Origin of the sequence: Halomonas sp. E19 (assembly GCF_052439355.1) — a bacterium.
In the GTDB taxonomy this organism is placed as follows: domain Bacteria; phylum Pseudomonadota; class Gammaproteobacteria; order Pseudomonadales; family Halomonadaceae; genus Halomonas.
This window is the reverse complement of record NZ_JBNFWU010000001.1, coordinates 2,574,050-3,483,327: the sequence shown is the minus strand read 5'-3', so window position 1 is coordinate 3,483,327 and position 909,278 is coordinate 2,574,050. Positions and strand designations below refer to the sequence as shown.

731 protein-coding genes, 17 tRNA genes, 6 rRNA genes, 2 other RNA genes and 196 pseudogenes (2 of these 952 running past the window's edge) are annotated in these 909,278 nt (G+C 66.1%); 451 read left to right on the top strand and 501 right to left on the bottom strand.

The window, feature by feature from the left end; translation table 11 throughout:
* Positions 1-1,047: the 3' portion of an ISL3-like element ISPpu12 family transposase gene (locus ACUDAL_RS18250; protein ID WP_444679128.1), read on the top strand. Its footprint begins 243 nt before the window's first position; the window shows 1,047 of its 1,290 coding nt (coding positions 244-1,290); its start codon lies off the left edge, out of view; its stop codon occupies positions 1,045-1,047.
* A 169-nt stretch (positions 1,048-1,216) separates the two neighbouring features.
* Here the strand turns inward: ACUDAL_RS18250 and ACUDAL_RS18245 are convergent, their stop codons facing one another.
* From ACUDAL_RS18245 to ACUDAL_RS18230, 4 genes are read right to left on the bottom strand one after another with little or no spacing between them, the layout of a single operon-like run.
* Positions 1,217-1,696: a hypothetical protein gene (locus ACUDAL_RS18245; RefSeq protein WP_119022624.1), complete on the bottom strand. Its 480-nt coding sequence runs from the start codon at positions 1,694-1,696 to the stop codon at positions 1,217-1,219.
* Positions 1,697-1,700: 4 nt separating this feature from the next.
* Positions 1,701-1,955 carry an ATP-binding protein gene (locus ACUDAL_RS18240; RefSeq protein WP_444679127.1) on the bottom strand — a complete coding sequence of 85 codons (255 nt, stop codon included), beginning with the start codon at positions 1,953-1,955 and terminating at the stop codon, positions 1,701-1,703.
* A gap of 37 nt (positions 1,956-1,992) precedes the next feature.
* On the bottom strand, positions 1,993-3,081 hold the full coding sequence (locus tag ACUDAL_RS18235; protein WP_444679126.1) for a heavy metal sensor histidine kinase: 1,089 nt from the start codon (positions 3,079-3,081) through the stop codon (positions 1,993-1,995).
* A gap of 17 nt (positions 3,082-3,098) precedes the next feature.
* Positions 3,099-3,779 carry a heavy metal response regulator transcription factor gene (locus ACUDAL_RS18230; RefSeq protein WP_444679125.1) on the bottom strand — a complete coding sequence of 227 codons (681 nt, stop codon included), beginning with the start codon at positions 3,777-3,779 and terminating at the stop codon, positions 3,099-3,101.
* A gap of 216 nt (positions 3,780-3,995) precedes the next feature.
* Here ACUDAL_RS18230 and ACUDAL_RS18225 point away from each other — a divergent pair, with 216 nt between their 5' ends.
* The 5 genes and pseudogenes from ACUDAL_RS18225 to ACUDAL_RS18205 all read left to right on the top strand — a co-directional run bounded on the left by ACUDAL_RS18225 (position 3,996) and on the right by ACUDAL_RS18205 (position 10,789).
* On the top strand, positions 3,996-4,409 hold the full coding sequence (locus ACUDAL_RS18225) for a hypothetical protein (RefSeq protein WP_444679124.1): 414 nt from the start codon (positions 3,996-3,998) through the stop codon (positions 4,407-4,409).
* Positions 4,410-4,654: 245 nt separating this feature from the next.
* On the top strand, positions 4,655-5,803 hold the full coding sequence (locus ACUDAL_RS18220; RefSeq protein WP_444679123.1) for a TolC family protein: 1,149 nt from the start codon (positions 4,655-4,657) through the stop codon (positions 5,801-5,803).
* Positions 5,800-7,260 (top strand): efflux RND transporter periplasmic adaptor subunit, encoded by a 1,461-nt coding sequence (locus ACUDAL_RS18215; RefSeq protein WP_444679122.1) that lies wholly within the window; start codon positions 5,800-5,802, stop codon positions 7,258-7,260. The genes ACUDAL_RS18220 and ACUDAL_RS18215 overlap by 4 nt, the downstream gene beginning before the upstream one ends.
* 11 nt (positions 7,261-7,271) lie before the next feature.
* Positions 7,272-10,240, top strand: a pseudogene (locus ACUDAL_RS18210) (efflux RND transporter permease subunit); the annotation flags it as partial.
* Positions 10,226-10,789 (top strand): copper-binding protein, encoded by a 564-nt coding sequence (locus tag ACUDAL_RS18205; protein WP_444679434.1) that lies wholly within the window; start codon positions 10,226-10,228, stop codon positions 10,787-10,789. The pseudogene ACUDAL_RS18210 and the gene ACUDAL_RS18205, both read left to right, overlap by 15 nt.
* Before the next feature lie 188 nt (positions 10,790-10,977).
* On the opposite strand, the gene ACUDAL_RS18200 is transcribed toward ACUDAL_RS18205, so the two are convergent.
* Entirely contained in the window at positions 10,978-11,208 is a 231-nt protein-coding gene (locus ACUDAL_RS18200) for a hypothetical protein (RefSeq protein WP_119023317.1), read from the bottom strand.
* A gap of 114 nt (positions 11,209-11,322) precedes the next feature.
* On the opposite strand from ACUDAL_RS18200, the gene ACUDAL_RS18195 reads away from it, so the two are divergent.
* From ACUDAL_RS18195 to ACUDAL_RS18180, 4 genes and pseudogenes are all read left to right on the top strand, one after another.
* Positions 11,323-11,490, top strand: coding sequence for a hypothetical protein (locus ACUDAL_RS18195; RefSeq protein WP_444679121.1), 168 nt, complete (start codon positions 11,323-11,325; stop codon positions 11,488-11,490).
* 64 nt (positions 11,491-11,554) lie between these two features.
* A complete protein-coding gene (locus ACUDAL_RS18190) occupies positions 11,555-12,874 on the top strand; it encodes an IS1380 family transposase (RefSeq protein ID WP_444677628.1) in 1,320 nt (439 codons plus the stop codon).
* A 144-nt stretch (positions 12,875-13,018) separates the two neighbouring features.
* A pseudogene (locus ACUDAL_RS18185) lies at positions 13,019-13,661 on the top strand (heavy metal response regulator transcription factor).
* Complete coding sequence (locus ACUDAL_RS18180) at positions 13,658-15,043, top strand: heavy metal sensor histidine kinase (RefSeq protein ID WP_444679120.1); 1,386 nt, start codon at positions 13,658-13,660, stop codon at positions 15,041-15,043. Before ACUDAL_RS18185 ends, ACUDAL_RS18180 begins: the two are co-directional and overlap by 4 nt.
* 209 nt (positions 15,044-15,252) lie before the next feature.
* On the opposite strand, the gene ACUDAL_RS18175 is transcribed toward ACUDAL_RS18180, so the two are convergent.
* The 3 genes from ACUDAL_RS18175 to istA all read right to left on the bottom strand — a co-directional run bounded on the left by ACUDAL_RS18175 (position 15,253) and on the right by istA (position 18,194).
* Positions 15,253-15,738 carry a hypothetical protein gene (locus ACUDAL_RS18175; RefSeq protein ID WP_444679119.1) on the bottom strand — a complete coding sequence of 162 codons (486 nt, stop codon included), beginning with the start codon at positions 15,736-15,738 and terminating at the stop codon, positions 15,253-15,255.
* A gap of 166 nt (positions 15,739-15,904) precedes the next feature.
* Entirely contained in the window at positions 15,905-16,678 is a 774-nt protein-coding gene (gene istB / locus ACUDAL_RS18170; protein WP_444679118.1) for an IS21-like element helper ATPase IstB, read from the bottom strand.
* Complete coding sequence (gene istA, locus ACUDAL_RS18165; protein ID WP_234247281.1) at positions 16,671-18,194, bottom strand: IS21 family transposase; 1,524 nt, start codon at positions 18,192-18,194, stop codon at positions 16,671-16,673. Before istA ends, istB begins: the two co-directional genes overlap by 8 nt.
* Before the next feature lie 218 nt (positions 18,195-18,412).
* Between istA and ACUDAL_RS18160 the strand changes: the two genes are divergently transcribed.
* The 6 genes from ACUDAL_RS18160 (at position 18,413) to ACUDAL_RS18135 (ending at position 22,521) form a co-directional block, all read left to right on the top strand.
* A complete protein-coding gene (locus ACUDAL_RS18160) occupies positions 18,413-18,796 on the top strand; it encodes a hypothetical protein (RefSeq protein ID WP_444679117.1) in 384 nt (127 codons plus the stop codon).
* 143 nt (positions 18,797-18,939) lie between these two features.
* The gene (locus tag ACUDAL_RS18155) at positions 18,940-19,398 is read left to right on the top strand and encodes an ATPase (protein ID WP_444679116.1); all 459 of its coding nucleotides are present in this window, start codon (positions 18,940-18,942) and stop codon (positions 19,396-19,398) included.
* Positions 19,399-21,138, top strand: a complete 1,740-nt coding sequence (locus ACUDAL_RS18150) for a DUF3141 domain-containing protein (RefSeq protein ID WP_444679115.1) — start codon at positions 19,399-19,401, stop codon at positions 21,136-21,138. It begins immediately after the preceding gene.
* Between the two features lie 198 nt (positions 21,139-21,336).
* Positions 21,337-21,516: a hypothetical protein gene (locus tag ACUDAL_RS18145; protein ID WP_444679114.1), complete on the top strand. Its 180-nt coding sequence runs from the start codon at positions 21,337-21,339 to the stop codon at positions 21,514-21,516.
* Positions 21,517-21,565: 49 nt separating this feature from the next.
* Complete coding sequence (locus tag ACUDAL_RS18140) at positions 21,566-22,021, top strand: hypothetical protein (RefSeq protein ID WP_444679113.1); 456 nt, start codon at positions 21,566-21,568, stop codon at positions 22,019-22,021.
* Positions 21,982-22,521 carry an AI-2E family transporter gene (locus ACUDAL_RS18135; RefSeq protein WP_444679112.1) on the top strand — a complete coding sequence of 180 codons (540 nt, stop codon included), beginning with the start codon at positions 21,982-21,984 and terminating at the stop codon, positions 22,519-22,521. The genes ACUDAL_RS18140 and ACUDAL_RS18135 overlap by 40 nt, the downstream gene beginning before the upstream one ends.
* Before the next feature lie 123 nt (positions 22,522-22,644).
* Here the strand turns inward: ACUDAL_RS18135 and ACUDAL_RS18130 are convergent, their stop codons facing one another.
* Both ACUDAL_RS18130 and ACUDAL_RS18125 read right to left on the bottom strand, forming a co-directional pair.
* Positions 22,645-23,295 carry a DMT family transporter gene (locus ACUDAL_RS18130; protein ID WP_444679433.1) on the bottom strand — a complete coding sequence of 217 codons (651 nt, stop codon included), beginning with the start codon at positions 23,293-23,295 and terminating at the stop codon, positions 22,645-22,647.
* 6 nt (positions 23,296-23,301) lie between these two features.
* Positions 23,302-23,673: pseudogene (locus ACUDAL_RS18125) on the bottom strand (helix-turn-helix domain-containing protein); the annotation flags it as partial.
* 139 nt (positions 23,674-23,812) lie between these two features.
* Between ACUDAL_RS18125 and ACUDAL_RS18120 the strand changes: the two are divergent.
* Positions 23,813-24,325 carry a DUF4113 domain-containing protein gene (locus tag ACUDAL_RS18120; RefSeq protein ID WP_444679111.1) on the top strand — a complete coding sequence of 171 codons (513 nt, stop codon included), beginning with the start codon at positions 23,813-23,815 and terminating at the stop codon, positions 24,323-24,325.
* A 322-nt stretch (positions 24,326-24,647) separates the two neighbouring features.
* On the opposite strand, the gene ACUDAL_RS18115 is transcribed toward ACUDAL_RS18120, so the two are convergent.
* The 13 genes from ACUDAL_RS18115 to ACUDAL_RS18055 all read right to left on the bottom strand — a co-directional run bounded on the left by ACUDAL_RS18115 (position 24,648) and on the right by ACUDAL_RS18055 (position 38,399).
* On the bottom strand, positions 24,648-25,316 hold the full coding sequence (locus ACUDAL_RS18115; protein ID WP_444679110.1) for an SOS response-associated peptidase: 669 nt from the start codon (positions 25,314-25,316) through the stop codon (positions 24,648-24,650).
* Positions 25,317-25,318: 2 nt separating this feature from the next.
* On the bottom strand, positions 25,319-25,603 hold the full coding sequence (locus ACUDAL_RS18110) for a hypothetical protein (protein WP_023006937.1): 285 nt from the start codon (positions 25,601-25,603) through the stop codon (positions 25,319-25,321).
* Positions 25,604-25,693: 90 nt separating this feature from the next.
* Entirely contained in the window at positions 25,694-25,861 is a 168-nt protein-coding gene (locus ACUDAL_RS18105) for a hypothetical protein (RefSeq protein ID WP_444679109.1), read from the bottom strand.
* Positions 25,858-26,655: a hypothetical protein gene (locus tag ACUDAL_RS18100; protein WP_444679108.1), complete on the bottom strand. Its 798-nt coding sequence runs from the start codon at positions 26,653-26,655 to the stop codon at positions 25,858-25,860. Before ACUDAL_RS18100 ends, ACUDAL_RS18105 begins: the two co-directional genes overlap by 4 nt.
* The gene (locus tag ACUDAL_RS18095; RefSeq protein ID WP_444679107.1) at positions 26,652-26,867 is read right to left on the bottom strand and encodes a hypothetical protein; all 216 of its coding nucleotides are present in this window, start codon (positions 26,865-26,867) and stop codon (positions 26,652-26,654) included. Before ACUDAL_RS18095 ends, ACUDAL_RS18100 begins: the two co-directional genes overlap by 4 nt.
* A 1,960-nt stretch (positions 26,868-28,827) precedes the next feature.
* On the bottom strand, positions 28,828-30,027 hold the full coding sequence (locus ACUDAL_RS18090; RefSeq protein WP_444679106.1) for a DEAD/DEAH box helicase family protein: 1,200 nt from the start codon (positions 30,025-30,027) through the stop codon (positions 28,828-28,830).
* On the bottom strand, positions 30,027-30,191 hold the full coding sequence (locus ACUDAL_RS18085) for a hypothetical protein (protein ID WP_444679105.1): 165 nt from the start codon (positions 30,189-30,191) through the stop codon (positions 30,027-30,029). Before ACUDAL_RS18085 ends, ACUDAL_RS18090 begins: the two co-directional genes overlap by 1 nt.
* A complete protein-coding gene (locus ACUDAL_RS18080; RefSeq protein ID WP_444679104.1) occupies positions 30,181-30,807 on the bottom strand; it encodes a zeta toxin family protein in 627 nt (208 codons plus the stop codon). The genes ACUDAL_RS18085 and ACUDAL_RS18080 overlap by 11 nt, the downstream gene beginning before the upstream one ends.
* Positions 30,797-34,066, bottom strand: coding sequence for a DNA methyltransferase (locus tag ACUDAL_RS18075; protein WP_444679103.1), 3,270 nt, complete (start codon positions 34,064-34,066; stop codon positions 30,797-30,799). The genes ACUDAL_RS18080 and ACUDAL_RS18075 overlap by 11 nt, the downstream gene beginning before the upstream one ends.
* Complete coding sequence (locus ACUDAL_RS18070; RefSeq protein WP_444679102.1) at positions 34,063-34,185, bottom strand: hypothetical protein; 123 nt, start codon at positions 34,183-34,185, stop codon at positions 34,063-34,065. Before ACUDAL_RS18070 ends, ACUDAL_RS18075 begins: the two co-directional genes overlap by 4 nt.
* 26 nt (positions 34,186-34,211) lie before the next feature.
* Entirely contained in the window at positions 34,212-34,649 is a 438-nt protein-coding gene (locus ACUDAL_RS18065) for a hypothetical protein (RefSeq protein WP_444679101.1), read from the bottom strand.
* On the bottom strand, positions 34,646-37,042 hold the full coding sequence (locus tag ACUDAL_RS18060; RefSeq protein WP_444679100.1) for an SNF2-related protein: 2,397 nt from the start codon (positions 37,040-37,042) through the stop codon (positions 34,646-34,648). The genes ACUDAL_RS18065 and ACUDAL_RS18060 overlap by 4 nt, the downstream gene beginning before the upstream one ends.
* Before the next feature lie 127 nt (positions 37,043-37,169).
* Positions 37,170-38,399, bottom strand: a complete 1,230-nt coding sequence (locus ACUDAL_RS18055) for a DUF4236 domain-containing protein (RefSeq protein WP_444679099.1) — start codon at positions 38,397-38,399, stop codon at positions 37,170-37,172.
* Between the two features lie 410 nt (positions 38,400-38,809).
* Between ACUDAL_RS18055 and ACUDAL_RS18050 the strand changes: the two genes are divergently transcribed.
* A complete protein-coding gene (locus tag ACUDAL_RS18050) occupies positions 38,810-39,604 on the top strand; it encodes a GNAT family N-acetyltransferase (protein ID WP_444679098.1) in 795 nt (264 codons plus the stop codon).
* A gap of 377 nt (positions 39,605-39,981) precedes the next feature.
* On the opposite strand, the gene ACUDAL_RS18045 is transcribed toward ACUDAL_RS18050, so the two are convergent.
* Genes ACUDAL_RS18045 through ACUDAL_RS18020 form a run of 6 tightly spaced genes read right to left on the bottom strand, consistent with a single transcriptional unit; the run spans position 39,982 to position 44,835 of the window.
* Complete coding sequence (locus ACUDAL_RS18045; RefSeq protein ID WP_444679097.1) at positions 39,982-40,599, bottom strand: conjugal transfer protein TraG N-terminal domain-containing protein; 618 nt, start codon at positions 40,597-40,599, stop codon at positions 39,982-39,984.
* The gene (locus tag ACUDAL_RS18040) at positions 40,548-41,576 is read right to left on the bottom strand and encodes a conjugal transfer protein TraG N-terminal domain-containing protein (RefSeq protein ID WP_444679096.1); all 1,029 of its coding nucleotides are present in this window, start codon (positions 41,574-41,576) and stop codon (positions 40,548-40,550) included. The genes ACUDAL_RS18045 and ACUDAL_RS18040 overlap by 52 nt, the downstream gene beginning before the upstream one ends.
* Complete coding sequence (locus ACUDAL_RS18035; RefSeq protein ID WP_444679095.1) at positions 41,576-41,956, bottom strand: hypothetical protein; 381 nt, start codon at positions 41,954-41,956, stop codon at positions 41,576-41,578. Before ACUDAL_RS18035 ends, ACUDAL_RS18040 begins: the two co-directional genes overlap by 1 nt.
* Positions 41,956-43,440, bottom strand: coding sequence for an integrating conjugative element protein (locus ACUDAL_RS18030; protein WP_444679094.1), 1,485 nt, complete (start codon positions 43,438-43,440; stop codon positions 41,956-41,958). Before ACUDAL_RS18030 ends, ACUDAL_RS18035 begins: the two co-directional genes overlap by 1 nt.
* Before the next feature lie 13 nt (positions 43,441-43,453).
* On the bottom strand, positions 43,454-44,404 hold the full coding sequence (locus ACUDAL_RS18025; protein ID WP_444679093.1) for a TIGR03756 family integrating conjugative element protein: 951 nt from the start codon (positions 44,402-44,404) through the stop codon (positions 43,454-43,456).
* A complete protein-coding gene (locus ACUDAL_RS18020; RefSeq protein ID WP_444679092.1) occupies positions 44,401-44,835 on the bottom strand; it encodes a TIGR03757 family integrating conjugative element protein in 435 nt (144 codons plus the stop codon). The genes ACUDAL_RS18025 and ACUDAL_RS18020 overlap by 4 nt, the downstream gene beginning before the upstream one ends.
* A gap of 238 nt (positions 44,836-45,073) precedes the next feature.
* Here ACUDAL_RS18020 and ACUDAL_RS18015 point away from each other — a divergent pair, with 238 nt between their 5' ends.
* Positions 45,074-45,445, top strand: coding sequence for a histone-like nucleoid-structuring protein, MvaT/MvaU family (locus ACUDAL_RS18015; protein WP_444679091.1), 372 nt, complete (start codon positions 45,074-45,076; stop codon positions 45,443-45,445).
* 342 nt (positions 45,446-45,787) lie between these two features.
* On the opposite strand, the gene ACUDAL_RS18010 is transcribed toward ACUDAL_RS18015, so the two are convergent.
* The 58 genes and pseudogenes from ACUDAL_RS18010 to ACUDAL_RS17725 form a co-directional block, all read right to left on the bottom strand.
* Positions 45,788-46,510, bottom strand: coding sequence for a hypothetical protein (locus tag ACUDAL_RS18010; RefSeq protein WP_444679090.1), 723 nt, complete (start codon positions 46,508-46,510; stop codon positions 45,788-45,790).
* Positions 46,511-46,554: 44 nt separating this feature from the next.
* A complete protein-coding gene (locus ACUDAL_RS18005; protein ID WP_444679089.1) occupies positions 46,555-47,307 on the bottom strand; it encodes an RNA-directed DNA polymerase in 753 nt (250 codons plus the stop codon).
* A 453-nt stretch (positions 47,308-47,760) separates the two neighbouring features.
* The gene (locus ACUDAL_RS18000; protein ID WP_444679088.1) at positions 47,761-49,743 is read right to left on the bottom strand and encodes an ATP-binding protein; all 1,983 of its coding nucleotides are present in this window, start codon (positions 49,741-49,743) and stop codon (positions 47,761-47,763) included.
* Between the two features lie 228 nt (positions 49,744-49,971).
* Entirely contained in the window at positions 49,972-50,796 is an 825-nt protein-coding gene (locus ACUDAL_RS17995) for a nucleotidyl transferase AbiEii/AbiGii toxin family protein (RefSeq protein WP_444679087.1), read from the bottom strand.
* The gene (locus ACUDAL_RS17990; RefSeq protein ID WP_444679086.1) at positions 50,786-51,571 is read right to left on the bottom strand and encodes a type IV toxin-antitoxin system AbiEi family antitoxin domain-containing protein; all 786 of its coding nucleotides are present in this window, start codon (positions 51,569-51,571) and stop codon (positions 50,786-50,788) included. The genes ACUDAL_RS17995 and ACUDAL_RS17990 overlap by 11 nt, the downstream gene beginning before the upstream one ends.
* 302 nt (positions 51,572-51,873) lie before the next feature.
* On the bottom strand, positions 51,874-52,716 hold the full coding sequence (locus tag ACUDAL_RS17985; RefSeq protein WP_444679085.1) for a hypothetical protein: 843 nt from the start codon (positions 52,714-52,716) through the stop codon (positions 51,874-51,876).
* Positions 52,717-53,201: 485 nt separating this feature from the next.
* Positions 53,202-53,831: pseudogene (locus ACUDAL_RS17980) on the bottom strand (TraC family protein); the annotation flags it as partial.
* A complete protein-coding gene (locus tag ACUDAL_RS17975) occupies positions 53,807-54,604 on the bottom strand; it encodes a TraC family protein (protein ID WP_444679084.1) in 798 nt (265 codons plus the stop codon). The pseudogene ACUDAL_RS17980 and the gene ACUDAL_RS17975, both read right to left, overlap by 25 nt.
* A complete protein-coding gene (locus tag ACUDAL_RS17970) occupies positions 54,501-54,836 on the bottom strand; it encodes a TIGR03751 family conjugal transfer lipoprotein (protein ID WP_444679432.1) in 336 nt (111 codons plus the stop codon). Before ACUDAL_RS17970 ends, ACUDAL_RS17975 begins: the two co-directional genes overlap by 104 nt.
* Positions 54,764-55,018 (bottom strand): hypothetical protein, encoded by a 255-nt coding sequence (locus ACUDAL_RS17965; protein WP_444679454.1) that lies wholly within the window; start codon positions 55,016-55,018, stop codon positions 54,764-54,766. The genes ACUDAL_RS17970 and ACUDAL_RS17965 overlap by 73 nt, the downstream gene beginning before the upstream one ends.
* A gap of 61 nt (positions 55,019-55,079) precedes the next feature.
* A complete protein-coding gene (locus tag ACUDAL_RS17960; protein WP_444679083.1) occupies positions 55,080-56,528 on the bottom strand; it encodes a TIGR03752 family integrating conjugative element protein in 1,449 nt (482 codons plus the stop codon).
* A complete protein-coding gene (locus ACUDAL_RS17955; protein ID WP_444679082.1) occupies positions 56,525-57,268 on the bottom strand; it encodes a TIGR03749 family integrating conjugative element protein in 744 nt (247 codons plus the stop codon). The genes ACUDAL_RS17960 and ACUDAL_RS17955 overlap by 4 nt, the downstream gene beginning before the upstream one ends.
* A gap of 139 nt (positions 57,269-57,407) precedes the next feature.
* On the bottom strand, positions 57,408-58,055 hold the full coding sequence (locus ACUDAL_RS17950) for a PFL_4703 family integrating conjugative element protein (RefSeq protein ID WP_444679081.1): 648 nt from the start codon (positions 58,053-58,055) through the stop codon (positions 57,408-57,410).
* On the bottom strand, positions 58,052-58,435 hold the full coding sequence (locus ACUDAL_RS17945) for a TIGR03750 family conjugal transfer protein (protein WP_444679080.1): 384 nt from the start codon (positions 58,433-58,435) through the stop codon (positions 58,052-58,054). The genes ACUDAL_RS17950 and ACUDAL_RS17945 overlap by 4 nt, the downstream gene beginning before the upstream one ends.
* Positions 58,435-58,740 (bottom strand): TIGR03745 family integrating conjugative element membrane protein, encoded by a 306-nt coding sequence (locus ACUDAL_RS17940; protein WP_444679079.1) that lies wholly within the window; start codon positions 58,738-58,740, stop codon positions 58,435-58,437. The genes ACUDAL_RS17945 and ACUDAL_RS17940 overlap by 1 nt, the downstream gene beginning before the upstream one ends.
* Before the next feature lie 140 nt (positions 58,741-58,880).
* Positions 58,881-59,096 carry a TIGR03758 family integrating conjugative element protein gene (locus ACUDAL_RS17935; protein ID WP_023005028.1) on the bottom strand — a complete coding sequence of 72 codons (216 nt, stop codon included), beginning with the start codon at positions 59,094-59,096 and terminating at the stop codon, positions 58,881-58,883.
* A complete protein-coding gene (locus tag ACUDAL_RS17930; RefSeq protein WP_444679078.1) occupies positions 59,096-59,449 on the bottom strand; it encodes an integrative conjugative element protein, RAQPRD family in 354 nt (117 codons plus the stop codon). Before ACUDAL_RS17930 ends, ACUDAL_RS17935 begins: the two co-directional genes overlap by 1 nt.
* A gap of 194 nt (positions 59,450-59,643) precedes the next feature.
* Positions 59,644-60,336, bottom strand: coding sequence for a TIGR03747 family integrating conjugative element membrane protein (locus tag ACUDAL_RS17925; protein ID WP_309636769.1), 693 nt, complete (start codon positions 60,334-60,336; stop codon positions 59,644-59,646).
* Between the two features lies 1 nt (position 60,337).
* Positions 60,338-60,628: a hypothetical protein gene (locus ACUDAL_RS17920; protein WP_444679077.1), complete on the bottom strand. Its 291-nt coding sequence runs from the start codon at positions 60,626-60,628 to the stop codon at positions 60,338-60,340.
* A complete protein-coding gene (locus tag ACUDAL_RS17915) occupies positions 60,597-61,304 on the bottom strand; it encodes a TraM recognition domain-containing protein (RefSeq protein WP_444679431.1) in 708 nt (235 codons plus the stop codon). Before ACUDAL_RS17915 ends, ACUDAL_RS17920 begins: the two co-directional genes overlap by 32 nt.
* 339 nt (positions 61,305-61,643) lie before the next feature.
* Positions 61,644-62,234 (bottom strand): hypothetical protein, encoded by a 591-nt coding sequence (locus ACUDAL_RS17910; protein ID WP_444679076.1) that lies wholly within the window; start codon positions 62,232-62,234, stop codon positions 61,644-61,646.
* Positions 62,235-62,238: 4 nt separating this feature from the next.
* Entirely contained in the window at positions 62,239-62,889 is a 651-nt protein-coding gene (locus tag ACUDAL_RS17905; protein ID WP_444679075.1) for a hypothetical protein, read from the bottom strand.
* 9 nt (positions 62,890-62,898) lie between these two features.
* On the bottom strand, positions 62,899-63,384 hold the full coding sequence (locus ACUDAL_RS17900; protein WP_444679074.1) for an integrating conjugative element protein: 486 nt from the start codon (positions 63,382-63,384) through the stop codon (positions 62,899-62,901).
* A 76-nt stretch (positions 63,385-63,460) separates the two neighbouring features.
* Entirely contained in the window at positions 63,461-64,072 is a 612-nt protein-coding gene (locus ACUDAL_RS17895) for a transglycosylase SLT domain-containing protein (RefSeq protein WP_444679073.1), read from the bottom strand.
* Between the two features lie 9 nt (positions 64,073-64,081).
* On the bottom strand, positions 64,082-64,780 hold the full coding sequence (locus ACUDAL_RS17890; RefSeq protein ID WP_444679072.1) for a TIGR03759 family integrating conjugative element protein: 699 nt from the start codon (positions 64,778-64,780) through the stop codon (positions 64,082-64,084).
* Positions 64,781-64,844: 64 nt separating this feature from the next.
* Positions 64,845-65,606: a hypothetical protein gene (locus ACUDAL_RS17885; RefSeq protein WP_444679071.1), complete on the bottom strand. Its 762-nt coding sequence runs from the start codon at positions 65,604-65,606 to the stop codon at positions 64,845-64,847.
* Positions 65,599-66,243 carry a PFGI-1 class ICE element type IV pilus protein PilL2 gene (gene pilL2, locus ACUDAL_RS17880; protein WP_444679070.1) on the bottom strand — a complete coding sequence of 215 codons (645 nt, stop codon included), beginning with the start codon at positions 66,241-66,243 and terminating at the stop codon, positions 65,599-65,601. The genes ACUDAL_RS17885 and pilL2 overlap by 8 nt, the downstream gene beginning before the upstream one ends.
* 140 nt (positions 66,244-66,383) lie before the next feature.
* A complete protein-coding gene (locus tag ACUDAL_RS17875) occupies positions 66,384-66,920 on the bottom strand; it encodes a hypothetical protein (RefSeq protein WP_096655003.1) in 537 nt (178 codons plus the stop codon).
* 86 nt (positions 66,921-67,006) lie between these two features.
* The gene (locus ACUDAL_RS17870) at positions 67,007-67,243 is read right to left on the bottom strand and encodes a hypothetical protein (RefSeq protein WP_023005080.1); all 237 of its coding nucleotides are present in this window, start codon (positions 67,241-67,243) and stop codon (positions 67,007-67,009) included.
* Positions 67,244-67,334: 91 nt separating this feature from the next.
* The gene (locus ACUDAL_RS17865) at positions 67,335-67,868 is read right to left on the bottom strand and encodes an STY4534 family ICE replication protein (RefSeq protein ID WP_305497895.1); all 534 of its coding nucleotides are present in this window, start codon (positions 67,866-67,868) and stop codon (positions 67,335-67,337) included.
* A 105-nt stretch (positions 67,869-67,973) separates the two neighbouring features.
* Positions 67,974-68,249, bottom strand: a complete 276-nt coding sequence (locus tag ACUDAL_RS17860; RefSeq protein WP_444679069.1) for a hypothetical protein — start codon at positions 68,247-68,249, stop codon at positions 67,974-67,976.
* Between the two features lie 813 nt (positions 68,250-69,062).
* Positions 69,063-70,354 (bottom strand): annotated as a pseudogene (locus ACUDAL_RS17855) (DNA topoisomerase).
* Positions 70,355-70,448: 94 nt separating this feature from the next.
* The gene (locus tag ACUDAL_RS17850) at positions 70,449-70,952 is read right to left on the bottom strand and encodes a toprim domain-containing protein (RefSeq protein WP_444679068.1); all 504 of its coding nucleotides are present in this window, start codon (positions 70,950-70,952) and stop codon (positions 70,449-70,451) included.
* A gap of 101 nt (positions 70,953-71,053) precedes the next feature.
* Entirely contained in the window at positions 71,054-71,278 is a 225-nt protein-coding gene (locus ACUDAL_RS17845) for a hypothetical protein (protein ID WP_444679067.1), read from the bottom strand.
* A 20-nt stretch (positions 71,279-71,298) separates the two neighbouring features.
* Positions 71,299-71,886 (bottom strand): hypothetical protein, encoded by a 588-nt coding sequence (locus tag ACUDAL_RS17840; protein ID WP_444679066.1) that lies wholly within the window; start codon positions 71,884-71,886, stop codon positions 71,299-71,301.
* A 37-nt stretch (positions 71,887-71,923) separates the two neighbouring features.
* Positions 71,924-72,358, bottom strand: a complete 435-nt coding sequence (locus tag ACUDAL_RS17835) for a single-stranded DNA-binding protein (protein WP_444679065.1) — start codon at positions 72,356-72,358, stop codon at positions 71,924-71,926.
* An 18-nt stretch (positions 72,359-72,376) separates the two neighbouring features.
* Positions 72,377-72,658, bottom strand: coding sequence for a hypothetical protein (locus ACUDAL_RS17830; RefSeq protein ID WP_444679064.1), 282 nt, complete (start codon positions 72,656-72,658; stop codon positions 72,377-72,379).
* Positions 72,659-73,453: 795 nt separating this feature from the next.
* Positions 73,454-74,202: pseudogene (locus tag ACUDAL_RS17825) on the bottom strand (PFL_4669 family integrating conjugative element protein).
* 48 nt (positions 74,203-74,250) lie between these two features.
* Positions 74,251-75,267, bottom strand: coding sequence for an STY4528 family pathogenicity island replication protein (locus tag ACUDAL_RS17820; RefSeq protein WP_444679063.1), 1,017 nt, complete (start codon positions 75,265-75,267; stop codon positions 74,251-74,253).
* Entirely contained in the window at positions 75,255-75,641 is a 387-nt protein-coding gene (locus ACUDAL_RS17815) for a hypothetical protein (protein ID WP_444679062.1), read from the bottom strand. Before ACUDAL_RS17815 ends, ACUDAL_RS17820 begins: the two co-directional genes overlap by 13 nt.
* Positions 75,641-76,243, bottom strand: coding sequence for a DUF2857 domain-containing protein (locus ACUDAL_RS17810; protein WP_023004696.1), 603 nt, complete (start codon positions 76,241-76,243; stop codon positions 75,641-75,643). The genes ACUDAL_RS17815 and ACUDAL_RS17810 overlap by 1 nt, the downstream gene beginning before the upstream one ends.
* 46 nt (positions 76,244-76,289) lie before the next feature.
* Entirely contained in the window at positions 76,290-76,568 is a 279-nt protein-coding gene (locus ACUDAL_RS17805; RefSeq protein ID WP_444679061.1) for a hypothetical protein, read from the bottom strand.
* Positions 76,520-78,142: a ParB family protein gene (locus ACUDAL_RS17800; RefSeq protein ID WP_444679060.1), complete on the bottom strand. Its 1,623-nt coding sequence runs from the start codon at positions 78,140-78,142 to the stop codon at positions 76,520-76,522. The genes ACUDAL_RS17805 and ACUDAL_RS17800 overlap by 49 nt, the downstream gene beginning before the upstream one ends.
* Before the next feature lie 75 nt (positions 78,143-78,217).
* Positions 78,218-78,454, bottom strand: a complete 237-nt coding sequence (locus ACUDAL_RS17795) for a hypothetical protein (protein WP_096654978.1) — start codon at positions 78,452-78,454, stop codon at positions 78,218-78,220.
* The gene (locus tag ACUDAL_RS17790) at positions 78,447-78,827 is read right to left on the bottom strand and encodes a DUF7673 family protein (protein ID WP_096654976.1); all 381 of its coding nucleotides are present in this window, start codon (positions 78,825-78,827) and stop codon (positions 78,447-78,449) included. Before ACUDAL_RS17790 ends, ACUDAL_RS17795 begins: the two co-directional genes overlap by 8 nt.
* A 4-nt stretch (positions 78,828-78,831) precedes the next feature.
* On the bottom strand, positions 78,832-80,226 hold the full coding sequence (gene dnaB / locus ACUDAL_RS17785; RefSeq protein ID WP_444679059.1) for a replicative DNA helicase: 1,395 nt from the start codon (positions 80,224-80,226) through the stop codon (positions 78,832-78,834).
* Complete coding sequence (locus tag ACUDAL_RS17780) at positions 80,213-80,527, bottom strand: hypothetical protein (RefSeq protein ID WP_444679058.1); 315 nt, start codon at positions 80,525-80,527, stop codon at positions 80,213-80,215. The genes dnaB and ACUDAL_RS17780 overlap by 14 nt, the downstream gene beginning before the upstream one ends.
* Complete coding sequence (locus tag ACUDAL_RS17775) at positions 80,511-81,077, bottom strand: ParA family protein (RefSeq protein ID WP_444679057.1); 567 nt, start codon at positions 81,075-81,077, stop codon at positions 80,511-80,513. The genes ACUDAL_RS17780 and ACUDAL_RS17775 overlap by 17 nt, the downstream gene beginning before the upstream one ends.
* Positions 81,078-81,215: 138 nt before the next feature.
* Positions 81,216-81,291 (bottom strand) — tRNA-Thr (locus tag ACUDAL_RS17770).
* A 43-nt stretch (positions 81,292-81,334) separates the two neighbouring features.
* A tRNA-Gln gene (locus tag ACUDAL_RS17765) sits at positions 81,335-81,409 on the bottom strand.
* 6 nt (positions 81,410-81,415) lie between these two features.
* Positions 81,416-81,491: transfer RNA gene (locus tag ACUDAL_RS17760), tRNA-Phe, on the bottom strand.
* A 91-nt stretch (positions 81,492-81,582) separates the two neighbouring features.
* A complete protein-coding gene (locus ACUDAL_RS17755; protein ID WP_444679430.1) occupies positions 81,583-81,855 on the bottom strand; it encodes an oxidative damage protection protein in 273 nt (90 codons plus the stop codon).
* Positions 81,856-81,891: 36 nt separating this feature from the next.
* Positions 81,892-83,001 (bottom strand): annotated as a pseudogene (gene mutY / locus ACUDAL_RS17750) (A/G-specific adenine glycosylase); the annotation flags it as partial.
* Positions 83,002-83,105: 104 nt separating this feature from the next.
* Entirely contained in the window at positions 83,106-83,693 is a 588-nt protein-coding gene (locus tag ACUDAL_RS17745) for a hypothetical protein (protein WP_444679056.1), read from the bottom strand.
* A gap of 35 nt (positions 83,694-83,728) precedes the next feature.
* The gene (locus tag ACUDAL_RS17740; protein ID WP_444679055.1) at positions 83,729-84,319 is read right to left on the bottom strand and encodes an AsmA family protein; all 591 of its coding nucleotides are present in this window, start codon (positions 84,317-84,319) and stop codon (positions 83,729-83,731) included.
* A 47-nt stretch (positions 84,320-84,366) separates the two neighbouring features.
* A pseudogene (locus tag ACUDAL_RS17735) lies at positions 84,367-85,446 on the bottom strand (AsmA family protein).
* Between the two features lie 13 nt (positions 85,447-85,459).
* Complete coding sequence (locus tag ACUDAL_RS17730; RefSeq protein WP_444679054.1) at positions 85,460-85,672, bottom strand: hypothetical protein; 213 nt, start codon at positions 85,670-85,672, stop codon at positions 85,460-85,462.
* Positions 85,603-85,896, bottom strand: coding sequence for an acetyl-CoA sensor PanZ family protein (locus ACUDAL_RS17725; RefSeq protein WP_444679053.1), 294 nt, complete (start codon positions 85,894-85,896; stop codon positions 85,603-85,605). Before ACUDAL_RS17725 ends, ACUDAL_RS17730 begins: the two co-directional genes overlap by 70 nt.
* Before the next feature lie 173 nt (positions 85,897-86,069).
* Between ACUDAL_RS17725 and hisB the strand changes: the two genes are divergently transcribed.
* From hisB to ACUDAL_RS17700, 5 genes and pseudogenes are all read left to right on the top strand, one after another.
* Positions 86,070-86,663: an imidazoleglycerol-phosphate dehydratase HisB gene (gene hisB / locus ACUDAL_RS17720; protein ID WP_444679052.1), complete on the top strand. Its 594-nt coding sequence runs from the start codon at positions 86,070-86,072 to the stop codon at positions 86,661-86,663.
* Between the two features lie 20 nt (positions 86,664-86,683).
* The gene (hisH, locus tag ACUDAL_RS17715) at positions 86,684-87,325 is read left to right on the top strand and encodes an imidazole glycerol phosphate synthase subunit HisH (protein WP_444679051.1); all 642 of its coding nucleotides are present in this window, start codon (positions 86,684-86,686) and stop codon (positions 87,323-87,325) included.
* Positions 87,326-87,398: 73 nt separating this feature from the next.
* A pseudogene (gene hisA / locus ACUDAL_RS17710) lies at positions 87,399-88,150 on the top strand (1-(5-phosphoribosyl)-5-[(5-phosphoribosylamino)methylideneamino]imidazole-4-carboxamide isomerase).
* 1 nt (position 88,151) lies between these two features.
* Positions 88,152-88,925: an imidazole glycerol phosphate synthase subunit HisF gene (gene hisF, locus ACUDAL_RS17705; protein WP_444679050.1), complete on the top strand. Its 774-nt coding sequence runs from the start codon at positions 88,152-88,154 to the stop codon at positions 88,923-88,925.
* Positions 88,922-89,431 (top strand): hypothetical protein, encoded by a 510-nt coding sequence (locus ACUDAL_RS17700; protein WP_444679049.1) that lies wholly within the window; start codon positions 88,922-88,924, stop codon positions 89,429-89,431. Before hisF ends, ACUDAL_RS17700 begins: the two co-directional genes overlap by 4 nt.
* Before the next feature lie 107 nt (positions 89,432-89,538).
* Here ACUDAL_RS17700 and ACUDAL_RS17695 read toward each other — a convergent pair whose 3' ends face one another.
* On the bottom strand, positions 89,539-90,129 hold the full coding sequence (locus ACUDAL_RS17695) for a YjaG family protein (protein ID WP_444679048.1): 591 nt from the start codon (positions 90,127-90,129) through the stop codon (positions 89,539-89,541).
* Between the two features lie 52 nt (positions 90,130-90,181).
* Complete coding sequence (locus ACUDAL_RS17690) at positions 90,182-90,475, bottom strand: MGMT family protein (protein WP_444679047.1); 294 nt, start codon at positions 90,473-90,475, stop codon at positions 90,182-90,184.
* 49 nt (positions 90,476-90,524) lie between these two features.
* Here ACUDAL_RS17690 and ACUDAL_RS17685 point away from each other — a divergent pair, with 49 nt between their 5' ends.
* Positions 90,525-91,220 (top strand): type 1 glutamine amidotransferase, encoded by a 696-nt coding sequence (locus ACUDAL_RS17685; RefSeq protein WP_444679046.1) that lies wholly within the window; start codon positions 90,525-90,527, stop codon positions 91,218-91,220.
* A 6-nt stretch (positions 91,221-91,226) separates the two neighbouring features.
* On the opposite strand, the pseudogene mnmH reads toward ACUDAL_RS17685, so the two are convergent.
* The 5 genes and pseudogenes from mnmH to ACUDAL_RS17660 form a co-directional block, all read right to left on the bottom strand.
* Positions 91,227-92,346: pseudogene (gene mnmH, locus ACUDAL_RS17680) on the bottom strand (tRNA 2-selenouridine(34) synthase MnmH).
* Positions 92,343-93,379, bottom strand: a pseudogene (gene selD / locus ACUDAL_RS17675) (selenide, water dikinase SelD). Before selD ends, mnmH begins: the two co-directional pseudogenes overlap by 4 nt.
* 56 nt (positions 93,380-93,435) lie before the next feature.
* Entirely contained in the window at positions 93,436-94,815 is a 1,380-nt protein-coding gene (radA, locus tag ACUDAL_RS17670) for a DNA repair protein RadA (RefSeq protein WP_444679045.1), read from the bottom strand.
* Positions 94,816-94,918: 103 nt separating this feature from the next.
* The gene (locus tag ACUDAL_RS17665) at positions 94,919-95,368 is read right to left on the bottom strand and encodes a copper resistance protein NlpE N-terminal domain-containing protein (RefSeq protein WP_444679044.1); all 450 of its coding nucleotides are present in this window, start codon (positions 95,366-95,368) and stop codon (positions 94,919-94,921) included.
* A gap of 111 nt (positions 95,369-95,479) precedes the next feature.
* Positions 95,480-96,376: an AEC family transporter gene (locus ACUDAL_RS17660; protein WP_444679429.1), complete on the bottom strand. Its 897-nt coding sequence runs from the start codon at positions 96,374-96,376 to the stop codon at positions 95,480-95,482.
* Positions 96,377-96,490: 114 nt separating this feature from the next.
* On the opposite strand from ACUDAL_RS17660, the gene hisC reads away from it, so the two are divergent.
* Positions 96,491-97,546 carry a histidinol-phosphate transaminase gene (gene hisC / locus ACUDAL_RS17655; RefSeq protein ID WP_444679043.1) on the top strand — a complete coding sequence of 352 codons (1,056 nt, stop codon included), beginning with the start codon at positions 96,491-96,493 and terminating at the stop codon, positions 97,544-97,546.
* Between the two features lie 265 nt (positions 97,547-97,811).
* Here the strand turns inward: hisC and rrf (ACUDAL_RS17650) are convergent.
* The 7 genes from rrf (ACUDAL_RS17650) to tyrS form a co-directional block, all read right to left on the bottom strand.
* Positions 97,812-97,927: ribosomal RNA gene (gene rrf, locus ACUDAL_RS17650) — 5S ribosomal RNA — on the bottom strand.
* An 81-nt stretch (positions 97,928-98,008) separates the two neighbouring features.
* A 23S ribosomal RNA gene (locus ACUDAL_RS17645) occupies positions 98,009-100,994 on the bottom strand.
* A gap of 223 nt (positions 100,995-101,217) precedes the next feature.
* Positions 101,218-101,293: transfer RNA gene (locus tag ACUDAL_RS17640), tRNA-Ala, on the bottom strand.
* Between the two features lie 86 nt (positions 101,294-101,379).
* Positions 101,380-101,476: transfer RNA gene (locus tag ACUDAL_RS17635), tRNA-OTHER, on the bottom strand.
* Between the two features lie 16 nt (positions 101,477-101,492).
* Positions 101,493-101,569 (bottom strand) — tRNA-Ile (locus ACUDAL_RS17630).
* 93 nt (positions 101,570-101,662) lie between these two features.
* Positions 101,663-103,203: ribosomal RNA gene (locus ACUDAL_RS17625) — 16S ribosomal RNA — on the bottom strand.
* 735 nt (positions 103,204-103,938) lie between these two features.
* Positions 103,939-105,138, bottom strand: a complete 1,200-nt coding sequence (tyrS, locus tag ACUDAL_RS17620) for a tyrosine--tRNA ligase (RefSeq protein ID WP_444679042.1) — start codon at positions 105,136-105,138, stop codon at positions 103,939-103,941.
* A 109-nt stretch (positions 105,139-105,247) separates the two neighbouring features.
* Between tyrS and ACUDAL_RS17615 the strand changes: the two are divergent.
* Positions 105,248-106,377, top strand: a pseudogene (locus tag ACUDAL_RS17615) (anhydro-N-acetylmuramic acid kinase).
* A 43-nt stretch (positions 106,378-106,420) separates the two neighbouring features.
* Here ACUDAL_RS17615 and ACUDAL_RS17610 read toward each other — a convergent pair.
* Both ACUDAL_RS17610 and ACUDAL_RS17605 read right to left on the bottom strand, forming a co-directional pair.
* A pseudogene (locus tag ACUDAL_RS17610) lies at positions 106,421-107,562 on the bottom strand (PilT/PilU family type 4a pilus ATPase).
* A 34-nt stretch (positions 107,563-107,596) separates the two neighbouring features.
* Positions 107,597-108,630: pseudogene (locus ACUDAL_RS17605) on the bottom strand (type IV pilus twitching motility protein PilT).
* Positions 108,631-108,705: 75 nt separating this feature from the next.
* On the opposite strand from ACUDAL_RS17605, the pseudogene ACUDAL_RS17600 reads away from it, so the two are divergent.
* The 7 genes and pseudogenes from ACUDAL_RS17600 (at position 108,706) to ACUDAL_RS17570 (ending at position 113,599) form a co-directional block, all read left to right on the top strand.
* Positions 108,706-109,415: pseudogene (locus tag ACUDAL_RS17600) on the top strand (YggS family pyridoxal phosphate-dependent enzyme).
* Between the two features lie 57 nt (positions 109,416-109,472).
* Entirely contained in the window at positions 109,473-110,297 is an 825-nt protein-coding gene (proC, locus tag ACUDAL_RS17595) for a pyrroline-5-carboxylate reductase (protein WP_444679041.1), read from the top strand.
* A 58-nt stretch (positions 110,298-110,355) separates the two neighbouring features.
* Entirely contained in the window at positions 110,356-110,946 is a 591-nt protein-coding gene (locus ACUDAL_RS17590; protein ID WP_444679040.1) for a YggT family protein, read from the top strand.
* Between the two features lie 49 nt (positions 110,947-110,995).
* Complete coding sequence (gene metX / locus ACUDAL_RS17585; RefSeq protein ID WP_444679039.1) at positions 110,996-112,153, top strand: homoserine O-succinyltransferase MetX; 1,158 nt, start codon at positions 110,996-110,998, stop codon at positions 112,151-112,153.
* Positions 112,153-112,772, top strand: a pseudogene (gene metW / locus ACUDAL_RS17580) (methionine biosynthesis protein MetW). Before metX ends, metW begins: the two are co-directional and overlap by 1 nt.
* Before the next feature lie 24 nt (positions 112,773-112,796).
* Complete coding sequence (locus ACUDAL_RS17575) at positions 112,797-113,270, top strand: DUF4426 domain-containing protein (RefSeq protein WP_444679038.1); 474 nt, start codon at positions 112,797-112,799, stop codon at positions 113,268-113,270.
* Positions 113,271-113,275: 5 nt separating this feature from the next.
* The gene (locus ACUDAL_RS17570; RefSeq protein WP_444679037.1) at positions 113,276-113,599 is read left to right on the top strand and encodes a Rieske (2Fe-2S) protein; all 324 of its coding nucleotides are present in this window, start codon (positions 113,276-113,278) and stop codon (positions 113,597-113,599) included.
* Here the strand turns inward: ACUDAL_RS17570 and sfsA are convergent.
* Positions 113,562-114,319, bottom strand: a pseudogene (gene sfsA / locus ACUDAL_RS17565) (DNA/RNA nuclease SfsA). The gene ACUDAL_RS17570 and the pseudogene sfsA sit on opposite strands and share 38 nt — an antisense overlap.
* A gap of 7 nt (positions 114,320-114,326) precedes the next feature.
* Positions 114,327-115,486 (bottom strand): annotated as a pseudogene (locus tag ACUDAL_RS17560) (aminotransferase class I/II-fold pyridoxal phosphate-dependent enzyme).
* 295 nt (positions 115,487-115,781) lie between these two features.
* Between ACUDAL_RS17560 and dksA the strand changes: the two are divergent.
* The 11 genes and pseudogenes from dksA to ACUDAL_RS17505 all read left to right on the top strand — a co-directional run bounded on the left by dksA (position 115,782) and on the right by ACUDAL_RS17505 (position 127,865).
* Positions 115,782-116,144, top strand: coding sequence for an RNA polymerase-binding protein DksA (dksA, locus tag ACUDAL_RS17555; protein ID WP_444679036.1), 363 nt, complete (start codon positions 115,782-115,784; stop codon positions 116,142-116,144).
* A gap of 86 nt (positions 116,145-116,230) precedes the next feature.
* A pseudogene (gluQRS, locus tag ACUDAL_RS17550) lies at positions 116,231-117,071 on the top strand (tRNA glutamyl-Q(34) synthetase GluQRS); the annotation flags it as partial.
* A 70-nt stretch (positions 117,072-117,141) separates the two neighbouring features.
* Positions 117,142-117,318: a hypothetical protein gene (locus ACUDAL_RS17545; protein WP_167119311.1), complete on the top strand. Its 177-nt coding sequence runs from the start codon at positions 117,142-117,144 to the stop codon at positions 117,316-117,318.
* Positions 117,308-120,259 (top strand): annotated as a pseudogene (locus ACUDAL_RS17540) (ATP-binding protein). Before ACUDAL_RS17545 ends, ACUDAL_RS17540 begins: the two are co-directional and overlap by 11 nt.
* Positions 120,237-121,631 (top strand): sigma-54-dependent transcriptional regulator, encoded by a 1,395-nt coding sequence (locus ACUDAL_RS17535; RefSeq protein ID WP_444679035.1) that lies wholly within the window; start codon positions 120,237-120,239, stop codon positions 121,629-121,631. The pseudogene ACUDAL_RS17540 and the gene ACUDAL_RS17535 overlap by 23 nt, the downstream one beginning before the upstream one ends.
* Positions 121,632-122,472: 841 nt before the next feature.
* The gene (gene pcnB / locus ACUDAL_RS17530) at positions 122,473-123,873 is read left to right on the top strand and encodes a polynucleotide adenylyltransferase PcnB (protein WP_444679034.1); all 1,401 of its coding nucleotides are present in this window, start codon (positions 122,473-122,475) and stop codon (positions 123,871-123,873) included.
* Positions 123,870-124,370: a 2-amino-4-hydroxy-6-hydroxymethyldihydropteridine diphosphokinase gene (folK, locus tag ACUDAL_RS17525; protein ID WP_444679033.1), complete on the top strand. Its 501-nt coding sequence runs from the start codon at positions 123,870-123,872 to the stop codon at positions 124,368-124,370. Before pcnB ends, folK begins: the two co-directional genes overlap by 4 nt.
* A 113-nt stretch (positions 124,371-124,483) precedes the next feature.
* Positions 124,484-125,275 (top strand): 3-methyl-2-oxobutanoate hydroxymethyltransferase, encoded by a 792-nt coding sequence (panB, locus tag ACUDAL_RS17520; RefSeq protein ID WP_444679032.1) that lies wholly within the window; start codon positions 124,484-124,486, stop codon positions 125,273-125,275.
* Between the two features lie 26 nt (positions 125,276-125,301).
* Positions 125,302-126,149 (top strand): annotated as a pseudogene (gene panC / locus ACUDAL_RS17515) (pantoate--beta-alanine ligase).
* Between the two features lie 37 nt (positions 126,150-126,186).
* Entirely contained in the window at positions 126,187-126,567 is a 381-nt protein-coding gene (gene panD, locus ACUDAL_RS17510; RefSeq protein WP_444679031.1) for an aspartate 1-decarboxylase, read from the top strand.
* A gap of 122 nt (positions 126,568-126,689) precedes the next feature.
* Positions 126,690-127,865, top strand: coding sequence for an acetyl-CoA C-acetyltransferase (locus ACUDAL_RS17505; protein WP_444679030.1), 1,176 nt, complete (start codon positions 126,690-126,692; stop codon positions 127,863-127,865).
* An 85-nt stretch (positions 127,866-127,950) separates the two neighbouring features.
* On the opposite strand, the pseudogene pnp reads toward ACUDAL_RS17505, so the two are convergent.
* The 15 genes and pseudogenes from pnp to rlmE form a co-directional block, all read right to left on the bottom strand.
* Positions 127,951-130,081 (bottom strand): annotated as a pseudogene (gene pnp / locus ACUDAL_RS17500) (polyribonucleotide nucleotidyltransferase).
* A 305-nt stretch (positions 130,082-130,386) separates the two neighbouring features.
* On the bottom strand, positions 130,387-130,656 hold the full coding sequence (rpsO, locus tag ACUDAL_RS17495) for a 30S ribosomal protein S15 (protein ID WP_444679029.1): 270 nt from the start codon (positions 130,654-130,656) through the stop codon (positions 130,387-130,389).
* A gap of 112 nt (positions 130,657-130,768) precedes the next feature.
* Positions 130,769-131,686, bottom strand: coding sequence for a tRNA pseudouridine(55) synthase TruB (gene truB, locus ACUDAL_RS17490; RefSeq protein WP_444679028.1), 918 nt, complete (start codon positions 131,684-131,686; stop codon positions 130,769-130,771).
* The gene (rbfA, locus tag ACUDAL_RS17485) at positions 131,686-132,099 is read right to left on the bottom strand and encodes a 30S ribosome-binding factor RbfA (protein ID WP_444679027.1); all 414 of its coding nucleotides are present in this window, start codon (positions 132,097-132,099) and stop codon (positions 131,686-131,688) included. The genes truB and rbfA overlap by 1 nt, the downstream gene beginning before the upstream one ends.
* 18 nt (positions 132,100-132,117) lie before the next feature.
* Positions 132,118-134,640: a translation initiation factor IF-2 gene (gene infB / locus ACUDAL_RS17480; RefSeq protein WP_444679026.1), complete on the bottom strand. Its 2,523-nt coding sequence runs from the start codon at positions 134,638-134,640 to the stop codon at positions 132,118-132,120.
* A gap of 26 nt (positions 134,641-134,666) precedes the next feature.
* Positions 134,667-136,160, bottom strand: coding sequence for a transcription termination factor NusA (gene nusA / locus ACUDAL_RS17475; RefSeq protein ID WP_444679025.1), 1,494 nt, complete (start codon positions 136,158-136,160; stop codon positions 134,667-134,669).
* Between the two features lie 47 nt (positions 136,161-136,207).
* Positions 136,208-136,669, bottom strand: a complete 462-nt coding sequence (gene rimP / locus ACUDAL_RS17470) for a ribosome maturation factor RimP (RefSeq protein WP_444679024.1) — start codon at positions 136,667-136,669, stop codon at positions 136,208-136,210.
* A gap of 207 nt (positions 136,670-136,876) precedes the next feature.
* Positions 136,877-136,953: transfer RNA gene (locus ACUDAL_RS17465), tRNA-Met, on the bottom strand.
* Between the two features lie 128 nt (positions 136,954-137,081).
* Positions 137,082-137,168 (bottom strand) — tRNA-Leu (locus ACUDAL_RS17460).
* Positions 137,169-137,192: 24 nt separating this feature from the next.
* Positions 137,193-137,552, bottom strand: a complete 360-nt coding sequence (gene secG / locus ACUDAL_RS17455) for a preprotein translocase subunit SecG (protein WP_444679023.1) — start codon at positions 137,550-137,552, stop codon at positions 137,193-137,195.
* Positions 137,553-137,556: 4 nt separating this feature from the next.
* The gene (gene tpiA, locus ACUDAL_RS17450) at positions 137,557-138,306 is read right to left on the bottom strand and encodes a triose-phosphate isomerase (RefSeq protein WP_444679022.1); all 750 of its coding nucleotides are present in this window, start codon (positions 138,304-138,306) and stop codon (positions 137,557-137,559) included.
* Between the two features lie 72 nt (positions 138,307-138,378).
* Positions 138,379-139,727 (bottom strand): annotated as a pseudogene (gene glmM / locus ACUDAL_RS17445) (phosphoglucosamine mutase).
* Positions 139,720-140,582, bottom strand: a pseudogene (folP, locus tag ACUDAL_RS17440) (dihydropteroate synthase). The pseudogenes glmM and folP overlap by 8 nt, the downstream one beginning before the upstream one ends.
* 93 nt (positions 140,583-140,675) lie before the next feature.
* The gene (locus tag ACUDAL_RS17435) at positions 140,676-142,658 is read right to left on the bottom strand and encodes an ATP-dependent metallopeptidase FtsH/Yme1/Tma family protein (RefSeq protein WP_444679428.1); all 1,983 of its coding nucleotides are present in this window, start codon (positions 142,656-142,658) and stop codon (positions 140,676-140,678) included.
* 252 nt (positions 142,659-142,910) lie between these two features.
* On the bottom strand, positions 142,911-143,600 hold the full coding sequence (gene rlmE / locus ACUDAL_RS17430; RefSeq protein ID WP_444679021.1) for a 23S rRNA (uridine(2552)-2'-O)-methyltransferase RlmE: 690 nt from the start codon (positions 143,598-143,600) through the stop codon (positions 142,911-142,913).
* A gap of 140 nt (positions 143,601-143,740) precedes the next feature.
* Here rlmE and yhbY point away from each other — a divergent pair, with 140 nt between their 5' ends.
* Entirely contained in the window at positions 143,741-144,067 is a 327-nt protein-coding gene (gene yhbY / locus ACUDAL_RS17425; protein WP_444679020.1) for a ribosome assembly RNA-binding protein YhbY, read from the top strand.
* Positions 144,068-144,153: 86 nt separating this feature from the next.
* Here yhbY and greA read toward each other — a convergent pair.
* From greA to dapB, 4 genes and pseudogenes are all read right to left on the bottom strand, one after another.
* A pseudogene (greA, locus tag ACUDAL_RS17420) lies at positions 144,154-144,629 on the bottom strand (transcription elongation factor GreA).
* Positions 144,626-147,871, bottom strand: coding sequence for a carbamoyl-phosphate synthase large subunit (gene carB, locus ACUDAL_RS17415; RefSeq protein WP_444679019.1), 3,246 nt, complete (start codon positions 147,869-147,871; stop codon positions 144,626-144,628). Before carB ends, greA begins: the two are co-directional and overlap by 4 nt.
* A gap of 51 nt (positions 147,872-147,922) precedes the next feature.
* Positions 147,923-149,068: a glutamine-hydrolyzing carbamoyl-phosphate synthase small subunit gene (carA, locus tag ACUDAL_RS17410; RefSeq protein WP_444679427.1), complete on the bottom strand. Its 1,146-nt coding sequence runs from the start codon at positions 149,066-149,068 to the stop codon at positions 147,923-147,925.
* A 275-nt stretch (positions 149,069-149,343) separates the two neighbouring features.
* Positions 149,344-150,149, bottom strand: a pseudogene (dapB, locus tag ACUDAL_RS17405) (4-hydroxy-tetrahydrodipicolinate reductase).
* 133 nt (positions 150,150-150,282) lie between these two features.
* On the opposite strand from dapB, the gene ACUDAL_RS17400 reads away from it, so the two are divergent.
* Positions 150,283-151,377 (top strand): MBL fold metallo-hydrolase, encoded by a 1,095-nt coding sequence (locus ACUDAL_RS17400; protein WP_444679018.1) that lies wholly within the window; start codon positions 150,283-150,285, stop codon positions 151,375-151,377.
* 1 nt (position 151,378) lies between these two features.
* On the opposite strand, the gene ACUDAL_RS17395 is transcribed toward ACUDAL_RS17400, so the two are convergent.
* Genes ACUDAL_RS17395 through ACUDAL_RS17385 form a run of 3 tightly spaced genes read right to left on the bottom strand, consistent with a single transcriptional unit; the run spans position 151,379 to position 152,570 of the window.
* A complete protein-coding gene (locus tag ACUDAL_RS17395; RefSeq protein ID WP_444679017.1) occupies positions 151,379-152,080 on the bottom strand; it encodes an EamA family transporter in 702 nt (233 codons plus the stop codon).
* Positions 152,074-152,292, bottom strand: coding sequence for a hypothetical protein (locus tag ACUDAL_RS17390; RefSeq protein ID WP_444679016.1), 219 nt, complete (start codon positions 152,290-152,292; stop codon positions 152,074-152,076). The genes ACUDAL_RS17395 and ACUDAL_RS17390 overlap by 7 nt, the downstream gene beginning before the upstream one ends.
* Positions 152,289-152,570 carry a DUF2218 domain-containing protein gene (locus ACUDAL_RS17385; RefSeq protein WP_444679015.1) on the bottom strand — a complete coding sequence of 94 codons (282 nt, stop codon included), beginning with the start codon at positions 152,568-152,570 and terminating at the stop codon, positions 152,289-152,291. The genes ACUDAL_RS17390 and ACUDAL_RS17385 overlap by 4 nt, the downstream gene beginning before the upstream one ends.
* Positions 152,571-152,860: 290 nt before the next feature.
* Between ACUDAL_RS17385 and dndB the strand changes: the two genes are divergently transcribed.
* Genes dndB through dndD form a run of 3 tightly spaced genes read left to right on the top strand, consistent with a single transcriptional unit; the run spans position 152,861 to position 157,511 of the window.
* Positions 152,861-153,931 carry a DNA sulfur modification protein DndB gene (gene dndB / locus ACUDAL_RS17380; protein WP_444679014.1) on the top strand — a complete coding sequence of 357 codons (1,071 nt, stop codon included), beginning with the start codon at positions 152,861-152,863 and terminating at the stop codon, positions 153,929-153,931.
* Positions 153,928-155,535 (top strand): DNA phosphorothioation system sulfurtransferase DndC, encoded by a 1,608-nt coding sequence (dndC, locus tag ACUDAL_RS17375; protein WP_444679013.1) that lies wholly within the window; start codon positions 153,928-153,930, stop codon positions 155,533-155,535. The genes dndB and dndC overlap by 4 nt, the downstream gene beginning before the upstream one ends.
* A complete protein-coding gene (gene dndD / locus ACUDAL_RS17370) occupies positions 155,532-157,511 on the top strand; it encodes a DNA sulfur modification protein DndD (RefSeq protein ID WP_444679012.1) in 1,980 nt (659 codons plus the stop codon). The genes dndC and dndD overlap by 4 nt, the downstream gene beginning before the upstream one ends.
* 300 nt (positions 157,512-157,811) lie before the next feature.
* Here the strand turns inward: dndD and ACUDAL_RS17365 are convergent, their stop codons facing one another.
* The 6 genes and pseudogenes from ACUDAL_RS17365 to grpE all read right to left on the bottom strand — a co-directional run bounded on the left by ACUDAL_RS17365 (position 157,812) and on the right by grpE (position 164,649).
* Positions 157,812-158,180 (bottom strand): hypothetical protein, encoded by a 369-nt coding sequence (locus tag ACUDAL_RS17365; RefSeq protein ID WP_444679011.1) that lies wholly within the window; start codon positions 158,178-158,180, stop codon positions 157,812-157,814.
* A gap of 68 nt (positions 158,181-158,248) precedes the next feature.
* On the bottom strand, positions 158,249-159,817 hold the full coding sequence (locus tag ACUDAL_RS17360) for a DNA sulfur modification protein DndB (protein ID WP_444679010.1): 1,569 nt from the start codon (positions 159,815-159,817) through the stop codon (positions 158,249-158,251).
* 194 nt (positions 159,818-160,011) lie between these two features.
* Positions 160,012-160,197 carry a hypothetical protein gene (locus ACUDAL_RS17355; protein ID WP_444679009.1) on the bottom strand — a complete coding sequence of 62 codons (186 nt, stop codon included), beginning with the start codon at positions 160,195-160,197 and terminating at the stop codon, positions 160,012-160,014.
* A 531-nt stretch (positions 160,198-160,728) separates the two neighbouring features.
* Positions 160,729-161,879 (bottom strand): annotated as a pseudogene (gene dnaJ / locus ACUDAL_RS17350) (molecular chaperone DnaJ).
* Positions 161,880-161,984: 105 nt separating this feature from the next.
* Positions 161,985-163,916 carry a molecular chaperone DnaK gene (gene dnaK, locus ACUDAL_RS17345; protein WP_444679008.1) on the bottom strand — a complete coding sequence of 644 codons (1,932 nt, stop codon included), beginning with the start codon at positions 163,914-163,916 and terminating at the stop codon, positions 161,985-161,987.
* A 121-nt stretch (positions 163,917-164,037) separates the two neighbouring features.
* A complete protein-coding gene (gene grpE / locus ACUDAL_RS17340) occupies positions 164,038-164,649 on the bottom strand; it encodes a nucleotide exchange factor GrpE (protein ID WP_444679007.1) in 612 nt (203 codons plus the stop codon).
* Between the two features lie 218 nt (positions 164,650-164,867).
* Here grpE and recN point away from each other — a divergent pair.
* Positions 164,868-166,543 (top strand): annotated as a pseudogene (gene recN / locus ACUDAL_RS17335) (DNA repair protein RecN).
* A gap of 161 nt (positions 166,544-166,704) precedes the next feature.
* On the opposite strand, the gene fur reads toward recN, so the two are convergent.
* Positions 166,705-167,133 carry a ferric iron uptake transcriptional regulator gene (fur, locus tag ACUDAL_RS17330; protein ID WP_444679006.1) on the bottom strand — a complete coding sequence of 143 codons (429 nt, stop codon included), beginning with the start codon at positions 167,131-167,133 and terminating at the stop codon, positions 166,705-166,707.
* Between the two features lie 72 nt (positions 167,134-167,205).
* Between fur and ACUDAL_RS17325 the strand changes: the two genes are divergently transcribed.
* Entirely contained in the window at positions 167,206-167,691 is a 486-nt protein-coding gene (locus tag ACUDAL_RS17325; protein ID WP_444679005.1) for an outer membrane protein assembly factor BamE, read from the top strand.
* Positions 167,692-167,698: 7 nt separating this feature from the next.
* Here the strand turns inward: ACUDAL_RS17325 and ACUDAL_RS17320 are convergent, their stop codons facing one another.
* Both ACUDAL_RS17320 and ACUDAL_RS17315 read right to left on the bottom strand, forming a co-directional pair.
* Positions 167,699-168,004, bottom strand: a complete 306-nt coding sequence (locus ACUDAL_RS17320; RefSeq protein WP_444679426.1) for an RnfH family protein — start codon at positions 168,002-168,004, stop codon at positions 167,699-167,701.
* Positions 167,994-168,428: a type II toxin-antitoxin system RatA family toxin gene (locus ACUDAL_RS17315; protein ID WP_444679004.1), complete on the bottom strand. Its 435-nt coding sequence runs from the start codon at positions 168,426-168,428 to the stop codon at positions 167,994-167,996. The genes ACUDAL_RS17320 and ACUDAL_RS17315 overlap by 11 nt, the downstream gene beginning before the upstream one ends.
* Before the next feature lie 126 nt (positions 168,429-168,554).
* On the opposite strand from ACUDAL_RS17315, the gene smpB reads away from it, so the two are divergent.
* Positions 168,555-169,046, top strand: coding sequence for an SsrA-binding protein SmpB (gene smpB / locus ACUDAL_RS17310; protein WP_444679003.1), 492 nt, complete (start codon positions 168,555-168,557; stop codon positions 169,044-169,046).
* A gap of 123 nt (positions 169,047-169,169) precedes the next feature.
* Positions 169,170-169,549: a transfer-messenger RNA gene (gene ssrA, locus ACUDAL_RS17305) on the top strand.
* A gap of 22 nt (positions 169,550-169,571) precedes the next feature.
* On the opposite strand, the gene ACUDAL_RS17300 is transcribed toward ssrA, so the two are convergent.
* Together ACUDAL_RS17300 and ACUDAL_RS17295 are read right to left on the bottom strand one after the other, a co-directional pair.
* Positions 169,572-170,426, bottom strand: a complete 855-nt coding sequence (locus tag ACUDAL_RS17300) for a DUF389 domain-containing protein (RefSeq protein ID WP_444679002.1) — start codon at positions 170,424-170,426, stop codon at positions 169,572-169,574.
* Between the two features lie 232 nt (positions 170,427-170,658).
* Positions 170,659-171,396: a Crp/Fnr family transcriptional regulator gene (locus ACUDAL_RS17295; RefSeq protein ID WP_444679001.1), complete on the bottom strand. Its 738-nt coding sequence runs from the start codon at positions 171,394-171,396 to the stop codon at positions 170,659-170,661.
* A 317-nt stretch (positions 171,397-171,713) separates the two neighbouring features.
* Here ACUDAL_RS17295 and ACUDAL_RS17290 point away from each other — a divergent pair, with 317 nt between their 5' ends.
* From ACUDAL_RS17290 to ACUDAL_RS17280, 3 genes are all read left to right on the top strand, one after another.
* Positions 171,714-172,913 (top strand): saccharopine dehydrogenase family protein, encoded by a 1,200-nt coding sequence (locus tag ACUDAL_RS17290; RefSeq protein WP_444679000.1) that lies wholly within the window; start codon positions 171,714-171,716, stop codon positions 172,911-172,913.
* Between the two features lie 21 nt (positions 172,914-172,934).
* Positions 172,935-174,092 (top strand): carboxynorspermidine decarboxylase, encoded by a 1,158-nt coding sequence (nspC, locus tag ACUDAL_RS17285; protein ID WP_444678999.1) that lies wholly within the window; start codon positions 172,935-172,937, stop codon positions 174,090-174,092.
* A gap of 137 nt (positions 174,093-174,229) precedes the next feature.
* Positions 174,230-175,546, top strand: coding sequence for an aspartate kinase (locus ACUDAL_RS17280; RefSeq protein ID WP_444678998.1), 1,317 nt, complete (start codon positions 174,230-174,232; stop codon positions 175,544-175,546).
* A gap of 77 nt (positions 175,547-175,623) precedes the next feature.
* Here the strand turns inward: ACUDAL_RS17280 and ACUDAL_RS17275 are convergent, their stop codons facing one another.
* Entirely contained in the window at positions 175,624-175,869 is a 246-nt protein-coding gene (locus ACUDAL_RS17275) for a YMGG-like glycine zipper-containing protein (protein WP_444678997.1), read from the bottom strand.
* A 100-nt stretch (positions 175,870-175,969) separates the two neighbouring features.
* Positions 175,970-176,992, bottom strand: a complete 1,023-nt coding sequence (gene gap, locus ACUDAL_RS17270; RefSeq protein ID WP_444678996.1) for a type I glyceraldehyde-3-phosphate dehydrogenase — start codon at positions 176,990-176,992, stop codon at positions 175,970-175,972.
* A 344-nt stretch (positions 176,993-177,336) separates the two neighbouring features.
* Between gap and pyk the strand changes: the two genes are divergently transcribed.
* The 3 genes from pyk (at position 177,337) to pgi (ending at position 181,072) form a co-directional block, all read left to right on the top strand.
* The gene (gene pyk, locus ACUDAL_RS17265; RefSeq protein ID WP_444678995.1) at positions 177,337-178,815 is read left to right on the top strand and encodes a pyruvate kinase; all 1,479 of its coding nucleotides are present in this window, start codon (positions 177,337-177,339) and stop codon (positions 178,813-178,815) included.
* On the top strand, positions 178,812-179,288 hold the full coding sequence (locus ACUDAL_RS17260; protein ID WP_444678994.1) for a methylglyoxal synthase: 477 nt from the start codon (positions 178,812-178,814) through the stop codon (positions 179,286-179,288). Before pyk ends, ACUDAL_RS17260 begins: the two co-directional genes overlap by 4 nt.
* A 122-nt stretch (positions 179,289-179,410) precedes the next feature.
* Complete coding sequence (gene pgi, locus ACUDAL_RS17255) at positions 179,411-181,072, top strand: glucose-6-phosphate isomerase (protein ID WP_444678993.1); 1,662 nt, start codon at positions 179,411-179,413, stop codon at positions 181,070-181,072.
* Between the two features lie 10 nt (positions 181,073-181,082).
* Here pgi and crcB read toward each other — a convergent pair whose 3' ends face one another.
* Together crcB and ACUDAL_RS17245 are read right to left on the bottom strand one after the other, a co-directional pair.
* A complete protein-coding gene (gene crcB, locus ACUDAL_RS17250) occupies positions 181,083-181,469 on the bottom strand; it encodes a fluoride efflux transporter CrcB (protein ID WP_444678992.1) in 387 nt (128 codons plus the stop codon).
* Positions 181,466-181,837 carry a CrcB family protein gene (locus ACUDAL_RS17245; RefSeq protein ID WP_444679425.1) on the bottom strand — a complete coding sequence of 124 codons (372 nt, stop codon included), beginning with the start codon at positions 181,835-181,837 and terminating at the stop codon, positions 181,466-181,468. Before ACUDAL_RS17245 ends, crcB begins: the two co-directional genes overlap by 4 nt.
* Positions 181,838-182,050: 213 nt before the next feature.
* Between ACUDAL_RS17245 and ACUDAL_RS17240 the strand changes: the two genes are divergently transcribed.
* Positions 182,051-183,370 (top strand): IS1380 family transposase, encoded by a 1,320-nt coding sequence (locus tag ACUDAL_RS17240; protein WP_444677628.1) that lies wholly within the window; start codon positions 182,051-182,053, stop codon positions 183,368-183,370.
* A 273-nt stretch (positions 183,371-183,643) separates the two neighbouring features.
* Positions 183,644-186,002, top strand: a pseudogene (gene ybiO, locus ACUDAL_RS17235) (mechanosensitive channel protein).
* A gap of 298 nt (positions 186,003-186,300) precedes the next feature.
* Here the strand turns inward: ybiO and ACUDAL_RS17230 are convergent.
* The 5 genes and pseudogenes from ACUDAL_RS17230 to hemC form a co-directional block, all read right to left on the bottom strand.
* Positions 186,301-187,550 (bottom strand): annotated as a pseudogene (locus ACUDAL_RS17230) (heme biosynthesis HemY N-terminal domain-containing protein).
* Positions 187,547-188,569: a uroporphyrinogen-III C-methyltransferase gene (locus tag ACUDAL_RS17225; RefSeq protein ID WP_444678991.1), complete on the bottom strand. Its 1,023-nt coding sequence runs from the start codon at positions 188,567-188,569 to the stop codon at positions 187,547-187,549. The pseudogene ACUDAL_RS17230 and the gene ACUDAL_RS17225 overlap by 4 nt, the downstream one beginning before the upstream one ends.
* Positions 188,557-189,048 (bottom strand): hypothetical protein, encoded by a 492-nt coding sequence (locus ACUDAL_RS17220; RefSeq protein ID WP_444678990.1) that lies wholly within the window; start codon positions 189,046-189,048, stop codon positions 188,557-188,559. Before ACUDAL_RS17220 ends, ACUDAL_RS17225 begins: the two co-directional genes overlap by 13 nt.
* Positions 189,049-189,054: 6 nt before the next feature.
* Positions 189,055-189,851: pseudogene (locus ACUDAL_RS17215) on the bottom strand (uroporphyrinogen-III synthase).
* Positions 189,851-190,789, bottom strand: coding sequence for a hydroxymethylbilane synthase (hemC, locus tag ACUDAL_RS17210; protein WP_444678989.1), 939 nt, complete (start codon positions 190,787-190,789; stop codon positions 189,851-189,853). The pseudogene ACUDAL_RS17215 and the gene hemC overlap by 1 nt, the downstream one beginning before the upstream one ends.
* 242 nt (positions 190,790-191,031) lie before the next feature.
* Here hemC and argH point away from each other — a divergent pair, with 242 nt between their 5' ends.
* The 7 genes and pseudogenes from argH (at position 191,032) to ACUDAL_RS17175 (ending at position 197,176) form a co-directional block, all read left to right on the top strand.
* On the top strand, positions 191,032-192,474 hold the full coding sequence (argH, locus tag ACUDAL_RS17205; RefSeq protein WP_444678988.1) for an argininosuccinate lyase: 1,443 nt from the start codon (positions 191,032-191,034) through the stop codon (positions 192,472-192,474).
* On the top strand, positions 192,471-192,611 hold the full coding sequence (gene lptM, locus ACUDAL_RS17200; RefSeq protein ID WP_444678987.1) for an LPS translocon maturation chaperone LptM: 141 nt from the start codon (positions 192,471-192,473) through the stop codon (positions 192,609-192,611). The genes argH and lptM overlap by 4 nt, the downstream gene beginning before the upstream one ends.
* A gap of 10 nt (positions 192,612-192,621) precedes the next feature.
* The gene (gene lysA, locus ACUDAL_RS17195; RefSeq protein ID WP_444678986.1) at positions 192,622-193,911 is read left to right on the top strand and encodes a diaminopimelate decarboxylase; all 1,290 of its coding nucleotides are present in this window, start codon (positions 192,622-192,624) and stop codon (positions 193,909-193,911) included.
* A pseudogene (gene dapF, locus ACUDAL_RS17190) lies at positions 193,911-194,743 on the top strand (diaminopimelate epimerase). The gene lysA and the pseudogene dapF overlap by 1 nt, the downstream one beginning before the upstream one ends.
* Before the next feature lie 33 nt (positions 194,744-194,776).
* Positions 194,777-195,495: pseudogene (locus tag ACUDAL_RS17185) on the top strand (DUF484 family protein).
* Positions 195,488-196,408, top strand: coding sequence for a tyrosine recombinase XerC (locus ACUDAL_RS17180; RefSeq protein ID WP_444678985.1), 921 nt, complete (start codon positions 195,488-195,490; stop codon positions 196,406-196,408). Before ACUDAL_RS17185 ends, ACUDAL_RS17180 begins: the two are co-directional and overlap by 8 nt.
* A gap of 264 nt (positions 196,409-196,672) precedes the next feature.
* Entirely contained in the window at positions 196,673-197,176 is a 504-nt protein-coding gene (locus ACUDAL_RS17175; RefSeq protein ID WP_444678984.1) for an HAD family hydrolase, read from the top strand.
* A gap of 52 nt (positions 197,177-197,228) precedes the next feature.
* Here the strand turns inward: ACUDAL_RS17175 and yihA are convergent, their stop codons facing one another.
* Positions 197,229-197,849, bottom strand: coding sequence for a ribosome biogenesis GTP-binding protein YihA/YsxC (yihA, locus tag ACUDAL_RS17170; RefSeq protein WP_444678983.1), 621 nt, complete (start codon positions 197,847-197,849; stop codon positions 197,229-197,231).
* 258 nt (positions 197,850-198,107) lie between these two features.
* On the opposite strand from yihA, the gene ACUDAL_RS17165 reads away from it, so the two are divergent.
* The 5 genes and pseudogenes from ACUDAL_RS17165 (at position 198,108) to ACUDAL_RS17145 (ending at position 202,433) form a co-directional block, all read left to right on the top strand.
* Positions 198,108-198,728 carry a c-type cytochrome gene (locus tag ACUDAL_RS17165; RefSeq protein ID WP_444678982.1) on the top strand — a complete coding sequence of 207 codons (621 nt, stop codon included), beginning with the start codon at positions 198,108-198,110 and terminating at the stop codon, positions 198,726-198,728.
* Between the two features lie 171 nt (positions 198,729-198,899).
* The gene (locus ACUDAL_RS17160) at positions 198,900-199,547 is read left to right on the top strand and encodes a thiol:disulfide interchange protein DsbA/DsbL (protein WP_444678981.1); all 648 of its coding nucleotides are present in this window, start codon (positions 198,900-198,902) and stop codon (positions 199,545-199,547) included.
* Between the two features lie 82 nt (positions 199,548-199,629).
* Positions 199,630-200,384: pseudogene (locus ACUDAL_RS17155) on the top strand (endonuclease/exonuclease/phosphatase family protein).
* A gap of 86 nt (positions 200,385-200,470) precedes the next feature.
* Entirely contained in the window at positions 200,471-201,019 is a 549-nt protein-coding gene (locus ACUDAL_RS17150) for a TRAP transporter small permease subunit (protein WP_444678980.1), read from the top strand.
* Positions 201,020-201,029: 10 nt separating this feature from the next.
* Positions 201,030-202,433 (top strand): TRAP transporter large permease, encoded by a 1,404-nt coding sequence (locus tag ACUDAL_RS17145; protein ID WP_444679424.1) that lies wholly within the window; start codon positions 201,030-201,032, stop codon positions 202,431-202,433.
* Between the two features lie 4 nt (positions 202,434-202,437).
* Here the strand turns inward: ACUDAL_RS17145 and ACUDAL_RS17140 are convergent.
* Positions 202,438-202,867: pseudogene (locus ACUDAL_RS17140) on the bottom strand (YqaA family protein).
* A gap of 38 nt (positions 202,868-202,905) precedes the next feature.
* Between ACUDAL_RS17140 and thiD (ACUDAL_RS17135) the strand changes: the two are divergent.
* The 3 genes and pseudogenes from thiD (ACUDAL_RS17135) (at position 202,906) to dtd (ending at position 205,180) form a co-directional block, all read left to right on the top strand.
* The gene (gene thiD, locus ACUDAL_RS17135) at positions 202,906-203,718 is read left to right on the top strand and encodes a bifunctional hydroxymethylpyrimidine kinase/phosphomethylpyrimidine kinase (RefSeq protein WP_444678979.1); all 813 of its coding nucleotides are present in this window, start codon (positions 202,906-202,908) and stop codon (positions 203,716-203,718) included.
* Between the two features lie 83 nt (positions 203,719-203,801).
* Positions 203,802-204,646 (top strand): annotated as a pseudogene (locus ACUDAL_RS17130) (universal stress protein).
* Positions 204,647-204,742: 96 nt separating this feature from the next.
* Positions 204,743-205,180, top strand: a complete 438-nt coding sequence (gene dtd, locus ACUDAL_RS17125; RefSeq protein WP_444678978.1) for a D-aminoacyl-tRNA deacylase — start codon at positions 204,743-204,745, stop codon at positions 205,178-205,180.
* A 41-nt stretch (positions 205,181-205,221) separates the two neighbouring features.
* On the opposite strand, the pseudogene ACUDAL_RS17120 reads toward dtd, so the two are convergent.
* Positions 205,222-207,172, bottom strand: a pseudogene (locus ACUDAL_RS17120) (ATP-binding cassette domain-containing protein).
* A 79-nt stretch (positions 207,173-207,251) separates the two neighbouring features.
* On the opposite strand from ACUDAL_RS17120, the gene ACUDAL_RS17115 reads away from it, so the two are divergent.
* The 7 genes from ACUDAL_RS17115 to ACUDAL_RS17085 all read left to right on the top strand — a co-directional run bounded on the left by ACUDAL_RS17115 (position 207,252) and on the right by ACUDAL_RS17085 (position 213,252).
* Positions 207,252-207,785 carry a TIGR02444 family protein gene (locus ACUDAL_RS17115; RefSeq protein WP_444678977.1) on the top strand — a complete coding sequence of 178 codons (534 nt, stop codon included), beginning with the start codon at positions 207,252-207,254 and terminating at the stop codon, positions 207,783-207,785.
* Between the two features lie 88 nt (positions 207,786-207,873).
* On the top strand, positions 207,874-208,893 hold the full coding sequence (locus tag ACUDAL_RS17110; protein ID WP_444678976.1) for a TRAP transporter substrate-binding protein: 1,020 nt from the start codon (positions 207,874-207,876) through the stop codon (positions 208,891-208,893).
* A gap of 194 nt (positions 208,894-209,087) precedes the next feature.
* Positions 209,088-209,666 carry a TRAP transporter small permease gene (locus tag ACUDAL_RS17105; RefSeq protein ID WP_444678975.1) on the top strand — a complete coding sequence of 193 codons (579 nt, stop codon included), beginning with the start codon at positions 209,088-209,090 and terminating at the stop codon, positions 209,664-209,666.
* Between the two features lie 22 nt (positions 209,667-209,688).
* Positions 209,689-210,972: a TRAP transporter large permease gene (locus ACUDAL_RS17100; protein WP_444678974.1), complete on the top strand. Its 1,284-nt coding sequence runs from the start codon at positions 209,689-209,691 to the stop codon at positions 210,970-210,972.
* Between the two features lie 33 nt (positions 210,973-211,005).
* Positions 211,006-211,449 carry a universal stress protein gene (locus ACUDAL_RS17095; protein WP_444678973.1) on the top strand — a complete coding sequence of 148 codons (444 nt, stop codon included), beginning with the start codon at positions 211,006-211,008 and terminating at the stop codon, positions 211,447-211,449.
* 108 nt (positions 211,450-211,557) lie between these two features.
* Positions 211,558-212,241, top strand: coding sequence for an FKBP-type peptidyl-prolyl cis-trans isomerase (locus ACUDAL_RS17090; protein ID WP_444678972.1), 684 nt, complete (start codon positions 211,558-211,560; stop codon positions 212,239-212,241).
* A 9-nt stretch (positions 212,242-212,250) separates the two neighbouring features.
* Positions 212,251-213,252 carry a poly(3-hydroxybutyrate) depolymerase gene (locus ACUDAL_RS17085; protein ID WP_444678971.1) on the top strand — a complete coding sequence of 334 codons (1,002 nt, stop codon included), beginning with the start codon at positions 212,251-212,253 and terminating at the stop codon, positions 213,250-213,252.
* 211 nt (positions 213,253-213,463) lie between these two features.
* Here ACUDAL_RS17085 and ACUDAL_RS17080 read toward each other — a convergent pair.
* The 3 genes and pseudogenes from ACUDAL_RS17080 to ACUDAL_RS17070 all read right to left on the bottom strand — a co-directional run.
* A pseudogene (locus tag ACUDAL_RS17080) lies at positions 213,464-213,697 on the bottom strand (SCO family protein); the annotation flags it as partial.
* 218 nt (positions 213,698-213,915) lie between these two features.
* Positions 213,916-214,242 (bottom strand): hypothetical protein, encoded by a 327-nt coding sequence (locus tag ACUDAL_RS17075; RefSeq protein ID WP_444678970.1) that lies wholly within the window; start codon positions 214,240-214,242, stop codon positions 213,916-213,918.
* The gene (locus tag ACUDAL_RS17070) at positions 214,164-214,427 is read right to left on the bottom strand and encodes a hypothetical protein (RefSeq protein WP_444678969.1); all 264 of its coding nucleotides are present in this window, start codon (positions 214,425-214,427) and stop codon (positions 214,164-214,166) included. The genes ACUDAL_RS17075 and ACUDAL_RS17070 overlap by 79 nt, the downstream gene beginning before the upstream one ends.
* Positions 214,428-214,557: 130 nt before the next feature.
* Between ACUDAL_RS17070 and ACUDAL_RS17065 the strand changes: the two are divergent.
* A pseudogene (locus ACUDAL_RS17065) lies at positions 214,558-215,474 on the top strand (AEC family transporter).
* A 488-nt stretch (positions 215,475-215,962) separates the two neighbouring features.
* Here the strand turns inward: ACUDAL_RS17065 and trmB are convergent.
* The 3 genes and pseudogenes from trmB to thiS all read right to left on the bottom strand — a co-directional run bounded on the left by trmB (position 215,963) and on the right by thiS (position 217,784).
* Positions 215,963-216,711, bottom strand: a pseudogene (gene trmB, locus ACUDAL_RS17060) (tRNA (guanosine(46)-N7)-methyltransferase TrmB).
* A gap of 23 nt (positions 216,712-216,734) precedes the next feature.
* Positions 216,735-217,529 (bottom strand): thiazole synthase, encoded by a 795-nt coding sequence (locus tag ACUDAL_RS17055; protein ID WP_444678968.1) that lies wholly within the window; start codon positions 217,527-217,529, stop codon positions 216,735-216,737.
* Between the two features lie 55 nt (positions 217,530-217,584).
* Positions 217,585-217,784, bottom strand: a pseudogene (gene thiS, locus ACUDAL_RS17050) (sulfur carrier protein ThiS).
* A 102-nt stretch (positions 217,785-217,886) separates the two neighbouring features.
* Between thiS and ACUDAL_RS17045 the strand changes: the two are divergent.
* Positions 217,887-218,267, top strand: a complete 381-nt coding sequence (locus tag ACUDAL_RS17045; RefSeq protein WP_444678967.1) for a DUF423 domain-containing protein — start codon at positions 217,887-217,889, stop codon at positions 218,265-218,267.
* A gap of 14 nt (positions 218,268-218,281) precedes the next feature.
* On the opposite strand, the gene ACUDAL_RS17040 is transcribed toward ACUDAL_RS17045, so the two are convergent.
* Both ACUDAL_RS17040 and ACUDAL_RS17035 read right to left on the bottom strand, forming a co-directional pair.
* A complete protein-coding gene (locus tag ACUDAL_RS17040; protein WP_444678966.1) occupies positions 218,282-218,695 on the bottom strand; it encodes a PaaI family thioesterase in 414 nt (137 codons plus the stop codon).
* Positions 218,696-218,836: 141 nt separating this feature from the next.
* Positions 218,837-221,023 (bottom strand): malate synthase G, encoded by a 2,187-nt coding sequence (locus tag ACUDAL_RS17035; RefSeq protein ID WP_444678965.1) that lies wholly within the window; start codon positions 221,021-221,023, stop codon positions 218,837-218,839.
* 285 nt (positions 221,024-221,308) lie between these two features.
* Here ACUDAL_RS17035 and ACUDAL_RS17030 point away from each other — a divergent pair, with 285 nt between their 5' ends.
* Complete coding sequence (locus ACUDAL_RS17030) at positions 221,309-222,286, top strand: alpha/beta hydrolase (protein WP_444678964.1); 978 nt, start codon at positions 221,309-221,311, stop codon at positions 222,284-222,286.
* Positions 222,283-222,759 (top strand): hypothetical protein, encoded by a 477-nt coding sequence (locus ACUDAL_RS17025; RefSeq protein ID WP_444678963.1) that lies wholly within the window; start codon positions 222,283-222,285, stop codon positions 222,757-222,759. Before ACUDAL_RS17030 ends, ACUDAL_RS17025 begins: the two co-directional genes overlap by 4 nt.
* Positions 222,760-222,766: 7 nt before the next feature.
* On the opposite strand, the gene ACUDAL_RS17020 is transcribed toward ACUDAL_RS17025, so the two are convergent.
* Both ACUDAL_RS17020 and ACUDAL_RS17015 read right to left on the bottom strand, forming a co-directional pair.
* Positions 222,767-224,275, bottom strand: coding sequence for a YifB family Mg chelatase-like AAA ATPase (locus tag ACUDAL_RS17020; RefSeq protein ID WP_444679423.1), 1,509 nt, complete (start codon positions 224,273-224,275; stop codon positions 222,767-222,769).
* A 221-nt stretch (positions 224,276-224,496) separates the two neighbouring features.
* Positions 224,497-224,731 (bottom strand): annotated as a pseudogene (locus tag ACUDAL_RS17015) (accessory factor UbiK family protein); the annotation flags it as partial.
* A 276-nt stretch (positions 224,732-225,007) separates the two neighbouring features.
* Here ACUDAL_RS17015 and ACUDAL_RS17010 point away from each other — a divergent pair.
* From ACUDAL_RS17010 to glnK, 3 genes are all read left to right on the top strand, one after another.
* Complete coding sequence (locus tag ACUDAL_RS17010; RefSeq protein WP_444678962.1) at positions 225,008-225,346, top strand: P-II family nitrogen regulator; 339 nt, start codon at positions 225,008-225,010, stop codon at positions 225,344-225,346.
* A 41-nt stretch (positions 225,347-225,387) separates the two neighbouring features.
* Complete coding sequence (locus ACUDAL_RS17005) at positions 225,388-226,713, top strand: ammonium transporter (protein ID WP_444678961.1); 1,326 nt, start codon at positions 225,388-225,390, stop codon at positions 226,711-226,713.
* Positions 226,714-226,847: 134 nt separating this feature from the next.
* A complete protein-coding gene (gene glnK, locus ACUDAL_RS17000; protein WP_444678960.1) occupies positions 226,848-227,186 on the top strand; it encodes a P-II family nitrogen regulator in 339 nt (112 codons plus the stop codon).
* A gap of 91 nt (positions 227,187-227,277) precedes the next feature.
* On the opposite strand, the gene ACUDAL_RS16995 is transcribed toward glnK, so the two are convergent.
* Positions 227,278-228,054 (bottom strand): ferredoxin--NADP reductase, encoded by a 777-nt coding sequence (locus ACUDAL_RS16995; RefSeq protein WP_444678959.1) that lies wholly within the window; start codon positions 228,052-228,054, stop codon positions 227,278-227,280.
* A gap of 145 nt (positions 228,055-228,199) precedes the next feature.
* On the opposite strand from ACUDAL_RS16995, the gene ACUDAL_RS16990 reads away from it, so the two are divergent.
* Complete coding sequence (locus ACUDAL_RS16990; RefSeq protein ID WP_444678958.1) at positions 228,200-229,126, top strand: LysR family transcriptional regulator; 927 nt, start codon at positions 228,200-228,202, stop codon at positions 229,124-229,126.
* Between the two features lie 27 nt (positions 229,127-229,153).
* On the opposite strand, the gene ACUDAL_RS16985 is transcribed toward ACUDAL_RS16990, so the two are convergent.
* The 6 genes and pseudogenes from ACUDAL_RS16985 to phnD all read right to left on the bottom strand — a co-directional run bounded on the left by ACUDAL_RS16985 (position 229,154) and on the right by phnD (position 235,349).
* A complete protein-coding gene (locus ACUDAL_RS16985) occupies positions 229,154-231,217 on the bottom strand; it encodes a methyl-accepting chemotaxis protein (protein ID WP_444678957.1) in 2,064 nt (687 codons plus the stop codon).
* Between the two features lie 94 nt (positions 231,218-231,311).
* On the bottom strand, positions 231,312-231,740 hold the full coding sequence (locus tag ACUDAL_RS16980; RefSeq protein WP_444678956.1) for a host attachment protein: 429 nt from the start codon (positions 231,738-231,740) through the stop codon (positions 231,312-231,314).
* 108 nt (positions 231,741-231,848) lie between these two features.
* Positions 231,849-232,657 (bottom strand): annotated as a pseudogene (gene phnE, locus ACUDAL_RS16975) (phosphonate ABC transporter, permease protein PhnE).
* Positions 232,651-233,469: a phosphonate ABC transporter, permease protein PhnE gene (phnE, locus tag ACUDAL_RS16970; protein WP_444678955.1), complete on the bottom strand. Its 819-nt coding sequence runs from the start codon at positions 233,467-233,469 to the stop codon at positions 232,651-232,653. The pseudogene phnE (ACUDAL_RS16975) and the gene phnE (ACUDAL_RS16970) overlap by 7 nt, the downstream one beginning before the upstream one ends.
* Positions 233,456-234,262 (bottom strand): phosphonate ABC transporter ATP-binding protein, encoded by an 807-nt coding sequence (phnC, locus tag ACUDAL_RS16965; protein WP_444678954.1) that lies wholly within the window; start codon positions 234,260-234,262, stop codon positions 233,456-233,458. Before phnC ends, phnE (ACUDAL_RS16970) begins: the two co-directional genes overlap by 14 nt.
* Positions 234,263-234,330: 68 nt before the next feature.
* A pseudogene (phnD, locus tag ACUDAL_RS16960) lies at positions 234,331-235,349 on the bottom strand (phosphate/phosphite/phosphonate ABC transporter substrate-binding protein).
* Positions 235,350-235,645: 296 nt separating this feature from the next.
* On the opposite strand from phnD, the gene ACUDAL_RS16955 reads away from it, so the two are divergent.
* Positions 235,646-236,014, top strand: a complete 369-nt coding sequence (locus ACUDAL_RS16955; RefSeq protein WP_444679422.1) for a histidine phosphatase family protein — start codon at positions 235,646-235,648, stop codon at positions 236,012-236,014.
* A gap of 231 nt (positions 236,015-236,245) precedes the next feature.
* Positions 236,246-236,674 carry a hypothetical protein gene (locus ACUDAL_RS16950; RefSeq protein ID WP_444678953.1) on the top strand — a complete coding sequence of 143 codons (429 nt, stop codon included), beginning with the start codon at positions 236,246-236,248 and terminating at the stop codon, positions 236,672-236,674.
* A gap of 86 nt (positions 236,675-236,760) precedes the next feature.
* Here ACUDAL_RS16950 and ACUDAL_RS16945 read toward each other — a convergent pair whose 3' ends face one another.
* From ACUDAL_RS16945 to ACUDAL_RS16895, 11 genes and pseudogenes are all read right to left on the bottom strand, one after another.
* Positions 236,761-237,489 carry an amino acid ABC transporter ATP-binding protein gene (locus ACUDAL_RS16945; RefSeq protein ID WP_444679421.1) on the bottom strand — a complete coding sequence of 243 codons (729 nt, stop codon included), beginning with the start codon at positions 237,487-237,489 and terminating at the stop codon, positions 236,761-236,763.
* A 79-nt stretch (positions 237,490-237,568) separates the two neighbouring features.
* Positions 237,569-238,668 (bottom strand): annotated as a pseudogene (locus ACUDAL_RS16940) (amino acid ABC transporter permease).
* A 10-nt stretch (positions 238,669-238,678) separates the two neighbouring features.
* Positions 238,679-239,869 (bottom strand): amino acid ABC transporter permease, encoded by a 1,191-nt coding sequence (locus tag ACUDAL_RS16935; RefSeq protein WP_444678952.1) that lies wholly within the window; start codon positions 239,867-239,869, stop codon positions 238,679-238,681.
* 112 nt (positions 239,870-239,981) lie between these two features.
* Positions 239,982-241,007: an amino acid ABC transporter substrate-binding protein gene (locus ACUDAL_RS16930; RefSeq protein ID WP_444678951.1), complete on the bottom strand. Its 1,026-nt coding sequence runs from the start codon at positions 241,005-241,007 to the stop codon at positions 239,982-239,984.
* A 342-nt stretch (positions 241,008-241,349) separates the two neighbouring features.
* On the bottom strand, positions 241,350-242,906 hold the full coding sequence (ahpF, locus tag ACUDAL_RS16925; protein WP_444678950.1) for an alkyl hydroperoxide reductase subunit F: 1,557 nt from the start codon (positions 242,904-242,906) through the stop codon (positions 241,350-241,352).
* A 164-nt stretch (positions 242,907-243,070) separates the two neighbouring features.
* Positions 243,071-243,634 (bottom strand): alkyl hydroperoxide reductase subunit C, encoded by a 564-nt coding sequence (gene ahpC / locus ACUDAL_RS16920; protein WP_444678949.1) that lies wholly within the window; start codon positions 243,632-243,634, stop codon positions 243,071-243,073.
* 127 nt (positions 243,635-243,761) lie between these two features.
* Positions 243,762-244,166: a ribonucleotide reductase subunit alpha gene (locus ACUDAL_RS16915; protein WP_444678948.1), complete on the bottom strand. Its 405-nt coding sequence runs from the start codon at positions 244,164-244,166 to the stop codon at positions 243,762-243,764.
* A 108-nt stretch (positions 244,167-244,274) separates the two neighbouring features.
* Positions 244,275-246,248: a M1 family metallopeptidase gene (locus ACUDAL_RS16910; RefSeq protein WP_444678947.1), complete on the bottom strand. Its 1,974-nt coding sequence runs from the start codon at positions 246,246-246,248 to the stop codon at positions 244,275-244,277.
* Between the two features lies 1 nt (position 246,249).
* On the bottom strand, positions 246,250-246,444 hold the full coding sequence (locus ACUDAL_RS16905) for a hypothetical protein (protein ID WP_444678946.1): 195 nt from the start codon (positions 246,442-246,444) through the stop codon (positions 246,250-246,252).
* On the bottom strand, positions 246,423-247,406 hold the full coding sequence (locus ACUDAL_RS16900) for a ChaN family lipoprotein (protein WP_444678945.1): 984 nt from the start codon (positions 247,404-247,406) through the stop codon (positions 246,423-246,425). Before ACUDAL_RS16900 ends, ACUDAL_RS16905 begins: the two co-directional genes overlap by 22 nt.
* 47 nt (positions 247,407-247,453) lie before the next feature.
* A complete protein-coding gene (locus ACUDAL_RS16895; protein ID WP_444678944.1) occupies positions 247,454-248,755 on the bottom strand; it encodes an MFS transporter in 1,302 nt (433 codons plus the stop codon).
* A gap of 191 nt (positions 248,756-248,946) precedes the next feature.
* Here ACUDAL_RS16895 and ACUDAL_RS16890 point away from each other — a divergent pair, with 191 nt between their 5' ends.
* From ACUDAL_RS16890 to ACUDAL_RS16845, 10 genes and pseudogenes are all read left to right on the top strand, one after another.
* Positions 248,947-249,372: a hypothetical protein gene (locus ACUDAL_RS16890; RefSeq protein WP_444678943.1), complete on the top strand. Its 426-nt coding sequence runs from the start codon at positions 248,947-248,949 to the stop codon at positions 249,370-249,372.
* A 176-nt stretch (positions 249,373-249,548) separates the two neighbouring features.
* Positions 249,549-252,564 (top strand): annotated as a pseudogene (fdnG, locus tag ACUDAL_RS16885) (formate dehydrogenase-N subunit alpha).
* Between the two features lie 70 nt (positions 252,565-252,634).
* Positions 252,635-253,261, top strand: a complete 627-nt coding sequence (locus ACUDAL_RS16880; protein ID WP_444679420.1) for a 4Fe-4S dicluster domain-containing protein — start codon at positions 252,635-252,637, stop codon at positions 253,259-253,261.
* Positions 253,258-253,545 carry a formate dehydrogenase N subunit beta transmembrane domain-containing protein gene (locus tag ACUDAL_RS16875; protein ID WP_444678942.1) on the top strand — a complete coding sequence of 96 codons (288 nt, stop codon included), beginning with the start codon at positions 253,258-253,260 and terminating at the stop codon, positions 253,543-253,545. Before ACUDAL_RS16880 ends, ACUDAL_RS16875 begins: the two co-directional genes overlap by 4 nt.
* Positions 253,542-254,231 carry a formate dehydrogenase subunit gamma gene (locus tag ACUDAL_RS16870; protein ID WP_444678941.1) on the top strand — a complete coding sequence of 230 codons (690 nt, stop codon included), beginning with the start codon at positions 253,542-253,544 and terminating at the stop codon, positions 254,229-254,231. Before ACUDAL_RS16875 ends, ACUDAL_RS16870 begins: the two co-directional genes overlap by 4 nt.
* Positions 254,228-254,680, top strand: a complete 453-nt coding sequence (fdhE, locus tag ACUDAL_RS16865) for a formate dehydrogenase accessory protein FdhE domain-containing protein (protein ID WP_444678940.1) — start codon at positions 254,228-254,230, stop codon at positions 254,678-254,680. The genes ACUDAL_RS16870 and fdhE overlap by 4 nt, the downstream gene beginning before the upstream one ends.
* Positions 254,641-255,165 carry a hypothetical protein gene (locus ACUDAL_RS16860; RefSeq protein WP_444678939.1) on the top strand — a complete coding sequence of 175 codons (525 nt, stop codon included), beginning with the start codon at positions 254,641-254,643 and terminating at the stop codon, positions 255,163-255,165. Before fdhE ends, ACUDAL_RS16860 begins: the two co-directional genes overlap by 40 nt.
* A gap of 117 nt (positions 255,166-255,282) precedes the next feature.
* Positions 255,283-256,761: an L-seryl-tRNA(Sec) selenium transferase gene (selA, locus tag ACUDAL_RS16855; protein ID WP_444678938.1), complete on the top strand. Its 1,479-nt coding sequence runs from the start codon at positions 255,283-255,285 to the stop codon at positions 256,759-256,761.
* Positions 256,758-258,779 (top strand): selenocysteine-specific translation elongation factor, encoded by a 2,022-nt coding sequence (selB, locus tag ACUDAL_RS16850; protein ID WP_444678937.1) that lies wholly within the window; start codon positions 256,758-256,760, stop codon positions 258,777-258,779. The genes selA and selB overlap by 4 nt, the downstream gene beginning before the upstream one ends.
* Before the next feature lie 39 nt (positions 258,780-258,818).
* Positions 258,819-258,914 (top strand) — tRNA-Sec (locus ACUDAL_RS16845).
* A gap of 19 nt (positions 258,915-258,933) precedes the next feature.
* Here ACUDAL_RS16845 and ACUDAL_RS16840 read toward each other — a convergent pair.
* The 5 genes and pseudogenes from ACUDAL_RS16840 to lhgO all read right to left on the bottom strand — a co-directional run bounded on the left by ACUDAL_RS16840 (position 258,934) and on the right by lhgO (position 262,387).
* The gene (locus tag ACUDAL_RS16840) at positions 258,934-259,560 is read right to left on the bottom strand and encodes a L,D-transpeptidase family protein (RefSeq protein WP_444678936.1); all 627 of its coding nucleotides are present in this window, start codon (positions 259,558-259,560) and stop codon (positions 258,934-258,936) included.
* Positions 259,561-259,827: 267 nt separating this feature from the next.
* Positions 259,828-260,652 (bottom strand): formate dehydrogenase accessory sulfurtransferase FdhD, encoded by an 825-nt coding sequence (fdhD, locus tag ACUDAL_RS16835; RefSeq protein WP_444678935.1) that lies wholly within the window; start codon positions 260,650-260,652, stop codon positions 259,828-259,830.
* Positions 260,645-260,914: pseudogene (locus ACUDAL_RS16830) on the bottom strand (molybdopterin dinucleotide binding domain-containing protein); the annotation flags it as partial. The pseudogene ACUDAL_RS16830 and the gene fdhD (ACUDAL_RS16835), both read right to left, overlap by 8 nt.
* A gap of 127 nt (positions 260,915-261,041) precedes the next feature.
* A tRNA-Arg gene (locus ACUDAL_RS16825) sits at positions 261,042-261,118 on the bottom strand.
* 70 nt (positions 261,119-261,188) lie between these two features.
* Positions 261,189-262,387: pseudogene (gene lhgO, locus ACUDAL_RS16820) on the bottom strand (L-2-hydroxyglutarate oxidase).
* Between the two features lie 242 nt (positions 262,388-262,629).
* Between lhgO and ACUDAL_RS16815 the strand changes: the two are divergent.
* Complete coding sequence (locus ACUDAL_RS16815) at positions 262,630-263,538, top strand: c-type cytochrome (protein ID WP_444678934.1); 909 nt, start codon at positions 262,630-262,632, stop codon at positions 263,536-263,538.
* 104 nt (positions 263,539-263,642) lie between these two features.
* Here ACUDAL_RS16815 and rep read toward each other — a convergent pair whose 3' ends face one another.
* The 4 genes from rep to pyrE are packed head-to-tail and all read right to left on the bottom strand — an operon-like array spanning position 263,643 to position 267,548.
* Entirely contained in the window at positions 263,643-265,706 is a 2,064-nt protein-coding gene (gene rep, locus ACUDAL_RS16810; RefSeq protein WP_444678933.1) for a DNA helicase Rep, read from the bottom strand.
* Positions 265,703-266,197, bottom strand: coding sequence for a tRNA (uridine(34)/cytosine(34)/5-carboxymethylaminomethyluridine(34)-2'-O)-methyltransferase TrmL (trmL, locus tag ACUDAL_RS16805; RefSeq protein ID WP_444678932.1), 495 nt, complete (start codon positions 266,195-266,197; stop codon positions 265,703-265,705). The genes rep and trmL overlap by 4 nt, the downstream gene beginning before the upstream one ends.
* 60 nt (positions 266,198-266,257) lie before the next feature.
* Positions 266,258-266,824 carry a YfaZ family outer membrane protein gene (locus ACUDAL_RS16800; RefSeq protein ID WP_444678931.1) on the bottom strand — a complete coding sequence of 189 codons (567 nt, stop codon included), beginning with the start codon at positions 266,822-266,824 and terminating at the stop codon, positions 266,258-266,260.
* 40 nt (positions 266,825-266,864) lie between these two features.
* The gene (gene pyrE, locus ACUDAL_RS16795) at positions 266,865-267,548 is read right to left on the bottom strand and encodes an orotate phosphoribosyltransferase (protein WP_444678930.1); all 684 of its coding nucleotides are present in this window, start codon (positions 267,546-267,548) and stop codon (positions 266,865-266,867) included.
* A gap of 135 nt (positions 267,549-267,683) precedes the next feature.
* Between pyrE and ACUDAL_RS16790 the strand changes: the two genes are divergently transcribed.
* Positions 267,684-268,451, top strand: a complete 768-nt coding sequence (locus ACUDAL_RS16790) for an exodeoxyribonuclease III (RefSeq protein ID WP_444678929.1) — start codon at positions 267,684-267,686, stop codon at positions 268,449-268,451.
* A gap of 78 nt (positions 268,452-268,529) precedes the next feature.
* Here ACUDAL_RS16790 and rph read toward each other — a convergent pair whose 3' ends face one another.
* Positions 268,530-269,267, bottom strand: coding sequence for a ribonuclease PH (rph, locus tag ACUDAL_RS16785; RefSeq protein WP_444678928.1), 738 nt, complete (start codon positions 269,265-269,267; stop codon positions 268,530-268,532).
* 177 nt (positions 269,268-269,444) lie between these two features.
* Here rph and ACUDAL_RS16780 point away from each other — a divergent pair, with 177 nt between their 5' ends.
* The 7 genes and pseudogenes from ACUDAL_RS16780 to ACUDAL_RS16750 all read left to right on the top strand — a co-directional run bounded on the left by ACUDAL_RS16780 (position 269,445) and on the right by ACUDAL_RS16750 (position 275,274).
* Positions 269,445-270,323, top strand: a complete 879-nt coding sequence (locus tag ACUDAL_RS16780) for a YicC/YloC family endoribonuclease (RefSeq protein ID WP_444678927.1) — start codon at positions 269,445-269,447, stop codon at positions 270,321-270,323.
* Between the two features lie 86 nt (positions 270,324-270,409).
* Positions 270,410-271,024, top strand: coding sequence for a guanylate kinase (gene gmk / locus ACUDAL_RS16775; RefSeq protein WP_444678926.1), 615 nt, complete (start codon positions 270,410-270,412; stop codon positions 271,022-271,024).
* A 115-nt stretch (positions 271,025-271,139) separates the two neighbouring features.
* Positions 271,140-271,400 (top strand): DNA-directed RNA polymerase subunit omega, encoded by a 261-nt coding sequence (rpoZ, locus tag ACUDAL_RS16770; RefSeq protein ID WP_444678925.1) that lies wholly within the window; start codon positions 271,140-271,142, stop codon positions 271,398-271,400.
* 22 nt (positions 271,401-271,422) lie between these two features.
* Positions 271,423-273,556 (top strand): annotated as a pseudogene (locus tag ACUDAL_RS16765) (RelA/SpoT family protein).
* 89 nt (positions 273,557-273,645) lie between these two features.
* Positions 273,646-274,035, top strand: coding sequence for a RidA family protein (locus ACUDAL_RS16760; protein ID WP_444678924.1), 390 nt, complete (start codon positions 273,646-273,648; stop codon positions 274,033-274,035).
* 163 nt (positions 274,036-274,198) lie between these two features.
* A complete protein-coding gene (gene thpR, locus ACUDAL_RS16755) occupies positions 274,199-274,615 on the top strand; it encodes an RNA 2',3'-cyclic phosphodiesterase (protein WP_444678923.1) in 417 nt (138 codons plus the stop codon).
* A 155-nt stretch (positions 274,616-274,770) separates the two neighbouring features.
* Positions 274,771-275,274: an acyloxyacyl hydrolase gene (locus ACUDAL_RS16750; protein ID WP_444678922.1), complete on the top strand. Its 504-nt coding sequence runs from the start codon at positions 274,771-274,773 to the stop codon at positions 275,272-275,274.
* Positions 275,275-275,308: 34 nt separating this feature from the next.
* On the opposite strand, the gene ACUDAL_RS16745 is transcribed toward ACUDAL_RS16750, so the two are convergent.
* Positions 275,309-276,181, bottom strand: a complete 873-nt coding sequence (locus ACUDAL_RS16745) for an NAD(P)H-binding protein (protein ID WP_444678921.1) — start codon at positions 276,179-276,181, stop codon at positions 275,309-275,311.
* Positions 276,182-276,258: 77 nt separating this feature from the next.
* Between ACUDAL_RS16745 and ACUDAL_RS16740 the strand changes: the two are divergent.
* Both ACUDAL_RS16740 and recG read left to right on the top strand, forming a co-directional pair.
* Positions 276,259-277,178 (top strand): annotated as a pseudogene (locus ACUDAL_RS16740) (hydrogen peroxide-inducible genes activator).
* A pseudogene (gene recG / locus ACUDAL_RS16735) lies at positions 277,175-279,267 on the top strand (ATP-dependent DNA helicase RecG). The pseudogenes ACUDAL_RS16740 and recG overlap by 4 nt, the downstream one beginning before the upstream one ends.
* Positions 279,268-279,276: 9 nt before the next feature.
* On the opposite strand, the gene yccS reads toward recG, so the two are convergent.
* The 5 genes and pseudogenes from yccS to ACUDAL_RS16710 form a co-directional block, all read right to left on the bottom strand.
* Positions 279,277-281,499: a YccS family putative transporter gene (yccS, locus tag ACUDAL_RS16730; RefSeq protein WP_444678920.1), complete on the bottom strand. Its 2,223-nt coding sequence runs from the start codon at positions 281,497-281,499 to the stop codon at positions 279,277-279,279.
* Between the two features lie 6 nt (positions 281,500-281,505).
* Positions 281,506-282,123, bottom strand: a complete 618-nt coding sequence (locus tag ACUDAL_RS16725; protein WP_444678919.1) for a cyclodeaminase/cyclohydrolase family protein — start codon at positions 282,121-282,123, stop codon at positions 281,506-281,508.
* Between the two features lie 57 nt (positions 282,124-282,180).
* The gene (locus ACUDAL_RS16720; RefSeq protein WP_444678918.1) at positions 282,181-282,537 is read right to left on the bottom strand and encodes a hypothetical protein; all 357 of its coding nucleotides are present in this window, start codon (positions 282,535-282,537) and stop codon (positions 282,181-282,183) included.
* Between the two features lie 75 nt (positions 282,538-282,612).
* The gene (locus ACUDAL_RS16715) at positions 282,613-282,891 is read right to left on the bottom strand and encodes an HU family DNA-binding protein (protein ID WP_010625919.1); all 279 of its coding nucleotides are present in this window, start codon (positions 282,889-282,891) and stop codon (positions 282,613-282,615) included.
* A gap of 213 nt (positions 282,892-283,104) precedes the next feature.
* Positions 283,105-284,264 (bottom strand): annotated as a pseudogene (locus ACUDAL_RS16710) (NAD(P)/FAD-dependent oxidoreductase).
* Between the two features lie 186 nt (positions 284,265-284,450).
* Here ACUDAL_RS16710 and ACUDAL_RS16705 point away from each other — a divergent pair.
* From ACUDAL_RS16705 to phoR, 4 genes and pseudogenes are all read left to right on the top strand, one after another.
* A complete protein-coding gene (locus tag ACUDAL_RS16705; RefSeq protein WP_444678917.1) occupies positions 284,451-284,945 on the top strand; it encodes a chorismate--pyruvate lyase family protein in 495 nt (164 codons plus the stop codon).
* A 10-nt stretch (positions 284,946-284,955) separates the two neighbouring features.
* Positions 284,956-285,845: pseudogene (gene ubiA, locus ACUDAL_RS16700) on the top strand (4-hydroxybenzoate octaprenyltransferase).
* Between the two features lie 80 nt (positions 285,846-285,925).
* Entirely contained in the window at positions 285,926-286,615 is a 690-nt protein-coding gene (gene phoB / locus ACUDAL_RS16695) for a phosphate regulon transcriptional regulator PhoB (protein ID WP_444678916.1), read from the top strand.
* Between the two features lies 1 nt (position 286,616).
* Positions 286,617-287,965 (top strand): annotated as a pseudogene (phoR, locus tag ACUDAL_RS16690) (phosphate regulon sensor histidine kinase PhoR).
* Between the two features lie 26 nt (positions 287,966-287,991).
* Here phoR and cysZ read toward each other — a convergent pair.
* The 7 genes and pseudogenes from cysZ to ACUDAL_RS16655 all read right to left on the bottom strand — a co-directional run.
* Positions 287,992-288,699, bottom strand: a pseudogene (gene cysZ / locus ACUDAL_RS16685) (sulfate transporter CysZ); the annotation flags it as partial.
* Positions 288,700-288,718: 19 nt separating this feature from the next.
* Positions 288,719-289,444, bottom strand: a complete 726-nt coding sequence (phoU, locus tag ACUDAL_RS16680; protein ID WP_444679419.1) for a phosphate signaling complex protein PhoU — start codon at positions 289,442-289,444, stop codon at positions 288,719-288,721.
* 39 nt (positions 289,445-289,483) lie between these two features.
* Positions 289,484-290,293 (bottom strand): annotated as a pseudogene (gene pstB, locus ACUDAL_RS16675) (phosphate ABC transporter ATP-binding protein PstB); the annotation flags it as partial.
* A 15-nt stretch (positions 290,294-290,308) separates the two neighbouring features.
* Positions 290,309-291,847: a phosphate ABC transporter permease PstA gene (pstA, locus tag ACUDAL_RS16670; protein WP_444678915.1), complete on the bottom strand. Its 1,539-nt coding sequence runs from the start codon at positions 291,845-291,847 to the stop codon at positions 290,309-290,311.
* Positions 291,844-292,977, bottom strand: coding sequence for an ABC transporter permease subunit (locus ACUDAL_RS16665; RefSeq protein ID WP_444678914.1), 1,134 nt, complete (start codon positions 292,975-292,977; stop codon positions 291,844-291,846). The genes pstA and ACUDAL_RS16665 overlap by 4 nt, the downstream gene beginning before the upstream one ends.
* A gap of 47 nt (positions 292,978-293,024) precedes the next feature.
* Positions 293,025-293,288, bottom strand: a complete 264-nt coding sequence (locus tag ACUDAL_RS16660; protein WP_444678913.1) for a hypothetical protein — start codon at positions 293,286-293,288, stop codon at positions 293,025-293,027.
* A complete protein-coding gene (locus ACUDAL_RS16655; protein WP_444678912.1) occupies positions 293,282-293,902 on the bottom strand; it encodes a substrate-binding domain-containing protein in 621 nt (206 codons plus the stop codon). Before ACUDAL_RS16655 ends, ACUDAL_RS16660 begins: the two co-directional genes overlap by 7 nt.
* A gap of 313 nt (positions 293,903-294,215) precedes the next feature.
* Between ACUDAL_RS16655 and ACUDAL_RS16650 the strand changes: the two genes are divergently transcribed.
* Positions 294,216-294,626, top strand: a complete 411-nt coding sequence (locus ACUDAL_RS16650; RefSeq protein WP_444678911.1) for an acyl-CoA thioesterase — start codon at positions 294,216-294,218, stop codon at positions 294,624-294,626.
* A 104-nt stretch (positions 294,627-294,730) separates the two neighbouring features.
* Here ACUDAL_RS16650 and ACUDAL_RS16645 read toward each other — a convergent pair whose 3' ends face one another.
* The 3 genes and pseudogenes from ACUDAL_RS16645 to hexR all read right to left on the bottom strand — a co-directional run bounded on the left by ACUDAL_RS16645 (position 294,731) and on the right by hexR (position 299,210).
* On the bottom strand, positions 294,731-295,819 hold the full coding sequence (locus ACUDAL_RS16645) for a TRAP transporter substrate-binding protein (protein WP_444678910.1): 1,089 nt from the start codon (positions 295,817-295,819) through the stop codon (positions 294,731-294,733).
* A 131-nt stretch (positions 295,820-295,950) separates the two neighbouring features.
* A pseudogene (uvrD, locus tag ACUDAL_RS16640) lies at positions 295,951-298,156 on the bottom strand (DNA helicase II).
* A 190-nt stretch (positions 298,157-298,346) separates the two neighbouring features.
* On the bottom strand, positions 298,347-299,210 hold the full coding sequence (gene hexR, locus ACUDAL_RS16635; protein ID WP_444678909.1) for a transcriptional regulator HexR: 864 nt from the start codon (positions 299,208-299,210) through the stop codon (positions 298,347-298,349).
* A 208-nt stretch (positions 299,211-299,418) separates the two neighbouring features.
* Between hexR and ACUDAL_RS16630 the strand changes: the two genes are divergently transcribed.
* Positions 299,419-299,619 (top strand): PA3496 family putative envelope integrity protein, encoded by a 201-nt coding sequence (locus ACUDAL_RS16630; RefSeq protein ID WP_444678908.1) that lies wholly within the window; start codon positions 299,419-299,421, stop codon positions 299,617-299,619.
* A gap of 70 nt (positions 299,620-299,689) precedes the next feature.
* Here ACUDAL_RS16630 and ACUDAL_RS16625 read toward each other — a convergent pair whose 3' ends face one another.
* Positions 299,690-301,036 carry a sodium-dependent transporter gene (locus ACUDAL_RS16625; RefSeq protein ID WP_444678907.1) on the bottom strand — a complete coding sequence of 449 codons (1,347 nt, stop codon included), beginning with the start codon at positions 301,034-301,036 and terminating at the stop codon, positions 299,690-299,692.
* Between the two features lie 784 nt (positions 301,037-301,820).
* Between ACUDAL_RS16625 and ACUDAL_RS16620 the strand changes: the two genes are divergently transcribed.
* A complete protein-coding gene (locus ACUDAL_RS16620) occupies positions 301,821-302,423 on the top strand; it encodes an undecaprenyl-diphosphatase (protein ID WP_444678906.1) in 603 nt (200 codons plus the stop codon).
* A gap of 64 nt (positions 302,424-302,487) precedes the next feature.
* Here ACUDAL_RS16620 and glmS read toward each other — a convergent pair.
* From glmS to ACUDAL_RS16595, 5 genes and pseudogenes are all read right to left on the bottom strand, one after another.
* A pseudogene (glmS, locus tag ACUDAL_RS16615) lies at positions 302,488-304,319 on the bottom strand (glutamine--fructose-6-phosphate transaminase (isomerizing)).
* Between the two features lie 21 nt (positions 304,320-304,340).
* Positions 304,341-305,707, bottom strand: a pseudogene (gene glmU, locus ACUDAL_RS16610) (bifunctional UDP-N-acetylglucosamine diphosphorylase/glucosamine-1-phosphate N-acetyltransferase GlmU).
* A gap of 86 nt (positions 305,708-305,793) precedes the next feature.
* Positions 305,794-306,863, bottom strand: a pseudogene (locus ACUDAL_RS16605) (FAD:protein FMN transferase).
* A 33-nt stretch (positions 306,864-306,896) separates the two neighbouring features.
* A complete protein-coding gene (locus ACUDAL_RS16600) occupies positions 306,897-307,478 on the bottom strand; it encodes an undecaprenyl-diphosphate phosphatase (protein ID WP_444678905.1) in 582 nt (193 codons plus the stop codon).
* Between the two features lie 62 nt (positions 307,479-307,540).
* Positions 307,541-307,708: pseudogene (locus ACUDAL_RS16595) on the bottom strand (undecaprenyl-diphosphate phosphatase); the annotation flags it as partial.
* A 346-nt stretch (positions 307,709-308,054) separates the two neighbouring features.
* Here ACUDAL_RS16595 and mgtE (ACUDAL_RS16590) point away from each other — a divergent pair.
* Positions 308,055-309,404, top strand: a complete 1,350-nt coding sequence (gene mgtE, locus ACUDAL_RS16590) for a magnesium transporter (protein ID WP_444678904.1) — start codon at positions 308,055-308,057, stop codon at positions 309,402-309,404.
* 111 nt (positions 309,405-309,515) lie between these two features.
* Positions 309,516-310,661, top strand: a complete 1,146-nt coding sequence (locus ACUDAL_RS16585) for a cation diffusion facilitator family transporter (protein ID WP_444678903.1) — start codon at positions 309,516-309,518, stop codon at positions 310,659-310,661.
* A 22-nt stretch (positions 310,662-310,683) separates the two neighbouring features.
* Here ACUDAL_RS16585 and mgtE (ACUDAL_RS16580) read toward each other — a convergent pair whose 3' ends face one another.
* The 16 genes and pseudogenes from mgtE (ACUDAL_RS16580) to argC form a co-directional block, all read right to left on the bottom strand.
* Positions 310,684-312,057 (bottom strand): magnesium transporter, encoded by a 1,374-nt coding sequence (gene mgtE, locus ACUDAL_RS16580; RefSeq protein WP_444678902.1) that lies wholly within the window; start codon positions 312,055-312,057, stop codon positions 310,684-310,686.
* Positions 312,058-312,211: 154 nt separating this feature from the next.
* Positions 312,212-312,640: a F0F1 ATP synthase subunit epsilon gene (locus ACUDAL_RS16575; protein ID WP_444678901.1), complete on the bottom strand. Its 429-nt coding sequence runs from the start codon at positions 312,638-312,640 to the stop codon at positions 312,212-312,214.
* Positions 312,641-312,665: 25 nt separating this feature from the next.
* Entirely contained in the window at positions 312,666-314,042 is a 1,377-nt protein-coding gene (atpD, locus tag ACUDAL_RS16570) for a F0F1 ATP synthase subunit beta (protein WP_444678900.1), read from the bottom strand.
* 68 nt (positions 314,043-314,110) lie between these two features.
* Positions 314,111-314,994 (bottom strand): annotated as a pseudogene (gene atpG / locus ACUDAL_RS16565) (F0F1 ATP synthase subunit gamma).
* A 68-nt stretch (positions 314,995-315,062) separates the two neighbouring features.
* On the bottom strand, positions 315,063-316,607 hold the full coding sequence (gene atpA / locus ACUDAL_RS16560) for a F0F1 ATP synthase subunit alpha (RefSeq protein WP_444678899.1): 1,545 nt from the start codon (positions 316,605-316,607) through the stop codon (positions 315,063-315,065).
* Between the two features lie 16 nt (positions 316,608-316,623).
* Complete coding sequence (locus ACUDAL_RS16555; RefSeq protein ID WP_444678898.1) at positions 316,624-317,160, bottom strand: F0F1 ATP synthase subunit delta; 537 nt, start codon at positions 317,158-317,160, stop codon at positions 316,624-316,626.
* A 12-nt stretch (positions 317,161-317,172) separates the two neighbouring features.
* Positions 317,173-317,643, bottom strand: coding sequence for a F0F1 ATP synthase subunit B (locus tag ACUDAL_RS16550; RefSeq protein ID WP_444678897.1), 471 nt, complete (start codon positions 317,641-317,643; stop codon positions 317,173-317,175).
* A gap of 73 nt (positions 317,644-317,716) precedes the next feature.
* On the bottom strand, positions 317,717-317,944 hold the full coding sequence (atpE, locus tag ACUDAL_RS16545; protein WP_010625958.1) for a F0F1 ATP synthase subunit C: 228 nt from the start codon (positions 317,942-317,944) through the stop codon (positions 317,717-317,719).
* A gap of 69 nt (positions 317,945-318,013) precedes the next feature.
* Positions 318,014-318,844: a F0F1 ATP synthase subunit A gene (gene atpB / locus ACUDAL_RS16540; protein WP_444678896.1), complete on the bottom strand. Its 831-nt coding sequence runs from the start codon at positions 318,842-318,844 to the stop codon at positions 318,014-318,016.
* Between the two features lie 52 nt (positions 318,845-318,896).
* A complete protein-coding gene (locus ACUDAL_RS16535; RefSeq protein WP_444678895.1) occupies positions 318,897-319,112 on the bottom strand; it encodes a hypothetical protein in 216 nt (71 codons plus the stop codon).
* 333 nt (positions 319,113-319,445) lie between these two features.
* On the bottom strand, positions 319,446-320,357 hold the full coding sequence (locus ACUDAL_RS16530) for a ParB/RepB/Spo0J family partition protein (protein WP_444678894.1): 912 nt from the start codon (positions 320,355-320,357) through the stop codon (positions 319,446-319,448).
* Between the two features lie 49 nt (positions 320,358-320,406).
* Positions 320,407-321,177, bottom strand: coding sequence for a ParA family protein (locus ACUDAL_RS16525; protein WP_444678893.1), 771 nt, complete (start codon positions 321,175-321,177; stop codon positions 320,407-320,409).
* 25 nt (positions 321,178-321,202) lie between these two features.
* The gene (gene rsmG / locus ACUDAL_RS16520) at positions 321,203-321,868 is read right to left on the bottom strand and encodes a 16S rRNA (guanine(527)-N(7))-methyltransferase RsmG (RefSeq protein WP_444678892.1); all 666 of its coding nucleotides are present in this window, start codon (positions 321,866-321,868) and stop codon (positions 321,203-321,205) included.
* Entirely contained in the window at positions 321,865-323,760 is a 1,896-nt protein-coding gene (gene mnmG / locus ACUDAL_RS16515) for a tRNA uridine-5-carboxymethylaminomethyl(34) synthesis enzyme MnmG (RefSeq protein WP_444678891.1), read from the bottom strand. The genes rsmG and mnmG overlap by 4 nt, the downstream gene beginning before the upstream one ends.
* Before the next feature lie 590 nt (positions 323,761-324,350).
* On the bottom strand, positions 324,351-324,704 hold the full coding sequence (gene erpA, locus ACUDAL_RS16510) for an iron-sulfur cluster insertion protein ErpA (RefSeq protein ID WP_444678890.1): 354 nt from the start codon (positions 324,702-324,704) through the stop codon (positions 324,351-324,353).
* Positions 324,705-324,799: 95 nt separating this feature from the next.
* A pseudogene (gene argC, locus ACUDAL_RS16505) lies at positions 324,800-325,833 on the bottom strand (N-acetyl-gamma-glutamyl-phosphate reductase).
* A gap of 122 nt (positions 325,834-325,955) precedes the next feature.
* Here argC and ACUDAL_RS16500 point away from each other — a divergent pair.
* The 5 genes and pseudogenes from ACUDAL_RS16500 (at position 325,956) to ACUDAL_RS16480 (ending at position 331,937) form a co-directional block, all read left to right on the top strand.
* A pseudogene (locus tag ACUDAL_RS16500) lies at positions 325,956-327,712 on the top strand (chloride channel protein).
* 191 nt (positions 327,713-327,903) lie between these two features.
* Positions 327,904-328,335, top strand: coding sequence for a protoporphyrinogen oxidase HemJ (hemJ, locus tag ACUDAL_RS16495; RefSeq protein ID WP_444678889.1), 432 nt, complete (start codon positions 327,904-327,906; stop codon positions 328,333-328,335).
* 1 nt (position 328,336) lies between these two features.
* Complete coding sequence (gene thiD / locus ACUDAL_RS16490) at positions 328,337-329,155, top strand: bifunctional hydroxymethylpyrimidine kinase/phosphomethylpyrimidine kinase (protein WP_444678888.1); 819 nt, start codon at positions 328,337-328,339, stop codon at positions 329,153-329,155.
* Positions 329,156-329,385: 230 nt separating this feature from the next.
* Complete coding sequence (gene hemL, locus ACUDAL_RS16485; protein ID WP_444678887.1) at positions 329,386-330,666, top strand: glutamate-1-semialdehyde 2,1-aminomutase; 1,281 nt, start codon at positions 329,386-329,388, stop codon at positions 330,664-330,666.
* Positions 330,667-330,695: 29 nt separating this feature from the next.
* The gene (locus ACUDAL_RS16480) at positions 330,696-331,937 is read left to right on the top strand and encodes an AAA family ATPase (RefSeq protein WP_444678886.1); all 1,242 of its coding nucleotides are present in this window, start codon (positions 330,696-330,698) and stop codon (positions 331,935-331,937) included.
* A 30-nt stretch (positions 331,938-331,967) separates the two neighbouring features.
* On the opposite strand, the gene ACUDAL_RS16475 is transcribed toward ACUDAL_RS16480, so the two are convergent.
* The 3 genes from ACUDAL_RS16475 to ACUDAL_RS16465 all read right to left on the bottom strand — a co-directional run bounded on the left by ACUDAL_RS16475 (position 331,968) and on the right by ACUDAL_RS16465 (position 334,546).
* Positions 331,968-332,657, bottom strand: coding sequence for a LuxR C-terminal-related transcriptional regulator (locus tag ACUDAL_RS16475; RefSeq protein WP_444678885.1), 690 nt, complete (start codon positions 332,655-332,657; stop codon positions 331,968-331,970).
* A gap of 520 nt (positions 332,658-333,177) precedes the next feature.
* Entirely contained in the window at positions 333,178-333,924 is a 747-nt protein-coding gene (locus tag ACUDAL_RS16470) for a sigma 54-interacting transcriptional regulator (RefSeq protein WP_444678884.1), read from the bottom strand.
* Positions 333,821-334,546, bottom strand: coding sequence for a sigma 54-interacting transcriptional regulator (locus tag ACUDAL_RS16465; protein WP_444678883.1), 726 nt, complete (start codon positions 334,544-334,546; stop codon positions 333,821-333,823). Before ACUDAL_RS16465 ends, ACUDAL_RS16470 begins: the two co-directional genes overlap by 104 nt.
* A 346-nt stretch (positions 334,547-334,892) precedes the next feature.
* On the opposite strand from ACUDAL_RS16465, the gene rdgB reads away from it, so the two are divergent.
* From rdgB to ACUDAL_RS16445, 4 genes and pseudogenes are all read left to right on the top strand, one after another.
* A complete protein-coding gene (gene rdgB, locus ACUDAL_RS16460) occupies positions 334,893-335,486 on the top strand; it encodes an RdgB/HAM1 family non-canonical purine NTP pyrophosphatase (protein ID WP_444678882.1) in 594 nt (197 codons plus the stop codon).
* Positions 335,483-336,666, top strand: a pseudogene (gene hemW, locus ACUDAL_RS16455) (radical SAM family heme chaperone HemW). The gene rdgB and the pseudogene hemW overlap by 4 nt, the downstream one beginning before the upstream one ends.
* Positions 336,667-336,697: 31 nt before the next feature.
* The gene (locus ACUDAL_RS16450) at positions 336,698-337,375 is read left to right on the top strand and encodes an OmpA family protein (RefSeq protein WP_444678881.1); all 678 of its coding nucleotides are present in this window, start codon (positions 336,698-336,700) and stop codon (positions 337,373-337,375) included.
* A gap of 109 nt (positions 337,376-337,484) precedes the next feature.
* Positions 337,485-338,332: pseudogene (locus ACUDAL_RS16445) on the top strand (23S rRNA (adenine(2030)-N(6))-methyltransferase RlmJ).
* 10 nt (positions 338,333-338,342) lie between these two features.
* Here the strand turns inward: ACUDAL_RS16445 and mnmE are convergent.
* The 4 genes and pseudogenes from mnmE to rpmH form a co-directional block, all read right to left on the bottom strand.
* The gene (gene mnmE / locus ACUDAL_RS16440) at positions 338,343-339,713 is read right to left on the bottom strand and encodes a tRNA uridine-5-carboxymethylaminomethyl(34) synthesis GTPase MnmE (protein WP_444678880.1); all 1,371 of its coding nucleotides are present in this window, start codon (positions 339,711-339,713) and stop codon (positions 338,343-338,345) included.
* 105 nt (positions 339,714-339,818) lie between these two features.
* Positions 339,819-341,509, bottom strand: a pseudogene (gene yidC, locus ACUDAL_RS16435) (membrane protein insertase YidC).
* 118 nt (positions 341,510-341,627) lie between these two features.
* Positions 341,628-341,999 (bottom strand): ribonuclease P protein component, encoded by a 372-nt coding sequence (gene rnpA, locus ACUDAL_RS16430; RefSeq protein ID WP_444678879.1) that lies wholly within the window; start codon positions 341,997-341,999, stop codon positions 341,628-341,630.
* 13 nt (positions 342,000-342,012) lie between these two features.
* Positions 342,013-342,147: a 50S ribosomal protein L34 gene (gene rpmH / locus ACUDAL_RS16425; RefSeq protein WP_010626003.1), complete on the bottom strand. Its 135-nt coding sequence runs from the start codon at positions 342,145-342,147 to the stop codon at positions 342,013-342,015.
* Positions 342,148-342,645: 498 nt separating this feature from the next.
* On the opposite strand from rpmH, the gene dnaA reads away from it, so the two are divergent.
* The 4 genes and pseudogenes from dnaA (at position 342,646) to gyrB (ending at position 348,894) form a co-directional block, all read left to right on the top strand.
* Positions 342,646-344,115: a chromosomal replication initiator protein DnaA gene (gene dnaA / locus ACUDAL_RS16420; RefSeq protein WP_444678878.1), complete on the top strand. Its 1,470-nt coding sequence runs from the start codon at positions 342,646-342,648 to the stop codon at positions 344,113-344,115.
* Positions 344,116-344,183: 68 nt separating this feature from the next.
* Positions 344,184-345,287, top strand: coding sequence for a DNA polymerase III subunit beta (dnaN, locus tag ACUDAL_RS16415; RefSeq protein WP_444678877.1), 1,104 nt, complete (start codon positions 344,184-344,186; stop codon positions 345,285-345,287).
* Between the two features lie 61 nt (positions 345,288-345,348).
* Positions 345,349-346,471: pseudogene (recF, locus tag ACUDAL_RS16410) on the top strand (DNA replication/repair protein RecF).
* Between the two features lie 3 nt (positions 346,472-346,474).
* Positions 346,475-348,894, top strand: a pseudogene (gene gyrB, locus ACUDAL_RS16405) (DNA topoisomerase (ATP-hydrolyzing) subunit B).
* 118 nt (positions 348,895-349,012) lie between these two features.
* Here gyrB and gmhB read toward each other — a convergent pair.
* From gmhB to glyQ, 3 genes and pseudogenes are all read right to left on the bottom strand, one after another.
* Positions 349,013-349,571, bottom strand: a pseudogene (gene gmhB / locus ACUDAL_RS16400) (D-glycero-beta-D-manno-heptose 1,7-bisphosphate 7-phosphatase).
* A gap of 143 nt (positions 349,572-349,714) precedes the next feature.
* Positions 349,715-351,781 (bottom strand): glycine--tRNA ligase subunit beta, encoded by a 2,067-nt coding sequence (gene glyS, locus ACUDAL_RS16395; protein WP_444678876.1) that lies wholly within the window; start codon positions 351,779-351,781, stop codon positions 349,715-349,717.
* Positions 351,781-352,794: a glycine--tRNA ligase subunit alpha gene (glyQ, locus tag ACUDAL_RS16390; protein WP_444678875.1), complete on the bottom strand. Its 1,014-nt coding sequence runs from the start codon at positions 352,792-352,794 to the stop codon at positions 351,781-351,783. Before glyQ ends, glyS begins: the two co-directional genes overlap by 1 nt.
* Before the next feature lie 98 nt (positions 352,795-352,892).
* On the opposite strand from glyQ, the gene rfaD reads away from it, so the two are divergent.
* Together rfaD and waaF are read left to right on the top strand one after the other, a co-directional pair.
* Positions 352,893-353,858 (top strand): ADP-glyceromanno-heptose 6-epimerase, encoded by a 966-nt coding sequence (gene rfaD / locus ACUDAL_RS16385; RefSeq protein ID WP_444678874.1) that lies wholly within the window; start codon positions 352,893-352,895, stop codon positions 353,856-353,858.
* On the top strand, positions 353,855-354,901 hold the full coding sequence (gene waaF, locus ACUDAL_RS16380; RefSeq protein WP_444678873.1) for a lipopolysaccharide heptosyltransferase II: 1,047 nt from the start codon (positions 353,855-353,857) through the stop codon (positions 354,899-354,901). The genes rfaD and waaF overlap by 4 nt, the downstream gene beginning before the upstream one ends.
* 7 nt (positions 354,902-354,908) lie before the next feature.
* Here waaF and ACUDAL_RS16375 read toward each other — a convergent pair whose 3' ends face one another.
* Both ACUDAL_RS16375 and ACUDAL_RS16370 read right to left on the bottom strand, forming a co-directional pair.
* Positions 354,909-355,391 carry a sulfatase-like hydrolase/transferase gene (locus tag ACUDAL_RS16375; RefSeq protein ID WP_444678872.1) on the bottom strand — a complete coding sequence of 161 codons (483 nt, stop codon included), beginning with the start codon at positions 355,389-355,391 and terminating at the stop codon, positions 354,909-354,911.
* Between the two features lie 88 nt (positions 355,392-355,479).
* Entirely contained in the window at positions 355,480-356,580 is a 1,101-nt protein-coding gene (locus ACUDAL_RS16370) for a sulfatase-like hydrolase/transferase (RefSeq protein ID WP_444678871.1), read from the bottom strand.
* A gap of 65 nt (positions 356,581-356,645) precedes the next feature.
* Between ACUDAL_RS16370 and ACUDAL_RS16365 the strand changes: the two are divergent.
* Positions 356,646-356,981 (top strand): annotated as a pseudogene (locus tag ACUDAL_RS16365) (glycosyltransferase); the annotation flags it as partial.
* 353 nt (positions 356,982-357,334) lie between these two features.
* On the top strand, positions 357,335-357,505 hold the full coding sequence (locus ACUDAL_RS16360) for a hypothetical protein (RefSeq protein WP_444678870.1): 171 nt from the start codon (positions 357,335-357,337) through the stop codon (positions 357,503-357,505).
* Here the strand turns inward: ACUDAL_RS16360 and ACUDAL_RS16355 are convergent.
* The gene (locus ACUDAL_RS16355) at positions 357,462-357,803 is read right to left on the bottom strand and encodes a glycosyltransferase family 9 protein (RefSeq protein ID WP_444678869.1); all 342 of its coding nucleotides are present in this window, start codon (positions 357,801-357,803) and stop codon (positions 357,462-357,464) included. The genes ACUDAL_RS16360 and ACUDAL_RS16355 overlap by 44 nt on opposite strands.
* A 44-nt stretch (positions 357,804-357,847) precedes the next feature.
* Positions 357,848-358,570 (bottom strand): glycosyltransferase family 9 protein, encoded by a 723-nt coding sequence (locus ACUDAL_RS16350; protein ID WP_444678868.1) that lies wholly within the window; start codon positions 358,568-358,570, stop codon positions 357,848-357,850.
* Between the two features lie 41 nt (positions 358,571-358,611).
* Here ACUDAL_RS16350 and ACUDAL_RS16345 point away from each other — a divergent pair, with 41 nt between their 5' ends.
* Genes ACUDAL_RS16345 through ACUDAL_RS16335 form a run of 3 tightly spaced genes read left to right on the top strand, consistent with a single transcriptional unit; the run spans position 358,612 to position 360,823 of the window.
* Positions 358,612-359,208 (top strand): glycosyltransferase family 4 protein, encoded by a 597-nt coding sequence (locus tag ACUDAL_RS16345; protein WP_444678867.1) that lies wholly within the window; start codon positions 358,612-358,614, stop codon positions 359,206-359,208.
* On the top strand, positions 359,145-359,783 hold the full coding sequence (locus tag ACUDAL_RS16340) for a glycosyltransferase family 4 protein (RefSeq protein ID WP_444678866.1): 639 nt from the start codon (positions 359,145-359,147) through the stop codon (positions 359,781-359,783). Before ACUDAL_RS16345 ends, ACUDAL_RS16340 begins: the two co-directional genes overlap by 64 nt.
* Positions 359,780-360,823, top strand: coding sequence for a glycosyltransferase family 9 protein (locus tag ACUDAL_RS16335; protein WP_444678865.1), 1,044 nt, complete (start codon positions 359,780-359,782; stop codon positions 360,821-360,823). The genes ACUDAL_RS16340 and ACUDAL_RS16335 overlap by 4 nt, the downstream gene beginning before the upstream one ends.
* Positions 360,824-360,968: 145 nt before the next feature.
* On the opposite strand, the pseudogene ACUDAL_RS16330 reads toward ACUDAL_RS16335, so the two are convergent.
* Positions 360,969-361,508 (bottom strand): annotated as a pseudogene (locus ACUDAL_RS16330) (3-deoxy-D-manno-octulosonic acid kinase); the annotation flags it as partial.
* Here ACUDAL_RS16330 and ACUDAL_RS16325 point away from each other — a divergent pair.
* The 3 genes and pseudogenes from ACUDAL_RS16325 to waaA all read left to right on the top strand — a co-directional run.
* Positions 361,507-362,601, top strand: a pseudogene (locus tag ACUDAL_RS16325) (glycosyltransferase family 9 protein). The pseudogenes ACUDAL_RS16330 and ACUDAL_RS16325 sit on opposite strands and share 2 nt — an antisense overlap.
* A complete protein-coding gene (gene hldE / locus ACUDAL_RS16320; protein ID WP_444678864.1) occupies positions 362,591-364,021 on the top strand; it encodes a bifunctional D-glycero-beta-D-manno-heptose-7-phosphate kinase/D-glycero-beta-D-manno-heptose 1-phosphate adenylyltransferase HldE in 1,431 nt (476 codons plus the stop codon). The pseudogene ACUDAL_RS16325 and the gene hldE overlap by 11 nt, the downstream one beginning before the upstream one ends.
* A 13-nt stretch (positions 364,022-364,034) precedes the next feature.
* Positions 364,035-365,318: pseudogene (gene waaA / locus ACUDAL_RS16315) on the top strand (lipid IV(A) 3-deoxy-D-manno-octulosonic acid transferase); the annotation flags it as partial.
* A 15-nt stretch (positions 365,319-365,333) separates the two neighbouring features.
* Here waaA and rpiA read toward each other — a convergent pair.
* Positions 365,334-366,009 (bottom strand): annotated as a pseudogene (gene rpiA, locus ACUDAL_RS16310) (ribose-5-phosphate isomerase RpiA).
* Positions 366,010-366,174: 165 nt separating this feature from the next.
* Here rpiA and ilvA point away from each other — a divergent pair.
* Positions 366,175-367,689 (top strand): threonine ammonia-lyase, biosynthetic, encoded by a 1,515-nt coding sequence (gene ilvA / locus ACUDAL_RS16305; RefSeq protein WP_444678863.1) that lies wholly within the window; start codon positions 366,175-366,177, stop codon positions 367,687-367,689.
* A gap of 371 nt (positions 367,690-368,060) precedes the next feature.
* On the opposite strand, the gene ACUDAL_RS16300 is transcribed toward ilvA, so the two are convergent.
* The 3 genes from ACUDAL_RS16300 to ACUDAL_RS16290 form a co-directional block, all read right to left on the bottom strand.
* Complete coding sequence (locus ACUDAL_RS16300) at positions 368,061-368,669, bottom strand: 5-formyltetrahydrofolate cyclo-ligase (RefSeq protein ID WP_444679418.1); 609 nt, start codon at positions 368,667-368,669, stop codon at positions 368,061-368,063.
* Positions 368,670-368,751: 82 nt separating this feature from the next.
* A non-coding RNA gene (gene ssrS, locus ACUDAL_RS16295) (6S RNA) lies at positions 368,752-368,937 on the bottom strand.
* Between the two features lie 36 nt (positions 368,938-368,973).
* Positions 368,974-369,294: a cell division protein ZapA gene (locus ACUDAL_RS16290; RefSeq protein WP_444678862.1), complete on the bottom strand. Its 321-nt coding sequence runs from the start codon at positions 369,292-369,294 to the stop codon at positions 368,974-368,976.
* Positions 369,295-369,447: 153 nt separating this feature from the next.
* Here ACUDAL_RS16290 and ACUDAL_RS16285 point away from each other — a divergent pair, with 153 nt between their 5' ends.
* The 5 genes and pseudogenes from ACUDAL_RS16285 to ACUDAL_RS16265 all read left to right on the top strand — a co-directional run bounded on the left by ACUDAL_RS16285 (position 369,448) and on the right by ACUDAL_RS16265 (position 373,953).
* On the top strand, positions 369,448-370,023 hold the full coding sequence (locus ACUDAL_RS16285; protein WP_444678861.1) for a UPF0149 family protein: 576 nt from the start codon (positions 369,448-369,450) through the stop codon (positions 370,021-370,023).
* A gap of 32 nt (positions 370,024-370,055) precedes the next feature.
* Positions 370,056-371,389: pseudogene (gene pepP, locus ACUDAL_RS16280) on the top strand (Xaa-Pro aminopeptidase).
* Between the two features lie 76 nt (positions 371,390-371,465).
* Positions 371,466-371,999, top strand: a pseudogene (locus ACUDAL_RS16275) (FAD-dependent monooxygenase); the annotation flags it as partial.
* 52 nt (positions 372,000-372,051) lie between these two features.
* Entirely contained in the window at positions 372,052-372,717 is a 666-nt protein-coding gene (locus ACUDAL_RS16270) for an FAD-dependent monooxygenase (RefSeq protein WP_444678860.1), read from the top strand.
* Positions 372,705-373,953, top strand: a pseudogene (locus ACUDAL_RS16265) (UbiH/UbiF/VisC/COQ6 family ubiquinone biosynthesis hydroxylase). Before ACUDAL_RS16270 ends, ACUDAL_RS16265 begins: the two are co-directional and overlap by 13 nt.
* An 81-nt stretch (positions 373,954-374,034) precedes the next feature.
* Here the strand turns inward: ACUDAL_RS16265 and ACUDAL_RS16260 are convergent.
* The 3 genes from ACUDAL_RS16260 to gpmI are packed head-to-tail and all read right to left on the bottom strand — an operon-like array spanning position 374,035 to position 378,161.
* Complete coding sequence (locus tag ACUDAL_RS16260) at positions 374,035-375,264, bottom strand: S41 family peptidase (RefSeq protein ID WP_444678859.1); 1,230 nt, start codon at positions 375,262-375,264, stop codon at positions 374,035-374,037.
* On the bottom strand, positions 375,257-376,570 hold the full coding sequence (locus ACUDAL_RS16255) for a murein hydrolase activator EnvC family protein (RefSeq protein ID WP_444678858.1): 1,314 nt from the start codon (positions 376,568-376,570) through the stop codon (positions 375,257-375,259). Before ACUDAL_RS16255 ends, ACUDAL_RS16260 begins: the two co-directional genes overlap by 8 nt.
* Positions 376,571-376,592: 22 nt before the next feature.
* Entirely contained in the window at positions 376,593-378,161 is a 1,569-nt protein-coding gene (gene gpmI, locus ACUDAL_RS16250) for a 2,3-bisphosphoglycerate-independent phosphoglycerate mutase (protein WP_444678857.1), read from the bottom strand.
* Between the two features lie 267 nt (positions 378,162-378,428).
* Here gpmI and ACUDAL_RS16245 point away from each other — a divergent pair, with 267 nt between their 5' ends.
* The 4 genes and pseudogenes from ACUDAL_RS16245 (at position 378,429) to ACUDAL_RS16230 (ending at position 380,952) form a co-directional block, all read left to right on the top strand.
* A complete protein-coding gene (locus tag ACUDAL_RS16245) occupies positions 378,429-378,851 on the top strand; it encodes a rhodanese-like domain-containing protein (RefSeq protein WP_444678856.1) in 423 nt (140 codons plus the stop codon).
* 31 nt (positions 378,852-378,882) lie between these two features.
* On the top strand, positions 378,883-379,404 hold the full coding sequence (gene secB, locus ACUDAL_RS16240) for a protein-export chaperone SecB (protein ID WP_444678855.1): 522 nt from the start codon (positions 378,883-378,885) through the stop codon (positions 379,402-379,404).
* A gap of 13 nt (positions 379,405-379,417) precedes the next feature.
* Positions 379,418-380,145 (top strand): annotated as a pseudogene (locus ACUDAL_RS16235) (16S rRNA (uracil(1498)-N(3))-methyltransferase).
* Positions 380,146-380,263: 118 nt separating this feature from the next.
* Positions 380,264-380,952 (top strand): annotated as a pseudogene (locus tag ACUDAL_RS16230) (CvfB family protein).
* Between the two features lie 26 nt (positions 380,953-380,978).
* Here the strand turns inward: ACUDAL_RS16230 and ACUDAL_RS16225 are convergent.
* Complete coding sequence (locus ACUDAL_RS16225; protein ID WP_444678854.1) at positions 380,979-381,524, bottom strand: VOC family protein; 546 nt, start codon at positions 381,522-381,524, stop codon at positions 380,979-380,981.
* A 172-nt stretch (positions 381,525-381,696) separates the two neighbouring features.
* On the opposite strand from ACUDAL_RS16225, the pseudogene gshB reads away from it, so the two are divergent.
* The 5 genes and pseudogenes from gshB to ruvX all read left to right on the top strand — a co-directional run.
* A pseudogene (gshB, locus tag ACUDAL_RS16220) lies at positions 381,697-382,673 on the top strand (glutathione synthase).
* Between the two features lie 34 nt (positions 382,674-382,707).
* Positions 382,708-383,418 carry a hypothetical protein gene (locus tag ACUDAL_RS16215; protein ID WP_444678853.1) on the top strand — a complete coding sequence of 237 codons (711 nt, stop codon included), beginning with the start codon at positions 382,708-382,710 and terminating at the stop codon, positions 383,416-383,418.
* Positions 383,367-383,615: an energy transducer TonB gene (locus ACUDAL_RS16210; RefSeq protein WP_444678852.1), complete on the top strand. Its 249-nt coding sequence runs from the start codon at positions 383,367-383,369 to the stop codon at positions 383,613-383,615. The genes ACUDAL_RS16215 and ACUDAL_RS16210 overlap by 52 nt, the downstream gene beginning before the upstream one ends.
* A gap of 27 nt (positions 383,616-383,642) precedes the next feature.
* On the top strand, positions 383,643-384,215 hold the full coding sequence (locus tag ACUDAL_RS16205) for a YqgE/AlgH family protein (protein ID WP_444678851.1): 573 nt from the start codon (positions 383,643-383,645) through the stop codon (positions 384,213-384,215).
* Positions 384,212-384,649: pseudogene (gene ruvX / locus ACUDAL_RS16200) on the top strand (Holliday junction resolvase RuvX); the annotation flags it as partial. The gene ACUDAL_RS16205 and the pseudogene ruvX, both read left to right, overlap by 4 nt.
* 26 nt (positions 384,650-384,675) lie before the next feature.
* Here ruvX and ACUDAL_RS16195 read toward each other — a convergent pair.
* The 4 genes from ACUDAL_RS16195 to ACUDAL_RS16180 all read right to left on the bottom strand — a co-directional run bounded on the left by ACUDAL_RS16195 (position 384,676) and on the right by ACUDAL_RS16180 (position 387,310).
* A complete protein-coding gene (locus ACUDAL_RS16195; RefSeq protein WP_444678850.1) occupies positions 384,676-385,323 on the bottom strand; it encodes a hypothetical protein in 648 nt (215 codons plus the stop codon).
* 192 nt (positions 385,324-385,515) lie between these two features.
* Entirely contained in the window at positions 385,516-386,544 is a 1,029-nt protein-coding gene (pyrB, locus tag ACUDAL_RS16190; RefSeq protein ID WP_444678849.1) for an aspartate carbamoyltransferase, read from the bottom strand.
* Positions 386,545-386,633: 89 nt separating this feature from the next.
* A complete protein-coding gene (locus ACUDAL_RS16185) occupies positions 386,634-386,984 on the bottom strand; it encodes a hypothetical protein (RefSeq protein ID WP_444678848.1) in 351 nt (116 codons plus the stop codon).
* On the bottom strand, positions 386,981-387,310 hold the full coding sequence (locus tag ACUDAL_RS16180; RefSeq protein WP_444678847.1) for a helix-turn-helix domain-containing protein: 330 nt from the start codon (positions 387,308-387,310) through the stop codon (positions 386,981-386,983). Before ACUDAL_RS16180 ends, ACUDAL_RS16185 begins: the two co-directional genes overlap by 4 nt.
* A 262-nt stretch (positions 387,311-387,572) precedes the next feature.
* Between ACUDAL_RS16180 and ACUDAL_RS16175 the strand changes: the two genes are divergently transcribed.
* The 4 genes from ACUDAL_RS16175 to ACUDAL_RS16160 all read left to right on the top strand — a co-directional run bounded on the left by ACUDAL_RS16175 (position 387,573) and on the right by ACUDAL_RS16160 (position 391,555).
* On the top strand, positions 387,573-389,300 hold the full coding sequence (locus ACUDAL_RS16175; RefSeq protein ID WP_444678846.1) for a cytochrome P450: 1,728 nt from the start codon (positions 387,573-387,575) through the stop codon (positions 389,298-389,300).
* Complete coding sequence (locus ACUDAL_RS16170) at positions 389,263-389,844, top strand: flavin reductase family protein (protein WP_444678845.1); 582 nt, start codon at positions 389,263-389,265, stop codon at positions 389,842-389,844. Before ACUDAL_RS16175 ends, ACUDAL_RS16170 begins: the two co-directional genes overlap by 38 nt.
* A gap of 74 nt (positions 389,845-389,918) precedes the next feature.
* Positions 389,919-390,974: a TRAP transporter substrate-binding protein gene (locus tag ACUDAL_RS16165; RefSeq protein ID WP_444679417.1), complete on the top strand. Its 1,056-nt coding sequence runs from the start codon at positions 389,919-389,921 to the stop codon at positions 390,972-390,974.
* 155 nt (positions 390,975-391,129) lie between these two features.
* Complete coding sequence (locus ACUDAL_RS16160) at positions 391,130-391,555, top strand: hypothetical protein (RefSeq protein WP_444678844.1); 426 nt, start codon at positions 391,130-391,132, stop codon at positions 391,553-391,555.
* A gap of 16 nt (positions 391,556-391,571) precedes the next feature.
* Here ACUDAL_RS16160 and ACUDAL_RS16155 read toward each other — a convergent pair whose 3' ends face one another.
* The 6 genes and pseudogenes from ACUDAL_RS16155 to ACUDAL_RS16130 form a co-directional block, all read right to left on the bottom strand.
* A complete protein-coding gene (locus tag ACUDAL_RS16155; RefSeq protein ID WP_444678843.1) occupies positions 391,572-391,907 on the bottom strand; it encodes a chromate transporter in 336 nt (111 codons plus the stop codon).
* Positions 391,838-392,317, bottom strand: coding sequence for a chromate transporter (locus tag ACUDAL_RS16150; protein WP_444678842.1), 480 nt, complete (start codon positions 392,315-392,317; stop codon positions 391,838-391,840). Before ACUDAL_RS16150 ends, ACUDAL_RS16155 begins: the two co-directional genes overlap by 70 nt.
* Positions 392,263-392,829 (bottom strand): chromate transporter, encoded by a 567-nt coding sequence (locus ACUDAL_RS16145; RefSeq protein ID WP_444678841.1) that lies wholly within the window; start codon positions 392,827-392,829, stop codon positions 392,263-392,265. The genes ACUDAL_RS16150 and ACUDAL_RS16145 overlap by 55 nt, the downstream gene beginning before the upstream one ends.
* Positions 392,830-393,041: 212 nt before the next feature.
* Positions 393,042-393,485 (bottom strand): helix-turn-helix domain-containing protein, encoded by a 444-nt coding sequence (locus ACUDAL_RS16140; RefSeq protein ID WP_444679416.1) that lies wholly within the window; start codon positions 393,483-393,485, stop codon positions 393,042-393,044.
* A 60-nt stretch (positions 393,486-393,545) separates the two neighbouring features.
* Positions 393,546-393,985: pseudogene (locus tag ACUDAL_RS16135) on the bottom strand (sigma 54-interacting transcriptional regulator); the annotation flags it as partial.
* A gap of 680 nt (positions 393,986-394,665) precedes the next feature.
* Positions 394,666-394,974: a hypothetical protein gene (locus ACUDAL_RS16130; protein WP_444678840.1), complete on the bottom strand. Its 309-nt coding sequence runs from the start codon at positions 394,972-394,974 to the stop codon at positions 394,666-394,668.
* 229 nt (positions 394,975-395,203) lie between these two features.
* Between ACUDAL_RS16130 and ACUDAL_RS16125 the strand changes: the two genes are divergently transcribed.
* From ACUDAL_RS16125 to ACUDAL_RS16085, 9 genes and pseudogenes are all read left to right on the top strand, one after another.
* Entirely contained in the window at positions 395,204-395,332 is a 129-nt protein-coding gene (locus ACUDAL_RS16125; protein WP_444678839.1) for a hypothetical protein, read from the top strand.
* Positions 395,329-396,687, top strand: a complete 1,359-nt coding sequence (locus ACUDAL_RS16120; protein ID WP_444678838.1) for an aldehyde dehydrogenase family protein — start codon at positions 395,329-395,331, stop codon at positions 396,685-396,687. Before ACUDAL_RS16125 ends, ACUDAL_RS16120 begins: the two co-directional genes overlap by 4 nt.
* Positions 396,688-396,736: 49 nt before the next feature.
* Entirely contained in the window at positions 396,737-397,252 is a 516-nt protein-coding gene (locus ACUDAL_RS16115; RefSeq protein WP_444678837.1) for a hypothetical protein, read from the top strand.
* Positions 397,253-397,316: 64 nt separating this feature from the next.
* The gene (locus tag ACUDAL_RS16110; protein ID WP_444677628.1) at positions 397,317-398,636 is read left to right on the top strand and encodes an IS1380 family transposase; all 1,320 of its coding nucleotides are present in this window, start codon (positions 397,317-397,319) and stop codon (positions 398,634-398,636) included.
* Between the two features lie 235 nt (positions 398,637-398,871).
* Positions 398,872-399,192 (top strand): hypothetical protein, encoded by a 321-nt coding sequence (locus ACUDAL_RS16105; protein WP_444678836.1) that lies wholly within the window; start codon positions 398,872-398,874, stop codon positions 399,190-399,192.
* Positions 399,193-399,312: 120 nt separating this feature from the next.
* Positions 399,313-399,636, top strand: coding sequence for a hypothetical protein (locus tag ACUDAL_RS16100; protein ID WP_444678835.1), 324 nt, complete (start codon positions 399,313-399,315; stop codon positions 399,634-399,636).
* Positions 399,533-399,808, top strand: a pseudogene (locus tag ACUDAL_RS16095) (FAD-dependent monooxygenase); the annotation flags it as partial. The gene ACUDAL_RS16100 and the pseudogene ACUDAL_RS16095, both read left to right, overlap by 104 nt.
* 194 nt (positions 399,809-400,002) lie before the next feature.
* Complete coding sequence (locus ACUDAL_RS16090; protein WP_444679453.1) at positions 400,003-400,746, top strand: hypothetical protein; 744 nt, start codon at positions 400,003-400,005, stop codon at positions 400,744-400,746.
* Complete coding sequence (locus ACUDAL_RS16085; RefSeq protein ID WP_444678834.1) at positions 400,689-401,009, top strand: hypothetical protein; 321 nt, start codon at positions 400,689-400,691, stop codon at positions 401,007-401,009. Before ACUDAL_RS16090 ends, ACUDAL_RS16085 begins: the two co-directional genes overlap by 58 nt.
* Before the next feature lies 1 nt (position 401,010).
* On the opposite strand, the gene ACUDAL_RS16080 is transcribed toward ACUDAL_RS16085, so the two are convergent.
* From ACUDAL_RS16080 to ACUDAL_RS16030, 11 genes and pseudogenes are all read right to left on the bottom strand, one after another.
* The gene (locus ACUDAL_RS16080; protein ID WP_444678833.1) at positions 401,011-401,616 is read right to left on the bottom strand and encodes a S8/S53 family peptidase; all 606 of its coding nucleotides are present in this window, start codon (positions 401,614-401,616) and stop codon (positions 401,011-401,013) included.
* Complete coding sequence (locus ACUDAL_RS16075; RefSeq protein ID WP_444678832.1) at positions 401,616-402,272, bottom strand: ATP-binding cassette domain-containing protein; 657 nt, start codon at positions 402,270-402,272, stop codon at positions 401,616-401,618. Before ACUDAL_RS16075 ends, ACUDAL_RS16080 begins: the two co-directional genes overlap by 1 nt.
* Complete coding sequence (locus ACUDAL_RS16070) at positions 402,191-403,315, bottom strand: ABC transporter transmembrane domain-containing protein (RefSeq protein ID WP_444678831.1); 1,125 nt, start codon at positions 403,313-403,315, stop codon at positions 402,191-402,193. Before ACUDAL_RS16070 ends, ACUDAL_RS16075 begins: the two co-directional genes overlap by 82 nt.
* Before the next feature lie 92 nt (positions 403,316-403,407).
* Positions 403,408-404,502: a quinohemoprotein amine dehydrogenase subunit beta gene (gene peaD / locus ACUDAL_RS16065; RefSeq protein ID WP_444678830.1), complete on the bottom strand. Its 1,095-nt coding sequence runs from the start codon at positions 404,500-404,502 to the stop codon at positions 403,408-403,410.
* A gap of 11 nt (positions 404,503-404,513) precedes the next feature.
* Positions 404,514-405,790 (bottom strand): annotated as a pseudogene (gene peaB / locus ACUDAL_RS16060) (quinohemoprotein amine dehydrogenase maturation protein).
* Positions 405,781-406,284, bottom strand: coding sequence for a hypothetical protein (locus ACUDAL_RS16055; protein ID WP_444679452.1), 504 nt, complete (start codon positions 406,282-406,284; stop codon positions 405,781-405,783). The pseudogene peaB and the gene ACUDAL_RS16055 overlap by 10 nt, the downstream one beginning before the upstream one ends.
* 21 nt (positions 406,285-406,305) lie before the next feature.
* Complete coding sequence (locus ACUDAL_RS16050; protein WP_444679415.1) at positions 406,306-406,551, bottom strand: hypothetical protein; 246 nt, start codon at positions 406,549-406,551, stop codon at positions 406,306-406,308.
* A 157-nt stretch (positions 406,552-406,708) separates the two neighbouring features.
* Positions 406,709-407,200 (bottom strand): annotated as a pseudogene (locus ACUDAL_RS16045) (hypothetical protein); the annotation flags it as partial.
* The gene (locus tag ACUDAL_RS16040) at positions 407,197-407,493 is read right to left on the bottom strand and encodes a hypothetical protein (RefSeq protein WP_444678829.1); all 297 of its coding nucleotides are present in this window, start codon (positions 407,491-407,493) and stop codon (positions 407,197-407,199) included. The pseudogene ACUDAL_RS16045 and the gene ACUDAL_RS16040, both read right to left, overlap by 4 nt.
* Positions 407,494-407,507: 14 nt before the next feature.
* A pseudogene (locus ACUDAL_RS16035) lies at positions 407,508-407,854 on the bottom strand (quinohemoprotein amine dehydrogenase subunit alpha); the annotation flags it as partial.
* A 218-nt stretch (positions 407,855-408,072) separates the two neighbouring features.
* Positions 408,073-408,852 (bottom strand): helix-turn-helix transcriptional regulator, encoded by a 780-nt coding sequence (locus ACUDAL_RS16030; RefSeq protein ID WP_444678828.1) that lies wholly within the window; start codon positions 408,850-408,852, stop codon positions 408,073-408,075.
* A 195-nt stretch (positions 408,853-409,047) separates the two neighbouring features.
* Between ACUDAL_RS16030 and ACUDAL_RS16025 the strand changes: the two genes are divergently transcribed.
* From ACUDAL_RS16025 to ACUDAL_RS16015, 3 genes are all read left to right on the top strand, one after another.
* The gene (locus tag ACUDAL_RS16025; RefSeq protein ID WP_444678827.1) at positions 409,048-410,634 is read left to right on the top strand and encodes an FAD-dependent monooxygenase; all 1,587 of its coding nucleotides are present in this window, start codon (positions 409,048-409,050) and stop codon (positions 410,632-410,634) included.
* 1 nt (position 410,635) lies between these two features.
* Complete coding sequence (locus ACUDAL_RS16020; RefSeq protein WP_444678826.1) at positions 410,636-410,833, top strand: DUF2783 domain-containing protein; 198 nt, start codon at positions 410,636-410,638, stop codon at positions 410,831-410,833.
* A gap of 97 nt (positions 410,834-410,930) precedes the next feature.
* Positions 410,931-411,311 carry an STAS/SEC14 domain-containing protein gene (locus tag ACUDAL_RS16015; RefSeq protein ID WP_444678825.1) on the top strand — a complete coding sequence of 127 codons (381 nt, stop codon included), beginning with the start codon at positions 410,931-410,933 and terminating at the stop codon, positions 411,309-411,311.
* A gap of 9 nt (positions 411,312-411,320) precedes the next feature.
* Here ACUDAL_RS16015 and ACUDAL_RS16010 read toward each other — a convergent pair whose 3' ends face one another.
* The 4 genes from ACUDAL_RS16010 to ACUDAL_RS15995 form a co-directional block, all read right to left on the bottom strand.
* Positions 411,321-411,905 (bottom strand): MFS transporter, encoded by a 585-nt coding sequence (locus ACUDAL_RS16010; RefSeq protein WP_444678824.1) that lies wholly within the window; start codon positions 411,903-411,905, stop codon positions 411,321-411,323.
* On the bottom strand, positions 411,896-412,522 hold the full coding sequence (locus ACUDAL_RS16005; protein WP_444678823.1) for an MFS transporter: 627 nt from the start codon (positions 412,520-412,522) through the stop codon (positions 411,896-411,898). Before ACUDAL_RS16005 ends, ACUDAL_RS16010 begins: the two co-directional genes overlap by 10 nt.
* Positions 412,523-412,525: 3 nt before the next feature.
* A complete protein-coding gene (locus tag ACUDAL_RS16000) occupies positions 412,526-413,749 on the bottom strand; it encodes a multidrug effflux MFS transporter (RefSeq protein WP_444678822.1) in 1,224 nt (407 codons plus the stop codon).
* Between the two features lie 223 nt (positions 413,750-413,972).
* Complete coding sequence (locus tag ACUDAL_RS15995) at positions 413,973-414,314, bottom strand: hypothetical protein (RefSeq protein WP_444678821.1); 342 nt, start codon at positions 414,312-414,314, stop codon at positions 413,973-413,975.
* A 27-nt stretch (positions 414,315-414,341) separates the two neighbouring features.
* On the opposite strand from ACUDAL_RS15995, the gene ACUDAL_RS15990 reads away from it, so the two are divergent.
* Together ACUDAL_RS15990 and ACUDAL_RS15985 are read left to right on the top strand one after the other, a co-directional pair.
* Positions 414,342-414,728, top strand: coding sequence for a hypothetical protein (locus ACUDAL_RS15990; RefSeq protein ID WP_444678820.1), 387 nt, complete (start codon positions 414,342-414,344; stop codon positions 414,726-414,728).
* A 116-nt stretch (positions 414,729-414,844) separates the two neighbouring features.
* Positions 414,845-415,489, top strand: a complete 645-nt coding sequence (locus ACUDAL_RS15985; protein WP_444678819.1) for a hypothetical protein — start codon at positions 414,845-414,847, stop codon at positions 415,487-415,489.
* A 385-nt stretch (positions 415,490-415,874) separates the two neighbouring features.
* Here ACUDAL_RS15985 and ACUDAL_RS15980 read toward each other — a convergent pair whose 3' ends face one another.
* Positions 415,875-416,675 carry a LysR substrate-binding domain-containing protein gene (locus ACUDAL_RS15980; protein ID WP_444679414.1) on the bottom strand — a complete coding sequence of 267 codons (801 nt, stop codon included), beginning with the start codon at positions 416,673-416,675 and terminating at the stop codon, positions 415,875-415,877.
* Between the two features lie 9 nt (positions 416,676-416,684).
* Positions 416,685-416,791: pseudogene (locus tag ACUDAL_RS15975) on the bottom strand (helix-turn-helix domain-containing protein); the annotation flags it as partial.
* Between the two features lie 188 nt (positions 416,792-416,979).
* Between ACUDAL_RS15975 and ACUDAL_RS15970 the strand changes: the two are divergent.
* The 3 genes and pseudogenes from ACUDAL_RS15970 to ACUDAL_RS15960 all read left to right on the top strand — a co-directional run bounded on the left by ACUDAL_RS15970 (position 416,980) and on the right by ACUDAL_RS15960 (position 419,347).
* Positions 416,980-417,461 (top strand): annotated as a pseudogene (locus ACUDAL_RS15970) (DoxX family protein).
* Between the two features lie 291 nt (positions 417,462-417,752).
* Complete coding sequence (locus tag ACUDAL_RS15965; RefSeq protein ID WP_444678818.1) at positions 417,753-418,490, top strand: glutathione S-transferase family protein; 738 nt, start codon at positions 417,753-417,755, stop codon at positions 418,488-418,490.
* Between the two features lie 47 nt (positions 418,491-418,537).
* Positions 418,538-419,347 carry a DODA-type extradiol aromatic ring-opening family dioxygenase gene (locus ACUDAL_RS15960; protein ID WP_444678817.1) on the top strand — a complete coding sequence of 270 codons (810 nt, stop codon included), beginning with the start codon at positions 418,538-418,540 and terminating at the stop codon, positions 419,345-419,347.
* Between the two features lie 79 nt (positions 419,348-419,426).
* On the opposite strand, the gene maiA is transcribed toward ACUDAL_RS15960, so the two are convergent.
* From maiA to ACUDAL_RS15925, 7 genes are all read right to left on the bottom strand, one after another.
* Positions 419,427-420,071, bottom strand: coding sequence for a maleylacetoacetate isomerase (gene maiA / locus ACUDAL_RS15955; RefSeq protein WP_444678816.1), 645 nt, complete (start codon positions 420,069-420,071; stop codon positions 419,427-419,429).
* A gap of 20 nt (positions 420,072-420,091) precedes the next feature.
* The gene (locus ACUDAL_RS15950; protein WP_444678815.1) at positions 420,092-421,111 is read right to left on the bottom strand and encodes a fumarylacetoacetate hydrolase family protein; all 1,020 of its coding nucleotides are present in this window, start codon (positions 421,109-421,111) and stop codon (positions 420,092-420,094) included.
* A gap of 18 nt (positions 421,112-421,129) precedes the next feature.
* Entirely contained in the window at positions 421,130-422,494 is a 1,365-nt protein-coding gene (hmgA, locus tag ACUDAL_RS15945) for a homogentisate 1,2-dioxygenase (protein ID WP_444678814.1), read from the bottom strand.
* Between the two features lie 17 nt (positions 422,495-422,511).
* Positions 422,512-423,369: a DUF2783 domain-containing protein gene (locus ACUDAL_RS15940; protein WP_444678813.1), complete on the bottom strand. Its 858-nt coding sequence runs from the start codon at positions 423,367-423,369 to the stop codon at positions 422,512-422,514.
* Positions 423,366-424,460, bottom strand: a complete 1,095-nt coding sequence (locus ACUDAL_RS15935; RefSeq protein ID WP_444678812.1) for an FAD-dependent monooxygenase — start codon at positions 424,458-424,460, stop codon at positions 423,366-423,368. Before ACUDAL_RS15935 ends, ACUDAL_RS15940 begins: the two co-directional genes overlap by 4 nt.
* Positions 424,461-424,607: 147 nt before the next feature.
* A complete protein-coding gene (locus ACUDAL_RS15930) occupies positions 424,608-425,186 on the bottom strand; it encodes an MBL fold metallo-hydrolase (protein ID WP_444678811.1) in 579 nt (192 codons plus the stop codon).
* Complete coding sequence (locus ACUDAL_RS15925) at positions 425,174-425,575, bottom strand: MBL fold metallo-hydrolase (protein ID WP_444678810.1); 402 nt, start codon at positions 425,573-425,575, stop codon at positions 425,174-425,176. The genes ACUDAL_RS15930 and ACUDAL_RS15925 overlap by 13 nt, the downstream gene beginning before the upstream one ends.
* A 398-nt stretch (positions 425,576-425,973) precedes the next feature.
* Between ACUDAL_RS15925 and ACUDAL_RS15920 the strand changes: the two genes are divergently transcribed.
* The 8 genes and pseudogenes from ACUDAL_RS15920 to ACUDAL_RS15885 all read left to right on the top strand — a co-directional run bounded on the left by ACUDAL_RS15920 (position 425,974) and on the right by ACUDAL_RS15885 (position 433,200).
* Entirely contained in the window at positions 425,974-427,029 is a 1,056-nt protein-coding gene (locus ACUDAL_RS15920; RefSeq protein ID WP_444678809.1) for a TRAP transporter substrate-binding protein, read from the top strand.
* A 110-nt stretch (positions 427,030-427,139) separates the two neighbouring features.
* Positions 427,140-427,607, top strand: coding sequence for a TRAP transporter small permease (locus ACUDAL_RS15915; RefSeq protein WP_444678808.1), 468 nt, complete (start codon positions 427,140-427,142; stop codon positions 427,605-427,607).
* Complete coding sequence (locus ACUDAL_RS15910) at positions 427,600-428,895, top strand: TRAP transporter large permease (RefSeq protein WP_444678805.1); 1,296 nt, start codon at positions 427,600-427,602, stop codon at positions 428,893-428,895. The genes ACUDAL_RS15915 and ACUDAL_RS15910 overlap by 8 nt, the downstream gene beginning before the upstream one ends.
* A gap of 31 nt (positions 428,896-428,926) precedes the next feature.
* Entirely contained in the window at positions 428,927-429,403 is a 477-nt protein-coding gene (locus ACUDAL_RS15905) for a MarR family winged helix-turn-helix transcriptional regulator (RefSeq protein ID WP_444678807.1), read from the top strand.
* A gap of 360 nt (positions 429,404-429,763) precedes the next feature.
* A pseudogene (locus ACUDAL_RS15900) lies at positions 429,764-430,821 on the top strand (TRAP transporter substrate-binding protein).
* Between the two features lie 81 nt (positions 430,822-430,902).
* On the top strand, positions 430,903-431,382 hold the full coding sequence (locus tag ACUDAL_RS15895) for a TRAP transporter small permease (protein WP_444678806.1): 480 nt from the start codon (positions 430,903-430,905) through the stop codon (positions 431,380-431,382).
* Positions 431,375-432,670 (top strand): TRAP transporter large permease, encoded by a 1,296-nt coding sequence (locus ACUDAL_RS15890; protein WP_444678805.1) that lies wholly within the window; start codon positions 431,375-431,377, stop codon positions 432,668-432,670. Before ACUDAL_RS15895 ends, ACUDAL_RS15890 begins: the two co-directional genes overlap by 8 nt.
* A gap of 146 nt (positions 432,671-432,816) precedes the next feature.
* Positions 432,817-433,200, top strand: coding sequence for a hypothetical protein (locus ACUDAL_RS15885; protein WP_444678804.1), 384 nt, complete (start codon positions 432,817-432,819; stop codon positions 433,198-433,200).
* Between the two features lie 72 nt (positions 433,201-433,272).
* On the opposite strand, the pseudogene paaZ reads toward ACUDAL_RS15885, so the two are convergent.
* The 11 genes and pseudogenes from paaZ to paaG all read right to left on the bottom strand — a co-directional run bounded on the left by paaZ (position 433,273) and on the right by paaG (position 444,859).
* Positions 433,273-435,314: pseudogene (gene paaZ, locus ACUDAL_RS15880) on the bottom strand (phenylacetic acid degradation bifunctional protein PaaZ).
* Positions 435,315-435,407: 93 nt separating this feature from the next.
* Positions 435,408-436,487: a 1,2-phenylacetyl-CoA epoxidase subunit PaaE gene (paaE, locus tag ACUDAL_RS15875; RefSeq protein WP_444678803.1), complete on the bottom strand. Its 1,080-nt coding sequence runs from the start codon at positions 436,485-436,487 to the stop codon at positions 435,408-435,410.
* A gap of 11 nt (positions 436,488-436,498) precedes the next feature.
* Positions 436,499-436,951 (bottom strand): 1,2-phenylacetyl-CoA epoxidase subunit PaaD, encoded by a 453-nt coding sequence (gene paaD, locus ACUDAL_RS15870; RefSeq protein ID WP_444679413.1) that lies wholly within the window; start codon positions 436,949-436,951, stop codon positions 436,499-436,501.
* A 260-nt stretch (positions 436,952-437,211) separates the two neighbouring features.
* A pseudogene (gene paaC / locus ACUDAL_RS15865) lies at positions 437,212-437,766 on the bottom strand (1,2-phenylacetyl-CoA epoxidase subunit PaaC); the annotation flags it as partial.
* A gap of 77 nt (positions 437,767-437,843) precedes the next feature.
* The gene (paaB, locus tag ACUDAL_RS15860) at positions 437,844-438,125 is read right to left on the bottom strand and encodes a 1,2-phenylacetyl-CoA epoxidase subunit PaaB (protein ID WP_444678802.1); all 282 of its coding nucleotides are present in this window, start codon (positions 438,123-438,125) and stop codon (positions 437,844-437,846) included.
* A 12-nt stretch (positions 438,126-438,137) separates the two neighbouring features.
* On the bottom strand, positions 438,138-439,130 hold the full coding sequence (gene paaA / locus ACUDAL_RS15855) for a 1,2-phenylacetyl-CoA epoxidase subunit PaaA (protein WP_444678801.1): 993 nt from the start codon (positions 439,128-439,130) through the stop codon (positions 438,138-438,140).
* A gap of 309 nt (positions 439,131-439,439) precedes the next feature.
* Positions 439,440-440,752 (bottom strand): annotated as a pseudogene (gene paaK / locus ACUDAL_RS15850) (phenylacetate--CoA ligase PaaK).
* A gap of 44 nt (positions 440,753-440,796) precedes the next feature.
* On the bottom strand, positions 440,797-441,999 hold the full coding sequence (gene pcaF / locus ACUDAL_RS15845; RefSeq protein WP_444678800.1) for a 3-oxoadipyl-CoA thiolase: 1,203 nt from the start codon (positions 441,997-441,999) through the stop codon (positions 440,797-440,799).
* Positions 441,996-442,463 (bottom strand): hydroxyphenylacetyl-CoA thioesterase PaaI, encoded by a 468-nt coding sequence (gene paaI / locus ACUDAL_RS15840; RefSeq protein WP_444678799.1) that lies wholly within the window; start codon positions 442,461-442,463, stop codon positions 441,996-441,998. The genes pcaF and paaI overlap by 4 nt, the downstream gene beginning before the upstream one ends.
* Positions 442,456-443,984: pseudogene (gene paaH / locus ACUDAL_RS15835) on the bottom strand (3-hydroxyacyl-CoA dehydrogenase PaaH). The gene paaI and the pseudogene paaH overlap by 8 nt, the downstream one beginning before the upstream one ends.
* A complete protein-coding gene (paaG, locus tag ACUDAL_RS15830; RefSeq protein ID WP_444678798.1) occupies positions 443,948-444,859 on the bottom strand; it encodes a 2-(1,2-epoxy-1,2-dihydrophenyl)acetyl-CoA isomerase PaaG in 912 nt (303 codons plus the stop codon). The pseudogene paaH and the gene paaG overlap by 37 nt, the downstream one beginning before the upstream one ends.
* Positions 444,860-445,554: 695 nt before the next feature.
* Between paaG and paaY the strand changes: the two genes are divergently transcribed.
* Positions 445,555-446,160, top strand: coding sequence for a phenylacetic acid degradation protein PaaY (paaY, locus tag ACUDAL_RS15825; RefSeq protein WP_444678797.1), 606 nt, complete (start codon positions 445,555-445,557; stop codon positions 446,158-446,160).
* A 120-nt stretch (positions 446,161-446,280) separates the two neighbouring features.
* On the opposite strand, the pseudogene paaX reads toward paaY, so the two are convergent.
* The 4 genes and pseudogenes from paaX to ACUDAL_RS15805 form a co-directional block, all read right to left on the bottom strand.
* Positions 446,281-447,204 (bottom strand): annotated as a pseudogene (gene paaX, locus ACUDAL_RS15820) (phenylacetic acid degradation operon negative regulatory protein PaaX).
* 148 nt (positions 447,205-447,352) lie between these two features.
* Entirely contained in the window at positions 447,353-447,865 is a 513-nt protein-coding gene (locus tag ACUDAL_RS15815) for an Lcl C-terminal domain-containing protein (protein ID WP_444678796.1), read from the bottom strand.
* The gene (locus tag ACUDAL_RS15810) at positions 447,862-448,707 is read right to left on the bottom strand and encodes an IclR family transcriptional regulator domain-containing protein (protein ID WP_444678795.1); all 846 of its coding nucleotides are present in this window, start codon (positions 448,705-448,707) and stop codon (positions 447,862-447,864) included. Before ACUDAL_RS15810 ends, ACUDAL_RS15815 begins: the two co-directional genes overlap by 4 nt.
* 157 nt (positions 448,708-448,864) lie before the next feature.
* Positions 448,865-449,655 (bottom strand): annotated as a pseudogene (locus tag ACUDAL_RS15805) (enoyl-CoA hydratase).
* Positions 449,656-449,774: 119 nt separating this feature from the next.
* On the opposite strand from ACUDAL_RS15805, the gene ACUDAL_RS15800 reads away from it, so the two are divergent.
* The 3 genes from ACUDAL_RS15800 (at position 449,775) to ACUDAL_RS15790 (ending at position 451,472) form a co-directional block, all read left to right on the top strand.
* On the top strand, positions 449,775-450,083 hold the full coding sequence (locus ACUDAL_RS15800) for a hypothetical protein (RefSeq protein ID WP_444678794.1): 309 nt from the start codon (positions 449,775-449,777) through the stop codon (positions 450,081-450,083).
* The gene (locus ACUDAL_RS15795) at positions 450,026-451,015 is read left to right on the top strand and encodes an alanine racemase (protein WP_444678793.1); all 990 of its coding nucleotides are present in this window, start codon (positions 450,026-450,028) and stop codon (positions 451,013-451,015) included. The genes ACUDAL_RS15800 and ACUDAL_RS15795 overlap by 58 nt, the downstream gene beginning before the upstream one ends.
* A 112-nt stretch (positions 451,016-451,127) precedes the next feature.
* Positions 451,128-451,472: a hypothetical protein gene (locus ACUDAL_RS15790; RefSeq protein ID WP_444678792.1), complete on the top strand. Its 345-nt coding sequence runs from the start codon at positions 451,128-451,130 to the stop codon at positions 451,470-451,472.
* Between the two features lie 66 nt (positions 451,473-451,538).
* Here the strand turns inward: ACUDAL_RS15790 and serA are convergent, their stop codons facing one another.
* Entirely contained in the window at positions 451,539-452,789 is a 1,251-nt protein-coding gene (serA, locus tag ACUDAL_RS15785; RefSeq protein ID WP_444678791.1) for a phosphoglycerate dehydrogenase, read from the bottom strand.
* Between the two features lie 253 nt (positions 452,790-453,042).
* On the opposite strand from serA, the gene xseB reads away from it, so the two are divergent.
* The 3 genes and pseudogenes from xseB to dxs all read left to right on the top strand — a co-directional run bounded on the left by xseB (position 453,043) and on the right by dxs (position 456,160).
* Entirely contained in the window at positions 453,043-453,339 is a 297-nt protein-coding gene (gene xseB, locus ACUDAL_RS15780; RefSeq protein WP_444678790.1) for an exodeoxyribonuclease VII small subunit, read from the top strand.
* A pseudogene (gene ispA / locus ACUDAL_RS15775) lies at positions 453,323-454,211 on the top strand ((2E,6E)-farnesyl diphosphate synthase). Before xseB ends, ispA begins: the two are co-directional and overlap by 17 nt.
* A gap of 35 nt (positions 454,212-454,246) precedes the next feature.
* The gene (dxs, locus tag ACUDAL_RS15770) at positions 454,247-456,160 is read left to right on the top strand and encodes a 1-deoxy-D-xylulose-5-phosphate synthase (RefSeq protein WP_444678789.1); all 1,914 of its coding nucleotides are present in this window, start codon (positions 454,247-454,249) and stop codon (positions 456,158-456,160) included.
* 628 nt (positions 456,161-456,788) lie between these two features.
* On the opposite strand, the pseudogene ribA reads toward dxs, so the two are convergent.
* Positions 456,789-457,423 (bottom strand): annotated as a pseudogene (gene ribA, locus ACUDAL_RS15765) (GTP cyclohydrolase II).
* 166 nt (positions 457,424-457,589) lie between these two features.
* Here ribA and hemE point away from each other — a divergent pair.
* Entirely contained in the window at positions 457,590-458,672 is a 1,083-nt protein-coding gene (gene hemE, locus ACUDAL_RS15760) for a uroporphyrinogen decarboxylase (RefSeq protein WP_444679412.1), read from the top strand.
* A complete protein-coding gene (locus ACUDAL_RS15755) occupies positions 458,665-459,051 on the top strand; it encodes a VanZ family protein (protein ID WP_444678788.1) in 387 nt (128 codons plus the stop codon). Before hemE ends, ACUDAL_RS15755 begins: the two co-directional genes overlap by 8 nt.
* A 63-nt stretch (positions 459,052-459,114) precedes the next feature.
* Here ACUDAL_RS15755 and ACUDAL_RS15750 read toward each other — a convergent pair.
* Positions 459,115-459,644 (bottom strand): annotated as a pseudogene (locus tag ACUDAL_RS15750) (peptidylprolyl isomerase).
* Positions 459,645-459,993: 349 nt separating this feature from the next.
* Between ACUDAL_RS15750 and ccsA the strand changes: the two are divergent.
* The 12 genes and pseudogenes from ccsA to ACUDAL_RS15690 form a co-directional block, all read left to right on the top strand.
* Positions 459,994-460,817 (top strand): annotated as a pseudogene (ccsA, locus tag ACUDAL_RS15745) (cytochrome c biogenesis protein CcsA); the annotation flags it as partial.
* 3 nt (positions 460,818-460,820) lie between these two features.
* Entirely contained in the window at positions 460,821-461,993 is a 1,173-nt protein-coding gene (locus ACUDAL_RS15740) for a cytochrome c-type biogenesis CcmF C-terminal domain-containing protein (protein WP_444679411.1), read from the top strand.
* Between the two features lie 34 nt (positions 461,994-462,027).
* Complete coding sequence (locus ACUDAL_RS15735) at positions 462,028-462,555, top strand: DsbE family thiol:disulfide interchange protein (RefSeq protein WP_444678787.1); 528 nt, start codon at positions 462,028-462,030, stop codon at positions 462,553-462,555.
* Complete coding sequence (locus ACUDAL_RS15730; protein WP_444678786.1) at positions 462,552-463,037, top strand: cytochrome c-type biogenesis protein; 486 nt, start codon at positions 462,552-462,554, stop codon at positions 463,035-463,037. Before ACUDAL_RS15735 ends, ACUDAL_RS15730 begins: the two co-directional genes overlap by 4 nt.
* 13 nt (positions 463,038-463,050) lie before the next feature.
* Positions 463,051-463,680, top strand: coding sequence for a c-type cytochrome biogenesis protein CcmI (gene ccmI / locus ACUDAL_RS15725; RefSeq protein ID WP_444678785.1), 630 nt, complete (start codon positions 463,051-463,053; stop codon positions 463,678-463,680).
* A complete protein-coding gene (locus tag ACUDAL_RS15720; protein WP_444678784.1) occupies positions 463,575-463,940 on the top strand; it encodes a tetratricopeptide repeat protein in 366 nt (121 codons plus the stop codon). The genes ccmI and ACUDAL_RS15720 overlap by 106 nt, the downstream gene beginning before the upstream one ends.
* Before the next feature lie 33 nt (positions 463,941-463,973).
* Complete coding sequence (locus tag ACUDAL_RS15715) at positions 463,974-464,741, top strand: Crp/Fnr family transcriptional regulator (protein WP_444678783.1); 768 nt, start codon at positions 463,974-463,976, stop codon at positions 464,739-464,741.
* Positions 464,742-465,023: 282 nt separating this feature from the next.
* Positions 465,024-466,634, top strand: a complete 1,611-nt coding sequence (locus tag ACUDAL_RS15710; RefSeq protein WP_444678782.1) for a cytochrome D1 domain-containing protein — start codon at positions 465,024-465,026, stop codon at positions 466,632-466,634.
* 177 nt (positions 466,635-466,811) lie between these two features.
* The gene (locus ACUDAL_RS15705; protein WP_444678781.1) at positions 466,812-468,488 is read left to right on the top strand and encodes a NapC/NirT family cytochrome c; all 1,677 of its coding nucleotides are present in this window, start codon (positions 466,812-466,814) and stop codon (positions 468,486-468,488) included.
* 29 nt (positions 468,489-468,517) lie between these two features.
* Positions 468,518-468,913, top strand: a complete 396-nt coding sequence (locus tag ACUDAL_RS15700) for a cupredoxin domain-containing protein (protein WP_444678780.1) — start codon at positions 468,518-468,520, stop codon at positions 468,911-468,913.
* A 34-nt stretch (positions 468,914-468,947) separates the two neighbouring features.
* The gene (locus ACUDAL_RS15695; RefSeq protein WP_444678779.1) at positions 468,948-469,502 is read left to right on the top strand and encodes a hypothetical protein; all 555 of its coding nucleotides are present in this window, start codon (positions 468,948-468,950) and stop codon (positions 469,500-469,502) included.
* Between the two features lie 63 nt (positions 469,503-469,565).
* Positions 469,566-469,994 carry a copper-binding protein gene (locus ACUDAL_RS15690; RefSeq protein ID WP_444678778.1) on the top strand — a complete coding sequence of 143 codons (429 nt, stop codon included), beginning with the start codon at positions 469,566-469,568 and terminating at the stop codon, positions 469,992-469,994.
* Between the two features lie 182 nt (positions 469,995-470,176).
* On the opposite strand, the gene ACUDAL_RS15685 is transcribed toward ACUDAL_RS15690, so the two are convergent.
* From ACUDAL_RS15685 to ACUDAL_RS15675, 3 genes are read right to left on the bottom strand one after another with little or no spacing between them, the layout of a single operon-like run.
* Positions 470,177-471,154 (bottom strand): sigma-54 interaction domain-containing protein, encoded by a 978-nt coding sequence (locus tag ACUDAL_RS15685; protein WP_444678777.1) that lies wholly within the window; start codon positions 471,152-471,154, stop codon positions 470,177-470,179.
* On the bottom strand, positions 471,151-471,603 hold the full coding sequence (locus tag ACUDAL_RS15680; protein ID WP_444678776.1) for a sulfite exporter TauE/SafE family protein: 453 nt from the start codon (positions 471,601-471,603) through the stop codon (positions 471,151-471,153). Before ACUDAL_RS15680 ends, ACUDAL_RS15685 begins: the two co-directional genes overlap by 4 nt.
* A complete protein-coding gene (locus ACUDAL_RS15675; RefSeq protein ID WP_444678775.1) occupies positions 471,579-471,833 on the bottom strand; it encodes an urease accessory protein UreH domain-containing protein in 255 nt (84 codons plus the stop codon). Before ACUDAL_RS15675 ends, ACUDAL_RS15680 begins: the two co-directional genes overlap by 25 nt.
* A 512-nt stretch (positions 471,834-472,345) precedes the next feature.
* On the opposite strand from ACUDAL_RS15675, the gene ACUDAL_RS15670 reads away from it, so the two are divergent.
* Complete coding sequence (locus ACUDAL_RS15670) at positions 472,346-474,346, top strand: TonB-dependent copper receptor (protein ID WP_444678774.1); 2,001 nt, start codon at positions 472,346-472,348, stop codon at positions 474,344-474,346.
* Positions 474,347-474,394: 48 nt separating this feature from the next.
* Here the strand turns inward: ACUDAL_RS15670 and ACUDAL_RS15665 are convergent, their stop codons facing one another.
* The 11 genes from ACUDAL_RS15665 to ACUDAL_RS15615 form a co-directional block, all read right to left on the bottom strand.
* Positions 474,395-474,778 carry a DUF6164 family protein gene (locus tag ACUDAL_RS15665; protein ID WP_444678773.1) on the bottom strand — a complete coding sequence of 128 codons (384 nt, stop codon included), beginning with the start codon at positions 474,776-474,778 and terminating at the stop codon, positions 474,395-474,397.
* The gene (locus ACUDAL_RS15660; RefSeq protein ID WP_444678772.1) at positions 474,778-475,359 is read right to left on the bottom strand and encodes a hypothetical protein; all 582 of its coding nucleotides are present in this window, start codon (positions 475,357-475,359) and stop codon (positions 474,778-474,780) included. Before ACUDAL_RS15660 ends, ACUDAL_RS15665 begins: the two co-directional genes overlap by 1 nt.
* Positions 475,360-475,430: 71 nt before the next feature.
* Complete coding sequence (locus tag ACUDAL_RS15655) at positions 475,431-475,823, bottom strand: c-type cytochrome (RefSeq protein WP_444678771.1); 393 nt, start codon at positions 475,821-475,823, stop codon at positions 475,431-475,433.
* 22 nt (positions 475,824-475,845) lie between these two features.
* A complete protein-coding gene (locus tag ACUDAL_RS15650; protein ID WP_444678770.1) occupies positions 475,846-476,427 on the bottom strand; it encodes a nitrous oxide reductase accessory protein NosL in 582 nt (193 codons plus the stop codon).
* A 26-nt stretch (positions 476,428-476,453) separates the two neighbouring features.
* A complete protein-coding gene (locus ACUDAL_RS15645) occupies positions 476,454-477,278 on the bottom strand; it encodes an ABC transporter permease (RefSeq protein ID WP_444678769.1) in 825 nt (274 codons plus the stop codon).
* Positions 477,275-478,222, bottom strand: a complete 948-nt coding sequence (locus ACUDAL_RS15640) for an ABC transporter ATP-binding protein (protein WP_444678768.1) — start codon at positions 478,220-478,222, stop codon at positions 477,275-477,277. The genes ACUDAL_RS15645 and ACUDAL_RS15640 overlap by 4 nt, the downstream gene beginning before the upstream one ends.
* Positions 478,223-478,253: 31 nt before the next feature.
* Positions 478,254-478,385, bottom strand: coding sequence for a hypothetical protein (locus ACUDAL_RS15635; RefSeq protein ID WP_444678767.1), 132 nt, complete (start codon positions 478,383-478,385; stop codon positions 478,254-478,256).
* Positions 478,343-479,524 (bottom strand): nitrous oxide reductase family maturation protein NosD, encoded by a 1,182-nt coding sequence (nosD, locus tag ACUDAL_RS15630; protein WP_444678766.1) that lies wholly within the window; start codon positions 479,522-479,524, stop codon positions 478,343-478,345. Before nosD ends, ACUDAL_RS15635 begins: the two co-directional genes overlap by 43 nt.
* 55 nt (positions 479,525-479,579) lie before the next feature.
* Entirely contained in the window at positions 479,580-481,472 is a 1,893-nt protein-coding gene (gene nosZ, locus ACUDAL_RS15625; protein ID WP_444678765.1) for a TAT-dependent nitrous-oxide reductase, read from the bottom strand.
* Positions 481,473-481,476: 4 nt separating this feature from the next.
* Positions 481,477-482,196, bottom strand: a complete 720-nt coding sequence (locus ACUDAL_RS15620) for a 4Fe-4S binding protein (RefSeq protein ID WP_444679410.1) — start codon at positions 482,194-482,196, stop codon at positions 481,477-481,479.
* Positions 482,197-482,237: 41 nt separating this feature from the next.
* Positions 482,238-483,539, bottom strand: coding sequence for an FMN-binding protein (locus ACUDAL_RS15615; protein ID WP_444678764.1), 1,302 nt, complete (start codon positions 483,537-483,539; stop codon positions 482,238-482,240).
* 565 nt (positions 483,540-484,104) lie between these two features.
* Between ACUDAL_RS15615 and nosR the strand changes: the two genes are divergently transcribed.
* The 8 genes and pseudogenes from nosR (at position 484,105) to ACUDAL_RS15575 (ending at position 491,981) form a co-directional block, all read left to right on the top strand.
* On the top strand, positions 484,105-486,306 hold the full coding sequence (gene nosR, locus ACUDAL_RS15610) for a transcriptional regulator NosR (RefSeq protein WP_444678763.1): 2,202 nt from the start codon (positions 484,105-484,107) through the stop codon (positions 486,304-486,306).
* Between the two features lie 158 nt (positions 486,307-486,464).
* Positions 486,465-488,318 (top strand): annotated as a pseudogene (gene nosZ, locus ACUDAL_RS15605) (TAT-dependent nitrous-oxide reductase); the annotation flags it as partial.
* Between the two features lie 65 nt (positions 488,319-488,383).
* Positions 488,384-489,634, top strand: coding sequence for a nitrous oxide reductase family maturation protein NosD (locus tag ACUDAL_RS15600; RefSeq protein WP_444679409.1), 1,251 nt, complete (start codon positions 488,384-488,386; stop codon positions 489,632-489,634).
* Between the two features lie 13 nt (positions 489,635-489,647).
* Positions 489,648-490,093, top strand: a pseudogene (locus tag ACUDAL_RS15595) (ATP-binding cassette domain-containing protein); the annotation flags it as partial.
* Positions 490,079-490,402: an AAA family ATPase gene (locus ACUDAL_RS15590; RefSeq protein WP_444679408.1), complete on the top strand. Its 324-nt coding sequence runs from the start codon at positions 490,079-490,081 to the stop codon at positions 490,400-490,402. The pseudogene ACUDAL_RS15595 and the gene ACUDAL_RS15590, both read left to right, overlap by 15 nt.
* A gap of 192 nt (positions 490,403-490,594) precedes the next feature.
* A complete protein-coding gene (locus tag ACUDAL_RS15585) occupies positions 490,595-491,206 on the top strand; it encodes an ABC transporter permease (RefSeq protein WP_444678762.1) in 612 nt (203 codons plus the stop codon).
* A complete protein-coding gene (locus tag ACUDAL_RS15580; RefSeq protein ID WP_444678761.1) occupies positions 491,203-491,460 on the top strand; it encodes a hypothetical protein in 258 nt (85 codons plus the stop codon). The genes ACUDAL_RS15585 and ACUDAL_RS15580 overlap by 4 nt, the downstream gene beginning before the upstream one ends.
* A complete protein-coding gene (locus tag ACUDAL_RS15575; protein ID WP_444678760.1) occupies positions 491,454-491,981 on the top strand; it encodes a nitrous oxide reductase accessory protein NosL in 528 nt (175 codons plus the stop codon). The genes ACUDAL_RS15580 and ACUDAL_RS15575 overlap by 7 nt, the downstream gene beginning before the upstream one ends.
* A 136-nt stretch (positions 491,982-492,117) precedes the next feature.
* Here the strand turns inward: ACUDAL_RS15575 and ACUDAL_RS15570 are convergent, their stop codons facing one another.
* The 3 genes and pseudogenes from ACUDAL_RS15570 to ACUDAL_RS15560 all read right to left on the bottom strand — a co-directional run bounded on the left by ACUDAL_RS15570 (position 492,118) and on the right by ACUDAL_RS15560 (position 493,401).
* Positions 492,118-492,369, bottom strand: coding sequence for a c-type cytochrome (locus ACUDAL_RS15570; RefSeq protein WP_444678759.1), 252 nt, complete (start codon positions 492,367-492,369; stop codon positions 492,118-492,120).
* A gap of 118 nt (positions 492,370-492,487) precedes the next feature.
* On the bottom strand, positions 492,488-492,934 hold the full coding sequence (locus ACUDAL_RS15565; RefSeq protein WP_444678758.1) for an Rrf2 family transcriptional regulator: 447 nt from the start codon (positions 492,932-492,934) through the stop codon (positions 492,488-492,490).
* A gap of 144 nt (positions 492,935-493,078) precedes the next feature.
* A pseudogene (locus ACUDAL_RS15560) lies at positions 493,079-493,401 on the bottom strand (YbaN family protein).
* A gap of 53 nt (positions 493,402-493,454) precedes the next feature.
* Between ACUDAL_RS15560 and ACUDAL_RS15555 the strand changes: the two are divergent.
* A pseudogene (locus tag ACUDAL_RS15555) lies at positions 493,455-494,653 on the top strand (NnrS family protein).
* Between the two features lie 100 nt (positions 494,654-494,753).
* Positions 494,754-496,139, top strand: coding sequence for an oxygen-independent coproporphyrinogen III oxidase (gene hemN, locus ACUDAL_RS15550; RefSeq protein ID WP_444679407.1), 1,386 nt, complete (start codon positions 494,754-494,756; stop codon positions 496,137-496,139).
* A 58-nt stretch (positions 496,140-496,197) separates the two neighbouring features.
* On the opposite strand, the gene ytfE is transcribed toward hemN, so the two are convergent.
* Positions 496,198-496,854 (bottom strand): iron-sulfur cluster repair protein YtfE, encoded by a 657-nt coding sequence (gene ytfE, locus ACUDAL_RS15545; protein ID WP_444678757.1) that lies wholly within the window; start codon positions 496,852-496,854, stop codon positions 496,198-496,200.
* Between the two features lie 256 nt (positions 496,855-497,110).
* On the opposite strand from ytfE, the gene norR reads away from it, so the two are divergent.
* The 4 genes from norR to ACUDAL_RS15525 all read left to right on the top strand — a co-directional run bounded on the left by norR (position 497,111) and on the right by ACUDAL_RS15525 (position 502,198).
* The gene (gene norR / locus ACUDAL_RS15540; RefSeq protein ID WP_444678756.1) at positions 497,111-498,529 is read left to right on the top strand and encodes a nitric oxide reductase transcriptional regulator NorR; all 1,419 of its coding nucleotides are present in this window, start codon (positions 497,111-497,113) and stop codon (positions 498,527-498,529) included.
* 215 nt (positions 498,530-498,744) lie between these two features.
* Positions 498,745-499,227: a ubiquinone anaerobic biosynthesis accessory factor UbiT gene (gene ubiT, locus ACUDAL_RS15535; protein ID WP_444678755.1), complete on the top strand. Its 483-nt coding sequence runs from the start codon at positions 498,745-498,747 to the stop codon at positions 499,225-499,227.
* Between the two features lie 37 nt (positions 499,228-499,264).
* Positions 499,265-501,376: an adenosylcobalamin-dependent ribonucleoside-diphosphate reductase gene (locus ACUDAL_RS15530; protein WP_444678754.1), complete on the top strand. Its 2,112-nt coding sequence runs from the start codon at positions 499,265-499,267 to the stop codon at positions 501,374-501,376.
* Between the two features lie 75 nt (positions 501,377-501,451).
* A complete protein-coding gene (locus ACUDAL_RS15525; protein ID WP_444678753.1) occupies positions 501,452-502,198 on the top strand; it encodes a ribonucleoside-diphosphate reductase in 747 nt (248 codons plus the stop codon).
* A 102-nt stretch (positions 502,199-502,300) separates the two neighbouring features.
* Here the strand turns inward: ACUDAL_RS15525 and ACUDAL_RS15520 are convergent.
* The 11 genes and pseudogenes from ACUDAL_RS15520 to ACUDAL_RS15470 form a co-directional block, all read right to left on the bottom strand.
* Positions 502,301-502,815 (bottom strand): annotated as a pseudogene (locus ACUDAL_RS15520) (DUF6448 family protein).
* Between the two features lie 253 nt (positions 502,816-503,068).
* On the bottom strand, positions 503,069-504,115 hold the full coding sequence (locus tag ACUDAL_RS15515; RefSeq protein ID WP_444678752.1) for a helix-turn-helix domain-containing protein: 1,047 nt from the start codon (positions 504,113-504,115) through the stop codon (positions 503,069-503,071).
* 141 nt (positions 504,116-504,256) lie between these two features.
* A complete protein-coding gene (locus tag ACUDAL_RS15510; RefSeq protein ID WP_444678751.1) occupies positions 504,257-505,006 on the bottom strand; it encodes an anaerobic ribonucleoside-triphosphate reductase activating protein in 750 nt (249 codons plus the stop codon).
* A 55-nt stretch (positions 505,007-505,061) separates the two neighbouring features.
* Entirely contained in the window at positions 505,062-505,226 is a 165-nt protein-coding gene (gene nrdD, locus ACUDAL_RS15505) for an anaerobic ribonucleoside-triphosphate reductase (protein ID WP_444678750.1), read from the bottom strand.
* Positions 505,227-505,261: 35 nt separating this feature from the next.
* Positions 505,262-506,991 (bottom strand): annotated as a pseudogene (locus ACUDAL_RS15500) (ribonucleoside triphosphate reductase).
* A gap of 198 nt (positions 506,992-507,189) precedes the next feature.
* Positions 507,190-508,104 carry a U32 family peptidase gene (locus ACUDAL_RS15495; protein ID WP_444678749.1) on the bottom strand — a complete coding sequence of 305 codons (915 nt, stop codon included), beginning with the start codon at positions 508,102-508,104 and terminating at the stop codon, positions 507,190-507,192.
* 8 nt (positions 508,105-508,112) lie between these two features.
* Positions 508,113-508,828: pseudogene (locus tag ACUDAL_RS15490) on the bottom strand (peptidase U32 family protein).
* Positions 508,829-509,329: 501 nt separating this feature from the next.
* Entirely contained in the window at positions 509,330-510,454 is a 1,125-nt protein-coding gene (locus tag ACUDAL_RS15485) for a methyl-accepting chemotaxis protein (RefSeq protein WP_444678748.1), read from the bottom strand.
* Positions 510,455-511,119: 665 nt separating this feature from the next.
* Positions 511,120-512,292 carry an NO-inducible flavohemoprotein gene (gene hmpA / locus ACUDAL_RS15480; RefSeq protein ID WP_444678747.1) on the bottom strand — a complete coding sequence of 391 codons (1,173 nt, stop codon included), beginning with the start codon at positions 512,290-512,292 and terminating at the stop codon, positions 511,120-511,122.
* A gap of 206 nt (positions 512,293-512,498) precedes the next feature.
* Positions 512,499-513,716, bottom strand: coding sequence for a cytochrome D1 domain-containing protein (locus ACUDAL_RS15475; RefSeq protein WP_444678746.1), 1,218 nt, complete (start codon positions 513,714-513,716; stop codon positions 512,499-512,501).
* A 14-nt stretch (positions 513,717-513,730) separates the two neighbouring features.
* Entirely contained in the window at positions 513,731-514,105 is a 375-nt protein-coding gene (locus ACUDAL_RS15470; protein WP_444678745.1) for a c-type cytochrome, read from the bottom strand.
* A 244-nt stretch (positions 514,106-514,349) separates the two neighbouring features.
* Here ACUDAL_RS15470 and ACUDAL_RS15465 point away from each other — a divergent pair, with 244 nt between their 5' ends.
* The 18 genes and pseudogenes from ACUDAL_RS15465 to ACUDAL_RS15380 all read left to right on the top strand — a co-directional run bounded on the left by ACUDAL_RS15465 (position 514,350) and on the right by ACUDAL_RS15380 (position 528,156).
* Positions 514,350-514,823: an AsnC family transcriptional regulator gene (locus tag ACUDAL_RS15465; RefSeq protein WP_444678744.1), complete on the top strand. Its 474-nt coding sequence runs from the start codon at positions 514,350-514,352 to the stop codon at positions 514,821-514,823.
* Entirely contained in the window at positions 514,820-515,341 is a 522-nt protein-coding gene (gene ahbB, locus ACUDAL_RS15460) for a siroheme decarboxylase subunit beta (RefSeq protein WP_444678743.1), read from the top strand. The genes ACUDAL_RS15465 and ahbB (ACUDAL_RS15460) overlap by 4 nt, the downstream gene beginning before the upstream one ends.
* On the top strand, positions 515,338-515,820 hold the full coding sequence (locus ACUDAL_RS15455) for an AsnC family transcriptional regulator (protein WP_444678742.1): 483 nt from the start codon (positions 515,338-515,340) through the stop codon (positions 515,818-515,820). Before ahbB (ACUDAL_RS15460) ends, ACUDAL_RS15455 begins: the two co-directional genes overlap by 4 nt.
* Positions 515,795-515,926, top strand: a complete 132-nt coding sequence (locus ACUDAL_RS15450) for a hypothetical protein (protein WP_444678741.1) — start codon at positions 515,795-515,797, stop codon at positions 515,924-515,926. The genes ACUDAL_RS15455 and ACUDAL_RS15450 overlap by 26 nt, the downstream gene beginning before the upstream one ends.
* 41 nt (positions 515,927-515,967) lie before the next feature.
* A complete protein-coding gene (ahbB, locus tag ACUDAL_RS15445; protein WP_444678740.1) occupies positions 515,968-516,339 on the top strand; it encodes a siroheme decarboxylase subunit beta in 372 nt (123 codons plus the stop codon).
* A 28-nt stretch (positions 516,340-516,367) separates the two neighbouring features.
* Positions 516,368-516,595, top strand: a complete 228-nt coding sequence (locus ACUDAL_RS15440; RefSeq protein WP_444678739.1) for a hypothetical protein — start codon at positions 516,368-516,370, stop codon at positions 516,593-516,595.
* A complete protein-coding gene (gene nirJ, locus ACUDAL_RS15435) occupies positions 516,556-517,566 on the top strand; it encodes a heme d1 biosynthesis radical SAM protein NirJ (protein WP_444678738.1) in 1,011 nt (336 codons plus the stop codon). The genes ACUDAL_RS15440 and nirJ overlap by 40 nt, the downstream gene beginning before the upstream one ends.
* 57 nt (positions 517,567-517,623) lie before the next feature.
* Positions 517,624-518,475, top strand: coding sequence for a uroporphyrinogen-III C-methyltransferase (gene cobA, locus ACUDAL_RS15430; RefSeq protein WP_444678737.1), 852 nt, complete (start codon positions 517,624-517,626; stop codon positions 518,473-518,475).
* Positions 518,472-519,998, top strand: coding sequence for a cytochrome D1 domain-containing protein (locus ACUDAL_RS15425; protein WP_444678736.1), 1,527 nt, complete (start codon positions 518,472-518,474; stop codon positions 519,996-519,998). The genes cobA and ACUDAL_RS15425 overlap by 4 nt, the downstream gene beginning before the upstream one ends.
* Positions 519,999-520,328: 330 nt before the next feature.
* On the top strand, positions 520,329-520,850 hold the full coding sequence (locus ACUDAL_RS15420; protein WP_444678735.1) for a LuxR C-terminal-related transcriptional regulator: 522 nt from the start codon (positions 520,329-520,331) through the stop codon (positions 520,848-520,850).
* A 154-nt stretch (positions 520,851-521,004) separates the two neighbouring features.
* A complete protein-coding gene (locus ACUDAL_RS15415) occupies positions 521,005-522,213 on the top strand; it encodes an NnrS family protein (RefSeq protein WP_444678734.1) in 1,209 nt (402 codons plus the stop codon).
* 13 nt (positions 522,214-522,226) lie between these two features.
* Positions 522,227-522,586 (top strand): SirB2 family protein, encoded by a 360-nt coding sequence (locus ACUDAL_RS15410; protein ID WP_444678733.1) that lies wholly within the window; start codon positions 522,227-522,229, stop codon positions 522,584-522,586.
* A gap of 293 nt (positions 522,587-522,879) precedes the next feature.
* A complete protein-coding gene (locus tag ACUDAL_RS15405) occupies positions 522,880-523,011 on the top strand; it encodes a hypothetical protein (protein WP_444678732.1) in 132 nt (43 codons plus the stop codon).
* A 483-nt stretch (positions 523,012-523,494) separates the two neighbouring features.
* Entirely contained in the window at positions 523,495-523,659 is a 165-nt protein-coding gene (locus ACUDAL_RS15400) for a hypothetical protein (RefSeq protein ID WP_444678731.1), read from the top strand.
* Positions 523,660-523,689: 30 nt separating this feature from the next.
* Positions 523,690-525,041 (top strand): annotated as a pseudogene (locus tag ACUDAL_RS15395) (cbb3-type cytochrome c oxidase subunit I).
* A gap of 89 nt (positions 525,042-525,130) precedes the next feature.
* A complete protein-coding gene (locus ACUDAL_RS15390; protein WP_444678730.1) occupies positions 525,131-525,952 on the top strand; it encodes a CbbQ/NirQ/NorQ/GpvN family protein in 822 nt (273 codons plus the stop codon).
* 53 nt (positions 525,953-526,005) lie between these two features.
* Positions 526,006-527,943 (top strand): nitric oxide reductase activation protein NorD, encoded by a 1,938-nt coding sequence (locus ACUDAL_RS15385; protein WP_444678729.1) that lies wholly within the window; start codon positions 526,006-526,008, stop codon positions 527,941-527,943.
* 9 nt (positions 527,944-527,952) lie between these two features.
* Positions 527,953-528,156 carry a hypothetical protein gene (locus ACUDAL_RS15380; RefSeq protein ID WP_444678728.1) on the top strand — a complete coding sequence of 68 codons (204 nt, stop codon included), beginning with the start codon at positions 527,953-527,955 and terminating at the stop codon, positions 528,154-528,156.
* Positions 528,157-528,171: 15 nt separating this feature from the next.
* On the opposite strand, the gene ACUDAL_RS15375 is transcribed toward ACUDAL_RS15380, so the two are convergent.
* The 12 genes from ACUDAL_RS15375 to ACUDAL_RS15320 all read right to left on the bottom strand — a co-directional run bounded on the left by ACUDAL_RS15375 (position 528,172) and on the right by ACUDAL_RS15320 (position 537,901).
* Entirely contained in the window at positions 528,172-528,939 is a 768-nt protein-coding gene (locus ACUDAL_RS15375; RefSeq protein ID WP_444678727.1) for an alpha/beta fold hydrolase, read from the bottom strand.
* Between the two features lie 213 nt (positions 528,940-529,152).
* Positions 529,153-529,464, bottom strand: coding sequence for a cytochrome C oxidase subunit IV family protein (locus ACUDAL_RS15370; RefSeq protein ID WP_444678726.1), 312 nt, complete (start codon positions 529,462-529,464; stop codon positions 529,153-529,155).
* 4 nt (positions 529,465-529,468) lie between these two features.
* Positions 529,469-530,047 carry a cytochrome c oxidase subunit 3 family protein gene (locus ACUDAL_RS15365; protein WP_444678725.1) on the bottom strand — a complete coding sequence of 193 codons (579 nt, stop codon included), beginning with the start codon at positions 530,045-530,047 and terminating at the stop codon, positions 529,469-529,471.
* Complete coding sequence (locus ACUDAL_RS15360) at positions 530,048-530,611, bottom strand: hypothetical protein (protein WP_444678724.1); 564 nt, start codon at positions 530,609-530,611, stop codon at positions 530,048-530,050. It abuts the gene before it with no gap.
* A 50-nt stretch (positions 530,612-530,661) separates the two neighbouring features.
* A complete protein-coding gene (locus tag ACUDAL_RS15355; protein ID WP_444678723.1) occupies positions 530,662-531,111 on the bottom strand; it encodes a DUF4870 family protein in 450 nt (149 codons plus the stop codon).
* Between the two features lie 213 nt (positions 531,112-531,324).
* Complete coding sequence (locus ACUDAL_RS15350) at positions 531,325-532,833, bottom strand: MFS transporter (protein WP_444678722.1); 1,509 nt, start codon at positions 532,831-532,833, stop codon at positions 531,325-531,327.
* A 54-nt stretch (positions 532,834-532,887) separates the two neighbouring features.
* Positions 532,888-533,346, bottom strand: coding sequence for a universal stress protein (locus tag ACUDAL_RS15345; RefSeq protein WP_444678721.1), 459 nt, complete (start codon positions 533,344-533,346; stop codon positions 532,888-532,890).
* A gap of 67 nt (positions 533,347-533,413) precedes the next feature.
* On the bottom strand, positions 533,414-535,048 hold the full coding sequence (locus tag ACUDAL_RS15340; RefSeq protein WP_444678720.1) for an antiporter: 1,635 nt from the start codon (positions 535,046-535,048) through the stop codon (positions 533,414-533,416).
* Positions 535,049-535,340: 292 nt separating this feature from the next.
* Positions 535,341-536,006, bottom strand: coding sequence for a two-component system response regulator NarL (narL, locus tag ACUDAL_RS15335; RefSeq protein ID WP_444678719.1), 666 nt, complete (start codon positions 536,004-536,006; stop codon positions 535,341-535,343).
* An 82-nt stretch (positions 536,007-536,088) separates the two neighbouring features.
* On the bottom strand, positions 536,089-536,337 hold the full coding sequence (locus ACUDAL_RS15330; RefSeq protein ID WP_444678718.1) for an ATP-binding protein: 249 nt from the start codon (positions 536,335-536,337) through the stop codon (positions 536,089-536,091).
* The gene (locus ACUDAL_RS15325) at positions 536,310-537,665 is read right to left on the bottom strand and encodes a histidine kinase (RefSeq protein WP_444678717.1); all 1,356 of its coding nucleotides are present in this window, start codon (positions 537,663-537,665) and stop codon (positions 536,310-536,312) included. The genes ACUDAL_RS15330 and ACUDAL_RS15325 overlap by 28 nt, the downstream gene beginning before the upstream one ends.
* Entirely contained in the window at positions 537,626-537,901 is a 276-nt protein-coding gene (locus tag ACUDAL_RS15320) for a type IV pili methyl-accepting chemotaxis transducer N-terminal domain-containing protein (protein WP_444678716.1), read from the bottom strand. The genes ACUDAL_RS15325 and ACUDAL_RS15320 overlap by 40 nt, the downstream gene beginning before the upstream one ends.
* A 174-nt stretch (positions 537,902-538,075) precedes the next feature.
* Here ACUDAL_RS15320 and ACUDAL_RS15315 point away from each other — a divergent pair, with 174 nt between their 5' ends.
* The 12 genes and pseudogenes from ACUDAL_RS15315 to ACUDAL_RS15260 all read left to right on the top strand — a co-directional run bounded on the left by ACUDAL_RS15315 (position 538,076) and on the right by ACUDAL_RS15260 (position 553,470).
* Positions 538,076-539,389, top strand: a complete 1,314-nt coding sequence (locus ACUDAL_RS15315; RefSeq protein ID WP_444678715.1) for an MFS transporter — start codon at positions 538,076-538,078, stop codon at positions 539,387-539,389.
* Between the two features lie 197 nt (positions 539,390-539,586).
* Positions 539,587-543,330 (top strand): nitrate reductase subunit alpha, encoded by a 3,744-nt coding sequence (locus ACUDAL_RS15310; RefSeq protein WP_444678714.1) that lies wholly within the window; start codon positions 539,587-539,589, stop codon positions 543,328-543,330.
* The gene (gene narH, locus ACUDAL_RS15305) at positions 543,327-544,889 is read left to right on the top strand and encodes a nitrate reductase subunit beta (protein WP_444678713.1); all 1,563 of its coding nucleotides are present in this window, start codon (positions 543,327-543,329) and stop codon (positions 544,887-544,889) included. The genes ACUDAL_RS15310 and narH overlap by 4 nt, the downstream gene beginning before the upstream one ends.
* Positions 544,882-545,669, top strand: a pseudogene (gene narJ / locus ACUDAL_RS15300) (nitrate reductase molybdenum cofactor assembly chaperone). Before narH ends, narJ begins: the two are co-directional and overlap by 8 nt.
* Complete coding sequence (narI, locus tag ACUDAL_RS15295; protein ID WP_444678712.1) at positions 545,666-546,352, top strand: respiratory nitrate reductase subunit gamma; 687 nt, start codon at positions 545,666-545,668, stop codon at positions 546,350-546,352. Before narJ ends, narI begins: the two are co-directional and overlap by 4 nt.
* Before the next feature lie 136 nt (positions 546,353-546,488).
* Positions 546,489-547,310: a peptidylprolyl isomerase gene (locus ACUDAL_RS15290; RefSeq protein WP_444678711.1), complete on the top strand. Its 822-nt coding sequence runs from the start codon at positions 546,489-546,491 to the stop codon at positions 547,308-547,310.
* A gap of 26 nt (positions 547,311-547,336) precedes the next feature.
* Positions 547,337-547,914: pseudogene (moaB, locus tag ACUDAL_RS15285) on the top strand (molybdenum cofactor biosynthesis protein B).
* Positions 547,911-549,152 (top strand): molybdopterin molybdotransferase MoeA, encoded by a 1,242-nt coding sequence (locus tag ACUDAL_RS15280; RefSeq protein WP_444678710.1) that lies wholly within the window; start codon positions 547,911-547,913, stop codon positions 549,150-549,152. The pseudogene moaB and the gene ACUDAL_RS15280 overlap by 4 nt, the downstream one beginning before the upstream one ends.
* Entirely contained in the window at positions 549,112-549,855 is a 744-nt protein-coding gene (locus ACUDAL_RS15275; protein ID WP_444678709.1) for a Crp/Fnr family transcriptional regulator, read from the top strand. Before ACUDAL_RS15280 ends, ACUDAL_RS15275 begins: the two co-directional genes overlap by 41 nt.
* 50 nt (positions 549,856-549,905) lie before the next feature.
* The gene (locus tag ACUDAL_RS15270; protein WP_444678708.1) at positions 549,906-550,340 is read left to right on the top strand and encodes a putative zinc-binding protein; all 435 of its coding nucleotides are present in this window, start codon (positions 549,906-549,908) and stop codon (positions 550,338-550,340) included.
* Positions 550,331-551,310 (top strand): annotated as a pseudogene (gene moaA / locus ACUDAL_RS15265) (GTP 3',8-cyclase MoaA); the annotation flags it as partial. The gene ACUDAL_RS15270 and the pseudogene moaA, both read left to right, overlap by 10 nt.
* On the top strand, positions 551,296-553,470 hold the full coding sequence (locus tag ACUDAL_RS15260) for a prolyl oligopeptidase family serine peptidase (protein ID WP_444679406.1): 2,175 nt from the start codon (positions 551,296-551,298) through the stop codon (positions 553,468-553,470). The pseudogene moaA and the gene ACUDAL_RS15260, both read left to right, overlap by 15 nt.
* 175 nt (positions 553,471-553,645) lie before the next feature.
* Here ACUDAL_RS15260 and ACUDAL_RS15255 read toward each other — a convergent pair whose 3' ends face one another.
* A complete protein-coding gene (locus ACUDAL_RS15255) occupies positions 553,646-554,104 on the bottom strand; it encodes a thioesterase family protein (protein WP_444678707.1) in 459 nt (152 codons plus the stop codon).
* Between the two features lie 437 nt (positions 554,105-554,541).
* Here ACUDAL_RS15255 and ACUDAL_RS15250 point away from each other — a divergent pair, with 437 nt between their 5' ends.
* Positions 554,542-554,703, top strand: a complete 162-nt coding sequence (locus ACUDAL_RS15250; RefSeq protein ID WP_444678706.1) for a hypothetical protein — start codon at positions 554,542-554,544, stop codon at positions 554,701-554,703.
* 88 nt (positions 554,704-554,791) lie between these two features.
* Positions 554,792-555,583: a GlxA family transcriptional regulator gene (locus tag ACUDAL_RS15245; protein WP_444678705.1), complete on the top strand. Its 792-nt coding sequence runs from the start codon at positions 554,792-554,794 to the stop codon at positions 555,581-555,583.
* 3 nt (positions 555,584-555,586) lie between these two features.
* Here ACUDAL_RS15245 and ACUDAL_RS15240 read toward each other — a convergent pair whose 3' ends face one another.
* The 5 genes and pseudogenes from ACUDAL_RS15240 to ACUDAL_RS15220 all read right to left on the bottom strand — a co-directional run bounded on the left by ACUDAL_RS15240 (position 555,587) and on the right by ACUDAL_RS15220 (position 561,705).
* Positions 555,587-555,847, bottom strand: coding sequence for a formate dehydrogenase subunit delta (locus tag ACUDAL_RS15240; protein WP_444678704.1), 261 nt, complete (start codon positions 555,845-555,847; stop codon positions 555,587-555,589).
* Positions 555,848-555,857: 10 nt separating this feature from the next.
* Positions 555,858-556,703 carry a formate dehydrogenase accessory sulfurtransferase FdhD gene (gene fdhD, locus ACUDAL_RS15235; RefSeq protein WP_444678703.1) on the bottom strand — a complete coding sequence of 282 codons (846 nt, stop codon included), beginning with the start codon at positions 556,701-556,703 and terminating at the stop codon, positions 555,858-555,860.
* A 17-nt stretch (positions 556,704-556,720) separates the two neighbouring features.
* Positions 556,721-559,630, bottom strand: a pseudogene (fdhF, locus tag ACUDAL_RS15230) (formate dehydrogenase subunit alpha).
* Between the two features lie 2 nt (positions 559,631-559,632).
* Positions 559,633-561,208, bottom strand: a pseudogene (locus ACUDAL_RS15225) (formate dehydrogenase beta subunit).
* Positions 561,205-561,705, bottom strand: coding sequence for a formate dehydrogenase subunit gamma (locus ACUDAL_RS15220; protein ID WP_444678702.1), 501 nt, complete (start codon positions 561,703-561,705; stop codon positions 561,205-561,207). The pseudogene ACUDAL_RS15225 and the gene ACUDAL_RS15220 overlap by 4 nt, the downstream one beginning before the upstream one ends.
* Positions 561,706-561,893: 188 nt before the next feature.
* On the opposite strand from ACUDAL_RS15220, the pseudogene ACUDAL_RS15215 reads away from it, so the two are divergent.
* Positions 561,894-562,966: pseudogene (locus tag ACUDAL_RS15215) on the top strand (substrate-binding domain-containing protein).
* Between the two features lie 18 nt (positions 562,967-562,984).
* Here the strand turns inward: ACUDAL_RS15215 and ACUDAL_RS15210 are convergent.
* On the bottom strand, positions 562,985-564,091 hold the full coding sequence (locus ACUDAL_RS15210) for an FAD-binding oxidoreductase (protein ID WP_444678701.1): 1,107 nt from the start codon (positions 564,089-564,091) through the stop codon (positions 562,985-562,987).
* A 20-nt stretch (positions 564,092-564,111) separates the two neighbouring features.
* Complete coding sequence (locus tag ACUDAL_RS15205; RefSeq protein WP_444678700.1) at positions 564,112-564,417, bottom strand: hypothetical protein; 306 nt, start codon at positions 564,415-564,417, stop codon at positions 564,112-564,114.
* A 63-nt stretch (positions 564,418-564,480) separates the two neighbouring features.
* On the opposite strand from ACUDAL_RS15205, the gene ACUDAL_RS15200 reads away from it, so the two are divergent.
* Positions 564,481-565,701, top strand: a complete 1,221-nt coding sequence (locus tag ACUDAL_RS15200; RefSeq protein WP_444678699.1) for an aromatic ring-hydroxylating oxygenase subunit alpha — start codon at positions 564,481-564,483, stop codon at positions 565,699-565,701.
* 86 nt (positions 565,702-565,787) lie between these two features.
* On the opposite strand, the gene ACUDAL_RS15195 is transcribed toward ACUDAL_RS15200, so the two are convergent.
* Complete coding sequence (locus tag ACUDAL_RS15195; protein ID WP_444678698.1) at positions 565,788-566,027, bottom strand: hypothetical protein; 240 nt, start codon at positions 566,025-566,027, stop codon at positions 565,788-565,790.
* 148 nt (positions 566,028-566,175) lie between these two features.
* Positions 566,176-567,370, bottom strand: a pseudogene (fdhA, locus tag ACUDAL_RS15190) (formaldehyde dehydrogenase, glutathione-independent).
* 245 nt (positions 567,371-567,615) lie between these two features.
* Between fdhA and ACUDAL_RS15185 the strand changes: the two are divergent.
* From ACUDAL_RS15185 to ACUDAL_RS15165, 5 genes and pseudogenes are all read left to right on the top strand, one after another.
* Positions 567,616-569,191: pseudogene (locus ACUDAL_RS15185) on the top strand (BCCT family transporter).
* A gap of 343 nt (positions 569,192-569,534) precedes the next feature.
* A complete protein-coding gene (gene dctP / locus ACUDAL_RS15180; RefSeq protein ID WP_444678697.1) occupies positions 569,535-570,551 on the top strand; it encodes a TRAP transporter substrate-binding protein DctP in 1,017 nt (338 codons plus the stop codon).
* Between the two features lie 112 nt (positions 570,552-570,663).
* Positions 570,664-571,299 (top strand): TRAP transporter small permease, encoded by a 636-nt coding sequence (locus ACUDAL_RS15175; RefSeq protein WP_444678696.1) that lies wholly within the window; start codon positions 570,664-570,666, stop codon positions 571,297-571,299.
* Positions 571,193-571,636 carry a TRAP transporter large permease subunit gene (locus ACUDAL_RS15170; RefSeq protein ID WP_444678695.1) on the top strand — a complete coding sequence of 148 codons (444 nt, stop codon included), beginning with the start codon at positions 571,193-571,195 and terminating at the stop codon, positions 571,634-571,636. The genes ACUDAL_RS15175 and ACUDAL_RS15170 overlap by 107 nt, the downstream gene beginning before the upstream one ends.
* On the top strand, positions 571,564-572,493 hold the full coding sequence (locus ACUDAL_RS15165; RefSeq protein ID WP_444679405.1) for a TRAP transporter large permease: 930 nt from the start codon (positions 571,564-571,566) through the stop codon (positions 572,491-572,493). The genes ACUDAL_RS15170 and ACUDAL_RS15165 overlap by 73 nt, the downstream gene beginning before the upstream one ends.
* A gap of 214 nt (positions 572,494-572,707) precedes the next feature.
* Here ACUDAL_RS15165 and etfB read toward each other — a convergent pair whose 3' ends face one another.
* The 7 genes and pseudogenes from etfB to ACUDAL_RS15130 form a co-directional block, all read right to left on the bottom strand.
* The gene (etfB, locus tag ACUDAL_RS15160; protein ID WP_444678694.1) at positions 572,708-573,511 is read right to left on the bottom strand and encodes an electron transfer flavoprotein subunit beta; all 804 of its coding nucleotides are present in this window, start codon (positions 573,509-573,511) and stop codon (positions 572,708-572,710) included.
* Positions 573,501-574,783: pseudogene (gene etfA, locus ACUDAL_RS15155) on the bottom strand (electron transfer flavoprotein subunit alpha). The gene etfB and the pseudogene etfA overlap by 11 nt, the downstream one beginning before the upstream one ends.
* A pseudogene (locus ACUDAL_RS15150) lies at positions 574,780-576,765 on the bottom strand ((Fe-S)-binding protein). Before ACUDAL_RS15150 ends, etfA begins: the two co-directional pseudogenes overlap by 4 nt.
* A gap of 184 nt (positions 576,766-576,949) precedes the next feature.
* Positions 576,950-579,021, bottom strand: a pseudogene (dgcA, locus tag ACUDAL_RS15145) (dimethylglycine demethylation protein DgcA).
* Between the two features lie 10 nt (positions 579,022-579,031).
* Positions 579,032-579,577, bottom strand: coding sequence for a DUF5943 domain-containing protein (locus ACUDAL_RS15140; RefSeq protein WP_444678693.1), 546 nt, complete (start codon positions 579,575-579,577; stop codon positions 579,032-579,034).
* A 192-nt stretch (positions 579,578-579,769) separates the two neighbouring features.
* Positions 579,770-580,746, bottom strand: a pseudogene (locus tag ACUDAL_RS15135) (dipeptidase).
* A gap of 273 nt (positions 580,747-581,019) precedes the next feature.
* A complete protein-coding gene (locus ACUDAL_RS15130; RefSeq protein ID WP_444678692.1) occupies positions 581,020-582,135 on the bottom strand; it encodes a GlxA family transcriptional regulator in 1,116 nt (371 codons plus the stop codon).
* 597 nt (positions 582,136-582,732) lie between these two features.
* On the opposite strand from ACUDAL_RS15130, the gene glyA reads away from it, so the two are divergent.
* The 15 genes and pseudogenes from glyA (at position 582,733) to ACUDAL_RS15055 (ending at position 597,800) form a co-directional block, all read left to right on the top strand.
* Positions 582,733-584,031 carry a serine hydroxymethyltransferase gene (glyA, locus tag ACUDAL_RS15125; RefSeq protein WP_444678691.1) on the top strand — a complete coding sequence of 433 codons (1,299 nt, stop codon included), beginning with the start codon at positions 582,733-582,735 and terminating at the stop codon, positions 584,029-584,031.
* Positions 584,032-584,078: 47 nt separating this feature from the next.
* Positions 584,079-585,329, top strand: coding sequence for a sarcosine oxidase subunit beta family protein (locus ACUDAL_RS15120; protein WP_086510496.1), 1,251 nt, complete (start codon positions 584,079-584,081; stop codon positions 585,327-585,329).
* A gap of 180 nt (positions 585,330-585,509) precedes the next feature.
* Positions 585,510-585,902, top strand: coding sequence for a sarcosine oxidase subunit delta (locus tag ACUDAL_RS15115; RefSeq protein ID WP_444678690.1), 393 nt, complete (start codon positions 585,510-585,512; stop codon positions 585,900-585,902).
* 8 nt (positions 585,903-585,910) lie between these two features.
* A pseudogene (locus ACUDAL_RS15110) lies at positions 585,911-588,960 on the top strand (sarcosine oxidase subunit alpha family protein).
* Positions 588,953-589,602: pseudogene (locus ACUDAL_RS15105) on the top strand (sarcosine oxidase subunit gamma). The pseudogenes ACUDAL_RS15110 and ACUDAL_RS15105 overlap by 8 nt, the downstream one beginning before the upstream one ends.
* 13 nt (positions 589,603-589,615) lie before the next feature.
* A complete protein-coding gene (locus ACUDAL_RS15100; RefSeq protein WP_119021306.1) occupies positions 589,616-589,960 on the top strand; it encodes a cupin domain-containing protein in 345 nt (114 codons plus the stop codon).
* 54 nt (positions 589,961-590,014) lie between these two features.
* Positions 590,015-590,880 (top strand): annotated as a pseudogene (gene purU / locus ACUDAL_RS15095) (formyltetrahydrofolate deformylase).
* Between the two features lie 189 nt (positions 590,881-591,069).
* Positions 591,070-591,321 carry a hypothetical protein gene (locus ACUDAL_RS15090; RefSeq protein ID WP_444678689.1) on the top strand — a complete coding sequence of 84 codons (252 nt, stop codon included), beginning with the start codon at positions 591,070-591,072 and terminating at the stop codon, positions 591,319-591,321.
* Between the two features lie 12 nt (positions 591,322-591,333).
* Positions 591,334-592,917, top strand: a complete 1,584-nt coding sequence (locus ACUDAL_RS15085) for an ABC transporter substrate-binding protein (protein WP_444678688.1) — start codon at positions 591,334-591,336, stop codon at positions 592,915-592,917.
* Positions 592,918-592,983: 66 nt separating this feature from the next.
* A pseudogene (locus tag ACUDAL_RS15080) lies at positions 592,984-593,948 on the top strand (ABC transporter permease); the annotation flags it as partial.
* 122 nt (positions 593,949-594,070) lie between these two features.
* Entirely contained in the window at positions 594,071-594,925 is an 855-nt protein-coding gene (locus ACUDAL_RS15075) for an ABC transporter permease (RefSeq protein WP_444678687.1), read from the top strand.
* A gap of 61 nt (positions 594,926-594,986) precedes the next feature.
* Complete coding sequence (locus ACUDAL_RS15070; RefSeq protein WP_444678686.1) at positions 594,987-595,973, top strand: ABC transporter ATP-binding protein; 987 nt, start codon at positions 594,987-594,989, stop codon at positions 595,971-595,973.
* 3 nt (positions 595,974-595,976) lie between these two features.
* Entirely contained in the window at positions 595,977-596,855 is an 879-nt protein-coding gene (locus tag ACUDAL_RS15065; RefSeq protein ID WP_444678685.1) for an ABC transporter ATP-binding protein, read from the top strand.
* Entirely contained in the window at positions 596,801-597,022 is a 222-nt protein-coding gene (locus ACUDAL_RS15060; protein WP_444678684.1) for an oligopeptide/dipeptide ABC transporter ATP-binding protein, read from the top strand. Before ACUDAL_RS15065 ends, ACUDAL_RS15060 begins: the two co-directional genes overlap by 55 nt.
* Positions 597,023-597,035: 13 nt before the next feature.
* The gene (locus ACUDAL_RS15055; RefSeq protein ID WP_444678683.1) at positions 597,036-597,800 is read left to right on the top strand and encodes a sulfite exporter TauE/SafE family protein; all 765 of its coding nucleotides are present in this window, start codon (positions 597,036-597,038) and stop codon (positions 597,798-597,800) included.
* Between the two features lie 68 nt (positions 597,801-597,868).
* Here ACUDAL_RS15055 and ACUDAL_RS15050 read toward each other — a convergent pair whose 3' ends face one another.
* The 3 genes and pseudogenes from ACUDAL_RS15050 to ACUDAL_RS15040 all read right to left on the bottom strand — a co-directional run bounded on the left by ACUDAL_RS15050 (position 597,869) and on the right by ACUDAL_RS15040 (position 601,126).
* Positions 597,869-599,299 carry a TonB-dependent receptor domain-containing protein gene (locus ACUDAL_RS15050; RefSeq protein ID WP_444678682.1) on the bottom strand — a complete coding sequence of 477 codons (1,431 nt, stop codon included), beginning with the start codon at positions 599,297-599,299 and terminating at the stop codon, positions 597,869-597,871.
* A 350-nt stretch (positions 599,300-599,649) separates the two neighbouring features.
* Positions 599,650-600,060, bottom strand: a pseudogene (locus ACUDAL_RS15045) (TonB-dependent receptor plug domain-containing protein); the annotation flags it as partial.
* Positions 600,061-600,172: 112 nt separating this feature from the next.
* A complete protein-coding gene (locus tag ACUDAL_RS15040) occupies positions 600,173-601,126 on the bottom strand; it encodes a LysR family transcriptional regulator (protein ID WP_444678681.1) in 954 nt (317 codons plus the stop codon).
* A gap of 187 nt (positions 601,127-601,313) precedes the next feature.
* Here ACUDAL_RS15040 and ACUDAL_RS15035 point away from each other — a divergent pair, with 187 nt between their 5' ends.
* The 5 genes and pseudogenes from ACUDAL_RS15035 (at position 601,314) to ACUDAL_RS15015 (ending at position 606,728) form a co-directional block, all read left to right on the top strand.
* Entirely contained in the window at positions 601,314-602,252 is a 939-nt protein-coding gene (locus ACUDAL_RS15035) for an ABC transporter substrate-binding protein (protein WP_444678680.1), read from the top strand.
* 50 nt (positions 602,253-602,302) lie between these two features.
* Positions 602,303-603,273: pseudogene (locus ACUDAL_RS15030) on the top strand (FecCD family ABC transporter permease).
* A 70-nt stretch (positions 603,274-603,343) separates the two neighbouring features.
* Positions 603,344-604,444 carry a FecCD family ABC transporter permease gene (locus tag ACUDAL_RS15025; protein ID WP_444679404.1) on the top strand — a complete coding sequence of 367 codons (1,101 nt, stop codon included), beginning with the start codon at positions 603,344-603,346 and terminating at the stop codon, positions 604,442-604,444.
* Complete coding sequence (locus tag ACUDAL_RS15020; RefSeq protein ID WP_444678679.1) at positions 604,441-605,247, top strand: ABC transporter ATP-binding protein; 807 nt, start codon at positions 604,441-604,443, stop codon at positions 605,245-605,247. The genes ACUDAL_RS15025 and ACUDAL_RS15020 overlap by 4 nt, the downstream gene beginning before the upstream one ends.
* 287 nt (positions 605,248-605,534) lie before the next feature.
* Positions 605,535-606,728 (top strand): D-alanyl-D-alanine carboxypeptidase, encoded by a 1,194-nt coding sequence (locus tag ACUDAL_RS15015; protein WP_444678678.1) that lies wholly within the window; start codon positions 605,535-605,537, stop codon positions 606,726-606,728.
* A gap of 91 nt (positions 606,729-606,819) precedes the next feature.
* On the opposite strand, the gene ACUDAL_RS15010 is transcribed toward ACUDAL_RS15015, so the two are convergent.
* From ACUDAL_RS15010 to ACUDAL_RS14980, 7 genes and pseudogenes are all read right to left on the bottom strand, one after another.
* The gene (locus ACUDAL_RS15010; RefSeq protein ID WP_444679403.1) at positions 606,820-607,359 is read right to left on the bottom strand and encodes an ATP-binding cassette domain-containing protein; all 540 of its coding nucleotides are present in this window, start codon (positions 607,357-607,359) and stop codon (positions 606,820-606,822) included.
* Positions 607,332-608,267: pseudogene (locus ACUDAL_RS15005) on the bottom strand (ATP-binding cassette domain-containing protein); the annotation flags it as partial. The pseudogene ACUDAL_RS15005 and the gene ACUDAL_RS15010, both read right to left, overlap by 28 nt.
* Positions 608,264-608,794, bottom strand: coding sequence for an ABC transporter permease subunit (locus ACUDAL_RS15000; RefSeq protein ID WP_444678677.1), 531 nt, complete (start codon positions 608,792-608,794; stop codon positions 608,264-608,266). The pseudogene ACUDAL_RS15005 and the gene ACUDAL_RS15000, both read right to left, overlap by 4 nt.
* On the bottom strand, positions 608,791-609,090 hold the full coding sequence (locus ACUDAL_RS14995) for a hypothetical protein (RefSeq protein ID WP_444678676.1): 300 nt from the start codon (positions 609,088-609,090) through the stop codon (positions 608,791-608,793). Before ACUDAL_RS14995 ends, ACUDAL_RS15000 begins: the two co-directional genes overlap by 4 nt.
* A complete protein-coding gene (locus ACUDAL_RS14990) occupies positions 609,087-610,094 on the bottom strand; it encodes an ABC transporter permease (protein ID WP_444678675.1) in 1,008 nt (335 codons plus the stop codon). The genes ACUDAL_RS14995 and ACUDAL_RS14990 overlap by 4 nt, the downstream gene beginning before the upstream one ends.
* Positions 610,091-611,493 (bottom strand): annotated as a pseudogene (locus ACUDAL_RS14985) (ABC transporter substrate-binding protein). Before ACUDAL_RS14985 ends, ACUDAL_RS14990 begins: the two are co-directional and overlap by 4 nt.
* Positions 611,494-611,692: 199 nt before the next feature.
* Positions 611,693-612,337, bottom strand: a complete 645-nt coding sequence (locus ACUDAL_RS14980) for a DUF1826 domain-containing protein (protein WP_444678674.1) — start codon at positions 612,335-612,337, stop codon at positions 611,693-611,695.
* Between the two features lie 304 nt (positions 612,338-612,641).
* Between ACUDAL_RS14980 and ACUDAL_RS14975 the strand changes: the two are divergent.
* Positions 612,642-613,514: pseudogene (locus ACUDAL_RS14975) on the top strand (DMT family transporter).
* Here ACUDAL_RS14975 and ACUDAL_RS14970 read toward each other — a convergent pair.
* Genes ACUDAL_RS14970 through ACUDAL_RS14960 form a run of 3 tightly spaced genes read right to left on the bottom strand, consistent with a single transcriptional unit; the run spans position 613,515 to position 616,128 of the window.
* On the bottom strand, positions 613,515-614,393 hold the full coding sequence (locus ACUDAL_RS14970; protein WP_444679402.1) for a metal ABC transporter permease: 879 nt from the start codon (positions 614,391-614,393) through the stop codon (positions 613,515-613,517).
* A gap of 57 nt (positions 614,394-614,450) precedes the next feature.
* Positions 614,451-615,227 carry a metal ABC transporter ATP-binding protein gene (locus ACUDAL_RS14965; RefSeq protein ID WP_444678673.1) on the bottom strand — a complete coding sequence of 259 codons (777 nt, stop codon included), beginning with the start codon at positions 615,225-615,227 and terminating at the stop codon, positions 614,451-614,453.
* Positions 615,220-616,128 carry a metal ABC transporter solute-binding protein, Zn/Mn family gene (locus ACUDAL_RS14960; RefSeq protein WP_444678672.1) on the bottom strand — a complete coding sequence of 303 codons (909 nt, stop codon included), beginning with the start codon at positions 616,126-616,128 and terminating at the stop codon, positions 615,220-615,222. Before ACUDAL_RS14960 ends, ACUDAL_RS14965 begins: the two co-directional genes overlap by 8 nt.
* Positions 616,129-616,283: 155 nt before the next feature.
* Between ACUDAL_RS14960 and mntR the strand changes: the two are divergent.
* Positions 616,284-616,765 (top strand): annotated as a pseudogene (gene mntR / locus ACUDAL_RS14955) (manganese-binding transcriptional regulator MntR).
* Positions 616,766-616,827: 62 nt separating this feature from the next.
* On the opposite strand, the gene thiE reads toward mntR, so the two are convergent.
* From thiE to ACUDAL_RS14940, 3 genes are all read right to left on the bottom strand, one after another.
* Positions 616,828-617,445 (bottom strand): thiamine phosphate synthase, encoded by a 618-nt coding sequence (thiE, locus tag ACUDAL_RS14950; RefSeq protein WP_444678671.1) that lies wholly within the window; start codon positions 617,443-617,445, stop codon positions 616,828-616,830.
* Between the two features lie 33 nt (positions 617,446-617,478).
* Positions 617,479-617,949, bottom strand: a complete 471-nt coding sequence (locus ACUDAL_RS14945; protein ID WP_444679401.1) for a C40 family peptidase — start codon at positions 617,947-617,949, stop codon at positions 617,479-617,481.
* 148 nt (positions 617,950-618,097) lie between these two features.
* Positions 618,098-618,442, bottom strand: coding sequence for a DUF6482 family protein (locus ACUDAL_RS14940; protein WP_444678670.1), 345 nt, complete (start codon positions 618,440-618,442; stop codon positions 618,098-618,100).
* Positions 618,443-618,650: 208 nt separating this feature from the next.
* On the opposite strand from ACUDAL_RS14940, the gene gloA reads away from it, so the two are divergent.
* Entirely contained in the window at positions 618,651-619,184 is a 534-nt protein-coding gene (gloA, locus tag ACUDAL_RS14935) for a lactoylglutathione lyase (RefSeq protein ID WP_444678669.1), read from the top strand.
* Between the two features lie 70 nt (positions 619,185-619,254).
* On the opposite strand, the gene ACUDAL_RS14930 is transcribed toward gloA, so the two are convergent.
* The 5 genes and pseudogenes from ACUDAL_RS14930 to ACUDAL_RS14910 form a co-directional block, all read right to left on the bottom strand.
* Positions 619,255-619,755, bottom strand: coding sequence for a lipocalin family protein (locus tag ACUDAL_RS14930; RefSeq protein WP_444678668.1), 501 nt, complete (start codon positions 619,753-619,755; stop codon positions 619,255-619,257).
* Between the two features lie 118 nt (positions 619,756-619,873).
* Positions 619,874-620,401: pseudogene (locus ACUDAL_RS14925) on the bottom strand (lipocalin-like domain-containing protein); the annotation flags it as partial.
* Entirely contained in the window at positions 620,398-621,456 is a 1,059-nt protein-coding gene (locus ACUDAL_RS14920; protein WP_444679400.1) for an FtsX-like permease family protein, read from the bottom strand. The pseudogene ACUDAL_RS14925 and the gene ACUDAL_RS14920, both read right to left, overlap by 4 nt.
* Positions 621,457-621,500: 44 nt before the next feature.
* Positions 621,501-622,382 carry an FtsX-like permease family protein gene (locus ACUDAL_RS14915; protein WP_444678667.1) on the bottom strand — a complete coding sequence of 294 codons (882 nt, stop codon included), beginning with the start codon at positions 622,380-622,382 and terminating at the stop codon, positions 621,501-621,503.
* Positions 622,383-622,393: 11 nt separating this feature from the next.
* On the bottom strand, positions 622,394-622,903 hold the full coding sequence (locus ACUDAL_RS14910) for a hypothetical protein (RefSeq protein WP_444678666.1): 510 nt from the start codon (positions 622,901-622,903) through the stop codon (positions 622,394-622,396).
* Between the two features lie 227 nt (positions 622,904-623,130).
* Here ACUDAL_RS14910 and ACUDAL_RS14905 point away from each other — a divergent pair, with 227 nt between their 5' ends.
* Positions 623,131-624,129 (top strand): SLC13 family permease, encoded by a 999-nt coding sequence (locus tag ACUDAL_RS14905; RefSeq protein ID WP_444678665.1) that lies wholly within the window; start codon positions 623,131-623,133, stop codon positions 624,127-624,129.
* 124 nt (positions 624,130-624,253) lie between these two features.
* Here ACUDAL_RS14905 and ACUDAL_RS14900 read toward each other — a convergent pair whose 3' ends face one another.
* Entirely contained in the window at positions 624,254-624,907 is a 654-nt protein-coding gene (locus ACUDAL_RS14900) for an ABC transporter ATP-binding protein (protein WP_444678664.1), read from the bottom strand.
* 122 nt (positions 624,908-625,029) lie between these two features.
* Between ACUDAL_RS14900 and ACUDAL_RS14895 the strand changes: the two genes are divergently transcribed.
* Positions 625,030-626,046, top strand: a complete 1,017-nt coding sequence (locus ACUDAL_RS14895; protein ID WP_444678663.1) for an AraC family transcriptional regulator — start codon at positions 625,030-625,032, stop codon at positions 626,044-626,046.
* A gap of 12 nt (positions 626,047-626,058) precedes the next feature.
* On the opposite strand, the gene ACUDAL_RS14890 is transcribed toward ACUDAL_RS14895, so the two are convergent.
* From ACUDAL_RS14890 to ACUDAL_RS14820, 15 genes and pseudogenes are all read right to left on the bottom strand, one after another.
* Entirely contained in the window at positions 626,059-626,619 is a 561-nt protein-coding gene (locus tag ACUDAL_RS14890) for a bile acid:sodium symporter family protein (protein ID WP_444678662.1), read from the bottom strand.
* 61 nt (positions 626,620-626,680) lie between these two features.
* A pseudogene (locus tag ACUDAL_RS14885) lies at positions 626,681-626,806 on the bottom strand (transporter); the annotation flags it as partial.
* Complete coding sequence (locus ACUDAL_RS14880) at positions 626,806-626,955, bottom strand: hypothetical protein (protein WP_444678661.1); 150 nt, start codon at positions 626,953-626,955, stop codon at positions 626,806-626,808. The pseudogene ACUDAL_RS14885 and the gene ACUDAL_RS14880, both read right to left, overlap by 1 nt.
* A 50-nt stretch (positions 626,956-627,005) precedes the next feature.
* Positions 627,006-627,452, bottom strand: coding sequence for an AMP-binding enzyme (locus ACUDAL_RS14875; RefSeq protein ID WP_444678660.1), 447 nt, complete (start codon positions 627,450-627,452; stop codon positions 627,006-627,008).
* Positions 627,434-628,015 (bottom strand): AMP-binding protein, encoded by a 582-nt coding sequence (locus ACUDAL_RS14870; protein WP_444678659.1) that lies wholly within the window; start codon positions 628,013-628,015, stop codon positions 627,434-627,436. The genes ACUDAL_RS14875 and ACUDAL_RS14870 overlap by 19 nt, the downstream gene beginning before the upstream one ends.
* Positions 628,016-628,166: 151 nt before the next feature.
* On the bottom strand, positions 628,167-628,556 hold the full coding sequence (locus ACUDAL_RS14865) for an AMP-binding protein (RefSeq protein ID WP_444679399.1): 390 nt from the start codon (positions 628,554-628,556) through the stop codon (positions 628,167-628,169).
* Positions 628,557-628,893: 337 nt separating this feature from the next.
* Positions 628,894-630,544, bottom strand: a pseudogene (locus ACUDAL_RS14860) (fatty acid--CoA ligase).
* A 48-nt stretch (positions 630,545-630,592) separates the two neighbouring features.
* Positions 630,593-631,780: pseudogene (gene bktB / locus ACUDAL_RS14855) on the bottom strand (beta-ketothiolase BktB).
* A gap of 52 nt (positions 631,781-631,832) precedes the next feature.
* Positions 631,833-632,988 (bottom strand): annotated as a pseudogene (locus ACUDAL_RS14850) (acyl-CoA dehydrogenase family protein).
* 3 nt (positions 632,989-632,991) lie between these two features.
* Complete coding sequence (locus ACUDAL_RS14845; RefSeq protein ID WP_444678658.1) at positions 632,992-634,536, bottom strand: acyl-CoA synthetase; 1,545 nt, start codon at positions 634,534-634,536, stop codon at positions 632,992-632,994.
* A gap of 48 nt (positions 634,537-634,584) precedes the next feature.
* Positions 634,585-635,805, bottom strand: a complete 1,221-nt coding sequence (locus ACUDAL_RS14840; protein WP_444678657.1) for an ABC transporter substrate-binding protein — start codon at positions 635,803-635,805, stop codon at positions 634,585-634,587.
* Between the two features lie 454 nt (positions 635,806-636,259).
* Positions 636,260-637,440 (bottom strand): annotated as a pseudogene (locus ACUDAL_RS14835) (metal ABC transporter solute-binding protein, Zn/Mn family).
* 33 nt (positions 637,441-637,473) lie between these two features.
* A pseudogene (locus ACUDAL_RS14830) lies at positions 637,474-638,363 on the bottom strand (metal ABC transporter permease).
* Positions 638,357-639,094 (bottom strand): metal ABC transporter ATP-binding protein, encoded by a 738-nt coding sequence (locus ACUDAL_RS14825; protein ID WP_444678656.1) that lies wholly within the window; start codon positions 639,092-639,094, stop codon positions 638,357-638,359. The pseudogene ACUDAL_RS14830 and the gene ACUDAL_RS14825 overlap by 7 nt, the downstream one beginning before the upstream one ends.
* A gap of 297 nt (positions 639,095-639,391) precedes the next feature.
* Complete coding sequence (locus ACUDAL_RS14820; protein WP_444678655.1) at positions 639,392-640,051, bottom strand: hypothetical protein; 660 nt, start codon at positions 640,049-640,051, stop codon at positions 639,392-639,394.
* Positions 640,052-640,228: 177 nt separating this feature from the next.
* On the opposite strand from ACUDAL_RS14820, the gene ACUDAL_RS14815 reads away from it, so the two are divergent.
* Positions 640,229-640,555 (top strand): nitroreductase family protein, encoded by a 327-nt coding sequence (locus ACUDAL_RS14815; protein ID WP_444678654.1) that lies wholly within the window; start codon positions 640,229-640,231, stop codon positions 640,553-640,555.
* A 292-nt stretch (positions 640,556-640,847) separates the two neighbouring features.
* Here ACUDAL_RS14815 and ACUDAL_RS14810 read toward each other — a convergent pair whose 3' ends face one another.
* The gene (locus tag ACUDAL_RS14810) at positions 640,848-641,252 is read right to left on the bottom strand and encodes a WYL domain-containing protein (RefSeq protein WP_444678653.1); all 405 of its coding nucleotides are present in this window, start codon (positions 641,250-641,252) and stop codon (positions 640,848-640,850) included.
* 154 nt (positions 641,253-641,406) lie between these two features.
* A complete protein-coding gene (locus tag ACUDAL_RS14805) occupies positions 641,407-641,712 on the bottom strand; it encodes a hypothetical protein (protein WP_444678652.1) in 306 nt (101 codons plus the stop codon).
* A 145-nt stretch (positions 641,713-641,857) separates the two neighbouring features.
* Between ACUDAL_RS14805 and cas3 the strand changes: the two genes are divergently transcribed.
* The 10 genes and pseudogenes from cas3 (at position 641,858) to ACUDAL_RS14755 (ending at position 657,276) form a co-directional block, all read left to right on the top strand.
* Positions 641,858-644,572, top strand: a complete 2,715-nt coding sequence (gene cas3 / locus ACUDAL_RS14800) for a CRISPR-associated helicase Cas3' (protein ID WP_444678651.1) — start codon at positions 641,858-641,860, stop codon at positions 644,570-644,572.
* Positions 644,544-646,096, top strand: a pseudogene (gene casA, locus ACUDAL_RS14795) (type I-E CRISPR-associated protein Cse1/CasA). The gene cas3 and the pseudogene casA overlap by 29 nt, the downstream one beginning before the upstream one ends.
* Positions 646,093-646,629: a type I-E CRISPR-associated protein Cse2/CasB gene (casB, locus tag ACUDAL_RS14790; RefSeq protein ID WP_444678650.1), complete on the top strand. Its 537-nt coding sequence runs from the start codon at positions 646,093-646,095 to the stop codon at positions 646,627-646,629. Before casA ends, casB begins: the two are co-directional and overlap by 4 nt.
* A 10-nt stretch (positions 646,630-646,639) precedes the next feature.
* Positions 646,640-647,788, top strand: coding sequence for a type I-E CRISPR-associated protein Cas7/Cse4/CasC (gene cas7e, locus ACUDAL_RS14785; RefSeq protein ID WP_444678649.1), 1,149 nt, complete (start codon positions 646,640-646,642; stop codon positions 647,786-647,788).
* Between the two features lie 2 nt (positions 647,789-647,790).
* Positions 647,791-648,444: a type I-E CRISPR-associated protein Cas5/CasD gene (gene cas5e, locus ACUDAL_RS14780; protein WP_444679398.1), complete on the top strand. Its 654-nt coding sequence runs from the start codon at positions 647,791-647,793 to the stop codon at positions 648,442-648,444.
* A complete protein-coding gene (gene cas6e / locus ACUDAL_RS14775) occupies positions 648,419-649,036 on the top strand; it encodes a type I-E CRISPR-associated protein Cas6/Cse3/CasE (RefSeq protein ID WP_444678648.1) in 618 nt (205 codons plus the stop codon). The genes cas5e and cas6e overlap by 26 nt, the downstream gene beginning before the upstream one ends.
* Positions 649,036-649,950: a type I-E CRISPR-associated endonuclease Cas1e gene (cas1e, locus tag ACUDAL_RS14770; protein WP_444678647.1), complete on the top strand. Its 915-nt coding sequence runs from the start codon at positions 649,036-649,038 to the stop codon at positions 649,948-649,950. The genes cas6e and cas1e overlap by 1 nt, the downstream gene beginning before the upstream one ends.
* Positions 649,950-650,249 (top strand): type I-E CRISPR-associated endoribonuclease Cas2e, encoded by a 300-nt coding sequence (gene cas2e / locus ACUDAL_RS14765; protein ID WP_444678646.1) that lies wholly within the window; start codon positions 649,950-649,952, stop codon positions 650,247-650,249. The genes cas1e and cas2e overlap by 1 nt, the downstream gene beginning before the upstream one ends.
* A 2,148-nt stretch (positions 650,250-652,397) precedes the next feature.
* The gene (locus ACUDAL_RS14760) at positions 652,398-652,583 is read left to right on the top strand and encodes a hypothetical protein (RefSeq protein WP_444678645.1); all 186 of its coding nucleotides are present in this window, start codon (positions 652,398-652,400) and stop codon (positions 652,581-652,583) included.
* 3,466 nt (positions 652,584-656,049) lie between these two features.
* Entirely contained in the window at positions 656,050-657,276 is a 1,227-nt protein-coding gene (locus tag ACUDAL_RS14755) for a YbfB/YjiJ family MFS transporter (protein ID WP_444679397.1), read from the top strand.
* 49 nt (positions 657,277-657,325) lie between these two features.
* Here ACUDAL_RS14755 and ACUDAL_RS14750 read toward each other — a convergent pair whose 3' ends face one another.
* Entirely contained in the window at positions 657,326-658,330 is a 1,005-nt protein-coding gene (locus ACUDAL_RS14750; RefSeq protein ID WP_444678644.1) for an aldo/keto reductase, read from the bottom strand.
* Between the two features lie 139 nt (positions 658,331-658,469).
* A complete protein-coding gene (locus ACUDAL_RS14745) occupies positions 658,470-658,868 on the bottom strand; it encodes a DUF6746 family protein (RefSeq protein WP_444678643.1) in 399 nt (132 codons plus the stop codon).
* A 156-nt stretch (positions 658,869-659,024) separates the two neighbouring features.
* Between ACUDAL_RS14745 and ACUDAL_RS14740 the strand changes: the two genes are divergently transcribed.
* On the top strand, positions 659,025-659,615 hold the full coding sequence (locus tag ACUDAL_RS14740) for a DUF4202 domain-containing protein (RefSeq protein ID WP_444678642.1): 591 nt from the start codon (positions 659,025-659,027) through the stop codon (positions 659,613-659,615).
* Positions 659,616-659,721: 106 nt separating this feature from the next.
* On the opposite strand, the gene ACUDAL_RS14735 is transcribed toward ACUDAL_RS14740, so the two are convergent.
* Positions 659,722-660,081, bottom strand: a complete 360-nt coding sequence (locus ACUDAL_RS14735; RefSeq protein ID WP_444678641.1) for a DUF6746 family protein — start codon at positions 660,079-660,081, stop codon at positions 659,722-659,724.
* A gap of 185 nt (positions 660,082-660,266) precedes the next feature.
* Here ACUDAL_RS14735 and ACUDAL_RS14730 point away from each other — a divergent pair, with 185 nt between their 5' ends.
* Positions 660,267-660,542, top strand: coding sequence for a hypothetical protein (locus tag ACUDAL_RS14730; protein ID WP_444678640.1), 276 nt, complete (start codon positions 660,267-660,269; stop codon positions 660,540-660,542).
* Here the strand turns inward: ACUDAL_RS14730 and ACUDAL_RS14725 are convergent.
* Positions 660,528-661,594 (bottom strand): annotated as a pseudogene (locus tag ACUDAL_RS14725) (C45 family autoproteolytic acyltransferase/hydolase). The gene ACUDAL_RS14730 and the pseudogene ACUDAL_RS14725 overlap by 15 nt on opposite strands.
* Complete coding sequence (locus ACUDAL_RS14720; RefSeq protein ID WP_444678639.1) at positions 661,591-661,812, bottom strand: hypothetical protein; 222 nt, start codon at positions 661,810-661,812, stop codon at positions 661,591-661,593. Before ACUDAL_RS14720 ends, ACUDAL_RS14725 begins: the two are co-directional and overlap by 4 nt.
* Positions 661,813-661,865: 53 nt before the next feature.
* On the opposite strand from ACUDAL_RS14720, the pseudogene ACUDAL_RS14715 reads away from it, so the two are divergent.
* A pseudogene (locus ACUDAL_RS14715) lies at positions 661,866-663,070 on the top strand (ABC transporter substrate-binding protein).
* A gap of 83 nt (positions 663,071-663,153) precedes the next feature.
* On the opposite strand, the gene ACUDAL_RS14710 reads toward ACUDAL_RS14715, so the two are convergent.
* The 8 genes from ACUDAL_RS14710 to ACUDAL_RS14675 form a co-directional block, all read right to left on the bottom strand.
* Entirely contained in the window at positions 663,154-664,467 is a 1,314-nt protein-coding gene (locus ACUDAL_RS14710; protein ID WP_444678638.1) for a branched-chain amino acid ABC transporter permease, read from the bottom strand.
* Positions 664,467-665,474 carry a branched-chain amino acid ABC transporter permease gene (locus ACUDAL_RS14705; protein ID WP_444678637.1) on the bottom strand — a complete coding sequence of 336 codons (1,008 nt, stop codon included), beginning with the start codon at positions 665,472-665,474 and terminating at the stop codon, positions 664,467-664,469. The genes ACUDAL_RS14710 and ACUDAL_RS14705 overlap by 1 nt, the downstream gene beginning before the upstream one ends.
* 27 nt (positions 665,475-665,501) lie before the next feature.
* Positions 665,502-666,206 carry an ABC transporter ATP-binding protein gene (locus tag ACUDAL_RS14700; protein WP_444678636.1) on the bottom strand — a complete coding sequence of 235 codons (705 nt, stop codon included), beginning with the start codon at positions 666,204-666,206 and terminating at the stop codon, positions 665,502-665,504.
* Positions 666,207-666,334: 128 nt separating this feature from the next.
* Positions 666,335-667,105, bottom strand: coding sequence for an ABC transporter ATP-binding protein (locus ACUDAL_RS14695; RefSeq protein WP_444678635.1), 771 nt, complete (start codon positions 667,103-667,105; stop codon positions 666,335-666,337).
* A gap of 144 nt (positions 667,106-667,249) precedes the next feature.
* Positions 667,250-668,695, bottom strand: coding sequence for a sodium-dependent transporter (locus tag ACUDAL_RS14690; protein WP_444678634.1), 1,446 nt, complete (start codon positions 668,693-668,695; stop codon positions 667,250-667,252).
* 168 nt (positions 668,696-668,863) lie between these two features.
* Entirely contained in the window at positions 668,864-669,190 is a 327-nt protein-coding gene (locus ACUDAL_RS14685; RefSeq protein WP_444678633.1) for a hypothetical protein, read from the bottom strand.
* Between the two features lie 211 nt (positions 669,191-669,401).
* Positions 669,402-671,090 carry a BNR-4 repeat-containing protein gene (locus ACUDAL_RS14680; RefSeq protein ID WP_444679396.1) on the bottom strand — a complete coding sequence of 563 codons (1,689 nt, stop codon included), beginning with the start codon at positions 671,088-671,090 and terminating at the stop codon, positions 669,402-669,404.
* 29 nt (positions 671,091-671,119) lie between these two features.
* Positions 671,120-671,515, bottom strand: coding sequence for a BNR-4 repeat-containing protein (locus ACUDAL_RS14675; protein WP_444678632.1), 396 nt, complete (start codon positions 671,513-671,515; stop codon positions 671,120-671,122).
* Here ACUDAL_RS14675 and ACUDAL_RS14670 point away from each other — a divergent pair.
* A complete protein-coding gene (locus tag ACUDAL_RS14670) occupies positions 671,510-671,755 on the top strand; it encodes a hypothetical protein (RefSeq protein WP_444678631.1) in 246 nt (81 codons plus the stop codon). The two genes, ACUDAL_RS14675 and ACUDAL_RS14670, sit on opposite strands and share 6 nt — an antisense overlap.
* A 663-nt stretch (positions 671,756-672,418) precedes the next feature.
* Here the strand turns inward: ACUDAL_RS14670 and ACUDAL_RS14665 are convergent.
* Complete coding sequence (locus ACUDAL_RS14665) at positions 672,419-673,549, bottom strand: amidohydrolase family protein (protein ID WP_444678630.1); 1,131 nt, start codon at positions 673,547-673,549, stop codon at positions 672,419-672,421.
* Positions 673,550-674,264: 715 nt separating this feature from the next.
* Positions 674,265-675,941: a GTP-binding protein gene (locus ACUDAL_RS14660; protein WP_444678629.1), complete on the bottom strand. Its 1,677-nt coding sequence runs from the start codon at positions 675,939-675,941 to the stop codon at positions 674,265-674,267.
* A gap of 594 nt (positions 675,942-676,535) precedes the next feature.
* Here ACUDAL_RS14660 and ACUDAL_RS14655 point away from each other — a divergent pair.
* The 9 genes and pseudogenes from ACUDAL_RS14655 (at position 676,536) to ACUDAL_RS14615 (ending at position 684,403) form a co-directional block, all read left to right on the top strand.
* Entirely contained in the window at positions 676,536-677,066 is a 531-nt protein-coding gene (locus tag ACUDAL_RS14655) for a glycosyltransferase (protein WP_444678628.1), read from the top strand.
* A gap of 376 nt (positions 677,067-677,442) precedes the next feature.
* Positions 677,443-678,849: a glutamate--ammonia ligase gene (gene glnA, locus ACUDAL_RS14650; protein ID WP_444678627.1), complete on the top strand. Its 1,407-nt coding sequence runs from the start codon at positions 677,443-677,445 to the stop codon at positions 678,847-678,849.
* A 120-nt stretch (positions 678,850-678,969) separates the two neighbouring features.
* Positions 678,970-679,143, top strand: a pseudogene (locus ACUDAL_RS14645) (DUF4124 domain-containing protein); the annotation flags it as partial.
* 55 nt (positions 679,144-679,198) lie between these two features.
* Positions 679,199-679,579 carry a hypothetical protein gene (locus ACUDAL_RS14640; RefSeq protein WP_444679451.1) on the top strand — a complete coding sequence of 127 codons (381 nt, stop codon included), beginning with the start codon at positions 679,199-679,201 and terminating at the stop codon, positions 679,577-679,579.
* Positions 679,580-679,937: 358 nt separating this feature from the next.
* Positions 679,938-680,984: a nitrogen regulation protein NR(II) gene (glnL, locus tag ACUDAL_RS14635; RefSeq protein WP_444678626.1), complete on the top strand. Its 1,047-nt coding sequence runs from the start codon at positions 679,938-679,940 to the stop codon at positions 680,982-680,984.
* A pseudogene (gene ntrC / locus ACUDAL_RS14630) lies at positions 680,977-682,384 on the top strand (nitrogen regulation protein NR(I)). The gene glnL and the pseudogene ntrC overlap by 8 nt, the downstream one beginning before the upstream one ends.
* Positions 682,385-682,594: 210 nt before the next feature.
* Positions 682,595-683,212 (top strand): alcohol dehydrogenase catalytic domain-containing protein, encoded by a 618-nt coding sequence (locus ACUDAL_RS14625; RefSeq protein WP_444678625.1) that lies wholly within the window; start codon positions 682,595-682,597, stop codon positions 683,210-683,212.
* Complete coding sequence (locus tag ACUDAL_RS14620; protein ID WP_444678624.1) at positions 683,197-683,763, top strand: zinc-binding dehydrogenase; 567 nt, start codon at positions 683,197-683,199, stop codon at positions 683,761-683,763. Before ACUDAL_RS14625 ends, ACUDAL_RS14620 begins: the two co-directional genes overlap by 16 nt.
* 37 nt (positions 683,764-683,800) lie before the next feature.
* Positions 683,801-684,403, top strand: coding sequence for a hypothetical protein (locus ACUDAL_RS14615; RefSeq protein ID WP_444678623.1), 603 nt, complete (start codon positions 683,801-683,803; stop codon positions 684,401-684,403).
* A 122-nt stretch (positions 684,404-684,525) separates the two neighbouring features.
* Here the strand turns inward: ACUDAL_RS14615 and ACUDAL_RS14610 are convergent, their stop codons facing one another.
* Positions 684,526-684,705: a hypothetical protein gene (locus tag ACUDAL_RS14610; protein ID WP_444678622.1), complete on the bottom strand. Its 180-nt coding sequence runs from the start codon at positions 684,703-684,705 to the stop codon at positions 684,526-684,528.
* A 160-nt stretch (positions 684,706-684,865) separates the two neighbouring features.
* Here ACUDAL_RS14610 and ACUDAL_RS14605 point away from each other — a divergent pair.
* Positions 684,866-686,199, top strand: a pseudogene (locus ACUDAL_RS14605) (deoxyguanosinetriphosphate triphosphohydrolase).
* A 52-nt stretch (positions 686,200-686,251) separates the two neighbouring features.
* On the opposite strand, the pseudogene ACUDAL_RS14600 reads toward ACUDAL_RS14605, so the two are convergent.
* Positions 686,252-687,164: pseudogene (locus ACUDAL_RS14600) on the bottom strand (nuclease-related domain-containing protein).
* A 149-nt stretch (positions 687,165-687,313) separates the two neighbouring features.
* Between ACUDAL_RS14600 and ACUDAL_RS14595 the strand changes: the two are divergent.
* The gene (locus ACUDAL_RS14595) at positions 687,314-688,183 is read left to right on the top strand and encodes an NAD-dependent protein deacetylase (protein WP_444678621.1); all 870 of its coding nucleotides are present in this window, start codon (positions 687,314-687,316) and stop codon (positions 688,181-688,183) included.
* Between the two features lie 51 nt (positions 688,184-688,234).
* On the opposite strand, the gene ACUDAL_RS14590 is transcribed toward ACUDAL_RS14595, so the two are convergent.
* The 3 genes from ACUDAL_RS14590 to ACUDAL_RS14580 all read right to left on the bottom strand — a co-directional run bounded on the left by ACUDAL_RS14590 (position 688,235) and on the right by ACUDAL_RS14580 (position 689,717).
* Entirely contained in the window at positions 688,235-688,537 is a 303-nt protein-coding gene (locus tag ACUDAL_RS14590; protein ID WP_444678620.1) for a hypothetical protein, read from the bottom strand.
* An 11-nt stretch (positions 688,538-688,548) separates the two neighbouring features.
* The gene (locus ACUDAL_RS14585) at positions 688,549-688,923 is read right to left on the bottom strand and encodes a translation initiation factor Sui1 (RefSeq protein ID WP_444678619.1); all 375 of its coding nucleotides are present in this window, start codon (positions 688,921-688,923) and stop codon (positions 688,549-688,551) included.
* 98 nt (positions 688,924-689,021) lie between these two features.
* Complete coding sequence (locus tag ACUDAL_RS14580; RefSeq protein ID WP_444678618.1) at positions 689,022-689,717, bottom strand: HAD family hydrolase; 696 nt, start codon at positions 689,715-689,717, stop codon at positions 689,022-689,024.
* A gap of 459 nt (positions 689,718-690,176) precedes the next feature.
* On the opposite strand from ACUDAL_RS14580, the gene ACUDAL_RS14575 reads away from it, so the two are divergent.
* Entirely contained in the window at positions 690,177-690,650 is a 474-nt protein-coding gene (locus tag ACUDAL_RS14575; protein WP_444678617.1) for a hypothetical protein, read from the top strand.
* A 217-nt stretch (positions 690,651-690,867) separates the two neighbouring features.
* Here ACUDAL_RS14575 and ACUDAL_RS14570 read toward each other — a convergent pair whose 3' ends face one another.
* From ACUDAL_RS14570 to ACUDAL_RS14550, 5 genes and pseudogenes are all read right to left on the bottom strand, one after another.
* A complete protein-coding gene (locus ACUDAL_RS14570) occupies positions 690,868-691,458 on the bottom strand; it encodes a COG4315 family predicted lipoprotein (RefSeq protein ID WP_444678616.1) in 591 nt (196 codons plus the stop codon).
* Positions 691,459-691,543: 85 nt separating this feature from the next.
* Positions 691,544-691,897 (bottom strand): hypothetical protein, encoded by a 354-nt coding sequence (locus tag ACUDAL_RS14565; RefSeq protein ID WP_444678615.1) that lies wholly within the window; start codon positions 691,895-691,897, stop codon positions 691,544-691,546.
* Between the two features lie 209 nt (positions 691,898-692,106).
* Positions 692,107-693,170: pseudogene (gene fba / locus ACUDAL_RS14560) on the bottom strand (class II fructose-bisphosphate aldolase).
* 94 nt (positions 693,171-693,264) lie between these two features.
* On the bottom strand, positions 693,265-694,431 hold the full coding sequence (locus tag ACUDAL_RS14555) for a phosphoglycerate kinase (protein WP_444678614.1): 1,167 nt from the start codon (positions 694,429-694,431) through the stop codon (positions 693,265-693,267).
* Between the two features lie 39 nt (positions 694,432-694,470).
* Positions 694,471-695,513: pseudogene (locus tag ACUDAL_RS14550) on the bottom strand (type I glyceraldehyde-3-phosphate dehydrogenase).
* Positions 695,514-695,736: 223 nt separating this feature from the next.
* Between ACUDAL_RS14550 and ACUDAL_RS14545 the strand changes: the two are divergent.
* Positions 695,737-696,789, top strand: coding sequence for a class I fructose-bisphosphate aldolase (locus ACUDAL_RS14545; protein WP_444678613.1), 1,053 nt, complete (start codon positions 695,737-695,739; stop codon positions 696,787-696,789).
* Positions 696,790-696,890: 101 nt separating this feature from the next.
* On the opposite strand, the pseudogene tkt reads toward ACUDAL_RS14545, so the two are convergent.
* Positions 696,891-698,881, bottom strand: a pseudogene (gene tkt, locus ACUDAL_RS14540) (transketolase).
* A gap of 311 nt (positions 698,882-699,192) precedes the next feature.
* On the opposite strand from tkt, the pseudogene metK reads away from it, so the two are divergent.
* The 3 genes and pseudogenes from metK (at position 699,193) to ACUDAL_RS14525 (ending at position 702,555) form a co-directional block, all read left to right on the top strand.
* Positions 699,193-700,410: pseudogene (metK, locus tag ACUDAL_RS14535) on the top strand (methionine adenosyltransferase).
* Positions 700,411-700,612: 202 nt separating this feature from the next.
* A pseudogene (ahcY, locus tag ACUDAL_RS14530) lies at positions 700,613-702,022 on the top strand (adenosylhomocysteinase).
* 200 nt (positions 702,023-702,222) lie between these two features.
* Complete coding sequence (locus tag ACUDAL_RS14525; protein WP_444678612.1) at positions 702,223-702,555, top strand: four-helix bundle copper-binding protein; 333 nt, start codon at positions 702,223-702,225, stop codon at positions 702,553-702,555.
* Positions 702,556-702,570: 15 nt separating this feature from the next.
* Here the strand turns inward: ACUDAL_RS14525 and ACUDAL_RS14520 are convergent.
* The 3 genes and pseudogenes from ACUDAL_RS14520 to ACUDAL_RS14510 form a co-directional block, all read right to left on the bottom strand.
* Positions 702,571-703,504: pseudogene (locus ACUDAL_RS14520) on the bottom strand (AEC family transporter).
* Between the two features lie 126 nt (positions 703,505-703,630).
* Complete coding sequence (locus tag ACUDAL_RS14515) at positions 703,631-703,900, bottom strand: hypothetical protein (RefSeq protein ID WP_444678611.1); 270 nt, start codon at positions 703,898-703,900, stop codon at positions 703,631-703,633.
* Positions 703,901-704,050: 150 nt separating this feature from the next.
* Positions 704,051-704,359 carry a hypothetical protein gene (locus ACUDAL_RS14510; RefSeq protein WP_444678610.1) on the bottom strand — a complete coding sequence of 103 codons (309 nt, stop codon included), beginning with the start codon at positions 704,357-704,359 and terminating at the stop codon, positions 704,051-704,053.
* A gap of 463 nt (positions 704,360-704,822) precedes the next feature.
* Here ACUDAL_RS14510 and metF point away from each other — a divergent pair.
* Positions 704,823-705,657, top strand: a pseudogene (metF, locus tag ACUDAL_RS14505) (methylenetetrahydrofolate reductase [NAD(P)H]).
* A gap of 77 nt (positions 705,658-705,734) precedes the next feature.
* On the top strand, positions 705,735-706,277 hold the full coding sequence (gene sodC / locus ACUDAL_RS14500; protein ID WP_444678609.1) for a superoxide dismutase [Cu-Zn] SodC: 543 nt from the start codon (positions 705,735-705,737) through the stop codon (positions 706,275-706,277).
* A gap of 82 nt (positions 706,278-706,359) precedes the next feature.
* Here the strand turns inward: sodC and ACUDAL_RS14495 are convergent.
* From ACUDAL_RS14495 to prlC, 5 genes and pseudogenes are all read right to left on the bottom strand, one after another.
* Positions 706,360-708,377 (bottom strand): annotated as a pseudogene (locus ACUDAL_RS14495) (TRAP transporter permease).
* A gap of 228 nt (positions 708,378-708,605) precedes the next feature.
* Positions 708,606-709,588 (bottom strand): annotated as a pseudogene (locus tag ACUDAL_RS14490) (TAXI family TRAP transporter solute-binding subunit).
* 294 nt (positions 709,589-709,882) lie between these two features.
* The gene (locus ACUDAL_RS14485) at positions 709,883-711,391 is read right to left on the bottom strand and encodes a Na/Pi cotransporter family protein (RefSeq protein ID WP_444678608.1); all 1,509 of its coding nucleotides are present in this window, start codon (positions 711,389-711,391) and stop codon (positions 709,883-709,885) included.
* A gap of 148 nt (positions 711,392-711,539) precedes the next feature.
* Positions 711,540-711,785, bottom strand: coding sequence for a YheV family putative zinc ribbon protein (locus tag ACUDAL_RS14480; protein ID WP_444678607.1), 246 nt, complete (start codon positions 711,783-711,785; stop codon positions 711,540-711,542).
* Between the two features lie 78 nt (positions 711,786-711,863).
* Positions 711,864-713,915 carry an oligopeptidase A gene (prlC, locus tag ACUDAL_RS14475; RefSeq protein WP_444678606.1) on the bottom strand — a complete coding sequence of 684 codons (2,052 nt, stop codon included), beginning with the start codon at positions 713,913-713,915 and terminating at the stop codon, positions 711,864-711,866.
* Positions 713,916-714,052: 137 nt separating this feature from the next.
* Here prlC and ACUDAL_RS14470 point away from each other — a divergent pair.
* The 3 genes and pseudogenes from ACUDAL_RS14470 (at position 714,053) to ACUDAL_RS14460 (ending at position 716,756) form a co-directional block, all read left to right on the top strand.
* Positions 714,053-715,390, top strand: a pseudogene (locus ACUDAL_RS14470) (sodium-dependent transporter).
* 62 nt (positions 715,391-715,452) lie between these two features.
* On the top strand, positions 715,453-716,007 hold the full coding sequence (locus ACUDAL_RS14465; RefSeq protein ID WP_444679395.1) for a gamma carbonic anhydrase family protein: 555 nt from the start codon (positions 715,453-715,455) through the stop codon (positions 716,005-716,007).
* A gap of 77 nt (positions 716,008-716,084) precedes the next feature.
* A complete protein-coding gene (locus ACUDAL_RS14460) occupies positions 716,085-716,756 on the top strand; it encodes a metal-dependent hydrolase (protein WP_444678605.1) in 672 nt (223 codons plus the stop codon).
* Here the strand turns inward: ACUDAL_RS14460 and ACUDAL_RS14455 are convergent.
* The 3 genes from ACUDAL_RS14455 to ACUDAL_RS14445 all read right to left on the bottom strand — a co-directional run bounded on the left by ACUDAL_RS14455 (position 716,732) and on the right by ACUDAL_RS14445 (position 720,820).
* Positions 716,732-718,363 (bottom strand): sigma 54-interacting transcriptional regulator, encoded by a 1,632-nt coding sequence (locus ACUDAL_RS14455; protein WP_444678604.1) that lies wholly within the window; start codon positions 718,361-718,363, stop codon positions 716,732-716,734. The genes ACUDAL_RS14460 and ACUDAL_RS14455 overlap by 25 nt on opposite strands.
* Positions 718,360-719,949: a sensor histidine kinase gene (locus ACUDAL_RS14450; protein ID WP_444678603.1), complete on the bottom strand. Its 1,590-nt coding sequence runs from the start codon at positions 719,947-719,949 to the stop codon at positions 718,360-718,362. Before ACUDAL_RS14450 ends, ACUDAL_RS14455 begins: the two co-directional genes overlap by 4 nt.
* 97 nt (positions 719,950-720,046) lie before the next feature.
* Positions 720,047-720,820: a GntR family transcriptional regulator gene (locus tag ACUDAL_RS14445; RefSeq protein ID WP_444678602.1), complete on the bottom strand. Its 774-nt coding sequence runs from the start codon at positions 720,818-720,820 to the stop codon at positions 720,047-720,049.
* A gap of 301 nt (positions 720,821-721,121) precedes the next feature.
* Between ACUDAL_RS14445 and ACUDAL_RS14440 the strand changes: the two genes are divergently transcribed.
* The 12 genes and pseudogenes from ACUDAL_RS14440 (at position 721,122) to ACUDAL_RS14385 (ending at position 733,593) form a co-directional block, all read left to right on the top strand.
* A complete protein-coding gene (locus ACUDAL_RS14440) occupies positions 721,122-721,877 on the top strand; it encodes a (Fe-S)-binding protein (RefSeq protein WP_444678601.1) in 756 nt (251 codons plus the stop codon).
* 115 nt (positions 721,878-721,992) lie between these two features.
* A complete protein-coding gene (locus tag ACUDAL_RS14435) occupies positions 721,993-722,925 on the top strand; it encodes an LUD domain-containing protein (protein WP_444678600.1) in 933 nt (310 codons plus the stop codon).
* The gene (locus ACUDAL_RS14430; RefSeq protein ID WP_444678599.1) at positions 722,925-723,320 is read left to right on the top strand and encodes a lactate utilisation protein LutB domain-containing protein; all 396 of its coding nucleotides are present in this window, start codon (positions 722,925-722,927) and stop codon (positions 723,318-723,320) included. The genes ACUDAL_RS14435 and ACUDAL_RS14430 overlap by 1 nt, the downstream gene beginning before the upstream one ends.
* Positions 723,317-723,984 (top strand): annotated as a pseudogene (locus ACUDAL_RS14425) (LutC/YkgG family protein). The gene ACUDAL_RS14430 and the pseudogene ACUDAL_RS14425 overlap by 4 nt, the downstream one beginning before the upstream one ends.
* Entirely contained in the window at positions 723,981-726,866 is a 2,886-nt protein-coding gene (locus ACUDAL_RS14420) for an FAD-binding and (Fe-S)-binding domain-containing protein (RefSeq protein ID WP_444678598.1), read from the top strand. The pseudogene ACUDAL_RS14425 and the gene ACUDAL_RS14420 overlap by 4 nt, the downstream one beginning before the upstream one ends.
* Positions 726,867-727,530: 664 nt before the next feature.
* Positions 727,531-729,071 (top strand): 16S ribosomal RNA (locus tag ACUDAL_RS14415).
* Positions 729,072-729,164: 93 nt separating this feature from the next.
* A tRNA-Ile gene (locus ACUDAL_RS14410) sits at positions 729,165-729,241 on the top strand.
* Between the two features lie 16 nt (positions 729,242-729,257).
* Positions 729,258-729,354, top strand: a tRNA-OTHER gene (locus ACUDAL_RS14405).
* 86 nt (positions 729,355-729,440) lie between these two features.
* A tRNA-Ala gene (locus ACUDAL_RS14400) sits at positions 729,441-729,516 on the top strand.
* Positions 729,517-729,739: 223 nt separating this feature from the next.
* Positions 729,740-732,627 (top strand): 23S ribosomal RNA (locus ACUDAL_RS14395).
* Between the two features lie 81 nt (positions 732,628-732,708).
* Positions 732,709-732,824: ribosomal RNA gene (gene rrf / locus ACUDAL_RS14390) — 5S ribosomal RNA — on the top strand.
* Positions 732,825-733,407: 583 nt separating this feature from the next.
* Positions 733,408-733,593: a hypothetical protein gene (locus ACUDAL_RS14385; protein ID WP_444678597.1), complete on the top strand. Its 186-nt coding sequence runs from the start codon at positions 733,408-733,410 to the stop codon at positions 733,591-733,593.
* An 83-nt stretch (positions 733,594-733,676) separates the two neighbouring features.
* On the opposite strand, the pseudogene ACUDAL_RS14380 reads toward ACUDAL_RS14385, so the two are convergent.
* Positions 733,677-734,501 (bottom strand): annotated as a pseudogene (locus ACUDAL_RS14380) (Tim44 domain-containing protein).
* Positions 734,502-734,593: 92 nt separating this feature from the next.
* On the opposite strand from ACUDAL_RS14380, the gene ACUDAL_RS14375 reads away from it, so the two are divergent.
* Positions 734,594-735,169 carry an isochorismatase family protein gene (locus ACUDAL_RS14375; protein WP_444678596.1) on the top strand — a complete coding sequence of 192 codons (576 nt, stop codon included), beginning with the start codon at positions 734,594-734,596 and terminating at the stop codon, positions 735,167-735,169.
* Between the two features lie 15 nt (positions 735,170-735,184).
* Here ACUDAL_RS14375 and yaaA read toward each other — a convergent pair whose 3' ends face one another.
* Both yaaA and ACUDAL_RS14365 read right to left on the bottom strand, forming a co-directional pair.
* Complete coding sequence (gene yaaA / locus ACUDAL_RS14370) at positions 735,185-735,964, bottom strand: peroxide stress protein YaaA (RefSeq protein ID WP_444678595.1); 780 nt, start codon at positions 735,962-735,964, stop codon at positions 735,185-735,187.
* A gap of 112 nt (positions 735,965-736,076) precedes the next feature.
* Positions 736,077-737,108 carry an NADP(H)-dependent aldo-keto reductase gene (locus tag ACUDAL_RS14365; RefSeq protein WP_444678594.1) on the bottom strand — a complete coding sequence of 344 codons (1,032 nt, stop codon included), beginning with the start codon at positions 737,106-737,108 and terminating at the stop codon, positions 736,077-736,079.
* Between the two features lie 220 nt (positions 737,109-737,328).
* On the opposite strand from ACUDAL_RS14365, the gene ACUDAL_RS14360 reads away from it, so the two are divergent.
* Together ACUDAL_RS14360 and ACUDAL_RS14355 are read left to right on the top strand one after the other, a co-directional pair.
* Positions 737,329-737,862 carry a tetratricopeptide repeat protein gene (locus ACUDAL_RS14360; protein WP_444678593.1) on the top strand — a complete coding sequence of 178 codons (534 nt, stop codon included), beginning with the start codon at positions 737,329-737,331 and terminating at the stop codon, positions 737,860-737,862.
* Between the two features lie 56 nt (positions 737,863-737,918).
* A complete protein-coding gene (locus ACUDAL_RS14355) occupies positions 737,919-738,413 on the top strand; it encodes a 3'-5' exonuclease (protein ID WP_444678592.1) in 495 nt (164 codons plus the stop codon).
* Positions 738,414-738,452: 39 nt separating this feature from the next.
* On the opposite strand, the gene ACUDAL_RS14350 is transcribed toward ACUDAL_RS14355, so the two are convergent.
* From ACUDAL_RS14350 to ACUDAL_RS14315, 8 genes are all read right to left on the bottom strand, one after another.
* Positions 738,453-739,010 carry an LOG family protein gene (locus tag ACUDAL_RS14350; protein WP_444678591.1) on the bottom strand — a complete coding sequence of 186 codons (558 nt, stop codon included), beginning with the start codon at positions 739,008-739,010 and terminating at the stop codon, positions 738,453-738,455.
* Positions 739,011-739,105: 95 nt separating this feature from the next.
* Positions 739,106-739,228, bottom strand: coding sequence for a hypothetical protein (locus ACUDAL_RS14345; protein ID WP_444678590.1), 123 nt, complete (start codon positions 739,226-739,228; stop codon positions 739,106-739,108).
* A gap of 86 nt (positions 739,229-739,314) precedes the next feature.
* Positions 739,315-739,836, bottom strand: coding sequence for a DUF501 domain-containing protein (locus tag ACUDAL_RS14340; RefSeq protein WP_444678589.1), 522 nt, complete (start codon positions 739,834-739,836; stop codon positions 739,315-739,317).
* Positions 739,808-740,137, bottom strand: coding sequence for a hypothetical protein (locus tag ACUDAL_RS14335; protein WP_444678588.1), 330 nt, complete (start codon positions 740,135-740,137; stop codon positions 739,808-739,810). Before ACUDAL_RS14335 ends, ACUDAL_RS14340 begins: the two co-directional genes overlap by 29 nt.
* A gap of 87 nt (positions 740,138-740,224) precedes the next feature.
* Positions 740,225-740,695 carry a Cys-tRNA(Pro) deacylase gene (gene ybaK / locus ACUDAL_RS14330; RefSeq protein ID WP_444678587.1) on the bottom strand — a complete coding sequence of 157 codons (471 nt, stop codon included), beginning with the start codon at positions 740,693-740,695 and terminating at the stop codon, positions 740,225-740,227.
* Positions 740,692-741,105 (bottom strand): acyl-CoA thioesterase, encoded by a 414-nt coding sequence (locus ACUDAL_RS14325; RefSeq protein WP_444678586.1) that lies wholly within the window; start codon positions 741,103-741,105, stop codon positions 740,692-740,694. Before ACUDAL_RS14325 ends, ybaK begins: the two co-directional genes overlap by 4 nt.
* 65 nt (positions 741,106-741,170) lie before the next feature.
* Positions 741,171-741,989 (bottom strand): hypothetical protein, encoded by an 819-nt coding sequence (locus tag ACUDAL_RS14320; protein ID WP_444678585.1) that lies wholly within the window; start codon positions 741,987-741,989, stop codon positions 741,171-741,173.
* Between the two features lie 31 nt (positions 741,990-742,020).
* Positions 742,021-742,455: a hypothetical protein gene (locus ACUDAL_RS14315; protein WP_444678584.1), complete on the bottom strand. Its 435-nt coding sequence runs from the start codon at positions 742,453-742,455 to the stop codon at positions 742,021-742,023.
* Positions 742,456-742,491: 36 nt separating this feature from the next.
* On the opposite strand from ACUDAL_RS14315, the gene ACUDAL_RS14310 reads away from it, so the two are divergent.
* The gene (locus ACUDAL_RS14310) at positions 742,492-743,667 is read left to right on the top strand and encodes a MalY/PatB family protein (RefSeq protein WP_444678583.1); all 1,176 of its coding nucleotides are present in this window, start codon (positions 742,492-742,494) and stop codon (positions 743,665-743,667) included.
* A 51-nt stretch (positions 743,668-743,718) separates the two neighbouring features.
* Here ACUDAL_RS14310 and ACUDAL_RS14305 read toward each other — a convergent pair.
* Positions 743,719-744,658: pseudogene (locus ACUDAL_RS14305) on the bottom strand (tetratricopeptide repeat protein).
* A gap of 153 nt (positions 744,659-744,811) precedes the next feature.
* Here ACUDAL_RS14305 and ACUDAL_RS14300 point away from each other — a divergent pair.
* The 4 genes from ACUDAL_RS14300 to ACUDAL_RS14285 all read left to right on the top strand — a co-directional run bounded on the left by ACUDAL_RS14300 (position 744,812) and on the right by ACUDAL_RS14285 (position 747,392).
* Entirely contained in the window at positions 744,812-745,201 is a 390-nt protein-coding gene (locus ACUDAL_RS14300; RefSeq protein WP_444678582.1) for a vWA domain-containing protein, read from the top strand.
* Between the two features lie 25 nt (positions 745,202-745,226).
* Positions 745,227-745,478: a hypothetical protein gene (locus ACUDAL_RS14295; RefSeq protein ID WP_444678581.1), complete on the top strand. Its 252-nt coding sequence runs from the start codon at positions 745,227-745,229 to the stop codon at positions 745,476-745,478.
* A gap of 96 nt (positions 745,479-745,574) precedes the next feature.
* Positions 745,575-746,540, top strand: a complete 966-nt coding sequence (locus tag ACUDAL_RS14290; RefSeq protein WP_444678580.1) for a kinase — start codon at positions 745,575-745,577, stop codon at positions 746,538-746,540.
* A gap of 6 nt (positions 746,541-746,546) precedes the next feature.
* A complete protein-coding gene (locus ACUDAL_RS14285) occupies positions 746,547-747,392 on the top strand; it encodes a protein phosphatase 2C domain-containing protein (protein ID WP_444678579.1) in 846 nt (281 codons plus the stop codon).
* A 225-nt stretch (positions 747,393-747,617) separates the two neighbouring features.
* Here the strand turns inward: ACUDAL_RS14285 and ACUDAL_RS14280 are convergent.
* Positions 747,618-747,694 (bottom strand) — tRNA-Met (locus ACUDAL_RS14280).
* 192 nt (positions 747,695-747,886) lie between these two features.
* Between ACUDAL_RS14280 and phbB the strand changes: the two genes are divergently transcribed.
* On the top strand, positions 747,887-748,633 hold the full coding sequence (gene phbB / locus ACUDAL_RS14275) for an acetoacetyl-CoA reductase (RefSeq protein WP_444678578.1): 747 nt from the start codon (positions 747,887-747,889) through the stop codon (positions 748,631-748,633).
* A gap of 81 nt (positions 748,634-748,714) precedes the next feature.
* Here phbB and ACUDAL_RS14270 read toward each other — a convergent pair whose 3' ends face one another.
* Both ACUDAL_RS14270 and ACUDAL_RS14265 read right to left on the bottom strand, forming a co-directional pair.
* Complete coding sequence (locus tag ACUDAL_RS14270; RefSeq protein WP_444678577.1) at positions 748,715-750,316, bottom strand: DUF349 domain-containing protein; 1,602 nt, start codon at positions 750,314-750,316, stop codon at positions 748,715-748,717.
* A 490-nt stretch (positions 750,317-750,806) separates the two neighbouring features.
* A complete protein-coding gene (locus tag ACUDAL_RS14265) occupies positions 750,807-751,505 on the bottom strand; it encodes a hypothetical protein (protein ID WP_444678576.1) in 699 nt (232 codons plus the stop codon).
* Positions 751,506-751,756: 251 nt separating this feature from the next.
* Here ACUDAL_RS14265 and minC point away from each other — a divergent pair.
* The 4 genes and pseudogenes from minC to sbcB all read left to right on the top strand — a co-directional run bounded on the left by minC (position 751,757) and on the right by sbcB (position 755,174).
* A pseudogene (gene minC / locus ACUDAL_RS14260) lies at positions 751,757-752,495 on the top strand (septum site-determining protein MinC).
* Positions 752,496-752,556: 61 nt separating this feature from the next.
* Positions 752,557-753,375 (top strand): septum site-determining protein MinD, encoded by an 819-nt coding sequence (minD, locus tag ACUDAL_RS14255; protein WP_444678575.1) that lies wholly within the window; start codon positions 752,557-752,559, stop codon positions 753,373-753,375.
* Complete coding sequence (gene minE / locus ACUDAL_RS14250) at positions 753,372-753,623, top strand: cell division topological specificity factor MinE (RefSeq protein WP_444678574.1); 252 nt, start codon at positions 753,372-753,374, stop codon at positions 753,621-753,623. Before minD ends, minE begins: the two co-directional genes overlap by 4 nt.
* Positions 753,624-753,685: 62 nt before the next feature.
* Positions 753,686-755,174 (top strand): annotated as a pseudogene (gene sbcB, locus ACUDAL_RS14245) (exodeoxyribonuclease I).
* Between the two features lie 76 nt (positions 755,175-755,250).
* On the opposite strand, the gene ACUDAL_RS14240 reads toward sbcB, so the two are convergent.
* The 5 genes and pseudogenes from ACUDAL_RS14240 to ACUDAL_RS14220 form a co-directional block, all read right to left on the bottom strand.
* A complete protein-coding gene (locus ACUDAL_RS14240) occupies positions 755,251-756,159 on the bottom strand; it encodes an insulinase family protein (protein WP_444678573.1) in 909 nt (302 codons plus the stop codon).
* The gene (locus tag ACUDAL_RS14235; RefSeq protein WP_444679394.1) at positions 756,096-756,548 is read right to left on the bottom strand and encodes a hypothetical protein; all 453 of its coding nucleotides are present in this window, start codon (positions 756,546-756,548) and stop codon (positions 756,096-756,098) included. Before ACUDAL_RS14235 ends, ACUDAL_RS14240 begins: the two co-directional genes overlap by 64 nt.
* Positions 756,472-756,831, bottom strand: coding sequence for a hypothetical protein (locus ACUDAL_RS14230; protein ID WP_444678572.1), 360 nt, complete (start codon positions 756,829-756,831; stop codon positions 756,472-756,474). Before ACUDAL_RS14230 ends, ACUDAL_RS14235 begins: the two co-directional genes overlap by 77 nt.
* Entirely contained in the window at positions 756,816-758,108 is a 1,293-nt protein-coding gene (locus tag ACUDAL_RS14225) for an insulinase family protein (RefSeq protein WP_444678571.1), read from the bottom strand. Before ACUDAL_RS14225 ends, ACUDAL_RS14230 begins: the two co-directional genes overlap by 16 nt.
* Before the next feature lie 5 nt (positions 758,109-758,113).
* Positions 758,114-758,796, bottom strand: a pseudogene (locus ACUDAL_RS14220) (SOS response-associated peptidase).
* 170 nt (positions 758,797-758,966) lie between these two features.
* On the opposite strand from ACUDAL_RS14220, the pseudogene ACUDAL_RS14215 reads away from it, so the two are divergent.
* A pseudogene (locus tag ACUDAL_RS14215) lies at positions 758,967-759,583 on the top strand (TetR/AcrR family transcriptional regulator).
* A gap of 2 nt (positions 759,584-759,585) precedes the next feature.
* Positions 759,586-760,299: a 1-acyl-sn-glycerol-3-phosphate acyltransferase gene (locus tag ACUDAL_RS14210; protein WP_444679393.1), complete on the top strand. Its 714-nt coding sequence runs from the start codon at positions 759,586-759,588 to the stop codon at positions 760,297-760,299.
* On the opposite strand, the gene ACUDAL_RS14205 is transcribed toward ACUDAL_RS14210, so the two are convergent.
* Together ACUDAL_RS14205 and ACUDAL_RS14200 are read right to left on the bottom strand one after the other, a co-directional pair.
* Positions 760,300-761,574: an HlyC/CorC family transporter gene (locus ACUDAL_RS14205; protein ID WP_444678570.1), complete on the bottom strand. Its 1,275-nt coding sequence runs from the start codon at positions 761,572-761,574 to the stop codon at positions 760,300-760,302.
* A 75-nt stretch (positions 761,575-761,649) separates the two neighbouring features.
* Positions 761,650-762,449, bottom strand: a pseudogene (locus tag ACUDAL_RS14200) (cytochrome C assembly family protein).
* 328 nt (positions 762,450-762,777) lie between these two features.
* Between ACUDAL_RS14200 and ffh the strand changes: the two are divergent.
* The 10 genes and pseudogenes from ffh to ACUDAL_RS14150 form a co-directional block, all read left to right on the top strand.
* Positions 762,778-764,175: pseudogene (gene ffh / locus ACUDAL_RS14195) on the top strand (signal recognition particle protein); the annotation flags it as partial.
* A gap of 276 nt (positions 764,176-764,451) precedes the next feature.
* Positions 764,452-764,700: a 30S ribosomal protein S16 gene (rpsP, locus tag ACUDAL_RS14190; protein WP_444678569.1), complete on the top strand. Its 249-nt coding sequence runs from the start codon at positions 764,452-764,454 to the stop codon at positions 764,698-764,700.
* 33 nt (positions 764,701-764,733) lie between these two features.
* Complete coding sequence (gene rimM, locus ACUDAL_RS14185) at positions 764,734-765,291, top strand: ribosome maturation factor RimM (protein WP_444678568.1); 558 nt, start codon at positions 764,734-764,736, stop codon at positions 765,289-765,291.
* Between the two features lie 38 nt (positions 765,292-765,329).
* Positions 765,330-766,117: pseudogene (gene trmD, locus ACUDAL_RS14180) on the top strand (tRNA (guanosine(37)-N1)-methyltransferase TrmD).
* Between the two features lie 137 nt (positions 766,118-766,254).
* Positions 766,255-766,611 (top strand): 50S ribosomal protein L19, encoded by a 357-nt coding sequence (gene rplS, locus ACUDAL_RS14175; RefSeq protein ID WP_444678567.1) that lies wholly within the window; start codon positions 766,255-766,257, stop codon positions 766,609-766,611.
* Between the two features lie 204 nt (positions 766,612-766,815).
* Positions 766,816-767,696 (top strand): annotated as a pseudogene (gene xerD, locus ACUDAL_RS14170) (site-specific tyrosine recombinase XerD).
* Positions 767,671-768,456: a DsbC family protein gene (locus ACUDAL_RS14165; RefSeq protein WP_444678566.1), complete on the top strand. Its 786-nt coding sequence runs from the start codon at positions 767,671-767,673 to the stop codon at positions 768,454-768,456. The pseudogene xerD and the gene ACUDAL_RS14165 overlap by 26 nt, the downstream one beginning before the upstream one ends.
* Before the next feature lie 221 nt (positions 768,457-768,677).
* Positions 768,678-769,994: a homoserine dehydrogenase gene (locus ACUDAL_RS14160; RefSeq protein WP_444679392.1), complete on the top strand. Its 1,317-nt coding sequence runs from the start codon at positions 768,678-768,680 to the stop codon at positions 769,992-769,994.
* 4 nt (positions 769,995-769,998) lie between these two features.
* Positions 769,999-771,392 (top strand): annotated as a pseudogene (gene thrC / locus ACUDAL_RS14155) (threonine synthase).
* Positions 771,393-771,646: 254 nt separating this feature from the next.
* Complete coding sequence (locus ACUDAL_RS14150; RefSeq protein ID WP_444679391.1) at positions 771,647-773,440, top strand: single-stranded-DNA-specific exonuclease RecJ; 1,794 nt, start codon at positions 771,647-771,649, stop codon at positions 773,438-773,440.
* 166 nt (positions 773,441-773,606) lie between these two features.
* Here ACUDAL_RS14150 and ACUDAL_RS14145 read toward each other — a convergent pair.
* Positions 773,607-774,927, bottom strand: a pseudogene (locus ACUDAL_RS14145) (IS1380 family transposase).
* 203 nt (positions 774,928-775,130) lie between these two features.
* On the opposite strand from ACUDAL_RS14145, the gene ACUDAL_RS14140 reads away from it, so the two are divergent.
* On the top strand, positions 775,131-775,748 hold the full coding sequence (locus tag ACUDAL_RS14140; protein WP_444678565.1) for a YitT family protein: 618 nt from the start codon (positions 775,131-775,133) through the stop codon (positions 775,746-775,748).
* A gap of 187 nt (positions 775,749-775,935) precedes the next feature.
* Here the strand turns inward: ACUDAL_RS14140 and ACUDAL_RS14135 are convergent, their stop codons facing one another.
* From ACUDAL_RS14135 to ACUDAL_RS14125, 3 genes and pseudogenes are all read right to left on the bottom strand, one after another.
* Complete coding sequence (locus ACUDAL_RS14135; protein WP_444678564.1) at positions 775,936-776,355, bottom strand: VOC family protein; 420 nt, start codon at positions 776,353-776,355, stop codon at positions 775,936-775,938.
* A 183-nt stretch (positions 776,356-776,538) separates the two neighbouring features.
* Positions 776,539-779,066, bottom strand: a pseudogene (locus ACUDAL_RS14130) (heavy metal translocating P-type ATPase); the annotation flags it as partial.
* Positions 779,063-779,511: pseudogene (locus ACUDAL_RS14125) on the bottom strand (MerR family transcriptional regulator). The pseudogenes ACUDAL_RS14125 and ACUDAL_RS14130, both read right to left, overlap by 4 nt.
* Before the next feature lie 291 nt (positions 779,512-779,802).
* On the opposite strand from ACUDAL_RS14125, the gene ACUDAL_RS14120 reads away from it, so the two are divergent.
* The 9 genes and pseudogenes from ACUDAL_RS14120 to ACUDAL_RS14080 all read left to right on the top strand — a co-directional run bounded on the left by ACUDAL_RS14120 (position 779,803) and on the right by ACUDAL_RS14080 (position 787,676).
* Positions 779,803-781,149 (top strand): OmpP1/FadL family transporter, encoded by a 1,347-nt coding sequence (locus ACUDAL_RS14120; RefSeq protein ID WP_444678563.1) that lies wholly within the window; start codon positions 779,803-779,805, stop codon positions 781,147-781,149.
* A 180-nt stretch (positions 781,150-781,329) separates the two neighbouring features.
* Positions 781,330-782,428 (top strand): peptide chain release factor 2 gene (gene prfB / locus ACUDAL_RS14115; RefSeq protein ID WP_444678562.1). Its coding sequence is split into 2 segments (ribosomal slippage): positions 781,330-781,404 and positions 781,406-782,428, totalling 1,098 coding nucleotides; the frame shifts between segments, so codons are not numbered across the junction.
* 94 nt (positions 782,429-782,522) lie between these two features.
* On the top strand, positions 782,523-784,073 hold the full coding sequence (gene lysS, locus ACUDAL_RS14110; RefSeq protein ID WP_444678561.1) for a lysine--tRNA ligase: 1,551 nt from the start codon (positions 782,523-782,525) through the stop codon (positions 784,071-784,073).
* 91 nt (positions 784,074-784,164) lie between these two features.
* Positions 784,165-784,551, top strand: coding sequence for a hypothetical protein (locus ACUDAL_RS14105; protein ID WP_444678560.1), 387 nt, complete (start codon positions 784,165-784,167; stop codon positions 784,549-784,551).
* Positions 784,552-784,619: 68 nt separating this feature from the next.
* Positions 784,620-785,264 (top strand): MFS transporter, encoded by a 645-nt coding sequence (locus ACUDAL_RS14100; protein WP_444678559.1) that lies wholly within the window; start codon positions 784,620-784,622, stop codon positions 785,262-785,264.
* An 87-nt stretch (positions 785,265-785,351) separates the two neighbouring features.
* Positions 785,352-785,852 (top strand): annotated as a pseudogene (locus ACUDAL_RS14095) (MFS transporter); the annotation flags it as partial.
* 231 nt (positions 785,853-786,083) lie between these two features.
* Entirely contained in the window at positions 786,084-786,392 is a 309-nt protein-coding gene (locus ACUDAL_RS14090) for a BolA family protein (protein ID WP_444679390.1), read from the top strand.
* Positions 786,389-787,231 carry a hypothetical protein gene (locus tag ACUDAL_RS14085; RefSeq protein ID WP_444678558.1) on the top strand — a complete coding sequence of 281 codons (843 nt, stop codon included), beginning with the start codon at positions 786,389-786,391 and terminating at the stop codon, positions 787,229-787,231. The genes ACUDAL_RS14090 and ACUDAL_RS14085 overlap by 4 nt, the downstream gene beginning before the upstream one ends.
* A complete protein-coding gene (locus tag ACUDAL_RS14080) occupies positions 787,182-787,676 on the top strand; it encodes a GNAT family N-acetyltransferase (RefSeq protein ID WP_444678557.1) in 495 nt (164 codons plus the stop codon). Before ACUDAL_RS14085 ends, ACUDAL_RS14080 begins: the two co-directional genes overlap by 50 nt.
* Positions 787,677-787,689: 13 nt before the next feature.
* Here ACUDAL_RS14080 and ACUDAL_RS14075 read toward each other — a convergent pair whose 3' ends face one another.
* Both ACUDAL_RS14075 and rsmD read right to left on the bottom strand, forming a co-directional pair.
* Positions 787,690-787,884, bottom strand: a complete 195-nt coding sequence (locus ACUDAL_RS14075; protein WP_444678556.1) for a cell division protein ZapB — start codon at positions 787,882-787,884, stop codon at positions 787,690-787,692.
* Positions 787,885-788,053: 169 nt separating this feature from the next.
* On the bottom strand, positions 788,054-788,629 hold the full coding sequence (gene rsmD / locus ACUDAL_RS14070) for a 16S rRNA (guanine(966)-N(2))-methyltransferase RsmD (RefSeq protein ID WP_444678555.1): 576 nt from the start codon (positions 788,627-788,629) through the stop codon (positions 788,054-788,056).
* An 89-nt stretch (positions 788,630-788,718) separates the two neighbouring features.
* Here rsmD and ftsY point away from each other — a divergent pair, with 89 nt between their 5' ends.
* The 5 genes from ftsY (at position 788,719) to rpoH (ending at position 792,715) form a co-directional block, all read left to right on the top strand.
* Positions 788,719-790,077 carry a signal recognition particle-docking protein FtsY gene (gene ftsY, locus ACUDAL_RS14065; RefSeq protein WP_444678554.1) on the top strand — a complete coding sequence of 453 codons (1,359 nt, stop codon included), beginning with the start codon at positions 788,719-788,721 and terminating at the stop codon, positions 790,075-790,077.
* Positions 790,074-790,742: a cell division ATP-binding protein FtsE gene (gene ftsE / locus ACUDAL_RS14060; RefSeq protein WP_444678553.1), complete on the top strand. Its 669-nt coding sequence runs from the start codon at positions 790,074-790,076 to the stop codon at positions 790,740-790,742. Before ftsY ends, ftsE begins: the two co-directional genes overlap by 4 nt.
* Before the next feature lie 118 nt (positions 790,743-790,860).
* Complete coding sequence (locus tag ACUDAL_RS14055; RefSeq protein ID WP_444678552.1) at positions 790,861-791,373, top strand: cell division protein FtsX; 513 nt, start codon at positions 790,861-790,863, stop codon at positions 791,371-791,373.
* A complete protein-coding gene (locus ACUDAL_RS14050) occupies positions 791,262-791,852 on the top strand; it encodes a cell division protein FtsX (RefSeq protein ID WP_444679389.1) in 591 nt (196 codons plus the stop codon). The genes ACUDAL_RS14055 and ACUDAL_RS14050 overlap by 112 nt, the downstream gene beginning before the upstream one ends.
* On the top strand, positions 791,849-792,715 hold the full coding sequence (gene rpoH / locus ACUDAL_RS14045; RefSeq protein ID WP_444678551.1) for an RNA polymerase sigma factor RpoH: 867 nt from the start codon (positions 791,849-791,851) through the stop codon (positions 792,713-792,715). Before ACUDAL_RS14050 ends, rpoH begins: the two co-directional genes overlap by 4 nt.
* A gap of 65 nt (positions 792,716-792,780) precedes the next feature.
* Here the strand turns inward: rpoH and slmA are convergent.
* From slmA to coaBC, 5 genes and pseudogenes are all read right to left on the bottom strand, one after another.
* A pseudogene (gene slmA, locus ACUDAL_RS14040) lies at positions 792,781-793,394 on the bottom strand (nucleoid occlusion factor SlmA).
* A 72-nt stretch (positions 793,395-793,466) separates the two neighbouring features.
* Positions 793,467-794,384, bottom strand: a complete 918-nt coding sequence (gene argB / locus ACUDAL_RS14035) for an acetylglutamate kinase (RefSeq protein ID WP_444678550.1) — start codon at positions 794,382-794,384, stop codon at positions 793,467-793,469.
* Positions 794,385-794,423: 39 nt separating this feature from the next.
* Positions 794,424-795,821 (bottom strand): phosphomannomutase/phosphoglucomutase, encoded by a 1,398-nt coding sequence (locus ACUDAL_RS14030; RefSeq protein WP_444678549.1) that lies wholly within the window; start codon positions 795,819-795,821, stop codon positions 794,424-794,426.
* Between the two features lie 104 nt (positions 795,822-795,925).
* Positions 795,926-796,408, bottom strand: coding sequence for a dUTP diphosphatase (gene dut / locus ACUDAL_RS14025; RefSeq protein ID WP_444678548.1), 483 nt, complete (start codon positions 796,406-796,408; stop codon positions 795,926-795,928).
* A gap of 27 nt (positions 796,409-796,435) precedes the next feature.
* Positions 796,436-797,702: pseudogene (coaBC, locus tag ACUDAL_RS14020) on the bottom strand (bifunctional phosphopantothenoylcysteine decarboxylase/phosphopantothenate--cysteine ligase CoaBC).
* Positions 797,703-797,847: 145 nt separating this feature from the next.
* Here coaBC and radC point away from each other — a divergent pair.
* The 10 genes and pseudogenes from radC (at position 797,848) to ACUDAL_RS13970 (ending at position 806,544) form a co-directional block, all read left to right on the top strand.
* Positions 797,848-798,522, top strand: coding sequence for a RadC family protein (gene radC / locus ACUDAL_RS14015; RefSeq protein ID WP_444678547.1), 675 nt, complete (start codon positions 797,848-797,850; stop codon positions 798,520-798,522).
* A gap of 325 nt (positions 798,523-798,847) precedes the next feature.
* Positions 798,848-799,084: a 50S ribosomal protein L28 gene (gene rpmB, locus ACUDAL_RS14010; RefSeq protein WP_444678546.1), complete on the top strand. Its 237-nt coding sequence runs from the start codon at positions 798,848-798,850 to the stop codon at positions 799,082-799,084.
* A gap of 25 nt (positions 799,085-799,109) precedes the next feature.
* The gene (rpmG, locus tag ACUDAL_RS14005; RefSeq protein ID WP_086509014.1) at positions 799,110-799,265 is read left to right on the top strand and encodes a 50S ribosomal protein L33; all 156 of its coding nucleotides are present in this window, start codon (positions 799,110-799,112) and stop codon (positions 799,263-799,265) included.
* A 167-nt stretch (positions 799,266-799,432) separates the two neighbouring features.
* A pseudogene (mutM, locus tag ACUDAL_RS14000) lies at positions 799,433-800,267 on the top strand (bifunctional DNA-formamidopyrimidine glycosylase/DNA-(apurinic or apyrimidinic site) lyase).
* Positions 800,268-800,286: 19 nt separating this feature from the next.
* Positions 800,287-801,477, top strand: coding sequence for a class I SAM-dependent rRNA methyltransferase (locus ACUDAL_RS13995; protein WP_444678545.1), 1,191 nt, complete (start codon positions 800,287-800,289; stop codon positions 801,475-801,477).
* A 52-nt stretch (positions 801,478-801,529) separates the two neighbouring features.
* Positions 801,530-801,808, top strand: a complete 279-nt coding sequence (locus ACUDAL_RS13990) for a hypothetical protein (protein ID WP_444678544.1) — start codon at positions 801,530-801,532, stop codon at positions 801,806-801,808.
* Between the two features lie 36 nt (positions 801,809-801,844).
* Positions 801,845-802,279: an acyl-CoA thioesterase gene (locus ACUDAL_RS13985; protein ID WP_444679388.1), complete on the top strand. Its 435-nt coding sequence runs from the start codon at positions 801,845-801,847 to the stop codon at positions 802,277-802,279.
* 87 nt (positions 802,280-802,366) lie between these two features.
* Positions 802,367-803,392: a tryptophan--tRNA ligase gene (locus ACUDAL_RS13980; RefSeq protein ID WP_444678543.1), complete on the top strand. Its 1,026-nt coding sequence runs from the start codon at positions 802,367-802,369 to the stop codon at positions 803,390-803,392.
* 191 nt (positions 803,393-803,583) lie between these two features.
* Positions 803,584-804,736 (top strand): annotated as a pseudogene (locus ACUDAL_RS13975) (YeeE/YedE family protein).
* Between the two features lie 128 nt (positions 804,737-804,864).
* Entirely contained in the window at positions 804,865-806,544 is a 1,680-nt protein-coding gene (locus tag ACUDAL_RS13970) for an NAD-dependent malic enzyme (RefSeq protein WP_444678542.1), read from the top strand.
* A gap of 73 nt (positions 806,545-806,617) precedes the next feature.
* Here the strand turns inward: ACUDAL_RS13970 and acnA are convergent.
* Positions 806,618-809,365: pseudogene (gene acnA, locus ACUDAL_RS13965) on the bottom strand (aconitate hydratase AcnA).
* A 309-nt stretch (positions 809,366-809,674) separates the two neighbouring features.
* On the opposite strand from acnA, the gene trxB reads away from it, so the two are divergent.
* Complete coding sequence (gene trxB / locus ACUDAL_RS13960; RefSeq protein ID WP_444678541.1) at positions 809,675-810,628, top strand: thioredoxin-disulfide reductase; 954 nt, start codon at positions 809,675-809,677, stop codon at positions 810,626-810,628.
* Positions 810,629-810,704: 76 nt separating this feature from the next.
* Here trxB and ACUDAL_RS13955 read toward each other — a convergent pair whose 3' ends face one another.
* Positions 810,705-810,923 (bottom strand): SlyX family protein, encoded by a 219-nt coding sequence (locus tag ACUDAL_RS13955; RefSeq protein ID WP_444678540.1) that lies wholly within the window; start codon positions 810,921-810,923, stop codon positions 810,705-810,707.
* Between the two features lie 129 nt (positions 810,924-811,052).
* Between ACUDAL_RS13955 and ACUDAL_RS13950 the strand changes: the two genes are divergently transcribed.
* Positions 811,053-811,517 (top strand): cold-shock protein, encoded by a 465-nt coding sequence (locus ACUDAL_RS13950; RefSeq protein ID WP_444678539.1) that lies wholly within the window; start codon positions 811,053-811,055, stop codon positions 811,515-811,517.
* A 190-nt stretch (positions 811,518-811,707) separates the two neighbouring features.
* On the opposite strand, the pseudogene ACUDAL_RS13945 reads toward ACUDAL_RS13950, so the two are convergent.
* The 7 genes and pseudogenes from ACUDAL_RS13945 to map form a co-directional block, all read right to left on the bottom strand.
* Positions 811,708-812,114, bottom strand: a pseudogene (locus ACUDAL_RS13945) (hypothetical protein).
* A gap of 20 nt (positions 812,115-812,134) precedes the next feature.
* Positions 812,135-813,304 (bottom strand): succinyl-diaminopimelate desuccinylase, encoded by a 1,170-nt coding sequence (gene dapE, locus ACUDAL_RS13940; protein ID WP_444678538.1) that lies wholly within the window; start codon positions 813,302-813,304, stop codon positions 812,135-812,137.
* Between the two features lie 51 nt (positions 813,305-813,355).
* Positions 813,356-814,381, bottom strand: coding sequence for a 2,3,4,5-tetrahydropyridine-2,6-dicarboxylate N-succinyltransferase (dapD, locus tag ACUDAL_RS13935; RefSeq protein ID WP_444679387.1), 1,026 nt, complete (start codon positions 814,379-814,381; stop codon positions 813,356-813,358).
* Between the two features lie 108 nt (positions 814,382-814,489).
* Positions 814,490-814,600: pseudogene (locus ACUDAL_RS13930) on the bottom strand (ArsC/Spx/MgsR family protein); the annotation flags it as partial.
* 157 nt (positions 814,601-814,757) lie between these two features.
* Positions 814,758-815,957 (bottom strand): succinyldiaminopimelate transaminase, encoded by a 1,200-nt coding sequence (dapC, locus tag ACUDAL_RS13925; RefSeq protein WP_444678537.1) that lies wholly within the window; start codon positions 815,955-815,957, stop codon positions 814,758-814,760.
* Positions 815,958-816,078: 121 nt separating this feature from the next.
* Positions 816,079-818,758: pseudogene (locus ACUDAL_RS13920) on the bottom strand ([protein-PII] uridylyltransferase).
* A gap of 18 nt (positions 818,759-818,776) precedes the next feature.
* Positions 818,777-819,562, bottom strand: a pseudogene (gene map / locus ACUDAL_RS13915) (type I methionyl aminopeptidase); the annotation flags it as partial.
* Positions 819,563-819,934: 372 nt separating this feature from the next.
* On the opposite strand from map, the gene rpsB reads away from it, so the two are divergent.
* The 19 genes and pseudogenes from rpsB (at position 819,935) to tilS (ACUDAL_RS13820) (ending at position 840,796) form a co-directional block, all read left to right on the top strand.
* The gene (rpsB, locus tag ACUDAL_RS13910) at positions 819,935-820,681 is read left to right on the top strand and encodes a 30S ribosomal protein S2 (RefSeq protein ID WP_444678536.1); all 747 of its coding nucleotides are present in this window, start codon (positions 819,935-819,937) and stop codon (positions 820,679-820,681) included.
* A 163-nt stretch (positions 820,682-820,844) separates the two neighbouring features.
* Positions 820,845-821,714 carry a translation elongation factor Ts gene (gene tsf, locus ACUDAL_RS13905; RefSeq protein ID WP_444678535.1) on the top strand — a complete coding sequence of 290 codons (870 nt, stop codon included), beginning with the start codon at positions 820,845-820,847 and terminating at the stop codon, positions 821,712-821,714.
* 109 nt (positions 821,715-821,823) lie between these two features.
* The gene (gene pyrH / locus ACUDAL_RS13900) at positions 821,824-822,582 is read left to right on the top strand and encodes a UMP kinase (RefSeq protein WP_444678534.1); all 759 of its coding nucleotides are present in this window, start codon (positions 821,824-821,826) and stop codon (positions 822,580-822,582) included.
* A 4-nt stretch (positions 822,583-822,586) separates the two neighbouring features.
* Complete coding sequence (gene frr / locus ACUDAL_RS13895; RefSeq protein WP_444678533.1) at positions 822,587-823,144, top strand: ribosome recycling factor; 558 nt, start codon at positions 822,587-822,589, stop codon at positions 823,142-823,144.
* A 61-nt stretch (positions 823,145-823,205) separates the two neighbouring features.
* A complete protein-coding gene (gene uppS / locus ACUDAL_RS13890; protein WP_444678532.1) occupies positions 823,206-823,976 on the top strand; it encodes a polyprenyl diphosphate synthase in 771 nt (256 codons plus the stop codon).
* Positions 823,969-824,769, top strand: coding sequence for a phosphatidate cytidylyltransferase (locus ACUDAL_RS13885; RefSeq protein WP_444678531.1), 801 nt, complete (start codon positions 823,969-823,971; stop codon positions 824,767-824,769). The genes uppS and ACUDAL_RS13885 overlap by 8 nt, the downstream gene beginning before the upstream one ends.
* A 2-nt stretch (positions 824,770-824,771) precedes the next feature.
* Positions 824,772-825,952: pseudogene (gene ispC, locus ACUDAL_RS13880) on the top strand (1-deoxy-D-xylulose-5-phosphate reductoisomerase).
* Positions 825,953-825,994: 42 nt separating this feature from the next.
* A pseudogene (gene rseP / locus ACUDAL_RS13875) lies at positions 825,995-827,351 on the top strand (RIP metalloprotease RseP).
* Positions 827,352-827,479: 128 nt separating this feature from the next.
* Positions 827,480-829,818, top strand: a pseudogene (bamA, locus tag ACUDAL_RS13870) (outer membrane protein assembly factor BamA).
* Between the two features lie 25 nt (positions 829,819-829,843).
* Positions 829,844-830,347: an OmpH family outer membrane protein gene (locus ACUDAL_RS13865; RefSeq protein WP_444678530.1), complete on the top strand. Its 504-nt coding sequence runs from the start codon at positions 829,844-829,846 to the stop codon at positions 830,345-830,347.
* Positions 830,348-830,392: 45 nt separating this feature from the next.
* Positions 830,393-831,433, top strand: coding sequence for a UDP-3-O-(3-hydroxymyristoyl)glucosamine N-acyltransferase (gene lpxD / locus ACUDAL_RS13860; RefSeq protein WP_444678529.1), 1,041 nt, complete (start codon positions 830,393-830,395; stop codon positions 831,431-831,433).
* A 123-nt stretch (positions 831,434-831,556) separates the two neighbouring features.
* Positions 831,557-832,000: a 3-hydroxyacyl-ACP dehydratase FabZ gene (gene fabZ / locus ACUDAL_RS13855; RefSeq protein WP_444678528.1), complete on the top strand. Its 444-nt coding sequence runs from the start codon at positions 831,557-831,559 to the stop codon at positions 831,998-832,000.
* A complete protein-coding gene (gene lpxA / locus ACUDAL_RS13850; protein WP_444678527.1) occupies positions 831,997-832,764 on the top strand; it encodes an acyl-ACP--UDP-N-acetylglucosamine O-acyltransferase in 768 nt (255 codons plus the stop codon). The genes fabZ and lpxA overlap by 4 nt, the downstream gene beginning before the upstream one ends.
* Positions 832,765-832,787: 23 nt before the next feature.
* Positions 832,788-834,008 (top strand): lipid-A-disaccharide synthase, encoded by a 1,221-nt coding sequence (lpxB, locus tag ACUDAL_RS13845; protein WP_444678526.1) that lies wholly within the window; start codon positions 832,788-832,790, stop codon positions 834,006-834,008.
* Positions 834,009-834,027: 19 nt separating this feature from the next.
* The gene (rnhB, locus tag ACUDAL_RS13840) at positions 834,028-834,615 is read left to right on the top strand and encodes a ribonuclease HII (RefSeq protein ID WP_444679386.1); all 588 of its coding nucleotides are present in this window, start codon (positions 834,028-834,030) and stop codon (positions 834,613-834,615) included.
* A 28-nt stretch (positions 834,616-834,643) separates the two neighbouring features.
* Positions 834,644-838,146, top strand: a pseudogene (dnaE, locus tag ACUDAL_RS13835) (DNA polymerase III subunit alpha).
* A 406-nt stretch (positions 838,147-838,552) separates the two neighbouring features.
* Positions 838,553-839,506, top strand: coding sequence for an acetyl-CoA carboxylase carboxyl transferase subunit alpha (accA, locus tag ACUDAL_RS13830; protein ID WP_444678525.1), 954 nt, complete (start codon positions 838,553-838,555; stop codon positions 839,504-839,506).
* Positions 839,490-840,037 (top strand): annotated as a pseudogene (gene tilS, locus ACUDAL_RS13825) (tRNA lysidine(34) synthetase TilS); the annotation flags it as partial. The gene accA and the pseudogene tilS (ACUDAL_RS13825), both read left to right, overlap by 17 nt.
* A 252-nt stretch (positions 840,038-840,289) precedes the next feature.
* Positions 840,290-840,796 (top strand): tRNA lysidine(34) synthetase TilS, encoded by a 507-nt coding sequence (gene tilS, locus ACUDAL_RS13820; protein ID WP_444679385.1) that lies wholly within the window; start codon positions 840,290-840,292, stop codon positions 840,794-840,796.
* Here the strand turns inward: tilS (ACUDAL_RS13820) and ACUDAL_RS13815 are convergent.
* Positions 840,783-842,246: pseudogene (locus ACUDAL_RS13815) on the bottom strand (Ppx/GppA phosphatase family protein). The gene tilS (ACUDAL_RS13820) and the pseudogene ACUDAL_RS13815 overlap by 14 nt on opposite strands.
* Before the next feature lie 522 nt (positions 842,247-842,768).
* Here ACUDAL_RS13815 and rho point away from each other — a divergent pair.
* From rho to ACUDAL_RS13780, 7 genes and pseudogenes are all read left to right on the top strand, one after another.
* Positions 842,769-844,028, top strand: a complete 1,260-nt coding sequence (gene rho, locus ACUDAL_RS13810; protein ID WP_444678524.1) for a transcription termination factor Rho — start codon at positions 842,769-842,771, stop codon at positions 844,026-844,028.
* Between the two features lie 71 nt (positions 844,029-844,099).
* Positions 844,100-845,571 (top strand): annotated as a pseudogene (ubiD, locus tag ACUDAL_RS13805) (4-hydroxy-3-polyprenylbenzoate decarboxylase); the annotation flags it as partial.
* 22 nt (positions 845,572-845,593) lie between these two features.
* Positions 845,594-846,373: an NAD(P)H-flavin reductase gene (locus ACUDAL_RS13800; protein WP_444678523.1), complete on the top strand. Its 780-nt coding sequence runs from the start codon at positions 845,594-845,596 to the stop codon at positions 846,371-846,373.
* Positions 846,370-847,083 carry a dihydromonapterin reductase gene (folM, locus tag ACUDAL_RS13795; protein ID WP_444678522.1) on the top strand — a complete coding sequence of 238 codons (714 nt, stop codon included), beginning with the start codon at positions 846,370-846,372 and terminating at the stop codon, positions 847,081-847,083. Before ACUDAL_RS13800 ends, folM begins: the two co-directional genes overlap by 4 nt.
* A gap of 83 nt (positions 847,084-847,166) precedes the next feature.
* Positions 847,167-847,289 carry a hypothetical protein gene (locus tag ACUDAL_RS13790; RefSeq protein ID WP_444678521.1) on the top strand — a complete coding sequence of 41 codons (123 nt, stop codon included), beginning with the start codon at positions 847,167-847,169 and terminating at the stop codon, positions 847,287-847,289.
* A 528-nt stretch (positions 847,290-847,817) separates the two neighbouring features.
* Positions 847,818-848,906: a 3-deoxy-7-phosphoheptulonate synthase gene (locus tag ACUDAL_RS13785; protein WP_444679384.1), complete on the top strand. Its 1,089-nt coding sequence runs from the start codon at positions 847,818-847,820 to the stop codon at positions 848,904-848,906.
* A gap of 75 nt (positions 848,907-848,981) precedes the next feature.
* Positions 848,982-849,494: a DUF3087 family protein gene (locus tag ACUDAL_RS13780; RefSeq protein WP_444678520.1), complete on the top strand. Its 513-nt coding sequence runs from the start codon at positions 848,982-848,984 to the stop codon at positions 849,492-849,494.
* Positions 849,495-849,524: 30 nt separating this feature from the next.
* Here the strand turns inward: ACUDAL_RS13780 and hemB are convergent, their stop codons facing one another.
* The gene (hemB, locus tag ACUDAL_RS13775) at positions 849,525-850,523 is read right to left on the bottom strand and encodes a porphobilinogen synthase (RefSeq protein ID WP_444679383.1); all 999 of its coding nucleotides are present in this window, start codon (positions 850,521-850,523) and stop codon (positions 849,525-849,527) included.
* A gap of 235 nt (positions 850,524-850,758) precedes the next feature.
* Here hemB and elbB point away from each other — a divergent pair.
* Positions 850,759-851,420 (top strand): annotated as a pseudogene (gene elbB, locus ACUDAL_RS13770) (isoprenoid biosynthesis glyoxalase ElbB).
* A gap of 120 nt (positions 851,421-851,540) precedes the next feature.
* Here elbB and tatC read toward each other — a convergent pair.
* From tatC to ACUDAL_RS13705, 13 genes and pseudogenes are all read right to left on the bottom strand, one after another.
* Positions 851,541-852,332, bottom strand: a complete 792-nt coding sequence (gene tatC / locus ACUDAL_RS13765) for a twin-arginine translocase subunit TatC (RefSeq protein ID WP_444678519.1) — start codon at positions 852,330-852,332, stop codon at positions 851,541-851,543.
* A complete protein-coding gene (gene tatB, locus ACUDAL_RS13760; RefSeq protein ID WP_444678518.1) occupies positions 852,329-852,826 on the bottom strand; it encodes a Sec-independent protein translocase protein TatB in 498 nt (165 codons plus the stop codon). The genes tatC and tatB overlap by 4 nt, the downstream gene beginning before the upstream one ends.
* A 6-nt stretch (positions 852,827-852,832) precedes the next feature.
* The gene (gene tatA / locus ACUDAL_RS13755; RefSeq protein WP_444678517.1) at positions 852,833-853,087 is read right to left on the bottom strand and encodes a Sec-independent protein translocase subunit TatA; all 255 of its coding nucleotides are present in this window, start codon (positions 853,085-853,087) and stop codon (positions 852,833-852,835) included.
* A gap of 47 nt (positions 853,088-853,134) precedes the next feature.
* Positions 853,135-853,470, bottom strand: a complete 336-nt coding sequence (locus ACUDAL_RS13750; protein WP_444678516.1) for a phosphoribosyl-ATP diphosphatase — start codon at positions 853,468-853,470, stop codon at positions 853,135-853,137.
* Positions 853,471-853,500: 30 nt separating this feature from the next.
* Complete coding sequence (gene ubiB / locus ACUDAL_RS13745) at positions 853,501-855,123, bottom strand: ubiquinone biosynthesis regulatory protein kinase UbiB (protein ID WP_444679382.1); 1,623 nt, start codon at positions 855,121-855,123, stop codon at positions 853,501-853,503.
* The gene (locus ACUDAL_RS13740) at positions 855,123-855,761 is read right to left on the bottom strand and encodes a ubiquinone biosynthesis accessory factor UbiJ (RefSeq protein WP_444678515.1); all 639 of its coding nucleotides are present in this window, start codon (positions 855,759-855,761) and stop codon (positions 855,123-855,125) included. The genes ubiB and ACUDAL_RS13740 overlap by 1 nt, the downstream gene beginning before the upstream one ends.
* Positions 855,762-855,768: 7 nt before the next feature.
* Positions 855,769-856,536: a bifunctional demethylmenaquinone methyltransferase/2-methoxy-6-polyprenyl-1,4-benzoquinol methylase UbiE gene (gene ubiE / locus ACUDAL_RS13735; RefSeq protein WP_444678514.1), complete on the bottom strand. Its 768-nt coding sequence runs from the start codon at positions 856,534-856,536 to the stop codon at positions 855,769-855,771.
* A gap of 113 nt (positions 856,537-856,649) precedes the next feature.
* Positions 856,650-857,033: a gamma-butyrobetaine hydroxylase-like domain-containing protein gene (locus ACUDAL_RS13730; RefSeq protein WP_444678513.1), complete on the bottom strand. Its 384-nt coding sequence runs from the start codon at positions 857,031-857,033 to the stop codon at positions 856,650-856,652.
* Between the two features lie 196 nt (positions 857,034-857,229).
* Positions 857,230-858,552: an ATP-dependent protease ATPase subunit HslU gene (gene hslU / locus ACUDAL_RS13725; RefSeq protein ID WP_444678512.1), complete on the bottom strand. Its 1,323-nt coding sequence runs from the start codon at positions 858,550-858,552 to the stop codon at positions 857,230-857,232.
* An 11-nt stretch (positions 858,553-858,563) separates the two neighbouring features.
* Complete coding sequence (hslV, locus tag ACUDAL_RS13720) at positions 858,564-859,082, bottom strand: ATP-dependent protease subunit HslV (protein WP_444678511.1); 519 nt, start codon at positions 859,080-859,082, stop codon at positions 858,564-858,566.
* A gap of 142 nt (positions 859,083-859,224) precedes the next feature.
* Positions 859,225-859,842, bottom strand: a complete 618-nt coding sequence (locus ACUDAL_RS13715) for an SPOR domain-containing protein (RefSeq protein ID WP_444678510.1) — start codon at positions 859,840-859,842, stop codon at positions 859,225-859,227.
* A gap of 97 nt (positions 859,843-859,939) precedes the next feature.
* Positions 859,940-861,625, bottom strand: a complete 1,686-nt coding sequence (gene argS, locus ACUDAL_RS13710; RefSeq protein WP_444678509.1) for an arginine--tRNA ligase — start codon at positions 861,623-861,625, stop codon at positions 859,940-859,942.
* A gap of 141 nt (positions 861,626-861,766) precedes the next feature.
* Positions 861,767-863,992: pseudogene (locus ACUDAL_RS13705) on the bottom strand (primosomal protein N').
* A gap of 191 nt (positions 863,993-864,183) precedes the next feature.
* Between ACUDAL_RS13705 and rpmE the strand changes: the two are divergent.
* Positions 864,184-864,399 (top strand): 50S ribosomal protein L31, encoded by a 216-nt coding sequence (rpmE, locus tag ACUDAL_RS13700; RefSeq protein WP_444678508.1) that lies wholly within the window; start codon positions 864,184-864,186, stop codon positions 864,397-864,399.
* 347 nt (positions 864,400-864,746) lie between these two features.
* Complete coding sequence (locus ACUDAL_RS13695; RefSeq protein WP_444678507.1) at positions 864,747-866,018, top strand: malic enzyme-like NAD(P)-binding protein; 1,272 nt, start codon at positions 864,747-864,749, stop codon at positions 866,016-866,018.
* A 132-nt stretch (positions 866,019-866,150) separates the two neighbouring features.
* Here ACUDAL_RS13695 and ACUDAL_RS13690 read toward each other — a convergent pair whose 3' ends face one another.
* Together ACUDAL_RS13690 and ACUDAL_RS13685 are read right to left on the bottom strand one after the other, a co-directional pair.
* Complete coding sequence (locus tag ACUDAL_RS13690; protein WP_444678506.1) at positions 866,151-866,903, bottom strand: DUF481 domain-containing protein; 753 nt, start codon at positions 866,901-866,903, stop codon at positions 866,151-866,153.
* Between the two features lie 206 nt (positions 866,904-867,109).
* A pseudogene (locus ACUDAL_RS13685) lies at positions 867,110-869,633 on the bottom strand (penicillin-binding protein 1A).
* A gap of 256 nt (positions 869,634-869,889) precedes the next feature.
* Between ACUDAL_RS13685 and pilM the strand changes: the two are divergent.
* The 14 genes and pseudogenes from pilM (at position 869,890) to eno (ending at position 887,026) form a co-directional block, all read left to right on the top strand.
* Positions 869,890-870,951, top strand: a complete 1,062-nt coding sequence (pilM, locus tag ACUDAL_RS13680; protein ID WP_444678505.1) for a type IV pilus assembly protein PilM — start codon at positions 869,890-869,892, stop codon at positions 870,949-870,951.
* On the top strand, positions 870,948-871,523 hold the full coding sequence (locus tag ACUDAL_RS13675) for a PilN domain-containing protein (RefSeq protein ID WP_444678504.1): 576 nt from the start codon (positions 870,948-870,950) through the stop codon (positions 871,521-871,523). The genes pilM and ACUDAL_RS13675 overlap by 4 nt, the downstream gene beginning before the upstream one ends.
* A pseudogene (locus ACUDAL_RS13670) lies at positions 871,520-872,142 on the top strand (type 4a pilus biogenesis protein PilO). The gene ACUDAL_RS13675 and the pseudogene ACUDAL_RS13670 overlap by 4 nt, the downstream one beginning before the upstream one ends.
* Positions 872,139-872,648 (top strand): pilus assembly protein PilP, encoded by a 510-nt coding sequence (locus tag ACUDAL_RS13665; protein WP_444678503.1) that lies wholly within the window; start codon positions 872,139-872,141, stop codon positions 872,646-872,648. Before ACUDAL_RS13670 ends, ACUDAL_RS13665 begins: the two are co-directional and overlap by 4 nt.
* 54 nt (positions 872,649-872,702) lie before the next feature.
* A complete protein-coding gene (locus ACUDAL_RS13660; RefSeq protein ID WP_444678502.1) occupies positions 872,703-873,329 on the top strand; it encodes an AMIN domain-containing protein in 627 nt (208 codons plus the stop codon).
* Positions 873,235-874,835, top strand: a pseudogene (locus ACUDAL_RS13655) (type IV pilus secretin PilQ). Before ACUDAL_RS13660 ends, ACUDAL_RS13655 begins: the two are co-directional and overlap by 95 nt.
* Positions 874,835-875,377, top strand: a complete 543-nt coding sequence (gene aroK, locus ACUDAL_RS13650; RefSeq protein WP_444678501.1) for a shikimate kinase AroK — start codon at positions 874,835-874,837, stop codon at positions 875,375-875,377. The pseudogene ACUDAL_RS13655 and the gene aroK overlap by 1 nt, the downstream one beginning before the upstream one ends.
* 3 nt (positions 875,378-875,380) lie before the next feature.
* Positions 875,381-876,491, top strand: a pseudogene (aroB, locus tag ACUDAL_RS13645) (3-dehydroquinate synthase).
* A 79-nt stretch (positions 876,492-876,570) separates the two neighbouring features.
* On the top strand, positions 876,571-876,924 hold the full coding sequence (locus tag ACUDAL_RS13640; RefSeq protein ID WP_444678500.1) for a hypothetical protein: 354 nt from the start codon (positions 876,571-876,573) through the stop codon (positions 876,922-876,924).
* A gap of 50 nt (positions 876,925-876,974) precedes the next feature.
* On the top strand, positions 876,975-881,426 hold the full coding sequence (gltB, locus tag ACUDAL_RS13635) for a glutamate synthase large subunit (RefSeq protein ID WP_444678499.1): 4,452 nt from the start codon (positions 876,975-876,977) through the stop codon (positions 881,424-881,426).
* A gap of 23 nt (positions 881,427-881,449) precedes the next feature.
* Positions 881,450-882,871, top strand: coding sequence for an FAD-dependent oxidoreductase (locus ACUDAL_RS13630; protein WP_444678498.1), 1,422 nt, complete (start codon positions 881,450-881,452; stop codon positions 882,869-882,871).
* 282 nt (positions 882,872-883,153) lie between these two features.
* Positions 883,154-884,809, top strand: coding sequence for a CTP synthase (locus ACUDAL_RS13625; RefSeq protein WP_444678497.1), 1,656 nt, complete (start codon positions 883,154-883,156; stop codon positions 884,807-884,809).
* Between the two features lie 14 nt (positions 884,810-884,823).
* On the top strand, positions 884,824-885,681 hold the full coding sequence (gene kdsA, locus ACUDAL_RS13620) for a 3-deoxy-8-phosphooctulonate synthase (protein WP_444679381.1): 858 nt from the start codon (positions 884,824-884,826) through the stop codon (positions 885,679-885,681).
* A 52-nt stretch (positions 885,682-885,733) separates the two neighbouring features.
* A complete protein-coding gene (eno, locus tag ACUDAL_RS13615; protein WP_444678496.1) occupies positions 885,734-887,026 on the top strand; it encodes a phosphopyruvate hydratase in 1,293 nt (430 codons plus the stop codon).
* A 628-nt stretch (positions 887,027-887,654) separates the two neighbouring features.
* On the opposite strand, the gene fdxA is transcribed toward eno, so the two are convergent.
* Both fdxA and mutS read right to left on the bottom strand, forming a co-directional pair.
* Entirely contained in the window at positions 887,655-887,978 is a 324-nt protein-coding gene (fdxA, locus tag ACUDAL_RS13610) for a ferredoxin FdxA (protein ID WP_444678495.1), read from the bottom strand.
* 167 nt (positions 887,979-888,145) lie between these two features.
* On the bottom strand, positions 888,146-890,722 hold the full coding sequence (gene mutS / locus ACUDAL_RS13605) for a DNA mismatch repair protein MutS (protein WP_444678494.1): 2,577 nt from the start codon (positions 890,720-890,722) through the stop codon (positions 888,146-888,148).
* Positions 890,723-890,862: 140 nt separating this feature from the next.
* On the opposite strand from mutS, the pseudogene ACUDAL_RS13600 reads away from it, so the two are divergent.
* From ACUDAL_RS13600 to ACUDAL_RS13555, 10 genes and pseudogenes are all read left to right on the top strand, one after another.
* Positions 890,863-891,380 (top strand): annotated as a pseudogene (locus ACUDAL_RS13600) (CinA family protein).
* A gap of 133 nt (positions 891,381-891,513) precedes the next feature.
* Positions 891,514-892,575: a recombinase RecA gene (recA, locus tag ACUDAL_RS13595; RefSeq protein WP_444678493.1), complete on the top strand. Its 1,062-nt coding sequence runs from the start codon at positions 891,514-891,516 to the stop codon at positions 892,573-892,575.
* A complete protein-coding gene (locus ACUDAL_RS13590; protein WP_444678492.1) occupies positions 892,556-893,065 on the top strand; it encodes a regulatory protein RecX in 510 nt (169 codons plus the stop codon). The genes recA and ACUDAL_RS13590 overlap by 20 nt, the downstream gene beginning before the upstream one ends.
* A gap of 243 nt (positions 893,066-893,308) precedes the next feature.
* Positions 893,309-895,242 (top strand): annotated as a pseudogene (gene alaS / locus ACUDAL_RS13585) (alanine--tRNA ligase).
* A complete protein-coding gene (locus ACUDAL_RS13580) occupies positions 895,236-895,916 on the top strand; it encodes a DHHA1 domain-containing protein (RefSeq protein ID WP_444678491.1) in 681 nt (226 codons plus the stop codon). The pseudogene alaS and the gene ACUDAL_RS13580 overlap by 7 nt, the downstream one beginning before the upstream one ends.
* Positions 895,917-896,029: 113 nt before the next feature.
* The gene (locus tag ACUDAL_RS13575; protein ID WP_444678490.1) at positions 896,030-897,280 is read left to right on the top strand and encodes an aspartate kinase; all 1,251 of its coding nucleotides are present in this window, start codon (positions 896,030-896,032) and stop codon (positions 897,278-897,280) included.
* Positions 897,281-897,505: 225 nt separating this feature from the next.
* A complete protein-coding gene (csrA, locus tag ACUDAL_RS13570; RefSeq protein WP_444678489.1) occupies positions 897,506-897,706 on the top strand; it encodes a carbon storage regulator CsrA in 201 nt (66 codons plus the stop codon).
* A gap of 97 nt (positions 897,707-897,803) precedes the next feature.
* Positions 897,804-897,896 (top strand) — tRNA-Ser (locus tag ACUDAL_RS13565).
* Positions 897,897-897,925: 29 nt separating this feature from the next.
* A tRNA-Arg gene (locus tag ACUDAL_RS13560) sits at positions 897,926-898,002 on the top strand.
* Between the two features lie 91 nt (positions 898,003-898,093).
* Positions 898,094-898,170: transfer RNA gene (locus ACUDAL_RS13555), tRNA-Arg, on the top strand.
* A 280-nt stretch (positions 898,171-898,450) separates the two neighbouring features.
* Here the strand turns inward: ACUDAL_RS13555 and ACUDAL_RS13550 are convergent.
* A pseudogene (locus tag ACUDAL_RS13550) lies at positions 898,451-899,418 on the bottom strand (tRNA dihydrouridine synthase).
* Between the two features lie 170 nt (positions 899,419-899,588).
* On the opposite strand from ACUDAL_RS13550, the gene ACUDAL_RS13545 reads away from it, so the two are divergent.
* The 3 genes and pseudogenes from ACUDAL_RS13545 (at position 899,589) to ACUDAL_RS13535 (ending at position 903,056) form a co-directional block, all read left to right on the top strand.
* On the top strand, positions 899,589-899,897 hold the full coding sequence (locus tag ACUDAL_RS13545; protein WP_444678488.1) for an OadG family transporter subunit: 309 nt from the start codon (positions 899,589-899,591) through the stop codon (positions 899,895-899,897).
* A pseudogene (gene oadA / locus ACUDAL_RS13540) lies at positions 899,894-901,722 on the top strand (sodium-extruding oxaloacetate decarboxylase subunit alpha). Before ACUDAL_RS13545 ends, oadA begins: the two are co-directional and overlap by 4 nt.
* 11 nt (positions 901,723-901,733) lie before the next feature.
* Positions 901,734-903,056 (top strand): sodium ion-translocating decarboxylase subunit beta, encoded by a 1,323-nt coding sequence (locus ACUDAL_RS13535; RefSeq protein ID WP_444678487.1) that lies wholly within the window; start codon positions 901,734-901,736, stop codon positions 903,054-903,056.
* An 83-nt stretch (positions 903,057-903,139) separates the two neighbouring features.
* On the opposite strand, the gene ACUDAL_RS13530 is transcribed toward ACUDAL_RS13535, so the two are convergent.
* From ACUDAL_RS13530 to ACUDAL_RS13515, 4 genes are all read right to left on the bottom strand, one after another.
* A complete protein-coding gene (locus ACUDAL_RS13530; RefSeq protein ID WP_444678486.1) occupies positions 903,140-903,487 on the bottom strand; it encodes a 2Fe-2S iron-sulfur cluster-binding protein in 348 nt (115 codons plus the stop codon).
* A gap of 216 nt (positions 903,488-903,703) precedes the next feature.
* Positions 903,704-905,185, bottom strand: coding sequence for a hypothetical protein (locus ACUDAL_RS13525; RefSeq protein ID WP_444678485.1), 1,482 nt, complete (start codon positions 905,183-905,185; stop codon positions 903,704-903,706).
* A 241-nt stretch (positions 905,186-905,426) separates the two neighbouring features.
* Positions 905,427-905,957: a chromate transporter gene (locus ACUDAL_RS13520; RefSeq protein WP_444678484.1), complete on the bottom strand. Its 531-nt coding sequence runs from the start codon at positions 905,955-905,957 to the stop codon at positions 905,427-905,429.
* Positions 905,954-906,445 carry a chromate transporter gene (locus ACUDAL_RS13515; RefSeq protein ID WP_444678483.1) on the bottom strand — a complete coding sequence of 164 codons (492 nt, stop codon included), beginning with the start codon at positions 906,443-906,445 and terminating at the stop codon, positions 905,954-905,956. The genes ACUDAL_RS13520 and ACUDAL_RS13515 overlap by 4 nt, the downstream gene beginning before the upstream one ends.
* A gap of 255 nt (positions 906,446-906,700) precedes the next feature.
* Between ACUDAL_RS13515 and ACUDAL_RS13510 the strand changes: the two genes are divergently transcribed.
* From ACUDAL_RS13510 to ACUDAL_RS13495, 4 genes are all read left to right on the top strand, one after another.
* Entirely contained in the window at positions 906,701-907,363 is a 663-nt protein-coding gene (locus tag ACUDAL_RS13510) for a GntR family transcriptional regulator (RefSeq protein ID WP_444678482.1), read from the top strand.
* A gap of 159 nt (positions 907,364-907,522) precedes the next feature.
* Positions 907,523-908,323 carry a creatininase family protein gene (locus tag ACUDAL_RS13505; RefSeq protein ID WP_444678481.1) on the top strand — a complete coding sequence of 267 codons (801 nt, stop codon included), beginning with the start codon at positions 907,523-907,525 and terminating at the stop codon, positions 908,321-908,323.
* 33 nt (positions 908,324-908,356) lie between these two features.
* Entirely contained in the window at positions 908,357-908,692 is a 336-nt protein-coding gene (locus tag ACUDAL_RS13500) for a hypothetical protein (protein ID WP_444678480.1), read from the top strand.
* A gap of 156 nt (positions 908,693-908,848) precedes the next feature.
* Positions 908,849-909,278: the 5' portion of a GntR family transcriptional regulator gene (locus tag ACUDAL_RS13495; protein ID WP_444678479.1), read on the top strand. It continues 230 nt past the right edge of the window; only the first 430 of its 660 coding nucleotides appear in the window; the start codon lies at positions 908,849-908,851; its stop codon lies off the right edge, out of view.

The following is a 909,278-nucleotide window of genomic DNA, read 5'->3' as shown; positions in this document are numbered from 1 at the left end:
AAGACAACATTCAGGCCCCAGCTACCGGAGATGGTGGACGGATTCCGTATGACACTGCGGCTGCATGAGTACGTGGAGAAGGAATCCTTCAACCACCCCTACACCTTTGTGGCGGCACAGACCGGCCTGGACGAGAAGACGGTGCGCGACATCTTCAACGCCCGCGCCGAGTTCCTGGGGCGCTGGCACCGCTTCGAGACGCCCCGCATCCTGGGCATTGACGAGCTATACCTGAACAAGCGCTACCGCTGCATTCTGACCAACATTGAGGAGCGAACCCTGCTCGACCTGCTGGCCACCCGCCGCCAGGACGTGGTGACCAACTACCTGATGAAGCTGAAAGACCGGAAGAAGGTCGAGATCGTCAGCATGGACATGTGGAACCCCTACCGGGCAGCGGTCAAGGCTGTGCTGCCCCAGGCCCGTATCGTGGTCGATAAGTTCCATGTGGTGCGCATGGCCAACGATGCCCTAGAGAGAGTGCGCAAGGGCCTCAGAAAGGAGCTGAAACCGTCCCAGAGCCGGACTCTCAAGGGAGACCGGAAAATCCTGCTGAAACGCGCTCACGAAGTCTCAGACCGGGAGCGCCTCATCATGGAGACCTGGACAGGCGCGTTCCCGCAACTGCTGGCCGCCTACGAGCACAAGGAGCGCTTCTACGGCATCTGGGACGCCACCACACGGCTCCAGGCAGAAGCCGCCCTGGACGAGTGGATAGCCACCATCCCGAAGGGCCAAAAGGAAGTCTGGAGCGATCTGGTCAGGGCAGTGGGAAACTGGCGCGAAGAGACCATGACCTACTTCGAGACGGACATGCCCGTCACCAACGCTTACACGGAGTCCATCAACCGACTGGCCAAGGACAAGAACCGTGAAGGGCGCGGTTACTCCTTCGAGGTGATGCGGGCACGAATGCTCTACACCACGAAGCACAAGAAGAAGGCACCGACTGCGAAGGTCTCTCCTTTCTACAAGAAAACCATCGGTTACGGACTGCCGGACGTCGCAGAGGAACTCAACTACGGAGTCGATCTATCAACCATCTGAGGGTGGTATCAGATTGATGGGGTGAAGGTGCCCCATCAACCATTAAATCCGTATACCCCAGAGATCGAGGCTCAGTCGCTCTGGCACCGGGTGGCGGCGCGGGCGGCCTAGCTGCTCGCGCCCGTGCTCTGAGGCTGGATGTCGCCGCCGTGGTGCATCCCTGGCATCGTCAGTCCCTGACGTCGAACGCCAGCACGCCGGTCACGTCCGAGAACGTCATACGCATCTGCCAGGCACCCGACATGGGGAGCGGTGCCGCGAGCGCGTAGCTGTCGCGGTCGGTCGGTTCGGCCGTCTGGCTGAGTGACATGTCATGGCCGGGCATGACGAAGGTGATCGGGACGCGCATGGCCTGTCGAGGCGGGTTACCGTCGGGCCCGCGCAGTTGGAAGGAGAGTTGCGCCTGTTGCTCGGCATCGATCACGAGACTGCCCGCCACGCTCCACTGGTGCACCGTGCCGGAGAAGTGGACCCCGCCGCGTTCTGCCCCCGGCTGAGTCGGTACCGGGCCGTCGACCCGGAGGGTCGTTTCATCCCCGGCCATGAAGGGCATGGCCATGAGCACGGCCAGCACCAGGAAGCAGGGGATGCCCACGGCGAGCGCGACAAGGCGGGCAGAGCGATTGGGTTGACTGGAATTGAGAGCCATCGAATCACACCTCCGATGATGTACGTTGCGTGCCGGAGAGCGGCAGGGTGAGGCAGAAGGTTGTGATGCCATTCTGAGAACGGACCGCGACGTCTCCACCATGGGCCTTGACGATTGATCGGGTGATGGGGAGTCCCAGACCTGCGCCTTCGCCATGGTGGTTGCGGATGTTGTCGGCCCGGTGGAAGCGATCGAATAGTTTCGGTAACTGATCGGCGGGGATCGTCTCTCCAGGATTTCTGACCCACAGTCTCGCCATATCCTGGTCATGGGTAATGGTGATCTCGATCCTGCCGTCAGGGGGTGTGCCGCACGGCGTTCGACACCAGGTTGGCAATCGCTCGGCGAAGCATCAGATGGTCGCCGGTGACTGTGGCGGTACCACTGAGCTGCATCTTGACCTGTTTCTCCTCGGCAAGGGCGTCATAGAACTCCAGCAAAGCGGTCACTTCCTCCTCGAGATGGACCGGTTCGGCAGGGTTTGGCAGTAGCCCATGATCGGTCTTGGCCAGGAACAGCATGTCGGCGATCATTCGAGCCAGTCGTTCCAGCTCCTCCAGGTTGGAGTGCAGTGCGTCCTGGTATTCCTCTGTGCTGCGTGGTCGTGACAGGGCGACCTGGGTTTCGGTAAGCAGATTGGACACCGGGGTGCGCAGCTCATGGGCGATATCCGCCGAGAACTCGCTGAGGCGTTGAAAGTCGGCTTCGAGCCTATTCAGCATGCCATTGAACGCATTGGCCAGCTCGACCATTTCCGGTGGCGTGGCTTGCAGGTCCAGCCTTTCTCCCAAGCGTTCGGCCGATAGCCGCCTGGCAGCAGCCGTGATCCGTTTGAGTGGGGCGAGGCCTTGACGCGCGACCAGCCAGCCGAGCAATGCTGTCAGCAGGGCGGCTATCGCAATGCCCGTCCAAAGATAGCGGCGGGTGTCCTCGAGAAAGTGAGCATGGTGCGTGATATCCAGGCCAAGCAGGACATGTACCGGTATGGGCTGCGGTAGAGGAAGGCGCTTCTGAACCTCATGACCAATGAATTCGTAGCCCGCCACGCTCCAGCGGGTACTGGCTGAGTCAACGTCTCCATTCTTTACTGGTTCGAGAAATTCCGGTTGGTAGGCGTAGAGTATTCGCTGCTCCTCATCGCGGATGGAGACGGACAGCGTCGCATGGCTCGTCAATAGGTCGTCAAGATATCTGGGCAGTGTATTCAGTGCGGCGGGGCTGTCGACTCGGTCAAGCAGGTTCTCGATCATGTTCAGCTTTGCTGTCAATTCCATGTGATCGATTTCATCGAAGTGGCCGCGAATCAGATGCTCGAGCCACAGTCCAAGCAGCAGCAGCAGGCCTGCGACCAGTAAGGAGAAGAGCGTGGCCAGGCGCGCCGTCAAGGAGAGGGGATAAAAGGTCATTGATCCTCCCCTGACTCCAGCACATACCCCATGCCTCTTACGGTCCGGATCAGCTTGACAGTGAAGGGGCCATCCACCTTGGCACGTAGCCGTCTGACGGCGACGTCGATGACATTGGTATCGCTGTCGAAGTTCATGTCCCACACCTGGGAGGCGATCAGTGAACGGGGGAGGACTTCTCCCTGGCGTCGAATCAAGAGCTCGAGCAGTGCAAACTCCTTGGCGGTGAGGTCGACCCGCTCGCCGGCTCGAGTGACTCGTCGCCGTAGCAGGTCGAGCTCCAGGTCGGCGGCCCGGAACACTTCTGGCTCACGTGCCTTCCCGCGCCGTAGCAGTGAGCGGACCCTGGCAAGCAGTTCGGAGAAGGCGAACGGCTTGACCAGGTAGTCATCCGCACCGAGCTCGAGCCCCCGCACTCTGTCGTCGACCTCGTCTCGTGCGGTCAAAAACAGTACGGGTACGTCCTGCCCTGCGCGGCGCACCATTTGTAGGATGGTCCAGCCATCCATCCCAGGCAGCATGACGTCAAGCAGCAGCAGGTCATACTCCCCGGTCTGTGCCAAGTGCAGGCCATCCAGGCCATCGCGCGCCAGGTCAACGACGAAGCCGGCTTCTCTAAGGCCTTGCGCCAGATAGTCGCCGGTCTTTGGCTCGTCCTCAACAATCAATAACTTCATGAAGCCTCCGTTGGCGGGTCTGGCTTAACATGACAAAAATGTCATTTTCGAGTCAGCGTCCTGTCCGCTACTGAAACGTACTATGCCTACATGAACAAACAACACGGGGGATGAGTAGGCAGAGTGGTTACTCTATCACGCCCGAAGTTGAAAGTAATAGTCCTGACGGTTGTAAGATAACTTGGCGTAATGTTCATCGTAAAAATGAGGTGTATCATGATCAAGAAGATTGCTCTTACCGCTGCCGTTGTTAGCCTGTTCTCTGTCCCGGCTTTTGCCAATTTTGGCCACACGGCATCAAGCGAAAGCGCTCTGCAGGAAGGAAGCACGCCTAGTGTGATCATTAATTCTGGCCAGCCGCATACTTACCAACTCAACCTGGATGAAGCCGCAACGGTCAGGATTGCCAGCAGTCACTTCCCCGGGATGCACTCCATACTGCCGATGAAAGCCGAGTTGATCGATGCTCAGGGCAATACCTTGAGTCAGGTGAGGTCTTCTGGTGGCGACTTTGAAATTCGAGAAGCGTTGCCGGCCGGCCAGTATAGCTTGGTGGTATCAGGAAATTCCGCGCCGGGTGGGGATAGTTGGGACGTCCATCGCTATAGCCTTCACGTTGCTTTCAAATAACCCGGTATTCACGCTTTGAAGAAGCATGGCTGGCCGGCACCCGTCGGCCAGTTTGATAGATATAACCAAGTTTTTTTATGACTTTTGGCCATGGTGCATGTGCCATGGCGCTGTTCTTGCCGCAGTGCACAGGTGAGTATGGAGGGTGGTGAATGGGCTCTCGGTTACCCAAAATGTTGGCTGTGGCGTTAAGCACGGCTTTTATGTTGCCTTTGCCGGTATTGTCAGAGCCGGTGCTTTCTCTGATGGAAGCTGAGCGGCTCGCTCGCATCGACGACCCTGCCACGCTGCGCTACCAGGAGCTGGCTGAGGCGCGACGTGAGGCCGCCATCTCGGCCAGACAGCTTCCCGATCCCATGCTGATCATGGAGGTCATGGACGTCGCACGAGAGGGTCTTTCCATCGATGACGACACCATGACCCAACTGCGTGTGGGAGTGCGCCAGACCTTCCCGAGAGGCGACAGCCGTCGATTGGCAAGCGAGCGGGAAGGCGCGTTGGCCATGGCAGACGCAGCTCGTGGCAGCAACGCAGAAATCACTGCCGTTCGTGCCGTGCGGCGTGCCTACCTGTCGCTCTACGAGCAGCGCGCCATCCGGGAAGTGCTGGAGAAGAGCCAGCCCTTGTTCGAGGACCTGCGCGATATCACCGAACGCGAGTTTGCTTCCGGCTTTGCCGATCAACAGGATCTGTTACGCGCCGAACTGGAGCTGAGCCGGTTGCATGATCGCCTGCTTTCCGTTCAGGCACAGGAAGCGGCAGCACGGGCCCAGCTTGCGCGTTGGGTCGGTCAGGATGCCATTTCACGCCCCTTAGCCCCCGACCTGCCCGACATGACCGAGCCGGCGGATGCGTTGCTGTCGCACCCGCTGCTCGCCGCAGAACAGGCTCTCGTCGATGCCGGCAACCACGGTGTCGAGCTGGCGCGTCAAGGCTACAGGCCTCAGTGGTCGGTCGAGCTGACCTATGGCACGCCAACGGAGCGTGGCATGGACATGCCGGATCGCATGTCGGCGATGGTCATGGTCGACCTTCCGCTCTTTACGCGCCAGCGCCAGGACCGCGATCTATCGGCCAGCGTGCACCGTCGTGAGGCCGCCCAGTATGCCTGGGATGCACAGGCCCTCGAGTTGCAGCGCCAGGTGGGGGAGACCCAGGCCAGGTGGCATCAGTTGAGCGAGCGTGAGCGTCAGTATGCAGAGCGCCTCCTTCCGCAGGCCAGGGAGAACGCCGAAGCCGCCGAGCATGGGTATCGCAATCGCACCACGGACTTCAACTCGCTTGTGCGTGCACGCCTGACCGAGCTGGAAACGCATATCGAGGCCGTGCGTATCGGGTCGCAGCGTCGCCTTGAGCAGGTGGACCTGCTCTATCTACTGGGAGAAAACGCATGAAGGCGTTCGCTGTCATCGTCCTGCTGGGTGCGGGGGCTGCCGCAGGCGCCGCTGCCGTGACCTACTGGCCGGATTCCCATGCGCACGTTGCCGCCGCGGCGGACACGGCCAACGGTGAGAGAGAGATTCTCTATTACCGCCACCCACATAACCCCTCCGTGACCTCTCCCGAGCCGCGCAAGGATGAGATGGGCATGGACTTCATTCCGATCTATGCGGGTGGCGGCGACGCAACGCCCGGCACAGTGAGCATCAGCCCTGTCGTGCAGCAGAATATGAATGTGCGAATCGGCTCGGTGGCTCGTGGTGACCTGGCGCGCCTGGTCGAGACGGTCGGCTTCGTCGACTATGACGAATCGAGACTCAGCCACGTTCACCTGCGCACCCAGGGCTGGATCGAGGAACTCAGCGTCAGAACCACCGGCGAGCGGGTCGAGGAGGGGCAGTTGCTGTTCCGCCTCTATTCGCCGGAACTGGTCAATGCGCAAGAGGAGTTGCTGCATGTCGTGCGTCGTGGCGGCAGTCCTGCTCCTGCGCGCGAGCGCCTCCGGGCGCTGGGGGTCAGTGCCGCCGAGATTGCCGAGATCGAGCGGGCCGGTCAGCCGCGGCGGCTCATCGCGGTGCGAGCGGGCCAGGGTGGCGTGGTGGAGTCGCTCAACGTACGTGAAGGCATGTATGTCACCCCGGGCACCGAGGTGATGACCATTGCCGACCTCTCGCAGGTATGGGTCATGGCCGACCTGTTCGAGCATCAGGTGGATGCCGTGGCGCGAGGCGACGCCGCCCATGTGAAGCTGCCCTTCCGCCCAGGCGAACGTCTCGAGGGCAAGATCGACTACATCTATCCGAGCCTGAACAGCCCGACGCGAACCGTTCAGGTACGCCTGACCTTCGACAATCCCGGTGAGCGCCTAAAACCGGGGATGTATGCCGATGTCCAGCTGACCACCCGCCCACTGCAAGGTGTCCTGTACCTGCCGGCTGAGGCGGTGATCCGTACCGGCAGGCAGGACCGGGTCATTCTGGCGCTGGGCGAAGGGCGTTTCCAGGCGCGTGAGGTCCAGGTGGGGCGTCGTGCCAACGGCGACCTGGAGATCATCGAAGGCCTCCAGGAAGGAGAGCGTGTGGTTCTCTCCGGCCACTTCCTGCTCGACTCCGAAGCGGCAGCCAGTGCCGAGCTGGTGCGCATGACCGAAGCCGAGCAGGAGAGTTCGGATGGCGATGTCTGGGCCGATGGGCGCCTGATTTCCATCGACCGCGATGCCCGCGTGCTTAACGTCGACCACGCGCCGATTCCCCTGCTGGGCTGGCCGGCAATGGTCATGGACTTCACCGTGGCCGATGATCTCGAACTCGATGGGCTGCACGACGATATGCCGATGCGCTTCCGCATGCGCGAGCGCGAGGAGTTCGTCTACGAAATCACCGCCATCGAGCCGCTGAGCCACGACCACTGAGGAGTCGATTCATGATCGAAAGGATCATCACGTGGTCGCTGCACAATCGCCTGCTTGTGCTCCTGGTAACGGCCATTTTCGTCGTCTGGGGGCTCTTCACCGGCAGGCAGATGCCGCTGGATGCCATTCCTGATCTCTCCGACGTTCAGGTGATCGTTCATACCAGCTATCCCGGCCAGGCTCCCCAGGTGGTGGAGGATCAGGTTACCTATCCCCTGTCGACGGCCATGCTGGCCGTACCCCAGGCGCGCGACGTGCGCGGGTTCTCCATGTTCGGCGACTCCTACGTCTACGTGCTGTTCGAGGATGGCACCGATCCCTACTGGGCACGCTCCCGCGTGCTCGAGTACCTGAGCCAGGTGGCGCCGCGGCTGCCAGCCGGCGCCACGCCGGCGCTGGGGCCGGACGCCACCGGTGTGGGCTGGGTCTACCAGTACGCCCTGGTGGACCGCAGCGGCGAGCTCGACCTGGCCGGCCTGCGCTCGCTGCAGGACTGGTTCCTGAAGTTCGAGCTGCAGTCCGTGACGGGCGTGTCCGAGGTCGCCACGGTGGGCGGCATGGTCAAGCAGTACCAGGTGGTGCTTGACCCGAATCGTGCGCGTGCCTATGGGCTGACCTTGTCCGGCATCCGCTCGGCCATCGAAGGCGCCAACCGCGAGGCAGGTGGTTCGGTCATCGAGATGGGCGAAGCGGAATACATGGTGCGCTCGCGTGGCTACCTCACCGGCATCGAGGAGCTACGCCTGGTGCCCGTTGGCCTCGGCGGCGACGGAACCCCCGTCTTGCTCGAGGACGTGGCCGAGATCCGCATCGGCCCTGCTGCACGTCGCGGCATCGCGGAGCTGGATGGCGAGGGCGAGGCCGTAGGCGCCCTGGTGGTCATGCGCCATGGAGAGAACGCGCTGGCCACCATCGAGCGGGTCAAGGCACGTCTCGATGAGCTGCGACCGAGCCTGCCCGAAGGCGTCGAGATCGTGGAAACCTACGATCGCTCGGTACTGATCCAGGAATCGGTCGACAACCTGACGGGCAAGCTGCTGCAGGAATTCCTCATCATCGCACTGGTATGCGTCGTCTTCCTGCTCCATTTCCGCTCGGCGCTGGTTGCGATCGTGGCACTGCCGATCGGCATACTGGCGGCACTGATGATCATGCAGGCCAAGGGCATCAACGCCAATATCATGTCGCTGGGCGGCATTGCCGTGACCATCGGTGCCATGGTGGACGCCGCCATCGTCATGGTGGAAAACCTGCACAAGCGGCTCGAGAAAGCGTCCCCGGGCGAGGATCGCTGGCATACCGTGGCCGAGGCGGCCAAGGAGACCGGCCGACCGATCTTCTTTGCGCTGCTGATTATCGTGGTCAGCTTCCTGCCCCTGTTCACTCTCCAGGGACAGGAGGGTCGGATGTTCCAACCGCTGGCCTTCACCGGTACCTATGCCATGGCGGCGGCCGCCGGACTGGGCATCACCCTGGTGCCGGTGCTCATGGGCTACCTGGTGCGTGGGCGCATACGCCCTGAGTCTGCCCATCCGCTGAGCCGCATGCTGATTGCCATATACCGCCCCGGGCTGGATGCCCTGCTGCGCTATCCCTGGGCCACCATTGCCGCAGCAGTGCTGATTGCCGCCAGCGTGGCCTATCCGGCGACCAAGCTGGGCAGTGAATTCATGCCCCAGCTGGATGAAGGCGATCTCATGTACATGCCCTCGCTGGAGCCCGGTGTCTCCATCGGCAAGGTGCGTGAATTCATGCAGCAGACCAATCGTCTGATCATGTCGGTACCGGAGGTGGATCGTGTCTTCGGCAAGGCGGGGCGTGCCGATACGGCCACCGATCCGGCCCCGATCGGCATGCTGGAGACCGTCATTCGCTTCAAGCCCCGCGATCAGTGGCGCGAGGGCATCACCAAGGCCGATATCATTCGCGAGCTCGACGAGGCGGTGAGCTTTCCCGGGGTGGCGAACGTCTGGGTGCCGCCGATCAAGACGCGCATCGACATGCTTTCGACCGGCATTCGCTCTCCCGTGGGCATCAAGGTGGCGGGTGCCGACCTGGCGGAAATCGAGCGCATCGGTCGCGAGATCGAACGCGTACTCCAGGACGTCCCTGGCACGGCCTCAGCCTATGCCGACCGCACCGCTGCCGGGCGCTATGTCGAAGTCGATATCGACCGGCGCGCTGCCGCGCGTCATGGCGTCAACGTCAGTGACCTGCAGGCCATCATTCAGACGGCGGTGGGTGGGATGAATGTCAGCGAAACCGTCGAGGGGCTGGAGCGCTATCCCATCAACCTGCGCTACCCCCAGGATTGGCGTGATTCGCTGGAGAGCCTGCGGGACCTGCCGGTCATCACCTCGACAGGAGCCTATCTCCCCTGCAGGCACTGGCGAACGTGGGCATCGTCGACGGCCCGGCCATGATCCGCACCGAGAATGCACGCCTCAACGGCTGGGTCGTGGTCGACATTCGCGGACGCGATATCGGCTCCTACGTGGCCGAGGCGCGCCAGCGTGTGATGGATCAGGTCGCTCTGCCGGCCGGGTATTCGGTCACCTGGTCGGGCCAGTACGAATACATGGAACGGGCCAAGGAGCGCCTGCAGTGGGTGGTCCCGGTGACCATCGTATTGATCTTCCTGCTGCTCTACCTTTGCTTCCGTAACGTCGCCGAGACTTTCATGCTGATGGGGTCGCTGCCGTTCGCTGCCGTCGGCGGGGTGTGGCTGCTCTACTGGCTTGCCTATGACATCTCGGTGGCCGTGGCGGCGGGTTTCATCCTGCTGATCGGACTGTCGGCGGAGTTCGCCGTGGTCATGCTGATGTATGTCCGTGGCGCAGTGGAGCAGCGCCAGCCGAGTACACGTGGTGAGCTGCGCGAGGCAATTATCGAAGGGGCGGTCATGCGGGTACGCCCCAAGGCCATGACCTCTCTCACGGTAGTGCTGGGTCTCAGCCCGCTGCTGATGGATTCCGGCCCCGGCTCCGAGGCCATGCAGCGCATCGCTACGCCGATGGTAGGAGGCATGATCTCTGCCCCCTGGTTTCACTGCTGCTCATTCCCGTCCTCTACTGGCTATGGCAGCGGCGACACTTTCCCGAGTCTGTCTCGTCAGAGGCTGCGCTCAGCAACACCAAAACCCAAGGAAACCTGTGATATGAAAAAGATCGTACTTCAGCTGGCAGTCATGATGGGCGTTATGGTGGCGCTACCTGCGATGGCGACCAGCGATCATGGACACGGCAAGCATGCCGGTCATGGCACCAAGGCAGGGCATGAGCATCAGGAAATGCGCACAGCCGAAGGCTTCGGCACCGTGCAGTCGATCACGAAGGATGGCAATAGTGTCGTGCTGGCCCATGAACCAATCGCCGAGCTTCGCTGGCCGGCCATGACCATGGAGTTGGCTTTGGCCGATCCAGCCTTGGCAGAGGGTATTGACGCCGAGGAACGTGTTCGCTTCGTGCTGCGCCAGACCGGCGAGACCGATTATGTCATTGTGTCGATCGAGCAGGTGAGGGCCCAGTAAGTCGCCCTAGTTAAGGCAATGCCGTATCGTAAACCGATGCGGCTTTTTTCTCGTGAGCGAGGTTTGATATAAATCTGTTTATAGCGAATAGATGTAGGGTTCCGGACCATTGGGTCACGCCCATCGAGTGATTCCAGCTGCTGCTGCAGCGTGAAGTGAGGACCCCATCCTTCGGACCACCTGACAGGTTATCTAAGCTCGGATCGGATCATCATCGCATCCCGCCAAGCGGTAACCCCCACCAGCCTCTGGCTCTCGAGCTTGAGGCCCTCGTGGTGCAGAACGACCGTCAGCACGGTGACTTCCTGCTGGTGGCTGGCCACGACGAACTTAACCACGCGCTGCTCTTCGCCGCGTAACCCTTCATCACTATCCACCCCGACCGGGATATCGCTCCCGGAGAGGGCGGTCGCGGTCATGTCCGGAGGTTCTGGTCATGACACACTCTTTAGCAGCTGCCCTCCCGGCAGAGTCTCGTTACTCCTCTTCCCATACGCCTCAGTTGTTCGTGCGTGACAGCGACGGCAACTACATTGGCGACTATTGCCGCCGCGGTGGTGGGGGTGTTCCTCAACCTGGCGATCTGGTTCGGTCTGCACGTGATCTTCGCCGAGGTGGCCGAGCGGCAACTGCTCAAGGTACTGGGTCACTTTACTTGGCCATTAACAAGGGCCTTAGCCCGAATATTGCACCAGGCATGAAAAAAGCGGCTGAAAATCGGTTATAATTCAAGAGCCTAACCAAGAATTAGCCGACACAGCCGCCATGACAAAATGTACCACGCCCACCGCCACCTTTCCACGCTGCAAAGGCCGTCAGATCACCGCCAGCTTCGATGGCGGCGAGGTCACCTCTGACGGTGGCATCCTGCTGCTGCGGCAGCTCGACCGCGAGATGGGCCTGACCCGCGCTATCGCTCGCCGGCTGAGTGATGACCGCGATCCTCAACGCTGCCTGCATCGCACCGAAACCCTGGTTCGGCAGCGCGTGTTTGGCCTGGCGCTGGGCTACGAGGATCTCAACGACCACCAGGCGCTGCGTCACGACATCGCCCTGCAGACCGCCGTCGATACCGACGGCGTGCTGGCCAGCCAGTCCACGCTGTGTCGCTTCGAGCAGCAAGCCGATCGGGACTGGGCGGTCACCATCCACGAGGAAATGATCGAGCAGTTCATCCGCTCGTTCCGGCGGCCACCCAAGAAGCCGCTCTACCTCGACTTCGATGCCACCGACGACCGGGTGCACGGCCAGCAGCTCGGGCGGCACTTCAACGGCTACTACAACCACTACATCTTTCTGCCGCTGTTCGTGTTCTGTGGCGATCAGCTGCTGGTCAGCTACCTTCGCCCGGCCTACCGAGATGCCGCCCACCACGCCGGCGCCATTCTTGCCCTGCTGGTTCGGCGGCTGCGCCAGGCGTGGCCTGAGGTAAAGGTCGTATTCCGCGGCGACAGCGGCTTCTGCCGCCCGCTGATCCTCAGTTGGTGCGAGCGCCACGGTGTCGACTACATCGTCGGCCTCGCCGGCAACCCGCGGCTGGCCAAGCTAGCCCTGGATATCGACTACGAGTCAGCTATCCGCTTCGAGAAGACCCGTGAGAAGCAGCGAGTCTTCGGCTTCATCGAGTACGCCGCCAAGAGCTGGAAGAAGCGCCGACGAAAGGTGGTCGTCAAATCCGAGACCAGTTGGCGTGGCTTCAACACCCGCTACGTGGTGACCAACCTGCGCGGCTGCAGCGCAGAGTGGCTCTACGACCACCGCTACTGCGCCCGAGGCGAGATGGAGAACCGCATCAAGGAGCAGCAGCTCCTGTTCTCAGACCGCACCAGCTGCCACCAATGGTGGTCCAATCAGTACCGACTGCTGCTCTCGGGGCTGGCCTACCTGCTCCTGGAGCGGCTGCGTCGGATTTACCTTAAGCGCACCGCCTTCGCCCAAGCCCAGGTCAACACCATCCGCCTGAAGCTGCTGAAGATCGGCGCCGTCATCACTCGCAACACACGGACCATTCGGCTGATGTTGAACAGCCAGTATCCGGAGCAGGACCTCTTCCTGATGTTGGCCAGCAAGCTGGTGCCGGGATAGCGTCGCGGCGTGCTGTCCCCGGCACAGAAAAGACATGGGGGTGGGGGAGGTGCGCCCTGAGCACAGGAACTTGATCAAAAAGCAGCCAAACTCCACCCCAGATCCCTTTTATCCCCACCGAGCCTGGCATCTGGGGACTTCTGACTGACCCGGTGCAACATCCGGGTTAGGGAGGCCGGTTTTGTCGTCGATTTGGTGCGCGATGGGCTGGATGGTCTCCACTTGGCACAGAATGAGGAGTATGACCTTCTGCTTCTCGACGTGATGCTGCCGGGGATGGATGGCTGGACCATTCTCCAGATGGTGCGACGCGCGGGGCAGGACGTCCCCGTCCTGTTTCTGACGGCCCGGGACGAAGTTGACGACCGGGTCAGGGGCTTGAGCTAGGAGCAGACGACTACCTGGTAAAACCGTTTGCCTTTTCCGAACTGCTGGCTCGTATCCGATCATTACTCAGGCGCGGCAAGACCCGCGAGCCTGAAATATTCCGGGCCGCAGACCTGGAGCTTGACCTGCTGAAGCGCCGAGTCACCCGCGACGGTGAGCGCATCGATTTAACCGCCAAGGAATTTGCCCTGCTCGAGCTTCTGATTCGTCGGAAGGGTGAGGTACTCCCCGCTCATTGATCGCCTCTCAGGTCTGGGACATGAATTTCGACAGCGACACCAACGTGATTGATGTTGCCGTCAGGCGGCTGCGAGCCAAGGTCGATGGCCCGTTTCATCTCAAGCTGATACGCACCGTTCGCGGCATGGGTTATGTGCTGGAGGCCTCTGACAACACATGAGACGACAGCCACTCTCCCTCACCACGCGTCTAGCCCTATTGTTCGCTATGCTGACCGCTAGCCTGCTGCTGGTACTTGGCCTATTGATGGAGCGTCTGATCGGCGCTCACTTCGACCAAATCGATAGCCAGGAGCTGAGTGCCAAGATGGCCATGATCGATAACTTGCTGGGTCAAGCACACTCATCCGTGGCATTCGACGCCCTGCTACGGCAACTCGACACCATACTGGTTAGTCATGACTCTCTTGCCCTTTCCATCCGTGACGAAGAGGGCGAGGTGCTTTATGCCTTTCGGCCCGAGCAACTAGCATCGGCAAAGCAGGGAAACGAGGCCGCTCCCCAGTCCCACTGGCAGCATGAGGGACGCAGCTTCATCGGCCGAGAGGCAGCGAAGACGCTTCCACTGGCCGAGCCAATTCTCTTGGACGTGCTGATTGGACTTGATATCAGCCACCATACCCACTTTCTCAGCGACATCCGCCGCCATCTCTGGACCGGAATAACGATGGCGACGCTGATCGCAGCGCAGCTCGGCTGGCTAGCCGCACGCAATGGCCTGGCACCACTTCGGCGTGTGACCCGTACCGCCGGCAGGCTCTCCGCCGACCGTCTTGGCGAGCGGCTCTCTGAGCGAGATGCGCCGGCTGAGATGCTGGCCTTGGTCAGCGCCTTCAACGGCATGCTCGACCGCCTGGAAGCCGACTTTCAGCGTCTCAGCGATTTCTCCGCAGATATCGCACATGAGCTTCGCACCCCCGTCTCTAACCTGCTGACCGAAACCCAGGTCGCGCTGTCGCGGCCGCGCTCCGCCGAGGCTTACCGTGAGGTGCTGCACTCCAACCTGGAAGAGTTCGAACGACTGGCGAGGATGATCGCCGACATGCTGTTCCTGGCAAAGACCGACCACGGTCTGCTACCGAACCCGTTCGAGACCGTGGTGCTTGAACAAGAAGCAGAGGCGCTGCTGGAATTCTACGAGGCTCTCGCCGAAGAAAAAGGCGTCAATCTACAGCTAACCGGAAACGCCACGGTAACCGGCGACCGGTTGATGCTGCGTCGCGCTCTTTCCAATCTGATCTCGAACGCGGTGCGCCACACACCCACCGGCGGCATCATCGAGATCAGGATCAACTCGACCCAGGATAGGGCGCAGCTGAGCGTCAGCAATCCCGGCGAAACCATACCTACCGATCAGCTTCCGCGATTATTCGAGCGCTTCCACCGCGCCGACAACATCCGCAGTCACCACGGCGAAGGGGCCGGGCTCGGGCTCGCCATTACCCGATCAGTCATCAAGGCGCATGGGGGTGAGGTCACGGTCTCCTCACAGGATGGCATCACTACCTTCTGTCTCTCCCTGCCGCTCACTGACAGGCCCTGAATACCAAGGGAGGAATGACTCGATGCTTCCCAAGTCCAGCAAACCCGATCGCTCTGCCTGGCTCGTCGCTCTGGCCCTGGGCATCCCCTTCTTTCTGATACTGGCCGTACTGATGGCCATGCCTTTCATGACCGGGGATGAGACGACTCTCTAGGTCGACGACCATGTGCCAATAGAGCCGGGAGCAGAGCGCGGTGGAGTGCGCAAATTTATTGTAGACACGACTCCCCGAGGATCTGGCGACGTGCCAACCACAGGATCAGCGGCGGAAGTAGGAGCCACTGCAGCAGCGGTGCCAGCCCGGTACCCAGCAGCGGCAGGGTAGGCATCCGCTCAGCGTACTGCCAGCGTTGCTGGAGCTCCGTTGCATGCCATTCCAGCCCGACCGTGATCACGATGCCAATGGCTATGAAGCCAAGGATCGAGCGCGTATCGGGGCGAAGCAGCCAGTAGCGATGTCGGCGCAGCCCCGCCACGACCCAGAAAGCGATCAGGGCGATGAGCACATCACCCAGGGTCGCCCGGGTGCAGAAGAGAACGGCGTCCCAGTGCGCCATCTCAGGCATCGCGACGAAGAGCGGCACCTGCAGGAACTCCCAGGGGAAATTCAGTAGAAAGGCAAAGAGTGCCACGTTGAATTCCGGGCTAGCCAGCAGCCGCTTCAGTGGGCCGTAACCGGCTTGCATTCCTGTCATGACACCTCCCCCAAGCAGCACAGCCGCCAGTCTTCCACGCTCTACGCATCCCGGCAACCTGTGCCCTGTCTTCAGGTTGGGAGGCGAATATCTCTTGATATGCGACGTCAACTACTTTGGCCGGTTGGCGACAATTAGAATGGCCGGTTGGGTGGGGTAGTTGTCGTCAGGCTGACGACCCGCCCTTTCCTCCTTGTAATTGACATTGATAAGCACGCTTACGATAGCTCTCCCCGCTCAGCTCTATCAGCGTGGCGTGGTGTACCAACCGGTCGATGGCGGCCACCGCCATCATGCTGTCGGGGAAGATGCTGTCCCAGGCGCTGAACGGCTGGTTGGCAGTGATGATCAGGCTGGCCGACTCGTAGCGATGCGCGATCAGCTCGAACAGCACCGAGGTCTCGGCCTCACTGCGCTGGACGTAGCCGATGTCGTCGATTACCAGCACGGCGTACTTGTCGAGCTTGATCAGGGCGTCGCTCAGGCGCAGGGCCTGCTTGGCGGCCTGGAGCTCCTGGACCAGGCTTGAGGCGGTGGCGTAGCGCACCCGGTAGCCCTGGTCGACCAGCGTATGCCCGAGCCCGGCCGCCACGTGGCTCTTGCCGACGCCGGAGGGCCCGAACAGCAGCAGGTTGTGCGCCTGGTCGACCCACTGCGTGTCGCCCGTTAGAGCGCTCAGCTGCCGGCGCTGCTCGGCCGCGATGGCGTCGAACTCGAAGGACTCCAGCGTCTTACCCACCGGCAGCCGGGCCTCCTTGAGGTGCCGGGCCAGCCGGCGTCGCTCACGCTCGGCCAGCTCGTGCTCGCATAGGGCGGCCAGCGTTTGTGGCAGGCTCCAGTTCTCGGCTCGGGCGCGGGTCTCCAACTGGGGCCAACAGGCGGCCATGGTGGGCAGGCGGAGCTGTCGCAGCAGCAGCGGTAACGTCTGGGCATCAGGCATGGCAGCGCACCTCCGCAACCGGCACGCGGGGCACCAGGTGGTCGTAGCTGGCGATGTCATGTTGGGTCACCTGGGGGAACGCCATCGTGGCGCTCGGCGTGGCGGCGAAACGGGCCTGGAGCTCGGCCAGCGTCGGGCTCTTCCCACGCGCCAGGGCGTCCAGCCAGTGGCTGGCGATCGTCTCGGCCTGGTCCTGCTCGGCGGCCAGCGCCAGGGCACCGACGATGCGCTTGCAGGCCTCGGCGACTGGCAAGGCGGCGGCCAGAAGGGCATATAGCTTGCACCACTCCTCGCTCGGCAACAGCTCGTCGCGGAACGTCAGTCCCGCCAGCGCCCGGGGCTTGCGGACCAGCCAGCCGATGACATGACGGTAGTCGATGACCCGCAGCCGACCGCTTTGCGGCGTGGCATGCAGTCGCCGCAGCGTCAGCAACGCCTGCTGTGCGTGGTGCAGCACCAAGCGATTGTCGTAGAGATGCACGCGCAGGCGCTCGCCGATCAGCCGGGAGGGCACCGAGTAGAGCACCTTGCGCACCTGGATGGTGCTGGAGGTGGTGACGCGCACCGTCAGCTCGGTGTAGTCGGTCCCTGGCCGGCTGGGCAACGGCTGCAAGGCACCACGCTCGACAGTGATACGGGTCGCGTTGCGGCGGTTGATCGCGGTGGTCACCTCATCGAGGAACGCCTGATAGTCATCGAGGCTGGCGAAGTCCTGGGAGCCACGCAGTGCCAGGCGCTGCTGGAGGCGCCGCTTGAAGTGGCCATGCGGCGACTCGATGCTGGCGTTTTCATGGCCACGCCCTGGGTTGTTGCGGGTGGCGGTCATGCCGTAGTGAGCGCACAGGGCGGCATAACGCTCGGTAAGGTCGGCTTCCGTCTCCCGGCCCAGATTGCGGAAGGCCGCCGACAGGCTGTCGGTGCGGTGCTCTGCGGGGACCCCGCCGAGGCGCTCCAGCGCACGCGTCAGACCCTCGGCCAGCGCCGGGTAGCTCTCGCCACCGAGCACCACCCGCACATCACACCAGCCGCTGTAGGCCAGGCGGAAGTGGTAGAGCCGGTGATCCAATGGCTCCCCTGCCACAGTAATGATGACTCCCTTGAGCTCGGTGAAATCGGAGAGGCCGCGTAGCCCAGGGCCATGGGTTTGCGGAAACATCACCTCCTTCTCCGGGCCGTGCGCGGCTCGCCAGCCCTTGACCCGGCGCTGCAGGGTCCGCAGCAGGCTGTCCGGGTACTGGCCGGGGTGCTGCTCCTGCAGCCACTCCAGTAGGGTCAGGGCCTGCAAGCCCGGGGCGGCGGCCAGCTGGGGGACGAGCGCGGTCTCCCACACATCGGCGAAAGGGTCGGGTCGGGTTCGCCAGTGCCGTGGTGCCGGCGGCTCTGAGGACTCGGACCGGCGTTCGAGGCGGCGGGCGGTTCTGACGGAGAGGCCTGCCTTGGCGGCGGCGACCTCCTGAGTCTGGCCTTGTTGACGTTGCGACATATAGAGCGTGACCTGTTGGCTGGTGACCGCCATACCGGCTCCCTGGTGGGTCGGGACAAGCGGTCAAGCTTAGGGCAACCGGTCACAGTAGTTGTCGTCGGCCGGCCAGAGTAATTGGCGCTCTATATCTTGATGTCGATCAAGCGACATTAGATGCCAGTGAGCTATGGTGAGTAGGATCACTCAGCGTCAGGCAACGATGCGCCATGCACCCTCGCAGCTTATTCAACCGCCAAGCGCCGTATGCTCCCGTGAAGTGGGCAAGGCTATTGCTGGTCGGGCTATTTGCGCTGCTGCTGAGTGGGCTCGCGCTGGCCCATGCCGAGGCCCCGGATCCCGAGGCCGGTGATCCCGGGCACCACGCGGTAATGGTGCTTGAGGGCGCTTCCACCACGGTGGCTGCTAAAGCGCGGCATGAAGAAGGGCCACGTTGCCGGCACGGTCATGGCGAGTTCGTACTGCCCAAGGGAGCCCTGCGTGTCGATCAGCAGGAAATCGAGTTCGAGGATGCCCTGACGGTCACAACCAAACCGACGCCTGCCCCCATCCCTAGATCCGTCTCCGGCACACCTCGACAACAGCCGGCCAAGTCCGGCGTTCCCATCTATCTGCTCACCCAGCGCCTGCGCCTGTAAGCCGTACATCCGTTCTACTCGGAGCCGCGGCACGGCCTACCCACGAACGTTGTCGGTTTGGTGCTACGGCCACCGGTGTCCTAACTGAGATCTCGATACCTGGTCTCATGTCTTGATACACACCAGTAAAGAGAGTGATTGCCATGAACGTTGAAACCTTTCGTGATGTGGTCGAGTGGACTCGGGCCCTGCATGAGCATCTGGCCAGGTGCCTGAAGCACTGTTCAACGCGGCAGGAGGAGGAGCGCGCCAAGTGGCTGTTGGAATATCTAGCGGATCATGAGACGGCACTGGAGAAAACCGTCACAAGCTTCAAGAAGCAGGCTGCCACCAAGGCGTTGAATACCTGGCTCTACGACTACATTGCCTACGCGCCCATCAAGCCCCACCTGTCATGCAGCGCACCCTATGCGGAGATGAGCTTCGACGAGATCTGCCAGGAGATCTTCGACCTCCATGAGCAGGTCATCGGCTTCTATCGCTATCTCGAAGGGCGTACCGAGATTCCCGAGACGCGCAAGCTGATCGGTGAGCTCCTGAAGCTCGAAGAGCATGAAGCGATGCGCCTGGTCCACCAGACCAACCGCTCCAAGGACCTCTAAATGGCTCAGCAACCTTCCACTACGGCGACGGCTCGGCTGTTGTCGGGTACGGTGGACAATCAAATGATGCCCAACTTGTTGAGCTACCAGACCGATCTCTGGCAGCGCAGCGTGCTCCTTCTGGACACCCTGCGTGAGCGCGCAAACAACATGCTCGAGCACGAGCGGGCCGGCAAGCCGACGCTGCTCGACTTCGACTACGAGACAGTCCTCGACGGTCGTCGGCTGGAACGCCCCGCCAACTATGCGCTGCTGCGGATCACCCGGGTGGGGGATGACTGCTTGGAGGACTGCCTCGACGCCAGCAAACCGCCGGTAGTCATCTTTGATCCGCGCGCCGGCCATGGCCCAGGCATCGGCGGCTTCAAGCGCGACTCCGAAGTCGGAATGGCGCTCCACGAAGGCCACCCGGTCTACTTCGTCGCCTTCTTTCCCGAGCCCGTGGCCGGTCAAACGCTGGGTGATGTACTGCATGTCCTGCGGCGGTTCGTCGAGACGGTGGCCGAGCGCCATCCTGGCAAGCTGCCGGTGCTCTACGGCAACTGTCAGGCGGGCTGGGCCATCGCCCTGCTCGCCGCCGACTGCGAGGGCCTCGCGGGGCCCGCGGTCCTCAATGGCTCGCCGCTCTCCTACTGGTCGGGCGAGTCCGGCGTCAACCCCATGCGGCTTGCCGGCGGGCTCATGGGCGGCGCCTGGCTGGCACACCTGTTGGCCGACCTGGGTGATGGGCGTTTCGACGGGGCCCATCTGGCCGCCAACTTCGAATCGCTCAAGCCGGCAAACACCCTCTGGCAGAAGGAGTACCAGCTCTTTTCCCATATCGACACCGAGCGCGAGCGGTTCCTCGACTTCGAGCGCTGGTGGACGGGCTTCTACGCACTGAGCAAGGAGGAGATCGTTGCTATCGTCGAGAACCTCTTCGTCGGCAACAAGCTCGAACGTGGCGAGCTCAAGGTATGTCCGGGCTGCACCATCGATCTACGGCGCATCCGCAACCCGCTGGTGATCTTCGCCTCCAGCGGCGACAACATTACCCCACCACACCAGGCGCTGAACTGGATCCCGGCGGTTTACCCGGACACCGCGGCGCTCAAGGCCGCGGGCCAGCGCATCGTCTATCTGCTCAACCCCCATGTAGGCCATCTGGGCATCTTCGTCTCGGCCAAGGTTGCCCGGCTCGAGCATCGGGCGATCCTCGAGAGTGTCGGTGAGCTGAACGACCTGGCGCCCGGCCTCTACGAGATGCGCATCGACAACCCCACCGGCGACCCCGACTGTCACAAGCCACAGTTCCAGGTGCGGTTCGAGGAACGTCGGGTTGAGAACCTGAACTATCCCGTTCAGGCGCAGGCGTTCGAGCGGGTGCGTGCACTGTCCGAGCACAATGTGGCTCTGTACGAGACGTTTCTTGGCCCCTGGGTACGGCTAATGTCCAATCCATGGACGGCAGAGGCGCTACGCCAACTACACCCCGCCAGAACCAGCCGTTTGCTGTATGCCGAGCGTTTTAACCCTTGGATGGACTCTGTGAAGCAGCTGGCAGCCTCCGTGGCAACCGCACGCGAGCCACTCAACACCGACAACCCGTTTCCCCAATGGGAGGCGCTGAACAGCGCGATGATCGGCTCCTGGCTCGAACTCGCGGGAACGCTACGCGACGGTGCCAGCGAGTTCGCGTTTCGCAGCCTCTACGGCTGGCCGTTGGCCATTGATGAGGGGATAGACGCGAAAGGCGCCTAGGTGGATAGCCGATGAGGGGGAGGGCTGATGCGACACTCGCTGTGGAGACGATCGTTGCGGTCATTCTGCTGGCCGGTGGCGGCTATGCTGGCTATTTTTGCGCTGCGCCCGGGAGAACTCCCGCCCGGCTTCCTCTATGGCAGCGACCGTATCTAAGCCACCGCGATCCGCCTTGCCGCCGAAATCCCCGGACGCTTGGTGGAAAGTTCTCTGGTCGAGGGCCGGACCGTCGACGAGGGGGCCGAGCTGATTCGCCTGGACGATCGCCTTGTTCAAGGGACCGGCATGGAGATCCTGTGGCCCCATGCCCTCGCTCTGGTGGCGACCGGCATACCTCTGTACCTGGCGGCGTGGTTGATCTTCCGACGCTTCACGTAACGGGTTTCGCGCGGGATCGGGCAAGCAGTCCTATATCAAGGTAAACATCATGTACGACCACCATGGGTCACCGATACTGAATCCACTCTGGGTGATCGCGATCATTCTCATCGCCGCAGCGCTGTACTGGCTACGGGTTCTCGCCGCGCCCATGGCATTCTCGCTGTTTCTAATGGCGCTGGTGTGGCCTGTGTACCAACACAGAGCGTTCCAGGGAAGGCGAGCACTGCGCGGATTAGCGCTCATCGTTTCGGTTCTGCTCGTGTTGATTGCCACGGCTGCGGTTCTCCTGCTGATCGGCTACGGCGCCCGCACCGTTGCGGACGGCCTGTCGCTGTACGGCGATCGCGCACAGGAGACCTATCGCGCCATCGGTCTATGGCTCGAAGGAAGGGGATTGGCCTTTGGCCCACCGCAGGTGATCCGTTCAGCCTCAACGGACTCATTCACCTGGTTCATGAGGCCGTGCTGCGCATCAATGCGATCATGGGCTTCGTGGCATTGACCTTGATTTTTCTGATCCTGGGCCTGCTGGAAGCCAGTGCCTTTCAGCATCGCCTTCCTCATGCACTTGGCGCGGATGCAGCCGACCGGCTGCTGAGGGCATTTCATATCCTCGGGTGGAAATTTCGCCGCTACATGCTCGTCAGAACCGCTGTTAGTGTACTGACCGGTTTGTTGACTTGGTTATTTGCCCTAATGGCAGGGCTCGACTTTGCCATAACCTGGGGCATACTGGCCTTCGCGCTGAACTACATTCCCTTCATCGGTTCCATTCTCGCGGTCTTTCCTCCGGTCCTTTTCGCCATTGTTCAGTTCGAGTCATGGCAGACCCCGGCGCTGGTTCTCCTTGGCATGACACTTATCCAGTTCTCGATCGGCAACCTGCTTGACCCCAGGCTTGAAGGGCGCGCCCTTGCCGTCTCCCCTTCGCCGTCGTTTTTTCCATTTTCTTCTGGGGAATGCTGTGGGGCATCCCCGGCGCCTTCATGGGTGTTCCCTTAACGATCGCCATTGCAACGGTATGCAACCATTTCCATGATGCCTGCTGGATAACACGACTGCTCACGCCCAAGTCAGTGCCAAAGGATTAAAAGCGATCACTTTCCTTACTGATGACCAAAACCATCAATTGTCACCAACTTCCGGCACCGTCAAGGAGTGGCCTGGCCTGAGGATGAGCGCCAGACCCAGTAAAGTAATCGCGACGCCTGTCAACTCGATAGCACTGAAGCGCTCGCCCAGCATCAGTATACCGATGAGCAAGCCGAACGCCGGGGTCAAGAAAGTGACAGGATTGAGCCGGGTTAACGGAGCCCGGGCCAGCAGCGCGTACCACAGCACGACCATCAGAGCGGTGGCCGGCACGGAGAGGGCAAACAGCGTACTGGCAAAGGTCCAGCTCCAACGGATCGCCCACTCCTCGCCCATGGCCATTGAACCTGCGGCCAGAAACGCAGCGCCGATCATCAATTGGAGGCCCATGGGCAACCAGAGGTCGCCACCACGGCTACGACGCTTGAGCAGTACATTGCCCACCGCGGTACCCAAAGCGCCGGCAAGCACGTAAAGGGCTCCTTCGAGACGGCCAACGGAAGGGTCCAGACCCGGCAAGGCGATGACGACAACGCCGACGAAACCGATCAGCAGACCGGCCAACATTCGGCGCGACAAAACCTCCTTCAGGTACCAGTAGGCGAGGACAGCGGCGATCAACGGTTGGACATTGGCCAGTACCGTGGCGATTCCACTGGTCAGCTTACCGGCACCCAGAAACATGCCGCCGACCCCCGGCACCATGTCGAGCACCGGTTCGTAGTAGCGCCGCTGCCGGCTGGCCACGGTGCTCTTCACCTGCTTCACGTAGCGCCGCAGGGTGCGCTCCGAGACCGCCAGCTCGCCGATCTTCTCACGCAGCTTGCGAGCGACCTTGACGCTGCTCAGCTTGGGAAAGGTGCGCAGCAGGTAGACGATGTAGTCGCGGTGGGCGTCGAGCTTCTTCTCGCGTTCCCGGTTCGACTGCGCCGCCTCGATGGTGGCTTCGTCCTGGCGCAGGTACTTGCGGACAGTGTTGCGGGAGATGCCTAGCTCCTGGCCGATGGCACGGATCGACAGGCCTTGTCCGTCATCATGTAACGCTTTGATCTTGTGAATCATTCCCCAGTCCTTCACGTTTCCGTCCCGACCCTTGGCTGAGCCGACACGGTAGGTGGATGGTGGCAGCGCTGCCACCTCGGGGGTGGGTCAAAAGCGTTGGCCGGTACTGGGTCAATTTACTTGGCCATTAACAGGGAGGATGACCGACAGCCGCGAAGAGATTCACCAGGCCATCCGGCAGTTTGCCCAGCGTAGCGCTGAGAAGCTCCGCCGACAGGACAGCCTGGCCCGAGCCGTCTACGTCTTCCTGAAGACCAATCGCCACCGCCCTGACCTGCCCCAGTACTCGCCCAGCGCCGTGGTGGAGCTGCCCTGCCCCACCGACGACAGCCGCGACATTCTGCTGGCGGCTAGCCAGGCGTTCGCGGCCATCTACCGGCCCCGCTACCGCTTCATGAAGGCCGGCGTGATGCTGGTTGATCTGGTGGACGCCAACCGGGCCCAGCTCTCGCTGCTGGACACTCCGGAAAGCCAGGCCCGGCGGGAGCGCAGCGACCACCTGATGGCGACGCTGGATGCACTCAACCACAGGATGGGGCGAGGCACCGTCACGTTCGGTCGCGCCTCGCCCAAGGCCGCTTGGCATCTACGCTGCGCCAACCGCACTCCGCGCTGGACAACACGCTGGGACGAGCTGCCGCGACTGCGCTGACACCCTGTCAGCCAAACACCATCATGATTTTCCGACATCGCTCACACCACATCGCCGTCGCCTGGCCCACAGTCTCTTTAATGGACGCCAGCAGGGTGGGACATAGCATGGAGACCATCATACTGACCTGGTTGGATGACGGCGGCTGTGCGCTGATATGTGGCTGCGGCCAGAGTCAGCGGCTGACCCACAAACCCAGGACTTGGAACCGCTTCGAATTCATATGGCTCTCGAGCGGGCGCTTCAGGATTCGCTGTCGCGCCTGTCACGCTCATATAGAGCGTTTCGTCAGCCACCCCCGCACCTGGTACCACAGCCGCCTTCACAGTGGGGAAAGCGGCGCTATTAGGCTCTCATCATCGTGAGCGGGCGCGTTGACGCGAGTACTCACCGGCCAATGGGTGATCTGTTGGGGATCGATGTGATGGATGACCTGCCGTATGGTCTCCCGGTCGGTCAGATACGGATCCAGCCACGGGGCAAGGCTGTCGGCGTCCAGGGCCAATGGCATGCGGTCATGGATCTGCTTGGCCACACCACGCGCCGGTTCGGTCAGGATGGCGCATCCTGGCTTGCCGTCAGGCCGCTCCGACCAGATCCCTGCCAACCAGATCGGCTGACCATCTTCTCGCGTCAGGAAGTGGGGCTGCTTCTTGCCATCGGCTGGCGTCCACTCGAACCAGCCATTGGCAGGCACCAGGCAGCGGTGGTGGGCAAAGGCACCGCGGAAGTACCTTGAGGTCGCGACCTTCTCAACCCGAGCGTTGATGGGCTCAGGAGCGTCCTCACCGGCCCAGTGGGGGTGATAGCCCCACCACACCGCATCCAGCACCAGAGGCCCCTCATCGTCCAACCGGCGCACGGCGCTGATCCAGGTGCCCGGCGCCACGTTGTAACGCGGCACCAGGTCAGCCTCTGTGGCCTCCAGCGGCAGGCGCAGCGACGCTGCCAGGCTCGGATAGGGACTGTAGAGGGCAAAACGGCCGCACATGATCAGCGTTTAGCAAGAATCACGCAGTGATGCCGCTGCCCGGCCAAGCGAGTCCCGCAGCAGGCACAAGGACTCGCTGAGAACTCATCGTCCATGTCGCTATCTCCAACCGCAATCTGACCCTCGGTGCGTTGGATCTCAGCGATGGCCTCGCGAATTTCCCGCTCGCGCTCGGCTGCCTCCTCCTCGCTCAGTGAGTAGTCCAGCCCAGTGGCATCGTCATTGGCGATGATCATCAGGCAGTCAGTGCAGACCATGAACTGGTCATCTATGACCTCAATCGACATGCTCGCTTCCTCTGCAGCAGATATGGGTGGCGCTGCTATGAAGACAAGCAGGCCAGAAATTGTCACATGCTACCCCAGCCCCCACGCCCTTCACGAGTGTTCGGCCGGAGCCACCCCCACCGTCTTCGCTGCCCCCACCTCGTAACCGCTGACCAGCACGTAGCGGCTGCCGCGACGGTGGTCAGCCCACTTGCCACGGTAGAAACGCTCGTCGCGCAGCTGCCGCCAGTAGGGCGATACCGACCGCGGCGCGGTCATCGCCAGGGTGAGCTCGCGGTCCTCACGGTCGACACCGACCTGGGCGAAGGGCACCCCTTCTTCCCCTCGGGGTGCTTGTTCTTCATCCAGGCCGGCACCCCGCTCGACTGCGCCTCGGGGTAGGCAGAGAGGTACATGCCGAGCGACAGCACATAGCGCACCACCTCGCGCAGGATCATGCCCTCCTCGTCCGCCAGCGGCTGGGCGCGACCGCCGGCGTGGTCGATCGCCTCGCGGTTGATGAAGTCGGTAATCTGGCTCGGCTTGAAGGCACCTCGCAGCATGGTGGGGTTGAGGCTCGGCTGAGTGTCCAGCGGGTTGTGGATCGCCACGATCAGCCACGGATCCCCGAGTCCCTCCATGTCCACGCCGTGGGGGTTGTGATGAGCTCGCAGGAAAGCCTCGTAGCGGCTGGGCAGCGTGGTGGAATCCACCCAGGCAACCAGGGCACCATCCACCGGATGGCCATGGAAAGTTTGACTGGTCGGGAACGACAGGGTGCTGAACTCCCAAGGCCACGACCAGGCGTCACCCTGAACCTTGCTCAGCTGCACCGTCTGCAGCCAGTTCGACAATGACGGCTCCGGCACCACCACCCTACCCTCGCGGCCGTGGTGCCACTCCAGCATCAGCACCTCGCCGTTGATGGAGTGCACCACCTGCTCGTCCAGCACCATCTGGCCGAAGATCTCCGCCTCGATGCTGGGCTTCTTGGGCAGTCCCATCATCTTCATCACCGAGCGGACGTAGCGGCGGGTGAAGCTGGGGTAATGGCGGTAGGTGCAAGACGTCATGGTTGCATAGTCGCTGCTTCGACCTGCTGGCATACCACCACCCGCATCAGGCTATCCAGGTAGTCCGAGTCCGACATAAACAGCACGTGCTTGGCACGCAGCTCCTCTGCTGTCATCCCCCAGTGGTTGGTGATCCACTCCCGCGTGGTGCTGGAGGGCGCCAGGATGACGCTTTCCAGCTCGACGTGTTCGCTCTTCAGGCGCCGCTCCACATCCTTGATGCGCTCCCCAAACTCGATCTTCTCGTCCTTCGGCCCGGTATGGCGGAGCCCATGGGGTCGACAAAGACGATGCGCTGGCGGTCGTCCTGCACATGCCAGAGGATGAAGTCGGGGTAGAACCCACCTGCCTCAAAGAAGCCGATGCCTTGCTTGACCAGGTTGCGCAGCAGGAAGAGCTGTTCACCACGCTCTGCTATCGCTTGGTGGTTTCGCTCCAGCCACCCTTTTAAATCCTCGACGAAACGGAACTCGCTGTCGTTAAGAGCAACGGGTTCGACGCGGATACGGCTGTCCTTGCCCAGGTGCAGCAGCGGGTTGTAGAGATGGGCACCGATTTGAACGGCGCTGACGCCATTGGCCTTGGACGACCGATACATACCCTGACGCTGCTGCTCGATGGCTTCCTTCATCTGCTTGATGTCATCGATCAACGCCGATTCGCTCCCGTCGACGATCAGCTGATACTCCTTGGTATCCGGCAGGTTGCCTCGGGCATCCTCGAGCGCGACTAGCTCCATGCGCGGCTCAAGGTAGGCTCGGCGATGGTAGTTGAAGACCCGGTCCATCAGCAGCGACAAGAGCTCCAGCGCCATGCTCTGGTAGCGCTGGAAGTTGTCGGCATGCAGCTTCCACTGGTCCTCGGGGACCAGCAGCCTGTACCACACCTGGCTCTTCAGCAGCGCCGGGAGTCGGCCGGCATCGATGAGCAGGTTGGCGTAGCCGCGGGACCGCCTGTAGCGCTCCAGGTCTCGCTCCAGGGCGGCCATGTCCAGGAAAAGCAGGCGCTCGTCATCGAAGTAGCGCTCGTGCTGCTTGGCCTGGCCGGGCTTGGCCATCACGTCCTTCACGCCCGAGGCCTGCAGGCTTTCAACCCGGGGGTAGCGGTCGAGCTCTACCTTGCGCTCCTTGAGCACGATATCCGGCGTCAGGCCCAGCTCGCTGTGAAAATCACTGCCAGCGGCAGTCATCGGGTGTCCGAAACGAACCAGCGGACCATCACGGTGGTAGCTGTAGGCCTGCTTGGTATCCTGACGGACCTTGGGGCGCAGCATCTTCAGCGACTTGCCTACGTCCTCCATCACGTTCAGCTTGAGCGTATGGATCTCGGGCTGGTCGTTGCCCGGCAGGCCTTCGTCCTCCAGGAAATCCCGGAAGGTCGCCATGAAGTCGGCGCCAACGCCGAAGACGTTGAGGGTTTCCAGCAGATAGAGGTGCTTGGGTGCCAATACCGGATCGAGCCGGCTGGAGCGCATCAGGCTCATGTCGCGACCTTTCAAGCGCACGCCGCGACCGAACAGCTGGATGATCTGCGAGCCCTCCTTCTTGCCGGTGTTCATCAGGCCCATGCTGGAGACACGCCAGCAGTTCCAGCCTTCGATGAACTTCTTGGATCCAATCAGCAGGTTGACCGGCGAGCTCTCGCGGGTGACCTCGGCGAAGATAGGATTGGCCAGCTCAGACTTGCGTACTTGAAGGTGTTGGATCTTCCGACCCTCGAGGTGCTCGGCCAACCCCAGCGCATCGCCCACATTGATCAGGCCAAAGGGCTTCTCTGCCTCCCCCACCTTCAGCAATAGCTCGCCAGAGTCACCGGTGATTCGGTCGACATTCAGCGTGCCGCCACCCGGGGCATGGAAGGTATGAGTGAGAATGTCGCGGTAGAGCTCTTCGACAGTTGGCCCTTGGGCCTTCAGCCAGGGAAAGCTGCCCGAGAAAATCTCGTTGCCTTGCTTGTCGATCAGCCCGGTAGTTGCCGCATCACCCTCATACACTGCGCTGAGCGCCCGGCGGGCCTCATCTTTCTCTCCGAGGAACCAGGCCAGAAAGCCCAAGACCTGGGCGATATCGGAAGCGCGCTCCTTGTAGTTCTTGGCGGTCTCCTTGCTGCCGTCATCCTTGACCACGCTGGCCCCGACGAACACCCACAGGGGCGCGGCCAGGTTCCACTGGGTCAGCTGGCCGTGTTCTTCCTGGTAATAGCGCTGCTGCTGGTAGAAGGCCAGCAGTGCCGCCGTGAGGTAGGTGTAGCGCTGCTGTGTTTCCTTTTCCGGCAGGTTGAAGATTCGGTAATCCTTGCCGTACCCATCCTCGTAGAAGTAGCGGTAGCCGTAATCGAACAGGATGCTCTTGGCGTAAGTCTCCTCCACCGCGGCATCCTTGGCGGCCACCACGGCCTCCTTGAAGGTGGCCGAGTACTCGAAGGTAAAGCCACGCCCGGCCAGCTTGTTGCGATGCGACAGCCACCCTTCTCTTCGCTCGCCGATCCCAGCCCGCGGTGCCCTTCATCGACCAGCAGCAGGTTGCCATCGCCGAAGCTGTCCACCGCCATGGTCTTCTTACCCTGCTCGATGCCGAGCTTGGTTATTTCGGTCACCGCCACGCGGCTCAGCGATTTCCGCTCGCCGCTAAACAGGTCACCACCGTCCTGGCTCAGGCGCTCCGCCTCCAGGCTGGAGTCACGGCACTCCAGCAGGTGCTGCTCACTGAGGCGCTCGTTGGGCGTGATCAGGATGATCTGGCCGTAGTCGGCAATCCGATGGTGCTTACGGGCATAATGGCGGAACTGACGCACGTTGGTGTGCATCAGCAGCGTCTTGCCGGAGCCCGTGGCGTTCTGCAGGCACAACTTGTTGAGGTCATCGTCCTCATAGGGGCCGATGCCTGTCTGGTAGCCCTGTCCCTGCCAGTAGCTATTGAACCGCTCGACCTGGCGGTTGAGGCTGGCCTTGAGCACCTCACGATCGCGGAAGTATTCATGGAGGTAGATCTCGACGAACAGCAGGGTCAGCCACTGGAAGTATTTCCAATCGACCTCGGTCTCACGCTGCTGGTTGAGCGCATCGGTGTGCTCAACGATGTTGGCGTCGAAGCGCTTCAGATCCTCCTCACCGTACTTCCAGGTGGGCTGATAGCTGCCCAGCAAGGCGTGGAGGTAGTGGTGGTGGCGATCGCCGGTCAGCCCGGGATCACTCCCCTTGAGCGTCTTGCTGAGCAGGGTAATCGGGCGCACCCGGCTGCCGCCGTCCCGGTACTGCTCCAACGGGTCGATACCGAAGCGCGTCAGCACCCACTGGTTGAGCACCAGCTTCTTGAGGAAGTCGGTCTTGGCACTAAGTTGCTTGATCTTGGTCTGGCGTGGCCTCCCTGCCATCAGTGCGACTCCCGGTCCTGCTCATTCTGCTCGCCCACACGCTTCGTAGGCGCATCTTCGCCCACCAGCACGGGCTTGCCGTCTTGCCAGATCACGGCGTACTGGCCGAGGCGACGTTTACGCTCCAGGGTGTCGGCGACTGCGGTACGGAGGCTATCCAGCATCTCCTGAGTATCCGGTGCCAGCTGAGTCATGGCCGTGCCTCCTTGACGAGTAGGTTGTAGTGGCGATCATCGAGAATATGGCGCTCGTCCCCGGTCTGTTCAAAGACCGGCTCCGGGTGCCGCCGGCATTCATGAAGCAGCGCGCACGGGAAACGCAGGGCGCGTAGAGCGTCAGCAGGTTGTGCAGGCTGCGTGGGAAGCGGCGCTGAATGTCCTTCAGCGGGATATTGTGCCCACCATGAGAGACTCGCTCGGCCACACGCAGGCGTGACATCTCCGCCGAGGGCAGTGCCAGGTAGACCAGCTCGACTCGCCAGCCCGTAGCGAGCAGCCGCTTCACCAGGCTCAAGTAGCCTCGCCCCGAGAGGGTTGTCTCGAAGGCGAAATCCTCGCCCTCCTCTATCGCGTCTTCGATTTCACGCAGGAAAATGCGACTGGCGGCGAGGAGCTCCCGCTGCGGCGCCAGAGGAGAGAGGCCAGCGGCGATCAAGTCAGCGTTGATGAACCGCGCACATTTGGCCACCTGGGGCAGGTAGTGAAGCGCAAAGGTCGTTTTGCCAGCCCCATTGGGGCCGGCAACGATCCAGCAGGTCGGAGCGCTGGCTTCAGAGCTCATCGTCACATCCCTCCCACATGCGGGCATGGAAAGTCTCTTCCAGGCTGTGCACTCGGCTACGCGCACTGCCGGTCAGGTTCAGACCGTGCGGGCCATTGATGTAGATGGCATCGAATTCACTGTCAGTGGTGCCGATCGTGTACTTATCCAGCAGCGCCTCCAGCACCGCGGCATCCTTCTCGGGATCGTCGGTCAGCTTGCGCCACACCACCAGCACCTTGGCCAAGTCCTCGTCGCTGCCCGGAATGCGGCGCACGTGCCCTTCTACCTGGCGAATCCAGTAGGCACCGTCTTCGTTTTCTCGCAGGCCTTCTGCCTTGAGCCGCGTGTTCTGGTCCTCCGGTAGCTCAGGGTCTTCCTCGCGCTTGAAGCGGGCGATATAGGTGCGCGGCTTGTCGAGGTGGGTGACATGCAGACCGATCAGCCAGTTGAAGGTCTCAACCAGGTCGACGGCCGTTTCGCGGGTCTCGTCGCTGCCGGGCTGCTTGACCTTCAGCGTGTAGCCTTCGGGGTCACGGAACCACTCGGTATTGAGCAGGCTGGCCGAGCCGCGGGTTTCCACGTCGAGCAGGTATTTGAGGATGTAGTCTCGGCGCAGCTCAGGGTTCTGGTCCATCAACGTATCGCGCTGGGGGTTATCGTCCAGCTCGAGATTGTTGAGAGTATCGTCGTAGCTCTCAAGGCGGAGGTACTTAAAGGCATGCGAAATCCCGTTAAAATCTCCGCTTTCACTTATCCTTGGAGCCCCATCAGCCCATTTAAGCGCATAAGCTGATTTTTTTATTCGCGGCAACAGGACAGTATCAAAATACCCTCCCATTTCAACCATGAAATATTTCCTTCCACCCCCATCCTCTCTATTCAAATTAACAACAGCATGACCAGTGGAGCCCGACCCACCAAACATGTCTAACACCCAGTCGCCGGCATTGGGAGAGGTAGATAACTGAAGGGCTTTAGATATTAGCCGCGTCGGCTTTAGTGTATTAATAATGCCTTGAACGCCCTCTTCGCTTGTCATCCTAAGGAGCTCGCGCTTCGCCTCCTGAGTATGCCCAACCTCTTTGTAACCCCATATTGTTTTGGGAACGACCCCATCACGAACTTCTGACAGAAACCGTTTAATTGATGGGGTGTTATTCCCCTCTTCCCCCCACCATATTCTCCCGTCAGCATCCATCTCCTCTAACTTAGGCTTAGATACCCTCCAATACATGCCATTGGGCGGCCCTTTAATCAACCTTCCCGATGGGCACTCAATCGGGTATATCCCCTGACTATATGGATTCCTTGCCGAGAGGTCGCCTGATTTCCATGGACCTCTTGGATCCTTATCGGGATTGCTATAGCGAGAGGTTGCCTCTTCAGATCTAGGAAGAAGATTTATTGACACAAGGCTTTTGTTTTTAGCGTACGACAGTATATGATCGTGATCTTCTGAAAAATACTTTGCTGTATTCCTGGGTGAATAATTTTTCTGCCAAACCACGTTGGCGATAAAATTATCTCTACCAAAAACGGAGTTCAAAGCGCCACGAAGGCTTGGATGCTCAGTGTCATCAATGCATACAAAAACTAACGAATCCTCTGAAAGAAGTTTTTTTGCTTCATTCATTCTACTATAAACGAGTGACATCCAAGATGATGATTGAAGGCCATCCTTGTAAACAAAGCCATCATTCCCGGTGTTATAAGGAGGGTCAGTGAACACCACCTTAACTCTTGACTCAAAAAGCTTAGAAGCCAGGCGAATAGCCTGAGAATTTTCTGAGTTCACCAAAATGCCACTTATCGAATCATCAAGATCTTCAAAGCAACTTACCACCTCTTCCTTAAGGGAATTACTCAGGCACCCAGTATCCACCATCAACTTATTATATTTTTCATCTTTTAAAATCCCACCAACTCCACTACTGACTAGATCAGCATCCAGCTTCTCCAAATCTAGTGAGTAGAGAGTTTTCCACTGTCGACGCTGAACCTCATTTTCAAAAATGCAACCCAACAAATCTTCCCGCGAGCAGAAAAGATCAACCGAAAAACAATAACCAACTTCAGTAACAAACTTCCTCTTCAGCCAAAGCTTCTTCTGATAATTTTCCAGCTGTGCCAAAAAGGTAATAATCTGATTAGCGATTCTACGCAGGATCTGGATTTTCTTGAGCTGTTGCTCGACGATCAGCACTTCAGCATTGTCGATGTCATCCAGACGCAGGATTTCATTCTTTATGTAGAAATCCAGCTCACGAGAGAGAAACCCACCCAAGTCCTTGTGGATAAAATAATCCATGGTGTTACGAGCAGTATATTGCTGCAGGTACTTGCCCAGCAGGGTGCGCTCTTTTTGCTTGTCCGTTGGAGCCCGGGTTGCCAGCCCATCCCGATAGGCGGCTACGCCATCGGTGAGGCGCAGCGCCGCCATTATGATCTCTTCAGCCTCCTCAAGGCGCTTTTTCTGCCAGGTGCCACTTTGGCCCGTCTTTTCCGGGTCAGGCCGGTACTCGAACTGCAGTACCAGGTCAGCGCCCTCCAGGCGCACCGGCTCGTCGTGGTGGATGATGAAGAAACGCTCGGTGCTCTCCTTCACATCGTTATGCTCACCTTCGGTGGCGTCCACCACACGGCAGTGTACCTTGAGGGCTGCATCCACCGAATCGAAGCCTAGGCCAGCCTGGGCAGCTGAACCCTGCAGCTTCTTCAGTGCCTCGTTGAGGTTGAAGGTGAAGTTGGCCAGCGTCTCGGAGGACTTGACGTAGTACTGGTCCTTGTTGGCCCAGTGGAGGTAGACCTCGCGCCCATCGTAAGGCACCGCATAGGGGGCGGCCCGGCTGTCGTTCTCGGCGACGTGGTGGCGGCGACTCATGAAGTCGCCTTTGTCGTAGTAGCGGGAGAAGAAACGATAGAGATGGTCGTAGATGTCCGCCGAGGCGTTCTGCTCCCGCTTGGCGACATCATAGGCGGCCCGTGCCTGCTTCACCGCCGGGGCGCTGTCCGGGTCCGGAGCCCCCAGTTCTTCGGCCTGACGGCGCTTCTCCTCGATCTCCTGGCGCATCGCTGCCAGCTGCTGCTCGCCCTGCTCGGCAAACGCCTCCTCGATCGCCTGGGCCAGGTCCTCTCGGATGAACCGGGAGAGCTGGTCGCTCTTGGCGTGCATGATGCGGTAGAGCCCGAAGTCCAGCTCCGGCTTGTCGAGCTGGAAGAGCTCGTGGAGCAGCTTGATGAAGCGTTCCTTGTGACCGTCGACTGTTGCTACATTCATTGGGCAATCCCATCATCCCTTGCAAAGATTTTTAAAATCAATGCGATATGCGCAAAACGGGGCTGAGCGATAGGCTCAGCCCCTGTTGATTCGTTTGCCAGAATGATACCGGCCAGCACGTCACCCCGTCATGTCCTGCGCGGATTCATGCAAGCTCCCAGCGTATCCGGAACAGCCGATGAGTCTGGCTCTTGCGATGCATCTGGCGCTCCAGGGCATCGATGAGCGCGTCACGCTTCTCCTCGATCTCATCCTGCACGTCGAAGATCGCCTGGCGGTCGCGGCGCTGCTGCCGCTCAAGCGTCTTGAGTGCTTCCTGCGCGGCCTTCTGCTCTTCGAGGGTCTCGGCGGTGCGTGAGCGGCGCTTGGCATCCTTGATCTTGGCCCGCGTGTCCTCCAGTTGCGCTTCACTGGAGGCGACCTGATCATCGGCCCAGGCCTCCAGCTTATCGCGCTCGCGCTGGAAGTAGCTGTGATTCTCCTCAAGTACACGGCTGAGGGTGGCATCCAGCTGCCGCTTGGCCAGCGCAGGGAGCTCCTGAGGGGGTTCGGGTGCGCTACCGGGCACTACCTCAGCCGTCACATTGAAGAGCCGCTCACAGGCCTCCTGGTCAAGGGGGTGCCATCGTCGGCCAGGGCCGTGAAGACCAGGTGCTCCTCATGCTGGAAGCTGTCCAGCTCGAGCAGATTCAGCTCCAGCCAGCCGCTGCGGGTGGTGAGCTGTTCGAGTACCGAGATTCGCAACGGGTGATCGGACAGCTGGAAGTGCAGCGTGGCGACCGGCGTCTCTCGGCGGCGGCCGCTATCGAGAACATGCTCGCCCAGCGGATGGGTCAGCCGATAAACGTGGGCATGCTCGGGCGGCTTGATGCCCTTTCCCTTGCGAATCAGCCAGTAGTCACCGGCGGGCACGCTCTCTACCGGAGAGGCCTCCAGGTGAAAGATCAGGCTGCTGTCGTTGAACTTGGCCTGCTCCGCCAGGCAGTGGCGGGTCAACTTCCAGAAAAGCTTGCCGGTGCGGTCGAGCTGAGCCTCGGCCTTGTCACGCTGAACGCGCAGTAGGTCGTGGATCTGTTCGTCGAAATGCTCGAGCAGCTTGCTCTCCGTCTCCTTCATGCGGGCATCGATATCGGCCTCCAGCTGCTCACGCAGCTCGGTGAAGGCCGCCTCGATGGCATCCGGCGTGCGGCAGGTAGCGTAGATATCGGCAATGCGCTTCTCTACATCCACGCCCGACTCCAGCCGGCCGAGAATTTCATCGGAAGCACCGAACAGGCCATCGAACAGCTGGAACTTCTCGCTCAGCAGTTCGAGCACGCGCTTGTCGGCCTCGTTGCGCTGGTTGAGGAAATTGACCACCACCACATCGAACTGCTGGCCGTAGCGGTGACAGCGCCCCATGCGCTGCTCCACACGCTGAGGGTTCCAAGGCAGGTCGTAGTTCACCACCAGGTTGCAGAACTGAAGGTTGACGCCTTCGGCGGCCGCCTCGGTAGCCACCAGGATCTGCGCCTTGTCTCGGAAATGGTCGATGATGGCAGTACGGCGGTCGATGGCGGGACTGCCCGTCACACGGTCACTGCCAGCATGCTCCCCAAGCCAGCGCTGGTAGATGCCCGTCACCCCTGGGCTGTTGTTGGTACCGCTGAAGGTCACAACCTGATCGGCAAATCCGTTCCGCTCCAGAAACCGGCTTAGGTACTCCAGAGTTCGCCGGGATTCGGTGAACACCACCGCCTTGCGCGGCGCGCCCATCTCATCCATGCGAGCGAAGCCTGTTTCCAGCGCAGTGACCAACGCATGGGACTTGGCATCCTCGTGAATCCCTCGAGCCAGGCTCAGATACTGCTCGATTTCGGCGATCTCACCCTGCAAGCGAATGGGATTGACCTCTTGTTCCAGATACCGGGCATCGGCCTCCTCCACTTCATCAGCTTCCGCTGCTTCCAACAGCTCCTCATCAATCGACTCATCGGCCAGCAGCCGCTCCAGCCAGTCCTGTTCGACCTGATGACGGTTCTGCAACGACTCGAGTCGCTCCTTGAGGGTCTCCAGCGTCTGGATAATGGCCGTGGTAGAGGACGCCAGCAGCTTGCGTATGACCAATGTCACGAGGTGGCGTTGCCGCGTGGGCACGCCATAGCTGTCTTCCCGCGCCAGATAGCCGGAGACTAGATGGTAGAGACGCTGCTCATCCTGGGACGGGGTGAAGGGGATTGTCAGCGCCTTGCGCTCTGTGTACTGCACATATTCCAGCACCTGGCGGCGCAAGGTGCGTTTGGCAAACTCTTCCAGCCGTCGCCGCAGCCCCTCAATATCATTGCCGCTGCGCATGAACTGGCGGCGGAAGCTGATGGCGTCGCCAAACAGCTGGTCATCGATCACCGTGGATAGCCCATAGAGCTCGAGCAGTGAATTCTGCAATGGCGTGGCGGTGAGCAGCAACTTCCGGCTGCCGGCGAAGGCACGCTTGATGGCCTGCCCGGTGCGATGACTCTCGCGGTGGGCGTTGCGCAGCTTGTGGGCCTCGTCGATCACCACCAGATCCCAGGGGATGGTGCGCAGCTGAGGTTCCAGCTTGGCCGCGAAGTGGTAGGACATCACGCTAATGGCGTCCTGATCCAGCGGATCGTAAATCCCCTGATCACGCTGCTGCTTGTAGGTGCGGGCATCCAGCACCTGGGTAGGCAAGTGGAACTTCTCGGCTAGCTCGGTCGCCCACTGCTTGCGCAGGGCGGCCGGTGCAATCACCAGCAAGCGACGCCGACGCTCTGCCCAGTACTGGCAAATCACCAGCGCCGCTTCGATGGTCTTACCCAGCCCTACCTCATCAGCGAGCAGTACTCCCTTAGTCAGCGGGTTCTGCAGGGCGAACAGGGCCGCATCGATCTGATGCGGGTTAAGATCGACGGAGGCGTCGAACAGCGAAGCTGCCAGCCGGTCCACGTCTCCCCCTGCGCTGGCGAGTGAGCTCATAGGCGAAGTATTTGGCGTGGTAGTCGGTGATGCGCTCGGTGGTCATCCCTGCACCCTGCTCCGGTATTAGCTATCGCCTTACTCTGTGACTTCCACTCAGCGAGATCAAGGCGCCTTTGGGCATGGCCTACACCAGCTTGAACGGCTCGATATCACGGAAGATGCCGGTCTTGGTCATGTCGCGGCGCAGGGTGAAGGCCTCCATGGCCGCTACCGGATCCACCTGGTCCAGCCTGTCGAAGTGGATCCTGCTCCACTGCTCGCGAGTGACCTTGACGCTGAACAAGTACTGGTCGCGCTCGCCGCCGGTGGCCGGGTCGGTGATCTGGCGATAGCCGGATATCTTCGCCTCCTGCACGGCGGGCAGGCGGGCGAACACCGCGCCCAGCACGCGAAAGGCGATGCCGTGGACGTGGTCCCGATAGAGCTCACGCTGCCGGGTGTCGCTGAGCCGGCGGGGCGTGAGCCTGATCTGCTTGGCGGGCATGGTCCAGTAGCGGTCGGGCATCTCCTCCTCACAGGGGAGGTCGATATCCACGGCAATGGTGCTGACGTCGCTGCCGAGGTCGAAGTCGATGGCGGTTTCACGGGGCCAGTCGATCTCCTCCAGGCGTTCACGCAGCGTCTGCTCCATGGCGTCCGGGTTATGCAGCACGCCTTCCCCTTCGCGAAGGTGGCGTGCGAACTCAGCCTCGTCGTGCGTCGCCTTGCGCCACTCCCAGTCGCGATAGGCCTGATCAAAGGCCGCTTGCCGGCGCCGGTTCTCCTCCTCGACGCGCCGCCTGGCGGGCGGCCATAGCCGGTGCCACCAGGCGGGCTGACGCAGCGCCGGTAGCGCCGGCGGCGCCTCGGTGAAGTCTCGGGTGACGTAGCCGGTGATATCCGGATGGGGCGTCTCCTCGTGGAGCCGCCCCAGGCGGTCCAGGTCGGCATTGAGACGCTCGCAGTGTTGTGCCAGCTGCTCGCGCAGAGAGTTTCCGGCATGCCGCCGCAGCACCCGCGCCTCGTCGTCGCTCATGGGGGTGCCGTCCCCGTGGGCGTAATGGATGCCGCCATCACCGTCGATATCGAGCCGGATGGGCAGCGACTCACCCTGAGCCAGCAGCGCCTCCAGGCTCGCTGCAGGGCTGAAGCGGCCGACGCCGCTGCTTCCGCGCCCGGCCGAACGGCCCCGGGCGTTGAGCTTCTGGCGATAGGCCAGCCCGGTGCCGGGAATTCCCGCGTGGCCGTAAACGCCCCTTGGCCCCACGCTGAGGCTCGCGCCCCGCGGGCCCACCGAAAGCCCAAGGCCCCGCTTGCTTAGATTAAGACGGATACCCGGCGCGAGGGTGATACGGCGCTGGAAGCGAAATCCCACGGCGACCTCCTTGTCGGTAGATGCAGACAGCGCTTCATTCTGCACAGGTGCGCCGACGCGTGGGAAGCGCATACTGAAAAAACAGCAGAATCAGTGATTTAGGTAGGAGGCTTTCTGCAAAAGCTGCGGTTTCTTTCTGCAGCGCCGCTTCAAGCAGGCGGCGCTGCGACCGGTTGAGAAACGACCAGCACCGGCAGCAACCCTTTGCCCTTTCCCTTTGCTGTGCTCACTCTGCTCAGCCTTTCAGGGCAAGCCCCTTCCCCTTGAGCCCCTTCCCTTGCGACTTTTTAGCCTTTGTCTTTGACACCTTTTCCATTTGCCTCTGGCTACTTCGGAAAAGGACTGCATGGACATCCACACCTTGTGAGGTACGATCAGGGCGGTTAGACCACATGACAGCGGAGGTCGTAATGAACAAGCTTCCAAGCCTGCAGTTAGACTGGGTAGGCAAAGGAGAAGAGCGCAGGAAGATCAAGCCGCGCATCCAGGTGCTGGAGGTAGGCAGGAAAAGTGGGGATCCGATCCACCTGTTGGTAGAGCGCACCGAAAACTACGAGCAGGTCGATGATCAGGTAGTGGAAGCCAGCATAGAGCTGAAATATCAAATTATTGAGAATACCCTCGATATTCACCACGTTGAGGGCGGAGAATTTTCGGGCAGCTATCGCCGCTACCTTGGCACTGCTAGTGAAAGCGTCAGGCTGACAAGTAGTTCTGCAGGCTCGAGCGGCTTCGTTGTTGTAGATCCAAGCTGGCTTGAAGGGCATCGCGTTGGCACCTATTTGATGAACGAAGTCGTCAACTGGGCTAAGCAATGGCCAGTAGCTAATGTTCGGAAGATCGAGCTGCTGGAGGGCCAGGCCTCACAGGACAATCTCACACGCCGCAACAGGTTCTACGAGCAGTTCGGCATCGAGTTCGACTACGAGGACAGCAAGCACCGCGCTGGTGTTTCCAAGCCAGTGAAGGTTGCCGGTCTGAACACTATCAACGGCTGGCAGAAAAATGTGAAGGAGATTCCCTTAGAGAAGTTCTTGGCACAGCTCAAGCACCAGAATCAGATGTTGGGATTCGAGCTTCGAGCCAGGGCGCGCGACAATGCACAGATGCAGAAGGAGTGGGAGTTCGCCGTCACCAAGCCGCTGCGCTGGGCTTGGGTTCGGCTCTGGTCTCGGCTTTTCTACCTGCTGCGCTATGGCGCTTGAAGCTCGGCACGGCTAAGCTGAACGGTCAAAGGAGAAATTTCTCATGGAGCTAAAGCAGATATTAGCCCGTGCGCGTAAGGCATCGGGTATCACCGAACGGCGCCAATATGCCGATGGCTGGTCTGACGGCTGGCACACCCAGGCGAGCACGACAGAGTCGCTGCGCGTGCTCCGCGACTCCGCCGCTGGCATGGCCAAGTCCACCGCCCAAACGGCCACCACCCAGGAGGGGTGGCGGCGCATCGCCCGAGGAGCCGGCAAGGTAGCCGGAGGAGCGGCCGTAGTGGCTGGGGGTGTGGCTCAGGGGATGCTACACAGCACCTCGGCAAGCGAAGACCATGAGGATGTGCCAGATCATCTCCGCTACGGGCCTAGCTCTAGCGATCCAGGCGGATCTCCATACTCTTCTGATCCAGAGCACTGAGGGAGAAGGATCCATACTGGTCAGGACCTCGACTGAACCTTGTCCCCTCCCTGCTTCCCTGCTCCTGGGCAGTCTTCCCACCACCGTCGCCGATGCCTCTTGCGAGCTCGCTGCCGACCTTCATGCCAGCCCATCCCAGCACCGCCACCCAGATCGTCGGCAGCACCAGAAACATCATCCCCTCCACGAACTGCAGCACCATGCGGTCGTAGAGGTTGTTGGCGGCGGAGAGCCAGCTCAGCTTGGCGGCGTCGCTGCGGTAGAGCAGATCCACCAGGTTGGCGTTGATCCAGCGGGCGAGCTCCCACCAGAAGGTCAGGAACCACATGGCGAATAGCCCGAAGGTGGCCATGCCGGCGACCTTGAAGCTGTAGCTGGAGATGACCATCACGAAGGGCAGGCAGATGATGATGGCCATCACCAAGATGCCCTGCACCATGGGCAGCGCCTGCTTGAGCATGTCCATGCCGGCCTGGAAGGGCAGGATCGACAGGGTACCGCCCACCATGGCGCCGGCGGTCACGGTGGCATCCCAGAAGCCGCCGCCGTCCAGGCCACGAAAGCCCACCACCGCCTGATCCAGGTTGCCGCTGGCCGCACCCGAGCGGGGCTGACCAGGCGCCGGATCACGTAGTCCTCGGCGTCGCTGCTGGTGAAGACGCTGCGAAAGTCGTCCCAGAACCCGGGGCTGACCTCCTCATGCAGCCGGGCCCGCAGGCCAACGCTCTCGGCGGACCACCACTCCCGACAGGAGGGGTAGCCCGGCATCCCCGGGCCGGTGTTGGGCCGGGAGACATCCCGGTCGGCATCATAGGGGAATCCGGCGATGGGCCGCCCGGCGTAGAAGCTGTCGTAGTAGCCGGGTGTGGTCTGGAAGTAGTTCGAGCCGATCCAGTCCACGTCCATGGCGCGGGTCGCCTCGATGGTCCCGCCCTCCTGCAGCAGCCGGTTGCGCGCCGGCCCGAAGCACTGGCGCTGAAACTCGCCGACCTCCTGTTGCAGCCCCGGATCTTCGACGCTGTGCAGGTCCAGCTCCATGCGGATGGATTCAAAGTCCGTCGAGCAGGGAATGGCGTGGATCGCCGCGGCGGTGAGCCCGTGGGACACCGCATGCACGCCCGCCCACCACAGCGGAATCCTCGCCTGCTGGCCACCGATCGAACTCTCGGTCGCACCGAACGCCCCCTCGGACCAGCCGCCAGCGGCGAACTGGCGGGTCCCGCACTCCAGCGAGCGGCTCTCATCGATATCGGCGGTGGCAAGCTGGACCTGCAGCAGCGGCAGGCAGGTGAAGGCATAGGCCAGGATCATGGCGTAGAGCCGGGTCTCGATGCGGTTGACCGTGAGGATGCCCTTGGTCCCCGCCTCGTCGCCCTCCTGCCGGGCCTTGAACCACTCGGAGAGCACCAGGGTGATGAACGGCACCGCGGCGATACCGGTGCCGACCATGACGTTCCAGATGGCGTTGTTGATGATCCAGCCCAGCAGCGTCATGGCGTTGGCGAAGTAGTCGAATACCACCAGCGGCGCGGTCAGCAGGCTCCCCATCAGGCACCTCCCAACTGGTTGATCAGGTTGGTGACCTCCAGCAGGACGAGGATGCCCAGAGCCATCAGCTCGAGCCGGCGGAGCTTGCCGAGCGCCTGCTGCCCATCGTCGCGGTCTCGCCGCAGTCGCGCCACCACCCGGGGGCGCACCTTGCGCCACCAGACCAGGTCCAGCGCGGCGTAGAGGCTCAGCCGCCAGGCCAGCAGCCACGGCCAGGCGGCCTGCCAGGCGCTATGGTGGGCCTCGAGCCCACCCAGCAGCCGCACGCTGATGGCGAGAATGGCGCCGCTCAGCAGGAACATGACGACCAGCACCGCCATGGCGACCAGCAGCGACGGCCAGCGGGCCGGGTTCATCCAGGAGAAAACACGTGGGGCCATCAGTCACCGCCCTCCTCGCCGGCTGGGCGGCCGCGGCCGTCCAGGGCCGCATCCGGGCGGAAGGTCTCGCCCTGAGAGGCGCCCTGGCTGCGCCGGGCGGCCCGCTCCAGGGCGATGCCGGCAGCGCTGTTGCCCAGCGCCTGGCGAATCTCCATCTCGGAACGCAGCGACTCAATATCCCGATCCAGGGCTACCAGCTTGCGATCCAGTGCCGACATGCCCTGCTCGTTGTCGGCGATGCCCGGGTCACTGCTGCCAGCCAGCAGCAGCCGGCGCGCCCACAGCGCCTTGGTCAGGGTTCTGGCCAGAGCCATCTCACCGCTCAGACGATGGATCAGCAGCGAGGCCTCGGGGTCGCTGCGCAGCGACTCGATCACTCCGCGGGAGACAGTCAGGCCGTCGCCGGCGGAGACCTGCCGCAGGTTCTCCGGCGTCAGCGGCTCGCTGCCGTCGACCAGACTCAGGAGCTTGACGTAGACCTCCTGCTGCTCACGCTCCAGCTCGCGAACCAGGCCACTACCGGCCTGGGTCTCGCTGCGCTCACAGCCGTCGCAGGTACGAATCGACTGTTCACCGATCACCGCCTGGGTCCACTCGGCGGCCTCCTCAGGGCTCTGCCAGACCGTGCACATGCCGCCCAGGCAGCTCCCTGCCCCGCTGCCTGACCCCGAGCCGCCACCGCTCCCACCAGAAGCACCGGCCAGCCCGCCGCCACCGATCCAGGAGCCCTCGTTGGTGGCCACCGATCCCCAGCCGCCACCGCCACCGGCAATGGGGGCGGTGCTGGTGGTGTCATCACGGCCGTGCAGCAGGTTGTAACCGGCGCGAGCGGTGTCCTGCACCACGCGAATCGGCGCCTGATCCTGGCCGCCGCGGCGCTGGCCTCCTACCCAGGTCACGCCTTGATTGCCGCCCGACTGGTCGACCTGCTCCTGCGCCGCGACGACGTCGGCGTTGGACTGGGCCGCGTTCTGCCAACTCTCGGCCGCGGCCATCTGCTGCCACCCCTGCCCGGTGACCATGTCGGCCATGCGCTCGGACATCTGGCGGCAAGACATGGAGGCGCGGTCGAAGTCGACCCGCCCCTGCAGCACGCCGTTGCTTAGCAGGTCATAGAGCCCCGGGTTGGCCCGCTGGATGACCATGGCGGGCAACGAGGCCACGGCGCCCTGAGCGTTCTGGACGACCTGCCCCATCAGGTTCTGGAAGCCGTCGGTGACGCCGTTGAGCTGGTTGGAGACCGTGGCGCCGATATCGAAGTTGCCGCAGGTGGCATTCATGTTCCAGCTGACGCCGATACCGCGGCTGTTGGGGTTGTAACCCCGGCCGGCGGAGACGCTGAAGGGCGAGGCGCCGCCGATCTGGTAGTAGAGGGCATCGGCGGATTGCGCCTGAGCCTGGGCAGCATGGGTAGACAGCAGCCCCACCATCAGAGCGCCGGCCAGCGGCGTGAGGGCGAAGCGTCGCGTGCGAGATCCTTTCATCGACTTCTCTCCTTCAGGGGACGGCGTAGAGCAGGGTCTGGCCGCGGCGCTGGCAGCAGCGATAGGGGCGCCACAGCGACCAGGCGTAGTCACCGCCCGCGTCCAGGCGGTCGGCGTAGGTGTCGGTGACACCGCGGTCCGGCCACACCCGGCAGGCGTTGCTCATGTTGGGCGTGAGGCGCTGCCAGCGGTGGGTTGAGGCATCGCCCTCCTTGACCGGCCCGGGCGGCCAGTAGCCGTCGCGGCGGGCGGCCACCAGCGGCGTGTAGACGTGAGGCTGCCCCGTGCGGGTGACGATATCGGCAGAGCGCTGGGCAGTGGTCGCCGCGGTCTTGTAGTCGTGCACCTGGGTCAGGAAGCCGCTGCGCGGATAGATATTGCCCCACAGGTCGCCGGGCTGGCCCAGTTCACGCATGCCGGGCGTCAGCGCCTCGGGGTAAAGCGACTCGGGAATGCCGCTACGCCAAGCCAAGGCGTCCAGGGTCGAGAGGTGGTAGGGCTGGAAGGGCGTCGTTGCCCCAGAGCAGGTCATGCCGAAGGCGCTGGCGAAGCTGCTGAAGGCCTCGCCGGCGGGATGGCCGATGGCGTCCACGTTCTTGAAGCGCAGGTGCTCATGCTGAGCCCGGCTGACATCGGAGGTGCTCTGCCCTCCGGCCAGCGCCTCGCCCAGCGGCGGCGACAGCGCCGCCACCTCCCACCAGGGGTTGTCGCCGGTGTTCTCGTAGCTGGAGACCACCAGCTCGGGAATATAGTGGCGCACCTGCACCGAGGTGCGGATCGAGCAGCCCGACCAGGAGCAGTTGAGCCAGACGCAAATACCGATTACCTGGCAATCCAGACACTGGGTGGAGAGCGACGAGGCGACGATCTGCGGCGTGGTCAGCGCATGAGCAGGCCGCTCCACCACCCCCAGGCTCAACAGCGCACCGCCCAGCACGGCCCCCACGGTCTTGAAGGGCCTCATCGGCGGCCCTCCTGTCCCACTATCCGCTCGGCTTCTCTCAGCGCCTCGGCCACGTCCGGCTGGCCGTAAATCACATGGCGGCCATCGATCACCACGGCGGGGACTTTCTCCACACCCAGCTGCCAAGCCCTGGCCAGCCCGAGATAGCTATCGGCATAGCGGTCGGCCATCTCCTGCCACTCAGGCGTCGCCATCCGCTCACGCATCAAGGCCGCCGCAATGTCGGGGTCAGCAGGAAGGTCTTGCGACAGCTCGGCATCCAATCGGCCGGGCGCATCGAGTTCGATCACCGCCACGCCCGAGGGCACATTGACGGCCGGCTCCCCGGCAGTGGTAAAGACCTCGATGGCTGGCTCAGCAAGTGCAGTGCCTGCGAGGCAAGGGAATAGCACGAAAGCGGCCAGCCAACGGCGCGGGTGGTGTCTCTCCATGCTTGCCACTCCAGTAGAACAAGGAACTGGCACAGCATTACGGAGTCAACTTTGAGCTGCATCAGGAAATGTTAACTCGGCCGCAGGGTGTTTTCTTAAGCATCACCCATCAATAGCTCAGCGCACCCATCATCATGCTGGCAACTGCCACAGCCCCGGCTAATTGAAGAGAGGCATTGATTCAAATAACAGCAGCCACCATACTTGTCTCCAACACTCACCCAACGCAAGGAAACGCATGTCCATTCTCAACACCTACATGCAGAAAGAACAGCAGCTCAAGCAGCTCCAGGAAGAGCTCGACAAGCTGAAGAACGACGACCGCCTCAAGGCCGAGCTGGAGTTCAAGGACAAGCTAGAGGCGCTGATGCGCGAGTTCGACAAATCAGCCGCTGACGTCATCAAGCTGCTGGACCCGAAGCCGGCCACCGCCAAGGCCGCTAGCACCACAAGTACCGGCCGCGCCAAGCGCAAGCTGAAGATCTACAAGAACCCGAACACCGGCGAAGTCGTCGAAACCCGTGGCGGCAACCAGAAGACGCTGAATGCGTGGAAAGAGGAGCATGGTGCCGAGACGGTTGAGAGTTGGCTGGTGAGGACTGAGGACTAATATCCTTCATAGCCTGCTATAGATATGGCAGGTAGGACCACTTTCGGCCGAGGCTGTGTGAAAATGCTTGGAGCGTCTCGGTCCGGTCAAAAATTGATCAAAAATGGTGCTCTCTCGCTCATTCTGAGGCAGTTGCAAGGCAAATTCTCTCCAGATTTCGTGTACAAGCTCCATCTTCAGGAAAGCCGAGGAGTTTTCACACAGCCTTGGCCAGGAGTGGGCGGTCAAAAAACCATTATATAACGCCTGAGCTCAGGCTCTTTTGAGTGGACGCCCTCTTTCGCGGTAGCAACAAGTGGGTGGTGGAAAAACGTCACCTTCAGCGATTTGTTAGACGACCACTCACCTGATGTTGTATTGATGATCAAGCCACTTACGATAGTAAGGATCTTGAATGTGTGAAAGCACTGCCTCTCTCACTGAATCAGTATTTCTAATATTTTCTGAGTTGAGAACAGAACACAGTACCAAGAATTTTTGCAGTGGATATGGCCTCTGTGGGTTTTTGGGGAACAGATAAAAGCTCAACTTTCCATCCAACTTTTCTACACCAGCAAAAAATTGAATTTGATTTGCCAGCGAAACCGTACTCACAACACCACTAGAAATTTGTTGGCGCAACAACTCTTCAATTTGATCATTGTTAGTGATTAGTAGCCGCGACATTACCGCGGTAACTTGCCGCCGAAGAAACGAATCACTTTGCCATAGGTTTTGATACTTCTTAATAAACTTAGTCAGATCTTCTGGATGAGAGTACTTCGCCTTGAGCCACAATGCCGAAAAGAAATCGGCAGGGTTCTTGCTCTTGAAAGAAGCCGTGACCAAGATTTCGTCGACTGATTTCAAAAACTGAACTCCATCATCGCTAAGTGGCACCTCCCATAGCGTGATCAAGCTAGCAAGCTGAAACAGAGAAATGTCATCAAAAACATCAATCTCCTTAAGTATCTCCTTTACTTTCTCGGCAGATCGTTTCGTGTACCCGATCTTGGAAAGATAAATAAGAAGGTTGGGCCGAAGAGAAGGGTAATTGACATAGATCTCAGTAACTTCACTGAGCAACTTTGTGGACTCAGCCTTCCCAAACGCCGTAATATAGCGCTTTGCTATTTTGTCCCAATACTTCGGAGATTGGTCCTTAAAGTGCTGCTTGAGGCGTCTGCGTAGCTCTGTTGTTGTTTTTCCGTAGTCCTTGCCCCCTTCTTAAGCCCCTCAACAGAGTCGAGATACTTGTTTTCCTCAATTTGAAAGTGGAAACGAGCATCTTTGCTGTCGTAGATAGCCGTCTTCGACAAGTTAAGCGCCAACCCCCGACTTTTCAGCATATCTGAAACCGAGCTAATCAATTCAATTGCCTCACGACGGCTATCTACACCGATAACGATATCGTCCATCCAGCGAGTAAAATTATTGTTGGTTTTCTTCTCGAGAACCTCATCAACTTCAAACAAAAATGAATGTGCCAGCAAACGGATCGCTTCAAGGTTGGAAGTAGGAAGCCCTCTGGCGCTATATGGCAAATAATCTGGCTTCCACGAAATCTCCTCAATGACGCGAAACAGGACATCTACCAAAACCTCATTGGCTTCGATATAGCCCAAAAACACCTTCTTTAGCTCATTTATACCAATACTGTCATAATAATTCGACAAATCAGTAACAATTATGAGCTTCTTATCTTCATTGAAGCGATAGATTTCTTTTTGGAGCTTCTTCCATTGTTGCCGAAAATTGAGACCGTACTCAGCTACTTCGTGGGGCTTCCCCACATTGTGTTTGTCGCGTGAGTAGAATGCGTTCCCTGAAGGTTGATGTTTTACGATTTGTTCCGCCACATGCTCCACCAGGACTTGAAGCACAAGCGCATCTGCCGGCTGCGGGATTACTATGTGCCTACAAACACCAAATTTTTTCTCTAATCGATAGATCAGGGGAGCGAAACTCTGTAGGTTCCGTTCAAAAGCTCATTACGTATGGCGGCTGCTCGTTCTTCGATATTGTAATTGAAATCGTAATGGTCGTAGAGGTCTTTAAAATCCAGCGATCGGAGTTGCCCACGAACCACCTTCCGCCAGATGGCGCTCACTTCTCTCTTTCCAAATAGATTGGAAAGTGCTTCCTTTCGTAGTTGTCTGAAGCGCTCTGTATGCATCTGCCCTTAAGTTCCTGTGCTAAAATATTTACGCATTAAATCCACTGAAAACCAGACTGTTATGGCAACCTCGTGTTTGACTATTCTTAGCGAGCAGTTACTGGTCGTCTAACGCATATCACACCTACGGCGCTTAGCGCCGTCGGAGTACTGCCGTTGATCATGTCATTTCTGGCGTTCTTACCTGTAGATTTTCAACAATGTCCTCTGTTTTTCGGTCTGACAGATTATCCAACTTCGAGTTAAGCGTACGCAGAAGATAACTGTTAGAAAGGTCAAATTCGTCAAATATTGTGTACCAATCTTTTACATAGCACTTAATTTTTTCATCATAAGTGACCAGCCCGAATTCTGCTTTATCTTTAAGATTATTCATTCTTTGCCTAATTTGATAATCATCCTTAGAAATCTTCCTACCAATTAACAATACTTCAAACTTCATTTTCGCACTGCCAAATGCGGGATGCTTGGATACTATTTCACAGTAATCATCAACCTGCTGAAGGTGTTTCTTACTCAGAGAGATACTAGGTCTTTTTATTTCTATAATCACGCACTTAAATATCTGGTTTCCGCCGGAGTCAAAAGCAGGGATTTTTCTTGCCAAAAAAAGATCTACTTGCCGGTTAGCACCATCTAAGCCGACCCCGTTTTCTATATCTTCATCAGTTACTAAATCTACATCTTTAATTTTACTTCTGAGGTTTTTTGCTATAGACGTGAATGTATCCTCCTCAGCACCAAGAGTCGTGTATTGCGGCCCGAAAAGCCAAGTATTGCTTTCAATTATTTTTTGCAAATCAGGTGTTTCTAATATTTCTGAGAAGCGGTAATCCATTACTTCTTTAAGCATATGAACGGATTGCTGCCTTCTCTGCAATGTTTCAATCGTGCTAATTATATTCTCTAGAGTTGTCACTTTAAGTTGCTCTGCTAACCTTTCTAAATTTTCAGAGCTTAAATCTATAACCCCCTCTAGCACATCGAAAACCGTATCGTTTTCATTAGACACAAGAATCTTGTCCAATAACCTAATGAGTATCTTAGCAGGTTTTGCATTAAGCCTGCTAAAAACCTGTGGGTCGGCAAGATATATTTCTCTCACTGTTTTTTTAGTATTCTCTTTCCGCCACTCGGCGTATTCACGATCCAGCCCACTGTATGATGGAAAGTATCCTCGTTCGTCAAACCTATTTATCTCATTATCCACATATCTTCGAAGATAATCCTTATATATTTCTCGCTGAAACTCAGTCATGCGGCGATATATTTCTCGAACAACCTTCTTAGATCCGGCGCATTCTGGATCTAATTCAAGCCCATCCGGATCATATCCATCCAGCCATTCAGAGAATGCATACGCACTAGTATGGAAGGAAACTTTGTTATTTGCCTTGCTTAACCCCTTCGTCACGACTTTGTTTTTATTTGCAATGAGGTAGTTGTATGATTTTTCTGAGCTTGGCTTATCATCCCATCTTATCACCTTAACTGTGAAATCATAGTCAAAGATTTTCACAGCTCTCTCGTGAAGCTCATGCGAAGGTATACTTATAGTTTTTCCGTTTAGCTTTATACATTGATCAGTATTTAGAGCAAGATACCACCCAAACTCTTTGCTGAGCTTTTTAATTAGCTCATCTTCACTTGGAAAATTGTTAGATTGGAAGTTTTTCAGAACAACACATGTGCCCGACTTTAGACCTGACAGCAAGGCATGCTGCTGACTTTTATCTAAATACCTACCCTGATAATCTCTTATTGCACTGGCCTCTATATCAATCTTTACATCATAATCATTTCTTTTTGTGTACCAACTAGCTGATGCACATAAGCGATGGAATGCCAACCGGCCTTTACCATGAGAACCATGCTTGTTATCGTCATCTTTTTTTGTAGATTCATTGAATTTTTCAAAGCTATTACTTAGGCTCTCTATATCGATTCCTTCGCCATCATCTACGATCTCAACTGATTCGAGGCCATCCAAATCATTAAAGTTTGTGCTAACATTTACACAAGACGCATTGGCATCAAAACCATTCCAAACTAACTCAAAAATTGTATTTGGAGGCTCGTAATTTTTGAAGTGCTTCTTTACCCCTTCGTCTGTAATTTCTGCTGTTCCTTGAAATGTTTTCACACTAATCTCCTTGCAATCGGCCCGCATGCTGCATTTATCGCAATGACCGCCTAGGATCGTTTGCAGATATTAAAACATCATCTAATGAAATTTAGTCCATTAGCTGGAACAGTGTCCAGTGGACATCAGCCATTTATTACCGATGCTTGATCAAAGCCTCATCAAGCGCTTTCAGTGCTTGACCATGTTTCTCAGGTCCCATTTCCTTGATGTTGGCAAGCTTCCACATCACTGCAGGTAGCTGTTCAACGCCTGCGGTGGGGAAAAGCGACCAGTCGGGCTCCCCTGTTTGAACGAAAGTAGAAAGCGAGCATCGTCATCGGTGAACAGCTGGGCCAGCCGTTCCAGTAGCCTATGGCGCACTTCTTCCAGCTGCGGCAGGGGGATGTCGGTTATGGCCATACCGACAAACTCCTTGCGGTAGATGGCCTCCAGCGGCTTCATCCTCGGGTTGATGACTTCGTTCATCGGCCTGGGGTGCCCAAGCAGGTAGACCAGAAAGCCCTCGAAGACACTGCGATCCAGGCCGCCTTGATCCAGCAACAGCTTCACATCGAAGAGATCCCGGGGATGCTGACGATCCAGCGCGGCGCAGAGCTTGCCACCGTACAGGTCGGGCAGCGACACAACCTGCACCGAGGCAAAACCGTACTCGTCTTCCACGGCCTCGACCACGTCCAGCTGTTGAGGCGGATGCACGGTGCCGCGCAGCACCGGCGAGACTTCGACCTTCACCTGGCTGCGGCCGCGGCGCACCAGGATCCTCAGCTCATCGCGGCGGTTATCCTGGAGCTCGGCCTTTAACCCAGGCAGTTGGGTGCCGATGGCCTGTGCCATCCGCTGCAGCGCCTGGCGGCAGCGTTGCAGGGCTTCGTCACGCGGCTCCAGCGGCAGGTAGGCGAGGTCGATATCGACGGACAGCCGCGGGAAAGGCTGGACAAAGAGGTTGATGGCCGTGCCGCCCTTGAGGGCAAAGCAGGGCTCGTCATTCAGAAAGGGCAACAGCGCGACCAGCAGGCGCACCTGTTCGTGATAGCGGGCCTCAATGCTCATCCGTGAACGCCTCCGGGACCGTGACCTGATATTCCTTGTCCAGCCGCCCTCCCCTGCAGAGCTGTCGCTTGCCCTTCCCAAGGTCGAGGCTGTGGGTTTCCAGTCGATGGTACCAGGCGTGGCCGGCATGGCGAGCCAGCACCAGGAAAGCACGCTTGGTCTTCACAGACCGGCACCCTGCCAACAGCGCCTGTAGCCGGCGCGGGCGCAGCGTATTGAGCCCGGTGAAGGTATCCACCAGCTCGCTGCTGAACAGCAGGTCGTTGGGCGTGATGGCGATCCACTCGAGGATAGCGCGCTCCGGCGTCGATATCCGTAGGGCAAACCCCGCCCCGGGCGGGCTGTAGTCCGTGAGGCTGCCGGGAAGATCCACCGGCAGCCCCTTGTCCTGATGCAGGTCGATCGCCCCGGCCCAGTCGGCTGAGCTCAGCCACAGTGGCAGCTGCGAGCGGCGTTCCGCCCCATACAGGCGAGTGGTGTCGTGCCCCATGGGCAGATAGTGGGCAAAGCCCTGCAGGGCCAGAGCGGTCTGGCCGCCCGGCCAGAACGGCGGTGCTGCGGGGTCGCTCAGCGCCTGTAGCGCAAAGACCCCGCTCTCCCAGGTCAGCGGGTCGCCTGCCCGGCAGTAGGCGCCTCGCCCGAGGCGCTTCAGCCAGCCGGCCTCCGTGAGCTTGGCGGCATGGTTGGCGCTGATCCCGTGGGTCTCCAGCCACGCTGTGGTGACCACGGCGCCATGGGGGATCTGCTGCCACAGCCGGTTTACTTTCGTCGCCATAGATTGCCCAATCAGCCAACTATGACGCTCATCATAAACCAAAGCGGTTTAATTTGAGCATCAGAATTGGAAGATTAGGCCAATTTTATTGTCATTTCTAAACTAATGCCTACGTCGCGGACCCGATACCCCGGGCCTCGTCCAGCCGCTGGGTGATATGCAGCACCGCCTCGAGCTCCGAGCAGCCCTGCTCGCGCATCACCCGCATGCGCTCGGCCTTCTCCTCGCCCTCGGTGCCGGCGAGGGCCAGGTAGAGACTGGGGGCACCACCCGGAACAGCGCTTCCAGGCGCCCTGACAGCACTACCCCTCCGTGTACTTCTTCGAGACCTTGGTGGCGGAGGCCATCAGCTTGCGCTGGGTGGCGGTGAGCTCCTTGAAGCGGCTGACCTGCTCGATCTCGTCCGGCGGCATGTAGAGGCACAGCCAGAACTCGATCATGTTGAGCAGCTTGCGGGCCGCGTCCGGGAAGTCTTCGAGGTTCTGGGTGGCCATCCAGATCCAGTGGGAGAGCTTTCGGCCCATCTTGCCCACCTTGACCAGGTAGGGGCTGAGCAGCGGGTTGACGGTGAGCAGGTGGCACTCGTCGATGACCTGGACGATGGGCCGCCCACTGTACTGGTCACGCTCGGCCAGGTTGGTGATCATGTTGGTGACGCTGATCACCGCCAGGGCGAGCTGGGCCTCGTAGCCCTCTCGGGCGAAGTGGGCCAGGTCGATGATGGTCACGTCGCACTCGGGCCAGGCGGTGCCGGGGCGGTTGAACACCTCGCCGTCGAAGCCGTCGCAGAACAGCCCCATGGCCTCGCCCATGTCATAGGCGCGGCGCTGACGCTCCTCGGGGATCTCCGTGTCGCGTGAGATCGCATAGAGCGCCTCGCGCACGTCCTGGGTCATGCAGTCGCGCCCCTCTTCTCGGCAGCGCTCCGCCGCCCGGTAGATGGCGTCGCGCACCATGCGCCGGTCGGCGCGGCGAAACTCCCGCTCCTCCTTGGGATCCCCGCCGGTGATCATCAGCCGGGCGGTGATCTCCATCTCGCCCAGCAGATCGCGCTCCTCGTCGGGCTGCTCCTCGTCCTCCTCCAGGGGCGCCTCCTCGAAGGGGTTGGCGTCCGCGGCGTCCCGGGCCAGGCGCCGCTCCTCCACCTCGTTTTCCAGCAGCCGCGTGGCCGCCGCGAACGGCGGCAGCCGGCCCCGCAGCCCGGGGACAGCTTGACCTGGTTGACGCTCATCCCCTTGCGCTCGAAATACTGGCCCAGCAGCCCGAAGCTGTTGCCCACCTCGATGATGAAGAGCCGCGGGCGGTGCATGGCCATGACCTGGCTCAGCACGCCGTTCAGGGTGGCCGACTTGCCGGCGCCGGTGGGGCCGAACACCAGCATGTGGGCGTTAGCCGAGCGATCCTCGAGGCTCAGCGGGTCGAAGCTGAAGGTCTCGCCACCGCGGTTGAAGAAGGTCATGCCGGGGTGGCCGGTCCCGCGGCCGCGCCCGAACACCGGCGCCAGGTTGGCCAGGTGGTGGACGTAATTGAACTGGGTGTACCAGCGATTCTTGCGATCCTGCTCCGGGTCGAAGTTCATCGGCAGCCAGCGTAGGTAGGTGTTCAGGCCGGCGACCTCGTCTTCCGGATCCACCGGTGAGAGGTTGACCTGCAGCAGCTGAGTGGCCAGCTCCATGCTGCGCTGCTGAAGATCCTTCTCGTCGTCGCCCATCAGATAAAACGCCAGGGTGCTCTGGTAGAGCTTGTGGTTCTGGCCCAGGTAGCGGCGGGCGGTCTCGCAGTCTTCGCGGACCTGGCGGGCCAGCACGCTGTCGCCCACCGCCTTGCTGTGCAGGCGGTTGATATGGTCCTCCAGGGGTTCCTGAGGCGTCGCCACGATGGTCAGCACCGCCTCGGTGCCCTCGGGCAGCTTGTCCATCAGGGCGTTGCTGGCCTGGCCATCGGAGCGGCGCACCTCGCCGGTGAGATGACCCACCACCGGCGCCCGGCGCATCTCCTCTACCACCACGCAGCACTGGGGCAGCCCATCGAACCACCAGAGCCCCGTTTCCACATCGCCGCGGGGCGAGTTGAAGAGCATTCCCTCGGCCAGATCGTAGTTCCAGGCCACGTCACCGGCGTCCTCGGGGTAGTCGCACAGGGCGTAGAAACGCGCCGGATCATCGGGAGCCAGCCGCGGTCGCGGGTTGAAGCGCGGCAGCAGCCAGCGGTGAAAGGCGCGCCCGTCATAGCGCTTCAGGCGCAGGCCCGCGCCGTGCAGCGCGGCGGCCAGCCGGTCGTAGACCTGATTGGCGGCCTGCTCGGGGAGAGCCCCCGCTGACGCTCTCCTGCCTGGCGCTTCTTGCCGAGCCAGCGGTAGAGCACCAGGCGCGTGCGGCGGGTCTGGCCACGCCAGCGGGTCTGGGTCACCCCGTCATCCTGGAACAGCCCGCCCGGCTTGGAGATCGCCTTGAGGTGGGCGCCCATGCTAGCCAGCCAGTCCTGGGTGAACTCGGTCTCCCGGGCCCGGGGTCGCACATAGTCGCGCATGCGCTCCAGGTCGGGGCGGGCGTCGACCTCGTCCTTGACGAAGAGCTGCACCACCCAAGGGTGCTGCTCATACTCCGGCAGGCTGTCCTGAAAGGCAGCCTCTATCTGGTCGCGAATCGCCTCCAGAGACTCCGGGGCGTGGCCCTCGGTGGCGATGGGGAAGACCTCGGCCACCACCCCCACCGAGACGCCATCCTCCAGCAGAAAGCAGCCCGACTCGGGCAGGTACTCCACCCAGGGCAGGTAGTTGCTGAACGAGGGCGCTCGGCGGAAGTGCGCGCGCAGCTCGGCCACCGAGGGCGCCTTACCGCGGGGCAGAGCCAGCGGCCGGCCGTGAACGTCGCTGCTGAGCGCGGCCAGCGCCTCAGGCTCGACCGTCTGAGTCTCGCCCTGTTCGGCCTCATCCCGATCTGAGAGCATGGCCTCCTGCGCCTGGCCCGGCTCGCTGTCGCCGGCCGGGGCGCTGCCAAACAGACGGTTCATCAGGTCGTCGAACTTGGACATCAGCGCGCCCTCCCTCATCCATCCGGTCCTCCAGCAGCGCATTCGGGCGGGCGCTCTCGCCGGGCATGGCGTACTGGGTGCGCTGGTAGAGGGGAAACACCGTCGAGTAGCCAGGTACCGGCACCTGCTCGGATCCGGCCAGATGAGGGAAGACGTACATCACCAGATCCGGGTTGGGCAGGCGACGAAACTGGCTGTAGATCTCATTGCTGGCGTCACGGCTGTAGCGCAGCTGCTCGCTGACCAGCTCCGGGCTTTCCAGGGGCGGCGCAGCTCGCTGCGCACGTCCAGCAGGCGACGTTCGCCGGTGCTGTGGCCGGCCTGGTTCTGCCAGATCTCCATCATGGTGGTATCGCCCACCGGCATCAGCTCCTCCTGGGAGGTGGCGCAGCCCGCCACCAGCAGGGTGGCCATCAGGGCCGCCAGCGACCTGGCGGCGCATTTTGCAGCACTTCCCGCAGCACGATTTACGCCACTACGGCAGGTCGAGGACATCCGCGCCCGTGCGGTCATATCGCACCCTCCTTCCTTGTGTCTCGTAGTCGATGGGCAGCTCACGCTCGATATGGATGGCCACCGGCTGGCCGGGCGGCACGTACACGGCATCGAAGGTCTGGCCGAAGCGCTCCTGCACCCACTGGCGCACGTCGGAGACGCCGCCGGCCAGGGCCTGGCTGGCCGCATAGCGGCCGGAGCTGCCGGTGAGGCCGCTGACCACGCCGCCGCTGTCCACGCTGGTGGTGACCTCGCCCATGGCGACGGCATTGGCGCTCTGCTCGGCGGCACCGAGGATGAAGCTGGTCAGCAGGAACTGCTGGGCATTGGTCTTGCGATCCCCGGGGATGCAGGGCAGGCCCCGGGGGTCGGAGAGCCAGCCGATGGTGGTGCGGCCCGAGCCGTCGCCGGCATTGACGTCCTCAGGGGCCGGCAGGGTGCGCACGGTGCCGTCCTCGAAGACGAAGGTCATCGAGTTGACCTGGCCGCGCACGCAGGAGAGGGTCCAGTCGCCGGTGGCCGTGCCGCTGACGATGGCGCTCTCCACCTCGGGCAGGGTGACGCCGTTGGCGGTGAGGTTCTCGCGGCCGATCACCACCTTGAACGGATAGGGGTCGTTGACGGTGCCATCGATGGGCACCCGGCCCAGCAGCGCCGTCATGGCCACCGAGCCCATCAAGGTGGAGTTCTCAGGCAGGGTGTAGACGGGTTCTACGGTGGCTTCATCGGGGCGCCTGGTCACCCGGCTTTCTAACGCACTGGAGCCGCGTCGGGCCGCCTCGCCCAACTCACCGGCGGCCTCTCCGAAGCGGGTCGGGAAGGTGGTCTCGCCGCGCCCGCGCTCATCCTCATGGGCGTCCAGGGGCTCGATCCAGGTCAGCGCCTGCGCCGAGCCGGGGCCCGAATAGGCCGTTCCACTGGGACCACCGCCACCCTCCAGCCCGAGGCCAATGGGCAGGTCATCGTCGCGCTGCCCGTCCACCTGGCGGCGCAGCTGGTCCAGCTGACGCTGCAGGGTGCCCAGCATGGAGCTGTCCGGCTGGGCCTGGTCGATCTCCTGACGCAGCCGTTCGCGCTCCCGGCGCAGCGCCTCGTCGATGGCGCCGTCCACGTCCTGGTTGCGGGTCATCAGCCGCTCGTTCTGGTCGCGCAGCGCCTGGGTTTCCGCCTGGGCCTGCTCCAGGTCGCGACGCATGGCCTGCACGTGGCCCACCAGGGTGGCCACGGTATCCCGCGGAGTATCCCCCTCGATGCCGAGCGCCTGCAGCTCATCGTCGCTCAGGGTCAGCGTCGGGTCTGTCTCCGCGGTCTCGGCGTCTGTGCCGGCATCGCCGCCGCCGCCGCTCAGGCCGCGCACCACGATCAGCAGCACGATCACCAGCAGCGTCGGGACCAGCACCTTTAGCAGGGTATTGCTGCGCAGGGTCATGAGGCACCCTCCTCGGCCTTATCCGTCTCCTCGAGCGGTATCAGCGCCCTGTCCAGGCCGTCCCGGGTGACTAGGAAGACCGTGGTGGTGTCCTCCACGGAGCCCCGCGGAGCCAGGTAGGGGTGCATGAAGGTTGCGGAATAGAACTCTCCCTGCAGCCAGCGCGGATCGAGCTCGAAGGCACGCTGCCGGTCGTTGTTCTCGAGCTTCACCGCGGTGACCGTCCAGCCATCGAGCCGCCAGGCACCCAGGGGCGTGGCGGTCACCGGCAGCGACGGCAACAGGGTATTAAGCGACTTGGGAAGCCGCATGGGCACGCGAGAGACCCCGCGCAAGGGCTCGATGGTCCGCTGTGGCGCATAGAGGGACTGGGCGGCATGCCGGGTCAGCAGCACGGGCACCGGCGTGGCGGTGGCCCGCTGAGCGTCACCGCTTGATGCCTGGGCCGACGGCCGGGACGCCTCTGACGCCTGCGCCCCGCTGCTGCCTGCGGACGAACCCGGCGAAGCACTTGCCCTCGCCGGCGATGCCTCGCGGCTGTCCACCACCAGGATCTCCTCGCTGCTGGCCCCTTCGCGGCCCGAGAGGTCCAGCAGCAGCACATCTCCGCTCTCCACGTCCTGCACCCGCACGCGCTGGGTCTCGAAGGGCTCAAAAGCCTTCAGGTAGAGCACGCCCCCGGCGCTCTGGACGCGCAGCACCTCGGGGTTGGCCAGGGCCGGCGGCAGCCCCACCCGCACGTTGCGGTCCAGGGTGACGATGCGCTCCTCATCTACCGGCAGCGGTATCGCCAGGGGCGGCGCTCCCAGTGCATGATCTCCACCGCCAGGGCGTTGCCGGCCAGCACCGCGCTCGCCAGGCAGGCCAGGATCAGGCGCTTCATAGCAGGTCTCCTTCATCCTCACGGCCGGGCACCGCCAGGCGCTGCGGGGTGCCTTCGAAGCAGTCCACCTGCAGGCCCCAGGGGTTGCGCTGGGGGTCCACGTCGGCGCGCACGACGCGCAGCGGATAGCGAATGAACAGGTCGCGCACCGGCGTGCCGGCGTACTGCTCGTCGATGGCCATATCCAGGGTCACGATCCAGGCATCGCGGCTCAGCACCTCGACGGCACTTGCTCGATAGCCGCGCCCGGGGATCTCGTAGATGCCGCGTACCCGCCCGGAGAGCTCCTGACGGCGGTTGCGGGTCTCGTAGTCGTTGTCCAGGTAGCGCTGACAGGAGGGGGTGAGAAAGGGCGAGTAGGCCTGCAGGTTGCGCCGATAGTCGCTCTGGCCATCCACGGGCCAGCGGTTGATCTGCTGCCAGACGTAGAACCCGAAGGCATAGACGCTCGACGGGTCGACCTCCCACCAGGCGCGGGTGCTGCCGGAGCGCAGGTCGGGCGGGTTGTGGATAGTCAGGTTCTCCGGGGCCGACTTCCAGCCCCACCACAGGCCGGCGCTCAGCAGAGCCAGCACCGCGATGACCAGGCGCAGGGTGGTGATATGGGCATCCCGGGCGCTCAGGGCGTGACGAAAGCGACTCATGGCCGTCCTCCTGGCTGGTAGCGCATCCGCCGACGCGAGTAGGGGCCGGAGCGGGTGATCAGGGTCTCGCCGCCCCACAGCCGTATGCCCTGTCGGGCCAAGCGGAACTGCAGGCTGCGATAGAGCCAGGAGGCGGGACGGCCGCGACGCAGCCGCCGCATGACGGCCCCACCGAAGTAGAGCGCCATGCCGGCACAGGCGAAGGCCACGGTGGGCACCATGGCGATGGCCCCCAGCAGCCAGGCGCCGATCGCGCCCGGCAGCAGGCCCGCGGCCAGGCCGCCCAGGGCCATCATCCCAACCTCATGCCCGGTCATGCCCCGGAACACCACCGGCGCGGCGTTGAGGCGGGTCGGCAGAAAGTCGAGACGGTGGGCCATCAGAGGATCTCCGACGCCTTGGTGGCCAGCCAGATGATGGCGATGATCAGCACCACCCCGACCACGACCACCACGCCGAACTTCGACCACTCACCGCGTACCCGGGCCTCGTTGAAGGTGGCGATGGCAGCGATGGCGACGATCAGGAAGGCCACCGTGGCCAGGATCAGGCCGCCCAGGGCGCCGAAGTCGAACAGGTAGTTCTGCAGGGTAGTGAGCAGGCCCTCCCCCTCCTCGCGACGGCGCCTCCATGGTGGGCAGCCCCTGCGCCATGGCCTGGGCCGGCACGAGCCCCGCCGCGGCAAGCGCGGCAAAGCCTCGGGTACAGGCACGAGCACGGGCACGAGAGAAGAGTGAACGCACGGCAGTCATAACGAGCTCCTTGTTGAATGACGAATTACTGAACGTCGAATTGCTGAATGGCGAAGGTGCGAGGCCTGCGGCCTCAGAGGAAAATCCAGAACATCACCACGACCAGGAAGACGGCGCGCAGGGCGGCGAAGCCGAAGTCGTCGCCGCTGACGCGCCCCTTGGCGTAGCCTCGGTAGGAGGAGATGGCGCTCCAGCACGCCCAGAGCAGCACCACGGTGCAGCCCACCCCGGCAATCAGGACGCCCAGGGGTGGTGCCTCGAAGCCGGCACCGGCGGCGAAGGCCTCCATCAGTGCCGCTCCCGCAGGTAGTCGCCGGCGAGCGGCGCCGGCTGGCGGGGCGGCAAGCGAGGAGGTTCGAGCACGTCATCGATGCCCTCGGCCACCGCCTCGAGGTCACGGCGCAGGCGCGGCACGTCCAGAAAGACGCGGGTGGTGTGAGGGTCGAACTCCCCGACGCGGCCCTCGAGCCGGTCCACAATGCGCTGGATCTGGGCCAACTGGTCCTGGATCAGGGCCAGATCCTGGCGGGCGATCTCATCGCGCACGCCGTCGCGCTCGGCGGCATGTGCGGTACCGAGCTGGGCGGTCAGCAGCGTCAGGAGCAGGGGCGTCAGGGCCCGTGGCAAGCGGCGAAGCGTCATGGCAAGACAGTCCATCCGTTGGCTGGCATTGCCGTCATCCTGTCGCCCGCCGGGGTGCAGCGCAGCAGGAAACCATAAGCGCCGCACACGGCGTTTATCTGTGCGCGCTCAATACCCTGGACACGCAAGCACCGGAGCCCGTACAGGCTCCGGACGATAGCGGCGAGGCCGCGGAGGGCACGCGACGTGAGGCCTCAGAGGTACTTCTTGAAGCTCCCCGTGGCGATGCTGACCAGCAGGCCAAAGAGCGCCGCGCAGGGCAGCAGGAAGGCGTTGGGGTGAATGGCGAAGGGTACGCTCAGGTAGAGCAGCCAGCCCACCACGAAGACCGGCGTGATCGCACGCTTGGCATGGTGGTAGATGAAGGCGGACTCGCGCCCCGCGCCGAAGCGGCGCAGGTCACGACGCACCAGGCCGTCGACGAAGCCGACCAGGGCCGCCAGGGCGAAGAGTGGCGAGGTCAGCAGCAGGATAACCACCCGGGTCAGGGTCATCAGCGTGACGTAGAGCGCCGCCTGCACGTAGACGTGCAGGGTACCGAGCCAGCCGCCGTGATGGGCGCTGGTCTCGAGCCAGGCTGCTATCCCGCTTTTCACGAACAGCCAGTCGTAGGCGCGGCTGACCGCCCCCGTTGCCAGGGCGACCGGGTCCGAGACCAGCAGCGAGCGGGTGAAGGTGGTATCCAGCCGGGCCACCTCCGCTTCCAGGGTCTCCAGGGCGTGCTGGGCCCCGGGCTGGCTCCACCACTGCCAGTAGATCCCCGCCCACTCGATCAGCACCGACATCAGCAGCGAGACCACCAGCACCGCCATGATCTGAAACGGCAGGCCGAACAGCGTGGAGAGCCAGCCGCGTCGGGTTTCCTGGGCGCGCTCTGCCGTGGCCATCTCAGTGCACCCTCACCGGCGTCAGCGAACAGAGCAGCGACCAGCGGCGGTCGTGGTAGTGCAGGATCAGCCGCCCCTCATGGGGGTGCTCGCCCTGCTCCCACACCGGCGAGAGCCCCTTGCGATAGGCGCGCTGGGTCAGCTCGACGCGGTCGATGCCGATGACCACGTAGTCGAGCAGTCCGAACAGGGCCGGCGGCAGCTCACTCAAAGAGCCGCTCTCCAAAGCGACGCTGGAGACGATAGCGGTTCCCGCGGTATCAGGCGTCATGGGCGTTGTCTCGATGTTCATCACGGTTCTCCATCTCTTGAGCCAGCGGCCACTCGTCGAGCAGCTGATCCTCGGCCTCCTCCTCCTGCCGGCGCGCTTTGGCCTCCTCCTTGTCCCGTACCTCCGCTCGGGCTTCTGCCTGCGCAGGCGGCGGCTCATGAGCCTCGCTGGCCCGCACCGAGAGCTCAGCCCCCAGGTCGCCCAGCTCCAGGTTCACCGGCGGTGGCATCACCGCGGTCCACCACTGCTCACCGGTGGTGTAGTCGCGCTTCATGCGCTCGGCAAGCTCGGCGATGCTGCCGGGGATGTCCTCGTGCCTGTCGGGCAGCGGCAGCGGCATGCGCACCTTCCAGAGCTGGCCGCCCTCGAGCAGGGCGAAGGCCTGCCCCTTGGGCAGCGAGACCACGTCCGCCGGCTCGATCATCGGCACCTGCACGGTGCTGATGCGGTCGCCGCCGGAGCTGGTGAAGTCGATATCGTTGGCGATGTCGCTGGAGTCGGAGGCCATGCTGACCAGCATGCGGGTGGCCACGTTGACCTGGCGCAGCTGCCGGGTCAGCAGCTCGGCGGTCTTCTCCTCGCGCACCCGCAGCATCACCAGGTTGTTGAAGTTGCCGACCACCTGGCCGGCCTTGGCGGCGTTGCCGATGCGCGCCTCGATGTCGGAGAGGGTCTGGGTGTAGGCGGTGACCTGGATGCCGGCGCCGCCCCTTGTTGATGAGCGGGATGAACTCGTCGCCCATCAGCTCGTTGAACTCGTCGCAGTGCAGGTTGATCGGCACCTTGCCCATGCGCTTGCCGTTCACCGCCGGCAGGCCGTCATCGATGCCGTGCTTGTAGATGTGGCCGGCCACCGAGACCAGGTCGGCGAACATGGAGTTGCCCACCGCCTGGGCCACCTCGAAATCAGACATAGCATCCAGGCCCACGTAGACGATGCCGCGCTTACGGATGATCTGCTGCCAGTCGATGATTGGCCGAGGGTCTTCGATGTCGTCGTAGTCCGGCGAAAGCAGCTCGGCGATGCGCCCGGTGGTCAGCTTCTCCAGCAGCGGCAGCAGGCTCGCCACGATCTTGTCGAAGTAGGTCTTGTCGTAGCGCACGGCGCTGCGCAGCCCTCGAGTACGGCGTCCACCACCTTGATCTGCTGCAGATACTGCTCGATGGCCACCACCCGCTTGTCGCGGCCCTGAAACTGGCGGGGGATGTTCTTGTCGTTGAGCTTGCCCTCGATGGTGGTGATACGCTCCCAGGCGTGCTGGTCGTGGCGGGTCAGGGTCTGCTGGGCGTACTCAATCATCAGGCCGTCGATGTTCACCACGTCCGAGAGGATCTGCTCATAGGTGGGGCGCTGCCCCAGGGCATGGCGGGCCCGGGCCACGATGTTGACGAAGCGCCAGGCGAACTCGCGGAAGGCGGCGCTGTTGCCCTCTCCGGAGAGCTGACCGGCGAGCCGGGTGGCCACCTCGGAGATGCGCCCGAAGCGACCCACGGCGTTGTAGCGGGCCGAGATATCCGGCCAGCCCAGGTGGAAGACGTAGAAGGCGTCGCCGCGGCCCGCCCGCTGCGCCTCGGCATACATGCGGATCATCAGGTCGGCGTCGCCCTTGGGGTCGAAGGCGATCACCACGTCACCGCGATGGATGTCCTGGAGTGATCAGGATCTCGGCGAGCCGCGTCTTGCCGACCCGGGTGGTGCCCTCCACCAGAGTGTGACCGACCCGCTCCCCCAGGGGCAGGTAGACGTCGCGCTCCTTCCACTCCACGGCGTGCAGTGCCGCCATGCCGCCCACCGGCGGCAGCGGGCGCACCGGGTTCCAGGGCACATCCGCGGCGAGCAGCTTCACCAGCGGCCGACCGGCCCCATAGCGCTCCAGCCGGTTCTCCAGCTCCCGGGCGACGCGGTAGGCGGGCCCCGGGCGCAGATAGCGCTGCACATGAGGCTGCTGGCTCTCATGCAGCCGCTGGGTGTGGCGCGCCTCCCACTTGAAGCCCTTGCCCATCCACAGCAGCCGCTGGCTGACCGGGATCTGCCGGCTGCGCAGCGCGAAGCGCGGCAGGCGCTTCATGCTGCGACGGTAGCGCAGCACCACCCAGGCCTGCCGCGCACGCCACAGCCCGAAGGCGGCGAAGCCTGCCGCCATGCCGTAGCCCACGCTGGGCGACAGGGCCAGGGACCAGGGAGCCATGATGCAGAGCACCGCACAGGCCAGGCAGACCAGGGCGGTGTTGAGCTCTACCGCCGGGCGCAGCAGCGCCTCCAGGGGGTGTGTCTGGTTCATCGTGCGCTCCTACTGCTCCAGCCCCTGAGCCGTCACCAGCACCGGGTAGTGGGCCAGGCCCAGCCTACCGGCCAGGTCATCCCCCGGCGTGGGGCGCAGCTCTAGCCCCGGCGCCGCCTCTCGCAGGCGCTCAAGCTCGTCGGGTGTGGCCACCTCGACGATCAGCCCCACCGCGTTGAGTTCGCGCAGGGTCTCTCCGCGGGCCTCCAGCCAACGCAGCGACAGCGCATCGTCGCCGACCAGGAAGAAGGACGTCATGCGGCTCGGCAGCTCCAGCGGGCGAAAGCGCACCTCGCCGGGCGATAGCCGCTCACTGGTCACCGGCAGCATATCCGCCTCGCTGAACGGCACCGGCGCACGCGGGTCCGGCGCATAGCCCTCCTCCTCCGGCACGTCGGCCATGCCGATCGCGACGAAGTAGGGGCGGGCCGCCTCGCCGCCGTGGTCGGCAAGCACCTCCAGGGCAGGCCGCTCGGCCAGGGACATGTGAGGCATGGTCTCCGCCTGAGCACTCACGGCAAGCAGCCCAAGGAGCCCACCCATCAGAGCGGGTAACGTCCAGCGGCAGCGATTACATTTCATCATCGGTCGACTCTCCCTTAGTTGGCTGCCAGCTGCCGCTGGCGAGACGTTCGCAGCCGCTCGAGCTCGGCGGCGACGATACGGCGATAGCGGGCCGCCGGCTCCCGCCGGCGGGACGGTGGTAGCGCCCGGCCGCCTGTACCCAGTCGCCGGTGGCCTCGAAGTGGCCGCGCAGCAGACGCGCCGCCTCCTCCAGGTTGGCGTAGGGATCCAGGGCATCGCAGGGGTGCAGAAAGCGCTTGCCGGCGCCGAACAGCTGCGGCTGCCAGCGCACGTTGAGCTGGGCGATGCCCACGTCCACGACGCGGGTTTCCTGAAGGGCCAGCACCAGGGCATCGCAGGCCGCCTGGCGCGTCGCGAAGTGGAAGCCCTCCCCCGCCACGTTCAGGGTCCAGGGCCAGGGACGGCGACCCGCCTTCAGACTGACCACCGATTCCGCCGTGGCCACCGCATAGAGCACCTCGGGCGGGACCTGATGCAGGCTTGCCGCATCGAAATAGGCCGGCGGCACCGCGCTCGCCTTGGCCAGCGACGATACCCATGCCAGGCCACAGGCAAGCGCGCAGCTCATTGCCCAGCGTCGGCATGCTGTCAGCCTCATGGCCCCTCCTCACCTCGGGTAGACCTGGGGCAGCGACCCCATGGTGATGCCGTGCTCGAGGTCCGGCTGGCCGTGGTTGAGGGTGATGTCCCGCGCCCGCACGCGATCCGCCGGCACGCCCACGCGACTGGCCCAGTCACGTATCACGGCGTCGTCGCCGTCGCTGTCGAGCACGAAGATGTCCATCTGGGCGCCCTGGGCCATCAGCTCGCTGACGGTGCTGTCGCAGCGCTCGCACGCCTCGACTGCCACATACACCGTCAGCCGCGCCTGCAGCACGCCCTCGTCGGTGAAGTGAAAGGCATTGCGCGGCCGCAGGGTGAACTCATCCACCGGCATCTCATCGGGATAGAGGCGCTGCCAAGCCTCGTCGTAGGCCCGCTGGAACGCCAGCTCCCGCTCGGTGCGCTCGCGCTCCACGGCCACCAGCAGCTCCGCATAGCGGCGGCGCTCCTCGGCGCTGCGCGCCTCCACGCCCAGGGCGGTGATGGGATCGAGGTTGGGCGACCAGATCCCTCGCGGCCCCTCCATCAGGGTCTCGTAGCGCTCCCAGTCGCGCTCGGTCAGCTTCCAGGCCTCGGCCCGCTGCGTGCGCCTGGTAGTGCGCTCGCTCTCGAGCAGCCGCTGGGCCTCCTGAATCACGGCGGAGGCGTCGGAGCGGCTCTCCAGGGTCGGCTGGGCATCGGCCTGGCTTACCAGCAGCGCCATGGCGACAGTCGCAACGGGCAGAACAGCAGGTTTCAGGTTTGTCATCGCGGGATCTCCGGTGGTCTCAGGGAATCTGGACGTCGACGGAGCGGCCATTGCGGCTGAAGACTGCGTGGGCGCCGCGAATCGCCGTCAGCTCCCAGCCATCCTGGCGATCCCCGACGCCCAGCAGCCGGATATCCCGCAGGCTCGACAGGCCGTTGGGCGAAACGCCAACGTAGGGGCGCCCGCCCCGGGACTCGACGCCGGTAACCTGGAACGAGGGCGACGACGGGGCTGCTGGCCGCGGCGCCTGGCGGGCAGGAGCCGGGCGTGACGCCGCCTGCCGGCTCTGCTCGAGGCGCTCGCTCAGTGCATGGATCTGCTCGTTCTGGGCGGTGACGCGCAGGTTGAGCTCGCTATCCAGGCGACTCAGCGTCTCGGAAAGCTCAGACAGGCGGGGCTCGAGCGGATCCCGCTGTTCCAGCTGAGCCTGTGCAGCGGCGATGCCGGCGGCATTCTCCTGCCCTCGCTGCTCGGCCCGTTCGAGACGCTGATCCAGCTCCGTCAGGCGCTGCTCCAGCGCCGCCTGCTGCGACGCCACTCGGGCGAGCGTCTCCTCCAGCGGTACCAACGCCTGCTGCACCTGGGACTGCACCAGGGATTCCATCGGCACCTCTTCAGGCGCCGGCCTCAACAGCAGCGCTCCTGACACCACGGCACCGGCCAGGCTGACCGCCAGCAGACCGTAGAGGGTCTTCCTGCCGCCCTTCCCTGCCCCGCGCTTGGGGCGACGCTGCGGCTCCGTCGGCTTGTGGTCGGGCGACAGCTCGGTGGTCTCACTCATCGCTCACCTCCGCCACCGATTCGCTGCGCTCCTCACGGCTATCGTCGCCGTGCCCCGGCGCATAGCGGATATCCCGCACCTGGTAGCAGACCTCTCTGGCGACAGGGTCGACCTCCAGCTCCCAGGCGTCGCCGCCCAGCACCTGAAGGGCTTCGCGCAGCGGCATGGGACCCAGCCGGTAGTGGGCCGCCGGCAGCGGCTTGCGATAGAGGATCCGCTGGGCGGGGCCGGGCGCGGGGCAGAGCGAATAGCCGGTATGGCGCAGGGTGTGATGCAGCGCATCCTCCACAGTGGTGGTCATGGATGCCGGAATGCGCACGTCGATGGTCTGCTCCAGGAGGTAGCGCTGACCCAGCGAGGCCTGAGTGGCCACCAGCTGGTAACGCCCGGTGCGAATGACCTCAACGGAGGGCAGTTCGTCGCTGTAAATGTCCGGAGTCACGGCCTCGGTCGTCGGCGGGTTGGGGCCGGTGACCACGGCCCGATGCCGCTCGCCGTCCACGTCGAAGTACGGCAGCGAAAGCACCAGAGAGTCGGCGTTCGAGGGTTCAGGAGCCTGTTGCGGCTGATGCGCACAGCCCGCCAGCAGCGTGGTGGCGATCAGCGCAGCGGTCGAGAGGGTGGGAAGGTTGAGCATGCGTTGCCTCAAGGAGTCCATTCAATGGCGTTGAGGCAGGAGGTTCTCGGGTTTGCGGGGGCGGGTCGATTGGAAAGCGTAATCAGGCGGGGAAAGGAAAAACGCCCCGGAATGGGGCGTTCTTCGCAGGTTGGGAATCGTCAGTGCCTTGGCATGACGCTGAGCGCCTCGAGCTCTCGGCGCACATAGGGTCGATAGTAGTGGTCCAGAGCCAGCTGCAGCCGCACGCCTGCCGCCTGCTCGCGAAGCCAGCGCGCTGCGCTGACGTTGTCTGCCAGGGCAATCTCCTCCCTGGCCCGCTGCTCCAGTGCCTGCTCGCGCTCGCGTAGCGCAGACGCTTCCTGAACGGTGGGCGGCATGAGCCACTCGAAGGCACCCGTCGTAAAGCGTGCTGCTGCCACAAGGCGACCGTACCGGTCTCGCACCTCGGCGTGAGACAGCATGACCTCCGGGCCGATATGCGCCAGAAGGTCGGGCTCTGCATGGACGATCTCGGTGACCGTCGCAAAGCTGCCAGCGTCGATGACGGTTGTCTCCTCGAACCAGGGGTCCGAGGGAGCGGTATCGTCATACTCCCAGCGCGTGCCATGCACCGTGAGACGAAACTGCTCGCGCAGCACCGCCTCCCGAATCAGCGCACCTTCGACCGCATAGGGATTAGGGACAAAGTGTTCCATCGTGGTTCTCCCGTTCATGACAACGCCGGGGAGAACCTCCCCAGCGGGGAGGCATTTCCCCGGCTGGGTGGTGATGGGCAATGTGGTTAGTCGAGGGGCAGGCCTGGCCATTTACCCCCGTGAGTCAGGATGAGACGGATGCTGCCATCCGGGTCGTCGTGGCTGTACTCGCCCCAATAGCGGGCGCGGTAGTGAGCCTTGAGATCCATGCCCCGATCGATGCACTGCACGAAAGCGTACAGCCTCCCGGCACTCTCGCTCAGGATGTAGAAGCAGATCGGATCTCGCGGATCGTAGAGCAGTTGGTTAACTTCCACTCGCATTGTCTTCTCCAGCGGACTGTCATCGCCGAGAAGAACCTCCCCGACGGGGAGGTAAATCCCCGGCTGGGTAGGTTGATGGAAGCGCTGTGGATCAGTGCATGGCCGGCGAATCGAAGGAGCCGGCCGCTTCTCCCGCGTGGGCAGCGGCGTAGCCATTGCCGGCTTCAGACGGCTCCACTGAGGCAGCGGATCTGTCGTTGCCGGCAGTCTGCTCGTCGCGGCGGGGTGCCTGGTAAACCATCTCGCCGTTCACCTTTATCCAGCTGATGAACAGCAGGCGCGCCTTGAGACTGACGCCGGTCTGGCCCGCCTTGTCGCCTCTGGAGTAGACGAAGGTGTCCGTCCAGAGGTCGCCCAGCTTGAAGCCCACCAGCACCTTGCGACCTTGATACACCGCCTGACGGCAGCGTTTGACGAGCGCTTCGGCCTCACGGCCGCTGATCCGGCAGTCGAAGCGGGTATAGCCCACATCGTCCGCGGGGCCGTTCAGGGCGGCGATATCGCATGCCCAGAACGCGTCTCCACGCTTCGGCCTGACCTCTCGGATGCGGTTGAGGTAGCCAAGGCCGGTGATATGCAGGTCGAAGAAGCCAGTGGTGGCACTCTGGTGAGTGGAGTTCGTCATGGAGTGTCTCCTCGGTGGGTTGCAGTTTGCGCCCGGGAGACACTCGCCCCCTGCGGGAAGTCGAGTGGCTTCCCGGGTGGACAAGGGGTGGATTCAGACGCTGGCTCAGCCCATCAGCACGCAGTGGTGCCGAGCGCCCGCCAGGTGGGTGTGGCAGCAGTCGCAGGATGAGGTCGAGAACGCTTCGTCGTGCTCGCTATCGCCGACGACGAGGGTGTTCCCGTCGCGCTGCGCTGCGTAGATGGAGTCACGCACCTCCCTTTCTAGGGCGGCAGCGCTCTCCTCATCCAGGAAGTGATCCAGCCCGGTGGCATCGTCATTGGCGATGATCATCAGGCAGTCGTCACAGACCATGACATGGTCGTCGACAATCGTGGCCATGGGGCCTTCCTCCAGGTTCCAGGGGTCCGCCCCTGGGGAGGCATCTCCCCGAATGGGTGGTAATCGCAGTGGCATCCAGCCCGAATGGGCGGCCTCGTCTCGGGATGCGCGAGGCCTTGGGAGATGGCGTACCGCCAAGCGGCGCACCCTTGAAACGCTTGGGTGCCTGGGGTGTCTCGGTTGGAGCCGGTCGAGACCACCGGGCCGCCAGCGGCGGCACTTGCCCACTGGGAGACTGCTCACTGCTTCGGCAGCGTCTCCTCGATATCCCCACTCGCAAGACGCGGCACGCCACGTCTTGGGATTGAAGACCATAGAGGGCATCAACAGGGTCGTCGCCGTATCGACAAATACCAGGATGTCCGCCATGCAACTGGAGCCAAGGCATGTCCCTCGTTGCCATGCTTCGCTCACGGTGGCACCCGAATCTCTTCGCGGACGCATTCGGTCGATCAAGCACAGATCCCTGCACAAAGGGCTCCCGTTGGTGATGCGGCGGGCTCCGCAGAAGGGCAGGCGTTTCCAGCGTGGAAACGTCAACCGGCCTGCCGGCTACCCTGGATCAAGGCAGCCGGCAGGCCGGTCGTCGTATGAGATAGGTGGCCAACCAACCAAGCTGGCCTGGGACTAATGAACCTCGAACCCCGACTGTTGATGATGCAGTGTGAGCCGTATAGGCGGGATGGGGCGTATTCGTCTCGCGAGGTGCGAATACTTTGGGGGATTGAGCGTTGGCGCTCAAAGGGCGTTGCGTGATGACCGTCAGCAACCAACGGGGTACGGCTCTCATTATTGAGCCTACCCCTCTTGGGGTCAAGATGATGACGCCTTGCGCCGGCTGCCGGCGCCTTTTCCTGGCGTCTTGCTCTTCGACTGAGGCATCGTCACCGTGGACTCTCGCGCATGCTGCACCAGCTTCTCAACCATGCCGGCCTGACGGCCCATGAACTCCTGCAGCGCCAGGCGCCCTGCCGCGACGTCATCCAACGCCTGTTCCCAGAGCGCCGTCATGCCGGGATTGGTGATGACGGTAGGCAGCGCATCGATCAGCTGCTGGCCGGTCGGCGTCGAAACCAGGGCACGCTTCTGCCGCTTGATGAAGCCCCGCTTCAGCAGCGTCTCGATGATGCTGGCTCGCGTTGCCTCGGTGCCGATCCCGGCCGTCTCCTTGAGACGCGCCTTCAGGCGCTCGTCTGTCACGAACCGAGCGGCATGCTTCATGGCGGCGACCAGGGTGCCCTCGGTGAAGGGCTTGGGCGGTGTCGTCTGCTTGGCCAGCACCTCAAGCTGACGGGCCTGGCAGCACTCCCCTCGCTCAGCGACGGCAGCGGGGGCGCTTCCCGCTCCTCGTCGCCGCCATCTCCAACCGCCGCCCGGGGAAAGAGTTCGCGCCACCCTTCCACACGCACTTGCCGCCCTGAGGCCACAAACGCTTCGCCCTCCAGGTCCACTCGCAGATCGGTCCGATCGTACTCATGAGCCGGCAGAAACTGGGCCAGGTAGTGGCGACGAATCAGGTCGTAGACGTTGCGTTCGGCATCGTTCAGTTTTGTCAGGTCACAGGCTGCCGTCGGGATGATGCCGTGGTGGGCGGTAATCTTGCTGTCGTTCCAGACACGACTCTTGCGGCTCGTGTCCAGGCGCTGGCGAAGCGCCGACAGCGCCTCATCCGAGCGCAGCAGCAACGTCACGATGCGCTCGGCATCCTCGCGCTGCGACTCCGGCAGATACCGGCAGTCAGTACGGGGGTAGCTGGTCGCCTTATGGACTTCGTAGAGCGCCTGGGCGATGTCCAGTACCTGCTGGGCACCGTAACCAAAGCGGCGCGACGCCTCCTGCTGCAGCGATGAGAGATCCATCACCAGTGGCGCCGCCTCCTTCTTGCGGCTCGTCTCGAGGTGGCTGACATGCCCCTGCTGCCCAGTCGCCCGCTGAGCCAATGATCGGGCGGCTTCCTCGCTGACGCAGCGCCCCGCGGCATCCTGGATCGAGGCATCACTCGGCCGCCACTTCGCCTGAAAGGTCCCGCCCGACGCCTGCAGATGCGCCACGACTTCCCAGAAGGGCTGGGGAACGAAGTTGGCAATCTCCCGGTCGCGATCCACGACCAGGCGCAGCGCAGGCGTCTGCACACGTCCCACCGAGAGTACCCCTGATGGCCCTGTCGCTGGGCCAGCACCGTATAGGCCCGGGTCAGGTTCATCCCGACCAGCCAATCGGCCCGGCTACGCCCGAGCCCAGCCAGATACAGCGGGTAGGTCGCCTCGCCGGGCCTGATGCCGGCCAGGGCCTTGCGGATCGAGGCATCATCCAGGGCCGAGAGCCACAGGCGGGTGACCTTCCCCGATAGCCGCAGTAATCCAAGATTTCGCGGGCGATGGTTTCTCCTTCCCGGTCGGCGTCGGTGGCCACCACCACTTCGGTCGCCTGGCCCAGCAGTTTCTTCACCACTCCGAACTGCTTGCGGCCGCTCTTCTTGATCTCCATCTTCCAGGTCGAAGGCAGAATCGGCAGCGCTTCCAGCGACCAGCGCTTGAGCGCCGGGTCGTACTGCTCCGGCGGGGCCTGCTCGAGCAGGTGCCCGAACCCCCAGGTCACGACACACCCCTCGCCCTTCAGGAATCCCTCGCTGCGCTGGCCGGCACCAATCACGCGGGCAATATCTCGGGCCTGCGAAGGCTTCTCGCACAGGAATAGACGCATTGGCACACCTCCCTCATAAGCGTGGAGGGCAGCATGGCAAGGCAGGGGAGGGAGCGAAGCAAGAAAGGGAACGACAGCGAAACGGCTTTGCACCGACGCCTTCAAGAGCTGGCCATCAGCTCGGCGACGTCCATAACCTCGCCCAGGAGGAACAGCATCTGGGTGCCGGACGAGCCGGCACCTCTGACAATGGGCTGGGGTGGCGCATGGCCGCGAAGGTCGCGGCCATGCCGAAGGGCATCCTTGAGCTCGGTGACACGAACGCCCAGCAGCTGCGCTGCATGGGCGATGCCGATCCGCTCTTTTCTCAGTGCTGGCGATGTCACCGAATGCCCTCCTGTCTGCGCTAACGGAGCGCCATGCGGAAACGCTCCTCAAGCGCCTCACCCATGGCATCTCCATCGTACCCGGCACTGGTCGTTGGCAAGTACTCAACGTTGATGCGAGAGCCGCTGCCGTCGCGCTGGATTTGAGTCTTCAGCACCAGGGAGTGCTCGGCACCGTTGACGGCCTGCCTGGCATAGTCACTCATCTGATAGAAAGCGCCGGGCGTGGCATCGAAGTGCCAGGCATCGTCCATCATCGCCCACTGGTCAGAGTTGCTGTTCGGGTTGAAGTCCGCATCGGAGCGGAATCCGAACTCGGAACGCACCCGAGCATAGGCCGTATCCACATCAAGCGGCGATGCCATGCTGAAGCGCCCATGACGGCCGCTTGCCGATACCTCCTGGCCGCTGCTGGCTGCCACAGCATCCTTTTCGATAGCAGGCTGCTGCTCGGGGTCGTAATTGACTGGTTCCCCGGTCACCGGATTGTTGATACAGGTCAGGCAGCGGCCTTGAGAGTAGAGATGGTCCTGTGTGGTACAGCCCGCTGCCAAGGTCACAGCGGCACCCAGGCTCACCCAACACAGTACTCCCCTGGCTCCCTTCATCGCTCTTCTCCTTGGTTCATCCATGATCACTCAGCGGCTAGCCCCCGAAGCCTTCCTGGCTGGCCTCTGCGCCGCTGTTGTCTTGCTCAGCCGGCTGCTGATGGCTATGGGGGGCATCCATGATTACCTGAGCCACCCGGTGAGGCAAGATAGCGACCCGGTCTGCCTGCACCTTGAAGGCCGTGCGCGTCTCGCCGTTCTGCTCCCAGCTGTCCTGAACCATCTTGCCCACTACCACAATCCGCATGCCCCGCTGGTACAGTCGGGACCAGCGCTCGGCATCACGGTGCCACCACTCCACATCGGCCCAGAAGCCACCACGATCCACGATCTCTCCATCCTTGGGGACCAGGTTATCGAATCGCACGTTTAGCCTGAGCAGCGTGCGGGGCGGCTGGTTCTCACGCACGGGGAATGTCCGAACCTCCGGATCGCTGCCGATATTTCCCTCACCGTAAAAGCGGGTGCCCATGGGTATCCTCCTTGGTCGTTATCGCTGAAATGAGACGGCATGCTCGATATCGGCCAGCGCCTTGCCGATTCGCTTGATCGACCAGTTGATCGTGGCCGCCTTGGCATTGAACACGCAGCGCTGCACCTCGAGATCGATGACGGACTGCCGCATCGCCTCGGATATGTCGTCGCGAGACAGGAACGTTTCCAGCAGCCAAAGCCCCATGCTCCTCTGCCTGTTATCGCGCCACTGCAGCGTTCTGGCAGGAACGCCTGATTTACCCCATGGGGTCAGCCAGAGGTCGGTCGACTTCAGCAACCCCCATTCGCCTGCGAGGCTATATCGATCGCCTCTTGCCGCGCCGCTCTTGCCGACTCCTCCAACTCATCACGGAGCCGAATCAGCTCCCCTTACCCTTAAAGGGTTTTAAAAACCCTTTGCGTAGCTGTTGAATGCATCATTGCCATAGCTGTTCGATGCGGTATCCAAGCTGCCCCCTCATGCACTTGCCGTGATTCCACTGGAATCACCTCGAAGACCTCCTCGGCACCGCCGATCAAGTGATTCCACTGGAATCACCTCGAAGACCTCTTCGGCACCGCCGATCAAGTGATTCCAGTGGAATCACCCCCGGGGCCCTCCCCGGCACCACCGACCAAGTGATGCCACTGGCATCACCCTGGAGGCCTCCCCTGCACCGCCACCCAAGTGATTCCAGTGGAATCACCCCAGAGACCTCCCCGGTACCACCGCCCAGGTGATTACACTGGAATCACCCCAAGGCCTCCTCCGGCACCACCGCCCAAGTGATGCCACTGGCATCACCCCGGAGGCCTCTTCGGCACCCCCCAGATGATTCCAGTGGAATCACCCCGGGGCCCTCCCCGGCACCACCGACCAAGTGATGCCACTGGCATCACCCCGGAGGCCTCCCCTGCACCGCCACCCAAGTGATTCCAGTGGAATCACCCCGGAGGCCTCCTCCGGCACCACCGCCCAGATGATTCCAGTGGAATCACCCCAGAGACCTCCCCGGTACCGCCGCCCAGGTGATTCCAGTGGAATCACCCCGGAGCTCTCCCCGGCACCGCCGATCAAGTGATTCCAGTGGAATCACGTCGAGGGAGCGTCTCCTGGCTCCCCAGCGGAAGGCGGTGAGTCTCCTTTCGACTCGCCGTCGCTGCCGGCCCTCGCGGCCTCAGCTGGCTTGGCAATTGGCGGTGCAAACTCGCTGCGCCGCTTGCCGGAAAGCACATCGTCAGGGAGTGCGCCGAACTTCTCGATGGCGTCTCGAGCCTTGGCATTGTTGGCGGCAAAGTCATCCCGGGTGGCACCGCTGAATCCGGGGTATTTCTGGGTGCTCGCGCACAGGCTGCGCAGGAGGTGACCCCCACCCGGACATATTCCTCCATCTGTCGCCGGCCAATCAGAGCGATATGGTGAGCAAGCATGACGCGCCTGACGAAGCGGTCGAAATCGATCAGCAGGCGCAGAGCGAGCCAGCCGTGTTGGCCGCCCGTATAGACGGGAATCTTGAGGGGCTGCTGGTTGAGATTCTCTTCCACGTCCAGCTCTGGCGGCAGCTGAGCCAGCAGGTTATCCAGCTCCTGAAGGCGCTGGTCCAGCTGAGCTCGCGTCTCGGCGAGCTTGGCATCCAGCTGCAGCAGCCAGTGATCCGCATAGGGGTCATCCTTGGCGGCGTTCTGCTTGATCGCACCGCAGATAAGCAGAAACTGCCGCATGCCGATAATCTGCGGACGCCCTGTCTCGACGCCTCGCCCCTTCCAGATCCGTGCTGCGTGATGGGTGTGTAGCGTCAGCTCGATCTTGCTGCGCAGTGCTCCCAGGCGATCAACGGCCATGTCGCGTTGCCCTCATGCTGATGTGTGTCCGCGGTACGGCAGGCACTGTCAATCAGTTGATGCGGGGAAGACAGGGGAATCGTTAATGGCCGCTGAGTGGGTTTTTCCCGGCCGATGGCCACAACCCCAGCGAGCGCAGACACTGCTCTCGGGCGGCTTGGGCTTCCTCGGGCGAGGTGGTGTTCGGCTCGGCAATCGGCGGCTCCGCTGTCCAGGGGAGGACGGCGGTACGCTTCGAGCTGCCGGCCGCTCGGCGGCGGCGGAAGCCCCCTGTGGCGCCCTCCCCACCCGGCGCTTCGCCTGAGCCTGGGCATAGCCGGTCGCCACGAAATCGCCGCCGATGGCTCGCTTGATCAGCCCTCGCAGGAAGCCCTTGGGGTTTCGCACCGAGCCACCGCTCACGCGCCCTGCCGCCTCATCGAGAATCGCCTGCTGGGTGTCGCCGGCCAGCTCCGCCATCAGCAGCTGAGTCGCCTGGCGTTCGCTCTCATCCATCGAGAGACATGCCGGCCAGTGCAGGTTCACGGCTGAGGTACCTGTAGGTTTTACACAGTGTGAAGTACGTACTGTACGGGAAGAACTGCCCGAGTTTTCATCGAGAACTGCCTCGACAGCCCGATAAGCCTTTGATTCCAGGCTTGGTTCTCTCTGAAAACCAGGGGAGTTCTCTCGATGCACTCGGCCGGGTTCTCGATGAGAACTCGGCTGCCTGCCCTGGTTCTTCTGGTCAGTCACGGTAGAGAACTGGGCAGCGTCATGCCTGGCAAGCGACCGGCTCCGGGCCTGCCGGGAGCGAGAGGCCATGGTATCGAGACGCGTCGGCAGCTCATGCAGGGCACCGGCTTCCTGGAGCTCCTCGAGCACCATGGCAGCGACGGCCTTGACCACCTTGTTCTGGTGATCAAGGCAGCGACACACATACTCAACGTAGTCGGCATCCAGCACCGAAGCTTCTGCGGGCGAAAGCGGCTCGTCGTGCAGGATATAGACGTTGCCGATAATTCGGCCGTTCTGCGCGTTGCGCGCCCGGTGCCCGAGGCTGACCCAGCGGGTCAGGCGAAGCACAGCGATAACCCGGGCGACCGTGGCCCGCGACGCCTTCTGGCCCGGCGCCCCCGCAGCAAGGGCTGCAGTTCGTCGTAGGTCGGCACCGCGGTGGTTCGGTCCGGATTGACCAGCATGCGCATCATCTGCCAGCCAAGCTTGTCGACGTGCCCGAGGCGCGGATCCAGCAGCAACGACCGCGGCACGGTCTCATGGGGGTTCCCGAAGAACAGCAGGCCATCGAGGCCCGAGGATGCGGCTTCTCCAGACTGCCCAACCTCACCGTTCACAACGGAGGACGCCGGGGACTCGCCCCGGCGCTGGGTCAGCTCGGAAGCCGCCTGGCCAATCAGGCGATCCAGCCCCTTCCGAGTGGCATCACGCAGCTGCACCATCACCGCTCTCCTTCAGGTGACGCCCACTCTTCGGCCGGCGGCGCCGTGCGCGGCTGGCCGGGGTCGACCCACTGCTTGACCAGGTGCCACACCACCGCCAGCGGGATATCGGTCTCCTCGGCGAGGGTCACCATACCCTGCAGGTCATCGGTCGCCTTGGGGTCCAGGGCGATATGCTGCCAGCGCTCCCAGGCATCGTGCTCTGCCTGCTCCGACGGCATCGCCAGCCGCCCCTGGCGCGGCGCGATGCCCAACAGCTGACGGCGCGTCGAGCAGTCGTTGCCGGTCAGGCCGAAGAACGCTCCCATCATGCTGACGCTGGCCCCCAGCCTCAGGCAGCGGTCGATCAGGGTCTCACGGTCCTGGTCACGATCGATGCGCGCCAGGACGCCGCGCAGTGCGGCGTGATCCACCGAGAAGCGCGCTACCACCGGCCCTGCGCAGGCCAGCGAGTCAATATCGCTCGCTCTCAGCCGCCGCAGGGTGCGCAGCTCATCCTCACTGAAGCCGAGGGCCAGCGCACGGCGCATGTTGCCCTCACGAAGAAACCCCATGACCTGGCTGAGCAGCGCCTGATTCAGGTTGGCGGATGAAGAGCTCATGACTGGGCCTCCTGTTGTCCCTGCAGGTGTTCACGAAGGCGGCGAATCAGCCGCACCAGACGGAAGAAACGAAGCAGTACCGCATCGTCCCAGGCGTTCTCAGCGCCCTCTTCCCGATGGGTGCCCAGCAGCGCTCCCACAGGGTGGCATCGGCGGGGTACTCGGGATTGAGCTCGCCGCGCAGGCTGGCCAGCGCCTGCCAGGCGAAGCGGGCACGGCGGTCGGCCGCCTCGGGCAGTGGGTTGAGGTCGAAGCCGATGCCGTCGTCATCGGCGATCACCACGTCGCTGCCGCCGAAGCCGCCCCAGCGAGCGATGACCTGCACCAGTTCACGGATACGAATACGCAGTGAGCGAGGCTCATCCTCGACGCCTTCGATAAACCAGACGTCGGCAATGGGCGGGGTGGTCTCACCGGAGAGCACCGGTGCCGCCAGGGGAGCCAGCTGCTCGAAGTCGAAGCTGGGCACGCCGAGCTCGCTGGCCAGATGGTGACGGTAGCCGCGCTTCCTGGAGTCTCTTCCCAGCGGGACTGGGTCAGCCCCTCGAGGCGGGCAGCCCGCTCGGCCTCCGTCCGCGCAGCACCCTCTGGCCAGTCACACGCCTCCTCTGCGGGTGCCACCATGGGCCCTGAGTCAGCCTCCGATGCCGACTCGCTAAATACCGGCACCGAGGGAGACGGTGACTCGCTCAGCTGCTGTTTTTCGCGCTCCAGAGCGGCAACCTGCTCACGCAGCCGAAGCAGCTCGGCGCTCTCTGCTCTCTCATCGTCGGTAGGCGCGTCTCGGCTAAGGGTCCGAGGCGACGGCAGCTGCTCGGCCTGAGGGTCGGTCTGCGGCTGAGATTGAGGTTCACGGCCAGGAGCTGAAGCGGGTACCTTCACCACCGGCGCACCGCCCGTGGCGGGCTCGGGCAGCGGTGGATAGAGCGAGGGCGGCTGGGCGTCGGGGTCACGCATCTGCTGCAGCTCAACGTCCAGGGCCTCGAAGGCCTGATGCTCTTCCAGGTCCCAGCGTCGCTTGCGGTAGGTGACAATGTTATCGAGGGTCAGCTCGCAGACGTTGAAGTGCACGCCAGTGTGGTCCGCCAGCATGCCGCACAGCCGGTCCACCACGATGCTCCAGTTCATCTCGGTCTGGCCCTCATCATCGAACCAGGCCATGGTCTGGTGCCAGGCCTCGCCAAAGCCCTCGGGCGTGACCTCCTCGGTGCAGCGCTCCCAGAGCAGCCGGCAGGCTTCACGGTAGCTGATCAGCTTCTCGACCTGTGGCCGGCCAAGGCCGCTGTAGAGGGTGTTGGGCAGGGTAGGCAGCAGGTGCTCGACGGTGTAGAGCATCTTGCTGATATGGCTCTGAGCGACCTGGTAGCCGTCCTCGGCCAGACGCTTGATCAGCTCGCGCTGCGAGAGCGTGTTGCCGCTCTCCTCCTCATACATCGCCTTGGCGTCCACCACGCCCTTGGCACGCTCGATCCAGAGCAGCTGGCCGCGGTTGTCGTTCTCGCTGAGGTGCCCCGTCAGCATCTTCACTTCCGACTGCCAGGGTCGGTACAGGGCATAGAAGGCGTGGAAGCGCGACTCACCGGTCTCTTCATAGAGCTCGCGCAGGATCTGCAGGCGGGTATTGCCACCGTCGCAGATGGTGTAGTGCTTCTCGCCCGGCCGCTGGGTGACCGGGGGCTTGTGCTTGAGGCCCGCGGCACGGATCGACGCCTTGATCTCCTCGTACTTGGGGTTCTGGACCTGCCGGGGGTTGTGCTCGTAGGGCTTGAGCATGTCCAGGGTGACCCAGACGGCCATCTCCTGGTCGGGCGGTGTCATGGCATCCACGGGCTGCCCCTGACGCTTGGGGCTGGGCTGCATCAAGCGCTCACGAAGCTGCTGGTCGCTCGGGCGTTTCATCGGCGGTATTCCTCGGTGACGAAGCGGACGGAGGCGGCACCGCCATGCGGCGCCTGGGTGCTGATGACAGTGGAATCACTCTTCATGGCGGCCCCTCTGCTGCCCCTCCGCGCGGCGCAGCTGGGAGCGTGCATTGAGCTCGGCGCGGCGGTCCTTGGTGGTAAAGGAGGTGAAGACCGGCGCACAACCCGGCTTGCTGAACCGCAGGTGCCCACCGCTGGTACGCTGCACCTCCCACCCCCGGGTGGCGGCATAGCGCACCAGACGCTGCATCCCCTTGCACCCTCGTGCTGCCGACAGCGACTTACTCATCCTTGGCCTCCTCGATCTCCCAGAAGCGTTTCAGCAAGGCATCACCACCCTCGATGAAGGTGTGGATCTCGTGGCCGCTGTAGGTGGCCATCTGGATCACCGCGAGGGCATCTGCCTGCAGGGCAGGGTCGAGCCCGCGCAGCCGCTGCATCTCGAAAGGCCAGCTGTCGCCGTTGTAGAGCGCGAGGAGTAGGCGGCGCAGGTGATGGGACTGGCCGCTGTGTCCCTGAGCCACGCAGATCAGATGCTCGAGAGATGAGAGCCCCTGCTGCTCAGCCTCAAGCTGACGCTGGCGAGTCTCGTTCATGACCTGAGCCAACGCCTGAGAAAGCCGGGAACGGGGTTCGGGTGTGCGCACGCGATACTGGCTCATGGGGTCACCTCCTGATGCTGCCAGGCCAACGGCTTGAAGCGCGCCGACTCCCCTGGAACGCCAGGTGCACGGTGCCGGTGGGCCCATTGCGCTGCTTGCCCAGGATCAGCTCGGCCAGGCCTTGGTTCTCTTCGTTGTCGGGGTGATACACCTCGTCGCGGTAGATGAAGGCGATGAGGTCGGCATCCTGCTCCAGCGCGCCGCTGTCGCGCAGATCGGCCATACAGGGGCGCTTGTTGGGGCGGGTCTCCAGGGAGCGGTTGAGCTGCGACAGCGCAATCACCGGAGCGCGAAGCTCCTTGGCGGTCTCCTTGAGGATGCGGCTGACCTTGCCCACCTCGAGGGTTCGATTCTCGCTGCCCGGCTCCTGAAGCAGCTGCAGATAGTCCACCAGGATCATGGAGGGGCGCCCGAAGCGCCGCGTCATGCGACGAGCACGGGCCTTCAGGCTGGAGGCGGTGATGCCCGAGGCATCATCGATCAAGAGCTTCCCGTCCAGCTGGGTGAGCCGACTGACCGCGGCGGTTACCTTGGGCCAATCCTCGTCTTCCATCTTTCCGGTGCGCAGCTTCTGCAGGGAGACATTGCCCAGGCTGGCGATCAGCCGCAGCATCAGCTGCGACTCGGGCATCTCCAGGGAGAAGATGAACACCGGACCGGCAGCCTCCTCTGCCGTCAGGGCATGCTCCGCGAAGCCGAGCCCCATGGCGGTCTTGCCCATGGAGGGGCGGCCGGCCAGGATGATGAGATCCCCCGGCTGCCAGCCCGCGGTCATGGCGTCCAGCTCGCTCAGGCCGCTCGGGATCCCCGTCACCCCACCCTGCGCATTGAAGGCCTGATCGATGACGTTGATGGCCTCTCCCAGCATCTCCTTCATGGAGCTCAGCCGGTCGTGGCGTTCCTCCGTCAGGGCGAAGAGCTTCTGCTCGGCCTCCTCGATCAGCTCGGCGGCCGTGCGGCCCTGAGCGTTCAGGGCCTGCTGGTTCAGCGTGAAGCAGGTGTGGATCAGCTGCCGCAGCGCATGGCGGTCCTTCACGATCTCGGCATAGGCCGCCACGTTGGCCGCGCTGGGCGTATTGCGAGCCAGCTCGGCGAGAAAGGCGAGCCCTCCCACCTGCTCCAGCTGGTGGGCTTCCTCCAGTGCTTCGGAGACCGTCACCACGTCCATCGGCTGGTCGCGCTCGGCCAGCCCCTGGATCGCCTGGAACACCAGACGATGGGCCTGCTGATAGAACATGCCAGGGGCCAGGCGGTCGGCGACCTCGTCCCACATGGCGTTATCCAGCAGCAGCCCACCCAGCACTGACTGCTCCGCCTCCAGGCTGTGGGGAGGCAGATAGCCGGCTTCCGGGCGCTCCTCGGCCACCCGAAGCTCGACCAGGTTCTCAATGGCACTCATCGTGGCAGCCTCCCTGCATGGCGGTGGTGCTGACCATGGCGTCGATCAGCGGCTGCCAGTCGGGGTTGAGCTCACGGGCCATCGCCTTGATCTGGTCGGCAGCAGAAGGCGACTTGCGGCCGGCGGGCTTGCGCGGCTCGAACTGGTGAGCCGGCAGGCCGGCGCTGGCCGCCTGTCGGAAGGCGACACCGGCGCGGATGGTGCTCTGCATGACGGTGACGCCCTGCTCGCCGGCGGCGAACATCTCTGCCAGCGTCTGGTGGATGCCCCGCGCATCGGCGGTTTCATCCAGGCGATTCACGAGTACGGAAACGGGGGAACGGAGAGGTGGGTGAACTGGCTGAGCGCCTCGAGATCGCGCAGCAGGCCAACGGTGCCACGCACGAACTCGCGGGCGGAAAGCAGCTCGGGGGTGATGGGAGAGAGGGCGTGATCGGAGGCGAGGACCGCCATCTCCAGGGTGATGGAGCGCGCCCCTGGGTGTCGATCAGGATTAGATCATAGCCCGACAGGCGGGAGAGCAGCTGGGCGAGCCGGAAGCGGCCATCCGGGGCGTTGAGCAGCAGCTGAGGGAGCTGGCCGGCGTGATCGTTGGAGATCACCACATCCAGATTGGGATGAGCCGTCTGCGATATGACGCGGTCGGGAGCCGTGTCGCTAAGCGCGATCAGCTCATAGGTGCCGCCGGGGGCTTCGGTGCGGAGGGGGTAGTAACTGGAGAGCGTCGGCTGACTGTCCAGGTCGATGAACAGGACCCTGAGGCCCGCATCGGCCAGGAGGCCGCCCAGATTGGCAGTGACGGTGGTCTTGCCGACCCCGCCCTTGGTCGAAATAACGGATACAACGCGCATAACCTCACCTCGGTTCCAGATGGAAACAAGTGTGAGGCTGATGATCTGTCTCTATTTCACGAAGCTGTCAGGTCTACTGACACGCCAGGCGGGGGTTCCACTCTTGCTCGTAAGCTGCTGATTTCGCGTACTGTTTGATGGTGCCGGCACCAGGAGTCGAACCCGGGACCTACTGATTACAAGTCAGTTGCTCTACCAACTGAGCTATGCCGGCTCGGGACCGATCCAGGGAAACTGCAGATCGGATAGGGTTGGCGTGGCTGGGGTACCAGGATTCGAACCTGGGAATGCCGATACCAAAAACCGGTGCCTTACCACTTGGCGATACCCCAGCAGTGTGGTGGCCAGAGACGGAATCGAACCGCCGACACGGGGATTTTCAATCCCCTGCTCTACCAACTGAGCTATCTGGCCGCTGCCAACGGTGCGTATTTAACTAAATGCGCTCGCTTGCGTCAACCCCTTCTTTTCATGAAGTTGGCGCGCCGCGCTCAAGGTCACGAACCTAGGGGTTCGGCGGTACATAGCCCTGCGCCTGATCGGTTTCCTGGTTGTCGAAAAAGCGCTCCATCTGCTCGTTGAGATAGGCCCGCGCCTCGGGCTCGAGCAGATTCAGGTGCTTTTCATTGATCAGGCGCGTCTGCAGCGCCTGCCACTCTTCCCAGGCCTGCTTCGACACGCTGGCCTGGATGTCCTGCCCCTTCTTGCCGGGCAGCGGCGGGAAAGGCAGAGCCTCCAGCTCTTGCTGGTACTTGCGGCAGAACACGGTCTGGCCCATATCGATCTCCTTTGTGGTCATTGGTTGGACGTCAGGGCCCTTCGGCGCCTCCAGGATGAATGGCGTGAGCGAGGCGAGCAGCGACTTTACGGGCGCCGCCAGGCCGATACGCCCCGGGTTGCCTGGATCGTACCAGCAACGCGCCTCCCCCACCGCATCGAGTCTCTCGACGTAGACAGGTTGCGGCGTGATCTCTAGGTGAAAGTGGCTGAAGACATGGCCGAAGGCGGGCCAGGCCGGCGCAAGCCGCGCCCCCGGCGCATGGGCATCGAGCCAATGGCGCAGGGCCTCGAGGTCGTCGAACTGGGGCAGCCCCCATAGCCCGCCCCAAAGCCCATGAGAAGGGCGCCGCTCGAGCAGTACGCGGCCCTGGGCATCCTGCAGCACCAGCATCAGGGTAGTGCGCATCGGCAGCACCCTTTTCGGCTTCGATTCAGGGAAGCGGCGCTCCTCGCCCCGGCCGTGGGCCACGCAAACGCGCTCGAACGGGCAGCGCTCGCATTCGGGCGTGCCGCGCCGACACAGCGTCGCACCGAAGTCCATCATGGCCTGGGTGTAGTCGGCCACGCGACGCTCGGGGGTATAGTGCTCGGCCAGCGCCCACAGTTGGCGCTCTACCGCCGGTCGGCCCGGCCAGCCCGCCACGGCGTGCAGCCGGGCCAGGCTGCGCTTGACGTTGCCATCCAGGATCACGGCTCGCCGCCCGGTACTCTGGGCGATGATCGCCCCGGCGGTAGAGCGTCCGATGCCCGGCAGCTCGGCCAGGGCCTCGACGCTGGCCACCGGCAGCTCGCCATGGTGCTCCTGCTGCACCTGCTGCGCTGCCTTGTGCAGATTGCGGCCACGCGCATAGTAGCCAAGGCCGGTCCAGAGATGCAGCACGTCATCCAGTTCGGCGGCAGCAAGGCTGGCGAGGTCGGGGAAACGCACCATGAAACGTTCGAAATAGGGAATGACGGTGGCCACCTGGGTCTGCTGCAGCATGATTTCCGACACCCACACGCGGTAGGGGGTGCGCTCACGCTGCCACGGCAGGTCGTGGCGGCCGCAGGCATCGAACCAGGCCAGCAGCCGGTGCTGAAACTCATCGGGAGGCAAGACCGGCTCGATGCCGGACTTCACGTTGGCTTGCTTGTTCGACGACATGGCGTACCACCGAAAGGCATGGGCGCGCCGACGCAAGGCGCCGGTGTCCCATCAAAAAAAGCGCCGACTGGAGGAGCCGGCGCAGGGACTGACTTACTAGGTAGTCAATTGAACAGACCGCGCAGGGTGTCGCGAAGTTCCCGGCTCAGGTCCTCGCCCAGGCGTTCCTCGAGACGCTCCAGCGGACGCTCGAGGCGGCGCTCGATCTCGTCACCAGTGCGCTGGGAAACCTCCTCACGCAGCAGCTCGGCCAGCGTGGCCTGGAAGGCTTCGCGATCGAAGCGGCACCATTCGCCGCTGTCGCCGGTGTAGTCGCCGCTACAGCGCATCGGCAGCGGGATGCGTTCGAGCCGTGGATTGACCGGACAGGCCGCATCGGCGCCGTCGACGAAGCGCGCGGCGGCGCGCAGGTCGAAGCGCTCGGTCACCAGGTCGAGTTCACCGGCACCGCGCAGCGCAATGCCGGGAAGGGTGACCAGAATATCCTCGCTGCGCGCCACCCCTTCAGTGATCTGCAGGCTCGCTTCGGCCCGTTCGAAGCGGGTGTCGGCGCTCCACTCACGCGTCGTTTCCTGGCCGTCGAGCAGCGCGGCCAGCGTGCAGAGCTCCTGGGAGAGATTGACCTCAAGGATGGCCCCCTCGTCGATGCGCCCGGCCAGCTGGCCGGCCAGGCTGCGCTTGAGCGCCGGCAAGGTGTTGTGGCGCGCTTCGAGCTGGCCCTCGAGGCTCAGGCGGCCGCGCAGCGGGCCGGGCCTTCGTCGTCGGCCAGCGCCTGCAGCAGCGGCTCCAGGCGCACCCGCGACAGCCGCGGGGCCAGCTGCCAGTGAATGGGATCGCGCGTCAGGTCGAGCGCGCCGCTCGCGCCCAGCTCACCCCCGTAGAAATTCGCGGTGAAACGCTCCAGGCGTTGGCGGCCGTCGCTACCGGCCAGGGCGATCGCCACCTGGGTGAAGTCGAGTCCGCTCATGCGCAGGCGCTCGACCTCCAGCGCGCCCTCCAGGGCAAGGGCGGTCAGCCACTCTTCCGGCACCAGGGTGGCCTCCTCTTCCGCGTGGGCGATGCCGATACCTAGCCGCTGGCGCGATGCGCTCTGCCCGGCAGAGGTCGGAGGCGGCAGGTAGTCGTCCAGATTGAGCCTGTCGCCATGCAGGTCGAAGCTGAGCGCCTGCCCGCCGAAGCCATAAGCCATGCGACCGGTAAAGGTACTGCCGTCCAACACTAGCGTGAGCCCGGGCAGTTCGGCGCGCGCCAGGTCGCCGCGTACCGGGCTGGTCAGGGCCACATCGGTCAGCGCCCGCGCCGACGCCGTGGGCGGCAAGTTGCCGGTGCGTGTCAGCCAGGCCCGTAGCGAAAAGGGCGCCAGACTCAGCTGCCCCCGTAGCTCGGCGCTCCGTCAAGCCCCGCCAGGTTGAGATTGCCGCTGAGCCTCAGGTCGTCGGGGCCGGTCAGCTGCAGATCGCGCAACTGGGCAGAGGCCTCGCCAAGGTCGCCTTCAAGCTGGAAGGTCAGCGCCAGCGGCAGCGGCCTCGGGCCCAACGCGGGATGCTGCAGATTGGCCTCCAGGCGCCCTTCCTGCAGCTGCAGGCGCTGCTGTGAGAGGTCAAGCAGCAGCTGCTGGCCGCTCAGGTCGGCCTGCTGCCGACCGTCGATGCCTTCGAGCGTGGTCGCGGTATTGAGCCGCACCCCTTCGATCACGTAGCGGCGCTCGGCCAGCGCCAGACGCACTCGCCCTTCCAGGGCAATCTCACTGGCCAGGCCAGGCGGGCGCTCCAGCTCGCGCCAGTCCAGCGCACCGTAGGAGGAGAGCCGGAAGGCGCTCTTGACCGGGAAGGCGCGCTCGGGATTGACGTTGGTGCCAGAGAGGTTGAGGTTTTCGAGCATCCACTCGCGCTCGGCCTCGTGGTCGCGTAAGCGCACCGCGCCGTTGCGCACCTGCACGCTGGCGATATTGAGCGCCACCACCAGGTTGCTGCCTTCGAGGCTGGGGCCGGCAGTGGCGGGCGCCAGCGCCGATTCCGCGCCCTCGCGCCGCTCGTCGAGGCGCTCCAGCAGCGTCTCCCAGTTGCCTTGGCCGTGCTCATCGCGCACCAGCCGCAGCTGCATGCCATCGAGGGTCAGCCCTTCGATGGCGACCTCCCCTCAGTAGCGGGGCAAATGCCAGGCTGACCTCGGCGCGCTCGAAGGCGAGGAAGGGGGTGAGTCGAGCGCCTGTTCCTGCAGCCGCGCCTCGGCGCGCTCGACGCTCACGCCCAGGCGCGGGTAGAACGACCACGAGAGAGGTCCATCCAGCGTCAGCTCGAGGCCGCTGTGTTCGCGCACTACCTCGATGAGCCGCGGCTTGAAGTCCTCGGGGTCGAGAAAGGTCGTGACATAGACCACCGCGGCCACCACCGCCACGCCGAGAACTCCAATGGCTGCAAGCAGCGTTTGCAACAGTCGCTTCATGTGTACCGCCTCCTTACAGCGGTGGTCTTAGCTCGAAATAGTCGTCGGCGGCATGCAGCCGGTAGCCCAGCCGAGAGAGCAGCAGCTGGTCGGCCAGCGGGAGCTCGGCGACGCTGACGCGCAGCGTGCGCCCCTCTTCACGCGCGGCATCGCCGATCAGGGCCAGCAGCCGTGAGCCAACCCCCGACGCCGCGTGGCCTTGCGTATGCAGAAGTGCGACAGCCACCAGGCCTGGTCGTCGGTGGCGATGGCCACCGCGCCGATCAGGCGATCGTTGAAGTGGGCGCAGCCGAAGCGGCGGCCGGCCTGGAGCCAGGTTTCGATGAAGGCGCCCGCCGGCAGGGGCAGGCGCTCGGCAGGGGCATCGTCGTAGATGCGCTTGAGGTCATGTTGCACCTGCGATTCGCAGGCCCAGCGGGAATGATCGACGAACTGAAGCGTTACCGGCATGGCGGCCTCCCCGGGCAGCGGCCGGGGCCGCCGTAGACGTGGGCGCATTGTAGCGGATGGGGGGGCGATTCTCTATAATGGTCGGCCCATGACGGCAGGCCCAGCGCCTAGCCCGCCCGGCAGCTAGCCCGGGGTCATACCCAGCGACGCGCGCACGCGCGAGAGAGTCCGACATGTCCGAGCGAATCGCCACGGTTACCCGTGATACCCAAGAAACCCGGATCACGGTCACAGTGAACCTCGACGGCGAAGGCCGCCTCAACTGCGAAACCGGCGTTCCCTTTCTCGATCACATGCTCGACCAGGTGGCACGCCACGGCCTGATCGACCTGGACATCAAGGCGGTGGGCGACCTGCACATCGACGATCACCACACGGTGGAAGATCTCGGCATCACCCTCGGCCAGGCCTTCGACCAGGCGATAGGCGACAAGCGCGGCATTCGCCGCTACGGCCACGCCTACGTGCCGCTGGACGAGGCGCTGTCCCGCGTGGTGGTCGACTTCTCCGGCCGCCCGGGCCTGTTCATGGACGTCGACTTCACCCGCGCCACCATCGGCCGCCTCGACACCCAGTTGTTCTGGGAGTTCTTCCAGGGCTTCGTCAACCATGCGCGGGTTACGCTGCACATCGACAACCTGAAGGGCTTCAACGCCCACCATCAGGCCGAGACCATCTTCAAGGCCTTCGGCCGCGCCCTGCGCATGGCCGTGGAGGCCGACCCGCGCATGGCCGGCCAGATGCCGTCGACCAAGGGCTGCCTGTAACCGATACCAGAGGAGTTTCCATGACCATCGCCGTCATCGACTATGGAATGGGTAATCTGCACTCGGTTGCCAAGGCCTTGGAGCACGTGACCCACGAGAAGGTGATCATCACCCGCGACGCCCGCTGCATCCTCGGTGCCACTCGCCTGGTGCTGCCCGGCCAGGGCGCCATCCGCGACTGCATGGGCGAACTCGAGCGCACCGAGCTGCGCGGCCTGGTGCAGGAACTGCTGGCCAACCAGAGCAAGCCACTGCTGGGCATCTGCGTGGGGCAGCAGATGCTGCTCGACCACAGCGAAGAGAGCGGCGGCGTGCCCTGCCTTGGCTTCCTGACCGGCACCGTGAAGCGCTTCCCGCTCGACATGGTCGACGAGCAGGGCCAGCGCCTGAAGGTGCCGCACATGGGCTGGAACATCGTTCGCCAGCACCACGAGCATCCGCTGTGGGCCGGCATCGACCAGGATGAGCACTTTTACTTCGTGCACAGCTACTACGTGACGGCGGAGAACGATGCCTGCGTTTTCGGCACCACGCGCTATGGCCGCATCGAGGCCCACGTGGCCGTAGGCTACGACGCTACCTTCGCGGTGCAGTTCCACCCCGAGAAGAGCTCCCGCTCCGGCCTCAAGCTGCTGGAAAACTTCGTCGAGTGGGCGCCCTGAACCCTGGCCACGCGTCGCCCGCAGAAGCCAAGATGACAACCCGGTGCCGCTAGTGCACCCGAGAGGACACGACATGCTGGTAATTCCCGCCATCGATCTGAAGGACGGCAAGTGCGTCCGCCTCAAGCAGGGCCGAATGGACGACGCCACCACTTACGGCGACGACCCGGTGGCCATGGCGGCTCGCTGGGTCGAGGCCGGCGCACGCCGGCTGCACCTGGTCGACCTCAACGGCGCCTTCGAAGGCAAGCCGATCAACGGCGAGGCGGTGACCGCCATCGCACGGCGCTGGCCCGAACTGCCCATCCAGATCGGCGGCGGCATCCGCAGCGCGGAAACCATCGAGCACTACCTGGCCGCCGGGGTCTCCTACGTGATCATCGGTACCAAGGCGGTCAAGGAGCCGGCGTTCGTCGGTGAGATGTGCCGCGCCTTCCCCGGCCACGTGATCGTCGGCCTGGACGCCCGCGACGGCTTTGTCGCCACCGACGGCTGGGCCGAGGTCTCCCAGGTCAAGGCGGTGGATCTGGCCAAGCGCTTCGCCGACGACGGCGTCTCCAGCATCGTGTACACCGATATCGCCCGCGACGGCATGATGAACGGGGTCAACGTCGAGGCCACCGCCGAGCTGGCCCGCGAAGGGGCCTGCCGGTGATCGCCTCCGGCGGGGTCACCAACCTCGACGACCTGCGCGCGCTGGTGGCCGCAGGCGAGCCCGGCATCCTCGGCGCCATCACCGGGCGCGCCATCTACGAAGGCAGCCTGGACGTCGCCGAAGGGCAGCGGCTGTGCGACGAACTCACCGACAACCGGGCGGGAGGCTGACATGGGCCTGGCCAAACGCATCATTCCCTGTCTCGACGTCGACGCCGGCCGCGTGGTCAAGGGCGTCAACTTCATCGGCATCCGCGACGCCGGCGACCCGGTGGAGATCGCCCAGCGTTACAACCAGCAGGGCGCCGACGAGATCACCTTCCTCGACATCACGGCCAGCCACGAGGACCGTGACACCACGGTAGAGATGGTCGAGCGTATTGCCGGCGAGGTGTTCATTCCGCTGACGGTGGGCGGCGGCATTCGCAGCTGCGACGACATCCGCACCATGCTCAACGCCGGCGCCGACAAGGTCTCGATCAACACCGCGGCGGTGACCAACCCCGAGTTCGTGCGCGAGGCCGCCGAGCGCTTCGGCAGCCAGTGCATCGTGGTGGCCATCGACGCCAAGCGGGTCTCGGCCGAGGGCGAAACGCCGCGCTGGGAGATATTTACCCACGGCGGGCGCCGCCCCACCGGGCTGGATGCCGTGGAGTGGGCGAAGAAGATGGTCGCATACGGCGCCGGCGAGCTGCTGCTGACCAGCATGGACCGCGACGGCACCAAGGCCGGCTTCGACCTCGGTGTGACCCGGGCGATTAGCGATGCGGTGACAGTGCCGGTGATCGCCTCAGGCGGCGTCGGCACCCTCGATCACCTGGTCGACGGTGTGATCAAGGGCGGCGCCGACGCAGTGCTGGCCGCCAGCATCTTCCACTTCGGCGAGTACACCATCCCCGAGGCCAAGCGCTACATGGCCGAGCGCGGCATCGAGATGCGTCTTTGACAACGCCAGCAGGCCGCCAAGTAGCGACAGCAAGGCAGGCGGTCCGCCAGCTCATCCTGGCCTCGCTGTCCGCCACCCTGGCGGTGCCCGCAGCCCAGGCCCAGCCGTCCGGGCAGGCCTCGCCGTCAATCTGGCCACCCGTGCTGGAAGTCGAGCACGTGCTGCTGCAAACCAGCCTCTACACGCGCCACTTCAACCCCCAGCCCGACCACAACAACACCCAGGAGCTGATCAGCCTCGAACTGCACAACCCCCAGCGCTGGCTGGTCGGCGGCGCCCGCTTCCTCAACTCCTTCGACCAGGAAACGGTCTACCTCTACGCCGGGCGCGAGTTTCCTTCTGGCAGCCTGGTGACAACGTCACCGTGCGCGCCAAGCTCACCGCCGGCCTGCTGCACGGCTACCGCGGCGAGTACCAGGACAATATTCCGTTTAACCGCTACGGCACTGCCCCGGCGGCCTTGCCCAGCGTGGGTGTGCAGTGGGGGCGCTTCGAGACCGACCTAATCGTGTTCGGCACCGCCGGGGCGATGATAATAGGCGGCTTCCGCTTCTAGGCTAGGCTGTACGAAGGAAGCCTGGCGAAACGGGCGTGGGCGCCCGCTTCGCCCCCATCACTCCAGCGCCAGGCCGAGATTGCTCACGCCATCGTTGCGCCCCAGCCGGCGCAGCGCCTTGAGCGAGTCCCGGTCGAGCGGACCTTCCGCCGCTTCCAGCACCGCATCCTGAAAGTCGTTCTCGTCGGCCATGAGTGGGTGCTCACGTACCAGCTTGGCCAGCTTGCCGGCATCCTCCTCGCCTTCGGTCAGCTCGACGAAGGCGCGCACGCCTCCCTTGGAGATGCGGCTGACCTCGAGCACGGCCTCGGGGGACTCACCCCGCAGCGTATCGAACAGCGAGGACATCGCCACGACCACCTCCACCGCGCGCCGGGCACCGAAGCTGTCGTCGTCCTCCGGCGGTTCGAGCTCGGCCAGCTTTTCCGCCTGACGCTCGAAGTCGATACGCGCCTCGCGTACGGCGAGCTGCTCCCACACCAGATCGAGCATCACACGCAGGCCGGCCGGATTGCCGGTCCCCGTCATCTGGGCATAGAGCGAATAGTTGGGCAGCATCCGCTCGCACAGCGCCGCCATGAAGGCCTGTTGCTGACGCGACGAGAGTGCCTGCAGTCGCTCATGGAAGCCCCCTTTTGGCTGGCTCATGGATTCTCCTCGTGTTTCGACGGTCAGAAGAAAGGATCAGGAAGCGGATGGCTCATGGCCACATGGCTTCGGGCGGCACGCGTCCCCGGCTATCAAAGAGCACGCCCTCGGCCTCCAGCCGCTCGCGCTGCTTGATGGCACCGGGATGCTCGGCCACCCGGCGCGATGCGGTAATCACGCGGAACCACGGCAGCCCGTGGTCGTCGGGCAGCTCACGCAGCGCCCGGGCGACGAGCCGCGGCGTGCCGCCCTCGGTCATGGCGGCAATGCGCCCGTAGGTGGTCACCCGCCCTGGCGGTATAGCCGCCATGATGGTCAGTATCTGTTCCCGCAGCGCCGGTTTCATGTACGCTCCGCTCCCCTGCTTCGTGTCACCTTTCAATGGCGAGGATTCCATGCACCTGCATCTGCTTCAACACAGCCCGGACCACGGGCCGGAACGGATTGCCGACTGGCTGTCCAGCATGGGGCACAGCCATACCGTGTTTCATCTCTACGCCGGCGAGGCGCCGCCAAGCCTTGGCGACGGCGATGCGCTGATCGTGCTCGACGGCCCCATGGCACTCGACGACGACGCGCACCACCCCTGGCTCAAGCCTGAGCGCAAGCTGATCGCCAAGGCGCTGGACGGCCGCAAACCGCTGCTCGGGATCGGCCTTGGCGCCCGAATGATCGCCACCGAACTCGGCGCCACGGTGGGTCGCGGCACCTACGCCGAGGTGGGCTGGCATGAGGTGACCCTGGCGCCCGACAGTCCGTTCGACCTGCCCGAGCAGTTCACCGCCTTCATGTGGCACCGCCATGTCTTCGCCCTGCCCGACGATGCCCTACCCTTGGGCGGCAGCCCCGGCAGCCCGGTACAGGGCTTCGCCTGGGACGCCGGCCGGGCGCTGGGGCTGCTGTGCCACCTCGAGGTCACACACGCCGGGGTTTCCCGGCTGCTCGAACACCAGGCGCGCCCCGAGGGCAGCGAGGCCAGCCCCCATGCGCAGCCCAACGAGAGCATCCTGGCCGACAGCCGGCGGTTCGACCGCCTGGCCCCGCTGCTCGACCGCCTGCTCAGCCAGTGGATCCGCAGCGCCCCGGCGTAAGGCATCTCACGCCGGCTGCGGCTGCGTATCGAGCTGCCGCGAGCGCTCCTGCGACCAGGCTTTCGCCGCCGCCAGGCAGCTGTCCCAGTCGCCGACGTGCAGGAAGCGCCCCGGATCGCGCCGCTCAAGCTGGTAGCGATACATGGGGTCGTAGTATTCGGTGAGCAGCGGGGCCAGCCAGGCCTCGTGCGCCTGCCGATTGCCGCGCTCGTGCTCACGGAAGGCAAGCTGCTGAAGGCGCTGCAGCCTGGCCAGGCGGGCATGGCCCAGGCGTTTCTTCAGCCGTGCCAGCGCGCCCGCAAGCTGCTTGCGCATCAGCGCCCAGCCCAGCCACTCGCCGAACTGCTGGCGATAGATCGCCCACAGATCGTCGATGTAGTCCTTGTGGATCTGGGCCAGGCGCCAGTCGAGCGGCATTTCCACCCGCACCCTGGGCGCCTGCTCCATGCTCCGCCAGAAGGCCAGCGGCACGTTGGCCGTGCCGATATGGCGCGACTCGTCCTCCACCACCAGCGGACCTGACAGTGCCAGCAGACGCAGCCCCATGGCGTGCTCGAAGTCGATCTGACTGGGCGCCGGCAAGGGGTGACGACCGAAGGCCGAACCCTTGTGGCGGGCGCAGCCCTCCAGGTCGAGCCCGTTGGCCAGCTGCTGCACCAGCGCGGTCTTGGCGCAGCCGGTGAGACCACCCACCACCAGCAGGGGCTGCTCGGATGCCGTCTCGATGCGCTGGCATAGCGCATGGCGCATGGCCTTCCAGCCGCCGCGGATGCGTGGCCGCTCCACACCGGTCTCGGCCAGCCACTGCTGGGCGATCTGCGAGCGCAGCCCGCCGCGAAAGCAGTAGAGGATCGCGTCGGGATTCTCCACGACCGCCTGCCGCCAGGCGGCGATGCGCTGCTGGCGAATGCTGCCGCTGACCAGGCGCTGGCCAAGCGCGATGGCGGCCTGCTGACCGTGCTGCTTGTAGGCGGTGCCCACCAGGCGGCGCTCGTCGTCGTCCATCAAGGGTAGGTTGATCGCCCCGGGAAGCCCCCTGGGCAAATTCCACCGGGGCCCGCACATCGATCAGCGCGCGCCCCTGCTGCAGCAACGTCAGCTCGGGTTCGACCTGCGGCAATGTCACCCCAGCACCTCGATCAGCGCAGGGCCGCTGGCCTTGACGATCTCGCCGAACGGCACCAGCTCGATGCCATGGGCACGGCCGATGCGCTCGACGTCATCTTCCCATGAGGGGTGCACGGACAGCAGCAGCCCCCCGAGGTCTGCGGGTCGCACAGCCATTGCCAGTGCGGCTCGTCCATCGGCTTGAGCGCATCGCCGAGGGCCTGGCGGTTGCGCTGCGTTCCGCCGGGCACCGCACCACGGCGCCGATAGGCTTCGGCCTCGGCCAGCCGCGGCAGGCGGCGAAAGTCGATGCGCGCCGCCACGCCGCTGGCCTGGCAAACTTCGGCCAGGTGGCCGGCCAGGCCAAAGCCGGTCACGTCGGTCATGGCATGCACGCCCTCTACCCTGGCCAGCTCCACCCCGATCTGGTTGGAGGCCAGCATGGTCTCGCGGGCCAGGTTCTGGTGACCCGACTCCAGCAGCCCCTGCTTTTCAGCGGTGGTCAGCATGCCCACCCCCAGCGGCTTGGTCAGGAACAGCAGGTCGCCTACCTGGGCGCCCTTGTTGAGCTTGAGGTGCTTGAGGTCGACGAGGCCGTTGACGGCCAGGCCGAAGATAGGCTCCGGCGCGTCGATGGAGTGGCCGCCGGCCAGCGCCAGGCCCAGCTCGCGGCACACCGCCTGGGCGCCGGCCACTACGTCACTGGCGATTTCCGGGCCCAGCTTGTCCAGCGGCCAGCCGAGGATGCCGAGCGCGAGCACCGGCGTTCCGCCCATGGCGTAGATGTCGCTGATGGCGTTGGTGGCGGCGATCCGGCCGAAATCGAAGGGATCGTCGACAATCGGCATGAAGAAATCGGTCGTGGCGATCATGCCGCGACCATCGCCCAGGTCATAGACCGCCGCGTCTTCACGCCCCTCATTGCCGACGATCAGCCGGGCGTGGGTGGCGCCGGGCCCAGCCTTGGCCAGGATGCCATCCAGCACATCGGGAGCGATCTTGCAGCCGCAGCCTGCGCCGTGGCTATATTGGGTCAGGCGGATCGCGCTCATCACAGTCTCCTTGGGTTGCATTTCTTGGCAGTCTAGAACAGCGCGGCTACAGCGACTTACAGCGCCTCGATGGCATCGGCCAGCTTGTCAACTGCGACGACCTCCATGCCGCCGGGGGCATGCTTCGGCGCATTGGCCCGCGGCACGATGGCCCGGGTGAAGCCATGCTTGGCCGCCTCGACGATCCGCTCCTGCCCGCTGGGAACCGGGCGAATCTCGCCGGAAAGGCCCACCTCGCCGAAGGCCACCAGCTCGCGCGGCAAAGGCCGATTCTGCAGGCTCGACACCACCGCCAGCAGCACCGCGAGGTCGGCGCTGGTCTCCAGCACCTTGACGCCGCCCACCACGTTAAGAAAGACGTCCTGATCGCCGGTGAACAGGCCCCCATGGCGGTGCAGCACCGCCAGCAGCATGGCCAAGCGGTTCTGGTCGAGGCCCACGGCGACGCGCCGCGGGTTGCCCAGCGCCGACTCGTCGAGCAGCGCCTGCACCTCCACCAGCAGCGGCCGCGTGCCCTCCCACACCACCATCACCAGGCTGCCTGGCGCCTGCTCCTCTCCGCGCGAGAGGAAGATGGCGCTGGGGTTCTTCACCTCCTTCAGGCCGTGCTCGAGCATCGCGAACACGCCCAGCTCATTGACCGCGCCGAAGCGGTTCTTCTGCCCGCGAAGGGTACGGAAGCGGGAATCGGCGCCGCCTTCGAGCAGTAGCGAAGCGTCGATCATGTGCTCCAGCACTTTGGGGCCGGCCAGGGTGCCGTCCTTGGTCACATGGCCGACCAGCAGCAGTACCGTATTGCTCTGCTTGGCAAAGCGGGTCAGGGCCGCCGCGGACTCCCGCACTTGGGCCACGCCGCCGGGCGCCGAGGCGATGTCCTCCAGATGCATGGTCTGGATCGAGTCGATCACCAGGATCTCCGGGCGCTCGCGCTCAGCCACGGCAAGAATCGTCTCGACGCTCGTCTCGGCCAGCATCTTCAGCCCCTGCGCCGGGAGCTGCAGGCGGTGCGCCCGCATCGCCACCTGGGAGAGCGACTCCTCGCCGGTGACGTAGAGCACCTTGCGCGCCTGCGCCAGCTTGCAGGCGGTCTGCAGCAGCAGGGTGGACTTGCCCGCTCCCGGGTGCCCACCCAGCAGCACCGCTGAGCCAGGGACCAGGCCGCCGCCCAGCACTCGGTCGAACTCGCCGAACGTGGATGAGAGGCGCGGCACTTCGGTGAGGTCGATGTTGGCCAGGTCCACCACCTCGCGCGATAGGGCCCCGGCATAGCCCCCACGCGCCACGGACGCCGTGGCGGTGCCGGTACCCGGGCGGGGCGCACTCAGTCGAACCTCGCTCAGCGTGTTCCATTCCAGGCAGCTCGAGCACTGCCCCTGCCACTTGCGATACTCCGCCCCGCACTCGGTGCAGACGAACGCGCTCTTAGCCTTGGCCATGCCGGCCCCTCTCCTGCCGCAGAAGGCTCATTCTATCAGGTCCGTTGACGCCCAGACGCAAGAAGGCGGCCTGCTGGCCGCCTTCTTGCGCACCGCAGCGCCGTTACTGGCGCCGCAGCTGCAGGGACTCGTTGTTCTGGAAGCGACGCCGCTGGGGGTCGATCAGCTCCAGGGTGCGCTCGTCGACGCGCAGGAAGTAGTAGACCTGGCCCTCACCGTCCGGCGTGAGTTCGTACACCGTGGCATCCGGGTCGACCGCGGTACCGCTCAGCACTTCCCAGTTACCGGCGTAGTTCTCGTCGGGCGGATCCTGGGGATGCTCGCGATAGCTGGCACGCAGGGTGAAGGTACGCTCTTCCAGTGCACTCTGCTCCGTACCGAGCATCCGCACATCGAGGTCGATACCGGCACAGTTGCGGCAGGGCAGCGTGCCCTGATAGACCGCTTCGCGATCATCCGCCATCGGGGCGGCGCCGTCATCCATCGGGCCAGCCGCACAACCGGCCAGCAGGGCCAGCATGGCCGAACCCGCCAGCAGTGTCCTCATACGCATTAGCTCACTCCTAACCTTGGGGTTTACGCAGAAATATTTGGCCGCTTGTGTCACAGCATAAACCCTTACGGCTCATGCAGACAGCCTCTGTGCTCCTGAGGTTCCCTCAGTTCAGCCGGCGCCAGGATAGACGTGGAGGAATACCAGAGCCAGCACGATCGGCATCACTACCAGGCTGCCCAGGTTGCCTATCAGCACCAGGGAAGCCACCTTGTGCGGCTCCTGGCGGTACTGCTCCGCCACCAGGTAATTGAGCACCGCCGGCGGCAGCGCGGCAAAGACCCATAGTGCCGCTGCCTGCAGTCCGGTGAGCCCGAGCAACCAGATCAACGGGGCGGCCAGCAGCAAGCCCGAAAGCGGGCACAGCAGGGCACCGAGCAGGCCGGTCTTCCAGTCGCTGAAGTCGATCTCGAGCATTCGCACACCGAGGGCAAACAGCAGCAGCGGGATGCAGACCCCGCCGAGCATATGCAACGCTTCCAGCAGCCAGCCGGGCAAGGGCACTCCCGCCAGGTTGACCCCAAGACCCGCCAGGCTCGCCAGTACGATTGGCATGCGCAGCAGCCGCCAAAGTGGCGTTTGCGGGCTCAGCATGTAGAGCCCCACCGAGAAGTGCAGCAGCATTTCGACGATGAACAGCACGATCGCCGCCGGTAGCGCAGCTTCACCGAACGCCAGCAGCAGCAAGGGGATGCCCATGTTGCCAGAGTTGTTGAACATCATGGGCGGCAGGAAGGTCTTCGGCTCCAGTCGCAGCCACTTCACCAGCGGCCACAGCAGTAGCCCTGACCCCAGCACTACCACGCCGCCCGCCGCAGCCAGGCCGACATACTCTTCGAGCGGCGCCTGGCCATCGGCCAGCACGGCAAACACCAGCATCGGCACGAACAGCTCCATGTTGAGCGTGTTGATGCTGCGTATGTCCGGCGTGCGAAAACGGCCATAAAGCGTACCGCAGCCGGCGATGAGAAATACCGGCAGCAGGGTGGCGATGATCTGGGCGGTCATGTCGGGCACCGAGGTCCATGCGAAAGCGCTTAGGCTAGCACGCTATCGGCTTGCGCGGTCAGTCCGCAGCAGTCAACATGGCCTGACGTTCTGCCTTGCGAGAAACGAGACACCATGAGCCAGTTCTGGAGCCCGGCGGTGCGCGGGCTGACCCCTTATGTTCCAGGGGAGCAACCGCGCGAGAAGCTGATCAAGCTGAACACCAACGAGAACCCCTACCCTCCGGCGCCTGGCGTCGAAGCCAGGCTGCGTGAGTTCCCGGCCGATCATCTGCGGCGCTATCCCGACCCGCAGTCGCTCGCCCTGCGCACAGCGCTTGCCCATGAGCATGGCGTGGAGGTGGAGCAGGTCTTCGTTGGCAATGGTTCCGACGAGGTGCTGGCACTGGCGTTCCAGGCCTTCTTCTGCCACGGCCGCCCGCTCGAGATGCCCGAGATCACCTACAGCTTCTATCCGGTCTACTGCCGGCTGTATGGCATCGAACAGCGCAGCCTGGCGCTCGACGCGCAGTGGCGCGTCGATCTCGACGCCTTCAGCAGCGACAGCAGCGGGACGATCTTCGCCAACCCCAACGCCCCGACCGGCCACGGCCATGGGCGCCAGGCCATCGCCACGCTGCTCGATCGCCTCGGCGGGCAGGTAGTGCTGGTCGACGAAGCCTACGTCGACTTCGGTGGCGAGAGCGCCGTGCCCTTGATTGGTCGCTATCCGAACCTGCTGGTCACCGGGACCTTCTCCAAGTCCCGCAGCCTGGCAGGCCTGCGCCTTGGCTATGCGATCGGGTCACGCGAACTGATCGAAGGGCTCGAGCAGGTCAAGGACTCCTTCAATTCCTACCCCATCGACAGCCTGGCCAGCGCCCTGGGCATAGCCGCCCTCGAGGATAAAGCGCACTTCGATGCCTGTCGCGAGCGCGTCATGACCACACGCGAGCGTACCGTCCGCCGCCTCAGCGAGCTCGGCTTCGAGGTGCTGCCCTCCCAGGCCAACTTCGTGCTGGCGCGTCACGCCCAGCACGATGCCGCGCAGCTGTTCGTCGGCCTGCGCGAGCGTGGCATCCTGGTACGCCATTTCAATACGCCGGCACTGCGCGACTTCCTGCGCATCTCGATCGGTACCGACGACGAGATGGACAGCCTCATCGAAGCCTTCGAGCTGCTGTGTCGTTGAACCATTCCGCGGGCGCCGTCGACGCCTGCAGTAAGCGCACAAAAAAACCCCGAGCACGTTCGTGCTCGGGGTTTTTTTGTGTCTTGCCCATGGCCGGCCGGCGGCGGGCCCGCCTAGGCCACTTTCGTCGGCGCCCGCCTGGCACGAGCTCGGCGAGCAGTACCTCGGCCCATCCCGCCCCACTCCTGCCAGCTTTCATCGCCTGCCGTTTCCTGCCGCCCAAACGACGAAACCCCGACCAGTTGGCCGGGGTTTCTGAAAAGATGCCTGACGATGACCTACTCTCACATGGGGAGACCCCACACTACCATCGGCGCTGAGCGGTTTCACTGCTGAGTTCGGCATGGGATCAGGTGGTTCCCACTCGCTATGGTCGTCAGGCGAAAACGGTTGGAATCATGCTGACGCGATCGTCTCGTCGTATCCGTCAATGTGCGCGATGCGCAGACCCCTTGGGGTTATATGGTCAAGCCTCACGGGCCATTAGTATCGGTTAGCTCAACGCCTTGCAGCGCTTCCACACCCGACCTATCAACCAGCTGGTCTCGCTGGGCCCTTCAGGAGGCTCAAGGCCTCGGGGAGATCTCATCTTGAAGGGGCTTCCCGCTTAGATGCTTTCAGCGGTTATCCCGTCCGCACGTAGCTACCCGGCAATGCCACTGGCGTGACAACCGGAACACCAGAGGTGCGTCCACTCCGGTCCTCTCGTACTAGGAGCAGCTCTTCTCAAATCTCCAACGCCCACGGCAGATAGGGACCGAACTGTCTCACGACGTTCTAAACCCAGCTCGCGTACCACTTTAAATGGCGAACAGCCATACCCTTGGGACCGACTTCAGCCCCAGGATGTGATGAGCCGACATCGAGGTGCCAAACACCGCCGTCGATGTGAACTCTTGGGCGGTATCAGCCTGTTATCCCCGGAGTACCTTTTATCCGTTGAGCGATGGCCCTTCCATACAGAACCACCGGATCACTAGAACCTACTTTCGTATCTGCTCGACGTGTCTGTCTCGCAGTTAAGCACCCTTATGCTCTTGCACTCAACGCACGATTTCCGACCGTGCTGAGGGTACCTTCGTGCTCCTCCGTTACGCTTTGGGAGGAGACCGCCCCAGTCAAACTACCCACCACACACTGTCCTCGATCCGGATCACGGACCTGAGTTAGAACGCCAATGATGCCAGGCTGGTATTTCAAGGTTGGCTCCACCCGAACTGGCGTCCGGGTTTCCTAGCCTCCCAGCTATCCTACACAAGCAACATCAGCGTCCAGTGTGAAGCTATAGTAAAGGTTCACGGGGTCTTTCCGTCTAGCCGCGGGTACACAGCATCTTCACTGCGATTTCAATTTCACTGAGTCTCGGGTGGAGACAGCGTGGCCATCATTACGCCATTCGTGCAGGTCGGAACTTACCCGACAAGGAATTTCGCTACCTTAGGACCGTTATAGTTACGGCCGCCGTTTACCGGGGCTTCGATCAAGAGCTTCGCCCGAGGGCTAACACCATCACTTAACCTTCCGGCACCGGGCAGGCGTCACACCCTATACGTCCGCTTGCGCGTTTGCAGAGTGCTGTGTTTTTAATAAACAGTTGCAGCCACCTGGTATCTTCGACCGCTTCGTGCTCCGGCCGCGAGGGCCTTCACACTAGTGCGGCGTGCCTTCTCCCGAAGTTACGGCACCATTTTGCCTAGTTCCTTCACCCGAGTTCTCTCAAGCGCCTTGGTATTCTCTACCTGACCACCTGTGTCGGTTTGGGGTACGGTCCCATAGAGTCTGAAGCTTAGAGGCTTTTCCTGGAAGCGTGGCATCGATGACTTCGGCACCGTAGTGCCTTCGTCTCACCTCTCGGCCTTGGGATCCCGGATTTGCCTAAGATCCCAGCCTACTGGCTTTCACCAGGACAACCAACGCCTGGCCCACCTAGCCTTCTTCGTCCCCCCATCGCAACTCTATGAGGTACGGGAATATTAACCCGTTTCCCATCGACTACGCCTTTCGGCCTCGCCTTAGGGGCCGACTCACTCTGCTCCGATTAGCGTCGAACAGAAACCCTTGGTCTTCCGGCGGGGGAGTTTTTCACTCCCCTTGTCGTTACTCATGTCAGCATTCGCACTCGTGATACCTCCAGCAGACTTCTCAATCCACCTTCATCGGCTTACACGACGCTCCTCTACCGCGAGTCTGCATCCTTGATACCACTCTTTCTATCCATCCTTCTCGACTCGACGTTCGGGACGGCTTGGACGTCGCTTCGCGACGCCAATCGAATAGCATCAAGTGATGCAGACTCACCCGTAGCTTCGGTACCTGGTTTAGCCCCGTTACATCTTCCGCGCAGGCCGACTCGACTAGTGAGCTATTACGCTTTCTTTAAAGGATGGCTGCTTCTAAGCCAACCTCCTAGCTGTCTGAGCCTTCCCACATCGTTTCCCACTTAACCAGGATTTCGGGACCTTAGCTGACGGTCTGGGTTGTTTCCCTTTTCACGACGGACGTTAGCACCCGCCGTGTGTCTCCCACGCTGCACTCACCGGTATTCGGAGTTTGCCTCGGGTTGGTAAGTCGGGATGACCCCTAGCCGAAACAGTGCTCTACCCCCGGCGGTGATACGTGAGGCGCTACCTAAATAGCTTTCGAGGAGAACCAGCTATCTCCGAGCTTGATTAGCCTTTCACTCCGATCCACAAGTCATCCAAATCTTTTTCAACAGATCCTGGTTCGGTCCTCCAGTTGATGTTACTCAACCTTCAACCTGCTCATGGATAGATCGCCCGGTTTCGGGTCTATTTCCAGCGACTGGTCGCCCAGTTAAGACTCGGTTTCCCTACGCCTCCCCTATACGGTTAAGCTCGCCACTGAAAATAAGTCGCTGACCCATTATACAAAAGGTACGCGGTCACATGACTAGCATGCTCCCACTGCTTGTACGCATACGGTTTCAGGATCTATTTCACTCCCCTCTCCGGGGTTCTTTTCGCCTTTCCCTCACGGTACTGGTTCACTATCGGTCAGCCAGGAGTATTTAGCCTTGGAGGATGGTCCCCCCATATTCAGTCAAGGTTTCACGTGCCCCGACCTACTCGATTTCACGACACTCAGATTTCGGCTACGGGACTATCACCCGCTATGGTCAGGCTTCCCAGCCTGTTCGCCTATCAGTTGTGCCGCTTAAGGGCTAGTCCCCGTTCGCTCGCCGCTACTAGGGGAATCTCGGTTGATTTCTTTTCCTCGGGGTACTTAGATGTTTCAGTTCCCCCGGTTCGCCTCCCAACACCTATGGATTCAGTGTGGGATACCCAGCTTGTGCTGGGTGGGTTTCCCCATTCGGAAATGCCCGGGTCACAGGTTGTTTGCCACCTCACCGAGCCTTATCGCAGGCTACCGCGTCCTTCATCGCCTCTGGCTGCCAAGGCATCCACCGTATGCGCTTAATCGCTTGACCATATAACCCGAAGGGGTCTGGTCTGCGATCACGTACGACATTGCCGGATACGCTTGAGACGTATCTTCGTTTCCTTTCCTGTCGGAAAGGAACTGTCAGCATGATTCACATTGTTAAAGAGCAGACTGTCAATCGACAGTCATAAACCGCTCATCGCGTGCTGCGAGGATGGCTTATGACTGCGGATCCGATCAGGTAAGACTGTGGATACGATGGAGCGTAATGGTGGAGCCAAGCGGGATCGAACCGCTGACCTCCTGCGTGCAAGGCAGGCGCTCTCCCAGCTGAGCTATGGCCCCGAAAGCAATTTGTGTGAGACAAGGCGCTTCGATGCGACGCATAGCCTGCTATGCGAGGTTCAAAGCAACGCCGTATCACGCAAATTTGGTGGGTCTGGGCAGATTTGAAACAAACCCGGCGACCTCACCCTTCTCTTTACAGAACTTCCGGGGGTGCGCTCTCACCAACTGAGCGACAGACCCGGCCGAAGCTCGAGAATGGTGGGTCTGGGCAGATTTGAACTGCCGACCTCACCCTTATCAGGGGTGCGCTCTAACCAACTGAGCTACAGACCCATTGGTCACGCTGGGCCTATACCCAAACAGTCTTTGCTCTGGCCGATCAGGTAATTCATTGTGAGCACTTGCCGCGAGGCGTGATACGTCGTTTAAGGAGGTGATCCAGCCGCAGGTTCCCCTACGGCTACCTTGTTACGACTTCACCCCAGTCATGAACCACACCGTGGTGATCGCCCTCCCGAAGGTTAGGCTAACCACTTCTGGTGCAGTCCACTCCCATGGTGTGACGGGCGGTGTGTACAAGGCCCGGGAACGTATTCACCGTGACATTCTGATTCACGATTACTAGCGATTCCGACTTCACGGAGTCGAGTTGCAGACTCCGATCCGGACTGAGATCAGCTTTCTGGGATTGGCTTGCTCTCGCGAGTTCGCAACCCTTTGTACTGACCATTGTAGCACGTGTGTAGCCCTACCCGTAAGGGCCATGATGACTTGACGTCGTCCCCACCTTCCTCCGGTTTGTCACCGGCAGTCTCCTTAGAGTTCCCGACTTTACTCGCTGGCAAATAAGGACAAGGGTTGCGCTCGTTACGGGACTTAACCCAACATTTCACAACACGAGCTGACGACAGCCATGCAGCACCTGTCTCTGCGTTCCCGAAGGCACCCCTTCGTCTCCGAAGGGTTCGCAGGATGTCAAGGGTAGGTAAGGTTCTTCGCGTTGCATCGAATTAAACCACATGCTCCACCGCTTGTGCGGGCCCCCGTCAATTCATTTGAGTTTTAACCTTGCGGCCGTACTCCCCAGGCGGTCGACTTATCGCGTTAACTGCGCCACAAAGTCCGCGAAGGACCCAACGGCTAGTCGACATCGTTTACGGCGTGGACTACCAGGGTATCTAATCCTGTTTGCTACCCACGCTTTCGCACCTCAGTGTCAGTGTCAGTCCAGAAGGCCGCCTTCGCCACTGGTATTCCTCCCGATCTCTACGCATTTCACCGCTACACCGGGAATTCTACCTTCCTCTCCTGCACTCTAGCCTGACAGTTCCGGATGCCGTTCCCAGGTTGAGCCCGGGGCTTTCACAACCGGCTTATCAAGCCACCTACGCGCGCTTTACGCCCAGTAATTCCGATTAACGCTCGCACCCTCCGTATTACCGCGGCTGCTGGCACGGAGTTAGCCGGTGCTTCTTCTGTGGGTGATGTCCTTCCTCGCGGATATTAGCCGCGAGGCTTTCTTCCCCACTGAAAGTGCTTTACAACCCGAGGGCCTTCTTCACACACGCGGCATGGCTGGATCAGGCTTGCGCCCATTGTCCAATATTCCCCACTGCTGCCTCCCGTAGGAGTTCGGGCCGTGTCTCAGTCCCGATGTGGCTGATCATCCTCTCAGACCAGCTACGGATCGTCGCCTTGGTGAGCCTTTACCTCACCAACTAGCTAATCCGACATAGGCTCATCCGATAGCGCAAGGTCCGAAGAGCCCCTGCTTTCTCCCGTAGGACGTATGCGGTATTAGCCTGGGTTTCCCCAGGTTATCCCCCACTACCGGGCAGATTCCTATGCATTACTCACCCGTCCGCCGCTCGCCACCAGGAAGCAAGCTTCCCGTGCTGCCGCTCGACTTGCATGTGTTAGGCCTGCCGCCAGCGTTCAATCTGAGCCATGATCAAACTCTTCAGTTTAAGATCAGTAGTCCGTTAAGCGGACCAAACTTGGCTCAAGGTTAAAGCTTCTCAAAAGACCCGAAGGTCTCGACGAGTCGCTTGCCTTGATAATGGTGTGACTTCTCACCACCTCATCGACAAGCGCCCACATGAATTACCTGATCGATTGTTAAAGAGCGGCTCCGGGCTCTATAGAGAGTGGAGCGTCTCGCTTGCTGTCGCGGCCGTCGATCCTGTGATCGAGGGGCCTCGCCAGCGCCCTGCGAGGAAGGCGTATTCTACTCAAGTGCCGGAGTTTGTCAACTCTCTTCGTGGCCGTCACCGAGGTGACCCTGACCGCGAAGACCCGCCGGAGCGGGCGACCGCAAGCCCGCCGCCGGACTTGCTTCCGAGTGGGGCGCATTCTACCGAATTCGCCGTGGGCGTCAAGGGCGATTTTTGCGAAGCGAATCGAAAAAATCAAAACGAGACAACCACTTACCACTCTTCCCACCGCTGATGACGTTGCCCGTCACCGGCAGCGGATGCGTACTTTACGGTTTTCCCCGAGCCCCGCAAGGGGCGGCTGTAAAAAAATTTCAGGATGATGGCAACGCGGTGACGAGACGCGGGCGGACGAGCTATCCACAGGCGCTCGGCGGAGAGGGGCTGTGGATGGTTTGCCCCGGAGCGAAGACGACGACGCCCGCACGAGGCGGGCGTCGGTAGAGCAACTGACTTGTCATCGGTTGGCCTGAGAGCCGGTGGAATGACTCAGCGTAGCGTCACCCGGGCATAGCGCTTCTTGCCGGCCTGGATCACGTAGCTCTTGCCGGTGTCGAGCATGGCATCCTTGGCGACGACCTCGCCGTCGACCTTGACCCGGCCGTTGCCCAGCATGTCCTTGGCCTGGGCGCTGTTGTTGGCCAGACCCGCCCGGTTGAGCACCGCAGCGATGGGCGCCTGGGCGCTGCCCTCGAAGTCGACCTCCACCTCGGGCAGGTCTTCGGGCAGCTCGCCTTCGGCCAGGCGGTTGCCGGCCGACTTGTGGGCATTGGCCGCGGCCTCTTCACCGTGGTAGCGGCCGATCAGCTCGCGGGCGAGGATCATCTTGATGTCGCGCGGGTTGGCACCGGCCTCGACGTCGCGCTTGAGCGCCTCGATCTCTTCGTTGGGTTTCAGCGAGAGCAGCTCGAAGTAGCGCCACATCAGGCTGTCGGGCATGGAGACGAGCTTGTTGAACATCGCGCCCGGCGCCTCGTCGACCCCGACGTAGTTGCCCAGCGACTTCGACATCTTCTGCACGCCGTCGAGACCCTCGAGCAGCGGCATGGTGATGACCACCTGCGGCTCCATGCCGAAGTGCTTCTGGATCTCGCGCCCCATCAGCAGGTTGAACTTCTGGTCGGTGCCGCCCATCTCGACGTCGGCCTCGAGCGCCACGGAGTCGTAGCCCTGCACCAGCGGGTAGAGGAACTCGTGGATGGAGATCGGCTGGCCCGACTTGTAGCGCTTGTCGAAGTCGTCGCGCTCTAGCATGCGCGCCACGGTGCTCTGGGCGGCCAGCTCGATCATCCTGGCCGCGGTGAGCTCGCTGAACCATTCGGAGTTGAAGCGCACCTCGGTCTTGTCGGGATCGAGGATCTTGAACACCTGCTCCTTGTAGGTCTGGGCATTGACCCGGACCTCCTCCTCGGTGAGCGGCTTGCGGGTGACGTTCTTGCCGGTGGGATCGCCGATGCGCCCGGTGAAGTCGCCGATCAGGAAGATGATCTGGTGGCCGAGATCCTGGAACTGGCGCATCTTGGTCAGCAGCACGCTGTGGCCAAGATGCAGGTCGGGAGCGGTGGGGTCGAAGCCGGCCTTGATGCGCAGCTTGCGGCCGGACTCAAGCTTCTTGACCAGCTCGTCCTCCAGCAGGATCTCCTGGGTGCCTCGTTTCAGCAGCGCCAGCGCGCTTGCGACCTCGCTCATCTCTCCCACTCCAAAAACGTTGATCGCCCGTGCGGGCAGGGTCCATCGAATGGGGCACGATGGTAGCATGACTCAACGGCCCACGGGGCGACCACGTTAGGGGAAGAAGATGGCACTGTTCGTGGGCTTGATGTCCGGCACCAGCCTGGACGGCATCGATGCCGCCCTGGTCGAGATCGGCGCCGCAGGGAGGGCGCGCCTGCTCGCCACCCACGCCGAGCCGATGCCCGAAGCGCTGCGTGAGCTCCTGCTGAGGCTATGCCAAGCCGAGCGGATCGCCTTCGCCGAGCTGGCCGGCGCCGAGGATGCCTTCTGCCGGCTCCAGGCCGCTGCGGTCGGACACCTGCTCGCCGGCAATGGCATCGCCACCGGGCAGATCGCCGCCATCGGCAGCCACGGCCAGACCATCGAGCATGCGCCCTGGGGCCACGCCGAAGGGCCGGCCTATACCCTGCAGCTCGACAACCCCAGCCTGCTGGCCGAGCTGACCGGCTGCACGGTGGTGGCGGATTTCCGCCGCCGCGATCTGGCCGCCGGCGGTCAGGCCGCCCGCTGGCGCCGGCCTTTCACGAGGCGCTGTTCCGGCGTGCGGGACAGTGGCAGCTGGTGCTCAACCTGGGCGGTTTCGCCAACCTGACCCTGCTGCCACCCGCGGAAAGCGAGGCCGAGGTGATCGGCTTCGATACCGGCCCGGCCAACGCGCTGCTGGATGCCTGGCACGCCCGCCATCGCGGCGGCCGCTACGACCCCGACGGCGCCTGGGCGGCATCGGGGCGCGTGGACGAGATTCTGCTGGAGCGCCTGCTCGCCGAGCCCTTCTTCCATCGCCCGCCGCCGCGCAGCACCGGGCGCGAGGTGTTCCACCTCGACTGGCTTGAAGGCCATCTTACGGGGAAGGAAGAGCCCCAGGACGTGCAGGCGACGCTGGCCGAGCTGACCGCGACCAGCGTAGCCCTGGGCATCGAGATGGCACGCGAGCTGGCCGGCGCGCCTCCGGCCTCAGCGCTGATCCCGTGTGGCGGCGGCGCCCACAACGGTGATCTGCTCGGTCGCCTGGCTCGCCATCTGCCGGAAACCGCGCTGGTTCCCAGCAGCGACTGGGGTTGGCCGGCCGACTGGCTGGAAGCCGGCGCCTTCGCCTGGCTCGCCTGGCGCCGCCTCGAGGGGTTGGCAGGCAACCTGCCCAGCGTCACCGGCGCTCAGGGGCCACGCGTACTTGGCGGTGTCTATGCTCCCTAGCCAGCAACATGGGTAGACGCAATCAGCGGAGTGAGAGCACTTGCTAGAAGTCGTCCTCATCGCGCAGCGTCAGCCGTTGCGCCGAATCCCGAGCCTTGGCCACAACGTCACTCTTTTCATCGCCGTACTTGATCATCATGCGCAGCTCATTGGCCGAATCAGCGTGCACCATGGCAATTTCCTCGCTGATTTTGCCTGCCTTGAAGAGTTCGAACAGCGCCTGGTCGAAGGTCTGCATGCCCAGGTCGCGCGAACGGGCCATGACATTCTTGATTTCACTCACATCGCCCTTACGGATCAGGTCGGCGATCAAGGGGTTTTCAGCAGAATTTCGATGGCCGGGCAGCGCCCGCCGTCGCGAGTGGGCAGCAGCTGCTGGGCGACGACGGCATGAAGGTTGAGCGACAGGTCCAACCAGATCTGCTCGTGGCGCTCATGGGGGAAGAAGTGAATGATGCGGTCCAGCGCCTGGTTGGCGTTGTTGGCGTGCAGCGTGGCCAAGCACAGGTGGCCCGTTTCGGCGAAGGTCAGGGCATGCTCCATGGTTTCCCGCGTGCGCACCTCACCGATCAGGATGACGTCGGGCGCCTGGCGCAGGGTATTCTTCAGCGCCACTTCGAAGGACTCGGTATCGATGCCGACCTCACGCTGGTTGATGATTGCCTTCTTGTGGGGGTGCACGTACTCGATGGGATCCTCGACGCTGATGATGTGACCGCCCACGGTCTCGTTGCGCTGCTGGATCATCGACGCCAGCGTAGTGGACTTGCCGGTGCCGGTACCGCCCACCACGAAGACCAGGCCTCGCTTGAGGTTGGCCAGCTCACCCAGTTGGGGCGGCAGCGAGAGCTCCTCGAGGTGCGGAATATCGTAGGCGATGCGGCGTATGACCATGGCCCACTGGTTGCGCTGCTGGAAGGCACTGACGCGAAACCGCCCGAGCCCGGTAATGCTGAGCGCAAAATTGGCTTCACGCTCCTGCTCGAAGCGCTCGCGCAGGCCATCCGGAATGGCCCCCTGAACCAGCTCGCGCACCTGCTCCACCGTCAGCCGCTGCTCACCTAGCGCCGTCAGCTTGCCCGCCAGCTTCAGGGTGGGGGGCGCCTGTACCGAAATCAGCAGGTCCGATGCTTCCTGCTGTGCCATGATGGTCAGCAGTTGCTGCAGCCATTCTTGTGCCGTCATATTCGTGTTCCCCGCCTCGCTTGCCTAGCGCCCATCACTGCGTCAGCACACCCTTGGCCCTGGCCTGGGCCTCTTCACGCGTGACGATGTTGTCGGTGATCAACTTGTTCAAGGCCGCATCCAGCGTCTGCATGCCCAAGCTGCCACCGGTCTGGATGGCCGAGTAGATTTGCGCCACCTTGTCCTCGCGAATCAGGTTGCGCACCGCGGCGTTGGCGATGAGGATCTCGTGCGCCGCCACTCGCCCGCCGCTGCGGCGCTTGAGCAGGGTTTGGGAAATGACGCCCTGCAGCGACTCCGACAGCATCGAGCGCACCATGGCTTTTTCCTCGCCGGGGAAGACGTCGATGATACGGTCGATGGTCTTGGCCGCCGAGGTGGTGTGCAGGGTGCCAAGCACCAGGTGGCCGGTCTCCGCCGCGGTGAGCGCCAGCCGAATCGTTTCCAGATCGCGTAGTTCGCCTACCAGGATGACATCGGGGTCTTCACGCAGGGCGCTGCGCAGCGCCTGGGCAAAACCGTGGGTGTCGCGATGCACCTCGCGCTGGTTGACCAGGCTGCGCTTGCTGCGGTGAATGAACTCCACCGGATCCTCGATGGTGAGGATGTGGTCGTAGCGGTGATCGTTGATGTAGTCGATCATCGCGGCCAGGGTGGTGCTCTTGCTCGAGCCGGTCGGCCCGGTGACCAACACCAGGCCTCGCGGCAGCAGCGCCAGGCGACGGAAGACCTCGCCAAGACCGAGATCATCCATGGTCAGCACTTCGCTGGGAATGGTACGGAAGACCGCACCGGCACCGCGTGCCTGGTTGAAGGCGTTGACACGGAAGCGCGCCACGCCCGGCACTTCGAAGGAAAAGTCCGTTTCAAAAACTCTTCGTAGTCACGCCGCTGACGATCGCCCATGATGTCGTAGATCAGCTTGCGGACTTCCCGATCTTCCATGGCAGGCACGTTGAGCCGCCGGATATCGCCATCCACCCGGATCATGGGCGGCAGGCCGGCCGACAGGTGCAGGTCGGAGGCGTTCTGCTTTGCCGAGAACGCCAGCAGTTCGGTAATATCCATGCAACTCCCTGCTCGCGATGATGGTTTGTTCCAGTATGCCAGAGCTTTTGACATTACGAACTTTATGTAACTGAGATGACGGATACCATGCTTTGCGAGTCACTGGCCAGCGCCCGACAGCGCCTGGCCGATGCCGCCGCCCGCGCCGGCCGGCCCGCCGAATCGGTGCGCCTGCTTGCGGTCAGCAAAACCAAGCCGGCGGAGCGGATTCGCGAGGCCTGGCAGCTAGGGCAGCGGGAGTTCGGCGAAAACTACGTCCAGGAAGCGCTGGACAAGCAGGCGGCGCTGGTCGACCTGCCCGATATCGTCTGGCATTTCATCGGGCCGCTACAATCCAACAAGACCCGCGCGGTCGCCGAGCATTTCGCCTGGGTGCACAGCGTAGATCGCGAGAAGGTGGCGCGCCGGCTGAACGACCAGCGTCCCGCGGGGCTCGGGCCGCTCAACGTCTGCCTGCAGGTCAACGTCAGCGACGAGGCGACCAAGTCCGGGGTTCACCTCGCCGACCTGGCAACGCTGGCACAGGCCGTGCAGGCGCTGCCGCGGCTGCGCCTGCGCGGGCTGATGGCGATTCCCGCACCCGCCGAGGGCTTGCGGCCCAGCGTGAACCGCTGGCCCGCCTGCGCCAGGCATTCGAGGAGCTGCAAGCCCGCTACCCCAAGGCGCCGCTGGATACGCTGTCAATGGGCATGAGCGACGATCTGGAAGCCGCCGTTCTGGAAGGCGCCACGCTGGTTCGTCTGGGCAGCGCCATCTTTGGCAGCCGAGACACTCCGACCCGATAGACCCTCGCGCACGACGTCAGCCCAGTGTGCCGCACAACACAAAAGGAAAGGATCGCAATGGCCAGCAGAGTCACCTTTATCGGCGCCGGCAACATGGCCAGCGCCATCATCGGCGGGTTGATCGACACCGGCTATCCCGCCACCGCCATTACTGCCACGTCACCCAGTGATGCCTTCTTGGCACCGATCCATGAGCGCTACGGCATTCGCACCAATACCGACAATGCCGCGGCGGTGCGTGGTGCCGACGTGGTCGTGCTGGCCGTGAAGCCGCAGGTGATGCGTGAGGTCTGCGAAGGGCTGCGTGACACCCTGCAGCGGCAGCGGCCGCTGATCATCTCGGTGGCCGCCGGTATCGATGCCGCCACGCTGGAAGCATGGCTGGGCGAAGGGCTACCGCTGGTGCGCTGCATGCCCAACACGCCGTCGCTGGTAGGTGCCGGGGCCGCCGGGCTGTATGCCACCGAAGCCGTCGATGATCATCAGCGCACGCTGGCTGCCACCCTGCTCGAAGCGGTGGGCATCGTCGAGTGGGTTAGCGAAGAGGCCCAGTTGGATGCGGTCACTGCGGTATCCGGCAGCGGCCCGGCCTACTTCTTCCTGATGTTCGAAGCCATGGAAGAGGCGGGCGTGAAGCTCGGGCTGCCCGCCGATACTGCACGCCGCCTGGCGCTGCAGACCGCTCTGGGTGCGGCGCGCATGGCGCAGCAGAGTGAATATCCGCCGGAGCAACTCAAGCGCAACGTGATGTCGCCGGGCGGCACCACCGAACGCGCCATCGAAGCGCTGGAGCAGGCCGGCCTGCGCCGGTCCGTGCTCGACGCCATGGAGGCCTGCGCCGCTCGCGCCCGAGAAATGGCCGAGGAGCTCGGCAAGCGTTAGCCTTTCCGGTCGCGCCCATTTGACGCGACCCACTCGACGATTGATAGGAGGAGCCCTCATGGGCCAACTGGGAAATGCCGGCCTGTTGCTGGTCAACACCCTGATCAACATCTACCTGTTTCTGATGATGCTGCGCTTCCTGCTGCAGGCGTCACAGGCCGACTACTACAATCCCATCAGCCAGTCGGTGGTGAAGATCACCCAGCCGGTGGTGCGCCCCTTCCAGGGCTTCCTCGGCCCGGTGCTGGGTCGCTTCGATCTGGCCACCCTGGCCGCCGCCTTTGTGCTCAAGCTGGTCAGCATCGTGGTAATCCTGCAGATCGCCGGCATCGGCATGCCGCCGGTCACGCAGGTGGTGCTCGGCGCCGTGGCGGCCATCGCCAATGCCATCCTCAAGATCTACTTCTTCGCTCTGATCGTGATGATCATTCTCAGCTGGGTAGCCCCCAACGCCAGCCACCCCGGTGCGCTGCTGGTGATGCAGCTGGTGGAACCGATCATGGCGCCGGTTCGTCGCGTCATCCCGCCGCTGGGCATGATCGACCTGTCACCGATCGTGGTGTTCATCGCCATCAGCATGATCGACGGCATCGTGGTAGGCGCGCTGACCCAGGCCGCAGGTATCGCCGGCGCCCTGGTCGGACTCTGAATCGACGCCGCCCAAGGCAGCCTTACAACGACTGGACTCCTGACGACACATGCCCGAGTTTCCCTGCGACTCCGTCGGACTGGTGACGCCGCAAACAGCGCACTTCGACGACCCTCTGGAGCTGGCCTGCGGCAAGACGCTGCCGGCCTACGATCTCGTCTACGAGACCTACGGCACCCTCAATGCCGAGCGCACCAACGCGGTGCTGATCTGTCATGCCCTGTCCGGCCATCACCACGCCGCGGGCTACCATGACCCGGACGAACGCAAGCCAGGCTGGTGGGACGCCCATATCGGACCGGGCAAGTCGATCGACACCCAGCGCTTCTTCGTGGTGTCGCTGAACAACCTGGGCGGCTGCCACGGCAGCACCGGCCCGACCAGCGAGAACCCGGCCACCGGGCGCCTGTGGGGGCCCGACTTCCCCATGGTCACCGTGAGCGACTGGGTGAACAGCCAGGCCCGCCTGGCCGACCGACTCGGCATCCAGCGCTTCGCCGCGGTGATCGGCGGCAGCCTCGGCGGCATGCAGGTGTTGCAGTGGACCCTCGCCTATCCCGAGCGGGTCGCCAACGCCGCCATCATCGCCGCCACGCCCAAGCTCTCGGCGCAGAACATCGCCTTCAACGAGGTGGCGCGCCAGGCGATACGCTCCGACCCCGACTTCCACGAAGGCTGGTACACCGAGCACGGCACGGCACCGCGCCGCGGTCTGAAGCTGGCCCGCATGGTGGGTCATATCACTTACCTGTCGGAAGACGCCATGGGCAGCAAGTTCGGCCGCGACCTGCGCAGCGAGGAGTTCAACTTCGGCTACGACGTGGAGTTTCAGGTCGAGTCCTACCTGCGCTACCAGGGCGACACCTTCTCTACCGCCTTCGACGCCAACACCTACCTGCTGATGACCAAGGCGCTGGACTACTTCGACCCGGCGGCGGCCCACGGTGGCGAGCTCGCCGCCGCCGTGGGCCCCTCGCAGTGCCCGTTCCTGGTGGTGAGCTTCACCACCGACTGGCGCTTCCCGCCTTCGCGATCGCGGGAGCTGGTGAACGCCCTGATCCGTGCCGGCAAGCCGGTGAGCTACGCCAATATCGATTCGCCCCACGGTCACGATGCCTTCCTGCTGCCTGAGCCACGCTACCAGGCGATATTCTCGGCCTTTATGGCCCGCGCGGCCCGTGAGCTCGGCCTGGAGACCCCCGCATGATGCGCGCCGACCTGAAAGTGATTCATCGCTGGGTACCCGAGGGCGCCCATATCCTCGACCTGGCGTGCGGGGACGGCACGCTGCTGGAGGTGCTGGCACGCGACAAGGGCGTCACCGGCTACGGCCTGGAGATTGACCCGGCAGGCATCACCGCCTGTGTCGCCAAGGGGTCTGCGTGATCGAGCAGAACCTGGACGAGGGCCTGGTCAACTTCGAGGACGACGCCTACGACCTGGTGATCATGACCCAGGCGCTGCAGGCGCTGCGCCGGCCCGACCGCATGCTTGACGAGATGCTGCGGGTCGCCAAGGAGTGCATCATCACCTTCCCCAACTTCGCCTACTGGCGACATCGGGTGCACCTCGGCATTCGCGGCTACATGCCGGTCTCCAAGTCGCTGCCCCATGCCTGGTACGACACCCCCAACATCCACCTGTCGACCTTCAACGACTTCGAGCACCTGTGCCATGAAAAAGGCCTGGTGATCACCGACCGGGCCGTCGGCGTCGGCGACGCCGCGGGAGGCTGGACCACGCGGCACTGGCCCAACCTGTTCGGCGAAACAGCGATCTTTCGCGTCAGCCGCAAGCCGGGCCAAGACCGCAGCCTGTCACGCTAACCGACGCCAACGGGAGACTTGCCCATGCCACGCCACACTGCAACACGCCGCCTGAAGCACGCCCTTGCCACGCTGAGCCTGGCCCTGCTGGCTGTATCCGGTCCGCTCAAGGCGCAGCAATTCGAACAGATCGGCGACTACCAGATCCACTACAGTGCCGTCAGTACCCAGTTCATCCCCCAGTCGGTGGCCGATGCCCACGGCATCCAGCGCAGCCCGGCCATGGCCCTGGTCAATGTCAGCGTGCTCCAGGCGGAAGCCGACGGCGCCCTGCGCCCCGTCAATGCACCGGTCAGCGGCAGCGTCGGTGTGGTGCGCGGCGGCAGCCAGACCCCGCTGGCATTCCGCACCCTGCGGGATGGCGACACCCAGTCGCAGGTCGCGGTATTCCGCATCCAGGAGGACGAGCCGATGCACTTCGACCTCCAGGTCAGCTACGACCGCAACCGGGAGCCAGCGGACCTGCGCTTCATCCAGCGCTTCTATATCGAGCGCTGAACCGCATGCCGATGCGGATTGCCCGGCTGAGCCAGCTGGAGACCCAGCCGTCGCTGGGCGTGACCCTGCCCGACGGCAGGCGCCTCTTTCTCGTCTCCGTGCACGGCGTAGTCAGCGCCTTCGTCAATCGCTGCCCGCATCAGCAGGTGCCGCTGAACTGGGACGATGCCAGCTTTCTCGAGGCCGGCGGTGAGCTGATCCAGTGCGGCGTGCACGGCGCGCTGTTCCTGCCGGAGACGGGGGAATGCGTGTTCGGCCCTGCCAGGGCGCTTTCTCGAGCCGCTGCCGATCTCAGTCGATGCCGAGGGCAACATTCACTTGGCGAGTGAGTGACACCGGAAGTTGACCACCCAGCGCCACCGACACCGGCCGTGAATCGTGCCAGCCGAACTCGCAGCCGTAGGCCAGCACTTCCACTCCCCGCGCTGCCACGGCCTCGAGCGTGGCGGCGTAGGCCGGGTCGAGGTGTGCTGCCGGCGCCACGTCGCGAATGCCGGCGTGGGCGATGCAGAACAGCAGCACCGCACGCTGCCCCTGCTCTGCCAAGGCCGCCAGCGCCAGCAGGTGCTTGCGCCCGCGCTCGCTCACCGCGTCGGGAAAGTAACCGTGCCCATCGCGCTCCTTGAGCGTGACCTGCTTGACCTCGACGAAGGCACAGCCGCGCTCGGGATCGTCGAGGCGAAAGTCGAGCCGCGCCCCCTCTACCTTGGCCTCGCGCCGGAACTGGGCATAACCGGCAAGCGCAGCAATTCGCCCCCTTCCAGCGCCTCTTCGACGATGCGGTTGGCCCGCCCGGTATGCACCGAGGCCAGCGCCACGCCGCCAGCGGGCTGGGGCAACTCGATCAGCTCCCAGGTCCAGGCCAGCTTGCGCGCCGGATTGTCGCTTGGCGCCAGCCACGCCCGACAGCCCGGCACGTTCACCGCGCGCATCGAGCCGGTATTGGGACAGTGCGCTACCACCTCACGGCCGTCGTCGAGGCGAACGTCCGCGAGGAAGCGCTTGTAGCGGCGCAGCAGCACGCCGGGAACGAGAAGGGGATACTCCATGGCGTCGCTACTGCCGCGCCAGGAAGCGCTCGAGCCGGTTCACGGCCTCTTCCAGGCGCGCCGTGCCGGTGGTGAATGCAATGCGTACGTGGTGCTCGCCGCCGGTGACGGCAAAATCGACCCCGGGCGTGATGGCCACGTTCTCCTCTTCCAGCAGGCGCTGGCAAAGGCCTGGCTGTCGCGGCTATAGCGGGAGATGTCGAGCCATAGGTAGAAGGCGCCCTGGGGCGGCAGCGACGGCGCCAAGCCCAGCCGGGCCAGACCCGCCAGCAGCGTATCGCGGCGGCGGCCGAGCTCGACGCGGCGACTTTCGAGAATCTCCCGGCAGTCGGGTGTGAAGGCAGCCAGGGCCGCATGCTGGGCGGGCGTCGAGGCGGCCAGGAACACGTTCTGGGCCAGGCGGGTCAGCGGCTCCACGGCAGCGGCCGGCGCCAGCAACCAGCCCAGCCGCCATCCAGTCATGCCGAAATACTTCGAGAAGCTATTGACCACGAAGGCGTCCGGCGTCAGCGCGGCCACCGACAGCGGCGCGAGGTCGTAGCAGAGCCCCTGGTAGATCTCGTCCACCAGCAGGTGGCCACCACGTACGGCCACGGCGTCGGCCAGCGCGTGCAGCCGCTCGGCGTCGAGCATGTGCCCGGTAGGGTTGGACGGCGTGGCCAGCATTGCCAGGCGCGTCGCCGCCTGCCAATGACGCGCCAGCAGCAGGGCATCGAGCTGCCAGCCGCTGTCGGGCCCCACCGGCACCGTGTCGACCTGCGCCCCCGCCAGCGCCATGAAGTGGCGGTTGCAAGGGTAATTGGGGTCGGCCATCAGCACCCGGTCGCCGGGGCCGACCAGCAGTTGGCTGGCAAGCAGCAGCGCCCCGGAGGCCCCGGGCGTGACCAGGATGCGCGCCGGGTCGACGTCGGCGCCGAAGTGGTCGGCATAATGGCCGGCGATGGCCTCGCGCAGGGCCGGCAGCCCGGCCGCCGGCGTATAGCGGGTCTGCCCCGCTGCCAGGGCGTCTCGTCCGGCGACCGCCACCGGCTCGGGCGTAGGGAAGTCAGGCTCGCCCACTTCCAGGTGGATCACATCATGTCCGGCCGCCTCGCGCGCCTGGGCAATTTCCAGCAAGCTCATCACACGAAAGGGGGCGACGCGCTCGACGCGAGAGTTCCACGACATGTCTGGCTCCTGGACACGATATGAGGAGATGGCAGGGGAAGTTTTTCCCGCCCTTGCGGTCCAACCATGATACTACGCTTTCCCTCGGCGGGCGTTCCGCCCCAGGCCCGGGGTATTGCAAAGGCGCCGTTTTTCGATAAACAAGCATGCCTTTGACGTAGGATACTTACACCGCACTGCGGGGTATTGATCAGCAGTCACACTAGCAATGAGGCAGTGCCATGCCAGTAGCAGACCAAAAAACGGAAGCGCCCAAAAATTCATCCCGTACGAGTCCGCGCCGGGTGAAGAGTACATGAATGAACAGCAGCTTGAGCACTTCCGACAGATCCTGCTGGGCTGGAAACAGGAGCTCATGGAAGAAGTGGATCGCACGGTGCGCCATCTGCAGGAAGAGGCGAACAACTACGCCGACCCCGCCGATCGTGCCACCCAGGAAGAAGGCTTCAGCCTGGAGCTGAGAACCCGCGACCGCGAGCGCAAACTGCTCAAGAAGATCAACGAGACCCTCGAGAAGATCGACGAAGAGGACTACGGCTACTGCGAGGCCTGCGGCGTCGAGATCGGCATTCGCCGCCTGGAAGCGCGCCCCACAGCGACCCTCTGCGTGGACTGCAAGACCCTAGCCGAACTCAAGGAAAAGCAGCTTGGCGGCTGAGCTGGCGTGATGTGGCTCACTCCTCCAGGCGACGGGCACCTCAGGGTGCCCGTTTGCGTGTCGGTGCCCCACGGCACGAGGATCCCATGAGCTACCGCGGCCGCTTCGCCCCTACCCCGTCGGGCGCCCTGCACTTCGGCTCGCTGGTGGCCGCCCTGGCCAGCTTTCTCGATGCCCGCCACGTCGGCGGCGAGTGGCTGCTGCGCATCGAAGATATCGACCCACCGCGCTGTCCGCCCGGGGCGGCCGACACCATCCTTCGCCAGCTTGAGGCCTTCGGCCTGCAGTGGGACGGCCCGGTTTACTGGCAGCACGACCGCGGCAACGCCTATGCCGACGCCCTTGCCCGCCTGGAGAGCCTGGGGCTGGCCTACCCTGCAGCTGCTCACGCAAGCAGTGGCGTGACCACGCCGTCTATCCCGGCTGGTGTCGCGACGGCGTGCGCGAGCCCGGCAGGCCAGTCGCCTGGCGGCTGCGCAGCGACCTCGGTCTGCGCCCGGTCCGCTGGTCCGACCGCCTGTTCGGCATGCAGTGCCTCGACCCCGCCGCGCTCGGCGACGTGGTACTCAAGCGCAAGGACGGCCTCTGGGCCTACCAGCTCGCGGTGGTGGTGGACGACGCCGAACAGGGCATCAGCGACATCGTGCGCGGCGCCGACCTGCTCGACAACACGCCTTGGCAGCGCCAGCTACAGCACGCGCTGGGCCTGCCGACGCCGCGCTACCTGCACCTGCCGCTGGTCCTCGGCCCCGATGGGCAGAAGCTTTCCAAGCAGAACCTGGCGCCGCCGCTGCCGCTCGATGAGCCGGCGGTGCGTGCACTGCTGCATCGTGCTCTACTCACCCTTGGCCAGGCGCCGCCCCATCGCTCGCCACGGCACCGGTGGCCGAGCAGCTGCGCTGGGCCATCGCCCACTGGCGGGTGGCCGGTATTCCCCACCGGCATGACGTCGCCCCCTCCGGGAACCCCTCCCGGCAAGCAATGAGAGGAGCCGGCCGTGTACGTCTACCGCATCATGCTGTTCCTGGTCTTCGGCGGCTATTTGCTCTCGCCGCTGCTGATGAGCGGCTGGTCGAGCCCCGGCGTGGCCTGGTACCGGCCCTTCGTGATCTGGGGCGTGCTGATCGCTCTCACGCTGTGGCTGGAGCAGAAGAGGAAGCTCGATGAACGCTAGCCTGGCCAGCGTATTCGCGCTCGGCGCCAGCTACCTGCTGCTGATGTTCCTCTGCGCCCTGGCGGTGGAGCGCGGCTGGCTGAGCCGACGGGTCACCCGCCATCCCGTGGTCTACACCCTGGCGCTCGGCGTCTATGCCAGCGCCTGGGCGATCTACGGTAGCCTGGAGCTCGCCTCCACCTCGGGCTACGGCTATCTCGCCTACTACCTGGGCGTGGCGGGGGCGTTTCTGCTGGCGCCGGTCCTGCTGGTGCCGATACAGCGCATGACCCGCACCCACCAGCTCGCCTCGCTGGCCGACCTGTTCGCCTTCCGTTTCCGTTCGCGCTGGGTGGGCACGCTGATCACAATGATCAGCCTGCTAGCCGTCATGCCACTGCTGGCGCTGCAGGTCCAGACCCTGGGCGACGCCATCTACCTGATGACCGGCGCCGCCTCACCCGCTCTGCTGGCACTGGCCTTTGCTGCGCTGATCGCGCTGTTCGCCACCATCTTCGGTACCCGCAACCACGCCCCGGCGCGCCACGACACCCTGCTGGCCGTGATCGCCCTCACCTCGGTGGTCAAGCTGGCGGCCATGCTCGCGCTGGGAGCGGTGGCGCTGTTCGTGGTGTTCGACGGCCCGGCCGACCTGCAGCTGTGGCTCGACGGCCCCGGCCAGGCCCACCAGGCCGGCATGATCCAGCCCGACCCGGCACACTGGCGCACCTTGCTGCTGCTGTTCTTCGCCGCCGCGCTGCTGATGCCGCATATCTTCCACATCACCTTTGCCGAGACGCTGTCGCGCCACACTCTGCTGCAGGCGAGCTGGTCGCTGCCGCTGTTTCTGCTGCTCATGGCCCTGCCGGTGCCGCTGATCCTGTGGGCCGGCCAGCGCCTGGGCAGCGATGCCGCCATGGGCTCTGCCTACCTGGCCTTCGGCCTGTCCGAAACCTTCGCCGTCCAGGCACTGGCGCTGATCGCCGGGCTGGCCGCCTCGAGCGGCACCATGGTGATGATCGCCCTGGCCCTGTCAGGCATGATCCTCAACCACGTGCTGCTGATCGCCCACCCACCCGAGGCCCAGCCCAACCTCTACCGCTGGCTGCGCTGGCTGCGCCGCATCCTGATCGTCACGGTGATCCTCGGCGGCTGGCTTTTCTACCGCACCGTGGGCGTTCACCACGACCTGACCACGCTGGGTCTGGCCGCCTTCGTTGGCATGGCCCAGTGCCTGCCCGGGCTGTTGGCCCTGCTCTATTGGCCCGGCGCCAACCGCAAGGGCATGGTCTCGGGGCTGGTGGTGGGCGTGCTGATCTGGCTGGCCGGGCTGTGGCTGCCGCTGCTCACGGGCCTGCCGGCCTGGATATTGATTCCCCCGGCATGGAGCTGCTGGCCGGCGAGCCGGACTGGTACGTGGTGACGCTGGTCGCGCTGGCCTGCAACACCCTGACCCTGATCGTGGTCTCGCTGGCCACCCATACCTCCGAGGGCGAGCGGGCCGCCGCCGAAGCCTGCTCCGTTGATGCCGTGATTCGTCCCAAGCGCCTGCCGCTGGTGGCGACCACCTGCGAGGAGTTCAAGCAGCCGCTGGCCCGCGCGCTGGGCGACCAGGTCGCCGAGCGCGAGGTGGAGCGCGCGCTGACCGATCTCGGCCTGTCGCCGCTGGACGGACGGCCCTATGCCCTGCGGCGGCTGCGCGACCGCATCCAGGCCAACCTCTCCGGCCTGATGGGCCCTTCGGTGGCCCAGGACATCGTCGACCGCTACCTGCCTTACCGCCACAGCGGCCAGGTGCCCACCGATGATATCCATTTTGTCGAAAGCCGCCTGGAAGCCTATCGCTCCAGGCTCACCGGCCTGGCCCGCGAGCTCGACGGCCTGCGCCGCTACCATCGGCGCATCCTCACGCGGCTGCCGGTCGGGCTATGCGCCTTCGGCGTCGACGACGAGGTGCTGATGTGGAACGACGCCCTGGCGGAGCTTTCCGGCATCGAAGGCGCCAGCGTGGTGGGGGCTCGGCGCGACGGCTTGCCCGCCCCTGGGGCGAGCTGCTCGGGCGGCTGCTCACCGAGCCGTCGGACCACCTCTACAAGCAGGCCGTGGAACTCAAGCGCGGCACCCGCTACCTCACCTTGCACCGCGCCGAGCTCGAGGCCGACGAGGACATCCGCGGCGGCACCGTGATCCTGATCGAGGACCACAGCGAAATGAAATGGCTGGAAGACGAGCTGGTGCATGCCGCCCGCCTCGCCTCCATCGGCCAGCTTGCCGCCGGTGTGGCCCATGAAATCGGCAACCCCGTCACCGGGATCTCGTCGCTGGCCCAGAACCTGCGCTACGACACCGACGACCCCACGCTGCTGGCCACCGCCCAGCAGATCCAGCAGCTCACCGACCGCATCTCGCGCATCGTCGGCTCCCTGGTGGGCTTTGCTCACGGCGGGCGGCACATCGGCGGCACCCAGCTTGCCGCCGTGGCGATCTCGACCATCGTCGACGAGGCGCTGCACTTGATCCGCCTGGTGCGCTCGGGCGAGGATGTCCGCTACCGCAACCTCTGTGCAGCCGAGCTGCAGGTCATCGGCGACGCCCAGCGGCTGCAGCAGGTGATGGTCAACCTGCTGAGCAACGCACGCGACGCCAGCGAGGCCGGCGGAGAGATCATCGTCGACGCCGAGCCGGACGGCACTATGCTCAAGGTAACGGTCACCGACGAGGACACGGCCTCGACGCCAGGGTCCGCGAGCATCTCTTCGAACCCTTCACGACGACCAAACCCCCGGGCGAAGGCACCGGGCTCGGGTTGCCCCTCGTCTACAGCATCGTGGCGGAACACCACGGCAGGATCGAGATCGAGTCGCCGCCGCAAGGACGTGAACGCGGCACCCGCATCTGCCTGTGGCTGCCAACTGAACCAGAGCAGGGTGAAAAGAGTGATGAGTCGGATCTTGATCGTTGAGGACGAAGCCATTATCCGCACTGCGCTGCGCCGATTGCTGGAGCGTCATGACTACCAAGTCAGCGAAGCCGGGTCGGTCAACGAGGCGTTGGTTCTCGAGCCGCGCGGCTTCGACCTGGTAATCAGCGACTTGCGCCTGCCCGGCGAGCCCGGCACCGACCTGATCGGCCACGCCTCGCCGGCACCCGTGCTGATCATGACCAGCTATGCCAGCATGCGCTCGGCGGTGGATGCCCTGAAGCTCGGGGCGGTGGATTACGTGGCCAAGCCCTTCGACCACGACGAGCTGCTCGAGACCGTCTCCCGAGTGCTCCACCAGCACCGCCAGCACGCGCCCTCGCCGCCGGACATCACCGACGCCGGCGGCTCGCGCCAGCAGATGATCGGCGACTGTCCGGCCATGCAGGTGGTCTATACCCGCATCCGCAAGACCGCGCCAGCCGACGTCACGGTGCTGATCCAAGGCGAGTCCGGCACCGGCAAGGAGCTGGTGGCGCGCGCCATCCATCAGCAGAGCAAGCGGGCCGGCGCACCGCTGATCTGCGTGAACTGTGCGGCGATCCCCGAGACCCTGATCGAATCGGAGCTGTTCGGCCACGAGAAGGGCGCCTTCACCGGCGCCAGCGCCGCGCGCACCGGCCTGGTGGAAGCGGCCGATGGCGGCACCCTGTTCCTCGACGAGATCGGCGAACTGCCGCTGGATGCCCAGGCGCGGCTGCTGCGCGTGCTGCAGGAGGGCGAGATTCGCCGCATCGGCTCGGTGGAGACGCGTCATGTGGACGTGCGCCTGATCGCCGCCACCCACCGCGACCTGCGCGCACTGTCCAAATCAGGCGAGTTCCGCCTCGACCTCTACTATCGCCTCAACGTGATGCAGATCGACCTGCCGCCGCTGCGCGACCGCGAGGACGATATTCTGCTGATCGCCGATGTTCTGCTGGAGAAGGCCTGCCAGCGCCATCAGCGCGAGGGACTGCGGCTCTCGCGCGCTGCACGCCGGGAAATCCGCGACTATCCCTGGCCCGGCAACGTGCGCGAACTGGAGAACGCCCTCGAGCGTGGCGTCATCCTTGCTGAAGGCAACCTGATCCACCCCGACGACCTCGGCCTCCGGCCGGGTATCCCCATGAAGCCGCGCCCCGCCCCCGAACCGGTATCACGGCCCGAGGAGCGGCTCGAGAGCGACGGCGGCGAAGACGAGGACCTGTCGCTCGAGGATTATTTCCAGCACTTCGTGCTCGAGCATCAGGACCAGATGAGCGAGACCGAACTCGCCCAGAAGCTGGGAATCAGCCGCAAGTGTCTGTGGGAACGGCGCCAGCGCCTGGGCATTCCGCGCAAGAAGCAGGCTCGCCGCAGCAGCCTGGGCTAAGTGCACCTCGCCGCCTACGACTAAGGTTACAGACTGCTTCGCCCTCCTTATTTCGGCGCCTCCGGGCTCGCAAACCGGGCAAATTGCACCAGGTGTTACCATCCCACCCAGAAACCGCCCGCAAATGGCGCAGCACGGGTAACACCCCGCCGACCCGCAAACGAAGCCTTCTCTCACACAAGATTCAACTTGCTGATAATTCAGAACAAAACGCAACGCTGGCATGTGCCGTGCAATATATATGGCAAGAAAAACAACATCCGGCTGCCACCCACGTCAACAACAAGAACAAGGCGCAGGCGAGGCAGAGCCCGCACGAACAATAACAACACGGGCTGTGAGTTAGACGCGGTCAGGGGCAACAAGAACAATTCGCCCCCGGAAAGGACCGCCCTTCGACTCGAACCAACAACGACAAGAGACGAGCGAAGCACCGGATCCATCAGGACGCGACGCGCCAACCCCGGCCTCCAACAAGAACAATGGCCGCAAGAGCGCACCTTCGGCAACAACGACAAACCGAAGGCAGGCATACCTCACCGATGCCGTCGTGTTGGATTATTGTTTTGAATACGAGGCGGTCGCGAACCAGGAACGTCAACAAACACAACAACACCGTTTGCCTGTGTACTCTTGGTGACTGTGGTGCGTATTCAAGGCGATGCGCCATCACGAAGAAGAAACAGCCGCATGGACGCAGCACCTCAAATGCCTGTAGAGGAGGACCGAAAGGCCTCCTCTTTTGCTGTCTGCCCGCTCCTGGCGGCGCACGCCGCTTTGCAAGGTGTCGGCGCTCGGCTACACTGTTCAACTTTCGCACACTGCGAGTCGATATCGCCGCATGTTCAAAGGATTTACCCGCTTTCTACAGGGCCCGGGCGAACGCCTCCGGTCACTCTTCGGTCCCGAGGAGGCCTCCGGACCAGCCGCTGGCCCCCGCATCATACCCCGCAGCGAGCATCCCGTTTCCCGGCAGCACTTCAGTGAAGCTGCGCTGAAGGTACTCTATCGCTTGCATAATGCCGGCTACGAGGCCTATCTGGTCGGCGGCTGCATGCGCGACTCGCTGCTCGGCAAGATGCCCAAGGACTTCGACGTGGCCACCGACGCCACGCCGGAACAGGTGCGCGAACTGTTTCGCAATTCGCGCATCATCGGCCGCCGCTTTCGCATCGTGCACGTACGCTTCGGCCGCGAGGTGATCGAGGTCACCACCTTCCGCGGCACTCACGGCGACGACCACGGCGACCATATCGCCCAGCAGTCGGAGCACGGCCTGCTGCTGCGCGATAACGTCTGGGGCAATATTCAGGAAGACGCCATTCGCCGCGACTTCACCGTCAATGCGATCTACTACAGCATTGCGGACTTCTCCATCCACGACTTCGCCGACGGCATGCGTGACATCGCCTCCCGCACCCTGCGGCTGATCGGTGACCCGGCCCTGCGCTATCGCGAGGATCCGGTGCGCATGCTGCGAGCCGTGCGCTTCGCGGCCAAGCTCGACTTCCATATCGCTCCCGAGACCGAACGGCCTATTGCCGAACTGGCACCGCTGCTGCTGCAGATACCTCCGGCACGACTGTTCGATGAGCTGCTCAAGCTGTTCATGGCCGGGCATGGGGAGAACACCTTCCGACTGCTGCGCCAATACGGCCTGTTCGCCATGCTCTTTCCCGAAACCGATGAGGCCATGGCCGAGCTGGCGTGGATCGAGCCGCTCATCGAGCAGGCCCTGGCCAGCACCGACCAGCGCATCCACGAGGAGCGCCCGGTCACCCCAGCGTTTCTCATTGCCGCCCTGCTGTGGGGTCCGGTGCAGCGTCGCCAGACCGCGCTGGAGGCCAACGGCATGCCGCCCATCCCGGCACTTCAGCTGGCTTCCCAGCAGGTGCTGTCGCGGCAGCTGCAGCATATCTCGATACCCAAGCGCTTCAGCCTGCCGGTACGCGATATCTGGGACCTGCAGCAGCGCCTGCCCCAGCGTCGCGGCAAGCGTGCGCTGCAGACCCGAGAACATCCCCGCTTTCGTGCCGCCTACGACTTCCTGCTGCTGCGCGAAGCGGCCGGCGAGATCGCGCCGGGGCTCGGCGACTGGTGGACGGCCTATCAGGAAGGCGACGAACACGAGCAGCGTCGCCTGCTGGAAAAGGCGGGCACCGATGCCGGCCCCGCCGGGAACAGTGCTCGGCGCCGCCGCCCGCGCAAGCGCCGCCGTCGTAGTTCGCCAGGCCCATCATGATCGCCCCGGTTGAGGCGTTCATCGGGCTTGGCAGCAATCTCGACGACCCGATCCGCCAGGTACGCCGTGCCGCCGAGGCGCTCGGCAAGCTGCCCTTGACCGAGCGCCTCGGCGTGTCGCGGCTCTACGCCAGCCGCCCGGTCGGCCCCCAGGACCAGCCGGACTTCATCAACGCCGTCGCCCTCCTGCGCACGCGCCTTTCGCCGCTGGCCCTCCTCGATCAGCTGCAGGCGCTGGAACAGCGCCATCGTCGCGTTCGCCAGCGCCACTGGGGGCCCTGCACGCTGGACCTCGACCTGCTACTGTACGGAAAACAGCGCATCGACGTGGCGCGCCTGCGCGTGCCACATCCCGAGCTGTGCCGTCGCGCCTTCGTGCTGATTCCCCTGGCCGAGCTGGCCGCCGAGCTGACTCTGCCGGATGGCCAGGCCGTCGCTGCGCTTGCGCGGCATGTCGGTGCGGAAGGTGACGTTAAAGTGTTACCGGACAACTCATGACACGGCATTAGGTGTTACCGGTCGACACGACACTCCTGTTCTGGTAACAATCACGCGCAGCACGGCGTCATCGGCCCCAGGCCTGGCGCCCCGAAACACAGCGAGAGCACGCCATGAAAACCGTCACGCTAAGCACGCTGCAGGCCTTCAAGCGCGCAGGTGAAACCTTCAGCTGCCTGACCGCCTACGACGCCTCCTTTGCCCGCACCGCCACCGAGGCCGGTATCGAGGTGCTGCTGGTCGGCGACTCCCTCGGCATGGTGCTGCAGGGCCATGCCAGCACGCTGCCGGTGACCCTCGACGACATCTGCTACCACACCCGCTGCGTGGCACGCGCCAAGGGTAGCAGCCTGCTGATGGTGGACCTGCCGTTCATGAGCAACGCTACCACTGAACGCATGCTGCAGGACGCCGGCGAGCTGATGCGCGCCGGCGCCGAACTGGTCAAGGTGGAAGGCGAGGCCTGGATGGCCGAAGGCGTCAGGGAGCTGACCCGGCGCGGCGTGCCGGTGTGCGCCCACCTGGGCCTGACCCCACAGACCGTCTACCAGCTCGGCGGCTACAAGGTGCAGGGCCGCGATGCCGATCGCGCCGCCCAGATCCTCGCCGATGCCCGCACCCTGGTCGACGCAGGCGCCTCGGTAATCCTGCTCGAGTGCGTGCCGGCAAGCCTGGGGCGCGAGATCACCGAAGCGCTCGACGTGCCGGTGATTGGCATCGGCGCCGGCCCCAACACCGACGGCCAGATTCTGGTCATGCACGACGTGCTCGGCGTGACCCACGGGCGCACACCGCGCTTCGTCAAGAACTTCATGGCGGAGGCGGGCGACATCGCCGGCGCCTTCCGCCAGTACCACGAAGACGTCAAGGCCCGGCGCTTCCCCGCCGAAGCGCACTGCTTCTGACGCCGGATGCTGCGAGGAACAGCGAGATGCGTACCCTGCGTGACATAGCCGCCCTGCGCGATGCGCTTGGCGAATTCCGCCACCGCGGCCAGCGCATCGGGCTGGTGCCGACCATGGGCAACCTGCACGAAGGCCACCTGGCGCTGGTGGAGACCGCCCGGCAGCACGCCGACGTGGTGGTGGCCACCATCTTCGTCAACCCGCTGCAGTTCGGCGCCGGCGAGGATCTCGACGCCTATCCGCGCACGCTCGCCGAGGACCAGGCGAAACTGGAGGCAAGCGGCTGCGACCTGCTGTTCGCGCCCAGCGTCGCCACCCTCTATCCGCACGGCCTGGAGCAGCTCACCCAGGTTCGCGTGCCCGTCGTCAGCGAAGGCCTGTGCGGCGGCTCGCGGCCAGGCCATTTCGACGGCGTGGCCACGGTGGTAAGCATTCTTTTCCACCTAGTGCAGCCCGACGTGGCCTGCTTCGGCGAGAAGGATTACCAGCAGCTGGCGGTCATTCGCAAGCTGGTGGCCGACCTGCACATTCCCGTCGAGGTCGTCGGCGTGCCGATCGTGCGCGCCAATGACGGCCTGGCGCTGTCATCGCGCAACGGCTATCTCTCCCCGCCGAGCGCGCCACCGCACCGGAGCTGCACCGCGCGCTGAGCCAGCTGCGCGACGCCTTGCAGGCCGGCCAGCCGGCACCAGCCGCTCTGCACACGGCCCGCACCCACTTGGAAAGCGCCGGGTTCGGGCTCGACTATCTGGAGCTTCGGGCCGCCGACCTGGGCCCGCTTGCCGCCGACACCCGCGACGCCGTGCTGCTGGTCGCCGCCCGCCTGGGCACGACCCGCCTGATCGACAACCTGACCCTGACCCTGCCGCGCTAACGCGCCAGGCCAGCCACCCCGGAGAAACCAGCGCCTCATGTTCACCATCATGCTCAAGGCCAAGCTGCACATGGCCCGTGTCACCCATGCGGTTCTCAACTACGAGGGCTCCTGCGCCATCGACGGCGAACTGCTGGACATGACCGGCATTCGCGAGAACGAGCAGATTCAGATCTACAACGTGGAAAACGGCCAGCGCTTCACCACCTATGCGATTCGCGGCGAAGAGGGCTCACGGCTCATCTCGATCAACGGCGCCGCCGCCCACCTGGCCGGCCCCGGCGATCGCGTGATCATCTGCAGCTACGCCCACTACAGCGAGGCCGAGTTGGATAACCATCAGCCAAGCCTCGTCTATCTGCAGGAAGGCAACGTCGTCAGCCACACCAGCAACGCCATTCCCGTCCAGTTCGCCTGACCGCCCACTGAGCGGCTGCGACGCCTGGCGCAGCCGCTTCCCTAAAAGGGCATTGCCGCAGCGCACAAACGTCGCCTATGCTGGATCGGTTAACGTCAGTGAACGATTCAGGAGAATTCCCCATGAAAGAAGTGGTGATCGTTGCGGCTCGCCGTACTGCCATTGGCGCCTTTGGTGGATCGCTTGCCGGCATTCCCGCCAGCGACCTCGGCGCACTGGTGATCAAGGACATCCTGGCTTCCACCGGCGTGCCCGCCGATCAGGTCGACGAAGTGCTGCTCGGCCAGGTGCTGACCGCCGGTGTGGGCCAGAACCCGGCACGCCAGGCCGCCATCAAGGCCGGCCTGCCTCATTCCGTTCCCGCCATGACCATCAACAAGGTCTGCGGCTCCGGCCTCAAGGCGCTACACCTGGCGACCCAGGCGATCCGCTGTGGCGACGCCGAGCTGATCCTTGCCGGCGGGCAGGAAAACATGTCGGCTTCGCCCCACGTGCTACCCAACTCGCGCAACGGTCAGCGCATGGGTGACTGGAAGGCGGTCGATACCATGGTGCATGACGGCCTGTGGGACGCCTTCAACAACTATCACATGGGCATCACCGCCGAGAACTTGGCCGAGAAATACGGCATCACTCGCGAGGCCATGGACGAGTTCGCCGCCGCCTCCCAGCAGAAGGCAGCCGCCGCCATCAAGGAAGGCCGCTTCAAGAGCCAGATCGTCCCGGTGGAAATTCCCCAGCGTAAGGGTGACCCGCTGGTCTTCGATACCGACGAGAACCCTCGCGAAGTCTCCGCCGACAAGCTGGCCGGCATGAAGCCCGCCTTCAAGAAGGATGGCACCATCACCGCCGGCAACGCCTCCTCGATCAATGATGGCGCCGCCGTGGTGATGCTGTGCTCGGCCGACAAGGCCCGTGAACTTGGCCTCGAGCCGCTGGCGCGCATCGCCGCCTACTCCAACGCTGGCGTCGACCCGGCGATCATGGGCATCGGCCCGGCACCGGCTACCCGCCGCTGCCTGGAGAAGGCCGGCTGGAGCCTGGACGACCTCGATCTGGTCGAAGCCAACGAGGCCTTCGCCGCCCAGGCGCTGTCGGTCAACAAGGAGCTCGGCTGGGATACCTCCAAGGTCAACGTCAACGGCGGCGCCATTGCCCTTGGCCACCCCATCGGTGCCTCCGGCTGCCGCGTGCTGATCACCCTTCTGCACGAGATGATCGCCCGCGACGCCAAGAAGGGCCTGGCCACGCTGTGTATTGGTGGTGGGCAGGGTGTCGCCCTGGCAATCGAGAGGTAACGCCGCGGCGCCAGTGTGACAGCAGTAAAAAACCGCCCCCATGGCCTGGCCATGGGGCGGTTCGCGTTACGGCGTCGAGTGCGGCTTACAGCGCGACTTCGGCCTCGGCGGCTTCGAACGCAGCCTTCTCTTCCGCGGTGATCTCCTTGATGGTGAGCTTCACGCGGTTGCGGTTGTCGATGTCGAGCACCTTGACCACCACCTCGTCACCCTCGTTGAGGAAGTCACGCACGTCGTTGACCCGCTCAGGCACGATCTGCGAGATGTGCACCAGGCCGTCGGTGCCCGGCATGATGTTGACAAAGGCGCCGAAGTCGGCGATCCGCACCACCTTGCCCTTGTACAGCTTGCCGATCTCAGCTTCGGCGGTGATCGATAAAACGATATCGATGGCCTTCTTGGCCGCCGCCTTGTCCTCGGCGTAGATACGCACGGTGCCGTCGTCGTCGAGATCAATGGAAGCGCCGGTGTCCTCGCAGATCTTGCGGATGGTGGCGCCACCCTTGCCGATGACGTCGCGGATCTTCTCCGGATCGATCTTGATGGTGGCCATGGAGGGCGCGTTCTCGGAGACCTCGGCGCGACTCTGGCCGATCACCGCGTTCATCTGCTCGAGGATGTGCAGGCGGGCCTCGTGGGCCTGCTGCAGGGCGATCTCCATGATCTCCTCGTTGATGCCCTCGATCTTGATGTCCATCTGCAGCGCAGTGACACCGGCGGCGCTGCCGGCCACCTTGAAGTCCATATCTCCCAGGTGGTCCTCGTCGCCAAGGATGTCGGTGAGCACGGCGAAGCCGCTGTCATCCTTCACCAGACCCATGGCAATGCCCGCCACCGGCGCCTTCATCGGCACGCCGGCGTCCATCAGCGCCAGCGACGCGCCGCACACCGAGGCCATGGAGCTGGAGCCGTTGGACTCGGTGATCTCCAGAGACCACGCGAATGGTGTAGGGGAAGTCGGCGTCGTCGGGCAGCATCGCCTGCACGCCGCGGCGCGCCAGGCGGCCGTGGCCGATCTCGCGGCGCTTGGGGCCACCCATGAAGCCGGCTTCACCCACGCTGTAGGGGAAGTTGTAATGCAGCAGGAAGCGATCCTTGCGCTCGCCTTCCAGCGACTCGATCAGCTGAGCATCGCGCAGGGTGCCCAGGGTGGCGATGACGATCGCCTGGGTCTCGCCACGGGTGAAGATCGCCGAGCCGTGGGTCTTGGGCAGGCTGCCCACCTCGATGGCCAGCGGCCGCACGGTCTTGTGGTCGCGGCCGTCGATGCGCGGCTCGCCCTTGACCACGCGTGAGCGCACCACGCGCTTCTCGAGACCGGCGAAGGCGCTCTTGACCTCCTCGGCGTCGAACTGGCCCTTCTCTTCGCCGGCGAGCTGTTCCACCGCCTGCTGCTTGAGGGCCGCCAGAGCGTCCTGACGCGCCATCTTGTCGATGATGCGATAGGCTTCGCCGACCTTGGCCTCGAAGGCGCTGGCCACGGCCTGCTTGAGCGCGGTGTTCTCTGCCGGCGGCTGCCAGTCCCACTTGGGCTTGCCGGCCTCGGCGACCAGCTCGTTGATCGCGCGAATGGCCTTCTGCATCTCCTCGTGGCCGAACAGCACCGCGCCGAGCATCTCGTCCTCGAGCAGCTCATCGGCCTCGGACTCGACCATCAGCACGGCCTTCTCGGTACCGGCGACCACCATGTCCAGCTCGGAGCTGGTGAGCTCTTCCACGGTGGGATTGAGGAAGTAGCCCTTCTCCTCGCTGAAGCCGACGCGGGCAGCACCGATCGGGCCGTTGAACGGCACGCCGGAGATGGCCAGCGCCGCGGAGGTGCCAAGCAGCGCCGCGATATCGGGGTCATGGTTGCGGTCGGTGGAGAGCACGGTACAGACGACCTGCACCTCGTTCATGAAACCCTTGGGGAACAGCGGGCGGATCGGACGGTCGATCAGCCGCGAGGTGAGGGTTTCCTTCTCCGTGGGGCGCCCTTCACGCTTGAAGAAGCCGCCGGGAATCTTGCCTACCGCATAGGTCTTTTCCTGATAGTGGACGGAGAGCGGGAAGAAATCCTGCCCCGGCTTGGCGTCCTTGCGGGCGACGACGGTGCACAGCACCACGGTCTCGTCCATGGTAACCATGACGGCACCAGTGGCCTGACGAGCGATGCGCCCGGTTTCCAGGGTGACGGTGCTGCGACCGTATTGAAATGTTTTCTTGACCGGATTCACGGCGACTTCCTTCAACTTGTCTCTACTCATGTATGGGTCGTTTTGACTCGGCGATCATTTTAGGGGTTGACGCGCAGGAGAGCCACCGATACCGCGGTTTTCTCCAAAGGCGCCGGCATGGAGCGAGCGCGGTGGAGCATCGGCGCAGACGCACTGAATCGTCTGCCGGGCGCTGTTGGGCGTTGCCGGCACACGGCCTCCCTGCCACCTCCTGGCGCGCCGAGCGATGAGTCGCCAAGAACCGTGCAGATAGCAAAACGGGCAGCCCATGGGCTGCCCGTTGCGTTTCCAGCTTCGCGCGTCGATCAGCGGCGCAGGCCGAGACGCTGGATCAGTGCCTGATAGCGTTCGAAGTCCTTGCGCTTCAGGTAGTCGAGCAGCTTGCGGCGCTGGTTGACCATGCGGATCAGGCCACGGCGAGAGTGGTGATCCTGCTTGTTGCTCTTGAAGTGGTCCTGCAGGCCATCGATGTTGGCGCTCAGCAGGGCCACCTGCACTTCGGGGGAACCGGTGTCGTTGTCGCCACGGCCGAATTCCTTGACGATCTCGGCCTTCTTTTCAGCGGTCAGTGCCATCTGTCTCTCCAGTAAGCAATATGCCTGAATGGTGAATGAGTGAGACCACGCATATTTGCAGTCTCGACGTTGCTCCCTAGGAAACCTAACGACGCTTGAGTCGTACGTTTCCTCAAACCGCTGCGCTACTCAGCAGCCGTTTCGGTGCCACTTCCTGTGGCCCGATCACCACGCCAAGGCCCAGGAAGGCCTCGGCGCAGTAGAGTCTTGTCATCTCGCCGACCTCGACGCCCGGGCTTTCGACCTCGGCCGACTGGCCGTGCACGAGGCGCTGCATGGCGACCTCGCTCACATCGAGTCTCGGCAGATGCACCACCAGCACGTCGACCGACAGTAGCGTCGCTTCACGCTCCTCCTGTCCGGCCAAGGCTTCGAGCGCCTCCAGGGGCAGCATGCCCTCGCTGCCGAAGGGGCCGGTGGCCAGCCGCCGCAGGGCGGTAATATGCGCCCCGCAGCCCAGCGCACGACCGATATCCTCGGCGAGGGTACGAATGTATGTGCCCTTGCTGACACGCACCTCGAGGTCAAAGGCATCACCCTCGAAGGCGAGCAGCCGCGCATCATACACCGTCACACGTCGCGCTGCACGCTCCACCGTACGGCCCTCACGGGCCAGCTCGTAGAGCTTGCGCCCCTGGTGCTTGAGCGCCGAGTACATCGGCGGCACCTGCTCGATCTCGCCGCGAAAGCGCTCGAGCACCGCCTCGACATCCGCAGCCGTCAAGGGCGGCACCTCACAGCGCTCGATCACCTCGCCCTCGGCGTCGCCGGTATCGGTCACCGCACCGAGCTGGACCCGGGTGCGGTAGACCTTATCGGCCTCGAGCAGGTGCGCCGAGAACTTGGTCGCCTCGCCCAGGCACACCGGCAACAGCCCGGTGGCCATCGGGTCCAGCGTGCCGGTATGGCCCGCCTTCTGCGCCTGCAGCAGGCGTCGCACCCGCTGCAGGGCGTGGTTGCTCGAGGCGCCCTTGGGCTTGTCGAGCAGCAGCACGCCGTCGACCGCCAGGCCTCGCCGGCGACGCGCCATCAGCCGCGCTCTCCTTCGTTGCTATCGTCCGTGCCCTGCTCATCGTCGTGACGCGCACGGTCGCTGGAGACGGCTTCGTCGATCAGCGAAGAGAGCCGCTGGCCGCGCACCACGCTCTCGTCGTAGTGGAAGCGCAGCTCCGGCACGTGGCGCAGCTTGATGCGCCGGGCGATCTGGCTACGCAGGAAGCCCGCCGCCTGCTTGAGGACCTTGAGGTTCTCCTTCACGCGCTCTGGGCTGTCCTCGCCCAGCAGGGTCACGTAGACGTCGGCATAGCCGAGGTCACGGCTGACCGTGACCCCGCTGACGGTGACCATGCCCAGGCGCGGGTCCTTGACCTCGCGCTGGATCAGCACGGCCAGCTCCTTCTGCAGCTGGTCGCCGACCCGGTCGGTACGCTTGAACTCTCGCATGCTCCACTCCCGCTGCGATTACAGCGTCCGTTCGACCTTGACCTGGTCGAAGACCTCGATCTTGTCGCCAACTTGGACGTCATTGTAGTTCTTGACGCCGATGCCGCACTCCATGCCGTTGCGCACTTCCTGGACGTCGTCCTTGAAGCGGCGCAGCGATTCGAGCTCGCCTTCGTAGATGACGACGTTGTCGCGCAGCACGCGGATCTTCTTGTTGCGGAAGACCGCCCCCTCGACCACCATGCAGCCGGCCACGGCGCCGATCTTGGGCGCGCGGAAGACGTCGCGAACCTCGGCCACGCCGACGATCTCTTCCTTCCACTCCGGTGCCAGCATGCCGCTCATGGCCTGCTTGACCTCGTCGATCAGCTGGTAGATGACGCTGTAGTAGCGCAGGTCCAGACCTTCACGCTCGATGATCTCGCGAGCAGCGGCATCGGCACGCACGTTGAAGCCGACTACGATGGCCTCGGAGGCCAGCGCCAGGTTGGCGTCGGTACCGGTGATGCCGCCGACGCCGGAGGAAACCACGGCCACCTGGACTTCATCGGTGGAAAGCTCCTCCAGGGCACCCTTGATCGCTTCCAGCGAGCCCTGCACGTCAGCCTTGAGCACGATATTGACCTTGGCCACCTCGTCCTGGCCCATCTGGCTGAACATGTTCTCCAGCTTGGCCTTCTGCTGACGCGCCAGGCGCACCTCGCGGTACTTGCCCTGACGGAAGTTGGCGACCTCGCGGGCCTTCTTCTCGTCGGCCACGACCATGAAGTCGTCGCCGGCGTCCGGGGTGCCGTCGAGGCCCTGGATCTCCACCGGCATGGCGGGGCCGGCCGTGTCGACCTGCTGGCCAAGCTCGTTGGTCAGCGCACGCACGCGGCCGTAATGCAGACCGGCCAGCACGATGTCGCCCTTCTTCAGGGTGCCGTTCTGCACCAGTACAGTGGCCACCGGGCCGCGACCCTTGTCGAGGCGCGACTCGACCACCACGCCCTTGCCCGGCGCCTCCGGCACCGCCTTGAGCTCGAGCACCTCGGAAACCAGCTGGATCGCTTCCAGCAGATCCTCGATGCCTTCGCCGCTCTTGGCCGAGACGTGAACGAACTGCGTGTCGCCGCCCCACTCCTCAGAGATGACGCCGTACTGGGACAGCTCGTTCTTGACCCGATCCGGGTCGGCCGCCGGCTTGTCGATCTTGTTCACCGCCACCACGATGGGCACCTCGGCCGCCTTGGCGTGCTCGATGGCCTCGATGGTCTGGGGCATGACGCCGTCGTCGGCTGCCACCACCAGGATGACCACGTCGGTCGCCTTGGCACCGCGGGCACGCATGGCGGTGAACGCCGCATGGCCGGGGGTGTCGAGGAAGGTCACGCCGCCGTGCTCGTCCTCGACGTGGTAGGCACCGATGTGCTGGGTGATGCCGCCAGCTTCACCGGTGGCCACTTTGGCCTTGCGGATGTAGTCGAGCAGCGAGGTCTTGCCGTGGTCGACGTGGCCCATCACGGTCACGACCGGCGAACGGGTGATCTCCTCGCCCTCGTAGGAGATGCCTTCGAGCATTTCGGTCTCGAGGGCGTCATCCTTGATCAGCTTGGGCTTGTGACCCATTTCCTCGACCACGATGGCCGCAGTGTCCTGATCGATGGTCTGGTTGATGGTCACCGCCGCGCCCATGGTGAACATGGCCTTGATGACCTCGTTCGCCTTGATCGACATCTTGTCGGCCAGCTCGGCGACGCTGATCGATTCAGGGATCGAGACTTCGCGCACGATCGGCTGCGTCGGCTTCTGGAAGCCGTGCTTGCCGCCGCCGCCCTGGCTGGAGCCACGGCGTCCACCGCGACGCTCGGCGCGCTTGACCTTCTTGCCACCACCACGGCGACGCTCCTCGCGGTCGCCACGATCATCGTCATCGCGCTCATGGCGCCCTTTCTTGGCCGACGCCTTCTTGGGCGGCGCGGTACGGCGATCGGTGCGACCTTCCTTCGGCGGCGCCGGCGGCTCGGGCTCGGCCGTCGTTTCTTCAGTTACTTCGACCAGCTCCGGCACAGCCACCACCGGCTCCGCTGCCACCTTCTCGACCTTGGCTGCCTCTTCACGGGCCGCTTCGTCGCGTGCGGCCTGCTCGGCACGCACCTTGGCCTGCTCGGCCTGCTCGGCCTCGCGCCTGGCCTGGGAGTCGGCCATATCGCCCACCAGTTGGCGCGGGCCGGACTCTTCCACTGGCTCGGCCTTGGGCGCTTCTTCCTCACGCTTGACGTAGGTGCGCTTCTTGCGCACCTGCACTTCGATGGTCTTGCCGCGCTCGCCGGTCTTGATCCGGCTCTTGGTCTTGCGCGTCAGGGTGATGCGGTTGCGCGCGCCGGCCCCGCCGCTGCCGTGGCTCTTGGTGAGATAGTCGAGCAGCTTGCGCTTGTCCTCCTCGGACACGGCGTCGGTCTCGGACTTGTGCTCCAGTCCGGCTTCTTTCATCTGTTCCAGCAGGCGAGGCACGTCGCGCCCTACCTTTGCTGCAAAATCCTTAACGGTCATCTCTGACATGTTGACCCTCCTCAGCCGTGACCCGTTTACTGTTCGCTATCGAACCAGGGCGCACGGGCAGTCATGATCAATGCCGCGGCGCGCTCCTCGTCCATGCCCTCGATGTCCATCAGGTCGTCGATGGACTGCTCGGCGAGGTCCTCCATGGTGACGATGCCTCGGCTCGCCAGGATGAAGGCCAGGTGACGCTCCATGCCCTCCATCTCGAGCAGGTCGTCGGCCGGCTGCGCGCCGTCCAGCTCCTCCTCGGAGGCAATGGCCATAGTCAACAGCTCATCCTTGGCGCGAGCCCGCAGCTCTTCCACCAGCTCCTCGTCGAGCTCCTCGATCTCGAGAATTTCCTCGAGGGGCACGTAGGCGATCTCTTCCAGCGTGGTGAAGCCTTCTTCCACCAGCAGCCGGGCGAGGTCGTCCTCGATCTCCAGATGCTGAATGAAGTGCTCGACCAGGCTGTCGATCTCTTTCTCTCGCTTGTCTTCGGCCTCGCTCTCGGTCATGACGTTGATGCGCCAGCCGGTCAGCTCCGAGGCCAGGCGCACGTTCTGGCCACTGCGGCCGATGGCCTGGGCCAGGTTGTCCTCAGCTACCGCCACGTCCATGGCATGCGCGTCTTCGTCGACCAGGATCGAGCCGACATCGGCCGGTGCCATGGCATTGATCACCAGCTGGGCCGGGTTGTCGTCCCACAGAATGATGTCGACCCGCTCGTTCTGCAGCTCGCTCGACACCGCCTGCACGCGCGAGCCGCGCATGCCGACGCAGGCACCCACCGGGTCGATGCGCCGGTCGTTGGTCTTGACCGCGATCTTGGCCCGCGAGCCGGGATCACGCGCCGCGCCTTTGATCTCGATGAGCTGCTCGGCGATTTCCGGCACTTCGATCTTGAACAGTTCGATGATCAGCTCGGGACAGGTACGCGACAGGATCAGCTGGGCGCCACGCGCCTCGGCGTCGACCTTGGTCAGCAGCGCTCGCACCCGATCGTTCATGCGGTAGCGCTCGCCGGGGATCATTTCGCTGCGCGGCAGGAACGCCTCGGCGTTTTCGCCCAGATCGATGATCAGGCCTTCCCTGGTGGTCTTCTTGACAATGCCGGCCACCAGCTCGCCCTGACGCTCGGCATACTGACGAACCACCTCGGCACGCTCGGCCTCACGCACCTTCTGCACGATGACCTGCTTGGCGGTCTGGGCGGCGATGCGGCCGAAGGCGGCATTTTCGATCCGCTCTTCCACCACGTCACCAAGCGCAAGGGGCGGGTCGCGCCGCTCGGCGTAGGAGAGCTTGATCTCGGCGTCGGGGCTCTCGAACTCGTCATCCTCCACCACTTCCCAGCGGCGATAGGTCTCGTAGTCTCCGGTCTGGCGATCGATGTGCACCCGCACGCTGACCTCGCGGCCCTCGAAGCGCTTGCGCGAGGCGCTGGCCAACGCCGCCTCGACAGCCTCGAAAATCACCTGCCGGGGAACGCCCTTTTCGTTTGAGATCGCATCCACGACCATCAATATTTCTTTACTCATGCCTTTGCCTCGCCAGAAAACCTGTCCTTATGCGCCGACCACGCCGGTCAATCTTCGAACCGGGGAACCACCCGCGCCTGGTCGATGCTCTCGATGGGAAAGCAATATTCTTCGCCGTCGAGCTGCAGCAGCACCTCGTCCTGCTCGATGCCAGCCAGCAGCCCCTGAAACTTGCGCCGACCGTCGAAAGGCACACGCAGCTTGAGCGACACCTGGTGCCCCGCGAAACGCGCGAACTGATCAAGGGTATACAGCGGGCGGTCCATGCCGGGGGATGACACCTCCAGGCGATACTCGCCCGGGATGGGATCCTCCACGTCCAGCACGGCACTGACCTGGCGACTCACATCGGCGCAGTGGTCCACGCTTATTCCATCGGCATGGTCAATGTAGATCACCAGGTTCGAGTGTTTTCCCTGGGGGCGATAGTCAATGCCCCAGAGCTCGAAGCCCATGGCGGTGACCACTGGTTCGATCAGCGCATAAAGCGCAGCGTCCTTGAGTGCCACAGAGAAAGCTCCTACAGCCGTTGCATCAGGCACCTGGCCGGGAGAAAGCAGGAAAGCAAGGTGGCTGATTGGCGTTGCCCGGATAGCGCTACCGGCGACGCCGGCAGTATGCTGCTAACAAAAAGCCCCTTCTCAGGAAGGGGCCTTTCACAAGAAACCTGTGTTACCACTTGGACCCGTCGCTTCAACGAAGCGCTTGGTCGAAGATGGTAGCGGGGACCGGATTTGAACCGATGACCTTCGGGTTATGAGCCCGACGAGCTACCAGACTGCTCCACCCCGCAACATTCCAAGTTGGCCATTGTAGGCCGTCCCTATCACCCGGGTCAACACCCAAGATGAGGAAACGCCTACCGTTTCTGCCAATCTTGCGTCTGATGATCTGCGACAGACATTGTCGCAACGTTTCAGATGGTGCCGAAGGCGGGACTTGAACCCGCACGACCGTAAGGTCACTACCCCCTCAAGATAGCGTGTCTACCAATTCCACCACTTCGGCTTGCACTGCATGCTGAAACGCGACTCAGTCGCTGCTTTCTTCCAGCACTGGCGCAGCATTATCCACACCGCGGGCGTCTTCGTCAAGCGTCGGGAGCCCATGCTGCTGCTCGATCAGGCGCGCATCGGGAATGCCCGCTTCCGGCGCCTGGCCGGCTTCGCTGGCGAAGTAGGCCAGGGTCAGCGAGGTGGCGAAGAAAGCCGCCGCCAGAATGGCCGTGGTGCGTGACAGAAAGCCACCGGTACCGCGCGAGCCGAATACGGTCTGGGAGGCGCCACCGCCGAAGGCGGCCCCCGCCTCGGCGCCCTTGCCCTGCTGCAGCAGGACGAGAACCACCAGCGCGATGGCGATCGCCACGTGGATCATGAGAATGGCAACTTGCATGAGTTCAACCTGCTGACTGACAAATGGCTAGGAAATCGCCGACCTTGAGCGAGGCACCGCCCACCAGGCCGCCGTCGATGTCCGGCTGAGCCAGCAGCTCAGCCGCGTTGTTCGCATTCATGCTGCCGCCGTAGAGCAGGCGCATGTCCGCTGCCAGCTCACGGTCGAAGCTGGCCTGGTACTCACGTATCCAGGCCATGACCTGCTGAGCCTGCTCGGGCGTTGCCGTCCGCCCCGTACCGATGGCCCACACCGGTTCATAGGCAATCACCACGCGCGGCCGCTGCTCCTGCTCCAGGCGCGCCATGACATAGCCCACCTGGCGCAACACCACTTCCTTGGTCTTGCCGGCATCCCGCTCTTCCAGGGTTTCGCCCACGCACAGGATCGGCGTGATGTCGGCGCTCAGTGCCGCCAGCAGCCGATCATGCACGGCCGCGTCATCCTCGCGATAGAGCTGGCGCCGCTCGGAATGTCCGACCAGGGCGTACTCGACGCCAAATTCCTTGAGCATGCGACCGCTCACCTCGCCGGTACGCGCCCCCGAGTGCAGCGGATTCAGCGTCTGCGCCCCCAGCCGAAGCGGGGTGTCGGCGAAGGCCCGCCGCGCCGCGTCCAGGTAGGGGAAGGGCGGCAGGATGACGACGTCGAGCGCCTGCGGGAGAGCGGTTTCGGCAAAGCTGCGACCGAAATCCTCGACCAGCGAGGCCGAGCCGTTCATCTTCCAGTTTCCGGCGATCAGCGGCGTTCGCATGCGGGATCCTCTTTCCAAGTGGAGCGAAATGGTATAGGAGGTGCCGTGTCAAGACAACCGTCGGCGCCAGCATCAGGCCAGCTGGCTTTGCACTTCCCCGGCCAGCCTGCGCGCCAGGCCGTCGACATCGAGATGCGCACGCCCTTCTACCATGACCCGAATCAGCGGCTCGGTGCCCGAAGGGCGCAGCAGCACTCGCCCTTCATCGCCAAGCTCGGCCTCAAGGGCGGCTACGGCATCCTTCACCGCTGGACTCGCCATCAGCGCCTTGGCGTCGCTTCCCGGCGTGAGGCGCACGTTGACCAGCGCCTGGGGCACCTTCTCCAGCCCGGACAGCAGCGCCTGCAGCGGCCGGCCTTCGCTGACCATGATGGCCAGCACCTGCAGCGCCGAAACGATGCCGTCGCCGGTGCTCTGCACGTCGGAGCAGACGATATGGCCCGACGACTCGCCGCCGAGCTGCCAGCCGTTGGCCAGCAGGCGCTCCACCACGTAGCGATCGCCCACCTTGGCCCGCTCGAAGGGGATGCCCAGCTGCTGCAGCGCCATGGCCAGGCCGAAATTGGTCATCAGGGTGCCGACCACGCCACCCTGGAGGCGGCCACTCTCGAAGCGATCGCGGGCGATCAGGTACAAGATGTCGTCGCCATCCACCTCGCGCCCATCGGCGTCGACCATCAGCACCCGGTCGCCGTCGCCGTCGAAGGCGACGCCAAGGTCGGCGCCCTGCTGGATCACCGCGGCGCGCAGGCAGGCCGGCGAGGTGGAACCCACGTCACGGTTGATATTGAGGCCGTCGGGGCTCGCCCCCATCAGGCTGACCTCGGCACCCAGCTCGCGGAACACGCTCGGTGCGATGTGGTAGGTGGCGCCATGGGCGCAGTCGACCACCATCTTGATCCCGTGCAGGCTCAGCCGGTTGGGAATGGTCGACTTGCAGAACTCGATATAGCGACCGGCGGCATCGTCGATACGCACCGCCTTGCCGAGGCGGTCGGCCGCCACGGTGGTCAGCGGCTCGTCGAGCATCGTCTCGATGCGCTCCTCGAGCTCGTCAGCCAGCTTGGTGCCCTGGGTGGAGAAGAACTTGATGCCGTTGTCGGCAAAGGATTGTGCGAAGCCGAGATGACGATCCCGGCATCGGCGCGGAAGGTGCGCGTCAGGTAGGCGATCCCCGGGGTGGGCATCGGACCGAGCAGCGCCACGTCGACACCGGCCGCCGACAGTCCGGCTTCCAGAGCCGATTCGAACATGTAACCCGAGATACGCGTGTCCTTGCCGATCAGCACCCGGGCGCGGCCGGACTCGCGCTTCAGCACGCGTCCCATGGCCCAGCCCAGCTTGAGCATAAAGTCCGGCGTGATGGGGTACTCCCCCACCGTTCCGCGAATGCCATCCGTCCCGAAGTATTTTCTAGTCATGCTCACAGCCTTCCTTGAGTACGGCCCAGGTCATGTTCACCGCATCCAGGACCGGGCCAACGTCATGGACACGTAGAATGCGGGCGCCGCGCTCGACCGCCAGTGCCGCCAGCGCCAACCCACCGGGCAGGCGCTCCTCCACCGGGCGATCCAGCACTTTGCCGATCATGCTCTTGCGCGACATGCCCACCAGCAGCGGCAGCTCGAGCGCGGCTAGCCCTTCCATCCGGTTGAGCAGGCGCAGGTTGTGCTCCACCGTCTTGCCGAAACCGAAGCCCGGGTCGATCAGCAAACGCTCGCGACGCAGCCCGGCCGCCTCGCAGGCCGCCACCCGCGCCAGCAGGTAGTCGCCCACCGCAGTCTCGATGGGCACCTCGTACCGAGGGGCCTGCTGCATGTCCTGCGGCTCGCCCTGCATGTGCATCAGGCACACCGGCAGGCCGGTGCCAACCGCCGCCTCCAGCGCCCCTCGCGGGTGAGCGCACGCACGTCGTTGAGCATGCCGGCGCCCAGCGCCGCAGTTTCGCGCATCACCGCGGGACAGCTGGTATCGACCGAGACCAGCGCATCGAGATCCCGCACCAGGCGCTCTACCACCGGAGCGACGCGATCCAGCTCCTGCTGGGGAGAGACCGGCCGCGAGCCGGGGCGCGTCGACTCGCCGCCCACATCAATGATCGCCGCACCCTGGGCCAGCATGCGCTCCGCGTGGCGCAGGGCGTCATCGAGCTCCAGGTGGCGGCCGCCATCGGAGAAGGAGTCGGGGGTGACGTTGAGAATCCCCATCACACGGGGAAAGGAGAGATCGAGACGATGCCGCCCACAGGGCAACCAGGTCACTTTGCTGTCTGTCATCCTGTCGATCCAATCGAGGCTATCGAGGAGGAAGGGGCATTTTACGCCAAAGGCGCTCCCCGAGCGGGGAGCGCCTGCATGGATCACGCTGCGTCAGCTGGCCGGTCCGCCCAGCGGATCGGAAGGACGACGGCGGGGTTCGTCATCCTCGTCCTCATCGCCATGATCTCCACCATCGTGGCTACCGCTATCGGTCGGCGCCGTACTCGGCTCGTCACTGCGCGGGGCTTCGACCTCGTCGACCACCGGCGAACCGGCACCCGAGTCGCCGTCATCCCAGCCCTTGGGCGGACGCGGCGTGCGTCCTTCCATGATGTCCTTGAGCTGGTCAGCATCGATGGTTTCGTACTGCATCAGCGCTTCAGCCATGGCGTCGAGCTTGTCGCGATTCTCTTCGAGAATGTGCTTGGCCCGGGCGTAGCATTCGTCGATGACCTTGCGCACTTCCTTGTCAAGCCGCGAGATGGTCTCGCCGGACTTGAGCTTGCCGCCGCCCTGGCCGGGGCCGCCGAGGAACTGGTGCGACTCGTCCTCGTCGTACATGATCGGGCCCATCTCCTCGGAGAGCCCCCACTTGGCGACCATGTTGTGGGCCAGCTCGGTGGCGCGCTTGATGTCGTTGGATGCCCCGGTGGTGACACCGCTCGGCCCCAGCGTCATCTCCTCGGCGATACGACCGCCAAACAGCGAGCAGATCTGGCTGATGATCTGCTGGCGCGACAGGCTGTAGCGATCCTGCTCGGGCAGGAACATGGTCACGCCCAGGGCGCGGCCACGGGGAATGATGGTGACCTTGTAGACCGGGTCGTGCTCCGGCATCACCAGGCCGATGATGGCGTGGCCCGACTCGTGGTAGGCGGTGTTGAGCTTCTCCTTGTCGGTCATGACCATGGAGCGGCGTTCGGCGCCCATCATGATCTTGTCCTTGGCCAGCTCCAGCTCCTCCATGCCCACCAGGCGCTTGTTGCGCCGCGCGGCAAACAGCGCCGCCTCGTTGACCAGATTGGCCAGGTCGGCGCCGGAGAAGCCCGGCGTGCCGCGAGCGATGAACGAAGGCTTGACGTCGTCGGCCAGTGGGACCTTGCGCAGGTGAACGTTGAGGATATGCTCGCGGCCGCGGATATCGGGCAGCGGTACCACCACCTGGCGGTCGAAGCGGCCCGGGCGCAGCAGCGCCGGGTCGAGCACGTCGGGACGGTTGGTGGCGGCGATGACGATAATGCCCTCGTTGGCCTCGAAGCCGTCCATCTCGACCAGCAGCTGGTTGAGGGTCTGCTCACGCTCATCGTTGCCGCCGCCCATGCCGGCGCCGCGCGAACGACCCACGGCGTCGATCTCGTCGATGAAGATGATGCAGGGGCCTGCTTCTTGGCCTGCTCGAACATGTCGCGCACGCGCGAGGCACCCACGCCGACGAACATCTCGACGAAGTCGGAGCCGGAGATCGAGAAGAACGGCACCTTGGCCTCGCCGGCGATGGACTTGGCCAGCAGCGTCTTGCCGGTACCCGGCGGGCCCACCATCAGCACACCGCGGGGGATGGTGCCGCCCAGGCGCTGGAACTTGGAGGGATCGCGCAGGAAGTCGACCAGCTCCTCGACCTCCTCCTTGGCCTCGTCGCAGCCGGCGACATCGGCGAAGGTGGTCTTGATCTGGTCTTGGGAGAGCAGCTTGGCCTTGGACTTGCCGAAGCTCATCGGCCCGCCCTTGCCGCCGGCACCGCCCTGCATCTGGCGCATGAAGAACATGAAGATGGCAAGTATCAGCAGGATCGGGAAGCTGGCGATCAGCAGCCGGGTCCACAGGCTCTGCTCCTGCGGCTCCCTGCCGACCACGGTGACGTTGTTGGTGAGCAGATCGTCGATCAGCTTGGGATCTTCCGCCGCCGGACGGATGGTCTGGAACTGGGAGCCGTCGGCACGCTCGCCGGTGATGCGGTAGCCGTCGATGGTCACGCTGCGGATCTGCTGGTTCTGCACCTGCTGGACGAACTGGGAATAGTTCATCGTCTGCGGCGTCGTGTCGACGGTGAAGTTGTTGAACACCGTCAGCAGCACCGCCGCGATGACCAACCAGAGGATCAAGTTCTTCGCCATATCATTCAAGGGACTACCCTCACTGCAAGCTACTCAGGGCCAACGATGCCTGGGTGTAAGACCATGGGTGGGCAGACCACGTTCCCTTCGGCTCACCACGCCCATGACACCCTACTGTGGCACAGTTGGACGGCCGTGTCTGGCCATCATGCTATTAGTCTTACGCTATCGGTACCTCGGGCGGGCCGGACGCGTCGCGCAAACCGGCTCGCCGTGGACCAAGCCATGTGGCTCAGCCGCGAAATCCTTCCGCCAGCAGGTAGACCTCGCGCGAGCGAGCGCGAGAGGCCTCCGGCTTGCGGGTCACCACCCGGGCGAAGCTGTCCCGCAGCGCCTTGAGGTAGCTATCGAACCCTTCGCCCTGGAACACCTTGGCCAGAAAGCGGCCTTCTGGCCGCAGGGTCTGGCGCGCCAGGTCGAGCGCCAGCTCCACCAGGTACATGGCCTGGGGCTGGTCGATGGCACTCATGCCGCTCATGTTGGGCGCCATGTCGGACATCACCAGGTCCACCGGGCGACCGCCAAGCGCGGCCAGAATCGCCTCGAGCACGGCCTCTTCGGTGAAGTCGCCCTGGATGAAGTCGACGCCGGCCAGGGCGTCCATCTCGAGAATATCGGAGGCGATCACCAGCCCCTCCGACCCCACCCGATCGGCCGCCACCTGGCTCCAGCCGCCGGGGGCCGCCCCCAGGTCGATCACCGCCATGCCCGGACGGAACAGGCGATCCTTCTCGTCGAGCGCCAGCAGCTTGTAGCTGGCACGGCTGCGGTAGCCATCCTGCCAGCTCTGCTGAACGAAGCGATCATCGAAGTGCTCCTTCAGCCAGCCCTTGCTGGTCTTGCTGGCAGCGTGTTTCGCGGCACGCTGCCGATCCGAGGCGCCGGAAGCGCCGCCGCGTGAAGAGGAGGTGGAACGAGCCACGGCATCACCTTGATGACGAACGAAGACAGCTGGCAGGCCTGGGCCTGTAACGGCAAGATGCGGCGAAACACGCGCTTTCGTTGCCGCGCGATTCACCGTACCATGGTGCGCTAAGCGCAACCGAGAAGACGCAACATACCATGAGCTTGTCACAGGCACAAAAGAAAGCATTTCGCAGCATCGGCCACCACCTGAACCCGGTGGTGACGGTGTCGGAGAACGGGATCTCCGAGGGCGTGCTGGCGGAACTCAACCGGGCACTGGCCGATCACGAGCTGATCAAGATCAAGCTGGCCCTGCCCGAGCGCGACGACCGCGCCGCCATGCTCGAAGAACTGCTGGCAGCCAGCGGCGCCGAACGCGTGCAGACCATCGGCAAGATGGCCCTGCTCTACCGCAGGAACCCCCAGGCCAATCCGAAGCTCTCCAACGTCAAGCGCTTCGAGAATCACCACGGCCGGCACTGAACCAGCCCGAACTCTCCATCCGGCCCAGCCAGGCCCTGGAATGCAAAAGCCCGCGATGCGGGCTTTTGCTGAGTGTTGCCTGTCGCTCAGTGGTGCTCGACGCTGCCGATCTCGTACTCGACCTCGCCGCCCGGCGTGCTGACCACCACCACGTCGCCCTCCTCCTTGCCGATCAGGGCACGGGCGATGGGCGAGGTGACGGAGATCTTGCCACTCTTGATGTCGGCCTCGTCCTCGCCGACGATCTGGTAGCTGACCTCCTCGTCGTTGCCGAGGTTGATCAGCCCCACGGTGACGCCGAAGATCACCTTGCCCGTCTTCGGCAGCTTGGCCACGTCGATCACCTGGGCATTGGAGAGCTTGCTCTCGATCTCCTGGATGCGCCCCTCGATGAAGCCCTGCTGCTCGCGGGCCGCATGGTACTCGGCGTTCTCCTTGAGATCGCCATGCTCACGCGCTTCGGCGATGGCGGCGATCACCCGGGGCGCGCCTCGCTCTTGAGCTCCTCGAGTTCCTTGCGCAGGCGTGCCTCGCCGGCAACGGTCATCGGGACCTTGTTCATTGCGTTGCTCCTGCATGCAGTTCCTGAAGCCGCCGCACCGTAATCTCGTTGCCATACTCCAGCGCCATGCAAACGGCGCTCGCCCCTGCCAGGGTGGTGGCATAAGGCACCTTGCGGGCCAACGCGGTACGACGGATCACCGAGGAGTCGTTGATCGCCTGGCGACCCTCGGTGGTATTGACGATATAGGCGATGTCGTCGTTCTTGAGCAGATCGACGATATGCGGACGACCTTCGTAGACCTTGTTGACGACCTCCACCTCGAGCCCGGCGGCTTCAAGGGCGGCAGCGGTGCCGCGGGTCGCGCACAGCGTGAACCCCAATCCTAGCAGAGAACGGGCGATCTCGATAACGCCCGCCTTGTCCGGCTCGCGCACCGAGAGAAACGCCTTGCGCTCGCCGGTCAGCGCCGGGATCGCCTCGCCGGCCCCCAGCTGCGCCTTGTAGAACGCCTCGGCGAAGGTCTCGCCGGAGCCCATCACCTCACCGGTGGACTTCATCTCCGGCGACAGGATCGGGTCGACGCCCGGGAACTTGTTGAACGGGAACACCGCTTCCTTGACGCTGTAGAAGTGCGGCACGATCTCGCGAGTGAAGCCCTGCTCGGCCAGGGTCTTGCCGGCCATGCAGCGTGCCGCGACCTGGGCCAGCGAGGTGCCGATGCACTTGGAGACGAAGGGCGCGGTGCGCGAGGCGCGCGGGTTGACCTCGATGACGTAGATCTCGCCGTCCTGCCACGCCAGCTGCACGTTCATCAGGCCTACCACGCCAAGCTCCACGGCCATCTTCTTGACCTGCTCGCGCATCTCGTCCTGCACGTCTGCCGGCAGCGAGTAGGGCGGCAGCGCGCAGGCGGAGTCGCCGGAGTGCACGCCAGCCTGCTCGATATGCTGCATGATGCCGCCGATCACCACTTCGTGGCCGTCGGAGACGGCATCGATGTCGATCTCGATGGCGGCGTTGAGGAAGTGGTCGAGCAGCACCGGCGAGTCGTTGGAGACCTTGACCGCATGGGTCATGTAGTTCTCCAGCTCATCGGCGGAGTAGACGATCTCCATGGCGCGCCCGCCGAGCACGTAGCTCGGCCGCACCACCAGCGGGTAGCCGATCGCCTCAGCTTTGGCGAAGGCCTCGTCGAAGCTGCGCGCGGTGGCGTTGGGCGGCTGCTTGAGGCCCAGCTTGTCGATCATCTGCTGGAAGCGCTCGCGATCCTCGGCGCGGTCGATGGCGTCCGGGGTGGTGCCGATGATCGGCACGCCGGCGGCCTCGAGCTCACGAGCGAGCTTGAGCAGGGTCTGGCCGCCGAACTGCACGATCACGCCGACCGGCTGCTCCTTGTCGGCGATCTCCAGCACGTCCTCCAGGGTCACCGGCTCGAAGTAGAGACGGTCGGAGGTGTCGTAGTCGGTGGAGACGGTTTCCGGGTTGCAGTTGACCATGATGGTCTCGTAGCCGTCGTCGCGCATGGCGAAGGCAGCGTGGACGCAGCAGTAGTCAAACTCGATGCCCTGGCCGATGCGGTTGGGCCCGCCGCCCAGCACCATGATCTTCTGCCGATCACTGACCTCGGCCTCGCACTCCTCCTCGTAGGTGGAGTACATGTAGGCGGTGTCCGAGGCGAACTCGGCGGCACAGGTGTCGACGCGCTTGTAGACTGGGCGGATGCCGGCATTCTGCCGGGTCTTGCGGAACTCCTTCTCGGAGACGCCGAGCAGCTTGGCCAGGCGCGCATCGGAGAACCCCTTGCGCTTGAGGCGGAACAGCGCCTGCGGCGTCAGCTCGGAGAGCGAGCGCTGGGCCACGCCCTGCTCGATCTGCACCAGCTCCTCGAGCTGGACCAGGAACCAGGGGTCGACCTTGGTCAGGGCAAAGATCTCCTCCACGCTCATGCCGGCGCGCATGGCGTCGGCGATGAAGAAGATGCGCTCGGCGCCGGCCGCCCGCAGCTCGCCCTTGATATGGGCCATGGCGTCGTCGCTGAACTCGCCGGCCTTGAACTCAGGAAACTTGGGGTCGAGGCCGTCGTTGCCGGTCTCGAGCCCGCGCAGCGCCTTCTGCAGCGACTCCTGGAAGGTCCGCCCGATGGCCATCACCTCGCCCACCGACTTCATCTGGGTGGTGAGGCGGTCGTTGGCCTGGGGAAACTTCTCGAAGGTGAAGCGCGGAATCTTGGTGACCACGTAGTCGATCGACGGCTCGAACGAGGCCGGGGTGCGCCCGCCGGTGATGTCGTTGGAGAGCTCGTCCAGGGTGTAGCCCACCGCCAGCTTGGCGGCGATCTTGGCGATCGGGAAGCCGGTGGCCTTGGAGGCCAGCGCCGAGGAGCGCGACACCCGCGGGTTCATCTCGATGACCACCATGCGCCCGGTCTCGGGGTCGACGCCGAACTGCACGTTGGAGCCGCCGGTCTCGACGCCGATCTCGCGCAGCACCGCCAGCGATGCGTCGCGCATGATCTGGTATTCCTTGTCGGTCAGCGTCTGCGCCGGGGCCACGGTGATCGAGTCGCCGGTGTGCACGCCCATGGGGTCGAAGTTCTCGATCGCACAGACGATGATGCAGTTGTCGTTCTTGTCACGAACGACCTCCATCTCGTACTCCTTCCAGCCCAGCAGCGACTCGTCGATGAGCAGCTCCTTGGTGGGCGAGAGGTCGAAGCCGCGATGGCAGATCTCCTCGAACTCCTCCTTGTTGTAGGCCACGCCGCCGCCGGAGCCGCCCATGGTGAAGGAGGGGCGGATGATCACCGGGAAGCCGAGTTCGGCCTGGATCTCCCAGGCCTCTTCCATGGAGTGGGCCACCTTCGCCTTGGGGCACTCCAGGCCGATGTTCTTCATCGCCTTGTCGAAGCGGTCGCGGTCTTCAGCCTTGTCGATGGTGTCTGCGTTGGCGCCGATCATCTCCACGCCGTACTTTTCCAGCACGCCGTGCTTGTCGAGCGCCAGGGCACAGTTGAGCGCGGTCTGGCCGCCCATGGTGGGCAGGATGGCGTCGGGACGCTCGGCCTCGATGATCTTCTCCACCGCCTGCCAGGTGATCGGCTCGATGTAGGTGGCGTCGGCCATGGCCGGGTCGGTCATGATGGTGGCCGGATTGGAGTTGACCAGGATGACCCGGAAGCCCTCCTCGCGCAGTGCCTTGCAGGCCTGGGCGCCGGAGTAGTCGAATTCGCACGCCTGGCCGATGACGATGGGGCCGGCGCCAATGATCAGGATGCTCTGGATGTCGGTACGCTTGGGCATGGTGCTCCCCGCAAAATAAGGTGACGAATGGCGACGTTTTCGGGGCTCGGCCTAGCGGCGGGCCTTCATCATCTCGACAAACCGATCGAACAGCGGCGACACGTCGCGCGGACCGGGACTCGCTTCCGGGTGACCCTGGAAGCTGAAGGCCGGGCGGTCGGTCAACTCGATGCCCTGCAGGGTGCCGTCGAACAGCGACCGGTGGATGGCGCGCACATTGCCGGGCAGGCTCGCCTCGTCGACGGCGAAGCCGTGGTTCTGGCTGGTGATCATCACGCGGCCTGTATCGAGGTCCTGCACCGGATGGTTGGCGCCGTGGTGGCCGTGGTTCATCTTCACCGTGCTGGCGCCGGCGGCCAGCGCCAGCAGCTGGTGGCCCAGGCAGATGCCGAACACCGGGATATTGGTCTCGAGGATTTCCTGAATCGCCGCGATGGCGTAGTCGCAGGGCGCGGGGTCGCCGGGGCCGTTGGCCAGCAGGATGCCGTCCGGGTTGCGCGCCAGCACTTCGCCAGCCGGGGTCTGGGCCGGCACCACGGTGAGGCGACAGCCGCGGGAGGCCAGCATGCGCAGAATGTTGTACTTCACGCCGTAGTCGTAGACCACCACGTGGAAGGGGCGTTCGCTGCCGCTGGCATCGACATTGCCCTGGCCCAGCGCCCACTCCGCCTCGTTCCACTCGTAGGCCTGCTTGCAGCTGACCTCCTTGGCCAGGTCCATGCCCTTGAGGCCGGGGAAGTCGCGGGCCGCCGCCAGCGCACGCTCGACGGCGTCGTCGCCCTCGGCCTCGCTGCCGGCGAGGATGGCGCCGTTCTGGGCGCCCTTGTCGCGCAGGATGCGGGTCAGGCGCCGGGTGTCGATGTCGGCGATGCCGAGCACGTTGCGACTCTTGAGGTAGTCGGAGAGCGACTGCTCGGAGCGGAAGTTGCTGGCAATCAGCGGCAGGTCGCGGATCACCAGGCCGGCGGCGGCGATACCGTCGGACTCGACGTCCTCGGCGTTGACGCCAGTGTTACCGATGTGCGGATAGGTCAGGGTCACGATCTGTCGGGTGTAGGAGAGGTCGGTGAGGATCTCCTGATAACCGGTCATGGCCGTATTGAACACCACCTCGCCGCTGGTCTGGCCATCGGCGCCGATGGCGGTGCCATGAAACACGCTGCCGTCTTCCAAGGCCAATATCGCGGGTCTGCTCAATGCGGGGCTGTTCAAGACAAGGTCCTCCCATGCTGGTGCGAGCCCGAGGGGCGCAGGCTCGGCGGCTATCGTCATAGCGACAGATTCGGCTCGTAAAAAAGCGGGACGAAGCCGATAAAAAACCGGTTTCATCCCGCTTGTTGTCTCTGTTTGCTCGGGGGCTGGCCACGCAACAAGCGCGCAGTGGGACTGCTGTTTTCAGGCGCCCGGCCAAAATTTTGGAGATGTTACAGGATTCTGCCCTTCTCGACCACCCCCTTTAGGGAAGCGCTTCCTTAGTCCAGCCCGAGTACGTCCTGCATGCCGTAGCGTCCATTACTCTGGTCGGCCACCCAGCGCGCCGCCCGCACCGCGCCCTTGGCGAAGGTCATGCGGCTCGAGGCCTTGTGGGTGATCTCGATGCGCTCGCCCTCGGTGGCGAACATCACCGTATGTTCGCCGACGATGTCGCCGGCGCGCACCGTGGCGAAACCGATCTCCTTGGGGTCGCGCGGCCCGCACTGGCCGACACGCTCGAACACGCCGTGCTCCTTGAGCGTGCGCCCCAGCGCCTCGGCCACCACTTCGCCCATCTTCAGCGCGGTGCCGGACGGCGAGTCGACCTTGTGGCGATGGTGGGCCTCGATCACCTCGATGTCGTAGCCCTCGTCGCCCAGCGCCCTGGCCGCGGTCTCGAGCAGCTTCAGCGTCAAGTTCACGCCCACGCTCATGTTGGGGGCGAAGACGAAGGGCAGCCGCTCGCGGTAGCCGTCGAGCTCGGCCAGCTCGTCGTCGGCCAGGCCGGTGGTGCCGATCACCATGCGTTTGCCGTGCGCCGCGCAGAAGGCCAGGTTGGCCAGCGTGACCCGGGCGCGGTGAAATCGATGAGCACATCGAAGTCATCGACGATGGCCTCGAGCGAGTCCACCGCGGCGACGCCCAGCTTGCCGAGCCCCGCCAGCTCGCCGATATCGGCCCCGGCCAGCGAACTGCCCGGCTCGACGATACCGCCGGCCAGGGTGGCGCCGGCATCCTCCTGCACGGCGTTGACCAGGGTGCGGCCCATGCGGCCGGCGACACCGACGATGGCGATACGGGTCATGCGGACTCCTGCGAAATCTGACGAGTGGGGATCGAGGCAGTATACCAGAGCCAGGGCCCGCCGGGCCGAGCGCGTGGGCAGCGGCGGCGGAATCGCCCACACTGGGCATGACGACGCGACGCCAAGGACCACCATGCCAAGCTCGATACCGCCCGACGCCAGCAACGAAGCCGCCCGGCCACCGCCGCAGGCGACTGCCGGCAGCCCGCGCCCCACGCTGCGCTTGAACGGCCTGCGCGCCACCCTGGTCAACGGCGTGTTCGGCGACCCGCTGCTGCACCTGCGCCTGCGCCACCACAAGCGCAGCCTGCTGTTCGACCTGGGCGACCCCGACCGGCTACCCACTCGCCTGGCCCACCAGGTCAGCGACCTCTTCGTCAGCCATGCCCATTTCGACCATATCGGCGGTTTCCCGTGGCTGCTGCGCTCGCGTATCGGCCACTACCCGGCCTGCCGGGTCTACGGTCTACCCGGAATCGCCAGCCATCTGGACGGCTTCCTGCGCGGCATCCTGTGGGATCGTGTCGCGGACAAGGCGCCTCGCTTCGAGGTCTTCGAGCTGCACGGGGAGAGCCTGGCCCCCTACCGCCTGGTAGCTGGCCAGCCGATGAAGGCGCTCTCCCCCAGCGATGTCGAAGATGGCGTGCTGCGCGCAGAGCCAGGCTTTCGCGTGCGCGCCACCACGCTGGACCATGGCACGCCGGTGCTGGCGTTTGCCTACGAATCCGCCACCCAGCAAAAGGTACGCAAGGAGGCCCTCGCAGCGCACGGCTGGGCGCCCGGCCCCTGGCTCGGCGAACTCAAGCAGCGCGCAGTGCAAGGCGACGACGCAGGCGAGATCGCCCTGCCCGACGGCAACCGGCGCCCGGTCGCCGAGCTGGCGGCAAAGCTTCTCTTCTCGCAGCCGGGCCAGCGCCTGGTCTACGCCACCGACTTCGGCGACACGCCCGGGAACCGCGAGCGCCTGCGTGCGCTTGCCCACGGCGCCGAGGTGCTATTCTGCGAGGCTTCGTTTCGTGAAGACCAGGCCGAGCAAGCCCGACGCACCGGCCACCTGACGGCTCGTGCCTGCGGCGAGATCGCCGCCGCGGCCGAGGTCGGCCAGCTGGTGCCGTTCCATTTCTCCCGCCGCCACGTCGAGGACGTGGCTGAGCTATACGCCGAGATACGCCGCCATTTTCCTCGCCTGGCCCCCACGCCGCGCAGCGAAGCGGGTAGCGACGCATGAATCAGCGCGGTTGAGCCCCTTCGCCACCCTGCCGCAGCAGCAGGCCGATGGCGGCCAGCACCAGCGCGCTGCCCGGCAGCCAGTGCCAGCCGACCTGCTCGGGGGCGGTGGCGAACAACACGAGCATGGAGACAAAGGGCACCATGTAGCCGTAAGCGGTGACGGCACCCGGGCTGAGCACCGAGGTAGCGCGCTGCAACAGCAAGAAGGTAAGCGCACTGGAGAAGAGCCCCAGATAGACTACGAGGGCGAAGTCATGCCAGCGCATGGCGACGAGCCGGGTCGCCGGCTCGATGGCGAGCCCTAGCAGGCCGATGGCGACCCCGCCCAGGCCCAGGCTCCAGAAGGTGCGCACCGCCGCCGATTCCGGCAGCAACTCACGTGCCAGCCCCCACTTGCTCAATACCGGATAGAGCGCCGACGACATGCAGCCGAGGAAGAAGACCGCCTCGCCGATGCCCAGCCGCATGCTTTCGCCGTGGTCTTGCGCCTCGGCGAAGGCCAGCCCCAGGGCCCCGGCCGCGCCCAGGGCCAGGATGGCCGGCAGCTGCCAGCCCAGCCGCTCGACGCGAAACCCCAGCCCCAGCAGGTAGGCCAGCAGCGGCACGCTGACGTAGAGGGTAGCCATGGAGAGCGCGGTGGCGTGGTGGGCGGCCCAGAACATGGCGCCGAAGAAGCCGGCCAGGCATAGCCCCATCAGCATATAGAGCGGCAGCAGCTGCCAGGGCGGCCAAAGTCGTCGGCACGCCGCGCCAGCCACCACAGGCCGGCGCAGGCGATGGCGAAGCGCAGGGCGGTGAGGGACAGCGGCGGCAGCTCGCTCATCAGCCCCACGGCGGGAAACGACAGCCCCACCAGCAGCGCCCACAGCAGCATGCCGAGGTGGGCGCGCCGGGGCGTTATGGGTGCACTCAATTTTCCCAGACGATGGCCAGTTCCTCGTCGCCCGCCATGCGCTGCAGGTGGGCGTCGACCACGCCCTCCAGGCGATCCAGGGTCTCCTCATCCAGCGCCTCGACGGCCACCACCAGCTTGCCCGGCTCGACGCGCATCACGCAGGAACCATCCTCGAACGCCACCCGGCTCTCCTCCTCGCCCTGCGCCACCTCCAGCTTGTGCGCCCAGTGCTTGCACAGCCGGTTCATCACCCTCGCCCCGGACTCGGTGGCAATCTCGGCACGCGACATCGGCATTGTAACGATCTCCATTCGTATCGGAGCTACCAGACTAAGACGGCGGCTGGATCGGCGCCAGCCCCGAGGTGCAGCGCCAGGCGGAACGAGAGGTTAGACAAAAATGGCCCTCTTTCTAAAGACTTTTGAAAGTGGCAACCTTGCCTTCAGCCAGACACTGTATAAAAAAACAGACAAAAAGGTTGAAAAGCGTTCACACTCATGCTGTTTTACGTTAAAATCAACGTACCAGTACGTCTAAATGAACGTAATCATGGCACAAGCGATGCGTGAGACTAAGAAGCAAACCCATGATTTCCCTGCGTTGCGGGGGATCCAGGGGGCGTGCATGCTACACCATCATGTGCCCGCTGCGCCTCATCCCGAAGCTGTTCAGCTACGATGACTCTGGCCTTCCGCCTGAGCAGCGTGCTCAGCGTGCAATCAATCCCGGACGCATTCCAGAAATTACGGATTACCTGACCCAGAACGCTGAGAATTACATCCTTCCCGCTATTACAGCGTCGCTTGACCAAGAAGCTGAGTTTGTACCTTCCGGGGAAGAGCTTGTTCCACTGGTAGGCAAGCTGTGTATACCTCGCGAAGCTCGGCTCCTTATTAACGATGGTCAGCATAGGCGTGCCGCCATAGAGCGCGCAGTGACCAAAAAGAAGGAGCTTGGGCATGACAGCATTCCTGTATTGCTGTTCATCGATGAAGGACTCAAGCGCAGCCAGCAGATGTTTGCTGATCTGAACCGCCATGCGATCCGACCGAGTACCTCGCTCAACACATTTTTTGACAAACGTGACGCCGCCTCGACTCTGGCGCGCTGCGTTATGCAGGAAGTCCCTTGCTTTCGCGAGCTGACTGAGGTCGAGAAGAGCTCTCTACCTCTCAAGTCGCGCAAGTTGTTCACGCTAAGCGCCATCAAGAATGCTAGCTGGCGTTTCTTGGAAAAACGCAAACGCGACGTAGCTAGTGGGGACGAGCATACGCAATGCATCGCTTTTTGGTCAGGCGTTTGCCAAGTCATGCCTGACTGGCAGGAAGCTATGGAAAATATCAATCTTCCGATGCAGCTACGCCAAGGCAGCATCCATGCTCACGGTGTTTTTCTCCAAGCGCTAGCTGTTGCCTGCGCTTCACTTAGACATGAAGCTCCTGGATATGAGCCCGACTGGTATGCCGCACGCTTAGAATGCCTAACCAATCAAAACTGGAACCGCTCGAACCCAGAATGGGAAGGGCGCTGCCTACGAGATGGTCGCATTTCGAAATCGCATACTTCAGTAGAACGCCTCGCCTGCTACCTCAAGCAGCGCTTAAATATCCCCCTCAGCGATGAACAGCGCCAACTCGAGGAAAAGTACTCACGATGAGCACTGATACGCTATTCGCCACTCGGGACGAAATGGTTGCCGCACAAAGCTTTGCAGGGCGACCTCTACCTGACCTGCTCACTGAACTCCAAACCTTGTACCTAGAGGATGAGAGGCCTTGGGTAATCGGTTTCAGTGGCGGAAAGGATTCAACGGCGGTTCTCTCCCTGATTTATACCGCCATAGAGAAACTGCCGGCCCAGGAGCGTCATAAGCACGTCTATGTGGTCTGCTCAGACACTCTGGTGGAGACTCCGGTAGTCGTCGACCTCATTTCAACTACTTTGGAGCAGATCAACACTCGAGCTCAGAAAGATGGCCTGCCCTTCTCAGCTCATCAAGTGGTGCCAAAGGCCAATGATACCTTCTGGGTGAACTTACTGGGCAAAGGTTATCCTGCACCCACTCAGAGCTTCCGCTGGTGCACGGAGCGAATGAAGATTGACCCGGTCAGCAGCTTCATTCTAGATAAGGTAACGCGTCACGGCGAGGTGATTGTGGTACTCGGCGCTCGCAGCCAAGAGAGCGCATCCCGCGCCCAAGTCATCGCCAAGCACAAAGTGGATGGCTCTCTGCTATCCAAGCACTCCTCCCTTCCAGGTGCCTATACCTATATGCCTATCGAGGATTGGTCCTTCGATGAGGTATGGATGTATCTTTTAGGAGCGCCAGCTCCTTGGGGCGGAACACACCATAAGCTGTTTGAGCTTTACAAAGATTCGAACGCAGGCGAATGCCCTGTAGTAATCGATACTAAGACACCTTCATGCGGGAACTCACGCTTCGGTTGCTGGACCTGCACCGTGGTGACCAAAGACCGTGCTATGGAAGGGCTAATTGAGTCCGGCGAGATATGGATGAAGCGGCTCAAGTCGTTCCGGGACCTTCTTTATCGTACGACACGGCCTCATAACAAGGCCAAGTATCGCAATCACAAGCGTCGTACCGGCAAGGTGCAGTATGCACGCGGCCAGATCGACGACGACACCACCATCGAGAAGAAGGTGATTCCAGGTCCGTACTGGATGGCATATCGTCAGGCCTGGCTTAAGAAGCTTCTGGAAATTCAGAAGAACCTCAACGATGGCGGAAATTTTATCCGGCTGATCCATGAGGACGAACTAAAGCATATACGCCTCGAATGGCTCAACGATCCTAACGAGCCAGATGCCCTGGATACACTCCCTTCCATCTATGCCAGCGTTTATGGCTTTAAATTAGAATGGATGAAGGATTCCGCTGGTGTACTCTCACAGCAAGATGCGATCGCCTTGAGAGACGCCTGCCAAGAGCATGGCACACCTATAGAGCTTGTCATCAAATTATTGCAGCTGGAGCAGTCATTGGATGGACTTAGCAAACGACACGGAGTCTTCAAGCGGATCGATGCCCTACTTAACCAAGATTGGGGTGATCTCGATACGCTGCATACAAAGAAGCAAGATGCCAGCTTAGTCTTGCATAATATGCATGTGACTAAAAGTAACATGCAAGACATATTTCAGGAAAACACAGTCTACCAAGGAAAAATCCGTAACGCCAAAAGCGTTTACGACGAGCTCCTTGCAGGACTAGAAATCCAATACAACGAGCTGAGCAAATGATCCTAAAATCGCTAAAAATCGGAAATTTTAGGGTCTACCGCGGAGAGCATGAAATCGACCTCATGCCAGAAGATCCTAATGGACAGAAGCCCATCATCTTGTTCGGCGGCTTAAATGGGACTGGCAAGACATCCATTCTCACAGCCGTGCGACTTACGCTTTATGGTCGCCGCATCCTTGGCGCCAAGGTATCAAGCGAGGAATATCACCAATATTTGGCTGACTGTATATATAAACCCAGCGGGCATGAGCGAGCACCAAACAGTGCCTTCGTACGCCTGAGGTTCTATGATAGCTACGGTGGGCATCAGCACGACTACGATGTAGTACGTAGTTGGTTTCGAGATACTAGCGGTGAAATTTCGGAAAATCTCCAGATTACTCGAGATGGGGAGATTCTTTCTAATCTTTCCTATGACCAAAGGCAAAGTTTTCTAAATGACTTAATCCCCCTAGGAATAGCTGATCTTTTCTTTTTCGACGGTGAAAAGATAGCCGAACTGTCGGAATCCAAGGGTAACGCAGCACTTGCAGACGCAATTCAACGCCTGCTAGGACTTGATATTGTCAATAAGCTACGCGCAGATCTCGCTGTTTACATCCGCAGCCATTCGAAGGGCCGACTTCCCGATGCTATCCGCAATGAAGCAGAGTCACTTGAAGCTGACTATAAGAAATACTACGCAAGCTACCAGCTTGAGCTTGAGAGCAAAGAGAAGCTAGAAGATCAGTTGCATAACCTAAAGGTTGAGATAGCACAGCTGGAACAAAAGATTGAAGCCCATGGTGGCGCTTGGTACGAAAATCAGGCAGCTGAAAAGGATAGAATGGAGCGCCTTTTAGCTGAGCAAGAAAGCATCAGAGGCCGGATCCGCTCACTCAAAGGCTCCCTCTATCCCTTGGCGCTGGCACCGACAGCGCTAGGTGCTTTGCTAAATCAGCTCGACGCTGAGAGCGACTATCGTAAACATCAAGTCACTCATCAAGCAGCAAAGCGTCAAGCTAAAGCACTACGCAAGGAGCTTGGAAGTGTACTGCAAGATAACCACGCGCTGATTGATAAGGCTATAAAAAAAGCCTTTGGTCAAAACCTGCTACCTCCCAAGAAAGTGGAGATAATGCACGACCTCTCAGACCGGGAGATTGAGCGACTTCGCCACCAGATTACCGTGGAAGCACCGAAGCAAAAGAAAGAGGTTGACGAGCTTGAGCAGAAACTCGACAACCTGCGGCACCAAATTAGTGAGTGTGCCACAAACCTAGAGCGTGCTCCTGATGAGCAGCGAATCAAACCACTTTATGAACAGCTGAATGAAGCACTGCTCAAGCAAGGCCGCCTTAATAGCAAAGTTGAAGAAAAGCGTGAGAACTCTAAGCGCGAGCTACGTGCTGCCATGGACTGCATTCGCAAGCTGAGAAAACTTGAAGCTGAATACCAGCAGCAATCTGAGAATGCTCATGCTATCACAATGGCAAAGTCAGTTAGAGAAATGCTCGTAAGTTACTCCCATCGGGCAAAAACTCACAAGGTGAATGAACTCCAACATCACTTTGGAGAATTTTTTAAGCGACTAGCACGTAAAAACCATGCCGGCCTTACTCCACGTATTGACCCAGATATTTTTAACGTTGACCTTGTCTATAGCGATGGGAAAACCGTTGATCGTGAACAGCTATCTGCTGGTGAAAAACAAATTTACGCAACAGCCATGCTGGCAGCATTAGGCAGGACATCCGGTCGCCGATTACCTATTATAATTGACACCCCACTAGGTCGACTTGACTCAGCTCACAGATTGAATATAGTTGAAAGCTATTTCCCATATGCCAGCCATCAGGTTCTCCTACTTTCAACTGACACTGAGATTTCACTTAGTAGCGCCCCCTTTGTATTCAAACGCGCCATATCAAAAAAATATGAGTTACATTACTCGAGCAACACAGAAAGCACAGCTGTGAAGAGAGGTTATTTTTAATGCTGCCCAACAGATTTTCTCTAACAGAGAGCTCAGAAGAAAAGCTAAAAAGAGAAAAAATAAAGACAGGAATTTCTCCCAATCTAATAGCGCGTGAGCTTTTCTTCCTATCCATAGAAAAAAGAGAACACAGAAAATCGCTAATAGTGGTAGCTTTAAATTTGGATCAATGCTTTTAGATAAGGCGGTCTGGCTGGGTGAGAGCCAGACCGCAACAGAGTTGATCCTTGAGCACCTTTACCCAGGAAAGACCCCGGACGAATATGCAAAGCTATGGGCTCTACATGTCGCCAGCGAACTCTAAGATTCCATCACAGGGTGCATAGCGTCATACACCTCTTCGAGAAACTTACCTCCTAATACTTTCTTGACAAGCCGAGGGTAGGTTGGACTCTCGGCATCGGGAAAGTCTTCAGCTGAAAAATTATTTGCTTCATTGTCTGTAAGATACAGAATATACTTCTCCTCCCTGAGCGATTTCCAAATTTCGTCAATATTTATTTCACCATTTAGCTTTTCAAAAAGCCTCGCCCCATAAGACATGACCACTGAGTTATAGTCACTAACACCAACCCTTTTTCTGGCTGTATCTGCACGACACCTAACTCCCTCAGAGAGGAGCTTTAAAAGCCTACTTCCTTTAGCAGCATTATTCGGGCCAGGGCTCATTGCCCCATTCTTAACTATTAAGCCATCCCATGGGGAAAGCTCCAAAGTCCTGTTACAGACCTCAAGTTTTATTTTTTTATCATGGTTAAAAAGCCTGCTTCTCCTAAGTTATTTATTGGCTTAATCAGCTCCCCAAGATGACCATTAAGATAGCTCAAATCCCCTTCCCGCCCTCGGTCTTGGGCAATGAGGAAGCCAAACAACATTTGCTGGCCAACAAGCGACCTTAGGAGGTTGCCTAAAGTAACACTCTCTAAACGCTGTATGAAATACTTCAGCGCAAGACTTTTTGATTCGCTGAAGTCGTTCATGCTTAGGTATTCCATCCTAGCCTGCTTTACTTTAGCACTACCACTTCGACTCCAGGAAGAGTATTTTTCTTTGCTCATGACAACAAATTTATAGGCATCTTCAGGGCCAAACCCTTCAACTCCATTTTCTAATATTTTTTGCAGTTCCCTTACGAACCATAGTCCGTTGAAAGTATCTTTTACGATATTACAAACAACTTCGCAAGAGGTGCCCGCAAGGCTCGTAGTGCTTTTTACAGAAAAGTCAAAAGCTTTTAATGATTCGTACTTAGTTACATACTGAGCTTTTAAATCTCGTACATTCTCCTCTCTTTCTTTTACCAGCTCACCCGACTCATTTATTTCCTTGAGGGCTTCAATGTAGCTAGAACGCAGCTCAATCAGCCTAATAAATGCTTCTCTTTCCCCCTCTTCGAGGCCTTGCTCTTTTAAGAAAAACGGCAGATCATTCTTATCATCACACCACTCTTCAAACGCATCATCGAGCAACGCCTCAAGGAGATTTTCATTAATTATACGACAAATTTTAATTATGCTTGGATTGCCGTCAATTGCGCTTCTTTCAGACAAAATAATTGACTGTATAATATCCTCATGCAAGGTTAGAATATGAGTAACTTCCCATGGAAACAGACTTTCGTGTGTCCTAAAGATAACATTTATATCCTCATCGTCATTACCATCCTCACCTACTAAGTATTTACTAATATGGTGATGTTGTGAAAATTCAAAAGCTCCTCGATGATGAAGAGCCTGATACGGATCATCTGCCGAATCAGCGCCTGGGGCTAAGGCACCTAGCGTTCGAGCAGTTAATCTCCTTAAGAGGTTTCTATCGTCTATGAAAATTAGTTTTTGCTCAGATACTCGCTTAGGAGTATTATTTACATCTATAAACAGTTGCCTCGTAGCATCAACAACAGGAAGTTCAGCAGAATTTTCAAACAACACAAAGGAAACGGATATACTGCTACGCCCTTCTGATCCTTCGCCATGATAAAATTTTCTCAGGGCGGCCACACGGTGCTGCCCATCTACAACAACGGCCGAAATTTTATCCTTATCCCACTTTAGGGTAACTGGAACATTATTTACGAGCCTTTTTTTATCATCTGATCCAGGGTGAGAGATGCTCACGCCATCTATATTTAATCCATTTTCATGGCTACTACCATATTGATTGCCAGGTCTGTTACCTTCTTTAGGAACAAGTACAACAGTAATGGATGGGAAAAACTTGACAGCTTTAGTAGAGTTTTGAAGATAATTTGAAACTATCTCATCGACACGATCAGGTGATATGTTTCTTTGGATTAACTGATGCATTCCCCATAGCTCATCCCCCCTAAGGTCATCTACCAACATAATATCTTTATTTTTTTAACATTTGCTATTTCAGTAGCGCCAGACATAACATATACTTTATGCAGCGCGTTATATTTCTGCTCCGAGAATGTACAGTAGTACGAACTAGACTCTTTTTTTGTTCAATGTCTTCAAATGATATATTGAAATCCATATCAAACCCCCATTTTAGTATTCAGCGCTGGAAAACCAGCCCAAAAAACAGCCTGTTCTAAAAACCTGCATGCGTCTTCAACAACATCTTCCACAACTTCGCCCTCTTCGCTAACCAACTGCTCAGCCAGCAAACCCTTTACATCAATATATTTTATCAAACAGTTTTTAAAATTGAAGGTGGTCATGGCGGGACTTCCTTTAGCTAACTTTAAAAACTTGCTCCTAAAATCAGCGCTATTCGACTCTTGTTTCAACCTACCTTTTATTCCTTCTTTGCCGCATGCTTTGCCAACATATAATGGCGGCGAAAAAGGGCTGCAATGGCCGAAATCTCTATTGACTGACGGTTCGACAAAACCTTAGTAAAATAGCTTTGCTTAGGAACAGGCTTTTTATTTATGCCAGCCCTATAACGCTTCCCCAATATAACTTCCTCGCCAGATGCACCGCATATTGCCGCATAGTGCAAATACGTTTTTTCATCTATAGGAGGAGAAACTTTACTGGGTGGCGGCGCAAACCATGCGTACACCCCTGACAAGTGTCTGGTAGCGTATCTAATTCCCTTGGTGTCGTGTAAAAAATATAGTTACTAATGACGTTTAGAGAAAGTGTCGAAGATAAGTTCATCACATAAATTCACATAGTAGTTTCTTAGCAGCATAAAAAAAGCCTACCACTTAATCAATGGTAGGCTGCATCGAAAAGGACAAAGGTTACGGCTTCATGTCCTCGAAGAACTTCTTCACGCCGTCGAAGAAGCTGGTCTTCTTCGGCGAGTGGCTGTGGCTGTTGCTGCCGTCGAGGCTCTCCTGCAGCTGGCGCAGCAGCGCCTTCTGCTCCTCGCTGAGGTTGACCGGGGTTTCCAGCACCACCTTGCACAGCAGGTCGCCGGGGGGCCGCCGCGGACCGGCTTGACGCCCTTGCCGCGCAGCCGGAACAGCTTGCCGGTCTGGGTTTCCGCCGGGATCTTGAGCTTGACCCGGCCGTCGAGGGTAGGCACTTCGAGCTCGCCGCCCAGCGCGGCATCGATGAAGTTGATCGGCACCTCGCACTGCAGGTGCTTGCCGTCGCGCTGGAAGATATGGTGCGGCTTGATCGCCACCTGCACGTAGAGGTCGCCGGGCGGGCCGCCGTTGACGCCGGACTCGCCCTCGCCATTGAGGCGAATGCGGTCGCCGGTGTCCACCCCAGCCGGGATCTTCACCGAGAGGGTGCGGGTCTCGCGCACGCGCCCTTCGCCATGGCACTTGTGGCACGGCACCTTGATGTGCACGCCGCTGCCGTGGCAGGTCGGACAGGTCTGCTGTACGGCGAAGAAGCCCTGCTGCATGCGTACCTGGCCGTGGCCGTTGCAGGTGGGGCAGGTCTCCTTGGTGGAGCCCGGCTCGGCACCCTGGCCGTCGCAGCGGTCGCACTCCACGTGGCGGGGCACGCGGATATCGACCGTGGTGCCGGAAACCGCGCTCTCCAGGTCGAGCTCGAGGTTGTAGCGCAGGTCGCTGCCACGCTGCGGCGCATGCGGGCTGCGCCGGCCGCCGCCGCCACCGAAGATATCGCCGAACACGTCGCCGAAGATGTCGCTGAAGCCACCAGCACCGGCGCCGCCGAAGCCGCCGCCACCGAAGCCGCCGGCCTGGCCGTCGACCCCGGCATGGCCGAACTGGTCGTAGGCGGCGCGCTTCTCGCCGTCGGAGAGAACTTCATAGGCCTCGGAGACCTCGCGAAACTTCTCCGCAGCAGTGTCGTCATCCGGATTGCGATCGGGATGGTACTTCTGCGCCAGCCGCCGGTAGGCCTTCTTTATGTCTTTGGTGTCGGCCCCACGCTCGACGCCGAGCACTTCGTAATAATCGCGTTTGGACATGGGTCCATGCGCCTCCTGGTCTAGGCAGTTGTGCCCGATCCGCGGAAACGGCAACGCGGGAGTCGTCCTCCCGCGCTACCGTCGTCCGTGGCATCGCCTTGGCGATTACTGCTTCTTCTGGTCGTCGTTGACTTCTTCGTACTCGGCGTCGACCACGTCGTCGTCCTGCTTGCCTCCGGCATCGGCCTGCTCGCCACCGGCCTGCTGGGCGGCCTCGGCCTGGGCGGCGTACATCTTCTGCGCCAGGTTGCCGGACGCCTCGGTCAGCTTGTCCAACTTGGCCTGGATGGCGTCCTTGTCGTCACCCTTGAGCGCTTCCTCGAGCTCGGCGATGGCGGCCTCGATGGCCTGCTTCTCCTCGTCGCTGGCCTTGTCGCCCGCTTCGGAGAGGGTCTTGCGCGAGGCGTGGATCATGCCATCGGCCTGGTTGCGCAGTGCCACCAGCTCCTCGAACTTCTTGTCCTCGTCGGCGTGGGCCTCGGCGTCGCGCACCATCTGCTCGATCTCTTCATCGGAGAGACCGCTGGAGGCCTTGATGATGATCGACTGCTCCTTGCCGGTGGCCTTGTCCTTGGCCGACACGTTGAGGATGCCGTTGGCGTCGAGGTCGAACGCCACCTCGATCTGCGGCACGCCGCGCGGCGCCGGCGGAATGTCGGCCAGGTCGAAGCGACCCAGCGACTTGTTCTGGCCGGCCTGCTTGCGCTCGCCCTGCAGCACGTGGATGGTCACGGCGGTCTGGTTGTCATCCGCGGTCGAGAAGGTCTGGGTCTTCTTGGTCGGGATGGTGGTGTTCTTCTCGATCAGCGGGGTCATCACACCGCCCAGGGTCTCGATGCCCAGGGTCAGCGGGGTGACGTCGAGCAGCAGCACGTCCTTGACGTCGCCGCCCAGCACGCCGCCCTGGATCGCCGCACCCACGGCCACGGCCTCGTCCGGGTTGACGTCCTTGCGCGCTTCCTTGCCGAAGAAGTCGGCCACCTTCTTCTGCACCAACGGCATACGGGTCTGGCCGCCGACCAGGATCACGTCGTCGATCTCGGAAGCGGACAGGCCGGCATCGGAGAGCGCAGTCTTGCACGGCCCCAGCGAGCGCTGCACCAGGTCCTCCACCAGCGACTCCAGCTTGGCCCGGCTCACCTTCACGTTGAGGTGCTTGGGCCCGGTGTTGTCGGCGGTGATGTAGGGCAGGTTGACGTCGGTCTGCTGGGCGCTGGAGAGCTCGATCTTGGCCTTTTCGGCGGCTTCCTTGAGGCGCTGCATGGCCAGGTTGTCGCCGGACAGGTTGATGCCGCTGTCGGCCTTGAACTGCTCGACCAGGTAGTTGATCAGCGCCATGTCGAAGTCTTCGCCACCCAGGAAGGTGTCGCCGTTGGTGGCCAGCACCTCGAACTGGGTCTCGCCGTCGACATCGGCCACCTCGATGATCGAGATGTCGAAGGTGCCGCCGCCCAGGTCGTACACGGCGATGGTCTTGTCGCCGCGCGACTTATCCATGCCGTAGGCCAGCGCCGCCGCGGTCGGCTCGTTGATGATGCGCTTGACCTCGAGCCCGGCGATGCGCCCGGCGTCCTTGGTGGCCTGGCGCTGGCTGTCGTTGAAGTAGGCCGGCACGGTGATCACTGCTTCGGTGACCGGCTCGCCCAGGTAGTCCTCGGCGGTCTTCTTCATCTTCTTCAGCACTTCGGCGCTGACCTGCGGCGGTGCCAGCTTCTTGCCCTTCACCTCGACCCAGGCGTCGCCGTTGTCGGCTTCGGCGATGGTGTAGGGGACCATCTTGATGTCCTTCTGAACGACATCGTCCTTGAAGCGACGGCCGATCAGGCGCTTGATGGCGTACAGGGTGTTCTGCGGGTTGGTGACCGCCTGGCGCTTGGCCGACTGACCAACCAGCGTCTCGCCATCATCGGTGTAGGCGATGATGGAGGGCGTGGTGCGAGCGCCTTCGGCATTCTCGATCACCTTGGCGCTGTCGCCGTCGAGCACGGCCACGCAAGAGTTGGTGGTCCCCAGGTCAATACCGATGATGCGTCCCATAGGAAATCCTCGAAAAATTCGTTTGCCTTGAAGTCGTGCTGCGGCTACCGCCGCGGTTGACGTCTATCTGGGGGCGGCCGATGACTTTTCAAGCCCCACCCTGCCTTTCATTCTCGCTACCTCAACCGGCGGCCTGGCTGACCACTACCATGGCCGGGCGTACCAGACGGCCATTGAGCAGATAGCCCTTCTGGATCACGTCCATCACGCTGTTGGGCTCGAGTTCGGGGTTGGGTACCATGGCCATCGCCTCGTGGTACTGCGGATCGAAGGGCTCGCCGGCCGGGTCGACCGTCTCGACGCCGAACTTGCCCAGCACGTCGTGTTGCATCTTCAACGTCATGGCCACCCCTTCGCGGTGGGCGTCGCTGGCGCTCTCGCCCATAGCCTCGAGCGCCTTCTCCAGGCTGTCGACCACCGGCAGTAGCTCCTTGACGAAGCGCTCCAGGGCGAACTTGCGCGCCTTTTCGGCCTCCTGCTCGGCGCGGCGGCGCACGTTCTGCGCCTCGGCGGCGGCGCGCAGCGCCTGGTCCTTGGCCTCGGCCAGGCGCTGCTCGAGCTCCTCGACCTGGGCCGCCAGCATGTCGGCTTCGGGGTTGTCGCTGAACTCGACCGATTCGGTCGAATCGGGCGCCTCGTCAAGCTGGCCTTCCAGGGGTGCCGGCTGCGGCTCGGCTTCCTCTTCGCGTCGTACCAGCTCGTCGTCAAGCGGGGTCTGGGATTCTTTAGCCATGCACATCTCCTGAAGCGTGATCCGGCCGTGCGGGCCGTACGGGTGTCGGTTCGGTAACCCTTGGCAGTCTGCGGCCTATATGGGGGCCATCGGACCAAACTCAAGTGTCTTGCACGCCATCGCCGGGTGCGTTGAGCCCACTCATGGACTACTGTATAAAAGCCCAATTACGTGTATGCCCATCCAGCACTCTGCAGAGCCTCGCACCAGGAGGAGCCATGCTGACTCAGCTTGCCATTCGCGATTACGCCATCGTCGACACGCTCGACCTGGAGCTTGCCGGCGGCATGACCGCCATCACCGGCGAGACCGGGGCCGGCAAATCGATCCTGCTGGGCGCCCTGGGGCTGTGCCTGGGCGAGCGCGCCGATGCCGGCAGCGTGCGCCACGGAGCCGAACGCGCCGACCTTTCGGCGCGCTTCGACATTGCCGCCCTGCCGGCAGCCAGGGCATGGCTGGCGGAGCGCGAGCTGCCCGCCGATGACTGCCTGCTGCGCCGCGTGGTGACCGCAGGCGGGCGCTCCAAGGCGTGGATCAACGGCCAGCCGGCCACCGTAGCCGACCTCAAGATGCTGGGCGAGCGCCTGGTCGAGATCCATGGCCAGCATGCGCACCAGGCACTGCTGCAGGAGGAGACCCACCTGCGCCTGCTCGACGACTTTGCCGGCCACCGCAGCGCGGTGGCAGAGCTCACCGACACCTTTCGCCGCTGGCAGGCAACCCGCAAACGGCTCAAGCAGCTGACCGAGAACGGTGACGAAGTCCAGGCACGCCGCCAGCTGCTGCGCTATCAGGTCGAGGAGCTGGACCTCCTTGCCCTGGGCGAGGACGAGCTTGCTACCCTGGAGCACGAGCAGGAGCAGCTCGCCCACGCCGAGGAGACGCTGCGCGAGGCGCAGCATGCGGCGGAATGCTGCGACAGCGATGACGGCGGCGTGCTGGCGCTGCTCAGCCAAGCACTGCAGCGCCTCGACCCGCTGCCGGGGAGTGATCGCGGTGCGCTGGCCGAGGTGATCGGCATGCTCGGCGAGGCACGCATCCAGGTCGAGGAAGCCGTGCGCGAGCTGCACCGCTTCGCCGACGCTACGGAGCTGGACCCAGAGCGCCTGGCCTGGGTCGAGTCGCGCCTGGGCGAGGTGCACCGTATCGCCCGCAAGCACCATGTCATGCCCGACGAGCTGCCCGCACTGCACCGCCGGCTTCATCAGGAGCTAGAAGGGCTGGAAGGCGGCGACCACGATCTCGAGGCGCTGCGCAGCGAGGTCGAGAGCCTGCGCGACCGCTGGCGCGAACAGGCACGCGGCGTGGGCGAGACACGCCGTGAGGCGGCGAGCCGGTTTGGCAAGGCGGTGCAGGAGCAGCTCGCCTTCCTGGCCATGGACAAGGCACGCTTCGAAGTAGAGGTGGCAACGCGCCAGAGCCCCCAGCCAGAAGGCATGGAGGGGGTACGCTTCTTGATCAGCGCCAACCCCGGCCAGCCGCCGCGGCCGCTGAGCAAAGTGGCTTCGGGGGCGAGCTGTCGCGCATCAGCCTGGCGATCCAGGTGGTCGCCGCACGCCACTCGACCATCCCCAGCCTGGTGTTCGACGAGGTAGACGTCGGCATTTCCGGCGCCACCGCCGAGATCGTCGGCCAGCTGCTGCGCCGACTGGGCGAGAACGGCCAGGTGATGACGGTGACCCATCTGCCCCAGGTGGCGGCGCAGGCCCACCACCACCTGCATATCGAGAAGCAGGCCAGGCGCGACACCACCCTAACCCGCATGGCGCTGCTCGACGAGGCCGGGCGGGTCAGCGAGCTCGCTCGCATGCTCGGCGGGGTGCATCTCTCCGACCGCACCCTGGCCCATGCACGCGAAATGCTGGACGCCAGCCAGCAGGGCGCGGCTCACTGAGCCCGGTGTCTCGGCAGCGAGCCCGGGCACATCTCTTCCAGGCGATAGCCGCAGGCGACTCACAAGCGATACAGCAAAGACACACAAGCGATACAATGCAAAAAGCCCCGCAAACGGGGCTTTTGTTTAACTTGCATGAGGCGGCCCAGCGGGCCGAGGGCTCAGGGTTTGGTTGTGCTGGAACCGCGCGGGCGCACGTACAGCACCAGCGCATGGTCGACAAGCTCGAAGCCGTGCTCCTCGGCGATCTCCTTCTGGCGACGCTCGATGGTGTCGTCGAAGAACTCGATGATCTCACCGGTATCCAGGCATACCATGTGGTCGTGGTGCTCCTCCTGGGAGATCTCGAAGACCGCGTGGCCGCCATCAAAATTATGGCGAATCACCAGGCCTGCCGATTCGAACTGGGTCAGCACGCGGTAGACGGTTGCCAGTCCCACGTCTTCACCGGCTTCGAGCAGCGTCTTGTAGACGTCTTCCGCGCTCAGGTGGTGCTGTCCCGTGGCATTCTCGAGAATCTGGAGGATTTTCACGCGGGGCAGGGTGACCTTCAGGCCCGCCTTGCGCAGTTCATGGTTCTGGTCCGCCATGTTCGCTCTTCGCAGTATCAGGTAGGGTCGGGTATGATCGACCGAATCCACGATAGTGAAGAACGGACACAAATGCAAAAGCTGATCAAAACCGCCACCCTTTTCCTTGCCTTGGCGCTGGCCAGCGGCTGCGTCTACAAGCGCGACCTGCCGCAGGGCAACTACATCACCGAAGGCATGGTCCAGCAGCTGCAGCCCGGCATGAGCCGTGCCCAGGTGGTCGGCGTCATGGGCCGCCCGCTGCTCGAAGCGCCCTTCGATGCCAACCAGTGGGACTACGTGTTCCGCCTCGACGAGGCCCACGGCGGCGTGCAGCAGCGCCGCGTCACGCTGACCTTCGCCGGCGACCAGCTGGTCGACGTGCAGCGCGACGGCAACTTCGATCGCGATATCGAGCTGCGCGTCCCGGACAGCATCGGCCCCACGGTCGAAGGCGCCACCCCGCTGGGCACCCTGCCTGCCAGCCAGCCGGAAGCGGCACCGCAGTCGGCACCGGATGCCGGCGGCACCCTGCCCCAGGGTGGCGAGCCCGCCACCGGCCAGCCGCTGGAGCTGTGAGCGCCGCCTAGCCCTGCCCGGCACGCCGGGCACGGGCCGCCTTGGGGTCGATTAGCAGCGGCCGATAGACCTCCACGCGATCGCCGTCACGCAGCCTTTGCCCCTCGGGGTCACGCAGCAGCTTGCCGAACAGGCCGAGATCGGCCGAGGCGAAGGTCTCGGCCGGCAGCTCGGAAAATCGGGCCGGCAGCCCCGCGCGGTCTACGGCCTGGCGTGCCGTGGTACCTACCGGCACCTCAAGCATGACGACCTCCTGCCGATCCGGCAGGGCAAAGGCGACCTCGACGCGTACCCTCCCCTCTTCAGCGGCCATAGAGCTGATCGGCACGCTGGGTGAAGGCATCGACCAGTTGACCGGCCACCTGCTGGAACAACTTGCCGAAGGCCATGCCCAGCAGGCGGTTGGCAAATTCGAACTCCAGCTCCAGGCAGACTTTGCAGGCATTGTCGCCCATTGGCAGGAACAGCCAGCGCCCGCGCAGCCGCTTGAAGGGACCGCTGACCAGTGACATCTCGATGCGCTCGGGCTCGATCAGGTCGTTGCGCGTGGTGAAGCTCTGCTCGATGCCCGCGCGTCCCAGCGTCATTTCACCGATCAAGTGCGACTCATCGCGCTCCAGCAGGCGTGCACGTCGACAGCCGGGCAGGAATTCCGGATAGCGCTCGAAGTCATTGACCAGTTTGAACATCTCCTCGGGGGTGTGCCGCACCAGGGCGGACCGGTTTACCGTTGGCATTGAGCTCTCCGCTGACTTCACAGTGCCCAGGGCGTATCATGAGCGGTTATTTCACGCCTTGAATGGTATCACGCTTCCCCCACATCGAAGGGAAGGCGCCCTAGGCAGAACATGACACGAGGTTCCATGGCCAACAAGAAAGGCAAGGGCAAGGGTCCCGGCAGCAACGTCATCGCCCAAAACAAGAAGGCTCGCTTCGAATATCACATCGACGAAGTCTTCGAGGCCGGCCTGGTGCTGGCCGGCTGGGAGGTCAAGAGCCTGCGCGCCGGCAAGGCCCAGCTCACCGACACCTACATCCTGATCAAGGACGGCGAGGCATGGTTGCTGGGCAGCCATTTCACGCCGCTCAACACCGCCAGCACCCACGAGATCGCCGACCCCTCTCGCACCCGCAAACTGCTGCTGCACCGCAAGGAGATCGCCAAGATCTTCTCGCGCTCCCAAGAGAAGGGCCACACTTGCGTGCCGCTCAAGCTCTATTGGAAGGGCAACAAGGTGAAGTGCGAGCTGGCCCTGGTGACGGGCAAGAAGCTTCACGACAAGCGCGCCACCGAGAAAGATCGCGACTGGCAGCGCCAGAAGGGCCGGATCATGCGCGAACACACCAAGGCCTGAGCGGTCCCAGCGATAACACTGCAGGCTGACGGCACTCGAATCGCCACCAACGCGAAATACGGGGAACCCGGGCCAACGGCAGGTGTCATAGTCGTACCCATGCTGGTAAGATGGGTCTGCTACGGGGGCGACATGGCTTCGACGCCGGTGACAACCTCCTAGGTGCATGCCGAGAGCGTGATGTATCTCGTAAATCCAACATCACGACTAAATAGTCGCAAACGACGACAACTACGCTCAGGGCGCGCTGGCAGCTTAAACGCTGTTAGCTTCTAGTCCGGCCCCAAAGCGATGTGCCCATTCATCGCGGAGGGGATATGAGCTAAAGATGATGGGATCGCGGTTGACGACGTCCTCTCGTCAATCGCTAAACCTTCGAGGAATCGCGTAGCTGGATCCTGCCCGTTGGAGCCAGATGCGTTAAACCAAAAAACGGACCTAAGCATGTAGAGCCGAAGAGCGAGTACCGGCGGACGCGGGTTCGATCCCCGCCGCCTCCACCAATCAACTATACGAATCAAGCACCTACGGGTGCTTTTTCGTTCCTACCCGCATCGTTTTGCCCCTTGAGGACGGCCAAAGCCAGGCACCGGCAGCCCAGCTCAGCGCGTGCAAGCGATGATGCAGAAAGCGCTTCTTCAGCCCGAAGACCGCGGCACTCATGACGGTGACGAGCAGGGCATCCACCAGCCAGCGAATGAAGCCCTGGCCGGCCAGCCCAAGGTCGCCAGTCGCCAGCCCCATGCCCACGATGCCCATGCTGGGGATGAGCGCCAGCGTGATCATGACGCCGACGGTCATGACCGAGCGCTGGGCGCTGACGATGACCGGCCCAGCAATGGCGCCAAACGCCGAGATCAGCACGCCGGCGAAGCTCAGCGACGACCAGTACCCCACCCAGCGCTGCTCGGCGAGGGCCGGCTTGGCACCCGGCTCCCATAGATTCAGCACGGTGGTGGCGAACACGGCCCCGAGGGCGAGGGCAAGATAGCCCGTTGTCATGGACACCAGGCCGCTCGGGATCAGTTCCTTGGCACGCGTGATCAGGCCCAGCGGCAGCCGCAGCAGCGGTTCGAAGGCTGGCGCAATGATCATCGAGCCAATGATCAGATGCAGCGTGTCGGACCACAGCCCCGCCGCCGTGATGGCACCCGCCAACGCCATCAGCATGAGATAGTTGAACGACACATTGGTGTCCCTGCGCAGCAGGAAGGCCATGTCGTCCCAGATCGTCTCATTCGATTCCTTGTCGATGAGCTTCTGGTACTCAACCGAAAGCAGGCTGGTCGGCTCGCTCAGGCTGACAGTCCCTTTCCTCGGCACGTCGAGGTCCGTCAGGATGCCAAGCATCGCCCGGGTGGCATCATCGGTGGCATGCACGGTGAGCACGTCGCCCGGCGGCGTCAGCGATGCCCCTTCTGGCGCGAAAGGCTGACCACACCGCTCACCTCTCCCGCCTGCTCGACAATGCGATCGATGACGTCAGCTGCGGCGCTGATCTCGATGGAACGTGGCATCCCTGCCTCCGTCGCTGTGCGTGTCGCTAGAGTATGGCGGCTGAGCGCAGCACCGCCAGGCATGCCGCCTCTTGCTTGCACATGTCGGGTATCGCTTAAAGCTCCAAAAAGGCAGAAGGAGTGACTTCTTCAAGATAGGTGTGATTGAACTCTGCCAGATCGGCCAGGGCCTGGCGATCCGGGAGCCAGACCTGGTGTCGATCACGTAGTACCAGCCCCTCTTCGCGCAGCATGGCGAAGGTGCGGCTCACGTGCACCGCACTCAGCCCCAGCGCGTCGCCGAGCTGCTCCTGGGACAGCGGCATGAAGAAGCTGTCGTCCTCCACGCAGCCGATCCGTTCGAGGCGCAGGTAGAGTTCGTAGAGGAAATGCGCCAATCGCTGCTGCGCCGTGTGTCGGCCAAGGTAGACCAGGCGCTCGGTGAGCATGGCCTGCTGGCGCACGGCAATGGTGACGAGACTGGCCGACAGCGCCGCGGAATGGCCGAGCAGCTCGAACAACTGGTGGTGGGAAAAGGGGCAGACGACGCCGTCATTGATCATTGCAACGCCCGCCAGGCGCTTGGAGAAGCCGAAGTCGCGCATGCCGATGATATCGCCAGGCAGGTAGAGCTTGAGGATCTGCATCGAACCATTGCCGAGATGGCGGAATGAATAGGCCCAGCCCTCCCTCAGCACGCCGAACGTGTCGACGTCCGATCGCTCTAGCCAGAGCACTTCGCCAGCCGAGATCTTGCGTGGATGCAGTTCCAGGCCCAGCAACAGGGACTGAGCTTGCTCCGACAAGGCACCGCGCTCGATCAAATCCTTGATCGGCGTACTGTTGAGAAGCATCACCCCGTTACCCCGCCCGATATTTTTAGTCGACCATACTACACCATTGCCTGATATAACTTTTCATAACACAGGTTATACTTAGCCTGCTTTATTTTTTATTCACCACTCCCATAACAGCCGCTCAGCGCGGTCGTTTTCCTCATGCTTTGGTAGCATGTCACTCACGAAAATCACTTGATACCGGGGGCTCGGGGCGCCATCATCAGCGCGCAGCGCAAGACCGGGTGCATCGGGCGCGGGCATGACGAGATGGCCGAAAATCCGATAAGCCCCTACCCTTTCATTGACATTCCCGATCTGGATTCGAGAGGCCCATGAGCAAAGTCCTGATTATCGGCGCCGGTGGCGTCGGAGGCGTCGTCACTCACAAGTGTGCCCAGCACCCGGAAGTCTTCAGCGAGATCTGCCTGGCCAGCCGCAATGAAGAAAAATGCAAGGCCATCGCGGCCCAACTAGACCGCCCGATCCAGACGGCCCAGGTCGACGCAAACAGCGTTGAAGCCCTGGTGGCGTTGATCGAGTCGTTCAAGCCGGACGTGCTGATCCACGTGGCGCTACCCTATCAGGACCTGACCATCATGGAGGCGTGCCTGCAGACCGGCGTGCCTTACCTCGACACGGCCAACTACGAACACCCGGACGAGGCCAAGTTCGAGTACAAGGAGCAGTGGGCCTTCCACGACCGCTACGTCAAGGCAGGCAACATGGCCACCCTGGGCTGCGGCTTCGACCCGGGCATGACCAACATCTACTGCGCCTATGCGCAGAAGAACCTGTTCGACGAGATCCACCGCATCGACATCCTCGATGCCAACGGCGGCGACCACGGCTACCCCTTTGCCACCAACTTCAACCCGGAGATCAACATTCGCGAGATTACCGCGAATGGTCGTTACTGGGAGAAGGGCGAGTGGGTCGAAACTCCGCCGCTGGCCGAGAAGCGCAAGTTCGACTTCGACGGCATCGGCGAGAAGGACATCTACCTGCTGTACCACGAGGAGCTCGAGTCGCTCAGCCAGAACATTAAGGGCCTGGAGCGCATTCGCTTCTGGATGACCTTCTCCGAGAAGTACATCACCCACCTTAAGGTGCTCGAGAACGTCGGCATGACCCGCATCGAGCCGATCGAGTTCGAGGGCAAGCAGATCGCTCCACTGCAGTTCCTCAAGGCGGTGCTGCCCGACCCGGCCTCACTGGGGCCGCGCACCAAGGGCAAGACCAACATCGGCATCATTGCCGACGGCATCAAGGACGGCAAGCGGCGCAAGGTGTACATCTACAACATCTGCGATCACGAGGCGTGCTACCGCGAGGTGCAGTCCCAGGCGATCTCCTATACCACCGGCGTGCCGGCGGTCACCGGCGCCATGCTGATGCTGGAAGGCATCTGGAAGGGCGCCGGCGTGTTCAACGTCGAACAGCTCGACCCTGACCCCTTCATGGCGCGGATCGGCGACATGGGCCTGCCGTGGCAGATGGTCGAACTCGACCCCGACCATGACCCGTTGGCCTGAGCCAAGATGACGGCTCACGACATGCAACAAGCGGTCTATCCATTCGATATCCATGCCTGCCCATCGCCGGCCTACGTGGTCGACGACGCCCTGCTGCGCCGTAACCTGGAGCTGCTAAGGCAGGTCCAGGAGCAGAGCGGCGCGCGCATCCTGCTGGCGCTGAAGGGCTTCGCCATGTGGGACAGCTTCCCGCTGGTCAGTCAGTACCTGGTCGGCACCACCGCCAGCGGGCAGGACGAGGCACGCCTCGGCGCCGAGCACTTCGGCGGCGAGGTACACGTCTACTCGCCGGCCTTCACCCCCGAGGAGATGGCAGTGGTGCTGCAGTACGCCGACCACATCAGCTTCAACTCCCCGGGGCAGTGGCGCCGCTTCCGCGACACCGTCGCGGCGGCGCCGCGTCAGGTCTCCTGCGGGCTGCGCGTCAACCCCGAGCACTCCACCGGGGCGGTGCCACTCTATGACCCCTGCGCGCCGGGCTCACGGCTCGGCACGCGGGTGTCGGATCTCGCCGAGGGCGACCTGGCAGGGCTCGAGGGGCTGCACTTCCACACCCTGTGCGAGCAGAACAGCGACGCCCTGGAGGAGACCCTGGCGGCGTTCGAGGAGAAGTTCGGCCGCTACCTGACCGGGCTGCGCTGGGTCAACTTCGGCGGCGGGCACCACATCACGCGAGCCGACTACGACATCGAGCGGCTGGTACGGGTGATTCGCAGCTTCCGCGAGCGCCACCCGCACCTCACCGTGTACCTGGAGCCGGGCGAGGCGATCGCGCTGAATACCGGCTACCTGGTGTGCTCGGTGCTGGATATCGTCGAGAACGATGGTCTCAATGCGATTCTCGACACCTCGGCCACCGCACACATGCCCGATGTGCTGGAGATGCCCTACCGGCCGCAGATTATTGGCGCCGACGAGCCGGGCGAGAAGGCTCACACCTACCGGCTGGGCGGCACGACGTGCCTGGCCGGCGACGTGATCGGCAGCTACTCGTTCGACGCGCCGCTGGCCATCGGCGACCGGCTGGTGTTCACCGACATGGCCCACTACACCATGGTCAAGACCACCACCTTCAACGGCATTCGCCTGCCGGCGATCTGCCGGGTCGACGAGGCGAGCCGCGAGGTGCGCACGGTGAAGACCTTCGGCTACGAGGCCTACAAGGAGCGCCTCAGCTGAGGCGCTGCCGCACGAGAAGCCCCTGCGGGGCTTTTTCGTTTCTGCACCGCAACTTCTCTCGTCACCCGGGCCACACTTTTCCTGCGGACGATTTTGACCCATGGTGAAGGGCACCCAACGTTTGCCAGGAGCCGAGAATGACGACCGTGTTCAAGTTCGGCGGCGCCTCGATCAAGGACGCCGACGCCATACGCCACCTGACCCCGCTGATCGAGCAGCACGGCGACCGCCCGCTGGTCGTGGTGGTCTCCGCCATGGGCAAGACCACCAACAAGCTGGAAGCGCTGCTGGCCGCCGCCCGCAGTGAGGGTGGAACGCAGGGAGACGAGTACCGCCAGTGCTTCAAGGCCCTGCAAGCTGATCACCACGAGGTGCTCGAGGCGCTGTTGGGTGGTTCGCCGGATGCACCGAGCGAGCGCATCGATGTCCTGTTCGAGGAGCTCGATGCCCAGCATCGCAAGCACCGCGATGGCCCTCATGCCAAGCACTACGACCAGACCGTGTGCTATGGCGAGCTGCTTTCCACCACCATTGTGGCGGCCTGGCTCAACCACCATGGCATCGCCACCGAGTGGCACGACGCTCGCGAGCTGGTGCGCACCGACGCCTGCCACCAGGCCGCCAACCTGGACTGGCCGGCGACCCTCGACAACATCCGCGAACGCCTCTCGCACAGCGATCGCGTGGCGCTCACGCAAGGCTTCATCGGCGGCACCGAGCAGGGCGAGGCCACCACCCTGGGCCGTGAAGGCTCGGACTTCAGCGCGGCGATCTTCGCCCACTGCCTCGAGGCCCGCGAAGTAGTCATCTGGAAGGACGTCACCGGCCTGTTCAACGCCGACCCCCGGCGCTTCGACAATGCCGTACAGCTCGAGCGCATTTCCTATGCCGAAGCCACCGAGCTGGCCTGGCACGGCGCCAAGGTGATCCACCCCAAGACCCTGGGACCGCTGCAGGAGAAGTCGATTCCGCTGACGGTACGCTCCTTCGAGGCGCCTGACGCCGAGCCCACCGTCATCGACGCCGAGCGGCGCTTCGATGCCGAGGTGCCCTCCTGCATCCTGCGCGAGGACCAAGTATGGCTGGAGGTCAGGCCGCGCGACTTCGCCTTTATGGACGAGCCGCGCCAGCACGACATCCTCGGCCGACTGGTGGAGGCCGGCCTGCATGCCAACCTGGTCGACAGCGGCGCCATGCGCTTCGCCCTGTGCCTCGACAACAAGCCCGAACGGCTCGACCCCTTAGTCGAATCGCTGCAGGCCGACTATGAGGTGAGCCGCGAGGACGACCTGACGCTGCTTACCGTGCGCCACCCCCGGCCAGGCATGATGGATACCCTTGGCGAAGGCCGCGAGGCACTGGCCGAACGGCGCAACGCTACCACGTCCCAGCGCCTGTTCCACAGCCGCGATTGCCCCACCACCTGGCGGATTCCGGGCCTGCAAGCCGAGTAGCCGCCGGCCACACAGGCCACAAGAAAGCCGCGCCCGCCTGTCGGCGAGCGCGGCACGTGCACTTGCAGGAAATGCCGTCAGTTGCTGAGGTCGATATCGTCCTCATCGGTCGCAGCCCCGGTGACCGCACCTGCCCCGGCGCCAATTGCCGCACCGGTGACCGGGCTGCCGCCCGTGGCCGCACCCGCTGCCGCCCCGGTCGCCGCACCTACGCCAGCACCAGAAGCGGCGCGCTCGCCGGTACCGGTACCGCAACCCGCCAAGGCCAGCATCAGCGATGCAGCAAAGGCCATCAGGGCGCTACGCAGTCCATAACGTTTCATGAGATACCTCCCGATCCGTGGATGTACCCCTAACCCTAGTCAAGGAAGGCCGACTAGGGCAACGCCAAGCACCTTTCCGGCGCTGGAACAGCCTTCGCCGTCAGGCTGCCTGGCGCTTGGCATCGCCGGCGGCATGCATGGCCAGCGCCGTATCGAGCATGCGGTTGGAGAAGCCCCACTCGTTGTCATACCAGGCCATCACCTTGACCAGGCGACCGCTGACACGGGTGTGGTTGGCATCGAAGGTAGAGGAATGGGGGTCGTGGTTGAAGTCGATGGACACTAACGGCTGGGCATTGACCGCAAGCACCGGCGAGGCTTCGGCGGCCTTGGCCACGATAGCGTTGATCTCTTCCCTGGTCGTGTCGCGCCCGGCAGTGAAGACGAGATCCACCAGCGAGACGTTGATCACCGGCACCCGCACCGCCAGGCCGTCGAACTTGCCGGCCAGTTCCGGCAGCACCAGGCCCACCGCGGCGGCGGCACCGGTCTTGGTCGGAATCATCGAGTGAGTGGCGCTACGCGCCCGGTAGAGGTCGCTGTGGTAGACGTCGGAGAGGTTCTGGTCGTTGGTGTAGGCGTGCACCGTGGTCATCAGGCCGTTCTCGATGCCTACCGCATCGTTGAGCACCTTGGCCACCGGCGCCAGGCAGTTGGTGGTGCAGGAAGCGTTCGAGACCACCTTGTGCTCGGGCTTCAGCACATGCTCGTTGACCCCGAACACGACGGTGGCATCGGCGTCCGGGCTGGGTGCCGAGATGAGCACGCGCCCGGCCCCCGCCTCGAGATGCTTGGCAGCGGCAACGCGCCGGGTGAACAGCCCCGTGCACTCCATCACCAGGTCGACGCCCAGCGTCTTCCACGGCAGTGCGGCCGGATCGCGCTGGGAGAAGATGGCGATACGCTCCCCATCGACGCTGAGGCTCGCCTCGTCGTGCTCGACCTGGCAGGGGAAGTGGCCATGCACGGTATCGTGGCGCAGCAGGTGGGCATTCAGCGCCGGATCGCCCAGGTCGTTGATGGCCACCACCTGGACCTGGCGGCGGTAGCCGTTCTCGTACAGGGCCCGCAGCACATTGCGGCCGATACGACCGAAGCCGTTGATGGCGATCTTGAGCGTCATGGTCCTTCCTCCTAGCGGGTGCAAGCGAGTGGGTATGAAGCGAGCCGCTCGGCGGAGATGGCGCGTGGATGCGCTGGGCCAGGGCTCATGGCGATAAACAAAATGTGACGCAGGCCGTCGGTGGACACAAGCATTTTTTAGTAATTTTACAACATAACGCAATGCCTCGCTTATAGGCATCCCTGCTCAACCGCCCTGTTTCCGCACTTAATCTACGCTAATATGACTTTCAGCCTTTGAAATACCCGGCCGCTCCGCTCAAGCAGAACCTTTTCTTGCGGCCATAATGTAGTAATATTACCCCAAAATTGCTTCCAAACAGGCCACCCCTTCGGAGGATCGCCATGCCGACCCACAGCCCCATCCGCCGCACCAAGATCGTCGCCACCCTGGGTCCGGCCAGCGACCGCGAGGGCGTGCTGGAGGCGATGCTTCGCACCGGCGTCGACGTGGTGCGCCTCAACTTCTCCCACGGCTCGGCCGACGACCACCGCCGCCGCCTGAGCGCCGTGCGCGAGATCGCCGAGCGCCTGGGCAAGAGCGTGGCCGCCCTCGGCGACTTGCAGGGGCCCAAGATCCGCATCGCCCGCTTCAAGGACGGCCCTGTGGTGCTCGCCCCGGGCCAGCCCTTCGTGCTCGACATGGCGCTCGACGGCAACGCCGGCGACGCCAGCCGCGTCGGCTGCGACTACAAGCAGCTGATCGACGACGTCGCCCCCGGCGACCGCCTGCTGCTCGACGACGGCCGCCTGCTGCTCGACGACGGCCGCCTGGTGCTCGACGTCGAGCGCATCGAGGAGCAGCAGGTGCACACCGTGGTAGTCACCGGCGGCAAGCTCTCCAACAACAAGGGCATCAACAAGCAGGGCGGCGGGCTCTCGGCCCCGGCGCTGACCGACAAGGACAAGGCCGACCTCAAGACCGCCATCGAGATCGGCGTCGACTACCTCGCCGTCTCCTTCCCACGCTCGGCCGAGGACATGCGCGAAGCACGTCGCCTGCTCGGCGAAGCGGGCCAGGAGATCGGCCTGGTCGCCAAGCTCGAGCGCGCCGAGGCGGTGGCCGACGAGGCCACCCTCGACGGCATCATCGAGGCCAGCGAGGCGGTGATGGTGGCCCGCGGCGATCTCGGCGTGGAGATCGGCGACGAAAAGCTGATCGGCATGCAGAAGCGCATCATCAAGCGCGCCCGCACCCTCAACCGCGCGGTGATCACCGCCACCCAGATGATGGAGTCGATGATCACCTCGCCGCTGCCCACCCGGGCTGAGGTGTTCGACGTCGCCAATGCGGTGCTCGACGGCACCGACGCGGTGATGCTCTCGGCCGAGACCGCCGCCGGCGACTACCCGGTGGAGACCCTGGAGGCGATCCGCCGGGTGTGCCTGGGCGCCGAGCGCGAGCGTGTGGCTCAGGCGTCGGGGCACCGCATCCACGAAGGCTTCTCGCGCATCGACGAGACCATCGCGCTCTCCGCCATGTACGCCGCCAACCATCTCAGCGGGGTGGCCGCCATCGCCTGCATGACCTCGACCGGCTACACGCCGCTGATCGCCTCGCGCATCCGCTCGGGGCTGCCCATCGTCGGGCTGGCCCACAGCCCGGTGGCCCAGCGGCGCATGGCGCTGTATCGCGGGGTGGTCTCGCTGCCGTTCGACACCAGCGACATGGCGGCCACGGAGCTCAACGACCGGGCGCTGGCACTGCTGGTGGAGAAGGGGATTGCCGAACCGGGGGATCATGTCATCCTGACCCGGGGCGATCACATGAACGCCCACGGCGGCACCAATACCCTGAAGATCCTCGAGGTAGGTCAACCATGAACGACAGTCGTCCCCGGCGCAGCGTGCGCCGCACCCTGCCGGCACGCAAACGCATCGCCCTGATCGCCCACGACGGCAAGAAGGCAGAGTTGCTCGAATGGGCCACCCAGTGGCGCGACACCCTGGCCGCCCACGAACTGGTGGGTACCGGCACCACCGCCGGCCGCCTTTCGGCCAGCCTGGGGCTCGCGGTCGAAGGCCTGATGAGCGGCCCGCTGGGCGGCGACCAGCAGATCGGCGCACGCATCACCGAGCAGCGCCTGGACCTGCTGATCTTCTTCTGGGACCCGTTCGCCCCCCAGCCCCACGACCCCGACGTCAAGGCGCTGCTGCGCCTGGCGGCACTGTGGAACGTGCCAGTGGCATGTAACGCCGCCAGCGCCGATTTCCTGGTCAGCTCGCCCTGGCTCGGCCAGCCTTACGAGATGGCCATCCCCGATGCCGACGCCTGGGTGGCCTCGCGCAGCGGCTGAGACAGCCTGACCGCCGCTCGGATACTGCCCCACAAGACAAGCCTCACAGATAAGCCACACAAGACCAGTAGCACGGACATAACAACACGAAACGGGTAGACCGCCCGCGCGCCGAGGCCACCATGTTCCAGCTCACTCGCAGCGTCACCTGGCAAGCCCTGAAACAGCTTCAGCAAGAAACGGCAAACGACCGCATCAAGGAGTACTTCGCCGCCGACCCGGCGCGCTTCGACGCGATGAGCCTGCGCGTCGGCGGCCTGTTCCTCGACTATTCCAAGCAGCCGGTCTCGCCGACCGTGCTGGCCAAGCTGATCGAGCTGGCCGACCACTCGGCGCTGGTGCAGCGTCGCGCCCAGATGTTCTCCGGCGACATCATCAACGTCACCGAGGACCGCCCGGTGCTGCACACGGCGCTGCGCAACCTGGGCAACAGCCCGGTGATCGTCGACGGCAAGGACGTGATGCCCGAGATCCGCCGCACCCGCGAACAGATCCAGCATTTCTCCGAGGCCGTGCGCAGCGGCGTCTGGAAGGGCTACAGCGGCAAGCGCATCCGCGACGTGGTCAATATCGGCATCGGCGGCTCCGACCTCGGCCCCAACATGGCCTGCCGGGCGCTGCTCAAGTATCGCCACCCTGCGCTCAACTTCCACTTCGTCTCCAACGTCGACGGCAACCACATCCAGAAGGTGCTTACGCGCCTCGACCCGGCCACCACGCTGTTCATCGTCTCGACCAAGACCTTCTCCACCCAGGAGACGCTGCTGAACGCCAAGTCGGCGCGCCGCTGGTTTCTGGAGACTGCCGGAGCGGAGGCCGACGTGGGCGCCCACTTCGTGGCCGCCTCCACCAACAAGAAGGCCGCCATGGCCTTCGGCATCCGCGAGGAGAACGTCTTCGAGTTCTGGGCCTGGGTCGGCGGACGCTACTCGATGTGGTCCTCCATCGGGCTGCCTATCGCCCTCTCCATCGGCTTCGACGGCTTCATGGCCATGCTCGAAGGCGCCTACGAGATGGACCAGCACTTCATCCAGGCCCCTTTCCGCGAGAACATGCCGGTCTTGATGGCGCTGATCGGCATCTGGCATATCAACTTCCAGGGCGCAGAGACCCAGGCCATCGTGCCCTACGACCAGGCGCTGCATCAGCTGCCCGCCTTCCTGCAGCAGCTCGACATGGAATCCAACGGCAAGTCGGTGGACATCTTCGGCCACCCGGTGGACTACAAGACCGGCCCAATCGTCTGGGGCCAGACCGGCTCCAACGGGCAGCACGCCTTCTTCCAGCTGTTGCACCAGGGCACACGCTACGTGCCGATCGACTTCATCGCCTCGCTCAAGCCCGAGCCAGGCTTCGAAGAGCACCACTTCGCCCTGCTCACCAACATGCTGGCCCAGGCCAACGCCTTCATTGAAGGCAGCCTCAAGGGCGACGACGGCAGTCGGCTCGATCCCTACAGCTGCCCCGGCAATCGCCCCTCCAGCGTGCTGCTGCTCGACGAGCTCACGCCGAAGAACCTCGGCGCACTGATTGCGCTCTACGAGCACAAGGTGTTTGTCCAGGGCGTGATCTGGAACATCAATTCGTTCGACCAGTGGGGCGTTCAGCTGGGCAAGCGCATCGCCGGCGAGATCAGCAGCCGGATCGACGAGCACGGCCAGGACTTCGACGCCTCGACGCAAGGGCTGTTGGCACTGGTGCGGGCGCACTTCCCGCGCGCCCCCGGCCCGGCGACAGCGCCAGGCCAGCCGAAGGCGCACCGCCGCGGCAAGAGAGCCGACTGAGCCGGCACAATCAGCCCTGGCGGACCCGCACCAGGCGGTCGCCCAGCCAGGCGGCGGACAGCCACAGCGGCACGTTGAGCAGCATGTAAAGCAGCGCCAGGCCGGGGCGGCCGAGCTCGATCAGCTGCAGCGTCTCCAGCCCGAACAGCGAGAAGGTGGTGAAGCCGCCGCAGAAGCCGGCCACCAGGAAGGGCTGCCAGCTGGCCAGCCGGCCCTGGCCTGCCACATAGGCGGCGAAGAAGGCGATCAGCCAGGAGCCCAGCACGTTGACCGCCAGCGTTCCCCAAGGCAGGCCGGGGCCAAACAGCACCAGCGCCGCCAGCGAGACCAGGTAGCGAAGCAGGCTGCCAAGCGCACTGCCCAGGCCCACGGCCGCATAGGCACGCCAGCCGCTCATACCGCGACTCCACCCAGCCACCAGCCCAGCGCGGCCAGGGTCAGTCCGGCGCCCAGGGTCGCCCCCAGGTTGGCCAGCGCGGCGTGCGTGCGGCCGCTCTGCCACAGCGCCAGGGTCTGCAGGCTCAGCGATGACACGGTGGTATAGCCGCCCAGGCCGCCCACCACCAGGCCCAGCCAAGCGGGAGCAGGTGACAGCTCGCCGTGCGGCATGCCGAGCAGGCCCGCCAGGACACCGGCCGCAAAGGCGCCGCTGAGATTGACCGCCAGGGTGCCCCAGGAAACCCGGTCCCGACGCGTCGTGCCGTCAGCTCCGACACGGCGAGCCGCGCCATGCCACCCAGCGCGCCGCCTGCCGCCACCAGCCACCAAGTTCCCATCGTCTGCCCCCTCCGGTTCATGGCCGATACTAGCCAAGCCGGTCGGCGAAACAAAGAAAAGCCACCCGGGGAGGGTGGCAAAGGGGATATCGGACTTCGTTCAGGGTGTGCCTAGCCCGAATATTGCACCAGGCATGAAAAAAGCGGCTGAAAATCGGTTATAATTCAAGAGCCTAACCAAGAATTAGCCGACACAGCCGCCATGACAAAATGTACCACGCCCACCGCCACCTTTCCACGCTGCAAAGGCCGTCAGATCACCGCCAGCTTCGATGGCGGCGAGGTCACCTCTGACGGTGGCATCCTGCTGCTGCGGCAGCTCGACCGCGAGATGGGCCTGACCCGCGCTATCGCTCGCCGGCTGAGTGATGACCGCGATCCTCAACGCTGCCTGCATCGCACCGAAACCCTGGTTCGGCAGCGCGTGTTTGGCCTGGCGCTGGGCTACGAGGATCTCAACGACCACCAGGCGCTGCGTCACGACATCGCCCTGCAGACCGCCGTCGATACCGACGGCGTGCTGGCCAGCCAGTCCACGCTGTGTCGCTTCGAGCAGCAAGCCGATCGGGACTGGGCGGTCACCATCCACGAGGAAATGATCGAGCAGTTCATCCGCTCGTTCCGGCGGCCACCCAAGAAGCCGCTCTACCTCGACTTCGATGCCACCGACGACCGGGTGCACGGCCAGCAGCTCGGGCGGCACTTCAACGGCTACTACAACCACTACATCTTTCTGCCGCTGTTCGTGTTCTGTGGCGATCAGCTGCTGGTCAGCTACCTTCGCCCGGCCTACCGAGATGCCGCCCACCACGCCGGCGCCATTCTTGCCCTGCTGGTTCGGCGGCTGCGCCAGGCGTGGCCTGAGGTAAAGGTCGTATTCCGCGGCGACAGCGGCTTCTGCCGCCCGCTGATCCTCAGTTGGTGCGAGCGCCACGGTGTCGACTACATCGTCGGCCTCGCCGGCAACCCGCGGCTGGCCAAGCTAGCCCTGGATATCGACTACGAGTCAGCTATCCGCTTCGAGAAGACCCGTGAGAAGCAGCGAGTCTTCGGCTTCATCGAGTACGCCGCCAAGAGCTGGAAGAAGCGCCGACGAAAGGTGGTCGTCAAATCCGAGACCAGTTGGCGTGGCTTCAACACCCGCTACGTGGTGACCAACCTGCGCGGCTGCAGCGCAGAGTGGCTCTACGACCACCGCTACTGCGCCCGAGGCGAGATGGAGAACCGCATCAAGGAGCAGCAGCTCCTGTTCTCAGACCGCACCAGCTGCCACCAATGGTGGTCCAATCAGTACCGACTGCTGCTCTCGGGGCTGGCCTACCTGCTCCTGGAGCGGCTGCGTCGGATTTACCTTAAGCGCACCGCCTTCGCCCAAGCCCAGGTCAACACCATCCGCCTGAAGCTGCTGAAGATCGGCGCCGTCATCACTCGCAACACACGGACCATTCGGCTGATGTTGAACAGCCAGTATCCGGAGCAGGACCTCTTCCTGATGTTGGCCAGCAAGCTGGTGCCGGGATAGCGTCGCGGCGTGCTGTCCCCGGCACAGAAAAGACATGGGGGTGGGGGAGGTGCGCCCTGAGCACAGGAACTTGATCAAAAAGCAGCCAAACTCCACCCCAGATCCCTTTTATCCCCACCGAGCCTGGCATCTGGGGACTTCTGACTGACCCGGTGCAACATCCGGGCTAGGGGATAGGCACAAATAAAATATGGCACAACTTGGCTTTAATGTACAATAGTTGCATAGAATTTTTCTCGCTCGATTCGTGCCGAATCGCCAAAGGCCGTTATCATGATCGACGTACCATCGTTTCTTGACGACACGCCGAGATGGAGGACACGAGTGATAGCCAAACGAATGCTTTACCTGCTGCTGGGCTGGCTGGCCCTGAGCCTGCTCGCAGCGGCCCCGGCGCTGGCCCAGCCTGCCGACGCCCCTCCTGCCCCGCGGCGCTGGCCGACATGCTGGAAAACGACGAAGCGCGCCAGCAGCTGATCGACCATCTGCGCCGGCAGGCCGCCGAGGAGCAAGCGCTGGGCCAGGCCGAACCCACCGCCCTGACGATATCGTTTCCCAGGCAACTGGCCGAACTGACCAGCCGCGTGGCCAGCGATATCGGCGGTGAGGTACGCAACCTGGGCGGCATCCTGTCGAGCCTGTTCAGCGCAGGCACCGATGCCACCGCCTTCGACATGGCCGCCTTCACCACCGCGGCCATCAACCTGGGCCTGGTCATCATCGCCACTTTCGTCCTGTTCATGCTGTTCCGCCACCTGTCACGGCCGCTGTTTGGCCGCCTCAGTCTCTGGTCGCGCAAGGACAGCGAGCTGAACCCGACCCTGCGGCTGGTGCTGTGCGTGGCGCTCGCGGCCGTGGTCGATCTGCTGGTGGTGGCACTGGCCTATGTCGCCGGCAACCTGATTGCCACCTTCGCCATCGGCGAAACCGGCGAACTCTCCACGCGCGCCTCGCTGTTCCTCAACGCCTTTCTGATCATCGAGCTGATCAAGGCCGCCCTGCGCATGCTGTTCTCGTCCCGCTACGAGGGGCTACGCCTGCTGCCGATCTCGGCCGGCGAGGCCTCCTACTGGAACCGTTGGCTTGCGCGCCTGGTCGGCCTGGTCGGCTACGGTCTGATGGTGGTGGTCCCGCTGACCAGCGTCTACCTGGCCCCGTCGCTGGGCCAGGGGTTGGGGCGCTGATCATGTTCGGCGCCTTCCTCTACGCCGTCACGGTGGTCCTCAAGAACCGCAAGCGGATTCGCGTGGAACTCGACCTGCTGGCGACACGCTCGGATTTGACCGCCACGCGCGTGTCGCTGCACCTGTTCGCCCGCACCTGGCACCTGTTTGCCCTGGCCTATTTCTTGATGGTGCTGATCGTGATGCTGACGCGCCCGGCCGATGCCCTGCCCTACGTGTTGGTCGCCACGCTGCAGACCATCGCCGCCGTGGTAGTAGGCATGCTGCTGTCGAGCCTGCTGTCGCAGACCATCGGCCGACGCATCCGTCTCTCCGATGACCTGCGCCGCAAGCTGCCGCTGCTCGAGCCACGCCTGAACAGCTATGTGCCCAACGCTTTGCGGGTACTGCGCACGCTGATTCTGATCACCGTGGTGCTGGTGGTGCTCGACGCCTGGGGCGCCTTCGACCTGACGGCCTGGTACGCCTCCGACGCAGGCCGTGGACTGGTCGGCATGCTGGTCAGCGTGGCCATGATCCTGCTGCTGGCGATCGGCGTATGGCTGGGCCTGGCTAGCCTGATCGAACACAAGCTCAACCCCGAGACCGGCACGGGCGAGCCCGACGCCCGCGCCAAGACCCTGCTCTCGCTGTTCCGCAACGCCCTGGCCATCGCCCTGGTCACCATGACCGGCATGATCATCCTGTCTGAAATCGGCATCAATATCGGCCCGCTGATCGCCGGTGCCGGTGTGCTCGGCCTGGCGATCGGCTTCGGCGCGCAGAAACTTGTTCAGGACATCATCACCGGGATCTTCATCCAGGTGGAGAACGCCATGAACACCGGCGATGTAGTCTCGGTGGGTGGCATCACCGGCACCGCCGAGCGGCTCAGCATACGCTCGGTAGGTATTCGCGATCTTTTCGGTACCTACCACATCGTGCCCTTCTCCAGCGTCGACACGGTATCCAACTTCATGCGTGAATTTGGCTATCACGTGGGCGAGTACGGTATCGCCTACCGCGAGAGCATCGACGAGGCGATCATCGCGCTGCGTGAAGCCTTCGACGAGCTGGCCGCGGACGAGACCCACAAGATGAGCATCGTGGCGCCGCTGGAGGTAGCCGGCGTGACCGGGCTCGGCGACAGTTCGGTCAACATCCGCGTGCGCATCAAGACCACGCCGGGCACCCAGTGGGGCGTGGGCCGCGCCTACAACCGCCTGGTGAAGCTGCACTTCGACGCCAAGGGCATCGAGATTCCCTTCCCGCACACCACGCTCTACTTCGGCGTGGGCAAGGAGGGCGAAGCACCGCCGGCCAACGTGCGTCTCATGCAGCAGAACTTCGACATCGACGGCCGCCCCGGCGGGCAACCCTGCTCAGCCCAGAGCAGCCGCGAGGGTGAACACGACCCGCGTGCCAAGCCCAACCCGACTCTCGGCGAAGACTACGAGGAGAAGGACTAGCCCCTGGCGTCGCGGCGAGGCTCCGGCCCGCTGCGACAGTCGTCATCCACCTACGCGAGCCGGCGCGACACGCCGGCTCTCTGCGTTTCCGGGCCCAGGATGGTGGCGTAGCATCAACAGGAGCGGGTTGCCGGTCGCCAGGCACGGCAAGCCGCCACGACCGCTCAAATACAACACCCAGGTACAACCGCCCAGGCACGACCAGCCAGGTAGGCCCCATCCACGTACGAAAAGAGGGCGCCGAAGCGCCCTCTAAGGGTCGAGCCAATGCAGATCGACCCTGGCCGTCGGCCTGGTCTTACTTGTCGCGCGCCGGCTCCTCCACCACCGCCGTCGGCTCGGCGGGCTGGGGCAGCGAAGGCAGCGACTTGTCGAGCAGCTCGACGCTCTGGCGGTAGTAGAGCTGGCTCTTGTTGTGCTCGCCGAGGTTGGCGAACAGCCTGGCCAGCTCGGCGCACACCACCCCACTCGGACGCTGGCGCTGGCTCGCCTCGAAGTACTCCTGCGCCTTGCCCCAGTAGGCGTTGCGCAGCGCCAGGCGGCCCAGGGAGAGCAGCAGGTCCGGGTCGTTGGGACGCTCCTGCAGCCACTTCTCGGCATGCACCAGCTGGCGGGCCGGGTCGACGTCGAGCAAGCCGTAGCGCAGCACCAGACGGCTGTCCCAATGCTCCTTGAGCGAGTGGCGCAGCAGCCGCTCGGCGATGCCTTCCTCGTTGCCGCGCACCAGCGCCTCGGTGTAGAGCACCACCAGCTCGACGTTGGTACGCAGCGCGTCGGGCATGTCGGCCCACAGGCTGCGAATCCGCTCGATGTTGCCCGGGTCGCGCGCCTCGTGCACCAGCAGCTCCTTGTAGGCGCGCAGCTCCAGCCGGCTGCGCTCCTGCGGCGAGATCAGCTGGCGTGCCGCCAGTCGCGGCATCAGGCGACGCAGGCCTTCCCAATCGCTGACGCTGAGATAGGCCTGCTTGAGCTGCTTGAGCACCTGCGGGTGGTTGGGCATCTGGCGGTCGAGCCGGGTGAGGATCGCCAGCGCCTCTTCATACTGCTGGCGATCCAGCATCAGCTGGACCTGCATCAGCCCCACCGCCGAGTCGGCCCCTCGGTGGAGAGGTGGGCACGCTTGAGCAGGGTGTCGGCCTGGTCGTAGCGGCCCTGGTAGTGGGCGGCCAGCGCGGCCGAGAGATAGTTGACCAGCGGGGTGCTGGAGTCGTCGGCGGCCTTGACCAGCGACTTCTCCGCCGTCTTCCAGCGGCCTTCGGCCAGCGCCACCAGGCCGCGCACGGTGCGCTTCATGGCGTTGCGATGCCGGGTGCGCCGGTTCCACACCTTGAGCCGGCTGACCGGGTAGCTCATGCGCATCAGCACGCGCAGGGCGAAGTGCAGAACGAGGAAGGCCGCCAGCAGCAGCACCAGCCCGAACCAGAACGAGGTCTGCACTGAGGTATCGCCAACCCGCACCAGCCAGTAGCCGGGAATAGAGACCATCAGCTGGCCGAACAAAGCCCCGAGGGCAAGGCCCAGCAGGACGATAAGCAGCAGCTTTCTCATGCGTCATCTCCCCGGCCGCCGCGCGAACCGAAACGCCGCTCGATGAATTCGGCCAGGGCCTGCTGCGAGCCGCTGATATCGGGCAGCTCGGGCTGGATGTTCTCGCGCTTGAGTTCCTCGAGGCGCTCGATCGCGGCCTGCACTTCGCTGCGCTCGGTGTCGTAGTAGTGGCGAATCAGCGTTAGCGCCTTGTCGAGGCTCGCCTCGTACAGGGCCTGCTCTTCCTGCAGCAGGGCCAGCTGGGCCTGCTCGAGCACCAGGCGCGCGCTCTGGCGCAGGTAGGCTTCCTGCTCGGGCGTCACCAGGGTTTCCAGGGTTTCGTCGTGCTGGCGGATCACCACCAGATCCTTCAGCTCCTGGCCGAAGCGGCTGAGCTGCTGCTGCCAGGCACCGGTGGGCGCCTCCTGCAGGCCAGAGCGGGCCGGGATCTCTTCGAGCTCACGCGACAGCGGCATGCCACCCAGGCGCTCCTGCTGGGCATGCAGGGCAAGGTAGAGGCCGGTGCGGTCGACGCGCGGCACCCCGTCAAGCACCGACAGCTCCGCGGCGATGGCGCGGCGCACGGAGGTCAGGGCCGGGTTCTGCGCCTCCTCGAGGCGGGCATCGGCGGTGCGCAGCAGTGCCGCCGCGCCCTCCACGTCACGCTCCAGCTGCAGGCGCTGGTTGGCCAGGCGCAGCAGGTAGGCGGCCTCGGCGTGCAGCCATTCGCGCTCGTCGGTGTCCTGCTCGCGGGAGAGCTCGTCGAGCACCTGATCCAGGGTGCCGTCGACTTCGCTGCGATAGCTGGCGAACTCGCTGCGAATCGCCTCGACCGCCTGGGTCATCTCGGTGTTGCGCTCACGCTCGCCGCTCTGGAGCTGCTCGCGCAGGCCGGTCAGGTCGTCGGCCGAGGCCGCCTCACCGGCACGCTGCTCGAGCTCGGCCAGGCGCTGCTGCTGTTCGTCGAGACGCTCCCAGGCATTCCAGGCGAACAGGCCCGCCCCGATGCCGAGGAACAGCACCAGGATTAGGGCCAGCACGCCAGCGGCGCGCCCGGCCCCTTGCGCTCGCCGGCGCTGGGTGGTGGCGGAGGCGGGGTGCCACCGCCAGCGGGTTTGGAAGGCTCGCTCGCCTTGGCTGCGGCAGGCGTGGCGCCGGGAGTACTCTTGCCGGGGGCACCGGAAGCGGGCGTGGGGCCGGCAGCGGGCTTGTCTACGGCAGGCTTGGCCGCCGCCGGCGTGCCGGTACCGGCGGGCTTGTCCTCGGCGGCCAGCGTGTCGGTGCCGCCGGGCTTGGCCTCCGGCTGCGTGTCGCCGGGCTGGCCCTTGTTTGCCGCAGGCGGGCTGGCATCCGCCGGCTTGTCGGACCGGCCGGCCTGGGTCGACTTGCCGCCACCCTGCGGGCGTCCCTGGTTCGAACCACCGCTATTGCCCTTGCTGTCGGCTGCGCGTCGCTTGTCGCCTCGCGCGTCACCGGAAGGCGATTTTTGTTCGTCCTGCTCGTTAGTCTGCTTGCTCATCAGTCGCTAGCCCTTTTCGAGATCGTCTTGATCGACATCGGCACCCCCAGGTCGCGAAGCCCTGCCACAGCGCTGGCCAGAGCCGCCGGCGTAGCACCCATAGCCACCACGCAAGTGCGAAAGCCCAAATCCTCGGCCAGTGTAGCCAAACGCCGACTGGACACGATTAGCGGTTGGTTCAAGGTGGCCCTGGTGCACCATCTTGCCAGATGTTCGAGTAATTCTCCGCTGCTGACCACCAGGGCGTGAAAATCGCCGCAGGCGAGCCGCGCCTGCAGCGTGGCGGGCGGCGGCTGCAGGCAGCGGCGGTAGAGCGCGAGCCGCGTGACACGGCCGCCCCGAGAGGCCAGAGTTTCCGCCAGCACGGGCCGCCCGCCCTCGCCGGCCACCAGCAGGATCCGCTCGCCGTCGAGCCGGCGCAGTGATGCCAGCTGTAGCAGGGCTTCGCTGGTGTCCTCCCCGGCGTCATGCGGCGGCATGTGCACGCGCACCCCGAGCCGCTGGTGCAAGGCCTGCGCCGTGGCCGCCCCCACCGCGTACCAGGCGGTGCCGAGCGGCAGCTGCGGCCAGTAGCGATCCAGGGCCTCATGCAGGCATTCGGCGGCGAAGGGGCTGACCACCACCACCTTGTGGAAATGGTCGAAGTCGAGCCAGGCCTGGCGCATGTCCGCCGTCTCTGGCAGCGCCTCCAGCGCCATGGCATCGAGGTTGGCCACCGGGAAGCCGGTGGCTTCGATGGCTTCCGCCAGCGCCGTCGCCCGCTCGCCCGGACGGCAGATCAATACCGGCCGCACGACGGGCATCAGCCGCCGTAGACCTCGGCCAGGATCTCGCCGGCGCCCTGGTCGAGCAGGTCCTCGGCCACGCGGATGCCGAGGGCCTCCGGTTCGTGAATGGAGCCCCGGCCCTCGGCGCGCAGCACCTCGGTGCCTTCGGGGTTGCCGACCAGGGCGCGCAGCCACAGGGTCTGGCCGTCGTTCTCGAAGGTGGCGTAGCCGCCGATCGGCACCTGGCAGCCGCCTTCCAGGCGGGTGTTCATGGCCCGTTCGGCGCGCACGCGGGTCGCGGTGGCCGGGTCGTCCAGCGGCGCCAGCAGTGCGATCAGGTCGGGGTCGTTGATGCGACACTCGATGCCGAGCGCACCCTGGCCGCAGGCCGGCAGGCACACCTCGGGCGGCAGCTCCTGGGCAATGCGATCGCCAAGCCCCAGCCGCCGGAGCCCGGAGGTAGCCAGCAGGATGGCGTCGAACTCGCCGGCATCGAGCTTGGCCAGGCGGGTCTGGACGTTGCCGCGCAGCGAGACGATCTCCACGTCGGGGCGCGCCTCGCGCATCTGCAGGCCGCGGCGCAGGCTCGAGGTGCCGATCCGCGCGCCTTCCGGCAGCTCGTCGAGGGTGCCGTAGTGATTGGACACCAGGGCATCGGTCGGCTCGGCCCCGGCGAAGATCACCGACAGGCCAAGCCCCTCGGGGAAGTGCATCGGCACGTCCTTCATGGAGTGCACGGCGATGTCGGCGCGGCCGTCGAGGATGGCCTCTTCGAGCTCCTTAACGAACAGCCCCTTGCCGCCGATCTTGGCCAGCGGCGTATCGAGGATCTTGTCGCCGCGGGTGGAGAGCGCCACCAGCTCCACCGTGAGATCGGGATGGTGAGCCATCAGCAGGTCACGGACATGTTCGGCCTGCCACAGGGCCAGTTGGCTCTTGCGGGTGGCAATGCGCAGCGTAGAGATGGATCGCACGTGGTTCTCCCATGCAGCGGACCCGAGCGGGCCCTGCTCAGCAGTATGATTTGCCGCAGACCGTCCCGATCGCGGCCGAGGATGGTCGTTGCCTCCATGATAAAGCACCTGGCGAGGCAGGAAAAATCGCAGCCTCCCACTCTGCCCCACCGGCTCGGGCCTCGCCACTCCCGTCGACTCTGGTACACTGCGAAACCATGATCTGGAGCCATTGACAGATGGTTCCCCCACGAACGTCACGCATGTACCAGCAGGATGCCCACGCCAATGAGCTCTCGTTCCACACCCCCGGCACCAATCAGTCCTGGGGCGGCCGCTTCAGCGAACCCACCGACGCCTTCGTCGAGCGCTTCACCGCCTCGGTCGGCTTCGACCAGCGCCTTGCCCTGCAGGACATCCAGGGCTCCATCGCCCATGCCACCATGCTGGCGCGGGTGGGCGTACTGACCGACGATGAACGCGACGCCATCATCAACGGCCTCGGCGAGATTCGCGGCGAGATCGAGCGCGGCGAGTTCCAGTGGTCGGTGAAGCTCGAAGACGTGCACATGAACATCGAGGCGCGCCTGACCGACCGGATCGGCATCACCGGCAAGAAGCTGCACACCGGCCGCTCGCGCAACGACCAGGTGGCCACCGATATCCGCCTGTTCCTGCGCGACGAGATCGACGTGGTCGAGGCCGAGCTGATCCGCCTGCGCCAGGGCCTGATCGCGCTCGCCGAGCGCGAGGCCGACACCATCATGCCCGGCTTCACCCATCTGCAGACCGCCCAGCCGGTGACCTTTGGCCACCACCTGCTGGCCTGGCAGGAGATGCTCGCCCGCGACCACGAGCGCCTGCTCGATTGCCGCAAGCGCGTCAACGTGATGCCGCTGGGCGCCGCCGCGCTGGCCGGCACCACCTATCCCATCGACCGTCACGTCACCGCCGAGCTGCTGGGCTTCGAGCGCCCGGCCGAGAACTCGCTCGACGCGGTGAGCGACCGCGACTTCGCCATCGAATTCGCCAGCGTCGCCAGCATCCTGCTGATGCACCTGTCGCGCATGAGCGAGGAGCTGGTGCTGTGGACCAGCGCCCAGTTCCAGTTCATCGACCTGCCCGACCGCTTCTGCACCGGCAGCTCGATCATGCCGCAGAAGAAGAACCCCGACGTGCCCGAGCTGGTGCGCGGCAAGACCGGCCGCGTCTACGGCCACCTGATGGGCCTGCTGACGCTGATGAAGTCGCAGCCGCTGGCCTACAACAAGGACAACCAGGAGGACAAGGAGCCGCTGTTCGACACCCTCGACACGGTGCGCGACTGTCTCAAGGCGTTCGCTGACATGGTACCGGCCATCGAGTCGCGCAAGGCGAGCATGTACGAGGCGGCCCGGCGCGGCTTCTCCACCGCCACCGACCTCGCCGACTACCTGGTACGCCGCGGCGTGGCATTCCGCGACGCCCACGAGATCGTCGGCCAGTCGGTGGCCTTCGGCCTGCGCGAAGGCAAGGATCTCTCCGAGATGAGCCTCGACGAGCTGCGCCAGTTCTCCGACGTCATCGAGCAGGACGTGTTCGAGGTGCTGACCCTGGAAGGCTCGGTGGCGGCACGCAACCACATCGGCGGCACCGCCCCCGACCAGGTGCGCGCCGCGGCCAGCCGCGCCCGCCAGGCCCTTGCCGCCCTGGAGCGCCGCGCATGAGGGCCGCCCTGGCACTCGCCGCCCTGCTGATATTGGCCGGCTGCGGGCAGAAGGGGCCGCTCTATCTGCCCGGCGACGAGGCCGCCGCCGAGCGCTACGGCACGGGCGCTGCCGCCCCCAACGACGACGAGAGTTAACAGAGCCCACATGGATCACTTCGAATATCGCGACGGCGTGCTCTACGGCGAGGAAGTCCCGCTGGCCCAGGTGGCCGACGCGGTCGGCACGCCCTGCTACGTCTACTCCCGGGCCACCCTGACGCGTCACTTCCGCGCCTACACCGAAGCCCTGGGCGGCCACCCCCACCTGATCTGCTACGCGGTGAAGGCCAACTCCAACCTGGCGGTGCTGAACCTCTTGGCGCGCCTGGGCGCCGGCTTCGACATCGTCTCGCTGGGCGAGCTCGAGCGCGTGCTGGCCGCCGGCGGCGACCCGGCCAAGGTGGTGTTCTCCGGAGTGGCCAAGCAGGAAAGCGAGATGGCCCGTGCCCTCGAGGTCGGCATCAAGTGCTTCAACGTCGAGTCGCGCCCCGAGCTCCAGCGCCTCTCCGCCGTGGCCGAGCGGCTGGGCAGGGTGGCGCCGGTGTCGCTGCGGGTCAATCCCGACGTCGACGCCGGCACCCACCCCTACATCTCCACCGGGCTCAAGGACAACAAGTTCGGCATCCCGGTGGACGAGGCGGTCGACGTCTATGAGCTGGCCGCCACCCTGCCGGGGATCGAGATCGTCGGCCTGGACTGCCACATCGGCTCGCAGCTCACCGAGATCGCCCCCTTCCTCGACGCCCTGGATCGCCTGCTGGTACTGCTCGAGCGCCTGCGCGAGCGCGGTATCACCGTGAAGCACCTCGACCTCGGCGGCGGGCTCGGCGTGCCCTACCGCGGCGAGCGCCCGCCCCAGCCGTTCGACTACGCCGCCTCGCTGCTCGAACGGCTGGCCCAGTGGAAGCACGGCGAGGGTCTGACCCTGCTGTTCGAGCCGGGCCGCTCGATCGCCGCCAATGCCGGCCTGCTGCTGACCCGGGTCGAGTTCCTCAAGCCCGGCGAAACCAAGAACTTCGCCATCGTCGATGCCGGCATGAACGACCTGATCCGCCCGGCGCTCTACCAGGCGTGGCAGGCGATCATCCCGGTCGATACCCGCCTCGAGCGCGAGCGCGCCACCTACGACGTGGTCGGCCCGGTGTGTGAGACCGGCGACTTCCTCGGCAAGGAGCGCGAGCTGGCCATCGCGCCGGGCGACCTGCTGGCGGTGCGCTCCGCCGGCGCCTACGGCTTCGTCATGGCCTCGAACTACAACAGCCGGCCGCGGCCCGCCGAAGTGATGGTCGACGGCGACGCCTTCCATGTGGTGCGCCAGCGCGAGAGCATGGCATCGCTGTGGGCCGGCGAGTCGCTGCTACCCACCGCAGCAGCGACGGACGGAGAGGCGCGCTGATGCTGCTGCACTTCACCAAGATGCATGGCCTCGGCAACGACTTCATGGTGATCGACCTGGTCACCCAGCGCGCCCGCCTGCGCGAGGACCAGGTTCGTCGCCTGGCCGACCGCCGCTTCGGGGTGGGCTTCGACCAGCTGCTGATCGTCGAGCCGCCGCGCTGCCCCGACATGGACTTCCGCTACCGGATTTTCAACGCCGACGGCAGCGAGGTGGAGAACTGCGGTAACGGCGCGCGCTGCTTCGCCCGCTTCGTGCGCGACCAGCGCCTGACCCACAAGAACGAGATCCGCGTGGAGACCGCCGGCGGCCCGCTGACCCTGGTGATCGACGACCAGGGCATGGTCACGGTTGACATGGGCGCCCCGCGCTTCGCCCCCGCCGCCCTGCCCTTCGATGCCACCGAGGACCGTCCGCTGCACGCGCTCGAGGTCGACGGCGAGACGTACGAGATCGGCGTCGTCTCGATGGGCAACCCTCACGCGGTGCTGCGCGTCGACAGCGTGGAGACGGCCCCGGTCGAGCGCCTCGGCCCGCTGATCGAACGCCACCCGCGCTTTCCGCGGCGGGTCAACGTCGGCTTCATGCAGGTGGTGACGCGCCACGAGATCCGCCTGCGGGTCTTCGAGCGCGGCAGCGGCGAGACCCTGGCCTGCGGCACCGGCGCCTGCGCGGCGGTGGCCAGCGGCATTCGCCAGGGCCTGCTGGAAAGCCCGGTGACCGTGCACCTGCCGGGGGCGACCTGCGCATCGACTGGCCCGGTGGCGACGCCCCACTGCACATGACCGGCCCTGCCGAACGTGTCTTCGAGGGGCGCATCGCCCTGACCTGACCCCGGGCCCACCGACAAACGAAGGAGCCTTGCATGACCCGAGCCGCCCCCGAACCGCGCAAGACCCTGGACCCGGACCGGGTCGCCGAATGGCTGGCCCGCCACCCTGACTTCTTCGTCGGCCGCGAGGGCTGCTGCAGCAGCTCAAGGTGCCCCACCCCGAGGCGCAGGGCACCACCTCCCTGCTCGAACGCCTGGTCCACGACCTGCGCCGGCGCGCTGAGCAGGCCGAGTGGCGCCTGGAGCAACTGCTCGAATCGGCGCGCCACAACGAGGCGCAGTTCCGTCGCACCCGCGAGCTGGTGCTGGCGCTGCTGGAGGCCGAGGACGCCGATGCCCTGGGCCAGGCGCTGGCCACGCAGATGGCCGAACGCTTCCAGGTTCCCGCGCTGGCGCTGTGGTGCCCAGCCTCTCTCACCGACCAAGAGCCGTTGCCGCCCCAGCCCCCGCGGCACGTGCTCGATGACCATGCCGGCGTGCGCCTGGCCGCGCTGCTCGACGGCCGCTCCAGCCGCTGCACCCGCCTCACCCCCACCGATTGGGCGCGCCTGCTGCCCCACGCCACCCCGCCGCGTCAGGCCGGCTCCTGCGCCTTGGCACGCCTGAGCATGGGCGAGCCCATGGGCTACCTGCTGCTGGCCAGCCCCGACCCCGATCACTTCCGCGCCAGCATGGACACCCTGTTCACCGAGTACCTCGGCGACGTGCTGGCCCGGCTGCTGTTGCGCCACCTTGCCGCGCGCCATGGCTGACACGCTGCTGCGCCGCCAGCTCGACGCCTGCCTCGACGCGCTGGCGCGCAGCGCCAGCCCGGCCACCGTAGCGGCGTATCGGCACGATCTTGAGGCCCTGGCGGCCTTTCTCGAGGCGCTCGACGTCACGGACGCCACCGCGCTGGACGCCACCCTGCTGCGCCGTTTCCTCGGCGCCGAGCGCAGCCGCGGACTGGCGCCACGCAGCCTGGCCCGGCGTCGTGCTGCGGTAGCGCACCTGGGCGATCACCTGGTCACGCAGGGGCAGCTGGCGCACAATCCCGCGCGACTGGTGCCAACGCCGCGCCAGCCCTCGCACCTGCCCAAGCCGCTGGACGTCGACCAGCTGGCCCGGCTGCTTGACACGCCCCATGACGATACGCCGCTGGCACTGCGCGACCAGGCCATGCTTGAGCTGTTCTACTCCAGCGGGCTGCGCCTGGCGGAGCTGGCCGGGCTTGATCTCGGCGACCTGGACAACCGCCGCGTGCGGGTGCTGGGCAAGGGCGGCAAGCCGCGCCAGGTGCCGGTGGGGCATCGCGCCCGGCAGGCGCTGGACGCCTGGCTCGCAAGCCGGCCGGCGCTGGCCGCTCCCGGCGAAACTGCGCTGTTCGTCGGCCAGCGCGGCGGGCGCCTGGGCCACCGCGCCATCCAGAAGCGGCTTGGCGAGGTGGCCCGCCGCCGCGGTCTGCCCGAGCACCTGCACCCCCATCGCCTGCGCCACTCCTTCGCCAGCCACCTGCTGGAATCGAGCCAGGACCTGCGTGCAGTACAGGAGCTGCTGGGGCACGCCAACCTGTCCACCACCCAGGTCTATACCCAGCTCGACTGGCAGCACCTGGCAGCGAGCTACGACGCCGCCCATCCCCGCGCACGTCGGCGCCAGGATTCATCGACACCGGGTGACGCATGAACACACCGCTGCTGGCGATCACCTTCGACCTCGACGACACCCTGTGGGACAACCACGGTGTCATGGTGGCTACCGAAACCGGCCACTACGCCTGGCTCGACCGCGAGCTGGCCGCCTGGCTGACGATGCGCGGCCAGCCCGCCACGCCGAGCTTCCGGCAGCGCTTTCCGCTGGAGGCCTTCGAGCTGCGCCGGCGGCGCTGGCGCGCGCCTACCCCTGCGCCGCGGCGACTTCACCTGGCTGCGCGAAAGGGCACTGCGGGAGATGCTCGGCGAGTACGGGCTCGCCCCGGCCGCGGCCGAGACCTGGGCGGCCGCGGCCATGGCGCGCTTCATGACCCTGCGCCATCGGGTCGCGCCGCACCCGGAGGTCGAGCCACTGCTGGCGGCGCTGGCCGAGCGCTATCGGCTGGCGAGCATCACCAACGGCAATGTCGACGTGCACCGCCTGGCGCTGGGGCGCTTCTTCCCGGTGGCCATTGCCGCCGGCGAGATGCTCGCCCCCAAGCCCGACCCGCGACCATTCCTGGCAGCCCTGGGGCGCCTGGGCGCCAGCCCTGCCCAGGCGCTGCACGTGGGAGATTCCTGGCGCGAGGACGTGGAGCCGGCCCTGCGACTGGGCATGCAGGTGGCGTGGATCTCGCCCCACCGCGACGATGAGCCGCCCTTGCCGCAGCGGGTGCACCATCTGGCCCACGTACGCGAGCTGCCCACGCTGCTTACCCACCTCACCGGCCGGCCGCACCCGCCCGCCGAAGCCGGCGCATAGCCGGCTCCGGCCAGGGCGCTTAGCCAGTCTTGCCAGGAGGGCTTGGTCAGCCTCAGGGGGCTTGGTCAGCCTCGCCCAGCCAGCCGTCGAGCCGTGCGCAGGCCTCGTCGACGCCCTCGCGCTTGAGCGACGAGAACAGCTGCACCGTCACCAAGTCCTCCCACTCGCGCAGGCGGCTGCGCACCTGCTGCAGGGCGTTCTTGGCCGCGCCGGATTTCAGCTTGTCGGACTTGGTCAGCAGGATATGCACCGGCATCTCCTGGTCGTCGGCCCAGCCCAGCAGGGTCTGGTCGAACTCGGTGAGGGGATGGCGCACGTCCATCACCAGCACCAGGCCGCGCAGCGAGCGACGGCCGCGCAGGTAGTCGGCGAGATGCTGCTGCCATTCGCGCTTCACCGCCTCGGGCACCTTGGCGTAACCGTAGCCAGGCAGGTCGACCAGGCGCCGCTGGGTGTCGTCACCCAGCGTAAAGAAGTTGATCAACTGGGTACGCCCCGGGGTGCGCGAGGTACGCGCCAGCGCCTTCTGCCGGGTCAAGGTGTTGATGGCGCTGGACTTGCCGGCGTTGGAACGCCCGGCAAACGCCACCTCGGCGCCCTCGTCCGGCGGGCACTTGGCCAGCGTCGGCGCACTGGTGAGGAAGCGTGCGATCTGATAGTTGAGTGATGCCATGGCATCCTTTCCCTCGCAATAGACGAAAGGCCCTGGTCGCCAACCTATTGACCTGCATTCCCGAGGCGGGCTTGTTTCGTTATAATGCCGTGTCTTTTGTCTGCGACCTGGGCGCGCTAGTGTACCACCGTGCTCCTGCCGGCAGCGACCGACCCTCGGCGCTACGGGCAGCAGGGCGACCCGGCCTGGAACCTGCGAGGCCTGGGCGGCACCCAGGATGCGTACCGGTAAACAACATAACGGCATAGTGAAACAGCGATGAGAAAGTTACTGGCAAGCCTGGCATTTACCATGGGCGCCGTCGGCGCCGCCCACGCTGACCTGCAAGCGGACGCAGACGCTGCCGCTGGTCGGGAGAGAGCCCAGAGCTGTGCGGCCTGCCATGGCCAGAACGGCATCAGCTCCATGGCCGCCTTCCCGCACCTGGCCGGGCAGCAGATGTCCTACACGGCCAAGCAGATCATGGATATTCGCGATGGCCGCCGGCTGGTGCCGGAGATGGCCGGCCAGGTCGACGACTTCTCCGACCAGGACGCCTGGGACGTGGCTGCCTACTATGCCCAGCAGGACGCCAACATCGGCCAGGCCAACCCCGACGAGGAGCTGCTGGCCCGCGGCGAGGAACTCTACCGTGCCGGCGACATGGCCAAGGGCATTCCCGCCTGCGCGGCCTGCCACACGCCCACCGGCCAGGGTATCGACACCGCCATCTATCCGGCGCTTTCCGGCCAGTTCGCCGAATACACCATCGCTACGCTGCAGGACTTCGCCTCCGGCGAGCGCAGCAACGATCCGAACAACATGATGGGCGATATCGCCTCCAAGATGAGCGATGCCGACATGACCGCCGTGGCCAACTACATTCACGGCCTGCACTGACCCACCGCCATCGCAGCGCGCGGCCGCGGCCGCCGACAAGCGGCGGCCCTAGGGCCGCCCTTGCCATATCGGTCCGGCGCGTCGGGAACCAGACCCCGCCGCGCACTCCAATGGCTCGATGTCGATCTTGTCGCGCCCGCCAAGCGCCGTTTCTCAAGGAGTCCAGCCGCAATGCTCAACCCCTCCCGCCTGCTTCAATCCGCCCTGCTCGCCGTGGTGGGCCTAGGCCTGTCGACCCTGGCCAGCGCCAACCTGGTCGAGGGCCAGCACTACGAAGTACTGCCGCAGCCCGTCGAGACCCGCGTCGAGGAGGGCCAGATCGAGGTCACCGAAGCGTTCTGGTACGGCTGCCCGCATTGCTACAACCTGCAGGAGAGCGTGACCGCCTGGTACGAGACCCTTGACGATGACGTCAGCGTGGTGCACCTGCCCGCCACCATGGGCGGCGACTGGAACACCCATGCGGTGATGTTCTATGCAGCCGAGTCGCTGGGCATTCTCGAGGAGGCCCATGCCGATATCTTTGCTGCCATCCACGAAGAGGGCCAGCGCCTCAACAGCACCGACGGCATCGCCCGCTTCCTCAGCCAGTACGGCGTGAGCGAGGAGGAGGCCCGCCAGGCACTCGACGCCTTCGCAGTGAAGGCCCAGGTCAACCAGGCCCATGCCCGCATGCGCGCCATGCGCCTGATGGGCGTGCCGGCGCTGATCATCGACGGCCGCTACCTGGTGACGCCGAGCAGCGCCGGCAGCCTGGCCAACATGCCGCAGATCGCCGATGCCCTCATCGAACGCGTACGGCAAGAGCGTGAAGACTGATCCCCAGCTCGAGCTTTCGCACCTGGCCGATGCCAAGACGCCGCCCCTCGAGGGCGGCCATCTCAAGCTGCTCACCTTCAACATGCAGGTGGGCATCCAGACGTCGGCCTACCATCACTACCTGACCCGCAGCTGGCAGCACCTGCTGCCGCACCCGCACCGCCAGCGCCGCCTGGACATGGTCAGCGACGTGCTCAAGCGCTTCGACATCGTCGGGCTGCAGGAGGTGGACGGCGGCAGCTTTCGCTCCAACCACATCAACCAGGTGGAATACCTGGCGATGCGCGGGGCTTTCCGCACCATTTCCAGCAGCTCAACCGCAACTTGGGCCGCTTTGCCCAGCATAGCAACGGCCTGCTCTCGCGCCTGGCTCCGAGCGGCATCGAGGAGCACCGCCTGCCCGGCACCCTGCCCGGGCGGGGCGCCATCCACGCCCGCTACGGCGAAGGCCCCGATGCCCTGCATCTGTTCGTCGCCCACCTGGCCCTGAGCCACCGCGGGCGGGTTCGCCAGCTCGACTACCTCAGCGAGATCATCCAGCCGCTGCGCCACGTGGTGGTGATGGGCGACCTCAACTGCACGCCGGATCAGCTGCACACGCATTCACGCTTCTGCGCCTCGCTGCCGCTGCACCCGGTGCGCCCGCTGCTCAGCTACCCTTCATGGCAGCCGCGCCGCGCGCTGGACCACATCCTGCTCTCCGACTCGCTGGAGGCGCAGGACGTACGCGTGCTCGATCACCTGTTCTCCGATCACCTGCCGATTGCCGTGGACGTGGCGCTGCCGCCCGCCTGCCTCGAGGTGCTCGCCGAGCTGCGCAGGCAGCAGACTCGCTGAGGGCACTCCCTCCGGCCCGGGGATGACGCCTGGCATGGAATCGGCGATGATGCGTTCCCTAATTGTGTCGACACGGGACAGTACCCATGCAAACCGCGAACCGAGACCCGGTCCTGCTGGCATGGCTTGACGGCTTTACCGAGGTCGTGGGCCGCTCCATCGCCTGGCTGGTGGTCATCATGATGGTAGTGCAGTTCGCCATCGTGGTGATGCGCTACGTCTTCAGCATCCACAGCATCGTGATGCAGGAGTCGGTGATGTACATGCACGCCATGGTCTTCATGCTGGGTGCCGCCTGGACGCTGCGTCACGATGGCCACGTTCGCGTCGACATCTTCTATCGCCGCCTCTCCGCCAAGGGCCGGGCCTGGGTCGACCTGCTGGGCACCCTGTTCCTGCTGTTCCCGGTGGTACTGTTCATCGCCTGGTCGAGCTACGGCTACGTGCGCAGCAGTTGGGCGATCCTCGAACGCTCGCCCGACGGCGGCATCCCCGGGGTCTACCTGCTCAAGACACTGATCCTGGTGATGATGGCGCTGCTCCTGCTGCAGGGCGTGGCTCAGGTGATTCGCCAGCTGCTGATCCTGCGCGGCAAGGCGCCGGGCAATACTATCGCTCACGACGAGGTGGTGTGACGTGGAAGCATTGCTCGAGTTCATGCCACTGTTCCTGTTCTTCAGCGTCTGCGTGGTGCTGATGCTGGGCTACCCGGTTGCGCTGGCGCTGGCCGGCACGGCGCTTATCTTCGCCGGCCTCGGCCACTTGCTGCTGCAGATGGGCGTGCCGGTGCCCTTCGAGGCACGCATGATGGGCGCCATGCCCAACCGCCTCTACGGCATCATGACCAACCAGACGCTGCTGGCCGTGCCGCTGTTCGTGCTGATGGGGGTGCTGCTGGAGAAGTCGCGGGTGGCAGAAACCCTGCTTGACGCCATGGCCATGCTGTTCGGTAACTTGCGCGGCGGGCTTGGCATCTCGGTGATCCTGGTCGGCATGCTGCTGGCCGCGTCCACCGGCATCGTCGGCGCCACCGTGGTGACCATGGGCCTGCTGTCGCTGCCAACCATGCTCAAGCGCGGCTACTCGCCGGCGCTGGCCACCGGCACCATCTGTGCCACCGGCACCCTGGGGCAGATCATTCCGCCCTCCATCGCCCTGGTGCTGCTGGGCGACGTGCTCTCCAACGCCTACCAGCGGGCGCAGCTGGCCATGGGCGTATGGAGCCCGAAGACGGTGTCGGTGGGCGATCTGTTCGTCGGCGCCCTGATCCCTGGCCTGCTGCTGGTGGTGGCCTATATCGTCTACGTGACCGCAATGGCCTGGCTGAAGCCGGAAAGCGCCCCGGCCGCCGACCGCGAGGCGCTCAAGCAGGAGCTCGGGCACACCGGCAGCCTGTGGCCGCTGCTGATCAAGGGGCTGATACCCCCGGTGCTGCTGATCGTGGCAGTACTCGGCTCGATCCTGGGCGGCTTCGCCACCCCCACCGAGGCCTCCGCGGTGGGCGCCACCGGCGCCTTCCTGCTGGCGCTGCTCAATCGTCGCCTCAACCTGGAGATGCTGCGCGAAGTGGTGCAGACCACCGCCAAGGTCACCAGCATGGTGTTCCTGATCCTGATTGGCGCCGCGCTGTTCTCGCTGGTGTTCCGCGCCTACGGCGGCGAGGAGCTGGTCAAGGCGATGTTCGAGGCGCTGCCCGGCGGGGTCTTCGGCGCCACCCTGGTGGTGATGCTGGTGATCTTCCTGCTCGGCTTCATTCTCGACTTCATCGAGATCACCTTCGTGGTGGTGCCGATCGTCGGCCCGGTACTGCTGATGATGGGGCTCGACCCGATCTGGCTCGGCATCATGATCGCGGTGAACCTGCAGACCTCGTTCCTGACCCCGCCGTTCGGCTTCGCGCTGTTCTACCTGCGCGGCGTTACCCCGGACTCGGTGCCGACCTCAGCCATCTACCGCGGAGTGACGCCCTTCATCCTGCTGCAGCTCGGCATGCTGGTGGCACTGGCCCTGTTCCCGGGGCTGGCCACCTGGCTGCCCTCGGTGCTGTAGCGGGCTACTGGCAGAGCGGGGCCAGCCACGCCTGAGCGAGCACCAGCACCACGGCGTAGCGCGCCCCTTGGCCACGCTGATCAGCAGGATGGCCCGCCACCAGGGCAAGCGGAAGACGCCGGCCAGCACGGTGAGCGGGTCGCCGATCACCGGCGCCCACGACAGCAGCAGGCTCCACTCGCCGAAGCGGTGGTACCAGCGCTCGGCGCGTACCAGCCCCTGGGGCGAGGCGGGAAACCAGCGGCGGTCCTGGAAACGCCGCGCATAGCGACCCATCCAGACATTGATCAGGCTGCCCAGGGTATTGCCACTGGTGGCCACCAGCCACAGCATGAAGGCCGGCTCGCCCAGGCACCAGAGCCTGGCCAGCCACACCTCGGAGCCCCCGGCAGCAGGGTGGCGCTCACCAGCGCCACCAGGAACAGGCTCAGCATCCGCGCCTCCTCTAGGTATCCATTTGCGAGACGACGCCATGACGCACCACCGCCCCATTCCCAACGTGCTCACCATCGCCGGCTCCGACCCCAGCGGCGGTGCCGGCATCCAGGCCGACCTCAAGACTTTCTCGGCGCTGGGCGCCTATGGTACCAGCGTCGTCACCGCCTTGACCGCGCAGAACACCCGCGGCATGCGCGGCGTGCATCCGGTACCGGTGGAGTTCATCCGGCTGCAGCTCGACACCCTGCTCAACGACGTGAGCATCGATGCGGTGAAGATCGGCATGGTCGCCAGCCGCGAAGTAGCCGAGGCGATTCGCGACGCCCTGGAGGCCAGGCGACCGCGCTGGATCGTGCTCGACCCGGTAATGGTGGCCAAGAGCGGTGACGTCCTGGTCGAGCGCGTTGGCATCGCCGCCGTACGCGAGGTGCTGGTGCCGCTGGCCGACCTGATCACCCCCAACCTGCCGGAAGCTGCCGTGCTGCTGGATGCGGCAGCTCCCACCTCGCGGCAGGCGATGGCGGAGCTGGCACCGCGCCTGGCGGCGCTGGGCACCGGCGCCGTGCTGCTCAAGGGCGGGCACCTGGCCGGCCCTTCCTGCCCCGACCTGCTGATGACCGAGAACGGCACCCACTGGCTGGAAGGCAGCCGGATCTCCACCTCGAATCTCCACGGCACCGGCTGCTCGCTCTCCTCGGCCATCGCTGCCCGGCTGGCGCTCGGCGACGCCTTGCCCGAGGCGGTCACGGCCGCCAAGCAATGGCTGGAAACAGCGCTGGTCGAGAGCAGGCGGCTGGATGTGGGTCGAGGCCACGGACCGGTGCACCACTTCCATCAGTGGTGGTAGCACCTCACCCCTTGCACCCGACCCAAGCGACGCCCATGCTGAAGTCTGTCCCCGTCAGGCCATCTGTCACGGAGAGAGACCTCATGACCCAGACCCTGCTGTTCGCCAGCGATCTCTCTGCCGAGAACCGCGCCGCCTTCGCCCGGGCCATACGCCTGGCCAACGAAGGCGGCGCGCGTCTCGACATACTCCACGTGCTCGACCCCTATCTGCCCCGCCGGGTGCTGCACGACCTGGAGGAGGCCGTGGTGGCCGACCTGCACAGGACCCTGACGGATATTCGCGAAGACTACGCCCAGCCGGAGCCCTGCACCCTGGTGCAGACGGTGGCCGGCGCCCCCTATGCCGAGATCATCCGCGAGGCCCACGACCGCCAGGTCGACATGATCATCCTCGGTGCCCACCGCAAGCGCGGCCAGCCCGACCTGGTGGCCGGCACCACCCTGGCCCGGTGCTGCGCAGCGCGCCCTGCCCGGTGCTGTCGGTGACCCAGCCGGCCAACCGCGACTGGCAGGAGATCCTGGTGCCGGTGGACTTCTCGCTGGCCAGTCGGCACACCCTGCGCGAGGCGCTCAAGCGCTTCCCCGAGGCACACCTGACCCTGCTGCACGCCTGGGACATTCCCGGCGAGCGCGAGCTGGGCTCGGACAGCGAATACGCGCGCTGGCGCGACCGCGAAGTGGAGCGCCTGCGCTGCCTGCTCGAACGTGAAACGGACCAGCTGATGAGCGAGCTCGACAGCGTGCCCGACGTGGAGCTGGTGCTGGAGCGCGGCGATCCGCTGGAGGTGCTGATGACTCGCCTGCGGCGCCAGCCGCCCGACCTGCTGGCACCGAGCAGCCGCGGCCAGCTGGGGCGCCACAGCCCCATCACCGAGGCGCTGCTTGCCGAGCCGCACTGCGACATCATGCTGTGCCGCGCCTGGTGAAAGAGAGGCTACGAGCGACAGTGCCAGGCGTGTCAACAGCCTCTGCCAGGCGTGATACTCTTTCGGCCAACTTGAGTTAGAAAGGAAGCTCGCCGGATGAAGGCCCTGATACAGCGCGTGCGCCGCGCCAGTGTCACCGTGGATGAGCGCAGGGTGGGCGCCATCGAGCACGGCCTGCTGGCGCTGGTGGGGGTGGAAAAAGGCGACGACGAGGCCGCCGCCGACCGGCTGCTGCACAAACTGCTGCGCTACCGGGTGTTCAGCGACGCGGCGGGCAAGATGAACCTCGACCTGCAGCAGGTCGACGGCGGGCTGCTGCTGGTCTCGCAGTTCACCCTCGCCGCCGATACCCGCAAGGGGCTGCGCCCGAGCTTCTCCAGCGCCGCGCCGCCGGCCGACGGCGAGCGGCTGTTCCACTACCTGCTCGACCGCGCCCGGGCGGCCTGGCCCCGGGTCGAGAGCGGCGAGTTCGCCGCCGACATGCAGGTCGAGTTGATCAACGACGGGCCGGTGACGTTTCTGCTGGAGAGCTGAAGGCACCAGGCTGGCCGCATTCCGCGGCTGATCCGGGCATGTCAGGCCCCGCTTTCGAGCAGCTCCGCTTCCATCGCCTCGAGCGCCTCTTCGGCGGCCAACCACTCGGCTTCCAGCGTCTCCAGCCGTGACTTGAGCTCGCCCTGGCGGGCCAGCCGCTCGGTGAGCTCGGCCTTGCGCGCCGGGTCGGTGTAGAGCTCGGCCTCGCCCAGCGCCTCCTCCACCGCGGCGAGCTCCGCCTGGGCCTGCTCCAGCGCCTGCTCGGCGCGGTCGCGCACCTTCTTCAGCGGACGCAGCTTCTCGCGCAGCTCGGCGGCGGCACGGCGGCTCGCCTTGCGGTCCTCCTTGGGCGCAGCACCCTCCGCCTGACGCTCGACCTTGTCGGCCCGTGCCTCGCGCCGCTCGCCCTCCAGCCGCGCCTTGAGCCAGGCGCGGTAGTCCTCCAGGTCGCCGTCGAAGGGCTCGACGCGATGGTCGGCGACCTTCCAGAACTCGTCGACGGTGGCGCGCAGCAGGTGGCGGTCGTGGGAAACCAGGATCACCGTGCCCTCGAAGCTGGCCAGCGCCTCGGTCAGCGCCTCGCGCATCTCCAGGTCGAGGTGGTTGGTAGGCTCGTCGAGCAGCAGCAGGTTGGGCTTGCGCCACGCCACCAGCGCCAGCGCCAGGCGCGCCTTCTCGCCGCCGGAGAAGCGCCCCACTTCGCCGAAGGCGTCGTCGCCCTGGAAGCCGAAGCCGCCGAGGAAGGTGCGGATCGCCTGGTCGCTGGCGGTAGGCGAGAGCCGCTGCACGTGCAGGAAGGGGTAGCGCTCATGTCGAGCCCTTCGAGCTGATGCTGGGCGAAGTAGCCGATGGCCAGGTGCTCGCCGGGGATTCGCTTGCCCGCCAGCAGCGGCAGCTCGCCGGTCAGCGTCTTGATCAGGGTCGACTTGCCCGCCCCGTTGGGGCCCAGCAGGCCGATGCGCTGCCCCGGCAGCAGGGTCAGCTTGACCTCGTCGAGCTGGACCTTCTCCACTCCCGCGGCGTCGCGGTAGCCGAGTCGCGCCTGGTCCAGCACCAGCAGCGGCCGGGAGCTCTTGTCGGCGGCCGGAATGGTGAAGTGGAACGGCGAATCGGCATGGGCCATGGCGATGTCGCCCATGCGCTCGAGCATCTTCATGCGGCTCTGGGCCTGGCGCGCCTTGCTCGCCTTGGCCTTGAAGCGCGCCACGAAGCGTTCGATCTCCTCGCGCCGGGCCTGCTGCTTGGCTGCCTCGGCCTGCTGCAGGGCCAGTTTCTCGGCACGGGTGCGCTCGAAGATGGAGTAGTTGCCACGGTAGAGCACCAGCCGGCGCCGGTCGAAGTGAACGATGTGGTCGCACACCGCGTCGAGGAAGTCGCGGTCGTGGGAGATCAGCAGCAACGTGCCGGGGTAGCGCGTCAGCCACTGCTCGAGCCACAGCAGGGCGTCGAGGTCGAGGTGGTTGGTGGGCTCGTCGAGCAGCAGCAGATCCGACGGCATGAATAGGGTGCGCGCCAGGTTGGCGCGCATGCGCCAGCCGCCGGAGAAGGCCGACAGCGGGCGGCTCAGATCGGCCTGGCTGAAGCCCAGCCCGATCAGCAGCTGGGCGGCGCGAGCCGGGGCGCTGTAGCCATCCAGCGCCTCGATGTGGCCATGCAGCTCGGCTTCCCGGTGGGCGTCGCCGCGCTCGCGAGCCGCTGCCAGGTCCGCCTCGGTCTGGCGCAGCTCGCGGTCGCCGTCGAGCACATAGTCGATGATGGCACGGTCCAGCGCGTCGACCTCCTGGGCCATGTGGGCGATGCGCTGCCCCCGCTCATCTCGATCTCGCCGCGGTCGGGGGCAAACTGGCCGAGCAGCAGGCCGAACAGGCTGGACTTGCCGGCGCCGTTGGAACCGACGATGCCGGCCTTGTGGCCGGCATGCAGGGTCAGCTCGGCGTCCTCGAGCAGGGTCTGGGTGCCGCGTTGCAGGGCAACCTGGCGCAGTGCAATCATGCAGGCTCCAACTGGCGATAAAAGGGTACGGTCGCGGCGCGAGACTCGCTATCGAGACAGCGGCAGCGACATCCGGAACATGAGCGACGATTCTACCGCAACCCTGGCGTCTCTGCGGGCCGGGCTTGCCGCCGACCCGCTGTGGGACTTCGCCCTCTCCTTGTATGCCCGCCCCGGCGTGGAGGCGGCCTGCCTGCTGCTGCAGGACGAGGCGGGCCTCGATGTCTGCGAGCTGCTGTGGCACGCCTGGCTCTATCGGCACGGGCTGAGCCTGGCCGAAGCGCCCGTGGCGCTGGACGAAGTACACCGCTGGCAGCGCCAGGTCACCCTACCGCTGCGTGAGCTGCGTCGCCGGTTGAAGCCCGATGCCCGCGCCCGTCCCGGTGTGGCCAAGGTGCGTGGCGAGGTTCAGCGAGCCGAGCTGGCCGCCGAGCGCGAGGCCCTGCTGCGCCTGCAGCAAATGGCGCTCGAACCCACCACCCGGCTGGATTTTCTCCCTCATGCAAGGTTGGCGAATTTCCTCGCAGATCGCTATCAACTACAGAAAAAATCACAACTTTTGGCGCTTGAAACGCTGGAATGCCAGCTTGACCACCTGAGGCCTGCGCGCTAGCCTGAAAAAGACTTACAGTCCAAAGTGGCTGATTAACGCCTGCTGATGGGAGCATTTCACAGGCCAAACCGGTAAGGAGATCATAATAATGAAGGCAACCCAGTTGTTGACCACTGCCAGTATCGGCGCTCTGCTGTTCGGCATGTCGGCTGCCGCACACTCTGCGAACTGGCGTTACGCGCATGAGGAATTCGAGGGTGATGTTCAGGACGTTTTCGCCGTCGCCTTCAAGGAGTACATCGAGGAAAACTCCGATAATACCGTTCAGATTTACCGTTTCGGCGAGCTGGGTGAATCGGACGATATCATGGAGCAGACCCAGGCCGGCATCCTCCAGTTCGTCAACCAGTCGCCCGGCTTCACCGGCGCGCTGATCCCCGAAGCCCAGATCTTCTTCATCCCCTACCTGCTGCCCACCGACGAAGAAACCGTGCTGCAGTTCTTCGACGAGAGCCAGGCCATCAACGAGATGTTCCCCGAGCTCTACGCCGAGCAGGGGCTCGAACTGCTCAAGATGTACCCGGAAGGCGAGATGGTCATCACCGTGGATGAGCCGATCCGCCGCCCCGAAGACCTGCGCGGCAAGAACATCCGCACCATGACCAACCCGCTGCTGGCGGAAACCTACCGCGCCTTCGGCGCCACCCCGACGCCGCTGCCCTGGGGCGAGGTCTATGGCGGCCTGCAGACCGGCATCATCCAGGGCCAGGAGAACCCGATCTTCTGGATCGAGTCGGGTGGCTTGTACGAGGTGTCACCGCACCTGGTCTTCACCGGCCATGGCTGGTTCACGACCGCGATGATGGCCAACCAGGACTTCTTCGACGGCCTCTCCGAGGAGGAGCAGCAGCTGGTGCGTGATGCGGCCCAGGCCGCCTACGATCACACCATGGAGCATATCTCCGGGCTGGCCGACGAGTCGCTGCAGAAGATCCAGGAGTCGTCGGATCGGGTCACCGTTACCCGCCTCGACGAGGATGAGATCCAGGCCTTCCGCGAGCGTGCCCCGCAGGTCGAGCAGCGCTTCGTCGAGATGACCGGCGATCGCGGCCGTGAACTGCTCGAGCAGTTCAAGGCCGACCTGGAAGCCGTGTCCGGCGGCGAGTAAGCCTCGAGCGGCTTGTTGCATGCGCATGCAAGGGGTGGCCACCGGCTGCCCCCTGCCGTTTGCGCCGACCTTCGAAGCTGCGGCCATTCAACGTTGAAGCCCGTTGCACGACAGCCCGCTTCAGTTGCGTACCCTTTCAGCAGGAAACAACCGCTACCCATCCTTCAGGGCAGCCACCCCAGGAGACCGGTCGCATGACGGAAGAAGAATCGGAAAAGAACTACCGCTCCACGCTACCCGGCCCGCTCGGTATCGCCGACACCTGGATCAGCAAGACAGAAGCCGCCATCCTGGCGCTCGGCGTGATCCTGATGGCCGTGAATACCGTCTCCAACGTGATCAGCCGTTTCGTGTTCGGCGAAAGCCTGCATTTCGCCGAGGAGGTCAACCGCATCCTCATCGTGATGATCACCTTCGCCGGGATCGGCTATGCGGCGCGGCACGGGCGACATATCCGCATGTCGGCCTTCTACGACGCCCTGCCCACCGGCGGCCGGCGCGCCCTGATGATTCTGATCTGCCTGTTCACCGCGCTGGTGATGTTCGTGCTCTGCTACTACTCCATCGGCTATATCCAGACCCTGTATAGCCGCGGGCGCGTGCTGCCTTCACTGAGCATCCCGGTGTGGATGATCTATCTATGGGTTCCCATCGGCTTCGCCATCACCGGCATTCAGTACCTGCTCACTGCCTTCAAGAACCTGACGTCGCGTGACGTCTACCTGTCGACCCATGTGGTCGATGGCTACAAGGACACCGAGACGGAAGTCTGACGCCGGGAAAGGAATAACAACCATGACAGCCATCATCATCACCATCATGATCGTGCTCCTGCTGCTGGGGTTTCCGATGATGATTCCCCTGGCCACGGCGGCCTTCGTCGGCTTCTACATGACCTTCGGCGGCCTGGGGCAGATGGAAACCCTCATCCAGCAGATGATGGGCGGCATCCGGCCCACGGCGCTGATCGCCGTGCCGATGTTCATCCTCGCCGCCGACATCATGACCCGCGGCCAGTCGGCCCACCGCCTGATCGACATGGTCATGAGTTTCGTCGGCCACATCAAGGGCGGGCTGGCGGTGAGCACCGCCGCCTCCTGCACCCTGTTCGGCGCCGTTTCCGGCTCTACCCAGGCCACCGTGGTGGCGGTGGGTTCGCCGCTGCGCCCGCGCATGCTCAAGGCCGGCTACAAGGACCCCTTCACCCTGGCGCTGATCATCAACTCCAGCGACATCGCCTTCCTGATTCCGCCGAGTATCGGCATGATCATCTACGGGGTCATCTCGGGCACCTCCATCGGCGAGCTGTTCATCGCCGGTATCGGCCCCGGCCTGCTGATCCTGCTGATGTTCTCTGCCTACTGCGTGGCCTACGCCGTGATCAAGGATGTGCCCACCGAGCCCAAATCGACCTGGCGCGAGCGCCTCACCGCGGTGCAGAAGGCACTCTGGCCGCTGGGCTTTCCGGTGCTCATCGTCGGCGGCATCTACGGCGGCATTTTCAGCCCCACCGAGGCCGCCGCGGCCTGCGTGCTGTATGCCGTGCTGCTCGAGTTCGTGATCTTCCGTTCGCTGAAGCTGCCAGACATCTATACCATCGCCAAGTCCACCGGCTTGATCACCGCCGTGGTGTTCATCCTGGTGGCGGTGGGCAACGGCTTCTCGTGGATCATCTCCTTCGCCCAGATCCCCCAGACCCTGCTCGAGGCATTCGGCATCAACGAGGCCGGGCCGGTGGGCGTGCTGATCGCCATCTGCGTGGCCTTCTTCATCGCCTGCATGTTCGTCGATCCCATCGTGGTGATCCTGGTGCTCACACCGATCTTCGCCCCGGCCATCGCCGCCTCCGGGCTCGACCCGGTGCTGGTCGGCGTGCTGATCACGCTGCAGGTGGCGATAGGCTCGGCAACGCCACCCTTCGGCTGCGACATCTTCACCGCCATCGCGATCTTCAAGCGACCCTACTGGGAGGTCATTCGCGGCACACCGCCCTTCGTCTTCATGCTGATCCTGGCGGCCGCCCTGATCATCATGTTCCCGCAGATCGCGCTGTTCCTGCGCGACATGGCCTTCCGCTGATGAGCACCACCACCCGCTGAGGAGAGAATCGCCATGTTCAATCGGATGCTGGTCCCGGTGGACGGTTCGAAAGGCGCCCTGAAGGCGCTGGAAAAGGCGGTCGGGCTGCACCTGCTGACCGGCGCCGAGATCTACATCCTGTGCGTGTTCAAGCACCACAGCCTGCTGGAGGCCTCGCTTTCCATGGTGCGGCCCAACAAGCTCGACATTCCGGACGACGCCCTCAAGGAGTACGCCACCGAGATCGCCGTGCACGCCAAGGGCGAGGCCGTGGCGCTGGGCGCCGATCCGGCCCGGCTGCGCGCCTTTGTCAAGGGTGGGCGCCCGTCGCGCACCATCGTGCGCTTCGCACTCAAGCGCGAGTGCGACCTGATCGTGATCGGCGCCCAGGGCACCAACGGTGAAAAGAGCCTGCTGCTGGGCAGCGTGGCGCAACGGGTGGCCGGCTCGGCCTACTGCCCCACCCTGGTGGTGTAGCCGAGGGGCTGCGGCAATCGCTCGGATGCGGAACCGGTTGGGCCCTGATAGAGTCCGAGTACTGCCTGTAAGCTAGCAAGGCCCAACGCCTCACCAATAGGACTCCGCATGAAGACACTGCTGACTTCCGCTTCCCTGGTCGCGCTGATGGCAGCGGCGCCGCCGGCGCTGGCCGCGCCGGAAAGCGAGAACGAGCGCCTCAGTTACAGCCTCGGCATCGCCTACGGGCAGAGCATCGCCCAGGAGTACCCCGAGCTGGATGTCGACGCCTTCGCCGCGGCGATTCGCGACATCATCGAAGACAACGAGCTGGCCATGGACACCGAGGAAATGGCCGACACGCTCAGCCGCTTCCAGCAAGCGACGATAGCCGCACGCCAGGCCGAGATGCAGGAGATGGCCGAGGCCAACCTGGCCGAGGGCAAGGCGTTCCTGGAAGAAAACCAAGCGCGTGACGAGGTCACCACCACCGGCTCGGGGCTGCAGTACGAAGTGCTGGAGAGCGGCGACGGCGAACAGCCCGGGCCCTCCTCCCACGTGGCGGTGCACTACGAGGGCACCCTGGTCGACGGCACGGTCTTCGACAGCTCCTTCGAGCGTGGCCAGCCGGTCAGCTTCCGCGTGGATCAGGTGATCGAAGGCTGGCAGGAAGCGCTGCAGCTGATGAGCGTGGGCGACACCTGGATGCTCTTCATTCCGCCCGAGCTTGGCTACGGCGCCCAGGGCCAGGGTCCGATCGGCCCCAACGAGACGCTGGTGTTCCGCGTCGAGCTGCTCGACGTGATGGACTGAGCGCCGGCCATGCACGCTTCTGTCGCGCTTGCTACCGCCGCCCTGCTGCTGCCCACCGCCGCCCTGGCCGACGCCACCCCCGCGGACCTGCCACGCCTGGGAACCTCCAATGAGGCCATCAGCGTGATCGGCGTCTCGTCCGGAGGCTACATGGCCACCCAGCTGGCGGTGGCCTGGCCCGACCGCTTCGAAGGGCTGGCCGTGCTGGCGGCCGGACCCTGGAGCTGCGCCCAGGGCGGCCTGGGGCGCGCCCTGGCCCAGTGCATGGGCACCCGACGCGGCCCGCCGGAGCTCGACGTCCTCAACCGTCGCCTGCGCGACTACCAGGCACGGGGCCTGGTGGGCGAAGCCATGGATCTGGCCGAGCTGCGCGCCTACGTGTGGCATGGCGATGACGACGGTGTCGTGGCGCCGGCCCTGGGCAGGGCGCTGGCCGAACAGCTGGCCGACTGGTTGACCAACCCCGCCGACCAGCTCGAATTCGTGCTGGCGCCCGATATCGGTCACGGCTGGCCCGTGCGCACCGACGAGCGCATCCCGCCGACCTGGCTTGCCCAGTGTCGTACCGGCGGCGGCACCCACCTGCTGGCGTGTGGGCAGGACATCGCCGGCGAGGCGCTGCAGTGGCTGCATGGCGGGCTGACGCCGCCCAGCACGGGCGCGGCAAGCGAAGGCAGCCTGCTGGCCTTCGATCAGTCCGATTTTCCCGCACGGGGGCTCGGGCCGGTCGGCTATGTATGGATTCCCGAAGCGTGCGAGGCGGGCGGCTGTGATCTCACTGTCGCCCTGCACGGCTGCGGCATGGCCCACGAGCAGATCGACGAGGCCTTCGTGCGGCATAGCGGGCTGAACGAGTGGGCGAGCGCCAACCACCGCGTGGTGCTCTACCCGCAGGCCGGCACCAGCCTGGCCAACCCCCAGGGCTGCTGGGACTGGTGGGGGTTTGCCGAAAGCACCTGGCAGCTCGACCCCTGCACGACACCCGCGAAGGGGTGCAGGTGCGCGCCCTGATGGCGATGATCGAGCGCCTGGAGGCGCCGGCCGCGCCCTGAGGGAGTTCGTGACCCGACTCGACTGGCCCGCGGTTCAACCGCGGGCCAGTTCGTTTTCCAGCGCCGACTGCAGGGGAAGGGGTGGGCGAGTAGAGCACGCGCTGGCGTATGCGCCCGTGCCGGTCGACCAGATAGAGCGAAGAGCTGTGATCGACCGTGTAGGGCATGGCCGATTCCGGCGTCTCCACCCGGCGATAGACCACGCCGTAGCGCGCCGCCAGCTCCGCCAGCTGTGCCTCGGTGCCGGTAGCGCCGATGAAGTCCTCGCCGAAGAAGCCCACATACTGGGTCAGGCGCTCCACGGTGTCACGCGCCGGATCGACCGTGATCATCACCGGCACCACGCGGCGGCGCTGCGCCTCGTCGAGCTCCTGCATGACCTGACGTATCACCGCCATGCTCATCGGGCATACGTCGGGACAGTAGGTGTAGCCGAAAAAGAGCACCGCCAGCTGGTCCTCGTCGAGCTGGTCGAGCGAGAACGGCCCAGCGGTCGAATCCAGTTCCACCGGCCCGCCGCGTGGCCCCTCGGGCTCGCCCGTGAGCTGCTGGTACCAGGCCAGGCCACCGGCAACCACCAGCAGCACCAAGGCACCGAATACCCAGCCGATTGCCTGTCGCTTCATGGCATGCTCCGTTCCACGAGAAAATCGAACCGGCTCCCCAGCCGCCCCCGCTCGGTATCCACCACCACCTGCGCCTGCCAGGGCATGGTGGTGTTCGTGCAGATGGGCACCTGAGCGAGCCCCTGGAAGAGATCGTCGCTCTGTGCGTCGAGGCGGAAGCGATGCAGCCCCATGTTCATGTCGCGCCCGACGAAGTCGACATGCGCAGCCTCGGCGTCAGCACCTTCCAATCGAACGCTCAACGTTAGCGGTTCCAGGGCGGCAATGCCAGCCGCCGCCTCGATGCTGAAGTGTAGCCGCACTCCATCGCCCAGTTCGGCCATGCAGGGCCCTGGCGCAGGTCGCAAGGCGCCTCGGCAGGCGCCCAGGTGACCGCCTGCTCGTCGCGCAGCAGGTGCGAGGCCAGGTACCAGAAAGCGACCCCCAGGGCCAGCAGGGTCGCCAGCTTCATCAAGGCCATCCCCGGGAAGCGGGACACATGGGGGTCGAAACGGGAAGTCGGGCTCATCGCCGCAGCGCTACTCCAGTACGGTGAATTAACGGGTAAGCTTACCGCATTTGCCTGGCGTCAACCGAGGAAGGAATGTCGCAGGCATCGCCAGGCAACTTGCCGCCAGTCACCGACTTGAGGAGGAATGATGGAAGGGGTATCCGCTGCGCTGGGGCCACTGTTCTTGCTGATTCTGCTCGGGGTGGCCCTGGGCCGCCTGCGCGAGCCGGACGCCACCTTCTGGGCCCAGCTCGAGCGCCTGATCTATTTCGTGCTGTTTCCCGCCATGCTGGTCGCCACGCTGGCCACCGCCGACATGGCCGGGGTGCCGGTGGTGCGCCTGGCCGTAGCCCTACTCGGGAGTCTGGTGATCTTCGCCGCCCTACTGTGGTCGGTGCAGCGGCGGCTGGGCCTCGAGGGTGCCGCGTTCACCTCAGTATTTCAGGGCGCACTGCGCTTCAACACCTACGTCGGCGTGGCAGGCGCCGCCGCCCTGCACGGCACCGCCGGCGCCACCGTGGCCGCCGTGGCGGTGGCGCTGATGGTGCCGGTGGTGAACGTGCTGTGCGTGGCCAGCTTCATCGGCGCCGGCACGCTCGGCCCTTCAAGCCTGGGCAGGAGCCTGGCGGCACTGGTGCGCAACCCCTTGATCCTTGCCTGCCTGATCGGCATCGGCCTGAACCTGGCCGACATCGGCCTACCCGGCTGGAGCGGCTCCGCCGTGGAGCTGCTGGGGCGCGCCGCGCTGCCGCTGGGGCTGGTAGCAGTGGGGGTGGCGCTGCGCCCCAGGCGCTGCTGCGGCTCGATCGTGCGGTGTGGACGGCCAACCTGCTCAAGCTGGGGCTGATGCCCGCGCTGGTGGTGGCGATCGCCCTGCTGCTGGGGCTCGACCCGGTGAGCCGGGACGTGGCGCTGCTGTTCGCCGCCCTGCCCACTGCCACCTCCGCCTATATCCTGGCGCGCCAGCTGGGCGGCGATGCCGAGCTGATGGCTGCACTGATCACCGGCCAGACCCTGCTCGCCATGGCCACCCTGCCGCTGTGGCTGCATTTCGCTGGAAACTGAAATAAAAAACGTTCGCATTCGTGTTGACGATCTAATGAGAATGACTTACATTGAAAGAGTGGCGTTGATGAGCCGCCACCCCATAGGGGAACGTGCCAGCGTCCCTATATGGTTTCTCCCCCTCATTGCTAGTCACGGTCTTGCCTGCGCCCTCCACGAGGGCGTTTTTTTGTTTCTTCACTTCGCCCCTCATTGCTGCTCTTTCCCGGGCAGGGTCTTGCCTGCGCCCTCCACGAGGGCGTTTTTTGTTTCTTCACTTCGCCCCCTCATTGCTGCTCTTTCCCGGGCAGGGTCTTGCCTGCGCTCTCCACGAGGGCGTTTTTTTTGTTTCTTCACTTCGCCCCTCATTGCTGCTCTTTCCCGGGCAGGGTCTTGCCTGCGCCCTCCACGAGGGCGTTTTTTTGTTTCTTCACTTCGCCCCCTCATTGCTGCCCCGCTTGCCCCCTAATGACGACACGGCCCGCCGAAGCGGGCCGTGGCAAGCGAGTCTAGCCGCACGACTCGGTGCGCCGGTAGATCAGGTCCCACACGCCGTGACCAAGACGCTCGCCGCGCGCCTCGAACTTGGTCAGCGGTCGGAAGTCCGGGCGCGGCACATAGGGGCTCGTCTCGGCCGTGGCGGTATTGGCGTAGCCTGGCGCGGCCTCCATCACCTCGGCCATCCACTCCGCGTAGGCCTGCCAGTCGGTAGCCATGTGCAGCGTGCCGCCGGGCTTGAGCCGCGTACGAATCAGCGCGACGAAGGCAGGCTGGACGATGCGCCGCTTGTGGTGCTTCTTCTTCGGCCAGGGTCGGGGAAGAACAGCTGCAGGGTATCGATGCTGGCCTCCGGCAGGCACTGCTCGAGCACCGCCAGGGCGTCCTCGCGATAGACCCGCAGGTTGGTCAAGCCGCGCTTGTCGGCCTCGTCGAGCAGCTTGCCGACGCCCGGGGCGTGCACCTCGATGCCGATGAAGTCGGTGTCGGGGTGGGTCTCAGCCTGCTCGATCAGCGAGCCCCCCATGCCGAAGCCCACCTCCACCACCCGCGGCGCCCGGCGCCCGAACAGCGCGTCGAGATCCTGGCGGCCTTCGGCCAGGGTCAGACCCAGCCGCGGCCAGACCTCGTCCAGGCCGCGGGTCTGGGCCTGGGTCATGCGCCCGGCGCGCAGCACGTAGCTCTTGATGCCGCGGCGATGCAGCGGGGCATCCGGCCCTTCCGGGCCGGTGGTGGGGGTATCGCGTTGCGGGTCACTCATGGATTGGTTGCGACTCCGGTGGTTCAGCCGTTGATGCGGCCGGCAAAGGGAGAGGAAGGATCGGCGCTCTGACGGCGCGGCATGCGCCCGGCGAGGAACGCCTCGCGCCCGGCCTCGACGGCCTTCTTCATGGCGCTGGCCATCAGCAGCGGCTGGCGCGCATGGGCGATGGCGGAGTTCATCAGCACGCCGTCGCAGCCCAGCTCCATGGCCATGGCGGCGTCGGAGGCGGTGCCGATGCCGGCATCCACCAGCACCGGCACGCCCGCCTGCTCGATGATCAGGCGAATGTTGTGCGGGTTCTGGATGCCGTGGCCGGAGCCGATCAGCGAGCCCAGCGGCATGATCGCGCAGCAGCCCAGACGTTCCAGCTCCTGGGCCACGATGGGATCGTCGCTGGTGTAGACCATCACGTCGAAACCGTCGCGGATCAGCTCCTCGGCCGCCTTGAGCGTCTCGACCACGTTGGGGTAGAGGGTCGAGTCGTCGCCGAGCACCTCGAGCTTGACCAGCTTGTGGCCGTCGAGCAGCTCGCGGGCCAGCTTGCAGGTGCGCACGGCGTCCTTGGCGGTGTAGCAGCCGGCGGTGTTGGGCAGCAGGGTGAAGCGCTCCGGCGGCACCACGTCGAGCAGGTTGGGGCCGGCCTCCTGGCCCAGGTTGGTACGGCGCACGGCGAAAGTGACGACCTCGGCGCCCGAAGCGGCAATGGCCTCGGCCGTCTCGTCGAAGTCCTTGTACTTACCGGTACCCACCAGCAGGCGAGAGGTGAAGGTATGGCCGGCAATCCGCAGCGGCTGGTCCTGGAAGTAATCTGTCATCGCTAGGGCCTTTGTTCTGGGTCGGGAAAGGGTCGGGCTGCGTTGGCACGCGCGGTCAGCCGCCCCCGATGGCGTGCACAATCTCGATGCGGTCACCGTCGGCCAAGCAGGTGGTGGCGTGCTCGCTTCTGGGCACGATCTCCTCGTTGCGCTCGACCGCGATACGCCGCCCGGCCAGACCAAGGGTGTCGATCAACTGCGCCACGGTGAGGCCAGGGCAAGGTCGCGGGCCTCGCCGTTGAGCTGGATCTGCATGGCGTCTTCTCCAGGTTGACGAGTGTCGTGGGCCGATATTGTAGCCCCTTCGCGCCCCCGCGGTACGTTAGGCGGCCAACCCAATCCACAGGAGAAGACCGAATGCACGAGCGCGGATGGTGGAGCCTGGCGGCGCTGTCGGGCGCGCTGGCGGTGGTGGCCGGCGCCTTCGCCGCGCATGCCCTGCAGGGCGCGCTGCCGGCACGGCTGCTGGCCGCCTTCGAGACCGGCGTGCGCTATCAGATGTGGCACACCCTGGCGATGCTCGGCGTGCTGGCCTGGCGCAGCGTGCGGCCCCGGCGAGGCCAGGTCCTGGTGCTGGGGCTGTGGACGGCCGGGATCGTGCTGTTCTCCGGCTCGCTCTACGCCATGGCGCTGAGCGGCGCACGCGGCCTGGGCATGATCACCCCGCTCGGCGGGGTGCTGTTGATCGGCGGCTGGCTGGCGCTTGCCCTCTGCGCCCTGCGCGACCGGGCTGAGTGACGCACCAGACGGGGCTAGTCGGCGTCGGGAATGGCGTAGGTGGCGGTGACATGGGCCACCGGGCGCTCGTCACCGGAGGAGAACAGCTGCACCTCGCCCACCGCCAGGCGGCGGCCCAGCTTGATGATGCGTGCATTGGCAATCAGGTCGCGATCGCCGCGGGCGCGGCGCAAAAAGTGGCAGTTGAGGTCGGTGGTCACGGCCATCGGCTCGGGACCGATCTGCGCCAGGATGGCCACGTAGAGGCAGACATCGGCCAGGCCCATCATGGTGGGGCCGGAGACGCTGGAGCCGGGCCGCAGGTGCTCGTCCTCGATGGCCAGGCTCATGGTTGCCCGCATGTGATCGACCGCCTCGATGGTGCCTGCACGCTGGGGAAAGACTTCGTCGAGAAATTCCTCGATGGCGGCAGCGGTCATCACGGTCATCGGCGGGCTCCTTGTGGATGCGGTTGGAGGGTGACTGTCAGGGTGGCATCAACATAACCCAAAGCGCCCCGGGCGGATACCCGGGGCGCTACGACGCCTAGGAGTGACGTGAGGGCCTGTCTCGACGCCTTTTACGACGTCTTACTTGGCCTTGTGCACGGCACGCCAGTGGTGCAACAGCGGCTCGGTGTAGCCGGAGGGCTGCACGCGGCCCTTGAAGATCAGGTCGCTGGCGGCTTTGAACGCGGTGGAGGCGGCGAAGTCGGCGCTCATGGCGGTATAGGTCGGGTCGCCGGCGTTCTGCTCGTCGACCACCTTGGCCATGCGTTCCAGGGTCTTCTGCACGCGCTCGGCGTCGACCACGCCGTGATGCAGCCAGTTAGCGATGTGCTGGCTGGAGATGCGCAGCGTGGCGCGGTCTTCCATCAGGCCCACGTCGTGAATGTCCGGTACCTTGGAGCAGCCCACGCCGTGCTCGACCCAGCGCACCACGTAGCCGAGGATGCCCTGGCAGTTGTTGTCCAGCTCCTGCTGGATCGCTTCGTCGCTCCACTCCACCTTCTCGGCCACCGGCACGGTGAGCAGGCCGTCGAGGAGTTCTTCCAACAGGCCGGGCTCACTCTGGGCTTCCAGCTCGCGCTGGAGGGCGGCGACGTCGACCTGGTGGTAGTGCAGTGCATGCAGCGTGGCGGCAGTGGGCGACGGCACCCAGGCGGTATTGGCGCCGGCCTTGGGGTGGCCGATCTTCTGCTCGAGCATGGCCGCCATCAGGTCCGGCATGGCCCACATGCCCTTGCCGATCTGGGCGCGGCCGCGCAGGCCGCAGGCCAGGCCGACCAGCACGTTGTTGCGCTCGTAGGCGCCGATCCAGGCGGCATTCTTCATGTCGCCCTTGCGGATCATCGGGCCCGCCTCCATGGCGGTATGCATCTCGTCGCCGGTGCGGTCGAGGAAGCCGGTGTTGATGAACACCACGCGCGAGGAGGCCTCGGCGATACACGCCTTGAGGTTGACCGAAGTGCGCCGCTCCTCGTCCATGATGCCCATCTTGAGCGTGTCACGGGCCAGGCCCAGCAGGTCCTCGACGCGACCGAACAGCTCGTTGGCGAAGGCGACTTCCTTCGGCCCGTGCATTTTCGGCTTGACGATGTAGACCGAGCCGCTGCGCGAGTTGCGCGGGTCGTTCTCGCTCTTCTTCAGGTCGTGCAGCGCCAGCAGGCTGGTGACGATGCCGTCGAGGATGCCCTCGGGCAGCTCGTTGCCGTCGGCGTCGAGCACCGCCGGGGTGGTCATCAGGTGGCCGACGTTGCGCACGAACATCAGCGAGCGGCCCGGCAGGGTCAGGCTGCCGCCATCCAGCGTGGTGTAGCTGCGGTCGCCATGCAGACGACGGGTAAAGGTCTTGCCGCCTTTCGCGACTTCCTCGGCCAGGTCGCCTTTCATCAGGCCCAGCCAGTTGCGATAGACGCCGACCTTGTCCTCGGCGTCGACCGCCGCCACGGAGTCCTCGCAGTCCATGATCGCGGTCAGCGCGGCCTCGACCAGCAGGTCCTTGACGCCGGCCGGATCGGTCTTGCCGATCGGGTGGCTGGGATCAAGCTGGATCTCCAGGTGCAGGCCATTGTTGCAGAGCAGGAGGGACTCGGGGCTGGCCACGTCACCGATGAAGCCGACCAGCTGGCCCGGCGCCTTGAGCTCGCTCTCGCTGCCGTCGGCCAGGGTAACCGCGAGGCGACCATCGCGCAGCGCGTACTTGACGGCATCGCGGTGAGAGCCGCTGGCCAGCGGTGCCGCCTGGTCGAGCACGTCACGGGCGTAGGCGATGACTTTCTCGCCGCGCTTGGGGTTGTAGCCGGCGCCCTTTTCGGCGCCGTCCGCCTCGGAGATGGCGTCGGTGCCGTAGAGCGCATCGTAGAGGCTGCCCCAGCGTGCGTTGGCGGCGTTCAGCGCATAGCGGGCGTTGCTGACCGGCACCACCAGCTGCGGGCCGGCCTGAATGGCCACTTCGCGGTCGACGTTGGCGGTGGAAACGGTGACCTGCGCCGGTGCCTCGACCAGATAGCCGATTTCCTTCAGGAAGCCGCGGTAGGCGCTCATATCGCGCACCGGACCGGGGTTCTCGCGGTGCCAGCCGTCCAGCTGTTCCTGCAGGCGGTCGCGCTCGGCGAGCAATTCCCGATTCTTTGGTGTCAGATCATGGAAGATGGCGTCGACGCCAGCCCAGAAGCTCTCGGCATCGAGGCCGGTGCCCGGCAGGGCCTGGTCGTTGAGGAAGCGGTCCAGCTCGGCGGCCACCTGAAGGCGATGGCGGGTCACGCGTTGGGACATGGAAACTCTCCTGATGCGGGAAGACGGATAGCGGCTATCCATCCACCGCCATTCTTCGGGTCGTGGGGATGAAACCACTGCGATATGGAGCAATTTTGTGGAAAACTGTTCCATATGTAAACCCAGCACACGTCTCCCCATACTAGACAAAGGGTTTAGATATTGCCTGTCCCTCAGCCAGGCACCCAGGATCGCTTCGACAAGGAACAGGACACGCATGGCTGCCCGCTATACTGCCTTCATGCTCCGGGTCGCCGGGCGTCGACCACGCCGCTGGAGGATGTCATGACCGACTTCACCGCCCTGCAGGCGCTAGGGCCGATCGCCCCCTTCGGCACGGCCGAGCCCCTGCTCTCCGACTACCTGCAGCACTACGGGCTGGCACCGCTGCTCTCCGAGCATGTCGGGCTCTACGTGGGCTACCTCGACACCCCGCGCTATCAGCTCTGGACCCAGATCTGGAGCCCGGCCCAGGCCATCGGCACCGCCTTCGTGGTGCACGGCTACTATGATCACCTGGGGCTCTACGGCCACCTGCTGCAGCTGCTGCTGGAGCGCGGTTGGCGGGTGGTGCTATGGGACTTGCCCGGCCACGGCCTGTCCAGCGGCCGGCGGGCCTGCATCGACGACTTCGCCGAGTACGGCGAGTGCCTGCATGCGCTGCAGCGCCACCTGCTGGCCCACGACCTGGCGCCGCAGCCCTGGCTCGGCATCGGCCAGAGCACCGGGGCGGCCATCCTGGCCACCGATGCGCTGAGCCGCCCGGATGCCAATCACTGGGCCGGTCTGGCGCTGCTGGCCCCGCTGGTCAGGCCGACCAACTGGCCGCAGTCGAGCCTGCTGCATTTGCTGGTGGAGCCATTCGTCAGCAGCCTGCCCAGGCGTTTTCGACCCAACTCCAACGACGCCGACTTCGCCGCCTTCCTGCGCGAGCACGACCCGCTGCAGCCCGAGCACTTGTCGCTGGGCTGGGTCAGCGCCATGCGCCGCTGGATGCCTCAACTGCTGGCCCTGCCGCCCTGCGACGTGCCCACGCTGATCCTGCAGGGCGAGCAGGACCTGACCGTGGACTGGGAGTGGAACCTCGGCGTACTGGAACGCAAGTTTCCCAAGGCGCATATCCATCGCCACCCGGAGGCCCGCCATCACCTGGTCAACGAGGCCGCGCCGATTCGCGCGGCCCTGTTCACGGCCCTGGACGACTTCATTGCCGAGCTGGAGCTCGGCATGGCTCCCACTACGCCGAGCGAACCCTGCCAATGAGGAAGCCTGCCACCCTGCTGCTGGCGCTGGTGCTGGCCGGCTGCGCCGCCCAGCCGCCCGAACCCGACCCGATTCGCCGCGCCCTGCACAACCTCAGCCAGCGTGCCGCCGAGCATGTAGTGAACGTGGAAGCCCTGCAACCGCCCGACGGCCAGGTGCTGCTGCTGGCCTACCCGCAAGTCGACCAGACGCTCGAGATCGACAGCGGTCGGTTCCTGGAATCCTTGACGCGCAGCCTGCTGAGCGTATCGCCCGGCCCCCAGGTGCTCGACTGGCGCCCCGCCATGGCCGGGCAGAGCGGCGGTCACCAGTGGCGGCTGGAAAGCCGGCTGGACGCCACCGCCCCGCGCCTGGTGCTCTCCGATCGCGACCTGCTGCCCTACCGCCTGACGCTCGCCCTCCATCGGCCCGATGCCGACGAGGCCGTGTGGCAGACCGAGATCGAGGGCGCCTTCGACGCCACCGCACCGTAGCGGCGGCTCAGCCCTGGCGCAGCTGGCGATCCAACTGCCGGTAGCCGATCGCCTCCATTAGCTCGCCGCGCTCCGGATGGGGCTTGGCCGCCAGGTCGGCCACGGTCAGCGCCACCCGCAGCACGCGATGATAGGCGCGCGCCGAGAGGCGCAGGCGTTCTAGCACGCCGGCCAGCCAGGCGCGATCGGCCGACGACAGGGCACAGGCCGTCTCCAGCTCTCGCCCGCCCAGGTGAGCGTTGAGCGCCCCGCGCGCATACCGGCGCTCGCGCGCCGCCAGCACCCGGGTACGCACCTCGGCCGAACTCTCACCGGCCTGCTGCGAGGTGAGCTGCTCCGGCGGCAGCGCCGGTACCTCCACCTGCAGGTCGATGCGGTCGAGCAGCGGCCCGGAAAGGCGCGACTGGTAGCGCTGGATCTGGGCCGCGGTGCACTGGCAGGCCTGGCGCGGATCGCCCAGGTGCCCGCAGGGGCAGGGATTCATGGCCGCGACCAGCTGGAAGCGAGCCGGGAATCGCCGCTCGTGATTGGCCCGCGAGATGAAAATCTGACCTGACTCCATGGGCTCCCTCATGACCTCCAGCACATGACGGCTGAACTCGGGCAACTCGTCGAGGAACAGCACGCCATGGTGGGCCAGGGAGATCTCGCCGGGGCGCGGCCAGGAGCCGCCGCCTACCAGCGCCACGGCGCTGGCGGTATGGTGCGGCGTGCGGAAGGGGCGCTGGCCCCACTGCTCGGCCAGCGGCAGCCCGCACACCGAGCGCACGGCGGCTACCTCCAGCGCCTCGTCGTCGGTCAAGCGAGGCAGGATGCCAGGCAGACGGCTCGCCAGCATGGTCTTGCCGGTGCCGGGCGGCCCGGCGAATAGCAGGTTGTGCGAGCCGGCGGCGGCAATTTCCAGCGCGCGGCGCGCCTGGTGCTGGCCGCGCACCTCGGCCAGATCACCCAGGCAGGCAGCAGGCGCCGGCGGCGCCGCAAGGCGATGCGCGGCAATCGGCGTCTGTCCCAGCAGGTGAGCGACCACCTCCAGCAAATGGCTGGCCGGCAGCACCTGGAGGTCGCCGGCCAGGGCCGCCTCGTCGGCGTTCTCACGCGGCACGATCAGCTTGCGCCCGGCCTTGCGCGCCGCCAGCGCCAGCGGCAGCACGCCCGTGACCGGTCGCAGGCGCCCATCCAGCGCCAGTTCGCCGACGCTTTCGATCCCTTCCAGCGCCTCGGCCGGCACCTGCCCCGAAGCGGTCAGGATGCCCAGGGCAATCGGCAGGTCGAAGCGCCCGCCGACCTTGGGCAGGTCGGCGGGCGCCAGATTGAGCACGATACGGCGGGTGTTGGGGAAGTCGAAGCCGGCATTGGAGAGGGCGCTGCGCACCCGTTCGCGGCTCTCCTTGACGGCGGCTTCGGGCAAGCCGACCAGGGTCATGCCCGGCAGGCCGTTGGCCAGATGGACCTCGACCTGGACTTCAGGGGCATCGAGCCCCAGGGCGGCCCGAGTGGTGACGATGGCCAGCATCATGCGCTCCTCGCAGCGGCATGCATTAGGCCTCGATGATATCACCTCCCGGGGCGGTGCTCTCCACGCTGGCTCAGCGGTTCTGGTCGCCCGTGGCGCCGCCCGGCGCGGGGTCCACCACGCCTGTCGGCTCGCCGCCGCTGAGCGGCGGCGGAGCGGCATCGTGGCCTGCCGCAGGGGAGTGGCCTGGCTCGTGGCAGGCGCGGCATCGTGGCGTGTCGCCAGCGCCGCTTCCAGCGCGGCCACCTGCTGTTCCAGCGCCTCGACCCGAATGCGCGTGCGCTGCAGCACTTCCATCAGAATGTCGAAATCCTCCCGCGACACCAGCTCGAGGCGATCGAAGGCGCCGCGTACGATCTGCTGGACTCCCTTCTGGATCTCCTCCGGTGCCTGCGAGGCTCCCTGAAGCCGCTCGCCGAGCTGCTGTGCCAACCGGCTGATAGGGTCTTGACCCGCCATAGTGCACCTCTCCTTCTCAAGAACGTGTGCCTACAGGATACGCAAGCCCCACCCCAGGCGCATGCACTTCAACTGCCCCGCGCTGGGGCGCCTGCACCCCGAGACAGCACCATGCTGGTGCACGGCTCGTCGAGGCCAGCACCAAGTTGGCCCACCCATGCCAGGCAATACCCTGTCTTGAATAAAGTTTTTTTGATCATGGCATGGCATTCGCACAGCCAGGGTACACCGTACCCAGGCGGCATCCGCGCCGCACGTTCCGCAGGGAGAAACGCGATGAAGCTCATCACTGCCATTATCAAGCCCTTCAAGCTCGACGACGTTCGTGAGGCGTTGGCCGACACCGGCGTACAGGGCATTACCGTCACCGAGGTGAAAGGCTTCGGACGCCAGAAAGGCCACACCGAGCTCTACCGTGGCGCCGAGTATGTGGTCGATTTCCTGCCCAAGGTGAAGGTCGAGGTAGCCGTGGATGACTCGCGTCTGGAGAGCGTGCTGGACGCGATCTGCAGCGCGGCCAACAGCGGCAAGATCGGCGACGGCAAGGTCTTCGTGACCCCGCTGGAAGACGTGATCCGCATTCGTACCGGCGAACGCGGCGCCGAGGCCGTGTAACAGTCCCCAGAAAAGCGCAATGACAAGAGTGGAGACCTGCCATGAATGACCTTGCCGAGTTGAGCTATGCGCTCGATACCTTCTATTTCCTGATGTGCGGCGTGCTGGTGATGTGGATGGCGGCCGGTTTCTCGATGCTCGAGGCCGGCCTGGTGCGTGCCAAGAACACCGCCGAGATCCTGACCAAGAACATCGCCCTGTTCGCCATCGCCTGCACCATGTACCTGCTGGTGGGCTATTACCTCATGTACTCCAGCAGCGAAGGCGGCCTGCTGCCGAGCCTCGGCTTCCTGATCGGAGGAGAGAACAGCGTGGCGGCGGTCACCGCCGGCGGTGAGGATGCGCCCTACTACTCCATGCGCGCCGACTACTTCTTCCAGGTGGTGTTCGTGGCCACCGCCATGTCGATCGTGTCCGGCGCCGTGGCCGAGCGCATGAAGCTGTGGGCCTTCCTCGCCTTCGCCGTCGTGATGACCGGTTTCATCTACCCGGTGTCAGGCTACTGGACCTGGGGTGAAGGCTGGCTGGATGCCATGGGCTTCTCCGACTTTGCCGGCTCCGGCATCGTGCACATGGCCGGCGCTTCAGCTGCCCTCGCCGGGGTGCTGGTGCTGGGTGCGCGCAAGGGCAAGTACGGCAAAGACGGCAGCATCCACGCCATTCCGGGCGCCAACCTGCCGCTGGCCACCCTGGGCACCTTCATCCTGTGGATGGGCTGGTTCGGCTTCAACGGTGGCTCGGAGCTGAAGGTATCCGACGTGGATTCCGCCAACAACGTGGCCCAGGTGCTGGTCAACACCAACGCCGCGGCGGCAGGCGGCGTGATCGCCGCGCTGATCCTGGCCAAGCTGTGGTTCCGCAAGGCCGACCTGACCATGTCCCTGAACGGCGCCCTGGCCGGCCTGGTCGCTATCACCGCCGAACCGCTGGCACCCACGGCGCTGGGCGCCACCCTGATCGGCGCCGTGGGCGGGGCCATCGTGGTGGTCTCCATCGTAGCGCTGGACAAGCTGAGAATCGACGACCCGGTCGGGGCCATCTCGGTGCACGGTGTCGTGGGACTGTGGGGGCTGCTGGCGGTGCCGCTGACCAACGCAGACGCCACCTTCGGTGCTCAGCTCATCGGCGCAGCGGCCATCTTCGCCTGGGTGTTCCTGGCCAGTCTCGCGGTATGGCTGATCCTCAAGGCGACCATGGGCGTACGGGTCAGCGCAGAGGAAGAGTACGAAGGGGTCGACCTCACCGAGTGCGGCATGGAAGCCTATCCCGAGTTCAGCATTTCCAAGGTCTATGGCGGCATCGGCGGTCGTCCGCAGCCCGGCGGCTACGCCACCGCGGCACCGATCGGCCAGCCACGCCCCGAGTAACCGAAGGCAACCTATCAGGCTCCCTGCGGGGAGCCTTTTCTTCCTGCCATGGGCGGTGTATGCTTGAGACCAACCGATACCGAATGACCGGGGTGGCTGCCCCGCACCCGGCTCGACCATAAGGAAGACAAGCCATGAAACTGGTGACCGCCATCATCAAGCCGTTCAAGCTCGACGACGTTCGGGAATCGCTCTCGGAAATCGGCGTACAGGGCATCACCGTGACCGAGGTGAAGGGATTCGGCCGCCAGAAGGGCCATACCGAGCTCTACCGCGGCGCCGAATACGTGGTCGACTTCCTGCCCAAGGTGAAGGTGGAGATCGCCATCGACGACGACATGGCCGAACAGGTGATCGACGCCATTACCCAGGTCGCGAACACCGGAAAGATCGGCGACGGCAAGATCTTCATCACCCCGCTGGAGCAGGTCATCCGCATCCGCACCGGTGAAACCGGCAAGGATGCGGTGTAACCGCTAGTCAGGCAGGAGGAAAAAACCACGACCGAGAGGCCGTGGTTTTTTTAAGTTCGGCAAGCACCGAAACGTGAGCGAGCGTCCCTTATTACTTCTCGACGAAGGCCCGCTCGATGACGTAATCGCCGGGCTCGCCCATGCGCGGCGAGATGTTGAAGCCCAGGTCGTCCAGCAGGGCGCTGGTCTCGTCGAGCATCGCCGGGCTGCCGCAGATCATGGCGCGGTCCTGCTTGGGGTCCATCGGTGCGATGCCGGTGTCCTCGAACAGCTTGCCGCTGCGAATGTGATCGGTGAGACGGCCCATGGTGTGGAACGCCTCGCGGGTCACGGTGGGGTAGTAGACCAGCTTCTCGCGGATCTCGTCGCCCAGGTATTCGTGAGCCGGCAGCTCCTGCTGGATGAAGTCGGCATAGGCCAGCTCGCTGACGCTGCGCACGCCGTGCACCAGGATCACCTTCTCGTAGCGCTCGTACACCTCCGGGTCCTGGATCAGGCTCATGAACGGTGCCAGGCCGGTGCCGGTGGAGAGGAAGTAGAGGTTGCGCCCCGGCAGCAGGTCGTCGGTGACCAGGGTGCCGGTGGGCTTGCGGCTGACCATGATCTGATCGCCCACCTTGAGGTGCTGCAGGCGCGAGGTCAGCGGGCCGTCGGGCACCTTGATGCTGAAGAACTCGAGGTGATCCTCGTAGTTGGGACTGGCAATGGAGTAGGCCCGCATCAGCGGCTTGCCGTTCACTTCGAGGCCGATCATCACGAACTGGCCGTTCTTGAAGCGCAGGCTGCGCTCGCGGGTAGTGCGGAAGCTGAACAGGGTGTCGTTCCAGTGATGAACGCTAAGCACCTCTTCCAACGCAAACTTGCTCATGCCGGCTCCTGTCTATTCCAAATTCGAATAACGCAAAGGGCAAATCGATTTGCTTGCATTATAAGAGCGCAGGGTTTATCTGTTAATTGGATTGTATGGATAACCTTTATCCAGTCTACTGATATAGATCAACGTCGAGTTCTTTATGCACTTCACCCTGCGCCAACTCGAGGTCTTCGTTGCGGTTGCCCAGCATGAAAGCGTCTCGCGCGCCGCCCGGGCGCTGTCGCTCTCGCAGTCTGCCACCAGCACCGCCCTGGCCGAGCTGGAGCGCCAGTTCGATTGCCAGCTGCTCGACCGCGTAGGCAAGCGCCTGCGGCTCAACGCGCTGGGCTTTCAGCTGCTGCCCAAGGCGGTGGCGCTGCTCGACCGCGCCGAGGAGATCGAGGAGCTGCTGCATGGCCAACAGGGCATCGGCTCGCTCGACGTGGGCGCCACCCTGACCATCGGTAACTACCTGGCCACCCTACTGATCAGCGACTTCATGCAGCGCCACCCCGGCAGCCGGGTGCGGCTTTCCGTGCGCAACACGCGCGAGATCGTCGAGCGGGTGCGCCACCATGAGCTGGACCTGGGGCTGATCGAAGGCCACTGCGAGGAGGAGAACGTGATCACCCAGCCGTGGGTGGAGGACGAGCTGGCGGTGTTCTGCTCACCGCGCCACCCGCTGGCCGGACGCGGGCCGGTGGAACTGGAACGCCTGCTGCACGAGGCGTGGATCATGCGCGAACGCGGCTCCGGTACCCGGCTCACCCTGGAGCAGGCCGCCCGCCACCGCCGCGGGCGCTTCAATATCCTGCTGGAGCTGGAGCACACGGAGGGCATCAAGCGGGCGGTGGAGTCGGGGCTGGGCATCGGCTGCGTGTCGAAGCTGGCGCTGCGCGACGCCTTCCGCCGCGGCAGCCTGGTGCCGATTCCCACGCCGGAGCTTGATCTGAGCCGCCAGTTCGCCTTCATCTGGCACCGCCACAAGTACCTGGCCACCGGCATGCGCGAGTTCCTGCGCCTGTGCCGACAGATGACCGAGGGCGTGCGGCGCAGCGACCAGATCGACCTGCCGCCGGTGTCCTGACCCTCTCGTCTCCAGGGCCGGCTCACGTCAGCGATCGCGCAGGCGGAAGCCGCCGACGACCCGGGCCAGGCGGTCGGCCTGCTCGCTGAGCTGCTCGGCGGCGGTGGTCGACTCCTCGACCAGCGCAGCATTCTGCTGGATGGTGCGGTCGAGGTCGGCCACCGCCACGCTGACCTGGCCGATGCCGTCGCTCTGCTCGCCCGCGGCCATGCTGATCTCGCCGAGCATGCTGGCCACTCGGTTCACGCTGACCACCAGCTCCTCCATGCTGGCGCCTGCCCGGCTCACCAGTTCGGCACCAGCCGCGACCCGCTGGGTCGAGGCATCGATCAGGCTGCGTATATCGCGCGAGGCCTCGGCGCTGCGGGTGGCCAGCTGGCGCACCTCGCCGGCGACCACGGCAAAGCCGCGGCCGTGCTCGCCGGCCCGCGCCGCCTCGACGGAGGCGTTGAGCGCCAGCAGGTTGGTCTGGAAGGCGATGCCGTCGATGACCTTGACGATCTCACCGATCTTCTCTGAGGAGCGACTGATTTCATCCATGGTCGCCACCACCTGGCCGACCGTGTCGCCGGAGCGCTGGGCGACCTCGGCGGCCGACTTCGACAGGCCATTGGCCTCCCGCGAGGAGGCCGAGGTGTGCTCCACGGTGGCCGAGATCTGCTCCATGGAGGCGGAGGTCTGCTGCAGGCTGGCGGCCGACTGCTCGGTGCGCCGCGACAGGTCCTCGCCGCCGCTGGCGATCTCGCTGGCCGCTATACGTACCGATTCGCTGCTGGCGCGCACGTCGAGCAGCACGTCGTGGATCTTGTCGACGAAGGCATTGAACTGGATGGCAAGCTCGGCGCTCTCGTCGCGCCCACGTACCGGCAGGCGCTGGGTCAGGTCACCGTCGCCGGAGGCGATGTCACGCATGCGGTCGGCCAACAGCCGCAGCGGGCGCGACACGCGGGTGCCGACCCACCACAGGGCGGCGAGCCCCAACGCCGTCAACAGCAGGCCGACCAGGGTCATGCCTAGGGTATCGGCCCGGCGCTGCTCGTTCATCATTGTCTGCAGCGCCGTGAGCTCTGCCATCACTGCCGCTTCAGGCAGCCGGATTATCAGCGTCCAGGGCTGCTCGCTGGCACCAATGGTGAACGGCTGGTAGCGCTCCAGCATGCCGTCCCGGGTCAGGCTCACGCTGCTGCCCTCGCGGCGTGCCCGCTCGATGGCCTGCAGCACCTCACTGCCGAAGGCCTCGCCCGCCGCGGTACCGAGCCGCTCGGCATCGGCGGTGTGCGCGACCAGGCCGCCGCCACCCGCCACCAGGGCCATCTCGCCCGCGCCGTCGTAGAGGGCGGCGTTGGCCTGCAGCAGCAGTTCCTGGATGAAGCCGACGGCAAGGTCGACCCCAGCCACGCCGCGAAACGCACCCTCGACCAGGATCGGCACGTTGAACGAGGTCACCATCAAGGTCTCGCCGCCGAAGTCGTAGGGCGCGGGGTCGATGACGCAGGGCGCGAGCGTCTCGCGCGGACACAGGTAGTACTCGCCTTGGCGCACGCCGCTGCCGATCAGCGCCGTGCTTTCCATGTCATCGCCCAGCGGCAGCACTTCGACGCTGCCCGCCTCGGTGCGATACCACCAGGGCATGAAGCGCCCCGTACCGTCGTACCCGTCGGCCTCGCCGAGATCGGCATACAGGGCGTCTTGGCCGAAGGCATCGGGCTCCCAGCCGATGTAGGCATCCAGCAGCGAGGGGTGCTGTACTACCATGTCACGCACCAGGTTGGAGAGTTCGCGCCGACTCAGGCTGAGCGCGCTGCGGCCGCTGGCATCCTGCCGGCCCATCAGCGCATTGGTATGGGCCAGCTGGGTCGCCAGGGCCAGCGCATGTTCGAGCTCATTGCGGATACGCCCGGCTTCAGCATCCGCCAGCACCGCCAGGCGCTCGTCGATGGCGCGCTCCGCCAAGTCGTGGGTATGAGTCTCAACGGCCTGCTGGGTCCGCGCCGAAGAGAAAAGGCCGTAGGCAACCAGAGTGACGACCACCGCCAGCAGGCAGGGTCCGGCCAGCAGGATGACGAACTGGCGGATCGAGGTAAGGGACATGAGGCGCTCTCGCTGATGGGGGCATGGCAGCGAAAAGAGTTCCGCTTGCTTGCCTGGTTTATCGGCAAGAGCGCCTGGCGCTTGAGACGGCGTCTCAGCGCATGTCGCTGATCGCCTCCTGGATAGTATCCACCGGCGCCTTTGACAGGTCCTTGTCCAGGGTATGGATGATCAGCTTGCTGGTCGGCCCGTCGATCTTGTCGCGCAGTACGCCCAGGAAGCGGGGCGCCGCGACCAGAATGAGCTTGTCCATGCGGTTGTCGACCCGGGCCTTGTAGATGCGTTCGGCGATCTGCTTGGCGAAAATCTCCGCCTCGCGGTCCAGTGCGACGCTGTCGCCCCGACTCGCACGCCGCGTGTGCGAAGTCGATTCGTCGACCGCCCCCGTCTCGCCGGTGACCAGATCTCCCTCGTGCAGGCGCCCTTCGGCGTGAATCAGGCTCTCCTTCTCCTCCAGCTTGAGCGCATCCCGGGTGAAGATCCGCGCCCGCGCCGCATCGGCCACCACGATATAGGTTGTCATAGCCTCTCCTTAGTGTCGCTTTCTGGGGTCGGTTGAAGCAAAAGCCCGCCATCCGGTTGCAGGCTTTCTGCCTTCAACATGGCAATCAGACCCTTCAGGGTCAACCGACTAGAGCACCTTGCTGCGCAGCAGGCTGGTGAGCGCCTCGCCGATCAGCACCAGCACAACGATGGCGATCAGGATGGTGGCCACGGTAGGCCAGGCGAAGGTGTCAATCGCCCCTTGCAGGATCACCCCGATGCCGCCGGCGCCGACCAGGCCGAGCACCGTCGACTCGCGGATGTTGATGTCCCAGCGCAGGATGACGATGGCGAAGAAGGCCGGCATCACCTGAGGCACGATAGCGTAGGCGATCACCTTGGCCTTGGAGGCACCGGTGGCCTCCATGGCTTCCACCGGGCGGCGGTCGATCTCCTCGATCGCCTCGCCCATCAGCTTGCCGATGAAACCGATGGAGCGGAACATGATGGCAAGTATCCCGGCCAGCACGCCGGGACCGAAGATCGCCACGAACAGCAGCGCCCAAATGATGGTATTGACCGAGCGGCTGGCGACCAGGATGAAGCGCCCCAGCCACAGGCAGGCGCGGTTGGGGGTGGTGTTCTGCGCGGCGATGTAGGAAACCGGCAGGGCGATGAAGATCGTCAGCAGCGTGGCGAGCGTCGCGATGTGCACCGTCTCGATCAGCGCATTGGTGATACGCGCCAGCCCAGTGGGGTCGGGGGCCACATGCGTGCGCCCAGGCTCGAGATCTGGTTGGGCGCATCCCACACCCAGGGCCAGAAGATATCGATGTCGCTGACCGCCCAGTACACCACCATCACGCTGAACAGCAGCACGGCGAAGCGGATCAGGCGCTGCTTGCGGTCGTAGCGCTGCCAGACGCGGCCGGCGATCAGGCTGGCTTGGTCTACCATATCTTCTTCCTCACCCAGCCGCTGATGCCTTCGCTGATCAGGATCACCGCGATGATGATCAACAGGATGGCGAAGGCGAAATCGTAGTCGTAGCGGCCGAAGGCGTTCATCAGCGTGCCGCCGATGCCGCCGGCGCCCACGATGCCCACCACCGCCGAGGCGCGCAGGTTGCTGTCGAGCTGGTACATCGAGAGCCCTACCTGGCGCGGCAGGATCTGCGGAAAGACGGCGTAGAACAGCGTGGCCAGGTAGCCGGCCCCGGCCGCCTTCATCGCCTCGACCTGCCCCCAGTCGATCTCCTCGATCTCCTCCGCCAGCAGCTTGCCGACGAAGCCGATCGAATAGAGCGTCAGGGTGAGGATGCCGGCCAGCGGGCCGAAGCCCACCGCCGCGACGAACAGGATGGCGACAATCACTGGGTGGAAGCTGCGCGAGACGATGATCACCGCCCGCCCGAGCAGATAGATGGGCTTGGGCGCGACGTTCTTGGCCGCCATCACGGCGAAGGGGATCGACAGCGCCACTCCCAGCAGGGTGGCCAGGATGGCGATCTGGAAGCTCTCCTTGAAACCGGTGAAGAGCAGCCCCCAGCGCTCGAAGCTGGGCGGAAAGCCACCGCCGAAGATACGTGCGGCGCGCGGCAGGCCCTCGCTGATGCGCGCCCAGTTGAACGGCAGCGAGCCGAAGGCCCACACCAGATAGGCGATGACCAGGATCCACAGCCCGTAGCGCAGCACCGGGTTGGCAATGAAGGGCGGCTTGCGCCAGGTCCGGGGCACCGGAACGCTGCCGTGAGTGTCAGGTCGAGTCATGGGCTACCCCACGCGCTTCCCGCCCCGGCTCCACGCCGATCTCGTCGTCAGCCGCCTCGATACCGCCATAGATGGCGTCGAGCGCCTGCTTGTCGAATTCCGCCGGCGTCCCGTCGAAGATCATCCGGCCGTGGCGCAGCCCGACAATGCGCTCGGTGTAGGTCTTGGCCTGGGCCACGTTGTGGATATTAATCAACACCGGCAGCGACAGCTCGCTGGCCAGGCTCTGCAGCAGCTTCATGATCTGCTCGGAAGTGCGCGGATCGAGCGACGCCGTGGGCTCGTCGGCGAGCAGGATCTCCGGCTCCTGCATCAGCGCTCGCACCACGCCGACGCGCTGGCGCTCGCCGCCAGAGAGCGCATCGGCACGCTTGTTGGCATAGTGGGCAATGCCCACCCGCTCCATCAGGGAGAAGGCGCGCTCGATGTCGGCCTGCGGATAGCGCCGGGTGATCGCCTGGTACAGGTTGACGTAGCCGAGCCTTCCGGCCAGCACGTTTTCCATCACCGTCAGCCGGTCGATCAGGTTGAAGCCCTGGAAGACCATGCCGATCTTGCGCCGGGCGCGGCGCAACTCGCGCCCTTTCAGGTTGACCAGTTCGATGCCATTGAGCTTGATCGAGCCCGAGGTCGGCTCCACCAGGCGGTTGATACAGCGCAGCATGGTGCTCTTGCCGGCCCCCGAGGCACCGACGATGGAGACCACGCTGCTGCCTTCCACCACCAGGTTCAGCTCCTTCAGCACCGGCTCATCCCGGCCGTAGCGCTTGACCAGCTTCGAAATTTCGAGCATCCCTCCACCTCACTCAGCACGAGACAGGAGCGCCCCGGCGTGGCCGGGGCGCCGGCGGATTCGCCAGGTTATTCCTGCTCCAGGTCCTCGCGGGTGTAGCGCACGTTGTTGGCGGCCTGGATGGTGCGGATGACTTCCCAGTGTTCCTGGTAGTTGATGGGAATGAACTTCTCGACGCCCTCGAACTCCTCGCCCAGCGCCGTGCCCGCAAAGTCGAAGCTGAAGAAGGCCTCCTCGATCTTCTCGACCAGATCCGGATGCAGGTTGTGGGCATAGTTGTAGGAGGTCGTGGGGAAGCGGTCCGACTCATAGATCAAGCGCACCTCCTCCTCGTCGTAGAGGCCGCGGGCAGCCATGCGCTCAACCACCTCGGAGGCCACCGGCGCAGCGTCGTAGTCGCGTGCCACCACGCCCAGCATCGACTGGTCATGGCTGCCGGAGTAGACCACCTCGTAGTCTTCATCGGGCACGATGCCAAGCTCCGGGAACAGCGCCCGCGGCGCCAGGTTGCCCGAATTGGAGGTGGGCGAGGTGTGGGCGACGCGCTTGCCGCGCAGGTCGTCCATCTCTTCAATGTCGGAGTCGACGTGGGTGAAGACCTGCAGGGTGTAACCGAACTGGCCGTCGTCGGAGCCCATCAGCGCAAACGGCACGGCGCCCGCCAGGTTGACGGCGAACGGCGTCGGCCCGGTGGAGAAACCCGCAATGTGCAGCCTGCCGCTGCGCATGGCCTCGACCTGGGCCGAGTTGGACTGCACGGCAAAGAAGCGCACGTTGCGGCCGGTCACCTCTTCAAGGTGGTCGATGAACGGCTGCCAGATATCGGAGTAGATCGCCGGATCCTCGACCGGGGTATAGGCGAAGATCAGGGTGCTGGGGTTGGCCCACTGGGACTCGTCGGCAGGGCGGTCGGCGACCATGTCGCCATCCTCGTCGCAGTAGAGCGTATCCAGGTCCCCCGCGGGCAGTCGGCCTGGGCCAGCGCAGGCAACGCCAGGGCCAGCGGCAGCAGGGTAGCAAAGGCCAGGGTGGAAAGCGGGTTTTTGGAGCACGGGCGGAAAGCGGAGGAGCAGGTGTGCACGGTCATGGCGTCTCTCACTTACGTTGTTGTTTTATAGGGTATTGCTGGGCCCAGGACAGGCGGCCATCTATCGAGAACGCTGTAGAAACGATCGAATACGAACTCCTTGTCGTATCGATGCTCACAAACGAAACTAAAGCTCACTCTAGGTAGTAGGGCGAGAGCATGTCAAACCCCATTCACACCGCCCCGGTGTACCACAATCGCTATCTGCTGATGCGGCACGGCCACAGCGAGGCCAATGCCCGGCACCTCATCATCAGCACGCCGGCCAACGGCTTGGCGGGCTTCGGGCTTTCGCCCTGGGTCACGAGCAGCTCGACGCCCTGCTCGACAACTGGCGCTGGCCCACGCCCACCCGCATCCTCCACTCCGATTTCCTGCGCACCACCGAGACCGCAGCACGCATCGCCGAGGGCTTCCAGCTCGCCTTGCAGCCCGAGCCCAGGTTACGCGAACGCCACTTCGGTGAACTAGAGGGCCAGGCCGACGACAACTATCCACGCGTCTGGGCCCATGACGCCGACAGCGCCGAACACGGCGCCTATGGCGTGGAGAGCGTCGCCAGCGTGGCGGCCCGCATGCAGGGAGTCATCGCTTCGCTGGAAAACGCGCTGCATGGCGAGACCATCCTGCTGGTGAGTCACGGCGACCCCTGCAGATACTGCTGACCGCCCTGGAGGGCCGGCTGCTGACCCAGCATCGTGCCCGTGAACCGCTGTTGCCGGCAAGCATCACCGCGCTGTAACCGCTCAGCACGGCAGGAATCTCGTCAGGCGCCTGGCAGCGATAGGCACTGTGCAGCGAATGAAAATACGTTACTATTCAGCAGGTACTGACGAACACTTTTGCCATGGAGGCAAGCGCATTCCAGCTTCTGCTGTGTTCAGGGAGGATTGACGATGCCACGATTCCTGATGTCCCAGCGTTCACCCGGCGTACGACGGGCCGTTCATCTGGCGTTACAGCTCGGCCTGCTGGCGGCTGCCGCTTCCTGGGGGCTTCCCCGGTCGCCCTGGCTGGGCGGCAGCGGCTGGGCCACCGCCTGGCCAAGCGCCGCCTTGTCGTTGGCCGTTTGGCTGGCGCTGGCCATGTGCCTCTACGCACTTGTCGAGTTCTGCCTTTCTCCCCGAGAACGCCCCGAGCAACGCGCGGGCTTCACACCTGAAGAGATGATCACGCGCTCCTTCGAACGGCGCCCCGCCGTTCACAGTGAAGAGGACGCCTGGACCAGCACAGCGCGCGAAGTGGAAACGGAACCCAGCGTGCTGGGCAAGGCGCGAGTCATGCGCCCGGCAAAGCCGCTGCGCCCTCAAAACAGTTCGGCTTGAACGCGCAGCGCCCTCACCCGTCTCCCGACCATCCCCCGCTGCCCGCCGCTTCGCTAACGCGAGGAGGCGGGCGCTGACGGCATCGCTCAATGACCGAGGATCTGGCTCAGGAAGAGCTGGGTGCGCTCGGACTGTGGGTTGTTGAAGAAGGGTTCCGGCGCGTTCTCCTCGATGATCTGGCCCTGGTCCATGAAGATCACCCGGTCGGCCACGGTCTTGGCGAAGCCCATCTCGTGGGTCACGCAGAGCATGGTCATCCCCTCGCGGGCCAGCTCGATCATGACGTCGAGCACCTCCTTGATCATCTCGGGGTCCAGCGCCGAGGTCGGCTCGTCGAACAGCATCACCTCAGGATGCATGCACAGCGAGCGGGCAATGGCCACCCGCTGCTGCTGGCCGCCGGAGAGCTGCCCCGGATACTTGCGCGCCTGTTCGGCGATGCGCACCCGCTCCAGGTACTTCATGGCCTGGGCCTCGGCCTCGCGGCGCGGCTTCTTCTGCACCCACATCGGCGCCAGGCAGCAGTTTTCCAACACCGTCAGGTGCGGGAAAAGGTTGAAGTGCTGGAACACCATGCCCACGCTGCGGCGGATCTGCTCGATGCGCTTGACGTCCTGGGTCAGCGGTATGCCGCCGACCACGATCTGCCCCTGTTGATGCTCCTCGAGATGGTTGATGCAGCGGATCAGCGTCGACTTGCCGGAGCCCGACGGGCCGCAGATCACGATCCGCTCGCCGCGCCGCACTTCCAGGTCGATGTCGCGCAGCACGTGGAACTCACCGTACCACTTGTTGACGCCGCGCATCTCGACCATCAGGGTCTCGGTGCCGGCCTTGGCTTGGGTTGCCTGGTCATTCATTGTCGTCTTTCCTCGATTCGGTTGGCGCCGCTGGCTACCGCTTGTGGCCGGTATTCAGTTTCTTCTCCAGATACTGGCTATAGCGCGACATGCTGAAGCAAAAGATCCAGAACATGAACGCGGCGAAGACATAGCCTTCCAGGGCGAACCCGAGCCAGCGCGAATCCGACAGCGCAGCCTGCACGATGCCCAGCAGGTCGAACAGCCCGATGATCATCACCAGGGTGGTGTCCTTGAACAGCGAGATGAAGGTGTTGACGATGCCGGGGATCATCATCTTCAGGGCCTGGGGCATCACGATCAGCCCCATACGCATCCAGTAGCTCATGCCGAGTGCCGCGGCGGCCTCCTCCTGGCCCTTCGGGATCGCCTGCAGGCCACCGCGTATGACCTCGGCCATGTAGGCGCTCTGGAACAGCGTGATGCCGATCAGCGCCCGCACCAGGCGGTCGACGCTCACCCCGGTCGGCAGGAACAGCGGCAGCATTACCGAGGCCATGAACAGGATCGTGATCAGCGGTACGCCGCGCCAGAACTCGATGAACACCACGCAGAAGCTCTTGACGATGGGCATCTGCGAGCGCCTCCCCAGGGCCAGCAGGATACCCAGCGGCAGTGCCGCCACCATGCCCACCACCGCCAGGATCAGGGTCAGCATCAGCCCGCCCCAGCGGTGAGTTTCCACCACCCGCAGGCCGAAATAGCCGCCGTAGAGCATGACGTAGGCGAACACCGGGAACACCAGCAGCGTGGCGATGGCCACCCAGCGCTTGAAGGGCAGCCGGGGGATGGCCAGCCAGGCGATCAGCACCGCGAAGGACGCGAATACGGTGTCGACGCGCCACAGCTCGGTGCGCGGGTAGAGTCCGTAGATGAACTGGGTCAGGCGGGCGTTGACGAACACCCAGCAGGCCCCTCCCGCGAGCAGTCGTCGCGGCTGGTGCCCACCCAGTCGGCGTTGATGAAGGCCCACTGGATCGTCGGGGTCAGCAGCACATACAGCAGGTAGAGCCCCAGCAGGGTGAAGATCGTGTTGATCGGCCCGCTGAACAGGTTGGCCCGCAGCCAGGCCAGCGGCCCCACCGTGTTCTTCGGTGCCGGGCGCGCCTCGATCATCTTGGGTTGGATTGTCATGGCGCTTCTCCTAGCGTTCCACCAGCGCCACGCGGGCGTTGAACCAGTTCATGAACATCGACACCAGCAGGCTGATGGTCAGGTAGACCGCCATGGTCATGGCGATCACCTCGATCGCCTGCCCGGTCTGGTTGAGCGTGGTGCCGGCGAACACCGAGACCAGGTCGGGATAGCCGATGGCCGTGGCCAGCGAGGAGTTCTTGATCAGGTTGAGGTACTGGCTGGTCAGCGGCGGGATGATCACGCGCAGCGCCTGGGGAATCACCACCAGCCGCAGTACCAGACCTTGGGGCAGGCTCAGCGCCTGGGCCGCCTCGGTCTGCCCGTGGGGAATGGCCTGGATACCTGAGCGCACGATCTCGGCGATGAACGACGCCGTGTAAATCGACAGCGCCAGCCATAGCGCCAGGAACTCGGGGATGACGGTGATCCCGCCGCGGAAGTTGAAGCCACGCAGCTCCGGCACGTCCCAGGTGATCGGCACCCCGGTGGCCAGCAGCACCAGCAGCGGCAGGCCCAGGATCAGGCCCAGCGAGATCCAGCCGGCCGGCAGCCGCTTGCCGGTGGCTTCATGGCGCCGCTTGTTCCAGATCGTCAGCACGATGCTGGCGACCACGGCCACCCCCAAGGCCAGCGGGATCATGCCGAAACCCGACTCGAATAGCGGCTCGGGCAGGTAGAGCCCGCGCACGTTGAGGAAGATCACCTCGCCCAGCGAGTAGCTGTCGCGTGCCGATGGCAGGGTGCGCAGCACGGCGAAGTACCAGAAGAAGATCTGCAGCAGCAGCGGTATGTTGCGGAAGATCTCGATGTAGCCGCTGGCCAGCCGGGCGATCAGCCAGTTGGGCGAGAGCCGGGCGATGCCCACGGTGAAGCCGATAACGGTGGCGGCCACCACGCCGAGAGCGGAGACAAGCAGCGTGTTGAGCAGGCCCACCACGAAGGTACGCCCGTAGGTGCTCTGCGACGAGTAGTCGATCAGGCTCTGGACGATGCCGAAGCCAGCAGTATTGTTCAAGAAGCCGAAGCCGGTGGTGATGCCTCGGGCGGCCAGGTTGGCCTGGGTGTTGCCGATGATGTACACCAGGAAGGCGGCCACCGCGAGGATCAGCAACACCTGGAAAATCAGCGCACGTTTGGCACGATCACGCCAGAACGGCGGCTTGGGGCCGATGGAGTGGGCCTTGGGTCGAACGGACATGGACAAGCTCTCCGCCTGGATCCGTCAAGCAGGTGATCAGGCACCCGGCCCGGGGTTGCCGGGCCGGGGCACTAACGGTTCAGGGCGCCGACGTGGCGCCCTGGCGGTAGGCTCAGCGGATCGGCGGAGCGTACTGAATGCCGCCTTCGGTCCACAGGGCGTTGATGCCGCGTTCGATTTCAAGCGGCGACCCCATGCCGACGTTGCGCTCGAAGCTCTCGCCGTAGTTACCGACCTGGCTGATGATGTTGTAGGCCCAGTCGGCGGAGAGGCCCATACCTTCGCCGTAGTTGCCGTCACGTCCCAGCAGGCGGGCGATGTCCGGGTCATCAGACTCGAGCATCTCGTCGACGTTGTCCTGGGTGATGCCCATCTCCTCGGCGTTGAGCATGGCGAACAGCGACCACTTGACGATGTTGAACCACTGGTCGTCGCCCTGGCGTACCACCGGGCCCAGCGGCTCCTTGGAGATGACTTCCGGCAGGATCACGGACTGATCCGGATCGGAGAGCTGAATGCGCAGCGCCGCCAGCTGGGAGGTATCGGAGGTCAGCACGTCGCAGCGACCGGCCTCGTAGCCGCCCACGGTCTGCTCGGAGGTGTCGAAGACGATGGGGTCGAACGTCATGCCGTTGGCGCGGAAGTAGTCGGCCACGTTGAGTTCGGTGGTGGTGCCGGACTGTACGCAGATCGCCGCACCGTCGAGATCCTTGGCGCTGGAGACGCCGAGATCGCGGTTGATCATGAAGCCGATGCCGTCGTAGAAGGTCACGCCGGTGAAGTTCAGGCCCAGGGTGGTGTCACGCGTGGTGGTCCAGGTGGTATTGCGCGACAGCACGTCGACCTCGCCGGACTGCAGCGCGGTGAAGCGCTCTACCGCGTTCAACGAGATGTAGCGTACGGCCTCGGCATCGCCGAATACCGCTGCGGCCACGGCACGGCAGACGTCGACGTCCAGCTCCTGCCATTCGCCCTGATCATCGGGCGCGGAGAAGCCCGGCAGGCCGTCGCTGACACCGCACTGCACCGCGCCGCGATTGCGGGTTTCGTCGAGCGTAGAGGCCTGGGCGGTCGTGGCGGCGCCCAGCAACAGCGCACCGGTAGCAGCCAGCAGGACAACATTGTTCTTCTTCAGCATCAGGTTTTCCCTCGTTGACGAGTGTTTATTGTGACTTGTGGGGTCATGCAGGAGTCCGTGCCGCTTTTCCTGCGTACGTCCAGACACTAGCAAAGTTCGTTCCACTAGGGCGAGGTGGCAGTGCCACACACTTTTTCAACGTAATTCGATAAGAAATCTTGCCGAAACGCGAAGAATTGAGCAAAACGCTCAGCGGGCGTGCCAAGCCCCATGCCCCGCCGGAGTGCAGTGCGCGCTACCCTTCCCCGGCATGGTGCAGGCTGCCCGACGACCCACACGCCGACGCCCCGGCAGGAAGCCTGCCGGGGCGTCGGTACCAGGCCGGGCAACGCCGGCCAGGTATCAGCTGCGGATAAGGTAGTCGAACGCGCCCAGCGCCGCCTTCGAGCCTTCGCCCATGGCGATGATGATCTGCTTGTAGGGCACGGTGGTGACGTCGCCGGCGGCGAAGATACCGGGCACCGAAGTCATGCCGCGCGCGTCGGTGACAATCTCGCCACGCTCCGACAGCTCGATGGAAGAGTCGGTCAGCCACTCGGTGTTGGGCACCAGGCCGATCTGCACGAAGATGCCTTCCAGCTCGAGCCGCTTGATCTCGCCGCTGGCCCGCTCTTCGTAGCTCAAACCGTTGACCCGGGTGCCGTCGCCGTTCACCTCGGTGGTGCGGGCGCCGAGGATGATCTCGACGTTGGACAGGCTGCGCAGCTTCTTCTGCAGCACGGCGTCGGCGCGCATCTCGTCCATGAACTCGATCAGCGTCACGTGGCCGACGATGCCGGCCAGGTCGATGGCCGCCTCGACGCCGGAGTTGCCGCCGCCGATCACCGCCACGCGCTTGCCCTTGAACAGCGGGCCGTCGCAGTGGGGGCAGTAGGCCACGCCCTTGTTGCGGTACTCGGCTTCGCCGGGCACGTTCATCTCGCGCCAGCGGGCGCCGGTAGAGAGAATCAGCGTCTTGCTCTTGAGGCGCGCGCCGGATTCGAACTCCACCTCGTGCTCGCCGCCCTGGTCGGCGGCCGGAATCAGCTTCACGGCGCGCTGCAGGTTCATGATGTCGGCTTCATATTCCGTGACGTGCTGCTCGAGCGCCGCGGCCAGCTTGGGGCCTTCGGTGTAGGGCACCGAGATAAAGTTCTCGATTGCCATGGTATCGAGCACCTGGCCGCCGAAGCGCTCGGCCGCCACGCCGGTGCGGATGCCCTTGCGCGCGGCGTAGATGGCCGCCGCAGCACCGGCCGGGCCGCCGCCCACCACCAGCACGTCGAACGGGTCCTTCTCGTTGAGCTTGGCCGCCTCGCGCTGGGCAGCGCCGGTGTCGACCTTGGCCAGGATCTGCTCCAGGCTCATGCGCCCCTGGTCGAAGGGCTCGCCGTTGAGGTAGATGCTCGGCACCGACATGATCTGGCGCGCTTCCACCTCATCCTGGAACAGCGCGCCGTCGATGGCGACGTGGCGCACGCCCGGGTTGAAGATGGCCATCAGGTTGAGCGCCTGCACCACGTCGGGGCAGTTCTGGCACGACAGCGAGTAGTAGGTCTCGAAATGGAACTCCCCGTCGAGCGCCTTGATTTGCGACAGGGTATCGTCGCTGACCTTGGGCGGGTGGCCGCCGACCTGCAGCAGCGCCAGCACCAGCGAGGTGAACTCGTGGCCCATGGGGATGCCGGCGAAGACCACGCCGGTCTCCTCACCGGGGCGATTGAGCGCGAACGAGGGCTTGCGCGCATCCTCGCCATCCAGGCGCAGGGTGATCCGCTCGCTGAGGCTGGCGATGTCCTTCAGCAGGCCGTGAAGTTCCTTGGATTTCGCGCCGTCATCGAGGGATGCGACGATCTCGAACGGCTGCGTGACCTTCTGCAGGTAAGCTTTGAGCTGATTTTTCAGATTGTCGTCCAACATGACGGCGGGTTCCTTTCATGTCTGGCAAGAACGATGGCAAGCGACCGCCTCGGCGCGGAGTCCGCACAGGCAGCGCTTGCACATTTCGAAGAGGGCCCGGGCAGGAGCTGCCCGGGCGGGGACTCGCACGAGGTCAGGGGTAGCCTCGCGGGTCGCAGGATCGCTTAGATCTTGCCGACCAGGTCCAGGGAAGGCGCGAGGGTCTGTTCGCCTTCCTTCCACTTGGCAGGGCAGACTTCGTTCGGGTTGTTGCGGACGTACTGGGCGGCCTTCAGCTTGCGCAGGGTCTCGGTGACGTCGCGGGCGATGGCGTTGTCATGGATCTCCAGGGTCTTGATCACGCCGTCCGGGTCGATCACGAAGGTGCCGCGCAGGGCCAGACCGGCTTCCTCGATGTGCACACCGAAGGCACGGGTCAGCTGGTGGGTCGGGTCGCCGACCAGCGGGAACTTGGCCTTACCCACTGCCGGTGAGGTCTCGTGCCACACCTTGTGCGAGAAGTGGGTGTCGGTGGTGACGATATAGACTTCGGCACCGGCCTTCTTGAACTCTTCGTAATGGTCAGCGGCGTCCTCGACTTCGGTCGGACAGTTGAAGGTGAACGCGGCCGGCATGAAGATCACCACGGACCACTGGCCCTTCATGTCTTCGTTGGAAACTTCGACGAACTCGCCGTTATGGAACGCAGTGGCCTTGAACGGCTGGACTTCGGTGTTGATCAGGGACATTCAGTAATGCTCCATGTCGAATGAGTGTTGATCCAGATAACGACGCCTATCCTATCCACCTTCGTCGATAGGCGAAAATTGAAAGCAGCCATGGTTTTGATAACCCTTGCCTATGGCTGCCACCTTCTCATTGGAAGGACACCGCCTCGCCCTGGCGGTCCAACGCCAGGAAGTTGGTGATGTTGCCCATCTGCAGCGATTCGACCATGCGCTGCAGCTGACGCTCCGTCTCGTTCTCGTCGGGCGTCTGGCCGCCATGCCCCGAGAGAGCCGCCACGAAGACGATATCCCACTCGATGTCGGTGCGCCGCGACTCCTCCACCAGCGCCGCCATGTCGCTAAGCTCCTCGGGCACCTTGTCGACGCACAGCACCGGCGTCAGCACGCCGCCCTCGCCCTGCTCGAAACGCTGCCGCTGCGCCTCGGTGGGATTTTCCGGCAGCTCGGCGCGGGTGAAAACGAACAGCAGCCGCTGCGGCTCGGGCTGGCGCCGCGCCTCGTCAAGCAGATCGGCAAAACGGGAAATGGCCAAGACGTCCTCCAGAAATCGCTGCCCCTGCCTCGCAGGGCGAATGTTGCGCTGCCGGCCACGCCGGCGCTCCGGGTACGATAGCGCATCGCCGCCGCAGCGCCCACCCGCTCAGCGGGTGAAATCGACCCGCAGCGTCGGCTCCTCCGGCGGCCGGGTGCTGCTCTCCAGCCCCGCCTCGGCGGTCAGCACCACCTGGCTGGCGCCCAGGTGGTGACGCAGGCCGCCGGCCAGCTGCGCAAGGGCGTCATGCTCGTCACCGCTCAGCGCCACCAGCGTGCCATCGCGCAGGGCCAAGGCCCGCGCCCGACCCGCCGCTGCAAGCGCCTCGGCGGCATCGCCCAGCCCTTGCGCCGTGAGCCACTCGCCGACCGCGCGAGTCTCGCCGATCACCACCAACGGCGACGACGCTTCAACGTGGGCGTCGCCGTGGCTCGCCAGCGGGCGGGCGAAGGCCTGTTCGGCCAGCGGCGCCAGCGAGGGCTCCAGCGCCAGCAGACGGCTCGCAGGGTCGAGCGCTGCCCGGCGCAGGATGGCCGGCGCAGGCGACAGCGCGCGCAGCACATCGAAGTCGGGGTCCACGTCCAGTGCCAGGGGCTCATCGTCCAGCACCAGCTCGAAGGTGGCCGCCTCGCCCTCGAAGGCCAGCCTCTCGCGGTGCTCGCCGCCCGCGGTGGTGACCACCAGCGGCACCAGCAGCGGCCAGGGCGCCGCACCGCCGGACTGACGCAGCGTGCCGGACAGCCGCCAGCCAGCATCGGTTGCCCGCCGCTCAGCCTGGACGGCCAGTACCGGTCGCCCGGGGCGCTGGGTCCAGGCCGCGACGATCTCCTCGAGCGGCGTCTCGGCAGCCTCGCCGAGCGCCGCGGCAAGGTCCTCCCAGCCGGCCGGATGGTGCATGTAGGCCTCGGCGAAGCGGCGCAGCCCGGCATCGAAGGCGTCGTCGCCAATGCGCTGACGCAGCATGTGCAGCAGCATGGCACCGTGCTGGTAGCCGAGCAGCCGCAGCGCCGGGTCGCGCTGGGCGCGAAAGTCGATCGGACGCCGGTCGAAGCCGTCGGGCAGCGCGGCGAGGTCGTTCAGCCAGCGCTGTCGGGTGTCGCGCGCTTCGCCGCGGGCCTCGTCGAGGGCGTAGTCGGCCAGGTAGGTGGTCAGCGCCTCGGACCAGTTGCCGCCGGCCCCGCTCTGGCCAGCGTCACGCTGGCGACCCGAGTAGTCGACCAGCACCCCGGCGCCCCACCAGGCGTGCATCAGTTCGTGGGCCAGCGAGGTGCGCGGGATGAACGGCAGCGGTATGACCTGCTCGCCGAGCAGGGTGAAGCCGGGAAACGCCAGCCCCACCGGGGCCGGCGAGGCGGCGATGGTGAAGCTGTCGAAGGGATAGGGACCGACCCGCCGGGCGAAGCGCGGCAGGTAGTCGGCGGCGTGGTCGAGGTAGGTCTCGGCGTGGCGCTCATCGAGCGCGTCGGGAAACAGCGTGCGCAGCTGCACCCCGTCCACCTCACGCCGGCGCTCCTGCCAGGGTCCCGTCGCCACTTCGATCCATTCGGTGCGCGGATGCACGTGGCGCACCGTATAGCCTGTCGCTTCGGCCTGGGGCTCGCCGACCAGCGAGCCGGTTCCCACCGCCCGCTGACCCGGCGGAACCAGGATCTGCAGTCCCAGCGAGAAGGGGCCCAGCTCGTCGAAGCGCGGATACCAGCCGCCGTGGGCCGGCAGCAAGCTACCCTGCGGGGAGACCATGCCGCTCTCCCGGTCAAGGCGCCCCTGCCAGTGCAGGGTCAGCGACTCACCCGCGGCCGCCCGGATCAGGCGATGGCGCCCATCGCCGGCGGCGCGCACCGGCAGCGCCTGGTTCCCGGAGCGCGCGCCCAGCAGCTCGAGGCCGGGCAGCAGCGAGAAGTGGCGCGAGCTCGGCGGTGGGGTAATGGTCATGCGACCTTCGAGCCGACCTTTGGCGGGGTCGAGGTAGAGCGCCAGCTCGACCTTGGGCAGCGATGGATCGGCCTGCGCCGCCAGCCCCGGCAGCGCCAGCAGGACGAGCAGCCCGGCCAGGCGGAGGCAGCGCCACGCGCGCCCGGCCATCTCAAGGGCTCTCGCTGCGTGCCGGGAAGCGCGCGAGGATTTCCCGCTCGCCGCCGTCACGCCTGACCAGCAGCGGCAGCAGGGTGCCGGCCGGCTGGCGCCGCACCAGGGCGGTGAGGTCGGCGGGTCTGGCCAGCGCCTCGCCGGCCGCCAGCAGGACCACGTCGCCCGCCATCAGGCCAGCGCGCTCGGCCACCGAGCCCGCCAGTACGCCGTGGATCTCGACCCCTGGTCGTGAGGGATGACATACACCCCCAGCTGCATCGGCGGCAGCGCCTGGTCCGGGCTCTCTTCGACCAGGGCGAACACGGCCCGCGCCAGGCCCGCCGGAGGCGGCGCGCAGCCCTCGCCGTTCACCGTCCAGGGCAGCAGGGTAGCGGACTCGCTCACGCCCAGGTCCGCCAGCTGGTGCGGCACACCATGCTCGAACTGCAGATGGCCCTGCCCGATCAGCCCCACCACCAGCCCGGCCTCGCCCAACGCCTCGGCCAGCCCGGCGGCCATGGCACGGTCCCACACCAGCTGGGCAGCGACGAAGCGCTCGAGGCTCTCCTCCTCGTCCCCGCGCGAGGGGTGCTGGGCGTGCACCACGGCCAGGCGCTCGCGGTAGGCGGGCAGCGCCTCCGCCGGTGCAGTGATGCCGAAGCGCTCGCCTTCCGGTACGCCCTCCCAACCCTCGACGGCCAGCCGGCCGCGCAGCTCGGGGGTGACATTGATGGCCTTAAGCGGCACCCGGTGCAGACGCGCGAAGTGCAGGATCGGCAGGTAGAGCTGCGGGTCGAAGCCCCAGGCGGTGGCCCACTGACTGGCCTGGAGGAAGGCCGCTTCATCGAGCTCACCGGCCACCCAGGCATCCAGCGCCGGCTGCGCCTCACAGGGCAGCATCTCCAGGCCAATCGCCATGTCCGGGTTGCGCGCATGCAGCCCGGCCAGCACGTGGAGCTGCCAGCGGTGGTGATCCATGCGGTCGTGCTGCTCGCCGAGCAGCACCACGTCGCGCCGGGCCAGCTCGGTGAACAGCGCCGCCGAGTCGAGGCGCTCGCCGCCGGGCTGGTACCACTGGCCGGGTGCCGGGCACGTATCGGCCGCTGCCGGCAGGGCCGCGGCAAGGCTGGCCAGTAGCAGCAGCGTGCGGGGCAAGGTGGGCAGGTATCGCATCGGCGTCTCCCTATCAGGCTTGCCTCATCATGGCCCATTCACCGTCCTCAGGCAGCCCCCGGCTGTGCCGACGACGGCGCTTCGTCGAAATGAAACTCCAGCTGGGTCGGCTCCAGGCGCGGGTCGAGCTCGGTAAAGTGCGGCGTTTCAAGCGTAGGCACCGCCACGAAGGGCTCCTGCTCGACCGCCTCGATCGGCTCGCCGGCACGTCGACGCAGGCGCAGCGCCACGAACAGCGCCAGCGCCAGCGAGGCCGCGCCGAGGAACAGCCACAGCCCATCGGGGCCGATCGCCTGCATCACCAGCGACGCCGAGAACGGCCCGATGATCGAGCCGATGCCGTACCAGATCATCAGCTTGGCGTTGGCCGCAACGATCTCGCCCGGCGCCAGCCAGTCGTTGGTATGCGCCAGGCTCAAGGCGTAGAGGGTGTGCAGCATGGCGGTATGGAAACAGGCCACCACCACCAGCAGCCAGAAATCGATGTGCACCAGCATCGACACCAGGGCGCCTGAAATGGTCATCACCACGGCCATGCCGAGGATCACCTTGCGCCGGTCGATATAGTCGGAGAGCCGCCCCAGCCCCCACTGGGCGAACAGCGCCACCATGGTGGTGATGGCCATGAAGCGCGCCGTCTCACCGGTGGTCAGTCCGATCTCCTGGCCATAGAAAGGCGTCATGGCGAAGAAGGACTGCACCATCAGGCCGGCGGTAAAAGCCCCCACCAGCCCTACCGGGGCGCGCTCGAACAGGGTCTTCAGACGGATCTTCTGCGGCTGGATGTCGTGGGTCTGGCGCGGGCCGTGGATGCGCACGATCGACAGCGGCACCAGCGCCAGGGCAAACAGCATGCCAACGATGGAGAACAGCGCCGGGCCGGCCGGATCGGCCAGGTTGAGCATCCACTGCCCGCCGGCCAGCGACAGGGTCGAGATGATCATGTAGATCGCCAGCACCCGGCCGCGATTCTCGTTGGTCGACTCGCCCGAGACCCACGACTCCATCACCATCAGCATACCCGCCGTGGCCACCCCGCCGAGCAGGCGCCAGGCCAGCCAGGCCCAGGGGTTGACCCACAGGCCGTGGAGCATGGCGGTGACGGCAAGGATCCCGGCGCAGGCGGCGAATACGCGGATATGCCCCACGCCGCGAATGCGTTTCTCCAGCAGGTAGCTGCCCAGCACGAAGCCGAGCGAGAAGCTTGACATCAGCAGGCCCGCCATATGCGAGGGGAAGCCCTCGATCGACATGCGCACGCCGAGCAGGGTCATGATCAGGCCGTGGCCGAGCAGGAAGCTGATTTCACAGACGAAAAGGATGGGAAGGGTTGCCGGTAGACTGCGCAAAAAGTCACTCCCTTGACGTGGCCGAACGCAAACGGGCGCAGCACCTCGCCTCTCGAGGCGCCTGGGGCAAGTGTAGAAAGGCCGCCGGGCTCCCTGCCAGTCGACCGGCAAGCCGTGGCGCCTCGCTGTCGGCTTCGCTCGCCAGGGGCTAGCCTGTAGAGACACCCGACACCGCATGCAAGGAGGCCGCCATGGCAGGCAGATTCCCCCGCGTTCTGATCGCCCTTTCGCTGAGCCTGGCCTGGGCGGCCCAGGCCCAAGACCAGGGCCCGAGCGCCACCCCCGCCGTTCCCGACGAGAGCGCTGCCGGCATGGACCCGGCGGAGATCACCGAGGCGCCGGATGTCACCACCGGCCGGGCCGGCACCACCAGCGGCATCACCGGCGCCGACATGGACGAGCAGGACCAGGGCAGCGGCAGCGGCCAGACTCAGGCCGACGAACTGTTCCAGACCCCGGCGGCAGGCGCCCACGCCGGGCCCGCCTACGAGGTCGAAACTCCCGAGCGCGCCGACGAAGGCGACCCCGAGACCCTCCCCGATGCGCCGATCGGCGCCGACGACAGCGGACGGCGCGAGGATGGCGAGCCGCAGGCCAGCACCGACCAGTCGCCCTGAGCAGCCACCGTCCTGCTGCGTTACCGATGGAAACAAAGCGGCGGCAGGCAGGCGGGCAGAAGTCGCTACGCTTAAAGGCAGACCATGACAACACCAATGGGTACCGGAACCTGGCAGGAGGCCTCGCGACCCTCAGGGTGACACGCAGACAATTCTTCAAGCTCGGGGCGGCGGGGATGGCCACATCCAGCCTGGCCATGATGGGCTTCGCCCCGGAGCCCGCCGTTGCCTCGATCCGCCACTTCAAGCTCACCGGCGCCAAGATCACCCGCAGCAACTGCACCTACTGCTCGGTGGGCTGCGGGGTGCTGATCTACAGCCGGGGCGACCAGGCGATCAACAACATCGACGACGTCTATCACGTCGAGGGCGACCCGGACCATCCGGTGAGCCGCGGCTCGCTGTGCCCCAAGGGCGCCGGGCTGCTCGACTACATCCGCAGCGACTCCCGGCTGCGCTACCCGCAGGTGCGCGAGGCCGGCGCCAGCGAGTGGAAGCGGATCAGCTGGGACGAGGCCTTCACCCGCATCGCCCGGCACATGAAGGACGACCGCGACGCCAACTTCGTCACCCAGGACGCCGAGGGCAACACCGTCAACCACTGGACGACGACCGGCATGCTGGCGGCTTCGGCCTCGACCAACGAAACGGCCTACTGCACCCACAAGATCGCCCGCAGCCTCGGCATGGTGGCGTTCGACAACCAGGCGCGCGTCTGACACGGACCGACGGTGGCAGGTCTTGCCCCAACATTCGGTCGCGGTGCCATGACCAACCACTGGGTCGACATTCGCAATGCCGACCTGATCATCGGTATGGGCGGCAACCCCGCCGAGGCGCATCCCGTGGGCTTCCGCTGGGTGATGGAGGCACGCGAGCACAACGACGCCCGGCTGGTGGTGGTCGACCCGCGCTTCACCCGCACGGCGGCGGTGGCAGACTACTTCGCCGAGATCCGCACGGGCACCGATATCGCCTTTCTCGGCGGGCTGATCCACTACCTGATCGAGAGCGGTCGCTTCCAGCGTGACTACGTGCTCGCCTACACCGATGCCAGCCTGATCGTGCGCGAGGAGTTTGGCTTCGAGGACGGCCTGTTCACCGGCTACGACGCCGACAACGGCGAGTACGAGACGGAGACCTGGCAGTACGAATACGACGACGAGGGCACGCGCTGCGTGACGAGACGCTGATGCACCCGCGCTGCGTGTTCCAGCTGATGCGCCAGCACTACAGCCGCTACACCCTCGACGTGGTCTCGTCGGTGTGCGGCACGCCGCGCGAGAAGATCCAGCACGTCTGGAACATGGCCGCCGAGACGGCCGCCCCCGACAAGACCATGACCTTCCTCTACGCGCTGGGCTGGACCCAGCACTCGATCGGCGCGCAGATCATCCGCACCGCGGCCATCGTCCAGCTGCTGCTGGGCAACATGGGCATGCGCGGCGGCGGCGTCAACGCCCTGCGCGGGCACTCCAACATCCAGGGGCTGACCGACCTGGGACTACTCTCCGACCAGCTGCCGGGCTACCTGACCCTGCCCGACGACGACGAGCAGGACTACGAGGCGTACATCCGCGACCGCGCCCGCCCGCCGCTGGTGCCCGGAGAGGTCTCCTACTGGCGTCACTACGAGCGCTTCCACGTCAGCCTGATGAAGGCGTGGTACGGCGACGCCGCCACCGAAGCCAATAACTGGTGCTACGACTGGCTGCCGAAGATGGGCGAGGACCTCTACGACATCCTGCACACCTTCGAGCGCATGCATCACGGCGAAATGACCGGCTACCTGTGCCAGGGCTTCAACCCGCTGGCGGCCTTCCCGCACAAGGCCAAGGTCACCGAGGCATTGTCACGGCTCAGGTACCTGGTGGTGATCGACCCGCTGCGCACCGAGACGGCGGAGTTCTGGATGAACCACGGCGAATACCACGACGTCGATACCGCCGCCATCGACACCGAGGTGTTCCGCCTGCCCACCACCAGCTTCGCCGAGGAGGACGGCACCATCGTCAACAGCTCGCGCTGGCTGCAGTGGTTCTGGCAGGCCGCTCCGCCGCCGGGCGAGGCCAAGCCCGACACGGCGATCCTGGCCGGCATCTTCCTGCGCCTGCAGCGGCTCTACCAGGAGGAGGGCGGCGCCTTCCCCGATCCCATCCTCAACCTGCACTGGCCCTACCGGCGGCCCGAGGAGCCGAGCCCCGCGGAGCTGGCCCGCGAGTACAACGGCTGGGCGCTGGAGGACGTCGTCGACGAAGAGCGCAACCTGGTGATCCGCGCCGGCCAGCAGCTCGAGGACTTCGGCATGCTGCGCGCCGACGGCTCCACCGCCTGCGGCTGCTGGATCTTCGCCGGCTGCTGGACCGAGGCCGGCAACCAGATGGTGCGACGCGACAACTCCGACCCCTACGGCACCGGCCAGACGCTGGGCTGGGCCTGGTCGTGGCCAGCCAACCGCCGCATCCTCTACAACCGCGCCAGCGCGCGGCCCGACGGCACCCCTGGGCGGCCAACAAGGCCGTGGTGTGGTGGGACGGCCAGCGCTGGGTCGGCAACGACGTGCCCGACTTCCCCGAGGAGTCGGCCCCCGGCATGACCCAGGGCCCGTTCATCATGAACCAGACCGGCCGCGGCCAGCTGTTCGCCCGCGACCGCATGAAGGAAGGCCCCTTCCCCGAGCACTACGAGCCGTTCGAGACGCCGATCGCCAGCAACCCGCTGCACCCGGACAGCCCGCTGGCCAAGCACAACCCGGCCGCGCGGATCTTTGCCCAGGACCGCGCCAACCTAGGCACCTTCGAGGAGTTTCCGCATGCCGCCACCAGCTACCGACTGACCGAGCACTTCCACTACTGGACGATGCACAACCGTCTGAATGCCATCGCCCAGCCGGAGAAGTTCGTCGAGATCGGCGAGGCGCTGGCCGAGGAACTCGGCATTGCCAAGGGCGACCGCGTGCGGGTCAGCTCCAAGCGCGGCCACATCGACGCCGTGGCGGTGGTGACCAAACGCATCCGCCCGCTGCAGGTGGCCGGCAAGACCGTGCACCAGGTAGGCATCCCGCTGCACTGGGGCTTTCTCGGCGAGACGCGCAAGGCCCACCTGACCAATACCCTGACGCCGTCGGTCGGCGACGCCAACACCCAGACGCCGGAGTACAAGTCGTTCCTGGTGCGCGTCGACAAGCTGTAGGGAAAGGAGGCCAGACATGAGAGGCGAACAGATCAACCTGCAGAACATCATCGCCCGCTCGGCGACCCCGGTGCCCTCGCCCCAGGAGCGCACCGGTGGGGTCGACCGGGTGACCAAGCTGATCGACGTGTCGCGCTGCATCGGCTGCAAGGCATGCCAGGTCGCCTGCGCCGAGTGGAACGACCTGCGCGACGAGGTGGGCGAGAACGTGGGGATCTACGACAACCCGCTCGACCTCACCCCCAACACCTGGCAGGTGATGCGCTTCAACGAGTACGAGAACGAGCAGGGCAACCTGGAGTGGCTGATCCGCAAGGACAACTGCATGCACTGCGCCGAACCCGGCTGCCTCGAGGCGTGCCCGGCGCCGGGCGCCATCGTGCAGTACGCCAACGGCATCGTCGACTTCAACTCCGAGCACTGTATCGGCTGCGGCTACTGCGTCACCGGCTGCCCGTTCGACGTGCCGCGCATCTCCGAGGTGGACGGCAAGTCCTACAAGTGCACGCTGTGCTCCGATCGGGTGTTCCACGGCCTGGAGCCGGCCTGCGTCAAGTCGTGCCCCACCGGCTCGATCATGTTCGGCACCCGCGACGACATGCTCGACCTGGCCGAGACCCGCACCGACTTCCTCCGCAGCCGCGGCTACGACAATGCCGGGGTCTACAACCCCGAGGGGTCGACGGCACCCACGTGATCTACGTGCTGCAGCACGCCGACAAGCCGCAGATCTACAACGACCTGCCCGAGGACCCGCGCATCAGCCCGATGGTGGACGCCTGGAAGGGGCTGGGCAAGCCGCTGGCCTCGGCGGCGATCGGCCTTGCCGCGCTGACCGGCTTCTTCCACTACGTTACCGCCGGGCCCAAGGAGCACGGCGAGGAGGACGAGCAGGCAGTGCGCGACGACGAGGCCCGCGACAGGGAGCGCGAGGAGCGCGAGGAGCGCGAGGAGCGCGAGGAACAGGAGAAGCGCCCATGAGCCTGGCCAAGTCCGACCCCCACCTGCGCCGCTACAGCCTGGGCGAACGGCTCAACCACTGGCTGGTGGCCATCAGCTTCGTGCTGCTGGTGCTCAGCGGGCTGCCGTTCTTCCACCCCTTCTTCTGGTCGCTGACCGGGCTGTTCGGCGGGCCGACCATGACCCGCATCCTGCACCCCTGGATCGGCCTATTCATGGCGCTGATGTTCGTGATGATGGCCGTGCGCTTCTTCAAGGAGAGCCTGATCCGCCGCCACGACATCCAGTGGCTCAAGCAGATCAACGACGTGCTGGCCAACCGCGACGAGAAGCTGCCGCCGGTGGGCAAGAACAACGCCGGCCAGAAGCTGGTGTACTGGCTGATGCTGGGCTGCATCACCCTGCTGCTGATCACCGGGCTGATGATCTGGCAGCCGCTGGTCGGCGAGGCGATGCCGATCACGCTGCGCCGGCTGGCCTCGCTGGCGCATGCCTACCTCGCCTTTCTTGCCATCCTCACGCTGATCATCCACATCTACTCGGGCATCTGGGTCAAGGGTTCGTTCCAGGCCATGGTACGCGGCCGGGTGAGCAAGGCCTGGGCCCGCCACCACCACAAGCTGTGGTACGAGCACGAGATGGAGAAGGAGCGCAAGCATCGCGCGATCAGTCGGCGCCACGACAGCAGCGGACAGGAGACGCCGTGAACCACGCTTACGGTAACGCCCCCACCGGGATCATGAACCCGGCAGAAGTGCGGCTGCCCACCGGCGACCACTTCGCCCGCCGCGCCCGGCGCCTGGAAACGCTGGCCGAGCGTTATCCGCCGCTGGGCGAGTTCCTTGCCTTCATGGCCCGGCTGTCCGCTGCCCAGCAGGTGGCGCTGGAACGCGGGATGCCGAGCTGGCAGCCCGCCCCGGGCGCCTTCGACCTGGCGCTTGCCCATGGCATGCCGCCGCTCAACGCCCAGGCCCTGCTGGACGACATCGACCTGCCCGGCGAGCTCGAGGCCCTGCTTGCGGCGCTTGAGCTGCATGTCGGCGAGGCCCAGCGCCCGCTGATTGCCGCCCTGCACCGGCTCCGCCGCAGGCGCTGCGCCGGCTGGCCGGCCAGGTCGTGGCCGGCGAGGCCGGCGAGCCCGACATGCGCGGCCTGATGCCGCTGGTCGCCGCCGCCCTGCAGGTGGCCTGGCTGCGCCTGGTGCCCACGCTGCCCCACGCGCCCAAGCGCCCTCAAGGCGAGCTGCGCGCACTGTGCCCCTGCTGCGGTTCGCCGCCGGTGGCCAGCCTGGTCGAGAGCGACCCCCAGAGCAGCGGGGTACGCTATCTGCAGTGCGGCCTGTGCGCGACCCAGTGGTACTTCGAGCGCTCGCTGTGCACCCTGTGCGAACAGAGCGGCAAGCTCGACTACCTGAGCCTGGCGCCGGAAGCCGACGCCGCCGCGGTCGGCGACCCCGGCGTAGCCCAGGCCGAAGCCTGCGGCGACTGCGGCGGCTACCTCAAGCTCTTTTCCCGTGCGCTGGATGCCGACGCCGAGCCGCTGGCCGACGACCTGGCCAGCCTGGCGCTGGACCTGCTGCTCGGCGAGGAAGAGCGCTACCGGCGCAGCGGCTACAATCCGCTGCTGATCGTCGAGGGCTGAGCCGGCGGTTGGACGCTGACCGCCCCGACGTGCTATGCCATAGGGAGCCCAACCACGAGAGAGCGCGGGAAGCAGCGACGCCTCCCCGCAAGTAGAGTGGCTGACCCCGACATGGACATGAGCACGACAATGGACGTTCGACGCCAACTGCCCGCGGTGGATGCCTTGCTGGCGCATCCCGCCGTGGACGCGGCCCGCCTGCACCACGGCCACCGCCTGACCCGGCGCGCCGTGCGCCAGGTACTCGACGAAGCCCGCCGGCGGCTTTCCGCCGGGCTGGCCTCGGAGCTCGCCTCCCAACCCAGCGAACCCTCCGCCAACCCGCACGACACCCTGGCCGCTGCCGCCGTCGAGCGGCTCGCCGAGCTGGCCCGCCCGGCCTGCCGCGCGGTGTTCAACCTCAGCGGCACCGTGATCCACACCAACCTGGGGCGCTCGCCGCTGGCCGAGGCCGCCATCGCCGCCATGGCCGAGGCGGCCCGCCACCCCATGGCGCTGGAGTACGACCTGGAGGATGGCGGGCGCGGCGACCGCGACCGCCTGGTCGAAGGGCTGCTGTGCGAGCTGACCGGCGCCGAGGCCGCCACGGTGGTCAACAATAACGCTGGCGCCGTGCTGCTGGCGCTGGGTGCGCTGGGTGCCGGCCGCGAGGCGCTAATCTCGCGCGGCGAGCTGATCGAGATCGGCGGCGCCTTCCGCATGCCCGACATCATGCAGGCCGCGGGCTGCCACCTGCGCGAAGTGGGCGCCACCAACCGCACCCATGCGCACGACTTCGAGTCCGCCATCGGCGAGCACACCGGGCTGATCGTCAAGGCGCACACCTCCAACTACGCCATCACCGGCTTCACGCAAAGCGTGCCGGAAGCCACGCTGGCCGAGATCGCCCACGCCCACGGCCTGCCCTTCCTGGTCGACCTGGGCAGCGGCGCGCTGGCCGACTTCAGCGCCCTGGGCCTGCCCTACGAGGCGCAGCCGGGTGACGCCATCGCCGCCGGGGCCGACGTGGTCACCTTCAGCGGCGACAAGCTGCTCGGTGGCCCCCAGGCGGGCATCATCGTCGGGCGCCGCACGGCCATCGCCACCATCAAGCGCCATCCGCTCAAGCGCGCGCTGCGCCTGGACAAGCTCACCCTGGCGGCGCTGGAGGCCACCCTGCGGCTCTACCGCGACAGCGACGCCCCCGAGCGCGACATTCCCACCCTGGCGCTGCTGACTCGCGGCGAGGCGGAGATCGCCGCCCTGGGCGAGCGCCTGCTGCCACGCGTACGTGAGCTGCTGGCCGACTTCGACGTCACGCTCGCCCCCTGCGCCAGCCAGCTGGGCAGCGGCTCGCTGCCGGTGGACCGACTGCCCAGCCGGGCCCTGACATGGCGCCCCCGCGCCGACCAGCGACGCCAGCGCGAGCGGCAGCTGCAGCGCCTGGAAGCCGCCCTGCGCCGGCTGCCGCGCCCGGTCATCGGGCGCCTCAACGACGGCACCCTGCTACTCGACCTGCGCTGCCTGGCCGGCGAGGCGGAAATCGCCGCCTTCCTCGGTCAGTTGGAGCAGCTGCCCCGCCTCTATGGCGCGGCCCCGCCGGGAGGCCAAGCGTGATCGTCGGCACCGCCGGCCACGTCGACCACGGCAAGACCGCCCTGATCCGGCAGCTCACCGGTATCGATACCGACCGGCTGAAGGAAGAGAAGGCCCGCGGCCTGACCATCGAGCCCGGCTTCGCCTATCCCGAGGTGGCCGAGGGCGTCGAGCTCGGCTTCGTCGACGTGCCCGGTCACGTGCGCTTCCTGCATCACATGGTGGCAGGCAGCGCCGGGGTCGATACGGTGCTGCTGGTGGTGGCTGCCGACGACGGCGTGATGCCGCAGACCGTCGAACACCTGCAGATCCTCTCGCTGCTGGGACTCGACCGCGGCCTGGTGGCACTGACCAAGGTCGACCGGGTCGACGCCGCGCGCCGCCGCCAGGTACGCGAGGAGATCGCCGCCCTGCTGGCCGACACGCCGCTGGCCGAGGCATCGCTCCACGAGGTGTCGAGCACAAGCGGCGAAGGGGTGGATGCCCTGCGCGAACGGCTATGGGCGATGGCCGCGATGCAACGCGATACCGCCGTGCGCGGCCATTTCCGCTTCGTCGCCGACCGGGTCTTCACCAAGCGCGGCGCCGGCGTGGTGGTGACCGGTACCGCGCTGGCCGGCCGTGTAGGCGTGGGCGACACGCTACGCCTGGCCCTCGGCGGCCATAAGGCCAGGGTGCGCGGCCTGCGCCGCCAGCACCGCGAGAGCGACCGGGCGCACCAGGGCGACCGCGTGGCGCTCAACCTGACCGGCGCCGACATCGACCGCGATCTCATTCGACGCGGCGACTGGCTGGTTGCCGAGGCGCTCGACGCACCGCCACTGCGACGCCTGGACGTGGCGCTACGACTGCTCGACTCGGCCCCCGGCGTGAAGCACTGGACGCCGGTGCAGGTGCACCTGGGCGTGGGCCGCTATAGCGGACGCCTCTCGTTGCTGGAAGGCCAGCACCTCGCCCCCGGCGAGAGCATGCTGGGCCAACTGGTGCTGGAAGAACCGGTACACGCCTGCCTGGGCGACCGCTGCGTGATTCGCGATCCTGCCGCAGGCATCACCCTGGGCGGAGCCATGGTGCTGGAGGGCGACCCGCCGCGCCGCGGCCAGCGCCGTCCCGAACGGCTGGCCTGGCTCGCCGCCCTGGCCCGCTGCGCCGACAGCACGCCGCTCGACCTGGCACCGGCGCTGCGCGAAGGGCTGGGGCTTGGGAAAACGCGTGGGCAAGACGCCGAACCGTACGCGGGCGAGGGAGCGCAAGACGGATCAGGCAAGGCACAGGAGCCGGCGCCGAGCCAGGCCCAGCCGCCTGCCGGCGTCGACCTGCATGCCCTGGCGCACAACGCCAACGTCGCGCTGTCGGGGCTGGTCGACGCCGTGGCCGCGCTGGGCGGCGAAACTCTGACGGCACAGGAGCATGCCCGCGCCTTCTCGGCCGAGGCCATCGCGACGCTCGAGGCCCGGCTGCTCGACGCCGTAGCCACCAACCACGTGCGCGACCCTTCGCTGCTCGGCACCGAACGTGGCCGGCTGACGCGCCAGGCCGTCCCCTGGCTGCCCGAGGCAACGGGCCGGCAGCTGATCGAACGGCTGGTAGCCTGCGGCAAGCTTGAGCCCCAGGGCCCCTTCGTCGCCCGCCCCGGCCACCGCGCCGTGCTCGGTGAGGACGACGAGACGCTGTGGCAGCGACTCGCGCCGCGCATCGCCGCCGCGCCCTTCCAGCCGCCGCGGGTGCGCGACCTGGCGGCGAGCGAAAGCCTCGACGAAGGCCGCATCCGCGAGGCGCTCAACGCCTGCGCCCGCCTCGGCCGGCTCTACCAGGTACGCCGCGACCACTTCTATCTCGCGGCGACGGTCGCCGAGATGGCCGCCATCGTGCAGGCGCTGGAGCGCGAGCATGGCCGCATTCGCGCGGCCGACTTCCGCGACCGCATCGGCACCGGCCGCAAGCTGGCCATACACCTGCTCGAATTCTTTGATAAGGTAGGCTTCACGCGCCGCATCGGCGACGAGCGCGTGGTACGCAATGCCGAGATGTGGCAGTAGGGCAACGGCCCACGGAGGCTGTCACACGACACCGCTCAAGGAAGAGGATCGACCCCCGGTGGGGCGGCCAGACTTCAAATCTGGCAGGGGCTGCCAGCGGTCCCTGGTGGGTTCGACTCCCACGCTCTTCCGCCAGCGCCCCCGCCCGTGTTCGTCAGCCCTTGATCACCACCCGCGTGCCGATGCGCAGCCAGGGGTCCAGCGCGCGAATCTGCTCGTTGTTTACCGCCACGCAGCCTTCGGTCCAGTCGAACAGCTCATGCACCTCCGGGTCGCCCCGGCCCAGGCCATGGATACCGATCAGCCCGCCCAGCGCCGTGGTGTGCGGCGCCCGGCCATGGCGTCGCCGGTACTCCTCGATGTACCAGTACTCCTGCAGGGTGATCTTGCCGCTGCGCAGCGCCTCCTCGGCGACCTGGGCATTGGGATAGTCGAAGCCGAAGAACAGCGCAAAGCGCGAGGACCGGTTGATGCGATCGACGCGAAACTCGCCGATCGGCGTCATCGAGCTGCCCTTGGCGCGCAGCGGCGCCGCCCCGCCGGCACCGTAGGCCAGGTGATCGATACGCTTAATGACATGCTCGCCGCGGAACACCCGCACCAGGCGATTGCGCAGGTCGATGCTGAGCCAGACCTCGTCTGGCGTCAGCCCTTCGGGCATGGCGATGGCGTCCAGCGCCTGCCACAGGGTCGGGGTGTCGCCCAGCATGCCCTCGAGGTGGTGCGAGGAATAAGGAATGTTGGCCTGTACCGTCGGCCCGAAGGTAAAGAGGCCCGCCATCAGGACGGCGGCCCGGAAGAGTGCCCTGTTCATTCAGCCCTGCCCGCGCGTTTGTCGTGTCGACCTGACCAGGTCGATCATTGTTTGCCTGCCTGGCGGGCGTCCGAGTGGCCCGCACTCCCGCCAAGGCTGAGCGAATATAGCATAGGGAAGCGAGGCCGAAAGAGAGGCCGGCGCATCTTGCGCCAAGGAAACGCCGGCCTGTATTCCGCCGACGTCTAGGCCGGCAGCGCACGGGGCAGGAGCTGGCTGCGGCTCATGCTGACATCAAACTCCGCTGGCTTGGACGACCGGGGCGATCTCGGCGACCGGCTGATGATAGATGACGTGGCGCCCCGAACGGGCGAAACCGACCAGCAGCAGGCCGGCCTGACGCGCCTGGTCGATGGCCAGCGAGGTGGGGGCTGAAACCGCCACCAGGCCGCCGATGCCCGCATTAGCGCATTTCTGCACCATTTCGTAGCTGGCCCGGCTGGAAACCAGGGCGAAACCGCTCTCGGCATCCAGGCGCCGTTTCTGCATGGCACCGATCAGCTTGTCCAGAGCGTTGTGGCGGCCTACGTCCTCGCGCGCCAGCTGCACCTGGCCGGTCAGATTGCACCAGGCGGCCCCATGGGTGGCGCCGGTTTCGCGCTGCAAAGGCTGATGCCAGCGCAAGGCCTCCAGGGCGTACTGGATGGCGGCATCGGAGACCAGCGGCGCTGACACCGGTGCGATGGGCCGGATCGCCTGCTCCAGCGACTCAGTGCCGCACAGCCCGCAGCCGGTGCGCCCGGCCAGGCTGCGACGACGCTGCTTGAGCGCCATGAAGCGCTGGGTGGCGATCTCCAGATGAACGGCAATGCCGCAATCCTCCTGGCGCACCTCGATGCCGTAGAGTTCATCTGGGGTGTGCAGGATCTGTTCGGTGAGGCTGAAGCCGAGCGCGAAGTCGTCGAGGTCGGCCGGGGAGGCCATCATCACGGCGTGGGAGATGCCGTTGTAGACCAGCGCCACCGGCGTCTCCACGGCGATGCTGTCTTCCAGTCGCTCGGCGCTGCCGCCCCGGCATACCTCCACGGGGGCTCGGCAGCGGCTGTGGTCGTCACTCATTGGCACGCTCCGCTGTGGGCGGCTTGGCCGCATCGTCCTTGTTCCCACCGCGCAGCAGCTCGAGCTGAAGCCGATCGAAGGTCTGGAACTGGCGCTGCCAGGCAGACGGCTGGCTGACCTTCTCGACCTGCACGGCGGGCACCTTGTATTCCGGGCAGTTGGTCGCCCAGTCGGAGCTAGCGGTGGTGATCACGTTGGCCCCGCTGCCCGGGTGATGGAAGGTAGTGTAGACCACCCCCGGCGGCATACGGTCGCTGATCCGTGTTGGCGTACCGGCACTGCAGGCGGCGAGCTGCCGACGCAGGCTGCCAGTGGCGAGCCTGGCGTTGAGCACAACGCAAAACGGCCACCGCGATGATTCGCTAAGTGACCGTTTTTACTATGGATTCTGGCGCGCCCGGCAGGATTTGAACCTGCGACCCCTGCCTTCGGAGGGCAGTACTCTATCCAGCTGAGCTACGGGCGCGTTGCGTGCTGCGAAGCGGCGGACATCGTAACCGCCAGCGCCGAAACTGTCCAGCCCGGCCGGCGGGGCCTCAGCTCGCCTGTACCATCTCGCCGACCTTCTCGAGGATATGCCGGCCGATGGGTAGCGCCGAGGTGGCGGCGGGCGACGGGGCGTTGCAGACGTTGACGGTGCGCCGGGTATTGACGAACAGGAAGTCGTCGATCAGCCGGCCGTCGCGGGAGACCGCCTGGGCGCGCACGCCGGCGGGCCAGGGCTCGAGATCGTCCAGCGTCACGCTGGGGCAGTACTTGCGTACCTCTTCCAGGTAGCCGCGCCGCCACAGCGAGTTCTTCATTTCATGCAGCCCGGGCCTGAGATTGCGCCCCAGCACCTTGAGGATGCCGGGGTCGCGCAGCATGCGCGCCATGTCGGCCAGCGAGACGTCGCCCTTGCGATAGCCCTCGCGCTTGAAGGCCAGCACCGCGTTGGGCCCCACGGTGACCGAGCCGTCGATCATGCGGGTCAGGTGTACGCCGAGAAACGGCATGCTGGGGTCGGGAATGGGATAGATCAGATGCTTGACGATATCGCTGTGACGGTCGGGCAGGCGGTAGTACTCGCCGCGGAACGGGCAGATGGAGAACCCGGGGTCGCGGCCCAGCAGGCGCACCACGCGGTCGGCCATCAGGCCGGAGCAGGTCACCAGATAGCGGCTGTTGAACTCGCCCTGGGAGGTGCCGACGATCACCTCACCGGTGCGCTCGGCGAGGCCGGTGACAGGGTGGTCGTAACGGATCTGCCCCCGTGCCGCTGGAACTCGTCGGCCATGGCCTCGGCCACCCGGGCATAGCTGACGATGCCGCTCGACGGCACGAAGATGGCACCCTGGCCGGTGATGTGCGGTTCGCGCTCCTTCAGTTCACCGGCGGAGAGCCACTCGCGCTCCAGCCCGTTGGCGGCGGTGCGCTCCCACAGCGCCTGCATGCGCTGCATTTCCTGGGCATTGGTGGCCACCAGCAGCTTGCCGCAAACGTCGTAGGGGATGGCGTGGCGATCGCAGAACGCCTTGGTGGCACGGTTGCCTTCCAGACAGAAGCGCGCCTTGAGGCTGCCCGGCGCATAGTAGACCCCGGCATGGATCACGCCGCTGTTGTGGCCGGTCTGGTGCCGAGCCGGGCCGCTCTCCTTTTCCAGCAGCAGCATTTTCTTGTCGGGATAGCGTTCGATGAGCTGCATGGCGGTGGACAGGCCGAGGATGCCGCCACCCAAGATGATGAAGTCGTACACGCGGGCCTCGCGTAGCCAGGGAAAGGGCGAACAAACGCTTCACGATACCCGCCGGTTGCCGTGCTGGCCAGCCGTCTCGCCGCGCCTCCCCGCCTCATGCGAAAGGCGTGGGCAACGGCGTTTTCCAGCGGTTTGCTATCTCGGTATACTATCGCCCATTGTGCGTACCATGGTGCCGGGGTGGCATGGGCCGACGTCGCCACGGACAGATTACGATTACAGACCGTCGAGAGGTGGTGAGAGTGAAATCCAACAAGCTGATCATGGGGTGTCTGGCTACCCTGGGCCTGACCGCAGGTGCCGCGTACGTTCACGCCGAGGTGGATCGCGATGCCATGGCCGAACGTCTGAAGCCCGTGGGGCAGCTCTGCCTGGAAGGGCAGGAGTGCGGCACCGCCGCCGCTGCGGCCAATGGCGCCAGCGCAGAGCCCGCTTCCGCCGGCATCGACGGCGGCGCCATCTATCAGCGCGTGTGCATGGCCTGCCATGAAACCGGCGCCGCCGGCGCACCGCGGCGTGGCAACGAAGGCGAGTGGGCCGACCGTATCGACCAGGGGTGGGATACGCTGCTGGATCACTCCATCAACGGCTTCAACGCCATGCCGGCCCGCGGCGGCAACCCGAGCCTCTCCGACGAGGAAGTCGCCGCTTCCACCGCCTACCTGCTCGAACCGGTGATGGACGTTCCCGACATCGGCGGCGAAGCCGCTGCTGACGAGGCGCCTGCAGAAGATGCCGCCGCCGAAGAAACCGCGACTGAAGAAGAAGCCGTGACCGAGGCCGGTCCGGTAGAGGAAGAAGCCGAAGCCGCGGCCGTGGCCACCGAGGAAGGCCCGGCGGAAGACGAAGCCGTCGAGGAAGCCGCCGCCGATGACGCGGCCGCCAGCGATGACGAGCCGGCATGGGCCGGTATCGACGGCGAAGCCATCTACAACCAGGCGTGCATGGCGTGCCACATGACCGGTGCCGCCGGTGCACCGATTCGCGGCAATGCCGATCATTGGGCCGAGCGCATGGGCCAGGGCATGGACACCCTCTATGACCACGCCATCAACGGCATCGGCGCCATGCCGCCCAAGGGTGGCAACATGAGTCTTTCCGACGACGACGTGCGCGCCGCCACCGACTTCCTGGTCGAACCGGTGCGCTGATCCAGCCGAGAGCGGTAACGCAAGCCGGGCGCCAGTGGCGCCCCGTTTGCATTGGTGGCAGGAGCCTTCAGCTTGTGAAGAGCCTTCAGCTCAGTGGAGGGCCTTCAGCCCAATAACGAACGCAGCCCGGCAATGGCGTCCTGGCCCCGCGCCTGCTTCCTCTCCGGGTCTTCCCTGTCGGCCCGCCCGATCCACTCCAGGTCATCCGCCGGCAGCTCGTCGAGGAAGCGGCTGGGCGCGCAGTCCATCAGCTCGCCGAAGGCCTTGCGCTGGCGCGCCAGGGTCAGGGTCAGGGTCTGGCGCGCCCGGGTGATGCCCACGTAGGCCAGGCGGCGCTCCTCCTCCACCGTGCCGGCCTCGATGGCGTTGCGGTGGGGCAATAGCTCCTCCTCCAGGCCCATCAGGTAGACATGGGGAAACTCGAGCCCCTTGGAAGCGTGCATGGTCAGCAGTTGCACCCGGTCGGTGTCGTCCTCCTCGGCCTGCTGCTCGAGGATATCGCGCAGCACCAGCCGCGAGATGGCCGCTTCCACATCGTCGGTCTCGGCGCTCTCCTCTGCCTCGATCTGCTCTCCACTCTCTTCAGGGTCGCGCTTCATCGACTTCTCGAGCTGGTCGATAAGAATCCAGACGTTGGCCATGCGCCGCTCGGCGATGGTCGGCGCGCTGGCGTTCTGGTAGAGCCACGCCTCGTAGTCCATCTCGTGCAGCATCCCGCGAATGGCGGCTATCGCATCCCCGCCGTCCATGCGCCGGCGCACGCCGTCGATGAAGTGGGTGAAGCGGCCAAGGCGCTCCACCGCCCGCGCCGGCAGCTGCTGCTCCAGGCCCAGCTCGTGGCAGGCGTCGAACAGCGAGACGCCGCGCTCGGTGGCGTAGTTGGCCAGCTTCTCCAGGGTGCCGGGGCCGATCTCGCGGCGCGGCACGTTGACGATGCGCAGGAAGGCGTTGTCGTCGGCCGGGTTGATCAGCAGGCGCAGGTAGGCCATGGCGTCCTTGATCTCGTTGCGCGAGAAGAACGAGGTGCCGCCGGAGAGCTTGTAGGGAATCTGGTAGTGCTGGAGCTTCAGCTCCAGCAGGCGGGCCTGGAAGTTGCCGCGGTAGAGCACGGCGAAGTCGCGCCACTCGGCGCGCTCCTTGATGCGTCGGGTGAGGATCTCGCTGGCCACCCGCTCGGCCTCGGCCTCCTCGTGGCGGTTGACCACCACGCGGATCGGCGCGCCCTGGCCCATCTCCGACCACAGGGTCTTCTCGTAGACGTGGGGATTGTTGGCGATCAGCGTGTTGGCGGCGCGCAGGATGGTGCCGGTGGAGCGGTAGTTCTGCTCCAGCTTGATCACGTTGAGCCGCGGGAAGTCCTCGCCCAGGGTCACCAGGTTCTCGGGCCGCGCGCCGCGCCAGGCGTAGATCGACTGGTCGTCGTCGCCCACCACGGTGAAGGTCTTGCGCTCCTCCATCAGCAGCTTGACCAGCAGGTACTGCGAGACGTTGGTGTCCTGGTACTCGTCCACCAGCATGTAGTGGATCTTGCGCCGCCAGCGCGCCAGCACCTCGGGGTTGTCCTTGAGCAGCACGACCGGCAGCAGGATCAGGTCGTCGAAGTCCACCGCGTTGTAGGCCTTGAGGTGGCGCACGTAGGCCTCGTAGACCCGTGCGGCGTAGTGCTCGTCGTCGCTGGCGGCATGGGACAGCGCCTGGCCCGGCAGCACCAGGTCGTTCTTCCACGCCGAGATCTGGTGCTGCACGGCGTTGATCTGCTCAGCGTCGACCTGGGCGTCCTTGTTCATCAGGTCGCGCAGCAGCGCCTTGGCGTCTTCGGGGTCGAACAGCGAGAAGCCCGGCTTGTAGCCCAGCGCCTTGAGCTCGCCGCGGATGATGTTGAGGCCCAGGGTGTGGAAGGTCGACACGGTCAGCCCGTGGCCCTCCTTGCCCTTGAGCATCTGCCCCACCCGCTCCTTCATCTCGCGGGCCGCCTTGTTGGTAAAGGTCACCGCGGCGATACGCCGGGCGCTCATGCCGCACTCCTGCACCAGATAGGCGATCTTGGTGGTGATCACGCTGGTCTTGCCCGAACCGGCGCCGGCCAGCACCAGGCAGGGGCCGTCGATGTAGCGCACCGCTTCCTGCTGGCGCGGGTTGAGCTTGGCCAGGCGCTGCCGAATGCTCATGGGCGTGCCTCGGTTGGCCTGTCGCACTCCGCCGCCCCGGCGAAACCCAGCTGACGCCAGGCCTCGAACACCAGGATGGCGCAGGCGTTTGAAAGGTTGAGGCTGCGGCTGTCGGGCAGCATGGGAATGCGCAGGCGCTGCTCCGGCGGCAGGGCGTCGAGCATGGCCTGGGGCAGGCCGCGGGTCTCGGGGCCGAACAGCAGCACGTCGCCGGAGCGGTAGCGCGGCTCGTGGTAGCCGGTGCGGCCGCGGGTCGAGACGGCAAACACGCGCTCGGGCCTCACCGCTTCGACGAAATCCGGCCAGTTGCGGTGCACGCGCACGGCAGCCCACTCATGGTAGTCGAGCCCGGCGCGGCGCAGCCGCTTGTCGTCGAGCACGAAGCCCAGCGGCTCGATCAGATGCAGGCGAAAGCCGCTGTTTGCACACAGCCGGATCAGATTGCCGGTGTTGGGCGGGATCTCGGGTTCGAAAAGCACGACGTCTAGCATGGCAGGCCTGCCGGAACGCGCGCGGGCCCCGCAGGGCCCGCTGGCTCGATGAAGAAGCAATCAGAAGCTCAGGCGAACGCCGACCTGGGCGCCACGGTCCAGGGTGCGGTTGCCGTGGCGATTGTCGAAATCGGCCGCCGCCTGGCGCAGGCCGACGTAGCCGTCGACGTTGGGCGTGAAGGCGTAGCGCGCACGCACGCCCACCTCGTAGCCGTCGTCCAGATCGCCGCTGGTCACCACGCTGGGAGTATAGAAGCCGTAGCCGCCCAGCGAGACGGCCGGCGCCTGGGGCAGGTAGACGTAGCCATAGCCGCCCAGGCCGAGACCGCCACCGTTCCCGTAGTCGGTGTCGAACTGGGTCCAGCGGGCACCGATGCCGACGTCGCGCTGCAGGTTGCGCTGCACGCCCAGCAGCTGGGCATGATAGAGGGTGGCATCCTCACGGTAGTCGCTGTGCAGGATACCGCCGCCCAGCGCCACGCCGTGGGTGATGGTGCCGGCGGCTTCGAACTGCACCGCGTCCGGCCCCAGGTTGAGGTCCAGGCTGCCGGCCTGGGCGCTGGCTGCCGCCAGCACGGCGGTACCCAGCAGCGTGGCCTTGGCAAAGTGGCTGATGAGGGTGTTCATCGACTCGCTCCTTCTGCATGCGCAATCGCGCGTCCAAGTCTCAATCGGGGCGCACGCCATAGCGTTCCCGGTAGGCGCGTATGGCGTCGGCGTGCCGGGCGAAGGCGTCGCCGTCCTGCGCTTCGAGATACGCGAGCACCATGTCCAGCGTGACGATGCTGACCACCGGGATACCGTAGCGCGTCTGCACTTCCTGAATGGCGCTGTGGCGCTTCGTTTCTCCATCGGCCTGGCCGCACTCCTGGCGGTCCAGCGCGATCACCACCCCGGCCGCCTCGGCGCCGGCGGCCTCGATCAGCGTCATCACCTCACGGATGGCGGTGCCCGCGGTGATCACGTCATCGATGATCAGGATGCGTCCGGCCAGCTCGGCGCCAACGATGTTGCCGCCTTCGCCGTGCGCCTTCGCCTCCTTGCGGTTGAAGGCGAAGGGCAGGTCGCGGCCGTGGTGGTCGGCCATTGCCACCGCGGTGGTGGCGGCCAGCGGGATACCCTTGTAGGCGGGGCCGAACAGCACGTCGAAGGTCAGACCGCTGGCTTCGATGGCGTTGGCATAGAAGCGGCCCAGCTGCGCCAGGGCGCTGCCGGTACGAAACAGGCCGGCATTGAAGAAATAGGGGCTGACGCGGCCGGACTTGAGGGTAAACTCGCCGAACTTCAGCACGCCCTGCTCGATGGCGAACGCGATGAAGTCTCGCTGGTAGGCTTGCATCTTGGCCGACATGGCGCCTCTCTCATTTCTCACGGACCCGCCACGGACCCGCTATCGGCGTGTCCTATCATGGTTATCCATGCGGGCCATTTACCCAAACGTCGAAACGTCGGGTATCATACACGCGCGACGACAAAGGGACCATGTATGAAAATTGCCACCATCAACGTCAACGGTATTCGCGAAGCCGTCGGCCGAGGCTTTCTCGACTGGCTGGCCGAGCAGGATGCCGACGTCATCTGCGTTCAGAACCTCAAGGCCAAGAGCTTCGAACTCGATGACAGCATTCTCTACCCGGAAGGCTACGAAGGCTACTTTCTGGATGCCGAGGAAGACGGCTTCTCCGGCGTGGGGCTCTACTGCCGCAAGATCCCCAAGGCGATCATGTACGGTCTCGGCTTCCCCCAGTGCGACAACGAGGCGCGCTTCCTGCAGGCCGACTACGATCGCTTCAGCATCGCCAGCTTCCTGATGCCCGACGGCAGCGACTACGCCGCCAAGCAGGCCTTCATGGCCCAGTATCAGGAATACCTGAGCAAGATGGCACGCAAGCGCCGCGAGTACATCATCTGCGGCACCTGGCACATCGCCCACAAGACCCTCGACCTGGCCAACTGGGCGGACAACCAGGCCACCCCGGGCTTCAAGCCCGAGGAGCGCGCCTGGATGGACCAGGTGTTCGGCCCCACCGGCTTCATCGACACCTTCCGCGAGATCAATCGCGACGCCGGTGAATATACCTGGTGGCCCAAGCTCGACCAGGACGAACCGCGTTCGCGCCAGGAGGGCTGGCGCATCGACTACCAGATCGTCGGCCCCAACCTGCGCCGCCACGTGACCGATGCCTGGATCGACCGCGAGGCCACCTTCAGCGAATTCGCCCCGCTGTTCGTCGAGTACGACCTGACGCTCTGAGCGTGTTCCTTTCGTCGCGGCCGGCGCGTCCGGACCGCATCGCGCCGGCCCAGGGCCGGCGCGATGCGTTTGGGCGAATCAGCCGGGAATGCCGAGCGCCTCACGCTGATGGGCGAACAGCCCGGCGCCGGCCTGCTCGGCCAGGTCGACCATGGCATTGAGCTGCTCACGCGAGAACACGCCCGCCTCGGCGGTGCCCTGCACCTCGATCAGCCCGCCCGACTCGGCCATGACCACGTTCATGTCGGTCTCCGCACCGCTGTCCTCGGGATAGTCGAGGTCGACCACCGCCACGCCCTTGTACATCCCCACCGACACCGAGCTGACCAGCTGCAGGAAAGGGTCACCCTTGATCAGCTTCTTGCGCTGCAGGTGGCGAATGGCGTCCACCAGCGCCACACAGCCGCCGGTGATCGAAGCGGTACGGGTGCCGCCGTCGGCCTGGATCACGTCGCAGTCCACGGTGATGGTGAATTCGCCCAGCTTCTTGAGGTCAACCGAGGCGCGCAGCGAGCGGCCGATCAGGCGCTGGATCTCCAGCGTGCGACCGCCCTGCTTGCCCCGGGCCGCCTCACGCCCGCCGCGGGTGTGGGTGGCGCGCGGCAGCATGCCGTACTCCGCCGTCACCCAGCCCTGGCCCTTGCCACGCAGCCAGCGCGGCACGCCGGCCTCGACGCTGGCGTTGCACAGTACCTTGGTGTCGCCGAACTCCACTAGCACCGAACCTTCGGCATGGCGGGTAAACTCGCGGGTCAGCCGGATCTCGCGGGGCTGGTCGGGGCGCCGCCCGCTGGGTCGTACGGAGGGGAAGGTCATAGCACCTCTCAGGACAAGCGCATCTCAGGATACGCGTGGCTAGTGTGGCGCCCCTTCGCCAAGGCGAAGGGGCACCGCAATGGCCCGCCATTCTACACGGCATCCCAGCGGAATCGGTTACACTCCAGGCCAGTTACGTCAATGGGCACGGCCCTTCGGGCCAGTACGGGAGTCGCCATGGTTCAGAGCAACGGAGTTCACAGCATGACCGCCTTCGCACGCCAGACCCGCGAAGGCGACTGGGGCAGCCTGCAGCTGGAGCTGCGCTCGGTGAACCAGCGCTACCTGGAACCCTTCTTTCGCCTGCCGGAAGCGCTGCGCGACCTCGAGCCCGGCTTCCGCGAGGCGCTGCGCAACCGCCTGGCCCGCGGCAAGATCGAGTGCCACCTGCGCTTCGAGCCTTCCGCCACCAGCGAGACCCTGGCGGTCAACCACACGCGCCTGGTCGCCCTGGCCTCCGCGCTGGGCGAGATCCGCGAGGCGCTGCCCCAGGTGGCGATGCCCGACGCCCTGTCGCTGCTCGAGCACCCCGGCGTGCTCGAGGCCCAGGGCGTCGACCTGGACCTGGTGAAGGCCGAGGCCGCCGCACTGTTCGCGGCCGCCCTCGACGAACTGATCGAGGCCCGCGCCCGCGAAGGCGAAAAGCTGGCGGTACTGATCCGTGACCGGCTGGCCGGCGTACGCGGCCAGGTGGCCGAGGTGCGCCGCCTGCTGCCGGAGATCCTCACCCGCCAGCGCGCCCAGCTGCTGGAGCGGCTGGAAGCGGTCAAGGCCGAGCTGGACCCCCAGCGGCTGGAAGCCGAGCTGGTCATGATGGCGCAGAAGGCCGACGTGGACGAAGAGCTCGACCGGCTCGAGACCCACGTGGAGGAAGTGGCGCGCCAGCTCGGCCAGAAGGGCCCCAAGGGGCGGCGCCTCGACTTCCTGATGCAGGAGCTCAACCGCGAGGCCAACACCCTCTCCTCCAAGTCCGTGGTGGCCAGCACCACCCGCTGTGCGGTGGAGCTCAAGGTATTGATCGAACAGATGCGCGAGCAAATTCAGAATATCGAGTAGCGCTGCAGCCGGGCGGGAATTCGTGCGATACTGCGCGTTTTCTCGGCCCAGGCCGCTTCGTACAGCTGTCAACAGGGATGCCGACCATGCCCCAAGGTACCCTCTTCATCGTTTCCGCCCCCTCCGGCGCCGGCAAGACCACGCTGGTACGCGAGCTGATCGAAAGCCTCGACGGCATTCAGGTCTCGGTGTCGCACACCACTCGGACACAGCGCCGCGGCGAGGTCGACGGCGTCAACTACCACTTCGTGGCGGTCGCCGAGTTCGAGGCGATGATCGAGCATGGCGACTTCTTCGAATACGCCCAGGTATTCGACAACTACTACGGCACCTCGCGCTCGGCGGTGGAAACGCTGCTGGCCGCCGGCCAGGACGTGATCCTGGAGATCGACTGGCAGGGCGCACGTCAGGCCCGCGAGCAGCTGCCCGAGGCGGTGTCGATCTTCATCCTGCCGCCATCGCGCGACGAGCTGGAGCGCCGCCTGGCCGGCCGCGGCACCGACGAGCATGCCACCATCGCCCGGCGCATGCGCGATGCGGTCAGCGAGATGTCGCACTATGACGAATACGACTACCTGGTGATCAACGACGACTTCACCACCGCCCTGCGCGAGCTGCAGGCGCTGGTGATCAGCCGCCGCCTGAGCCTGACGCGAGTGCAGGAGAGCCACGGCCCGCTACTGGCTGCGCTGTTGTCCTGACCCGCCACCGGCGCTTGTCACGGCCGCGGGGGTCGAGTAATCTAGTCAGTCTTGTTCATTTTCTAGGCGCTGCGACCCCGGTCGGAGCTCCTTCGCTTTCGGGAAGTACCCAACTATGGCGCGTGTCACCGTCGAAGATTGTCTGGAAAACGTCGAAAACCGTTTCAAGCTGGTGATGATCTCCACCCAGCGCGCTCGCCAGCTGGCCCGGGGCTCGCGCGACGCCCTGCTGCCGTGGGAGAACGACAAGCCCACCGTGATGGCCCTGCGCGAGATCGCCGCCGGCCTGGTCGACCACACCGTGCTGGACGAGCCGATCGAGGCGCCGGTACGCATTCGCCGCGAAGGCGAGCCGGGCCTCGCCCTCGAGGAGTAAGGCAGTCCACCAAGGCGCGCTAATGTTCACCATCGACGACCTGGCCGACCGTCTCGGCGGCTACCTCCCCCGACGAGATCCAGCAGGTCAAGCGCGCCTTCTATTACGCCGAACAGGCCCACGACGGCCAGCGCCGGCGCTCGGGCGAGCCCTACGTCACCCACCCGCTGGCCGTGGCCAACATCCTCGCCAATATGCACATGGACCATCAAAGTCTGATGTCGGCCATGCTGCATGACGTAATCGAGGACACCGGCGTCTCCAAGGAAGCGCTGGCCGAGCAGTTCGGCAAGCCGGTGGCGGAGCTGGTCGACGGCGTCTCGAAGCTGACCCAGATCACCTTCGAGGACAAGGCCGTCGCCCAGGCCGAGAACTTCCAGAAGATGGTGCTGGCGATGTCGCGGGACATCCGCGTCATCATCGTCAAACTCGCCGACCGCCTGCACAACATGCGCACCCTGGGTGCCCTGCGCCCAGAGAAGAAGCGCCGCATCGCCCGCGAGACGCTGGAGATCTACGCCCGCATTGCCAGCCGCCTGGGCATCAATACCATCCGCGTGGAGCTCGAGGACCTGTCGTTCCAGGCCCTGCATCCCATGCGCGCCGAGCGCATCAAGCGCGCCGTCTCCAGCGCCCGCGGCCATCGCCGCTCGGCGATTCGCCAGATCCAGACCACGCTGCAGAAGAGCCTCGACGACGAGAAGCTGGCCGGCACCGTGGTCGGTCGCCAGAAGCACCTGCTGTCGATCTACAAGAAGATGCGCGACCAGCGCAAGCCGTTCGCCGAGATCATGGACGTGTTCGGCTTTCGCATCATCACCGAGGATGTCGACAGCTGCTACCGCATCCTCGGCGTGGTGCACAACCTCTACAAGCCGGTACCGGGGCGCTTCAAGGATTACATTGCCATCCCCAAGGCCAACGGCTACCAGAGCCTGCACACCACCCTGTTCGGCAGCGGCGGCATGCCCATCGAGGTGCAGATTCGCACCCGCGAGATGGAGGCCATGGCCAACAACGGCATCGCCGCCCACTGGCTCTACAAGGCCGGCCAGACCGACCACCCTATCGCCGAGGGCAGCCACGCCCGGGCTCGACAGTGGGTCAAGGGCCTGCTCGAGATGCAGCGTCACGCCGGCGACTCGCTGGAGTTTATCGAACACGTCAAGAACGACCTGTTCCCCGACGATATCTACGTGTTCACCCCGCGCGGCGACATCATGGAGCTGCCCCAGGGCGCCACAGTAATCGACTTCGCCTACACCGTGCACACCGATATCGGCAACAGCTGCATCGCCTGTCGCATCGACCGCCACCTGGCGCCGCTCTCCACCCGCCTGGAGAGCGGCCAGACGCTGGAGATCATCACCGCCCCCGGGGCGCGCCCCAACCTGGCCTGGCTCAACTTCGTGGTCACCGCCAAGGCGCGCTCGGCGATCCGCCATGCGCTCAAGCACCAGCAGCACACCGAGGCGGTGCAGCTCGGCCGGCGCCTGCTCAACAAGGCGCTGGCAGACTTCGAGACCAGCCTGGAGGAGCTGCCCGAGCACGTACTTCCGGAGCTGGTGGCGGAGCTGTCGCTCAAGGGCGATGAGGTCCTGCTGGAATCGATCGGCCTCGGCACGCGCGTGGCTCACGTGGTGGCGCGGCGGCTGGTCGACCTGCTGCATGGCGACACCGCCGAGGCCGGCGAGCGCACGCTGGCGTCCCAGGGGCCGATCCAGATCAGCGGCGCCGAGGGCATGGTGATCAAGTTCGCCCGCTGCTGCCATCCGCTGCCGGGCGACCCGGTGGTCGGCCACCTATCGGTGGGCAAGGGCATCGTGGTGCACCGCACCGAGTGCCGCAACCTCGACGAACTGAGAAGCGACCCCGACAAGCTGTTCGCCCTGGAGTGGTCCGATGAGATCACCGAGGACTTCCCTGTAGCCCTGCGCATCGAGATCGAGAGCCGCCGCGGCCTGGTGGCCGAGCTCGCCAGCCTGGTCACCGATGCCGACGCCAACATCGAGCGCATCGGCATCGAGGAGCGCGACGCCCGGCTCTCCATCGTGCATCTCACCCTGGCGGTGCGCGACCGCGTGCATCTGGCGCGCATCATCAAGCGCATTCGCAACCTCTCCCACGTAGGAAAGATCTCCCGCGTCGGAAACTGAGCCTTCTCTCGGCCCGTTCGCCGCTTTTCGCGGCGAACGGGCCTTTCATTCCTTGCCAGCCGGCACGCAACTGACACCAAGGAGCACTCATGAGCAACAAGGCCGTCATCAACACCGACAAGGCACCCGCCGCCATCGGCCCCTACTCTCAGGCCATCAAGGCCGGCAACACCGTCTATCTTTCCGGCCAGATTCCCCTCGACCCGGCCACCATGGAGCTCGTCTCCGAGGACTTCGAGGCCCAGGCGCGCCAGGTCTTCACCAACCTGAAAGCCGTATGTGAAGAAGCCGCCGGCTCGCTGGGCGAGATCGTCAAGGTCAACCTCTACCTCGTCGACCTCGACAACTTCGCCATCGTCAACAAGGTCATGCAGGAATTCTTCAGCGCGCCCTTCCCGGCCCGCGCCGCGGTGGGCGTCAAGGCGCTGCCCAAGGGCGCCCAGGTGGAAGCGGAAGCAGTAATGGTAATCGGCGACTAGAAAAGGCGAATTCGCGACTGCGCTCGAGATCCTGACCGCCGGCGGTGCCGATGCGCCGGACCGTCGCTCTCCTCATGTAGCAATACTCCGGGAGCTGCGCTCCGGCGGCGATCAGCCTCTCTTTGCTCGTGACGCGTCTTCCTCCTTTTCAGCTGTATTAGCTATGAGGCTCTTCCTGGCCCTGATGCCGCCGCCCAGGCTACGCGAGCGGCTCGGCGAACTGGCAGATGCCGCCCATGCCCAGTGCGGCGGGCGGCGCATGCCCGACGAGACGCTGCATGTGACGCTGGCTTTCCTCGGCGAGGTGACTGAAAAGCAAGCCACCGAGCTGGTCGACGGGGTGCAGGGCCTGGCCGTCGAGCCCGACGAGTGGCACCTCGACCGCTGGGGCCACTTCCGCCAGCCCGGCATCGTCTGGGTTGGCGGGCCGAGCCCGGCCCTGGCCGCGCTGCACGCCAGGCTGTGGAGCACCCTTGAAGCACAGGGCCTGGGGTCGCGCCCGGCGCGCTTCATCCCGCACGTGACGCTGCTGCGCCGCGCCGACTCCTTAGATCTTGCCCCCTGCCCCGCACGGAGCTGAGCTGGGCCTATAATCAGGTAACGCTGATCCATTCGATCCGCGATGCCCGGGGTGCGCGCTATCGAATCCTGGCCGCTTCACCGGGCGAGCACGAGGCATGACGCCACACCGGCCGACGGCGCCGGCCGCAAAGGCAGTATCGTAAGGAGAGCCCAGTGATTCGACACAAGATTGCCGCCGGCCTGCTGGCCTGTCTGGCCATGGCCGCCAGCCAGGCGAGCCTGGCGAACCTCTACGTGGCGGGCGGCATCACCAGCGAGTCCACCGCCACGGCACGCATCGAGCTCGACCGCATGTTGCACTGGGAGCGCCTGCCTTCCCGGCTCGGCGTGCGCCTGGGCGGCGGCCTGCTGCTGCTCGAGGGGCAGAAGGAGCGTCACAACGTCGCCCTGCTGGTCACACCGGCACTGCGCTGGCGCTTCGGCAAGACTCGCCGTCTATTCGTGGAAGGCGGGATAGGTGCGGCGCTGTTTCTGCATACGCGCCATGAGGCGACCGAACTCGGCAGCGCCTTCCAGTTTCAGGACCGGCTGGCGCTGGGTACGGCGTTGGGGCCGGGTGAGCTCGCGCTGAGCGTCACCCACTATTCCAACGGCGGCATCAAGTCGCCCAACAACGGCTTCGAGACCTTATCTCTCGGCTATCGTTGGGCGCTGTGAGGCTGTCGCTGATCGCACGGCAGGCGCCGTGCGATTAAACCGGTTCGGCCAGGAAGCCGCCCTCCTGCATCACCTGGGCATAGCCCTCGCGATAGCTGGGGAAGCGGAACGCGTAGCCCGTCTCGCACAGGCGGGTGTTGTCACAGCGCTTGCTGGAGCGCTTGCGCAGCGGCGCCTGGATCACCTCCGTCGGCTCGACCTTGAGCTGCTTCGCCATCCACGCCATGACGTCGTAGAGCGGCTCCGGCGCGCAGTCGCTGGCCAGATAGAGTTCATCGACCGGCTTACCGGCCTCGCACAACGCGATCAGGTGTGCCAGCACGCCGGCACAGTCGTCGCGATGGATGCGGTTGGAGTACATCGGCGGCGTCTTGGGCGCGATCCGGCCCTCGAGCACCTGGCGAATCAGCCGGTCGCGCCCCGGGCCGTAGATGCCCGAGAAGCGCACCGCGGTGCCGGTCAGCGGGCTCTTGAACAGCGCGCTTTCGCCCTCGCGCAGCACCTTGCCGGAAAAGCCCTTGGCGTCGGCCGGGCTGGTCTCGTTGACCTGCTCGCCGTCCTTCTGGCCGTACACGCTGGTGGACGACACGAACAGGATGCGCCGGGGCGCCTTGGCGCGCGCCTCGTAGGTACGCAGCACCGCCTTCAGGCCGTCGGCGTAGGCGGCGCGATAGGAGGCTTCGTCGAAGCGGTCGGCACTGAGGATGTAGACCACGTAGTCCGCATCCGGCAGCGCGGCAAGCGCCTCTTCGTCGCTCAGGTCCAGCGGCAGCGGCTTGATGCCCGTACCCTTCAGCGCCGCCACGTTGCGGCGGGCACCGATCACCTGATGGCCGGCGGCCAGCAGCTCGCGACCCAGCACCATGCCGATGTCACCGCAGCCCAGAATCAGTGTGGTTTTCTTCACCTTTCTCTCGCCCCCTGATAAAAAGTCCCTATTGAAAGTCATCTATCGTCCGAGAGGATGCCCAAGGGGCACCAGACATGACTCTAACAGAACTTCGCTACATCGTAACCTTGGCGCAGGAACGTCACTTCGGCCGTGCCGCCGAACGCTGCTTCGTCTCTCAGCCGACCCTGTCGGTGGCCGTCAAGAAACTCGAGGAAGAGCTCGGCGTGGCCCTGTTCGAGCGCTCCAAGTCGACCGTGCAGATCACCCCTCTTGGCGAGAAGATCGTGGAGCAGGCCCAGCGCGTGCTTGAACAGAGCAGCATGATCAAGGAACTGGCCAATGCCGGCAAGGATCAGCTGGCCAGCCCCTGCGTATCGGCGCCATCTACACCATCGGCCCCTACCTCTTTCCGCACCTGATCCCGGCACTCACGCGCAGCGCACCGCAGATGCCGCTCTACATCGAAGAAGGCTTCACCGCCAACCTGCGGCGCAAGCTGAGGACCGGCGAGCTCGACGCCATCCTCATTGCGCTGCCCTTCACCGAGACCGACGTGGTCACCAAGGCCCTCTACGAGGAGGAGTTCGAGGTGCTGATGCCAGCCGACCATACCTGGGCCCAGCGTGACTGCATCGAGAAGGAGGATCTGCTTAAGGAGCGCCTGCTGCTGCTCGGTGAAGGCCACTGCTTCCGCGACCAGATCCTCGAGGCCTGCCCGGCCATCAGCCATCAGCTCAACAGCCCGAACAATACCCTGACCGCCGAGGGCGGCTCGCTGGAGACGATCCGCCACATGGTGGCCTCGCGCCTCGGCATCACCATCCTGCCCCATTCCGCCATCGGCACCGGCCACTACGAAAGCGGCATGCTCGTCAGCCGCCCCTTCGCGTCCCCGGCACCATCACGCACCGTAGCCATCGCCTGGCGCGCCAGCTTCCCGCGGCCCAAGGCGATCGATGCGGTGACCAACGCCATCGCCGAGTGCCACGTGGAGCTGCCCGAACCGGCATGAGCGCCAACGCCAACGCGCTGGAGGCGCCGGTCAGCGAGCTCAAGGGCGTGGGCGAGGCGGTCGCGCTGAAGCTGACCCGGCTCGGCATCGCGCAGGTAGCCGACCTGCTCTTCCACCTGCCGCTGCGCTATCAGGACCGCACCCGCATCACGCCGATCGGCACCCTGCGCGCCGGCCACGAAGCGGTGGTGGAGGGTGAGGTCTCGGCCAGCGACGTGGTGAAGGGCCGACGCCGCAGCCTGCTGGTGCGCCTGCGCGACGGCTCGGGCATCCTCAGCCTGCGCTTCTTCCACTTCTCCCCGGCCCAGCAGCAGCAGTTCCGCCCCGGCGCCCGGGTGCGCTGCTTCGGCGAAGCCCGCGCCGGGGCCACGGGGCTCGAGATCTATCATCCCGAGTATCGGCTGCTGAGCGCCGACGCCCCGCCGGTGGAGGACCACCTGACGCCGATCTACCCCACCACCGAAGGGCTGCACCAGGCGCGCCTGCGGCCGTTGATCGAACAGGCCCTGGCGCGGCTCGAGGCCAGCCCCGATGCGCTGCCCGACTGGATTCCCCGGCGCTGCGCCAGCGCTTCGAGCTGCCCGAGCTGCACCAGGCCCTGCACGTGCTGCACCAGCCGCCGCCCGACGCCGACCCGACGCTGCTGGCCAGCGGCCGGCACCCGGCCAGCCGCCGCCTGGCGCTGGAGGAGCTGCTGGCGCACCATCTCAGCCTGCGCCAAGTACGCCTGAAGATTCAGCAGGATGGTGCACCGGCGCTGCCCTCCGGACGCAGCCTGCAGGCGCGCTTCCTGACCCAGCTGCCGTTCTCGCTGACCGCCGCCCAGCGCCGCGTGCTCGACGAGATCGGGGCGGACCTGGCCCGCGAGGTGCCCATGCTGCGGCTGGTGCAGGGCGACGTTGGCTCGGGCAAGACGGTGGTGGCGGCGATGGCCGCGCTATCGGCCCTCGCCGGCGACTGCCAGGCGGCGATGATGGCCCCCACCGAGATCCTCGCCGAACAGCACTACCAGACGTTCAAGGCCTGGTTCGCGCCGCTGGGCATCGAGGTGGCGTGGCTGGCCGGCAAGCTCAAGGGCAAGGCGCGGCTCGATGCCAAGGCCGCCATCCTCGACGGCCGCGCGCGCATGGTGGTAGGCACCCATGCGCTGTTCCAGGGCGACGTGCATTTCCAGCGCCTGGGCCTGGCGATCATCGACGAGCAGCACCGCTTCGGCGTGCACCAGCGCCTGGCGCTGCGCGAGAAAGGCGAAGCGGGCGGGCTCACGCCGCACCAGCTGGTGATGACCGCCACGCCGATCCCGCGCACCCTGGCCATGAGCGCCTACGCCGACCTCGACGTCTCGGTCATCGACGAGCTGCCGCCCGGACGCACGCCGGTGAAAACGGTGGTGGTGCCCGACGAGCGTCGCCCCGAGGTGGTGGCGCGCATCCGCCACGCCTGCGCCGAGGGGCGCCAGGCCTACTGGGTGTGTACCCTGATCGAGGAGTCGGACGCGCTGCAGTGCCAGGCCGCCGAGGCGACCCGCGACGAGCTCACCGAGGCGCTGCCGGAGCTGGCCATCGGCCTGGTCCACGGGCGCATGAAGCCGACCGAGAAGGCGGCGGTGATGGACGCCTTCAAGCACGGCGAGCTCGACCTGCTGGTGGCCACCACGGTGATCGAGGTCGGCGTCGACGTGCCCAACGCCAGCCTGATGATCATCGAGAACCCTGAGCGGCTGGGGCTCTCCCAGCTGCACCAGCTGCGCGGCCGGGTCGGGCGCGGCGCCACCGAGAGCTTCTGCGTGCTGCTTTACCACGGGCCGCTGTCGGCCCACTCGCGGGAGCGCCTGGCGGTGATGCGCGACTCCACCGACGGCTTTCGCATCGCCGAGAAGGACCTCGAGCTGCGCGGGCCGGGCGAGGTGCTCGGCACCCGCCAGACGGGCCTGGCGCAGATGAAGATCGCCGACCTGGAGCGCGACGCCGACCTGCTGGAACGCATCCCACCGCTAGCCGAAGCGCTGCTGGCCAGCCACCCGCAGGCCAGCGCACCGCTGATCCGCCGCTGGCTGGGTGAGGAGGCGGGGCGCTACGGTCAGGTGTAGCCCGCCCGGCTAGCCGGTGGCCGCCAGCGCAGCGGGCCCGTCGCCGCGCTGGCGCCGCACGCTGAGGCGCTGCGCGGCCTCGGTCAGCGGCGCCAGCTGGCGCACGATCAGCAGCAGCGGCATGTGCAGCGGGTGGTAGCCGTCGTCCGCCGCATCGCTGGCAAAGGCCTGGGTCGCCTGTTCCAGCGCCGCCATCAGCGCCTCGCGCTGCTCGGCCAGCCCGTCGCTCATCTCGCGCCGGGCCAGACCTGCCGCCAGCTGCTGCAGGTACGCCACGATGCCACGTGCCACCGGCAGCAGCCGGGTATCGTCGGCCTCCTCGCCCAGCCGCTGGCGGTGCGCCCCCAGCGCCGAGAGATAGCCCAGCAGGGTGTGCGACAGCACCAGGAAGCGGAAGCCATCATCGGCCACGTGACGACGGTAGGGCTCGGGTTCCTGCAGCACGTTGGCCAGCAGACTCGACAGCGCGGCATCGGCGTTATGCGCGTTGCGCCGCGCCAGGCGGTAGGCGAGGTCGTCCTGCTTGCCGCTCTCATACTGGCGCAGAATCTCGTCGAGGTAATGGCAGCTGGCTTCCAGCGTGGCGGCCGCCTGGCGATGCAGCCGCCGCCCCTGCCAGTCGGGCAGGATGAAGAACACCGCCACCCCCGCGATCAGCGCGCCGATCAGGGTATCGAACAGCCGCGGCCAGATCAGATCGAAGCCATGCCCGACCTGGTTGAAGCTGCTCAGCGCCATCAGGGTGATGGCGGCGGTGGCCAGCACGTAGTGCTTCTCGCGGCTGGCAAAGAAGGTCACCCCGGCCATCACGGCGATCAGCGTCTGGGTCAGCATGCCGGGGAACAGGCTGATCAGCGCCCAGCCTGCCACCAGGCCGAGCACGGTACCGAGGATGCGCTGGGTCAGAAAGCGGCGCGTGGCGGCGAAGTTGGGGCGGCAGACGAACAGCGTGGTCAGCAGAATCCAGAAGCCCTGGCTCGGCTGGATCAGCTGCAGCAGCGCGTAGCCCGCCAGCAGCGCCAGCGGCAGGCGTACCGCGTGGCGGAAGGTGGGCGAGCCCACCGTCAGGTTGAGGCGGATGCGCTCCCAGGCCTCCTTGAGGGTCACCGGCGAACGATTGAACAGGCTGGGATCGCCCAACCCGTCGTCGACGTCGGGATTGTGGGCCTGGGCCAGCTGCTGTTCCAAGGTGGCGAGATTGTCGGCCAGGCCGCCCAGCGGCGGCATCAGCTCGCGCCAGGCCGGGTTGCGCATGGCCTTGAGGTGAGCGATGGAGGCACGCAGATCGGCCAGCGCCTGTTCGCTCTGGGCATGCTCGAAAGGTCGATTGAGCAGCAGTGCCTTGCCCAGCCGCCGGCAGGCCTGGCCCTGCTGGTCGAGCAGGCGCTGGCAGCGGAACAGCACATCGTGGTGGAAGAAAGCCTCGGTCAGCTGCGCATAGGGGTAGTGCGACGAGCTGGCCCGCTCGTGGATATCCTGGGCGATGAAGTACACGCGCAGGTAGCGATTGAGCTGGCGATTGCCGCGCTGGCCCTCGAGGCGGCGGAAGATCATCTCCTTGGCCTGGTTCATGGCCTCCACCACGCGGCCGTTCTGTCGCGCCAGCGCCAGCCGGCGCGCCTCCAGGTTGAGCCCGCGCAGCGGTTCGAACAGCGCCGACTTGAGGATCAGGTAGCGGCCCAGTTCGCGATAGAGCAGGGCCATGCTCTGCTTGACCGGCTGGCGCGAGAATAGCGCGCACCACACCACCGAGATCACCCCGTACCAGGCGGCGCCCGACAGCAGCAGCAGGGTCTGGGCCCAGCTGTCGTGCGCGCCGCCGCCCTGCTGCTCGATGTTGATCATGGTATAGATCGCCAGGATCAGCGTGCCGGAGGCGATGGTGGCGTAGCGCTGCCCTACCGCCCCCAGCATCACCAGCACGAACGTCGACAGCCCCAGCATCAGCGCGAACAGCCAGGGCCAGGGGAACAGCCAGCGCACCGCAAACGACGCCACGGCAAAACAGACCAGGGTGACCGCCAGCGCCTGCAGGCGGCCCTGCCAGCTGTCGTCGGTCTCCGACAGGGCGCTGGCGATGATGCCGAGGAATAGCGGCAGCACCAGGGCGAAGTCGGCCAGCGACCAGCTCAGCAACAGCGCACCGCTGAAGGCGAGGAAGACCCGCAGGCTGTAGGCGAACTTGTCCAGCGTCCACAGGCGCCGCAGCGAAAGCGAGAGTGAAGGAGGCATAGGAGGTCAGGGTCGTCGGCGCTCGGCCTCTTGTCGCAGGCGGTCGCGCTCTTCGGCGAGGTCGGCGCGCTGCTGAGAGTCCGCCAGACCCGGGAGGTTGTCGTCGAGGCCCACCAGCACCGCATCGAAGGCGGCAGCCAGCAGCTGCAGCCCGGCGCGGGTGTCGCTTTGCAGCGCCGCCGCGGTATGCGCCAGCGCCTCGCTGCCCAGCGCCAGGCCGTCGCAGCAGCCGCGGGCGATCTGCAGCGGCACGCGGCAGGCCGCCAGCAGCGCCTGCTGGCGCGCCTCGTCTCGCTGCCGCGCCTGCCCAGGCGTGCGGTGGGGCAGCCGCTGCGCCGCCAGGTAGGCCTCGAAGCCGGCGATATCGTCGTCGGCCAGGTGCGCAAGCCGCTGGCGCAGCGCATTGCCACGTGCGATCAGGGCGCTGCGCCCGGGTGCCTCTGCCGTTTCCTCGCCGAGCCGCAGCCCCTTGAGCACCAGCGCCAGCCCGATCCCGGCACTCACCGCTGCCGCCGCGCCGCAGCCCGGCATGGAGCGCGCCTCGATGGCGTGGCAGAAGTCCTCGAGCGAGGCTTGCCACACGCTGTCATGGGACGACATGGTCGATTCCGGCTGGGATGCCATGGCAGGAATCCGCCCGGAAGGCGGGCAGGGCGCGGTGAGCAGACGCACGGCACGCCATCAGAGGTGCTTGAGCAGCTTTTGCAGCTTGTTGAGATCACCCGAGTCACCGACCAGGCGCACCTTGCCGGCCATCATACCGTCAAGGAAGGCCCGCTGGGTCGGCTTGCGCAGCACCGCCAAGGCGGTGGCTTCATCCTCGAAGCGCAGCTCCAGGTCGAGGTCGACCGGCAGCCCCGCGCCGCTGCGGATGCCGTGCGGCGACATGCGGTAGTGGCGGGCGACCGACAGGTCTTCGGTGGCGATGCCCCAGTCGAGGCGTCGCAGCTCGGCCAGCTGCTGGCGAAATTGCGGCTTGCGGCGCGAGGCGCGCTTGAGCAGCAGGCCCAGCAGCCAGAGCATTAGTCGCAGCTTCATGATGGGATCGACTCACAGGCAGGCGGGCGACGGCCTGCCGGGGCAGGCCGCAGGGTGACGGCACGCGGGCGGGCATCAGCCCTTGCCGACGGCATCCTTGAGCCCCTTGCCCGGCTTGAAGGCCACGGTCTTGCTGGCGGGAATGGCCAGCGGCTGGCCGGTCTGCGGGTTCTTGCCGGTGCGAGCGGCACGCTCGCGCACGGTGAAGGTACCGAAGCCGATCAGCGAGACGTCCTGGCCCTGGGCCACGCTGCCGGTGATCTCGTCGAGAATGACGTTCAGCACCTGGCTGGCCTTGTCCTTTGAAAGTTCCGCCCGTTCTGCGATGGCCGCTGCAAGTTCTGGCTTGCGCATAAAAGCCCTCCTGGTATTGGCTGGTTGCCGGCATGGATGCCGTGGTGTTGTTATCAGCGCGTCGAATGGATCGCAAACCGCCCACCGCTTTGCCGGAGAGCTCGTTCCCTTGCGTGTGGTGATCCGCGTGTGAAGATCGCCCCTGCTCCTGGAAAGCGTCAAGCGAGGTGTTCGTCAGTTTGCCCGCGGGAAAGCCCCGCGGCGCCGACGAGACTAGCCTAGCAACGGCGGCACGGCTCGCGCCAGCTCAACTTTCCGCCGCACGCTGGCGCCTGTCAACGCAAAACCGATCAAACGCTCGTCCTGGGTTTCGGCGAAGGCGGCCAGGTCGGCTCCTCCCCTTCGATGCGCCAGCGCGCCGGTGCCTCGGCGGGCGGATAGGCCACCACCGGCAGCAGCGGGGTTTTCACTACCACCGGCCAGGCGGCGTAGTGCACGGCGGTGGGCGTACCGGCCAGGGTACGGGCCAGCGCCTTGGCGCTAGCCTGCAGCGGTGGCACGTACATGGCGTTGACCCCTGCCACGCAGGCCGCATCGCCAAGGGCAAAGATGCCGGGCGACGAGGTGGCCAGGTAGTGGTCGACCACAATGCCGGCCGGCAAGGTCGCCAGCCCCGCCGCTGCCGCCAGCTCGGTGCGCGGCCGTAGCCCGGTGGCCACCAGCACCAGGTCCGCCTCAAGCCCAGTGCCGTCGTCGAGCCGCAGGACGACATCGGCGCCAACGCTCTCCAATGCCTCAAGGCCACGTCCCAGGCGCAGGGCCATGCCCGCCGCAGCGAAGGCGCTCCCCAGGGCACGCCCCAGCGGCTCGGGCAGCAGCCGCGGCAGCGGCGTGCGCTCTGGCGCCACCAGGCTCACCGCATGCCCACCGACGAGCAGGTCATTGGCGAATTCGCAGCCCACCAGGCCGGCGCCGATGATGGCGACCCGGGCCGGCCGCCCCAGCGCCTCCAGGGCGGCATGGAAGCGCCGATAGTCATCGAGGTCGTTGATGGTGTGCACGCGAGCAGCGACGGCAGCGGGCACGGCGAACGGCACCGCGGGCGCGGCTCCGGTGGCCAGCACCAGCGTGCCATAGGGCAGCCGCTCGGCGCCAAGCTGCAGGATGCGGGCCTGGGGGTCGATGGCCTCGACGCGGGTGTGGGTGCGCACCACCGCCCCCAGCTGGTCGGCCAGCGCCAGGGCCGAGCGCACGGCCAGCCGCGACGGCGGCAGGCGCTTGGCGAAGCCGGTGGAGAGCAGCGGCTTGGCGTACTCGTCGCCGCTGTCGGCGGTGATCAGGGTCAGCGCACGCTCGGGGTCGAGGGCGCGCAGCTGGCGCGCCAGGCCGATGGCGGCCATGCCGGAGCCGATGAGGATCAGAGGTGCGGTCATGGGACTCCCTGCCGGTTGCCGGGACCGCGACATGCGGCCCTGCACGAGGAATCGTGGCAAGGCCGCATGTTACACTATGCGCCCCCAGTCGACCCGGAGAGAGCCGGTGGCCGGACCCCCACGGCGCAGCAAGGCCATGCACACCGTTACCCCATCTGGCGGCCGCTGGCGGCGAGCCGGCCTGCCATGAGCCCGGGCTGGTGGCAGTGGGTAGCCTCGCGCGATTCGCTCACCGCCCGCCTGATCGCGGCCGGCGCCGAGCGTCGCTTTCGCGTGCGCCTGCTCGACCAGCGCCTCGACCGGCCGCGGCCCGACGAAGCCCAGGCCCTCGGCCTGCCCTGCGACCGCCTGGCATGGCGCCGCGAGGTCGCCCTGTGCCTCGACGAGCGCCCCTGGGTGGTGGCGCGCTCGGTGGCCTCCCTGGCGCTGCTGCGCGGCCAGCGCCTCGACCGGCTGGGCGAGCGCTCGCTGGGCAGCTGGCTGTTCCGCCAGCCGGACCTCGAGCGCAGCCCCATCGAGATCACCCGCGCCAGCGCCCCTTCCATGCGCTGGACGGCCCCTGGGGCCGGCGTTCGGTGTTCCGCCACGGCCGCTTTGCAGTGCTGGTGCAGGAGTTCTTCCTCGACGCGATGGCGGAGGAACTCGGCCTTCCCGCACGCTAGGATAAACGTCATTGCATAAGGAGGACTCGATGGATCGCTCGTTGCTCCACCCCAGCGGCCTGGCCCGCTTGCCCGACTTCCTGCAGCTGATGCGGCTGGATCGCCCCATCGGTACCTGGCTGCTGATGTGGCCGACACTATGGGCGCTGTGGGTGGCCGCCGAAGGCCTGCCCGAGCGCCACCTGCTGCTGATCTTCGTCGCCGGGGTCTACCTGATGCGTGCGGCCGGCTGCGTGGTGAACGACTACGCCGACCGCCACTTCGACGGCCACGTCAAGCGCACGCGAAACCGCCCCTGGCCACCGGGCGCATCAGCGAGCGCGAGGCCAAGCTGCTGTTCGCCGCCCTGGTCGCCGCCGCCTTCGTGCTGGTGCTGTTCACCAACCTGTTCACCGTGCTGCTGTCGCTGGTGGGCGTGGCCCTGGCCTTCATCTATCCCTTCATGAAGCGCTACACCCACCTGCCGCAGTTGTTCCTGGGTGCCGCCTTCTCATGGGCGATTCCCATGGCCTTCGGCGCCGTGCTCGGCCAGGTGCCCTTCGAAGCGTGGCTGCTGTTCGCCGCCAACGTGGCCTGGACGGTGGCCTACGATACCCAATACGCCATGGTCGACCGCGACGACGACCTGAAGATCGGCATCAAGTCCACTGCGGTGCTGTTCGGCCGCGCCGACCGGGCCATGATCGGCCTGCTGCAGCTGGTGACGCTGGGCCTGCTGGGCTGGGCCGGGGTGCGCCTGGGGCTTGGCCTGTTCTACTGGCTGGGCCTGGCAGGCATGGCGGCTACCTTCGTGCACCAGCAGTTCCTGATCAGGACGCGCGAGCGCGAGCGCTGCTTCCAGGCCTTTCTCAACAACCACTGGTCGGGGCTCTTGCTGTTCGCCGGGATCGCGCTGAGCCTGTGGCCCGAACTGGGCTGAGCGCTGGCGGCCATGTCATCCTACTGTCATGATAACGTGGTGATATCGTCATCGAACGTCACGCAACATGAGGCAACGGGATGACTGCCAAGACCGTTTTGATCGTCGATGACGAGGCGCCGATCCGAGAGATGATCGCCGTCGCGCTGGAGATGGCAGACTACCGCGTGCTGGAAGCGGCCAACGCCCAGAGCGCCCACGCCATGATCATCGACCATCAGCCTGACCTGCTGCTGCTCGACTGGATGATGCCCGGCACCAGCGGCATCGAGCTGGCGCGCCGGCTCAAGCGCGAGGAAGCCACCCGCGAGCTGCCGATCATCCTGCTGACCGCCAAGAGCGAAGAGGACAACAAGATCCTCGGCCTGGAAGCCGGCGCCGACGACTACATCACCAAGCCGTTCTCGCCCCGCGAGCTGGTGGCCCGGCTCAAGGCGGTGCTGCGGCGCACCACGCCGCGCGGCGTCGAGGAGCCGGTGGAGGTCGACGGCCTGCAGCTCGACCCCGTCAGCCATCGCGTCAGCGCCCATGGCCAGGCGCTGGAGATGGGCCCCACCGAGTACCGTCTGCTGCAGTTCTTCATGACCCACCAGGAGCGCGCCTACACCCGCAGCCAGCTGCTCGACCAGGTGTGGGGCGGTAACGTCTACGTCGAGGAGCGCACCGTGGACGTACACATCCGCCGCCTGCGCAAGGCCCTGGGCGACGCCCACCAGCACCTGATCCAGACTGTGCGGGGCACCGGCTACCGCTTCTCCAACAAGGGCTGACGTGCGCCCCTGGAGCCGGGAGGTCTGGCGCATCGGCCTGCTGGGAGCCGCCGGCAGCCTGGTCGGCTGGCTGTTCTCGGCGCCGGGGTTGGGGCTCGCGGTGGGCCTGGCCGCCTGCCTGGCCTACCACCTGCGCCAGCTGCACGCCCTGCGCAACTGGCTGATCCGCCGCCCCCACGACGAACCGCCCGCCGCCGCCGGCCTGTGGGGCGACCTGTTCGATCGCCTCTACCGCTACCAGAAGGGTCAGCGCCACACCCAGGGCCGCCTGCAGGCGACCCTCAAGCGCATCCAGGAATCCTCCGAGGCGATGCGCGACAGCGTGGTGATGCTCGACCCCCACGGCGACCTTGAGTGGTGGAACAGCGCCGCCGAGGCGATGCTGGGGCTGGAGCCCGCCCACGACCGCGGCCAGCACATCACCAACCTGATCCGCGACCCGCGCTTCGTGGCCTACTTCAACGCCCGGGCCTACCGGGAGCCGCTGACGCTGACCTCGCCGGTGGACGAGCGTCGGGTGCTGCAGTTCCAGATCACCCTGTACGGCGACGACGAGCGCCTGGTGATGGCGCGCGACATCACCCGCCTGCACCGCCTCGAGGAGATGCGCCGCGACTTCGTCGCCAACGTCTCCCACGAGCTGCGGACGCCGCTGACCGTACTGGCCGGCTACCTGGAAACCTACGCCGACACCGCCGAGCTGCTGCCGCCGCGCCTGGCCAAGGGGCTTGGCCGCATGCAGGAGCAGACCGCGCGCATGCAGAACCTGGTCAACGACCTGCTGCTGCTGTCGCGGCTGGAGATCGACCAGGGCGGCGAGGATCACCTGGCGCTGGCGATGCCCGAGCTGCTGGCGCGCATCCAGCGCGACGGCGAAGCGCTGTCGGCCGGGCGCCAGCGGATCACGCTCTCGATCAGCGAGCCGCGGGGCCTGCTCGGCAGCGAGCAGGAGATCCACAGCGCGCTGTCCAACCTGCTGTTCAACGCGGTGCGCTATACCGGCGAAGGCTGCCGCATCGAGCTGCGCTGGCGCCCGCACCCCCAGGGGCCTGCCTCGAGGTCGAGGACAACGGCGAAGGCATCGACCCGATCCACCTGCCGCGACTCACCGAGCGCTTCTACCGGGTCGACAAGGGCCGCAGCAACGCCACCGGCGGCACCGGCCTGGGGCTGGCCATCGTCAAGCACGTGCTGCTGCGCCACGACGCCAGCCTCGAGATCGAGTCGCACCCCGGCCAGGGCGCCCTGTTCCGCTGCGTGTTTCCCGCCGCACGGCTGGTCGCCGTTACCGCCGGCTCTGCTGCGTCGACCACGCCCAGCCCCGCCGCCACGCCCTCCCGGCCCGACTGAGCGCCGCCGCTCAGCGCCTCGCTCGGCAGGCCGCGGTAGTGGCTTTCCCACATTAGCACCGCGCCGGCCACCGCGCCCGGCAGCAGGAAGAGGTTGGCCAGCGGCAGCCAGGTAATCAGGGTAACCCAGCCGCCGAAGGTAAGGGTCTGCCAGGAGCGCGCCGCCAGCCGCCGGCGCATGTCGGCAAAGCTCACCTTGTTGTTGTCCATCGGGTAGTCGAGGTAGGTGATGGCCATGATCCAGGCCGAGAACAGCGCCCACAGCAAGGGGGCGAGGACATTGAGGCCCGGTACCCAGCTGAGCGCGAACAGCGCCAGCATGCGCGGCAGGATGTAGCCCAGCTTGACCAGCTCGCGGCCCAGCGCGTCCACCGCGGTACGCGCCAGGCCACGGTCGTCCAGCGGCGGGCGGCCGGTGGCCTCGACCTCCACCTTGGCGGCCAGAAAGCCGTAGAAGGGCGCGGCGATCAGGTGGGTCACCAGCGAGAAGGTGAAGAACACGATCAGCACCAGGCTGACCACGAACAGCGGCCAGAGCAGCCATTCGAGCCAGACCAGCCAAGCCGGCACCAGCGCCAGCCAGGCCGCCAGCCAGTCGCCGAAGCGGGTGACCACGTAGTAGAGCATGGCCGCGTAGACGCTCAGGTTGATGGCAATCGGCGCGTAGACGTAGCGGCGCAGGCCGCGGCGGTAGACCAGCTTCACGCCGCGCAGCAGGGCGGTCTGTGCTTGCATCGGCTCTCCCTTGGGCGGCTTACTTGCGGGCCAGGGCGCCGGCGTCGAGCTGGCCCGGGTCCATATGGCGAATGTCGAGCCCCTTCACCAGGTAGATGACATATTCGGCCAGGTTGTCGGCGTGGTCGCCGACCCGCTCCAGCGCGCGCAGTACCCACATCACGCTGAGCACCGGGCCGATGGCGCGGCTGTCCTCCATCATGAAAGTCATCAGCGAGCGCATGGCGCTGCTGTACTCATCGTCGACCGACTCGTCCTCGCGCACCACCTGCAGCGCCAGCTCGGTATCGAAGCGGGCGAAGGCGGTCAGCGCATCGCGCAGCATGCGCCGCACGTGCTCGCTGATGTGGCGCACCTCGACCAGGCCGCGTACGCTGCCGCCGCCTTCGGTCAGGCTCAGGGCGTTGCGTGCAATCTTGCTGGCCTCGTCGCCGATCCGCTCCAGGTCGGCGGTGGCGCGGATCACCGCCAGCACCAGGCGCAGGTCGGAGGCCGCCGGCTGGCGGCGGGCCAGCACCCGGGTGCACTCGTCGTCGATCTTGAGCTGCATGGCGTTGACCTCGCGGTCGCGGTCGCGGACCTTCTCCGCCAGGCGGCTGTCGCCTTCGAGCAGCGCCTGCACCGCCTCCTGCACCTGCTGCTCGACCAGGCCCCCCATGGTCATCAATTGGGTCTTGAGCGCCTCCAGCTCCTGGTTGAACTGGCGCGAGATATGCTGGCTATGGGTGTCGCTGGTGATATCCATGGGTTCCTCCTCGGGCCGCCGTAGCGGCCGCGTCGAGGCCATGCGGCCGGTGATGTAGTTCTCGGTGCTCTTCAGGCTCGGGTTGGTGAACAGCGTGTCGGTGGGGGCGTACTCCACCAGCTCGCCGTGCTGCAGGAAGGCGGTGTAGTCCGACACCCGCGCCGCCTGCTGCATGTTGTGCGTGACCAGCACCAGGGTGAGCTGCGACTTCAGCCGCCGGATCAGCTCCTCGACCTTCAGCGTCGAGATCGGGTCCAGCGCCGAGGCGGGCTCGTCGAGCAGCAGCACCTCGGGGCGTACCGCCAGCGAACGGGCGATCACCAGACGCTGCTGCTGGCCGCCCGAGAGCGACCAGGCCGAGGCGCGCAGGCGATCCTTCACCTCGTCCCACAGCGCGGCGGCGTTGAGCGCCCACTCGACGGTATCGTCCATCTGCCGCTTGCGCATGCCGCCCAGCAGGCGCAGCCCGAAGGCCACGTTCTCGTAGATCGACATGGGGAAGGGGTTGGGCACCTGGAACACCATGCCGACCCGCCGCCTCAGCTCGTCCACCGCCACCTCCGGCGCGTGGATGTCCTGGCCCTCGAGCAGGATCCGCCCGGCGTGGCTGACCTCGTCGTTGAGGTCATGCAGGCGGTTGAGCGCACGCAGCAGGGTCGACTTGCCGCACCCCGACGGGCCGATGAAGGCCGTGACGCGGTGGCGGGGAACGCGCAGGGTGAGCCCCTTGAGCGCCGGCTTGCCGCCGTAGGCCAGCGTCAGCCCTTCGATCTGCAGGCAGCTGGCCTCGGCCGGGAAGTCGATGATCGACCCCGTGGCGAAAGGCAGCGGCCCAGGCGGTTTGGTCATGCACGACTCCTCGAGTCAGCGGCGCGGCTGCACACCGTGACGCACCCTGAAATGATGCCGCAACAATATGGCAGTCAGGTTAAGCACCAGGATCACCAGCACCAGCAGCAGCGCCGTGGCATAGACCACCGGCATGGCGGCCTGCACGTCGTCGCCGTGGAAGGCCGTGTCGTAGATGTGGTAGCCCAGGTGCATGAACTTGCGCTCAAGATGGAGGAAAGGAAAGTCGCCGTCCACCGGCACCTGAGGCGCCAGCTTGGCCACGCCGACCAGCATCAGCGGAGCCACTTCCCCGGCGGCCCGCGCCACGGCCAGGATCACCCCGGTCAGCATGGCCGGCACCGTCATCGGCAGCACCACCCGGGTCAGGGTCTCCAGCCGCGTGGCGCCCAGCGCCAGGGCACCCTCGCGCTGGTGCGACGGGATGCGCGCCAGCCCCTCCTCGGTGGCCACCACCACCACCGGCAGGGTCAGCAGCGCCAGGGTCAGCGAGGCCCACAGCAGCCCGCCGGTGCCGAAGGTGGGCGACGGCAGGGTGTCGCTGAAGAACCACTCGTCCAGCGTGCCGCCGATGCCGTAGACGAACACCCCCAGCCCGAACACGCCGTAGACGATCGACGGCACCCCCGCCAGGTTGCGCACCGCGATGCGCACCAGGTGGGTCAGGCGGCCCTGGTGGGCGACCTCGTTGAGATAGATGGCCGCCAGCACGCCGAAGGGCGTCACCAGCAGCGACATCAGCATCACCATCAGCACCGTGCCGAAGATTGCCGGCCACACCCCGCCGGCGGTGTTGGCCGCCCGCGGCCCCTCGGAGAGAAAGCGCCACACCCCTCGCGCCCAGGCCGCCAGCTTGGCCGCCCCGCTCATGGCGTTGGGCCGGGTGGCCGCCAGCACCTCGTCCAGCGGCTGGTGCAGGCGGCGCCCGTCGACGCTCTCCAGCACCGCCACGTCGCCGCGCATCGCCTCCTGCAGCCGCTGAAGGCGCGCATCGAGCTCGGCCAGCGCCTGCTGCGCCTGGCGATCGCCGGGGTTTCGCTCCAGGTGGGCAACGAGCGGCCGCAGCGCCTCCCGGCGCAGGCGCTCGCGTTCATCTCGCAGCGCCTGCAGCGCGGCCAGGCGCCGTTCGAGCGCGGGCCAGGCCGCCTCCTGCCCATAGCGCTCACCGCCGGCCAGCTCGATCGCCAGCAGCCGGCCGATGAAGTCGCCGTAGCGCTGGCGCTCTAGCACGACCAGCGCCTCGGGGCGCTCGGTGCGGGCGATCTCGTGCAGCGCCACCCAGCGCCACACATGGCCGTCCAGGTCGCGGTTGGCGGTGAAGTAGAGCCGCTCGCGACCTTCGCCGAGGGGCAGCGGCAGTTCGCGGATCTCGCGCCCAGCCAGGCGCTCGCCGTCATGCAGCGCCACCAGCTCCACCGGGGCCGGCCAGAACAGCGCCAGCCCGCGCACGGCGATCAGCGTGAGCAGACCGCCCAGCAGCAGCAGCGACAGGGCCACGCTGGCGGCACAGAGCCAGGCCCAGGGCCCCTCCGAACGCGGCAGGCGACCCTTCACGGTGCGCTGCCCAGCCAGCGATAGCGGCGCCTCAGCCGCGTCCGCACGATTTCGGCCAGGGTGTTGACCAGGAAGGTGAACAGGAAAAGCAGCAGCGCCGCCAGGATCAGCAGCAGGTAGGGCTGGCTGCCAGGAATCGCCTCGGGCAGCTCCACGGCGATGCCGGCCGCCATGGTACGCATGCCTTCCAGCGGGCTCAGGCTCATCAGCGCGGTATTGCCGCTGGCCATCAGCACGATCATGGTCTCACCCACGGCGCGCCCGGTGCCGATCATCACGGCGGCGAACACGCCGGGTGCCGCGGCCGGCAGCACCACCCGGCACAGGGTCTGCCAGCGGGTCGCGCCCAGCGCCTGGGCGCCCTCGCCCAGGCTCGCCGGCACCCCGGACAGCGCCTCCTCGCTCAGCGCATAGACGCTGGGCATGACGGCAAAGCCCATGGCCAGGCCGACGATCATGGCATTGCGAGTGGCGTAGTCCAGGCCGAAGCGGCTGTCGAGCCAGGCGCGCAGATCGCCGCCGAAGAGGCTCGCCTCCAGCCACGGGGAGAGCGCCAGAGTGGCGAAGGCCACCGCTGCCAGCCACGGCAGCAGCCACAGCCCGGCCCAGGCCAGCGGTGCGCGCTGGCGCAGCCGCGCTGTCAGCCGGCGCCACACCCCGGCCACCAGCAGCACGGTCAACGGCAGGGTCAGCAGCAGCGCCAGCGCCCCGGCCAGGTGGCGTTCGATCCAGGGCGCAAGCACCAGCCCCGCGACGAAACCGATCACCACCCCGGGCAGCGCCTCCATCAGCTCCAGGGTCGGCTTCAGGTGGCTGCGCAGGCGCTGCGACATGTACAGCGACGAATGCACGGCTGCCCCCAGCGCCAGGGGAATGGCGAAGACCAGCGCCCAGAAGGCGGCCTTGAGCGTGCCCCAAGCCAGCGGCGACAGCGACAGGCGGATCGACGCCGGGTCCAGCCTGCCGGCGAAGAGCGCCGGCAGCACCTCCACGGCCAGGAAGGCCCCGATGGCCATCACTGCCGCGATCACCGCAATGCCGCCGGTGGCAATCAGCACGCCGGCCAGCCGATCGCGCAACTGGCGTCGACGGAAGCGGGAGGAAGCGGGAAAGGCGGGAGGTTCGGTCATGAACAGAAGAGTAAGACGCCTTGATGACAGTTGAATGACAGCCGGTGCTAGGGGTCGTCCAGCCCCAGCCGGCGCCGCTGCTGCATGACCACGGTCTCGGGCAGCGCCACGAACCCCAGCTCCGTCACCGTGGCCTGGCCGCGGGGCGACAGGACCAGCTCGAAGAAGGCGCGCTCCGGCCCCGCCAGGCCCTGACCCGGCGGCAGGTTGGCATAGACGAAGAGCGAGCGCCCCAGCGGGTAGTCGCCACGCTGCACCGAAGCGGCATCGGGCCGGTGCACGCGCCCCTGCGCATCGGTCAGCGTCAGCACCTTGACCCCGGGGTCAGGTGATTAAGCCCGGCATAGCCCAGGGCGTCCAGGCTCTCGGTGACGGCGGCGACCACGGCGGCCGAGCCGGAGTGCTCGTTGAGGCGGCGCCGATACTCGCCGCCGCACAGAGCGCGCTCGCGAAACAGGCCGTAGCTGCCCGAGGCGCGGTTGCGCCCATGCAGCTGGATCCTGCCGGCGGGCGCCGTCACCCCCAGCGCGGACCAGCGCTCGATCGGCGCCTCTCCGCCGCAGCGGCGCGTGTGCGAGAAGATCGCATCGAGCTGTGCCAGGCTCAGGCTGTCCAACGGATGGTGGCGATGCACGATGACCGCCAGCGCATCCCGAGCCACCTCGATCTCCACCGGCGGGTAGCCGTGGGTGGCGATAAAGGCCTCGCGCTCACGGTCGCTCATGGCCCGCGACATCGGTCCCAGCCGCGTGGTGCCTGCGGTCAGCGCGGGCGGCGCACTGGCCGAGCCGCTGGCCAGCAGCTGCAAACGAATGCCTGGATGGGCGTCGCCGAGCTGCTCGCCCCAGCGCAGCATCAGCCCGGCCAGGGTGTCGGAGCCGACGATGCCCAGGGTACCGACTGGCGCCTCGGCCCGTGCCGCCAACGCAGCCAGCAGCAGCAGGCAGGCGGCGAACCAGCACGACAGGCGGCGGCCCGGGCGGTAAGGCGAAGCGCTGACTCAGCAACATGGTTCACTCCTGAGGGCGAGCGAGGACAACGATGGGCAAGGCGATCCAGGCCTGGCGCTCGGCTGCGGCGACGCGGTCATCGCAACGGCGACGCTGCATCGGCATGGGACGGCAGATCGCCGCAGTACTGGGATCGCTCGCATTAGGCGTTTATGATGGCGCACGCATCGTCCGCGCTGCACTGCAATACTCTCAACCGACAACAACAAGCCGAGCTTACGACAATCCATGACCGATCTCGACGACGTTCCCTCTCCCCAGGGCCAACTGACGCTCAAGCTGCTGGCCTCGCGCCAGGACACCAACGTCTACGGCGACATTCCCGGCGGCTGGCTGGTGCGCCACATGGACCAGGCCGCCGAGCTGGCCGCAGGCCGCGAAGCGCTGGGCCGTACCGCCACCGTGGCCATCGAAACCATGGATTTCCTGTGCCCGGTGCGGGTCGGCTCGATGGTCAACATCTTCACCGCCGTGCGCGAAATCGGCCACAGCTCGGTCAAGATCGACGTGGAAGTGTGGATCCGCCAGCCCCACGAGCGCGAGAACAGCGAACTGCACAAGGTCACCGAAGCGCGCTTCGTGATGGTGGCGCTTGACGACAAGGGCCGGATTCGCGCGGTGCGCCAGCCGGGCCTGTGAAACGCCGGGGCGTGCGCTATTTCAGCGAATGCCCGCCGCCTGCACAAAAGCCAAGGGCGCCACGCGGGCGCCCTTGACGTTCACGGCGAAGCGATCGCTGAGGTTCAGCCACCCACCGCTTCGCGTGCCTTCAGGTAACTGAACTCGCCGATGTCGCTGAACGGGCGTACCACCTTCTGGAACGCCACGTAGGATTCGTAGACCTTCTTCGAGTCCGGGTCGTTATCGATCTGGTTCTGGATCACCTGCTGCGAGGCGTCGTACAGCGCCTGCATGACGTCCTCGGGGAAGGTGCGCAGCTGCACGCCGTGCTCGGTCACCAGGGTGTCGAGCGCCTGGGCGTTGCGGAAGGCGAACTCGCTGATCATGGCCAGGTTGGACGCCTTGGCCGCTTCGCGCACCACGTCCTTCAGGTCGTCGGGCAGGGCGTTCCAGGCATCCAGGTTGACGGTGCCTTCCAGCACCGCGGACGGCTCGTTCCACACCGAGGTGTAGTAGTAGTCGGCCACCTGATGCAGGCCAAAGGCCATGTCGTTGTACGGGCCGACCCAGTCGGCGGCGTCGAGCACGCCGGTCTGCAAGGAGGTGAAGATCTCGCCGCCCGGCATGTTGACGGTGGTCACGCCGATGGCGTTCATCGCTTCGCCGGCCAGGCCCGGCAGGCGCAGGCGGATGCCGCGCATGTCCTCCAGGGAGTTGATCTCCCTCTTGAACCAGCCGGCCATCTGGGTGCCGGTGTTGCCGACCGCGAACGGCTTCAGGTTGTGCTTGGCGTAGATCTCGTCCCACAGCTCCTGGCCGCCGCCGTGGTACAGCCAGGCGTTGGTTTCGGTGGTGTTCATGCCGAACGGCACGGCGGTGAAAAACTGCGAGGCAGCGACCTTGCCGCGCCAGTAGTAGGCGGCGGAGTGACCCATCTCGGCGGTGCCGGCGGCCACGGCGTCGAACACCTCCATGGCGGGCACCAGCTCACCCGCGCCATGCACGCGGATGCGCATGCGGCCGTTGGAGAGCTGTTCGATGCGCCGGGCGAAATCGTTGGCACCCGTGCCCAGGGCCGGGAAATTGGTCGGCCAGGAGGTGACCATGTCCCAGGTGATGGTGTCCTGCGCCTTGGCGGTGGAAACGAAGGGCGCGGCGGCGACGCCGGCGGCACCGAGGCCGACGGTCTTGAGGAAGTTACGGCGTTGCATGCAGGCATGACTCCGGCTGGTTGTTCTGAGTCGCGTCTTGTGTTGCGCGATGTGTCCGCCGCAGAGTATGCGACAAGGGGGAATTCACCGGCAAGCCAAGCGTTTGTCTGACTTACCGCTACCCCTCTCGCCTACAGCGGCGTGAGCTTGGCAAACCCAAGCACCAGCCACTTGTCGCCGACCCCTTCGAAGCTGACCTGCACCCGGGCGCGCTCGCCCTGCCCTTCGGCGTTGAGGATCACCCCTTCGCCGAAGATCGGGTGGCTCACCCGCTGGCCGAGGCTGAGGCTGGGCAGGTCGCCGCCGCCGTCGACCGAGGTCTGACGCGACAGCCCCACCGCCGGGCGCATGGCCGTGACCGGGCGCGAGACCTGCCCACGCAGGCGCACCTCTTCCAGGCACTCGGCGGGCAGCTCGCGCAGGAACCGCGACGGCCGCTGGAAGGTCTCCTTGCCGTGCAGACGGCGGATCTCGGCGTGGGTGAGGTAGAGCTTGCGCATGGCGCGGGTCAGGCCGACGTAGCACAGTCGGCGCTCCTCCTCGAGCCGGCCGGGCTCCTCCAGCGACATCTTGTGCGGGAACAGCCCCTCTTCCACCCCGGCGATGAACACCAGCGGAAACTCCAGCCCCTTGGCCGAATGCAGGGTCATCAGCTGCACGCTGTCCTCGAACTCGTCGGCCTCGTGGTCGCCGGCGTTGAGCGCCGCCTCGGCCAGGAATGCCTCCAGCGCCACGGCCCCTCGCCGACCTCGGGCGGCTCGAAGGACTCGCCCTGGGTGAAGGCGCGGGCGGCGTTGATCAGCTCCTCCAGGTTCTCGACCCGGGCCTGCCCCTTCTCGCCCTTCTCGCTGCGGTGGTGCTCGACCAACCCCGACATGGTGTTCACGTGATCGATGATCTCGTGCAGCGCCAGGCCCGCGGTGTCGTTGTCGAGCCGTTCGACCAGGTCGGCGAAGGCCTGCAGCGACGCCCCGGCGCGCCCCTTCAGCGCGCCCTCGGCCAGGCCATCGTGCAGCGCTTGCCACAGCGAGGCGCCGGTGACTCGCGCCCGCTCGCGCAGCAGCTCCACGGTGCGGGTGCCGATACCGCGGGCCGGCACGTTGATGATGCGCTCGAGCGAGGCGTCGTCGTCGCGGTTGAGCAGCAGGCGCAGGTAGGCCAGGGCGTTCTTGATCTCCAGCCGTTCGTAGAAGCGCTGTCCACCGTAGATGCGGTAGGGCATCCCTTGGCGGATCAGGGTCTCCTCGAGCACCCGCGACTGGGCGTTGGAGCGGTAAAGGATGGCCACGTCGCGGCGCCGGTAGCCCTCGTCGACCTTCTCCTTGATGGTGTCGACGATGAAGCGCGCCTCGTCCAGGTCGTTGAAGCCGGCATACACCGAGATCGGCTCGCCGCGCGCGCCGGCCGTCCACAGCTGCTTGCCCATGCGCTCGGTGTTGTGGCTGATCAGCGCATTGGCGGCGTCGAGGATGGCGCTGGTGGAGCGGTAGTTCTGCTCCAGCCGCACGGTCCTGGTGGCAGGGAACTCCTGCTCGAAGCGGCGAATGTTCTCGATCCGCGCCCCGCGCCAGCCGTAGATCGACTGGTCGTCGTCGCCGACCACCGTCATCGGCGTCCTCACGCCGGTGAGCAGCTTGAGCCAGGCGTACTGCAGGGTGTTGGTGTCCTGGAATTCGTCGACCAGCACGTGGCCGAAGCGCTCCTGGTAGTGGGCCAGCAGCGCCGGGGTATCGCGCAGCAGCTCCAGGCTTCTCAGCAGCAGCTCGCCGAAGTCGATCAGGCCGCCGCGCTCGCAGGTGAGCTGGTAGCGCTCGTAGAGCTCGACCATCTGCGCCAGGTAGGCGTCGCCGTGGACGTCGACCTGGTGCGGGCGCAGCCCCTCCTCCTTGCAGCCGGAGATGAAGTACTGCACCTGGCGCGGCGGGTAGCGCTCGTCGTCGATCCGGTGGTCCTTGAGCAGCCGCTTGATCAGCCGCAGCTGGTCGTCGGAGTCGATGATCTGGAAATGCTGCGGCAGCCGCGCGTCCTGCCAGTGGGTGCGCAGCAGGCGATGGGCGATGGAGTGGAAGGTACCGACCCAGACGTTGCGCAGCGACAGCCCCAGCAGCGCCTCGAGCCGCGTGCGCATCTCGCGGGCGGCCTTGTTGGTGAAGGTCACGGCGAGCACGGCATAGGGCGACAGCCCTTCGGCCTGCATCAGCCAGGCGATGCGATGCACCAGCACCCGAGTCTTGCCGGAGCCGGCTCCGGCCAGCACCAGCATGTTGCCCTGGGGGCGCTCACCGCCTCGCGCTGGGCCGGGTTCAACTGATCGAGAATCGCCGTGACGTCGTCCATGGAAGGGGTCTGCCGCTGGAAAAAATGAGCGCCCAGCTTAGCATATCCGCCCGTCCAATCCTCGACCCGAGCGGCGCCGGGGACAGGTCGAAGCGGAGGTCATCCTTCAGGGATGAAGGATGTAGCGCCCAGGAAGGGTTCACAGCGCCTCCGCCTAGACCTGTCGCCGGAACAGCCGCGGGCTAGGCCGCTAGGGCTTTCCCTCCTGCTCCGGAAACCGCAGCGGCGTCAGGCTCTTCTTGACCGCCTTGAGCTGCTCGGCGAGCTTCGGCCCGCGGGTCTTGGCCACCCCCACGGCGAGCACGTCGACCAGCACCAGGTGGGCGATGCGCGAGCTCATCGGGGTATAGATCTCGGTGTCCTCATGCACGTCGATGTAGAGCGGCAGGGTCACCTCCTCGGCCAGCGGCGAGCCGGTGGGACACAGCCCGATCACCGTGGCGCCGGCCTCGCGAGCCAGGCGCACGCTGGCGACCAGCGCGCGGGTGCGGCCGGTCTGGGAGATCGCCACCACCACGTCGCCCTCCTTGAGCGTCACCGCCGACATGTTCTGCATGTGCGGATCGGCATAAGCGGCGGTGGAGATCTGCAGGCGGAAGAACTTGTGCTGGGCATCGAAGGCCACCGCACCGGAGGCGCCGAAGCCATAGAACTCCACCCGGTTGGCCATGGCCAGTGCCTGGATCGCCCGGCTCAGAGCATCGTTGTCGAGCCGGTCGCGCACCGACAGCAGGGTACCCACGGTGGAGTCGAAGATGCTTTGCGAGAACTCGGCGACGGAGTCGTCGTCGTTCATCGAGAACTGGGCGAACTGGCTGCCCGACGCCAGCATCTGCGCCAGCTTGAGCTTGAAGTCCTGAAAGCCGTTGCAGCCCAGCGCCCGGCAGAAGCGCACCACGGTCGGCTCGCTCACCTTGGCCTCGGTGGCCAGGTCGACGATGCGCATGTGGATCACTTCCTCGGGGTTACGCAGCACGAAGCGCGCCACTTTCTGCTCGGAGCGACGAAAATGCTCCATGCGGCGTCTCATTTCATCGAACAGGGCGCGGCTCACGCTGAACTCCTTGGTTTCACGAACGCAGCAGCCAGTATGCCCCATCCGACGCCGGCTGTGGGAGTTTCGCACCCAGCGTGGACAGCCCGTCCGTCACATTTCCGTCAGTGAGTTATAGTAAAAGTCGAGTGTCGCGCCGTTAGCCGGCACGCAACATGAACCCATGGAACAAGGTGTCAGGCAAAAGAAGAAAAAGGGAGATTCGATCATGCGAAAGGTCGAACGGGTTACTTCCGTCAAGAACGAACTTCTCGATATCTACATGAGCCTCAACGTCGCCGAGCACGAGAAACGCTCACGCTGTGCCGCCCAGCGCAACCTGCGCGCCCGGCGCGGCATCGAACTGCACAACGAATTCAAGCGCCTGGAGCGCGACATCGCCGACCTGGTCGACGACGAAACCCATTGAAACGGCCGCCCCGAAGGGCGGCCGGTCGGCTTCCGGGCCCGCCTGGCGCGGCCCGGGGTAACGCGTTGACTCAGCCGAGCAGCGAGTTGACGAATACTACGATGACGCCCAGCGGTGCCACGTAACGCGCCACCAGGTGCCACAGCCGCTCCATGCCGCCCGCCAGCCGAAGCTCAGCGGCCACGCTGCCGCGCTCCAGGCACCAGGCCACGAACACGATCGCGCCGAGGCCAGTCAGCGGCAGCAGGATCTTGCTGGTGAAGGTGTCGAGCAAGTCGAACACGTTCAGGCCAAACATCACCGGCCCCGGCCAGACGTTGAACGACATCAGCGCCGCGATGCCCAGCACCCACACCGCCACGGCGCTCACCAGGGTGGCCATCACCCGCGTCAGCGGCGTGCGCTCCTCGACGAACTCCACCACCGGCTCGAGCAGCGAGATCGCCGAGGTCAGAGCGGCAAAGGTCAGCAGCAGGAAGAACATCAGCCCCAGCAGCATGCCGCCGGTAATGTTGCCGAAGGCCAGCGGCAGGGTGACAAAGATCAGCCCCGGCCCTTCGCCGGCGCTCAGGCCGTTGGCGAACACGATAGGGAAGATGGCCAGGCCGGCCAGCAGGGCGATCACGGTATCCAGGATGATCACCGTGCGTGCCGTACCCAGCAGGTTGACGTCCTCGCCCAGGTAGGAGCCGTAGGCCATCATGATGCCCATGCCCAGCGACAGGGTGAAGAACGCCTGCCCCATGGCCGCCAGCACCACGCCGCCGGTCAAAGCGCTCCAGTCTGGGCGAAACATGAAGGCCAGCGCTTCGCCGAAGTGGCCGGTGGTCATGCCATAGCCCACCAGCACCAGCAGCAGCACCACCAGTGCCGGCATCAGGGTACGCGCCGCGCCTTCCAGCCCCTTGGTCACGCCACGCGCCACGATCCACACCACCAGCGCCATGAACGCGGTGTGCCACAGCAGCAGCGCCCCCGGGCTGCCCAGCAGGCCGGTGAAGACGGCGGCGACGCCGTCAGCGTCTTGACCGGTAAAGGTACCGGTGACCGAGTTCAAGGTGTAGGAGAGCGACCAGCCGCCGATCACGCTATAGAAGGAGAGGATCAGGAACGCCGCCAACACCCCGCTGACGCCGACCAGCGCCCAGGCCTTGGGCTGGCCGTTGCGGCTGGCCAGCTCCGCCATCGCGTTGATCGGGTTCTTCTGCCCGCGCCGGCCGATCAGCCATTCCGCCACCAGGATCGGCAGGCCTACTACCGCCACGCACGCCAGGTAGACCAGCACGAAAGCGGCGCCTCCGCTGTCGCCCACCATGTAGGAAAAGCGCCAAATATTGCCCAGCCCCACCGCCGAACCCGCCGCCGCGAGAACGAAGCCCATTTTCGACGACCACTGCGCATGGACGTGTTTTGACATGTATCACCTATTGTTCTGTAGATGGTTGTTAAGGTGTTTCAGGTACGGAAATACAGTAAAAAACGATGCATTTACGCCTGATTGTCGGCAAATCTATCCGATCAAACGCTAGAAGGCCAGCGGCTGGCTTGGCCGATGGTGCACTGCGGCCAGGCGGCCCGAGGGCGCCTGGCGCGCTCAGGAAAACGCGTGGGAGCGAGCCAGAGCGAGGCGTGACGGTGAACAAGGCAGGGCGAGCCCCCAAATAACAGCCGTCGGAAGAAGAGCCTGCCAAACGTGGCGACAGGCAAGCGCCACGGAGGAGGCCGGCACGGTGCGGGTATGCACAATGAAGAAAGAGGTTTTCCCCTATTTTATCCACAGCCTCAAGCACCGAAACCAGGCCGCTGGATACGCCAGGCGACGGCGTTCGTCAAGCCTTTCGATGCGCGAGAGCGGTGGCCTGTGAGCCGTGGAAATCCCGTGTAACGGGAGTTGTGGCTTTTCTTGCCGCGCGTGAAGCCGGACAGGGCCGACTCTGGCCGCAGTGGCAAACGACAGGAGAACGCCTCGCTATTCCCTGTGACCACCATAAGTTATCAACAGGCGGTGGAACGCGACTTTCACGCACCCCTTGTGGAAAAGATGATGCCGAATCGCTCGCTTCCAGCACATCGCCGGAGCACAGGGGGAAGGGCCAGGCTGTCATCGCGGTGTCACAAAAACGGTGGGCAAGCCCCGGGCCCAAATGGCAGGATGGCAGCGTTACGCCAGTCACAAGGAAGCGCATACGCGCAGCACGCTCATGGAACAGACGCTGAATCTCGCCCTCTTTACTCGCCTTAACGCGCCGGTGGACGTCGACCCGCGCTGGCTGCTGATCGCCGAACAGCTGGCGGAGCGCCTGATCTGGGCGGTGCCGCTGCTGCTGGTGATCGGCTGGCTGCGTGGCAGTGACCGGCTCAAGCGCCCGCTGCTTGAGGCCTTCATCGCCACCATGCTGGCCCTGGCGGCAAGCTGGGTGATCGGTTATCTCTGGCCCACGCCGCGCCCCTTCATGGTGCCGATAGGCCAGCATTTCCTCGACCATTCGCCCACTCCGGCCTTCCCCAGCAATCACGCCACCATCATGCTGACCATGGCATTCAGCCTGCTGCTGCACTCGGGCACTCGCCGCATCGGCCGCTACCTGCTGCTGCTCGCCCTGCCGGTGGCCTGGGCCAGGGTGTTCCTCGGCGTGCACTTCCCGCAGGACATGCTCGGTGCCCTGGTGCTGGCGGCCGCCATGGCGCTGCTGGTCGGCGCCAGCCGCCACTGGCTGGTGCTGCCCTTCTACCATCACGTGGCCAGGCGGCTCTATCACATCCTGTTCGCCCCGCTGATCAGCCGCGGCTGGGTGGAACGCTAGGCATACGCCCAGCTTCCACCGCAGCGGCGGCTTCTCGCTGCCATGTCTACGGCAAGGAGCCTGGCTACTCTACCGTGACCGACTTGGCCAGGTTGCGCGGCTGGTCGACGTCGGTGCCCTTAAGCACGGCGACGTGGTAGCTCAGCAGCTGCAGCGGGATGGTGTAGAGAATCGGTGCCAGGGCTTCGTGCACGTGAGGCAGGCACAGCACGCGCACGCCTTCCTCCTCCTTGATGCCGACCTGCTCGTCGGCAAACACGAACAGCTCGCCGCCGCGGGCGCGCACTTCCTGCAGATTGGACTTCAGCTTGTCGAGCAGTTCGTCGTTGGGCGCCACGGAAATGACCGGCATCTCGCTGTCGACCAGCGCCAGCGGGCCGTGCTTGAGCTCGCCGGCGGGATAGGCCTCGGCGTGGATGTAGGAGATCTCCTTGAGCTTCAGCGCGCCTTCCAGGGCGATGGGGAAGTGAGCGCCGCGGCCGAGGAACAGCGCGTGGTGCTTCTCGGCGAAGGCCATGGAGAGCGCCTCGATCGCGTCGTCCAGCGCCAGCACCTGGTTGACCAGTCGCGGCAGGCGGCGCAGGTTATCGACCAGCTCGGCCTGGGTGCCTGCGGCCAGCCCCTTCACGCGGCCCAGCGCCAGGGTCAGCAGCATCAGCGCGGTCAGCTGGGTGGTGAAAGCCTTGGTGGAAGCCACGCCGATCTCGGGGCCGGCCTGGGTCATCAGGGTCAGGTCGGATTCGCGCACCAGCGAGCTGCCCGGCACGTTGCAGATCGCCAGGCTGCCGAGGTAGCCCTGCTCGCGGGCAAAACGCAGCGCCGCCAGGGTGTCGGCGGTCTCACCCGACTGGGAGAGGGTCACGAACAGCGTGCCTTTCGGCACTACCACGGTGCGGTAGCGATATTCGGAGGCCACCTCCACCTGCACCGGCACGCCGGCGTAGCGCTCCAGCCAGTAGCGCGCCACCATACCGGCATGGTAGCTGGTGCCGCAGGCGACGATGTGAATCTGCTTGACCTGCTGGAACAGCACCTCGGCGTCGGGGCCGAAGCATTCGGGCGGCACCGAGCCCTCACCCAGCCGCCCTTCCAGCGCCGCCGTGATCACCGTGGGCTGCTCGAAGATCTCCTTCTGCATGAAGTGACGGTAGTCGCCCTTGCTGGCTGCGCCGTCACCGTGCTCGAAGGTGTGCACCTCGCGCTCGGCCGTGCCCCCGCGGCATCGAAGATCTCGATACGCCCGGCGCCCGAAAGGCGCACCACGTCGCCCTCCTGCAGGTAGATGAAGCGGTCGGTGACCTGTAGCAGCGCCAGCGGGTCGGAGCCGAGGAAGGCTTCGTCGATACCGGCACCCACCACCAGCGGGCTGCCCTTGCGCGCGCCGACGATCACGCCGGGCTCGTCGGCGTGGATCACGCCCAGCGCATAGGCGCCATGCAGCCGGGCCAGCGCCGCCTGCACCGCGCCGAGCAGGTCACCGTGGCGGCGGTACTCGCGGTCGACCAGGTGAGCCACCACTTCGGTGTCGGTTTCCGAGGTGAAGGCATAGCCGGCCTCGGCCAGCTCGCCGCGCAGCGCCTCGTGGTTCTCGATGATGCCGTTGTGCACCACCGCCACGCGCTCGTTCGAGACGTGGGGATGCGCGTTGATCTCACTGGGCTTGCCGTGCGTGGCCCAGCGGGTATGGGCGATGCCGCAGCGGCCGACGAGGGACTGGGTCGCCAGCCGCTCCTCCAGCGCCGCCACCTTGCCCACCGCGCGGCTGCGCTGAAGCCCATCGGGCGAGAGAATGGCCATGCCGGCCGAGTCGTAGCCGCGATACTCCAGACGCTTGAGTCCTTCGAGCAGTATGCCTTGAACGTTACGCTGGGCGACGGCCCCCACGATTCCACACATGAACGCTACCTCCTTGGCTGATCATTGATCCTGTTGCTTGGTCGGGCGCTGCCAGTCCGGCTTGCTGATCTGGCGGCCCCGGGACACCGCCAGGGCGTGATCGGCAACGTCCTTGCTGATCGTCGAGCCCGCGCCGATGGTGGCGCCCTTGCCGATGCTCACCGGCGCCACCAGCGCCGTGTTGGAGCCGATGAAGGCCGCATCGCCGATCTCGGTCACATGCTTGCGGGCGCCATCGTAGTTGCAGGTGATGGTGCCGGCGCCCACGTTGACGTCCTGGCCCAGGCGGGCGTCGCCCACGTAGCTCAGGTGGTTGATCTTGCTGCCTTCGCCCACCTCGGCATTCTTGGTCTCGACGAAGTTGCCGACCTTGGCACCCACCGCCAGGCGGGTGCCGGGACGCAGCCGGGCGAAGGGGCCGATGCGGTTGTGGCCGGCGGCCACGACGCCTTCGAGCACGCTGTGCGGCTCGATGACGGTGCCGGCGCCGATGTGGCTGTCGCGGATCACGCAGTGCGGGCCGATGCGCACGCCTTCGCCCAGCTCCACCTCGCCTTCGAACACGCAGCCCACGTCGATCTCGACGTCGTGGCCGCAGCGCAGCCGGCCGCGCACGTCGAGGCGCGCCGGATCCATCAGGGCAACCCCTGGGTCATCAGCGCGTCGGCGATACGCGCCTGGTGGGCGCGCTCGAGCCTGGCCATCTGCACGCGGTTGTTGACGCCTTCCACTTCCAGCGCATCGGCCGGTTGGGCAGTGGCAATGGCGACTCCTTCGGCGGCGGCCATGGCGATCACATCGGTCAGGTAGTACTCGCCCTGGGCGTTGTCGGCGGAGAGCCGCGGCAGCCAGCGCTTCAGCTGGGCGGCGGTCATCGCCATGATGCCGGTATTGCATTCGCGTATCGCCAGCTCATGCTCGGCGGCATCCTTCTGCTCGACGATGGCCACCACCTCGCCAGCCTCGTTGCGCAGAATGCGCCCGTAGCCGCTGGGGTCGTCGAGGGTCACGGTCAACAGGCCCATGCGGCTCTCGTCGACCTGGGCCATCAGCGCAGCCAGGGTCTCGTGGCGAATCAGCGGCACGTCGCCGTAGAGCACCAGCACCCGGCCATCGCCAAGGCCCTCCAACGCCTGGGCCACGGCATGGCCGGTGCCCTTCTGTTCGGCCTGCACGGCGAAGCTCACCGGGTAGTCCGCCAACGCCTCGCGCACCCGCTCGGCGCCGTGGCCGATCACCACATGCAGGCGCTGGGCCTCCAGCCGGCGTGCCGTATCGAGCACATGCCGTACCATCGGCTTGCCGGCCAGGCGATGCAGCACCTTGGGCAGGTCCGAGCGCATCCGCGTGCCTTGGCCCGCGGCCAGTACCACCACATCGAGGGTCATCGTTGGCTCCTTGTTCCTTCTGGTTTCCATGGTGTGGCCCGCCGGGCGGGCCGTGCGTCCCTGTCGCCGGGCGGCGCCACCGCCGCTCAGCGCACCAGGATGCCGAGCTCTTCCATCAGCTCGGCGCCGAGATAGTCAGCGAAGGCGGGGCTCGCCACGCTGGCCCAGCCTTCGTCCTCACGTACCAACATCAGCACCTTGAGATCCTCCTCGCGGGCCAGCGCCAGGCCCTCCTCGTCGCCCAGTACCAGCATGGCGGTGGCCCAGGCGTCGGCCCAGGCGTTGGAAGGATGCGCCACCGTCACCGAGGCCACGCGATGGTCGATGGGGCGCCCGCTGCGCGGATCGATAGTGTGCGAGAAGCGCTGGCCGTCCTCCTCGAAATAGTTGCGATAGTCGCCGGAGGTGGCGATCGAAATGGCGTGCAGCGGCAGGATGAACTGGGCCTCCTGGCGGTCGGTCAGCGGCGCCTCGATGCCGACTCGCCACGGCTGCTGCTCGGTGTCGCGGTAGCCGCGGGTGACCAGGTCGCCGCCCAGATTGACCAGGTAGTGCTCCAGGCCCTGGGCGTCCAGGTAGGCGGCGACCCGGTCGGTGCCGTGGCCCTTGGCCACGCCGCCCAGGTCGATGAAGACGTCGCGCAGGCGCCGCGCCTGCATGGCCTGCTCGTCGATCTCGATGCTGCCCGGGCCGACCTCGCTCAGGCGCTGCTGCAGCGTGCCGGGGTCGGGCACCTCGCGCGGGCGGGCTTCGGAGCCGAAGCTCCACAGGTTGACCAAGCCGCCGATGGTGATATCGAAGGCACCGTGGCTGGCCTCGGCGACCGACTGGCTGATCGCCAGCACCTCGATCAGTTCGTTGGAGAGCGGCTGCCATTCGCCCAGCGGGGCCTGATTGAAGGCCATCAGCTCGGAGTCGTCGCGGTAGATCGACATGGCCGCATCCACTTGTTCCAGCACGTCCACCAGACCCTCGTCGAGCCGCTGCGCCTGCCCTGGGTCAGGCTGTCGGCGATCGACACCTGATAATAGGAGCCGAAGATGGCGCCTTCGAGGCGAACCGGCGAATCCAGCGGCCGGTCGCTCTCGGAGCAGCCGGCCAGCAGCCCTCCCAGACACAGCATGGAGACCGCCACGGGGCGCAGGACAGAGTTCATGGTTTCAGGACTCCTCGATAGAGTGAGACGCGGCTACCAGAAGATCCACAGCAGCCACAGCCCAAGCACGATGCGGTAGATAACGAAGGGCTGCATGCCGATCCGCTTGATGAAGGCCAGGAAGTAATGGATGCAGAGGTAGGCGCTCAGCCCGGAAAGCACCACGCCTGCCGCCATGGCCTGCCAGTCGATCTCCCGCGGCATCTGCACCAGCCCGACAATCTCCAGCCCCGAGGCCAGCGCCGTGACCGGGATCGACAGCAGAAACGAGAAGCGCGCCGCGCCCTCGCGGCTCATGCCCAACAGCAGGGCCGCTGTCATGGTGATGCCGGAACGCGAAGTACCGGGGATCAGCGCCAGCGCCTGAGCGGCGCCGATCCATAGCGCATCGCGCAGGGTAAGCTGGTATTCGCTGCGCCCCGGGCGCTTGTGCCAGTCAGCATACCCCAGCAGCAGGCCGAAGCCGATCAGCGAGAAGCCGATCAGGATCGGCGAGCGCATGCTGTCGCTGATGACATCGTGCAGCAAGAAGCCGGCCACGCAGACCGGGATCGTCGCCAGCAGTACCCACCAGGCCAACCGGGCGTCCGGGTCGTCGGTCCCATGGCCTGACATGCCCCCCGGAGCGAGGCTGCGAAACTCGCGCCCATGCGCCGCAGGTCGTGGCGAAAATAGGCCACCACGGCAATCAGGCTGCCTAGGTGCACCGCCACGTCGAAGGTCAACCCCTGATCGCTCCAGTCGGTCAGCACCGGAACCAGAATGAGGTGAGCCGAACTCGAGATCGGTAAAAATTCGGTCAATCCCTGAACCACCGACAGTACGATGACCTGCAGCCAATCCATTTGGCACTCTCCTTTTCGGCAAGGGCAAACGCCGCTTGACACAAACTCACGACAGGACGCACAGAGGATACACGCCCCTTGGCTCTTGTCCGCCGTGTCCTGTTACAAAACTCGCCGCAGACCCCGCCAACGTTGCGTCTTGCCGATTCCGGGCCTAGAATGCGCGCGCCGCCGAATCGCGGCGACATCCATCACCGAGGACGTTATGGAACCTCCGAGTCGACAGACAACGACGGACTTTCCACTGACCGGCGACGCATGCTGCGCGCTCGGGACGCCATCGGCCTGATCCCCCAGGCTTGATCGCGGTTCCTGCGCGTACGCGATGCGCGCCAGGAGCCTGACCATGAGCTATGCCATCCTCGCTGCCTCCCTGCGCAGCGCCATGCAGCGTGACGACCAGGACACCATCGAGCGCCTGATCGCCGACATGCAGCCGGCCGACCTGGCCGAATTCGTCCAGCACGAGCAGAGCGACACCGTGCTGTCGCTATTGCAGCACCTGCCGCTCGACCAGCGCGCGGTGGCCTTCGGCTACCTCAGCGAAGCGCTGCAGGAAGAGCTCGCCTTCCGCCTCAGCGATACCAAGCTGGCGGAACTGCTGCGCCACATGAGCGCCGACGAGCGCACCGACCTGTTCAAGCAGCTCGACGAGGCGCGCCAGCAGGCGCTGCTCCACGTGCTGCCGCGCGCCGAGCAGGAGAGCCTGCGCAAGCTGGCCAGCTACGCAGAGGGCACCGCCGGGGCGATCATGACCTCGGACTACGTGGCGATCCCGGCCTACTACGACGTGACCCGCGCCCTGGACAAGGTGCGCACCACCGGCGCCAACGCCGAGACGGTCTACCAGCTCTACTGCATCGACACTGAAGGCCGGCTGCTCGGCACCGTCTCGCTGCGCGAGCTGATCCTGGCCGAGCCCGACACCCAGGTCGCCGAGCTGATGACCGAGGAGGTGGTATTTGTGACCGCCGCCGAGACCCAAGAGGAGGTGGCGCGGCTGGTGGCGCGCTACGACCTGCTGGCGCTGCCGGTGGTGAACGGCGGCGAACGGCTGGTAGGGATCGTCACCTACGACGACGCCATGGACGTGGCCGAAGAGGAGGCCACCGAGGACATGCACAAGGGGATGTCGATCGGCAAGCTTGAGGGCGGGCTGCGCAACGCCGGCCTGTTCGAACTCTACCGCAAGCGGATCGTGTGGCTGGTGCTGCTGGTGTTCGCCAATATCTTCTCCGGCGCCGGCATCGCCTACTTCGAGGAGACCATCGAGGCCTACATCGCACTGGTGTTCTTCCTGCCCCTGCTGGTGGACAGCGGCGGCAACGCCGGCTCCCAGGCCGCCACGCTGATGGTGCGCGGCATGGCCACCGGCGACGTGCGCACCCGTGACTGGACGCGGCTGCTGGGACGCGAGGTGCTGGTGGCCGCCGGGCTGGGGCTGACCATGGCGCTGGCGGTATCGGTGGTGGGGGTGTTCCGCGCCGGCACTGAGATCGCCATGGTGGTGGCAATGAGCATGGTGCTGATCGTGATCATCGGCAGCCTGATCGGCATGATCCTGCCGTTCCTGCTCAATCGCCTGGGCTGGGACCCGGCCACCGCCTCGGCGCCGCTGGTGACCTCCATCGCCGATGCCTCAGGGGTGCTGATCTACTTCGCCATCGCCACCGCGGTGCTGGGCCTGCCGGGCTAGCGCTTCAACTGGCAGGGCGGGAGTGCGAGAATCAATGAAAGAGAATTATTCGCCTCCCGCCTGCGCTGCGGGACCTGGAGCCACCCAAATGATCGCCACCCCGACCTGGCCGTGCACAACCGCGAAGCCAAGCGCGCCACCTACATTGCCGCCTGGCTGGACGGCCTGCTCGGCTGTGCCAAGGTGGTAGTGGGTGTGCTGGTAGGTTCGGCGGCCTTGGTGGCCGATGGCATTCACTCGTTCTCCGACTTGGTCACCGACGGCTTCGTGCTGGCGGCCACCCACTATGGCCGCCAGGGCCCCGATCACGACCACCACTACGGCCACGGCCGCATCGAGACCCTGGCCACGCTGCTGCTGGGCAGCGTGCTGATCTTCGTGGCCGGCGGCATCGCCTGGTCGAGCCTGCAGCGGCTGCTCGGCGGCACCGAGATCGCTGCCCCGGGGCTCTGGGCCATGCTGCTGGCACTGGCCGCCCTGCTGGCCAAGGAGTGGCTGTTCCACTACACCATGCGCATTGCCAGGCGGGTGAAGTCGAAGCTGCTCGAGGCCAACGCCTGGCATTCGCGCTCCGACGTGCTCTCCACCGCGGTGGTGCTGGTGGCACTCATCGGCGCCCAGTTCGGCTTCGGCTGGCTCGACGCCGTGGCGGCGGTGATCGTCGGCCTGCTGGTGGGCAAGGTGGGCTGGGACCTGCTGTGGGAGTCGGCCCGCGAGCTGGTCGATACCGCCCTGCCGGCCGATGCCCAGCAGCAGATGCACCAGGTGGCGCTTGAGGTACCCGGCGTGGAAGGCGTACACGACCTGCGTACCCGCCAGTCGGCCGGGCATGCCATCGTCGACCTGCATGTGGTGGTGGGCCCGCGCATTAGCGTGTCGGAGGCCCATGAGATCGGCAACGAGGTCAGCCGCCGACTGCGCCTCGCCTATCCTGCGCTCAGCGACGTGACTTTTCATATCGATCCCGAGGATGACGCCGGCGAGGGCGATCCCAGCCGCTTCCCGGGCCTGCCGCTGAGGCCGGAGGTGACCTCTGCCCTCGATGCGCGCTGGAACCATCATCCCGCCTGGCGCAACCTGACCCACCTCGAGCTGCACTACTTGGACGGCAAGGTATCCGTGGCACTGGTCATTGCCGGCGCGACCGACACCTCTCCCCAGCGCCTGGCCAGCCAGCTGAAGGCCCAGGCCGAAGACATCGGCTGGCTGGGCCAGGTCGAAGTACTCTATGAGACGCGTGGCGCCAGCCCGCACTGAAGCGGTGGGCGCCGCGGCCAGCCTATAGCCCGGTCAATACCGCCGTGGCGATCGTGAAGTAGATCAGTACCCCGCAGGCATCGATCAAGGTGGTCACCAGCGGCGCCGAGGCCGTGGCCGGGTCCCAGCCCACACGGTTGAGCAGAAACGGCAGGCACATGCCGAGCAGGCTGCCGAATAGCACGATGGTCACCATGCTGGTGGCCACCACCATGGCCACGGCCTCACCGCCGCGCATCACGCCGATCGGTGCCACCGCGAGCGCCATGGTCAGCCCTAGAGAGCCGGCCACCAGCAGCTCACGGCCCAGCAACTTGCTCCAGTCCTTGACGCCCACGTCGCCGGTAGCCATGCCGCGCACCATCAGCGTGGCGGCCTGAGCGCCGGCATTGCCGCCACTCCCGATCAGCAGCGGCAGGAAGAATACCAGTGCCACCTGCGCGGCAATGGTGTCCTCGAAGTAGGCGATGCCAGCGCCCGAGAAGAGGTTGGCGAACACCAGCAGTACCAGCCAGGTGACGCGCTTGCGGTAGAGGCTCCAAAGCGGTACCCGACTGACGCCATCCTCCAACTGGCCGATGGACATCCCCTTGTGAAAGTCCTCGGTGGCCTCGGATTCCACGACGTCCATGGCGTCATCGTGGGTGACGATGCCCACCAGGCGCTCGTCATGATCCACCACCGGCATCGCCAGCAGGTCGTAGCGCGCCACCAGCCGGGCCACTTCTTCCTGCTCTTCATCAACGGCAATGCGGATCACGTCCTTGATCATCAGGTCGTCGACCTGGGCGCCCGGGCGCGCCACCATCAGCTGGCGCAGCGACAGGGTGCCGGCCAGCTTGCCGTCCGGGTCGATGATGTAGAGCTGATAGACGGTCTCGGCGTCGGGCGCGGTCTGGCGCACGCGCATCATCGCCTTGGATACCGTCATGCCGCTGGGAATGGCGACGTAGTCCGAGGTCATGATCGCCCCAGCGGTGCCCTCCTCGTAGCTGGCCAGCCGCTTGAGGTCCTCGCGCTCCTGGCGTGCCATGCGTCGCAGCAGCGCCTCCTGGCGATCTTCATCGAGCAGGTTGAACAGGTCGGCCCTCTCGTCGGAGCCCATCTCCTCGAGTACCGAGAGCAGCAGCTCGTCGGCCATGGACTGGGCTACCAAAAGCTGGATTTCACCCGGTAGATAGCCGATGACGTTGGCCCGGCGCTCGAGCGACAGGTAATCGAGCAGCTTCAGCACGGTGGGAAGGTCATCTTCCTCTTCGACCAGCTCCTCAAGAATCTCAGAGAGATCCGCGGCCCGCAGCTCGGGCAGCAACTCATCGAGGCGTTGGCGCTCCTCCTGCTCAAGGGCAGCCAGCAGCGTTTCCTTCTGCTCCTGCAGCTGTTCGCTCAGTGACATGATCACCTCCTTTCCCACATCGTCAGTTTCCGATACCGGCTGACGCCGTGGCATGCATGCGGCCCCAGACCTTCCTGATTGCAAATAGCATGATAACAGAGACAAAAACGCCCCCGAACAGCGTTCGGGGGCGTTTTGTGGCAATCGGCTGGAATCAGCCCTTGCCGGCCTTCTTGCGCAGCTGCTGAATGGTACGCAGCTGGGCCACGGCTTCCGCGAGTTCGGCGGCGGCGCGGGTGTAATCCAGCTCCGCCGACTTGTCGTTGAACGCCTTCAGGGCATGCTGGCGGGCTTCCTCGGCGGCGGCCTCGTCGAGGTCGCCGGCGCGGGAGGCCGCATCGGCCAGTACGGTCACCACGTCGGGCTGCACTTCCAGGAAGCCGCCCGAAACGTAGAAATTCTCTTCCGTACCGCCTTCCCGAATCACCCGGATCGGCCCTGGCTGAAGCTCGGTCAGCAGCGGGGCGTGCCCGGGCAGGATACCCAGGTCGCCCATGATGCCGGAAGCGATGAGCTGCTCGATCTCACCCGAGAAGATCGCCTCTTCGGCGCTGACGATGTTGCACTTGAAGCTGTTCGCCATAGCGAAGTCCCCCTGGTGGACGGCCTTACTTCATCTGGTTGGCTTTTTCGACGGCCTCGTCGATGCTGCCCACCATGTAGAAGGCCTGCTCCGGCAGGTTGTCGTATTCGCCGTTGAGGATGCCCTGGAAACCACGGATGGTGTCCTTCAGCGACACGTACTTGCCCGGGGAGCCGGTGAAGACCTCGGCCACGAAGAACGGCTGCGACAGGAAGCGCTGGATCTTACGCGCGCGGGCCACGGTCTGCTTGTCCTCGTCGGACAGTTCGTCCATGCCCAGGATCGCGATGATGTCCTTGAGCTCCTTGTAGCGCTGCAGCACGTTCTGCACACCGCGAGCGGTGTTGTAGTGCTCTTCGCCGACGACCAGCGGGTCGAGCTGGCGCGAGGTGGAGTCCAGCGGATCGATGGCCGGGTAGATACCCAGTTCGGCGATCGAACGCGCCAGTACCACGGTGGCGTCCAGGTGGGCGAAGGTAGTGGCCGGCGACGGGTCGGTCAGGTCGTCCGCGGGCACGTAGACGGCCTGCACGGAGGTGATCGAGCCCACCTTGGTGGAGGTGATGCGCTCCTGCAGAACGCCCATCTCCTCGGCCAGGGTCGGCTGGTAGCCTACCGCCGAGGGCATACGGCCCAGCAGGGCGGATACCTCGGTACCGGCCAGGGTGTAACGGTAGATGTTGTCGACGAACAGCAGCACGTCGCGGCCTTCATCGCGGAACTTCTCGGCGATGGTCAGGCCGGTCAGGGCCACGCGCAGACGGTTGCCCGGCGGTTCGTTCATCTGACCGTATACCAGCGATACCTTGTCGATAACGTTCGACTCGGTCATCTCGTGGTAGAAGTCGTTACCTTCACGGGTCCGCTCACCCACGCCGGCGAACACGGAGTAACCGCTGTGCTCGATGGCGATGTTGCGGATCAGCTCCATCATGTTGACCGTCTTGCCTACGCCGGCGCCGCCGAACAGGCCGACCTTGCCGCCCTTGGCGAACGGGCAGACCAGGTCGATGACCTTGATGCCGGTCTCGAGCAGCTCGTTGGAAGCCGCCTGCTCGGCATAGGTGGGCGCCGGACGGTGAATGGGCATGCGCTCCTGCTCACCGATATCGCCGGCCTCGTCGATCGGCCGACCCAGCACGTCCATGATGCGACCCAGGGTCTCCTTGCCCACCGGCACGGAGATCGGTGCCCCGGTGTTGGTGGTCTCCATGCCGCGCTTCAGGCCCTCGGTGGAGCCCATGGCGATGGTACGCACCACGCCGTCGCCCAGCTGCTGCTGGACTTCGAGCACGGTCTCGGAGTTGGCGACGTTGAGCGCGTCGTAGACCTTGGGAACCGAGTCCCGCGGGAACTCGACGTCAATCACCGCGCCGATGATTTGTACGATACGTCCGCTCATCTTGCGATCCTCTCAAATACCTGCAAATGAAACCTGTACCGGGAGAGCACGGCGGCTCTCCCCGGGCGCTATACGGCGGCGGCACCGCCGACGATCTCGGAAATTTCCTGGGTGATGGCGGCCTGGCGGGCCTTGTTGTACACCATCTCCAGATCGTCGATCAGTCCGCCGGCGTTGTCGGTGGCGTTCTTCATGGCGATCATCCGGGCCGCCTGTTCGCAGGCCCTGTTCTCGACCACCGCCTGATAGACCTGCGATTCGATGAAGCGAACCAGCAGGCTATCCAACAGCGCCTTGGCATCCGGCTCATACAGGTAGTCCCAGCTACCGGGACGCTTGTTGTCCTCGTCATCCGCATCGGCCCCCATGTCGGGGGAGAGCGGCAACAGCTGACGAACCACCGGCCTTTGCGTCATGGTGTTAATGAATTCGTTGTACACCACGAACAGGCGGTCGACCCGCCCCTCGTCGTAGGCGTCCAACATCACCTTGACGCTGCCGATCAGATCCTCGACCTCGGGCGATTCGCCCAGGCCGCTCTTGGCCGCCACCAGGTTGCCACCGTAGTTGCGGAAAAAGCCGCCTGCCTTGCTGCCCAGGGCGCAGAAGTCGAGCTCCGCCCCTCGTTGCGCCACGCCATGGCGTCCTTGATGACGGCCTTGAACAGGTTGACGTTCAAGCCGCCACACAGGCCGCGATCGGTGGAGACCACGATGTAGCCGACCCGCTTCACCTCGTCACGCTCGATCATGTAATCGTGGCGGTATTCGGGGTTGGCGTCGGCGATATGGCCCACCACGTTGCGGATCTGCCGGGCGTAAGGCTGGCTGGCCTTCATCAGATCTTGCGCTTTACGCATCTTCGACGCAGCGACCATTTCCATGGCGCTGGTGATCTTCTGCGTATTCTTGATGCTCCCGATCTGGGTGCGTATCTCTTTTGCAGCTGCCATAGCGATCTACTCCGTTCGTAGCCCTCAGAAAGCTTCTGGGCCCGCCCATGGCGGGCGGGCCTGCGGCATTACCAGCTCTGAGTGGCCTTGAACTGCTCGAGACCCTGCTTCAGCCCTTGCTGGATCTCGTCGCTGTAGTCGCCGGTCTGGTTGATCTTGTCAAGCAGCGCACCGTGCTCGGACTTCATGTACTCGTGAAGAGCACGCTCGAAGTCCAGCACCTTGCTCACCTCGACGTCATCCAGGAAGCCTTCGTTGGCGGCATACAGCGACACGCCCATCTCGGCCACGGACAGCGGCGAATACTGCTTCTGCTTCATCAGCTCGGTGACGCGCTGACCGTGCTCCAGCTGCTTGCGGGTGGCTTCGTCCAGGTCGGAGGCGAACTGGGAGAAGGCCGCCAGCTCGCGATACTGGGCGAGTGCCAGACGCACGCCGCCGCCGAGCTTCTTGATGATCTTGGTCTGGGCTGCACCACCGACGCGGGAGACCGACAGACCGGCGTTGATGGCCGGACGGATACCTGCGTTGAACTGGTCGGTTTCCAGGAAGATCTGGCCGTCGGTGATCGAGATCACGTTGGTGGGAACGAACGCGGACACGTCGCCGCCCTGGGTCTCGATGATCGGCAGCGCGGTCAGCGAGCCGGTCTTGCCCTTGACCTCACCGTTGGTGAACTTCTCCACGTAGTCGGCGTTGACGCGAGCGGCACGCTCGAGCAGGCGCGAGTGGAGATAGAAGACGTCACCCGGGTAGGCTTCACGGCCCGGCGGACGACGCAGCAGCAGGGACACCTGACGGTAGGCCCAGGCCTGCTTGGTCAGATCGTCATAGACGATCAGCGCGTCCTGACCGCGGTCGCGGAAGTACTCGCCCATGGTGCAGCCGGCGTAGGGCGCCAGGAACTGCATCGGGGCCGGGTCGGCGGCGCCGGAAGCGACGACGATGGTGTGATCCATCGCGCCGTGCTCCTCGAGCTTGCGCACCACGTTGGCAATGGTCGACTGCTTCTGACCGATGGCCACATAGATACAGGTGACGCCCTTGCCCTTCTGGTTGATGATGGCGTCGACGGCGATGGCCGACTTACCGATCTGGCGGTCGCCGATGATCAGCTCGCGCTGGCCGCGGCCGATCGGCACCATGGCGTCGATCGCCTTGAGGCCGGTCTGGATCGGCTGGTCGACCGACTGACGGGTGATGACGCCCGGGGCGACCTTTTCCACCGCGTCGGTCAATTTGGCGCCCACGTCGCCCTTGCCGTCGATGGGGTTGCCCAGCGGGTCGACCACGCGACCGACCAGCTCGGGGCCCACCGGCACCTCGAGGATGCGGCCGGTACAGCTGGCGGTCATGCCCTCTTCCAGCTGCAGGTAGTCGCCCAGCACCACGGCGCCCACGGAGTCGCGCTCAAGGTTGAGCACCATGCCGTAGATACCGCCAGGGAATTCAATCATCTCACCGAACATCGCATCCTCAAGGCCGTGAATCTTCACGATGCCGTCGGAGACGCTGACGATGGTGCCCTGATTGCGGGCTTCGGATGCGACATCCAGCTTTTCGATACGCTGCTTGATGATGTCGCTGATCTCGGAAGGATTCAGTTGCTGCATGCCATGTCCCTCAGACTCAGGCGGTAAGGGCTTCGGAGAGGCGGTTCAGCCGACCGCGCACCGACCCGTCGATGACGGTGTCGCCGGCGCGCAGGATGACGCCCCCGATAAGCTTCGGATCCACCTGAGTGGTAATGGAGATTTCGCGATTCAGCCGCTTCTTGAGCGCGCCTGCGAGCTTGTTCTGCTGCTTGTCGTCGAGCGCGAAAGCCGACACCACGGTGACGTCGACACGCTTGTCATGGTCGGCGCGCAGCCGTTCGTACTGCTCGGCGATGGCACCCAGGGCAGTCAGCCGCCCCTTGTCGGCGAGGGTGTCCAGGAAGCGACGCGCCGCGTCGTCGACCTTGGCCTCGGCCAGTTCGATGACCAGTTCGACCTTGCGGGCGCTGGTCAGCTTGGGGCTGGCGAACAGTTTCTGAGCATCACGCTGCGCAACCACCTGGCCAAGCTTGAGCAGCATATCGGACCAGGCTTCCAGCGCCTTGTGGTCACGCGCGTACTCGAATGCCGCCTTGGCGTAGGGGCGTGCGACGGTAGACGTTTCCGCCATGGGTCACCTCCTTCACAGTTCGGCAGCAAGCTTGTCGAGCAGCTTGCGGTGTGCCTTCTCGTCGATGGAGGCTTCCAGAACACGCTCGGCACCGACGATGGCAAGGGTTGCCACCTGGGCGCGAAGCTCTTCCTTGGCGCGATTGATTTCCTGGTCGATCTCGGCACGGGCGCCAGCGACCAGGCGCTCGCCTTCGGCACGGGCCTGCTCGCGGGCTTCCTCGATCATCTGAGTGGAGCGCTTGTGCGCCTGCTCGAGAATCTGTGAGGCCTGCTCCTTGCTCTCGCGCAGCGTCTGAGCCGCCTGCTCCTGAGCAAGCTCGAGGTCGCGGGAAGCCCGGCTGGCCGCGTCGAGGCCATCGGCGATCTTCTTCTGGCGCTCGTGGAGCGCAGTGCTGATCGGCGGCCACACGTACTTGATGCAGAACCAGACAAAGATCGCAAACGCGATCGTCTGCCCGATAAGCGTCATGTTGATATTCACGGGTATGTACCTCTGACGGGTTCGTGGCGACCGGATAGAAGCGAACCGAGCGCCTCAGCGCTCGGTGCTGTCATTAACCGGCAACGACGAAGATCAGGTACATCGCGATACCGACGCCGATCATCGGCACGGCGTCAAGCAGACCGGCCATGATGAAGGTACGAGTCTGCAGCTGGTCGCCCAGCTCAGGCTGGCGAGCGGTGGACTCGAGCAGCTTGCCGCCCAGCATGGCGAAGCCGATGCCGGTAGCCAGGGCGCTAACGCTGATGATGATGGCGGCGGCAAGGTAGACGATTTCCATGATGTTGCTCCTACTAGTTTGATGGTGAGGTCGGGTTTCGAGTTACTGCGTTTGCAAAGGTTGCTTGGTTCAGTGGTGTTCGTGCGCGGCACTCAGGTACACGAGCGTCAGCGTCGTGAAGATGAAGGCCTGCAGCGTCACCACCAGGATGTGGAAAATGGCCCACGGCACGTCGAGCACCCAGATCGCCCAGAACGGCAGCAGCGCGATCAGGATGAAGATCACCTCGCCGGCAAACATGTTGCCGAACAGTCGCAGCGCCAGGCTGATCGGCTTGACGATCAGGCCGACGATTTCGAGGATCAGGTTGAACGGAATCAGCAGCCAGTGGTTGAACGGCGTGAGCGACAGCTCCTTGGCGAAGCCGCTGGCCCCCTTGGCCTTGATGCTGTAGTAGACGATCAGGATGAACACGCCCAGCGCCATGCCGAGGGTGGCGTTGACGTCGGTGGTCGGCACGATCTTCATGTACTCGAAGCCGAGGCGGGCGAACAGCTCGGGGAAGTAGTCGACCGGAATGATCTTGAGCGTGTTCATCAGCAGGATCCACATGAACAGCGTCAGCGCGATCGGCGCGATATGGGGATTCTTGCCGTGGAAGGTGGCGCGGGTCAGGTTCTCGATGAACTCGATGACCATCTCGACCGCATTCTGCAGCCCGCCGGGAACCCCGGTGGTGGCCACTTGCCCCGCCTTGCGGAATAACCAGAGGAACAGCGCCCCCATAGCGATCGACCAGCCCATGGTGTCGAGGTGAATCGCCCAGAAGCCCATTTCGGCAGCCTCGGTGGAGCTGCTGGCGATCTTCCAGCCGAGTTCGGGATGGTTGCCGAAGGTCAGGTTCTGAAGGTGGTGCTGTATGTAATAGATCGCGGATATTTCATTATCTGCTGCTGCCATACGCTGCTACCTCAGGTTCGTTGGGTCGGCCTGTCACGCACGAGCCATGGGGTCAGCCAGTGCATGAGTTGCGCCGCCACATATGCGACAAAGAAAAAGCCGGGTTTGAAGGGGGCACTGTCACGAACACGATCGCGAACAGTGCCACCGTCAAACCGAACTTCCCCATGGCTGCCTGATAGAGGTTCATCACGCTGACCCGTGGCCGCCGCCCATCCCGCACCCGCTGGCCGCGCCACACGAAGTAGAGCGAGGGCAGCAGCGCCACCAGTCCACCCGTCACCGCGGACAGCCCCCTTCCGGGCCGTGCCGCAGGCCAGCCAGCAATGCGATGATCAGGATTGCCAGACCCTGAGCCAGGAACAGGCGGGTGTAGTCCAAGCGCCGGCGCCTCATGGCAATGTTTCTGTGCATCCTGTCGACATTCCTGCCCTGCCGTGGCAGGGCTGGGAGCCGGCGTAGCCGAGCGTGACACTCAGGCAAACAACGGCGGATTATAGGGAAGCGCCTCACCCCTTCAACCGGACAAGGAGCTTTTGCGCATGAATGCTGTGGCTTTGCGACCAAAGATGAACGCAATTGTCGACACAGCGGGCACTACCTAGCGAATGTGCTCCAGAATGCCGTCCAGCTCGTCAAGACTGGAGTAGCGAATCGTCAGCCGCCCCTTGCCGCCGCGGCCATGCTGGATCTTGACCGGCGCACCCAGCAGCTCGCCGAGGCGAGACTCCAGGCGCGACACATCGGGGCTGACGGCAGGGCTTTCGCCCTTCTTCGGTTCGCCCTGGGTCAGGCGTTTCACCAAGGCCTCGGTGTCGCGCACGGTGAGATCCTTGTTGACCACCTCATGGGCGGCGCGCCGCTGCTTGGCGGGCGACAGTACCAGCAGCGCCCTGGCGTGGCCCATGTCGAGATCGCCGCGCTCGAGCAGCGTCTGCACCTCGGGGTCGAGCGCCAGCAGGCGCAGCAGGTTGGCCACCTGGGCGCGGGACTTGCCGACCGCATCGGCGACCTGCTGCTGGGTCAGCGCAAACTCCTCCAGCAGGCGCTTGAGCGCCAGCGCCTCCTCCACCGGGTTGAGGTTCTCGCGCTGGATGTTCTCGATCAGGGCCAGGGCCAGGGCGACCTCGTCGCTGACCTCGCGGATCACCGCCGGGATGGTGTCGAGCTCGGCCAGCTGAGCGGCGCGCCAGCGCCGCTCGCCGGCGATGATCTCGTAGCGCGATTCGCCGATGGGGCGTACCACGATCGGCTGCATCACGCCCTGGGCGCGGATGGAGTCGGCGAGTTCCTCCAGGGCTTCCGGCTGGATATCGCGCCGCGGCTGGTACTTGCCGCGGCACAGCTGGACCAGCGGCAGGCGCTCGAGGCGCTCCGGAGCGGGAGCTGCCGCGGGCGCCTGGGCCGCGCCGGGCGAGGCCTCCTGCTCGGGCAGCTCGAGGCTCTCGCGGCGGCGCGAACCGGCACCGATCAAGGCGTCCAGGCCGCGGCCCAAGGCGCGTTTTCGCGTCATCTACTTTCCCTCATCATGACGAGCGGACACGACAGGTGGAGGCCTGGCACTACAGCGACAGGCGACGAATCAGTTCCTTGGCCAGCACCCGGTGGGCCTGGCTGCCGCGCGAGAAGCGCGCGTACTTGGTCACCGGCAAGCCATGGCTGGGGGCCTCGGCCACCCGCACGTTGCGCGGGATGGTGGTCTTGAGCAGGGCGTCGCCGAAGTAGTCGCGCAGCTGCTTGGAGACATCCCGGGTGAGGCTGTTGCGGGCATCGAACATGGTGCGCAGGATGCCGTCGATGGCCAGCGCCGGGTTCACGCTGTCCTTGATCTGCTCCACGGTGTCAAGCAGCGCCGAGAGCCCTTCCAGGGCGTAGAACTCGCACTGCAGCGGGATCAGCACGCCATGGGCGGCGGTCAGCGCATTGACGGTGAGCATGTTGAGCGACGGCGGGCAGTCGATCAGCACCACGTCGTATTCGCCGGCCACGCTGGCCAGGGCCTCGGCAAGGCGGCGCTCGCGCCCTTCGGCAAGCTCGAGCAGCTCCACCTCGGCGGCGGTCAGGTCGCCGTTGCCGGGCAGCAGCGAGTAGCCGGCGGCAGGGCAGTCGAGCATCACCTCGGCGGCGCTCTTCTCGCCCAGCAACAGGTCGAGCACGCTGCCCTCCAGGCTGTGCTTGTCGACGCCGCTGCCCATGGTCGCGTGCCCCTGGGGGTCCAGGTCGACCAGCAGCACGCGGCGATCCAGGGCGGCGAGACTGGCAGCCAGGTTGACGGTGGTGGTGGTCTTGCCCACGCCACCCTTCTGGTTGGTCAAGGCGATTATCCGGGTCACGGCGATATCCTTGCGTCGATGCCGCTCAATCACGGCCTGGGTTGGAATCGGATCGCTCGACAATCACAAGCTGACGCTCACCCGAACTGAACGGCACCCGGTAGGCATGGCGTTCTCGAATCACCGTCCCGGCGGGGAGTTCGGCCAGCTCCTCCTCGACCGCCGGCCCCTTCATCGCCAGCCAGCGGCCTTGAGCGGCCAGCAACGGCTCGGTGAGGCGCAGGAAGTCGCCCAGGCTGGCGAAGGCGCGCGAGATCACCTGCAGGTAGCCGCCGGAGCGCGGCGTAAACGCTTCGACCCGGGCCTGCACGGGGGTGACATTGCCAAGCCCCAGCTCCATGACCGCCTGGCGCTGGAAGCGCACCTTCTTGCCGTTGCTGTCGAGCAGGGTGACCGCGAGCTCCGGCTCAAGGATTGCCAGCACCAGGCCCGGCAGGCCGGGGCCGGCGCCGACGTCGAGCAGCGGCGCATCGCTGACGAAGGGCAGCACCGCGGCGCTATCGAGCAGATGCCTGGCCACCATCTCATCGGGTGAACGTACCGCGGTGAGGTTATAGGCGCGATTCCACTTGTGCAACAGTTCGACCAGCCGCAGCAGGCGTTCGCGCTGCTGCGCATCGACGCGAATCGTCAGCTGTTCAAGGCCGTCGTCAAGCCGTGTTTCCACCAAGGGCGAGATCGCGTGGCTCATGCTTGGCTCACCCGGTTGTCCTCGAGCAGGCGGCGCTTCTTCAGGTGGATCAGCAGGATCGATACCGCGGCGGGCGTCACCCCGGAAATCCGCGAGGCCTGGGCCAGCGTCTCGGGACGCGCCTCGGCGAGCTTCTGGCGGATCTCGTGGGACAAGCCCTCGACCCTGGCGTAGTCGAGATCGGTGGGCAGCGGCGTGGCCTCGTGGCGCTTGAGCTTGTCGATCTCGTCCTGCTGACGGTCGATGTAGCCCTGGTACTTGGCCTGGATCTGCACCTGTTCAGCCACCGCTTCATCATCCACGGGCTCGCCGGCGAGGTGGGCCACGTCGGCATAGCCGAGCTCGGGGCGCTTGAGCAGATCGAGCAGGCTGTACTCGCGGGCCAGCGACTTGCCGGTCCTGGTCTCGATGGCCTCGGCAGCGGCCGTGCCGGGCTGTACCCAGCTGGCCTTGAGCCGGGCGCTCTCGCGCTCGATCGCCTCACGCTTGGCGCTGAACGCGGCCCAGCGAACGTCGTCGACCAGCCCCAGCTCGCGGCCGGCCTCGGTGAGGCGCAGGTCGGCGTTGTCCTCGCGCAGCAGCAGCCGGTACTCGGCGCGCGAGGTGAACATGCGGTAGGGCTCCTTGGTGCCTAGCGTGATCAGGTCATCGACCAGCACGCCGAGGTAGGCCTCGTCGCGGCGCGGATGCCAGCTGGCCAGCCCCTTGGCGCGGCGCGCGGCATTGAGGCCTGCCAGCAGCCCCTGGGCGCCGGCCTCTTCGTAGCCGGTGGTGCCGTTGATCTGTCCGGCGAAGAACAGGTTGTGGATGAATTTGGTTTCCAGCGAGTGTTTGAGATCGCGTGGATCGAAGAAATCGTACTCGATGGCGTAGCCGGGCCGGGTGATATGGGCGTTCTCGAGGCCCTTGATCGAGCGCACCACCTGTAGCTGCACGTCGAAGGGCAGCGAGGTGGAGATGCCGTTGGGGTAGAGCTCGTGGGTATCGAGGCCTTCGGGCTCGATGAACACCTGGTGGCTCGCCTTGTCGGCGAAGCGGTGCACCTTGTCCTCGATCGACGGACAGTAGCGCGGGCCAACGCCCTCGATCACGCCGGAGTACATCGGCGAGCGGTCGAGATTGGCGAAGATGATCTCGTGGGTGCGCTCGTTGGTGTGCGCAATGTGGCAGCTCACCTGGCGCGGGTGCATGTCGCGGCTGCCCAGGTAGGACATCACCGGGGTGGGCGAGTCGCCCGGCTGCTCCTCGAGCACCGAGAAGTCGACGCTTTTGGCATCCAGCCGCGGCGGGGTGCCGGTCTTGAGCCGGTCGACCCGGAACGGCAGCGCGCGCAGGCGTTCGGCCAGGGCGTTCGAGGGCGGATCGCCGGCGCGCCCACCGCGGCTCTGTTCGAGGCCGATATGAATCACGCCGCCAAGGAAGGTGCCGGTGCACAGCACCACGCTCTCGCTCAGGAAGCGGATGCCGGTTTCGGTGACTACGCCGCGTACGCTGTCGCCTTCGACGATCAGGTCCCCCGCCGCCTGCTGGAATAGTGTCAGGTTGGCCTGGTTTTCCAGCATGCCGCGAATCGCTGCCTTGTAGCGCACGCGGTCGGCCTGGGCGCGAGTGGCGCGCACGGCAGGGCCCTTGCGGCCGTTGAGCACACGGAACTGGATGCCACCGAGATCGGTGGCCAGGCCCATGGCACCGCCCAGTGCATCGATCTCCTTGACCAGATGACTCTTGCCGATCCCGCCAATGGCGGGATTGCAGGACATCTGGCCCAAGGTCTCGATGTTGTGGGTCAGCAGCAGGGTCTGACAGCCCATGCGGGCGGAGGCCAGGGCGGCTTCGGTTCCCGCATGGCCGCCGCCGATGACGATTACGTCAAAGCGGTCGGGATACTCCAAGGTGCACCTCGTTGCGCTGCGCGCGGATATTGCCGGGGATCGAAAATAGCCTGGCAGTATAAACCCCCTGTGGGTAAGCGTCAGGGGTTTTCCACACCCCGTTTTTCGTCCTTCGGTAAACAAATAAAATAAGAAGAGTTAAAAGAGAAGTTCTGTTGTGGTTGTAACTACTAGTGTGGATAGATTCAGTGGATAAGGAGTAATTAACTTTTAAACTCAATAAGTTGCCTTGTTGACTTTTGCGCTGGAAAAGGGCGGACTGCCTCTGGGTCTCCGGTGTCCAGCCTGTGGATGAAAGCACGAGTTGCCCACAGCCCCGGCGATCCCCCGTTTTTCCACCGCCCCCTACCGCGCTTGTTACCGCGACTGTGAACACCGGCGTCAGATCGGTTGAAACGGCGGGGTCATGCGTCCTGTCGGCAGGTTGGACTTGCCAGGGCCGAAAAGTTATCCACAGACGAAAAAACCCCGCCGGAGCGGGGTTTTTCGTTATTCGCGTTAAACAGTGTCGCGTTGGCCAGGCCTATCGGCGTAGGTGGTAGGCCGAGCTGGGATGCGTTGCCGCTGGTCAGGGTGATGCGGCAGTGCCCTCACACCATGAAGGAGGCGCCGCAGCCGCAGGTGGTGGTGGCGTTGGGGTTCTGGACCAGGAAACGCGCCCCGGCGAGCCCCTCCTCGTAGTTTACCGTGGAGCCGACGAGGTACTGGTAGGAGAGCTCGTCGACCACCAGGGCGACGTCGCCGAAGGCGATCACGGTGTCGTCGTCGCCCACGGCGTCGGCGAAATCGAAGCCGTACTGGAAGCCGGAGCAGCCGCCTCCCGTGACATACACCCGCAGCTTGAGCTCGGGATTGCCTTGTTCCGCGATGAGCGCCTGGAGCCGCTGGCGTGCGGCTGCAGTGAGCATCATGGGCGTAGGCGTGAACGTTTCTGCGCCGCTCATGGGCATCCTCCCCTGAGCCGAAAATGAATGGTCTGACGGTGAATTATCCACAAACCCGAGCAAAAGGGTCAACTATTGCTCGGGATGCGTCGCCTTCAGGGCATCATGGCCGGCGCCTGGAGCCCGGCGCTCTCGTCGAAGCCGAACATCAGGTTGAGGTTCTGAATGGCCTGCCCCGAGGCACCCTTGACCAGGTTGTCGATGACGGAGAGCACCACCACGGTGTCGCCGTTCCCCGGGCGATGCACCGCCAGGCGGCACAGGTTGGCGCCCTTCACGCTGCGGGTTTCCGGGTGGCTGCCGGCGGGCATCACGTCGACGAAGGGTTCGTTGGCAAAGCGCCGTTCGAACAGCGCCTGCAGGTCGCCGGGCTCGCCGGTCAGGCGGCCATAGAGGGTGGCATGAATGCCGCGAATCATCGGCGTGAGGTGAGGAATGAAGGTCAACCCGACCGGGCCCTGGGCGGCATCGCCGAGACCCTGACGAATCTCCGGCAGGTGGCGGTGGCCGCCGGCGGCGTAGGCCTTCATCGATTCGCTGGCCTCGGCCAGCAGCGAGGGCACCTTGGCGCCGCGGCCGGCGCCGGTGACGCCGGACTTGCAGTCGGCAATGAGATGCCCGGCGTCGATCAGGCCGGCTTCGAGCAGCGGCAGCAGCCCCAGCTGCACCGCGGTGGGGTAGCAGCCGGGCACGGCGATCAGACGCGCCTGACGAATGCGCTCGCGGTGCATCTCGGGCAGGCCGTACACGGCTTCTTCGAGCAGCTCCGGGGCGCCGTGAGGCTGGCCGTACCACTCGGCCCACACCTCGGCGTCGCGCAGGCGGAAGTCGGCGGAGAGGTCGATCACCCGGGTACCCCGCTCGAGCAGCTCGCCGGCCAGGGCATGGGCGACGCCGTGGGGGTGGCGAAGAATACCGCATCGCAGGCGCCCAGGCGTTCGGCATCGGGTTCGCTGAAGGTCAGGCTGTCGTAATGGCCACGCAGGTTGGGATACATGTCGCAGACGCGCACCCCGGCCTCGGATCGGGAAGTGATGGCGTCGATCTCGACATGCGGATGCTGGGCCAGCAGCCTGAGCAGCTCGACCCCGGTGTAGCCGGTACCACCAACGATTCCAACCTTGATCACGATGGGCTCCTTCATGGGTTGCCTGAAGCACGGCGGCCGGAACTGGGCCACCCTGCTCGGATATGATACACAAGAGTGCCGGGCACCACCCAGCCAACCGCCACCGCCGTACAGGACGCCACGTGCCACAGCCACCCCGCCTTGACTTCAGCCTGGAAGGCTTTCGTCGTCAGCTGGCCAATGTCGATGCGCTGCCCCAGCTCTGCGTGCTGGGCGTGGTGTCGGGCATCCTGACCGGGGCGCTGATGGTCGGGTTTCGCCTGCTGCTCGATCTCGCCGCCCTGGGCTACATGCCGAATGGGAACCATGAGGCCTTCGAGGGGCTGCCTCCCTGGGTACGCGCTGCGCTGCCCCTGCTGGCGGTGCTGGTCATCGGCGTGGGCCTGTGGCGCCAGCCGGCGGCGGCGCGCAAGCTGGGCGTGGGCCATGTGATCGAGCGCCTGACCTACCACCAGGGGCGCTTTCCGCTGCGCAACTGGCTCAATCAATGGTGGGTCGGGGCGGTGTCGGTGCTCGGTGGGCTCTCCGCCGGCCGCGAGGGACCCGCGATCCACCTGGGGGCCGCTGCGGCCAGCGGCATGGGACAGCGTCTCCGGCTACCCCACAATAGCCTGCGCGTGCTGGTGGCGTGCGGCACGGCGGCAGGTATCTCGGCCTCGTTCAACACGCCCATTGCCGGGGTCATCTTTGCCATGGAAGTGGTGATGATGGAGTACACCATTGCGGGCTTCATGCCGGTGATCCTGGCGTCCACCATGGGCGCGCTGGTGGCCATGCTGGTCTACGGCTCCGAGCCGGCCTTCCAGGTGCCGAGCGTGAGCCTCGGTTCGCTGTGGAACCTGCCCTGGATCGTGGTGACGGCACTGTTCATCGGCCTGCTGGCGGGGCTTTTCATCCATGTGGCGCGAAGCGAGCGCATCGCCGGCCTGCCCGTGTGGCTGCGTCTGGCGCTGGTGGCGCTGGCCACCGGCATGGTGGCCTGGTGGTACCCGCAGGTGCAGGGGATCGGCTATGACAGCCTGGCAGCGTCGCTGACCGATTCGCTGAGCATGGACGTGCTGCTGGTGCTGGTGGTTGCCAAGCTGCTGCTGACCGCGCTTACCGTGGCCAGCGGCATTCCCATCGGCATCATCGGGCCCATGCTGGTGGTGGGGGCGGCGGCCGGCGCCCTGGCCGGGCTCGTGGCGGCCTGGGTGTCGCCGCAGCTGGCCGGCGAGACCGGCTTCTACGCCATGCTGGGTATGGCGGCCATGATGGGCGCGGTGCTGCAGGCGCCGCTCGCGGCACTAATGGCGCTGCTGGAGCTCACCCACAACCCCAACATCATCCTGCCCGGCATGCTGGCCGTGGTGGTCTCCGGCCTGACGGCAAGGCAGCTGTGCCGCTGCGAGGGCTTTTTCATCAGCGTCACCCGGCATGGACTGCACCCCTGCAGCAGCCACTGATGCAGGCGCTGTCACGCGTCTCTGTGCCGGCCGTGATGGAGCGCAGCCTGGTCACCACGCCGCGCATGGTGACGCGCGAGCGTGCGCTGCGCTTGCTCAATGCCAAGCCGACCTGGATCCTGATCCTGCGCTCGACGGATGACAAGCCTACGCTGGCGCTGAAGGCAGCCGACCTGGCACGGGCGCTGATGGACGAGAGCGAGCTGGCGGAGGCGCAACAGCAGGAGGGCTTGATCGATCTGCTCGAAATACCGGGTCAGCGTCTGGAGATGGCGCCGATCCACCTCCAGGCAACGCTCTCCGAGGCCTTCGAGCAAATCGAGGAGCGTGCGGTCGATGCCCTCTACGTGGAGCAGGGGCGCCACCCGAAGACGAAGCGAATTTCGGGTATCATCACCCGCGGTGCCATCGAACGGTACTATTCATTGAAGTGAGGTCGTTGAAGTGAGGTCGTTGAAGTGAGGTCGTTGAAGTGAGGTCGTTGAAGTGAGGTCGTTGAAGTGAGGTCGTTGAAGTGAGGTCGTTGAAGTGAGGTCGTTGAAGTGAGGTGATCGCCGCCCTTTCTCCAGACGGCGGTGTACCTTTGTCTGCTGCCTGTTTCCTTTTTCGCTGCTTGGGAGAGCACATGTACCTGTGGCTCAAGGCTCTGCATATCGTGGCCGTGGTGACCTGGTTCGCCGCGCTGTTCTACCTGCCGCGCCTGTTCGTCTACCACGCCATGGCGCGTGACAAGGGCGAGCAGCAGGCGATCGACCACTTTCTGGTCATGGAGCGCAAGCTCTATCGGGGCATCATGACGCCCTCCATGGTGGCGGTGCTCGGCCTCGGCTTCGGCCTGCTCTACCTGATGCCGCATTGGCTCGGCATGGGCTGGATGCATGTCAAGCTTCTGCTGGTGGTGGTGCTGGTGGCCTACCACCATGTCTGCCTGATCTACCTGAAGCAGTTCGCCCAGGGGCGCTGCACCAAGAGTCATGTGTTCTTCCGCTGGTTCAACGAGCTGCCGGTCATTGCCCTGCTGGCGATCGTGGTGCTGGCGGTGCTGAAGCCCTTCTGACATGGCGCTGGACGCTGGCGCTTCGAACCACCCGCCGGTGGTGCTGGTACTGGCCGGCCATGACCCGACAGGCGGGGCGGGGCTGGTTGCCGACAGTGAGGCGATTGCCGCCTGCGGTGGCTGGGCGTTGACGGTGCCGACCGCGCTGACGGTGCAGAACTGCCGCGACGTGCAGCGCGTGCAGGCGGTCACTCCCGAGCTGATACGCGAGATGGCCGCCGCGCTGAATGACTTTCCCGTCACCGCCATCAAGGTGGGGCTGCTCACGCACCCCGAGACGCTGGAGGCGGTGGCCGAGATCATCGGCGCCTTCCCCGGCGTGCCGGTGGTCGTCGACCCGGTGCTCAAGGCCGGGGGAAGAGAGTTATCCACAGCCGCGCTGCTCGAGGCGTTTCGCCGCCGCCTGCTGCCGCTTGTGGATATTCTCACGCCCAATCGCCAGGAATTGATGCGCCTTGCCGGCGTTGCAGGAGGCGACGATTCGGCTCGGGCGGCGGTCCTGCTCGAGCAGGGGTGCGGTGGGGTGCTGGTGACCGGCACCGACACGCCCGGCAGCGAGGTGCCCGCCGAGAGCGTCGAGCATGCGCTTTATGGGCAGGGCGAGGTGCGTCGCTGGCGCTGGCCGCGGCTGCCGGGCAGCTACCACGGCTCGGGCTGTACGCTGGCCGCGGCGCTGGCCGCCCGCCTGGCGGCGGGAGAGTCCTTGTCCGAGGCCTGCGCACAGGCCCAGGCCTTCACCTGGCAGGCACTGGAGGCAGGCTGGCAGCCCGGCCGCGACCAGGCGTTGCCCCGGCGTGGCCTTGCGCCCCGGGCGGCTTGATCGAAGGCAAGACATCGCCGACTACCGCCTTGCGGCGCTGGCCATGCGAGGTGCAAGCTCAGAGAATGTCGCCAGCGTCGATGGAAACGCCAAGCTGTGGGCAAGTTCACCGCTTCTCCACCGACAGTGACAAGGTTATCCAAGAAGTTATCCAAGAAAATATCCACAGCCTGAAGCCGTCAGGCCGCTCCGTTTTGGAGTGCGATTTTCGACCCAGCCACGAGGTTTCCATGACCACATCCGCAACGCTCTTCGAACAGGCCTGCCGGCATATTCCCGGAGGCGTCAACTCCCCGGTTCGCGCCTTCAAGGGGCTGCATCGACCGCCGGTGTTCATTGAGCGTGCCCAGGGTGCCTATCTGTTCGATGTCGAAGGCAAGCGCTACGTCGACTACGTCGGCTCGTGGGGGCCGATGATCACCGGCCATGCTGACCCGGACGTACTGGATGCCGTGCGTCGCCGGCTGGACAACGGGCTCTCCTTCGGCACGCCGACGGCCATCGAGACCACCATGGCCGACCTAATCTGCGAGATGATCCCCTCCATCGAGATGGTCCGCATGGTCAATTCCGGCACCGAGGCCACCATGTCGGCGATTCGCCTGGCACGCGGCTTCACCGGACGTGACAAGATCGTCAAGTTCGAAGGTAACTACCACGGCCACTCCGACTCGCTGCTGGTCAAGGCCGGTTCGGGTGCGCTGACCCACGGCGAGCCGAGCTCCCCGGGCGTGCCGGCATCGCTTGCCGCCCATACCCTGACGCTGCCCTACAACGATCTCGATGCCGTCGAAGCCTGCTTCGAGGAGATGGGCGGCGAGATCGCCTGCATCATCGTCGAGCCGGTGGCCGGCAACATGAACTGTATCCCGCCGCAGCCCGGTTTCCTGGAAACCCTGCGTCAGGTTTGCACAGAGCATGGCAGTGTGCTGATCTTTGATGAGGTGATGACGGGCTTCCGGGTCGCCATGGGCGGTGCCCAGGCGCACTTCGGCATCGAGCCCGACCTGACCTGTCTGGGCAAGATCGTCGGTGGCGGCATGCCGGTAGGCGCCTTTGGCGGCAAGCGCGAGATCATGGCGCATATCTCGCCGCTGGGGCCGGTGTACCAGGCGGGCACCCTGTCGGGTAACCCGCTGGCCATGGCGGCCGGTATCGCCCTGCTGACCAAGCTGCGCGAACCCGGCTTCCATAACGCCCTGGCCCAGCGGGTGGACACCCTCTGTCATGGGCTGCAGGAGCGCGCCGATGCGGCCGGGATCGACATGATCACCCAGCGGGTCGGCGGCATGTTCGGGCTGTTCTTCACCGGGCAGACGCGGGTCGACAACTTCGCCCAGGCAACGGCCTGTGATGCCGAGGCGTTTCGTCGCTTCTTCGCCGCCATGCTTGAGGAAGGCGTCTACCTGGCGCCATCGGCCTACGAGGCGGGGTTCATGTCCAGCGCCCATACGCCGGAGGACATCCAGCTGACCCTGGATGCCGCCGAGAAGGCCTTCGCGGCCATGTAGACGAAGTCACGCACAGGCAAGGAGCGACCATGAGTGAACGACCAGCGAAACCCGACTGCGACTCTACCGATACGCTCAGCCTGGATGAGCTGATCGATTCGCTGGTGGCATCGCACCTTGCGCTGGTCGATGACCTGCCCTATGCCGGCGCCTCGGGCTCGCTGACGGCGACGCGTGCCCTGGTCGCTGACGAATTCGCTACCCTGGAACGCCGGCTGAGCGGCGAAGAGGATGCCACACGGCTCGCGCGGTTGAAGGTATGGCTGGAGCAGGAACTGGCGAGACTGGCGCCCTACTTTGCCGAGCGCAGCGAACCGCGGTTCAGCTGGGTCGCCGGCCGCCCGCTCATGTCGCTGTGTGATCAGCAGCGTCTGGTGATGGTCAATGCGCTGGATCTCGACCCGTCGGATCCAATGGCGACCCGCCGCCTGGACCGAGGCTTCGACATCGTCTCGCTGCTGGTGGGGCTCTACGTGCGCGGCGAGACCCGCCTGGCGCACTATGCACTGGATCGCTACCTGTGCCTGACCGGCGATTACGCACTGACGCGGCTGATTTCGGTGTTCGCCGTCTGTCGCTCGCTGAGTGGCGCGCGCCGGGCGTTGCAGCGGTGGGATACGGGTGCCGAAACCCAGGCCTTTCACTTGGCTGAGATGCTGACCGAGAGCCGCCAGTACCTTGATCTGGCCGAGCGGGTTTCCGAGTTCCGCTTCCCTCCCTTGATTATCGGCGTCGGCGTGTCGGGCAGCGGCAAGAGCCGTTTCATGGCCGAGGTGGTCGAGCGGCTGGGAGCGGTACGCCTCAGTTCGGACGCCGAGCGGCGGCGCCTGTATGGAATCGATCCACAGGAGGTCGTGCCCAATCCTCCTGTGGATATCTTTTCCGAGCAAGCCACCGAGCGCACCTACCATCGCCTGGCGGCGCTCTCGGGCGTGCTGCTAAATGCCGGCATTGCCACCTGTGTCGATGCGACCTGTCTGACGCGGGCCCAGCGGCGGCTGCTGCGCCAGCAAGGTGAAGCGCGTGGGTTGCCGGTGCTGATCGTCAGCTTCGAAGCGGACGATGCCACCCTCGAGGCGCGTATCATCAAGCGTGCACGCCAACAGGAGGTGGATGAAACCACCAGCCTGGAGGTGTTGCGCCTTCAGCAGCGGCTGTTCGAACCCTTCGACGACGAAGAGCGCCAGCACCTGGTGCATATCGACACCACGGCCGCGAATGCCACCGATACCCTGGCGGCGCTAATACAGCAGCGTGTGTTTACGGTGTGACGCCTGTGCTGAACGGCCCCTCCGGGCCGTTCAGGCCATGCGTTTCTCGTCGTGCCGGTTTTCGCGCTTGAAGCTCACCGGCACGCTGAACAGGTTACGTCGGGCCCAGTTCATGGCCTGCAACCGGTTGTGCACCTTGATCTTGCGGAAGATGTTGTAGAGGTGTGACTTGACCGTATGCTCGCTGACGAACAGCTTTTCGGCGATTTCTGAATTCGTCGAGCCGGTGCCGAGCAAACCGATGATCTCCATCTCGCGCTGCGTCAGCCCGCAGGCCGGGCGGTAGGAGTTCATCTGCTGGCGGCGCAGCAGCTCGATCATGCGCGACATGAGTGAGCGCGACATCCACAGGTTGTCCTTCTGCAGCGCCTGGATCCCCTTGCAAATCAGGTCGATGCTGTCGTCGCGGTAGAAGATACCCTGCAGGTTGAGCGCCGAGAGAAGCTCGACGGCATGGTCTTCGCCACGCACATTGAAGGCCGCGAGGCTGAGCGCTTCCTTCTCTTCCGCCAGGGCCTGCCACTTCTGCATGTTGCTTTCACTAACGTGGTCCAGATCGAGAATGATCAGCGTGGCGTTGTCGTGATCGATGAGGCTGGATTCCTCTTCGGACACCGCAACGATCTTGTGTTCGATCTTTTCCTGTAAGTGTTCGATAAAGAATTTCGACTGCGGGTTGATATCGGTAACGAGCAGAATCTGTCCTTCCATGATACCCATACTAGACCTCCTTCCCCATATTCGCTCTTGTTTATGTAATGATACGTAAGCAGACTCATTGAGTCTCGATTAAATTAAATGACTTTTCTAATAGGTTTTTTCATGATAGGGCCAAGCCACCTCATGAGTTTATTAAAGCTGCACAGTTTTCTATAAAATCCATTTTTATCAGATGGTTAAATTATTTCCATGATCCCTGTAAACCGCGGTTCCAATGTGATCATACAAGGGTGAGCGTTTTTATCAACCCTTATAAGCAATGTATCATTTGGTTTGCACTTGCTTTCTTCCAGCTTTCTCATTCTTCTGAATTCGTCGCATCAGACGGTTATGAACGCCCTGGTATTGGCCGTTTCGATTTTTTGTTTCTGATTAGTTACATTCACATTTGAAACGTTACAAAGCGCCAGCAGTATGAGAGCGTCACACTTCGAACAGCGCACGGCAGGCAAGATCGCGTTCCCATGGGCCTTCACCGCCTGGGTCGGACGCTGCTTGCATGTCCGCGGCCGTCGCCGGCTCAAGGCGACGCGCCCGGCTCTGGCTCACCCCTGCGGTCCAAGGCGTGCTTCTCCATCAGCCGGTAGAGGGTCACACGCGAGACCCCGAGTTCGTCGGCCGCTTTCTTTATCTTGTACTGGCTGCGGTTGAGGGCATTCAGCAGTACCTCTCTTTCCGCCACGTTGCGTGCCTCTTCCAGCGTGATGATGTGGCGGTTCGAGCTGCGTCTTTCCAGGCCAAGATCGGCCGGCTTTATCAGTCGCTGCTCGCACATGACCATGGCGCGGCGCACCCGGTTGACCAGTTCGCGCAGGTTACCCGGCCAGGCATACCGCTTCATGAGCACCAGCGCCTCCTGGCTGAAGCCCCTGACGCAGGGCGATTTCTCCTGTGCATAGTCGCGGAAGATGGCGTGGGCCAGTGGCTCGATATCCTCCTGCCGTTCCCTCAAGGGCGGTACTTCCACTTCGAGTACCCGTAAGCGGTGGTAGAGGTCGGGGCGAAAGTGGCCCGCTTCCATGGCCACTTCCAGGTCGGCATGGGTCGAGGCGATCACTCGCACATCGAAGGGGACGAGTCGCCCTGTTTCAGGATCCGGCAGGGCGCCGCGCTCGATCAGGTGCAGCAGGTCGTGCTGTGCTTGCGCCGAGAGCTCGCTGACTTCATCGAGAAAGAGCGTGCCCCCTGCAGCCTGGGCCAGGGGCTTGGCCGGCTGGTCGTGGCTGGCGGTAGGCCCCGAAGCGGCAGTATTGCTTTCGCCGCGCAACCAGCCGACAGGCAAGGTGGCGCAGCTTACCGCGATGAAGCGGCGCCGTTGCCCGTGGTGAACATGCATGGATGGCCCGCGCCACGCGCGCCTTGCCGGTGCCAATCTCGCCGCTCAGGTAGACGGGCGCAGCGATGGCGGCCACGCGTGGAAGGCTGTCGAGCATCTTGCCCATGGCGGGAGAGGCGCACAGCAGCCCCAGCGTCTCGGCCTGGTGTGCGCGTGCCTGGGGCAGTGCCGTGGTGTGTAGGCGCCGCATGGCGACGGCATGCGTCATGAGGCAGTCGATCTGTTCGAGCTGGAAAGGGGCTTGCTGAAAGGCGATGAACAGGTTCGCCATGACCGCCTGCAGGCCGGCATCGGCGGGGAGGTCGCCGTCGACCAGGGCCATCCACGGCAGGTCGGAGCGCAATACCAGCTGCTCCAGCGCCTTTTGTTCGGGAAGGTCGGCCGGGTTCAGGCAGTACAGGCCGGCAGCGTATTCCTCAAAGGAGAGAGGAAGGGTCTGGGGCGAGTCGCTTACCGCATCCACCGCCCACCCCCTGGCTTTCATGTCATCAATGAAGCCTGGCGGGTGACTGCCGAGAGAGCCCACCACCAGTAGTTTGGCCTTGTCTTCCATCTCGATGCATTCCTTTTTCGCTTCACGATGGGTGCCTGGTTGGCGTCATTCCCGGCTGTCTTAAGGCCAACCCTACGGCTGAGCGGCAGCGGAGGTGCCTGACGTACGCTACGTTTCCAGTGGCTCCGGCTGCAAAAACACTGTTTCGGAAAATCCTTGTTAAGATAGGTTACATTAGCGTTCGCAACAACCCTCGCTCCTGAGCGATGCGCATGACGGGAGCCTAAGCCCAAACGGGCTGCGGTTGCCCCTATTGGCGGCAGTTCAGCTGGCCTGCGTGCTCGTGTACCATGCATGTCGTCATGCCTCAGCCTTAAGGAACTGCCGTGCCCTCCAAGACGAACTGGTGCTTGCCAGCGGTAACCCGGGAAAGCTTCGCGAGTTTGCCCAACTGCTGGGCGGGCTTGGGCTCAAGGTGCGTCCGCAGTCGGACTTCGGGGTGCACGACGTCGAAGAAACAGGGCTCACCTTCGTCGAAAATGCGCTGCTCAAGGCGCGCGAGGCGAGTCGCGTCAGCGGCCTGCCGGCGCTGGCTGACGATTCGGGGCTGGAAGTCGATGCGCTGGACGGCCAGCCGGGCATCTACTCGGCTCGCTATGCCGGCGAGCCCAAGAGCGATGCGCGCAACAACCAGAAACTGCTCGATGCCCTGGCCGCGGTGCCGACAGCGCAGCGCACGGGGCGCTACTGGTGCGTGCTGGTGCTGTTGCGCCATGCCGAGGACCCGGTGCCGCTCATCGTTCAGCAGCGCTGGGACGGCCAACTGCTCGAGGCGCCGCGTGGTGAAGGCGGCTTCGGCTATGATGCGCTGTTCTGGCTGCCGGAGCAGGGCAGGAGCGTTGCCGAGCTGAGCGCCGAAGACAAGAACCGCTTGAGCCACCGTGGTCGCGCCTTGCGCGAGCTGATGGCAGCACTGCGCGCATCGCCGGGCTACCTGTGACAGCAAGCTTGCCGCCGCTATCGCTCTATGTGCACGTGCCCTGGTGCGTGCGCAAATGCCCCTACTGCGACTTCAATTCACACGCGGTCGGTCGTAGCGATGCGCTGCCCGAGGCGGAGTATCTCGAGGCGCTGATCCAGGACCTTGAGGCCGACCTGCCGCTGTGCGAGGGCCGCCCGCTGGCAAGCGTGTTCATCGGTGGCGGTACCCCCAGCCTGATGTCGGCCGAGTTCTATTTCGAGCTGCTGGCGGCGGTCGCCCGGCGCTTGCCCTTGGCAGCCGATATCGAGATCACCCTGGAAGCCAACCCCGGCACGCTTGAGCGCGGCCGTTTCCAAGGCTACCGCCGCGCGGGCATCAATCGTCTTTCCCTCGGCGTGCAGAGCTTCCACGATGGCCAGCTTGCCGCGCTTGGGCGTATCCATTCAGGCGAGGACGCCGTGACGGCCATGCGTGAAGCGCGCCAGGCCGGCTTCGACAACATCAACCTCGACCTGATGCACGGCCTGCCCGAGCAGACCCCGGCCATGGCGCTGGCCGACCTCGAGCGCGCCCTGTCGCTCGAGCCGGAACATCTCTCCTGGTACCAGCTTACGCTGGAGCCCAACACCGCCTTCTTCACCAGCCCGCCCGTCCTGCCCGAGGAAGAGTTGCTGTGGGACATCCAGGACCAGGGCCACGCCTACCTGGAGGCCGCCGGTCTGCGGCGCTACGAGATCTCCGCCTACGCCAGGGCCGGCCGGCGCTCGCGTCACAACCTCAATTACTGGCAGTTCGGCGACTACCTGGGTATCGGTGCCGGCGCCCATGGCAAGCTCAGCCGGCGGAATACGGCGGGCGATTGGCAGATCGAGCGGCGCTGGAAGAGCCGGCAGCCCCAGGCCTATCTGCGCCGGCGCAACGACTCCCAAGGGTTCATCGCCGGCAGCCGGGCGATCGAAGCGGCAGAGCTGCCGCTGGAGTTCTGCATGAACGCGCTGCGGCTGGTCGACGGCGTGCCGGCCTCGGCCTGGTCGTCGCATACCGGCCAGGCCTGGATGGCGCTTGAGAGCCGCCTCGGCGAGGCGCGTAAAAAGGACTTCTCATGGAAGATGACGAACGACTTCAGCCGACCCCCCAAGGTCTATTATTCTTGAACGAACTGCTGGCTCTCGTTGACCATCAGCCCGATACCCCTTGACCTCGTTACCCTGAGTTTTCGGAGAGACTTCATGTCCAAGACCCATCGCCTCCTCGTGCCGGTTGCCGCTGCACTGCTGCTGGTGGGCTGTGCCACCACCGACCCCTATTCCGGCCAGACCCAGCGTTCCAGCACCATGACGGGTGCCGGCGTGGGTGCCGCGGTCGGTGCGGCCGCCGGTGCGCTGTCCGGCAGTGGCAGCACCAGCCGTCGCGATCGTGCGCTGATCGGAGCCGCCGTGGGTGCGGCCGCCGGTGCCGGTATCGGCGCCTACATGGATCGCCAGGAAGAGCAGCTGCGCGAGAGCATGCGCGGTACCGGGGTCGACGTCGACCGCCGCGGCGACGATATCGTGCTCAACATGCCCAGCGGCGTGACCTTCGGCTTCGACTCCAGCGAGCTGACCATGAACGCCCGCAACGCGCTCAACGACGTGGCGGCGGTGCTCACCCAGTACACCGATACCCGGGTGAACATTGCCGGGCACACCGACAGCACCGGCAGCGCCGACTACAACCAGCGCCTTTCCGAGCGTCGCGCGCAGGCGGTGGGCAACTACCTGGCCCAGTCGGGCGTGGCCCGGCAGCGCCTCTACATGACCGGTTACGGCATGAGCCAGCCGGTGGCCAGCAACGCCACGGAAGAGGGCCGCGCCCAGAACCGTCGCGTCGAGATCACGCTGTCGCCGATCGAGTCGCAGTTCCAGTAATCGCCTGCCCGTTTCGTCGAAAGGCCCGCTGACGCTGTCAGCGGGCGCTTCGGCGTACAGGCCATGCCAAGCTTGCCGGAGGCCCTCCGGCGGCGAGAGGTTGCCATTCATGCTCTCCTACCAGCATGCCTACCACGCCGGCAACTTTGCCGATGTGCACAAGCATCTCACCCTGCTGGCGGTGCTGCGCCACCTGCAGCGCAAGGCGTCGCCCATCACCTTCGTCGATACCCATGCGGGACGCGGCCTCTACCCGCTGCAGGCCAGCGAGACCCAGCGCTTGGGCGAGTATCGCCAGGGCGTGCTGCCGCTGTGGAACGAACGGGCGGTGCTGCGCGATGAAACGCTGCTTGGCGCCTGGCTGCAGGCGTTGGAAAGCGCGCAGGGCAAAACGAAGACGCTGGCCTGCTATCCGGGGTCGCCCTGGTGGTTGGGCCAGGCGCTGCGCGAGCAGGACCGGCTGTGGCTTTACGAACTGCATCCTGGCGAGCATGATCACCTGGCCCGCCAGGCGGGCGTGGCTGCCCATGCCCGGCGCATCCATGGCGATGGGTTGAAGGGGCTGCTGGCGAACCTGCCGGTGGCGACCCCGCGGCTATGCGTGCTGATCGACCCGAGCTACGAGCGCAAGACGGAATACGACGAGGTGGCCGAGACGGTGATCCAGGCGATGCGCAAGGTGCGCCATGGTGTTGTCTTGGTGTGGTATCCGCTGCTGCCGGCCGCGCGTCACCTGGCGCTGCTGGAGGCGCTGCGCGACGGCGGGCTGCGCAAGATCTGGCGCAGCGAGCTGAGCCTGCACCCGGCTGGCGAGGAGCGCGGCATGTACGGCAGTGGCATGCTGGTGATCAATCCGCCCTGGGGCTGGCCGAACAGCTCACCGACGCCATGCAGCGCATCGCACCGCTGCTCGGCGAAGCCAGCCGCCACGCTGCCGGCTGGTGGGTGGAGGAGTAGGGCGACCGCCTTACTTGCCGATGCAGAAGCTGCCGAAGATCTCGCCCAGCAGGTCGTCGGCGCTGAACTCCCCGGTGATCTCGGCCAGCGCCTGCTGGGCGTCGCGCAGGTCCTCGGCCAGCAGTTCGCCGGCCCCGTAGCCCGATAGCTGCTCCTCGCCGTTGGTGAGCGCTCGCTGCGCCCGATCCAGGGCGTCGAGATGGCGCCGGCGCGCCGAGAATCGGCCTTCCGTCGCGCCAAGCCCCATGATCGTCTTGAGGTGCCCCTTAAGGCTCTCGATGCCCGCGCCGGTCTTGGCCGACAGTCGTACCACCGGCGTGGCGCCACCCGCCGGGTCGAATCCGGCAGGCTCCTGGCTGGCGTCGATCTTGTTGCGCACCAGGGTCAGGCGTGACGGGTCGGGCAGCCGCTCGACGAATTCGGGCCAGATCGCCATCGGGTCGGTGGCCTCGGTGGTGGCGGCGTCCACCAGCAGCAGCACGCGATCGGCCTGCTCGATCTCGGCCCAGGCGCGGGCCACGCCGATCTGCTCCACGGCGTCCGGGGTGTCGCGCAGCCCGGCGGTGTCGATGATATGCAGCGGCATGCCATCCAGGTGAATGTGCTCGCGCAGCACGTCCCGCGTGGTACCGGCGATATCGGTGACGATGGCGGTTTCCTGCTGGGTCAGGGCGTTGAGCAGGCTCGATTTGCCTGCGTTGGGCCGCCCGGCGATCACCACGTTCATCCCTTCGCGCATCAGCGCGCCCTGGCCGGCTTCGTCGCGCACCCGGGCCAGTTCGTCCTTCACACCCTGTAGTTGCTCGGCGACCTTGCCGTCGGCGAGGAAATCGATCTCCTCTTCGGGAAAGTCGATCGCTGCTTCCACATAGATCCGCAGTTCGATCAGTCGTTGAACCAGGGCATCGACCTGGCGGGAGAACTCACCCTGCAGCGAGCGCAAGGCATTCTCGGCGGCCTGGCGCGAACTGGCGTCGATCAGATCGGCGATGGCTTCGGCCTGGGCCAGGTCGAGCTTGTCGTTGAGGAAGGCGCGTTCCGAGAACTCGCCCGGGCGGGCCAGGCGAGCGCCTAGCTGAACGCAGCGTTCCAGCAACAGGTCCATGATCACCGGGCCGCCGTGGCCCTGCAGCTCCAGCACGTCTTCGCCGGTGAACGACTGGGGGCCGGCGAAGAACAGCGCGATGCCCTCGTCGATCAGCGTGTCGGCGCCATGGAAAGGGCCGTAGTGGGCGTATCGAGGTGCAGGGCAGCGCCCTACCATGGCCTCGGCGATGCTCGCGCACAGCGGGCCGGAGACGCGCACGATGCCGACGCCGCCGCGACCGGGCGGGGTGGCCAGTGCCGCGATGGTGTCCTCGGAATAGAGACGCTGGGACATGGGAGCTCACCGTGAGAGAAGGGGCCGACGCAGGCATTCTCCGTTTCGCGGCCCTGAAACGCCAGACCCTGCCTGGGCAGGGTCTGGCGCTGTGCCGCGAGACGCTTACTTCTTCGTCTTCAGGGCCTTGCCGACGCTGGGGTCGTTCTCGATCTTGCGGGTGATCACGTACTGCTGCGCGATCGAGATGATGTTGTTGACCACCCAGTAGATGACCAGGCCGGCCGGGAACCACAGGAAGAAGAAGGTGAAGATGATTGGCAGCATCTTCATGATCTTCGCCTGCATGGGGTCGGGAGGCGTCGGGTTGAGCAGCTGCTGCACGTACATCGACACGCCCATCAGGATCGGCAGGATGAAGAACGGATCCTTCATCGAGAGATCCTGGATCCAGAACATGAACGGTGCGTGACGCAGCTCCACCGACTCCAGCAGCATCCAGTACAGGGCGATGAAGACCGGCATCTGCACCAGGATCGGCAGGCAGCCGCCCAGAGGATTGATCTTCTCCTTCTGGTAGAACTTCATCATCTCCTGGGACATCTTTTGGCGGTCGTCGCCGTACTGTTCCTTGAGGCGCTGCATCTCCGGCCCCAGCTTGCGCATACGGGCCATCGACTTATAGGCCTTGGCGGAGAGCGGCCACATGGCCAGCTTGACCAGGATGGTCAGGAAGACGATGGACCAGCCCCAGTTACCGATCAGGCTGTGAATCTGGTCGAGCAGCCAGAACAGCGGGTTGGCGATGAACCATAGCCAGCCGAAGTCGACCGTGAGGCGTAGGTGGGGCGCCACTTCCTCGAGATAACTCTGGACCTTGGGACCCATGTAGAGCGTGGCGCCCAGGCGCGCTTCACCGTCTGCGGCCACCGTGGTCACCGGGCCGGCGAAGGCGGCCACGTTGCGGTTGCGCGAGTCGGTGGTGGCATATTGCAGGTTCTGCTGGTTCTGGGGCGGGGCCCAGGCCGAGACGAAGTAGTGCTGGATGATGGCGACCCAGCCCCCTGAACGTCACGGTTGTTGAAGCGACCACGCTGGATGTCGTCGAAACCGACCTTTTGGTAGCGTTCGTCCGGCGAGGAGTAGGCGGCCCCCAGGTAGGAGCTCATGCCCATGGCCACGCCGCTGGAGGGATCGGGGCTGTTGTCGCGGGCCAGCTGGCCGATGAAGCGGGCGGTCACCGGCTCGTCGGTGTTGTTGGCCAGGTAGTAGCTTACGTCGACCGCATAGCTACCGCGGTGGAAGGTGAAGCGCTTGATGACGTCGACGCCATCGATTTCGGCGGTCAGATCGACCTCAAGTCGGCTGTCCCCGTCGGTCAAGCGGTAGCTGGTATTGGCGGGCGTGAAGGCGATGCGGCCCGAATGGCCGTCGAGCTGCAGCCCGGAGCGTGCCACGTAGCTGCGCGTCTCGTTGTCCGACAGCAGGACGTAGGGGCGGTCGGAGTCGAGCGTCATGCGGTGCTGTGGCAGCGCCGCGTAGATGATGTCGCCACCCTGCGGGTCGATGCGCACGTCCAGCACGTCGGTGACGACGGCGACCAGGTCGCGCGTGGCCGTGGCGCGGGCCGGGTCGGCGGCGATCTCTTCGCCAAGGTCGCCTTCGGCGCGCGGCGCAGCGGGCACTGTGAGGCCCTCGTCGCCGGGAACGACAGTCTCTTCGCCGGGGGCCGGCGTAGTGAAGGCGGGAGCTTCCGGCTCAGGGGCGACCTGGCCGTAGTCCTGGTTCCACTGGACAACGAGCAGGTACGCCAGCACGGCCAGAGGAATCAGTAAAAGGAGTCGTTTTACGTCCATGAGGGTTCTGCCCAATGGGTGGTGAACATGCCGTGGAACGCTAGGCGGTGCCAGTGCGATATACACGAAAGCCTGCCCTGGGCAGGCTTTTCATGGCGGTGACGGGCTCCGCATCCGGTCAGGGTGCCTTCGATTTTCGTACGTCCCGCTCGAGGCGACGCCACATGCCGCTCAGCTGACGATGCAGCGTGGCGCTGTCCAGTCCGACCGCATCGCGTCGTGCCAACACGACGATATCGACGGCGGGGAGCTGGTGCTGCTGCAGGCGAATGGACTCGCGCGTTAGCCGTTTCAGGCGATTGCGGTCCACGGCCCGGCGGACGTTCTTTTTACTGAAGACCAGGCCAAGGCGCGGGTGGTCCAGTCCATTGGGGCACGCCAGGGCCATCAGGCCCTTGCCATGAACCTTGAATGCAGCATGGTCGAAGACGAATCGATATTCCTTCGCAGCAAGAAGACGCAGCTGCTTGGAAAAGCCATGTCCGGACACGTGCCGTCTGCGATCAGGCGCTCAGACGCTTGCGGCCCTTGGCACGGCGGCGAGCCAGGACGGCGCGACCGTTCTTGGTGGCCATGCGAGCACGGAAGCCGTGCACACGCTTGCGCTTGAGAACGCTGGGTTGAAAGGTGCGTTTCATAACTCTTGATTCCCACGTGGTTTATTTGGACGGAACGTCTTCCAGAGAAGTCCTGAGCTCCTGTCGGAACCCAGGAGATTCGGCTCAAGACCGGAAATTGTAGTGATTTCATGGGGCCGACGCAATTCTTGTTGAACGCTGTTTTCTCGCTGCCTGAACGCGTTCGAGCAATAATTACAAGAGATTTTCTTGAACCTGTTGTGACTATTACTGGGGATGCTTTTTGTTGATAAGTGGGTTTTTGCCTTTATCTATAGGAAGTTGTGCAAAAAGAAACGCTGTGCACAAACGCCGGATGTCAGGTGGGCAAGGGGTTGGCAGGCTGTGGACAAGGGTTCAGGTTACCCACAGCGGGTGCGAAAAATATAGTTATCCCCAGCGAGCCGGAGTCCTCGAGGAAGGTTTTCCACAGCTCCTCTGGATTCCCGTGTGCGTGTGGATAACCTGGCCGACGAGGGATACAATGGCCGGCCATGCAATAACCGATGGTGAGGTCGAGTGTCGCTTGCTCTCTGGCAACAGTGCCTGGACTATCTGCAGGACGAGCTGAATGCACAGCAGTTCAACACCTGGATTCGACCGCTGCAGGCGGAAGAGGGCGAGGCCAACGAACTGCATCTGCTGGCCCCCAACCGCTTCGTACGGGACTGGGTAGGGGACAAGTATGTCAAGAGAATCAACGAGCTGCTGCGCGAATTGGCGCCGGCTAAACCTCCCCGCGTGATCCTTTCCGTTGGCAGCCGCCGCGCCGTGGCGCCCAAGCCTCAGCCGCGCGAGCTCGGTGCGCCGGTCTCCGCCAGCCCCCGCTCGCCGCTGGCGCCCGCGGTTCAGGTGCCGCCCCGCGGGGATATCGGCGACGAGCGCGAGATCGATCAGCTGCGTGAGGAAGCCGGTGGTCGCCGGGGCGGCGGTGAGCGGGAAGTGCAGGTCGAAGGCAGCCTGAAGCACAGCAGTGGCCTCAATCCCGCCTTCACCTTCGAAACCTTCGTCGAGGGCAAGTCGAATCAGCTGGCCCGTGCGGCTTCCCGTCAGGTCTCCGAGAACCCGGGCGGCGCCTACAACCCGCTGTTTCTGTACGGCGGCGTTGGGTTGGGCAAGACCCACCTGATGCACGCAGTCGGCAATGCGCTGGCCGGGCGGCGCGAGAACGCCCGTGTGGTCTACCTGCACTCCGAGCGCTTCGTGGCCGACATGGTCAAGGCGCTGCAGCTCAATGCGATCAACGACTTCAAGCGCTTCTATCGCAGCGTCGATGCGCTGCTGATCGACGACATCCAGTTCTTCGCCGGCAAGGAGCGCTCCCAGGAGGAGTTCTTCCATACCTTCAATGCTCTGCTCGAGGGTGGGCAGCAAATGATTCTGACCTCCGACCGCTATCCGAAGGAGATCAGCGGCGTGGAGGAGCGGCTCAAGTCACGCTTTGGCTGGGGGCTGACGGTGGCCATCGAGCCGCCAGAGCTCGAGACCCGCGTGGCCATCCTGATGAAGAAGGCTGACCAGGCGAAGGTGGATCTGCCCCATGATGCGGCCTTCTTCATCGCGCAGAAGATTCGTTCCAACGTGCGTGAGCTGGAGGGAGCGCTGAAGAAGGTCATCGCTGACTCGCACTTCATGGGCAAGCCGATCACCCAGGACTTCATTCGCGAATCGCTCAAGGATTTGCTGGCGCTGCAAGACAAGCAGGTGGGAGTCGACAACATTCAGCGCACCGTGGCCGAGTACTACAAGATCAAGCTGTCGGACCTGCTTTCGAAGCGTCGCTCACGCTCGGTGGCGCGACCGCGACAGGTGGCCATGGCGCTGGCCAAGGAGCTGACCAACCACAGCCTGCCCGAGATTGGTGACGCCTTCGGCGGCCGCGACCATACTACAGTGCTGCATGCCTGTCGTAAGGTGCAGGCCTTGCAGGAAGAGAGCGCGGACATCCGCGAGGACTACAAGAACCTGCTCCGGCTGCTGACCAGCTGAGCGGAGGGGTTCGCCGCCCATGACGCCAACGCCCGACCCCTTTCTACAGGACTAGACGTGGAGCCGAGATGAGATTTTCCATAACCCGCGAGGCCCTGCTCAAGCCGCTGACCCTGGTAGCCGGCGTGGTGGAGCGTCGCCAGACCCTACCAGTGCTGTCCAACGTGCTGATCCAGGTGGATCACGAGCAGGTGGCGCTGACCGGTACGGACCTCGAGGTGGAGCTGGTCGGCAGGACGGCCGCCTCGCAGGTAGACGTTCCCGGGGCCGTGACGGTGCCGGCACGCAAGCTGATGGATATCTGCAAGTCGTTGCCCGATCAGGCGGAGCTGCAGTTCAGCCTGGAGGACGGGCGTGCCGTGCTGCGCAGCGGCCGCTCCCGTTTCACCCTGTCGACGCTGCCGGTAGCCGAGTTTCCCAATATCGAGGACAGCCCCGGCGATGTGGAACTCAGCCTGCCGCGCGGGACCCTCAAGCACCTGATCGATGCGACCTCCTTCGCCATGGCGCAGCAGGACGTACGCTACTACCTCAACGGCATGCTGCTCGAGCTCCGGACCAACCTGGTGCGCACCGTGGCCACCGATGGCCATCGGCTGGCGGTCTGTTCCCGCCCGGCCGAGATCCAGGTGGAGCCGGCACGCAAGCTGATCGTGCCGCGCAAGGGCGTGCTTGAGCTGGTGCGCCTGCTTGACGACAGTGACGAGCCGGTCACTCTGACCCTGAGCGCCAGCCATGTGCGAGCGCATACCGGCGATTTCACCTTCACCTCGAAGCTGGTCGATGGCAAGTTCCCCGACTACGAGCGCGTGATACCGCGAGGCGGCGACAAGGTATTCATCGCCGAGCGCGCTGAACTGCGCCAGGTGCTCTCGCGTACCTCCATTCTCTCCAACGAGAAGTACCGCGGTGTTAGGCTGCACCTGAAGGAGGGCAACCTTCAGGTGATGGCCAACAATCCGGAGCAGGAAGAAGCCGAGGAGAACGTAACGGTCGAATATGGTGGTGATGCGTTGGAGATAGGTTTCAACGTTGGCTATCTCATCGATGTGCTTAACGTGCTGGATGAAGATCGCGTGCAGATGACGCTCGCCGATTCCAACAGCAGTGCGCTGTTGGAAGAGCCGGGCGGGGGTGATGCGCTGTATGTGGTCATGCCCATGCGCCTCTAGCCTCTTGGGCGGCGCTGACGGGGCGACCCTGGCTCCACGGCGCTTTCCCATGGCCCGATGAATGTTGATTAAGCAATTAAAAATCAATGGTTTGAGAAATCTCGGGGCGGTGGCTGTCGAGCCATCGCCTGGTGTCAATCTCATTGTCGGCGCCAACGGCAGCGGCAAGACGAGTCTTCTCGAAGCCATCCATCTGCTCGGCATGGGGCGCTCCTTTCGCACTCGCCAGCTCAAGCACGCGATCGCTCACCATGCCTCTTACCTGACGCTCTTTGCCCGGCTCGGCGTCGACCCCTGCCACGATCGGCCTGCGACGCACTCGGGATGCCGCCGAACTCGAAATCCGCATGAACGGCGAGCGTATCGACCGCCTGGCCCGCCTGATCGAGGTCTTGCCGCTTCAGGTCGTCAACCCCGATGCCTTTCGCTTGTTGGAGGGTCCGCCAGCGGGGCGGCGTGAGTTTCTGGACTGGGGTGTGTTTCACGTGAAACACGACTTCTACGAAGCCTGGCGGCGCACGCGGCTGGCCCTCAAACATCGGAACGCCCTGCTCAGGCATGATAGAATGGACGCCAAATCGCTGGCTGCCTGGGAGCGCGAACTGGCGCACTGGGGCGAGGTGGTGGATCGCATGCGGCAGGCGTGGGTGGCCGATTTTGCCCCCGTGTTCGAGGAAACCTTGAATCAGCTCGTGGTGCTGCCTTCGCTCAGCTTGCGCTACTCGCGGGGCTGGGACAGTCGGCGCACGCTGGGCGAAGTGCTCGAACAGTCGCGCCTCACCGACAAGCAGATGGGATTCACCCAGGTTGGGCCGCAGCGCTGCGATCTGCGGCTGCGCGTTGGCGGCGTGCCGGCGGTAGAAGTGCTCTCACGGGGCCAGCAGAAGCTGGTGGTTAGTGCCCTGAAGCTGGCCCAGGGTAAGCTGCTGGAGCAGAAGACGGGTCGCTCCTGCCTCTATCTGGTGGACGACCTTCCGGCCGAACTGGATCCCGCTCACCGCCTCGCCTTCTGCCGCCTGCTGGAAGCGATGCAGTGCCAGGCATTTATTACCAGTGTCGAACACGAAGCCCTGTCCGGCGCATGGCTACCCAGTACCTCCGTCGCCATGTTTCACGTGAAACAGGACAGCCAAGGCCTGGGGCAGCTAGTGCCGCAGGCACCGTTAGACTTCATCACGGAGTAGTCAATGAGCGAACAGGCTTACGACTCATCGAGCATCAAGGTTCTCAAGGGACTGGATGCCGTACGCAAGCGTCCTGGCATGTACATCGGCGACACCGACGACGGCACGGGGCTTCACCACATGGTGTTCGAGTTGGTGGACAACTCCATCGATGAGGCGCTGGCCGGTTACTGCAGCGAGATCCGGGTGGTCATTCATCCGGACGAGTCCATCACCGTCAGTGACAATGGCCGCGGCATCCCCACCGATATACATGAAGAGGAGGGGTGTCGGCCGCCGAAGTCATCATGACGGTGCTGCACGCCGGGGGCAAATTCGACGATAACTCCTACAAGGTCTCGGGTGGGCTGCACGGCGTCGGCGTTTCGGTCGTCAACGCGCTATCCGAAGAGCTCAGGCTGACCATTTGGCGGGCAGGCCAAGTCTACGAGCAGATCTATCGGCACGGTGTGCCCGATGCGCCGCTCGGCGTGGTCGGCAAGTCGGAGAAGACAGGTACCCGGGTGCATTTCCGGCCTTCGCCCGAGACCTTTGCCAATATCGAATTCCACTATGACATCCTGGCCAAACGCCTGCGTGAACTCTCGTTCCTCAATTCTGGCGTGGCGATTCGGTTGGTTGATGAACGCAGCGGCAAGGAAGAGCTGTTCCACTACGAAGGCGGCCTCAAGGCCTTCGTCAACCACCTCAATAGCAACAAGACCGTGCTCAACCCGGTCTTTCACTTCGAGGCCGAGCGTGAAGACGGCGTCGTGGTCGAGGTGGCGATGCAGTGGAGCGACTCCTTTGCCGAGAATATTTTCTGTTATACCAACAACATACCGCAGCGCGACGAGGGCACGCACCTGGCCGGCTTCCGTGCCGCGCTGACGCGTACCCTTAACGGGTACATCGAGTCAGAAGGGCTGCTCAAGAAGTCCAAGGTGGCCACCTCGGGTGACGACGCTCGTGAAGGGCTCACGGCGATCATCTCGGTGAAGGTGCCTGATCCGAAGTTTTCTTCCCAGACCAAGGACAAGCTGGTCTCCTCCGAGGTGAAGACAGCCGTCGAGCAGGAGATGGGCCGCCTGTTCTCGGACTACCTGATCGAAAATCCCAACGATGCCAAATCCATCGTCAACAAGATGCTGGATGCGGCGCGGGCGCGCGAAGCAGCGCGCAAGGCGCGTGACATGACACGACGCAAGGGGGCGCTGGATATCGCCGGGCTGCCGGGCAAGCTGGCCGACTGCCAGGAGAAGGACCCCAGCCTCTCCGAGTTGTTCCTCGTCGAGGGTGACTCGGCAGGTGGCAGCGCCAAGCAGGGGCGCGACCGTCGTACGCAGGCGATCCTTCCGCTCAAGGGCAAGATTCTCAACGTCGAAAAAGCACGCTTCGACAAGATGCTTTCGTCCGCCGAGGTGGGCACCCTGATCACTGCGCTGGGGTGTGGCATCGGGCGCGAGGAGTTCAACCCCGACAAGCTGCGTTATCACTCGATCATCATCATGACCGACGCCGACGTCGACGGTTCGCACATCCGTACGCTGCTGCTGACCTTCTTCTTCCGCCAGATGTCGCAGCTGATTGAGCGCGGACATGTCTTCATTGCCCAACCGCCGCTGTACAAGATCAAGCGTGGCAAGCAGGAAACCTACCTCAAGGACGAGCAGGCGCTGGTCGATTACCTGACGACCACGGCGATGGATGGCGCCAGGCTCTACGTCAATCCGGACGCGCCGCCGGTGACCGGCACTCAGCTCGAGGCGCTGGTCGGGCAGTATCGCGACGTGATGAAGCGCATCGACCGTCTGTCGCGAGTCTATCCCATCGAGGTGTTGCGCAAGGTGGTGCATGCAGCGCGCCTGGAAGGAGAGGCGAGCCTGAAGGATCGTCTCACCATGCAGAACTGGCTTGCTTACCTGCAGCAGGAAATGGACTCCCTTGTCGCCTATGAGGGCGGTCCACGCTATACCTTCCGCCTGGAAGAGGACCGCGAGCGCGAGCTGTTCCTGCCGGCGGTGACGCTGACGGCGCATGGCGTGAGCACCGACTACGTTTGGGGCATCGACTTCTTCACCAGCGCTGACTACCGCGCCATGGCCGCGCTGGGCCAGACGCTTGAAGGCCTACTTGAAGAGGGGGCCTACGTGGCCCGCGGCGAACGCAAGAAACCGGTGGCAACGTTCTACCAGGCGCTTGAATGGCTGATGGGTGAGGCTCAGCGCGGCCTGTCCGTGCAGCGCTACAAGGGTCTGGGCGAGATGAATCCCGATCAGCTATGGGAGACCACCATGGACCCGGAAACTCGCCGCCTGCTGCGGGTGACCATCGAAGACGCCGTGGCCGCCGACATGATGTTCAACACCCTGATGGGCGACGAGGTGGAGCCGCGCCGAGCGTTCATCGAGAGCAATGCGCTGGTGGCCAACCTGGACGTTTGATCGGTTTGTTTCACGTGAAACATCGCTGCCTGGCAAGACACGGCCGACCCCGAAAGGGGTCGGCTTTCTAATGGCGGGTGCCAAGCCTGGGTTGGTCCGTTCGGATGGTGCTAGGCGCTCAAGCCTGTGTCTGGTGCAGCAGCCAGTCGACGAAGGCGGCCAGGTCGTCGAAAACCAAGGCATGCTCCAGGCCGATGCCCTTGGCTTCCGTGCGGCTGCCCTTGCCGGTGCGTACCAGCACCGAACGGCAGCCCATGCGCTCGCCCGCCTGCAGGTCCCGCAGGCTGTCGCCGACCATCCAACTGCCTGACAGCGTGTCGAGCCGCAGTGCTTCCCTGACCTGTTCCAGCAGGCCCGGCAGCGGCTTGCGACAGTCGCATCCGTCGTCGGGGCCGTGCGGGCAGTAGGCGATGTGCGCGATGCACCCCCGCCTCGCTGACGAGCCGATGAAGCTCACCGTGCATTTCGGCCAGCGTGGCTTCGTCGTAGTAGCCCCGGGAGATGCCTGATTGATTCGTTGCCACGGCGACGGTCCAGCCGGCTTGTGACAGCCTGGCGATGGCTTGGATGGCGGTGGGGTAGGGCACCCACTCCCCGAGGGTCTTGATGTAGGCGTCGGAATCGTGATTGATCACGCCGTCGCGATCGAGAATGACGAGACGAGAGGCAGCGGGCATCGGCACACCAACTAGTGAAGTATGCATGAAGTGTTTCACGTGAAACATGAGGTGCCAAGGCCGGTGACGTGGTTTCACGTGAAACATGGGAAAAGGAAAAGCCGGCCGAGTTGCCTCGGCCGGCTTTAGCTCAGGAGCAAGGCCTACTGTTGAAGCAGCGCGATATCGGCCACTTCCAGGAACAGGGCCTGAAGCCCGGCCAGCAGCGCCAGGCGGTTGCGACGGGTGGCTGCGTCCTCGGCCATGACCATGACGTCATCGAAGAAGGTGTCCACCGGCGAGCGCAGCCCGGCCAATACGTCCAGCGCCTCGCGATAGCGCCCTTCAGCGAATAGCGGCATCACCTGGCCACGGCTGGCTTCGATGGCATCGAACAGGGCCTGCTCGGCCGGTTCATGCAGGTGGGCGGTGTCGACCTGACTTGCCACCTCGTCGGCCTGCTTGGTCAGGATGTTGGAGACCCGCTTGTTGGCAGCCGCCAAGGCCGCGGCTTCCTCGCGCTGGGTGAAGGCATGTACGGCACGAAGACGGCGGGCAAAGTCGAGCGGGCGGGTCACGGGGCGCGCCCGTACCGCCAGGTAGACCTCGGCCGGAATGCCTTCGTCGGCCGCCCAGGCACGGAAGCGGTCGAGCATGTAGGCCAGCACTTCCTGCACCAGGTCCTCGGCGTAGGGCAGCTCCTGGTGCTGCGCCGCTGCCAGTTCGAGCAGCTCGCGCAGGTCGAGGTCCAGCTCGCCCTTGATCATGATGTTGAGCACGCCGATGGCGGCACGACGCAGGGCGAAGGGGTCCTTGGTGCCGGTGGGCCGCTGACCGAGGCCGAAGATGCCGGTCAGGGTGTCGAGGCGGTCGGCCAGCGCCAGCGCTTGGCCGGTGTGCGAGGCGGGGATCTGGTCGCTGGCGAAGCGGGGCAGGTACTGCTCCTCCAGCGCTTGGGCCACCTCGCTGGGCTCGCCGTCATGGGTGGCATAGTAGCGGCCCATGATGCCCTGCAGCTCGGGGAACTCGAGCACCATCTCGGTGACCAGGTCACACTTGGCCAGCTCGGCGGCACGCCGTGCCTGGGCCACGTCGCCGCCGATGCGGCCGGCGATGAAGGCGGCCACGGCGGCGCTGCGGTGGGCCTTGTCGGCCAGGGTGCCAAGCTGCTGCTGGAACACCACGTTGGCCAGGCCGGGGATGCGTGCCGCCAGCGGCTGCTTGCGGTCGGTGTCGTAGAAGAAGGCGGCGTCGGCCAGGCGGGGGCGAATGACCTTCTCGTTGCCTTCGATGACCTGCTGCGGATCCTGGCTGTCGATATTGGCGATGGTGATGAACTGAGGCTTCAGCCGGCCCTGTTCGTCGATCAGGTGAAAATACTTCTGGTTGGCCTTCATCGACGAGATCAGGCACTCCGCAGGTACCTCGAGGAAGCGCTCGTCGAAGGTGCCCGACAGCGCCACCGGCCATTCCACCAAGCCGCTCACCTCGCTGAGCAGCGCCTCGTCGATCACCGCCTGGGCCTCCTGGACCTCGGCCTCGGCCAGCACCTGCTCGCGGATGCGCTCACGGCGGCGCTGGCGATCAGCCAATACCCAGGCTTGCTCCAGTGCGGCCAGGTAATCGTCGGCATGGGCCAGATCGAAGGGCTGCGGGGCGTGGAAGCGGTGGCCGCGTGTGGCACGGCCCGCCTCGAGCCCCAGCACCTTAGCCGGGACCACCTCGTTGCCATAGAGCATCACCAGCCAATGCACGGGGCGGGAGAATTCGATGCGTGAGGCGCCCCAGCGCATGTTCTTCGGTACCGGCAGGGCGGCGATGGCCTTGTCGACGATGGCTGGCAGCAGGCGGGTGGTGGCCTCTCCCTGCTGCTGCTCGCGGTAGCCGAGCCAAGTGCCCTTGTCGGTCTCCAGGTGGATCAGGTCGCTCACCTCCACGCCGCACGAGCGGGCGAAGCCCTCGGCGGCCTTGGTTGGCTGGCCGTCCTTGTAGGCGGCGGCAAGCGCCGGGCCGCGGCGTTCGATTTCACGGTCGGGCTGCTTGTCGGCCAGTTCGGCTACCTGAACCGCCAGGCGGCGCGGCGTGGCATAGGCGCGCACGGCACCAAAGGCGATCTCGGCCTCGGTCAGGCCGCGGCGAATGCCCTCGGCCATGGCATCGGCCAGGGCGTCGATGGCACCCGGCGGCAGCTCCTCGACGCCTAGCTCGATCAAGAGGGTATTGGCAGCCATCAGGTGTCTCCCTGTTCGGTGGCGGTCTCTTTGGCCAGCAGTTCCTGGCGCAGGGTCTCGGGGGCCAGCGGGAAGCCCGCGGCCTTGCGCGAGGCGTAATAGGCATGGGCCACGTCGCGGGCCAGGGTGCGTACGCGCAAGATGAAGCGCTGCCGTTCGGTCACCGAGATGGCGTGCCGGGCATCCAGCAGGTTGAAGGTATGTGAGGCCTTGAGCACCTGCTCATAGGCCGGCAGCGGCAGGCCCGCCTCGAGGAGCTTGTTGCACTCACGCTCCTGATGGTCGAAGGCGTTGAACAGCTCCGGCACAGCGGCATGTTCAAAATTGTAGGCCGACTGCTCGCGCTCGTTCTGCAGGTAGACGTCGCCGTAGGTGACCTTCGAGCCGTCCGGTGCGATGGCCCAGACCAGGTCATAGACGCTGTCGACGTTCTGCAGGTACATGGCGATGCGCTCGAGGCCATAGGTGAGCTCACCGGTGACGGGGTAGCACTCCAGGCCGCCGGCCTGCTGGAAATAGGTGAACTGGGTCACCTCCATGCCGTTGAGCCAGATTTCCCAGCCCAGGCCCCAGGCACCCAGGGTGGGAGATTCCCAGTTGTCTTCGACGAAGCGAATGTCATGCACCAGCGGGTCGATGCCGAGGCGTTCGAGCGAGCCCAGGTAGAGCGCCTGCAGGTCGGCGGGGGAGGGCTTCATCACCACCTGGAACTGATAGTAGTGCTGCAGGCGGTTGGGGTTCTCACCGTAGCGGCCGTCGGTGGGGCGACGTGACGGCTGCACGTAGGCGGCGTTCCAGCTCTCAGGCCCGATGGCACGCAGGAAGGTAGCGGGGTGGAAGGTACCGGCACCGACCTCCATGTCGAGGGGCTGAAGCACCACGCAGCCTTGCTCGGCCCAGTATTGCTGCAGGGCGAGAATCAGGCCCTGGAAGGTGGACACGTCTGTCGTCGACCCGGAGGAGGTCGACGTGGGTGTCGAGAGCGTCTGCGACGGGTTTGACGAGAGAGTCATTGCGATGCACCGTTGGCCATGAATTCACAGGGCGTCAAGTATACAATCACAGGCACATCGGTTATAGGCGCAGCGCTGCGCCCCCAGTGAGGTTCACAATGATCGTAGTGACAGGCGGTGCCGGCTTCGTCGGCGCGAATCTGGTCAAGGCCCTCAACGAACGTGGGCGGCACGACGTGCTGGTCGTCGACGACCTGCGCGACGGCACCAAGTTCGTCAACCTGGCGGATTGCACCCTGGGCGATTATCTCGACAAGGACGACTTCCTCGCTCGCGTCGAGGCGGTGCTGCGCGGCGAACCTTCGCGTCTGCCGCCGATCGAGGCGATCTTCCATGAGGGCGCCTGTTCGGATACCACTGAGTGGAACGGGCGCTTCATGCTCGACAACAACTTCGAGTACTCGAAGGTGCTGCTACATTTCTGCCAGCAGCAGGGCATTCCGTTGCTCTACGCCTCGTCGGCGGCCACCTACGGCGGCAGCGAGGTGTTCCGCGAGGAGCCCGAGTACGAGAAACCGCTCAATGTCTACGGCTACTCCAAGCTGCTGTTCGACCAGTACGTGCGCCAGCGCTGGGATCAGCTGACCAGCCAAGTGGTGGGGTTCCGCTACTTCAACGTCTACGGCCCGCGCGAGCAGCATAAGGGCAAGATGGCCAGCGTGGCCTATCACAACCATACCCAGGTCTCGGCGGGGCAGGACCTCAAGCTGTTCGGTGCCTGGGACGGCTACGAGGCAGGGATGCAGAGCCGCGACTTCGTCTATGTCGGCGACGTGGTCGACGTCAACCTGTGGTTCCTCGACCATCCCGACAGGTCGGGCATCTTTAACCTCGGTACCGGTCGCGCCGAGCCGTTCAAGGCCATCGGCGAGGCGGTGATCGACTTCCACGGCCGCGGGCGCATCGAATACATCGACTTCCCCGACGAGCTCAAGGGGCGCTACCAGAGCTATACCCGGGCCGATATCTCGCGCCTGCGCGAGGCGGGCTACGACCGTGAGTTCCGCACCGTAGCCGAAGGGGTGCGTGCCTACCTCGCGTGGCTGAACGGGACGCGGGGATGAGTCAGGCCTCTGCGCCGGCGCCCCGTTTTCTTGTCGTTGGCCCCTCCTGGGTTGGCGACATGGTCATGGCCCAGAGCCTGTTCATCACCTTGAAGCAACGCTGGCCGGGGTGCCGTATCGGCGTGGTCGCGCCGGGCTGGTCGCAGCCGATTCTTGAGCGCATGAACGAGGTCGACGAGGTGGCAACGCTGGACGTCGGCCACGGTGAATTCGGCTGGGGCAGTCGCCGTACCCTGGCGCGGTCGCTGCGTGGCCGCTTCGATACCGCCATCGTGCTGCCGCGCTCGTGGAAATCGGCGCTGGTGCCGCTGCTGGCACGCATCCCTCGGCGAATCGGCTTCACCGGCGAGCAGCGCTATGGGCTGCTCAATGATCGCCGCGAGCTCGACAAGACGGTGCTCGACCAGACCGTCAAGCGCTTCGTGGCGCTGGGGCTCGACGCTGGCGAGGCGCAGCGCGGCGATGTCGCCATTCCCCGGCCGCACCTGCGGGTCGATGCCGACAACCTCGCTGCGCTGCGCGTGCGGCTGGGGCTGTCCTCGCGCCCCGCCATCGGCATGATGCCGGGCGCCGAATACGGCCCGGCCAAGCAGTGGCCGCTGCCGCACTTTCGTGAGCTGGCCGGGCGCCTCGCCGCGGAGGGCTTCGAGGTACGTGTGCTGGGTGGGCCCAAGGACGTCGAGGCTGGTGCCGCCATCGCCGAGGGGCAGGCGCAGGTGCACAACCTGTGCGGGCAGACGCGCCTGGCCGATGCGGTCGATCTACTCGCTGATTGCCGGCAGGTGGTAACCAACGACTCTGGACTGATGCACGTGGCGGCGGCGGTGGGCACCCGCGTTCACGCGCTTTACGGCTCGTCATCACCAGCCTATACGCCGCCGCTGACCGACAGGGCCGAGATTCACTACCTGGGCCTTGGCTGCTCGCCCTGTTTCGAACGCACCTGCCCGCTGGGGCACACTAACTGCCTGGTGCAGCTCTCGCCCCAGCGCGTGCTGGCCGCGCTGCTCGGCGCCGGTGAGGCGGTGATCGCACGCGGCTGACGGTTGTTCACTGGACGTTGGCGGGGCGCTCTCCGGTGGCGTCGGTGGGCGTTTCCACCACCTGAGCGTGCTCCTCGGTGACGGGCTGAGGCTGCGGGGCGAGGCCTTCCCAGAGGCGCTCTTGCAGGGCGGTCTCCTCGCGCATACGCACGTTGATCTCGGTCTTGCTATAGGCCTCCAGCAGCGTCGGCTCGCCGGAGAGCAGCGAGACCCCAAGCCCGGCCCGGTGCCAGTCGATGGTGAAGCCCATGGCCTCGAGCACGGTGGGAAAGACATCCACCATTGAGGCTTCGCGGCTCTCGCGTCCCACGGGAATCCCCGGCCCCAGCAGCATGAAGGTGTTGTCGCGCTCGCCCTGGATCAGCTGCTCCCAGGCCGAGACGCGCATGGTCAGGTGATCGCTGGCCACCACCACGACGGTGTTGTCGAGCAGCCCCTCGGCCTCGGCCCGTGCCAGGAAATCACGCGCCAGCCAGGCCGAGCACTCCACGGAGTAGAGGATATCGATGCCATCGAACTCCCCTGGCGATCGACGCAGGCCTGGGCCGGGTAACCGCGGGGCGCGTGGCCCGCGATGGTCAGGTTGACCAGCCCCAAGGGCCTTCCTCGGCGTTGAGGCGGCGCAGCTCCTCGAGGCTGAAGTCGTAAAGCGAATCATCGTAGAGGCCCCAATTGTTGACGTAGCTGGGATCCTCCAGCCGCGGCAGGAGCTCCTCGCGGCCGAGCACGGTGTCGAAGCCGTGCCCCTCGTAGAACAGCCCCTTGCCGGCAAAGGCGGTGCTGGCGCCGCCCAGGTAGCTGAGCCGGTAGCCCTGTGCCGAGAGCAGGTCGCCCAGGCAGTCGACGCCGGGCACCACCTTGTCCAGCGGCGTGAACTGGCGGTCGTGCAGCAGCCCGGCCGGCATCAGCGGCGTGCCGCACTGGCTGGCAATCATGCCGGCCATGGTCCAGCCGGTGTTGTCGATCTGCCGGACCCCTTCGAAGACCAGGCCCTGCTCGCCGATGGCGTCCAGGTCGGCATAGGCGTCGCCAAAGCGATCGCGGTCGGCGTAGGTGCGCTCGATGCTTTCCAGGTACATCAGCAGCAGGTTCGGTGGTGTCTCCGGTGCGTCGAGAATGATCGGCGTGACGTACTGGCGGCTGAGCCAGGCGCCGTCATCGGTGACGATAGCCGCCCCGCGCTGGGTGACACCGTAGAGCAGCGGGTTGCTGACCAGCAGCAGCAGGGCGAGGAACGGCTCGATCCTGCGCCAGCGCACGTCATGGCGGATCAGCCAGGTGATGCCGGACAGCAGCCCGAGCATGGCGCAGGTGTAGAGCACGGCGGCGCCGATGCGGCTGATGCCGCCGTGATCGGTCATGCCGGCCTGCAGGTGGAAAAACACCGCCCCGAGATCGACGATGCCGAAACTCTCGGCCAGGTAGACGTAGAGCCCCCACAGCGCGACGGGCAGCACCGAGAAGGGCCAGCGACGGCGGGTCACGGCGAGCCGGTCGGTGGCACTTGCGCCCCACTTCAGCCAGGCGCCCAGCGCCACCCAGGCGGCGGCTACCGGCAGCAGGCCCCACTGGGGCAGCCGGGTCAGCACGGCAAGGGCATAGCCCAGGCATAGCCCGATAACGGTCAGCGCCCACCAGCGCGGGTGTTTCAAGGTATCAAAGGGTAACGAGATCGACATGGTCCTGGCACTGGCATGAGTTCAGCCATCAGCTTAACAAGCTGGGCAGGTTTTGCCTCACCGCCATGCCTGGCGGGTGGCCGCGGGGCGGTTTGCCGCCATCGGGGCGGCGACAGTACACCGAGGCGCCCTGCTGGAAGGAAGGACGTCCCATGAGCGTGGCCGCGGTTCTGATCGTCAAGAACGAAGAAGCCAACCTGCGTGCCTGCCTGGAGACGCTGCGCTGGGCAGACGAGATCGTGGTGCTGGATGCCGGCAGCGAGGACGCCAGCTGCGAGATCGCCCGTGAATACACCGACAAGGTGGCGGTGAACGCCGATTGGCAGGGCTTCGGCGTGCAGCGCCAGCGTGCCGAAGCCCTGGTCGAGAGCGACTGGATCCTGATGGTCGATGCCGACGAGCGGGTCACCCCTGAACTGCGCGACAGCATTCGGGCGGCGATGGCAGGCGAGCCGGCCATCCATACCCTGGCGCGCCTCTCGTGGTGTTTCGGCGACTTCATTCGCCACTCCGGCTGGTACCCTGATCGGGTCGCCAGGCTCTACCCCGGGGCAAGGCGGGCTACGATGCCGCCCTGGTCCACGAGAAGCTGCAGAACCCCGCGGGGCTGCCGGTCAAGCTGCTGCAGGGCGACCTGCTGCACTACACCTATCGCGACCTGCGCCATTACCTCGAGAAATCGGCCCATTATGCCCAGGCCTGGGCCGAGCAGCGCGCTGCGCGCGGCAAGCGTGGCAGCCTGTCGGCCGGGGTCGTGCACGGGCTTGGCTGCTTCCTGCGCATGTACCTGCTGCGCGCCGGCTTCCTCGATGGCCGCCAGGGGCTGCTGCTGGCCCTGCTATCGGCCCACTCCACCTTCGCCAAGTATGCCGACCTGTGGATCAGGACGCGGACGTCTCCGCCGCCCGACGACCCAGCAGCGTGACGATCGCCGCCGCCGCGGCGTCGAGATCGATCGCCCCCATGTCGCTGTCGGCGGCGCCGTCGGGCGGGCTGAAGGCAAGGCGGCGCGAGGCCTCGTTGCAGGTCTGCCAGCGCAGCGCCGTGGCCGAGCGGCGGGCCGGGTAGAACCCTGCTGTGGGGCGGTTCAGGCAGGCGGCGACATGCAGCGGTCCGGTGGAGCCGGCGATGAACAGGTCGGCGCAGGCCAGGGTCAGGGCGAAGTCGGCCAGGCCTGGGCGTGGCGGCAGCACCTGCGCCTGCAGGCCTTCGGCGCACAGCATGGCGCACAACTGCTGCGCGGCCGGGGCCTCGCCGGGGCCGGCGGTCAGCAGCCAGTGGGGGCGTGGCGCGTCGGGTGCCAGGCCCTGCTCCACGGCGACGGCCAGCGCGGCATAGCGGTCGGGCGCAAGATTGACCGCCGAGCCGCCGCTGCCGGCGTGCAGGAACAGCCAGGGACGCGACGCCGCAATGCCCAGCTCGGCGGCAAGCGCCTCGCGCCTGGCCGCCCGGGTACCGGGCGGCAGCGGCCAGAAGGGCGGCGCCGGGCGCGGGGCTGGCGTTCCCCCAGGACGGCGACCAGGGCCTCGGCCAGCTCGATGTTGTAAAGGTATTCCGGCTGCGCGGAGCGTGACCTGCGCTGCACGATGCGATGGTTGTAGAACAGCTGCGCCCACTTGGTGGCGGGCGCCAGTCGATGGCGGATGCCGGCACGCCAGCCCAGCCAGCCGATGCGCGGCGTGGAGAAGAGCGTCAGCATGGCCGTGAAGCGTGCGCTGCGCAGCTCGGCGAGCAGCTCGCGCTGGGCGCGCCTGCCGGCGTCGGGGCCGGGGTCGAGGATGACCTCGTCGATCCACGGGCAGCAGCGGGCCAGCGGCGCCGTATAGCTCGGCACCAGCACGCTGAGCCGTGCTTCGGGCAGGGCGGCCTTGAGGCAGGCCAGGGCCGGCCAGGCGAGCATGAAGTCGCCGAGCTTGTCGTTGCGTACCACCAGGATGCGCAGCGGCGAATCCACGGCGTGGCCAGCGGCCACGGGGGAAGATGATGTCATCTGGGCTCCCGAGCCCCGGTTGACCGACGAAGGAGACAGCCTTGGCGAACAAGGTCATGCACCTCTGCCTCTCGGACGGCTGGGGCGGACTCGAAATGTATCCAGCGCGGATTATACCCGAGCTACGGCGCCAGGGGTGGGAGCCCCACGGCCTGGCGCTGGCCGGTTCCCGGGTGGCGGAGAGCCTGGCGTCGGCCGGTATCGAACCGCTGACGCTGCCTTCGCGGGCGCGCGCGCTCTTGCAGGCGGGCCAGGTGCTGGCTTACCTCAAGCGCCATGGCATCGGCGTGCTGCACTGCCACAAATCCAGCGACCTGCGCCTGGGGGCGCTGCTGGCGACCCTGCGGCCGAGCCTCAAGCTGTTCTTTACCGACCACATGGGCGTGACCCGGCCAAAGAAGGACCTCTACCATCGCTGGGCCTACGGCCGCGTCACGCGGCTCTTCTCGATCAGCGACGCCACGCGGGCACGCAACCTGGCGGCCTTTCCCTGCCGCCCGAGCGCATCCGGCGCCTCTACCTGGGCATCGACCTCGCCCCCTATGCCCCACGGCTCGATGACGCGGCGCGGGGCGTGCTGCGCCGTGCGCTCGGCGCGGCGTCCGGCGAGGTTGCGATCGGCCTGCCCGGGCGGCTGACCGACGGCAAGGGCCACGAGGTGTGGCTGGAAGGGCTGGCCAGGTTGGGCGAGCTGGCCCCGGCACTCGCCTGGCATGGCGTGCTGATCGGCGGCCTGACGGCCCGAGAGGGCAGCGACGAAGCCTACGTGGCGCGGCTGCGCCAGCGGGTAACGGCGCTGGGGCTGGAAGATCGCGTCACCTTCGCCGGGTTTCGCTCCGACCTGCCGCGCCTGTTCGAGGCCCTGGACATCGTCTGCGTGCCCTCGCGCAACGAAGCCTTCGGGCTCACCGTGGTCGAGGCCATGGCCGCCGGCAAGGCGGTTGTGGGCGCCGACAGCGGGGCGATACCCGAGCTGCTCGATGCCGGCTGCGGGCGGCTTGCCGCGCCGCAGTCACCGCAGGACTGGGCCCAGGCCATGGCGGAACTCGGCCAGGACGCGGCCCTGCGCGAGCGCCTCGGCCAGGCCGCCAGGCAGCGCGCCGAGGCGAGCTTCGGCATCGCCGGCCATGTGCAGGCCCTGGTCGAGGAATATGCCGGGCGGCACGATGCGGGACGCGAGGATGGGACAACGAACGCTGGGGCGGACACATGAAGGCTTGGACGGATAAATGCGCCTACCTGAATCGGCGCGGGCGACAGTGGCTGGAAAGCGCGTCGTCGAGCGAGGTCGAGCGCATCCTGGTGATACGCCAGTGCGCCTTTGGCGACTACATGGCCACGCGGCCCTTCCTCGTCGAGCTGCGCCGCCTGTTCCCCCAGGCACACATCACCCTGGCCACGGTCAGCACCTACCGCTACGCCGTGCCGGAAGACCTCATCGACGAACTCTTCGTCCAGGATACCCAGGGCAGCCTTGGCGAGCAGTGGCGCTCGCTGCGCGCCCTGCCGGGCTACGACGTGCTCTTCGACCTGGCCGATACGGCTCGCTCGCGCCTGCTGACCTTCATGGCCACGGCCTCGATCAAGTTCGGCTTTCCCTATCGCTCCTTGTCGAATCGCCTGCTCTACGATGTTGGCCTGCGGCGCTCGAACTACCACTACGAGGCCGAGATACTGCTCGACTTCCTCAAGGTGATGGGGCACAAGCCCCGCTATCCGCTGGATTTCGCCCTGCCTGTCCACCTTGGGGCCGAGGCCGAGCCGACCATCGCCTATTTCCCCTTCGCCTCGGCCATGGACAAGTCGCTCTCCCTGGACGCCTGGCGTGGGCTGATCGCAGCGGCGGCGCATGAGCTTCCCGGCTACCGGCACGTCCTGCTGGAAGGCCACAAGCCGGAAGAGAACGGGGCGTTCCTGGCCGAGGTGGTGGCGCAGCACGCCAATGTCGCCATCCAGCCGCGCATGGCGCTGGACCGCCTGGCCGAGTGGATGACCCACGTTTCGGTGCTGGTGTGTGGCGATACCGGCGTGCGCAACCTGGCGCTCGCCACCCATACGCCGACTTTGGGCATCTTCTTTCGCACGCTGCCCTACCGCTATTGGCCGCGCTACGAGAACTGCCACGAGGCCGTCTTCCATCGCGACGGCTCGATGCCGGGCAAGGCCGAGATCCTCCACGGCCTCGAAGATTTGCTGCTGCGGTGCTATTCCGAGCGCGGCCCGGCGCGCCGGTCGGAAGGCGGCGAATCATAGCCACGCCGGATCGCCGCCATGTGTTCGGCCGCGCCGAACTTGGCCAGCGAGCGCTCGAGGCGCGCCAGGTTGGCCTCGCGCCAGGTGCCGGGGAACGCAGCCGGCAGCGATCGAGGTCGATCAGCCAGACCTGGCCCTCTGCGTCGACGAGAATATTGCGCGCATTGAGGTCGACATGGTCGAGCCCGGCAGCATGGAAGCGCCGGAGGGTGGCGCCGACCCGTTCGAGCAGCGCCGGTTCGGCGTCGGCCAGGCGTTCCGCCAGCGCCCGGGCGGCGCGAATGCGCACCGTGATCAGGGCCGCCGTGTAACCCAGGCCACCGCGAGTGACACCGGCGGCGACAGGCCGCGGTACCGGGAGCCCGAGCTCGTGGAGATGCGCGGTAAGCCGGAATTCACGGAAGGCGCGGGTGCGCTCGAGGCCGGTCCACAGGTAGCCGGCCTCGTTCAGCCTCGCCACCAGGCCGCCGCGGCGGTAGGGGCGCAGCACCCATTGCTCGCGCCCAGCATCGAGAAACAGGCTGCTGCCGCGCCCGGGAGCTTCGCCGACCACACGCCCGGCCTGGTGCCAGTGGGCGGGGTCGAACAGCGACGGGTCGATTTGTGGCGCCGGCTCGGCGTCACATACACTGTCCGCATCATATAGAATGTACGTCTTACCCGTCTGACATGTTGCCAAGTGCATGAAGCATCCTCTGCCCGCCCAACCGCGCCATATCGCCGTGCTGCGACTCTCTGCCCTCGGCGACGTCTGCAACCTGGTGCCCACTGTGCGCGCCTTGCAGCGCCAGTGGCCCGAGGCACGCATCACCTGGATCATCGGCAAGGCGGAACACAGTCTACTGGCCGGTCTCTCGGGGTCGAGTTCGTGGTCTACGACAAGGCCTCGGGGGTTGCCGGGATGCGCCGGCTGTGGCGCGAGCTGGCCGACGTTCGCTTCGACGTGCTGCTGCACATGCAGCAGGCGCTGCGTGCCAGCGTGCTCTCGCTGGGGCTCAAGGCCAAGGTGCGGGTGGGCTACGACAAGGCACGGGCCAAGGATGCCCAGCACTGGTTCACCCAGCATCAGCTGGCGCCGCACCCGCGCGCCCACGTGCTGGAGTCGTTCCTCGATTTCGCCCGCCTGCTGGGCGTGGAGGACCTCTCGCTGGAGTGGAACCTGCCGATACCCGAGGCGGCCCGCGAGGAAGCCGTCGCGCTGACCGGCGACTCGGCCTACCTGCTGATGAGCCCTGCGCCAACCCCCGGCTGCGCAATTTTCGCAACTGGTCGGCCGAAGGCTACGCCGCGGTGATCGAACACGCCTGGACCCAGTACGGGTTGAAGACGGTGTTGACCGGCGGCGGCAGCACCCAGGAGCGCGAGATGGGCGAGCGCATCGCTGCGCTCACGAGCCCGGGCACGGTGATCGATGCGATCGGCGCCACCTCGCTCAAGGGGCTGCTGGCGCTGATCGCCGGTGCCCGGGCGGTAATCGCCCCCGACTCGGGCCCCGTGCATATGGCCAACGCCATGGGCACGCCGGTCGTCGGGCTCTACGCCACCACCAACCCCGATCGCGCCGCACCCTATCTGTGGCGCGAGTACGTGGTCAATCGTTACCCCGATGCGGTGCGCCATTACCTGCACCATGAGCCCGATGCCATCCCCTGGGGCCAACGCGTTCGCCACGCCGACGCCATGTCCTTGATTCGCATCGACGATGTCGTACAACGGCTCGACGCGCTGATGGCGCGCCCTGCCCCCGCAAGGAAGAGGAAGAATCCGATGAAGCTTGACCTGACCGCCCTGGAGCAGGCCTGTGTCCTGGTGGTGGGCGACGTCATGCTCGACCGCTACTGGCACGGCGCCACCTCGCGTATCTCGCCGGAGGCGCCGGTGCCGGTGGTGCGGGTGGAGGAGTGCGAGGACCGCCCCGGCGGAGCGGCCAACGTGGCGCTCAACATCGCCTCACTGGGTGCGCATGCGGGCCTGAGCGGCATGGTGGGCGACGATGACAACGCCCGCCGGCTGGCCAGCCGCCTGGAGGCGGCCGGCGTCGATACCTATTTCGAGAGCAGCCCGGGCATTCCTACCATCACCAAGCTGCGCGTGATGAGCCGCAACCAGCAGCTGATCCGGCTCGACTTCGAGGACGGCCTCGACGAGCTCGATACGAGGGGGCTGCTGGCACGGGTCGCACAGGGGCTGCCGAGCTGCCATCTGGTGATCCTGTCCGACTACGGCAAGGGCACCCTCAATCGGGTTGAGGAGCTGATCGCGCTGGTGCGCGGCGCCGGCAAGCGCGTGCTGATCGACCCCAAGGGCAACGACTTCGCCAAGTACCGCGGCGCCAGCGTGATCACCCCCAACCTGGCCGAATTCGAGGCCGTGGTGGGCCGCTGCCGCGACGACGACGAGCTGGCCGCCAAGGGCGCGGCGCTGTGCGCCGAGCTCGAGCTCGAGGCGCTGCTGATCACCCGCAGCGAGAAGGGCATGACGCTGATCCGCACCGGCCACGAGCCGCTGCACCTGCCGACCCGGGCGCGGGAGGTGTTCGATGTCACCGGGGCCGGCGACACCGTGATCGGCGTGCTGGGGCTGGCATTGGCCGCCGGCCACGGCTTCCCCGAGGCCATGACCCTGGCCAACCTGGCGGCCGGGCTGGTGGTGGCCAAGCCGGGTACCGCCACGCTTTCCATCGCCGAGCTCTACACCGCCGTGCATGGCGACAAGCTGGCCGAGTTCGGTGTCATCGAGGAAGCGCCGCTGGTCGAGGCGGTGCGCGCCGCCCAGCTGCGCGGCGAACGGGTGGTGATGACCAACGGCTGCTTCGACATCCTGCACGCCGGCCACGTGGCCTACCTGGAGCATGCTCGCCGGCTCGGCGATCGGCTGATCGTGGCGGTCAACGACGATGCCTCCATCGCCCGGCTGAAGGGCCCCAAGCGGCCGATCAACCCGCTGGCGCGGCGCATGCAGGTGCTGGCCGGGCTCGGCGCGGTGGACTGGGTGGTGCCGTTCAGCGAGGATACCCCGCAGCGCCTGATCGAGGCGGTGCTGCCCGATGTGCTGGTCAAGGGCGGCGACTATCGCGTCGAGGAGATCGCCGGGGGCGAGGCGGTGCGCGCCGCCGGCGGCGAGGTGAAGGTGCTGGGCTTCGAGGACGGTGTCTCCACCACCGCCATGATCGCCACCATCCTCGACCGCGAGAGCTGATGGCCGGGCGCCGCCGCGCTGGCCCCGCTGGCTCTATTCGGCGGCGCTCTATGCACTCGCCCCTTGGTGTGGTGGCGGGTGTGGCGTGAGCATGCGCTTACTAACCGCCGCCGCGAGCGGCTCGGCCTGATTCCCCGCCGGCCGATGACCGGCCCCGGCTGTGGCTGCACTGCGCCTCGGTGGGCGAGGTGCTGGCCGCCCGTTCGCTGATCGAAGCGCTGCTCGAGCGCTATCCGCGGCACCGGCTGGTGGTAACCACCATGACCGCCACCGGTGCGGCGCGGGCGCATGCGCTGATCGAGGCGCAGCGCCAGGTCGGCGACCCCCAGCGGCTGCAGCATTTCTTCCTGCCCCTCGACTTTCCCGGCGCCGCCCGGCGCTTCGTCGCCCGCCTGCGCCCGGAACTTGCGATCTTCTTCGAGACCGAGCTGTGGCCCAACCTGCTGGCGGCCTGCCGCCGCCGGGGTGCCTACGGCGGTGGTCAACGGGCGGCTTTCGCCCCGGGCGTTCCATGGCTACCGGCGCCTGCGCCCGCTGATGTCGCAGGTGCTGGGCCGGCTCGACTGGCTGGCGGCCAAGTCGCGTGAGGACGCCAAGCGCTTCCTGGCGCTGGGCATGGCCGCCGACCGCACCGAGGTGGTCGGTTCGCTCAAGTACGACCTTCGCGTCGATGCCGAGAGCGTGGCGGCGAGCCAGCGGCTATGCACCCGGCTGGGCGCGCGCCCAGTGTGGGTGGCGGGCTCCACCCACCCCGGCGAGGACGAGCAGCTGCTGCAGGCCCATGCGCGCCTGCGCCAGCACTACCCCACTGCGCTGCTGATATTGGTGCCGCGCCACCCGCAGCGCTTCGACGCGGTGGCCGCCCTGTGCCAGCAGCGCGACATGGGATTGGCGCGGCGCTCGCGCCAGGAGTGGCCCGATGCGCGCACCGCGGTCTACCTGGGCGACACCATGGGCGAACTGATGGTGCTCTACGGCGCCGCCGACCTGGCCTTCGTTGGCGGCAGCCTGGTGCCGGTGGGGGCACAACCTGCTGGAGCCGGCCGCCATGGGCGTGCCGGTACTGAGCGGGCCGGAGCTGGCCAATTTCGCCGACGTGGCCGAGACGCTGCGCCAGGGCGGCGCCTTGATCGAGGTGGCGGACAGCGAGGCACTGGCCGACACCCTGATCACTCTGTTCATCGACGAGGCCGAACGGCATCGCCTGGCTGACGCCGGGCTGGCCGTGGTGGCGGCCAACCGCGGTGCCCTAGAGCGCACCCTGAGCGGCCTGTCGCGGCTGCTACCGGGTAAGTAAGCGCCCGCTAACGTCTCAGGCCGGGGTCAGCCGTTCCACGCCCTGCTCGGTGCCTCAGCAGCAGGATGTCGGCGCCGCGGGCGGCGAACAGGCCGTTGGTCACCACGCCGACGATGGCGTTGATCCGAGCCTCCATCGCCACCGGATCGGCGATCATGAAGTCGTAACAGTCGAGGATCTGGTTGCCGTTGTCGGTCACCACGCCTTCACGGTAGACCGGGTCCGCACCCAGCTTGACCAGCTCGCGCGCCACGTAGGAGCGCGCCATGGGGATTACCTCCACCGGCAGCGGGAAGGCGCCGAGCCGCTCGACCCGCTTGGAACCGTCGGCGATGCAGATGAAACGCTCGGCGCAGGCGGCCACGATCTTCTCGCGGGTGAGTGCTGCGCCGCCGCCCTTGATCATATGCAAGTGAGCGTTCACTTCGTCGGCGCCGTCGATATAGTAAGGCACCGTACCCACATGGTTGAGCTCGAAAACCTCGATGCCATGGCCCCGCAGACGCTCGGCGCTGGCCTCGGAGCTGGCCACGGCGCCTTTGAAGTCGTCGCGCAGCCGGGCCAGCTGGTCGATGAACCGATTGGCGGTGGAGCCGGTGCCGATGCCGAGCACGGTGCCACGCTCGAGCCATGGTTCGATTTCTGCAATGGCGGCGGCGGCCACGGCGTCCTTCAGTTCATCCTGGGTCATTGTCATGCTCGCTGTCAGTGGGGGCGAAGGCGCCCATTATAGGTCAGCCCGGCCGCGTTGCCGACGCGGCGGCTGGACGGCGGCGGCGCCGAAATGCTACCAATAGGGGTTTGCCGCAGTTCAGCAGAGGCTGCCCCTCCCGCGCCACCCCCTTGGAAGACCAGGATGCTCGAAGCCACCGTCAAGAAGATCCTTCAGGCCCGCGTCTACGAAGCCGCCTGCGAAACGCCCATCTCACCAGCCCCCTTCCTGTCACGGCGCTTCAACAATCAGATCCTGATCAAGCGCGAGGATCTGCAGCCGGTCTACTCGTTCAAGATTCGCGGCGCCTACAACAAGATGGCTCAGCTCAGCGAAGCGCAGAAGGCCAAGGGCGTAATTGCCGCTTCGGCCGGCAACCACGCCCAGGGGCTGGCCATGGCGGCCAAGCAGATGGGCGTCAAGGCGGTGATCGTCATGCCGCGCATCACGCCGGAAATCAAGGTCCAGGCGGTGCGCGCCCGGGGTGCCAAGGTGGTGCTCAAGGGCGACGCCTTCGATGCGGCGGCCGAGCACGCCCAGGAACTGATCGCCGAGCACGGCTACACCTACATTCCTCCGTTCGACGACATCGACGTCATCGCCGGCCAGGGCACCGTGGCGATGGAGATCCTGCACCAGCACAGCGGCCCGCTCGATGCCATCTTCGTGCCGGTGGGCGGCGGCGGGCTGATCGCCGGGGTAGCGGCTTACGTCAAGTACCTGCGCCCGGACATCAAGGTCATCGGCGTGGAAGCCGAGGACAGCGCCTGCCTCAAGGCGGCGCTGGCCGCCGGCAAGCGCGTCACCCTCGACCAGGTCGGTGTGTTCGCCGAAGGCGTGGCGGTGGCCCAGATCGGCAAGGTGCCGTTCAAGATCCTGCGCGGGCTGGTCGATGAGGTGATCACCGTCAACGCCGACGAGATGTGCGCGGCGGTCAAGGACATCTTCGACGACACCCGGGCAGTGTCGGAGACGTCCGGCGCGCTGTCGCTGGCCGGGCTAAAGAAATACATCCAGCAGACCGGGGTCGAAGGGCAGACGCTGCTGTGCATCAATTCGGGGGCCAACACCAACTTCGACCGCCTGCAGCACATCGCCGAGCGCACCGAGCTCGGCGAGCAGCGCGAGGCGATTCTGGCGGTGACCATCCCCGAGCGCCCCGGCAGCTTCAAGAAGTTCTGCCGCACCATCGGCAAGCGCATGGTGACCGAGTTCAACTACCGCTACGCCGACCCGGAGGCCGCGCACATTTTCGTCGGCGTGCAGGTCAAGCCGGACGGCGAGGACCGCCAGCTGATGATTGAAAAACTGCGCGAGGCGGGCTACCCGGTGGTCGACCTCACCGACAACGAGCTGGCCAAGCTGCATATCCGCCACCTCGGCGGCGGGCGCCCCAAGGAGCACTTCGACGAAGAGGTCTACCGCTTCGAGTTTCCCGAGCGCCCCGGTGCGCTGATGAATTTCCTCACCCACCTGCCCCAGGACTGGAATATCTCGCTGTTTCACTACCGTAACCATGGCGCCGCCTTCGGTCGCGTGCTGGTTGGCATGCAGGTGCCCAACGGGGACCGTAGCCACGTCGAGGAGTACTTCGACGAGATCGGCTACCGTTACTGGAAGGAGTCGGACAACGACGCCTACCGGCTGTTCATGGCCTGATCCGAGAGACTGAAACGTCTAGTTACATTGGCTTACGTCAAAAGGAAGAAATGGCTTAGGTTTCATCTTGTAATCCTCCGCTGTAACGGTTGTCAGCCTACTGGCGGAGGCCCTATAGTCTGCGCTGTCGTGGTGCCTCCGCGGCTATTTACTTACTGCGGACGTCTGGGAGCAGGTATGAAACGAAAGCCCGATCTGATCATGGCACTGGTGCTGGCCTTCGTCGTCGGCGTGGTGGTAACCGGCTACGCCCAAGCGGTAACGGGAAGCTGACCGGCAAGCAGTGCCATGGCCAGATAGACAAAACCGGCCGATGCCTTCGCATCGGCCGGTTTTTTTATGCCGGTGCCTCTCTCGCTGTGCCCCGTCGGTTAGCTGGGCCGCAGCACCCGAGCATCGCTGGCGATGATGTCCAGCGGCACGTCCCAAGGGGCGTCCGGCAGGCGCGGCACGCGCTGGCACTCGTGGGCCAGCCCGATCAGCGTCGGACGAGGGCCGGGGCGCCGGGTGAAGGCCAGGCTGCGATCATAGAAGCCGCCGCCCATGCCCATGCGCTGGCCGCGTTCGTCGAATCCCACCAGCGGCAGCAGGATCAGGTCGAGTGCCCAGGCCGGCAGGCGCCGGGCGCGGTGGGCGCCATGCCGGGTCTGCGGTTCGGGTATGCCGAAGCGGTTGCGCCGCATGGGCGTGCCGGCATGGTAGTGCACGAACCAGAGCGTATTCACCGACAGCGGCTTGAGCACCGGCAGGTAGATGCGAGCCTGGCGGCGGTTCAGCCAGTCGATCAGCGGGCGGGGGTCGATCTCGCCATCGTTGGGCAGGTAGAGGGCCACTCGGCGGGCGCGCTGCACCTCGGGGAGCTGGCGCAGTTGGCGACACAGCCGGCGCGCGGCGTCGCGCTGCTGGCGCGCGCTCAGCGCACGGCGGCGGCGGCGCAGCGTCTGGCGCAGCGCTTGGCGCTCAGCGGGTGAAACGGGCATCGGTGTGGAGAAGGAGGCGGGCTCAGGAGCCGTGCTGTCGAGCGGAAGGCTATCGGAATCGTGCGGGTCGTTCATAGCGGTAGAGTTCCCCAGAGTGCCGCTGTCATTCTGGCCCTTGAACCCTTGGTTCAAGGTGGGTGGCCGCAGCCGAACCGTCAGGCTTTCCGACGCACGGACATGCACACGGGTCCGGCTAGCGAATGGCCGCCCTGGGTATTGCTCATAGGCTCGAGGGACTTTAAACGACTGGCCAACACCCCAGGGAACACTTTCATCCTATCAAAGCTGGTCGGTGCGTCCAATCTCATTCGGCAGGAAGATGGGCGGGACCGGCGGCGGAGCTCAAGGCGCGCTCCAACTTTTCGCTCAGCCGACTGAGGTCCTGCTCCTGGCTGCGGCGCTCTTCGAGCACCTCGAGCAGCTCATGGGCGATGTTCAGCGCGGCCATGAGGGCCACGCGCTCGGTACCGAGCAGGCTGTTCTGGGAGTGGATGCCTTGCATGGCGCGGTCGAGATAGCGAGCGGCGCGATCGAGCTTGCGCTCCTGGCCCGGGCTGCAGGCGAACAGGTACTGGCGCCCCAGCAGGGTCACCTCGGCGGTGGGCCGGGCGGTGTTGTCGCTCATGAAGGGCTCCGGTGTCGGCGTGGCGGCCCGATGCGTTAACATCCTTGGATCCGCAAGACGGTTCATCTGGCCATTCACTATACGAGAGGCTTTTGCAGGCGGTCAACGCGCTCAGGCCCGGCCGGGTGCCTCCCCACCGACATAGGAAGCCCCATGTCAGCGAACACCGAACGCCCCGATTTTTCCACCCTCGCCGACCTCTTCCTGCTTCACGGCAGCATGCAGTCGCCGGCCTTCCTCGACGGCCGGCTGTGCGCCGAGCTGGCCCTGCACGACCTGCCCGCCGACGCCTGGCTGGAAACGGTCTGCCTTGGGCTTGGGGTCGAACAGCCGCGCAGCCGGGAGAGCGCCGAGACGCTGCTAACCTGGCGCCGAGGGACGCTCGATGCCCTGGCCGACAGCACGCTTAACTACGAGCCGCTGCTGCCCGACGACCTCTTCTCGCTGGCCGAGCGGGCCCGCGGTCTGCAGGAGTGGACGCTGGGGTTCCTCGAGGTGCTCGAAGATGCCGGCGACACGCCGCGCCAGGGCTGGTCGCCCGCGCTGCGCGAGGCTATCGACGACCTGGCCGGCCTCGCCGCCATGGAGACCGATCTCGAGGAGAGCCCCGAAAACGAGGACGACCTGTTTGCCCTGACCGAGCACGTGCGCATGGCCGCCATGCTGCTCTACACCGAACAGCACCCGGGCCAGCCCCAGGTGGAGCCCGGCGAACCGACTCGTCACTGATCCCGCCACGCCCAAACACGCCAGGAGGCGCCATGCTGCCCGACCCTCTGCCCCGCCCCGCCCCGATCCCACCCGACGAGTACCGTGCCCGCCGCGCCGCGCTGATGGCGCGGCTGCCGGCCGACAGCGCGGTGTTACTGCTGGGTGCCAACCTTGTCACTCGCTCGCGTGACAGCGACTACCCCTTTCGCCAGCACAGCGACCTGCACTATCTGAGCGGCTTTCCCGAGCCCGATGCGCTGCTGCTGCTGCTGCCGGGGCGCAGCGAAGGTGAAAGCGTGCTGTTCTGCCAGGACCGCGACCCGGCCCTGGAGGCCTGGACCGGCATCCGCCTGGGGGCGGAAGGTGCCGTGCGGGAACATGGCGTGGACCAGGCCTTCGAGAACGCCGAGCGGGACGCGCGGCTCGAGGCGCTGCTCGACGGCCGCACCACGCTCTATCTGCTGCTCGACGACGAAGCCGCCCTGGCCCTGGCCGAGGAGGTGCGTGCCCGGCTGGCGGCGCGGCAGCGCCGCGGGCCTGGCCGCCGCGCAGCTTCGCCGACCTGGCCCCGCTGCTGCACGAGCAGCGGCTGATCAAGAGCGAGCGGGAGCTCGCCCTGATGCGGCATGCCGCCGAGATTTCGGCCCGCGCCCATGTGCGCGCCATGCGCACCGCCCGCCCCGGCCTTGCGGAATATCACCTGCAGGCGGAACTGGAGCATGAGTTTCGCTGGCACGGCGGCAGCGGCCCGGCCTATGCCTCCATCGTGGGTGGCGGCGCCAATGCCTGTGTGCTGCACTACATCGAGAATGACAAGCCGTTACGTGACGGTGAGCTGGTGCTGGTTGATGCCGGTGCCGAATTCGACCTCTACGCTGGCGACATCACCCGCACCTTCCCCGTCAACGGGCGCTTCAGCGACGCCCAGCGCAGCCTCTACGCGCTTGTGCTGGAAGCCCAGGAGCACGCCGTCGATGCCGTGCGCCCCGGCGTCACCCTGAGCGAAATCCACGACGGTGTGGTGCACGACCTGACCGCAGGCCTGATTCGCCTGGGGCTTCTCGAAGGCGACGTGCAGGCACGCATCGAGGACGAAAGCTACAAGCGCTTCTACCTGCACTCCACCTCGCACTGGTTGGGGCTCGACGTCCATGACGTCGGCGACTACCGCCGCGAGGGCAACCCCAGGCCGCTGGAGCCTGGCATGGTGCTGACCATCGAGCCCGGGCTCTACCTGCCCGACGCCGAGGATATCCCCGAGGCATTTCGCGGCATCGGTATCCGAATCGAGGATGACGTGGCGGTCACGGCGCAGGGTGGCGAGGTGCTGACGGCTGGCGTGCCCAAGCGGATCGAGGATATCGAGGCACTAATGGCGGATTAATGATCACTTCAGGGCAAGTGAGGCAAGATATGTTATGTATTTTACGTAAAATTATCCGTAATACGGGTGGGCGCCCATGACCGCCACGCAGCGAAGCGTCGATATTGCGATTGTCGGTGGTGGCCTGGTGGGTGCGAGCCTGGCCTGTGCGCTGGCACCTGCCTTGGAGCGGCACGGGCTGAGCGTGGCGGTGGTCGAGGCCGCCCCCATGCTCGACGCGGCCAAGGCGCCCTGGCAGCCCAGCTTCGATGCTCGCTCCAGCGCCATCGCCCAGGGGTCCGCCCAGCGCTTCCGCGACATGGGGCTGTGGTCGGCGCTGGAACCCCAGGCCGCGCCCATTCGGTTGATCCATGTCAGCGAGAAAGGCCGGCTTGGCGTGACGCGGCTGACGGCGGAAGAGCTCGACCAGCCGGCGCTGGGCTACGTGATTCCCAACGCCTGGATGGGGCGGGTGCTCCACCAGCGACTGCAGACGCTGCCGGTGGCCTGGCACTGCCCGGCCAGCGTGCAGCGCATCGAGCCGGTGGCGGCCGGGTATCGACTCGCCCTCTCCGACGGCTGTACGCTGCAGGCGGGGTTGACCGTGCTGGCCGACGGGGGCGCTCCTCGCTCAAGGAGCAGCTGGGCATCGTCAGCGACGAAACCCCTACGACCAGGTCGCCGTGATCGCCAACGTAGAGGTGAGCCGGCCCCACGAGGGCATCGCCTACGAGCGCTTCACACGCGAAGGGCCCATCGCCCTGCTGCCGCTCAAGGGCCAGCAGATGGCGCTGATCTGGACCCACGCCCAGGGGCGCGAGCGCGCCAGGCTGGCGCTTGGCGATGGCGACTTCCTCAGCGCCCTGCAGCACGCTTTCGGCGAGCGCGCCGGGCGTTTTCGCCGGGTCAGCGAGCGCCACGCCTACCCGCTGACCCTGGTCACGGCGAAGGAAACCATTCGCCCGGGGCTGGCGGTGCTGGGCAATGCCGCCCACTCGCTGCACCCGGTGGCTGGCCAGGGCTTCAACCTGGCGCTGCGCGGGGTCACCGACCTGGTGGCCGCGCTGGAGCAGGCCCTCGGCCATGGCGAGCCGCTGGGCGGCATGCTGACGCTGCGCGATTTCGAGGCGCGCCGTATCGTCGACCGCCACCAGGTGATTCGCTTCAGCGACGGCCTGGTGCGCCTGTTCGGCATCGACAACGCGCTGCTTTCCCACGCCCGGGCAGCGGGCCTGGTCGGGCTCAACCTGTTCGGTCCGCTGCGGCGGGCCTGGCGCGGCGTGCCATGGGGCTGGAACGCTGATCGGGAGCGGTCGCCACGCCGTGAACGCCGTAAATGGAAGAGGTAATGCAAGGCATGACACAGCTACGTTTCGAGGTGATCGTGGTCGGCGGCGGCATGGTGGGCGCGGCGCTGGCCTGCCTGCTGGGTCAGGCCGGCGTGCAGGTGGCGCTGGTCGATGCGCGCCCGGCGCCGCTGGATGCCGACCAGGTAGGCCAGGGGCTGCCGGCACCGCGGGTCAGTGCGCTGACGCCGGTGTCCCAGCGCTTGCTTGAAGGGCTCGGCGTGTGGCCCTGGATGCAGGCGCGGCGCGTGACTCCCTACCGCGGCATGCAGGTGTGGGATGCCGAGGGCAGCGGTGAGGTGGCCTTCTCCGCAGAGCAGGCCGGCGTGGCGGTGCTTGGGCACATCGTCGAGAACGACGTACTGCTGGCGGCGCTGGAGCGGCGCCTGGCCGAGCTGCCGAGCGTACAGCTGCTGTTCGGCGCCCGAGTGAACGGGCTTGGCGCCGCCCGGCGGGGCGCGAGGTGATGCTGGAGGATGGACGGCGGCTGACGGGCGAGCTGGTGGTGGCGGCCGACGGTGCGCTGTCGCCGCTGCGTGAGATGGCGGAAATCGAGGTCACGGCGCGCGACACCGGCCATACGGCGCTAGTCACCACGGTACGCACGGCGCGACCACATGGGGGCGTGGCACGCCAGGTCTTCCTGCCGCGCGGGCCGCTGGCGTTCCTGCCGCTGACCGTTGCCGGCGATGACCACTACTGCTCGATCGTGTGGTCGACTGCACCCGAGGAGGCCGCCCGCCTACAGAAGCTGACGCCCCAGGCGCTGGGCATGGCGCTGGCGCAGGCCTTCGAGGCGCGGCTGGGCGACGTCGAGGTAAAGGATCGCACCCTCTGCGTGCCGCTGACCCAGCGCCATGCGGCGCGCTACGTGCTGCCGGGCTTCGCCCTGGTGGGCGATGCGGCGCACAGCATCCACCCGCTGGCGGGCCAGGGGTGAATCTCGGGCTGATGGACGTGGCGGTGCTGGCCGAGGAGCTGCTGAATGCGCGGCGGCGCGGTATTGCGCTCGGCGAGGTACGCATGCTGGAGCGCTACATGCGTCGCCGTCGCGGTGACAACGCCGCCATGCTGGCGCTGATGGACGGCTTCAGGCTGCTGTTCGGCACCCGTCATCCGGCCGTGACTCTGGTGCGCAATCTCGGCCTGTCCGGCGTCGATCGGCTGGTGCCGATCAAGCGGCTGCTGATGCGCCAGGCCATCGGCGAGCGAGGCCGGCTGCCGGCCTCGTGTCGCTGAGCGGAAACTGCTGTGTAAAGACGTGCCGGGAAAGGCGTGCTGTGAACGCGCGGGCGGCAGGCAGGTCGCGGAACGGGGCGCTCAGCGCGTGCGCTGGCCGACCACGTTGAGCGCCTTGAGCAGGTTGAGCGCCTCGCTGAGCTGGTAGTCCTCGCGCAGGCGCTCGGCCATCTCGCGGCGCAGGCGCGGCTCGTCGCGCGAGCGCAGGTGGCCTTCCAGGTCGGCCTCGCGCAGCTGGCGCCCGGTTTCCGTCACCTCGACCCGACCATGCACCACGGCCACATCCGGCTCGATGCCGAGCGCCTGGATCGAGCGCCCGTTGGGGGTGAAGTAGAGCGCGGTGGTCAGCTTGAGCCCCTCGCCGTTGCCCAGCGGCATCACCTGCTGCACCGAGCCCTTGCCGAAGCTTTCCGTACCCATGATCACCGCACGCCGCTGGTCCTGCAGCGCGCCGGCGACGATTTCCGCCGCCGAAGCGCTGCCGCCGTTGATCAGCACCACCAGCGGGACGTCGGGGGCGGCGGTCTCGCGGCTGGCCGAGAAGCGCATCTGGGTGTCGGGCAGCCGCCCTTCGGTGTAGACCACCAGCCCGCCTTCGAGGAAGGCGTCGGCCACGGCCACGGCGGCCTGCAGCACGCCGCCCGGGTTGTTGCGCAGGTCGAGCACCAGGCCGCGCAGCGGGCCTTCGCGCTCCAGGCGGCGAATGGCATTGGTGACCTGGTCGCCGGTGCGGTTCTGGAACTGGCTGATGCGCAGGTAGCCGTAGCCGGTTTCCAACAGCTCGCTGCGTACGCTTTCGGTGCGAATCACCTCGCGCACCAGGTTGAGGGTGCGCGGGGCATCCTCGCCGCGGCGCTGGATCGTCATGCGGATCGTGCTGCCCGGCTCGCCGCGCATCAGGGTCACCGCCTCCTGCAACGAGAGCCGCTCGGTGGAGGTGTCGTCGATGCTCAGGATGGTGTCGCGCGCCTGCAGCCCGGCACGCGAGGCCGGGGTGTCGTCGATGGGGGTGATGATCGTCAGCTGGCCGTTCTCCAGCCCCACCTCGATGCCGATGCCGCCGAAGGCGCCGTCGGTGGTCTCGCGCAGGCTGCGGAATTCGTCGCGGTCGAGGTAGGCCGAGTGGGGATCGAGCTCGCTGAGCATGCCGCGCATGGCGTTGCGCAGCAGGGTGCGATCGTCCACGTCGTTCACATAGGCGCGCTTGATGCGCTCGAACACCTCGGCGAAGGTCTGGATGTCCTCCAGCGGCAGCTCATCGGCTACCGGCGTGGCCAGGGCCGGCGGTGCGGCAAGCGGCAGGCTAAGCATGGCGGCCGGCACAAGCGCCGCCAGCAGGCGTCGGGGGCGAGAAAAGGGCTGGCGGGGCGAGAAGACATGCGAACTCCCGATGACGAGGCGAGGCTGACCAGCATAGCCCCTGGCTGCAGGCTTGTGAATGTCTGGTATCAGCGGCGCGCGATCCAGCCCTGGGGATCGATGGGATCGCCGTTGCGCCGGACCTCGAAGTAAAGGGCGGGGTCGTGTGGCCGCCGCTGTTGCCGACCGTGCCGATCACCTGGCCGCGGGTGACCGCCTGGCCGACCTGCGTGCTGAACTGCTGCAGGTGGGCGTGCAGCGTCATCACGTTGTCGCCGTGGTCGAGAATCAGCAGGTTGCCGAAGCCGCGCATCCAGTCGGCGAAGACCACTCGCCCGGCGTGCACTGCCGTCACCGGCGTGCCGGCGCCGGCCTGGATCAGGATGCCGTTGCGATGCACACCGTCGCCGCGCCGGAACGTGGAGGCCACGCTGCCCTGTACCGGCCACGGCAGGTCGCCGCGGGTCTGTTCGATGGCGGTGGACGGCGGCGGACGCTGCATCCGGGCAAGCTCTTCCTGAACCCGCTTTAGCAGGCGTTCGGCTTCGTCACGGTCGCGGTTCAGGCCGGCCAGGCGCGCCTGCTCGTCGCTGTAGCGTCGGCCAAGCTCGGCCAGGATGCGCTCGCGCTCGGCCAGCCGCGCGGCCAGCTCGCTGCTGCGCTGTGCCAGGTCGTCGGCCAGCTGGTCGAGCCGTTCGCCGCGCTGGTGCAGCTGGCGGCGGTTGTCGGCCAGCTCGGCATCTAGCCCGGCAAGCTCGTCGAGGCGTTCATTGCGGGCCCGGGCCAGGTAGTTGAGGTAGGTCTGCAGTCGGTCGAGCCGTGCCGGATCGTCCTGGTTGAGCAGCAGCTTGAGCTGGGGCGAGAGCCCCAGCCGGTAGAGGGCGTCCAACTGGACGTTGAGTGCCTCGACCTGGTCGGCGCGCTCGGCCTCGAGGGCCGTGCGCACCGCCTCCAGCTGCGCTACCTCGGCATTGAGCTGCTGGCGCTCCTGCTGGATCGCATCGAGTCGCTGGTGCGTCTCGCCCAGCGCCGTCTCCACCTGGCGCAGCTCGCGGGTGGCCTCGTCCTGGGCCTCGCGGGTGGTGCCCAGCCGCCGGGTGGCGGCCTGGATTTCGCTGCCGATGGCGTCCAGCCGGGCGCGGGCCTCGCGTTCGCTGGGCTGCGCCGCCAGCGGAGCCGCTACCGCCACGAGCAGCCCCAGCAGCACGACCCGCAGGGAACCGCGTCGAGACGGGAGAAGCGTCCGAGGGCGCGTCATGGCGAGCAGGGCGTGTGCGGGATCATGCGTTCTCGATCAGCACCCGTCCGGTCATCTCCTCCGGAATCGGCTGCTGCATCATGGTCAGCAGCGTCGGGGCGATGTCGCACAGGCGGCCATCGTCGAGCAGCCGTACCTCGCCAGGGCCAACGTAGATCAGCGGCACTTCGAAGGTGGTGTGGGCGGTCTGGGTCACGCCGGTGGCGGGGTCGACCATCTGCTCGGCATTGCCGTGATCGGCGGTGATCAGGCAGGCGCCGCCGGCGCGCTCGATCGCCTCCACCACGCGCCCGACGCAGGTGTCGACAGCCTCGATGGCCTGTACCGCGGCGTCGAACACGCCGGTGTGGCCGACCATGTCGCCGTTGGCGTAGTTGCAGATGACCAGGTCGTAGTGGCCTGAGTCGATCGCCTCCACCAGCCGGTCGGTCACCTCGTGAGCGCTCATCTCCGGCTTTTCGTCGTAGGTCTTCACGTCCTGCGGCGAGGGCACCAGGATGCGCGTCTCGCCCTGATATTCGGCCTCGCGCCCGCCGGAGAAGAAAAAGGTGACGTGGGCGTACTTCTCGGTCTCGGCGATGCGCAGCTGGGTCAGGCCGCGGCTTTCCATCACTTCGCCCAGGGTGTTGTGCAGGTCGGCCGGCGGAAAGGCCGCCGGGGCGGGAATGTCGGCGGCGTATTGGGTCAGGGTGACCAGGCTGCCGCCGGCCAGCGCCGGACGGACGCGACGCTCAAAGCCATCGAAGCCGTCGTCGACGAAGGCGCGACTCAGCTCGCGGGCGCGGTCGGCGCGGAAGTTCATGAACAGTGCGGCGTCGCCGTCGGCGATGGCCACCGGCCCCGCCTCGGCCTGAATCGCGGTGGCGGCGACGAACTCGTCGTTCTCGCCGCGTTCATAGGCGGCACGCAGCCCCTCTTCGGCGCTGGTGGCGTCGAAGTCGCCGACCCCTTCGGTGAGCAGGCGGTAGGCCTTCTCGACGCGATCCCAGCGGTTGTCGCGGTCCATGGCGAAATAGCGGCCGATGATCGAGGCGACGAAGCCGTTATCGGCGCCGACCAGCTCGGAGAGCCGGGCGTTGGTGCGCTCGATGGAGGGCAGGGCGCTGCGCGGCGGCATGTCGCGGCCGTCGAGGAAGCCGTGCACGTAGATGCGCTGGGCGCCGCGACGGGCGGCCAGTTCGGCCATGGCCAGGATGTGGTCCTCGTGGCTGTGCACGCCGCCGGGTGACAGCAGCCCGAGCAGGTGCACCGCCTTGCCGGCCGCCACGGCGGCATCGATGGCGTCGGTCAGCACGGGGTTGATGTCGAGATCGCCGTCCTCGATCGCCTTGGAGATGCGCGTGAGCTCCTGGTACACGACCCGGCCTGCCCCCAGGTTCATGTGCCCCACCTCGGAGTTGCCCATCTGCCCTTCAGGCAGGCCGACGTACTTGCCGTCGGTGTGCAGCAGGGCGTGGGGGTGCGTCTGCCACAGGCGATCCATGTTCGGCGTGCGCGCCGCGGCCACGGCATTGTGGGTGGGCTCGGGGTTGTGGCCGTAGCCGTCGAGAATAATCAGGGCGACGGGACGGGGGATGTTCGGGGTCGTCATGGGGGCCTCGTGTGCATTGTTGACGCGCTCACGCTCCGTCCGGGAGCCTTTCGCGGCGGCTGTCCTGGCGGAGCGGCGGCGGGGACAGGCTCCTGGGCGAGGGGGTCGCGACTTGTTTCGGCATGCGGCATCATAACGCACGGCACGGTCGAGCGTCATGGTCAAGCGTTATGCGCGGGAGCATGCCGCCCGACGGCCTGGCTTGGTGTATACTCACCGCCTTCTGGACTGACCCATCACGTATTCCGTCAAGAGTGTTCCGGCCCCATGATCGATCAGCTGTTCGAATTCGTGCAGAATCATCCGCTACTGGTAGGCGCCTTCCTGCTGGTACTCACCGCCTGGATCGCTTATGAGGTCCGTAACAGTGCCGCCAGCGGCGTCACGTCCAGCCAGGCGACCCAGCTGATCAACCGTGAGGATGCGGTGGTGGTGGACACCCGCGAGGCCGGCGACTTCAAGGCCGGGCACATCGCCGGGGCACGCAACATTCCCCAGAGCCGCGTCGACGACCGCATCAGCGAACTCGAGAAGATAAAGGACAAGCCGATCATCGTGGTCTGCAAGAGCGGCCAGTCGTCCGGCATCACCGTGGCCAAGCTGGCCAAGGCTGGCTTTACCCGCGTGTTCAAGCTGCGGGGCGGCATGATGCAGTGGCAGGCCGACGGGCTGCCGGTGGTCAAGAAGTAGCCTCATCCAAGACATCAAAGGGACCGATTCCATGGCCGAAGAGAACAGTCAGAACGCCGCTGCTGGCAACCAGGCCGCGGCAAGCCAGCAGAAGCAACTCCAGTTTGCCGTCCAGCGCATTTATGTGAAGGACATCTCCTTCGAGGCACCGAACTCGCCTGCCGTGTTCCAGCAGCCGTTCAAGCCCAAGGTCAGCCTGGACCTGAACACCTCGAGCCGTCAGGTCGGCGAGGAGCTTTACGAAGTGGTGATCAAGGTGACCGCTCAGGTCCGCCACAGCGAGGATGACACCACCTCCTTCCTGGCCGAGATCGAGCAGGCGGGCCTGTTCCGCATCGGCGGCATCGAGGGCGTGCAGCTCGAGCACACCCTGGGCGCCTTCTGCCCCAACGTGCTGTTTCCCTACGCCCGCGAGTGCGTCGACAACCTGGTCAATCGCGGCGGCTTCCCGCCCCTGATGCTGGCGCCGGTCAACTTCGAGGCGATCTACGCCCAGAAGAAGAAGCGCGAGGCCGAGCAGGCCCAGCAGCAGGGCGAGCAGACCGCACAGTAAGCGGGCCCGCGCCTTGGCCTCTACTCCGCGTATCCACGTCGCCGCCGACTATGCCGTCGGCGGCGACGTCGTTGTGCCCGAAGGCCCTGCTCATCACCTGGTGCGCGTGCTGCGCCTCGCTGAAGGGCCCCGCTGCGGCTGTTCGACGGCGCCGGCCGCGAGGCCTGGGCGGTGCTGGTCGAGGCCGGGCGCAAGCGCGTGATGGCCCGCGTGGAGGCCGTCGAGGCGGGTCTTGGCGAGTCGCCGCTGGCGGTGCATCTGGGTCAGGCGATCTCCAAGGGCGACCGCATGGACTACGCCATTCAGAAGGCCGTCGAGCTGGGGGTAGCCGCCATCACGCCGCTCTATACCGAGCACGGCGATGTGCGCCTCAAGGGCGAGCGCGAGGCGAAGAAGCACGCCCACTGGCAGGCGGTGGCCGTCAGCGCCTGCGAACAGTGCGGGCGAGCGGTGGTGCCCGTGGTACACGAGCCGCAGCCCATGACCGAGTGGCTGGCGCGGCGCGACGAGGCGCTGCGGCTGGTGCTGCACCCCGGCACGCCGGGCGTGCTCGAGCGCTGCGACGCGCCCGCCAGCGCGGCGCTGCTGATCGGCCCGGAGGGCGGGCTGGCCGAGGCCGAGGTCGAGGTAGCCATGGCCGCCGGCTTTCAGCCGCTCACTCTCGGCCCGCGCATCCTGCGTACCGAGACCGCCCCGGTGGTGGCACTTTCCCTGCTGCAGCATCGCTTCGGCGACCTTTGACCCTTCGCTTGCCCATGTACCGGCAAGCGCCATATTGACCGCAAACCGACGCGGAGTTTGCCATGGCCTCTTCCCCCACGACCGCCGCCAGGGTCGCCCGTCTTCCTCTCGGCCTGGCGTGCCCGGCCCGCGCGAACGCAGCTCGCGGGTGCCCAAGGCCCAGCTTGGCGAGGTGGCCTACCTGGAAGTGGTGACGGTCAACGAGACCGGCGCCTTCCTCGACTGGGGCCACCCGCGCGACCTGCTGCTGCCGTTCGGCGAGCAGCGCTTCCGCCCCACCCCAGGCAAGCGGGTGCTGGTGCGCATCTACGAGGACCAGCAGGGCAGGCCGGTGGCGTCACAGAAGCTCGACCGCTTCGTCCAGGACGAAGCCACGGGGCTGGCGCCGGGTGACGAGGTCGAGGTGATCGTCGCCGATGCCACCGACCTCGGCTACAAGGCGGTGGTCAACCACCGCTTCTGGGGCTGCTCTACCGCGACGACGTGACCCGGCCGCTGCGCCGCGGCCAGCGCACGCGAGGCTTCGTGAAGCGGGTGCGCGACGATGGCCGGCTCGACCTCTCGCTGCTGCCGCCGGGGCCGGCGCGCCTCGATGTGGTCGGCGAGCAGATTCTGCAGGCGCTGCGAGCCAGCGGCGGCTACCTGCCGCTCTCCGACAACAGCGACGCCGCCGCGATCAAGGCGCGGCTGGGCGTCAGCAAGAACGCCTTCAAGCAGGCCATCGGGCGGCTCTACAAGCGCCGCCTGATCGTGATCGAGGCGAACGGCGTGCGCCTGGTGCCCGGCGCGACTTCCGACCGCACCTGATCCTGCCGCCGGGCTGGGCCAGCGGCTCAGCTCAGCGCCTTGAACTCCTCCTCGTGCAGCCAGGCGGCGTGCTTGGGCGCGCGCTTGGTCTTCGACCACTCCTCGATCATCGCCGGCGCCACTTCCTTGAGCTGCTTCATCTGCTGCGGTGTGCCCTTCACGTAGGTCAGCTCCAGGCGGTGGCCGTTGGGGTCGAAGAAGTAGATCGAGCGGATGATGCCGTGCTCGGTGGGGCCGACCACCGCCACCCCCTTGCTCTCCAACTGCGCCTTGGCCGACAGCAGCGCCGCCTCGTCGGCGACCTGGAAGGCGATGTGCTGCACCCATTCCGGCGTATTGGGGTCGCGCCCCATCTCCGGCGAGTTGGGCAGCTCGAAGAAGGCCAGGATGTTGCCGTTGCCGGCATCGAGGAACAGGTGCATGTAGGGGTCGGGGGCCTTGGTCGAGGGCACGCGGTCCTCGGCGATGGCGACCAGGAAGTCCATGTTGAGCTTGTCCTGGTACCACTCGACGGTTTCCTTGGCGTCGCGGCAGCGGTAGGCGACGTGGTGGATCTGCTGGATCTGGATCATGGCGGGTCTCTTGTGATGCGGCGGGGGCGGCAGGGCCGTTCTTGTGAAATGAATAGTTTCATTTGAAACTAAAATAGAGGCGCCGAGCCGCCCCTGTCAAGCCGCCTTGGTGTTGCTCTGCGCCCTGGGTCATACTGCGCTCATTTCCCGTACCCCCAGGAAATGGTGCCGAATGAGCCAACAGACGAGCGAACGCCCCGTGCGCGTGGGCGTAGTGATGGATTCCATCGCCCATCTCACCTATAAGAAGGACACCACCCTGGCCATGCTGTGGGCGGCCCAGGCGCGCGGCTGGTCGCTGCACTACATGGAGCAGGAGGATCTCTACCTGCGCGACGGCCGGGCCCATGCCCGCATGCGCGACCTCACCGCCTTCCGCAACCCCGACGACTGGTACGCGCTGGGCGCGCCGGAGTCGCGCCCGCTGGCCGAGCTCGACGTGATCCTGATGCGCAAGGACCCGCCGGTCGACGCCCACTTCCTGAACGCGGTGCACCTGCTGGGCTTCGCGGAGCGCGAGGGGGTGCTGGTGGTCAATCCCACCCGGGCGCTGCTGGAGTGCAACGAGAAGCTGTTCGCCCAGCAGTTTCCGCAGTGCTGCACGCCGACGGTGGTATCGTGCAACGAAGCGGTGCTGCGCGCCTTCCACGCCGAGCACCAGGACGTGATCTTCAAGCCGCTCGATGGCATGGGCGGCAGCGGCATCTTTCATGTGCGGCCCGAGGGCGCAACCTGGGCGCGATCATCGAGATGCTCACCGAACGTGGCCGGCGCCAGATCATGGCCCAGCGCTACATCCCCGAGATCAAGGACGGTGACACCCGCATCCTGCTGGTGGACGGTGAGCCGGTGCCTTTCGGCCTGGCCCGAGTGCCGATGGCTGGCGAGACCCGCGGCAACCTGGCCGCCGGGGGCACCGGCATCAGCCGCGAGCTGACCGAACGCGACCACTGGCTGATCGCCCAGGTGCAGCCGATGATCCGCGAGAAGGGGCTGATGTTCGTCGGCCTCGATGTCATCGGCGACTACATCACCGAGATCAACGTGACCAGCCCCACCTGCGTGCGCGAGATCGACGACCAGCGCGGCACCGACATCGCCGGCCTGCTGATGGATGCCATCGCGCGGCGTCTGGCGTCGCGCGGCTGAGCCACACGCCGTACGAGGAGGCAGCGCACCCGCCATGGTGGTCCCGATCAGCGACCCGATCCACTACGCCCCGGTCACGCGGCCCTACCGCCGCTGGCTGGCGCTGTCGGCGGCGCTGTTGCTGCACCTGCTGCTGATCGGCGTGGTGGCGAGCTGGCAGTTCGCCCTGCCGCCGGCCGAGCGCACCAGCCTGGACGTGGTGCTGGTGACCCGCCCGGCCGAGGCGCCGGTGCAGGCCGATGCCATCGCCGAGGCGGACCAGCAGGCCGCTGGCGAGCAGAGCGAGGCGGCACCCGCCGAGCGCCGTGCGGCACCGCTGGAAGGGCAGCCGGCCAGCGAGGCTGCCGACAGTACGGTGATGCCGCCCGCGGCCGAGCCGCTGGCCGAGGCGCCCGAGCCCCCGTCGAGGTGTCCGAACCCCCAGATGATCGGCCCGAACCCGCCGCCAGCGCCCCCGAGCCCGCCGCACCTGTGCCCGTGCCTGCGCCCGCAAGCGAGCCGGCTCCGCCCGCCGCGCCGTCGCTGTCGGGCCGCGACCTGCTGGCCGAGGCCACCCGCAGCGTACGCCAGCAGGGCTTCGACGCAGGCCTGGCGGGGCCGGCCGACGACCAGCCCCGCCCTGCCGCCCAGCTTGCCGCCGAGGCGCGCTACATCGACGACTGGACGCGACGGGTCGAGGACTACGGCAACCGGGTGCATCCCGCTCCGCCGCACCTGCACGGCCAGCTGCGCATCCGCGTGGTGATCGGGCGCGATGGTCAGCTCCGCCAGGCGGAAGTGGTACAATCCTCGGGACATCCCGAACTCGACCAGGCGGCGCTCGCCACCGTGCACGGCGCCGGGCCCTATCGGCCCTTCGACAGCGGTATGGGGGAGCTGGACAGCCTCTCCATCACTCGCATCTGGCGGTTCGGCCAAGGCAATCATTTCGGCGTTCGGTAGGGCTTGCTACCCGCCATCGGGAGTCCCATGCAATCCGTGCATACTCTAGGCTTGAGAGACCACTTTCTGCTGGCCATGCCGCACCTGGAAGATTCCAACTTCGCCGGCAGCCTGAGCTATCTCTGCGACCACGATGAAAACGGCACCATGGGGGTGATCGTCAATCGCCCGCTGGAGATCACCCTGGACGCGCTGTTCGAGCAGCTCGAGCTCGACGGCGAGGAGAGCCCGCACCGCAACGCGCCGGTCTACTTCGGCGGCCCGACCCACAAGGATCGCGGCTTCATCCTGCACCGCGGCTCCAGCGTCCCGTGGGATTCAAGCCTCCAGGTCAGCGACGAGGTCGCCCTGACCACCTCCATGGACATCCTGGTGGCACCGGCCGCCGGGCGCGGTCCCGAGGAGTTCTTGGTGTGCCTGGGCTGTGCCGGCTGGGAAGCGGGCCAGCTCGAGCAGGAGTTGAAGGACAACGCCTGGCTCACGGTTGAGGCGCAGGCCGACATCCTGTTCAAGGTGGCCCCGGAGCAGCGCCTGGGCGCCGCCGCCGGCATCCTCGGCGTCGACCTCAACCTGATGACGCGCGAGGCCGGCCATTCGTGAGCCCTGGCCAGCGCCTGATCCTGGCCTTCGATTTCGGCACCCGCCGCATCGGCGTGGCGGTGGGCAACGAGCTGCTTGCCAGCGCCCGCCAGCTCGAGCCGCTGCCGGCGCGTGACGGCATTCCCGACTGGAATGTCGTCACGCGGCTGGTCGAGGAGTGGCAGCCTGACCTGTTCGTGGTGGGGCTGCCGCTTAACAGGGACGGCAGCGAGTCGGAGATGAGCACGCGGGCACGCAAGTTCGGCAAGCGGCTCTATGGCCGCTACGGCAAGCCCTGCGAGATGGTCGACGAACGCGGCTCCACCCGTGAGGCCAAGGCCATTGCCCGCGAGTCGGGCAGCCTGCGCAACCCGCGCAAGAGCTATCGCGACGACGGGGTCGACGGCATTGCGGCCGTGTTGATCCTGGAGGGCTGGTTCGCCCGCCAGGCGGGCTGCCGCCGCCCTGACCGCAGCCCGGCTCAGGTGGTCAGCACGCGCTCCTCGGCGTACTGGGCGGCGATGTCGTTCACCGAAATGCAGGTGTACTTGATGATGAAGAACGCCAGCGTGGCCGGGCAGGTGAAGCTCTCCTCGAACTGCTCCACCCGGTCGCCCCGGCCGCGCGTGACGCTGGCGCGGTAGGTCTGGCCCGCTCGGGTCAGCTTGACCTTGGCCAGGCTGTCATGGGCCTGCTTTTCCAGCACCAGCTCACGTCGGCGGGCGAGGATCTCGTCGAGCATCTTGCCGCCTTCGCGCTCCTCCGCGGTGGCCCACACCTCCTGATCGCGCTTGCCATACTGGAACAGCAGGATGGCCGGCAGCACGGAGAAGATCGCCCCGGTCAGCAGCCAGGTGATCTCCGCCCCCGACAGCGACAGCGAGAACACCGCGACCAGCTGCAGCACGCAGCCCACCACCAGCAGGCCTGCCAATGGGCGCCACATGCGCGGATTCATCATCGGGCGGCCCAAGGTGCGGCCCCACAGGCCGCAGGCGACCAGTGCCCCTACGATGAGTAGCGCCGCGCCCCAGACCGGGCCGCCTCCCGCCAGCAGGGCTATCAGACCTATCAGGACCAGCAGGCTGTAGAAGCCCGCCAGCAGCATGTACGCTCGATGCAGGGTCATGGAGGCACATCTCCTATTGTTGTCGCATTGGCTGAGAGACAACGCGCTTGTTATGGGTGATGTCAGCGCTCGGCGTTGCCGAGCCGCACGACAGGGCAGCCGCGAGGCTGCCCTGTGGCTCCTTCAGCATAGCGAGGCATCGCACCGCGTGCATGACGAATGCGCCCCACGCCGCACCGGGTTGCCGCCCCGCTACAGCGCGGCGTCGTCCACGCCGACCCGCTCAGGCACGAACCAGCGCACCGGACGCAGGTCCTTCTCGATCAGCTCGTCGACCTGCAGCAGGGTGGCGAAGATCGCCATGCGCACCGGAATGCCGTTGTCGGTCTGGCGGAAGATCGCCAGGCGTGGGTCGCCGTTGAGGTCGACGTCGAGGTCGTTGGCGTCCGCGCGGCTGTCGCGGGGCAGCGGATGCATCACGATGGTGTCGCGGCCGCAGCGCTTGTCCATGAAGGCGCGGTCGACGGTGAAGTCCCGCGACAGGCTGAAGCCCTCGCTCATCTCGGCGGTGAAGCGCTCCTTCTGGATGCGCGTGGTGTAGACCACGTCGACGTCGCGATAGTCGTCGGCCAGGCTGGCGCGCTGCTCGACACGGTGGCCGCGCGAGGCGACCAGGTCGATGAGGTAATCGGGCATCTCCAGTCCCGGCGGCGCCACCAGCGTGATGCGCATGGGATCGTAGAGCGACAGCAGCTTGATCAGCGAATGCACAGTGCGGCCGTACTTGAGGTCGCCGGTGAGCAGCACGTGGGCGCCGGCCAGCTTCCTGCCCAGCCGGGCGAACTCCTTGTCAATGGTGTAGAAGTCGAGCAGGGCCTGGCTGGGGTGCTCGCCGGGGCCGTCGCCGCCGTTGATCACCGGCACGTGGGTGGCGGCGGCGAACTCCGCCACCGAGCCCTGGTCGGGGTGGCGCATGACGATGGCGTCGCAGTAGCCGCTCATCACCCGGCTGGTGTCGTAGAGCGATTCGCCCTTGGCCATGGAGGAGAAGGTGAAGCCGGTGGTGTCGCACACGCCGCCGCCCAGGCGGCAGAAAGCGGCGTGGAAGCTGACCCGGGTACGGGTGCTGGCCTCGAAGAACAGGTTGCCGAGCACGGCACCCTCCAGCACCCGGGTGACCTGGCGGCGTTGGGCGATGGGTTCCATGCGGGCGGCGACGTGCATCAGGTGGTTGACGCTATCGCGGGTCAGGGAATCGACGGAGAGCAGGTGGCGACTCATCGAAGGCCTCGAAGGTGGCAGCGAAGGGAGGGTGGCCCGTAGTGTAACGCCACCGGGGCCGGGCTTCACGGACCGCAACGGCCGATCGTTCAGCGACCCACCAAGTCCGCCAACCGGCGTGCGTGAGCCTTCACTTCGCGTATGGCCCGCTCGGTGTCGAGATCGTCCATCGCCACCACCCCCACGCAGGCCTCCACTCCGGGACGGAGCTGCGGCGTGGTTACCGGACTGGCCACCCCCACCGCACCGCGCTGAAGCTGGCCGCGGGTCAGGCTGTAGCCGTCGACACGGGCCTGGCGAACCGCTTCGCTGTCGTTCGGCTGCGGCGGGCGCCCGGCCAGGATGGCGATACCCGCGGCGCCAAGCGTCAGCGGATGGCGGCTGCCGACCCGGTAGCCCACCCGCAGCAGCCCCTCGTCGGGCTCCGCCACCAGGATCACCACGCACTCCTCCCCTGGGCCACCGAGACGAAGGCGGTGGCCCGGGTGGCCTTGGCCAGCGCCTGCAGCAGCGGCTGGGCCACCGCACGCAGCTGCGGCTCGAAGCGCGCGGCGAGCAGCGAAATACCCGCCCCTAGGCGCAGCGAACCCTCGGTGGAGCGTGCCACCAGCCCGTGCTGTTCTAGGGTAGTGACGAGGCGGTAGGCGATGGCGCGATGCACGTCGAGCCGCTCGGCCAGCTCGGCGACGCTGATGCCCTCGGCGTGTTCGGCGACGATCTCGAGTGCGCGCAGGCCGCGATCCAGGGTTTGCAACGTAGTGGCCATCGCAGGGCATCCCTCGGGCTGATGGTGGCAGAGCATGGTAGCGCAGCCGGCGGGGATTGACGTCCCTGGGCAAACTGCCTATGTTCCCTCATGTGTTCGTTAAACGATAATAATAGTGCGATAAAAGTAAAACAAGGCTGGCGGCCAGGATCGCTACCCTAGGGCGATATTGCCTGGCGAGTGCCAGCGGGAGATCCCATGACCTCTACAGCTCATCCTCGCCGCAAGCGGCTGTCCTTTCGATGGTGCAGGGGCGCGGCCCATGGCGCCTAACGGCTGCCCTCTCTCGACCGAAGCGGCGGCCTTCGATCCCTTCGACTCGCCCTACCAGCTCGACCCCGCCGAGGCGCTGCGCTGGTCCCGCGAGCAGGAGCCGGTGTTCTACAGCCCCAAGCTCGGCTATTGGGTCGTGAGCCGCTATGCCGATATCAAGGCGATCTTCCGCGATAACCTCACCTTTTCGCCCTCGATCGCCCTGGAGAAGATCACTCCGGCAAGCCGAGAGGCCCAGGCGGTGCTCGAGCGCTATGACTACGGCATGAACCGCACGCTGGTGAACGAGGACGAGCCGGCCCATATGGCCCGTCGACGCGAGCTGCTCGAGGCCTTCTCTCCCGAAGCGCTGGAAGCCCATGCGCCGATGGTGCGCCGCCTGGTGCGCGAGAAGCTCGACGCCATCGTCGAGCGCGGCCGCGCTGACCTGGTGGCCGAGATGTTCTGGGAGGTGCCGCTCACCGTGGCGCTGCACTTCCTCGGCGTGCCCGAGGAGGACATGGAGCAGCTGCGCCGCTTCTCGGTGGCCCACACGCTCAACACCTGGGGCCGCCCCTCGCCGGAGCAGCAGGTCGAGGTGGCCGAGGGGGTCGGCAAGTTCTGGCAGTACTCCGGGCAGGTACTCAAGAAGATGCAGGAGCAGCCGCATGGCCACGGCTGGATGTACGACATGATCGAGAAGAACCGGCAGAAGCCGGATGTCGTCACCGACAACTACCTGCACTCGATGATGATGGCGATCATCGTCGCTGCCCACGAGACCACCGCCCTGGCCACCGCCAATGCTTTCCGCCAGCTGCTTTCACGGCCTTCCGTATGGGCCGAGCTGTGCGACAACCTCGAGCTGATTCCCGCCGCAGCCGAGGAGTGCCTGCGCCACTCCGGCTCGGTGGTGGCCTGGCGGCGCATCGCCACCCGCGAGGTGGAAGTGGGCGGCGTGACCATTCCCGCAGGCGGCAAGATCCTGATGGTCACCGCCTCGGCCAACCACGACCCGGCCCACTTCGAGAACCCCGACGCGCTCGACATCTACCGCGACAATGCCGTCGACCACCTCACCTTCGGCTACGGCAGCCACCAGTGCATGGGCAAGAACCTGGGGCGCATGGAGATGCGCATCTTCCTCGAGGAGTTCACCCGGCGCCTGCCGCACCTCGAGCTCGAGGAGCAGGCGTTCACCTTCCTGCCCAACACCTCGTTTCGCGGCCCCGAGGCGCTGTGGGTGCGCTGGGACCCGGCGCAGAACCCCGAGCGCCGCGACCCGGCGGTACGCAGCTCCCAGCGCGACTTTCCCGTCGGCGCCCCGGAGGCACGCACCATCGTGCGCCGCGTCCGCGTGACCCGCGCCGAGCCCGAGGCTGAGGGCGTGCTCGGCGTGACCCTGGCCGACCGCGCCGGGCGCGACCTGCCCGCCTGGACGCCGGGCTCGCACCTCGACGTGGTGCTGCCCGGCGGCGAGGCGCGCAAGTACTCGCTGTGCGGCCCGGCGGCGTCGGGCGACTGGCAGATCGCCGTGCTGCGCGAGGAAGCCGGCCGCGGCGGCTCACGCTGGATGCATGAGGCGGTGCGCGACGGAGTCGAGCTGCGCGTGCGCGGGCCCAAGAACCACTTCCGCCTCGCCGAGACTGCCGCGCACTATGTGCTGATCGCGGGGGATCGGTATCACCCCGATCATCGCCATGGCCGATCGCCTCAAGCGGCTGGGCAAGTCCTATGAGCTGCACTACGCCGGCCGTTCTCGTGCCAGCATGGCCTTCGTCGAGCGGCTCGAGCGCGACCACGGCGAGGCGCTGCGGCTCTATCCCAAGGATGAGGGCGCACGGCTCGACCTCGCCTCGCTGCTTGCCGAGCCTGATGCAGGCACGCTGCTCTACGCCTGCGGCCCCGAGCGCCTGCTCGCCGCGCTGGAGGCCGGCACCGCCCACTGGCCGCAAGGCAGCCTGCACGTGGAGCATTTCACCGCCGAAGGCGCGCTGCTGGATCCGGACAAGGAGCATGCCTTCGAGGTCGAGCTCGCCGACTCCGAGCTGGTGGTCGAGGTGGCGGCGGACCGCACCCTGCTGCAGGCGCTGCGCGCCGCCGGTGTCGACGTGCCCAGCGACTGCGAAGAGGGGCTGTGTGGCGCCTGCCAGGTCGAAGTGATCGAGGGCGAGATCGACCATCGCGACAAGGTGCTCACCGCCGCCGAGCGCGCCGGCCAGGATCGGCTGATGAGCTGCTGTTCACGTGCCAAGGGCAAGAAACTGGTGCTGGCCCTCTAATCCCCAGCACAACCACAACACGCAAGACCTACGCCAACCCTGACAACCGGAACTCACGAGGAACAACAATGAAAATGCATAAACTCGCGACACTGACCACGCTTACCGCGCTCTCCCTGGGAGTCTTCCAGGCCAGCATGGCCACCGAACTCACGGTGAGCACCTGGGCCGGTCCCAACCACGGCGTCAACACCATCGTCTGGCCGACCTGGGCCAGCTGGGTGGAGGAGGCCACCGAAGGGCGGGTCACGGTCAATGTGGTCCATGACATGGGCCCGCCCAACGCCCAGATGGAGCTGATCGCCGACGGCGTGGCCGATGTCACCTGGCTGTTTCACGGCCTGATGCCGGGGCGCTTCGAGCTGACCAAGCTGCCCGAGCTGCCCACCTTCGAGGAATTCTCCTCGGAAGCTGCGTCGGTGGCCTACTGGCGCACCCACAACGAGTACTTCGCCGATGCCGGTGAGCATCGCGGCGTCGAGGTGATTGCGGTGGGCGTGCATGGCCCCGGCTCGCTGTTCCTCAGCCAGTCCATCGACAGTCTCGACGAGCTGCGCGGCAAGCGGGTGCGCATCGGCGGCGGGGTGATGTCCGACATCTCCAGCGCCCTGGCGCTGACCGGCGTGGCGCTGCCGCCGGCCAGCACCTACGAGGCGGCGACCCAGGGCGTGATCGACGGCGCCATGCTGACCCTGGAGGGCCTCAGGAGCTTCCGCCTCGCCGAGGTGCTGCCCTACACGGTGCAGATGCCGGGCGGTTTCTATCGGGGTAGCTTCTCGCTGGTGATGAATCCCGACACCTGGGCCTCGCTCTCCGAAGAGGATCGCGAGGCGATCGAAAGCGTCTCCGGCGAGAAGCTCTCGCGCCTGTTCGGCTACATGATGGACGTGGTGGACGTGCGCGGCATCGAGTTTGCCGAGCAGCGCGGCAACACCTTCATCGAGTTGCCTGCCGAGGAGATCGAACGCTTCCAGCAGCTGGCCGCCGAGCTGCCGGAAGCCTGGATGGAAGCGGCCGGCGCCAAGGGCGTCGACGGTGAGGCCGCCCACGCCTTCTTCTTCGAGCAGCTCGACGCTGCCGAGGGTGAAGAAGGGCTTTCCGCCGACGAGGTGATCGACCCCGAAGCCTAGGTCGCCAGCCTGTTCGCCCTGAGCACGGCCCTGGCCGTGCTCACAGCGTCATGAGGGTGATTTAAGTTTCATTTGAAACTATTTTGACCCGGATCAAAGCCGCCAAGCGGTACAGCGTCGATACTGTCGAAAATGCACCGGACAGGAGAGGCGACATGAATCAGGCAACCGGCAAGTCATGGTGGGACCGTCTCTGTGAAGGCGCCTACCGCGCCACCACGCCGCGGCTGGTCCGCGAGATGGAGGCGGAGTCGCCCAAGGCCTATGGCGAGATGCTCAAGGATCTCAAGACCCCGATGGAGCCGGCGTTTGAGCGCGAAGTGGCGCGGCACCTCGACCGCGGCGGCTACCGCGCCTTCGTCCCGGCCGATACCCTGATGCCGGCCATGCTGCAGCGCTTCGGCATCGAGCGGGCCAGCGTCGAGGCCCACGTCAGCTACCCCAGCCTGCGCGGCAACTGCAACGCCTGCCCGGTGGCCGGCTACTGCTGGGGCGCCATGCGCCGCGAGGCGGGCGTCGACGAGTGCCGCGCCTTCTGCCCCAACGCCGCGGCCTTCGAGCGGCTGGCCGAGTCCGCCTGACGGTTCGGCCGAAGGCCTACAGCAGCGAGAGCAGCACACCGGCCAGGGCGCAGGCGCCCAGCACCTTGAGCATGCCCACGCCGTAGCGAAAGATCGCCAGCATGGCGGCCAGCGACAGCAGCAGGGCGGCCACGTCGAGGCTGGCCAGGTCAGGAATCAGCAGGCGCAGCCCTGCACCGCGCCATTCGTCGACCTCGGCGAACATGACGTGCAGGCCGAACCACACCGCCAGGTTCAGCACCACCCCCACCACCGCGGCGGTGATCGCGGTCATGGCGCCGCTCAGCGCGGCGTTGTCGCGCAGGCGCTCCACGTAGGGTGCGCCGAGAAAGATCCACAGGAAGCAGGGCACGAAGGTGACCCAGGTGACGAGCACCGCCGCCAGGGTGGCGGCCAGCCAGGGGTCGAGGGGGCGGCGTCGCGAAAGGCCCCCATGAAGCCGACGAACTGCACCACCTGGATCAGCGGGCCGGGCGTGGTTTCGGCCATGCCCAGGCCGTCGAGCATCTCGCCCGGCGCCAGCCAGCCATAGCTCTGCACCGCCGCCTGGGCCACGTAGCTGAGCACCGCATAGGCGCCGCCGAAGGTCACCACCGCCATCTGGCTGAAGAAGGTGGCGATCTGGCGGAACACGTTGTCCGGCCCCAGCGTGAGCAGCAGCAGGGCCACCGGCGTGAGCCACAGCGTCAGGCAGATCGCCGAGATCTTCAGCGACCAGGCGCGGTTGGGCCGCGCGTGATCGGGCAATTCGGCGCCCAGCAAGGAGTCGCGGTCGGCCAGGCCGCTCGCCCCTCCGCACCGTGACCGCCGCCGACGCGAAACAGCGGCGAGCCGGCCTTGCCGCCGACAAAGCCGATCAGCGCCGCGCCCAGGATGATCAGCGGAAAGGCGATGTCGAAAAAGAAGATCGCGATGAAGGCCGCGGCGGCAATGCCCAGCATGACGTTGTTGCGCAGGGCGCGCTTGCCGATGCGCACCACCGCGTTGATGACGATGGCCAGCACCGCGGCCTTCAGGCCGAAGAACAGCCCTTCCACCATGCCCACGTTGCCCAGCGCGGCATACAGGTAGCTGAGCGCCAGGATGGCCAGGAAGCCGGGCAGTACGAACAGCGTGCCGGCCAGCAGCCCGCCCTTGGTGCGATGCATCAGCCAGCCGATGTAGATCGCCAGCTGCTGTGCCTCCGGCCCCGGCAGCAGCATGCAGTAGTTGAGCGCATGCAGGAAACGGTTCTCGCCAATCCAGCGCTTCTCCTCCACCAGGATGCGATGCATCACCGCGATCTGCCCGGCCGGGCCGCCGAAGCTGAGCAGGGCGATGCGCAGCCAGACGTGAACGGCCTCGCGGAAGGGAACGTCGTGGGGCAGGGGGTGGCATGGTGTCTCCCATCAGGTACGTGAAGCCAAGCCACCCATCTTACCCGTTCGAGATGACAGCGTGTTGGCGAGCCGGGTTACCGCCGCCGCTCTCGACGCTCGACCCCGGCCTACCCCAGCCGCCGATAGAGCGTCGAACGGCTGATTCCGAGAGAGCGGGCGGCGGCGGTCATGTTGCCGCCGTGGGCGTCGAGCGTGCGCTGCATATGAAGCTGCTCCAGCTCGCGTAGCGCCTGGGAGGCATCGGCAGGCGCCGGCGCGGCAGGCTCCCCGCCGCTGGCAGCGGCGTTTTCGCCTGCGTTCAGCTTGCGCTGCCAACGCGGCGAGAGGCCCTCCAGGGTGAGGCACGTCAGCTCCGGCTCCGCGCCCACCAGGGCCACCTCCAGGCAGTGCTCCAGTTCCCGCCAGTTGCCAGGCCAGTCGTAGGCCGCCAGCCGCTCGCAGAGCGCGTCATCCAGGGCCAGCTCCCGCCGATGCTGTCGGCACAGGGCTGCCCAGCGGCGGCGAATCGTCTCCGCCAGCTGCTGCTGCTCGCTCAACGCCGGCAGCTCCACCACGACGCCGGCCAGGCGGTAGAAGAGGTCCTCGCGGAACTCGCCGGTCGTGACCCGGGCTTCCAGGTCGCGGTGGCTGGCGGCGATCACGCGACAGTCGATGGGCACTTCGCGATGCTCACCGAGGGTGTCACCACCCGTTCCTGCAGCACGCGCAGCAGCCGGGCCTGCAGCGACAGCGGCATGTCGCCGATCTCGTCGAGCAGCAGGGTGCCGCCGTTGGCCTGCACCAGGCGCCCGCCATAGCCGCCCTTGCGGGCGCCGGTAAAGGCGCCGTCGCCATAGCCGAACAGCTCCGCTTCGATGAGGCTCTCGGGCAGCGCGGCACAGTTGAGTGCCACGAACGGCCGTCGCTCCCCCAGGCTGGCGTGCAGCGCACGGGCCAGCTGCTCCTTGCCGGTGCCGGTTTCGCCTTGCAGCAGCACCGGCAGCCCCGAGGCAAGCGCCCTTGCGGCGCGGCGTGCCTCGCGGGCCAGGGGCGAGGGCCAACCGGCCACCATGTCGTCCAGGTGACGATCGGGAGGAAGCTTGGCCGGCGGCGGGATGGCAACAGGCGCCGTTTCGGCGGGTTGCCAGAGTTCCGGGGGATTGAGGCGCCCAAACAGGCGGCCATCGGCCAGTTCCAGGCCCAGCAGCGCCGACTGTCGTTCGCACTGACGCTGTAACGTCGGCCAGGGGTTGCCGAAGAGGGCCTCGACGGGCTGCCCGACCAGGTTGGCCGCGTCCTGTCCCAGCCAGCGGACGGCTTGCGCATCCATGGCCAGGATGAAGCCGGTGTCGCTGATCGCCACCAGGCCGCAGCTCACTCCATCCAGCTCCGCCAGCGAAGCATGCACTTGCAGTACCCAGCGCTGCTGGTAGTGGCGCATGAACAGGCGCTGTTCCAGTGCGCCGGTGAGCTGCTGCACCCGGCGCAGGAAGATTTCGGGCCGCGGGTGATCGGCTTCGAAGGTGAGATCGATCAGCCCCAGGCAGTCGCCGTCGAGATCGAACAGCGGTGCCGCGACACAGGACACCGGATTCTCGGGAAACAGCATATGCTCGCAGGACTTGACGAGTACCGGGGCACGTTCGATGAGCGCGAGCGCTGGCGCATTGGTCCCGAACCGACGCTCGTCCAGGTTGATGCCCGCGCCGATGCGAAACCGGTCGGCGAGGATGAAGTTCCGGCCATAGCTCTTCAGCACCGTGGCGTCCGGCGTCGCGAGCAGCAGCTGGCAGCCGCGCAGGTCCTCGGCGACTTGCTTGATGAGGGGTCGGCCAGCTCGATCAGGCGGCGATGGGTTTCACGCCGGAGACGCAGCTCGCTGCTGTCGAGCTTCGGCAGCTCCAGCAGCCGCGCGCCGGGGCGAAGACCGTGTTCCAGGCAGCGCTGCCAGGAGCGACCGATGCTGGCATCGAGCAGATCCATCGAGACCCGGCCGCGGCTGAGGTGCTCGCGGGCCTGGCGGATCACGTCGGGAGTTCTCAGGGCGGCTCTGGTGATCATGGGCCTCTCCCAGCGAGGTGGGAATGACCGTCCCAAGTTGCGACAGGCGTCGTGTCCAGCGACGCGACAGTGCGGATGCCTAAACTGGGGAGGTGGTCAACTCGCTGATTATATTGTGGTTATTTTGTGTGCTTCAGCTGGCACGGGGCTTGCTACAAGCGTCATAGGGTCGTAGGACGCCAGACACGACTCTCTCACAATCATAAAACAGCTTCATAGGAGCACAACCATGACGCAGCTCTCCAGCGCCATTCAGTCCTGGCTGGACAAGAGCCATGCCCACTTCATCGGGGGAAGTGGCTGCCTGCCGCCAGCGGACACACCCTGGACGTCTACAACCCCGCCACCGCGGAAGTGATCAGCCGCGTCCCGGCGGGTGATGCGGCGGATATCGACGCCGCCGTCGGCGCCGCCCGGGAGGCGTTCCGCCACTGGCGTAAATCGCGCCCGGCCCGGCGCGAGAAGCTGCTGCTGGACCTGGCCGATGCCCTGGAAGCGCGCGCCGACGACTTCGCCCTGCTCGAGACGCTGGACAACGGCAAGCCGGTGACCTTCTCCCGCCACATGGACGTCAACCTGGCCATCGACTTCATTCGCTACACCGCCGGCTGGGCCACCAAGATCGAGGGGCGCAGCATGACGCCCTCGATGCCCTTCGTGCCCGACGACAAGCAGATCGTCGCCTATACCCGGCGCGAGCCCATCGGCGTGGTGGGGGCGATCATTCCCTGGAACTTCCCGCTGCTGATGGCGGCCTGGAAGGTGGCCCCGGCGCTGGCCGCCGGCTGCAGCATCGTGCTCAAGCCCGCCGAGGACACCCCGCTCACCGCCCTGCTGCTGGCGGAACTGGTCGAGCAGGTGGGCTTCCCCGCCGGCACCCTGAACGTGGTCACCGGCCTGGGTCACGAGGCGGGCGCGGCCCTGGCCGCGCATCCCGGCATCAACAAGGTGGCGTTCACCGGCTCCACCCCGGTAGGCAAGCAGATCGGCCATGCCGCCATGGAGAACCTGACCCGCACTACTCTGGAGCTGGGCGGCAAGTCGCCGGTGATGGTGCTGGCCGATGCCGATGTGGAAGCCGCCGCGGCCGGTGCCGCGCAGGCGATCTTCTTCAACCAGGGGCAGGTGTGTACCGCCGGCTCGCGGATCTACGTGCACGAGTCGATCCACGACGCCTTCGTCGCCAAGCTTGCCGAACAGGCCCGGGGCTTGACCCTGGCACCGGGCCTGGAGCCCTCCACCACGCTCGGGCCGCTAGTTTCCGCCAAGCAGCAGAGCCGCGTGCTCGCCTACATCGACCAGGCCCGCAGCGATGGCGGCACCATCGTGACCGGCGGCGGCACGGGGCGCGACACCGGCTACTTCGTCGAGCCCACGGTGATCACCGGCCTGGCCCAGGGCAGCCGCTGCGTGCAGGAGGAGATCTTCGGCCCGGTGGTGGTGGTGCAAACCTTCCGCGAACTGGATGAGCTGGTGACCCTGGCCAACGACTCGCCCTACGGCCTGGCGGCCAGCATCTGGTCCAACGATCTCGCGGCGGTCAACCGCCTGGTGCCGGAGATCGACGCCGGCAGTGTCTGGGTCAACGGCCACAACCTGCTGGATGCCTGCATGCCCTTCGGCGGCTTCAAGCAGTCGGGCATCGGCCGCGAGCTCAGCGACTCGCTGATCGAGCACTACACCGAACAAAAATCTGTCGTCATGATCGTGTGAGGCAACCGGGCTCCTGTCCCGGGGCCCTTCATTCAAGGGGAACATCAGGATGAACAATAACAAGACGTCGCCGCGCCTGTGCGGGGCACTGGGTGGCCTGCTGCTGGCCGCCGCCCTGCCTGCCCAGGGCTATGAAATGGCCGACCTGGGCCATGCCACGGTGGATATCGACCTGCAGGCCTTGATGGGGGCCTTCCACAGCGACCGGGGCTATGCCACCGGGGCCGCCGAAGCGCGTCGCTACCGCTGGCAGGAGGGGGTGCTGACCCTGGGCGCCGAACTCAACCCCAAGCAGGGCGGCCTTTATGGCCGGGTCAGCAGCGTGGGCACCGCCACCTGGGGCGACGGTGACGCCGCCGGCTTTACATCGGGCAGCGAACGCAAGCTGGAGCTGGAGGACGCCTTCCTCGGCTACCGCAGCGAGTCGCTCGGCGACTCGGGCTCGCCCTGGCGCCTGGACGTCTCCGCCGGACGCCAGCCGATCACCCTGGGCGACGGCTTCCTGGTGGCCGGCGATGGCACCAGCCTCGGCGACGCCCTAGCCCGAATATTGCACCAGGCATGAAAAAAGCGGCTGAAAATCGGTTATAATTCAAGAGCCTAACCAAGAATTAGCCGACACAGCCGCCATGACAAAATGTACCACGCCCACCGCCACCTTTCCACGCTGCAAAGGCCGTCAGATCACCGCCAGCTTCGATGGCGGCGAGGTCACCTCTGACGGTGGCATCCTGCTGCTGCGGCAGCTCGACCGCGAGATGGGCCTGACCCGCGCTATCGCTCGCCGGCTGAGTGATGACCGCGATCCTCAACGCTGCCTGCATCGCACCGAAACCCTGGTTCGGCAGCGCGTGTTTGGCCTGGCGCTGGGCTACGAGGATCTCAACGACCACCAGGCGCTGCGTCACGACATCGCCCTGCAGACCGCCGTCGATACCGACGGCGTGCTGGCCAGCCAGTCCACGCTGTGTCGCTTCGAGCAGCAAGCCGATCGGGACTGGGCGGTCACCATCCACGAGGAAATGATCGAGCAGTTCATCCGCTCGTTCCGGCGGCCACCCAAGAAGCCGCTCTACCTCGACTTCGATGCCACCGACGACCGGGTGCACGGCCAGCAGCTCGGGCGGCACTTCAACGGCTACTACAACCACTACATCTTTCTGCCGCTGTTCGTGTTCTGTGGCGATCAGCTGCTGGTCAGCTACCTTCGCCCGGCCTACCGAGATGCCGCCCACCACGCCGGCGCCATTCTTGCCCTGCTGGTTCGGCGGCTGCGCCAGGCGTGGCCTGAGGTAAAGGTCGTATTCCGCGGCGACAGCGGCTTCTGCCGCCCGCTGATCCTCAGTTGGTGCGAGCGCCACGGTGTCGACTACATCGTCGGCCTCGCCGGCAACCCGCGGCTGGCCAAGCTAGCCCTGGATATCGACTACGAGTCAGCTATCCGCTTCGAGAAGACCCGTGAGAAGCAGCGAGTCTTCGGCTTCATCGAGTACGCCGCCAAGAGCTGGAAGAAGCGCCGACGAAAGGTGGTCGTCAAATCCGAGACCAGTTGGCGTGGCTTCAACACCCGCTACGTGGTGACCAACCTGCGCGGCTGCAGCGCAGAGTGGCTCTACGACCACCGCTACTGCGCCCGAGGCGAGATGGAGAACCGCATCAAGGAGCAGCAGCTCCTGTTCTCAGACCGCACCAGCTGCCACCAATGGTGGTCCAATCAGTACCGACTGCTGCTCTCGGGGCTGGCCTACCTGCTCCTGGAGCGGCTGCGTCGGATTTACCTTAAGCGCACCGCCTTCGCCCAAGCCCAGGTCAACACCATCCGCCTGAAGCTGCTGAAGATCGGCGCCGTCATCACTCGCAACACACGGACCATTCGGCTGATGTTGAACAGCCAGTATCCGGAGCAGGACCTCTTCCTGATGTTGGCCAGCAAGCTGGTGCCGGGATAGCGTCGCGGCGTGCTGTCCCCGGCACAGAAAAGACATGGGGGTGGGGGAGGTGCGCCCTGAGCACAGGAACTTGATCAAAAAGCAGCCAAACTCCACCCCAGATCCCTTTTATCCCCACCGAGCCTGGCATCTGGGGACTTCTGACTGACCCGGTGCAACATCCGGGCTAGGCGATGAGCTGGATCGCGGCGGCGCCTACTACCTGGCCGGGCGCCAGGCCTTCGACCGCACCGCCGTGGTGGCCTTGGGCCATGCGGGCTGGCAGGGGCAGGTCGCCTGGTTCGAGTCGGACAACCCGGCCCAGGCCAGCACCGAGATGGCGGCGCTGACCCTGGCCCACGACCACGGCAGCGGCCTGGTGGAGGCGACCTATTTGCGCGGTCTGGACGTCGACGAGGCCGAGGCCGACGACTTCCTGGCCCAGCGCGACGGCATGGATGTCTATGGGTTGCGCTTCGAGCAGCGCCTGCTGGACGAGGCGTTGAGCCTGCGCGGCGAGATCGCTCACCAGCGCAAGGACAGCCGCGAGAACGCCTGGGCGGTGGAGCCCGCCTAGACCTTCGACGCGCTGCCCGGCCAGCCCACGCTGTCGCTGCGCTACAGCCGCTTCTCCGAAGCTTGGGATCCGCTCTTCTTCGGCTTTACGCGCGGCTACGGCACCTGGTTCCAGGGCGAGGTGGCGGGCAACTACGCCGGTCCGTTCAACAGCAATGCCGAGGTATGGCGGCTGGGCCTCGAGGGCTCGCTTGGCGAGGGCCTGAACCTAGGGCTGCTGGCCTACGACTTCTCCAGCCGCGACCGGGTCGATCAACCCGACATGGGCGGGCGCGAGGTCAATCTGTACCTCGAGTGGCTGCCGACCGACTGGCTCTATGTCTCGCCGCTGCTGGGCTGGTATGCGCCCGACAAGAGCGCGGAGCAGGGTGGCACGCAGCTCGGCGACGACGATACTGCTTTCTATGCCCAGCTGCTGGTGGGGTCTTCTTCTGATGAACGATGACGCGGCCAGCGAGGTGCTGATCGCCGGAGGCGGCCCCGCCGGGGCCGCCCTGGCGATGCTGCTGCATCGCGCCGGGCGCCGGGTCACCCTGGTGAGCCGGTGTCGCGACTACCGGGCCATCGAGGGGATTGCCCGGCGCAGCCTGCAGGCCTTGCAGGGCCTGGGCTTGGCCCGCGCTGCCGCCTGCGCGGTGGGGCCCTTGCCGCGCCGGGTGACCTGGGGAGGCGAGGCGCGGGCGCCCAACGCCGAGTGGCTGCTGCCCCGGCCCGACTTCGACGCGGCCCTGCTCGACGACCTGCGCGCCGCGGGCATCCGCGTGGTCGAGGCGCGGATCCGCCGCCTCGTGAGTCGCGGCAAGGAGGTGCAGTGCCTGCTGGCGGACGGCCGCAGGTTAGCCGCCGCCTGGGGGTGGAAGCACGCGGCCGGGCGGCGGCGCGGCGCCATTTCCGTGACGCCGCACCCTGGTCGACCCCCGCCTGGATCCTGCGCGGTGCTTCCGCGCCAGCGTCCCCGGGGAGTGCCGCGCTGTCGCTGCCGGGTGGCGGCTGGGCCTGGTGGTCGCGCCTGCATGGCCAGCAGTACCTGCAGCTGGCGCTGCCGGACGCAACGCTGCGCCTGGCGCGCCGCGACCCCGATGCCTGGCTGGCCGCGCAGCCGGCGCTGGCCGCTCTGTGGGGCGACACCGCCGTTGACCACCACTACTGCCGCCCCAGCCTGCTAGGGCGCACCGGGGTCAGGGCGGGGCGAATCTGGCGCCTGGGCGATGCGGCCATGGCCATCGACCCGCTCTCCGGCCAGGGCATCTTCAACGCGCTCTCCTCGGCCCATGGCCTGCTGCCGGTGCTCGACGGCCTGCTGGCGGGTGAGTCGCTGGCGCCGCTGCAGCGCTTCTACCAGCGCCGCCAGGACACCCTGTTCTGGCGCTTCGCCCGCGCCGGGCGCGACTTTACCGCCAGGCCATGGCGGCCGGCCCCGATGCCTACTGGGCGGCGCGCTGCCGCTGGCCCGACCTGCAGCCCCTGCACCTGGCGGAGCCCTGGGCGCAGGTGCGGGTGTCACCGGGGCTGGCCATCGTCGGCACGCGGCTGGCCGAACGGGAGCTGGTGCTGACCCCCGACCAGCCGCTGGGCATCCAGGCGGTGGCGAACGTGGCGCTGGCGCCGCTGGTGCAGGCCATGCAGGGCGGCGATCTTGGCGAGGCAAAGGCGCTGCTGGCAGGCGCCGGCGCTTCCGCCGGGGCGCTGCGCCAGTGGTGGCACGCTCACCCGGACTGGCCGGCGCTGCCCGGTCCCGTTACCGGCGCTTCTCATGCCTCTGACTCTCCCACCGCCGCCGCCTTTGCCGTTTCGCCGGCCGCTTCCGCCAGCCAGTAGCCTAGGGCATGCGCCGCGGCGAAGCTGGCCCCGCCCAGGGCGGGGGCGTGCCGCAGGCTGGCGGCCCCGGCATCCAGGCTTGCCAGGCGGCGCCTTCCGGCCGCGTCTCTTCAGCGGCCCAGACGCAGGCGTACCAGCGTCCGTCAGGCCCCTGCCTTGGCGGGCCCGGTTCCAGCCCCGCGGCGCCGCTGACCGCTTCCACCCCGGGCCAGGCCGCCGGATACACCGGCGCACCGAAGCGTGGGCTGGCGGCGACGATGCGCGTGCCGGCGGCCTGCAGGCGCTCTACCGCCGCCCGCAGCCGCGGGTCCGGCCGGGGCAGGCCCAGGCTGCACAGCAGCCAGGCCGGCGGCGCCGCTGCCTGCCACTCCAGCGCCGTTGCCAGGCGCTCGGCGTCGCAGGTCAGGCGCGCCTCGAACAGCTTGTAGAAGGCGACCTCCAGGCGCGGGAGCGGCACATGGTGGCCCAGGGTGGCGAGGATGGCCCGGCCATGGCCGAGGCGATCCTCCAGGCCGGCCGGGGCATGGCAGCGAGCGAGCCAGCTCGGCGGTGCCGCGCACGGGCCGAGCCCGCTGTCGATCAGGCCCACGGACAGCGGGCGCGGCATCAAGGGCATGGCGTGGCCTCCAGGGCGGTCAGCCTGCCGTCCTCGAGCCGGTAGCAGGCATCGAGATGGCCGAAATGGCTCGCCTGGTGGCTGATGATCAGGCGGGTGGCGTCGCCGAGCAGCGCGTCGAGCAGGCGGTCGAAGGCGCGGGCGGCCTCGGGGTCGAGGGCCGCGGTGGGCTCGTCGAGCAGCACCAGGCGGGGCTTCTTGAGCAGTGCCCGGGCCAGGGCCAGGCGCGCACGCTGGCCGCCGGACACCTTGCCGCCCAGGTCGCCGAGCTCGGTCGCCAGCCCCTGCGGCAGGGCGGCCAGCCAGCCGCCGAGGCCCACCCGCGCCAGCGCCGTGACCAGCTCGGCATCGCTGGCCTCGGGGGCCAGGGCGCGCAGCGCCTCGGCCAGGCTGCCGCGCAGCAGGCTGGGGTGCTGCTCCACCCAGGCCACCTGTTTCAACCAGTGGCGTCGCGAGAGCGCGGCCAGCGGCACGCCATCCACGCGGATCTCGCCCGCCTGCGGTGCTTCCAGCCCCAGCAGCAGGCGGACCAGGCTGCTCTTGCCGGCGCCCGAGGGGCCGTCGATCAGCACCTTGCTGCCCGGCGGAAGGCTGAGGTCGACGCCGTCCAGCAGCCAGTGCGTCTGGTCGGGATGGCGAAAGCGCACCCCGGCGAGGGCAAGCTCGCCGGGGCCCCGGGGCGCTCGCCCCGGTAGGGGTCGCTCAAGGCGGGCTCGGCGAAGAGTTCGGCAAGGCGCGTGGCGCTGACCCGCGCCCGCTGCCAGCCGCCGTAGAGCCCCAGCAGGCCGCCGATGGGGGCCATCACCATGCCGAGGTAGGCCAGCAGGGCGACCAGCTCGCCGAGCTGCAGCCGGCCCTGGATCACCAGGTAGCCGCCCAGCAGCAGCAGGCCGGCCCGGGCCAGCGACAGGATCAGCTGGGGCCCCATGTCGCTGAAAAAGCCCACCCGGCGCACCGCCAGCAGGCGACGCAGCTGCGCATGGCCGAGCCCCTGGAGCTGATTGAGCCGCGCGGCCTCCAGCGCCTGGCCCTGCAACCAGGGGCCGAACGCCAGGGTGTCCTGCCAGAAGCCGGAGATCTCGCCGCTCTGCTCGCGCAGGGCCTGCTGGCGCTGGGTCAGCGCCGGGCGCCAGGCGCGCAGCCACAGCCACTGGAGGGGCACCAGCAGCGCCACCAGCAGCATCAGCGCGGGGCTGAACAGGCCGATCATGGCCAGGGCGCCGACCAGGCCGAGCAGGTTGGAGAGCCCGCTGAGCAGGCCGTCCAGGGCGAAGCCCTGAAGGATCGACAGGTCGCCGTCGAGGCGGCTCATCAGGTCGCCTCGCCCGCGGGCCTGCCAGCGGGCGGGGGCCAGGCGCAGCAGGTGGCGCAGCAGCGAGCGGCGCAGCGACAGCAGCAGGCGCGCGGAGAGCGCCACATGCTGCAGCCGCGTCAGCCCCTGCAGGCCCAGCGCGGCGAGCCCCACCGCCACCAGGCCGCCGACGTAGGCCAGCAGCGTGGCGACGTCGCCCTGCATCAGGCCGTGGTCGATCAGCCGCTGGGTCAGCAGCGGCGGCAGCAGCGCCAGCAGGGTGCCCACCAGGCTGAGCGAGAGCAGCCGCGCCAGCGCCAGCCGCCGCGCCCTGAGGGGGCGGTAGAGCCAGCCCCAGGGCAGCGGCGCCGGCTGCGGGGCGGGATCGGGCGTACCCATCGACACTCTCCTTTGCCCAGCGGAGCGGCTCACCACAAGAAGGGCCGGGGCTCCCCAAGGAGCCCCGACCAAGAGGACCACACAAGTGCAAGCTAGAAGCGTGCCACCTTCAGCGTCGCGGTGCTCATGTCGCCGGGCAGGCGAATGCGGCCCAGGTCGTTGAACTCGTCATCGTAGATGGCGATGTCGCTGGAGGCGCCGCCCAGGTAGAGCCGCGAGCCGTCATAGGAGGTGTTGATGCTGTAGTAGGTGTGGTCGAGGTCGATCACCTGCACGATCTCCCGGGTCCTGGCATCGAGCTTGCTGAGCTGGGTGTAGACGCCGTAGAAGACGTCACGCTCGCGCGGGTCCGTCACCATGGAGAAGATGATGAACTCGAACGGCGCGACCTCCTTGTTCTCGGTCTCGCCGGTGGCGAGATCGACCCGGCTGATGCCCCAGTGCCAGGCCTCGTTCTCCTCGCCGGGATGCTCCGCCACGGTGTAGGGGCGCACGAATTCGCGGGTCACCTCGCCCATGCTCCACATGGCCAGCGAGTCGGGCGGGCTGAAGCCGGGGCGGTCCCAGTGGCGGTTGGCGATGGCGATTTCGATCTCGCCCGTGTCCGGGTCCATGCGGTAGATGTCGGCCCCCGCCAGGTAGAGGTAGCCATCCTCGGCGGCCGCCATGGTGGTGACCTGACGCGGCGCGGGGAAGGTGGCGATGGGCTGGGCCTCGAGCCCCGCCGCGGCGTCGAAGACCGCCAGCTGCGGTTCCAGCACCTCGTAGCGGTCGCGGTGCAGGCGCACCCGGTCCTGCACCGTGTAGAGACGGCTGCCGTCGGGGCTCACGGCCAGCGAGGCGATCGACTTGGCGCGGATGTCGCCGTTGGACTGGCGGGCGCGAAAGACCTCCTCGCAGCTGGTGAGGTCGATGCCCACCACGTCTTCCCAGCGGTTGTGCAGTACGTAGGCGATGCGTTCGTCGGGCCCGAGCTGCAGGGTGCCGGAGCCGAAGGCGCCCTCCACGTCGCAGGTGCGGACCACCTCCTGGGCCTCGGGGTCGATCACGTAGAGCTGGTTGGGCCGGGCCATGGTCACCAGGTATTCGCGGGGCTCGTCGGCGCCAGGCTCGTCGGACGGTGCCGCCAGCAGCGGCTGGGCGGTGCAGGCCAGCAGGCCGGCCAGGGTCAGGTTGAGTCGTTTCATGGTGCGCGTCATCACTTGTCGCCTCCCGGGTAGACGCTGTCGAGCTTGCGCCAGTCATCCTCGGCGCGGTCGGCCCCATCGCCCCAGTGGGGGTAGGTGTTCATGGTGTCGGGCACCTGCGCGGGCCACCAGCAGGGTCGGCACAGCCGTAGAGGTCCGCCTCCATGGGCTGGCACAGCGAGGCCACGCCGCCGAAGGGGTCCACCTCCCAGCCCGGGTCGAAGCTCGAGGTGCAGCCGGCGATGGTCTGCATGGCCTGGACCTCTTCCAGCGCCTCGGGCGTGGCCGCGCGCTCCATCTCGCGGGCCTTGCGATTGAGGGAACGAGCCCCAGCTCGGTGAAGTTTTTGTTGTTGTGTGTCATGCGCTCTGCCTCCCGGCCAGGGGCCGTCGAGAAAGTCGGGGTTGTGTCGCAGGATGCGGGCGTAGGCCTGGATGCCGAAGTCGACCCACTCGCGCATCAGGTCGCAGTAGTGGTAGGTGGGCGTCATGGGGTCGCCGAAGCGGGCATAGCTCTCGTGGTAGCAGCCGCCGGAGCAGAGGTTGCGGATGCGGCAGTTGCTGCAGCCGCGCTCGCTGCGATCGCTCCTGGCCTCGATGAACTGCTTGAGGCCGGCGTGGTCGAGCCCTTCGCGGACGCTGCCGAAGGTCGGCAGCTCGGAGCCGGTGAAGCGGTGGCAGAGGTGCACGTCGCCGCCGTGGTCCACCGCCACCAGGCCGAGCCCGGCGCCGCAGGGCACCGCCTTGCTGCGCCCCTCCCAGATGTCGGTGAGCAGCTGGTTGAAGTTGCCGAAGCCGATGTCGCGGCCCTCGATGGCGGCCGCGACCGCACGCTCGCCGAGCTCGACCATGCCATCGAAGACCTGCTTGAGCTCCTCGCCGGTGAGGTTGTAGGCCGCCATGTCGCCGGAGGTGACCGGGGCGAAGCCCGCCTCGGCGAAGCCCAGCTCGTTGACCAGGTGATGGTGGATGCCGATCACATCGGTGATGCCGCGGGTCAGGGTGACCCGGGCCCCCACCGGCCGCGAGCGGTAGCTGGCCAGCAGCGGCGCGATGCGCCGCGTGACCAGGTCGTAGGTGCCCTGGCCGTTGACGGCGATGCGGTTCTTGTCGTGGACCGCCTTGGGGCCGTCCATGCTGACCGTCAGGCCGAAGCGGTGGGCGTCGAAGAAGGCGATCTTCTCCTCGTTGAGCAGGGTGGCGTTGGTGGTCAGGGTGAAGTCCACCGCCTTGCCGAGCCCGTGGATGCGCTGCTCGGCCCAGGCCACCACCGCACGGATCAGCGGCATGTTGCTGAGCGGCTCGCCGCCGAAGAAGACGACGTTGTAGCGCTCCCGCTGAGGGCCTCGCGCAGCATCATCTCGATGGCCGCCTGGGCGGTGGCCAGCTCCATCTTCTTGCCGTCGCGGGGGTTGTCCAGGTCTTCCTTGTAGCAGTAGCTGCAGCTCAGGTTGCAGCCGGTGTTGACGTTGAGCACCACGGTGGAGAGCGGGAACTGCTCCACCTGAACGCTCGGGTTATAGGCCTGCACGGCACCGTCGGTGATCAGCTTCAGCGCCTTGAGCTGCTCCAGGCGTGCCTGGAGGTCCGCCGGCGCTACCTCGTCGCCCAGCGTGCCCAGGGCAAGGGGGTCCAGGCCCTCCTCGCGGCCGGCCAGCGCCAGCAGTGCCTCGCTGATGCGGTCCGGGGCGAACAGGCTGGTGGTGGGCACATGGAACCACAGCGGCTGGCCTTCCACCTCCACCCGGTGCAGATTCTGGGGGATCGCTTGCAAGATTCCCATGAGGATCTCCTGGTCGTGGGGTTAGCGAAGCGGCGGATTGTTCCAGCGCTGTACGGTGACGATCAGCTGGGCCTCGTCCTGCATCTCCTCCTGGCCCACCACGCTGGCGGAAACGCGCAGGTTGCCCACGCTGTTGGCGTTGAACTGGCGCAAGGGGTTGGGCCCGGCCCCGGCCGGCGAGAAGATCCCGCTGGCGGCGTCCAGTACGCCGGCAAACTTGGCGTCCTCGTCGCGCTCGGCGATCTCGTCCCAGGGGTGACGCTCCAGCGCACCGGCACCTGGCCCAGGGGATTTCCTCGTCGCCTTCCAGGTAGCCGATGGCCGAGAAGACGCCGCTGACTGGCGGGGTCTTGTCGTTGCCGATGCGCGCTACGCCGAGGGCCGGGCTCACCTCGAGCCGGTCGACGCTCCGGTAGCCGGCCAGCAGCCGGTCGTGGCGTTGGTTGCCGACGCTTACAGCCAGCCAGCCGGGCACGAGGTCGGCGTGCGCCTCGACATCCAGCACCAGGCGATGCTCGCTGCGTTCCACCACGTTGCGCACGCTGACGGCCTCGCTCAGGTCGATCTCCCCCTCGCCGAGCCCCTGGCCCAGCAGTACCAGGCGGCGGCGCTCGCCGGCCTTGAGCGACGCCGGCAGGCTGGCGACGAGGCCGGGCTCGGCGCCGTCGCGCGGGGCCATCTCCACCTGCATGCCGAACGCCTCGTCATGGTCGTCGAAGATTCGCCCGCTGGGCCGCTCGCCGGAGAGGTCCAGCATCTGCTTGAAGCCGCGCCCGTTGAGCGCGAGGCTGGCGCGCCATTCGTAGCCGGTATAGACGACGGCCCGGCCCTCGCCGGCCAGCGGGCGGCCGTTGGCGAAGGCACCCTCGAGGCGCAGGGCATAGGCGTCCTCGCCGTCGGCGCCGGCGATGGTCACGTCGGCGAAGAAGTCGCCTTCACCCGGCCAGTGACCCCACAGCTGCCATTCGCCTGCGGGGAGAGGGCCTCGGCCTGCTGCCAGGCCTCCCAGGCCTCGCTCTCCAGGCCTTGGGTCTCGGCCAGCCAGGGGGCGATCTCGGTCAGGGCGATCTCGAACCAGTCGCGGTCGCGCGCCATGGCCTGGTACTCGATGGTCTGGAACTGGCCCACGTGGAAGTGCACCAGGTGCTCCCACTCGGCCAGGGGCGGCGCTGAAGCTCGCTTCGGCCCACGGTGTGGCAGCGCCCGCACATCGCCTGCATCTCGGGATGCTCGGAGGACTCGATGCGGTTGAGGCGGCGCTCGATCAGCATACGCTGGGGGGCGCTCTCCTCGGGGGCGAGTCCTGGGTGTCGGCCAGGTGCTTGACGATGGTGTGGCGGGTGTCGGCGGGCAGCTCCAGGCCATGCATCAGCTGCATACGGGCCACCGTCATGTCCCAGCCTTCGGGCGTCTTGCGCTGCTGGCTGATGCGGCCCCAGCCTTGGCCGCCCTCTTGTGCCTGGTGACAGGCGGTGCAGTGCTGCTCGATCGCCTCTGTGCCGGGGGAGGCCAGGGCCAGCGCCGGCAGCAGGGCCAGGCCATACAGGCCGGTGGTCAGTAGGGGCTTCATCGGGGTGCCTTCTCCTCGGTTATTTTTATAGGGAGTTGTGCTTGAACTTCAGCAAGCAACGAGCCATTACATTAATTATTCAATAAAAACATAGTGATAGGGTTTTACGTTGCCGCATCCAGGGTAAGCGGGAGGGAGGCGGACGTTCCGACTGTCTCAGTTTGGCACGCGGGTGTCCCGCTCTGGAGCAGTCGGCACGCCGGGCCGCTGGCATGCCCTCAGCGCCGCCGGCACAGCGCCACCAGCCGCGCCTTGGAGGGCACGCCGAGCTTGGCGTAGGCGCGCTTGCGGTAGGTCTCGGCGGTGGAGAGGGCGATATCGAGTTCGGCGGCGGCGCTCTTGAGGGTGTGGCCGCGCAGCAGGTAGAGGCACAGCTGGCGCTCGCGCTCGGAAAGGGGCGCCAGCACGGCGGCTTCCTCCACGCTGGGGCGCTGCGACAGCGGCCTGGCCTGGGCGTAGTGGCGACGCATCAGGCTGGCCAGCAGCGGCGCCAGGGCGTCCAGTCGGGTCAGGTCGTACGGCCTGAAGAGGCCGGCCTCGCGGCCGCGATAGAGGTTGAGATAATAGACGCTCTGCGCGCCGGGCAGGGTCAGCGACACCTTGTCGACCAGGTCGGGAAACGCGAACAGGTGGCTGCGATAGGCTTCCGGCATGGCCTCGGCCTGCATCGGCGTGATTTCGGTGTCGCTCTGCTCGCCCTCCTCGGCCATCAGCTGGCGCAGGCGCTGGTAGTTGGGGTCCTGGCGGAACAGGCCGCCGGTGTAGAGCTCCGCCAGGCGACCGGCCATGCGCGGCGCGCGCTGGTTATCCGCCAGCAGGCAGTCGACCTCGTCGCTCTCGTCGAAGGCGAACACCATGCACTGCTCGATGCCCACCGCCTGGCGCAGCAGGGCCAGCAGCGCCTCGTCGAAGCCCGTCTCGCCCAGCCGCGCCACGCACTCGGCCATGGCCGGCATCAGCCCCGGCCAGTCGGTGGTTTGCTCGTTGCTGGTTTCCATTCGTCGCTGCCTCTCGCCGCGTGCTGTCCCGGCTTTTGCGGGACACCGGTCGGGTCGCTCCCGGGGTAGTCTGTCGCTAATACAACGCCAACAGGAGCCGCCCATGCGACCCGCCGGACGCGCCGAGACCGACTCGCTCTATTTCGATTATCCCCACTTTCCCTTCGTTCGTCCCCCGAGCTCGATGGCCGGGCGGTGCGTCATCGGGTGGCCATCGTCGGTGCCGGTCCGGTGGGCGTCACCGCCGCGCTGGAGCTGGCGCGCCACGGTATCGCGTCGGTAGTGCTCGACGACAAGGCCACCGTCAACGACGGCTCGCGGGCGATCTGCCTCTCCCGCCACAGCCTGGAGATCCTGCAGCAGCTCGGCGTCGAGGCCCCCTTCGTGGCCAAGGGCCTGGGCTGGACCCGGGGCCGCACCTACTTTCGCGACCGCGAAATCTTCCGCTTCGAGATGCCCCACTCCGAGCAGGAGCGCTTCCTGCCGATGATCAACCTGCAGCAGCAGTACATCGAGAAGTTCCTGATCGACAAGGCCGCCGAGAGCGAGCTCGTCGAGCTGCGCTGGCAGAGCGCGGTGACCGGCGTAAGCCAGGATGCGAGCGGCGTGAGCCTGAAGGTGACCACCCCCGAGGGCGACTATCGCCTCGCCTGCGACTACCTGCTGGCCGCCGACGGCGCCCGCAGTGTGGTGCGCAAGGCGTTCGGCCTGGCGCTGCACGGCGAGGCCTACGAGGGCCGCTACGTGATCGCCGACATTCGCCTGCGCTCCGACTTTCCCACCGAGCGGCGCGCCTTCTTCCACTCCCACGCCCTGCCCGATACCACCATCCTGGTGCACAGGCAGCCCGACGACATCTGGCGCATCGACTACCAGCTCGGCCCCGAGGAAGATCCGGACCAAGCGGTGGAAGAGGCCAGCATCCGCGATCGGGTGAGCCTGATCGTGCGCGAGGTGCTGGGCGAGGGCGACGCCTGGGAGCTTGAGTGGTGGAGCCTCTACAAGGCCTACACCCTGGCGCTGGACGACTACCGTCATGGCCGCGTGCTGTTCATCGGCGACAGCGCCCACCTGGTGCCGATCTTCGGCGTGCGTGGCCTCAACAACGGCCTGGCCGACGCCGCCAACGCCGGCTGGAAGCTGGCCTGGGTGCTCCAGGGGCGGGCGCCCGAAGGGCTGCTCGACAGCTACAGCCCGGAGCGCCGCGGCGCCACCCTGGACGTCTTCGCCAATGCCGGCAAGAGCACCCGCTTCATGACGCCGCCGAGCCGCGGCTACCGGCTGATGCGCGACGCCGCCCTGACGCTGGCGCTCGCCAACGACTACGCCAGCGGCTTCGCCGACCCGCGCCAGGTCACGCCCTACACCTACGCCGAGAGCCCGCTGACGCTGGGCGACGACCCGGCCTTCGAGGCCGGCCCAGTGCCAGGCGCGCCGTTGATCAATCGCCGCCTGGCAGAAGGCGACTACCTGCTCGACCATCTGGGCCACGGCTTCACCCTGCTCTATTTCAGCGAGGCGGGAGAGCTGCCGGCGGCGCTTGAGGATCGGCTGGCGACGCTGCGGGCGCGCGGCGTCGCGCTCGACGTGCTGCACCTGGCGCGCTCGGCCGGCGCCCGGGAAGCGCGGGTCGACGCCGAGGGCGAGCACCTTGCCGCCTATGGGGCCATCCCCGGCAGCGCCTACCTGGTGCGCCCCGACCGCCACGTGGCGGCGCGCTGGCAGCGCCTCGACCCCGCCGCGCTGGAAGCCGCCCTGATCACAGCCTTGGGAGGAAGATGAGATGACCGCTACCACACTGCCCTTCGCCGACCTGGAGCGGGTCTACGAAACGCTGGCCGAGACCCTGGACGCGCTGCCCGAAGCGCAGGAGCGGCTGTTCCTGGCCCAGCTCGCGCTGGCGCTGGCGCATCGCGTCGGCGACGTGAAGCACGTCATGGCGGCGATCGAGGAGGCGCGGCAGGGCACGGCCGGCGGCTGAGCCCGGGGCGGGGCAAGAAGCGGGGAGAAGTGGGAACCGGAGCGTTAGTGCGTTGCCATAGGGAGAGGTCCGGGACGGCTTCAAGGAGGAGCCCGCCATGATCGAGACACTGCCCGCCCCCGAGTACGTGGCGGCGTTCCGCATCGCCGGCACGCTGCGCCGTGAAGACTACGACATCCTGATCCCGGCCATCGAGGCGAAGCTCGAGCACAACGAGCACATCGGCGTGGTGGCCGACATGAGCGACTTCGACCACATGACGGCCGGTGCGCTATGGCGCGACCTGGCCTATGCCGTGAGCAAGCTCGGCGATTACCACCGCTTCAAGCGTGCCGCGGTGGTTGCCGACAAGCGCTGGATCGAAACCACCACCCAGCTTGCCGGCAAGCTGGTGCCCCAGGTCGAGATGCGCGTGTTCCACCACGGCGAACTCGAAGAAGCCATGCGCTGGGCGGCCGGCTTCAGGCGCGCCCTGTAGCGCGGCGGGCTAGGAGGTCGCAGTGGCAGCGGTGCGCTCGCCGTGCCACTGGCGCAGCAGCCAGCCAAACACCAGCCCCAGTGCCAGCAGCCACAGCCCGGCGCCGGCCAGCAGCCACTGACTGTCGGCCAGGCGCAGCACCAGCCCGCCGAGGCTGACGCCCACCGACTGGCCGAGGAACAGGCAGCCGGCGAACACCGCCATGGCGGTGCCGCGCATGGCGGGCGCCATCTGGGTGGCGTTGATCTGCAGCGTGCTGTGCATCATGTAGAAGCCCAGCCCGGCCGAGAAGGCGCTGGCGGTGGCCAGGGCCGGCAGCGGCGCCAACGCCAGCCCGGTGAAGCCGAGCCCCATCAGCACGCCGCCGCCCGCCGCCAGGCCCGGCTCGCCCAGGCGGGCGATCAGCGGCCTGGCCAGGGCGGCGAAGATCAGCCCGCCCACGCCGAACAGCGCCACCATTAGCCCGGCCTGGGTCAGCGAGACGCTGAGCCGGGCATAGAGATGGCTGGCGACGAAAGCCAGCGCACCGAAGGCGGCAATGCCCTCGAGGAATACCAGCGCCAGGATGCGCCGGGCGCGGGAAATCAGCAGCACTTCGCGGATGCGCGAGAAAAGGCGATGCGGCCCTGCTCGGCCTTGGGCGGCGAGAGCCCAGGCTGGCGGTGCAGGGCACCGAGCAGCAGCCCGCCGGCAGTGAGGAACAGCAGCGTGAGCAGTGCAAACGCCGCCTGCCAGCCCAGCGTATCGGCCAGGAAGCCGCCCGCCACCTGCCCCGAGATCAGCCCCATCACCGCCCCAGAAAGCATGTGCGCCAGGGTCACCTGGCGCTGCTCGTAGGGCACGTTGTCGCCCACCCAGGCCATGGAAAGCGGGATGATGGCGGCGGCGGTGGCGCCGTTCAGGGTGCGGAACAGCAGCAGCATCGACAGCGACTCGGAGAGCGCCGAGCCCAGCGCACCCACGGCGCAGGCCAGGGTGGCCAGGCCGATCACCCGCAGAGTGCCGTGGCGGTCGCCCAGCGGGCCGTAGGCGAGCTGCATGAGGCCGTAGGCGATGGCGAACAGGGTGATGTTCTGCGCCACGTCGGCCACCGGCCGGGAGAAGGCCTGAGACAGCGCCGGCAGCATGGCGTCGGTGACCCGCATCGAGGCCATGCTGGCAAAGCCCGCCAGGGCCAGCAGCAGGATCACCCGCCGAGAGGGGAGAGGCATGGCTCAAGGTTTCGCCTCCTGTGCCTGCTGTGCGGCCATGGCCCGCTCGGCGGGGCGTACCAGCCCCAGGAAGCTCACCACCGCCAGCAGCCCGCCGAGGGCCACCACGATCGCCATGGTGCGCGAGGTGCCGTCATGCAGCTGGGCCACTCCGCCGCCGACCATGGCGGCGATGGTCATCTGCAGGAAACCGAACAGCGACGAGGCGGCGCCGGCGCAGTGGGGATTGGGGGCCAGCGCGCCGGACATGGTCTGCGGCATCAGGATGCCGACACCGACCATGAACAGCACATGGGGGCCGACCACGGCCCAGGCGCTATAGACCCCGGCCAGGGCCAGCAGCGCCATCAGGCTGCCGCCCAGCGCGCAGACCAGCGTGGCCCGACCGACCAGCCGCTCGCGCCCCAACCGATGGCTGAAGCGGCCGCTGAGCAGGGTGCCGATGAAGAAGCCCGCCACGATCAGGGTGAAGAACAGACCGTACTGGAACGGCGAGACGCCGAGGAACTCGATCAGCACGAATGACGAGCCCGAGAGGTAGGCGAACAGCCCCGAGAAGGCCGCCGCGTTGGTCAGGGTATAGCCCATGAAGGTACGCTGGCCGAGCAGCATGCGGAAGTTGGCCAGGATAGCCTTGGGGTGGATCGACTGGCGCCGCTCCGGCGGCAGCGGCTCCGGCAGCGCCAGGATCAGCAATGGCAGCATGGCCGCGGCGTAGAGGGCCAGCAGCACGAACACCGACTCCCAGCCCCACACCAGCAGCAGCCCGGCGCCGACGATGGGGGCCACTGCCGGTGCCAGCGACATGGTGCTGGCCATGTAGGAGAGGATGCGCCCGGCCTCGACGGGGCCATAGATGTCGCGCACCGCGGCGCGCCCCAGCACCGGCCCGGTGGCGCCGCCCAGCGCCTGCAGGAAGCGCCCGGCCAGCAGCCATTCGATGCTGGGGGCGAAGGCGCACAGCAGGCTCGCCACCAGGAACAGGCTGAAGCCGAAGATCATCACCGGCTTGCGCCCGAAGCGGTCGGAGAAGGGGCCGCAGAACAGCTGGGCGGCGGCGAAGCCGGCCATGTACAGGCTCAGGGTCAGCTGCACCTGGTCGGGGCCGGTATCCAGCGCTGCGGCCATGGCCGGCATGGCCGGCAGATACATGTCGGTGGCCAGCGGGCCCAGCGCGGTCAGGGCCGCCAGGGTGATCACCGTGGCGGGGGACTTCAGCCTCAGCACATTGTTGTCTCCAGCAGTAGGGCGGCCTGCCGCGTGAGGCAGAGATGCGCAACTAATTAGCTTGCTTATTGTAATCGCCTGGCGCCGGGATTGCCCACCGTCAAGAACAAAAAGTGCGGCTGGGGAAGCCGCACGGAAAGGACATACTATGCTCGGCGCAGGGCGTAGCGGAAGCGCCGCTGAAGGGGGCTCTCGCTCGTGGTTTTCCTCTGTCGCCGGCCTGTCAGTTCGTTTCATTCTCCTCTTCCTGCCCCTCGCCGGTGGTGACGTTCATCTCGGTTTCGTTATCATCGTCGGACTCATCGGCGTCCTGCTCCCCGCGTAGCCTGGCCGCCGGACCTGGCGTGCCGGGCTGGCCCTGGCCCGTGGCTCCGGACTGGCTGCGCCCTTGGCGGCGCTCGTCGTCATCGTTACGGTTACGCTCCGCCTCCTGCAGGCCGTCCACAAAGCCCTGGCGGTAGCCTCTGATGGCGCCTTCCTGCAGGCCTTCCTCGCGGCCCTCCATATACCCCTGGACGAAGATGCTTTGGCGAGTGGGCCCGCCCTGATGATCGCGCTCGCCCATGCCGCGCTGCTGGTCGCCCCATGAGTCTTGCCGGCCGCGATCATCGCCGAAGCGGCTGCCCTGTTGCGGGCGGTCGCGACCGTCCCATTGGCCGCCCTGGCCGCGATCCTGTCCTTGTTCCTGGCCGCGCCAGTCACCCTGGCGGCCTCGATCGTCGTGCATCTGGCCCCGCTGCCAATCGCGCTGCCCCTGCTGGCGGTCTCGATCCTCCCAGGCCTGGCCGCCTTGGCCTCTTTGCCTGTCGAAGTCATCCCGTCTTTGCGGATTGTCCCGGTCCCACTGCTGGCCACTGCGGTCGTTCCACTGCTGGGCGCTTTGACCGCCTTGCCGTCTTTCATCTTCAAAGCCGGCGCGGTTATCGTAGGATTGCGCCCAAGCCATGTTGGTCGCGAGAGCGGCGGAAACCGCTGTTGAAATAAGAATCCGTTTAAACATGCTTCCTCCGATGAAACTCGAGTCGTCCGTCATTCGACGCGCAGCACAGTCAAGCGATTAAGACATGCCGTGCTGCGCTTTCCTTGGCGTTAAGGATGAGCCCGTTAGCGATTTCGCCCGCGCCAGTCGTCCTCTTGATCGCCCCAGCGATTGTCCTGGCGGCCCTGGTTGAACTGGCCGCGGTCGCGGTCATCCCAGCGGTCGTCCTGGCGGCCCTGGTTGAACTGGCCGCGGTCGCGGTCATCCCAGCGGTCGTCCTGGCGGCCCTGGTTGAACTGGCCGCGGTCGCGGTCATCCCAGCGGTCGTCCTGGCGGCCCTGGTGGAACTGGCCGCGGTCGCGGTCATCCCAGCGGTCGTCCTGGCGGCCCTGGTGGAACTGGCCGCGGTCGCGGTCATCCCAGCGGTCGTCCTGACGGCCCTGGTGGAACTGGCCGCGGTCCTGGCCCTGCCAGCGGTCGTCCTGGCGGCCCTGGTTGAACTGGCCGCGGTCCTGGCCCTGCCAGCGGTCGTCCTGGCGGCCCTGGTGGAACTGGCCGCGGTCCTGGCCCTGCCAGCGGTCGTCCTGGCGGCCCTGGTTGAACTGGCCGCGGTCGCGGTCATCCCAGCGGTCGTCCTGGCGGCCCTAGTGGAACTGGCCACGGTCCTGGTCGCGCCAACGTTGATCCTGGCCCTGTTGTTGCTGGAACCGCTGATCGTCCTGCCACTGCTGCCCTTGCTGGGCCAGCACAGAGCCAGTTGAAGCGGTAGCGAGGGCGGCCGATATTGCCGATGTTATTAGCAGCTTTTTAAACATCACTAACTCCTTTAGATGTTGTTTAATTAAGAGTATTGACGTTTTTTCATGCCGCTTGTCGAGAGATAAAGCTGGACATGTCACTGTCAAGCTAGCTGCGATCTTTGTAATAAAGAGGGTGTTATAAGTTCTATTTTGTGTTTGCTTGTTTTAAGAATAAAAACATTAAAATGCTAATTGGGCGTGAGTTAAATCAAGGTGCGTCCGGCCTCAAATAAAGGTTAAGTAAAGTTTGCTTAATAAATCCAAGATGGTACGCCGGTACACAAATAGAGCGTTTTTTTATTTGAAGTGATAAACGAGCGACATGATGCGCTGCTTCGCCTGGCCCCTAGTCGAAGCGGTCCCAATAAGGAGGATCGCCGAAGTAGCCGTCAAGGAAGTCGACGAAGCTGCGTACCTTGCTCGCCAGCAGCTGACGGTGGGCGTACACCGCATAGAGCGACATCGGCTCGGGCTCATGCTCCGCCAGGACGATCTGCAGTTGCCCGGCCTTGATCGCAGTGCTCGAAATGAAGGTGGGCTGCAGGGCGAGGCCGGCGCCGGCGATGGCGGCTTCGACCAGCACATCGCCATTGTTGCTGGCGAAATCGCTGCTCATGAAATCGTTTTCGACCACGGCGTCAAGCTGCGTTTCGTGGCCCGGCAGCCAGCGCAACAGCGACGCGCCGGCCTCCTGCTCCAGGTAGCTGTAGCGCAAGTAACGGTGCGCCTTGAGATCTTCCAGGCTTTGCGGCGTACCGTGCCGCTTCAGGTACTCGGGAGAAGCACACAGCACCAGACGGATCGGCGCGACTCGCCTGGCGATCAACGAGGAGCTCTTCAAGTGACCGATGCGCAGGGCGATATCGAAGCCCTCTTCGACGATATCCACCTTGCGGTCATTCAGCTGCAGGTCGATGCCTACCGCGGGATGGGCGCGCTGAAAGTCGCTCAGCAGCGGGGCCAGATGGCGAATGGCGAAGGAGACCGGGGCACTGATCCGCAGCCGCCCCCGGGCCTGGGTCTGCAGGTCAACCAACTGGTGATCCATGTCGTCCAGGTCGCTGAGCAGCTGCTGGGCGCGCGGGTAGTAGCGCGCGCCGGCTTCGGTCAGGTGGCTCTTGCGGGTGGTGCGATTGAGCAGGCGCACTCCCAGGCGATGCTCAAGCTGGGAGACGTATTTGCTGATCAGTTGGGGGAGAGTTCCAGCCGCTCGGCGGCGCGGGTGAAGCTGCCTTCGCTGACCACCGTGACGAAGGCGCGCATGGCATCGATTCGGTCCATCGGCTCTTCCAGGAAAAACGCTTCCGCTAATTATCAACATTTCGTTGCTAATAAGCCAATGTTTGCTCTCTTAGTCTCTATGATTGCTGATAGTAGAGTGGCCTCATCGCTCAGGGACAAGCCCTGGGACACAACGGCACAACCGCCGCAATCGATACGAGGTGACGCTCATGAATACGCCTTTCGCACAAGCCCTGTTCCATTCCCGCAGCGGCGTGGCCGCCCTGATCCTGCGGGTCCCGGTGGGGCTGATCCTGGCCGCCCATGGCGCGCAGAAGCTGTTCGGCTGGTTCGGTGGCTACGGCCTGGAAGGCACCGGCCAGTGGATGGCGAGCATCGGCCTGGCGCCGGGCTACCTGATGGCACTGCTGGCCGGGGGGCCGAGTTCTTCGGCGGGCTGGCGCTGGTGCTGGGGCTGCTGACCCGCCCGGCGGCGCTGGTGTCGGCCTTTACCATGCTGGTAGCAATCTTCGCCGTGCATATCGGCAATGGTCTGTTCATGTCCAACAACGGCTACGAATACGCCCTGACCCTGTTCGTCGTCACCCTGGGCCTGGCGATTCAGGGCGGCGGACGCTTCGCACTGGATAACCTGCTGGCGCAGCGTTTCGCAGATGCCCAGGCCGGACGGCGCTTAGTCACCGGGCGGTGAGAGGCTGATCGCAACGCGACTGTCCCGGCCCATCCACCCCTTCCTCCCCTGAGAGGAAGGGGCGCGTCACAGGAGAAAGAGCATGCTGGTCAACGGTGTCTGGCAGGAGAATTGGCAACCGGTACAGGCGAAGGATGAACAGGGGCGCTTCATCCGCCAGGCCTCGTCGTTTCGCCACTGGATCACTCCGGATGGGGCGCCTGGTCCCATCGGGGCGGGGGATTCAAGGCCGAGAAGGGGCGCTATCGGCTCTATGTCGCCTACATTTGCCCCTGGGCGTCACGCGCACTGATGGCCCGGACGCTGAAAGGACTGCAGGAGGTCATTGAGGTCACGGTGGTGAATCCTCGGCTGACCGACCAGGGCTGGCAGTTTGGCGGCTACCCCGGAGCGGACGAGGACACGCTCAACGGCGTGCGCTACCTGCATGAGCTGTACACCCGTGCCGATCCGCAGGTTTCCGGGCGTGCCACCGTGCCGGTGCTGTGGGACAAGCAGACCGGGACCATCGTCAACAACGAGTCCGCCGATATCGTGCGGATGCTGAACAGCGCCTTCAGCGCCATCGTGGATCAGGGGCCGAATCTCTACCCGGACGATCTGGCCGCCGAGATCGAGGCCCTGAACGCCTCTCTGTACGCGAACCTGAACAATGGCGTGTATCAGGCCGGCTTCGCTTCCAGCCAGCAGGCCTATGAGGAGGCCTATGGCAAGGTCTTCGCCGCGCTGGATGAACTGGAATCCCGGCTCGCCGACGGGCGTCTCTATCTGTTCGGCGAGCGTCTGACGGAAACCGATCTGCGCCTGTTCGTGACCCTGGTGCGCTTCGATGCCGCCTATCACGGGTTGTTCAAGTGCAATCGCAACACGCTGCGCGACATGCCGAGCCTGCATGCCTATATGCATCGGGTGCTGGCCCTCGACGGAATCGCCGCCACCGTGAACCTCGACCATATCAAGGCGGGCTATTATTCGATCAAGGCACTGAATCCCGGTGGAATCGTGCCGGCGGGGCCCGGCAAGCTCTGATCAGAGTTGATACGCAGCGACCATGAATGATCAGAAGGAGTGTCATCTTGAGCACTACGACCGAGGTACTGTTTATTTCCCATGGTGGCGGCCCGATGCCGCTGCTGGGAGACCCGGGTCACCGTGAATTGGTGGAGAAACTCACCGAAATTGCCGGCCAGCTGCGCAGGCCCTCGGCCATTCTGGTCATCAGCGCCCACTGGGAAGCAGCAGCGCCGACCATCACCTCGGGGGCCAACCCGGCGCTCATCTACGACTACTACGGCTTTCCGCCCGAGTCCTACGAGATCGAGTATCCCTGCCCCGGTGAACCGGCGCTGGCACGGCGGGTCCACCAGGCGCTGGAGCAGGCCGGCATACCGGCACGGCTGGACGACCGGCGTGGCTTCGATCATGGGCTGTTCGTGCCGCTCAAGCTGATGTACCCGGAGGCGGACATTCCCTGCGTGCAGCTGTCGCTGGTCGACAGCCTGGATGCCGCGACGCACCTGGCCATTGGCAAGGCGCTGCGGGCGCTGGATACCGACAACCTGCTGGTGATCGGGTCGGGGTTCTCCTTCCACAACATGCAGGCGTTCTTTGCGCCCAGCACTCCGGAGATCGAGGCCCGCAATGAGGCTTTCGAAGCCTGGCTCGAAGAGACCTGCGCCGATACTGGCATCACGGAAGCGCAGCGCGCGGAGCGCCTGGTGCACTGGGAGCGCGCTCCTCATGCCCGGTTCTGCCACCCCCGGGAGGAGCATCTGCTGCCCCTGCACGTGTGCTACGGCCTGGCGGGCCAGCCCAGCGAGACCCACGTCTCGGCCACGGTTCTCGGCAAACGGTCGGGGATGTTCTACTGGCGGGTAAGCCGCTGAGCGTCAGCGGTGACCACGCCTGAAAAAGCACGGGCACGCTGCCTTGAGCGCAGCGTGCCCGCGTTCGTCAGCGGCGGCGTTACCCCGCGTCCGGCTGCTCGCCCGGAGCGGCCTTGGCGAAGGCTTCCATCGCGCGGCAGCGTTCGGCGATGCGGCGGATCGTCGGATACGCCGAGAGGTCACACTCGAAGCGCTCGGCATTGAACACCTGCGGCACCAGGCAGACATCCGCCAGGCTCGGGCTGTCGCCGTGGCAGAACGCGCCGGTGGCGGCCTCGCCCGCAAGCCTCGCTTCCAGCGCGGTGAAACCCTCGGCGATCCAGTGGCGGTACCAGGCCAGCTTGGCCGCTTCGTCCAGCTTCAGCTCGTGCACCAGGTACTTGAGCACCTTGAGGTTGTTGAGCGGGTGGATCTCGCAGGCCACCAGCTGGGCCAGCGAGCGCACCCGGGCGCGGCCTGAGGGGTCCCCCGGCAGCAGCGCCGGCTCGCGGTGGCGCTCTTCCAGGTACTCGCAGATCGCCAGCGACTGGGTCAGCCGGGTGCCGTCGTCGGTCTCGAGCACCGGCACCAGCCCCTGGGGGTTGCGGGCCAGGTTCTCCTCAGCCCGCTGCTCGCCCTTGACCAGATTGACCGCTACCTGCTCGTACGCCAGCCCCTTGAGATTGAGCGCGATACGCACCCGATACGCCGCCGAGGAGCGGAAATAGCCATATAGCGTGGTCATGCGTGGCTCCTTGTGTCGCGTCACTTCGGCTGGTACTTGACCACCTGCTGGTCGATGGCGCCGAAGATGCTGTTGCCGGCACGGTCGAACATCTCGATACGCACCCGGTCGCCGAAGCGCAGGAAGGGCGTCTTGGCCGCGCCGTGCAGGATCTGCTCCACCATGCGCACCTCGGCCAGGCAGCTGTAGCCCACGCCGCCGTCGACGATCGGCTTGCCGGGGCCGCCGTCGGGGTCGGGGTTGGAGACGGTGCCGGAGCCGATGATGGCGCCGGCGCCCAGGTAGCGGGTGCGGGCGGCATGGGCGACCAGCTCGGGAAAACCGAAGATCATGTCGGGGCCGGCCTCCGGCTCGCCGAACTTCTCGCCGTTGAGATGCACGGTCAGCGGCAGATGGACCTTGCCTTCCTGCCAGGCGTCGCCCAGCTCGTCGGGGGTGACGCAGATCGGCGAGAAGCTCGAGGCCGGCTTGGCCTGGAAGAAGCCGAAGCCCTTGGCCAGCTCGCCGGGGATCAGGCCGCGCAGGCTGACGTCGTTGACCAGCATGATCAGCTTGATGTGGCCGGCGGCCTGCTCCGGGGTGACGCCCATGGGCACGTCGTCGGTGATCACCGCGATCTCGCCCTCGAAGTCGATGCCGTGCTCCTCGCTGACCGCCTCGATCTCCTCGGTGGGGGCGAGAAACTTGTCGCCGCCGCCCTGGTACATCAGTGGGTCGTTCCAGAAGGTCTCGGGCATTTCGGCGTTACGTGCCTGGCGCACCAGCTTGACGTGGTTGAGATAGGCGGAGCCGTCGGCCCAGTGATAGCTGCGCGGCAGCGGCGAGTGCAGCTGGCCCTGATCCAGGCTGAAGGCGCCCTCGGCGCTGCCGTCGTTGAGCTCGGCGTAGCGTGCTTCCAGCTTCGGGCTCACCGCGTCCCAGTTCTCGATGGCCTGCTGCAGGGTGGCGGCGATGTCGGTGGCGGAAACCGCGCGGGTGAGGTCGCGGGAGACCACCAGCAGTTCGCCGTCGCGGCCGTTTTTCAAAGTGGCGAGTTTCATCTTGGCTCAATCCTTTCGTCAGGGGCGGAGCTCGTCGGCTCCGTCCGGTTCAGCGTTTCGTCTCTCGGCCTTCAAGGCTGCTCTGGGATCGAAGTGCGAGCGCAGCGTCGACCATACGTCGACGTAGTCGCGCTGGCGGATGTCCGCGTTCAGTGCCGCTTCGGTCGGGTGGTAGACGTAGCGGCTCTCGAACATGAAGGCCAGGGTCGCATCCAGGCGCTGCGGTGTCAGCTCGGCGTTGGAGGCCTTCTCGAAAGTCTCGGCATCGGGGCCGTGGGGCGACATGCAGTTGTGCAGGCTGGCGCCGCCGGGCAGGAAGCCCTCGGCCTTGGCATCGTACTCGCCGTGGATCAGGCCCATGAACTCGCTCATCAGGTTGCGATGGAAGTAGGGCGGGCGGAAGGTGTTCTCGGCCACCATCCAGCGCGGCGGGAAGATCACGAAGTCGATGTTGGCCATGCCCGGGGTGTCGGAGGGTGAGGTCAGCACGGTGAAGATCGAGGGGTCGGGGTGATCGAAGCTCACCGTGTTGATGGTGTTGAACTTGGCCAGGTCGTACTTGTAGGGCGCGTAGTTGCCGTGCCAGGCCACCACGTCGAGCGGCGAATGGCCGAGCTTGGTCACCCAGAAGCGGCCGGAGAACTTGGCCACCAGCTCGAAGTCGCCCTCGATGTCCTCGAAGGCGGCCACCGGGCTCTCGAAGTCGCGCGGGTTGGCCAGGCCGTTGGCGCCGATGGGGCCGAGGCCGGGCAACTCCAGGGGGCTGCCGTAGTTCTCGCAGACGTAGCCGCGGGCGGCGTCAGAGCCCTCGGCCAGGCGCACCTGGAACTTCATGCCGCGGGGAATCACCGCGATCTCTCCGCCCTTGACCTCGAGCTCGCCGAGTTCGGTGCGCAGGCGCAGGGTGCCCTGCTGCGGCACGATCAACAGCTCGCCGTCGGCGTCGTAGAAGAAGCGCTCGGTCATGTCGCGGTTGAAGGCATAGACGTGCACGCCGCAGCCGGCCTGGGTGCCGGCATCGCCGTTGACGGCAATCGTCAGCAGGCCGTCGATGAAGTCGGTGGGCGCGGCGGGAGTCGGCAGCGGGTCCCAGCGCATCTGGTTGGGGTCGGCGGCGGGCCTGGCCAGCGGCGAGGTGGCTACCCGGCCGTTCTCCAGCGGCGTATAGGCGCTCTGCACCACCGAGGGGCGGATGCGGTAGAGCCAACTGCGCAGGTTGGCGTGGCGCGGCGCGGTGAAGGCCGAGCCGGTGAGCTGCTCGGCGTAGAGGCCGTAGGCGCACTTCTGCGGCGAGTTCTGCCCGGCCGGCAGCGCGCCGGGCAGCGCCTCGCTGGCGAAGTGGTTGCGAAAACCGCTCTGGTACTCGAGCGCTTGGGTGGTCATGTCGGGGGTCCTCTGTTTCAACGTCCTGTCGAATCTTTTGCTGACTCAAGCCGTTCGCTTGGCTGTGTCGTGGCCTGGCCGGCGATGGCCAGCGCCTCCTCGAGCACCTGCTGGTCGCCAATATGGTTGGCCAGCAGCAGGATCAGCCGGGCATTGATGCGCTCGCTCTCGGCCTCGCTGCGCTCGCGATGCAGCTCGGTCAGCGCGGCATAGAAGGCGTCCGGGTCGGTGAAGTTGGGGTTGAGCTCAAGCCGTGGCATGGGTGCCTCCTGAACGGTGGAAGGAGCGAGATAGGCGCCCAGGGCGCGGTCCATCGCCTCGCCGACCGCGGCCGCCGTGACGGCGTGCCAGCGGGCGGTGACGTGCTGGTCGGGGCGGATCAGGTAGGCGATGCCGGCGCCGAGGCCGTAGCGCTCGCCGATCAGGTTCTCCACGTCCTCGACCTGGCGGCTGCGCGGCAGCTCGGTCAGGGCGTGGGGCGCGGGGCCGACGACCAGCAGGTCGAGGTCGGCCCGCTCCTCGAGCAGCGGGGCGAGTTCGGCCCTGAGGGCTTCGGCCCGGGCGCTGTCGACACGACCGTCGAGCAGCAGCACGAAGCGCTCGCCGAGCTGGTTGAGCAGCCAGGCGCGACGGCCGGCCAGGCCGATCGGCGCATCCTTGGCCGGACTGCCGGGGCGCAGCTCGAGAGGCAGGCCCTCGGCCTCATGGCCGTTGAGCGGCGAGCCGTCGTAGCGGCACGGCAGGGAGAGGCGACCGCTGTTGACCAGACGGCGGGCAAAGGGGTACTGCTCGGCCAGCTCCAGCACGCTGTCGCGAAACAGGCGGCTGACACGACTCTTGGGGGTGATGAAGTCGGTGGCCCGCGTCGAGTTCAAGATGTTCTCGGCGGCACCGTGCTGGCGCTCGTCGTCGTAGGTGGCGAGCAGCGCCGCGGGGCCTGGCCCTTGAGCACCCGGGCCAGCTTCCAGGCCAGGTTCTCGGTGCTCTGCAGCGCGCCGTTGGCGCCGCGGGCGCCGAAGGGCGAGACCTGGTGGGCGGCGTCGCCCATGAAGAACACCCGCCGGTGGATGTAGCTGTCCATCTTGCGGCAGCGGAAGGTGTAGACGCTGGCCCACTCCAGCTCGAACTCCACGTCCGCGCCGAGCATCGCCTGCACGCGGGGGCGGATGTTCTCCTCCTTCTTCTCCTCTTCCGGGTCGGCGTCCCAGCCGAGCTGGAAGTCGATGCGCCAGACGTTGTCCGGCTGACGGTGCAGCAGCACCGACTGGTTGGGGTGGAAGGGCGGGTCGAACCAGAACCAGCGTTCGGTGGGGAAGACGGCCTTCATGATCACGTCGGCGATCAGGAAGCGGTCCTGGAACACCTGGCCACGGCTCTCCAGGCCCAGCAGGTCGCGAATCCTGCTGTTGGCGCCGTCGGCCACCAGCAGGTAGTCGCAGGCGAGGCGGTAGTCGCCGTCCTCGGTGCTGACCAGCACCTCGCTGCGCTCGGCCTGGCTGTCCACTGCGGTGACCTTGTGCAGCCAGCGCAGGTCGATCAGCTCGTTGAGCTCATTGGCACGATCGACCAGATACTCCTCGAAGTAGTACTGCTGCAGGTTGATGAAGGCGGGCATGCGGTGGCCCGCTTCCGGCAGCAGGTCGAAGTCGTAGACCTCACGCGCTTGGAAGAACACCCGGCCGCGCTGCCAGGTCACGCCCTTGTCGACCATCGGCTGGGCGCAGCCCAGGCGGTCGAGGATCTCCAGGGTGCGCTTGGCGAAGCAGATCGCCCGCGAGCCGACGCTGACGGTGTTGTTGTCGTCGAGCACCACGCTTTCGATGCCCTGCTGGGCCAGGTCGATGGCCATGGCCAGGCCGGTGGGGCCGGCACCGACGATCACCACCGGGCAGTGGCGAATGCCGTCGCGGTCGAGCTCCGGGGCGCGCCGGTACGGGTAGACGGGATTATTGTAGGTAGTGGGCATGCTTCCTCCGACCGCGGCGTATTCCGGCAACAGGCCTGAGCGAGGGCGCTGCAACCCCTCCTGGGCGCTAGCGATTCCTTTCGGGAATCGAACCCTCTTCCGGCCTGCCCCGGCGCCGTGCGTCTTTAACGTTGGAAAGGCAGAGCGTTACTGGTTCTCGACGACTTCCTGCAGCGAATGCCACATGGCGGTATCGCGCTCGGCGGTCCAGATGCGCGGATCGGGATATTCGCCGCCCGCTTCGTCGTAGCAGCGGGTGATGTCGAACGGCACGCAGTGGTCGAAGATCACCCAATGGCCGTACTTGGGCTTGAGCAGGGCGTAGGTCTCGGCGTAGCACTCGGAGAGCGACTTGCCGGCGGCCTTGCCCGCCTTGACACTTTCGTACATGTCGTTGAGGAAGTCGCGGGTGCCCTGGATCGCTTCCTGGCACTGCTCGGGGGTGGTGAGCGCCTCGCCGCGGCCCGGCACCAGCTTCTGCGGCTGCATGGCCTGCAGACGGTCGAGGGTGGCGGGCCAGTATTCGTGGTAGGCGTCACCGGTGTAGGGGGTGGCGCCGTACTCGACCAGGTCGCCCGAGAACATCACCTTCTCTTCGGGCAGCCAGACGATGGTGTCGCCCTTGGTGTGGCCGCGGCCGAGGTGGATGATGCGTACCTCGCGCTTGCCCATGTATACCGTCAGCTCCTGCTGGAACACGATGTTGGGCCAGGTCAGACCGGGCACCGAGTCCACCCCTTGAACAGGCGCGGGAAGCGGCCGACCTCAGACTCGTAGTCCTGCTGGCCGCGCTCGACGATCAGGTCGTAGGTGTGCTGGCTGGCGTAGATGTTCTCGGCGTGATAGGCCGAGGCGCCGAGCACGCGCACGGCGTGGTAGTGGGTCAGCACCACGTGCTTGATCGGCAGGTCGGTGACCTCGCGAATCCGACGGATCACGTCCTGGGCCATGATCGGCGTGGCCTGGGTGTCGATCACCATCACGCTGTCGTCGCCGATCACGATGCCGGTGTTGGGGTCGCCCTCGGCGGTATAGGCATAGAGGCCCTCGGCCAGCTGGGTGAAGCTGACCTGCTTCTCTTCGGTGTCGGCGTGCGAGGCGAACTTCTTGCTCATGGTTCCTCCAGGGGTGGTCGGGCATCGCGCGGGGCGAGGCGCTGGCCGTATCCGGCCATGGTGTCTTGGAATGCCAGCAGCATAGTTACTTTTGAAACTATATGTCCAGCAAATCACGGACCAGATGTCAAAGCAAGCGTAAGGCGAATGGTGTGTTTTTGCCTGAGATCAAAGGTTTCGACGTTTTTTGCGACCTAAGTCTAAGAGCTTTGGCTGCCAAATTAGTTGCACGGGAGATTATCTGTCGGCAAGGTGAAGGCGCGGAAAAGCGCAAGCGGCTGCTGCGCTTGGCGCTCGCCGACAGCGAGCGTTCGGCCGCCAGACAACAACGCTGCAAATAACAAAGTGACGACGCAACGTGGCGCAAGCTCGCCTCCCGTGACGACCAGGAGCACGCAATGAAAACGACAAATCGCCTCATGATTGGCGCCCTAGCGGCGCTCGGCCTCAGCCTCGGTACGCCTGCGCTGGCCCAGACCACCCTGACCGTGAGCACCTGGGGCGGCCCCAACCACGGCGTCAACACCATCGTCTGGCCGACCTGGAAGGCGTGGATCGAGGAGGCCACCGAAGGGCGCGTCACGGTCGAGGTGGTGCACGACATAGGGCCGCCAGCGGCGCAGATGGAGATCGTCGCCGACGGCATCGCCGATGCCAGCTGGATCTTCCATGCGCATATGGCTGGCCGCTTCCTGGCTACCCAGCTGCCGGAGTTTCCCACCTTCGAGGAGTTCTCCTCCGAGGATGCCGCCGCGGCCTACTGGCACACCCACCAGGAATACCTGGCGCAGGCGGGCGAGCACCGCGGCGTCGATGTCGTGGCCATGGGCGTGCACGGCCCGGGGCAGATTTTCACCCGCGACCAGGTCGCTTCCATCGACGAGCTTGCCGGCAAGCGCCTGCGGGTCGGCGGCGGCGTGATGAGCGGCCTGGCCGACGCCATGCGCGTGACCGGCGTGGCGATCCTGCCCACCGGTGTCTATGAAGCGGCCTCCCAGGGCGTGGTCGACGGCGCCATGCTGACCCTGGAGAGCCTGCGCAGCTTCCGCGTGGCCGAGGTGGCCCTGCACACCCTGACCGTCGACGGCGGCTTCTACCGTGGCAGCTTTGCCATCGTGGTCAACCCGATGTTCTGGGATCAGGTTTCCGCCGAGGATCGTGAAGCCATCCTGGAAGTCTCCGGTGAGCACCTGTCGCGGCTGTTCGGCTACATGATGGACGTCTCCGACGAGAGCGGCGTCGAGTTCGGCCAGGAGCGCGGCGCCACCTTCACCCAGGTGCCCGAGGCGGATATCGAGACCCTGCGTGGGGTGACCGACACGCTGATCGCCGACTGGTCGACGGCAGTGGGGAATCGCGGCGTCGACGCCGAGGCGGCCCTGGCGCACTTCCGCGAGCAGCTGGCTGCAGCGGCCGAAGGCGACAGAATCGCCGATCGCGTCGTGCGCCAGTAACCCCACCTGCCTGGAGGCTTGACCATGCCGACCTCGTCCACGCGCTGGCTGCGGGTCGGCCGTGTCATGCAGCTCACCCTGGAGGGGTGGCAGGCGCCACCCTCTTCGCCATGATGCTGCTGACCACGGCGGACGTGACCGGGCGCTACTTCTTCAACTCGCCGATTCTCGGCACCGTCGAGCTGACCCAGCTGATGCTGGCGGCACTGGTGTTCCTGTCGCTGCCGGTGGTGTGCTGGCGCGAGGAGCACGTCAGCGTCGACCTGCTCGACAGCGTGTTCCCTTCGCGGCTGATCTGGATCCGCCAGGTGCTGGTCAACCTGATCGTCAGCGGAGCGCTCTGGATCATGGCGCGGCGCGTCTGGGCGCTGGGCGAACGGGCCATGGAGTGGGGCGATGTGACCGAGTTTCTGCGCATCCCCAACGGCTATCTCATCTATCTCATTGCGATCATGCTGGCGCTGTCAGCCGCGCTGACCCTGCTGCGTGCGGTGGGCTACCTGCTGGAAGGGGTGGGCGTGCTGGCGCGCGGTGGTCCGCTCAGCCCGGCTGCAGGACAGGGAGGCAACCATGACTGAAGCGCTTTACGGTTTCGCCGCCCTGCTGCTGCTGGCGTTCCTGCGGGTACCGCTGGCGTTTGCCATGGGCATCGTCGGCTTCGCCGGCTTCTATTTCCTGACCGGCAACTGGAACGCCGCCGAGGCCATGGCCGCACGGCGCGTGGTGGACACCGCCATGGACTACGGCCTGTCGGTGATCCCGCTGTTCATCCTGATGGGCAACCTGGTCTCCCATGCCGGGCTGTCGGATGCGCTGTTCCGCGCCTCCAACGGCTTCCTCGGTCACCGCAAGGGCGGCCAGGCCATGGCCACCATCGTCGCCTGCGGCGGCTTCAGCGCCATCTGCGGCTCGAGCCTGGCCACCTGCGCCACCATGGGACGGGTGGCGATGCCGCAGATGCGCAAGTACGGCTATAAGGATTCGCTGGCTTCGGCCTCCATCGCCGCCGGCGGCACCCTGGGCATCCTGATTCCGCCCAGCGTGATGCTGGTGATCTACGGCATCCTCACCGAGACCAGCATTCGCGAGCTGTTCGCCGCCGGCTTCATCCCCGGCATGCTGGGCATTGTGCTCTACCTGCTGGCGGTGAAGTGGGTGCTGTGGCGCGACCCCGCGGCCGGGCCTGCCGGCGAGCGGGTGGCCTGGCCCGAGCGCCTGGCGGCGTTGAAGAGCGTGGGCAGCACCCTGGCGCTGTTCGTGCTGGTGATCGGCGGCATCTATCTCGGCGTATTTACCCCCACCGAGGCGGCGGGCATCGGCGCCATGGGCGCCTTTGTGATCGCCCTGCTGCGCCGTGCGCTCACCCCGCAGGTGCTGATGAACGTGCTGATGGACACCGTGCGCACCACCGCCATGCTGTTCGCCGTGGTGCTGACGGCGCTGATCTTCGCCAACTTCATCAACCGGGCGGGGCTGCCGGGCGACCTGCTGGCGCTGGTCAACGGGCTCAACGTGGCGCCCTTCGTGGTGATCCTTACGATCATCGCCATCTACGTGGTGCTGGGCTGCGTGTTCGAGAGCATGTCGATGATGCTGCTCACCGTGCCGGTGTTCTTCCCGGTGGTGGCGGGGCTGGGCTTCGACCTGGTGTGGTTCGGCATCCTGGTGGTGATCGTGATTGAGATCAGCCTGATCACCCCGCCGGTGGGCATGAACGTGTTCGTGCTGCGGGCGGTGCTGCCGGATGTGTCCACGGGCACGATCTTCCGCGGCGTAACGCCGTTCTGGGTGGCGGGCACGGCCCGTGCGTTGCTGGTGCTGGTGTTCCCCGGTATCGTGCTGTTCCTTCCGCAACTGCTCTACTGATGACTGCAAGCGCAGGGTGAGGTCAATCGAGATGGACAAGGACGCAAGCCTGGCGGAACCGTCTACCAAGCCGGAGCTGGATCTCAACCAGTTCCTGCCCTATCGGCTCAACAGCCTGGCCGACCGCATCAGCCAGGCGCTGGCCGAGCTCTACGAGTCGCGCTACCAGCTCAACATCGCCCAGTGGCGGGTGCTGGCCTGGCTCAGCCACTGCGACGAGCTGACGGCCAAGAAGATCTGCACCTACACCAACATGGACAAGGCCCGCGTGTCGCGGGCGATCCAGGCGCTGGAGGAGCGCGGCCTGATCGGCCGCACCCCTTCGCCGGAGGACCAGCGCCAGCAGGACCTTCACCTCACCGCCGCCGGCCAGACCTTGCTGGCCACGCTGATCCCCGAGGCCCAGGCCTGGGAGGCCGAGCTGGTGGCCACCCTCACCGCCGGCGAATACCGCGACCTGCTCAATGTGATGCGCAAGCTCGAGCGCCAGCTCGAGCGGATTGGCTGATACCCGCCTGCCCCAGCTAGCTTCCTACCGGCACTTCATGTTGCCGGTTTTTTTTATTCGATCATTAAACGGGTAACGAAAAATTCGGATGGCGCCAATGGGCTAAAGAAATTGGGCTGCTGATGGGTGAGGCCGTTTTTTAACATATAACTATTTATTTTCATTGAGATTAATTCCGTTTTAACCGATTTTTCCTTATTGTGACGGGTCGCGTCGATGTTGGTGAAGCGTGAGAAAAATGGCATTGCATGGAAAAACATGTTTCCAATAAGATGTCATTGAAGGCGTTTGATGTATCGCTTTGGAGTGTTTCCAGCCATCCGCAAGCGCCAGAGCCTGTGACCACGGAGGAACACAACAATGTACAAGAAGACCGGCCTTATCCTCGGCACCCTGACCGCCGCCGTCATGAGCACTGCTGCTCTGGGCCCAGACCACGATCACGGTCAGCACCTGGGCAGGCCCCAACCATGGCATCAATACGATGGTGTGGCCTACCTGGAAGGCCTGGATCGAAGAGGCCACCGAAGGGCGCGTGACCGTCGATATCGTTCATGACATGGGGCCGCCGGCCTCCCAGATGGAAATGATCGCCGATGGTATCGCCGACGCCACTTGGGTGTTCCATGGCTACAACACGGGCCGTTTCGTGCTGACCAAGCTGCCGGAGTTCCCCACCTTCGAGGAGTTCTCTTCCGAGCACGCTTCGGCGGCCTACTGGCGGACCCACCAGGAATACCTGGCGCAGGCCGGCGAGCATCGCGGCGTGGATGTGGTGGCAGCGGGCGTGCATGGCCCGGGCTGGATCTTCAGCCGTGAGCAATTCGAAACCCTTGACGATATGAAGGGCAAGCGCATCCGCGTCGGTGGAGGCGTCATGGGGGATCTCTCCAACGCGCTGGAGCTGACCGGCGTTGCGCTTCCGCCCACCGGCGTCTACGAGGCGGGTTCCCAGGGGTCATCGACGGCGCCATGCTGGTGCCCGAGGGCTGCGCAGCTTCCGCGTGGCCGAGATCTTCCCGTACACCCTCAAGGTCGACGGCGGCTTCTACCGCGGCAGCTTCACCATCGTCATGAATCCGATGTTCTGGGATCAGGTCTCCGCCGAGGATCGTGAGGCCATCCTGGAGGTCTCCGGGGAGCGGCTGTCGCGCCTGTTCGGCTACATGATGGATACCATGGACGTTCGCGGCGTCGCTTTTGCCGAGCAGCAGGGTCACACCTTCACCGAGCTCGGCGAAGCGGACCTCGAGACGCTGCGCGGCATGAGCGACGACATGATCGAGGCCTGGGCCGAGACGGCCACCAGCAGCCGCGGCGTCGATGCCATGGCGGCGATCCAGTACTTCCGCGAACAGCTCGCGGCTGCCGCCGAGGAAGAGGGCGTGAGCGACCGGGTGCCCGATGAATTCAAGTAAGGCGGCGCTGGCGATACGAGGGGCGAGCTTGCAGGGCGTGACGGCGCGCTTCGGTCGTGTCATGCAGCTGACGCTGGAGGGGTGGCGGGCGCCACCCTCTTCGCCATGATGCTGCTGACCACGGCGGACGTGACCGGGCGCTACTTCTTCAACTCGCCGATTCTCGGCACCGTCGAGCTGACCCAGCTGATGCTGGCGGCGCTGGTGTTCCTGTCGCTGCCGGTGGTGTGCTGGCGCCAGGAGCACGTCAGCGTCGACCTGCTAGACGCCATCTTTCCCGCACGGCTGGTGTGGGTGCGTGAGGTGATCGTCAACCTGCTGGTCACGATGGCGCTGTGGGTCATGGCCCGGCGCGTCTGGGCGCTGGCCGAGCGTGCCTTCGAGTGGGGCGACGTCACCGAGTTCCTGCGTATCCCGCGCGGCTACCTGATCGGCCTGGTCGCCGCCATGCTGGCACTTGCTGCGCTGTTGACCCTGGCCCGGGCGTTGCTCTACCTGCTGGAAGGCGTCGGTAGGGTCAAGCGCGGTGGCCCGCTGAGCAAGGGGAGTGACGATGACTGAAGCGCTTTACGGTTTCGCCGCCCTGCTGCTGCTGGCGTTCCTGCGGGTACCGCTGGCGTTTGCCATGGGCATCGTCGGCTTCGCCGGCTTCTATTTCCTGACCGGCAACTGGAACGCCGCTGAGGCCATGGCCGCACGGCGCGTGGTGGACACCGCCATGGACTACGGCCTGTCGGTGATCCCGCTGTTCATCCTGATGGGCAACCTGGTCTCCCATGCCGGGCTGTCGGATGCGCTGTTCCGCGCCTCCAACGGCTTCCTCGGTCACCGCAAGGGCGGCCAGGCCATGGCCACCATCGTCGCCTGCGGCGGCTTCAGCGCCATCTGCGGCTCGAGTCTGGCCACCTGCGCCACCATGGGACGGGTGGCGATGCCGCAGATGCGCAAGTACGGCTACAAGGATTCGCTGGCCTCGGCCTCCATCGCCGCCGGCGGCACCCTGGGCATCCTGATTCCGCCCAGCGTGATGCTGGTGATCTACGGCATCCTCACCGAGACCAGCATTCGCGAGCTGTTCGCCGCCGGCTTCATCCCCGGCATGCTGGGCATTGTGCTCTACCTGCTGGCGGTGAAGTGGGTGCTGTGGCGCGACCCCGCGGCCGGGCCTGCCGGCGAGCGGGTGGCCTGGCCCGAGCGCCTGGCGGCGCTGAAGAGCGTGGGCAGCACCCTGGCGCTGTTCGTGCTGGTGATCGGCGGCATCTATCTCGGCGTATTCACCCCCACCGAGGCGGCGGGCATCGGCGCCATGGGCGCCTTCGTGATCGCCCTGCTGCGCCGTGCGCTCACCCCGCAGGTGCTGATGAACGTGCTGATGGACACCGTGCGCACCACCGCCATGCTGTTCGCCGTGGTGCTGACGGCGCTGATCTTCGCCAACTTCATCAACCGGGCAGGGCTGCCGGGCGACCTGCTGGCGCTGGTCAACGGGCTCAACGTGGCGCCCTTCGTGGTGATCCTTACGATCATCGCCATCTACGTGGTGCTGGGCTGCGTGTTCGAGAGCATGTCGATGATGCTGCTCACCGTGCCGGTGTTCTTCCCGGTGGTGGCGGGGCTGGGCTTCGACCTGGTGTGGTTCGGCATCCTGGTGGTGATCGTGATCGAGATCAGCCTGATCACCCCGCCGGTGGGCATGAACGTGTTCGTGCTGCGGGCGGTGCTGCCGGATGTGTCCACGGGCACGATCTTCCGCGGCGTGACGCCGTTCTGGGTGGCGGGCACGGCCCGTGCGTTGCTGGTGCTGGTGTTCCCCGGTATCGTGCTGTTCCTGCCTCAGCTGCTCTATTAGGTTGCATAAAGCGACACAAAATAAATTAATGTAAAATTAATTTTGTATCTTTTATCAGCCCCAATTTGACTCCGGTCAAATTGGGGTTTTTCCATTGCGCTATCCTGAAAATACGTCACTAGTGATACCGAATGGGGAGAAGCGAGATGGAAAGGTTGTCCGACTATATTCAGGGTGAGCGCGTGGTGCGCGAACTTCGCCACCACGCCCCAGAGGCACTCGAGGAACTGGCCCGTGACCTGGCGCAGCCGCTGAATCCGCCGCTGGAGCGGGCCGTGGCGCGCTGCCTGGATGACAGCCGGGTGCCCGATTTCCGCTCTGCGGAGGTGCTGATGCCGCCTATGATGGCGACCTTTGCGGTGGGCCCGGCCGCCTTCGGCGAGCAGGCGCTGGCCGAGCTGGAGGCGAGCTGCAACCGCTGCGAGGCGGTTGGCCGCTGCTGGCAGGCGATGCGCAGCCACGCCGATGCCGAAGTGTGCCGCGACTTCTGCCCCAACGCCGAGACCTTCATCGAGCAGCGCGGCGAGTAGGGCATCGTGCCTAGAAGGGCAATCAGGGGGCGGCGGAGCGCGCCCCTGATCCTTCTCTATCTCGTGCGGCGGTTACTGCCGCTTCGCCACCAGGGTCAGGATGTCGTAGCTGGCGACCAGCTCGTCATGCTGGTTGGTGACTTCCACGTCCCACATCACCACGCCCTGGGGATGGCCGTCCGGTGAGGTCCGGCCTTGGTCGATCTTGCGCTTGCAGGTCAGCCGGGCGCGGATGGTATCGCCCGGGGCGACCGGGGTGATGAAGCGCAGCGTGTCCAGGCCGTAGTTGGCCAGCACCGGGCCTTCGCCTGGATAGACGAACAGGCCGGCGGCGGCCGACAGCACGAAGTAGCCGTGGGCGATGCGCTGGCCGAACTGGGTCTTGCGCGCGGCGATGTCGTCGAAGTGCATGTAGAAGTGATCGCCGGAGAGGCAGCCGAAGTTGACGATATCGGCTTCGGTGACGGTGCGGCGGTGGGTCAGCAGGGATTCGCCCACCTGCAGGTCGTCGAAATGGCGGCGGAAGGGGTGGACGTCATTCTCGATCACCTTGGCGCCGCGGACGTATTCCCGGGTCACCGCGGCCACCATGGTCGGCGACCCCTGGATGGCGGTGCGCTGCAGGTAGTGGTGGACCGCGCGGATGCCCCCAGCTCCTCGCCGCCGCCGGCGCGCCCCGGACCGCCGTGCTTGAGCATGGGCAGCGGCGAGCCGTGGCCGGTCGACTCCTTGGCGGCCTGCGCATCGAGGATCTGCAGGCGGCCGTGTTGGGCGGCCAGCACCGGGATCATTTGCGCGGCGATGGCGGGGTCCCTGGTGGTCAGAGTGGTCACCAGGCTGCCCTTGCCCTTGGCGGCCAGGGTCAGGGCCTCGTCGATGCCGTGGTAGGGCATCAGCGTGGTGACGGGGCCGAAGGCTTCGATGTCATGCGCGCCGCCGTCTTGCAGCGGCTGGTAGTTGATCAACAGATGCGGGGCGATGAAGGCGCCGTTTTCCACGCCCTTGCCCACCGGCGTGAAGCTCTCGCCCTTGCCGAACACGCATTCGCTGGTTTCCAGCAGCTGGCCGATGGCCTCGCGCACGTCACGCAGCTGGTCGGCGGACGCCAGCGCACCCATGCGCACGCCTTCCTCCTTGGGGTCGCCGACGACGATCGTCGCCAGCCGCTCCTTGATCCTGTCGGCCAAGGCGTCCAGGTGCTCGGCCGGCACCAGCACCCGGCGGATGGCGGTACACTTCTGGCCCGCCTTGGCGGTCATCTCCTTGACCACCTCCTTGGCGAAGATGCCGAACTCCTCGTCCTGCGGCGTCACGTCCGGCGCCAGGATGGCGCTGTTGAGGGAGTCCGCCTCGGCGTTGAACGGAATGCTGCGCGCCAGGAGGTTGGGGTGGGCCTTCAGCTTCAGCGCGGTGCTGGCGGAACCCGTGAAGGTGACGAAATCCTGCTCTTCCAGGCGATCGAGCAGGTCGCCGGTGCTGCCGATGATCAGCTGCAGCGCGCCCTCGGGCAGCAGGCCGGATTCATGGATCATCCGAACCGCGGCTTCGGCGACATAGCTGGTGGCGGTGGCCGGCTTCACGATGCACGGCATGCCGGCCAGAAACGCCGGGGCGAACTTTTCCAGCATGCCCCAGATCGGGAAGTTGAAGGCGTTGATATGGACGCACACGCCGCGGCGGGGCACCAGAATATGGGTGCCGCTGAAGTGGTTGTGCTGGCCCAATTGGATCACCGGCCCTTCATGGGCCACGTTGCCGGAAGGCAGCTGCTTGCGGCCGGTGGAGGCGTAGGTGAATAGGGTGCCGAAGCCGCCTTCGATATCGATCCAGGAGTCGGACCGGGTGCAGCCGGTGTGATGGGAGATGTCGTACAGCGCTTCCTTGCGCTCCTGGATGTAGATCGCCAGCGCCTTGAGGATGGCGGCGCGCTGCTGGAAATCGAGCGCCAGCAGGTTCTTGATGCCCTGGCCGCGGCCGTAGCTGACCACTTCGGCGAAATCGACGCTCTCTTCATGGGTATGGGCGACGATTTCGCCATTGATGGCGCTGGGCAGCGCCGTTGCTGCCGTATGACCGAACCATTGACCCGCTACGTAGCTCTTGAGCACTGACATGTCACGTTCTCCCGAAACTTCACGGCGAAAGGGTGTGGATAAATAAAGCCGGTCCACCGGACCGGCTTCATGGATGCTTGCGCTTGATGGTCATCAGAGCTCGTCGTAGTCGAGCACGACTTTTTCGCTGACGGGGTAGCACTGGCAGGTCAGCACGTAGCCGGCCTCCACCTCGTAGTCTTCCAGGGCGTAGTTGGCATCCATCTCCACTTCGCCCTCGATCACCTTGGCCTTGCAGGTGGAGCAGACGCCGGCCTTGCAGGAGTAGGGCAGGTCGGCCCCCATGGCGTTGCCGGCATCGAGGATGCTCCTGGTATTGCGGGTCAGGTCGAAGGTCAGGGCGCGGCCATCGGCGCGCACCGTAACTTCGCTGACCGCCTGCGGGTCGACTCGGTGGTCGGTGCGGTCCTGGCGCGCCGTCGGGGCGCCGCCGAGCAGGGCAAACAGCTCGTAGTGAACCTTCGACTTGTCCAGGCCATGGCGCTGCAGGGAGTCCCTGACCGTTTCGGTCATGATCTGGGGGCCGCAGATGAAGGCGGCGGTCAGGTTCTTGGCATCCACCCAGCGATCGAACAGGGCGTCGCATTTGCCGCTGTCGATGCGGCCGTTGTACAGGTCGATATCCTGCTCTTCACGGCTGAACACGAAGACCAGATTGAAGCGGCTCATGTAGCGATTTTTCAGATCCTCGAGCTGTTCGCGGAACATCGTCGAGGCGGTGGCCCGGTTGCCGTAGAACAGGGTGACCTGGCTCCTGGGTTCGGTTGCCAGCGTCGTCTTGATGATCGACAGGATCGGGGTGATGCCGCTGCCGGCCGCCACCATCAGGTAGTCGCCCTCGCGCTGCGGGTCGAGCTCGATGGAGAAGTGCCCCTGGGGCGGCATCACGTCAAGCGTCTGGCCGGGCTTGAGCTGTTCGTTGGCAAAGGTGGAGAAGCGGCCTCCCGGCACCTTCTTGATGGCGATGCGCAGCTCCCTGTCCGCAACGCCGGTGCAGATGGAGTAGGAGCGGCGGACTTCCTCGCCGTCGATGGCGGTGCGCAGCACCAGGTGCTGGCCCTGCTGGTAGCGAAAGCGCTCCTGCAGGGCTTCCGGCAGATCGAAGCACAGGGACACGGCATCCCGGGTTTCCGCCCGGACTTCACGAATGGAAAGAGGGTAGAAGTTGTTCATGATGGTCCGCTCTAGATGCATTTGAAGTAATCAAAGGGCTCGCGGCAATCGAGGCACCGATACAGGGCCTTGCAGGCGGTGGAGCCAAATTCGCTGACCCGTTCGGTATGGGAGCTGCCACATTGAGGGCAGGCGATGGCCTCGTCCTTGCCCGTGAGGCTCAGCTTGCTGGCGCTGCCCTGGGGCGGGGCGATGCCGAATTCGCGCAGCCTGGTGCGACCCGTGTCGGTGATCCAGTCGGTGGTCCAGGCGGGTGAGAGCACCCGGCGGATGCGGCCGTGGCGAACGCCGGCCAGCCGCAGGGCTTCCTCGATGGACTGCTCGATCATCTCCGTCGCCGGACAGCCGGAGTAGGTGGGGGTGACATCCACCACCCAGCCGTGGCCTTCCCGGGCGATGCGTCGCACGATGCCCAGCTCGACGACGCTGACCGCGGGAACCTCCGGATCCTTGACCTCATCCAGCAGCGCCCAGAGCTCTGCCTCCGTGATCGGCTGGGTGCGATCCGGTGGGGAATGCGGTCGCTGGCGATCACCGGCTGGTCGTCCAGCAGCGATCGCGGCTCGGGTTTACCAGGTCTTGGCATCCGGATAGGCCCTCGGCAGGAACTGCATCTCGGCAAGGATGAAGCCCAGGTGTTCCGTGTGTTTTCCCACCTTGGCCCCCGCTGCATCCAGGCGCCTTCCGGCGGCGGGGTCAGGGTCGCTTCGGTCAGCACGGCGTGCACCAGGCCCTTCCAGTCGGCTGCCAGCTGGTCAGGGTTGGGGCCGATGCCCGCGTCGAACATCTGCCGGTCGACGGCATCGGCCTCGATCATCTCGCCGGTGAACCGCCACAGGTCGTCGACGGCCGCCTGCATGCGCGCATGGCTCTCCTGGGTGCCGTCACCCAGCCGCTTGACCCACTCGGAGGAGCGGCGCAGGTGGTACTGCACCTCCTTGATGGCCTTGGCGGCGATGCCGGCGATACGCGCGTCTGGCGCCTTGGCCAGCGCCTGAAGCGTGAGGTAGTGCCAGGCGTCGAAGAAGAACTGGCGGGCCAGGGTGACGGCGTAATCCTTGTTCGGCTGCTCCACCAGCAGTGCGTTGCGGAAGTGGTGCGCATCGCGCTTGAAGGCCAGGTCGTCAGCCGTGCGGCCGTCGCCGATCAGTTCGGCGGCGTACTCGTACCAGTGGCGGGCCTGGCCCACGAGGTCGAGGGCCACGTTCATCAGCGCCATCTCCTCTTCCAGCGCCGGCGCCTTGCCGCACAGTTCGCAGAGTCGCTGGCCCAGGATCATGTCGGAGTCTGCCAGGCGCAGCAGGGACTCCTGCAGCGCCTCGGTCGGTGTCACGGTTTCGCTCATGTCCTCGCCCCTCACATGTGGCCGACTTCGTCGGGCAGCTTGTAGAAGGAAGCGTGGCGGTAGACCTTGTCGTCGGAGGGGTCGAACAGCACCTCCTTCTCGTCCGGCGAGGAGGCGGTGATGGCGACCGACGGCACGACCCAGATGGACACGCCTTCGCTGCGGCGCGTGTAGAGGTCGCGGGCATTCTCCATGGCCATTTCCGCATCGGTGGCGTGAACGCTGCCGACATGCTTGTGGTTGAGGCCATGCTTGCTACGAACGAAGACTTCATAAAGCGGCCAGTCAGCCATGCTCATCTCCTCTCAGGCTACGTGCTGTTTTTGTTGCTGTTTCTCGGCGTAGGCCTTGGCAGCCTCGCGCACCCAGCGGCCGCCGTCGATGGCGTTCCTGCGGGTTTCGATGCGCTCCTTGTTGCAGGGGCCGTTGCCCTTGAGCACCTCGAAGAACTCCTGCCAGTCGATCTCTCCGAAATCGTAATGGCCGCGTTCCTCGTTCCACTTCAGGTCCGGGTCCGGGGCGGTGCAGCCCAGGAATTCGAGCTGGGGCACGGTCTGGTCGATGAACATCTGGCGCAGCTCGTCGTTGCTCTTGCGCTTGATCTTCCAGGCCATGGACTGCTGGGAGTTGGGCGACTGGTCGTCGGAGGGGCCGAACATCATCAGCGCCGGCCACCAGAAGCGGTTGATCGAGTCCTGCACCATCTGCTTCTGCGCCTCGGTGCCCTCGCGCATCATGTCCAGCAGGATCTGGTAGCCCTGGCGCTGGTGGAAGCTCTCTTCCTTGCAGATCCGGATCATGGCGCGCGAATAGGGGCCGTAGGAGGTGCGCTGCAGGACGACCTGGTTGACGATCGCCGCGCCGTCCACCAGCCAGCCGATGGTGCCCATGTCGGCCCAGCTCAGGGTCGGATAGTTGAAGATCGAGGAGTACTTCGCCTTGCCGGCGTGAAGCTTGTCGATCTCCTCGTCGCGGTCGGCGCCCAGGGTCTCCATGGCGCTGTAGAGGTAGAGGCCGTGGCCCGCCTCGTCCTGGATCTTGGCCATCAGCTGCAGCTTGCGCTTGAGGGTGGGGGCGCGAGTGACCCAGTTGCCTTCCGGCAGCATGCCGACCACTTCGGAATGGGCATGTTGGGAAATCTGGCGAACCAGGGTCTTGCGATACCCCTCGGGCATCCAGTTCTTGGCTTCGATCTTGATGTCGGCATCGACCTTGAGCTGGAACTCCCGCTCCTTGTCAGACATCTCCTCCAAGGTCTTCAGGCGCTTGACGCCGGTTTCGACGAGCTGTGCGTACATGGGGCCTCCGCGGCGTCGGTCAGTCTATGGGGATTCCTCCCCTGGATATTTGAAGAGTATAGTGACACATAAAAATTTATCAACGATCATTTTCTTGTGTCGTATATCGGTGGCTGGTTAAGGCCATACGACAGAGACGGATAGGATCGAGAGGTTGTCGGGTAAGATATTGAAAATAAAAAATAGGGGAGCGAATTGCCTACCACTTCATCCCGCCAAAAATGCAAAAGACTCCCGGAGGAGTCTTTTTGAATGAGATTCATGCGCTAGGTTTGATGCGCCTTTATTCTGTCTTTCTTGAGTTGCGTGTCATCGCAGGTCCTTAACGCGCCTGGCCTTGCCCACCGAGCGCATGACCTCCTCGACGCCACACACCTCCACGCTTGTGCTGATCCCTACATAGGTCTTGATGGCATGTTGCAGTCGACCGGCCAGCTCCTCGCAGGCCACCGGATCGCGGGCGACGTCGTTGCTGCACGCTTCGACGCGTACGCAGACCATGTCCAGATTGCCCTGGCGTGAGACCTCGATCTCGTAATGAGGGGAGAGCCGGTCGATCTTGAGCAGCTGCTCCTCGATCTGGGTCGGGAAGACGTTGACGCCGCGGATGATCAGCATGTCATCGCTGCGGCCGGTGATCTTGTCGATGCGGCGCATGGGGCGTGCGGTGCCCGGCAGCAGGCGGGTGAGGTCGCGGGTGCGGTAGCGGATCACCGGCAGCGCCTCCGTGGTCAGGGTGGTGAACACCAGCTCGCCGTACTCGCCGTCCGGCAGCACCTCGCCGGTCACCGGGTCGATGATCTCGGGATAGAAGTGGTCTTCCCAGATGGTCGGGCCATCCTTGGTCTCCAGGCACTCCATGCCGACGCCCGGCCCCATCACCTCGGAGAGGCCGTAGATGTCGAGCGCGTCGATGCCCAGGCGCCGCTCCAGGGCGGTGCGCATGTCGTTGGTCCAGGGCTCGGCGCCGAAGATGCCGGCGCGCAGCGGCAGCCGGTGCGGGTCGATGCCCTGGCGCTCCATCTCGTCGGCAATGTTGAGCATGTAGGAGGGGTCACCATGATGATGTCCGGCTCGAAGTCGCGGATCAGCTGGACCTGCTTTTCGGTCTGGCCGCCCGACATCGGGATCACGGTGCAGCCCAGGCGTTCGGCGCCGTAGTGGGCGCCGAGGCCGCCGGTGAACAGGCCGTAGCCGTAGGCGACATGCACCTTGTCCTTGCGCGTGCCGCCGGCGGCACGGATCGAGCAGGCCACCACGTCGGCCCAGGTGTCGATGTCGCGCTGGGTATAGCCCACCACGGTGGGCTGTCCGGTGGTGCCGCTGGAAGCGTGTACCCGCACGATCTCGCTCATTGGCGTGGCGAACATGCCGAACGGGTAGTTGTCGCGCAGGTCGGCCTTGGTGGTGAAGGGCAGCTTGCCAAGGTCGGCAAGGCTCTGGATGTCCTCGGGATGCACGCCGGCCCGGTCGAAGGCGTGCCGATAGAAGGGCACGTTGTCATAGGCGTGCTTGAGGCTCCACTTGAGCCGCTTGAGCTGGGTGGCGCGCAGTTCATCGAGGCTGGCGAGTTCCATCTGATCGAGAGCCGAGTTGTTGAGGCGTTCGACGGTCTGTGTCATCGGGCTGCTCCGGTCGGAGGTGTTGTTATCGTCGCTTCACGGTATCAGAGACGTTCGATGATCAGGGCAATGCCCTGTCCTACGCCGATGCACATGGTGCACAGCGCGTAGCGTCCCTGGTGGCGCTCCAGCTCATGCAGGGCGGTGGTCACCAGGCGGGCGCCGCTCATGCCCAGCGGGTGGCCCAGGGCAATGGCGCCGCCGTTGGGATTGACGTGTTCGGCGTCGTCGGCGAGGCCGAGATCGCGCGTCACGGCCAGCGCCTGGGCGGCGAAGGCCTCGTTGAGCTCGATCACGTCCATCTGGGCGAGAGTCAGGCCGGTCTGCTCGAGCACCTTGCGGCTGGCGGGAGCCGGGCCGAAGCCCATGATGCGCGGCTCGACGCCGGCGGTGGCCATGCCGATCACCCGGGCGCGCGGCCTGAGGCCGTAGCGTTCGGCCTGTTCGGGTGAAGCCAGCAGCAGGGCGCAGGCGCCGTCGTTGACCCCGGAGGCGTTGCCGGCGGTGACGCTGCCGCCTTCGCGGAACGGCGTGGGCAGCCTGGCCAGCTGCTCCAGGGTAGTGGTACGAGGGTGCTCGTCGGTTGCGACGATCAGCGGCGCCTGCTTGTGGCGCGGCACCTCGACGGGCACGATCTCCTCGGCCAGGCGGCCCGCCTCCATGGCGGCGGCGGTGCGCTGCTGGCTGCGCAGCGCGAAGGCGTCCTGATCCTCGCGGGAGATATTGAACTGCTCGGCGACGTTCTCGGCGGTCTCCGGCATGGAGTCGATGCCGAACCGGGCCTTGAGCTGGCGGTTGACGAAGCGCCAGCCGATGGTGGTATCGAAGAGCTCGGCACTGCGCGAGAAGGCCTGCTCGGCCTTGCCCATCACGAAGGGCGCGCGCGACATGGATTCGACGCCGCCGGCGATCATCAGCCCCGCCTCGCCGGCCTTGATGGCACGCGCGGCGTTGCCGACGGCGTCCATGCCGGAGCCGCACAGGCGGTTGATCGTGGTGCCGGGCACCTCCACCGGCAGGCCGGCGAGCAAGGCCGACATGCGCGCCACGTTGCGGTTGTCCTCGCCGGCCTGGTTGGCGCAGCCGTAGAAGATGTCGTCCACCTGGCGCCAATCCACCGAGGGATGGCGCTCCATCAGCGCGCGCAGGGGCACGGCGCCCAGGTCGTCGGGGCGCACCGAGGCGAGGGCGCCGCCGTAGCGGCCGATGGGCGTGCGGATGGCGTCGATGATGTAGGCGTCTTTCATGCTTGCCCCTCTGCGGCGGTCGCTTCCAGGCGGCGAACGCTGCCGCGGATTTTGTAGGAACGGCCGCGGAACAGGGCGACCTCGTGACCGTGCTGGTTGCGCACGGTGATGTCATAGATGCCGGTGCGGCCGCGGCGGCTGCGCTCCTCGGCGGTAGCGGTGAGCACGTCGCCGAGCTGGCCTGGACCGAGATAATCGATGCTGCAGCCCGCGGCCACGGTGGCCTCGTCGTAGCTGTTGCAGGCGAAGGCGAAGGCGGAGTCGGCCAGGGCGAAGATGAAACCGCCGTGACAGTTGCCGTGGCCCTGCACCATGTCCTCGCGCACGCTCATGCTGAGCACGGCACGCCCCGGTGCCACGCTCTCGATGCGCATGCCCAGCCCCTGGCTGGCGTTGTCGCGGGAATACATGGCGTCGGCGCAGGCCTCGGCCAGCTGCTGGGGGCTCAACTCGAACTCAGACATGAAAGGACTCCTCGGCCAGGGCCTTGCGGCGCAGCAGGAAGGAGGGACGATAGCGCTCCTCGCCGTAGCTCTGCTGCAGGTGGGTCAGGGTGCGGTGGACGAAGGCCAGGCCGAGTGCGTCGGCCCAGGCCAGCGGCCCGCGGGGATAGTTGACGCCGGCCTGCATGGCCAGGTCGCCGTCGCGGGCGCTGCACACGCCCTGGAGCACGGCGTCAGCGGCCTCGTTGGCGAGCATGGCCACGGTGCGCAGCACCGCCAGCCCGGGGTGTCGGTGAGCCAGGCGACCGCCAGGCCCAGGCGCTGGAAGAGTGCCGCAGCCAGCTCGCGAGCCTCGGCGCCGGCGCCGGGGCTTGCCGCCAGGGCGATGGCGCTGGCCTCGCCGTAGTCGAGGCAGAGATCGAACAGCACCAGCGCCTCGAGGCCCTCGTCGCGGGCACGTTCGGCGGCGCAGCGGCCGTCGCTCAGCGCCAGGGTGAGATCGCCCAGGCGCAGGCGCGCCTGGCCCGAGAGGCTCTCGCGGTGCACCACCGCCAGGCCGGCGGCCTCGGCTCGGGCTACCAAGGGCGCGATGACGCCGAGCTGGCCTTCGGCCACCAGGGTCGGCAGCGCCGCCTCGGCCCTGGGGGCGAAGTCGGGGGCGACGGAGGTGGCACCGTCTCGATAGTCATAGAAGCCCTGGCCGCTCTTGCGGCCCAGGTGCCCGGCCTCCACCAGCGCGAGCTGCACCAGCGAGGGTTCGAAGCGGGTGTCGCCGTAGTAGGCGTCGAACACCGAGCGGGTCACCGCATAGTTGACGTCGTGGCCGATCAGGTCCATCAGCTCGAAGGGGCCCATGCGGAAGCCGCCGGCCTGGCGCAGCAGGGCATCCAGGGTGGCGGGGGCGGCGGCGCCTTCCTGCAGCAGGCGCAGCCCCTCGGCATAGAAAGGTCTCGCCACCCGGTTGACGATAAAGCCCGGCGTGGAGCTGGCATGGACCGGCACCTTGCCCCAGGCGGCGGCGGTAGCATAGAGGGTTTCGGCCACCTCGGCAGCCGTGGCCAGGCCCGAGATTACCTCGACCAGCGTCATCACCGGCGCGGGATTGAAGAAGTGCAGGCCGGCAACGCGCTCGGGGCGCTCGAGGCCGGCGGCGATGGAGGTGATCGACAGCGACGAGGTGTTGCTGGCCAGCAGGGTGTCGGGGCCGCACAGGGCCTCCAGCTCGGCGAACAGCTGGCGCTTGACCGCCAGGTTCTCGACGATGGCCTCCACCACCAGGCGGCTGTCGGCCAGCTCGGCCAGGGTGGCGGCCGGGCTCATGCGGGCGACGATGGCGTCGACCTCGGCTTGGGCCATCTTGCCCTTGGCCACACGCTTCTCGAGCTGGCGGCGCACGCCGTCGATGCCGGCCTCTGCCGCGCCGGCGCGGTTGTCGTACAGGCGTACCGGATGGCCGGCCTGGGCCGCCACCTGGGCGATGCCAGCGCCCATGGCGCCGGCGCCGATCACGGCGATGCTGTCGCGGGGTGCGAGGGCTGACATCTCATTACCCCTTGAAGCTGGTGTGTAAAAAGCGCTTTTCCATCCAGACACCCCACGTGTAAGCCGTCGTCAGGACGAGCATGGTCACTCCCCTTGAAGTTGGGCTGGCGCTTTTCCATGAAGGCGGTCACGCCTTCGCGATAGTCCTCGGTGCGGCCGGCCAGGCGCTGCAGGTCGCGCTCCAGGTCGAGCTGGGCATCGAAGCTGTTGTCGGCGCTGGCATGCAGGGCCCGCTTGATCAGCGCCAGGCCGCGGGTCGGCTGGGTGGCCAGGTGACGCGCCAGGGTCAGCGCTTCATCCTGCAGAGCCTCATCTTCCACCACCTTCCAGATCATGCCCCACTGCTCGGCCTGTTCGGCGCTGAGCCTGTCGCCCAGCATCGCCAGTCCCTTGGCGCGGGCCATGCCCACCAGTCGCGGCAGGGTCCAGGTGCCGCCGGAATCGGGCAGCAGGCCGATCCGGCAGAACGCCTGAATGAAGCTGGCCGAGCGGGCCGCCAGCACGATGTCGCAGGCCAGGGCGATGTTGGCGCCAGCGCCGGCGGCGACGCCGTTCACCGCGCAGACGGTGGGGAAGGGCAGGTCGCGCAGGGCGCGCAGCATCGGGTTGTAGCGCTTCTCCAGCGACTCGCCCAGGTCGGGCGCCTCGGCGCCGGGGGCCACGTTGCGGTCGGAGAGGTCCTGGCCGGCGCAGAAGCCGCGTCCGCTGCCGGTCAGCAACAGGGCGCGCACGCTGCCATCCTGGCGCACGGCCTTGAGCGCCTGACGCATCTCGGCGTGCAGTTCGGCATTGAAGCTGTTGAGGCTGTCGGGCCGGTTCAGCGTGAGGCGGGCGACGCCGTCTTCCACGGTATACAGCAGGGGCGCTTCACTCATCTTGTTATTCCTATGTCATTGCCCGTTGAAGGTGGCGGGGCGTTTTTCCTGGAAGGCGCGGATGCCCTCTTCGCGATCCTGGGTGCAATCAGCAGCGTGAAGGCGCGCCTCGCGGCGGCCCCTCGATGAACCGCGGGATCGACGTGGCGCCCTCAGCGTGACACGAGAGTGGCGCGGTGCGGGTCCGCTGCCTGCCTCGGGTGAGCATGGGAGGAGTATAGGTTTTTTTGATACGCATCAAATTGCATTAACGGCATTTAGTGTATCGCTATTGGTCTGCGACAGGGGTTTTTATCTTGTCTGCCAAGGGCTTGGCGAAAACCTGGCGCGGCCTGGCGCGACCGGACTAGACGATGGTCGAAGAAAAGGCGCGGCAGGCGATGAATCATTGATAAAAGGTTGATAAAGAAGCGTTATGTGGCGAAGGCGCAGCGCAGCATGAGAGCCAAATTAGCGTAGGTGGTTTGATATAGCGTTACGCTATACATATTATCTTCTTGTATATCGTATCGGTTAATGGCGCTCGCGACAGGTGCCACGCATGTCCCAGCAAGCCCGACGGATGCCGGAGCGACAGCGTGACACCCTGGAGCCGGCGATCCGCCCCTTGCTGTGCGGCCAGGCTTTGCTGGCCCGTCGCTGCGTGGTGGTGCAGCGCCACCGTCATGGCCCCTGGATTAAGGAGAGACGCCTGTATGCCCTGTTATCGACTCGAGGGAGTGACCCCGGTGGTACATCCCACCGCCTATGTGCATCCCACCGCGGTGCTGATCGGCGATGTCATCGTTGGCCCGGGCTGCTATGTGGGGCCCGGCGCGGTAATGCGCGGCGACTTCGGACAGCTGGTGCTGGAAGAGGGCGCCAACCTTCAGGACACCTGCGTGATGCACGGCTTTCCCGGCTGTGTGACCCGGGTGGAGAAGGATGGCCATGTGGGCCACGGCGCCGTGCTGCACGGCTGCGTGGTGGGCCGGGACGCCATGGTGGGCATGAATGCCGTGGTGATGGACAACGCCGTGATCGGCGCACGTTCCATCGTCGCGGCGGCAGCCTTCGTCAAAAGTGGTTTCGCGTGTCCGCCCCAGTCGCTGGTGATGGGGGCGCCGGCTGTGGTCAAGCGCGAGCTGAGCGACCAGGAGGTGGCCTGGAAGCAGCAGGGTACCCGCGAGTACCAGCGCCTGACCGAACGCTGCCGCGACGGCCTGGAGCCCTGCGAGCCGCTGGCCGAGCTGGACGCCGACCGCCCGCGGCTGAACGCCGGCGATACCCAGCCCAAGCAGCAGACCCTCGACAAGGCGTGACGCTCAACGCGGGAGATGCGGGCCGCCGCCCGCGGCCCGGTGGAGAACCGCACGAATCGCGTGACGCTTATAACGCCCTCGGCTCGTTGCCGGGGGCGTCTTCGCCTGGTACACCGAGCCTTACTCCAGGCCACCGAAGCGCTGGTAGAAGCTGGGGCCCGGTGCCGGCAGGGCCTTCGGCCGTCTCCAGGTGCTGGTCGAGCCAGCGCTCCGCGCGCCGGTAGATGGTGCGATAGATGTTGCGGCATAGCTGATAGGCGTTGCGCCCTTCCCAGGCGGTCGGCAGCAGCTCGTCGGGCAGCTGGGGGTCGCGCAGCTGGACCTTGCGGTATTCGTGAATCAGCAGCGTGCGGGCAATGAAGCAGGCTTCGTCGCCCAGGTGGTTGTCTTCATCCAGCGCCTTCCATAGGGGACGGAACTGGGCCAGGAAGCTCTGGTAGTTCTCGGCCAGGCTCTCCAGGTTCCAGCTCTCTTCACCTGCCGGCGCAGCGGCTTGCTGGCGAGAGGCTCCAGGGCTTCGGTCTGCATGATAATGGTGTCATCGGCCGCCTCCATCTCCTGCAGGGCTGCCATCGCTTCGCTGCGGTTAAGGATGGGGTGGGCCAGCAGCCCCTGGGCGAAATAGCCGAAGCCCAGCCATTCGAGCTCCTCGCGCACCTTCTGGCGGCGAGCGGCATCCAGCTGCGAGAGCAGTACCAGCGTCCACTGCCCGTTCCAGGAGGGTTGGGCGCCGTGGTAGACCCGCTTGAAGGCTTGTTCGAAGCGCCGCCGCCCGGGGCCGCTGAGGCTGTAGTAGCTGCGTCGCCCCACCTTCTCGCCATGCAGCCAGCTCTCCTGGGTCAGCCGGTAGACGGAGGTGCGTACCAGGCGCTCGTTGATGCCGATCGGCTCCACCAGCTTCGACAGGCTGCCAAGCCAGACCGTCCCGCCGCGGGGCACGATCGCATCGCCATAGATCGTGATGATTAATGAGCCGGCGCGGATGGGGTGATGCTGCTGGAAGTGGTCGACAAGCGAGACAACGCAATCGTGAGCGGAGGACATGGCAGAGCCGGTTTCTCAGATTCTGATACGGTGATGGGTAAAAACAGCAAATAGCGTACCACAACCTAGGAGAATGGAGCCTCCTGCCGAGGGAAGAAGCGTGCTTCCTGCTACGGCTGAGCGTTGCCTTGGGCGGCGTTGCGTATCGCTAATCGCGGCCCAGGCAGCGCTCGGCCTGCTCGACCGGCAGCACCAGCCGCAGGTGGAACTGCCCGCCCATGTTGCAGCGGATGCGCCCCTGGCCGGCGAAGTCGACGAAGCAGTCCTGCTGGGAGTGGCCGCCCGCGCTGGTATGGGTCCAGAACCAGCCGGCCGGGGTGTCGGGAAAGGCGGTGGCGTCGATGGCGATGTCGGCGTCGGGTTGGGGCGTCGCGAGGCTGCGCAGCTCATGAAAATAAGGCAGCCGCCACGGGCAGTCGCGGCTGGCCTGGTCCTTGGCGTGCTGCTGGGCTGCCTGCCAGTCGACGCGCTCGGCCTCGCCCAGGCAGCGCTCCTGTTCAAGGTGCTGGCCAAGGCTGCAGCGCATCCACACCAGGCCGCGCTGAGCATCGGTTACCGTGGCCTGCGGCGACGGCGCAAAGGCACGGGCCGGCGGCTCGGCCAGGCTGCCTCCGCTGGCGAGCAGCAGCGCCGCGGCCAGGCCGCGCTGCCAGGGCGTCATGCCGGGGTGCGGCGCGTCTCGGCCGCGGGCATATGGCCGCCGAGGCGGGCGGTGATCTCGACGGCGGTTTCGCGCACCAGTTCGCCCAGCTCCAGCAGCCGCGCCTCGGGAATCCGCGCCACCGGGCCGGAGACCGAGATCGCCGCCAGCGGTGTGCCGTGTTCGTCGTGCAGGCAGGCGGCGACGCAGTGCAGGCCAATGGCGTGCTCCTCGCGGTCGCAGGCGAAGCCCTGGCGGCGCACTTCAGCCAGGTTGAGGCGCAGCGATTCGGCGCTGTGCAGGGTGTTGCGGGTGACGCGTGCCAGGCCACGCTCGGCCACCACGCGATCGAATTCGTCGTCGGGCAGCCAGGCCATCAGCGCCTTGCCCACGCCCGAGGCGTGCAGCGGAGCCCGCGAGCCGAGCCGGGTGATCATGCGCATCATCTGCGACGACTCGCTCTGGGCGAGGAATACGGCGGTGCCGCCGTCGCGGATGCCCAGGTTGGCGGTCTCGCCGGTCTGGGCGGTCAGGCGACGCAGGAAGGGGCGGCTGGTGGCGACGAAGTCGCGCGCCTCGAGGAAGCTGTTGCCGATGCGGAAGGTCTTGACGTCGACCTTCCATACGCCAAGCTCGGCATCCTGGGTGATGAAGCCCTGACCCTGCAGCGCCTGCAGCAGCCGGTGGGTGGTCGAAGGGGCGAGGTCGACCATCTCGGCCAGCTCCGACAGGGCCAGGCCGCCCGGGGTGGCCGCCAGACGCTCGAGCAGCGTGAGCCCGCGTACCAGCGATTGACTGTGTCCGCTGGCGCTCTTGCCGGGACCGGGCGGGCGCCCCGCCGTTCTGCGCTTGACTTCACTCACCTGGGTAATCCCTCTGCGTTGACCTGGCAGGCCCTCCGCGGAAGGCCAGCCACAGGATACCCGCTCGACGGCGACTTGTCTCGATTGCGGAAATGCCTTCCATCCCTTCCGAAGCGCCCGCTTCCCGGGGTACTTCGCTTGCCGCGGCGCCCGGCCGTCAGCGGTGGCGCCACTGGGGCGCACGCTTCTCGATGAAGGCGTCGATGCCCTCGGCCACGTCCTCGGCCATCATGTTGCAGGCCATGGTTTCGCCGGCCAGGGCGTAGGCCTCGCGCAGCGGCATCTGCAGCTGGCGCTGGAACAGCGCCTTGCCGGTGCGCAGCGCCACGGCGCTCTTGGCGCACAGGCTGGCGGTCAGCGCCTCCAGCGTCGCGTCCAGCGCCTCGTCGTCGGCCACCCGATTGACCAGGCCCCACGCCAGCGCCTGCTCGGCATCGATGAACTCGCCGGTGAACAGCATCTCCATGGCCTGCTTGCGGCCGATGCTGCGCGACAGCGCCACCGCGGGGTCGAGCAGAACAGGCCTACGTTGATCCCCGAGACGGCGAAGCGCGCCGAGCGCGCCGCCACCGCCAGGTCGCAGCTGGCCACCAGCTGGCAGCCGGCGGCGGTGGCCAGGCCGTGGACCCGGGCGATCACCGGCACCGGCAGGTTGACGATGCGCTGCATCACCTCGCCGCACTGAGCGAATAGCGCCTGGTAGTAGGCCTTGTCGGGGGTGGCGCGCATCTCCTTGAGGTCGTGCCCGGCGCAGAAGGCGCGTCCCTCGGCGGCGATGACCACGCAGCGCACCGAGTCGTCGTTGGCCAGCAGCGACAGCTCGCTGCCCAGCGCCTTGAGCACCTCTTCCGACAGCGCATTGAACTGGCGCGGGCGGTTCAGCGTCAGGGTGGCCACGCCGTGCCGGTCGCGACGAATCACCGGGCGTTCATCGACGGTTGTCGTCATTGTCGTATCCTGTAGTAACCGAGCCCGCCCCCAGCCTAGCCTGTTGCGCCCGCTTTTCGTCACGCCTGCGACCAAAGGCGATGCGCAGCCTGGCGCCGATCCTGCCCAGAGAGCGACGCATGTACGAGAGATTCCCTGAACCAAGCGACCACGAGGCCCTGCACAAGGGAATGCCGCAGACTGGCCGCCAGCTGCTGGCCGATGTCAGTCTGCCGGCGGCGGTGATCCACGAGCCCGCCCTGGCCCACAACCTGGCCTGGATGCAGGCGTTTTGCGAGGCCCAGGGGCGCGCCTGGCGCCACACGGCAAGACCACCCTGTGCCCCGAGCTGTTCCGCCGCCAGCTCGACGCCGGGGCCTGGGGCATCACCTTGGCTACGGCGCCCCAGTGCCGCGCCGCCTTCCAGCATGGCGTGCGCCGGCTGCTGATGGCCAACCAGCTGGTCGGCCAGGCCAACATGGCCATCGCCGCCGAACTGATCGAGGCCGGCGCCGACTTCTACTGCGTGGTCGACAGCGTCGAGAACGTCGACCAGCTGGCCCGCTATTTCTCCGCTCGCGGCCTGCGCCTTCAGGTGCTGATCGAGCTCGGCATGCCGGGCGGTCGCTGCGGCTGCCGCGACACCGACGAGGTGATGGCCCTTGCCGAGCGCATCGACAGCGAGCAGGCGCTGGTGCTGGCGGGGCTGGAAGGCTACGAGGGCGTGGTGCACGGCGACGACCCCGAGCGCTCGGTGCGCGCCTACGCCTGGCAGCTGGTCGAGGTCGCCCAGGGGCTGGAGCGCGACGCGCTGTTCGAACATCCCGCGCCGCTGCTCACTGCATCCGGCTCGGCCTGGTACGACCTGATCGCCGGGGTGTTCCGTGAGGCGCGCCTGGGCCAGCAGTTCGTACCGGTGCTGCGCCCCGGCTGCTACGTGGTGCACGACCACGGCATCTACCGCCAGGCGCAGCGGGAAGTACTCGCCCGTCAGCCGGCGTTGCAGCGCGGCCTCAAGCCGGCGCTCGAGGTGTTCGCCCAGGTGCTCTCGCTGCCCGAGCCGGGGCTTGCCATCGTCGGCATGGGCAAGCGCGACATCGCCCACGACCAGCTGCCGGAGCCGCTGCGGCGCTACCGTGAAGGCGACGAGCGCGCCCGCCCGCTGTCGGTAGAAGGCTGGCGTGTGACCAAGCTGATGGACCAGCACGCCTTCGTGCGCCTGCCCGCGGGCGATGAGGCCATGGGCGGCGGCCGGGTGCGGGTGGGCGACATCGTCGCCTTCGGCGCCTCCCACCCCTGCCTCACCTTCGATAAGTGGCGGCGGCTCTGCCTGGTCGATGCGCGGCTCGAGGTCATGGAGGTGATGCACACCTGCTTCTAGGCCGGGTGTGCGGGTGCGCCTCGCCGGCGTTATTAACCTGAGTTACGTGAGCCAGTGAAACGAATCTGATAGTGTCCGTGAGGGCGGTTACCCGGTGTACAGCGGAGGATGGATGAACGACGAGTTGAGTGAGTTCGAACGCAGCGTCAGGCGTGAGATCGACGCCTTCATGAAGCCTGGCAAGGCCGCGACGCCGCTGCCGACGGCGCTTGCCGGTACCGGCAAGCGCGAGGCGCCGGTCAAGGCGCGCGGTCCCGGCGAGACCTCCGCCGACGCCTACCGCACGGGCCATCTGGTCCGGCTTGCGGTGAGGACCCGCAAGCTCGAGACCGACACCGTCTTCGAGCACCGCTCGACCAGCATATCCAAGCTCGAGGCGCAGCTCGAGGCCGAGAAGGCGGCCAAGAAGGCCGGCTATCCGATCATCGGGCATGTGATCGACATCAAGAGCCTCTGAGTCCGGGGGCCGAAAATAGGAACGCCGCGCTTAAGGAGCGCGGCGTTCGTCGGCGTCAGAAGACGCTTACTCCTCGAAATTGGTCTCGGAGTAGAGCACTCGTACGCGCAGGGTGTGCTCGACCTTGCGCAGCGCCTCGAGCGCCTGGGCGCCGTAGGCCTTGTCCACGTCGATGACCACGTAGCCGACCTTGTCGTTGGTCTGCAGGTACTGGCCGGAGATGTTGATGTTGCTCTCCGAGAGCACCCGGTTGATCTCCGACAGCACGCCCGGCACGTTGTCGTGGATGTGCAGCACGCGATGCTTGTCGGGGTGCGCCGGCAGCGCCACCTCGGGGAAGTTCACCGCCGTCACGGTGGTGCCGTTGTCGGAGTAGGTGATCAGCTTCTCGGACACCTCGATGCCGATGTTCTCCTGGGCCTCCAGGGTGGAACCGCCGACGTGGGGCGTGAGGATGACGTTGGGGATGCCGCGCAGCGGGCTGACGAACTCCTCGTCGTTGCCCTTGGGCTCCACCGGGAAAACGTCGATGGCGGCGCCGTAGAGGCGGCCGGCCTGGAGCGCCTCGGCCAGCGCCTCGATCACTACCACGCTACCGCGCGAGGCGTTGATCAGGATGCCGCTGGACTTCATCAGCGCCAGCTGCTCCTTGCCGATCATCCACTTGGTGGAAGGCAGCTCCGGCACGTGCAGGCTGACCACGTCGGCACGCGCCAGCAGTTCCTCGAGGCTGGCCACTTGGCTGGCATTGCCCATGCCGAGCTTGGTTACCACGTCGTAGAAGATGACGTTGAAGCCGAGCGACTCGGCCAGCACCGAGAGCTGCGCGCCGATATTGCCGTAGCCGACGATGCCCAGCGTCTTGCCGCGCGCCTCATGGGAGTTCTTGGCGCTCTTCATCCAGCCGCCCTGGTGGGCGCGGGCGTTCTTCTCGGGGATGCCGCGCAGCAGCATGATCGCCTCGGCCAGCACCAGTTCCGCCACCGAGCGGGTGTTGGAGTAGGGGGCGTTGAACACCGGGATGCCGCGGCTGAGCGCCGCCTTGAGGTCGACCTGGTTGGTGCCGATACAGAAGCAGCCTACGGCGTTGAGTTTCTCGGCGGCGGCGAACACCCGCTCGGTGAGCTGGGTGCGGGAGCGAATGCCGATGAAGTGCGCGTCGCGGATCGTCTCGATCAGCGACGCCTCGTCGAGCGAGGTGGGCAGGTGCTCGATGTTGGTGTAACCGGCATTCAGAAAATTGTCCACCGCGCTCTGGTGGACGCCCTCGAGCAGCAGGATCTTGATCTTGCTCTTGTCCAGGGACGTTTTGGCCATGGTCGAATCAACCCCTTGTGGTACGCCGCAGGCTGTCATTGGGAAACGGGCCTCGCTCGGCGCCGATTCCTTCCCCTATCCCGGCGGGAACAGGGCGCATAGGGTACCACAGCCGCCGCCCACGAAGATGAAATTGCTGCGCCGCGAAGATGAGCGCGATGCACGTTGCTCACCGCCGGGGCAGACGCCCCGCCAGGCAGAGCGTGTATACTGTGCCTCCCATTCATTCACGAGCGCGACGAGCTGAGGTCGGATGGTAAAGCGTGACAAGCAAGCGTTGGCGGCATCCCCAGCCGGGGAGGAGACTGAGGGCGATTTTGCCGCCACCGTCGAGCGGCTGGAGCGGCTGGTGGAGCAGCTGGAGTCCGGCGAGCTGACGCTGGAAGGCTCGCTCGATGCCTTCGAGCAGGGCGTGCGGCTGACGCGCCAGGCCCAGCGTCGCCTGGACGAAGCCGAGCTACGCGTGCGTACGCTGGTCGAGCGCACCGACGGCCAGGGCGATTTCGCGCCTTTCGCACCACCCACAGCGGAGGGTGACAGTGAGCAGTGACGCCTATGCGGCCGGACTGGCCGCCGATCGTGCGCGCGTCGACGCCTTCCTGGCGCGGCTGTTCGATGCCTCGCAGGCGCCCGTGCCCCGGCTCGAGGCGGCCATGCGCCATGCCCTGCTGGTCGGCGGCAAGCGGTTGCGCCCGGTGCTGGTCTACCTCGCCGGGCGTGCCCTGGGTGCTCGCGCCGAAGCGCTCGATGCCCCGGCGGCGGCCATCGAGCTGATCCACGCCTACTCGCTGGTGCACGACGACCTGCCGGCCATGGACGACGACGACCTGCGCCGCGGCCAGCCCACCGTGCACCGCGCCTATGACGAAGCCACCGCGATCCTCGCCGGTGATGCGCTGCAGACGCTCGCCTTCGAGGTGCTGGCACGTGCCTCGCACCCGCGCCTGCCGGCCCTGATGCTGACCCTGGCCCAGGCGGCCGGGCGCGAGGGCATGGTGGGGGCCAGGCGCTGGACCTGGCCGCCGTCGGCGGCCATCCGGACGTCGAGGCCCTGGCCAACATGCACGCCCACAAGACCGGCGCGCTGATTCGCGCGGCCGTGCGCTTGGGGGCGTTGACGGCCGTGGAGGAGCACGACCCCGCGTCGCGGCGCTGGACACCTATGCCCGGGCGCTGGGCCTGGCCTTCCAGATCCATGACGACGTGCTCGACGTGATCGGCGACACCCATACCCTTGGCAAGGCCTCCGGCGCCGACGCCGCCCGCGACAAGCCTACCTACCCCGCGCTGCTGGGACTGGATGGTGCGATGGCGCGGGCCCACGAGCTGACCGACGAAGCGCTGGCGGCGCTGGCGCCGCTGGGAGAGGCGGGGTCGCCGCTGGCCGCGCTGGCCCGCTACATGATCGAGCGTGACCACTAGCCACATGGCACACAGCCTGGACGACCGAATCGCACATGAAGCTTTATGACGAAATCCCCGGCCAACGCCCGGTGACGCCGCTGCTCGATACGCTCGATACCCCGGCAGCGCTGCGCGCCATGACCACCGCCCAGCTGCGGCAGGTGGCCGATGAACTGCGCGCCTACCTGCTCTACAGCGTGGGGCGCAGCGGCGGTCATTTCGGCGCCGGCCTGGGCGTGGTGGAACTCACCGTGGCGCTGCACCATGCGCTGGAAACCCCGCATGACCGGCTGGTGTGGGACGTGGGCCACCAGGCCTACCCGCACAAGATCCTCACCGGGCGGCGCGAGACCATGCCCACCATTCGCCAGTATGGCGGCCTGGCCGCCTTCCCGCGCCGCGCCGAATCGGCCTACGACACCTTCGGCGTGGGGCACTCCAGCACCTCGATCTCCGCCGCGCTGGGCATGGCCCTGGCCGCCGCCGCCCGCGGCGAGAAACGCCGTGTGTGCGCGGTGATCGGCGACGGCGCGCTGACCGCCGGCATGGCCTTCGAAGCGCTGGCCCATGCCGGTCACCTGGATGCCAACCTGCTGGTGGTGCTCAACGACAACGAGATGTCGATCTCCGAGAACGTCGGCGGCATTGCCAGCTACCTGGCCAGCATCCTTGCCAGCAAGCCGTACCTCGCCTTCCGCGAGGAGGGCAAGCGGGTGCTGTCGCACCTGCCGGGGGCGCTGGAGCTGGCGCGGCGTACCGAAGAGCACATGAAGGGCATGGTCAGCCCGGCCACGCTGTTCGAGGAGATGGGCTTCAACTACATCGGCCCCCTTGACGGTCACGATCTGCCGGGCCTGATCCAGACCCTGCGCAACATCCGCGACCTGGACGGCCCGCAGTTCCTGCACGTGAAGACCCGCAAGGGGCGCGGCTTTCTGCCCGCCGAGGCCGATCCCATCGGCTACCATGCCATCACCAAGCTGGAAAAGAATGGCGATGCGCCCAGCCGCGCACCGGCGGTGGCGGCAAGCAAGAAACCCAAGTACTGCAATGTCTTCGGCGAGTGGCTGTGCGACATGGCGGCGGTGGACCAGCGCCTGCTCGGCATCACCCCGGCGATGCGCGAGGGCTCCGACCTGATCCGTTTCTCCAAGGCGTATCCCGAGCGCTACTACGACGTCGCCATCGCCGAGCAGCACGCGGTGACGCTGGCCGCCGGCATGGCCTGCGAAGGCATGAAGCCGGTGGTGGCGATCTACTCCACCTTCCTGCAGCGCGGCTACGACCAGCTGATCCACGACGTGGCGGTGCAGGACCTCGATGTCACCTTCGCCATCGACCGCGCCGGCCTGGTGGGCGAGGACGGCCCCACTCACCACGGCAGCATGGACCTCTCCTTCCTGCGCTGCGTTCCCGGCATGGTGATCCTGGCGCCGGCCGACGAGGCCGAATGCCGCGCCATGCTCAGCGCCGCCTATCTCCACCCCGGCCCCGCCGCGGTGCGCTATCCGCGCGGCAGTGGCCCCGGCGTGGCGATACCCGCGCACCTCGAGCCGCTGGCAATCGGCCAGGCCGAGCGGCGCCGCAAGAGCGGCGCCGAGCCCGGCAAGCGGGTGGCGCTGCTCGCGTTCGGCAGCCTCAACGGCCCGGCTGGCGCCGTTGCCGAAGCGCTCGACGCCACCCATCTCAACATGCGCTCGGTGAAACCGCTGGATCGCGAGGCGATCCTGGCCGCGGCGGCTGAGCACGACCTGCTGGTCACCCTGGAGGAGAACGTGGTGGCTGGAGGCGCCGGCAGCGGCGTAGGTGAGCTGCTGGCCAGCGAGGGCGTGCAGGCGGCACTGCTTCACCTGGGCCTGCCCGACACCTTCGTCGAGCACGGCAAGCCGGCCGAACTGCTGACCGAGTGTGGTCTCGATGCTGCCGGTATCGAAGCGGCGATTCGCGCCAGGCTGGCGTCGGCATAGTGCCCCATCGTTGGGCAAGGCTGTCTGCCAGCAAGGGTGAGGGTGCCCACCGGAAATCACCGCTGAGCAAAGAAAAGCCCCGGCATGTGCCGGGGCAGGTGCGATGAGACGCGATATTCTGGCGAACCTAGAGCCGAACTCACACTAGCCCTACCCACAGTGAACGCAACACACAAGCATCTCTCGCAAGAGAATAGCTCACCCGGGCGGCGGCAAAGCAGCGAATTGCCGTCATTCGGGAGGATAATCCGCGCCTTTGCGTCCTCACCGTAACCGTCGTCCTCGGCGCAAGGCCTCTTGGCTGCCTGGGCCTATGCAGTGAAGTCCAAGCCTGGACAAACGCCGTGACGCAAAAAGCCCGGCCGCTGGGGCCGGGCTTTTCATCGACGCTTCCGTATCTCACCAACCTTGAGCATCCTGCTCAAGCTTCCTTGGGTTGCAGCGTTCCTTCGCTCGGTCTTCCTTGCTGGGCTCTCCGTTGCCCGATGAATGTATGGTGCCACGTCGGGCCGGCGCGTGAATTAACCTAGGTTAGAAAGTCGTGTAAGAGATCTACCACACAAGAGGTATGCCATTGCCCGCCCGGCGTGAGTGCAGGGCGACCGGGGCCGCCCTGGCGGGGTCTGGCTCAGGGCTTGCGTTCAATGTCCACGTCGCCGGCCTGGGTGAAATCGCCCAGGGCCATCATGTGGCCAAGCTTGCCGGCCTTGGTCGAGAGGTAATGCTCGTTGTGCGGATTGAGGCCGGTGGTGAGCGGCACCCGCTCGGCCACGGTGACGCCGGCGCGGGTCAGGGCGTCGACCTTGCGCGGGTTGTTGGTCATCAGGCGCAGGCTGCGTACTCCCAGGTGGTCGAGCATCGGCACGCACAGATCGTAGCGGCGCAGGTCGGCGCCGAAGCCGAGCTGCTCGTTGGCTTCCACCGTGTCGGCGCCCTGATCCTGCAGGTGATAGGCGCGGATCTTGTTGAGCAGGCCGATGCCGCGCCCTTCCTGGCGCAGGTAGAGCAGCACGCCGCGCCCTTCGTCGGCGATGCGCTTGAGCGCTTCCTGCAGCTGATAGCCGCAGTCGCAGCGCATGGAGAACAGTGCATCGCCGGTCAGGCACTCCGAATGCACCCGGCCGAGCACCGGCTCAGCGCTGGCTACGTCGCCGAGCGTGAGGGCGATGTGATCCTTCCCGGTGGCTTCGTCCTCGAAGCCATGCATGGTGAAGGTGGCCCAGGGGTGGGCAGACGAGAGGCGGCGATAAATCGAATGGTCACGGGGTACCTCGGTAAAGACCACGGCGATGCCGAAGGGAATCCGACATTCTAGCAGGATCCCCGGCCTGGCTCACGGTCGAAGGGTGGCGTGACCTTGGCCTCGGTCAAGCCTCGCGGAAAATGATGCGCTACAATGTGGCGACATTTCCTGGGGATGACCGCCTGCATGGATCTCAAGAACGATCGTTTTCTGCGTGCCCTGATGCGTCAACCGGTGGATCGCACCCCGGTGTGGATGATGCGCCAGGCTGGCCGCTATCTGCCGGAGTATCGCGCCACGCGCGCCGAGGCCGGCGACTTCATGGACCTATGCCGCAACCACGACCTCGCCTGCGAGGTCACGCTGCAGCCGCTCGAGCGCTATCCGCTCGATGCCGCCATCCTGTTCTCCGATATCCTCACCATCCCCGATGCCATGGGGCTGGGGCTCTACTTCGAGACCGGCGAGGGGCCCAAGTTCAAGAAGCCGGTGCGTACCGCTGCCGACGTGGCGGCGCTCTCGGTGCCTGACGCCGAGCGCGACCTGGACTACGTGATGCGGGCGGTGTCGACCATTCGCCGCGAGCTCAACGGTCGGGTGCCGCTGATCGGTTTCTCCGGCAGCCCCTGGACGCTGGCTACCTACATGGTCGAGGGCAGTTCGAGCAAGGACTTCCGCCATGTGAAGACCATGCTCTACGACACGCCCAGCGTGATGCACGACCTGCTCGACACCCTGGCCAGCGCGGTCACCGACTACCTGAACGCCCAGATCCGTGCCGGCGCCCAGGCGGTGCAGATCTTCGACACCTGGGGCGGCACGCTCTCCACCCCGGCCTACCTGGAGTTCTCGCTGCGCTACATGGAGCAGATCGTTGCCGGCCTGATCCGCGAGCACGACGGCAGGCGCGTGCCGGTGATCCTGTTCACCAAGAACGGTGGCCAGTGGCTCGAGGACATCGCTCTGGCCGGGCCGGATGCGCTGGGCATCGACTGGACCACCGAGCTCTCCGACGCGCGCGCGCGGGTGGGCCACAAGGTGGCGCTGCAGGGCAACCTCGACCCCAACGTGCTGTTTGCCCGTCCGGCGGCCATTCGTGCCGAAGTGGGCCGGATCCTCGACAGCTACGGCAATGGCCCGGGCCATGTGTTCAACCTGGGCCACGGCATCAGCCAGTTCACCGATCCCGACAACGTCACCGCCTTCATGGAGGCGCTTCACGAGCTGAGCCCGCGCTATCACCGTGCCATCCAGCACCACAATGCCTGACATTGGCTGGCTCCAGCGCTGGCACGACCGGCACCGCCTGTGGGCGGTGCTGGCCGTTCTGGCTGCCGTATTCATTGCGGTGGGAAGTCTGACCCCGGGCAGCGAGATGCCCAACAACCTGCCCTGGGACAAGTTCAACCACTTCGTCGGCTATGCCGGCCTGGCGGGCCTGGTCGGCCTGGCTGGGTTGCCTTTGCGGCGCACCTTCATCGCCGTGGTGCTGTTCAGCATCTTCATCGAATACCTGCAGATCCCGGTGCCGGACCGCCACGGCGGCGACTGGGCCGATATCCTGGCCAATAGCCTGGGGGCGGCAACCGCCGTGCTGGTGCTGTACCTAGTGCGCCGCTTCCTGCTGCCGCGAACGCGACGAGGCTGATGCCCCGCGCCGAGACGACGAGGCCCCGCCATGACTGGCGGGGCCTCGCTGCGTGTGGGCGTGTCACTTCAGCTCGGCGCGCTCGATGACCACGGGCTCGCGGGGCACGTCCTGGAACGGGCCGCGGTTGCCGGTAGGCACTCGCTTGATGGCGTCGACGACATCCATGCCGTCCACCACGCGGCCGAACACTGCGTAGCCCCAGGCCTGGCCCGAATGGGTGCCCTGATGGTCGAGGAACGCGTTGTCGGACACGTTGATGAAGAACTGGGCGGTGGCCGAGTGGGGATCGCCGGTGCGCGCCATGGCCAGGGTGCCACGCTCGTTCTTCAGCCGGTTGTCGGCCTCGTTGGTGATCGGCGCGCGGGTCGGCTTCTGGCGGAAGTCCTCGTCGAAGCCGCCGCCCTGAATCATGAAGTTGTCGATCACGCGGTGGAAGATCGTGCCGTCGTAGTGGCCTTCCTGCACGTAGGTCAGGAAGTTGTTGACGCTCTCGGGGCCTGCTCCTGGAACAGCTCGATGGCGATGACGCCGTGGCTGGTGTGCAGCAGCACGTCGGCCTGGTCGGTGTCGGCCGTGGCGGTGAGCGGCAGGCTGCCGGCGACGAGCAGCGTCAGTAGGGTTCGCTTCAGCACGGAGAGCTCCTGTTGTGCACGGGACGAGGCTTCTAGCTTACGTCCAGACGCTGCCGCTGTCAGTCGTAAACGCCCTTCACCGGGGCGTGGCGGGGCTTGGCGCTTTTTTGTTTGACATGGGTCACAACCCCCGGTGAAAAGAAGTACTGAGTATGGCTTTTATAGCGCATTCGCCGGACCATGCAGACATGTCGGCTGAGGCAGCTTCTCCCTACCCTCCAACGTAGCCAAGCACCTCGGTCATGAACGACTCGCGACCGGCGCCTGGTACTTGATCCGCGCCGGGGAAGGCAGGAGGTGGCAGCCCATGGTGGCGGAACTCGGTAACTTTGCGCTGATCCTGGCGCTATGCCTGGCGCTGGCACAGAGCGTCTTGCCCCTGGTGGGGGCGCAGCAGGGCAACCTTCGCCTGATGCGCACGGCACGTTTCCTGGCCACCGGGCAGTGCGTCTTTCTGGCGCTCTCGCTGGCGGCCCTGACCTGGGCCTTCGTGGTCAGCGACTTCACCGTTCGCTACGTGGCCAGTCACTCCAGCCTCGGTCAGCCGATGATCTACAAGGTCACCGCGGTGTGGGGCGGGCACGAGGGCTCGCTGCTGCTGTGGGTCTTCACCCTGGGAGCGTGGGGCGCCGCTGTGGCCTATTTCAGCCAGTCGCTGCCGCGCGAGATGCTGGCCCGGGTGCTGGCCGTGCTGGGCATGGTCGGCGTGGGATTCATTGCCTTCACCGTGTTCACCTCCAACCCCTTCGAGCGCATCGTGCCGGGCCCCGTGGATGGCCGCGGCATGAACCCGCTGCTGCAGGACCCGGGCATGATCCTGCATCCGCCGCTGCTCTACATGGGCTACGTGGGCACCGCGGTGGTCTTCGCCTTCGCCATGGCGGCATTGCTCGGCGGGCGGCTCGACGCCGCCTGGGCGCGCTGGTCGCGCCCTGGACCACGGTGGCCTGGGTGTTCCTCACGCTGGGCATCGCGGTGGGCTCCTGGTGGGCCTACTACGAGCTGGGCTGGGGTGGCTGGTGGTTCTGGGACCCGGTCGAAAACGCCTCCTTCCTTCCCTGGCTCACTGCCACCGCGCTGATGCACTCCCTGGCGGTGAGCGAGAAGCGCGGCGGCTTCAAGGTATGGACCCTGATGCTGGCGATCATCACCTTCGCCCTGACCGTGCTTGGCGCCTTCATCGTGCGCTCGGGGGTCATCACCTCGGTGCACGCCTTCGCCACCGACCCGGAGCGCGGCGTATTCATCCTCGGCATGCTCACCCTCACCCTGCTCGGCTCGCTGACCGTCTACGCCTGGCGCGCGCCACGGGCTGGGCTCGGCGGCGCCTTTGCCTGGTATTCGCGCGAGTCGCTGCTGCTGGCCAATAACGTGCTGCTGGCGGTGGCCTGCACCGCGGTGTTCATCGGCACCCTCTATCCGCTGGCGCTGGATGCCTTCGGCCTGGGCAAGATCTCGGTGGGCCCGCCCTACTTCGACGCGGTGTTCGCCCCGCTGATGCTGCCGCTGCTGCTGCTGATCGGCCTCGGGCCGTCGGTGATGTGGAAGCAGGCCAACCCCGCGCAGACCTTCCGCCAGCTGCGCTGGGTGCTGGCGGTTAGCGTCGTGGCCGGCGGGCTGTGGCCGCTGACCCTGGGCGCCTGGCGACCCATGACCGCGCTGTCGCTGATGCTGGCGGCCTGGATCATCCTCACCGCGCTGCTGGACATGCACAAGCGCATGGGCTCGGCGCGCCAACCTCTGGCCGCGCGGCTGCGTAAGGTCATGCGGCCGAGCTTCCTCGGCATGCACCTGGCCCATGTGGGGCTGGCGCTGATCGTGGTGGCCATCGCCATGGTCAACACCTACGAGGTCGAGCGCGACGTGCGCATGGAGCCGGGCCAGACCGCCTCCGCGGCCGGCTTCGACTTCACCCTGCTGCGCATGGAAACCGTCCAGGGCCCCAACTGGGAGGCCGACCAGGCGGTGGTCGAGGTCACCCGCGACGGCCGGCCGGTGGCCCTGCCGACGCCGCAGCGCCGCTATTACGAGACCCATGCTCATATGCCCATGAACCAGGCCTCGCTGCACCGCGCCGCGACCCGCGACGTCTATGTCTCGCTGGGCGAACGGCTGGTGGGCGATGCCTGGAGCTTCCGCCTCTACTACAAGCCCTACATGTTCTGGATGTGGACGGGTGCCATCCTGCTGGCCCTGGGCGGGCTGCTGGCGGCCGCCGACAAGCGCTATCGCCTGGCCGACCGGCGCGCCACCCGCACCCAGCCTGAGCCCGGCCGCATGGCCGGCCCCGCGCCGGAGGCCGTGTGATGAAACTGCGCCTGCTGCTTCCCTCGCCGCCACGGTGGCGCTGCTCGGGCTGCTGTTCATTGGGCTTGGCATGAACTCCCGCGACCTGCCGTCGCCGCTGGTGGGCAAACCGGCGCCGGCCTTCGCTCTCGAAGCGCTGGAAGACGCCGAGCGCCTGATCACCGAACAGGACTTCATCGGCGAGGTATCGCTGGTCAACGTCTGGGCCACCTGGTGCAGCACCTGCCGCTCCGAGAAGCCGCTGCTGATGGAGCTGGCTGCCGGCGGCATTCCCATTCACGCCTTCAACTACCGCGACGAGCGCGACGCGGCGCTGCGCTATCTCGGCGTCAGCGGCAACCCCTACCGCACCATTGCCTATGACCCGCGCGGCGATGCTGGCATCGACTGGGGCGTCTATGCCACCCCGGAAACCTACGTGCTGGATGCCGACGGGGTGATTCGCTACAAGCGCATCGGTCCGCTCAGCCGTCAGCTATTGCTCGATGAAGTGCTGCCGCTGGTGGAAAAGCTGCGTGCCGAGCAGCGGCAGCGCGAGGAGAAGAGGATGGCCCAGTCATGACACCTATCCCAGTGAGACGCGCTGGCCTGCTGTTCGCGCTACTGCTGATGCTGCTGCCGGCGGGGCTGGCCATGGCGGTGGCCATCGGCCAGCCGCTCGAATTCGCCAGCGACGCCCAGAAGCGCCAGTACGACACCCTGGTGAGAGAGCTGCGCTGCACGGTGTGCCAGAGCGAGACCATCCACGAGTCCAACGCCGAGCTGGCCGCCGACATGCGCCGCCGCGTCTACGACATGACCCTCGCCGGCCACAGCGCCGACGCCATCGTCGACTTCATGGTCCAGCGCTATGGCGACTACGTGCGCTACCGGCCGCCGCTGCAGGCCAATACCTACCTGCTGTGGGCCAGCCCCTTCCTGCTGCTGCTGGTAGGCGGCCTGGCCTGGTGGCGCATCGTCATCGGCCGGCGCGGCATGGCCCAGCGCCCCGAATTCACCGCCCAGGAGCGCGCCATGCTGGAGCGGCTCCGCCAAGACGGCTGACCTGGAGGTCGTGATGAACGGACTGTTTCTCCTCGCCGCGCTGCTGCTGTGCCTGGCCGCGCTTGGCTTCGTGCTCTACCCGCTGCTGCGCGAGCCGCAGCGCGACGAGGGTGAATCGCGCCGCGAGGTCAACCTGCGGGTGCACCGTGACCGCGTGCGCGAGCTGTCTCAGGATCTGGCCACGGGCACCTTGACCCAGGCCCAGTACGAGATCGCCCTGGCCGACCTCGAACGCGAGCTGCTCGACAGCGGCGCCATCGCCCCCGATCAGCCGCGCCTCGAGAGCACCGGCGCCAGGCGTGTCGCCGGCGCCGCCGCCTTCGTCAGCCTGGCCGTGCTGCCGTTCATGGCGCTGGGGATCTACCTCTCGGTGGGGCATGCCAAGGAGGTCTTCGCCACCCAGCTGCCGCCGGGCGACATGGCGGCGGCCGCCCAGCCGCCGGCAGCCACCGAGGCCCAGCTCCAGCGGGAGTTCGAGCGCCTCTCGCAGCAGCTGCAGGGCGCCTGGCGCAGCAGCCCGACGATCTCGACAGCTGGGTGCTGCTGGGTCGCACGCTGGTCTTCCTCGATGACCTGGAAGCTGCCGAGCGGGCTTACCAGGAGGCCATGCTGCATGGCGGTGACCGCGACCCCGACCTGCTGACCCGCTACGCCGATGTCATGGCCGAGCGCCTCGGCACCCTGGTCGGCGAGCCCCAGATGCTGATCGAGCAGGCGCTGGCCATCGATCCCGAGCATGTCCAGGGGCTGTGGCTGGCCGGGTCACTGGCCTATGCCCAGGCCGACTTCGCCGGCGCCCGAGCGCACTGGGAGCGCCTGCTGCTCCAGCTGCCGCAAGATTCTCCCGAAGCCGATGTGATCCGCAACAACCTGCTGCAGGTGGGCGTGGATCGTGACGGATGACCCTATATATGACCTGAAGGTGAGGAGGCGGATATGAAATCGCCGTTGAGTCGTGAAGCCCTGCAGGCCGTTCGACAGGTCCCCCTGTTTGCCGGGCTGGAAGACGACACCCTGGCGCTACTGACCAGCGGGGCGCTGGAGCGCAGCTATCGACGCGGCACCCTGCTGTTCTCCGAGGGCGAGCCGGCGGATCGCTTCTACGTGGTGCTGGGCGGTTGGATCAAGCTGTTCCGCGAGAGCCCCGACGGCAACGAATGCATGGTGGGGCTGTTCACCCGCGGCGAATCCTTCGCCGAGGCCGCCATGTTCGACCGGCTGGGGTTTCCGGTGAACGCGGCGGTGGCAGAAGACGCCCGGCTGCTGATCTTCACCGCCGACCACTTCCTCACCACGCTGGAACAGAATCACGGCCTGGCGCTCAACCTGCTGGCCAACCTCTCCGGCATGCTGCGCTACCTGGTCTGCCAGCTCGATCAGCTGATCAATCAGCCCACCTATCAGCGTCTGGCCGCTTTTATCGTCTCGCTGTGCCCCTGCGACGCCGACCAGGCCCTGGTCTGCCTGCCCTGCGACAAGCTGCTGATCGCCGGACGCCTGGGCATGAAGCCGGAGAGCTTTTCGCGGGCCATGGCACGCCTCAAGGAGGTGGGTGTCAGCTGCGAGCGCAACTGCGTTCAGGTCGACGACGTTTCGGCGCTGCGGCGCTTCGCCAATGCCGGCGGCGACCCCGGGCCGCTGCCTACCCCGCTCAACGGCATGGCCAGCCCCGCCGGGGTCGGGATGTTCAGCCCCTGCCGGTAAGGCCGTCGCTGCCTCTCCGCGCCTCCATATCCGCCCGGCCCCAGGCCGGGCCGAGCGCTTCTAAATGCTATCTACGCTCCGCCAACTTTTCTCGAACCCTCTTGTGACATAAGTCAACTCCAGAATACTTCTATTGACAGTGGTCAAGTGAGAGCCGCGGCAAAGGTGCTCTACTAGCCCCAGGTGGGGGTGGCTGGCCATGGTCCCTTGGCAGCGCAGAAAAAGATCATGCAGAGGCACCCGCCAGCCATTACCCGAAGGGGAAACCAAGCGAGGCACGTTATGTATAAGAGAGCATTGACCAAGGGGATCTTCGCCCTCAGCTTCCCGCTGGCCGCCATGATGGGTACCGCCCACGCCGCGGCACCCGAAATGTCCGCGGAGGAGCTGGAGCGCGCCGGACAGATCTACTTCTCCCGCTGTGCGGGCTGCCACGGTACCCTGCGCAAGGGCGCCACCGGCCCCAACCTGCTGCCCCAGACCACCCAGGAGCTGGGCCAGCGTCGCCTGGAGAGCATCATCTCGCTGGGTACCGAAGGCGGCATGAACAACTTCGACGGTATCCTCGATCCCGAGGAGATCGAGCTGATCGCCCGTTACATCCAGCAGACCCCGCAAGAGCCGCCCGAGATGTCGCTGTCCGACATCCGCGAGACCTGGCGCATCGTGGTGCCGCAGGAAGAGTGGCCGACCGAGCCCCAGCACGATCGCAACTGGGAAAACTTCATGGTCACCATCCTGCGTGACCGTGGCGCCATGGGCATCATCGACGGCGACACCAAGGAGCTCGTCACCGAGGCCGAGACCGGCTATGCCGTGCACGTGGCCAAGGAGAGCTCCGACGGCCGCTTCTGGTACGTCCAGGGCCGTGACGGCCGTCTGTCCAAGATCGACCTGTGGATGGATCCGCCGCAGGTCACCGCCGAAGTGTTCATCGGCATCGACGCCCGCGACGTGGCGGTGTCCCACTACGGCGAGTGGAAGGACAAGTACGTCATCGGTGGCGCCTACTGGCCGCCGCACTTCGTGATCGCCGATGCCGAGACCATGGAGCCGCTGAAAGTCGTCTCCACCCGCGGCTACGACACCGAAGGCAACTACGTCCACGAGGCTCGCGTGGCGGCGCTGTACAACACGCCCAACGCGCCGAGCTTCCTGGTCAACGTCAAGGAGACCGGTCAGGTCTGGCAGGTCGACTACAGCGACATCGACAACCTGCGCATCGAGCAGATGGAGACCGCCGAGTTCCTGCACGACGGCTTCTTCGATCCGACCGGCCGCTACTTCCAGATTGCTGCCAACTTCAGCAACCTGATGGTGTTCGTCGATACCGAAACCCGCAAGCGCGTCGGCATGCTCAACACCGGGCAGATCCCGCACCCGGGCCCGGGCGCCAACTGGATCGACCCCGAGTGTGGCCCCGTCGCCGGTACCACTCACCTGGGCGAAGGCCGCATGACATTCTGGGGCAACGACCCCGAAGGTCATCCGGACCAGGCGTGGGAGATCTGCGGCAGCGTCGAGACCGACGGTCCTGGCCTGTTCGTGCGCAGCCATCCGGATTCCCCGCACGTCTGGATCGACCAGGCCATGCACCCGGAGGCCGACGTCAACCAGTGGGTCATGGTCATGAACAAGGAGACCCGCGAGCTGACTCCGATTCATGTTGCCGACCGTCCCGTCGAGCATGATGCAGTGGCCGTGCACATGGAATACGACCAGACCGGTACCGAGGTGTGGGTTTCCATCTGGGCTCGTGGCCGCGGCCACCAGGACGATGGCGCCATCGTGGTCTACGACGACAAGACCCTCGAAGTGAAGGCCGTCATCGAGAACCTGAACACGCCGACCGGCAAGTTCAACGTGTTCAACCGCAAGAAGCACATCGGCTGATTTTCGGTCGCACCGCCGAGGCCCTGTTCGCAGGGCCTCGGCCCTTCTCCAGCCGCTCCACGCCTGGTCAGACGGGGCCTGGAGCGGCTGGGCAAGGGCCACAGCACAACCATAGCCAAGGCGACATCTCGGATTAGCACAAGGCTCGTGTCATGACATTTTGGGGAGATTGACATCATGGGGGAGCGTCTACGTAACTGGCGCAAGTTAACGATCATGGGGGCCTCGCTAGGTGCCGCCGTGGTCTTTTTCGTTGCCGGCATTCTGTTCTGGGGCGGTTTCAACACCGTGATGGAGGCCACCAACAGCTTCAAGTTCTGCAGCACGGCCTGTCACGAGATGAGCTGGGTGCACGAGGAGTACCTGGACCGGCCCCACTACAAGAATTCCACCGGCGTTGGCGCGACCTGCTCCGACTGCCACGTGCCCGATGCCTGGGGGCCGAAGATGATCCGCAAGATCGAGGCCAGCCGCGAGGTATGGCACTGGATGCTGGGGACCATCAACACCGAGGAGAAGTTCGAGGGCAAGCGTCTCCAACTGGCCGAGAACGTGTGGCGTTCGATGCTGCGTACCGATTCGCGTGAGTGCCGCAACTGCCACGACTGGTCGGCCATGGACCTCGAGCAGCAGGCGCCGCGCGCATCGCGCGAACATGCCCGCGCCTTCGAGCAGGGCCGCACCTGTATCGAGTGTCACCAGGGCATCGCCCACAAGCTGCCCGAGGATTGGGACGAGTCGCCGGTATGGGCCTCGCGCTTCGCGGAAGACGAGACCGAGGAAGTGGCCGGACGCAGCGAGCCCGAGATGCCCCTCGAAGCAGAGGAGCTGGGCGAGGCCGTTACCGCCGAGGGCGATATCGCCTCGTCGCTCGACTGGTCCGACGTGCCGGTCCTCGACATCACCCTGTTCCTGCCCGGCCAGGCCTCCATCGAGTGGATCCAGGACGGCAGCGCCCACGGCGGCGGCCGCGCCTTCAGCGCCGGCGATCGCTGTGTCTGGTGTCACCAGGGCGAGGAAGCGCAGATCGGCGCGCTGGCCACCAGCGCCGAAAAGATCGAGACCTATGACCTGGGCAACAAGCGTGGCCATGTGCCAATGACCGTGCAGGCCTCGTTCGACGACGACTACCTGTTCATGCGCTTCCAGTGGGAGGCCGGCGAGCACGCACCGCTGCCCTTCATCGAAGGCGGGGTGATGGACCCCAACAACCCCATGAAGCTCACCGTCAGCTTCGCCGACGAGCGCGTCGACATGGCCGACCGTGGCGGCTGCTGGGCCAGCTGTCACCACGACTCCGCCTACATGCCGGATGCGCCCGACGCGGAAGCGCTGGCTGCCAGTGAACTGGCCGCGCGACTCGACTTCATGAGCAGCAACGGGGTGACCAAGTACCTGAGCGAAAGCCGCAGCGAGATCGAGATTCGCGGACGCCGCGGCGCCGCCCGCGGCGGCTGGGACAAGCTGAAGGACGAGGCGGAGATCGCCGAGCTGCTGGGCGCCGGCGTCTACCTGGACGTGGCTCGCTTCAACAGTGGCGATGGCTCCACCGAGTCCGGCTATATTCTCGACGAGCGTCACTTCGCCGACAGCCAGGCGATCGTGTTCAGCGCCGAGGAAGTCGACGGGGTGTGGACCGCCTACCTGACCCGTGCACTGCGCACCGGCCAGGAAGGTGACAAGCCGCTCTCCACCGACAGCAAGTACAGCTTCAACGTGGCGCTGCACGACGACCACGCCGACTCTCGCTTCCATCATGTCTCCTGGCAGTTCGGCCTCGCCTTCGATGCGACCCTGCCCGGCGACTTCGATGAGGATCGAGTGGAAATCAATGCCACGCGCGTCACTCGGTGACGCGCCAGGCACCAGAGGAGTAAGAAGAGATGCAAACGCATAGACGGCTTCTGACTACCCTTGGTACCAGCCTGCTGGCCACCCTGCTGCTGAGCGGGGTGGCCCAGGCCGGCAGCGAGAACGACCAGGACAAGGTGGCGACAGAGGGCAAGGTGGTCGAGATCGAGATGGTCAACAACCGCTTCCAGCCCGACGAGCTGGAGGTGCCCGTCGGCACCACGGTGCGCTGGGTCAACGCCGAGCGTCGCTCCAACCACGACATCTATTTCCCCGACGAGGAGATCGCTTCCGGGCGACTCTTCCCCGAGGAGAGCTGGGAGCGTACCTTCGATGAGGAGGGCACTTTCGACTACTACTGTCAGCCCCATCAGAACCGCGGGATGGTGGGCGTGATCCGTGTCGTGGGTGCTGAGGAAGACAACTGAAAGCCTGGGCCCGAGTGGCCCAAGAGGAGTACGCATGGCGATGACCTTTCAACCCGCAGCGCTGTTTGGCGGGCTGCTGACGGCGCTGGCGCTGGCTGTGGCCGGTCCCGCGGCGGCGGCGGAAACCATGACCGGCTATCGCAGCGCCGATTTCGGCATGACCTCCGAGGCGGTCATGGCCCGCCTCGAGGAGGACGGTGTGGTCAACGTCTCGGTGGTGGAAACCGATGAAGGCGACCTTATCATCGACGGCGAGCTGCAGGCCGCCGACGAACCGGAGACCGACCTGCGCTACGTGTTCCCGTCAGGGCGGGATCGCCTGGCGCTGGTCGTGGCCTTCTACCCCGAGGTCGAGGATTTCGACCGAGTGAAGGCGCAGCTCGAGGCCCGCTACGGCCAGCCGTGGGAGACGGAGATGGCCGACTGGTGGTTCGAGCAGCTCAAGGAGGACATGCCGCAGCCCCCGCTCAGCCTCACCATGTGGGGCGGTGAAGGCAGTGAACTGCAGCAGCGCGGTCGTTTCGTGCGGCTGTGGGCGTTCGAGGACTACCTCTCGGTGGAGTATCTCGATACTCAGCTGCTGCGCTGAGCATCGCAATGACGTTGTCCGGCCGCCCTTTCACGAGGGCGGCCTTTCTTGTGAGGAGACACTATGAAGATCAAGGCAGTCACGGTGCTGCTGGCGGCCTCGCTGCTGAGCCTGGCCGCGCATGGCGAGCCGTCGCACTCGGCCCACGGCCACGGCCATGGACACGATCAGGCGCATGGTCATGCCGCCATGGCGAACGAGGGCACAGGCCCGCACCCGGTGCGCGGTATCTTCCTCGGCTACGAGCCGGACCACGAGCGTGTCACCATCGCCCACGAGGCGATTCCCGAGGTGATGATGGCCATGCGCATGCACCTGCGCCTGCCCGAGGGTGAGCCCGCTCCCACCTTCGCGCCGGGCGACAAGGTTGCCTTCCAGATGTTCAGCCGCATCGAGGCCGGGCGCGTGTGGTACGCCCGCGAGCTGGCGCCGCTCGACGCCGACGTCGAGCTCGACCTCCCGCCCCAGCTGCGCGAGGCCATTGGCCACTGAGCCAACCCCTGCTGACGGTCCCGCCGCCCGATGCGGCGGGCCGAGCGCACCCGTCATTAGCCAACGTCACCCACCCTCGCCTGGGCCCGCCGAAAGACGCCGGCTACCGCCTGGCGGCGGTGTTTCCTGACAGGTGTCAGCGAGTGACAGGTCAACGCATGACAGGTCAACGCATGGCAGGACTAGTGAATGGCATGCTTCTTCATGCGATAGAGCAGGGTATCGCGGGTTAGGCCGAGCAGCCGCGCCGCTCGGCTGCGGTTGCCCTCGGTCTGGGCCAGCGCCTGGCGAATCAGCTGTCCCTCCAGCGTCTCTAGGCACACCCCTTCTGCGGGCAGCTGCCAGGCGGCCCGCGCACGCAGCTGCGCAGGCGAGGCCTGGCCGAGCCAGCCGGCGGGCAGGTCGCCCGGCGCCAGCCGCTGCCCGTGCAGCAGCACCACGCAGCGCTCGACAAGGTTGCGCAGTTCGCGGACATTGCCCGGCCAGGCGTATTCGCCGAGCTGGCGCAGCAGCGGCGCGGTGAAATCGGGAGCCGGCACGCCGTGGCGGGCGGCGAGCTCGTGGCGGAAGCGCTCGACCAGCGCGGCCACGTCCTCGCGGCGCTCGCGCAGCGGCGGCAGCTCCAGCGGAATCACGTGCAGGCGGTAGAACAGATCGGCGCGAAAGGCGCCGGCCTCGACCTGGGCGTGCAGGTCGCGGTGGGTGGCCGCCAGCACGCGCACGTCGACCTGCTCCACCCGGTCGGCGCCCAGCGCCTGGCACTCGCCGTTCTCCAGAAAGCGCAGCAGCTTGGCCTGTGCCGCCAGCGGCAGCTCGGCGACCTCGTCGAGGAACAGGGTGCCGCCGTCGGCCTGCTGGATGCGGCCGCGCTTGTCGGCATGGGCGCCGGTGAAGGCGCCGCGGCGGTGCCCGAACAGTTCGGACTCCACCAGGTCGAGCGGGATGGCAGCGCAGTTGAGCGTGACCCAAGGGCGCGCCGCCCGGCGGCTGTGGCGGTGCACCAGGCGAGCCAGCAGCTCCTTGCCGGTACCGCTCTCGCCCAGTATCAGCACGGTGGCGTCGGTCGCGGCCACCAGCCGTGCCGCGCGCAGCGTCGCCTGGAAGGCTGCGGCCTCGCCGACCATGGCGTCGGCGTCGGCGGTCGCGTCGGCTTGCCTCATGCCACACCTCCCTGAGTGATCCAAACCGGCACCGGGGCCAGGGCAACGATCATCAGCCCGGCCGCCCGCCGCACGTAGGGGCGGCGCAGCGCGGCGGCTACGCGGCTGGCCATCACCCCGACGGTGAACAGCATGGGCAGGGTGCCGAGGCCGAAGAACAGCATGAACAGCCCGCCGCGCCAGGCCGACTCGGTGGTCAGCGAGTAGAGCAGCGCGGAGTAGACCAGCCCGCAGGGCAGCCAGCCCCAGATCAGGCCGAACAGCCAGGCCTGGGGCAGGCGCTGCACCGGCAGCAGCCGCCGCCCGTGCGGCTCCAGCCGCCGCCACAGCGGGCGGCCGAGCGACTCGATGCGTGAGAAGCGTGGGAACCAGCCGGCGATATGCAGCCCCACCGCGACCAGGAACAGCGCCCCCAGCGTGCTCATCACCAGCCGGTTGGGCGTGCCCACCCAGCCCCCAGCCAGCCGGTGCCGGCTGCCACCAGCGCGCCGGCCACGGCGTAGCTGGTGATGCGACCGCTGTTGTAGGCCAGGTTGTAGGCCATCAGGCGTGGCGCGCGCTGGCGGATCTTCGCGCTCAGGCCGAAGGTCAGCGCACCGGCGATCCCGCCGCACATACCCAGGCAGTGGGTGCTGCTCAAGAGCCCAAGCAGGAAGGCAACGGTCCATTCCGCCGGCATCGGCCCGATCTCTCCCTCGCAAGCGTATCGGCACGGGGCCGGCCGGCCCCGTGCGCTGAGTGTGGAAGTGTAACGTGAACCGCCGCGCACGGAGCCGCCCGGGGGCGGCATAGCGACGCAGCCATGAGCTGGATCAAGGGCTTGGCTCAGGATTCCCGGGCCTTGCCCGGCTGGCACGCAAGCTGCAAGCAAAGGTAACCGTTGCGTTCCTTCGAGGCCCTGCCGGGCCTCTTCTTTTGGTCGCGCCTTCGCTGCGCCTGCCAAGCCGCGTTCCGCCGCGCCCGGGCCGCGCCTGGCACTGTGGCAAATGCCGCACCGGCTGTGTGGGATCCCCCAGGCGGCGGTGGTCGGCTAGGGTCGGCGACGGTCTGCTGCGGCGGGTGAAGGGCGGGCAGCCCGCCCCCGCCGTGGCTTGCCGGACGCAAGGCGGCCCCAGGCGCGCTGCTGGCCTCGTTCTTGCTTTGTCGGTGCGGGGAACCTCCCCGGATCATGACAACTGGGAACCAAGCACAATGACTCATCGCGTTTCGTTTTGCCGCACCGGCCTGGCCGTTGCCGCCTCGCTGGCCGCCGCGCCGGTGGCGCTGGCGGAAACCTCGGCGCCGCTCGCCTCGCCGGCCCTGTCGACCATGGTAATCACCGCGCCGGCCATGAGCGACCCCTATACCGTCACTACCGATTCCCGCACGCCGCGGCTGCCGCTGCCGGCCCAGGACGGCGGCGCCTTCCTCAAGTCGATTCCCGGTTTTACCGTAAGCCGCAAGGGCGGCACCAGCGGCGACCCCGAGCTGCGCGGCCTGGGCGGCTCGCGGCTGGGCATCCAGGCGGATGGCAGCCAGGTGCTGGGCGGCTGCGGCGGGCGCATGGACCCGCCCACGGCCTATATCTTCCCCCAGGCCTACGACCGTGTGGAGATCGTCAAGGGCCCGCAGAGCGTGCGCTACGGTGCGGCTCCGGCCGGGGTGGTGCGCTTCGAGCGCGACAAGCCGAGCCTCACCGAGCCCGGCGTGGCGGGGTTCGCCAGCACCACGCTGGGCAGCCACGACCGCTTCGACCTGGTCACCGACCTGACCGCCGGCAGCCAGGCGGGCTATGTACGCCTGATCGGCACCCTCTCCGACCAGGACGACTACCGCGACGGCGACGGCAGCACGGTGCGCTCCGAGTACCACCGCTGGAGCGGCACCGCCATCGCCGGCTGGACTCCTGATGCGGACACCCGCATCGAGTTGGCCTACGACCGCAGCGACGCCGAGGCGGCCTACGACGACGGGCGTCCGCTCGACGGTACCCGGTTCGACCGCACCGGCTACACCCTAAGCGCCAGCCGCCGCCACCTCACCCCGTGGCTGAGCGAGGTGGAGGCGCAGCTCTTCTATAGCTATATCGATCACGTGATGGACAACTTCACTCTCAAGGCGCCGCCGACCAATCCCCAAGGGCAGCCGCTGCTGCGGCTGGGCAACCCGGACCGCCGAACCTTGGGCGGGCGCCTGGCCGCCGAGCTTGAGCTGGCGCCGACCACCCAGGTGGCGGTGGGCATGGACTACGCCGAGAACCGCCACAGCAACCGCGGCGGCGTCGACTACCGCGAGCGGGAGCGCAGCCGCAACGCCGAATTCACCGATCTGGGAGTCTTCACCGAGGTGGAACAGGAGCTGACCGAGCGCAGCTGGGTTACCCTTGGCCTGCGCGTAGACCGGGCCGAGGTCGAGTCGCTGACGGGAACCGACGCCGCCCCTGGGTTCTACGCCGATGCCGGCCTTGGAGAGCGGTCGCGCGCCACCCTGTGGAGCGGCTTCGCCCGCTACGAGCATGCGCTGGAAGCGCAGCCGCTCAGCCTGTTCGCCGGGGTCGGGCGCGCTGAGCGGGCGGGCGATCACTGGGAGCGGCGCTGGGTCTTCGACATCGACCCCGAGACCCTGACCCAGCTCGACAGCGGGGCCAGCTGGAACGGCGAGCGGCTGAGCGCCAACCTCTCGCTGTTCTACGGCTGGTACGACGATTACATCCTGATCGACGAAAGGCCGGGGCAGGGCAGGGTGCGCAACGTGGACGCCACCACCTATGGTATGGAAGCCGACATGCGCCTGCGCCTGAACGATAGCTGGCACCTCACTTCCAGCCTGGCCTGGGTGCGCAGCGACAACGACACCGACGCCCGGCCGCTGGCGCAGACGCCGCCGCTGGAGGCGACCCTGGGGCTCGACTATGCGCAGAACGCCTATTTCAGCGGGGTGCTGCTGCGCGGTGTGATGCGTCAGGACCGCATCGCCGAGGGGCAGGGCACCATCTACAGCCTGGATATCGGGGAAACGCCCGGGTTCGCCACCGCCTCGGCCTACGCGGGGCGCCAGCTGTTCGGCACCACCACCCTGACCCTGGGCGTCGACAACCTGTTCGATCGCACCTATGCCGAGCATATCCAGCGCGGCACCACGGAGATGCTGGCCACCGAGCGCGTCAACGAGCCAGGCCGCATGGTCTGGGCCAACCTCACCACCCGCTTCTGAGCCGCCTCGCCGGGGCAGGCGTGGCCCGCCCCGGCGAAGGTGAGGCTATCAGGACGGGCCGCTAAAGCCCTCGATCAGCCCAAGGAAGGGCAGCAGGGTCAGCGCCAGGACGGCGAGCACCGCCAGCGCCACCAGCAGCAGTTGGATCGGGTGGTGGCGCAGCCGCCGCCACAGCGTGGGTGCCTCGCCGCGCTCGACCCGGCCGGCGTGCTCGCGCTGGATGCGTTCGCGCCGCTCGGCCTGGTAGCGGTCGAGCACCGCGCGGGCCGCCTCCTGCTGCGAGGCGTCGCGCAGCCAGATGGCATCCACCCCCAGGCGCCAGAAGCCGGCGTGGGTCTCGTAGGTGTCGAAGCCGTGCTCGTCGAGCAGCCGGCGCACCTCCCAGGCCTCCTCCTCCGAGACCTGGGTCAGCCGGAACAGCAGCACCGCCATCAGCGCGCCGCCTCGCACAGCCGCTCGGCGCGGGCGATGGCCGCACCGGCGCCCGCCAGGTCGAAGCTCATGAACCAGTAGTCCTCATCGCCGCGATCGAAGCGCAGTCGCAGGGTCTCGCCGTTGCGCATCTCGTCAATCAGCAGGGGCTGGGTGTCGAGGTAGAAGTTGACGTAGAAGCCGTTGTCGCCGCGCTGGGTGATGAACTCGGCCGCGCCGCTGTGGATGGTGGCGTAGTCGACGCGCAGGTCCCCCGGCACCAGGTTGGCCACGCGGCTCTCGGGCTGGTGCTCGGCCAGCTCGACGCGCACCTCAAGCCACGGCAGGTCGCACACGCCCGCGGTGTAGTTGAGGCTGAGGATGGAGTCGCTGTAGCTGTGCTGCTCAAGGGCGCGGAAGTGGCGTTCGTCGCCGAGCGACAGGACCAGCGAATGCCAGCGCCCATGGGCTTCGACTTCGCTGATGTTGTAGTTGGTGGCCTGCGCGGGGCTGGCCGCCAGCAGGGCTGTCAGCAGCCCTGCGGCGACGCTGCGGCGGACGGCGCCGCACAGCGGGCGGGAAGGCGGAAGGGGGTGGGTCATGGCCGGTTTCCTGGTCGACAGGCTACGGATGGTAGCACCCGTATCGCCCGGCGCCGACCCCGCCGCGACGGTCAGTCGTTTGCCGCGGGGGCGGGGTTCGTCGACGGCCAGCCGCGTGGCGACAGGCCGGCATAGTAAGCGGCAAGATGAGCGATATCCTGATCGCTCAGCCCGCGGGTCATGCTCGCCATCAGGTGGCCACTCTCGCCGGCCTGGAAGGCCTTGAGACGCTCTACGATATGCGCTTCATCGAGCCCGGCGATGGAGGGGTAGCGCGAGGTCACGCTGCGCCCCTGGTGGCCGTGGCAGCTGGTGCACAGCTTGGCCATGGCCTCGCCTTGCTGGGGGTCGCCGCGCAGCGCCGCGGGCGACGCTGCGGTGTTGGACCCGGTTGCCTCGGCGTGGGCCGCATGGCCCGTCAGGCTCAGCAGCAGGACGAAGGTCAGGATGAAGGGCGTGGGCATGGCAGCCTCCTGTGTCGCTGGGTCAGTGGCCGTGCATGCCGCCGCCGTGCATGCCGTTGCCGGTGCCGGGCTGCATGCTGGCGTCGGCGCGGGCCAGGTCGGTCAGCAGGGCCAGGTCGATGTCGCCAAAGGCCAGCACCTCGCCGCCATGGGTGTCGCGGAAGGCGTCCGCATGGTGGCGCTCGCGGAACGAGGCCAGGGTGTGGCCCATGGCGCCGCGCTGGTCGTGGCCCACCACGTACCAGGCCTCGCTGGCCAGGATATAGGCGTCGTCGGCCGGGCGGCTCCAGGGCGTGACGGCGACGTCATGCACCCAGGCGTGGCTCAGGCGATTCTCGTTCTCCGGCTGCAGCAGGAAGGCAAACATGTCGGTGGTGGAGCAGAACTTGCGCACCGCCTCGTCGCGGGTCAGGTAGACCTGGCCCTTGGGGCCGGGCAGGTCCGCGATCAGCATGCCGCATACGTGGCAGCTGTCGCCGTCGGTGATCGGCTGGGCCGGCGCCAGCGGGCGGTCCGCGTCGCCGTCGCCGCAGCCGGCCAGCAGCAGGGCCAGCAACAGGACCAGGGCGAAGGCAAGCGGGCGGGCAGGAGGCGTGCGAATCATCGTGAATCTCCAGTTGGCGAGCCCGATCAGGCCGAATGATGGCGGAAGCGCAGCACGGCCAGCCCCAGCGGGGCGACGATCCAGCCGACCAGCACCAGCATCAGCCAGCCGGCGTGGAAAGAGGCGTTGCTGGCGATGGCGGTCACGCCGGTGTAGGCCTGGGCGGACTCGAAGCCGACCATGTTGATCAGGCGGAAACCGTCGGCGGGGTTGAGCAGCAGCAGCCACGGCAGCCAGTCGCCGCCGCTCTGCACGCTGACCAGTAGCGCCAGCAGGCCGAGGTCGAAGACGATCACGAACAGGAACCATACGCCCAGCGCCAGCCCGGCGGCGCGCGCCTTTTCGCTGACCCACACGCTGATCAGGTAGGCGAAGGCGATGAACACCCAGCCCAGCAGCACGCTGCTGAGGATCAGCAAGCCGAGGCTGGCGACCAGGTCGCCGATTACCACGCCATCGGCGGCGAAGGCGATCACCACCCCGGCGATGCCGAAGCCGAGCGCCGTGGCGGCGCCGAGGATCAGGCCGTGGCCGAGGAACTTGCCCAGCAGCAGCGCGGTGCGGCTGAGCGGGTAGGTGAGCAGCAGCAGCAGGGTGCCTGCCTCCTGTTCGCCGACCACCGCGTCGTAGGCCAGCAGCAGGGCGATCAGCGGAATCAGGAACACCGCCAGGGTCGACAGGCTGACCACCGTGGTGGCCAGCGAGGTGAAGCCCATGCCGCCACTGGCGGCGGCGCCGAACCAGGCGATGCCCACCGCGAGGGCGGCCAGCACCAGCGCGATGGCCAGCACCCAGCGGTTGCGCAGGCCGTCCTGGAACTCCTTGCGGGCGACGATCAGGGTAGCGTTCATGAGCGGTCTCGCGTCTCAGAGGTGGAGGCGGCGGCCACGGGCGCCGAGAAGTGAGCGTAGAGATGCTCCAGGGTCGGTGGCAGCACGTCGATGTCCTCGACGCCGGGAGTGCCGGTCAGCCGGCGCAGGGCGCTCATCTTCGCCGACGGATGCACGCCGAGCTCCAGCGCGCAGCCGTTGAGGTGGCGCGGTGCGATGTGGCTGTCGTCGTCCCAGCCCCGGGTCCAGTCGATGCCCTGCCACTGCCCCTTGGCACGGATGGTCAGCGGCAGCGCCGCCTCGCGGCGCAGCTCGTCGAGGCTGCCGAGCGCCAGGCGGCGGCCGGCGCCGAGGATCAGCGCGCGGTCGATGTAGGGCTCCACCCCGGGCAGCACGTGGGAGGAGAGCAGCACGGTGCAGCCGCGCTCGCGCAGCTCGCGCACGGTCTCGTAGAAGTCGCGGGTGGCGGCGGGATCGAGGCCGGTGGTGGGCTCGTCGAGCAGCAGCAGGCGCGGCTCGCCGAGCAGCGCCTGGGCCAGGCCGAGGCGCTGGCGCATGCCCTTGGAGTAGGTCTTGACCCGGCGCTTGGCGGCGTGGCCCAGGCCGACCCGTTCGAGCAGGGTGTCGACCTGTTGCCGGTCGACCCGCTTCAGGCGGGCGAAGTAGGCGAGCACCTCGCGCCCGCTGAGCTGCTCGTAGAAGCTGACGTTCTCGGGCAGGTACCCCAGGTGGCGGCGCAGGGTCTCGGCATGGGGGCCGTCGGGGGCGCCGCCGAGCACCGAGAGCGTGCCTGCGCTGGGTGAGATCAGGCCCAGGATCAGCTTCATGGTGGTGGTCTTGCCGGCGCCGTTGTGGCCCAGCAGGGCCAACACCTCGCCCTCCTGTACGGTCAGGTCGAGGGCGTCGAGGCGGGTGAGCTCGCCATGGCGCTTGGTCAGCCCATGGCATTCGATGACCGGCTTCATGAGTGGGCCTCTGCAAGGTCGGGGGTGCGCATCAGGGGGCGCTGTCCTGCACGCCCTGGGCACGGAAGATGGGGAACTGGCGCTGCACCCAGCGCAGTGCGACCACCGCGGGGCTGTGCATCAGCAGCTTGGCTTCGGGGAAGCGCCACAGCAGCCGGTCCACGGCGTCGTTGGGCTCGTAGGGAGTGTCGCCGACGCCGTCGCCGTCGAGATCCCAGCCGAGGTAGTCGCTCCAGTAGTTGCCGCGCCCCGCGTGGACCACTCCTGGGTGCGCGTGGCCACGTACATGACCTGCTGGCGGTTGTTGATGAAGGCGTTGCCGTAGAGGCGGTTGTGTTCGGAGCCGGCGGTCAGGTGGATGCCGAGCTCGCTGTCGGCCAGGCGGTTGCCGACGATCTCGTTGCTCTGCGAGTTGTAGATGAACAGCGCCTTGCCGTCGGCGCCCAGCGTCACGCCGTGCTCGCTGCCCGCGGGGCCGTGCCAGGCGGTGATGCCGCTGATGTGGTTGCCGGCGATGGTGCTGTAGTTCACGTAGTTCATCAGGATGCCGTAGTTCATGTCGTTCTCGGAGCGGTTGCCCACCACCTCGAGGTCGCGCGACATCATCAGGGCATAGCCGGCGCGAGTGCCGCTGGTGTGATTGCCCACGATCTTGCCGCCGTGGGTGAACATGTAGTGGATGCCGAAGCGCGAGTCGCGCAGGCGGTTGTTGCGAAATACCAGGTCGCGGCTGGTATCGACGTAGATGGCGTCGCGGGCGTCGCGTACGTCGTTGTCGGCCACCAGGCCGCCGCTGATGTTGTACAGGCGGATGGCGTCGCCGCGGTCCTGCGAGCGCACGGCGGTGTTGCCGGAGAACTGGTTGCCGATCAGCGTCGGTTCGTCGAGATGCCACGCCCAGACGCCGAAGGCGACGTTTTCCATGCGGGTGGCTTCGAGGTGCAGGCGATGTGCGCCGCGTTCGGCATGGACGCCGGCATTCATGTCGGTCAGGTTGAAGCCGGAGTTGCGCAGAGTCAGGCCTTCGATGCGCACGTCCGCAGCGGTTACCCGGATCACGTCGCCATGGCCCTCGGCGTCGAGGATGGCACCGGGTTCGCCGCGCAGGGTCAAGGACTTGTCGATCAGGATGCCGCCGGTGTGCGTGCCTTCGGCGAGGATCAGCTCGCTGCCGGGCGAGGCGGCATCGATATGAGACTGGAGAGGACCGTCGTTGGGGGCGATGCGCAGCTCGGCAAAGGCGAAGGTCGCCGTCAACAGCAGGCTGCAGCCACCCAGGAGAGAAAGAACAGTACGTGTCACCACGGTCACCTCGGGGCATTACGGTGGCCGGCCCCGCAGGGCCGGCCAGGTTACATCAGGCTTCTACCAGCATTCTGCCAGACATTTCCATGTGCAGCGCGTGGCAGAACCAGCTGCAGTAGTACCAGTGGACGCCGGGCTTGTCGGCGACGAAGGTCACGGAAGAGGTCTGCTGCGGGTGGATCTCGAAGTTGATGCCATGGTTGACCAGGGCGAAGCCGTGGCTGACGTCCTCGATGGTATCCATGTTGGTGACCACGATGGTGACTTCGTCGCCCTTCTTCACGCGGAACTCGGTGGTGCCGAAGTTCGGTGCCACGGAGGTCATGTAGACGCGCACCTTGTTGCCGTCGCGGATGACCTTGTTGTCGGTCTCCAGCGTGACGCCATCGGCACGGGCCATGGCCACGGTCTCGGCGAAGTAGGGGTCGTCGCGGGTATAGACCTGCGCCGGGTTGAGCTGGTCGGCGCGGATCATCAGCGCGTCGTGCGGCTCGGCGTAGGTCGGGCCGTCGTGGATCAGCTTCATCTGCTCGCCGGTGATGTCGATCAGCTGATCGTTCTCGGCGTGCATCGGGCCGACCGGCAGGAAGCGGTCCTTGGAGAACTTGCACAGTGCGGTGAGGTACTTGCCGTCGACGTCACGGCTACAGGCCAGCGAGGCCTTGAGGTGGCCGATGTTGTAGTGCACGTCGATGCGGTCGCGGATGTAGTTCACTTCCTCGCCGTTGTAGGCGCGGATGGCATCCTCGATGTTCCACTTCACCACCTGGCTGTCGAGGAACAGCGAGGTGTAGGCGTTGCCGCGGTTGTCGAAGGTGGTGTGCAGCGGCCCCAGGCCCACTTCCGGCTCGGCCACCACGGTGTCGCGCGGGTCGGACAGGCCGCCGTCGAACCACTCGCCGACGCGCGCCCACTCGATCACGGTACAGGTCGGCGACAGCTTGCCGCTGACCACGCAGTACTTGCCTTCCGGCGGCGCGGTGTTGACGCCGTGCGGGCTGCGCGGGGTCGGGATATAGAGCGCGAAGGGGTTGCGGCCTTCGTGGGCCTGCTCGCGGGCGTCGACCACCGGCACGGCGGAGTCGCCGATGGTGGTGTGGCGGCCTTCGGCAACGGCCTTGTCGATGGCCGGCACGTCGAAGATCACCGTCCAGTCGCGCTCGGGGCCCATCATTTCAGGCAGGGTCATGCCGCGGCTGGAGTTGTAGCAGGAGGCGGCGACGAAGCGGCCGGTGTAGTCGGTATCGCAGTTGTCGAGGTTGCCGTCGACGATCGCCTGCCACTTGATCTCCATGGTGGCGGCGTCGAGCTTGGTGATCATGGTCCAGTACTGGCTCGGGTCGTCCAGGTGCTGGCCGTTGTTGGGCAGCGGGATGATCATCTCGCCCACGGCGAAGACGTCACGCGTCTCCGGCACGCGCTGCAGGGTCAGGCCGTGGATGGCCTGCACGTTGGGAATGGTGACGATCTTGTCGGCGCGCATGATGTCCAGGCGGATACGTGCGACGCGGGTGTTCAGCTTGTCGTTGATGAAGCACCAGCGGCCGTCGTAGCGGGCGTCGGTGTAGCTCACCTTGGGGTGGTGGGTGTCGCCGTTGAGCGGCGCATTCGGCCCCAGCACGCGCTTGGACTCGTTGGTGATGCCCCAGCCGGTGGCGCTGTCGACGTTGAATACCGGAATGCGCAGCAGTTCGCGCATGGAGGGCACGCCGAGGATGCGCACCTCACCGGAGTGACCGCCGCTCCAGAAGCCGTAGTATTCGTCGAGCTCGCCCGGGGCGACCTCGTGACCGTTGCCGGCAGCGGCCTCGGCGGGGCGGCTGCGGACCAGGGCGCCGGCGCCGAAACCGCCCGCCAGGCTGGCCTCGGCCACGCCGGTCACCGCGCTGTTGCGCAGGAAATTCCGGCGGCTGAGGTCCTTGATGTGGTCGTTCTTGTTGCTCATGGTTTCACTCCTCCTGAAGAGTGGGAATGCGCTGCAGTTTGGCCTGGCTGCCCTGCGCAGCGTCGGCCGGGAAGGTACCCACGGCACCGCCCGAAGAGGAGGCGCGGGCGGCCTTCTCGTAGCGCTTGCGGCGCTTGACCATCGGCGGGCAGCGGCGGTCGTCGTGATAGGTCACCTGGCAATCCAGGCAGTAGTGGCACTCGTTGGCGTTGATGCGGCCGTCCGGATGGATGGCGGCGACCTCGCACTCGTTGGCGCAGATCTGGCAGGGCGTACCGCAGTTGCCGCGGTGGCGCTTGAGCCAGTCGAACAGGCGCAGGCGGGCGGGAATGGCGAGCCCCGCGCCCAGCGGGCAGATGTAGCGGCAGTAGGCCTTGTGGGTGAACGCCGAGATGGCGAGCAGGCCGAGTGCGTAGAGCAGGAAGCCCCACTCGCGCTGGAAGCGCATGGTCACCGCGGTCTTGAACGGCTCGACCTCGGCGTAGCGCTCGGCCTGCCCCAGCGAGTGCAGCGACACGGCGAACAGCGCCAGCAGGATGATGTATTTCAGCGCCCACAGCCGTTCGTGCACGGCGAACGGCAGCTCGAACTGCGGCACGCGCAGCTTGCGCGCGGCCTTGTTGATCAGCTCCTGCATGGCGCCGAAGGGGCACAGCCAGCCGCAGAACACGCCGCGGCCCCATAGCAGCAAGGTCACCGCGACGAACGACCAGAGGATGAACATCATCGGGTCGATCAGGAACGAGGCCCAGCTGAAGCCGCCCATCAGCGAATGCACGAAGGTGAGGATGTTGACCACCGAGAGCTGGGCCAGGGCGTACCAGCCGATGAATACCACGGTGTAGACCAGAAAGCCGGTGCGCAGCGGGGCGAAGACACGCGGATAGCGCACCAGTACGTCCTGGAACAGCATGACCGCGGTGAGTACGGCGAGCCCTGCGCCCAGCACCACGATCTGGAAGGTCTTGTCGCGCCACACCTGGACCCACAGCGCCTCCTCCACCGGGGCTCCGCGCGCTCGATGAAGCGCTCGGGAATGCTGTAGTGGGCGTTGAAGCGCACGAACTCGGTTTCCAGCGGCCCGGCGGCGCGGCGCACCAACAGACCCAGCTCCCAGGGCTCGCCCGGGTCGAATTCGGCCTCGTTGCGTATGATGAAGATATCGCGCTCGGTGAGCCGCGGGGCGCCGTCGATGGCCAGGCGTACGATGCGGCGGTGGTCGCGGTCCTGGAAGGCGATGTTGGTGGTGCCCTGGGCCGCCTCGACGCGGTCGAAGATGCCGCCGCGCACATAGCCGGAGCCCTTGAACGAGTAGTCGCCGCTGGCCATCACGCCGATGGCGTGCTCGCCCTCTTCCAGGCGCTCCATCAGCTGCTCGTAGACGATGTCGCCCAGCAGGTTGCGCCCGGCGGTGGGGGCGTTGAGGTAGGTGACGTAGAGGTCGATGAAGGTGCTGTCGGCCGCTGCGCCGCTGGCGTAGCCCTCGGCCAGGGTGCCGACGAAGGCGGCGTCGATCTCGCCGTGGGTCAGGTGCAGGCGGCGAATGGTGCCGTCGCCCACCAGGGTTTCCCAGTCGGCCGGCTCGAACACGTCGTGGCGTACCTCGGCCGGTGGGGTGGCCAGCGGGTCGGGAATCAGCCCGCGCTCGGCGGCGACGCGCCGCGCCGAGCGCATGATCGTCTCGGTGAGCACGATCACGGTGACGGTAGCGCCGGAGATGGCGTCGAGGTTCTCGCCGACGCGCAGCTTCTCGTTGACATGGTGCGGCACGTGGGCGTCGGCGTAGTCGGTCAGCCGCTGCTCTGGGATGCCCACCAGCATGATCGGCTCCTCGTGGCCGAGGATGGTGGCCTGGGTGAGCTGCGCCTGCAGGTCGATGCCCACCAGCATGCTGATCGGCTTGCCAGAGTAGGCCGGGATCGGTGCGACGTCGTCCGTCTCGAAGACGTAGCCCAGCAGGGTGTCGCCGGCGTAGACCGCCTGGGCGGGATAGTCGCCTTCGGCCTGGGCCAGGCGGGTGGCGTCGGGGAAGCCGGGGCGCACCTGCTCCAGTTCGATGGCTGCCACGGCGGGCGCGAGACACAGAAGCAGCGCTGTCAGCCAGAAGTATGCCAAGGGGATGAATGCGTTGCGCCGGATGGACATGGGCGGTCCTTATTTTTACCTGGCGTGCGTCGAGTTCGAGGCGGGAACGTCACAACAGGTATCTGAAATGAATCTTTTGGCCTTTAAAGACGCCCGGCACATCTGGCCAGGCGGCTAAACGCATGATGCCGGAAGCCCTTGGCAGTCGAATTGACATGGGTCATGACCTCTGTGGCTTTTCGCCGCAGGACACCATGTCGCAGGCCACGAAGCCCGTCGTGGCGCGGCCTGAGGCAGGTTGTCGCAGTGCCGGTCGAGACCCGGAATTTCTTGATCGAGGTCAGACTCCGCATTTTTTCGGCTCTAAGCTTGGGCCGAACAGGAATGTAACAAGCTTGTTTTCCCTTGAAGAAAAGTGACCCGTGGCGCCTTCGCGCCGCTGCTGGCCCGTGCCTGTTTTTTACCGGCGGCCGGCGGGGTCGCGCCGATTCCTGCCGCGCTGTGCGAAGTGGCCCAGTGCGAAGACACATGATGCGGAGACTTATCCATGCGGTTCCTACGAACCTGGCTGCTGCTTCTTGCAATGGGACTTGGGCTGCTGCCGGTGGCGGCACAGGCCGACGACTGGCTGGCGACGCTCTTTCCCGAGGCCGACGCCCTGGGCGAGACCCATGTCGCGCCGCCGGTGACGGCGCTGCTGCGTGATGGCGAGCTCGTCGGCTACGCCTTCGAGACCAACGACATCGCGCCGATCCCGGCCTACTCGGGGCATCCGGTCAACATGCGCGTCGGGATGGATCTGCAGGGCCGGATCACCGGGGTCGAGGTGCTCGATCACTCGGAGCCGATCATGCTGGTGGGCATCCCCGAGACGGTGCTGGATGACTTCGTCGAGCAGTACGTCGGCAAGTCGGTGCGCCAGAAGGTGCGGGTCGGGCTGTCGAGCCAGCGGCGCGAAGGCTATGAGCTGGTCGATGCGGTGTCCGGCGCCACCGTCACCGTGGTGGTGATGGGGGAAGGCATCATGCGCTCGGCGCGGCAGGTGGCGCGTGAGCTTGGCATCCTCGAAGGCGGCGGTGGTAGCGGGCTCGCCCGGGTGCGCCAAGATCATTATGAGGAGACCGGCTGGGAAGCGCTGCGCGAGGATGGGGCGATCGGCCACCTGCGCCTGAGTCGCGGCCAGGTCGATGCCGCCTTCGTCGGCACCGCCGCCGAGGGCATCGACGCCGCCCCGGCCGGGCGCGAGGACGAGACCTTCATCGACCTCTACGTCGCCTATCTCAATGTGCCTACCATCGGCCGCAACCTGCTCGGCGAGGCGCAGTACGCCCAGCTGATGGAGACGCTGGCGGAGGGCGAGCACGCGCTGGCGATCATGGCCGACGGGCGCTACTCGTTCAAAGGCTCGGGCTTCGTGCGCGGCGGCATCTTCGACCGCATCCTGATCCACCACGGCGGGCGCTCCGACCAGTTCCGCGACACTGACTACCTCAGGCTGTGGAACCTGCAGATCGACGGCGCCCCGCGGCTGCCTGAGCGCGACATTTTCATCCTGCGCGAGGAGGCCGGCTTCAACCCCGGCCTCGCTTGGGAGCTGGAGCTGCTGGTGCGGCGACAGGTGGGCGCGCTGGACACCGAGTTTGCCGGGTTCTCGGTGGAAGTGCAGGTACCCGAACGGTTCCTCGCGCTGCCCGAACCGAGCCTCGGCATGCTCGAGGACGAGGCCGCCTCGCGCCCACTGTGGGTCTCGGTGTGGGAAGACCGGGTCATGCATATCGTGGTGCTGGGCCTGGGCCTGGCCGTGCTGACCCTCATCCTGCTGTTCCAGGACTGGCTGGTGCGGCGCCCGCGGCTCACCCACGTGCTGCGTACCGGCTTCCTGCTCTACACCGTGGTGTTCATCGGCTGGTACGCGCTGGCCCAGCTCTCGGTGGTCAATATCCTGACCTTCACCAACGCCCTGTTCACCGACTTCCGCTGGTCCACCTTCCTGATGGACCCGATGATGTTCCTCCTCTGGTCGTTCGTCGCGGTGACCCTGCTGCTGTGGGGCCGCGGCGTCTACTGCGGCTGGCTGTGCCCCTTCGGTGCCATGCAGGAGCTGATCAACACCGCGGCGCGCAAGCTGCGCGTACCCCAGTTCGAGCTGCCCTTCGCCGTGCACGAGCGGCTGTGGGCACTGAAGTACCTCATCCTGCTGGGCCTGTTCGCGCTGTCCCTGCAGTCGGTGGGGCAGGCCGAGGTCTTCGCCGAGGTCGAGCCGTTCAAGACCGCCGTGCTGCTCAAGTTCCAGCGCGAGTGGGGCTTCGTGCTCTATGCCGTGCTGCTGCTGGCCATCAGCGCCTTCAATCAGAAGTTCTACTGCCGCTACGTCTGCCCGCTGGGCGCCGGACTCGCCATTCCCGCCCGCCTGCGCCTGTTCGACTGGCTCAAGCGTCACCGCGGCAGCTGCGGTACGCCCTGCCAGATCTGCGCCAACGAATGTCACGTGGCCGCCATCCATCCGGACGGCCGCATCAATGTCAACGAATGCCACTACTGCCTGGACTGCCAGCTGACCTACCACGACGACCAGCGCTGTCCGCCGATGGTCAAGCGGCGCAAGCGCTTCGAGAAGGCGACGCAGCTGAGCCGCAAGGGGAGGACACCCGGCGTATTCCCGCCATGGAGGTTGGCAGCGAGGCATGAGCGGGCCGCGCCTTCCGGCGCCGGCCCACGAGCAAGGGCGAGGCCGTGCCCCGCGGCATGACCTCGCCGGAGCAGCAGGAGCGCCAAGGCAGCTGCGGCGCTGAGCCCTATCAGAAAAAACGAACGAAACGAACGGAACGGAGGAAGTGTCATGAGCGGGAATCAGAGGGATGATCAGGACCTGGCCAATACCCCGTTGCTGGCGCCGGTGGACGAGGGCGGCGCCGCTTCCTCGCCGGCAGCGCCATGCTGGGTGCGGCGGGCATGGCCGGGGCCGCCGGGGTGGCCGGCGTCGGTGCCTTGACGCGTAGCCCGGCGGCGCAGGCGGCGGCCGGCGATGCGGCCAACATTCACGTCAATCCGGGCGAGCTGGACAGCTACTACGGCTTCTGGAGCAGCGGCCAGAGCGGCGAGGTGCGCGTGCTGGGCGTGCCCTCGATGCGCGAACTGGCGCGCATCCCGGTGTTCAACCGCTGTTCGGCCACCGGCTGGGGGCAGACCAACGAGAGCCTGGCGGTGCTGGGCGACAGCGCCCGCTTCCAGAACGGCGACCTGCACCACGTGCACATGAGCTGCACCGACGGCAAGTACGACGGCCGCTACCTGTATGCCAACGACAAGCTGAACACCCGCGTCGCGCGTATCCGCCTGGATATCATGCGCTGCGACAAGATCGTCACCGTGCCCAACGCGCACTCCATCCACGGCCTGCGCGTGCAGAAGGCGCCCAAGACCGGCTACGTCTTCGCCAACGGCGAGATGATCGTGCCGATGCCCAACGACGGCCGCCACCTGGACGATCCCGACCAGTACTGGTCGGTGTTCACCGGCATCGACGGCGAGAGCATGGAGATCAAGTGGCAGGTGTGGGTCGACGGCAACCTCGACAACTGCAACGCCGACTACTCGGGCCGCTTTGCCGCGGCGACCTGCTACAACGCCGAGCGCGGCGTGACCCTGCAGGACAAGATGCGCTTCGAGCGCGACTGGGTGGTGGTGTTCGACATCCATGCCATCGAGCGCGCGGTGGCCAACGGTGACTTCCTCAACATCGAGGGCTGCGAAGTCCCGGTGGTTGACGGTCGCGGTGACAACAACCCGTTCACCCGCTATATCCCGGTACCCAAGAACCCCCACGGTATCAACGCGACGCCGGACGGCAAGTACCTGATCGCCAACGGCAAGCTGTCGCCGACCTGCACCGTGATCGACACCCACAGGCTGCCCGACCTGTTCGACAACAAGATCGAGCTGCGCGACACCGTGGTCGCCGAGCCGGAGCTGGGCCTGGGGCCGCTGCACACCACCTATGACGGGCGCGGCAACGCCTATACCACGCTGTTCATCGACAGCCAGGTGGTGAAGTGGAACATCGAGGACGCCATTCGCCACTACGCCGGCGAAGAGGTGAGCTACATCCGCCAGAAGCTCGACGTGCACTACCAGCCGGGCCACCTCAACGCCACCCTGGCTGAAACCGCCGAGGCGGACGGGCAGTGGCTGGTGGTGCTGAGCAAGTTCTCCAAGGACCGCTTCCTGCCGGTGGGCCCGCTGCACCCCGAGAACGATCAGCTGATCGACATCTCTGGTGACGAGATGAAGCTGGTGCACGACGGCCCGGCCTTCGCCGAGCCCCACGACTGCATCATGTGCCGCCCCGACCAGGTACGGCCCACGGCGATCTTCAACCGCGACGACCCGTTCTGGGCCCAGGCGCGACAGTGGGCCGAGGAAGACGGCGTCAACCTCGAGACCGACAGCAAGGTGGTGCGCAACGGCAACAAGGTGCGCGTCTACCTGACGGCGGTGGCCCCGCAGTACGGCCTGAACGAGTTCCGCGTCAAGCAGGGCGACGAGGTGACCGTGATCGTGACCAACCTCGACCGGATCGAGGATCTGTCCCACGGCTTCGCCATCATCAACTACGGCGTGTCGATGGAGGTCAACCCGCAGCAGACCTCGTCGGTGACCTTCACCGCCGATCGAGCAGGCGTCTACTGGTTCTTCTGTACCTGGTTCTGCCATGCGCTGCACATGGAGATGGCCGGGCGCATGCTGGTCGAACCCGCCTGATGCCATTGGAGCCGGTGCGCTGCGCCGGCTCCCTTCGCTCTGAGGACATGCGTATGCGTTTGACAGTGACGCTCCTGGCGGCGCTGCTGAGCCTGCCGGGGCTGGCCTGGGCCGCCGAATGGCGCGTGGTGCCTGGCGAGCAGCCGCTGCAGGCGGTGCTCGATGCCGCTGCCGACGGGGATCTGGTACGAGTCAGCGGCGAGCACGCCGGCAATTTCGTGGTCAGGCGCTCCATCGTGCTGGTGGGCGAGCCGGACGCCGTACTCGACGGCCAAGGCCATGGCCGGGTGCTGACCCTGGCGGCCCCGCGCATCGAGGTGCGCGACCTGCACCTGCGCAACGACGGTGCCGACATGACCGCCATGGATGCGGCGCTCTTCGTCGACCGCAAGGCGACCGGCAGCGTGATCGAGAACAACCGCATCGAGGCCCGCGGCTTCGGCATCTGGATGGACAGCGTGGCCGACCTGCGGGTGGCCGGCAACCGCATCAGCGGCGACACCTCGCTGCGTTCCCAGGACCGTGGCAACGGCCTGCATCTCTATGACGTCACGGGCTCCGAGATCATCGGCAACGAAGTGTGGGAGACCCGCGACGGCATCTACATCGACATCAGCAACCACAATCGGCTGATCGACAACTACCTGCATGGCCAGCGCTATGGCATCCACTACATGTTCTCCCAGCACAACGAAGTGCGCGGCAACCTGACCCGCGACAACCGGTTGGGCTATGCGCTGATGCAGTCGCGCTATCTCACGGTGGTGGGCAACCGCTCCGTGGAGGACCAGAACTATGGCTTTTTGCTCAATTTCATCGTCGATTCGGAGCTGGCCGAGAACGTCGCCCTGGACACCCAGCGCGGCGAGCAGCCGGGCGTGCCCGACGGCCACGCCATCTCCGGGGCCGAAGGCAAGGCGCTGTTCATCTACAACTCGCTGTTCAACGACATCCGCGACAACCTCTTCGCCCGCACCGAGATCGGCATCCACATGACCGCTGGCTCCGAGGACAACCGCTTCCACGGCAACGCCTTCGTCGGCAACCAGACCCAGGTGAAGTACGTGGCCATACGCCAGCAGGAGTGGTCCCACGCGGGGCGCGGCAACTACTGGAGCGACTACCTGGGCTGGGATCTCGGCAATGACGGCATCGGCGACACCCCCTACGAGCCCAACGATTCGATGGACCGGCTGATCTGGACCTACCCGATGGCCAAGATCCTGCTCAACAGCCCCGCCGTGCTGGTGCTGCGCTGGGTGCAGCGGGAGTTCCCGATCCTGCGTCCCCCGGGGTGCGCGACAGTCACCCCTTGATGTCCCTACCGGAATGGATGGCGGAGATAGTGCAATGACTCAGCCCGTGATCGAGATGCGCTCGGTCGGCAAGTGCTACGGCCCGCTGACCGCCCTGGACGATATCAGTCTGACCCTGCAGGAGGGCGAGGTGCTGGGCCTGATGGGGCACAACGGCGCCGGCAAGTCGACCACCATGAAGCTGATCCTGGGGCTGATACGCCCGACCCGGGGTCGCTTGCGGTATTCGGCCACGACCCCGGCGGGGTGGTGGCCAACGAGCTGCGCCGCCGCCTGGGCTACCTGCCCGAGAACGTGCAGTTCTACGAGCAGCTCAGCGGCCGCGAGGTGCTCGACTATTTCGCCCGGCTCAAGCGGGTGGCGAGTGGGCAGGTCGGCGAGCTGCTCGAGCGGGTGGGGCTGGCCCATGCCATGGATCGCCGGGTCAAGACCTACTCCAAGGGCATGCGCCAGCGCCTCGGCCTGGCCCAGGCGCTGCTCGGTGAGCCGCGCCTGCTGCTGCTCGACGAGCCCACCACCGGCCTCGATCCCATGGCCACCAAGGACTTCTACGGCATGGTCGACGAGCTGAGCCGGCGCGGCGTCAGCGTCATCCTGTGTTCGCACGTGCTGCCCGGCGTGGAGCGTCACATCGACCGGGCGGTGATCTTCGGGCGGGGCCGGATGCTGGCCGCCGGCAGCATCGACGAGCTGCGCGAGTCGGCCGCGCTGCCGCTGGTCATGCGGCTGCGCTCGCGGGGGATACCGCGGTGCTGGTCGAACGCCTGAGCGGGCTGGGCAGCGACGCCACCCCGCTGGCGGATGGGCGCCTCGAGATATCGCTGCCGGCCCGCGCCAAGGCGGGCGTGCTGCATCTGCTGGCCGCCCAGGGCGCGCTCGACGAACTGGAGCTGGAGCCGCCGACCCTGGAGTCGCTTTACGTTCACTTTGATGGCGCCATGCGCCTGCAGGAGACGCCGCATGAACAACGTCCTGATCGTGGCCGGCAAGGAGTTCCGCGACGGCCTGCGCAACCGTTGGGTGCTGGCCATCACCCTGGTGTTCGGCGTGTTGGCGGTGGGCCTGGCCTACTTCGGCGCGGCGGCCTCGGGCCAGGTCGGCTTCACCCGCGTCTCCACCACCATTGTCAGCCTGTCGAGCCTGGCGGTGTTCCTGATTCCGCTGATCGCGCTGATGCTGGCCTACGACAGCATCGTCGGCGAGGACGAAGCCGGCACGCTGCTGCTGCTGCTGACCTATCCGATGAGCCGGGTCGAGCTGCTGGCGGGCAAGTTCGTCGGCCACGCGGCGACCCTGGGGGCCGCCACCCTGGTGGGCTTCGGCCTGGCCGGGCTGGTCATCACCCTGCTGGGGCACAGCGAGAACCTTGGCGAGACGCTCGCCGCCCTGGGTCTGTTCATCGTTTCGGCGATGCTGCTGGGCTGGGCGTTCATTGGCCTGGCCTATCTGGTCAGCGTCAGCGTGACCGAGAAGTCGCGGGCGGCAGGGGTGGCGCTGATCGTGTGGTTCCTGTTCGTGATTGTCTACGACCTGGGGCTGCTGGCGCTGCTGGTGGGCACCGGGGGCAGGTGAGCGAGAGCCTGTTTCACTACCTGCTGTTGCTCAACCCCACCGATATCTTCCGCATCGTCAACCTGACCTTCTTCGAAGCGGCCCGCACCCAGTCGGGGTTGGCCTCCATCGGTGCCGATGCCGCCTTCCCCCGGCCCTGCTGCTGGCAGCGCTGCTGGCCTGGGTGGCGGCGCCGTTGGGGCTGGCGCTGTGGCGCTTCCGCCATCGTGAGGTCTGAACCCACCGCTCGGCTCAGAGGAGGCATTCTATGCTGACCCGCAGAAAATTCATCATCGTGATGGGAGGCGTAACCCTCGCCGGCCTGGCCGGCTGCGGGCAAGAGGCGCCGCAGGCGCTCGTCTGCACGCCGCAGCCCATCGAGCCCGGCGACGAGTGCGCCGTGTGCGGCATGTTCATCCGCGAGTACCCCGGGCCCAAGGCGCAGGTGTGCACGCGCAGCGGCCAGGTGCTGAAGTTCTGCTCCACCTCGGACCTGTTCGTCTGGCTGCTGCAGCCGGACTCCGCGCCCCAGCGGCTCAAGGCCTACGTGCACGACATGGGCATCACCGACTGGGATTCGCCGTCCGACGATGCCTTCATGGAGGCCGAGCTGGCCTTCTACGTCACCGACCATCCGGTCATGGGCGCCATGGGGCCGACGCTGGCCACCTTCGGCAGCGAGGCCGAGGCCAGGGCCTTCATGGCCGAGCACCAGGGCCAGTTGCTCGCTTATGACGAGATCGACGTGGCGGTGATCAACGACCTGGCGCGGGCCCATATCCGCCGTACCCTGTAGCGAGGCCCAGCTCTCCACAAAGCGCCCCGGCAGCCAGGCTGCCGGGGCGCTTCGTCTGACAAGGCAATGTTGCTTGCTTAGAGCACCGGTTCGAGCATGTAGTCCACGGCGGCCTTCACTTCCTCGTCGGTCAGGTTCATGTGGCCACCCTTGGGGGCATGGCCTGGAAGCCGTTGATGGAGTGATCGTAGAGGGTCTCCATGTCCTGCTCGAGGCGCGGGGCCCAGGCAGCGGCATCGCCCATGATCGGGGCGCCGGCGGCACCAGTCATGTGGCAGGCCATGCAGGCCCGGTTGTAGATCGCTTCGCCGTCGGGCTCGGCCTGGGCGGTTGCCGTGAAGGCCAGTGCAGCGGCGCCAGCCAGCACAGCCATAGACAGTTTCTTCATGGTTCTCTCCTGTAGTGCGTCACGGTGAAGCCAGTCGCTGTCGTTGTTACGCGCAAGACTGACCTCGATGGTAAGCCAAAATCGAGTTTGGCAGAACGGACCCCGAGCGAACAGTGTGCTAGGTCACCTCGGACGGGATTTGCAGCAAGCGGGCCAGCTGAGACTGCCGCGGGCCCAGCATATCGGCCAGGGTGTAGCGGTCCAGTACCGCCAGGAAGGCCGCCATGGCTTCGTTGAGAATCGGCTTGAGCCGGCACGCGGGGGTGATGATGCATTCGTTGTGGTCGCGGAAGCATTCAACCAGCCCCAGCTCGTGTTCGGTGTCGCGCACCAGGCCACCCATGGTGATGCTCTCGGGCTCGCGATTGAGCAGGATGCCGCCATTCTTGCCGCGGATGGTGGTGATGTAGCCGCGATGGCTGAGGTCTTGCACCACCTTCATCAAATGGTTGCGGGAGACGCCGAAGCTCTCTGCGATCTCGTGGATCGTGGCGCGCTCTTCGCCCTTGACGGCGAGATAGATCAGAACGCGCAGCGCATAGTCGGTGTAGCGGGTCAGATGCATGCGAGCCTCGGGCAGTGGCGGCCTGGCAGCACCAGGCAAGATTCGTCGAAAAATCAGTCTATTCTAACACCTGTCGTGGGCTGGCTGGGGTGGCGTCGGGGCGGGTCAGGATGAAGGTGGCCACGCAGGTGAACAGGGCGGCCGTCATGCCCAGCACCCACCCGGGGCGCCTCCGGCCCACAGCACCGCCCAGCTCAGCGCCAGCAGCCCCAGCGCCAGGCGTTTGGCCGGGCGCGGTATGGCGCGTTGACGCTGCCAGGCGTGCAGGGTCGGGCCGATGCGCGGGTGTCGCTCCAGCCACCGCGCCAGGCGGGGCGAGCCCTTGGGGCCGCCCAGGCCGCCACCAGCAGGAACGGCGTAGTGGGCAGCAGCGGCACGACCAGCCCGGCGGTGCCCAGGCCGATGCAGGTGTAGGCCAGCGAGCACCAGGCCAGGCGGGCGAGCGATAGCGGTGACAGTCGTGGCATCCCGGCATACCCCGCGGATTGGCAGTCAGCATACTAAGTAGTATTTTATATGCATGTTTAATCTCGATGCAAAGGCTTCGCGCCGCCCCGGCCCTGCGGCCGCGGACTCGCCCTCTCGGCGGCTGCCGGCCTGGCGCTGGCTGTTCCCCCTGGCAACGCTGCACGCGGCGGTGATGGTTCCGCTGTCGCTGCTGGCGCTCTATCACGGTGGGCGGCTGGTCGGCCACCTGGGCTCGCCGGCGGCGCATGCGCGGGAAATGCTGTTCGGCTTCGCCCTGGCGGTGATCGCCGGCTATCTGCTCGGGCCGCAGCCGCAGCGCCGGCTCGTCTGGCTCGTGGGGCTGTGGCTGGTGGGCCGGCTGGGAGTGTTCGAGCTGCCGGGCAGCGCCCTGGCCAGCCTGGCGGATGCCGCGTTCGCCCTGGGGGTGGCGGCGCTGCTGGTGCCTCGCTTCATTGCCGCCAAGAAATGGCGCAATCGGGTGCTGGCGCCGCTGCTGGGGCTGATCTGCCTGCTGGCGGTGGTCACTCTGACCTGGCGCTATCTCGACGGCATGCCGACCACCACCCCGCTGATGCACCAGAGCGTGCTGTGGCTGGTGCTGCTGATGGTGTTCATGGGCGGGCGCATCGTGGCGCCCGCCGTGAACGGTCACTTCCTGCACCGCTACCGCCGGGCCGGTGCCGGCGTGCAGCCACGTCTCGAAGCTGCGCTTATCGTGCTGCTCGGGCTGGCGCCCTTCGTGATGCTATGGCCTGCCTTTCGGCCCTGGCGGCTCTGATGGTGGCGGCGGCCGGTGTGCTGGTGCTGCTGCGCATAACTCGCTGGGAGCCGCTGCGCTGCGCCGGGCGCCCCGACCTGCAGGTGCTGATGCTGGGCTACGCCTGGCTGGGCATCGGACTGCTGCTGCTGGCCCGCTACTGGTGGCTGCCGGCACATGCCAGCGCCACGCTGCATATCTTCACTATCGCGGCCCTTGGCACGCTTTCCAGCACGATCATGGTGCGCCACGTCATCCTGCGCGCCAAGCAGCGGCCGGAAAGCGAGCCGCTGCTGCTGCCGCTGGCCGGGCTGTTCGCCACGGCCGCGCTGCTGCGGCTGTGGGCGCTCGACATGGGCGACTACTGGCAGGTGGTGCTGTGGAGCTCGGCGCTGTGCTGGTCGCTGGCCTGGTGCCTGGTGTGCTGGCGGCTGTGTGTCTGGATACGCCGCCTGCCGCGGCGCGAGCCGGGCAAACTTGACCCCGGGCAATAGAGCCGCGCGCTGTCGAGACGGCGGCTGGCGGCAATGTCATACTGGGCAGCATGCGGCGATGGCGTGCGCCATGCCCCCTATCAAGAGGCTGTTCCCGATCATGCAAGACGATCTGCTGTTCAACCGCCCCCTGGTGGAAAAATACGACCGCCCGGGGCCGCGCTACACCTCCTATCCGACCGCACCGCAGTTCCATGCCGCGTTCGCCGAGGATGATTACCGCGCCGCCGCCGAGCGCAGCAATCGTGTGGCCGCGCCCAAGCCGCTGTCGGTCTACGTGCACATCCCGTTCTGCAAGAGCCTCTGCTACTACTGCGCCTGCAACAAGATCATCACCCACAACACCGAGCGGGCGGCGGAGTATCTGGACTGGCTGAAGCAGGAGATCGGCGCGCAGGGCGCGCTGTTCGACGAGACGCGGCGCATGACCCAGCTGCACCTGGGCGGCGGCACGCCCACCTACCTGAGCAACGCCCAGCTCGGCGAGCTGATGGCCGCGCTCGACGAGGCCTTCCACTTCGCCCCGGCCGAGCGGCGCGAATTCTCTCTCGAGGTCGATCCGCGCACGGTCACCCCCGAGCAGATCCACGAGCTGCACGCACTCGGCTTCAACCGCCTGAGCTTCGGCGTGCAGGATTTCGACGCGGACGTGCAGAAGGCGGTCAACCGCGTGCAGAGCGAGGAGCAGGTGGTCGAGCTGGTGGCCGCCGCCCGCGAGGCCGGCTTCCAGTCGGTCAGCGTCGACCTGATCTACGGCCTGCCGCTGCAGACGGTGGCGAGCTTCGATGCCACCCTCGATAAGATCATCGCCCTGCGCCCCGACCGCATCGCCAGCTACAGTTACGCCCACCTGCCCGAGCTGTTCAAGGCCCAGCGCCTGATCCGCCCCGAGGACATGCCGCCGCCGGAGCGCAAGCTGGAGCTGCTGGAGCTGACCATTCGCCGCCTCACCGCGGCCGGCTACGTCTACATCGGCATGGACCACTTCGCCCTGCCCGACGACGAGCTCTCCCTGGCCAAGGAGAACGGCACCCTGCAGCGCAACTTCCAGGGTTACTCCACCCACGCCGACTGCGACATGATCGGCTTGGGCATCACCTCCATCGGCAAGGTCGGCGACAGCTACAGCCAGAACGTCAAGGAGACTGCCCAGTACCAGGCACGGCTCGAGGCGGGGCGGCTGCCGGTGATGCGCGGCTACCGGCTCAACGACGACGACCGCCTGCGCCGCGACGTGATCAACGCCCTGATGTGCCACGGGCGGATTGACTTCGCCGCCATCGAGGCGCGCCATGACATCGCCTTTCGCGACTACTTTGCCGATGCGCTGGCACAGCTCGGGGAGATGCAGGCCGACGGCTTGCTGGCCATTGGCGACGAGGCCATTGAAGTGCTGCCCGCCGGGCGCCTGATGATGCGCAACATGGCGATGGCCTTCGATGCCTATCTGAAGCCCAACGAGGGACGCTTCTCGCGCACGGTGTAACGGTTTCTCGGAAGGTAAAACGGCGCCCGCGGGGCGCCGTTTTAGCATCGGAAGCGCGTTACATGGCGCGTTCGAACAGCAGGTTGTTCTCCAGATGGATGTGCTCCATCAGGTCTTCGCGGAACTCGCGCAGCCCGGTGTACAGGGCACGCCAGGTGGTGCAGGCGCCCTTGGGCGGGGTGATGTCGTTGGTCAGCGCCATCACATGTTCCAGGTTTTCGCCATGGTCGTCGTGCTCGTGGCGCATCACCGCGATCGGCCCCTGGGCCTGGGCGCCCATGCCGGCCCGCAGCATGGGGAACAGGATCTGCTCCTCCTTCTGCATGTGGCTCTCCATCTCCTGGTAGATCCCGGTGAGCAGGTCGGCCAGCCCGTTGGGGCAGCTCTCGCGATCGCCGTGGACCAGCTCGACCCGGCGCGCCATGCGGATCAGTTCGGGCAGCTGCTGTCGGTGCACGTCGTGGTAGCGCGTCAGGATATAGTCGATCAGCTCGTCGTTGCTGGCTTCACGCCAGTCGCGCTCGGAGACGCTGCCGGCCGGCAGCGCCTCGAGCTCGGAGACCAGCTTGTCGGCCAGCAGGCCGGCGCGCTCGGCGGCCTCGCGCAGGCTGATGCGACCCCCGCAGCAGAAATCGATGTTGTAGGCGTGGAACACGCGGGTGGCGCCAGGCAGGGAAAGGGCGATGCGGCCGACGGTTTGCTCGAGAAGGGTCATGAGAACTCCTGGGTAGCGGTCTAAGTCATCCTTCTTGTAGCAAGGCCCATGCCAAGAATTTTTTGCAAATAAATCAATGAGTCGTATTTTTATGGTTTTTTCACCCAGTGCAGCTAGGGTCGAATAAACCTTGCAAGGTAATTTTCACCATGTTGGATGACTCTCTGATCGCCGATCTCACGGCGGACCTGCCCAGTGCGGTACGTCTGCAGCGCCTGGTGCGCACCCTGCGTGAGGGCTTTTCCTGCGGTGCGGTGTGCCTGCTGCGGCTGCAGGAGGACGTGCTGGCGCCGGTGGCCGTCGAAGGGCTGGTGCGCGAGGCGCTGGGACGGCGCTTCGAGGTGGCCCGTCATCCGCGCCTGGCCGCGATCCTCACCAGCCGTCGCTCGACCCTGTTCCCCCCGATTCGGCGCTGCCCGACCCCTACGACGGCTTGATCGAGCAGCATCCGGGGGAGCCGCTGCACGTGCACGACTGCATGGGCATCAGCCTGCATGTGGAGGGCGAACCCTGGGGCGTGCTGACCCTGGATGCGCTGGTGGCGGGCACCTTCGACGAGGCGGCGCGACGGGCACTGGAGCGCTATGCGCTGCTGGTGGAAGCGGCGGTGCGGGTGACCCGGCTGGAGCAGGATATCCGTGCGCTGCGCATGGCTCGCCATGACAGCGTTGCCCAGGTGGTGCGCGGCGAGAGCGGCGAGATCCTCGGCCATAGCGCCGTGCTGCAGCGCCTGCTGCGCGAGCTCGACGTGGTGGCCGAGGCCGATCTGCCGGTGCTGTTGTTGGGCGAGACCGGGGTGGGCAAGGAGCTGTTTGCGCGGCGCCTGCACCAGCGCTCGCCGCGTCGCGACCAGCCGCTGGTGCAGGTCAACTGCGCGGCGCTGCCGGACACCCTGGCCGAGAGCGAACTGTTCGGCCACGTGAAGGGCGCCTTCTCCGGCGCCACGGCGGATCGGGCCGGGCGCTTCGAGGCCGCCGACGGTGGCACCCTGTTCCTCGACGAGGTGGGCGAGCTGCCGTTGGCGATCCAGGCCAAGCTCTTGCGTGCGCTGCAGAACGGCGAGGTACAGCGGCTGGGCGAGGACACTCCGCGGCGGGTCGACGTACGCATCGTGGCGGCCACCAACCGCCACCTGGCCGACGGCGTGCGCGACGGCCATTTCCGCGCCGACCTCTACCACCGGCTGTCGGTCTACCCGGTGGCGATCCCGCCGCTGCGCGAGCGCGACAGCGATGTGCTGGTGCTGGCCGGGCACTTCCTCGAGATCAACCGCGCGCGGCTTGGCGTGCGCAGCCTGCGCCTTGCGCCTGCCGCCGAAGCGGCGCTGCTGGCCTATTCCTGGCCCGGCAACGTGCGTGAACTCGAGCACGTCATCAGCCGTGCGGCGATCAAGGCCCTGGGCCATGGTTCGCAGCGCGACGACATCGTGACCCTGCAGCCGGCGTGGCTCGATCTGCCCCAGCTGATGTATCCCCGAGTCCAGGCGGAAGCAGGTCGCCTTGACCCGCATACCACCGCCCAGGCCAGCCTGCGCCAGCAGGTCGATACGGCCCAGCGCCAGGCCATCCGCGAGGCCCTGGCGGCTTGCGATGGCCACTGGGCGAACGCCGCCCGACGACTTGCCGTCGACCCCAGTAACCTGCACAAACTGGCACGTCGCTTGGGGATCAAATAGTTATCGAATTGCAACCCCTTGGACGTAAAAAAATCCAGATATGGTCGCTTGATCGTCCTGGTTGAACTATATATGGTACGCAGACCCCGGCAGGGGCGTTAGCAGGAGCTTGACGCATATCAGTGCAGACAGGCCGCGTCGAGCTTAGGATGATCGGTCCGCCGGCCGCACAGGCCGCCATCGATTCCATCGGTTCGACCCCTCGGAGAGTTGCGATGTTTCCGTTGTCCCTGTCTCGCTTGCCGCGCCCGCCTGCCCCGACTCGCCTGATCCGCGCCATCGACCCCCGCGTGCCGCTCACGCTGAAGCGCCAGGTGATCGAGCCGCTGCTCAACCGCACCTTTGCCGAGCCCCTGCTCGAAGGGGAGTTCGACGCCCTCGAAGACCGCCGCATCAGCCTCCATGTCGAAGACCTGGGGGTCGTGCTGACGCTGACGCTGGTGGACCAGCGCTTTGCGCTGACCCGCGAGGCGGGCGAAGCGACTATTCGTGGCGGCTGGCGCGAGTTCCTATGCCTGGCGACCCGGCGCGAGGACCCCGACGCCCTGTTCTTCCAGCGCCGGTTGGTGATCGAGGGCGATACCGAGCTCGGCCTGACGGTCAAGAACCTGTTGGACAGCCGCGAAGAGGGGCTGGCTCAGGGATGGCTGGGTGAATGGCTGGTGCGCTTCGAGCGCATGGCGCGTCAGGATCGCTGACTACTGAAACTTTTTGACCCTTCTGGAGATCCCTGAAATGAGTACTTCCACCAAGGCCGTCAAGACGTCCCTAGAGGTGCCGATGCAAACGCCTTCCCGCGATATCTGGGATGCCAAGTATCGCCTTAAGGACCGTCACGGGCGGCCCGTCGACAAGGACGTGGCGGCGACCTGGGAGCGCGTGGCGCGGGCCCTGGCGACGGTGGAAGGCGACAAGGCCGCCGAGTGGCTGCCCAAGTTCCGCTGGGCGCTGGAGAACGGCGCTATTCCGGCCGGGCGGATCATGTCCAACGCCGGCGCCGAGGACTACAAGCCCGCCGTCAGCCTGATCAACTGCACCGTCTCGCGCACCATCCGCGACTCCATGCACGATATCCTCTCCTCGGTGGTGGATGCCGGCATGACCCTCAAGGCGGGCTGCGGCATCGGCTACGAATTCTCCACCCTGCGCCACAAGGGCGCCTTCGTGTTCGGCGCCGGTGCCGGCACCAACGGCCCGCTGGCGTTCATGGATATCTACGACAAGATGTGCTTCACGGTGGCCTCGGCGGGCGGTCGCCGCGGCGCCCAGATGGGCACCTTCGACGTCGGCCACCCCGACGTGCGCGCCTTCATCGAGGCCAAGCGCGAAGCCGGTCGGCTGCGCCAGTTCAATCTCTCGCTGCTGATCACCGACGAGTTCATGGAGGCGGTGAAGAACGACGCCGACTGGCCGCTGGCCTTCCCGCTGCACGCCGGCGAGAAGGATGACGTCAAGCCCGAGGACCTGATCTACCGCGACTGGCCGGTGGTCGAGGAGGGCTACACGGTGGACGCCGAAGGCCGCGTGGCCTGCCGCATCGTCGAGGTGATCAAGGCCCGCGAGCTGTGGGACACCATCATGCGCTCCACCTACGACTTCGCCGAGCCGGGCTTCATCCTGATCGACCAGGTCAACCGCATGAACAACAACTGGTTCTGCGAGGAGATCCGCGCCACCAACCCCTGCGGCGAGCAGCCGCTGCCGCCGGAAGGCGCCTGCCTGCTGGGCTCGGTCAACCTGACCCGCTTCGTCATCGACCCCTTCGGCAAGAAGCCACGCTTCGACTGGGAGCGCTACCGCCAGGTGGTGGCGATCTTCACCCGCATGCTCGATAACGTGGTCGAGATCAGCGGCCTGCCGCTGCCCGGCCAGCGCCGCGAGATCGAGGCCAAGCGCCGTCACGGCATGGGCTTCCTCGGCCTCGGCTCGACCCTGACCATGCTCAAGATCCCCTACGGCTCGGCCGAATCGCTGGCCTTCACCGAAGAGGTGAGCCGCAACCTGGCCATCGAGGGCTGGAAGCAGGCGCTGGAACTCTCCCGCGAGAAGGGCATGGCGCCGATACTCGCCGAGGACTTCGAGATCACGCCGAAGATGATGCGCGAGCGTCCGGAGCTGGCGCAGGACGGCTACGAGATCGGCGACAAGGTGCCGGGGCGCATCCTGCACGCGCGCTACAGCCGCTACATGCAGAAGGTCGCCGAGGTGGAGCCGGAGCTGGTTGCAGCGCTGGCCGAGCACGGTGCGCGCTTCACCCACCACAGCTCCATCGCGCCGACCGGCACCATTTCGCTGTCGCTGGGCAACAACGCCTCCAACGGCATCGAGCCGTCGTTCTCGCACCGCTACTTCCGCAACGTCATCCAGTCGGGCAAGAAGACCAAGGAGCAGGTGGAGGTGGTCTCCTTCGAACTGGCGGCCTACCGCCACTTCATCGCCAGCGACGCAGTGGAGAGCGACCTGCCCGACTATTTCATTACCGCCGACGCGGTGACCCCGCCGCAGCACGTGGCGGTGCAGGCGGCGGCCCAGGCGTGGGTCGACTCGGCGATCTCCAAGACGGTCAACGTGCCCACCGAGTTCCCCTTCGAGCAGTTCAAGGATCTCTACCTGGACGCCTACCAGAGCAAGCTCAAGGGCTGCACCACCTTCCGCTTCAACCCGGAAGCGTTCCAGGGTGTGCTGGTGCGCGAGGACGACCTCAAGAACACCACCTACGTGTTCGAGCTGGAGAACGGCGAGACCATCGAGCTTTCCGGCGACGAGAAGGTGGTTTACGACGGCGAGGAGCACAACGCAGCGAACCTGTACGACGCGCTGAAGGAAGGCACCTATGGCAAGTGGTAGAGAGGGTTCGCTCGTGACGGTCGTGAGCGGCCGTTACCCAAGCGTCAACGCACAACTTTCCGCAGGAGCCCCGTGATGGCCGTCGAAATTAAGTCCAAGATCGTTTCCTACAGCGTCAAGAAGGCGGTGCAAGAGGCGCCGCTGGCCGACGAGAATCCGCTCACGGTACGCATTCCCTCGCGCCCGGAAGGAACGCTGGAGGCCGTCTCCGAGAAGATCTCCTACGTCGGCGCCGAAGGCCGCAAGAAGGTCTATCTGCTGGTCTCCTTCATGCCGGTGGAAGGCGTGCTCGACGGCAAGCGGGTAGTGATCGAGCGCCCGGTGGAGTTCTTCTTCCCCTCCGGCCAGCTCTCCAGCGAGCACCAGTGGATCACTGCCACCATGCGCAGCCTGTCGCTGGCCGCCCGCGGCGGGTACGTCACCCAGGCGGTGGCCGACCTGCGCAAGGTGGCCTGGGACAAGGGCCTGGTACGCTGCGGCATGAACCGCTGGGGCAAGCCGATGTTCCACGACTCCGAAGTGGCCGCCATCGCCTGGTCGATCCAGCAGATCCTCTACCGTCGCGGCTTCCTCGACCAGGACGGCAACCAGGTGCCGGTGGAGGAGCTGGTGCGCCGCTACGCCCACCGCCTCACCCACGGCCACCCCTGGCAGCCGCCTAGCCCCGAGGAAGAATCCCGTACGGCACCGCCTGTCCAGGGTGTAGAAAAGGGTGACGGCCCTACCGTGGTGGGCCACTGCCCGGAGTGTCGCGGCGAGCTGATCATGATGGATGGCTGCCCGACCTGCTACGCCGGCTGCGGCTGGTCGAAGTGCGGCTGAGTCGCTGACGTCGACGGGCGCCTGCTAGGGAGAGGCCGCTATGCGAAGCATAGCGGCCTCTTGGTTTTCAGGCGGGCTGCCGGGCAATCGAAAGGCTGTTGGTCAGTGCGCGTGGCCACTGCTGTTACCGGCAATGACGTTATGCACGTCCTCCAGGTAGTGCACGTAATGGACATAGTGTTCGACGAACTCCCGGCCCCGCTCGGGATCGTCGCCCGCTTGTTGTTTGGCGGCCAGCGTGGCCTCGAAGGCGGCGCTGGCATTCCGTTCGAATTTTTCCACGATGCGCGCCAGGAACGCATCGATTTCGCCTTCTTCCAGGGCCTTGTCAGCCAGCTGAACCGCCGGGTCGATCTCTCCGGCCGGCTTGATGCCGGTAAAGGCGCCCCTTCATAGGCGCGGTGGATTTCGACCAGCGTGGCAAAGAACTGCTGATCGGCCAGTTCCTGAGCGTTATCACCGAGCGCACGCACGTCTAGGGTCTTGGCGAACATGGCCTCGAGTTCTGCCTCATCCTCGGCGGGAACCCACTTGAGCACCGGGGTGATATCCCCAGAGTTCAATGCAGTTCGTGCTTCGTTGATGACGGGCCCGTCGAGGGCATCGCAATGGGCCATGGCAGTACCGGAAAACGACAGAGCCAGCGCCGTGGTGGTAATGGCAAGCTCCTTGCGCAAGGGAAGGCGGCGGATAATCATGAGGCAAGCTCCTGTGGTCATGTGGGCAGCCGGTCTTGTACGTTGGCTGTGGTGACATGCTACAGGCTTGCCGGGGCCTGCCTCGTTCGTTCTTCGGCACTCGAACGTTTCAAAAAATGATTTTTTAACAATGAGTTAATGGTTCGTTTGAGCGAAAGCCCAGAGTCTAACCTCACGAAGCCTTCGAAGGCTCGACAGCCTCAGCCACTGCCTGCGGCGGCCGGGCACGAAACTCGCTCGGCGTCATGCCCGTCGTACGCTTGAAGGCCGTATTGAACACGGATTTCGAATTGAAGCCTGAGTCGTACATCACCTGCAGGATGGTCTGATCGGTATCGGCAAGGAGCCGCCTGCGCGCTTCAGCGATACGGTAGGCGCTGATGAACTCGAAGAAATTCTTGCCGCGTCCCTGATTGATTGCCCGTGAAAGCTCCCGCGCCGGTATGCCTAGCTGGCGGGCGAGCTGGCTGACGGTCAGGTTGGCGTCGAGGTGGGGCTTGGCCTGCTGCATATGGCACTCCAACCGTGCCAGCAGCTCGGCATCGGCCGGAGCCTCCATAGACGCTTCCTCGCGACTGGCAAGCAGGCGGGATTCCTCCGCGCTGAGCCCGGAAAACACGATGGGCTGACGGAGCGCATGGATCAACAGGTAATTGATGAACAAAAAGCCCGTCACACTCCCGGCTGCCGACACCCATTGAACGCTGGCATCGCTTTTCCATACATGGGCCGTCAGGCAGTAGACGAGGCTCACGCTCCATACCACGGCATAGCCCAGCAGCAGGGCGCGTAGCCAATTCAGCTGCTTGTAGTCGATATTGGAGAAGATTTGCCGCACATTCACGCCGAACGTCTTGATCGCACCGATGGTCGCGACCAGATAGCCGAGAAAGACCAGGTGAATGGCGGCAGCCATGAGTGGCGAGGTCAGCACGCCGGGGTGATCCCTTTCCAGCAGGATCTGGCGCTTCAGCTCGTCGGGTTGCAAATAATACTCAACGACAAAGATGGCCCCAACGACCCAGAAAAGCAGCGTATGGGCCAGATGCTGTCTGCGCAGCTTGAACTCCTGGAACATCAGCGATTGGGCGTAGAGATAGAGCAGGCCAGCCTGCAGCAGGCCAACCAGGGTGCCCAGGTAGGCTAGCTTGAGGAAGCGCTGGGCTAACCCGGTGCTATAGAGAAAGACCTCGGCGAGTCCTGCCGCGAAGGCCAGCACCGTGGCGAGCAGCAGGCGGTTGCTGATCAGACGGAAGTTGGCCGGTATCAGCAGGAAGACTGCCAGCGCGAGCGATTGCAGGATGCTGGTCAGCAGCAGGATATCCGCCAGGTTCAGATACATCGTGACACTCCGGTTCTGTCACTCGCGCAGTTCGATGCGCGCGAAGTGCGGTGCCAGGCGCTTGACCAGCCCGGCGAGCATCGCCCGTGGCGGGGCGTTCTCCACCGGCTGGCAGTAGGCCGGGTCGAGGCACTGGCGGGTACGCGCAACCTGCACCGCATAGTGACGTACGCCGCAGTCGGCCAGGGTCAGTGCCAGCCGCTCTACCTCGGCCAGGTTGAAGTCGCGCCAGTGCACGGTGGTACGGCATTCGAAGGGCACGCCGCTGTCGAGCAGCGCCATCAGGCTCTGGCTGTTGCGTTGCCAGATGCCGGGTCGCCCGCAGATACGGTCGAAGTCGCTGCCGCGCCCCTTCACGTCGAGCCCCACCCAATCGAGCCGTGGCAGCAGTCGGGTCAGCCGCGCCGGGTAGGGGCCGGCGGTGTGCAAGCCGACCTTGAAGCCCATCGCCTTCACCTCGCGCACCGCCGCCGGCAGGGCGTTGTGCAGCGTCGGCTCGCCGCCGCTGAATACCACCGCCTCGAGTAGCCCGCGGCGGCTCTCCAGGAACTCCCGCACCGCCTGCCACTCGCTCTCGTCGCCCCGGCGCGGCGCCATCATGTGGCCGTTGTGGCAGTAGCCGCAGCGCAGCGGACAGCCCTGCAGAAACACCACGCAGGCCAGGTGGTCGGGATAGTCCAGCGTGGTCAGCTGGGTCAGCCCGGCCACCGGCAGGCGAATGCCGTCGAGCGGCGCGAGGGCGGGCGGGTCGAGGTCGGTGGCGATCATCATGCGCTCCAGTGCCGGGCGCAGGGCCCGGCAGCTCAGGTCGGTCGAAAGCTTGTCAGGAGGTCAGGGCGGCGGCGCGCTCGCTGAAGTGGCGGCGCTCGCGGTGTTCGGCGCGCTTGCCGACGTTGAACTGGCTGACCGGGCGATGGTAGCCCATCACGCGGGTCCAGACCTCGCAGCGCTGGCGGTGTTCGGTGGGCAGGGTGTCGCGGTTCGTCATCGCATGATTCCTTCAGGGTGGGTGAGTGGAGCACTTCAGGCCGGCATGGCTGCGGCGCGTCTTGCCAGCAGTGCCTCGTCGCACTTGGGGCAGAACTCGTGTTCGCCGGCCAGGTAGCCGTGCACCGGGCAGATCGAGAAGGTCGGCGTCACGGTGATGTAGGGCAGGCGGAAGCGCGACAGCGCGGTGTGCACCAGCTTGCGGCAGGCGGTGGCGCTGGAGAGCCGCTCGCGCATGTAGAGGTGCAGCACGGTGCCGCCGGTGTAGCGGGTCTGCAGCGGGTCCTGGTGGATCAGCGCCTCGAAGGGGTCGTCGGTATGCCCCACCGGCAGCTGGCTCGAGTTGGTGTAATAGGGCGCCTCCGGCGTGCCCGCCTGCAGAATGCCCGGGTAGCGTTCGGCGTCGGCGCGGGCGAAGCGATAGGTGGTGCCCTCCGCCGGGGTCGCTTCCAGGTTGTAGAGGTGGCCGGTCTCGGCCTGGAACTCTTGCATCCTGGCGCGCACGTGGTCGAGCACCTCCAGGGCGAGCTGGCGTCCTTCGGGGACGGTGATGTCGTAGCGGTCGTCGCAGAAGTTGCGCACCATCTCGTTGAGTCCGTTCACGCCCAGGGTGGAGAAGTGGTTGCGCAGGGTGCCGAGATACCTCTGGGTGAAGGGGTAGAGCCCTTCGTCCATCCACTGCTGGATGCGCTCGCGCTTGAGCTCCAGGCTGTCGCGGCCCAGCGCCAGCAGGCGGTCAAGTTCGTGAAACAGACCCGCCCGATCGCCGGCGAAGCGGTAGCCGAGCCGTGCGCAGTTGAGCGTCACCACGCCCAGCGAGCCGGTCTGCTCGGCGCTGCCGAACAGGCCGTTGCCGCGCTTGAGCAGCTCGGAGAGGTCGAGCTGCAGGCGGCAGCACATGGAGCGCACCATGTGCGGCTCCAGGTCGGAGTTGAGGAAGTTCTGGAAGTAGGGCAGGCCGTACTTGGCGGTCAGTGCGAACAGCCGCTCGGCGTTGTCGCTTTCCCAGTCGAAATCGGGGGTGATGTTGTAGGTGGGGATGGGGAAGGTGAACACCCGGCCCTGGCGGTCGCCGGCCTCCATCACCTCCAGGTAGGCGCGGTTGAGCAGGTCCATCTCCGCCTGCAGCTCGCCGTAGGTGAAGGGCTGCTCCTCGCCGCCGACGATCGGCACCTGGTCGCGCAGGTCCACCGGGCACACCCAGTCGAAGGTGAGGTTGGTGAAGGGCGTCTGGCTGCCCCAGCGCGACGGCACGTTGAGGTTGTAGATGAACTCCTGGATCGCCTGCTTCACCGCGGCAAAGTCGAGGCCGTCCTTGCGCACGTAGGGGGCGAGATAGGTATCGAAGGAGCTGAAGGCCTGGGCGCCGGCCCACTCGTTCTGCAGCGTGCCGAGGAAGTTGACCATCTGCCCCAGCGCGCTGGAGAGGTGGCGCGGCGGGCCGCTCTCGGCGCGCCCGGGCACGCCGTTGAAGCCCTCGATCAGCAGCTGGCGCAGCGACCAGCCGGCGCAGTAGCCGCACAGCATGTCGAGATCGTGGATGTGCAGGTCGCCCTCGCGGTGGGCGGCGCCGACCTCGGCCGGGTAGACCTCGTCGAGCCAGTAGTTGGCGATTAGCTTGCCCGAGACGTTGAGGATCAGCCCGCCCAGGAGTAGCCCTGGTTGGCGTTGGCGTGCACGCGCCAGTCGGCGCGTTCGAGGTACTCGTTGACGGTCGAGGCGACGTCGATGCGGCGCGGGCCGGCCTGGCTTGTGGGGGCGTTCACCGTAATCTCCCTATATGTGCTGCCGTTTTATTTTCCAAACACAACATATGGTGGTGAAGGCTAGAGGGTGTCAGGTCCAGAGGGAATGACCTGGATCAGGAAAAGGCCAGATGGCGCTCGACCAACGACAAACCCCGCCGGGTGGCGGGGTTTGCAAGGCGGCTTGCAACGGAGTTGGGCGAGGGGGTAAAAATAGCGTCAGCCGGCGGGCAGGCGTGTATTGTCCATGCCCGGGCGGCCGTGCCAGTAGCCGTCGCACACCTCGGCCTCGACCAGGGCCAGCGGGTCGGCGGCGGGCAGCTCGCCGCGGCGGGCGGCGTCGAAGGCGGCGACCACCTCGGCCATGCCCTCGGCACGGGGGCTCAGGCGCGCCACGCCTACGCCCATGGCGACCATGTCGCTGACCTCGTGGCGCAGGTCCTGGCAGGCGCCGGAAAGCGTCTGGATGCCGTTGAGGGTGAACACCTCCTTTGACTCCTGGGAGCGCAGCGCCAGCCCTTCCGGGTACTTCTGGCACACGAACATGCAGCGGTCCTTGGGCTTCTGGTGGCGCCGGGCGGTAAAGCAGCGCGACGACCAGGCCAGCGGCAGGTGGCCGTAGGCGAACACCTCGCAGGGCTGGTCCAGCCCCTCGGTGGCGCAATCGGCGAGCAGCCGGGTGAGGTCGCTGCGCGACATCTCCACCGGCGCCTGCCAGCGCTGCATGCCGGCCCGGGCCATCACGCCGATGGCGGCGGGGTTGTAGAGGTTCAGCGCCGCCCCGGCGACAAACGGCAGGCCGGCGGCGGCGAGGCGCTGCAGGGCGCTCTGGTCGTTGGCCTCGACGATGAACTCGCCGTTGTCGCACAGCTTGCGCAGGTCGCGCAGGTCGGCCTCGGACTCGATCAGGGTCTGGCTCGCCAGCACCACCTGCTTGCCGCTCTGGCTAAGCTCGCGGCCGATGCCGAGCCAGTCGTCGAGCTTCATGTCGCGGCGCCGCGAGCAGACGGACTCGCCCAGGGTGACGATCTCTACCGGCCAGTCGGCGGCCTCGCGGTAGAAGTCGGCGTAGCGCTCGCGGGTCCAGTAGAACAGCACCGGGCCCAGGGCGAGCTGCAGGGAATCGGATGACATGAAACCTCCTATTTCCAGCGGCGTTCGTAGGCGCCCAGAGTGGTGGTGGCGCCCTCGGAGACCTCGCCGAGGCCGGCCATCCAGGCGGGGTCGGGGTGGAAGCGCTCCGGCGTGCGCGCCAGGCGGTCCAGCGCCTGGCGCCAGATGCCGGCGACCTTCGACACGTAGGCCGGGCTGCGCTGGCGGCCCTCGATCTTCACCGCGCTGATGCCCAGCTCGCGCAGCTCCGGCAGCAGCTCCAGGGTGTTGAGGCTGGTGGGCTCCTCGATGGCGTGGTAGGTCTCGCCGCCCACTTCGAAGCGCCCCTTGCACAGGGTGGGGTAGCCGGCCCGCTCGCCCTCGCCGTAGCGGTCGATCAGCACGCCGTTGAGGCGCGACTCCAGGCCTTGCGGGGTTTCCTCCCAGCGCACGTGGGCCGCCGGCGAGCAGACGCCGCGGGTGTTGGGCGATTCGCCGGTGAGATAGGACGACAGGTAGCAGCGGCCCTCGGCCATGATGCACAGGCTGCCGAAGGCGAACACCTCGAGCTCCACCGGGCTCTGCTTGGCGAGGTCGCGCACCTGGGTGATGGAGAGCACCCGCGGCAGCACGGCGCGCTTGATGCCGAACTGGTCGTGGTAGAAGCGCAGCGCCTCGTGGCTGGTGGCGGAGCCCTGCACCGAGAGGTGGCGGGGAGCTCCGGATAGCGCCGGGCGGCATAGTCGAGCAGGCCCATGTCGGCCATGATCAGGGCATCGACGCCGAGCTCGGCGGCCTGGTCCACGGCGCGGGTCCACTGGTGCCAGCCGTCGGGCTGCGGGTAGGTATTGATGGCGCAAAACACCCGCTTGCCGCGAGCATGGGCGTAGTCGATCCCTTCGCGGGCGCGCTTGTCGGTGAAGTTCAGCCCGGAAAACTGACGGGCGTTGGTGGCATTCTGGAAGCCGAAATAGACGGCATCGGCGCCTTCATCCACCGCCCGCTTCAGGGCCGGCAGGTTGCCGGCCGGGCAGACGAGCTCCATGTCGCTCTCCTCGCAGTCTGGATAAACCCGACCATGCTAGTCGACTACCCGTGCAGGGCTTTTGATGCGGGTCATGGCGAGGCGGAATTGTCGTCCCTGCCCACAGTGATACTCGACCTCCTTGTACCTGGAGCCGCATATGGCCGGGTGGAGATCGTCGATATCGATGGTGTCGATATCGACTGCTTCGGCGTATCGGCGGCAGTGAAGGAAAGCTCCTTGTTAGTGTCCTTCGGTGATGGGAACGCGGTCATCGACGGAGCGCCGGCCTTCGATGGGCAGCGTGGCCTGTCGTGTCTCGGGACGATACTTGCGCATGATATAGCGCAGCCGCTTCATCACATCCAGGTTGGCCGACTCCATGCGTGAGAGTGCGTCTATGGCCTCGTCCATCTGACCGGCTCGGAAGTGGGTTACGGCCTCGATGGCGCAGCGGTGGACCTGGCGGTGGGGCATTTCCAAGGCCTGGAAGTCCTGGTCGCTGTAGAACTGCTGGCTGCCAGTGCCCTCGTAGTACCAGCGCCCCAGGGCACACTGGGTTTCATCGGGAAGGTCGGTGACCCCTTTGGCCGATAGCCCCATGAAAATGCGATAGACCTCAAGCTTGATCTCCAGCTCCTCAAGGTTGGCCAACTCGACTTCGCTTAGCATGGCCGAGAAGGCCAGCGCCTGACTGCTCTCGTCGGTCAACCCCAGCAGCTGTTCCGTGCGCTCCATCACCCGGCTGGCCTCGGCGCTCAAACGCTCGGCCTTGCGTGCGTTGTCCTCCATCACGCTATCGACATGGTTGGCCTGACTCAGAATGCTACCGTTGAGCCCACTAATCTCTTCGGTGGCGCCACTGGTCCGCGAGGCAAGTTGGCGAACTTCGGTGGCCACCACGGCGAAGCCTCGCCCGGCATCGCCGGCGCGGGCCGCTTCGATGCTGGCATTGAAGGCCAGCAGCGTCGTCTGCATCGATATCTCGTCGATGACCTTGACGAAGCCGTCGATGTGGCTTGCATTGCCGCGCAGCGAGGTGACCTGCTCGGCGGCGTTGGCAATGCGCTGGTTGAGGGCGCGCAGCTCCCCCACCATGGCGTTTAGGGCTTCCTGGCTGCGCTGGGACTCGCTGGTGGTTAAGTCCGTGGCTTGACGATTACCTATCAGCAGCCCCGAGAGGTCCGAGAAGGATTCGCGCAGCGCCACCAGCGAATGGCCGAATCCGGTGAGATTGGTGAAAAGCTGCTGGTGCAGTCGCTGGTCTGCTTCCAGCGTGTCGATGCGGGCCTGAAGGCGGCTTCGTTCCGCATGCAGTGCGGTCTCGGTATCGGTTTGCTGTTGCTTGCGGCGGCGTATCAGGGGCATACCGGCGACCTGCTTTAGTAAGTTCATGGAATCGCTCTTGTGCTATGAGTGTCATTCTCATAAAGCAAGAGACGTGCCAGTAGAAAAATATTTTTTATAACAGAAACTTAAATCATTTTTGGTAAAAATCACCCTGTCTATAATGGTAAAAAATACCTCTAATGAGTAAAAATTACCTTTTAGTCCCCTGCGATTTCACCTTGATCGCGGGAGACGGTCTCTTTATGAGGTGGTAGCCAAGGTCGTTGCCTTGACTCTCAGGGTGTGTAGGAGAGGGGCAGGGCTTCGAGCTGGCAGTGACGCTTTCCCAAAGCCGTGGTGGCAAGACGGTGGCAGCCGCCAACGACCACTGGCGAGATCGATTTGCTCCAGTCAAACAGGGGCCACGCAGATGTGATTGGTGCGGGATGCCAGGGTCTTGACGGCGCCAGACGCTCAGGACATGTACCGGCTGCGTGCCAAGCGGGCCCCCCTCCTCAGGAAACCGAGCTCTTTGGACGCCTGGCCGAACAGCAGGATGCCGAAGTACGCCTGCAGGCGCGTGACTTGCGCGGCTCGACATTTACTGAGGCTATCCCCTCAGCCAGTACCTGGATGAAGCGCTATCGGCCCCGTGATGACGGTTGTCATTTCGGGGCCGAGTAGCGTTTTAGCTTTGGTGAGTGTTAGGCAACATCAAGCGGGCGCGACGGACCGAAGTGCTCGTAGTGGCGGCGGCTCTCGTCGATGCCGAGCTCCGCCAGCGCCTTGTCGATCGCGCTCATGAAGCCCTGCGGGCCGACGAAGTAGCAGCGCGGCTTGTCTTCCGGCAGGTAGCGCCGCAGCAGCTCGCGGTCGATGCGCCCGGTATGGTCGGCCGCATCGCCCTGCTCATGGATGGCGACGGCCTCGAGCCGCGAGGGGTGGGCCTTGCGCAGCGCCTCGACCTCCTCGCGGAAGGCATGGTGCCGGGCATCCAGCGCCGCGTGCAGGTAGACCACCTTCCGCCCCTGGGCCAAGGCCTGGCGCGCCAGCGGCAGCATCGGCGTCTGCCCCACGCCGCCACTGACCAGCAGCAGCGGTTCGCTGCCTTCCTTTAGGGTCAGTTCGCCGGCCGGCGGCAGCAGGTCGAGGGTGTCGCCGACCGCCAGCGCGTCGTGCAGGTGGCGGCTGGCGCGGCCTTCGGCCTCGCGCTTCACGGAAATGCGGTAACCGCGTCCGTTAGGGATATCCGACAGGCTGTAGTGCCGATAGACCGGCTCGCCGTCGATCATGAAGCGTACGCCGATGTACTGGCCGGGCGCATGCTCCGCCACCGCGCCGCCATCCTCCGGCTCGAGCACGAAGGACCGGATCACTGCGCTCTCCTGGCGCGTGGCGGCGATGCGGAAGCGGCGCAGGCCGTACCAGCCGCCGGGCTGCTGGGCGAAGGCATCGTAGCGCTGGCGCTCGAGGTCGATCAGCAGGTCGGCCAGTTCCTGGTAGAGCGCGCCCCAGGCGTCGGCGATTTCCGGCGTCAGGGCATCGCCCAGCACCTCGCCGATGGCGGCCATCAGGCATTCGCCAACGATGGGGTACTGGTCGGGCTGGATGCCCAGCGAGACGTGCTTCTCGACCACGATGCCAAGCACGTCCCGTGCCCTGGCGGGGTCCTGGCGCAGCTGCACGTAGGCCAACACGGCGCCGGCCAGGGCGCGCTGCTGGGCACCGCTGTGCTGATGGGCGGCGTTGAACAACGAGGCCACGCTGGGGTAGCGCTCGAACATCAGCGGATAGAAGCGCTGGGTGATGGCGTCGAGGTGCTCGGCCACCACCGGGGCGGTGGCTTCGATGAGTTGTTCTTGCTGTGCATTGAGCATGGCGGTCTCCACTGTCGGGGGGGGGTGAGTTTATAATGAGTATGTAAAATGCATGTTATAGAGCTTGCAGCCAAAAGACCAGCGCAGACGCCCGCGGAGCGCGGGCGGCAAGGGCAGCAGGTGTTCCGAAAGGGAGTGGGCAGAAAGCGACAGGGCGGGAGATCGAAAAACGGCAGCCGGCCATCAAGGCCGGCTGCGGGTGGGTCTCAGAGCCCGATGCGATGCGCGCGATGGGTGAAGAAAATGCCGCTCGGCGATTCGGCGGGCAGCCGTGCCAGCTCTTCGAAGGTGCGGGTGTCGTAGACCACCACCTGGTTGCTGTCGCGGGCCGAGATCCAGATGTGCTCGCCGCGCGGGGTGAACTCCTTGTGCAGGATCGACTCGCCGGGCTCCAGGGTCGCGATCACCTCCAGGGTCTGGGTATCGATGACCTGCACCTTGTCGTTGAGCGGGTGGGCGAAGGTGACCCATACCTGGCGCTCGTCGGGGCGGCTCATGACGAAGATCGGCTGGCCGTGCACTTCGATGCGATGGGTCAGCGACCAGTCCTTGGTGTCGGCCACCAGCACTTCGTTGCGGCCCACGGCGGGGAAGAAGGCCTGGTCGCCGGCCATGGCCCAGCCCTCCAGGTGCGGCATCTTGTAGACCGGCAGGCGCTGCTCGCCCTGGCCATAGTCGGGCAGGATGCGTTTGACGCCGTGCTCCGGGTACCACAAGTCGAGCAGCGCCATGCCGTCCTCGCCGAACAGGCCGGCGATATAGTAGCGGCCGTTGGGCGTGATCAGGGCGTCGTAGGGCATGCTGCCTACGTCGCGGTACTTGGTCAGCTCCGGCTCCTGCGTGGACATGTCGAGGGTCCAGATTTCGCCGGCCTCGAACAGGCTGAAGACGAAGAGATTGCCCGGCACGTCGACCACGCCCACCACCTTGGCCTGGGCCGAGCTGCCGTCGGGGCGCTCGTAGGTGGCCGGTACGTCGATCACCAGCTCCATGGTCTCGGTGTCGAACACCTTCACGCCGCCCGGCTCATAGTTGCCCACCGCCACGAAACGGCCGTCCTGGGAGATGGCGCCGCCGATGCTGTTGCCGCCCTGGATGATGCGCCCATCGATCTCGCCGCTGAGCAGGTCGAGCCGGGTCAGCCCACCGTCGCGTCCGAACACGAAGGCGTAGCGGGCGTCGCGGGTGAACTTCACCGAGGCGTGGGAGAGATCGCCGAAGCCCTCGACATGGCGCAGCACCTCGCGCTGGGAAGTGTTGACCAGCGCCACGCTGCCGGTGGCGCGTTCGATGACGACGCCGAGATCGCCGGTGCCACGCAGCTCCCCGTTCAAGGCGGGGACCTCGGCCAGCGCCTGGCCGGTGGTAAGCAGGGCCAGAACGCCGGCGGCGAAGAGGGACTTCAGCGGGGTCGGGACGGGCATGGGCATCTCCAGAATCAATCGTGTTGCAGCGTTTCCAGGCGGTTGTCGGTGCGCAGGTGCTCGGCGATCCAGCGGGCCTCCGCATCGCTGAGCAGCGCCGACCAGCCCGGCATGGCGCTGCCGGGTATGCCGTGCTGGATGATGTGTGTGAGGGCCTCGGGGCTGAAGCCTTCCATGCGGTCACGCGGCAGCGCCGGACCGAGTCCGCCGCGCAGGGTCATGCCATGGCAGGAACCGCAGTCCTGGTAGAGCAGGGTTTCCAGCTCGGCCTGGCGCTGCAGGTCCGGCGCATCCTGGCGGGGTCCGCCAAGACGGCCGCGGACGACAGCAGGCCGAGAAACAGGAGGGGCAGAACCGGCAGTTGCATGGGGTGCCTCGCGATGTGACAAACGTGAGCCAATCTCGGGGCCCAGAGCGGGCCGTTGACGCAGTGTTGCGCCGCCAAACCGGCAATGCTTTGACGAACGTCAATGGCGTGGCGAGTAACAGGGTGGGTCGGGACAAAAAGGGCCATTCGCAATACCTCTTTTGACTTGCGTCAACGGCACGGCGGATGGCCGCTTTATGACTTGATGGTGGATGTAAGATACCGCTTAAGATCATGTTTCCCATCGACCCGCCTGGTACCCCTTCATGGCTGCACTCGACGAGCTCGACCGACGCCTCATCGATGCCTTTCAGCGCGACCTGCCGATCTGCGAGCGGCCCTACGCCGCCATGGCCGAACGGCTGGGCGCCAGCGAGGCGCAGGTATGCGAACGGCTGCAGGCCCTGCAGCAGACCCAGGTGCTCAGCCGCGTGGGGCCGGTGTTCGATCATGCCCGCGCCGGGGCCAGCCTGCTGGCGGCGGTCGCCGTGCCCGAGGCCGAGCGTGACGCGGTGGCGACGGTGATCAACCGCTCGCCGGGGGTCAATCACAACTACGCTCGTGAGCACGATTTCAATCTCTGGTTCGTGATGACGGCGGCCGACGAGGCGCAGCTCGACGCACGCCTCGATGCGCTGGAGGTGGAGCTGGGCACGCCGCTGCTGCGCCTGCCGATGGTCGAGGGCTACCACATCGACCTGGGCTTTCCGATTCCCTGGGATGAGCTGGAGGCAGAATGACGACCCTTGCTCCCCTGCCCGTGAGCCGTACCGCACCCGGCGACGCTCAGCGGCTGCGCGCCCTGCTCGAACGCGGCCTGCCGTTGACCGAGCGCCCCTGGCAGGTGCTGGCCGAGCAGTGCGGCATGACGGAAGGCGAGGTCATGGCCTGGGTACGGCGCTGGCAGCAGGAAGGCCTGATCAAGCGCATGGGGCTGGTGGTCAGGCATCGCGCCCTCGGTATCCATGCCAACGCCATGGTGGTGTGGGACCTGCCCGACACCAGCGTGGCCGAGGTGGGCCGGCGCCTGGCCGCCGAGCCGGCCGTCACGCTGTGCTACCAGCGCCCGCGGCGGCTGCCGGCATGGCCCTACAACCTATTCTGCATGATTCACGGCACCCGGCGCGACCGGGTGCTGGCCGCGCTCGACGCCATCGTCGCACGGCACGGTCTGCAGCAAACGCCCCACCGCGTGCTGTTCAGCCTCAAGGCCTACAAGCAGTGCGGCGGGCGCTACACCCGCGAGGATTCCCCATGAGCGCCGAACGCGCCCAGCGGCCTGAGCCGGCCGAGCTTGATGCCGCCGACCGGCGCATCATCAATCGCCTCCAGGACGGCCTGCCGCTGGTGGCCGCGCCCTATGCCGCGGTGGCGGCAGAACTCGCGCTCTCCGAAGGGGAGCTGCTCTATCGCCTCGAACGACTGCTGGAAGACGGCGTGCTGAGCCGCTTCGGCCCCATGTACCACGCCGAGCGGCTGGGCGGTGGGCTGACCCTGGCGGCACTGGAGGTACCGGAAGCCGACTTCGAGCGCGTCACCGCGCTGGTCAACGCCTTTTCCGAAGTGGCGCACAACTACCGCCGCGAGCACCGGCTCAACATGTGGTTCGTGCTGGCTACCGAGACGCCCGAGCGCATCGGCGAAGTGATTGCTGAGATCGAGGCTGCCACCGGCCTTGCGGTGTTCAACATGCCCAAGCAGGAGGAATTCCATGTCCGTCTCCACCTGCCCGTCTGAGCCGCTGGCCGCCGCCGCCGAGGGCGGCCTGGATGCCATCGATCGCGCCATCGTGCTGGCCACCCAGGCCGGCCTGCCGCTGGTACCGGACCCTGGGCGGCGGTAGGCAAGCCGCTCGGCCTCGACGGCGAGGAAGTGCGCCTGCGCATGCAGCGCATGCAGGAAAGCGGCATGGTGCGCCGCGTGGCCGCGGTGCCCAACCACTACCGACTGGGCTACCTGGCCAACGGCATGACCGTGTGGGACGTGGACGATGCTCATATCGAGCGGCTCGGACGCGCCGTGGCCTCGATCCCGGGCGTGAGCCACTGCTACCGGCGTCCGCGCCACCTGCCGGCGTGGTCCTACAACCTGTTCGTGATGCTGCATGGGCGCAGCCACGACGAGGTCGAGCGCCAGGCCGAGGCACTGCGTGCCCTGCTCGGTGATGCCTGCCGCGACCATCGCATCCTGTACAGCTCACGCATTCTCAAGAAGACCGGCCTGCGGCTTGCACGCCGGCCCGGTCCGCCGCGCTGAGGCTCGCGCCGCGCCAGAGGAGGTTTCCATGTTCCGTGTCACCCGTTACGTCAAGTCGCTGCTCGAGCCCACTCCGGTGCCGCCGGCCCACAAGCCTCCCGGCCCGGTGGTGATCTGGAACCTGATCCGGCGCTGCAACCTGACCTGCAAGCACTGCTACACGGTGTCGGCCGACATCGACTTCAAGGGGAGCTCTCCACCGCGGAAGTCTTCACCGTGCTCGATGACCTCAAGCGCTTCCGCGTGCCGGCGCTGATCCTCTCCGGCGGCGAGCCGCTGATGCGCCCGGATATCTTCGAGATCTCCCAGCGCGCCCGCGAGCTCGGCATCTACACCGGCCTGTCCACCAACGGCACCCTGATCAACGAGAGCAACATCGAGCGCATCGCCGCCTGCGGCTACGACTACGTCGGCATCAGCATCGATGGGCTGGAAGCAACGCATGATGATTTCCGCCAGCGCCAGGGTGCGTTCCGCGAATCGATGCATGCGGTCAAGCTGTGCAAGCAGCACGGTATCAAGGTGGGCCTGCGCTTCACCCTGACCCAGCAGAACTACGAGCAGCTCGACGACCTGCTGGCGCTGATCGAGGAGCACGATGTCGACAAATTCTACCTGTCGCACCTCAACTACGGCGGGCGCGGCCACCGCCACCGCAAGCAGGACGCCTGGTACCAGATGACCCGCGACGCCATGACCCGGCTGTTCGACCACTGCCGAGCGGAGCTGGAGCGTGGCATCGAGCGCGAATACGTCACCGGTAACAACGACGCCGACGGCCCCTTCCTGCTGATGTGGGCCCGCGAGCACTTTCCCGACCAGGCCGAGGCGTTGGAGCGGCGGCTGATCAACTGGGGCGGCAACGCCTCGGGCGAGCATATCGCCAACATTGACAACCTGGGCACCGTGCATCCAGACACCTTCTGGTGGGACCACGACCTGGGCAACGTGCGCAACACGCCCTTCTCCGAGATCTGGCGCAACACCCAGGACCCGCTGATGGCAGGGTTTCGCCAGCGCCCGCGGCCGCTCAAGGGCCGCTGCGCAGAGTGCCGTTACCTTGCCATCTGCAACGGCAACACGCGGGTGCGGGCCTGGAAGGTGACCGGCGACCCCTGGGAGGAGGATCCCGGCTGCTACCTCAGCAATGAGGAGATCGGCGTCGAAGAGCATCGCCAGCGTCGCGTGGCGGCGCCCTACGATGCCATCCAGAGCGTCGAGCTGTAGACCGTACTTACCGTTACATAGCTAGTAGAGCGTTGACGCTTCGGGGAGAGGCCGACCATGACTACGCATCGCCAATTGCGAAATTTGACCTTCGACCTCGCCGAGGCGCCGCTGGCGCCTGGTGAAGTCGCCATCGTCGGCGCCGGCCCCGGCGACCCTGGCCTGCTGACCCTGCGCGCCCTGTCGCTGCTGCAGCAGGCCGACTGCCTGGTGTTCGACCGCCTGGTGTCCCAGGAGGTGCTGTTGCTGGCCCGCCCCGAGGCGAAGCGCTACTACGTGGGCAAGGCCTCGAGCCACCACGCGCTGCCTCAAGAGGAGACCAACGCCCTGCTGGTTGAGCTGGCCCGCGACGGCGAGCGGGTGGTGCGTCTGAAGGGCGGCGACCCCTACATCTTCGGTCGCGGCGGCGAGGAGGTCGAATACCTGATCGAGCACGGCGTGGGCTTTCGCGTGGTGCCCGGCATCACTTCGGCCTCGGGCTGCTCCACCTACTCCGGCTTCCCGCTGACCCACCGTGATCATGCCCAGAGCGTGACCTTCGTCACCGGCCATGCCAAGGCCGACGGCGAACTCGACCTCAACTGGGCCGCGCTGGCGGTACCGCATCACACCGCGGTGTTCTACATGGGCCTGGCCAACGCCGAGCTGATCAGCACCGAGCTGCAGCGCCACGGCCTGCCTTCCGACCACCCGGTGGCTCTGGTGGAGCGCGGCACCACGCCCGCGCAGCGCCACGTGCTGACCAGCCTGGGCGAGCTGACCCGGGCCATCGAGCGTGAACAGCTGCAGCCGCCGACGCTGATCGTAGTGGGCGAGGTGGTGCGCCTGGCCGAGACCCTGTCACCCGCCATGGCGCGGGCGGCGAGCGCCAGCGACGAGGCGCTGGCGATGGGGAGGGTGGCGCTGTGAAGCCTGTCACGCTGCTTGCCGGGGCCCTGCTGGGCCTCGCGCTTCCCGCCGCGCCGGTGCTGGCCGACGAGCCCGACGCCAACGTGCTCTACAACCACCACTGTGCGATCTGCCATGGCGTCAGCCGCCTGGGGGGCATCGGCCCGGCGCTGCTGCCCGACAACCTGTCGCGGCTGAAGCGCAACGAGGCCGTCGAGGTGATCCGCGACGGTCGCCCCGCCACCCAGATGCCGGGCTACAGCGCGCTGCTCGGCGAGGCCGAGATTGCCGCACTCGCCGAATGGATCTTCGAGCCGCCCGAGGTCGAGCCGAGCTGGACCGACGCGGACATCCTGGCCAGCCACGTGGTCAACCACGCCTACGGCAGCCTGCCCGACGTGCCGGTGTTCGAGGTCGAGGACCTCAAGAACCTGTTCATCGTGGTAGAAATCGGCGACCACCACGTCAGCCTGCTCGACGGTGACAAGTTCGAACGCATCGCCCGCTTTCCCAGCCGCTATGCGCTGCACGGCGGACCCAAGTACACGCCGGATGGTCGCTACGTGTTCTTCGGTTCCCGCGACGGCTGGGTGACCAAGTACGACATCTACAACCTCGAGGTCACCGCAGAGGTGCGCGCCGGCATCAACATGCGCAACATCGCCGTATCCGCCGACGGCAACTACGTGCTGGCCGGCAACTACCTGCCGCATACCCTGGTGCTGCTGGATGCGCGCAACCTCGAGCTGATTGCGTCCATCCCGGTAGAAGGGCTCAACGGCGAAACCTCGCGGGTCAGCGCGGTCTATACCGCGCCGCCGCGCAACAGCTTCGTCGCTGCCCTGCGCGACATCCCTGAGGTGTGGGAGATCCGCTGGCCCGAGGAGCGTGCCGCCGGTGACGAGGCGCTGGTCGGCGACTTCGCCCTGCACCGCATGGAGGCGCCGGACTACCTCGACGACTTCTTCTTCGACATGGAATATCGCTACTTGGTGGGTGCGGCCCGCGGCGGCAAGGGCGGGCAGGTGTTCGACATGGACGAGGAGATCAAGGTCGCCGACCTGCCGCTGGAGGGCATGCCGCATCTGGGCGCCGGCATTACCTGGGAGCTCGACGGCCGCCGCGTCATGGCGATCCCGCATATCGACAAGGGCCAGGTCTCGGTGTTCGACATGACCGACTGGTCGCTGGTCACCCGCATCGAGACCGACGGCCCTGGCTTCTTCATGCGCAGCCACGAGAACTCGCCCTACGCCTGGGTCGACGTCTTCTTCGGTCCCAACCACGATCGCATTCACGTGATCGACAAGCAGAGCCTGGAGATCGTCGAAACGCTGATTCCCGAGCCGGGCAAGACTGCCGCCCACGTGGAGTTCGACCGCCGCGGCGAGACCCTGCTGCTGAGCATCTGGGATGACGACGGCTACCTGCTGTGGCTCGACGCCAACACCCTGGAGGAACTCGGCCGCATGCCAATGAAGCGCCCTTCGGGTAAGTACAACGTCTGGAACAAGACTCAGTATGAAGAGGGCACCAGCCACTGAGGTGCGCCGGGCGGGATGCTGCGGCATTCCCCGCCCGCTTTGATGTACGTCAATGCCAAGATCGCCCCCGCGCAGCACAATAGCCCGCTGCGCGGGGCGATGCCGTTCCGGCCCCTCCAGCCGGCCGCCGACGGAGGCAAGCCTGGCGGTACTCTCACACCACGGACAGCATAGGGTCATGAACCAGTCAGCGGTCGAAAGGATTCTCGTCGTCACTCCCTCAGCCCCTGTGCAGCCGCTGGTTACCCAGCTGGCGCAGCGGGATGCCTGCCCGCTGCAACTGGTCGCGCCCGGGCCCCGGTCGAGGCGGCCATCACACGCCGTGCGCTGGTGCTGCTCGATGCCGACCACATCGACCTGGCCAGCCTGCAGGCGTGGCACCAGCGGGTCACGGAGGAGCCGACGCTAACGCTGGCGGCCTTCCACCTGGGCAGCGAGGACCACGCCATCGAGCTGCTGGCCACGCTGCCGCTGCAGGGTGTCTTCTATCGTCACGACGCACCGGCGCTGGTCGACAAGGGCATCGAGGTGCTGCTCGGCGGCGAGCTGTGGATGTCGCGCACCCTGATGACGCGACTCATTGCACTCTACCGGCGGCAACACCTGGGCGGACAGCGGGCGATCAACGGGCTGTCGCGCCGCGAGCTCGAGATCATCGGTCAGCTCGGCGTGGGGGCGTCTAACCCCGAGATTGCTAGGCAGCTGGTCATCAGCGAGCACACCGTCAAGACGCACCTCTACAACATTTATCGCAAGCTCAAGGTACGCACGCGGGACCAGGCCAGGGCGTGGGCGCACTACCATCTGCCCGCTGGGATACCTCGCCAGTCCACGACGTCGGACGAGGCCTGACGCCGTGTTGCCTTTTTCGCCCTTGCCCCGGCTCGCATGCCCCTGGCTGTCGTTTCCCGGGGTTAACTGCTCGACTTGTTGATGCCTGTCATGGCGGCGCACGAGCGTGGCGCGGACAATGGCTAAATCCTAGCGTTCAAGTCGGGTAACCCGCATGAAATCCACGACCTCCCCTTTCGCCCAAGGCCTGACGCAGCTGCCCGTGATGCGTCTGGCGTTTCGGCCATTCTTCCTGCTCGCCGCGCTGTTCAGCGTGCTGGCCATGGTGGTGTGGTTCGCCTTCTGGCACGGCGACATCCTGCTGCGCCCCCACGGCGGGCTGATGTGGTGGCACCAGCACGAGATGATCTTTGGTTTCGGCGCCGCGGTGGTGGTGGGCTTCCTACTGACCGCGGTGCAGAACTGGACGGGGCAGCGCAGCCTGCATGGCGCCTCGCTGTTCGGGCTGGTGCTGCTGTGGCTGGCCGCACGCGTACTGCTGGCGTATCCGGTGGGTCTGCCGGCGTGGCTGCTGATCAGCCTCGACGTGGCGTTCCTGCCGCTGGCGGCGCTGGCCATGGGCCGGCTGGTGGTCGCTGCCCGGCTGTGGCGCAACCTGATGTTCGTGCCGGTGCTGCTGCTGCTGGCCGGCGCCAACCTGGCCATGCACCTGGGCGTGATCCAGGGCAAGCTGGCCCTGATCCGTGAAGGCAGCTACCTGGGCGTGCTGCTGATCGCCATGTTGATGGTGCTGCTGGGCGGGCGGGTGATTCCTTTCTTCACCTCGCGTCGGCTGGGGCGTCCGCAGCTGGCCGCCTGGCCGCGCCTCGAGCGGCTCGTGCTGGCGTCGATGGTGGCGGTGGTCCTGCTACAGCTGCTGGTGCTGCTGGGGCTGGTGGTGCCCAAGGCCGTGCTGGCCGTCGTCATGCTGGTGGCAGCGGCAAGCAACACCGTACGGCTGCTGCGCTGGGAAGGGCACCTGACCTGGCGCGAGCCGCTGCTGTGGGGCCTGCACCTGAGCTACGCTTTCGTGGCGCTGGGCCTGGCGATGTGGGCCATGGCGCTGCTGGGCGCCTTCCGCGTCGAGCTGGCCGTGCATGCCCTGGCCATTGGCGGCATCGCCGCGATGATGCTGGCCATGATGGCGCGCGTGGCACTCGGTCATACCGGTCGCGAGATCCGCACTCTGCCGGGCATCGGCGTGGGCCTGGGGCTGATGTTCACCGGGGCGCTGCTGCGTTCGCCGGTGCTGGCGCTGTTCCCCCAGATCACGCACTGGACTTACAACCTGAGTATCCTGTTCTGGTGTATTGCCTACCTGATCTTCCTGTTCCACTACACCCTGCCGCTGCTGACCGCCAGGGTGGATGGCAAGGACGGCTGACCGGAGCCCGCTGATGCTAGAGCACTACTTCCTGATTAAGCACCTGCACATGACCACGGCGCTGCTGAGCCTCGCCTTCTTTATGGTGCGCGCCTGGTGGTCGGTGCGTGAGGCACCGATCCTGCAGCGGCGGTGGGTGAAGGTGGTGCCCCACGTCAACGACACCCTGCTGCTGCTGCTGGGTGTCACGCTGATGGTGATGCTGTCGATGTGGCCGCACCATCACCCCTGGCTGGCCGCCAAGCTGCTGGCGCTGCTGGCTTACATCCTGCTTGGCACGCTGGCGATCAAGCGTGGGCGCAGCCCCGCGGCGCGGGGGTGGCCGGCCTCGCGGCGGTGGTGGCGTTCGGCTACATGCTGGGAACGGCGGTGACCAAGGATCCGCTGTTCCTGTTGCCCGGCTAGCGTGGTTTTGCTCACCGTGCCGCGCTTCTATACTGTCAGCCTGAAGCCGCGACATTCACGAGCAAGAGGAAACACGATGGCCAATCACAATCTGCCTTCCGGCGCCGGCAAGGTAGCCGATGCGCATCCTGAGGTGTGGCAAGCCTTCGCCGCGCTGGGCAAGGCCTGCGCCGAAGCCGGCCCGCTGGACGCCCGTACGCGGCGCCTGGTCAAGCTGGCACTGGCGGTGGGCGGCGGCTCCGAGGAGCCGTGCATTCGCATATGCGCCGTGCCGTCGAAGAGGGCATCGAGCCAGAAGCGCTCAAGCAGGTGGCCCTGCTGGCGATTCCTACCCTGGGCCTGCCGGCCGGGGTGGCGGCGCTGACCTGGATCGAGGACATCACCGACGCCTGAGTCGAGCGGGCCCGCCAGGGCCCGTCATGCCCCCGGCGATGCCCCCGCCGCGCTTCTTTTCCTCCCCTTTGACGAAGGTCAATGTCCGTTCCCGGGTCTGGCGGTAATCTAAAGAAGTATCACAAATGCTTGTTATAAGGGGTGGGGCTGGTCGACTTCGGTCGCAGGTCCCGAAAGTGCCACACAGCAAGGGGGACAGGCCCATGACCGAAGGCCTCACCAAGGCGGCGGCCCGAAATATTTTCTACGGCGGCTCGCTATTCTTTTTCCTCGTGTTTGCCGCATTGACGGCACACAGTCACTTCTACATCGTCAACACCTCGACGCAGCCCCTGACGGATACCGTCCGCCTGGGCAAGCATGTCTGGGAAGAGCACAACTGCATCAACTGCCACACCATTCTCGGTGAAGGTTCCTACTTTGCGCCTGAAATCGGCAATGTCTGGACCCGCTTCGGGGTCGCACCAACCCGGAAGGGCCCGCATGGCCCTGGAAGCGTGGATGAATGCCCAGCCCACCGGGGCGCCTGGCCGCCGCCAGATGCCGGCTCACGACATCAACGACGAAGAGATGCAGGCGCTGATCGATTTCCTGGAGTGGACCGATTCCATCAACACCCAGGGCTGGCCGCCGCATCCGGCCGGCTGATCCTCTTCCAGGTACCAAGGAGTCGAACCGATGAAATACGAAACGCAGAAGGTGGCCTTGCCTTTCTTCATGCTGGCCATGGCCCTATTCGCTCTACAGATCGTCTTTGGACTGGCCGCGGCGGCAGCCTACGTGTGGCCGCACTTCATGTCCGAGGCGATGCCGTTCAACATCACCCGTACCAGTCATACCAACCTGTTGATCGTGTGGCTGCTGATCGGCTTCATGGGTAGTACCTACTACCTGATGCCGGAAGAAGCCGAAAACGAGATCTACAGCCCCAAGCTGGCCTACTTCCAGCTGTTGCTGTTCGCCATCGCCGGCGCCGGCGCGCTGATCAGCTACCAGTTCGGCATCCACGAGGGGCGTCACTACCTCGAGCAGCCGCTGTGGTCGAAGCTGTTGATCACCATCTCGTTCCTGATGTTCTTGTTCAACACCAGCATGACCATGCTCAAGGGCCGCAAGACCGCCATCAACATGGTGCTGATGCTGGGCCTGTGGCTGGCCGCGGTGTTCTGGCTGTTCGCCTTCTACAACCCCGACAACCTGGCGCTGGACAAGCTGTGGTGGTGGTGGATCGTGCACATCTGGGTCGAAGGCGTGTGGGAGCTGATCATGGCCTCGCTGCTCGGCTACCTGCTGATCAAGATGACCGGCGTCGACCGTGAGATCATCGAAAAGTGGCTCTACGTCATCGTCGGTCTGGCGCTGTTCTCCGGCCTGCTGGGTACCGGCCACCACTACTACTGGATCGGCACCCCGGCTACTGGCAGCCGATCGGCAGCATCTTCTCCACCCTGGAGGTGATCCCGTTCTTCGCCATGGTGGTGTTCGCCTTCTACATGTTCTGGAAGGGCAGCCGTAACCATCCGAACAAGGCCGCCATGCTGTGGACCCTGGGCTGTGCCGCGGTCGCCTTCTTCGGCGCCGGCGTGTGGGGCTTCATGCACACCCTGTCGTGGATCAACTACTACACCCACGGCACCCAGATCACCGCGGCCCACGGCCACCTGGCCTTCTACGGTGCCTATGTGATGCTGGTGATGGGCATCATCACCTATGCTATGCCGCAGATCCGTCGCGTGCAGCCGTACAACCAGGTGCTCAACATGTGGGCGTTCTGGATCATGACCTCGGCCATGTGGTTCATGACCTTCACCCTGACCTTCGCAGGCGTCGTCCAGACCCACCTGCAGCGGGTGCTCGGCATGAACTTCATGCAGGTGCAGGCGCAGCTCGACCTGTTCTACGTGATGCGCTTCGGCACCGGCATCTTCGTCGCCATCGCCGCCGCCATGTTCATCTACTCGGTGTTCGCACCGGCACGTGAGCAGGCGTCTGCCAGCGTCAAGCAGCCGTCCATCGTCGCCGCCGAGTGAGCCTGAGACGGGGCGCCATGCGCCCCGTTCGGGAAGGCTGACCCGCACCGCAATGTCGGCCTTCCCACCACCTTCCCTTGGAGTGTCCCATGTCTCATACCGCTACCGTCACCAATGCCGCTTCCGCCTTCGCGCGGGACCTGCCTTACTATGAACCGGTTGGCAACGAGTGCGCGCTGTTCGAACAGGCGTACCAGCAGCGCCTGCCGCTGCTGCTCAAGGGACCGACCGGGTGCGGCAAGACTCGCTTCGTCACCCACATGGCGGCCAAGCTGGGCCGTCCGCTGTTCACCGTGTCGTGCCATGACGACCTCACCGCCGCCGACCTCACCGGACGCTACCTGCTGCAGGGCGGCGAGACCCGCTGGGTGGACGGCCCGCTGACCCGCGCCGTGCGCGAGGGCGGCATCTGCTACCTCGACGAGGTGGTGGAAGCGCGCAAGGACGTCACCGTGGTGATGCACCCGCTGACCGATGACCGCCGCCTGCTGCCGCTGGAACGTACCGGCGAGCTGCTCGAGGCACCGAAGGATTTCATGCTGGTGGTCTCCTACAACCCCGGCTACCAGCACATTCTCAAGTCGCTCAAGCCGAGCACCCGCCAGCGCTTCGTGGCGATGTCGTTCGACTTCCCGCCGCCCAAGGTGGAGTGCGAGATCGTCGCCCGCGAGAGCGGCCTTGCCCACGAGCGCTGCGCCGCGCTGGTCAACTTGGCCGGGCGCCTGCGCGAACTCAAGGGACAGGACCTGGAAGAGGGTGTCTCCACCCGTCTGCTGGTCTACTGCGCCACCCTGATCAATGCCGGTATGCCGATCCTCGAAGCCGCTCGCGCCACCCTGGTCGAGCCGCTGTCGGACGATCTGGACGTGCAGGAAGGCCTGCTCGAATCGATTCGCGCCACCTTCGGCTGAGCATCTGACGTTTATTGGCCGCGCTCGACAGCGCGTCTTCGGGAGGAAAGGCCATGCAGTTTCTCGAGCTCGAAGAGTTCGTCGGTCGCCACTGGCACCGCTGGGCCTCCAGCGCGGCCAGCTACAAGCGCTATCCGGATGCGGCCGTCTCCATGGAGCAGATGCGTCACGTGCTCGGCGTGTTCTTTCGCGCCAGCGGCGGTGAGGCAGGCGTGGAAGTGGCATCCATCGTCGCACGCAGCTCGAACCACCGCCTGTCGCTGCGCCAGAAGCTCGGCTTCGACGACGAAGCCATCGACCAGGCACGGCGCGACGAGGAGAACCTGCTGCTGCCGCCGCGCATCGATCTGTTTCCCGATCCGGAGTTGAACCGCGACCTCTACTTCTGGCTGGTGGCCTACCTGGCGGTGGCGCGCAAGCCCGAGCCCCAGCGCGACCCCTTGCGCGACGACCTGGCCCGCCTGCGTGAAGCCGTGCGTGCCCGCGATGCCGCCTTGGCACGCTTTCCCGGCCTGGCTGAGCGCTACCGTCGGCTGTGTCTGGGGCTGCTGGTGGTGCGCCCTGCACGCAAGCGCCTGCCGCCCATGGAGCTGGCGCTGGAGCAGACCCTGCGCGTGCTGCTCGGCGAGGAGCTCGAGCTGGAAGGCTGGGCGGCGTCGATGCATCGCGCCATCGTGGAGCCTGAGCTGCCGCTCGATGTGATCGCCGCGCCGCGCGGCTATCGCCCGCCGCTGCCGGTGCCGCTATGGGGCCAGGTAGTGGCGCTAGGTACCGGGGCGGGCCGCGACGAAAGCCAGGAGGACCCGCAGGAGGGCGAGACCAACAGCGCCCAGACCGTCGGCGATGGCAAGCGCAAGGCCGAACGCAAGCGCCAGGACCAGACCGAGCGCGACGACCCGCTGGTGGCCAACCGCTTCGAGAAGATGCTCTCCTGGACCGAGATGGTGAACCTCAATCGGCTGGTCGAGGACAACGAGGACGAGGAAGCCAAGCGCGCCGCCGAGCAGATGGAGGAGATCATCCTCAGCCCGCACAAGCAGCGTGCGGCGACACGCATCAAGGTCGACCTCGACCTGCCGCCCGACGAGGCGCTGGGCGAGCGCCTGCGCGGCAAGCACACCTATCCCGAGTGGAACTACCGCAAGCAGATCTACCTGCCCGACCACTGCCAGGTGCACACCGAGCTGGCCAGCGAGGAAGGCGAGTCATGGCAGCCCGACGCGGCCACCCACCGGCGCATTCGCCGGGTGCGTCGCGAGTTCGAGGCACTGCGCCCGCGTCGCGAGACCCTGCGCGGTCAGTACGACGGCAGCGAGCTCGACATGGACGCGGTGATCCGCTCGCGCTGCGACCTGGCCGCCACCGGCGAGTCCAGCGACCGCCTCTACCAGGCCACCCGCCAGCAGGCGCGCGACCTGGCCGTCTCGATCCTGATCGACGTCTCGCTCTCCACCGATGCCTGGCTCGAGGATCGTCGCGTGCTCGACGTGGCCAAGGAGGCGCTGCTGGTGCTGGGCCATGGCCTGGCCGGCTGCGGCGACGATTACAGCATTCACTGCTTCACCTCGCATCGGCGGCACAAGGTTTGGGTCAACACGCTCAAGACCTTCGACGAGACCATGAACGATCGGGTGGCGCGGCGTATCTCGGCGCTCAAGCCCGGCCATTACACCCGCATGGGTCCAGCGATCCGCCACGTCACCAAGGAGCTCTCCGAGCGGCCCAACCGGCATCGGCTGCTGCTGCTGCTCACCGACGGCAAGCCCAACGATACCGACTACTACGAGGGCCGCTATGGCATCGAGGACACCCGCCGGGCGGTGCTCGAGGCGCGTCAGCATGAGGTGCGGGTATTCGGCGTGACCATCGACAGCGAGGCGCACCAGTACGTGTCGCACCTGTTCGGCCGCGGCAGCTACGCCATCGTCAACCGGCCCGAGCACCTGTCGCTCGCGCTGCCCGGTATCTACCGCCAGATCATTGGCAGCTGAGGAGGCCACATGACGTCACGCCGCCCCGCCATCGCCCTGTGTCTCGGCCTGCTGGCCGCCCTCCTGGTCATCACCCCGCTGGCCTGGGTGATCAACACCCAGGACTGGGGCATCCTGATGATGTTCGTCGCCCCGTTCGCCGTCTACGGCCTGATCCGCCTGGCCCGGCGGCTGGCCGAGTGGGCCGGCGTGGGGCCGCCGCCAACCTACTAGCGGTGGCGCCGTCGTTCAGTCGGCCAGCTCGGCCAGAAACGGCACCACCGCATCGAGCACGGCCTCGGGCCGTTCGCGATGCGGCACGTGCCCGCAGCCGGGCAGCAGTCGCATGAGCGCGGGGCCCGCCGTTAGGGTGGCGTAGCGCTCCGGCTGCCGGGGCGAGCCGAACTCGTCCTCATCGCCGTGCAGGGCCAGCAGCGGGCAGCGCACGCGTGCCAGGCTCGCATTCAGGTTCCAGTCGCGAAAGCCTTCGTCGAGCCAGGTATCTACCCAGGCGCTGAGGACCCATGCCGCCTTGTCACCATGGTATCTCTGCAGCCGTTCGAGCTGTCCCGCCTCGGAGAAGGCCTGCTTCGCCGCGCCTACCCCCTCCAACGTACGCGCCTCGACGAAGGCCTGGGCCGACTCGGTGACCACCGCCAGGCACCGCTCCGGGTGGGCCGCCGCACAGCCGGCGGCCATGGCCCCGCCCACGCTGTGGCCGAAGACGATGACGCGCGCCAGCGCCAGCTGCTCGCATAGCGCGGCAAAGGCGCCCTGCGCTTCGGCTTCGATGAAGTGGTGGTCGAGCCGGCCGGGGTAGGGGTCGGACTGTCCGAATCCTTGTCGATCGTAGGCGATGACCTCGCGCCGGGTGGCCTGCGCCAGCTGCTTGGGGAAGTCGCGCCACAGCGCGACGCAGCCCAGCGAGTCATGCAGCAGTACGATGGGGGCTCGGGAATCGGCAGCCTCGGCGGGCCGCCAGCGCTTGGCGAACAGTCGCCCTTGCGCGAACGGCACCCAGGCCTGCGATGTACGGACTGACGGCATGTGATTCTGTTCCCAGACGGGCCGCTGCGCACGATGCCTGGACTAGGCGTGCAATGCTTGCCGGCGCGGCGCTCAGGATCGGTGGCGACGGGCGCCACCGCGTGAAGGGGCAACGCTAGCAGCCTATCGATGAGTCGGCCAATTCTCCTTTGGGCGAGCCAGCCCGACTGCCACCGGCTTCGTTCAGCTCAGCCTGGCGATGAGATAGCCGGCGGCGACCAGCAGCAGCGTGGCGAGAATCAGGCCGATGAAGGTGCCGCGCCAGGCCGATGAAGCCTCGTCGAGCCCCAGGTAGACCATCAGCACCCGGTGCGCCTTGAACAGGGTGGTGGCCAGCAGCAGCCCCGCCGACCACAGCGGCAGCGCTGCCTGGCGGGCATCGCCGCCGAGCTGGGCGGAGAGCATGGCGAGCAGCGTCAGCCCCATCAGCACCGCCCAGGTGATCAGCAGGCGGCGCGTGGCAGCATCTTGCAGAGCGTGGGTCAGGGCGCGCATGGGCTCACCTCAGCAGGTAGATGATCGGGTAGAGCAGGATCCAGATCAGATCGACCATGTGCCAGAAGGCCGCGGCGGTCTCGACGTTGGCATGAGAGATGCGCCAGGCCACCAGGGCGATCAGGCCCAGGCCGAACAGCACGTGGGCGAAGTGAAACCCGGTCAGCAGGTAGTAGAAGGTGAAGAAGGTGTTGGTCTCGGGCATGAGTCCCTGGCCGAGCTTGTCGGCGTACTCCACCAACTTGACCACGCAGAACACCACGCCCAGGGCGAACGCCGCCGCCAGCCACTGGCGACAGCGGCGTACCTGACCGGCCTTGATGGCCTGAACGGCCAAGGCGGCAAACAGCCCGCTGGTCAGCAGCACCATGGTATTGATGCCGCCGGCCACCGGGTCGAGCAGCTGCTGTGAAGCGTCGAAGAGCTCGCGTTCGCCTGCGCGCAGCCAGGCGAACAGGCCGAAGAAGGCGGCGAACACCACGATCTCGCTGAGGATCAGCACCCACATCAGCGGGTTGCCAGGCAGGGCCGACAGCGGCCCCCAGCCGGGGTTGGGCAGCGTTGCCGATGGCCGATCCGTCATTCAGGCCTCCGCGGCGACAGGGGTTCTGTCGAACTCGGCGCGAACGTCCGGCGTGGTCAGCTTCCAGATGGCCCAGGCGAACAGTACCACCGAGACCGTGGCGAATAGGATCAACACGGCCAGCGCGCCGATCAGGCCGGCCACCGGATCCTCGAGGCCGGCCATGGAGTCGGCGGCCTCGGCCATGAAGCCGAAGGTCAAAGGCGTCAGGGCGGCACCACCCAGCACACCGACGAAGCCGGCCGCCATCAGCGTGACGAAGGCGCGCCTGGCCCAGCGGCGTCGCTGCAGCAGGGCCACGGAGAGAGCCAAAGTAATGGCGGCGCCCAGCAGCAGCAGGCTGGCCAGGGTGCGGCTGCTTTCGATCAGCCAGGCCACGCCGCCGGTGAGCCCGCCGCTGCCGGTTTCCACCCCAAGCGAGGCGACCAGCGCCTCGCCGGGCAGCAGGGGCAGGGTCACTAGTGACATGATCAGCCCGGAGAAACCGATGAAGACCCAGGCGAGGCCGGTAACGGCAGCCGAGCGAGCCGGTGCAGCCGGAGTGAGTGAAATCGCGGTGGTCATGGGGGCTCCTTTCTGACGTTTTCCAGCGACAAGCAAGCGTCCAGCGACGATCAATCGTCCAGCGAGACCTTGGCGCCGCCGAACAGCAGGCTATGTGGGTCATCGATGGCGCGGTCGTTCAGCAGGCGGTTGATGCCGACGCCGCTGCGGCCGATGGTCCAGATTAGGCAGGCGGTGAAGAAGCCATAGCCCAGCACCCAGGAGGCCCAGGAAGGCGCGCCGATCAGCCCGAGCAGATACCAGGCGGCCAGCACGGCGGCGCCGGCCAGCGCCCCCAGCCAGAAGGTGCGGATCTGAAACAGCAGGTGGCTGGCGGCCAGCGGCGCCGCGCTGCTGCGGCGCAGATGCGCCAGCAGCACGCCAATCGGGGCAGTGATCACGGCCATGATGCTGCCTAGGTAAAGCACGTAGACAACCGCGGCCAGGACCTTGCCGCGGCGGTCCAGCGCTTCCAGCGGCGGGCAGTCGGGCTCTTGCTGCGAGTATGCGGTGGAGGACATCGTCACCTCCCAGTGAGGGGCATGGTTAAACAGGTATCTGAGATACCACTATAGTCTTCGGGGGCGCTATCGTCCTTGCCATGGATCAAACTCTCTTGCCTTGCCAAGGGCGCTCGTCTCAGGGGCAGGCGGGATGCGCGGTACCAAGCGAAGGGCCTTGCAGAAACCCAAAAGGCAGCAGTCGCCTAGGCGACTGCTGCCTGTGTGCCGCGATCAACCCTGCTGCGGTTTGACCTGGGCCTTGGCCAGCTCTTGCTCTTCGATCATGCGGTCCACCGAGGAGACGTAGTACTCCTCGTCGAACGCGCCTTCCGGCTCCTTCAGCCAGATCAGGCAGATCAGCCAGCTGACGAAGGCGCCGCCGGCAATGATGTAGAAGAACTGAGTGGGAGTGACGAAGGTGAAGATGGTCAGGTAGACCACCGCGCCGACGTTGCCGTAGGCGCCGGCCATGCCCGAGATTTGGCCGGTGATGCGGCGCTTGATCGAGGGAATGATGCCGAAGGTGGCGCCCTCCGCCCCCTGCACGAAGAAGGAGGTGAAGATGGTGATGGCGATGGCGATGATCAGCGGCCAGTTGGAGTTGAGCAGCCCCATCAGCACGAAGCCGATGCCGATGCCGAACATGTAGCTGAGCATCACGAAGCGGCGGTTGCCCATGCGGTCGGAGACCAGGCCGCCCATGGGGCGCGCCACCAGGTTAACGAAGGCGAACGAGGCGGCGATCATGCCGGCGGCGGCGGCGGTCAGCCCCCAGGTCTCCTCGAAGAACATCGGCAGCATGGACACCACCGCCAGCTCGGCGCCGAAGTTGGCGAAGTAGGTGCTGTTGAGCGCGGCCACGCTGCTGAAGGAGTACTTGTCGTCCTCCGGCACGCCTTTCTTGAGGATCGGAACGTTGACCCGCAGGATCTGCACGATCTGGTAGATCACCACGGCGGCAATGATCGCATAGCAGATCAGTGCGCCGGTGGAGGAGAGGTAGCCCATGCCCTCGATACGCCATACCAGGATGGCCAGACAGCCCACCAGCGGAATGGTCCACAGGATCAGCATGATCATGTCACGCCAGGAGCTTACTTCCATGGCCAGCGCCTTGCGCGACTTGCGGTGGGCGCGGGCGTCGAGGCCATCGGTGATGGCGAACCAGTAGTACACGCCGTAGGCGGCCATTACGATGGCGCTGATGCCGATGGCGTAGCGCCAGCCGTCGTCGCCGCCGAACATGGTCAGGGCGATGGTGGGCAGGGTCATGGCGGCCACGGCCGAGCCGAAGTTGCCCCAGCCGGCGTAGAAGCCCTCGGCGAAACCGATATCCTTGGGCTTGAACCACAGCGCGGTCATGTGGATGCCGACCACGAAGCTGGCGCCGATGGAGCTGAGTATTAGGCGCGAGATCAGCAGCTGCGACATGGTGTTGCCGAAGGCGAACACCAGTGCCGGTATGGCCATGGAGACCATCAGCACCGAGAACACCCGGCGCGGGCCGAAGCGGTCGAGCGCCATGCCGACGATGATGCGCGCCGGGATGGTCAGCGCCACGTTGACGATGGCAAACAGGCGGATGTCGTCGCGGGTCAGCCAGTCGACGCTCTTGAGCATGCTCGATGCCAAGGGCGCCATGTTGAACCAGACGTAGAAGGTGATGAAGAATGCGATCCAGGTCAGGTGCAGCGCCCTGATTTCCGGACTGCGGAACTGGAAGATGGCGGACACTTTCATGGTTGTATCATCCTGAAGTGAAAGCGAAATTGGCCACGTATGACGGGATCGCCGTCAGGGGCTCGGCAGGATCAGCAGCGGACACTCGACGCGCCGGGCCAGGAATGAGCTGACCTTGCCGAAGGTCATGTAGTCGAGCTCGTCGACGAAGTAGCTCAGCGACTGGGCGATGATGCCGCCGTCGGGCTTGCTGCTGTGGCGCGCGATGACCAGCATGTCCGGCGCGTGCTTCTGGGTGGCCTGCAGCAGCATCTTGCGGGCGTCGCCCTCGGCCAGGATCCAGTCCACGTCGAAGCCTTCCTGATGAGCGAAATCGGCACCCTCCTTGAGGGCCGCCTTCATCTCTTCGTAGCCCTGCTGAAACAGCGCCTCGTTGGCGTCGGTGGCGTCGCCGGGATTCTCGGCAACACCGACCAGGATCAGCATGGGGGCGTTGCAGCGAAACAGGCTGACGGTCTGTGCCAGGGCCAGCTTGGCGTTGCGTGAGCCGTCATAGGCGATCATGACTTTCATGACATCCCTCCGCAGGAGGCAAGGTAGGGGTGTGCTCCGGAGCGGCTCCGGAGCACGGTCGACGGCATCAGGGATTTTTGACGTAGGCGTTGGCGCGCAGGTAGAACCACCAGTTGATTACCAGACACACCGCGTAGAAGATCGCGAAGCCGTACATGGCGAGCTCGGGAGTGCCGGCACGGATCTGGCCACCCATCACCACCGGGGCGATGAAGGCGCCGTAGGCGGCCACGGCGGAGGTCCAGCCCAGCACCGGGCCCTTCTGCTGGGCGTCGAAGATCACGCCGATGCTGCGGAAGGTGGAGCCGTTACCGATGCCGCTGGCGGCGAACAGAATCACGAACAGCAGCATGAACAGGGCGAAGTAGCTGTTGGGATCGGTGGAGTTGTAGGCCAGCATCATCACATAGCCGGTCACCGCCGAGGCCACCACCATGATTACCGAGATCACCTGGGTGACGATGGAGCCGCCCACCTTGTCGGAGATCCAGCCGCCGAAGGGGCGGATCAGCGCGCCGACGAAAGGCCCGATCCAGGCCCAGGTCAGGGCGCTGGGGCCGTTGGGATTGACCACGCGAGTCACGCTGCCGTCGGCGGCCACTTCCATCATGTTGCCGAAGATGACGTTGATCGACAGCGGCAGGGCGGCGGAGAAGCCGATGAACGAGCCGAAGGTCAGGATGTACAGCACGGTCATCGACCAGGTGTGCTTGTTCGAGAAGATCGCGAACTGCTTCTGGATGTTGGGCTTGATGTCACCGGGAATCAGGCGCATCAGCACCAGGGTCAGCAGGATGGTGATCGGCAGGGCGACCCACATGCCCAGCCACTGCAGGGTGACGATACCGACGATGGTGGCCACGATGCCCACGCCGTAGAGGCCGAGGATCTTGCCGAAGGCCTGCATCGGCGTGCCCGGGTTGGGCGTGATGGGGCGCAGGTTGTTCATGCCGAACCAGCCGAGGAAGGCCAACGGCACCAGGAACAGCAGCCAGATGAAGCCGGCGTTCTGAATCCAGGTCTCGGTACCGGCTTCGATACGGCCGATCAGCGTGCCGCTGGAGCTCTGCAGTACCATGGGGCCGCCGGCCAGTGCGCCGAAGATGCCGATGGTCATCACCAGCGGAATCAGGATTTGCATGGAGGTGACGCCGAAGTTACCCAGGCCGGCGTTCATGCCCAACGCATAGCCCTGCTGCTTCTTGGGGAAGAAGGTCGAGATGTTGCTCATCGAGGCGGCGAAGTTGCCGCCGCCGATGCCGGAGAGCAGCGCCAGGGCCTGGAACACCCAGAACGGCGTGTCGGGGTTCATCAGCGCGACCCCGGTGCCGAAGGCAGGGATCATCAGCAGCGAGGTGGTCAGGAACACGGTGTTGCGCCCGCCGGCAATGCGGATCATGAACGAGGCGGGAATGCGCAGGGTGGCACCGGCCAGGCCGGCGATCGCGGTCAGCATGAACAGCTGGTCGACGGCGAAGGGGAAGCCCAGGTTCTGCATCTGGGTGGTGATCATGCCCCACATCATCCATACCGCGAAGCCCATCAGCAGGCTGGGGATGGAGATCCACAGGTTGCGCGAGGCGATCTTCTTGCCCTCGCTCTCCCAGAACTGTTCGTTTTCAATGTCCCAGTGTTCGATATCGGCGTTTCTGCCTTTCTTGCCGGTATCGAAGTTACCGAGATCGGCACTCGATTTAGCCATGACGTTTCCCCTCGTGGTTCCGCTGATCCCGAGTTGCGGCGGCCGGCCTGACCGGGATCAATTCAGGTTGGTTGAGGCAAAGATACGCCGCGTAAAGAAGCGGCGAAACCGCCCTAAATGGCAGAAAAAACAGCGGAATACCTCTTGAGGGGTAGCGGGGGTAGGCGCGTAACTTATTGTTATCTGTCGTCTCGTTCGGGGCGTAAGAAAAGAAAAAGGCGCCCTGCCGGCGCCTGAAAGTCTTTGGAGGTATCCACACAGAGCCGGCCTTGCCAGGCCGGCCCTTTCCCGGCTAGCGGTCGATGCCTTCCTGCACGGCCCACACCGCGGCTTCCACCCGTGAACGCAGGTTGAGCTTCTTCAACAGGTGCTTGACGTGCACCTTCACCGTGCCTTCGGTGATATCGAGCTTGCGGGCGATCAGCTTGTTGGAGAGCCCGGCAGCCAGCTCGCGCAGGATCTCGCGTTCGCGCTGGGTGAGGCTGTGGATGTCCGGCGAGGCCGGCGCCGTGCGCTGGTTGCGCAGCGCCTCGGCGAGTAGGGCAGTGAGGCTCTCGCTCACCACCATGCGGCCCAGTGCCGCCTGGCGCAGCTGGCGCACCATCTCTTCGGGCTCCATGTCCTTGAGCAGGTAGCCGTCGGCGCCGCCGCGCAGGGCGGCCACCAGATCCTCCTCGTGATCCGATACGGTAAACATCACAATGCGCCCGGCGAAGCCCGACTCGCGCAGGGCTTTCAGGGTCTGGATGCCGTCCATGCCCGGCATGTTGAGGTCGAGCAGGATCATGTCCGGGTCGAGCTCGGCGGCCAGGTGGACGCCCTGCTGCGGCTCGCCGGTGTCGCCGATCAGCTCGAGGTCGTCCTCCAGCTCCAGCAGCTGGGACACGCCGCGGCGCAGCAGCGGGTGGTCGTCGATGATCAGGATACTGGCGGGGGTCTCGTTGGCTGACTGGCCCATGGTTTCTCAGTTTCCTTGCTCGTGTAGGGGAGTGGCCACGGCATGCTGCCGTGCGATCAGGCGTGCGGTCTGGGGGTGAAGATCACTTCCACGCAGGTGCCCCCTGCGCACGGTTGGTCAGGCGCAGCTCGCCGCCCAGGGTGTGGGCACGGTCGCGCATGATGATCAACCCATAGTGCATGGGCGGTGAGTCGTCGTGTGCCAGGCCGATGCCGTCGTCTTCGATGCGCAGCACGATGCGGGCGTTGAGGAAGGCGACCGTTACGGCGGCCCAGTGCGCCTCGGCGTGCTTATGGATGTTGCTCAGCGACTCGCGGGCGATCTGCAGCACGTGAATCTCTTCGTTGGGGTTGAGCAGGTGGGGCGGCACATCGTAGCGCAGCTCCACCGGGGCGCCCATGCGCTCGGAGAACTCGGCCGTGGTCTGCTGCAGCGCCGACTGCAGTCCGGGCCCTCGAGCTTGAGACGGAAGGTGGTGAGCAGCTCGCGCAGCTGGCGGTAGGCGCTGTTGAGTCCGGTGCGCAGTTCGTCGAACACTGCCGCCTGCATCTCCTTGGGGGCATCCTTGGCCTGCATGCGTTCGAGCCTGGCTACCTGCATCTTTAGGTAGGAGAGCGACTGCGCCAGCGAGTCGTGCAGTTCGCGGGCGATGATGGTGCGCTCGTTCATCAGCGAGACCTGCTGCTCCTCCTCGATACGCCGCTGCAGGTACACGGCGGTGGCCAGCTGGTCGGCCAGGGCATTGAGCAGCCGGCGCACGCTGTCGGAGAGCGGTTGCTCCTTGGGGTACCACACTTCCAGGGTGCCGAGGAGCACTTCGCCGACGCTGACCGGCAGCAGCAGGCATTCGCCGCCCTCGGTCTCGCGTAGGTGAATGGGACGGTTGTCGATCAGGCAGGCGTGGCAGTCGTGGTCGCGGCAGTAGTCGGGGCGCCGCGCCGCATGGGTGGCGAGAATCGGAATCTGGCGATCGCCATGGGGGTCGTTGAGCGACAGCCGGATGGGGCCGATCTCGAGCAGTTTTTCGACCTGGCGCAGCATCGGCGCGGCGCTGGCGCACAGGTCGTTGCCGCCGCCGTAGAGCGAGCGGCTTTCGTCGTGCAGCACCTGCATCACCTGGCTGTTGCGCTCCAGTTCCTGGGTCTTGCGCTTCACCCGCGCCTCGAGCTCGGCATAGCTGGCGCCCAGCTCCTCGGCCATGGTGTCGAAGGTGCGGCCGAGCATGGCCAGCTCGTCGCTGCCGTCGAGCCGGGTGCGGTGGGTGAAGTTGCGCCTGGCGGCCTCGCGCGCCAGCACCATCAGATGGCGCAGCGGTGCCACCAGGTTGTGGCGGATGTCGTACAGGGCGATGGCCACGATCACGGCGGTCAGGCCGAGGAATAGGATTTGCAGCGCGCTGAGCAGGCGGATCTTGGCCTCGGTGTTCTGCTCGAGCTGATTGACCATCCTGTCGATGTCGTTGACCAGGCCATCCAGGGCGCGATTGAGCTGGTCGACCCGCACGTACTGGCTGGTCAGGGTCTGGGCCACCTCGGGGGCGAGCTCGTTGTGCCAGCGCATCAGTACCAAGCGGTACTGCTTGCGCAGCTCATGCGCTTCGGAAATGGGAATGGCGGCGATCAGCTCGGGTTTCTCCAGGCGTTCCTCGAAGCGCTGCATGAGCACGCGAATCTCGGCCTGCTGTTCCCACGAGGGGTGCGCTCGTAGCGCTGCAGGGCGGCCACGATCTGGTAGGTGTTCATGCGCAGCGAGCCGGCCACGTTGAGCGCTGCGGCGTCGCCGCGGCTGCCGCCGGCCACCGCCATGGTCACCACGATGCTGATCAGGGCCATGGCGCTGATCGCCAGCAGTGAAGCGACGATGCGAGCCACCAGGGAGCGTTGCAGCAGTTTCATCGCAGCGTGTCGTCTCCGGTCGAGGGGAAGGGCCACTATACCTCAGAGGGTAGCCGCTGTACGCCGTCGGATAGGCGCTTTGCGTTACCCCAAAGGGGTACCTCCCATGCCCTTTTGACGCTATAGGCGAGGGGGAACGAGAATCTCTTCGACCCTCTCAAGAGACCACCGTTCATGACGTCTGTCGGAAAGGGCGCCACGGCGGACCTGCAGGGTGACTATCGTGCGCTGGTGGTGGTGCTATTGTCGCCGCTGGCCTTCGCCCTGGTCTTCGCCAGCTGGACCATCTTCGCCGTGCTCGGTATCGAGCTGAAACGGCTGCTGCACTTCGGCGAGGTGCAGTTCGCCCTACTGCTGGCCGTGCCTATGCTGACCGGCGGCCTGGCGGCGCTGCCCATGGCGGCGCTGGCGCGGCGCGTGGGCGGGCGGCGGGTGATGATCGGCTGCCTGCTGCTGATCTGCCCCTTCCTGTGGGGCATTGCCTATTCCCAGAGCTACTGGAACTTCTTGCTGGCCGGCACGGGCCTGGGCCTGGGGGCGGGTTCGTTGGCCGCCGGGCTGATCTACGTCGCCTCGCTGTGCCCGCGCCGCCATGCGGGGCTCGCCCTGGGCCTCTACGGCGCCGGCATGCTGGGGGCCGGACTCACCTACTTCATGCTGCCGCTGATCAGCCAGGCCTACGGCTGGCCCATGGCGCCCAAGCTCTACCTGCTGCCGGTGCTGCTGGTAGCGCTGCTGCTGTGGGTATTTGCCGAGGATGCGCCGCGCGCCGCGCGCCTTGCGCCGCAGGATGAGCTTGACGAGGACGAGGCAGCTGAAGGCGCTGTTCGGGCGGTGGCACGGCGGCTGCCGCCAGCCGCGGTGTGGCGGCTGGCGCTCTACTACAGTTTCTTCTTCGGCGCCTTCGTGGCGCTGGCGCTGTGGCTGCCGGGCTATCTGGCGGCCCAGTACCAGCTTCCGCTCAAGGTGGCGGCGCTGTGGGCGCTGGCCTTCACCCTGCCCGGCGGGATCGGGCAGATTGTCGGCGGCTGGCTGGCCGATCGGCGCGATTTCCGCGACCTGCGCTGGTGGGTCAGCGCCTGCGTGATGGTGTGTCTATTCCTGCTCTCCTACCCCGACTTCACCATGCAGATCCATGGCGTGCACGGCGATATTGCGCTGCGCTTCTCCATGCCGCTGGTCGGCTTCGCCCTGCTGCTGGCGATCATGGGGCTGGCCATGGGGATCGGCAAGGGTAGCCTGATGTGCCTGCTGCACCGCGAGTACGGCGACGACATGGTGCGCTCGGGCGGCCTGGCGCTGGCCCTGGGCGGACTGTTCGCCGCGCTGCTGCCGATGATGTTCGTGCTCGGCAACGAGTGGATCGGCGTGCGCACCGCCGGCTTCATGTTCCTCTACGCGGCGCTGGCCGTGTGCATGCTGGTGATGCTGTGGGATCCCGGTTCGCATGCGCCCGCCCGCCTGCCGCCTCCTGCCCGGGGGAGCTAACCCCTTCGGCGGCCCACCTATCACCTTGGGGGTAGACAGGGTGTATATGGAGGTAACCTGGCAGTAATCCTCGCTTCGATCCCCCAGAATCCTCTCCAAGAACCTGCCCTGGCGGTCGTGTAAGACACACAGCGCGGCACGGCAGGCGGGGTGGCCCGGGTGGCCACGCATCACTTCAAGGAGCCTGGAGATCGACCATGAGTCACTTCTTAGATCGGCTGAATTTTTTCCGCAAAGCCCGCGAGCCCTTCGCCAACGGTCACGGCGAGACGCGTGAAGAGTCGCGTGGCTGGGAAGACGGCTACCGGCAGCGCTGGCAGCACGACAAGGTCGTGCGTTCCACCCATGGCGTGAACTGCACCGGCTCCTGCAGCTGGAAGATCTACGTCAAGAACGGCCTGGTGACCTGGGAAACCCAGCAGACCGACTACCCGCGCACCCGCCCGGACCTGCCCAACCACGAGCCGCGTGGCTGCCCGCGTGGCGCCAGCTACTCCTGGTACATGTACAGCGCCAACCGCCTCAAGTACCCGCTGATCCGCAAGCCGCTGCTCAAGCTGTGGCGCGAAGCCAAGCAGCAGCACGGCGATCCGGTCGACGCCTGGGCCTCCATCGTCTCCGATCCGGCCAAGACCAAGCAGTACAAGCGTGCCCGCGGCATGGGCGGCTTCGTGCGCGCCAACTGGGATGAGCTCAACGAGCTGATCGCCGCCTCCAACGTCTACACCGCCAAGCAGTTCGGCCCCGACCGCATCATCGGCTTCTCGCCGATCCCTGCCATGTCGATGGTCAGCTACGCCGCGGGCAGCCGCTACCTGTCGCTGATCGGCGGCGTCTGCATGAGTTTCTACGACTGGTACTGCGACCTGCCGCCGGCCAGCCCGCAGACCTGGGGCGAGCAGACCGACGTGCCGGAATCGGCCGACTGGTACAACTCCGGCTACATCATCGCCTGGGGGTCCAACGTGCCCCAGACCCGGACCCCGGACGCCCACTTCTTTACCGAAGTGCGCTACAAGGGCACCAAGACCGTCTCCATCACCCCGGACTACGCCGAAGTCTCCAAGCTCACCGACGAGTGGCTGTCGGTCAAGCAGGGCACCGACGCCGCGCTCGGCATGGCCATGGGCCACGTCATCCTCAAGGAGTTCCACCTCGAGAAGCCCAGCGCCTACTTCACCGAGTACGTGCGCAACTACTCCGACATGCCCTTCCTGGTCGAACTGGAAGCGCGTGAGGACGGCAGCTTCGTGCCCGGCAAGCAGCTGCGTGCGGCCGACTTCGCCGACAACATGGGCCAGGACAACAACCCCGAGTGGAAGACCGTGGCGTGGGACGAGACCCGCGACCAGCTGGTCGTGCCGCGCGGTTCCATCGGTTTCCGCTGGGGCGAAGAGGGCAAGTGGAACCTCGAGCCGCGCGATGCCGACGGCGAAGAGATCAAGCCGCTGCTGACCCTGGCCGAGAGCCATGACGACGTGGCCAAGGTCGCCTTCCCCTACTTCGGTGGCATCGCCCACGAGCATTTCGACCACGTGGCCGGCAACGAGCTGCTGTTCCACAGCCTGCCCGCCAAGCGCCTGAAGAAGGCCGACGGCACCGAGATCCTGGCCGTCACCGTGTTCGACCTGATGTGCGCCAACTACGGCATCGACCGCGGCTTCGGTGAGGACGACGGCGCCACCTCCTACGACCAGGTGCGCCCCTACACCCCGGCCTGGCAGGAGAAGATCACCGGCGTGCCCGCCGAGCAGGTCGCCCGCATCGCCCGTGAGTTCGCCGACAACGCCGACAAGACCCGTGGTCGCAGCATGGTCATCGTGGGTGCCGCGATGAACCACTGGTACCACATGGACATGAACTACCGCGGCCTGATCAACATGCTGGTCATGTGCGGCTGTATCGGCCAGAGCGGCGGCGGCTGGGCCCACTACGTGGGTCAGGAGAAGCTGCGCCCGCAGACCGGCTGGACCCCGCTGGCCTTCGGCCTCGACTGGCAGCGTCCGCCGCGTCACATGAACTCCACCTCCTTCTTCTACAACCACTCCTCGCAGTGGCGCTACGAGAAGCTCGAGGTCAAGGAGATCCTGTCGCCGCTGGCCGATGCCAGTCAGTACACCGGCAGCCTGATCGACTTCAACGTGCGCTCCGAGCGCATGGGCTGGCTGCCCTCCGCGCCGCAGCTCGGCACCAACCCGCTGCGCCTGGCCAAGGCCGCCGAGGCTGCCGGCATGTCCACCAAGGACTACGCCGTCGCCCAGCTCAAGAGCGGTGAGCTGGCGTTTGCCGCCGAGGATCCGGATAACGAGCAGAACTTCCCGCGCAACCTGTTCGTGTGGCGCTCCAACCTGCTGGGCAGCTCGGGCAAGGGCCACGAGTACATGCTCAAGTACCTGCTGGGCACCCGTCACGGTATCCAGGGCAAGGACCTGGGCGAAATCGGTGGCCAGAAGCCGGAAGAGGTCAAGTGGCACGACGAGGCGCCGGAAGGCAAGCTCGACCTGGTGGTCACGCTCGACTTCCGCATGTCCTCCACCTGTCTCTACTCCGACGTGGTGCTGCCGACGGCCACCTGGTACGAGAAGAACGACCTCAACACCTCGGACATGCACCCGTTCATCCACCCGCTGACCGCGGCCACCGACCCGGCGTGGGAGTCGCGCAGCGACTGGGATATCTACAAGGGCATCGCCAAGGCGTTCTCTGAGGTGTGCGTGGGTCACCTGGGCGAGGAGACCGACCTGGTCACCCTGCCGCACCAGCACGACTCCCCGGCCGAGCTGGCCCAGCCTGAGGTCAAGGACTGGAAGAAGGGCGAGTGCGAGCCGATCCCCGGCAAGACCATGCCGGCGCTGATCGAGGTCAAGCGCAACTACCCCGAGACCTACGAGCGCTTCACTTCCATCGGGCCGCTGCTCGAGACCATCGGCAACGGCGGCAAGGGCATCGCCTGGAACACCGAGTCCGAGGTCGAGCTGCTCGGCAAGCTGAACTATCGCAAGACCGAAGGGCCGCACAAGGGCCGGCCGAAGATCGAGACCGCGATCGACGCCGCGGAGATGATCCTGACCCTGGCGCCGGAAACCAACGGCCACGTGGCGGTCAAGGCGTGGGGTGCGCTGTCCAAGATCACCGGACGCGACCACACCCACCTGGCGGTGAACAAGGAAGAGGAGAAGATCCGCTTCCGCGACATCGTCGCCCAGCCGCGCAAGATCATCTCGAGCCCGACCTGGTCCGGCCTGGAAGACGAGCACGTCTCCTACAACGCCGGCTACACCAACGTGCACGAGCTGATTCCGTGGCGCACCGTGAGCGGCCGTCAGCAGTTCTACCAGGATCACCCCTGGATGCGCGCCTTCGGCGAGAGCCTGCTGACCTATCGTCCGCCGATCAACACCAAGACGATCACCGGCTTTGCGATGCCGGAGGACAACGGCAACCCGACCAAGGCGCTGAACTGGATCACGCCGCACCAGAAGTGGGGCATCCACTCCACTTACAGCGACAACCTGCTGATGCTGACCCTGAACCGCGGCGGCCCGGTGGTGTGGATGTCGGAGAATGACGCCCAGGAGATCGGCATCGAGGACAACGACTGGATCGAGCTGTTCAACGCCAACGGCGCCATCACCGCTCGTGCCATCGTCAGTCAGCGGGTCAAGGACGGCATGGTGATGATGTACCACGCCCAGGAGCGCCAGGTGAACGTGCCGGGCTCCGAGGTCACCAAGACCCGTGGCGGCATGCATAACTCCGTGACCCGGGTGTGCCCGAAGCCGACCCACATGATCGGCGGCTACGCGCAGCTTTCCTACAGCTTCAACTACTACGGCACCGTTGGCTCCAACCGCGATGAATTCGTCCTCATCCGCAAGATGAAGAACGTCGACTGGCTGGATGGCGAAGGCAACGACAGCGTTCAGGAGACCGTGAAATGAAGATTCGTTCCCAGGTAGGCATGGTCCTCAACCTCGACAAGTGCATCGGCTGTCACACCTGCTCGGTCACCTGCAAGAACGTCTGGACCAGCCGTGAAGGCCTTGAGTACGCCTGGTTCAACAACGTCGAGACCAAGCCCGGTATCGGCTATCCCAAGGAGTGGGAGAACCAGGACAAGTGGAAGGGCGGCTGGATGCGCCGCAAGGATGGCAAGATCGAGCCGCGCATTGGCGGCAAGTGGCGGGTGCTGGCGAACATCTTCGCCAACCCCGACCTGCCCGAGATCGACGAGTACTACGAGCCGTTCGACTTCGACTATCAGCACCTGCACACCGCCAAGCAGGGCGACCACCAGCCGGTGGCGCGTCCCCGCTCGCTGATCTCCGGCCAGCGCATGAAGAAGATCGAATGGGGTCCCAACTGGGAGGAGATCCTCGGCACCGAGTTCGCCAAGCGCCGCCGCGACAAGAACTTCGAGCAGGTGCAGGCCGACATCTACGGCCAGTTCGAGAACACCTTCATGATGTACCTGCCGCGCCTGTGCGAGCACTGCCTCAACCCGGCGTGCGTGGCCTCGTGCCCCAGCGGCGCGATCTACAAGCGCGAGGAGGACGGCATCGTCCTGATCGACCAGGACAAGTGCCGCGGCTGGCGGATGTGCATCTCCGGCTGCCCGTACAAGAAGATCTACTACAACTGGAAGACCGGCAAGTCCGAGAAGTGCATCTTCTGCTACCCGCGCATCGAGTCGGGCATGCCGACCGTGTGCTCCGAGACCTGCGTGGGCCGCATCCGCTACCTCGGCGTGCTGCTCTACGACGCCGACCGCATCGAGGAAGTGGCCAGCTCGCCGGACGTGCGCGACCTCTACCACCGCCAGTGCGAGATCTTCCTCGACCCCAACGATCCCGAAGTGATCGAACAGGCCAGGAAGGACGGCATTCCCGACAACGTGATCAAGGCCGCTCAGGAGAGCCCGGTCTACAAGATGGCCATGGACTGGGGGCTGGCACTGCCGCTGCACCCCGAGTACCGCACCCTGCCCATGGTCTGGTACGTGCCGCCGCTGTCGCCGATCCAGTCCGCCGCCGAGGCCGGCAAGATCGAGTACGACGGTGTGCTGCCCAAGATCGAGTCGCTGCGCATCCCGGTACGCTACCTGGCCAACATGCTCACCGCCGGTGAGGAAGAGCCCGTGGTGCTGGCGCTCAAGCGGCTGATGGCGATGCGCGTCTACATGCGCAACAAGCACGTCGAAGGCAAGATCGATACCAGCGTGCTCGACGCCGTGAACCTTAGCGAAGCCCAGGTGGAAGAGATGTATCGCTACCTGGCCATCGCTAACTACGAGGATCGCTTCGTGATCCCGACCAGCCACCGCGAGATGGCCACCGAAGCGTTCCCCGAGCGCGGCGGCTGCGGCTTCAGCTTCGGCGACGGCTGCCACGGCGAGAGCAAGCCGAGCCTGTTCAACGGCCGCAAGCAGACCAGCGCGCTGGTCAAGCCGGTAGACGTCTTCGATCCGAAGACCGGTGCCAAGGAGACTCACCATGGCTGATGCAGCCCTCAAGATGCCCCAGCCCGAGTTCGGCATGCTCAGCCTGCGCGTGCTGGCTCGCCTGCTGGACTACCCCACCGAGGCCCTCCAGGGGCCGTCGGTGAGCTCGTCGAAGTCCTCGACCAGGAGCGCCGCCTGCCGGCGGCGCTGCGCGGCGACCTGATGAGCTGGTGCCAGCGCATCGCCGACGGCGACCTGCTCGAGCTGCAGTCCGAGTACGTGGCGCTGTTCGACAAGGGCCGCGCCCACTCGCTGCTGCTGTTCGAGCACGTGCACGGCGAATCGCGCGACCGCGGCCAGGCCATGGTCGACCTGATCGACGAATACAAGGCCGCCGGCTTCGAGCTCGACGCCCGCGAGCTGCCCGACTACCTGCCGCTGTTCCTGGAGTACCTCTCCACCCGCAGCGACGACGAGATCGGCCGCTGGCTGGGCGAGATCCGCCACATCCTGGCGCTGCTCACCGCGCGCCTGGAGGATCGCGGAGTCGACTACGCGCTGGTGCCACGCGCACTGCTGGCGCTGGTCGGCGCCGAGGACGACGTGGAAGCCAGCCGTGAAGCGGTGAAGGGTGAGGCACGCGACGACACACCCGAGGCGCTGGACGCGGTATGGGAAGAGGAGGCGGTACGCTTCTCCGCCAAATCCGACGAGGACTGCGCGCTGCAGTCCGCCGAAGGCCGCCGCCTGGCAGAACGCAAAAAAGTGACGCACAGCGAGGCAGTCCGGGTACTGGATCCCGCCGCTGCCCCCGTGAGGCTTGAAGGAGACCGGTCATGACTTTTCTCGATAACCTGCTGTTCGGGCTTTACCCCTACCTGGCCGGCGCCGTGTTCCTGATCGGCAGCCTGATGCGCTACGATCATGGCCAGTACACCTGGAAGACCGGCTCAAGCCAGATGCTGACCAGCAAGAACATGCGCCTGGCCAGCAACCTGTTCCACGTCGGTATCATCGTGATCTTCTTCGGTCACCTGGCCGGCCTGCTCACGCCGCACTGGCTCTACAGCCCCTTCATCAGCGCCGGCACCAAGCAGGTCATGGCGGTGGTGGTCGGCGGCATCGCCGGCGTGATGTGTCTGGTGGGCGGCGCCATGCTGTTCCATCGTCGTCTGACCAACCCGCGGGTTCGCGCCTCGTCCAGCCCCATGGACACCGTGATCATCGGTCTGCTGGTGGCCCAGGTCGCACTCGGCCTGCTCACCATCCTGCCGACCCTGGGCCACCTGGACGGCAGCAAGATGCTGCAGTTCTCCGGCTGGGCGCAGTCCATCGTCTACTTCCAGGGCGGTGCCGCCGCTCACCTGGAAGGCGTGAGCTGGATCTTCAAGCTGCACATTCTGGTAGGCCTGACCATCATCCTGGTCTTCCCCTTCACCCGTCTGGTTCACGTGTGGAGCGTGCCGATGGGCTACGTAGGGCGGCGCTACCAGATCGTTCGCCGCCGGGCCGGCGGGATCTGATCGGTAAGGCTGGCTGCGCCCGCTCCGCTTGATGAGCAATGGCACACCGCGGGTGCCGGGGGACAGGTGAACGAGGCGTTGACCTGGCCCCGGGATCCCCCGGCCTGCCCTGGCAAGTTTTATTGAGGTGAATGACATGCAAATGATCGAGATCGCACAGCTGCCGGGCCGCTACGCACCGCCGCCCGTCAAGGTCGGGGGCAAGCCGATCGACGAGGAGAGCATCGCCCGCGAGATGCAGTACCACCCCGCGGCGACCGCAGACGAGGCGCAGCTCTCGGCTGCCCGCGCCTTGGTGGTTCGCGAGCTGCTGCGCCAGCGCGCCGTCGAGCTCGATCTGCTCTCGGCCGACGCAACTGGCGAAAGCGACCACGATGCCGCCATCGCGATGCTGCTCGAGCGTGAACTGGAGGTGCCGGAGCCCGAGGAAGAGGCCTGCCGCCGCTTCTTCGACGCCGACCCCGAGCGCTTCAGCGAGCCGACCCGCATCGCCGTTCGCCATATTTTGTTGGCCGCTGCCCCGGACGACGCCGAACGGCGCGATGCCCTGTATCGCCAGGGTCAGACGCTGATCGAAGAATTGACCGCCATCCCTGAACGTTTCACCGAATTCGCCATGCGCCACTCCGACTGCCCCTCCAAGAGCGAGGGCGGGGAGCTGGGCTGGCTGGCCCCGGGACAGACCGTGGCCGAACTCGATCGCGCCCTGCAGCACCTGCCGGAAGGGCTCCACGACCGCCCGCTGGCCTCGCGCTACGGCTGGCATGTGGTGATCGTCGACCAGCGCGACGAAGGCCGTCGCCTGCCCTTCGAGCAAGTGGCCGAGCGCGTCCGCCACACCCTGCGCGAACAGGCCACCCGCCGCGCCCTGCGCCACTACCTGTTGGCCCTGGAAGCTGAAATCGGCGTCGAGGGGATCGAGCTGGACGACGATGCCGCCGGCAGTCTGATGCAATAGCCCTCTGACGCAACAGGAGAACGCCCATGTCCCATGTCCATGCCGATACTCCCTTCGTGCCGCTCGGTATCGCCGTGCTGACCGTATCCGATACGCGCGGCTTCGACCGCGACGGCAGCGGCGACCTGCTCAGCGAGCGTCTTACCGAGGCAGGGCATGTCCTGGTCGACCGGCGCATCGTGCCCGACGATATCTATCGCATCCGTGCGGTGGTCTCGAAGTGGATCGTGCGCGACGACATCCAGGTGGTGCTGGTCAACGGCGGCACCGGCTTCACCAAGCGGGACACCACCCCCGAGGCGCTGTCGCCGCTGTTCGACCGGGCCGTGGACGGCTACGGCGAGCTGTTCCGCCAGCTTTCCTACGAGACCATCGGCACCTCCACGATTCAGTCGCGTGCCGTGGCGGGGTGGCCAACGCCACCCTGGTGTTCTCCATGCCCGGCTCGCCCAAGGCGTGCGCCACCGCCTGGGACGGCATCCTCGCCGCTCAGCTCAATGCCCGCACCCGGCCGTGCAATTTCGTCGCCATGGTCATGCCCGAACAGCAGGCCTGCGCCAGCCGCAACGGTGCGCCTGACCACGGTCAAGGAGTACGCGCATGAGCTGTGCCAGCCTTGCCAAGGGTCTGCTCGATCTGGACGTAGCGCGGGCAAGGATGATCGCCGCTGCCGAGCCGGTGCGCGGCGAGGAGCGCATCGCCATCGAGCAGGCGGTCGGCCGCGTGCTGGCATGTGATATCGTGGCGCACCTGGACATGCCCGGTATCGACAACAGCGCGATGGACGGCTACGCCCTGCGTGTGGCGGAGCTGGGCGAGGCGGGCCTGCCGGTAGTGCAGCGCATACCTGCAGGGACCGGCGTCAAGGTGTTGCCGGAAGGCGGTTGCGCGCGCATCTTCACTGGCGCGCCGGTACCCGAAGGGGCCGACTGCGTGATTCCCCAGGAGCGGGTGCGGTTCGACGAAGCGGGCCGCGTCCACGTGATCGGCGAGGCCAAGCTAGGCGCCAACATCCGCCGGCGCGGCGAGGAGTACCGCGCCGGGCAGGCGCTGCTGCCGGCCGGCGCGACCCTGAACGCCGCGGCGCTGGCCATGCTGGCCAGCCAGGGGATTGCCGAGGTCGAGGTGCTGCCGCGACTCACCGTGGCGCTGCTCTCCACCGGCGATGAATTGATCGAACCGGGTGCACCCTATGCGCCCGGCAATGTCTACAACAGTAACCGGGTCATGCTGCAGGCGCTGCTCGAACAGCAGGGCTGCCGCGTGATCGATATGGGGATCGTGGCCGACACCCCCGAGGCGCTCCACGCGGCCTTTGTGTGCGCCCGCGATAGCGCCGACCTGGTGGTCTGCACCGGCGGCGTGTCGGTGGGTGAGGAAGACCACGTGCGCCCTGTGCTCGACGGGCTCGGCGGGCTGGTCTTCCACGGCGTGGCGATCAAGCCCGGCAAGCCCTTTGCCTTTGGCTACCTGGACGACGGGTCGCCGGAAGGGGTGCCCTTGATCGGCCTGCCGGGCAATCCCGTGGCCTCGCTGGTAGGGTGGCACCTGCTGGCCCGACCTTTCGTGCAGGGCTGCCAGGGGCGTACCGTCGGGCCACTACAACAATACAAAGTCCGCGCCGGCTTCTCGCGGCGGGGCAGCCCTGGGCGGCGTGAACTGCTGCGCGTCGTGCTCGACTGGCAGAATGGCCACCCGGTCGCCTTCCTGGCCGGCGGTCAGGGCTCCCATATGCTGCGCTCAGCCAGTGAGGCACACGGCTATCTGATGATGGCTGCCGATACCGACGTGGAGGAAGGACATGAATACCCCTATCTGCCCGCCGGACAGTTCGTCGATTGACCTGCTGTTCAAGCCCAAGCAGCTGCGCGAATTAATTCATGGTGTGTCCTGGCTCGGTGAGCCTGACGATGGCGAGATCACCTCGCTGCTGGAAGCGTCGTCGCTGATGACGCTGAAGAGCCGCGAATGGCTGTTTCGCCAGGATACGCCGGCTCACTGGCTCTATATCGTCATCAACGGAGCGGTGCGCCTGGCGCGCAGCACCTGCGACGGTCGCCTGGCTACCATCCGCTGCGTCGAGCGCGGCGGCACCCTGGGCGAGCTGAGCATGGTGTCGAGCGCCGGGGTCTACCTCTATTCCGCCGAGGCGCTGCGTCGCACCCACGTGCTGGCGCTGCCCGCCTCGCGCTGTCGCGAGATCATGGACCGTCAGCCGGCCTGTCGCGCCGAGTTCATGAGCCGCCTGGCGCTGGAGCTGACCGAGCGCCTCGAAGACCTGGCGCTGCTGACCCAGGCCGACGCCATGTCGCGGCTGGTCAGCTACATCCTGCGCCAGTTCCCGGCCAACCGTACCCGGATGCCGCGCGTGGTGCGTCTGTCGATCCCCAAGCGCTGGCTGGCCGCGCAGTTGGCGATGACGCCGGAAACCCTGTCGCGGCTGCTGGCCAAGCTGCGCGACAGTGGCGCCATCAGCATCGATCGTCAGCGCCTGCTGGTGCTTGACGAGCAGAAGCTGCGCGATGCCATGCTGGCGAACGACTAGGCCTCGCCCAGCGGCATGGGTGCACAGATTCTGCTGTCCAAGGAGGCTGCATGCCCCGAACCGCCAACAAGCCCCGTACCCTGGTCTACTCCTGCTCCGGCTGCTCCGACGTGGCGCAGCTGGCCAACGCCGTGGCCGTGAAGCTCGACCATGCCGGCATCGCCGAGATGTCGTGCATTTCCGGGGTTGGGGGCGGCGTGCCGGGGCTGGTACGCACCGCCCGCTCCGGGCGGCCCATCGTCGCCATCGACGGCTGCCAGATGCACTGCGTCACCCACTGCCTGGCCAATGCCGGCGTGACCGCCACCGAGCACGTCAAGCTCTACGAGCAGGGCTTTCGCAAGCGGCGCGGCAAGACCTATGACGCCGATACCGTCGACGAGGTGGTGACGCAGGTGGGCAAGCTGATCGCCCGGCTGCCCATGGATGGCGCGGTCGCCGCGCCAACAGCCGAGACAACAGCCGAGGAGTCCCCATGTCGCTGATCGATGGCTTCGGCCGCGCCGTTCGCTACGTTCGCCTGTCGGTCACCGACCGCTGCGACTTCCGCTGCGTCTACTGCATGGCCGAGGAGATGACCTTCCTGCCCCGCGCCCGGCTGTTGACCCTGGAGGAGATCGCCACCCTGTCGCGGGCCTTCGTCGAACTCGGCGTGGAGAAGATCCGCCTGACCGGCGGCGAGCCGCTGGTGCGCCGCGGGATCGAAGAGCTGGTGGCCGAGCTCGGCGCGCTGCCCGGACTGCGCGACTTCGGCATGACCACCAACGGCGCCGGGCTGGTCAAGCACGCCCGCGCCCTGTACCGGGGCGGGCTCAAGCGGCTCAACGTCAGCCTCGACTCGCTCGATCCCGAGCGCTTTCGCGCCCTGACCCGCACCGGCGATCTCGCCAGGGTGATCGACGGCATCCGCGCCGCCCGGGAAGCCGGCTTTACGCGCATCAAGCTCAACGCGGTGATCCTCAAAGGCCGCAACGACGACGAAGTGCTCGACCTGGTGGAATTCGCTCGCGCCGAAGGCGTCGACATCAGCTTCATCGAAGAGATGCCGCTGGGCCAGAACATGAGCCACGACCGCGGCGAGACCTTCTGCTCGAGCGACGACGTGCGTGCCGCCATCGAGACACGCCATGCGCTGCTGCCCACCACCGAGTCCACCCTGGGCCCGTCGCGCTACTACCGCATGGCCGACAGCGACTCGCGTATCGGCTTCATCTCGCCCCACAGCCACAACTTCTGCGCCGCCTGCAACCGCGTACGCGTGACCGCCGAGGGCCGCCTGCTGCTGTGCCTGGGCAACGAGCACTCCGTCGACCTGCGTGCGGTGATGCGCCGTCATCCGGGGATCTCGAACGGCTCAAGGCCGCCATTGTCGCCGCCATGCAGAAGAAGCCCGAGCGCCATCACTTCACCACCGACGGCGACGTGCAGGTGGTGCGCTTCATGAACATGACGGGGGCTAGGCGCCGACCCTCGCACGCTCGTTCTTGTAAGATGCGCCCGGTGCGGGCTAGCTTGGTGGGCAAAACGACTGCCCACCAGGAGACCCGCATGGCTGCCCCCTTCGACGAGCACGACCCGTACCTGTGGCTGGAAGAGGTCGAGGGCGAACGCGCCCTGGCCTGGGTCGAGCAGCGCAATGCCGAGAGCCAGGCCAGGCTCGCCGATGCGCCGGGCTTCACCGCGCTACGCGACGACCTGCAGGCGATCCTCGAGGCCGACGACCGCATCCCCTTCGTGGTCAAGCGCGGCGAGCACTTCTACAACTTCTGGCAGGATCGCGACCACCCCCGTGGGCTGTGGCGGCGCACCAGCCTGGCGGAGTACCGCAAGGCGCGGCCCGAGTGGGAGGTGCTGATCGACCTCGACGCGCTCAACGCCGAGGAGGGCGAGAACTGGGTATGGCACGGCGCCCACTGCCTGCGCCCCGAATCGCCCGACGCGCCCTGGCGCCACTGCCTGGTGTCGCTCTCCCGCGGCGGTGCCGACGCCGACGTCACCCGCGAGTTCGACCTGGTCGAGAAGCGCTGGGTCGAAGCGGGCTTCTACCGCCCCGAGGCCAAGGGCGGCCTGGGCTGGATCGACCGTGACACGGTCTATGTCCAGACCGACTTCGGCGAAGGCTCGATGACCCGCTCCGGCTACCCGCGCATCGTCAAGCAGTGGCGGCGCGGCACGCCGATGGCCGACGCCGAGACGGTGTTCGAGGCCGAGCCCGACGACATGGCCGTAGGCGCCGCGCACGACTCCACCCCCGGCTTCCAGCGCGACTTCGTCAGCCGTGCCCGGGCCTTCTACGACAACGAGCTCTATCTGCGCCAGGCCGACGGCAGCCTCACCCGTATCGAGGTGCCCAATTCGGCCCACAAGCAGGTGCACCGCGAGTGGCTGATGATCGAGCTGCGCGAGCCCTGGGAGGTGGCGGGCACCACCCACCCCGCCGGCGCGCTGCTGCTCGCCGACTTCGACGCCTTCATGGGCGGCGAACGCGAACTGCGCGTACTGTTCACCCCCACCGAACGCACCTCGCTCTCCGACGTCACCTGGACCCGCCGCCACCTGATCCTCAACGTGCTCGACGACGTCAAGCACCGGCTCTACGTGCTCACCCCGAGCGAAGGCCAGTGGCAGCCCGAGCCGCTGGCGGGCGTGCCGACGCTGGGCAGCATTAGCGTGAGCGCGGTGGACGACGAGGAGAGCGACGAGGTGTTCGTCATCGTCAGCGACCACCTCACGCCGACCACGCTGCTGCACGGCCGGGTCGGCGAGGCGCTCGAGACGCTCAAGCAGGCCCCGGCGCTGTTCGACGCCGAGGGGCTCGAGGTGACCCAGCACTTCGCCACCAGCCGCGACGGCACGCCGATTCCCTACTTCCAGGTGGCGAAGCGCGACCTCGAACCCAGCGGCGCGCATCCGACCCTGCTCTACGGCTACGGCGGCTTCGAGGTGCCGCTGCTGCCCGGCTACAGCCCCGGGGTGGGGCGCGCCTGGCTCAGCCAGGGCGGCGTCTACGTGGTGGCCAACATCCGCGGCGGCGGCGAGTACGGCCCGCGCTGGCACCAGGCGGCGCTGCGCGAGAAGCGCCACAAGGCGTTCGAGGACTTCGCCGCGGTGGCAGAGGATCTCATCGAACGCGGCGTCACTTCAGCGCGGCGGCTGGGCGTCCAGGGCGGTTCCAACGGCGGCCTGCTGGTGGGCAACATGCTCACCCGCTACCCGCGGCTGTTCGGCGCCGTGGTGTGCCAGGTGCCGCTGCTCGACATGCGCCGCTATCACTTGCTGCTGGCCGGCGCCTCGTGGATGGCCGAGTACGGCGACCCCGAGAGCGACGACTGGCAGTTCCTGCACGATGTCTCGCCCTACCACAACCTCGATCCCGCGGCCCACTACCCGCCCATGCTGCTGATGACCAGCACCCGCGACGACCGCGTCCACCCCGGCCACGCGCGCAAGATGATGGCGCGCATGAGCGAGCAGGGGCATCGGGTGCTCTATTACGAAAACATTGAAGGCGGCCACGGCGGCGCGGCTGACAACCGCCAGCGCGCCCATATGCAGGCGCTGGCCTTTACCTTTCTCTGCCAGACGCTGGCAGAAGGCTCGCCTGAGCCGTCGTGACTGTTGCGCTGCTTTTGCGTTCTTCCCTCTGGGTTGCTTGCGCGGTGGTTATCTCCTGCAGCACCTCGTCGGCCTTGCCGATCTCCCTGGGGACTTCTTCCGACTGCAGCGCCCAGCTGCGCCGAACGCACCGTACATAACTGTGCCGGAATGGGAGGGCAAGCTGTCATGCCCCTCAGCGCCGCGGTATACCGACACGCCGCCCGGCGGCTTCCGGCCAGCTGCCGGCCTCGGTACAGGGCAGGCCATCGAGCGCGGCAGCGACATCGGGTGGGAAGGGCGCGGGGCGGTGACTCTGCGTATCGATGCCCATCAGCATCTGTTCGCTGGTGGCTAGCGTTTCACCGGCTTCGTCGTGCATGGCGAAGAAGAGATGCAAGCGTTTGGCATCGCGGTCGAGCAGGGTCACCGTCACCTCGAGTGGCTGGCCCTCGTGGGCTTCACGGCGGTAGCAGAGATGGGTCTCGAGGGTGAAGAGCGTGTAGCCAAGGCGCTCGCGGCCCGCCGCGTCCAGACCGACCCGCACCATCAGGGTGTCCACCGCCAGGGAGAAGACTCGGGCGTACTCGGCGTCATTCATATGGCCGTTGTAGTCGACCCAGGCCGGGGCGACGCAGGTAGTCAGTATCACCATCAGTTACCTTCCTCCAGGCCATCCGCTTTCGGCCAGTATTCTGAACCAGGCCGAGCAGTACAACCCAGCACGTCGCCCCGACGACAGCCGAATTCGGTTTCTGGTCTTGCGCCCGGCATGACGGGGCAGCGAGGTTGCAATGGCCACCCACCTGGGTAGTAAGAAATGCAACTGAGATAGCCACCGCTATGCAAGGCGATTATTTACAATAGGCGAGCCCAGGTGGTGTACAACAGTCAGAGAGCGGACCCTGCGCTGGAGCCCTATGGTGGGAGTGATCGACGTACAAGGAGTGACACGGGTCGGTCGAATACAGGTGGTGCCGGAAGATAAGCTATTAGCTGCCTATCGGGAGTACGAGATCGATGATGAGACGTTGCACCGAGTCTGCGAGTGGCCCATCCCCCAGTGCGGCAGTCAGGCTTGCTGATGACGGTGTGTACCTGTCGCGCCCTACCGAGGTGAGGCCCCTCTCCGTGGGTTTCGTGCTGCTGCACCGCTTCACGCTGCTGCCCTTCGCGGCCTTCGTCGACTGCCTGCGCCTGGCCGCCGACGAGGGGATCGCAGCCGCCAGCTGCGCTGCCACTGGACCTTCATGACCAGCCAGGGGCAGGAGGCTCACTCCAGCTGTGGCGCTACCATCTCGCCCTGCGAGACCTTCGGAACCCCACCGGGTTCGACTATATCGTGGTGATCGGCGGCGTGCAGGACGAGCGGGATCGGCCTGACACCGTCGCGCTGGCCTACCTGCGCCAGGCGGCGAGCGCCGGGGTGCCGCTGGTGGGGTTGTGCACGGGTGTCTTTGCCTTGATCCAGGCGGGGGTGATGAAAGAGCGTCGCTGCTGCGTCGGCTGGTACCATCACCGCGACTTGGTGCAGCGCTTTCCCACCATCCAGCCGGTAGCCGACCGGCTGTTCGTCGATGACGGCGACCGGCTCACCTGTGCGGGCGGGGCGGCGGCGGCCGACCTGGCCGCCTATCTGGTCGAGCGTCATCTAGGCAAGGCCTGGGCGATGAAGAGCCTGAACATCATGCTGCTCGATGAGGGCCGCAAAGGTACCCACCCCCAGCCCCAGCCGGTGGTGTTCGGCAAGATCGAGGATCGCCTGGTGCGCCGCGCCATCGCCGTGCTCGAGCAGCATCTGGGCGAGGCGATTTCGATGGAGGCGCTGGCCGAGCGGGTGGGTACCTCGCGCCGCAACCTGGAGCGTCGCTTTCGCGAGACGCTGGGCGTGGGCCCTCAGAAGTTCGCCCGCGACCTTCGCCTTCGCTATGGCGTGTGGCTGCTCCACTATACCGGCAAGAGCATCACCGAGATCGGCGAGCGCTGCGGCTTCGCCGACACCGCCCACTTCTCACGCCATTTCCGCACCGCCTTCAGCATGACGCCTTCGGAAATGCGCAAGCGCGCCGGTGAGCCCGGCAGCGACCGGGTCGACCCCTTCTTCCTGCATGTCGAGAGCCGCCCGGGGCTGTAAGGCTTATGCGGTGGGCTTGGCGGCGGTAGGCGCCGTTTCAAGGCGATCCGCCAGCCGCTGAGCGGCGCGCCGGGCCAAGGGCTCGAGCTGGGTGTTCTCCTCTGCCAGGCTGGCGATCAGGCGCCGCTTCATGGGCCGGGCCCAGAACTTCTCCAGGTGGTTACAGATGCTCGCCACGGCCTCCTCCTCGTCCCGGCCGCCACTCAAATTGGCGGCGATCTGGTTGGCCATGCGTACCAGGTGCGTGTCGTGGTGCAGTGACATTCTCGATTCCTCAGCCATGAGCCCGGATCGCCGCGGGGGCGGCGGGGCGGTGATAGATCAGGTGGCGGCCCGGTCGGGCGAAGCCCACCAGCAGCAGGTCGGCCGCCCGGGCCTGCTCCACCGCCAGCGCCGTGGCGGCCGAGACCGCCACCAGGGCACCGATGCCGACGCTGGCGCTCTTGTGCACCATCTCGTAGCTGGCGCGGCTGGAGATCAGGGCGAAACCTTCTGCAGTGGGCCCGCCGCGGCGGGCCAGGGCGCCGATCAGCTTGTCCAGGGCGTTGTGGCGCCCCACGTCTTCGCGCACCAGTTGGATCTGCCCGCTTGCGTCGCACCAGGCGGCGCCATGGGTCGCGCCGGTAAGGGCTTGCAGCGGCTGGTGCTCGGCCAGCTGCGCCAGCGCGCGCTGGATGGCGGCGTCGCCGAGGGCCGGTGCCGTGACCCGCGGGATCGGGCGAATCGCCTGCGCCAGGGCCTCGGTGCCGCACAGGCCGCAGCCGGTGCGCCCGGCCAGGCTGCGGCGCCGGGCCTTGAGGGCCGCCAGCCGCTGGCTGCTGATGGTCAGCTGCACCGCCAGGCCATGCGTCTCCTCGCCGACCTCCAGGTCATAGCATTCGCGGGGGTGGTCGATGATCCCCTCGGAGAGGCTGAAGCCCAGGGCGAACTCCTCCAGATCGGCGGGCGTGGTCATCATTACCGCATGAGAGACGCCGTTGTAGACCAGGGCCACCGGGACCTCCAGGGCCAGGGTATCCTCCTGGGCGTCGCCGTACCCGCCGCTGGTGCCGCGGCGAACCTCCACCGAATAGCGGGCCAGGGCGGCTTGCGGCCGGGACGCCCCGCCGGGTGTTGTCATCGGACGGCACACCGTGCTCATGGCGCTGCCCCACGCGGTGCCGCTTCGGCCAGGTGGCCGCGCTGGGCCCGATCAAAGTCGGCGAAGCGGCGCTGCCAGGCGGAGGGCTGGCTGACTTTCTCCACCTGCACCGCTGTTACCTTGTACTCCGGGCAGTTGGTGGCCCAGTCGGAGTTATCGGTGGTGATGACGTTGGCACCGCTGCCCGGGTGGTGGAAGGTGGTATAGACCACGCCTGGCTGCATGCGCTCGCTGAGTCGGGCGCGCAGCACCGTCTGGCCTGAGCGGCTGGCGATGCCTAGCCAATCGCCGTCGCGGATGCCGCGCAGCTCGGCGTCGGCGGGGTGTAGCTCCAGCACGTCCTCGGCGTGCCACATCTGGTTGTCGGTGCGTCGGGTCTGGGCACCGACGTTGTACTGGGAGAGGATCCGCCCGGTGGTCAGCAGCAGGGGGTAGCGGCGGTTGGTGCGCTCCTCGGTGGCCACGTATTCGGTGATGGCGAAGCGCCCGCGGCCGATGGGGAAGGTCTCTGCGTGCAAGGTCGGGCTGCCGGTGGGGTGGGCGTCGTTGCACGGCCACTGCAGGCTGCCATGGGTTTCGAGTCGCGCATAGCTGACCCCGGCGAAGCTCGGCGTGAGGCGGGCGATCTCATCCATGATCTCTGATGGGTGGCCATAGTTCATGGGATAACCCAGCGCGCGAGCCAGCTCCTGGGTCACCTCCCAGTCGGCCTTGCCGGCCAGCGGTGGCATCACCCGGCGCACCCGGTTGATGCGCCGCTCGGCGTTGGTGAAGGTGCCGTCCTTCTCCAGGAAGCTCGACCCCGGCAGCAGCACGTGGGCGTACTTGGCGGTCTCGTTGAGGAAGATGTCCTGAACGATCAAGCACTCCAGGGCGGAGAGCGCAGCCTCCACGTGCTGGGTGTTGGGGTCTGACTGGGCGATGTCCTCGCCCTGCACGTAGAGCGCCTTGAAGCTGCCCTCGATAGCGGCATCGAACATGTTGGGAATGCGTAGCCCCGGCTCGTCGTCCAGGGTCACGCCCCAGGCGGCCTCGAAGCGCCCGCGGGCCACGGGGTCGGCCACGTGCTGGTAGCCGGGCAGCTCGTGGGGGAAGGAGCCCATGTCGCAGGAGCCCTGGACATTGTTCTGGCCGCGCAGCGGGTTCACTCCTACGCCCTCGCGGCCGAGGTTGCCGGTGGCCATGGCCAGGTTGGCGATCCCCATCACCATGGTGGAGCCCTGGCTGTGTTCGGTGACCCCCAGGCCGTAGTAGATGGCGCCGTTGCCGGCGCTGGCGTAGGTGCGCGCGGCGCGGCGCACCGCGGCGGCGGGCACCCCGGTGATCGACTCCGTCGCCTCGGGGAGTGGCGCTCCTCACCGATGAAATCGCGCCAGGCCCGGTAGGCGGCGGTGTCGCAGCGGGCGGCGATAAAGTCGTGGTCCTCCAGGCCCTCGGCCACCACCACATGGGCCAAGGCATTGATTAGCGCCACATTGGTGCCCGGGCGTAGCGGCAGGTGCTGGGCATCCGCCAGGTGGGGAGTCTTGAGCAGATCGATGCGCCGCGGGTCGGCGACGATCAGCCTCGGCACCCTGGCGCAGCCGCTTGCGCATCAGCGAACCGAACACCGGGTGGGCGTCGGTGGGGTTGGCGCCGATCACCAGGATGGCGTCGGCCTGCATCACCGAGTCGAACGTCTGAGTGCCGGCGGACTCACCCAGGGTGGTCTTGAGGCCGTAGCCGGTGGGTGAGTGGCAGACCCGCGCGCAGGTGTCGGTATTGTTGTTGCCGAAGGCGGCGCGCACCAGTTTCTGCACCAGATAGGTCTCCTCGTTGGTGCAGCGCGATGAAGTGATGCCACCGACACTCTCGCGGCCGTACTTTGCCTGGATTGTCTTGAGCCGTTCGGCGGCAAAGGCAATCGCCTCTTCCCAGCCTACCTCACGCCAGGGCTGATCGATCGACTCGCGAACAAGCGGCGTAGTGATGCGGTCGGGATGAGTGGCGTAGCCGAAGGCGAAGCGCCCCTTGACGCAGGAGTGGCCGTGGTTGGCGTCACCACCCTTGTACGGCACCATGCGTACCAGCTGGTCGCCCTTCATCTGGGCCTCGAAGGAGCAGCCAACGCCGCAGTAGGCGCAGGTGGTCACCACGCTGTGCTCCGGCTGGCCGGCATCGATGACGCTCTTCTCCATCAGCGTGGCGGTGGGGCAGGCCTGGACGCAGGCGCCGCAGGAGACGCACTCAGAGTCCATGAAGGCCTCGCCCTGGCCCGCGGTGACCTTGGAGTCGAAGCCGCGGCCGTCGAGGGTCAGCGCGAAGGTGCCCTGGACCTCTTCGCAGGCGCGCACGCAGCGCGAGCAGACGATGCATTTACTGGGGTCGAAGGTGAAGTAGGGGTTGGACTCGTCCTTTTCCGCCTGCAGATGGTTCTCACCCTCGAAGCCGTAGCGCACCTCGCGCAGCCCCACCCCGCCGGCCATGTCCTGCAGCTCGCAGTCGCCGTTGGCCGGGCAGGTCAGGCAGTCCAGCGGGTGGTCGGAGATGTAGAGCTCCATGATGTTGCGGCGCAGCCGCGCCAGTCGCGCGTTCTGGGTGGTGACCCGCATGCCATCGGCCACCGGGGTGGTGCAAGCCGCGGGGGTGCCACGCCGCCCTTCCACCTGCACGGCACACAGCCGGCACGAGCCGAAGGCCTCCAGGCTGTCGGTGGCGCAGAGCTTGGGAATATTGATATCGGCCAGGGCCGCGGCGCGCAGCACCGAGGTGCCCGCAGGGACGCTAATCGTCACGCCGTCGATCTCAAGGCTCACCGGAGCGGCATCGGCGGCATGGGAAGCGCCTGCGGCTAGGGTCGGATCAGGCGTGCCGAGGTCTTTGGAAAAAGCCTGGGCCTGCTGTCGGGGGGCGAAATGCTCGATCATGGTCAGCCTCCTTCCGCCGGGCGCCGGAAGTCGTCGGGGAAATAGGTCAGGGCGCTGCGCACCGGGAAGGGGTCATGCCGCCCATGGCGCACAATGAGCCGTCCTCCATGGTGTCGCAGAGGTCATGAAGTAGGGCGAGGTTGGCCTCGCGGTCGTGATTTCCGCGAATACGGTCGAGCACCTCGACGCCGCGGGTCGAGCCGATGCGACAGGGGGTGCATTTGCCGCAGGATTCCACCTTGCAGAATTCCATCGAGAAGCGTGCTTGTTCGGCCATGTCGACGCTGTCATCGAACATCACCACGCCGCCGTGGCCGAGCACCGCACCGACCTCGGCAAAGGCCTCGTAGTCGAGCGGCAGGTCCCACTGGCTGGCGGGCAGGTAGGCGCCCAGCGGGCCGCCTACCTGTACGGCGCGCAGCGGACGCCCGCTGGCGGTGCCGCCGCCGAATTCCTCCATCAGCTGGCGCAGGGTGGTGCCGAAGGCCAGCTCCACCAGTCCGCCGCGCTGGACGTTGCCGGCCAGTTGCAGCGCCAGGGTGCCCCGTGAGCGGCCCATGCCAACCTCGGCATAGGCCTCGGCTCCTTCGGCCAGGATGAAGGGCACCGCCGCCAGCGACAGCACGTTGTTGACCACCGTGGGGCGACCGAAGAGGCCTTCGATGGCCGGCAGCGGTGGCTTGAAGCGTACCAGGCCGCGCTTGCCCTCCAGGCTCTCGAGCAGCGAGGTCTCCTCGCCGCAGATATAGGCGCCGGCGCCCAGGCGCACCTCCAGGTGGAAGGCGCGGCCGCTGCCGCGGATGTCGTCGCCCAGGTAGCCGGTGGCCTCGGCGCGGGCGATGGCCGTGTCGAGAATCGCCTTGGCCAAGGGGTACTCGGAGCGCAGGTAGATATAGCCTTGGGTGGCTTCAACGGCGAGACCGGCAATGATCATGCCTTCGATCAGCATGAAAGGATCGCACTCCATGACCAGGCGATCGGCGAAGGTGCCTGAGTCGCCCTCGTCGGCATTGCAGACGATGTACTTCTGGTCCGCCGCGGTGTCGAGCACGGTTTGCCACTTGATGCCGGTGGGGAAGGCGGCGCCGCCGCGGCCTCGCAGTCCCGAAGCCTTGACCTCCTCGACCAGCGCCTGGGGAGTCTGCTGCAAGGCGATTTCGAGGCCGCGGAACCCATCGTGGGCCAGGTAATCAGCGATGGAGAGCGGATCGGTGATCCCGGCGCGGGCGAAGGTGAAGCGCTGCTGGTGGGCGAACCAGGGCAGTGCCTCGGTGGCGCCCAGGGCCAGCGGATGACCGCTTTTGTCTGCCAGGCCCGCCTCGAGCCTGGCAGGATCGAGCAGACCGGCGTCGAGCAAGCCGGGAACGTCCTCGGCAACAACCGGCCCGAAGGCCAGGCGGCCGTTGGACGTTTCCACCTCCAGCAGGGGCTCCAGCCAGGCGGCACCACGCGAGCCGTTGCGTACCAGGGTGAAGGCCAGGCCCGGGCGCGTGCCTCCCGCTCCAGGCGGGCGGCCACTTCATCGGCGCCCAAGGAGAGGGCAGTGGTATCTCGGGGCACGAAGACACGTAGGCTCATGCGATCACCTCCAGGGGGCGAGTCTGAAGCTCGTCGACCAAGGTGTCGAAGCGCTCGGGGGTGACTCGCCCCAGCACCCGATTGCCCACCCGCACGGCGGGGCCGCAGGCGCAGTTGCCCAGGCAGTAGACCGGCTCCAGGGTGATCTCGCGGTCGGCGGTGGTCTGGTGGTAGTCGATCCCCAGGGTGTCCCGCGCATACTTCTCCAGCGCTCGGGAGCCCCGCGCCTGGCAGGCTTCCGCACGGCAGATCTGCACCACGTGGCGCCCCGGCGGCGTGGTGCGGAAGTGGTGGTAGAAGCTGATCACACCGTGCACCTCGGCTCGGGTGAGCTGCAGCGATTCGGCAATCAGCGGAACCGCCTCCCGCGGGACGTAGCCGCAGCGGTCCTGAACCGCATGCAGGATGGGGAGTAGGGCGCCGGGCTTGTGCTTCAGGGCATCGATCTCATCCTGAATCTGCTGGGGCGTCCATGAAGGGAGTGAGCTGTTGAGCATGGCCTGGCCTCGAAGCGAACGTAAGGAGCGCAGCTTGCATGTGCGTCAGTACGTTCGAAGCTGCTGGTTACGGTCTAGTTATGTACTACAGTGCATATATTGAATGCCGTGCCCGTAGTAGCTTGCGCGGTGCATGTGTGTGAAGGTAGCAGCACTTCATTTCTTACAAAATATGAAAAACACAGCATATGAAGCGTATTAAGATCGAGCCAGCCTGGTCCTTTACCGACGAGGCCGGCAACCGCCTGGACCCGCAGCTGTTCGGGCTGCTGCAGGGCATCCATCGCAGCGGCAAGCTGACCGAAGCCGCGGCCGAAGCCGGTATCTCCTACCGCCATGCCTGGAACCTGCTCAACAAGTGGGCGGACTTCTTCGGCGTTACGCTGGTGGAAATGCAAAGGGGCGCGGCGCACGGCTCACCCCACTGGGCGACAAGTTACTGTGGGCACGCCAGCGGGTGGCCGCCCGGCTCGGTCCGCAGCTGGAGAGCCTGGGCTCGGAGCTCAATCTCGAGCTGCAGCAGCTGTTCGAGGGCGTCGAACCGGTGCTGCGCATGCACGCCAGCCACGGCTATGCGGTGGCGCTGCTGCCCCGCTTCGCCAGCGACTTCCAGCTCGACTTGCAGTACTGCAGCCCGGCAGAGGCCCTGGCCGCGCTGAATCGCGGCGCCTGCGACGTGGCCGGCTACCATATGCCGACCTCGGCGACCCGGGGCCCGCTGATGCAGGGCTACCGCCGTCAGCTCCGGCCTAAAAGTCATTGCCTCATTCGCTTCATCACCCGCTGCCAGGGGCTGATGCTCGCTCCCGGAAATCCCAGGGGCATCGTTGGCCTGGCCGACCTGGGGCGCGGCGACGTGCGCTTCATCAATCGCCAGCAGGCCTCGGGCACCCGGGCGCTGCTCGATATCCTGTTGCGCGAGGCGGGTCTCTCGGCGCAGCGCATTCGCGGCTTCGAGCTGGAGGAGTACACCCACTCCGCCGTGGCCGCCTACATCGCCGCCGGGATGGCCGACGTCGGCTTCGGCGTCGAGGCCGCCGCGCGCCAGTTCGGCCTGGACTTCCTGCCGCTCGCCACCGAGCACTATCTGCTGCTGTGCCAGCGCAGCGGCCTGGCCGACCCCAGCGTCGTACGTCTGCTCGAGATGATCCGCAGCGCGCCGTTCCAGCAGGCCGTGCGTGAGCTGCCCGGCTATTCGTTGGACCGTTGCGGCGAGGTGTGTGGCGTCGACGAGCTGTTCGACGAGTCACGCCACGGCTGAGCCTCGCCGGTGCCGTCGTCAGTAGTCGACCACCACGTCGCCCAGGGGCTTGCTGCAGCAGGAGAGGATATAGCCCTCCGCCACGTCCTCCTCGGTGATGCCGCCGTTGTGCTCCATATCGACTTCGCCGGACTTGAGCCCTACCCGGCAGGTGCCGCAGATACCCATGCCGCAGGCCTTGGGGATGTGCAAGCCGAGCTTGGCGGCGGCCGCATGCACCGTCTCGCCCGGCTGAATACGCACGCTCTTGCCAGAGCCGGCAAACTCGACGCTGAGCATGTCGGCGTAATCGATCTCCTCGGCCTCTGACTCGGCCTGCTCGGCCAGTTCCAGCACCTCCTGTCGCACGTCAAGCGGCGTGGCGCCGAAGGATTCCTCATGGTAGCGACTCATGTCGAAGCCGTTTTCGCGCAGGATGCGCTTGATCGCGTTCATGTACGGCGTGGGGCCACAGCAGAAGATCTCGCGATCGAGGAAGTCGGGCACCGTCAGCTCGAGCATCGGCTGGGTCAGGTAGCCGCGATAGCCGGCCCAGGCCTCACCGATGTCGTCCTTCTTCTCGCAGACGATATGCAGCTTGAACTCGGGGATTCGCGAGAACATGTGCACCAGCTCGCGATGGTAGATGATGTCGCGGGGTGCGCGGGCGCTATGGATGAACTCGACGTCCACGTTGGCGTTGGTGTCGAAGAACCAGCGTGTCATCGACATCAGCGGCGTGATACCCACGCCGCCGGAGAGGAACAGCACCTTGTCGGCGGGAAAGTCGATCGAATTGAAGTTGCCCACCGGGCCATGCACCGCCAGTTCGTCGCCGACCTTCAGATTGTCGTGCAGCCAGTTCGACACCTTGCCGCCCGGCACCCGCTTGACGGTGATCGAGAAGCTGTAGGGAATCGACGGTGAGCTGGAGATCGTATAGGAGCGCATGATCGGCTCGCCGTCGATCTCAAGTTCCAGGGTCACGAACTGCCCCGGCTTGAAGAAGAACAGCACCGGCTGCTCGGCCATGAAGCAGAAGGTGCGAACGTCCCAGGTCTCCTGGATCACCTTGACGCAGCGCACCAGGTGGCGGCCGTTGGTCCAGGTCTGGGTCGTGACGGGATTGAGAAAGTTCATGGTCATGTCGAGTCGCCTGGCATTGATCAGCGTGGAAGGCTCCGACTGCGGAACACCGCCTGCCGTTGATCGAATTCTGCGTCAGCAGGCAAGCCCACGACTTGCCTGACGGCGACATGAGCGTACTTCTGGCTTCCACTCATCGCGCTTTTTCTCCTGTGTTCGTCGCGTCTGACTTCCTCCTTGTCGTCGGCAGGCAACTGGCCGAACGGAGGCTGATCCACACTCGCCGTGTTTCCATCCATCGCGTGGCTAACACGACGTAAACCTCTGACGACAGTAACAATCCGCCACATGCCGCCAACGCGGCCAGCAAGAGGAAGTGTTTTCATGGATCCGATCTCCCAGAAGCCGCTGGACGACCCCTGGACCCGGCGCGCGAAGCCGTTGCCGCGATGCTCGCCCAGCGCGCGCGTAATTTCTCGTTGCCCCAGCCGTTCTACAACGACGCCCGGCTGTTCGCGCTGGACATGCAGGAGATCTTCGGCAAGGAGTGGCTGTTCGCCGGCATGACCTGCGAGATTCCCGCCAAGGGCAACTACATGACCCTGCAGGTCGGCGACAACCCGGTGATCCTGGTACGCGGCGAGGGCGGTACGATCCATGCGTTCCACAATGTCTGCCGTCACCGCGGCTCGCGGCTATGCGTCAGCGACAAGGGCAAGGTGGCCAAGCTGGTCTGCCCCTACCATCAGTGGACGTATGAGCTCGACGGCCGCCTGCTGTTCGCCGGCAGCGACATGGGCGAGAACTTCGACTTGGGCAGTTATGGCCTGAAGCCAGTGCACGTGCGCACCGGCGGCGGTTTCATCTTCATCAGCCTGGCCGAGCAGCCGCCCGTCATCGACGACTTCCTGATCACCCTGGAGCACTATCTCGAGCCTTACGAGATGGGCAACCTCAAGGTCGCGGTGGAGTCGAACATCGTTGAGCAGGCCAACTGGAAGCTGGTGATCGAGAATAACCGCGAGTGCTACCACTGCAACGGCTCCCACCCCGAGCTGCTCAACTCGCTGCAGGAGTTCGACGACACCGACGACCCCCGCGCCACGCCCGCCTACAGAGCGCTGGTGGCGAAGAAGCAGTCCGACTGGGACGAGCAGCAGATTCCCTGGCAGCTCAAGCGCTTCGGCAAGCGCAACCGGCTGACCCGCACGCCGCTGCTGGATGGCGTGGTCTCGATGACCATGGACGGCAAGCCGGCCTGCAGCAAGCTGATGGGCCGCCTGACCAGCCCCGACATGGGCTCGCTGCGCATCCTGCATCTGCCCAACTCCTGGAATCACTTCATGGGCGACCACGCCATCGTGTTCCGCGTGCTGCCGCTGGGTCCCCAGGAGACCCTGGTGACCACCAAGTGGCTGGTGCACAAGGATGCCGTGGAGGGCGTCGACTACCAGCCCGAGGAGATGCGCCGGGTATGGGACGCCACCAACGCCCAGGACAAGCGCCTGGCCGAGGAGAACCAGCGCGGCATCAACTCTCAGGCCTACCAGCCGGGTCCCTACTCCGAGACCTACGAGTTCGGCGTGATCGACTTCATCGACTGGTACAGCGAGCGCATGCAGGAGAACCTGGGTCACAGTGCGCCCCACCTTGAGGTGGTGCGCGGCTAGGCCTCTCGCTCACCCGGCGTAAGCGCATCGCCCCCGGCCATGGCCGGGGGCGATGCGTTTCACTCGGATGCGATCGGGCGGTGCGGCTAGCCGACGGCCGGCCGCAGGTGGCGTTCCAGCGCCTCGCGCACCTCCGGCAGCATGACCCCGGCCTGGGCCTCCAGTTCGGCGACCAGCGCCGCCAGGCCGGGCACCCCCGCCTCGGCCTGTTGCTGGGCGGCAAGCCGGGCGCAGGTATCGGGGTCGGCATCGGCAGGCAGCTCGATGCCCAGCGCCAGCAGGCGTTCACGGAAATCCTGAGTGTCGATCAGGTCGGCGATCATCATCTTGCGTACCTCCTGCTGTCGTTGGTCGTCATCACGTCGCTACCTTAGCCGCTCAGCCATCAGGCGGCCACGCTGCCGCACGGGCAAACCACGACATGGCTGGCGGCACCGCCTTTCGGCGCTCGCCGTCAGCCGGTTCAGGCACTCCTCAGGCGGCCACGCTGCCATGGGGGTCGATAACGAATTTCTTGGCCGCACCGCCATCGAAATCGGCATAGCCTTGCGGCGCCTGATCCAGCGAGATCACCTGCACGTTGACCGCATCGGCAATCTTGATCTTGTTGAACAGGATCGCCTGCATCAGCGGGCGGTGGTACTTCATCACCGGGCACTGGCCGGTGTGGAAACGAGTGGGACTTGGCCCAGCCGAGACCGAAGCGCATGCTCAGCGCGCCCTGCTTGGCGGCATCGTCCACGGCGCCCGGGTCTTCGGTCACGTAGAGGCCGGGGATGCCGATCTGGCCGCCGGCGCGGGTCATCTGCATCGCCGAGTTGAGCACGGTGGCAGGCGCCTCCTGGCCGTGGTTGCAGCCGCAGGCATGGGCCTCGAAGCCGACGCAGTCGACGAAGCAGTCGACCTCGCGCTCGCCGAGGATCGCCTCGAGCTTGTCGGCCATGTCGCCATCCTGGGTCAGGTCGATGGTTTCACAGCCGAAGCTGCGCGCCTGGGCCAGGCGCTCCTCGATCATGTCGCCGACGATCACGCAGGCCGCGCCCAGCAGCTGGGCCGACGCCGCCGCCGCCAGCCCCACCGGGCCGGCCCCGGCGATATAGACGGTGCTGCCCGGTCCCACGCCGGCCGTCACGCAGCCGTGGAAGCCGGTGGGGAAGATGTCGGAGAGCAGGGTCAGGTCGCGGATCTTCTCCATGGCCTGGTCGCTGTCGGGGAACTTCAGCAGGTTGAAGTCGGCGTAGGGCACCATGACGTATTCGGTCTGGCCGCCGACCCAGCCGCCCATGTCGACGTAGCCGTAGGCGGCACCGGGGCGCGCCGGGTTGACGTTGAGACAGATCCCGGTACGGCCTTCCTTGCAGTTGCGACAGCGTCCGCAGGCGATGTTGAAGGGCACCGACACCAGGTCGCCCGGCTTGATGAATTCGACGTCGCGTCCGCACTCCACCACCAGCCCGGTGATCTCGTGGCCCAGCACCAGCCCGGCGGGTGCGGTGGTACGACCGCGCACCATGTGCTGGTCGCTGCCGCAGATGTTGGTGGTGACGACCTTCAGGATCACGCCGTGGTCGCACTTGCGATTGCCCAGGGCGAGTTCCGGATAGGGGATGGCTTCGACGTCGACCTTACCCGGACCCTGGTAGACGACGCCTCGGTTGGCTTGGCTCATGGCTGGCTCCACTCATTGTTGTCATGGGACGGCACATACCGCCGCTTCAGCCTATGCCCTCCATCAGGTGGCACTTGCCCCACAGAGACCTCCGCATGCCTGCCCGAGACATGACGCGACCGCGGTGAGCCAGCGGACAGCTGGAGGTCGCTCTCACGACATTCCCTCGCCAACCTGGCCCAACAATGGTTCGCCCGGGAGCGCCTGGCGCTTGCGGTGCCAATAACAACACGCGAGGAGTCCCCATGAAGCATGACGACGCACCCATCCTCGAACCCGGGCAGGACAATGCCCAGGTTCTGGGGATGGACTTTCATCATCCCGTCTTTCCCCTCTCGGCCCTAGCCATCCTGGCCTTCATTCTCTACGCCCTGATCTATCCCGATGCCGCCAACGGCCATCTCACTGCGGCCCGCGGTTTCTCCATCGAGCACTTCGACTGGCTGTTCATGATCGCCGGCAACCTCTTCGTGCTGCTGTGCCTGGCGCTGATCGTGATGCCGGTGGGGCGCATTCGCCTGGGCGGCAGCCGAGGCCCGGCCGGAGTACTCGACCACCTCCTGGTTCGCCATGCTGTTCGCCGCGGGCATGGGCATCGGCCTGATGTTCTGGAGCGTGGCCGAGCCGGTGGCCTACTACACCGACTGGTACGGCACCCCGCTCAACGCCGAGGCGCACACCCCGGCCGGCGCCAGCGCGGCGATCGGCGCCACCATGTTTCACTGGGGACTGCACCCCTGGGCGATCTACGGCGTGGTGGGGCTGTCGCTGGCCTTCTTCGCCTACAATCGCGGCCTGCCGCTGACCCTGCGCTCGGCCTTCACGCCGATTCTCGGCGAGCGGGTGCGCGGCTGGTACGGCCACATCATCGACATCGTCGCGGTGCTGGCCACCATCTTCGGCCTGGCCACCTCGCTGGGCTTTGGCGCCTCCCAGGCGGCGGGTGGGCTCAACTACCTGTGGGGCGTACCCAACACCATCGGCACCCAGCTCGCCATCATCGTCGTGGTCACCGCCGTGGCACTGTTCTCGGTGTGGCGTGGTATCGACGGCGGCATGAAGCTGTTCTCAAAGATCAACATGATGCTTGCCCTGGGCCTGCTCACCTTCGTGGTGCTCACCGGCGGCGTGCTGCTGTTCGTCAACAACCTTTGGCACACCACCCTGTCCTACGCCAGCCATATCGTACCGCTCGCCAACTGGGTTGGTCGTGATGACACCGTCTGGTACCACGGCTGGACCGTGTTCTACTGGGCCTGGTGGATCTCCTGGTCGCCCTTCGTCGGCATGTTCATCGCACGGGTCTCCCGTGGGCGCACGGTGCGCGAGTTCCTGATTGCCGTGCTGCTGGTGCCAACCCTGGTCACCCTGGTGTGGATGAGCGCCTTCGGTGGCACTGCCCTTGACCAGTCAGTTGCCGGCGTTGGCGCACTAGCCGATGGCATCAGCGATGTATCATTGGCCATGTTCCAGATGCTCGAGCACCTGCCGCTGACCCTCCTGACCTCGAGCCTGGCGATCGTGCTGGTGCTGATCTTCTTCGTCACCTCGTCGGACTCCGGCTCGCTGGTGATCGACAACATCACCGCGGGTGGCAAGACCGACGCTCCCCGCGGCCAGCGCGTATTCTGGGCCTGCCTCGAAGGGGTGATCGCGGGCATTCTTCTCTACGGCGGCGGTAGTACGGCGTTGGGGGCGATCCAGGCGGGCGCCGTAGCCACCGGATTGCCCTTCACCCTGGTGCTGCTGGCCATGGCCTACTGCCTGGTAAAAGGGCTCAAGGAGGAGCAGCGTGGTCTGGCGGTCGTCAGGCCGGCCTGATACACCATCGACCTCACGCAAGAAACAACCACGCGACCCCGGCCTTGGCCGGGGTCTTCTTGTTGGGGAAGACGATAAGCCAGGCGAGGACCCTATCTCGATGCGACCTTCAGAAAGGCATGGGCGACATCCTCGAATTCAGCGCGAACAGGGCGCGCGCTAGCCCGGTGGTTAAAAATAATTATTTGTTCTTTATTGCCGGGTTAATTCACATTATGTTGCCAATTAAAATTGGTTTTATGGTTGTTTCGTCCTTTTTTTTGCTATAGGCATGGCATTTGACCGCTACCGGCGCCGGGGGATAAACAGAGCAAACCAACCACAACAATAGAGTTAGCCAGACATGACATTCGAGCGCCGCAAGGGAGCCACGCTCCCCGTCGTCATCGCCCTGTCAGCCGCCCTGCTGCTGGGGGCCTCCTTCTCTGCTAGCGCCACTACCCTGCGCATGGCCACTGACTCCGGCACCAAGGGCTCGCCCGCCGGTGATGCCCTTGAGCGCTGGGCACAGATGATCGAGGAGAAGTCCGACGGCGAAATCAAGGTCAACGTTTTTTTCCAGAACGAGTTGGGTGGGCAGCAGGAGGTTTTCGACCTGCTGGTTTCCGGTGACGTTCATATGATGCTCAACTGGCCGATGACATCTTATGATCGCCGCATCGGGGTGATCTATACCCCCTACATGACCCTCTCCTGGGACGAGGCCTTTGAAGCCTACAGCCCCGGTGGCTGGGTCAATGAACTCCTCGGCAACATTTACGCCGATATCGGCCTGAAGTTCTTCGGGCCCTGGCCGGAAGGCTTCAACGGAGTCGCCTCGCGGGGCAAGTACGCCCTCACCATGGAGGATGCCGGCGACCTGATGGTGCGCACCATGACCGTCTTCCCGGCCCCGCAGACCATGCAGGCGCTGGGCTATCGCACTGCTGCCATCGACTGGGGCGAGGTCTATACCGCCTTGCAGACTGGGGTGGTAGACGGCGAGGCTGGCAATGTCATCTATTGGCCTTATGAGTACTTCCGCGACATCCTCGACTATTACGTCCACACCAAGCACTTCTTCATGACCGGCATCCTGACCATGAACCTGGATGTCTACGAGTCGCTTCCCGAGGCGCATCGGCAGGTAGTGGCTGAGGCGGCCGAGGAGATCATGAACCAGCAGTTCGTGGCCGCCCAGGAGCAGGACGAGTACTACATCGCCAAGGCCCAGGCCGACGGCATGCAGTACTTCGAACTCTCAGACGAGCAGTTGCACGAGTTTGCCAAGCGGGCCCGGGAAGAGGTCTGGCCGCTCATGGCGCGCGAGCTCGGCGAGGAGATCGTCGAGGTGATTCGCGCCAACGCCTCGCCGCTGTAACCGTTCCGCGTCGCCGCTGTCCCGACAGGCCCTGATGGGGGTGGCCTGTCGGGACGCGACGTTCTGTCCCGGGTGACCGGGCAAGGCATCACGGGGATACCAAGGGGGAGCAATGAACGGGTTTTGGTCGAAGCTGGATCGGCTGATCGGCGGGGTGCTCGACCTCGTTGCCTTCACCGCCAGCCTGCTGGTGGTCGGGCTGATGATTTTCCTGATCCTGGCGCGCTATGTGTTCGGCTGGTCACTGGTCGGCACCCTCGAGCTGGTCATGCTCGCGGGCATGTGGCTCTACATGAGTGGAGCCCTGATCGCCAGTCGGCGCAACGAACATCTAGTGGTAGATTTCCTTGAGCTGCAGATCCGTGATTCGAGGATCCGTGCGCTGCACAGGACGCTGGTCGCCTGCATCGTGGCGGTGATCTGCGCCTGTTTTGTCTACTGGGCCTACCGAATGCTGGCCTGGGGCATGGTGCGTCCGCAGCGCACCCTGAGCTGGGCATTCCGCTGTGGATCTCACAGGCCTCGATCATGGTCGCGAGCATCGGCTGTTTCTGTTATTCCCTGCGCGACATTATCGGCGGACTGCGGCAGCTCGCCTCGGCCGGGGCCACAGCGCCCATGGCCAGAGAAGGAGAGCGCTGATGGCCGGCCTGTACGCAATCCTGCTGCTGGTGGTTCTGATGGGGCTAGGGGTGCCGATTGCCTGGTCCTTCGCCGGGGTGCTGGCGTATCTGGCGCTGGTCTATGATGCCAACTTAAACTCCTTGATGATGCAGGGCTTTCGCTCGGTGGATTCGGTGATTCTGATTGCCCTGCCGCTCTTCGTACTGACCGGCTACCTGATGCAGAGTGGCGGGATAGCCGCTCGCCTGGTGGTCTTCATCGAGACCCTGGTAGGGCGACGGCGCGGCGGCATGGGGGCCTCCATGGTGCTTGCCTCAGGGATCTTCGGTGCGATCGCCGGCACCGCCACGGCGGCGGTAGCCTCCATCGGGACCATCATGATCGGCCCCTGGAGCAGCGCGGTTACCCGCGCGGTTACTCCTCGGCGCTGCTGGGCATCTCCTCGCTGCTGGGCATCCTGATCCCGCCTTCGATCACCATGATCCTGTTCGCTGTTGTGACGCGCCAGTCGGTGGCCGCGCTCTTCGCTGCCACAGTGGGCCCGGCTCTGCTGCTGATTATTGGCCTGATTCTGGTCAATCGCTTCGCCTGCGGGCGCCTCTTCCAAGAGGTGTCGGGGCAGGGGGCAGACGTCGGGGGAAGACCGCTGACTCGCACCCGGGCGAGCCTCAACGCCTTCCCGGCGCTCTGCCTTCCGGTGATTATCCTTGGGGGTATCTACGGCGGGGTCTTCACTCCCACCGAGGCGGCAGCAGTGGCGGCGTTTGCGGCCATTGTGATTGGCTTTTTAATCTACCGCGACCAGACCCTCAAGGGGTTCTACCGAAGCGTGATCGCCGCCTCGGAGACCACCGGCTCGATCATTCTGATACTGCTCTTTTCCTTCATGATCGGGCGGATACTGGCCGCCGAGCGGGTACCCCAGGAACTCACCGAGCTGATCACAATGCTGATCAGCGACCCGCTTCTGATCCTGATCGCAGTCAACGTCTTCCTGATCCTGGCCGGGGCCATGCTCGACGATGTCTCGGTGACGGTGGTCATCGCCCCGCTATTTTTGCCACTGATGGTGGAGACCGGCGTGCATCCAGTGCACTACGCCTCCATCGTCGCCTGCTCGGTGGTGATTGGCGCCAATAGCCCGCCGGTGGCCCCGATTCTCTATATGGCCTGCCGTATCGGCCAGGTTTCCATCCACAAGACCTTTTCGCCGGCGCTGATGTTGATTGCCTTGGTGGGCATTCCGGTAATGCTGATCACCACCTTTGTGCCGGAACTCTCGCTGTTCCTGCCGCGCCAGCTGGGCTTTATCCGCTAAGCGGAGCGGCTCTTCTCTACAAGTGGCACGCCTCTGCGGGGTAGTCCCGCGGAGGCGTCGTCGCCTTCTCAGGTTGCTCGCTTCCAGATATCGAAGTCAGTTTGCTCGTCGAGACGGGCAGAGGGCGCCAGTTCAATTCGACTCACCAGACATGAAACCCCGGCCAGGGCCGGGGTTGCTGGGGGTGAGCAGGGAGTAGCAGAATGGCAAACAACTATTTCAGCATGCCCTCCTCGTTGAGGAGCTTGAAGATCGCCTCGGCGCCCTGCTCCGGGGACACGTCGCTCAGCACCTGGCCACTGCCGCCTTCGGCCTTGGCCGCGGCGGCCTTGAAACGATCCCGCGCCGAGGTCGCCTTGATGATCTTGAGCCGTTTGGGGCGCTTGCGGGCCGGCGTCACGTTCCACTCCACCTGCGCCTCGTCCCACTCGACCGCTGCCGACTCGGCCTCGATCTCACCGCGCTGGGCCGGGCCGAAGGCGCTCTGGCGGGCCGCGGCGGCGGCAGCGTCGACGGTGACGATGGCCGGCAGCCGCACCTGCAGCCGGCGGCGCTGGCCGCGAGGCAGAGCCTGGAGCAGGGTGGCCACGCCATTCTCGACCTTTTCCACGGCGGCCAGGCCACCGACCAGCGGCCAGCCAAGACGCTCGGCCAGCAGGTAGGGCAGCATGCCGGAGCCTTCGCCCTGCTCGGCGCGCTCGCCGGCGATCACCAGCTGCGGCCGTGCTGCATTCAGCTTATCCGCCAGGGCGGGGATCACATCGGCGCCCTGCGGCTGCTCGACCAGGGTCAAGGCGGGGAAGCCCATGCCCAGATAGCCGCGCAGGGCACTTTCGCTCTGTTCGTCGAACGCGCCGGCGTGCAGCAGGGAGATGCGCGCCCCAGCGAGGGACAGGGCCAGCTCCACGCCGCGGGCGTCCTGGTCGGCGCGCCGGGCACGACCGGTCACGGGGTGGCGGCCCACGGAAACCAGCACCGCTACGTCGAGTCCCGCCTCTTTCTGCGCTTCAGGCCGCATCGCGCTTCTCCTCACGTTGCCGCTGCACCATCTCAACCAGTGCCGCGAGTATGCTCGCCGAGTCGCCGATCACCGCCAGGTCGGCGCGCTTGATCATGTCGCACCCCGGATCGAGGTTGATGGCCACCACCTTGTCGCAGCTCTGGATACCCTGCAGGTGCTGAATGGCGCCGCTGATGCCCACCGCCACGTAGACCCGAGCGGTGACCCAGGTTCCGGTGGCGCCCACCTGGCGGTGGCGCGGCATGTAGCCATCGTCCACCGCCACCCGCGAGGCACCTTCGGTCGCTCCCAACACCTCGGCGGCCTGGTGAAAGCCCTCCCAGTCCTTGACGCCGTTGCCGGCGGAAAGAATGAACTCAGCCTCGGCCAGCGCCACGCCGGCCGGGTCGACGGCCACCGGGCCCAGGTCCTCGATGCGCCCCAGCAGGGCGGCAGCGGCTGCGACAAGGCCAGCGGACGGGCCGCATGGCGGGTCTCGGAAACGGGCTCGGCGCATTCGGCCAGCGCCAGCACCACACGCGGCAGGGCACGCTGGATATCGCTGCTGCCGGCAGCACCGCGCCCGGTACAGCGCCAGCCCAGCGCGCAGGCAGCGTCCCGTTCGACCTGCCAGACGCCGGCGGCAGGCCGCTCGCCCAGGCGCGCCGCCAGGCGCCGCCCCAGGTCGGCGCCGCCCAGCTTGGAGTCGGGCAGCAGCCAGTGACGCGGGGCGAACTCGCCGTCGACGGCGGTGAGTGCTGCCAGGCGGGCCTCCGGCGCGTAGCCGTCGACATCATCGCCTTCCAGTACGATCAGCCGATCAATGCCGGCTTCATCAAAACCTGCATGGTCCGCAGAGCCGAAGAGCACCGCCACCACGGCCCCCGGCCGTTCGCCATCGGCGTCGGCCAGCTGCCGGGCCAGGCCCAGCAGGTCGCGGTCGTGGCTGGAGAGGCGCCCGCCGGGCAGGTCCGGTACCACCGCGACCAGGAAGTCCGGGGCCTCGATGATGACCTGCCGCCGATCATCGGCGGCCTTGCTGCCGGTACCGGCGCCACGTCCCACCACGGCAGCCTGCTGGACACCGCTGCGGTCGATGCGCTTGATGCCGTTGGGCCCGATGAAGCCGACCGCATGGGGATTCTTGCGGATCACGCCGTTGGGGCCCATCCACTCCGTCGCTGCGGACGATCCCTCGCCAAGCGCCGCCAGCACGCTCAGGTGCTCGGGATGCAGGCGGTTGCGGGCGATCCACTCGCGGCGCGGATCGCGACGCACGATCTCGTTCATGGTGAGACCTCCTTCATCACGGGGCGGGCTTCGGCGACGGTCGGGGCTTTGCGCTTCGCGTCTCGCCGCGGCTCGCTCTGCGTCACCAGGGCATCGGCCACCAGCTCGGCGATGTCGCGCACCTCGGCGGTGGCATCGACCACCCCTCGAGCATGGCGGTGCACTGTGGGCAGCCTACCGCCACCAGCTCGGCGCCAGTCTCCTTGACGTCGTTCATGCGCATGTCGGGAATCCGCTGCTTGCCGGGGATATCGGTGATCGGCGCACCGCCGCCACCGCCGCAGCAGCGTGAGCGGAACCCGGAGCGCTCCATCTCCTTGACCTCGATGCCGAGGGCCCTGAGCACGTTGCGCGGCGCCTCGAACTCGCCGTTGTAGCGGCCCAGGTAGCAGGGTCGTGATAGGTGACCGTACCGCTCTTCCACGGCGCGACGTGCAGCCGACCCGCCTCGAACAGCTCGGCGATGTAGGTACTGTGGTGGCGCACTTCATACACACCGCCCAGCTCGCCGTACTCGTTGCCGAGCACGTGGAAACTGTGCGGGTCGCAGGTGACGATGCACTGGAAGCGGTACTGCGACAGCGTCGCGATGTTGCGCCTGGCCAGCGACTGGAAGGTCGCCTCGTCGCCCAGGCGGCGCGCCACGTCGCCGCTGTCACGCTCCTCGTTACCGAGCACGGCAAAATCGACGCCGGCCGCACGCAGTACCTTCACCAGCGCCCTGAGCGTGCGCTGATTGCGCATGTCGAAGACCCCGTCGCCCAGCCACAGCAGCACATCGACCTGCCCCAGGTCGCGCATCAGCGGCAGGTTGAGGTCCGCCGCCCAGTGCATGCGCGAGCCGGGATCGAAGCCGCCGGGATTGTCGGTGGCGATCAGGTTGTCGAGCACCTCGGCGCCCTTGCCCGGGGTATTGCCATGCTCCAGGGTCAGGAAGCGACGCATGTCGACGATGGCATCGACGTGCTCGATCATCATCGGACACTCCTCGACGCAGGCGCGGCAGGTGGTGCACGACCACAGCGTCTCGGCATCGACCAGGGCGGTGCCTTCGCGGGCCACGATAGGGCCATGGGGAGTGCCGGCATGCTCGCCCACCGGCTTGCCCGGATAGGGACTACCGGCATAGTGGGCATCGCTGCCGCCGGCCATGCCGACGACCATGTCCTGAATCAGCTTCTTGGGATTGAGCGGCTGACCGGCGGCGAAGGCCGGGCAGGCCGCCTCGCAGCGCCCGCACTGCACGCAGGCATCGAAGCCGAGCAGCTGGTTCCAGGTGAAGTCGCTGGGCGTCTCGACACCCAGGGCGCCTTGGGGTCGTCCAGGTTCAGCGCCTTGAGGCCGGTGGAGCGGTTACCTTCACCGAAACGCTCAGGGCGGCGATGGAAGGCCAGGTGCAGGGCGCCGGCGAAGGCGTGCTTCATCGGCCCGCCCCAGGTCATGCCGAAGAACATTTCGCCCAGGCCCCACACCAGCACTGCGGCCAGCGCCAGGGCGAGGATCACGCTGCCCGTTCCGGCAGGCAGGATGCCCAGCGTCGGCAGGGTGAGCAGGAACACGCTCGCCGAGAACGCCATCAGGCTCTTCGGCAGGCGCATCCAGGGTCCCTTGGAGAGCCGAGCCGGCGGATTGCGCCGCCGTTTGGCGACGAACAGGCTGCCGACGAACATGGCGCCGCTGGCCAGCAGCAGCAACCCACCGAGGACAGGGTTGGTCAGTCCCAGACCATGTACCAGGATCATCAGTACGGCCGCCGCGACGAAACCGCCGGCGGTAGCCACGTGGGTGTTGGACATGACCTTGTCACGTGCCACCACATGGTGCAGATCGACCAGGTAGCGCCGCGGCATGGCGGCGAGCCCGCGCAGCAGATCGACCCGGGCGGGTCGACCCTGGCGCCATAGGCGAATGCGCCGTACGGCGCCGATCGCGGCCAGCGCCAGGGCGGAGAAGATCAGTATCGGCAGGAGGGTGTCGAGCATGGTGCTCACCTCGTCTCACAAGCCGTTGGCTTTGGCGTTAGCATTGGTGCCGGGGCTTTGCCGGCGGCAGGCTCATGCGAGGGCGCTGTGAACCCTTCCTGGGCGCTACATTTGCCATCCATGGCAAATGACCCTCGCGACGGCCTGCCCCCGGCGCCCCTCAACGTGGGTGGCTTTCGCCAACTCAGAGGTCTTTGCACAGCCGCAGGGCGTCATAAATTGCCGCATGCGTGTTGCGCGGCGCGGTGCAGTCGCCCAGGCGGAACAGCAGGTACCCCTCGCCCTGCTCGCTCAAGCAGGGTTGCGCCTTGGCGGCGTAGAGCGCCTCGAGATCCACCTGGCCGCGGTTGCGCGAGCGCTCCTTCAGCGCGTAGTAGAGCGCCTCGTCGGGGCGTACGCCGTTCTCCACCACCACCTGGTCGACCACCCGCTCCTCCATGGCGCCGGTGTACTCGTTCTCGAGCACCGCCACCAGGGCGTCGCCCTCGCGGTAGACCTTGTGCAGCATCAGGTCGGAGGTCATGATCACCTCCTTCTCGTAGAGGCTGCGGTAGTAGGTGGGGAAGGTGGTGCCGCCCACCGCCGCGCCGGGCTTGATGTCGTCGGTGACGATCTCGACCTTGGCTCCCTTGTCGGCCAGATAATCCGCCGCCGAGACGCCGGAGAACTCGCAGATGGCGTCGTAGATCAGCACGTTCTTGCCCGGCACCACCTTGCCGGAGAGCACGTCCCAGGTGCTGACCACCAGGCTCTCCTCGGGATTCTCCGAGTAGCCCCACTCCGGGTACTGGCTGAGGAAGGGCTGGCCGCCGGTGGCCAGCACCACGACGTCCGGGCGCAGGTCCTCGAGGGTGGCCTCGTCGGCGCGGGTGCCGAGGCGCAGGTCCACCTTGAGGCGTGCCAGCTCCAGCTGATACCAGCGGGTGATACCGGCGATCTGGTCGCGCTGCGGCGCCTGAGCGGCGATGGTGATCTGACCGCCGAGCTGCTCCGCGGCTTCGAACAGGGTCACGTCATGGCCGCGCTCGGCGGCGACACGCGCCGCCTCCATGCCGCCGGGGCCGCCGCCCACCACCACCACCTTGCGCTTCGGCCCCTCGGACTTCTCGATGATGTGCGGCAGGCCCATGTACTCCCGCGAGGTCGCGGCGTTCTGAATGCACAGCACGTCGAGGCCCTGGTACTGGCGGTCGATGCAGTAGTTGGCGCCCACGCACTGCTTGATCTGGTCGATCTGGCCCATCTTGATCTTGGCGATCAGGTGCGGATCGGCGATGTGCGCCCGGGTCATGCCCACCAGGTCGACGTAACCCCTTCGAGGATCCGCTGGGCCTGGTTGGGATCCTTGATGTTCTGGGCGTGGATCACCGGCACCTTGACCACTTCCTTGATGCCCGCCGCCAGGTGCAGGAAGGGCTCCGGCGGGAAGGACATGTTGGGAATAACATTGGCCAGGGTGTTGTGGGTGTCGCAGCCGGAGCCGATCACACCGAAGAAGTCGATCTGGCCGGTAGCGTCGTAGTAGGCGGCGATCTGCTTCATGTCCTCGTGGGACAGGCCGTCCGGATGGAACTCGTCGCCGCAGATGCGCATGCCGACGACGAAGTCGTCGCCCACCTCGGCGCGCACCGCCTTGAGCACCTCCATGCCGAAGCGCATGCGGTTCTCGAAGCTGCCGCCCCACTGGTCGGTACGCTTGTTGACCCGCGGGCTCCAGAACTGGTCGATCAGGTGCTGGTGCACCGCGGAGAGTTCGACGCCGTCGAGACCGCCCTCCTTGGCTCGCCGCGCGGCCTGGGCGAAGTCGCCGATGATGCGCCAGATCTCCTCCTCCTCGATGGTCTTGCAGGTGGAGCGATGCACCGGTTCGCGGATTCCCGAGGGCGACACCAGGGCCGGCCAGTCGAAGCCGTCCCAGCGCGAGCGCCGCCCCATGTGGGTGATCTGGATCATGATCTTGCCGCCGTGCTGGTGCACGGCATCGGCGAGGTTCTGGAAGTGCGGGATGATGCGGTCGGTGGCGAGGTTCACCGAGCTCCACCAGCCCTGGGGGCTGTCGATGGAGACGACGGAGGAGCCGCCGCAGATGCACAGGCCGCAGCCGCCCTTGGCCTTCTCCTCGTAGTACTTGACGTAGCGCTCGGTGGTCATGCCGCCGTCGGTGGCATGCACCTCGGCGTGGGCGGTGCTGACCACGCGGTTGCGGATGGTCAGCTTGCCGATCTGGATCGGCTCGAAGATCGCGTCGAATGCCATGGAAACCTCCTCAGCCCTGGGCGTCGGCCAACGGCTGAACGGTGAAGATGCCTACCTCGCAGCCGGGCTCGGCGGCGCTCTGGGTCTGTTCGGCGACGGTGCGAAGGGCACTGCCGCGGGCGGCGAGGATCTGGTCCATGGCGCCGGCAAACCAGCCGGTGAACATGTACTCCTCCTTGTGCCCCGTCTTGCCGAGCTGATAGACGAAGGCGCTGTGCTCCAGGCGCACGCGGGCGGTACCGGCGTCGAGGTCGATGGCCTCGGTGACGAACTTGCCCCAGCCGCGCTGCGAGAGGCGCTGCATGTAATGCTCGAACACGTCGACGCCTTCCAGGCCGTGCAACTCGGCCTCCTTCTCGCACCAGTGCCAGGCGCTCTTGTAGCCGGCGCGGTAGAGAATCTCGGCATACTTATCCACACCCAGCGCTTCGGCAACGGCCGTGTGGTTGTTGATGAAGAAGTGCCGCGGCACGTAAAGCATCGGCAGGGCGTCGGTGGTCCACACGCCGGTTTCGCTATCCACCTCGATGGGAAGCTCAGGGGCCATCTTGGTCACGGTCTTGATCCTCGAATAATTGTTTTGCAAGGTGAGCGGCGCCGGGGATAGGTCGTAGAGGGGTCTTTTGCCATGGATGGCAAAAGTAGCGTCCAGGGATGGATTCACAGCGCCCCCTCATAGACCTATCGCCGGTTGAGCCGGGTCTTCGGGCCGGCGCTCCTCGACGAGGAGTCGCCTCAGCCGCTATCGTCAGGCGCCCCAAACGTCTTTCAATATGCGCACCCAGTTTTCGCCCATGATCTTGCGTGTCTGGGTCTCGCTGAAGCCGCGGCGCAGCAGCGCCTCGGTCAGGTTGGGGAACTCACCGATGGTGCGGATGCCCTCGGGATTGATGATCTTGCCGAAGCTGGTCAGGCGGCGAGCGTAGCCCTTGTCGTGGGTCAGCCACTCGAAGAAGTCCTTGCCGTGGCCTTGGGTGAAGTCGGTGCCGATGCCGATGGCATCCTCGCCGACGATGTTCATCACGTACTCGATGGCCTCGACGTAGTCGTCGACGGTGGCGTCGACCCCGGCGCGCAGGAAGGGGTGAACATGGTCACGCCGACGAAGCCGCCGTGCTCGGCGATGAAGCGCAGCTCCTCGTCGGACTTGTTGCGCGGGTGCTCCTTGAGCCCGGACGGCAGGCAGTGGGAGTAGCAGACCGGCTTCTTCGATTCGAGAATCACCTCTTCGGAGGTCTTCGAACCGACGTGGGAGAGGTCGCACATGATGCCGACGCGGTTCATCTCGGCGACGATCTCGCGACCGAAGCCGGAGAGCCCGCCGTCGCGCTCGTAGCAGCCGGTGCCGACCAGGTTCTGGGTGTTGTAGCACATCTGCACGATGCCGACGCCGAGCTGCTTGAAGACCTCGACGTAGCCGATCTGGTCCTCGAAGGCGTGGGCGTTCTGGAAACCGTAGATGATGCCGGTCTTGCCCTCTTCCTTGGCCCGGGTGATGTCGGCGGTGGTGCGCACCGGGCGCACCAGGTCGCTGCACTCGGCCATCAGCTGGTTCGACTTGACGATGTTGTCGACGGTGGCCTGAAAGCCCTCCCACACCGAGACGGTGCAGTTGGCGGCAGTGAGCCCGCCGCGACGCATGTCCTCGAACAGTTCGCGGTTCCACTTGGCGATGATCAGGCCGTCGATGACGATGGCGTCGTTATGCAGGTCGGACGGTGACATGGTCGTTGCTCCGGCAATACTGTTGATTTGACGGCAGCATAGCGCCGCCCTCGACAAGGGCGACGCTTGGAAACGACAGGGGAAATCTCAAAAGCGTCATGGTTGTCGCGATCTCGACAAACTCCATACGCCACTTCTGTTTGCACTGGCGACGGGACGCCGTACATGGCGCGCGTGCCCTCCTAGGTGCCAAGGGAAACGCCCCTAGGTTCCAGAAGAAGGGTACGCGCTCATGCAACACGAGGAGGAAGAGCCTGAGCGGGAAACTAAGGACTAGATTGGCACACTGGCGTAGGTGGGTTCGCCGCGCGCCTGAGCCAGTGCCAGCACTGCGCTCGAAATCGGTTCCTGGGAAAGCACCCTGGCCGTCATCGGCAACGACACTGTCGCCTCGGAGCGCTGTTTCGGACGTGAAATCCCCAGTCGCTCATCCCTAGGGGGCATATTGAAATACTCGCGATAACACTTGGAAAAATGTGGCGTGGAGACAAAGCCGCATGCCGAGGCTACCTCGATGATCGACATTGGCGTCTGCTTGAGAAGCTGGCGGGCTCGGGTTAGACGCAGCTTGAGATAGTAGCGCGAAGGCGAGCAGTGCAGGTGCTTCTGGAACAGCCGCTCCAGCTGGCGGCGTGAGACATCGACATACTGTGCCAGCTCGTCGAGGCCAATGGGCTCCTCGAGGTTGGCTTCCATCAGGGCTACGATCTCCAGCAGCTTGGTCTGGGTGGTGCCCAGCACGTGCTTGAGCGGCACCCGCTGCTGGTCCTGTTCGCCGCGCACCCGGTCGTAGATGAACATCTCCGAAATGCCGGCAGAGAGCTCGCGGCCGTGGTCGCGCCCGATCAGGTTGAGCATCATGTCAAGTGGAGCGGTGCCGCCGGAAGCGGTTGCTCGGTCACGGTCGATCGAGAACAGCTGGGTAGTCAGAACCACTTTTGGAAACGCTTCCTGCATGGCCGCCAGGCATTCCCAGTGGATGCTGGTCTCGTAGCCGTCGAGCAGCCCGGCTCGGGCGAGCGCCCAACTGCCGGTGCATACCGAGCCGAGCCGCCGCGATTGGCGCGCCTGGGCCTGCAGCCATTGTATGTGTTCGCGTTCAACGCTCCTGCTAGGCCCGACTCCACCGCAAACGATCACCATATCCAGAGCCAGTGGGATACCGGTGGCGGCATCCGGGGTTACTTGCAAGCCATCGCTAGCACGTACGGGCTTCCCATCAAGACTCAGGGTGTACCAGCGGTAGAGCTCACGGCCGGCCAGTTGGTTGGCCATGCGCAGTGGCTCGATGGCCGAGGCCAGTGAAATCAGGGTGAAGGCATCCAGCAGTAGAAACCCCAAGGTTTGAGGCGTTGTATTGGGGTGGGCGCTGTGGGGAGAGTGGGTCATGGGTGACTCCAGCATGGTTGGTCTGGGGATGCAATGTTGTCGTTATGTATGAGGTCGGCGCATAGGCGCTGCTCCATGTCGTTATTGGACATGTCTTCGCTAGGATAATTACCCCTTGGCGTCAGTGCAGCTCAAAATTGGTAATTGCGACACTGGTAGGCAGTTATTCAAGACGGTCCTGTCGCAATTTGACATCCAGAGGTCGTCTTGGGTGCCGTTAGCGCGACAGTCGTGACTCTCCTTATCGCACCGCTTCGTTGAGCGGATAGCCCAGGGCGAAGTTGGCGCAGCTGAAAATGTCCTAATGAAGCCGTAGGCGATGGCCGACATGCGGCTTTTGGCCATTGCCACATTTCGCCTTAGAGCAACACGACGCGGTGTAAGCATGCGCAAGCGTTTCGGCGTCACTGCAGTGGACGTTCAGGAAGTCTGTCGCATCCATTCAATTCATTCCTGTCATCGTTCCCTTTAATTCTCCTATCAGCCGATGCGCTGAAAAGCCGTTATCTGCGCACCAGATGTGACTACGACTCGGGCGGGCCGCTGATAGGTTCGAGTACTCAACCAGCCGCTTGCGTAAAACAACAGGAGTTCTCCATGAATCACGCCTCACTTTCCGTTTTCGATACCCAGGTAGCCGCCGCTATTCACAGCGAAGTTTTGCGCCAGGAGGCGCACGTCGAGCTGATCGCTTCGGAGAACTACGCCAGCCGGGCCGTGATGGAGGCCCAGGGCACCCAGCTGACCAACAAGTACGCTGAGGGCTACCCGGGCAAGCGCTACTACGGCGGCTGCGAGCACGTCGACGTGGTCGAGCAGCTGGCGATCGACCGCGCCTGCGACCTGTTCGGCGCCGACTACGCCAACGTCCAGCCCCACTCCGGCGCCCAGGCCAACGCTGCGGCCTTCATGGCCCTGGTCAAGCCGGGCGACACGGTGCTCGGCATGAGCCTGGCCCACGGCGGTCACCTGACCCACGGTGCGGCGCCCAACTTCTCCGGCAAGCACTACCACGCGGTGCAGTACGGCCTGAACCCCGAGACCGGCGAGATCGACTACGAGGAGGTCGAGCGGCTGGCGCGCAGCCACAAGCCCAAGCTGATCATTGCCGGCTTCTCTGCCTATTCCCGGGTGGTCGACTGGCGGCGTTTTCGCAACATCGCCGATGAGGTCGGTGCCTGGCTGATGGTGGACATGGCGCATGTGGCGGGCCTGGTTGCCGCCGGCCTCTACCCGAGCCCGGTGCCCCATGCCCACGTGGTCACCACCACCACCCACAAGACCCTGCGCGGCCCGCGCGGCGGCCTGATCCTCTCCGCCCATGGCGATGCGGAACTGTACAAGAAGCTCAACGGCGCGGTGTTCCCCGGCCAGCAGGGCGGTCCGCTGATGCACGTGATCGCGGCCAAGGCGGTGGCCTTCAAGGAGGCCATGAGCCAGGCCTTCGTGCAGTACCAGCAGCGCGTGATCGACAACGCCCAGGCCATGGCCAAGGTCTTCGTCGAGCGCGGCTACGACGTGGTCTCCGGCGGTACCGACGACCACCTCTTCCTGGTGTCGCTGATCCGCCAGGGCGTGACCGGCAAGGACGCCGATGCGGCGCTGGGCCGGGCCCACATCACCGTCAACAAGAATGCCGTGCCCAACGACCCGCAGAGCCCGTTCGTGACGTCCGGCCTGCGCATCGGCACCCCGGCGGTCACCTCGCGCGGCTTCGACGTGGCCGACTGCGAGGCCCTGGCCGGCTGGATCTGCGACATCCTCGACGTGCTGGCCGAGCAGGGCAACACCGCTGCCGTGGAGGCCGAGGTGCGCGTCAAGGTCGCCGAGCTGTGCGAGCGCCACCCGGTCTACGGCGCCGCTCCGGCCGCGGTAGAAGAAACCGCCACCGCCTGAATGTATGAAATCGGCCCCCTTTACGGGGCCGGTCGAGGAGAGACGAGATGCAACGCTATTCAGGATTCGGGCTGGCCAAGCACGCCCTCAGCCACCACGAGAACTGGGAACGCCAGTGGCGCAACCCCACCCCCAAGAAGCAGTACGACGTGATCATCGTCGGCGGCGGCGGCCACGGCCTGGCCACCGCCTACTACCTGGCCAAGGAACACGGCATCAAGAACGTGGCGGTGGTCGAGAAGGGCTGGCTGGGCGGCGGCAACACCGCGCGCAACACCACCATCGTGCGCTCCAACTACCTGTGGGACGAAGCCGCGGCGCTCTACGAGCACGCCATGAAGCTGTGGGAGGGGCTCTCCCAGGACCTCAACTACAACGTGATGTTCTCCCAGCGTGGGGTCATGAACCTGGGCCACACCCTGCAGGACATGCGCGATATCCAGCGCCGGGTCAACGCCAACCGCCTCAACGGCATCGACGGTGAAGTGCTCACTCCCGAGCAGATCCAGGAGATCGTGCCGATCATGGACTGCTCGAAGAACGCCCGCTATCCGATCCTCGGTGCCTCCTGGCAGCCGCGCGCCGGCGTGGCGCGTCACGATGCCGTGGCCTGGGGCTTCGCCCGTGCCGCCGACGCGCTGGGCGTCGACCTGCTGCAGAACACCGAGGTCACCGGCTTCAAGATTCGTGATGGCCGCGTCTACGGCGTGCACACCAACCGCGGCGACATCGAAGCCAAGACCGTCGGCTGCGTAGCGGCGGGCAACTCGGGCGTGCTGGCGAAAATGGCCGGTTTCCGCCTGCCGCTGGAATCGCATCCGCTGCAGGCGCTGGTTTCCGAGCCGCTCAAGCCGGTGCTCGACACCGTGGTGATGTCCAACCACGTGCACGGCTACATCAGCCAGACCGACAAGGGTGACCTGGTCATCGGCGCGGGCATCGACGGCTACAACGGTTACGGCCAGCGCGGCAGCTACCCCACCATCGAGCACACCCTGCAGGCCATCGTCGAGATGTTCCCTATCTTCTCGCGGGTGCGCATGAACCGCCAGTGGGGCGGCATCGTCGACACCTGCCCAGACGCCTGCCCGATTCTCTCGGCCACGCCGGTGAAGGGCCTGTTCTTCAACTGTGGCTGGGGTACCGGTGGCTTCAAGGCCACGCCGGGCTCGGGTCATGTGTTCGCCTGGACCCTGGCCAAGAACCAGGCTCACCCGCTTGCGGCCCCGTTCTCCATCGACCGTTTCCATACCGGTGCTCTCGTCGACGAGCACGGTGCGGCCGGCGTGGCCCATTGACAACAACGTGAGGACAGGCGCTCCGAGATGAGCGCCGGGGGCAAGGCGTAGCGAGGGTCTTTTGCCATGGATGGCAAAAGTAGCGCCCAGGGATGGGTTCACAGCGCCCTCGCGCAGGCTTGTCGCCGGAGAAGCTCATCGGATGCCGGATCGTGAAAGTCTCTCCAAGGGAGAACCACCATGTTTCTTATCTACTGCCCCTACTGCGAGGAGCATCGCGAGGAAGAGGAGTTCCGTCCCAAGGGCCAGGCGCACATCGCTCGCCCCAAGGACCCCGAGGCCTGCAGCGACGAGGCGTGGGGCGACTACCTGTTCTTCCGTGACAACCCGCGCGGCATCCATCACGAGCTGTGGGTGCACGGCGTCGGCTGTCGCAAGTTCTTCAACGTCACGCGCAATACCGTGACCTACGAGATTCTCGAAACCTACAAGATGGGCGAACGGCCCCGCATCACCGCCGAGAGCCTGGCGAGGGGCGACATCCAGGGCAACGTGCAGGTCGCCGGCGGCGGACAACAGACCGTGGGCGCCACCAACGCCGCAGTGGCATCGGTCAAGGGGGAGCAGGCATGAGCAAGTCCGTGACACAGCCGAATCGTCTCAAAGAGGGCGGGCGTATCGATCGCTCGCGCAAGCTCGGCTTCACCTTCAACGGCCAGCACTATCAGGGCCATGCCGGCGACACCCTGGCCTCGGCGCTGCTGGCCAACGGCGTGGATATCGTCAACCGCAGCTTCAAGTACTCGCGCCCGCGCGGCATCGTCGCCGCCGGCGCCGAGGAGCCCAACGCGCTGGTCCAGCTGGGCAGCAACGAAGCCGCCCAGGTGCCCAACGTGCGTGCCACCCAGCAGGCGCTGTTCGACGGCCTCGTGGCGCGCAGCACCAACGGCTGGCCGAACGTGCAGCGCGACGTCATGAGTCTGGTGGGCAAGCTGGGCGGGCGCTTCATGCCGCCGGGCTTCTACTACAAGACCTTCATGGCGCCGGCCTCCATGTGGATGACCTACGAGAAGTACATCCGCAAGGGCGCAGGCCTTGGCCGTAGCCCCATGGAAGCCGATCCGGACAGCTACGATCACCTCAATCAGCACTGCGACCTGCTGGTGATCGGCGCCGGTCCCGCCGGCCTGGCGGCGGCGCTGACCGCGGCCCGCAGCGGCGCGCGGGTGATCCTGGCCGACGAGCAGGAAGAGATGGGCGGTTCGCTGCTCGACAGCCGTGAACTGCTCGACCAGCAGCCGGCCGCCAAGTGGGCGGAGCGCGTGCTGGAGGAGCTCGCCGGGCTGGACAACGTCATGCTGCTGCCCCGCACCACCGCCAACGGCTACCACGACCACCATTTCGTCACGCTGCACGAGCGACGCACGGAGCACCTGGGTGAGACGGCACCGCTGGTCGACGGCCATCGTGGCGTGCGTTCGCGCATGCACCGCGTGCGTGCCGGTCAGGTGCTGCTGGCCACCGGCGCCCACGAGCGTCCGCTGGTCTACGCCAACAACGACGTGCCGGGCAACCTGCTGGCCGGCGCGGTGTCCACCTACATCCGCCGCTACGGCGTGGTGCCGGGCAACAAGCTGGTGCTCTCCACCAGCAACGATCACGCCTATCGCGCCGCGCTCGACTGGGTCGAAGCGGGGCGTGAGGTGGTGGCCATCGTCGACGCCCGTGCCAATCCGCAGGGCGACTGGATCGACGCCGCCAAGGCCAAGGGCATTCGGATCATCACCGGCAGCGCGGTGATCGAGGCCAAGGGCGAGAAGCGCGTCAGCGCGGCCCGCGTGGCCAAGATCGACCTCGACGCCTTCAAGGTCACCGGCCAGGCCGAGACCCTGGCCTGCGACACCATCGCCAGCTCCGGCGGCTACAGCCCGGTGATCCATCTGGCATCGCACACCGGTGCGCGGCCGACCTGGAACGAAGAGATCCTCGGCTTCGTGCCCAGCCTGGTGAAAGGCGTACATGCTGCCGGCAGCGCCCGTGGCGTCCACGACCTGGCCGCAGGCATGGCCGATGGCGTGGCCATGGCCGCCCAGGCGCTGGAAGCACTGGGGCAATCGGCCAAGGCGGTCGAGCTGCCGCAGGTCGACGCCCGCCGCGAAGGGCCGGCCTGTGCGCTCTACCAAGTGCCGCACGAGAAGCCGACCCTGCGTGCGCCCAAGCAGTTCGTCGACCTGCAGAACGACGTCACAGCCGGGGGCATCGAACTGGCGACGCGCGAAGGCTTCGAGTCCATCGAGCACGTCAAGCGCTACACCGCCATGGGCTTCGGTACCGACCAGGGCAAGCTCGGTAACATCAACGGCATGGCCATCGCCGCGCGCTGCCTGGGCAAGACGATTCCCGAGGTAGGCACCACTGTGTTCCGCCCCAACTACACCCCGGTCACCTTCGGCGCCATCGCCGGTCGCCACTGCCGCGACCTGTTCGACCCCGAGCGCTATACCGCACTGCACCAGTGGCATGTGGAGCATGGCGCCGAGTTCGAGGACGTCGGCCAGTGGAAGCGCCCCTGGTACTTTCCACAAGTACGCCCCGGGTCGGCCAACGGCGAGCGCGAGAGCATGGCGGAGGCGGTAGCCCGCGAGTGCCGCGCGGTGCGCGAGAAGGTCGGCATCCTCGACGCCTCGACCCTGGGCAAGATCGACATCCAGGGCCCCGACGCGCGCGAGTTCCTGGGTCGCGTCTACACCAACAAGTGGGAGAAGCTGGCCGTCGGCAAGTGCCGCTACGGGCTGATGTGCAAGGACGACGGCATGGTCACCGACGATGGCGTGACCAGCTGCCTGGCCGACAACCACTTCCTGATGACCACCACCACCGGCGGCGCCGCCGCGGTGCTGGAGTGGCTGGAACTGTGGCTCCAGACCGAATGGCCCGAGCTCAACGTGACCTTCACCTCGGTGACCGATCACTGGGCGACCATGACGATCACCGGACCCGAGGCGCGCAACCTGCTGGCCGAGATCACCGACATCGATCTCGACCGCGACACGTTCAAGTTCATGGACTGGCGTGAAGGCAAGGTCGCCGGGGTGCCGGCGCGAGTGTTCCGCATCTCCTTCACCGGCGAGCTGACCTACGAGATCAACGTTCAGGCCAACTACGCCATGCACGTGTGGAAGACGCTGTTCAGCCACGGCGAGAAGTACGGCCTGACCCCTACGGCACCGAGACCATGCACGTGCTGCGCGCGGAGAAGGGCTTCATCATCGTCGGCCAGGACACCGACGGCTCGGTGACGCCGGAAGACCTGGGCATGCAGTGGGCGGTCGGCTACGACAAGCCGTACTCGTGGATCGGCAAGCGTGCGCCGACGCGCAGCGACACCCGCCGCACGGACCGCAAGCAGTTGGTCGGCCTCAAGCCCAAGGACCCGAAGGTGGTGCTGGAGGAGGGCGCGCAGATCGTCTTCGACCCGAAGCACGCCATTCCCATGCCGATGGCGGGCCACGTGACCTCGAGCTACTACAGCCCGACCCTGGACTCAGGCTTCGCCCTGGCCGTGGTCAAGGGCGGTCAGCAGAAGATGGGTGAGACCGTCTACCTGCCCATGGCCGACGGCCAGGTCCATGAGGCCGAAATCGTCAGCCCGATCTTCGTCGACCCCAAGGGAGAGCGCCAGAATGTCTAACCCTGTCGTTGCCAAGGCCCGTACCTTCGATACCCGCACCGAAGCCAACATCCCGGTGGAATCGCCGCTGGCCTACTCCTACCAGCGTTCGGGGGCTCCGGCCCCAGCGCCAAGAGCCGCGTGGTGCTGCGCGAGCGGGCCATGCTCGGTCATCTGATCCTGCGCGGCGGCGCCATCGTGCTCGACGAAGCGGTGCGCGCGGTGCTGGGCTTCGGCCTGCCGGCTCGGCCCAACACCCTCAGCCATAGCGAGGATGGCGCGCGTTCGATCCAGTGGCTCTCGCCCGACGAGTGGCTGCTGATCGTACCCGGTGGCGAAGAGTTCGAGCTGGAGGGCGAGCTGCGCAACGCCCTGGGCGATGCCCACTATGCCATCGTCAACGTCAGCGGCGGTCAGACGCTCATTGAGCTGTCGGGCGAGAAGGCGCGTGAGCTGCTGATGAAGTCGACGCCCAGCGACGTGCACCCCGAGGCCTTCCCGGTGGGCAAGGGCGTGACCGCGGTATTCGCCAAGTCCAACCTGATCCTGCGCCGCCCCACTGAAACCCGCTGGGAACTGGTGCTGCGCCGCAGCTTCGCCGACTACTGCTATCGCTGGCTGCTGGATGCCGGAAATGAATACGCCATCGGCGTCGAACGCTGAGAGAGGAAAGATGATGACCAACAAGATCAAATTGCTGCGTGACGCCCAGCCGGACGTGCTGCTGGACGCCAGTTCCTGGGAAAAGCTTTCCGGTGACCCCCACACCGTCAACCTCAATGCCTATGCGTCCGAAGACGGCACTAAAACGATGGGTACCTGGATCTGCACGCCGGGCAGGTGGGCGGTCAACTATACCAAGTGGGAGTACTGCGATTTCCGCGAAGGTTACTGCGTGCTCACCCCGGAGGGTGGCGAGCCGATTCACCTCAAGGCCGGCGACATCTTCATCGTCGAGCCTGGCTTCAAGGGCACTTGGGAAGTCGTTGAGACCGTGCGCAAGTATTTCGTGTTTGCCTGAGCCAGCGTCGCGCCGAGCCAGACGCTCGGCGCGACCCACAGAGGAGAGAGGATGATGGGGCCCAAGGAAAGCAACTGGATTCTGGTGGCTCAATGTCCGAGCCGACTCGGCACCGTGGATGTGGTGACCCGCTTCCTCAAGGAGAGCCGATGCTACATCACCGAGCAGCACTCCTTCGATGACCGACTGAGCGGCGGCTTCTTCATCCGCACCGAGTTCCGTCCCGAGGCGGAAGGGTTCGATCAGGCGGCCTTCGAGACCGGCTTCGCCGAGCGCGCCGCCGAGTTCGCGATGCACTTCGAACTGACCGCCCCGGGGACGCGGATGCCGGTGGTGATCATGGTGTCAAAGGCCGATCACTGCCTCAACGACCTGCTCTATCGCTACCGCATCGGCCAGCTGCCGATCGACATACGTGCCATCGTTTCCAACCACCCGGACCTGGCGCCCCTGGCGGAGTGGCATGGCATTCCTTATCACCACTTCCCGATCACGGCCGACACCAAGCCCGAGCAGGAGGCGAAAGTGTGGGCGGTGGTCGAGGAGACCGGCGCCGAGCTGGTGATCCTCGCTCGCTACATGCAGGTGCTGTCGAGCGACCTGTGCGAGAAGCTCAGCGGTCGCGCCATCAATATTCACCACTCGCTGCTGCCGGGCTTCAAGGGTGCCAAGCCCTATCATCAGGCCTACGACAAGGGCGTAAAGCTGGTCGGTGCCACCGCTCACTACATCAACGACGACCTCGACGAGGGGCCGATCATCACCCAGGGGTCGAGTCGGTCAGTCATGCCGACTATCCGGAGGACCTGGTGGCCAAGGGGCGTGACATCGAGTGCCTGACCCTGGCCCGGGCGGTGGCCCTGCACGTGGAGCGTCGGGTCTTCCTCCACGCCAGCCGTACGATCATCTTCGAAAGATAGCCTTGAGCCTGTAACCGGCGGCAATCTCTCCTTGCCGCCACTCCCTGACAGCGATCATGCCACTGTCCACCGGGTCGATGAGGCTACCAGCCTCGCTGACCGCTCCTCCAGACAATCAAGTTTCGCCGATGCCATTCGTTCCGTGGCTAGGCATCCAGGCACCCGGCCGACAACCGTCAGCGCGCCCATATGCAGGCGCTGGCATTTACCTTCCTTGAGCAGCCGTTGGGGACAGGGGCGGCGCACCGACGCGCCGCACGGCTAGTGATGCCGCTCGGGCCAGCTCCCGAGCGGTTTTGCCAGGAAATGGTGAGCAGGCCGAAAATGCAACTGCCCACAGTCGAAGCAGCGCTGAAAAAGCGTCCCGAGGTAATTCTGGCTTTCTCGGCTAAGGTATGGGAGAACCTCCAGCAGGGCTATGCCCATCGAACGCTTGATTGAGGAAATAACAAGATGCTACCCAAGAAGACCCTACTGGCCACCGCCGTGATCGGCGCCATGCTGGCCACCGCCGCGAATGCCGAGACCCTGCGCTGGACCCGCTCCGCGGACAGCCTGACCATGGACCCGCACTCGCAGAACGAGGGACCGACCCACTCGGTCAACCATCAGATCTTCGACACCCTCGTCTACCAGGACATGGACGTCGAGTATCAGCCCGGCCTGGCCACCGAGTGGCACGTGAAGGAAGACGAGCCCACCGTCTGGGTGTTCAAGATCCGCGAGGGCGTGACCTTCCACGAAGGCCAGTCGCTGACCGCCGAGGACGTGGTCTTCTCGATCAATCGCGCCCGCCACGAGCACTCCGACATGCGCGGCCTGCTCACCTCGATCTCCGAGGTGCGCGCCGTGGATGACTACACCGTCGAGGTCGAGACCACCGAGCCCAACCCGCTGCTGCCCAACAACTTCACCAACCTGTTCATCATGAGCCGCGAGTGGGCCGAGGAGCACGGCGTCGAGGAGCCGCAGAACTACGCGGCGGGCGAGGAGACCTTCGCGGTGCGCAACGCCAACGGCACCGGCCCGTTCCGCGTCGAGAGCCGCGAGCCCGACGTGCGCACCGTGTTCGTGCGCAACGACGATTACTGGGGTATCGACCACTATCCGATGGAGATCACCCGCCTGGTGTTCACGCCCATCGAGTCGGCCTCCACCCGCGTGGCGGCGCTGCTCTCCGGCGAGGTCGACTTCCTGCAGGAGACCCCGGTGCAGGACATCGAGCGCCTGGCCAACGCCGATGGCATCAAGAACGAGCAGGGCGCCGAGAACCGCACCATCTTCCTCGGCATGGACATGGGCTCGGCCGAGCTGCGCGCGGGCAACGCCGAGGGCAACCCCTTCGCCGACCGCCGCGTGCGCGAGGCGATCAACCTGGCGGTGGACGCCACCACCATCCAGCGTGCGGTCATGCGCGGCAACTCCCAGCCGGCCGGCATGATCGCGCCGCCGTTCGTCAACGGCTACACCGAGGAGATGGACGAGGTTCTCGAGGCGGATACCGCCCGCGCTCAGGAACTGATGGAAGAGGCCGGTTACGGCGATGGCTTCCGCGTCACCCTGCACTGCCCCAACGACCGCTACGTCAACGACGAGCAGATCTGCCAGGCGGTGGTCAGCATGCTGGCGCGCATCGGCATCACCGTGGACCTGGTGGCCCAGACCCGCTCGCTGCACTTCGCCGAGCTGGCCCGCGGCGAGTACGACTTCTACCTGCTGGGCTGGGGCGTGCCCACCATGGATTCCGAGTACGTCTTCAACTACCTCTACCACACCAAGGAGGACGACCGGGGGACCTGGAACTTCACCGGCTACTCCGACGAGCGGGTGGACGAGCTGACCGTGGCCATGGGCCAGGAGGTCGACGAGGAGGCGCGCAACGAGATGATCAGTGAGGCGTGGCAGATCGTGCACGACGAGATCATCTACGTCCCGATCCACCACCAGATGCTGACCTGGTCGATGCGCGACGACATCGACTTCAAGGTGCAGAGCGAGAATACACCGCACTTCAAGTATCTGCGTTTCAACAACTAAGCGTTTCGAGACTCTACCCCCGGTTGCCACAAGCGACCGGGGGTATCGTCGTTATTTGGTGATCCCATGCTAGCGTTTCTGATCCAGCGCGTACTGCAGGCCATCTTCGTGATGTTCGTGGTCGCGCTCATCTCGTTCTCGCTGTTTCACTACGTCGGCGACCCGGTGCTCAACATGCTCGGGCAGGAGGCCACCGAGGCCGACCGCGCCGCGCTGCGGGCCCAGCTCGGCCTCGACCAGCCGGTGGTGGTGCAGTTCTGGAATTTCGTCGTCAATGCCGCCCAGTTCGAATTCGGCATCTCCTATCGTTCGGCCCGCCCGGTCACCGACCTGATCATGGAGCGGCTGCCCGCCACCCTGGAGCTGGCCATCATCTCGGCTATCTTCGCCGTGGTCATGGGCATCCTGCTGGGCATCTATACCGCCCTGCGCCGGCGCAGCTGGCTGGCCCACTTCATCATGACCGCCTCGCTGATCGGCGTGTCGCTGCCTACCTTCCTGATCGGCGTGCTGCTGATCTACATCTTCGCCGTGGAGCTCGGCATGCTGCCGGCCTTCGGGCGGGGCGAGACGGTGCGCCTCGGCGACTGGTGGACCACCGGGCTGCTCACCACCAGCGGGCTGCGCTCGCTGATCCTGCCGGCCATCACCCTGGGGCTGTTCCAACTGACCCTGATCATGCGCCTGGTGCGGGCCGAGATGCTCGAGGTGCTGAGCACCGACTACATCAAGTTCGCCCGCGCGCGGGGCTGTCGAAGCGGGTGGTGCACCTGCGCCATGCGCTGAAGAACACCATGATCCCGGTCATCACCATCATCGGTCTGCAGCTCGGCACCATCATCGCCTTCGCCATCATCACCGAGACGGTGTTCCAGTGGCCCGGCGTGGGCGCGCTGTTCATCACCGCCGTGCGCTTCGTCGACGTGCCGGTGATGGCCGCCTACCTGATGATGATTGCGCTGGTGTTCGTGGTGATCAATCTGGTGGTGGACCTGCTCTACTACGCCGTCGACCCGCGGCTGCGCGCCCAGGAGGTGGCAAATGAGCCAGCAGATCGAGACCCGGGGAACACGGCGCCCGTGGTGCCCCCAAGCCGAGCAAGTGGCGCACCTTCCTCGACAGCGACATCGTCTACTCGTGGAAGCGCCAGCCGGTGGTGATCATTGCCACCCTGGTGACGCTGGTCATGTTCGCCGCGGCGCTGTTCGCGCCGTGGATCGCGCCGCAGAATCCGTTCGATCCGCGCCAGCTGGAGCTGATCGACGCCTTCACGCCGCCGCTGACCACCTCGGACTTCACCGGCAACTTCTACCTGCTGGGCAGCGACAGCCAGGGCCGCGACGTCTTCTCGGCGATTCTCTACGGCTCGCGCATCTCGCTGCTGGTGGGCTTTGCCGCGGTGATCTTCGCCTTGGTGATGGGCACCGCCCTGGGCCTGCTGGCGGGCTTTCGCGGCGGCTGGCGCGACGCGCTGATCATGCGCATCGCCGACGTGCAGCTCACCTTCCCGTCGATTTTGATGGCGCTTTTGATCTTCGGTGTGATCCGCGGCTTTCTGCCGCGCTCGATGCACGCCGAGGTGGCCATCATCGTGCTGATCATCGCCATCGGCCTCTCCGACTGGGTGCAGTACGCCCGGGCGGTACGCGGCGCCACCATGGTGGAGAAGAGCAAGGAGTACGTGCAGGCGGCGCGCGTGATCGGCCTGCCGGCGCGTAAGATCCTGTTCCAGCACATCCTGCCCAACGTGATGCGGCCGGTGCTGGTGATCGGCACCATCGGCCTGGCGCTGGCGATCATCGCCGAGGCCACGCTGTCGTTTCTGGGGGTGGGCATGCCCGCCACCCAGCCGAGCCTGGGCACCCTTATCCGGGTGGGCCAGGATTACATGTTCTCGGGAGAGTGGTGGATCCTGCTCTTCCCCGGGGTGGCGCTGCTGATGCTGGCGCTCTCCGTCAATCTGCTGGGAGACTGGTTGCGTGATGTCCTCAACCCCAAGCTCCGCTAACGACGCCGCTGTAGAGGCAGGCCACGCGCCTGGCGCCGCGGGGCAGCAGCCGGTCCTTTCCGTGCGCCACCTGCGGGTGGAATTCCCCACCCGCCACGGCACCCTGGTGGCGCTCGACGACGTCTCCTTCGACATCGCTCCCGGCGAAGTGCTGGGCGTGGTGGGCGAGTCCGGCGCCGGCAAGTCGATGACCGGCAACGCCGTGATCCGGCTGCTCGAGCCGCCCGGCCATATCGCCGCCGGCGAGGTGCTGCTTTCGGGCCAGCGCATCGACGATCTGCCCGAGGAGCGCTTCGTGCCGCTGCGCGGACGCCATATCGGCATGATCTTCCAGGACCCGCTGACCAGCCTCAACCCGCTGTTCTCGGTGGGCGACCAGCTGATCGAGACGATCCGCGCCCACCTGCCGATGAACGAGCGCCAGGCCCGCGAGGAAGCGCTGCGGCTGCTGCGCGAGGTGGGCATTCCCGCCCCCGAGAATCGCATCGACAGCTACCCGCACCAGTTCTCCGGCGGCATGCGCCAGCGCGTGGTGATCGCCCTGGCCCTCGCCGCCCGGCCCGAGTTCATCATCGCCGACGAGCCCACCACGGCGCTCGACGTCTCGGTGCAGGCGCAGATCCTGGCCCTGCTCAAGCGGCTGTGCGCCGATCACGGTACGGCGGTGATGCTGGTCACCCACGACATGGGGGTGATCGCCGAGACCGCCGACCGGGTGGCGGTGATGTACGCCGGGCGGCTGATCGAGATCGGCCCGGTGGAAGAAGTGATCCGCAACCCGCAGCATCCCTACACCAAGGGCCTGATGGCCTCGATCCCCGGGATCGCCAAGCGCCTCGAGCGGCTCTACCAGATCGAGGGCGCCATGCCGCGGCTGGCGGCGATTCCCCCGGGCTGCGCCTTCAACCCGCGCTGCCCCCACGCCCAGCAGCGCTGCCGCGACGAGCGGCCGGACCTGATGCCGGCCGGGGGCAGCCGGGCGGCCTGCTGGCTGCACGACCCGGTCGATCCGCTGCCGCCCCGGCAGGACGCAGAGGAGAGGAGGTGAGCCATGTGCGCTGATACGGCAGTGAAGACGCCCCCGGCGGCGCAGGGCGAGATCCTGCTCGAAGCCCACGACCTGGCGCGCTATTTCGACGTCTCCAAGCCCTGGCTCAACCGGGTCATCGAGCGCAGCGAAAAGCTCACGCTCAAGGCGGTGGACGGCGTGGGCTTCTCCATCCGCCGCGGCGAGACCCTCTCGCTGGTGGGCGAGTCGGGCTGCGGCAAGTCCACCGTGGCGCGGCTGGTGGTGGGGCTCTATGGCCTCACTCGCGGCAAGCTGGTGTTCGACGGCGAGGACATCAGCAACCTGGCGAGCCGCACCGGGCGGCAGGCCGCCAGCGTGCGCAAGCGCTTCCAGATGATCTTCCAGGACCCCTACGCCAGCCTCAACCCGCTGTGGCGGGTGGGCACCATCATCGGCGAGCCGCTGCGCTTCTTCCGCCCGGAGATGAGCAGCGCCGACCGGCGGCGGCGGGTGGGCGAACTGCTCGAGCAGGTGGGCCTGTCGGCCATGGACGCCAATCGCTATCCGCATGAGTTCTCCGGCGGCCAGCGCCAGCGCATCTCGATTGCCCGGGCGCTGGCCAACGAGCCGGAGTTCATGATCTGCGACGAGCCGACCTCGGCGCTGGACGTCTCGGTACAGGCGCAGATCCTCAACCTGATGCGCGACCTGCAGGACGAGTACGGGCTGACGTACCTGTTCATCAGCCACGACATGGCGGTGGTCAAGCACATGTCGGACCGCATCGCGGTGATGTACCTGGGGCGTATCGCCGAGATCGCCCCGGCCGACCAGCTCTTCGAGACCCCCACCACCCCTACTCGAAGATGCTGCTGGCCGCGGTGCCGTCGCTGGAGGGCGTGGGCAAGGAGCGCACGGTGATCCAGGGCGAGGTGCCCAACCCGGTGCATCCGCCCACGGGCTGCGCCTTCCATCCGCGCTGCCCCCACGCCAACGAGCGCTGCAAGGCCGAGGTGCCGCGGCTGATCGCCCGCAGCGACGGCAGCGAGGTGGCGTGTCACGGCGTCGAGGAGGGCAGGCTGCCGTGAAGCGTCCGGCCTGATGCTGGAGCTGCTCTCGCCGCTGTCGGCCGGGGTCAACCTGGTGCTGGTGCTGCTCTCGGTAGTGACCTCGGCGCTGTCGGCAGCGGCCGGCATAGGCGGGGGCACGCTGTTGATCATCGCCATGGCCCAGGTGATGCCGGCCACGGCGCTGATCCCGGTGCACGGTATGGTGCAGCTCGGCTCCAACGGCGGCCGGGCGGCGATGACCTGGCGGCACGTGCGTCGTGACATCGTTGCCGCCTTCCTGCCCGGCGTCATCCTTGGCGCCGTGGTGGCGGCGTGGCTGCTGATTCGCCTGCCCCACGGCGTGCTGGAGCTGTGCATCGCCGCCTTCGTGCTCTACTCCTGCTGGGGGCCGGGGCTGCCCCAGCGGGCGGTGGGGCGCACCGGCACCGTGATTGCCGGCGCGCTCACTACGCTGCTCTCCAGTTTCGTCGGGGCCAGCGGCCCTATGGTCGCCTCGTTCATCAAGCTCGGCATGAGCGAGCGGCTGCCGCGGGTGGCCACCTTCGCCACCTGCATGACCTTTCAACACGCCACCAAGGCGTTCATCTTCGGCTTTGCCGGCTTCGTCTTCCGCGACTGGCTGGGGCTGATGCTGGCCATGGTGGCGGCGGGCTTCGCCGGCACCTGGCTGGGCCTGCGCCTGCTGAACCGGGTGACCGACCATCGCTTCGACTTTCTCTTCAAGTGGACCCTGACCCTGCTGGCGCTGCGCCTGATCTGGCTGGGCGTGGAGCGGCTGTTTAGCGAAGGTGGGTAAAGGGGCCACGAAAAGCCCCGGCAGAACCGGGGCGAAGGTAACGATGCAAAACGGCAGGCAGGTGCCGGTCAGAAATCGTAGGTCGCCGAGAGCCAGAAGCTGCGGCCATCCAGCGCCACGCCGTCGGTGGAGCGGCCGGTCTGGGTGTAACGGTAGGCCTGGTAAGTGTCGCCCTGCCACTCGTAGCTGTCGGCCTTGCCGAAGTCCTTGTCGAACAGGTTGTAGATCGAGCCGGTCAGGCGTACCTGATCGCTGAAGCGATAGGTGGTGCGCAGGTGGAACAGCTCGTAGCCATCCAGCGTGTTGCCCACCTGCTGATACATCGCCAGGTTCTGGCCGGTCGTCGGAACGCCGTCGGTGAAACGCTCGCGCGATGAGTAGTACTCGCCTTCCAGGGTGGTATTGAGTCTGTCGGTCACGTCCCAGCCCAGGCTGGCGGTGAGCTTGTGCTTGGGCGTGTTGGTCAGCAGCATGCCTTCCTGTTCGCCGGAGGTGATCTCGGTGTCGGTGAAGGTATAGCCGCCGCGTACCTCCCAGGCGGGCGCGAAACGGTAGCGCGCTTCCAGCTCGACGCCACGGGTTTCGGCTGCGTCGATGTTGACCAGCCGCGCGAACCCGGTCTGGCTGGAGAAGTTGCCCACCGTGAGGCAGCCGGGCACGTTGCCGGCCGGATGCAGGCAGTTGGGGATCTCCGCGCCTTCGGCAATGCGATCGGAGAAGCGGTTGTAGAAGGCCGTGCCGCTGACCGTCACGCCCGCCAGGTTGTCGTAGATGGCGCCTAGCTCATAGTTGGTGCTCTTTTCCGGCTCCAGGTCCGGCGAGCCGATGGTGACCGTCTGGCCCTGGTTGCCGAAGCCGGTGATGCCGTCGTGCAGCTGGTTGAGCGTGGGGGTCTTGTAGCCACGGCTGACGCCGCCCTTCAGCGTCCAGTGGTCGGTGGTGTTCCAGACCAGGTAGCCACGTGGGCTGAAGTGGCCGCCGAAGGCATCGTGGTGCTCGTAGCGTCCGCCCAGGGTGAGCGCCAGGTCGTCGCGCAGCCACCATTCGTCCTCGGCGAACAGCGCCCAGCTCTGCTGCTCGAAGGCCTGGTTACCCGCGGCGCCATCCTCCAGGCGCGCATCGATGTATTGCCCGCCCACCGTCACCATGTGGCTATCGGTCGGCAGGGTGAACTTGGTATCGAAGATGATATCGCGGTTCTCGAGCAGGCGCGGTTCGCCGCCCTGGGCGAAGTAGCCGTATTCCGGCGCACTGCCGGCCGGCAGCGTGCGGCCAAGCGTCTCGGTCGTATTGTGCGTGAGACTGCTCTCCAGCGTGCCGAGGTCGAAGCGCCCGGTATGGCCGACGGCAAGCTGGTCGCGGTTGAAGCGCAGCTCGTCCTCGTAGCCCCAGAACTGGCCTGGCTGGGGGCGCAGGTCGCACGGTTGGTGCCGTCCAGCGTACCCAGGCGGCAGTCGTCGTTGGCGTAGGTCTGGCGCGCCCGTTCGGCGTCCAGCCACACCGAGTTGGCCTCATCGGCACGCAGGGTCAGGCGCCCGCCCAGCAAATAGAGGCGCGCCTCGGTGGGCCTTGGGTCGCGTGCCGCGCTATCCGCAATCATCCGTTCGGAGGCGTCGCGATCGAACAGGCGGCCACGCAGCTGCAGGCCGAGCACGTCGTCCACCAGCGGGCCGGAGGTATAGAGGTTGATGCCCTGGGCGTTGCCGGCATCCCGGTCCTGCTGGAAGGTGGTGTCCAGGGTGACGCTGCCCGTCCAGGTGGCGCTGACGGGGCGGGTGATGATGTTGATCACGCCGCCCATGGCATCGGAGCCGTACAGGGTCGACATGGGGCCGCGGATGACCTCGATGCGCTCGATGGCCGACAGCGGCGGCATGAAGCTGGTAGACGTTTCGCCGAAACCGTTGGGCGTGACGTCGCCCGAGGCGTTCTGGCGCCGGCCGTCGATCAGGATCAGGGTGTAGTGGCTCGGCATGCCGCGGATGCTGACGTTCAGGCCGCCGGTCTTGCCCACGCCGGAACGAACATCGACACCGGGCACCTCGGCGATCGCTTCGGCAATGTTCGAGTAGCGCTTGCGCTCCAGCTCCTCGCGGGTGACGACGGAGATGCTGGCCGGTGCGTCCTGCAGCGCCTGCTCGAAGCCGGCGGCGGTCACCACGATATTGTCGAGGCGGGCACTCTCCTGGGCCTGGGCGGTGAGGGCGAGCGAGGCGCTGGCGATGGCCAGCGTCAGGGCGGTGCGGCGTGAGTGGAGCATGGAATCACCTGCTGAATGTGTAGCTATGAATGATATTGATTATCAAGCGCAGGTGATTCTAATGCGAAAAGTTCCCATTGATGAGGGACGGGGCGGGCAACGTTGCGTTGCGTCATGCGCAACGGGTAGTCGGCTTGCCCTGTGCGGCGGAAACGCCGGGCGCGCTGGCGGGCTGCCATTCGTCCGGTATTGCCTGGCGCAGGAAGGCCAGCAGGGCGCTCAAGCGCCGCGGGCGAGGGCCGTAGGGGTAAAGCAGCACTACCGGCAGGGGCGGGGCGCTCCACTCCGCCAGGCAGCGTTCGAGCGTGCCGGGGTGGGCCCGCTCGCGTGCCTTGGCCATCCAGTCGGGCATGATGCCAAGCCCGTGGCCGCACGCGATGGCGTCGCCATGCAGCGCCTGCTGGTCGACGCGAAAGCGCGACTCGGGAGGCTGGAAGCCAAACTCACCCTTCTCCGGGTGATGCAGTGTCAACCCCTGCTCGGTCTCGCCGAGCAGGTCGATCCAGGCGTGCTGGGTCAGTTCGCGGGGGTGCTGTGGATGGCCGTGCCGGGTGAGGTAGTCCGGGTGGCCGTACAGGCTTCGGCTCAGCCAGCCCACCACCTCCTGGCGCAGTTCACTGCCATTGACCTCGCCCAGCCAGAGCGTCACCGCCTGGCTCGTCGCCGCCAGGGGTGGGGCCGTGCAGGTCTGCAGCGTCAAGCGCACGTCGGGGTGGTGCGCCATGAACTGCGCCAGGCGAGGAGCCAGCCAGCTGCGCGCCAGGGCGCCGTGCGTGGCTACCTGCAGCTCGCCGCTGATGTCCTGGCTCAGCTCCTCGAGCGCCTGCTGGCCTTGCTCGGCAAGCGTCAGCATCTTCGCGCAAAAGCCGTGGAACACCTGGCCGGCTTCGGTCGGCAGCAATCGGTTGGACTGGCGACGCAGCAGCGGCTGGCCAACGTGGCGCTCGAGCTGGGTGATACGCCGGCTCAGGGTTGATTTGGCCAGCCCCAGGGCAGCGGCACTGCGCGTCAGGCTGCCGGAGCGCATGACATGGTCGAAGGCGAGGATGTCATCGAGATCGTACATGGCAGTCCCTTGGCATGATGACGTTGCGCGAAAGGGAAGTGTACGGGTCTTTCTGATTAATGAAAACGATTCGCGTTGTGTTTCGTTGTCCGTAACGTTGCGCCGCCCGCAACGCGACGTTGCGTGGCAGAGGGTTATGATGCGTGTGATAATTGTTATCATTATATTTCATGCGCGGAGACAAGACATGCACACGGCATTCGGCAAGCGAACGGTACGCCTGCCCGGGCTGGCGGCGGCCATGCTTGGCCTGCTGCTGCCGCTGGCAGCCTGGGCCGAACACGGCGTGGATACCGCCTTTGGCGAAGTCACGCTTCCCGAGGCTCCAGCACGCGTCGTCACGCTCTACGAAGGCGCACTGGACACGGCCCTGGCGGCCGGCGTCGTGCCGCTGGGTGCGGTCACCACCCGGGGCGGCGACGGCGTGGCGCGCTACCTCGAGGCGCACCTGGACGAGCAGCGCCCGGCCATCGTCGGCGTAGTGCGCGAGATCAACCTGGAAGCCGTGCTGGCGCTGCAGCCGGACCTGATCCTCGCTCCGCCGCAGCTGCCCGAGGCCCAGTACCGGCTGCTCTCGCGCATCGCGCCAACGGTGGTGCCGCCGACGGAAGGGCTGCAGCCCGAAGCATGGCGCGACGAGGCGCGCCTGTTCGCCCAGGCCATGGGGCGCGAGGCGGAAATCGAGGCGATGCTCGAGCAGGTGGATGCCAGGGCCGCGGTGCTGGCCGGGCGCATCGCCGCCGACGAGGCGCCCAGCGCCGTGCTGGTGCGCTGGATGCCGCAGGGCCCCATGGTGATGTCCGCGCAGCTGTTTACCGCCGGGCTGCTGCGTGCCGCCGGCGTGGCGATCCACGATGCCGGCCTGGTCCGTGCAGGGTCTCGCACAGCGACCCCTGAGCCTCGAGAACCTGGCGCGCCTCGAAGCCGACTGGCTGTTCCTGGCCACGCTCAACGAAGAGGGCGCGACGCCCTCGAGGCGGCCAAGGCCTCGCCGGCCTTCGCGCGCCTCGACGTGGTGGCCCGTGACCAGGTGGCGGCGGTCGACGGCCAGCTGTGGAGCAGCGCCACCGGCCCGCTGGCGGCGCTGGCCATCCTCGACGAGCTCGACGCCGCGCTGTCGCCCTGATGCTTGCCGCTGGCTGCATGGACCATGCCCTGGCTCGCCGGCGCCATGCGATGCAGGCGGGGCTGCTGGCACTGCTGGCGCTGGCCTGCCTGGCCAGCCTGCTGCTGGGCGCCGGCGATGTTGGCCCGGCCCGCGCCTGGGCCGTGCTGATGGGCCGTGGCGATGCGGAGGCCCGGTTCGTGCTTGGCTCGCTGCGCCTGCCGCGCACGCTGGTCGGCCTGGTGGTGGGGCTGTCGCTGGGTGTGGCGGGAGCGCTGCTGCAGGCGGTGACGCGCAACCCGCTGGCCGAGCCCGGGCTGCTCGGGGTCAGCGCCGGTGCTTCCTTCGCCGTGGCCGTGGCGCTGGTGCTGGGCGCCACCGCCACCACGATGCGGGTCGGAGTGGCGCAGCTCGGCGCCATGGCGGGCTGCCTCTGCGTGCTCGGCGTGGCCCGGGTGAGCGGGGCCGCCAACGATCCGGTAAGGCTGGTGCTGGCCGGCGCCGCCCTGACTGGGCTGCTGCTGTCGCTCACCTCGCTGCTGCTGCTGTTCGACCAGCGCGCCGCCGACGAGATCCGCTTCTGGATCGTCGGCAGCCTGGCCGGCCGCCAGCTCGATCATCTGGCCGCGCTGCTGCCCAGCCTGCTGCTGGCCGGGGTTATCGTGCTCGCCGTGGCGCGCCCCTGGCGGCGCTGGCGCTGGGCGAGCGGGTCGCCAGCGGGTTGGGCCATCGCCCGGGGCTGATCCGGCTGCTGGTGATCGTCGCCGTGGCGCTGCTGGTTGGGGCCGCCACCGCCACGGCGGGCCCCATCGCCTTCATCGGCCTGGTGGTGCCGTTCGCTGCCCGCGCCCTGGCCGGGCCCGACATCCGCCGCACGCTGTGGCTGTGCCTGCCGCTGGGGCCGCTGATGGTGATTACCGCCGACATCCTGGCGCGCCTGCTGGTTGCGCCGTCGGAGCTCCCGCTGGGCGTGCTCACGGCGCTGTGCGGTGCGCCGGTGCTGGTCGCCGTGGTACGCGCTCGGCGTATGCCGACCCTGTAGCGGACGGGCCTCAACCGGGCAGGACGAAATGGAATCACGGCAGGGGAGAGTCATGCGCTGCAAGGCAACCATGGAACGCGAGCCATTCGGCGGCGCCGCGCGCCGCCGCCCGGCCGGTGTCGCGGCCCCGGCCGGGCACTGGCACCTGGCCTGGCGGCTGGGCGGCACGGCCTGCAGCGTGCTGCTCGACCGGCGCGCCGTCGGCGCGGCGCTGCTGCTGTGCGGCGCGCTGCTGGCGGCGTCGCTGGCCTACCTGGCCATGGGCAGCAGCGCCTTGCCGCTGCGGGCGGTGCTGCCGGCGCTGGTGGGGCAAGGCGACCTGATGGCGGTGTTCCTGGTGCAGGAGCTGCGCCTGCCGCGCCTGGCCGCCGCCTGCCTGACCGGGGCCGCCTTCGGCGTGGCGGGCTGCCTGATGCAGACCCTGGCCCGCAACCGCCTGGCCACCCCCGGCATCATCGGCATCGACAACGGCGCCACCGCCTTCGCCGTGGCCTCGGTAATCGGCCTGGGCGTTTCGCTGGCGCCACCGGCCATGGCCCTGGTAGGGGCAACCACGGCGGCCGCCCTCACCTTCGGCCTGGCCGCGGGCGGCGGCACCCGCGGCTACCGCTTCATCATCGCCGGGATCGGCGTCGGCGCGGTATTCGGCGCCATTACCCAGCTGCTGCTGGCCAAGGTGCACATCGACACCGCCAACGCCGCCTACCCCTGGACGGTGGGCTCCCTCAACGCGCGCCCGGCGGGGGCCGTCACGCTGCTGGCCGTGGGGCTGCCGCTGGGCCTGGGCGCGGCCCTGGGGCTGGGGCGTGCGCTGAGCCTGATGCGCTTCTCGGACAGCGTGGCGTCGGGCCTTGGCCTGCGGGTAGGCCAGCGGCGCTGGCAGGTGCTGGCCGTCTCGGTGCTGCTCACCGGGCTGGCGGTGGCCGTGGCCGGGCCGGTGGGGCTGGTCGGGCTGATCGGGCCCGAGATCGCCCGTTCGCTCTCCTCGCCGCGCGGGGTGCCGATCGTCGCCTCGGCGCTGGCCGGGGCGCTGGTGATGGTGCTGGCCGACCTGGCCGGCAGGGTGCTGCTCTCGCCCATCGAGATCCCGGTGGGCATCGTCACCGCCGTGGTCGGCGGCCCCTGGCTGCTGTGGATACTGCTGCGACCGGCTTCGAGGACCCTGGCATGACCCGACATGAACTCGCCACCCGCGACCTGGTGCTGCGCCATGGTCGTACCACCATCATCGATGGCCTGGCCCTGACCCTGCCGGCCGGGAAGGTCACGGCCATCGTCGGACCCAACGGCTGCGGCAAGTCGACCCTGCTGGCCGGGCTGTCGCGGCTGCACGCCCCGAGCCAGGGCGCGGTGCTGCTCGACGGCAGCGACATCCAGCAGCTGCCCGCACGCGAGCTGGCCCGGCGCCTGGCGCTGCTGCCCCAGGAGGCCATTGCCCCGGAAGGGCTGAGCGTGGCCGAGCTGGTGCGCTTCGGACGCCAGCCGCACCAGGGCTGGCTGCGCCAGTGGTCGGCGGAGGACCAGCGAGTGGTGCATGAAGCGCTGGTCGCGGCCGACGTGGAAACGCTGGCCGACCGCCCGCTCGACACCCTGTCGGGCGGGCAGCGCCAGCGCGCCTGGATCGCCATGGCCATCGCCCAGCAGACGCCGCTGCTGCTGCTCGACGAACCCACTTCGGCGCTCGACCTGGGCCACCAGATCGAGGTCTTCGAGCTAGTGCGCAGGCTGGCCGCCGATGGACGCACCGTGGTGCTGGTGCTGCACGACCTGGTCAGCGCCTGCCGCTACGCCGATCACCTGCTGGCGCTGCGCAGCGGCCGGCTGGTGGCGGCAGGGCCGCCGCGACAGGTGGTCACCGCCGAGCTGGTGCGCCAGCTCTACGATATCGACTGCACGCTGATCCACGACCCCGCCACCGGCACGCCGCTGCTGGCCAACGTGAGGCGAGCCGCGCACTGCCGCCAGGCGGGGTAGCGGCAGGTCGTAGATCCCCCTGGAATATCAACGAAGCGTGATGAACAACTTGCGATATATCGACTAAAATTCTCGCTGTTCCGGCTGTGAAGCGCCTCGTTTACCCGCCATACTGGAACGAGGCCCGCTCGAGAATCGGGCCGCAGGGAATCATTCAGGGAACCCTAGAGGTGGTCGTCATGCGCTCCTCCTACCGATCCTCCTTCGGTGTGGCTTTCTTCGTTTTGTTTTGTTTGCAGTTGTTGTTACTGGGTAGCGCACAGGCCAATCCCCGCTATGCGGCCATCGTGATCGATGTCGAAAGTGGCGATGTGCTTCACGCGGCCAATGCCGATGCGACGCGCTATCCCGCCTCGCTGACCAAGATGATGACGCTCTACATGCTGTTCGAGGCGCTCGAGAGCGGCAGCGTGCGGCTCGACCAGCCGCTGCTGGTGTCGCCCCATGCGGCCTCGATGCCGGCCTCCAAGCTGTGGCTATCGGCCGGCAGCTCGATCAAGGTCGAGGATGCGATCAAGGCGCTGGTCGTGCGCTCCGCCAACGATGTGGCCGTGGTCGTGGCCGAGGCGCTGGGTGGCACCGAGGCTGGCTTCGCACGCCAGATGACCCAGCGCGCCCGCGAGATCGGCATGCCCAGCACCGTGTTCCGCAACGCCTCGGGGCTGCCCGACAACGCGCAGGTCACCACGGCGCGCGACATGGCCACGCTATCGATCCGGGTCATGCAGGACTTCCCGCAGTACTATCACTACTTCTCCACCCAGAGCTTCACCCACCGCGGCACCACCCATACCAGCCACAACCGGCTGGTGCGCAACTATGCCGGTGCCGACGGCCTCAAGACCGGCTTCATCCGCGCCTCCGGCTTCAACGTCGCGACGTCGGCGATCCGTGACAATCGCCGCATTGTCTCGGTGGTGATGGGCGGCTTTACGGCGGCCTCGCGCGATACCCACATGGCCGACCTGCTCGATCGCGGCTTCGCCAGGCTCTCCATGCTGCAGCGGGGCGACTGGATCGCCGAGGCCGACGTGCTGGGCGACCGCATGGCGCTGCCGGAAACCCCGCCGGCCTCGGCGGCGCAGCTGGCTGCCGCTCCGGCTTCCATCGACACCCCCGAGGTCGACGCCGCGGGCCGCAGCCTCAGCTTCCAGTCGGAAATGGGCGTCGAGATGGGCTCTGCCGATGACCCGATCCGCGCCCTGATCGCCCGCGCCGACGCCGTGCAGCCGGGCGGGGGCAACTGGGCGGTGCAGGTCGGGGCGTTCAACAACCCCGACCAGGCCCGGCACCTGGCCACCCGTGCGGCCGACCAGCTCGCCAGCCTGCTGCAGCAGGTGCGCGTCTCGGTGGCCGAGGCGGAAGGCGAGCAGCGCATCTTCCGCGCCCGGCTGGTCGATCTGCAGGAGCACGATGCCCACTCCGCCTGCCGCAGCCTGCGCGCCTCGGGTATGGACTGCATGGTGGTGGCGCACTACTGACGCCTGCCACCCCGCTCCCTGCACCTCCGTTCCCACATTTCCGTCCCCACATCGCCCCGCTCATGCGGGGCGATGTCGTTGGGTAACCCGTTCAGACAAGGACCGGGGCCGGGTAGAGTGCCTGCCCGGCCGCGCTCACCTGCTCGTCACCGAGGACGATGCGCCGGTCGCAGATACGCTCGATCAACGCCGGGTCGTGGCTCACCAGCATTACGCCGCAGCGGCGTTCGCGGGCCAGCTCCACCAGCAGCGCCAGGGTTCGGCGTTGGGTGATGGGGTCGAGGCGCGAGGTCGGCTCGTCGGCGAACAGAAAGCACGGCGCCAGCAGCAGCACCCGCAGGATGGCGAAGCGCTGCAGCTCGCCGCCGGAGATCTCGCCGGGGCGGCGCTCCAGCAGGTGCTCGTCGAGCCCAAGGCGCGCCATCAGCGGGGCGATGGCGCTGCGATCCAGGCGGTGGCGGCGCACCAGGTCGTCGAGCAGGCGTGAGAGTTGCCAGTGGGGGAGAAGGCCGCCGGTGGGTCCTGATAGAGCTTCTGGAAACCGAGTGGATGCCCTGGCGCGCGCAGGATCCTGCCGCCGTCGGCGCGTGTCACGCCGAGCAGCATGTCGCCCAGCGTACTCTTGCCGCAGCCGGAAGGACCGACCACGCCGACGATCTCACCGGGGCGCACCGTGAGGGAGAGTTCACGGAACAGCTCGCGCCCGCCGCGGGTCTTGGCCAGATCGGTGGCGGTCACCACCGGCGCCTGGGTCGTTTCGCCGAGCGGTGCCGGGCGTGGCCAGCGGCTGGGCTCGGCGTTCAGCAACTCCTGGCCGTACTCGCTTTGGGGGTGAGTGAGCACTTGCTGGGCCGGTCCGCGCTCGACCACCTGTCCCTGGCGCAGAATCACCACTTCGCCGCCCAGGCGGCGGGCCACGTCGATGTCGTGGGTGATGGTGAGCAGCACGCCGCCGCCCGCGGGCGTACGCGCCAGCAGCTCGACCACGGCATCGCGGCGCGGCGCATCGAGCCCCTTGGTCGGCTCGTCGGCGATCACGATGGGCGCACCGCCGGCACTGGCGGCGGCGAAGGCGACGCGCTGCGCCATGCCGCCGGAGAGTTCGCCGGGCAGCTTGCCGCCGGCCTCGGCCAGACCCAGCTCGGCCAGATCGGCCCAGGCCGCTTGTTGGGCATGGCGTCGATCACGCCCGGCCACGTGGCGGTGGCTTTCGGCCACCTGCGATACGGCACGCATGGTCGGGTCCAGCGCGTGCCAAGGCTCCTGGGGCAGCAGCGCCAGGCGTCGGCCCCACAGGGCGCGGCGCGATTTGTCATCGGCGGCATCGAAGGTCTCGCCGTCGATGACGAGTCGCCCCCGCGCGCTCAGGCCGCGGGGCAGCGTGCCCATGATGGCCTGAGCGAGCAGACTCTTGCCCGAGCCGGTCTCGCCGAGCAGGGTCAGCCGGCTACCGGCTTCGAGTGCACAGGAGAAGGGCGCGATGGTGACGCCCTCGCCCTGAATCGTGACGTCTTCCGCCTGAAGTAAGTACGCACTCATCGTGGATCCCTTCCCGCCAGCAGGTTGAGGCTCAGCACCAGCACGAACAGCACCAGGATCGGCTGGGCCATGGCCCAGGGCGCCTCGTGGTAGTAGGGCAGCAGCTCGATCATCATCAGCCCCAGCTCGGCGGTGGGCGGGCGCAGCCCGACGCTGACGAAACCCAGCGCGGCCATGGCGAGGATGGCACTGGCGGCGCCGAAGGCGGCCAGGGTCAGCACCTGCGGCGCCAGCTCGGGCCACAGGTGGCGGCGGAACAGGTAGAACGGGCCGAAGCCGAGCAGGCGGCTTGCCTCGAGCTGGGGCGAGGCGACCAGCACTCGGGTGCGGGCCCGCACCACGCGGAAGTACTCGATCCACAGCACCAGCGAGATACCGACATAGAGCGCCCAGAAGTTGCCCGGGGCGATGGCTACCAGCAGCAGCACCAGCAGCAGGCCGGGCAGGGCCAGGAAGGCGTCGGCCATGCTGCCCAGCACGCGGTCGAGCCAGCCACCGCGCCAGCCGGCGATCACGCCGAGAATCACCCCGGCACGGCGGCGCTGGTTACGCTGAGCAGCGCCATGCCCAGCGACAGGCGCACGGCGCTGGCCAGCCGCGCCAGCAGGCTGCGCCCCAGGTGGTCGGTGCCGAGCGGCTCGGCCAGCGTCGGCAGCTGCAGAATGCGGGTGAGCTGCTGACGGGCGGGGTCGGCCTCGAACAGCCAGGGCACCAGCCAGGCGAAGGCGAGCAGCAGCGCCAGCAGCGTGGCACCGAGGCGCTGGCGGCCGTTCAGCGTCGGCAGGGCAAGGCGGCGGGAAGGCGTCAGGGTAGAGCCGTTCATGCGCTGCGCCTCCTGGGGTCGAGCCAGTGGCAGAGCAGATCCACCACGGTATTGAGGGCGACGAACATCAGCCCCATCACCAACGCGGTGCCCTGGATCATCGGCACGTCGCGAGCAACGATGGCGTGCACCAGGGCATGGCCGATGCCAGGCCAGGCGAACAGGGTCTCGACCACCACCACGCCCTCGATCAGGTAGACGAACTGCACGCCGAGGTAGGCCACCACCGGCACCGCGGCGTTGCGCAGGCCGTGGCGCAGGAAGCTCAGGCGCTCGCCCAGCCCCTTGGTGCGCGAGAAGGCGTAGTAGGCCGACTGCGATACGTCGGCCATGGCGTTGCGTGCCACCCGGCTGGAAATCGCGGCCAGCGCCAACGCCAGGGTCAGTGCCGGCAGCACGCCGTGTGCGCTGCGGCCATGGCCGGCGGCAGGCAGCCAGCCGAGGGTGACCGAGAAGATCAGGATCAGGATCAGGCCCACGGCGAAGGGCGGCAGGGCGCGCAGCACGCTGGCCGCTACTTCGCTTACGCGATCGAGCATGCCGTTGGGCTTGAGCCCGGCGAGCAGGCCCAGCGGTGGACCCAGCAGCAGCGAGAGCAGAACGGCCAGGGCGGCCAGGCCGAGCGAGTGGCCGAGCTGATGCCACAGCTCGGCCACCACCGGCTCGCCGCTGACCAGCGAGCGGCCCAGGTCGAGTTGAATCAGATCCCACAGCCAGCCGACGTAGGCGCCGAGCGCCGGCTGGTCCAGTGCCAGCTCGGCACGCACCGCCTCGGCGGCACTGGTGTTGACCATGTCGTGCCCGTAACGTCCGGCGGCGATGCGGTAGGCCATGTCGCCGGGCAGCGAACGGGTCAGTACGAAGGTCAGGGTGCCGACCATCCATGCCACCAGCCCGGCCTGGAACAGGCGCTGCAGCAGCAGGCCACCAAGGCCTGTCGTCCGGTGAGAGGTCCAGCGAGAAGCCCAGCGCGACGTCGCGCGCGCAGCCTGGTTTTCGCTCATTCTCCCCACCTCAGTTCGTCGATGCGATAGCTGCGCTCCAACGGATCGATGGAGAAGCCCTCCAGCTCGGCGTTCACCGCGGCCGTTTGCTGATACCAGGCCACGGGCACGACCGGCATCGCCTCGTTAAGCCGGCGTGCCACCTGCCCGGCCAGCTCGGCGCGAGCATCCATGTCGGCCTCCTGGCGCAGGGTGTCGAGCCAGGCCGCCACGTCCGCGTCGCGCCAGCCCATGGCGCCCCAGTCGCCGCCCATCGTTTCCGGGTCGGTGCCGAAGTCGTCGAGCAGGGTGCCGAGCGGGTCGGGCACCAGGCCGTAGTTGCGCGCCATCAGGCCCAGCTCCAGGCTGCCGTCGCGGTGCCCGGAAGGGATCTCGCTGGCGTTGCCCACGGCCACCTCCAGTGCCACGCCGATGTCGCGCCACTGATCCTGCAGCGCCGTCGCCACCAGCGGCAGCTCGGGGCGGTCGGAGAAGGTGCGCAGGGTCAGTTGGAAGGGCTCGCCGTCGCGCTCGAGCATGCCGCGGCCATTGGCCTGCCAGCCCAGCTGGGTGAGCAGCTCGCGAGCCCGTTCCACGTCCTGCGCTACGTCCGCAGCGAGGCCCCCATTGGTGTTTAAACCCAAGTGCCAGGGACCGAGACTGGCCGGGAACAGCTCGGCGGCGGCGGCTTCGGGATGGCGCAGTAGGCCAGCGGCTATGCCGACCCGGTCGACGGCCAGGCCCAGTGCCTGGCGGGCGCGCTCGTCCTCGAGGAAGGGGTGTTCGGCATTGAGCTTGAACACGATGGTGCGCGGCAGCGGCTCGGCATGCAGCGCCAGACGATCATGGCGTGCCAGCCGTGCGCGGCTGGCCGGGTCGAGGGTGAACACCACGTCGGCGTCGCCGCTCTCGGCCATCAGCGCGCGGGTTTCGCCGCGCCCCACCGCCAGATAGCTGGCGCTGCCGATGGCGGGGGCTCGCCCCAATAGCCATCGAAGCGCTCCACCGTCAGGCGCTGAGGCGGTGCGACCGATGCGACGCGATAGGGACCGGTGCCGATCATCTGGGTGGCCCGCCCCTCGTCGTCGAAGGCGCCCGCTGCGAGGATCAGCGTGGTGGAGTGGGCCAGCAGGGCCGGCAGCGGCGCGAAGGGGCTGTCGAGATGCACCACGACATGGCTGCCTTCGGCTTCGATGGCGGCGATGGGCGCCGAGTCGAGGATGCCCGGCTTGGCCAGGGCATGTCGCAGGCTGGTGGCTACCGCCTCGGCCGTCAGCGGGCTGGCGTCGTGGAAGGTCACACCCTCGCGCAGGGAGAAGCGCCAGGCCAGGCCGTCGTCGGAGGCCTGCCAGCCGCTGGCCAGCCCCGGCGCGGGTTGGCCGTCCGCATCGGTATCGACCAGGGTCTCGGCGACGCGCATGCGCGAGAACACATAGCCGGCGGTCGAGGGGTCGAGGCCGGTGATTTCCCAGGGCGCGACGACGGCCAGGGGCGGTCGGCAGATGCCGCGAAGGGCAGCAGGGCCAGGCCGAGCAGGAGTGAGCGAAAGCGCAGGGTCATGTCAGTCTTCCTTGAAAGGAAACGCCAGGGGCAGGTGTAGGACGATTCGGCCGGGTGCGTCAGCCCGGGTCCAGCGCGAGGAGCAGGCGGCGTTCGCCCGCAGCCGGCTGGGGGCTGCGGTGGACCAGGCCGCGCTCCTCGTTACCGACCCAGCCACAGCCCTTGAGCAGGGCCAGATCGCCCACGGCGAGCTGTCGAATGGCATCGGGATCGGCGACGATCTCGGGCTTGTCGGGATGGGGAGCGCCCAGCCCGGCGCGGTTGACGGCGTGCTCAGGCAGCCATTCGCTGGCTGGGCCGGCATAGGTGGTCACCAGGCGTACCGCCAGGTTGTCGACGTGGAATCGGGGGCACATGGCACCTTCCAGGGTGCGCAGGCGAATGCCGATGGTCGCGGTGTCGAACAGGAAGGCCATCGCTTCGGCGATGGTGGCGACGTCGTCGAGCAGGGCTGCGCCGGCGTCGAGAGCCGGCAGGCGCCGGGCGAGATCGGACTGCATGGCCTGGCCGGGGGCGCCACGCCAGTACCATTCCAGGCTGCGTGGCCCTGCCAGCTGCGCACGCACGGCCAGCGCCAGGGCCGGGTCCAGGCGGCGCTCCATCACGGCCAGGGTGATCTCATCCTCGAAGATGCGGGGAAGCACCTCGATATCCTGTCCGAACGCCCAATGTTGCGATATGTCGCGGCTTGGATGGGTCAGCACGGCACCTCCTTGATGAAACTCTATAACATATCATTCGACTTGGAAAAACGTCCTCTCAAGGCCGATGCGCAGGGTCGCAGTGGGGCCTCCAGGTCGCAATCGTTTTGTTATAACATAGCATTCTGGCCTTGGCGATGACGTGCTGGCGCCCCGGGCATTCTGTTCTCGACCTTTCCTGTGTTCGATGCGCCATTCTGGGGCATGGCACTTGCCGCCATGCACCGCACCCGTTAGGTTGGTAATCACCAAGCCCGCCGCCCATCCTGGTCGGCGGGGTGGTCTTTTTGGCCGCACGGGAGGGGTCATGTCGCCGTCACTGAAGGGCATTCTGTTCATGTGTGCCGGGGTGCTCTGCCTGGCCATCGGTGATGCCATCGCCAAGTGGTTGGGCGAGGTGCATTCGCCGCTGCAGATCATCTTCTTCCGCACCCTGGTCTCGCTGCCGCTGATCGCGCTGCTGGCCCACTACGGCGGCGGCCTGCGCACGCTGCGCACCCGTCGCCCCGGCGTGCACCTGATGCGCGGGCTGATCTACACCGGCACCATGTTCTGCTTCGTGCTCGGCCTGACCCTGCTGCCGCTGGCCGAGGCCACGGCCATCGCCTTCGTGGCGCCGCTGTTCGTCACCCTGCTGTCGGTGCCGCTGCTGGGGAGCGGATCGATCCGCCGGTGCTGGCGGCATCGCTGCTCGGCTTCGTGGGGGTGCTGATCGTGGTGCGCCCGGGGGCGACGCCTTCCAGTTCGGCTCGCTGGTGCTGATCGGGGCGGCGGTGTTCTACGCCTTGATGATGATCACCGCCAGGCGCTACGGCGCCACCGAGCACCTGTGGGCGATGGTTTTCTACATGACCCTGGTGCCGCTGGTGCTGGCGGCCGTGGCGCTGCCCTTTGTCTGGCAGACCCCGCACCCCTGGCACTGGCCCGGCTTCCTGGCGTCGGGGCCTTCGGCGTGGGCGCCACGGCCTGCATCACCCTGGCCTTTCGCTTCGCCCCGGCGGCCATTGCCGCACCCTTCGACTATTCCGCCATGCTGTGGGCGGTGCTGCTGGGCTGGTGGTTCTGGGGCGAGATTCCCGATGCCTGGGTGTTTATCGGCAGCGTCCTGATCATCGGCAGCGGTCTGGCGATCGCCTACCACGACCGCCGGACGACGCTGAAGCGCCGCCCGACGTCCTGATCAGGCCTGGGTGCGATTCAGCCGCCGGCGCCGCCAGTGGCGCACCACCAGGCCATGCTTGGGCGCGGCGAGCAGGGCGGCGAGGAACATGCCCGACGCCACCAGTACGATGGCGCCGCCCGAGGCGACGTCGAGCGACACCGAGAGCATCAGGCCCGCCACGGCGGAGAACACCCCGACCCCGGCCGAGATCGCCAGCATGACGGGGAAGCGGTCGGTGAGCAGGTGGGCCGTGGCGCCCGGCGTGATCAGCATCGCCACCACCAGGATGATGCCCACGGTCTCGAGGCTGGCGACGATGGTCAGCGTCAGCAGCAGGATCAGCCCGTAGTGGATGACGCCGGTGTTGAAGCCCAGCGCCTGGGCCTGCTGCGGGTCGAAGGTGTAGAGCAGCAGCGGGCGGTAGGCGAACCAGATCGCCAGCAGCGCCACCAGGCTGGCCACCAGGGTCAGCAGCAGCGCGGAGGTCTGCACCCCCAGCACGTTGCCGAACAGGATGTGCATCAGGTGGGTGCTGGTGGCGATCTTGCTGATGATCACGATCCCTAGCGCGAACGCGGCGGTGAACATCAGGCCCATGGCGGCGTCGGCCTTGATCCGCGTGTGGCGCTCCAGCGCGCCGATGCCCAGCGACGTCAGCGCCCCGGTGATGAAGGCGCCGATGAAGAACGGCCAGCCCAGCAGGTAGGCGATGGCCACCCCGGGCAGCACCGCATGGGAGATGGCGTCGCCCAGCAACGACCAGCGCTTGAGCACGACATAGCAAGAGAGCAGCCCGCAGATCGCCCCCACCAGCACCGAGGTGAGCAGCGCGCGCTGCATGAAGCGGTAGTCGAAGGGAGCGGCGAGGCTCTCGGGCAGCAGCTGGATACCCAGCATCAGCAGTCCCGTCAGGGCGTCGATCACGCCCAGGCCGAAGGTCTCAAGCGGCGACACTCACGCCTCCTTGCTGAAAGCCGGGGAGCTTCCCACCGCCAGGCGGGCCAGCATGGCATCGCTGAGCATCGCCTCCGGTGGGCCCATGCCGACCAGGCGGCGGTTGATCAGCAGCACGTTGTCGGCATGGCAACGGGCGCTGGGCAAGTCGTGGGTGACCATGATGATGGTGCGCCCGGCGTTGCGCTCGCGCTCGAGCGTGGCCAGGATCAGCGCCTCGCTGGGTGGGTCGACGCCGGCTAGGGGCTCGTCGAGCAGCAGAATCCGCGCCTGCTGGGCCAGTGCGCGTGCCAGCAGCACGCGTTTCTTCTGGCCGCCGGAGAGTTCGCCGATGGGCCGCGCGGCCAGGTCGGCCATGTCGACCGCGTCGAGCGCGGCCTCTGCCGCCTGGTAGTGGCGGGCGCTGGCCCAGCGCTGCGGCAGCATGCGCTGCCATAGCGGGTCATGCCGCATCAGGCCGTAGCGGCCGGTCAGCACGGTGTCGCGAACCGAAATGGGGAAATCCCACTCCATGCGCTCCTGCTGGGCCATATACGCGATGTTGCCGGCGCGGCGCTGCGAAGGTGCACTTTGGCCCAGCACCTCGAGCTCGCCGCGCAGCGGTGCAAGGCTGCCGATCACCAGGTTGAGCAGACTCGATTTGCCCGCGCCGTTGGGGCCGATGATGGCGGTCCACTGGCGCTGGGGCAGCGTCAGGGTCAGGTTCTCCAGCACGGGCTGCTGGTGGTAGGCCGCATAGAGCTGCCGAGCTTGCAGGGCCGGCGTGGCGTCATCCATTGTCGCCTCCCAGGTGGTCGATCAACAGTTGCACGTTATGGCGCAGCAGGTCGGCGTAGCTGGCGGCGGCACCGCCCGGCTCGCTGAGGGAGTCGACGTAGAGCGGGCCGGCAATGGCCACCTCGGTCTCGGTGGCCACGCTGCGCACGTGGCGGTCGGAAATGGTGCTTTCCCAGAAGATGGCGGCCGGCTGGCGGGCCCTGATCGTGTCGACGATGCGCATGATCTGCCGCGGCGAACCCTCCTCCTCGGCGTTGGTGCCCCAGATGCCGTCGTGCTCGAAGCCGAAGGCGTCGGCGAAGTAGACGAAGGCCGCTTCGCTGGTGATCAGCAGGCGCTGCGATTCGGGGAGTACCGCGAGGGCTTCGGTCAGCTCTTCATGCAGGGCCAGCAGCGTTTCGCTGAGCGCTTCGGCGCGTGCCTGGTAGCCCTCGGCGGCGTCGGGCCTTGCCTCGGCAAGCGTGTCGGCGATCACGCCTACGTATGCCGCCGCGGCGCGTGGGTCCATCCACATGTGCGGGTCGACCTCGCCGGCGTATTCGCCGGTGGCGATCGGCTGGGTGACGAAGCCGCTCTGCTCGGCGAGCGCCACCACCGGCACGTCCTCACCCACGGTGGCGTTGACCTGGCCGATCCACTGCTCCAGGCCGTAGCCGTTGTAGAACACCACCTCGGCCTCTTCGAGGGCGAAGAAGTTGCTGGGGATCAGCTCCCATTCGTGCACTTCCGCCCCCACCGGAGTCAGCACCTCCACCTGGGCATCGTCGCCGGCGACTTCCCGCACCAGGTCGCCGAGCACCGAAAAGGTCACCGCTACCTTGAGCGGAGGGGCTTCGGCCTGGCTCAGGGTGGACCAGGTCACGGCAAGGACACCCAGCAGCAATCCTTTTGGCACCGGCATCGATGACTCCTTGGCAAACGGTATGACGCGCCGAACGTTCTCAGCGAGTTAGCTTCATGGCTAATAGTTTAGCCAAGGTTAAGTTGTTGCGTAGTAGGAAATGTCTATCGGGAGGGCGGTTGCTGCGCTATGACGAGATTGGCTATATTGGCTCGATGACCGATACCCCAGACAACGCAGGCACTTATCGCCTCTGCAAGGCGGATGCCCTGCCGCCCAGCGACCAGCATGCACAGCAGTACGCTGCCGTGCGCAATGCCCATGAAACCGAATTGCTCGAGGATTACGTGGAGCTGATCGCCGACCTGCTGCAGCACCAGGGGAGGCGCGCTCGACCGACATCGCCGTGCGCATGGGGGTCAGCCAGGCCACGGTGTCGAAGACGGTGGCGCGGCTCAAGAGTCTGGGATTGGTTTCCAGCAAGCCCTACCGTTCGCTGTTTCTGACCGAGAAGGGCGAGGCGATGGCGGCCATGTCGCATCAGCGTCATGCCATCGTTTTGCAGTTCCTGCGCGACCTCGGTGTCAGCGACCGAACCGCACGCATCGACGCCGAGGGCATGGAGCACCATGTCAGCCAGGAGACTCTCGACATCATGCAGCGCTTCTCACGCGAGCGGGAGCGCCACGGTACCTGAGCCGGCAGGCGTCCTGCCGCTACCTATTCCTATTGCACCCGTCACCTCGTGCCTTTACCCCGTCATCTCGACACCGCAAAGGCCCGCGCCGCCGCCTCCGGGTCCGGCTGGCCGCAGATCGCCGACACCACGGCCGGGCCCTGAGCGCCGGCTGCCCTCACCTGGCCGGCATGTTCCGCCTTGAGCCCACCGATAGCCACCGCCGGCAGCGGACTGGCCGCCACCAGCGCGGCTAGGCCCGCGAAGCCCAGTGGAGCGGCGTGATCGCGCTTGGTCGAGGTGGCGAACACCGGGCCGAGGCCGAGGTAGTCGAGCGCAGACGGGTCGAGGTGGGAAAGCTGCTCGTGATTCTGTACGGAAAGGCCAAGGATGGCACTTTCGCCCAGTGCGTCCCGAGCGGCGGCCAGGTTGCCGTCGCCCTGGCCGAGATGCAGGCCGTCGGCGCCGCTCTCCACCGCTACCGCCAGGCGGTCGTTGATGATCAGCGGCACGCCGCTGCCGGCCAGCGCCGCCTTGAGCCGCCGGGCCTGCTCGATCAGCTCGCCGTCGGAGGCGTGCTTGTCACGCAGCTGAACGATGGTGACACCGCCGCGCACCGCGGCTACCACCGTCTCGACGAGACCCTGCCGGGCGCATAGCTGGGGGTCGGTGACCAGATAGAGAGAGAGATCGAGGGGCATGGCATCACCGGGGTAGGTTGGCAGTGCCTCATGTTACCTTGCCGCCGTGACGGCGTCAGGGGCGGGGCCGGCGGCGCCCAGGAAGCGCTCCTGCCAGTAGGCGATATCCAGTGGTACGCTGGTCACCTTGCGGCCGCTGCCGGGGGCGTGAATCATCTGCCCATTGCCGCGATAGATACCCACATGGGTGGCCTTGCGCCGGTCGCCGAAGAACAGCAGGTCGCCGGGCTGGGCGCGGCTGACGGCCGGCAGGGCGCGGAACTGCTCGTCGGCGGTGCGCGGCACCGGGATGCCCGCCGAGCGGTAGGCCATTTCCACCAGCCCCGAGCAGTCGAGCCCCTCCGGCGTGTTGCCGCCGAAACGGTAGGGGGTGCCCAGTGCGCCCTGCGCGGCCGACAGGATCAGCGCCCGCTCGATGGAAAGGCCGTCGCCCCCGGGGCGTGGATCATGGGTGGCCAGTTCGCGCCCGGCGCAGCCGGCCAACAGGGCCAGCATCATGACCATCACAACACCCTTCAGTACACCGCTCACCCCATCCTTTACCGCCAGTCGCGGCATTCGGCTCAGGGGTCGCCAGCAGGTCTCTCGCATCGCCCTCTGCTCCACAGGAGTACAGAAGACTAATGTAGCCTGAAGCGGCGGCGCTTCGCCATCAGTTGAAGGCGATTCGGGTGCCGTGGGTGAGCATCTCGTCGGGGGTCATGGCCCGGCCCGGAACCCCTATCATCTCATCGCCACACTGGTCAGCCCAGGTCAGGATGCCGTGGGTCAGACCGCACTCGCGCAGCAGGTCGCGAAGCTGGCCGGTGCCCCGGAACGTCAGGGTGTGGCCCTCGGCATCGGCCAGTGCGGTCACGCCACTGGCGTGGTGAAGGCGCACCGTATAGATGCCGTCCTGGGACTCGACTTCCACGATGGGCGTCAAGCCATGGGCGACGGCCCTGGCGAGCTGGTGATGGGTGATGCGGCTGCCCAGGGCGGGTTCTGAGGTAAACATGGGGTAGCTCTCCATCTTGTCTTTGTACAAGAAAAGTAGAGTATTCAGTGGCCGTGTCCAGCGATTTCCCCCGGTTTCCATGAATAATTTTACAGATGGGAAGGCTAATGTAGAACTTTTTGGGCATGGCCAGAACGCTTCCCTGCTGGAAAAAACGCAGGGAGCTCGCCATCATCGAAGCCTCACAGGACGACACGAGGAGGCAGGCATGAGCTTTAACGGAGAGCAGCATCCAGGCGTGCAGGCGCCCACCGCGGATTCACAGGGTTTTCGCCTCAACCACACCATGCTGCGGGTGAAGGACCCGGAGCGGGCGCTGGCCTTCTATACCCGCGTGTTCGGCATGCAGGTGCTGCGCCGCCTCGACTTCGAAGAGCTGGGCTTCTCGCTCTACTTCCTGGCCAAGCTGGAGGAGGGCGAGGCGGCACCCGAGAACCCGGGCGAGCGCACGGTGTGGACCTTCCGCCAGCAGGGGCTGCTCGAGCTGACCCACAATTGGGGTACCGAGAGCGAGGAGGACTTCGCCTACCACGATGGCAACGCCCAGCCTCAGGGCTTCGGCCATATCTGCTTCTCGGTGCCGGATCTCGATGCCGCCGAGGCGTGGTTCGATGCCAATGAGGTGGAATTCATCAAGCGCTCGGACCAGGGCAAGATGAAAGATGTGGTGTTCGTCAAGGATGCGGACGGCTACTGGATCGAGGTAGTCCAGGCCGACCGCCTGGCCCAGTTGGGCGACTGACCGCCCCCTGTGGGAGAAGGCCTGGCTCTTTGCCGGTGCTTTGTGAAGCAGCTGGGCGGCCTCGTACTCGTCAATAGCCGGTCATTTCCAGATAGCCGATGCCCAGATGGTCGCCGCTCTCGGCGTCGCGGGCGATCACCTCGCCCTCCCAGTAGGCCACGCTGGTGTCCATCCAGCGCTCGGAGTGGGGCGCCTCGACGATCATATCCAGCCCGGCGCGCGGGATCTCCAGGCGCCAGCGGGTCGGCACCTCGCGCCCTGCCACGCGCTGGGTGGCCAGCGGCGTCATGCCGATCTCGTCCGGGGCCAGCGCGGTGGGCTCGCCCTCGGGGTCGATCCAGGTGCCGGAGCGGTAGTCGCCGCCGTCGGCGCCGCCGCCGCGCAGCTGGAAGGCCATCAGCTTGTGGCCGCTCGTCAGGTGCAGCGAGAACCAGTCCCAGCCCTGCTGCTCGGGGCCCAGCAGTTGGCTGCTCCACTCGCGGTCGAGCCAGCCGCGCCCGCTCACCGCGCGAGTCTCGCCGTCCAGGGTGACCTCGCCTTCCACGCGCCAGAACGGCTGGCTGTAGTACATGGAACCTTGGCCGTCGGCGGATTTCTGGCTGAAGCCCCCACGCCGTGCAGCACCAGCGGCCCTCGGCAACCAGAGTCAGGTCATAGCCGAAGCCGCCGTACTCGTCGTCCTGCCGGGCTGTCAGCTGTAGCTCGGTGAAGGTGTCGCCCGGCGCGTCTGAGGTATCGACGCGAGTGGCCAGCTGCCAGTGGTCGATCCAGGCGCGGAAGGGCTCGGCCACCGCGCCCGCCTGGCCGTCGTCCTGCCCGGAATGGCTGCGGGCGAAGCGCTCCGCCACCCGGTGGGTCTCACCGCGGGAGACCGCCATGTGTGCCATCCACAGCTGGTCGGCGGCCCAGGGAGCGGGTTCGGGGCGTTCGTCCGGAGGAGTGAGCGCCTGGCGGAACAGAGTCCACTGCAGACCCAGCGGCTCGCCGCGTTCGTCCTCGAGGTTGGCGGTGAGGTACCACCACTCGATGCGGTAGTCCGGGTGGGCGGCGTGGTCCTCGGGGAAACTCAGGCGAATGCCCTCGTGGGCCTGGGCGAACTCGCCGGCTTCCTGGCCCAGCCCGGCGAAGCCGGCGGTCTCGCCGGGTGGCGATTCCTCGGCGCAGCCCGCCAGCCAGAGCGCCGCCAGCAGCGCGGCCAAGATGGCGATACGCCTCATGTGGCCTCCTCCGCCAGCAGGGCGCGGGGCGGCGCGCGCCACAGCTTCGTTGCCGGCAGCGCGGCGGCAGCCAGCGCCACGCCTACCGCCGTGGCCAGCGTGAGGGCCATCTCACCGGGGAAGACATGCAACGGCAGGCGCCAGCCGAAGGCCGCCACGTTGATCACCGCCACCAGCCCCAGCGCCAGCAGCGTGCCCAGCGGCAGCGCCAGGGCGCCGACCACGAAGGCCGCGCCGCCGAGCTGCGCCAGCTGCACCGTCACCAGCCGCTGGCGCGGTACCCCCAGCGCCCACAGCGGCGCTAGCTGAAGGCGGCGCTCGCGGGCCTGGGCCAGCAGGCTCGCCAGCAGCGCCAGGGCGGCCACTGCCAGGGTCAGCGCGGAGAGCGCCCGGGTGATGGTGAAGGTGCGCTCGAAGATGCCGGTGGCGATACGCTTCACCTCGCGCTGATCCACCAGCTCGTCGCCGCCGATGGCGAAGTGCTGGCGCAAGCCAGCTCTCAGCGCGGCCCCGTCGCCGCCCGGCGCCAGCACGATGCCGATGGAGCCCGGCGGGGCGGCGAAGCGGCGGGCGAGTTCCGGGGTGGCCAGCAGCACTTCGCCGCGGGTGTTGCCGTAGTCGGGGTAGACGGCGGCGACCGGCAGAACCGCTTCTCCGCCCGGCGCCGTCAGGCCGATGCGGTCGCCCGGGGCGAGTCCCTCGGCGATGGCGAGCTGCTCGTTGACGAAGGCCGCCTCACCCGCGGCGAAGGCCTGCCAGGCGTCGTCGCGGCCGGCCCGGGTCGCCAGCAGCGGCCAGCTCGGCAGCAGCGCCGCGCCGGGGGTGATGCCGTAGACGCCCACCGGCAGGGCCAGTTCGCGCGTGTCAGCGTCGTGCTCCACGGTAACCAAGGTGCCTTCGCTGCGGCGGGTGGGCAACAGCTCGGCGACCTCGCTGTGCTCGGCCAGCCAGGCGTGGATGTCGTCGTGCTGCTCGACGGGCGGGCGCAGGTAGAAGTCCGCCACCAGGCGCTGGTCGAGCCAGTCGAGAAAGGTCAGGCGAAAGCCGCCGACCATGCTGCTCACGCCCAGGTTGGCGGAGAGCGCGATCAGCAGCGCCATCATCGCCAGCGCCAGTCGCGGCAGCTGCAGCTGCAGGTCGGCCAGGGCCCATTGGGCCAGGGGCGGCGCTGCAGCAGTCGACCGAGCCCGGCCAGCAGCAGGGCGATCAGCGGCGGCAGCCATAGGGCGCTGGCCAGCAGCAGCGCGGCGACCAGGCCGAAGCCGGCCAGCAGTCCCTCGCCCGGCGGCTGCCAGGCGAGCCACAGCCATAGGGCCAGACCGCCCAGGGCCACGGCGCCGCCCGCCGCGCTCATCAGCTTGAGCTGACGCTGAAAGCCGCTGCGCCAGGCCTGGGCCTGGCCCAGCCCCAGTACGCTCAAGCGGGCCGCCCGCCACAGCACGCCGCTGCCGGCCAGCAGCAGCCCGCCCAGCGTCACGGTGAGCCCGCCGAGCCAGTAGTGCCAGGGCAGGTTGAGCGTGACCGCCACCTCGGCGCCGTAGAGGCTACCCAGGGTGGCCGCCACGTCGGGCTGCAGCACCCGGGCCAGCCACACGCCGCTGACGATGCCGGCCAGGGCACCGACGACACCCAGCAGCAATAGCTCCAGGGCGAGCAGCCCGACCAGCCCGCGCCCCGACACCCCCAGGGCGCGTAGCGTACGCAAGAGCCCCAGGCGCTGCTCCAGGGCCAAGCCCAGCGCCGCCTGTACGATGAACAGCCCCACGACCAGCGCCAGCAGCGCCATGGCGGTGAGATTGAGATGGAAGCTCTCGGTCAACTGGCCGGGCGAGACCAGGGTGGCCGCCCGGGTCAGTACCAGCCCTTCCGGGGCCTGTTCGAGCGCCTCGGGGGCGGTGACCAGGCGGGTGATGCGCTCGCCGCTGTCGAGCAGCGTCGCGGCGGCGGCGATGTCCATCACCAGGGTATCGGGGGGCAGCATGGGGGCCAGAGTCAGCGGCGGCAGCCGGCCCTCGACCAGACCGGCCAGGCGCGGCTCGGCGCCGGGGCCTCGCGGTGGCTCACGCCCAGGGCCGGCAGGGTATCCGGGGCGACACGGGTCTGCCACGGTGGCGTGAGGAAATCGGTGAGTTCACCGGCGCTGCCCGCCGCGGCGAAGGCGTTGTCGCCGGGCAGGGTGAAGGGCTCGATGCCGATCACCGTCAGTCGGGTGCCGTCGGGGGCTTCGATGCTGCCTTCCAGCAGCGGCGAGACGGGCAGGCCGGCGCGGCGCAGGCGCAGGTAGTCGTCACGGGTCAGCGGCTCGCCGTCGCGGCGCTCCAGGCGGTCGAGCCCGGTGGTGAACAGCGCCTCGGCGCGGGCGTAGCTGTCGCGGGCCGAGGCGTTGATCGCCTGCACGCCGCTCCACAGGGCGCTGGCCACCCACAGCCCCAGCAGCAGCATGGCGAGCTGGCCTGGGTGGCGCTTGTAGTGGGAGAGCAGGGTGGCGAAGGCGGTCAGCATGCAAGTGCCCTTTTCCTTCCAGACACGTGCATGTAACGCGGCCGGCCCCGCAATGGAGTGAAAACTAATATCACAGGCTTTATCATCCGGGTTCATCCATGGCCAGCCCACGCCCCGCCTATTCTATCGAGCGCTTCTACCAGGACCATCATGACGGGTCGCAGGGCTGGCTGCATCCTCGCGCTGGCCTCTAGTCTGATGGTCGATAAAATGGGTTGGGCTGAACCTTGAGACTGCTGCGCTACGTCTACTCCCGACTCTCCGAAGACCTGATGCTGCTGGCGCTGGTGCTGGCGTTCCTGGCCTTGATTGCCATGATGCCGGAGAAGTGGCGCCTGCTGCCCCAACTGGTCGAATGGCCTACCATCGCCATCCTGGCTGGCCTGATGGTGCTGAGTCGCGGGCTTGAAGAGAGCGGCGCACTGGCGCAGGCAGGGCGTTGGCTGCTGGTAAACATGCACAGCGAACGCCGGCTGGCCCTGGCCATGGTGCTCTTCGCCGCGCTGCTGTCCGCCGTGATTACCAACGACGTGGCGCTCTTCATCGTCGTGCCGTTGACCGTCAGCCTCGGCAACATGGCGCGGCTGCCTATCGGTCGCCTGATCATCTTCGAAGCGCTGGCGGTAAACGCCGGCTCGGCGGTCAGCCCCATCGGCAATCCGCAGAATCTCTTCCTGTGGCAGCTGTCGGGCGACAGCTTCATTACCTTTCTCGTGGCCATGCTGCCCATCGCCGGCTGGATGCTCGGGGTCCTGCTGCTGCTGACCGCCGTCGCCTTTCCCGGCCGTCGAGTGGACGTGAACCTGGACATGACGCGCACCCCCGTTCACTCCCGGCTGTTTCGCGTCTCGCTGCTGTGCTACCCGCTGTTCCTGTTGCTGGTGGAGTTCGGGCTGACGCTGTTGGCGCTTGCCGGGGTGCTGGTACTGTTCCTGCTTTGCTGGCGGCGGGTGCTGCTGGGAGTGGACTGGCTGATCCTGGCCATCTTCATCCTGATGTTCATCGACCTGGGCCTGCTCGCCCAGTTGCCCTTCATGACGAAGGTGGCCGATGGCCTGATCGCTCTGCCCGGCGGCGAGGTCACCGGGGCGGCGCTGCTCTCGCAGCTGATCTCCAACGTGCCGGCGGCCATCTTCCTGGCTCCTTCTCCGAGCAGTGGTACTGGCTGGCCTGGGGCGTCAACGTCGGCGGCTTCGGTCTTGCCGTCGGCTCGCTTGCCAATCTGATCGCCCTGCGACTCAGCCGCCAGCGGGGGCTCTGGGTGGCCTTCCATGCCTGGTCGATACCGATGCTGCTGGTCAGCCTGTTGGGAGCTTTCTTGCTGCTAGCCGTGCTCGGTTGAGAAGTCCGTCAGCCCAGCCGCCCGTGGGTGAGACGCAGGCAGCGGTCGAGCGGTGCCGCCACCTGGGCGCTGTGGGTCACCATCAGCAGGGCGCTGCCGGCCTCGCGTACCAGTTCCAGCAGCAGGGCCAGCACCTCGCCGGCGGTAGTCTCGTCGAGGTTGCCGGTGGGCTCGTCGGCCAGCAGCAGGGCGGGGCGGGGCGCCAGCGCCCGGCCGATGGCCAGGCGCTGCTGCTGGCCGCCGGATAGCTGTTCAGGGTAGCGCCGTTCCAGGCCGGCAAGGCCCAGTCGCTGCAACAAGTGCGCCGACCACTCGGTATTGTCGCACCCGGCCAGGCGCGCCTGCAGGCGCAGGTTGTCGAGTACGTTCAGGCTCGGCATCAGATGGAACTGCTGGAACACCAGGCCCAGGGTGTCGCGGCGCAGGCGCGCGCGAGCCGGCTCGTCCAGCGCGGAGATCGAACGTCCGGCAAGCAGCACCTCGCCGCTGTCCGGCAGATCGAGACCCGCTGCCAGGTGCAGCAGGGTTGACTTGCCGCTGCCGGACTCGCCCATCAGTGCCAGACTCTCGCCGCCGCGCAGTTCGAGGTCGACGCCCTCCAGCACCGCAAGCGGCCCCTGGGGCGTGGCGTAGGTCTTGTGAACCTGGCGAAATTCGAGCATGGCGGCTCCCGTCGACGTTGCGGCGATGATGCCAGGGTTGCAGAGTATCCCACCAAGGCAGCGAGTAACTTACCATGAGCGCGCGGCGCGATGTCGCCAGGCTAAGCCGGAGGGAGGCGAGAGTGACCGTCACGGTGTCCATGCATTTCGTCAACGAGCTGTTTCGCGGCGTGCCCGAGAGCGAGGCGGCCCGCGAGGGCTATCTCGCCCGCGCGGGGATATCGCCGTTCCTGCTCGCGGCGCCGCATGGGCGGGTGACGGTGGAGCAGTTCGCCACGCTCTACCGGCTGCTGGTCAACGCCTGCGACGACGAGACGCCGGGCTTCTTCGCCCGACCGCTGCGCGGCGGCACCCTCAAGCTGCTGTGCCTGAGCGTGCTGGAGGCGCCGACGCTGAAGGTGGCGCTGCACCGCTATACGCTGTTCTTTCGCATCGTGCTGGACGACCTGGGCTACGAGTACGGCATCGAAGAGGGGCTGGCGCGGGTGGCGCTGGTGGAGCATCGGCCCCCGGCGGGCAGCCGTATCCTGGTGCACGAGCTGATGCTCAAGCTGTTCCACGGCATCAGTTCCTGGATGATTGCGCGCAAGATCCCGCCGGTGATGATGGAGTGCGCCTATGCCCAGCCGGCCCACAGCGCCGACTATCTCTACCTCTACCCCGGCAAGGTGCTGTTCGACCGCCCGGTGACCGCCATGTACTTCGATGCCGCCCTGCTCGAACAGCCGATCCGCCAGACCAAGAAGCACCTGGGTGCCTTCCTGCGCCGGGCGCCGGCCGACTGGTTCTACGTCTCCTTCGAGGACCGCGTGGTGTCGCATCGGGTGCGGGAGCACCTGGCGCGTCATCTGGCCACCTCGGGCTCGGTGCATGACGTGGCCCGGGCGCTGCACATGTCGGTACGCACCCTGTCGCGGCGGCTGGCCGCCGAGGGCACTCACTTCCAGGCGGTGAAGGACGAGTTCCGGCGCGACTTCGCCATCCAGGCGCTGACCCGCTCCGAGCGGCCGCTGCTGGCGATTGCCGACGAGCTGGGCTTTCGCGACATGGCCTGCTTCAGCCGCGCCTTCAAGGCGTGGACGGGCAACTCGCCCGCCGCCTATCGGCGGGCCAGCGCCTCTCTGCTTCGGCCCGGCTGACGGCCTCGGCGCTCAGGCGGGTTCGACCTTGGCCTGGTCGCGCGCCAGCTCCTCGCGCCTTGTCCAGCGGCGATAGAACAGGGTGGCGATGGTGGAATTGATGACGATGAACAGTGAATACATCACCGGCATCAGCAGGATCAGCTGCTGGGTCTCGTCGGCGAAGGTCATGATCACGATCAGCGCCGCCAGCGGGCCGTTCTGAATGCCGGTTTCCAGCGACACCGTCCTGGCCTTCTGCGGATTGAGCCGCAGCGCGCGCGAGAACAGGTAGCCGAAGGCGAAGCCGATGACGCCGATCAGGATCACCGCGGCATAGACCTCCCAGCCGGTCTCGACCAGCAGCCGCCAGTTCCGCGGTGCCCAGGTGAGCACCAGGAAGAGAATGACGATGGCGCCGAGGATGCCGCCCATCAGTTCGATGACGGCGCCGACGTTGGCGTTCCGGCGCCGCAGCCACATGCCGATGAGGGTGGGAATCAGCAGCACGAAGAGCAGCCGGGCGATCTGGTCCGGCGGGATGCGGAAGGCGTCGTCGATGCCCTGGGTATAGAACTCCATCAGCAGCGGCACCAGTGACGAAGCCGGCCAGGGTGGAGCAGATGGTCATCATGATGCTCAGGCTGAGCAGGCTTTTCGAGAAGTAGGCAAAGATGTTGGAGGTGGTGCCGCCGGGCATGCAGCCCACCAGCACCAGGCCCACCGTCTGCTCCGGGGTCAGGTTCAGCAGGCGCGACAGGCTGAAGGCGATCAGCGGCATCAGCAGGTACTGCGAGGTGAAACCCACCCCACGGCCTGCGGGTGGCGCAGGGCCAGGCGGAAATCCTTGAAGGTCAGCGACGACCCCATGCCGAACATGATGATCACCATCATGATGGACAATAAACTCTCTTCCAAAGGGCTCAGCATGGTTGTGCTCCCGCCTTGTGGTTGGTCAATCGATGAACGACCCGCGAGGGTCAGCTGCCGGTCACCCTGGCGCGCACTTCCTTGCGCAGCACCTTGCCCACCGGCGTCTTGGGCAGCTCTTGCCAGAACACCACCTTCCTTGGCACCTTGTAGCCGGCCAGCTCCTGCTTGCAGTGGGCGATGACCTCCTTCTCGCTGATGCCTTCTTCGCGCAGCACTACGTAGGCATGTACGGCCTCGCCGCTTTGGCTGTCGGCCACGCCGATCACCGCCGACTCCTGCACCTGCGGGATGCGGGCGATGCACTCCTCGACCTCGTTGGGGTACACGTTGAAGCCGCTGACCAGGATCATGTCCTTCTTGCGGTCGACGATGCGGAAGTGGCCGTCTTCGCTCATCACGCCGATATCACCGGTGTAGAACCAACTCTCCTTGATCGCCTCGGCGGTCTCCTCTGGCCGGTTCCAGTAGCCCTTCATCACCTGCGGCCCGCGCACGATGATCTCCCCGGCTCGCCGACGGCCACCGGCTCGCCCTGCTCATCGACCAGGCGCACGTCGGTTTCCGGCGCCGGAATGCCGATGCAGTCGGGGCGCTCCTGGCCAATGGGGTTGAAGCAGACCACCGGCGAGGTTTCGGTCAGGCCATAGCCTTCCACGATGGGGCTGCCCACGGTGGCTCGCCAGCGCTCGGCCACCGACCTGTGCAGCGCGGTGCCGCCGGCCAGCGCCACCTTCATGGAAGGGGGCGGATAGACGGTGAACCACTCCTCGTTGAGCAGGGCGTTGTAGAGGGTGTTGACGCCTGAAATCCAGGAAATAGGGTAGTTGTCGAAGGCGCGCTGGCAGTTCTGGATCGGCCGTGGGCTGGGCACCAGCACGTTGTGCGCGCCCTTGTGGTAGAAGGCCAGCAGGTTCACGGTGAAGGCGAAGATGTGATAGATCGGCAGCGCGGTCAGGATGCACTCCTTGCCCGGCTCGATATGGCCGCCGGCCACCGCGTCGACCTGCTCCAGGTTGCTGATCAGGTTGCCGTGGGTCAGCTCGGCGCCCTTGCTCACCCCGGTGGTGCCTCCGGTGTACTGCAGCAGGGCGGTATCCGCGCGGGTCAGATGCTGCCAATACTCACGAACATCGATGCCGGCGGCTTTCGCTTCGCGCCCCTGGCCAGCGCCTGGTCGATGCCATCGACCTTCAGTCGGCAGCGTGGAATCATCCGGTTCCAGTACTTGAGCACCAGTTGCAGGATCCCCTTACCATCGGGGGAAACCACTGGGCCAGCGAGGTCACCACCACCTGCTTGATCTCCGTTTGACCGATGATCGCCTCCAGCTTGTCGACGTAAAGGTCGGCGATGACCAGCGCCTGCGCCCCGCTGTCGTTGAACTGGTGCGCCATCTCCCGCTGGGTGTAGAGCGGGTTGACGTTGACCAGGATGCAGCCGGCCTTGAGGATGCCGAAGGCCACCACCGGCACCGTCAGGCAGTTGGGCATCTGCACAGCCACCCGGGTACCGGGCGCGAGCTTGAGGCACTCGCGCAGATAGATGGCGAAGGCGTCCGACATTTCCTCGACCTCGGCATAGCTCAGGCGGCCGTTCATGCCGTTGGGCATGCAGGTGGTGAAGGCAGTTTGCTGACGGTAACGCTCGCCCGCGGCCTGGAGCAGGGAGGGCAGGCTGGCGTGGTGAGTAGGCAGGCTGGCGCCGGTTGCATGTGCTGCGGAAAGGGCGGCGGAGTAATGGCGCATCCAGGGTTTGTTATCGTAATTATCGGCAATGGACATGGTGGGCCTCGGGTGAAGGGCCTGGCCGCGCACGGCCGGGGTTCCTCCCGGCGCCTTGGCGCGGACGCTTTCCTCACCATAACCAACTCTAGCGTTGAAACAGCGGCGCCTGGGTTGCGGTGGGCTGCCTCGCGCCCTGGCGCCGCTGCCCGGCTCACACTTCCTGGCGAATGCGCTTCTTGTCGAGCTTGCCCACGCTGGTCTTGGGGATCTCGTCGACGCAGCGTACGAAGGAGGGAATCGCCCAGCGGTTGATGCGGCCCTCGTCGACGAAGCGTTCGAGGAAGGCCTTTATCTCCTCGGCCTGCGGCGGGTGGTTGAGGTCGCTGGACACCACCAGCGCCGCCGGGCGCTCGCCCCACTTGTCGTCGGCCACGCCGATCACCGCCACCTCCGCGACGCCGGGGAACTGGCCGATCAGGTTCTCCAGCTCCAGTGAGGAGATCCATTCCCCCGGTCTTGATCACGTCCTTGATGCGGTCGCGGATCTGCAAAAAGCCGCGCGCGTCGATCACCGCCACGTCGCCGGTGTGCAGCCAGCCGTCGCGCCACAGCTCCTCGCTGCGGGCCTCCTCCTTGTAGTAGCCCTGGGTGAGCCAGGGTGCACGCACGCGTACCTCACCCACGCTTTCGCCGTCGTGGGGCAGCGGGTTGCCGCTTTCGTCGACCACCTCCAGATGTACCAGCGGTACCGCGACACCCGCCTTGCAGCGCCACGGCAGCTGGGTGGCGAAGTCGGCCTCGTTGATGTCCCGCGGCAGGATGTCGGCGGTGAGCAGCGGGCAGGTCTCGGACATGCCGTAGGCGCTGCGGGTGTCGATGCCCAGCGCCCAGGCCTTCTGCGCCAGCGGCTGGGTCAGGGCGCTGCCGCCCACCAGCACCTTCCAGCCGGTGAGGTCGACCTTGCCCGACGCAATCGCCTCGGCGCCGACCACCATGTTGAGCAGGGTCGGCACGCAGTGGGAGAAGTCGACCTTCTCGCCCACCAGCAGCTTGACCAGCATCTCCGGCTCGTAGCGCCCGGGGTAGACCTGGGTGGCGCCCATCAGCGTGGCGGTGTAGGGCACGCCCCACGCATGCACGTGGAACATCGGCGTGATCGGCATGTACACCTTGTCGCGGTTGAGCAGCTCGAAGCCCGGCGTCTGGAAGGTGTTGGCCTCGCCCAGGGTGTGCAGGACCAGCTGGCGGTGGGTGAAGAACACGCCCTTGGGGTTGCCGGTGGTGCCGGTGGTGTAGAACAGCGTGGCCACCGCGTTCTCGTCGAAGGTGGGGAAGTCGTAGCGGCTGGGCTGCCCGGACAGCAGCGCCTCGTATTCGCCGACCAGGGGCAGCGAGCTCTGCACCTCGGCAGGGGCGTCTTGGCACAGCAGGTAGCCGCGGATGCGCGGCAGGCGCGTTGCCAAGGGCTCGAGCAACGGCACGAAGTCCTCGTGCACCAGCACGAAGTCGTCCTCGGCGTGCTCCATGGTGTAGTGGATCTGCTCCGGCGACAGCCGCACGTTCACCGTATGCAGCACCGCGCCGAGCATGGGGATGGCGAAGAACGCCTCCAGGTAGCGGTGGCTGTCCCAGTCGAGCACCGCCACCACGTTGCCGGCCTTGACGCCCTGGGCCGTGAGCGCATGGGCGAGCTGGTGCACCCGCTCGCGGAAGCGGCGGTAGTCGTGGCGGCTCAGGTCGCGGTAGACGATCTGGTTGTCGCCCGCCATGCGCACGCCCGAGTCGAGCAGCTCGCCGATCAGCAGCGGCGGATTGGTGGCGGAGGGCGTGGCGGGCAGGATCTTCGGCGTGACGTGGTTCATGGGCGGTTCCTTGTATTTGTTTTCACTCTGCGGCAGGTCGTGCCTCGATCAGGCGCAGCGTTCGATGAGCAGCGCGATGCCCTGGCCGCCGCCGATGCACAGCGTGATCAGCCCGTAGCGACCGCCGGTACGCTCCAGTTCGGCCAGCGCCTTGATGGTCAGAATGGCGCCGGTGGCGCCGACCGGGTGCCCCAGCCCCACGGCACCGCCGTTGGGGTTGAGCCGCTCGGCGGGGAAGTCGAGTTCCTGCGCCACCGCCATGGCCTGGGCGGCGAAGGCCTCGTTGGATTCGATCACGTCGATATCGGCAATGCTGAGCCCTGCCTCGTCGAGGCAGCGGCGCACGGCGGGAATCGGCCCCAGGCCCATCACGCTCGGCTCGACCCCGCAGTGCTGCCGCAGATCAGCCTGGCACGGGGCGTCAGCCCGCGGCGGGCGGCCTCGTCGGCATGGGCCAGCACCAGGCTGGCGGCGCCGTCGTTGATGCCTGAGGCGTTGCCGGCGGTGACCACCCCTCCTTGGCGAAGGCGGGCTTGAGCCGGGCGAGATCCTCAAGCGTGACGCCGTCGCGCACGTGCTCGTCGCGCGCGAACTGGCGCTCGTTCTTACCCTCGCGCACCGTGACCGGCACGATCTGCCCGTCGAAGCGGCCCTCGGCGATGGCGCGAGCGGCCTTCTGGTGGCTCTCCAGGGCGAAGCGGTCGATGGCCTCGCGCTCGAGCCCGCAGCGCTTGGCGATGTTCTCGGCGGTGACGCCCATGTGGCCGCTGCCGAAGGGGTCGCTGAGGATACCGAGCGTCAGGTCGGTGACGCTGGCGTGGCCCATGCGCAGGCCGTTGCGCGCCTGGGGCGGCAGCAGGTAGGCGCCGCGGCTCATCGACTCGGCGCCGCCGGCCAAAGCCAGGCGGCTGTCGCCGAGCACGATCTGCTGCGCGGCCGAGAGGATCGCCTGCACGCCGGAGCCGCACAGGCGATTGACGTTGAACGCCGCTGCGCCCTCGGGCACGCCGGCCTCCAGGGCAATGTGGCGGGCCAGGTAGGCGTCCTGCGGGCCGGTGGTAATGATATGGCCGTAGACGGCGTGGTCGATCTCGCCGGCCTCGACGCCGGCACGGGCCAGCGCCTCGCGGGCGGTAACGGTGCCCAGTTCATGGGGGCGAGCCCGGCCAGGCTGCCGCCGAAGCTGCCGATGGCGGTGCGCGCGCTGCCGAGAATGACGACGGAATCGAGCCGCATGGTGTTCTCCTCTCTTCCTGAATTAGCTTCTTGAATTGCCGTAAGCAAGCGATCAGGCGGCGTCGCTCTTGCCGAGCAGCGAGCGGGCGATCACTTCCTTCATGATTTCCGAGGTGCCGGCGTAGAGGGTCTGCACGCGGGCATCCAGGTAGAAACGTGAAATCGGGTATTCGCGGGTATAACCATAGCCGCCGAACAGCTGCAGGCAGGCGTCGATGGTGCGGCACTGCATCTCGCTGAGCTGCAGCTTCAAGATGGCGGCGTCGGTGGGGCTCATCTCGCCCTGGCGGTGCTTCGTTACGCACTGCTCGAAATAGGCGCGGCCCATGTCGATCTGGGCGCGCACCTCGGCCAGGGCGAAGCGGGTGTTCTGAAAGTCGCCCACGGCGCGGCCGAAGGCGCGGCGCTCGCGCACGTAGTCGAGGGTCAGCGTCAGCGCGCCCTCCATGGCGCCCAGCGCCTGGGCCGCCACGCCGAGGCGCTCGCGGGGCAGCTCCTGCATCAGGTAGGCGAAGCCGGCCCTTCCTCGCCAAGCAGGGCCTCTTCGGGCAGGCGCAGGTCGTCGAAGAACAGCTCGGCGGTGTCGCTGGCGTGCTGGCCGATCTTTTGATCGGCTGGCCGCGGGAGAAGCCGGCAAGCGTGGTGTCGACCAGGAACAGCGACACGCCGCGGGCACCGGCGGCAGGGTCGGTCTTGGCGCAGACGATCACCAGGTCGGCCACCTGGCCGTTGGTGATGAAGATCTTGCTGCCGTCGAGCCGCCAGCCGTCGTCGGTACGGCTGGCACGGGTCTTCATCGCCGCCAGGTCGCTGCCTGCGCCGGGCTCGGTCATGGCGATGGCGCCGATCGCCTCGCCGCTGGCCATGGCCGGCAGCCAGCGTTCGCGCTGGGCCGGCGTGGCGATATGCAGCAGGTAGGGCATGACGATGTTGGCGTGAATGTTGTAGGCGCTGGCCAGGCCGCCGAAGCCCTGGCGCGAAATCTCCTCCAGCGCCAGCTGAACGATGGCGAAGTCGGCGGCGCTGCCGCCCAGCGCCTCGGGCAGGTCGATGCCCAGCAGGCCGGCCTCGCCGAGCTTGTGCCACAGCGAGCGCGGCATCTCGCCGGCGGCCTCCCACGCCTCGTAGTGGGGCGCCACTTCCTGTTCGAGGAAGCGGCGGATGGTGTCGTGGAACAGCGGCGTCAGGTCGTCTTGCGGTGCGGTCATGGGTCAGCCCAGCTCCTTGCGCAGGTGGCGCTTGAGAATCTTGCCGGCGGTGCTCTTGGGCAGGGCGTCGGCGAACAGGATGCGCTTGGGCACCTTGTAGGGCGCCATGTGGGCCTTGGCGTGGGCGATCAGCGCCTCTTCGCTCACCTCCATGCCCTCCTTGGGCACCACCACGGCGGTGATCGCCTCGATCCACTTCGCGTCGGGCAGGCCGATCACGGCCACCTCGGAGACGGCAGGGTGCTTGAACAGCCCCTCTTCCACCTCGCGGCTGGCCACCACCACGCCGCCGGTGTTGATCACGTCCTTGATGCGATCGACCACGTAGAGATAGCCCGCCTCGTCGAAGTAGCCCACGTCGCCGGAGTGGAACCAGCCGCCGGCGAAGGCTTCCTCGCTCATCTCGGGCTTGTCCCAGTAGCCGGTCAGCAGCTGCGGCGAGCGGTGCACGATCTCGCCGTGCTCGCCCGGCGGCACGTCGTTCATCTCCAGGTCGACCACGCGGGTCTCCACGGTGAGGATGGGGCGGCCCGCGGATGCCGGGCGCTCGGCGTGCTCCTCGGGGCGCAGTACGGTGGCCAGCGGCGCGATCTCGCTCTGGCCGTAACAGTTGTAGAGCCCCACGCCGGGCAGGCGCTGCTGCAGTTCCTCGAGCACCGGCACCGGCATGATCGAGGCGCCGTAGTAGGCCTTCTTCAGCGTGGAAAGGTCGAAGGTGTCGAAGTCGGGGTGGCGCAGCAGGCTGATCCACACCGTGGGCAGGGCGAAGAACGACGCGATGCCTTCGCCGGCGATCTGCGCCAGGCAGTCGTCGGGCATCGGCGCCATGCGCAGATGCACCGGCGCGCCGAGCAGCAGCGCCGGCATCAGGAACACGTGCATCTGCGCCGAGTGGTAGAGCGGCAGGGCGGCCAGCATCGGCTCATCGCCCTTGATGTCGAGCTCCACCATGCAGGCCATGTACTCGGCGAGCAGCGCCTGGTGGGTCATCATCGCCGCCTTGGGGGCCGCCGTGGTGCCCGAGGTGTAGAGCAGTTGAGCCAGGCTGGCGCTGTCGACCTCCACCTCCGGCTCGCTGTCGTCGCTGGCTTCGTCGAGGGCCGCCTGAAGCACGTCGAAACCGGTCCCGCCTTCGGCGTGCAGGGTGCCGGAGAGTGAGAGGCCGAGCCCTTCGCTGGCCTTGGCCACGTTGTCGGCCAGGCTCAGGTCGCTGAGCAGGCCGCGAGCGCCGGACTGCTCGAGGATGTAGCGCAGCTCGTCGGCGCTCAGCGCGAAGTTGACCGGCACGTGCACCAGGCCGGCGCGGGTGGCGGCCAGCCAGGCGATCACGTAGGCATCGGAGTTCTTGCCGTAGGCGGCCAGGCGGTCGCCCGGGGCCAGGCCCGATGCCAGCAGGCGGTTGGCGACCCGGTTCGCCGCCCGGTTCAGCTCGGCGTAACTCCAGCGCCGGCCCTCGAAGACCAGCGCCAGCTTGTCGCCGTGCTTGCGCGCGCTGCGGCTGAGCGCGGCGCCGATGGTGTTCTGCTGGATTCTGTGCGAGAGGCTCATGGCGTTCCTCTTGTCATTGTATGGGCTGCGAAAGGGCGGCGTGAGCGTTCAGGCGCCGTTGACCAAGTGGCACTGGCTCTCCGACAGCGGGCGGAAGGCCTCTTCGGCGGGAATGGTGCGCACCACGCGGAACAGGTCGTTCGCGTTTTCGGACTCTTCGGGGCTCTTCACCTCGACCAGGTACATGTCATGCACCATACGCCCGTCCTCGCGGATGTAGCCGTTGGTGGCGAAGATATCGTTGATCGGCGTCTCGGCCATCTGCCGGCGCACGGCCTGGGCTTCGTCGGTGCCGATGGCATCAACGGCTTGCAGGTAGTGCAGGGTGCTGGAGTAGAGCCCGGCATGGACCATGGTCGGCATGCTGCCGGTACGCTCGCGGAAGCGCTCGGCCCAGGCGCGGGTCTCGTCGTTGAGGTCGTAATACCAGGCTTTGGTGAACTGCAGCCCCTGGGCCGCCTCCAGGCCGATGCTGCGCACGTCGGTGCTGAACAGCACCATGCCGGCCAGCACCTGGCCCGCCTGGGTGATGCCGAATTCGCCCGCCGTGGTGATGGCGTTGATGGTGTCGGAGCCGGCGTTGTTAAGGGCGATCACGTCGGCGCCCGATGCCTGCGCCTGCAGCAGGAACGACGAGAAGTCGTTGCTGGGGAAGGGATGGCGCGCCTTGCCCACAATGGTGCCGCCGTTCTCGACCACCACGCGCTCGACGTCGCTCTCCAGAGCGTGGCCGAAGGAGTAGTCGGCGCTCAGCAGGTACCAGTTCTTGTGGCCCTCCTGGGTGATCGCCTTGGCGGTGCCGTTGGACATGGCCCAGGTGTCGTAGACCCAGTGGATATGGTTGGGCGAACAGCTCTCGTTGGTCACGCCCGAGGAGACGGCGCCGTTGACCAGCCCCAGGCGGTTCTCCTCTTCCAGCAGCCGCACGGCCGCCAGCGTCACGGAAGAGGCCACCAGGCCGGTGACCATGTCGATATTGCGCTCGTCGATCCAGCCGCGAACGATGCTCGAGCCTACGTCGGGGCTGTTGCGGTCGTCGGCGCTGAATACCACGACATTGGCGCCCGCCGCGCGGCCGCCCATGTCGTCGATGGCCATCTGGATGGCATCCAGTCCCATGGGGCCGATGGGGTCGCGATAGGGGCCCGACATGTCGGCCAGGTAGCCGATGCGGATCTCGTTGTCGGTAATCTCGGCCTGCACGGCCTGGCCGGTAAGCATGATGGAGGCGGCGAGCGCACCTAGGGTAAAGCGGCGTGTCATTGTCATCGTATGGCCTTGGCTTGTTGTTGTGATGTAGCGGCGACCCCTGTTCAGCGGCTGTGGATAAGCCTGTGAACAAGCCGGTGAACCGCTGTGCATACGCTGTGGGCGCCGAAGAACTTCGCTCGGCTGCCCTTGGAGTGCTCGTTCATGGTAGGAGGAAAGCGGCCTGGCAGGTTTACGCATCGCGCCACTCTTTTTGCAATTCGTGCCATCCCGATGCTGAATTTCTCCGCCTAGACTTTCGTCCAATACGCCGACCTACAAGGCGATAGCGTTCGCCTTTGATTTATTGGTGAAAAATCAGCGGTATACGAATCAATTGGGCAGTGGGCTCAACGGCGGTAAGGAAGGGGTGGGCAAATCGTGCCACGTTTCGTGGTGTCGCCTGGTGGTGGCGGCGAAGTTGCGCGCAGCAAAGGGGCGCCAGGGCGCCCTTTCCAGCCGGCATGGTCTCGCCTCAATGGCGATGCCCGTGGCCATGGTCATGGCTATGGTCGTCATGCCCGTGGTCGTCATGCCCATGGTCGTCATGCCCATGGTCGTCATGACCATGGTCGTCATGACCATGGTCGTCATGCCCGTGGTCGTCATGACCCGGCTCGGCCAGCGCATCGTGCAGCACCTGGGCGTTGTGGCGCATCATGCCAAGGTAGGTGCTGGCTTCGCCTTCCGCGGACAGCGCATCGGCGTAGAGCGTGCCGGCAATGGGCAGGCCGGTTTCCTCGGCGAGCTGGTTGATCACCGCCGGGCTGGTCATGTTCTCGTGGAACAGGGCGCGCACGTTCTGCTCGCGAATCACGTCGATCAGGCGTGCCATGTCGGCGGCGCTGGGGTCGGCCTCGGTGGAGAGGCCGACCGGCGAGAGGAAGCGCAGGCCGTAGGCGTTGGCGAAGTAGCCGAAGGAGTCGTGCCCGGTGATCACGCTGGTGGAGGCGGGAATTTCGCCCAGCAGCTCGCGGATCTCGCGGTCGGTGGCTTCCAGCTCATTGATGTAGCGCTCGGCATTCTCGCGATAGGCGGCTTCGTTGTCCGGATCCGCTTCGATCAGTCCTTCCAGGATATTACCGACGTAGACCTTGCCCATGGCCAGGTCCTGCCAGGCATGGGGATCATAGTCGCCATGATCGTGGTCGTGGTCGTCATGGCCGTAGTCGTCGTGGTCGTCATGGCCATGATCGTGGTCGTGGTCGTGGTCGTCGTGGTCGTCATGATCATGGTCGTCATGGTCATGGTCATGGTCATGGCCGTGATCATGGTCATCGTGGCCGTGCGCGTGGCCATGGTCATGGCCGTGGTAGTCCAACCGGTCGATGCCGTCGGTGGTGGTCACCAAGGGGCCGCGATAGTCACTGGAGTCGATCAGCCGCTCCATCCAGCCTTCGAACAGCAGGCCGTTGAACACCACCAGGTCGGCGTCGGCCAGGGCACGTGCGTCGCGGGGGTGGGCGAGAACACATGGGCATCGCTATCGGGGCCGACCAGCGAGGTGACCTCGACATGATCGCCGCCGACGTTCTGCACCATGTCGGCCAGGATGCTGAAGCTGGTGACGACCTGGATGCGTTCGGCAGCAATGGCGGCGGGCAGGGCCAGCATGGCGGAAGTGCCGATGATCAGTGCGGGGGTCAGGTGTCGCATGGGGGCTCCTTGATTGGGTGGTTTTCCGTTTGCTCAATGGGGCTCGGGCGCTCCGAGCGGCACGGCGCGCCGTTGCAGCCTCGCCATCAGGCTGTGGTGGCGGCCGAACAGCGCCGACAGCATGTAGCCCACCCCGCCAACAGGATGATGGCCGGGCCGGAGGGGATACTGAGGTGATACGACAGCAGCAGGCCTCCCAGGCTGGCCAACATGCCCAGCACCACGGCAATGCCGATCAGGCCTTCCAGGCGCTTGCTCCAGAACCGTGCGGTGGTGGCCGGTAGCATCATCAGGCCCACCGCCATCAGCGTGCCCAGGGTCTGAAAACCGGCGGTGAGGTTGAGCACCACCAGGCCGAGAAAGATGCCGTGTACCAGCCCGCCCTGCATGCCCTGGCCGCGCAGGAACAGCGGGTCGAGGCACTCCACCACCAGGGCGCGGAAGATCAGCGCCAGGGTGATCACGATCACGCTGCTGATGGCGGCGATCAGCAGCAGCGCGGTGGTGTTCACCGCCAGGATCGAGCCGAACAGTACATGGGTGAGGTCGACGCTGCTGCCGCCCAGCGAGACCAGCATGACCCCCGCGGCCAGCGAGATCAGGAAGAAGCTGGCCATGGCCGAGTCTTCGCGGTGGCCGGTCATCTGCGACACACTGCCCGCCAGCATCGCTACCAGCAGCCCTGATAGCACGCCGCCCAGGCTCATGGCCGGCAGCGAGAAGCCGGCCAGCAGGAAGCCCAGCGCCACGCCGGGCAGGATGGCGTGGGCCATGGCGTCGCCGATCAGGCTCATGCCACGCAGCATCAGGAACACGCCCATTGGCGGTGCCGCCAGCGACAGGGCCAGGCCGGCCACCGCCGCGCGGCGCATGAAACCGTAGTCGAAGGGCGCGATCAGCCATTCATGCAGCAGATCTAGCATGCGCCCACCCCCGGCAAGCCCAGGGCAAGGCGCGCCGATTCCGCGGCAGTCGGCCGGCTGTGCAGCACCGCCTGAGCCGTGGTCCATTGCGCGTGGCCGTGGCTCAACACCACCACCTCTTCGGCCAGGCGTGCGAGCTGCTCCATGTCGTGCAGCACCACGATGATGGTGGTACCGGCAGCAGCCATTTCACGCAGCACGTTCATCAGCACCTCGACGGTTTCGATATCCACGTTGGCGAACGGCTCATCGAGCAGCAGCAGTTCCGCTTCCTGCATCAGGGTGCGGCCGATCAGCGCACGCTGGCGCTGGCCGCCGGAGAGCTCGCCCAGCGGGCGGTGTGCCAGGTGCGAAATGCCCAGCCGTGCCATCACTTCGCGCCCGCGCCGATAGTGGCGGGCACAGTAGCCCTTCAGCGCGCCGTGGCTCGGCCAGCTGCCGGTCATCACCAGCTCTTCCACGCTCATGGGGAAGGTGAGGTCAAGTGCCAGCTGCTGCGGCAGCCAGGCGCGGCGCTCCTTGGGCACCGAGCAAAGCACCCGACCCGCCACCGGGCGCAGCATGCCCATAATGCCCTGGATCAAGGTGCTCTTGCCGGCGCCGTTGGCGCCCACCAGGGCGGTGATGGCGCCATCGCGGAAACGCCCGCTAACATGTTCGAGCACGGTGCGGTTGGCCTGGGCGAGCTGCAGATCTTCGAGCACCAGGCGGGAAACGATGGGTATCGGCATCAGCCCCACCATCCTGCCGCCCAGGAAACGGCTAGCCAGAGCATGCCCAGCGGTATGGCCGCGAGCAGCAAGCGGCGCTTGGCGGAAAGCGACATCAAGGAAAAGTGGCAGGGCCCCTCGGGCCGATGCCGGTGCGTGCGGTGTGCCATCGGTTGGCCCTCGCAAAACCAATTAAGATATAACATAACAAATTGACCGAATGAATGGGAGTCTCACGGCCTGAAGAACTCCCTGACGGCATTCCTCGGGCGGCACAGTATGCGGATTACAGCGCAAAAGGAAACCGCCTTTGGCAAGTTACCACCCTGCCGCCCCTGCGCCGGGATGGCGCGTGGCCAACTCAATACCGCAGCGCCACCCCAGCTGATTGGGCGCTACCAGCAGCGCGTACTCGCCTTCCAGATGTACATCCCCCAGCGAGAGCCGGGCCGGCTGGAAGCGGTTGATCGCCACCGTGGCTTGGCGCGGCTGGGTCTGCAGCTGCAGCTCGCTGACCAGCATGCCCGTGGCGAAATGGATCGCCCCGTCGCGGCCGCGGCCGTCGCCTACGCCGATCAGCAGGCCCGAGGCGGTGTTCACTGCCAGCGACCCTAGCCGCGCCTGCAGGCTGCGGCGCTGGCGCTCTTCCTCGGCCACCGCCTGCAGCAGCCGGCGGGCGCTTTCGATATTGCCATCACCCGTGCGCAGCTCGCGGTAGGCCGCCGGGTGCGGCTGGCGGTCCATCAGCGTTCCGGCCAGGGCCAGCGCCGACTTCACTGCGCCTACCCGGGCATCGTAGCGGGTGTCACGGTTATCCGACTCACTGGCCTGGTAGACGTTCACGGCCAGCGTCGTGGCATACACCCCTGCCCAGCCGTACTGCCATGCGTTGGCATGGCGCTCGCCACGGGCCAGCGCGTCTTCATAGGCCTGGTACTCCGCAGAGGGGCTGGGCCAGCGCCGGAACGGCCAGGGCAAGGCCCAGCAACAGTGCGGCAAGAATGGCAACCGGACGAATCCTCGACATGGCGATCTCCAAGGCAGGGGGAGGGCAGGGGCACAGCACCAAAGGGCTCGTCAAGGAGAGTAGCACCGACGGTGACCGGCCGATAACGAGCGCGTAAAGTGCATACATCGCCTGCCCTGGAGCTCCCCATGCGTTCGCCCCTCGACGACACCGCGCTGGATACCGTGTTCCGCGAAGCGCGTACCCACTATGGCTTTCACGCGCAGCCCCTCGATGAGGCCATCCTGCGCCGGCTCTATGACTTGCTGAAATGGGGCCCCACTTCCATGAACAGCCAGCCGGCGCGCTACGTCTTCGTGGTGAGCGAGGAGGGTAAGTCGCGCCTGCTGCCGGCGCTTTCCGCAGGCAACCGCGACAAGGCCCACCAGGCAGGAGCCATCGTCATCGTGGCCGTGGATAGCCGCTTCTACGAACACATGCCTGAGGCTGTTTCCCAGTTCGCCCAACGCCCGTGAGCGCTTTGCCGAGAATCCCGACAAGGCCAGTGACACCGCCTGGCGCAACGCCACCCTGCAGGGCGCCTACCTGATCGTGGCTGCGCGCATGCTGGGGCTCGACGTAGGCCCCATGAGCGGCTTCGACAACGCCATGGTGGATGACGAGTTCTTCCCCGACGGCCGTTACAAGAGCAACTTTCTGGTGAACCTGGGCGTGGGCGACCCTAGTAGTGAACGCCCCAGAGGGAAAGGCTGGCGTTTGACGAAGTGGCGGAGGTGGTGTGAGGGCCTTGCTGCCGGCGTAAAACACTCAATCCCAGCGTATCCAGCGGGTCAGCTCCTCACGGTTGGCAATTTCAACTTGCTGTGCCCGCGGATTGACCTCGCTGTGCTGAGGATTCAGCCCCAACTCCCTCAAGGCATACAGCACGAGCGGGCCGCGGCAAGTCAGTACCAATTCTCCGTTTTTCATTCCGTAGTCGTGGCCAATCAGTGAACGCTCGACTTCAGGCAGGCGACGGTCAGGAATCAGTCGAACCTCCACATGCGTATGCCAGTCGGCATCATATTGGCCATCGTGCTTTCCTAGCATGCTGCCGCAGGGCTCCGGCGCAGCACGAAATCGACTCAGAACGAAGTCCCGGTACTGCTGATGTTTTTCACAAAACGCTCGGACATGCCAGCGCCCGGCAGCAAACACAAGGGTATGCGGCACAAGTACACGGTCTTCTCCTCCGGGTTCGAAAACGATGCATAGTTCACCTCAAGTCTCGTTCCTTGGCGTGCAGCTTTGACAATTTCTCTTACTACTTTAGGGGCAACCTCCCGATTGGGCATAGGCAGAGATTCGGTATTCGCTGCTCCCAGACTCAGTCCGGCGAATGGCGACTCCAGTTCCTGGTTTGTTCCCTGAAGATGTAGGTATTCTTCAACCCGGCCCAAAGTGAAAAGCGGGATGAAGTCTTCCGTCGGGATGAACCCTTTTTTGATACGTCGTAGACGAGATTTTTCGGAGCTAGATCTCTGTATTTCCTGAGAATTTTTTGGGATTGCTGCCTGCCGATGCCAAACACTGTCCCCACCTGAGAAGCTGCGACTTTGCCTTCCCAAAGTGCCAGCACTTCGATTAACCGATAGCGGGCTTGCATATCCCAAGGCAGTGAAGCCGTATCCATGCTGCCTCCATAAACTCCGTGTACTCAGGCGGATGCTGGTCTGATCGGGCTGACTAGTACGCTGGTTTGATATACATCAATAGTCACGCGCCATAACAAATGATTACATTAGCGGGAGGAAAATAACAACCATAAGGGATTTTTCATGGCCCAGGCCTTTTCAGAGCTTCCCCTTCACGCCCGAGTGATTTGGGCCAAGAGCGGTGACCCCGTCGGCCATGGGCTGCTAGCACATATGTTGGATGTTGCCGCCGTAGCGGAGGCCCTCCTGGAACATGAGCCACCGACCACCATCGAGTATTACGCCAATTTGTTCGGATTGTCCGAGACATCCTTCATTCGCTTCGTAGCCGCCTTGGCAGGGTTGCACGATTTCGGCAAGGCAATTCCCGGTTTTCAGGCCAAGTGGCTGCAGGGGCAGCAGGAAGATGAGGGGGCCGGCCTGAGTTTTGGCCCGGCTTCGTTGAGAGTGAGTGACCATGCCTGTGCCAGCGCTGCCCTGCTCTGGAACCATCTTTCTGTAGTCGGTGCCGAGCCGGGCTGGGTTCTGGGTGTGCTTCAGGCGATCAGCGCCCACCATGGCTACAATTTCCACCGTCAAGAAATCAACGCTGCCATTCCACCCTTCGAGGGGTCTGAGTGGTCGCAGGCCCGCAAGGCATTGTTCGATAGTTACTGGCAAATGCTGGCGCCGGCAGGGGTGTCCGATGCCGACGAGTTGCCGCTGGCTGCGGTGGAGTGGCTGGCCGGGCTGACCAGCGTGGCCGACTGGATCGGTTCCAATCCCGACTGGTTCCCCTTGGGTGAGCGCGCCGACTCGCTGGCCGAACACTTCGGCCAGGCCAGGCGGCTGGCCACCCAGGCATTGCAGGAGATCGGCTGGAGCGACTATCACGCCCTGTTGCCGGAGGAGTCGTCCACCGACGCACTGATCGGTCGCATCGTCAATCGCCCGGGACTCGCTGCCCGGCCGTTGCAGGCCGAGGGCGATCGGCTGCTGGTGGAGGCGCAGGGGCCGACCTTGCTGCTGGTCGAGGCGCCGATGGGCGAGGGCAAGACCGAGCTGGCATTTCTGGCCCATCTGCGTCTGCAGGCGGCCAACCAGCATCGCGGCCTGTATGTTGCGCTGCCGACCCAGGCGACCGGCAATGCCCTGTTCGACCGGGCGCTGACCTTCCTCAACGCCTTCGGCGACCAGCGCCGGCTGGATATCCAACTGGTGCACGGCGGCGCCATGCTGGACGAGCGGGTGCAGCGCCTGCGCGGCATCCATGACCAGAAAGACGACAGCGTCGGTTCGGCGGCCTGGTTTTCCCAGCGTCGTCGGCCGCTGCTGTCGCCCTACGGCGTAGGCACCGTCGATCAGGCATTGTTCGCCACCCTGAACGTCAAGCACCACTTCGTCCGCCTGTGGGGGCTGGCCAATCGGGTGGTGGTGCTGGACGAGGTGCATGCCTACGACACCTATACCAGTGGCCTGATCGAGTCCCTGCTGCGCTGGCTCAAGGCGCTGGGTTCGTCGGTGGTGCTGATGAGCGCGACCCTTCCGGAGCAGCGCCGCAACGCGCTATTGCAAGCCTGGGGCGTTCCCGTGGGCGAAGTGCCCGAGCTGCCTTATCCGCGCCTGCTGCTGGCGGACAGTCGAGGATTGCGCGGCGCAACCTTCGACTCCCGTGCTCTGCCGCCGATCAGCCTGCGAGCCATAGGCGAAGATATCGCCGATCTGGCCACCTGCGCTCGCCAGCAGCTCGACGCCGGCGGCTACGGTGCGCTGATCGTCAACACGGTGAACCGTGCCCAGGAACTCTATCGCAAACTGGAGTCGCTGCAGGACGAGGGTGTGCAGCTGATCCTCTTCCATGCCCGCTTCCCTGCCGACGAGCGCGGTGAGCGGGAGCGGCAAGTGCTTGAGGTGTTCGGCAATACTGGCACAGAGAGCCTGCGTCCTGGTCGGGCGCTGCTGATCGCCACTCAGGTGGCTGAGCAGTCCCTGGATATCGACTTCGACTTCCTGATCACCGACCTGGCGCCGGTCGATCTGGTCCTGCAACGTGCTGGCCGTTTGCACCGCCATCGTCGGGTCCGCCCCGAGGTTCATGCCGAGGCCCGGCTATTCGTTGCCGGCCTGCATCCGCAGGAGCTGCCCGAGTTGAAGGATACCGCCTGGGAGTTCGTCTACGAGCCCTACATCCTCGGCCGAACCTGGGCGCTACTGTCCCGCGAGCAGACCCTGCAGTTGCCTCATGACATCGATCGCCTGGTGCAGGCGGTGTACGGCGATGCGCCCCTGCCCGAGGATTTGCAGGCCGAAGCCCTGGCTTACATCGAGGGCGAGGCCTACGGCATGCACCGTGCTCGTCTGAACACCGAACGTCAGCAATCGCTGAACATCGCCCTAACTCCCGAAGATGAGCCGCAGTACGCCTACCTGCAGAAGCCGCGTGGCAACGAGGAGGGCGAGGGCCTGGGGCTGACCAACCGCACCCGCCTGGGCGATGACGCGGTTACTTTGGTGCCCGTCTACTGGGTGGCCGGCGGCTGGAGCGTGCAGCCCGGCGGAGAAGCTTTCGACCCGCAGCAGTCGTTGCCGGATGCCCTGGCCAGACAACTCTACGGCCGCCAGCTCAAGCTCAGCCGCAAGGCGGTGGTGGCCCACTTTGCCGCAGTCGAGGCGCCACCGGCCTTTGCCGAGCACCCCTGCTGCGCCATCTCAAGCCGCTGGAGCTGCAAGGCGGCAGCTGCATCGTCGGCAAGCTGTCGCTGCGCCTGGATGAGCGCCAAGGCCTGGTCTACGAATCTGCCGAGCTTGCCACCCTTCCCGAGGACTAGGAATGACACCACGTTTCAATTTGCTCGATGAACCCTGGCTGCCGGTGCAATTTGTTGATGGCCGGGTACGCGATGTCGGCCTGCTCGAGCTGTTCGAGCGCTCCGGGAAATCGGCGCCCTGGCGGAAACCGCACCGCCGAGCCTGATCGCCGAATACCGCCTGCTGCTGGCCATTACCCATCGGGCGCTGAGCTGGGCGCACGGCTCCTGGAAGGACAAGGACCGCGCCCGCTGGTATCGCGAGGGCCTGCCGCAGGATGCGTTGCGGGATTATCTGCAGCACTGGCGCGAGCGTTTTTGGCTGTTCCACGCCGAGCAGCCGTTCATGCAGGTGGCGGCGCTGGCGACGGCAGCCGAAACGGCCGAGTTGAGATTCGACTGTTCTACCGTGACGATCGACCAACTCTATGGCAACGCCATGTTCGATCACGGCGTCTTTGCCAAAAGTCCGCGTCAACCGGCTGTGGTGTTGCGCGATCTACTGGGATTTTTCCAATTCGTACCGGGCGGCTTCTTTCCGGGAAAGAAGTTGAAAAGCTCCGACAAGGCAGGCCCCTTGGTAAACACTGCTGCCGTGCTCCCGCTCGGCAGCTCATTGCGGGAAACCCTGTGTCTGGCTTTGCACCCTAGCACCGCGGTAGCCGCGGACGACCTCCCCAGTTGGGAACGCGCGCCGGCTACCATTGCCCAGCTGCAGGCTGCGCCTACGTTGGCAAGCGGGCCGAACGATCGTTACAGCCGGATGAGCCGCTCCGTGTTGTTGCTGCCTTCTGCTAGCGGAGAGGTCGAGGCGGTGCAGATGGCCGCCGGCCTTGCCCTGGGCGACGATCCCAATGCCCCCGATCCGATGGCTAGCTATCGCGCGGGAAAGGACATGCTCGTGCGCGTGACCTTTACCGAAGGGAGGGCGTTCTGGCGCGACCTGCCGGCTCTAGTACCCGACGCCGAAGGCAAGGCTTGCCAGCCGGCGTCGGTGCTCGGCTGGGCGGCCAACCTGCATCCCTATCTCGGTGCCTTGCAGATCGAGCAACCGCTGCTGATCGCCGGCCTGGCCAGCGATCAAGCCAAGCTTCTGCGCTGGCGCTGCGAGCAGATCGCCTTGCCGGTGGCCTTGTTGGCCGACCCACAGCCGGCGGGTTTCCTGCGCAGCGAGGTGCGCCGTGCCGAAGCGCTATACGAGCAAATTCGTATTCTGGCGACCAGCATGCTGGCCGACACCATGCCCGATCCGCGCAGCAAGGACACCCGCGCCAGGGCGCGGGCCGTATTGGATGCCAGCGCTGCGGCCGCCACCTTCTTCGCCACCGCCGAGCGGTCGCTGCCGGCATTGATGCAGCGCATCGGCGTGGGCGACGGCGATGGCGCCAGTCGTGACTGGTCGGCCAGCCTGCTGCAGGCAGCTGAAGCGTGCTGGGAGATCCTGCACCGCCATCTGGGGCAATCGCCCCTGGCGCTGCGTGCCGAAGCGCGTACCTGGCCACGCTTCCGTGCCCTATTGCGTGAGCTGCAGTTGGCCACTCCGAATCTGCAACCATCCAAGGAGGCTCAAGCATGAGCGATTTCGCGCAGGACTTCGTTGCGCATCTGATCCGTCTGCGCGAAGGCAAGGCAGCGGCATTGGCGGAGCTGCGGCGCAGCCTGAGTTTCGCGCCTGGGGCCTATCCGCCGGCCTACCCCTATGTCGAGCGCTTTGTTGCGCCTGACAGCCATGCCGAAGACTCAACCCGCCTGGCGCTTTACGTGGTCGCCGGGCTGTTCGCCCAACACCCGCAGACGGCATCCGCCAGCCTGGCTTCCAGCTTCGGTGAACTGATGCGCCAACGCGACAGCGCCAGCATCGAAAAGCGCTTCGTCGCCCTGCTCGGTGCTGACGCCGAAAACCTCGCCGATTACCTACGCCAAGTAGTCAGCCTGCTGGCGGCGGACGATATCGGCCTTGACTACGCGGCACTGCTCAAGGATCTGCGCTTCTGGCTAAACCCGCACCTGGCCCCGGACGTACGCGACCGCATCCGTCAGCGCTGGGCGCGGGACTTCTATCGCGCCTTGGCTCTCGACTCCAAGTTGCCAACCGTTACCCAAAATTGAGAGAGATATCATGACTCTGTTCGTCGAGTTTCACCTGATCCAGAACTTCGCCCCGTCCAACCTCAACCGCGACGACACCGGCGCGCCCAAGGATGCCCTGTTTGGTGGCCATCGCCGGGCGCGGGTGAGTAGCCAGTGCTTCAAGCGGTCGATTCGCCTAGCGGCACAGGAACATGAACTGGTGCCCTCGGAGTACCGCGGCGTGCGGACCAAGAAGCTGCTGGCCCTGCTGCAGGAAAAGCTGGCGCTGGCGGGCCGTGATCCGGAAGAGGCCAAGGGTAAGATCGAATTGGCACTGGCCGCTGCCGGCCTCAAGCTGAAGGACGATGGCAAGACCGAATATCTACTATTCCTCGGCGAGGGCGAAATCACCGGTTTCGCCGATCTGATCGAGCAGTACTGGGACGAGCTGGCTGCGGCACCGGTCGGCAGCGAAAAGAAAAACAAGAAGGAGGCCAAGGCCAGCGCGCCCACCGAGGTGGTGAAGAAAGCCAAGGCTCTACTCAATGGTGGCAAGGCAGTGGACGTGGCGCTGTTCGGCCGCATGCTCGCCGATCTGCCGGAGGTGAACCGGGACGCCGCCTGCCAAGTGGCCCATGCCATCAGTACCCACCGGGTTGAACGCGAGTTTGATTATTTCACTGCGGTGGACGACAAGGGCGGCCCCGAAGAAACCGGCGCCGGTATGATCGGCCAGGTCGAGTTCAACTCGGCCACCTTCTACCGCTACGCGGTGGTCGACGCCAACAAGTTGCTGAACAACCTCCAAGGCGACCGTGAACTGATGCTGGCGGCGCTTGAAGCCTTCACCCAGGCCAAGGTGCGCTCCATTCCTACCGGCAAGCAGAACACCTTTGCAGCGCACAACCTGCCGGCGTTTGTCGGCGTTTGCCTGCGCCATGCCGGGCCGCTCAACCTCGCCAATGCCTTCGAAAAACCGGTGGCGCCCGGGCGTGATCAGGCCCTCAGCAGTCTCTCGGTGGCCGAAATGGCGCGGCATGAAGCGCAACTGGCCGGTGTCTATGCCGACTCCCGCGACCGCTGGGCCTATCTGGACCTGAGCGCTGCCTGGCCGGAAGGCAAGGGCGTGGCACTGCCCAATCTGGGTGCTCTAGCCAGTTGGGTGAAAGAACAGGTCGCCGCCGAACTGGAGGTTTGAGCATGGCCACCTTGCTACTGCGCTTGCAGGGGCCGATGCAGTCCTGGGGCACGACCAGCCGTTTCGACGAGCGCGACACCCAGCTCGAACCGTCCAAGTCCGGCGTACTGGGCCTGATCTGTGCAGCCCTAGGGCGCGATCGCAGCGAACCGCTGGACGACCTGGCTTGCCTGCGCATGGGTGTTCGGGTCGACCGCGAAGGCGTACCGATGCGCGATTACCAGACGGCTACCGGTGTGATGAACGCCGAGGGCAAGGTCAAGCTGGATCGTACGGTTATCAGCCCGCGCTACTACCTCTCCGATGCGGTGTTTCTGGTCGGGCTGGAAGGTAGCAATACCGATTTGCTGGAGCGGATTCAGACGGCTCTGCATGCGCCGGTCTGGCCGCTGGCGCTGGGCCGCAAGAGCTTCATACCCAGCATGCCGGTGGTTCTGCCGGAGGGGCTGCAGCCGGTGGGGCTATTGGAGGCTTTGCAATCCTGGCCGGCACTTGTGCCCTTGGTGCCTGGCGCGTTCTTGCGGCTGGCGCTGGAGGATCTGCAGGAAGGCTCGGTGCGACTGGATCAGCCGGTCGGCCCCTTCGCCGAACGGCGTTTCGGGCCGCGTTTCGTGAAACAGGAAGTGATGCATGTACCTGACTCGATTGATGCTTGACCCCCGCAGTACGCAGGCGCGTCGCGATCTAGCCGATGCCTACGATATGCATCGTACTCTGGTGCGGGCTTTTGTGGTGGACGAGCAGGACGCGCCGGCGCGTTTTCTCTGGCGTCTTGAGCCAGGAGCAAACCCCTGGACCAGCCCGGTAGTGCTAGTCCAGTCCCAGGAAACTGGCAATTGGGACGCCTTGCAGGCGCTGCCGGGCTACCTGCAGCGACCGGGTGAGAGCAAGTGCCTGGATCTGGACGAGCTGGTCCAGCCACGGCAGCAATACCGTTTCCGCCTGCTGGCCAATCCCACGGTGACCCGGGCGGGCAAGCGCTATGGCCTACCTGGCGAGGCCGAGCAGCTTGCCTGGTTGCAGCGCCAGGGTGACCGACATGGCTTCGAGGTGAAGTCCGCCTTGGTCACTGCCAGCGACATGCTGGACAGCCAACGCAAGGGGCGCGCGTCGATCATGCTGCAGAGAGCATGTTTCGAGGGATTGTTGCAGGTTTCCAGGGCCGATGACGTGCGCTTGGCGTTGGTCAACGGCATCGGCCCGGCTAAGGCATTTGGTTGCGGGCTGCTCAGCATGGCGCGCTGCTGATGCTGCCGCCTCTCAAGCCGCTGCCGATGAAGGATCGGGTGTCGATGGTCTTCGTTCAGTACGGTCAGATCGACGTGCTGGATGGTGCCTTTGTGGTGATCGACCAGAACGGCGTGCGCATGCACATCCCGGTTGGCTCGGTAGCTTGCATCATGCTTGAACCGGGCACGAGGGTGTCGCATGCAGCCGTGCATCTGGCCTCGACGGTGGGCACCCTGCTGGTCTGGGTGGGTGAAGCTGGCGTACGACTGTATGCCAGCGGCCAGCCCGGAGGTGCTCGGGCGGATCGTCTGCTCTACCAGGCCAAGCTGGCGCTGGATAGTGATTTACGCCTGAAGGTGGTGCGCAAGATGTACGAGCTGCGCTTTCAGGAAAAGGCTCCGGAGCGGCGTAGCGTGGAGCAACTGCGCGGCATCGAAGGCGCCCGGGTGCGGGAAACCTACAAACTGTTGGCCAAGCAGTACGGTGTCGACTGGCGGGCGCGCAATTACGACCGCAAACAGTGGGATGCTGCAGATATTCCCAACCGCTGCTTGTCGTCGGCTACCAGTTGCCTGTATGGCATCACCGAAGCGGCCGTATTGGCGGCGGGTTACGCACCGGCAGTGGGCTTTATTCATACCGGAAAGCCGCTGTCATTCGTCTACGACGTAGCCGACCTGTTCAAGTTCGACACCGTGGTGCCGGTCGCCTTCCGTATCGCCGCCAAGTCACCACACCAGCCAGAGCGCGAGGTACGCCTGGCCTGCCGGGACATCTTCCGTACCAGCAAGCTGCTAAGCAAAATCATCCCGACTATTGAGGAGGTGCTGGCGGCTGGCGGTATCTCGCCACCCGAGGCGCCACCAGAGTCTGTCCCGCCTGCCATTCCCAACGCTAAAAGCATCGGTGAAGCCGGACACAGGTCGCAGTGATGAGTTTCATCGTCGTTGTCACGGAAAACGTCCCGCCACGGCTGCGTGGTCGCATGGCCATCTGGCTGCTGGAGGTGCGCGCCGGCGTCTATATCGGCGATGTATCCAGGCGCACGCGTGAAATGATCTGGCAGCAGCTGGCCGAAGGCTATGAAGACGGTAATGTGGTCATGGCCTGGGCGAGCAACCATGAGTCTGGCTACGAGTTCCAGACTCTAGGGGCAAATAGACGCTTACCCATCGAATTTGATGGCCTGCACTTAGTCGTTTTTCACCCATCGACACCCTCAGATCTTTAATAATAAAATTGGTGGGATTTTGGCAGCCTATTTTCCTTTTATGGAACAATTGGTTGCGTTAAGTGTGTTCCCCGCGCCCGCGGGGATGAACCGCGGGCGGTGATCCGGTCCGCCTGGCAACAATCGTGTTCCCCGCGCCCGCGGGGATGAACCGCTGGTCATCGTCGACGGCGCCCTCGCCATGGAGTGTTCCCGCGCCCGCGGGGATGAACCGTTGAGTCCGTGGCCGGCAGCCGCGGGGTGACAGTGTTCCCGCGCCCGCGGGGATGAACCGTTGATCGCAGTCAGCTCGGGGCCGAAGCGCTCGTGTTCCCCGCGCCCGCGGGGATGAACCGGCCGAACGGCATGTGCTGAGCGCCGAGATCCGGTGTTCCCCGCGCCCGCGGGGATGAACCGTGTGGATCGTCGAGGGCATCTTCGATGCCATCGTGTTCCCCGCGCCCGCGGGGATGAACCGTCGATGGTCTCGACGGTGCGAATGTTGCCGATGTGTTCCCCGCGCCCGCGGGGATGAACCGGCTTACGAAGAGCTCGGCCTCTCCGCCCAGGAGTGTTCCCGCGCCCGCGGGGATGAACCGCCGAGGGGGAGCGCGCATGATCATCACGCAGAAGTGTTCCCGCGCCCGCGGGGATGAACCGATCGGCGACACCGCCGGCGCTGTGGTCGGCTGGTGTTCCCCGCGCCCGCGGGGATGAACCGACCGATCCCCGCGCGACGTCACCAGCCTCGAGGTGTTCCCCGCGCCCGCGGGGATGAACCGCGGCCATGCTGTGCCACGATACCGCCTTCCAGGTGTTCCCCGCGCCCGCGGGGATGAACCGCCGCCTTGAGCAGCTCGATCTGCTCCTCGTCCGTGTTCCCGCGCCCGCGGGGATGAACCGGATCTCGCCGCCGACGACTACCGCGGCGACGCGTGTTCCCGCGCCCGCGGGGATGAACCGGGGTCGCCCTTGAGCTCGACGTCACACACCTCGTGTTCCCCGCGCCCGCGGGGATGAACCGCCCCTACTTCGAGTGGCAGATCACCGGCGAAAGTGTTCCCCGCGCCCGCGGGGATGAACCGCGGCGCACCCAGACGAGCTCACTGGATGGTGAGTGTTCCCCGCGCCCGCGGGGATGAACCGGCTCGGTGAACTCGGCGCCCGGGTCGTACCAGGTGTTCCCCGCGCCCGCGGGGATGAACCGCGCATCAACGGCTACCACGACTCGGCCCCGATGTGTTCCCCGCGCCCGCGGGGATGAACCGGTTTTGCGCATCTACGAAAAGGGCCACCAGTTGTGTTCCCCGCGCCCGCGGGGATGAACCGGTCCACTGTGGCTTCTTCGCCACCGTAGGCAAGTGTTCCCCGCGCCCGCGGGGATGAACCGTCGTTCAAACCGCCGCGCGCTGAGGATCTGTTGTGTTCCCGCGCCCGCGGGGATGAACCGGAAATGAACCAAAAGCGACAGAAGGTCTACACGTGTTCCCCGCGCCCGCGGGGATGAACCGTTATGACCAGCAGTCATATGATAGGGAATTGCGTGTTCCCGCGCCCGCGGGGATGAACCGTAAAAAAGGGGCCAATCGGCCCCCGTTTTAGTGTTCCCCGCGCCCGCGGGGATGAACCGTCCGTTGCGCCGGGATACGTACTCGGCCTCTCGTGTTCCCCGCGCCCGCGGGGATGAACCGTCGGATCGCCGCGCCCGGCACATCATCGAGCAGTGTTCCCGCGCCCGCGGGGATGAACCGTCAGCGAAGCGGGCGGCGGTCACCGGCTCCATGTGTTCCCCGCGCCCGCGGGGATGAACCGCTGGCTTCGTACTGCTCCAGGATGGCGAGGTCGTGTTCCCGCGCCCGCGGGGATGAACCGCGCCCGGGCGCAGCAACAGGCATGGGGCGAACGTGTTCCCCGCGCCCGCGGGGATGAACCGCGTAACGGCTCGTTACCGAGCCTGCGCACTACGTGTTCCCCGCGCCCGCGGGGATGAACCGCGGGTTGTCGTCGTCATGGGCGCAGCATGGCGGTGTTCCCCGCGCCCGCGGGGATGAACCGGCCATCCTCGAGAGTCACCACGACCATGGCGAGTGTTCCCCGCGCCCGCGGGGATGAACCGTCGGCGCAGGACTTGCCATGGGCGCCTTCGGCGTGTTCCTCGCGCCCGCGGGGATGAACCGCTTCTTGGCTGCCGCGATGAGGGCGGCGGCCAGTGTTCCCCGCGCCCGCGGGGATGAACCGGCCAACCCCGAGCTTGCCGGCACCATCGCCAAGTGTTCCCGCGCCCGCGGGGATGAACCGGCGCATGTCGGCTACGATCACGCCTACTATCCGTGTTCCCCGCGCCCGCGGGGATGAACCGTGCTGGGTCGCAACCCCGGTGTTCGCTTGGCGGTGTTCCCCGCGCCCGCGGGGATGAACCGTCGTCGCTGAACTCCTCCCAGCGCGGATCCTCGTGTTCCCCGCGCCCGCGGGGATGAACCGCTCTTGCCAGCGATCGACAAGGCGCGCCGTGAGTGTTCCCCGCGCCCGCGGGGATGAACCGCCGTCCAGCAGCAGAGCCTGCAGGAGCCGGAGGTGTTCCCCGCGCCCGCGGGGATGAACCGCCTGGGGCAGCGGCTGCAGCAGGAGCGGTCACGTGTTCCCGCGCCCGCGGGGATGAACCGAAAACAGAACCCTACATCAGTTTGATCGCGGGGTGTTCCCCGCGCCCGCGGGGATGAACCGCCACCGCGCTTGACCTCAGCACGCGCATCGCCGTGTTCCCGCGCCCGCGGGGATGAACCGCACGAGAAGCGCGCCATGCCCGAGAAATACCTGTGTTCCCCGCGCCCGCGGGGATGAACCGCCCGTCACCGGCGACGACCAGCAGCGCAGCATGTGTTCCCCGCGCCCGCGGGGATGAACCGGCATACCTGGAGCTGGCGGGCGAGGCCTTGGAGTGTTCCCCGCGCCCGCGGGGATGAACCGGTCAGCGGCTCGAACTTCTACTGGCTGGGCGAGTGTTCCCGCGCCCGCGGGGATGAACCGTCGTTGATCACGACCTCGGTGGAGTAGCGATCGTGTTCCCCGCGCCCGCGGGGATGAACCGGTTCTCGACATTCCCGGCGACGCGACGAAAAAGTGTTCCCCGCGCCCGCGGGGATGAACCGGTCGCAGGTGTCCGCGTGCCAGCCGTGCTCCTGTGTTCCCCGCGCCCGCGGGGATGAACCGGCAATGACCCAGTGGCCGTTGACTAGGAAATAGTGTTCCCCGCGCCCGCGGGGATGAACCGTGGATCAAGGGCATGATTTTCGGTTAATCCGCCGTGTTCCCCGCGCCCGCGGGGATGAACCGTCTTCGGCCTGGTTCAGGAAGCGGGCGCGGTCGTGTTCCCGCGCCCGCGGGGATGAACCGCCGCCACCCTTGTGCTGGTAGTCGTCGCCAGCGTGTTCCCCGCGCCCGCGGGGATGAACCGCGCTGTAAATAAGAAAAACCACCCTTCCATGTGTGTTCCCGCGCCCGCGGGGATGAACCGTTAGATAGAACGATCACAGCCTGCCCCCCATTGTGTTCCCCGCGCCCGCGGGGATGAACCGACACAAAACGTTACATTAATGTGAAAATCACCGTGTTCCCCGCGCCCGCGGGGATGAACCGGAGATTTTCCATGTATCAGGTTACCTCTAGGTGTGTTCCCCGCGCCCGCGGGGATGAACCGGCGCCGCCTGGTCGGTGTTGCGGATCTCCATCGTGTTCCCCGCGCCCGCGGGGATGAACCGCCGAGCGGGTTGATAGAGGACATGGGCGAGAAGTGTTCCCCGCGCCCGCGGGGATGAACCGGAATTTAAGCCCGAATCTTTAGATTTGCCCGAGTGTTCCCGCGCCCGCGGGGATGAACCGTCTTTTCTCTAGGCCAGGAGATGGGTACCACTGTGTTCCCCGCGCCCGCGGGGATGAACCGTCTTTTCTCTAGGCCAGGAGATGGGTACCACTGTGTTCCCCGCGCCCGCGGGGATGAACCGCGCTCGGCACGCTGCCGACAGCGCTGCTCGACGTGTTCCCCGCGCCCGCGGGGATGAACCGCGGCTTGCGGGCACTGCCAATACCAGAGCCGAGTGTTCCCCGCGCCCGCGGGGATGAACCGGCGAGCACCGCGGTACCGCCGTCCCAGCCGTAGTGTTCCCCGCGCCCGCGGGGATGAACCGGATGGAATTATCCCCAGGGCGGGAAGAGGGAAGTGTTCCCCGCGCCCGCGGGGATGAACCGCGAGGTCTCGGGGTTGGCCTCGGGGTCGAGCCGTGTTCCCCGCGCCCGCGGGGATGAACCGAACAGCGGCTCGCCGGTGTTACGCTTTACTATGTGTTCCCCGCGCCCGCGGGGATGAACCGGCGTCGGGGCCACGCTTCTCGAGGTCCTCGAGGTGTTCCCCGCGCCCGCGGGGATGAACCGGCAATCGTCGGCACGCCGCGCCCGACGCCGTCGTGTTCCCGCGCCCGCGGGGATGAACCAGTCGAACTCGTCGTCGGCGCCCAGGTCGTCGAAGTGTTCCCCGCGCCCGCGGGGATGAACCGGCTCGCATCAAGGGTCTCCTCCCGGGCGGCTGGTGTTCCCCGCGCCCGCGGGGATGAACCGACCGGTTACACCGCCCTGGGCAGACTCGCAACGTGTTCCCCGCGCCCGCGGGGATGAACCGCGCATCAACAGTCGCCTACCTCCATGATACGGGTGTTCCCGCGCCCGCGGGGATGAACCGCAGGGAGCAGCACAGGCTATGGATGGCCTACTCGTGTTCCCCGCGCCCGCGGGGATGAACCGGAATATTCATCACGCCATGGCGAAAATTCGCTGTGTTCCCGCGCCCGCGGGGATGAACCGTACCTGTAACGGAGCCACCATGCTCGATCACTGTGTTCCCCGCGCCCGCGGGGATGAACCGTTTCATACCAAAACGGTTGAACTGGAGTGCACGTGTTCCCCGCGCCCGCGGGGATGAACCGGCGTCGGAGTCGATCTCCAGACATGGAACAATGTGTTCCCCGCGCCCGCGGGGATGAACCGGTAAGATGACCCCTTTATAGAAGGAGACTAGCGTGTTCCCCGCGCCCGCGGGGATGAACCGACGAGCGCGATTGGCGGGCAGACCGACTTCACGTGTTCCCGCGCCCGCGGGGATGAACCGGTAACGCCGCCCGCTGCTATTGCATCACACTGGTGTTCCCCGCGCCCGCGGGGATGAACCGCCTCCGGCCATCGAATTCCGGTCCGGCGTCTGGTGTTCCCCGCGCCCGCGGGGATGAACCGCGGTTAGTCGAGGAGCCCGGCGTCGGAAAAATGTGTTCCCCGCGCCCGCGGGGATGAGCCGAACATCTCGATCCCCGAAGACGGCTCGCGACTGTGTTCCCCGCGCCCGCGGGGATGAACCGCAAAACCAGCAGCGCCAGCCAGTCCAGCGACCGTGTTCCCGCGCCCGCGGGGATGAACCGGGCTGTCCAGCCAGGATGAGCTCCTCGACAACGTGTTCCCCGCGCCCGCGGGGATGAACCGTTGCCCGCGACCTCGCCGCCACCGGAGTTCACGTGTTCCCCGCGCCCGCGGGGATGAACCGACGCTCAACCCGGCGCGTAGCGCCGAGATCCAGTGTTCCCCGCGCCCGCGGGGGTGAACCGACACGCTCCGACACACCTAACGAGCTGATAGTGTGTTCCCCGCGCCCGCGGGGATGAAACGAGCAGGCTTAGTTTGGCTGGCCACTTGCTTCTCCACCCCACCCCTTGGTCTGGGTCGGAAGTTAGGGCGCTAAACCTTATAGTGCAAGCCGAGAGTATCGCTGCTGCTGGCGGAGATCTGGCATGGTCATGTCGTTCTACCTTTCCCTCGCTACCGGGTGTTGTTGGCCGGGGTGTTCAGTCAGATCCTATGCATTGGTGTGGCGCGTTTCGCCTACACCCTGCTGCTGCCGCTGATGCAGCAGCAAACCTGGCTGAGCGATGCCCAGGGCGGCTGGCTGGCTGCCCTCAACTATGCCGGCTACATGCTCGGCGCGCTGGCCGCGGCCTCGATCCACAGTATCCGGCTGAAGGACACCCTGTACCGCCTCACCCTGGTGCTGGCGCTGCTCTCCACGGCAGGCATGGCGCTGGCCGACAGTTTCTGGCTGTGGGCAGCCATGCGCTTTGTGGCTGGCTTCTCTAGCAGCGGCGGCATGCTGCTTGCCTCCGGGCTAATCCTCCACTGGCTGATCAGCCATCGGCAGCGGGGCGAACTCGGCATCCACTTCGCCGGGGTGGGCCTGGGCATGCTGCTGGCAGCCCTGGCGGTGGAGCTGATGCTGCGCGCTTCGCTCGACTGGCAGGCGCAGTGGTGGGGCTTTGCCGCCCTGGCCGTGCTGCTGCTGGTGCCCGCCTGGGGCTGGCTGCCGCGGCCTGCCGAGCCGGTCGCGGGCAGCGGTGGTGGGGCCCGCCAAGCCGAGCCGCCCAGCCGTACCTTCATGCGGCTGATGCTGGCCGCCTATTTCTGTGCCGGTTACGGCTATGTGATCAGCGCCACCTTTATCGTCGCCATCGTCGAGCGCGAGCCGCTGCTGGCGGGTGCCGGTAACTGGACCTTCGCCCTGGTGGGGCTGGCGGCGGCGCCCGCGGTGATGCTGTGGGACCTGGTCGCGCGCTGGATCGGCTACCTCGGTGCGTTGATCGCCGCGATGGGCCTGCAGGTGGTGGGAATCGTGCTGCCGGCGGTCACCGACAGCCTGGCGGGCGTGCTGGCAAGCGCGGTGCTCTACGGCGGTACCTTCCTGGGCTGCGTGAGCCTGGTGCTGACCATGGCCGGCCGGCTCTATCCGCAGAGCCCGGCGCGCATGATGGGGCGCATGACGCTGGCCTATGGTGCCGCCCAGATCATCGCCCCGGCGCTTACCGGCATGCTTGCCGAAGCCACCGGTCATTACGATACCGGCCTGGGGCTGGCGGGTGGCTTCGTTGCCCTGGGAGCGCTGCTGCTGATCTGGCTGCGCCGGGTGGACCAGACCGCCCAGCGGCTGGATGCCGAGGCGAAGGTGGCGCCAACGGGTTGATGCCCGGACGGGTTGATGGCGGGCGCCACTTTCGCTGTGTCACCCGCCCTTAGTTGCCAAATTCCTCTGTGTCGATCTCGGCCTGCAGCGCTTCGCTGTAGCGTGCGCCTGCCACCTGCTCCGGCGTCAGCAGGGCGTTCAGCCGGGCGAGGGCCGCCGGTTCCAGGCGCAGCGGTGCAGCGGCCAGGTTCTCTTGCATGTGGGCAACGGAGCGGGAACCAGGAATGGGGATCACATCGTCGCCCTGGGCCAGCAGCCAGGCCAGAGCGAGCTGGCCGGTGGTCAGCTCCTGTTCATGGGCGATGGCTTGCAGGGCTTCGAGCTGGCGCAGGTTGTGCGGCAGGTTCTCGGGGCTGAAGCGCGGCATGCCGCGGCGCACGTCGCCCTCCACCAGGCTTGCGGGGTCGGTCACTGCACCGGCCAGGAAGCCGCGGCCCAGCGGGCTGAATGCGACAAGCGCGGTGTCGGCTTCGCGGCAGGCGTTGAGCAGGGCGATCTCGGGGTTACGGGTCCACAGTGAATATTCCGACTGCACGGCGGCAATGGGGTACTCGCTGCGGGCACGGCGCAGGGTGGCGGCAGAGATCTCCGAGAGCCCGATGGCGCGCACCTTGCCTTCCTCGACCAGGCGCCCTAGTGCGCCGACGCTCTCTTCGATGGGCACTTGGCGGTCCAGGCGGTGCAGGTAGTAGAGGTCGAGATGATCGGTGCGCAGGCGTGCCAGGCTGGCTTCGCACTGGCGGCGCAGGGTCTCGGGACGGCCATCGATCACCTTCTTGCCCTGTTCTGGGTCCATGGCCATGCCGCACTTGCTGGCCAGCACGAGTTCGTTGCGCTTGCGGGCCAGGGCCTTGCCGACCACTTGCTCATTGGCGGTGCCACCGTAGAGGGTGGCGGTATCGAAATGGCGATAGCCCATGTCGAAGGCGGCGTCGAGCGCGCGCAGAGCTTCGGCCTCGGGCAGCGGGTTGCCGTAGCCGTGGGAGAGGTTCATGCAGCCCAGGCCAACGGTAGGCGAGGCCACTTCTTTGAGGCGATTGAAGAAGAACGACATGCGGGCTCCGGCACAGGGGGAGTCTTTATCATGCCGAGCCGGTCGCGGGGCTGGCAAGCCGGGCCAAGATTTGGCGCTGATGCCACTTGGTAGGCGAACACGGCGACTCCCCAGGGTGGGCCGGGGAGTCGTCGGTGGGTTACTGCATCAGCGTCTTGATGCGGTCGAGGTACTCGCGGCCGTTCTCGCGCACGCGTTCCTGCTCCTGGCCTTCGGCGCCGGCATTGACTTCCTGCACGTGGTCGCGCATCACGTCGAGCTCTTCGTCGATCTTGGCCAGGGCATTCTCGATGGTTTCGGTGAGCTGCTGGATAATGGCCATGTCTTCATTGGTCAGCTCCTGCTTGCGCAGCAGCACATCCAGCAGGTCATTGCGAAGCTCAAGGGCGTCAACCGCTTGCTTGAGCGTGTCGATGGATTGTCCCTCTGCCTCTTCTAGCTGCTCGATGAGACGATCGTCGTCCCTCGGTTCCTCTTCGGCGTGGGCGATACCGAGCGTTAACAAGGCAGCAAGGCATGTCGCAAGAAGCATTTTCATCGCTAGGCTCTCCTTGGCATTTCATGGGTACTTCTCAAGCTAGTTGAAATTCATACGGTTACAAGCGCTTTCATGGTGACGAATCGCAGCGAGCCCATCACGACGCCGGGTGCGATTGCGGTATCCTGTCGAGATGACGACTCAGAGGGTTTTCCCATGGCAGATTCCACGTCTTTTCAGCGCGCAATGGCCGAACTCGACGCCCTGCATGCCGCCGACCCGCGGCGTGTCGAAGTGGAAGGCGCAAGCCTGCCGCATGAGTTGTGGCACGCGGGCCGCATGAGCGCCTGGCTGGCCAGGGTGGTAGAGGCGCCGAGCGAGCTGGTGCAACTGGCGGTGCGTTCACAGCACCTGCAGCGCTGGGAGGTGCCGCGCCACGACTATCCTGAAGGGCGCGTCGGCTACCTGACCTGGCGGCGCGACCAGGGCCGGCGGGCGGGCGAAACCACGGCGCGGGTCATGCAGGAGGCCGGCTATTCGGCCGAGGAGGCGGCCGAGGTGGCCGGCATGATCCGCAAGCAGGGGCTGGGCCGCGACCCGGGCGCCCAGGCGGTGGAGGACTGCGCTTGCCTAGTGTTCCTCGAACACTACTTTGCCGATTTTTCCCGCCAGGTGGAGCGCGACCACCTGGTGCGCATCGTGCAGAAGACCTGGGGCAAGATGTCGCCCCGTGCGCGGGAGCTGGCGCTGACGCTGCCCATGAGCGATGAAGCGCGGGCCGTGGTAGAAGACGCCCTGGCAGGGTAGCGCCCGGCGGGCCTGTCCGACCCTGCCTCGCCTAGCGCAGGGGGCAGGGACAGGGACAGGGATGGAATAGGGGCAAGAGTAAGGGCAAGAGTAAGGGCAAGAGGAATCAGGGCACCAGGGTCTGAGCGGCTTCCAGGTAGGCGGCGCCGTAGGTCTGCACGCGCTCGAAGTCGCCGGTTTCCGAGCCCTGATGCACTTCCTCCAAGGTGAAGGCCATGGCTTCCACTTCTTCCTGAATTTTCTCCAGCGCGTTTTCCAGGGTGTAGGTCAGTTCGTGGACGGTGCCAAGGTCCTGCAGGCTCAGCTCGTCCTGAGCCAGCAGCTGTGCCAGCTGCTGGTTGTAGCTGGAAAAGTTGGCGACCGCCTGGCTCAGGGTATCGGCAGGCTCACCCTTGAAGTGGGCGGTGTCGGCGTGGGCGGTGGCAAGCAGTAGGCCAGACAGCAGGGTGGGCAGCAGGGCTTTCATTAGGCGGGCTCCTTTCTTGAGAATGATAAGCGTTAGCTGGTATAGCACCTGCCCACGACGGCGACAAGATCGCAAGTTAACGAGAATGAGTTTTCTTTCTATGCATTGACAGGGATCACGGCGGCAGCTAGATTTCGATAGATAATGATAATTGTTATCATTAAAGAATCGAGACGGAGGTCGCCATGCCTTACAGCATCAACACCACCCTCAGGGGCGCCAATCCCAGCCTGCAGATCTGCGATGCCTCGTCCGGTTCGGTGCGGCTGGCGTGGGAGTATCCGCGCCACGACCCGAGCCTGCCCGCCGACGAGGCGGCGCTGCTGCAGCTGCGCCGTGAAGAGGCCATCCATGATCTGTTCCGGCGCCTGTTCTTGCTGACCACCGAGCAGTACCTCAAGGGCGAACTGCAGGAGCCGGCGCTCCCTTCTTCCGCCGCGCGCCGTTCAGGCCAGCTGTAGCGTCTGGGTGTGAGTGGTTTCACAGGGTTTGCCGTGGCGCAGGGCCAGGCGGCGCTCATGCAGCGCCATCACCACGCTGAACAGGGTTTCCATGCGCTCCTCGGCGGGCTGGTCGGGGTTGAAGTGCCGGCAGATCGCCAGCGGGGCGTGGTGGTGATCGCTGAGGATCTCGAACAGGGCCGCCTCTTCGAGCGGTTCCTGCAACGGGGTGTGTTCGGCCAGCAAGGCATCGAGCCGTGCCAGGCGCGGCCGTGAATCGGGACGCGGGAAGTCCTGCACCGGGCAGGCCACCTCGGCGGCATAGAGGTGGTTGGTATGGCTGACCGCGCCCTGCCGCGGTGCGATTCGTCCGGGTTCGCCGGGCTGTACTTCCAGGCCCATGGCTTCGCCGTCGGCGCTTGCCAGCAGGAAATGCGCGGGCGAGCAGACCCGGTCGTGGGTTGCCACCGCCAGCGCGCTGGGTAGGTCGGGGCTTTCCAGAATCTTGCGCAGCGCGACGTGGATCGGCAGGCCCTCGCCACAGGTCCGTGAGCGAATAGCGTTGAGGCATACGCCGATCCCGGCGGCATTAAGGCCGATCTTTGCGACCATGCCGGCCTCGCCCACGCTGACCAGCTCGGGAGCTCCTCTCCCTGGATGTGCAGCACCACCACGTTGTCGAGCTGGTCGGCGCGCCAGTCCCAGTTCTGGGCCAGCCACTGCTGCCCCTGGCCTTGCAGCGCAAAGGCCGAGCAGCCGCCGCTGGCCTGGGTCAGGGCGATCTCGCTGCGGCAGTTCAGCACCAGGATGTCGAGAAACTCGACCCCGGCGCCGCGGGCGATGCCCTCCATCTCGTCGAGAATGGCGGGAAAGCCCTTCTCGATCATGCCCTGGAAGGGTTCGGCCTGGCGCCGCGCCGCCGCCCAGGACAGGCCCACGAAGTCATGGAACAAGCGTGAATAGACCCCCAGGCTGCGGTGAATGAGCGGCCGATGCTGGCGACCGTGGGCTTCGCCGATCTGCTGCCGGCTGCCGGCAAGCCGGGTGACGCTGAGTGGAGAGGGCTGGGTCATGACGGTTCCTCGGTCTGGAGCATATGCAGCAAGCCTCGGCCAGGGAGGCGCATTTCGGCAAGGGGCGTGCACTCGGCAGCGTTGAAAGCCTTGGCCTTCCGAGCGGCGGCTTTTCCATGATGATCAATACGTTGGCGAAGCAACGGCGGATAGATCGTTAGTATGGGGGGCTTGTGTTTTGGCGGCGAGGCTTCCAGATTGAGCAGGTGGCCTTTCATCAGTGACCCGACGTGATTTACCCCAAGTATTCAGCAGAGTGAGAAGAACAACCATGAAGAAAAGCGTTTTGGCGATGGCAGTTGCGGCGTCCAGCGTGGCGTTCGCCGGCGCGGCGCAGGCGGAAGTGAAGGTCGGCTTCATTGGCGGCTTCACCGGTCCGATCGAAAGCCTGACTCCGCCGATTTTTGATGGTGCCCGCCTGGCGGTGCAGCAGATCAATGAGCAGGGCGGTCTCCTTGGCGGGCAGACGCTAGTCATGCCCAGCGCCGATACCACCTGCAGCGATGCCTCAGCGGCGTCCAACGCGGCCGACCGCATGGTCAATACGGAGAACGTCACCGCCATCGTCGGCGCGCTGTGCACCGGCGCTACCGTGGCGGCCGCCAACAGTGCCGCCATTCCCGGTGGCGTGGTGATGGTGTCGCCGGCCTCCACCGCGCCTGCGGTGACCGAGCTTGACGACAATGACCTGGTGTTCCGTACCGTGCCGTCGGATTCCTATCAGGGCGAGATCCTGGCCAAGCTGATGCTCGACAAGGGCTTCGACGAGGTGGCCGTCACCTTCGTCAACAACGACTACGGCCGCGGTCTGTCGGATGCCTTCAGCGCTGCCTTCGAAGAGGGCGGTGGTACGGTAGCCGAGAACCTGGCCCACGAAGACGGCCGCGCCGACTATCGCTCCGAGCTGGGCTCGCTCTCCTCCAGCGGCGCCGAGACCCTGGTGGTGCTCGCCTACGCCGACGGCTCGGGCCAGACCATTCTGCGCCAGGCCTACGAGAGCGGAATGTTCACCCAGTTCGCCGGAGCCGACGGCATGGTTGGCGACCGCCTGGTGGAAGCCGTTGGGGCGGACGCCCTGGCTGGCATGATCGCCACGCGTCCGGGCAGCCCGGAACTGCCCGGCACCGAGATCTTCACCCAGGCCGCGCAGGAGGCCGGCTTCGACCCCAGTGCGGTGTTCGCCGCCCAGGCCTACGATGCCGCCTTCCTGCTGGCGCTGGCCATCGAGCAGAACGGCAGCGCCGCACGCGAGGGGCTCTCCGAGGCGCTGCGCAGCGTATCGTCGGCGCCGGGTGAAGTGATCCTGCCGGGGAGTGGGAGAAGGCCGTGGCGCTGATCGCCGAAGGCACCGAGATCAACTACGAGGGCGCCTCGGGTAGCCACGAGTTCGACGAGAACGGCGACGTGCCGGGCGTAGTGGTGGAGATGGTGGTCGAGGACGGCGCCTTCGTCAGCAAGGGCCTGGTCGACCTCTAAGCACTGACGCAACGAGCACAAGAAGAGAGGCCCCGGCGGGATTCCCGCCGGGGCCTCGGTCTTTCTAGTGGTTGGCGCCGGGTCTAGTCATGATGCTTGACCTTTTCCGGCAACAACCCATTCGGTGCAAAGCGCAGCACCAGGGTAATCAGCAGGCCGATCACGAACACCCGCGCCTGCAGCGCGCGGCTCTCCAGCCCGCTTGGCGGCTCCCAGCCGAACCAGCCTTCGCCGATGAATACCGCTCCCTGCATCACGAATAGCGCCAGCGGCTCGGACATCAGCCAGATGATATACACCGCCACCGCGCCGAAGATGGTGCCCAGGTTGTTGCCGGGGCCGCCCAGGATCACCATCACCAGCACCAGGAAGGTGTGATTCAGCGGCAGGTAGCCGTTGGGGTCGAAGATGCTGTTGAACGAGGCCAGCGCGCCGCCGCCGATGCCCATCAGGATGCAGCCCAGCACGAAGATCTCCAGGCGGCGCTTGTTGATGTCCTTGCCCATCGCCGCGGCGGAAACCTCGTTGTCGCGGATGGCGCGGATCATGCGGCCCCAGGGGGCGTGATAGGCGCGGTGCAGCAGGAAGAAGATCACCGCGATCATGACCGCCGTGACCGAGAGGTAGAGCGCCCGGGCCAGGGTGAAGCCCAGCTCGCTGGGGCCGGGCGTGGGCCACGGCAGCGGCGACACCGTGGCGGTACCGCGGGTGAGCCAGTCGGAGTTCTTGAGGAATGCCTTGATGATCTCGGCGATGCCCAGGGTGGCGATGGCCAGGTAGTCGCTGCGCAGCCCCAGGCAGATATGCCCGATGAAGTAGCCGACGGCGCCGGCCAGCGCGCCGCCGACGATCCAGCCGGTCCAGGCGGGCAGGCCAAAGCCGCCGATGAAGCCGGCGCGGGACTGGATCTCGCTGGTCACGTCGCGCAGCATGCTGATCACCACCAGGTAGAGCACCACGGCCAGCACCACGGCGATCAGGGTGCGCAGTGTTTTCGGCACGCCCAGCCTGTCGAGCCGGGTGGCGCCGAATACCAGCATGGCCGCCGCCGCGCCATACAGCAGCACGCGGCCCAGCTCGCCGGGTAGCTCGGTGCCCCAGAAGGCGTCGTTGACCGGCACGCTGAAGAGCATGGCGGAGAAGCCGCCCAGCGCCACGAAGCCCATCACGCCGGCGTTGAACTGGCCGGCATAGCCCCACTGGATGGTCAGGCCCAGGGCCAGGATGGCGTAGCAGGAGGCTTCCACCAGCATGCGCGTGCTGTAGGCCGTGCCCATCATCAGGTAGATGACGAGGATCACCGCCAGCAGGGCGCCGAACAGGACGATTTCTCGCAGCGGGAAACGGGAGGGGGCCGCAACGGTGTCTTCGCGGCGCTCGATACGTGGCGTGTTCATCAGATCACCTTCCCCTTGAAGATGCCGGTGGGGCGCCATACCAGGATCGCCACCAGGATGAAGAAGGGCACCACGATCTTGTACTCGGTGCCGACGAAGGCGAGGTTGCGCGGGATCTCGAGCCACGCCGGAAGCAGGTGCTGGATGGGCCGCAGCAGCACCGCCCAGTTAAACACCGCTAGGGTCTCGGCGAAGCCCACCACGAAGCCGCCGGCAATGGCGCCGTAGGGGTGGCCCACGCCGCCGACGATGGCCGCGGCAAAGATCGGCAGCAGCAGGAAGAAGCTGAGGTCAGGCTTGAAGGTCACGTCGAGCGACAGCAGCGTGCCGGCGATGGCGGCCAGGCCCCCGGCGATCACCCAGGTCACCGTGACGATGTAGTTGGTGTTGATGCCCGAGGCCCGCGCCAGGTCGGGGTTGTCGGACATGGCGCGCATCGCCTTGCCCAGCCGCGAGCGGTTGAGGAACAGGTGCAGCCCCACCACGCAGGCGACGGTCAGGATGAACAGGATGATCTGCGGTTCGGTAATGATGATCGGCCGGGTGGCCAGCTCGAACGGCACGTCGAGGCGGTAGATCGTCTTGCGCTCACCGGCCAGGTAGAGGTTCTGGGCGCTGGTGCCGGCGAACAGGCGAATCAGCCCCTGCAGCATCAGGGTCACGCCCAGCGAACCGATGACGATGACGATGGGCTTGACGCCGTGGGCGCGCAGCGGCTTGTAGAACACCTTGTCGATGCCCACCGCGAGCAGGGCGGTAAGGACCATGGCCAGAGGCAGCATGACCACCGGCGTGGGCAGCCCCACCGCACCGCCCACGCCGGGGAAGGCCAGCGTCAGCAGCAGCACCATGAAGGCGCCGAAGGTCATCATGTCGGCATGGGCGAAGTGGGCGAAGCGCATGATGCTGAAGATCAGCGTCACGCCGATGGCGCCGATGGCGTAGATCGAGCCGGTCACGCTGCCGGCGATGATCACGTTGTTGATGAAGAAGACCAGTTCGTTCACGACTCACTCTCCAGTACGGCTCCGGGCTCAACCGCCCAGGAAGCTCTTGGCCACGTCCGGGTCGGCGAGCAGGGCGGCGCCGGTGTCGGTGAAGCGGTTCTTGCCGGCGGCCAGCACGAAGCCCTTGTCGGCGATCGCCAGGGCCTGCTTGGCGTTCTGCTCGACCATGAGGATGCCGACGCCGGCGGCGTTGATCTCCTTCACCCGCTCGAAGATCTCGTTCATGTAGAGCGGCGAGAGGCCGGCGGTGGGCTCGTCGAGCAGCAGCAGCTCGGGCTCGGCCATCAGCGCGCGGCCCATGGCGACCATCTGGCGCTGGCCGCCGGAGAGCTCGCCGGCGGGCTGGTGGCGCTTGTCGTAGAGCGGCGGGAAGAACTCGTAGACCTTCTTCAGCATGCGCTTGACGTTGCCCGGCTTGAGGAAGGCGCCCATCTCCAGGTTCTCCTTCACCGAGAGGCTGGGAAAGACGTTCTTCTCCTGGGGCACGAAGCCCATGCCCTTCTGCACCAGCTTGTTGGGCGGCAGGTTGTGGATCGGCTCGCCGCGCAGCAGGATCTCGCCCTGGCTGACGGTGAGCAGGCCGAACACGGCCTTGAGCATGGTGGATTTGCCGGCGCCGTTGGGGCCGACGATCACGCCGATCTCGTCGGCCTCGATGGTCATGTTCACCCCGTTGAGGATGTTCATGCCGCCATAGCCGCCGTGCACATCGCGTGCTTCGAGTAGTGGCATCTTGGGTTCTCTGCGCTGTCGTTGCTGTTCTTCTTGTCGGGCTGCACAGCCTGCCGGGCCAAGCGGCGCCGGCGCTCGGGCCGGAGCCCTTCAGGAGACGTTGGAGCCCTTCAGGTGACGTTGTCCAATCAAGCCACGTTGGAACCAAAGTAGGCTTCGATCACCTGGGGATTGTTCTGGATCTCCTCGATCGTGCCCTCGACCATCACGCTGCCCTGGGCCAGTACGATCACCGGGTTGCACAGCCGCGCGATCATGTCCATGTCGTGCTCGATGACCAGGAAGGTGTAGCCCAGCTCGCGGTTGAGCCGCTCGATGTTCTCGACCAGGTCGCCCAGCAGGGTGCGGTTGACCCCGGCGGCGATCTCGTCGAGCAGCACCACGCGGGCGTCGGTCATCATGGTGCGGCCCAGCTCCAGCAGCTTCTTCTGGCCGCCCGAAAGGTTGCCGGCCAGCTCGTTGCGCACGTGGTGCAGGCCGATGAAGTCGATCACCTCGAGCGCCTTGCGACGCACCTCGGCCTCCTCGCGGCGCACCACGCCGGGCTTGAGCCAGGCGTCGAACAAGCTTTCCCCGGCCTGCTTCGGCGGCACCATCATCAGGTTCTCCAGCGCGGTCATGTGGGAGAACTCGTGGGCGATCTGGAAGGTGCGCAAGAGCCCCTTGTGGAACAGGGCGTTGGCGGGTCGGTTGGTGATGTCCTCGCCGTCGAGCAGGATCTGACCGCTGTCGAGCGGCAGGGCCCCGGCGATGATGTTGAACAGCGTCGACTTGCCCGCGCCGTTGGGGCCGATCAGGCCGGTGATCGAGCCTTTCTCGACCTGGATGGAGCAGTCGTTGATGACCTTTAGACCGCCAAAGGCCTTGTAGACGTGCCGGACGTCGATGATGGCAGCCATAGCGTTGTGCCCAGTTCCTGTGCGGAGTAGTGTCATGTGCCCCGTGGCGCGCCGTCGGCGTGGCCCGGGCATCTCGTCTTGGGCCCGCCGTGGGCGGGCCGTGCTGCGTTGGTGCTGTATCGGTGCTGCGGGTGCCGACGGGCGTCAGCGCTCCTGTTCGTTGCTGATCAAAAAGGTGCGGCCGGCGGCAAAGGCGCCGACGATCACCAGCGCGCCGATGGTCGGGACCAGGTAGCCGTCGATCTGCGGAATGCTGCGCAGGAACACGAAGGCCACCGCCGCCGGTGCCACGAAGCGCACCAGGAAGCGCCACAGGCGGAACCAGGTCTCGCTGGTGCGCATCTCCTTCATCACCTCGGAATGGGTCAGCGCCCAGCCGGCGAACAGTGCGATCAGCAGGCCGCCCAGCGGCATGAAGATGTTGGTCAGCAGCTCGATGAAGTCGAAGGCGCTGCGTCCGAACAGGGCGTGGAAGATCGTGCCTTCGGCCCAGATATTGAAGCTGACGACCGTGAGCAGGCCCAGCGCCCAGCTGGCCACGACCATGGCGAACACCGCCTGGGGGCGGGTGAGGTCGAAGCGCTCGACCAGGAAGGCGGCCACCGGCTCGATCAGCGAGATCGAGGAGCTGATGGCGGCACCCAGCACCAGGATGAAGAACACGCCGCCGATCAGTGCACCGAAGGGCATCTCGGCGAAGGCCAGCGGCAGGGTGACGAACATCAGCCCCGGGCCGGCCCCGGCGTCGAGCCCGGCGCCGAACACCAGCGAGAAGATCGCCAGCCCTGCGACCATGGCCACGGCGGTATCGACGAAGGCGATGGCGAAGGCGGTTCGGCTCAGCGAGACCTCGCTGGACATGTAGGCGCCGTAGGCCATGATCGCGCCCATGCCGAGGCTCAGGGTGAAGAACGACTGCCCCATGGCCTGCAGCCAGCCTTCGAGGCTCAGGTCGGCCAGGTTGAAGGTGAACAGGAAGCTTGCTGCCGCGGCGAAGTCGCCGTTGACGATGCCGTAGCCCAGCACCACCAGCAGGATCACGAACAGCGCCGGCATCATGATGCGCAGGCCGCCCTCGATCCCCTTGTGGATACCCATGCCCACGATCAGCCCCGAGGCGATGATGAACAGGGTGTGATAGAGCGTGAGCAGCCCGGGAGAGGCCAGCAGGGCGTCGAAGCCCTCGCCGATGGTGGCGGCATCGGCACCGGCCAGGCTGCCGGTGAACATTTGCCAGGTGTAGTGGATGGCCCACCCGGCAATCACCGAATAGAAGCTCAGGATCAGAAAGGCTGAGGCGGCGCCCAGCCAGCCGATGGTTTCCCAGGCCCGCGAGGTATTGTGGGTGCGGGTGAGGAAGCGCATGCCCATGATCGGGCTCTGCCGGCTGGCGCGGCCGAGCATGGTCTCGGCGATCAGGATCGGGATGCCCACGGCGAAGATGGTGATGGCATAGACCAGGATGAAGGCACCACCGCCGTTTTCGCCGGTGAGATAAGGAAAGCGCCAGAGGTTGCCGAGCCCCACCGCGGAGCCGACCGCGGCCAGCAGGAAGGTGCCTTTGTGTGTCCAGACGTTATGCGTGCTCATTATGCTTCCGAAGAGTCGTTTTGGGCCTTGTGGGCCGTTCGGATGGCCGTTTCCGCATGGGGGTGAACGGCGGGGTACACTGTGCGATAGAACCCGCTTCCTGGCCAGTGCTAAAGCGTTAAGCCTGCGTTGGAGGCGGCAGGTGACCGGGCCTGGGGATCATGGAAGTCACCGCGCCTCTTCCGGTTCGTCGGGGCGCTCCTTGCCACGCGGCTCGAAGGTACGCCGGTCGTCCGGCAGGCGGACGGTGTCGCCCAGGCACAGCTTGCCGAGCTGGCGCCGCCGTGTGCCGCTGTCCGGCTCGATGATCGCCACCACGTCGCCGATGCTGGTGTCGTTCACGTAGGCCTCGACCCGCACCCGAACCACCTTGCCCTGGTAGCGTGCCGAGAGGATGTCGCCGCGTCCTGGCGGCGAGGCGCTGCCTGGCTGCTGCTCGAAGTGGCGCATCACGCTGTCGCTGCCCGGGTCGTCCCATTCTACATGTCTGTGCATGGTGTCTCCTCGCGGGAATAACGGGGTTTTCTGCAGCGTAGTCGGCTTTGTCGCATGGCTGGAAGCCTGATGTGGGGAAGGGTGCCGCCGCGTGGGCGTGGTGCGGCTGAAGGAAACGGGAGGGGGTATTGCAGCGAACTGCATAAGGCCGGGTGCAGGCAGCCGGGCTGCCTGCACCCGGCTGGCCAGGGCGTTGCGAAGTGGAGGCCGGCTAGGAGGCCTGCCTGGCGCCCAGGTCGGGCGAATAGCGTGCTTCGTCGTGGCAAGCGATCAGGTCGGCGCCCTCCCGCTCGACCCGTTCGGACATCGTCAGCCAGGTGTCGCCGAGCTCGCCTTCGTAGAGGCGAACGACCTCCACCCAGCCCTGGAAGGGCATGCCCTCGGCCTCGGCGGGCTCTGGGGCCGTGCGCAGCAGCCCAAGATCGGTCGGCCAGGTGTTCTTCAGCGCCTGGAGCTCGCCGACCGTGTGGCTCTGCCGCCCGTTCATGCGTGCCTTGACGGCGCCATCCGGTTGGAAATTGAGCTGGATGACGGCCCGCTCCAGGGGTGCCTGCGCCTGCTGCCAGTCGCGGGCCTTGAAGCCCAGGTCGGCGAAGGTGATCGCCTGCTGCCGGGAGGGCGTGGTGAAGCGCACCTCCAACTGCTCGGCGTGGTTCTTGCCGATCCACAGCTGGGTGTTGGAGGTCGGATCGCTGGCCAGGATTGCGGCTTCGCCCTCGCCCTTCCTGCTAGAGGCCCAAACGGCGACGAGTTCGAGGGTGAAGCCTGCACCGACGAGCCGCGGAGGCAGCTGGCCCAGGGTGTTTTGGGTCAGGGAGCCGCGGTAGGAGTACAGGCACGCCGGCGACCACACCTCTTCCTTGCTGTGGGCGCTGTCGGCCGTCACGCCCGGGTTGTCGTAGTAGACGTACAGCTCGAGGTCCCGCTCGGGATCAATGACCGGGATCTTCACGTGATGGCGCGAGTCGAGCCGCTGGCCGTGGTCGTAGGCCGCCAGGCCGGTGTGATAGTCCAGGTAGTTCACGTAATGGCCATAGAGCCAGAACAGCGGCAGCTCAGGGTGCCGATTCAGCGGCACGATGGGCCGCGAGTGCGCCTTGCCCTGCTCGTCACGGGTGATCCGCTCGCGTTCCCAGCGCTTGCCGTTGTCGGGCGTGATGTACTTCCAGATATGGCGCGTGGGTTGGCGGAACATGGCGTGCTCTGCCTGCTCGGGCTGTACCAGCGAAAGATAGGCGACGGAGACATCGGTGGTATCGAGAATGAAGCCGCCTGAATAGCGGCGCTGGCCGGTGCAGCAGGGGTCGGCCTCGGTGGCCATCCGGTGGTTTTCCCACTGGCTGCCATTCCAGTAGGCGTACCAGTAGTCGTGCGTCTGGTAGGAGCGCTCGCCCTTGGCCTCCCCGGCGTAGACATTGAACAGCCCGGCAAGCCGACCCTGGGTATCGACGGCGATGTCGTAGACCCAGGCTTCGCCCGCGGCGGTGGTGCCGTCATACACCTTGGTGGCCTGGGCCGGCGTGAACGGCAGGCAGCCGGCATCGCCGATCAGACCACCGTCGCTGCGGTGGTAGGTGCCGGCGGCATGGTCGTAGTAGGCATGGTAGATGGAGGTATGGCTCCACTCGTCGGGGTGCGCATCCGAGAAGAAAAAGTGGATCTTGTTGCCTTGCTGAGCCGTGACCAGGTAGGGCGAACGCTTCTCCTCGTCAATGAAGCGCACCGGATCGCTCCAGGTCTCGCCGCCGTCGTGGGAGATGACGAAGGTGGGGTTTCGGCTCAGCCCCGACCAGGTCCGCAGCGGGCGATATTGCCGCCAGAGGATGCCGTCCGGCAGGGTGTAGAGGTTCACGTAGGAGTAGGAGGGCTGGTAGGGGTCGGGGCATTGGGTCCCGGTCAGCTTCGCCCAGGCGCGTCGGGCATAGCGCTTCAGGGGTGGTTCTCACGCCTGGCGATGGCCTGCTCCTGGGTGAAGGGAATCTCTGCCTGCCACGACGAGATGTCTTCCGGCTCGGTGGAGATCCGCGTCCAGCTGTGCTCGGTGCTGTGTTCGCCGTAGATCACCACGATGCGCCCGTCCTTGCGCACGGTGATGGCGGGGTTGTTGTGGTCGTCCCACCAGCGGCCGCCGGCGCTCTGTTCATGGGAGCGGAGCTGGTGATGCATCCACTGCCGGGTTTCGTGATCGAAGGCGCTGATCCACCAGCCCTGGTTGGTGGTGTAGTAGGCCACGTAGGTGCGGTCATGGCGATCGACGTGGCGCACCGCCCTGGGGTCGCTCCACAGGGTCCAGACCGCCTGGTCGCGCAGCAGCCGCTGATGCACGACCCGCTCGTGCGACAGCGGCGTAACGCCATCGCCGGCGGTGAAGAGGATGTCCCTGCCGTCCGCTCGGGCGTGCTGTGCCAGCTCAGCTTCATGTTCCAGATCGACCAGCAGCGTGAAGTCCTTCAGTGCGCCTTCCAGCTTCTCCTGGGCACCGTGATGCGCTTGCGTCGTTGCCAGGCTGGGTCCAGCCAGCCGGTGGTGGCGGTCGATGATAGCTTGTCGATCGGTTCCTTCTGATTCTCCATGAAAACGTCCTTATCGCTGGTGTTGCATCCTGTTGCTGCGTTGACGCTGAAACGCCAAGCGGACTCTTCGTGCACTGTATCTGCGGGTCGAATTTGATTTTATCGAGCTTTCAATGGCGTGAAGGCGTGTTCACGTGGGCGTGATCGAGTGGCTCATGCCTATATCGGGTAAACGAAATTGATGGAAAAGGCATGGCATCGGGCTCTTGGAGTTAAACGCTGAATGCGATGTAAAACCGCCAAGCGTTGCAAGGCCAGTCCTACATTCGCCCTCCCTTTCCTGCCCTTCCAAGGGATCGCCCATGTAGGCTTGTGTGGCAGCTTGCCCGTCATTTTATTAGTCCACTGTACCGTACCGAGGGACTTGTTGTGTTTCTTCTTAGACTTATTCATGAGCTTCTCGGGGCCGTGCATGACATCAATAATGCCGCTTTTTAATCCTGTGAAATATTTGGTGAGTTTTCGTTATTTAACGTATGAATGAGGTTTAAAGATTCATTCAAATTAGCGTTATGGTGGCTGTTATAGATAACCGCCGCCAAGGCATGCGCCTTTTGCGGCGTCCGGCTCTCTCCCGGCGCCGCCGGGAAGGCCGCGGTTTCAAAGCCCCCGGGGGATGGGGGTTGCTGCGTTGATTGCTCGGGCTGGGCGGGAGTCAGTCGAACATGCGTCGGTCGACGCCAGCGGCTTCGAACAGGTAGTCGCGTGAGGCGGTGAGCTCGTCGCGCAGACGGGAAAGGTCGGCCCCCAGCAGCTGGCCGCGCCACTTGCGGATGCGCCCGGCCACCAGCACCGTCTCGACGTTGCTGCGCTCCATCAGGGTGACCACGGCGCCGGGGACGTTGTTCAGCGGCGCCACGTTGATGGCTTCGGCGTCGAGCAGCAGGAGGTCGGCCTCCTTGCCCGGCGTCAGCGAGCCCACCCGCCGCTCCAGCTTCAGCCCCCGGGCGCCGCCCAGGGTCGCATAGCGTATCACCTCGCGCGAGGTCAGCAGCGCCGGGCGCTGCTCTTCGCCCTGCAGGGCCAGCTCGTTGACGAACATGCGCTGCAGCGTCAGCGTCGAGCGCATCTGGGTGAAGAAGTCGGCGGTCATGGTGCACTCCACGTCGCTGGAAAGCGATGGCAGGATGCCCAGTTCCGACGTCTTCATCAGCGGCGGGGTGCCGTGGCGCATGGTCATCTCGATGGGCACCGCCAGCGAGACGTGAGCACCGGCGTCGCGCACCGCCTGCCAGGCCGTGTCGCTCATCCCCGTCATGTGGATCAGGATGTGGTTTTCCTCGATCTTTCCACTTGCCGCCAGCGCGTCGAAGGTCTCGGCCATGCCGAGGCTGCCGACCACGTGATAGGCCAGCGGCAGCTCCAGTTCACGGGCCAGCGCCCAGGCGGTCTCGTGGTCGGGCAGGTAGATCTCGCCGCCCATCACCATGGTCATCAGACCGTCGGCCGAGCGCCCCTCGCCGGTGGCGAAGTAGTGCTCGCGAATGCGCCTGGCGTCCTGGGGATACTGGGTGCGTTCGCCCTGGCCCTCGAAATAGCCGAACACGTTGCGCCGGGCGGAGTCACGCAAGCCCTCGATCGCGGCATCGGAGTGCTCGGGGCTGTGGTGGATCTGGCTGGTGTCCATCACCGTGGTCACGCCCGCGTCGAGCTGGCTGAGCAGGCCGGCCGTAGCGCCCTGCCAGGTCACGCCGATGCATAGTCGTCCTCGCGCACCAGTTCGCCGTTCGCGGAAGAACGCCGGGAGCGTTGGCGCGCCTCCTCCCGGGCGCGCCAGCCAGGACATGCGCCGAGCAGCCGGCCACGCAAAGCGCGCGCGCTCTTTCCATAGAAACAGGGTGCAGGCGGGTGGGCAAAGCGATGAAGCCACGGGCGGGGCAGACAGCGCGCGACAGAGCGGAAAAAGCTCTTCAGAAAGTGCCCACGAGTCTCAGTGTCTGAAGTCCGTGTTTCCAAAGCACTGACAAAGGACCACATGAAGTGGCAAAGCTCCTCTGATGCAGCAGCCTGCCAGAAGCCCAGCCTGCCACACAGTGCTGCATGGAGCGCCCACATGGAAGGAGACGGGAAGCGCCAATGAACTGGGCAGAAGGTCCAGTGCTCAGCGCCCTGCCGGCCATGCAGAGCCCCTGCTCGCCTGCGCAGTGGGAGAAAAGCTCCCAAGTGAGGCGAGTGAAGCCCCTGGCCTGCAGCCGAGCCAGGCCCCGGTGCCAGCGCCCAGGTCTGCAGACGCGGTGCCGTGCTGGCGGGGCCGGCCTTCCCGGCAATGAAGCGGCTGCACAGCAGCCCAGCAAGCAGAGTCCGTTGCAGAAGTGGTTTAGCGTGTGACAATGCGGGGCAGGTGTCCGTGCCAGGCAGTTACCTGAGATCCGTGGGGAAGATTACCAGAGCAGCCGGTGCCCAGTGGGGCCTGCAAGAGTGGCTGGGGGACTGCATTTCTGCCGCCATTAGAAGGGTCTGACGCCATTGTTGGTCTCGGACAGGGTGCACAGGAAGAGGGCTCATGTGCCGAGGGTGCAAAGGAGTGAGTGCCCACTTTTGCGTGTGGGGTTGTTTGTTGGGGCCGGGGGGCAGCAGAGCCCAGCCAGGGGCTCAGGAGATGAAGCTGGAAGCTGAGGACCAGTGCCACAAAGCCGGAGGCAGGCGGCGAAGGTAGCGCCGGCGGCGCCAGTTCGTTGAAACCAGGCGCCGCGCCAGCAGCCCAGGCGGCGGGTGCCGTCGACGCGCCAGGGCCAGCGGCGAGGAGAGCGCCGAAGTCGAAGCGGAAGTCGAACGCGCTCGAAACGATGTCCAGGCGTCGGCGGCGCGGGAACGCGCAGGTCGAAGTAGAGCGGTCTTCGGCGCTCGTCGCGCCACCAGGTCAGCTCGCCCTTGCGGTAGCCAAGCTCCTCCATCACGGCACCCTGGTGCTGCTCCTCGATGTCGATGATCACCTCTTCGTACGGCTCCTGCTTGATGCCGTCGATCTCCTTGAGGATCACCTCGGGGCGGCCCACCGCCAGCTCGAAGCCTTCGCGACGCATGGTCTCGATCAGCACCGACAGGTGCAGCTCGCCGCGGCCGGAGACGATGAACTTCTCCGGGCTTTCGCCCTGCTCGACGCGCAGCGCCACGTTGTGGATCAGCTCCTGGTCGAGGCGATCCTTGATATTGCGGCTGGTGACGTACTTGCCGTCACGCCCGGCGAAGGGCGAGTCGTTGACCTGAAAGGTCATGGAGACGGTCGGCTCGTCCACCGACAGCGGCGGCAGCGCCTCGACGGCGGTCGGGTCGCACAGGGTGTCGGAAATCGACAGTTCGTCGACGCCGGTGATGCAGACGATGTCACCGGCGGTGGCCAGGTCGGTCTGCACGCGCTCCAGGCCCATATGGGTCATCACCTGGCCGACCTTGCCCTTGCGGGTCTTGCCGTCGGTGCCGATCACCACGATCTGCTGGTTGGGCTTGACCGAACCACGCTTGATGCGGCCAAGGCCGATGACACCCACATAGCTGGAGTAGTCCAGCGCCGAGATCTGCATCTGGAACGGGCCGTCGAGTTCGACCGCGGGCGGTTCGACGATGTCGACGATGGCCTGGAACATGGGCGACATGTCCTCGGCCAGGGAGTCCGGGTCCATGCCGGCAATGCCGTTGAGCGCCGAGCAGTAGACGATCGGGAAGTCGAGCTGCTCGTCGGTGGCGCCGAGGTTGTCGAACAGATCGAAGATCTGGTCGATGACCCAGTCGGGGCGCGCGCCGGGGCGGTCGATCTTGTTGACCACCACGATCGGCTTGAGGCCCTGGGCGAAGGCCTTCTGGGTCACGAAGCGGGTCTGCGGCATGGGGCCGTCGACGGCGTCGACCAGCAGCAGCACCGAGTCGACCATCGACATCACCCGCTCCACCTCGCCGCCGAAGTCGGCGTGTCCGGGGGTGTCGACGATGTTGATGTGGTAGTCGCGGCCGTTGCCGTCCTGCCAGCGAATCGCGGTGTTCTTGGCCAGGATGGTAATGCCGCGCTCTTTTTCCTGGTCGTTCGAGTCCATGACCCGCTCCTGCCCCTCGGCCTTGCGGTCGAGCGTGCCCGACTGGCTCAGGAGCTTGTCGACCAGCGTGGTCTTGCCATGGTCGACGTGGGCGATGATGGCAATATTGCGCAAACTCTCGATACGAGACGGGGTTACAGCTGTGTTCATAGGGTGTGACTCATCAACAGGGGCGCACCTATGTACACATCGGAGGACGTACCCTAGGCGCGGGGTAGGGAGTGGAGGCGCATTGTACAGACTAGGAAGGGAGGCGAATAGCACAACCTCATGCTATCGGTAGACGTCGGCTCGTTCACTTCGACTGCGCCGCTTGCCGGATTGGCCCGCCGGGCACGAAAGAAATGAGGCGCGGCAACGGAAAAATTCAGCAACGGAACCTTTCCTTACTTTTATACACTGATAGCCACACAGCTTCGCTTTGCAGGCTGGCAGCGCATCGCCGCTCGCCAGGCCGCAGCGAGCAGGGAACTCAGCATACAACATCTACGTCACGCGACGGGTCCTGGCACTTCGTCACGCCTCGGCACAAGCCGGCCGGTTCGAACGCTGCGGTTCGTATTGGGCTAGTGCCTGTGTCCGACAACACCGGGTCGCGCATCGCACGCGCATGGCAGGTTGCCGTGCCATGGCGTCATGCAGGCGCGCTCGGTGCGCCTCTTCGTTGATCTACTCGGCGGTGACCCCGCAAGTATGGAGCTTCTAGCGGCTATGTTCCTCAGTAGCACTCTTCTGGATGCCCGCATGGTTGGTGCGCAGCTGCCGCGCCATCTCGGTGCGCTCTGGCGGGCCTCGCGCCGCTGGCCGGGAGAGCACGAGATTCTGGTGGTCGACGATACCGGCGACCCCGGGCTGCAGGCCATGGTCGAGCGTTACGGCATCAGGCTGGTGCGCTGCGACCGACGCCGGTTGGGCGAGCGACTCAACCTGGCCGCCCACGAGAGCCAGGGTGAGGTGTTGCTGTTCCCCGGCCGCGTGTCGCGGCGCGCCATGACCAAGCTCGGCGGCATGCTGGGCGAGGCGTGCCGCGGCAGCTGGGATGCGGTGGTCTTGCCGGGCAATCGGCTGGGCGTGCTGGCGCGCTGGTGGTGGCGCCTGCATCGCCCCTCGGACTCGGACGCCATTTGCGTCAAGCGTGACTGGTTCGAGCGGATCGGTGGCTGCGACGAGCAGTACGACCGCCAGGCCCTGGCCGAACTGGTCGAACGCCTGCGCGCCTGCCGTGCCCGGGTGCTGCTGGAAAGAGGCCGGGCCAGCGCCGCCACCTTGCCCTAACGCAACAAGCGCTCCGACGGCCAGCGAGGGCACGCACGCCGCGATCCAATCTGCCTTCTTTCGGTGCATTTTCCTTTCTCGCGCACCTTTATGGTGCAAGCATTCCTCGCCGAGCACCATCGAGCGAGCCGCCATGCTCGCTATGGCACATGGTGGTGCACATCCCGCTTCGAATAACTCCTTGAATTTCAGCGGCAAGAAAATTTTCGAGCGTCGCTGGTGCAAATTGGCACGCTGCCTGCATTGTATTGGCTAGCGCCATGTTCGTGCATGGTGATCGTGGGCAGCCGAACTGCCGCGTGCTACAAACATGCTGGAATGAACCAGCACTGGTCATCAGCCAACGAATCGAGCCAATGCTCAAACGGAGGACACCATGTCAGCCAAGACTCTCGCCCTGATCGAAGAACATGATGTGAAGTGGGTCGACCTGCGCTTCACCGACACCCGGGGCAAGGAACAGCACGTCACCATCCCGGCTCGCGATGTCAACGAGGAGTTCTTCGAGAACGGCCAGATGTTCGATGGCTCCTCCATCCATGGCTGGAAGGGCATCAACGAGTCGGACATGATCCTGCGTCCGGAAGACGGCACCGCTTTCCTCGACCCGTTCACCGAAGATTCCACCTTGGTGCTGCGCTGCGACATCATCGAGCCGGCCACCATGCAGGGCTACGAGCGCGACCCGCGCTCCATTGCCAAGCGCGCCGAGGCTTACCTGCAGTCCACCGGCCTTGGTGACACTGCCTTCTTCGGCCCCGAGCCCGAGTTCTTCATCTTCGACGAGGTGCACTGGAAGTCCGATATCGAGGGCTCCATGTACAAGATCACCTCCGAAGAGGGTGCCTGGTCGACCGATCGCCAGCTCGAAGGCGGCAACCTGGCCCACCGTCCGCGGGTCAAGGGCGGCTACTTCCCGGTGCCCCCGGTCGACAGCTTCCATGACATCCGTGGCGCCATGTGCAACACCCTGGAAGCGATCGGCCAGACCGTCGAAGTGCATCACCACGAGGTGGCCAACGCCGGCCAGAACGAGATCGGCGTCAAGTTCAACACCCTGGTGAAGAAGGCCGACGAAGTTCAGGAAATGAAGTATGTGATCCACAACGTGGCCCACGCCTACGGCAAGACTGCCACCTTCATGCCTAAGCCGCTGGTCGGCGACAACGGCAGCGGCATGCACGTGCACCAGTCGTTCTGGAAGGATGGCCAGAACCAGTTCGCGGGCGACCAGTACGCCGGCCTGTCGGAAATGGCGCTGTACTACATCGGCGGCATCATCAAGCACGCCCGTGCCCTGAACGCCTTCGCCAACGCCTCGACCAACTCCTACAAGCGCTTGGTGCCGGGCTTCGAAGCGCCGGTCATGCTGGCCTACAGTGCCCGCAACCGCTCTGCGTCGATCCGTATTCCGTATACCGCAAGCCCGAAGGGCAAGCGCGTCGAGGTCCGCTTCCCCGACCCGACGGCCAACCCCTACCTGTGCTTTGCCGCCATGCTGATGGCCGGTATCGACGGCATCAAGAACAAGATCCACCCCGGCGACGCCATGGACAAGAACCTCTATGACCTGCCGCCGGAAGAGGGCAAGAAGGTGCCGACCGTGGCGCACAGCCTGGATCAGGCCCTGGATGCCCTGGACAAGGATCGTGCCTTCCTCCTCGAAGGCGGCGTGTTCACCGACGACATGATCGACGCCTACATCGAACTGAAGATGGAAGACGTGGAGCGCATCCGCATGACCACGCACCCGATCGAATTCGATATGTACTACAGCTGCTGATCCCTCAGCGGCAAGCGCTTCACCGCAGGCGGCCGAGCCGCCGATGGTGACACGAAAGGGCCCCTCGCGGGGCCCGCTTTGTCGTACACTCAAGCCTGCGGCGGGGCCGCAGGCTGCTTCATGCCCGCCGCCGAGGCGGGCCTACACCTCTGGGCGCGTCGGGTTGAGCAAGGAGATCACGCCATGACGAAGGCTGTCGCGCTACTCATTCTCTGGTTGATGGCCGCATCGGCCTTCGCCACCACCATCTATCGTACGGTCGATGCCCAGGGCAACGTGATCTTCAGCGATAATCCTGAGCGCGGCGGCGAAGCGGTTCAGCTGGCGCCGCTGACGGTGGTGCCGGCCAGTGCCGGCGAGCGGCGCAGCGTCGTGGCGCCTCGCGTGGAAGGCATCGCACCGCGGGTGCCGGCGGCGCCGGGTCAGCCGTTCATGCCCTACGACACCTTCCGCATTCTCTCCCCGCCAGGGCGCCGCGCTGCCGGCCAGCCACGCCGGCAACCTGCAGGTGGCGCTGCTGATCGAGCCGCCGCTGCGCACGGACCATCAGGTTCGCCTCTTGGTCGACGGCCGGGTCAGCCAGACGGCGCTGCACACCTCGGCCTTCATGCTCTCCAACCTGGCCAGCGGTCGCTATGAGCTTCAAGCGGAGCTGCTCGACGCCCGTGGCGAGATTCGCCATCGCACGCCGCCGGTGTCGCTGGTGGTAGAGCGCGCCGGCCCGCCCTAGCTAGGGTCGCCGTTACCCGGCGCGTTTCCGCCCGAAAGTGGGGTTGCAGGACGTCCGGTGCGGTGGCGCTGTGACGGTGCGGGCGCCTGCCCGCACCGGGTCGAGCCCGCCCCGCCTTGGCTACCCCGTTGCCCTGTTGTACGGCTGGCGCGTTTTTTGGCGCACCAATATAGTGCATTAAAGTCGCCCGCCCAGGCCTTGGCCGCTGCCTGCCCTGCCGCAAGGCAGCGCCGTTGCGCGGTTTTCTCTTTTGGCGCACTTCTTGCTAAGTACTTGTAGCGAGTTGTTGGGTGCGTTGCGCTACGGCAACGCCATCGGCGCCATGCCGGTGCACGCCCCGTAAACAGAAGGCCATGCCATGTACCGACGCTTGATGGAACATCTCACCACCGCCGTGCTGCTGCTCGATGGCAGGCTGCGTCTGCGTTGGATGAATCCGGCAGCGGAAGCGCTGCTTGCGGTCAGCCTGGGGCGGGTGCACGGGCTGCGCCTGGCGGCGCTGCTGTCCGACGACGATGGCATGGGTGAGGTGCTGGCCAAGGCGGCCGGCAATCAGCACCCCTTCACCCAGCGTGAGGTGCGCCTGACCCTGGCCAGCGGCGCCGGAGCGACCATCGACTACACGGTGACGCCGCTCTCCACCGACGAGCTGCTGGTGGAGATGGAGCCCCGCGACAGGCTGCTGCGCATCTCGCGCGAGGAGGCGCTGCTCAACCGGCAGGAGGCGATCAAGGTACTTTCGCGCGGGCTGGCCCATGAGGTGAAGAACCCGTTGGGCGGCATCCGCGGCGCCGCCCAGCTGCTCGAGCGCGACCTCGACGACCCGGCCCTGCAGGAATTCACCCGCATCATCGTCGAGGAGGTCGACCGCCTGCGCGACCTGGTCGACAGCATGCTGGGGCCGAACAAGCTGCTGCGCCACGAGCCGCTCAATATCCACAAGGTGCTGGAGCGGGTGCGCACGCTGCTGCTGGCCGAGACCCCGGCGGTGCGGATCGAGCGCGACTACGATCCCAGCCTGCCGGACTTTCCCGGCGATGAGGCGCAGATGATTCAGGCGGTGCTCAACGTGGCGCGCAACGCCGTGGAGGCGATGACCGAGGCCGGCACCGAATCGCCGTGCCTGCTGATGCGCACGCGGGCGCGCCGGCAGTTCACCCTGGGCGCCGAGCGCCATCGCCTGGTGTGCGAGGTGGCGCTGATCGACAACGGCCCCGGCGTGGCCGAAAGCCTGCAGGAAACACTGTTCTATCCCATGGTATCGGGTCGGGCCGACGGCAGTGGACTGGGACTGTCCATTGCCCAGGGCATCTTGCATCAGCATCAGGGACTGATCGAATGCGAATCCCGCCCCGGGCATACCGAATTCAGACTTTTGATTCCGTTGGAGAGGCGCCATGACTGATGTCGCTCGTGTCGCGGTGGTCGATGACGACCGTGCCATCCGCTGGGTGCTGGAGCGCGCCCTGGCTCAGCCCGACCTCGACGTCGAATGCATTGATCGAGCCGACCTGGCTCTCGCTCGGCTGCTGGACGACCCCCCGATGTGCTGGTGACGGATATCCGCATGCCGGGCATCGATGGGCTCGACCTGATGTCGCGGGTGCGCGAGGTGCACCCGGACCTGCCGGTCATTGTGATGACGGCGCACTCCGACCTCGACAGCGCCGTGGCCTCCTACCAGGGCGGGGCCTTCGAGTACCTGCCCAAGCCGTTCGACGTCGATGAGGCGCTGGCCCTGGTGCGCCGTGCCGTGGCCCACGCACGCGAGCGCAAGCGGCCGGTCAGCGTGCCCGAGGGGCTCGATGCCGAGATCATCGGCGAGGCGCCGGCGATGCAGGAGGTGTTCCGCGCCATCGGCCGGCTGTCGCACTCGCACATCACCGTGCTGATCAACGGCGAGTCGGGCACCGGCAAGGAGCGGGTGGCCCGCGCCTTGCACCAGCACAGCCCGCGCGCCGCCCAGCCATTCATCGCGCTCAACATGGCGGCGATCCCCCGCGACCTGATCGAGTCGGAGCTGTTCGGCCATGAGAAGGGCGCCTTCACCGGTGCCACCGCCCAGCGCCAGGGGCGCTTCGAGCAGGCCAACGGCGGTACCCTGTTTCTCGATGAGATCGGCGACATGCCCGCCGAAACCCAGACCCGGCTGCTGCGGGTGCTGGCCGACGGCGAGTTCTACCGGGTCGGCGGCCATACGCCGGTCAAGGTAGATGTACGTATCATCGCCGCCACCCACCAGAACCTGGAGGCGCTGGTAAAGGACGGTCGTTTTCGTGAAGACCTCTTTCACCGCCTCAATGTGATCCGTGTGCACCTACCCAAGCTGGCCGAGCGCCGCGAGGATATCCCGCGCCTGGCGCGGCATTTCCTGGCCGAGGCGGCCAAGGAGCTGGCCACCGACGTCAAGGTGCTGACCAAGGATGCCGAGACCCACCTGACCCGGCTGCCCTGGCCCGGCAATGTACGCCAGCTGGAAAACACCTGCCGCTGGCTGACCGTGATGGCGTCCGGTCGCGAGGTGCTGGTGGAAGACCTGCCGCCGGAGCTGCTCGGCGACGAGGCGGGGAGGAGCACCTGGGCGACTGGCGTGCCGCCTTTCGGGACTGGGCCGACCGTGCCCTGGCAGCGGGCCACACCCACCTGCTGGAGGAGGCGGTGCCCGACTTCGAGAAGATTCTGATCGAGACCGCGCTGAAGCACACCGGGGGACGCAAGGGCGAGGCCGCCGAGCTGCTGGGCTGGGGCCGCAACACGCTGACGCGCAAGCTCAAGACGCTGCTGCCGATGCTGGCCGAGGAGTAGCTGAGTGGCGGGCGCGCTGGCGCCCGCCCCGTTCGTCGCCGCCGCAGTTGCCGCGCCGACCGCAGCGAACCGCTGCCGGCACGGCCTGCTGCGGCCCGGCAAAGGAACGTAACCCAGTCGCCAAACTCCCTTACCTGCGCCAACGGGAGGCTGAACTATGGTGAGTTCAGATCTTTCCGCTTTCGCTGAGTGTTGACAGGGAGAATGTCCATGAAAGCGCTGTGTTGGCATGGCAAGAACGATATCCGTTACGAAACGGTTCCCGACCCCCAGATCGAGCATCCCCGCGATGCCATCATCAACGTCAGCAGTTGCGCCATCTGCGGCTCCGACCTTCATCTCTTCCACCATTTCATTCCGGCCATGGAGTCCGGCGACGTGGTGGGGCACGAGTTCATGGGCGAGGTCATGGAGGTCGGTGCCGAGACCCGCGACCTCAAGGTAGGCGACCGCGTGGTGGTACCCTTCACCATCACCTGTGGCGAGTGCGACCAGTGCCGGCGCGGCAATTTTTCGCTCTGTGAACGCTCCAACCGCAACAAGGCGCTGGCCGACAAGGTGTTCGGCCACAGCGGGGCGGGCCTGTTTGGCTACTCGCACCTGACCGGCGGCTATGCCGGTGGCCAGGCCGAGTACGTGCGGGTGCCCTTCGCCGACAAGACCCATATCAAGGTGCCCGACAGCCTCACCGACGAACAGGTGCTGTTCCTGGGCGACATCTTTCCCACCGGCTGGCAGGCCGCCGTGCAGTGCGACATCGAGCCCACCGACACCGTGGTGGTATGGGGGCGGGTCCGGTTGGCCAGTTCTGCGTGCGCAGCGCGGTGATGCTCGGCGCCGAACAGGTGGTGGTGATCGACAACGTGCCGGAGCGCCTGGCCATGGCCGAGGCCGGCGGGGCGATTCCCATCAACTTCGATGAAGAAAGTGTGCTGGCCCGCCTGCAGGAGCTGACTCGCGGCAAGGGGCCGGAGAAGTGCATCGATGCGGTAGGCCTGGAGTCCCATGTGCCGCGCTCGATCGACTCGGTTTACGACCGGGTCAAGCAGGTCATGGCGCAGGAGAGTGACCGGGCCCACGTGCTACGCGAGATGATCTACGTCTGCCGCCCCGGCGGCATCCTGTCGATTCCCGGCGTCTATGGCGGCTTGATCGACAAGGTGCCCATGGGGCCGCTGATGAACAAGGGGCTGACGGTGCGCACCGGGCAGACCCACGTCAAGCGCTGGACCGACGACCTGCTGCGCTACATCGACGAGGGGCTGATCGATCCCTCCTTTGTAGTGACCCATACGGCCGGCCTGGACCAGGGGCCCGAGATGTACAACACCTTCCGCGACAAGCAGGAAGGCTGCGTGAAAGTGGTCCTCAAGCCTTGAGGTGCTGCAGCAACCATCCAGGAGGAGAAGCATGCACATGGAGCAAAATGGATCCTTGCACGGCAGTGATCGGCTGGCGCGCGGGCTGGGCTGGCTTAGCCTCGGCCTGGGGGTATGCAAGCTGCTGGCGCCGCAGAGCCTGACTCGCCCTCTCGGCATTCAGGGTGCCGAACCGCTGGTGCGGGCCTGTGGGGCGCGCAGCGTAGCCACGGGGATCGGCGCGCTTACCGTCAACCCCAAGCCTGCCCTGTGGGCCGGGGCCTTGGGCGATGCCATGGATGCCGCCAGCCTGGCCCTGCTGGCCAACCACCAGGAGCATCCGGAGCGGCGCAACGTCACCCGGGCGATGCTGTTGGCCACCACGCTGGCGGCGCTTGGCGTCTACGCGGCCCAGGACCAGACGCGGCGGCACGCCTACCAGGCCGGCCCCACCCCCGACTACAGTGGCCGCACCGGCTTTCCCCGAGGACTCGAGCATTCCCGCGGAATAGCCGGCCAGGCATCGGCAGGCTCGGCGCCGCAGGCGGCGCTGCCATCGCCGGCCCAGTCGCCGGGCGAGCGGCTACCTTCCCAAAGCGGGTCGCCCGAGCGCAGCGGCTTGCATGAGCGCAGCGGCCTGGGTCGCCCGGACTCGAGCTAGCCACTGCTCACCGCTGCATGCCTGCTGACCGCAACCGCGAAGGCCGCCCAAGGGCGGCCTTCGCACGTTTGTTGACTCGGGCCCAGGTTGGCGGGGGCGAGCCCAAGGGCAGGGGCGGACGCTCAGCCGCCGCCGATGCCTTCGATCACATAACCGCTGCCGCCGCATTCGGGGCATTGGCGACCCTCGATCTTGCCGCTGCCTTGGCATTCACGGCAGATGTTCTGCCCGCTGCCGGGGGTGCCGGGCGGGGCCTGGTCGCCGGGTTGCTGGGGGCGTGTTGCGTCGGGTTTGTCCGCCATGATGTCGCTCCTGTCGCATGTTTTTGCCAGTGACACGTCGTGTGGCTTCTCCTCACAACGTAGGCAAGCCGGGGGCGTACCACAAGCGCAGCGGCCGGCGCAGCGGCGTGGCCTTCCTGTGCCCACTAGTGCCAGAATGGAGCTCTTCAGGAGGAAGCCCATGGTGCAGATGCAGTGGCAGCGCTTGCTCGACCCCTCGCGGCTCGACGGAGAGCGCAGCGGCCGTGAAGAGATCGGCCGCAGCCCGTTTCACAAGGATCACGATCGAATCGTCTTTTCCGGCTCGTTCCGGCGCCTGGGGCGCAAGACCCAGGTCCATCCGCTGACCGACAACGACCACATTCACACTCGCCTCACCCACTCGCTGGAGGTGGGCTGCGTGGGGCGCAGCCTGGGCATGATCGTGGGTGAGCTGCTGCGCGAGCGCCTGCCGGCCTGGATGACGCCGGCCGACCTGGGCGTGATCGTACAGGCGGCCTGCCTGGGGCATGACATCGGCAACCCTCCCTTCGGCCATGCCGGCGAGTACGCCATCCGCGACTGGTTCAAGCGCGCCGAGGCCGACGGCAGCGGGTTGCTGGAAGGGCTGACCGAGCTCGAGCGTGCCGACCTGCTGACCTACGAGGGCAATGCCCAGGGCTTTCGCGTGGTCACCCAGATCGAGTACAACCAGTTCCGCGGCGGCATGCGGCTAACCGCGGCCACCCTGGGCACGCTGCTGAAATACCCTGGACGGTGGAGCACGGCGGCAGCGCCGGCAAGTTCGGCTGCTACCAGTCCGAGCGGCGCCTGCTGGCCGAGGTGGCCGACCGCCTCGGGCTGCTGCCGCGGGAAGCGGGGCGCTGGTGCCGCCACCCGCTGGCCTGGCTGGTGGAGGCGGCGGATGACATCTGCTACGCCCTGCTCGACCTCGAAGACGGCCTGGAGATGGGCATTCTGCGCTTCCAAGAGGTGGCCGACGTGCTGCTGCAGATTGCCGGCGACACGCCGCCGGACTACCCGGCCATGGTGCGAGATGGGGTGTCGCAGCGGCGCCGCATCGCCGCCCTGCGCGGCGCCGCCATGGAGCGGGCCGTCAACGACGTCGGCGCGGTGTTCGTCGCCCACGAGACGGCGCTGCTCAACGGCACGCTCAATGCCGACCTGCTGGAACTGTGCCATCCCGACCTGGGCTGGGGAGTCAAGGCGGCCAAGCAGCTGGCCCGCGAGCGCATCTTCCAGAACGAGCGCAAGGCCAAGCTCGAAATCGGCGCCTACACCACCCTGGGCATCCTGCTCGAGGCCTTCATCGGGGCTGCCCACGAGCTTCACTACACCGGCGGCTCGAGCTTCAAGCACCAGCGGGTGCTGGCGCTGATCGGAGAGAACACCCCCAAGCCCTCCTGGTCGCTCTACGACAGCTATCGGCGCATGCTGGATTTCATCGGCGGCATGACCGACCACTACGCCGTGGACCTGGCCCAGGAGATGGGCGGGCGGCTGCGCGGCGATTGAGGCAGGCCGCCGCCGCCCGTGCGGCTGTGGCAAAAGGCGGGCGCCGGCCGCGTTAGACCGACGGCTCGTTCAGCGCGAGGTTCTTCTCCAGCTCGGCGGCGCGCTCGATCAGGGCGGCGATCACCTTGTCGTGCATGGCATCGTCGATGGTGCCGAGTCGGATCTCGCTGAGCTGCTGCGCCAGCGCTTCGCCGCTGACCACCAGCAGCCCTTCCGGCGCACCGGCATAAGTGATCTCCCAGCCCGGCAGCGTCAGCACGCCGCGCACCGGCACCGGGGCGCCGCAGCGGCTTTCCAGCCACTCGGCCAGCCAGTGGGTGGCGCGCAAGGTCTTCTCGAGCGGGCGCTGTTCGCTCCAGCCGGGGAAGCGCAGGCGGTCGGACTCGACCGTGACCAGGTTGATTTCGCGCCCATCGGCGGTGAACGGCCGCGTGCGGGCGCGGGTCTCAACCACGAACACGCCGTGAGGCGTGACGGCGACATGGTCCATGGTGTCGGTGTCGGTGGGCACATCATGGAACACGTAGTAGGGGTGGGCCTCGGGATGGATCATGCGCTCCAGCTCCTGGCCGACCGCCAGCTCGCAGGCGAGCCCCAGCTTGATCCGGCGGATGTGCTGGAAGTCACGGATTAGCAGGAAGCAGTAGATCAATACCAGCACCGTACTGAGGGCGCCGTACAGCGCCCATTCGAGCCAGTTCTGGCGGTTGGCAAACAGCATGCGGCCCATGCCGTAGACCAGCGGGGCGAGGGTGACGATCGGCCCGAGGGCGCCATTGAGAAACAGCGTGGCGAAGGCACGGTCGAGGCGGTCGCGCAGGGCCTGGCCGGGCTCCCGCAGGGGCGGGCATTGAACGGCGAGCGTACCCGGGCATCGTGAAGGTTGCGCAGGGCGATCACGATGACCGCCATCGCCCCCAGGGGAACAGGAAGATCAGGGGAAGCAGGTATTCCAGCCAGGCCATCGGGAAGGTGTCCTTGCCTGTTGAGGGGCATGTAAGCCCTCCATTCTAGACAACCTTGGCGGGTGGAAGCCATGTTCATTCCCACCTGTACGCGGCAGGCGCGCCGGCGCCGAGCGGGTGGGGAGACAGACAGCAAGGGTGAAGAGCGAATGAAGCACACGGAACAGCGGGACACCTCGCGTGACGCCATGGCGCTGGCGGACTTCCTGGCGCGTCATGCGCGCTTGGCGGTGCTGACCGGCGCCGGTGTCAGCACCGAGAGCGGCATTCCCGACTATCGCGACCTCGACGGCGCCTGGAAGTGCTCGCCGCCGATGCAGCACCAGCAGTTCATGACCAGCCATGCGGCCCGACAGCGCTACTGGGCGCGGGCGTTGGTCGGCTTTCGCCTGTTGCACCAGGCGCGGCCAGGACCCGCCCATCGGGCCCTGGCGCGGCTGGAGTCGCTCGGCGGCATGACCGGGCTGATCACCCAGAACGTCGATGGGCTGCATCAGCAGGCGGGGTCTCGGCGGGTGATCGACCTGCACGGGCGAGCGGAGCAGGTGCGCTGCATGGGCTGCGGGGCGCTGCGCATGCGCCATGACCTGCATGCCGAGCTGGCCGACTGCAACCCCCAATGGCGGGACATGAAGGCCGAGGCCAGACCCGACGGCGATGCCGCGCTGGAGCAGGACTTCTTATCGTTCCGCGTGCCCGGCTGCCGGCGCTGCGGCGAGGGTATCTGGAAGCCCGACGTGGTGTTCTTCGGCGACAGCGTGCCGACCGAGCGGGTGGCACGAGCCATGCGCACGGTCGACGAAGCCGAGGCGCTGCTGGTGGTCGGCTCCTCGCTGATGGTGCAGTCGGGGCTGCGGTTCGTACGCCGCGCCGCCCAGCAGGGCAAGCCGATTGCCTGCCTCAACCTGGGGCTAACGCGCGCCGATTCGCTCTACCGGCTCAAGCTCGAGGCCCCGGCGGGCGCGACCCTCACCGCCGCCCTGGCGCTGCTTACGGACGCGGCAAGATCGGCAGGCTGAGGGTGTCGCCCGGCGCAGCGTCGTCGAGCTGCAGCGGTTCGGCGGAGTGGGTCACGCGGCCCTGCTGGCGCAGCTCGGCGCGCAGTTGTACCGAGGCGTCGTCTCGCGGCGGGGCATAGCGCAGCACCACGGGCCAGGGCCCGGCCCGCGTGGCGTCACATGGGTTTCGGCCAGGGTGCCGCCGGCGCCGACCAGGCGCACGTCAAGCTCGGCGTCGTTGGACACCACCAGGCCCGGTGGCGGCTCCACCTGGGCGCGCAGCTCGCTGAGGTCGGGGGTGCCGGCGCAGCCGGCCAGTGCCACGGCCAGCATCAGGGCAATCGGGTTGCGCAGGGGTAAACGAATCGTTGGCATCGGGCCTCCTATCAGCCGCCGGCCAGTTTTACGGTGTAGCCGCGGCTTTCCAGCTCGGCCTTGAGGCGCTCGCGATGATCGCCCTGGATCTCGATGACGCCGTCCTTGAGCGCACCGCCGGTACCGCAGCAGCGCTTGAGCGCCTTGGCCAGCGCCTTTAGTTCGGCCTCCTTCAGCGGCACCCCGGTAATGGTGGTGACGCCCTTTCCCTTGCGCCCGCTGGTTTCGCGACGCAGCCGAACAATGCCGTCCAGCGCTGCGAGCCTGGCCTGTTCGGCCAGTTCGTCGCAACGGCACCGGGCCAGGGGTTCGCGGCAGGCGGGACAGATGTCGCCATGTTCCGTTGAGTAGACCAGGCCGCGCAGCTGGTCCTGCAATGACGCCATTGGGAAGCTCCTTGTGAATGCGGAGAAAGGCGGGCCTGCCTGGCAGCGCCAGCGGCCATCATAACGCTTGGCGCCGGGCGGCGGCAGCCCGGCGGGTGTCAGCGAACCTGGGCCAGGCGCCTGGGCGTGCTGCGGGTCAACGCAAGGTGTTCGATGATGGTGGGGAGCTGGTACATGCTGCTGATGGCGATGGCGCCTTCGGGCGTCTCCTCGGCGTCGGGGAAACGATTCAGGTGGATGACCGTCATGCCCGCCTCCAGCGCGGCGCGTACGCCGACCAGGGCGTCGTCCACGGCCACGCAGTCCCGTGCGGCGAAGCCCATGGCGTGGGCGGCATACAGGTAGAGGCGCGGATCGGGCTTCCAGAACTTGGCCGTGTAACCGCTGAACAGGCGATCGCCGAAGTGCTCGGCCACGCCGATGCTGTTCAGCGAGGTGCGAATCTTGTTTTCGGGGCCGTTGGAGACCACCCCGCAGGGGTAGCCCGCCAGGGCCTGAAGCGCTTCACGGGCGCCGGTGATCGGCGCCAGCTCCGTTTCCAGCCGGCGGTTCAGGTTGCGCCGCATCTCGGTTTCGGTTTCCGCCAGGCGCATGCGGTCGACGTTGCCGTGACGGCTTTCCAGCGCGGCCACGATATGGCGAAAGCGGCTGCCGCGAAACTCGCCGGTGTAGTCGCTGGCCTGGAAGGGCAGGCCGAGCCGCGTCAGGCTGACCGCCATCTCGGCGGCCAGGAGAGGCTCGCTGTCCACCAGCGTGCCGTCACAGTCAAATAGCAGGCAAAGAGATGCCTTCATGCCTCTTGTCCTTCCAGGCGGATGCTGACGCGATCCGCGCTTGGTTTGCCGACGGGCCATGGAATAGGCGTTGCGTCATAGCGAACGCTGTTTTCTAAGTATTGCGCTTTCGTTCCGCTTCTTCAAGGCGAGGTAGGCCCATATCCGTCACGTTGGTCGACGAGCTGGATCATACCCTCGCTGTGCCGGGCTCGTTCAGGCGCATGTGTCAGATTTCGCCACCCGATGCCGCTTGGCGTGACGTTGCCGTGCCACCTGAGAATATTTTTAAGTTATTGTTATAGTTGTTTTTTAAAATTATTGGCACGGATTGGCCCGCCCGATGCAACACACAGGTCGAGCAGCACACGGCATCGGAGAGGCATCTAACGGAAAAGATTCTCCCGGTACCGCTATGATCCGCGAAGCCTTCGGCTTCACCAAGGAAAACTCACGTTCAACTCCTTTGGAGGTGCGAACATGATGTCCAAGGAATTTCTCAAGAAACTCGGCATTGTCGGTATTACTGTTGGCCTGAGCGCAAGCCCGCTGGCCTTTGCCGATTTCCATGATGAAGACAACGGTCAGGACACCGTGCCGCAGGAAACCATGCCGGGCAATGATGGTGCTGATACCGGCTTTGAAGGCGGTGCCGATACAGGCGTTGGCACTGGCGCCGGCCAAGGCGATGCGGGTGTTGGTGCAGGTGCAGGGGCCGGTGAAGGTGCTGCAGGTGCCGGCATGGGCGCAGAAGGTGACACTGGCGTCGGCGGTACTGGAGCCGGCGTGGGCGCCGAAGGTGACACCGGCGTAGGTGGCACCGGAGCCGGTGCAGGCGCTGGTGCGGGTGTAGACGCCGATGACGACTGGGACGACAACGGCGACACCACCTGGGATGAAGACAACGGCGACGACTGGGAAGACACCCAGGACGACGATGATCAGGACTGGTAAGTCCTGACTGAGGCCAAGGATAGGGACTAGCGCCCAGGGAAGGGCGGTCACCGTCAAGGACGAGGGTGATACTCTAGGCAGCAAGGAAGCTTCGCCGTCAGCGACCCGCCCCCGGCAATCTGCCGGGGGCGGGCGCGTTTGGGCAAGTCGATCGGTGTCCTGACACAGGCGAATCAGGCCTGCCCACTCGCTGTGGGCTGTGGGCAGGCCTGGTGTTTCAGTGTTGCGGCGTTACCTGCGGGGCCTGCTGCGGGTCGGCTTCCTCGATGATCTCGCCGTCGGGAGAGAGCAGGTACCAGGGGCCGCCCATGTGGTCGAGCCCCTGGCCCAGGGCATCGCCGGGATACACGTCGCGAGCGAAGAAGTAAAGCGGCCAGCCGTCATAGGTGACCTGCCGGGTGCCGTCGTCGCGCTCGATCATGCCGAGTCGCTCGGCATCGACCTGCTCGCCGGCAGCCGGTGCTTCCTCGGTCGTGTAGGGCGGCCAGGCGATGGCGCAGGTTTCATAGCAAGTGGAATAGTCGCCGCCCTGCTCATCCTGCTCGAACATGTAGAGACTCTTGCCGTCCTGGTTGGTCAGGTAGCGGCCGAAGGGCGCCTGTTCCCCCACCTCCAGGCGTGCCTGCTGGGTCGGGTCGGCCCTGGGGTCGAGCTGCTGCTCCGACTCCTCGGGGCTCATGCCTTCCACCTGGGTAGGGTCGTCGCTGGTGGTAGTGGCAGTTTCCGGGGCGGCCAGTGCCGGTGTGGCCAGGGCCAGCATCAGGACGATGCCGCTGGCCAGGCGCGGCGCTTGCGGATTGGACGTCATGTCGGGCCTCGCTTCCTTGGGGTACAGCTTTCCAGTCTAGGCGGTGGCAGCCGGCGCTGCGCCTGTCTTCGTCGCTGCGCCTATCTCAGCGGCGTGACAGCCGGCGCGAGTTGGCGCTGCTGCGGCGATGGTAGGGCAGCATTGCGTTGCGCCCGGTAACCCACCAGGGCGCCGCCTGGCCGAAGGCCATCGCCAGCATGGCCTTCTGCATGGCGAAGCCGGTCTCGATCCCGGCTTCCATCTTTTCCATGACCATGCGCTGATTCTCGCGGACCATCCTGGCGCTGGTGGGCGGCTGGGTGTGCCACAGCTGGTGGCGCATGGAGATGGTGGAAAGCGACGTCGACCAGAGCTCGAACATCATGGTGCCGAGCTTCCACACATCGAACATGGCGGCAGGCGTGCTGGGCAATATGGGGTAGAAATAGGTGGGTGTCATGGGTCGACCTCCTTGTGGGGCAAGTGCAGCATCAGTGCTGCTACTTTCTCACACTTAGGCCACCTTATGCTGCAGTGCAATGTAAAAAAACGCTGCAGCAAGGCAGGTTGGCGTGAGCAAACGCGGTAAAACCGTTCTTTCAAAGTATAAAAGGCTGGGCGGAAACGAACAGGGGCGGCTCCGTGAGCCGCCCCGCCAGGCCGGTGGGTTTACCTGATCTTGGGGTCGAGCTCGCCGCGGGCGTAGCGCTCGTACATCGCGTCGAGGCTGATCGGCTTGATGCGGCTGGCGTTGCCGGCGGTGCCGAAGGCTTCGTAGCGGGCGATGCAGACGTCGCGCATGGCCGTCACGGTTTCCTTCAGGTACTTGCGCGGGTCGAACTCACTGGGATGTTGGGCCAGGAAGCGGCGCACCGCGCCGGTGGAGGCCAGGCGCAGGTCGGTGTCGATGTTGACCTTGCGCACGCCGTACTTGATGCCCTCGACGATCTCCTCGACCGGCACGCCGTAGGTCTCGGGGATCTCGCCGCCGAACTCGTTGATGATGGCGAGCCACTCCTGGGGCACCGAGGAGGAGCCGTGCATCACCAGGTGGGTGTCGGGGATGCGGGCGTGGATCTCCTTGATGCGCTGGATGGAGAGCGTATCGCCGGTGGGCGGCTTGGTGAACTTGTAGGCGCCGTGGCTGGTGCCGATGGCGATGGCCAGGGCATCGACCTGGGTCGCCTTGACGAATGCGGCGGCCTCTTCGGGGTCGGTCAGCAGCTGGTCGTGGGAGAGTACGCCCTCGGCGCCGATGCCGTCCTCTTCACCGGCCATGCCGGTCTCCAGGCTGCCCAGGCAGCCCAGCTCGCCCTCCACCGAAACGCCGCAGGCATGCGCCATCTCGACGGTGCGGCGGGTGACGTCGACGTTGTAGTCGTAGTCCATCGGGGTCTTGCCGTCCTCGCCCAGCGAGCCGTCCATCATCACCGAGGAAAAGCCGAGCTGGATCGAGCGCTGGCACACTGCCGGCGAGGTGCCGTGGTCCTGATGCATGACGACCGGGATGTGCGGGAATTCCTCCACCGCGGCCAGGATGAGGTGGCGCAGGAAGGGGCGCCGGCATACTTGCGGGCGCCGGCGGAGGCCTGAACGATCACCGGTGAGTCGGTCTTGTCGGCCGCCTCCATGATGGCGCGCATCTGTTCGAGGTTGTTGACGTTGAATGCGGGGATGCCGTAGCCGCGCTCGGCGGCGTGGTCCAGCATCTGGCGCATGCTGATCAGTGCCATGAACTCACCTGTCTCTCTGGGATCTGTGCGATCTGTGGGGCTTGCAGTCGAAAATTGGGGCGGTGCCCGGCGAGGCCGGGCACCGCCGGTTGGATCAGCGTGCGGCGGCGTCTTCCAGCGCCTTCACCGCGGGCAGTATCTTGCCTTCCACATACTCGAGGAAGGCACCGCCGCCGGTGGAAATATAGGACACCTGCTCGGCAATGCCGTATTTGTCGATGGCGGCCAGGGTGTCGCCGCCGCCGGCGATGGAGAAACCGTTGCTTTCGGCGATGGCACGCGACAGCGCTTCTGTGCCCTTGCCGAATTGGTCGATCTCGAACACGCCGACCGGGCCGTTCCACAGGATGGTGCCGGCGTTCTTGAGCAGGCCGGCCAGCCGCCCGGCGCTGTCGGGGCCGATATCGAGAATCATCTCGTTATCCTTCACCTGGTCGACCGGCTTGACCACGGCGTCGGCCGATTCGGAGAATTCGGTGGCGACCACCACGTCGGTGGGCAGCGGAATCTCGACCTTGGCCATCAGTGCCTTGGCCTGTTCGACCAGGTCGGCTTCATACAGCGACTTGCCGACGTTGTGGCCGGCCGCGGCGATGAAGGTGTTGGCGATGCCGCCGCCGACGATCAGCTGGTCGCACTTCTCGGACAGGGCGTTGAGCACCTCGAGCTTGGTCGAGACCTTGGAGCCGCCGACGATGGCGACCATCGGCCGCCCGGGCGTGGCCAGTGCCTTTTCCAGGGCGTCGAGCTCGGCGGCCAGCAGCGGGCCGGCGCAGGCCTGGGGAGCAAAGCGCGCCACGCCGTGGGTGGAGGCCTGGGCGCGGTGGGCGGTGCCGAAGGCGTCCATCACGTAGATGTCGCACAGGTCGGCATATTGCTGGGCGAGGGTCTCGTCGTCCTTCTTCTCGCCGACGTTGAAGCGCACGTTCTCGAGCAGCACCACTTCACCGTCAGCCAGATCCTGGGCGCTGTCGAGGTACTCCTTGACCAGCCGCACCGGGCGGCCGAGCAGCTCGCCAAGGTGTTCGGCCACCGGCGCCAGCGAGAATTCCTCGGCCGGCTCGCCCTCGGTGGGGCGCCCTAGGTGGCTCATCAGCATGACCTTGGCGCCGGCCTCCATGGCCGCCTTGATGGTCGGCAGGCTGGCCCGCAGGCGGGCGTCGCTACTCACCTTGCCGTGCTTGACGGGTACGTTCAGATCCTCGCGGATCAGCACACGCTGTCCACGCAGGTCGAGGTCGGTCATCTTGAGCACGTTCATCAGGGCATCATCCTCATTGATGGTAAAGCGGAACCGGGTTCAGCGGGGTACTGCCGGCCGCAGCGCGGCCAGGCGCTGAGCGACGTCGAGCATGCGGTTGGCGAAGCCCCATTCGTTGTCGAACCAGCACAACAGCTTGATCAGGCGGCCTCCAGCCACCCGAGTCTGGGTGGCGTCAACGATACCCGAGCGGGGTCGTGGTTGAAGTCGACCGAGGCCATGGGCTCCTCGGTGTAGCCGAGCAGCCCGGCCAGCGGGCCTTGGCTTGCCTCCTGCAGCAGGGCGTTGACCTCGGCGGCGGAGGTGTCGCGGCGTACGCAGAGCGACAGGTCCATGGCCGAGACGTTGATGGTCGGCACGCGCATGTGAAGGCATTCGAAGCGCCCGGCCAGGTGCGGCATCAGGCGGTTGATGCCCAGTGCCAGGCTGGTGTCGACGGGCACGATGGAGTGCATCGCCGAGCGCGTCAGGCGCAGGTCGGTCTGGTGGTAGGCGTCGATCACCGGCTGGTCGTTCATGGCCGAGTGCACCGTGGTGGTCACGCCGTGCTCGATGCCCAGCGCCCGGTCGAGCACCGTGAGCACCGGCACCAGGCAGTTGGTGGTGCACGAGGCCGCCGAGACGACGCGGTGCTCGGCAGCGAGCGTGGCATCGTTGATGCCGCAGACGATGGTGGCGTCGACGTCGTTCTCGGCGGGCTGGGAGAACAGCAGGCGCCCGGCGCCGGCGGCCAGGTGCCGCTCGGCGGTGGCGCGATCCTTGAAGCTGCCCGAGCACTCCAGCACCAGGTCGATGCCGAGCTCGCCCCACGGCAGGCGCGACGGGTCGGCCTCGGAGAGCACCTGGATGGCATGGCCGTTGACCCGCAGGTGGCCGTGCTCGGCCGAAACCTGCCCGGGGAAGCGGCCATGCGTGGTGTCGTAGCGGGTCAGGTAGGTGATGGTGGCCAGATCGGAGAGTTCGTTGATCGCCACCACCTCGAGCCTCGGCGCGTCGGGCTGGGCCGCCTGGCGCTCCATCAGTGCGCGCAGCACGCATTGGCCGATACGACCGTAACCGTTGATGGCGATGCGCTGGGCCATGCTCGCTGGGCTCTCCTTCGGTGGCCGGGGGCAGCCCGGGGGCGGCCTGGAATGGAAAGCGGCGATTCTACCGCAAAACCCCCGGGACGTCCCGGCTGGCGCGCTGCCGGGCGCCCACCCGCTTTCGGTAAAGTAACGCTATCGTTTGCAAGCGAGGCGTAGGCTCGGTACGGTTTTCGCTACGCTGGGAATGGCGAATCACGACACCATGGAGAGGACAGACATGACCGATATAGCCCAACTGTTGGGTGACGAAGCCGACAGGCTGCTCAACCACCGCTGCGAGGGCTTTCCCCGTGAGCAGCTTTACCTGCCGGGGCCCGACTTCGTCAGCCGGGTGGTGGCCGACAGCGACCGCAGCCCGGCGGTAATGCGCAGCCTGCAGGCGATGTTCGACCACGGCCGCCTGGGCGGCACCGGCTACCTCAGCCTGCTGCCGGTGGACCAGGGCATCGAGCACTCCGCCGGTGCTTCCTTCGCGCCCAACCCGCGCTACTTCGACCCCGCCAACATCGTCGAACTGGCCATCGAGGGCGGCTGCAACGGCGTGGCCTCCACCCTCGGGGTGCTGTCGTCGGTAGCGCGGCGCTACGCCCACCGCATCCCGATGATGCTCAAGCTCAACCACAATGAGACGCTGAGCTATCCGGCGATGTACGACCAGACCCTGTTCGCCGAGGTGGAGCAGGCCCACGACATGGGCTGCGTGGCGGTGGGGGCCACCATCTACTTCGGCTCGCCCGAGAGCCGCCGCCAGATCATGGAAATCAGCGAAGCCTTCGAGCGTGCCCACCAGCTCGGCATGGCCACGGTGCTGTGGGCCTACCTGCGCAACCCGGGCTTCAAGCACGACGGCAAGGATTACCACGTGGCAGCCGACCTCACCGGCCAGGCCAACCACCTCGCCGCCACGCTCAAGGCCGACATCGTCAAGCAGAAGCTGCCCGAGACCAACGGCGGCTACCGCGACATCGGCTTCGGCCACACCCACGCCAAGGTCTACGATGAGCTCACCTCCGATCACCCCATCGACCTGGCTCGCTACCAGGTGGCGTGCTGCTACATGGGCCGCGCCGGGCTGATCAACTCCGGCGGCGGCGCCAAGGGCCACTCCGACCTGGGCGAGGCGGTGCGCACCGCGGTGATCAACAAGCGCGCCGGTGGCATGGGCCTGATCTCCGGGCGCAAGGCGTTCCAGAAGCCGATGGACGAAGGGGTGGCGCTGCTCCACGCCATCCAGGATGTCTATCTCGACAGGGATGTGACCATCGCCTGAGCGGCAGGGCACAGTAACGCAAAGGGCTGTAACGAAAAGGGCACGACCGTGAGGCCGTGCCCTTCTTCTGCCTGCGTCAGGCTAGCCTGGCGAGATGCGTATCAGCCCAGCAGCTCCTTGGCCTGCTTCACCACGTTCTCGCGGGTGAAACCGAAGTGCTTGAACAGCGCCTCCGCCGGGGCGGACTCGCCGAACGTGGTCATGCCGATCACGCGGCCGTCGAGGCCCACGTACTTGTACCAGTAGTCGGCGTGGCCGGCCTCGATGGCGATGCGCTTGGTCACCGCACGCGGCAGCACCTTCTCGCGGTACTCGGCCTCCTGGCCGTCGAAGCGGTAGGCCGAGGGCATCGAGACCACGCGTACGGCGCGGCCCTGGCCTTCCAGCTCGGCGGCGGCCTCCATGGCCAGCGCCACTTCGGAGCCGGTGGCGATCAGGATCAGCTCGGGGTGCCCTCGCTGTCCTTGAGCACATAGGCGCCGCGCTGGATCTCGGCCAGCTGCTGCTCGCTGCGCTGCTGGTGCGGCAGGTTCTGGCGCGACAGCACCAGCGCGGTAGGGCCGGAGTTGCGCTTGATTGCGGCGTCCCAGGCGGCGGCGGTCTCGACCGCGTCGCAGGGACGCCAGGTGCACAGGTTGGGCGTGCTGCGCAGCTGGGTCAGCTGCTCGATCGGCTGGTGGGTGGGGCCGTCCTCGCCCAGGCCGATGGAGTCGTGGGTAAACACGTAGATGGCGCGCTTGCCCATCAAGGCCGCCATGCGCACGGCGTTGCGCATGTACTCCATGAAGATCAGGAAGGTGGCGCCGTAGGGGATGAAGCCGCCGTGCAGCACGATGCCGTTCATGATCGCGCCCATGCCGAACTCGCGCACGCCGTAGTGCAGGTAGTTGCCGCTTGGGTTCTCGCGGGAGATCGGCTTGGCGCCGCTCCAGAAGGTCAGGTTGGAGGGTGCCAGGTCGGCGCTGCCGCCGAGCAGCTCAGGCAGCTGCGGGCCGAGCTCGTTGAGGCACAGCAGCGACGCCTTGCGCGTGGCGATGGTCTCGCCCTTCTGCTGCATCTTCTCGATGAAGGCCTCGCTGGTGATTTCCGCCGGCAGCTTGCACTGAGTGCGGCGGCTGAACTCGCGGGCAAGCTCAGGATGTTCGTCGCGGTAGCGGGCGAAGCGCGCCTGCCAGTCGTCTTGCTGCGCCTTGCCACGCTCGCGGGCATCCCAGGCCTGGTAGATTGGCTCGGGCACATGGAACGGCGGATGCGGCCAGTTCAGCTGCTGACGCGCGGCGGCCACTTCCTCGTCGCCCAGCGGGGCGCCGTGGGCCTCTTCTTTGCCCTGCTTGTTGGGGGCGCCGAAGCCGATGATGGTCTTGCAGATGATCAGGCTCGGCTTCTCTTCGTGGCTGCGCGCCAGCTCGATCGCCGCCTTGATCTGCTCGGGGTCGTGGCCGTCGACGTTGGGCACCACGTGCCAGCCATAGGCCTCGAAGCGCTTGGCGGTGTCGTCGGTAAACCAGCCCTCGATCTCGCCGTCGATGGAGATGCCGTTGGCGTCGTAGAACACCGTGAGCTTGCCCAGCCCCAGGGTGCCGGCCAGCGAGCACACCTCATGGGAAATACCTTCCATCAGGCAGCCGTCACCGGCGAAGCAGTAGGTCTGGTGGTCGACGAGGGTATGGCCCGGGCGGTTGAACTGTGCCGCGAGAGTCTTCTCGGCGATGGCCATGCCCACCGCGTTGGCCAGGCCCTGGCCCAGCGGGCCGGTGGTGGTTTCCACGCCGGGGGCGTAGCCGAACTCGGGGTGGCCGGCGGTCTTGGAGTGCAGCTGGCGGAAGTTGCGCAGCTGCTCGAGCTCTAGCTCGTAGCCGGACAGGTGCAGCAGGGAGTAGAGCAACATCGAACCGTGGCCGTTCGACAGGATGAAGCGGTCGCGGTCGGGCCATTTCGGATCGCTGGGGTTGTGCTTCAGGTAGTCGTTCCACAGCACTTCAGCGATGTCGGCCATGCCCATGGGCGCGCCGGGATGGCCGGATTTCGCCTTCTGGACGGCATCCATGGAAAGGGCACGAATGGCATTGGCCAGTTCGAAACGGGATGGCATGTTGGGTTAGCTCCTCGCCTGCGGCAGAATGGGGCGATTCGTTGGCGGGGCCGCGGGGCCTGCCGCTACGCTTTCTGGCTGGGCGCCGCAGGGTGACACGGCGCGATCAGTTTGGTCGCTCATTGTCGCCGACTTGCCGCCGGTCATCAAATGACGGGTGCCACCGAAAGTGGCTCCGTGTAAACTCGGGCCCCCATCGAGGCGCGACTGCCGGGCAGGAAGCCGGGCCACGTGCGCAGCCGAGGGGGCTGTCATTCTGGCTTGTACAGCGCCGCTGCGCTTTTGCCGAAACACAGAGGGTCGAGAAGGCCATGAGCGAATACACCCTGTTCACCTCCGAGTCCGTGTCCGAAGGGCACCCGGACAAGATCGCCGACCAGATCTCCGATGCGGTGCTGGATGCCATCATCGCCCGCGACAAGCACGCCCGGGTGGCCTGCGAGACGCTGGTCAAGACCGGCGTGGCGATCGTTGCCGGTGAGATCTCCACCTCGGCCTGGGTCGATCTGGAGGAGCTGGTGCGCCGGGTGATCATCGACATCGGCTACACCTCCTCGGAAGTGGGCTTCGACGGCGAGACCTGCGGCGTGCTCAATCTGATCGGCAAGCAGAGCGTGGACATCGCCCAGGGGTGGACCGCAGCCGGCCGGAGGACCAGGGTGCGGGCGACCAGGGCCTGATGTTCGGCTACGCCACCAACGAGACCGAGTCCTTGATGCCGGCGCCGATCCACTACGCCCACCGCCTGGTAGAGCGCCAGGCCGAGCTGCGTAAGCACAGGCTGCTGCCATGGCTGCGCCCGGACGCCAAGAGCCAGGTCACCTTCCGCTACGACGAGGCGGGCATGCCGTGCGGCGTCGAGGCGGTGGTGCTGTCGACCCAGCACGCCCCGGAGATCGACCAGGAAGAGCTGCGGCGCATGGTCCGGCGCGAGATCATCGAGGTGGTGATCCCCGCCGAGTGGCTCTCCGAGTCGACCCAGTACCACATCAATCCCACCGGCAAGTTCGTCATCGGTGGCCCGGTGGGCGACTGCGGCCTGACCGGGCGCAAGATCATCGTCGATACCTACGGCGGCATGGCGCGCCACGGCGGCGGCGCCTTCTCGGGCAAGGACCCTCCAAGGTCGATCGCAGCGCCGCCTGCGCCGGACGTTACGTGGCCAAGAACATCGTCGCCGCCGGCCTGGCCGACCGCTGCGAGATCCAGGTCTCCTACGCCATCGGCGTGGCCGAGCCGACCTCGGTGTCGATCAACACCTTCGGCACCGGCAAGGTAGACGAGGCGCGCATCATCGAGCTGGTGCGCGAGCACTTCGACCTGCGCCCCTACGCCATCACCCGCATGCTCGATCTGCTGCACCCCATGTATCAGCTCACCGCTGCCTACGGCCACTTCGGCCGCGAGCCTTTCGAGACCAGCTACTGCTGGAAGGACACCAAGGGCCAGGAGCATACCGAGACCTTCACCGCTTTCCCTGGGAGCGTACCGACCGCGCCGCGGCCCTGCGACAGGCCGCCGGGCTGTAAGCTTCGGCGCGACGATTGCGAAGAGCAGTCGCAACGCGCTGTTAAAAAGCGCTGTCGCCAAGCCCCATCACGATGCCCGGCCCAGTGCCGGGCGTCGTCGTTTCGAGACGAGCGGGCCCTTGCGTGAAGCCATCGGCTTGGCACGCAGGGCCGCGCTGGGCCTATAGTAGGTGTCACCGTTTCCGCTCGAGAGAGGTGATGCATGAACCAGCCCGCCGTTTCCGCCCCGACCGCGCAGGACTTCAAGGTCGCCGACATCAGCCTGGCCGACTGGGGGCGGCGTGGAGATCCGCATCGCCGAGACCGAGATGCCGGCGCTGATGAAGATCCGCGCCAAATATCGCGACGAGCAGCCGCTGGCCGGCGCGCGCATCGCCGGCTGCATCCATATGACCATTCAGACGGCGGTGCTGATCGAGACCCTGGTCGACCTGGGGGCGTCGGTGCGCTGGTCGTCGTGCAACATCTTCTCGACCCAGGATCACGCCGCCGCCGCCATCGCCGCCGCCGGCATCCCGGTGTTCGCCTGGAAGGGCGAGACGGAAGAGGAGTTCTGGTGGTGCATCGAGCAGACCGTGGAGGGCCCCGACGGCTGGACCCCCAACATGGTGCTCGACGACGGCGGCGACCTCACCGCGCTGCTGCACGACAAGCGCCCCGAGCTGCTCGACGCCATTCACGGCATCTCCGAGGAGACCACCACCGGCGTGCATCGCCTGCAGGAGATGCTGCGCGACCGCACGCTCAAGGTGCCGGCGATCAACGTCAACGACGCCGTGACCAAGTCGAAGAACGACAACAAGTACGGCTGCCGCCACTCGCTCAACGATGCCATCAAGCGCGGCCTCGACCACCTGCTGGCGGGCAAGCAGGCGCTGGTGGTGGGCTACGGCGACGTGGGCAAGGGCTCGGCGGCCTCGCTGCGCCAGGAGGGCATGATCGTCAAGGTCGCCGAGATCGACCCCATCTGCGCCATGCAGGCGTGCATGGACGGCTATGAAGTGGTGTCGCCCTATGTCGACGGCGTCAACCGCGGCAAGCAGAGCGTCGACCAGGCCTTGCTCTCGCGCATCGACCTGGTGGTGACCTGCACCGGCAACATCGAGGCCTGCGACGCCGCCATGCTCGAGGCGCTCAAACCCGGCGCGGTGGTGTGCAACATCGGCCACTTCGACAACGAGATCGACACCGGCTACATGCGCCGCCACTGGCACTGGGAGGAGGTCAAGCCGCAGGTGCACAAGGTCTATCGCGACAGCAAGCCCGGGCATTTCGACCCCGCCAGCAGCGACTACCTGCTGCTGCTCTCGAGGGGCGCCTGGTCAACCTGGGCAATGCCACCGGGCACCCCTCGCGGGTGATGGACGGCTCCTTCGCCAACCAGGTGCTGGCGCAGATCCACCTTTACCAACAGCGCTTCGCCGACCTGCCGCCGGCCGAGAAGCAGGGCGGCCTGGCGGTGACCGTGCTGCCGCGCCATCTCGACGAGGAGGTGGCCCGCTACATGGTCGAGGGCTTCGGCGGCGTGCTCACGCAGATGACCGAGCAGCAGGCCAAGTACACCGGCGTGCCGGTGGCGGGGCCGTACAAGCCGGACGCCTATCGCTACTGATACGCTGCGCAGAGATGAGAAGAGCAGAGCAGAGCATTAACAACGCCGCCCGCGGGCGGCGTTGTTGCGCTTGCAGCGGGGCATGCTGGCGCTTCGCTTGAGGGGCTTTCGGGCGTCGGCTAGCTTTCAGCATACCCGCAGGGCCGCAAGCGCGGTGCCTGCGGGGTTCCACGTGCCGAGCCCATAGAGGAGTGAGCGAGATGGATTTTGGTCACTACAAGGCGTGTATCGAAGCCTGCCATGTCTGCGCGGCCTACTGCGACCGCTGCGCGACGTCGTGCCTGCAGGAGGAGGATGTCCAGATGATGGCGGAGTGCATTCGCCTGGACATGCAGTGCGCGCAGATCTGCCGCCTGGCGGCGTCCTTCATGGCCCAGGACAGCGAGTATGCCAACCAGCTGTGCCGCCTGTGCGCCGACATCTGCAAGGCGTGCGCCGACGAATGCGCCAAGCACGAGGCCGACCACTGCCGGCAGTGCGCCGAGGCGTGCCGACGCTGCGCCGAGGCATGTATCGCCATGGCGTCGCACTGAGCCGCGGCTGTGGCGTCAGCCGACGCCGGCCAGCCCCATCAGCAGCTGCAGGTAGAGCGGGATCAGCAGCGGGGCGGCCAGGGTGGTGGCCAACACCGCCAGGGCGCCCTTCTCCGGCTTGATGCCGAGCTCCATGGCCACCACCACCACATTAGCCGCCATCGGTACCACGCCCAGCAGCAGCAGGGCCAGGGCCAGTTCGTCGGGCAGCGGCAGCAGCGCCTGCAGCACCAGCACCGTCCCCAGCATCAGCCATGGCCACAGGCCGAAGCGTACCGCCACGCAGCCGGCCATGAAGCGCAGGTCGATTTCGCGGAAGGTCACCCGGCCCAGCGTCATGCCGATGATCATCATGCCGAGCAGGGTGTAGGTGGCCGGGAATACCGCCAGGCTCTCCATCAGCGCGGTCGGGAGCGTCACGCCGAGCCCGCTGACCACCAGCGCGGCGAGGAAGGCGTAGATCAGCGGCAGCCGCACGATCTTGCGCAGGCTCTCCTCACCGAGAACTGGCCGCGGGCGCTGAGATAGAAACCGACGGTGAACTCGTAGAGGGTGATGCCGAGGATGCAGAAGAGGTACAGCGTGACCCCTTCGGGCGGCAGCAGGATCATGGCGATGGGCAGGCCGAAGTAGCCGGTGTTGCCGGTGCCCGAGGAGAAGGCCAGCAGGGCGCTCTCCTGAGGTGACAGGAAGCGCTTCGCCAGCGGGTTGATGGCGGCGGCGACGAGGCTTGCCAGCAGAAAGAAGGCGACGGTGAGCAGCAGGTAGAAGGGCGTGGGGCCGCCCAGCAGCAGGCCGCGGAAGAAGGTCAGCGGCGCGATCAGGTAGATCAGCAGGGTGGCGATCGGGCGCGGGTCGATGGCCAGGCGCCGTGCGGCCAGCCAGCCCAGGCCGACAAAGGCCAGCAGCGTCCAGAGGGGCCCATCAGGGCGCCAGGGTCGATCGTCATCCTTGCCATTCCCATGCCGAAAGCCGCCATGATGCCTGTCGGCAGGGCGGCTGTCAGCCTGGTGGATCGGCCCTGGCCGGATGGGCCAGGGGGCGCTTAGGCGTGGTTCAGCCGTTCAGAAACCACTTAGCCGTTGCGCCGGCTCGAGCTGGCCTGATCGGCCTTGTCGTCGATGTTCTCCTTGTGTGCGGTCTTGTCCCGGGTCGCCTGGGCGCCGCCTACCGGCGTGGCGTCCCGCCGGGTGTCGATGCCGGGCTTCTTGCCGCTGTGCTTCTGGTCGTCCACGTTGGCATCGGGGCGGTAGACCTCGCCGCTGTCGGAGGACGCCTGGCTGCCCTGTGCGGGCGCATCATCCGGGGTGTCGCGCTCGGTCAGCCGGCGCGCCTTGTCGCGCATCGCTTCACCTTCCTTGGCGTCGATGTCGGTGGTCCGCTGGCCTGCGGGGGTGTGCGGGACTTCTCCATGCTTGTCTCCTTACAACGCAGCGAAACGAAAGGTCCTCGAAAACCCAAGGTCCTCGAAACGGAAGGCCTTCTAAGCGAACGCTCAGCCCTTGCCTTCGTCGCCCATAGTGAAGGAGGGCGGGTCGCTGGCGGGGAAGGTTTCGGCATTGGCCTCGTCCAGCTCGCGCTCCTCCTGCTGAATCTCGGCCTCGTCGGGCGAGAGTTCGGCATAGCCGGGTTCCAGCGTCCAGCGCTGGTCGCGCAAGGCCAGCAGCGACCGGGGTACCCAGAAGCGGCTGCCTGTCTCGGTGATGATGCCGAGCTTGTCGGCATCGCTGGCGTCGGCCACCTTGCCGACCTGCCTGCCGGCATCGTCGTGCACGGGAGTGCCGGTGAGAATATCCTGGGTCATGGGTTCCCTCCTCGTCGCCTAGATCTCATCGCCTTGGGCCACTGCCGGGAGCGGCTTGCGTCTCCAGAAAACGGTACGTGCCTCTTGAGACGGTACGCATCTCTCCAGGTGCTCCAGGCGATGACGTCGCCATCGTGGCGCTTCTTTCAGGGTCGTCAGCTGGGCGAATACGGTCAATGTGGCGCAGATATCTTTTTGTTACGCGGCTGTGTTTCCGGCGCCTGGTGTCGGTGGCAGGCGGTTGCCTGTCTGCATGGGGATGGCGTTGGTTGGCGTCCATGTCGTCGGCGAGCGGCAGCTTGTCGCGGTCGTTGCATGACCCTCGCTCATGTTGTGGCGCGAAACTTTTCATTGGTCAGCCATCGGGCGGGGCGGCAGAATGCCCTTTTCCAAGATCCTCCAAGATCCCAGAACGATCCATTTCAGTGCCGAGCCGGCGCGCCTGCGCAGTCACGAGGTTTCCATGAGCACGTCTCCCCCGCTAGGTATCAGCTTCGAGTTCTTCCCCCGAACACCGAGGCAGGGCGTGAGAAACTGGTGGGAGTGCGCGATGCGCTGACGGCTCGGGCGCCGCGCTTCTTCTCGGTGACCTACGGCGCCGGCGGTTCGACCCAGGAGCGCACCCTTACCACGGTGCGCCAGGTACGTAGCTCGGGTATCGCCACCGCGCCCCATCTCTCCTGCATCGGCAGCGAAAAGGCTCAGCTTCGCAGGCTGCTGGCGCAGTACCGCGAAGAGGGCATCGACAGCCTGGTGGCCCTGCGCGGCGACCTGCCCTCCGGCATGGGCGGCATCGGCGAGCTGCGCTACGCCAACGAGCTGGTCGAGTTCATTCGTGAAGAAACCGGCGATCACTTCGAGATCGCCGTGGCGGCTTACCCCGAGTCGCACCCCCAGGCGGCGAGCTTCGAGCGCGACCTGGAGAACTTCGCCCGCAAGGTCAAGGCGGGGGCGAACCTGGCCATTACCCAGTATTTCTTCTCCGCGGACGCCTACTTCCACTTCGTCGAGCGCGCCCAGGCGCTGGGGGTAGACGCCCCCATCGTGCCCGGCATCATGCCGATCACCAACTACACCAAGCTGGCGCGCTTCTCCGACGCCTGCGGCGCCGAGATCCCGCGCTGGGTGCGCAAGCAGCTCGAAGCCTACGGTGATGACAGCGAGGCCATCGCCGACTTCGGCACCGAGGTGGTGTCGCGGCTGTGCCAGCGCCTGCTCGACGGCGGCGCCCGGGCCTGCACTTCTACACCCTCAACCAGGCCGATCCCTGCCTGCGCATCCTCGACAATCTGCGCTGACCCGGCATGGCGCCTCGGCGTATCTGCGTCTAGCCTGTTCTGGCAAGTCCAAGGAATCAGGAACAGGAGGACGCCAGATGCGCCAGGCCAGACTGACAGGAGTTGCCGCGGCGGTAGCGCTGCTTGCCGCAGGAGTGGGACAGGCCCAGGCCCAGGAGGGCCATGAGGTCGAGATGAACTGGGTCAGCATCGACGGCATCGAGGAGTCGATCGGCACCATCACCCTGGAAGACACCGACCACGGCTTGCTGCTTACCCCCGAGCTGCGCGAGATGCCGCCGGGTGTCTATGGATTCCATGTGCACGAGAACCCCAGCTGCGAGCCAGGCGAGAACGAGCAGGGCGAGATGACCGCTGCCGGCGAGGCGGGCGGGCACTACGACCCCGAGGAAGCGGACAGCCACCAGGGCCCCTACGGTGACGGCCACCTCGGCGACCTGCCGGTGCTGGTGGTCGACGAGGATGGCGAGGCCAACCTGCCGGTGCTGGCGCCGCGTCTGAGCCTCGACGACGTGCAGGGCCGCAGCCTGATGATTCACCAGGGTGGCGACACCTACAGTGACGAGCCGGAGTTGGGTGGCGGCGGCGCCCGCATGGCCTGCGGTGTGATCGAGTCCTGAGTGAGGGTGTGAAACGCCAGACAGACAAGGGCCCCGCCTAGGCGGGGCCTGCGTGCTGTTGCCGTGGAGGCTGGCTGAGCGGTCAGTTCGACACGCTGGGTTTCGCCTTCAGCGCGGCCGCCTGCCAGATGAACACCAGCCCGCCGATGCCGACGCCGAGCAGGTCGGTCATCCAGCCGCCGGCAATCATCGACAGGGCGGCGGCCAGCAGCAACACGCGCTGCACGAGGTTGACGCCGCCGTTGAGGAACCAGCCCTGCACCGCGGCGGCCAGCAGGTAGATACCCACGCCGGCGGTAATTGCTACGCGCAGGATCTGCATCCAGGTGCCGTCCATCAGCAGCGCCGGGCTGTAGAAGAACATGAAGGGCACGATGAATGCGGCCAGGCCGAACTTGAAGGAGGTCATCGCCGTCTTCAGCGGGTCGGTGTTGGAGATGGCCGCCGCCGCATGGCCGGCCAGCGCCACCGGCGGGGTGATGGCCGACAGCACCGCGTAGTAGAACACGAAGAAGTGCGCCACCAGCGGCGGAATGCCGATCTGCTGCAGGCCCGGTGCCACCACCGAGGCGGCCACTGCGTAGGCGGCCGTAGTGGGCATGCCCATGCCGAGCAGGATCGAGATGCACATGGCGAAGAACAGCGCCAGCAGGTGGCTGGTGTCGGCGATGCCCAGCAGCATCGACGCGAAGCGCGCGCCCACCCCGGTCAGGGCGATGACCCCGACGATGATGCCGGCGCAGGCACATACCGCGATCAGCGGAATGGCCATGCGTGCACCCAGCGACAGCGCGTTGAGCAGCGCCTTGGGCCCCATCCAGTAAGGCGTGAACCAGGACACCACCGCGGCGCTGATCATTGCCAGGGTACCGGCACGGATCACCGAGTAGCCCATGAACAGGGTGCCGATCAGGATCAGGATGGGCAGGAACAGGTAGACCTGCTTGACCATCTGGCCGAACACCGGCAGCTGGTCGCGGGGCAGGCCCTGCATGCCTCCACGGCGCGCTTCCAGGTCGACCATCAGGTAGATCGAGAGGAAGTAGAGCGCGGCCGGGATCAGTGCGGCAATGGCGATCTCGGTATAGGGAATGCCGGTGATCTCGGCCATGATGAAGGCGCCTGCGCCCATGATCGGCGGCACGATCTGGCCACCGGTGGAGGCCGCGGCTTCAATGCCGCCGGCGCTGCGCGGATGGTAGCCCACCTTCTTCATCAGCGGGATGGTCAGCGAGCCGGTGGCGACCACGTTGCCCGCCGAGGTGCCGTTGATCATGCCCATCAGGCCGGAGGCGAACACCGCCACCTTGGCCGGGCCGCCACGGGTTCGCCCGGCCGCGGCGAAGGCGAAGTTGACGAAGTAGTCACCCACGCGCGACGCCTGCAGGAAGGCGGCAAAAGTGATGAACAGAATAATGTAGGTCGACGAGACTGCGGTGGTCGGACCCAAGATGCCGTTGTCGGTATACAGATAGGTGAAGAAACGCTGCGGCGAGTAGCCGCGGTGCTCCAGCAGGCCGGGCAGGTAGGGGCCGGCAAAGGCATAGAGCAGGAATACGGCGGTGATGATGATCAGCGCCAGGCCTGCCACGCGCCGGGTCAGCTCCATGATCAGCGCCACGCCCACGGCCGAGACGATCAGCTCGGTCTGGCCGGCGAAGGGGTGCCGGCGGCCATGCGCCAGCGCTGCAGCACGAACAGCAGATAGGCGGCCACGAGGATCGAGGCGACGATCAGGATGGCGTCGGCCCAGTGGATCGAGCGGCTCGAACTGCGCCACACCCAGCTGCTGATCATGGCGATGGTGGCAGCGATAGCCAGTGCCCAGCTCATGTGCACCAGCACCCAGGCGGCGGGCGCCGTGCCCTGCGCTTCACGCAGAAACCACGCGTAGGCCATGGTCGCGGTGGCGTAGAGGATGGCGGCGGTAGCAGGGATCAGCGCCAGCCACTCGACGCGGGCGATGCGCACGCTGGCGGGGCTGCGGTCCAGGGTCATGGCCGCCGTGATGGCGAACCCGACGGCCAGGCCGCCGGCCACGTGAAGGATGCGGAAGGCCCAGGTCTCGATGGGGGTGACGTTGAGCGCATAGAGGTGCATGGCCGTGAACAGCACGCAGGCGGCGAAGACCGTCTGGCCGACCAGGCCGGAAAGTACGCGCTCGTTGTGGGCGATGGGTATGTCAGCGACGCCTTCGGTACCGATCTTCGAGGCGGCGTTTTCAGGTTGGGTTTCGTGGGTCATGCCGGGTTGCCTTGAGGGTTACGGTGGCCTGCAGTGGCGCAAGGCGGTGACGCCGGCCCATGGCCGGCGTCGGTGGCGGGCTGATCAGCCGCGCAGATCTTCCGGGATGTCGTAGCCGTTCTCTTCGAACCAGCGTACGGCGCCCGGATGCCAGGGCAGGAAGGTGTTGAACTCGAAGTTCTCGGCCACCGTCTCGCTGGCGGCACCGTGGATCTGCACCATGCGATCATTGTTCTCCATCACGGTCTTGGTCACTTCATAGACCAGTGACTCCGGCATGTCCTTGTGCGTGATGGCGAAGTTCCAGATCGAGACGGCGGTCAGGTCCTCGTCCAGGCTGCTGTAGACGGAGGCCGGGATGCTGGCCGGCGAGAGTTCAGGGAAGTCGCCCAGGAACTGCGCCATCTCTTCCTCGGTGAAAGAGAAGATGTTGACGTTGGCCTGTGCCTCGAGCTGGTTGAAGGCGGAAATCGGCACGCCGGCGGCGAAGGCGAAGGCGTCGATCAAGCCGTCCTGCAGCTGGCCCGCCTGGTCGGCGGCACCGCCGTTGCGCGAGCGCACGTCGAGGCCGAGCTTCTCGAACAGCTGCGGATAGTACATGTCCGAGGTGCCCCCGCCGGGCCGACGCCGACGGTCTTGCCGTCCAGGTCGGAGACGGAGTTGATGCCGGAGCCGGCCATGGCAATGATCTGCAGCGTGGTCTGGTACATCGGGAACACCGCGCGCAGGTCGGTATGCTCGATGCCCGGCGCCAGCTCGCTGCGACCGGTCCACGCCTCGTAGGCCGGGCCCATGGTCACCATGCCGAAATCATGCTCACCCATCTGCACGAGCGTGGCGTTCTGCACCGGGCCGCCGGTCACTTCGGCGCCGAACGGGACGCCGATGGCGTCGCCCACCATGTTGGCCCAGCCGGAGCCGTAGATGTAGTAGGTGCCGCCCTGGCTGGCGGTGCCCACGGTCAGGCTGCGCGGCCAGTCGCTGCGGTCTTGCGCCTGGGCGCCGCCGGCGACCAGGGCCGCACCGAGAACGGAGGTGGCGAACAGTTTGGAGGCGGTAATACGCATGGAAGTACTCCGGTTGCCTTGTCGTTATGTGGACGCACCGGAGAGGCGCGCCCAAGAGAGATGCTGGCGTTACGCCTTCCTTTGAGCAAGGTTGGCGCCAATTCCGGGGTATCCATTTATTAACAATAAGTTGGAAATATCTTTTTCGACCAAAGTCGGAAGGCTTTGGGGGCGTGCTGGATGGAAGTTCGCATGGTGGGCCCGAAAAGGTGTGCGGGTTTCCGCACGCTTAGGCTGAGGGTGGGCTGTCAGCGAGCGCCGCCATGAGCCGGCTGGCCTGATGCAGGTCGTTCATCAGCGACGAGGCGAGCCAGGGGTCGAGGCGATGTTCGCGAAGCCGCTGCGCCATCTCGTGCTGCCAGTGGCGACGCACCTCGTCCAGCGGGGCCGCGATATCATTCGAGGAGCCCCCTCGGCCAGGCGATTGAGGCCGACCGCCAGGGCCATGCGCAGGTCGTCGTGGGCCTCGCGCAGCGGGCTGAGGCGGGCGGCATGGCGCAGCAGGCTGCGCTGCAGCACTTCACCGAAGCGCACGGCTTCCACCATGCGCAATGTCTGACCCTGCAGTGCCTCCAGCTGCGCCTGCTGTACCTCGGTCAGCGGTACGTCGATGCGGGCCTGGAAAGCCAGGATTTCCCCCAGCAGCGGCTTGATGCGCTCGTGATAGCGCGCGTTGACGGCCGGCCAGGCGGCGGGCTCGATCGCGGCGTCCACCGCCTGTCGCTGTGGCGGGTGGCCGATGACGTCGGCGCTGGGCAGCAGGATGGCCGTGCACAGCAGGTGGTAGGCGCGCCGGTCGAGGCGCCGGCACTCCTGCTCCATGGCGCCGACCGCCGTATCGGCGTGATTGAGCGCTGCGCTGTCGAGGTAGCGCGCCTGGGTGAGCGGTAGCCGGACGGGGTCGGGAAAGCGGCGTTCGAGCCACCGGGCCAGGTGCCCGATCCAGGGCAGCATCAGCACGATGCCGAGCAGGTTGAACAGGGTGTGGAACAGTGCCAGCTTGAGCGGCCAGGCGGTTTCGGCCAGGCCGACCCGCGCGGCGAGGGCATCGACCAGCCAGGCCAGCGGCACCAGCAGCAGCAAGGCCACGGCGGCGGTGGCCAGGTTGAACACCACGTGGGCGCCGGCCAGGCGGCGGGCGGCAGCCCCGGCCGACAGGGCGCCGAGCACGGCGGTGACGGTGGTGCCGATATTGGCGCCGATGGCGATGGCCAACGCCGGCAGGTAGGGCAGCTGCCCCGTGGCCAGAGCGGTCAGGGTGAGCAGCAGCGTGGCGTGGCTCGACTGCATCACCACGGTGGCAACCACGCCGATCAGCACCAGCAGCGGCCAGTGCCAGAGCCGTTCACCGGACAGCCCGTCCAGGCGGATGCCGTCGCGCCAGGCCTCGAAGCCCAGCTTCATGAAGTCGATGCCGAGAAAGAGCAGGCCGATGCCCAGCAGCAGCCCAGCCACGCCGGCCAGCGCGCCGCTCAGGCGATAGCGGCCGAGCAGGCCAAGGGCGAGCAGTGGCATGGCGTACTGGGCCAGGTCGAAGCGCAGTCCGAACGAGGCGATCAGCCAGGCGCCGGTGGTGGTGCCCAGGTTGGCGCCGAACAGCAGCGCAATGGCGCCGGGCAGGGTGACCAACCCGGCGCTGACGAAGGACATCGCCAGCAGGGTGATGAGCGAGCTCGACTGGACCAGGGCGGTGGCCAGGGCGCCGACGCCGATGGCCCGAGCAGGATGGCGGGTGGCGCCGTGGAGCCAGCGGTCCAGGGTGCCGCCGGAGAGACGCTTGATGCTCTCCTCCAGCAGGGCCATGCCCCAAGGAACAGGCCCAGGCCGGCCGCCAGGGTGGCCAGGTCGGGGCGCGACAGCAGCAGGGCCGCTGCGGCGCCCAGGCCAAGCAGTTCCAGGCGGCGTCTGCCGAGGGTTTGCTGCGCCGAGGAAGCGGCCCGTTCCGCCACGTTCAGCGGTCTCGTGGGTCGAGGATCCTCACGGTCTGGATGGTGTTGCGCTGCTGCTCCTCGCGCTCTTGGTTGACGCGGGTGGTCAGCTCCGCGGCGGCCTCCTCCTCGATCGCCGACTGCTCGAAGAAGTCGCAGTTGACGCAGTCGCGATAGCGCACGCCATGCTGCTCCCAGGCGCGGATGCGGTCCATTTCGGCACAGCGGGGGCAGACGGCACCGGCGATGAAGCGTTTCAGAACGGCCATGATGCCTCCAATAGACAAGGGCCGCCGGAGAGCTCCGGCGGCGCTGAAGGGCTACGATACCGCGGCGCGGCGCCGCTGTCAGGCGGCGCGAATGCCGCTGTGGCGCAGCAGCGGTTCGACGCTGGGCTCGCGGCCGCGGAAGGCGCGAAACAGCTCTGCGGCGTCGCGGGCACCGCCCGGCTCGAGGATCTCGCGGCGGAAGCGTCGCCCGGTTTCGGGGTCGAAGATCCCGGCCTCCTCGAAGGCGCTCCAGGCGTCGGCGGAGAGCACCTCGGCCCACTTGTAGCTGTAGTAGCCCGCCGCGTAGCCGCCGGCGAAGATATGGCTGAAGCCGTTCTGGAAGCGGTTGAAGTCGGCTCTCGGTACTACCGAGACGGCGTCGCGCACCTGGTCGAGCAGGGCCTGTACGTCGGCGGCCGTGGGGGCGGCCAGCTCGTGGTGCAGGCGCAGGTCGAACAGCGAAAACTCGAGCTGGCGCACCAGGCCCATCGCCGACTGGAAGTTCTTCGCCGCCTGCAGGCGTTCGAGCAGTTCGTCCGGCAGCGGTTCGCCGGTGTCCACGTGGCCGGCGATCAGGGCGAGCCCGTCGCGCTCCCAGCAGTAGTTCTCCATGAATTGGCTGGGCAGCTCCACGGCGTCCCACGCCACACCGTTGATGCCGGAAACGTCGGCTACCGTCTGCCGGGTCAGCATGTGGTGCAGCCCGTGGCCGAACTCGTGGAACAGTGTGGTCACTTCGTCGTGGGTCAGCAGCGCCGGCCGCGCGCCGACCGGGCGGGTGAAGTTGCAGGTCAGGTAGGCCACCGGCAGCTGCAGCCGGCCATCCTCGTGGTGGCGGCGCACCCGGCATTCGTCCATCCAGGCACCGCCGCGCTTGCCCTCGCGGGCATAGAGATCAAGGTAGAAGCCGGCGATCGGCGCGCCGTGCTCCAGCACGCGGAAGTAGCGCACCTCGGGATGGTAGCGCGGCGCCTCGCTGTCCTCCTCGACGCTGACGCCGTAGAGCCGTTCGACCACCTGGAACAGGCCGTCGACCACCCGGGGCGCGGGGAAGTAGGGGCGCAGCTGCTCCTGGGAGATGGCGTGACGCGCCTCGCGCAGCTTCTCGCTGACGTAGCCGATGTCCCACGGGTTCAGGCTGACCAGGCCCAGGGTGTCGCGGGCATAGCGCTCGAGCTCGGCGTATTCGGCGTGGGCCTGGGGAACGGCGCGGCGCGCGAGGTCTTCCAGAAACGCCAGCACCTGCTCGGGTGACTCGGCCATCTTGGTGGCGAACGAGAGCTCGGCGTAGGTGGTGAACCCCAGCAGCTCGGCCAGCTCGCGGCGCAGGCGCAGCGTCTCCTCGATGATCGGGGCGTTGTCGTACTCGCCGGCGTTGGGGCCCTGGTCCGAGGCGCGGGTAACGAAGGCCGTGTACACCTCGCGGCGCAGCTCGCGGTCGTCGGCGAAGGTCAGCACCGGGGAGAAGCTGGGGAAGTCGAGGGTGATGCGGTAGCCCGTCGCGCCCTTGGCCTCGGCGTTGGCGGCCAGCGTGTCGAGCGCGCTCTGCGGCAGCCCAGCCAGCGCCTCGGCGCTGTCGATGTCCTTGTGCCAGGCCTGGGTGGCATCGAGCAATTGGTTCGAAAAGGTATTGCCGAGCTCCGACAGGCGCGCCTTGATCTCGCCGTAGCGGCGCTTCTGCTCGGCGGGCAGGTCGACGCCGGCCAGGCGGAAGTCGCGCAGGGTGTTGTCGACGCTGCGCCGCTGGGCGTCGTCTAGCTCGGCCCAGGCCGGGCCCTCCTTCAACGCCTGCCAGGCGCGAAACAGCCCTTCGTGCTGGCCAAGCCAGGTGCTGTAGTCGGAGAGCTTGCCGAGGCAGGCCTGATAGGCGTCGCGCAGCGCCGGGGTGTTCATGGTGCCGTTGAGGTGCGAGACCGGCGACCAGGCGCGCGAGAGGCGATCGTTGAGCGCTTCCAGCGGGGCGGCCAGGCTCTGCCAGGTCGGCGCTTCGTGCTCGGCGCGTGCCACCAGCGCATCGATGGCGGTGCGATTGTCGGCGAGCAGCTTCTCGATGGCGGGGACGACGTGCTCCGGCTGAATCTCGGGAAACGGCGGCAGGTCGTGGGGTTCGAGCAGCGGATTATGGGCCATGGGCACCTCAGGTTGCGTCGTCGGGGCGATATCAAACGTTAGATGCGGCCGCCCGGGCCGGGTTTCAATCCTGCCGGGTTTGGTGGTGGCGAGCTGGGCTGCTAGGCTTGCGACCTTCCGGAACGAGAGGGCAAGGCATGAACGCAACACTGGAACGCTGGGGCAGCCGGCGGGCCTTCATTCTGGCGGTGACCGGGGCGGCCGTGGGGCTGGGCAACATCTGGCGCTTTCCTTATATCACCGGGGAAAACGGGGGGCGGCCTTCCTGCTGCTCTACATTGCCTTCGTGCTGCTGCTGGGCCTGCCGGTGATGATGGCCGAGATCCTCATTGGCCGGGCCGGTCGGCGCAGCCCCATGCTGTCGCTGGGCCACCTGGCAACAGCTGCTGGCGCCAGCGCACACTGGCGCTGGCTGGGCCTGTTCGGGGCCTTCACCGTGTTCTGCATCCTCTCCTTCTACTCGGTGGTGTCGGGCTGGTCCATCGAGTTTCTCGTCACCTCGATCAACGGAGGCTTCGTCGGCGCGACGCCGGCCGAGGTGGGGGCGGGCTTCGAGGCCTTTCTCGGCGACCCCGCCCGCATGACCTTCAACCACACCCTGTTCCTGGCCATGACTATGCTGGTGGTGGCCGCGGGCGTGGCCAAGGGGCTGGAGCGGCTCAACAACCTGCTGATGCCGCTGCTCTATGTGCTGCTGCTGCTGCTGGCCGGCTACGCGGCGACCACGGAGGGCTTCGCCCCGCGCTGGCCTGGCTGTTCCGTCCGGACCTCGCGGCGATCACCCCGCTGGTGGTGATGCACGCCATGGGCCACGCCTTCTTCACCCTGGCGGTGGGTGCCTGTGCGCTGATGGCCTATGGCGCCTACATGCCGGAGCAGCAGAGCCTGCCGCGCGCCGCCGGGGCCGTGGCGGTGCTGGATGTCGCCGTGGCGCTGCTGGCCGGTATCGCCATCTTCTCGGTGGTGTTCGCCCAGGGCATGGACCCGGGCGAGGGGCCGGGCCTGATGTTCGTCACCCTGCCGATCGCCTTTGCCGAGCTGCCGTGGGGGGCGCTGTGGCTCAGCGTATTCTTCCTGCTACTGCTGCTGGCCACTTGGACCTCGTCGATCAACCTGGCCGAACCTATGGTGGCCACGCTGCAGGGGCCGGCATGCGGCGCGGGCCGGCCGCCGCCGCGGTGGGCGTGGCGGTCTGGCTGGTGGGGCTGCTGTCGGTGCTCTCGTTCTCGACCCTGGCCGAGTGGCGCCCGCTGTTCGGCATGAATGTCTTCGACCTGGTGACCACCATTCCCACCGAGATCTTCCTGCCGGTGGGCGGGCTGTTGATCGCGATCTTCGCCGCCTGGGTGATGCGCCGGGAGGAGGCGCGGGCCGCCCTCGGCGTGGGCGAGGCCGGCTTTCGCCTGTGGCAGGGCGTGGTACGCTGGGTGTCCATCCCGCTGGCGTTCGTGGTGCTGATCGCCGGCTTGCTGTGATCGGAAGGCGCCGACCACGGGTCGGCATGAGGAGAGGCAATGGCAAATGAAGCGGTGCGTGCCTGGAAGGGGTGTCCCCGAGCCTGGGCAAGCGCGTCTACGTGGACCCGGCAAGCGTGGTGCTGGGCGATGTGGTGCTGGGCGACGACTGCTCGGTGTGGCCCATGGCGGTGATCCGCGGTGACATGCACCGCATCCGCATCGGGGAGCGTACCAGCGTCCAGGATGGCAGCGTGCTGCACATCACCCACGCCAGCGACTTCAACCCGGACGGCTTTCCGCTCACCATCGGCGACGACGTCACCATCGGCCACAAGGCGATCCTGCACGGCTGCACGCTGGGCAGCCGTATTCTGGTCGGCATGGGCGCCATCGTCATGGATGGCGCCGTGGTCGAGGACGAGGTGATCATCGCTGCTGGCGCCGTGGTGACGCCGGGCAAGCGCCTTGAAAGCGGCCATGTCTATGCCGGCAACCCGGCCCGGGCGCTGCGCCCGCTGAAGGAGAGCGAGCGGCGGTTCTTCCCTTACACCGCCGGCAACTACGTCAAGCTCAAGGACGAGTACCTGGCGGCGCAGGGCTGGGTGCACGCCTCGCTGGCGTTTCTTTTGCGTTGATTACGCCAACTCATTGTTTTTTCATGCGGGCGCAAGCGATAATCTGGGTATTTATCCAGCATGGAGGCTTGCCCTGCATGGCCAACTTTCGCACCCACCTTGGCGTGGCCGCGGCCGGCGGGGCCGTACTGGCGCATGGGGGCTGGCAGGCGGGGCTGTGGGATCTCTGGCAGGGCGGCGTGGTGCTGGGCCTGGTGGCCTTCGGCGGCATCCTGCCCGACATCGACGCGGACCGCTCCAAGGCGATACGCCTCATCTTCAACCTATTGGCGGTGCCAGCGGTGGTAGCCGGCGCGCTGCTGCTGCAGGCGAGGCTGCCGCCGGGGCCGCTCCTGCTGGTCTGCGGCGGGCTCTATCTGGCCGTGCGCTACCTGGCGGGCGGGGTGTTCAGCCGTTTCACCGTGCACCGCGGCATCTGGCATTCGCTGCTGGCCGCGGGGCTGTGCGGCCTGGCCACCACGGCGCTGAGCTACCGCTTCTTCGACCAGCCAGCCTGGCTGGCCTGGGCGCATGGGGTGGCGCTGAGCAGCGGTTTCGTGATTCACCTGCTGCTCGATGAACTCTACAGCGTCGACCTCACCGGGGCGCGCATCAAGCGCTCCTTCGGCACCGCCATCAAGCCGTTCGACTTCAAGGCTCCGGGCAACTCGGTGGCCATGCTGATGACCGCGGCGGCGCTGCTGCCATGGCTACCGCCCTGGTCGCCGCTGCTTGGGCTGCTCGCTCAGGGCGCCACCTTGTGGCGGTAGTCCTCGGCCCTGAGCCCGTACTTCTTCAGTTTGTCATAGAGGGTCTTGCGTGGCAGGCCGAGGTGCTCGCACACCTCGGTGATGCGGCCCCGGTGGCTGGCCAGCGACTGGCTGATCACGCTCTTCTCGAACAGCTCGACCTGCTGCGGTAGGGCCAGTTCACTGCCGCCGCTCTCCACCCCTTCGAGCAGGGCGTCGATGCGATAGTCGAACGCCGAGCCCAGCAGCACGTAGCGCTCGGCGAGGTTGCGCAGCTCGCGCACGTTGCCCGGCCAGTCGTGGGCCATCAGCGCCGAGATGCCGCCGCTGTCCAGCGGCGGCGCCTCAAGCCCGCTGCGGTTGGCGGCGACCACGGCGAAGTGCTGGAACAGCAGTGGGATGTCCTCGCGGCGTTCGCGCAGCGGCGGGATCGGCAGGGTCACCACGTTGAGACGGTAGTAAAGGTCCTCGCGGAACTCGCCCTGTTCGGCGGCGAGGCGCAGGTCGACCTTGGTGGCGGCGATGACGCGGATGTCCAGCGGCACGGCCTCGTTGGCGCCCAGCCGCTCGACGCAGCGCTCCTGCAGCACGCGCAGCAGCTTGACCTGCAGCGCCAGCGGCATCGATTCGATCTCGTCGAGGAACACGGTGCCGCCGTTGGCGTATTCGAACTTGCCGATACGCCGCTCTACGGCGCCGGTGAAGGCGCCCTTCTCGTGACCGAACAGCTCCGACTCGATGATGCTTTCCGGCACCGCGCCGCAGTTGATGGCGACGAAGGCATGGCCGCCGCGCGGGCTGCGCTCGTGGATGGCGCGGGCCACCAGGTCCTTGCCGGTGCCGGTCTCGCCGAACAGCAGCACGTCGGTTTCCACCTGGGCAATGCGCTGCACCATGGAAGCAAGCCGCTGGATGGCCGGGGTGCGCCCCACCAGGCGTGGCCCGGGCGCGGCCTGCTGGGCCTCGAGCTCGGCCTTGAGCTGGCGGTTCTCCAGGCTCAGGCGGCGCTTGTCCACGCCGCGGCGGACCATCTCGACCAGCCGCTCGCCGGCGAAGGGTTTCTCGAGGAAGTCCCAGGCGCCCTCGCGCATGGCTTCCACGGCGGTGGAGATATCGCCGTGGCCGGTGATCAGGATGACCGGCAGGTCGGGGTCGCGTAGGCGCACCTCGCGCAGCAGCGCCATGCCGTCCATGCCCGGCATGCGGATGTCGCTGACGATCACGCCGGGAAAGTCGGGCGCCAGCGCGGCGAGCGCGCTGGCCGCGCTGGCGTGGGGTTCGGGCTGGTAGCCGGCGAGTTCGAGCGTCTGGCCTGCGGTGATACGCAGGTGGGCTTCGTCGTCGACGATCAGCACCGGGATGGCCGCCGGGTCATGCATGGGAACGCTGCTCCTCGGTTGGCGCAGGGCAGGGGGCGTCACTGCGTTCGTCACGCGGTAGGGTAAGGGTAAAGCAGGCGCCGCCGCCAGGTGGGTTGGTGGCCTCGATGCGCCCCCCAGGTCGCTGACGATGCGCGACGAGATGGACAGCCCCAGCCCCAGCCCGCTGCCGGGCGACTTGGTGGTGTAGAACGGCTCGAAGATCCGCGACAGCTGGGCCTCGGGAATGCCGGGCCCGGTATCCGTCACGCTGATGCGCACCTGCCCGGGGGCGTCTCGATCGCCAGGATCAGCCGCGGCTCGGGTGTCTCCGCCATGGCCTGCAGGGCGTTGCCGATCAGGTTGACCAGCACCTGCTCGAGGCGCACCAGGTCGGCATGTACCCACACCGCCTCCTCGCGCCAGTGACGCTCCACGCGCACGTCGTCGCTGCGCAGCCGCGCCTGATAGAGCCGCAGGGCGTAATCGAAGCAGGCCTGGACCGACACCGCTGTTAGCGTGCTGCCGCTCTTGCGCGAGAACTGGCGCAGCTGGGCGCTGATCTCGGCCATGCGCTCGGTCAGCTCGACGATCTGCGCCAGGTTGGCGTCGGCGGCCTCGGCGCGCTGGCGCTCGAGGAATAGCCTGGCGTTTTCGGCATAGGCGCGGATGGCGGCCAAGGGCTGGTTGAGCTCATGGTTGATGCCGGCGGCGAGCTGGCCGAGCACGGCGAGCTTGGCCGCCTGGATCAGCTCGTCCTGGGTCTGGCGCAGGCTCTCCTCGGCCCGGCGTCGCTCCTCGATCTCGCCGGAAAGGCGCCGGTTGGTCTCGGTCAGGTCGCGCGTGCGCAGTTGGACGTTGCGCTCCAGTTCGTCGCGGGCGTGGGCCAGGGTCTGGCGCTCGCGTTCGGCGAACAGCTCGCGCTCGCGGCGCAGGCGCAGGCGCTGCCAGCCCACGCCGCCGGCGAGGATGACCACGCCGTAGAGCCCGCCAGCCAGCAGTGCGGCAAACCACTGCGCCTTCAGCACGGCATCCAGCGGCTTGAGGATGTGCATGTTCCAGCCGAAGGCTTCCATGTGACGTGCCAGCCCCAGGTGGCTGCCTTCGCCTAGCGGGCCCTGGGTGAAGCGCACCAGGCGGCTGCCGTCTTCACGGCGCTCGAATACCTCGAGCCCGGACGGCGAGAGCGGCTCGTCGGCGTAGCGGCGAGTGGCCAGCAGCGCCTGGTGCTCTTGCTCCGAGAGCGGGTAGAGGGCAGTCATGCGCAGCGCGGGGTGGCTGGCCATGAAGATGATGTTGTCCTGGTCGGCCACCATCAGCACGGCGTCCTGCTCGGCCCAGCTTGCCTCCACGGCATCGAGCAGCACCTTGATCACCATGACGCCTTCGGGACGAGCGTCTGGGGTCGTGGTGTCGAGCCAAACCGGGGCCGAAAAGTAGTACCCGCGCTCGAGCGACTGGGTGCCAAGCCCGAAGAAGCGCCCGCGCCCGCCGGCGATGGCGTCCTGGTAGTAGCTGCGAAAGGCGTAGTTGTGTCCGATGAAGGTGTTGTCCAGATGCCAGTTGCTGGCGGCAAGCGTGGTGCCGTAGCGGTCGAGCAGGTAGACGTCGGAGACGTTGGCGATGGCGCGGAACTGGTCGAGCAATACGTTGAGCGGCATCGGGTCCTGGTGGCCGCGGTTGGTCAGGAAGCGCTTGACCATCTCGCGCGACGCCAGCAGCTGGGGCAGGTAATCATGGCGGGTCAGATGGCTTTCCAGGCCGGCCGCCGAGAGGCGCAGCTCGTTCTCGGCCTCGCGCACCAGGTTCTGCAGCGCCTGTTCGCGCGCCACTTGGGCGGCCTGCCACATGACCATGGCCAGCCCCAGCGGCAGTAGCAGTAACAGCCAGTGGCGGGCGGAAAGGGGCGGCCTGGGCGCCTTGGGATTCGCGGCAGGTTCAAGTTGGGGCGCCTCAGGAGGGCACTTCCGGCAGCGCCTGGGCGCGCCGCAGGGCGCGCTGGGCGCGGGTCTCGGCGCGCTCCATCTCTAGCAGCCCCTCCTCGACGAACACCAGGTGTTCGTGGGCCCGAGCGCGGGCGTCCTCGGCGCGCCCTTCGAGAATGGCGTCGAGCAGGGCGCGGTGCTGCTTCATCAGCGTGGGGCGCGACTGTGGCTTTTCAAACAGGTGGGCGAGGTTGTCGACGATGCTCTTCTCCAGCAGGTGGAAGATGCCACGGATGGTGTGCAGCAGCAGCACGTTGTGCGCGGCCTCGGCAATGGCCAGGTGGAAGGCGGCGTCGGCCTTGGCCTCAAGCTCGGGGTTGCGCCCGGCGAAGCAGGCCTCCAGCTCCTCGAAGCGCTTGATCAGCATGGCACGGTCGGCCGGAGTGGAGCGCAGCGCGGCATAGTAGGCCGAGATACCCTCCATGGCATCGCGGAACTCGAGCAGGTCGAGGTGGAACTCCTGATGCCGCGCCAGCATGTCCAGCAGCGGGTCGCTGTAGCCGCTGTTGAGCTCGCTGGTGACGAAGGTGCCGCCGCCCTGGCGGCTGGTCAGCAGGCCGCGGGTGGCCAGCTTCTGGATGGCTTCGCGCAGTGACGGCCGCGACACCCCGAAGCGTTCCGCCAGTTCGCGCTCCGGCGGCAGGCGCTGGCCCGGCTTGAGGCTGCCTTCGAGGATCATCGCTTCGAGGCGCTCGGTGATGACATCGGCCAGGCGGGGCTGGCGAACGGTCTGGTAGGTCATGCGGTCGTTCCTGGGTGGCCGGCACTGGAGGGGCTAGGAATTGGTCTTACCAATATTGAAGTATCCGGCGGCATATTGCAAAGCCCGGCGCAACGCGCCCAGACCGCGCCGGATCGCTAAAGTTGGACCAAAGTATAAGAATCTTGGTGGTTATTTTTTCAGCATCTGGTTTGACACTGCAAGGGGGATCCCTAAGGTTCTCCCACTCGCCACGGTAAATTGGTAAAACCAATTTTCCGTAACAACAAACATGACGTGACTCCGCCCAACGCTCGCCGCGGGCCGGCAATGAGGGATCCTCATGACGCCAGTCAAGCTGTACCCACCCAAGCCGGAGAAGGTCTACTTCTTCGGGACCTGCCTCGTCGACCTTTTCTATCCGGAAGCCGGCCTGGATGGCATTCGCCTTTTGGAGCGTGAGGGGATCGAGGTGCTCTATCCCCAGGCGCAGACCTGCTGTGGTCAGCCGGCCTATACGTCCGGCTACCATGAGGAAGCGAAGGCCGTGGCAGCGGCACAGCTCGACCTGTTTCCCGAGGCCTGGCCGATCGTGGTGCCCTCCGGCTCCTGTGGCGGCATGATGCGTACCCATTACCCTCAGCTCTTTGCCGGCACCGAGCAGGAGGCCCGGGCCAACGAGGTGGCCGGACGCATCTATGAGCTCACCGAGTTCCTGTTGCATGTCTGCCAGCTGCGGCTCGAGGATCGCGGTCAGCCGGAAAAGGTGGCCATGCATACCTCGTGCAGCGCCCGCCGCGAGATGGGCCTGGCCGAGACCGGCCCGGCGCTGCTCGCCCGGCTCGGCCAGGTGGAGCTGGTGGAGCAGGCGCGGGCCGCGGAGTGCTGCGGCTTCGGCGGCACCTTCGCGGTACGCCATCCGGAAGTGTCGGCTGCCATGGTGGAGGACAAGACACAGGCCATCGAGGCCACCGGTGCCAAGCAGTTCGTCACTTCCGACTGCGGCTGCTTGATGAACATCGGCGGGCGCTTCGAACACCAGCGCAAGGCGGTCAAGGGCGAGCACATCGCTAGCTACCTGTGGCGGAGGACCTCATGAGCGCATCGACTCCCGACGTGCAGACCTTCACCCCCGCGACTTCCATCGCCAGGCCCACGACGCCCTGGGCAACCCGCAGATCCGCGCCAACTTCCGCCGCGCCATGGACGGTCTGATGACCAAGCGCCGCGACGTGTTCAGCGACTGGGATCTTGAAACCCTGCGCGAGCTCGGCGCCAATATCCGCCTGCGCGCGCTGGCCAAGCTGCCCGACCTGCTGGAGAAGCTTGAGGCCAACTGCCAGGCCAACGGCATCCAGGTGCACTGGGCTGAGGACGGCGGCGAGGCGTGCCGCATCATCCGCGAGATCTGCCAGCGCCACGGCGCCGAGGCGGTGATCAAGGGCAAGTCGATGGTCTCCGAGGAGATGCACCTCAATGCCCATCTCGAAGAGGCGGGCATCGAGGCGCTGGAGTCGGATCTCGGCGAATACCTGGTGCAGCTCAACGAGCAGACGCCTTCCCACATCATCATGCCGGCGATCCATCTCAATACCGATGAGATCTCCGAGATCATGCACGATAAAACCGGCATCGAGCGCACCCGCGACGTCGACACCATGACCGCCGCGGCCCGCGCCCAGCTGCGCGAGCGCTTCATGGCGGCCGATGTGGGTATCTCGGGGGTCAACTTCGCCGTGGCCGAGACCGGCACCCTGTGCCTGGTGGAGAACGAGGGCAACGGCCGTATGACCACCGCCGTGCCGCCGGTACATATCGCCGTGACCGGCATCGAAAAGGTGGTCGAGCACCTGCGCGACGTGCCGCCGCTCTATGCGCTGCTCACGCGTTCGGCTACCGGCCAGCACGTCACCACCTACTTCAACATGATCAGCTCGCCGCGCAAGGCGAGCGAGCACGATGGGCCGCAGGAGGTCCATCTGGTGCTGGTCGACAGCGGGCGCTCCAATATCTATCAGGACGACGAACTGCTCGACACCCTGCGCTGCATCCGCTGCGGCGCCTGCATGAACCACTGCCCGGTCTACACTCGGGTGGGGGGCATACCTACGGCACCACCTATCCCGGTCCCATCGGCAGCATCCTGATGCCGCACATGATGGGCCTGGAGGCGACCAAGGACCTGCCCACCGCCTCGAGCCTGTGCGGCGCCTGCGGCGAGGTGTGTCCGGTCAAGATTCCGATACCCGACCTGCTGGTGCGCCTGCGCCGCGAGGCGGTGGGCGAAGGGCGTGGCAACGTGCCCGGCGCCGGCGTCAAGCGCAGCAGGAAAGAGGTGGCGGCGTGGAAGGGCTTCCAGTGGCTGGCCACGCATCCCGGCGCCTGGCGCAGCAGCACGGCCATCGCCGGCAAACTGCAGGCACTGATGCCGTCGAAGCTGGGGCCCTGGACGGAGCACCGCACCGCGCCCAAGCCGGCCAAGGCCTCGCTGCATGAGCTGGTCAAGCGCCATCAGGCCGACAAGGGAGGCAAACGTTCATGAGCGCCCGCGACAACATTCTCAAGCGCCTGCGCGAGCGTGCCGACGGCCCGCTGACGGCGCCCGTCAGTGACTTCGCCGTGGTCACCGGCCGCGGCTGGAGCCATCAGGAGCGGCTGGCCCGCTTCGAGCGCCTGATCGCCTCGGTGCACGGCGAAGTGATTCATACCTCCCGCGATGGCTGGACCGCGACGCTGGCCGAGCTGCTCGCGGCCAAGGGCATTCGGCGCCTGGCGCTGGGTCGGCAGCACCCCGTCGCCGCAGAGGCGCGTGAGGCCCTGGCCGAGGCCGAGGTCGTGCTGATCGATGCCGACCGCGACATCGAGAGCTGGCGGCACGAGCAGTTCCACGACACCGACGCCGGCCTGACCTCGACCCGCGGCGCCATCGCCGAAACCGGCAGCCTGTGGCTGTGGCCGACCCCGACGAACCGCGCCTGCTCAGCCTGGTGCCGCCGATCCATATTGCCGTGCTCGATGCCGATACCATCGAGGATACCTTCTTCGACGTCGTTGAGGCCCATGGCTGGGCCGGTGATATGCCCACTAACGCGCTGTTGATCTCCGGGCCGAGCAAGACCGCCGACATCGAACAGACCCTGGCCTATGGCGTCCACGGACCGCGCGAGCTGGTGGTGCTGCTGCGCCATGCCGAGGGGCGCCCATGACCATCGCCAACATCGCCCCCGCCGTTGACCCCTGGCAGGCGCTCAAGCAGGAACTGCTCGCGATCATGCCCGCCGAGCGGCTGATCGACGACCCCTTGCGCACCCTGGCCTACGGCACCGATGCCAGCTTCTACCGCCTCATTCCCCGGCTGGTGGTGCGTCCCGCCAGCGAGGGCGAGCTGATGGCGGTGCTGGCCGGCTGCCGCAAGCGTCAATTGCCGGTCACCTTCCGCGCTGCCGGCACCTCGCTCTCGGGGCAGGCGGTCACCGACTCGGTGCTGATCCAGCTGCGCGAGGGCTGGCGCGGCCACGAAATCCTCGACAATGGCCGGGCGATCCGCCTGCAGCCCGGCGTCATCGGCGCCCGGGCCAACCAGCTGCTGATCCCGTTCGGGCGCAAGATCGGGCCCGACCCGGCCTCCATCAACAGCTGCATGGTGGGCGGTATCGCCGCCAACAACGCCTCAGGCATGTGTTGCGGTACGGCACAGAACAGCTATCGCACGGTGCGCGACATGCGCATCATCCTGGCTGACGGCACCCGCCTGGATACTGCCGATCCGGCCAGCCGCGAAGCCTTTCGTCGTAGCCATGTCGAACTCGTCGAGGGGCTCGAGCGGCTCTCCGCCGAGACCCGGGCCAACGCGGCGCTGGCGGAGAAGATCCGCCACAAGTACCGGCTCAAGAACACCACCGGCTACGCGCTCAACAGCCTGGTCGACTTCGACGACGGCATCGAGATCCTCAAGCACCTGATGATCGGCTCCGAGGGCACGCTCGGCTTCATCAGCACCATCACCTACGACACCGTCGTCGACGAGCCGCACAAGGCGGCGGCGCTGGTCTTCCTGCCCGATATGGCCACCACCTGTCGCGCCACCATCGCGCTTAAGCCGGCGCCGGTCTCAGCGGTGGAGCTGATGGATCGTGCCGCGCTGCGCTCGGTGGAGAACAAGCCGGGCATGCCCGAGGCGCTCAAGCGCCTGCCCGAAGGGGCGGCGGCGCTGCTGATCGACGTGCGCGGCAACGACGAAGCGGAGCTCCAGGCGCGGCTCGACGCCGTGCAAGCCATCTTCGAGGGCATCCACACCCTGGAGCCGGTGATTTTCACCCGTGACAAGGCGCTCTACGAACTCTACTGGAAGATCCGCAAAGGCCTGTTTCCCGCCGTCGGCGCGGTGCGTGATACCGGTACCACGGTGATCATCGAGGATGTCGCCTTCCCTATCGAGCGTCTCGACGAAGGCGTGCTGGCGCTGACCGAGGCCTTCCACCGCCATGGCTACCCGGAGGCGATCCTGTTCGGCCACGCGCTGGAGGGCAACCTGCACTTCGTCTTCCCGCAGGGCTTCGAGAAGCCTGGCGAGGTGGAGCGCTACCGGGCGCTGATGGATGAGGTCGCGCAGCTGGTCGGCGTCGAGTACGGCGGCTCGCTCAAGGCCGAGCATGGCACCGGGCGCAACATGGCGCCCTATGTGGAACTGGAGTGGGGGCCCGAGGCCTACGCGCTGATGTGGCAGATCAAGGCGCTGTTCGACCCGGAGAATCTGCTCAATCCCGACGTGATTCTCAGCCGCAATCCGACCCTGCACCTGGAGAACCTCAAGCCGCTGCCGGCCGCCGACCCCATCGTCGACAAGTGCATCGAATGCGGCTTCTGCGAACATGTCTGCCCTTCACGCGACCTCACGCTCACGCCGCGGCAGCGCATCGTCGCCGCCCGTGAGATGGCCAGGCTCGAAGCGCTGGGCGCTGGCCCGAGCAGCGAAGAGGCCGCGCGGCTCGAGCGGCTGCGCGACGACTACCGCTATGCCGGTGACGAAACCTGTGCCGTCGATGGCCTCTGTGCTACCCAGTGTCCCGTGGGAATCAACACCGGTGAGCTGATCCGTGAGATGCGCCGCGAGCGGCTGGCGCCGTATGCCGATACGGCGCGCCGTGTGGGGCGGCATTTCTCTGGCACCACGCGGGTGGCGCGGGGCCTGCTCAACCTGGCCGGCGTCGGGCGTGCGGTGCTCGGCGAGAAGGGGCTCTCCGGCGTGAGTGGCGCCCTCACTCGGGCCAGCGGTGGCAAGGTGCCCCAGTGGGTGCCGACGCTACCCAAAGCGGCGCCGGTGCGAGTGTTGAAGCATACGACGACGGCTGGCGGCGAAGCGCGCGACAAGGTCGTCTACTTTCCTTCCTGCGCCACTCGGGTCTTCGGCGCCACCCATGGCGACAGCGAAAATCGCTCGATCATGGAGATCACCCTTTCACTGCTCGACAAGGCGGGCTTCGAGGTGATCCTGCCCGAGATGCCCGGGCATCTCTGCTGCGGCATGGCCTTCCAGTCCAAGGGGCAGTTCGACGAGGCGACGCACAAGGCCCGTGAACTCAACCGTGAACTGCTGGTGGCCAGCCAGAATGGGCGCTACCCGATCCTCAGTGACACCAGTCCCTGCGTGCTGCACATGCAGAGCCGGCTGGATGAACGGCTGAGCCTGCAGGAGCCCGTGGCCTTCGCCCACGACCACCTGCTACCGCGGCTTGCCATCACCCCGCTCGACGAGCGTGTAGCGGTGCACGTGACCTGCTCCAGCACCCATATGGGGCTTGGCGAACGCATGGTGGCCCTGGCGCGGGCCTGTGCCCGTGAGGTGGTGGTGCCGGCAGAGATCACTTGCTGCGGCTTTGCCGGCGATAAGGGGCTGGTCACGCCGGAGCTCAACGCCTCGGCCCTTAAGGGGCTGGCGACCCAGGTGGAAGCGTGCGACGCGGGCTACTCCAACTCGCGTACCTGCGAGATCGGCCTGTCGCTGCATGGCGGTATCCCGTATCGCTCGATCCTCTCGCTGCTCGACCGTGCCAGCCAGCGGCGAGACGAGGCAAGAGACACCGCCTGAATCCTTCCACAGGCACTCGTTGGTGAGCGCTTGTGGATAGCGTTGGCGACGCTCGTCTCTCGCCCTAGTAGCCCCTGCGTATCGCCCCGGCGCCGACCGCCTGAAATTTTTTACACGCAAGGCTTGCGGTGCCCGGGGTGAATGCGTAAAGTACGCATCCGCTGCCGGTGACGGGCAACGTCATCAGCGGTGGGAAGAGTGGTAAGTGGTTGCCTCGTTTTGATTTTTTCGATTCGTTTCGCAAAAATCGCCCTTGACGCCCACGGCGAATTCGGTAGAATGCGCCCCACTCGAAAGCAAGTCCGGCAGCGGTCTTGCGGTCGCCCGCTCCGGCGGGTCTTTGCGGTCAGGGTCACCTCGGTGACGGCCACGAAGAGAGTTGACAAACTCCGGCACTTGAGTAGAATACGCCTTCCTCGCAGGGCGCTGATGAGGCCCCTCGATCACAGGATCGACGGCCGCGACAGCAAGCGAGACGCTCCACTCTCTATAGAGCCCGGAGCCGCTCTTTAACAATCGATCAGGTAATTCATGTGGGCGCTTGTCGATGAGGTGGTGAGAAGTCACACCATTATCAAGGCAAGCGACTCGTCGAGACCTTCGGGTCTTTTGAGAAGCTTTAACCTTGAGCCAAGTTTGGTCCGCTTAACGGACTACTGATCTTAAACTGAAGAGTTTGATCATGGCTCAGATTGAACGCTGGCGGCAGGCCTAACACATGCAAGTCGAGCGGCAGCACGGGAAGCTTGCTTCCTGGTGGCGAGCGGCGGACGGGTGAGTAATGCATAGGAATCTGCCCGGTAGTGGGGGATAACCTGGGGAAACCCAGGCTAATACCGCATACGTCCTACGGGAGAAAGCAGGGGCTCTTCGGACCTTGCGCTATCGGATGAGCCTATGTCGGATTAGCTAGTTGGTGAGGTAAAGGCTCACCAAGGCGACGATCCGTAGCTGGTCTGAGAGGATGATCAGCCACATCGGGACTGAGACACGGCCCGAACTCCTACGGGAGGCAGCAGTGGGGAATATTGGACAATGGGCGCAAGCCTGATCCAGCCATGCCGCGTGTGTGAAGAAGGCCCTCGGGTTGTAAAGCACTTTCAGTGGGGAAGAAAGCCTCGCGGCTAATATCCGCGAGGAAGGACATCACCCACAGAAGAAGCACCGGCTAACTCCGTGCCAGCAGCCGCGGTAATACGGAGGGTGCGAGCGTTAATCGGAATTACTGGGCGTAAAGCGCGCGTAGGTGGCTTGATAAGCCGGTTGTGAAAGCCCCGGGCTCAACCTGGGAACGGCATCCGGAACTGTCAGGCTAGAGTGCAGGAGAGGAAGGTAGAATTCCCGGTGTAGCGGTGAAATGCGTAGAGATCGGGAGGAATACCAGTGGCGAAGGCGGCCTTCTGGACTGACACTGACACTGAGGTGCGAAAGCGTGGGTAGCAAACAGGATTAGATACCCTGGTAGTCCACGCCGTAAACGATGTCGACTAGCCGTTGGGTCCTTCGCGGACTTTGTGGCGCAGTTAACGCGATAAGTCGACCGCCTGGGGAGTACGGCCGCAAGGTTAAAACTCAAATGAATTGACGGGGGCCCGCACAAGCGGTGGAGCATGTGGTTTAATTCGATGCAACGCGAAGAACCTTACCTACCCTTGACATCCTGCGAACCCTTCGGAGACGAAGGGGTGCCTTCGGGAACGCAGAGACAGGTGCTGCATGGCTGTCGTCAGCTCGTGTTGTGAAATGTTGGGTTAAGTCCCGTAACGAGCGCAACCCTTGTCCTTATTTGCCAGCGAGTAAAGTCGGGAACTCTAAGGAGACTGCCGGTGACAAACCGGAGGAAGGTGGGGACGACGTCAAGTCATCATGGCCCTTACGGGTAGGGCTACACACGTGCTACAATGGTCAGTACAAAGGGTTGCGAACTCGCGAGAGCAAGCCAATCCCAGAAAGCTGATCTCAGTCCGGATCGGAGTCTGCAACTCGACTCCGTGAAGTCGGAATCGCTAGTAATCGTGAATCAGAATGTCACGGTGAATACGTTCCCGGGCCTTGTACACACCGCCCGTCACACCATGGGAGTGGACTGCACCAGAAGTGGTTAGCCTAACCTTCGGGAGGGCGATCACCACGGTGTGGTTCATGACTGGGGTGAAGTCGTAACAAGGTAGCCGTAGGGGAACCTGCGGCTGGATCACCTCCTTAAACGACATATCACGCCTCGCGGCAAGTGCTCACAATGAATTACCTGATCGGCCAGAGCAAAGACTGTTTGGGTCGCCGACCCAGTGGTTAGCCGGGTCTGTAGCTCAGTTGGTTAGAGCGCACCCCTGATAAGGGTGAGGTCGGCAGTTCAAATCTGCCCAGACCCACCATTCTCGAGCTTCGGCCGGGTCTGTCGCTCAGTTGGTGAGAGCGCACCCCCGGAAGTTCTGTAAAGAGAAGGGTGAGGTCGCCGGGTTTGTTTCAAATCTGCCCAGACCCACCAAATTTGCGTGATACGGCGTTGCTTTGAACCTCGCATAGCAGGCTATGCGTCGCATCGAAGCGCCTTATCTCACACAAATTGCTTTCGGGGCCATAGCTCAGCTGGGAGAGCGCCTGCCTTGCACGCAGGAGGTCAGCGGTTCGATCCCGCTTGGCTCCACCATTACGCTCCATCGTATCCACAGTCTTACCTGATCGGATCCGCAGTCATAAGCCATCCTCGCAGCACGCGATGAGCGGTTTATGACTGTCGATTGACAGTCTGCTCTTTAACAATGTGAATCATGCTGACAGTTCCTTTCCGACAGGAAAGGAAACGAAGATACGTCTCAAGCGTATCCGGCAATGTCGTACGTGATCGCAGACCAGACCCCTTCGGGTTATATGGTCAAGCGATTAAGCGCATACGGTGGATGCCTTGGCAGCCAGAGGCGATGAAGGACGCGGTAGCCTGCGATAAGGCTCGGTGAGGTGGCAAACAACCTGTGACCCGGGCATTTCCGAATGGGGAAACCCACCCAGCACAAGCTGGGTATCCCACACTGAATCCATAGGTGTTGGGAGGCGAACCGGGGGAACTGAAACATCTAAGTACCCCGAGGAAAAGAAATCAACCGAGATTCCCCTAGTAGCGGCGAGCGAACGGGGACTAGCCCTTAAGCGGCACAACTGATAGGCGAACAGGCTGGGAAGCCTGACCATAGCGGGTGATAGTCCCGTAGCCGAAATCTGAGTGTCGTGAAATCGAGTAGGTCGGGGCACGTGAAACCTTGACTGAATATGGGGGGACCATCCTCCAAGGCTAAATACTCCTGGCTGACCGATAGTGAACCAGTACCGTGAGGGAAAGGCGAAAAGAACCCCGGAGAGGGGAGTGAAATAGATCCTGAAACCGTATGCGTACAAGCAGTGGGAGCATGCTAGTCATGTGACCGCGTACCTTTTGTATAATGGGTCAGCGACTTATTTTCAGTGGCGAGCTTAACCGTATAGGGGAGGCGTAGGGAAACCGAGTCTTAACTGGGCGACCAGTCGCTGGAAATAGACCCGAAACCGGGCGATCTATCCATGAGCAGGTTGAAGGTTGAGTAACATCAACTGGAGGACCGAACCAGGATCTGTTGAAAAAGATTTGGATGACTTGTGGATCGGAGTGAAAGGCTAATCAAGCTCGGAGATAGCTGGTTCTCCTCGAAAGCTATTTAGGTAGCGCCTCACGTATCACCGCCGGGGGTAGAGCACTGTTTCGGCTAGGGGTCATCCCGACTTACCAACCCGAGGCAAACTCCGAATACCGGTGAGTGCAGCGTGGGAGACACACGGCGGGTGCTAACGTCCGTCGTGAAAAGGGAAACAACCCAGACCGTCAGCTAAGGTCCCGAAATCCTGGTTAAGTGGGAAACGATGTGGGAAGGCTCAGACAGCTAGGAGGTTGGCTTAGAAGCAGCCATCCTTTAAAGAAAGCGTAATAGCTCACTAGTCGAGTCGGCCTGCGCGGAAGATGTAACGGGGCTAAACCAGGTACCGAAGCTACGGGTTCATCCTCTGGATGAGCGGTAGAGGAGCGTCGTGTAAGCCGATGAAGGTGGATTGAGAAGTCTGCTGGAGGTATCACGAGTGCGAATGCTGACATGAGTAACGACAAGGGGAGTGAAAAACTCCCCCGCCGGAAGACCAAGGGTTTCTGTTCGACGCTAATCGGAGCAGAGTGAGTCGGCCCCTAAGGCGAGGCCGAAAGGCGTAGTCGATGGGAAACGGGTTAATATTCCCGTACCTCATAGAGTTGCGATGGGGGGACGAAGAAGGCTAGGTGGGCCAGGCGTTGGTTGTCCTGGTGAAAGCCAGTAGGCTGGGATCTTAGGCAAATCCGGGATCCCAAGGCCGAGAGGTGAGACGAAGGCACTACGGTGCCGAAGTCATCGATGCCACGCTTCCAGGAAAAGCCTCTAAGCTTCAGACTCTATGGGACCGTACCCCAAACCGACACAGGTGGTCAGGTAGAGAATACCAAGGCGCTTGAGAGAACTCGGGTGAAGGAACTAGGCAAAATGGTGCCGTAACTTCGGGAGAAGGCACGCCGCACTAGTGTGAAGGCCCTCGCGGCCGGAGCACGAAGCGGTCGAAGATACCAGGTGGCTGCAACTGTTTATTAAAAACACAGCACTCTGCAAACGCGCAAGCGGACGTATAGGGTGTGACGCCTGCCCGGTGCCGGAAGGTTAAGTGATGGTGTTAGCCCTCGGGCGAAGCTCTTGATCGAAGCCCCGGTAAACGGCGGCCGTAACTATAACGGTCCTAAGGTAGCGAAATTCCTTGTCGGGTAAGTTCCGACCTGCACGAATGGCGTAATGATGGCCACGCTGTCTCCACCCGAGACTCAGTGAAATTGAAATCGCAGTGAAGATGCTGTGTACCCGCGGCTAGACGGAAAGACCCCGTGAACCTTTACTATAGCTTCACACTGGACGCTGATGTTGCTTGTGTAGGATAGCTGGGAGGCTAGGAAACCCGGACGCCAGTTCGGGTGGAGCTAACCTTGAAATACCAGCCTGGCATCATTGGCGTTCTAACTCAGGTCCGTGATCCGGATCGAGGACAGTGTGTGGTGGGTAGTTTGACTGGGGCGGTCTCCTCCCAAAGCGTAACGGAGGAGCACGAAGGTACCCTCAGCACGGTCGGAAATCGTGCGTTGAGTGCAAGAGCATAAGGGTGCTTAACTGCGAGACAGACACGTCGAGCAGATACGAAAGTAGGTTCTAGTGATCCGGTGGTTCTGTATGGAAGGGCCATCGCTCAACGGATAAAAGGTACTCCGGGGATAACAGGCTGATACCGCCCAAGAGTTCACATCGACGGCGGTGTTTGGCACCTCGATGTCGGCTCATCACATCCTGGGGCTGAAGTCGGTCCCAAGGGTATGGCTGTTCGCCATTTAAAGTGGTACGCGAGCTGGGTTTAGAACGTCGTGAGACAGTTCGGTCCCTATCTGCCGTGGGCGTTGGAGATTTGAGAAGAGCTGCTCCTAGTACGAGAGGACCGGAGTGGACGCACCTCTGGTGTTCCGGTTGTCACGCCAGTGGCATTGCCGGGTAGCTACGTGCGGACGGGATAACCGCTGAAAGCATCTAAGCGGGAAGCCCCTTCAAGATGAGATCTCCCCGAGGCCTTGAGCCTCCTGAAGGGCCCAGCGAGACCAGCTGGTTGATAGGTCGGGTGTGGAAGCGCTGCAAGGCGTTGAGCTAACCGATACTAATGGCCCGTGAGGCTTGACCATATAACCCCAAGGGGTCTGCGCATCGCGCACATTGACGGATACGACGAGACGATCGCGTCAGCATGATTCCAACCGTTTTCGCCTGACGACCATAGCGAGTGGGAACCACCTGATCCCATGCCGAACTCAGCAGTGAAACCGCTCAGCGCCGATGGTAGTGTGGGGTCTCCCCATGTGAGAGTAGGTCATCGTCAGGCATCTTTTCAGAAACCCCGGCCAACTGGTCGGGGTTTCGTCGTTTGGGGGCCTCCCACGGATCCCGCCTGTCGGGAACAGGCGGAAACTGCGGTAGCAGGCCCCTAGGGCGAGTCTCAGGATGAGACGAGTCGAGTAGCGGAGCGCGCCGCCCTGACCATCATCAGGCCCCTTTTCAGCCACCCAGCCTCCGCGAGGCTGGGTGTCGTCGTTTAGGGCCGCTGATAGAGTCGCTATGCCGCCTGTGTGCCGTGCTTCCGCCTTCGTGGAGGTCCTTGGCCAGCGCTTACGTACCCACCCAATGCATGGTGGGCGCCCGACATGGCCACCCCGCGTGCTGTACACCGTATCAGGGCAACTTACCCGCTTTCGCGGAGATGCGCTGGCGGGAGGCAAGCTGCTTACTTGACCTCTCGTGTAACCAGGAGTCATCGCTCTGCCGGTCAAGAGCATGAACAACACTTACCAAGGATTACCAAAATGACGTGGCAGACAGCCAGTGCCAGGCATAGGGTGTCGGTTCATGTACAAGTGCCATGCGAAGAGGTGTGATTCATGCCATGTTTGGGTCGCTATGGTGCCATCTTGCTGTTGGTATTAGCGGTATCGGCGGCCAGTGGATGTGACAATGCCGGGCCAGGGGAAAAGACCGAGCGAAATATTGATAACGCGATGAAAGAGCTGCGAAAGAACATCAAGGAAGTGAGCGAGGAGATCGAGGATGACGCGGAGGGGAGTGATGCCCGGGCTGATGGTGCTTCGCTGACGTAAAGGGATAGAGGGAAGACGGCAAGCGTAAATGCATGCGGTAAGAAAGCCGGGCGCAAGGCCCGGCTAGGAAGTGAAGGGAAAACTCAAGACGGCGTGTTTTGCTCAATACCCTGCAGGTACCGGGGGCGCCCTCACGCATGTCGCGGATCAGGTGCCAGGTCTCGTTGAATTCGGACTGTTCGCCGTTTTCATCAAGCACACCGTGGAAAATTACCGTCGCTTCGGCCTGATTGCCGATCTCTCGCACGTCGCCGAGCTCGGCGAAAAGGTGCACGACGTCGGTGCGGTTATTGGCTGGGTGCTGCTTACGCTCTTCACGCAGCAGGTTGTAGAGTTCGGGGGTCACGTACTCCTGAATATTGCTGAAGTCGTTGCTGTCCCAGGCCCGCTGCAGGGTCATGAAGTGCTCCTTGGCGCCGGCCAGGAAGCGCTCGCGGTCGAACCAGGCGGGGAGACTGCCGAAGGCGCTGCCACCGACAGCTGCACCAGGTGCCGACTGGAAGGCCTGGGGCTGGTTGATGGGCTCCTGGTGTACGGGTGCCGGTTGTGGTCCACCGGCGGTGGCGGTGCGGCGCCGTGCCAGCAGGCGGAACAGCAAAAAGGCAATCCCGGCGACGAGCAGGATATCCATCAGGCGCAGTTCGTCGAAGGCCCCGCCAAAAGAGTGCGGCCAGCAGGCCACCTGCCAACAGGCCACCCAGCATGCCAGGCATGCGCGAGCCTGTCGCCTGGTTGGGCTGGGCCTGGCGCGCCGGAGCCGCCTGGTTGGGAGCGGCTGCGGGGCGGTCGACGGAGCGGGAATAGTTGCCCACATTGCCGCCGCCGCCCATGCGGCGGGCCTCGGCATGATCGACCGCCAGGGCGAAGCCCAGCACGCCGACCACAAGCATGACGAGAAGTTGACGCATCAATGAACTCTCCAAGGGAAGGGGTTTGAATTTTGAAACCACATTCTAGCGGCTATGCTGTAAGAAGTGACGATAATAAATAGGGGTAGGGTATGCGTTTAGACAGTAAAAAGAGTCTGTTGTTGCTGATTGACCTGCAGGCGGGCCTGTTGCCTGTCATCGAAGGCGGCGACCAGGCGGTCACCGAGGCGGCGTGGCTTGGTGGCGTGGCGGAAGCCCTTGATGTCCCCGTCTGGATTACCGAGCAGTATCCGGCGGGCCTGGGAGGCAGCGAACCAAGGCTATTGGAGGCGCTGCCCCATCACTGCCTGTGGCAGAAGCTGCACTTCAATGCCCATGCCGAGGCCGATTTCGCCGGCGCGCTGGCCGCCAGCGGACGTACCCAGATCGTATTGGGCGGTACGGAAGCCCATATCTGCGTACTGCAGACCGGTCTCGGACTGCTCGAGGCTGGCTACCAGGTGTTCTGGCTGGCCGAAGCGACGGCCAGCCGGCGCGCCGAGGAGGCCGCGCTGGCGCGCCAGCGGATCATGCAGGCCGGCGCGACGGTGGTGAGCGCCGACATGGTGGCCTATGAGTGGCTGGAACGCTGTGACGACGCCCAGTTCAAGCAGGTGCATCGGCGTAACCTCAAGCCACGCTCGGCGCGCCCGCTGCGCTTCTTCTGAACGAGGCTGTCGTGCTCAGCCCTGGTCTTCCTGTCGCGTGAAGACCAGGGTGTCGCCTTCCGACATCGCGGCATTGAAGCGATAGCCCGCAACATCAAACTCCTTGAGCCGTGCCGGATCGTCGAGCCGTTCACGGATCATCCAAGCGGCCATCAGCCCCCGTGCCTTCTTGGCATGGAAGCTGATGACCTTGTATTGCCCGCGCTTCTCATCCTTGAATACCGGCGTGACGATCCGCGCCTGGAGTCGCTTGGCATCGACCGCCTTGAAGTATTCGTTGGAGGCCAGGTTGACCAGCACCAGTGAGCCGCTGTGTTTGATCGCCTCGTCGAGCGCGTCCGTCAAGGTGCCTTTCCAGAACGCGTAGAGATCCTTTCCGGCGGGGTTGGGTAGCCGGGTGCCCATCTCCAGGCGGTAGGGTTGGATCAGGTCCAGCGGGCGTAGCAGGCCATAGAGCCCGGAGAGGATGCGCAGGTGCCGCTGGGCAAAGGCATTGTCGCCGTCGTTGAAGGTGGAGGCCTCGAGGCCGACATAGACGTCACCCTGAAATGCCTGAGCGGCCGGCTTGGCGTTGTCCAGCGTGAACGGCGGACACCACTCGGCGAAACGGGCGGCATTGAGGCCGGCCAGCTTGTCGCTGATGCTCATCAGCTCGCTGAGCTGCGGAGGTGTGTAGCCCTTGAGAATCTCGATCAGGTCTCGGCTCCGCTCAAGGAAGTCAGGCTGGGTGTGGACGGTGGTGGTGGACGGAGTCTCAAAGTCCAGCGTCTTGGCGGGCGAGATCACGCTTAGCATGGGGCGCTCCTGTACCTGAAGAGAGGCGAGTCGGTAGGTCGCGAGTATACCAACCGCAGGAGAGCGGCGGGGCTATCGCAGTGATAGCCCCGTTGGCACCTTGATGCCGGGCCTAGGGCGAAGGGTTCGGCCAGCGCCGGTGCACGTCCTCGATGGCATCGAGCACACTCTGGTCGAGCTTGAGCGACTCGCTGGAGAGGTTGTCCTCGAGCTGTTCCATGGTGGTGGCACCGATGATGTTGCTGGTCAGGAAGGGCCGCGAGGTGACGAAGGCCAGCGCCATCTGGGCAGGGTCCAGGTCATGGTCGCGGGCAATGTCGACATAGGCCTGGGCCGCCTGTTCGGCCAGCGGCGAGGTATAGCGCTTGAAGCGCTCGAATAGCGTCAGGCGCGCCTTTTCCGGGCGGGCCCCGCCCAGGTACTTGCCCGACAGCACGCCGAAGGCCAGCGGCGAATAGGCCAGCAGGCCGACGTTTTCACGATGGGCGATCTCGGCCAGGCCGACCTCGAAGGTGCGGTTGAGCAGGTTGTAGGGATTCTGCACCGACGCGACCCGCGGCAGGTCCAGGCGCTCAGCCAGCTGCAGTGCTTTCATCACGCCCCAGGGCGTCTCGTTGGAGAGGCCAATGGCGCGTACCTTGCCGGCCTCAACCAGCCTCTTGAGCACCTGTAGGGTCTCTTCCAGGTCGATAGCATCTTCCTCGTCATCGAACTCGAAGCCGAGCCGGCCGAAGTAGTTGGTGGTGCGCTGGGGCCAGTGCAGCTGGTAGAGATCGATATAGTCGGTTTGCAGCCGCCGAAGGCTGTCGTCGACCGCCTGGTGGATCTGTTCCCGGCTCAGGCGCGTACCGCCGCGAATATGCTCGAGGCCGGGACCGGTGACCTTGGTGGCAATGATGACGTCGTCGCGGCTGTCGCGTCGCTTGAGCCAGCTGCCAAGATAGGCCTCGGTGCGCCCCTGGGTCTCGGCGCGTGGCGGCACCGGGTACATTTCGGCGGTGTCGATGAAGTTGATGCCGTAGGCCACGGCGCGATCCAGCTGCTCATGCGCCTCCTTCTCGCTGTTCTGTTCGCCGAAGGTCATGGTGCCAAGGCACAGGCGACTGACATCGATCCCCGTGTTGCCCAGCGGTCGCGTTTGCATCGTGGCTCCTGTCTGCTCAGCAATTCCCGATTGCCATGCTAGCCGAGGGTCGTCGACGCAGCAAATGAGGGGGTTGAGTCGCTGCTGGGGCAGGCGTATGCTGGCGACCCTCAAATGCCCGGCGGAGTCCGGGTGGCGGCTTTCGATTCGTCATGCAGGCAGCCACAGGGCAGTGGGTCGCCGCATGCGCAGCACTGATACGAACACAGGATGGTTTGCCATGACGCAGACATCATCACTGTTCACCCGGCTTGAGTACCGTCTTGCAGAACAGTTGTTTCATACGCGCTGGCTGCCTCGCTCGCCGCGCACCCAGCGTTTGACCCTGCACCTCTTTCAGCGCTGTGCCGATGCGGGGCATCCGGCGGCGCTGTCCCTGTACGGGCATATGCTGTTTCACCGGGGAACCACGCCGCAGGACAAGGCCAAGGGTGCCCGCTACGTGCTGGAAGCCGCCCAGGCCGGTGACCTGAAGGCACAGTACCAGGCCGGCTTGATCCATGAGCATGGTTGTGCACAGTATCCGCGCCGCGAAGAGCGTGCCGTCACCTGGTATGCCCGGGCCGGCGAGGCGGGGCATCCGCTGGCGGCGGAACGGCTGGCCAAGGCCTATCGCCACGGAGAGCTGGGCCTTGCCGTCGATGCCATCCATGCCGAGCACTGGCAGGCCATCGCCGACCGTGCCGTCGCGCTCGAGCGCCTCGAACCTGGCACCGAGGGGCTGGACAGCCGCGCCGCCAAGACCCGACACTAGATGACCACCCCATGGCGGCCCTTACCGGGCGGCCAATGCCAAGGACCCTCTGCCGCGTGACGCTGCCGACACTGCTGGACATCGAAGCGTCTGGATTCGGGCGCGGTAGCTACCCCATCGAGGTCGGCCTGGCCCGGGCCGACGGCAGTTGCTGCGCCTTCCTCATCCAGCCGTTGGCGGAGTGGACGCACTGGGACCCCAAGGCCGAACTGCTGCACGGCATTTCACGCGCCCGCCTGGCGCGGGAGGGGCTGCCCGTGGAGCAGGTGGCACGCTGGCTCAACGACGAGCTGGGCCAGGCGGGCATCGCCTACAGCGACAGCTGGGGCTATGACAATACCTGGCTTTCGCTGCTGTTCTACCATGCCGGCATGCTGCCCACGTTCCGTCTCGAGGCGCTGCGCGTGCTGCTCAGCGAGCGCCAGCTCAGCCTGTGGCACGCCACTCGCGAAGCCCTGGTCGAAGAGCTGGGGATACGCCGCCATCGCGCCGCCGAGGACGCACGCCTGCTGCAACTGGTCTACGCCCGCACGCTGGATGCCGGCGGCTGAGGAAGGCGCCGGCGGTATGCCTCGACGACTCCGCCTTGGCTAGGGCTGCCTGGCGGCCAGGCGTGCCTCCAGCGCATCGAGAAGCGCTGCCGGATCGCTGGCGTCGACCAGGCAATCGCGCGTCTGGGGATTGAGGAAGCCTTGTTCCACTACGCTATCGAGAAAGCGCAGCAGCGGCGCATAGAAGCCGGCGGTGTCGAGCACGCCGATGGGCTTGTCGTGCAGCCCCAGGTATTGCCAGGTCCAGGACTCGAACAGCTCCTCCAGGGTGCCGATGCCGCCGGGTAGCGTGATGAAGGCATCGGCATGCGCTGCCATGCTGGCCTTGCGCTCATGCATGTTGTTGACACGAATGAGGGTCGGTAGCCCTTCATGGGCCTGCTCACGCTCGACCAGATGATCGGGCATAACCCCGATGACCTCGCCGCCTTCGGCGAGTACGGCGTTGGCCAGCTCTCCCATCAGCCCGATCCGGGCGCCACCATAGACCAGGCCATGACCGCGCCGGGCCAGCTCGCGCCCCAGGGCGCGGGTTGCGTGCCGATAGGCCTCGTCGCGGCCATCGCGAGAGCCCAGGTAAACACAGAATCTTGCCATGCGGTTCCTCCTCAAGGGGCCACTATCCTAGCCCGAAGCCGGTGGAGCCGAAAGGCGGGGAGGGTGCCGGGCGCGTTGCGCCCGGCGAGCCAGGCTCAGCGCTGGCGAGAGGCGTCGCGACGCATGACGCGCTGCAGCAGTACCAGGCCGGTGCCGGTGATGCCCAGCATGCTGGCAATCAGCACCAGACTTGCGATCACGTGGGTATCGACATACATGGGGGACTCCTTTTTCGTCAGGGGAGAGGTCGGGGTGGGTCAGGGGTGTTTGGCAGCTGCTTGGCAGTGCCGTCGGCAGCGAGCCATCAGGGCAGGCAGTCGGCCACCTGGAATTCGGCATCGAGCCATTGGCCGATCACGTTGTGGCCGCATAGATGGTGAGCGTACTGGGTATGCAGGCAGCGTACCTGGTCCCAGTTGGCAATGCCGCCGATGCCACGCTCACGCAGCACGTCCTCGTAGCCGAGCCGCTCGATGTCCCGGTGCTGTGAGGCGCTCATGCAGCGCCAGCGCGTAGCCACGTAGTCGCGGTGGCTGGCGTGGTAGGCGGCGAGAAAATCGGCGTCTTGCTGCAGCCTGGCCTCGAGCCGCTTGATGACGCCCTGGGCCTCGATGCGCGAGATCTCGATCTTAAGGTGTTCGCTGCACAGCCAATAGAGCGTGGGAAACGGCTTGCCATCGACGATCGGGGCCATGCGCAGCACCAGGGGAGTGCCTTCGCCGTCGACGGCGGCCACGGCTTCGATACCCCGCGGGGCGCGTCCCAGCTGTGCGGTGATGATGGCGAGCTGGCGAGCGTCAGGTGCCTGGTCGGTCTGGATTACCATCGTGGGGGTCCCGTACGAACTTGTTGGAGCGGCCCACGGCGCGAAAGAAGGTCCGGTTGAGTTGCTCGGGCGTCGGCACGTAGCCCCGCCACTGGCGTTCGCAGTACTCGTTGGCCCGTGCCATCAGCACGTCGTAGAGGCGATTGAACGGGGCATCATAATCGTACGGGTCGGCCCCGAACAAGCGGATATGGGGGAAGTCGGCGAAGCGCTCCATGAAGTAGCGCTCCAGGTCGGCTTCCACGGCTCGGTGCTGGGCGACGTTGTCTGGATCGAGCCAGAGGTTGTAGCGGATGGCCATGTCTGTCTCCTGCAAGCGTGAGTGGCCCTTCTGCCTGTAGGGTCATGAGGCTTGGACCGCGGGCGGCGAAGATCGGCTCAGCCTGTATCAGCCGCGCAGCAGCGGTGCCAGGCGCGCAGGGCACAGGCGAATCAGGTCGGCGGGGGCGAGTGCAATCTCCAGGCCGCGCCGCCCACCGCTGACGTGCATCCGCTCGAGGCGCTCGGCGCTGGCGTCGAGAAAGGTCGGCAGCCGTTTCTTCTGGCCCAGCGGGCTGATGCCGCCAAGCACATAGCCGGTGGCACGTTCGGCCTCGGCAGCACCGGCCAGGCGCGCTCGCCGGGTGCCAGCCGCCTTGGCCAGGGCCTTGAGGTCGAGCTGCCCGCTCACCGGCACGATACCCACCGCCAGCCGTGTCTCATCGAGGCACACGACCAGCGTCTTGAACACGGTTCGCGGGTCGAGCCCCAGGGCGCGCGCCGCCTCTTCGCCGTAGGCCGGCTCGCGCGGGTCGTGCTCGTAGCTGAGCAGGGCGAACTCGGTGCCGTCGCGCTCCAGCGCCTTGACCGCAGGAGTCATGCGTCGGTGGGCTCCTCCAGCGGCTGTAGATGAGCCTCGAGCGCCTCGCGCAGCTCGCCTTTGATGGGCACGGCCCGCTTGGTGGCGTGGTCGAAGTGCACCAGGACCGTGTGGCCCAGGTTGGTCAGCTTGCCTTTCTGCCAAGCCTCCTGGGTCACCGTGAAGGAGCTGTTGCCCAGGCGAGACAGGTAGGTACGAATCTCGATGTCGCTGCCGTAGTGCAGCTCGGCGCGGTAGTCGATCTCCATGCGCGCCATGATCAGGCGCCACTTGTGCGGATCGAGGTCAGGCGTGAACAGCCGGAACAGCTCGTTGCGCGCCAGCTCGAACCAGGCCGGCAGGCGAGTATTGTTGACGTGGCCAAGGGCATCGGTGTCGTAGAAGGCAGGTTCGATCGTGCGCACGAACATTGGGCGTCCTCGTCAGGGTGAGTCTTGTTGTCGGAGCAACAGCATTGCCCCGAGCAAACGCTAGGTCAAGTGCCTGCCGCCGCCTTCCTCGCTCCCTGCCAGGCCCGCAGCCGCATCCAGCCCAGCAACCACAGCGTCGCCACGCCGAACCCGGCCAGCGTGCCCCACAGCAGGCCGAGCGTGGCATAGGTGAGCGAGACGCAGAGCGCATAGCAGAGCAGCGCACCAAGCCCGGCGGGGTAATGCTTGATCACCGTGGCGGTGGGCGCCGCGCCGTGGGTGAGATGCAGAATCACCAGCAGCGGGTACATCGAAATCGGAAAGGCCGCCAGCATGCCGGCCCAGGAGGTGGGCAGCACGTGGGCGAGTCCGGTGACGATGAACACGATCGCGGTGGCAAGCGCGGCGCGCAGCGCCAGTGCCGGCCAGCGAGCGCCGCCCGTGCGGGCACCGGTGCGCACGTCCGGCAGGTGGCGATAAAGCCAAGTGAACAGCAGGATCGCCGCCAGCGTTACCAGCGTGCCGCTCAGCCGGGTGAAGTCGAAGCGGGTCAGGGCGAGGCTCGTCAGCCACCAGGCAAGCAGGCCGCCTGCCGTGCCGGCCAGTACGCCGCCCAGGCCGTCGCGTCGGCCGCACAGCAGGTAGCCGCCGCCCAGGGCCATGGTGGCGGTGAACCCGGCCAGGCTGAACACGGCGCTGTCGGCGGCAAAGCCCGGCGAAATCTCCAGGCCGATGAAGAACAGCGCGATGGCGGTGCCCAGCGGATAGCCCGCCAGCAGCCCGGCCACCCGGGTGCTGACACGCTCGGCGACGACCGACAGGCCCAGCACGATGCCGATCGATACTGCCAGTTTGGCCAGCTGCCAGCTCAGGGGAACGTCCAAGAGGGAATTTCCTTGTGAGGGGGTGAAGCGGTTAGACGAGGCGCAACCCCTGGCGGTCGGCCCAGGCGGCACCCACCGCGTGTGCCAGGATCTCCTGCAAGTGGCTCGGCAGGGCGGCGCGCGCCTCGTCGACGCTGGCGAACGTGCGGTTGCGCAGCCAGCAATAGGCCCAGGCGCAGGCCTCGTCGTCGCTTTTCGGCAGCGGCCGTGCCGGCATCTGCGCCAGCAGGAAGGTGGCGGTACGCGCCGCCCACAGCGGAATGGCGTCTCCCGCCTCGGGGTGGCTCCACGCCTCGAGCATGGCGCCGTCGGGGGTGGCCTCGGGTTCGCCCAGGTGCGCGACGCGTGCGGTCTCGGCCAGGATGAGCGCCAGCTGCGTCGGGCCGCCCTGGCCCAGTTGGCGCCACTGGTCGATCAGGGCCGGCATGCCCCGGCGCACCTTGGCATAGAATCCGCTTTGCGGCATGGTTTCGCTCATATCGCTTTCCCCGAGGACGAGAACATGGAGTTCGATTTTGCCACGCTTGTGGAGCGCCGCCACCCTGAGGGCGGCTGGTCCTCCCAGAAATGGCACCGCTACGGTGACGACACGCTGCCGCTGTGGGTGGCCGACATGGACTTTCGCTCGCCGCCGGAGGTTGTCGTGGCGCTGCATAAGCGGGTCGATCATGCGGTCTTCGGCTACGGCACGGTGCCCGCCAGCCTGGCCCGGGTGATGGGCGAATGGAGCCGGCGCGAGTATGGCTGGGCGATCGAGCCCGAGTGGCAGCTGTGGCTGCCCGGCGTGGTGCCGGCCCTGCACCTGGCCAGCCTGGCCCTGACCGAGCCTGGGGAGGGCGTGTTGACCGTCACGCCCATCTACCCGCCGTTCCTGAAGGTGGCCGAACGCACCGGACGCCTGGCCCAGCAGGCCCCGCTGGCCGAGCCCACCGCCCCTGGGGAGCCGTGGCGGCTCGACCTCGAGGCGCTGGAAGCGGCCATCACCCCCGAGACGCGCCTCCTGCTGTGGTGCCAGCCGCACAATCCCACCGGCAGGGCCTGGAGCCAGGAGGAGCTGGCCGGCCTGGCGGCGCTGGTGGAGCGCCACGACCTGCTGGTGGTCTCCGACGAGCTGCACTGCGACCTGCTGCTCGACGAGGATGCGGTGCACCGGCCGCTGGCGGCGGCGTTCCCGGCCCTGGCGGCGCGCATCATCACCCTGTGGGCGCCGTCCAAGACCTTCAACCTTGCCGGCCTCACCGCCGCCTGTGCGGTGATCCCGGATGCCGCGCTGCGTGCGCGCTTCGCCGCGGCGGCGCGCGGGCTGCTGCCCGACGTCAACGTACTGGGACTGGTCGCGGCCGAGGCCGCCTATGCCCATGGCGACCCGTGGCGACAGGCATTGCTCGACGTGCTGCGAGGGCATCGCCAGCGTCTTGTCGAGCATGTGGCCGGCTGGCCGGGAGTGGCCATGAGCGCTCCGCAGGCGACCTACCTGGCCTGGCTCGACCTGCGGCGGGCCGAGGGGCTCGCCCATGCCTCGGGTTCGCCCCAGCAGGCGCTGCTCGAGGCGGCGAAGGTGGCGCTCTCCGATGGTGCCGACTTCGGCCGGCCGGGCTTCGTGCGGCTCAACTTCGGCACCACGGCAGCCCAGCTCGACGAGGCGCTGAGGCGCCTGGATGGCGTGCTGAAGGGCTGAGGCAGGAGGAGGGCGGCCGCGGGCCGCCCGGCAGAGCTCGATGGGAACGTATCAGTAGAGCAACGTGAATAGCTTGCGACGATAGGTGACGGTGAGCGGATGGTCGGCTCCCAGGGCGTCGAAGACGCGCAGCAGCGTCAGGCGCGCGGCGTCGTCGCCATAGGCGCGATCCTTGCGCATCAGGGCCAGCAGGCCCTCCAGCCCGGTTTCGTAGTCGCCATCGGCGACCTGGCGCAGGGCGCGCTTGAACTGGGCCTCGCTGTCGTCGCGGCCGGCCAGGGTGGCCAGGTCCTCGTCGCTGGGCGCCTCCTTGCGAAACTCGATGCTGGCACGTACGCCGCGAGCCGCGGCGGCATCCCGCTCCTCGGGGGCAGGTTGTCGAGCAGCGCCAGCGCCTCAGGGCTGCGTTCTTCGGCGACCAGCGCCCGAGCCAGCTCCACCTGGTAGGGATAGTGCTCGGGATTCTGCTGCACCAATTCCTCATAGAGGGCGCGGGCGGTGGCGGCGTCGCCCTGGGCCAAGGCCTCGGCGGCCTGCTCCTCGGGGCTGGCCGAGGCGCCCTCGGGCGCGGGGAAGTAGCGCCCCAGCCATTCGCGCAGCTCCTTTTCGGGCAGTGCGCCCTGGAAATGGTCGACCAGGCCGCCTTGGCTGATCAGCTTGACGTCCGGCACCGAGCGTACGCCGAGCTGGGCAGCGATTTCCTGGTTGTCCTCGATGTTGAGCTTGGCCAGGATGAAGGCGCCGCGGTATTCACGGGTCAGCTTCTCCAGGATCGGCATCAGCACCTTGCAGGGCTGGCACCAAGGCGCCCAGCAGTCGAGCAGCACGGGCACCTGCATGGAAAACTCCAGCAGCTGCTGGATGTTGTTGCGGTCGACGTCGATGATCAGCTGGTCATCGCCCGGTGCCGCTTGCTGCGAAGAAAGGAGGCGTCCGGGGATGCCGGGGGCGCCGACAGTGGGGCGCCGCTGCGAGGGTCGACGATGGCCATGAGCAAACCTTTTCCAAGAGAGATGTCTTCGCAAGATGCGGGCCCCGGCGCCAGGAATCAAGGGGCGTGCGAGCGCGCTTCGGTCCCGGCGAGCGCAGCATCGTCGGGTGCGCTGTGGTAGTCTCCTGTTCGTCAGAACATGAGGATACCTCGATGGCGACATACCGGCTCAATCCCACCAGCGACCTGATCGATAATCCTTCGCCCCGCTGCGCCTGCATGCTGGTGCTGGATACCTCCGCGTCGATGTTTGGCCAGCCGATCCAGGAGCTCAATGCCGGTGTGCAAGCCTTTATCGCGGCGATCAAGGAGGACGAAATGGCTGCCTGCTCGGTGGAGCTGGGGGTCATCACCGCGGGCGGCAAGGTTACCGAGCAGCTGCCCTTCACCACTGCCATGCATATCTCGCAGTGCCGCCAGTTCGTCGCTTCCGGGCTGACCCGCTGGGCGCGGCCATGGAGCTGGCGCTGGATCGGCTCGAAGAGCGCACTGCCGCCTATCGCAAGGCGGGCGTGGCCTATTATCAGCCCTGGCTCGTGGTGATCAGCGACGGCGTGCCGACCGACGAGTGGCAGGGGTTTCCGCACGGGCGCGAACCCTGGCCCAGCAGCGCAAGCTGGTGGTGATGCCGGTGGGGGTCGAAGAGGCGGATCTCGAGGCGCTCGGCGCCTTTTCCACCCGCCCGGCCAAGCGGCTCGAGGGCCTCAAGTTCCGGGAGTTTTTCCTCTGGCTCTCTGCCAGCATGAGCCGGGTGTCGGCCTCCTCGTCGACCACCGACCAGGTCAAGCTGCCGCCCACCGATAGCTGGGACAGCATCTGACCCCATGGCCCGGCGCGGAAGGGGCGGCAGGATGGCCAATGAAGGACCCGGCTCGCCGCGCGAGCCCAACGAAGAGAGACGACCGTGCAGGGACGGATGGTGACCGATTCGCTGGGCAAGATGCGCCGCCTGGGCAAGCGGCTGGAGCGAGGCGGCGAAGGCGAGATCTATGCCTTGCTCGATCGCCCTGATGTGATCGTCAAGTGGTACTACCCCGACGTGCTCAAGAAGCACGGCAGCGAGCTGCATCGCAAGGTCGAGGCGATGCGCGTATTGCGCGATACCCAGATGACCAAGGACGTGTGCTGGCCGCTGATTCGGGTCTTCGACGAGCGCCGGCGCTGGATCGGCTTTGCCATGTATCGCGCCCAGGGCGTCAAGATGAGCTACCTGGCCCACGCGCTGCTTTACCAGCGCTACTTCCCGGGGCTGGATCGCCGCCAGGTCGTGGGTTATCTGCTGCGCCTCATCGAGATCATTCAGCAGCTGCATCGGGCTGGTGTCTGCATCGGCGACTACAATCTCAACAATATTTTCTGTGTACCGGGCACCCAGCAGGTGACGCTGATCGATTGCGACAGCTACCAGCTGCGCGTGGGCGGCACCTTCTACCCCTGCCCGGTCGGCAGTCCCGACATGACGCCCAAGGAGCATCAGGGCGTGGCTTTCCGCAAGATCGTCCGGACCCCGGGCAGCGAGGCCTTCTCGCTGGCCATCGTGCTGTTCAAGTGCCTGATGCTGGGGCGTCATCCCTACGACATCGTGGGCGGCGACGATCCGGTGCGCAACCTGCGACGCGGCCGCTTCGCCTATGGGCGCGGCCAGCGCGACGTGCCGCAGGGTGTATGGTACGAGCTGTGGAGCGACCTGCCCGAAAGCCTGCGCGAGATGTTCACCACCACCTTCACCGAGGGCGCCGATACGCCCGGTCGCCGGGCGACGCTGGCCCAATGGCATGAGGCGCTGAGCGACTACCAGGATGCCATGGTGCAAGGGCTGGTTGCCGCTCGTCTGGCAACCCCCGGCACGCTCAATCGGGGACAGGTGGCGAATGGACGCTGAATTACCGTGTTGGCCGAATGCCACCGCCGCGGCGTGGACGCGCCTGGCGGTGGCCGTGCCGGGCCTGGCGCATCTCGAGCGGAATCCGCCGCTCCCTGCCAGGATGCCGCCGACGCCGTCGTTCAGCCCCGCCCGGCCTTGGTGGTGGCCGACGGCGCCGGCAGTTCCCCCGCCTCCGATCTGGGTGCCAAAGCGGCGGTAACCGCCACGCGACGCCTGCTGGCGACCCTGGAGAGCCAGCTGGCGCCGCTGCTCGATGCTGTGCCGTCGCCTGCTGACGATGAGCTGCGGCATTTCGCGCTGCTGCTGGTCAAGCATGCCAAGGGAGTGCTGGAGGATCTGGCCGCCGAGCACCACCGCACCGTGCGTGACCTGCGCTGCACGCTGCTGGTAGTGGTCGTAGGTCAGGCCCGCCTGCTGTGGCTCAAGGTCGGCGATGGGGCGCTGGTGGTCGAGGAGGCCGTGGCGGGCGAGGCACCGGAAGGCGGCGAGCCTGAGCTGGCACCCAGGCTTAGTGTGCTGGGCGAGCCTGGCCGGGGTGAGTTTGCCAACCAGACCCGCTTCGTTGACGAGTGGCTCGAGCTGGTTCACGTGCAGTCGGGCGCGCTGGCCGTGGCGCGTCTCACCGGGGTGGCGGCGATGACTGACGGTGCGGCGGAAAAGCTTGTAGCCCACGATGGCCGGCAGGTGTCGGGGCAGCTCAGCCTGTGGCTGGGGCAGCTGCGGCAAGGGGCGTTACGCCAGCGCGACCTGGTCAGGCGGCTCTACGACGAGGCCTTCTGTCGTGGCACCAGCGGTGACGACCGTAGCCTGGCGCTGTTGGCCAGGGAGCTGGAAGAGCCAGGCCGCTGATCGGCTGGCGGCATGGCCTGGTTCGCCGCCTCAGCCGTTCTCCTGATCGGTGAAGCATGATAACGTCGAGCTAAGGGTGATTTGTTTCCACGGGGAGTTCCGCCTACGTGCCGGCTTCACTATGATGCGGCCTGCGCGAAAGGGTCGGACGCAGGGCACGAGCATGAGAAGATTAAACGCAGGCACAACAAAAAACCGAGGCATTTGCCTCGGTTCTTAAAAACTTGGTAGCGGGGGCCGGATTTGAACCGACGACCTTCGGGTTATGAGCCCGACGAGCTACCAGACTGCTCCACCCCGCATCAACGTGGCCTTATTCTACAGTTTAGCGCGGCGATGTCAAGGCGCTGTCGGCATGCGCTGACGCTACGGAAGTCCATTATGATAAAGGATGGGTTGAAGGGTTCCTCGGCAAGCAGCATTCTGTTGCGGCCTGGCCTTAGCTCAGGTCAAGCGGCAAGTACTAAAAAAGTGTCGAATCAGGGAGGTGGACAATGACTCAACAAGCACCCGTAGCATGGGTTACTGGCGGAACCGGTGGCATTGGGTCGGCAATTTGCCGTGCGCTGGCTTCTGCGGGCTACCATGTGGTGGCTGGCTATCACAATCCGGAGAAAGCCAAGACCTGGCTGGAGTCCCAGCAGGCGGAAGGGTTCAACACTATTTCCCTCTCGGGAGTCGACCTCACCAGCTACGAGGCGTGTGAGAAGGGCGTCAAGGAGATCGAGGCGGCGCACGGCCCGATCAGCGTGCTGGTCAACTGCGCCGGCATCACGCGTGACGGCACCATGAAGAAGATGACCCCGGATCAGTGGAACGAGGTCATCGATACCAACCTCAACACGGTGTTCAACACTTGCCGTAGCGTCATCGACGGCATGCTTGAGCAGCGCTACGGGCGAATCATCAATATTTCCTCCATCAACGGTCGCAAGGGCCAGTTTGGCCAGGTCAACTACTCTGCGGCCAAGGCGGGCATGCACGGGCTGACCATGGCGCTGGCCCAGGAGACGGCCACCAAGGGCATCACCGTCAACACCGTGTCGCCGGGCTATATCGCCACCGACATGATCATGAAGATTCCGGAAAACGTGCGCGAAGCGATTCGCGAGACCATCCCGGTCAAGCGCTACGGCACCCCCGAAGAGGTGGCGCGGCTGGTGGTGTTCCTGGCCGACAAGGAGGCAGGCTTCATCACCGGGGCCAACATTGATATCAACGGCGGCCAGTTCATGGGGTGACAGTGCCCTGAACACGAGACGGGAGGCCTGGCCTCCCGTTTTGGTTTATCCCTCATGCATGCTGCCTTGGCTATACCAGGCCTAGGGAGGCGGCAGGTGGGCCAGCCGCGCCATCAGCGTGTCAAGTTCACCAACTTCCCGCTGCCACTGCTCGGCTGACACCGGGCCAATGGCCAGCAGTTTGCACAGTACGCTTCGCACCTCTTCAGCGCGGCTCATTTCCTGCCCCAGCCCTTCGTTGAGCCGCTCGACCTGAATGGCCAGGCGCAGGGGCTCGTCCTGTTGACTGACCGGGCCCATGGCCAGTACGGCCAGGTGCACGCGTAGCCTAGCCAATTGTTCTTCAACTTCATCGGCCGAGGGCGGATGGCGGCGTGCGGCGTTGCGCTGCTCATGGGCGCGGTGAATGTCCGCCGGCAGCGTCCACTGCGGTTCGGGGACGACGTTTTCGCCCTCTCCGGTGGCATACAGCCTGGCGTCGGCCTCCAGGTGGGCATTGAGCAGCGGGCGACAGGCTTGCCAGCGCTGCACCTCCTCTACCACGGCAAGGCGGGCCAGCCGTTCGCGGCGGCTGCGTACGATGCCGCTCCAGCGTCGCCGCATGCCTTCCGTGCGGCGGCCCGAGGGCAGCGGTTCCAGGCTGGCGGCCTGGTCGACGGCCCTTTCGAGTACCTGCGCATCGGCATGACGCACGGGCTGCCAGGCGTCCAACTGGTCGATCAGTGCCTGCATGTCATCCAGCCGCTTCCGTGCGCGCTGGTTGCGGTCGTCGCGCTGCGCTTCGCGCACGGCAAAGATCTGGTCGCATACATTACGGAATTCACGCCATAGTGCCTGCTCCTCGCCCCGCGGAGCGCGGCCATGCTCGCGCCACTGCTGCTGCAGGGCTTTGGCGCGCTCGGCCTGCTGCTCCGGTGCCAGGGCTGACTCCAGCAGGGCGCGAGCCTGGTCGATCAGCGCCTGCTTGGCATCGGCAACCGCCTTGGCCCGCTGGTCGATCAGCGCCTGCAGGGCATAGCGGATGCGGCCGAAGCGTCGGCCGATAGCCTGGGCCTGTTCGCGAGGCACGGGCGAGTGGCGGCGCCACTCCTCACGGGCGTGGTCGCGGATCCGGCGCAGTGCATCGGGGTCGGCGTCCGCGGCGGGGCTGTCGAGCAGGGCTTCGAGCTGCTCGCAAAGCGCAGTTCGGGCCTCGAGGTTGTGCTGCCGCTCGGTGACCTGGCGTTCGCGCCAGGAGGCGAGGCGCTCGTGAACCTGGTCGGAGCCGCTGCGAAAGCGCTCCGACAGCTCGCGGGTTGCCGCGGCATCGCCCAGCGCCTTCCAGTCGCGCACCAGCTGGCGGTGCCAGCGGTCAAGCTCGGCCTCCGTCAGTTCGGCGTTGGCGGCCAGCTCCTCCATGGCTAGCGCCAGCTGCTCGCGCTTGGGACCGGCAACGAAGCCGCGCCAGTCGCGTAGTTCGGCAAGCCTGGCGCCAAGCCGTTTGAGGGTGGCCTGGTGAGGGACAAGCTGTGCCTCGGGCAGGCGCTCGGCACGGTGACGCAGGCTCTGGTAGAGCCGGCTGGCGCTCTTGAACGCGCCGCGCTCAAGCAACTGCTCGAGCCGGGCAATATCGATGACCAGACGCTCCAGTAGCGACGCCAGGTCGGCCGGCTCGCTGGTGGCCGGGGCGCTGGCTTCACCCAAGGCGCGCCGGCAACGGGCGAGAAGCGGCGCGGGGGCAGGTTGTCGGGCCAGCGGCAGGCCTCGATACCGGCTGCCAGGCGTTCATGATCGCGGGCCTCTAGGGCCTGCTCGAGCTCATCGATCTGTGCGCTGAAGCGCTCCCAGGCGGCGAGAATGCGGTCGTAGTCGGCCAGCACCGTGTCGTAGCGCTGGCGCAGCGTCTCGTCGGCCACATGAAGGTCGGAGAGCGCCTGCCAGCGGTTGGCCAGCAGCAGCTTCTGCGCGCGCAGGCTGGCGATGTCCTGGCCGGTCAACTGATCGCCGTTGGGCAGGCTGCCGAGGCTCTCTTCCAGGGCATCGAGCAGGGCGGCGCGCGCCTCGGTGGCGCGGGCATGGCGGCGCGCGTCTTCCGCCTGCGCCTGTTCGCGCGCCTCGTGGTCGGACAGCGTCTTGCGGCAGCGCTGTTCGGCATCGTGGAAACGCCGCTCCTGCTCGGCTTCGGGCAGGTCGCTCAGCGTCTCCCACTCGCGTACCAGGTGGCGGTAGCGACCGCCGTAAAGAGGCTCCCAGGGGCATTGGCGTGGGCCTCGAGCTTGCCCAACAGCGCTTCTCGCCGCTCCCGTGCGGCAATCAGCGAGGCGGCGTCGGCGCGCAAGCGGTTGAGCCGCTCGCGGGCCTGACGCATTACCTGGCGGTCGCGCCTGGCGCGGCCGGCCAGGGCCTGCAGCCCTGCCTCGCTGGCAACCCGGGCGGCGGCGGCGTGGCGCACCGCGGCGATGCCGTTTTCGCAGGCTTGGTGAATCAGGTCCGACTCTTCGTGCAGGCCGGCCAGCGCCGCCAGGCGCAGCTGCTGGTTGTCGCCCTCGAGTGCGATCGTCATCAGCAGGTCGCGGTGCGGGAGGCGCGCCACCCAGTCGATGCGCTGGGCCAAGGCCAGCGCACCCGCCTTGCCGGTGAGCAGGGCGGCCAGGCGGTGCTGGAGTTCCGGGTTGTCCGGCTGCTGCGTCAACAAAGGCAGCAGTGGCGCCGGATCGTCGAAGCGCATCAGTGCGGCCTGGCGTACGCTGGGAGTGTCGTCCAGGCACAGTGCCGCGAGCGCCCGGCGCTGGTCCGGATGGGTCGGGTCGAGCCGGCTGACGGCCTGCAGGCGTACCTGGGCATCGCGGTGTTGCCAGCGTGGGGCAAGGAAGCGTTGAAGGAATCCTGGCATGGGGCATCCTGAAGAAGGTGCAGGCAGGCCTGCATGAGCCGTATTCGCAGCAGTGCGCTGTCGAGTCGGCGTCTTTATTGATGTGACTTATCTAAGCATGCGCCGGTGGGATCGCAAAGCCCACCGAGCGGGGTGTAGCGAAACCGCGACCATTCAAGTCAACGCCCTATGGCCGTATCATCAGTTGCAGGGGTGCTGGGAGTCGCTTAGCTTAATGCCACGACCCGACAACACCCGAGTGGAGTCCGGCAATGAGCCTCAAAGTGGACAAGGCAAGCATGGCATTCACCTTCAAGGGCGGTATGCTGCCGATGACGGTCATGGAGCTGACCAGCGCGGACCCCGAGCGCATCCGTGACCAGCTCGCCGGCAAGCTCAACCAATCCCCCGCCTTTTTCAGCACACCCCCGTGGTTCTCAGCGTCGAGAAGCTGGATGAACCTCACCTGTCACTTGAGCGGATCTGTGCCGTCTGTCGTGCGCACAAGCTGCTGCCGGTGGCCGTACGAGGCGGTGCCGAGCCGGTCAAGCAGTCGGCCTGGGCGCTGGGCCTGGGCTGGTTTCCCCCGCCGACGGAGCGCGCAGCCGTACCCTGGAGGAAGTGCCAACGAGCGACATGCCCGAGGAATCGCCCGCCGCGGCGGCGCCCCAGGCCGAAGCCGGGGCCGGGCGCATCTACCGCGGTACCGTGCGCTCGGGCCAGCAGGTGTCGGCGCCCGAGGGCGACCTGGTGATCATCGGCGCCGTCAACGCCGGTGCCGAGGTGCTGGCGGCCGGTAGCGTCCATGTCTACGGCGCGCTGCGCGGGCGTGCCCTGGCGGGCATCCACGGCGACACCCGGGCGGGTATCTTCTGTCGCGAGCTGCGCGCCGAGCTGCTGTCGGTGGCGGGCAACTACAAGCGCCTCGAGGACATCGACCCGCAGCTGCTGGGCACCTCCGTACAGGTCATACTGAGCGATGCGCAGCTGGGAATCACGGCCTTGGACTAGTCGGCAGGGGTGAATGCCGCACGATTTTTTGCATACAACGTTATCCAGAGGAAGGCACAACTTGGCCAAGATAATCGTAGTGACCTCAGGCAAGGGCGGGGTTGGCAAGACGACCAGTGCAGCGGCCATCGCCACAGGCCTGGCCCTGCGCGGCAACAAGACCGTGGTGATCGACTTCGATGTAGGCCTGCGCAACCTCGACCTGATCATGGGCTGCGAACGCCGCGTGGTCTATGACCTGGTCAACGTGATCCAGGGCGAGGCGGGGCTCAACCAGGCGCTGATCCGCGACAAGCGGGTCGATAACCTGCACATCCTGCCGGCGTCCCAGACCCGCGACAAGGATGCGCTGAGTTCCGAAGGGGTGGAGAAAATCCTCGAGACCCTGAGCAAGGATTTCGACTTCATCATCTGCGATTCCCCTGCTGGCATCGAGCGCGGTGCGCAGCTGGCGATGTACTTCGCCGACGAAGCGATCGTGGTCACCAACCCCGAAGTGTCGTCGGTGCGCGACTCGGATCGCATCCTGGGGCTGCTGGCCTCCAAGACGCGTCGGGCCGAGCGCGGCGAGGATCCGATCAAGGAGCATCTGCTGATCACCCGCTACAACGCCGCTCGTGTCGACGACGGCGACATGCTCAACCTGGCGGATATCCGCGAGATCCTGGCGATCGACCTGATCGGCCTGATCCCGGAGTCCGAGGCGGTGCTGCGCGCCTCGAACCAGGGGGTGCCGGTCACCCACGACGAAAGAAGCGATGCGGGTCAGGCCTACGTCGATACGGTGTCGCGCCTGCTGGGCGAGGACGTACCGCTGCGTTTCCACGAGGTTCAGAAGAAGAGCCTGCTGAGCCGCATGTTCGGAGGAGGTCGCCGGTGAGATTGCTGGAATTCCTGAAGCGAGAGCGCAAGAAGTCCGCGTCGGTCGCCAAGGAGCGGCTCCAGATCATCGTCGCGCATCAGCGTAGCCAGCGAGGCCAGCCGGACTACATGCCGATGCTGGAGAAGGAGCTGCTGGAGGTGATCCGTCGCTACGTGCAGGTGGACGATGATGCGATCAACATCAGCCTGGACAGTGAGGACAACTGCTCGGTGCTCGAGCTCAACGTCACCCTGCCGCGCAGCTGAGCCGTCCGCGGGGCTGTGCTGGGCTGTGCCATCCAGCGACGCAGGCAGGAGACCCCGCGCTCATGGCGAAGCCCGATGCCGCCCCGATGACCTTTCTGTGGCATGACTACGAGACCTTCGGCGCCGATCCCCGGCGCGACAGGCCCTCGCAGTTTGCCGCCATACGCACCGATGCCGATTTCAACGAGGTCGGCGAGCCGGTCGAGCTGTTCTGCAAGCCGGCCGACGACTTTCTGCCGCACCCGCAGGCCTGCCTGATCACCGGCATCACGCCGCAGCAGGCGCGTCGCCGGGGGTTGCCGGAGGCCGAGTTTGCCGGGCGCATCCACGCGCTGATGAGCGAACCGGGCACCTGTGCGCTGGGCTACAACACGCTGCGCTTCGACGACGAGGTCAGCCGCTGCCTGTTCTATCGCAATCTGCTCGATCCCTACTCGCGCGAGTGGCAGAACGGCAACTCCCGCTGGGACCTGATCGACGCGGTACGCACCTTCCATGCCCTGCGTCCGTCCGGCATCGCGTGGCCCTCGCGCGAGGACGGCTCGCCCAGCTTCCGTCTCGAACACCTGACCGCCGCCAACGGCATCGCCCATGAAGGTGCTCACGATGCCGTGGCCGATGTGCGCGCCACCATTGGGTTGGCGCGCTTGCTGCGCGAGCGTAACCCCAAGCTCTTCGATCACCTGCTGGCGCTGCGCAGCAAGCGCGAGGTGGCCCGCCGGCTGGATGTGCTGGGGCGCAAGCCGGTGCTGCACGTGTCGCGGCGCTATCCGGCCAGCCGCGGCTGCAGCGCGCTGGTGATGCCGCTGGCGGAACACCCCACCAACCCCAACGGCGTCATCGTCTACGATCTCTCGGTGGCGCCAGAGGCGCTGCTCGGGCTCGACGTGGCGCAGATTCGCCAGCGCGTCTTCGTCAGCAGCGACGACCTGGCCGAAGGCGAGGTACGTATTCCGCTCAAGGTCATTCATATCAACCGCAGCCCGGTGGTGCTGCCGGCCTCGGCGCTGAAGGATGTGGAAGGGCCGAGACGGGGAGTACGGCGAGATCGTCGCGCGCCTGGGGCTGGATATCGACGCCTGCCGGCGCCACTGGAAGCAGCTGGCGGCCGACCCGGCGGCGGCACGCAAGGCGGCCGAGGTCTTTGCCCAGCCACCGCCCGATACGCCCCGTGACCCGGACCTGATGCTCTACAGCGGAGGGTTCTTCTCGCCGGCCGACCGTCAACAGATGCAGCGCGTGCGCGAAGCGTCGCCGTGGGACCTGGTCGACGCCCGTTTCGCCTTCCAGGATCCGCGCCTGGAGGAGATGCTGTTCCGTTTCCGTGCGCGCAACTACCCCGATACGCTCAGCAGCGAAGAGCAGGCGCGCTGGGAGGGCTACCGCTGGGAGCGCATGAACGACGCCGCGGTGGCCGGCTTCACGCTGAAGGATTTCGCACGGGAGATCGAGCGACTCAACCAGGCCACGCTGAGCGACCGTGATCGCCAGGTGCTGGAGGAGCTGGTCATGCATGTGGAGAGCATCATGCCGGCCCAGGCCTTCGGCTGAGACGAGGCGGCACGCCGCCCGTTCATGACAACGCCCGGTCAGCGTGAGCTGACCGGGCGTTGTCATCGTGGGCCGCTCAGTCGTCGGCTTCGGGCAGCGGCGCCAGGTGCTGGGTCAGGGCGGCCACGTCGCTGGGCGCATCGCCCGGGTCGAAGGTCACGTTGAGTACGGCCCCTTCGCGCAATGTGAGCCATGCCTGGCGCAGGTCGTCGGCGCCGACCCCGAGCAGCCGCTCTGCCAGGCGCTCGCGGCGGTTGAACGCGGTATCGCCGAAGGAGAGCGCGCGCCACAGCCGGTTGGTGAGCCCGGGCAGGCTGGTATCGCGCTGCAGCAGGTTGTCGTGAACTGCCTGGCGATAGGGGGTGAGCTCGGCATCTTCCATCTGCATCAGGCGGGCTTCGAACGTATCCAGAAAGGCGTCGATATGCGCCTGCAGCGTGTCGCTGTCGGTGTCCGGCGACTGTACCAGCAGGCTCAGTCCGGGGGCGTCGAGCATGGGCGAGTAGCCAGCACTGACCACGTAGCCCAACTGCTGTTCGGTGCGCAGGCGCTGGTAGAAGGGCGTATCGATCACCTGGCCGAGTACGGCCAGGCGCGCCTGGCTCTCCAGCGAGCGATCCGCCCCCTGCAGGTAGCGCAGCACCAGCGACTCTTCGCGGCTGGTCACCGGGCGCAGCGGAGGCAGCTCGCCCTCGATGCGCAGCGGCGTCAGGTCGGGGATCTGGTTTGTGGTCAGCGTAGGCTGCAGCTGCTCGACCACCCGTTGCCCCTCGCGCAAGGCGAGTTCGGCCTCGAGGTTGCCGACGGCCATGGCCTGCACGCGCAGCTCGGCCAGGAACGCTTCGCGGAAGTCACGCAGATCGTCGGCGTGTAGCTCGCGGCTGGCCTCCAGCAGACTGGCGGCCGGCCACCGGGGGCGCATCAAGGCTTCGGCCAGGGTGCGGTGCCCCTGGCGAAACAGTGCGGCCTGGGGGCGTTGCGCCACTCGCGCTGCAACCGATAGAGCACCCGCGCGAAGCTCTCGTCGTCGATCTCGCCCTGCTGCAGCTGATCCAGGGTGCGCTGCATCACCTGTGCCTGCCGATCCCGCCAGCCGCCGAACGCGAGCGTGATGCCTCGCGCATGGGGGTAGGCTTCGATGTGGTGCCCGGCGAGGCGGGCGGCATAGAGCTCCTCGTTGAGGCTGTCATCGAGCCAGCCGGCCAGCAGGTGCGCGAGTACGGCCTGGTGCGGTGCTGAGCTGGTCGAGGGGTTCTGCAGGCTGATGCGCCACTCCACCTTGGGGGTGTTGAAGCGGCTATCGGCCATGTGCCAAAGCTCGTAGCCGGGCGCTTCGGCCAGTTGGGCGGGTCGCTCGTCCTGTACGGCAAGCAGCGTCAGGTCGTCGGCAATGAAGGGGTTGGGGGCGGCAGGGACAACCCGGCCAGCGGCTCGGCGGGCTGTGGGCGCTGTGCCGTGACGTCCTGCCAGGGGTATGGAACCACGGCGAGGTCTGGTCGGCCTCGACGTCGGGCGCGCTGTAGAGGCGCAGCAGGTTGTCGGGGCGCAGCGGCTCCAGATAGCGTTCGATCAGCTCGCGGTCGAAGCCGTCCATGCGGTAGGCGGCGTACTGCACGTCCTCCACCGGGAAGCGAGCCAGGTTCATGGCCAGGCGCATGGCGCCCTGCAGCGGCGAGCCCTGCTGCTGGAAGCGAAACTGCTGTTCGGCCAGGCGAGCCTGCTCGTCGTAGCGCCAGGCCTCGAGGCCCTCGGCGCGAATCTGCTCGATGGCTGCGAACAGGGTGGCCTCGATCTCATCGAGGCGCTCGGCGCCGGCGGGGTGAGGCTGACATTGATGCTGAACAGGGCGTGGCGTTCGTCGCCGCGCGCGATGCCGGCAGACAGGCCGTCGGCGTAGCCGGCCTCGCGCAGTACCGCCAGCAGGCTGCCTTCCCCTTCGTGCCCCAGCAGGTTGGCCAGGTAGTCGGCCGGCTTATGGCGGTAGTCCTGGATCGGATCGGGTACCGGAAACAGGAAGCGCACATGGCGGCTGTCCTGCACCGACTGCATTTCCAGGTAGCGCGGCAGGCTGCCGTCGCGCACCAGCGGGGCGTCAATGACGGGCCGCTCCAGGCCGCGGTCGGCGATATCGGCGAAGCGTTCCACGACCAGGGTTTCCAGTGTATCCAACGGCTGCGGGCCGATCACGGCAAGGTGCATGACGTTGGCATCGTAATAGCGCTGGTAGAAGTCGATGACCCGATCGCGCAGGGAGGGCTCCTCTTCGGGCGGGTTGGCCAGCGTGTCGCGGCTGCCCACAGAGAAGCCGGTAGTGGGGTTGTCGGGATTGAGCACCTGGTTGAGCACGTCGTTCTCGCGGCGCCCGTCGTCGCGGATGCGTGCCATGTATTCCGAATGGACGATGTTGCGCTCGCTTTCCAGCTGGTCGGGGTTGAACAGCGGGGTCAGGAAGAACTGGCTGAAGCGATCCAGTGCGCCGGACAGGGCTTCGGGCTCGATGTCGAAGAAGTAGTTGGTGTCCTGGGGTGCGGTGAAGGCGTTGTGGCTGCCGCCGTGGCGGCGAATAAAGCCCTGGTACGCCTCGGCCTCGGGGAATGGCTCGGTGCCGAGGAACAGCATGTGCTCGAGGAAATGTGCCAGGCCGGCCAGGTCGTCCGGATCCTGGGCGCTGCCCACGCCTACGTTCATCGAGGCGGCCGCGCGGTCGGCCTGCGGGTCGCTGACCAGCAGTGCGGCAAGCCCATTATCCAGCTGCAGCACGCGATACTCGCGGGCGTCATGGGGGCTGGTGCGCGGGGAGATAATCGCATCGATGGCCGGGTCGGCTCGGCCCTGGGGGGCGTCGTCGGGCTGGGCGACAGCCGGCAGCGCGGCGACCAGGAGCAGCCCGGCCAGCAGCCGGCTGCCGTAGCGGAACGGGGGAGGGGCGAGCATGGGCATCATGTCTCCTTTTCACTGCTTCGCAGCATGGGGCCGGTGGGGTGGGCGCAGCCGGGGTCCTGGTGCCTGGGATCGTTGACCCTTCTTGATACCGGAAAGGCGCCCAACAGTTCCCTGGCGGCTGGCTGCAGCAGGGCTCGGATGGGCGCCATCGGCGCCTGGGGGTCGAGCCAGCGGCCGGCGTCTTCGGGGCCGATGACAGCCGGCAGGCGATCGCTGAGCGGTGCGAGCAGGGCATTGGTGGGCACGGTGATCAGCGCCAGGGAGTCGGTGTGCTCATGCAGGGTGGTATGGAAACGGCACCATAGGCCGGCCAGCAGCAGAGGGCCGCGGTCGATACGGGTGACCAGGAAGGGCTGCTTGAAGCGGGGCTGCGACTTCCAGACGTAGATACCGCCCACCGGAACCAGGCAGCGGCGGGCCGTGAAGGCCTCGTGGAACATCGGGCGCGACTCCAGCGACTCCGCCCTGGCGCAGTGTGGGGCGTGATCGAGCACGCCGAGCCAGGGCGGCGTGAGCCCCAGAAGGCGCGGGACAGGCGCGGGCTGCCGGCCTCCATGCGGATATGCGAGAGCATTCGCCGAGGCGAGAGGTTGACGCCGGTCAGCAGCGGCAGCTCGACCGTTAGCTGCGGCAGCAGCCTGTCCACCGGCAGCGAAGGGATGTAGAGACGACCGGCCATAGGGTCTCCAAGTTCGGGTTGGCGCCAGGGTAGCCAAGTCAAGGATTGCTGAACAAGTCAAGATTTGCTGAAAAGGGCGCAGTGGAATGGTCGAAAACAGTGTTCGATGTGCGCTATCCTATGCTGCCGGGCCTGATCTGGCTCGTATCCACTTCCCCGTGAGGAATGTCATGGCTCGTCCCCGACAGCATGTGCCCGAAGCGCTCCATGCCCAGGTCATGGCGGCCTGCGATGCCTGGCTGCAGGACAGGCCCGCGCATGCATTGTCGCTGCGTGCCCTGGCACGTGAAGTGGGCTGTGCTCCCAGCACGCTGCTCAAGCTGTATGGCAGCTTCGGCAACCTGCTGCAGCATGCCAACATCGAAACCCTGGCACGGCTGCGAACGGTGGTGGAGCCACTGACCGAGGGCACCCTGCCCGAGCGCCAGCTGCGGGCGCTGGCGCTGGCCTATTGGCAATTTGCCCAGCGCGAGCCGTTCCGCTGGCAGCTGCTGTTCGACTACCCCTGGCGCAGGAGGGCGAGCTCGACCAGCGCCAGACCGACATGATCGAAGCGCTGTTCCTGCGCGTCGAGACCAGCCTCAAGCAGTATCAGCCGGCGCTGGGTGACCTCGAAGCCCGACGGCTGGGGCGTACCCTGTGGGGCAGCGTACACGGCCTGGTTCAGCTCGGCCTCAACGAACGGCTCGGCTACTGGCAGGGCCAGCAGCTGGAAGTCCCCGAACTGCTCGAACAGTTGCTGTCCACCATCCTCGATGGTCTCAGGCAGAGGTCCGATAGCGCGTGAACCTGCTGTTAGCCATCGCGTTGGGGGCCTTGGTCGCTGTCGCTGCCTGGCGCGTATGGCGCGCCCCTCGTCCTTTCATCCGTCGCCTGATCTTCCTGCTGGTGCACGCCATCTACCGGCTGCGGCTGCGCGGCTGCCAGCATATCCCGGCCACTGGGCCGGCGGTGGTGGTCTGCAACCATGTCAGCTTCATGGATGCGCTGGTGATCGGCGGGGCCAGCCCCCGCCCGCTGCGCTTCCTGATGGACCGGCCGATCTACGAGTCGCCCTGGCTCAACTGGCTGTTCCGCCTGGTGGGAGCGATCCCGGTGGAGTCCGACCGGCGCGACCCGGGCAGCGTGCGCCGGGCGCTCGAAGAGGTCAGCCGCGCCCTGCGCAGCGGTGAGGTGGTGATGCTGTTCCCTGAAGGTCGCCTGACGCCGGATGGCGAGGTGCATCCCTTCCGGCGTGGGCTGGAAACGATCCTGGCCCGAGATTCGGTGCCGGTGATTCCCGCCGGTCTGGCCGGGCTTTGGGGGTCTTGGACGTCGCACTGCAACGGCCCTGCGCTGTCGTCGCGGCCGCGCCGCTTCCGAGCCCGGGTGGCGCTCCACTTCGGCAGGCCGATTCCGTCCCGGCTGGCACAGCGCGAGCGGCTGGAGGCGCATGTGCGTGCGCTCAAGGCCGATGCCGATGCCTGGGTCTATCCCATCGAGCGCGTCGAGGCGCGGCGCTGATCAGCGGCGTTGGCGCGGCACCTGCCAGCAGCGAGCCGAGGTGATCAGGTTGTCGCGCACCTCGAGGATTTCCATGCGCGTGATACCGATCTGCAGGCAGGCCGGGCCGTCCGGGAACGATTCGAGATGCTCGAGGATCAGGCCGTTGAGCGTCTTGGGTCCGTCGGTGGGCAACTGCCAGCCCAGCATGCGGTTGATATCGCGGATGTTGGCGGTGCCGTCGATCACATGGCTGCCGTCGTCCTGGCGGTGGATATCCTGCTCCTGCCCGGCCACGTCGGTGGTGAATTCGCCGACGATCTCCTCGAGAATATCCTCCAGCGTCACCAGTCCATCCACGTCACCGTATTCGTCTACCACGATGCCGATGCGCCGCTTCTGCTTCTGGAAATTGAGCAGCTGGGTATGCAGCGGCGTCGATTCCGGAATGAAGTAGGGCTCGCGGGCTTCCTGCACGATCGATGCCTTGGTCACCTCCGGGCGGGATAGGAAGCGGGCCGCGTTGCGCAGGTGCAGCATGCCGATGATGTTGTTGATGTCGCCTTTGAAGACCGGCAGGCGGGTGTGCTGGCTGGTGCGGATCTGGGTCAGGATGTCTTCCAGATCGTCGTCGAGATCGATGCCCACCACCTCGTGGCGCGGCACCATGATGTCGTTGACCGTCACGTTTTCCAGATCGAGGATCGACAGCAGCATGGCCTGGTGGCGGTGCGGGATCAGCGTGCCCGCCTCGTGCACGATGGTGCGCAGCTCGTCGCGGGTGAGGTGGTCGCCGCCGCCCTCGATGCTCTTGACCCCCAAGAGCTTCAGCAGGTTGTTGGAGATCACGTTGACCAGCCAGACCAGCGGGTAGAGCAGCTTGAGCAACGGCTCGAGCGCGCGCGAGGCGGGAAAGGCAATTCGCTCGGGCTTCACCGCGGCGTAGGTCTTGGGCGTGACCTCGGCAAAGATGAGAATGGTGATGGTCAGCAGCGCGGTGGCCACCGCCGGCCCGGTGACTTCGCCGAAGAAGTGGATGGCGATGATGGTGGCGATGGACGCGGCCAGGTTGTTGACGAAGTTGTTGCCGATCAGGATCACGCCGATCAGGCGGTCGGGGCGCAGCAGGAGGCGCGAAACCCGGCGGGCGCGACTGTCGCCGCTGTTGGCCTGATGGTTCAACCGATAGCGGTTGATCGACATCATGCCGGTCTCGGAGCTGGAGAAGAAAGCGGAAAGGCAGATGAGCAGGAAAAGCAGGCCGAACAGCAATCCCAAAGGGAAGTCGTCGCTCAAGGTCGTTGCATCCTCGCTGGCGTGTCAGCCCCGTTTTTAGGGATTCGCTCCGGCAGTGTCAAGGCGACTTGCGCCTCAGGTGCGGTTCAAGATGACCTCGAGCACGAACTTGCTGCCAAAATAGGCCAGCAGCAGCACGGCGCAGCCACCCAGGGTCCAGCGCACGGCGCGCATGCCTCGCCAGCCCAGCACGTGGTGGCTGATCAGCAGGATGGCAAATATCACCCAGGCGGCCATCGACAGGATGGTCTTGTGGGCCAGGTGCTGGGCAAACATGCTCTCGACGAACAGGAAGCCGCTGAGGATGGACAGCGTGAGCAGACCCATGCCGGCCCAGATCATCTCGAATAGCAGGCGTTCCATGGTGGTCAGCGGCGGTAGGACCTGCACCATGCCGCGGATATGGTGATGGCGCAGCGCCTGGTTCTGCAGTCCCAGTAGCACCGCCTGGCAGGCGGCGATGAACAGTACGCCGAAGGCCAGCGCTGAGCTGATGGCATGCAGCGCGATGCCTGGCGTCATGCCGCCGGTGCGCTCCGGGCTCGGCAGGCCCACGGCCAGCAGCAGCGCAAGCCCGGAAAGGGGAACAGGCCGACGGCCACGTTCAACACCGGCTTGGCCAGGCTGACGGCAAGCAGCAGGCTGATCATGATGGCCGTGAGCACCACGGCGCTGGTGGAGAGGCCGGGCATCAGTCCCGGGCTCTGGTCGATCAGCTTCATCGCCACGGGAAGATGGAACAGCAGGCCCAGCACGCCGAGGGTGCGCACCAGGGCGGGGCGCTGCGGAACGCGGCGTGCCAGGGTGAGCCCTCGCCAGGAGGCTGCGCCCAGGTAGAGAATGAAGGCCATAAGGGCCAGAGGAAGCGCCTGCATCAGTTGTCGTCCGTGCGCCGCGGGGGCGTCTATCGCATCTCGAGGTAATGCCATCCCGAGGTAAAGGGAACCTGCCGCTGTCACTATACCCAATCCTCACGGCGTCGCACAGCCGGACCCTGGGGTGGTGCGCATGGAGACTGGCGCTCACAAGGCGTATAATTTCCCGCCAACGCAGTGCAAGTACTATTTTCTAGGCGGCCTGGTGGTGCCCTGGGGTAGAAGGCGTGCGTTTGCGTGGCGAAATGTCGCGCGCGCCCACGGCAGAACCGATTCGCAGCGGCCAAAACCGTCACTTGCTGCCCCGCTTCAGCAGCCGGAGTGCTCAATGTTCCAGAATCTTAGCGAGCGCCTTTCCCAGACGCTCAAGTCCATCAAAGGCCAGGCGCGCCTGACCGAGGACAACATCAAGGACACCCTGCGCGAGGTGCGCCGGGCCCTGCTCGAGGCCGATGTCGCCCTGCCGGTGGTCAAGGCCTTCATCGAGCGCGTGCGCGAGCGCGCCGTGGGGCAGGAAGTCTCGAAGAGCCTGTCGCCCGGGCAGCAGTTCGTCAAGATCGTCCAGCAGGAGCTCGAGGCGATCATGGGCGAGGCCAACGAAGGGCTCTCGCTCAAGGGTTCCCCGGCGGTGGTGCTGATGGCCGGCCTGCAGGGGCGGGCAAGACCACCTCCGTGGCCAAGCTGGCGCGCTACCTGAGGGAGCGCGAGAAAAGAAGGTGCTGGTGGTCTCCGCCGACGTCTATCGCCCGGCGGCCATCGACCAGCTTGAGACTCTGGCGAAGGAGGTTGGCGTCGACTTCTTCCCGTCGCGCTCCGACCAGAAGCCGGTGGCTATCGCCGAGGCGGCAATCAAGCACGCCAAGATCCAGTTCCACGACGTGCTGCTGGTCGACACCGCCGGCCGCCTGGCCATCGACGAGGCCATGATGGCCGAGATCGCCGAGCTGCACCGCGCCTGCCAGCCGCAGGAAACCCTGTTCGTGGTCGACGCCATGACCGGCCAGGACGCCGCCAACACGGCCAAGGCGTTCCACGAGGCGCTGCCGCTGACCGGCGTAATCCTGACCAAGGCCGACGGCGATGCCCGTGGCGGTGCCGCGCTGTCGGTGCGCTACATCACCGGCAAGCCGATCAAGTTCATGGGCGTGGGCGAGAAGGTCGATGCCCTGGAGCCCTTCCACCCGGATCGGGTGGCCTCTCGCATCCTCGGCATGGGCGACGTGCTGTCGCTGATCGAGGAGGCCGAGCGCACCGTCGACAAGAAGAAGGCCGAGCAGCTCGCCAAGAAGGTCAAGAAGGGCGAGGGCTTCGACCTCGAGGACTTCCGCGACCAGCTGCAGCAGCTCAAGAAGATGGGTGGCATGGGCGGCCTGCTCGGCAAGCTGCCGGGTATGGGCCAGATGGCCGAGCTGGCCCAGGGCCCGGCCCGGAGAAGGAGCTGGGTAAGCTCGAGGCGCTGATCAACTCCATGACGCCCCAGGAGCGGCGCAAGCCCGAAATCATCAATGGCTCGCGCAAGCGGCGCATCGCTGCCGGTGCTGGCCTGCAGGTGCCCGATCTCAATCGCTTGCTCAAGCAGCACAAGCAGATGCAGAAGATGATGAAGAAGGCGGGCAAGAAGGGCGGCATGCAGAAGATGATGCGCGGCATGTCGGGCATGATGGGCGGCGGCGGTCCGGGAGGTCCCGGCGGCATGGGCGGGATGGGCGGCCCCGGCGGTTTCCCTGGCGTTGAGGCGCACAGCAGCCGAGCCGGCGAGGCCCGAGAAAAGGGTTTCAAAGCGGGGCTGATTTCCGTAGAATGCTGCGTCTTCATGGCAGGACCGTGGGTTAGACCCGCCTGCACGCTGGTAAAAGAAGAACTTGTGAAAAGTAAGTGACCGAATGAAGCGAAAGCGGGTCCCTGAGGCCCGCTTTCCTGGCAGTTGCCGGGAATCTGGCCGTTCGCCGGGTCCGGCACATATCGGTATCAACGTAATCTCAACCGAAGGACAGTTAACGTCATGGTTACCATTCGTCTGGCACGTGGTGGCGCCAAGAAGCGTCCCTTCTACCACCTGACCGTGACCGATTCGCGCAATTCCCGCGATGGTCGCTTTATCGAACGCCTCGGCTTCTTCAACCCCATCGCCCGCGGTGGTGAAGAGCGCCTGCGCGTGGATCTGGACCGTATCGCTCACTGGCAGGGCCAGGGCGCGCAGATGTCCGACCGCGTCGCCGAGCTGGTCAAGGAAGCTCGCAAGCAGGCGTAAGCCTGACGCGCTGCGCTGACCTATGGCTGAACTATGAGTGTGCAGGCCGAACGCATCGAAGCGGGCGATCATGTGGTGCTGGGCAAGCTGACCAGTCCATATGGCGTCAAGGGATGGCTCAAGGTCTACTCTCACACCAGCCCGATGGAAGGCATCCTGGAGTACCCGGAATGGGTGCTCAGGCAGGGCGGGGCGCTGAGCTCGCATCGCCTGCGGCAGGGGCGTCGCCATGGCAAGGGCCTGGTGGCCTTGCTGGAGGGCGTCGACTCGCGCGAGGCGGCCGAGCAGATGGCAGGAGCCGAAGTGCTGCTGCCCAAGGAGACGCTGCCGGCGCTGCCCAAGGGTGACTATTACTGGCACCAGTTGGAAGGTCTCACGGTTGCCACGCGTGACGGCGAGATCCTGGGTCGCGTCGCGTATCTGTTCGAGACCGGCGCCAACGACGTGCTGGTCGTCAAGGGCGATCCGGAAGGTGAGCCTGCCTCCATCGACGACCGAGAGCGGCTGCTGCCGTTCCTGCCCGATGAGGTGATCGTCGAGGTCGACCTGACGGCGGGTACCATGACCGTCGACTGGGATCCGGAGTTTTGAACCACGCAGAAACGACGAGCGGTGTCGCCGAGCCGGCACTGTGGATCGGCGTGGTGTCGCTGTTTCCCGAGATGTTCGATGCCGTGACCCGGCACGGCGTCACGGGGCGGGCGGTGAGCCAGGGGCGCATTGCGCTGGAGTTCTGGAACCCCCGCGACTACGCCAGCGACTGCCACCGCACCGTGGATGACCGCCCCTACGGCGGCGGCCCGGGCATGCTGATGAAGGTCGATACGCTGCGTGCGGCCATCCATGCCGCCCGCGAGCGTGCGGCCGAGGCGACTGGCCAGCCCCCGCGCGTGATCTACCTGTCGCCCCAGGGTCGCAGGCTGGACCAAGCGGGTGCCCGGGAGCTGGCGAGCGGCCCCCGCTGGTGGTGGTGGCCGGGCGCTACGAAGGCATCGATGAGCGGGTGGTAGAGAGCGATATCGATGAAGAATGGTCGATCGGCGACTATGTGCTGAGCGGCGGCGAGCTGCCGGCCATGGTGCTGATCGATGCCGCGGCAAGACTGGTACCCGGCGTGCTCGGGCATCACGACTCCGCGGTCGAGGACTCCTTCAACGAAGGGCTGCTGGATTGCCCGCACTATACTCGCCCCGAGGAGATCGAGGGGCGGCGGGTGCCGGATGTGCTGCTCAGCGGACATCATGGCGAGATCCGGCGCTGGCGGCTCAAGCAGTCGCTGGGGCGAACCTGGCTCAGGCGCCCCGACCTGCTCGAAGGCAGGACGTTGGATGCCGAGCAGCAGACGCTGCTCGAGGAGTTCATCGAGGAACACGCCCTGGCGAAGGCCGGAGCGGAGGTGCAGGACGCGAAGCGCTGAGGGGCGCCCTTGATCCCCCGCCGTGGACCTGCGTCACCCATCATCTCCCGCGCTCTCGAGTTAGGCTCGAGCGCCGGGATCACGCGCCGCCGTTGAACTTGCAAGCGAGCGGCGGCGCCGAATACGAGGAGTCAGTCATGAGCAGCAAGAACAAGGTGATCCAGGCGCTTGAAGCCGAACAGATGAGCAAGCAGGTGCCGGATTTCGCTCCGGGCGACACCGTCGTCGTGCAGGTCAAGGTGCGTGAAGGCAGCCGCGAGCGTCTCCAGGCCTTCGAAGGCGTGGTGATCGGCAAGCGCAACCGTGGCCTGAATTCCGCCTTCACCGTGCGCAAGATCTCCCACGGTGTAGGCGTCGAGCGTACCTTCCAGACCTACAGCCCGCTGGTCGATTCCGTCGAGGTCAAGCGCCGCGGTGACGTGCGCCAGGCCAAGCTGTACTACCTGCGTGAGCGCAGCGGCAAGTCTGCCCGTATCAAGGAAAAACTGTCGTAACGAAAGCGTGCGCGGGTCGTGCCCGAGTCCGGCCCGCTCGTGGTTTCGTTGTGCCGCAAGCCCCGCCACCGCTCACGCGGGGCGGGGCTTTGTTGTTTCGGGCCGTGCCTGTATCTGGGTTCGAAGCCAGTGCCTGGGTTCAAGCCTGTGAATAGGTTTCAGGTTGCATAAGGAGAGTGGGGCATGGTTCATGACGCCCGGTTCCTGGCCTTGATCGACGCCTTTCTCGACGCCCTGTGGCTTGAGCGGGGAGCGAGCGAGCACACTCTGGCCGCCTACCGGCGCGACCTCGAGGCCTGGGCCACCCGCCTGGCGGAAGCGGGCGGTGAGCTGCTGGCACCTCACCAAGCGCTGCTGCCGACCTGGCTCGATGAGCGCCGGGCGGCAGGCTACCAGCTGCGCAGCAATGCCCGGCTGCTCTCCAGCCTGCGTGGCTTCTATCGCTGGGCGCTAGCCGAGGGACGCATCGAGCGCGACCCGCTGGCCGAGGTGCGCTTGCCGCGTGTGCGCCCGGGTCTGCCGGGTACGCTCGACGAGGCAGAAGTGGAGCGCCTGTTGGCGGCCCCCGATCTTGCCACCGACCTGGGGGTGCGCGACCGGGCGATGCTCGAGGTGCTCTACGGCTGCGGCCTGCGTGTGTCGGAGCTGGTGACGCTCAGCGTCGATGCGGTGAACCTGCGTCAGGGCGTGGTGCGGGTGCGTGGCAAGGGCGACAAGGATCGGCTGGTCCCGCTGGGGGAAGAGGCCGTACACTGGCTGACACGCTACCTGCGCACCGCGCGGGGGCCCTGATGCAGGACGTCACTCGCCCGGCGCTGTTTCCGGGGCGAGGCGACAATTGCATGACGCGCCAGACCTTCTGGCATCGGATCAAGGCCCATGCGCGCACCGCTGGTATCACGCGACCGCTGTCGCCGCACACCCTGCGGCATGCCTTTGCCACGCACCTGTTGAATCACGGTGCCAATTTGCGTGTCGTACAGATGCTGCTCGGTCACAGCGATCTGTCGACCACCCAGATCTATACCCATATTGCGCAGGCGCGACTCGAAGCCCTGCATGCCGAACACCATCCGCGAGGTTGAGTCCATGATTCCGTTTCCCCGCCATATTGCCGGTTCCCTGTCCGCTCTGGCGCTGCCCTGGGTCGCGCTGCTGCTGCCGCTGACGGCCTCGGCCGATGCCACGACAAGCCTGGCCGAGCGGCTGCAGGTCAACGGCCAGCCCATGCCGGTCGAGAGCGTCAAGGAAACGCCGATGGCAGGCATCTTCCAGGTACGCCTGGAGACGGGCGAGGCCTTCTATAGCGACGCCAACGGTGTCTTCTTCCTGGTTGGCGACCTCTACGAAAATACCGAGCGCGGTCTGGTCAACCTGACCGAGCAGTCGCGTAACGCGGAGCGCGCCGAGCGCCTGGCCGGGGTGCCCGAGTCAGAGCGGGTCATCTTCCGGGGTACGGGTGAAACCCGCGCCGAGGTGGTGGTCTTCACCGACACCACGTGCCCCTACTGCCGCCAGCTGCACGACGAAGTGCCGCGCCTCAACGAGCTGGGGATCGAGGTGCACTACCTGGCGTTTCCGCGCACCGGCATGAACGCTCAGGGGGCAAGGACGCTGGAGCAGATCTGGTGTGCCGACAATCCCACCGAGGCGATGAATGCGGCCAAGCGCCAGGAAGCGCTGACGAACGGCACCGACTGCGACAATCCGGTCGAGGCGCAGTATCATCTCGGCTTGGCGCTGGGGGTGCAGGGGACACCGGCCATCATCCTGCCCGACGGCCGCCTGGTGCCAGGCTACGTGCCCGCCGAGCGCCTGGCCGATATGCTGGGGCTGGCGGAATAAGCAAGTGACTGACAGCGTCGACATCAACGCTGAACGCAGTGCCGGTCGCTGTAAGGCCGGTCGCCGGCTAGGCTGGCGGCAGGCATGGCCAGTATAGCTGGCCAATGTAGATACAGCCGGCATCGACCTAGGCCAGTATTGACATGGCCACTCCATCGACACGGCTGATCGTGACATCGCTGGACACCAACATAGCTGGATACCAATCAGGGGACATGAAATTGAAACCGGTGAGAGTGGGAATCTGTGGACTGGGGACCGTCGGTGGCGGCACCTTCAACGTACTGACGCGCAATGCCGACGAGATTGCGCGGCGGGCCGGGCGCCCGATCGTCATCGAGCAGGTGGCGCATCGCAGCCTCAATCCCGAGTGCGACCTCACCGGCATCAAGACCACCTCGGACATCTTCGAAGTGGCGCGCAACCCTGACGTCGACGTGCTCGTCGAGCTGGTGGGCGGCTACGACGTGGCCCGTGAGCTGGTGCTCACCGCCATCGAGAACGGCAAGCATGTGGTGACCGCGAACAAGGCGCTAATTGCCGTCTACGGCAATGAAATCTTCAAGGCGGCCCATGAAAAGGGCGTGATCGTGGCCTTCGAGGCCGCCGTGGCTGGCGGCATTCCGGTGATCAAGTCGCTGCGCGAGGGCCTCGGCGCCAACCGCATCGAGTGGCTCGCCGGCATCATCAACGGCACCGGCAACTACATTCTCACCCACATGCGCAGCGAGGGCCGTGCCTTCGAGGACGTGCTCAAGGAAGCGCAGGCGCTGGGCTATGCCGAGGCCGATCCCACCTTCGACGTGGAAGGCATCGATGCCGCCCACAAGCTGACCATCCTGGCCTCGATCGCCTACGGGGTGCCGCTGCAGTTCGAGAAGGCCTACACCGAAGGCATCTCCAGGGTCACCTTCGACGACGTTGAGCAGGCCAACAATCTGGGCTACGTGATCAAGCACCTGGGCATCTCCAAGCGCACCGATCACGGCTTCGAGCTGCGCGTGCACCCGACCCTGATCCCCACGGAGCGGCTGCTGGCCAATGTGCACGGGGTCAAGAACGCCATCGCCATCATGGGCGATGCCGTGGGGCCCACGCTTTACTACGGCGCCGGCGCCGGCTCCGAGCCGACCGCTTCGGCAGTGGTGGCCGACCTGCTCGACGTGGCCCGCGATATCGCCACCGACCACCACTACCGCGTGCCTTACCTGGCCTTCAGCGGCATCGGCGAGGATGACGTCGATCTGCCGATCCTGCCTATGGAGGATATCGTCACTGCCTACTATCTGCGCCTGCTGGCGGTGGATCGCCCGGGTGTGCTGGCGCGGGTGGCGACCATTCTCTCCGAGCAGGGCATCTCCATCGAGGCCATCATCCAGAAGGAGGCCACCGAGGGCGAGCTGGTGCCGATCATCCTGATGACTCACCGCACCCGAGAGCGCAACATGAACGAGGCGATTCGTCAGCTCGAGTCGCTGGCCGATATCGCCGGGCCGGTCACGCGGATCCGCGTCGAGTCGCTGGACGAGCAGGAGTAAGGTCATGCGCTATATCAGTACACGTGGCAAGGCACCGGCCCTCTCCTTCGAGGAGGTGGTGCTGACCGGCATGGCCAGCGACGGGGCCTCTACGTGCCGGAGACCATCCCGCAGTTCTCGCACGAGGCGCTTGCCGCCATGGCCGGGCTCTCCTATGCCGAGATCGCCTTCCGGGTGATGCAGCCCTACGTCAACGGCGAGATCGACGACGAAACCTTCCGCGGCATCGTGCGCGACGCCTATGCCACCTTTAGCCACGATGCCGTGGTGCCGCTCAACCAGCTCGATGCCAACCACTTTCTGCTCGAGCTGTTCCACGGCCCGACCCTGGCCTTCAAGGACGTCGCCCTGCAGCTGCTGGGTCGCATCCTCGACCATTTCCTGGCCAAGCGCGGCGAGCGTGCGGTGATCATGGGCGCCACCTCCGGCGACACCGGCTCGGCGGCAATCGAGGGCTGTCGCCATTGCGACAACCTCGACATCTTCATCCTGCACCCGCACAACCGGGTCTCCGAGGTGCAGCGTCGCCAGATGACCTCGGTGCTGGCCGACAATGTCTTCAACATCGCCATTGAGGGCAACTTCGACGACGCCCAGGCGATGGTCAAGGCCAGCTTCGCCGACCAGGGCTTCCTCGGCGGCACCCGCCTGGTAGCGGTGAACTCGATCAACTGGGCGCGCATCATGGCCCAGATCGTCTACTACGTGGCCGCGGGCGTGGCGCTGGGTGCGCCGCACCGCCAGGTCAGCTTCTGCGTGCCCTCGGCCAACTTCGGCAACGTCTTCGCCGGCTACATGGCCTATCGCATGGGCCTGCCGGTCAAGCAGTTCATCATCGCCACCAACGCCAACGACATCCTGCACCGCACCATTGCCGCCAACGACTTCTCCAAGCAGGAGCTCAAGGCGACCCTGGCGCCCTCCATGGATATCGTGGTGTCGTCCAACTTCGAGCGCCTGCTGTTCGAGGCCTACGAGCGCGACGGCGCCGCCGTGGCGGCGCTGCTCGAGCGCTTCCAGTCCGAGCCGACGGCGCTGGCCGAGGCACCACTGGAGCGGCTGCGGGCGCTGTTCGCCAGCCATAGCGTCGACGATGCCACCATCCTCGAGGTGATCCGCGAGGCGCACCACCGCACCAAGGAACTGCTCGACCCGCATACCGCCACCGGCTACCGTGCCGCCGAGCGTGCCCGGGCCGATGCCGCCACGCCGATGATCACCCTGGCCACGGCCCATCCGGCCAAGTTCGCCGAGGCGGTGGTCAAGGCCGGCTTCCCCGGCGTGCCGCTGCCGCCGCACATGGATGACCTGCTCGAGCGCGAGGAGCGCTACACCGTGCTGCCGGCGGAGCTGGCGAAGGTGCAGGCGTTCGTGGCCGAGAACCGGCGCCAGCACTGAAGGCCGAAGCTGAGGCGAGGGGCGCCGGGAAAAGGCTTCGGGAAGTCTCGATGCCGCTGGCGCCAGATGCCCGCTCAGAGCTGATCCGGCGACAGGCCTGCGAGGGGGCGCTGTGAACCCTTCCCTGGGCGCTACTTTTGCCATCCATGGCAAAAGACCCCTCTTCGGCCTGTCCCCGGCGCCCTTCGCTCGGTACGCCGTTTCCATCGCCGTTTACCATCGGATGCGAACCAGAGGAGTCAGGCTTGGACGCCGTGACCGACCCCATCGACCTTCACGCTCGGCTCAAGCCGCGGCTGCTGTTGCGCCCACGCAACGAGGCACTCTACGCCCGGGCGCTCGCCGAAGGCCTGACCGAGCTGCAGGCCCGGGTGCTGGCCGGTCGCCTGGCCGGCTATGAGGGCGAGCTGGCGCCGCTGACCCAGCCCAGCCTGCGCTACCTCGAGCACCCGGAGCGCCTGGCCGACGGCCGCCGTGCCGCCGAGCGCATCGCCACCGCCGTGGCCGAGGGCGAGCACATCGGCATCCTCACCGACTATGACGTCGATGGCATCACCTCCCATGTGGTGATCCGGCGCACCCTGGTGGAGCTGTTCGGCGTGCCGGAGTCGCGCCTGCACAGCCTGATCGGCCATCGCATCCACGACGGTTACGGCATCAGCCTGCCCTTGGTAGAGCGTACGCTTGGCCTTTCGCCGCGGCCGAGCCTGGTGATCACCGCCGACTGCGGCAGCTCCGATGAGCCGCGCATCGCCCGGCTCAAGGCGGCCGGCATCGACGTGGTGGTGAGCGACCACCACGCCCTGCCGTTGGAAGGACCGCCGCCCTCGGCCCATGCCGTGGTAAACCCGACGCGAGACGACTGCCAGTATCCCGACCGTACCATCGCCGGTTGCATGGTGGCCTGGCTGGTGATGTCGCCGACGCGCAGCGTGCTGGTGGAGTGGGGTGTGATTCCCGCGGCGACGCCCAAGCTCTCCGCCTGGCTCTCCTACGTGGCGCTAGGCACCGTGGCCGACTGCGTGTCGCTGGGGGCGAGCCCGGCCAATCGCGCCGTGGTCAGTCACGGCCTGGCACTGATCAACCGCATGGAGGCTGCCTGCTGGCGTGCCATGGCGACCCGCTTGGGCGAAGACAGCGTGCCGTTCTCCGCCGAGACCCTGGCCTTCCAGATGGGACCGCGCATCAACGCCCGCTCGCGTCTCGACGACCCTTACGCGGCGCTGCACTTCATGCTGGCAGGGGATGACGCCACGGCGGTACGCCACCTGCAGACGCTGGACGAGGACAATCAGTCGCGCAAGGCGATCGAATCGGACATGGTCGAGGAGGCCCGCGCCCTGGCGCTGCCGCAGTTCGAGGCCGAGCTGCCGGCGTTGGTCGTCTACCTCGAAAATGGCCACCCCGGCGTGCAGGGCATCGTCGCCTCGCGGCTGGTGCAGGCCTTTGGCCGCCCGGCGCTGGTGCTCACTCCCGCCGTGGCGCCCGGTATGCTCACCGGCTCGGGGCGCTCCATCGAGGCGCTGCACCTGCGTGATGCTCTGCAGCGTGTCCACGAGCTGGCGCCCGCCGCGCTGCCGCGTTTCGGCGGGCATCGCGGGGCAGCCGGGGTGGGCGTGCCATTGGGCCAGCTCGAGGCGTTTCGTGCCGCCTTCCTGCAGGCGGTGGGCGAACAGCTGGGCGGCATTGCGCTGTTTCCGCACCTCTTCACCGACGGTGCGCTGCTGCCTGACCAGCTGCAGCTGCCCACCCTGCAAGAGCTGGAGGCGCTCGGGCCGTACGGGCGCGAATTCGATGCGCCGCTGTTCGAAGGGGAGTTCCTGATCGAGTCGCTGCGTCCGGTGGGGGCCGATGGCACCCACCTGTCGATGACGCTATCGGCGGGAGTGGCCAGCCTCAAGGCGATCTGGTTTCGTGCCCTGGCGGCCGGCGAGCTGCCGGCCTTCGGCGTGGGGGACCGCCTGCGCTGCGCCTACCGGCTGAGCCGCAACCGCTGGCGGGGGCGGGAGTCGCTGCAGCTGATGCTCGAGCATGGCGAGGCCCCTTAGCCCGGATGTTGCACCGGGTCAGTCAGAAGTCCCCAGATGCCAGGCTCGGTGGGGATAAAAGGGATCTGGGGTGGAGTTTGGCTGCTTTTTGATCAAGTTCCTGTGCTCAGGGCGCACCTCCCCCACCCCCATGTCTTTTCTGTGCCGGGGACAGCACGCCGCGACGCTATCCCGGCACCAGCTTGCTGGCCAACATCAGGAAGAGGTCCTGCTCCGGATACTGGCTGTTCAACATCAGCCGAATGGTCCGTGTGTTGCGAGTGATGACGGCGCCGATCTTCAGCAGCTTCAGGCGGATGGTGTTGACCTGGGCTTGGGCGAAGGCGGTGCGCTTAAGGTAAATCCGACGCAGCCGCTCCAGGAGCAGGTAGGCCAGCCCCGAGAGCAGCAGTCGGTACTGATTGGACCACCATTGGTGGCAGCTGGTGCGGTCTCGAGAACAGGAGCTGCTGCTCCTTGATGCGGTTCTCCATCTCGCCTCGGGCGCAGTAGCGGTGGTCGTAGAGCCACTCTGCGCTGCAGCCGCGCAGGTTGGTCACCACGTAGCGGGTGTTGAAGCCACGCCAACTGGTCTCGGATTTGACGACCACCTTTCGTCGGCGCTTCTTCCAGCTCTTGGCGGCGTACTCGATGAAGCCGAAGACTCGCTGCTTCTCACGGGTCTTCTCGAAGCGGATAGCTGACTCGTAGTCGATATCCAGGGCTAGCTTGGCCAGCCGCGGGTTGCCGGCGAGGCCGACGATGTAGTCGACACCGTGGCGCTCGCACCAACTGAGGATCAGCGGGCGGCAGAAGCCGCTGTCGCCGCGGAATACGACCTTTACCTCAGGCCACGCCTGGCGCAGCCGCCGAACCAGCAGGGCAAGAATGGCGCCGGCGTGGTGGGCGGCATCTCGGTAGGCCGGGCGAAGGTAGCTGACCAGCAGCTGATCGCCACAGAACACGAACAGCGGCAGAAAGATGTAGTGGTTGTAGTAGCCGTTGAAGTGCCGCCCGAGCTGCTGGCCGTGCACCCGGTCGTCGGTGGCATCGAAGTCGAGGTAGAGCGGCTTCTTGGGTGGCCGCCGGAACGAGCGGATGAACTGCTCGATCATTTCCTCGTGGATGGTGACCGCCCAGTCCCGATCGGCTTGCTGCTCGAAGCGACACAGCGTGGACTGGCTGGCCAGCACGCCGTCGGTATCGACGGCGGTCTGCAGGGCGATGTCGTGACGCAGCGCCTGGTGGTCGTTGAGATCCTCGTAGCCCAGCGCCAGGCCAAACACGCGCTGCCGAACCAGGGTTTCGGTGCGATGCAGGCAGCGTTGAGGATCGCGGTCATCACTCAGCCGGCGAGCGATAGCGCGGGTCAGGCCCATCTCGCGGTCGAGCTGCCGCAGCAGCAGGATGCCACCGTCAGAGGTGACCTCGCCGCCATCGAAGCTGGCGGTGATCTGACGGCCTTTGCAGCGTGGAAAGGTGGCGGTGGGCGTGGTACATTTTGTCATGGCGGCTGTGTCGGCTAATTCTTGGTTAGGCTCTTGAATTATAACCGATTTTCAGCCGCTTTTTTCATGCCTGGTGCAATATTCGGGTTAGCGTGGCGGCGGGTCGGATCGCAAAAAGGCGAGCTTGATCAAAGCGCTGGTGCAGGCCGGCCGCTACACTGGCGCCGACTCTGTCGTCATCTTTCTTGCCAAGGACCTTCGTCATGGATCCCAACGTGCTGCCCACCGACCCTCATCGCCCCTACGAGGACGTGATGGCCATGCTGGTGGGCACGCTGTTCGTCGCCCTGGGGGTGGCCTTCTACACCCAGGCGCTGCTGCTCACCGGCAGTACCGCCGGCATGGCCTTCCTGCTGCAGTACGCCACCGGGTGGCGCTTCGGCGTGTGGTTCTTCCTGATCAACCTGCCGTTCTACTACCTGGCGGTAAAGCGCATGGGCTGGTCGTTCACCCTGCGGACCTTCGCGGCCATCGCCCTGGTATCGCTGTTCTCCGAGCTGACCGGCAAGTGGGTCAGCTTCGACAGTCTCAACCCGCTCTACGCCTCGCTGATGGGTGGCAGCCTGATCGGCATCGGTATGCTGGTGCTGTTTCGCCACCGCACCAGCCTTGGCGGCATCAACATCCTGGCGCTCTACCTGCAGGGCCGCTACGGCCTGCGTGCTGGCTACGTGCAGCTTGGCATCGATGGGCTGATCATGCTGGCAGCATTGCTGGTACTGCCAGCCGACCGGGTGGGGCTGTCGGTGCTGGGGGCCGTGGCGCTGAACCTGATCATTGCCCTGAACCACAAGCCAGGCCGCTATATGGGCGTGAGCTGAAAAGTGGCTGTGCTCGCCCATATGGCGTTAAAAATCGGCTTAAAGTGCTCATTTACACACACGTAAACTCCGCCTTTGCGCCGATTTTTGCCTTGCGACCCGCATGGATGTGGGAAGTGCGTTGGCCCGTCGGAACGGGCCTAGCCCTGGCCTTCGCTCGCCGACTTTTCGGTGGGCATGGCTCTTGTCAGTAGTTGGGCCAGACACCGGGCGTCGCCAGCTCGATCAGGTGGCCGTCGGGGTCGCGGAAATAGAGACTCTTGCCGCCGCGGGGCCGGTGGGTGCGCCCCTCGATGGCCACGCCGTGGTCGTCGAGCTGGCGCTCCCAGGTGGCCAGCTCGTCGGCGGCGATGGCGAAGGCGAGATGCACCCGCCCCCGGCCGTCATGGGGCGGAATGGTGCCCATCTCCTTGGGCAGCACCACGGTTTCCAGCGTCTCGCCCTGCAGGAAAAGCAGCAGCACGGTGTTGGCACCCGCGTCGTAGGCGGTGAAACGGTGGTCGGCGTTGAAGGGCTCAAGACCCATCACGCCTTCGAAGAAGACCCGCGCTCGATCCATGTCGTCAACGTAGAGTGCGGTCTCCAGTACGCCGTCGAGACTGGGCATGGCGTTCTCTCCCTCTGCCGTATGCCTTCAGCGTAGCAGCTGCTTGGACGCACCTGTCAGCGGCGCCCCCAGAACCACCAGACGATGGCGATGATGAGGGCCAGGCCTGCAAGATTGACGAGCCAGCTCATGACAAGGCCTCCTTCGCTGCGGCCGGGGCGCGTCGCGCCCCGACCGGGTGTCTCCACGGGTCTTGAGCCAGCGCAGCCGGTTGGCATTGCTGACTACGGTGATCGACGAGAGCGACATGGCCGCCCCGGCGATCATCGGCGACAGCAGCGCTCCGGTGAAGGGGTAGAGCACGCCTGCGGCAATGGGGATGCACAGTGTGTTGTAGCCGAAGGCGCCGACCAGGTTCTGCTTGATGTTGCGCAGTGTCATGCGGCTGATCTCGATGGCATCGGCGATGCCGTGCAGGAGCTGCGCATCAGCGTGATGCCGGCGCTCTCGATGGCCACGTCGGTGCCCTGGCCGATGGCGAAGCCGACGTTGGCCCGGGCCAGCGCCGGTGCGTCGTTGATACCGTCGCCCACCATGCCGACGACCTCCCCGGCCTGCTGCAGGCGCTCGATCTCGGCGTGCTTGTCCTCGGGCAGCAGCCCGGCGCGGAAGTCATCGATGCCCACCTCGCGGGCGATGGCGGCCGCGGTGTGGGCGTTGTCGCCGGTGAGCATCACTACCTTGAGGCCATCGGCCTGGAGCCGCTTGACCGCCTCCACGGTGTCGGCCCGCAGCGGGTCGCTGATGCCGAACAGGGCGGCCAGCCGGCCGGCCACGCCGAGGTAGACCACCGTGCGCGCCTGCTTCTCGAGCCTTTCTGCCAGCTCGGCCCCCGTCGTGAGGTCGATGCCGGCCTGCTCCAGCAGCCGCGCATTGCCCAGCAGCAGCGCCTCGCCGTTCGGCCCCGCGGCCTTGACGCCGCCGCCGGTGATGCTGTCGAAGTCACGAATGCTCGCGGCCTCGGCGCCCGCCTGCTCGGCGTATGCCAGCAGCGCCGCGGCCAGGGGTGCTCGAACCCTGCTCCAGCGCCGCGACCAGGCCGAGCAGCGCCGCAGGCTCACCTTCCACAACATGGGCCTCGGTCACGCTGGGCTTGCCCATGGTCAGGGTGCCAGTCTTGTCCACCACCAGCGTGGTGAGTCGGCTGGCGGTCTGCAGGGCTTCGCCGCTGCGCACCAGCACGCCGTGTTCGGCCGCCTTGCCCACGCCGATCATGGTCGAGATCGGCGTGGCCAGGCCCAGGGCGCAGGGACAGGCGATGATCAGCACCGTGGTCGCGGTCACCAGCATGTGGATGACCCGTGGCTCGGCGCCGAAGTTGAACCATGCCAAGGCCGTGAGCACCGCGATGATCATCACCGCCGGCACGAAGATGCTCGATACCTTGTCGGCCAACTCGCCGATGGGGGACGCAAGTTCTGCGCCAGGGCCACCTGCTCGGTGATCTGGCCTAGGCGCGTGTCGGCGCCCACGCGGGTGGCGCGATAGATCAGCCCGCCGCGGCCGTTCACCGTGCCGGCGTTGACCTCGTCGCCCTCTGCCTTGGCCACCGGCAGCGGCTCGCCGGTGAGCATGGATTCGTCGATATGGCTGGCGCCGCTGGTCACGATGCCGTCCACCGGCAGGCGTTCGCCGGGGCGTACGCGGATATGATCGCCCTGGCGCACCTCGTCGATGGGCATTTCGCGCTCGTCGCCGTCGCGAATGACCCTCGCCGTGCGGCTCTGCAGGTCGAGCAGGCGCTTGAGCGCCTCGCTGGTACGACCGCGCGCCTTCAGCTCAAGGGCATTGCCCAGCAGCACCAGGCCGATGATCATCGCCGAGGCTTCGAAGTAGATGCCGTGTGCCACCGCCGGCAGCCAGGGAGCAAAGGCCACCACTGCCATGGAGTAGAGCCAGGCGGTGCCCGTGCCCATGGCGATCAGCGAGTCCATGTTGGCCTGGTGGTGCTTGAGGTTCTTCCAGGCATTGACGAAAAAGTGGCGGCCGGGGCCCATCAGGATGGCTAGGGTCAGCAGCCCGATGACCAGCCAGTAGAGGCGCCCCATCCCCACGGGGTGGGGATGGTAGAGGAACATGCTGGCCATCAGCGGCACGGCCAGGGCCAGCGACCAGGCGCTTCCACGCAGCCGGTTGCGGTAGGTTTCGGCGTCCTTGGTGCTGCGCGCCGCCTCGGCCTGACGCAGGTCGACGATAGGCTCGGCGTCATAGCCGGCGGCCTGTACCGCCTGCACCAGGGTGTCGGCTGGGGCACTGCCGTACACCTGGGCAATGCGCGTACCGAAATTGACGCTGGCTGTGGCCACGCCAGGGGTTCGCTCGAGCGCCTGCTGCACGCTCTTCACGCAGCTGGCGCAGGTCATGCCCGAGATGGCCAGGCGATGCGTTCGCGTATCGTTGTCGGCGGCCGAAGCGGCAGCGAGCGCCGGGGTAGGCTGTGCTACGGCTTCATTCCGGGCCGTTTCGGTAAGTTCCGGCAGGGCCAGTGCGGCCGCCTTGCCGGTGCCCTCGGCCGCAGGATAGCCGGCCTCTGCCAGTACGTGGTCGAGGGTTGCCTCGTCCAGTGCCGTGGAAACGGCCAGGCGCTTCTCGGCGGGGAAGCCGACCACCTCGGCGTCCGCGTCACGAGCCTGGATCGCTTCGCGCATGCGCTTCACGCAGCCTTGGCAGCTCATGCCGGGCACTTGGCGCTGCAGGGTGCGAGGGATCATGAGCGGGTCTCCTTGGCGATGTGGCCACAGGTGGGGTGGGAGGCATCGGGGAAGCTCTCGATCAGGCGACACAGACTATGCCCGTCGGGCGTGCCATCGGGCATTTCGGCCCAGGCCGTCAGCGCCTGCTCCATGCGTGCTGCCAGTGCCTCCAATTCGCGAATTCGAGCGCGGATCTGCGGCAGCCGGCTGGCAAGCAGGTCGCGCACCATGGGGCAGGGGAGTCGCCCTGGTCGGCATGGGCCAGGATGTCGCTGATCTCGGCGACGCTGAAGCCCAGCGTACGGGCACGCTGGATGAAGCGCAGCCGCTCCAGGTCGGCATGATCGTAAAGCTGGTAGCCGTTGTCAGGGTCCCGCATCGGATGGAGCAGGCCTTCACGGGTATAGTGGCGCACCGTCTCGGCGGTGACCTCCGCCTGCCGCGCCAGTTCGCTGACCTTCATGGCGGGTATCCTCAAGGTTCCGTTTGCGATGAGTGTAAAACCTGTGGGTTACCCATAGGTCAAGTCGGCTGTCGGCCCTGCTGTTCGGCGTTGTGTATCCAGCGAAGCGCCTTAAGTTCAGTCCTTTGCGGCTATGTATGACCAAAGTATTAGCCTTTCCCGCCATAAAACGAACGTTTGCCCTTGATCCGAACGGTCGTTTTGCCCAAAACTGGCTTTGCTGACCTGTGCCCCTTGCTAGGGGCCGATAACATTCAATGCCAGCCGGGGCTGGATAGAGGACGCCGAGACATGCACAACAAGTTCAATAAGCTCACCTGGGCAGTGGCCGTTGCTGCCGCCGCGTTTGCCAGCCAGGCCAATGCGGGCGGCTACCAGATCAACGAGCAGAGCGTCAGCGGCCAGGGCTACGGCCACGCCGGGCGGAGCTCCAACGTCAACGACGCCACCATCGTCTTCGGCAACCCGGCCGGGATGTCGTTCCTGGATCGCGCGCAGCTCACCGCTGGTGGGACCTTCTTGAATGTAAACAGCCGGATCCGCAACACACAGGCCAGTCAGTCGAGCCCTGTATTCGCTGCGGCGACAGGTGGCTTGACTGACACGATGCCGGTAAGCGGAACTAACGACGGTGACATGGTGCCTGGCACGCTGATTCCTTTTGCCTTTTATGCTCATCCAGTCAATGAGCAGCTGGCCTTTGGCTTCGGTGTCTATGCACCTTTCGGTTCCAAAACGGACTATGAGGAAAATTTTCAGGGACGAAATCAGGGCAACTATACAGAAGTGAGGGTAGTTAGCGCTCAGCCCACTGTTTCCTATCGCTTTACTGATCAATGGTCCGTCGGTGTTGGCATTACTTACAACCGAGTCGATGGTGAGTTGCACAGGCAGGTGCCAGCCGCGACCCCATTGGGGCTGACTGAAGTCGACTCTCGCGTGGAAGGTGATGACGAGGGGTGGGGATATAACCTCGGCGTAATCTATCAGCCGGTACCTGAAACCACCTTCGGCCTGACTTACCGCTCGAAGGTGGATTATACCTTGGAAGGCGATTTCCAAGCATCATCCCCCGTACTGGATCAACTCGGCATTGGTACGGTCACTGATAATGCCTCGTTGGATCTGACTACGCCTGAGACAGTCAACTTCTCTGTAACACAGCAAATGTCCGACAATCTCAAGCTGATGTTCGGGGCGTCGTGGGCCCGCTGGAGCCGGTTCGAGCGGATTCTCGTCAATGGTGAAGAGCGTGATGTCATTACTAATGAACAACAGTCCTACTCCAATGCCTGGGCGTTCTCGACCGGTGGTGAATATCAGTTGAACCCGCAGTGGGTTCTACGGGCCGGAGTTACCTTGGACAACACGCCGACCAACGACCTGACTCGCAGTGTTCGGATTCCTTCGGACGATCGTCGCATCTTTTCCATTGGTGCCGGATGGACACCTGTCGACAATCTGACCCTCGACCTTGCCTATTCCTATCTGACGGAGCGGTCCACCCACGTCGAGCAGACCAAGACCGATAGTTTTCGTATTGGCAACCAAGTGACGCCTCCGGTTACATCACGCTACACCGCCGACTACAAGAACGAAGCCCATGGCTTCGGCGCCCAGCTGACCTATCGCTTCTAGGCAATTCGTCAGCATAGCGACCTGGAACCCGGCCCCGGCCGGGTTCCTTGCGTCGGGCGGTTGACGGATGCGGCCCGGCATTAGGTTCGCTACAATACCACCCCTTTGCGTGGCGCTTGGGCTCATGGCCCCCATGGCGCCGCGCTGGCACTTTCCCAAGCGAATCAGGCGAGCGAGCCCATGCTGGAAACCAACCCCATTCACAACCTCATCAAGGACCTGTCCGAGCGGACAGACGTCCTGAGGGGGTATCTTTGACTATGCCGAACGCAAGGATCGGCTAGAGGAAGTCTCCCGCGAGCTGGAAGACCCGAACGTCTGGAACGACCCCGACTACGCCCAGAAGCTCGGCAAGGAGCGCGCGTCGCTCGAGCTGGTGGTCGAGACCATCGACGAGCTCGACCAGGGGCTGGCGGACAGCCGCGATCTGCTCGAGCTGGCCGAGATGGAGGAGGACGAGGACACCGTCGCCGAAGTGCGCAAGGAGCTCGACGGCCTCCAGGCGAGCCTCGAGAAGCTCGAGTTCCGGCGCATGTTCTCGGGCGAGATGGACGCCAACAACGCCTATCTCGACATCCAGGCCGGCTCCGGCGGCACCGAGGCCCAGGACTGGGCCAACATCCTGCTGCGCATGTACCTGCGCTGGTGCGAGCACCACGGCTTCAAGACCGAGATCGTCGAGGTGTCGGCCGGCGAGGTGGCGGGCATCAAGTCGGCCACGGTGCACGTGCAGGGTGACCATGCCTTCGGTTGGCTGCGTACCGAGACCGGCGTGCATCGCCTGGTGCGCAAGAGCCCGTTCGACTCCGGTGGCCGTCGCCATACCTCGTTCGCGTCGGTGTTCCTGTCGCCCGAGGTCGACGACAACTTCGAGGTCGAGATCAACCCGGCAGACCTGCGCACGGACACCTACCGCTCCAGCGGTGCCGGCGGCCAGCACGTCAATACCACCGATTCGGCGGTGCGTATCACCCACGTGCCTACCGGCATCGTGGTGGCCTGCCAGAGCCAGCGCAGCCAGCACGCCAACCGCGACTTCGCCATGAAGCAGCTCAAGGCGAAGCTGTGGGAGCACGAGATGCAAAAGCGCAACGCCGCCAAGCAGGAGGCGGAGGATGCCAAGGCCGATATCGGCTGGGGCAGCCAGATCCGCTCCTACGTGCTCGACGACCAGCGCATCAAGGACCTGCGTACCGGCGTTCAGACCAGCAACTGCGACAAGGTGCTGGACGGCGACCTTGATGCCTTCATCGAAGCCAGCTTGAAGCAAGGCTTGTAGCCACGAGCCTCGGGCCTTGGCCGCGAGCGGTTTCCCCGCTTGCGGCCGAGGTGCGTGGTTCGCCGTACGTAGCGAATTCCCAACAGGTAACGACATGGCCAACCAGAGCTCTTCCCCGGACAGCCCCCAGATCGACGAGAACCGCCTGATCGCCGAGCGGCGGGCCAAGCTGGCGGCGCGCCGCGAGCGCGCCGTCGCCACAGGCGGCAGCGCCTTCCCCAATGACTTTCGCCGCGACAGCCTGGCGGCCGAGCTGATCGACGAGCTGGGCGAGAAGGACAAGGAAGAGCTCGAGGCGCTCGCCCGCCCGGCGGCGGTGGCCGGGCGCATCATGCGCAAGCGCGGGCCCTTTCTGGTGATCCAGGACCCCAGCGGCATGATCCAGCTCTATGTCGACAAGCAGGGGCTGGCGGAGGAGACGCTCGAGGAGATCAAGGGCTGGGACATCGGCGACATCGTCGCGGCCCGCGGCCCGGTGCACAAGTCGGGCAAGGGCGACCTCTACGTGATGATGCAGGAGGCCCGGCTGCTGACCAAGAGCCTGCGCCCGCTGCCGGACAAGTTCCACGGCCTGACCGACCTGGAGGCGCGCTACCGCCAGCGCTACGTCGACCTGATCATGAACCCAGACTCGCGCCAGGTGTTCGCCACCCGCGCCGGGGTGATCAGCGCCATGCGCCGCTTCTTCGAGGAGCGCGGCTTCATGGAGGTGGAAACCCCCATGCTGCAGCCGATTCCCGGCGGTGCCACCGCGCGGCCCTTCATCACCCACCACAATGCGCTGGACATCGACATGTACCTGCGCATCGCACCGGAGCTCTACCTCAAGCGCCTGGTGGTGGGCGGCTTCGAGAAGGTCTTCGAGATCAATCGGAACTTCCGTAACGAAGGCCTCTCGACGCGCCACAACCCCGAGTTCACCATGGTCGAGTTCTACCAGGCCCATGCCAACCACCATGACCTGATGGACCTCACCGAGGAGATGCTGCGCACCATCGCGCTCAAGGTGCTGGGCACCACTACCGTGGTCAACACCGTGCGCAACGCCGAGGGCGAGGTGCTCGAGAGCTACGAGTACGACTTCGGCCGCCCTCTCAAGCGCATCAGCGTGTTCGACGCGATCCTCGAGTACAACCCGGACATCCACGCCGAGGCGCTGGCCGACGAGGCCGCCGCACGGCAGATCGCCGAGCGGTTGGACATTGACGTCAAGGATGGCTGGGGCCTGGGCAAGATCCAGATCGAAATCTTCGAGAAGACCGTCGAGCATCGCCTCAAGGATCCGACCTTCATCACCGACTACCCCACCGAGGTGAGTCCGCTGGCGCGGCGCAACGACAGCAACCCGTTCGTCACCGAGCGCTTCGAGTTCTTCGTCGGCGGGCGTGAGATCGCCAACGGCTTCTCGGAGCTCAACGACGCCGAGGACCAGGCCGAGCGCTTCCGCGCCCAGGCGGCGGAGAAGGAGGCCGGCGATCTCGAAGCGATGTACTACGACGCCGACTACGTGCGCGCGCTGGAGTACGGCATGCCGCCCACCGCCGGTGAGGGCATCGGCATCGACCGCCTGGTGATGCTGTTCACCGACAGCGCCTCGATTCGGGATGTGTTGCTGTTCCCGGCCATGCGCCCTGAGGTGGAGTGAAGGGGCTGCGCAGTGCTGTTGGGCGGAAGTATTGGTAAGCGGCGGCACTAGCGCCCATAATGATCACCGTTTCGACGTCGAGGAGACCGCGATGAAACTGCTCAACCGCTCCGCCCTGAGCGTCAGGCCGACCCGGCACTTCGTGGACTGGATCAACGCACTCGAACCCACGATGGGGGATGACGACCTCACCCTGGCCGACGTCGAACGTGAAAGCACGGTCTATCTGATTCCCGAGATGGATACCCCGGAAGCCCTGGAAGCCTTCGTGCGCGAACGTTACCTCGAGATCCTCGAGACCGAGCTGCGCGCCTGGGAAGAGGACGAGCGGCAGTGGCCCGAAAGCGTCGACTGGGCGCTGTTCCAGCGCTTCTTGCAGGTCGAGCATAGCTATCTCGCCATCGACCTGGACGACGAAACGGCGCTGGAGATCTCGGAAGTCGACGACTCCCTGCTGCTGGAGACGGATCAGGACTGACCTCCCTCCGCTGACACGCTACGAGAACCGGCTGCGGCCGGTTTTCTCGTTACGGACCAAGACACGACATGAGCCGACTCTTTTCGACGCGCCCCGGCGATGACGGCCTGCCGGGACCCGAGCGACGCCTGGCGGTGCTGGCGCTGATCCTCGGAACCCTGATGGCGGTGGTCGATGTCACCATGATCAACATCGCCCTGCCTTCCATCGCCCGCGACCTGGATGTCTCCGCCGCGCGAGCGGTGTGGGTCACCAACCTCTACCAGATCGTCTGTGCCGCCTTCCTGCTGGTGTGCGCTTCCTTCAGCGAGATGGTCAGCCGACGGCGGCTCTACGTGGCCGGGCTGGCGCTGTTCGTGCTTGCCTCGCTGGGGGCGGCGCTGGCGCGCAGCCTGGAGTGGCTGCTGGTGTTTCGTGCCCTGCAGGGCTCGGGGCGGCGGCCACCTTGTCCATCGGCCCGTCGCTCTACCGCTCGATCTTCCCCACCCGGCTGCTGGGCAGTGCGCTGGGGCTCTCCGCCCTGGTGGTGGCAGGTGGCTATGCGGCCGGCCCGGCCCTGGGTGGGCTGGTGCTGTCGGTGCTCAGCTGGCCGTGGCTGTTTGCGCTGCATTTGCCGCTTGGGCTGGTCTCGCTGTGGCTGGCCTGGCGGGCACTGCCGCGGGAGACGGGCCGGCGCGGTGGTTTCGACGGGCGCGGGGCGCTGGGTTCGGTAATCATGCTGGGCAGCTTCTTCCTTGCCATGGACACCTTGGGGCACGCGGCGCCGCTATGGCAGTCGCTGGCCTCGGCTGGCGCTCAGCGTGGTCTCGGGGGCGCTGTTTCTGCGCCGCCAGCGCCGCGCCAGCCATCCGCTGCTGCCGCCCCGGCTGTTCCAGGTGGCACGTTTCCGCTTGGCGGTTTCGGCCTCGGGCCTGGCCTTTGTTGGCCAGGGGCTGGCCTTTGTTGCCCTGACCTTCCTCTTCCAGCAGGAGATGGGGCTCTCGTCGCTGCACACCGCCTGGCTGTTCACGCCCTGGCCGGTGGCCATTATGCTGGTCGGGCCCATGGCCGGGCGCCTGGCCGACCGCGTCAACCCCAGCGTCATGGCCAGCCTCGGGCTGGTGCTGCTGATGCTGGGCCTCGCCTCGCTAGCCCTGCTGCCGCCTGGCGCCGGGCTGCTCGACAGCCTGTGGCGCATGGCTCTGTGCGGCATCGGCTTCGGCCTGTTCCAGCCGCCCAACAACCGCGAGATGATGACCAGCGCGCCCCGCGAACTGAGCACCAGCGCCTCGGGTGTGCTCAGCACCACGCGTACGGTGGGCCAGTCGCTGGGCGTGGCGCTGGTGGGCGCCTTTCTGGCCGCCAGCGCACCGGTGCAGATGACGCTGTGGATCGGCTGCTTCGCCTGCCTGCTGGCGCTGTTGGCCAGCCTGGCACGCATGCCGCTGGCGGGAGCGGCCCAGGGTCACGGTCAGCCATCGGCGGCTGCGCCGCCGGAGCAAGGCGCCGAGCAACAGGGTACAATGGCAGCTCACCCCTTTCGAGGAGCCCCCATGAGCATCCAGGCCGACATTGAACAGAAGCTTCAGGCCCTCGAGCCCACCCATGTCACGGTGGAGAACGAGAGTCATCGTCACGCGGTGCCGCCCAATTCGGAGACTCACTTCAAGGTCACTGTGGTCTCGGCGCATTTCCACGGGCTGATGCCGGTCAAGCGCCACCAGCGCCTTTATGCTCTGTTGGCCGACGAACTGGCGGGACCGGTGCATGCCCTGGCGCTGCACCTCTACACTCCGCAGGAGTGGGAAGCACGCGCGGAAGGCCGCCCCGACTCCCCGGACTGTCGCGGCGCCAAGGCGTGACCCCGGAGCCTCAGCGCCTGCAGTACCTGGAGGCGATGGGGGTCACGGCCTGGGTGGCGCGCTACCAGCTGCCCAATGCCCGTCCCTCCGAGACCTGCGAATGGGAGTTGCCCGAGCCGGGGGACACGTCACCCCCCGCAGAGCGGCTGCATGCGCTGATCGACGAGGTGGCGCCTGCAGTGCGCCCGTCCACCTCCGCTGCGTCGGTTGCTCCGCCACCCGCGGCGGGCCGGGTCCGCCAGCTGCTGGGTATGACGGTGGCCGAAGGCAAGGAAAGCACCGAGCAGGACGTGGCACCGGCGGCGGATACCTCGCCAATGGCCTCGCAGGAGCCGCTGCGCTTCAGCCTGCAGGTGGCCTGCCTGGAAGGGCGCTGGCTGGTGCTGCTGCCGGGGCTGGCCGCGGTCAGCGAGGAAAACGTTAGGCTACTGTGCAACCTGCTGGCGGCAGCTGGCATCACGACGCATGACGGGCCCGACTTCCACTGGCTGCGCTGGCCGCCGGTAGAGGGGCTGGCGGTCAATGACCCGCTGGAAGAGGCCGCCGATGGCCTGCGCGCCTTCATTGCAGGCGCGGCTCGCCAGGCGTGGTCGCCTGAGCGGGTGCTGGTGTTCGGTCGGCATGAGCTGATCGACCCCTGCTGGGCCTTTCGGCGGGGCGCTGCGAGCTGCTGGAGCTGCCTGGCTGGCAGGGGCCGTCGCTGGACGTGCTGGCGGCGAGCGCCGAGGCCAAGCGCGCCCTGTGGCCGACCCTGCTGGAATGGCGTCGCACCTGGCGCGGGGAGGCGGGGTGACGTCCGCGGCGGGCGCGCTTCGCCTGGCCCCGCTGGGCCTGGATGACCTGGATCGCCTGGCAGAACTGGAGCAGTGCCAGCCGCGGCCCTGGACGCGCGCCCAACTGGCGGCCGCTCTGGCCGATCCGGCCTGCTGGGTGGCGGGAGGGGCGGTGGAAAAGGAGGGCGAGCAGGCGCTGGTCGCCTACGCCGTCGTTGCTCGCCTGCCCTTCGAAGCCGAGCTGCAGATGCTGCTGGTCCATCCGGCCTGGCGTCGGCGCGGCCTGGCGGTCGTGCTGCTGGAAGCGCTGATCGAAGAGGCCGGACGCTGGGGAAGCGAGCGGCTGCTGCTGGAGGTCCGGGCCGGCAACCGTGCGGCTCTGGCCCTGTACCGCCAGGCGGGGTTCATCGAAGAGGGGCGGCGCAAGGGCTATTACCCGGCGCTGCCCGCCGCGGCGGGCGAGGCCGGCACGACCCGAGAGGATGCCGTGCTGATGTCGCGCCGGCTGTGAACGCTGCGCCGGCTCAGTTGACCGGGCTGGCTTCCACTTCGTCGAACTTGTCCAGCAGGGCGGAGAGACGACGCTCCCACTCCTCGCGCTCTTGCTTGAGGCGCGCATTTTCCTCACGCAGCTCTTCCGCCTCCATCTTCAGCAACTCAAGTGCTTCGACGGCGCTGGCAACTTTCTGTTCGAGCCGATTGAAGAGTTCGGTGCTCATCCTGTTCTCCTGAAATGCGACCTGCCGGGCGGGCCCTGCCCACCGCTGATACCCGTTGCGCAGCGTAACGCCGGGGGCTGCGCCTGGGCAAGCGTCGGCGCAGCCCAGGGCCGCTTTTTAACCGGTGGTGCGGCGGTAGAGCCGGCCGGTGCTGTCCCCGGCACGTACTTCACCGATGCAGCTGCCAGGAGGTGGGAACTGCCACGGTCAGCTCGGACTCCGTTTCCAGGTAAACGTAGGCCTCGTCGGTCAACCAGCCCTGCTCCAACGCCAGGCAGCAGGGTTCGGCCAGGCCCTGGCGAAAGGGAGGGTCGAGGAAAGCCAGGGTGAATGGGCTGTCCGCTGGCGGGGCAGTGAGAAAGGCGAGGGCGTCGGCGACTTGCACGCGCCCACGCAGGGTGGCGCCCAGCGCTTCCAGGTTGGCGCCGAGTGCCTCGGCGATACGGGGGTCGCGCTCGACGAACGTCGCCGAGGCGGCGCCGCGCGACAGCGCTTCCAGCCCCAAGGCTCCGGTGCCGGCGAACAGGTCGAGCACGCAGGCGCCGGGCGTATCCAGCGCCAGCCAGTTGAACAGGGTCTCGCGGACCCGGTCCGGAGTGGGGCGCAGCCCCGGGCTGTCGAGTACCGGCAGCAGGCGTCGACGAAACTCCCCGCCGATGATGCGCAGGCGTCCGCCGCCCTGGGAGCGTGAAGGCGCGGGCAAGTGTCGTGAAGCGCGAGAGGAGGAGGTGCGGCGGCGTGTCATGGGCGGAATTGTACCTGTCGCCTTGTCCACAGTCATGATGCGCGGTGTTAGGATGTAGCCATCATTCACCCGCGAGGCTGAATCCCCCCATGTTCGGTTTTTTCAAGCGCAACAAGAAGCAGCAGGAAGAGCAGCAGGGCGAGCTGAAGGATCAGCTGCCGACGCAGCCCGAAGAGCCGCCCGCAGAAGAGGAGGCGAGCGAGGGCCGACCCGCTGAGCAAAGCTCGGCCGGGGTAATGACCGCTGAGCAGGCCGACCGCGAACCGGCTCCCGCTGAACCGGATGTGGTCGATACCCCGCGTCCCGAGGAGCGGGCCATGGCTGGCCCCGCGGCGGACGAGGTGCATGCGCGCTCCGAGTCCTTCGACGAAGTCGACCGGGAGGAGGAAAACGCGGTACTGCGCGAGGAGGCGCTGGCCCCCGAAGCCACCGAGCCTGAGCCAGCCCCCGAACCTGAACCCGCTCGCACGCCGCTGCAGGAGAAGCCGGTTGCCGAGAAGAAGGGCTGGTTCGCCCGCATTCGTGCGGGCTTGGGCAAGACCCGCGCCAACCTGACCGAGGGGGTCGCCGGGCTCTTCCTCGGCAAGAAGCAGATCGACGACGAGCTGATCGAGGATCTCGAGACCCAACTGCTGATGGCCGACGTGGGCATCGAGGCCACCACCGAGATCATCGATCGGCTTGCCGATCGCGTCTCGCGCAAGGAGCTCAAGGACCCCCAGGCGCTCTACCGCGCCCTGCAGGACGAACTCACCACCATGCTCGACGCCGTTGCCATGCCGCTGGCGCTGCCGGCCAAGGGCGAGGGACCTTTCGTCATCCTCGTGGTCGGCGTCAATGGGGTGGGCAAGACCACCACCATCGGCAAGCTGACCCAGCGCTTCCAGCGCGAGGGACGCAGCGTGATGCTGGCGGCGGGCGATACCTTCCGTGCCGCTGCGGTGGAGCAGCTCAAGGTGTGGGGCGAGCGCAACAAGGTGCCGGTCATCGCCCAGCACACCGGGGCCGACAGCGCCTCGGTGATCTACGACGCCGTGGCGGCGGCCAAGGCACGCAAGATCGACGTGCTGATCGCCGATACCGCCGGCCGCCTGCACAACAAGGGGCACCTGATGGAGGAGCTCAAGAAGGTGCACCGAGTGATGGGCAAACTCGACGGCAGCGCGCCGCACGAGGTGATGCTGGTGCTCGACGCCGGCACCGGGCAGAACGCGCTGGCCCAGGCCAGCACCTTCAACGAGGCGGTGCCGGTCACCGGCATCACCCTGACCAAGCTCGACGGCACCGCCAAGGGCGGCATCATCTTCGCCCTGGCCAAGCAGCTCGGTACGCCGATCCGCTACATCGGGGTGGGCGAGGGGCTGGACGATCTGCGTCCCTTCGCGGCGCGCGACTTCGTCGACGCCCTATTTGATCAGGAAGAAGAGCGCGACGCCGCCTCGTCATGATCGTCTTCGACCACGTGGGGAAGCGCTACGGCGGGCGCTTCGAGGCGCTGGCCAACCTCGACTTTCGCGTCGGCCGCGGTGAGATGGTCTTCCTGACCGGCCATTCGGGCGCCGGCAAGAGCTCCCTGCTGCGCCTGATCATGCTGCTCGAGCGGCCGACCCGGGGGCGGGTGCTGGTCGCCGGCCACGACATCGGCCGCCTGCATGCCAGCCAGGTGCCGTTCTACCGCCGTCAGATCGGCGTGGTATTCCAGGATCACCAGCTGCTGTTCGACCGCTCGATCTTCCACAACGTGGCGCTGCCGCTGGAGATCCGCGGCGTCGACCCGCGTGAGGCGGCGCGTCGGGCGCGTGCGGCGCTGGACAAGGTAGGCCTGCTGCATCGGGAGAAGGCGCTGCCCATCGAGCTCTCCGGCGGCGAACAGCAGCGGGTCGGTATCGCTCGGGCGGTAGTCAACAAGCCCTCCCTGCTGCTGGCCGATGAGCCCACCGGCAACCTCGACCCGCAGCTCTCCGCCGACATCATGGCGCTGTTCGAGGACTTCAACCGCATTGGCACCACAGTGATGATCGCCAGCCATGACCTGGCGCTGATCGCCCGGCTTCGCCATCGCGTACTGCGCCTGCGGGCGGGGCGCCTGGTGGCCGACGAGGAGGCTGCATGAGCCGCCAGCCGTCAGCCCCGCCGCGGGGCGCGCGGGCGCAGCACACCCCTCGTCGAACCGTTTCCGCGGCTGGCTGCGCCACCACCGCGCCATGTGCGTCGATAGCGCTCGCCGCCTCTTGCGTCGCCCGATCGGCAGCCTGCTCACCATGCTGGCCATCGCCATTGCCCTGGTGCTGCCCGCGGCGCTGTGGCTAACGCTGGACGGGGCCCGGCTGCTCGACGCCGAGCTGACCGAGAGCGCTACCCTGACGCTTTACCTGGTGCACGACGCCGGCGAAGCTCAGGCCGGGCGCATCGAGGAGGCCGTGGCGGCTCACGAGGGCGTGGCGCGGACCCGGCTGATCAGCGCTGCCGAGGGCATGGCGGAGTTCCAGCAGGCGCTGGGCCTGGCCGACGCCCTGGGGCGCCTCGAGGATAACCCGCTACCGGCCAGCATTGTGGTGGTGCCGGAGGATCCGGGCCCGCGGCGGTGCGCGCGCTGGCGGGCGAGCTGGAGCGGCTGGCCGGCGTCGACGAGGTGCGCCTGGACCTGGCCTGGATCGAACGGCTGCGCCATCTTGCCGAGCTGGGTCGGCGCCTGGCACTGGCGCTGGCGGTGCTGTTCGGCCTGGGGGTGCTGCTGGTGGTAGGCAACACCATTCGCCTGGCGGTGGAGAGCCGGCGCCAGGAGATCGAGGTGGTGATGCTGATCGGCGCCACTCATGCCTTCGTGCGCCGCCCGTTCCTCTACAGCGGGGCCTGGTACGGCCTCGGCGGCGGCCTGCTCGCCTGGGGCTGCTCAGCCTTGGCAATCTCTGGCTGGCGCTACCTGTCAGCGACCTTGCCGCCAGCTACGGCGCCACCTATGAACTACCCCAGCTGGGCCCTGGGGCTCGGCAACGCTGCTTGCGTGCAGTACACTATTGGGCTGGCTGGGGGCCTGGATCGCCGTGAGTCGCCATCTTGCCGAGGTGCGGCCACGCTGGCCGACAACGGCACCGGTGCGCTGGTGCCGGGCCGAAGTATCAGCCAAGCTAGTCAGGAAAGACGGAACATTTTCATGCTTTGCCGCTCTAACCGGGCGAAGCAATGGCGCATAACTGGGTTTCAAGGGAGACAACCTGCATGAGCACCAGTCTTCTGCCGGTGGGCCAACTTTCACCGGGTCACGACCTCAACGGCTATCTCCAGGCGGTGAACAGCATCCCGATGCTGAGCGCCGAGGAGGAGCGCGAGCTCGCCTTCCGCTTGCACGATGAGGGTGACCTGGAAGCTGCGCGCCGCCTGGTGCTGTCACACCTGCGCTTCGTGGTGCACATCGCCCGCAGCTACTCCGGCTATGGGCTGCCCCAGGCCGATCTCATCCAGGAAGGCAACGTAGGCCTGATGAAGGCGGTCAAGCGCTTCGACCCCAATCAGGGCGTGCGCCTGGTCTCCTTTGCCGTGCACTGGATCAAGGCCGAGATCCACGAGTTCGTGCTGCGCAACTGGCGCATCGTCAAGATTGCCACCACCAAGGCTCAGCGCAAGCTGTTCTTCAACCTGCGTAGCGCCAAGAAGCGGCTGGCCTGGCTGAACAACGACGAGGTCGACGCCATCGCCCGCGATCTTGACGTCAAGCCCGAAGTAGTGCGCGAGATGGAAGGGCGCCTGGCGGCCCACGACGCCGGCTTCGATGCCGCGCCGAGTGACGACGAGGATTCCGCCTACCAGGCGCCGATCCACTACCTGGACGATGCCGGCGCCGACCCGGCGACCCAGCTCGAGGACAGCGACTGGGAGGACGACGCCAGCCGTCGGCTGCAGCTGGCGCTGGAGGCCCTCGACGAGCGTTCGCGCGATATTCTGCGCCAGCGCTGGCTGGCCGATGAGAAGGCCACCTTGCACGAGCTGGCCGACGTGTATGGCGTCTCCGCCGAGCGTATTCGCCAGCTCGAGAAGAATGCCATGAAGAAGATTCGCCAGCAGCTCGGCGATACCCTGGCTGCCTGAGCGCCGCGCTGGCGCTCACCTGGCGTACACATGGAAGCCCTGGCCTCTGCCAGGGCTTCTTGCGTTCAAGCGATTCTGGCGGTGGGTTCGCGCAGCAGCTGGCCAGCCAGCAGGCCCCACTGATCGTCCCAGTGCTCGGTGGGGCGGCGCTGGAAGTCGCTGCGCACGTACTGCGAAATGCGCCCCTCGGCCACGGCCATCAGCAGGTTGGCGGCCGCCGGTACCGGCAGGGTGGGGCGCCGCCCTCGCGCAGTTCCGCTTCGCGCAGCACCTGCTTGAGCTGGGTCTCGAGGCGCTCGAAGAGCTGATGGATGCGCAGCCGCAGGCGAGCGGTCTCGCCGGTCAGCACGTCGCCGCCGAGCAGGCGGGAGAGGCCTGGGTTCTTCTCGGCGAAGGCCAGCAGCAGGGTGAGGATCTGCGCACAGCGCGGCACGGCGTGGGGAGTGTCGTCGAGGATGCGCGTGATGCGCTCGAACAGGGTCTCCTCGATGAAGGCGATGAGGTCTTCATACATGCGGGCCTTGCTCGGGAAGTGGCGGTAGAGCGCCGCTTCGGAAACCCCTACCTGGCGCGCCAGGGCGGCAATGGTGATGCGCTTGCCGCTGTCCTCCTCCAGCATCAGGGCGAGCGCCTGCAGGATCTGCTCGCGCCGGTGAGTCGTTGGTGTTGCCTGCGTCATGTCGAGTGATCTTTTCGTTATCGTGATGTCGTCAAGACGGCCCGCCCGGCGGCTGCCGCGGCGGACCTGGCGTCAGGGCGTGTTTCCTTCCTGGTCGGCGTCGGTGATCAGGGTGCCGACGCCGGCATTGGTGAAGATCTCCAGCAGGGTGGCGTGGGCCACGCGGCCGTCGATGATATGTGCGCTCTTGACGCCACCCTTGACGGCCTCCAGGGCGCAGCGGATCTTCGGCAGCATGCCGCCATGGATGGTGCCGTCGGCAATCAGGCCGTCGACCTGAGCAGTGGTGAGCCCGGTGAGCACCTCGCCCTCGGCGTTCATCAGGCCGGCCACGTTGGTCAGCAGCATCAGTTTCTCCGCCCCCAGCGCCTCGGCGACCTTGCCGGCCACCAGGTCGGCGTTGATGTTGTAGCTGTTGCCCTTGGCATCGACGCCGATCGGGGCGATCACCGGGATGAAGTCGCGCTCGGCGAGCATCTCGATCAGCTCGGTGGAGACATGCTCCACCTCGCCGACGTGGCCGATGTCGATGATCTCGGGGGCGGTCATCTCCGGCGTCTGGTGCTCGACCTTGAGCTGGCGCGCGCGAATCTGGGCGCCGTCCTTGCCGGTCAGGCCGATCGCCTTGCCACCGCACTGGTTGATCAGGTTGACGATCTCCTTGTTGACCAGCCCACCCAGCACCATCTCCACCACGTCCATGGTCTGCGAGTCGGTGACCCGCATGCCGTTGACGAAGCGCGACTCGATCTTGAGCTTGGCCAGCAGGTCCCCGATCTGCGGGCCGCCGCCATGCACCACCACCGGATTGATGCCCACTTCCTTCATCAGCACCATATTGCGGGCGAAGGAGTCGATCAGGGTGTCTTCGGTCATGGCATTGCCGCCGTACTTGACGACGACGGTCTTGCCAGAAAAGCGCTGGATGTAGGGAAGCGCCTCGGAGAGCACTTCCACCACCAGCCGCGGATCACGAGTCGTATCGGTCATGGTCCTTCCTTAAAGGAGCAGAACGGTAGGGCGCTGCCGTCAGCTCGGCAGCGTCAACGCCGGGTCGACCTGCTGTAGGGCCTCGGCGAAACGGTTGCGAATACGGTCCAGGGCGGCATCGCTCTTGCCTTCGAAGCGCAGCACCAGCACCGGGGTGGTGTTGGAGGCGCGGCACAGCCCCCAGCCGTCGGGATAGTCGACGCGGATGCCGTCGAGGGTGGTCTTGATGCCTTCGTCTCCGAAGTCGCCCTCGCGGGCCAGCTTCGCCACCAGGTCGAACTTGTTCTCGTCGGTCACCTGGACGTTGATCTCCGGCGTGCCGATGTCCTGCGGGTAGCGGGCGAAGAAGGCGTCGGCATCGACCTCCTGCTTCGACAGGATCTCGAGCAGCCGGGCGGCCCCGTACAGGCCGTCGTCGAAGCCGTACCAGCGCTCCTTGAAGAAGATGTGGCCGCTCATCTCGCCGGCGAGCTGGGCGCCGGTCTCCTTCATGCGCGCCTTGATCAGCGAGTGGCCGGTGCGCCACATCTCCGGCGTGCCGCCCGCTTCCTCGACCACGCGGGCCAGGTTGCCGGTGCACTTGACGTCGAAGATCACCCGGGCGCCGGGGTTGCGAGAGAGCATGTCCTCGGCGAAGGCCATCATCAGGTGGTCGGGGTAGATCAGCTGGCCGCTTGGCGTCACCACGCCCAGGCGGTCGCCGTCACCGTCGAAGGCCAGGCCGATGTCGGCACCGGTCTCCTTTACCGCGCGCATCACGTCCTGCAGGTTCTCCACCTTGCCGGGGTCGGGGTGATGGTTGGGGAAATTGCCGTCGATCTCGGCGAACAGCGGGATCATCTCGGCGCCGAGCCGTTCGATCAGCTTGGGGCCCAGCTCGCCGGCCACGCCGTTGCCGCAGTCGACCACCGCCTTGAGCGGGCGCTTCAGCTTGACGTCGCCAAGGATGCGCTCGAGATAGGCGTCGCGCACGTCCTCCTGGCGCACCTGGCCCTGGCCTTCGCTCAGGTCGCCGGTCTCGATGCGGCGGTACAGCGCGGTGATCGCCTCGCCGGACAGCGTCTCGCCGGCCAGCACGATCTTGAAGCCGTTGTAGTCGGGCGGGTTGTGGCTGCCGGTGACCATCACGCCGGAGGCGGTGCCGTCGAGCAGATGGGTGGCGAAATAGAGTACCGGGGTGGGCACCATGCCGATGTCGATTACGTCGCGTCCGGCGGCGGTCAGGCCGCGCATCAGCGCTTCGCTCAGCCGCGGCCCGGAGAGGCGCCCGTCGCGGGCCACCACTACGGTGGTTTCGCCGCGAGCGGCGGCCTCGGAGCCGATGGCGCGGCCGATCAGCTCGACCGCTTCCTCGGTCAAGGTGTCGTCGACGATGCCGCGGATGTCGTAGGCGCGGAAGATGGAGGCCGGGACGCTGCTGTTCGTGACTTGGCTCATGGCGGTTCCTTGTCAGACAGAATTGGTAGGTCGGTTGGGGTCAGGTTGCGGACACGGCCGCCCGGCTGCGGGTCCTTGAGGCGGGCGGCATGATGTGCGGGGCCTTACTGGCGGCCCGAGCTGCCGAAGCCGCCTTCGCCGCGCAGGCTGGCCGTGAAGCTGTCGACGACGTCGAGCTCGGCCTGCACCACGGGCACCAGCACATATTGCGCCAGGCGCTCGAAAGGCTCCAGTGTGAAGGGGGAGTCGCTGCGGTTCCAGGCGGAGATCATCAGCTCGCCTTGGTAGTCGGAGTCGATCAGTCCCACCAGGTTGCCCAGCACGATGCCGTGCTTATGGCCCAGGCCCGAGCGCGGCAGGATCAGGCCGGCCAGTCCCGGGTCGCCGATATGCACGGCGAGCCCGGTGCGGATCAGCTCGCACTGGCCGGGAGCCAGCGTCAGCGGCGCGTCGAGCAGGGCACGCAGGTCCATGCCGGCGGAGCCCTGGGTAGCATAGCCGGGCAGGTAGTCGCGCATGCGCTCGTCGAGCAGCTTGACCTCGAGGCGAGGACGGGCGGTTGGCAGGGCGTGTCGGGACTCGGGCATGGGGATTCCGTTGTGTTCAGGTCGAAGTCAGTGGGTGTGGCGGCTCGGCAGGCGGCTCAGGGCGCGCTCGATCACGGCGTCGGCCAGCCGGCGCTTGGGCTGGGGCGGCAGGCTTTCGCCACCCTCGCCATCGCCGTCGCGCCAGAGCAGCAGGGCTGCGTTGTCGTCCGACCCGAAGCCGAGCCCTGCGCTGGAGACGTCGTTGGCGACGATCATGTCGAGCCGCTTGCGCGCGAGCTTGTCGCGGGCGTAGGCCTCCAGGTCACGGGTCTCGGCAGCGAAGCCCACCACGAAGGGGCGTCCAGTGGCGGCATCCGCGCCGGCTGGCCACCTCGGCGATGATGTCGGGGTTCTTGACCAGCCTGAGCGTCAGCCCTTCGTCGTCGTCACGCTTCTTGAGCTTGTGCTCGGCCGGCGCCTCGGCGCGGTAGTCGGCCACCGCCGCACAGCCGATGAAGAGGTCGCAGTCGTCCAGCAGGCGCAGGCTCGCCTCGTGCATTTGCCGCGCCGTTTCCACGTCCAGCCGCTCGACGCCCGCCGGGGTGGCGAGCGCGACCGGGCCACATATCAGCGTGACGCGGGCGCCGCGTTGCACCGCAGCGTCCGCCAGGGCGAAGCCCATCTTGCCGGAACTGTGGTTGGAGAGGTAACGCACCGGATCCAGCGGCTCGCGGGTGGGGCCTGCGGTGATCACCACGTGCAGGCCCTGGGCGGTGGCCTCCTGCGCCAAAGCGGCGGGCGACGGCAGCAGCTCGGCCACGATGGCCTCGGGCTCGAGCATGCGGCCCGGGCCCACGTCGCCGCAGGCCTGGTCGCCGCTGTCGGGCCCCAGCAGCCGCCAGCCGTCCTGCGCCAGGCGGGTGGCGTTGCGCTGGGTGGCGGGGTGGCGCCACATGGCCTGGTTCATGGCCGGCGCCAGCACCTTCTCGGCCTCGCTGGCCAGGCACAGGGTGGTGAGCAGGTCATCGGCCATGCCTTGGGCCATGCGCGCCATCAGGTCGGCCGTGGCGGGGGCGATGACGATGGTATCGGCCCAGCGGGCCAGTTCGATATGGCCCATGCCGGCTTCGGCTTCCGGGTCGAGCAGCGAGGTGCGCACCGGCTCGCCGGTAAGCGCCTGCAGCGTCAGCGGGGTGATGAAAGCCTGGGCGCCTTCGGTCATGACCACGCGAACCTCGCACCCCGCCTGCTTGAGCAGACGAGCGAGCTGGGCGCTCTTGTAGGCGGCAATGCCGGCGCTGATGCCGAGCAGAATGCGCCGTCCGGCGCTTCGGTTGCTTGTAAGCGTGGCCATGCTGAAATCCTGAACTCTAACCGACCGCCTACCTTACCATCGCCCCGCCGCGTGCGCAGCCGAAGGCTTCTACGGCAAAGGGTTTGACTGGATTGTAACAATGCGTGACGCTTGGCTCGCAAGGGGGCGTGGCAAGGAGTCAAGCATGTCGATTCGTGACTGGCCCGAGGGCGAGCGCCCGCGGGAAAAGCTGCTGGCGCTGGGGCCCGAGGCGCTTTCGGATGCCGAGCTGCTGGCGATCTTCCTGCGGGTGGGCGTGGCCGGGCGCTCGGCGGTGGACCTGGCCCGCGACCTGCTGAACGCCTTCGGCGGCCTGCGCCCGCTGCTCGAGGCCGACCAGGCGCGCTTCTGCGCTGAACGCGGGCTGGGCACGGCCAAGTTCGTCCAGCTCCAGGCGACTCTGGAGCTCTCCAAGCGCCACCTTGCCGCGCAATTGGCACGCGGCAATGCGCTGACCTCGCCCGCCCTGGTGCGCGCCTACCTGGCGACCCAGCTGCGCCATCTGGGCCATGAGGAGTTCGCCGCGCTGTTCCTCGACACCCAGCATCGGGTGATCCGCTTCGAGTCGCTGTTTCGCGGCACGCTGGACAGTGCCTCGGTCTATCCGCGCGAGGTGGCGCGCCGTGCCCTGGAGCTGGGCGCCGGAGCGATCATCTTTGCCCACAACCACCCCTCCGGCGTGGCCGAGCCCTCCGATGCCGACCGGCGCATCACCGAGCGGCTGCGCGAGGCGCTCGCGCTGTTCGAGATCCGCGTGCTGGATCACTTCGTCGTCGGTGACGGGGAGGTCGTTTCCTTCGCCGAAAGAGGGTGGATCTAGGTAGGAATCGGCTGAGCTCGGCCATGCATGGCCAACCCCGGTCCTGCAAGCGAAGCAGGGCAAATGTAGTGTCCAAGGATGAATTCGCAGCGCCTCCTCGCCGGGCATTGCCGCCGGCAAAGCCGGTATAGATGAGGAAAGCTTGCGGGAGAGGGGGTAAGGGAGTGTAGAATACGCGGCTACTATTGCCTGCCGGGGCGCGCTCTGCTATAAAGTGCAGCCTTTGAATTCCCTTGGGTCAAATGACAACGGGGTCGTTCCCGGTTTGCCCGACAGGTTTTGAACACTCAGGTTTGACCACCTGGCCAAGCGGTTGGAGGCTCCCATGTCCAAAGTATGTCAGGTTACCGGCAAGCGTCCGGTGACTGGTAACAACGTATCACACTCCCAGCGCAAGACCCGTCGTCGCTTCTTGCCGAACCTGCACACCCATCGTTTCTGGGTGGAGTCGGAGAATCGCTTCGTCAAGCTGCGCATCTCTTCCAAGGGCATGCGCATCATCGACAAGAAGGGCATCGACGAGGTGCTCAGCGACATCCGCAAGCGCGGCGAAGCCGTCTAAGCGACCATTCAGGGAGTAAGCAGCCATGCGTGACAAGATCAAGCTGGTGTCCAGTGCCGGTACCGGTCACTTCTACACCACCGACAAGAACAAGCGGAACACCCCGGACAAGCTCGAGTTCAAGAAATTCGATCCGGTCGTCCGCAAGCACGTGATGTACAAGGAAGCTAAGATCAAGTAAGCCTTGGTCGTCTTCCGCAGGTGTTCAAGCCTGTTCTTCTGAACCCGGCCATGTCAGCCGGGTTCAGGCGTTTCTGGGCGGCGCACCCTGCCATGCAGTGGTACCGTGCCGCCGCTCGCCGCTGAGGCACGCCTGCCCGCCCCACCCGCTGTCGTCACGAGTAAGCCATGCCTGAACTGCCCGAGGTCGAAACCACCCGACGCGGCATCGCGCCTCATGTGGAGGGCCGAGAGATCGTCGAGGTGATTGTGCGTCAGCCGCGCCTGCGCGTGCCGGTGCCCGGCGATTTCAGCGAGCGGCTGGTCGGTGCGCGCATCGGTATGCTGTCGCGCCGTGCCAAGTACCTGCTGCTGCCGATCGAGGGCGAGGGCGAGGAGAGGGGCCGGCAGCCTGATCTGGCACCTGGGCATGTCTGGCAGCCTGCGCATTGCCCGGCTGGGCGACCTGCCGAAGACGCATGATCACATCGACCTGGTGTTCGCCGACGGCGCCATCCTGCGTTACCACGATCCGCGCCGCTTCGGCTTCGTCGACTGGCTGGCAGGCGGCGCCGATTGTGACCCACGGCTGGCGAACCTGGGCCCGGAACCGCTGTCCGAGGCCTTTGACGGCGAGCGGCTGTATCGTCTTGCACAGGGGCGGCGCATCGCGGTGAAGCCGTTCCTGATGGACAACGCCGTGGTGGTGGGCGTGGGTAATATCTACGCCAGCGAGGCGCTGTTCCTGGCCGGCATCGACCCGCGGCGGGCGGCCGGCCGCATCTCCCGCGAGCGTTATGAGAGGCTTGCCGTCGCGGTGCGCGAGGTGCTGGCCGCGGCCATTTCACAGGGCGGGACGACGTTGCGCGACTTTGTCAGCGGTACCGGCGAGCCGGGCTACTTCAAGCAGCGGCTCAACGTCTACGGACGCCATGGGCAAGGCTGTCGGCGCTGCAACGCCGAACTTCGGCTGGTGACGCTGGGCCAGCGGGCCAGCGTGTTCTGCCCCACCTGCCAACGATGATATCCACACGAGACGAACCATGATCCAGACCCTGCGCCTCAAGAAGAATGCCGACCGCCGCCTCAAGGCCGGCCACCTATGGCTTTACTCCAATGAGGTGGATATCGAGGTCACGCCGCTCAAGGGCCTGGAGCCTGGCGCCCAGGTGGTGGTCGAGGCCGCGAACGGCAAGGCGATGGGGGTGGCCTACGTCAATCCCAACTCGCTGATCTGCGCCCGAGTGGTGTCGCGCGATCCCGAGATGCGCCTCGACCGTTCGCTGCTGGTGCACCGCTTCAACCAGGCGCTGGCGCTGCGCCAGCGCCTCTACGCCAAGCCGTACTATCGCCTGGTGCACGGCGAGGGTGATCTGCTGCCGGGGCTGGTGGTGGATCGCTTCGACGACGTGCTGGTGGTCCAGCTCAACACCCTGGGCATGGAGCGCCTGGCCGAGGAGATCGTCGCGGCCCTCGATAAGGTGATCGAGCCGCGCGTCATCGTGTTCAAGAACGACTCCTCCGGGCGTCGCCAGGAGCAGCTCGAGCGCCAGGTCACCCTGGCCAAGGGCGAGCTCGACGGCCCGGTGCTGGTGGAGGAGAACGGCGTGCGTTTCCACGTGCCGGTGCTCGACGGCCAGAAGACCGGCTGGTTCTACGATCACCGCGCCAACCGCGCCTGGCTCAACGGCCTGGTGGCCGGCAAGCGGGTGCTGGACATGTTCAGCTACGTCGGCGGCTGGGGCGTGCAGGCGGCGGCCCATGGCGCCCGCGAGGTGCTGTGCGTCGATTCGAGCGCCCAGGCGCTCGAGCGCGTGGCGGAGAACGCGGCGCTCAACGGCCTGCACGAGCAGGTGGCGGTGGGCGAAGCCGACGCCTTCGAGGCGTTGGCCGCGCTCAAGGCCGATGGTGAGCAGTTCGACGTGGTGATTCTCGACCCGCCGGCCTTCATCAAGAAGCGCAAGGACATCCCCAACGGCGAACGCGCCTACGCCAGGCTCAACCGCGAGGCGATGCGCCTGCTGGGCCGTGACGGCCTGCTGCTCTCGGCCTCCTGTTCCATGCACCTGGCCCACGACCGGCTGGTGGACGTGGTGCGCGGCGCGGTGCGTCACCAGGACCGCCACGGCCAGATCGTCTATCAGGGCCACCAGGCGGCGGACCATCCGGTGCACCCGGCGATTCCCGAGACCGCCTACCTGAAGGCGCTGGGCGTTCGTGTCTTCCGCGACTGACATGCCATTCAGGGTGCGATCATGAGCCACGTGCGCGTCTTCGCCCACGCCAATGCGCTGCTGGTCAGCCACGTGCGCAACGTGCTGGCCGCGGCGGGCATCTCCGTGTCGCTGCGCAACATGGTGCTGGGCGGCGGAGCGGGAGCTGCCGCTGGGCGAATGCGAGCCCGAGGTGTGGGTGGCGGCGCACGACCGCGAGCGCGCCGAGGCCTTGATTCACGCCAGCATGACCGGCACGACGGGCGCGCCGGACTGGCACTGTCCCGGCTGTGGCGAAGCGCTGGAGGGTACCTTCGACGCCTGCTGGCGCTGCGGCGCCACGCGGGCCTGAGCTTGCCGGACGCCCGCGCAAGGAGCGTACATGCCAATGAAATGGGACCTTCCCGCTCCCTTTGTCATCGAGTTCGCGGTAGGCGCCGCGGCGATCGACGAGTACGGCCACGCCAACAATGCCGAGTACCTGCGCTGGGTCGAGCAGGTGAGCTGGGCGCACTCCGAGCGCCTGGGGCTGAGCCTGGCGCGCTACCGTGAGCTCGACCGAGCCATGGCCGTGCATCGCCACGAGCTCGACTACCTGGCTCCCGCCTTCGAGGGCGAGCGTCTTGCCCTCGCCACCTGGATCGTCGGCTGCGACGGCCGCCTGACCCTGACCCGCCGCTTCCAGCTTGTCCGCCCGGCCGATGGCCGCACCCTGCTGCGCGCACGCACTCGCTTTGCCTGCATCGAGCTTTCCAGCGGCCGGCCGCGGCGCCTGCCGGAAGAGTACGTCACGGTGTATGGCGGTGCGCTCATCGCGGAGTGAGGAGGGCGGGTGTGGTCTCGGCCAGGTCGCCTTGACCGCCCCTCGCGTTACCATGGCGGGCATTTCCGCTAGCAGAGTCCGCCTTCCATGAGTGCAGCTTCCATGAAGACCCGCGTTCTCACCGGTATCACCACCACCGGTACCCCGCACCTCGGCAACTATGTCGGTGCCATCAAGCCCGCCATCGCCGCGAGCCAGGACCCGAGCGTGCAGTCCTACTACTTCCTTGCCGACCTGCATGCGCTGATCAAGTGCCAGGACCCGCAGCGGGTGCAGGCGTCGCGCCTGGAGATCGCCGCCACCTGGCTGGCGCTCGGGCTCGATACCGACAACGCCATCTTCTACCGCCAGTCGGACATTCCCGAGATCCCCGAGCTGACCTGGATGCTCTCCTGCGTGTGCGCCAAGGGCCTGATGAACCGTGCCCACGCCTACAAGGCGGCGGTGGCCGAGAACGAGGCGGCCGACAACCAGGACCCCGACAAGGGCATCACCATGGGGCTGTTCGGCTATCCGGTGCTGATGGCCGCCGACATCCTGATGTTCAACGCCCACAAGGTGCCGGTGGGGCGCGACCAGATCCAGCACATCGAGATGGCCCGCGACATCGGTGGGCGTTTCAACCACCTGTTCAAGGGCGAGTACTTCACCCTGCCCGAAGCGGTGGTCGACGACGAGGTGGCGGTGCTGGGCGGGCTCGACGGGCGCAAGATGTCCAAGAGCTACAACAACACCATCCCGCTGTTCGTCTCCGAGAAGAAGCTGCTCAAGCTGGTGCGCAAGATCAAGACCAACTCGCTGGAGCCCGGCGAGCCCAAGGACCCGGAAGGCTGCACCCTGTTCCAGATCTACTCCGCCTTCGCCAGCCGCGAGGAGCGCGAGGCGATGCGCGGCGAATACGCCAATGGCATCGGCTGGGGCGAGGTCAAGAATCGCCTGTTCGAACTGCTCGATGCCCAGCTGCGCGAGCCTCGCGAGCGCTACGAGGCGCTGATGCAGGACCCGGCGCACATTGAGAGCGTGCTGCTCAAGGGGGCCGAACGGGCCCGCGCCGAGGCCGTGCCGTTCATGGACCGGCTGCGCGTGGCGGTGGGCCTGGGACGTTTCGTCTAGCCTTCAAGCCTGACCTTCAAAGCTGACCTTGGAAGGAACTGTACGGGGCGCCTGCGGGCGCCCCGTTGCGTTGTGTCCACGCTGGCGGAGTGCGGCCTAACTTGCCAAGCTTCAGGAGCAAAACGAAAGGAGGAATTTCATGGCCACTGCTCTGGAAGCAAGACGGCCACGGCAGATCTCGCTGGCACTCGGTGCCCTGCTGCTGGCAAGGTGCGCTGCTGGTGGGGCTTGCCTTCGGCACTCGCCTGGGGCTGCTGATGCTGGTCGGGGGCTCCTGGGGGTGTCGCTCTACCACGCCGCCTTCGGCTTCACGGCGGCCTGGCGAGTGTTCATCAGCGAGCGCCGCGGGCGCGGGCTGCGCGCCCAGATGGTGATGCTGGCCATCGCCGTGCTGCTGTTCTTTCCTGCCCTGGGGGCGGGCAGCCTGTGGGGCCAGGAGGTGAACGGCTTCGTCTCGCCCATCGGGGTCTCGGTGGTGGTCGGCGCCTTCCTGTTCGGCATCGGCATGCAGCTCGGCGGCGGCTGCGCCTCGGGCACGCTGTTCACCGCCGGCGGCGGCAATGCGCGCATGGTGATTACGCTGCTGTTCTTCATCATCGGTTCGCTGATCGGTACCGCCCACTTCGCCTGGTGGATGAGTCTGCCGGCCTTCGAGCCGGTCTCGCTGGTGAATGCCTTCGACCCTTGGGCGGCATCGCCGTGAGCCTGGCGCTGTTCGGCGGCATCGCCGCCCTGACGGTGCTGCTGGAGAAGCGCCGCCATGGTGGGCTGGAGGAGGTGCCGCGCTGGAACCTGCGCGACCGCCGCTGGCTGACCGGCCCCTGGCCGCTGCTGCTAGGGGCGGTGGCGCTGGCGCTGCTCAACTTCGCCACCCTGGCGCTGGCCGGGCGCCCCTGGGGCATCACCTCCGCCTTCGCCCTGTGGGGAGCCAAGGCCTACGAACTGGTGGGCGGCGACGTGACCCAGTGGAGCTATTGGCAGAGCCCGGCCAATGCCGCCGCGCTGCGCGCCAGCGTCTGGAGCGACATCACCACGGTGATGAACGTGGGCATCATCCTCGGCGCCATGGTAGCGGCCACGCTGGCCGGGCGTTTTGCCCCGACCCTACGCATACCGCTGGGCTCGATCATGGCCGCCATTATCGGCGGGCTGATGCTTGGCTACGGCGCCCGGCTCGCCTTCGGCTGCAACATCGGCGCCTACTTCAGCGGCATCGCCTCGGGCAGCCTGCACGGTTGGGTATGGCTGGTGGCAGGGTTCGCCGGCAACCTGCTCGGGGTGCGCCTGCGCCCACTGTTCTTCGGCCGCGCGCCCGGCGACAGAACCCGCGCCAAGGTGAGCTGAATGGGCCGCGGCGCCGCCGCCGCAGAGGCGTGGTAGAGTTACGCCAAGGCGCCGCAGAGCGCTTGGGAAAACTCGGCCTGCCGAGCGTTCCTTACGGCCCGGTTCCAGTCACCGTATCGAGATCAGAGATGTCCACCGAAACCAAACGACCGCTCTATATTCCCTACGCAGGCCCCTCGTTGCTCGAGATGCCACTGCTCAACAAAGGCAGCGCCTTTTCCCGCGAGGAGCGGCTCGAATTCAACCTGATCGGCCTGCTGCCGCAGAACGTCGAATCCATCGAGGAGCAGGCCGAGCGGGCCTACCGCCAGTATCAGCAGTGCTACAGTGACCTGGACCGGCACATCCACCTGCGGGCGATCCAGGACGACAACGAAACGCTCTACTATCACCTGGTGATGGAGCATCTCGAGGAGATGCTGCCGATCATCTACACCCCCACGGTGGGCCAGGCGTGCGAGGAGTTCTCCAACATCTATCGTAGCCACCGCGGCCTGTTCGTCAGCTACCCGGACCGCGAGCGCATCGACGATATCCTGCGCAGCGCCACCAAGGGTAATGTCAGGGTGATCGTGGTGACCGACGGCGAACGCATCCTCGGCCTTGGCGACCAGGGTATCGGCGGCATGGGCATCCCGATCGGCAAGCTGGCACTCTACACCGCCTGTGGTGGCATCAGCCCGGCCTATACCTTGCCGATCATGCTCGACGTGGGTACCAACAACCAGGCGCTGCTCGACGACCCCATGTACATGGGTTGGCGGCATCCGCGGATCTCTCAGGAGGAGTACGACGCCTTCCTCGAGGACTTCATCGCCGCGGTGAAGCGCCGCTGGCCCAACGTGCTGCTGCAGTTCGAGGACTTCGCGCAGGCCAATGCGGTGCCGTTGCTGGAGCGCTATCGCGATCAGCTGTGCTGCTTCAACGACGACGTGCAGGGCACTGCGGCAGTGGCCGTGGGCACCCTGATGGCCGCCTGCCAGGCCCGCGACGAGACCATCGCCGACCAGCGCGTGGTTTTCGTCGGCGCCGGCTCCGCGGGCTGCGGCATCGCCGAGCAGGTGGTCGTCGCGATGCAGGCGGAGGGCCTCTCCGAGAAGGAGGCGCGCCGCCGGGTGTTCATGGTCGACCGCGAAGGCCTGGTCACCAGCGACCAGGCGTGGCTGCGCGACTTCCAGCGCCGCCTGGCGCACGACCCGGCGCTGGTGAAGGAGTGGCAGAATCAGTCGCTGCTCGAGGTGGCGCGGCATATCAAGCCGACCGTGCTGATCGGCGTGTCGGGTCAGCCGGGGCTGTTCTCCGAGGAGGTGATCCGCGCCATGCATGCCGGCTGCGAACGGCCGGTGATCATGCCGCTCTCCAACCCCACCTCCCGCGCCGAGGCTGCTCCCGCCGACGTGATCGAGTGGACTGATGGCCAGGCGCTGGTGGCCACCGGCAGCCCGTTTCCGCCGGTGGTCTACGACGGCACGACCTATCCGATTGCCCAGTGCAACAACGCCTATATCTTCCCCGGCATCGGGCTTGGCGTGGTGGCCAGTGGGGCCAAGCGTGTCACCGATGCCATGCTGATGTCCGCTTCGCGGGCGCTGGCTCGCGAAGCGCCGCTGGTGAAGGAGGGCGAGGGCGCGCTGCTGCCGCCGCTGTCGCAGATCCGCGAACTCTCGAAGGCCATCGCCTTCGACGTCGCGGCCCAGGCCCAGCAGGAGGGTGTGGCGCTGCGCACCGACGGCATCAAGCTGCGCGAGGCCATTGAGCGCAGCAGCTGGACGCCGGCGTATCGCAGCTACCGCCGCCGCTCGTTCTGACCAAGTGAGCCCTGCATGGCGCAAGGCCCTGCCTCGGCGGGGCCTTTGCCTGAAAGGCCGGGTCGCGGCGCGACTACGCCGCGCCGATCATGCGCCGCAGCACATAGTGGAGGATGCCGCCGTGGCGGTAGTACTCCAGTTCGTTGGCGGTGTCGATGCGGCACAGGGCTTCGATCTTTTTCTCGCCCTTGTCGCTCTTCACCGTGACCGTCACCTGGCCGCCCGGGGTGAGGTCGGCCAGCCCCTCGATGGAGACCGTCTCGTCGCCGGTCAGGCCGAGCGTCTTGCGGCTCTCGCCCTCGGGGAACTGCAGCGGCACCACGCCCATGCCGATCAGGTTGGAGCGGTGGATGCGCTCATAGGATTCGGCCAGCACGGCGCGCACGCCGAGCAGCCGCGTGCCCTTGGCCGCCCAGTCCCGCGATGAACCGGTGCCGTACTCCTTGCCGGCCACGACCACTAGCGGCGTGCCCTGTTCCTGGTATTTCATCGCCGCGTCGTAGATCGCCATCTGCTCGCCGGAGGGCACATGGCGGGTCTCGCCACCAACCACGCCGTCGAGCATCTCGTTGCGGATACGCACGTTGGCGAAAGTGCCGCGCATCATCACCTCATGGTCGCCGCGCCGCGAGCCGTAGGAGTTGAAGTCCACCGGCTGGATGCCGTGCTCCTGCAGGTAGCGCCCGGCCGGGCTGGCGGGCTTGATGGCGCCGGCCGGCGAGATGTGGTCGGTGGTCACCGAGTCGCCCAGCAGGGCCAGGATGTGGGCGTTCTTGACATCCTCGATTGGCGCCGGGTCGCGGCCCATGCCTTCGAAGAAGGGCGGGTGCTGGATGTAGGTGGAGGCGGAGGACCACTCGTAGACCTGGCTCTGCGGCACCTGCAGCGATTTCCAGATCTCGTCGCCCTCGAACACTTCCGCATACTCCTTGCGGAACATGTCGGTCTTGACCTTTTCCACGGCGTCGGCAATCTCAGCCTGGGTGGGCCAGATGTCCTTCAGGTAGACGGGGTTGCCGTCCGCGTCCTCGCCCAGTGGGTCTTGGGTGAGGTCGAGGCGCACGTTGCCGGCCAGGGCGTAGGCCACCACCAGCGGCGGCGAGGCGAGCCAGTTGGTCTTCACCAGCGGATGGATGCGCCCCTCGAAATTGCGATTGCCCGAGAGCACCGCGGCCACGGTAAGGTCGCCGTCCTCGATCGCCTTCTCGATCTGCTGCGGCAGGGGCCGGAGTTACCAATGCAGGTGGTGCAGCCGTAGCCGACCAGGTGGAAGCCCAGGGCGTCGAGATCCTCCTGTACCCCCGCAGCCTGGAAGTATTCCGTCACCACCTTGGAGCCCGGCGCCAGCGAGGTCTTGACCCAGGGCTTGGTCGCCAGGCCCTTGGCGCGCGCCTTGCGCGCCAGCAGGCCGGCGGCGAGCATGACGCTGGGGTTGGAGGTGTTGGTGCAGGAGGTGATGGCGGCGATCACCACGGCGCCGGGGTTGAGCATGAACTGCTCGCCGTCCAGGTCGACGTTCTGGCTGTCGCGATGCTCGTAGCTCTCGTGCACGCCCACCGCCGTCTGGCCCCTTCGGCATTGAGCCGCCCCTTCTCCACGCCACTCGGCGACTTGGCCTGCTCTTCGCCCTCCATCAGCTTCTCGAAGGTGGTCTTCATGGCCTTGAGCGCGACGCGATCCTGGGGGCGCTTGGGGCCGGCCAGGCTGGCCTCGACGTCACCGAGGTCAAGATGCAGGGCATCGCTGAAGATCGGCTCGTCGCCGGCTTCGCGCCACAGCCCCTGGGCCTTGCAATAGGCCTCCACCAGTTCGATCTGTGCTGCGTCGCGCCCGGTGAGGCGCAGGTAGGCCAGCGTTTCGTCATCGACCGGGAAGAAGCCGCAGGTGGCGCCGTACTCCGGCGCCATGTTGCCGATGGTGGCACGGTCGGCCAGCGGCAGGTCGGCCAGGCCGTCGCCGTAGAACTCGACGAACTTGCCCACCACGCCGTGGCTGCGCAGCATCTGGGTTACCGTCAGCACCAGGTCGGTGGCGGTGATGCCTTCCTTGAGTCTGCCGGTGAGCTTGAAGCCCACCACCTCGGGAATCAGCATTGAGACGGGCTGGCCGAGCATGGCGGCCTCGGCCTCGATGCCGCCCACCCCCAGCCGAGCACGCCGAGCCCGTTGATCATGGTGGTGTGGGAGTCGGTGCCCACCAGGGTGTCTGGGTAGGCGAAGGTCTTGCCGTCCTCCTCCTTAGTCCACACCGTGCGGCCGAGGTACTCCAGGTTGACCTGATGGCAGATCCCGGTGCCGGGCGGCACCACGCTGAAATTGTCGAAGGCCTGCTGGCCCCAGCGCAGGAATTCGTAGCGCTCCTGGTTGCGCTCCATCTCGATGGCGACATTGTCCTTGAAGGCAGTGGGGTTGCCGAACTTGTCCACCATCACCGAGTGGTCGATCACCAGGTCCACCGGCGACAGCGGGTTGATGCGCGACGGGTCCTCGCCGAGTTTCTCCACCGCGGCACGCATGGAGGCAAGGTCCACCACGCCGGGCACCCCGGTGAAGTCCTGCATCAGCACTCGGGCCGGACGATAGCCGATCTCGCGGCTGGCACGCCCCTCCTGCTGCCAGTCGACCAGCGCCTGCAGGTCGTCGTGCGCCACGCTCGGGTCATGCGCGAAGCGTAGCTGGTTCTCCAGCAGGATCTTCAGCGTCTTGGGCAACCGATCGATGTTGCCTAGTCGTTCGGCGGCCTTCGGCAGGCTGTAGTAGTGGTAGGTGATGCCGCCGGCAACCAGGGTCTGCAAGGTATCCGGCATCTCGTCACGGCTCATGAAGGCCTCCTGTCACGGTGTGAACGTTCCCTATCCTCAACGTCATAGGTTGCACATGGTCATGATAGGACCCTCTTTCAAGCAGTGCCCGAGGTTTCTCGGTGCAACACCGGCCGGCCCACGGTGCCAGGCAAGGCGTGCGCAGGGGCTGAGAGGGGGTGGTGAAGCCACGCAGAAGGGGCGCAGCCCTGGGCGCACTGGGCTGGTACAATACCGCCCACTGTTGGCTCCGGCCGGCGGCATGGGCGCCGCCGGCCGGGCGCGGCGTGGCTCGCCGCCTTCCCGTTTTCGAGTTGCGAGGACTCCTGCATGAGCGATGTGCGTCATCACCGCCTGATCATTCTCGGCTCCGGTCCGGCCGGCTATACCGCCGCCGTCTACGCGGCGCGGGCCAACCTCAAGCCGGTGCTGATTACCGGTATCCAGGCCGGCGGCCAGCTGACCACCACCACCGAGGTGGACAACTGGCCCGGCGACGACGCCGGCGTCCAGGGGCCCGAGCTGATGGAGCGCATGAAGCGCCACGCCGAGCGCTTCGACACCGAGGTCCTGTTCGACCACATCCACGAGGTGGATCTGCAGCACCGCCCCTTCACCCTCAAGGGTGACAGCGGCAGCTACACCTGCGATGCGCTGATCGTCGCCACCGGCGCCAGCGCCCGCTACCTGGGGCTGCCCTCGGAGCAGCAGTTCATGGGGCAAGGGGTATCGGCCTGCGCGACCTGCGACGGCTTCTTCTACCGCAACCAGGAGGTGGTGGTGGTGGGCGGCGGCAACACCGCCGTGGAGGAGGCGCTCTACCTTTCCAACATCGCCGCCAAGGTGACCCTGGTGCATCGCCGCGACACGCTGCGCGCCGAGAAGATCCTGCAGGACCGGCTGCGCGAGAAGGCCGAGAGCGGCAACGTGGTATTGGAATGGAACTACGTGGTGGAGGAGGTGCTGGGCGACGCCAGCGGGGTCACCGGGGTGCGCATTCGCTCCACCCTCGATGACACCGTGAAAGAAATCCAGGCCCCCGGCGTGTTCATTGCCATCGGCCACAGCCCGAACACCGGCATCTTCGAGGGCCAGCTCGAGATGCATGACGGCTACATCAAGGTGAAGTCCGGCCTTGAGGGCAATGCCACCGCCACCAGCATTCCCGGCGTGTTCGCCGCCGGCGACGTGATGGATCACGTCTACCGCCAGGCGGTGACCTCCGCCGGCACCGGCTGCATGGCGGCGCTGGATGCGGAGCGCTACCTGGACGATCTCGTCTGAGCAGCGACGCTAGGTAAAGGCGCGAGCCATCCTCGCCAGTCCTTGATACAGAACCGCTCAATAGTGCGGCGGCACCTCATCCTGCGGTGACGGTGCCGCCATCTCCGCTTCCTGCAGCACCTGCTGCGCGGTAACGCAGCTTCTCCTGCATCAGCGCATTGATGCGCTCCAACTGGGCCAGGCGTCGCTCCTGCCCGGCCACTGCCTCATCCAGCGTATCAAGCCAGTGTTCCTGGTAGGCGATACGGCTCTCCAGGGCGTCCAGCCGGGTGGCAAGCGAAGCCTCCGGGCTCATGCTAGAATCTTCGCGCTGCGTGTCGCTGTTCATCGTGACACCTTCATTGGTCGACGGTCCCCTGTGTCGCGTCGTCATTGGATATCCTGTTTCGCCAATTTCCACATAACAAGTGAGCAATACGGATCCATGAATCGCAAGGTTATCATTCGCTGTACGCTGATCAGTCTGCTGTTGGCGCTGCCGGCACCGCTGCTGATCGCCCTGTTCCTGTCGCTGACGGGGGACGGGCTGGCGCATTCGCTGTTTGCCCTGCTCGAGGTCGAGGCTGTCGCCCTAGTCTATGTTGCCGTAGCAGCCGCAGTAATGCTGCTGCTGCTGATCGCCACCCTGGCCACTCATGCGCTTAGCCCCCGCCTGGCCGTGCTGGCCGAGGTAGAGGACGACGATCGCGAGATCGGCGAGGTCAAGTGGTTCAATGTCAACAAGGGCTATGGTTTCATCAAGCGCGAAAGCGGCGAGGACGTCTTCGTGCACTTCCGCGCCATTCGCGGTCGCGGTCACCGCACCCTGGCCGAAGGGCAGAAGGTGCGCTACCACGTGATCGAAAATGATCGGGGGCTGCAGGCCGACGACGTCACGGTAATCACTTAGGATAGCGGCTGCGCTCGACCAGGCGGTGTGGGAATGGCAGCGCGAGGGCTCATTGACTAACGTAAGCTCCGCTCTCTCACTGCGATCCCGCCTAGCCTGGCCATCGCTCGCAGCTTCTCGCATTGCGTTTCGCTCTATCCCTGCTCATCGCCCCGCATGTTTCAAACATGCGGGGCGATGTCGTTTCGGGTCACTGGCCGGAGTCGGGCCAGTCGATGGCGCCTTCATGGCCGTCGGGAAGCACCTGCCAGAAGCGGTCGGGGTCGTCGCCGGGCTGCCAGCCGCCGAGCGAGCAGCGTACCTCGCAGCCGAGCCGGGCGGCGGCGTCGCGGGCGCAGTCGGCATCGCGCGGCCACGGCGTGTGGGCGCTGTCGAACCACAGGCTGGCGAAGCCGTCGGCGGCTTTCTCGACCAGCAGCACCGGCACCTCGTGTCCATCGCGGTGGCCGCGGGTCTGCCAGCGGTTGCGCCCGGCACCGCGCAGCGGGCGGCATCCAGCGTCTCGCCGAGCCAGGCGTCGATGGCCGGGAGCAGGGCCTGGCGCAGGTAGATCTCGATGTCCGGGTAGCGCAATGGGGTGTCGGGCTGGTCTGGCATGGCGTCCTCTCTCGGCGCGTTCAGGGCTTGGCGGTACCGTTGACGAACAGCTTGGCCAGGATCGCTTCGTAGATCCGGCTGAGGTCGTCGAGGTCGGCGGCGCGCACGCGTTCGTTGGTCTGGTGAATGGTGGCGTTGCACGGCCCCAGCTCCACTACCTGGGTGCCCAGTGTGGCGATGAAACGCCCGTCAGACGTGCCGCCGCTGGTGGAGAGCCGCGGGCGGCGGCCAAGCACCGTTTCCACGCCGTGCAGGGCGGCTTCCACCAGTTCGCCTTCGGCGGTCAGGAACGGCTCGCCGTTGAGCGTCCAATCAAGCTGGTACTCGAGGCCATGGGTGTCGAGGATCGTCTGGGTTCGGCTGCGCAGCTGCTCGTGGGTCACTTCGGTGGAGAAGCGGAAGTTGAACACCACTTCCACGTCGCCGGGAATCACGTTGGTGGCGCCGGTGCCGGCGCGGATGTTGGAGATCTGGAAGCTGGTGGCCGGGAAGAAGGCGTTGCCGCTGTCCCAGTGCTCCTGTATCAGGGCGTCGAGCGCCGGCATCGCCTGGTGAATGGGATTGCGTGCCAGGTGCGGGTAGGCCACGTGACCCTGAATGCCTTTGATGTGCAGTACGCCGCCCAGCGAGCCGCGGCGGCCGTTCTTGATCACGTCGCCCAGCGCCTCGGTGGAGGAGGGCTCGCCGACGATGCAGTAGTCGAGCCGTTCGTGGCGCTCGCGCAGGTGCTCGACCACGGCGCGGGTGCCGTCCACCGCCGGTCCCTCCTCGTCGGAGGTGACCAGAAAGGCGATGCGCCCATGGTGGTCGGGGTGGGCGGTGACGAAGCGCTCCACGGCGGTGACCATCGCCGCCAGGCTGCCCTTCATGTCGGCCGCGCCGCGCCCGCGCAGCATGCCGTCGGCGTCGATGCTGGGCTCGAAGGGCGGGGTGCTCCAGTGCACATGGGGGCCGCTCGGCACCACGTCGGTGTGGCCGGCGAAGGCCAGCACCGGGCCGTGATGGCCGTGGGTCGCCCAGAAATTCTCTACATCGCCGAAGGGCAGCCGTTCGATATGAAAGCCGAGGCGTTCGAGGCGCTCGATCATCAGCGCCTGGCAGCCCAGGTCGTCGGGGGTGACCGAGGGCAGGCGCATCAGCGCCATGGCCAGGTCCAGGGTGGGGGACAGCTCAGAAGTCGTCGAGGACATGCAGGTTCCGGAGATGGGGCGGGCGGCACCGGACGGTGCCGCCTTCGCGCCTCAGTTGTGGGCGTGCAGCGCTTCGTTCAGCGCGATGGCGCTCTTGTTGGTCAGGCACTCGATGCGCCCGTTCTGGGAATTGCGGCGCAGCAGCAGGTCGCTGTGGCCGGCCAGCTCGCGGGCCGCCACGGTCTTGACCACCTGGCCCTGGTCATCGAGCAGGGTGACCTTGGCCCCGGCGGTGATATAGAGCCCCGCCTCGACGGTGCAGCGGTCGCCCAGCGGGATGCCGATGCCGGCGTTGGCCCCGATCAGGCAGCCTTCGCCCACTTTGATGACCAGGTTGCCGCCGCCGGAGAGGGTACCCATGGTGGAGCAGCCGCCGCCCAGGTCGGAGCCCTTGCCCACCACCACGCCAGCGGAGATGCGCCCTTCGATCATGCCGGGGCCTTCGGTGCCGGCATTGAAGTTGACGAAGCCCTCGTGCATCACGGTGGTGCCTTCGCCAAGGTAGGCGCCCAGGCGTACCCGGGCGGTGTCGCCGATGCGCACGCCGCTCGGCACCACGTAATCGGTCATCTTGGGAAACTTGTCCACGCAGTCCACCGACAGGGTGCGGCCCTCCAGGCGCGCCTTGAGGCGGCGTGCCGGCAGCTCGTCGATGTCGATCGGCCCTTCGCTGGTCCAGGCCACGTTGTGCAGCAGGCCGAACATGCCGGTCAGGTCGACCCCGTGCGGCTTGACCAGGCGGTGCGACAGCAGGTGCAGCTTGAGGTACACCTCGGGCACGCTCTGCGGTGCCGCGTCGTGCTCGAGGAAGGTGGCGACCAGCGGCCGCTGGCTGGCGGCCAGTGCCTCGACCAGCTCCGCCTGGGCGGCCTGCCCCGCGGCCTTGAGTGCCTCGGCCAGCGTGGCGCAGTGCTCTGGCAGGAAGCTGACGGCGCTGTTGCCGGCCGGCACCTCGAGCACCTGGCCGATGGCTTCCACCAGGCTGGCTTCCGGCTTGAGCAGCGGCGCCGGGTAGTAGATCTCCAGCCAATCGCCCTGGGTGTTCTGGGTGCCGATTCCGAAGGCAAAGCTCAGCATGGGGTGTCCTCGCGTCTTGATGGGAGTAAGGGGGTCAACCTTGAGGTCGTCGTAGTCGCCGTCGCGATAGCCGACACGCAGCGTATCGCCGATGTCGAGCAGCGGCCGCTTGAGCAGCGTGGGGTTGGCCATGATCAGCTCGCGCGCCTTGTTGGCGTCGATCTCCTGCTTGTCCTCCTCGGGGAGGTTGCGCCAGGTGGTGCTGCGCCGGTTGAGCACCTCCAGCACCGGCACGCGCTCGAGGAGATGCTCGAGCAGGGCGGCGGAGAGGCCGTCCTCGCGTAGGTCATGCACCTGATAGGGGATTCCTTCTCATCCAGCGCCTTGCGGGCCTTGCGACAGGTATCGCAGCTCTTGATCACGTACAGGGTCGCCATCATGCCCTCCTTTCGATGAAACGGCGAATGCGTCGGGCCGCCTCTACGGTGGGTTCGAGCTCGGCCACCAGCGCCAGGCGGATGCGCCCGGCACCGGGATTGGTGCCATCGGTGCCCTGGCGACCCATATAGCTGCCGGGCAGCACGCTGACGTGGTCGGCGGCAAACAGCTCGCGGGTGAAGGCCTCGTCATCGCCGCCGGGCACTGCCGGCCATAGGTAGAAGCTGGCCTCGGGCACGGGAAATTCAAGCACCGGGGCGAGGATCTCGGTGACCGCGGCGAACTTCTCGCGGTAGGCGTCGCGATTGGCGCGCACGTGGGCCTCGTCGTTCCAGGCGGTGATCGAGGCGTGCTGCAGCGGCAGCGACATGGCGCAGCCGTGATAGGTGCGATAGCGCTTGAACGGCGCGATCAGCTCGGCGTCGCCGGCGACGAAGCCCGAGCGCAGCCCCGGCAGGTTGGAGCGCTTGGAAAGCGAGTGGAACACCAGGCAGCGGCGGAAGTCGTGGCGGCCAAGGGTGGCACAGGCCTCCAGCAGCCCCGGCGGCGGCGCGGCTTCGTCCAGGTAGAGCTCGGAGTAGCACTCATCGGAGGCGATGATGAAGTCGAACTCGTCGGCCAGGGCGATCAGCTTCTTGAACTCGGCGAGCGGGGTCACCGCACCGGTGGGGTTGCCCGGCGAGCAGAGGAAGAGGATCTGCACCTCGCGCCACACCTCGGCCGGCACGGCATCGAAGTCGGGGCGGAAGCCGTGCTCGGCCCGGCAGTCGAGGTAGAGCGGCTGGCCCCCGGCGAGCAGGGTAGCGCCTTCGTAGATCTGATAGAAGGGGTTGGGCACCGCCACCCGGGCCGGGCGGGTGCGGTCCAGCGTCGCCTGGACGAAGGCGAAGAGCGCCTCGCGGGTGCCGTTGACCGGCAGCACCTGGCGCTCGGGGTCGAGCCCGTCAAGCTTGAAGCGTCGTGTGGCCCAGGCGGCGATGGCCCCGCGCAGCTCGGCGATACCGGCGGTGGCCGGATAGCGGGCGAAGTCGAGCTGATGCGCCTGCAGGGTCTGCAGGGCGGCGGCGAAGGGTGCGTGCTGCGGTTCGCCGATGGTCAGCGGAATGTGGGCAAGCCCTGCGGGAGGCGTCACGCCGGCCTTCAGCGCGGCAAGCTTCTCGAAGGGGTAGGGCTTCAAGGCGTCGAGATCGGGGTTCATCGGTGTCCAGGCGCCGTGGAGCGGCGTCGTTATCGTGGCTGCGGGCAGAGCGCCGATTATAGGGAAGGCCCCCACTCGCCTCAAATCCCGTGCGCTTGGCGCCAGCCAGTCGCGGCAGGCCTCAGCCCGCCACGTTGAGTACCTCGATCAGTCGCTCGCGCAGGCGCTGCTGGCGCTCGGGATCGGTCAGCGGTGCGCCGGCCTTGTCGGTGATGAAGAAGACGTCCTCCACGCGCTCGCCCAGGGTGGCGATCTTGGCCGCCGAGAGCGAGATGTCTTGTTCCATGAAGATGCGCCCCACCCGGGCCAGCAGGCCGGGGCGGTCGGGCGCGGTCAGCTCCAGCAGGGTGCGCTCGTTGGCCGGGTCCTGCTCGATCAGCACTTCAGTGGGCACCTTGAAGTGGCGCAGCTGGCGCGGCGTATGGCGGGTCACGATTTGCGGATAGTCGTCGGGGTCATCGAGCTCTTCGACCAGGTGGGCGCGGATTTCCTCGATGCGCAGCGGATCGCGGATGGCGCGTCCCTGGTCGTCGAGCACGATGAAAGTGTTGAGCGTCCAGTCGTTGCTCGAGGTGGCGATGCGGGCGTCGTGGATCGACAGCCCGAGCTGTTCCATGGCCGCGGCGGTGGCGGCGAACAGGTCGTCCACCGAGCGGGTGTGGATGAACACCTTGGTGCCGCCCTCGGACATGTCGTCGGTCGGTGCGCTGATCAACACCAGCGGCAGCGGGGATTCGCGATGGGCAAGAATGCCCAGGGTCTGCCACACGATCTCGCTCGGCGCGTACTGCAGGAAATACTCCTCGCCGAGCAGCTCCCACAGGCGCTCGACCCGTTCCAGCTCGGCGCCCACCGCCGACAGTAGCGAGCGCGCCTCGCAGCGCGTTTCGTGCACCCAGTCGTCGCGGTCGAGCGGGTTGTCCAGGCCGCGGCGCAGGGCGCGCTTGGTCTCGGCGTGGAGCTGGCGCAGCAGCGAGGCGCGCCAGCCGTTCCACAGCGTCGGGTTGGTGGCGTTGATGTCGGCCACCGTCAGCACGTAGAGGTAGTCCAGGCGGGTCTCGTCACCGACATGGGCGGCGAATTCGCGGATCACGTCGGGGTCGGTGATGTCGCGCTTCTGAGCCACCATCGACATCAGCAGGTGGTTCTCCACCAGCCAGCTCACCAGTCGGGTGTCGCGGCTGGTCAGGCCGTGGCGTTCGGCGAAGCGCTCCACGTCGCGGGCGCCGAGAATCGAGTGGTCGCCGCCGCGCCCCTTGCCGATATCGTGATAGAGCCCGGCGATCCACAGCAGCTCGAGTTTGGGCAGCTGATGCACCAGTGCCGCCGCCACCGGGAATTCCTCGCGTGCCTCGGGCTTGCGGAACTGATGAATGAACTTGAGCAGGCGCAGGGTGTGGGCATCCACGGTGTAGATGTGGAACAGGTCGTGCTGCATCAGCCCCACCGCCTGGCCGAACTCCGGCAGGTACTTGCCCAGCACGCCGTAGCGATTCATGCGCCGCAGCTGGCGCGCCACGTTGCCGCTGGAGCACAGCAGCGACATGAACAGGTGCTGATGCCGGGGGTCGTCGCGGTAGAAGTCGTCGATCTGGTGGCGATGGTCGCGGATCAGGCGGATGGTGTCGGCGCGCACGCCCTCGATTTCGGGGTGCTCCGCCATCAGCAGGAACAGTTCGAGCAGCGCCGAGGGGTGGTCGCGGAACACCGAGCGCTGGCGCGCCTGGATGTAGCTGCCCTCGATCTCGAAGCGCTCGTTGAGGGGTGCGTCTCCAGACGCTCGCCGCCACGCAGGATGGCCTCGTCGAAGTGCTGCAGCAGCATGTCGTTGAGCCCGGCCAGCGCCGTGACATGGCGATAGTAGCGCTTCATGAACTGCTCGACGGCGAGGCGTTCGGGAGTGTCGCGAAAGCCGAACAGCTCGGCGATGGTGCGCTGGTGATCGAACAGCAGGCGATCCTCGGCGCGGTCGGTGAGCATGTGCAGCGCATAGCGCACCTGCCATAGGAAGGCCTGGCCCTGGCTCAGGATGCGCAGCTCGGCGTCGTTCATGAAGCCTTCGGCGACCAGGTCCTCATAGCGCTGGCTGCCGAAATGACGCTTGGCTACCCAGCCGATCATCTGGATGTCGCGCAAGCCGCCCGGTGAGCTCTTGATATTGGGCTCGAGGTGATACTCGGTGTTGTTGAAGCGGTGATGGCGGCTGATCTGCTCCTGCCACTTGGCCTCGAAGAAGCGCGCCGCCGGCCACATGGCTTCGGGCGCGATACGCTCCTTCATGGCCTTGCGCAGCGATTCGGGGCCGGCCAGGGTGCGCGACTCCATCAGGTTGGTAATGATGGTGATGTCGCCTGCGGCCTCGCGCTCGCAGTCGGCGAGCGAGCGCACGCTGTGGCCGATCTCCAGGCCGATGTCCCAGAGGAAGGTGATGAAGGCGGTCAGGGCGTCGCGGTAGGGGTGTCGTCGTCGTGGGCCAGCAGCAGCATGAGGTCGACGTCGGAGTGCGGGTGCAGCTCGCCGCGGCCGTAGCCGCCCACGGCGAGCAGCGCCACGCCGTCGTCGGGCCACGCCTGCAGCGACCAGGCCACGCCGAGCAGCTGGTCGAGGCACCAGGCGCGGCCATGCACCAGATCGCGAATGTCGGCCCCGGCGCGGAAGCGTTCGTCGAGCCGCTGCTGGATTTCCCGCAGTGCGGCCTTGAACGGTGCGATAGGCGAGCGGGTGCCGGCCAGCTCGCGGGTAAACTGCTCGGCATCGAACAGCGTGGGGTCGGGCGCGAAGCGATAGTGGTGCAGCAGCATGGCGGTCTCGACTCGGTGGTCGAGGAAGGAGAGATCTTCCTCGTGGCGTGCCGTGAGCACCTCGACGCCGGTCTCGGTGACCAGCAGCGTATGCTCCCACTGCGCGGAAAGGCTCTTGTCGCGAGTCACCGCGGTCCAGCCGTCGCGCAGTACCTTGGTCTGGTGGCTGCCGACGTTGATCATCGGTTCGATGGTCAGGCACATGCCGGCGCGCAGCACGGCGTCCGCTTCGGGGGCGTAGCCGTCGTAGTGCAGCACCTGCGGGTCTTCATGGAAGGTGGCGCCGATGCCGTGGCCGCAGAAGTCGCGTACCACCGAATAGCCGTTGGTCTCGGCGTGCTCCTGGATGGCGCGTGCCAGTTCGGACAGGCGCGCACCCGGGCGCACCAAAGCGATGCTACGGTAGAGGCATTCCTGGGTCACCCGGCACAGCCGCTCGCCCTGGATGTTCTCGCCGACGATGAACATGACGCTGGAGTCGCCGTGGTAGCCGGCAGCGGTCTTCACGGTGACATCGATGTTCATGATGTCGCCTTTCTTGAGCTTCTTGTCAGCGGCGGGAATGCCGTGACACACCACATGGTTGATTGAGGTGCAGATTGACTTGGGAAAGCCGTGATAATCGAGCGGCGCCGGGGTGGAGCCCAGCTCGTTGACGATAAAATCGTGGCACAGGCGGTCGAGCTCCCCGGTGGAGACGCCGGCCTGCACATGGGGCGCGATCATTTCTAGCACGCTGGCGGCCTGGCGGCCCGCCTCACGCATCTTCTCGATCTCGTCAGGGGTCTTGATGGGTATGTTCATGGACTCTCGCTGGCTGCGGGTGGCGGCGCCGGCAATTAAGGCGGTAAGAGCGGCGGGCGACTTCATCTCGCTAGCGAACTATGGTATAAAGCCGCGCGCTTTACTGCAATCGTCGCCCTGCGGCCCGCCGAGCTATCCTGGCAGCCGGCGGCGGAGCGCGCATCTTCCCCAGGCGGTGTTGGCCATGCGGCTCGCCGTCGGTGAAGGCGCCGACTCAGCCGGCAGTCGCTGTGAGGCAGCGTCGTAAAGTGCAGACACAGCCTTGAAAACACACACGCACCGGCACATGGTCCCGGGTGCTGTCGCGGTTCATCCCGTCAGTCGGATCCATGGGGTGCGTGGAGGCCTAACCCGATTTTTCAGGAGTCATCCATGGCACACGTCAATATGCGCGACCTGCTCAAGGCGGGCGCACACTTCGGTCACCAGACCCGTTACTGGAACCCGAAGATGGGCAAGTACATCTTCGGTGCACGTAACAAGATTCACATCATCAACCTCGAGCACACCCTGCCGGCCCTCAACGAGGTGATCGACGTGGTCGAGAAGATGGCGGCGTCGAACAACAAGATCATGTTCGTCGGCACCAAGCGCAGCGCCAGCAAGATCATCAAGGAAGAGGCAACCCGCGTCGGTATGCCCTTCGTCAATCATCGCTGGCTCGGCGGTATGCTGACCAACTACAAGACCATTCGTCAGTCGATCAAGCGTCTGCGCGACCTCGAGACCATGCGCGAGGACGGCACTTTCGACAAGCTGACCAAGAAAGAAGTCCTGATGGCGACCCGCGAGCAGGAGAAGCTCGAGCGTTCCATCGGCGGTATCAAGGAAATGGGCGGCCTGCCCGACGCGCTGTTCGTGATCGACGTGGACCACGAGCGCATCGCCATCAACGAGGCGAACAAGCTCGGCATCCCGGTCATCGGCGTGGTGGACACCAACTCCGATCCGGATGGCGTCGACTACGTGATCCCGGGCAACGATGACTCCATTCGTGCCATCCAGATCTACGTCCAGGCGATCGCCAATGCCTGCGCACGTGCGAAGGAAGGCCGCCCCGACGAATTCGTCGAGGTCACCGAGAGTGAAGGCGGCGACGCCACCGCCGCCGCCGAGTAACGGCGAGCTGCCCGGGCCGCATGTCGGTCCGGGTGGTGCGGCCGGCGAGCCGGCCGCTCCTCTTCCCCGCCTTGGCGGGGCAGAATTTTCCGGACTCGCGGTCCGGCGCCCTTATCTCCCCGGTCGAACCAGTCCCGGGTTCAACTATCAAGAGGTGAATTCCATGGCAGCGATCAGTGCCTCCCAGGTCAAGGAACTGCGCGAGCGTACCGGCCTCGGCATGATGGAGTGCAAGAAGGCACTCACCGAAGCAGAGGGTGACATCGAAGTTGCGATCGACAACCTGCGCAAAAGCTCCGGTCTGAAGGCCGCCAAGAAGGCCGGCCGCACCGCCGCCGAAGGCGCCGTGGTGACTCGTGTCGCCGAAGACGGCAGCTATGGCGTAGTGGTCGAGATCAACTCCGAGACCGACTTTGTCGCCCGTGACGCCAACTTCAAGGCCTTCGCCGACAAGGTGGTCGACGCCTTCTTCGCCGCCAAGAGCGAAGACGTCGCCGCCGTGACCGCCGGCGAGATCGAGACCGCACGCGAGCAGCTGGTACAGAAGATCGGCGAGAACATCGGCGTGCGTCGCTGTGTGCTGGTCGAGGCCGGCGCCGGCGAGCTGGTGGGAGAGTACGTCCACGGCGGCCGTATCGGCGTGCTGACCGTGCTCAAGGGCGGCAACAGCGAAGTGGCCAAGGACGTCGCCATGCACGTGGCCGCGATCAACCCGGCCGTGGCGCGTCCCGAGGACATGCCGCAGGAGCAGCTCGACAAGGAGAAGGCGATCATCCTGGCCCAGCCGGACATGGCCGGCAAGCCCGAGCAGATCGCCGAGAAGATGGTCGAAGGCCGCCTGAAGAAGTACCTGGCCGAGAACAGCCTGACCGAACAGCCTTTCGTCAAGGACCCCAACCAGACCGTCACTGACTTCGTCAAGGCGGCTGGCGGTGAGGTGGTTCGCTTCATTCGCTTCGAAGTGGGCGAAGGCATCGAGAAGGAAGAGGTCGACTTCGCCAAGGAAGTCATGGAACAGGCTGGCCGTCGCTGAGGTCAGAGGTTCCAGTCCCTGTACGGCGTGCGCGCAAGCGCACGCCGTTGCGTATCCGGCCGGTGCATCCGGCCATTCGCTCGCTCTGCTGATGCCCAAGGAGAAGGCCATGCCCACGACCGATCAGATCGACAGCACCAAGACCCGTACCGAGAAGTCGAAATACAAGCGTATCCTGCTCAAGCTCTCCGGCGAGGCGCTGATGGGCGAGCATGACTTCGGCATCGACCCCAAGGTGCTGGACCGCATGGCGCTGGAGATCGGCCAACTGGTGGGCATTGGTGTGCAGGTGGGGATCGTGATCGGTGGTGGCAACCTGTTTCGCGGGGCCGCGCTGAATGAAGCGGGCATGGACCGGGTCACCGGCGACCACATGGGCATGTTGGCCACGGTGATGAACGCCCTGGCCATGCGCGACGCCCTGGAGCGCTCCAATATCCGCTCGCGCGTCATGTCGGCCATTCCCATGAGCGGGGTAGTGGAACACTACGACCGCCGCACCGCCATTCGCTACCTCACCTCCGGAGACGTGGTATTGTTCTCCGCCGGCACCGGCAACCCCTTCTTCACCACCGACTCCGCCGCCTGCCTGCGCGGCATCGAGATCGACGCCAACGTGGTGGTAAAGGCCACCAAGGTGGACGGGGTCTACGACAAGGATCCGGTGAAGCACAGCGATGCGGTCAAGTACGATCAGTTGAGCTACGATGACGCCCTTGACCAGAAGCTCGGTATCATGGATTTGACCGCTATCTGCCTGGTGCGGGACCATGACATGCCGGTACGCGTCTTCAACATGAACAAGCCGGGCGCCCTGCTGAACCTGGTAGTGGGCGGCAAGGAAGGCACGCTGATAGACAGAGGTTGACACCGTGATCAATGAGATCCAGAAAGATGCCGAAAGCCGCATGAAGAAGAGCCTCGACGCCCTTCATGCCAATTTCAACAAGATCCGTACCGGGCGTGCCCACGCCAGCATTCTCGATTCGGTCACCGTGGACTACTACGGCAGCCAGGTACCGCTCAATCAGGTGGCTTCGGTCAACGTCGAGGACGCCCGCACCCTCTCGGTGGTGCCCTGGGAGCAGAACATGGTGCCCAAGATCGAGAAGGCGATCATGAGCTCCGACCTGGGCCTCAACCCCTCCAGCGCCGGCAATGTCATCCGCGTGCCGATGCCGATGCTGACCGAAGAGACCCGCAAGGGCTACATCAAGCAGGCCCGCGCCGAGGCCGAGAACGGCCGGGTGGCAGTGCGCAACGTGCGTCGCGATGCCAACAACGATCTCAAGAACCTGCTCAAGGAGAAGGAGATCTCCGAGGACGAGCAGCGCCGTGCCGAGGATGTCATTCAGAAGCTGACCGATAAGTATATCGCCGAGATTGACAAGCAGCTCGAAGTGAAGGAACACGACCTGATGCAGGTCTGAGCCGCGCCGGGCACGGCCTGTGTGCCGCTGCCCGGTCCTCCCATCCCCATTGCGAGACATCATGACGTCAGCGCAAACCCCAGAGTCGCAGCCGGCCGCGTTCGGTTCGAACGTGCCGCGACATGTGGCCATCATCATGGACGGCAACAACCGCTGGGCGCGCGCCCACGGATTATCCGGAGTGCGCGGGCACCGCGCCGGCGTGGAAGCCGTACGCGCCGTGATCCGGCGCGCCGCCGAGCGCGGCGTACAAACCCTGACCCTGTTCGCCTTCTCCAGCGAGAACTGGCGCCGCCCCGAAGCGGAAGTCAGCGCGCTGATGGAGCTCTTCCTCCTCGCGCTCAAGCGGGAAGTGAAGAAGCTCCATGACAACGATATCCGCCTCACGGTGATCGGTGATCGCACTGCCTTCTCCGCCTCGATCCAGAAGTACATCGCCCGCGCCGAGGCGCTGACCCGCGACAACCGGCGCATGCACCTGGTGATCGCGGCCAACTACGGCGGCCAGTGGGACATCACCGAGGCGGCGCGGCGACTGGCTCTCAAGAGCCGGAACGGCGAGCTGGACCCGGCGGCCATCGACGAGGCGCGCCTGCAGCAGGAGCTGTGCCTGGGCGACGATGCCCCGGTGGATCTGTGCATCCGTACCAGCGGCGAGCAGCGCATCTCCAACTTCCTGCTGTGGCAGATGGCCTATGCCGAGCTCTACTTCACGCCACAGCTGTGGCCCGACTTCGACGGCGAGTCCTTCGATCTCGCCCTCGACGACTTCCGCCGACGGCAGCGCCGCTTCGGCATGACCGACGAACAGATCGAGGCTGAGGGTGCTTAGACAGCGAGTCATTACGGCGGTGTGGCTGGCGCCGCTGATGCTGGCCGGCCTGTTCGGCCTTTCCGGCAGCGCCTTCGCCGCCTTTACCGGGGGCATCGTGCTGCTGGCCACCTGGGAATGGACCAATCTGGCCGGGGTCGGAGAGACGACTCGGCGGCTGGCCCTGGTGGCGGGCATGGCGCTGCTGATGCTCGTGCTGTGGGGAGCGGGCGCCGCGCTGTCGGTCGGGCTCCTGTGGCTGGCGCTGGCGGGCTGGCTGGTCAACCTCTACTGGATCGTTCAGTACCCTGCGCGCAGTGAACAGTGGCAGTCCATGGCCATGCGCCTGGCCATGGGGCTGTGGGTGCTGCTGCCGACCTGGGTCGGCTTCAACGTGCTGCGCGATACCGGCGGCATCTGGCTGCTCTACGTGCTGCTGCTGGTATGGGGAGCCGACATCGGCGCCTATTTCAGCGGCCGCGCCTGGGGCCGGCGCAAGCTGGCGCCGGCGGTCAGCCCGGGCAAGTCGTGGGAAGGCGTGGCCGGTGGGATGTCGGTGACGCTGGTGCTGGCGCTGGTATTCGCCACCTGGCAGGAGCTGGGTGCGGCGGCCGGCCTGGGGCTGATCGTGGTCACGGCGATCGTGACGCTGGTCTCGGTGATGGGCGACCTGTTCGAGAGCATGCTCAAGCGCTTCCGCGGCATCAAGGACTCCAGCAACCTGCTGCCGGGCCATGGCGGCGTGCTCGACCGCATCGACAGCCTGACGGCGGCGGTGCCGCTGTTCGCGCTGCTCTCGCTGGGAGTGCTGTAAGCATGCGGCAGCAGTGCGTCACGGTACTGGGGGCGACCGGCTCTATCGGCAAAAGTACGCTCGACGTAGTGGCGCGGCACCCCGAGCGCTACCGGGTGCATGCGCTGACCGCGCATCGCTCTCGCGAGGCGCTGTTGGCGCAGTGCCTGCGCCATCGCCCCCGCATGGCGGTGCTGGGCACGGAGCACGATGCCGCCTGGCTGCGCGCCCGGCTGACCGAGGCGGGGCTGGCCGTGGAGGTGCGCGCCGGCGACGAGGCACTCGTCGAGGCAGCCGGTGCGGTCGAGGTCGACGTGGTGATGGCAGCCATCGTCGGCGCCGCGGGGCTGTTGCCGACGCTGGCCGCGGTGCGCGGCGGCAAGCGCGTGCTGCTGGCCAACAAGGAAGCGCTGGTGATGTCCGGGGCGCTATTCATGGAAGCCGTCGAGCGCCATGGCGCCACGCTGCTGCCGATCGATTCCGAACATAATGCTATCTACCAGTGTCTACCCTCCGAGCATCGCGGCGGCCTGGCGCGCCATGGCGTGACGCAGCTGCTGCTGACCGCTTCCGGCGGGCCGTTCCGCGGCTGGAGCGCGGCACGGCTGGCTAGCGTCACCCCGGAACAGGCCTGCGCGCATCCCAACTGGTCGATGGGTCGCAAGATCTCCGTGGACAGTGCCACCCTGATGAACAAGGGGCTGGAGCTGATCGAGGCGTGCTGGCTGTTCGATGCGCGGCCGGAGCAGATCCAGGTGGTGGTGCATCCGCAAAGTGTGATCCACTCGATGGCTGCCTATAGCGACGGCTCGGTGCTGGCGCAGTTGGGCAACCCCGACATGCGCACGCCGATCGCCTACGGCCTGGCGTGGCCGGAGCGCATCGATGCCGGGGTCGAGGCGCTGGACCTGTTCCAGATCGCCCGGCTCGACTTCGAGGCGCCCGACGAGCGCGCCTTCCCTGCCTGCGCCTGGCGCGTGACGCCATGGCAGCGGGCGGCACGGCGCCCGCGGTGCTCAATGCCGCCAACGAGGTGGCGGTGGACGCCTTCCTGTCCGGCCGGCTGCCCTTCGTCGGCATCGGCGAGCTGGTCGAGGCGACCCTGAATGCCCTGCCGGTGGAGGCGGGGCGCGATCTCGACACCATTCTTGCGATGGATGCGCACGCACGCACGCTGGCCAGGCAGTGGCTGCAACAGCGCTGAGCCTGCCGCACTCGCTTACACGTCATCATCAAGGAGGCTGACTTGGGCCTGATCCAGAACATACTGGCCGTCATCGTGGTGCTGGGTCTGCTGATCACCTTCCACGAGTTCGGTCACTACTGGGTGGCGCGTCGCTGCGGCGTGCGGGTGCTGCGCTTTTCGGTGGGGTTCGGCAAGCCGATCTGGTCGCGGGTCGACCGCCACGGAACCGAGTTCGCCGTGGCGGCGATTCCGCTCGGCGGCTACGTCAAGATGCTCGATGAGCGCGAAGCCCGGTGCCCGAGGCGCAGTTGCACGAAGCCTTCAACCGCAAGACGGTGTGGCAGCGTATCGCCATCGTTGCCGCCGGCCCGCTGGCCAACTTCCTGCTCGCCATCGTCGCCTACTGGGCGCTATTCGTTGCCGGCATGACCACCGTGGCTCCGGTGGTGGGAGGGGTGGTGCCGGACTCCCCGGCGGCGCGCAGCGGTCTTTCCAGCGGCCAGGAGATCGTGGCGGTACAGGGCGACGCCGTGCGCTCGTGGGAGGAGATCAACCTGCGGCTGGTGGCGCTGATCGGACTCAGCGGCGATCTCGTCGTGGAGGCCCGCGACGGAACCTCGGAGCGGACTCGCGAGCATCGCCTGCCGGTGCAGAGCTACCTGGTCCGCCAGGATCCACCGCAGCCGCTGGCGACGCTGGGCATCACCCCTGGCAGCCGCCGTTCCCGGCTGTGCTGGGGCAGGTGATCGAGGGTGAAGCCGCGGCCCGGGCGGGACTTGCCAGCGGCGATGAGGTGCTGAGCGTCAACGGCCGTGCGGTGGATGACTGGATGGCGTTCGTCAACACCGTGCGCGAAAGTCCGGGAGAGGCGCTGGCACTCGAGGTGGCGCGTGGCGATACGCGCTTCGAGACGACCCTGGTGCCGGGCGAGCGCGAGCTCGAGGGCGGCGCCTCGATCGGCTATGTCGGGGCCGGCGTGGCCCCGGTGGAGTGGCCGGAGGAATTCCGCCGCGAGATTCGCTACGGTCCGGTGGCCGCGATCGGCCAGGCGGTGTCGCGTACCGGCGAGATGACGGTGCTGACCCTCGATGCCATCCGCAAGATGCTGGTGGGGCTGATCTCGCCCACCAACCTGTCCGGCCCCATCACCATCGCCCAGATGGCCGGGGACACGGCACGCTCCGGCCTGGAGACCTTCGTCAGTTTCCTGGCTTACCTCTCCATCAGCCTGGCGGTGCTCAACCTGCTGCCGATACCGGTGCTGGATGGCGGCCATCTGCTTTATTATTTCGTCGAGGCGGTTCGCGGGCGGCCGGTATCCGAGCAGGTCCAGGCGATCGGGCTGCGCATCGGCCTGGCCATGGTCGCCACGCTGATGCTGATGGCCTTGTATTTCGATTTAATGCGTCTCTGGTAGCGAGCGACTCATCCCCCACTGGGGGCGCACAGGGCGGAGCGTCGCTCCAGCCTTGTCAGTCACCCGCACATATGTATAAGGTGCCTGTTCTGGATAGGCAGGCGGATCAACGCGAGCGAAGCGACTGCATGAAGATCAAGACCCTCGGATTGGCGGCACTGCTGCTGGCCAGTTCCACTACGGTGCTGGCCGAACCTTTCGAAGTTACCGATATTCGCGTGGAGGGATTGCAGCGGGTTTCCGCGGCTTCCGTCTTCAACGCCTTTCCCATCAGCGCTCGCGATCGCGTGGATGACCGGGAGCTGGCCGAAGCGGTCCGCAGCCTGTTCGCCACCGGGCTGTTCGACGATATCGAGCTTGCCCGCGACGGCGACGTCTTGGTGATCCAGGTCGTCGAGCGGCCGACCATCTCGCGGCTCAACATCAGCGGCAATCGCCGGCTCTCCGAAAGCGACCTGCGCGATGGCCTGCGCCAGGCGGGCCTGGTCGAAGGCCAGGTGCTGCAGATCTCGACCCTGGAGGAGATCCAGCGCGAGCTCGAGGGCGTCTATCAGGCGCAGGGCCGCTACAGCGCCCGCATCGAGACCAATGTGCGCGAGATCGACCAGGGACGGGTCCAGGTCGACATCGAGATCAACGAAGGGGCGGTGGCCAAGATCCGCCAGATCAATATCGTCGGCAACCGCCACTTCGATGACGACCAGCTGCGCGATGTGTTCGAGCTCAACGACCGTCCCGGTCGTTTCTTCGGCTGGTTCTCCCGCGACGAATATTCCCGCGAGGCGCTGGCTGGCGACCTGGAGCGGCTGCGCTCGTTCTATCTCGACCGTGGCTACGTCAACTTCGCCATCACCTCCACCCAGGTCTCGATCAGCCCCGACAAGTCGCAGATCTTCGTCACCGTCAACGTCGACGAGGGCAGCCAGTTCCGCCTTGGCGACATCCGCTTCGCCGGCGATCTGCAGATCAGCGAGCGCGAGGCGCGCGAGCTGCTGCAGGTCGAGCGTGGCCAGATCTTCTCGCGCACCGACGTCACTGCCTCCACCGAGGCGTTGCGCTCGCGGCTTGGGGCCGAGGGGTTCGCCTTCGCGCGCGTCGACGGCGTACCGGAGCCCGGTGCCGACGGTACCGTGAACCTGACCTTCCGCGTCGAGCCGGGTCAGCGTGCCTACGTGCGGCGCATCAACTTCATCGGCAACACCAGCACCCAGGATGAGGTGCTGCGCCGCGAGATGATCCAGATGGAGGGGGCGCCGGCCTCCACCGAGTCGATCAGCCAGTCGCGCCGGCGCCTCGAGCGCCTGGGCTTCTTCCGCCAGGTGGAGGTGGAAACCCAGCCGGTGGCCGGCGAGCCCGACAAGCTCGACGTCACCTATACCGTCGAGGAGCAGCCCTCCGGCTCGATCTCGGCAAGCGTCGGCTTCTCCCAGAGCGCCGGGGTGATCTACGGCCTGGCGCTGGCCCAGAACAACTTCCTGGGCACCGGCAACCGGGTCAACATCGGTGCGCAGCGCAGCGATACCTTCACCAGCCTCAACTTCGGCTTCACCGACCCGTACTGGACGCTGGACGGCATCTCGCGCGGCTACAACCTGTTCTACCGCGAGACCGACTACGAAGACTCCGACATCTCGACCTACTCCACCGACGCCTACGGTGCGGGGATCAATTTCGGCTACCCGGTCAGCGAGCTGTCGCGGCTCAACTTCGGCGCCAGCGTCGAGGACCTGACGGTCAAGACCTACCGCGACACGGCCTCCGAGATCGTGCGCTACGTCGAGGACCAGGGCGACAACGCCCAGAGCCTCAAGCTGACCGCCAGCTGGACGCGCAACAACCTGAACCGCGGCATCATGCCGACCGACGGCAACTACCAGCGCCTGGCGCTGGAAACCGCCGCCCCGGGCAGCGACGCCGACTACGTCAAGCTGCGCGCCCGCACCCAGCAGCTGTTCCCGCTCAACGAGGAGCAGTCGTGGGTGCTGAAGTTCGGCACCACCCTGGGCTATGCCGACAGCATCGGCAGCGATCCCTATCCGTTCTACGAGAACTTCTTTGCCGGCGGCCTCGGCTCGGTGCGTGGCTTCACCGCCAACACCCTGGGCGAGCGCACCACGCCGCGCGAGGCGGGCGCGACCGTACCCTGGGCGGCAACGTGCTGGTCGAAGGCAGCGCCGAGCTGCTCTTCCCGCTGCCCTTCGTCGAGGACCACCGCTCGCTGCAGACCGGCTTCTTCCTCGATGCCGGCAACACCTTCCTGACCAGCTGCTACGACGTGATGCCGGAAGACCAGCCGTCGCGCTGCACGTCGGGCGTCGACCTGGGCGAGCTGCGCTACAGCGTGGGCATCGGGCTCTCCTGGCTGACCCCGGTGGGGCCGCTGACCTTCAGCATTGCCGAGCCGCTCAACGACAAGAGCGGTGACGATACCCAGTTCTTCCAATTCTCCCTGGGCCAGACCTTCTGATCCGATTCGCTCGAGGAATCATGCAATGCGCAAGTTTTCCGCCATTCTCTGCCTGGGTCTGTTCGGCGCCCTGGCCCTTCCTGCCCAGGCGGCGGATGTCGCCGTGCTGGACTGGCGCCAGGCGCTGCTGACTTCCGATGCCGCCCAGCGCTCGATGGAGCAGATGGAGAGCCGGCTGAGCGGTCAGCAGCAGGAGGCGCAGTCGCTGGGCCAGGAGCTCCAGCAGCTGCAGCAGCGGCTGCAGCAGGGCGGCAGCCTTCCCGACGCCGAGCGCCAGTCGCTGCTGCAGGAATTCCAGCAGAAGGGCAGCCGCTTCGAGCAGCTTCGCCAGCAGATCTTCGAGGAGCAGATGCGCTCGGAGCAGGCCTTCCTGCGGGAAGCCGAGCCCAAGCTCGAGCGTGCCGTCGAGCAGGTGATCCAGCGTCACGGCGTCCAGGTGCTGGTGGAGCCGCAAGGCGTGCTGCACTCCGAGATCGACCTGCCGAACCTGACGCGGGAAGTGACCGAGATCCTCAATTCGCTCAACTGATCCGTCGCGACGGTTAACCGCGCGCGCTGCCGACTTCGGATACCCATGACACAGCCATCACGCCCCCAGCTCACCCTTCAGGACATTGCCGACCGGCTCGGTGCCCGGCTCGTCGGCGACGGTTCACGCCGCCTCTCCGGGCTGGCTACCTTGAAGCGGGCAGGCCCCGACCAGATCGCCTTCGTGGCCAACCGCTCCTACCTCAAGGACCTGGCCGCCACCCGCGCGGGCGCCGTGCTGCTGCATCCGGAGCATGCGGCCTCGTGTCCGGTGGACAGGCTCGAGCTGGACAACCCCTACCTCGGCTATGCCCAGGTGTCGCGCCTGTTCGACCCGATCCTGGCCCAGCCGAGCGGCGGCATTCATGCCTCGGCGGTGGTCGCCGAGGACGTGGCCATCGGTGAGCGCGTCGAGATCGGGCCCAATGCGGTGATCGAGGCCGGCGTCGAGCTGGGCGACGAGGTGGTGATCGGCGCCGGCTGCTTCATCGGGGCCGGCACCCGTATCGGCGCGCAGTCGCTGCTGCATGCCAACGTCACCGTCAGCCATGGCGTGTCCATCGGCCGGCGCGCCATCCTACACAGCGGCTGCGTGATCGGCGGCGATGGCTTCGGCTTTGCCCATGACGGTCGCGGCTGGCACAAGATCGCCCAGCTCGGCGGCGTGGTGCTGGGCGACGACGTCGAGGTGGGCAGTTGTTCGAGCATCGACCGCGGCGCACTGGACGACACCGTGATCGGCAACGACGTCAAGATCGACAGCCAGGTGCAGATTGCGCACAACGTCCACATCGGCGACCACACCGCGCTGGCCGGCTGCGTCGGTATCGCCGGTTCCACCCGGATCGGGCGCAACTGCCTGCTGGGCGGGGGCGTGGGGATCTCCGGCCACCTGACGATCTGCGACGGCGTGCAGGTCACCGGCATGAGTCTGGTGACCAATTCGATACACGAGGCGGGCATCTATTCATCCGGCACCGGGGCCATGCACAACGCCCAGTGGCGCAAGAACGCGGTGCGCTTCAAGCAGCTCGACGACATCGCCCGTCGACTGACGCGGCTGGAGAAGCGCGGCGAGCAGGGTTGAGCCGGCGACGCGCGACGCTATAATCCATCGCCTGCCCGGCCGACGTGCGGGCGTATCGGGAAGCCTGAGGCAGCCACCTGCTGCCTTGCCTGGCTTCCCTACTTCATTTCAGAGGTCGCTACGATGGTAATGGACATCAACGAGATTCGAGATTATCTACCGCACCGCTACCCGTTCCTGCTGATCGATCGGGTGACGGCGCTGAGCCTCGGCGAATCCATCGTTGCCTACAAGAACGTCAGCATCAACGAGCCGTTCTTCAACGGCCACTTCCCCCACCACCCGATCATGCCCGGCGTGCTGGTGCTTGAAGCCCTGGCCCAGGCCTGCGGTATCCTGGGGTTCAAGACCGTCAACAAGCTGCCCGCCGACGGCTACGTCTATTATCTGGTAGGCAGCGACAACGTGCGCTTCAAGCGGCCGGTCATGCCGGGCGACCGCCTGGTGCTGGAAGCCAAGGTCGAGCGTGAAAAGCGCGGCATCTGGAAGTTCGCCTGCCGTGCTACCGTAGACGGTGAACTGGTCTGCGAGGCCGATATCATCTGTGCTGAGAGGAAGGTTGCTTGATTCATTCCACAGCCATCGTCGATCCCAGCGCCCGCTTGGCCGAAGATGTCGAGGTCGGGCCCTTTTCCGTGATTGGACCCGACGTCGAGATCGGGCCCGGCAGCCGCATCGGGCCGCATGTGGTCATCAAGGGGCCCACCGTGCTCGGTGCACGCACCCGGATCTTCCAGTTCGCCTCGGTGGGCGAGGACTGCCAGGACAAGAAATACGCCGGTGAGCCGACGCGGCTGATCATGGGCGACGACAACGTCATTCGCGAGGGCGTGACCCTGCACCGCGGCACCGCGCAGGATCGCGGCGAGACCGTCATCGGCTCGCGCAACCTGTTCATGGCCTACTGCCACGTGGGCCACGACTGCCTGATCGGCAGCGACTGCGTCTTCGCCAACCAGGTCACCCTGGCCGGCCATGTCACTATCGGCAACTTCGTCATCCTCGGCGGCCTCTCCGCCATTCATCAGTTCTGCCACGTCGGGGCCCACGCCATGGCCGGCGGCGGCTCGATCATTACCAAGGACACCCCGGCCTACGTGCTGATCAACGGCAACCCTGCCGCGGCCCATGGGTTGAACCTGGTCGGACTGAAGCGGCGCGGCTTTTCCGCCGAGGCGATCAAGGCGCTGGGCGATGCCTACCGGCTGGTTTATCGCCAGGGCCTGACCGTGGCCCAGGCGCTCGAGGAGATCCGCAGCCGCTATGCGCTGCCTGAAACCGAAGCCTTTGCCGCTTCCATCGAGATTTCGTCGCGCGGCATCGTTCGCTGAGCTGGCGTCGAAACGGGTCTGATATGAGCCAGCTTGCGCGTGTCTACATTGTCGCCGGAGAGATGTCCGGCGACCTGCTCGGCGCCAGCCTGATGCGTGCGCTCAAGGCGCGTCATCCCGGCGTCGAGTTCCGCGGCATCGGCGGCCCGGGCATGCTTGCCGAAGGCATCGACAGCCGCTTTCCTCTCGAGACGCTCTCGGTGATGGGCCTGGTCGAGGTGCTCAAGCACCTGCCCGAGCTGATCCGGGTGCGACGCACGCTGCGTGCCGACGCCCTGGCCTGGCGGCCGGACGTGATGATCGGTATCGATGCCCCCGACTTCAACCTCGGCCTGGAGCGCCAGCTGCGCGAGGCGGGGCTCGCTACCGTGCACTATGTCAGCCCCACCGTCTGGGCCTGGCGCCAGGGGCGGGTCAAGGGCATCGCCAGGTCGGTCGATGCGATGCTCACCTTCCTGCCCTTCGAAGCTGCCTTCTACGCGCAGCACCACCTCCCGGTGGCCTTCGTCGGGCATCCGCTGGCCGACGAGCTGCCGCTGGTCAACGATCGCGGTGCGGCACGAGAGGAAATCGGCCTGCCGCTCGATGCCCAGGTGCTGGCCGTTCTGCCGGGCTCCCGAGCCAACGAGATCCGCTTTCTCGGTGAAACCTTCCTCGACGCCGCCGAGCGGCTGTGCCGCGAACGCCCCGACTTGCGCGTCGTGATACCGGCGGCCACCCCGCTGCGCCGCCAGGAGCTTGAACGCCTGCTGGACGCCAGGCCGCTGCTGGCCGAGCGGCTGACGCTGCTCGATGGCCAGGCGCGCCAGGCGATGGTTGCCAGCGACGCCGTGCTGCTCGCCTCGGGCACCGCCGCCCTGGAGGCGATGCTGTGCCACCGTGCCATGCTGGTGGCCTACCGCATGGCGCCGCTCACCCACTGGTTGGCCAGCCGCCTGGTCAAGACGCCCTGGATCTCGCTGCCTAACCTGATCGCCCAGGCGTCGATGGTGCCGGAGCTGATCCAAGATGCCGCCACGCCCGAGGCCATCGTCGAACGCCTCGGGCCGATGCTCGATGACGGCGAGGCACGTGGCGCTCTGGAGGCACGCTTCGCCGCGCTGCACGCCGGGCTGCAGCGCAACGCCAGCGCCAGGGCGGTGGAAGCCATCGAAGCCGTGGTGGCGGGCCGCCCACTGCCCGAGTCGCTGGCCAGCGAGGCAATGGTGTCCGATTCAGGAAGCGTCGGCAGGAGCGAGACATGAACGTGGCGGCCTTTCCCCGCTGGTGATCGACTACCAGGGCCACCTGCTGGCCGGCGTCGATGAAGTGGGCCGCGGCCCGCTGGTCGGCGCGGTGGTCGCCGCGGCGGTGATCCTCGATCCGCTGCGTCCCATTGCCGGCCTGACCGACTCCAAGAAGCTCGCGCCGCAGCGTCGCGTGGAACTGGACGCGGAGATCCGCGACAAGGCGCTGGCCTTCGCCGTGGCCGAGGCGAGCCATGCCGAAGTCGATGCGCTGAACATCTACCATGCTACCCACCTGGCCATGCGCCGGGCGATCGATGCGCTGACGCTGCAGCCCGAATATCTGCTGGTCGACGGCAATCGGCTCCCGGGCCATCCGCTGCCCGGCCAGGCGGTGGTGAAGGGTGACGCCAGGCATCCGGCCATCGCCGCCGCTTCGATACTCGCCAAGGTGGCGCGTGACGCCCAGATGGTGGCGCTCGACGGCCTCTATCCCGAATATGGTTTCTCCCGCCACAAGGGCTATGCCACGCCCGAGCACCTGGCGGCGCTGGAACGCCTCGGGCCCTTGCCCGAGCATCGTCGCTCCTTCGCCCCGATCAAGGGGCAGTTAGAGCTGCTCTGACCATTTACCGCCAAGCCCCGAGCCTCTTATGACCCCGCCTTTCGTCCACCTGCGCGTTCATACCGAATATTCCCTGGTCGACGGCCTGGTGCGGCTCAAGCCGCTGGTCAAGGCCACTGCCGAGCAGGGCATGCCGGCACTGGCCGTGACCGACGAGGCCAACCTGTTCGGCCTGGTCAAGTTCTACCGCGGCGCCCAGGAGCGGGCCTCAAGCCGATCATCGGCGCCGACCTGTGGCTCGCCAACCCGCATGACGAGACGCACCCCTACCGGCTGACCCTGCTGGCGATGAACGACACCGGCTATCGCAACCTCACCGAGCTGATCTCGCGGGGCTGGATGGAAGGGCAGCGCCAGGGGCGGGCGCTGCTGGAGAAGGCCTGGGTGCTGGCGCAGAGCGAGGGCCTGATCGCGCTCTCAGGTGGCCGCGAAGGGGAGATCGGCCGCCACCTGCTGGCCGACCATCGCGACGAGGCGCATGTGCTGCTCGAGGAGTGGCAGGCGGCCTTCCCGGAGCGCTTCTACCTGGAGCTGACCCGCACCGGGCGGCCGCTGGAGGAGGAGTGCGTGCACCTCTCGGTGGCGCTGGCCGTGGCCACGGGCACGCCGGTGGTGGCGACCAACGACGTGCGCTTCCTCGAGCGTGACGACTTCTGGGCCCACGAGACCCGGGTCGCCATCGGTGAGGGCAAGGCGCTGGACGACCCGCGCCGCGAGCGCAAGTACACCGAAGAGCAGTACCTCAAGAGCCCGGCGGAGATGGCCGAGCTGTTCGCCGACATCCCCGAGGCGCTCGAGAACAGCGTGATGATCGCCGCGCGCTGCAGCGTCGACGTGCGTCTGGGCGAGATATTCCTGCCGGAGTTCGAGATTCCCGAGGGCATGACCCAGGACGAATTCTTCCGCAAGGTCTCCCACGACGGCCTCGACGAGCGCCTTGACTTCCTCTACCCGGTCGAGACGTACCCGCGCGACGGCGCCGAGTACGTCGAGATCGACAAGCGCTATCGCGAGCGGCTGGACTTCGAGCTCGACATCATCATTCAGATGGGCTTCCCCGGCTACTTCCTGATCGTGATGGACTTCATCAAGTGGGCCAAGGACAACGACGTGCCGGTGGGACCGGGGCGGGGCTCGGGTGCCGGCTCGCTGGTGGCCTACGCGCAGAAGATCACCGACCTCGATCCGCTGGAGTACGACCTGCTGTTCGAGCGCTTCCTCAACCCCGAGCGGGTCTCGATGCCCGACTTCGACGTCGACTTCTGCATGGAGAAGCGCGACCGGGTGATCGAGTACGTGGCCGACCGCTACGGGCGCAACGCGGTGTCGCAGATCGTCACCTTCGGCACCATGGCCGCCAAGGCGGTGGTGCGCGACGTGGCCCGCGCCCAGGGCAAGCCCTATTCGCTGGGTGACAAGCTCTCCAAGCTGATCCCCTTCGAGGTGGGCATGACCCTGGCCAAGGCCATCGAGGCGGAGCCGGCGCTCAAGGAGTTCGTCGAGAACGACGAGGAGGCCGCCGAGATCTGGGAGATGGCGCTCAAGCTCGAGGGCATCACCCGCGGCACCGGCAAGCACGCCGGCGGCGTGGTGATCGCGCCGACCAAGCTCACCGACTTCTCGCCGCTGCTGTGCGACGAGGAGGGCAACGGCCTGGTGGTGCAGTTCGACAAGAACGACATCGAGGAGGCCGGGCTGGTCAAGTTCGACTTCCTCGGCCTGCGCACCCTGACCATCATCGACTGGGCGCTGGAGATGGTCGACAAGGTGCGCGCCGTGAAGGGCGAGGGGCCGCTCAATATCGACCGCATTCCGCTCGACGATGCGCCGACCTTCGAGATGCTCAAGCGCGCCGAGACCACGGCGGTGTTCCAGCTCGAATCGCGCGGCATGAAGGAGCTCATCAAGCGCCTGCTGCCTGACTCGCTGGAGGACATGATCGCCCTCGTCGCCCTGTTCCGCCCGGGGCCGCTGCAGTCGGGCATGGTCGACGACTTCATCAACCGCAAGCACGGCCGCGCCGAGCTCGCCTACCCGCATCCGGACTACCAGCACGAGTGGCTCAAGCCGGTGCTCGAGCCCACCTACGGCATCATCCTCTACCAGGAGCAGGTGATGCAGATAGCCCAGGTGTTGGCGGGCTACAGCCTGGGCCAGGCCGACATGCTGCGCCGCGCCATGGGCAAGAAGAAACCCGAGGAGATGGCCAAGCAGCGCAGCGGCTTCATGGAGGGCTGTGCGGCCAACGGCATCGACAAGGAGCTGGCCGGCAACATCTTCGACCTGGTGGAGAAGTTCGCCGGCTACGGCTTCAACAAGTCGCACTCGGCGGCTTACGGCCTGGTCTCCTACCAGACCGCCTGGCTCAAGACCCACTACCCCGGCCCGTTCATGGCCGCGGTGATGTCCACCGAAATGGACAACCTCGACAAGGTGGTGCCGCTGATCGAGGAGTCGCGGCGCCTCGGCCTTACCGTGACCCCGCCGGACGTCAACATCGGCGGCTACAAGTTCACCGTCGATACCGAGGGTCGCGTCGTCTACGGCCTGGGCGCCATCCGCGGCGTGGGCGAGGGGCCCATCGGCGCCATCGTCGAGGCCCGCGAGGCCGAGGGCCCGTTCAGCGACCTGTTCGACTTCTGCCGCCGGGTCGACCCCAAGCGCATGAACAAGCGCACCCTGGAGGCGTTGATCCGCTCCGGCGCCCTGGACAACTTGGGACCCAACCGGGCGGTGCTCAGCGCCGCCCTGGACGACGCCCTGCGCGCCGCAGCCCAGACCCAGACCAACCAGAACCTGGGCATGATGGACATGTTCGGCGAAGCCTTCGCCGACGACGAGACCCAGAGCGACCCCTACGAAGGCTATCGCCAGGTGCGCGAGTGGACCGACAAGGAGCGCCTGGCGGGCGAGAAGGAGACCCTGGGTCTCTATCTCACCGGGCACCCCATCGACGAATACGAGAAGGAGCTGGCCCGCTTCGTCTCGACTCGTATCAGCGACCTCAAGCCGTCGCGGGAGCCGCAGCGGGTCGCTGGCCTGGTCGTGGCGGTGCGCACCATGAAGTCCAAGCGCGGCGACACCATGGCCTTCATCACCCTGGACGACCGCACCGGACGCATCGAGGCCTCGCTGTTCGGCGAGCTGTACGATTCCCTGCGCGGCCAGATCGAGGCCGACCAGGTGCTGATCGTCGAGGGCGAGGTCTCCAGCGACGACTTCTCCGGCGGCCTGCGCCTGCGCGGCAAGGAGGTCACGCCGATGGTGGCCGCCCGCACGCGCTACGGCGAGGCGGTAGAGCTGTCGCTGGACGGCACCCGGGTCAACGGCCGGCTGGTGGAGAGCCTGCGCGAGAGCCTCATGCCGCATCGCAACGGCGACGGCCTGCCGGTGCGCCTGCGCTACCGCAACGAAGCCGCCGCCGGCTGGCTGGAGCTGGACGCCCAGTGGCGCGTGGCCCCCAGCGACGAGCTGCTGATCGCGCTGCGCGAGGTAGAGGGGCAGGACGGCGTGCGCCTCAAATACCGCTAGGCCTAAGAAAAGTGCCTGCGCTCGGTCATACGGCGTTAAAAAACGGCTTAAAATGCTCATTTACTAAAGTAAACTCGTGTGCGAGCCCAGTCCGTTTTGCGCCGTTTTTTGCCTTGTCTGACCATCGCTCGCCGACTTTTCGACAGGACCTGGACTCACCACCTTGGCTGCGAGCGGCGCCGGGGACAGGTCGCAGCGGAGGTCTTTTGCCATGGATGGCAAAAGTAGCGCCCAGGGATGGGTTCACAGCGCCTCCGCAGAGACCTGTCGCCGGAAAAGCCGCTTTTCCGCGCCTTGCGCCGTGCGTTGAGGGTGCGATAATGCCCGACACTCGATTTTATGGCTTCCGGGACGAACAGCGTTCATCATGCCCCGGCGACAGCAATGACAAGGCGGCCCAGCCACTATGAATCCCAATTACCTCGATTTCGAACAGCCCATCGCCGAACTCCAGGCCAAGATCGAAGAGCTGCGCCTGGTCGGCAACGACAGCCAGCTCAACCTCAGCGACGAGATCAGCCGCCTGGAGGAGAAGAGCCGCAAGCTCACCGAGTCGATCTTCAAGGACCTGAGCCCCTGGCAGGTGTCGCAGATTTCCCGCCACCCCCAGCGCCCCTATACGCTGGACTACCTCGAATACATCTTCACCGACTTCGACGAGCTGCACGGCGACCGCCGCTTCGCCGACGACCCGGCCATCGTCGGCGGCATCGCCCGTCTCGAGGGGCGTCCGGTGATGGTCATCGGCCATCAGAAAGGGCGTGAGGTGAAGGAGAAGGTGCGTCGCAACTTCGGCATGCCGCGTCCCGAGGGCTATCGCAAGGCGTGCCGCCTGATGGAGATGGCCGAGCGCTTCAAGATGCCGGTGCTGACCTTCATCGACACCCCCGGCGCCTACCCCGGTATCGACGCCGAAGAGCGCGGCCAGAGCGAAGCCATCGCCTACAACCTGGCGGTAATGTCGCGGCTCAAGACGCCGATACTCTCCACCGTGGTGGGCGAGGGCGGCTCCGGCGGCGCGCTGGCGATCGGCGTGTGCGACGAGCTGGCCATGCTGCAGTACTCCACCTATTCGGTCATCTCGCCGGAAGGCTGTGCCTCGATCCTGTGGAAGAGCGCCGAGAAGGCCGCCGATGCCGCCCAGGCCATGGGCATCACCGCCGAGCGGCTGCAGGAGCTGGGCTTCGTCGACACCCTGATCGAGGAGCCGCTGGGCGGCGCCCATCGGCAGCCGCAGGCCACCGCCGAGCGGGTCAGGGAGGCGCTGCTGGCGAGCCTGGATCGACTCGAAGCGATGGAGACCGATGCGCTGCTCGAACGCCGGTATGAGCGGTTGATGAGCTATGGCGCTTCAGCATAAGCGAGCATCGCTGCAAGCCCTGATCGACGACGCCCTGGCGGAGACCCCGCCGGGGCGTGTCGTCTGGGTGGCGCTCTCCGGCGGGCTGGATTCGAGCCTGCTGCTCACGCTGGCGGCCCAGGCCTGTCGGCGCCATCCCCGCCCGCTTCACGCACTGCACGTTCACCATGGCCTTCAGCATGCCGCCGACGGCTTCGAGCGGCACTGCCGTCGGCTGGCCTCTCGCCTCGGGGTGCCGCTCTTTGTCGAGCATGTGGCGGTCGAGCGTGACGCCGGGCTGGGGCTCGAGGGGCGGCGCGGGAAGCGCGCTACGCGGCGTTCGCCCGCCGTGTGGCCCCGGGCGAGACGCTGTGGCTGGCTCAGCACCGCGATGACCAGGCCGAAACCTTCCTGCTCGCCGCCCTGCGCGGCAGCGGCGTGCGCGGCCTGGCGGGCATGCCAACGGTGCGCGAGTGGCAGGGCAGGTGCTTCGCGCGCCCGCTGCTGGCGCATTCGCGTGCGGAGCTGGAAGCCGAAGCGGCGCGGCTCGGCCTGAATTGGATCGACGATCCCACCAATCGCGACGAGGCGCTCGACCGCAACTTCCTGCGCCTCCGCCTGCTGCCGCTATTGCAGGCGCGCTGGCCCCACGCCGCCCAGGCGCTGGCGAGCAGTGCGGCGCATGCGACCGAAGCCGATAGCTTGATCGACGACCTGGCTGCGCAGGACCTGGCTGCGCTGGGCGGCGACGCCGCTCGCCTGCCACTGGCGGGGTTGGCGGGCCTTTCGCCGGCGCGACAGCGCGTGCTGGTGCGCCATGCCTGCCGGCGCCTTGGCCTGCCCACGCCGCCGCAGGGTCGCCTGGCCACGCTGCTGGCCCAGCTCGAGGCGCGCCCCGATGCTCAGGCCCATGTGGCCTGGGCCGAGGCCGAGGCGCGGATCTGGCGCGGCGGCCTCCATTTGCTGCGCCGTCAGCCTCCGCCCCGGGGCGCTTGGCCCCTGGCTTGGGACGGCCGGTCGCCGCTTGCCACCCCATGGGGCAAGGCCGAGGCCACGCTTGTGCCCGACGAGGGAGGCGAGGCCTGCCTTGAGCTTAGGCAGCGCGAAGGGGGCGAGCGGCTGCGCCTGGCGGGGCGGGGCTCGCGGGAGCTCAAGCGATTGCTGCAAGAAGCCGCCCTGCCGCCCTGGGCACGCGAGCGAGTGGTGGTGGTTTGGCACGCGGCAGAGCCGGTGGCGGCGCTGGCGCTGCCGGAAGGCCGTTGGCTGGCGGTGGCAGCGGGCTGGTCGGCCCACCCGGTCAGCTCAGGCTGAGGTTGAAGCCGGCGGCGCTCTGGTAGGCGATCTCCTGCTCGAGGTCGGTGCGCAGCAGGGTCTGGTCGCGCTCGTCATCCGCCAGGTGGAGCGTCAGGGCTTCGCCCTGAACTTCGAGCTGGGGAGTAGCCACGGGCTGTTCGCCTCGCGGGTGATTGAGCAGCACCGCCAGGCGCAGCAGGCGCGCCAGGCGGGCGTGGGAGCGCTGCTGCGACTCGGGCAGCGCGCGCCACTCGCGCAGCGGGAACTTGCGGCGATGCGCGCGCACCAGAAAGGCCAGCAGCCGCTGCTCGGGGCGCGAGAAGCCGGCCAGGTCGGAATGTTCCAGCAGGTAGGCGCCGTGGCGATGGAACTGGCTGTGGGAGATGGCCAGGCCGATCTCGTGCAGGCGGGCCGCCCAGTCGAGGAAGCGCGCCTGGTCGTCGTCGAGCGCCCATGCCGTGCGCACCTGGTCCAGCAGCTGGCCGGCCGAGTTCGCCACGTGCTCGGCCTGGCGCCCGTCCACGCCGTGGCGCTGCTGCAGCGAGGCGAGCGTCTTGTGGCGGATATCCTCGGAACTGTTGCGGCCCACCATGTCATACAGCACGCCTTCGCGCAGGGCGCCGTCGGCGTAGCGCAAGCGCTCCAGCGCGAAGGCGTCGAAGATGGCGCTGAGGATGGCAACGCCGGCGGGAAACACCCGGGCGCGGTCCGGCTTGAGCCCCTCCAGCGCCACCCGGTCGAGGTGTCCGCAGGCGATCAGCGTGCTGCGTACCTGCTGAAGGCCCTCGCGGGTCACCACGCCGTCGGGGCGCCTCCGGCGGCGGCGATGACCGCGGCGGCCGCCTTGATCGTGCCGCTCGAGCCCACCGGGTCATCCCAGCCCAGCTCGCAGTAGGGGTGGCGGATGTTGGCCAGCTCCGACATGGCGGCGAGTTCGGCGAGGCGCATGTGCCGCTCGTTGATCTCGCCCCTTCGAAGAAGCGGCGGGTAAAGGTCACGCAGCCCAGCTGCAAACTTTCCAGGGCCAGCGGTTCGAAGCGTTCGCCGATGATGAACTCGGTGGAGCCGCCGCCGATGTCGATGATCAGCCGCCGGCCGCTCTCGGCCAAGGAGTGGGCGGCGCCCAGATAGATCAGGCGAGCCTCCTCGCGTCCGCCGATGATCTCGATGCGATGCCCGAGCAGCGCTTCGGCACGGTCGATGAAGGCCTGGCTATTGCGTGCGCCGCGCAGCGCGTTGGTGCCGACCACGCGCAGCTGCCCTGGGGGATGTCGGCCACGAAAGGCGCGAAGCGGGCCAGGCAGCCGAGCGCCCGCTGCATGGCGGCCTCTTCCAGCCGGCCGTCGCCGTCGAGTCCTGCGGCCAGCTGCACCTTCTCACCGCGGCGGGCTACCACTTGCAGTCGCTCGTCTTGGTAATGCGCCACCAGTAGGTGAAAGCTGTTGGAGCCCAGGTCGATCGCAGCCAGGCGCTGCGGGCAGGGTACCTGGGACGAAAGGGGGCGTCGGTGGTGGGTTGGGGCCGTTCCATGGGTAAGATCATCACGCAGCGTCCTGATGGCGAATAGCTAAAGGTTGCGGCGATGGCGAGAACCTGTCAATCGCGAGGGGTTGATCGGTAGACTTGCGTTCGGCGGCGGCCTTGACTAACATCGGGTCGTTCGCCTGTTCCGAATGCTTTCCGACCGCGTCGCGGTCAACATCAAGTCGTCAGTCAGCCCCTTATTGTCGTTAGTTGTCTTGTGCCGGAAGCCATGTTGGCACTTGAAACGCACCAGGCGATTACACTCCAGGCGACATAAAGTGCTGCTTCCTCGAACACGATACCGTTTCGACGGCCCCTTCAGAGCGGTCGTGAGCGGCGGTCAATCGCCCTGCGAGTGGAAGCGTCTCCGGGCTCTGAACGCACCCAAGCGGCGTACCGTTCTTTTCCAGCTTCTTCCCACGGCGCCGTGCCGCCACGCTGACATGAGCAACTTCCGAACACACCGATGAATCTTACCGAACTCAAGCAAAAATCCGTGCCAGAGCTCCTGGAGCTTGCCCGCGAGATGGGCATCGATAACCTGGCGCGCTCACGCAAGCAGGACATTATCTTCGCCATCCTCAAGAAGCACGCCAAGAGCGGCGAGGATATCTATGGCGATGGCGTTCTGGAGATTCTCCAGGATGGTTTCGGCTTCCTGCGCAGCGCCGACAGCTCCTACCTGGCCGGCCCCGACGACATCTATGTCTCGCCGTCGCAGATCCGCCGCTTCAACCTGCGCAAGGGCGATTCGATCTCCGGCAAGATTCGTCCGCCGAAGGAAGGCGAGCGTTATTTCGCGCTGCTCAAGGTCAGTCAGATCAACTTTGACAAGCCCGAAAACGCCAAGCACAAGATCCTGTTCGAGAACCTCACGCCGCTGTTCCCCCAGGAGCGGCTGCGCATGGAGATCGGCAACGGCTCCACCGAGGATCTCACCGCTCGCATCATCGATCTCACCGCGCCCATCGGCAAGGGCCAGCGCGGGCTGATCGTCTCGCCGCCCAAGGCGGGCAAGACGCTGATGCTGCAGAATATCGCCACCTCGATCACGCGCAACAACCCCGAGTGCCACCTGATCGTGCTGCTGATCGACGAGCGTCCGGAAGAAGTGACCGAGATGTCGCGCACCGTTCGCGGCGAAGTGGTCGCCTCGACCTTCGACGAGCCGCCGGCGCGCCACGTGCAGGTTGCCGAGATGGTGATCGAGAAGGCCAAGCGCCTGGTCGAGCACAAGAAGGATGTGGTCATCCTGCTCGACTCCATCACCCGCCTGGCGCGCGCCTACAACACCGTGGTGCCCAGCTCCGGCAAGGTGCTCACCGGCGGTGTCGACGCCCACGCCCTGGAGAAGCCCAAGCGCTTCTTCGGTGCCGCGCGTAACATCGAAGAGGGCGGCAGCCTGACCATCATCGCCACCGCGCTGGTCGATACCGGCTCGAAGATGGACGAGGTGATCTTCGAGGAGTTCAAGGGCACCGGCAACATGGAAGCCCACCTGGACCGCAAGCTCGCCGAGCGGCGCGTCTATCCGGCGCTCAACATCCGCCGCTCCGGCACCCGCCGCGAGGACCTGATTGCCTCCGAGGACGAGATGCAGCGCATGTGGATCCTGCGTAAGCTGCTCAATCCGATGGACGACACGGCAGCTACCGAGTTCCTGATCGACCGCCTGAAGGATACCAAGACGAACCTGGAATTCTTCGAGGCGATGAAGCGCCGCTAGGCGGGTTCGGCGGTGCGCAAGGGGCAGCATGCTATGCTGCCCCTTTCGTCGTTCCGGAAACGGGAATTGGAATGAAGTACAAGGACCTGCGTGACTTCATCGCGGCCCTGGAAGCCCAGGGCGAGCTGATACGAGTTTCAGCCGAGGTGGACCCCTACCTCGAGATCACCGAGATCTGCGACCGCACCCTGCGTGCCGGCGGCCCGGCGCTGCTGTTCGAGAACGTCAAGGGCCACGATATGCCGCTGCTCGGCAACCTGTTCGGCACGCCGAGGCGGGTCGCCCTGGGCATGGGCCAGGACTCGGTCGAGGCGCTGCGCGAGGTGGGGCAACTGCTCGCCTTCCTCAAGGAACCCGACCCGCCCAAGGGCTTTCGCGATGCCTGGGACAAGCTGCCGATCTTCAAGCAAGTGATGAGCATGGGGCCCAAGGTGGTGCGCAGCGCCCCGGTGCAGCAGGTGATCCTCGAAGGCGACGACGTCGACCTCGACCGCCTGCCGATCCAGCACTGCTGGCCCGGCGATGCCGCGCCGCTGGTCACCTGGCCGCTGGTGGTGACCCGCGGGCCGCACAAGAAGCGCCAGAACCTGGGCATCTATCGCCAGCAGAAGCTGGGCAAGAACCGCCTGATCATGCGCTGGCTGTCGCACCGTGGCGGTGCGCTGGACTTCCTCGAGTTCCAGCAGACCCATCCCGGCGAGCCCTTCCCGGTGGCGGTGGCGCTGGGCGCCGATCCGGCGACGATTCTCGGCGCGGTGACCCCGGTACCGGATTCGCTCTCCGAGTACGCCTTCGCCGGGCTGTTGCGCGGTTCGCGCACCGAGCTGGTCAAGTGCGGCCATGCCGATCTGGAAGTGCCTGCGTCTGCAGAAATCATTCTGGAAGGCTTCATCTATCCCGATGACATGGCGCCGGAAGGCCCTACGGCGACCACACCGGCTACTACAACGAGGTCGATGAGTTCCCGGTGTTCACCGTGACGCGCATGACCCTGCGCCGCGATGCCATCTACCACTCGACCTACACCGGGCGGCCGCCCGATGAGCCGGCGATCCTCGGTGTCGCCCTCAACGAAGTGTTCGTGCCGATCCTGCGCAAGCAGTTTCCCGAGATCGTCGACTTCTACCTGCCGCCGGAGGGCTGCTCCTACCGCATGGCGGTGGTGACCATGAAGAAGCAGTACCCGGGCCACGCCAAGCGCGTGATGATGGGCGTGTGGAGCTTCCTGCGCCAGTTCATGTACACCAAGTTCGTGGTGGTGCTCGACGACGACGTCGACGCCCGTGACTGGAAGGATGTGATCTGGGCCATCACCACCCGCATGGACCCGGCCCGCGATACCGTGATGGTCGAGAACACGCCGATCGACTACCTCGACTTCGCCTCGCCGGTGGCGGGGCTGGGGTCCAAGATGGGGCTCGATGCCACCAGCAAGTGGCCCGGCGAGACCGATCGCGAATGGGGCACGCCCATCGTCATGGACGAGGCCGTCAAGGCCCGCGTCAGTGAGCGCTGGAACGAGCTGGGCATCGAGCTGCCCCTTACCCTGACAACAAGAGGCACGCATGACCCCGAGGACCCTGAGCTGCCAGGTGACGGCAGTGGAGGACCTGACTCCCGACGTGTTTCGCGTACGCCTGGAAGGGCGCGCCGAGGCCATGGCCCATGAGCCGGGCCAGTATCTGGAGCTCAAGCTCGACGACGAGACCTGGGTGCCGTTTTCCATTGCCAGCGCGCATCGCGGCGACGGCAGCCTGGAGCTGCATATCCAGCACTGGCCGGAGCGTGAGAACTCCGCCCGGCTGCGCGAGCTGATCGTGGAGGCGCGCCATCTCGGTGTGCGTCTGCCGGGCGGTGACTGTGTGCTCGATCATGACAGCCAGCGGCCGCTGCTGCTGATCGCGGCCGGCACCGGCTTCGCCCAGATGAAGGCGATCGCCGAGGCCTCGCTGCAGGCCTCGCCCGAGCGGACAATCGAGCTGTGGTGGGCGGCGCGCCAGCGGCGCGACCTCTATCTCGAGAGCCTGCCACGGGAGTGGGCCGAGCAGCATGCCAACGTGCACTTCCATCTGGTCACCGAAGCCGCGCCGGAAGCGGCGGTGAGCGGCGAGCGTGTCCACGGCCACCTGGGGCGGATCGACCAGGCGCTCGCCACTGGCCTCGAGGATGTCAGCGGGCATGACGTCTACCTCTCCGGCTCGCCGGGCATGGTCTACGCCTGCGTCGACGTGCTGGCCTCGCTGGGTCTCGAGCCGTCGCGGGTCTTCTCCGACGTCTTCGCCTATGCGCCGCGCCAGCCGCTGGTGCCCACCGTCGGCGTGCTGCGCCGGGGGAGCGCGGGGTGAGCGCCTCGCCGATCCTGATCACCGGCGGCGCCCAGCGCCTGGGGCGGCACTGCGCCGAACGGCTGGTTGACGACGGGCATCCGGTCATTATCAGCTACCGGCGCGAGCGGCCGGCGCTCGAGGTGTTGCGCCGCCGCGGCATCGTCACCCTGATGGCGGATTTCGCCAGCGAGGCGGGCATTCTCGACTTCATCGCCCGGCTCAAGGCCGAGACCGGATCGCTGCGAGCGATCGTGCACAACGCCAGCGACTGGGCGCCGGACGGCCGCGACGAGCAGGCCGGGGCCACCTTCGAGCGGCTGTTCCGCGTGCACATGCTGGCGCCCTACCTGATCAACCTGCACTGTCGCGAGCTGCTCGAGGCCTGCGGCGAGCCGCAGCGCGACATCGTGCATATGACTGACTACGTGGCGCAGAAGGGCTCGGAAAAGCATGCTGCCTACGCCGCCACCAAGGCGGGGCTCGAGAATCTGACGCTCTCCTTCGCGGCCCTGTACGCTCCGCAGATCCAGGTCAACGCCATCGCCCCGGCGTTGATCATGCTCAATGAAGGCGACGACGAGGCCTATGCCGAGAAGGCCAGGGCCAAGTCGGCCATGGGTATGGTGCCGGGGCCGGGCGTGATCTACCAGAGCCTGCGCTACCTGCTCGACAACCGCTACGTGACCGGCATCACGCTGCCGGTCGATGGCGGGCGCCACCTTCGCTAGACTGTCAGTCACGCAGTCGCTTTGAAGGCACGATAGGCTGCGCAAAGACCAGCCCATGGCCAGCCAATGGAGAGGAGGCGAATATGGCACCCTTGAAGGAATATCACGATGAGAGCGGCCCGCTGTGGCTGCTGGCGATGCTGGCGGTACTGCCCCTGAACCTGCTGCCCCTGCTGATTGGCATCGTTCGTGCCGTGGCCGCCTGAGGTCGAGCTTGCCAAGCTTGTCGCGATGCGGCACGATGAAAAAAATGGAAAACAGGAACTCAACCATGACGCTGCTCCCCGGCCTGACACCTGATGCTCTTCGCTGCGCTTCCTGCGTGGCGCAGCAGCGTGGTGCGGGTTTTGGTGGCCAGTATTGGTACTGGTTTAGCGCCGGTGTGCCGGCGGCCGGGTCCTGAGTCGGACGCAGCTGCTAGGGCACACCCAACCGGGTTGCCTTCCTCCTAAAACCCCTGGTCGGCAACCCGACCGGGGGTTTTACGTTTGGTAGTTCCTTTTTAGAGCTTCGACTGACTAGAGCTTCAACTGACGAACATATCAACCGAGGAGACGCACCATGATCGCACGCCGCGCCACTTTCGCCGCCCGCTCTCGCCACGACTATTATGGCTGGGGTTATGGCTGGCGATTTAGCGCCACGCGGTCGGTTCAGTGCGCCACCTCCGACCGTGAGATGACTGGTGGCAACGCCACGACACGATGTTTACCGATCTCACGGAGCCGTTGACCATGAACGCCCACGCCTCACTTGCCGAACGTCTCATCCTCGAACCGCACGCGCCACAGCCCGGTGGCGACGCGGCGAATCACACCGAACTGCACCTGCCCTCACCGGGCGAACTGCGCCGCCACCTGCCCTTGGCCTCGCCGTTGGCCGAGCGCATTGACGCCCAGCGCCGTGCCGTGCAGGCCATCGTGCAAGGCCAGGACGACCGCCTGCTGATCGTCGTCGGGCCCTGTTCGATTCACGATCCGGTGGCGGCGCTGGAGTACGCCCAGCGCCTGGCGGCGCTCTCTGAGCGCGTGGACGACCGGCTGCTGCTGGTCATGCGGGTCTACGTGGAAAAGCCGAGGACCACCGTCGGCTGGAAGGGATTGGCGTACGACCCCGACCTGGACGGCAGCGGTGATATGGCGCGTGGGCTCCAGCTGTCGCGCCAACTGATGCGCGAAGTGGCCTCGCTGGGCCTGCCGGTGGCCACTGAGCTGCTGCAGCCGCTGCTGGCGCCCTACCTCGACGACCTGCTGGCCTGGGTGGCCATCGGGGCACGCACCACCGAATCCCAGCTGCATCGAGAGCTGGCCAGCGGGCTGCAGGCCGCGGTGGGCTTCAAGAATGGCACCGGCGGCGACGTCGACGTGGCGCTGCAGGCCATCCAGGCGGCGGCCCACCCGCACCAGCACTTTGCCCTGGCGGCCGATGGACGTCCGGTGATGCGTGAAACCGCCGGCAACCCGCATACCCATGTGGTGCTGCGCGGAGGCCACGCTGGTCCCAACTACGACTCGGTGTCGGTGCGTGCGGCCTGCCAAGGCCTTGAGCGCGCTGCCCTGGCGCCCCGCCTCATGGTGGATTGCAGCCATGCCAACGCGTGCAAGGACCACCGCCGCCAGGGCGCGGTGCTGCGAGACGTGCTGGCGCAACGGCTGGCCGGCGAGAAAGCGCTGATGGGCCTGATGCTGGAAAGCCACCTGGAAGAAGGCCGTCAGGCCCTCGACCTTGGGGCGCTGCGCTATGGGGTATCGGTCACCGATGCCTGCCTAGGTTGGCAGGATACCGAAGCGCTGCTGCTCGAAACGGCAGAACGGCTGCGCTGAGCCTGGCCGGGGCGACTGTACCTGGACAGCCGATGCCGGGATAATCCCGGCATCTTGCTGCCACAGGAAGCCCTCATGTCCTTCACCTTCGAGCATCACGACCCGGAAACCTATCGCCGCAAGGCACGACTCATCAGCCTGGCCATGGCCGGCCAGCTCCTTGTCTTCGGCCTGGTATTTTCCCAGCTGCTGGTGGCGACCTTCGGCTCCAGCCTATGGCTCAACGCCCTCGGGGTCCTGCTTGGCCTGGTGGTGACCAGCCTGACCTTCGCCGTGCTGCGCGAGCGTCCCTGGATGACCGAGATGCGCTACGTGTGGCAGCTCAAGCACCATCTTTCCCGGGTCAGCGGTTACCTGTCGACCCTGCGGCGCGAAATGGAGCAGGGTAACGGCGTGGCCCTGCACCTGATGACCTTCTATCACCAGGGCATGGCCCAATTGGCCGAACTCAACGGACGCACGCTCGACGACGACGCCGAGCTGCTCGGCGAGCGTGCCAGGATTCGCCAGCTGCGTGAGGAGCGCGGGCTGCCCGAGCGGGTGGAAGGCTTCGATCCCAATGACCTTTCCGCCTTCCGCAAGAGCTGAAGGGAGCCCGGCGTGCGGCCGGGCCTGCCGTCAACGTGCCAGCAGCGTCGCCGCCCGCTTGGCAAAGTAGGTCAGGATGCCGTCGGCGCCGGCGCGCTTGAAGCACACCAGCGACTCCAGCATCACCTCGTCGGCGTCGAGCCAGCCGTTGTCGAAGGCGGCCATGTGCATGGCGTACTCGCCGCTCACCTGGTAGGCATAGGTCGGCACCTTGAGCTCATCCTTGATGCGACGTACCACGTCGAGGTAGGGCATCCCCGGCTTCACCATCACCATGTCGGCGCCTTCGGCCAGGTCCAGGGCCACCTCGTGCAGGGCCTCGTCGCTGTTGGCCGGGTCCATCTGGTAGGTGCGCTTGTCCGCCTTGCCCAGGTTGGCGGCCGAGCCCACCGCGTCGCGGAAGGGGCCGTAGTAGCGCGAGGCGTACTTGGCGCTGTAGGCCATGATGCGCACGTTGTGCAGGTGTTCCTGCTCGAGCACCTGGCGGATCTCGCCGATGCGACCGTCCATCATGTCGGAGGGCGCGACGACGTCGGCGCCGGCCTCGGCGTGGGACAGCGCCTGCTTGAGCAGCGTCTCCACCGTGCGGTCGTTGAGCACGTAGCCGCTGTCGTCGATGATGCCGTCCTGGCCGTGGATGGTATAGGGGTCGAGCGCCACGTCGGTCATGATGCCGAGCTCAGGCACCGCCTCCTTCAGGGCCCGCACGCTGCGCTGCACCAGGCCGTTGGCGTTGTAGGACTCCTCGGCCAGCTCGCTCTTGAGTCCCTGATCCACCACCGGGAACAGGGCCAGGGCGGGAATGCCGAGCCGGTGCGCCTCGTGGGCCTCCTCGATCAGCAGGTCCAGCGACAGGCGCTCGACGCCAGGCATCGAGGGAATGGCCTCGCGACGCTGCTCGCCGTCGAGCACGAACACCGGCCAGATCAGGTCGGCGGCGGTCAGGGTCGATTCGCGCATCAGGCGGCGTGAGAAGTCGTCGCGGCGCATGCGGCGCATCCGCGTGGCAGGGAACTGGCGCGTGGTCATGAAGCTCAAGATGCTCTACTCCTGCGGTGGGCCACGTTCGCCTGGGCATCCAGTGGCGGCAGTGTGCCCGGAAACGATGACAGTCCAGGGTCGCTCAAGGCGTATCCGCAAAGTATATCAGCGACGATGCGGGCAGAAAGCTGATCCTTGTCGCCCTGTGCGCGACTCTCTAAAGTGTGGGCTTCGGATTCAGCTAGCACCCTCTCGCGGGGAGCCGTATTACAAGGAGAAAGGCATGAGCAAACAGGTGGCAGTCATCCTGTCGGGCTGCGGTGTGCAGGATGGCTCGGAAATCTACGAGACCACCCTGACCCTGCTGCGGTTGGACCAACTGGGCATCGGCTATCGCTGCTTTGCGCCGGATGTCATGCAGCGCCATGTGATCGATCATCAGAGCGGCGAGGTGTCCGAGGGTGAGCCGCGCAATGTGCTGGTGGAGTCGGCGCGCCTGGCACGCGGCGAGATCTCGCCGCTGCAGGAGCTTGACGCTGAGCAGTACGATGCGGTGATCCTGCCGGGTGGCTTCGGCGCGGCCAAGAACCTGTCGAATTTTGCCGAGACGGGCAGCGACATGGAGCTGCTGGAGGGCCTGGTCGATGCGGTGGCGCCGTTCCACGCGGCGCGCAAGCCGATCGGCCTGATGTGCATCAGTCCGGCCCTGGTGCCGAAACTGCTGGGGCCGGGCATCGCCGTGACCATCGGCCACGATCCGGCGTGGCCGGCGCCATCAGTAACATGGGCGGGCTGCATCGCAGCTGCGGCGTGGAGGACATCGTCGTGGACTTCGAGAATCGGGTGGTGACCACGCCCGCCTACATGCTGGCCACACGCATCAGCGAGGCCGCTACCGGGATCTTCAAGCTGGTGGATCGCATCGACGAGCTGATGGATCGCTGAACCGGCGAGACGGTGCCAGGAGACCCCGCCGAAAACGGTCACGGCCCGCCCTTAGGGGCGGGCCGTAGCGTCTAGGGCGCTGATTGCAAAAGCGGCTTCGTCAGGGTCGACGGGTCGCCGTCACGACTCCTTGCGCTTGCTCACCTCTCCGGCCTCGGCTTCCGCCGCCTGGCGGCGGCGGTGGCGTACCAGCCTGCCGAACAGGATGCCCACTTCGTAGAGCAGGTACATGGGAATTGCCAGCAGGCTCTGCGAGATCACATCGGGCGGTGTGAGCAGCATGCCGACCACGAAGCAGCCGAGCAGGATATAGGGCCGCTTGCGCGACAGGCTCTCCACCGTGGTGGCGCCCGAGGCGATCAGCAGGAAAGTGGCAATGGGGATCTCGAAGGCCACGCCGAAGGCGAAGAATAGCTTGAGAACAAAGTTCAGGTACTGATTGATATCGGTCATCACCGCCACGTTCTCCGGCCCGGTCTGGGTGAAGAACTGGAACAGCAGCGGGAACACCACGTAATAGGCGAAAGCGGCGCCGGCGTAGAACAGCCCGATGCTGGACGCCAGCAGCGGCAGCGCCAGGGCCTTCTCGTTGTCGTAGAGGCCGGGGGCGACGAAGGCCCACGCCTGGTGCAGCACGTAGGGGATGGCGACGAATACCGCCACCACCAGGGTCAGCTTGAAGGGAGCCAGAAACGGCGAGGCCACTTCGGTGGCGATCATCTGCGAACCCTCGGGCAGCAGCGCCATCAGCGGCTGGGCCACGAAGGTGTAGATCTCGTTGGCGAAGGGGTACAGACCGAGAAAGATCACGAAGATCGCTACCACCGCGCGTAGCAGTCGCGAGCGAAGTTCGATGAGGTGCTCGATCAGGGGAGCCTGGCCAAGTTCCTGCTTGTCGTCGGAGTCGCTCATCGGGAAGCGGCGTCCTTGTCGTTGGGAGCGTTACCGGTGGGAGCGTTGCCGTCAGAAGCGCTGCCATCGGTGCTCTGCCCGGCCGGGGGCGGGGCGGGGTCTACGGGCTTGCGCACCCCGGCCAGGGCGTCGTCCAGGCGCGCCGATGCCGAGCGGGGCGGCGCATCCGCCGCTCCTCCCTTGTCGCCGGGGGACGAGTCGTGGTCGCCTCGGCGCGGGGTCGACGTGGTGTACGGCTTGGCGATACTTTCCACGTCTCGCTTGGCCCGTTCCAGGCTCTCGTCGAGCTTGGCCTGCTGCTCCTTGAGCTTCTGGCGAAGCTCTTCCGTCTCGAGCTGCGCATTGATCTCGCGCTGCATGCTCGATACGGTGCGCTTGATCTTGCCGACCCACAGGCCCAGGGTCCGGGCGGCCTTGGGCAGGCGCTCCGGGCCGAGAACCAGCAGGCCGACGATCCCGAGGATGAGGAGTTCCAGGAAACCAATATCGAACATGGCGGCTTATTTGCGCTCTTCCCGGTCCTGAATCGTTTCCCTGGCCTTCTCTTCCGCCCGCACGTCGTAGGTGTTGGGCTGCTCCTCGTGGGTCACCTTGGCCTGGGGCTTGTCCTTGTCGTCCTCGTTGACGGCCTGCTTGAAGCCCTTCACCGCTCCTCCCAGGTCGGAGCCGACGTTGCGCAGCTTCTTGGTGCCGAAGACCAGAATGATGATGCCGAGTACGATCAGCAGTTGCCAGATACTGATGCCACCTAACATGGGGGTTCCTCATTGAATCGCGTTTCCGGCTGATCCGGAAGACATGGTCAGTTTGACCTCGCGGCCTTCTCATCGTGCCCCGAGATGCCGAAGCGACGGGCCAGCTCGTCGAGCACATCCTGCTGGTCGAGCCCAAGATGCGATAGCATCACCAGGCTATGAAACCACAGGTCGGCGGTTTCGGCGACCAGCGCCTGGCGCTGGGCGGCGTCGCCGTGCTCGGCGTCCTTGGCCGCCAGCAGGGTCTCCGTGGCCTCTTCGCCAACCTTCTCGAGTATCTTATTCAGCCCCTTGTGGTGCAGGGCCGCCACGTAGGAGTCCTCGGGGGCGGCGCTGCGGCGCTGCTGCAGAACCTCGAAGAGTTCGCCGAGAATATCACGCATAAATGAACTCCTGATTGCGGTGGATCAAGATCACTGCCAGGCCAGCAGCAGCAGTGCCACGATGGCGGCGGCGAGGATCGGCAAGGGCTGCTGGGCGGCCCAGGCGGTGAGCGGCTGCCAGGCCAGGGCGAGGCCGCCCAGCAGCAGCCCGAGGCGCACACGTCGGCCGCGGCGGCGGTCCTGCGTCAGCTGCTGGTGGATGCCTCGCAGCGCCAGCGACTGGCGCTGGCGCTGGCGATGCTCGTGCTCGAGCCGGGTCAGCGCCTGATGCGCCACCGAGGGCAGCTCCGGCAGCTGGCGCGAGAGTTCCGGCGCCTGGCGCTTGAGCGACTCCCACAGGCCCGTGGCGCCGGCGCGCTCCTGCATCCAGCGCTCGAGGTAGGGCTTGGCGGTGGTCCACAGGTCGAGGTCGGGATGGAGCTGGCGTCCCAGACCCTCGATGTTGAGCAGGGTCTTCTGCAGTAGCACCAGCTGCGGCTGCACCTCCATGTTGAAGCGCCGGGCGGTCTGGAACAGTCCCAGCAGCACCTGGCCGAAGGAGATGTCTTTGAGCGGCTTCTCCAGGATCGGCTCGCATACCGTGCGGATGGCGGCGGCAAACTCGTTGGCGCGGGTGTTCTCGCCGACCCAACCCGACTCGATGTGCAGCGCGGCCACCTGATAGTAGTCCTGGTGGAAGAAAGCCAGCAGATTGCGCGCCAGGTAGTCCTGATCCTCGCGGGTCAGGCTGCCGACGATGCCGCAGTCGATGGCGATGTACTGCGGGTCGCCGGGGTTCTCGCGGGACACGAAGATGTTGCCCGGGTGCATGTCGGCGTGGAAGAAATTGTCGCGGAACACCTGGGTGAAGAAGATCTCCACGCCGCGCTCGGCGAGCCGCTTGAGGTCGGTGCCCTGGGCCTTGAGCGCCGCGATGTCGGCCACCGGAATGCCGTGGATTCGCTCCTGCACCAAGACCCGCTTGCGGGTGTGCGACCAGTGGATGGTCGGAACGTAGAGCAGCGGGGAAGCGCCGAAGTTGCGCTTGAGCTGGGAGGTGTTGGCGGCCTCCTTGCGCAGGTCGAGTTCGTCGAACAGGGTCGCCTCGTAGTCGCGCACCACCTCCACCGGACGCAGGCGGCGCGCCTCGGGAATCAGCGACAGCAGGCCGGCCACGCGGTACATCAGCGCCATGTCCTGGCGCATGACCCGGTCGATGGCCGGGCGGATAATCTTGACCACCACGTCCTCGCCGCTGTGCAGGCGGGCGGCATGCACCTGGGCGATGGAGGCCGAGGCCAGCGGCTCGGCGTCGAAGTGGGCGAACGCGATGTCCAGCGGCATGCGTAGCTCGGCCTCCACCAGCGCCTGGGCCTCGGCACCGGGGAAGGGCGGTACCTGGTCCTGCAGGCGCCGGAGCTCGTCGGCGATCTCTTCGGGCAGCAGATCGCGGCGGGTGGAGAGCAGCTGGCCGAATTTGACGAACACCGGGCCGAGCGACTCCAGCGCCAGCCGCAGCCGCTCGCCGTCGCTGCGCCGGCCTATTGGCACCACGCGCAGCGGCGAGAGCAGGAATACCAGCCGCAGCCACAGGGGCATGCGCTGCAGCGGCAGCAGAGTATCGAGCCGGTAGCGCGTGACCACCCAGATGATCCGCAGCAGGCGCAGCCCCATCATGTAGCGGCCTCGTTTTCCAGCCGGCGCCGCAGGCGGTTCAGGCGGGCTTCCAGGCGGTCGGCGGCCACTTCCAGCTCGGTGAGATGGTCACGCAGGTTGTCGAACTGCTGGCGGCCGGGCAGCAGCCGGGCCTCCTCGAACACGTACTCGGCGATGTCGGCGCGCATCTCTTCGTGGGCGCGCAGGCCCCAGCGGGCCAGGCGCCGCAGCCCCTCGGCCAGGCTGTGGGCGGGTACGTCGCCCACCCAGCGCGCCAGCTCCGCTTCCCAGTCGAGGTCGAGGTCGAGGAACAGGTCGCGAGCCTCTTCCAGCAGGTGGACGCGACCGCGCATGGCCAGCTTGCCCTGGAACATCAGCCGCTCCATGGGTTCGCCGCCGAGCAGTTCGCCGAGCGTCTCGGCGTCCAGTTCGATGACCGCATCGGCCTCGCTCTCGTGCCCCTCTTCCTGACGCATCAGGTCGACACCCTGGGCGTGAAATCCCATCAGCAGCGTCAGCGACGGGCGCTCCAGGCGCAGCAGCAGGCGTTGCCCGGTCAGCCGCGAGAGACGAGAGGGTGACGCGGGGTCGCGGGCGAGCACGGCGTTGACGGTACGCTCGATGCCGGCCAGCAGCAGGGTCGGGGTCAACGTCATTGCGCCCTCAGAGCTTGATGCCGCGGTGCAGGGCGACGATGCCCCCGGTGAGATTGGTGTACTCGACCCGCTCGAGGCCGGCGGTTTCCATCATTGCCTTGAGCGTCTCCTGGTCCGGGTGCATGCGAATCGACTCGGCCAGGTAGCGGTAGCTGTCGGAATCGCCCGCCACCACCTGGCCCATGAAGGGTAGCAGGCGGAAGGAGTACTCGTCGTAGGCGCGGGTCAGCAGCGGATTGGAGGGCTTGGAGAATTCGAGCACCAGCAGGCGGCCGCCGGGCTTGAGCACCCGGGCCATGGAGCGCAGCGCGGCGTCCTTGTCGGTGACGTTGCGCAGGCCGAAGGCGATGGTGATGCAGTCGAAGCTGTTGTCGGGGAAGGGCAGGCACTCGGCGTTGGCCTGCACGTATTCGACGTTGCCGCCGACGCCGTTGTCGAGCAGCTTGTCGCGGCCCACGCGCAGCATGGATTCGTTGATGTCCGCCAGCACCACTCGGCCGCGGGGGCCGACCATGCGCGAGAACTTGAGTGTCAGGTCACCCGTTCCGCCGGCGATGTCGAGCACGCTGTGGCCGGGTCGCACGCCTGAGCGTTCGATGGTGAGGCGCTTCCACAGGCGGTGGATCCCCAGCGACATGAGGTCGTTCATGACGTCGTAGCGCGCCGCCACGGAGTGGAAGACGTCGGCCACGCGCGAGGCCTTCTCCTCGATCGGCACTTCCTGGTAGCCGAAGTGAGTGGTGCGCTGGTCCCCGGGGGTGGAGTGAGGGCTCATGCGAAAAAGGCTCCCGAATCGCTGCGGAAAGGTGAGGGCTCGGCCTCATGATGGGCGACATTGTAGCCTTCCCTCGGCTGCCTTGTCTTTGACCTGCTGGGTTACTGGAGCCACTAGAGCTGCTTGATCTCGATGCCCAGCGGTTCGCGGCTGGCCCCGGCCTTCTCCAGGCGGGCCAGATAGTCGGCCCAGTAGGCTTCGTGACGGGTGGCCAGCTCGAAAAGGTACTCCCAGCTGTAGATGCCGCTGTCGTGGCCGTCGTCGAAGGCGAGCTTGACCGCGTAGCGGCCCACCGGCTCGATGTCCTTGAGGCCGACGTCCTTCTTGCCCACCTGCAGCACCGCCTGACTGGGATGGTGGCCGCGCACCTCGGCGGAGGGCGAGTAGACCCGCAGGTACTCCACCGGCAGGCGGTGGCTCTCGCCGTCGGCGTAGGTGAGTTCGAGCTCGCGGTCCTTCTTGTGGTAATGGATCTTGCTGGGGGTGGGGGCAGTCATTCAGGACTCCGCTTGCGTTGGTGAAGCGCAGCTGTCCGGCGACAGGCGCTTCGCGGAGGCGCTGTGAACCCATCCCTGGGCGCTACATTCGCCATCCCTGGCGAATGACCTCCGCTACGACCTGTCCCCGGCGCTGCGCTCATGTAGGCCTCGCTGCTGCGACACTGGCGAACCGAGCAGTACTACGACGCTCGTATCAAAGGATATACCGCGACAGATCCTCGTCCATGGCCAGTTCGCCGAGCTGGGAGTCGACATAGGCGGCATCGATCGACAGCGGGCTGCCGAAATCGCCGCCCTTGAACGAGGCTTCCTCGAGCAGCCGTTCCATCACCGTATGCAGGCGCCGTGCGCCGATGTTCTCGGTGCCCTCGTTGACCTTCCAGGCGATCTCGGCGATGCGCTCGATGCCGTCCTCGGTGAACTCGATCTCAAGCCCCTCGGTGGCCAGCAGCGCCTTGTACTGCTTGGTCAGGGCGGCAGAGGGCTCGGTGAGGATGCGCTTGAAGTCGTCGGGGGTGAGCGCCTCGAGCTCGACCCGGATCGGCAGGCGGCCCTGCAGCTCGGGGATCAGGTCGGAGGGGCGCGACAGGTGGAAGGCGCCGGAGGCGATGAACAGGATATGGTCGGTCTTGACCATGCCGTACTTGGTCGAGACGGTGGAGCCCTCGATCAGCGGCAGCAGGTCGCGCTGCACGCCCTCGCGGGACACCTCGCCGCCGCTGGACTGGCCGCTGCCCTTGGCCACCTTGTCGATCTCGTCGAGAAAGACGATGCCGTTCTGCTCCACGGCGTCGATGGCGCGGTGCTTGATCTCCTCCTCGTTGACCAGCTTGGCGGCTTCCTCGTCGCGCAGCAGGGCGAAGGCATCCTTGACCTTGACCCGGCGGGTCTCGGTCTTGTGACGGCCCATGTTGGAGAACAGGCTCTGCAGCTGGCTGGTCATCTCCTCCATGCCCGGCGGGGTCATGATGTCGATGCCCGGGCCCTGGGGAGTGATCTCGATGTCGATCTCCTTGTCGTCGAGATCGCCCTCGCGCAGCTTCTTGCGGAAGATCTGGCGCGTCGAGCTGTCGCTGCGGGCGCTCTCTTCCTGGCCGCGGGGCGGCGGCAGCAGGGCGTCGAGGATGCGATCCTCGGCGGCGTCCTCGGCGCGGTGGCGCACCTCGTCCTTGGCCTGCTCGCGCACCAGCTTGATGGCGGCTTCGGTGAGGTCGCGGACGATCGACTCCACGTCGCGGCCAACATAGCCCACCTCGGTGAACTTGGTCGCCTCGACCTTGATGAACAGGGCGCGGGCGAGCTTGGCCAGGCGCCGGGCGATTTCGGTCTTGCCCACCCCGGTGGGGCCGATCATGAGGATGTTCTTGGGCGTGACCTCGGGGCGCAGCTCATCGTCGAGCTGCATGCGACGCCAGCGGTTGCGCAGGGCGATGGCCACAGCGCGCTTGGCGTCCTGCTGGCCGACGATGTACTGATCCAGGGCGTGGACGATCTCGCGGGGTGTCATCTGGGACATGGTGGCGGCCTTCACAGCGTTTCGAGGGTGACGTGGTGGTTGGTGAACACGCAGATGTCGCCGGCGATCGCCAGTGACTTCTCGGTGATCTCCTGGGCCGAGAGGTCGGTGTTCTCCAGCAGCGCTCGGGCCGCGGCCAGGGCGTAGTTGCCGCCCGAGCCGATGGCGATGATGCCGCGCTCCGGCTCCACCACGTCGCCGTTGCCGGTGATGATCAGCGAGGCGTTCTTGTCGGCCACGGCCAGCAGCGCCTCGAGGCGGCGCAGGGCGCGGTCGGTGCGCCAGTCCTTGGCCAGCTCCACGGCGGCCTTGACCAGATTGCCCTGGTACTTTTCCAACTGCGCCTCGAAGCGCTCGAACAGGGTGAAGGCGTCGGCGGTGCCGCCGGCGAAGCCGGCCAGCACCTGGCCGCGATAGAGCCGCCGCACTTTGCTGGCGTTGCCCTTCATCACGGTATTGCCCAGCGATACCTGGCCGTCGCCGGCCAGGGCCACCTGGTCACCGCGGCGTACGGAAACGATCGTGGTCATGGAGATGACTCCGAAACGGGGAGCCTGGGGCTCCCGGTGACTTTCGGCCTCTGGCGTTGCCGGAGGCCGTAAACGAGCATTCAGGGGAAGTGCGGGCGAGCACCGGGGAATTCAAGCTCGGCCTTCAAGTGCGAAGCCAGGCTCAGTTGGTGGCGCGATGACGCAGCGGGGTGATGCCTTGCGTCACCATCAGGTCCTCGGCGCGATTCAGCTCGCGAGTGTCGTCGTAGGGGCCAACCATCACGCGGTGCCAGGTTTGGCCGTCGGCCGACTGCACCTGGCTCACCTGGGCCACCAGGCTCAGGTTGCGCAGGCGCTGACGCAGCTGCTCGGCGTCCTGGGGCTGGCGGAAGGAGGCTGCCTGCAGCATGTAGCGCGTGCCTGCCGGGGCGGCGGCCTCGCTTGCTGGGGTGGCGTTCACCTCATCGCGCAGGTTGGCGGCGATCACCTGGGCGATGGGATCGTCGGCCGGGGCCGCCTGGGTGACGGCGTTGGCATCCAGCGGCGGCGGCACGTTGACGGTGGGTGGTGAGGCGGTGGAGGCGATGTCCTGCGGCGCTACCACCTCTTCGGGCAGCAGAGTGTAGAACTCGAAGGTCGGCATGCGCGGCTCGCTGCGTTCGGGCGCCGGTGCCGGCGATTCGACCGGCGTGCGCGGCATGAAGCGAGCGAGGGGCGAATCATGGCCTTCCTGCCAAGGCGCGGTGCCGTGCTGGTGCTGTGCCAGCAGGAAGCCGGCGATCACGCCTGCGACCCCCATACCCAGCCTGGCAGCTGGAACCCCGGCGCTGGCTGGAGGCACTCCTGCGGCTGGAGGTGGCGCCGCGCTTCCTTGGCGTGCGTCGGGTGGCCATGGCTTACATCTCCTCCGGGGCGCTGACGCCCATCAGGTCGAGGCCGTTGCGCAGCACCTGGCGCGTGGCCAGTCCCAGGGCCAGGCGGGCGTTGCGCAGCTCGTCGTCATCGACCATGACCTTGACCGCGTTGTAGCAGGAGTGGAACTCGGCGGCGAGGTCGAGCAGGTACTGGGCGACCTGCTGCGGCTCACGGCAGCGGGCGGCGTGGTCGATCACCTCGGGGAAGCGCGCCAGGCGATTCATGACGGCCTTTTCCTGGTCCTCTTCCAGCCGGCCCAGGCTGACCATGGCCAGGTCGTGGTCGAAGCCGAGCCCCTGGGCCTCGGCCTTGCGCAGCATGCTGCACACCCGGGCATGGGCGTACTGCACGTAGTAGACCGGGTTGTCGTTGGACTGCGAGCGGGCCAGGTCGATGTCGAAGGTGAGCTGCGAGTCGGCGCGGCGCGCGGCGAGGAAGAAACGGGTGGCGTCGCGACCCACCTCGTCGATCAGGTCACGCACGGTGACGTAGCTGCCGGCACGTTTGGAGAGTTTCACCTCCACCCCGGAGCGGGTCACCATCACCATCTGGTGCAGCACGTAGTCGGGCCAGCCCTGGGGGATGCCGGCCTCCAGCGCCTGCAGGCCGGCGCGCACCCGGGTCACGGTGGAGTGGTGATCGGCGCCCTGTTCGTTGATCACCGTGGAGAAGCCGCGCTGCCACTTGTTCAGGTGGTAGGCCACGTCGGGCAGGAAGTAGGTGTAGCTGCCGTCGGACTTGCGCATCACCCGGTCCTTGTCGTCGCCGAAGGCGGTGGTGCGCAGCCACAGGGCGCCGTCCTGCTCGTAGGTGTGGCCATTGCCGATCAGGCGTTCGACCGCCTCTTCGACCTTGCCCTCGCGGTAGAGCGAGGACTCGAGGAAGTAGACGTCGAAGGCGACGCCGAAGGCCTTGAGGTCGAGATCCTGCTCGCGGCGCAGCCAGGCCACGGCGAAGTCGCGGATGGCGTCGAGGTCGTTCGGGTCGGCCTTGGCGATGACGTGGCGGTCGTCGGCATGCACCGTCTCGCCGGCCAGGTAGTCGTTGGCCACCTCGGTAATGTAGTCGCCGCGGTAGCCGTCGGCGGGCCAGCCGGCGTCGTCGGGCGTCAGCCCCTTGGCGCGAGCCTGCACCGAGAGCGCCAGGTTGGCGATCTGGGCGCCGGCGTCGTTGTAGTAGAACTCGCGGGTGACGTCGTAGCCGGTGGCTTCGAGTAGCCGGCTGATGCAGTCGCCGATGGCTGCGCCGCGGCCGTGGCCCACGTGCAACGGCCCGGTGGGGTTGGCCGAGACGAACTCGACCTGCACCTTCTGGCCGCGCCCGGCCAGGCTGCGGCCGAAGGTGTCGCCGGCATCGAGCACATGGCGCACGATTTGCGCGGCGGCGTCGGTGGCGGCGAAGAAGTTGACGAAGCCGGGACCGGCGATGGCGACCTTCTCCACAGCGTCGCTTTGCGGCAGCGCGGCGATCAGCGCCTCGGCCAGTTCGCGCGGCGGCTTGCCGGCCGGCTTGGCCAGCATCAGTGCCAGGTTGCTGGCGTAGTCGCCGTGGGCCTTGTCCTTGGTGGGATCGACCTTGATCACGGGAGCGAGGTCGGCAGGCAGGGTGCCCTGCTGCTTGAGGGTCTCAAGGGCGCGCTCGAGCAGGGAGATGATCGTCTCTTTCATGAAGCTATGTACGTCCTGTGATACCGGGCCCGCAGCGGATGGGAACGCCGTGCGACGCGCGGACGGTCGCAGGCGGGAACTCGCCCGGTTGGGCATGATGGGCCATTATCGGCAATTGTGGCGCGGCTTTAAAGGCCGGACTCAGCTCAGCGTCTGTGGGTCGACGTCCAGCGACCAGCGCACCCGACGCGCTTCCGCGCTCTCCTCCAGCCAGGCAGTGAGCTGGGCGCAGGCTTCATGCAGTGGGCTGCGCCGCGCTGCGGTCAGCATCAGCTGAAGGTGGTAGCGCCCTTGGCGCCGCTCCATGGGGGCCGGCACCGGGCCGAGGCAGTCCACGGGCAGGCCGCGTTCGGCCAGCCAGGGGCGCAGGCGGGCGGCGATCTCCCTGAGCAGGACGGCTGCGGTCTCCTCCTGGGGGCTTTCCACCCGTAGCAGGGCGAGAAAACGGAAGGGTGGCAGGCCGGCGGCCTGGCGCTCGGCCAGCAGCTGCTCGGCCAGCGCGTCGTAGCCTTGGCTGGCGAGCAGGCGCAGGTGCGGGTCGTCGGGATGCTGGGTCTGGACCAGCACGCGCCCCGGGTGGGCGGCGCGGCCGGCGCGGCCGGCGACCTGCACCAGCAGCTGGGCGCTGTGCTCCAGGGCGCGAAAGTCGCTGGCATAGAGCCCGGCGTCGGCGTTGACCACCACCACCAGGGTGACATTGGGCAGGTGATGACCCTTGGCCAGCATCTGGGTGCCGACCAGCAGGCAGGGCTCGCCGCGTCGTACCTGGCTGAGAGTGGTTTCGAGCGCGTCGCGGCGACGCGTGCTGTCGCGGTCGATGCGGTGCACCGGTACCTTGGGAAACAGCGCGGCCAGGGTCTCCTCGGTGCGCTCGGTGCCGCTGCCCAGCGGACGCAGGTCGGCGCTGCCGCAAGCGGGGCAAGCGGCGGGCACGGCTTGGCGTCGGTCGCAGTGGTGGCAGGCTAGCATCGGCGGCTGGCGATGCAGGGTCATGCGCGCATCGCAGCGGTCGCAGTCGGCCAGCCAGCCGCAGGCGTGGCAGGAGAGGGTCGGGGCGAAGCCACGGCGATTGATGAACACCAGCACCTGGTGCCCGGCGGCGAGAGTCTCACGAATCGCCTCGATGGCTGGTGGAATGAGTCCGCCCTGGCGCGGGCGGCTGCGCATGTCGAGCAGCTCCAGGCGCGCCGGCGCGTGGCGCGTGGCGCGCTGCGTCAATCGCAGCAGGCGATAGTCACCGCGGCGCGCCCGGTGCAAACTTTCCAGCGACGGCGTGGCGCTGCCCAGCAGCAGGGGAATGTCATGCTGCCGGGCGCGCACCACGGCCAGATCGCGGGCATGGTAGCGCAGCCCGTCCTGCTGCTTGAAGGAGGTGTCGTGCTCCTCGTCGATGATCAGCGCGCCAGGCCGCAGCAGCGGTGTGAAGATCGCCGAACGGGTGCCGATAACAATGGCGGCGCATCCGCTGGCCGCCGCCTCCCAGGCATCGAGCCGCTCGTTGTCGGTCAGTGCCGAATGCAGGGCCACCACCGGCACCAGGAAGCGGCGCCGAAAGCGCGCCAGGGTCTGAGGGGTCAGGCCGATTTCGGGCACCAGCAGCAGGGCCTGGCGACCACGGCTGACCACGGCTTCGATCAGCTGCAGGTAGACCTCGGTCTTGCCGCTGCCGGTGACGCCATGCAGCAGGCAGGGGTGAAACGCCTCGAGCCGGGCATGCACGGTGGCCAGGGCGGCGGCCTGCTCGGCATTCAGCGGCAGCGCGGGTTCGGCCAGCACGCGACCGGCTGGGGGCGGGCGCGGAGCGGCCAGCGGTGTCTCGTGTCGCTCTACCAGCCCCTTGACGACCAAGGCCTTGAGCTGCTCGCGGCCGAACCCCTGGGCCAGCACGGCCTGAGTGGCGAGGCCGTGGGGGTGCTGGCGCAGTATGGCCAGCAGCGCCGCCTGGCGCGGCGCGCGCTTCAGTACTTCGGGCATATCGGCTGGCTGGGGCGCGGGCGAGCCGGCTGCGGCGCTGGCGCGCCACTGTTCACGTACGCGACCGGCAAGGGCGCGCCCTGGCGCAGCAGCACCGGCATTGCCTGGTGGAAAGTGTCGCCCAGGAGTGCTGGTAATAGCGCGCGGCGAAGTGGCACAGCCACTGCCAGTCCTCGGGCAGCGGGGCTTCATCGAGACAGGCGTCGATCGGCCTGAGCCGGGCCAGGGGCAGCTCGCTCTGCTGCGCGCAGGCCACCACGACCCCCACCGCCAGGCGCCGGCCGAAGGGAACGCGCACGCGCAGCCCGGTCGCCAGCCTTCCGCTGGTGGATCGGGGCATGGCAGATAGTCGAAAAGGCGCCGCAGCGGCGTGGGCAGCGCGACCCGTAAAATGCAGGGGCGGCGTGGCGTGGGGAGCGGGCAATTGGCCTCCGGCGTCGGCTCTGGTATACTATGCGGCCGTCGTGCCGCAGTAGGGTCGGCGGCTGAACCGGTTACATGTCAACGTTCGTGAAGCAGACAACCCGTATGCGGTGCCTGGCACAGGATCAGGTGGCGGCATACAGCGCTAATTGAGGCTCAAGATGAAACAAGGTATTCACCCGGATTACAAGAAGGTCGCCGTGACCTGTTCCTGCGGCGCGTCCTTCGAGATCGGCTCCACCGTCGGTCACGACCTGTCACTGGATGTTTGCTCCCAGTGCCACCCGTTCTACACCGGCAAGCAGAAGCAGGCGTCCACCGGTGGCCGCGTCGAGCGCTTCAACAAGCGTTTCGGTGCCGCCATGAAGCGTGGCTGAAACTCGTCGCGCCTTGCCGAGACGAAAGCGGTAGCCAAGGACACCCGCCGACAGGCGGGTGTCTTTTTGCGCCGACTTTTTTGCGTCGACTTTTTTGCGCGCTGCCGTGTCGTGCGGCGCTTGCTGCGCCCTGGATGGCGCTGCGTCGATGCGTCGCGCTTGACTCTCAGGAGAACGATAAGCAAAGCGTTATGCATGGGCCTATAAGTATAAGTAGCAGCAAATAGTGGGTAATGTTCGCGAACGAGCGTTCAAAAGGCTCGATGTTGTCAATCTTGAGATATGGAAGCTTTTTCTATATTGTGGGGCTTCTTCTTTTCTTCTCAGTATGGATACCGGATCACAGCATGACAGACGCCAAGAAGCAGGCCGCGCTGGACTATCACGCCAAGCCCATCCCCGGGAAGCTTTCCGTGGAGCTGACCAAGCCGACGGCAACCGCTCGTGATCTCGCCCTGGCCTACAGTCCGGGCGTCGCCGAACCGGTGCGTGAGATCGCTCGTGACCCGGAGAATGCCTACCGCTACACCGGCAAGGGCAACCTGGTGGCGGTCATTTCCGACGGCACGGCCATCCTGGGGCTCGGCAACCTGGGCCCGCTGGCCAGCAAGCCGGTCATGGAAGGCAAGGGCGTACTGTTCAAGTGCTTCGCCGGAATCAACTCGGTGGACGTCGAGGTCAATGCGGAGAGTCCGCAGGCCTTCATCGACACCGTGGCGCGCATTGCCGACACCTGGGGCGGCATCAACCTCGAGGACATCAAGGCGCCGGAGTGCTTCGAGATCGAGCAGGCGCTGATCGAGCAGTGCAGCATCCCCGTGTTCCACGATGACCAGCACGGCACCGCCATCGTCACCGCCGCCGGCATGCTCAACGCGCTGGAGATCGCCGGCAAGCGCCTGGAAGAGGCGCGGATCGTCTGCCTGGGTGCCGGCGCGGCGGCCATTGCCTGCATGAAGCTGCTGGTCTCCTGCGGCGCGCGTGCCGAGAATTTGGTGATGCTCGATCGCCGTGGCGTCATCCACACCGGCCGCGAGGGGCTCAACCCCTACAAGGCGATGTTCGCCGTGGAGACCGACAAGCGGACGCTGGACGACGCCATCGACGGTGCCGACGTCTTCATCGGGCTCTCCGGGCCCAACCTGATGACGGCAGAGCACATGCGCAAGATGGCGCCGAACCCCATCGTGTTCGCCTGCACCAACCCTGACCCGGAGATTCATCCCGACGTGGCGCGCGAGGCGCGTCCGGACGTGATCATGGCCACCGGCCGCTCCGATTTTCCCAATCAGGTGAACAACGTGCTGGGCTTCCCGTTCATCTTCCGCGGCGCCCTGGACGTGCGTGCCACGCGCATCAACGAAGAGATGAAGGTGGCGGCGGTCCATGCGCTGAAGGACCTGGCGCGCGAGCCGGTGCCGCAGGAGGTGCTGGACGCCTATGAGCGTGAGCACATGGAATTCGGTCCTGAGTACATCATCCCCACCCCGGTCGATATACGTCTGCTGGAGCGAATTCCGGCGGCGGTGGCGCAGGCGGCGGTGGACTCAGGCGTGGCGCGCCGGCCCTACCCGGCGCACTACCCGCTGAAGACCGTGGACGACGTCTACGGCCAATGAGGCCCCGACGACGCATCCAGCTACGCAACAGCCGGCCCAAGGGCCGGCTGTTGCGTTGGCAGAACGCATTGCCCTGCCCACTATGGAAGTGACCTCGCAACTCTAGCATCGACCCAGCAGGTAAGAATTGTCCTACCAGGTATAAAGGAGGGTAACGTTCGACGTGTGGTCGGTGCGCTCCTCTGCCGACTGGGGCGGGTCGGAGTTGTGTCGCACCTCGTGGGAGAGCCGCAGCGAAAGGCGGGAGTTCAGCCGTGCGGTCAGCGACGAGAGCGAGCGGGTGGTGGTGTTCTCCTGCGTGCCTTCCACCGACAGCTCCTGGCGCAGGCTGGCAAAGCGCGACAGCGTCCAGTGATAGTCGAGCGCGCCATAGATTACCCCGAGATTCTCGTCCTCCTCATTTTCGACCCGATCCTGGCGAAACCCCGGTCCCGCTTCGAGCGACAGGCGATGTCGCTCGCGTTGGATGACATGGCGGCCATAGCCGCCGATGGCGGCGAGCTGGTAGTCGTAGCCGCTGAAGCGATCCTTCTCCCAGCGGGCGAAGCCGAACAAATAGTGGGGGCCGTAGAAGTCGAAGCGCTCGCGACCGGAGAGCAGGTACTGCTCGGCGCTGGTGTCGCCGTCGCGAGTGACGTTGCGCACCTCGCCGCGCAGGGTGTGCGTCCAGTCGCCGGTCAGCCAAGTAAGGCGGCTCTTGCCGATCAGCGTCTGGCTGTCGGTGTTGCCGGTGAGGTGGGTGTATCCCAGCTCGGCCTCGCCGCTGAAGGTCGGTGAGTCGTCGTCGGGCGGGGGTGGTGCGTAGAACACGCTGGCGCCCAGTGCTGTGCCTGGCAGCAGGGTCAGGCCAAGCAAGGTGCAGAGGAAGCGGAGCAGAGGTGACATGCGAAACATCCTGTTTTGCCTGGTTCGCTGAGCTGCAAGGCGAAGGCGTCGTCGCAAGACGAAGCCGGGGGCATCCTGCCCCTCAGGTTTGACCGGAGAATCGAGCCGAAGATCCCTCGCATGTCCCGTTCTGCGGTGCAGCCTGGCTGACATGCTTTTCGCGCGGCACGCCGCCCCGGCCTGGCGAAGGCCGGGGCGGGCCTGCCTCAGAAGATCGCTTCGTAGCTGCCGGTGCCCTGGGCGCCGCTGCGCTGCTCGATCTCCTGTTCGACGCGCCGGGGTTCCAGCTCCGGCAGGTAGTCGGGATGGAAGATTTCCGTGATGCCGCCGGACTGGCCGTCGGCCAGGCGCCGCCCCGTCTGCTCGTCGACCCGTGCGCGCACCAGCCCCAGGGCGCTTGCGGCATGGCTTCCGGCCGGCCGTTCAGGGCATTGCCCATGAAGTCGATCCAGATTGGCAGTGCGGCGACGCCGCCATATTCGGCGATGGACTCGTTGTTGTCCTTGCCGATCCAGACGGTCACTACCAGGTCGCTGTTGTAGCCGGCGAACCAGCCGTCGCGCTGGTTGTTGGTTGTGCCCGTCTTGCCCACCACGTCCCTGCGGTTCAGTGATAGCGCCGAGCGGCCGGTGCCGCTCTCGATCACGTCACGCAGCATATCGCGCAGGATGTAGACGGCGATCGGATCGGCCACCCGCGGTGCGACGGGGAACAGGCGTCCGTCGATCTCGACTTCGCTTTGGCCGTCGCTGCAGTCGCGGCAGGCCACGGCGGGGCGGGCCTCCTCGATGACCTGCTCGTCGCTGCCGCGCGTGACCCGTTCGATGAACCAGGGCGCCACCTGATAGCCGCCGTTGGCCAGCACCGCATAGGCGTTGGTCATTTCCAGCGGAGTGAGGTCGGCGCTGCCCAGGGCCAGCGACAGGCCGCGCGGCAGGCGGCTTGAGGCGAAGCCGAAGCCTTCTAGATAGCGGATGGTGTTGTCGAGCCCCAGGGTCTGCAGCACGCGAATGGTGACCAGATTGCGCGAGCGCGCCAGCGCCGCGCGAAGCCGCATCGGGCCGAGGAAGTCGCCGCTGGAATTGACGGGGCGCCACAGGCTGCTGCCGTCGTGCATCACCACCGGCGCGTCGTTGACCACGCTGGATGCGGTCATCAGGCCGGTGTCGAGGGCCGCCAGGAACACGAACGGCTTGAAGATCGAGCCGGACTGCCGCTGCGCCTGGACGGCACGGTTGAACTTGCTGGCATTGAAGCTGAAGCCGCCCTGCAGCGCCAGGATGGCGCCGGTGTCCGGCTCGAGCACCACGATGGAGCCTTCCGCGTCGGGGCGCTGGGAAAGCCGCCAGGAGCCGTTTTCACGCTGCAGGATGCGCACCAGGTCGCCGCGCCCGGCAATCTCCGCCGCCGAGCTTGGCTCGGGCCGCGGGCGCGCGGATTGCGATAGGCGCGCGCCCAGGAGAGGCCATCCCAGCCCAGGGTGACGACTTCGCCGCCACGGGTCAGCACGCGCATCTCACGGCCTTCGCTGGCGACTACGATGGCCGGCTGCAGCGGCCCAAAGCCCGGCGTGCGCTCGAGCACGCGCAGCCAGTTGCTGACGTCGCCTTCGATGCCGGCGATCTCGGTCTGGCTGCGCTGGGCGGCTTGACGGGCGGTTTCCATGATTTCGGGCGATTCGGACAGCTCCTCCTCCAGCCCGCGGCGCTCGGTACGCGCCTGGGCCTCGGCCAGGCTCGAGGGGATGCCGCTCTCTTCCGGGCCGCGCCAGCCGTGACGCGTATCGTAGTCGATCAGGCCGCGCGCCAGCGCTTGCCGCGCATAGGGCTGCAGCTGGCTGTCCACCGTGGTATGGATGCGATAGCCGCCGGTGTAAGCCGTTTCGCCGAAGCGCTCCACGGCGTACTGACGCGCCATCTCCGCCACGTAATCGGCGTCGACCTCGATCTGGGCCACGTGACGGCGGGCTGTGACCGGCTCCTGTACGGCAGCTTCGTAGGTCGCCTGATCGATGTTGCCGAGATGGCGCATGCGATAGAGGATCCAGTTGCGGCGGATCAACGAGCGCTCGGGATTGGCCAGCGGGTTGAACGACGACGGCGCCTTGGGCAGGCCGGCGATCATCGCCTTCTCTGCAAGGGTCAGTTCGTCGAGGGGCTTGTTGTAGTAGACCTCCGCGGCGGCGGCAATGCCGTAGGCGCGGTTGCCCAGAAAGATCTTGTTGACGTAGAGCTCGAGGATCTCCTCCTTGGTCAGGATGCGCTCCATCTGCAGCGCCAGCAGGATCTCGCGGATCTTGCGGGTGAAAGTCCGGTCGAGCGTCAGCAGGTAGTTGCGTGCCACCTGCATGGTGATGGTGGAGCCGCCCGACTGGATGTCGCCGCCGCTAGAAATCAACTCTACCGCCGCACGCGCTAGCCCGCGAGGGTCCACGCCGCGATGCTCGAAGAAAGCCGCATCCTCCGCGGCTAGCAGTGCCTGGATGAAGTCGGTGGGAATCTCATCGAAGTCGACCGCCATGCGACGCTCTTCGCCGTACTCGCCGATCAGCTTGCCGTCGCGGGTAAAGATCCGCAGCGGCGTGTGCAGTTCGAAATCCTGGAGCTGGCGTACGTCGGGCAGGCCGGGCGAGAAGTACAGTGCGGCCCCGGCAATGCCGAGCAGGCCTGCCGTCAGTACCGACAACAGCAACCAAAAGGCCGAAAGAAACAGGGTCTTGATCCACTTCATGAAAAGGCGGTATCCGTGGTGGAAGCAGAAAAGGGGCGGGGCGAAGGGCCTTCATGGGCAAGAAGCCATTATATGAAGCCGAGCCCCAGGTCACCAGCACAGAGCCGAGCAGCTTCCCATTTCTTGCGCATTCCTGTTCGCTCGTGTGAGCCGGCCATGCTGGCGATATTATTTACCTAAGCCATATTGCGGGATACGGCTTAAGGCGCGACGATAACAAATAGAAACGCAGCGGATACGCAGGGACAACAACACAATGCGACTCAGACCCTCCCGCAAGGGGTTGATAGGTGTCGATATCACCTCGGCCACCGTCAAGCTCATCGAGCTTCGGCAGGCCGGCTCGCGGCACCAGGTCGACAGTTACGCCGTACGGCCGCTGCGCGAAGGTGCTGTGGTCGAGCGCAGAATCCGCGACATGGGCGAGGTGGTCGACGCTTTGCGGCGGGCGGTGGAAAGCGCCAAGCCGACCTCCAGGCTTGCCGTGGCAGCGGTGCCGGCGAGCGCCGCCATCACCAAGACCCTTACGTTGCCCGCCTCGCTCAACGACGAGGAGATCGAGGCCCGCATTCAGCTTGAATCAGACAAGCACATCCCTTTTCCGTTCAGCGAGGTGGCCTTCGATTTCCAGCGCCTGGGTCTCAACGCGCGCTATGGCGACCAGCAGGACGTGCTGCTCGTGGCCTGCCGCCAGCAGGATGTGAGTCAATTGACCGACGCCTTGCACCAAGCCGGCCTGACTCCTGCGGCGGTCGATGTCGAGACCTTTGCCATGGAGCGCGCCTTCACCGAGCTGCGGCGCCAATTGCCCCACGCCAGCGGCACGCAAGACGGTGTTGCCCTGGTGGATATCGGCGCCACTATGAACGCCTTCCATGTGCTGCATGGCGGACGCATCGTCTATAGCCGCGACACCGTTTTCGGCGGGCGCCAGCTGACCGAGGAGGTACGCGTGCGCTATGGCCTCACGCTGGAGGAGGCGGGGCTGGCCAAGAAGCGCGGCGGGTTGCCGGAGGACTACCACACCAGCGTGCTGGGGCCTTTCGTCGACTCCCTGGTGCAGCAGGTGGGGCGCTCGCTGCAGCTTTACTATACCGCCGGGCGCAAGCAGGAGGTGCGCCGCATGCTGCTGGGCGGCGGTTGCAGCGTACTGCCTGGCCTGAAGGAGCGGCTGGCGCAGGAGACCGGCATGGAAGTGGTGATCGCCAATCCCTTCCAGAACATGCGTATCAGCTCGCGAATCGATGTCCAGACGCTGGCCAGCGATGCCCCCGCCATGCTGACCGCCTGTGGCCTGGCCATGAGGGCGCCGTCATGACGATCGAAATCAACCTGCTGGCCTGGCGGGAGCGCAGGCGTGAGCGCCGCAGCCGACGTTTCTACCTGGCCGTCATTGCCTTTGCCCTGCTGGGCGCGGCCGGTGGCCTTGGTCTGACCTACCACGTCGACGATCGGCTCGATGCCCAGAAGAAGCGCAACGCCTTCATTCGCGAGCAGACCCAGCGGCTGGAGGGTGATATCCGCCTGATCGGTGAGACCGAATCCATCCAGCAGCGCATGTCGCGCCAGATCGAGGTCTTTAGCGACCTGCAGCAGGGGCGTTCGCTCACCGTGCTGGTATTGCGCGACCTGGCCGTCAGTCTGGTCGACGGCGTGCACTATACCCAGCTGAGCCGCCAGGGCGACCAGCTGCACCTCTCGGGGCAGGCGGAAAGCAACCATCACGTGTCCGAGCAGTTGCGTAGCCTCGCCGCGGCGCCTGCCTTCGCCGAGCCGGTGCTTTCTGAGGTCGAGTCGGACGGCGGGCCGCGGCGTCGCTTCAGCCTCGGGATCAATCAACTGGTTCGGGCGAGTGAGCCGAGCGTGGCGGCTGGCGAGGAGGTGCCATGAACCTGCAAGCGGAAATCCGGCGTCTTCGTGAAGTGGACTGGCGATCGCTGGATCTCAAGGAGTCGGGCACCTGGCCGGTCCTGCTCCAGATGTTCTGCTGCGTGCTGGTGTTCGTGCTGTTGCTCGTTGCGACGCGCTGGTACCTGGTGGGCCCGAAGGTTGAAGAGCTGCAACGGGCCGAGGCCGAGGAGGCGCAGCTGCTGAGCGATTTTCGCAACCGGGCGGCCCAGGCGGCGCGCCTGCCCGACATGCTCGAGCAGATGGCGCATATCGAAACGCGCATGAGCGAAGTGATGGCGATGCTGCCCTCGGGAGCCGAGATCCCCGCCCTGCTCGACAGTATCAGCGAGCTTGCGCTGGACCAGCACCTGAGCATCGACTTCATTCGGCTGCGCAGCACCGTTGCACAGGATTTTTACATCGAGCGGCCTTTCGATATTCAGGTGGAGGGGATTACCACCATATCGCCGGCTTCCTCGCCGGAATCGCGGCGTTGCCAAGAATCGTTACGCTGCATGATTTCACCCTTGTGCCCGCAGAAGACGGCGGCCGCCTCAGGCTCTCCATGCTGGCACGCACCTATAGCTACCGCGCGGCGAACGAGGAGGCCACTCCATGAGGCGTCTGGCCATCGTTATCGCCGCTGCGGCCCTCGGGCTGGCGGGCTGCGCCGATCCAGAGCTGGAGGCGCTCGACCGGCAGCTGGAAGAGATACGGCGCAATCCCGGCGGCATGGCCCGTATCGAGCTTCCCGAGGTACCGCGCTATGACGCCGTGCCGTACCGGGAGGGCAATCGCCGTAGCCCCTTCCGACAGGCGCTGCCCGAGCCGGAGGCCCTGGTGGCGCTGAACGGCGAGCTGGCACCCGATCACAACCGGCCGCGCGAACCGCTCGAAGCCTATGCCCTGGAAGACCTGGCGCTGGTCGGCCTGCTCAGCATTCGGGGGCAAACCTACGCCCTGGTCCGGTCGCCGGGAGGGGAGGTGCATCGATTGAGGACGGGCAGCTATCTGGGCAACAACCACGGTCGCATCGAGGAGGTATCGCAGCGCTCGATACGCCTCGTGGAGCTGGTGGCCACGGGGGCGGCGGCTGGGTGGAGCGGCGTGTCCAATTGGCGCTGACCAACGAATAAGCGGGGCGATCGCAGCGGCGTACCCGGGCAAGGGGTGCACGCTATGCGTACCAGGCAGGGAAGGAAAACTATGACACACCTTTTACGCATCATGACGGGAATCTGCCTGCTGCTGGCCTCCGTGCAGGCACTGGCCAATACGGCACTGACGGCGCTCGACTTCCGCCAAGGTCAGGGCGGCGAACTGCAGGTGGACCTGACGTTCAGCCAGGGGGTGCTCGAGGTGCGCGGCTATCGCCTCGATGAACCGGCGCGCCTGTCGATCGACCTGATCGATGCCACGAACCAGCTGGAGCAGCGACGTATCGACCTCGGTATCGGAGGCGTCGAGCAGGTCACGGCGCTCGAGGCCGGCTCCCGCACCCGCCTGGTCTTCCACCTCGACGGCCCGCTGCCCTATGACACCGTGCAGCAGGGCAATCAGCTGCGCATTACCATTGGCGGCTCCCTTGGGCGTTGCCGCAGCGGCGAGCATCGAGCCCTCTGCCCCGCGTGTGGCGCTGCCGACAAGCCCGACGCTGCCGACGGTGACCGATATCGACTTTCGCCGTGGCGAAGGCGGCGCCGGGCGGGTCATCCTCACCTTCGACCGGGCCGGGGTCGACGCGCGGGTGCGCGAAGCGGGGCGCGGCCGCATCGTGGCGGAGCTAGTCGGGGTGGAGCTTCCTGAGGCACATAACCAGGTGCTCGATGTCACGGATTTCGGCACGCCGCTGCGGCGCATCACGCCGCGGGCCGGGCGCGACGGCGTGACCTTCGAGATCGAAGGCAGCGGTGAATTCGCCATGGTCTCGACCCAAAGCGGTCGCCAGCTGACCATCGAGGCGCAGCCGATCACCCCGCAGCAGCGCGAAGAGCGCGTGCGTCAGCAGTTTCCCTATAGCGGCGAGCGGATCACGCTGAACTTCCAGGATATCGAAGTGCGCTCGGTGCTGGCGATCATCGCCGACTTCACCGGCCTGAACCTGGTGGCCAGCGACAGCGTGACGGGGCGCGTCACCCTCAACCTGCAGGACGTGCCCTGGGACCAGGCGCTCGACCTGGTGCTCAAAAGCCATGGGCTGGCCAGCCGGCAGGAGGGCAACGTCATTGTCGTGGCGCCGGCCAGTGAGCTGGCCAGCATCGAGCGCCAGGCGCTCGAGGCCAGGACCCAGATCGAGACGCTGGCACCCCTGGTCACCGAATATGTGGAGGTGAGGTACGCGCGGGCCGAAGAGCTGGCGGCACTGCTGCGCGGCGCCGACGGCTTCGGCCTGCTCACCGAGCGCGGCCGGGTGGCCGTCGATCCGCGCACCAACATGCTGCTGATACAGGATACCGCCGAGCAGATCCAGGAGATCCTGCGTACCCTGGACCGGCTCGACGTGGCGGTGCGCCAGGTGCAGATCGAGGCGCGCATCGTGGTGGCACGAGACGGGGTGGCGCAGCAGCTTGGCGTCAACTGGGGGCGTCATCGCGGGGCAGCAGCCGGCTCAACCTGGGGGGCCTCAAGCGGCTCGCCCGTTGCTGTGTATGGAGATGACTTCACTGGGCAGCGCGATTCCCGCGGGCAGTTAATCGCCGGTAGTCTGACTGGCAATCAATATCAGCGGGGTGGTCTGGCCGTCGACCTGGGCAGCGCCAACCCCATGACCAGCTTCGGCTTCGGCTACCTGTCGGGCGATATCCTGCTTGACCTGGAGCTGCGTGCGCTGGAGAGCGAGAGCAAGAGCCAGACCATCTCGCAGCCCAGGGTGATCACCGCCAACCAGCGTACGGCGGTGATCAAGCAGGGCCAGGAGCGGGCCTACACCGCCCAGTCGGGCGATACGCTGAACACCGAGTTCAAGGAGGCGGTGCTGTCGCTGGAGGTGACGCCGCAGATTACTCCGGACAACCGCATCATCATGGACCTGATGATCACCAACGATAGCTTCCAGAATGTTCCGCGGGGTGAAGAGCCGCCCATCGACACCAACAGCATCGAGACCCAGGTGCTGGCCGACAACGGCGAGACGGTGGTGCTGGGCGGTATCCTCACCACCGAGCAGATCAGCCGCCTGGCCAAGACCCCTTCTTCGGCGACCTGCCTGTGCTGGGCAGGCTTTTCCGGTACAATGAGAGCAGCAATGAAAAGGTGGAGCTGCTCATCTTCATCACTCCACGGATAATCGAAGACGGCCTGGCGATTCGCTGATGCAGGACTTGCCCAACCTTATCCTTGTCGGCCCCATGGGGGCCGGCAAGAGCACCATCGGCCGCCTTCTGGCGGCCGAGTTGTCACGCGATTTCTACGACACCGACCATGAGATCCAGGCGCGCTGCGGTGCCGACATCCCCTGGATCTTCGACGTCGAAGGCGAGGCCGGCTTTCGTCAGCGCGAAGAGCAGATGATCGAGGAGCTGACCGAGCTCGACGGGGTGGTGATTGCCACCGGCGGCGGCGCGGTGCTGCGCGAGGAGAACCGTCGCCGCCTGCGCGAGCGGGGCACCGTCATCTACCTGTTTACCACCGTCGAGCAGCAGCTCAAGCGCGTCGCCAAGGACCGCAACCGCCCGCTGCTGCAGCGCCCCGACCGCGAGCAGGTGCTGCGCGAGATGTTCGCCCTGCGCGATCCGCTCTATCGCGCCACGGCGGATGTCGTGGTGCGTACCGACCGGCGCAGCCCGCGCGCCGTCGTCAACGATATCGTGCGTCGCGTGCAGCGGCTGACCGATCCCCTACAAGCGAAGGTCTGACCCATGTCACAGAGCGAAACTTCCTCGGCCCGGCGCAACCTGCAGGTGGCGCTGGGCGAGCGCAGCTATCCCATCCACATTGGCGCCGGCCTGCTCGGCGATGCCGGCTGCCTGGCGCCCTACCTGGCCGGCCGCCAGGTGATGATCGTGACCAACGAGACGGTGGCGCCGCTGTACCTGGAAACCCTGCGTCGCGGCTTGTCGTCCGATCTTGAGGTGCGCGAGCTGGTGCTGCCCGACGGCGAGGCGACCAAGACCCTGTCCAGCGTCGAGCGTATCTGGAATGCCTTGCTGGAAGCCGGCTTCAACCGCCGCTGCACGCTGATTGCCCTGGGGGGCGGCGTGATCGGCGACATGGTCGGCTTCGCCGCCGCCTGCTACCAGCGCGGCGTGGCCTTCATCCAGGTGCCCACCACCCTGCTCTCGCAGGTGGATTCGTCGGTGGGTGGCAAGACCGGCGTCAACCATCCGCTGGGCAAGAACATGATCGGCGCCTTCTGGCAGCCGCGGGCGGTGCTGATCGATACCGATACGCTGAAGACGCTGCCGCCCAAAGAGCTGTCGGCGGGGCTGGCCGAGGTGATCAAGTACGGCCTGATCCGCGATGCCGAGTTCCTGGCCTGGCTGGAAGCCGAAATGTCCGCGCTGAGGGGCTTGATCCCGCGGCGCTGGCCTGGGCCATCGAGCGCAGCTGCGCCCTCAAGGCTGAGATCGTCGCCGAAGACGAGACCGAGCAGGGGTGCGTGCGCTGCTCAACCTGGGCCATACCTTCGGCCATGCCATCGAGGCGCACCAGGGTTACGGCAGCTGGCTGCACGGCGAGGCGGTGGGGACCGGCATGATGATGGCAGCTGAGCTCTCGCACCGCCTTGGCTGGCTGGTCCAGGCGGAGGTCGAGCGTGCAGCGGCCATTATTGCCGCTGCGGGCCTGCCTCTGGCGGCTCCGGCCGCCATGAGTGTCGAGGACTTCCTGGCCCGGATGCGGCTGGACAAAAAGAACGTTGACCAGCGCCTGCGCCTGATCCTGCTCCAGGCGCTGGGTCAGGCGGTGGTGTACGACGAGACGCCACCTACGCTGCTCGACGAGCTGCTGGAGAGCTTCCCTAGGGCGTAAGTTCGCTAGCCCTGACGGGGCGCACCTGTCCCAGCAAAGAGAGGCCGTGCGGAGAGATCCGCGCGGCCTTTCTTGTGGAGTGTGCAAAGCGCTGCTGGGCTGGCTGTCTTGTGGTCGCCGCCCTTGGAGCGGTTCCGGCATGAATCCGTATGCCTCATGCGTTATCGGCATGGGTAAAAACGGCAATTTTAGACTAAAGTCTAATGCCTTGGTTTTGCCGTTTGAAAAACGTTTATGCGATCCGCAAGTGCTTGAACTATTGGTTGTTTTTGTTTGGCGTGGGTTGGCAAGTTGCGGATTTGACGAGAGTTTTAGGTGGGTGTGGCGATGCGGGCAATTGCACGTCGAGGGCGGAAGTGTCTATGCTGGGCGTCCTTTTCTCGCAACGGCAGCAGGCTGCTTATGCGGCCATAACAAAAAGAAAACCGATTAAAATATATAACTGCTGTCGCTTGGTCAATAGACATTCTTTGAGGCACGCCCATGAACCAAGGCCTACACCACCCCGGCGAGTTTCGTGACAACTGCGGCTTCGGCCTGATCGCCCATATGGAAGGGCAGGCCAGCCACGACCTGCTGCGCACCGCCATCGAATCCCTCACCTGCATGACGCATCGCGGCGGTATCGCCGCCGATGGCAAGACCGGCGATGGCTGTGGCCTGTTGCTGAAGATGCCCGAGGCCTTCATGCGCGAAGTGGCCGCCGAGGCGCTGGACGTCGAACTTGGCGATCGATTCGCCGTGGGTGCGGTATTCCTGCCCGACGACGACGCCAAGGAAGCGCGCGCGCGCGGCATTCTAGAGGGCGAGCTGCGTGCCTGCGGCCTGGTGATCCGGGGCTGGCGAGACGTGCCGGTGGACCCCGCCTACTGTGGCCCCATCGCACGAGCCTGCCTGCCGCGCATCCGCCACCTGTTCGTCGAGCCGGGCAAGCTGGGCGACCCTGAGCGCTTCGATGTCGACCTGTTCATGGCGCGCCGCCGCGCAGAACAGATGCTGCGTGACGAGCCGGATTTCTACGTCTGTTCGCTCTCCACCCAGGTCATCTCCTACAAGGGTCTGATGATGCCGGTGGATCTGCCGACCTTCTTCAAGGATCTCGGCGACGAGCGGCTGCAGACCGCGATCTGCGTCTTCCATCAGCGCTTCTCCACCAACACCGCGCCGCGCTGGCCGCTGGCCCAGCCGTTCCGCCTGCTCGCCCACAACGGCGAGATCAACACCATCGAGGCCAACCGCAGCTGGGCCAACTCACGCAAGGCGAACTTCGTCAACGAGCGGCTGCCCGACATCGCCGAGCTCGACGAGATCGTCAACACCGTGGGCTCCGACTCCTCCAGCATGGACAACATGCTCGAAGTGCTGCTGATGGGCGGCATGGAGCTGCATCGCGCGGTGCGCATGATGGTGCCGCCGGCGTGGCAGAACGTTGAAACCATGAGCGGGGAGCTGCGCGCCTTCTACGAATACAACTCCATGCACATGGAGCCGTGGGATGGGCCCGCCGGGGTGGTCATGACAGATGGTCGCCAGGCGATCTGCATGCTCGACCGCAACGGCCTGCGTCCGGCGCGCTGGGTGATCACCAAGAACGGCTACATCACCCTGGCGTCGGAGATCGGTACCTATGGCTACAAGCCCGAGGACGTGGTAGCCAAGGGGCGCGTCGGGCCCGGCCAGATCCTTGCCGTGGATACCCAGACCGGCGAGGTGCTACATACCGCGGACATCGATGAGCGGCTCAAGTCCGCCTATCCCTACAAGCGCTGGCTGAAGGAGGAGGCGCACTACCTGGAGTCGGCGCTGACCGAGCTGGCCAGCTTCCAGAACATGGACGCCGACGAGGTCAAGGCGTGGCAGAAGATGTTCCAGGTCACCTTCGAGGAGCGCGACCAGGTGCTGCGCCCGCTGGCCGAAAGCGGCCAGGAGGCGGTCGGTTCCATGGGTGACGACACGCCCATGGCGGTGCTCTCGCGCCGCAGCCGCCTGCTCACCGACTTCTTCCGCCAGAAGTTCGCCCAGGTCACCAACCCGCCCATCGACCCGCTGCGCGAAGCGATCGTGATGTCGCTGGAAACCTGCATCGGCGCCGAGCTCAACGTGTTCAAGGCCACGCCCGAGCACGCCCACCGGATCATCCTGACCACGCCGGTGCTGTCGCCGCGCAAGTTCACCGCGCTGCTCGAGCAGGACGATCCCGCGTTCTGCCATGAGCGCCTGAGCCTGGGCTACGACCCGGAGCAGATGGGGCTCAAGGCAGCTATCGTCGAACTGTGCCGCCAGGCCGAGGCGGCGGTGCGCGACGGCAAGGTAATCATGGTGCTTTCCGATGCCGAACTGCCCCAGGGCCAGCTGCCGATTCATGCGGCGCTGGCGGTAGGGGCGGTGCACCACCATCTCAGCAAGCTGGCCCTGCGCCCGCGTGCCAACATCGTGGTGGAGACCGGCTACGCCCGCGACGCCCACCAGATGGCGGTGCTGTTCGGCGTGGGAGCCACCGCGGTGTTCCCGTGGCTGGCCTATCAGGTGATGGCCGACATGCACCGCACCGGCGAGTTGACCGGCAACCCGGCCGATGCCCGCGAGAACTATCGCAAGGGCATGCAGAAGGGGCTCTACAAGATCCTCTCCAAGATGGGTATCTCGACCCTGGCTTCCTATCGCGGTTCGCAGCTGTTCGAAGCGGTGGGGCTGTCGTCGGAAGTGGTCGAGCTGTGCTTCACCGGCATGGCCTCGCGCATCGAGGGCACCGGCTTCAGCGAACTGCAGCTGCAGCAGGAGTGGCTGGCCCGTGACGCCTGGACGCCGCGCAAGGGCATCAACCAGGGCGGCCTGCTCAAGTACGTGCACGATCACGAGTACCACGCCTACAACCCCGATGTGGTGAAGGCGCTGCAGGAGGCCGTGCAGGAGGGCGACTATCGGAAGTGGAAGAAGTTTGCCGGACTGGTCAATGAGCGCCCAGTGGCCACCATCCGCGACCTGCTGAAGCTCAAGGTCTCCGAGACACCGCTGCCGCTCGAGGAAGTAGAGTCCATCGACGAGCTGATCCCGCGCTTCGACAGTGCCGGGATGTCCCTTGGCGCGCTGTCGCCCGAGGCCCACGAGGCGCTGGCCCAGGCCATGAACGAGGCCGGCGGGCGCTCCAATTCCGGCGAGGGCGGCGAGGACCCGGCGCGCTACGGCACCATCCGCAGCTCCAAGATCAAGCAGATCGCCTCTGGGCGCTTCGGCGTCACCCCGGCCTACCTGGTCAACGCCGAGGTGCTGCAGATCAAGGTGGCCCAGGGCGCCAAGCCCGGCGAGGGCGGCCAGCTGCCCGGCGGCAAGGTCAACGCACTGATCGCCCGGCTGCGCTACTCGGTGCCCGGCGTGACGCTGATCTCGCCGCCGCCGCATCACGACATCTACTCCATCGAGGACCTGGCGCAGCTGATCTTCGACCTCAAGCAGGTCAATCCGGAGGCGCAGGTGTCGGTGAAGCTGGTCTCCGAGCCCGGCATCGGCACCATCGCCACCGGCGTGGCCAAGGCCTACGCCGACCTGATCACCGTGTCGGGCTACGACGGCGGTACCGCAGCGAGCCCGCTGACCTCGATCAAGCATGCCGGCTCGCCGTGGGAGCTGGGGCTGCCCGAGGTGCACCAGGCGCTGCGCATCAACGGTCTGCGCGACAAGATCCGCCTGCAGACCGACGGCGGCCTGAAGACCGGCCTCGACGTGGTCAAGGCAGCCATACTGGGCGCCGAGAGCTTCGGCTTCGGCACCGCGCCGATGGTGGCGCTGGGCTGCAAGTACCTGCGCATTTGTCACCTCAACAACTGCGCCACCGGGGTGGCCACCCAGCACCAGTATCTGCGCGACGAGCATTTCCGCGGCACCGTGGACATGGTCAAGAACTACTTCCGCTTCATCGCCGAAGAGGTGCGCGAGCTGCTGGCGCTGATGGGCGTGCGCAAGCTGACCGACCTGATTGGTCGCACCGACCTGCTCGAGGTGCTGGAGGGCGAGACCGCCTCCCAGCGCAGGCTCGACCTGACGCCGCTGCTGGCCAATGACTTCGTGCCGGCCGATGCACCGCAATTCTGCCAGGTCAGCCGCAACGTGCCGCATGACCCGGGTACCAAGAACCAGGAGGTGCTGGCCACCATCGAGAAGGCGATTGCCGACAAGAGCGGCGGTGAATTCCACTTTACCCTCACCAACTGCGACCGCTCGGTGCCGGCGCTCTCTTCCGGCGCGGTAGCCAAGCACTATGGCGAAGCCGGCCTCGAGGATGCGCCGATCACGCTGCGTTTCACCGGGGTGGCCGGGCAGAGCTTCGGCGTGTGGAACGCCCGCGGCCTCAACCTCTATCTGGAAGGTGATGCCAACGACTACGTCGGCAAGGGCATGAACGGCGGCAAGGTGGTACTGGTACCGCCGCGTGGCAGCCGCTTCGAGAGCCATAAGACGGCGATCATCGGCAACACCTGCCTGTACGGCGCCACCGGCGGCAAGCTGTTCGCCGCCGGTACCGCGGGCGAGCGCTTCGCCGTACGCAACTCCGGCGCCCACGCGGTGATCGAAGGGGCCGGCGACCACTGCTGCGAATATATGACCGGCGGCCTGATCTGCGTGCTCGGCGAGACCGGCGTCAACTTCGGCGCCGGCATGACCGGCGGCTTCGCCTACGTGCTCGACGAGGATCGCTCCTTCGTCGATCGCTACAACCATGAGCTGGTGGAGATCCACCGAGTCAACACCGAGGCCATGGAGGCCTATCGGCGTCACCTGAGGGAGATCATCGAAGAGTTCGTGGCCGAGACGGGCTCTGCCCGCGGGCGCGAGATTCTCGACGACTTCAGCGACTTCGTCCGCCATTTCTGGCTGGTTAAGCCCAAGGCAGCGAGCCTGAACAGCCTGCTTGACGAATCGCGCAGACGCCCCGAGTGAGCCGGATTCCAGGAGATACACCGATGGCCAACCGTTTGACCAGAAATGACTTCCAGTTCATCGACGTGGGTCGCCAGGACCCGCAGAAGAAGGACGCCCGGACTCGCTCGCGCGAGTTCGCCGAGATCTACGAGCCGTTCAAGCCCCAGGAGGCGGCCAGCCAGTCGCACCGCTGCCTGCACTGCGGCAATCCGTACTGCGAGTGGAAGTGCCCGGTGCACAATTACATTCCCAACTGGCTGCAGCTGGTGGCCGAGGGCAACATCCTTGAGGCGGCGGAGCTGTCGCACAAGACCAACTCGCTGCCCGAGGTGTGCGGCCGGGTGTGCCCGCAGGACCGCCTGTGCGAGGGCGCCTGTACCCTCAACGACGGCTTCGGCGCGGTAACCATCGGCTCGGTGGAGAAGTACATCACCGACACGGCCTTCGCCATGGGCTGGCGCCCCGACATGTCCCAGGTGACCTGGACCGACAAGAAGGTCGCCATCGTCGGTGCCGGCCCCGCGGGGCTGGGCTGCGCCGACATCCTGGTGCGCAACGGCGTACGCCCGGTGATCTACGATCGCTATCCCGAGATCGGCGGCCTGCTGACCTTCGGCATCCCCGAATTCAAGCTCGACAAATCGGTCATGGAGCGGCGCCGTGCGGTCTTCGAAGAGATGGGCATCGAGTTTCGCCTGGGCGTCGAGATCGGCAAGGATATTCCCTTCGAAAAGCTGCTCGAGCAGTACGACGCGGTGTTCCTCGGCATGGGCACCTACAAGTACATGACCGGCGGCTTCCCCGGCGAGGACCTGCCCGGCGTGCACAAGGCGCTTGACTACCTGATCGCCAACGTCAACCACTGCCTCGGTTTCGAGAAGAATCCGGCCGACTTCGTCTCGCTGGAAGGTCAAGGGGTAGTGGTGCTGGGCGGTGGCGACACCGCCATGGACTGCAACCGCACGGCGATTCGTCAGGGCGCGGCCACGGTGACCTGTGCCTATCGTCGCGACGAGGAGAACATGCCCGGCTCCAAGCGCGAGGTGGCCAATGCCCGCGAGGAGGGCGTCGAGTTCTTGTTCAACCGCCAGCCGGTGGCGGTGGTGGGCGAAGACAAGGTCGAGGGCGTGAAGGTGGTGCGTACCCGTCTGGGCGAGCCCGACGAGAATGGGCGGCGTCGCCCCGAGGTGGTGCCCGGCTCCGAGGAGATCCTGCCCGCCGACGCGGTGGTCATCGCCTTCGGCTTCCAGCCGAGCCCGGCGCCCTGGTTCGATCAGTTCGGCATTGAGCTCGACGAGCGTGACCGTGTGGTGGCGCCCGAGAAGGGCACCTACCCCTTCCAGACCACCAACGAGAAAATCTTCGCCGGCGGCGACATGGTGCGCGGCTCCGACCTGGTGGTCACCGCCGTGTTCGAGGGCCGTCAGGCCGCCGAGGGTATCCTCGACTACCTGAAGGTTTGAGGCTCTGCTGATGTGGGGCGGGCCTATGGCGGCCCGCCATCGCGGCTACCCCGTCGGCAGGCGGGGGCGCCGTTAATACATCCCTGTACGCTACCGATTCCTTCCCTGGAATCGGACCCCCGCTGAGACCTGCCCGCGGCGCCGCTCATCTTCACAGGCTGGCGCTTGTTTGAGGGCTGCGGTCGGCCAAAATTGAGCCATTGGTCGCAATCTGCTACGCTGTCGTCCCATCCTGGCGCGGCTTTCTGTCGTGCCTCATGATCACGTTTCGACAGGTTCTCCATGACACGATATATCTTCGTGACCGGCGGCGTTGTGTCCTCACTTGGCAAGGGCATCGCGTCGGCCTCGCTGGCGGCGATTCTCGAGGCGCGCGGCCTCAAGGTCACCATGCTCAAGCTCGATCCCTACATCAACGTGGATCCGGGCACCATGAGCCCCTTCCAGCACGGCGAGGTGTTCGTCACCGAAGATGGCGCCGAGACCGACCTCGACCTGGGCCACTACGAGCGCTTCATCCGCACCAAGATGACCCAGGGCAACAACTTCACCACCGGCCGCGTCTACGAGCACGTGCTGCGCCGCGAGCGCCGCGGCGACTACCTGGGTGGCACCGTGCAGGTGATCCCGCACATCACCGACGAGATCAAGCGCCGCGTGTATGCCGGCGGCGAGGGCTTCGACGTGGCGCTGGTGGAGATCGGCGGCACCGTGGGCGACATCGAGTCGCTGCCGTTCCTCGAGTCGATCCGCCAGATCAGAAGCGAGCTGGGCGCCAGCCGGGCGATCTTCATGCACCTGACTCTGGTGCCCTACATCAAGACCGCCGGCGAGACCAAGACCAAGCCGACCCAGCACAGCGTCAAGGAGCTGCGCTCCATCGGTATCCAGCCCGACATCCTGATCTGCAGAAGTGAAGTCGAGCTGGAGGAGACCGAGCGGCGCAAGATTGCGCTGTTCACCAACGTCGAAGAGCGCGCCGTGGTGCCGCTGCAGGATGCCGACACCATCTACCGCATCCCGCTGATGCTCCACGAGCACGGCCTTGACGAGATCGTCTGCGACAAGCTGCGCCTCGAGGCCGACGAGGCCGACCTCACCGAGTGGGTGCACGTGCTCGATGCCAAGCTCAACCCGCTCAAGTCGATCAACATCGCCATGGTCGGCAAGTACATGGAGCTGCTCGACGCCTACAAGTCGCTCAACGAGGCGCTGATCCACGCCGGCATCCAGACCCGGGTCAAGGTCAACGTGGACTACATCGACTCCGAGATCATCGAGCGCCAGGGCACCGAGCGCCTGGCTGGCAAGGACGCGATCCTGGTGCCCGGCGGGTTCGGCGAGCGCGGCGTGGAAGGCAAGATCGAGACCGCCCGTTTCGCCCGCGAGAACGGCATCCCCTACCTCGGCATCTGCCTCGGCATGCAGGTGGCGGTGATCGAATTCGCCCGTCACGTGGCCGGTTGGGAAGACGCCAACTCCACCGAGTTCACCCACGACACCCAGCACCCGGTGGTCGGCCTGATCACCGAATGGATCAACGCCGAGGGCAAGATCGAGCTGCGCGATGCGGCCTCCGACCTGGGCGGCACCATGCGCCTGGGCGGCCAGGTCTGTCGTCTCGCCCCCGGCAGTAAGGCGCGTGAGGCCTACGGCAACGACGAGATCGTCGAGCGTCACCGCCATCGCTTCGAGGTCAACAACCAGTTCGTCGAGCAGCTCGAGCAGGCCGGCCTGGTAGTGTCGGGCAAGAGTGTGGACAACTCGCTGGTGGAGATGATCGAGCTGCCCGACCACCCCTGGTTCGTGGCCTGTCAGTTCCATCCCGAGTTCACTTCCACGCCGCGCGACGGCCATCCGCTGTTCACCGGCTTCGTCAACGCGGCGCTGGAGCACAAGGCGGCGCGCACCCGCGCGCTCTCCTCGCACCAGGAATGAGGCCCGTGTCTGCCATGATCCCGTCCACGCCCGAACGCCATCTTTCCTTTGCCGGCCTCACCGCCGGCAATTCTTTGCCGCTGATGCTGCTCGGCGGCATGAACGTGCTGGAGTCCCGTGAGCTGGCCCTCGAGGTGGCCGAGACCTATGTCGAGGTGACCGGTCGGCTCGGCATGCCCTATGTGTTCAAGGCCAGCTTCGACAAGGCCAACCGTAGCTCCATCCACTCCTTCCGCGGTCCCGGCCTGGAGAAGGGGCTGGAGATACTGGCTGAGATCAAGCAGCGCTTCGGCGTGCCGGTCATCACCGACGTGCACGAACCATGGCAGGCCGAGCCGGTGGCCGAGGTGGCCGACATCATCCAGCTGCCCGCCTTCCTGGCCCGCCAGACCGACCTGGTGGTGGCCATGGCCAAAACCGGTGCGGTGATCAACATCAAGAAGCCGCAGTTCCTGGCGCCCCACGAGATGCGTCATATCATTCGCAAATGCGAAGAGGCGGGTAACGATCGCGTGTTGCTTTGCGAGCGTGGCTCAAGCTTCGGGTATAATAATTTGGTGGTCGATATGCTCGGTTTTGGTGACATGAAGCAGACAGGCTGCCCTGTCTTTTTCGATGTCACGCACGCCCTGCAGCGCCCGGGCGGGCGTGCCGACAGTGCCGGCGGACGCCGCCAGCAGGTCGCTGAGCTGGCACGTGCCGGGGTGGCGGTGGGGCTGGCGGGGCTCTTCCTCGAGGCCCATCCGGACCCGGACAGCGCTCTGTGCGACGGTCCCTGCGCCCTGCCGCTGGATCAGCTCGAGCCGTTCTTGGCCCAGTTGAAGGCTCTGGACGAACTGGTCAAGGGTTTCCCGGCGCTGACGATCACCTGAACGGCCCCACCGACGATTCAAACAACGCTGACTCAATAAAAGGACGACTGAGATGACCAAGATTGTCGAAATCCGCGCCCTCGAAGTGCTCGATTCCCGCGGCAACCCCACCGTGCAGGCCGAAGTGCGCCTGGAAAGCGGTGCCGTGGGCGTGGCCTGTGCGCCGAGCGGTGCCTCCACTGGCTCCCGTGAGGCCCTGGAGCTGCGTGACGGCGATAAGTCCCGCTACCTGGGCAAGGGTGTACTGAAGGCGGTAGAGGCGGTCAATGGTGCCATCCGCGAGCGTCTGGTCGGCATGGATGCCCGCGATCAGCGCGGCCTCGACAATGCGATGCTTGAGCTCGACGGTACCGACAACAAGGCCAAGCTGGGCGCCAATGCCATCCTCGCCGTGTCACTGGCGGCGGCCAAGGCGGCGGCCAACGCCAAAGGCATGCCGCTGTACGCCCACATCGCCGAACTCTACGGCCAGCCGGGCCAGTACCGCATGCCGGTGCCGATGATGAACATCCTCAACGGCGGCGAGCATGCCGACAACAACGTCGACATTCAGGAGTTCATGGTGCAGCCGGTGGGTGCCGCGAACTTCCGCGAGGCCCTGCGGGTCGGCGCCGAGATCTTCCACGCGCTGAAGAAGGTGCTGTCGGCCAGGGGCCTCTCCACCGCCGTGGGCGACGAGGGCGGCTTCGCGCCCAACCTGGAGTCCAACGCCGAGGCGCTCGCCGTGATCAAGCAGGCCGTCGCCGATGCCGGCTACGAGCTTGGCCGTGACGTGACCCTGGCGCTGGACTGCGCCTCCTCCGAGTTCTACCAGGACGGCCAGTACAACCTCTCCGGTGAGGGCAAGAGCTTCGATGCCAATGGCTTCGTCGACTACCTGGCCGAGCTGTGCGACCAGTACCCCATCGTCTCCATCGAAGACGGCATGGACGAGTCCGACTGGGGCGGCTGGAAGGCGCTGACCGACAAGCTCGGTGACAAGGTGCAGCTGGTCGGCGACGACCTGTTCGTCACCAATACCAAGATCCTCAAGCGCGGTATCGACGAGAAGATCGGCAACTCCATCCTGATCAAGTTCAATCAGATTGGCTCGCTCTCCGAGACGCTGGACGCCATCAAGATGGCCCAGGACGCCGGCTTCACCGCGGTGATCTCCCACCGCAGCGGCGAGACCGAGGACACCACCATCGCCGACCTGGCCGTAGGTACCTCGGCCGGTCAGATCAAGACCGGTTCGCTGTGCCGCTCCGACCGCGTGGCCAAGTACAACCGCCTGCTGGTGATCGAGCAAGAGCTCGGCGAACGTGTGGGCTACCCTGGCCGTGCTGCGATCAAGGGTCAGTAACGCTTCGCCCGGCAGGCGTAAAAGTCTCTTAAGTGAGTTTTGGCTACAAGTTTTGTAGGAAATCGCTGACACATTGGCGACGCAATTCGCTGGTGAGGCTGTCAGAAATGCCGATGCCTTGGGTATCGGCATTTTTTTATCCTATTGATAAATATTGGGTATTTTTCCTGTTCTTGATAAGCATCAGGTGAATATGTGTGCGTTTGGCTATTTTGCACGCTACGGCGCAAATGCCACAATGAACACAGGAAAAGGCAGAGCGGGATGCTCGCCGGCAGGATGCAAACGGGATGCTCTAAGGCGTGCCTGGTGTGGCTGGAAGTCGCTCTCTGGGCAGGGAAGTCGCCACAGGAAATCGAACGGAGGGAACCGTTCAAGGAATTGCTGGGAGCCGGGCGGCCTGAGGGCCGCCGCTTTCATGCCTGTGTATTCGCATTCCGTTCGTCAGCCGTCAACTTAGCGCCTGACCTGTCGCGCCGGTTTTCAGCCCCCGTGTTTCAGCCTATGCCTTAGCCGGGGCCAGAAGCGGGAAAGATAGGGGCAGGGAGAAGTAGCAGGCAGGGCGCCGAAGGCGAACGGCCTGGGGCGCCTTGTTTGTGCAGGCAGGTGCTTCGTGCAGGTGGGAGCTTCAGCGCTCGAGATACTGCAGCTTGCCGGCCTTGCCGTCCCACTCCTGGGCGTCAGGCAGAGGGTCCTTTTTCTCCGCGATGTTGGGCCACACTTCGGACAGCTCCGCATTGATCGCGATGAAGGCCTCCTGGCCTTCCGGGAGCTCATCCTCCGAAAAGATCGCTTCGGCAGGGCATTCCGGTTCGCACAGGGCGCAGTCGATGCACTCGTCCGGGTGAATCACCAGGAAATTGGGGCCTTCGTAGAAGCAGTCCACCGGGCAGACCTCGACGCAATCGGTGTACTTGCACTTGATGCAGTTTTCGGTGACGACAAAGGTCATTGCCTGTCTCCTCCTTGCGGCCGGGTACGTGGCATGCGATGCCCGGTCGGGTGTTGATGTATCTCTGATAGTCAATTTGGTTATAAAAAACTGTTTTTTTATAAAACCAATAGGCTAAACGCATCATTCTAGACATGGCGTTAGGCTTGAGCAAGCGGCTTTCACGATTAGAGTTGTTCCCGCCAGCGGTAGATCAGCGCCAGCGCTTGGCGGGGCGTCAGGTCATCCGGATCGAGCCCGGCCAACGCGTCCAGCAGCGGATGAGGCGTGCTGGCGAAGAGATCGCTCTGCATCGGCTTGGCAGCGCTTGTCGCCTGCGCACCGCCACGGTGACCCTGGTCGACCTCCTGCTGTTCGAGCTGCGTCAATTTATCGCGCGCCCGCGCTATCACCGATGAGGGAACCCCGGCCAGTTGGGCTACCTGAAGACCGTAGCTCTGGCTGGCGGGGCCTTCCTCCACCCGATGCATAAAGACGATGCCGTCACGGTGCTCGGCGGCAGTCAGGTGCACGTTGGCCACCGCCTCGGCCTGATCCGCCAGGGCAGTCATCTCGAAGTAGTGGGTGGCGAACAGGGTGAAGGCGCGGGTGCGCGTCAGGTGCTCGGCGCTGGCCCAGGCCAGCGACAGCCCGTCGAAGGTGCTGGTGCCGCGGCCGATCTCGTCCATCAGCACCAGGCTGTGGTCGGTGGCGTTATGCAGGATGTTCGCCGTTTCGGTCATCTCCACCATGAAGGTGGAACGGCCTCCGGCCAGGTCGTCCGACGAGCCGATGCGAGTAAAGATACGGTCCACCGGCCCGATGCACGCCTCGTCGGCGGGAACGAAGCTGCCGGTATGGGCAAGCAGCACGATCAGCGCCGCCTGGCGCATGAAGGTCGACTTGCCGCCCATGTTGGGCCCGGTGATGACCAGCATGCGACGCCGTTCGTCGAGCCGCAGGTCGTTGGGCACGAAGGGGGCGTCGCTGACATGCTCCACTACCGGGTGGCGCCCGCCACGGATCTCGATGCCTGCCAGCTCCTGCAGCCTTGGGCGCGAGAAACCGAGCGCCTGGGCGCGCTCGGCGAAGGCGGCCAGCACGTCCAGCGCGGCTAGGGCGCGGCCGGTGCCTTGCAGCGCTGTCAGCTCGCCGTTAAGCGCATCGAGCAGGCTGTCGTAGAGCAGCTTCTCGCGGGCCAGGGCGCGTGATTTAGCCGACAGCGCCTTGTCCTCGAACGCCTTGAGTTCGGGAATGATGAAGCGCTCGGCGTTCTTCAGCGTCTGGCGGCGTACATAATCGACCGGGGCCTCGCGAGCCTGGGCGCGAGGAATCTCGATATAGTAGCCGTGCACACGGTTGTAGCCCACCTTGAGCCCGGCCAGGCCGGTGCGCTCGCGCTCGCGGGTCTCGAGCTGTACCAGGTAGTCGCCGGCGTGTTCGGCGAGCCCGCGGTAGTCGTCCAGCTCGGCATCGAAGCCGTCGCGGATCACGCCGCCCTCGCGGATCACCACCGGCGGGTTGTCGTTGAGTCCGCGGCTGAGCATGTCGGCAAGCTCGGGGTAGGGGCGAATATGGTGTGCCAGCTCGTCGATGGCAGTGCCTTCGCTGTAGTCCTGCAGCTCGCGCTGGAGCTCCGGCAGGGCGAGCAGGGCGTCGCGCAGGCGGGCCAGGTCTCGCGGCCGGGCGCTGTAGAGCGCCACGCGGGCGAGGATGCGCTCGACGTCGCCGATCGCCTTGAGCAGCTCGCGCAGGGCAACGAAGCCCTCCTGCTCGAGCAGAAGGGCGACCGCCGCCTGGCGCCCCTCGACCTGGGTGCGGTCGCGCAGCGGCCGGTTGAGCCAGCGCTTGAGCAGCCGCGACCCCATGGCGGTGGCGGTGGTGTCGAGCACACTGGCCAGGGTGTTGTCGCTGCCGCCGCCGAGATTGATGTCGATCTCGAGATTGCGGCGGCTGGCGGCGTCGATCACCACGGCGTCATCGCGGTTTTCCACGCCCAGCGCGGTGACGTGGGGCAGGCGCGAGCGCTGAGTGTCGCGGGCATACTCCACCAGCACCCCGGCGGCGGTGAGAGCGGCCTCGAGATGGGCGCAGCCGAAGCCGCGCAGGTCCTGCACCTCGAACTGGTCGCACAGCAGCCGGGTGGCGGCGTCGAGATTAAACAGCCAGTCGCTCTGTCGCCGCACGCCCGGGCGGTTTTCCAATGCAGGCGGCAGCGACAGGCTTTCGGGCACCAGCAGTTCGGCGGGATCGAGGCGCTGCAGTTCGGCCAGCATGTCGCCCTCGCTCTCCACCTCGAGCACGCTGAAGCGCCCGCTTGAGAGCTCCAGCCAGGCGATGCCCCAGCAGTCGCCGGAAGGGTGCACGGCCACCAGCAGGTTGTCGCGGCGGGCGTCGAGCAGCGCCTCGTCGTGGAGCGTGCCGGGAGTGACGATGCGCACCACCTTGCGCTCCACCGGCCCCTTGCTCGCCGCCGGGTCGCCTATCTGCTCGCAGATCGCCACCGATTCGCCGGCTTTGACCAGGCGCGCCAGGTAGCCTTCGGCGCTGTGGTAGGGCACGCCGGCCATGGGAATCGGCTTGCCGGCCGACTGACCGCGGCTTGTCAGGGTGATGTCGAGCAGGGCAGCGGCGCGCCTGGCGTCGTCGAAAAAGAGCTCATAGAAATCGCCCATCCGATAGAACAGCAGCACGTCGGGGTGCTCGCGCTTGATCTTGAGGTACTGGGCCATCATCGGCGTGGGCTGAGCGCTGGCCTGGGACATGGAATTCCTGTGCTGATCCGTCGACGTGGAGCCGGCCGGGAGCGTCTGAACGCCACGGCCTGCACATGAAGGGCAAAGGCGCTATTGTACCAAAACTTCTCGCGTAAGCGCGCCGGCCACATCTTCTGCAGGAGCCTCCGATGCCTCACAGTGCCGCCAGCCTGGCCAATCTCGATCTCATCACCCTCGCCGAGCGCCTCGGCAGGCGTTGCCGCGAGCGTAGCCTCACGATCACGGCGGCCGAGTCCTGTACCGGCGGGGGCGTGGCCAGCGCCATCACCGCGGTGGCCGGCAGTTCCGCCTACTTCGAGACGGGCTATGTCACCTATTCGAACGGGGCCAAGACGCGCCTGCTCGGCGTTGCTGACGACCTGCTCGAGCGCCATGGCGCCGTCAGCCGTGAAGTGGTGGAGGCCATGGTGGCAGGCGCCTGCCGCGACAGTGGTGCCAGCCTCGGCGTGGCGGTCAGCGGCGTGGCCGGGCCCGACGGCGGTTCGCCGGACAAGCCGGTGGGTACCGTGTGGCTGGCCTGGGGCAATGCGGCGCAGCAGCAGGCCGAGCGCTTCCAGTTCCCGGGGATCGCCGTGCGGTGCGCGAGCGAGCGGTGCGTGCGGCCCTTGTCGGCTTGATCCGCTACCTGGAAGCGCATCAGCAATAGCGTCATGGGCTAGTCGAGCGAGACTTTTTCGCCATACTACTGGCCAATCATACAGTGTTAGGGCCTGCGTCTCGGCGGCCCACCCCATCTTCGTTTGCTCGGCAAACGTGAAGCGTTCTGCGAGGAGAGCCTCATGGCACAGGATGAAAACCGCTCCAAGGCATTGAATGCCGCCCTTTCCCAGATCGAGCGCCAGTTCGGCAAGGGAACCGTGATGCGCCTGGGCGATGCGCCGCGGGTGGTCATGCCCTCGGTCTCCACCGGCTCGCTGGGGCTCGATATCGCGCTCGGCATCGGCGGCCTGCCCTATGGCCGTGTCGTCGAGATCTTCGGTCCGGAATCTTCGGGCAAGACCACGCTGACCCTGTCGGTCATTGCCGAGGCGCAGAAGCAGGGCAAGACCTGCGCTTTCATCGACGCCGAGCACGCCCTCGACCCGAGCTACGCCGAGAAGCTCGGCGTCAATCTCGACGACCTGCTGGTCTCGCAGCCCGACACCGGCGAGCAGGCGCTGGAGATCTGCGACATGCTGGTGCGCTCTGGCGGCGTCGACGTGATCATCATCGACTCGGTGGCGGCGCTCACCCCGCGCGCCGAGATCGAGGGCGAGATGGGCGACTCCCACGTCGGCCTGCAGGCACGCCTGATGTCCCAGGCGCTGCGCAAGATCACCGGCCACATCAAGAACGCCAACTGCCTGGTGGTCTTCATCAACCAGATCCGCATGAAGATCGGCGTGATGTTCGGCAGCCCCGAGACCACTACCGGCGGCAACGCGCTCAAGTTTTACGCCAGCGTACGCCTCGACATTCGCCGTACCGGCTCGGTCAAGCAGGGCGACGAGGTGACCGGTAACGAGACGCGGGTCAAGGTGGTCAAGAACAAGGTGGCGCCGCCGTTCCGCCAGGCCGAGTTCCAGATTCTCTACGGCAAGGGCATCTACCACGCCGGCGAGGTGATCGACCTTGGCGTACAGTGCAACCTGGTCGACAAGGCCGGGGCCTGGTACAGCTACAAGGGCAACAAGATCGGCCAGGGCAAGGCCAATGCCGCCCAGTTCCTCGAGGACAACCCAGCGGTGATGGAGGAGATCGAGAGCCAGATCCGCGCCCAGCTGCTGGTGACCGCGGCGCCGAAGGAGGAGCCGAGCGAGCCGGCCGCCGCCGACGTCGAGCGTGAGGACGACCTGCTGTAGCCATGCGCGAACCTTCGGCAAACGCACCGGCATCGTCCCCCGCGACGATGCCATTCGCCTATTGGCTCGCCGCGACTATGCGCGCGGCGAGCTGTGCGAACGCCTGGTGGCCAAGGGGCATCCGATGGAGGCCGTCGCAGCGTGCCTGGACGAGCTGGCCGAACAGGGGCTGCAGTCCGATGCGCGCTTTGCGGCACTCTTTCTGCGCTCGCGCGTAGCGCGCGGCCAGGGTCCGTTGAAGATCCGCGTCGAGCTTGAGCGGCGCGGTGTTGATCGTGATCTGATTGCCGCGACGCTGACCGAGGCCGAGCGGGAAGGCGAGGTCGACTGGTTTGCCCTGGCGGCCGAGACGCTGGCCAGGCGCTTCTCCCACCCTGATGTCTCCCCGCGCGAGCGCGCCCGGCGCGAGCGCTTCCTCGTGTCTCGCGGCTTCAGCTTCGATCACCTGCGGCATGCCCTGGCGCATGCCTGGGATGCCGACACCGGCTGACCCGGCCAGAGCAATGAACTTCACCATCGCGCGTGTCGTGCTCCTGGCTCCCGCTTTCCTGCCCTCCTTGCGCAGTGAACTCGGCGGCGCCCTTTAGTCGCTTGACAACTGCGCTATAATGCATCCCTTTGCGAACGCCCTGGGTGGCATTCTCGATGCCCCAGGCGCGTGTTTTCGGCCCTGCTCAACGGAGTCGAGCGCGCCTGACCATCGGGTCACCACGCTCATCGCCACGGATATCCCATGAAAAGCGCAGACATCAGACAAGCCTTTCTGACCTACTTCGAGGAGCATGGCCACACCGTCGTTCCTTCGAGCTCACTGGTGCCGGGCAACGACCCGACGCTGCTGTTTACCAATGCCGGGATGGTGCCATTCAAGGACGTCTTCCTCGGCCGTGATCCGCGCCCCTACGTGCGCGCAGCCTCGTCGCAGCGCTGCGTACGCGCCGGCGGCAAGCACAACGACCTGGACAACGTCGGCTACACCGCGCGTCACCACACCTTCTTCGAGATGCTGGGCAACTTCAGCTTCGGTGACTATTTCAAGCGCGATGCGATCCGCTTTGCCTGGGTGTTCCTCACCGAGGTGCTGCAGCTGCCCAAGGAGAAACTATGGGTGACGGTGCACGTCAGCGATGACGAGGCGGAGGCGATCTGGAAGGAGGAGATGGGCATCGACCCGGCGCGCTTCTCCAAGCTCGACGAAGACAACTTCTGGCAGATGGGCGATACCGGCCCTGCGGGCCCAGCTCTGAGATCTTTTACGATCACGGCCCCGAAGTGTGGGGCGGCCCGCCTGGAAGCCCCGAGGAGGACGGCGATCGCTACATCGAGATCTGGAACCTCGTCTTCATGCAGTTCGACCGCGATGCGGCCGGCAACCTCAACCCGCTGCCTAAGCCCTCGATCGATACCGGCATGGGGCTGGAGCGGATTGCAGCGGTCATGCAGGGCGTGCACTCGAACTACGAAATCGACCTGTTCCAGAGCCTGCTGGCAGCGGCCGCGCAGCGTACCGGCCACCAGGACACGGCGAACCCGTCGCTGCGAGTGATCGCCGACCATATCCGCTCCTGCGCCTTTCTCATTGCCGACGGGGTGATGCCCTCCAACGAGGGGCGTGGCTACGTGCTGCGTCGGATCATCCGTCGCGCCATCCGCCACGGCCACAAGCTTGGTGCCAAGGAGCCGTTCTTCCACAAGCTGGTGGGCGCCCTCGATGCCGAGATGGGGGCTGCCTATCCGGAGCTGCGCGAAGCCCGCCACCAGATCGAGCGCATCCTGCTGAAGGAGGAGGAGCAGTTCGCGCGCACCCTCGAGCACGGCATGAGCCTGCTCGAAGCTGCGCTGGCCGAGCTCGAGGGCGAGGTGCTGCCCGGCGAGACGGTGTTCAAGCTGTACGACACTTACGGCTTCCCCTACGACCTGACCGCCGACGTCTGCCGTGAACGCGGCGTGACGCTGGATGCGGCAAGCTTCGAGCGCGAACTCGAGGCGCAGCGCGAGCGGGCGCGGGCCGCCAGCCAGTTCGGCGCCGACTACCACGCCGCGCTGGAGCTTGACGGCGAGACCGCCTTTACCGGCTACGAGGTCCTCGAGGGACAGGCCAGCGTGACCGCCATCGTTGATCGCGAGGGCAATGCGCTGGTGGCGCTCGAGCCCGAGCAGCGCGGCATCGTGGTGCTCGACCGTACGCCGTTCTATGGTGAATCGGGCGGCCAGGTGGGCGACACCGGCTACCTGCTGTTGGACAGCGGACGCTTCCTGGTCACCGACACCCAGAAGCAGGGCGGCCATCACCTGCATCACGGCGTGCTGCTCGAAGGTCGCCTGAGCGTGGGCGCCGAGGTAACGCCTCAGGTCGATGCCAGGCTGCGCGGCGCCACCATTCGCAACCACTCCGCTACTCACCTGATGCACAAGGCGCTGCGCCTGGTGCTGGGCGACCACGTGCAGCAGAAGGGCTCGCTGGTGACGCCGGAGCGGCTGCGCTTCGACTTCAGCCACTTCGAGGCCATGACCGCCGAACAGCTGGCCGAAGTGGAGCGTCTGGTCAATGAGCAGATCCTTGCCAACGCGCCGACCCGCATCGAGCAGATGACGCTCGATCAGGCCAAGGCCAGGGCGCGGCGGCGCTGTTCGAGGCCAAGTACGCCGACAGCGTACGGGTGCTGACCATCGGAGCCGATGATTTCTCCATCGAGCTGTGCGGCGGCACCCACGTGGCTCGCAGCGGCGACATCGGCTGCTTCCACATCGTCAGCGAGCAGGGCATCGCAGCGGGCGTACGCCGCATCGAGGCGATCACCGGAGAAGGGGCGCTGGCCTACTTCCGCGAGCAGGAAACGCGCCTGGCGCGCATCGGCGAGCGCCTCAAGGCCAAGCCGGAGCAGGTCGAGGAGCGCGTCGAGTCGCTGGTGGAGCGTAACCGCAGCCTGGAGAAGGAGCTCGAGCGGCTCAAGGCCAAGCTGGCCAGCGCCGCGGGCAGCGACATGCTGGCGCAGGCCCAGGAGATCGCCGGGGTCAGGCTGCTGGCCACCCAGCTCGAAGGCGTCTCTGCCAAGGAGCTGCGCGGCGTGCTCGACCAGCTGAAGCACAAGCTCGGCTCGGGTGTGGTAGTGCTGGGCGTGGCGGATCGTGAGGCCGGCAAGGTCAGCCTGATCGCTGGCGTCACCGACGACCTCACCGGGCGCGTCAAGGCCGGCGAGCTGGTCAATCACGTGGCCACCCAGGTGGGCGGCAAGGGCGGCGGTCGCGCCGACATGGCCCAGGCCGGGGGCAGCGACGTGGCGGCCCTGCCGGCGGCCCTGGAGAGCGTATCCGCCTGGGTCGAACAGCGCCTGCAGTAGCGGGAAGCTCGGGTCGGCCGCTCCGGCCCGAGTTGGGAGAACTGTTTCAAGAACCGATTAGCGACTTTCACTCATCCGGGCGCAGCGCGCTCGACAAGCGAGGAAAACCGTAGATGGCACTTTACGTACAGAAATTCGGTGGTACCTCGGTGGGCTCCGTGGAGCGCATCAAGGCCGTGGCCGAGAAGGTCAAGGGCTTTCGTGACGACGGCCATCAGGTGGTGGTCGTGGTCTCCGCCATGAGCGGCGAGACCAACCGTCTGATCGGCATGGCCAACGAGATCAGCGACGAGCCCACGCCGCGCGAGATGGACATGCTGGTCTCCACCGGCGAGCAGGTCACCATCTCCCTGCTGGCTCTAGCGCTGCACAAGCTGGGCGTGCCGGCGACTTCCTATACCGGTTCCCAGGTGGGCATTCTCACTGACAGCGCCCACACCAAGGCCCGCATCCAGCGCATCGAGACCGATGAGATGCGCGAAGACCTCGATGAGGGCAAGGTGGTCGTAGTTGCCGGTTTCCAGGGTGTCGACGAGGAGGGCAACATCACGACCCTCGGTCGCGGTGGCTCCGACACCACCGGCGTGGCGCTGGCGGCAGCGCTTGGCGCCGACGAGTGCCAGATCTACACCGATGTGGACGGGGTCTACACCACCGACCCACGCGTCTGCTCCAAGGCGCAGCGCCTCGATACCATCACCGTCGAGGAGATGCTTGAGCTGGCGAGTCTCGGCTCCAAGGTGCTGCAGATTCGCTCGGTAGAGTTCGCCGGCAAGTACAATGTCCCGCTGCGCGTGCTGTCCAGCTTCGAGGATGGCCCCGGCACCCTGATCGTTGCTGAATCCGACCAAGATGAGGACTCCATGGAAGAACCGCTGATCTCCGGTATCGCCTTCACCGCCAACGAGGCCAAGCTGACCCTGCTCAACACGCCGGACGTACCGGGTGTGGCATCGCGTATTCTCGGCCCCATCGCAGATGCGAATATCGAAGTCGACATGATCGTGCAGAACGTGGCGCCGACGGGTGACTACACCGACTTTACCTTCACCGTGGCCAAGGGTGACTACAAGAAGACGCTCAAGATTCTTGAAGAGCAGGTTATCCCGGACCTTGGCGGCGGTGAGATCAACGGCGATGACAATATTGCCAAGGTTTCGCTGGTAGGCGTCGGCATGCGCTCCCATGCCGGCGTGGCGTCAAAGATGTTCCGCGTCCTGGCCGACGAGAATATCAATATCCGCATGGTTTCCACCTCGGAAATCAAGATCTCGGTGGTCATCGACGAGAAGCAGATGGAACTTGCTGTACGTGCCCTGCATACCGCTTTCGGTTTGGATAAAAGCGATATCGAAAGTGAATAGGGAAAAAGACAACTTACAAGATAAGACGACTGACACGGCTTGCATCTCCTACCCTACAGGGGAGCTGTAACAAGCACGAGCGTGCTCACCTGTAGTGCAAGCGTATCTTAAGTGATACGGTTAGGTGGTGCGCCGTGGCACTTTGTTACATAATGGATGCAAAATTGTAGTACTGATGGAGTCAGTACGCATTCCGTTGCCAGTCGTCTGAGAAGGAGATCAGTCATGCTCATCCTGACCCGCCGAGTCGGAGAAACCTTGATGATCGGTGATGACATCACCGTCACCGTCCTTGGCGTCAAGGGCAACCAGGTCCGTATCGGCGTCAACGCGCCCAAGGATGTCGCCGTACATCGCGAGGAAATCTATCAGCGTATCCAGCGCGAGAAGTCCGATGGAGAAGGAGGGAGTGGTTCCGGAGCCTGACGCCACGGTTGGGGCCATCTGTCCAGCGCAAAATAAATAGCTGAATGCACTGGACAATGGAGGGCTGAGGCGATAGGATGTGCGCCGTGTCGATGAGGGAGAGGTGGCCGAGTGGCTGAAGGCGCTCCCCTGCTAAGGGAGTATGGGGTTTATAGCCCCATCGAGGGTTCGAATCCCTCCCTCTCCGCCATGCGGCACGCGACACCAAGCAAGCAAGATGCGCCCGTAGCTCAGCTGGATAGAGTACCTGACTACGAATCAGGTGGTCGGAGGTTCGAATCCTCCCGGGCGCGCCAAGCTGAAGTCGAAGCAAAATGTCGATATGAAGCTAGCTGCTTGGGAACGCCAAATAGGCAAGTTAGAAAAAACGGCTCAGCCGTACCTTAAGCGCCCGTAGCTCAGCTGGATAGAGTACCTGACTACGAATCAGGTGGTCGGAGGTTCGAATCCTCCCGGGCGCGCCAGTTTCAGACCCGTCCTCGTCAGAGGGCGGGTTTTCTGTCTGTAGGCTGCTGTTGTCGCATGGCGCTGCCATGCGCGCTTCGCTTTGGCTGGCTGCAGTGGCACGCCTGGCGTGTGTCGACTGCGCGATCGTTTGGGCGCCCATCGTTGCGATGGGCGCCTTCTTTTGCCTTGCTTTCCTTTCCTATCCTTCTCTGGCTCTGTGCTCAGCGGCGTAACCCGTGGCCCACCGGCCTGGACTCTGGGCGGCGTCGTGGGTGCCTGGAGGGGCGTCAGGCGGGTTCAGGCGGGTTCAGACACGTTCGCGGCTGGCGCTGCCTGTCGGTCGCAGTGAAGCCCTTCGAGCAGCTGGTCGAGGTCGTTGATGCGCTTCACGCTGTGAAAGCGCTGCCTGGCATCGTCGCTGCCCTGCTGCATGTGATGAAGCCACTGCTTGACCAGGGAGGTGACGATTCTGTCGGGTAGCGTGCGGCGCTGCACGCTGGCGAACTCCGTCAGGATGTCGGCGCGTGCCTGCCAGGGGTCTCGGGGAGTCGGTTGCCGGTGCTTTGCCAGTGGCGAATGCGAGGCGCAAGCCCTGGGTCGGCCAGGGCGCCGCGCCCCAGCATCACATCCTGGCAGCCTGACAGGGTCCTGGCTTTCCAGTAGTCCTCCAGCGTCCAGATCTCGCCGTTGGCAACGATCGGGATGCGCAGCCGGCAGCGAATACGGCCGATCCACTCCCAGTGGGCCGGAGGGCGGTAGCCTTCGTCGCGGGTGCGGGCATGCACGGTCAGCTGTGCTGCGCCGCCATCCTCGGCCGCCATGGCGCAGGCCAGCGCTAGACGGCGGTCGGCGAAGCCCAGGCGAATCTTGGCTGTCACCGGCACGCTGCCCTCTACCGCACGGTACACGGCGGCCACGGCCGCCTGTACGCGACTGGGGTTGCGCAGCAGGGAGGCGCCACCGTCGTGACGGTTCACCAGCTTGGCTGGGCAGCCGAAGTTGAGGTCGATGGCGCTGGCGCCCAGTTCGACCGCCTGGCGTGCATTGGCCGCCAGCGCGATCGGGTCGCTGCCCAATAGCTGCAGCGCTACCGGAACACCGGAAGGCGTGGATGGCGGGCAGTCGAGCAGTTCGGGGCAGTGCTTGTGAAAGACGCGGGGCGGCAGGCGAGCGTCGACCACCCGCACGAACTCAGTGACGGCCCAGTCGAACCCGGGTTGGCGCGTCAATAGATCGCGGGTGAGGGCATCGATGACGCCTTCCATGGGAGCAAGGCCGATCCGACCTTTTTGTAGTAAAACAACAACGCTGGCTTCCACCATATCGCACTTGCAATAATTCCAGAGTGTGGCAGTTTATAGGACAATTTGAAACGCTTCTCACCCTTTTAGCTTCAGGATGCTGACAAAAAAGAGAAGCTTTGAGGAGAAACGCTATGCAGGACACGCAGCTTCTGCAGGACGGCCTGGCCCTGATGGGGGTCGGCATGGGCTTCGTTTTTGTTTTTCTTACCGCGCTGGTGCTGGCCACGACCCTGATGTCGTTGGTAGTACGCCGCCTGGCGCCGACGCCGGTGCCCGCACCGTCGGCGCCCCGGCCCGCGGCCGACAAGGGGATGAGGCCGAGCTGCTTGCCGTCATCAGCGCCGCCGTGCACCGCTATCGCCGCCGGCGCTGAGCGGTCAGCGCCAGCCGTCGGCGCCATCTTACACCCAAAACTATTAGCCATGGGATCATCCTCATGAGTGAGACCAAACGTCCGCTGGGCATCACCGACGTCGTGCTCCGCGACGCCCATCAGTCCCTGTTCGCCACCCGCCTGCGCCTCGATGACATGCTGCCGATCGCCGAGAAACTCGACAAGGTGGGTTTCTGGTCGCTGGAGTCCTGGGGCGGGGCCACCTTCGACGCCTGTATCCGCTACCTCGGCGAGGATCCGTGGGAGCGGATACGGGCGTTGAAGGAGGCGATGCCCAACACCCCCAGCAGATGCTGCTGCGCGGCCAGAACCTGCTCGGCTACCGCCACTACGCCGATGACGTGGTCGACCGCTTCGTCGAGCGGGCCAAGACCAACGGCGTCGACGTGTTCCGCGTGTTCGATGCCATGAACGACCCGCGCAACCTCGAGCGTGCCATCCGCGCGGTGCGTCAGGTGGGCGGGCACGCCCAGGGCACCATCTCCTATACCGTGAGCCCGGTGCACACCCTGGACAGCTGGGTCGAATTGGCCGAGACCATCGCCGCCATGGGCGCCGATTCGCTGGCGATCAAGGACATGGCAGGCCTGCTGGCCCCTACGATGCCTACGAGCTGGTCACGCGGCTGAAGAAATCGCTGTCGATTCCCATCCACATGCAGTGCCACGCTACCACCGGGATGTCCACCGCCACCATCCTCAAGGCGGTCGAGGCCGGGATCGACAACGTCGACACGGCCATCTCCTCGATGTCGATGACCTACGGCCACAGCCCCACCGAGTCGGTGGTGGCGATCCTCAAGGGCACCGAGCGCGACACCCACCTCGACCTCGAACTGCTCGAGGACATCGCCGGCTACTTCCGCGAGGTGCGCAAGAAGTACGCCGCCTTCGAAGGTTCGCTCAAGGGCATCGACTCGCGCATCTTGGTCGCCCAGGTGCCGGGCGGCATGCTCACCAACATGGAGAGCCAGCTCAAGGAGCAGGGCGCCGGCGACAGGCTCGACGACGTGCTGGCCGAGATTCCCGCGTGCGCGAGGACCTGGGCTTCATCCCGCTGGTCACCCCCACCTCGCAGATCGTCGGCACCCAGGCGGTGATGAACGTGATGCTGGGCGAGCGCTACAAGTCGATCTCCAAGGAGGTGCAGGCGCTGCTCAAGGGCGAGTATGGCGCCGCGCCGGCTCCTTCGACAAGGCGCTGCAGAATCGCGTGCTGGAGGGCGGCGAGCCGATCACCTGTCGCCCCGCCGACCTGCTCGAGCCCGAGATGGAGCGCCTGGCTGTCGAACTCAAGGAGAAGGCCAAGACCGACGGTATCCGCCTCGCTGAGGGTGAGCGCGAGATCGACGACGTGCTCACCTACGCGCTGTTCCCGCAGATCGGGCTCAAGTTCCTCAAGCATCGCGACAACCCTGATGCCTTCGAGCCCGTGCCCCAGGCGCCGGGCAAGGAAGAGGCCGATGCCACCCTGCCGGCGAAGGCGGGCGCCAAGCTGCCCGCGACTCCGGCTGCCGTGCCCGCCGGCCCCGAGACCTATACCGTCAAGGTCAACGGCAAGCAGTACGTGGTCGAAGTCGCCGAAGGCGGCGAGATCGGCGCCGTGAGCGAATCCACCGCCACGCCCGCCGCTCAGCCTGCCGCCGGCGCTGCGGCACCGACCGGCGAGACCATTGCTGCACCGCTGGCCGGCAACATCTTCAAGGTCAACGTGCGCCCGGGGGATACGGTCGAGGCGGGCGATGTGGTGATCATCCTCGAAGCCATGAAGATGGAAACCGAGGTGCGCGCCGCCAGCGCCGGTACGGTCTCGGCGGTCAAGGTCAGCGAAGGGGACAGCGTCTCCGTCGGTGACCCCCTGATCGTGCTGTAAGGACCACTTCCATGGAAAAGTTATTGACGCTATGGGAGGGGTCGGGTCTCTACAACCTGACCCTGGGCCAGGCGGTGATGATCGCCGTAGGGCTGGTGCTGCTCTATCTCGCCATTCACAAGAAGTTCGAACCGCTGCTGCTGGTGCCGATCGGCTTCGGCGGGATACTGGCCAACATCCCCGAGGCGGGCCTGGCGATCTCGGCGCTGGACCAGGCCATCGAGGTGGCGCGCCCAGCGGTGCTGCAGCAGATCGCCGCGGCGCTGGGGGCCACCCTCGATCCGCTGGCCGGTGACGAGGCCTGGCGCAACACCCTCAAGGCACTGCTCGACAACGGCGTCGCGCCGGATCAGCTGCGTGCCGCCCGCGACATCGCCATCAACGTCGGCTATGGCGACGGCCTGCTGTATGTCTTCTACAGCCTGGCCGTGACGTCGGGCATCGCCCCGCTGCTGATCTTCATGGGTGTGGGTGCCATGACCGACTTCGGCCCGCTGCTGGCCAACCCGCGCACGCTGTTTCTCGGCGCGGCGGCCCAGTTCGGCATCTTCGCCACCCTGTTCGGGGCGGTGGCCATGTCGACGCTGGGCTGGATGGACTTCTCCATCGAGCAGGCGGCGGCCATCGGCATCATCGGCGGCGCCGACGGCCCCACCTCGATCTACGTCTCGAGCGTGCTGGCTCCCGAGCTGCTGGGTGCCATCGCCGTGGCAGCCTACGCTTACATGGCGCTGGTGCCGATGATCCAGCCGCCGATCATGCGGCTGCTGACCACCCGCAAGGAGCGCGCCATCACCACGACGCAGCTGCGGCCGGTCTCAAAGCTGGAGAAGATCGCCTTTCCCGTGCTGCTGCTGTTGCTGGTGGCGCTGTTCCTGCCCGATGCCGCCCCGCTGCTGGGCATGTTCTGCTTCGGCAACCTGATGCGCGAGTGCGGCGTGGTCGAGCGACTGACCGATACCGCGCAGAATGCCCTGATCAACATCGTCACCATCGTGCTGGGGCTGGCCGTGGGCTCGCGGCTGATGGCCGAAAGCTTCCTGGCCCTGGAGACGCTGGGCATCATGGCGCTGGGCATGGTGGCGTTCGCCATCGGCACGGCGGCGGGGGTACTGATGGCCAAGCTGATGAACCTGGTGAGCCGCATGCCGATCAACCCGCTGATCGGCGCGGCCGGGGTCTCGGCGGTACCGATGGCCGCCCGGGTGGCGAACAAGGTGGGGCTGGAGTCGAACCCGCACAACTTCCTGCTGATGCACGCCATGGGGCCCAACGTGGCGGGCGTGATCGGTTCGGCGGTGGCGGCGGGGGTGATGATCAAGTACCTGGGCTGATAGCCAGGAATGCCAAGAGCCCGCCGGCGCGTGCCGGCGGGCTCTTGCGTATCTGTCCCTGGCCTGGGTGGCCTGCGAGCGGTTCAGGAGGCGGTGGTGCTGCCGGCGGGCTTGGTGCCAGCGGCGGCGGTGGGGCTCTCCTGGGCCAGCTCGAGATCCTCTTCCACCCACAGCTGGCAGGCCAGCCGGTAGCCCTGCTCAAGGCGCGTACCGAGCATCTTCTTCTCTTTCCAGTTGGGCTCGGGCAGGGCCTCGCCGCCCTTGAGCACCTTGCACATGCACTTGGCGCACTTGCCCATGCCGCAGCCATAGCTCAGGTGGGGGTAGGGAAACTGGCGGATGCCCGCACGCACCACCAGGTTGGTGTTGGGCTGGACTTCGCCTTCGAAGACCTCGCCGTTCTTGTGAATCTTGATCAGGGGCATAGTCATCACCTAGTCGTTTCGTCAGGTTGCGCATCGCGGTGCGCTTGGTCAGTCTTGTCTTTTGGCATATGGTATACCATGTGCCGCCTGCGGGTGTTCGTCAACCCTCCTTTGCGCTATTTTCCGGGTCTCCTCTTACCTTGAGCGAAGCCGCCCTAAACGAACACACCCGGCGCCATGGCGCCGGGTGAAGGGGTTACTGCCTGTAGGACCTGCTCTTCGCTATATCAGCAGGAACACGGCGAGCAGCGAGGCCACGATGATGCCGGTGATGACCGGGACGAAGTTGCGTCGCACCAGGGCGGCGGGACTGACCCCGGCGATACCGGCATCGGCTGCCACGCCGAAGGCCCAGGCCGCCAGCGTGCCGCCACCGGCGAAGATCGCCGCTACCTGACCCAAGGCTGCCAGCACGTGGATGTCGACATCGGCAGCGGTTCCCAGCGCGCCCGACAGCGAGCCTACCAGCGGCAGGCCGGAGAAGCCCGAACCGTCCATGCCGGAAAGCAGGCCGATGAAGGCCATGCCGAAGACCAGCAGGAAGACGTTGCCGTCGATGAAGTGGCCGATGTTATGGCCGATATCGAACAGGTAGCCTGACGCACCGGCGCCGATCACCTCGGCGGAGTGGCCGGGGTGGCCGAGGAAGAAGAAGCCGGCGATCGGAATGATCGGGGCAAAGATCTTGATGGCGAAGAAGAAGCCCTCGCGGGTGTAGGTGCTGATGCCATCCAGGGCGTGGTGCCCGTGGGAGGCGAACGAGGAGAGTACCAGCAGCAGTGTGGCGGTACCGCCCAGCAGCGCCGTGGCTCCGCCGCCGCGAATGGCCTGGTCGGGCATGAACACGGCACGATAGATCATCAGGCCGGCAATACCAAGCAGGATGATAGGAACCGCGATAGCGAAAATCCGAGCGTAGGGACCGGCTTCGGGCTCCTCCTCATCCTTGACGGTACTGGCCTGCACGGCGGCGGCGCCGGCCGAGCGCGGGGTGAAGACCTCGTCGGTCTGGGGTGCCTCGAGCACGCCGGAGCGCATGTCACGACGCAGGGCGAGACAGGCCATGGTGATGGCCACGCCGCCCACCACCAGCGAGAACAGCAGGGTGTAGGGCACCAGCACGGCGGTGTCGATGCCCGCGGCGCCAGCGGTGAGGCGGCTGGCGCCCTGGATGACCGGGTCGGCGGAGAGCGCCATGCCGTGGCCGAACAGGTTCACCGCCATGGCGGCGCCGATGGCCGGCAGGCCGACCTGCATGGCGACAGGAATGAGGACCGTGCCGACCAAGGCCACGGCCGGGGTCGGCCAGAAGAAGGCGGCGGCGATGTACATGGTGATGCCGACCACGAAGAAGGCGGTCCAGGGGCCGACCATCAGCTTCTTCATCGGTGCCACCATCAGCCTGTCGGCGCCCTGGCTTTGCAGCGACTTGAGCATGGCCACCATCAGGGCGATGACCAGCATGATATCGAAGAGCTCGGTGCCGGCATTGAGCAGGGCCCGGAAGACCACCTGCACCGCAAAGATCGTTTGGTTGAGCACGCCCTCGTGGGGGGCGTCGGCCAGCAGGCCAAGCATGAAGATACCGGCGATGGAGGGGACGATGACTCCCTTGCGAAAGCCGATGGAGACGAAGATCGCCAGGATCACCAGCAGGAAGATCCAGTGCGAGGCGGTTAGTTGAACCTGTTCAAGCTGTTCCATATTGCACCTTGTCGTGTCGTCAGGCTGGGGCGATGGGGCCGAGTCACTCGGGACGCCATCGTCTGCTTGTAGTTGTCGGTTGCTGAATTGCCACGGTCGGTCTCGTGCATTGCCTTGCATGTCACGAAAGCGGTGCTGACGTCTTCCGCGCATGGGTTGTCGTTATCGCAATCGTCGTCGTTGCATGCTCCTCTCCTCCAGTGCAGGGGTGGCTATCCATGAGGTAACCGGTAGCGCAGCGCTAGCCCAGCATCAGGCCGCCATAGGCCAGTGCGCCGACTACCACGAGAGCGGGGTGTGTCTTGAAGCGGAGCAGCGCAACGGCGGCCGCTGCACCGATCAAAAGGGTGTGAACGAGCCCGGCCCCGGCCAGACCCTCGGAAAAGAAGCTCAGGACCATGCCGGCCATCATGATGGCGATCACCGGGCGAACCCACTGACTCATGCGCTTGACCCGCGGCGAGTCGCGATAGCGGTAGAGCAGGCCCAGGGCACCCAGCATCAGCAGCAGGGTGGGCACCACGGTGGCCAGCACGGCGACCACTGCGCCGCCAACGCCGGCCACTTCATAGCCGACATAGCCCGCCATCTTCGTGGCGATGGGGCTTGGCAGGGCGTTGCCCAGTCCCAGGACCTCGGCGAACTCCTGGGGGTTCATCCAGTCGTAGCGACCTACCACCTCCGCCTCGATCAGCGGAATGATGGCGGGGCCACCGCCGTAGCCGACGATGTTGGGAATGAAGAAGGCCAGGAAGAGCTGTACGTAGATCATTGGGCCGCCTCCTTGGTCACCTTGCCTTTCGTCAGCGGCAGCATGGCGGCGACCAGCAGGGCACCGATGACCAGCCCGGGATGGAGACCGGCCCAATAGATCAGTATCCCGGCCACGCCGGCCATGATCAGGCTCACTCCCCAACCCAGTGCCAGGCGCGACTTGTCGAGAAAGTCCCAGGCCAGCTGGCCCATCATCACCATGACCACCGGCACCATGCCCTGGCTCATGCCTTGGATCCAGGCCACGTCGCGGTAGCGGCTGAACAGGCCGAGCAGCAGGATCATAACCACGATCATCGGCAGGATCACCGCCAGCACCGCATTGACACAGCCCAGGGCGCCACCTACGCGGTAGCCGATATAGCCCGGCATCTTGGTGGCGATGGGGCCCGGCAGGGTGTTGGCGATGGCCAGGACATCGGCGAACTCCTCATCCTTCATCCAGCCGTGGTGCTTGACCACTTCCTGGTGTACCAAAGGAATCATCGAAGGGCCCCCACCGAACCCCAGGAGGCCGATGCGGAGAAAGGAAAAAACAGCTTGCCCTGTTGCGATGCCGTCATGTCAGCGAGCGCCTTTATTGGTTCCAGTTGATTATTTATAGAAAAACAACGCGGTAGTGATTCGGCTGTTGTACTTTTTCTAGGAATAATCGATTATTTGACTCAGACTATGACGCATCTGAGGAGCACGTCAAGATCGGTATACCAAATTCCAAAAGAAAATATGTGGAGCCACGCCATGACCGATATCATCAAGCAGGGCAACGCCACCGCGGCGAGCCGGATCTACGAGCTGTTGCGCCAGGACCTGCTCGACGGCCGCTACCGTGCCGGTGAGCGCCTCTCCATCACGCTGTTGCGGGAAACCTATCAGGTGGGGCTGAGCCCGTTGCGCGAGGCGCTCAATCGCCTGGCGGCCTATGGCCTGCTGCGCCAGGAGAACCAGCGCGGTTTTCGCGTGCTCGAACTCAGTCTGGAGGAGCTTGCCGACATCACGGCGATGCGCCTGCGCCTTGAAGGCACGGCGCTCGAGCTGGCCATAGCGCATGGTGATGCAGAGTGGGAGTCCCAGCTGCTGGCGGCCAATCATCGCCTGTCGCTGGCAGACAAGCGCACCTCCGTGGTGGAGTGGGAGCAGCTGCATTCGCGGTTTCACAATGCTCTGGTGGCACCCTGCGGCTCGGCCTGGCTGCTGCGCTTCATCAGCCAGCTGCACGACCAGTTCGACCGCTATCGCCGGGTGGCCCCGAGGGCCCTCGAGCTTCGCCACCGGCTCGATGCCCAGCACCAGGAGCTGGTCGACCTGGCCCTGGCACGCGATGCACGCCGTGCCCGGGAGCTGATCGAGGACCACATCTCCCTCTCCAGTGAAGTGGCCATGCTCAGCTGCCGAGAGGCTTGATTCGCCGGCCGGAGCGAGATTGTCGCGCGAGGGCTTTACAGGCGCAGCGGGATTCGACTAGTGTTGGTATATGGTATACCAGGCGCCAAGGCGCTTGCCCCTGACAACACCGCCTGCCGCAGCGAATACCTGACGAGCAGGCGCTCGAAGGAGAGCGGGATGGAAAGCTACCTGCTGACAGAGATGACCTGGCCGGAGGTCGAAGAGGCCCTCAAGACCGTGAAGCTGGCCATCGTGCCGGTCGGCGCCCACGAGCAGCACGGCCCGCACATGAACGAGAGCTGCGATGCCGTGCTGGCCACCGAGATGGCCAAGCGGCTTGCCGAAGTGCTCCACCCCCAGGTGCTGGTAACCCCGACGGTCAGCATGGGCGTCTCGCCCCACCACCTGAACTTCCCCGGCACCATCAGCCTGCGCCCCGAGACGCTGCTGGCGGTGCTGCGTGACATGGTGGTATCGCTCCAGCGTCATGGCATCGACAAGGTGCTCTTCCTCAACAGCCACGGCGGCAACCAGGGCACGCTGGGCCTGGCCTGCGCCACCTTCGCCCAGGAGCTGGGCGTGGACTGCTTCTACGCCAAGACCACGGCGTCGGCCAAGAAGGCCATGAAGGAGCACATCTCCTCCACCCTGTTCGGCCATAGCTGCGAGCGCGAGGTGTCCGAGGCGTACTACCTCGCCCCTCACCTGGTGCGTCCCGAAAGGCTCGTGAAGGGCGATATCGTGCACGGTGGGCGCTGGGAAGGCATGCGGCCCGGCAACCCCATCCAGGGCTTCTATCGCTATGAGGAGATGACCCGCAACGGCTGCATCGGCGATGCCACCCAGGCCAGCTATGCCATCGGCAAGGCCATCGTCGAAGAGGCGCTGGAGGAGCTTTCCGCCGCTCTGCGGCCGATGCTGGAGGAGCGTTCCGATGCAAGCCGTGCTGCAAGGGGCGAGCGGGAGCTTGCCACCTGAGCCTGCTCTTGCCGAGCAGCCATCACGACCGCGATGACCCGACCACAACAAGAGAGCAATGACATGTACATCATCCTGACAAGCAAGCTGGGCGAATACGATGCCAGGCCGGGGCAGGGCATCGCCCCGGTCGAGACCTACGAGTACTTCTTCTACGGCAAGAAAAAGGCCGACTTCACCATTGCCGAGGTCAATGGCGACGAGGGCCGGGTGAACATCGTCGAGACCGCCGAGGACGGCAAGACCAACAGCGTACCGCTGAAGTTCTTCGAGCGCTTCGACAGCGTGGAGGCGGCGCGTGCCGAACTCGAGCAGCTGGTCACCTTCGGCTCAATCGACGCTCGCTTGAAGAAAGCCGAGCTGCATTGAGCTTCTGACCAGCAGCCTTCACGGCCCCGTCACCGTCGGTGCGGGGCCGAGCGCATGGCGGTCCTCCGTGTACCAGATACCATCGCTTTGCCGTGATGTGTTACAATCATCTTTCCCTTTCTTATCCCAGCCCCGAGACGCCCGATGGTAGCCCGAATGGAAGAGTCCTGGACCCAGGAAGACCTCTCGCCGATCCGCGACAAGGTTTACGCCTATCTCAAGGACGCCATCCTGCGTGGCGAATACAAGGCGGGTGATCGCCTGGTCGAGAGAGTGCTGGCCGACAAGCTCAACATCAGTCGGACGCCCATCCGGGAGGCGCTGTTCCGCCTCGAGACCCAGCGCTTCGTACGCACGGTGCCGCGCAAGGGCGTGGTGGTTAACGAGATCACCCAGGCCGAGATTCTCGAGGTGTTCATGATTCTGGCCTCGCTGGAGTCGCTGGCGGCCCGCCTGGCGGCGCAGAAGATCAATGACGAGATCGCGGCCGATATCGACCAGCTCATCGCCGAGATCGATGCCGCGCTCGACATCGGCGGCGGCGACGAGGTGGAGCTCAACGTCCAGTACAACGAGCTGATTGGCC

What these genes read in the sequence shown, in the direction of transcription:
- glyA (WP_444678691.1), top strand. Translation starts at nt 582,733, where the DNA reads ATGAATCACGCCTCACTTTCCGTTTTCGATACCCAGGTAGCCGCCGCT.
- infB (WP_444679026.1), bottom strand. Translation starts at nt 134,640, where the DNA reads ATGTCAGAGATGACCGTTAAGGATTTTGCAGCAAAGGTAGGGCGCGAC.
- ACUDAL_RS13625 (WP_444678497.1), top strand. Translation starts at nt 883,154, where the DNA reads ATGACACGATATATCTTCGTGACCGGCGGCGTTGTGTCCTCACTTGGC.
- ACUDAL_RS17685 (WP_444679046.1), top strand. Translation starts at nt 90,525, where the DNA reads ATGCACCTGCATCTGCTTCAACACAGCCCGGACCACGGGCCGGAACGG.
- prlC (WP_444678606.1), bottom strand. Translation starts at nt 713,915, where the DNA reads ATGGCCCATAATCCGCTGCTCGAACCCCACGACCTGCCGCCGTTTCCC.
- ACUDAL_RS14700 (WP_444678636.1), bottom strand. Translation starts at nt 666,206, where the DNA reads ATGCCACTACTCGAAGCACGCGATGTGCACGGCGGCTATGGCGGCATG.
- ACUDAL_RS17175 (WP_444678984.1), top strand. Translation starts at nt 196,673, where the DNA reads ATGCTCGGCGAGTACGGGCTCGCCCCGGCCGCGGCCGAGACCTGGGCG.
- ACUDAL_RS15905 (WP_444678807.1), top strand. Translation starts at nt 428,927, where the DNA reads ATGGACAAGGACGCAAGCCTGGCGGAACCGTCTACCAAGCCGGAGCTG.
- ACUDAL_RS16625 (WP_444678907.1), bottom strand. Translation starts at nt 301,036, where the DNA reads ATGTCAAAACACGTCCATGCGCAGTGGTCGTCGAAAATGGGCTTCGTT.
- narI (WP_444678712.1), top strand. Translation starts at nt 545,666, where the DNA reads ATGACTTTTCTCGATAACCTGCTGTTCGGGCTTTACCCCTACCTGGCC.
- ACUDAL_RS14580 (WP_444678618.1), bottom strand. Translation starts at nt 689,717, where the DNA reads ATGAAGGCATCTCTTTGCCTGCTATTTGACTGTGACGGCACGCTGGTG.
- ACUDAL_RS18155 (WP_444679116.1), top strand. Translation starts at nt 18,940, where the DNA reads ATGAACGTTGAAACCTTTCGTGATGTGGTCGAGTGGACTCGGGCCCTG.
- ACUDAL_RS14570 (WP_444678616.1), bottom strand. Translation starts at nt 691,458, where the DNA reads ATGACGTCCAATCCGCAAGCGCCGCGCCTGGCCAGCGGCATCGTCCTG.
- rfaD (WP_444678874.1), top strand. Translation starts at nt 352,893, where the DNA reads ATGATCGTAGTGACAGGCGGTGCCGGCTTCGTCGGCGCGAATCTGGTC.
- ACUDAL_RS16720 (WP_444678918.1), bottom strand. Translation starts at nt 282,537, where the DNA reads ATGAAGCTGCGACTAATGCTCTGGCTGCTGGGCCTGCTGCTCAAGCGC.
- ACUDAL_RS17905 (WP_444679075.1), bottom strand. Translation starts at nt 62,889, where the DNA reads ATGAACCAGACACACCCCCTGGAGGCGCTGCTGCGCCCGGCGGTAGAG.
- ACUDAL_RS17385 (WP_444679015.1), bottom strand. Translation starts at nt 152,570, where the DNA reads ATGCCGATGTCGCGTGCCGAGATTGCCACCGAGTCCGGGGCGAGGGTG.
- ACUDAL_RS17325 (WP_444679005.1), top strand. Translation starts at nt 167,206, where the DNA reads ATGCAAAAGCTGATCAAAACCGCCACCCTTTTCCTTGCCTTGGCGCTG.
- sodC (WP_444678609.1), top strand. Translation starts at nt 705,735, where the DNA reads ATGCGCCAGGCCAGACTGACAGGAGTTGCCGCGGCGGTAGCGCTGCTT.
- ACUDAL_RS14265 (WP_444678576.1), bottom strand. Translation starts at nt 751,505, where the DNA reads ATGCCAGGATTCCTTCAACGCTTCCTTGCCCCACGCTGGCAACACCGC.
- ACUDAL_RS18020 (WP_444679092.1), bottom strand. Translation starts at nt 44,835, where the DNA reads ATGGAGAGACACCACCCGCGCCGTTGGCTGGCCGCTTTCGTGCTATTC.
- istA (WP_234247281.1), bottom strand. Translation starts at nt 18,194, where the DNA reads ATGGCGGTCACCAGCCAACAGGTCACGCTCTATATGTCGCAACGTCAA.
- rpoZ (WP_444678925.1), top strand. Translation starts at nt 271,140, where the DNA reads ATGGCGCGTGTCACCGTCGAAGATTGTCTGGAAAACGTCGAAAACCGT.
- dksA (WP_444679036.1), top strand. Translation starts at nt 115,782, where the DNA reads ATGAATGAACAGCAGCTTGAGCACTTCCGACAGATCCTGCTGGGCTGG.
- ACUDAL_RS13750 (WP_444678516.1), bottom strand. Translation starts at nt 853,470, where the DNA reads ATGCGTGATATTCTCGGCGAACTCTTCGAGGTTCTGCAGCAGCGCCGC.
- ACUDAL_RS15935 (WP_444678812.1), bottom strand. Translation starts at nt 424,460, where the DNA reads ATGCCCACTACCTACAATAATCCCGTCTACCCGTACCGGCGCGCCCCG.
- ACUDAL_RS16180 (WP_444678847.1), bottom strand. Translation starts at nt 387,310, where the DNA reads ATGGCCACTACGTTGCAAACCCTGGATCGCGGCCTGCGCGCACTCGAG.
- ACUDAL_RS16015 (WP_444678825.1), top strand. Translation starts at nt 410,931, where the DNA reads ATGATCGAGACACTGCCCGCCCCCGAGTACGTGGCGGCGTTCCGCATC.
- ACUDAL_RS17005 (WP_444678961.1), top strand. Translation starts at nt 225,388, where the DNA reads ATGAATGACCTTGCCGAGTTGAGCTATGCGCTCGATACCTTCTATTTC.
- ACUDAL_RS18175 (WP_444679119.1), bottom strand. Translation starts at nt 15,738, where the DNA reads ATGACAGGAATGCAAGCCGGTTACGGCCCACTGAAGCGGCTGCTGGCT.
- ACUDAL_RS15280 (WP_444678710.1), top strand. Translation starts at nt 547,911, where the DNA reads ATGAGCTGTGCCAGCCTTGCCAAGGGTCTGCTCGATCTGGACGTAGCG.
- ACUDAL_RS15525 (WP_444678753.1), top strand. Translation starts at nt 501,452, where the DNA reads ATGGCCGTCGAAATTAAGTCCAAGATCGTTTCCTACAGCGTCAAGAAG.
- ACUDAL_RS16645 (WP_444678910.1), bottom strand. Translation starts at nt 295,819, where the DNA reads ATGCAACGCCGTAACTTCCTCAAGACCGTCGGCCTCGGTGCCGCCGGC.
- ACUDAL_RS16145 (WP_444678841.1), bottom strand. Translation starts at nt 392,829, where the DNA reads ATGCATCGCATCCTGGTGGAGGAGAAGCGCTGGATTGGCGAGAACCGT.
- argH (WP_444678988.1), top strand. Translation starts at nt 191,032, where the DNA reads ATGTACCAGCAGGATGCCCACGCCAATGAGCTCTCGTTCCACACCCCC.
- ACUDAL_RS15705 (WP_444678781.1), top strand. Translation starts at nt 466,812, where the DNA reads ATGGGGGAGCGTCTACGTAACTGGCGCAAGTTAACGATCATGGGGGCC.
- ACUDAL_RS17055 (WP_444678968.1), bottom strand. Translation starts at nt 217,529, where the DNA reads ATGACAGATTACTTCCAGGACCAGCCGCTGCGGATTGCCGGCCATACC.
- ACUDAL_RS16450 (WP_444678881.1), top strand. Translation starts at nt 336,698, where the DNA reads ATGTCCAAGACCCATCGCCTCCTCGTGCCGGTTGCCGCTGCACTGCTG.
- ACUDAL_RS14575 (WP_444678617.1), top strand. Translation starts at nt 690,177, where the DNA reads ATGATGTCCAAGGAATTTCTCAAGAAACTCGGCATTGTCGGTATTACT.
- ACUDAL_RS14665 (WP_444678630.1), bottom strand. Translation starts at nt 673,549, where the DNA reads ATGTCCTGGCTGGCGCGCCCGGGAGGAGGCGCGCCAACGCTCCCGGCG.
- ACUDAL_RS14845 (WP_444678658.1), bottom strand. Translation starts at nt 634,536, where the DNA reads ATGAGCCTCTCGCACAGAATCCAGCAGAACACCATCGGCGCCGCGCTC.
- ACUDAL_RS15715 (WP_444678783.1), top strand. Translation starts at nt 463,974, where the DNA reads ATGAAATCGCCGTTGAGTCGTGAAGCCCTGCAGGCCGTTCGACAGGTC.
- yaaA (WP_444678595.1), bottom strand. Translation starts at nt 735,964, where the DNA reads ATGCTAAGCGTGATCTCGCCCGCCAAGACGCTGGACTTTGAGACTCCG.
- ACUDAL_RS14445 (WP_444678602.1), bottom strand. Translation starts at nt 720,820, where the DNA reads ATGACCTACCAGACCGTTCGCCAGCCCCGCCTGGCCGATGTCATCACC.
- proC (WP_444679041.1), top strand. Translation starts at nt 109,473, where the DNA reads ATGGCCAGCAGAGTCACCTTTATCGGCGCCGGCAACATGGCCAGCGCC.
- ACUDAL_RS15620 (WP_444679410.1), bottom strand. Translation starts at nt 482,196, where the DNA reads ATGTTCATCCTCTGGTCGTTCGTCGCGGTGACCTTGCTGCTATGGGGC.
- ACUDAL_RS15100 (WP_119021306.1), top strand. Translation starts at nt 589,616, where the DNA reads ATGACCAACAAGATCAAATTGCTGCGTGACGCCCAGCCGGACGTGCTG.
- ACUDAL_RS18110 (WP_023006937.1), bottom strand. Translation starts at nt 25,603, where the DNA reads ATGTCGATTGAGGTCATAGATGACCAGTTCATGGTCTGCACTGACTGC.
- rho (WP_444678524.1), top strand. Translation starts at nt 842,769, where the DNA reads ATGAATCTTACCGAACTCAAGCAAAAATCCGTGCCAGAGCTCCTGGAG.
- ACUDAL_RS15385 (WP_444678729.1), top strand. Translation starts at nt 526,006, where the DNA reads ATGCAGTTTCTCGAGCTCGAAGAGTTCGTCGGTCGCCACTGGCACCGC.
- ACUDAL_RS17775 (WP_444679057.1), bottom strand. Translation starts at nt 81,077, where the DNA reads ATGCGCGTTGTATCCGTTATTTCGACCAAGGGCGGGGTCGGCAAGACC.
- ACUDAL_RS15240 (WP_444678704.1), bottom strand. Translation starts at nt 555,847, where the DNA reads ATGTCACTGCACCACGACACGCACCTGGTACGCATGGCCAACCAGATC.
- ACUDAL_RS14350 (WP_444678591.1), bottom strand. Translation starts at nt 739,010, where the DNA reads ATGGCAAGATTCTGTGTTTACCTGGGCTCTCGCGATGGCCGCGACGAG.
- ACUDAL_RS18150 (WP_444679115.1), top strand. Translation starts at nt 19,399, where the DNA reads ATGGCTCAGCAACCTTCCACTACGGCGACGGCTCGGCTGTTGTCGGGT.
- grpE (WP_444679007.1), bottom strand. Translation starts at nt 164,649, where the DNA reads ATGGCTAAAGAATCCCAGACCCCGCTTGACGACGAGCTGGTACGACGC.
- ACUDAL_RS14585 (WP_444678619.1), bottom strand. Translation starts at nt 688,923, where the DNA reads ATGGCGTCATTGCAGGACCAGCTGCGCGGCCTGGTCTACTCAACGGAA.
- trxB (WP_444678541.1), top strand. Translation starts at nt 809,675, where the DNA reads ATGAGCGATGTGCGTCATCACCGCCTGATCATTCTCGGCTCCGGTCCG.
- ACUDAL_RS15450 (WP_444678741.1), top strand. Translation starts at nt 515,795, where the DNA reads ATGTCCGTCTCCACCTGCCCGTCTGAGCCGCTGGCCGCCGCCGCCGAG.
- ACUDAL_RS18040 (WP_444679096.1), bottom strand. Translation starts at nt 41,576, where the DNA reads ATGGGGAGCCTGCTGACCGCGCCGCTGGTGGTATTCGACTACTTCGCC.
- ACUDAL_RS15510 (WP_444678751.1), bottom strand. Translation starts at nt 505,006, where the DNA reads ATGATCGCCACCGACCTCGACCCGCCCGCCCTCGCGCCGCTCGACGGC.
- gloA (WP_444678669.1), top strand. Translation starts at nt 618,651, where the DNA reads ATGAGCTTTAACGGAGAGCAGCATCCAGGCGTGCAGGCGCCCACCGCG.
- ACUDAL_RS17990 (WP_444679086.1), bottom strand. Translation starts at nt 51,571, where the DNA reads ATGGCGACGAAAGTAAACCGGCTGTGGCAGCAGATCCCCCATGGCGCC.
- ACUDAL_RS16790 (WP_444678929.1), top strand. Translation starts at nt 267,684, where the DNA reads ATGAAAATTGCCACCATCAACGTCAACGGTATTCGCGAAGCCGTCGGC.
- ACUDAL_RS15670 (WP_444678774.1), top strand. Translation starts at nt 472,346, where the DNA reads ATGACTCATCGCGTTTCGTTTTGCCGCACCGGCCTGGCCGTTGCCGCC.
- ACUDAL_RS13695 (WP_444678507.1), top strand. Translation starts at nt 864,747, where the DNA reads ATGACAGACGCCAAGAAGCAGGCCGCGCTGGACTATCACGCCAAGCCC.
- rsmD (WP_444678555.1), bottom strand. Translation starts at nt 788,629, where the DNA reads ATGACACGCCGCCGCACCTCCTCCTCTCGCGCTTCACGACACTTGCCC.
- ACUDAL_RS14450 (WP_444678603.1), bottom strand. Translation starts at nt 719,949, where the DNA reads ATGGTCATGTGGCAGGCCGCCCAAGTGGCGCGCGAACAGGCGCTGCAG.
- ACUDAL_RS15590 (WP_444679408.1), top strand. Translation starts at nt 490,079, where the DNA reads ATGCGCCAGCGCCTCGGCCTGGCCCAGGCGCTGCTCGGTGAGCCGCGC.
- phoU (WP_444679419.1), bottom strand. Translation starts at nt 289,444, where the DNA reads ATGGATATCACCAGCGACACCCATAGCCAGCATATCTCGCGCCAGTTC.
- ACUDAL_RS16070 (WP_444678831.1), bottom strand. Translation starts at nt 403,315, where the DNA reads ATGGGTACGCCCGATCCCGCCCCGCAGCCGGCGCCGCTGCCCTGGGGC.
- hemE (WP_444679412.1), top strand. Translation starts at nt 457,590, where the DNA reads ATGGATCTCAAGAACGATCGTTTTCTGCGTGCCCTGATGCGTCAACCG.
- ACUDAL_RS16110 (WP_444677628.1), top strand. Translation starts at nt 397,317, where the DNA reads ATGACAAAATGTACCACGCCCACCGCCACCTTTCCACGCTGCAAAGGC.
- phoB (WP_444678916.1), top strand. Translation starts at nt 285,926, where the DNA reads ATGACTGCCAAGACCGTTTTGATCGTCGATGACGAGGCGCCGATCCGA.
- ACUDAL_RS15730 (WP_444678786.1), top strand. Translation starts at nt 462,552, where the DNA reads ATGACACCTATCCCAGTGAGACGCGCTGGCCTGCTGTTCGCGCTACTG.
- ACUDAL_RS18105 (WP_444679109.1), bottom strand. Translation starts at nt 25,861, where the DNA reads ATGACCGCGCCGCGGTCGGTATCGCCCTACTGGCGGCAGCTGCGCGAC.
- ACUDAL_RS17875 (WP_096655003.1), bottom strand. Translation starts at nt 66,920, where the DNA reads ATGGAACACTTTGTCCCTAATCCCTATGCGGTCGAAGGTGCGCTGATT.
- ACUDAL_RS15260 (WP_444679406.1), top strand. Translation starts at nt 551,296, where the DNA reads ATGAACATGACGGGGGCTAGGCGCCGACCCTCGCACGCTCGTTCTTGT.
- thpR (WP_444678923.1), top strand. Translation starts at nt 274,199, where the DNA reads ATGAGGCTCTTCCTGGCCCTGATGCCGCCGCCCAGGCTACGCGAGCGG.
- smpB (WP_444679003.1), top strand. Translation starts at nt 168,555, where the DNA reads ATGGCCAACAAGAAAGGCAAGGGCAAGGGTCCCGGCAGCAACGTCATC.
- ACUDAL_RS17165 (WP_444678982.1), top strand. Translation starts at nt 198,108, where the DNA reads ATGAGAAAGTTACTGGCAAGCCTGGCATTTACCATGGGCGCCGTCGGC.
- crcB (WP_444678992.1), bottom strand. Translation starts at nt 181,469, where the DNA reads ATGAGCGGCTGGCGTGCCTATGCGGCCGTGGGCCTGGGCAGTGCGCTT.
- waaF (WP_444678873.1), top strand. Translation starts at nt 353,855, where the DNA reads ATGAGTCAGGCCTCTGCGCCGGCGCCCCGTTTTCTTGTCGTTGGCCCC.
- ACUDAL_RS15440 (WP_444678739.1), top strand. Translation starts at nt 516,368, where the DNA reads ATGTTCCGTGTCACCCGTTACGTCAAGTCGCTGCTCGAGCCCACTCCG.
- ACUDAL_RS17755 (WP_444679430.1), bottom strand. Translation starts at nt 81,855, where the DNA reads ATGGGCCAGACCGTGTTCTGCCGCAAGTACCAGCAAGAGCTGGAGGCT.
- cas2e (WP_444678646.1), top strand. Translation starts at nt 649,950, where the DNA reads ATGAGTTTCATCGTCGTTGTCACGGAAAACGTCCCGCCACGGCTGCGT.
- ACUDAL_RS15220 (WP_444678702.1), bottom strand. Translation starts at nt 561,705, where the DNA reads ATGCTCAACAGCTCACTCCCTTCATGGACGCCCCAGCAGATTCAGGAT.
- ACUDAL_RS15585 (WP_444678762.1), top strand. Translation starts at nt 490,595, where the DNA reads ATGAACAACGTCCTGATCGTGGCCGGCAAGGAGTTCCGCGACGGCCTG.
- ACUDAL_RS17105 (WP_444678975.1), top strand. Translation starts at nt 209,088, where the DNA reads ATGACGGAAGAAGAATCGGAAAAGAACTACCGCTCCACGCTACCCGGC.
- ACUDAL_RS15690 (WP_444678778.1), top strand. Translation starts at nt 469,566, where the DNA reads ATGAAGATCAAGGCAGTCACGGTGCTGCTGGCGGCCTCGCTGCTGAGC.
- csrA (WP_444678489.1), top strand. Translation starts at nt 897,506, where the DNA reads ATGCTCATCCTGACCCGCCGAGTCGGAGAAACCTTGATGATCGGTGAT.
- ACUDAL_RS15370 (WP_444678726.1), bottom strand. Translation starts at nt 529,464, where the DNA reads ATGCGCGCCCTGACCCACGCTCTGCAAGATGCTGCCACGCGCCGCCTG.
- ACUDAL_RS13665 (WP_444678503.1), top strand. Translation starts at nt 872,139, where the DNA reads ATGAGGCGTCTGGCCATCGTTATCGCCGCTGCGGCCCTCGGGCTGGCG.
- ACUDAL_RS16170 (WP_444678845.1), top strand. Translation starts at nt 389,263, where the DNA reads ATGGCCGATCGCCTCAAGCGGCTGGGCAAGTCCTATGAGCTGCACTAC.
- rpsB (WP_444678536.1), top strand. Translation starts at nt 819,935, where the DNA reads ATGGCACACGTCAATATGCGCGACCTGCTCAAGGCGGGCGCACACTTC.
- ACUDAL_RS13715 (WP_444678510.1), bottom strand. Translation starts at nt 859,842, where the DNA reads ATGGGGGTCGCAGGCGTGATCGCCGGCTTCCTGCTGGCACAGCACCAG.
- ACUDAL_RS18240 (WP_444679127.1), bottom strand. Translation starts at nt 1,955, where the DNA reads ATGGCGAGACTGTGGGTCAGAAATCCTGGAGAGACGATCCCCGCCGAT.
- ACUDAL_RS16205 (WP_444678851.1), top strand. Translation starts at nt 383,643, where the DNA reads ATGCAATCCGTGCATACTCTAGGCTTGAGAGACCACTTTCTGCTGGCC.
- ACUDAL_RS18225 (WP_444679124.1), top strand. Translation starts at nt 3,996, where the DNA reads ATGATCAAGAAGATTGCTCTTACCGCTGCCGTTGTTAGCCTGTTCTCT.
- hisH (WP_444679051.1), top strand. Translation starts at nt 86,684, where the DNA reads ATGACCATCGCCGTCATCGACTATGGAATGGGTAATCTGCACTCGGTT.
- ACUDAL_RS17835 (WP_444679065.1), bottom strand. Translation starts at nt 72,358, where the DNA reads ATGGGCACCCGCTTTTACGGTGAGGGAAATATCGGCAGCGATCCGGAG.
- ACUDAL_RS18140 (WP_444679113.1), top strand. Translation starts at nt 21,566, where the DNA reads ATGTACGACCACCATGGGTCACCGATACTGAATCCACTCTGGGTGATC.
- fur (WP_444679006.1), bottom strand. Translation starts at nt 167,133, where the DNA reads ATGGCGGACCAGAACCATGAACTGCGCAAGGCGGGCCTGAAGGTCACC.
- cas6e (WP_444678648.1), top strand. Translation starts at nt 648,419, where the DNA reads ATGTACCTGACTCGATTGATGCTTGACCCCCGCAGTACGCAGGCGCGT.
- ACUDAL_RS14140 (WP_444678565.1), top strand. Translation starts at nt 775,131, where the DNA reads ATGGATCCCAACGTGCTGCCCACCGACCCTCATCGCCCCTACGAGGAC.
- ACUDAL_RS13730 (WP_444678513.1), bottom strand. Translation starts at nt 857,033, where the DNA reads ATGACTGCCCCCACCCCCAGCAAGATCCATTACCACAAGAAGGACCGC.
- pilL2 (WP_444679070.1), bottom strand. Translation starts at nt 66,243, where the DNA reads ATGCTCAACCTTCCCACCCTCTCGACCGCTGCGCTGATCGCCACCACG.
- ACUDAL_RS14750 (WP_444678644.1), bottom strand. Translation starts at nt 658,330, where the DNA reads ATGTCGTTCTTCTTCAATCGCCTCAAAGAAGTGGCCTCGCCTACCGTT.
- pilM (WP_444678505.1), top strand. Translation starts at nt 869,890, where the DNA reads ATGCGACTCAGACCCTCCCGCAAGGGGTTGATAGGTGTCGATATCACC.
- ACUDAL_RS15210 (WP_444678701.1), bottom strand. Translation starts at nt 564,091, where the DNA reads ATGACCATGAACTTTCTCAATCCCGTCACGACCCAGACCTGGACCAAC.
- nosR (WP_444678763.1), top strand. Translation starts at nt 484,105, where the DNA reads ATGCGGTTCCTACGAACCTGGCTGCTGCTTCTTGCAATGGGACTTGGG.
- dtd (WP_444678978.1), top strand. Translation starts at nt 204,743, where the DNA reads ATGAAGGCCCTGATACAGCGCGTGCGCCGCGCCAGTGTCACCGTGGAT.
- phnE (WP_444678955.1), bottom strand. Translation starts at nt 233,469, where the DNA reads ATGACTCGACCTGACACTCACGGCAGCGTTCCGGTGCCCCGGACCTGG.
- ACUDAL_RS17160 (WP_444678981.1), top strand. Translation starts at nt 198,900, where the DNA reads ATGCTCAACCCCTCCCGCCTGCTTCAATCCGCCCTGCTCGCCGTGGTG.
- ACUDAL_RS14920 (WP_444679400.1), bottom strand. Translation starts at nt 621,456, where the DNA reads ATGGTCGGCGGCTTTCGCCTGACCTTTCTCGACTGGCTCGACCAGCGC.
- ACUDAL_RS16555 (WP_444678898.1), bottom strand. Translation starts at nt 317,160, where the DNA reads ATGGCGGAAACGTCTACCGTCGCACGCCCCTACGCCAAGGCGGCATTC.
- ACUDAL_RS13970 (WP_444678542.1), top strand. Translation starts at nt 804,865, where the DNA reads ATGTCCACCGAAACCAAACGACCGCTCTATATTCCCTACGCAGGCCCC.
- glnA (WP_444678627.1), top strand. Translation starts at nt 677,443, where the DNA reads ATGTCAGCCAAGACTCTCGCCCTGATCGAAGAACATGATGTGAAGTGG.
- ACUDAL_RS13865 (WP_444678530.1), top strand. Translation starts at nt 829,844, where the DNA reads ATGCGCAAGTTTTCCGCCATTCTCTGCCTGGGTCTGTTCGGCGCCCTG.
- ACUDAL_RS14310 (WP_444678583.1), top strand. Translation starts at nt 742,492, where the DNA reads ATGGAGTTCGATTTTGCCACGCTTGTGGAGCGCCGCCACCCTGAGGGC.
- ACUDAL_RS15575 (WP_444678760.1), top strand. Translation starts at nt 491,454, where the DNA reads ATGCTGACCCGCAGAAAATTCATCATCGTGATGGGAGGCGTAACCCTC.
- ACUDAL_RS14720 (WP_444678639.1), bottom strand. Translation starts at nt 661,812, where the DNA reads ATGAAAGGCCACCTGCTCAATCTGGAAGCCTCGCCGCCAAAACACAAG.
- maiA (WP_444678816.1), bottom strand. Translation starts at nt 420,071, where the DNA reads ATGACCACGCTATATGGCTATTTCCGCTCCTCGGCGGCGTATCGGGTG.
- ACUDAL_RS18080 (WP_444679104.1), bottom strand. Translation starts at nt 30,807, where the DNA reads ATGAGCTCTGAAGCCAGCGCTCCGACCTGCTGGATCGTTGCCGGCCCC.
- ACUDAL_RS14735 (WP_444678641.1), bottom strand. Translation starts at nt 660,081, where the DNA reads ATGAAAGCCCTGCTGCCCACCCTGCTGTCTGGCCTACTGCTTGCCACC.
- etfB (WP_444678694.1), bottom strand. Translation starts at nt 573,511, where the DNA reads ATGCGGCCTGAAGCGCAGAAAGAGGCGGGACTCGACGTAGCGGTGCTG.
- ACUDAL_RS14595 (WP_444678621.1), top strand. Translation starts at nt 687,314, where the DNA reads ATGAAGCACACGGAACAGCGGGACACCTCGCGTGACGCCATGGCGCTG.
- ACUDAL_RS16260 (WP_444678859.1), bottom strand. Translation starts at nt 375,264, where the DNA reads ATGCTTAGCCTGCCGCTTGCCGCACCGCCGGCCCTGGCCACGCCGGTA.
- ACUDAL_RS16465 (WP_444678883.1), bottom strand. Translation starts at nt 334,546, where the DNA reads ATGGAAGACAAGGCCAAACTACTGGTGGTGGGCTCTCTCGGCAGTCAC.
- ACUDAL_RS17240 (WP_444677628.1), top strand. Translation starts at nt 182,051, where the DNA reads ATGACAAAATGTACCACGCCCACCGCCACCTTTCCACGCTGCAAAGGC.
- secB (WP_444678855.1), top strand. Translation starts at nt 378,883, where the DNA reads ATGGCCGAAGAGAACAGTCAGAACGCCGCTGCTGGCAACCAGGCCGCG.
- ACUDAL_RS15390 (WP_444678730.1), top strand. Translation starts at nt 525,131, where the DNA reads ATGTCTCATACCGCTACCGTCACCAATGCCGCTTCCGCCTTCGCGCGG.
- ACUDAL_RS17965 (WP_444679454.1), bottom strand. Translation starts at nt 55,018, where the DNA reads ATGGCCACCCTGCTGGTGGCGGGCTGCGCCACCTCCCAGGAGGAGCTG.
- ACUDAL_RS17840 (WP_444679066.1), bottom strand. Translation starts at nt 71,886, where the DNA reads ATGAAGGGAGCCAGGGGAGTACTGTGTTGGGTGAGCCTGGGTGCCGCT.
- ACUDAL_RS15325 (WP_444678717.1), bottom strand. Translation starts at nt 537,665, where the DNA reads ATGCAGCGCTTCGAGGAACGCCTGGAGAAACCCGAGCTGATCGCCGCC.
- ACUDAL_RS16780 (WP_444678927.1), top strand. Translation starts at nt 269,445, where the DNA reads ATGGTTCAGAGCAACGGAGTTCACAGCATGACCGCCTTCGCACGCCAG.
- ACUDAL_RS17075 (WP_444678970.1), bottom strand. Translation starts at nt 214,242, where the DNA reads ATGGCCGAACTGGGCGATGGAGTGCGGCTACACTTCAGCATCGAGGCG.
- ACUDAL_RS17800 (WP_444679060.1), bottom strand. Translation starts at nt 78,142, where the DNA reads ATGAAACGCCCGAGCGACCAGCAGCTTCGTGAGCGCTTGATGCAGCCC.
- ACUDAL_RS17930 (WP_444679078.1), bottom strand. Translation starts at nt 59,449, where the DNA reads ATGACGCTTCGCCGCTTGCCACGGGCCCTGACGCCCCTGCTCCTGACG.
- selA (WP_444678938.1), top strand. Translation starts at nt 255,283, where the DNA reads ATGAGCACGACAATGGACGTTCGACGCCAACTGCCCGCGGTGGATGCC.
- ACUDAL_RS16990 (WP_444678958.1), top strand. Translation starts at nt 228,200, where the DNA reads ATGCACTTCACCCTGCGCCAACTCGAGGTCTTCGTTGCGGTTGCCCAG.
- pyk (WP_444678995.1), top strand. Translation starts at nt 177,337, where the DNA reads ATGCCGACCCACAGCCCCATCCGCCGCACCAAGATCGTCGCCACCCTG.
- ACUDAL_RS14930 (WP_444678668.1), bottom strand. Translation starts at nt 619,755, where the DNA reads ATGTACTACAGCCAGCCGTTCTGGCGCGTGGAAGGCGAGGTCACCCTG.
- glyQ (WP_444678875.1), bottom strand. Translation starts at nt 352,794, where the DNA reads ATGACTCTCTCGTCAAACCCGTCGCAGACGCTCTCGACACCCACGTCG.
- ACUDAL_RS18230 (WP_444679125.1), bottom strand. Translation starts at nt 3,779, where the DNA reads ATGAAGTTATTGATTGTTGAGGACGAGCCAAAGACCGGCGACTATCTG.
- dnaK (WP_444679008.1), bottom strand. Translation starts at nt 163,916, where the DNA reads ATGGGACGCATCATCGGTATTGACCTGGGGACCACCAACTCTTGCGTG.
- ACUDAL_RS17935 (WP_023005028.1), bottom strand. Translation starts at nt 59,096, where the DNA reads ATGGAGGCCTTCGCCGCCGGTGCCGGCTTCGAGGCACCACCCCTGGGC.
- ACUDAL_RS16930 (WP_444678951.1), bottom strand. Translation starts at nt 241,007, where the DNA reads ATGCTGAAGAAGAACAATGTTGTCCTGCTGGCTGCTACCGGTGCGCTG.
- radA (WP_444679045.1), bottom strand. Translation starts at nt 94,815, where the DNA reads ATGGCCAAGGCTAAGAGCGCGTTCGTCTGCACCGAGTGCGGGGCGGAG.
- thiE (WP_444678671.1), bottom strand. Translation starts at nt 617,445, where the DNA reads ATGCCCCTCGATCTCTCTCTCTATCTGGTCACCGACCCCCAGCTATGC.
- atpE (WP_010625958.1), bottom strand. Translation starts at nt 317,944, where the DNA reads ATGGAAATCGTCTACCTTGCCGCCGCCATCATCATCAGCGTTAGCGCC.
- ACUDAL_RS18100 (WP_444679108.1), bottom strand. Translation starts at nt 26,655, where the DNA reads ATGACGTCTTGCACCTACCGCCATTACCCCAGCTTCACCCGCCGCTAC.
- ACUDAL_RS17085 (WP_444678971.1), top strand. Translation starts at nt 212,251, where the DNA reads ATGCACGCTTCTGTCGCGCTTGCTACCGCCGCCCTGCTGCTGCCCACC.
- dnaB (WP_444679059.1), bottom strand. Translation starts at nt 80,226, where the DNA reads ATGAGTGCCATTGAGAACCTGGTCGAGCTTCGGGTGGCCGAGGAGCGC.
- ahbB (WP_444678743.1), top strand. Translation starts at nt 514,820, where the DNA reads ATGACGACCCTTGCTCCCCTGCCCGTGAGCCGTACCGCACCCGGCGAC.
- ACUDAL_RS15815 (WP_444678796.1), bottom strand. Translation starts at nt 447,865, where the DNA reads ATGACGCCCTGGCAGCGCGGCCTGGCCGCGGCGCTGCTGCTCGCCAGC.
- ACUDAL_RS17850 (WP_444679068.1), bottom strand. Translation starts at nt 70,952, where the DNA reads ATGCGTCTATTCCTGTGCGAGAAGCCTTCGCAGGCCCGAGATATTGCC.
- ACUDAL_RS17950 (WP_444679081.1), bottom strand. Translation starts at nt 58,055, where the DNA reads ATGAGTCGCTTTCGTCACGCCCTGAGCGCCCGGGATGCCCATATCACC.
- ACUDAL_RS18190 (WP_444677628.1), top strand. Translation starts at nt 11,555, where the DNA reads ATGACAAAATGTACCACGCCCACCGCCACCTTTCCACGCTGCAAAGGC.
- ACUDAL_RS17885 (WP_444679071.1), bottom strand. Translation starts at nt 65,606, where the DNA reads ATGAGTGAGACCACCGAGCTGTCGCCCGACCACAAGCCGACGGAGCCG.
- ACUDAL_RS16030 (WP_444678828.1), bottom strand. Translation starts at nt 408,852, where the DNA reads ATGGAAACCAGCAACGAGCAAACCACCGACTGGCCGGGGCTGATGCCG.
- ACUDAL_RS14990 (WP_444678675.1), bottom strand. Translation starts at nt 610,094, where the DNA reads ATGAGCGAAAACCAGGCTGCGCGCGCGACGTCGCGCTGGGCTTCTCGC.
- ACUDAL_RS14590 (WP_444678620.1), bottom strand. Translation starts at nt 688,537, where the DNA reads ATGCCAACGATTCGTTTACCCCTGCGCAACCCGATTGCCCTGATGCTG.
- ACUDAL_RS14325 (WP_444678586.1), bottom strand. Translation starts at nt 741,105, where the DNA reads ATGTTCGTGCGCACGATCGAACCTGCCTTCTACGACACCGATGCCCTT.
- ACUDAL_RS16125 (WP_444678839.1), top strand. Translation starts at nt 395,204, where the DNA reads ATGACGCAGCTCTCCAGCGCCATTCAGTCCTGGCTGGACAAGAGCCAT.
- lptM (WP_444678987.1), top strand. Translation starts at nt 192,471, where the DNA reads ATGAGGGCCGCCCTGGCACTCGCCGCCCTGCTGATATTGGCCGGCTGC.
- ACUDAL_RS15640 (WP_444678768.1), bottom strand. Translation starts at nt 478,222, where the DNA reads ATGAAGCCGGTCATCGAATGCCATGGGCTGACCAAGCGCCATGGCGAG.
- ACUDAL_RS14555 (WP_444678614.1), bottom strand. Translation starts at nt 694,431, where the DNA reads ATGAACGTGCTCAAGATGACCGACCTCGACCTGCGTGGACAGCGTGTG.
- hemB (WP_444679383.1), bottom strand. Translation starts at nt 850,523, where the DNA reads ATGACCACGCGCCAGTTCCCTGCCACGCGGATGCGCCGCATGCGCCGC.
- ACUDAL_RS14710 (WP_444678638.1), bottom strand. Translation starts at nt 664,467, where the DNA reads ATGAACACGCCACGTATCGAGCGCCGCGAAGACACCGTTGCGGCCCCC.
- paaI (WP_444678799.1), bottom strand. Translation starts at nt 442,463, where the DNA reads ATGTCTGAGTTCGAGTTGAGCCCCCAGCAGCTGGCCGAGGCCTGCGCC.
- ybaK (WP_444678587.1), bottom strand. Translation starts at nt 740,695, where the DNA reads ATGACTCCTGCGGTCAAGGCGCTGGAGCGCGACGGCACCGAGTTCGCC.
- ACUDAL_RS14660 (WP_444678629.1), bottom strand. Translation starts at nt 675,941, where the DNA reads ATGAACACAGCTGTAACCCCGTCTCGTATCGAGAGTTTGCGCAATATT.
- yhbY (WP_444679020.1), top strand. Translation starts at nt 143,741, where the DNA reads ATGAGCTTGTCACAGGCACAAAAGAAAGCATTTCGCAGCATCGGCCAC.
- rpsP (WP_444678569.1), top strand. Translation starts at nt 764,452, where the DNA reads ATGGTTACCATTCGTCTGGCACGTGGTGGCGCCAAGAAGCGTCCCTTC.
- ACUDAL_RS16475 (WP_444678885.1), bottom strand. Translation starts at nt 332,657, where the DNA reads ATGGGTATCATGGAAGGACAGATTCTGCTCGTTACCGATATCAACCCG.
- ACUDAL_RS15405 (WP_444678732.1), top strand. Translation starts at nt 522,880, where the DNA reads ATGCGCCGTGCCGTCGAAGAGGGCATCGAGCCAGAAGCGCTCAAGCAG.
- ACUDAL_RS15465 (WP_444678744.1), top strand. Translation starts at nt 514,350, where the DNA reads ATGGCTGCACTCGACGAGCTCGACCGACGCCTCATCGATGCCTTTCAG.
- ACUDAL_RS15965 (WP_444678818.1), top strand. Translation starts at nt 417,753, where the DNA reads ATGGCCCGGACGCTGAAAGGACTGCAGGAGGTCATTGAGGTCACGGTG.
- ACUDAL_RS17020 (WP_444679423.1), bottom strand. Translation starts at nt 224,275, where the DNA reads ATGATGCTGGCCATCGTCACCACTCGGGCCGCCCTGGGGCTCGATGCC.
- ACUDAL_RS17860 (WP_444679069.1), bottom strand. Translation starts at nt 68,249, where the DNA reads ATGGCCACGATTGTCGACGACCATGTCATGGTCTGTGACGACTGCCTG.
- ACUDAL_RS16980 (WP_444678956.1), bottom strand. Translation starts at nt 231,740, where the DNA reads ATGACAACCTATATCGTGGTGGCCGATGCGGCGCGGGCGCGGATCTTC.
- ACUDAL_RS14340 (WP_444678589.1), bottom strand. Translation starts at nt 739,836, where the DNA reads ATGGTAATCCAGACCGACCAGGCACCTGACGCTCGCCAGCTCGCCATC.
- ACUDAL_RS15655 (WP_444678771.1), bottom strand. Translation starts at nt 475,823, where the DNA reads ATGCCCACGCCCTTCATCCTGACCTTCGTCCTGCTGCTGAGCCTGACG.
- ACUDAL_RS14460 (WP_444678605.1), top strand. Translation starts at nt 716,085, where the DNA reads ATGGCCAACTTTCGCACCCACCTTGGCGTGGCCGCGGCCGGCGGGGCC.
- ACUDAL_RS16335 (WP_444678865.1), top strand. Translation starts at nt 359,780, where the DNA reads ATGAAGGCTTGGACGGATAAATGCGCCTACCTGAATCGGCGCGGGCGA.
- ACUDAL_RS15410 (WP_444678733.1), top strand. Translation starts at nt 522,227, where the DNA reads ATGCTAGAGCACTACTTCCTGATTAAGCACCTGCACATGACCACGGCG.
- ACUDAL_RS14225 (WP_444678571.1), bottom strand. Translation starts at nt 758,108, where the DNA reads ATGCTCGCCCCTCCCCCGTTCCGCTACGGCAGCCGGCTGCTGGCCGGG.
- ACUDAL_RS14865 (WP_444679399.1), bottom strand. Translation starts at nt 628,556, where the DNA reads ATGAACGGCCGCCTGAGCTATGCCGAGGTCGAGGAAATGTCGGACGCC.
- rplS (WP_444678567.1), top strand. Translation starts at nt 766,255, where the DNA reads ATGAGCAGCAAGAACAAGGTGATCCAGGCGCTTGAAGCCGAACAGATG.
- ACUDAL_RS13535 (WP_444678487.1), top strand. Translation starts at nt 901,734, where the DNA reads ATGGAAAAGTTATTGACGCTATGGGAGGGGTCGGGTCTCTACAACCTG.
- ACUDAL_RS16870 (WP_444678941.1), top strand. Translation starts at nt 253,542, where the DNA reads ATGAGCCTGGCCAAGTCCGACCCCCACCTGCGCCGCTACAGCCTGGGC.
- ACUDAL_RS17895 (WP_444679073.1), bottom strand. Translation starts at nt 64,072, where the DNA reads ATGAGGCTGACAGCATGCCGACGCTGGGCAATGAGCTGCGCGCTTGCC.
- casB (WP_444678650.1), top strand. Translation starts at nt 646,093, where the DNA reads ATGAGCGATTTCGCGCAGGACTTCGTTGCGCATCTGATCCGTCTGCGC.
- ACUDAL_RS16300 (WP_444679418.1), bottom strand. Translation starts at nt 368,669, where the DNA reads ATGCCCGTTTCACCCGCTGAGCGCCAAGCGCTGCGCCAGACGCTGCGC.
- ACUDAL_RS13630 (WP_444678498.1), top strand. Translation starts at nt 881,450, where the DNA reads ATGGCCAACCGTTTGACCAGAAATGACTTCCAGTTCATCGACGTGGGT.
- ACUDAL_RS15025 (WP_444679404.1), top strand. Translation starts at nt 603,344, where the DNA reads ATGGAACGCGAGCCATTCGGCGGCGCCGCGCGCCGCCGCCCGGCCGGT.
- ACUDAL_RS16985 (WP_444678957.1), bottom strand. Translation starts at nt 231,217, where the DNA reads ATGTCCCTTACCTCGATCCGCCAGTTCGTCATCCTGCTGGCCGGACCC.
- mgtE (WP_444678902.1), bottom strand. Translation starts at nt 312,057, where the DNA reads ATGTCACTGAGCGAACAGCTGCAGGAGCAGAAGGAAACGCTGCTGGCT.
- ACUDAL_RS15275 (WP_444678709.1), top strand. Translation starts at nt 549,112, where the DNA reads ATGAATACCCCTATCTGCCCGCCGGACAGTTCGTCGATTGACCTGCTG.
- ACUDAL_RS16900 (WP_444678945.1), bottom strand. Translation starts at nt 247,406, where the DNA reads ATGCGATACCTGCCCACCTTGCCCCGCACGCTGCTGCTACTGGCCAGC.
- ytfE (WP_444678757.1), bottom strand. Translation starts at nt 496,854, where the DNA reads ATGACCCTTCTCGAGCAAACCGTCGGCCGCATCGCCCTTTCCCTGCCT.
- rpoH (WP_444678551.1), top strand. Translation starts at nt 791,849, where the DNA reads ATGAGCACCAGTCTTCTGCCGGTGGGCCAACTTTCACCGGGTCACGAC.
- ACUDAL_RS13990 (WP_444678544.1), top strand. Translation starts at nt 801,530, where the DNA reads ATGCGCTGCTGGTCAGCCACGTGCGCAACGTGCTGGCCGCGGCGGGCA.
- thiD (WP_444678979.1), top strand. Translation starts at nt 202,906, where the DNA reads ATGACGCACCACCGCCCCATTCCCAACGTGCTCACCATCGCCGGCTCC.
- ACUDAL_RS15130 (WP_444678692.1), bottom strand. Translation starts at nt 582,135, where the DNA reads ATGACCCACTCTCCCCACAGCGCCCACCCCAATACAACGCCTCAAACC.
- ACUDAL_RS17870 (WP_023005080.1), bottom strand. Translation starts at nt 67,243, where the DNA reads ATGCGAGTGGAAGTTAACCAACTGCTCTACGATCCGCGAGATCCGATC.
- dapE (WP_444678538.1), bottom strand. Translation starts at nt 813,304, where the DNA reads ATGTCCTCGACGACTTCTGAGCTGTCCCCCACCCTGGACCTGGCCATG.
- gltB (WP_444678499.1), top strand. Translation starts at nt 876,975, where the DNA reads ATGAACCAAGGCCTACACCACCCCGGCGAGTTTCGTGACAACTGCGGC.
- ACUDAL_RS15565 (WP_444678758.1), bottom strand. Translation starts at nt 492,934, where the DNA reads ATGCATCTGACCCGCTACACCGACTATGCGCTGCGCGTTCTGATCTAT.
- nusA (WP_444679025.1), bottom strand. Translation starts at nt 136,160, where the DNA reads ATGAGTAAAGAAATATTGATGGTCGTGGATGCGATCTCAAACGAAAAG.
- ACUDAL_RS15060 (WP_444678684.1), top strand. Translation starts at nt 596,801, where the DNA reads ATGCTGCTGGCCGCGGTGCCGTCGCTGGAGGGCGTGGGCAAGGAGCGC.
- ACUDAL_RS17025 (WP_444678963.1), top strand. Translation starts at nt 222,283, where the DNA reads ATGAGGAAGCCTGCCACCCTGCTGCTGGCGCTGGTGCTGGCCGGCTGC.
- tatC (WP_444678519.1), bottom strand. Translation starts at nt 852,332, where the DNA reads ATGAGCGACTCCGACGACAAGCAGGAACTTGGCCAGGCTCCCCTGATC.
- ACUDAL_RS15035 (WP_444678680.1), top strand. Translation starts at nt 601,314, where the DNA reads ATGCACACGGCATTCGGCAAGCGAACGGTACGCCTGCCCGGGCTGGCG.
- ACUDAL_RS13800 (WP_444678523.1), top strand. Translation starts at nt 845,594, where the DNA reads ATGACCCCGAGGACCCTGAGCTGCCAGGTGACGGCAGTGGAGGACCTG.
- ACUDAL_RS14610 (WP_444678622.1), bottom strand. Translation starts at nt 684,705, where the DNA reads ATGGCGGACAAACCCGACGCAACACGCCCCCAGCAACCCGGCGACCAG.
- ACUDAL_RS17035 (WP_444678965.1), bottom strand. Translation starts at nt 221,023, where the DNA reads ATGTCCCAACGCGTGACCCGCCATCGCCTTCAGGTGGCCGCCGAGCTG.
- rpmB (WP_444678546.1), top strand. Translation starts at nt 798,848, where the DNA reads ATGTCCAAAGTATGTCAGGTTACCGGCAAGCGTCCGGTGACTGGTAAC.
- ACUDAL_RS15920 (WP_444678809.1), top strand. Translation starts at nt 425,974, where the DNA reads ATGAAAACGACAAATCGCCTCATGATTGGCGCCCTAGCGGCGCTCGGC.
- ACUDAL_RS18025 (WP_444679093.1), bottom strand. Translation starts at nt 44,404, where the DNA reads ATGAGGCCCTTCAAGACCGTGGGGGCCGTGCTGGGCGGTGCGCTGTTG.
- rpmH (WP_010626003.1), bottom strand. Translation starts at nt 342,147, where the DNA reads ATGAAACGCACCTTTCAACCCAGCGTTCTCAAGCGCAAGCGTGTGCAC.
- ACUDAL_RS14100 (WP_444678559.1), top strand. Translation starts at nt 784,620, where the DNA reads ATGAGCCGACTCTTTTCGACGCGCCCCGGCGATGACGGCCTGCCGGGA.
- ACUDAL_RS15885 (WP_444678804.1), top strand. Translation starts at nt 432,817, where the DNA reads ATGGAAAGGTTGTCCGACTATATTCAGGGTGAGCGCGTGGTGCGCGAA.
- ACUDAL_RS14525 (WP_444678612.1), top strand. Translation starts at nt 702,223, where the DNA reads ATGGATTTTGGTCACTACAAGGCGTGTATCGAAGCCTGCCATGTCTGC.
- ACUDAL_RS14940 (WP_444678670.1), bottom strand. Translation starts at nt 618,442, where the DNA reads ATGTTTACCTCAGAACCCGCCCTGGGCAGCCGCATCACCCATCACCAG.
- cas7e (WP_444678649.1), top strand. Translation starts at nt 646,640, where the DNA reads ATGACTCTGTTCGTCGAGTTTCACCTGATCCAGAACTTCGCCCCGTCC.
- ACUDAL_RS17150 (WP_444678980.1), top strand. Translation starts at nt 200,471, where the DNA reads ATGCAAACCGCGAACCGAGACCCGGTCCTGCTGGCATGGCTTGACGGC.
- cobA (WP_444678737.1), top strand. Translation starts at nt 517,624, where the DNA reads ATGACTACGCATCGCCAATTGCGAAATTTGACCTTCGACCTCGCCGAG.
- ACUDAL_RS14515 (WP_444678611.1), bottom strand. Translation starts at nt 703,900, where the DNA reads ATGCGCGACAAGGCGCGCCGGCTGACCGAGCGCGACACCCCGGATGAT.
- ACUDAL_RS14965 (WP_444678673.1), bottom strand. Translation starts at nt 615,227, where the DNA reads ATGGATGACGCCACGCCGGCCCTGCAAGCTCGGCAGCTCTATGCGGCC.
- erpA (WP_444678890.1), bottom strand. Translation starts at nt 324,704, where the DNA reads ATGAGCGGCGCAGAAACGTTCACGCCTACGCCCATGATGCTCACTGCA.
- rep (WP_444678933.1), bottom strand. Translation starts at nt 265,706, where the DNA reads ATGAGCATTCGGCAGCGCCTGGCCAAGCTCAACCCGCGCCAGCAGGAA.
- ACUDAL_RS17810 (WP_023004696.1), bottom strand. Translation starts at nt 76,243, where the DNA reads ATGAGCTCTTCATCCGCCAACCTGAATCAGGCGCTGCTCAGCCAGGTC.
- phnC (WP_444678954.1), bottom strand. Translation starts at nt 234,262, where the DNA reads ATGCTCGAAATTTCGAAGCTGGTCAAGCGCTACGGCCGGGATGAGCCG.
- ACUDAL_RS14805 (WP_444678652.1), bottom strand. Translation starts at nt 641,712, where the DNA reads ATGGATACGGCTTCACTGCCTTGGGATATGCAAGCCCGCTATCGGTTA.
- ACUDAL_RS13980 (WP_444678543.1), top strand. Translation starts at nt 802,367, where the DNA reads ATGAGTGCAGCTTCCATGAAGACCCGCGTTCTCACCGGTATCACCACC.
- atpA (WP_444678899.1), bottom strand. Translation starts at nt 316,607, where the DNA reads ATGCAGCAACTGAATCCTTCCGAGATCAGCGACATCATCAAGCAGCGT.
- yihA (WP_444678983.1), bottom strand. Translation starts at nt 197,849, where the DNA reads ATGGCATCACTCAACTATCAGATCGCACGCTTCCTCACCAGTGCGCCG.
- ACUDAL_RS17280 (WP_444678998.1), top strand. Translation starts at nt 174,230, where the DNA reads ATGACGACCGTGTTCAAGTTCGGCGGCGCCTCGATCAAGGACGCCGAC.
- ACUDAL_RS15570 (WP_444678759.1), bottom strand. Translation starts at nt 492,369, where the DNA reads ATGAAGAAACTGTCTATGGCTGTGCTGGCTGGCGCCGCTGCACTGGCC.
- ACUDAL_RS16055 (WP_444679452.1), bottom strand. Translation starts at nt 406,284, where the DNA reads ATGGGAATCTTGCAAGCGATCCCCCAGAATCTGCACCGGGTGGAGGTG.
- ACUDAL_RS15200 (WP_444678699.1), top strand. Translation starts at nt 564,481, where the DNA reads ATGCTCGCCCAGCGCGCGCGTAATTTCTCGTTGCCCCAGCCGTTCTAC.
- ACUDAL_RS18075 (WP_444679103.1), bottom strand. Translation starts at nt 34,066, where the DNA reads ATGAATGTAGCAACAGTCGACGGTCACAAGGAACGCTTCATCAAGCTG.
- ACUDAL_RS17925 (WP_309636769.1), bottom strand. Translation starts at nt 60,336, where the DNA reads ATGGCCACGGCAGAGCGCGCCCAGGAAACCCGACGCGGCTGGCTCTCC.
- ACUDAL_RS15995 (WP_444678821.1), bottom strand. Translation starts at nt 414,314, where the DNA reads ATGGGCGAGCGCGATCATCAGGGCGGGCCCACTCGCCAAAGCATCTTC.
- ACUDAL_RS13515 (WP_444678483.1), bottom strand. Translation starts at nt 906,445, where the DNA reads ATGATTCCTTTGGTACACCAGGAAGTGGTCAAGCACCACGGCTGGATG.
- ACUDAL_RS14335 (WP_444678588.1), bottom strand. Translation starts at nt 740,137, where the DNA reads ATGGCCATCCGCTACAACCTCTGGCTCGATCCAGACAACGTCGCCCAG.
- ACUDAL_RS18215 (WP_444679122.1), top strand. Translation starts at nt 5,800, where the DNA reads ATGAAGGCGTTCGCTGTCATCGTCCTGCTGGGTGCGGGGGCTGCCGCA.
- ACUDAL_RS15360 (WP_444678724.1), bottom strand. Translation starts at nt 530,611, where the DNA reads ATGACCACCGCGATTTCACTCACTCCGGCTGCACCGGCTCGCTCGGCT.
- ACUDAL_RS15685 (WP_444678777.1), bottom strand. Translation starts at nt 471,154, where the DNA reads ATGAGGCAAGCCGACGCGACCGCCGACGCCGACGCCATGGTCGGCGAG.
- ahbB (WP_444678740.1), top strand. Translation starts at nt 515,968, where the DNA reads ATGCAGCGCATGCAGGAAAGCGGCATGGTGCGCCGCGTGGCCGCGGTG.
- ACUDAL_RS15290 (WP_444678711.1), top strand. Translation starts at nt 546,489, where the DNA reads ATGCAAATGATCGAGATCGCACAGCTGCCGGGCCGCTACGCACCGCCG.
- cas5e (WP_444679398.1), top strand. Translation starts at nt 647,791, where the DNA reads ATGGCCACCTTGCTACTGCGCTTGCAGGGGCCGATGCAGTCCTGGGGC.
- ACUDAL_RS16705 (WP_444678917.1), top strand. Translation starts at nt 284,451, where the DNA reads ATGAGCCCGGGCTGGTGGCAGTGGGTAGCCTCGCGCGATTCGCTCACC.
- ACUDAL_RS15740 (WP_444679411.1), top strand. Translation starts at nt 460,821, where the DNA reads ATGCTGGCGATCATCACCTTCGCCCTGACCGTGCTTGGCGCCTTCATC.
- ACUDAL_RS16840 (WP_444678936.1), bottom strand. Translation starts at nt 259,560, where the DNA reads ATGGCGGGCCTCTTTACCTTCGGGCCGACGGTACAGGCCAACATTCCT.
- nrdD (WP_444678750.1), bottom strand. Translation starts at nt 505,226, where the DNA reads ATGACGAACCGCGACACCCTGCCCACCGAACACCGCCAGCGCTGCGAG.
- ACUDAL_RS17180 (WP_444678985.1), top strand. Translation starts at nt 195,488, where the DNA reads ATGGCTGACACGCTGCTGCGCCGCCAGCTCGACGCCTGCCTCGACGCG.
- ACUDAL_RS15355 (WP_444678723.1), bottom strand. Translation starts at nt 531,111, where the DNA reads ATGTCCTCCACCGCATACTCGCAGCAAGAGCCCGACTGCCCGCCGCTG.
- panB (WP_444679032.1), top strand. Translation starts at nt 124,484, where the DNA reads ATGAAAACCGTCACGCTAAGCACGCTGCAGGCCTTCAAGCGCGCAGGT.
- ACUDAL_RS13690 (WP_444678506.1), bottom strand. Translation starts at nt 866,903, where the DNA reads ATGTCACCTCTGCTCCGCTTCCTCTGCACCTTGCTTGGCCTGACCCTG.
- ACUDAL_RS14815 (WP_444678654.1), top strand. Translation starts at nt 640,229, where the DNA reads ATGCGTTCGCCCCTCGACGACACCGCGCTGGATACCGTGTTCCGCGAA.
- ACUDAL_RS14840 (WP_444678657.1), bottom strand. Translation starts at nt 635,805, where the DNA reads ATGACAATGACACGCCGCTTTACCCTAGGTGCGCTCGCCGCCTCCATC.
- ACUDAL_RS14740 (WP_444678642.1), top strand. Translation starts at nt 659,025, where the DNA reads ATGGCAGATTCCACGTCTTTTCAGCGCGCAATGGCCGAACTCGACGCC.
- tatA (WP_444678517.1), bottom strand. Translation starts at nt 853,087, where the DNA reads ATGTTAGGTGGCATCAGTATCTGGCAACTGCTGATCGTACTCGGCATC.
- peaD (WP_444678830.1), bottom strand. Translation starts at nt 404,502, where the DNA reads ATGAAACGACTCAACCTGACCCTGGCCGGCCTGCTGGCCTGCACCGCC.
- ACUDAL_RS17960 (WP_444679083.1), bottom strand. Translation starts at nt 56,528, where the DNA reads ATGACCCTGCGCAGCAATACCCTGCTAAAGGTGCTGGTCCCGACGCTG.
- ACUDAL_RS15675 (WP_444678775.1), bottom strand. Translation starts at nt 471,833, where the DNA reads ATGCCGGCGGAATGGACCGTTGCCTTCCTGCTTGGGCTCTTGAGCAGC.
- ACUDAL_RS17365 (WP_444679011.1), bottom strand. Translation starts at nt 158,180, where the DNA reads ATGAGCCCTGGCCCGAATAATGCTGCTAAAGGAAGTAGGCTTTTAAAG.
- glnL (WP_444678626.1), top strand. Translation starts at nt 679,938, where the DNA reads ATGTACCGACGCTTGATGGAACATCTCACCACCGCCGTGCTGCTGCTC.
- gmk (WP_444678926.1), top strand. Translation starts at nt 270,410, where the DNA reads ATGCCCCAAGGTACCCTCTTCATCGTTTCCGCCCCCTCCGGCGCCGGC.
- ACUDAL_RS14030 (WP_444678549.1), bottom strand. Translation starts at nt 795,821, where the DNA reads ATGAGCCAAGTCACGAACAGCAGCGTCCCGGCCTCCATCTTCCGCGCC.
- fdhD (WP_444678703.1), bottom strand. Translation starts at nt 556,703, where the DNA reads ATGACAACACCCGGCGGGGCGTCCCGGCCGCAAGCCGCCCTGGCCCGC.
- tyrS (WP_444679042.1), bottom strand. Translation starts at nt 105,138, where the DNA reads ATGAGCGAGGTCGCAAGCGCGCTGGCGCTGCTGAAACGAGGCACCCAG.
- fdxA (WP_444678495.1), bottom strand. Translation starts at nt 887,978, where the DNA reads ATGACCTTTGTCGTCACCGAAAACTGCATCAAGTGCAAGTACACCGAT.
- rpsO (WP_444679029.1), bottom strand. Translation starts at nt 130,656, where the DNA reads ATGGCACTGACCGCTGAAAAGAAGGCCGAGATCGTCAAGGAATTCGGC.
- narL (WP_444678719.1), bottom strand. Translation starts at nt 536,006, where the DNA reads ATGGGCCAGTCAGCCAACGAGACCCCCGCCAGTATCCTGATCATCGAC.
- ACUDAL_RS15090 (WP_444678689.1), top strand. Translation starts at nt 591,070, where the DNA reads ATGCAGGCGCTGGCATTTACCTTCCTTGAGCAGCCGTTGGGGACAGGG.
- paaA (WP_444678801.1), bottom strand. Translation starts at nt 439,130, where the DNA reads ATGTACGCACAGCTCGTCGAAACCGGCGTCAAGCGCCTGAAGACCTTG.
- ACUDAL_RS15115 (WP_444678690.1), top strand. Translation starts at nt 585,510, where the DNA reads ATGTTTCTTATCTACTGCCCCTACTGCGAGGAGCATCGCGAGGAAGAG.
- dndC (WP_444679013.1), top strand. Translation starts at nt 153,928, where the DNA reads ATGAGCACTGATACGCTATTCGCCACTCGGGACGAAATGGTTGCCGCA.
- hemJ (WP_444678889.1), top strand. Translation starts at nt 327,904, where the DNA reads ATGTACCTGTGGCTCAAGGCTCTGCATATCGTGGCCGTGGTGACCTGG.
- ACUDAL_RS17220 (WP_444678990.1), bottom strand. Translation starts at nt 189,048, where the DNA reads ATGAGCAAGCAGACTAACGAGCAGGACGAACAAAAATCGCCTTCCGGT.
- ACUDAL_RS15340 (WP_444678720.1), bottom strand. Translation starts at nt 535,048, where the DNA reads ATGGCTAAATCGAGTGCCGATCTCGGTAACTTCGATACCGGCAAGAAA.
- ACUDAL_RS17575 (WP_444679038.1), top strand. Translation starts at nt 112,797, where the DNA reads ATGCCACGCCACACTGCAACACGCCGCCTGAAGCACGCCCTTGCCACG.
- ACUDAL_RS14970 (WP_444679402.1), bottom strand. Translation starts at nt 614,393, where the DNA reads ATGCTGGGTATCCAGCTGCTGCCCGAGAGCCTCGCCGCTCCCTTCGAC.
- ACUDAL_RS17320 (WP_444679426.1), bottom strand. Translation starts at nt 168,004, where the DNA reads ATGGCCGCTGAAGAGGGGAGGGTACGCGTCGAGGTCGCCTTTGCCCTG.
- ACUDAL_RS18220 (WP_444679123.1), top strand. Translation starts at nt 4,655, where the DNA reads ATGGAAGCTGAGCGGCTCGCTCGCATCGACGACCCTGCCACGCTGCGC.
- pcnB (WP_444679034.1), top strand. Translation starts at nt 122,473, where the DNA reads ATGTTCAAAGGATTTACCCGCTTTCTACAGGGCCCGGGCGAACGCCTC.
- ACUDAL_RS16950 (WP_444678953.1), top strand. Translation starts at nt 236,246, where the DNA reads ATGCCACGATTCCTGATGTCCCAGCGTTCACCCGGCGTACGACGGGCC.
- ACUDAL_RS15320 (WP_444678716.1), bottom strand. Translation starts at nt 537,901, where the DNA reads ATGAAACTGCTGCAACGCTCCCTGGTGGCTCGCATCGTCGCTTCACTG.
- ACUDAL_RS14625 (WP_444678625.1), top strand. Translation starts at nt 682,595, where the DNA reads ATGAAAGCGCTGTGTTGGCATGGCAAGAACGATATCCGTTACGAAACG.
- hslU (WP_444678512.1), bottom strand. Translation starts at nt 858,552, where the DNA reads ATGTCCCAGATGACACCCCGCGAGATCGTCCACGCCCTGGATCAGTAC.
- ACUDAL_RS14120 (WP_444678563.1), top strand. Translation starts at nt 779,803, where the DNA reads ATGCACAACAAGTTCAATAAGCTCACCTGGGCAGTGGCCGTTGCTGCC.
- ACUDAL_RS13510 (WP_444678482.1), top strand. Translation starts at nt 906,701, where the DNA reads ATGACCGATATCATCAAGCAGGGCAACGCCACCGCGGCGAGCCGGATC.
- ACUDAL_RS16225 (WP_444678854.1), bottom strand. Translation starts at nt 381,524, where the DNA reads ATGATCCAGATCCAGCAGATCCACCACGTCGCCTACCGCTGCCGCGAC.
- uppS (WP_444678532.1), top strand. Translation starts at nt 823,206, where the DNA reads ATGACGTCAGCGCAAACCCCAGAGTCGCAGCCGGCCGCGTTCGGTTCG.
- truB (WP_444679028.1), bottom strand. Translation starts at nt 131,686, where the DNA reads ATGGCGCGTCGCCGGCGAGGCCTGGCGGTCGACGGCGTGCTGCTGCTC.
- ACUDAL_RS15890 (WP_444678805.1), top strand. Translation starts at nt 431,375, where the DNA reads ATGACTGAAGCGCTTTACGGTTTCGCCGCCCTGCTGCTGCTGGCGTTC.
- ACUDAL_RS14670 (WP_444678631.1), top strand. Translation starts at nt 671,510, where the DNA reads ATGCACGACCCGCTCGTGCGACAGCGGCGTAACGCCATCGCCGGCGGT.
- ACUDAL_RS14435 (WP_444678600.1), top strand. Translation starts at nt 721,993, where the DNA reads ATGACCAAGCGCCGCGACGTGTTCAGCGACTGGGATCTTGAAACCCTG.
- argS (WP_444678509.1), bottom strand. Translation starts at nt 861,625, where the DNA reads ATGAAAGAGACGATCATCTCCCTGCTCGAGCGCGCCCTTGAGACCCTC.
- ACUDAL_RS15910 (WP_444678805.1), top strand. Translation starts at nt 427,600, where the DNA reads ATGACTGAAGCGCTTTACGGTTTCGCCGCCCTGCTGCTGCTGGCGTTC.
- rimM (WP_444678568.1), top strand. Translation starts at nt 764,734, where the DNA reads ATGAGTGTGCAGGCCGAACGCATCGAAGCGGGCGATCATGTGGTGCTG.
- ACUDAL_RS16215 (WP_444678853.1), top strand. Translation starts at nt 382,708, where the DNA reads ATGGTGGTCCCGATCAGCGACCCGATCCACTACGCCCCGGTCACGCGG.
- ACUDAL_RS14730 (WP_444678640.1), top strand. Translation starts at nt 660,267, where the DNA reads ATGCCTTACAGCATCAACACCACCCTCAGGGGCGCCAATCCCAGCCTG.
- ACUDAL_RS14565 (WP_444678615.1), bottom strand. Translation starts at nt 691,897, where the DNA reads ATGACACCCACCTATTTCTACCCCATATTGCCCAGCACGCCTGCCGCC.
- ACUDAL_RS15415 (WP_444678734.1), top strand. Translation starts at nt 521,005, where the DNA reads ATGAAATCCACGACCTCCCCTTTCGCCCAAGGCCTGACGCAGCTGCCC.
- ACUDAL_RS15380 (WP_444678728.1), top strand. Translation starts at nt 527,953, where the DNA reads ATGACGTCACGCCGCCCCGCCATCGCCCTGTGTCTCGGCCTGCTGGCC.
- paaB (WP_444678802.1), bottom strand. Translation starts at nt 438,125, where the DNA reads ATGGCTGACTGGCCGCTTTATGAAGTCTTCGTTCGTAGCAAGCATGGC.
- ACUDAL_RS15650 (WP_444678770.1), bottom strand. Translation starts at nt 476,427, where the DNA reads ATGATTCGCACGCCTCCTGCCCGCCCGCTTGCCTTCGCCCTGGTCCTG.
- ACUDAL_RS16715 (WP_010625919.1), bottom strand. Translation starts at nt 282,891, where the DNA reads ATGCGCAAGCCAGAACTTGCAGCGGCCATCGCAGAACGGGCGGAACTT.
- mnmE (WP_444678880.1), bottom strand. Translation starts at nt 339,713, where the DNA reads ATGTCCCAGCGTCTCTATTCCGAGGACACCATCGCGGCACTGGCCACC.
- ACUDAL_RS17865 (WP_305497895.1), bottom strand. Translation starts at nt 67,868, where the DNA reads ATGACGAACTCCACTCACCAGAGTGCCACCACTGGCTTCTTCGACCTG.
- ACUDAL_RS16350 (WP_444678868.1), bottom strand. Translation starts at nt 358,570, where the DNA reads ATGACATCATCTTCCCCCGTGGCCGCTGGCCACGCCGTGGATTCGCCG.
- ACUDAL_RS13955 (WP_444678540.1), bottom strand. Translation starts at nt 810,923, where the DNA reads ATGAGCCCGGAGGCTTCGCTTGCCACCCGGCTGGACGCCCTGGAGAGC.
- ACUDAL_RS15455 (WP_444678742.1), top strand. Translation starts at nt 515,338, where the DNA reads ATGAGCGCCGAACGCGCCCAGCGGCCTGAGCCGGCCGAGCTTGATGCC.
- ahpF (WP_444678950.1), bottom strand. Translation starts at nt 242,906, where the DNA reads ATGTTGGACGACAATCTGAAAAATCAGCTCAAAGCTTACCTGCAGAAG.
- radC (WP_444678547.1), top strand. Translation starts at nt 797,848, where the DNA reads ATGTCGATTCGTGACTGGCCCGAGGGCGAGCGCCCGCGGGAAAAGCTG.
- ACUDAL_RS17295 (WP_444679001.1), bottom strand. Translation starts at nt 171,396, where the DNA reads ATGCTTCTCAACAGTACGCCGATCAAGGATTTGATCGAGCGCGGTGCC.
- ACUDAL_RS13575 (WP_444678490.1), top strand. Translation starts at nt 896,030, where the DNA reads ATGGCACTTTACGTACAGAAATTCGGTGGTACCTCGGTGGGCTCCGTG.
- thiD (WP_444678888.1), top strand. Translation starts at nt 328,337, where the DNA reads ATGGCGCTGGACGCTGGCGCTTCGAACCACCCGCCGGTGGTGCTGGTA.
- ftsE (WP_444678553.1), top strand. Translation starts at nt 790,074, where the DNA reads ATGATCGTCTTCGACCACGTGGGGAAGCGCTACGGCGGGCGCTTCGAG.
- ACUDAL_RS17795 (WP_096654978.1), bottom strand. Translation starts at nt 78,454, where the DNA reads ATGAGTAAGTCGCTGTCGGCAGCACGAGGGTGCAAGGGGATGCAGCGT.
- kdsA (WP_444679381.1), top strand. Translation starts at nt 884,824, where the DNA reads ATGATCCCGTCCACGCCCGAACGCCATCTTTCCTTTGCCGGCCTCACC.
- ACUDAL_RS15350 (WP_444678722.1), bottom strand. Translation starts at nt 532,833, where the DNA reads ATGAAAGTGTCCGCCATCTTCCAGTTCCGCAGTCCGGAAATCAGGGCG.
- ACUDAL_RS15950 (WP_444678815.1), bottom strand. Translation starts at nt 421,111, where the DNA reads ATGAAACTCGCCACTTTGAAAAACGGCCGCGACGGCGAACTGCTGGTG.
- ACUDAL_RS14090 (WP_444679390.1), top strand. Translation starts at nt 786,084, where the DNA reads ATGAGCATCCAGGCCGACATTGAACAGAAGCTTCAGGCCCTCGAGCCC.
- ACUDAL_RS13660 (WP_444678502.1), top strand. Translation starts at nt 872,703, where the DNA reads ATGCGTACCAGGCAGGGAAGGAAAACTATGACACACCTTTTACGCATC.
- gap (WP_444678996.1), bottom strand. Translation starts at nt 176,992, where the DNA reads ATGACGCTCAAGATCGCCATCAACGGCTTCGGTCGTATCGGCCGCAAT.
- trmL (WP_444678932.1), bottom strand. Translation starts at nt 266,197, where the DNA reads ATGCTAGACGTCGTGCTTTTCGAACCCGAGATCCCGCCCAACACCGGC.
- ACUDAL_RS15020 (WP_444678679.1), top strand. Translation starts at nt 604,441, where the DNA reads ATGACCCGACATGAACTCGCCACCCGCGACCTGGTGCTGCGCCATGGT.
- ACUDAL_RS14135 (WP_444678564.1), bottom strand. Translation starts at nt 776,355, where the DNA reads ATGCCCAGTCTCGACGGCGTACTGGAGACCGCACTCTACGTTGACGAC.
- ACUDAL_RS18115 (WP_444679110.1), bottom strand. Translation starts at nt 25,316, where the DNA reads ATGTGCGGCCGTTTTGCCCTCTACAGTCCCTATCCGAGCCTGGCAGCG.
- rph (WP_444678928.1), bottom strand. Translation starts at nt 269,267, where the DNA reads ATGACCTTCCCCTCCGTACGACCCAGCGGGCGGCGCCCCGACCAGCCC.
- ACUDAL_RS14345 (WP_444678590.1), bottom strand. Translation starts at nt 739,228, where the DNA reads ATGTATGTCGATACCCACGTGATCGCAAGTCTGGTGCTGATTGCCAGC.
- ACUDAL_RS16255 (WP_444678858.1), bottom strand. Translation starts at nt 376,570, where the DNA reads ATGACGCGCCCTCGGACGCTTCTCCCGTCTCGACGCGGTTCCCTGCGG.
- ACUDAL_RS14440 (WP_444678601.1), top strand. Translation starts at nt 721,122, where the DNA reads ATGACGCCAGTCAAGCTGTACCCACCCAAGCCGGAGAAGGTCTACTTC.
- ACUDAL_RS17045 (WP_444678967.1), top strand. Translation starts at nt 217,887, where the DNA reads ATGCACGAGCGCGGATGGTGGAGCCTGGCGGCGCTGTCGGGCGCGCTG.
- ACUDAL_RS14365 (WP_444678594.1), bottom strand. Translation starts at nt 737,108, where the DNA reads ATGCAAACGCGACCGCTGGGCAACACGGGGATCGATGTCAGTCGCCTG.
- dut (WP_444678548.1), bottom strand. Translation starts at nt 796,408, where the DNA reads ATGCCCGAGTCCCGACACGCCCTGCCAACCGCCCGTCCTCGCCTCGAG.
- ACUDAL_RS13995 (WP_444678545.1), top strand. Translation starts at nt 800,287, where the DNA reads ATGATCCAGACCCTGCGCCTCAAGAAGAATGCCGACCGCCGCCTCAAG.
- dnaN (WP_444678877.1), top strand. Translation starts at nt 344,184, where the DNA reads ATGAGATTTTCCATAACCCGCGAGGCCCTGCTCAAGCCGCTGACCCTG.
- dapD (WP_444679387.1), bottom strand. Translation starts at nt 814,381, where the DNA reads ATGCTGAGCTTTGCCTTCGGAATCGGCACCCAGAACACCCAGGGCGAT.
- ACUDAL_RS18060 (WP_444679100.1), bottom strand. Translation starts at nt 37,042, where the DNA reads ATGAGCTCACTCGCCAGCGCAGGGGGAGACGTGGACCGGCTGGCAGCT.
- ACUDAL_RS15925 (WP_444678810.1), bottom strand. Translation starts at nt 425,575, where the DNA reads ATGAGCAAGAAGTTCGCCTCGCACGCCGACACCGAAGAGAAGCAGGTC.
- ubiE (WP_444678514.1), bottom strand. Translation starts at nt 856,536, where the DNA reads ATGAGCCCTCACTCCACCCCCGGGGACCAGCGCACCACTCACTTCGGC.
- argB (WP_444678550.1), bottom strand. Translation starts at nt 794,384, where the DNA reads ATGACCGATACGACTCGTGATCCGCGGCTGGTGGTGGAAGTGCTCTCC.
- ACUDAL_RS15665 (WP_444678773.1), bottom strand. Translation starts at nt 474,778, where the DNA reads ATGGCGGTGCTGCTGTTCCGGCTGACCCAGGTCTCGGAGGAGGAGGCC.
- pcaF (WP_444678800.1), bottom strand. Translation starts at nt 441,999, where the DNA reads ATGAAAGACGCCTACATCATCGACGCCATCCGCACGCCCATCGGCCGC.
- ACUDAL_RS15790 (WP_444678792.1), top strand. Translation starts at nt 451,128, where the DNA reads ATGAACGACGAGTTGAGTGAGTTCGAACGCAGCGTCAGGCGTGAGATC.
- cas1e (WP_444678647.1), top strand. Translation starts at nt 649,036, where the DNA reads ATGCTGCCGCCTCTCAAGCCGCTGCCGATGAAGGATCGGGTGTCGATG.
- ubiT (WP_444678755.1), top strand. Translation starts at nt 498,745, where the DNA reads ATGTTTCCGTTGTCCCTGTCTCGCTTGCCGCGCCCGCCTGCCCCGACT.
- ACUDAL_RS15120 (WP_086510496.1), top strand. Translation starts at nt 584,079, where the DNA reads ATGCAACGCTATTCAGGATTCGGGCTGGCCAAGCACGCCCTCAGCCAC.
- dapC (WP_444678537.1), bottom strand. Translation starts at nt 815,957, where the DNA reads ATGAACCCCGATCTCGACGCCTTGAAGCCCTACCCCTTCGAGAAGCTT.
- ACUDAL_RS13785 (WP_444679384.1), top strand. Translation starts at nt 847,818, where the DNA reads ATGAACGCCCACGCCTCACTTGCCGAACGTCTCATCCTCGAACCGCAC.
- ACUDAL_RS15700 (WP_444678780.1), top strand. Translation starts at nt 468,518, where the DNA reads ATGCAAACGCATAGACGGCTTCTGACTACCCTTGGTACCAGCCTGCTG.
- atpD (WP_444678900.1), bottom strand. Translation starts at nt 314,042, where the DNA reads ATGAGCGGACGTATCGTACAAATCATCGGCGCGGTGATTGACGTCGAG.
- dndB (WP_444679014.1), top strand. Translation starts at nt 152,861, where the DNA reads ATGATTTCCCTGCGTTGCGGGGGATCCAGGGGGCGTGCATGCTACACC.
- fabZ (WP_444678528.1), top strand. Translation starts at nt 831,557, where the DNA reads ATGGTAATGGACATCAACGAGATTCGAGATTATCTACCGCACCGCTAC.
- ACUDAL_RS15195 (WP_444678698.1), bottom strand. Translation starts at nt 566,027, where the DNA reads ATGATGATCGCCGACCTGATCGACACTCAGGATTTCCGTGAACGCCTG.
- ACUDAL_RS13505 (WP_444678481.1), top strand. Translation starts at nt 907,523, where the DNA reads ATGGAAAGCTACCTGCTGACAGAGATGACCTGGCCGGAGGTCGAAGAG.
- ACUDAL_RS17690 (WP_444679047.1), bottom strand. Translation starts at nt 90,475, where the DNA reads ATGAAACCGGCGCTGCGGGAACAGATACTGACCATCATGGCGGCTATA.
- hemL (WP_444678887.1), top strand. Translation starts at nt 329,386, where the DNA reads ATGACCACATCCGCAACGCTCTTCGAACAGGCCTGCCGGCATATTCCC.
- ACUDAL_RS18035 (WP_444679095.1), bottom strand. Translation starts at nt 41,956, where the DNA reads ATGGCCCCACGTGTTTTCTCCTGGATGAACCCGGCCCGCTGGCCGTCG.
- ACUDAL_RS17355 (WP_444679009.1), bottom strand. Translation starts at nt 160,197, where the DNA reads ATGACCACCTTCAATTTTAAAAACTGTTTGATAAAATATATTGATGTA.
- ACUDAL_RS17095 (WP_444678973.1), top strand. Translation starts at nt 211,006, where the DNA reads ATGTTCAATCGGATGCTGGTCCCGGTGGACGGTTCGAAAGGCGCCCTG.
- ACUDAL_RS14880 (WP_444678661.1), bottom strand. Translation starts at nt 626,955, where the DNA reads ATGCTGAGCCCTTTGGAAGAGAGTTTATTGTCCATCATGATGGTGATC.
- ACUDAL_RS18245 (WP_119022624.1), bottom strand. Translation starts at nt 1,696, where the DNA reads ATGGCTCTCAATTCCAGTCAACCCAATCGCTCTGCCCGCCTTGTCGCG.
- ACUDAL_RS16285 (WP_444678861.1), top strand. Translation starts at nt 369,448, where the DNA reads ATGTCAGCGAACACCGAACGCCCCGATTTTTCCACCCTCGCCGACCTC.
- ACUDAL_RS16600 (WP_444678905.1), bottom strand. Translation starts at nt 307,478, where the DNA reads ATGTCAGGCCATGGGACCGACGACCCGGACGCCCGGTTGGCCTGGTGG.
- ACUDAL_RS18180 (WP_444679120.1), top strand. Translation starts at nt 13,658, where the DNA reads ATGAGACGACAGCCACTCTCCCTCACCACGCGTCTAGCCCTATTGTTC.
- dxs (WP_444678789.1), top strand. Translation starts at nt 454,247, where the DNA reads ATGAAGCTTTATGACGAAATCCCCGGCCAACGCCCGGTGACGCCGCTG.
- ACUDAL_RS16890 (WP_444678943.1), top strand. Translation starts at nt 248,947, where the DNA reads ATGGCAGGCAGATTCCCCCGCGTTCTGATCGCCCTTTCGCTGAGCCTG.
- lysS (WP_444678561.1), top strand. Translation starts at nt 782,523, where the DNA reads ATGGCCAACCAGAGCTCTTCCCCGGACAGCCCCCAGATCGACGAGAAC.
- mgtE (WP_444678904.1), top strand. Translation starts at nt 308,055, where the DNA reads ATGAGCTATGCCATCCTCGCTGCCTCCCTGCGCAGCGCCATGCAGCGT.
- ACUDAL_RS15660 (WP_444678772.1), bottom strand. Translation starts at nt 475,359, where the DNA reads ATGACCCACCCCCTTCCGCCTTCCCGCCCGCTGTGCGGCGCCGTCCGC.
- pgi (WP_444678993.1), top strand. Translation starts at nt 179,411, where the DNA reads ATGTTCCAGCTCACTCGCAGCGTCACCTGGCAAGCCCTGAAACAGCTT.
- ACUDAL_RS16725 (WP_444678919.1), bottom strand. Translation starts at nt 282,123, where the DNA reads ATGGCATCCCAGCCGGAATCGACCATGTCGTCCCATGACAGCGTGTGG.
- ACUDAL_RS15495 (WP_444678749.1), bottom strand. Translation starts at nt 508,104, where the DNA reads ATGTCATCCGATTCCCTGCAGCTCGCCCTGGGCCCGGTGCTGTTCTAC.
- ACUDAL_RS18200 (WP_119023317.1), bottom strand. Translation starts at nt 11,208, where the DNA reads ATGACCGCGACCGCCCTCTCCGGGAGCGATATCCCGGTCGGGGTGGAT.
- hisB (WP_444679052.1), top strand. Translation starts at nt 86,070, where the DNA reads ATGTCCGAGCGAATCGCCACGGTTACCCGTGATACCCAAGAAACCCGG.
- ACUDAL_RS14105 (WP_444678560.1), top strand. Translation starts at nt 784,165, where the DNA reads ATGAAACTGCTCAACCGCTCCGCCCTGAGCGTCAGGCCGACCCGGCAC.
- ACUDAL_RS16480 (WP_444678886.1), top strand. Translation starts at nt 330,696, where the DNA reads ATGAGTGAACGACCAGCGAAACCCGACTGCGACTCTACCGATACGCTC.
- ACUDAL_RS15310 (WP_444678714.1), top strand. Translation starts at nt 539,587, where the DNA reads ATGAGTCACTTCTTAGATCGGCTGAATTTTTTCCGCAAAGCCCGCGAG.
- ACUDAL_RS14360 (WP_444678593.1), top strand. Translation starts at nt 737,329, where the DNA reads ATGACGCAGACATCATCACTGTTCACCCGGCTTGAGTACCGTCTTGCA.
- yccS (WP_444678920.1), bottom strand. Translation starts at nt 281,499, where the DNA reads ATGCCTCCTTCACTCTCGCTTTCGCTGCGGCGCCTGTGGACGCTGGAC.
- ACUDAL_RS16650 (WP_444678911.1), top strand. Translation starts at nt 294,216, where the DNA reads ATGACCGATCTCGACGACGTTCCCTCTCCCCAGGGCCAACTGACGCTC.
- ACUDAL_RS14825 (WP_444678656.1), bottom strand. Translation starts at nt 639,094, where the DNA reads ATGCCGATACCCATCGTTTCCCGCCTGGTGCTCGAAGATCTGCAGCTC.
- ACUDAL_RS16760 (WP_444678924.1), top strand. Translation starts at nt 273,646, where the DNA reads ATGAGCAACAAGGCCGTCATCAACACCGACAAGGCACCCGCCGCCATC.
- ahpC (WP_444678949.1), bottom strand. Translation starts at nt 243,634, where the DNA reads ATGTCCCTGATCAACACCGAAGTCCAGCCGTTCAAGGCCACTGCGTTC.
- ACUDAL_RS14945 (WP_444679401.1), bottom strand. Translation starts at nt 617,949, where the DNA reads ATGGTCATGATGCTGGCCCTGTTGGCCGGCTGCGCCGGGCGCGAACTG.
- ACUDAL_RS17920 (WP_444679077.1), bottom strand. Translation starts at nt 60,628, where the DNA reads ATGAACATCGAGACAACGCCCATGACGCCTGATACCGCGGGAACCGCT.
- ACUDAL_RS13500 (WP_444678480.1), top strand. Translation starts at nt 908,357, where the DNA reads ATGACCCGACCACAACAAGAGAGCAATGACATGTACATCATCCTGACA.
- ACUDAL_RS14315 (WP_444678584.1), bottom strand. Translation starts at nt 742,455, where the DNA reads ATGCCGCAAAGCGGATTCTATGCCAAGGTGCGCCGGGGCATGCCGGCC.
- hisC (WP_444679043.1), top strand. Translation starts at nt 96,491, where the DNA reads ATGAGCCAGTTCTGGAGCCCGGCGGTGCGCGGGCTGACCCCTTATGTT.
- paaE (WP_444678803.1), bottom strand. Translation starts at nt 436,487, where the DNA reads ATGAACAACTTCTACCCTCTTTCCATTCGTGAAGTCCGGGCGGAAACC.
- serA (WP_444678791.1), bottom strand. Translation starts at nt 452,789, where the DNA reads ATGGCCAAAACGTCCCTGGACAAGAGCAAGATCAAGATCCTGCTGCTC.
- cas3 (WP_444678651.1), top strand. Translation starts at nt 641,858, where the DNA reads ATGGCCCAGGCCTTTTCAGAGCTTCCCCTTCACGCCCGAGTGATTTGG.
- folK (WP_444679033.1), top strand. Translation starts at nt 123,870, where the DNA reads ATGATCGCCCCGGTTGAGGCGTTCATCGGGCTTGGCAGCAATCTCGAC.
- rpmG (WP_086509014.1), top strand. Translation starts at nt 799,110, where the DNA reads ATGCGTGACAAGATCAAGCTGGTGTCCAGTGCCGGTACCGGTCACTTC.
- ACUDAL_RS16575 (WP_444678901.1), bottom strand. Translation starts at nt 312,640, where the DNA reads ATGGCGAACAGCTTCAAGTGCAACATCGTCAGCGCCGAAGAGGCGATC.
- phbB (WP_444678578.1), top strand. Translation starts at nt 747,887, where the DNA reads ATGACTCAACAAGCACCCGTAGCATGGGTTACTGGCGGAACCGGTGGC.
- ACUDAL_RS18120 (WP_444679111.1), top strand. Translation starts at nt 23,813, where the DNA reads ATGACCGACAGCCGCGAAGAGATTCACCAGGCCATCCGGCAGTTTGCC.
- ACUDAL_RS17945 (WP_444679080.1), bottom strand. Translation starts at nt 58,435, where the DNA reads ATGGCCCACCGTCTCGACTTTCTGCCGACCCGCCTCAACGCCGCGCCG.
- ACUDAL_RS14290 (WP_444678580.1), top strand. Translation starts at nt 745,575, where the DNA reads ATGGTGACCGATTCGCTGGGCAAGATGCGCCGCCTGGGCAAGCGGCTG.
- tsf (WP_444678535.1), top strand. Translation starts at nt 820,845, where the DNA reads ATGGCAGCGATCAGTGCCTCCCAGGTCAAGGAACTGCGCGAGCGTACC.
- ACUDAL_RS14485 (WP_444678608.1), bottom strand. Translation starts at nt 711,391, where the DNA reads ATGGCCCTGCTGGAGGAGAGCATCAAGCGTCTCTCCGGCGGCACCCTG.
- dndD (WP_444679012.1), top strand. Translation starts at nt 155,532, where the DNA reads ATGATCCTAAAATCGCTAAAAATCGGAAATTTTAGGGTCTACCGCGGA.
- ACUDAL_RS15710 (WP_444678782.1), top strand. Translation starts at nt 465,024, where the DNA reads ATGTATAAGAGAGCATTGACCAAGGGGATCTTCGCCCTCAGCTTCCCG.
- ACUDAL_RS15400 (WP_444678731.1), top strand. Translation starts at nt 523,495, where the DNA reads ATGGCCCTGGAAGCGTGGATGAATGCCCAGCCCACCGGGGCGCCTGGC.
- ACUDAL_RS15695 (WP_444678779.1), top strand. Translation starts at nt 468,948, where the DNA reads ATGGCGATGACCTTTCAACCCGCAGCGCTGTTTGGCGGGCTGCTGACG.
- ACUDAL_RS17570 (WP_444679037.1), top strand. Translation starts at nt 113,276, where the DNA reads ATGCCGATGCGGATTGCCCGGCTGAGCCAGCTGGAGACCCAGCCGTCG.
- ACUDAL_RS15475 (WP_444678746.1), bottom strand. Translation starts at nt 513,716, where the DNA reads ATGCCCGTCCCGACCCCGCTGAAGTCCCTCTTCGCCGCCGGCGTTCTG.
- ACUDAL_RS17695 (WP_444679048.1), bottom strand. Translation starts at nt 90,129, where the DNA reads ATGAGCCAGCCAAAAGGGGGCTTCCATGAGCGACTGCAGGCACTCTCG.
- ubiB (WP_444679382.1), bottom strand. Translation starts at nt 855,123, where the DNA reads ATGGGGCTGCGCCTGCTGCGGATCATCTGGGTGGTCACGCGCTACCGG.
- rbfA (WP_444679027.1), bottom strand. Translation starts at nt 132,099, where the DNA reads ATGCGAGAGTTCAAGCGTACCGACCGGGTCGGCGACCAGCTGCAGAAG.
- carB (WP_444679019.1), bottom strand. Translation starts at nt 147,871, where the DNA reads ATGCCCAAGCGTACCGACATCCAGAGCATCCTGATCATTGGCGCCGGC.
- ACUDAL_RS17725 (WP_444679053.1), bottom strand. Translation starts at nt 85,896, where the DNA reads ATGCCGGTAACGCTTCAGTTCGTCGATCATTCCCGCTGGGCCTGCGAA.
- ACUDAL_RS13525 (WP_444678485.1), bottom strand. Translation starts at nt 905,185, where the DNA reads ATGGAACAGCTTGAACAGGTTCAACTAACCGCCTCGCACTGGATCTTC.
- hslV (WP_444678511.1), bottom strand. Translation starts at nt 859,082, where the DNA reads ATGACCACGATCGTTTCCGTACGCCGCGGTGACCAGGTGGCCCTGGCC.
- ACUDAL_RS13675 (WP_444678504.1), top strand. Translation starts at nt 870,948, where the DNA reads ATGACGATCGAAATCAACCTGCTGGCCTGGCGGGAGCGCAGGCGTGAG.
- ACUDAL_RS17590 (WP_444679040.1), top strand. Translation starts at nt 110,356, where the DNA reads ATGGGCCAACTGGGAAATGCCGGCCTGTTGCTGGTCAACACCCTGATC.
- ACUDAL_RS17360 (WP_444679010.1), bottom strand. Translation starts at nt 159,817, where the DNA reads ATGCATCAGTTAATCCAAAGAAACATATCACCTGATCGTGTCGATGAG.
- ACUDAL_RS13950 (WP_444678539.1), top strand. Translation starts at nt 811,053, where the DNA reads ATGAATCGCAAGGTTATCATTCGCTGTACGCTGATCAGTCTGCTGTTG.
- accA (WP_444678525.1), top strand. Translation starts at nt 838,553, where the DNA reads ATGAATCCCAATTACCTCGATTTCGAACAGCCCATCGCCGAACTCCAG.
- ACUDAL_RS16020 (WP_444678826.1), top strand. Translation starts at nt 410,636, where the DNA reads ATGACCGCTACCACACTGCCCTTCGCCGACCTGGAGCGGGTCTACGAA.
- ACUDAL_RS16115 (WP_444678837.1), top strand. Translation starts at nt 396,737, where the DNA reads ATGAACAATAACAAGACGTCGCCGCGCCTGTGCGGGGCACTGGGTGGC.
- ACUDAL_RS17400 (WP_444679018.1), top strand. Translation starts at nt 150,283, where the DNA reads ATGCCAAGCTCGATACCGCCCGACGCCAGCAACGAAGCCGCCCGGCCA.
- ACUDAL_RS18015 (WP_444679091.1), top strand. Translation starts at nt 45,074, where the DNA reads ATGTCCATTCTCAACACCTACATGCAGAAAGAACAGCAGCTCAAGCAG.
- ACUDAL_RS14915 (WP_444678667.1), bottom strand. Translation starts at nt 622,382, where the DNA reads ATGCTGCCCCCCGATACCCTGGTGATGGACATCGCCGCCGCCGCGACG.
- glyS (WP_444678876.1), bottom strand. Translation starts at nt 351,781, where the DNA reads ATGGCTGCCAATACCCTCTTGATCGAGCTAGGCGTCGAGGAGCTGCCG.
- tatB (WP_444678518.1), bottom strand. Translation starts at nt 852,826, where the DNA reads ATGTTCGATATTGGTTTCCTGGAACTCCTCATCCTCGGGATCGTCGGC.
- ACUDAL_RS17395 (WP_444679017.1), bottom strand. Translation starts at nt 152,080, where the DNA reads ATGCTGATGGGGCTATGCCTGGCCGGCTTCTTCGGCGCCATGTTCTGG.
- fdhD (WP_444678935.1), bottom strand. Translation starts at nt 260,652, where the DNA reads ATGAGTGACGACCACAGCCGCTGCCGAGCCCCCGTGGAGGTATGCCGG.
- ACUDAL_RS15315 (WP_444678715.1), top strand. Translation starts at nt 538,076, where the DNA reads ATGACGTCTGTCGGAAAGGGCGCCACGGCGGACCTGCAGGGTGACTAT.
- ACUDAL_RS16195 (WP_444678850.1), bottom strand. Translation starts at nt 385,323, where the DNA reads ATGACCCTGCATCGAGCGTACATGCTGCTGGCGGGCTTCTACAGCCTG.
- ACUDAL_RS17260 (WP_444678994.1), top strand. Translation starts at nt 178,812, where the DNA reads ATGAACGACAGTCGTCCCCGGCGCAGCGTGCGCCGCACCCTGCCGGCA.
- hisF (WP_444679050.1), top strand. Translation starts at nt 88,152, where the DNA reads ATGGGCCTGGCCAAACGCATCATTCCCTGTCTCGACGTCGACGCCGGC.
- ACUDAL_RS16910 (WP_444678947.1), bottom strand. Translation starts at nt 246,248, where the DNA reads ATGGCCGGGCGCGCGTGGCGCTGCCTCCGCCTGGCCGGGCTGCTCGTC.
- ACUDAL_RS14900 (WP_444678664.1), bottom strand. Translation starts at nt 624,907, where the DNA reads ATGCTCGAATTTCGCCAGGTTCACAAGACCTACGCCACGCCCCAGGGG.
- ACUDAL_RS13530 (WP_444678486.1), bottom strand. Translation starts at nt 903,487, where the DNA reads ATGACTATGCCCCTGATCAAGATTCACAAGAACGGCGAGGTCTTCGAA.
- ACUDAL_RS15040 (WP_444678681.1), bottom strand. Translation starts at nt 601,126, where the DNA reads ATGTACGATCTCGATGACATCCTCGCCTTCGACCATGTCATGCGCTCC.
- ACUDAL_RS14685 (WP_444678633.1), bottom strand. Translation starts at nt 669,190, where the DNA reads ATGCACAGACATGTAGAATGGGACGACCCGGGCAGCGACAGCGTGATG.
- ACUDAL_RS18205 (WP_444679434.1), top strand. Translation starts at nt 10,226, where the DNA reads ATGGATTCCGGCCCCGGCTCCGAGGCCATGCAGCGCATCGCTACGCCG.
- ACUDAL_RS17115 (WP_444678977.1), top strand. Translation starts at nt 207,252, where the DNA reads ATGAGCGACGATTCTACCGCAACCCTGGCGTCTCTGCGGGCCGGGCTT.
- istB (WP_444679118.1), bottom strand. Translation starts at nt 16,678, where the DNA reads ATGCCTGATGCCCAGACGTTACCGCTGCTGCTGCGACAGCTCCGCCTG.
- ACUDAL_RS13790 (WP_444678521.1), top strand. Translation starts at nt 847,167, where the DNA reads ATGGCACCCTTGAAGGAATATCACGATGAGAGCGGCCCGCTGTGGCTG.
- narH (WP_444678713.1), top strand. Translation starts at nt 543,327, where the DNA reads ATGAAGATTCGTTCCCAGGTAGGCATGGTCCTCAACCTCGACAAGTGC.
- lpxD (WP_444678529.1), top strand. Translation starts at nt 830,393, where the DNA reads ATGACACAGCCATCACGCCCCCAGCTCACCCTTCAGGACATTGCCGAC.
- ACUDAL_RS14545 (WP_444678613.1), top strand. Translation starts at nt 695,737, where the DNA reads ATGACCGATATAGCCCAACTGTTGGGTGACGAAGCCGACAGGCTGCTC.
- ACUDAL_RS15175 (WP_444678696.1), top strand. Translation starts at nt 570,664, where the DNA reads ATGAACGGGTTTTGGTCGAAGCTGGATCGGCTGATCGGCGGGGTGCTC.
- ACUDAL_RS14375 (WP_444678596.1), top strand. Translation starts at nt 734,594, where the DNA reads ATGCGTTTAGACAGTAAAAAGAGTCTGTTGTTGCTGATTGACCTGCAG.
- nosZ (WP_444678765.1), bottom strand. Translation starts at nt 481,472, where the DNA reads ATGAGCAACAAGAACGACCACATCAAGGACCTCAGCCGCCGGAATTTC.
- ACUDAL_RS13545 (WP_444678488.1), top strand. Translation starts at nt 899,589, where the DNA reads ATGCAGGACACGCAGCTTCTGCAGGACGGCCTGGCCCTGATGGGGGTC.
- lysA (WP_444678986.1), top strand. Translation starts at nt 192,622, where the DNA reads ATGGATCACTTCGAATATCGCGACGGCGTGCTCTACGGCGAGGAAGTC.
- tpiA (WP_444679022.1), bottom strand. Translation starts at nt 138,306, where the DNA reads ATGCGAACGCCGCTGATCGCCGGAAACTGGAAGATGAACGGCTCGGCC.
- ACUDAL_RS16665 (WP_444678914.1), bottom strand. Translation starts at nt 292,977, where the DNA reads ATGACCGAACCTCCCGCCTTTCCCGCTTCCTCCCGCTTCCGTCGACGC.
- ACUDAL_RS16530 (WP_444678894.1), bottom strand. Translation starts at nt 320,357, where the DNA reads ATGACGCGAAAACGCGCCTTGGGCCGCGGCCTGGACGCCTTGATCGGT.
- ACUDAL_RS17100 (WP_444678974.1), top strand. Translation starts at nt 209,689, where the DNA reads ATGACAGCCATCATCATCACCATCATGATCGTGCTCCTGCTGCTGGGG.
- pyrH (WP_444678534.1), top strand. Translation starts at nt 821,824, where the DNA reads ATGCCCACGACCGATCAGATCGACAGCACCAAGACCCGTACCGAGAAG.
- ACUDAL_RS17040 (WP_444678966.1), bottom strand. Translation starts at nt 218,695, where the DNA reads ATGACCGTGATGACCGCTGCCGCCATCGAGGAATTTCTCGACGAAGTC.
- ACUDAL_RS15365 (WP_444678725.1), bottom strand. Translation starts at nt 530,047, where the DNA reads ATGACGGATCGGCCATCGGCAACGCTGCCCAACCCCGGCTGGGGGCCG.
- ACUDAL_RS17275 (WP_444678997.1), bottom strand. Translation starts at nt 175,869, where the DNA reads ATGAAACGTTATGGACTGCGTAGCGCCCTGATGGCCTTTGCTGCATCG.
- eno (WP_444678496.1), top strand. Translation starts at nt 885,734, where the DNA reads ATGACCAAGATTGTCGAAATCCGCGCCCTCGAAGTGCTCGATTCCCGC.
- hmgA (WP_444678814.1), bottom strand. Translation starts at nt 422,494, where the DNA reads ATGACCACCCAAGCGCTCGAGTACCAGAGCGGTTTTCGCAACCACTTC.
- ACUDAL_RS15485 (WP_444678748.1), bottom strand. Translation starts at nt 510,454, where the DNA reads ATGCCCCTGATACGCCGCCGCAAGCAACAGCAAACCGATACCGAGACC.
- lpxB (WP_444678526.1), top strand. Translation starts at nt 832,788, where the DNA reads ATGAGCCAGCTTGCGCGTGTCTACATTGTCGCCGGAGAGATGTCCGGC.
- gpmI (WP_444678857.1), bottom strand. Translation starts at nt 378,161, where the DNA reads ATGACGACCCCGAACATCCCCCGTCCCGTCGCCCTGATTATTCTCGAC.
- ACUDAL_RS17660 (WP_444679429.1), bottom strand. Translation starts at nt 96,376, where the DNA reads ATGACCGCCCAGATCATCGCCACCCTGCTGCCGGTATTTCTCATCGCC.
- ACUDAL_RS17070 (WP_444678969.1), bottom strand. Translation starts at nt 214,427, where the DNA reads ATGAGCCCGACTTCCCGTTTCGACCCCCATGTGTCCCGCTTCCCGGGG.
- ACUDAL_RS17030 (WP_444678964.1), top strand. Translation starts at nt 221,309, where the DNA reads ATGACCGACTTCACCGCCCTGCAGGCGCTAGGGCCGATCGCCCCCTTC.
- ACUDAL_RS15985 (WP_444678819.1), top strand. Translation starts at nt 414,845, where the DNA reads ATGAGCCCGTTAGCGATTTCGCCCGCGCCAGTCGTCCTCTTGATCGCC.
- ACUDAL_RS15800 (WP_444678794.1), top strand. Translation starts at nt 449,775, where the DNA reads ATGTACGAGAGATTCCCTGAACCAAGCGACCACGAGGCCCTGCACAAG.
- ACUDAL_RS15055 (WP_444678683.1), top strand. Translation starts at nt 597,036, where the DNA reads ATGCTGGAGCTGCTCTCGCCGCTGTCGGCCGGGGTCAACCTGGTGCTG.
- glnK (WP_444678960.1), top strand. Translation starts at nt 226,848, where the DNA reads ATGAAACTGGTGACCGCCATCATCAAGCCGTTCAAGCTCGACGACGTT.
- ACUDAL_RS16620 (WP_444678906.1), top strand. Translation starts at nt 301,821, where the DNA reads ATGGAACAGACGCTGAATCTCGCCCTCTTTACTCGCCTTAACGCGCCG.
- ACUDAL_RS16945 (WP_444679421.1), bottom strand. Translation starts at nt 237,489, where the DNA reads ATGGTCGAGATGCGCGGCGTCAACAAGTGGTACGGTGAGTTCCACGTG.
- dctP (WP_444678697.1), top strand. Translation starts at nt 569,535, where the DNA reads ATGACATTCGAGCGCCGCAAGGGAGCCACGCTCCCCGTCGTCATCGCC.
- ACUDAL_RS14430 (WP_444678599.1), top strand. Translation starts at nt 722,925, where the DNA reads ATGCCGCACATGATGGGCCTGGAGGCGACCAAGGACCTGCCCACCGCC.
- ACUDAL_RS15345 (WP_444678721.1), bottom strand. Translation starts at nt 533,346, where the DNA reads ATGAAAGTCATGATCGCCTATGACGGCTCACGCAACGCCAAGCTGGCC.
- ACUDAL_RS18090 (WP_444679106.1), bottom strand. Translation starts at nt 30,027, where the DNA reads ATGGCAGGGAGGCCACGCCAGACCAAGATCAAGCAACTTAGTGCCAAG.
- ACUDAL_RS14075 (WP_444678556.1), bottom strand. Translation starts at nt 787,884, where the DNA reads ATGAGCACCGAACTCTTCAATCGGCTCGAACAGAAAGTTGCCAGCGCC.
- ACUDAL_RS17815 (WP_444679062.1), bottom strand. Translation starts at nt 75,641, where the DNA reads ATGGTGCAGCTGCGTGATGCCACTCGGAAGGGGCTGGATCGCCTGATT.
- ACUDAL_RS15170 (WP_444678695.1), top strand. Translation starts at nt 571,193, where the DNA reads ATGGCCGGCCTGTACGCAATCCTGCTGCTGGTGGTTCTGATGGGGCTA.
- ACUDAL_RS16995 (WP_444678959.1), bottom strand. Translation starts at nt 228,054, where the DNA reads ATGAGCAAGTTTGCGTTGGAAGAGGTGCTTAGCGTTCATCACTGGAAC.
- ACUDAL_RS14510 (WP_444678610.1), bottom strand. Translation starts at nt 704,359, where the DNA reads ATGACCCAGGATATTCTCACCGGCACTCCCGTGCACGACGATGCCGGC.
- ACUDAL_RS14655 (WP_444678628.1), top strand. Translation starts at nt 676,536, where the DNA reads ATGGTTGGTGCGCAGCTGCCGCGCCATCTCGGTGCGCTCTGGCGGGCC.
- ACUDAL_RS17790 (WP_096654976.1), bottom strand. Translation starts at nt 78,827, where the DNA reads ATGAGCCAGTATCGCGTGCGCACACCCGAACCCCGTTCCCGGCTTTCT.
- ACUDAL_RS17010 (WP_444678962.1), top strand. Translation starts at nt 225,008, where the DNA reads ATGAAGCTCATCACTGCCATTATCAAGCCCTTCAAGCTCGACGACGTT.
- ACUDAL_RS16080 (WP_444678833.1), bottom strand. Translation starts at nt 401,616, where the DNA reads ATGCCGCGCCCGCTGTCCGTGGGCCTGATCGACAGCGGGCTCGGCCCG.
- ACUDAL_RS16175 (WP_444678846.1), top strand. Translation starts at nt 387,573, where the DNA reads ATGGCGCCTAACGGCTGCCCTCTCTCGACCGAAGCGGCGGCCTTCGAT.
- ACUDAL_RS15915 (WP_444678808.1), top strand. Translation starts at nt 427,140, where the DNA reads ATGATGCTGCTGACCACGGCGGACGTGACCGGGCGCTACTTCTTCAAC.
- ACUDAL_RS17665 (WP_444679044.1), bottom strand. Translation starts at nt 95,368, where the DNA reads ATGCGTATGAGGACACTGCTGGCGGGTTCGGCCATGCTGGCCCTGCTG.
- rpmE (WP_444678508.1), top strand. Translation starts at nt 864,184, where the DNA reads ATGAAACAAGGTATTCACCCGGATTACAAGAAGGTCGCCGTGACCTGT.
- ilvA (WP_444678863.1), top strand. Translation starts at nt 366,175, where the DNA reads ATGCTCGAAGCCACCGTCAAGAAGATCCTTCAGGCCCGCGTCTACGAA.
- ACUDAL_RS13740 (WP_444678515.1), bottom strand. Translation starts at nt 855,761, where the DNA reads ATGACGTTGACCCCGACCCTGCTGCTGGCCGGCATCGAGCGTACCGTC.
- mutS (WP_444678494.1), bottom strand. Translation starts at nt 890,722, where the DNA reads ATGTCCCAGGCCAGCGCTCAGCCCACGCCGATGATGGCCCAGTACCTC.
- ACUDAL_RS14480 (WP_444678607.1), bottom strand. Translation starts at nt 711,785, where the DNA reads ATGGCCGTTCTGAAACGCTTCATCGCCGGTGCCGTCTGCCCCCGCTGT.
- hmpA (WP_444678747.1), bottom strand. Translation starts at nt 512,292, where the DNA reads ATGCTCAATGCACAGCAAGAACAACTCATCGAAGCCACCGCCCCGGTG.
- ACUDAL_RS14760 (WP_444678645.1), top strand. Translation starts at nt 652,398, where the DNA reads ATGAACCGCTTCTTGGCTGCCGCGATGAGGGCGGCGGCCAGTGTTCCC.
- hldE (WP_444678864.1), top strand. Translation starts at nt 362,591, where the DNA reads ATGAAGCTTGACCTGACCGCCCTGGAGCAGGCCTGTGTCCTGGTGGTG.
- ACUDAL_RS15645 (WP_444678769.1), bottom strand. Translation starts at nt 477,278, where the DNA reads ATGAACGCTACCCTGATCGTCGCCCGCAAGGAGTTCCAGGACGGCCTG.
- ACUDAL_RS16370 (WP_444678871.1), bottom strand. Translation starts at nt 356,580, where the DNA reads ATGTCGATCTCGTTACCCTTTGATACCTTGAAACACCCGCGCTGGTGG.
- ACUDAL_RS13520 (WP_444678484.1), bottom strand. Translation starts at nt 905,957, where the DNA reads ATGATCTACGTACAGCTCTTCCTGGCCTTCTTCATTCCCAACATCGTC.
- atpB (WP_444678896.1), bottom strand. Translation starts at nt 318,844, where the DNA reads ATGGCAGCAGCAGATAATGAAATATCCGCGATCTATTACATACAGCAC.
- ACUDAL_RS16165 (WP_444679417.1), top strand. Translation starts at nt 389,919, where the DNA reads ATGCATAAACTCGCGACACTGACCACGCTTACCGCGCTCTCCCTGGGA.
- ACUDAL_RS14695 (WP_444678635.1), bottom strand. Translation starts at nt 667,105, where the DNA reads ATGGCTGCCATCATCGACGTCCGGCACGTCTACAAGGCCTTTGGCGGT.
- ACUDAL_RS16160 (WP_444678844.1), top strand. Translation starts at nt 391,130, where the DNA reads ATGAATCAGGCAACCGGCAAGTCATGGTGGGACCGTCTCTGTGAAGGC.
- ACUDAL_RS13985 (WP_444679388.1), top strand. Translation starts at nt 801,845, where the DNA reads ATGAAATGGGACCTTCCCGCTCCCTTTGTCATCGAGTTCGCGGTAGGC.
- ACUDAL_RS16935 (WP_444678952.1), bottom strand. Translation starts at nt 239,869, where the DNA reads ATGTCCGTTCGACCCAAGGCCCACTCCATCGGCCCCAAGCCGCCGTTC.
- xseB (WP_444678790.1), top strand. Translation starts at nt 453,043, where the DNA reads ATGGTAAAGCGTGACAAGCAAGCGTTGGCGGCATCCCCAGCCGGGGAG.
- ACUDAL_RS18050 (WP_444679098.1), top strand. Translation starts at nt 38,810, where the DNA reads ATGAACAAGCTTCCAAGCCTGCAGTTAGACTGGGTAGGCAAAGGAGAA.
- ACUDAL_RS17535 (WP_444679035.1), top strand. Translation starts at nt 120,237, where the DNA reads ATGAGTCGGATCTTGATCGTTGAGGACGAAGCCATTATCCGCACTGCG.
- aroK (WP_444678501.1), top strand. Translation starts at nt 874,835, where the DNA reads ATGCAGGACTTGCCCAACCTTATCCTTGTCGGCCCCATGGGGGCCGGC.
- ACUDAL_RS15755 (WP_444678788.1), top strand. Translation starts at nt 458,665, where the DNA reads ATGCCTGACATTGGCTGGCTCCAGCGCTGGCACGACCGGCACCGCCTG.
- ACUDAL_RS14420 (WP_444678598.1), top strand. Translation starts at nt 723,981, where the DNA reads ATGACCATCGCCAACATCGCCCCCGCCGTTGACCCCTGGCAGGCGCTC.
- ACUDAL_RS14615 (WP_444678623.1), top strand. Translation starts at nt 683,801, where the DNA reads ATGGAGCAAAATGGATCCTTGCACGGCAGTGATCGGCTGGCGCGCGGG.
- ACUDAL_RS16800 (WP_444678931.1), bottom strand. Translation starts at nt 266,824, where the DNA reads ATGAACACCCTCATCAGCCACTTTGCCAAGGCCACGCTGCTGGGTACC.
- rsmG (WP_444678892.1), bottom strand. Translation starts at nt 321,868, where the DNA reads ATGAGCCACGCGATCTCGCCCTTGGTGGAAACACGGCTTGACGACGGC.
- ACUDAL_RS17995 (WP_444679087.1), bottom strand. Translation starts at nt 50,796, where the DNA reads ATGAGCATTGAGGCCCGCTATCACGAACAGGTGCGCCTGCTGGTCGCG.
- ACUDAL_RS15065 (WP_444678685.1), top strand. Translation starts at nt 595,977, where the DNA reads ATGTGCGCTGATACGGCAGTGAAGACGCCCCCGGCGGCGCAGGGCGAG.
- ACUDAL_RS15205 (WP_444678700.1), bottom strand. Translation starts at nt 564,417, where the DNA reads ATGAAAACACTTCCTCTTGCTGGCCGCGTTGGCGGCATGTGGCGGATT.
- ACUDAL_RS15085 (WP_444678688.1), top strand. Translation starts at nt 591,334, where the DNA reads ATGCTACCCAAGAAGACCCTACTGGCCACCGCCGTGATCGGCGCCATG.
- ACUDAL_RS17290 (WP_444679000.1), top strand. Translation starts at nt 171,714, where the DNA reads ATGAGCAAAGTCCTGATTATCGGCGCCGGTGGCGTCGGAGGCGTCGTC.
- ACUDAL_RS15270 (WP_444678708.1), top strand. Translation starts at nt 549,906, where the DNA reads ATGCCCCGAACCGCCAACAAGCCCCGTACCCTGGTCTACTCCTGCTCC.
- ACUDAL_RS14230 (WP_444678572.1), bottom strand. Translation starts at nt 756,831, where the DNA reads ATGCGCCTGGCCATGAACCTGGCTCGCTTCCCGGTGGAGGACGTGCAG.
- ACUDAL_RS17315 (WP_444679004.1), bottom strand. Translation starts at nt 168,428, where the DNA reads ATGCCAACGGTAAACCGGTCCGCCCTGGTGCGGCACACCCCCGAGGAG.
- ACUDAL_RS14995 (WP_444678676.1), bottom strand. Translation starts at nt 609,090, where the DNA reads ATGAACGGCTCTACCCTGACGCCTTCCCGCCGCCTTGCCCTGCCGACG.
- panD (WP_444679031.1), top strand. Translation starts at nt 126,187, where the DNA reads ATGTTCACCATCATGCTCAAGGCCAAGCTGCACATGGCCCGTGTCACC.
- pyrE (WP_444678930.1), bottom strand. Translation starts at nt 267,548, where the DNA reads ATGTCGGCCAAGATGCAAGCCTACCAGCGAGACTTCATCGCGTTCGCC.
- hemN (WP_444679407.1), top strand. Translation starts at nt 494,754, where the DNA reads ATGCAAGACGATCTGCTGTTCAACCGCCCCCTGGTGGAAAAATACGAC.
- ACUDAL_RS17890 (WP_444679072.1), bottom strand. Translation starts at nt 64,780, where the DNA reads ATGGCGCTGCTGGTAAGCCAGGCCGATGCCCAGCCGACCCTGGAGAGC.
- ACUDAL_RS15255 (WP_444678707.1), bottom strand. Translation starts at nt 554,104, where the DNA reads ATGGTGATACTGACTACCTGCGTCGCCCCGGCCTGGGTCGACTACAAC.
- ACUDAL_RS14690 (WP_444678634.1), bottom strand. Translation starts at nt 668,695, where the DNA reads ATGAGCACGCATAACGTCTGGACACACAAAGGCACCTTCCTGCTGGCC.
- ACUDAL_RS17900 (WP_444679074.1), bottom strand. Translation starts at nt 63,384, where the DNA reads ATGCCTCACATGTCCCTGGCCGAGCGGCCTGCCCTGGAGGTGCTTGCC.
- ACUDAL_RS14910 (WP_444678666.1), bottom strand. Translation starts at nt 622,903, where the DNA reads ATGCTGACCGCCTTCGCCACCCTGCTCTCCCACTACAAGCGCCACCCA.
- metX (WP_444679039.1), top strand. Translation starts at nt 110,996, where the DNA reads ATGCCCGAGTTTCCCTGCGACTCCGTCGGACTGGTGACGCCGCAAACA.
- ACUDAL_RS16290 (WP_444678862.1), bottom strand. Translation starts at nt 369,294, where the DNA reads ATGAGCGACAACACCGCCCGGCCCACCGCCGAGGTGACCCTGCTGGGG.
- ACUDAL_RS17110 (WP_444678976.1), top strand. Translation starts at nt 207,874, where the DNA reads ATGAAGGCAACCCAGTTGTTGACCACTGCCAGTATCGGCGCTCTGCTG.
- ACUDAL_RS16355 (WP_444678869.1), bottom strand. Translation starts at nt 357,803, where the DNA reads ATGCTGTGCGCCGAAGGCCTGCAGGCGCAGGTGCTGCCGCCACGCCCA.
- ACUDAL_RS18030 (WP_444679094.1), bottom strand. Translation starts at nt 43,440, where the DNA reads ATGAAAGGATCTCGCACGCGACGCTTCGCCCTCACGCCGCTGGCCGGC.
- recA (WP_444678493.1), top strand. Translation starts at nt 891,514, where the DNA reads ATGGCACAGGATGAAAACCGCTCCAAGGCATTGAATGCCGCCCTTTCC.
- ACUDAL_RS17505 (WP_444679030.1), top strand. Translation starts at nt 126,690, where the DNA reads ATGAAAGAAGTGGTGATCGTTGCGGCTCGCCGTACTGCCATTGGCGCC.
- paaG (WP_444678798.1), bottom strand. Translation starts at nt 444,859, where the DNA reads ATGAGTGAAGCGCCCCTGCTGTATACCGTGGAAGACGGCGTCGCCCGC.
- ACUDAL_RS16130 (WP_444678840.1), bottom strand. Translation starts at nt 394,974, where the DNA reads ATGATCACCAGAGCCGCCCTGAGAACTCCCGACGTGATCCGCCAGGCC.
- ACUDAL_RS16245 (WP_444678856.1), top strand. Translation starts at nt 378,429, where the DNA reads ATGATCGATCAGCTGTTCGAATTCGTGCAGAATCATCCGCTACTGGTA.
- ACUDAL_RS13780 (WP_444678520.1), top strand. Translation starts at nt 848,982, where the DNA reads ATGTCCTTCACCTTCGAGCATCACGACCCGGAAACCTATCGCCGCAAG.
- ACUDAL_RS15530 (WP_444678754.1), top strand. Translation starts at nt 499,265, where the DNA reads ATGAGTACTTCCACCAAGGCCGTCAAGACGTCCCTAGAGGTGCCGATG.
- ftsY (WP_444678554.1), top strand. Translation starts at nt 788,719, where the DNA reads ATGTTCGGTTTTTTCAAGCGCAACAAGAAGCAGCAGGAAGAGCAGCAG.
- ACUDAL_RS14745 (WP_444678643.1), bottom strand. Translation starts at nt 658,868, where the DNA reads ATGAAAATGCTTCTTGCGACATGCCTTGCTGCCTTGTTAACGCTCGGT.
- ACUDAL_RS14300 (WP_444678582.1), top strand. Translation starts at nt 744,812, where the DNA reads ATGGCGACATACCGGCTCAATCCCACCAGCGACCTGATCGATAATCCT.
- ACUDAL_RS14960 (WP_444678672.1), bottom strand. Translation starts at nt 616,128, where the DNA reads ATGCCGGTGCCAAAAGGATTGCTGCTGGGTGTCCTTGCCGTGACCTGG.
- pyrB (WP_444678849.1), bottom strand. Translation starts at nt 386,544, where the DNA reads ATGAGTCGCCACCTGCTCTCCGTCGATTCCCTGACCCGCGATAGCGTC.
- ACUDAL_RS18085 (WP_444679105.1), bottom strand. Translation starts at nt 30,191, where the DNA reads ATGCTGGATAGCCTCCGTACCGCAGTCGCCGACACCCTGGAGCGTAAA.
- ACUDAL_RS16630 (WP_444678908.1), top strand. Translation starts at nt 299,419, where the DNA reads ATGCGAAAGGTCGAACGGGTTACTTCCGTCAAGAACGAACTTCTCGAT.
- ACUDAL_RS18130 (WP_444679433.1), bottom strand. Translation starts at nt 23,295, where the DNA reads ATGTTTCTGGGTGCCGGTAAGCTGACCAGTGGAATCGCCACGGTACTG.
- nspC (WP_444678999.1), top strand. Translation starts at nt 172,935, where the DNA reads ATGCAACAAGCGGTCTATCCATTCGATATCCATGCCTGCCCATCGCCG.
- secG (WP_444679023.1), bottom strand. Translation starts at nt 137,552, where the DNA reads ATGCAAGTTGCCATTCTCATGATCCACGTGGCGATCGCCATCGCGCTG.
- ACUDAL_RS16005 (WP_444678823.1), bottom strand. Translation starts at nt 412,522, where the DNA reads ATGCCTCTCCCCTCTCGGCGGGTGATCCTGCTGCTGGCCCTGGCGGGC.
- ACUDAL_RS17975 (WP_444679084.1), bottom strand. Translation starts at nt 54,604, where the DNA reads ATGTCCAAGTTCGACGACCTGATGAACCGTCTGTTTGGCAGCGCCCCG.
- paaY (WP_444678797.1), top strand. Translation starts at nt 445,555, where the DNA reads ATGCCCTGTTATCGACTCGAGGGAGTGACCCCGGTGGTACATCCCACC.
- ccmI (WP_444678785.1), top strand. Translation starts at nt 463,051, where the DNA reads ATGAACGGACTGTTTCTCCTCGCCGCGCTGCTGCTGTGCCTGGCCGCG.
- ACUDAL_RS17090 (WP_444678972.1), top strand. Translation starts at nt 211,558, where the DNA reads ATGAAGACACTGCTGACTTCCGCTTCCCTGGTCGCGCTGATGGCAGCG.
- ACUDAL_RS14165 (WP_444678566.1), top strand. Translation starts at nt 767,671, where the DNA reads ATGCCGAACACCATCCGCGAGGTTGAGTCCATGATTCCGTTTCCCCGC.